At 56.0% G+C, this 922,746-nt stretch carries 838 protein-coding genes, 11 tRNA genes, 1 other RNA gene, 1 pseudogene and 1 riboswitch (2 of these 852 cut by a window edge); of the genes and pseudogenes, 309 read left to right on the forward strand and 542 right to left on the reverse strand.

The features are described from left to right. A protein-coding gene (locus tag EYC82_RS07400) for a recombinase family protein (RefSeq protein WP_279248902.1) crosses the window boundary here: on the forward strand, nucleotides 1-129 show its final stretch. Its footprint begins 1,587 nt before the window's first position; only the last 129 of its 1,716 coding nucleotides appear in the window; the start codon falls outside the window, past its left edge; it ends in the stop codon at nucleotides 127-129. Nucleotides 130-296: 167 nt separating this feature from the next. Here the strand turns inward: EYC82_RS07400 and EYC82_RS07405 are convergent. The 7 genes from EYC82_RS07405 to EYC82_RS07435 form a co-directional block, all read right to left on the reverse strand. Then, a tRNA-Ser gene (locus tag EYC82_RS07405) sits at nucleotides 297-387 on the reverse strand. A gap of 137 nt (nucleotides 388-524) precedes the next feature. After that, on the reverse strand, nucleotides 525-719 hold the full coding sequence (gene csrA, locus EYC82_RS07410) for a carbon storage regulator CsrA (protein ID WP_279248903.1): 195 nt from the start codon (nucleotides 717-719) through the stop codon (nucleotides 525-527). 175 nt (nucleotides 720-894) lie between these two features. Continuing rightward, nucleotides 895-2,136, reverse strand: a complete 1,242-nt coding sequence (locus EYC82_RS07415; RefSeq protein WP_279248904.1) for an aspartate kinase — start codon at nucleotides 2,134-2,136, stop codon at nucleotides 895-897. A 118-nt stretch (nucleotides 2,137-2,254) separates the two neighbouring features. Continuing rightward, a complete protein-coding gene (gene alaS / locus EYC82_RS07420; protein WP_279248905.1) occupies nucleotides 2,255-4,855 on the reverse strand; it encodes an alanine--tRNA ligase in 2,601 nt (866 codons plus the stop codon). A 19-nt stretch (nucleotides 4,856-4,874) separates the two neighbouring features. After that, entirely contained in the window at nucleotides 4,875-5,219 is a 345-nt protein-coding gene (locus tag EYC82_RS07425; protein ID WP_279248906.1) for a histidine triad nucleotide-binding protein, read from the reverse strand. Between the two features lie 3 nt (nucleotides 5,220-5,222). Next, nucleotides 5,223-5,408, reverse strand: coding sequence for a Trm112 family protein (locus EYC82_RS07430; protein WP_279248907.1), 186 nt, complete (start codon nucleotides 5,406-5,408; stop codon nucleotides 5,223-5,225). 181 nt (nucleotides 5,409-5,589) lie between these two features. Continuing rightward, entirely contained in the window at nucleotides 5,590-6,423 is an 834-nt protein-coding gene (locus EYC82_RS07435) for a M23 family metallopeptidase (RefSeq protein WP_279248908.1), read from the reverse strand. 85 nt (nucleotides 6,424-6,508) lie between these two features. Between EYC82_RS07435 and greB the strand changes: the two genes are divergently transcribed. Further along, on the forward strand, nucleotides 6,509-7,012 hold the full coding sequence (gene greB / locus EYC82_RS07440; protein ID WP_279248909.1) for a transcription elongation factor GreB: 504 nt from the start codon (nucleotides 6,509-6,511) through the stop codon (nucleotides 7,010-7,012). 2 nt (nucleotides 7,013-7,014) lie between these two features. Here greB and EYC82_RS07445 read toward each other — a convergent pair whose 3' ends face one another. The 4 genes from EYC82_RS07445 to EYC82_RS07460 form a co-directional block, all read right to left on the reverse strand. Beyond that, nucleotides 7,015-7,794 (reverse strand): PepSY domain-containing protein, encoded by a 780-nt coding sequence (locus EYC82_RS07445; protein WP_279248910.1) that lies wholly within the window; start codon nucleotides 7,792-7,794, stop codon nucleotides 7,015-7,017. Next, nucleotides 7,791-8,321, reverse strand: coding sequence for an FMN-binding protein (locus EYC82_RS07450; protein WP_279248911.1), 531 nt, complete (start codon nucleotides 8,319-8,321; stop codon nucleotides 7,791-7,793). Before EYC82_RS07450 ends, EYC82_RS07445 begins: the two co-directional genes overlap by 4 nt. Next, complete coding sequence (locus EYC82_RS07455; RefSeq protein WP_279248912.1) at nucleotides 8,321-9,556, reverse strand: porin; 1,236 nt, start codon at nucleotides 9,554-9,556, stop codon at nucleotides 8,321-8,323. Before EYC82_RS07455 ends, EYC82_RS07450 begins: the two co-directional genes overlap by 1 nt. Before the next feature lie 161 nt (nucleotides 9,557-9,717). Further along, nucleotides 9,718-10,938 (reverse strand): serine hydrolase domain-containing protein, encoded by a 1,221-nt coding sequence (locus tag EYC82_RS07460; RefSeq protein ID WP_279248913.1) that lies wholly within the window; start codon nucleotides 10,936-10,938, stop codon nucleotides 9,718-9,720. Nucleotides 10,939-11,632: 694 nt separating this feature from the next. Here EYC82_RS07460 and EYC82_RS07465 point away from each other — a divergent pair. The 5 genes from EYC82_RS07465 to EYC82_RS07485 all read left to right on the forward strand — a co-directional run bounded on the left by EYC82_RS07465 (nucleotide 11,633) and on the right by EYC82_RS07485 (nucleotide 21,337). Then, complete coding sequence (locus EYC82_RS07465) at nucleotides 11,633-13,054, forward strand: sigma-54-dependent transcriptional regulator (protein ID WP_279248914.1); 1,422 nt, start codon at nucleotides 11,633-11,635, stop codon at nucleotides 13,052-13,054. A 13-nt stretch (nucleotides 13,055-13,067) separates the two neighbouring features. Then, the gene (locus tag EYC82_RS07470; RefSeq protein WP_279248915.1) at nucleotides 13,068-13,622 is read left to right on the forward strand and encodes a heme NO-binding domain-containing protein; all 555 of its coding nucleotides are present in this window, start codon (nucleotides 13,068-13,070) and stop codon (nucleotides 13,620-13,622) included. Between the two features lie 113 nt (nucleotides 13,623-13,735). Continuing rightward, nucleotides 13,736-15,565 carry a response regulator gene (locus EYC82_RS07475; protein WP_279248916.1) on the forward strand — a complete coding sequence of 610 codons (1,830 nt, stop codon included), beginning with the start codon at nucleotides 13,736-13,738 and terminating at the stop codon, nucleotides 15,563-15,565. Nucleotides 15,566-16,137: 572 nt separating this feature from the next. After that, nucleotides 16,138-19,029 (forward strand): aminomethyl-transferring glycine dehydrogenase, encoded by a 2,892-nt coding sequence (gene gcvP, locus EYC82_RS07480; protein WP_279248917.1) that lies wholly within the window; start codon nucleotides 16,138-16,140, stop codon nucleotides 19,027-19,029. 187 nt (nucleotides 19,030-19,216) lie between these two features. Further along, nucleotides 19,217-21,337, forward strand: a complete 2,121-nt coding sequence (locus tag EYC82_RS07485) for a PQQ-dependent dehydrogenase, methanol/ethanol family (protein ID WP_279248918.1) — start codon at nucleotides 19,217-19,219, stop codon at nucleotides 21,335-21,337. Nucleotides 21,338-21,394: 57 nt separating this feature from the next. On the opposite strand, the gene EYC82_RS07490 is transcribed toward EYC82_RS07485, so the two are convergent. The 4 genes from EYC82_RS07490 to EYC82_RS07505 form a co-directional block, all read right to left on the reverse strand. Then, on the reverse strand, nucleotides 21,395-24,496 hold the full coding sequence (locus EYC82_RS07490) for an efflux RND transporter permease subunit (protein WP_279248919.1): 3,102 nt from the start codon (nucleotides 24,494-24,496) through the stop codon (nucleotides 21,395-21,397). Nucleotides 24,497-24,501: 5 nt separating this feature from the next. Further along, the gene (locus EYC82_RS07495) at nucleotides 24,502-25,608 is read right to left on the reverse strand and encodes an efflux RND transporter periplasmic adaptor subunit (protein WP_279248920.1); all 1,107 of its coding nucleotides are present in this window, start codon (nucleotides 25,606-25,608) and stop codon (nucleotides 24,502-24,504) included. Between the two features lie 2 nt (nucleotides 25,609-25,610). After that, complete coding sequence (locus tag EYC82_RS07500; RefSeq protein ID WP_279248921.1) at nucleotides 25,611-27,263, reverse strand: hypothetical protein; 1,653 nt, start codon at nucleotides 27,261-27,263, stop codon at nucleotides 25,611-25,613. Nucleotides 27,264-27,480: 217 nt separating this feature from the next. Continuing rightward, the gene (locus EYC82_RS07505) at nucleotides 27,481-27,621 is read right to left on the reverse strand and encodes a hypothetical protein (protein WP_279248922.1); all 141 of its coding nucleotides are present in this window, start codon (nucleotides 27,619-27,621) and stop codon (nucleotides 27,481-27,483) included. Between the two features lie 121 nt (nucleotides 27,622-27,742). On the opposite strand from EYC82_RS07505, the gene EYC82_RS07510 reads away from it, so the two are divergent. Next, the gene (locus EYC82_RS07510; protein ID WP_279248923.1) at nucleotides 27,743-28,495 is read left to right on the forward strand and encodes a sulfotransferase; all 753 of its coding nucleotides are present in this window, start codon (nucleotides 27,743-27,745) and stop codon (nucleotides 28,493-28,495) included. Between the two features lie 38 nt (nucleotides 28,496-28,533). Here the strand turns inward: EYC82_RS07510 and EYC82_RS07515 are convergent, their stop codons facing one another. Beyond that, nucleotides 28,534-29,313: an SDR family NAD(P)-dependent oxidoreductase gene (locus EYC82_RS07515; protein WP_279248924.1), complete on the reverse strand. Its 780-nt coding sequence runs from the start codon at nucleotides 29,311-29,313 to the stop codon at nucleotides 28,534-28,536. Nucleotides 29,314-29,354: 41 nt separating this feature from the next. On the opposite strand from EYC82_RS07515, the gene EYC82_RS07520 reads away from it, so the two are divergent. Next, entirely contained in the window at nucleotides 29,355-29,804 is a 450-nt protein-coding gene (locus EYC82_RS07520) for a 4a-hydroxytetrahydrobiopterin dehydratase (RefSeq protein ID WP_341475053.1), read from the forward strand. Nucleotides 29,805-29,831: 27 nt separating this feature from the next. Here the strand turns inward: EYC82_RS07520 and EYC82_RS07525 are convergent, their stop codons facing one another. The 3 genes from EYC82_RS07525 to EYC82_RS07535 all read right to left on the reverse strand — a co-directional run bounded on the left by EYC82_RS07525 (nucleotide 29,832) and on the right by EYC82_RS07535 (nucleotide 32,636). Beyond that, nucleotides 29,832-30,251, reverse strand: coding sequence for a Spy/CpxP family protein refolding chaperone (locus EYC82_RS07525; RefSeq protein WP_279248925.1), 420 nt, complete (start codon nucleotides 30,249-30,251; stop codon nucleotides 29,832-29,834). Between the two features lie 111 nt (nucleotides 30,252-30,362). Then, nucleotides 30,363-31,301 carry a zinc-dependent alcohol dehydrogenase gene (locus EYC82_RS07530; RefSeq protein WP_279248926.1) on the reverse strand — a complete coding sequence of 313 codons (939 nt, stop codon included), beginning with the start codon at nucleotides 31,299-31,301 and terminating at the stop codon, nucleotides 30,363-30,365. 144 nt (nucleotides 31,302-31,445) lie between these two features. Continuing rightward, nucleotides 31,446-32,636 carry a phosphotransferase gene (locus tag EYC82_RS07535; protein ID WP_279250664.1) on the reverse strand — a complete coding sequence of 397 codons (1,191 nt, stop codon included), beginning with the start codon at nucleotides 32,634-32,636 and terminating at the stop codon, nucleotides 31,446-31,448. A gap of 135 nt (nucleotides 32,637-32,771) precedes the next feature. Between EYC82_RS07535 and EYC82_RS07540 the strand changes: the two genes are divergently transcribed. Then, complete coding sequence (locus EYC82_RS07540; protein ID WP_279248927.1) at nucleotides 32,772-34,427, forward strand: phytoene desaturase family protein; 1,656 nt, start codon at nucleotides 32,772-32,774, stop codon at nucleotides 34,425-34,427. Here EYC82_RS07540 and EYC82_RS07545 read toward each other — a convergent pair. Then, nucleotides 34,387-35,007, reverse strand: a complete 621-nt coding sequence (locus tag EYC82_RS07545; RefSeq protein WP_279248928.1) for a TetR/AcrR family transcriptional regulator — start codon at nucleotides 35,005-35,007, stop codon at nucleotides 34,387-34,389. The genes EYC82_RS07540 and EYC82_RS07545 overlap by 41 nt on opposite strands. A 100-nt stretch (nucleotides 35,008-35,107) precedes the next feature. Between EYC82_RS07545 and EYC82_RS07550 the strand changes: the two genes are divergently transcribed. Genes EYC82_RS07550 through EYC82_RS07560 form a run of 3 tightly spaced genes read left to right on the forward strand, consistent with a single transcriptional unit; the run spans nucleotide 35,108 to nucleotide 38,794 of the window. Further along, nucleotides 35,108-36,412, forward strand: coding sequence for a sulfotransferase family protein (locus EYC82_RS07550; protein WP_279248929.1), 1,305 nt, complete (start codon nucleotides 35,108-35,110; stop codon nucleotides 36,410-36,412). Nucleotides 36,413-36,432: 20 nt separating this feature from the next. Next, nucleotides 36,433-37,548, forward strand: coding sequence for a DUF1214 domain-containing protein (locus EYC82_RS07555; protein ID WP_279248930.1), 1,116 nt, complete (start codon nucleotides 36,433-36,435; stop codon nucleotides 37,546-37,548). Nucleotide 37,549: 1 nt separating this feature from the next. Next, nucleotides 37,550-38,794: a sulfotransferase family protein gene (locus EYC82_RS07560; RefSeq protein WP_279248931.1), complete on the forward strand. Its 1,245-nt coding sequence runs from the start codon at nucleotides 37,550-37,552 to the stop codon at nucleotides 38,792-38,794. 61 nt (nucleotides 38,795-38,855) lie between these two features. On the opposite strand, the gene EYC82_RS07565 is transcribed toward EYC82_RS07560, so the two are convergent. Beyond that, a complete protein-coding gene (locus EYC82_RS07565; protein ID WP_279248932.1) occupies nucleotides 38,856-41,282 on the reverse strand; it encodes a TonB-dependent receptor in 2,427 nt (808 codons plus the stop codon). Between the two features lie 155 nt (nucleotides 41,283-41,437). Here EYC82_RS07565 and EYC82_RS07570 point away from each other — a divergent pair, with 155 nt between their 5' ends. From EYC82_RS07570 to EYC82_RS07580, 3 genes are all read left to right on the forward strand, one after another. Continuing rightward, complete coding sequence (locus EYC82_RS07570; protein WP_279248933.1) at nucleotides 41,438-42,307, forward strand: TIGR03619 family F420-dependent LLM class oxidoreductase; 870 nt, start codon at nucleotides 41,438-41,440, stop codon at nucleotides 42,305-42,307. A gap of 343 nt (nucleotides 42,308-42,650) precedes the next feature. Next, the gene (locus EYC82_RS07575; RefSeq protein ID WP_279248934.1) at nucleotides 42,651-43,853 is read left to right on the forward strand and encodes an NADH:flavin oxidoreductase; all 1,203 of its coding nucleotides are present in this window, start codon (nucleotides 42,651-42,653) and stop codon (nucleotides 43,851-43,853) included. 66 nt (nucleotides 43,854-43,919) lie between these two features. Continuing rightward, complete coding sequence (locus EYC82_RS07580) at nucleotides 43,920-45,140, forward strand: CaiB/BaiF CoA transferase family protein (protein ID WP_279248935.1); 1,221 nt, start codon at nucleotides 43,920-43,922, stop codon at nucleotides 45,138-45,140. Here the strand turns inward: EYC82_RS07580 and prsT are convergent. From prsT to EYC82_RS07610, 6 genes are all read right to left on the reverse strand, one after another. Continuing rightward, entirely contained in the window at nucleotides 45,134-47,899 is a 2,766-nt protein-coding gene (gene prsT, locus EYC82_RS07585; protein ID WP_279248936.1) for an XrtA/PEP-CTERM system TPR-repeat protein PrsT, read from the reverse strand. The two genes, EYC82_RS07580 and prsT, sit on opposite strands and share 7 nt — an antisense overlap. A 129-nt stretch (nucleotides 47,900-48,028) precedes the next feature. Beyond that, the gene (locus EYC82_RS07590) at nucleotides 48,029-49,204 is read right to left on the reverse strand and encodes a serine hydrolase domain-containing protein (RefSeq protein ID WP_279248937.1); all 1,176 of its coding nucleotides are present in this window, start codon (nucleotides 49,202-49,204) and stop codon (nucleotides 48,029-48,031) included. Nucleotides 49,205-49,327: 123 nt separating this feature from the next. Then, nucleotides 49,328-49,612, reverse strand: coding sequence for a class I SAM-dependent methyltransferase (locus tag EYC82_RS07595; protein ID WP_279248938.1), 285 nt, complete (start codon nucleotides 49,610-49,612; stop codon nucleotides 49,328-49,330). After that, nucleotides 49,600-49,824 carry a hypothetical protein gene (locus EYC82_RS07600; protein ID WP_279248939.1) on the reverse strand — a complete coding sequence of 75 codons (225 nt, stop codon included), beginning with the start codon at nucleotides 49,822-49,824 and terminating at the stop codon, nucleotides 49,600-49,602. The genes EYC82_RS07595 and EYC82_RS07600 overlap by 13 nt, the downstream gene beginning before the upstream one ends. 2 nt (nucleotides 49,825-49,826) lie before the next feature. Beyond that, a complete protein-coding gene (locus tag EYC82_RS07605; RefSeq protein ID WP_279248940.1) occupies nucleotides 49,827-50,213 on the reverse strand; it encodes a hypothetical protein in 387 nt (128 codons plus the stop codon). Between the two features lie 27 nt (nucleotides 50,214-50,240). Continuing rightward, the gene (locus EYC82_RS07610; protein ID WP_279248941.1) at nucleotides 50,241-50,603 is read right to left on the reverse strand and encodes a limonene-1,2-epoxide hydrolase family protein; all 363 of its coding nucleotides are present in this window, start codon (nucleotides 50,601-50,603) and stop codon (nucleotides 50,241-50,243) included. A 109-nt stretch (nucleotides 50,604-50,712) separates the two neighbouring features. Here EYC82_RS07610 and EYC82_RS07615 point away from each other — a divergent pair, with 109 nt between their 5' ends. The 5 genes from EYC82_RS07615 to EYC82_RS07635 all read left to right on the forward strand — a co-directional run bounded on the left by EYC82_RS07615 (nucleotide 50,713) and on the right by EYC82_RS07635 (nucleotide 54,807). Continuing rightward, complete coding sequence (locus tag EYC82_RS07615) at nucleotides 50,713-51,945, forward strand: CaiB/BaiF CoA transferase family protein (RefSeq protein WP_279248942.1); 1,233 nt, start codon at nucleotides 50,713-50,715, stop codon at nucleotides 51,943-51,945. Between the two features lie 23 nt (nucleotides 51,946-51,968). Continuing rightward, a complete protein-coding gene (locus tag EYC82_RS07620) occupies nucleotides 51,969-53,231 on the forward strand; it encodes an acetyl-CoA hydrolase/transferase family protein (protein ID WP_279248943.1) in 1,263 nt (420 codons plus the stop codon). Next, entirely contained in the window at nucleotides 53,232-53,837 is a 606-nt protein-coding gene (locus EYC82_RS07625; RefSeq protein ID WP_279248944.1) for an enoyl-CoA hydratase-related protein, read from the forward strand. It begins immediately after the preceding gene. 187 nt (nucleotides 53,838-54,024) lie between these two features. Continuing rightward, the gene (locus EYC82_RS07630; RefSeq protein WP_279248945.1) at nucleotides 54,025-54,411 is read left to right on the forward strand and encodes a hypothetical protein; all 387 of its coding nucleotides are present in this window, start codon (nucleotides 54,025-54,027) and stop codon (nucleotides 54,409-54,411) included. A gap of 9 nt (nucleotides 54,412-54,420) precedes the next feature. Next, a complete protein-coding gene (locus EYC82_RS07635) occupies nucleotides 54,421-54,807 on the forward strand; it encodes a hypothetical protein (RefSeq protein ID WP_279248946.1) in 387 nt (128 codons plus the stop codon). A gap of 13 nt (nucleotides 54,808-54,820) precedes the next feature. On the opposite strand, the gene EYC82_RS07640 is transcribed toward EYC82_RS07635, so the two are convergent. From EYC82_RS07640 to EYC82_RS07655, 4 genes are read right to left on the reverse strand one after another with little or no spacing between them, the layout of a single operon-like run. Next, nucleotides 54,821-56,374 carry a class I adenylate-forming enzyme family protein gene (locus tag EYC82_RS07640; RefSeq protein ID WP_279248947.1) on the reverse strand — a complete coding sequence of 518 codons (1,554 nt, stop codon included), beginning with the start codon at nucleotides 56,372-56,374 and terminating at the stop codon, nucleotides 54,821-54,823. 49 nt (nucleotides 56,375-56,423) lie between these two features. Continuing rightward, nucleotides 56,424-58,454 carry an acetoacetate--CoA ligase gene (locus EYC82_RS07645; protein ID WP_279248948.1) on the reverse strand — a complete coding sequence of 677 codons (2,031 nt, stop codon included), beginning with the start codon at nucleotides 58,452-58,454 and terminating at the stop codon, nucleotides 56,424-56,426. Nucleotides 58,455-58,478: 24 nt separating this feature from the next. Next, a complete protein-coding gene (locus EYC82_RS07650; protein WP_279248949.1) occupies nucleotides 58,479-59,600 on the reverse strand; it encodes an acyl-CoA dehydrogenase family protein in 1,122 nt (373 codons plus the stop codon). 4 nt (nucleotides 59,601-59,604) lie between these two features. Beyond that, nucleotides 59,605-60,798, reverse strand: coding sequence for an acyl-CoA dehydrogenase family protein (locus EYC82_RS07655; RefSeq protein WP_279248950.1), 1,194 nt, complete (start codon nucleotides 60,796-60,798; stop codon nucleotides 59,605-59,607). Nucleotides 60,799-60,944: 146 nt separating this feature from the next. Here EYC82_RS07655 and EYC82_RS07660 point away from each other — a divergent pair, with 146 nt between their 5' ends. Beyond that, on the forward strand, nucleotides 60,945-61,871 hold the full coding sequence (locus EYC82_RS07660) for an SDR family NAD(P)-dependent oxidoreductase (RefSeq protein WP_279248951.1): 927 nt from the start codon (nucleotides 60,945-60,947) through the stop codon (nucleotides 61,869-61,871). Between the two features lie 32 nt (nucleotides 61,872-61,903). Further along, the gene (locus EYC82_RS07665; RefSeq protein ID WP_279248952.1) at nucleotides 61,904-62,353 is read left to right on the forward strand and encodes a MarR family winged helix-turn-helix transcriptional regulator; all 450 of its coding nucleotides are present in this window, start codon (nucleotides 61,904-61,906) and stop codon (nucleotides 62,351-62,353) included. A 129-nt stretch (nucleotides 62,354-62,482) separates the two neighbouring features. Here the strand turns inward: EYC82_RS07665 and EYC82_RS07670 are convergent, their stop codons facing one another. From EYC82_RS07670 to EYC82_RS07725, 13 genes are all read right to left on the reverse strand, one after another. Further along, on the reverse strand, nucleotides 62,483-62,884 hold the full coding sequence (locus tag EYC82_RS07670) for an L-histidine N(alpha)-methyltransferase (protein ID WP_279248953.1): 402 nt from the start codon (nucleotides 62,882-62,884) through the stop codon (nucleotides 62,483-62,485). A gap of 14 nt (nucleotides 62,885-62,898) precedes the next feature. Next, a complete protein-coding gene (locus EYC82_RS18135; RefSeq protein WP_423243898.1) occupies nucleotides 62,899-63,069 on the reverse strand; it encodes an L-histidine N(alpha)-methyltransferase in 171 nt (56 codons plus the stop codon). A 119-nt stretch (nucleotides 63,070-63,188) separates the two neighbouring features. Further along, a complete protein-coding gene (gene egtB / locus EYC82_RS07675; protein WP_279248954.1) occupies nucleotides 63,189-64,451 on the reverse strand; it encodes an ergothioneine biosynthesis protein EgtB in 1,263 nt (420 codons plus the stop codon). Next, nucleotides 64,441-65,235 (reverse strand): PhzF family phenazine biosynthesis protein, encoded by a 795-nt coding sequence (locus tag EYC82_RS07680; protein WP_279248955.1) that lies wholly within the window; start codon nucleotides 65,233-65,235, stop codon nucleotides 64,441-64,443. Before EYC82_RS07680 ends, egtB begins: the two co-directional genes overlap by 11 nt. 380 nt (nucleotides 65,236-65,615) lie before the next feature. After that, nucleotides 65,616-66,908, reverse strand: a complete 1,293-nt coding sequence (locus EYC82_RS07685) for a serine hydrolase domain-containing protein (protein ID WP_279248956.1) — start codon at nucleotides 66,906-66,908, stop codon at nucleotides 65,616-65,618. A gap of 21 nt (nucleotides 66,909-66,929) precedes the next feature. Next, a complete protein-coding gene (locus tag EYC82_RS07690; protein ID WP_279248957.1) occupies nucleotides 66,930-67,805 on the reverse strand; it encodes an HpcH/HpaI aldolase/citrate lyase family protein in 876 nt (291 codons plus the stop codon). Between the two features lie 15 nt (nucleotides 67,806-67,820). Beyond that, a complete protein-coding gene (locus tag EYC82_RS07695; RefSeq protein WP_279248958.1) occupies nucleotides 67,821-68,618 on the reverse strand; it encodes an enoyl-CoA hydratase-related protein in 798 nt (265 codons plus the stop codon). Nucleotides 68,619-68,692: 74 nt separating this feature from the next. Further along, nucleotides 68,693-69,898 (reverse strand): acyl-CoA dehydrogenase family protein, encoded by a 1,206-nt coding sequence (locus EYC82_RS07700; RefSeq protein ID WP_279248959.1) that lies wholly within the window; start codon nucleotides 69,896-69,898, stop codon nucleotides 68,693-68,695. Beyond that, complete coding sequence (locus EYC82_RS07705) at nucleotides 69,895-70,359, reverse strand: MaoC family dehydratase (RefSeq protein ID WP_279248960.1); 465 nt, start codon at nucleotides 70,357-70,359, stop codon at nucleotides 69,895-69,897. The genes EYC82_RS07700 and EYC82_RS07705 overlap by 4 nt, the downstream gene beginning before the upstream one ends. 94 nt (nucleotides 70,360-70,453) lie before the next feature. Continuing rightward, nucleotides 70,454-71,656, reverse strand: coding sequence for an acetyl-CoA acetyltransferase (locus EYC82_RS07710; protein ID WP_279248961.1), 1,203 nt, complete (start codon nucleotides 71,654-71,656; stop codon nucleotides 70,454-70,456). A 3-nt stretch (nucleotides 71,657-71,659) separates the two neighbouring features. Continuing rightward, entirely contained in the window at nucleotides 71,660-73,120 is a 1,461-nt protein-coding gene (locus EYC82_RS07715; protein ID WP_279248962.1) for a 3-oxoacyl-[acyl-carrier-protein] synthase III C-terminal domain-containing protein, read from the reverse strand. A gap of 133 nt (nucleotides 73,121-73,253) precedes the next feature. Further along, a complete protein-coding gene (locus tag EYC82_RS07720; protein WP_279248963.1) occupies nucleotides 73,254-74,009 on the reverse strand; it encodes an enoyl-CoA hydratase/isomerase family protein in 756 nt (251 codons plus the stop codon). Between the two features lie 10 nt (nucleotides 74,010-74,019). Continuing rightward, nucleotides 74,020-74,373: a DsbA family protein gene (locus EYC82_RS07725; RefSeq protein WP_279248964.1), complete on the reverse strand. Its 354-nt coding sequence runs from the start codon at nucleotides 74,371-74,373 to the stop codon at nucleotides 74,020-74,022. A 197-nt stretch (nucleotides 74,374-74,570) separates the two neighbouring features. On the opposite strand from EYC82_RS07725, the gene EYC82_RS07730 reads away from it, so the two are divergent. Together EYC82_RS07730 and EYC82_RS07735 are read left to right on the forward strand one after the other, a co-directional pair. Continuing rightward, the gene (locus EYC82_RS07730) at nucleotides 74,571-76,820 is read left to right on the forward strand and encodes a fatty acid cis/trans isomerase (RefSeq protein WP_279248965.1); all 2,250 of its coding nucleotides are present in this window, start codon (nucleotides 74,571-74,573) and stop codon (nucleotides 76,818-76,820) included. Beyond that, nucleotides 76,821-77,423, forward strand: a complete 603-nt coding sequence (locus tag EYC82_RS07735) for a PepSY domain-containing protein (protein ID WP_279248966.1) — start codon at nucleotides 76,821-76,823, stop codon at nucleotides 77,421-77,423. A 199-nt stretch (nucleotides 77,424-77,622) separates the two neighbouring features. Here EYC82_RS07735 and EYC82_RS07740 read toward each other — a convergent pair whose 3' ends face one another. Beyond that, nucleotides 77,623-78,390 (reverse strand): substrate-binding periplasmic protein, encoded by a 768-nt coding sequence (locus tag EYC82_RS07740; protein WP_279248967.1) that lies wholly within the window; start codon nucleotides 78,388-78,390, stop codon nucleotides 77,623-77,625. A 29-nt stretch (nucleotides 78,391-78,419) separates the two neighbouring features. Between EYC82_RS07740 and EYC82_RS07745 the strand changes: the two genes are divergently transcribed. The 3 genes from EYC82_RS07745 to EYC82_RS07755 all read left to right on the forward strand — a co-directional run bounded on the left by EYC82_RS07745 (nucleotide 78,420) and on the right by EYC82_RS07755 (nucleotide 81,898). Next, nucleotides 78,420-79,430, forward strand: a complete 1,011-nt coding sequence (locus EYC82_RS07745) for a tyrosine-protein phosphatase (protein WP_279248968.1) — start codon at nucleotides 78,420-78,422, stop codon at nucleotides 79,428-79,430. Nucleotides 79,431-79,569: 139 nt separating this feature from the next. Beyond that, on the forward strand, nucleotides 79,570-80,664 hold the full coding sequence (locus EYC82_RS07750; RefSeq protein ID WP_279248969.1) for an acyl-CoA dehydrogenase family protein: 1,095 nt from the start codon (nucleotides 79,570-79,572) through the stop codon (nucleotides 80,662-80,664). 10 nt (nucleotides 80,665-80,674) lie between these two features. Beyond that, the gene (locus tag EYC82_RS07755) at nucleotides 80,675-81,898 is read left to right on the forward strand and encodes an acyl-CoA dehydrogenase family protein (protein WP_279248970.1); all 1,224 of its coding nucleotides are present in this window, start codon (nucleotides 80,675-80,677) and stop codon (nucleotides 81,896-81,898) included. An 85-nt stretch (nucleotides 81,899-81,983) separates the two neighbouring features. On the opposite strand, the gene EYC82_RS07760 is transcribed toward EYC82_RS07755, so the two are convergent. The 15 genes from EYC82_RS07760 to gspC all read right to left on the reverse strand — a co-directional run bounded on the left by EYC82_RS07760 (nucleotide 81,984) and on the right by gspC (nucleotide 97,095). Continuing rightward, complete coding sequence (locus EYC82_RS07760) at nucleotides 81,984-83,330, reverse strand: sodium-dependent transporter (RefSeq protein ID WP_279248971.1); 1,347 nt, start codon at nucleotides 83,328-83,330, stop codon at nucleotides 81,984-81,986. A 57-nt stretch (nucleotides 83,331-83,387) separates the two neighbouring features. Further along, a complete protein-coding gene (locus EYC82_RS07765) occupies nucleotides 83,388-85,175 on the reverse strand; it encodes an aminopeptidase P family protein (RefSeq protein ID WP_279248972.1) in 1,788 nt (595 codons plus the stop codon). 87 nt (nucleotides 85,176-85,262) lie between these two features. After that, complete coding sequence (locus EYC82_RS07770) at nucleotides 85,263-85,442, reverse strand: rubredoxin (protein WP_279248973.1); 180 nt, start codon at nucleotides 85,440-85,442, stop codon at nucleotides 85,263-85,265. A 98-nt stretch (nucleotides 85,443-85,540) separates the two neighbouring features. Next, nucleotides 85,541-86,290 carry a type II secretion system protein N gene (locus EYC82_RS07775; RefSeq protein WP_279248974.1) on the reverse strand — a complete coding sequence of 250 codons (750 nt, stop codon included), beginning with the start codon at nucleotides 86,288-86,290 and terminating at the stop codon, nucleotides 85,541-85,543. 1 nt (nucleotide 86,291) lies between these two features. Further along, nucleotides 86,292-86,765: a type II secretion system protein GspM gene (gspM, locus tag EYC82_RS07780; RefSeq protein ID WP_279248975.1), complete on the reverse strand. Its 474-nt coding sequence runs from the start codon at nucleotides 86,763-86,765 to the stop codon at nucleotides 86,292-86,294. After that, nucleotides 86,762-87,964, reverse strand: coding sequence for a type II secretion system protein GspL (gene gspL / locus EYC82_RS07785; protein ID WP_279248976.1), 1,203 nt, complete (start codon nucleotides 87,962-87,964; stop codon nucleotides 86,762-86,764). The genes gspM (EYC82_RS07780) and gspL overlap by 4 nt, the downstream gene beginning before the upstream one ends. A gap of 51 nt (nucleotides 87,965-88,015) precedes the next feature. After that, nucleotides 88,016-89,053 carry a type II secretion system minor pseudopilin GspK gene (gene gspK, locus EYC82_RS07790; RefSeq protein WP_279248977.1) on the reverse strand — a complete coding sequence of 346 codons (1,038 nt, stop codon included), beginning with the start codon at nucleotides 89,051-89,053 and terminating at the stop codon, nucleotides 88,016-88,018. Beyond that, a complete protein-coding gene (gene gspJ, locus EYC82_RS07795; RefSeq protein WP_279248978.1) occupies nucleotides 89,034-89,690 on the reverse strand; it encodes a type II secretion system minor pseudopilin GspJ in 657 nt (218 codons plus the stop codon). The genes gspK and gspJ overlap by 20 nt, the downstream gene beginning before the upstream one ends. Then, complete coding sequence (gene gspI, locus EYC82_RS07800; RefSeq protein ID WP_279248979.1) at nucleotides 89,687-90,124, reverse strand: type II secretion system minor pseudopilin GspI; 438 nt, start codon at nucleotides 90,122-90,124, stop codon at nucleotides 89,687-89,689. The genes gspJ and gspI overlap by 4 nt, the downstream gene beginning before the upstream one ends. Continuing rightward, on the reverse strand, nucleotides 90,124-90,747 hold the full coding sequence (locus tag EYC82_RS07805) for a prepilin-type N-terminal cleavage/methylation domain-containing protein (protein ID WP_279248980.1): 624 nt from the start codon (nucleotides 90,745-90,747) through the stop codon (nucleotides 90,124-90,126). The genes gspI and EYC82_RS07805 overlap by 1 nt, the downstream gene beginning before the upstream one ends. Before the next feature lie 72 nt (nucleotides 90,748-90,819). Next, a complete protein-coding gene (gene gspG / locus EYC82_RS07810; RefSeq protein ID WP_279248981.1) occupies nucleotides 90,820-91,254 on the reverse strand; it encodes a type II secretion system major pseudopilin GspG in 435 nt (144 codons plus the stop codon). A gap of 3 nt (nucleotides 91,255-91,257) precedes the next feature. Beyond that, the gene (gspF, locus tag EYC82_RS07815) at nucleotides 91,258-92,478 is read right to left on the reverse strand and encodes a type II secretion system inner membrane protein GspF (RefSeq protein WP_279248982.1); all 1,221 of its coding nucleotides are present in this window, start codon (nucleotides 92,476-92,478) and stop codon (nucleotides 91,258-91,260) included. A gap of 18 nt (nucleotides 92,479-92,496) precedes the next feature. Continuing rightward, the gene (gspE, locus tag EYC82_RS07820; RefSeq protein WP_279248983.1) at nucleotides 92,497-94,011 is read right to left on the reverse strand and encodes a type II secretion system ATPase GspE; all 1,515 of its coding nucleotides are present in this window, start codon (nucleotides 94,009-94,011) and stop codon (nucleotides 92,497-92,499) included. Further along, entirely contained in the window at nucleotides 94,008-96,008 is a 2,001-nt protein-coding gene (gene gspD, locus EYC82_RS07825; RefSeq protein WP_279250665.1) for a type II secretion system secretin GspD, read from the reverse strand. Before gspD (EYC82_RS07825) ends, gspE begins: the two co-directional genes overlap by 4 nt. Nucleotides 96,009-96,078: 70 nt before the next feature. Then, nucleotides 96,079-97,095, reverse strand: coding sequence for a type II secretion system protein GspC (gene gspC, locus EYC82_RS07830; RefSeq protein ID WP_279248984.1), 1,017 nt, complete (start codon nucleotides 97,093-97,095; stop codon nucleotides 96,079-96,081). Between the two features lie 210 nt (nucleotides 97,096-97,305). Here gspC and EYC82_RS07835 point away from each other — a divergent pair, with 210 nt between their 5' ends. Continuing rightward, nucleotides 97,306-98,646: an acyl-CoA dehydrogenase family protein gene (locus EYC82_RS07835; RefSeq protein WP_279248985.1), complete on the forward strand. Its 1,341-nt coding sequence runs from the start codon at nucleotides 97,306-97,308 to the stop codon at nucleotides 98,644-98,646. A gap of 20 nt (nucleotides 98,647-98,666) precedes the next feature. On the opposite strand, the gene EYC82_RS07840 is transcribed toward EYC82_RS07835, so the two are convergent. The 6 genes from EYC82_RS07840 to EYC82_RS07865 form a co-directional block, all read right to left on the reverse strand. Next, a tRNA-Thr gene (locus EYC82_RS07840) sits at nucleotides 98,667-98,742 on the reverse strand. Nucleotides 98,743-98,797: 55 nt separating this feature from the next. Continuing rightward, a complete protein-coding gene (locus tag EYC82_RS07845) occupies nucleotides 98,798-99,187 on the reverse strand; it encodes a DUF6285 domain-containing protein (protein ID WP_279248986.1) in 390 nt (129 codons plus the stop codon). Then, nucleotides 99,184-100,212, reverse strand: coding sequence for a phosphotransferase family protein (locus EYC82_RS07850; protein ID WP_279248987.1), 1,029 nt, complete (start codon nucleotides 100,210-100,212; stop codon nucleotides 99,184-99,186). The genes EYC82_RS07845 and EYC82_RS07850 overlap by 4 nt, the downstream gene beginning before the upstream one ends. A 92-nt stretch (nucleotides 100,213-100,304) precedes the next feature. Further along, nucleotides 100,305-100,481 (reverse strand): hypothetical protein, encoded by a 177-nt coding sequence (locus EYC82_RS07855; RefSeq protein ID WP_279248988.1) that lies wholly within the window; start codon nucleotides 100,479-100,481, stop codon nucleotides 100,305-100,307. Between the two features lie 110 nt (nucleotides 100,482-100,591). After that, nucleotides 100,592-101,218 (reverse strand): carbonic anhydrase, encoded by a 627-nt coding sequence (locus tag EYC82_RS07860; RefSeq protein WP_279248989.1) that lies wholly within the window; start codon nucleotides 101,216-101,218, stop codon nucleotides 100,592-100,594. A 9-nt stretch (nucleotides 101,219-101,227) separates the two neighbouring features. Next, complete coding sequence (locus tag EYC82_RS07865; RefSeq protein WP_279248990.1) at nucleotides 101,228-102,370, reverse strand: GGDEF domain-containing protein; 1,143 nt, start codon at nucleotides 102,368-102,370, stop codon at nucleotides 101,228-101,230. Nucleotides 102,371-102,482: 112 nt separating this feature from the next. On the opposite strand from EYC82_RS07865, the gene EYC82_RS07870 reads away from it, so the two are divergent. Next, the gene (locus EYC82_RS07870) at nucleotides 102,483-103,361 is read left to right on the forward strand and encodes a phosphotransferase (protein ID WP_279248991.1); all 879 of its coding nucleotides are present in this window, start codon (nucleotides 102,483-102,485) and stop codon (nucleotides 103,359-103,361) included. Here EYC82_RS07870 and EYC82_RS07875 read toward each other — a convergent pair. Then, nucleotides 103,358-103,840 (reverse strand): YajQ family cyclic di-GMP-binding protein, encoded by a 483-nt coding sequence (locus EYC82_RS07875; RefSeq protein WP_279248992.1) that lies wholly within the window; start codon nucleotides 103,838-103,840, stop codon nucleotides 103,358-103,360. The two genes, EYC82_RS07870 and EYC82_RS07875, sit on opposite strands and share 4 nt — an antisense overlap. Nucleotides 103,841-103,924: 84 nt before the next feature. On the opposite strand from EYC82_RS07875, the gene EYC82_RS07880 reads away from it, so the two are divergent. Beyond that, nucleotides 103,925-104,836, forward strand: a complete 912-nt coding sequence (locus EYC82_RS07880) for a ketopantoate reductase family protein (RefSeq protein WP_279248993.1) — start codon at nucleotides 103,925-103,927, stop codon at nucleotides 104,834-104,836. Further along, complete coding sequence (locus tag EYC82_RS07885; RefSeq protein WP_279248994.1) at nucleotides 104,826-105,491, forward strand: lysoplasmalogenase; 666 nt, start codon at nucleotides 104,826-104,828, stop codon at nucleotides 105,489-105,491. The genes EYC82_RS07880 and EYC82_RS07885 overlap by 11 nt, the downstream gene beginning before the upstream one ends. A 1-nt stretch (nucleotide 105,492) precedes the next feature. On the opposite strand, the gene EYC82_RS07890 is transcribed toward EYC82_RS07885, so the two are convergent. From EYC82_RS07890 to ampD, 3 genes are all read right to left on the reverse strand, one after another. After that, nucleotides 105,493-106,917, reverse strand: a complete 1,425-nt coding sequence (locus EYC82_RS07890) for a serine/threonine-protein kinase (protein ID WP_279248995.1) — start codon at nucleotides 106,915-106,917, stop codon at nucleotides 105,493-105,495. A 19-nt stretch (nucleotides 106,918-106,936) separates the two neighbouring features. After that, a complete protein-coding gene (locus tag EYC82_RS07895; protein WP_279248996.1) occupies nucleotides 106,937-108,496 on the reverse strand; it encodes a sigma 54-interacting transcriptional regulator in 1,560 nt (519 codons plus the stop codon). 109 nt (nucleotides 108,497-108,605) lie between these two features. After that, entirely contained in the window at nucleotides 108,606-109,151 is a 546-nt protein-coding gene (gene ampD / locus EYC82_RS07900; protein WP_279248997.1) for a 1,6-anhydro-N-acetylmuramyl-L-alanine amidase AmpD, read from the reverse strand. Nucleotides 109,152-109,295: 144 nt separating this feature from the next. On the opposite strand from ampD, the gene nadC reads away from it, so the two are divergent. Continuing rightward, on the forward strand, nucleotides 109,296-110,159 hold the full coding sequence (nadC, locus tag EYC82_RS07905) for a carboxylating nicotinate-nucleotide diphosphorylase (protein WP_279248998.1): 864 nt from the start codon (nucleotides 109,296-109,298) through the stop codon (nucleotides 110,157-110,159). Nucleotides 110,160-110,174: 15 nt separating this feature from the next. On the opposite strand, the gene rraA is transcribed toward nadC, so the two are convergent. Together rraA and EYC82_RS07915 are read right to left on the reverse strand one after the other, a co-directional pair. After that, nucleotides 110,175-110,654 carry a ribonuclease E activity regulator RraA gene (rraA, locus tag EYC82_RS07910; protein WP_279248999.1) on the reverse strand — a complete coding sequence of 160 codons (480 nt, stop codon included), beginning with the start codon at nucleotides 110,652-110,654 and terminating at the stop codon, nucleotides 110,175-110,177. Continuing rightward, a complete protein-coding gene (locus EYC82_RS07915) occupies nucleotides 110,651-111,430 on the reverse strand; it encodes a class I SAM-dependent methyltransferase (protein WP_279249000.1) in 780 nt (259 codons plus the stop codon). Before EYC82_RS07915 ends, rraA begins: the two co-directional genes overlap by 4 nt. A gap of 129 nt (nucleotides 111,431-111,559) precedes the next feature. Here EYC82_RS07915 and EYC82_RS07920 point away from each other — a divergent pair, with 129 nt between their 5' ends. Together EYC82_RS07920 and EYC82_RS07925 are read left to right on the forward strand one after the other, a co-directional pair. Beyond that, nucleotides 111,560-112,516, forward strand: coding sequence for a LysR family transcriptional regulator (locus tag EYC82_RS07920; protein ID WP_279249001.1), 957 nt, complete (start codon nucleotides 111,560-111,562; stop codon nucleotides 112,514-112,516). Between the two features lie 172 nt (nucleotides 112,517-112,688). Next, nucleotides 112,689-114,875 (forward strand): malate synthase G, encoded by a 2,187-nt coding sequence (locus tag EYC82_RS07925; RefSeq protein WP_279249002.1) that lies wholly within the window; start codon nucleotides 112,689-112,691, stop codon nucleotides 114,873-114,875. Nucleotides 114,876-114,927: 52 nt separating this feature from the next. Here EYC82_RS07925 and EYC82_RS07930 read toward each other — a convergent pair whose 3' ends face one another. The 5 genes from EYC82_RS07930 to EYC82_RS07950 form a co-directional block, all read right to left on the reverse strand. Beyond that, nucleotides 114,928-115,425, reverse strand: coding sequence for a type IV pilin protein (locus tag EYC82_RS07930; RefSeq protein ID WP_279249003.1), 498 nt, complete (start codon nucleotides 115,423-115,425; stop codon nucleotides 114,928-114,930). Between the two features lie 232 nt (nucleotides 115,426-115,657). Further along, nucleotides 115,658-116,542, reverse strand: coding sequence for a glycosyltransferase family 2 protein (locus EYC82_RS07935; RefSeq protein ID WP_279249004.1), 885 nt, complete (start codon nucleotides 116,540-116,542; stop codon nucleotides 115,658-115,660). Further along, nucleotides 116,539-118,452, reverse strand: a complete 1,914-nt coding sequence (locus tag EYC82_RS07940; RefSeq protein WP_279249005.1) for a hypothetical protein — start codon at nucleotides 118,450-118,452, stop codon at nucleotides 116,539-116,541. The genes EYC82_RS07935 and EYC82_RS07940 overlap by 4 nt, the downstream gene beginning before the upstream one ends. Next, complete coding sequence (locus EYC82_RS07945; protein ID WP_279249006.1) at nucleotides 118,449-120,404, reverse strand: hypothetical protein; 1,956 nt, start codon at nucleotides 120,402-120,404, stop codon at nucleotides 118,449-118,451. Before EYC82_RS07945 ends, EYC82_RS07940 begins: the two co-directional genes overlap by 4 nt. Before the next feature lie 85 nt (nucleotides 120,405-120,489). Then, on the reverse strand, nucleotides 120,490-120,975 hold the full coding sequence (locus EYC82_RS07950) for a pilin (RefSeq protein ID WP_279249007.1): 486 nt from the start codon (nucleotides 120,973-120,975) through the stop codon (nucleotides 120,490-120,492). A 633-nt stretch (nucleotides 120,976-121,608) separates the two neighbouring features. Here EYC82_RS07950 and pilB point away from each other — a divergent pair. Genes pilB through coaE form a run of 4 tightly spaced genes read left to right on the forward strand, consistent with a single transcriptional unit; the run spans nucleotide 121,609 to nucleotide 126,088 of the window. Then, a complete protein-coding gene (gene pilB, locus EYC82_RS07955) occupies nucleotides 121,609-123,330 on the forward strand; it encodes a type IV-A pilus assembly ATPase PilB (RefSeq protein WP_279250666.1) in 1,722 nt (573 codons plus the stop codon). Nucleotides 123,331-123,370: 40 nt separating this feature from the next. Beyond that, nucleotides 123,371-124,591 carry a type II secretion system F family protein gene (locus EYC82_RS07960; RefSeq protein WP_279249008.1) on the forward strand — a complete coding sequence of 407 codons (1,221 nt, stop codon included), beginning with the start codon at nucleotides 123,371-123,373 and terminating at the stop codon, nucleotides 124,589-124,591. 23 nt (nucleotides 124,592-124,614) lie between these two features. Continuing rightward, nucleotides 124,615-125,481 carry a prepilin peptidase gene (locus EYC82_RS07965; protein WP_279249009.1) on the forward strand — a complete coding sequence of 289 codons (867 nt, stop codon included), beginning with the start codon at nucleotides 124,615-124,617 and terminating at the stop codon, nucleotides 125,479-125,481. A gap of 1 nt (nucleotide 125,482) precedes the next feature. After that, the gene (gene coaE / locus EYC82_RS07970) at nucleotides 125,483-126,088 is read left to right on the forward strand and encodes a dephospho-CoA kinase (protein ID WP_279249010.1); all 606 of its coding nucleotides are present in this window, start codon (nucleotides 125,483-125,485) and stop codon (nucleotides 126,086-126,088) included. 53 nt (nucleotides 126,089-126,141) lie between these two features. Here coaE and mutT read toward each other — a convergent pair whose 3' ends face one another. The 21 genes from mutT to rsmI all read right to left on the reverse strand — a co-directional run bounded on the left by mutT (nucleotide 126,142) and on the right by rsmI (nucleotide 150,178). Beyond that, a complete protein-coding gene (mutT, locus tag EYC82_RS07975) occupies nucleotides 126,142-126,561 on the reverse strand; it encodes an 8-oxo-dGTP diphosphatase MutT (RefSeq protein ID WP_279249011.1) in 420 nt (139 codons plus the stop codon). Beyond that, nucleotides 126,542-127,768 (reverse strand): bifunctional glutamate N-acetyltransferase/amino-acid acetyltransferase ArgJ, encoded by a 1,227-nt coding sequence (argJ, locus tag EYC82_RS07980; protein WP_279249012.1) that lies wholly within the window; start codon nucleotides 127,766-127,768, stop codon nucleotides 126,542-126,544. The genes mutT and argJ overlap by 20 nt, the downstream gene beginning before the upstream one ends. Before the next feature lie 40 nt (nucleotides 127,769-127,808). Further along, complete coding sequence (gene secA / locus EYC82_RS07985) at nucleotides 127,809-130,520, reverse strand: preprotein translocase subunit SecA (RefSeq protein WP_279249013.1); 2,712 nt, start codon at nucleotides 130,518-130,520, stop codon at nucleotides 127,809-127,811. A 78-nt stretch (nucleotides 130,521-130,598) separates the two neighbouring features. After that, nucleotides 130,599-131,507, reverse strand: coding sequence for a M23 family metallopeptidase (locus EYC82_RS07990; protein ID WP_279249014.1), 909 nt, complete (start codon nucleotides 131,505-131,507; stop codon nucleotides 130,599-130,601). A 296-nt stretch (nucleotides 131,508-131,803) separates the two neighbouring features. Further along, a complete protein-coding gene (ftsZ, locus tag EYC82_RS07995) occupies nucleotides 131,804-132,973 on the reverse strand; it encodes a cell division protein FtsZ (protein WP_279249015.1) in 1,170 nt (389 codons plus the stop codon). Between the two features lie 75 nt (nucleotides 132,974-133,048). Further along, nucleotides 133,049-134,290: a cell division protein FtsA gene (ftsA, locus tag EYC82_RS08000; RefSeq protein WP_279249016.1), complete on the reverse strand. Its 1,242-nt coding sequence runs from the start codon at nucleotides 134,288-134,290 to the stop codon at nucleotides 133,049-133,051. Between the two features lie 29 nt (nucleotides 134,291-134,319). Then, nucleotides 134,320-135,192 (reverse strand): cell division protein FtsQ/DivIB, encoded by an 873-nt coding sequence (locus EYC82_RS08005; RefSeq protein ID WP_279249017.1) that lies wholly within the window; start codon nucleotides 135,190-135,192, stop codon nucleotides 134,320-134,322. Nucleotide 135,193: 1 nt separating this feature from the next. After that, nucleotides 135,194-136,117 (reverse strand): D-alanine--D-alanine ligase, encoded by a 924-nt coding sequence (locus tag EYC82_RS08010; protein WP_279249018.1) that lies wholly within the window; start codon nucleotides 136,115-136,117, stop codon nucleotides 135,194-135,196. Further along, complete coding sequence (gene murC / locus EYC82_RS08015) at nucleotides 136,114-137,553, reverse strand: UDP-N-acetylmuramate--L-alanine ligase (RefSeq protein ID WP_279249019.1); 1,440 nt, start codon at nucleotides 137,551-137,553, stop codon at nucleotides 136,114-136,116. Before murC ends, EYC82_RS08010 begins: the two co-directional genes overlap by 4 nt. Further along, nucleotides 137,546-138,640, reverse strand: a complete 1,095-nt coding sequence (gene murG, locus EYC82_RS08020) for an undecaprenyldiphospho-muramoylpentapeptide beta-N-acetylglucosaminyltransferase (RefSeq protein ID WP_279249020.1) — start codon at nucleotides 138,638-138,640, stop codon at nucleotides 137,546-137,548. Before murG ends, murC begins: the two co-directional genes overlap by 8 nt. Continuing rightward, entirely contained in the window at nucleotides 138,640-139,788 is a 1,149-nt protein-coding gene (gene ftsW, locus EYC82_RS08025) for a putative lipid II flippase FtsW (RefSeq protein ID WP_279250667.1), read from the reverse strand. The genes murG and ftsW overlap by 1 nt, the downstream gene beginning before the upstream one ends. After that, nucleotides 139,788-141,146, reverse strand: a complete 1,359-nt coding sequence (gene murD, locus EYC82_RS08030) for a UDP-N-acetylmuramoyl-L-alanine--D-glutamate ligase (RefSeq protein ID WP_279249021.1) — start codon at nucleotides 141,144-141,146, stop codon at nucleotides 139,788-139,790. Before murD ends, ftsW begins: the two co-directional genes overlap by 1 nt. 12 nt (nucleotides 141,147-141,158) lie before the next feature. Beyond that, on the reverse strand, nucleotides 141,159-142,241 hold the full coding sequence (gene mraY, locus EYC82_RS08035) for a phospho-N-acetylmuramoyl-pentapeptide-transferase (RefSeq protein ID WP_279249022.1): 1,083 nt from the start codon (nucleotides 142,239-142,241) through the stop codon (nucleotides 141,159-141,161). Nucleotides 142,242-142,244: 3 nt separating this feature from the next. Then, a complete protein-coding gene (locus EYC82_RS08040; protein ID WP_279249023.1) occupies nucleotides 142,245-143,600 on the reverse strand; it encodes a UDP-N-acetylmuramoyl-tripeptide--D-alanyl-D-alanine ligase in 1,356 nt (451 codons plus the stop codon). Then, entirely contained in the window at nucleotides 143,597-145,087 is a 1,491-nt protein-coding gene (locus EYC82_RS08045; protein WP_279249024.1) for a UDP-N-acetylmuramoyl-L-alanyl-D-glutamate--2,6-diaminopimelate ligase, read from the reverse strand. Before EYC82_RS08045 ends, EYC82_RS08040 begins: the two co-directional genes overlap by 4 nt. Further along, a complete protein-coding gene (locus tag EYC82_RS08050; RefSeq protein ID WP_279249025.1) occupies nucleotides 145,087-146,805 on the reverse strand; it encodes a peptidoglycan D,D-transpeptidase FtsI family protein in 1,719 nt (572 codons plus the stop codon). Before EYC82_RS08050 ends, EYC82_RS08045 begins: the two co-directional genes overlap by 1 nt. Next, nucleotides 146,802-147,101: a cell division protein FtsL gene (gene ftsL, locus EYC82_RS08055; protein WP_279249026.1), complete on the reverse strand. Its 300-nt coding sequence runs from the start codon at nucleotides 147,099-147,101 to the stop codon at nucleotides 146,802-146,804. Before ftsL ends, EYC82_RS08050 begins: the two co-directional genes overlap by 4 nt. 48 nt (nucleotides 147,102-147,149) lie before the next feature. After that, nucleotides 147,150-148,067, reverse strand: coding sequence for a 16S rRNA (cytosine(1402)-N(4))-methyltransferase RsmH (gene rsmH / locus EYC82_RS08060; protein ID WP_279249027.1), 918 nt, complete (start codon nucleotides 148,065-148,067; stop codon nucleotides 147,150-147,152). A gap of 9 nt (nucleotides 148,068-148,076) precedes the next feature. Then, the gene (mraZ, locus tag EYC82_RS08065; protein WP_279249028.1) at nucleotides 148,077-148,532 is read right to left on the reverse strand and encodes a division/cell wall cluster transcriptional repressor MraZ; all 456 of its coding nucleotides are present in this window, start codon (nucleotides 148,530-148,532) and stop codon (nucleotides 148,077-148,079) included. 378 nt (nucleotides 148,533-148,910) lie between these two features. Beyond that, an RNA gene (gene rnpB, locus EYC82_RS08070) (RNase P RNA component class A) lies at nucleotides 148,911-149,266 on the reverse strand. A gap of 81 nt (nucleotides 149,267-149,347) precedes the next feature. Then, nucleotides 149,348-150,178 (reverse strand): 16S rRNA (cytidine(1402)-2'-O)-methyltransferase, encoded by an 831-nt coding sequence (rsmI, locus tag EYC82_RS08075; RefSeq protein ID WP_279249029.1) that lies wholly within the window; start codon nucleotides 150,176-150,178, stop codon nucleotides 149,348-149,350. 64 nt (nucleotides 150,179-150,242) lie between these two features. Here rsmI and EYC82_RS08080 point away from each other — a divergent pair, with 64 nt between their 5' ends. Genes EYC82_RS08080 through EYC82_RS08095 form a run of 4 tightly spaced genes read left to right on the forward strand, consistent with a single transcriptional unit; the run spans nucleotide 150,243 to nucleotide 153,641 of the window. Continuing rightward, a complete protein-coding gene (locus EYC82_RS08080; RefSeq protein WP_279249030.1) occupies nucleotides 150,243-152,048 on the forward strand; it encodes a penicillin-binding protein activator in 1,806 nt (601 codons plus the stop codon). A 38-nt stretch (nucleotides 152,049-152,086) separates the two neighbouring features. Then, on the forward strand, nucleotides 152,087-152,467 hold the full coding sequence (locus tag EYC82_RS08085) for a YraN family protein (protein ID WP_279249031.1): 381 nt from the start codon (nucleotides 152,087-152,089) through the stop codon (nucleotides 152,465-152,467). Nucleotides 152,468-152,469: 2 nt separating this feature from the next. Next, a complete protein-coding gene (locus EYC82_RS08090) occupies nucleotides 152,470-153,075 on the forward strand; it encodes a D-sedoheptulose-7-phosphate isomerase (RefSeq protein WP_279249032.1) in 606 nt (201 codons plus the stop codon). Beyond that, nucleotides 153,072-153,641, forward strand: a complete 570-nt coding sequence (locus EYC82_RS08095; protein ID WP_279249033.1) for a BON domain-containing protein — start codon at nucleotides 153,072-153,074, stop codon at nucleotides 153,639-153,641. The genes EYC82_RS08090 and EYC82_RS08095 overlap by 4 nt, the downstream gene beginning before the upstream one ends. Nucleotides 153,642-153,648: 7 nt before the next feature. Here the strand turns inward: EYC82_RS08095 and EYC82_RS08100 are convergent, their stop codons facing one another. The 7 genes from EYC82_RS08100 to zapE form a co-directional block, all read right to left on the reverse strand. After that, a complete protein-coding gene (locus EYC82_RS08100; RefSeq protein WP_279249034.1) occupies nucleotides 153,649-154,032 on the reverse strand; it encodes a ClpXP protease specificity-enhancing factor in 384 nt (127 codons plus the stop codon). A 36-nt stretch (nucleotides 154,033-154,068) separates the two neighbouring features. Continuing rightward, nucleotides 154,069-154,701 (reverse strand): glutathione S-transferase N-terminal domain-containing protein, encoded by a 633-nt coding sequence (locus EYC82_RS08105; protein WP_279249035.1) that lies wholly within the window; start codon nucleotides 154,699-154,701, stop codon nucleotides 154,069-154,071. Nucleotides 154,702-154,772: 71 nt separating this feature from the next. Continuing rightward, entirely contained in the window at nucleotides 154,773-156,815 is a 2,043-nt protein-coding gene (locus tag EYC82_RS08110) for a ubiquinol-cytochrome c reductase (protein WP_279249036.1), read from the reverse strand. Further along, nucleotides 156,815-157,426 (reverse strand): ubiquinol-cytochrome c reductase iron-sulfur subunit, encoded by a 612-nt coding sequence (petA, locus tag EYC82_RS08115; protein WP_279249037.1) that lies wholly within the window; start codon nucleotides 157,424-157,426, stop codon nucleotides 156,815-156,817. Before petA ends, EYC82_RS08110 begins: the two co-directional genes overlap by 1 nt. 267 nt (nucleotides 157,427-157,693) lie before the next feature. Continuing rightward, complete coding sequence (gene rpsI / locus EYC82_RS08120; protein WP_279249038.1) at nucleotides 157,694-158,086, reverse strand: 30S ribosomal protein S9; 393 nt, start codon at nucleotides 158,084-158,086, stop codon at nucleotides 157,694-157,696. Between the two features lie 14 nt (nucleotides 158,087-158,100). Next, nucleotides 158,101-158,529 carry a 50S ribosomal protein L13 gene (rplM, locus tag EYC82_RS08125; protein WP_279249039.1) on the reverse strand — a complete coding sequence of 143 codons (429 nt, stop codon included), beginning with the start codon at nucleotides 158,527-158,529 and terminating at the stop codon, nucleotides 158,101-158,103. A 162-nt stretch (nucleotides 158,530-158,691) separates the two neighbouring features. Beyond that, the gene (zapE, locus tag EYC82_RS08130; RefSeq protein ID WP_279249040.1) at nucleotides 158,692-159,792 is read right to left on the reverse strand and encodes a cell division protein ZapE; all 1,101 of its coding nucleotides are present in this window, start codon (nucleotides 159,790-159,792) and stop codon (nucleotides 158,692-158,694) included. 206 nt (nucleotides 159,793-159,998) lie between these two features. On the opposite strand from zapE, the gene EYC82_RS08135 reads away from it, so the two are divergent. Next, nucleotides 159,999-160,475 (forward strand): Z-ring associated ZapG family protein, encoded by a 477-nt coding sequence (locus tag EYC82_RS08135; protein ID WP_279249041.1) that lies wholly within the window; start codon nucleotides 159,999-160,001, stop codon nucleotides 160,473-160,475. A gap of 5 nt (nucleotides 160,476-160,480) precedes the next feature. Here the strand turns inward: EYC82_RS08135 and EYC82_RS08140 are convergent, their stop codons facing one another. Beyond that, nucleotides 160,481-161,248 (reverse strand): Nif3-like dinuclear metal center hexameric protein, encoded by a 768-nt coding sequence (locus EYC82_RS08140; protein WP_279249042.1) that lies wholly within the window; start codon nucleotides 161,246-161,248, stop codon nucleotides 160,481-160,483. A gap of 93 nt (nucleotides 161,249-161,341) precedes the next feature. Here EYC82_RS08140 and EYC82_RS08145 point away from each other — a divergent pair, with 93 nt between their 5' ends. Continuing rightward, complete coding sequence (locus EYC82_RS08145) at nucleotides 161,342-162,427, forward strand: S1C family serine protease (RefSeq protein ID WP_279249043.1); 1,086 nt, start codon at nucleotides 161,342-161,344, stop codon at nucleotides 162,425-162,427. A 64-nt stretch (nucleotides 162,428-162,491) separates the two neighbouring features. On the opposite strand, the gene hisD is transcribed toward EYC82_RS08145, so the two are convergent. The 4 genes from hisD to EYC82_RS08165 form a co-directional block, all read right to left on the reverse strand. Continuing rightward, nucleotides 162,492-163,799, reverse strand: a complete 1,308-nt coding sequence (hisD, locus tag EYC82_RS08150; protein ID WP_279249044.1) for a histidinol dehydrogenase — start codon at nucleotides 163,797-163,799, stop codon at nucleotides 162,492-162,494. Between the two features lies 1 nt (nucleotide 163,800). Next, nucleotides 163,801-164,436, reverse strand: a complete 636-nt coding sequence (gene hisG, locus EYC82_RS08155; RefSeq protein ID WP_279249045.1) for an ATP phosphoribosyltransferase — start codon at nucleotides 164,434-164,436, stop codon at nucleotides 163,801-163,803. A 79-nt stretch (nucleotides 164,437-164,515) separates the two neighbouring features. Further along, nucleotides 164,516-164,755, reverse strand: a complete 240-nt coding sequence (locus tag EYC82_RS08160; RefSeq protein ID WP_279249046.1) for a BolA family protein — start codon at nucleotides 164,753-164,755, stop codon at nucleotides 164,516-164,518. A gap of 101 nt (nucleotides 164,756-164,856) precedes the next feature. Continuing rightward, a complete protein-coding gene (locus EYC82_RS08165; RefSeq protein ID WP_279249047.1) occupies nucleotides 164,857-165,546 on the reverse strand; it encodes an MlaC/ttg2D family ABC transporter substrate-binding protein in 690 nt (229 codons plus the stop codon). Between the two features lie 175 nt (nucleotides 165,547-165,721). Between EYC82_RS08165 and EYC82_RS08170 the strand changes: the two genes are divergently transcribed. The 12 genes from EYC82_RS08170 to yjgA all read left to right on the forward strand — a co-directional run bounded on the left by EYC82_RS08170 (nucleotide 165,722) and on the right by yjgA (nucleotide 175,050). After that, the gene (locus EYC82_RS08170) at nucleotides 165,722-166,696 is read left to right on the forward strand and encodes a calcium/sodium antiporter (protein ID WP_279250668.1); all 975 of its coding nucleotides are present in this window, start codon (nucleotides 165,722-165,724) and stop codon (nucleotides 166,694-166,696) included. A 14-nt stretch (nucleotides 166,697-166,710) separates the two neighbouring features. Beyond that, nucleotides 166,711-167,691, forward strand: coding sequence for a KpsF/GutQ family sugar-phosphate isomerase (locus tag EYC82_RS08175; protein ID WP_279249048.1), 981 nt, complete (start codon nucleotides 166,711-166,713; stop codon nucleotides 167,689-167,691). A gap of 16 nt (nucleotides 167,692-167,707) precedes the next feature. After that, complete coding sequence (locus EYC82_RS08180) at nucleotides 167,708-167,905, forward strand: hypothetical protein (RefSeq protein WP_279249049.1); 198 nt, start codon at nucleotides 167,708-167,710, stop codon at nucleotides 167,903-167,905. 13 nt (nucleotides 167,906-167,918) lie between these two features. Next, nucleotides 167,919-168,653, forward strand: a complete 735-nt coding sequence (gene lptA / locus EYC82_RS08185) for a lipopolysaccharide transport periplasmic protein LptA (RefSeq protein WP_279249050.1) — start codon at nucleotides 167,919-167,921, stop codon at nucleotides 168,651-168,653. Continuing rightward, on the forward strand, nucleotides 168,631-169,356 hold the full coding sequence (lptB, locus tag EYC82_RS08190) for an LPS export ABC transporter ATP-binding protein (protein WP_279249051.1): 726 nt from the start codon (nucleotides 168,631-168,633) through the stop codon (nucleotides 169,354-169,356). Before lptA ends, lptB begins: the two co-directional genes overlap by 23 nt. A 211-nt stretch (nucleotides 169,357-169,567) precedes the next feature. Beyond that, the gene (locus EYC82_RS08195) at nucleotides 169,568-171,103 is read left to right on the forward strand and encodes an RNA polymerase factor sigma-54 (protein ID WP_279249052.1); all 1,536 of its coding nucleotides are present in this window, start codon (nucleotides 169,568-169,570) and stop codon (nucleotides 171,101-171,103) included. Nucleotides 171,104-171,165: 62 nt separating this feature from the next. Next, nucleotides 171,166-171,453 carry a ribosome hibernation-promoting factor, HPF/YfiA family gene (hpf, locus tag EYC82_RS08200; RefSeq protein ID WP_279249053.1) on the forward strand — a complete coding sequence of 96 codons (288 nt, stop codon included), beginning with the start codon at nucleotides 171,166-171,168 and terminating at the stop codon, nucleotides 171,451-171,453. A gap of 10 nt (nucleotides 171,454-171,463) precedes the next feature. Further along, nucleotides 171,464-171,928 carry a PTS sugar transporter subunit IIA gene (locus tag EYC82_RS08205; protein WP_279249054.1) on the forward strand — a complete coding sequence of 155 codons (465 nt, stop codon included), beginning with the start codon at nucleotides 171,464-171,466 and terminating at the stop codon, nucleotides 171,926-171,928. Beyond that, nucleotides 171,925-172,779 carry an RNase adapter RapZ gene (gene rapZ, locus EYC82_RS08210; protein ID WP_279249055.1) on the forward strand — a complete coding sequence of 285 codons (855 nt, stop codon included), beginning with the start codon at nucleotides 171,925-171,927 and terminating at the stop codon, nucleotides 172,777-172,779. Before EYC82_RS08205 ends, rapZ begins: the two co-directional genes overlap by 4 nt. Before the next feature lie 11 nt (nucleotides 172,780-172,790). After that, nucleotides 172,791-173,060, forward strand: coding sequence for an HPr family phosphocarrier protein (locus EYC82_RS08215; RefSeq protein ID WP_279249056.1), 270 nt, complete (start codon nucleotides 172,791-172,793; stop codon nucleotides 173,058-173,060). Between the two features lie 138 nt (nucleotides 173,061-173,198). Continuing rightward, a complete protein-coding gene (mgtE, locus tag EYC82_RS08220) occupies nucleotides 173,199-174,551 on the forward strand; it encodes a magnesium transporter (protein ID WP_279249057.1) in 1,353 nt (450 codons plus the stop codon). Next, entirely contained in the window at nucleotides 174,544-175,050 is a 507-nt protein-coding gene (gene yjgA, locus EYC82_RS08225; RefSeq protein WP_279249058.1) for a ribosome biogenesis factor YjgA, read from the forward strand. The genes mgtE and yjgA overlap by 8 nt, the downstream gene beginning before the upstream one ends. On the opposite strand, the gene EYC82_RS08230 is transcribed toward yjgA, so the two are convergent. From EYC82_RS08230 to EYC82_RS08255, 6 genes are all read right to left on the reverse strand, one after another. Further along, nucleotides 175,022-179,047 carry a YhdP family phospholipid transporter gene (locus tag EYC82_RS08230; RefSeq protein WP_279249059.1) on the reverse strand — a complete coding sequence of 1,342 codons (4,026 nt, stop codon included), beginning with the start codon at nucleotides 179,045-179,047 and terminating at the stop codon, nucleotides 175,022-175,024. The genes yjgA and EYC82_RS08230 overlap by 29 nt on opposite strands. A gap of 57 nt (nucleotides 179,048-179,104) precedes the next feature. After that, nucleotides 179,105-180,583, reverse strand: a complete 1,479-nt coding sequence (gene rng, locus EYC82_RS08235) for a ribonuclease G (protein ID WP_279249060.1) — start codon at nucleotides 180,581-180,583, stop codon at nucleotides 179,105-179,107. Then, nucleotides 180,576-181,193, reverse strand: coding sequence for a Maf family protein (locus EYC82_RS08240; RefSeq protein ID WP_279249061.1), 618 nt, complete (start codon nucleotides 181,191-181,193; stop codon nucleotides 180,576-180,578). Before EYC82_RS08240 ends, rng begins: the two co-directional genes overlap by 8 nt. Nucleotide 181,194: 1 nt before the next feature. Continuing rightward, the gene (mreD, locus tag EYC82_RS08245; protein ID WP_279249062.1) at nucleotides 181,195-181,683 is read right to left on the reverse strand and encodes a rod shape-determining protein MreD; all 489 of its coding nucleotides are present in this window, start codon (nucleotides 181,681-181,683) and stop codon (nucleotides 181,195-181,197) included. A gap of 3 nt (nucleotides 181,684-181,686) precedes the next feature. Continuing rightward, the gene (gene mreC / locus EYC82_RS08250; protein ID WP_279250669.1) at nucleotides 181,687-182,550 is read right to left on the reverse strand and encodes a rod shape-determining protein MreC; all 864 of its coding nucleotides are present in this window, start codon (nucleotides 182,548-182,550) and stop codon (nucleotides 181,687-181,689) included. A gap of 108 nt (nucleotides 182,551-182,658) precedes the next feature. Continuing rightward, nucleotides 182,659-183,696, reverse strand: a complete 1,038-nt coding sequence (locus EYC82_RS08255) for a rod shape-determining protein (protein ID WP_279249063.1) — start codon at nucleotides 183,694-183,696, stop codon at nucleotides 182,659-182,661. A gap of 227 nt (nucleotides 183,697-183,923) precedes the next feature. Here EYC82_RS08255 and gatC point away from each other — a divergent pair, with 227 nt between their 5' ends. From gatC to EYC82_RS08275, 4 genes are read left to right on the forward strand one after another with little or no spacing between them, the layout of a single operon-like run. After that, nucleotides 183,924-184,211: an Asp-tRNA(Asn)/Glu-tRNA(Gln) amidotransferase subunit GatC gene (gene gatC, locus EYC82_RS08260; RefSeq protein ID WP_279249064.1), complete on the forward strand. Its 288-nt coding sequence runs from the start codon at nucleotides 183,924-183,926 to the stop codon at nucleotides 184,209-184,211. Between the two features lie 25 nt (nucleotides 184,212-184,236). After that, nucleotides 184,237-185,700 (forward strand): Asp-tRNA(Asn)/Glu-tRNA(Gln) amidotransferase subunit GatA, encoded by a 1,464-nt coding sequence (gatA, locus tag EYC82_RS08265; RefSeq protein ID WP_279249065.1) that lies wholly within the window; start codon nucleotides 184,237-184,239, stop codon nucleotides 185,698-185,700. Next, nucleotides 185,697-187,139 carry an Asp-tRNA(Asn)/Glu-tRNA(Gln) amidotransferase subunit GatB gene (gene gatB, locus EYC82_RS08270; RefSeq protein WP_279249066.1) on the forward strand — a complete coding sequence of 481 codons (1,443 nt, stop codon included), beginning with the start codon at nucleotides 185,697-185,699 and terminating at the stop codon, nucleotides 187,137-187,139. The genes gatA and gatB overlap by 4 nt, the downstream gene beginning before the upstream one ends. Nucleotides 187,140-187,152: 13 nt before the next feature. Continuing rightward, complete coding sequence (locus tag EYC82_RS08275) at nucleotides 187,153-187,443, forward strand: PA4642 family protein (protein WP_279249067.1); 291 nt, start codon at nucleotides 187,153-187,155, stop codon at nucleotides 187,441-187,443. A 30-nt stretch (nucleotides 187,444-187,473) separates the two neighbouring features. Here the strand turns inward: EYC82_RS08275 and smrA are convergent, their stop codons facing one another. Beyond that, nucleotides 187,474-188,085 (reverse strand): DNA endonuclease SmrA, encoded by a 612-nt coding sequence (smrA, locus tag EYC82_RS08280; protein ID WP_279249068.1) that lies wholly within the window; start codon nucleotides 188,083-188,085, stop codon nucleotides 187,474-187,476. Nucleotides 188,086-188,122: 37 nt separating this feature from the next. Here smrA and EYC82_RS08285 point away from each other — a divergent pair, with 37 nt between their 5' ends. Beyond that, nucleotides 188,123-188,362: a cysteine-rich CWC family protein gene (locus EYC82_RS08285; protein ID WP_279249069.1), complete on the forward strand. Its 240-nt coding sequence runs from the start codon at nucleotides 188,123-188,125 to the stop codon at nucleotides 188,360-188,362. Further along, on the forward strand, nucleotides 188,352-189,077 hold the full coding sequence (cysZ, locus tag EYC82_RS08290) for a sulfate transporter CysZ (RefSeq protein WP_279249070.1): 726 nt from the start codon (nucleotides 188,352-188,354) through the stop codon (nucleotides 189,075-189,077). The genes EYC82_RS08285 and cysZ overlap by 11 nt, the downstream gene beginning before the upstream one ends. Nucleotides 189,078-189,086: 9 nt before the next feature. Here the strand turns inward: cysZ and rhlB are convergent, their stop codons facing one another. The 6 genes from rhlB to hemA form a co-directional block, all read right to left on the reverse strand. After that, complete coding sequence (gene rhlB, locus EYC82_RS08295) at nucleotides 189,087-190,511, reverse strand: ATP-dependent RNA helicase RhlB (protein WP_423243899.1); 1,425 nt, start codon at nucleotides 190,509-190,511, stop codon at nucleotides 189,087-189,089. A gap of 123 nt (nucleotides 190,512-190,634) precedes the next feature. Next, entirely contained in the window at nucleotides 190,635-191,225 is a 591-nt protein-coding gene (locus EYC82_RS08300; protein ID WP_279249071.1) for an HvfX family Cu-binding RiPP maturation protein, read from the reverse strand. Between the two features lie 74 nt (nucleotides 191,226-191,299). Next, nucleotides 191,300-192,055 carry a HesA/MoeB/ThiF family protein gene (locus EYC82_RS08305; RefSeq protein ID WP_279249072.1) on the reverse strand — a complete coding sequence of 252 codons (756 nt, stop codon included), beginning with the start codon at nucleotides 192,053-192,055 and terminating at the stop codon, nucleotides 191,300-191,302. Then, nucleotides 192,042-192,878, reverse strand: coding sequence for a peptide chain release factor N(5)-glutamine methyltransferase (gene prmC, locus EYC82_RS08310; RefSeq protein WP_279249073.1), 837 nt, complete (start codon nucleotides 192,876-192,878; stop codon nucleotides 192,042-192,044). The genes EYC82_RS08305 and prmC overlap by 14 nt, the downstream gene beginning before the upstream one ends. Next, nucleotides 192,878-193,963 carry a peptide chain release factor 1 gene (prfA, locus tag EYC82_RS08315; protein ID WP_279249074.1) on the reverse strand — a complete coding sequence of 362 codons (1,086 nt, stop codon included), beginning with the start codon at nucleotides 193,961-193,963 and terminating at the stop codon, nucleotides 192,878-192,880. Before prfA ends, prmC begins: the two co-directional genes overlap by 1 nt. Further along, nucleotides 193,960-195,321 carry a glutamyl-tRNA reductase gene (gene hemA, locus EYC82_RS08320; protein WP_279249075.1) on the reverse strand — a complete coding sequence of 454 codons (1,362 nt, stop codon included), beginning with the start codon at nucleotides 195,319-195,321 and terminating at the stop codon, nucleotides 193,960-193,962. The genes prfA and hemA overlap by 4 nt, the downstream gene beginning before the upstream one ends. Before the next feature lie 227 nt (nucleotides 195,322-195,548). Between hemA and EYC82_RS08325 the strand changes: the two genes are divergently transcribed. The 8 genes from EYC82_RS08325 (at nucleotide 195,549) to ychF (ending at nucleotide 202,367) form a co-directional block, all read left to right on the forward strand. After that, nucleotides 195,549-197,306 (forward strand): tetratricopeptide repeat protein, encoded by a 1,758-nt coding sequence (locus EYC82_RS08325; RefSeq protein WP_279249076.1) that lies wholly within the window; start codon nucleotides 195,549-195,551, stop codon nucleotides 197,304-197,306. Continuing rightward, nucleotides 197,290-197,919, forward strand: coding sequence for a lipoprotein insertase outer membrane protein LolB (gene lolB / locus EYC82_RS08330; protein ID WP_279249077.1), 630 nt, complete (start codon nucleotides 197,290-197,292; stop codon nucleotides 197,917-197,919). Before EYC82_RS08325 ends, lolB begins: the two co-directional genes overlap by 17 nt. Next, the gene (gene ispE / locus EYC82_RS08335) at nucleotides 197,895-198,746 is read left to right on the forward strand and encodes a 4-(cytidine 5'-diphospho)-2-C-methyl-D-erythritol kinase (RefSeq protein WP_279249078.1); all 852 of its coding nucleotides are present in this window, start codon (nucleotides 197,895-197,897) and stop codon (nucleotides 198,744-198,746) included. Before lolB ends, ispE begins: the two co-directional genes overlap by 25 nt. Before the next feature lie 14 nt (nucleotides 198,747-198,760). Beyond that, nucleotides 198,761-198,835 (forward strand) — tRNA-Gln (locus EYC82_RS08340). Nucleotides 198,836-198,934: 99 nt separating this feature from the next. Continuing rightward, on the forward strand, nucleotides 198,935-199,867 hold the full coding sequence (locus EYC82_RS08345) for a ribose-phosphate pyrophosphokinase (RefSeq protein ID WP_279250671.1): 933 nt from the start codon (nucleotides 198,935-198,937) through the stop codon (nucleotides 199,865-199,867). Nucleotides 199,868-199,940: 73 nt separating this feature from the next. Beyond that, nucleotides 199,941-200,621, forward strand: a complete 681-nt coding sequence (locus tag EYC82_RS08350; RefSeq protein WP_279249079.1) for a 50S ribosomal protein L25/general stress protein Ctc — start codon at nucleotides 199,941-199,943, stop codon at nucleotides 200,619-200,621. A gap of 36 nt (nucleotides 200,622-200,657) precedes the next feature. After that, nucleotides 200,658-201,245, forward strand: a complete 588-nt coding sequence (pth, locus tag EYC82_RS08355; RefSeq protein WP_279249080.1) for an aminoacyl-tRNA hydrolase — start codon at nucleotides 200,658-200,660, stop codon at nucleotides 201,243-201,245. A 27-nt stretch (nucleotides 201,246-201,272) separates the two neighbouring features. Then, entirely contained in the window at nucleotides 201,273-202,367 is a 1,095-nt protein-coding gene (gene ychF, locus EYC82_RS08360; RefSeq protein ID WP_279249081.1) for a redox-regulated ATPase YchF, read from the forward strand. Between the two features lie 20 nt (nucleotides 202,368-202,387). Here ychF and mprF read toward each other — a convergent pair whose 3' ends face one another. Continuing rightward, nucleotides 202,388-204,949 (reverse strand): bifunctional lysylphosphatidylglycerol flippase/synthetase MprF, encoded by a 2,562-nt coding sequence (mprF, locus tag EYC82_RS08365; protein ID WP_279249082.1) that lies wholly within the window; start codon nucleotides 204,947-204,949, stop codon nucleotides 202,388-202,390. Beyond that, nucleotides 204,936-205,145, reverse strand: coding sequence for a sigma factor-like helix-turn-helix DNA-binding protein (locus EYC82_RS18140; RefSeq protein WP_423243916.1), 210 nt, complete (start codon nucleotides 205,143-205,145; stop codon nucleotides 204,936-204,938). Before EYC82_RS18140 ends, mprF begins: the two co-directional genes overlap by 14 nt. A 295-nt stretch (nucleotides 205,146-205,440) precedes the next feature. Between EYC82_RS18140 and EYC82_RS08370 the strand changes: the two genes are divergently transcribed. Beyond that, nucleotides 205,441-207,657, forward strand: coding sequence for a CHASE3 domain-containing protein (locus tag EYC82_RS08370; protein WP_279249083.1), 2,217 nt, complete (start codon nucleotides 205,441-205,443; stop codon nucleotides 207,655-207,657). 208 nt (nucleotides 207,658-207,865) lie between these two features. On the opposite strand, the gene EYC82_RS08375 is transcribed toward EYC82_RS08370, so the two are convergent. The 4 genes from EYC82_RS08375 to EYC82_RS08390 form a co-directional block, all read right to left on the reverse strand. Then, a complete protein-coding gene (locus tag EYC82_RS08375; RefSeq protein ID WP_279249084.1) occupies nucleotides 207,866-208,450 on the reverse strand; it encodes a ferric reductase-like transmembrane domain-containing protein in 585 nt (194 codons plus the stop codon). Nucleotides 208,451-208,903: 453 nt separating this feature from the next. Beyond that, the gene (locus EYC82_RS08380; protein WP_279249085.1) at nucleotides 208,904-210,985 is read right to left on the reverse strand and encodes a hypothetical protein; all 2,082 of its coding nucleotides are present in this window, start codon (nucleotides 210,983-210,985) and stop codon (nucleotides 208,904-208,906) included. A gap of 305 nt (nucleotides 210,986-211,290) precedes the next feature. Beyond that, nucleotides 211,291-212,082, reverse strand: a complete 792-nt coding sequence (locus EYC82_RS08385) for an SDR family NAD(P)-dependent oxidoreductase (protein ID WP_279249086.1) — start codon at nucleotides 212,080-212,082, stop codon at nucleotides 211,291-211,293. Nucleotides 212,083-212,217: 135 nt separating this feature from the next. Beyond that, the gene (locus EYC82_RS08390; RefSeq protein ID WP_279249087.1) at nucleotides 212,218-212,415 is read right to left on the reverse strand and encodes a hypothetical protein; all 198 of its coding nucleotides are present in this window, start codon (nucleotides 212,413-212,415) and stop codon (nucleotides 212,218-212,220) included. Between the two features lie 138 nt (nucleotides 212,416-212,553). Between EYC82_RS08390 and EYC82_RS08395 the strand changes: the two genes are divergently transcribed. Continuing rightward, a tRNA-Met gene (locus tag EYC82_RS08395) sits at nucleotides 212,554-212,630 on the forward strand. Between the two features lie 178 nt (nucleotides 212,631-212,808). Here the strand turns inward: EYC82_RS08395 and EYC82_RS08400 are convergent. The 4 genes from EYC82_RS08400 to EYC82_RS08415 form a co-directional block, all read right to left on the reverse strand. Continuing rightward, nucleotides 212,809-213,018, reverse strand: a complete 210-nt coding sequence (locus tag EYC82_RS08400; protein ID WP_279249088.1) for a hypothetical protein — start codon at nucleotides 213,016-213,018, stop codon at nucleotides 212,809-212,811. A gap of 146 nt (nucleotides 213,019-213,164) precedes the next feature. Beyond that, nucleotides 213,165-213,914 (reverse strand): hypothetical protein, encoded by a 750-nt coding sequence (locus EYC82_RS08405; protein ID WP_279249089.1) that lies wholly within the window; start codon nucleotides 213,912-213,914, stop codon nucleotides 213,165-213,167. Next, nucleotides 213,914-215,074: a leucine-rich repeat domain-containing protein gene (locus EYC82_RS08410; protein ID WP_279249090.1), complete on the reverse strand. Its 1,161-nt coding sequence runs from the start codon at nucleotides 215,072-215,074 to the stop codon at nucleotides 213,914-213,916. Before EYC82_RS08410 ends, EYC82_RS08405 begins: the two co-directional genes overlap by 1 nt. A 645-nt stretch (nucleotides 215,075-215,719) precedes the next feature. Next, a complete protein-coding gene (locus EYC82_RS08415; protein WP_279249091.1) occupies nucleotides 215,720-216,940 on the reverse strand; it encodes a leucine-rich repeat domain-containing protein in 1,221 nt (406 codons plus the stop codon). A gap of 663 nt (nucleotides 216,941-217,603) precedes the next feature. Between EYC82_RS08415 and EYC82_RS08420 the strand changes: the two genes are divergently transcribed. After that, on the forward strand, nucleotides 217,604-218,041 hold the full coding sequence (locus EYC82_RS08420; RefSeq protein ID WP_279249092.1) for a hypothetical protein: 438 nt from the start codon (nucleotides 217,604-217,606) through the stop codon (nucleotides 218,039-218,041). A 93-nt stretch (nucleotides 218,042-218,134) separates the two neighbouring features. Here EYC82_RS08420 and EYC82_RS08425 read toward each other — a convergent pair whose 3' ends face one another. The 4 genes from EYC82_RS08425 to EYC82_RS08440 all read right to left on the reverse strand — a co-directional run bounded on the left by EYC82_RS08425 (nucleotide 218,135) and on the right by EYC82_RS08440 (nucleotide 222,697). Next, a complete protein-coding gene (locus EYC82_RS08425) occupies nucleotides 218,135-220,552 on the reverse strand; it encodes a penicillin acylase family protein (protein WP_279249093.1) in 2,418 nt (805 codons plus the stop codon). A 354-nt stretch (nucleotides 220,553-220,906) separates the two neighbouring features. Continuing rightward, nucleotides 220,907-221,266: a Rap1a/Tai family immunity protein gene (locus EYC82_RS08430; protein ID WP_279249094.1), complete on the reverse strand. Its 360-nt coding sequence runs from the start codon at nucleotides 221,264-221,266 to the stop codon at nucleotides 220,907-220,909. A gap of 131 nt (nucleotides 221,267-221,397) precedes the next feature. Then, a complete protein-coding gene (locus EYC82_RS08435) occupies nucleotides 221,398-221,709 on the reverse strand; it encodes a hypothetical protein (RefSeq protein WP_279249095.1) in 312 nt (103 codons plus the stop codon). Further along, the gene (locus tag EYC82_RS08440; RefSeq protein WP_279249096.1) at nucleotides 221,681-222,697 is read right to left on the reverse strand and encodes an SEL1-like repeat protein; all 1,017 of its coding nucleotides are present in this window, start codon (nucleotides 222,695-222,697) and stop codon (nucleotides 221,681-221,683) included. Before EYC82_RS08440 ends, EYC82_RS08435 begins: the two co-directional genes overlap by 29 nt. A gap of 39 nt (nucleotides 222,698-222,736) precedes the next feature. Here EYC82_RS08440 and EYC82_RS08445 point away from each other — a divergent pair, with 39 nt between their 5' ends. Then, nucleotides 222,737-222,862, forward strand: coding sequence for a hypothetical protein (locus EYC82_RS08445; protein ID WP_279249097.1), 126 nt, complete (start codon nucleotides 222,737-222,739; stop codon nucleotides 222,860-222,862). Between the two features lie 15 nt (nucleotides 222,863-222,877). On the opposite strand, the gene EYC82_RS08450 is transcribed toward EYC82_RS08445, so the two are convergent. Continuing rightward, a complete protein-coding gene (locus tag EYC82_RS08450; protein ID WP_279249098.1) occupies nucleotides 222,878-223,477 on the reverse strand; it encodes a VOC family protein in 600 nt (199 codons plus the stop codon). 478 nt (nucleotides 223,478-223,955) lie between these two features. On the opposite strand from EYC82_RS08450, the gene EYC82_RS08455 reads away from it, so the two are divergent. The 6 genes from EYC82_RS08455 (at nucleotide 223,956) to EYC82_RS08480 (ending at nucleotide 234,240) form a co-directional block, all read left to right on the forward strand. Beyond that, a complete protein-coding gene (locus EYC82_RS08455) occupies nucleotides 223,956-226,352 on the forward strand; it encodes a TonB-dependent receptor (protein ID WP_279249099.1) in 2,397 nt (798 codons plus the stop codon). Between the two features lie 90 nt (nucleotides 226,353-226,442). Further along, nucleotides 226,443-228,485, forward strand: coding sequence for a DUF3604 domain-containing protein (locus EYC82_RS08460; RefSeq protein WP_279249100.1), 2,043 nt, complete (start codon nucleotides 226,443-226,445; stop codon nucleotides 228,483-228,485). Between the two features lie 65 nt (nucleotides 228,486-228,550). Continuing rightward, complete coding sequence (locus EYC82_RS08465; protein WP_279249101.1) at nucleotides 228,551-230,593, forward strand: DUF3604 domain-containing protein; 2,043 nt, start codon at nucleotides 228,551-228,553, stop codon at nucleotides 230,591-230,593. A 7-nt stretch (nucleotides 230,594-230,600) separates the two neighbouring features. Further along, nucleotides 230,601-232,055: a flavin-containing monooxygenase gene (locus EYC82_RS08470; protein WP_279249102.1), complete on the forward strand. Its 1,455-nt coding sequence runs from the start codon at nucleotides 230,601-230,603 to the stop codon at nucleotides 232,053-232,055. Between the two features lie 79 nt (nucleotides 232,056-232,134). Further along, nucleotides 232,135-233,175 carry an MBL fold metallo-hydrolase gene (locus EYC82_RS08475; protein WP_279249103.1) on the forward strand — a complete coding sequence of 347 codons (1,041 nt, stop codon included), beginning with the start codon at nucleotides 232,135-232,137 and terminating at the stop codon, nucleotides 233,173-233,175. A gap of 24 nt (nucleotides 233,176-233,199) precedes the next feature. After that, the gene (locus EYC82_RS08480; protein WP_279249104.1) at nucleotides 233,200-234,240 is read left to right on the forward strand and encodes a glutathione S-transferase C-terminal domain-containing protein; all 1,041 of its coding nucleotides are present in this window, start codon (nucleotides 233,200-233,202) and stop codon (nucleotides 234,238-234,240) included. A gap of 277 nt (nucleotides 234,241-234,517) precedes the next feature. Here the strand turns inward: EYC82_RS08480 and EYC82_RS08485 are convergent, their stop codons facing one another. The 3 genes from EYC82_RS08485 to EYC82_RS08495 all read right to left on the reverse strand — a co-directional run bounded on the left by EYC82_RS08485 (nucleotide 234,518) and on the right by EYC82_RS08495 (nucleotide 237,384). Then, nucleotides 234,518-235,297 carry an SDR family NAD(P)-dependent oxidoreductase gene (locus EYC82_RS08485; protein ID WP_279249105.1) on the reverse strand — a complete coding sequence of 260 codons (780 nt, stop codon included), beginning with the start codon at nucleotides 235,295-235,297 and terminating at the stop codon, nucleotides 234,518-234,520. A 170-nt stretch (nucleotides 235,298-235,467) separates the two neighbouring features. Continuing rightward, nucleotides 235,468-236,244 (reverse strand): enoyl-CoA hydratase/isomerase family protein, encoded by a 777-nt coding sequence (locus tag EYC82_RS08490; RefSeq protein WP_279249106.1) that lies wholly within the window; start codon nucleotides 236,242-236,244, stop codon nucleotides 235,468-235,470. 90 nt (nucleotides 236,245-236,334) lie between these two features. Next, complete coding sequence (locus EYC82_RS08495) at nucleotides 236,335-237,384, reverse strand: AraC family transcriptional regulator (RefSeq protein WP_279249107.1); 1,050 nt, start codon at nucleotides 237,382-237,384, stop codon at nucleotides 236,335-236,337. 246 nt (nucleotides 237,385-237,630) lie between these two features. Between EYC82_RS08495 and EYC82_RS08500 the strand changes: the two genes are divergently transcribed. Further along, on the forward strand, nucleotides 237,631-238,941 hold the full coding sequence (locus EYC82_RS08500) for a spinster family MFS transporter (protein ID WP_279249108.1): 1,311 nt from the start codon (nucleotides 237,631-237,633) through the stop codon (nucleotides 238,939-238,941). A 143-nt stretch (nucleotides 238,942-239,084) separates the two neighbouring features. Here EYC82_RS08500 and EYC82_RS18115 read toward each other — a convergent pair whose 3' ends face one another. Next, nucleotides 239,085-242,057: a thrombospondin type 3 repeat-containing protein gene (locus EYC82_RS18115; protein ID WP_423243900.1), complete on the reverse strand. Its 2,973-nt coding sequence runs from the start codon at nucleotides 242,055-242,057 to the stop codon at nucleotides 239,085-239,087. Between the two features lie 418 nt (nucleotides 242,058-242,475). On the opposite strand from EYC82_RS18115, the gene EYC82_RS08515 reads away from it, so the two are divergent. From EYC82_RS08515 to EYC82_RS08525, 3 genes are all read left to right on the forward strand, one after another. Next, nucleotides 242,476-243,027 (forward strand): hypothetical protein, encoded by a 552-nt coding sequence (locus EYC82_RS08515; protein ID WP_279249109.1) that lies wholly within the window; start codon nucleotides 242,476-242,478, stop codon nucleotides 243,025-243,027. Nucleotides 243,028-243,267: 240 nt separating this feature from the next. Then, complete coding sequence (locus tag EYC82_RS08520) at nucleotides 243,268-244,020, forward strand: acetyltransferase (RefSeq protein ID WP_279249110.1); 753 nt, start codon at nucleotides 243,268-243,270, stop codon at nucleotides 244,018-244,020. A gap of 29 nt (nucleotides 244,021-244,049) precedes the next feature. Next, entirely contained in the window at nucleotides 244,050-245,057 is a 1,008-nt protein-coding gene (locus tag EYC82_RS08525; RefSeq protein WP_279249111.1) for a 2-dehydropantoate 2-reductase, read from the forward strand. Between the two features lie 100 nt (nucleotides 245,058-245,157). Here EYC82_RS08525 and EYC82_RS08530 read toward each other — a convergent pair whose 3' ends face one another. From EYC82_RS08530 to EYC82_RS08655, 27 genes are all read right to left on the reverse strand, one after another. Beyond that, nucleotides 245,158-245,520 (reverse strand): VanZ family protein, encoded by a 363-nt coding sequence (locus EYC82_RS08530; protein ID WP_279249112.1) that lies wholly within the window; start codon nucleotides 245,518-245,520, stop codon nucleotides 245,158-245,160. A 251-nt stretch (nucleotides 245,521-245,771) separates the two neighbouring features. Next, entirely contained in the window at nucleotides 245,772-246,998 is a 1,227-nt protein-coding gene (locus EYC82_RS08535) for a glycosyltransferase family 4 protein (protein WP_279249113.1), read from the reverse strand. 3 nt (nucleotides 246,999-247,001) lie between these two features. Next, nucleotides 247,002-248,609, reverse strand: a complete 1,608-nt coding sequence (locus EYC82_RS08540) for a heparinase II/III family protein (RefSeq protein WP_279249114.1) — start codon at nucleotides 248,607-248,609, stop codon at nucleotides 247,002-247,004. After that, nucleotides 248,609-250,726 carry a bi-domain-containing oxidoreductase gene (locus EYC82_RS08545; protein ID WP_279249115.1) on the reverse strand — a complete coding sequence of 706 codons (2,118 nt, stop codon included), beginning with the start codon at nucleotides 250,724-250,726 and terminating at the stop codon, nucleotides 248,609-248,611. The genes EYC82_RS08540 and EYC82_RS08545 overlap by 1 nt, the downstream gene beginning before the upstream one ends. A 320-nt stretch (nucleotides 250,727-251,046) precedes the next feature. Further along, the gene (locus tag EYC82_RS08550; protein ID WP_279249116.1) at nucleotides 251,047-251,964 is read right to left on the reverse strand and encodes a sulfotransferase; all 918 of its coding nucleotides are present in this window, start codon (nucleotides 251,962-251,964) and stop codon (nucleotides 251,047-251,049) included. A gap of 153 nt (nucleotides 251,965-252,117) precedes the next feature. Next, nucleotides 252,118-252,924: a glycosyltransferase domain-containing protein gene (locus EYC82_RS08555; protein WP_279249117.1), complete on the reverse strand. Its 807-nt coding sequence runs from the start codon at nucleotides 252,922-252,924 to the stop codon at nucleotides 252,118-252,120. Beyond that, nucleotides 252,924-253,712, reverse strand: coding sequence for a glycosyltransferase (locus EYC82_RS18145; RefSeq protein WP_423243901.1), 789 nt, complete (start codon nucleotides 253,710-253,712; stop codon nucleotides 252,924-252,926). Before EYC82_RS18145 ends, EYC82_RS08555 begins: the two co-directional genes overlap by 1 nt. Before the next feature lie 97 nt (nucleotides 253,713-253,809). Then, nucleotides 253,810-255,057, reverse strand: a complete 1,248-nt coding sequence (locus EYC82_RS08560) for a hypothetical protein (RefSeq protein ID WP_279249118.1) — start codon at nucleotides 255,055-255,057, stop codon at nucleotides 253,810-253,812. A gap of 611 nt (nucleotides 255,058-255,668) precedes the next feature. Beyond that, nucleotides 255,669-256,694: a glycosyltransferase gene (locus EYC82_RS08565; protein WP_279250672.1), complete on the reverse strand. Its 1,026-nt coding sequence runs from the start codon at nucleotides 256,692-256,694 to the stop codon at nucleotides 255,669-255,671. 177 nt (nucleotides 256,695-256,871) lie between these two features. Then, nucleotides 256,872-258,308 carry a lipopolysaccharide biosynthesis protein gene (locus EYC82_RS08570; protein ID WP_279249119.1) on the reverse strand — a complete coding sequence of 479 codons (1,437 nt, stop codon included), beginning with the start codon at nucleotides 258,306-258,308 and terminating at the stop codon, nucleotides 256,872-256,874. A 92-nt stretch (nucleotides 258,309-258,400) separates the two neighbouring features. Beyond that, nucleotides 258,401-259,033: a sulfotransferase gene (locus EYC82_RS08575; RefSeq protein ID WP_279249120.1), complete on the reverse strand. Its 633-nt coding sequence runs from the start codon at nucleotides 259,031-259,033 to the stop codon at nucleotides 258,401-258,403. A gap of 111 nt (nucleotides 259,034-259,144) precedes the next feature. Next, nucleotides 259,145-260,152: a sulfotransferase gene (locus EYC82_RS08580; protein ID WP_279249121.1), complete on the reverse strand. Its 1,008-nt coding sequence runs from the start codon at nucleotides 260,150-260,152 to the stop codon at nucleotides 259,145-259,147. After that, a complete protein-coding gene (locus tag EYC82_RS08585) occupies nucleotides 260,152-261,129 on the reverse strand; it encodes a hypothetical protein (RefSeq protein WP_279249122.1) in 978 nt (325 codons plus the stop codon). The genes EYC82_RS08580 and EYC82_RS08585 overlap by 1 nt, the downstream gene beginning before the upstream one ends. Beyond that, nucleotides 261,122-261,796: a WbqC family protein gene (locus EYC82_RS08590; protein ID WP_279249123.1), complete on the reverse strand. Its 675-nt coding sequence runs from the start codon at nucleotides 261,794-261,796 to the stop codon at nucleotides 261,122-261,124. The genes EYC82_RS08585 and EYC82_RS08590 overlap by 8 nt, the downstream gene beginning before the upstream one ends. Nucleotides 261,797-261,810: 14 nt before the next feature. After that, nucleotides 261,811-262,920 (reverse strand): DegT/DnrJ/EryC1/StrS family aminotransferase, encoded by a 1,110-nt coding sequence (locus EYC82_RS08595; RefSeq protein WP_279249124.1) that lies wholly within the window; start codon nucleotides 262,918-262,920, stop codon nucleotides 261,811-261,813. A gap of 148 nt (nucleotides 262,921-263,068) precedes the next feature. Next, nucleotides 263,069-263,206: a hypothetical protein gene (locus EYC82_RS08600; RefSeq protein WP_279249125.1), complete on the reverse strand. Its 138-nt coding sequence runs from the start codon at nucleotides 263,204-263,206 to the stop codon at nucleotides 263,069-263,071. 12 nt (nucleotides 263,207-263,218) lie between these two features. Beyond that, nucleotides 263,219-263,554, reverse strand: a complete 336-nt coding sequence (locus tag EYC82_RS08605; RefSeq protein WP_279249126.1) for a MarR family EPS-associated transcriptional regulator — start codon at nucleotides 263,552-263,554, stop codon at nucleotides 263,219-263,221. A gap of 157 nt (nucleotides 263,555-263,711) precedes the next feature. Beyond that, nucleotides 263,712-264,215 carry a transcription/translation regulatory transformer protein RfaH gene (rfaH, locus tag EYC82_RS08610; protein WP_279249127.1) on the reverse strand — a complete coding sequence of 168 codons (504 nt, stop codon included), beginning with the start codon at nucleotides 264,213-264,215 and terminating at the stop codon, nucleotides 263,712-263,714. Nucleotides 264,216-264,282: 67 nt separating this feature from the next. Beyond that, the gene (locus tag EYC82_RS08615) at nucleotides 264,283-265,776 is read right to left on the reverse strand and encodes an O-antigen ligase family protein (RefSeq protein WP_279249128.1); all 1,494 of its coding nucleotides are present in this window, start codon (nucleotides 265,774-265,776) and stop codon (nucleotides 264,283-264,285) included. Then, nucleotides 265,773-267,059 (reverse strand): hypothetical protein, encoded by a 1,287-nt coding sequence (locus EYC82_RS08620; protein ID WP_279249129.1) that lies wholly within the window; start codon nucleotides 267,057-267,059, stop codon nucleotides 265,773-265,775. The genes EYC82_RS08615 and EYC82_RS08620 overlap by 4 nt, the downstream gene beginning before the upstream one ends. Beyond that, a complete protein-coding gene (locus tag EYC82_RS08625) occupies nucleotides 267,056-268,510 on the reverse strand; it encodes a J domain-containing protein (RefSeq protein ID WP_279249130.1) in 1,455 nt (484 codons plus the stop codon). Before EYC82_RS08625 ends, EYC82_RS08620 begins: the two co-directional genes overlap by 4 nt. A 14-nt stretch (nucleotides 268,511-268,524) precedes the next feature. Further along, on the reverse strand, nucleotides 268,525-270,807 hold the full coding sequence (locus tag EYC82_RS08630; protein WP_279249131.1) for a GumC family protein: 2,283 nt from the start codon (nucleotides 270,805-270,807) through the stop codon (nucleotides 268,525-268,527). A 17-nt stretch (nucleotides 270,808-270,824) separates the two neighbouring features. Beyond that, nucleotides 270,825-271,520, reverse strand: coding sequence for a polysaccharide biosynthesis/export family protein (locus EYC82_RS08635; RefSeq protein WP_279249132.1), 696 nt, complete (start codon nucleotides 271,518-271,520; stop codon nucleotides 270,825-270,827). A gap of 54 nt (nucleotides 271,521-271,574) precedes the next feature. Next, nucleotides 271,575-272,300, reverse strand: a complete 726-nt coding sequence (locus tag EYC82_RS08640) for a polysaccharide biosynthesis/export family protein (RefSeq protein ID WP_279249133.1) — start codon at nucleotides 272,298-272,300, stop codon at nucleotides 271,575-271,577. Nucleotides 272,301-272,521: 221 nt separating this feature from the next. Continuing rightward, nucleotides 272,522-273,685, reverse strand: a complete 1,164-nt coding sequence (locus EYC82_RS08645) for a hypothetical protein (RefSeq protein ID WP_279249134.1) — start codon at nucleotides 273,683-273,685, stop codon at nucleotides 272,522-272,524. Next, nucleotides 273,627-274,445: a tyrosine-protein phosphatase gene (locus tag EYC82_RS08650; protein ID WP_279249135.1), complete on the reverse strand. Its 819-nt coding sequence runs from the start codon at nucleotides 274,443-274,445 to the stop codon at nucleotides 273,627-273,629. The genes EYC82_RS08645 and EYC82_RS08650 overlap by 59 nt, the downstream gene beginning before the upstream one ends. Before the next feature lie 250 nt (nucleotides 274,446-274,695). Further along, nucleotides 274,696-275,184, reverse strand: coding sequence for a KH domain-containing protein (locus EYC82_RS08655; protein ID WP_279249136.1), 489 nt, complete (start codon nucleotides 275,182-275,184; stop codon nucleotides 274,696-274,698). Nucleotides 275,185-275,571: 387 nt separating this feature from the next. On the opposite strand from EYC82_RS08655, the gene EYC82_RS08660 reads away from it, so the two are divergent. From EYC82_RS08660 to EYC82_RS08680, 5 genes are all read left to right on the forward strand, one after another. Further along, a complete protein-coding gene (locus EYC82_RS08660) occupies nucleotides 275,572-276,399 on the forward strand; it encodes a TauD/TfdA dioxygenase family protein (RefSeq protein ID WP_279249137.1) in 828 nt (275 codons plus the stop codon). 166 nt (nucleotides 276,400-276,565) lie between these two features. Beyond that, a complete protein-coding gene (locus EYC82_RS08665; protein ID WP_279249138.1) occupies nucleotides 276,566-277,489 on the forward strand; it encodes an ADP-ribosylglycohydrolase family protein in 924 nt (307 codons plus the stop codon). A 36-nt stretch (nucleotides 277,490-277,525) separates the two neighbouring features. Next, complete coding sequence (locus EYC82_RS08670; protein WP_279249139.1) at nucleotides 277,526-278,608, forward strand: SMP-30/gluconolactonase/LRE family protein; 1,083 nt, start codon at nucleotides 277,526-277,528, stop codon at nucleotides 278,606-278,608. Nucleotides 278,609-278,868: 260 nt separating this feature from the next. Continuing rightward, the gene (locus EYC82_RS08675; RefSeq protein WP_279249140.1) at nucleotides 278,869-280,434 is read left to right on the forward strand and encodes a SulP family inorganic anion transporter; all 1,566 of its coding nucleotides are present in this window, start codon (nucleotides 278,869-278,871) and stop codon (nucleotides 280,432-280,434) included. A 217-nt stretch (nucleotides 280,435-280,651) separates the two neighbouring features. Then, the gene (locus tag EYC82_RS08680; protein ID WP_279249141.1) at nucleotides 280,652-281,245 is read left to right on the forward strand and encodes a DUF4136 domain-containing protein; all 594 of its coding nucleotides are present in this window, start codon (nucleotides 280,652-280,654) and stop codon (nucleotides 281,243-281,245) included. Nucleotides 281,246-281,259: 14 nt separating this feature from the next. On the opposite strand, the gene EYC82_RS08685 is transcribed toward EYC82_RS08680, so the two are convergent. Continuing rightward, complete coding sequence (locus tag EYC82_RS08685) at nucleotides 281,260-282,846, reverse strand: hypothetical protein (RefSeq protein WP_279249142.1); 1,587 nt, start codon at nucleotides 282,844-282,846, stop codon at nucleotides 281,260-281,262. Nucleotides 282,847-283,050: 204 nt separating this feature from the next. On the opposite strand from EYC82_RS08685, the gene EYC82_RS08690 reads away from it, so the two are divergent. The 3 genes from EYC82_RS08690 to EYC82_RS08700 all read left to right on the forward strand — a co-directional run bounded on the left by EYC82_RS08690 (nucleotide 283,051) and on the right by EYC82_RS08700 (nucleotide 285,825). Continuing rightward, nucleotides 283,051-283,749: a sulfotransferase gene (locus EYC82_RS08690; RefSeq protein WP_279249143.1), complete on the forward strand. Its 699-nt coding sequence runs from the start codon at nucleotides 283,051-283,053 to the stop codon at nucleotides 283,747-283,749. A 219-nt stretch (nucleotides 283,750-283,968) separates the two neighbouring features. Then, a complete protein-coding gene (locus tag EYC82_RS08695; protein WP_279249144.1) occupies nucleotides 283,969-284,991 on the forward strand; it encodes an NADP-dependent oxidoreductase in 1,023 nt (340 codons plus the stop codon). A gap of 6 nt (nucleotides 284,992-284,997) precedes the next feature. Next, complete coding sequence (locus tag EYC82_RS08700) at nucleotides 284,998-285,825, forward strand: ThuA domain-containing protein (protein ID WP_279249145.1); 828 nt, start codon at nucleotides 284,998-285,000, stop codon at nucleotides 285,823-285,825. On the opposite strand, the gene EYC82_RS08705 is transcribed toward EYC82_RS08700, so the two are convergent. Beyond that, nucleotides 285,822-286,232, reverse strand: a complete 411-nt coding sequence (locus EYC82_RS08705) for a putative quinol monooxygenase (RefSeq protein WP_279249146.1) — start codon at nucleotides 286,230-286,232, stop codon at nucleotides 285,822-285,824. The two genes, EYC82_RS08700 and EYC82_RS08705, sit on opposite strands and share 4 nt — an antisense overlap. A 210-nt stretch (nucleotides 286,233-286,442) precedes the next feature. Between EYC82_RS08705 and EYC82_RS08710 the strand changes: the two genes are divergently transcribed. Then, nucleotides 286,443-286,931 (forward strand): DUF3237 domain-containing protein, encoded by a 489-nt coding sequence (locus EYC82_RS08710; protein WP_279249147.1) that lies wholly within the window; start codon nucleotides 286,443-286,445, stop codon nucleotides 286,929-286,931. Here the strand turns inward: EYC82_RS08710 and EYC82_RS08715 are convergent. The 5 genes from EYC82_RS08715 to EYC82_RS08735 all read right to left on the reverse strand — a co-directional run bounded on the left by EYC82_RS08715 (nucleotide 286,928) and on the right by EYC82_RS08735 (nucleotide 293,374). Further along, nucleotides 286,928-288,280 carry a cytochrome P450 gene (locus EYC82_RS08715; protein ID WP_279249148.1) on the reverse strand — a complete coding sequence of 451 codons (1,353 nt, stop codon included), beginning with the start codon at nucleotides 288,278-288,280 and terminating at the stop codon, nucleotides 286,928-286,930. The genes EYC82_RS08710 and EYC82_RS08715 overlap by 4 nt on opposite strands. A 179-nt stretch (nucleotides 288,281-288,459) precedes the next feature. After that, nucleotides 288,460-289,719: an NAD-binding protein gene (locus EYC82_RS08720; protein ID WP_279249149.1), complete on the reverse strand. Its 1,260-nt coding sequence runs from the start codon at nucleotides 289,717-289,719 to the stop codon at nucleotides 288,460-288,462. A gap of 51 nt (nucleotides 289,720-289,770) precedes the next feature. After that, a complete protein-coding gene (locus EYC82_RS08725; protein WP_279249150.1) occupies nucleotides 289,771-292,101 on the reverse strand; it encodes a hypothetical protein in 2,331 nt (776 codons plus the stop codon). 80 nt (nucleotides 292,102-292,181) lie between these two features. Further along, nucleotides 292,182-292,961, reverse strand: coding sequence for a hypothetical protein (locus EYC82_RS08730; protein WP_279249151.1), 780 nt, complete (start codon nucleotides 292,959-292,961; stop codon nucleotides 292,182-292,184). 38 nt (nucleotides 292,962-292,999) lie between these two features. Continuing rightward, nucleotides 293,000-293,374 carry a hypothetical protein gene (locus EYC82_RS08735; protein WP_279249152.1) on the reverse strand — a complete coding sequence of 125 codons (375 nt, stop codon included), beginning with the start codon at nucleotides 293,372-293,374 and terminating at the stop codon, nucleotides 293,000-293,002. Nucleotides 293,375-293,763: 389 nt separating this feature from the next. Between EYC82_RS08735 and EYC82_RS08740 the strand changes: the two genes are divergently transcribed. Next, entirely contained in the window at nucleotides 293,764-294,990 is a 1,227-nt protein-coding gene (locus EYC82_RS08740; protein ID WP_279249153.1) for an MFS transporter, read from the forward strand. A 209-nt stretch (nucleotides 294,991-295,199) separates the two neighbouring features. Here EYC82_RS08740 and EYC82_RS08745 read toward each other — a convergent pair whose 3' ends face one another. The 7 genes from EYC82_RS08745 to glpE all read right to left on the reverse strand — a co-directional run bounded on the left by EYC82_RS08745 (nucleotide 295,200) and on the right by glpE (nucleotide 302,757). Beyond that, nucleotides 295,200-296,534: an ABC1 kinase family protein gene (locus EYC82_RS08745; protein ID WP_279249154.1), complete on the reverse strand. Its 1,335-nt coding sequence runs from the start codon at nucleotides 296,532-296,534 to the stop codon at nucleotides 295,200-295,202. Beyond that, complete coding sequence (locus EYC82_RS08750) at nucleotides 296,524-297,978, reverse strand: ABC1 kinase family protein (protein WP_279249155.1); 1,455 nt, start codon at nucleotides 297,976-297,978, stop codon at nucleotides 296,524-296,526. Before EYC82_RS08750 ends, EYC82_RS08745 begins: the two co-directional genes overlap by 11 nt. Nucleotides 297,979-298,008: 30 nt before the next feature. Beyond that, nucleotides 298,009-299,130, reverse strand: coding sequence for an acyl-CoA dehydrogenase family protein (locus tag EYC82_RS08755; protein ID WP_279249156.1), 1,122 nt, complete (start codon nucleotides 299,128-299,130; stop codon nucleotides 298,009-298,011). A gap of 14 nt (nucleotides 299,131-299,144) precedes the next feature. Further along, nucleotides 299,145-300,347, reverse strand: a complete 1,203-nt coding sequence (locus EYC82_RS08760) for an acyl-CoA dehydrogenase family protein (RefSeq protein ID WP_279249157.1) — start codon at nucleotides 300,345-300,347, stop codon at nucleotides 299,145-299,147. Between the two features lie 4 nt (nucleotides 300,348-300,351). Next, nucleotides 300,352-300,984: a glutathione S-transferase family protein gene (locus EYC82_RS08765; RefSeq protein ID WP_279249158.1), complete on the reverse strand. Its 633-nt coding sequence runs from the start codon at nucleotides 300,982-300,984 to the stop codon at nucleotides 300,352-300,354. A gap of 18 nt (nucleotides 300,985-301,002) precedes the next feature. Then, nucleotides 301,003-302,175: an acyl-CoA dehydrogenase family protein gene (locus tag EYC82_RS08770; RefSeq protein WP_279249159.1), complete on the reverse strand. Its 1,173-nt coding sequence runs from the start codon at nucleotides 302,173-302,175 to the stop codon at nucleotides 301,003-301,005. 282 nt (nucleotides 302,176-302,457) lie between these two features. Continuing rightward, nucleotides 302,458-302,757 (reverse strand): thiosulfate sulfurtransferase GlpE, encoded by a 300-nt coding sequence (gene glpE / locus EYC82_RS08775; RefSeq protein ID WP_279249160.1) that lies wholly within the window; start codon nucleotides 302,755-302,757, stop codon nucleotides 302,458-302,460. 259 nt (nucleotides 302,758-303,016) lie between these two features. Here glpE and hemH point away from each other — a divergent pair, with 259 nt between their 5' ends. Then, nucleotides 303,017-304,051, forward strand: coding sequence for a ferrochelatase (gene hemH, locus EYC82_RS08780; protein WP_279249161.1), 1,035 nt, complete (start codon nucleotides 303,017-303,019; stop codon nucleotides 304,049-304,051). A 16-nt stretch (nucleotides 304,052-304,067) separates the two neighbouring features. On the opposite strand, the gene EYC82_RS08785 is transcribed toward hemH, so the two are convergent. Together EYC82_RS08785 and EYC82_RS08790 are read right to left on the reverse strand one after the other, a co-directional pair. Next, nucleotides 304,068-304,517: a methyltransferase family protein gene (locus EYC82_RS08785; protein ID WP_279249162.1), complete on the reverse strand. Its 450-nt coding sequence runs from the start codon at nucleotides 304,515-304,517 to the stop codon at nucleotides 304,068-304,070. A gap of 14 nt (nucleotides 304,518-304,531) precedes the next feature. Further along, nucleotides 304,532-305,368, reverse strand: coding sequence for a ZIP family metal transporter (locus EYC82_RS08790; RefSeq protein WP_279249163.1), 837 nt, complete (start codon nucleotides 305,366-305,368; stop codon nucleotides 304,532-304,534). A 463-nt stretch (nucleotides 305,369-305,831) separates the two neighbouring features. Here EYC82_RS08790 and EYC82_RS08795 point away from each other — a divergent pair, with 463 nt between their 5' ends. After that, entirely contained in the window at nucleotides 305,832-307,373 is a 1,542-nt protein-coding gene (locus EYC82_RS08795; protein WP_279249164.1) for an aldehyde dehydrogenase family protein, read from the forward strand. Nucleotides 307,374-307,437: 64 nt separating this feature from the next. Here the strand turns inward: EYC82_RS08795 and proB are convergent, their stop codons facing one another. The 4 genes from proB to rplU all read right to left on the reverse strand — a co-directional run bounded on the left by proB (nucleotide 307,438) and on the right by rplU (nucleotide 310,513). Further along, nucleotides 307,438-308,559, reverse strand: coding sequence for a glutamate 5-kinase (proB, locus tag EYC82_RS08800; protein ID WP_279249165.1), 1,122 nt, complete (start codon nucleotides 308,557-308,559; stop codon nucleotides 307,438-307,440). A gap of 3 nt (nucleotides 308,560-308,562) precedes the next feature. Next, on the reverse strand, nucleotides 308,563-309,762 hold the full coding sequence (cgtA, locus tag EYC82_RS08805) for an Obg family GTPase CgtA (RefSeq protein WP_279249166.1): 1,200 nt from the start codon (nucleotides 309,760-309,762) through the stop codon (nucleotides 308,563-308,565). Nucleotides 309,763-309,932: 170 nt separating this feature from the next. Further along, entirely contained in the window at nucleotides 309,933-310,190 is a 258-nt protein-coding gene (gene rpmA / locus EYC82_RS08810; RefSeq protein ID WP_279249167.1) for a 50S ribosomal protein L27, read from the reverse strand. A gap of 14 nt (nucleotides 310,191-310,204) precedes the next feature. Next, nucleotides 310,205-310,513, reverse strand: a complete 309-nt coding sequence (gene rplU, locus EYC82_RS08815; RefSeq protein ID WP_279249168.1) for a 50S ribosomal protein L21 — start codon at nucleotides 310,511-310,513, stop codon at nucleotides 310,205-310,207. Nucleotides 310,514-310,796: 283 nt separating this feature from the next. Between rplU and EYC82_RS08820 the strand changes: the two genes are divergently transcribed. Together EYC82_RS08820 and pgi are read left to right on the forward strand one after the other, a co-directional pair. After that, nucleotides 310,797-311,759 (forward strand): polyprenyl synthetase family protein, encoded by a 963-nt coding sequence (locus EYC82_RS08820; RefSeq protein ID WP_279250673.1) that lies wholly within the window; start codon nucleotides 310,797-310,799, stop codon nucleotides 311,757-311,759. 99 nt (nucleotides 311,760-311,858) lie between these two features. Then, nucleotides 311,859-313,493: a glucose-6-phosphate isomerase gene (gene pgi, locus EYC82_RS08825; RefSeq protein ID WP_279249169.1), complete on the forward strand. Its 1,635-nt coding sequence runs from the start codon at nucleotides 311,859-311,861 to the stop codon at nucleotides 313,491-313,493. Between the two features lie 27 nt (nucleotides 313,494-313,520). Here pgi and EYC82_RS08830 read toward each other — a convergent pair whose 3' ends face one another. From EYC82_RS08830 to EYC82_RS08840, 3 genes are read right to left on the reverse strand one after another with little or no spacing between them, the layout of a single operon-like run. Further along, a complete protein-coding gene (locus EYC82_RS08830; protein WP_279249170.1) occupies nucleotides 313,521-314,870 on the reverse strand; it encodes a phosphohexomutase domain-containing protein in 1,350 nt (449 codons plus the stop codon). 11 nt (nucleotides 314,871-314,881) lie between these two features. Further along, nucleotides 314,882-315,709: a UTP--glucose-1-phosphate uridylyltransferase GalU gene (gene galU / locus EYC82_RS08835; RefSeq protein WP_279249171.1), complete on the reverse strand. Its 828-nt coding sequence runs from the start codon at nucleotides 315,707-315,709 to the stop codon at nucleotides 314,882-314,884. A gap of 24 nt (nucleotides 315,710-315,733) precedes the next feature. Next, nucleotides 315,734-317,146 carry a mannose-1-phosphate guanylyltransferase/mannose-6-phosphate isomerase gene (locus EYC82_RS08840; protein ID WP_279249172.1) on the reverse strand — a complete coding sequence of 471 codons (1,413 nt, stop codon included), beginning with the start codon at nucleotides 317,144-317,146 and terminating at the stop codon, nucleotides 315,734-315,736. 245 nt (nucleotides 317,147-317,391) lie between these two features. Between EYC82_RS08840 and fabA the strand changes: the two genes are divergently transcribed. Both fabA and fabB read left to right on the forward strand, forming a co-directional pair. After that, nucleotides 317,392-317,907 (forward strand): 3-hydroxyacyl-[acyl-carrier-protein] dehydratase FabA, encoded by a 516-nt coding sequence (gene fabA, locus EYC82_RS08845; RefSeq protein WP_279249173.1) that lies wholly within the window; start codon nucleotides 317,392-317,394, stop codon nucleotides 317,905-317,907. A 4-nt stretch (nucleotides 317,908-317,911) separates the two neighbouring features. Beyond that, nucleotides 317,912-319,135, forward strand: coding sequence for a beta-ketoacyl-ACP synthase I (fabB, locus tag EYC82_RS08850; protein ID WP_279249174.1), 1,224 nt, complete (start codon nucleotides 317,912-317,914; stop codon nucleotides 319,133-319,135). 70 nt (nucleotides 319,136-319,205) lie between these two features. Here fabB and EYC82_RS08855 read toward each other — a convergent pair whose 3' ends face one another. From EYC82_RS08855 to EYC82_RS08875, 5 genes are all read right to left on the reverse strand, one after another. Then, nucleotides 319,206-320,408: a molybdopterin molybdotransferase MoeA gene (locus EYC82_RS08855; RefSeq protein WP_279249175.1), complete on the reverse strand. Its 1,203-nt coding sequence runs from the start codon at nucleotides 320,406-320,408 to the stop codon at nucleotides 319,206-319,208. After that, nucleotides 320,405-320,935 (reverse strand): molybdenum cofactor biosynthesis protein B, encoded by a 531-nt coding sequence (gene moaB / locus EYC82_RS08860; protein WP_279249176.1) that lies wholly within the window; start codon nucleotides 320,933-320,935, stop codon nucleotides 320,405-320,407. The genes EYC82_RS08855 and moaB overlap by 4 nt, the downstream gene beginning before the upstream one ends. Nucleotides 320,936-320,946: 11 nt before the next feature. Next, entirely contained in the window at nucleotides 320,947-321,807 is an 861-nt protein-coding gene (locus tag EYC82_RS08865) for a sugar nucleotide-binding protein (RefSeq protein WP_279249177.1), read from the reverse strand. 53 nt (nucleotides 321,808-321,860) lie between these two features. After that, nucleotides 321,861-322,346, reverse strand: coding sequence for a single-stranded DNA-binding protein (gene ssb / locus EYC82_RS08870; protein ID WP_279249178.1), 486 nt, complete (start codon nucleotides 322,344-322,346; stop codon nucleotides 321,861-321,863). A gap of 137 nt (nucleotides 322,347-322,483) precedes the next feature. Further along, a complete protein-coding gene (locus EYC82_RS08875) occupies nucleotides 322,484-323,698 on the reverse strand; it encodes an MFS transporter (RefSeq protein ID WP_279249179.1) in 1,215 nt (404 codons plus the stop codon). Nucleotides 323,699-323,915: 217 nt separating this feature from the next. Between EYC82_RS08875 and uvrA the strand changes: the two genes are divergently transcribed. Beyond that, complete coding sequence (gene uvrA, locus EYC82_RS08880) at nucleotides 323,916-326,768, forward strand: excinuclease ABC subunit UvrA (protein WP_279249180.1); 2,853 nt, start codon at nucleotides 323,916-323,918, stop codon at nucleotides 326,766-326,768. Between the two features lie 220 nt (nucleotides 326,769-326,988). Here the strand turns inward: uvrA and rplQ are convergent, their stop codons facing one another. The 28 genes from rplQ to rpsJ all read right to left on the reverse strand — a co-directional run bounded on the left by rplQ (nucleotide 326,989) and on the right by rpsJ (nucleotide 340,831). Further along, complete coding sequence (rplQ, locus tag EYC82_RS08885; RefSeq protein ID WP_279249181.1) at nucleotides 326,989-327,381, reverse strand: 50S ribosomal protein L17; 393 nt, start codon at nucleotides 327,379-327,381, stop codon at nucleotides 326,989-326,991. Nucleotides 327,382-327,439: 58 nt separating this feature from the next. Next, nucleotides 327,440-328,444 carry a DNA-directed RNA polymerase subunit alpha gene (locus EYC82_RS08890; protein ID WP_279249182.1) on the reverse strand — a complete coding sequence of 335 codons (1,005 nt, stop codon included), beginning with the start codon at nucleotides 328,442-328,444 and terminating at the stop codon, nucleotides 327,440-327,442. A gap of 36 nt (nucleotides 328,445-328,480) precedes the next feature. Next, nucleotides 328,481-329,101, reverse strand: coding sequence for a 30S ribosomal protein S4 (rpsD, locus tag EYC82_RS08895; RefSeq protein WP_279249183.1), 621 nt, complete (start codon nucleotides 329,099-329,101; stop codon nucleotides 328,481-328,483). Nucleotides 329,102-329,120: 19 nt separating this feature from the next. Next, nucleotides 329,121-329,513: a 30S ribosomal protein S11 gene (gene rpsK / locus EYC82_RS08900; protein WP_279249184.1), complete on the reverse strand. Its 393-nt coding sequence runs from the start codon at nucleotides 329,511-329,513 to the stop codon at nucleotides 329,121-329,123. Between the two features lie 77 nt (nucleotides 329,514-329,590). Further along, a complete protein-coding gene (rpsM, locus tag EYC82_RS08905) occupies nucleotides 329,591-329,947 on the reverse strand; it encodes a 30S ribosomal protein S13 (RefSeq protein WP_279249185.1) in 357 nt (118 codons plus the stop codon). Between the two features lie 124 nt (nucleotides 329,948-330,071). Then, complete coding sequence (gene rpmJ, locus EYC82_RS08910) at nucleotides 330,072-330,188, reverse strand: 50S ribosomal protein L36 (RefSeq protein WP_279249186.1); 117 nt, start codon at nucleotides 330,186-330,188, stop codon at nucleotides 330,072-330,074. Nucleotides 330,189-330,224: 36 nt separating this feature from the next. After that, nucleotides 330,225-331,553 (reverse strand): preprotein translocase subunit SecY, encoded by a 1,329-nt coding sequence (gene secY / locus EYC82_RS08915; RefSeq protein ID WP_279249187.1) that lies wholly within the window; start codon nucleotides 331,551-331,553, stop codon nucleotides 330,225-330,227. Nucleotides 331,554-331,561: 8 nt separating this feature from the next. Beyond that, on the reverse strand, nucleotides 331,562-331,996 hold the full coding sequence (gene rplO, locus EYC82_RS08920; protein WP_279250674.1) for a 50S ribosomal protein L15: 435 nt from the start codon (nucleotides 331,994-331,996) through the stop codon (nucleotides 331,562-331,564). A 14-nt stretch (nucleotides 331,997-332,010) separates the two neighbouring features. Continuing rightward, nucleotides 332,011-332,190, reverse strand: coding sequence for a 50S ribosomal protein L30 (rpmD, locus tag EYC82_RS08925; protein ID WP_279249188.1), 180 nt, complete (start codon nucleotides 332,188-332,190; stop codon nucleotides 332,011-332,013). 18 nt (nucleotides 332,191-332,208) lie between these two features. Beyond that, nucleotides 332,209-332,721: a 30S ribosomal protein S5 gene (gene rpsE, locus EYC82_RS08930; RefSeq protein WP_279249189.1), complete on the reverse strand. Its 513-nt coding sequence runs from the start codon at nucleotides 332,719-332,721 to the stop codon at nucleotides 332,209-332,211. Between the two features lie 9 nt (nucleotides 332,722-332,730). Continuing rightward, a complete protein-coding gene (gene rplR, locus EYC82_RS08935) occupies nucleotides 332,731-333,081 on the reverse strand; it encodes a 50S ribosomal protein L18 (protein ID WP_279249190.1) in 351 nt (116 codons plus the stop codon). Nucleotides 333,082-333,090: 9 nt separating this feature from the next. Further along, nucleotides 333,091-333,618, reverse strand: coding sequence for a 50S ribosomal protein L6 (gene rplF, locus EYC82_RS08940; RefSeq protein ID WP_279249191.1), 528 nt, complete (start codon nucleotides 333,616-333,618; stop codon nucleotides 333,091-333,093). Nucleotides 333,619-333,647: 29 nt separating this feature from the next. Beyond that, nucleotides 333,648-334,043, reverse strand: coding sequence for a 30S ribosomal protein S8 (rpsH, locus tag EYC82_RS08945; RefSeq protein WP_279249192.1), 396 nt, complete (start codon nucleotides 334,041-334,043; stop codon nucleotides 333,648-333,650). A gap of 32 nt (nucleotides 334,044-334,075) precedes the next feature. Next, nucleotides 334,076-334,381, reverse strand: coding sequence for a 30S ribosomal protein S14 (gene rpsN / locus EYC82_RS08950; protein WP_279249193.1), 306 nt, complete (start codon nucleotides 334,379-334,381; stop codon nucleotides 334,076-334,078). A 12-nt stretch (nucleotides 334,382-334,393) separates the two neighbouring features. Then, nucleotides 334,394-334,933, reverse strand: coding sequence for a 50S ribosomal protein L5 (gene rplE, locus EYC82_RS08955; RefSeq protein ID WP_279249194.1), 540 nt, complete (start codon nucleotides 334,931-334,933; stop codon nucleotides 334,394-334,396). A 35-nt stretch (nucleotides 334,934-334,968) separates the two neighbouring features. Beyond that, a complete protein-coding gene (gene rplX, locus EYC82_RS08960) occupies nucleotides 334,969-335,283 on the reverse strand; it encodes a 50S ribosomal protein L24 (protein WP_279249195.1) in 315 nt (104 codons plus the stop codon). A 26-nt stretch (nucleotides 335,284-335,309) separates the two neighbouring features. After that, complete coding sequence (gene rplN, locus EYC82_RS08965; RefSeq protein ID WP_279249196.1) at nucleotides 335,310-335,678, reverse strand: 50S ribosomal protein L14; 369 nt, start codon at nucleotides 335,676-335,678, stop codon at nucleotides 335,310-335,312. Between the two features lie 53 nt (nucleotides 335,679-335,731). Continuing rightward, on the reverse strand, nucleotides 335,732-335,998 hold the full coding sequence (gene rpsQ / locus EYC82_RS08970; protein ID WP_279249197.1) for a 30S ribosomal protein S17: 267 nt from the start codon (nucleotides 335,996-335,998) through the stop codon (nucleotides 335,732-335,734). A gap of 2 nt (nucleotides 335,999-336,000) precedes the next feature. Beyond that, nucleotides 336,001-336,192: a 50S ribosomal protein L29 gene (gene rpmC / locus EYC82_RS08975; protein ID WP_279249198.1), complete on the reverse strand. Its 192-nt coding sequence runs from the start codon at nucleotides 336,190-336,192 to the stop codon at nucleotides 336,001-336,003. Continuing rightward, nucleotides 336,192-336,605 (reverse strand): 50S ribosomal protein L16, encoded by a 414-nt coding sequence (gene rplP / locus EYC82_RS08980; protein WP_279249199.1) that lies wholly within the window; start codon nucleotides 336,603-336,605, stop codon nucleotides 336,192-336,194. Before rplP ends, rpmC begins: the two co-directional genes overlap by 1 nt. 11 nt (nucleotides 336,606-336,616) lie before the next feature. Further along, nucleotides 336,617-337,288 carry a 30S ribosomal protein S3 gene (rpsC, locus tag EYC82_RS08985; protein ID WP_279249200.1) on the reverse strand — a complete coding sequence of 224 codons (672 nt, stop codon included), beginning with the start codon at nucleotides 337,286-337,288 and terminating at the stop codon, nucleotides 336,617-336,619. Nucleotides 337,289-337,299: 11 nt separating this feature from the next. Further along, nucleotides 337,300-337,644, reverse strand: coding sequence for a 50S ribosomal protein L22 (gene rplV / locus EYC82_RS08990; RefSeq protein WP_279249201.1), 345 nt, complete (start codon nucleotides 337,642-337,644; stop codon nucleotides 337,300-337,302). A gap of 27 nt (nucleotides 337,645-337,671) precedes the next feature. Next, a complete protein-coding gene (rpsS, locus tag EYC82_RS08995; protein WP_279249202.1) occupies nucleotides 337,672-337,947 on the reverse strand; it encodes a 30S ribosomal protein S19 in 276 nt (91 codons plus the stop codon). A 28-nt stretch (nucleotides 337,948-337,975) separates the two neighbouring features. Further along, a complete protein-coding gene (gene rplB, locus EYC82_RS09000) occupies nucleotides 337,976-338,803 on the reverse strand; it encodes a 50S ribosomal protein L2 (RefSeq protein ID WP_279249203.1) in 828 nt (275 codons plus the stop codon). Between the two features lie 14 nt (nucleotides 338,804-338,817). After that, a complete protein-coding gene (gene rplW, locus EYC82_RS09005; protein WP_279249204.1) occupies nucleotides 338,818-339,114 on the reverse strand; it encodes a 50S ribosomal protein L23 in 297 nt (98 codons plus the stop codon). Continuing rightward, nucleotides 339,111-339,728: a 50S ribosomal protein L4 gene (rplD, locus tag EYC82_RS09010; protein ID WP_279249205.1), complete on the reverse strand. Its 618-nt coding sequence runs from the start codon at nucleotides 339,726-339,728 to the stop codon at nucleotides 339,111-339,113. Before rplD ends, rplW begins: the two co-directional genes overlap by 4 nt. Before the next feature lie 18 nt (nucleotides 339,729-339,746). Next, nucleotides 339,747-340,382 carry a 50S ribosomal protein L3 gene (gene rplC, locus EYC82_RS09015; protein ID WP_279249206.1) on the reverse strand — a complete coding sequence of 212 codons (636 nt, stop codon included), beginning with the start codon at nucleotides 340,380-340,382 and terminating at the stop codon, nucleotides 339,747-339,749. A gap of 137 nt (nucleotides 340,383-340,519) precedes the next feature. Next, nucleotides 340,520-340,831, reverse strand: a complete 312-nt coding sequence (gene rpsJ, locus EYC82_RS09020) for a 30S ribosomal protein S10 (RefSeq protein WP_279249207.1) — start codon at nucleotides 340,829-340,831, stop codon at nucleotides 340,520-340,522. A gap of 153 nt (nucleotides 340,832-340,984) precedes the next feature. Here rpsJ and EYC82_RS09025 point away from each other — a divergent pair, with 153 nt between their 5' ends. Together EYC82_RS09025 and EYC82_RS09030 are read left to right on the forward strand one after the other, a co-directional pair. Next, nucleotides 340,985-341,233 (forward strand): hypothetical protein, encoded by a 249-nt coding sequence (locus EYC82_RS09025; protein ID WP_279249208.1) that lies wholly within the window; start codon nucleotides 340,985-340,987, stop codon nucleotides 341,231-341,233. A gap of 127 nt (nucleotides 341,234-341,360) precedes the next feature. Beyond that, nucleotides 341,361-341,756 carry a TM2 domain-containing protein gene (locus EYC82_RS09030; RefSeq protein WP_279250675.1) on the forward strand — a complete coding sequence of 132 codons (396 nt, stop codon included), beginning with the start codon at nucleotides 341,361-341,363 and terminating at the stop codon, nucleotides 341,754-341,756. Nucleotides 341,757-341,954: 198 nt separating this feature from the next. Here EYC82_RS09030 and tuf (EYC82_RS09035) read toward each other — a convergent pair whose 3' ends face one another. From tuf (EYC82_RS09035) to rpsL, 4 genes are all read right to left on the reverse strand, one after another. Continuing rightward, complete coding sequence (tuf, locus tag EYC82_RS09035; RefSeq protein WP_279249209.1) at nucleotides 341,955-343,178, reverse strand: elongation factor Tu; 1,224 nt, start codon at nucleotides 343,176-343,178, stop codon at nucleotides 341,955-341,957. 98 nt (nucleotides 343,179-343,276) lie between these two features. Continuing rightward, complete coding sequence (fusA, locus tag EYC82_RS09040; protein WP_279249210.1) at nucleotides 343,277-345,382, reverse strand: elongation factor G; 2,106 nt, start codon at nucleotides 345,380-345,382, stop codon at nucleotides 343,277-343,279. 33 nt (nucleotides 345,383-345,415) lie between these two features. After that, the gene (rpsG, locus tag EYC82_RS09045; protein WP_279249211.1) at nucleotides 345,416-345,886 is read right to left on the reverse strand and encodes a 30S ribosomal protein S7; all 471 of its coding nucleotides are present in this window, start codon (nucleotides 345,884-345,886) and stop codon (nucleotides 345,416-345,418) included. Nucleotides 345,887-345,995: 109 nt separating this feature from the next. Beyond that, complete coding sequence (gene rpsL / locus EYC82_RS09050) at nucleotides 345,996-346,367, reverse strand: 30S ribosomal protein S12 (RefSeq protein ID WP_279249212.1); 372 nt, start codon at nucleotides 346,365-346,367, stop codon at nucleotides 345,996-345,998. Between the two features lie 298 nt (nucleotides 346,368-346,665). On the opposite strand from rpsL, the gene fusA (EYC82_RS09055) reads away from it, so the two are divergent. After that, entirely contained in the window at nucleotides 346,666-348,750 is a 2,085-nt protein-coding gene (gene fusA, locus EYC82_RS09055) for an elongation factor G (protein WP_279249213.1), read from the forward strand. Nucleotides 348,751-349,058: 308 nt separating this feature from the next. Here the strand turns inward: fusA (EYC82_RS09055) and rpoC are convergent, their stop codons facing one another. The 16 genes from rpoC to EYC82_RS09135 all read right to left on the reverse strand — a co-directional run bounded on the left by rpoC (nucleotide 349,059) and on the right by EYC82_RS09135 (nucleotide 365,905). After that, nucleotides 349,059-353,276 carry a DNA-directed RNA polymerase subunit beta' gene (rpoC, locus tag EYC82_RS09060; protein WP_279249214.1) on the reverse strand — a complete coding sequence of 1,406 codons (4,218 nt, stop codon included), beginning with the start codon at nucleotides 353,274-353,276 and terminating at the stop codon, nucleotides 349,059-349,061. Nucleotides 353,277-353,357: 81 nt separating this feature from the next. Further along, entirely contained in the window at nucleotides 353,358-357,431 is a 4,074-nt protein-coding gene (rpoB, locus tag EYC82_RS09065) for a DNA-directed RNA polymerase subunit beta (protein ID WP_279249215.1), read from the reverse strand. 204 nt (nucleotides 357,432-357,635) lie between these two features. Beyond that, nucleotides 357,636-358,016: a 50S ribosomal protein L7/L12 gene (gene rplL / locus EYC82_RS09070; RefSeq protein ID WP_279249216.1), complete on the reverse strand. Its 381-nt coding sequence runs from the start codon at nucleotides 358,014-358,016 to the stop codon at nucleotides 357,636-357,638. A gap of 44 nt (nucleotides 358,017-358,060) precedes the next feature. Further along, entirely contained in the window at nucleotides 358,061-358,591 is a 531-nt protein-coding gene (gene rplJ / locus EYC82_RS09075) for a 50S ribosomal protein L10 (RefSeq protein WP_279249217.1), read from the reverse strand. A gap of 325 nt (nucleotides 358,592-358,916) precedes the next feature. After that, the gene (rplA, locus tag EYC82_RS09080; protein WP_279249218.1) at nucleotides 358,917-359,612 is read right to left on the reverse strand and encodes a 50S ribosomal protein L1; all 696 of its coding nucleotides are present in this window, start codon (nucleotides 359,610-359,612) and stop codon (nucleotides 358,917-358,919) included. Between the two features lies 1 nt (nucleotide 359,613). Continuing rightward, a complete protein-coding gene (gene rplK, locus EYC82_RS09085; RefSeq protein ID WP_279249219.1) occupies nucleotides 359,614-360,048 on the reverse strand; it encodes a 50S ribosomal protein L11 in 435 nt (144 codons plus the stop codon). Between the two features lie 167 nt (nucleotides 360,049-360,215). After that, nucleotides 360,216-360,749 carry a transcription termination/antitermination protein NusG gene (nusG, locus tag EYC82_RS09090; RefSeq protein WP_279249220.1) on the reverse strand — a complete coding sequence of 178 codons (534 nt, stop codon included), beginning with the start codon at nucleotides 360,747-360,749 and terminating at the stop codon, nucleotides 360,216-360,218. A 16-nt stretch (nucleotides 360,750-360,765) separates the two neighbouring features. Further along, complete coding sequence (gene secE / locus EYC82_RS09095; protein WP_279249221.1) at nucleotides 360,766-361,128, reverse strand: preprotein translocase subunit SecE; 363 nt, start codon at nucleotides 361,126-361,128, stop codon at nucleotides 360,766-360,768. Between the two features lie 56 nt (nucleotides 361,129-361,184). Then, nucleotides 361,185-361,260 (reverse strand) — tRNA-Trp (locus EYC82_RS09100). A 100-nt stretch (nucleotides 361,261-361,360) separates the two neighbouring features. Further along, the gene (gene tuf / locus EYC82_RS09105; protein WP_279249209.1) at nucleotides 361,361-362,584 is read right to left on the reverse strand and encodes an elongation factor Tu; all 1,224 of its coding nucleotides are present in this window, start codon (nucleotides 362,582-362,584) and stop codon (nucleotides 361,361-361,363) included. 107 nt (nucleotides 362,585-362,691) lie between these two features. Beyond that, nucleotides 362,692-362,767: transfer RNA gene (locus EYC82_RS09110), tRNA-Thr, on the reverse strand. A gap of 17 nt (nucleotides 362,768-362,784) precedes the next feature. Further along, nucleotides 362,785-362,858, reverse strand: a tRNA-Gly gene (locus EYC82_RS09115). Nucleotides 362,859-362,997: 139 nt separating this feature from the next. Then, nucleotides 362,998-363,081: transfer RNA gene (locus EYC82_RS09120), tRNA-Tyr, on the reverse strand. Between the two features lie 235 nt (nucleotides 363,082-363,316). Continuing rightward, a complete protein-coding gene (locus tag EYC82_RS09125; protein ID WP_279249222.1) occupies nucleotides 363,317-364,831 on the reverse strand; it encodes an AMP-binding protein in 1,515 nt (504 codons plus the stop codon). A gap of 17 nt (nucleotides 364,832-364,848) precedes the next feature. Next, a tRNA-Thr gene (locus tag EYC82_RS09130) sits at nucleotides 364,849-364,924 on the reverse strand. Between the two features lie 216 nt (nucleotides 364,925-365,140). Continuing rightward, nucleotides 365,141-365,905 carry a thrombospondin type 3 repeat-containing protein gene (locus tag EYC82_RS09135; protein WP_279249223.1) on the reverse strand — a complete coding sequence of 255 codons (765 nt, stop codon included), beginning with the start codon at nucleotides 365,903-365,905 and terminating at the stop codon, nucleotides 365,141-365,143. A gap of 666 nt (nucleotides 365,906-366,571) precedes the next feature. On the opposite strand from EYC82_RS09135, the gene EYC82_RS09140 reads away from it, so the two are divergent. Then, the gene (locus EYC82_RS09140) at nucleotides 366,572-368,158 is read left to right on the forward strand and encodes an arylsulfatase (RefSeq protein ID WP_279249224.1); all 1,587 of its coding nucleotides are present in this window, start codon (nucleotides 366,572-366,574) and stop codon (nucleotides 368,156-368,158) included. Between the two features lie 488 nt (nucleotides 368,159-368,646). Here EYC82_RS09140 and EYC82_RS09145 read toward each other — a convergent pair whose 3' ends face one another. From EYC82_RS09145 to EYC82_RS09195, 11 genes are all read right to left on the reverse strand, one after another. Next, complete coding sequence (locus EYC82_RS09145; protein ID WP_279249225.1) at nucleotides 368,647-369,606, reverse strand: hypothetical protein; 960 nt, start codon at nucleotides 369,604-369,606, stop codon at nucleotides 368,647-368,649. Nucleotides 369,607-369,917: 311 nt separating this feature from the next. Next, on the reverse strand, nucleotides 369,918-370,397 hold the full coding sequence (locus EYC82_RS09150) for a hypothetical protein (protein ID WP_279249226.1): 480 nt from the start codon (nucleotides 370,395-370,397) through the stop codon (nucleotides 369,918-369,920). A 121-nt stretch (nucleotides 370,398-370,518) separates the two neighbouring features. Then, nucleotides 370,519-373,317: an Ig-like domain-containing protein gene (locus tag EYC82_RS09155; RefSeq protein ID WP_279249227.1), complete on the reverse strand. Its 2,799-nt coding sequence runs from the start codon at nucleotides 373,315-373,317 to the stop codon at nucleotides 370,519-370,521. Between the two features lie 529 nt (nucleotides 373,318-373,846). After that, nucleotides 373,847-374,905, reverse strand: a complete 1,059-nt coding sequence (locus tag EYC82_RS09160) for a right-handed parallel beta-helix repeat-containing protein (protein WP_279249228.1) — start codon at nucleotides 374,903-374,905, stop codon at nucleotides 373,847-373,849. Nucleotides 374,906-375,196: 291 nt separating this feature from the next. Further along, nucleotides 375,197-377,035: a DUF3604 domain-containing protein gene (locus EYC82_RS09165; protein WP_279249229.1), complete on the reverse strand. Its 1,839-nt coding sequence runs from the start codon at nucleotides 377,033-377,035 to the stop codon at nucleotides 375,197-375,199. A 331-nt stretch (nucleotides 377,036-377,366) separates the two neighbouring features. Then, entirely contained in the window at nucleotides 377,367-379,271 is a 1,905-nt protein-coding gene (locus EYC82_RS09170; protein WP_279249230.1) for a B12-binding domain-containing radical SAM protein, read from the reverse strand. A 526-nt stretch (nucleotides 379,272-379,797) separates the two neighbouring features. Further along, nucleotides 379,798-380,442 (reverse strand): glutathione S-transferase family protein, encoded by a 645-nt coding sequence (locus EYC82_RS09175; RefSeq protein ID WP_279249231.1) that lies wholly within the window; start codon nucleotides 380,440-380,442, stop codon nucleotides 379,798-379,800. A 491-nt stretch (nucleotides 380,443-380,933) separates the two neighbouring features. Further along, nucleotides 380,934-381,368 (reverse strand): c-type cytochrome, encoded by a 435-nt coding sequence (locus EYC82_RS09180; RefSeq protein WP_279249232.1) that lies wholly within the window; start codon nucleotides 381,366-381,368, stop codon nucleotides 380,934-380,936. 363 nt (nucleotides 381,369-381,731) lie between these two features. Next, nucleotides 381,732-382,175: a nitroreductase/quinone reductase family protein gene (locus tag EYC82_RS09185; protein WP_279249233.1), complete on the reverse strand. Its 444-nt coding sequence runs from the start codon at nucleotides 382,173-382,175 to the stop codon at nucleotides 381,732-381,734. A 20-nt stretch (nucleotides 382,176-382,195) separates the two neighbouring features. After that, nucleotides 382,196-383,383, reverse strand: a complete 1,188-nt coding sequence (locus EYC82_RS09190) for an acyl-CoA dehydrogenase family protein (protein ID WP_279249234.1) — start codon at nucleotides 383,381-383,383, stop codon at nucleotides 382,196-382,198. A gap of 35 nt (nucleotides 383,384-383,418) precedes the next feature. Further along, nucleotides 383,419-384,051 carry a flavin reductase family protein gene (locus EYC82_RS09195; protein WP_279249235.1) on the reverse strand — a complete coding sequence of 211 codons (633 nt, stop codon included), beginning with the start codon at nucleotides 384,049-384,051 and terminating at the stop codon, nucleotides 383,419-383,421. 186 nt (nucleotides 384,052-384,237) lie between these two features. Between EYC82_RS09195 and EYC82_RS09200 the strand changes: the two genes are divergently transcribed. Further along, nucleotides 384,238-385,497: a sigma-70 family RNA polymerase sigma factor gene (locus tag EYC82_RS09200; RefSeq protein ID WP_279249236.1), complete on the forward strand. Its 1,260-nt coding sequence runs from the start codon at nucleotides 384,238-384,240 to the stop codon at nucleotides 385,495-385,497. Between the two features lie 46 nt (nucleotides 385,498-385,543). Here the strand turns inward: EYC82_RS09200 and EYC82_RS09205 are convergent, their stop codons facing one another. From EYC82_RS09205 to EYC82_RS09215, 3 genes are all read right to left on the reverse strand, one after another. Then, nucleotides 385,544-387,073, reverse strand: coding sequence for a cryptochrome/photolyase family protein (locus EYC82_RS09205; protein ID WP_279249237.1), 1,530 nt, complete (start codon nucleotides 387,071-387,073; stop codon nucleotides 385,544-385,546). Between the two features lie 82 nt (nucleotides 387,074-387,155). Beyond that, nucleotides 387,156-387,899 carry an SDR family NAD(P)-dependent oxidoreductase gene (locus EYC82_RS09210; protein WP_279249238.1) on the reverse strand — a complete coding sequence of 248 codons (744 nt, stop codon included), beginning with the start codon at nucleotides 387,897-387,899 and terminating at the stop codon, nucleotides 387,156-387,158. 5 nt (nucleotides 387,900-387,904) lie between these two features. After that, nucleotides 387,905-388,225: a hypothetical protein gene (locus EYC82_RS09215; RefSeq protein WP_279249239.1), complete on the reverse strand. Its 321-nt coding sequence runs from the start codon at nucleotides 388,223-388,225 to the stop codon at nucleotides 387,905-387,907. Nucleotides 388,226-388,399: 174 nt separating this feature from the next. Between EYC82_RS09215 and nei the strand changes: the two genes are divergently transcribed. Beyond that, on the forward strand, nucleotides 388,400-389,224 hold the full coding sequence (gene nei / locus EYC82_RS09220; protein ID WP_279249240.1) for an endonuclease VIII: 825 nt from the start codon (nucleotides 388,400-388,402) through the stop codon (nucleotides 389,222-389,224). 227 nt (nucleotides 389,225-389,451) lie between these two features. On the opposite strand, the gene EYC82_RS09225 is transcribed toward nei, so the two are convergent. After that, nucleotides 389,452-390,501 carry an alpha/beta fold hydrolase gene (locus EYC82_RS09225; RefSeq protein ID WP_279249241.1) on the reverse strand — a complete coding sequence of 350 codons (1,050 nt, stop codon included), beginning with the start codon at nucleotides 390,499-390,501 and terminating at the stop codon, nucleotides 389,452-389,454. A gap of 82 nt (nucleotides 390,502-390,583) precedes the next feature. Here EYC82_RS09225 and EYC82_RS09230 point away from each other — a divergent pair, with 82 nt between their 5' ends. Further along, on the forward strand, nucleotides 390,584-391,510 hold the full coding sequence (locus tag EYC82_RS09230; RefSeq protein ID WP_279249242.1) for a sterol desaturase family protein: 927 nt from the start codon (nucleotides 390,584-390,586) through the stop codon (nucleotides 391,508-391,510). Between the two features lie 59 nt (nucleotides 391,511-391,569). Beyond that, nucleotides 391,570-393,075, forward strand: a complete 1,506-nt coding sequence (locus EYC82_RS09235; protein WP_279249243.1) for an alpha-L-fucosidase — start codon at nucleotides 391,570-391,572, stop codon at nucleotides 393,073-393,075. A gap of 44 nt (nucleotides 393,076-393,119) precedes the next feature. Here EYC82_RS09235 and EYC82_RS09240 read toward each other — a convergent pair whose 3' ends face one another. Then, on the reverse strand, nucleotides 393,120-393,821 hold the full coding sequence (locus EYC82_RS09240; RefSeq protein ID WP_279249244.1) for a hypothetical protein: 702 nt from the start codon (nucleotides 393,819-393,821) through the stop codon (nucleotides 393,120-393,122). Nucleotides 393,822-394,038: 217 nt separating this feature from the next. On the opposite strand from EYC82_RS09240, the gene EYC82_RS09245 reads away from it, so the two are divergent. Then, nucleotides 394,039-395,910 carry a DUF3604 domain-containing protein gene (locus EYC82_RS09245; RefSeq protein ID WP_279249245.1) on the forward strand — a complete coding sequence of 624 codons (1,872 nt, stop codon included), beginning with the start codon at nucleotides 394,039-394,041 and terminating at the stop codon, nucleotides 395,908-395,910. A gap of 421 nt (nucleotides 395,911-396,331) precedes the next feature. Here EYC82_RS09245 and EYC82_RS09250 read toward each other — a convergent pair whose 3' ends face one another. From EYC82_RS09250 to EYC82_RS09260, 3 genes are all read right to left on the reverse strand, one after another. Next, on the reverse strand, nucleotides 396,332-397,012 hold the full coding sequence (locus EYC82_RS09250) for a hypothetical protein (protein ID WP_279249246.1): 681 nt from the start codon (nucleotides 397,010-397,012) through the stop codon (nucleotides 396,332-396,334). A gap of 329 nt (nucleotides 397,013-397,341) precedes the next feature. Then, complete coding sequence (locus EYC82_RS09255) at nucleotides 397,342-399,330, reverse strand: S8 family peptidase (RefSeq protein ID WP_279249247.1); 1,989 nt, start codon at nucleotides 399,328-399,330, stop codon at nucleotides 397,342-397,344. 19 nt (nucleotides 399,331-399,349) lie between these two features. Next, a complete protein-coding gene (locus EYC82_RS09260) occupies nucleotides 399,350-401,161 on the reverse strand; it encodes a two-component system response regulator (protein ID WP_279249248.1) in 1,812 nt (603 codons plus the stop codon). 150 nt (nucleotides 401,162-401,311) lie between these two features. On the opposite strand from EYC82_RS09260, the gene EYC82_RS09265 reads away from it, so the two are divergent. Further along, nucleotides 401,312-402,547 (forward strand): GGDEF domain-containing protein, encoded by a 1,236-nt coding sequence (locus tag EYC82_RS09265; protein WP_279249249.1) that lies wholly within the window; start codon nucleotides 401,312-401,314, stop codon nucleotides 402,545-402,547. A gap of 6 nt (nucleotides 402,548-402,553) precedes the next feature. On the opposite strand, the gene EYC82_RS09270 is transcribed toward EYC82_RS09265, so the two are convergent. Next, nucleotides 402,554-404,260, reverse strand: a complete 1,707-nt coding sequence (locus EYC82_RS09270; RefSeq protein ID WP_279249250.1) for a putative bifunctional diguanylate cyclase/phosphodiesterase — start codon at nucleotides 404,258-404,260, stop codon at nucleotides 402,554-402,556. A 176-nt stretch (nucleotides 404,261-404,436) separates the two neighbouring features. Further along, complete coding sequence (locus EYC82_RS09275; protein WP_279249251.1) at nucleotides 404,437-404,616, reverse strand: hypothetical protein; 180 nt, start codon at nucleotides 404,614-404,616, stop codon at nucleotides 404,437-404,439. Nucleotides 404,617-405,043: 427 nt separating this feature from the next. Here EYC82_RS09275 and nadA point away from each other — a divergent pair, with 427 nt between their 5' ends. Next, a complete protein-coding gene (gene nadA / locus EYC82_RS09280; protein WP_279249252.1) occupies nucleotides 405,044-406,117 on the forward strand; it encodes a quinolinate synthase NadA in 1,074 nt (357 codons plus the stop codon). 31 nt (nucleotides 406,118-406,148) lie between these two features. On the opposite strand, the gene EYC82_RS09285 is transcribed toward nadA, so the two are convergent. Next, a complete protein-coding gene (locus EYC82_RS09285) occupies nucleotides 406,149-407,570 on the reverse strand; it encodes a M48 family metallopeptidase (RefSeq protein WP_423243917.1) in 1,422 nt (473 codons plus the stop codon). Nucleotides 407,571-407,870: 300 nt separating this feature from the next. On the opposite strand from EYC82_RS09285, the gene EYC82_RS09290 reads away from it, so the two are divergent. Further along, nucleotides 407,871-408,839, forward strand: a complete 969-nt coding sequence (locus tag EYC82_RS09290) for a phytanoyl-CoA dioxygenase family protein (protein ID WP_279249254.1) — start codon at nucleotides 407,871-407,873, stop codon at nucleotides 408,837-408,839. A 39-nt stretch (nucleotides 408,840-408,878) separates the two neighbouring features. Here the strand turns inward: EYC82_RS09290 and EYC82_RS09295 are convergent, their stop codons facing one another. The 6 genes from EYC82_RS09295 to EYC82_RS09320 all read right to left on the reverse strand — a co-directional run bounded on the left by EYC82_RS09295 (nucleotide 408,879) and on the right by EYC82_RS09320 (nucleotide 415,550). Next, a complete protein-coding gene (locus EYC82_RS09295; protein WP_279249255.1) occupies nucleotides 408,879-410,066 on the reverse strand; it encodes a phytanoyl-CoA dioxygenase family protein in 1,188 nt (395 codons plus the stop codon). 112 nt (nucleotides 410,067-410,178) lie between these two features. Next, a complete protein-coding gene (locus tag EYC82_RS09300) occupies nucleotides 410,179-411,258 on the reverse strand; it encodes a phytanoyl-CoA dioxygenase family protein (RefSeq protein ID WP_279249256.1) in 1,080 nt (359 codons plus the stop codon). Nucleotides 411,259-411,546: 288 nt separating this feature from the next. Beyond that, a complete protein-coding gene (locus EYC82_RS09305; RefSeq protein WP_279249257.1) occupies nucleotides 411,547-412,338 on the reverse strand; it encodes a class I SAM-dependent methyltransferase in 792 nt (263 codons plus the stop codon). 17 nt (nucleotides 412,339-412,355) lie between these two features. After that, nucleotides 412,356-413,372 carry a glycosyltransferase family 2 protein gene (locus EYC82_RS09310; protein ID WP_279249258.1) on the reverse strand — a complete coding sequence of 339 codons (1,017 nt, stop codon included), beginning with the start codon at nucleotides 413,370-413,372 and terminating at the stop codon, nucleotides 412,356-412,358. Between the two features lie 14 nt (nucleotides 413,373-413,386). After that, complete coding sequence (locus EYC82_RS09315) at nucleotides 413,387-414,112, reverse strand: sulfotransferase (protein WP_279249259.1); 726 nt, start codon at nucleotides 414,110-414,112, stop codon at nucleotides 413,387-413,389. Between the two features lie 175 nt (nucleotides 414,113-414,287). Next, nucleotides 414,288-415,550 (reverse strand): AmpG family muropeptide MFS transporter, encoded by a 1,263-nt coding sequence (locus EYC82_RS09320; RefSeq protein ID WP_341475054.1) that lies wholly within the window; start codon nucleotides 415,548-415,550, stop codon nucleotides 414,288-414,290. Between the two features lie 319 nt (nucleotides 415,551-415,869). On the opposite strand from EYC82_RS09320, the gene EYC82_RS09325 reads away from it, so the two are divergent. The 4 genes from EYC82_RS09325 to EYC82_RS09340 all read left to right on the forward strand — a co-directional run bounded on the left by EYC82_RS09325 (nucleotide 415,870) and on the right by EYC82_RS09340 (nucleotide 423,323). Next, complete coding sequence (locus tag EYC82_RS09325; protein ID WP_279249260.1) at nucleotides 415,870-416,658, forward strand: ABC transporter permease; 789 nt, start codon at nucleotides 415,870-415,872, stop codon at nucleotides 416,656-416,658. Beyond that, nucleotides 416,648-418,009 carry an ABC transporter ATP-binding protein gene (locus EYC82_RS09330; protein WP_279249261.1) on the forward strand — a complete coding sequence of 454 codons (1,362 nt, stop codon included), beginning with the start codon at nucleotides 416,648-416,650 and terminating at the stop codon, nucleotides 418,007-418,009. The genes EYC82_RS09325 and EYC82_RS09330 overlap by 11 nt, the downstream gene beginning before the upstream one ends. A 74-nt stretch (nucleotides 418,010-418,083) precedes the next feature. Then, on the forward strand, nucleotides 418,084-420,087 hold the full coding sequence (locus tag EYC82_RS09335; protein WP_279249262.1) for a DUF6077 domain-containing protein: 2,004 nt from the start codon (nucleotides 418,084-418,086) through the stop codon (nucleotides 420,085-420,087). A 221-nt stretch (nucleotides 420,088-420,308) separates the two neighbouring features. Continuing rightward, entirely contained in the window at nucleotides 420,309-423,323 is a 3,015-nt protein-coding gene (locus tag EYC82_RS09340) for a glycosyltransferase (protein WP_279249263.1), read from the forward strand. 36 nt (nucleotides 423,324-423,359) lie between these two features. Here the strand turns inward: EYC82_RS09340 and EYC82_RS09345 are convergent, their stop codons facing one another. The 37 genes from EYC82_RS09345 to fabV form a co-directional block, all read right to left on the reverse strand. After that, nucleotides 423,360-424,229: a sulfotransferase gene (locus EYC82_RS09345; protein WP_279249264.1), complete on the reverse strand. Its 870-nt coding sequence runs from the start codon at nucleotides 424,227-424,229 to the stop codon at nucleotides 423,360-423,362. A gap of 15 nt (nucleotides 424,230-424,244) precedes the next feature. Then, a complete protein-coding gene (locus EYC82_RS09350) occupies nucleotides 424,245-424,955 on the reverse strand; it encodes a class I SAM-dependent methyltransferase (RefSeq protein ID WP_279249265.1) in 711 nt (236 codons plus the stop codon). A gap of 174 nt (nucleotides 424,956-425,129) precedes the next feature. Then, the gene (locus tag EYC82_RS09355; RefSeq protein ID WP_279249266.1) at nucleotides 425,130-428,528 is read right to left on the reverse strand and encodes a glycosyltransferase; all 3,399 of its coding nucleotides are present in this window, start codon (nucleotides 428,526-428,528) and stop codon (nucleotides 425,130-425,132) included. 97 nt (nucleotides 428,529-428,625) lie between these two features. After that, nucleotides 428,626-429,582: a glycosyltransferase family 2 protein gene (locus EYC82_RS09360; protein WP_279249267.1), complete on the reverse strand. Its 957-nt coding sequence runs from the start codon at nucleotides 429,580-429,582 to the stop codon at nucleotides 428,626-428,628. Between the two features lie 83 nt (nucleotides 429,583-429,665). Then, the gene (locus EYC82_RS09365) at nucleotides 429,666-430,577 is read right to left on the reverse strand and encodes a peptidylprolyl isomerase (RefSeq protein ID WP_279249268.1); all 912 of its coding nucleotides are present in this window, start codon (nucleotides 430,575-430,577) and stop codon (nucleotides 429,666-429,668) included. Nucleotides 430,578-430,677: 100 nt separating this feature from the next. Next, entirely contained in the window at nucleotides 430,678-432,312 is a 1,635-nt protein-coding gene (locus tag EYC82_RS09370) for a hypothetical protein (RefSeq protein ID WP_279249269.1), read from the reverse strand. Nucleotides 432,313-432,408: 96 nt separating this feature from the next. Continuing rightward, entirely contained in the window at nucleotides 432,409-432,771 is a 363-nt protein-coding gene (locus EYC82_RS09375) for a hypothetical protein (protein ID WP_279249270.1), read from the reverse strand. 381 nt (nucleotides 432,772-433,152) lie between these two features. Further along, nucleotides 433,153-435,288: a type II secretion system secretin GspD gene (gene gspD / locus EYC82_RS09380; protein ID WP_423243902.1), complete on the reverse strand. Its 2,136-nt coding sequence runs from the start codon at nucleotides 435,286-435,288 to the stop codon at nucleotides 433,153-433,155. A 41-nt stretch (nucleotides 435,289-435,329) separates the two neighbouring features. Then, the gene (locus tag EYC82_RS09385) at nucleotides 435,330-435,887 is read right to left on the reverse strand and encodes a type II secretion system protein N (RefSeq protein ID WP_279249271.1); all 558 of its coding nucleotides are present in this window, start codon (nucleotides 435,885-435,887) and stop codon (nucleotides 435,330-435,332) included. After that, complete coding sequence (gene gspM / locus EYC82_RS09390; RefSeq protein WP_279249272.1) at nucleotides 435,884-436,444, reverse strand: type II secretion system protein GspM; 561 nt, start codon at nucleotides 436,442-436,444, stop codon at nucleotides 435,884-435,886. Before gspM (EYC82_RS09390) ends, EYC82_RS09385 begins: the two co-directional genes overlap by 4 nt. Then, nucleotides 436,441-437,457, reverse strand: a complete 1,017-nt coding sequence (locus tag EYC82_RS09395; RefSeq protein WP_279249273.1) for a PilN domain-containing protein — start codon at nucleotides 437,455-437,457, stop codon at nucleotides 436,441-436,443. Before EYC82_RS09395 ends, gspM (EYC82_RS09390) begins: the two co-directional genes overlap by 4 nt. After that, on the reverse strand, nucleotides 437,457-438,374 hold the full coding sequence (locus EYC82_RS09400) for a type II secretion system protein GspK (RefSeq protein WP_279249274.1): 918 nt from the start codon (nucleotides 438,372-438,374) through the stop codon (nucleotides 437,457-437,459). The genes EYC82_RS09395 and EYC82_RS09400 overlap by 1 nt, the downstream gene beginning before the upstream one ends. Continuing rightward, nucleotides 438,371-438,997, reverse strand: a complete 627-nt coding sequence (locus EYC82_RS09405) for a PulJ/GspJ family protein (RefSeq protein WP_279249275.1) — start codon at nucleotides 438,995-438,997, stop codon at nucleotides 438,371-438,373. The genes EYC82_RS09400 and EYC82_RS09405 overlap by 4 nt, the downstream gene beginning before the upstream one ends. Continuing rightward, the gene (locus tag EYC82_RS09410) at nucleotides 438,994-439,398 is read right to left on the reverse strand and encodes a type II secretion system protein (RefSeq protein ID WP_279249276.1); all 405 of its coding nucleotides are present in this window, start codon (nucleotides 439,396-439,398) and stop codon (nucleotides 438,994-438,996) included. Before EYC82_RS09410 ends, EYC82_RS09405 begins: the two co-directional genes overlap by 4 nt. Continuing rightward, nucleotides 439,385-439,861 (reverse strand): prepilin-type N-terminal cleavage/methylation domain-containing protein, encoded by a 477-nt coding sequence (locus EYC82_RS09415; protein ID WP_279249277.1) that lies wholly within the window; start codon nucleotides 439,859-439,861, stop codon nucleotides 439,385-439,387. The genes EYC82_RS09410 and EYC82_RS09415 overlap by 14 nt, the downstream gene beginning before the upstream one ends. A gap of 35 nt (nucleotides 439,862-439,896) precedes the next feature. Next, the gene (gspG, locus tag EYC82_RS09420; protein ID WP_279249278.1) at nucleotides 439,897-440,337 is read right to left on the reverse strand and encodes a type II secretion system major pseudopilin GspG; all 441 of its coding nucleotides are present in this window, start codon (nucleotides 440,335-440,337) and stop codon (nucleotides 439,897-439,899) included. Between the two features lie 57 nt (nucleotides 440,338-440,394). Further along, nucleotides 440,395-441,603 carry a type II secretion system F family protein gene (locus tag EYC82_RS09425; RefSeq protein WP_279249279.1) on the reverse strand — a complete coding sequence of 403 codons (1,209 nt, stop codon included), beginning with the start codon at nucleotides 441,601-441,603 and terminating at the stop codon, nucleotides 440,395-440,397. A gap of 6 nt (nucleotides 441,604-441,609) precedes the next feature. Beyond that, complete coding sequence (locus tag EYC82_RS09430) at nucleotides 441,610-443,352, reverse strand: GspE/PulE family protein (protein ID WP_279249280.1); 1,743 nt, start codon at nucleotides 443,350-443,352, stop codon at nucleotides 441,610-441,612. 139 nt (nucleotides 443,353-443,491) lie between these two features. Next, on the reverse strand, nucleotides 443,492-444,694 hold the full coding sequence (locus EYC82_RS09435; protein WP_279249281.1) for an acetyl-CoA C-acyltransferase: 1,203 nt from the start codon (nucleotides 444,692-444,694) through the stop codon (nucleotides 443,492-443,494). A 119-nt stretch (nucleotides 444,695-444,813) separates the two neighbouring features. Then, nucleotides 444,814-445,605, reverse strand: coding sequence for an SDR family oxidoreductase (locus EYC82_RS09440; protein WP_279249282.1), 792 nt, complete (start codon nucleotides 445,603-445,605; stop codon nucleotides 444,814-444,816). Between the two features lie 57 nt (nucleotides 445,606-445,662). Next, complete coding sequence (locus tag EYC82_RS09445) at nucleotides 445,663-446,862, reverse strand: acyl-CoA dehydrogenase family protein (RefSeq protein WP_279249283.1); 1,200 nt, start codon at nucleotides 446,860-446,862, stop codon at nucleotides 445,663-445,665. A 10-nt stretch (nucleotides 446,863-446,872) separates the two neighbouring features. After that, complete coding sequence (locus EYC82_RS09450; RefSeq protein ID WP_279249284.1) at nucleotides 446,873-448,030, reverse strand: acyl-CoA dehydrogenase family protein; 1,158 nt, start codon at nucleotides 448,028-448,030, stop codon at nucleotides 446,873-446,875. 22 nt (nucleotides 448,031-448,052) lie between these two features. Beyond that, complete coding sequence (locus EYC82_RS09455; RefSeq protein WP_279249285.1) at nucleotides 448,053-448,940, reverse strand: SDR family oxidoreductase; 888 nt, start codon at nucleotides 448,938-448,940, stop codon at nucleotides 448,053-448,055. Between the two features lie 138 nt (nucleotides 448,941-449,078). Next, a complete protein-coding gene (locus EYC82_RS09460; protein ID WP_279249286.1) occupies nucleotides 449,079-450,227 on the reverse strand; it encodes an acetyl-CoA C-acetyltransferase in 1,149 nt (382 codons plus the stop codon). Nucleotides 450,228-450,282: 55 nt separating this feature from the next. Further along, nucleotides 450,283-451,329, reverse strand: a complete 1,047-nt coding sequence (locus EYC82_RS09465; RefSeq protein WP_279249287.1) for an acyl-CoA dehydrogenase family protein — start codon at nucleotides 451,327-451,329, stop codon at nucleotides 450,283-450,285. 32 nt (nucleotides 451,330-451,361) lie between these two features. Beyond that, a complete protein-coding gene (locus tag EYC82_RS09470) occupies nucleotides 451,362-452,525 on the reverse strand; it encodes an acyl-CoA dehydrogenase family protein (RefSeq protein ID WP_279249288.1) in 1,164 nt (387 codons plus the stop codon). A 36-nt stretch (nucleotides 452,526-452,561) separates the two neighbouring features. Continuing rightward, on the reverse strand, nucleotides 452,562-453,323 hold the full coding sequence (locus EYC82_RS09475; RefSeq protein WP_279249289.1) for an enoyl-CoA hydratase family protein: 762 nt from the start codon (nucleotides 453,321-453,323) through the stop codon (nucleotides 452,562-452,564). Nucleotides 453,324-453,458: 135 nt separating this feature from the next. Continuing rightward, a complete protein-coding gene (locus tag EYC82_RS09480) occupies nucleotides 453,459-454,526 on the reverse strand; it encodes an NAD(P)H-dependent flavin oxidoreductase (RefSeq protein ID WP_279249290.1) in 1,068 nt (355 codons plus the stop codon). A gap of 16 nt (nucleotides 454,527-454,542) precedes the next feature. Next, on the reverse strand, nucleotides 454,543-455,343 hold the full coding sequence (locus EYC82_RS09485; RefSeq protein ID WP_279249291.1) for a CoA-transferase subunit beta: 801 nt from the start codon (nucleotides 455,341-455,343) through the stop codon (nucleotides 454,543-454,545). A 21-nt stretch (nucleotides 455,344-455,364) separates the two neighbouring features. Continuing rightward, complete coding sequence (locus EYC82_RS09490) at nucleotides 455,365-456,240, reverse strand: CoA transferase subunit A (RefSeq protein ID WP_279249292.1); 876 nt, start codon at nucleotides 456,238-456,240, stop codon at nucleotides 455,365-455,367. Nucleotides 456,241-456,283: 43 nt separating this feature from the next. Continuing rightward, nucleotides 456,284-456,748, reverse strand: coding sequence for an Lrp/AsnC family transcriptional regulator (locus tag EYC82_RS09495; RefSeq protein WP_279249293.1), 465 nt, complete (start codon nucleotides 456,746-456,748; stop codon nucleotides 456,284-456,286). After that, complete coding sequence (locus EYC82_RS09500) at nucleotides 456,738-457,235, reverse strand: Lrp/AsnC family transcriptional regulator (RefSeq protein WP_279249294.1); 498 nt, start codon at nucleotides 457,233-457,235, stop codon at nucleotides 456,738-456,740. Before EYC82_RS09500 ends, EYC82_RS09495 begins: the two co-directional genes overlap by 11 nt. Beyond that, nucleotides 457,232-458,806 (reverse strand): FadD3 family acyl-CoA ligase, encoded by a 1,575-nt coding sequence (locus tag EYC82_RS09505; RefSeq protein WP_279249295.1) that lies wholly within the window; start codon nucleotides 458,804-458,806, stop codon nucleotides 457,232-457,234. The genes EYC82_RS09500 and EYC82_RS09505 overlap by 4 nt, the downstream gene beginning before the upstream one ends. Nucleotides 458,807-458,959: 153 nt before the next feature. Then, nucleotides 458,960-460,732, reverse strand: coding sequence for a sulfatase-like hydrolase/transferase (locus tag EYC82_RS09510; RefSeq protein ID WP_279249296.1), 1,773 nt, complete (start codon nucleotides 460,730-460,732; stop codon nucleotides 458,960-458,962). An 11-nt stretch (nucleotides 460,733-460,743) separates the two neighbouring features. Then, complete coding sequence (locus EYC82_RS09515) at nucleotides 460,744-462,375, reverse strand: long-chain-fatty-acid--CoA ligase (RefSeq protein ID WP_279249297.1); 1,632 nt, start codon at nucleotides 462,373-462,375, stop codon at nucleotides 460,744-460,746. A gap of 81 nt (nucleotides 462,376-462,456) precedes the next feature. Next, nucleotides 462,457-463,287, reverse strand: a complete 831-nt coding sequence (locus EYC82_RS09520) for an MBL fold metallo-hydrolase (RefSeq protein WP_279249298.1) — start codon at nucleotides 463,285-463,287, stop codon at nucleotides 462,457-462,459. A 4-nt stretch (nucleotides 463,288-463,291) separates the two neighbouring features. Beyond that, nucleotides 463,292-464,482: an enoyl-ACP reductase FabV gene (fabV, locus tag EYC82_RS09525; RefSeq protein WP_279249299.1), complete on the reverse strand. Its 1,191-nt coding sequence runs from the start codon at nucleotides 464,480-464,482 to the stop codon at nucleotides 463,292-463,294. Nucleotides 464,483-464,671: 189 nt separating this feature from the next. On the opposite strand from fabV, the gene EYC82_RS09530 reads away from it, so the two are divergent. Together EYC82_RS09530 and EYC82_RS09535 are read left to right on the forward strand one after the other, a co-directional pair. Further along, a complete protein-coding gene (locus EYC82_RS09530; protein ID WP_279250678.1) occupies nucleotides 464,672-465,250 on the forward strand; it encodes a MiaE family protein in 579 nt (192 codons plus the stop codon). Nucleotides 465,251-465,262: 12 nt separating this feature from the next. After that, nucleotides 465,263-466,531 (forward strand): hypothetical protein, encoded by a 1,269-nt coding sequence (locus EYC82_RS09535; protein ID WP_279249300.1) that lies wholly within the window; start codon nucleotides 465,263-465,265, stop codon nucleotides 466,529-466,531. Here the strand turns inward: EYC82_RS09535 and EYC82_RS09540 are convergent. The 6 genes from EYC82_RS09540 to EYC82_RS09565 all read right to left on the reverse strand — a co-directional run bounded on the left by EYC82_RS09540 (nucleotide 466,517) and on the right by EYC82_RS09565 (nucleotide 477,066). Continuing rightward, nucleotides 466,517-468,544 (reverse strand): O-linked N-acetylglucosamine transferase, SPINDLY family protein, encoded by a 2,028-nt coding sequence (locus tag EYC82_RS09540; protein ID WP_279249301.1) that lies wholly within the window; start codon nucleotides 468,542-468,544, stop codon nucleotides 466,517-466,519. The genes EYC82_RS09535 and EYC82_RS09540 overlap by 15 nt on opposite strands. A 12-nt stretch (nucleotides 468,545-468,556) precedes the next feature. Next, nucleotides 468,557-469,903, reverse strand: a complete 1,347-nt coding sequence (locus EYC82_RS09545) for a 2-oxo acid dehydrogenase subunit E2 (RefSeq protein ID WP_279249302.1) — start codon at nucleotides 469,901-469,903, stop codon at nucleotides 468,557-468,559. Between the two features lie 16 nt (nucleotides 469,904-469,919). Next, entirely contained in the window at nucleotides 469,920-472,571 is a 2,652-nt protein-coding gene (aceE, locus tag EYC82_RS09550; RefSeq protein WP_279249303.1) for a pyruvate dehydrogenase (acetyl-transferring), homodimeric type, read from the reverse strand. Nucleotides 472,572-472,805: 234 nt separating this feature from the next. Further along, complete coding sequence (locus EYC82_RS09555; protein WP_279249304.1) at nucleotides 472,806-475,658, reverse strand: insulinase family protein; 2,853 nt, start codon at nucleotides 475,656-475,658, stop codon at nucleotides 472,806-472,808. Nucleotides 475,659-475,681: 23 nt separating this feature from the next. Beyond that, nucleotides 475,682-476,755 (reverse strand): AI-2E family transporter, encoded by a 1,074-nt coding sequence (locus EYC82_RS09560; RefSeq protein WP_279249305.1) that lies wholly within the window; start codon nucleotides 476,753-476,755, stop codon nucleotides 475,682-475,684. 83 nt (nucleotides 476,756-476,838) lie between these two features. Further along, nucleotides 476,839-477,066: a sulfurtransferase TusA family protein gene (locus EYC82_RS09565; protein WP_279249306.1), complete on the reverse strand. Its 228-nt coding sequence runs from the start codon at nucleotides 477,064-477,066 to the stop codon at nucleotides 476,839-476,841. A gap of 149 nt (nucleotides 477,067-477,215) precedes the next feature. Here EYC82_RS09565 and EYC82_RS09570 point away from each other — a divergent pair, with 149 nt between their 5' ends. The 3 genes from EYC82_RS09570 (at nucleotide 477,216) to EYC82_RS09580 (ending at nucleotide 480,568) form a co-directional block, all read left to right on the forward strand. Further along, nucleotides 477,216-477,593, forward strand: a complete 378-nt coding sequence (locus EYC82_RS09570) for a hypothetical protein (RefSeq protein WP_279249307.1) — start codon at nucleotides 477,216-477,218, stop codon at nucleotides 477,591-477,593. Between the two features lie 56 nt (nucleotides 477,594-477,649). Then, nucleotides 477,650-478,834, forward strand: coding sequence for a formate-dependent phosphoribosylglycinamide formyltransferase (gene purT / locus EYC82_RS09575; protein WP_279249308.1), 1,185 nt, complete (start codon nucleotides 477,650-477,652; stop codon nucleotides 478,832-478,834). Nucleotides 478,835-479,008: 174 nt separating this feature from the next. After that, entirely contained in the window at nucleotides 479,009-480,568 is a 1,560-nt protein-coding gene (locus EYC82_RS09580) for an acyl-CoA synthetase (RefSeq protein ID WP_279249309.1), read from the forward strand. A gap of 15 nt (nucleotides 480,569-480,583) precedes the next feature. Here EYC82_RS09580 and EYC82_RS09585 read toward each other — a convergent pair whose 3' ends face one another. Further along, nucleotides 480,584-482,005 carry an MFS transporter gene (locus EYC82_RS09585; protein ID WP_279249310.1) on the reverse strand — a complete coding sequence of 474 codons (1,422 nt, stop codon included), beginning with the start codon at nucleotides 482,003-482,005 and terminating at the stop codon, nucleotides 480,584-480,586. Nucleotides 482,006-482,117: 112 nt separating this feature from the next. Here EYC82_RS09585 and EYC82_RS09590 point away from each other — a divergent pair, with 112 nt between their 5' ends. The 7 genes from EYC82_RS09590 to EYC82_RS09620 are packed head-to-tail and all read left to right on the forward strand — an operon-like array spanning nucleotide 482,118 to nucleotide 487,796. Next, entirely contained in the window at nucleotides 482,118-484,145 is a 2,028-nt protein-coding gene (locus EYC82_RS09590; RefSeq protein WP_279249311.1) for a pyrroloquinoline quinone-dependent dehydrogenase, read from the forward strand. A gap of 19 nt (nucleotides 484,146-484,164) precedes the next feature. Next, nucleotides 484,165-485,001 (forward strand): hypothetical protein, encoded by an 837-nt coding sequence (locus EYC82_RS09595; RefSeq protein WP_279249312.1) that lies wholly within the window; start codon nucleotides 484,165-484,167, stop codon nucleotides 484,999-485,001. A gap of 11 nt (nucleotides 485,002-485,012) precedes the next feature. Then, nucleotides 485,013-485,993: a hypothetical protein gene (locus tag EYC82_RS09600; protein ID WP_279249313.1), complete on the forward strand. Its 981-nt coding sequence runs from the start codon at nucleotides 485,013-485,015 to the stop codon at nucleotides 485,991-485,993. 3 nt (nucleotides 485,994-485,996) lie between these two features. Then, nucleotides 485,997-486,437, forward strand: coding sequence for a DUF6152 family protein (locus EYC82_RS09605; RefSeq protein WP_279249314.1), 441 nt, complete (start codon nucleotides 485,997-485,999; stop codon nucleotides 486,435-486,437). A gap of 17 nt (nucleotides 486,438-486,454) precedes the next feature. Further along, nucleotides 486,455-487,030 (forward strand): DUF6644 family protein, encoded by a 576-nt coding sequence (locus tag EYC82_RS09610; RefSeq protein ID WP_279249315.1) that lies wholly within the window; start codon nucleotides 486,455-486,457, stop codon nucleotides 487,028-487,030. A gap of 25 nt (nucleotides 487,031-487,055) precedes the next feature. After that, nucleotides 487,056-487,640, forward strand: coding sequence for a DUF6644 family protein (locus EYC82_RS09615; RefSeq protein WP_279249316.1), 585 nt, complete (start codon nucleotides 487,056-487,058; stop codon nucleotides 487,638-487,640). A 9-nt stretch (nucleotides 487,641-487,649) separates the two neighbouring features. Continuing rightward, nucleotides 487,650-487,796, forward strand: a complete 147-nt coding sequence (locus EYC82_RS09620; protein WP_279249317.1) for a hypothetical protein — start codon at nucleotides 487,650-487,652, stop codon at nucleotides 487,794-487,796. Here EYC82_RS09620 and EYC82_RS09625 read toward each other — a convergent pair. From EYC82_RS09625 to EYC82_RS09645, 5 genes are all read right to left on the reverse strand, one after another. Further along, nucleotides 487,787-488,356 carry a hypothetical protein gene (locus tag EYC82_RS09625; protein ID WP_279249318.1) on the reverse strand — a complete coding sequence of 190 codons (570 nt, stop codon included), beginning with the start codon at nucleotides 488,354-488,356 and terminating at the stop codon, nucleotides 487,787-487,789. The two genes, EYC82_RS09620 and EYC82_RS09625, sit on opposite strands and share 10 nt — an antisense overlap. Then, a complete protein-coding gene (locus EYC82_RS09630; RefSeq protein ID WP_279249319.1) occupies nucleotides 488,353-489,039 on the reverse strand; it encodes a HupE/UreJ family protein in 687 nt (228 codons plus the stop codon). The genes EYC82_RS09625 and EYC82_RS09630 overlap by 4 nt, the downstream gene beginning before the upstream one ends. Continuing rightward, nucleotides 489,036-489,542, reverse strand: coding sequence for a hypothetical protein (locus tag EYC82_RS09635; RefSeq protein ID WP_279249320.1), 507 nt, complete (start codon nucleotides 489,540-489,542; stop codon nucleotides 489,036-489,038). Before EYC82_RS09635 ends, EYC82_RS09630 begins: the two co-directional genes overlap by 4 nt. 49 nt (nucleotides 489,543-489,591) lie before the next feature. Further along, entirely contained in the window at nucleotides 489,592-491,202 is a 1,611-nt protein-coding gene (locus EYC82_RS09640; RefSeq protein WP_279249321.1) for a sulfatase family protein, read from the reverse strand. Between the two features lie 443 nt (nucleotides 491,203-491,645). Next, nucleotides 491,646-493,253: a class I adenylate-forming enzyme family protein gene (locus EYC82_RS09645; RefSeq protein ID WP_279249322.1), complete on the reverse strand. Its 1,608-nt coding sequence runs from the start codon at nucleotides 493,251-493,253 to the stop codon at nucleotides 491,646-491,648. A gap of 133 nt (nucleotides 493,254-493,386) precedes the next feature. Between EYC82_RS09645 and EYC82_RS09650 the strand changes: the two genes are divergently transcribed. The 3 genes from EYC82_RS09650 to EYC82_RS09660 all read left to right on the forward strand — a co-directional run bounded on the left by EYC82_RS09650 (nucleotide 493,387) and on the right by EYC82_RS09660 (nucleotide 496,997). Next, on the forward strand, nucleotides 493,387-494,367 hold the full coding sequence (locus EYC82_RS09650) for a ThuA domain-containing protein (RefSeq protein WP_279249323.1): 981 nt from the start codon (nucleotides 493,387-493,389) through the stop codon (nucleotides 494,365-494,367). Between the two features lie 285 nt (nucleotides 494,368-494,652). Beyond that, nucleotides 494,653-495,909 (forward strand): cytochrome P450, encoded by a 1,257-nt coding sequence (locus EYC82_RS09655; protein ID WP_279249324.1) that lies wholly within the window; start codon nucleotides 494,653-494,655, stop codon nucleotides 495,907-495,909. A 323-nt stretch (nucleotides 495,910-496,232) separates the two neighbouring features. Then, the gene (locus tag EYC82_RS09660; RefSeq protein WP_279249325.1) at nucleotides 496,233-496,997 is read left to right on the forward strand and encodes a YdcF family protein; all 765 of its coding nucleotides are present in this window, start codon (nucleotides 496,233-496,235) and stop codon (nucleotides 496,995-496,997) included. A gap of 91 nt (nucleotides 496,998-497,088) precedes the next feature. Here EYC82_RS09660 and EYC82_RS09665 read toward each other — a convergent pair whose 3' ends face one another. Next, nucleotides 497,089-498,984, reverse strand: coding sequence for a TonB-dependent receptor plug domain-containing protein (locus tag EYC82_RS09665; RefSeq protein ID WP_279249326.1), 1,896 nt, complete (start codon nucleotides 498,982-498,984; stop codon nucleotides 497,089-497,091). 98 nt (nucleotides 498,985-499,082) lie between these two features. On the opposite strand from EYC82_RS09665, the gene EYC82_RS09670 reads away from it, so the two are divergent. Beyond that, nucleotides 499,083-499,442: a transmembrane 220 family protein gene (locus EYC82_RS09670; protein WP_279249327.1), complete on the forward strand. Its 360-nt coding sequence runs from the start codon at nucleotides 499,083-499,085 to the stop codon at nucleotides 499,440-499,442. Between the two features lie 15 nt (nucleotides 499,443-499,457). On the opposite strand, the gene EYC82_RS09675 is transcribed toward EYC82_RS09670, so the two are convergent. The 4 genes from EYC82_RS09675 to EYC82_RS09690 form a co-directional block, all read right to left on the reverse strand. Then, nucleotides 499,458-503,372: a PVC-type heme-binding CxxCH protein gene (locus tag EYC82_RS09675; protein ID WP_279249328.1), complete on the reverse strand. Its 3,915-nt coding sequence runs from the start codon at nucleotides 503,370-503,372 to the stop codon at nucleotides 499,458-499,460. Between the two features lie 72 nt (nucleotides 503,373-503,444). Beyond that, on the reverse strand, nucleotides 503,445-504,218 hold the full coding sequence (locus EYC82_RS09680) for an SDR family NAD(P)-dependent oxidoreductase (protein ID WP_279249329.1): 774 nt from the start codon (nucleotides 504,216-504,218) through the stop codon (nucleotides 503,445-503,447). A 117-nt stretch (nucleotides 504,219-504,335) separates the two neighbouring features. After that, a complete protein-coding gene (locus EYC82_RS09685) occupies nucleotides 504,336-506,273 on the reverse strand; it encodes a DUF3604 domain-containing protein (RefSeq protein ID WP_279249330.1) in 1,938 nt (645 codons plus the stop codon). Continuing rightward, a complete protein-coding gene (locus EYC82_RS09690) occupies nucleotides 506,257-507,936 on the reverse strand; it encodes a sulfatase-like hydrolase/transferase (protein WP_279249331.1) in 1,680 nt (559 codons plus the stop codon). The genes EYC82_RS09685 and EYC82_RS09690 overlap by 17 nt, the downstream gene beginning before the upstream one ends. Before the next feature lie 152 nt (nucleotides 507,937-508,088). Between EYC82_RS09690 and EYC82_RS09695 the strand changes: the two genes are divergently transcribed. Further along, complete coding sequence (locus EYC82_RS09695) at nucleotides 508,089-508,928, forward strand: alpha/beta hydrolase (protein ID WP_279249332.1); 840 nt, start codon at nucleotides 508,089-508,091, stop codon at nucleotides 508,926-508,928. A gap of 26 nt (nucleotides 508,929-508,954) precedes the next feature. On the opposite strand, the gene EYC82_RS09700 is transcribed toward EYC82_RS09695, so the two are convergent. Beyond that, nucleotides 508,955-511,702, reverse strand: a complete 2,748-nt coding sequence (locus tag EYC82_RS09700) for an HzsA-related protein (protein WP_279249333.1) — start codon at nucleotides 511,700-511,702, stop codon at nucleotides 508,955-508,957. A 325-nt stretch (nucleotides 511,703-512,027) separates the two neighbouring features. Here EYC82_RS09700 and EYC82_RS09705 point away from each other — a divergent pair, with 325 nt between their 5' ends. From EYC82_RS09705 to EYC82_RS09725, 5 genes are all read left to right on the forward strand, one after another. Next, nucleotides 512,028-514,085 (forward strand): DUF3604 domain-containing protein, encoded by a 2,058-nt coding sequence (locus EYC82_RS09705; protein WP_279249334.1) that lies wholly within the window; start codon nucleotides 512,028-512,030, stop codon nucleotides 514,083-514,085. Nucleotides 514,086-514,292: 207 nt separating this feature from the next. Continuing rightward, nucleotides 514,293-514,904, forward strand: coding sequence for a paraquat-inducible protein A (locus tag EYC82_RS09710; RefSeq protein WP_279249335.1), 612 nt, complete (start codon nucleotides 514,293-514,295; stop codon nucleotides 514,902-514,904). Beyond that, nucleotides 514,901-515,524, forward strand: a complete 624-nt coding sequence (locus tag EYC82_RS09715; RefSeq protein WP_279249336.1) for a paraquat-inducible protein A — start codon at nucleotides 514,901-514,903, stop codon at nucleotides 515,522-515,524. The genes EYC82_RS09710 and EYC82_RS09715 overlap by 4 nt, the downstream gene beginning before the upstream one ends. Then, entirely contained in the window at nucleotides 515,514-517,154 is a 1,641-nt protein-coding gene (gene pqiB / locus EYC82_RS09720) for an intermembrane transport protein PqiB (protein WP_279249337.1), read from the forward strand. The genes EYC82_RS09715 and pqiB overlap by 11 nt, the downstream gene beginning before the upstream one ends. After that, entirely contained in the window at nucleotides 517,151-517,714 is a 564-nt protein-coding gene (locus tag EYC82_RS09725) for a PqiC family protein (protein WP_279249338.1), read from the forward strand. The genes pqiB and EYC82_RS09725 overlap by 4 nt, the downstream gene beginning before the upstream one ends. A 195-nt stretch (nucleotides 517,715-517,909) precedes the next feature. Here EYC82_RS09725 and EYC82_RS09730 read toward each other — a convergent pair whose 3' ends face one another. Further along, nucleotides 517,910-518,920, reverse strand: coding sequence for a DUF2860 family protein (locus EYC82_RS09730; protein ID WP_279249339.1), 1,011 nt, complete (start codon nucleotides 518,918-518,920; stop codon nucleotides 517,910-517,912). Between the two features lie 383 nt (nucleotides 518,921-519,303). Between EYC82_RS09730 and EYC82_RS09735 the strand changes: the two genes are divergently transcribed. Beyond that, nucleotides 519,304-520,524, forward strand: coding sequence for a hypothetical protein (locus EYC82_RS09735; RefSeq protein WP_279249340.1), 1,221 nt, complete (start codon nucleotides 519,304-519,306; stop codon nucleotides 520,522-520,524). Further along, nucleotides 520,525-521,928: a hypothetical protein gene (locus EYC82_RS09740; RefSeq protein ID WP_279249341.1), complete on the forward strand. Its 1,404-nt coding sequence runs from the start codon at nucleotides 520,525-520,527 to the stop codon at nucleotides 521,926-521,928. Nucleotides 521,929-521,946: 18 nt separating this feature from the next. Here EYC82_RS09740 and EYC82_RS09745 read toward each other — a convergent pair whose 3' ends face one another. Next, complete coding sequence (locus EYC82_RS09745) at nucleotides 521,947-522,771, reverse strand: HAD family hydrolase (protein WP_279249342.1); 825 nt, start codon at nucleotides 522,769-522,771, stop codon at nucleotides 521,947-521,949. Nucleotides 522,772-522,981: 210 nt separating this feature from the next. On the opposite strand from EYC82_RS09745, the gene EYC82_RS09750 reads away from it, so the two are divergent. The 4 genes from EYC82_RS09750 to EYC82_RS09765 all read left to right on the forward strand — a co-directional run bounded on the left by EYC82_RS09750 (nucleotide 522,982) and on the right by EYC82_RS09765 (nucleotide 525,978). Continuing rightward, entirely contained in the window at nucleotides 522,982-524,229 is a 1,248-nt protein-coding gene (locus tag EYC82_RS09750; RefSeq protein ID WP_279249343.1) for a cytochrome P450, read from the forward strand. A 57-nt stretch (nucleotides 524,230-524,286) separates the two neighbouring features. Beyond that, nucleotides 524,287-524,523 (forward strand): CDGSH iron-sulfur domain-containing protein, encoded by a 237-nt coding sequence (locus EYC82_RS09755; RefSeq protein ID WP_279249344.1) that lies wholly within the window; start codon nucleotides 524,287-524,289, stop codon nucleotides 524,521-524,523. A 211-nt stretch (nucleotides 524,524-524,734) separates the two neighbouring features. After that, a complete protein-coding gene (locus EYC82_RS09760) occupies nucleotides 524,735-525,337 on the forward strand; it encodes a DNA-3-methyladenine glycosylase I (protein WP_279249345.1) in 603 nt (200 codons plus the stop codon). Nucleotides 525,338-525,558: 221 nt separating this feature from the next. Continuing rightward, nucleotides 525,559-525,978 carry a Rap1a/Tai family immunity protein gene (locus EYC82_RS09765; protein ID WP_279249346.1) on the forward strand — a complete coding sequence of 140 codons (420 nt, stop codon included), beginning with the start codon at nucleotides 525,559-525,561 and terminating at the stop codon, nucleotides 525,976-525,978. A 128-nt stretch (nucleotides 525,979-526,106) separates the two neighbouring features. On the opposite strand, the gene EYC82_RS09770 is transcribed toward EYC82_RS09765, so the two are convergent. Further along, the gene (locus tag EYC82_RS09770; RefSeq protein ID WP_279249347.1) at nucleotides 526,107-527,147 is read right to left on the reverse strand and encodes a COX15/CtaA family protein; all 1,041 of its coding nucleotides are present in this window, start codon (nucleotides 527,145-527,147) and stop codon (nucleotides 526,107-526,109) included. A gap of 234 nt (nucleotides 527,148-527,381) precedes the next feature. Here EYC82_RS09770 and EYC82_RS09775 point away from each other — a divergent pair, with 234 nt between their 5' ends. Next, the gene (locus EYC82_RS09775; protein ID WP_279249348.1) at nucleotides 527,382-528,107 is read left to right on the forward strand and encodes a phosphoribosyltransferase; all 726 of its coding nucleotides are present in this window, start codon (nucleotides 527,382-527,384) and stop codon (nucleotides 528,105-528,107) included. Nucleotides 528,108-528,115: 8 nt separating this feature from the next. On the opposite strand, the gene EYC82_RS09780 is transcribed toward EYC82_RS09775, so the two are convergent. Further along, nucleotides 528,116-529,303: an amino acid aminotransferase gene (locus EYC82_RS09780; RefSeq protein ID WP_279249349.1), complete on the reverse strand. Its 1,188-nt coding sequence runs from the start codon at nucleotides 529,301-529,303 to the stop codon at nucleotides 528,116-528,118. A 456-nt stretch (nucleotides 529,304-529,759) separates the two neighbouring features. Here EYC82_RS09780 and EYC82_RS09785 point away from each other — a divergent pair, with 456 nt between their 5' ends. Beyond that, nucleotides 529,760-529,948, forward strand: a complete 189-nt coding sequence (locus EYC82_RS09785) for a hypothetical protein (RefSeq protein WP_279249350.1) — start codon at nucleotides 529,760-529,762, stop codon at nucleotides 529,946-529,948. Nucleotides 529,949-529,967: 19 nt separating this feature from the next. On the opposite strand, the gene EYC82_RS09790 is transcribed toward EYC82_RS09785, so the two are convergent. Further along, nucleotides 529,968-530,798, reverse strand: a complete 831-nt coding sequence (locus EYC82_RS09790) for a lipase family alpha/beta hydrolase (protein ID WP_279249351.1) — start codon at nucleotides 530,796-530,798, stop codon at nucleotides 529,968-529,970. Nucleotides 530,799-530,962: 164 nt separating this feature from the next. Here EYC82_RS09790 and cmoA point away from each other — a divergent pair, with 164 nt between their 5' ends. Together cmoA and cmoB are read left to right on the forward strand one after the other, a co-directional pair. Further along, nucleotides 530,963-531,694: a carboxy-S-adenosyl-L-methionine synthase CmoA gene (gene cmoA / locus EYC82_RS09795; RefSeq protein WP_279249352.1), complete on the forward strand. Its 732-nt coding sequence runs from the start codon at nucleotides 530,963-530,965 to the stop codon at nucleotides 531,692-531,694. Next, a complete protein-coding gene (gene cmoB, locus EYC82_RS09800; protein WP_279249353.1) occupies nucleotides 531,691-532,704 on the forward strand; it encodes a tRNA 5-methoxyuridine(34)/uridine 5-oxyacetic acid(34) synthase CmoB in 1,014 nt (337 codons plus the stop codon). The genes cmoA and cmoB overlap by 4 nt, the downstream gene beginning before the upstream one ends. A gap of 61 nt (nucleotides 532,705-532,765) precedes the next feature. On the opposite strand, the gene lon is transcribed toward cmoB, so the two are convergent. Further along, nucleotides 532,766-535,192, reverse strand: coding sequence for an endopeptidase La (gene lon / locus EYC82_RS09805; RefSeq protein ID WP_279249354.1), 2,427 nt, complete (start codon nucleotides 535,190-535,192; stop codon nucleotides 532,766-532,768). A gap of 184 nt (nucleotides 535,193-535,376) precedes the next feature. Between lon and EYC82_RS09810 the strand changes: the two genes are divergently transcribed. Beyond that, nucleotides 535,377-536,642, forward strand: coding sequence for an aspartate aminotransferase type Ic (locus EYC82_RS09810; RefSeq protein ID WP_279250679.1), 1,266 nt, complete (start codon nucleotides 535,377-535,379; stop codon nucleotides 536,640-536,642). 22 nt (nucleotides 536,643-536,664) lie between these two features. On the opposite strand, the gene EYC82_RS09815 is transcribed toward EYC82_RS09810, so the two are convergent. Then, nucleotides 536,665-537,006, reverse strand: a complete 342-nt coding sequence (locus EYC82_RS09815; RefSeq protein WP_279249355.1) for a DUF1820 family protein — start codon at nucleotides 537,004-537,006, stop codon at nucleotides 536,665-536,667. 270 nt (nucleotides 537,007-537,276) lie between these two features. On the opposite strand from EYC82_RS09815, the gene miaB reads away from it, so the two are divergent. The 10 genes from miaB to EYC82_RS09865 all read left to right on the forward strand — a co-directional run bounded on the left by miaB (nucleotide 537,277) and on the right by EYC82_RS09865 (nucleotide 549,276). Then, nucleotides 537,277-538,608: a tRNA (N6-isopentenyl adenosine(37)-C2)-methylthiotransferase MiaB gene (gene miaB, locus EYC82_RS09820; RefSeq protein WP_279249356.1), complete on the forward strand. Its 1,332-nt coding sequence runs from the start codon at nucleotides 537,277-537,279 to the stop codon at nucleotides 538,606-538,608. A 105-nt stretch (nucleotides 538,609-538,713) separates the two neighbouring features. Then, complete coding sequence (locus EYC82_RS09825) at nucleotides 538,714-539,703, forward strand: PhoH family protein (protein ID WP_279250680.1); 990 nt, start codon at nucleotides 538,714-538,716, stop codon at nucleotides 539,701-539,703. After that, on the forward strand, nucleotides 539,700-540,185 hold the full coding sequence (gene ybeY / locus EYC82_RS09830; RefSeq protein ID WP_423243903.1) for an rRNA maturation RNase YbeY: 486 nt from the start codon (nucleotides 539,700-539,702) through the stop codon (nucleotides 540,183-540,185). Before EYC82_RS09825 ends, ybeY begins: the two co-directional genes overlap by 4 nt. After that, nucleotides 540,182-541,024, forward strand: a complete 843-nt coding sequence (locus EYC82_RS09835; RefSeq protein ID WP_279249357.1) for an HlyC/CorC family transporter — start codon at nucleotides 540,182-540,184, stop codon at nucleotides 541,022-541,024. The genes ybeY and EYC82_RS09835 overlap by 4 nt, the downstream gene beginning before the upstream one ends. A gap of 10 nt (nucleotides 541,025-541,034) precedes the next feature. After that, nucleotides 541,035-542,546: an apolipoprotein N-acyltransferase gene (gene lnt, locus EYC82_RS09840; protein WP_279249358.1), complete on the forward strand. Its 1,512-nt coding sequence runs from the start codon at nucleotides 541,035-541,037 to the stop codon at nucleotides 542,544-542,546. Nucleotides 542,547-542,832: 286 nt separating this feature from the next. After that, nucleotides 542,833-545,298 carry a leucine--tRNA ligase gene (gene leuS / locus EYC82_RS09845; protein WP_279249359.1) on the forward strand — a complete coding sequence of 822 codons (2,466 nt, stop codon included), beginning with the start codon at nucleotides 542,833-542,835 and terminating at the stop codon, nucleotides 545,296-545,298. Next, on the forward strand, nucleotides 545,299-545,874 hold the full coding sequence (locus tag EYC82_RS09850; RefSeq protein WP_279249360.1) for an LPS-assembly lipoprotein LptE: 576 nt from the start codon (nucleotides 545,299-545,301) through the stop codon (nucleotides 545,872-545,874). Beyond that, a complete protein-coding gene (holA, locus tag EYC82_RS09855; protein WP_279249361.1) occupies nucleotides 545,874-546,890 on the forward strand; it encodes a DNA polymerase III subunit delta in 1,017 nt (338 codons plus the stop codon). The genes EYC82_RS09850 and holA overlap by 1 nt, the downstream gene beginning before the upstream one ends. Before the next feature lie 161 nt (nucleotides 546,891-547,051). Next, a complete protein-coding gene (gene imuA / locus EYC82_RS09860; protein ID WP_279250682.1) occupies nucleotides 547,052-547,777 on the forward strand; it encodes a translesion DNA synthesis-associated protein ImuA in 726 nt (241 codons plus the stop codon). 71 nt (nucleotides 547,778-547,848) lie between these two features. Continuing rightward, complete coding sequence (locus EYC82_RS09865; RefSeq protein ID WP_279249362.1) at nucleotides 547,849-549,276, forward strand: Y-family DNA polymerase; 1,428 nt, start codon at nucleotides 547,849-547,851, stop codon at nucleotides 549,274-549,276. A gap of 10 nt (nucleotides 549,277-549,286) precedes the next feature. Here the strand turns inward: EYC82_RS09865 and EYC82_RS09870 are convergent, their stop codons facing one another. The 4 genes from EYC82_RS09870 to EYC82_RS09885 all read right to left on the reverse strand — a co-directional run bounded on the left by EYC82_RS09870 (nucleotide 549,287) and on the right by EYC82_RS09885 (nucleotide 552,080). Then, the gene (locus EYC82_RS09870; RefSeq protein WP_279249363.1) at nucleotides 549,287-550,312 is read right to left on the reverse strand and encodes an MBL fold metallo-hydrolase; all 1,026 of its coding nucleotides are present in this window, start codon (nucleotides 550,310-550,312) and stop codon (nucleotides 549,287-549,289) included. Nucleotides 550,313-550,429: 117 nt separating this feature from the next. Then, on the reverse strand, nucleotides 550,430-550,996 hold the full coding sequence (locus EYC82_RS09875) for a pyridoxamine 5'-phosphate oxidase family protein (protein WP_279249364.1): 567 nt from the start codon (nucleotides 550,994-550,996) through the stop codon (nucleotides 550,430-550,432). 33 nt (nucleotides 550,997-551,029) lie between these two features. Beyond that, nucleotides 551,030-551,428: a cupin domain-containing protein gene (locus tag EYC82_RS09880; protein WP_279249365.1), complete on the reverse strand. Its 399-nt coding sequence runs from the start codon at nucleotides 551,426-551,428 to the stop codon at nucleotides 551,030-551,032. 10 nt (nucleotides 551,429-551,438) lie between these two features. Then, a complete protein-coding gene (locus EYC82_RS09885) occupies nucleotides 551,439-552,080 on the reverse strand; it encodes an NAD(P)-dependent oxidoreductase (RefSeq protein ID WP_279249366.1) in 642 nt (213 codons plus the stop codon). A 383-nt stretch (nucleotides 552,081-552,463) separates the two neighbouring features. Between EYC82_RS09885 and EYC82_RS09890 the strand changes: the two genes are divergently transcribed. Together EYC82_RS09890 and EYC82_RS09895 are read left to right on the forward strand one after the other, a co-directional pair. Then, nucleotides 552,464-554,443: an alkyl/aryl-sulfatase gene (locus EYC82_RS09890; RefSeq protein WP_279249367.1), complete on the forward strand. Its 1,980-nt coding sequence runs from the start codon at nucleotides 552,464-552,466 to the stop codon at nucleotides 554,441-554,443. 45 nt (nucleotides 554,444-554,488) lie between these two features. After that, nucleotides 554,489-556,048 carry an acetolactate synthase large subunit gene (locus tag EYC82_RS09895; protein WP_279249368.1) on the forward strand — a complete coding sequence of 520 codons (1,560 nt, stop codon included), beginning with the start codon at nucleotides 554,489-554,491 and terminating at the stop codon, nucleotides 556,046-556,048. Between the two features lie 178 nt (nucleotides 556,049-556,226). On the opposite strand, the gene EYC82_RS09900 is transcribed toward EYC82_RS09895, so the two are convergent. From EYC82_RS09900 to EYC82_RS09980, 17 genes are all read right to left on the reverse strand, one after another. Beyond that, nucleotides 556,227-556,928, reverse strand: a complete 702-nt coding sequence (locus EYC82_RS09900; protein ID WP_279249369.1) for a hypothetical protein — start codon at nucleotides 556,926-556,928, stop codon at nucleotides 556,227-556,229. Nucleotides 556,929-556,967: 39 nt separating this feature from the next. Continuing rightward, a complete protein-coding gene (locus EYC82_RS09905; protein WP_279249370.1) occupies nucleotides 556,968-557,534 on the reverse strand; it encodes a YbhB/YbcL family Raf kinase inhibitor-like protein in 567 nt (188 codons plus the stop codon). Nucleotides 557,535-557,745: 211 nt separating this feature from the next. Beyond that, nucleotides 557,746-558,204, reverse strand: a complete 459-nt coding sequence (locus EYC82_RS09910; protein ID WP_279249371.1) for a MaoC/PaaZ C-terminal domain-containing protein — start codon at nucleotides 558,202-558,204, stop codon at nucleotides 557,746-557,748. A gap of 22 nt (nucleotides 558,205-558,226) precedes the next feature. Further along, the gene (locus EYC82_RS09915) at nucleotides 558,227-558,769 is read right to left on the reverse strand and encodes a nuclear transport factor 2 family protein (RefSeq protein ID WP_279249372.1); all 543 of its coding nucleotides are present in this window, start codon (nucleotides 558,767-558,769) and stop codon (nucleotides 558,227-558,229) included. Further along, nucleotides 558,750-559,106, reverse strand: a complete 357-nt coding sequence (locus tag EYC82_RS09920; protein ID WP_279249373.1) for a VanZ family protein — start codon at nucleotides 559,104-559,106, stop codon at nucleotides 558,750-558,752. The genes EYC82_RS09915 and EYC82_RS09920 overlap by 20 nt, the downstream gene beginning before the upstream one ends. Then, nucleotides 559,103-559,972, reverse strand: coding sequence for an SDR family NAD(P)-dependent oxidoreductase (locus tag EYC82_RS09925; RefSeq protein ID WP_279249374.1), 870 nt, complete (start codon nucleotides 559,970-559,972; stop codon nucleotides 559,103-559,105). Before EYC82_RS09925 ends, EYC82_RS09920 begins: the two co-directional genes overlap by 4 nt. A 55-nt stretch (nucleotides 559,973-560,027) precedes the next feature. Next, nucleotides 560,028-560,273, reverse strand: a complete 246-nt coding sequence (locus EYC82_RS09930; RefSeq protein ID WP_279249375.1) for a DUF6868 family protein — start codon at nucleotides 560,271-560,273, stop codon at nucleotides 560,028-560,030. A gap of 42 nt (nucleotides 560,274-560,315) precedes the next feature. Continuing rightward, entirely contained in the window at nucleotides 560,316-560,831 is a 516-nt protein-coding gene (locus tag EYC82_RS09935; RefSeq protein WP_279249376.1) for a protein tyrosine phosphatase family protein, read from the reverse strand. 101 nt (nucleotides 560,832-560,932) lie between these two features. Then, nucleotides 560,933-561,373, reverse strand: coding sequence for a nuclear transport factor 2 family protein (locus EYC82_RS09940; RefSeq protein ID WP_279249377.1), 441 nt, complete (start codon nucleotides 561,371-561,373; stop codon nucleotides 560,933-560,935). 24 nt (nucleotides 561,374-561,397) lie between these two features. Then, nucleotides 561,398-561,841, reverse strand: a complete 444-nt coding sequence (locus EYC82_RS09945) for a hypothetical protein (RefSeq protein WP_279249378.1) — start codon at nucleotides 561,839-561,841, stop codon at nucleotides 561,398-561,400. 81 nt (nucleotides 561,842-561,922) lie between these two features. After that, entirely contained in the window at nucleotides 561,923-562,186 is a 264-nt protein-coding gene (locus EYC82_RS09950) for a hypothetical protein (protein ID WP_279249379.1), read from the reverse strand. 175 nt (nucleotides 562,187-562,361) lie between these two features. After that, nucleotides 562,362-562,634, reverse strand: a complete 273-nt coding sequence (locus tag EYC82_RS09955) for a TMEM165/GDT1 family protein (RefSeq protein ID WP_279249380.1) — start codon at nucleotides 562,632-562,634, stop codon at nucleotides 562,362-562,364. Between the two features lie 868 nt (nucleotides 562,635-563,502). Further along, on the reverse strand, nucleotides 563,503-563,871 hold the full coding sequence (locus EYC82_RS09960) for a SpoIIAA family protein (protein WP_279249381.1): 369 nt from the start codon (nucleotides 563,869-563,871) through the stop codon (nucleotides 563,503-563,505). Nucleotides 563,872-564,015: 144 nt separating this feature from the next. Continuing rightward, nucleotides 564,016-564,498 carry an EXPERA domain-containing protein gene (locus tag EYC82_RS09965; RefSeq protein ID WP_279249382.1) on the reverse strand — a complete coding sequence of 161 codons (483 nt, stop codon included), beginning with the start codon at nucleotides 564,496-564,498 and terminating at the stop codon, nucleotides 564,016-564,018. 81 nt (nucleotides 564,499-564,579) lie between these two features. Next, nucleotides 564,580-565,200, reverse strand: coding sequence for a hypothetical protein (locus tag EYC82_RS09970; protein ID WP_279249383.1), 621 nt, complete (start codon nucleotides 565,198-565,200; stop codon nucleotides 564,580-564,582). A gap of 182 nt (nucleotides 565,201-565,382) precedes the next feature. Beyond that, on the reverse strand, nucleotides 565,383-566,297 hold the full coding sequence (locus EYC82_RS09975) for a sulfotransferase domain-containing protein (RefSeq protein WP_279249384.1): 915 nt from the start codon (nucleotides 566,295-566,297) through the stop codon (nucleotides 565,383-565,385). Between the two features lie 403 nt (nucleotides 566,298-566,700). Beyond that, entirely contained in the window at nucleotides 566,701-567,066 is a 366-nt protein-coding gene (locus EYC82_RS09980) for a limonene-1,2-epoxide hydrolase family protein (protein WP_279249385.1), read from the reverse strand. Between the two features lie 334 nt (nucleotides 567,067-567,400). Between EYC82_RS09980 and EYC82_RS09985 the strand changes: the two genes are divergently transcribed. Then, nucleotides 567,401-568,816 (forward strand): 5'/3'-nucleotidase SurE, encoded by a 1,416-nt coding sequence (locus EYC82_RS09985; protein ID WP_279249386.1) that lies wholly within the window; start codon nucleotides 567,401-567,403, stop codon nucleotides 568,814-568,816. A 980-nt stretch (nucleotides 568,817-569,796) separates the two neighbouring features. Here EYC82_RS09985 and EYC82_RS09990 read toward each other — a convergent pair. The 24 genes from EYC82_RS09990 to EYC82_RS10095 all read right to left on the reverse strand — a co-directional run bounded on the left by EYC82_RS09990 (nucleotide 569,797) and on the right by EYC82_RS10095 (nucleotide 583,496). Then, complete coding sequence (locus EYC82_RS09990; protein ID WP_279249387.1) at nucleotides 569,797-570,042, reverse strand: DUF2164 domain-containing protein; 246 nt, start codon at nucleotides 570,040-570,042, stop codon at nucleotides 569,797-569,799. Between the two features lie 176 nt (nucleotides 570,043-570,218). Beyond that, the gene (locus EYC82_RS09995) at nucleotides 570,219-570,692 is read right to left on the reverse strand and encodes a hypothetical protein (protein WP_279249388.1); all 474 of its coding nucleotides are present in this window, start codon (nucleotides 570,690-570,692) and stop codon (nucleotides 570,219-570,221) included. A 99-nt stretch (nucleotides 570,693-570,791) separates the two neighbouring features. Beyond that, nucleotides 570,792-571,025, reverse strand: a complete 234-nt coding sequence (locus tag EYC82_RS10000) for a DUF2798 domain-containing protein (RefSeq protein WP_479722997.1) — start codon at nucleotides 571,023-571,025, stop codon at nucleotides 570,792-570,794. A 415-nt stretch (nucleotides 571,026-571,440) separates the two neighbouring features. Then, nucleotides 571,441-572,487 (reverse strand): hypothetical protein, encoded by a 1,047-nt coding sequence (locus EYC82_RS10005; protein ID WP_279249389.1) that lies wholly within the window; start codon nucleotides 572,485-572,487, stop codon nucleotides 571,441-571,443. A 42-nt stretch (nucleotides 572,488-572,529) separates the two neighbouring features. Continuing rightward, entirely contained in the window at nucleotides 572,530-572,691 is a 162-nt protein-coding gene (locus tag EYC82_RS10010) for a hypothetical protein (RefSeq protein WP_279249390.1), read from the reverse strand. After that, a complete protein-coding gene (locus tag EYC82_RS18150) occupies nucleotides 572,670-573,011 on the reverse strand; it encodes an SPASM domain-containing protein (protein WP_423243918.1) in 342 nt (113 codons plus the stop codon). The genes EYC82_RS10010 and EYC82_RS18150 overlap by 22 nt, the downstream gene beginning before the upstream one ends. Continuing rightward, nucleotides 572,948-573,877, reverse strand: coding sequence for a radical SAM protein (locus EYC82_RS10015; RefSeq protein WP_279249391.1), 930 nt, complete (start codon nucleotides 573,875-573,877; stop codon nucleotides 572,948-572,950). Before EYC82_RS10015 ends, EYC82_RS18150 begins: the two co-directional genes overlap by 64 nt. A 149-nt stretch (nucleotides 573,878-574,026) precedes the next feature. Then, complete coding sequence (locus EYC82_RS10020; protein ID WP_279249392.1) at nucleotides 574,027-574,407, reverse strand: DUF805 domain-containing protein; 381 nt, start codon at nucleotides 574,405-574,407, stop codon at nucleotides 574,027-574,029. A 174-nt stretch (nucleotides 574,408-574,581) separates the two neighbouring features. After that, nucleotides 574,582-574,863: a DUF427 domain-containing protein gene (locus EYC82_RS10025; RefSeq protein ID WP_279249393.1), complete on the reverse strand. Its 282-nt coding sequence runs from the start codon at nucleotides 574,861-574,863 to the stop codon at nucleotides 574,582-574,584. A 415-nt stretch (nucleotides 574,864-575,278) separates the two neighbouring features. Beyond that, a complete protein-coding gene (locus EYC82_RS10030; RefSeq protein WP_279249394.1) occupies nucleotides 575,279-575,728 on the reverse strand; it encodes a cupin domain-containing protein in 450 nt (149 codons plus the stop codon). A 121-nt stretch (nucleotides 575,729-575,849) separates the two neighbouring features. Next, the gene (locus EYC82_RS10035; protein ID WP_279249395.1) at nucleotides 575,850-576,065 is read right to left on the reverse strand and encodes a TIGR02450 family Trp-rich protein; all 216 of its coding nucleotides are present in this window, start codon (nucleotides 576,063-576,065) and stop codon (nucleotides 575,850-575,852) included. 225 nt (nucleotides 576,066-576,290) lie between these two features. After that, a complete protein-coding gene (locus tag EYC82_RS10040; protein WP_279249396.1) occupies nucleotides 576,291-576,527 on the reverse strand; it encodes a DUF202 domain-containing protein in 237 nt (78 codons plus the stop codon). Between the two features lie 93 nt (nucleotides 576,528-576,620). Continuing rightward, nucleotides 576,621-577,118 carry an anthrone oxygenase family protein gene (locus EYC82_RS10045; protein ID WP_279249397.1) on the reverse strand — a complete coding sequence of 166 codons (498 nt, stop codon included), beginning with the start codon at nucleotides 577,116-577,118 and terminating at the stop codon, nucleotides 576,621-576,623. 93 nt (nucleotides 577,119-577,211) lie between these two features. Then, nucleotides 577,212-577,595, reverse strand: coding sequence for a PaaI family thioesterase (locus EYC82_RS18155; protein ID WP_423243904.1), 384 nt, complete (start codon nucleotides 577,593-577,595; stop codon nucleotides 577,212-577,214). A gap of 132 nt (nucleotides 577,596-577,727) precedes the next feature. Then, the gene (locus tag EYC82_RS10050; protein WP_341475055.1) at nucleotides 577,728-577,913 is read right to left on the reverse strand and encodes an SEC-C metal-binding domain-containing protein; all 186 of its coding nucleotides are present in this window, start codon (nucleotides 577,911-577,913) and stop codon (nucleotides 577,728-577,730) included. Between the two features lie 123 nt (nucleotides 577,914-578,036). Next, a complete protein-coding gene (locus EYC82_RS10055) occupies nucleotides 578,037-578,468 on the reverse strand; it encodes a DUF1330 domain-containing protein (RefSeq protein ID WP_279249399.1) in 432 nt (143 codons plus the stop codon). A gap of 145 nt (nucleotides 578,469-578,613) precedes the next feature. Then, nucleotides 578,614-579,027, reverse strand: coding sequence for a hypothetical protein (locus tag EYC82_RS10060; protein ID WP_279249400.1), 414 nt, complete (start codon nucleotides 579,025-579,027; stop codon nucleotides 578,614-578,616). Between the two features lie 174 nt (nucleotides 579,028-579,201). Continuing rightward, nucleotides 579,202-579,489: a Clp protease/crotonase-like domain-containing protein gene (locus EYC82_RS10065; RefSeq protein WP_279249401.1), complete on the reverse strand. Its 288-nt coding sequence runs from the start codon at nucleotides 579,487-579,489 to the stop codon at nucleotides 579,202-579,204. Continuing rightward, nucleotides 579,486-579,815, reverse strand: a complete 330-nt coding sequence (locus tag EYC82_RS10070; RefSeq protein WP_279249402.1) for a DMT family transporter — start codon at nucleotides 579,813-579,815, stop codon at nucleotides 579,486-579,488. The genes EYC82_RS10065 and EYC82_RS10070 overlap by 4 nt, the downstream gene beginning before the upstream one ends. A 178-nt stretch (nucleotides 579,816-579,993) precedes the next feature. Beyond that, entirely contained in the window at nucleotides 579,994-581,022 is a 1,029-nt protein-coding gene (locus tag EYC82_RS10075; protein ID WP_279249403.1) for a DUF1254 domain-containing protein, read from the reverse strand. A gap of 144 nt (nucleotides 581,023-581,166) precedes the next feature. Beyond that, entirely contained in the window at nucleotides 581,167-581,553 is a 387-nt protein-coding gene (locus EYC82_RS10080; RefSeq protein ID WP_279249404.1) for a tautomerase family protein, read from the reverse strand. Between the two features lie 150 nt (nucleotides 581,554-581,703). Next, the gene (locus EYC82_RS10085) at nucleotides 581,704-582,075 is read right to left on the reverse strand and encodes a hypothetical protein (RefSeq protein ID WP_279249405.1); all 372 of its coding nucleotides are present in this window, start codon (nucleotides 582,073-582,075) and stop codon (nucleotides 581,704-581,706) included. A gap of 211 nt (nucleotides 582,076-582,286) precedes the next feature. Next, nucleotides 582,287-582,616: a hypothetical protein gene (locus tag EYC82_RS10090; RefSeq protein ID WP_279249406.1), complete on the reverse strand. Its 330-nt coding sequence runs from the start codon at nucleotides 582,614-582,616 to the stop codon at nucleotides 582,287-582,289. Nucleotides 582,617-583,073: 457 nt separating this feature from the next. Beyond that, nucleotides 583,074-583,496 carry a GNAT family N-acetyltransferase gene (locus EYC82_RS10095; protein ID WP_279249407.1) on the reverse strand — a complete coding sequence of 141 codons (423 nt, stop codon included), beginning with the start codon at nucleotides 583,494-583,496 and terminating at the stop codon, nucleotides 583,074-583,076. Between the two features lie 345 nt (nucleotides 583,497-583,841). On the opposite strand from EYC82_RS10095, the gene EYC82_RS10100 reads away from it, so the two are divergent. After that, nucleotides 583,842-584,825, forward strand: coding sequence for an integron integrase (locus tag EYC82_RS10100; RefSeq protein WP_279249408.1), 984 nt, complete (start codon nucleotides 583,842-583,844; stop codon nucleotides 584,823-584,825). A 2-nt stretch (nucleotides 584,826-584,827) separates the two neighbouring features. Next, nucleotides 584,828-587,935: an error-prone DNA polymerase gene (locus EYC82_RS10105; protein WP_279249409.1), complete on the forward strand. Its 3,108-nt coding sequence runs from the start codon at nucleotides 584,828-584,830 to the stop codon at nucleotides 587,933-587,935. A gap of 132 nt (nucleotides 587,936-588,067) precedes the next feature. On the opposite strand, the gene EYC82_RS10110 is transcribed toward EYC82_RS10105, so the two are convergent. Then, nucleotides 588,068-589,288 (reverse strand): argininosuccinate synthase, encoded by a 1,221-nt coding sequence (locus EYC82_RS10110; protein WP_279249410.1) that lies wholly within the window; start codon nucleotides 589,286-589,288, stop codon nucleotides 588,068-588,070. A 324-nt stretch (nucleotides 589,289-589,612) separates the two neighbouring features. Here EYC82_RS10110 and pyrC point away from each other — a divergent pair, with 324 nt between their 5' ends. Then, entirely contained in the window at nucleotides 589,613-590,656 is a 1,044-nt protein-coding gene (gene pyrC, locus EYC82_RS10115) for a dihydroorotase (RefSeq protein WP_279249411.1), read from the forward strand. After that, nucleotides 590,653-591,291, forward strand: coding sequence for a ribonuclease T (gene rnt / locus EYC82_RS10120; protein ID WP_279249412.1), 639 nt, complete (start codon nucleotides 590,653-590,655; stop codon nucleotides 591,289-591,291). Before pyrC ends, rnt begins: the two co-directional genes overlap by 4 nt. Before the next feature lie 20 nt (nucleotides 591,292-591,311). On the opposite strand, the gene EYC82_RS10125 is transcribed toward rnt, so the two are convergent. From EYC82_RS10125 to mpl, 4 genes are read right to left on the reverse strand one after another with little or no spacing between them, the layout of a single operon-like run. After that, on the reverse strand, nucleotides 591,312-591,908 hold the full coding sequence (locus tag EYC82_RS10125) for an LON peptidase substrate-binding domain-containing protein (RefSeq protein WP_279249413.1): 597 nt from the start codon (nucleotides 591,906-591,908) through the stop codon (nucleotides 591,312-591,314). Next, the gene (locus tag EYC82_RS10130; protein WP_279249414.1) at nucleotides 591,905-592,183 is read right to left on the reverse strand and encodes a YkgJ family cysteine cluster protein; all 279 of its coding nucleotides are present in this window, start codon (nucleotides 592,181-592,183) and stop codon (nucleotides 591,905-591,907) included. Before EYC82_RS10130 ends, EYC82_RS10125 begins: the two co-directional genes overlap by 4 nt. Nucleotides 592,184-592,214: 31 nt before the next feature. Continuing rightward, nucleotides 592,215-594,827: an efflux RND transporter permease subunit gene (locus EYC82_RS10135; protein WP_341475056.1), complete on the reverse strand. Its 2,613-nt coding sequence runs from the start codon at nucleotides 594,825-594,827 to the stop codon at nucleotides 592,215-592,217. Then, entirely contained in the window at nucleotides 594,820-596,205 is a 1,386-nt protein-coding gene (gene mpl, locus EYC82_RS10140; RefSeq protein ID WP_279249415.1) for a UDP-N-acetylmuramate:L-alanyl-gamma-D-glutamyl-meso-diaminopimelate ligase, read from the reverse strand. The genes EYC82_RS10135 and mpl overlap by 8 nt, the downstream gene beginning before the upstream one ends. Nucleotides 596,206-596,429: 224 nt before the next feature. On the opposite strand from mpl, the gene EYC82_RS10145 reads away from it, so the two are divergent. Both EYC82_RS10145 and EYC82_RS10150 read left to right on the forward strand, forming a co-directional pair. Beyond that, a complete protein-coding gene (locus tag EYC82_RS10145) occupies nucleotides 596,430-597,692 on the forward strand; it encodes a 6-phosphofructokinase (RefSeq protein WP_279249416.1) in 1,263 nt (420 codons plus the stop codon). 179 nt (nucleotides 597,693-597,871) lie between these two features. Further along, nucleotides 597,872-598,516 (forward strand): inorganic pyrophosphatase, encoded by a 645-nt coding sequence (locus tag EYC82_RS10150; protein WP_279249417.1) that lies wholly within the window; start codon nucleotides 597,872-597,874, stop codon nucleotides 598,514-598,516. A gap of 12 nt (nucleotides 598,517-598,528) precedes the next feature. On the opposite strand, the gene EYC82_RS10155 is transcribed toward EYC82_RS10150, so the two are convergent. The 3 genes from EYC82_RS10155 to EYC82_RS10165 all read right to left on the reverse strand — a co-directional run bounded on the left by EYC82_RS10155 (nucleotide 598,529) and on the right by EYC82_RS10165 (nucleotide 601,256). Next, the gene (locus EYC82_RS10155) at nucleotides 598,529-599,248 is read right to left on the reverse strand and encodes a M15 family metallopeptidase (protein WP_279249418.1); all 720 of its coding nucleotides are present in this window, start codon (nucleotides 599,246-599,248) and stop codon (nucleotides 598,529-598,531) included. Nucleotides 599,249-599,359: 111 nt separating this feature from the next. Beyond that, nucleotides 599,360-600,067, reverse strand: coding sequence for a DNA/RNA nuclease SfsA (gene sfsA, locus EYC82_RS10160; RefSeq protein ID WP_279249419.1), 708 nt, complete (start codon nucleotides 600,065-600,067; stop codon nucleotides 599,360-599,362). A 1-nt stretch (nucleotide 600,068) separates the two neighbouring features. Beyond that, on the reverse strand, nucleotides 600,069-601,256 hold the full coding sequence (locus tag EYC82_RS10165; RefSeq protein ID WP_279249420.1) for a pyridoxal phosphate-dependent aminotransferase: 1,188 nt from the start codon (nucleotides 601,254-601,256) through the stop codon (nucleotides 600,069-600,071). 603 nt (nucleotides 601,257-601,859) lie between these two features. Here EYC82_RS10165 and dksA point away from each other — a divergent pair. The 11 genes from dksA (at nucleotide 601,860) to acs (ending at nucleotide 615,225) form a co-directional block, all read left to right on the forward strand. Further along, nucleotides 601,860-602,294, forward strand: coding sequence for an RNA polymerase-binding protein DksA (gene dksA, locus EYC82_RS10170; RefSeq protein ID WP_279250685.1), 435 nt, complete (start codon nucleotides 601,860-601,862; stop codon nucleotides 602,292-602,294). Nucleotides 602,295-602,311: 17 nt separating this feature from the next. After that, nucleotides 602,312-603,211 (forward strand): tRNA glutamyl-Q(34) synthetase GluQRS, encoded by a 900-nt coding sequence (gene gluQRS / locus EYC82_RS10175; protein WP_279249421.1) that lies wholly within the window; start codon nucleotides 602,312-602,314, stop codon nucleotides 603,209-603,211. Nucleotides 603,212-603,321: 110 nt separating this feature from the next. Further along, a complete protein-coding gene (locus tag EYC82_RS10180; RefSeq protein ID WP_279249422.1) occupies nucleotides 603,322-603,498 on the forward strand; it encodes a hypothetical protein in 177 nt (58 codons plus the stop codon). Next, nucleotides 603,488-606,463, forward strand: coding sequence for an ATP-binding protein (locus tag EYC82_RS10185; RefSeq protein ID WP_279249423.1), 2,976 nt, complete (start codon nucleotides 603,488-603,490; stop codon nucleotides 606,461-606,463). The genes EYC82_RS10180 and EYC82_RS10185 overlap by 11 nt, the downstream gene beginning before the upstream one ends. Nucleotides 606,464-606,550: 87 nt before the next feature. Then, the gene (locus EYC82_RS10190) at nucleotides 606,551-607,984 is read left to right on the forward strand and encodes a sigma-54-dependent transcriptional regulator (RefSeq protein WP_279249424.1); all 1,434 of its coding nucleotides are present in this window, start codon (nucleotides 606,551-606,553) and stop codon (nucleotides 607,982-607,984) included. Nucleotides 607,985-608,548: 564 nt separating this feature from the next. Beyond that, nucleotides 608,549-609,850 (forward strand): polynucleotide adenylyltransferase PcnB, encoded by a 1,302-nt coding sequence (gene pcnB / locus EYC82_RS10195; RefSeq protein ID WP_279249425.1) that lies wholly within the window; start codon nucleotides 608,549-608,551, stop codon nucleotides 609,848-609,850. Further along, nucleotides 609,847-610,362 (forward strand): 2-amino-4-hydroxy-6-hydroxymethyldihydropteridine diphosphokinase, encoded by a 516-nt coding sequence (gene folK / locus EYC82_RS10200; protein WP_279249426.1) that lies wholly within the window; start codon nucleotides 609,847-609,849, stop codon nucleotides 610,360-610,362. Before pcnB ends, folK begins: the two co-directional genes overlap by 4 nt. Before the next feature lie 15 nt (nucleotides 610,363-610,377). Then, complete coding sequence (locus EYC82_RS10205) at nucleotides 610,378-611,061, forward strand: deoxynucleoside kinase (RefSeq protein ID WP_279249427.1); 684 nt, start codon at nucleotides 610,378-610,380, stop codon at nucleotides 611,059-611,061. A gap of 53 nt (nucleotides 611,062-611,114) precedes the next feature. Then, nucleotides 611,115-611,906, forward strand: coding sequence for a 3-methyl-2-oxobutanoate hydroxymethyltransferase (gene panB, locus EYC82_RS10210; RefSeq protein ID WP_279249428.1), 792 nt, complete (start codon nucleotides 611,115-611,117; stop codon nucleotides 611,904-611,906). A 334-nt stretch (nucleotides 611,907-612,240) separates the two neighbouring features. Next, entirely contained in the window at nucleotides 612,241-613,128 is an 888-nt protein-coding gene (gene panC / locus EYC82_RS10215) for a pantoate--beta-alanine ligase (protein ID WP_279250686.1), read from the forward strand. Nucleotides 613,129-613,293: 165 nt separating this feature from the next. Beyond that, nucleotides 613,294-615,225 carry an acetate--CoA ligase gene (acs, locus tag EYC82_RS10220; RefSeq protein ID WP_279249429.1) on the forward strand — a complete coding sequence of 644 codons (1,932 nt, stop codon included), beginning with the start codon at nucleotides 613,294-613,296 and terminating at the stop codon, nucleotides 615,223-615,225. Nucleotides 615,226-615,457: 232 nt separating this feature from the next. On the opposite strand, the gene pnp is transcribed toward acs, so the two are convergent. The 8 genes from pnp to EYC82_RS10260 all read right to left on the reverse strand — a co-directional run bounded on the left by pnp (nucleotide 615,458) and on the right by EYC82_RS10260 (nucleotide 624,257). Further along, on the reverse strand, nucleotides 615,458-617,578 hold the full coding sequence (gene pnp, locus EYC82_RS10225) for a polyribonucleotide nucleotidyltransferase (protein WP_279249430.1): 2,121 nt from the start codon (nucleotides 617,576-617,578) through the stop codon (nucleotides 615,458-615,460). Between the two features lie 104 nt (nucleotides 617,579-617,682). After that, nucleotides 617,683-617,952: a 30S ribosomal protein S15 gene (gene rpsO, locus EYC82_RS10230; RefSeq protein ID WP_279249431.1), complete on the reverse strand. Its 270-nt coding sequence runs from the start codon at nucleotides 617,950-617,952 to the stop codon at nucleotides 617,683-617,685. Between the two features lie 163 nt (nucleotides 617,953-618,115). After that, nucleotides 618,116-619,042 (reverse strand): tRNA pseudouridine(55) synthase TruB, encoded by a 927-nt coding sequence (gene truB / locus EYC82_RS10235; protein ID WP_279249432.1) that lies wholly within the window; start codon nucleotides 619,040-619,042, stop codon nucleotides 618,116-618,118. Nucleotides 619,043-619,044: 2 nt separating this feature from the next. Then, a complete protein-coding gene (rbfA, locus tag EYC82_RS10240; RefSeq protein WP_279249433.1) occupies nucleotides 619,045-619,425 on the reverse strand; it encodes a 30S ribosome-binding factor RbfA in 381 nt (126 codons plus the stop codon). 24 nt (nucleotides 619,426-619,449) lie between these two features. Further along, a complete protein-coding gene (infB, locus tag EYC82_RS10245) occupies nucleotides 619,450-622,053 on the reverse strand; it encodes a translation initiation factor IF-2 (RefSeq protein WP_279249434.1) in 2,604 nt (867 codons plus the stop codon). A gap of 49 nt (nucleotides 622,054-622,102) precedes the next feature. Beyond that, nucleotides 622,103-623,605 (reverse strand): transcription termination factor NusA, encoded by a 1,503-nt coding sequence (gene nusA / locus EYC82_RS10250; RefSeq protein WP_279249435.1) that lies wholly within the window; start codon nucleotides 623,603-623,605, stop codon nucleotides 622,103-622,105. A gap of 30 nt (nucleotides 623,606-623,635) precedes the next feature. Continuing rightward, the gene (gene rimP, locus EYC82_RS10255; RefSeq protein WP_279249436.1) at nucleotides 623,636-624,091 is read right to left on the reverse strand and encodes a ribosome maturation factor RimP; all 456 of its coding nucleotides are present in this window, start codon (nucleotides 624,089-624,091) and stop codon (nucleotides 623,636-623,638) included. A gap of 89 nt (nucleotides 624,092-624,180) precedes the next feature. Continuing rightward, nucleotides 624,181-624,257, reverse strand: a tRNA-Met gene (locus EYC82_RS10260). 268 nt (nucleotides 624,258-624,525) lie between these two features. Between EYC82_RS10260 and EYC82_RS10265 the strand changes: the two genes are divergently transcribed. Both EYC82_RS10265 and bfr read left to right on the forward strand, forming a co-directional pair. Next, nucleotides 624,526-624,729 (forward strand): bacterioferritin-associated ferredoxin, encoded by a 204-nt coding sequence (locus tag EYC82_RS10265; protein WP_279249437.1) that lies wholly within the window; start codon nucleotides 624,526-624,528, stop codon nucleotides 624,727-624,729. Between the two features lie 208 nt (nucleotides 624,730-624,937). Next, nucleotides 624,938-625,414, forward strand: a complete 477-nt coding sequence (bfr, locus tag EYC82_RS10270) for a bacterioferritin (RefSeq protein WP_279249438.1) — start codon at nucleotides 624,938-624,940, stop codon at nucleotides 625,412-625,414. 685 nt (nucleotides 625,415-626,099) lie between these two features. On the opposite strand, the gene EYC82_RS10275 is transcribed toward bfr, so the two are convergent. From EYC82_RS10275 to rlmE, 8 genes are all read right to left on the reverse strand, one after another. Next, nucleotides 626,100-626,185 (reverse strand) — tRNA-Leu (locus EYC82_RS10275). Nucleotides 626,186-626,203: 18 nt separating this feature from the next. After that, nucleotides 626,204-626,587 (reverse strand): preprotein translocase subunit SecG, encoded by a 384-nt coding sequence (secG, locus tag EYC82_RS10280; RefSeq protein WP_279249439.1) that lies wholly within the window; start codon nucleotides 626,585-626,587, stop codon nucleotides 626,204-626,206. A gap of 39 nt (nucleotides 626,588-626,626) precedes the next feature. Beyond that, nucleotides 626,627-627,373 carry a triose-phosphate isomerase gene (tpiA, locus tag EYC82_RS10285; RefSeq protein ID WP_279249440.1) on the reverse strand — a complete coding sequence of 249 codons (747 nt, stop codon included), beginning with the start codon at nucleotides 627,371-627,373 and terminating at the stop codon, nucleotides 626,627-626,629. A gap of 195 nt (nucleotides 627,374-627,568) precedes the next feature. After that, nucleotides 627,569-628,828, reverse strand: coding sequence for an SGNH/GDSL hydrolase family protein (locus EYC82_RS10290; protein ID WP_279249441.1), 1,260 nt, complete (start codon nucleotides 628,826-628,828; stop codon nucleotides 627,569-627,571). A 277-nt stretch (nucleotides 628,829-629,105) separates the two neighbouring features. Beyond that, nucleotides 629,106-630,455, reverse strand: a complete 1,350-nt coding sequence (glmM, locus tag EYC82_RS10295; protein WP_279249442.1) for a phosphoglucosamine mutase — start codon at nucleotides 630,453-630,455, stop codon at nucleotides 629,106-629,108. Then, the gene (folP, locus tag EYC82_RS10300) at nucleotides 630,448-631,257 is read right to left on the reverse strand and encodes a dihydropteroate synthase (protein ID WP_279249443.1); all 810 of its coding nucleotides are present in this window, start codon (nucleotides 631,255-631,257) and stop codon (nucleotides 630,448-630,450) included. The genes glmM and folP overlap by 8 nt, the downstream gene beginning before the upstream one ends. Before the next feature lie 92 nt (nucleotides 631,258-631,349). Next, nucleotides 631,350-633,278 carry an ATP-dependent zinc metalloprotease FtsH gene (gene ftsH / locus EYC82_RS10305; protein ID WP_279250687.1) on the reverse strand — a complete coding sequence of 643 codons (1,929 nt, stop codon included), beginning with the start codon at nucleotides 633,276-633,278 and terminating at the stop codon, nucleotides 631,350-631,352. A gap of 212 nt (nucleotides 633,279-633,490) precedes the next feature. After that, nucleotides 633,491-634,123 (reverse strand): 23S rRNA (uridine(2552)-2'-O)-methyltransferase RlmE, encoded by a 633-nt coding sequence (gene rlmE / locus EYC82_RS10310; protein WP_279249444.1) that lies wholly within the window; start codon nucleotides 634,121-634,123, stop codon nucleotides 633,491-633,493. An 84-nt stretch (nucleotides 634,124-634,207) separates the two neighbouring features. On the opposite strand from rlmE, the gene EYC82_RS10315 reads away from it, so the two are divergent. After that, a complete protein-coding gene (locus EYC82_RS10315; protein ID WP_279249445.1) occupies nucleotides 634,208-634,519 on the forward strand; it encodes a YhbY family RNA-binding protein in 312 nt (103 codons plus the stop codon). 64 nt (nucleotides 634,520-634,583) lie between these two features. Beyond that, a complete protein-coding gene (locus EYC82_RS10320) occupies nucleotides 634,584-634,928 on the forward strand; it encodes a hypothetical protein (protein ID WP_279249446.1) in 345 nt (114 codons plus the stop codon). A 22-nt stretch (nucleotides 634,929-634,950) separates the two neighbouring features. Here the strand turns inward: EYC82_RS10320 and feoB are convergent, their stop codons facing one another. After that, nucleotides 634,951-636,789: a ferrous iron transporter B gene (gene feoB / locus EYC82_RS10325; protein WP_279249447.1), complete on the reverse strand. Its 1,839-nt coding sequence runs from the start codon at nucleotides 636,787-636,789 to the stop codon at nucleotides 634,951-634,953. After that, entirely contained in the window at nucleotides 636,782-637,018 is a 237-nt protein-coding gene (locus EYC82_RS10330) for a FeoA family protein (RefSeq protein WP_279249448.1), read from the reverse strand. The genes feoB and EYC82_RS10330 overlap by 8 nt, the downstream gene beginning before the upstream one ends. Nucleotides 637,019-637,271: 253 nt before the next feature. Here EYC82_RS10330 and EYC82_RS10335 point away from each other — a divergent pair, with 253 nt between their 5' ends. Beyond that, nucleotides 637,272-637,739: a hypothetical protein gene (locus tag EYC82_RS10335; RefSeq protein ID WP_279249449.1), complete on the forward strand. Its 468-nt coding sequence runs from the start codon at nucleotides 637,272-637,274 to the stop codon at nucleotides 637,737-637,739. A gap of 56 nt (nucleotides 637,740-637,795) precedes the next feature. After that, the gene (locus EYC82_RS10340) at nucleotides 637,796-637,930 is read left to right on the forward strand and encodes a hypothetical protein (RefSeq protein WP_279249450.1); all 135 of its coding nucleotides are present in this window, start codon (nucleotides 637,796-637,798) and stop codon (nucleotides 637,928-637,930) included. Between the two features lie 18 nt (nucleotides 637,931-637,948). Here the strand turns inward: EYC82_RS10340 and greA are convergent, their stop codons facing one another. From greA to carA, 3 genes are read right to left on the reverse strand one after another with little or no spacing between them, the layout of a single operon-like run. Next, on the reverse strand, nucleotides 637,949-638,425 hold the full coding sequence (greA, locus tag EYC82_RS10345; protein ID WP_279249451.1) for a transcription elongation factor GreA: 477 nt from the start codon (nucleotides 638,423-638,425) through the stop codon (nucleotides 637,949-637,951). Beyond that, entirely contained in the window at nucleotides 638,422-641,643 is a 3,222-nt protein-coding gene (carB, locus tag EYC82_RS10350; RefSeq protein WP_279249452.1) for a carbamoyl-phosphate synthase large subunit, read from the reverse strand. Before carB ends, greA begins: the two co-directional genes overlap by 4 nt. A gap of 6 nt (nucleotides 641,644-641,649) precedes the next feature. Further along, nucleotides 641,650-642,792 (reverse strand): glutamine-hydrolyzing carbamoyl-phosphate synthase small subunit, encoded by a 1,143-nt coding sequence (carA, locus tag EYC82_RS10355; protein WP_279249453.1) that lies wholly within the window; start codon nucleotides 642,790-642,792, stop codon nucleotides 641,650-641,652. Nucleotides 642,793-643,153: 361 nt separating this feature from the next. On the opposite strand from carA, the gene EYC82_RS10360 reads away from it, so the two are divergent. Genes EYC82_RS10360 through EYC82_RS10375 form a run of 4 tightly spaced genes read left to right on the forward strand, consistent with a single transcriptional unit; the run spans nucleotide 643,154 to nucleotide 647,028 of the window. After that, nucleotides 643,154-643,981 (forward strand): SDR family NAD(P)-dependent oxidoreductase, encoded by an 828-nt coding sequence (locus EYC82_RS10360; RefSeq protein ID WP_279249454.1) that lies wholly within the window; start codon nucleotides 643,154-643,156, stop codon nucleotides 643,979-643,981. Beyond that, nucleotides 643,978-644,631, forward strand: a complete 654-nt coding sequence (locus tag EYC82_RS10365; protein WP_279249455.1) for a TetR/AcrR family transcriptional regulator — start codon at nucleotides 643,978-643,980, stop codon at nucleotides 644,629-644,631. Before EYC82_RS10360 ends, EYC82_RS10365 begins: the two co-directional genes overlap by 4 nt. Nucleotides 644,632-644,655: 24 nt before the next feature. Further along, on the forward strand, nucleotides 644,656-645,765 hold the full coding sequence (locus EYC82_RS10370) for an acyl-CoA dehydrogenase family protein (RefSeq protein ID WP_279249456.1): 1,110 nt from the start codon (nucleotides 644,656-644,658) through the stop codon (nucleotides 645,763-645,765). A gap of 60 nt (nucleotides 645,766-645,825) precedes the next feature. Continuing rightward, nucleotides 645,826-647,028 carry an acyl-CoA dehydrogenase family protein gene (locus EYC82_RS10375; RefSeq protein WP_279249457.1) on the forward strand — a complete coding sequence of 401 codons (1,203 nt, stop codon included), beginning with the start codon at nucleotides 645,826-645,828 and terminating at the stop codon, nucleotides 647,026-647,028. A 207-nt stretch (nucleotides 647,029-647,235) separates the two neighbouring features. Here EYC82_RS10375 and EYC82_RS10380 read toward each other — a convergent pair whose 3' ends face one another. The 26 genes from EYC82_RS10380 to EYC82_RS10505 form a co-directional block, all read right to left on the reverse strand. Then, complete coding sequence (locus tag EYC82_RS10380; protein WP_279249458.1) at nucleotides 647,236-647,667, reverse strand: acyl-CoA thioesterase; 432 nt, start codon at nucleotides 647,665-647,667, stop codon at nucleotides 647,236-647,238. Continuing rightward, on the reverse strand, nucleotides 647,664-648,830 hold the full coding sequence (locus tag EYC82_RS10385; RefSeq protein ID WP_279249459.1) for an iron-containing alcohol dehydrogenase: 1,167 nt from the start codon (nucleotides 648,828-648,830) through the stop codon (nucleotides 647,664-647,666). Before EYC82_RS10385 ends, EYC82_RS10380 begins: the two co-directional genes overlap by 4 nt. A 13-nt stretch (nucleotides 648,831-648,843) precedes the next feature. After that, nucleotides 648,844-649,821: an NADPH:quinone oxidoreductase family protein gene (locus EYC82_RS10390; protein WP_279249460.1), complete on the reverse strand. Its 978-nt coding sequence runs from the start codon at nucleotides 649,819-649,821 to the stop codon at nucleotides 648,844-648,846. A gap of 87 nt (nucleotides 649,822-649,908) precedes the next feature. Beyond that, complete coding sequence (locus EYC82_RS10395; protein ID WP_279249461.1) at nucleotides 649,909-651,087, reverse strand: acetyl-CoA C-acyltransferase; 1,179 nt, start codon at nucleotides 651,085-651,087, stop codon at nucleotides 649,909-649,911. Between the two features lie 51 nt (nucleotides 651,088-651,138). Then, nucleotides 651,139-652,059: an SDR family NAD(P)-dependent oxidoreductase gene (locus tag EYC82_RS10400; RefSeq protein ID WP_279249462.1), complete on the reverse strand. Its 921-nt coding sequence runs from the start codon at nucleotides 652,057-652,059 to the stop codon at nucleotides 651,139-651,141. 40 nt (nucleotides 652,060-652,099) lie between these two features. Beyond that, a complete protein-coding gene (locus tag EYC82_RS10405; RefSeq protein ID WP_423243905.1) occupies nucleotides 652,100-652,564 on the reverse strand; it encodes a MaoC family dehydratase in 465 nt (154 codons plus the stop codon). Nucleotides 652,565-652,937: 373 nt separating this feature from the next. Beyond that, a complete protein-coding gene (locus tag EYC82_RS10410) occupies nucleotides 652,938-655,391 on the reverse strand; it encodes a TonB-dependent receptor (RefSeq protein WP_279249463.1) in 2,454 nt (817 codons plus the stop codon). A gap of 106 nt (nucleotides 655,392-655,497) precedes the next feature. Continuing rightward, the gene (locus EYC82_RS10415) at nucleotides 655,498-656,748 is read right to left on the reverse strand and encodes an acyl-CoA dehydrogenase family protein (protein WP_279249464.1); all 1,251 of its coding nucleotides are present in this window, start codon (nucleotides 656,746-656,748) and stop codon (nucleotides 655,498-655,500) included. A 44-nt stretch (nucleotides 656,749-656,792) separates the two neighbouring features. Next, on the reverse strand, nucleotides 656,793-658,511 hold the full coding sequence (locus EYC82_RS10420) for a class I adenylate-forming enzyme family protein (RefSeq protein WP_279249465.1): 1,719 nt from the start codon (nucleotides 658,509-658,511) through the stop codon (nucleotides 656,793-656,795). Nucleotides 658,512-658,539: 28 nt separating this feature from the next. Further along, nucleotides 658,540-659,679 (reverse strand): acyl-CoA dehydrogenase family protein, encoded by a 1,140-nt coding sequence (locus EYC82_RS10425; RefSeq protein WP_279249466.1) that lies wholly within the window; start codon nucleotides 659,677-659,679, stop codon nucleotides 658,540-658,542. A 19-nt stretch (nucleotides 659,680-659,698) separates the two neighbouring features. Continuing rightward, the gene (locus EYC82_RS10430) at nucleotides 659,699-660,880 is read right to left on the reverse strand and encodes an acyl-CoA dehydrogenase family protein (RefSeq protein ID WP_279249467.1); all 1,182 of its coding nucleotides are present in this window, start codon (nucleotides 660,878-660,880) and stop codon (nucleotides 659,699-659,701) included. Between the two features lie 277 nt (nucleotides 660,881-661,157). Then, nucleotides 661,158-661,490 (reverse strand): hypothetical protein, encoded by a 333-nt coding sequence (locus EYC82_RS10435; protein WP_279249468.1) that lies wholly within the window; start codon nucleotides 661,488-661,490, stop codon nucleotides 661,158-661,160. Between the two features lie 355 nt (nucleotides 661,491-661,845). Then, entirely contained in the window at nucleotides 661,846-662,232 is a 387-nt protein-coding gene (locus tag EYC82_RS10440) for a hypothetical protein (protein ID WP_279249469.1), read from the reverse strand. A gap of 27 nt (nucleotides 662,233-662,259) precedes the next feature. Next, nucleotides 662,260-662,697, reverse strand: a complete 438-nt coding sequence (locus tag EYC82_RS10445; protein ID WP_279249470.1) for a hypothetical protein — start codon at nucleotides 662,695-662,697, stop codon at nucleotides 662,260-662,262. 10 nt (nucleotides 662,698-662,707) lie between these two features. Next, complete coding sequence (locus EYC82_RS10450) at nucleotides 662,708-667,126, reverse strand: hybrid sensor histidine kinase/response regulator (protein WP_279249471.1); 4,419 nt, start codon at nucleotides 667,124-667,126, stop codon at nucleotides 662,708-662,710. A gap of 34 nt (nucleotides 667,127-667,160) precedes the next feature. Further along, nucleotides 667,161-669,590, reverse strand: a complete 2,430-nt coding sequence (locus tag EYC82_RS10455) for a FimL-related protein (RefSeq protein ID WP_279249472.1) — start codon at nucleotides 669,588-669,590, stop codon at nucleotides 667,161-667,163. Between the two features lie 177 nt (nucleotides 669,591-669,767). After that, nucleotides 669,768-671,084, reverse strand: coding sequence for a methyl-accepting chemotaxis protein (locus tag EYC82_RS10460; protein ID WP_279249473.1), 1,317 nt, complete (start codon nucleotides 671,082-671,084; stop codon nucleotides 669,768-669,770). Beyond that, nucleotides 671,077-671,643, reverse strand: a complete 567-nt coding sequence (locus EYC82_RS10465) for a chemotaxis protein CheW (protein WP_279249474.1) — start codon at nucleotides 671,641-671,643, stop codon at nucleotides 671,077-671,079. Before EYC82_RS10465 ends, EYC82_RS10460 begins: the two co-directional genes overlap by 8 nt. 2 nt (nucleotides 671,644-671,645) lie before the next feature. Then, nucleotides 671,646-672,056, reverse strand: coding sequence for a response regulator (locus EYC82_RS10470; RefSeq protein ID WP_279249475.1), 411 nt, complete (start codon nucleotides 672,054-672,056; stop codon nucleotides 671,646-671,648). Between the two features lie 262 nt (nucleotides 672,057-672,318). Then, a complete protein-coding gene (locus EYC82_RS10475; RefSeq protein WP_279249476.1) occupies nucleotides 672,319-672,924 on the reverse strand; it encodes a hypothetical protein in 606 nt (201 codons plus the stop codon). A gap of 13 nt (nucleotides 672,925-672,937) precedes the next feature. Next, nucleotides 672,938-675,079: a sigma 54-interacting transcriptional regulator gene (locus EYC82_RS10480; RefSeq protein WP_279249477.1), complete on the reverse strand. Its 2,142-nt coding sequence runs from the start codon at nucleotides 675,077-675,079 to the stop codon at nucleotides 672,938-672,940. A gap of 32 nt (nucleotides 675,080-675,111) precedes the next feature. Next, nucleotides 675,112-676,104 carry an alpha-L-glutamate ligase-like protein gene (locus EYC82_RS10485; protein ID WP_279249478.1) on the reverse strand — a complete coding sequence of 331 codons (993 nt, stop codon included), beginning with the start codon at nucleotides 676,102-676,104 and terminating at the stop codon, nucleotides 675,112-675,114. Then, complete coding sequence (locus EYC82_RS10490; protein ID WP_279249479.1) at nucleotides 676,104-677,621, reverse strand: inactive transglutaminase family protein; 1,518 nt, start codon at nucleotides 677,619-677,621, stop codon at nucleotides 676,104-676,106. Before EYC82_RS10490 ends, EYC82_RS10485 begins: the two co-directional genes overlap by 1 nt. Further along, entirely contained in the window at nucleotides 677,618-678,373 is a 756-nt protein-coding gene (locus EYC82_RS10495) for an ATP-dependent zinc protease family protein (protein ID WP_279249480.1), read from the reverse strand. The genes EYC82_RS10490 and EYC82_RS10495 overlap by 4 nt, the downstream gene beginning before the upstream one ends. Nucleotides 678,374-678,459: 86 nt before the next feature. Then, the gene (locus EYC82_RS10500; RefSeq protein ID WP_279249481.1) at nucleotides 678,460-678,882 is read right to left on the reverse strand and encodes a nuclear transport factor 2 family protein; all 423 of its coding nucleotides are present in this window, start codon (nucleotides 678,880-678,882) and stop codon (nucleotides 678,460-678,462) included. Then, nucleotides 678,879-679,580: a DsbA family oxidoreductase gene (locus tag EYC82_RS10505; RefSeq protein WP_279249482.1), complete on the reverse strand. Its 702-nt coding sequence runs from the start codon at nucleotides 679,578-679,580 to the stop codon at nucleotides 678,879-678,881. Before EYC82_RS10505 ends, EYC82_RS10500 begins: the two co-directional genes overlap by 4 nt. A gap of 264 nt (nucleotides 679,581-679,844) precedes the next feature. On the opposite strand from EYC82_RS10505, the gene EYC82_RS10510 reads away from it, so the two are divergent. Together EYC82_RS10510 and EYC82_RS10515 are read left to right on the forward strand one after the other, a co-directional pair. After that, nucleotides 679,845-680,102, forward strand: a complete 258-nt coding sequence (locus EYC82_RS10510) for a hypothetical protein (RefSeq protein ID WP_279249483.1) — start codon at nucleotides 679,845-679,847, stop codon at nucleotides 680,100-680,102. A gap of 141 nt (nucleotides 680,103-680,243) precedes the next feature. Further along, nucleotides 680,244-681,155, forward strand: coding sequence for a DUF3014 domain-containing protein (locus EYC82_RS10515; RefSeq protein WP_279249484.1), 912 nt, complete (start codon nucleotides 680,244-680,246; stop codon nucleotides 681,153-681,155). Between the two features lie 247 nt (nucleotides 681,156-681,402). On the opposite strand, the gene EYC82_RS10520 is transcribed toward EYC82_RS10515, so the two are convergent. From EYC82_RS10520 to EYC82_RS10535, 4 genes are all read right to left on the reverse strand, one after another. Continuing rightward, entirely contained in the window at nucleotides 681,403-682,734 is a 1,332-nt protein-coding gene (locus EYC82_RS10520; RefSeq protein ID WP_279249485.1) for an NAD(P)/FAD-dependent oxidoreductase, read from the reverse strand. Nucleotides 682,735-682,805: 71 nt separating this feature from the next. After that, nucleotides 682,806-683,696, reverse strand: coding sequence for an aldo/keto reductase (locus EYC82_RS10525; protein WP_279249486.1), 891 nt, complete (start codon nucleotides 683,694-683,696; stop codon nucleotides 682,806-682,808). Between the two features lie 233 nt (nucleotides 683,697-683,929). Next, nucleotides 683,930-684,385, reverse strand: a complete 456-nt coding sequence (locus EYC82_RS10530) for a MaoC/PaaZ C-terminal domain-containing protein (RefSeq protein ID WP_279249487.1) — start codon at nucleotides 684,383-684,385, stop codon at nucleotides 683,930-683,932. A gap of 177 nt (nucleotides 684,386-684,562) precedes the next feature. Further along, on the reverse strand, nucleotides 684,563-685,966 hold the full coding sequence (locus EYC82_RS10535) for a carotenoid oxygenase family protein (protein ID WP_279249488.1): 1,404 nt from the start codon (nucleotides 685,964-685,966) through the stop codon (nucleotides 684,563-684,565). Nucleotides 685,967-686,264: 298 nt separating this feature from the next. Here EYC82_RS10535 and EYC82_RS10540 point away from each other — a divergent pair, with 298 nt between their 5' ends. Next, nucleotides 686,265-687,383: an amidohydrolase family protein gene (locus EYC82_RS10540; protein ID WP_279249489.1), complete on the forward strand. Its 1,119-nt coding sequence runs from the start codon at nucleotides 686,265-686,267 to the stop codon at nucleotides 687,381-687,383. A gap of 205 nt (nucleotides 687,384-687,588) precedes the next feature. On the opposite strand, the gene EYC82_RS10545 is transcribed toward EYC82_RS10540, so the two are convergent. Continuing rightward, complete coding sequence (locus tag EYC82_RS10545) at nucleotides 687,589-688,533, reverse strand: aromatic ring-hydroxylating dioxygenase subunit alpha (protein WP_279249490.1); 945 nt, start codon at nucleotides 688,531-688,533, stop codon at nucleotides 687,589-687,591. 180 nt (nucleotides 688,534-688,713) lie between these two features. Between EYC82_RS10545 and EYC82_RS10550 the strand changes: the two genes are divergently transcribed. Further along, a complete protein-coding gene (locus EYC82_RS10550) occupies nucleotides 688,714-692,550 on the forward strand; it encodes an NAD(P)-dependent oxidoreductase (protein WP_279249491.1) in 3,837 nt (1,278 codons plus the stop codon). A 219-nt stretch (nucleotides 692,551-692,769) separates the two neighbouring features. Beyond that, nucleotides 692,770-694,455 (forward strand): class I adenylate-forming enzyme family protein, encoded by a 1,686-nt coding sequence (locus EYC82_RS10555; protein ID WP_279249492.1) that lies wholly within the window; start codon nucleotides 692,770-692,772, stop codon nucleotides 694,453-694,455. Between the two features lie 511 nt (nucleotides 694,456-694,966). On the opposite strand, the gene EYC82_RS10560 is transcribed toward EYC82_RS10555, so the two are convergent. Further along, complete coding sequence (locus EYC82_RS10560) at nucleotides 694,967-696,022, reverse strand: SGNH/GDSL hydrolase family protein (protein ID WP_279249493.1); 1,056 nt, start codon at nucleotides 696,020-696,022, stop codon at nucleotides 694,967-694,969. Between the two features lie 212 nt (nucleotides 696,023-696,234). Between EYC82_RS10560 and EYC82_RS10565 the strand changes: the two genes are divergently transcribed. Together EYC82_RS10565 and EYC82_RS10570 are read left to right on the forward strand one after the other, a co-directional pair. Further along, complete coding sequence (locus EYC82_RS10565) at nucleotides 696,235-696,987, forward strand: DUF523 and DUF1722 domain-containing protein (RefSeq protein WP_279249494.1); 753 nt, start codon at nucleotides 696,235-696,237, stop codon at nucleotides 696,985-696,987. A 313-nt stretch (nucleotides 696,988-697,300) separates the two neighbouring features. Continuing rightward, nucleotides 697,301-697,444, forward strand: a riboswitch (FMN riboswitch). 88 nt (nucleotides 697,445-697,532) lie between these two features. After that, on the forward strand, nucleotides 697,533-698,006 hold the full coding sequence (locus tag EYC82_RS10570) for a 6,7-dimethyl-8-ribityllumazine synthase (protein ID WP_279249495.1): 474 nt from the start codon (nucleotides 697,533-697,535) through the stop codon (nucleotides 698,004-698,006). A gap of 18 nt (nucleotides 698,007-698,024) precedes the next feature. On the opposite strand, the gene EYC82_RS10575 is transcribed toward EYC82_RS10570, so the two are convergent. From EYC82_RS10575 to EYC82_RS10585, 3 genes are all read right to left on the reverse strand, one after another. Next, nucleotides 698,025-698,492 (reverse strand): nitroreductase/quinone reductase family protein, encoded by a 468-nt coding sequence (locus tag EYC82_RS10575; protein WP_279249496.1) that lies wholly within the window; start codon nucleotides 698,490-698,492, stop codon nucleotides 698,025-698,027. A gap of 101 nt (nucleotides 698,493-698,593) precedes the next feature. After that, the gene (locus EYC82_RS10580) at nucleotides 698,594-699,493 is read right to left on the reverse strand and encodes a sulfotransferase (protein ID WP_279249497.1); all 900 of its coding nucleotides are present in this window, start codon (nucleotides 699,491-699,493) and stop codon (nucleotides 698,594-698,596) included. A 378-nt stretch (nucleotides 699,494-699,871) separates the two neighbouring features. Further along, nucleotides 699,872-700,708 (reverse strand): amidohydrolase family protein, encoded by an 837-nt coding sequence (locus EYC82_RS10585; RefSeq protein ID WP_279249498.1) that lies wholly within the window; start codon nucleotides 700,706-700,708, stop codon nucleotides 699,872-699,874. Nucleotides 700,709-700,936: 228 nt separating this feature from the next. Here EYC82_RS10585 and EYC82_RS10590 point away from each other — a divergent pair, with 228 nt between their 5' ends. From EYC82_RS10590 to EYC82_RS10615, 6 genes are all read left to right on the forward strand, one after another. After that, nucleotides 700,937-704,122 carry a 3-keto-alpha-glucoside-1,2-lyase-like domain-containing protein gene (locus EYC82_RS10590; protein ID WP_279249499.1) on the forward strand — a complete coding sequence of 1,062 codons (3,186 nt, stop codon included), beginning with the start codon at nucleotides 700,937-700,939 and terminating at the stop codon, nucleotides 704,120-704,122. Nucleotides 704,123-704,575: 453 nt separating this feature from the next. After that, nucleotides 704,576-705,568, forward strand: coding sequence for a lysylphosphatidylglycerol synthase transmembrane domain-containing protein (locus EYC82_RS10595; protein WP_279249500.1), 993 nt, complete (start codon nucleotides 704,576-704,578; stop codon nucleotides 705,566-705,568). Next, complete coding sequence (locus EYC82_RS10600) at nucleotides 705,565-706,896, forward strand: FAD-binding oxidoreductase (RefSeq protein ID WP_279249501.1); 1,332 nt, start codon at nucleotides 705,565-705,567, stop codon at nucleotides 706,894-706,896. The genes EYC82_RS10595 and EYC82_RS10600 overlap by 4 nt, the downstream gene beginning before the upstream one ends. Next, entirely contained in the window at nucleotides 706,893-707,621 is a 729-nt protein-coding gene (locus tag EYC82_RS10605; RefSeq protein ID WP_279249502.1) for an SDR family NAD(P)-dependent oxidoreductase, read from the forward strand. Before EYC82_RS10600 ends, EYC82_RS10605 begins: the two co-directional genes overlap by 4 nt. Before the next feature lie 4 nt (nucleotides 707,622-707,625). Then, nucleotides 707,626-708,363, forward strand: coding sequence for a glycosyltransferase family 2 protein (locus EYC82_RS10610; protein WP_279249503.1), 738 nt, complete (start codon nucleotides 707,626-707,628; stop codon nucleotides 708,361-708,363). 9 nt (nucleotides 708,364-708,372) lie between these two features. Then, complete coding sequence (locus EYC82_RS10615; RefSeq protein WP_279249504.1) at nucleotides 708,373-709,038, forward strand: class I SAM-dependent methyltransferase; 666 nt, start codon at nucleotides 708,373-708,375, stop codon at nucleotides 709,036-709,038. Here the strand turns inward: EYC82_RS10615 and EYC82_RS10620 are convergent. The 12 genes from EYC82_RS10620 to EYC82_RS10675 form a co-directional block, all read right to left on the reverse strand. After that, nucleotides 709,028-710,419 (reverse strand): hypothetical protein, encoded by a 1,392-nt coding sequence (locus EYC82_RS10620; protein ID WP_279249505.1) that lies wholly within the window; start codon nucleotides 710,417-710,419, stop codon nucleotides 709,028-709,030. The two genes, EYC82_RS10615 and EYC82_RS10620, sit on opposite strands and share 11 nt — an antisense overlap. A 198-nt stretch (nucleotides 710,420-710,617) precedes the next feature. Then, nucleotides 710,618-711,256 (reverse strand): lipoyl(octanoyl) transferase LipB, encoded by a 639-nt coding sequence (lipB, locus tag EYC82_RS10625; RefSeq protein ID WP_279249506.1) that lies wholly within the window; start codon nucleotides 711,254-711,256, stop codon nucleotides 710,618-710,620. 3 nt (nucleotides 711,257-711,259) lie between these two features. Continuing rightward, nucleotides 711,260-711,529, reverse strand: a complete 270-nt coding sequence (locus tag EYC82_RS10630) for a YbeD family protein (RefSeq protein WP_279249507.1) — start codon at nucleotides 711,527-711,529, stop codon at nucleotides 711,260-711,262. A gap of 26 nt (nucleotides 711,530-711,555) precedes the next feature. Next, nucleotides 711,556-712,719 (reverse strand): D-alanyl-D-alanine carboxypeptidase family protein, encoded by a 1,164-nt coding sequence (locus EYC82_RS10635; protein ID WP_279249508.1) that lies wholly within the window; start codon nucleotides 712,717-712,719, stop codon nucleotides 711,556-711,558. Between the two features lie 106 nt (nucleotides 712,720-712,825). Further along, nucleotides 712,826-713,671: a septal ring lytic transglycosylase RlpA family protein gene (locus EYC82_RS10640; protein WP_279249509.1), complete on the reverse strand. Its 846-nt coding sequence runs from the start codon at nucleotides 713,669-713,671 to the stop codon at nucleotides 712,826-712,828. Continuing rightward, the gene (gene mltB, locus EYC82_RS10645; RefSeq protein ID WP_279249510.1) at nucleotides 713,671-714,666 is read right to left on the reverse strand and encodes a lytic murein transglycosylase B; all 996 of its coding nucleotides are present in this window, start codon (nucleotides 714,664-714,666) and stop codon (nucleotides 713,671-713,673) included. The genes EYC82_RS10640 and mltB overlap by 1 nt, the downstream gene beginning before the upstream one ends. Nucleotides 714,667-714,730: 64 nt before the next feature. Further along, complete coding sequence (gene rodA, locus EYC82_RS10650; protein ID WP_279249511.1) at nucleotides 714,731-715,873, reverse strand: rod shape-determining protein RodA; 1,143 nt, start codon at nucleotides 715,871-715,873, stop codon at nucleotides 714,731-714,733. Then, complete coding sequence (gene mrdA / locus EYC82_RS10655) at nucleotides 715,873-717,720, reverse strand: penicillin-binding protein 2 (protein WP_279249512.1); 1,848 nt, start codon at nucleotides 717,718-717,720, stop codon at nucleotides 715,873-715,875. The genes rodA and mrdA overlap by 1 nt, the downstream gene beginning before the upstream one ends. A 44-nt stretch (nucleotides 717,721-717,764) precedes the next feature. Next, nucleotides 717,765-718,235 carry a 23S rRNA (pseudouridine(1915)-N(3))-methyltransferase RlmH gene (gene rlmH, locus EYC82_RS10660; RefSeq protein WP_279249513.1) on the reverse strand — a complete coding sequence of 157 codons (471 nt, stop codon included), beginning with the start codon at nucleotides 718,233-718,235 and terminating at the stop codon, nucleotides 717,765-717,767. Further along, nucleotides 718,235-718,570 (reverse strand): ribosome silencing factor, encoded by a 336-nt coding sequence (rsfS, locus tag EYC82_RS10665; RefSeq protein ID WP_279249514.1) that lies wholly within the window; start codon nucleotides 718,568-718,570, stop codon nucleotides 718,235-718,237. Before rsfS ends, rlmH begins: the two co-directional genes overlap by 1 nt. A gap of 38 nt (nucleotides 718,571-718,608) precedes the next feature. Next, nucleotides 718,609-719,268 (reverse strand): nicotinate-nucleotide adenylyltransferase, encoded by a 660-nt coding sequence (gene nadD, locus EYC82_RS10670; RefSeq protein WP_279249515.1) that lies wholly within the window; start codon nucleotides 719,266-719,268, stop codon nucleotides 718,609-718,611. Next, nucleotides 719,265-720,521 carry a glutamate-5-semialdehyde dehydrogenase gene (locus tag EYC82_RS10675; RefSeq protein WP_279249516.1) on the reverse strand — a complete coding sequence of 419 codons (1,257 nt, stop codon included), beginning with the start codon at nucleotides 720,519-720,521 and terminating at the stop codon, nucleotides 719,265-719,267. Before EYC82_RS10675 ends, nadD begins: the two co-directional genes overlap by 4 nt. Nucleotides 720,522-720,619: 98 nt before the next feature. On the opposite strand from EYC82_RS10675, the gene EYC82_RS10680 reads away from it, so the two are divergent. Next, complete coding sequence (locus EYC82_RS10680) at nucleotides 720,620-721,249, forward strand: 2-hydroxychromene-2-carboxylate isomerase (protein WP_279249517.1); 630 nt, start codon at nucleotides 720,620-720,622, stop codon at nucleotides 721,247-721,249. 123 nt (nucleotides 721,250-721,372) lie between these two features. Here EYC82_RS10680 and EYC82_RS10685 read toward each other — a convergent pair whose 3' ends face one another. Then, nucleotides 721,373-721,975, reverse strand: coding sequence for a peroxiredoxin (locus EYC82_RS10685; protein ID WP_279249518.1), 603 nt, complete (start codon nucleotides 721,973-721,975; stop codon nucleotides 721,373-721,375). Between the two features lie 153 nt (nucleotides 721,976-722,128). After that, a complete protein-coding gene (grxD, locus tag EYC82_RS10690; protein WP_279249519.1) occupies nucleotides 722,129-722,446 on the reverse strand; it encodes a Grx4 family monothiol glutaredoxin in 318 nt (105 codons plus the stop codon). Between the two features lie 252 nt (nucleotides 722,447-722,698). Here grxD and EYC82_RS10695 point away from each other — a divergent pair, with 252 nt between their 5' ends. The 9 genes and pseudogenes from EYC82_RS10695 (at nucleotide 722,699) to EYC82_RS10730 (ending at nucleotide 731,596) form a co-directional block, all read left to right on the forward strand. Then, on the forward strand, nucleotides 722,699-723,865 hold the full coding sequence (locus EYC82_RS10695; protein ID WP_279249520.1) for an aspartate aminotransferase family protein: 1,167 nt from the start codon (nucleotides 722,699-722,701) through the stop codon (nucleotides 723,863-723,865). Nucleotides 723,866-723,895: 30 nt separating this feature from the next. Further along, nucleotides 723,896-724,813 carry an ornithine carbamoyltransferase gene (argF, locus tag EYC82_RS10700; protein WP_279249521.1) on the forward strand — a complete coding sequence of 306 codons (918 nt, stop codon included), beginning with the start codon at nucleotides 723,896-723,898 and terminating at the stop codon, nucleotides 724,811-724,813. Nucleotides 724,814-725,380: 567 nt separating this feature from the next. Next, complete coding sequence (locus EYC82_RS10705) at nucleotides 725,381-728,263, forward strand: ribonucleoside-diphosphate reductase subunit alpha (protein WP_279249522.1); 2,883 nt, start codon at nucleotides 725,381-725,383, stop codon at nucleotides 728,261-728,263. 58 nt (nucleotides 728,264-728,321) lie between these two features. Then, nucleotides 728,322-729,623, forward strand: a complete 1,302-nt coding sequence (locus tag EYC82_RS10710) for a ribonucleotide-diphosphate reductase subunit beta (RefSeq protein WP_279249523.1) — start codon at nucleotides 728,322-728,324, stop codon at nucleotides 729,621-729,623. An 88-nt stretch (nucleotides 729,624-729,711) separates the two neighbouring features. Further along, the gene (locus EYC82_RS10715) at nucleotides 729,712-729,906 is read left to right on the forward strand and encodes a hypothetical protein (protein WP_279249524.1); all 195 of its coding nucleotides are present in this window, start codon (nucleotides 729,712-729,714) and stop codon (nucleotides 729,904-729,906) included. 179 nt (nucleotides 729,907-730,085) lie between these two features. Then, nucleotides 730,086-730,472, forward strand: a complete 387-nt coding sequence (locus EYC82_RS10720; RefSeq protein WP_279249525.1) for a hypothetical protein — start codon at nucleotides 730,086-730,088, stop codon at nucleotides 730,470-730,472. A 49-nt stretch (nucleotides 730,473-730,521) separates the two neighbouring features. Then, nucleotides 730,522-730,707 carry a GNAT family N-acetyltransferase gene (locus tag EYC82_RS10725; protein ID WP_279249526.1) on the forward strand — a complete coding sequence of 62 codons (186 nt, stop codon included), beginning with the start codon at nucleotides 730,522-730,524 and terminating at the stop codon, nucleotides 730,705-730,707. A gap of 15 nt (nucleotides 730,708-730,722) precedes the next feature. Next, nucleotides 730,723-730,932 (forward strand): annotated as a pseudogene (locus EYC82_RS18160) (GNAT family N-acetyltransferase); the annotation flags it as partial. A 28-nt stretch (nucleotides 730,933-730,960) separates the two neighbouring features. Next, a complete protein-coding gene (locus EYC82_RS10730; RefSeq protein WP_279249527.1) occupies nucleotides 730,961-731,596 on the forward strand; it encodes an HAD family hydrolase in 636 nt (211 codons plus the stop codon). Here EYC82_RS10730 and EYC82_RS10735 read toward each other — a convergent pair. The 8 genes from EYC82_RS10735 to EYC82_RS10770 all read right to left on the reverse strand — a co-directional run bounded on the left by EYC82_RS10735 (nucleotide 731,593) and on the right by EYC82_RS10770 (nucleotide 737,966). Continuing rightward, nucleotides 731,593-732,504, reverse strand: coding sequence for an FAD:protein FMN transferase (locus EYC82_RS10735; RefSeq protein ID WP_279249528.1), 912 nt, complete (start codon nucleotides 732,502-732,504; stop codon nucleotides 731,593-731,595). The genes EYC82_RS10730 and EYC82_RS10735 overlap by 4 nt on opposite strands. 10 nt (nucleotides 732,505-732,514) lie before the next feature. Then, nucleotides 732,515-733,684 (reverse strand): DUF3570 domain-containing protein, encoded by a 1,170-nt coding sequence (locus tag EYC82_RS10740; RefSeq protein ID WP_279249529.1) that lies wholly within the window; start codon nucleotides 733,682-733,684, stop codon nucleotides 732,515-732,517. Next, nucleotides 733,684-733,896, reverse strand: a complete 213-nt coding sequence (locus tag EYC82_RS10745; protein WP_279249530.1) for a DUF4266 domain-containing protein — start codon at nucleotides 733,894-733,896, stop codon at nucleotides 733,684-733,686. The genes EYC82_RS10740 and EYC82_RS10745 overlap by 1 nt, the downstream gene beginning before the upstream one ends. Further along, the gene (locus tag EYC82_RS10750; protein WP_279249531.1) at nucleotides 733,893-734,390 is read right to left on the reverse strand and encodes a TlpA family protein disulfide reductase; all 498 of its coding nucleotides are present in this window, start codon (nucleotides 734,388-734,390) and stop codon (nucleotides 733,893-733,895) included. The genes EYC82_RS10745 and EYC82_RS10750 overlap by 4 nt, the downstream gene beginning before the upstream one ends. A gap of 420 nt (nucleotides 734,391-734,810) precedes the next feature. Then, nucleotides 734,811-735,515: a DUF1826 domain-containing protein gene (locus tag EYC82_RS10755; protein ID WP_279249532.1), complete on the reverse strand. Its 705-nt coding sequence runs from the start codon at nucleotides 735,513-735,515 to the stop codon at nucleotides 734,811-734,813. Continuing rightward, nucleotides 735,497-736,711: a zinc metallochaperone GTPase ZigA gene (zigA, locus tag EYC82_RS10760; RefSeq protein ID WP_279249533.1), complete on the reverse strand. Its 1,215-nt coding sequence runs from the start codon at nucleotides 736,709-736,711 to the stop codon at nucleotides 735,497-735,499. The genes EYC82_RS10755 and zigA overlap by 19 nt, the downstream gene beginning before the upstream one ends. Before the next feature lie 91 nt (nucleotides 736,712-736,802). Then, nucleotides 736,803-737,237 carry a TerB family tellurite resistance protein gene (locus tag EYC82_RS10765; protein ID WP_279249534.1) on the reverse strand — a complete coding sequence of 145 codons (435 nt, stop codon included), beginning with the start codon at nucleotides 737,235-737,237 and terminating at the stop codon, nucleotides 736,803-736,805. 78 nt (nucleotides 737,238-737,315) lie between these two features. Beyond that, nucleotides 737,316-737,966, reverse strand: a complete 651-nt coding sequence (locus EYC82_RS10770; RefSeq protein WP_279249535.1) for a DUF1826 domain-containing protein — start codon at nucleotides 737,964-737,966, stop codon at nucleotides 737,316-737,318. A gap of 716 nt (nucleotides 737,967-738,682) precedes the next feature. Between EYC82_RS10770 and EYC82_RS10775 the strand changes: the two genes are divergently transcribed. From EYC82_RS10775 to EYC82_RS10785, 3 genes are all read left to right on the forward strand, one after another. Continuing rightward, nucleotides 738,683-739,000, forward strand: coding sequence for a hypothetical protein (locus tag EYC82_RS10775; RefSeq protein WP_279249536.1), 318 nt, complete (start codon nucleotides 738,683-738,685; stop codon nucleotides 738,998-739,000). A gap of 23 nt (nucleotides 739,001-739,023) precedes the next feature. After that, complete coding sequence (locus tag EYC82_RS10780; protein WP_279249537.1) at nucleotides 739,024-740,076, forward strand: transporter; 1,053 nt, start codon at nucleotides 739,024-739,026, stop codon at nucleotides 740,074-740,076. A 104-nt stretch (nucleotides 740,077-740,180) separates the two neighbouring features. Next, nucleotides 740,181-741,299 carry an aromatic ring-hydroxylating oxygenase subunit alpha gene (locus tag EYC82_RS10785; RefSeq protein ID WP_279249538.1) on the forward strand — a complete coding sequence of 373 codons (1,119 nt, stop codon included), beginning with the start codon at nucleotides 740,181-740,183 and terminating at the stop codon, nucleotides 741,297-741,299. A 2-nt stretch (nucleotides 741,300-741,301) separates the two neighbouring features. Here the strand turns inward: EYC82_RS10785 and dinG are convergent, their stop codons facing one another. Next, on the reverse strand, nucleotides 741,302-743,428 hold the full coding sequence (dinG, locus tag EYC82_RS10790; protein ID WP_279249539.1) for an ATP-dependent DNA helicase DinG: 2,127 nt from the start codon (nucleotides 743,426-743,428) through the stop codon (nucleotides 741,302-741,304). A gap of 6 nt (nucleotides 743,429-743,434) precedes the next feature. Beyond that, complete coding sequence (locus tag EYC82_RS10795; protein ID WP_279249540.1) at nucleotides 743,435-744,583, reverse strand: 1-acyl-sn-glycerol-3-phosphate acyltransferase; 1,149 nt, start codon at nucleotides 744,581-744,583, stop codon at nucleotides 743,435-743,437. 372 nt (nucleotides 744,584-744,955) lie between these two features. On the opposite strand from EYC82_RS10795, the gene EYC82_RS10800 reads away from it, so the two are divergent. Then, nucleotides 744,956-745,228 carry a hypothetical protein gene (locus EYC82_RS10800; RefSeq protein ID WP_279249541.1) on the forward strand — a complete coding sequence of 91 codons (273 nt, stop codon included), beginning with the start codon at nucleotides 744,956-744,958 and terminating at the stop codon, nucleotides 745,226-745,228. 123 nt (nucleotides 745,229-745,351) lie between these two features. Here the strand turns inward: EYC82_RS10800 and EYC82_RS10805 are convergent, their stop codons facing one another. Together EYC82_RS10805 and EYC82_RS10810 are read right to left on the reverse strand one after the other, a co-directional pair. Continuing rightward, a complete protein-coding gene (locus EYC82_RS10805; RefSeq protein WP_279249542.1) occupies nucleotides 745,352-746,350 on the reverse strand; it encodes a tyrosine-protein phosphatase in 999 nt (332 codons plus the stop codon). 38 nt (nucleotides 746,351-746,388) lie between these two features. After that, nucleotides 746,389-747,045: a TetR/AcrR family transcriptional regulator gene (locus EYC82_RS10810; RefSeq protein ID WP_279249543.1), complete on the reverse strand. Its 657-nt coding sequence runs from the start codon at nucleotides 747,043-747,045 to the stop codon at nucleotides 746,389-746,391. 159 nt (nucleotides 747,046-747,204) lie between these two features. Here EYC82_RS10810 and rpsT point away from each other — a divergent pair, with 159 nt between their 5' ends. After that, nucleotides 747,205-747,471: a 30S ribosomal protein S20 gene (rpsT, locus tag EYC82_RS10815; RefSeq protein ID WP_279249544.1), complete on the forward strand. Its 267-nt coding sequence runs from the start codon at nucleotides 747,205-747,207 to the stop codon at nucleotides 747,469-747,471. 95 nt (nucleotides 747,472-747,566) lie between these two features. On the opposite strand, the gene EYC82_RS10820 is transcribed toward rpsT, so the two are convergent. Then, nucleotides 747,567-748,757 (reverse strand): ferritin-like domain-containing protein, encoded by a 1,191-nt coding sequence (locus tag EYC82_RS10820; RefSeq protein WP_279249545.1) that lies wholly within the window; start codon nucleotides 748,755-748,757, stop codon nucleotides 747,567-747,569. 106 nt (nucleotides 748,758-748,863) lie between these two features. Between EYC82_RS10820 and EYC82_RS10825 the strand changes: the two genes are divergently transcribed. Both EYC82_RS10825 and EYC82_RS10830 read left to right on the forward strand, forming a co-directional pair. Further along, a complete protein-coding gene (locus EYC82_RS10825) occupies nucleotides 748,864-749,865 on the forward strand; it encodes an AraC family transcriptional regulator (RefSeq protein ID WP_279249546.1) in 1,002 nt (333 codons plus the stop codon). Nucleotides 749,866-749,874: 9 nt separating this feature from the next. Continuing rightward, nucleotides 749,875-750,948, forward strand: coding sequence for a patatin-like phospholipase family protein (locus EYC82_RS10830; RefSeq protein ID WP_279249547.1), 1,074 nt, complete (start codon nucleotides 749,875-749,877; stop codon nucleotides 750,946-750,948). Here the strand turns inward: EYC82_RS10830 and EYC82_RS10835 are convergent, their stop codons facing one another. The 3 genes from EYC82_RS10835 to EYC82_RS10845 all read right to left on the reverse strand — a co-directional run bounded on the left by EYC82_RS10835 (nucleotide 750,949) and on the right by EYC82_RS10845 (nucleotide 753,623). Then, the gene (locus EYC82_RS10835) at nucleotides 750,949-752,424 is read right to left on the reverse strand and encodes a hypothetical protein (RefSeq protein ID WP_279249548.1); all 1,476 of its coding nucleotides are present in this window, start codon (nucleotides 752,422-752,424) and stop codon (nucleotides 750,949-750,951) included. Then, entirely contained in the window at nucleotides 752,417-753,283 is an 867-nt protein-coding gene (locus tag EYC82_RS10840) for an LLM class flavin-dependent oxidoreductase (RefSeq protein ID WP_279249549.1), read from the reverse strand. The genes EYC82_RS10835 and EYC82_RS10840 overlap by 8 nt, the downstream gene beginning before the upstream one ends. Before the next feature lie 130 nt (nucleotides 753,284-753,413). Then, nucleotides 753,414-753,623 (reverse strand): hypothetical protein, encoded by a 210-nt coding sequence (locus tag EYC82_RS10845; protein ID WP_279249550.1) that lies wholly within the window; start codon nucleotides 753,621-753,623, stop codon nucleotides 753,414-753,416. A gap of 508 nt (nucleotides 753,624-754,131) precedes the next feature. Between EYC82_RS10845 and hslO the strand changes: the two genes are divergently transcribed. Both hslO and EYC82_RS10855 read left to right on the forward strand, forming a co-directional pair. Further along, a complete protein-coding gene (hslO, locus tag EYC82_RS10850; RefSeq protein WP_279249551.1) occupies nucleotides 754,132-755,010 on the forward strand; it encodes an Hsp33 family molecular chaperone HslO in 879 nt (292 codons plus the stop codon). Nucleotides 755,011-755,160: 150 nt separating this feature from the next. Next, nucleotides 755,161-756,720 (forward strand): phosphoenolpyruvate carboxykinase, encoded by a 1,560-nt coding sequence (locus EYC82_RS10855; RefSeq protein WP_279249552.1) that lies wholly within the window; start codon nucleotides 755,161-755,163, stop codon nucleotides 756,718-756,720. A gap of 79 nt (nucleotides 756,721-756,799) precedes the next feature. Here the strand turns inward: EYC82_RS10855 and EYC82_RS10860 are convergent, their stop codons facing one another. Together EYC82_RS10860 and EYC82_RS10865 are read right to left on the reverse strand one after the other, a co-directional pair. After that, nucleotides 756,800-759,913: an efflux RND transporter permease subunit gene (locus tag EYC82_RS10860; protein WP_279249553.1), complete on the reverse strand. Its 3,114-nt coding sequence runs from the start codon at nucleotides 759,911-759,913 to the stop codon at nucleotides 756,800-756,802. Beyond that, entirely contained in the window at nucleotides 759,913-761,106 is a 1,194-nt protein-coding gene (locus EYC82_RS10865; RefSeq protein WP_279249554.1) for an efflux RND transporter periplasmic adaptor subunit, read from the reverse strand. The genes EYC82_RS10860 and EYC82_RS10865 overlap by 1 nt, the downstream gene beginning before the upstream one ends. Nucleotides 761,107-761,364: 258 nt before the next feature. On the opposite strand from EYC82_RS10865, the gene EYC82_RS10870 reads away from it, so the two are divergent. The 3 genes from EYC82_RS10870 (at nucleotide 761,365) to EYC82_RS10880 (ending at nucleotide 763,309) form a co-directional block, all read left to right on the forward strand. Beyond that, complete coding sequence (locus tag EYC82_RS10870; protein WP_279249555.1) at nucleotides 761,365-761,805, forward strand: hypothetical protein; 441 nt, start codon at nucleotides 761,365-761,367, stop codon at nucleotides 761,803-761,805. A gap of 292 nt (nucleotides 761,806-762,097) precedes the next feature. Next, complete coding sequence (locus EYC82_RS10875) at nucleotides 762,098-762,628, forward strand: phasin family protein (protein ID WP_279249556.1); 531 nt, start codon at nucleotides 762,098-762,100, stop codon at nucleotides 762,626-762,628. A 12-nt stretch (nucleotides 762,629-762,640) separates the two neighbouring features. After that, a complete protein-coding gene (locus EYC82_RS10880; protein ID WP_279249557.1) occupies nucleotides 762,641-763,309 on the forward strand; it encodes a TetR/AcrR family transcriptional regulator in 669 nt (222 codons plus the stop codon). A gap of 69 nt (nucleotides 763,310-763,378) precedes the next feature. On the opposite strand, the gene EYC82_RS10885 is transcribed toward EYC82_RS10880, so the two are convergent. Further along, entirely contained in the window at nucleotides 763,379-764,020 is a 642-nt protein-coding gene (locus EYC82_RS10885) for a class I SAM-dependent methyltransferase (protein ID WP_279249558.1), read from the reverse strand. 51 nt (nucleotides 764,021-764,071) lie between these two features. Between EYC82_RS10885 and EYC82_RS10890 the strand changes: the two genes are divergently transcribed. Next, nucleotides 764,072-764,554: a peroxiredoxin gene (locus EYC82_RS10890; RefSeq protein ID WP_279249559.1), complete on the forward strand. Its 483-nt coding sequence runs from the start codon at nucleotides 764,072-764,074 to the stop codon at nucleotides 764,552-764,554. A gap of 23 nt (nucleotides 764,555-764,577) precedes the next feature. On the opposite strand, the gene EYC82_RS10895 is transcribed toward EYC82_RS10890, so the two are convergent. Continuing rightward, nucleotides 764,578-765,990, reverse strand: a complete 1,413-nt coding sequence (locus EYC82_RS10895; protein WP_279249560.1) for an SLC13 family permease — start codon at nucleotides 765,988-765,990, stop codon at nucleotides 764,578-764,580. A gap of 69 nt (nucleotides 765,991-766,059) precedes the next feature. Between EYC82_RS10895 and moaA the strand changes: the two genes are divergently transcribed. The 5 genes from moaA (at nucleotide 766,060) to EYC82_RS10920 (ending at nucleotide 772,246) form a co-directional block, all read left to right on the forward strand. Continuing rightward, nucleotides 766,060-767,070: a GTP 3',8-cyclase MoaA gene (gene moaA, locus EYC82_RS10900; RefSeq protein WP_279249561.1), complete on the forward strand. Its 1,011-nt coding sequence runs from the start codon at nucleotides 766,060-766,062 to the stop codon at nucleotides 767,068-767,070. Nucleotides 767,071-767,122: 52 nt separating this feature from the next. Next, nucleotides 767,123-768,076, forward strand: coding sequence for an AAA family ATPase (locus EYC82_RS10905; protein WP_279249562.1), 954 nt, complete (start codon nucleotides 767,123-767,125; stop codon nucleotides 768,074-768,076). Between the two features lie 12 nt (nucleotides 768,077-768,088). Then, nucleotides 768,089-769,507 (forward strand): VWA domain-containing protein, encoded by a 1,419-nt coding sequence (locus tag EYC82_RS10910; RefSeq protein ID WP_279249563.1) that lies wholly within the window; start codon nucleotides 768,089-768,091, stop codon nucleotides 769,505-769,507. A 246-nt stretch (nucleotides 769,508-769,753) separates the two neighbouring features. Next, on the forward strand, nucleotides 769,754-771,874 hold the full coding sequence (locus EYC82_RS10915; protein ID WP_279249564.1) for a DUF1631 family protein: 2,121 nt from the start codon (nucleotides 769,754-769,756) through the stop codon (nucleotides 771,872-771,874). 18 nt (nucleotides 771,875-771,892) lie between these two features. Further along, a complete protein-coding gene (locus EYC82_RS10920; RefSeq protein WP_279249565.1) occupies nucleotides 771,893-772,246 on the forward strand; it encodes a PilZ domain-containing protein in 354 nt (117 codons plus the stop codon). A gap of 38 nt (nucleotides 772,247-772,284) precedes the next feature. Here EYC82_RS10920 and EYC82_RS10925 read toward each other — a convergent pair whose 3' ends face one another. Next, nucleotides 772,285-773,445, reverse strand: a complete 1,161-nt coding sequence (locus EYC82_RS10925; protein WP_279249566.1) for a PilT/PilU family type 4a pilus ATPase — start codon at nucleotides 773,443-773,445, stop codon at nucleotides 772,285-772,287. A gap of 288 nt (nucleotides 773,446-773,733) precedes the next feature. On the opposite strand from EYC82_RS10925, the gene EYC82_RS10930 reads away from it, so the two are divergent. The 5 genes from EYC82_RS10930 (at nucleotide 773,734) to EYC82_RS10950 (ending at nucleotide 778,373) form a co-directional block, all read left to right on the forward strand. Further along, nucleotides 773,734-774,798: a phosphotransferase family protein gene (locus EYC82_RS10930; RefSeq protein ID WP_279249567.1), complete on the forward strand. Its 1,065-nt coding sequence runs from the start codon at nucleotides 773,734-773,736 to the stop codon at nucleotides 774,796-774,798. Nucleotides 774,799-775,004: 206 nt separating this feature from the next. Continuing rightward, complete coding sequence (gshA, locus tag EYC82_RS10935; RefSeq protein WP_279249568.1) at nucleotides 775,005-776,603, forward strand: glutamate--cysteine ligase; 1,599 nt, start codon at nucleotides 775,005-775,007, stop codon at nucleotides 776,601-776,603. Beyond that, on the forward strand, nucleotides 776,600-777,181 hold the full coding sequence (locus EYC82_RS10940) for an acyl carrier protein phosphodiesterase (RefSeq protein WP_279249569.1): 582 nt from the start codon (nucleotides 776,600-776,602) through the stop codon (nucleotides 777,179-777,181). Before gshA ends, EYC82_RS10940 begins: the two co-directional genes overlap by 4 nt. 80 nt (nucleotides 777,182-777,261) lie before the next feature. After that, nucleotides 777,262-777,774: a disulfide bond formation protein B gene (locus tag EYC82_RS10945; protein ID WP_341475057.1), complete on the forward strand. Its 513-nt coding sequence runs from the start codon at nucleotides 777,262-777,264 to the stop codon at nucleotides 777,772-777,774. A gap of 110 nt (nucleotides 777,775-777,884) precedes the next feature. Next, a complete protein-coding gene (locus EYC82_RS10950; RefSeq protein WP_279249570.1) occupies nucleotides 777,885-778,373 on the forward strand; it encodes a sigma D regulator in 489 nt (162 codons plus the stop codon). Here EYC82_RS10950 and bamJ read toward each other — a convergent pair. Then, nucleotides 778,370-779,149, reverse strand: a complete 780-nt coding sequence (gene bamJ, locus EYC82_RS10955) for a BamJ family beta-barrel-assembly machinery protein (protein ID WP_279249571.1) — start codon at nucleotides 779,147-779,149, stop codon at nucleotides 778,370-778,372. The genes EYC82_RS10950 and bamJ overlap by 4 nt on opposite strands. Nucleotides 779,150-779,295: 146 nt before the next feature. After that, the gene (locus EYC82_RS10960; RefSeq protein WP_279249572.1) at nucleotides 779,296-779,784 is read right to left on the reverse strand and encodes a TIGR02444 family protein; all 489 of its coding nucleotides are present in this window, start codon (nucleotides 779,782-779,784) and stop codon (nucleotides 779,296-779,298) included. A gap of 74 nt (nucleotides 779,785-779,858) precedes the next feature. Here EYC82_RS10960 and EYC82_RS10965 point away from each other — a divergent pair, with 74 nt between their 5' ends. Then, nucleotides 779,859-781,742, forward strand: coding sequence for an ATP-binding cassette domain-containing protein (locus tag EYC82_RS10965; protein ID WP_279249573.1), 1,884 nt, complete (start codon nucleotides 779,859-779,861; stop codon nucleotides 781,740-781,742). A 35-nt stretch (nucleotides 781,743-781,777) separates the two neighbouring features. Here EYC82_RS10965 and EYC82_RS10970 read toward each other — a convergent pair whose 3' ends face one another. Together EYC82_RS10970 and EYC82_RS10975 are read right to left on the reverse strand one after the other, a co-directional pair. Beyond that, nucleotides 781,778-782,038: a GIY-YIG nuclease family protein gene (locus EYC82_RS10970; protein ID WP_279249574.1), complete on the reverse strand. Its 261-nt coding sequence runs from the start codon at nucleotides 782,036-782,038 to the stop codon at nucleotides 781,778-781,780. Between the two features lie 4 nt (nucleotides 782,039-782,042). Then, complete coding sequence (locus tag EYC82_RS10975; protein ID WP_279249575.1) at nucleotides 782,043-784,178, reverse strand: FAD-dependent oxidoreductase; 2,136 nt, start codon at nucleotides 784,176-784,178, stop codon at nucleotides 782,043-782,045. 237 nt (nucleotides 784,179-784,415) lie between these two features. On the opposite strand from EYC82_RS10975, the gene trxA reads away from it, so the two are divergent. The 3 genes from trxA to ubiD all read left to right on the forward strand — a co-directional run bounded on the left by trxA (nucleotide 784,416) and on the right by ubiD (nucleotide 787,962). After that, nucleotides 784,416-784,742, forward strand: coding sequence for a thioredoxin TrxA (gene trxA, locus EYC82_RS10980; protein ID WP_279249576.1), 327 nt, complete (start codon nucleotides 784,416-784,418; stop codon nucleotides 784,740-784,742). Between the two features lie 232 nt (nucleotides 784,743-784,974). After that, the gene (gene rho / locus EYC82_RS10985) at nucleotides 784,975-786,243 is read left to right on the forward strand and encodes a transcription termination factor Rho (RefSeq protein WP_279249577.1); all 1,269 of its coding nucleotides are present in this window, start codon (nucleotides 784,975-784,977) and stop codon (nucleotides 786,241-786,243) included. A gap of 234 nt (nucleotides 786,244-786,477) precedes the next feature. Then, entirely contained in the window at nucleotides 786,478-787,962 is a 1,485-nt protein-coding gene (gene ubiD / locus EYC82_RS10990; protein WP_279249578.1) for a 4-hydroxy-3-polyprenylbenzoate decarboxylase, read from the forward strand. On the opposite strand, the gene EYC82_RS10995 is transcribed toward ubiD, so the two are convergent. Genes EYC82_RS10995 through hemC form a run of 4 tightly spaced genes read right to left on the reverse strand, consistent with a single transcriptional unit; the run spans nucleotide 787,952 to nucleotide 791,993 of the window. Continuing rightward, nucleotides 787,952-789,181 (reverse strand): heme biosynthesis HemY N-terminal domain-containing protein, encoded by a 1,230-nt coding sequence (locus EYC82_RS10995; protein ID WP_279249579.1) that lies wholly within the window; start codon nucleotides 789,179-789,181, stop codon nucleotides 787,952-787,954. The two genes, ubiD and EYC82_RS10995, sit on opposite strands and share 11 nt — an antisense overlap. A gap of 3 nt (nucleotides 789,182-789,184) precedes the next feature. Then, nucleotides 789,185-790,297, reverse strand: coding sequence for a uroporphyrinogen-III C-methyltransferase (locus EYC82_RS11000; RefSeq protein ID WP_279249580.1), 1,113 nt, complete (start codon nucleotides 790,295-790,297; stop codon nucleotides 789,185-789,187). Nucleotides 790,298-790,300: 3 nt separating this feature from the next. After that, the gene (locus EYC82_RS11005) at nucleotides 790,301-791,071 is read right to left on the reverse strand and encodes a uroporphyrinogen-III synthase (protein ID WP_279249581.1); all 771 of its coding nucleotides are present in this window, start codon (nucleotides 791,069-791,071) and stop codon (nucleotides 790,301-790,303) included. Then, nucleotides 791,061-791,993 (reverse strand): hydroxymethylbilane synthase, encoded by a 933-nt coding sequence (gene hemC / locus EYC82_RS11010; protein ID WP_279249582.1) that lies wholly within the window; start codon nucleotides 791,991-791,993, stop codon nucleotides 791,061-791,063. Before hemC ends, EYC82_RS11005 begins: the two co-directional genes overlap by 11 nt. 264 nt (nucleotides 791,994-792,257) lie before the next feature. On the opposite strand from hemC, the gene argH reads away from it, so the two are divergent. Further along, nucleotides 792,258-793,655 carry an argininosuccinate lyase gene (argH, locus tag EYC82_RS11015; RefSeq protein ID WP_279249583.1) on the forward strand — a complete coding sequence of 466 codons (1,398 nt, stop codon included), beginning with the start codon at nucleotides 792,258-792,260 and terminating at the stop codon, nucleotides 793,653-793,655. A gap of 16 nt (nucleotides 793,656-793,671) precedes the next feature. On the opposite strand, the gene EYC82_RS11020 is transcribed toward argH, so the two are convergent. Continuing rightward, a complete protein-coding gene (locus tag EYC82_RS11020; RefSeq protein ID WP_279249584.1) occupies nucleotides 793,672-794,679 on the reverse strand; it encodes a DUF3187 family protein in 1,008 nt (335 codons plus the stop codon). Next, on the reverse strand, nucleotides 794,666-794,986 hold the full coding sequence (gene cyaY, locus EYC82_RS11025) for an iron donor protein CyaY (protein WP_279249585.1): 321 nt from the start codon (nucleotides 794,984-794,986) through the stop codon (nucleotides 794,666-794,668). Before cyaY ends, EYC82_RS11020 begins: the two co-directional genes overlap by 14 nt. A gap of 99 nt (nucleotides 794,987-795,085) precedes the next feature. On the opposite strand from cyaY, the gene lptM reads away from it, so the two are divergent. Genes lptM through EYC82_RS11055 form a run of 6 tightly spaced genes read left to right on the forward strand, consistent with a single transcriptional unit; the run spans nucleotide 795,086 to nucleotide 799,746 of the window. Continuing rightward, complete coding sequence (lptM, locus tag EYC82_RS11030; RefSeq protein ID WP_279249586.1) at nucleotides 795,086-795,244, forward strand: LPS translocon maturation chaperone LptM; 159 nt, start codon at nucleotides 795,086-795,088, stop codon at nucleotides 795,242-795,244. 15 nt (nucleotides 795,245-795,259) lie between these two features. Next, nucleotides 795,260-796,513: a diaminopimelate decarboxylase gene (gene lysA, locus EYC82_RS11035; protein WP_279249587.1), complete on the forward strand. Its 1,254-nt coding sequence runs from the start codon at nucleotides 795,260-795,262 to the stop codon at nucleotides 796,511-796,513. A gap of 13 nt (nucleotides 796,514-796,526) precedes the next feature. Beyond that, nucleotides 796,527-797,357: a diaminopimelate epimerase gene (gene dapF / locus EYC82_RS11040; protein WP_279249588.1), complete on the forward strand. Its 831-nt coding sequence runs from the start codon at nucleotides 796,527-796,529 to the stop codon at nucleotides 797,355-797,357. A 42-nt stretch (nucleotides 797,358-797,399) separates the two neighbouring features. Then, nucleotides 797,400-798,107 (forward strand): DUF484 family protein, encoded by a 708-nt coding sequence (locus EYC82_RS11045; protein WP_279249589.1) that lies wholly within the window; start codon nucleotides 797,400-797,402, stop codon nucleotides 798,105-798,107. Nucleotides 798,108-798,113: 6 nt separating this feature from the next. Further along, nucleotides 798,114-799,037, forward strand: coding sequence for a tyrosine recombinase XerC (xerC, locus tag EYC82_RS11050; protein WP_279249590.1), 924 nt, complete (start codon nucleotides 798,114-798,116; stop codon nucleotides 799,035-799,037). Next, nucleotides 798,994-799,746 (forward strand): HAD family hydrolase, encoded by a 753-nt coding sequence (locus EYC82_RS11055; protein WP_279249591.1) that lies wholly within the window; start codon nucleotides 798,994-798,996, stop codon nucleotides 799,744-799,746. Before xerC ends, EYC82_RS11055 begins: the two co-directional genes overlap by 44 nt. A 185-nt stretch (nucleotides 799,747-799,931) precedes the next feature. Here the strand turns inward: EYC82_RS11055 and EYC82_RS11060 are convergent, their stop codons facing one another. The 3 genes from EYC82_RS11060 to EYC82_RS11070 all read right to left on the reverse strand — a co-directional run bounded on the left by EYC82_RS11060 (nucleotide 799,932) and on the right by EYC82_RS11070 (nucleotide 802,424). Continuing rightward, complete coding sequence (locus EYC82_RS11060; protein ID WP_279249592.1) at nucleotides 799,932-801,194, reverse strand: ammonium transporter; 1,263 nt, start codon at nucleotides 801,192-801,194, stop codon at nucleotides 799,932-799,934. 96 nt (nucleotides 801,195-801,290) lie between these two features. Further along, complete coding sequence (gene glnK, locus EYC82_RS11065) at nucleotides 801,291-801,629, reverse strand: P-II family nitrogen regulator (protein ID WP_279249593.1); 339 nt, start codon at nucleotides 801,627-801,629, stop codon at nucleotides 801,291-801,293. Nucleotides 801,630-801,689: 60 nt separating this feature from the next. Continuing rightward, nucleotides 801,690-802,424, reverse strand: a complete 735-nt coding sequence (locus EYC82_RS11070) for a TorF family putative porin (protein ID WP_279249594.1) — start codon at nucleotides 802,422-802,424, stop codon at nucleotides 801,690-801,692. Between the two features lie 311 nt (nucleotides 802,425-802,735). Between EYC82_RS11070 and EYC82_RS11075 the strand changes: the two genes are divergently transcribed. The 4 genes from EYC82_RS11075 (at nucleotide 802,736) to EYC82_RS11090 (ending at nucleotide 807,525) form a co-directional block, all read left to right on the forward strand. Next, nucleotides 802,736-802,984: an accessory factor UbiK family protein gene (locus tag EYC82_RS11075; RefSeq protein ID WP_279249595.1), complete on the forward strand. Its 249-nt coding sequence runs from the start codon at nucleotides 802,736-802,738 to the stop codon at nucleotides 802,982-802,984. Between the two features lie 126 nt (nucleotides 802,985-803,110). After that, entirely contained in the window at nucleotides 803,111-804,607 is a 1,497-nt protein-coding gene (locus EYC82_RS11080; RefSeq protein ID WP_279250690.1) for a YifB family Mg chelatase-like AAA ATPase, read from the forward strand. A gap of 153 nt (nucleotides 804,608-804,760) precedes the next feature. Continuing rightward, nucleotides 804,761-806,011, forward strand: a complete 1,251-nt coding sequence (locus EYC82_RS11085) for a cytochrome P450 (RefSeq protein ID WP_279249596.1) — start codon at nucleotides 804,761-804,763, stop codon at nucleotides 806,009-806,011. Nucleotides 806,012-806,163: 152 nt separating this feature from the next. Further along, the gene (locus EYC82_RS11090; protein ID WP_279249597.1) at nucleotides 806,164-807,525 is read left to right on the forward strand and encodes a DUF1329 domain-containing protein; all 1,362 of its coding nucleotides are present in this window, start codon (nucleotides 806,164-806,166) and stop codon (nucleotides 807,523-807,525) included. Nucleotides 807,526-807,597: 72 nt separating this feature from the next. On the opposite strand, the gene EYC82_RS11095 is transcribed toward EYC82_RS11090, so the two are convergent. Then, a complete protein-coding gene (locus EYC82_RS11095) occupies nucleotides 807,598-809,754 on the reverse strand; it encodes a 3-hydroxyacyl-CoA dehydrogenase NAD-binding domain-containing protein (protein WP_279249598.1) in 2,157 nt (718 codons plus the stop codon). A 24-nt stretch (nucleotides 809,755-809,778) separates the two neighbouring features. Then, a complete protein-coding gene (locus EYC82_RS11100; RefSeq protein WP_279249599.1) occupies nucleotides 809,779-810,981 on the reverse strand; it encodes an acetyl-CoA C-acetyltransferase in 1,203 nt (400 codons plus the stop codon). Between the two features lie 281 nt (nucleotides 810,982-811,262). Between EYC82_RS11100 and EYC82_RS11105 the strand changes: the two genes are divergently transcribed. After that, nucleotides 811,263-811,679: a PaaI family thioesterase gene (locus tag EYC82_RS11105; RefSeq protein ID WP_279249600.1), complete on the forward strand. Its 417-nt coding sequence runs from the start codon at nucleotides 811,263-811,265 to the stop codon at nucleotides 811,677-811,679. Nucleotides 811,680-811,797: 118 nt separating this feature from the next. Here EYC82_RS11105 and EYC82_RS11110 read toward each other — a convergent pair whose 3' ends face one another. From EYC82_RS11110 to EYC82_RS11125, 4 genes are all read right to left on the reverse strand, one after another. Then, entirely contained in the window at nucleotides 811,798-812,469 is a 672-nt protein-coding gene (locus EYC82_RS11110) for a hypothetical protein (protein WP_279249601.1), read from the reverse strand. Nucleotides 812,470-812,880: 411 nt separating this feature from the next. Next, entirely contained in the window at nucleotides 812,881-813,621 is a 741-nt protein-coding gene (locus EYC82_RS11115; RefSeq protein ID WP_279249602.1) for a hypothetical protein, read from the reverse strand. Next, nucleotides 813,605-814,342 carry a hypothetical protein gene (locus EYC82_RS11120; RefSeq protein WP_279249603.1) on the reverse strand — a complete coding sequence of 246 codons (738 nt, stop codon included), beginning with the start codon at nucleotides 814,340-814,342 and terminating at the stop codon, nucleotides 813,605-813,607. The genes EYC82_RS11115 and EYC82_RS11120 overlap by 17 nt, the downstream gene beginning before the upstream one ends. Before the next feature lie 19 nt (nucleotides 814,343-814,361). Further along, nucleotides 814,362-815,045, reverse strand: coding sequence for a hypothetical protein (locus EYC82_RS11125; protein ID WP_279249604.1), 684 nt, complete (start codon nucleotides 815,043-815,045; stop codon nucleotides 814,362-814,364). A gap of 394 nt (nucleotides 815,046-815,439) precedes the next feature. Here EYC82_RS11125 and EYC82_RS11130 point away from each other — a divergent pair, with 394 nt between their 5' ends. Then, nucleotides 815,440-817,437, forward strand: coding sequence for a UvrD-helicase domain-containing protein (locus EYC82_RS11130; protein ID WP_279249605.1), 1,998 nt, complete (start codon nucleotides 815,440-815,442; stop codon nucleotides 817,435-817,437). A gap of 58 nt (nucleotides 817,438-817,495) precedes the next feature. After that, a complete protein-coding gene (locus tag EYC82_RS11135; RefSeq protein WP_279249606.1) occupies nucleotides 817,496-818,794 on the forward strand; it encodes an NCS2 family permease in 1,299 nt (432 codons plus the stop codon). Nucleotides 818,795-819,022: 228 nt separating this feature from the next. On the opposite strand, the gene EYC82_RS11140 is transcribed toward EYC82_RS11135, so the two are convergent. After that, a complete protein-coding gene (locus EYC82_RS11140; RefSeq protein ID WP_341475059.1) occupies nucleotides 819,023-819,448 on the reverse strand; it encodes a c-type cytochrome in 426 nt (141 codons plus the stop codon). Between the two features lie 174 nt (nucleotides 819,449-819,622). Here EYC82_RS11140 and EYC82_RS11145 point away from each other — a divergent pair, with 174 nt between their 5' ends. The 3 genes from EYC82_RS11145 to EYC82_RS11155 all read left to right on the forward strand — a co-directional run bounded on the left by EYC82_RS11145 (nucleotide 819,623) and on the right by EYC82_RS11155 (nucleotide 822,158). Continuing rightward, nucleotides 819,623-820,243 (forward strand): glutathione S-transferase family protein, encoded by a 621-nt coding sequence (locus EYC82_RS11145; RefSeq protein ID WP_279249607.1) that lies wholly within the window; start codon nucleotides 819,623-819,625, stop codon nucleotides 820,241-820,243. 98 nt (nucleotides 820,244-820,341) lie between these two features. Further along, complete coding sequence (locus EYC82_RS11150; RefSeq protein ID WP_279249608.1) at nucleotides 820,342-821,382, forward strand: DUF3080 family protein; 1,041 nt, start codon at nucleotides 820,342-820,344, stop codon at nucleotides 821,380-821,382. 215 nt (nucleotides 821,383-821,597) lie between these two features. Further along, the gene (locus EYC82_RS11155) at nucleotides 821,598-822,158 is read left to right on the forward strand and encodes an SOUL family heme-binding protein (RefSeq protein ID WP_279249609.1); all 561 of its coding nucleotides are present in this window, start codon (nucleotides 821,598-821,600) and stop codon (nucleotides 822,156-822,158) included. A gap of 99 nt (nucleotides 822,159-822,257) precedes the next feature. Here EYC82_RS11155 and EYC82_RS11160 read toward each other — a convergent pair whose 3' ends face one another. From EYC82_RS11160 to EYC82_RS18120, 4 genes are all read right to left on the reverse strand, one after another. Beyond that, nucleotides 822,258-823,016, reverse strand: coding sequence for a flavodoxin family protein (locus tag EYC82_RS11160; protein ID WP_279249610.1), 759 nt, complete (start codon nucleotides 823,014-823,016; stop codon nucleotides 822,258-822,260). Nucleotides 823,017-823,175: 159 nt separating this feature from the next. Then, nucleotides 823,176-824,696 (reverse strand): molybdopterin-dependent oxidoreductase, encoded by a 1,521-nt coding sequence (locus EYC82_RS11165; protein WP_279249611.1) that lies wholly within the window; start codon nucleotides 824,694-824,696, stop codon nucleotides 823,176-823,178. A gap of 203 nt (nucleotides 824,697-824,899) precedes the next feature. After that, on the reverse strand, nucleotides 824,900-825,970 hold the full coding sequence (locus EYC82_RS11170) for a hypothetical protein (RefSeq protein WP_279249612.1): 1,071 nt from the start codon (nucleotides 825,968-825,970) through the stop codon (nucleotides 824,900-824,902). Further along, nucleotides 825,963-826,499 (reverse strand): UGSC family (seleno)protein, encoded by a 537-nt coding sequence (locus EYC82_RS18120; RefSeq protein ID WP_341475060.1) that lies wholly within the window; start codon nucleotides 826,497-826,499, stop codon nucleotides 825,963-825,965. The genes EYC82_RS11170 and EYC82_RS18120 overlap by 8 nt, the downstream gene beginning before the upstream one ends. 248 nt (nucleotides 826,500-826,747) lie before the next feature. Between EYC82_RS18120 and EYC82_RS11185 the strand changes: the two genes are divergently transcribed. Together EYC82_RS11185 and katG are read left to right on the forward strand one after the other, a co-directional pair. Continuing rightward, a complete protein-coding gene (locus tag EYC82_RS11185; protein ID WP_279249615.1) occupies nucleotides 826,748-827,671 on the forward strand; it encodes a hypothetical protein in 924 nt (307 codons plus the stop codon). Nucleotides 827,672-828,023: 352 nt separating this feature from the next. Beyond that, the gene (katG, locus tag EYC82_RS11190) at nucleotides 828,024-830,291 is read left to right on the forward strand and encodes a catalase/peroxidase HPI (RefSeq protein WP_423243906.1); all 2,268 of its coding nucleotides are present in this window, start codon (nucleotides 828,024-828,026) and stop codon (nucleotides 830,289-830,291) included. A gap of 118 nt (nucleotides 830,292-830,409) precedes the next feature. Here the strand turns inward: katG and EYC82_RS11195 are convergent, their stop codons facing one another. Both EYC82_RS11195 and EYC82_RS11200 read right to left on the reverse strand, forming a co-directional pair. Further along, on the reverse strand, nucleotides 830,410-832,557 hold the full coding sequence (locus EYC82_RS11195) for a molybdopterin-containing oxidoreductase family protein (RefSeq protein ID WP_279249616.1): 2,148 nt from the start codon (nucleotides 832,555-832,557) through the stop codon (nucleotides 830,410-830,412). Between the two features lie 47 nt (nucleotides 832,558-832,604). Beyond that, the gene (locus EYC82_RS11200; protein WP_279249617.1) at nucleotides 832,605-833,861 is read right to left on the reverse strand and encodes an aromatic ring-hydroxylating oxygenase subunit alpha; all 1,257 of its coding nucleotides are present in this window, start codon (nucleotides 833,859-833,861) and stop codon (nucleotides 832,605-832,607) included. 218 nt (nucleotides 833,862-834,079) lie between these two features. On the opposite strand from EYC82_RS11200, the gene EYC82_RS11205 reads away from it, so the two are divergent. Further along, nucleotides 834,080-834,367 carry a hypothetical protein gene (locus EYC82_RS11205; protein WP_279249618.1) on the forward strand — a complete coding sequence of 96 codons (288 nt, stop codon included), beginning with the start codon at nucleotides 834,080-834,082 and terminating at the stop codon, nucleotides 834,365-834,367. A 37-nt stretch (nucleotides 834,368-834,404) separates the two neighbouring features. Here EYC82_RS11205 and EYC82_RS11210 read toward each other — a convergent pair whose 3' ends face one another. The 7 genes from EYC82_RS11210 to EYC82_RS11240 are packed head-to-tail and all read right to left on the reverse strand — an operon-like array spanning nucleotide 834,405 to nucleotide 840,273. Then, on the reverse strand, nucleotides 834,405-834,803 hold the full coding sequence (locus EYC82_RS11210; RefSeq protein ID WP_279249619.1) for a hypothetical protein: 399 nt from the start codon (nucleotides 834,801-834,803) through the stop codon (nucleotides 834,405-834,407). A gap of 30 nt (nucleotides 834,804-834,833) precedes the next feature. Further along, nucleotides 834,834-835,361: a nuclear transport factor 2 family protein gene (locus EYC82_RS11215; protein WP_279249620.1), complete on the reverse strand. Its 528-nt coding sequence runs from the start codon at nucleotides 835,359-835,361 to the stop codon at nucleotides 834,834-834,836. A gap of 29 nt (nucleotides 835,362-835,390) precedes the next feature. Then, a complete protein-coding gene (locus EYC82_RS11220; RefSeq protein WP_279249621.1) occupies nucleotides 835,391-836,281 on the reverse strand; it encodes an NAD-dependent epimerase/dehydratase family protein in 891 nt (296 codons plus the stop codon). A 1-nt stretch (nucleotide 836,282) separates the two neighbouring features. Next, a complete protein-coding gene (locus EYC82_RS11225; protein ID WP_279249622.1) occupies nucleotides 836,283-837,104 on the reverse strand; it encodes an SDR family oxidoreductase in 822 nt (273 codons plus the stop codon). Nucleotides 837,105-837,134: 30 nt separating this feature from the next. Beyond that, nucleotides 837,135-837,908 carry an SDR family oxidoreductase gene (locus EYC82_RS11230; RefSeq protein WP_279249623.1) on the reverse strand — a complete coding sequence of 258 codons (774 nt, stop codon included), beginning with the start codon at nucleotides 837,906-837,908 and terminating at the stop codon, nucleotides 837,135-837,137. Continuing rightward, nucleotides 837,905-839,368 (reverse strand): aldehyde dehydrogenase family protein, encoded by a 1,464-nt coding sequence (locus EYC82_RS11235; protein WP_279249624.1) that lies wholly within the window; start codon nucleotides 839,366-839,368, stop codon nucleotides 837,905-837,907. The genes EYC82_RS11230 and EYC82_RS11235 overlap by 4 nt, the downstream gene beginning before the upstream one ends. 17 nt (nucleotides 839,369-839,385) lie before the next feature. Beyond that, nucleotides 839,386-840,273, reverse strand: coding sequence for an NAD(P)-dependent oxidoreductase (locus tag EYC82_RS11240; RefSeq protein WP_279249625.1), 888 nt, complete (start codon nucleotides 840,271-840,273; stop codon nucleotides 839,386-839,388). 117 nt (nucleotides 840,274-840,390) lie between these two features. Here EYC82_RS11240 and EYC82_RS11245 point away from each other — a divergent pair, with 117 nt between their 5' ends. The 4 genes from EYC82_RS11245 to EYC82_RS11260 are packed head-to-tail and all read left to right on the forward strand — an operon-like array spanning nucleotide 840,391 to nucleotide 843,082. Beyond that, nucleotides 840,391-841,458, forward strand: coding sequence for a MarR family winged helix-turn-helix transcriptional regulator (locus EYC82_RS11245; protein WP_279249626.1), 1,068 nt, complete (start codon nucleotides 840,391-840,393; stop codon nucleotides 841,456-841,458). After that, nucleotides 841,455-842,183 (forward strand): sterol desaturase family protein, encoded by a 729-nt coding sequence (locus EYC82_RS11250; RefSeq protein WP_279249627.1) that lies wholly within the window; start codon nucleotides 841,455-841,457, stop codon nucleotides 842,181-842,183. The genes EYC82_RS11245 and EYC82_RS11250 overlap by 4 nt, the downstream gene beginning before the upstream one ends. A gap of 42 nt (nucleotides 842,184-842,225) precedes the next feature. After that, the gene (locus tag EYC82_RS11255; RefSeq protein ID WP_279249628.1) at nucleotides 842,226-842,612 is read left to right on the forward strand and encodes a carboxymuconolactone decarboxylase family protein; all 387 of its coding nucleotides are present in this window, start codon (nucleotides 842,226-842,228) and stop codon (nucleotides 842,610-842,612) included. Nucleotides 842,613-842,671: 59 nt separating this feature from the next. Beyond that, on the forward strand, nucleotides 842,672-843,082 hold the full coding sequence (locus tag EYC82_RS11260; RefSeq protein WP_279249629.1) for a hypothetical protein: 411 nt from the start codon (nucleotides 842,672-842,674) through the stop codon (nucleotides 843,080-843,082). On the opposite strand, the gene EYC82_RS11265 is transcribed toward EYC82_RS11260, so the two are convergent. Further along, nucleotides 843,079-843,816, reverse strand: coding sequence for an NUDIX hydrolase (locus tag EYC82_RS11265; protein ID WP_279249630.1), 738 nt, complete (start codon nucleotides 843,814-843,816; stop codon nucleotides 843,079-843,081). The genes EYC82_RS11260 and EYC82_RS11265 overlap by 4 nt on opposite strands. Nucleotides 843,817-843,873: 57 nt before the next feature. Further along, nucleotides 843,874-845,373 carry a lytic transglycosylase domain-containing protein gene (locus tag EYC82_RS11270; protein WP_279249631.1) on the reverse strand — a complete coding sequence of 500 codons (1,500 nt, stop codon included), beginning with the start codon at nucleotides 845,371-845,373 and terminating at the stop codon, nucleotides 843,874-843,876. Between the two features lie 319 nt (nucleotides 845,374-845,692). On the opposite strand from EYC82_RS11270, the gene EYC82_RS11275 reads away from it, so the two are divergent. The 4 genes from EYC82_RS11275 (at nucleotide 845,693) to EYC82_RS11290 (ending at nucleotide 850,464) form a co-directional block, all read left to right on the forward strand. Further along, complete coding sequence (locus EYC82_RS11275; protein ID WP_279249632.1) at nucleotides 845,693-846,925, forward strand: saccharopine dehydrogenase family protein; 1,233 nt, start codon at nucleotides 845,693-845,695, stop codon at nucleotides 846,923-846,925. Then, a complete protein-coding gene (gene nspC / locus EYC82_RS11280; RefSeq protein ID WP_279249633.1) occupies nucleotides 846,912-848,078 on the forward strand; it encodes a carboxynorspermidine decarboxylase in 1,167 nt (388 codons plus the stop codon). The genes EYC82_RS11275 and nspC overlap by 14 nt, the downstream gene beginning before the upstream one ends. A gap of 133 nt (nucleotides 848,079-848,211) precedes the next feature. Continuing rightward, nucleotides 848,212-850,134 carry a B12-binding domain-containing radical SAM protein gene (locus tag EYC82_RS11285; RefSeq protein ID WP_279249634.1) on the forward strand — a complete coding sequence of 641 codons (1,923 nt, stop codon included), beginning with the start codon at nucleotides 848,212-848,214 and terminating at the stop codon, nucleotides 850,132-850,134. A gap of 63 nt (nucleotides 850,135-850,197) precedes the next feature. Further along, nucleotides 850,198-850,464 (forward strand): CBU_0592 family membrane protein, encoded by a 267-nt coding sequence (locus EYC82_RS11290; protein WP_279249635.1) that lies wholly within the window; start codon nucleotides 850,198-850,200, stop codon nucleotides 850,462-850,464. 54 nt (nucleotides 850,465-850,518) lie between these two features. Here EYC82_RS11290 and EYC82_RS11295 read toward each other — a convergent pair whose 3' ends face one another. Continuing rightward, entirely contained in the window at nucleotides 850,519-851,373 is an 855-nt protein-coding gene (locus EYC82_RS11295; protein WP_279249636.1) for a TauD/TfdA dioxygenase family protein, read from the reverse strand. A 118-nt stretch (nucleotides 851,374-851,491) separates the two neighbouring features. Between EYC82_RS11295 and EYC82_RS11300 the strand changes: the two genes are divergently transcribed. Next, a complete protein-coding gene (locus EYC82_RS11300) occupies nucleotides 851,492-852,751 on the forward strand; it encodes an acyl-CoA dehydrogenase family protein (RefSeq protein ID WP_279249637.1) in 1,260 nt (419 codons plus the stop codon). Between the two features lie 78 nt (nucleotides 852,752-852,829). On the opposite strand, the gene EYC82_RS11305 is transcribed toward EYC82_RS11300, so the two are convergent. Continuing rightward, a complete protein-coding gene (locus EYC82_RS11305; RefSeq protein ID WP_279249638.1) occupies nucleotides 852,830-853,633 on the reverse strand; it encodes an SDR family NAD(P)-dependent oxidoreductase in 804 nt (267 codons plus the stop codon). Between the two features lie 238 nt (nucleotides 853,634-853,871). On the opposite strand from EYC82_RS11305, the gene EYC82_RS11310 reads away from it, so the two are divergent. Beyond that, nucleotides 853,872-855,611, forward strand: a complete 1,740-nt coding sequence (locus tag EYC82_RS11310) for a copper resistance system multicopper oxidase (RefSeq protein WP_279249639.1) — start codon at nucleotides 853,872-853,874, stop codon at nucleotides 855,609-855,611. Continuing rightward, on the forward strand, nucleotides 855,608-856,318 hold the full coding sequence (locus tag EYC82_RS11315; protein ID WP_279249640.1) for a copper resistance protein B: 711 nt from the start codon (nucleotides 855,608-855,610) through the stop codon (nucleotides 856,316-856,318). Before EYC82_RS11310 ends, EYC82_RS11315 begins: the two co-directional genes overlap by 4 nt. On the opposite strand, the gene EYC82_RS11320 is transcribed toward EYC82_RS11315, so the two are convergent. Together EYC82_RS11320 and EYC82_RS11325 are read right to left on the reverse strand one after the other, a co-directional pair. Next, nucleotides 856,315-856,782: an SRPBCC domain-containing protein gene (locus EYC82_RS11320; protein WP_279249641.1), complete on the reverse strand. Its 468-nt coding sequence runs from the start codon at nucleotides 856,780-856,782 to the stop codon at nucleotides 856,315-856,317. The genes EYC82_RS11315 and EYC82_RS11320 overlap by 4 nt on opposite strands. 48 nt (nucleotides 856,783-856,830) lie before the next feature. Then, nucleotides 856,831-857,595: an SDR family NAD(P)-dependent oxidoreductase gene (locus EYC82_RS11325; protein WP_279249642.1), complete on the reverse strand. Its 765-nt coding sequence runs from the start codon at nucleotides 857,593-857,595 to the stop codon at nucleotides 856,831-856,833. Between the two features lie 136 nt (nucleotides 857,596-857,731). On the opposite strand from EYC82_RS11325, the gene EYC82_RS11330 reads away from it, so the two are divergent. Both EYC82_RS11330 and EYC82_RS11335 read left to right on the forward strand, forming a co-directional pair. Then, the gene (locus tag EYC82_RS11330) at nucleotides 857,732-859,201 is read left to right on the forward strand and encodes a sulfatase family protein (protein WP_279249643.1); all 1,470 of its coding nucleotides are present in this window, start codon (nucleotides 857,732-857,734) and stop codon (nucleotides 859,199-859,201) included. A 73-nt stretch (nucleotides 859,202-859,274) separates the two neighbouring features. Then, nucleotides 859,275-860,048: an O-methyltransferase gene (locus EYC82_RS11335; RefSeq protein ID WP_279249644.1), complete on the forward strand. Its 774-nt coding sequence runs from the start codon at nucleotides 859,275-859,277 to the stop codon at nucleotides 860,046-860,048. Here EYC82_RS11335 and EYC82_RS11340 read toward each other — a convergent pair. The 6 genes from EYC82_RS11340 to EYC82_RS11365 all read right to left on the reverse strand — a co-directional run bounded on the left by EYC82_RS11340 (nucleotide 860,012) and on the right by EYC82_RS11365 (nucleotide 864,861). Then, complete coding sequence (locus EYC82_RS11340) at nucleotides 860,012-860,536, reverse strand: SRPBCC family protein (RefSeq protein WP_279249645.1); 525 nt, start codon at nucleotides 860,534-860,536, stop codon at nucleotides 860,012-860,014. The two genes, EYC82_RS11335 and EYC82_RS11340, sit on opposite strands and share 37 nt — an antisense overlap. Nucleotides 860,537-860,833: 297 nt before the next feature. Beyond that, on the reverse strand, nucleotides 860,834-861,538 hold the full coding sequence (locus EYC82_RS11345) for a DUF3581 family protein (RefSeq protein ID WP_279249646.1): 705 nt from the start codon (nucleotides 861,536-861,538) through the stop codon (nucleotides 860,834-860,836). A gap of 66 nt (nucleotides 861,539-861,604) precedes the next feature. Next, nucleotides 861,605-862,351, reverse strand: a complete 747-nt coding sequence (locus EYC82_RS11350) for a 4'-phosphopantetheinyl transferase family protein (protein WP_279249647.1) — start codon at nucleotides 862,349-862,351, stop codon at nucleotides 861,605-861,607. Then, complete coding sequence (locus EYC82_RS11355; RefSeq protein WP_279249648.1) at nucleotides 862,314-863,027, reverse strand: 2OG-Fe(II) oxygenase; 714 nt, start codon at nucleotides 863,025-863,027, stop codon at nucleotides 862,314-862,316. The genes EYC82_RS11350 and EYC82_RS11355 overlap by 38 nt, the downstream gene beginning before the upstream one ends. After that, nucleotides 863,024-863,938 carry a hypothetical protein gene (locus EYC82_RS11360; protein WP_279249649.1) on the reverse strand — a complete coding sequence of 305 codons (915 nt, stop codon included), beginning with the start codon at nucleotides 863,936-863,938 and terminating at the stop codon, nucleotides 863,024-863,026. Before EYC82_RS11360 ends, EYC82_RS11355 begins: the two co-directional genes overlap by 4 nt. Beyond that, complete coding sequence (locus EYC82_RS11365) at nucleotides 863,935-864,861, reverse strand: sulfotransferase domain-containing protein (protein ID WP_279249650.1); 927 nt, start codon at nucleotides 864,859-864,861, stop codon at nucleotides 863,935-863,937. Before EYC82_RS11365 ends, EYC82_RS11360 begins: the two co-directional genes overlap by 4 nt. 230 nt (nucleotides 864,862-865,091) lie before the next feature. Between EYC82_RS11365 and EYC82_RS11370 the strand changes: the two genes are divergently transcribed. From EYC82_RS11370 to EYC82_RS11385, 4 genes are all read left to right on the forward strand, one after another. Further along, nucleotides 865,092-865,934 (forward strand): hypothetical protein, encoded by an 843-nt coding sequence (locus tag EYC82_RS11370; RefSeq protein ID WP_279249651.1) that lies wholly within the window; start codon nucleotides 865,092-865,094, stop codon nucleotides 865,932-865,934. Further along, nucleotides 865,931-866,893, forward strand: a complete 963-nt coding sequence (locus EYC82_RS11375; RefSeq protein ID WP_279249652.1) for a diacylglycerol/lipid kinase family protein — start codon at nucleotides 865,931-865,933, stop codon at nucleotides 866,891-866,893. The genes EYC82_RS11370 and EYC82_RS11375 overlap by 4 nt, the downstream gene beginning before the upstream one ends. Continuing rightward, a complete protein-coding gene (locus tag EYC82_RS11380; RefSeq protein ID WP_279249653.1) occupies nucleotides 866,890-867,843 on the forward strand; it encodes a hypothetical protein in 954 nt (317 codons plus the stop codon). The genes EYC82_RS11375 and EYC82_RS11380 overlap by 4 nt, the downstream gene beginning before the upstream one ends. A gap of 220 nt (nucleotides 867,844-868,063) precedes the next feature. Then, entirely contained in the window at nucleotides 868,064-869,008 is a 945-nt protein-coding gene (locus EYC82_RS11385) for a hypothetical protein (RefSeq protein WP_279249654.1), read from the forward strand. Here the strand turns inward: EYC82_RS11385 and EYC82_RS11390 are convergent. Continuing rightward, nucleotides 868,983-870,086: a mitochondrial fission ELM1 family protein gene (locus EYC82_RS11390; RefSeq protein ID WP_279249655.1), complete on the reverse strand. Its 1,104-nt coding sequence runs from the start codon at nucleotides 870,084-870,086 to the stop codon at nucleotides 868,983-868,985. The two genes, EYC82_RS11385 and EYC82_RS11390, sit on opposite strands and share 26 nt — an antisense overlap. Before the next feature lie 112 nt (nucleotides 870,087-870,198). Here EYC82_RS11390 and EYC82_RS11395 point away from each other — a divergent pair, with 112 nt between their 5' ends. Continuing rightward, entirely contained in the window at nucleotides 870,199-871,086 is an 888-nt protein-coding gene (locus EYC82_RS11395; RefSeq protein WP_279249656.1) for a glycosyltransferase family protein, read from the forward strand. Between the two features lie 2 nt (nucleotides 871,087-871,088). On the opposite strand, the gene EYC82_RS11400 is transcribed toward EYC82_RS11395, so the two are convergent. After that, on the reverse strand, nucleotides 871,089-871,289 hold the full coding sequence (locus EYC82_RS11400) for a hypothetical protein (RefSeq protein ID WP_279249657.1): 201 nt from the start codon (nucleotides 871,287-871,289) through the stop codon (nucleotides 871,089-871,091). A gap of 186 nt (nucleotides 871,290-871,475) precedes the next feature. Here EYC82_RS11400 and EYC82_RS11405 point away from each other — a divergent pair, with 186 nt between their 5' ends. Further along, a complete protein-coding gene (locus EYC82_RS11405; protein WP_279249658.1) occupies nucleotides 871,476-871,934 on the forward strand; it encodes a winged helix-turn-helix transcriptional regulator in 459 nt (152 codons plus the stop codon). Nucleotides 871,935-871,967: 33 nt separating this feature from the next. Here the strand turns inward: EYC82_RS11405 and EYC82_RS11410 are convergent, their stop codons facing one another. Together EYC82_RS11410 and EYC82_RS11415 are read right to left on the reverse strand one after the other, a co-directional pair. Then, on the reverse strand, nucleotides 871,968-872,906 hold the full coding sequence (locus EYC82_RS11410; RefSeq protein WP_279249659.1) for a sulfotransferase domain-containing protein: 939 nt from the start codon (nucleotides 872,904-872,906) through the stop codon (nucleotides 871,968-871,970). Then, on the reverse strand, nucleotides 872,903-873,814 hold the full coding sequence (locus tag EYC82_RS11415; protein ID WP_279249660.1) for a sulfotransferase domain-containing protein: 912 nt from the start codon (nucleotides 873,812-873,814) through the stop codon (nucleotides 872,903-872,905). The genes EYC82_RS11410 and EYC82_RS11415 overlap by 4 nt, the downstream gene beginning before the upstream one ends. 153 nt (nucleotides 873,815-873,967) lie before the next feature. Between EYC82_RS11415 and EYC82_RS11420 the strand changes: the two genes are divergently transcribed. Further along, nucleotides 873,968-874,603, forward strand: coding sequence for a 2OG-Fe(II) oxygenase (locus EYC82_RS11420; protein ID WP_279249661.1), 636 nt, complete (start codon nucleotides 873,968-873,970; stop codon nucleotides 874,601-874,603). A 92-nt stretch (nucleotides 874,604-874,695) separates the two neighbouring features. On the opposite strand, the gene EYC82_RS11425 is transcribed toward EYC82_RS11420, so the two are convergent. Beyond that, the gene (locus EYC82_RS11425) at nucleotides 874,696-875,802 is read right to left on the reverse strand and encodes an ELM1/GtrOC1 family putative glycosyltransferase (protein ID WP_279249662.1); all 1,107 of its coding nucleotides are present in this window, start codon (nucleotides 875,800-875,802) and stop codon (nucleotides 874,696-874,698) included. A 2-nt stretch (nucleotides 875,803-875,804) separates the two neighbouring features. Continuing rightward, a complete protein-coding gene (locus EYC82_RS11430; RefSeq protein WP_279249663.1) occupies nucleotides 875,805-876,746 on the reverse strand; it encodes a sulfotransferase domain-containing protein in 942 nt (313 codons plus the stop codon). 132 nt (nucleotides 876,747-876,878) lie between these two features. Between EYC82_RS11430 and lptF the strand changes: the two genes are divergently transcribed. The 3 genes from lptF to EYC82_RS11445 all read left to right on the forward strand — a co-directional run bounded on the left by lptF (nucleotide 876,879) and on the right by EYC82_RS11445 (nucleotide 880,811). Next, the gene (lptF, locus tag EYC82_RS11435; protein ID WP_279249664.1) at nucleotides 876,879-877,940 is read left to right on the forward strand and encodes an LPS export ABC transporter permease LptF; all 1,062 of its coding nucleotides are present in this window, start codon (nucleotides 876,879-876,881) and stop codon (nucleotides 877,938-877,940) included. Continuing rightward, the gene (lptG, locus tag EYC82_RS11440) at nucleotides 877,937-879,004 is read left to right on the forward strand and encodes an LPS export ABC transporter permease LptG (protein WP_279249665.1); all 1,068 of its coding nucleotides are present in this window, start codon (nucleotides 877,937-877,939) and stop codon (nucleotides 879,002-879,004) included. The genes lptF and lptG overlap by 4 nt, the downstream gene beginning before the upstream one ends. 64 nt (nucleotides 879,005-879,068) lie before the next feature. Beyond that, nucleotides 879,069-880,811 (forward strand): ABC transporter ATP-binding protein, encoded by a 1,743-nt coding sequence (locus EYC82_RS11445; RefSeq protein ID WP_279249666.1) that lies wholly within the window; start codon nucleotides 879,069-879,071, stop codon nucleotides 880,809-880,811. On the opposite strand, the gene EYC82_RS11450 is transcribed toward EYC82_RS11445, so the two are convergent. Continuing rightward, nucleotides 880,794-881,840: a mitochondrial fission ELM1 family protein gene (locus EYC82_RS11450; RefSeq protein ID WP_279249667.1), complete on the reverse strand. Its 1,047-nt coding sequence runs from the start codon at nucleotides 881,838-881,840 to the stop codon at nucleotides 880,794-880,796. The genes EYC82_RS11445 and EYC82_RS11450 overlap by 18 nt on opposite strands. A 76-nt stretch (nucleotides 881,841-881,916) precedes the next feature. Here EYC82_RS11450 and EYC82_RS11455 point away from each other — a divergent pair, with 76 nt between their 5' ends. The 4 genes from EYC82_RS11455 (at nucleotide 881,917) to EYC82_RS11470 (ending at nucleotide 885,739) form a co-directional block, all read left to right on the forward strand. After that, complete coding sequence (locus tag EYC82_RS11455; RefSeq protein WP_279249668.1) at nucleotides 881,917-882,159, forward strand: acyl carrier protein; 243 nt, start codon at nucleotides 881,917-881,919, stop codon at nucleotides 882,157-882,159. Nucleotides 882,160-882,195: 36 nt separating this feature from the next. Further along, entirely contained in the window at nucleotides 882,196-883,398 is a 1,203-nt protein-coding gene (spt, locus tag EYC82_RS11460) for a serine palmitoyltransferase (RefSeq protein WP_279249669.1), read from the forward strand. After that, on the forward strand, nucleotides 883,398-884,648 hold the full coding sequence (gene murA / locus EYC82_RS11465; protein ID WP_279249670.1) for a UDP-N-acetylglucosamine 1-carboxyvinyltransferase: 1,251 nt from the start codon (nucleotides 883,398-883,400) through the stop codon (nucleotides 884,646-884,648). Before spt ends, murA begins: the two co-directional genes overlap by 1 nt. 158 nt (nucleotides 884,649-884,806) lie before the next feature. Beyond that, nucleotides 884,807-885,739, forward strand: a complete 933-nt coding sequence (locus EYC82_RS11470; protein WP_279249671.1) for a metallophosphoesterase family protein — start codon at nucleotides 884,807-884,809, stop codon at nucleotides 885,737-885,739. Between the two features lie 6 nt (nucleotides 885,740-885,745). Here EYC82_RS11470 and EYC82_RS11475 read toward each other — a convergent pair whose 3' ends face one another. Together EYC82_RS11475 and EYC82_RS11480 are read right to left on the reverse strand one after the other, a co-directional pair. Beyond that, nucleotides 885,746-886,564, reverse strand: a complete 819-nt coding sequence (locus tag EYC82_RS11475; RefSeq protein WP_279249672.1) for a nucleotidyltransferase family protein — start codon at nucleotides 886,562-886,564, stop codon at nucleotides 885,746-885,748. 2 nt (nucleotides 886,565-886,566) lie between these two features. After that, on the reverse strand, nucleotides 886,567-887,826 hold the full coding sequence (locus tag EYC82_RS11480; RefSeq protein ID WP_279249673.1) for a hypothetical protein: 1,260 nt from the start codon (nucleotides 887,824-887,826) through the stop codon (nucleotides 886,567-886,569). 84 nt (nucleotides 887,827-887,910) lie between these two features. Between EYC82_RS11480 and EYC82_RS11485 the strand changes: the two genes are divergently transcribed. From EYC82_RS11485 to EYC82_RS11525, 9 genes are all read left to right on the forward strand, one after another. Beyond that, nucleotides 887,911-889,107 (forward strand): O-antigen ligase family protein, encoded by a 1,197-nt coding sequence (locus EYC82_RS11485; RefSeq protein ID WP_279249674.1) that lies wholly within the window; start codon nucleotides 887,911-887,913, stop codon nucleotides 889,105-889,107. Beyond that, nucleotides 889,104-890,363 carry a glycosyltransferase gene (locus EYC82_RS11490; RefSeq protein ID WP_279249675.1) on the forward strand — a complete coding sequence of 420 codons (1,260 nt, stop codon included), beginning with the start codon at nucleotides 889,104-889,106 and terminating at the stop codon, nucleotides 890,361-890,363. Before EYC82_RS11485 ends, EYC82_RS11490 begins: the two co-directional genes overlap by 4 nt. A gap of 10 nt (nucleotides 890,364-890,373) precedes the next feature. Beyond that, nucleotides 890,374-892,350: an asparagine synthase (glutamine-hydrolyzing) gene (gene asnB, locus EYC82_RS11495; RefSeq protein WP_279249676.1), complete on the forward strand. Its 1,977-nt coding sequence runs from the start codon at nucleotides 890,374-890,376 to the stop codon at nucleotides 892,348-892,350. 452 nt (nucleotides 892,351-892,802) lie between these two features. Further along, on the forward strand, nucleotides 892,803-894,581 hold the full coding sequence (locus EYC82_RS11500; RefSeq protein ID WP_279249677.1) for a fatty acyl-AMP ligase: 1,779 nt from the start codon (nucleotides 892,803-892,805) through the stop codon (nucleotides 894,579-894,581). A gap of 17 nt (nucleotides 894,582-894,598) precedes the next feature. Continuing rightward, a complete protein-coding gene (locus EYC82_RS11505; RefSeq protein WP_279250693.1) occupies nucleotides 894,599-895,522 on the forward strand; it encodes an NAD-dependent epimerase/dehydratase family protein in 924 nt (307 codons plus the stop codon). Nucleotides 895,523-895,591: 69 nt separating this feature from the next. After that, entirely contained in the window at nucleotides 895,592-896,572 is a 981-nt protein-coding gene (locus EYC82_RS11510; protein ID WP_279249678.1) for a lysophospholipid acyltransferase family protein, read from the forward strand. Continuing rightward, the gene (locus EYC82_RS11515) at nucleotides 896,562-897,173 is read left to right on the forward strand and encodes a sterol desaturase family protein (protein WP_279249679.1); all 612 of its coding nucleotides are present in this window, start codon (nucleotides 896,562-896,564) and stop codon (nucleotides 897,171-897,173) included. The genes EYC82_RS11510 and EYC82_RS11515 overlap by 11 nt, the downstream gene beginning before the upstream one ends. A 10-nt stretch (nucleotides 897,174-897,183) precedes the next feature. After that, nucleotides 897,184-898,116, forward strand: coding sequence for a lysophospholipid acyltransferase family protein (locus EYC82_RS11520; RefSeq protein ID WP_279249680.1), 933 nt, complete (start codon nucleotides 897,184-897,186; stop codon nucleotides 898,114-898,116). A 209-nt stretch (nucleotides 898,117-898,325) separates the two neighbouring features. After that, nucleotides 898,326-899,582 (forward strand): glycosyltransferase family 4 protein, encoded by a 1,257-nt coding sequence (locus tag EYC82_RS11525; RefSeq protein WP_279250694.1) that lies wholly within the window; start codon nucleotides 898,326-898,328, stop codon nucleotides 899,580-899,582. 45 nt (nucleotides 899,583-899,627) lie between these two features. Here the strand turns inward: EYC82_RS11525 and EYC82_RS11530 are convergent, their stop codons facing one another. The 3 genes from EYC82_RS11530 to EYC82_RS11540 all read right to left on the reverse strand — a co-directional run bounded on the left by EYC82_RS11530 (nucleotide 899,628) and on the right by EYC82_RS11540 (nucleotide 902,584). Continuing rightward, nucleotides 899,628-900,374, reverse strand: coding sequence for a 2OG-Fe(II) oxygenase (locus tag EYC82_RS11530; RefSeq protein ID WP_279249681.1), 747 nt, complete (start codon nucleotides 900,372-900,374; stop codon nucleotides 899,628-899,630). Nucleotides 900,375-900,513: 139 nt separating this feature from the next. Then, nucleotides 900,514-901,788 (reverse strand): serine hydrolase domain-containing protein, encoded by a 1,275-nt coding sequence (locus EYC82_RS11535; RefSeq protein ID WP_279249682.1) that lies wholly within the window; start codon nucleotides 901,786-901,788, stop codon nucleotides 900,514-900,516. 436 nt (nucleotides 901,789-902,224) lie between these two features. After that, a complete protein-coding gene (locus EYC82_RS11540; protein WP_279249683.1) occupies nucleotides 902,225-902,584 on the reverse strand; it encodes a glycine zipper domain-containing protein in 360 nt (119 codons plus the stop codon). A gap of 556 nt (nucleotides 902,585-903,140) precedes the next feature. Here EYC82_RS11540 and EYC82_RS11545 point away from each other — a divergent pair. After that, nucleotides 903,141-903,944 carry an enoyl-CoA hydratase/isomerase family protein gene (locus tag EYC82_RS11545; RefSeq protein WP_279249684.1) on the forward strand — a complete coding sequence of 268 codons (804 nt, stop codon included), beginning with the start codon at nucleotides 903,141-903,143 and terminating at the stop codon, nucleotides 903,942-903,944. 33 nt (nucleotides 903,945-903,977) lie between these two features. Here the strand turns inward: EYC82_RS11545 and EYC82_RS11550 are convergent, their stop codons facing one another. Further along, nucleotides 903,978-905,102, reverse strand: coding sequence for an acyl-CoA dehydrogenase family protein (locus EYC82_RS11550; RefSeq protein WP_279249685.1), 1,125 nt, complete (start codon nucleotides 905,100-905,102; stop codon nucleotides 903,978-903,980). Beyond that, nucleotides 905,102-906,304 carry an acyl-CoA dehydrogenase family protein gene (locus tag EYC82_RS11555; RefSeq protein ID WP_279249686.1) on the reverse strand — a complete coding sequence of 401 codons (1,203 nt, stop codon included), beginning with the start codon at nucleotides 906,302-906,304 and terminating at the stop codon, nucleotides 905,102-905,104. Before EYC82_RS11555 ends, EYC82_RS11550 begins: the two co-directional genes overlap by 1 nt. Before the next feature lie 230 nt (nucleotides 906,305-906,534). Between EYC82_RS11555 and EYC82_RS11560 the strand changes: the two genes are divergently transcribed. Next, nucleotides 906,535-907,746, forward strand: coding sequence for a TCR/Tet family MFS transporter (locus tag EYC82_RS11560; protein ID WP_279249687.1), 1,212 nt, complete (start codon nucleotides 906,535-906,537; stop codon nucleotides 907,744-907,746). A gap of 76 nt (nucleotides 907,747-907,822) precedes the next feature. On the opposite strand, the gene EYC82_RS11565 is transcribed toward EYC82_RS11560, so the two are convergent. Both EYC82_RS11565 and EYC82_RS11570 read right to left on the reverse strand, forming a co-directional pair. Then, the gene (locus EYC82_RS11565; protein WP_279249688.1) at nucleotides 907,823-908,182 is read right to left on the reverse strand and encodes a hypothetical protein; all 360 of its coding nucleotides are present in this window, start codon (nucleotides 908,180-908,182) and stop codon (nucleotides 907,823-907,825) included. A 94-nt stretch (nucleotides 908,183-908,276) separates the two neighbouring features. Then, entirely contained in the window at nucleotides 908,277-908,906 is a 630-nt protein-coding gene (locus EYC82_RS11570) for an RHS repeat-associated core domain-containing protein (protein WP_279249689.1), read from the reverse strand. 309 nt (nucleotides 908,907-909,215) lie between these two features. Between EYC82_RS11570 and EYC82_RS11575 the strand changes: the two genes are divergently transcribed. From EYC82_RS11575 to EYC82_RS11590, 4 genes are read left to right on the forward strand one after another with little or no spacing between them, the layout of a single operon-like run. Beyond that, on the forward strand, nucleotides 909,216-911,021 hold the full coding sequence (locus EYC82_RS11575; RefSeq protein WP_279249690.1) for an acyclic terpene utilization AtuA family protein: 1,806 nt from the start codon (nucleotides 909,216-909,218) through the stop codon (nucleotides 911,019-911,021). Next, nucleotides 911,018-912,640, forward strand: coding sequence for an acyl-CoA carboxylase subunit beta (locus EYC82_RS11580; RefSeq protein ID WP_279249691.1), 1,623 nt, complete (start codon nucleotides 911,018-911,020; stop codon nucleotides 912,638-912,640). The genes EYC82_RS11575 and EYC82_RS11580 overlap by 4 nt, the downstream gene beginning before the upstream one ends. A gap of 33 nt (nucleotides 912,641-912,673) precedes the next feature. After that, nucleotides 912,674-913,483 (forward strand): enoyl-CoA hydratase/isomerase family protein, encoded by an 810-nt coding sequence (locus EYC82_RS11585; RefSeq protein ID WP_279249692.1) that lies wholly within the window; start codon nucleotides 912,674-912,676, stop codon nucleotides 913,481-913,483. Further along, a complete protein-coding gene (locus EYC82_RS11590) occupies nucleotides 913,476-915,482 on the forward strand; it encodes an acetyl/propionyl/methylcrotonyl-CoA carboxylase subunit alpha (protein ID WP_279249693.1) in 2,007 nt (668 codons plus the stop codon). Before EYC82_RS11585 ends, EYC82_RS11590 begins: the two co-directional genes overlap by 8 nt. Before the next feature lie 45 nt (nucleotides 915,483-915,527). Here the strand turns inward: EYC82_RS11590 and EYC82_RS11595 are convergent, their stop codons facing one another. Continuing rightward, entirely contained in the window at nucleotides 915,528-915,908 is a 381-nt protein-coding gene (locus EYC82_RS11595; protein ID WP_279249694.1) for a VOC family protein, read from the reverse strand. 263 nt (nucleotides 915,909-916,171) lie between these two features. Between EYC82_RS11595 and EYC82_RS11600 the strand changes: the two genes are divergently transcribed. The 6 genes from EYC82_RS11600 (at nucleotide 916,172) to EYC82_RS11625 (ending at nucleotide 921,788) form a co-directional block, all read left to right on the forward strand. Continuing rightward, nucleotides 916,172-917,854 carry a DUF1592 domain-containing protein gene (locus EYC82_RS11600; RefSeq protein WP_279249695.1) on the forward strand — a complete coding sequence of 561 codons (1,683 nt, stop codon included), beginning with the start codon at nucleotides 916,172-916,174 and terminating at the stop codon, nucleotides 917,852-917,854. After that, nucleotides 917,851-919,206, forward strand: a complete 1,356-nt coding sequence (locus EYC82_RS11605; RefSeq protein WP_279249696.1) for a DUF1552 domain-containing protein — start codon at nucleotides 917,851-917,853, stop codon at nucleotides 919,204-919,206. The genes EYC82_RS11600 and EYC82_RS11605 overlap by 4 nt, the downstream gene beginning before the upstream one ends. A 52-nt stretch (nucleotides 919,207-919,258) precedes the next feature. Next, complete coding sequence (locus EYC82_RS11610; protein WP_279249697.1) at nucleotides 919,259-920,392, forward strand: hypothetical protein; 1,134 nt, start codon at nucleotides 919,259-919,261, stop codon at nucleotides 920,390-920,392. A 143-nt stretch (nucleotides 920,393-920,535) separates the two neighbouring features. Beyond that, complete coding sequence (locus tag EYC82_RS11615) at nucleotides 920,536-920,700, forward strand: high-potential iron-sulfur protein (protein ID WP_279249698.1); 165 nt, start codon at nucleotides 920,536-920,538, stop codon at nucleotides 920,698-920,700. A gap of 19 nt (nucleotides 920,701-920,719) precedes the next feature. Beyond that, nucleotides 920,720-921,217, forward strand: coding sequence for a hypothetical protein (locus EYC82_RS11620; protein WP_279249699.1), 498 nt, complete (start codon nucleotides 920,720-920,722; stop codon nucleotides 921,215-921,217). Nucleotides 921,218-921,323: 106 nt separating this feature from the next. Further along, entirely contained in the window at nucleotides 921,324-921,788 is a 465-nt protein-coding gene (locus EYC82_RS11625; protein ID WP_279249700.1) for a nuclear transport factor 2 family protein, read from the forward strand. A gap of 37 nt (nucleotides 921,789-921,825) precedes the next feature. Here the strand turns inward: EYC82_RS11625 and EYC82_RS11630 are convergent, their stop codons facing one another. Then, on the reverse strand, nucleotides 921,826-922,746 hold the 3' portion of the coding sequence (locus tag EYC82_RS11630) for a carotenoid oxygenase family protein (RefSeq protein ID WP_279249701.1). The gene runs 540 nt beyond the window's last position; only the last 921 of its 1,461 coding nucleotides appear in the window; the start codon falls outside the window, past its right edge — the gene reads right to left on this strand; it ends in the stop codon at nucleotides 921,826-921,828.

The raw sequence follows: 922,746 nt of genomic DNA on the forward strand, positions 1-922,746 counted from the left end.
GACATCATGGACCGGATCATCACCGGCGACGTTCCGGAATCCCTTACCCTGGAGTGCCTGAAAAAGGATTTCCCTATCGACTGGGAAGCCCAGCGCTCACACTTCGGGCTGAATCAACTCCCCCACTAGTGACTGGCGAAATCGCCGTTAGAGAAAACCGGCTATTTCGAGCGAAGTAAGCCGTCTCCCAGTCACTGTTAGCCCACCTCCAGAAACGCGAAAGCCCGCTAAATTAGCGGGCTTTGCGGGGGTTCTGCGGTCAGTCTCTGTTTACAGTCTCTGATCCGCAGACTGCTTGGCGGAGAGCGAGGGATTCGAACCCTCGATAGGGTATAAGCCTATACGCCCTTAGCAGGGGCGCGCCTTCGACCACTCGGCCAGCTCTCCGTAATTTATTGGGTGACGCCTTGGCACGGTCAACCGCCAACCCTGAGGGCGACGAAAACGCGTTACTGGGTCACTTTTAACGGGCGCAGATCATACCATAAAATTGCAAAATCATGAGGGAAATCGATTACCGGGGACTATTCTTCGTCTTTTTCAGCGGCTTGCGGTTCACCTTGCTGGATACGGCTGTATATCTCCTCCCTGTGCACAGCGACCTCTCGCGGAGCGTTCACGCCGATCCGCACCTGATTTCCTTTCACGCCCAGCACCGTCACAGTGACCTCATCGCCTATCATAAGTGATTCACCAATCCTACGGGTCAATATCAACATTCCGCTTCTCCCGGGTCCAGCAACCATGGGGTTACCGGAACTATTCCTTGTCGTCCCCAATAGCGAGGCCCTGTTGTGCACCCCTTCAGTCTGCTGACGTCAGGCGTAATTTGGCGTCTGTCTGATTTACTATACAACAATGCCCGCTCTAGCGTGCAGGTTCGCTCGCTGGAGCTTAGTGTGTGCTTTCGTCCTTTGGTTCCCTTTCCAGGCCAAAAGATGAATGCAGGCATCTCACAGCCAATTCGAGGAACTTTTCTTCGATAATGACCGAAATCCGTATTTCAGACGTGGTGATCATCATGATATTGATCCCCTCTTCTGCCAATGCCGCGAACATCTGGCTGGCAACGCCCGCGTGGGAGCGCATGCCGACACCCACTACGGATACCTTGGCAATTTTGCTATCCGCGCATACCTCACCCGCACTCAGCTCACTCGCCACGCGACAGAGCACACTTTGCGCTGCCGCCAGGTCATTGCGTGAGACAGTAAAAGTGAAGTCCACGGTTTTATCGTGGCTGACGTTTTGCACGATTACGTCAACTTCAATGTTCGCTTCGCCGATAGGACCAAGAATCTTGTAGGCTACCCCCGGAGTATCCGGCACGCCCTCAATTGTGAGCTTGGCCTCGTCCCGATTAAACGCGATACCCGAAATGGTCGGCGTTTCCATAGCGCTATCTACCTCCAGTGTTATCAGAGTGCCGGGGCCGTCTTCAAAGCTGTGCAGCACACGCAACGGCACATTGTATTTACCCGCGAACTCTACCGCACGAATCTGCAGGACCTTGGACCCCATGCTGGCCATTTCCAGCATCTCTTCAAAAGTGACTCTGGGCAGGCGCCTCGCACCGTCAACCACGCGAGGATCCGTCGTATAGACCCCGTCTACGTCGGTATATATTTGACACTCGTCGGCATGAAGCGCGGCGGCCAGCGCTACCGCTGTTGTATCCGAGCCACCGCGACCGAGGGTGGTGATGTTGCCGCTTTCATCCACACCCTGGAATCCCGCAACCACCAACACGCTGCCATCCTCAAGGTCTCTGCGCATGCGAGCATCATCTATCTCTCGAATACGCGCCTTGGTGTGAGCACTGTCGGTCAGGATCCGAACCTGTCCGCCTGTATAGGAGCGCGCCTTTACGCCGCGCTTGTTCAAGGCCATGCTTAACAGCGCGACCGTCACCTGCTCACCCGTCGAAAGTAATACGTCCATCTCCCGCGCGACGGGCTGGTCCTGAATCTCGCTGGCAAGCGCAAGCAGACGATTGGTTTCGCCGCTCATTGCAGAGACCACCACGACGATATCGTCGCCATTAGCGTGAAAACCGGCAACTTTTTCAGCCACCTGCTCAATGCGCTCGATGCTGCCGACCGAGGTTCCACCAAATTTTTGGACAATCAGGCTCATATCACCAAGACAACTCGCAGGCCTTTCACCGGCCTGCCTGAAACGGGGCGCCATTAAACACTAAAGTACGCACATTTCAAACTACCGCATATATCAAAGTATTACATCTGCCAAGGGATCAGCCGAGTTGGCTAGATACCCAAATGGGCAGGGATTGGAGTACTTCTGGCAAGGCCTGTACGTCAACACCGCCACCCTGAGCCATATCGGGCTTACCACCGCCCTTGCCGCCGAGGCGATCGGCATATTCGCGCATCAAATCACCCGCTTTTATTCTGTCAGTCAGGTCTTTGGTGACGCCCGCTGCGAGGGCAATTTTATCGCCATTAACCGCTGCCAGCAGTATCACGCCACTTCCCAGTTTATTCTTGCACTGATCCAGAGTATCGCGCAGGGACTTGGCATCCGCCCCCTCCACGCTCGCAGCCAACACCTTGATACCCTGAACCTCAACTGCACCGGCGGTGAGATCTGTGCCAGTGCCTGCAGCCAGTTTTTGTTTGAGGCGGGCTATCTCCTTCTCCAGATCGCGGTTTTCACCACGCAGCGCTGTGACCTTGTCCAGTACATTGTCTGCGGTGCCCTTCACTGCGTCACAGACTGCCGTCAGATTGGCCTCCCGCGCCTCCACCAGGTCGAGTGCGCCACGACCGGTGACACCCTCTATGCGACGCACACCCGAAGCAATGCCGGCTTCCGATACGATGCGCAGCAACCCGATATCACCGGTACGGTCGGCATGGGTTCCACCACATAATTCGACGGAAAAATCCTCCTCACCCATGGACAGCACCCGCACCTCATCACCGTATTTTTCGCCAAACAAGGCCATAGCGCCCGCGGCCACGGCATCATCCATATTCATCAAACGGGTTCTCACGGCAGTGTTGCCGCGCACCTGCTCATTGACGATAGCTTCGATATCTCTCAGCTGCTGCGCCGACAGTGCCTCGGTGTGGGAAAAATCAAAGCGAAGTCGCCGAGAGTCCACCAGTGACCCTTTCTGCTGCACGTGCTCACCGAGCACCCTGCGCAGGGCCGCATGTAAAAGATGCGTCGCACTGTGATTCAAACGCGTTGCCTGTCGCACATTCGGGTCAACCCGCGCCTCTAGCCGATCACCGCACTTCACGCTACCGCTTAATACCTTCACGTGATGCAGATGGTGATTGGACGCTTTAGTGGTATCCGTTACTTCCAGCTTTACGTGGGCGCCCTCAAGATATCCTGAATCACCCACCTGGCCACCCGATTCGCCATAAAATGGTGTGCGATCAAGCACCAGTGCACCACTTTCGTCAGCAGACAGCTCTCCAACTTCTTCTCCATCGCGCAGCACAGCACGCACGACGCCATCGCCTTCCACACTTTCGTAACCGGTAAATTCCGTGCTGCCCTCCAGCTTCAGCGCCCCGTTGTAATCCACCTTAAAGCTACCGCTTTCCTGAGAACGCGAACGCTGCTGCGCCATCGCCGCACTATAGCCCTCCATATCAAGACTCAAACCACGTTCACGAGCAATATCATTCGTGAGGTCTGTAGGAAATCCGTAGGTGTCATACAGCTTGAATACCACGTCTCCGGGTATTTCTTTACCGTCGAGTTTATTCAGCGCCTCCTCCAGAATCTGCATGCCGTTGTCCAGCGTACGTTCGAACTGCTCCTCTTCTATTAGCAGCGCTCTCTCCACCTGAGGTTGCGCTTTCGTCAACTCCGGGTAGGCATCGCCCATCTCATGCACGAGCGTAGACACCAATTTATAGAAAAACGGGCCCTGTGCTCCCAATTTGTTGCCGTGCCGAACCGCCCTGCGAATAATCCTGCGCAACACGTATCCCCTGCCCTCGTTGCCAGGCAATACACCGTCAGTCACCAGAAAGGCACAGGAGCGAATATGATCGGCAATAACCCGCAGAGACGTCTCCTCGAGATCATCAACCCTCAGTATACGTGCAGTTTCGTTGATCAAAGCCTGGAATAAATCAATCTCGTAATTGCTGTGAACCTGCTGCATAACCGCTGCAATCCGCTCCAGCCCCATACCGGTATCCACCGAGGGTTTGGGCAGCGGATGAAACTCGCCGGCCGCGTCGCGGTTGTATTGCATGAACACCAGATTCCAGATTTCGATGTAACGATCCAGATCCTCTCCTTCGCTGCCGGGTGGGCCGCCGGGAACGTGATCGCCATGATCGAAGAAAATTTCGCTACAGGGACCGCAAGGACCGGTGTCGCCCATCTGCCAGAAGTTGTCTTCATCCAGCCGTGATATGCGCTCTTCCGGAAACCCGATTTCCTCGATCCATATGCGCTCCGCCTCATCATCGGACACGTGCACCGTGACCCAAAATTTTTCTGGTGGCAAACCCAGCGTGCCAGTCAGAAACTCCCAGGCAAAGCGAATGGCATCCCGCTTAAAATAGTCACCGAAGCTGAAATTTCCGAGCATCTCAAAAAACGTATGATGCCGCGCGGTATAGCCAACATTTTCCAGATCATTGTGCTTGCCCCCGGCCCTGACACAGCGCTGCGAGCTGGCAGCACGATAGTAGGAGCGAGATTCTGCCCCGAGGAATACGTCTTTGAACTGGTTCATACCGGCATTGGTAAACAGCAGGGTCGGGTCGTTCCCCGGCACCAGGGAGCTACTCGCTACGCGGGTATGTGCGTGCGCCTCGAAGTAGTCCAAAAAGGCCTCTCGTATTTCGCCTGTCTTCATTGATCGTCTCGGTGAGGGCTCAGCCCATGCTTTGTTCGGCGTAGGTACGCCCGCCCATGATATGCAGGTGCAGGTGGTAAATCGTCATGCCTACCGACTCACCATTATTAACAACAAGGCGAAAACCCTCGCCCACCCCCAGTTCCAGCGCCACTTTGTTTGCCACCAGCATCAGGTGTCCCAGCAGGGCCTGATCCTCGGGCTGGGCATCCACCAGCATACGAATTGGCTTACGCGGAATGACCAACGCATGCACGGGCGCTTGAGGGTTAATGTCGTGAATGGCTATGCAGTGCTCGTCTTCATAAATAAAGTCACTGGGGATCTCGCCGTCGATAATCCTGCTAAATATGCTGGCTGACATGACCTAGCCCAGTTTCTCATCAGCGGTGAGCGCTCGCGCTTCACTCTCCAACATCACAGGGATACCGTCGTGGACAGGATAGGCCAGGCCAGAGGCCTTGCACACCAGTTCATCCTTTTGCTCATCGTACTCCACGGGCGCCTTGCTTACGGGACACACCAGAATACTGAGTAGTCGCTTATCAATCATCGAAGGCTCTCAACGCCAAATTTCACTCGCATTATACGGATTTTTGCCAGGCTTTGGGACTATCGATACCGAGGTCTAAGCAGATATCACATCGCATGGGTCGGTGGCCTCTGCCCCCTGGGCTGGCCCAAGTTTCGCCCTGCGAGACGCCCGCCCTGCCGCCTGTCTGCCGAATGTCAGATCAGGGCACAGGTGCCAACGGCATCGACGGAGCCAGCAACTGCGGGTCGATACGACGGTTACGCCAATTCATGCGCCAATCCAGGTGCGGCCCCGTGGCACGACCGCTGGCACCGATCTCACCGATCAGGTCACCAGCCCGCAACTCCTGCCCTACCCTCACGAGCACCTTGCTCATGTGCAGGAACGCCGAGGAAAGGCGGTAGCCGTGGTCGAGAAATACCGTGCCGCCAGAGTAGAACAAATCCGGTTCGGCCAGGGTTACCACGCCCGCCGCCGGCGCGCGCACCGGCGAGCCGGTCGGCATCGCTACATCCACGCCGTAATGCGGCCTGCCAGGCGAGCCATTATAGTAGCGCTGGCTGCCGTATACGCCCGAGATAGGCCCAACAGACGGCCATTCAAACCCCGTTAATGCAGCCCCTAACAGATCTGGACGCTGCAACTGCTGGGCACGAGCAGCATTAATTAAAACCTGCTCGCGGCGAATACGCTCAAGGTGCTGCGCTGACGGTGTCACGGTTTTCTGTGGCACACCCTCTACACGCTGGATATTGTAATTACGGGGTGCAATCGCGAGCGTTTGCCGGCAGCTGGCTTCGCCGGTCACGACCAGTTCCGCAGTGGCGGCCGCATCGCGACCAAAACCAGCCAGCAGCGTACCATTTTCCATAACGTCAAGGTCCTCGCCGTCAAGGGTTGCACGGCTGCCGGGGGCGACCACACCCCACACCAGCCCTCCCTGCGTCAGGCTGCCCTCCAGCTCAGGGCATTGACCCCAAACGACAGATGACCCTGCCAGGCTTGCCATACAAAACAGCATTATTCTGACCATGCTTTGCAGCACCTCACTTTTTAGGCATCGTGTCGATCAAGCACCGACCATACCGCTGCGGGGGAACAGCCGTTAGAATAAGGGAATGGGACGCTACAGACCACCGCGACCACGCGGCTCCAACTACATTACCTCCGAGGGAGAGCAAACCCTGCGGGCAGAGCTGCATGCCCTGTGGAAAGTGGAGCGGCCACAGGTCACCGACGCGGTACACGAGGCAGCCAAGAATGGCGATCGCTCAGAAAACGGCGACTATATCTATGGCAAACGCAGACTCAGGGAAATCGACTCCAGAGTGCGCTTCCTCAATAAGCGACTGGACGAGCTCGAAATCGTCACACGCTCTCCCTCTGACAGGGAAAAGGTCTTCTTCGGCGCCTGGGTGACCCTCGAGGACGAGGCAGGCCTAGAACAGGAGTGGCGCATTGTCGGACCCGACGAATTTGATATCGATGCGGGCAAGCTCAGCATGGACTCACCCCTCGCAAACGCACTGCTGGGCAAACGGCTCGATGACCAGGTGCACGTGCAGAGCCCTTCCGGAGAAAAAATTTACTACTTGACGGGTATTCGCTACGAGGCCGGGTAAGCTCAGTCGTTCGCATCCGCCGCTGTCGTGCGGGTGGACACGTTGCGCAGTCGGCGCAAACCCCACATAGCGGTGCCACTGACTGCCAACACGCATAGAAACAGCGCCACGAGGTCGACCCACAGAACGCCGATACGGCCAAACAGGCGACCACTGTGCAGGTCCAGTAGTACCCGTTCCCAGGTCAGCCATTGGTCGGGTAGTGGAATCGCCTCCCTGATCAGGGCGGGCAGTGGCGCAGACACCTGCTGTGAAACACGCGTGCCGGCAGGCGCTGCCTCGCTGAATACCATGCGGTCGATGTCGGCACTGCGCCATTCTCCTTGCACCTGCAACACAATCGCGCCATCGATTTCTCCCAGCGCCTGCAACGGCGTCGGCAGGCCTGTACCAGCGCTGACAGACTCCACCAGTTCACCGGACGTGCTTATCAGCAAAAGTTCCTCTGCACAGGCCGCCAAAATGAGGCGTTCGGATTCCAACGCACCCACCAGCGCACCGCGACACGGTGAGACCTCGAGACTATCGACATAGACACGGCCATTTGCCGCGCGAGACACCCAGCGATCGCCCAACGGATAGGCGGGCAATTGCCCCGAATCGTCCCCGTAAAACTGCTTCAGCCAGTTGCCATCCACGAAAGCCTGGTCTAGGCCAAGCCTGACTGTGTGGTTCAAAAAAATACCCGTAACGCAGACTGCCAGTACGAACAAGGCCACCAACAAACCGAGGCGCCGATGCCATCGCCACAGCGTACCGACCAGGCGAGTGCGGCGTGTCATCCGCGCACCTGCGCGTTCAGCCACAACGCCAGCCGTGTCATACGATCCACCGCCCGCACCGACAGCGTTGCGCCGGTGATGCCGTCTACGCGCTCCGACAAATAGCCATCGTCCGCTAATGTCAGCCCCTGAAACTGTCCGGTGAAGAACGGGTAGCGTATTTCCCAACCACGGCTTTCCCTGAAGGCCAACACATCCACTCGCTCCAGGCGGTCCCCGGAAATGCTGATACCCAGAGTGATGGGTTTTTCCTTTCCAATATCCTCCAGGATCCAGGCGGTAGAATCACCGGACTGCCAGTAACGCAAGCGCAATGCCCGTGGCATCCAACCCACCGCCGTCTCCGCAGCGTTGCGCAAATCCTCGGTGACCCACAAGGTTTGCATCTCCGGCTGTGCTTGCCCAAAAGCAAGGTGCAGAAAAGCGTCCCGATCGAGATAATCCTCGCCATATGCGAAAAAAGCCGCCGCCAAAAGGGCGACGACCAACACTCCACGAGCTAACTGTCCGCGCGCAATAAACTGCACTAAAAACTCCAGCCGACTCCAAGATTGAAGCCTGTGTATTCTTTCATGTCTTCCGGTGCATCCTGAATCTGATAGTCCACCTTGAATACCACCGTCTCATCAAGCCAATAATTCAGACCCATATCCCACTCGCTGATATCGGAACTGCCATTGTCGCCGGCCAAGTTATCCCACTCGCTGTAACGAGCAAAGACACCAATGCTGCGGGTGAACTCCCACGAGGGTTCTATATACCAGCCTTCCTGGTCGTCAGCTCCCTGCTTGATCTGGTTGATACTGTCATCAATATCCCACCGGGCACCCAATACGCGCAGCCCGAAGGGGCCGTTCCTGTAGGCAACATGGGCCGTATAAAGTAACGCGTCTACGCTGTCGGTATAGTCGCCCTGATACAAATCAGACTGGTATTGCAACGTAGCGCCCACTTCCAGACCTGCGAGACCGGTGTATTTCAGATTGGCCGTATAGGAGAGATCATTGGCATCTGCTTCCGACACCTTCTGGCGCCCGTCGCGAATTTTATACTCGCCATCGGCTGCGTCCAACTTGAGACCGGAGGCGACCGCAGTCTCGTAGGCCCACCCGGGCGCAAACTCTCCCTTCAGCGCCACTCCGCCCTCCCACCAGGTGGTGGGAATAATGTTCTTTTCCACGTTATTGCGCTCAACACCATAAAACGTATTGGGCTCATGGGTCTGATTGAGAATTCCAACTGGCACAAGAAAAAGGCCCGCACGGAAGCTCATCGAGTCAGTAATATCGTGCTCGATATAAGCCTGCTCAAGTTCCACCTCGCCGTTCTTACCTTCGCCCGATAACGAGTGCTCAAGCTCGAGCTCGGAAAACATCCGAGTCCGCTCGCTAAATTCATGACCCAAGTACACGACAAAACGATGGAAATCGATTTCCTTCTTGTTGCTGCCAACGTCATTCTCTTCATCCAGATTGTTGTAGTGCATCTCGCCGTAGCTACCAATGGTAGTGCGCTCTGTCCAGTGCTCGGCCATCGATCCCGTGCGGTTAATCACCGTCTCTTCCACCATGACGGCGGTGGCTTCCGCCATGATCGCAGTTTCCCTGATCTCCTCATCGGTTGTAGCCAGTTGCGCCTTGAGGTTGGCAATTTCCGCCTGCTGTTGCTGTATAACCGCCCACATTTCCTCTGCGGTGGGCGCTGCGGCCAGCGTCGTCGGCGCAAATAAGCTCAGCGCGACGGCTGCGATCCTTTTTTTCATTATCCACTTCCCTCTTTCGGTGGGTACGACTCAACTCGAGAAAGGGAATTATATTAAGAATCATTCTCATTTGCAATGCAAAATGCGAATGATTCTCATTGTGTCGCGCAATCGGCTTTACCGCCGCCCCGCTTCGGTCAACAGGAGGCAGAGGAATAAACCTAGTTCAGCGCAGCGTAAATGATGTTTTCGAGCTGGCCGCGGAAGTTGAAGGTTCGCGAAGGAATTAGCTGGGTCATGAAGATCACCACCATTTCCTCTGCCGGGTCCACCCAAAAAAGCGTGCTGGCCAGTCCACCCCAAAAATAAATACCCGGAGACACCGGGTGCCCGTTGCATATCGGATCAATCGTACTCGCAAAGCCCAGGCCAAACCCTACCCCCTCATAGGCAGCCTCACTGAAACTGCCGGTCGCAAAGGCCCCCATATCCGCTCCGCCCGGTATGTGATTGCGGGTCATATAATCCAACGTGCGCGGACCGATAATCCTTACACCGTCCCGGGTGCCGCCTCCCAGTAGCATCTGGCAAAAGCGGTAATAGTCGCCCGCCGTAGACAACAAGCCACCTCCTCCGGAATAAAAGGTACGTTCGGCGAACTCGCTGCTACGGGCGTCATCAGTAAGGTCCATCCCCTTTTCCATGTTGCGCGTGTAACAGCTAGCAAAGCGATCCACTTTATCAGCAGGAATTTCGAAGCAGGTATCGTGCATGCCCAGCGGTTCGAAGATCGTAGTGCGCAAATAGTCCGGCAAACTTTGACCACTCAGAATTTCGACCAGATAGCCCAACACATCCGTAGATAACGAATAATTCCAACGATCACCGGGCGAAAACAGGAGGGGCATTTGTGCGAGCTCATCTACCATTTGCTGCAAGGTATAACCTAGCCTTGGTCTACCCACACCGGCCTTGCGGTAGGCGTAGTCAATGTTAGAGTCACGTAAGAAGTCATAGGTTATGCCTGAGGTGTGCATAAACAGGTCGCGTATTGTCATGGCACGCCGGGCAGGGACTGTTTCAAAGAGAGGGTAGGAGCCGGTTTTCCAGACGGGCAAGTCACGCCAGCCAGGAATGTAACGGTGCACCGGATCATCCAGTGAAAAAAGCCCCTTTTCGTGCAGCGTCATCATTGCCAGAGACGTGATCGGCTTCGTCATGGAATAAATACGCATAATACTGTCGGCGGTCATCGGCCGGGAGCGCTCCACATCGCGATACCCCTGAACGTCCAACAGACACACCTGCCCCCGTCGCGCGACGAGGGTCACACTGCCGGAAATCTTACCGGGCTCGATATAATGTTTACTCAAATGCTCACTCACGCGCTCCAGTTGGGCGCTGTCCATGGAAACAGAATCAGGGCTGACGACATCAAACACAGAGTGCTACCTTTGATTGCTTTTCGAAGATCTCAGTGATACCTGCGACGATGCAAAAAGGCAACCAATAAAGCGGCTAAGAACGCGTTGCTGGGAGCACCAAGACCGCGCAAAACCCTCCCATCCTTCTTGCGGTACGCAATTCATACCGATGGAAGAGTCCGTCTCATAGCGCACTTCAGAAACAGACAAGGTAGAAACCGATGGGATAATCGGTTCAAAGTCATCTGCGCGCTGCCGGCGCGTCCTGCCACAGGCCTTGTGCCGCGCCAAGCCGCTCTGAATCCCGATCTGCCAGCGCCTGCAGGAGCAAAGCAGCAACGTCACTTCACTGCTACTGAGCCCATACCAAGGCATCTGCTTGTCAGCATCGCAACGATGATCAAGCATTAACAAACGGGTCACATCACAACTAGAAAGTGTCGCACCAAGCACGACAATGTCGGGAGTATCGTTTATAGCTATTGAATATTTTCGTTATATTTTATATAACGTGACTTAGCATTTACCGTCATTTTGCAACGCAAATTGCACAATGGTGCTGAAATGTCATGTGCCTACCATCAAAATAGCAGCGCTGGCCGTATCTGCTCCCGTTTTCAGCCCGGCGTCATCACGCGACGAGCGTCTCTGAACGCGCGTTTGCGCAGCCTGAACTGCAGAGCGTCAGCAAACCCCTCAACGGAGAATCCACATGAGCGACAGTGCAATACGTCTATTGATGGTTGAGGACAGCCCTTCTCTCGCTGAGGTCTACCGCGCGTACCTGGAGGGCACAGGCCATGAAATACACATTGCTGCCAATCTCAAAGAAGCCTTCGACGCCTACAACGCTAATCGTCCTGATGTTGTCTTACTTGATATCCAGTTGCCCGATGGCAGCGGCATGGATTTTCTCGAACGTTATGGCGAGGCAAAGAATGACGCTGCAATTATCGTTATGACGGCGCATGGAACGAATGAAATTGCACTGGAAGCGATAAAAAAGGGGGCTTCTGACTTTTTAACCAAACCCTTTGATGCATCACGGCTTCAGGTCACACTCGAAAATGTAGTCGCAAAATTGCGACTTGGAAAAAAGGTTAGTGAGCTTTCGGACCTCGAGCGTGACGGCTTTTCAGGATTCATCGGACGCTCGACGGCGATGCAAGCTGTGTACAAAAAGATTGAATCACTTGCGACAAGTGACGCTACCGCCTTCATCGTAGGAGAAAGTGGCACCGGCAAAGAACTCGCAGCAGAAGCTATCCATAACAGTAGCCGGCGTCACTCGAGAGAATTGGTTGCAATAAACTGTGCCGCCATACCAACAGAACGCATGGAAAGCGAACTCTTCGGCCACGTCAAAGGCTCATTTACCGGTGCGGGCTCAGATCGAATAGGGGCCGTCGGTGCTGCAAAAGGGGGCACACTATTCCTTGATGAAATCTGTGAGCTGGATCTAAACCTGCAAAAAAAACTCCTACGCTTTATCCAGACAGGCACCTATCGCAAGGTTGGCTGCAACAAACTGCAAATAGCGAACGTGAGGTTTATCTGTGCGACAAACCGTGAGCCACTTGAGGAAATGAAAGAGGGTCGTTTTCGAGAAGACCTGTTTTATCGCCTCTACGTTGTTCCGGTAACCCTACCTCCCTTGCGAGAGCATCGTGAGGACATTATGCAAATTGCAGATAGTTTTCTCGCTCAGTTCTGTACAGAAGAAAATAAATCTTTTTCTGGCTTTGCTCTCGAAGCAAAGAAAGCAATGGAGCAATACCTTTGGCCTGGAAACGTTCGCCAGCTTCAGAACGCTGTACACCAAATGGTAATTCTCTACGATGACAACCTAATCGAACACTCCATGCTTCCAGACTACGTATTTCCCGGTGATCTCGAGGCCGGGTTCCTGCCAGCTGAAAACGGTGTAAACGACCAACCTGGTGCCCCCCGAAATCTGACTCATTCAGCTGTAGTGCCTCTTTGGAAAATAGAAAAAGATACAATCGAAAGCGCCATTTCTGCATGCGAAGGTAATGTCAATAAAGCGGCCGGCCTGCTCGAAGTCGCGCCATCCACCCTTTACCGAAAACTGCGATTCTGGAAAGAAAACCAGGATAGCACCGGTACAAAGTGAGGGGCCAAATGGTATGTACGGTCTCATAAACAGCGCATTGAAAAGTATGATCAATGAGCAATTCAGTGCCGACACCTGGGAGAAGATTCTGGCTGTGTCTAATGTTCCTAATGAATCGTTTATGACGATGCGTAGCTATGACGACCAGATCACTTATGATCTGGTAGGAGCGGCATCGGAGATATTAGCCATGCCAGCAGAAAAATGCCTGGAACTTTTTGGAGAATACTGGGTTCTCGAAAGCGCACCGCGTGAATATGGTTCGCTATTGGATGCATGCGGCGCTAATTTCATAGAATTTATGAGCAACCTCAATACACTACATGATCGGATAACGACTACTTTTCTGGATTACAGGCCTCCTGAATTCTGCTGTGAAGAACGTGAAGGTCACCATACGATCATCTATCGCAGTCCGAGGGAAGGGCTTGTTCCGTTTGTCGTGGGCCTACTCAAGGGTCTGGCCATTCGGTTCAACTGCGAACTGAACATACTCGGCATCGAAAAGATCACTACCGAGCGCGGAACCGAGGCAGAAATTAAAATTACTATATCGTCGCGCGACTGATGCCCCCTATAAATTCTGTCAATGAACACCACCTAAGCGAATTATTCTCACTAGTTTTTTCGATTGATGAAGATCTTCGAATTTGCGACCCCAGCGATACCGCACGTCGACATATGCCACAACTCGACGATCACCCAACGCTCAACGCGGTCTTCACGTCCCTAAGGCCAAGAGATATAAAGTCTTTTCAGGATGCAATGAAGTCGGCTGGCTCTTTGATTCTGATGGTTTCAAGAGATGGGCGTTTTGCGGTAAGGGGTCAGTGGTTCCTCAAAGAGCAAATGGGGCGACAGTACCTCGTTTTCTGCGGCGCGCCATGGGTGTCCTGGATGGTAGAGCATCGTCTTGAAAAAACACTGCAACTCACAGATTTTTCAGCTCAAGATGTTCAGCTGGATATACTTTTCTATATGACAACAGAAGCACGAATGATTGCAGATCTTGAAAATGTAAACTCCGCACTACTAGGCACCAAGGCTGAACTGGAAAATGCTCAAAAACAGAAAGATGCTTTTTTCGCACAAATGAGTCATGAAATTCGAACTCCATTGAATGCTGTCATCAGCGCGTTGAGGCTTCTGCAGAATAAATCGCTTAATGACGACGCGAGAATGCTAATCGATTTAGCGCAGGAATCTTCTGACAATCTTATGCACGTGGTTAATTACGTTCTTGATGTTTCAAAGATGGACGCCGAGGAAAAGATCGAGAAACATGAATCTGTTCTTCTCGCGAAATTCGCTGATTCTGTAGTAGATGTTGTAAGGCCGCGCGCACTAGAAAAGTCTATCGATTTAATTTTAGATGTTGATGAGAATGTTGACGCCCGAATCAGCACTGCACCCGATCTTTTGCGCCAAGTCCTCCTTAATTTACTGAACAACGCAATCAAATTTACGGACGATGGCGCGGTTAAACTGTTTATCAAAAAAACAGCCAAAGGGCTTTATTTCTCAGTAAAAGACACCGGAGCAGGTATTTCAGAAGAGCAGAAAGATTCCGTGTTTGAGCCATATGAATCACGACCCGTCCGGGGGGATTATGGCTCGGGGCTGGGGCTGGATATCTGCCGGCGAAATGTTGAGCGCCTCGGAGGCAAAATCGGCCTGGAATCGACACTCGGTAAGGGCTCCTGTTTCTGGTTCGTTATCCCGGACAATATTCCTATTATGGAAAGCTCGCCTGTTGTTCAGCATCCAGGCAAGTCGCTTCCCGAGACACTTTACGGCAACATTCTGCTGGTTGATGACAACGCCACTAACCTCCTACTCGAAACACAGATTCTCGAGAGCATCGGCTTAACAGTCACTGGTGCAGAAAGCGGAAAAAGCGCTATCTCGCTCGTATTCGCGCAGCGTTTTGATCTTGTACTGATGGACATAAATATGCCCGATATGGACGGACACCAGACCACGACAGCAATACGTAAGGTGATGGGCAAGGAAGAACTGCCTATTATCGCGCTAACGGCCTACGCGAGTTCAGAGGAAGCTGGCAAAAGTATGAAAAGCGGCATGAACGGATATTTAACCAAGCCAATCGATGTTGAGCTGCTGATAGAAGAGCTCGAGCATTGGCTCAAAAGTAAGCAAAAAAATGGCAGTGAAAGCTCTCTGCTCGATATCGAAATAATCGATACGCTGATTTCCCAGATCGGGGGAGATGGTCTAAAAAACGTATTGATAAAATTCACTGAAGAGTTCGACTTACACATTAGCACGCTCGAAAATAACGTCAGCATGCAAGCGGTTCTCCGATCTTTACATATTTTAAAGAGCACCAGTCGAAGCCTTGGCCTTGATCAGTCAGCAAATATTTTTGCAGCTATGGAATCAAAGGCAAAAAAGGGCGCAGCGCCTGACAGGGCCGCATTAACCGACACACGCTTACTACTGGAAAATTCACTGCGAGCACTTGAAAATTATTCCTCACTGACGCATTGACTGTATGGATCAGCGGCGCGGCGCTCCGGCCGGTTCGCGCTCCGCTCGCCACGCTTCCCTTAGATACGAGAAAACCTCTCTTCAGGCGTGATTTCGCTTCCAGCTTTGATACTCCCTGTAACGTATAGAAGGAGAAACCACCAGAGACCTGCTGCTTTACTGCTACTTCCTCTCCAGACCAAAACCGCATTTTTGATAGCATCTCTCTATCATCCAAAGCGGTTTAACGGAGGTCTCCGCCCGCTGCCGCGCCCAGCGGGGCCCAATAGGATTCGTACGTTACCCTCTTTGGGGGAAACCGCAAAGATCGCGCGAAAAACCTCCCAAGGATTCCTGTCCTATGTTATTTCACCTGAACCGTCTGTTTCTTCGACTTTTCGCAGCTGTCACCTGTTGCCAACGAATCAACCTGCCGCACCGCACAATTCACCCTATAAAAAGTGAGGATTAGCGGACTGCATTGATGTGGCGCGGCGCGCAGCGTTGCTCGACAAGCATCTACTTTGCTAAAATGGCCAGTTGGCTGAGTGTGCAACCGCAACCTTTTGATTTTGGCAACTTTCGGAGCAACGATGAGTCGTCCGTCCCTGATTGACCTCGAAAACCGCAGCGATTTTATCCGGCGTCATATCGGCCCGACGCAGCAGCAGCAAACCGAAATGGCCCGGGCTATAGGCTACGATAGCCTCGATGCCCTCATCGACGCCACGGTGCCGGCGGCTATAAGGCGAGCACCCATGAATCTTCCGGGTGCACAGAGCGAACAACAGGTGATACAGCGCCTGCGGGAGCTTGCCAGCCTAAACACGGTGAACCGCTCTTTTATCGGGACCGGTTATTACGACACGATAACGCCACCCGTCATTCAGCGTAATGTCCTGGAAAACCCCGGTTGGTATACCGCCTATACACCCTACCAGCCCGAGATTTCGCAGGGCAGGCTGGAAGCACTTCTCACGTTCCAGCAGATGATACTTGACCTCACCGGCATGGACCTGGCCAACGCCTCCATGCTGGACGAAGCCACAGCAGCGGCAGAAGCCATGACACTGCTGCAGCGGGTCAACAAAAAAAATCGCAGCGCCACTTTTCTGATTGCCGAGGACTGCCACCCCCAAACCATTGCGGTGGTGAAAACCCGGGCAGAGGCATTGGATATCGAAGTCGTTATCGGCGATTCCGGTGCACTTTTAGAGAAGCACGATGCGTTTGGCCTGTTGCTGCAATACCCCGGTACTCACGGTGACCTGGAGGATATCTCCCCTCTGATCGAAACGGCTCATGGCAAGCAGACGATGGTCGCCGTCGCTGCAGACATCATGGCGCTGTTGCTTGTCAAATCCCCGGGGGCGCTTGGCGCAGACGTGGTCGTGGGCAACAGTCAGCGCTTTGGCGTTCCGATGGGCTTCGGAGGGCCGCACGCCGCCTACTTCGCAACACGCGACGCGTACAAACGGTCCACTCCGGGGCGTATTATCGGCGTGTCCATTGATCGGCGCGGCAACCAGGCTCTGCGCATGGCCATGCAAACCCGCGAGCAACATATCCGCCGGGAAAAGGCCACCAGCAACATTTGCACCGCTCAGGCTTTGCTCGCCATCATGGCCGCTTTCTATGCTATGTATCATGGCCCAGACGGATTGCGCCGCATCGCCGACCGCATTCAGCGCCTTGCCTGCATACTGGACAAGGGTCTATCCGACGCCGGTTTCAGTAGGGATAACCCCCACTTTTTCGACACTCTGACCTACACCGTGGGAGACCAGCAACAAGGTATCATAGAGCGCGCCCTCGCCAGCGGGCTAAACCTGCGCATAATCGGGTCGGATCGCGTGGGCGTTTCGCTGGATGAGACTACCACGACCGAGGATGTAAGCGCCCTGTGGCGCGCCTTCAGCGGCGTGACTAGCGCACCCTCTGTGGCATCAGTGGATCAATCCGTCGAGGACAACGCAGGAATTCCAGAGGCCTTGCAGCGCCCGGTGGATTACCTGCAGCACCCCCTGTTTAACGATTATCACTCCGAGACGGAAATGCTGCGCTACATGCGCCGACTGGAATCCAAAGACATTGCGCTAAACCGCGCCATGATCGCACTGGGCAGCTGTACCATGAAGCTCAATGCGACCACCGAAATGATTCCGGTCACCTGGCCAGAATTCGCAGGCTTGCATCCCTTTGCCCCGCGTGATCAAACTGCAGGTTATCAGGCACTGCTTGCAGAGCTTGAAGCCATGCTGATCGAAAGCACCGGCTACGATGCGATCTCGCTGCAGCCCAATGCGGGCTCACAAGGTGAGTACGCTGGTCTGCTCGCCATTCGCCGCTACCACGAGAGCCGCGGCGAACCAGAACGCGATGTTTGCCTTATCCCCTCCTCTGCTCACGGCACCAATCCAGCCAGTGCCGCGTTGGCGGGCATGCGCGTGGTCATCGTAGCCTGTGACGAGCAAGGCAACGTGGATCTGACTGAACTGCGCGAGAAGGCGGAGCGTCACAAGGACGAATTATCCTGCATCATGGTGACTTACCCCTCAACCCACGGCGTTTTCGAGGAGAGCATCATTGAATTGTGTGACATCGTCCACCATCACGGCGGGCAGGTGTATGTCGACGGAGCCAACCTGAACGCACTGGTAGGCATCGCGGCGCCCGGAAAATTCGGCGCAGACGTATCCCACCTGAACTTGCACAAGACATTCTGTATACCGCACGGCGGCGGCGGTCCCGGCATGGGCCCAATCGGCGTGGGGGCACACCTGCAACCCTTCCTGCCCACCCATCCGTTGGTTCCACTGGCGGGTCTCGATAAAGACAATGACGTGGTCTCAGCAGCGCCCTATGGCAGTCCATCAATATTGACCATCTCCTGGGCTTACATTGCGCTCATGGGCGGCGAAGGACTGACACAAGCCACCAAGGTTGCCATACTGAGTGCCAACTATATCGCTCGTCGCCTGGGGGACCACTATCCCGTGCTTTACACCGGTGGTGCGGGTAACGTCGCCCACGAATGTATTCTCGATGTTCGGCCAATCACCGAAGAGAGCGGCATTACCGAAGAGGACATCGCCAAGCGGATGATCGATTTCGGATTCCATGCCCCCACCATGTCCTTTCCAGTCGCAGGCACACTGATGGTAGAACCTACCGAATCAGAATCACTGGCAGAAATCGATCGCTTCTGTGATGCGCTCATCGCCATTCGATCAGAAATTCATGCAGTGCAGGACGGCACACTGAAGTCAGACGACAACCCGCTGGTTAACGCACCGCACACGCTTGAGGATGTGGTATCGACCAAGTGGCAACACAGCTACGACCGTGAACAGGCGGCGTATCCTTTGGCCTCTCTGCGCCGAGACAAGTACTGGCCGCCGGTCAACCGGGTAGACAACGTATACGGTGATCGCAACTTGTTTTGTGCCTGCCCTGCCATAGAAAGCTACCAGGAAGAAAGCTGATTGCATTTTCTCCTTGGGGCCGGCGTGACCGATTGAATAGAGCCTGATCGCAGAGTTTGAAATGGCATTGCTGTTTCCGCGGTCAACCTGCATGGCATCTTGTCATTTGGTGATGAAAGGCTAAGCTATCGTGCGAAGTCACCATTATCGAACGGCGTGCACGTCGCTCGACAAAAGAGAATCGCCTATGTCCATCAGAGCCACTGCTGTTATAGCTACAACATTCATTCTGCTAGGTAGCTGCACTGGCTTGGAAAAAGATGGCAGTGATGACATCGCCGATGTCAATGCGGCACGACTAATCGCCGCCAATAGCGAGCCTGGCAGCTGGATGAGCCACGGCCGCACCTACGACGAACAGCGTTTCAGTCCACTCCACGAAATCGACAGCGACAATGTGGCCAAGCTGGGGTTGGCCTGGTCCTACGATCTGGAAACACAGCGTGGCGTCGAGGCGACATCGATTGTGGTGGATGGCGTGCTCTATGCGACCTCTGCATGGAGCATCGTGTACGCCCTTGATGCGCGCACAGGCGCGCCACTGTGGCGCTATGACCCGGGTATCGCCAGAGAGAAAGGCAAAGACGCATGTTGTGATGCGGTGAATCGTGGCGTCGCTGTATGGAAGGGGCAAGTCTTTCTCGGCGCACTGGATGGTCGCCTGATCGCACTGGATGCAAAAACCGGCGCGGTGAATTGGAGTATTGCCACCCTGGATCCTGCATTGCCCTACACCATAACCGGGGCACCACGGGTCGTAAAAGACAAGGTGCTCATCGGAAACGGTGGAGCAGAGTATGGTGTGAGAGGTTACATCAGTGCCTACAACGTGAGCGATGGCTCATTGGCCTGGCGCTTTTACACGGTCCCTACGGACCCATCACTACCCTTTGAAAACGATGCGATGGAGATGGCGGCAGAAACGTGGAACGGCCGCTGGTGGGAACTGGGCGGCGGGGGCGGTACCGTGTGGGATTCCATGGCCTACGATCCAGAACTCGATCTTCTCTACTTCGGCGTGGGTAACGGCACACCGTGGAATCAGGAGTTGCGCTCTCCCGGCGGCGGCGACAATTTGTTTCTCTCCTCTATCGTAGCGGTCAAACCCGATACAGGGGAATACGTCTGGCACTACCAGACGACGCCCGGCGAGACATGGGATTACACGGCAACGCAGCACATCATCCTCGCCGACATGGCCATTGATGGCAAAATCCGTAAAGTACTTATGCAGGCCCCAAAAAACGGCTTTTTTTATGTACTGGATCGAACCGACGGTGAGTTGATCTCGGCGCAGAACTACGTCGATATCACCTGGGCCACGCATGTCGATATGAACACCGGTCGCCCGGTCGAAGAACCCGCAGCGCGCTATCGCGAGGAGCCCTATCTCGTATTTCCCTCTTATCTGGGCGGACACAACTGGCACCCGATGTCGTTCAACCCCTCAACCGGTCTAGTATACATACCCGTTCTGGATTTCCCTGCCAGCTACGGACAGCCAGAAAATTTTCGTTACATTCCCGGTAGCGGCAACACAGGCACCAACGGTATTGTCGGCTCTTTACCCGATAGTCAGGCAGACAGAAATGCCATGCGTGCACTCATGCAAGGCCGACTGCTGGCCTGGGATCCGGTAGAACAAAAAGAGGCATGGCATGTTGAACATCGTGGCCCATGGAACGGGGGCACCTTGACGACCGCCGGCAACCTTGTCTTTCAGGGCACGGCGGACGGTAAGTTCGTGGCGTTCAGCGCTGACACTGGCGAAACCTTGTGGCGCTTCCCCACTCAAACCGGCGTCGTAGCAGCACCGGTCACCTATGAAATCGATGGTGAACAATACGTCTCCGTAAACGTCGGCTGGGGGGGCGCTTTCGCTTTGGTCTTCGGAGAGTTTGTTCAAGCGGACAGCCTGCCCAACGTAAGCCGGGTGCTGACCTTCAAGCTGGGCGCCCAGGGCGCACTGCCTCCCGTTGAGTGGCAGAGTAAGGTCGTTTTCAACCCCCCGCCGCTGAACGCCGATGAGGACACCTTGCGCAAAGGCTACGCAACTTATCAGGACCGGTGCATGGCCTGTCATGGCTTGAATGCAGTGTCCGGATTACTGATTCCAGACCTGCGCGGTTCGGCAAGACTCTGGAGCGACGACGACTGGCACAGCGTTGTTATGGCGGGCAGTCTGCGAACCAATGGCATGCCCGACATGAGCCCTTATATCAATAATGCCGAGAGCGAGGCCGTCAGGGCTTACGTTATCCAACAAGCGCATCGCGCGGCCGACCTGCGAGATGCCGGCGAGTATTAACTCTACCGTGTTTTCACTGCATCAAGGGCCCGATAATGGCCCTCGATAGTCACGATTTTATGTGGGCCCGATGGCGGGCTGCCTGTTCAGCTTGAGACGGATATCCTGTTCAACCATGTAGAGAATCGGCAGCAGCACCAGCGAAACCAACCCTCCGAATACAACGCCCCATGCCATACTCATAACCATAGGACTTATATAACTGTTCTCTCCCAAAATACCATAGGCCGTGGGTAATAAACCTACCGCGGTTGTTACTGAAGTAATAAAAATAGGCCGGAAGCGGCGAGTCGCCACCGAGACCACTTCGGATACCAACAGCGGTCCGGCCCGGTTCTTACGAGTGGCGTTCAGTGTGTGCAGCAACACCAGAGAATCATTTACCAACACGCCTACCAAACCAATTACCCCGGTAATCGCCATCATCCCCACGGACAAGCCCTGCACTAGATAGCAAATCACGACGCCGACCAAGCCAAAGGGAATGCAGAGCATGACGAGCAACGGCTGCGACGTTGAGTTGAACAGAATAACCAGCGCTGCAAAGATGGAGAGCACACAGATGATTGCTGCACCACCCAGTTCACGCAACGCCTCGCCCTGCTCTTCCAGTTCACCGCCCATGTGCACCCGCAGTTGGGGGTACGCCTGACTCCAGTTCTGCGTGGCTATCCATGCGGCAACGTCATCGTTCATGGCTTGCACACTGGTTTGGGTATTGTCGATTTCCCCGTAGACAGTCACCGTGCGTTTGCCAAAATAGTGTTTGATATCAGCTTCGCCTGGACGCACCGAAAAACGTGCAACACTGTTCAGGTACACCGCTTCCCCCGCCCTGTTGACCAAGGCTAGATTTTCCAGCGTATTGAGTTTGCCCGCCTCCGACAGGGGAAACTGCAGTCTGTAACGAACCCGCTCGTCGAGAGTCTGCACTTCATCCACCAGCAAACCGTCAACAGCAATGCGCATCGCCTGCAACAGCTGCTCCATAGTCAGGCCCCTGGCGGCGAGCAGCGTGTGATTCACATCCAGCTCCACAACGTCTTTGCCTGCATTGACGCTGCTCCAACTGCTGGTAATCCCTGCGTGGGTGCTCAGATATTGAAGCAACTTTTCCGCCGCCAGGTAGCGCTCGTCGCCAGAGCCTATTATTTCTACCTGCACCGGCTTACCGAGTACCGGCACATCCGACAGGGCCTGCACAACGAGAGAATCAAAGTCCTTTTTCGCTGCGGCCCATTCCCTTAAATCTTCTACTAGTTCGCGTGTGTTGGTGTCGCCGCTACGACGACCCAGCGGTTCCAGTTCTATAGAGATCAGAGCCCATGCGTGATTACGCCCCTCTGTAGCACCGTAGAAATCAGTATCGTGGTGCCCGATCTGACTGGTGACCGCCAGCAGATCGATTGCAGTCACCTTGTCACGCACTTCGCTCTCCAGTTTCGCCACCGCGGCCACGGTTTCTTCGAAACGACTGCCCACCGGCATCTCTACCTTGACCTGCACGGTGTCGATATCTACGTCTGGATACATACTAAAGCTTATGTTCTGGTAGCCGATGGTCATTACAACGACAAACACCAACACGAATGCACACAGAGACAGATAACGGCGTTGCAGCACCCTTTCAATTTTCGCTGAGTACCAGTCCCGTAATCGAAGGAATGTTCGCGCCCGTTCCTTGGTTACCCGATGAGGGATGTGATAAAGATGTCCTGGAAGCAGACACAAACTCTCTAACAGAGAAGCCAGCAACAGGACGATCACCGCAAGCGGAAACGGAATCATGAAATCACCGTTGGGACCATCGATAAACATCAATGGTGCAAAAGCCAGCATTGTCGTAAGAGCACTGAATATCACAGGCTGCGCGACCTGTGCGGAGCCCTCCACGCTGGCAGTGCGCACATCCACGCCCTCTTGACGCAAGCGCTGCACATTCTCACTCACCACGACAGCATCGTCTACAAGGATACCCATGAGGAGCACTATCGCCGTCAGGCTCATCGCGTTAATGGTCACGCCGATAGCCGCAAGACCGAGGAAAGACAAACACACAGCAAAAGGAATACCCACTGCAACCCAGACTGCAAAACGCAATTCCAGAAAATAACACAGGAGCAACAGCACCGAGATCAGCCCAAGTGTCGCATTGCCTCCCAACACGTCCAGCATATTGTGGGTGAGGCGTGAGATATCGGCCGTGGTGACCAGCTCAACACCGGGCGGCACCGCAACACGCTCTACAAAGGCGCGTACATTAGCCGCTGTGTGCACCTCGTCCGCCAGCGCTTTCTTGCGAGCCTGCAACGTAACGCCCATGCGCCCGTTGACCCGGGATTGCACCTCCCAATCCTCATAGTCTTCTACAATGGTGGCAATATCGCGCAAAAGAACAGCGTTACCCGGCGCACCGGAGCGGATAACCACGGCCTCTACTTCACGAGGGTTCTGAAACTGGCCCACCGCTATAATTTTTTTCTCAGCGACAAACGAGTCGATAGCGCCTCCACTCTCGCGGCGGTTACGGGATCGAATCGCTTCGATAATTTCACCATGACTAATACCCAGCCGAGCCATTTTCTCCGGCTGCAGCATAATGCGGACCTCTGCACGCCGGTAGCCGAGTTTTTCAACGCTGGCGATGCCCTCTACCTCGCGTAGGCCGTCGGAGACATTACGCGCGACATCCCGTAACAGGGCTTCTGGTACATCACCCGTGACATGCACTTCCATGATAGGAGTCATCAGTGTCGACAGCTCTTCTACTCGCGGTTTTTCCAGCAGGTCTGAGGGTAATCGAACTACAGCACGGTCTACAGCCTGCTGAATATCGCGCATGATGTCCTGTTTTGCGCCCGCATCGAGATCAAGATTAATCGTGATAACCGACAGGCTCTCCATACTGTTGGAGTAAAGTTTTTTTATGCCCTCTACCTCGAGCAGCTCCTCCTCCAATGGCAGGGTAATTGCCAATTCCACCTGTTCCGGCCCAGCCCCCGCCTTCACCGTTGTGATATTGATCACACCCATATCAACATGCGGATTATATTCATAACGCATATCGGCGATGGTCAGATAACCCAGAGTGAAAACCATCCCCATGATCATGTTGATCACAAGTGGGCGGTCGACAAACCAACCTATCAGATGATGCACAGGGCTTAGTCTCCCTGACGAACGTTAACCGGAGTGCCGTCAAGCAACCTAGACTGTCCCCCGATAATCACACTGTCACCGGGCTCGAGCCCCGAAATAATGCGCAGACGATTACTGAACCCAGCTGCCAACAAAGGCTCGCGCATTCGGGCCACACCATCTTCCACAACAAACACAACACTTCGTCGGTTCCTGTCGACAAGCGCCTCCTCTGGTAACAGCAACGCATCGGGAAAGCTAACACCTTGCAAGGTAGCGCTGGCAGTCATACCCGGCCGCAGCCTGAGTGCGTCGTCGGTGAGTATTAATTTAACTGGAAAGTTTCCCGTCTTGGGATCCGCATTCACGCCTACCCACTCCACACGGGCAGCGTAATCCCTGTCAACAAACGCAGTGGCATTTACACGGGCATCGCCACCGGGGTGTACATTGGAAATATCGGCTTCACTCACCCAGGCCTGCATCCGCAGACCATGCACCGCCTGCAATTTGACCAGGCTGGCGCCGGCCTGCACCGACTCCCCCTCCTCAACAGCTCGCACGTCCACCAGACCATCGGTGGGACTGTAAATTCGCGTATCCGCCAACTCCCGCTCAGCCAGCTGACCACTGGCTACTGCCTGCTGAAAAGCCGCAGCTGCGCCATCCACATTTAACTGTGCATTATCCAACACCTCGCGAGACACAGACTCACGCTCAGCCAGATCCTTGCGACGCTTTAAGCGCAGCCGTGCCTCTTCCAATGTCGCTTTGGCACGCTGCACTGCCTGGTTGGCCTGATCTAGCGCTAGCTGCCTTTTCTGGTCATCCAGCTCGAGGAGAAGCTGTCCAGACTGTACGCGGTCACCTTCCTTAATATGAACGGCCTTTACAGTGCCGGATAGCTCCGCGGCGACATCAACCTCCTCCAGCGCTTCGACCACGCCAAAACTGGCTATTTCACCCTGCCAGTCCCGAGCCTCTAACACCACGGTCTCCACCACCGCCTGGACAGAGGGGTCGCTCGACACATCATCGCCAGGATCGGGCGTATCCGAGCAGGCTGCAAGAAAAAATAATCCCAGCGCACAAACACACCGGCGAGAGACTAACGACAAAGACAAGGAGAACATGATCAATGGGTATCCTTTCGGCTTATTTTCCTCATATCACCGGTATCGTACCGTTTGATGGCAAAGAATCCACCCAGCAAAAAATCACCGTCGGGAAGAAATACCGTTATACCGCCCCAGGTATTCCACAATACACTGTCATCCGGGAACTCCCACGTCGCTTTTTTTTCACCGGTTTTCCAGTCGGCCGCGAAATATTCATAATTATCATCGCGTTTATTGGCGATATACACCAAGCCGTTAGCGGTCGACACGGCAGGGGGCATCCAATCAGTGTTATCTACATCATCAATACCCCAGGACTCGATAAAGCGGTTCTCCCCGGGCAGCCATTCGTACTTCTGTATGCCCCGCGGCGGCTCACGCGTGGTACCCGCCAAAAAGGCATTGCTAATGAGATCCATCGGGATCGGACCTGGCTCCGGATACGTGCTGTTCACGACAAGTACACCATTACCGTAAACCACAGGAGACGCCTCTACCGTGGTCTTGCTGAGACGGAAGGAAATCTGGTCAGCTATACGTCGGGACTGCGTCCCTGGCTTTTGCTTGAAATCCTGCGGAATTTTATTGCGCCAGAAAGCCACTATCTGTGCATTTTCAGCATTACCGTCGGAGATTACCACCAGCTTGTCTTCGTCATCACCGAAACCCAGCAGTGAAGGGGTGGTTCCAGAGCCATGCGAAGCTGCACCCATATCAGTCGCCATACCCCGGGGCATCACATCGTAAGGCGAACTCCATGCGCCGTCTTCAGCATTCTGCGATAGCGCCGATCCTGTCCACACCAATTTATGCATGTTCACTGACGTCACAACGTAGATGCCGTTATCGCGATCCACTGCAATAGAGTTCTCCACCAGCTCCCCGGGAAACAAGTGATAGTCCACTACGTTCAGTTCGCGGTCTGTGATAATGACTGCCCCCGCCGCCGCGGCGACTATAAAACCATCGTAAGTCATATTAATGCCCAGTATGCGATCAATGCCTTTCGCATCGTCGCGCGGTAGCTGCGAGACAATGTTGGCATACTGCAAAGGCACTAACGGCTCCTCCACCTCGTTCTGGTCGAAGGATTTCACCAGGTGCTGCCTATCGTAAAACGTATAGTGGTAGCCGTCCCTGTCGAAGAGCGCATAGGCGCCGGAGGGCATGGTGCGCATATTAATATTGAATTTGTAGTACATCAGCAGAGAATTGAACAGTAACCGCCAGTCCTGCTTGGCACGACGCTTTTCATCGATTGCATTCATAACCTCGGCAATACGCGCGTCGGTCACCTCTGCGTGCACCGACTCCCTATTGGGGTAAGGCACACTGGATACGACACTGAAATCATCACCTGTGGCGCGCACCTTGATCAGACCCATGGGCGTCGAGGCGACCACTACCGTCTCTTCACCAACCCGTTTATAGATCGGAGCAGAGCACCAGACCACCGGCACTGTCTGGGCCTGATCGTAACGAATACGACCACCTATGGTGGGGCCATCTACCGGCGTCACATCGGTTTGCGCAGGATCGTGATGCGAGATGGCATAGGGACTGTCGGCAATCCATGGATTAGCAGGGATGCCGTTATCAGCAGCTACTGCCAATATTGCGTACGATCCCTGTAACGCGAACAAAATCAACGCGACCAACGCGTTACGCATGACTATCTGCCTCGATTAACGGAATACCCCACAGTATTGGACAGGCGACCGGCGCAGTCCATGACCCAGACGGCGATAAATTGGTGATTTCAGTATACATACAACCCGACTCGCCACTGCACGCCGCGCTGCGCCATATCAACGATAATGAAAAGAATAGGCTTCGTATTGGGACCCATGATCCACGTCGGCTTTCTTGCGTGACAGCCGCCGAGGCTTACGCAGACTGATCACAACCGCAGAATCCGCCTCGCAATACGCTCGATGCGTCTCCAGATTCAACCCCCGGTTCGCCTCGGGCGACAAGCACCACCTTGCCGCTTGGATCAAAATACTGGGCAATTTTCGCAGTGTTCATGGTATCTTCCGTAACAGTTTGGATAACATCAGGCCGCCAATTTCACTGCAAGTCTAGCGCGTTTCTAACATAACGTGGCAGCTTGTAGCGTACGAACCGGCGCACGCTTTTCAGGGAGTACATGGGTACACAATTTGTCATCGTGGGCGCACCGCGTACCGGCAGCACCCTGTTGGTCAGGACTCTCGACAGCCTGCAGGATATCTGTTGCCACGGCGAGCTGTTAGCGGACGCGGTACGCGGCTATCAGGACGGCTTCGACCCCGAATCTGCGACCGCAGAGGAGCGAGGTGCACGGGCAGCTCGCTTGCTGCAGCAAAGAGACCACAACACGGTGGGATTTATCCGCACCGCGCTTGACACGCCCTCTGAGGCAACCGGATTCAAGGCGTTGTACGGCAACCTGCTCAACCCGCGCTGGCACGATGTCGTGAACATGCTAACCGTCGAAAAGGTCATACACTTTATACACCTTAAACGGCAGAACACGCTGCGAAGATATATTTCGGAAAAAATACTGCAGGCGGGCGGCCCAAATCACTCTGGCGCAGGGGGGCGCAGTGATAACAGAATGCGGGTTCACATCGACATTGATGCCTATCAACGCGATACAGAGGCTGCAGCGGCGGAAGAACAATCGGTAACCGCCCTACTCGGTGATAACGCCCTGCTCCAGCTTACCTACGAACAACTCGCCGCGGATACGGCCGCTACCGTCGCAGCTGTTTGCCAGTTTTTGCACGTTGAGACATTCTCAATGAATATCGCGCCCGCCCTTGAGAAAGTGGGCGCCACTGATTTGAACGAAACCGTCAGTAACTTCGATGAACTACTTACCCACCCTGCCACACGCGACCTCGCGGTGAGTGACTGACGAACCTATCAAGGACCGAGCCAACTGTCGTACCCGCACTAGGCGTTGCGGATCGTGACACCACCGTCCACCAGCAGGGTCGCCCCTGTGATATAACTTGCGGCGGGGAGCACGAGGGACAATGTCGCATGAGCCACCTCTTCCGGTTCGCCGTAACGCCGCAAAACAGTGCGGCGGCGCGCAAAAGTGGCCTTGTCATCTTCCTGAATGCCATCGGTTATGCCTGTGCGAATAGGGCCGGGACAGACGCAGTTCACGGTAATCCCCTCTTTGCCGAGGTCTACCGCCATCGCGCGTGTCAGGCCGATACTGGCATGCTTGGCCACACTATAGGCGCTGTTGTAGCGCGTCGCCCCATGCGCCTCGGTTGAGGCGATGTTGACAATCCGAGGGTGGTCCGACCGACGCAGGCTGGGCAGGGCTGCGCGAATTGCCCAGGCCTGAGCCTCCGTCATGACCGCAAGAGAGATATCCCAGGCTTCAGCAAAATTATCAGCATCGACCTCAGTAGGAATCACCAGGCCCGCATTGTTAACCAAAATATCGATAGCCCCAAAGTGAGCGGCGACCTCCGCTACAGCCTTTTCCACTGCCACTCGCGACGATAAATCCACCACCAATGGCAACACGTCGCCGCCCACACTGCGAATTTCATCAGCGACCGCGTGCAGGCCCTCCTCATTGATATCAACAATCGCCAATCTCGCACCTTCGTCGGCAAAAAGATGCGCGGTCGCTCGTCCCATGCCACTGGCCGCGCCGGTGACGACCGCCACGCTGCCCGCAATGGAACGACTGAGTACACTGAGCCTGGTCACATCTACCCCCATTTATACTGCGTATCGCGAAGTCAGCTGGCATGCTACCACAGCTACCCAATACTGCGGACATACCCAGCCTCGTGCGACAGCCCACGAATGAAATCGATACACGCTTGCAGTCGTCGGCACTGACAGTCAACATAGCACTGCACCTGCTATCGTGGAGAACATTGCAGATGGAAAAAATAGATAAACTTTCGCAAGAAGCGCTCACCGCACGGCTGGCGCAACTGCCCGGCTGGACATTGCAGGACGACAAACTGTCTCGACAATTCAGCTTTACTGATTTTATCGAAGCCTTTGGCTTTATGAGTCGCATTGCATTGCTGGCTGAGAAAATGAATCACCACCCGGAGTGGTCAAATGTGTATAACCGGGTGGCTATTAACCTGACCACCCACGATGCGGGCGGCATCTCGAACCGGGATTTCCAGCTTGCAGAGTCCATCAACCAGCTGCTGGCCATCTCCTCGACTGCCGAGACCTGAGCGTAACTGCACGGCGCAGGATGATTCCTATTCGGCCGTGTGACGTTTTTTGACAGCGTCAAATTTCGCTTGTTGCTCCTCGGTCAGAACTGCGCGCAGCTCCTCACGGGATCCCCCCGCTTCTCGAATCGACTTTATTTGTTCAGCCTGCTCATCGGACAGGCCAAGGTGCGCCTGCATACGTTGCGCGCGCTCGCCGGAGGAGCCTTTTTTCAATTTCCTTAATTGAGACTGCTGATCCTCCGTTAAAACAGCGCGAACCTCGTCCCGTCCGCCACCGGATGTGCGAATTTCACGGATTTTCTCACGCTGCTCCGAAGAGAGGTCCAGCTGTCTTAACATCGCCCGTTTATGATCAGACCCTGATTGCGGTGCCCCGCCCTCTGGCTGGCCCAGCGCCAAACTGGAAATCAGCGCCAATCCCAGTGCTATCGTTATATGCTTCATATGACTACCTCTGTGTGATATCCAGCGTTCATTACAACAGCACCGTAGGTAATTTAGTTGGTTGATTTTGTTAAGAAGCGTAAAGAAATAGCAGTCAATTTTTCGGGCTGGTCACGGCTCCAGTACGACCTTGATTGCACCCGCCTGGCGATCCGCAGCAATCGCGAACGCTTGCGGCGCTGCATCCAACGGCAGACGGTGCGTGATCAATATATCTGGTAATTCAGGGCGCGATGCAAGCAATTGCGCGGCGACATCCACATCCCGCACCAGGCCTGTGCGGTCGTACATAAAAGATGCCTGAATATTCAGGCTCTTCATACAGACTTCGAACGCGGGCAGCTCCACGCCACCCCAGTAGGTTGCCAGCAACAGTATTGTGCCGCCCGGCTTGCAGAGTCTTGCGGCCTGTGCCAACGCACCTGAATTGCCCGCACATTCAACCACCACGTCGTATTCGCCCTCGGGATCCAGCCCTGCACCAAGACGCTCCGCCGCCTTTTTTTGACCATCATGTCGAGCGGCGACATCCACCGCAGTGACATGGGATGTCAGCACAGCCGCCGCCGCCAACCCCACAGCGCCAGCGCCTACAATGGCAACCCGGCTCTTGGGGGATAGGGAGAGCATGCGGATACCGTGAGCCGCTACGGCGAGCGGTTCAACCAGACAGGCGTCGGATACGCTGACATTGTCCGGTAGCGGCACAATGCATCGCTCCGGGACCAGAATCTGCTGGGCCATACCACCATCGAGTCCTATACCGTGCACCATGGCCGCACTCAGTCGGCACAGGCTGTAATCACCCTGCGTACACATATCGCAATGCCCACACGGTGAGACTGGCTCCAGCGCCACCGCCCGGCCGTCGGCGAGGGTGCCAGCCACCTCGTGGCCCAGGGTTGATTGCAAGTCGAACCCAGACTCGACCATATGTAGATCAGAGCCGCAGATACCTGCCGAGCGCACGCTGACCAGCACACCATCGCCAGCGGGCTCGGGCACTTCCATGACGCGCACTTGCTTGTCACAACAGCGAACGGCTTTCATCAGTGAGCTTTCCTCATTGTTGGTGACGGTTTTTTCGACACACATCACTCGCGCGCATTAGGATCATGCTATGCAATACTGCGTGGTTCGAGCGCCTTGCTAGACATGCGACACGCCAGCATGACAGAACTGACTCTTCAATTCCTACCGATGCAAAAAATCGTGCAACCACCCTGCGTAGTCCAAACGCTCTGATGCGGCGACCGCCCGACGGAGAATCTCCAGCATCAGTGCGTCCTGCTCTTCGTTGAGAGCACCAAAGCCGATAGACACAACAATCGTCATCAACGCGTGGAAAGAGAAACTACGGTAGTCCTGCCAGGCCTGCCCGGAATCGATAGGTTCGCCATATCTGGCCCGGCTCTCCACGTAATACTGAACCAGCTCGGCCTCATGAGCTGCAAGGACCTCCGCCGGCAGCGCATCCACAAGGAAGTAGAGTACATCGCGCATACCCTTACCCCAGTGGGCCGCCTGCCAATCCAGCATGCCCATTTTTTCGCCCGTTGCAAAGAAATTACCCAAGTGACTGTCGCCATGCAGCAGCGACAAGGGCCCCGAGAACCAGTGCGTCAAAAGGGCATCCCAATTCGTCAGAGTGAGTCGATAAGCAGCCGCCAGCTCCGCCGGAATCTCCCCGGGCCGCTTTTTCATGCAGGGCTGCAGTGCAAGGCGGTTCAGGTTTCTGGACACCACACCCATAGTGGGTGACAAAAAAGGGTGATAATCCAGCGGAAGAATTCGAAGCTGCTGATCTGGCTTCATGCCGTAGTGAAACGCGTGCAGACGGGCAAACGCATCCAGACAGTGTCGGGCCTGCTCCAGAGTGGGGCCCCTGATCATATCGAGATTGGTGAAAAGCGTAACGTCTGGATCCGCCCGCAGATTTTCCTGCAGCAGAAAAAAGCGCGAACCCTGCCAGGCCGTGGCAAACGTTACGGGAGTGCGCAGGGGAAGACCCGACGCCACGTGGCGAAAAAAGTGTGACTCCAAGCGCCAGGAACTGATCACATTCATAAACCATCGAGTGAGCAGTGACTCCATGGGAAGCTTGACGAACACGCTATCAGGAAGCGGAGCCTGCCCCGACTGCTCAATAGTGAGCACCAGATTCTGGCAATTGCTGCTCACGGCTGGAATTGCCTGGCGATGAATACCTGTAATGGCAACCGGTTGCCCCAACACGGGCAGGGCACCTTCATTGACCATTCGTGTCAATACTGCGGGCTGCTCCACCTGCTCCGCTCGAAACGGCATGCTGTGACCGGTGATGTCACCCAGTGCGTCACCCAGTAGCCGCAGCCCCGTATTGCCCGCAATAGCACCCATCTTCATATTCTGCAATAAACTCACACCTGCCTCGAACTCGCTGATTTGCTATTTTGCACGGGCTTGTCGCTATCGGACATTTTTAATAATATGTCCGACATGCTTGACTGACAAGTGCGTCCACCACAAAGGGGTATGAGCATGCAAACCGACAGCATTAGCCAGGGACACGCGTCTAACAAAAACTTCGACTGTATTGTGGTGGGTGCCGGCCATAACGGCCTCGCCAATGCCTTGGTCCTTGCCCGCAATGGACAAAAGGTACTGGTTTTAGAAAAGAACGATTATGTCGGCGGTATGGGCGGGACACGGGAAATACTCAAGGGTTGTCGCAACGAGGTCGGTGCCAGCTGCCTGTTTCCTCTTTCCGCGGAAATCAAGGAATACTTCGATTTCGAACAGCATGGTGTAGAACTGATTCCGCTGCCCGTTATGGCGGTCAACCTGGTGGGCGCTGCTGGTCGCCCCCTGCTTTTCTTCAAAAACCCCTTAAAACTGTCGTTTAATATCCTCCGCAGTTTCGGCCCGGGCGCGATGCTCGGGTTCATACGTTTTATCAGATTCTGCGCGTATCCCGCCCGCATGCTGGATCGTTTTACCGCCAGAAAAGCGCCGCGCAGCCTCAGCGATCTGATCGCGGAAGCGGAGACCGATGCCCAGAGGGACCACCTTGAACTGGCATTTAAGGGTTCTGCCATGGACATTATCGACCGGTTCTTCCCAGACCCGGTGAGACACAAAGAATTGCGTGCCAGTATGGCGTTCGCCGCAGTGCAGGCTACCTACAAAGGGCCCTACTCTCCCGGATCCGGCTTGTGTCTGATTTACACCATGGCCCAGGAGGGCTCTGAAGGACTGATGCAAAGGGTCAAGGGTGGTATCGGGCGCCTTTCCGATTCATTGGCAGAGCAACTCAAAACGTTGGGTAGTGAAGTTCGTCTACGACAAAGTGTGGCGCGCATCCTGATAGAAGACAACAGAGCTGTTGGCGTGGAACTCAAAAACGGCGAGCAATTATTCGCCGATACTATCGTATCCAACCTCGATAAACAGGCCACTTTCAATCACTTGCTGCAGAGCCACGACCTTGCACCGGCCGACCGCGAGAAAGTCGATGCCTTCACCCATCAGGGCGCTTTTGTGCATATGTTGTTCAAGCTCAAGGGATTGCCCCAGTACTCAAAACACCTGGACAAGCTGAATCGTATTCCCGGTGCAAAATTCGGCGGTGCCATGGTTATCGATCCGCAAGACATGCAACGCAGCTTCGAAGCGTGCCAACGTGGCGAGATGCCCGACGAGTCGCCGCCATTGGCTTTCCAGATTCCCACCGTCATGGATGGCACGCTAGCGCCCGAGGGATACCATATCGCCTCTGCCTATGGCTTTTACTTCCCCTGCGAGGCAGAAAAAAGTCGAAGGGGAAAACTGCGCGATCAAATGGCAGAGAAAATTATCGATCACATTTCCATACACATGCCCGACTTCAGAGAACTGATCGTGGACAGAGCGATTTTCTCCTCGGATCATTTCGCCAGCATGCAGGGCGTTACCAACGGTGACTGGACACATGGATTGCTACACCCAGACCAAATGATCGGGGACCGCTGTTTGATTGAGGGGACAGGGCATACCACACCCATCGATAATCTTTATCTGTGCGGCGCATCCTGTCACCCCGGACCAGGCGTTACTTTTCTGCCGGGATATAACTGCGCCCATGAGATAATGGCAAGTGTCAGGCTACAGGCCCCCGCTACGTCAGAAGCACGGGTACCAGCAGCGCGCGCAGCGTAGTGCGCAGTTGCATGTCGCTTTTTATCCAGTTACTCGGCAAGGTCAGGAATGACAAAAGCAGACGGTAAACCCACTCTACCAGTATTTCTGGTCGCACCGCGTCCTGCAGCAGGCCCGCCTGCCGCGCGGGAATAACCACGTGATTCATCAGCTCCTCGCCAAAACGTACGATGACATCCGAACGCCAAATCACGTCACGCGCTCGACCGCCCTCAGCAGAGACAAAAACTGCTTCCAGCAATGGCCGTCGCGGTATTTCACGAATAGCAACGATCAAGCCTTCGACAAGCTGGTCCGCAGGATCGGGATACTTTTTGAGTTTTTCACGAATGTAGTGATTCAGCGCTTCCATCTCGACCTTGATTGTGGAAACCAGCAATTCATCGCGATTGGGAAAATAACGATAGACAGTAGAGCGAGCAAGGCCTGCGGCGTCTGCGACCTCTTTCATACCAGTCGCGGCGATACCTTGCTTGAGGTAGCAGTCCCTTGCGGCGCTGAGTATATTGTCAGTCGGTTCGATCATAGTCAGATAAAAAGGCTTGTCGACAATAACAGACAATGAGCTATTCACTGGCATATAACAAGGCCGGCAAAGACTGCCCATACACTGAAAAAATACTTCTCCGTGTTTACTGGGAAAATACAATAATGGCTAACTATCTGAGTAGGAAAGAGCTTTGCATTCAACAAATAGACTGAACGCGTCGGACTACCACCGCACCCCTATACGCCTGCTGAACGCCGCGTGGGGCACACTAAATAAGGTCGGTCTCGGCATGATCAGTCTCGATAGTGACTCGCTTATCGCGCGCGCGAAAAAAGACACCGGGCTCACCGATTTTGGGGGCAATGATTTCCTTGAGCCAATGCACCTTTTGATTCACTCACTGGAGACCGAAGCGGACCTCAACCCCGTGGGCCGCTTTATGAACTACACCAACATTCTGCGTCTGCTCAAAGGCAGGCTTCAGGCACAAGCGCTGTTTACGCAACACCCGGACATTAAAGAACGCGAACTACTCGACCCAGTGGTCATCGTGGGCTTGGCCCGTTCCGGCACTACCCGTCTCCACCGACTGCTGGCAGCAGATCAGCGTTTTTTGCACGTTGAATCGTGGGAGTCAGTTTATCCCGTGCCCGATCAGGAGTGCTTCGCCGCGCAAGCCAAGGGCAATCCCGACCCGCGGATCAACGCGTTGGACCAAGGCCTGAAGGCTGTGTTGTATATGAGCCCCCAGATCAACGCTGTTCACCCCCTTGGAACGCGCGAGGTGGAAGAGGAAATCGGGCTCATTCAGTATGGCTTTTCCACACAACTGTTTGAAGTACAAGCCAAGATACCCTCATTTGCAGAGTGGCTGATGAGCCATGACCAGACCGCCGCATACGCCTACATGTCTGACCTGTTAAAGCTGGTCTCCTGGTTCCGAAATGATCCGACAGACAAGCCCTGGCTCCTGAAATCACCTCAGCACATGCAAGATCTCGACGCGCTGCTCAATGTGTTTCCCAACGCAAAACTGCTTTGTCCTCACCGGGACCCGGTGAAGGTCGTAGGTTCTTCCTGCTCCATGGCCTGGAACGCACTGGTTAGAGACTCAAACAGCATTACTCCTCACTGGGTAGGCCAGGAATGGCTTGCCAAGACGGAACGCATGCTGCGCAAAAATCTCAGCGTGCGCGAGGCGGTAGCGCCAGAAAATCAGTACGATGTGATGTATGCGGACATCAGTGCAAACTGGCAAGAAGCCGTGCAAAAGATTTATGACTATTTGGGAATTCCACTGACCGAGACCGCTTGCTCTGCGATGCAGGATTGGCTGGATATTAATAGACAACACAAGCACGGCGCGCATAAGTACAGTCTCGCTGATTTTGGACTAACTGATGAAATCGTAGAGAATAAATTGAGGTTTTACCGAGACCGTTTCCACATACCAGTGGAGACGCGTAACCCAAACCTCACTGACATTAACCAGTAAAAATAAAACGGGGCGATAGAATGACAATCGAAACAGAAAGCCGGTCAGCCTTGGGGGAATTAATCTCTACCCTGCAAGAAATTGACACTCGCTGGTGCTCTGCGGAATGGAACCTGCATACAACAGACGATATTGCAGGTGCTCATCGCGCACTCATGCACATACTTGAAGCGAGCTTGGTGGGATTCTTCGAGCAAGACCCTGCTCACCCTGACTTCCGCCGCATTACCACTCCGAGCCGCAAGCTAACTGGTGATAATAGCGACGCCATTTATTTCGACGCGCCAGTCAGTGCCGAGCACGCCTATGTGATTCGGGGCAACCTGCACGGTGCGGCCTATTTTTCGCTAACCGTTGAGGAGGGTACAGCCGATGGTCACATGGCATCGGGCACAGCGGGCATTCTCAACGACGAAAACATGGAGACAGACAGCAATGGAAATTTCACTCTCTATCTAGGCGGCCCAAAAAAGCAGTGTAATTGGCTAGCGCTCACCCCAGACGCTTCACGCCTCACCACGCGTCATTATTTTGAACAAGCAGCTCCTGTCGCTTGCGATCCGGACCAAGAACCGCGAATGCACATCGAGTGTATTAACGCTGCGGGGGCACCAAAACCCCCAACCGACGCCTCCGTCGCAAGCGGCATTCGCCGTGTCTGTAATGTTATACGCAGCCGTACTTTAGAGATGCCTCCGCTGGCCAACAGCGAGCCGCCACCGTTTGTCTCCCTGACACCTAATGAGTTCCCAGCGCCGGTGAAACCCGGTAGTTTTGGATTCGCAGCGACAGACGCACACTATTCCATGGCACCGTATTTCCTGGGCCCGGACGACGCGCTTGTCATTACAGGCCGCTGGCCTGATTGTCGCTTTGCCAACGTTTGTCTCTGGAATCGCTTCCAACAGACATTCAACTATAGAGATCGCTCTGTTTCGCTTAATCGCGCGCAGACAGTCATTGATGACCAAGGACGCTTCCGCATGGTAATCGCCCACGAAGACCCAGGCTTGCCCAACTGGCTGGATACCGAGGGCAACCCGTTTGGACTCGTGTTTTGGCGTATGTTTCTGGTGGAGGGGGACGTTGCGACACCCACAGCCGAAGTCGTCAAAGTATCGGAGCTTAAAAATTGATATGAATACCCTTCCCCTCCCTGTCCGTATTCTCAACCTCGCGGGCCGCAGCGCTGAGGCCGTAGGCTGGCAACCGGTATCGCTGGACTTTGACAAACTCCTGAATAAAGCCCGCGACAACACAGGGCTCAACGATTTTGGAGAAGACGACTTTCGCGACCCTCTGAAATTGCTGTTAAGCGGCCTGGAAACCGAGGCGAAGCTTTCCACTCTGGGCCGTGTTGTCGCTCGATCGGACCTTTTGCGCACACTGGAAAACCGACTCGGACTGGTGGAGCTTTTGAGGAAGCATCCGGAAATAGAGGAGCAAACCGTGGAGCGGCCACTATTCGTAGTTGGACCGCCGCGCTCGGGCACCACAATTTTTCATGACCTGCTGGCCATGGACGCGGACAACCGCGTACCTCTCTCATGGGAAGCGGCCTATCCCCTACCACCCCCTGAAACATCAACCTACAACAGCGATCCCAGAATCTCACGGGTCCAGGCAGATCTCGACAATGTCGACAAGCTATTGCCCGATTTCAAGAAGATGCACCCCATGGGCGCACAGCGGGCTCAAGAATGCGTTGCTATCACCTCTCATGATTTCGCATCCATGATTTACTACGTGCAATTTGACGTTCCGACTTACGATCGCTGGGTCATGGATCATGATATGCGCTCGGCGCTGAAATGGCACCGGCGATTTCTGCAGGTATTACAGTGGAAATGCCCGGGCAAGCGTTGGGCTCTCAAATCGCCACAGCATATGTGGCACCTCGCGCATATACACCAGGAGTACCCTGACGCACTGTTTGTTCAAACCCACCGCGACCCTGTGAATACTGTAATATCAATGAGTAACCTCGCTGCAGAACTCCAGGGAATGAACAGCGATCATGCGGATCAGCGAAGGATAGCGATGCATTACGCCGCAGGCCTCGCCAAGGGTTATAACGCCACCGTAGACTACCGCAGCTCGGGTGCTCTGCTCGACAGCCAGGTAGTGGACTTGTACTTTCGTGATTTCATTCAAGACCAGGTGGGCACCGTGAGCAGGGCCTATGAACATTTCGGCCTGACATTAACACCCGTTGCAGCAGCATCAATGCAGTCTTTTCTAGACGACAACCCCGCCGACAAGCATGGCAAACACCTTTATACTTTTCAGGATACGGGGTTGGATGAGGAAGCGCTGCGAGCCATGTTCAGCAAATATGAATCATATTTCGACATTCCCCGAGAGACTCTGCGTGCAGGATGAGACAGGATAGAGCGAAGAATCGAGGCGACTATCTCTCTACTGCACAGCATCAATAAAAATTCTACCAGCGATAGAAAACGTCTATGCCATAGGTGCGCGGCCTACCGCGAATGACCGAGCTGCTGCCGAGACGCTGCGCTTCAATCGTGCCCGTCCCGAAGTAGGTTTCATCTGTCATATTCTGCGCAAACACTGCCACCTCGAGATTCTCCATCGCTCGTGGTACAAAAGCCAAACGGGCATTCCATAGCGTGTAAGCATCCAGCGTCGCCTGGTCTTCATAACTGAAAGCGGCCGGATCAAGCCCGGTGTAGATTTTGTCTTTATAAAAACCGCTGACCCGCGGGGTAATAACTGCATACTCTGTATCCCAGTCATACTGTACCGCCCACGAATAGGTCTGGTCAGGAATGTAAGAGAATTTCTCACGAGAACGATCCGTACTCTGCACGTTACCCTCGTTGTCGACGAATTCGTCATTGAATTCATTGTACTCGGCATTCAGTACGCTACCCGTCAAGTTGATCAGTAGACCAGGCAGGGGCATGATCACTACCTCTAATTCAACTCCCTGCACCTCCGAGTCGCCAGCGTTGGTAATACCGTAGATCGTTTGTAATTCACCGAATTCCCGGGTGACACCCAACTGCATGTCATCATAATCCATGGAATACACGGCACCATTCACGCGCATACGCTGGCTCCACATCTCCAGCTTGAAACCGAACTCCGTATTTTTCACCGTTTCTGGATTAAACGGTAATGCCCTGTCGGGACCGAAAGAGGTGAATCCGCCGGCTTTAAAACCCTCGCTGTAGGATAGATACAACATACCGGAGCTGAGAAATCCATCCGTCCAACTATCTGGCATAAACATTGTCACTGTTGCCATTGGGGTGAACTCATTCCAACTCTCATCCTCTTTCAGTCGCGGGGAATCGATAAGCGGCACCATAGGCTGCTGGAAATCAGACAAGGCATTCATTTCTTCCCGAGTAATCGGCGCCGTCGGTGCGACGGCGGTCGTCACGAAATTTTTCTGATCGATCTTTTTTTCTTCCCATGTCCAGCGACCACCCACCGTGAACTGCCATATATCGTTCAGGTTATAGATGAGCTGCCCAAAACCCGCCGCTGAGGTGCTGGTAAAATCGACAATACGAATGTTATTGGAGCCGACTACCGAGGGCGGTAACAGCTGTACGTTACCACTCTCCGTCACGGTAGTACCCAGCCAGCCTCCCAGAGCCAATGTCTGGCCGTCTACCTGATCCTTGATTCGCTCGTCAGAGGCGTATAAACCCAGCGTATAATCCACATCACCATCGAACAAACTGCCGAACAGGTTGAACTCCTGTGATACAAAAATGCGGTCTTCATCCCCGGCACTGATGCCACTGCCATTGAGATTACGTGTGGTCTCCTGAAAATTGGACAGGGACAGGAAGGGCGTGGCGTCCACATCATTATCGCGATTAAGGTCATCTTGATACAGGTAGCCGGTCACGCTTTTTAGCTGCACTTCACCGAGATCCCAGTCCAGTGTCAGGCCGGCCAGATTATTGGTGACTTCGTAGTCCATACCCCGCCGATCCAGAATCACTTTTTCGTCATCAATGAGAGCTTCGCTGAGACTGCAATAATCCGCAAATGTACCCGGAGTAGTCGACGCAAAACCCTGCAACACTGCACCGGGGTTAACGTTAATACAACTATTAGGAGCAGAGTGCTCCTTGCGTTTGCCCCACAGTGCGATCAGATCTACCGTAAGTTCTTCAGTGGGGTACCAGCGCAGCTGACCAACTATCGCAGTGCGATCAATGTCACCGTAATCCCTACCATTGTAATAATCTTTCATATAACCATCTTCGATTCGACGGTCGTAAGTCAGGGCACCGAAGAGATTGTTTGTAAACAAGGGGCCGTCAACACGGAGAGATAAGTTTTGTCGATCGTAATCGCCAGCACCGACCTCCACCTGAGCACCAAACTCTTCGCCAGGCTTACGGGTTTCCAGAAGTAGCGCTCCGCCCGCTGTATTCTTGCCAAACAGTGTCCCCTGGGGTCCGCGCAGCACCTGAATGGACGCCATATCCATTACATCGACCAGTTGGGTGTCGGAGCGTGGCATAAAGATTCCATCAACGTATACGCCGACGCCGGGGTCGAGCGCTGCGCCCACCGCGCGGGAGCCGACCCCGCGGATAGCAAGTCCAGAGACCTTATCTCCGTCTTTATTGGAAAGCCCCGGCACCTGACGAGCGAGATCCGCTACGTTAGTAATCTGCGCCTCGCGCATCTGCGCTGGATCGAAAGCCGAGACAGCCACGGGCGTATCCTGCAAACTCTCTTCTCGTTTTCGGGCCACCACCACGACCTCCTCCAACATACCCGGCTCGGCGGATACGGCAGTAGCGCCAATGGCCATCGGAACAAGCACTACGGCCAGTGCTAGGACAGCGCAGGGATACTTCGAAGGTCTCTTCATTTTTCTTCTCTCCGGATCGTATAATTATGCCGAATATATAGAGCTCGCATCCTATAACCGCTAGCATAGCCGTATTAGGCGATTCCTACAGTTGCCTGAGGGGTCATTTCTTCTTAGCAAAACTTAACTAATAGCTACTGGTAGCGGTGATAACTATGAAATTTTGGCAAGCGATTACCTGGGCCGAGACCGACCAGCTGCTGGATATCGCCCGCTTTGCCGAAGATCTGGGCTTCCACGGACTGATGAGTGGTGACCACGCTGTTTATCCAGAATCGATCGAAGCGCACTATCCGTATTCCGAGAACGGCCTGCCTCCCATGCGGCCTAACGATGAGTACCCCGACCAGACCGCTATTTTTGCTGCTATGGCAGCGGTAACAAAGACTTTGCGATTTACGTGTGGGGTTTATGTACTGCCTTTGCGCAATCCACACGAGGTTGCACGCGCCAGCGCCACCCTCACAATACTCAGCGATAATCGGTTCATTCTCGGTATCGGCGTAGGCTGGATGAAGGAAGAGTTTGACATCTACGGTGTCGATTTCCGCAAGCGAGGCAAGATTACCGATGAAATGATAGAGGTTCTGCACAAACTGTGGACGGGTGAGATGGTAGAGCACCACAGTGAGAATTTTAGCTTCCCGCGGGTTCAACTGAGCCCTGCAGCCGCCAGCCCACCCCGGATTTATGTCGGGGGCACCAGCGATATCGCTCTGCGCCGGGCCGCTCGCGCAGGCAACGGCTATATAGGCGCAGGGACCGCACCTGCAGACGTAAAGCCGCTGTTATCCCGCCTTGATACATTGAGAGGTGAATACAAGCGAGAGCAACTGCCGTTTGAAGCGATGCTCGGAATTGCCGATACCCCCAGCCGGGAACTCTACCAGCGACTCGCCGAGGACGGGCTTGACAGTACGGTAGCGCCGCCATTTCAATACGCGCTGGGAAAAAAGCGCTCTACGCTGGACGAAAAAAAACGCTTCATGGAAGATTACGCAGAAAATATACTGCGGCATTTCTAAACTAAATCGCGTCCGTTACCTGGTAGAGATTCTGGTAACGTCTGAACAATGATCGATCTGCCGCGTAATCCGCGTCGACAGGGTGATGAGGCTTTACCCCGATTTTACGTAAGGGTAGTTCTTCATTTTTTCCCTCGCTCGCGATGATAACGTCATCTCGAAATACGCATAGATACTGGCAATACAGGCCAGGGCACCCCCCAGTGAAGCCCGGTAGCGCGAATTTGAACCATTACCGATTAGTCTCCTGCCGCTGCGCGATTATCCCGCCCACTGTCATTGACATACTCGGGGCAATTACTACTATTTGAGGCCTCACCTCTGACCTTCAGGTAACACCGGGATGAGCAGTTATTTTGACAAAGCCTTTTCTCCGGCCACTCTGGGCTCAATGCCGCTGAAAAACCGCATAATTAAGGCCGCAACATACGAGGGCAAGACCCCCGACGGTATTCCCGGAGATGACCTGCTTAACTTTCACAAAGCCATTGTCACTGGTGGCACAGCAATGACGACCATCGGTTACTGCACCACAGAAGCCGACGGACGCATCAACGACCAGATGATGTGGATGCATGAGGGAATCCGGGACTGGCTGACCGGAATGACACGGGAGCTCAAGCGCATATCTCCCGGCGCAAAGGTGTCGGGACAAATGACCCACTGTGGCAACTTTTCGAAAAACGCCAAGCTTATGCGACTGAAGCGACCCCTCGGACCGAGTCGTCGCTTAAACCTGATTGGCGCAGTGGCAGGCATGCCGATAGCAGGCTCTATGACCACTGCCGATATCGACTACCTGGTCCAAACCTACTATGACGCCGCACGCCTGATGAAGGAAACCGGCTTTGACGCAATAGAGATTCACTTTTCACACGGTTATGGCCTGAGCCAATTTATCAGTCCAAAAACAAATCGCCGTAATGACACGTATGGCGGCAGCCTCCTTAATCGCATGCGCCTTCCTCTCAGAGCCCTGGATGCCGTGCGCAAGGCGGTGGGTGATGATTTCCCGATACTTGGCAAGATGGGCCTCACCGATGGCATCAAACATGGACTGCACATCGACGAGGCGATCGAGGTCAGCGCTTTGCTTGACAAAGGAGGCATAGACGCGCTGATCTGCTCTGGCGGCACCAGCAGTTTTAATCCCATGATGTATTTTCGCGGGGACACACTGGAAAAAGGTCTGATCGAAGTAGAGAAAAATCCGCTCATGAGACTGGGGCTGAAAATGATCGGGCCCCGACTATTTCGATACTATCCCTATCAGGAATTATACTTTCTCGAAGACGCAAAGCGTGTACGAGACAGGGTACAGTGCCAAATGGTGTACATCGGTGGGTGTACCGACGTTCAGAGTATTGAGACGGTTATGCAGGAAGGCTTTGACTTCGTTCAACTGGGCCGGCCACTTATCAAGGATCCTGATTTCGTTAAGCATGCGATGGCAGACTCGGATTACAAGAACGGCTGCACACACTGTAATCGCTGCGCTTCACTCATCGAGGCGCCCGGCGGCATTTACTGCCCGCTCAACACCTGAAGTGAACGCGCTGGTGCCTTGAGCAGAATAAACCACGCCCCAGCCAGAAGAGAACAGGACAACATTATGGATGTAAAACTTTCACAGAGCCCCACTGGCCCACTCAAGGGTATTCGCGTCATCGATATCACCTCCATGATCACCGGGCCGCTGTGTTCACAGCAACTGGGAGACCTGGGCGCTGACGTAGTCAAAATTGAGCCTCTGCACGGAGAAGTCGCGCGCTGGATGACACCGCCGCAGAAAGCCGGCCTTAGCGGCTTCTATTCGCAGATGAACCGCAACAAGCGCAGCCTGTCTATCGATATGAAAAATCCGACTGGCATCGAAATTATTCGCGAGCTTGTGCAGGACGCTGACATATTGGTTGAAAATTTCCGCAGCGGTGTGCTGGAGCGCCTCGGCATAGGCTACGAAGATCTGCGCAAGCTGAATGAGCGCCTCGTCTTCGTCTCAATCACGGGTTTCGGCCCCACTGGCCCCTATGCCCATAAGCCTGCTTACGACCCCATAGCGCAGGGACTGGTGGGCATGATGCATATTCAGGGCATGCCTTTTGGCGGCAAGCCCCAACTAATCCAGTCTGCCATCGTGGACAAGACCACCGCCACTACCGCCGCTGGTGTCGCCATGGCCGCTCTCTATGCACGTGACTGCCAGGGCGGGACAGGCAAGGGCCAACGCGTAGATGTGCCGATGATCGATGCCTGGGCAATCAACTCCCTTCCGGACATGATCCCCGTGGACAGTTTCGTGCCCAACGACATGCAGGATCCAGCTCCACTGGCTGTACTGCGCACATTTGAGACCGCCGACGGCTACGTGGTCGGTATGGCCCTGCAGGACAACCACTTTGAAGGTCTGTGCAATGCACTGGAATGTACCGAGCTGCTGGACCGTGAGGGTATGCGAAACGTTGGTGAGAGAGTCAATGACTTCGGCCCATGGCTAGATGCCATTGGCGCTGTCATGAAAAGCTTCACAACTGACGATCTGCTGTCACGTCTGGACGAGGCAGGCGTACCCTTTGGTCCTGTGAAAACCATCCGCGAATTCGTCGAGGACCCACAGGCAAAGCACAATCGCACCATTTTTGATGCAGATCATCCCGAAGCTGGCACCATGCGCTATGTACGCTACCCTGGGCATTTGTCAGACACTCCGGCTGGCCTCTACCGCCACCCTCCCCGTCTGGGTGAACACAGCGCCGAGGTACTCAGGGAAGTGGGTTACAGCGACGAGGAGATCGAGCGCCTGCTAGGTAACGGTGTCATAGGCGCCTACTGAGGTGTCTCGGACTGCAGGGACTGCAGCAGCTCGAGCGCCTCGGCTCGCTCCGGAAACGACGCAGCGTCCTCCTTAGTCAGGTCAGTAAGCGTATCAAGGGCGACTGCCTCGTCACCCAGCGCCGCATCTATCATTGCACTGTGGTAGCGCATTGACGGCTCATCCGGCGCATCCAACAGCGCTTGTCGAATGGTGTATCGCGCGGCCACATTGTCTCCCGCCAGATGTTGCAAGTAGGCTTGGGTGTCGAGTACCGCCGGGGTCGGAGACAGCGCTACAGCCCTTTCGATAAAAGACATTGCCCGAAGAATATTCACTTCCCGCATATTCCATGCCAGATTATTGAGGGCAACAACATTGTTCGGGTTGATGGCCAGCACTTTCTGATAATGAAAAATCGCGGAAGCCATATCACCCGTTGCCTGAAAATGATTGGCAAGGGCACCTTGTACATTCACATCCCTGGGGTGGTCCTTAATCCAACCCTGCATCAACGCCACGGCATCGTCGTTACGCCCCAAGGCCTTGTAGTATGTTGCCAGCTCTACTGCCGTCTGCGCTGTAGGCGCGAGTTCATAAGCCTGCTTGAACAATGCCAACGCTGCGGCAGAGTCTCCCGAGAAACGAGCTTTCAAGGCTTGCAACATAATGACATCTGGTGACTCCGGCGCCAGCCTGCCGAGTGTGTCAACGTATTCGGTAAATTCCTCGGTCTCTTCCTCGCGATAGGCCATACGAGCAAGCCCCGTCAATGCGGGCATGTATTCCGGGTCCATCTCGATGGCCTGCAACAGTTCCTTTTTGCTCAAGTCGCCATCACCAGCGCCGCTGGCAGCTATAGCAAGCAGGTAATGCAACCTTGCGGAGCCGGGGCTCAATTCCACCAGTTGCTCGAATTGCTCGACAGCACCCGTATATCGCCCCTGCTGCAGCCGCGCGAGACCACGCACCTCAAGTACGGCGAGATTACGCTGCCTGGCGCTGCTCAGGGGAGAGAGCAGCCCTTCAACTCGCGCCGTATTCCCGGTAGCTAAGTAATGTCGAGCCAGGTTAAGACGAGGTTCGACTGTATCTGGATGAGCCTTGATAGCACGCTTAAGGCCTGTGACCATCGCCATAACATTCCCTTCCGCTGCATCCAGCGCCGCCACCTGGAGCAAGGCGGAGAAATCATTCCTGTTGTGCTTCAGAATATCCTCGTAATACGCTCGAACCGAAGCGCGGTCTTCATCCTCCAGCGCTATGTGGGCGAGATTCTGGTTAGAGAAGGAGTCTCCGGGGCTGCGAGCCAAAGCATTGCCAAATATTTCACGGGCCTTTTCATTGTCCCCCCCTGCCATATAGACCCTGGCGAGTAGGTGCACAGGCGACAGCTGTTCAAGATCGCGAAACTGATACGACTTGGCTTGTTCAACCGCGGCGGTATAGTCTTCATCCGACAGCGACTGCCGTATTTTGAGAATGTCATCTTGTGGGAAATTTATCTCGCTGTCTAAATCGCTTGTCGGCCTCCCGGCCTCTTCGCCGCCAAAATCGCGAAACACTAACGAGACTTCATTACGCAAAGGCACAATCGCCCAATCCGGATTCACTTCAGCGATACGATCATACAGCACCATTCCGGCGTAGACGTTGTCGTCCATCAGGTATGCATTCCCCATGATATTTAGAGCGGCAAGATCATTCGGCGAACTCTCTACAACTGGTCGCACAATGTCTTGTGCATCCTTCATATTGCCAACCTGCATAAGCGTAATGGCGAACAGCTTCCGGCCAGCCCCACTCTCCGGCGCCAATTCATAAAACTTGCGTGCGTAGGTCTGTGACAATGCCTCGTTACCCTCAATCAAATAGGAGATCGCGAGATAATAGGGAATGATCGGAAACTGCTCAGACAGTGTTTCAGCATCACGCAGAGCACTGGACGCGCCAAGAAAGTCGCCGGCCTGAAACAAAAGTACACCGTTAATATAATTCGCTGCAGCACCCCGTGGCGCCATTTCCAGTAGAATGGTCGCATCCTCTTGCGCCGCTTCATAATTTTCCACACGGATATTGAGTAGCGCACGTGCGACCCGGTCTGCGTAGGCAAAGTTGGAGAGCTCGATAGATTGATCCAATGCTGCACGGGCTTCTTCGTAACGCTGAAGCCGCATGAGCGCTTGTCCTTTCAAACGCCAGGCTAATTCGTTCCTGTTTTCCTTTTCCAGTGCAGCCTCGATAAGCGCAAGTGCCTGCTCATATTCTCCCTGATTCATAGATATGGAGGCACCGGCCAGATTAAACGCCTCGGAGTCAGGGTCAATCGCGCGAGCCTGCTCTAACAGTTCATTCGCCTCACCCTCTTTCCCTTGCGCATTGGCTGCCAATGCCTGACTGGAAAGCAGCGTGGCTACCGCAGCGGCGCCAAGCCCCTCCTTTGTAAGAGCAAGAACCCCGTCGTAATCGCCCTGCGCTAGATATACGCGACCGATAGCGGGACGCACATCATCTAACGGCCAACCAAGAGCCTCCGCCCGCCGGAACTCATGTGCCGCTAAAGCGAGGTTCCCACTCCCCAGGAAGATTTCACCCAGCAGCCAACGCGCTTCCGCCAAAGAGGGGTCCTGCTGGAGTGCATTTTGTAACTCAATAGTGGCAGATGCGGCGTCTGATTGAGCCAGGTAGTCTTTTGCTCGCGCCATGTACTCATCGCTACCTAGTCGCGAGCCACAAGCCACCAGTAACATCAATAGACAGGTTACAACCGCATTGCGCATGATATATCCCCGCTCCATTTTCAACCGCGCGACCCTCTAGTGCCGTATGGTATTCCGTGTTACCAAAACCTCCTGCCCCAGCAGTCTAGCATGCTTCAGCAGCCGAAAACTCTGACTGCCCGCCGTTTATCACCTCACCTTTTGAGCAGTGGGAACAGGCATTGCACATGCGCCAGCTCGATTACTTACCGCCGCACACAAATGCGCAGAGCGCAACGGGTTTGCATCCATGCCGCTGGTTAACAGGCTGAATGAAATACCGCTCTGTGGGTCGCCCCACGCAACCTGCCCTCCAGCACCCGGGTGCCCGAACGTACGGGGCGATACGGTAGTGCCCATACCGCGATGCGACAGGTATTTTCCACTCCCGGCAATCACTACACCCAAGCCGCGATTTGCCGGAGCGCCGGTAATGGGGTCCGCGTAATCAACGCGCACCCGGCCCGTCGCGTCCGCCAGTACATCAGGGCGCCAAAGCCCACTTGGGTTATACATCAATGCCTGATAGAACAACGCTAGATCAGCGGCAGTACCAACCGCGCCGCCACCGGGCACGCCCAGTTGACGCACTTCGGGTTTGTTAAACATCAGCAGCGACTGTTCCGCGAAACCGGGCAGGCGAACGTTCCGACCAAAGAGTTCTCTGACCTCCTGTGGACTCGGCGGCTCGCCCACTAATTCCACGGTAGCAATATTTTTCTGCGTGTCTAGCGGCAAGCCCAGATGCAAACCTCCAAGCCCGAGGGGATCGAGCACGCACGTCTGCAGATGGATACGATAATCCTCTCCCGTAATCACCTCGATTAATTCCGCCAGTACCCAGTGGGCAGAGAGGGGGTGGTATTCCATTCGACTACCGGGGACCCAGTCAAGCGTCCACTCACGCATCCTGTCCAGCCTTCCCTGACGTGTCCACCAATCGGGAGCATCGAGATCCGCGTGGGGAAAACCACTCGTATGGCACAAGACCTGCTCTACCGTTATGTCTTGCTTGCCTTGCTCCGAAAACAATGGGATATATCTGCTTACCCGTTCTGAAATATCCAGCAGTCCCTGACCCATGAGGTGCCAGATTACCGAAGCCACCAACGGCTTGGTGCAGGAAAATATGTTGTAGCGCGTGGAGGCATCCGCTTTGCCGAACGTCTCGAAAAACGCCACCTTGCCGTGTCGCGCCAGAGCCACCTGTATAGAAGGCAGCGGACCTTTGTCGATAGCATGCTGCAGCCGGCCCCTTAAATCGGCGAGCCTTCCGCTATCCAGACCCAGTTCGGTGGCGACCGCAGTGCTGTAATCCGCTTCCAAGTTGACATCGCCTCAGGCGGGTTTAATCGCGCGAATGGTTTTCACTACATCCATAAAAAGGTTATTCACCTCCTGTATTTCAAACCCAGCCGCACGCACATTTGCCACAGTAGTTCGATTCATTTACAGCCCGACTCTGCGAGTCAAAAATGTCATTAAGTTCATCATGAACTTAAAGGGATAATAGCGGGAACCCGTGTGTTCAAACATATACAGTTCGCCTCCGGGCTTAAGGACCCGGCGCAAAGAGACCACGCCCTCCACAGGGCGCGGCACAGAACAGAAGGTGCATGAAGTAAATACCTGATCAAAACTGTCGTCCACGAAATCCAGTTCGTGGACATCGGCGACCTGCACGTCGATCTCTCCGTCGTAGGCAGCAACACGGGGGCGGGCTACCTCCAGCATCTTCGGACTGGTATCGATAGCGGTGATTTTTTTTGTGGCGGGGAAGTCTCAACATCCAACCCGGCGCCCAGAGCGAGAAACAGGATTTTCCCATCTATATCGTTAAACAACGCCTGCTTTAAAGGACGCCAGCGCTGCTCCGCTCCCCGACCCGCCATGATGTCGAAAGTGGGCGCAGCCTTGTCCCACTTTGCCCGGGTAATATTATCCACTGTCAACGCTCCTTGCGCAGATCGCGAATGCCTCGCAATCTGCTGTTCATGATCCATATAATCACTATCGCTAAAAGACCGCAGGCCATACCTACTAATGCTCCCGCTTTGACGGAAACAGGCGACATCGCTACCCACATACCGACCACCATGCCGCTCATCATGCCGCCAAACATTGTCGACAACATCACCTCCATGGCGCCAAACAATACACCCAATGGCAGCCACAAAACGGTGCCAACTACCATACCAAGCACCATTGCCAGGATCATGGCCAAAAACATATTCCAGTCTTCACCCACAACCAATGCGGCCAAAACACCAGCTACCAGACCAACAGCAATATTGCTGAACAAGTCGCCAAGGACGAAATAGAAACGCGAATCCACCGCGCCACCTCCGGTCAAAGCTAAAAACTAAGCGAAACCACCCATGTCAAAGTAGTCTCGCCATGCGCTGATCTTGCCGTCTACAAGCTCAAAAACACCCATAACCGGGAGTTCTATGCGCTTTTCGCCCATCTGCAGGATATCAGTGCGCTCATTCATCACCACCCCTCGTCCGTCGTCTACCTGGTGATGGACAATAAAGTTAATCTCTGTCGTGGTAGCCATAAAGCCATCGATGAATTCGCGAATCAACGTCTTGCCAACATGCGGCGGTCCCATTGGAACATTCGCATAAGACGCATCATCGGTGAAGTGCGCCATTACCGCGTCGATATCCAGACTGTTCCACGCAGCCATGAAGCCGTCAATAATTTCCGTGTTACTTGCCATCGGTCTCCTCCTTGTTTTCGCCGGCGTAGGTCGCGACGGACCTACATTCTTGCGAAATCTGAGGCCATTGTCGACACCAACAGCCAATCAATAAGATAAGAAAAAGAAAATGTCTGAACTTGGTCACCCTTGCGATAGAATCGAAGTGCAGCAGGGCAATTATGGAGAAAAAACCATGACCGCGACACCCGACAAGGCCTGGCAACCACTATCAGGGCTTACTGTCATCGATTTTTCAATGTTACTGCCGGGACCGCTCACCACGCTGATCTTCGCTGATCTTGGCGCAGACATTATCAAGGTTGAGCCGCCCGGAGGAGACTATGCTAGAGGCATGACAAGCCATCTGTTCGCCGGAGCCAATCGTAACAAGCGCAGCCTATTACTCGATCTGAAATCACCCAATGCCGGGGAGGTAGTCACGCGGCTTGCACACCATGGAGACGTCGCTATTGAGGGCTTTCGCCCTGGGGTTGCAAGAAAATTAGGAATCGATGCAGACGCAATGCAGGAAATCAATCCAGGCCTGGTTTACTGTTCCATTTCCGGCTTCGGCCAGACGGGTCCAATGGCTTCACACCCTGGCCATGATCTCGCCTATTTAGCCATGGCAGGCTCTCTATCGCAGAGCGGGCACTGGCGAGAGCCGTCGCGTCGCTCGTCAACGCCTGTGGCAGACATGGCCGGTGGCACATACGCTGCCATCGCAATCCTTGCCGCACTGAGAGAAAAAGACAAGGCCGATATCGCGCCAATTATCGATATAAGCCTGTACGAATCAATGCTCTACATGAACGCCCTGCGCTTCGGGTTCAAGGACGATCAACCGAGTAAAGAGCACCTTTATCCTACCAACGATCTATTCACCACGAAAGATGGAGAGCAACTGGCTCTCACTGTTGTGGAGCAGAAATTCTGGGATAATTTTGTCTTGGCCGTGGCAGAAAAGCACACTCATTTTGCCTCGCAAATGTATGCCACTGAATCTGGACGCAGGGCACGCGGCGACGACCTAATGCATCAATTAGATGAATTATTTGCAAGCGAAACGGCAGCGCACTGGCTTTCCCTGTTCGAACAGCACGACGTGCCGGCGACATTGTGCATTACGCCGCGTAAGGCGCTGCAAACACCTCACAGTGTGTCTCGAGCGGTGCACATAGAAACACCTGAAGGAAAAGTACTGCCGTTTCCCTCTATCGTGGCGGGGCATTCACCCAGCAAGAAACAATCCCCCGCACCGGCACCGGGAGAACATAACATGGCTATACTAGAGGAGCTTGGCTTTGACGCGGCGGACGTTCAGCGCCTTGTAAAGGCCGGCGTGGTTGTGTCGGGTTAGGCCCGAATTTAACAGGAAGATACATGCCAACAGCCATCACACTCGATAATTTGAACTTCGCTGACTACGTCAAGCCGGGGGACACCGTAACATGGGGGCAGGGATGCGCAGAACCACTCATGCTCACGAAAACTCTGGTCAGGCAGAGGTCAATGATAGGCCACTTCAGTATTTTCGTGGGCTTATCTTTCTCTGACACCCTCAATAACACCCATCTCGATGATTTTAACGTCATCAGCTACGGCGCAATGGGAACCAATTCGACACTAGGGTCAAAACTACAGATATTGCCGGGTAATTACTCGTCTATACCGCGCATTATCGCAGATCGCACCTTACCCATTGACGTCGTACTGGTCCAACTCAGCCCAAGGGGGCCTGATGGCCACTACAGCCTCGGCTTCGCCAACGACTACCTCATCCCAGCCATGCAATCGGCTCGCCTGGTCATAGCGGAAGTGAATGATCAGGTGCCCTGCACCACTCTGGCTCAGCCCCTGGATGAATCATTACTTGATGTCGTAATTCACTGCTCAAATGCTGCGATAAACGGCCCAAGCAGCGCAATAGGAAAAACAGAAAAACAGATAGCAAGCCATCTACAGGATATTATTCAGGATGGCGCCGTGATTCAGTACGGCATTGGTAGCGTGCCGTCGGCCATACTTTCGTCGCTCTCACAACATCGGCGCCTGGGCATCTATTCGGGCATGCTAACCGAAGATGTCATACCGCTCATTGAGAGCGGAGTCATCACTAATGAGACGAACACGGTCCGGCCGGGGATCACAGTCGGCGCGCTCGCGATTGGCGGCGAAGATATGCGCCACTTCTTACATCTGAACAAAGAAATAGAATTGCACCCAGCCGCAGCAACGCATGGCGCAAGATACCTCGCGCAACAGGATCGACTGGTAGCGATTAATTCAGCGATAGAGGTTGACCTATACGGCCAGGTCAACGCAGAAGTGATCAAGAATCGATATATCGGGGCTGTGGGCGGGCAGGTAGACTTCATGCACGCTGCGTCAACACAGCAGGATGGCCTCTCTATTATTGCGATGCCCAGCACCACTCGCGATGGTAATCGCAGCCGAATAGTTGCTAGGCTGAACACCTCGCTGATAACCACTGGCAAATCCGACGTGGATATTGTTGCTACTGAAATGGGTATCGCGGACCTCCGAGGCAAGACAATCACCCAACGCATGCAAGCGCTGCGTAATGTTGCCGCTCCCCAGTTTCGCGATGAAATTGACAAAATCATGCCCCGAACGATGCCCTGAATGTATCGCTTCGAAACTATACTGCTCACCGTCGACTGTGGTGTCGCTATACTCACATTAAATAGACAAGACACGCTAAACGCGCTGAACCTCCCTATGATGGCAGATATACAATCTGCAATGAACATTGTCGAATCGGATAGCAATATCAAAGCTCTCGTCATCACTGGCGCTGGTCGTGCGTTTTGTTCGGGACAGGATTTACGCAATCGCCCCCCGCAGAGCGTCGATGTAGTCACTGCTCTGATGGAGGGATACTTCCCTACCCTACACGCTGTCAAAAACTCCAGCGTTCCGGTTGTCACTGCTGTGAACGGCGTAGCCGCCGGTGCGGGATGCGCTTTTGCACTGCTAGGTGACCTTACAATTGCAGGCGAGTCGGCGAGCTTTATACAGGTGTATAGTCGTATTGGACTAGCGCCCGACCTTGGATCAACTTACTTACTTCCCAGGCTGGTCGGCCGCAGCCGCGCCCTTAGAATGATGCTCACAAATGAGCCAATATCCGCGAGCACAGCGTTACAATGGGGCCTCGTTGGCGCCTGCGTCAGCGACAGGGCACTGGTCAAAACCGCAGTTCAGCGCGCGCAATTGCTCACTGCCTGATTACCAAAAAAAGTAGGATGCTTAAAAACGCCCCTTGGAAATACTAAAATTATTTCTCATAAATGCGTCCGAGTTCATATTTTAATCGTTGAAAAACCTGGGGCTTCTATATTTATCACGGGCTATTTCCAGTACCCTTAGCGTCTGCAAAATTGAACCTTCCCAACCATTATGAGGAACACCGTTCGTGGATAACGATGGGTTGAGTACCAACTCTGCTGTATCGGGCGACTCAAGCCGGAGTCTGTTCATCGCATTGGTCAAATATATGCGCGTCCTCAGCGCACTCTGTGCCATCAGCGCTATTTGGGGGCTTGTGAATGTTTTTTTTAAGCTAGAGTTACACGATCCGGCCGTAAGCGTCAGCCTAATACTCGCAAGTGCGTTAGCCATATTGCAAGCCATTGTTTATTGGCGTCCGACAATAGATCTGAAAAAGATTACCGAAACAAAAGTGTTGGATTTTGATTCAATGATGCGCGGTCTAGCCGCACTGGCTAGCGGATTTCGAGTACTGGCAACCCTGACAACAACTATAGCGATCGTGTTAATCGTCTCAACTGTGGTGCAGTGACAGAAAGCTATGAATCCTGCGCCTGCATCTGAGCCGAACACTGATCACAAGAAAATCCTACGGCAACTGGGCAACGCTATGCTCTTCTACGGGATAGCCGCTACTTTTATCGGATGTTTGCAGATGCTTCGCACGCTTATTCTGCTTGCTTCCGATGCGACTGTACCGGCCACTCTATCTCGTGCGGTTGTCGCTCTGCTCATTATTGCGGCGGGTTTAGTCTGGATATTCTGCTCGGCCAGCTTTCGCAAACTGAGCCAAATGCAAAATTACACCACTGATGATCTTATAAACAGTACCAGAACGCTTGTCCTGAGCTTTTTATTTCTAATGATTCTTGCAATCCTACGGATAGTTACTCAGGGCGCTTCATTCACCCTGACAACCCTGGCTTGACCGACAATGCGGGTCACATCGTAGATTGCTCTGAGGCCGTTCGAGCACGTATTTCATTTTTTTGCAGCTTGCCTGCACTGGATAAGGGTAGCTCGTCCCAGATTGTGAGGTCTTTGGGACACTTATAGCGAGCGATATATCCGCGACAATGTTCAATCAACTCCTTCGCCGTCACCGTCCTTCCGGGTTCCAGAGAAATTACCGCATGTACGATTTCGCCCCAGGTATCATCGAGCAGTCCCACGACGGCACATTGACGGACTGCGGGGTGTAAGTCTATGACACGCTCGACCTCTACCGAGTAGATATTTTCACCACCACTAATAATCATGTCTTTCATTCGATCCACGAGAAACACATAGCCCTCATCGTCTCGATAGCCGGCATCCCCTGTGTGATACCAGTCATTGCGGAGCACCTTTGCGCTTTCCTCAGGCATTTTCCAATAACCTTTCATCACGTTAGGGCCGCGAATCACAATTTCACCCACTGTTCCCGACACTACTTCTGCACCGTGCTCATCCACGATACGCAACTCGATATATGGCGCGGGCTTACCCACAGAGTTGAGCCGCACTACCGCGCCTCCCTGCAAAAATTCGTCTTTTACAGGCAGAGTACTGATCACACCTGCAGCTTCCGTGGCTCCGTAGCCATGGAAAAAGCTGACTTCAGGAAAAGCCTCACGCAGGCGTTTAATGAGTGAGGGTGGCATAGGCGCTGCGCCATAGTTAATTTTGCGCAATGTGGACAGATCGAACTCACTGTAGCGGGGATGATCCAGTAATAAGGCCGCCATGGCGGAGATCAGGATAAGAGACGTTACGCCATACGTTTGTATGACCTCCATCAATTGTAGTGCATCGAATTGGGGCAGAATAATCATATGCACATCCATCAGTGTATGAATGTATACACGGCACAGTGCACTGATATGGAACATCGGACCGGACAACACAATACTCTGTCCCGCCCCAGGTGAATCAAACTCAAGGTGATTCATGGCGTTAACATAGAGATTACTGTGAGTCAGCATTACACCTTTGGAGCGCCCGGTAGTACCTCCTGTATAGACAATGGCCGCCAGATCTTCGCCACCATAGGGGCTATGACTGATACGCGCCGCGCCATCCACCAAGGACTCATAGGATACAAACCCTTCAGGGACTTCACCCTCGCTCGCATAAACAAGGATCTCTAGAGCCGAGCAACGTGCTTTTAGCTCAAGCGCCAGCTTTGCATGCGCTGAATCCACCACCAGTAATACGGGTTCGCAATCATCAAAGCAGGGCTTCAGTTCCTGCAGCGTCCAACGCCAGTTCATCGGGACCGGTACAACGCCACACCACAACGGTCCGTAAAAACATTCCGCCATCACACTGCTATTGTGTGTCAGAATCGCACATCGATCACCGGCCTTCAGCCCCAGTGAAGTGAGCGCTCCAGCGAGTTTTTCACACCTCTCAAGTACTTCAGACCAGGTGCGGGTGCGTCCCGCGAAGGTAATACCAGGACGCTCCGGATATTGATGAGCGGCCTTCTGTAATATGTGCGTCAGTTTCATCATGCGTCAATGCTTCCCTGTTATAACGCTTTTCCTTTGCAAGCCCTGCTACTCAACTCTGCAACCCGCCCTGCAGACTTCTGGCGAAATCTACAAAAAACTCCATCGCCTGCGGGTTTGCCATAGCACCCGCATTCATGGCCTTATCCGCCGGCGTGCCAAGAAACAGTTTTTTGACCGGTACCTCAAGCTTTTTCCCGGTGAGCGTATAAGGCACTTCTGCAATCGCGTAAACCTTGTCAGGCACGTGTCGCGGCGAGCATTCACTGGATAAGGTCGCAGCAATTTTTCTTACCAGCGGTTCGTCAAGCTCAACACCGTTCTCCATGACGACGAAAAGAGGCATGAAAAATTGCGCATCGGGCAATTCTATATTCACTATCAAACTATCCTCGATTCCCTCTATAGATTCCACAGCACGGTAGATTTCGGCCGTCCCAATACGCACACCAGAGCGATTTAGAGTCGCGTCACTGCGACCGGAAATCACGAATCCTCCACGACTACTCCTGCGCACAAGGTCACCGTGGCGCCAGATACCGGGGTATTCCTCGAAGTAACTGGCACGGTAACGTGATCCATCATCATCGTTCCAGAAAAAAATGGGCATGGACGGCATGGGCTGGCGTATCACCAACTCGCCATCCTCTCCCGAACGCAGCTCGCCTCCCGAATCATCGAAGACGGCGACATCGACACCGAGACAAGCACACTGAATTTCGCCAGCATACACGGGCAACTCGACGGCACCGGCGATAAAGGCACTGCTGATATCCGTGCCCCCACTCATGGATATAGTATGCAGGTCATCATGAACATGCTGGTAAAACCAACGGAAGGTGTCACGGGAAGATGGCGATCCAGTCAGCGCAATAGTCTTGATGGAGGCAAGATCGTGGTGGATCCGAGGGGAGTAGCCCGCCTGCACCAGTGCGTTAACATAACTGGGGCTGGCACCAAAGTAAGTCGCCTTGTACCGATCGGCCATGTCCCACAGTCGACTCTCATCAGGGCTAGCGGGGTGACCATCATAAAGGACGATTGCAGCACCCGCCATCATGCCACCAACCAGAATATTGAACATGGTCCAGCCCGTCGTCGTAACAAAAAATTTTACCTGTTCCGGCCCCATGTCATCATGCAGCCAAGCGTACTTCACATATTCCAGTAACGCGCCACCCTGACTATGCACGATACCCTTCGGCGCCCCAGTCGTGCCAGAACTGTACATAATCCACAAAGGATGTTCGAAAGGTAGAGTCTCGAAAGCAAAGCTGTCATAGCTAGCAGCATTTGCTTCGAGCGCATCTTGCCACGTCGTCAACCTGCAGGATGCCGGCATTACGGGAGGAAGAGGAGATTTCCGATCGCCCCATGGCAGATAAATTAATTCGCCGAGAGACGGGATAGCAGCGAGGATATCCGACATCTCCCGGGAGCGCTTGAAGTCCTTCTGATTGTAGCGATAGTGCGCAATGGCAATGATCAGTTTCGGCTGAATCTGCTCAAAGCGTTCTATCACGCTCTTCGCCCCAAAATCCGGTGAGCAACAGGACCACACCGCACCGACACTGATGCAGGCCAGCATTGCGACCACCGCCTCGCAAGACATGGGCAGATAGGCTACCACTCTGTCTCCCGGGCCAATACCGGCATCCCGAAGATAAGACGCCAAACGCACAACGTGCAGACGTAACTCTTCCCAACTGAGGGTACTGCAGGCGACACTCTCCGATTCGGCAAAGACCGCGACCCGCGCGGGATCACCCCTGTCACCCTGACGCAGCAGATACTCAGCAAAGTTTAACTGAGCACCGGGGAACCAGCGTGCCCCCGGCATCCCATTCGACCCCAATACCGCTGTGTATTCCTGCCCCGGAGCAATATCATAACAACGCCAGATAGACTCCCAAAATAAGGCAGGATTCTCTATGGACCATCGCCAGAGAGCGTCATAGTCATCGAAGCTGACACCGGCTTCTCGATTCAACCAGGCGCGGTAAGCCGTGAGACCGGAATTCCCAATACGAGTGGCCGACGGCTGCCAGAGTAATTCGCCCTCGTCAGACTGGGACACGTTCATCTTCTCTATCTTTATTTATCTCGCTCATTTCGCAGCCTCAAGTGCCTCATAGCGAGTCGCGTGATAGTCCTGATTGCCAAACAATAAATCAATTATTGATAAGCGCTTGTAATAGTGCCCAATTGCATATTCATTGGTCATACCAATTCCGCCGTGCAGTTGCACAGCGCCCTGCCCTACAATCTGCGCGGCCCTGCCTACCGTTACCTTGGTAGCGCAAACCATAGCAGGTGTGTCCTCGTCTCCATCGCGCAACCGCATTGCCAACGCATCGGACATAGACTTAGCCAGCTCCGCCTCAATGTGCATATCTACCCAACGATGCTGCAAAGCCTGGAAACTGCCTATCGCCACGCCAAACTGTTCGCGCACACGAATATAATCCCGGGTAATCTCATTGGCAGCAGCCATTGCGCCCACCGCCTCAGCACAAACAGCGCTCACTGCGCGGCCCAACACCTGTTCCAGCGCCGGCAGCGCGAGGTCCTCGGCCCCCAGCAGGGCCTCCGGGCCCACTGAGACACCCTCAAGACTGAGATCACTGGCCCACTGACCATCGAGGGTCTTGAAGTCCTTGCGACAGAGGCCAGGCAAACCCTGCTCGAGCACAAACAGCGCAACGCCCTTTTCGGTGCGAGCAGAAAGAATGAAACGATCCGCCGACGGCCCCTGGTAAACAACGCACTTTTGCCCATTTAGCAGAAATCCATCACCGTTGGAGTGTGCCGTTGTCGCAACATGCGCGGGATCAAAACCTGACTCCGGCTCCAGGTACGCAAGCGACAGGGTCAGGTCGCCAGCAATTATCTGCGGAATGATATCGGCCTGTTGCACTTCACTACCCGCTAACGCAACCAGCCCCCCCGCCAGAACCACCGTGCTGAGGTAAGGCTCCAATACCAGCCCACGACCCAGAGCTTCCATCAGAATTGCCGTATCGACTGGTGTTCCGCCAAACCCGCCGTGCTGTTCTGCAAAGGGCAAAGCCAGCCAGCCCATTTCGGCAAACAACCGCCAGTGTTCAGCACTGTAGCCGGGGTCACCGTAGACCAGAGCAGCGCGATCCGTGTTTTGGTAATGGTCTGCCACGAAGCGCTCCAAACTGTCACGCAACATGCTCTGCTCTTCAGTCAGGTTAAAATCCATGCCCTTAAGTCCCCAGCAACATGCGCGAAATAATATTCCGTTGAATCTCGTTGGACCCGCCAAAAATAGTCGCGCCGCGTCCGTACAAATGCTCTGCGAGGATACCGTGCCGGTGATCTGGCCCCACTTCCATATAACTGTCAGACAGCTTCATCGAATCATTTTCATAGGGCACACCGTACATACCCAGGCTTTCAACCAGTAACTGCTTTAACCCCTGCTGGATTTCGCTCCCGCGAATCTTGAGAATTGATGGCTCTGGGCCAACAGGCTCACCCTGCAATTCCTTCGAGAGATAGCGCAACTCCGTGTACTCAAGAGCCTGTAAATCTATTTCCAGCCTGGCCATACGGCGGCGAAATTCTGCACTGCCCAAAAGAGGCACTGCCCCCACTTTCTTCTCTGATACGCTACTTTTCAGGCGCTGTACCAAGTGACGCGACTGCGCCACTCTCGCAACAAAACTGCGCTCTTTCTGCAGCAGGTACTTGGCGTAGGTCCAGCCTTTGTTCTCCTCTCCAACACGGTTTTTAACCGGAACCCGAACATCACTGAGAAATACCTCATTCAGCGTGTGCCCCATATCGAGACCTATGATGGGCTTTATTTCTATTCCCGGTGTATCCATATCAATCAACAGAAAGGAAATCCCTTTCTGAGGTTTGGCCGCCGCGTCGGTGCGCACGAGGCAGAACATGCGGTTCGCCCAGTGTGCATAACTGGTCCAAATTTTTTGACCGTTGACAAGATAGTCGTCCGCCTCCCGCACCGCACGGGTTTTCAGGTTGGCAAGATCGGAACCAGCGCCCGGTTCAGAATAACCCTGACACCAGACATCCTCAGATTTCAGGATGCGGGGCAGATAGAACGCTTTTTGCTCCGCGTTCCCGAAAGCGATCAATACCGGGCCCAGCATGGTAATGCCAAAAGTCGGCAGAGGTGCACAGGCAGCAGCGAACTCCCGGGCCGCGATGTACTTCTGGGTAAGAGTCCAGCCGGTTCCCCCATATTCAACAGGCCAGTTGGGCGCCATCCAACCCCTATCGTAGAGAATACGTTGCCAACGAATCAGGTCTTCGTTACCGACGATCAGGCCGCGAGCGCACCTTTCCCGGATGTCATCCGGTAGGCTCTCGGCCAGGAAAGCCTGCAGTTCCTGCTGAAATAGCAGGTCCTTGCTGCTGAACGCCAAATTCATAAACTTGCCCTCCCCATCCCAAGCCTGCTGCCGGTATGGAAAATTGTTAGCTTACTATCTATAATCATGCACATCATATGTACGCGAATCATATCCCCCTCGCTGGCATTTGAACACCATTACACGCCCACGGAGGAAGTTTGCAAATGGCTGGATTACTGGAAGGAAAAGTCGTCCTCGTCACCGGCGCCGGCCAGGGCGTAGGTCGCGATATCGCGTTACAGGCGGGACAGGCCGGCGCGAAGGTGATGGTCAATGACCTCGGCACCAGTATTACCGGCGAAGGGGTAGACACCGCCCTGGCAGAGCAGGTCGCGCAGGAAATTCGTGCAGCCGGCGGAGAGGCATCGTCCTGCGCCGCTAGCGTAACTGACCGAGTCGCAGTGCGCACTATGATCGAGCAATGCCAGGACGAACTCGGAGGACTTAATCACCTCGTCAACAATGCCGGCATACTGCGTGATCGCATGTTCCATCGCATGTCAGACGAGGAATGGGACGCGGTCATCGATGTGCACCTCAACGGAGCGCGCAATATCGCCTCCGCCGCCTGCGATATTTTCAGGCAACAAAACGGCGGCAGCATGGTGCATATGACGTCTACGGCAGGCCTGTGCGGCAACCTGGGCCAGGCCAACTACTCGGCCGCTAAGCTCGGCATCGTCGGCCTGTCTCGCTCTATCTCGATTGACATGGCTCGCAGCAACGTGCGCTCCAACTGCCTTGCCCCCTTTGCTTTCAGTCGGATGACTGCCACTGTTCCCGCGAAAGGCGGTGCGCAGAATCCTGATGAAGAACCGTACCTGGAGAAGATCAAGAAAATGGCTTCGGAAAAAATCCCTCCGCTCATCACCGCACTGGGATCTGACGGCGCAGCCCATATCACAGGTCAGATTTTTGCCGTGCGCGGCAATGAAATTTTTCTGATGTCACAGCCACGACCATTGCGCAGCGTTCATCGCGCGGAAGGTTGGACGCCAGAAACCGTGCTTGACCACGCGCTCCCCGCCATGGAGCGCGATTTTTATGGACCTGAGACCTCTCGTGACGTATTCAACTGGGATCCAATTTAGCAACGCAGACCAGCCACAGGAGATAAACCCCGATGACAGAACGCAGAGAAACCCTCGGCACCCTTTTTCAGGACGTTGCCAGGCTTCGGGTGTTCTGTTTTAACAGCCTGCTCAAGGACCTGGATCTAACCGCCACACAGGCTTGGGTTCTATCCACGCTGATGGAAGAGGAAGGAATTATACAGGGTGACCTCGCACAAAAGCTCGGAATACGCGCGGTGACCCTCGGTGGATTAGTCGACCGCCTGGAGGGCAAGCAGTGGATCGAGCGCCGCCCCGATGATCGGGACCGCCGAGCCAAGCGGATATGGCTGACACAGGCAGGTCGAAAACTCGAGAAACGGATCAACACATCGCTACAGGATGTTCACGATATCTCTATCGGTGAGCTACCGTCAGAGGATGTAGAGCAACTGCGCACCATCGTCACACGCGTGCGCGAAAATCTACGAGACCATAAACGCCGGCTGGACGGCACCTGAGCCTCCCCAGGATCCGTCAAATTTCACGGTACGTCGCGCGCGAGCTAGCAAAAAAACAGCTTGATGAATAAAGGTTAAGTAGCGGCTAGCGCTAGCGGGCGAAGTTACAATCACACTGTCTGTAGCCCACTACTCTGGCACACCAAGAGAATGCACGCTGAACAGCTGTTCATCGTCGCACCAGCTGCGCTGCACTTGCAAGCCCGCCGTCGCTGCAAGTTCCGTAAAACTTTCGAGGCTGTATCTATAGGAGTTCTCTGTATGCAATGACTCCCCTTGTTCAAAAAGTACGGCACTAGCGCCGATAGTGACTGTCTGTTTTATCTTGCAGATCAAGTGCATTTCAATTCTTGAGTGCTCCACATTATAGAACGCTTGATGACTAAACCTCTCAAGCTGAAAGTCAGCATCAGCCAACGTATTCACTACATTCAAAACATTCAGATTGAACGCTGCGGTCACACCCTTCGCATCGTTATAGGCGGCGTTTAGCGCTCTTTCCGATTTCTGTAAATCGACACCAATCAGCACACCGCCTCTCGGCCCTATACGAGACCGTAGACCAGACAGGAAGACGCGATATCTTCGGCATTATTCTTAAGAATTGCCTTTTCTGTCCGGATCGGATAACACTCCGGCAGCTGCGTGATTTTCTCAAACAGCTCCGACCCTCGGGCGTCATAAAACAACGTGGATTGATCTGCTTTGACGAACAACCGAAGCCCTTTAGCAAATCCGCCAGCGAGTCGACTTGCGCCGGCTGCTGATCTTTAAAGCTAAGTTTTTCCAACTCGAGCTGCGACTGGATACATATTTTTACTGGCCTCCCCAGACCTTATACATCTCGCGCGAGTCGGAGACCACTAAACTGCCATCGATCGCTCGGATAGAAAAAATTCCGGTAGGTAGGTCTTACGTGCCCACTTTGGCTGACACATGAACCACCCTTTAGCACCCATTGGTTCGCCATGAACTTGCCGTTGTATTCACCAATAGCGCCCCCGCCAGCACTAAAGCCCGGATAGGGTCGATAAGCAGAGCCCGTCCACTGCCAGCAGGCATCGTATAACTGCAGAAGCGGAATATCACCCGAAGCGGGCTGCGGATTCAGGCGATCCGCGTCAAATACCAGCGGCGTGAAGGCTTGCTTGCGAGCCGCGCACTCCCATTCGAATTCAGTAGGCAACCGCGCGCCCAACCAACTGGCGTAGGCATCCGCCTCGTAGCCGCTGAGGTGGCAAACCGGGGCATGAGGATCTCTGCGACGCAGCCCAAACAAGGTAAACTCCCAACCACCGTCATCACGGTCAAGCCAGTAGAGCGGGCGTTGCCATCGCTCTTCCTGCGCTAGTGTCCATCCGTCTGCCAGCCAGTGCTGGTGATTCTTGTAACCACCGTCGTCGACAAAGGCCTGGTATTCTCCGTTTGTTACGAGGCGATTCGAAAGTGCAAACGGCTCCAGATAAACCCGAACAGCGGGAGATTCATTATCGAAAGAAAAATCAACCGCATCTACAGGCAATCCCGCCTCGAAAAGCCCACCCTCGTATTGCCGCCATTGCTGTTCTACTGCAGGAAAAATGGGCGGCCTCCAGCCCGCTGACAGTTCAGCGAAAGCAGGCAACAGCGGATTCGCGAACAGGGAATACTTCAAATCAGTGTAAAATAACTCCTGATGCTGTTGTTCGTGCTGTATTCCCAGACGGCAACGTTGCAAAACAGTGTCGCGCTGCGGGTGAGAATCATCGTCGAGTAATTCAATAATCGCACGATCAACCTGCTGCCGGTAACTCAACACCTCGGCGACTGTCGGCCGCGACAACAAACCGCGCTGAGAACGAGCGTACTGGCCTCCTACCCCGTTGTAGTAGGAATTAAATAATTCTTCATACAATGGGTTACACGCTTCGTACCCCTCCAGACAGGGCTTCAACAGAAAGGTTTCGAAAAACCAGCTGGTATGCGCTAAATGCCACTTTGGAGGACTCGTGAAAGCCTCTGCCTGCAAGCCGTAGTCTTCAATCTCCAGACGCTCACAAGCGGCAAGGGACTGCTGCCTGATGCGCAGGAAGCTGCGGGAAATATCATCACTCGCCATTTAACGTCACCGCTTCAGTCGCCACACAAACCCCTCCTACCTCCACATAGTTCGGCGCCCATCTTGAAAGTAACCGCCCGCCTGAAGAGGAGCACTGATGACCCAGCAGGCGATCGAATCGCGACGACCAGTAAGCAGCCAGCACTCGCATTGCCGACCCCGTCGCCGCATCCTCTCTTACACCGTACTGCGGTGCAAAGTAACGCAACTCTATCGCCCTATCCCCCACCTCGGGCCGTGCGGCAGTGCAAATCAGCGCCCTCTGAGTGTAATTAGCCAACGTCTCGTCTGGCGGCGTGAGCGAACGTAAATCGAAACCATCGGGCCATTGCAGTACCATATAATCCGAGGAGCCACCGCTGTATGCAGCAGACACTGGATTTGATGGAATGGAGAGCACATCTCTGACCCAGGCCGGCACCTCACATGATTGCATTTCCAGCGCGGAGAAGCGCAGCCATGTCTCCCCCCGCGATTGCCAACTTTCTACACGACTACCCTGCATGAAAAGGGTGAGCGCATCCTGTCCCAGCCTGGCCATCCAGGCATGAGAGGCAGCCATGAGTCCGTGGCCACAACATTGGATTAGCTGTCCACCGGGGCTGTAACAACGCAGCACGATTGCGGCAGGAAATTCAGACGTGTGCGGCCAGCTAACACAAGTAGTGACATCCGACCATGAAGGAAGGGCTTGCGTTGGCTTACTGTCCAACATTACCAGGCGACAGCGGTTACCCCCAAGACCGGAAGCATCCTTTACTGGATCAACAAAAGCCGTTATCAATTGGCAGTCGATAAACTCCTCCCAATGAGTCCGTTACGACGGTTAAAACTAGGCGGCCAATCCGGTGCACTAAAAAACGATACTGTAACAGAAAGGTTTTACTTTGCTACCTGAGTACGAACCGAGTTTCCTGCTTGTCCCGTTGAAGGTGTCAGGCGAGGCCTGCCTCAGCATTTTCTGCCAATGTATACATTGGCGCGGCTCGCGACATCGCTCATGAATTTTCCGCTGAAAAATATCCGAATGCACATTTGACGTTGTTATACAGACGCTACTGATCTATTTTAAGCATCACGAAAATTCGCAGCTTTCCATTTCGCAACGTATTGTAGAAAAACCCGAAGCAGCGCCAGGTGGCGTTATTCAAAACCGATAAATCCTTATGCAGCGTCGATACAACGCAGGACTTCGGCCTGGTAGAACTTTCCGCGCTCATTCAGGAGGTCCAGCAGGTGCAATGACGTCGGTACAAACGCTAAACCGATTTCATGCTCCGGATGCCATTGAAAAATTGAGCCGCCCAGCCCCATCCAGCCGTAGAAACCCTCCCGACCGCCGTTGAATGCTTTCTCCAGCATGGAGCTTTTTTCAGTGAGCGGCAAAAAACTATCTACCCCTCCCTGAGTGAAGCGGGTGGGCATAAAGTTGCCCATCTCTGCAGGGAGAGGATGGTCGTGCAGGGCAGACCAGCCCGCTCTATCGAGACAGCGATCCCCATCCAATTCTCCACCGGAGGCCATTATTGCTGCGACTTTGGCCAGGCTGCGCGCGTTGGCATGGGTATTCGCCGACGGCGTTTCACCCTGCATCATGCCTGCTTCATTAAAAATATCGATGTTCCTCATACCCTCGACGGGAGCCGGTTGGGCACCGGCACCCCTCGCCTTGCGCAACGCCCAGAGCGGCCGCCACACCCGCGCGATCAACTGGAACAGATTGTGTTGGACACGACGACCGAACAGACGCGGCTTGAGGCTTTGAAATAGGTGCGTTTTCGGATCAAGCAGTCGAACCGGCGCCACCTGCTCGAGCTGCGCCTCCTCCAGGCCGATGAAAATATCCACGCCCAGCGTATCTGACAGGTCCTCTCGCAGGTACTCCCCGATGGTGCGACCTGCAGGGTCGACGCGACGGTACAGCTCATTCGCTATCCAGCCGCGGGTCATGGCGTGATACTCGCGTCGAGATGATCCGCCAGTTGCAAACCGTTGCACTTCTTGCTCGATGATTTCGCCCACCCGATTTTGCTTTATATTCGGCGTCAGCAAATCGGTCGTATTGATCGAGCGGCTAAAATTGACCAGGCCAGCTTCGTGACGCATTAAATCCGCCACCCGCACAGACTCCTTGCCACCACCGACAAAGGCAGGCCAATACTTACTGACGGGGGCTTCATAATCAAGTAACCCCTTTCCGACAAGAGAGGCAATCGCAATCGACTCCAGGCTTTTTCCACTGCTGAAAATATTTACCAACGAGTCGCCAGAAAATTGCGGCGTGTCGGGATGAGTCGCCCACAGATCGACGACTTTCCTGCCCCGGTGATAGACACACAACTGCGCATTTTCCTCGGCGAGGGTTCGCATATTGTGCTCGAAGAGGCTCCTTACCCGATCAAAGGCCGGGGCCGTCTCGCCGTGCACCAAGGGTTGTTGATCGCTGCGTTTTGCCATGTTTAACCTATCCTGATGAGTTCAGAAGTCGCGCTCTACCGTTAACAACAAGCGTTTAGCCTGCTTCAGATGCGGAATGTCCAACATTTTTCCATCGAGCCCGATAGTGCCTGCTCCATCACTGTCCGCGAAAGCCTGCACTACGCGCCGTGCATGCGCTATCTCATCCTCGCTGGGAGTGAAACACTCATTTATCACGGCGACCTGGGCCGGATGTATAGCCATTTTGCCACTGAAGCCCTCTCTGCGCGCGCACACCGACTCCTGCCGCAGGCCGCTTTCATCCCGAAAGTCCAGATAGACCCCGTCCACTGGTTGAAAGTTGCCCGCAGCGCCCACTGCAAGGGCGCTTGTACGACTGAGCTGGTGCACTAAAAAATGCTTGCCGCTGCCATCCGTATTGGTGGTGGCCCCAAGGTCCGTTGCCATATCCTCAGCGCCCCAGGTTATTGCTGACAGACGCTCCGATACACCGAGAAAACTACCCAGATTAATCATACCCAGAGCAGACTCGGCGAGACTCATAATCCGCGTACTGCCTTTTGTCAGGCTATTTTGCTGTTCCAGCGCGCAAAGATAGTGATCCAGGCGGCGAACATCATTACCATGGGAAGGTTTGGGCAAGAAAATCCCCGCAGGGGCTCCCGGCATAACGGCCACCAGGTCTGCCAGCGTATGGGGCGTATCCAGCGCGTTTACCCGCACCCAGAGTTCACTGCCAGATGCACCACTTTGTGCGGCAAGATACTCACCCACCCGCGCACGGGCGTCAGCCTTGCTGCCTTCAGCAACGGAATCTTCAAGATCAAGAATCAGGGCATCGGCTCCGACACTCAAAGCCTTGCCTAGCTTCTTGTCACTGTCTCCGGGTATGAACATCCATGACCGGTTCACCATGTCTACTCCTGTCGTCTAGCAGCCACGGAACTGCGGCTTGCGCTTTTCGGTGAAGGCAGTCACGCCTTCTGCCCAGTCCTCGGTCGCAGCACACTCAGCAAAACCGCGCGCCTCCATGGCCAACTGCGTCGCCAGACTGTTATCGTCCGCAGCGTAAATCAACTGTTTGGTATTGCCGATACCCACTGTCGGACCACTTGCCAGGCGTCCGATAATCTCTTCCGATACCGCCTCGAGCTGACCCTCCTCAGCGACACGGTTTACCAGCCCCATGGATTGCGCGGTAGACGCATCGATAAAGTCTCCCAGCAAGGCGATCTCCATAGCACGTTTCACACCCACCAGTTTAGGAAGGTAATAGGAACCAGAGCCGTCGGGGCACGTTCCGATTCCAATATAAGAGCAGGCAAAACGCGCGTCGTGGGAAGCAATGACAAGGTCGCAGGCCATAGCGAGTGAAAAACCGAATCCTACCGCGGCACCCTGAACCACGCCGACCACTGGCTTTTTCATCTCACGCAGCGCTAGCAACAAGGGCTGAGTGACGTGTATGCGCTTGAGGAAATGGTTGTAGCGCTCCTCCTTGGATAACTTCGCCAGTTCAGCGAAATTTTTCACATCACCCCCCGCCATGAAGTTGTCACCCGCGCCCGCTATAACAATGCAGCGAATACTGTCGTCCTGGCCAAAATCGATCATGGTATCAACCAATGCGGTGCGCATTTCCTGCGACAACGCATTACGCGCCTTGGGCCGGTTGAAAGTCACTCTGGCCACGCCTTCAGAGACCTTTACCTGCAGCTGATCAGTCACTGTTCTTGCTCCTTCTGCATTGCGCCAGAATGTTGAGGCAACGAGATACCGCGATGGTGACGAGTATCGCCCCGTCAGTAAGACTTGGGCATACCCAGCACATGCTCCCCGATAAAGTTCAGAATCATCTGCTCTGAAATAGGGGCAATCCGCATAATCATGGATTCCCGGAACAGGCGCTCCACGTTGTACTCTTTTGCCACACCCATCCCACCATGAGTAAGAACTGCGCGCTCCGCGGCCTTGAAACCCGCTTCAGCGCCGAGAAACTTAGCCGCATTCGCCTCTGCACCACAAGATTCGCCCGCATCGTACATCCGTGCTGCCTTCTGACACATCAGCCACGCGGATTCCAGCTGCATCCAGTTTTGGGCCAGAGGATGCTGGATACCCTGGTTCATGCCGATAGCACGGCCGAATACTTCACGCTCCTGAGCGTAGTCCGCTGCACGACTCAAAGCATCCATTCCCAACCCTACCGCCACGGAGCCGATAATTACGCGCTCGGCATTCATCGCCGTGAGAATATAGCGAAACCCCTTGCCCACCTCGCCGATCAAATCGCTGTCGGGAATGAAAAGGTCGTCGATGAACACCATGTTGGAATCCACTGCCTTGCGTGCCATTTTTGGAATACGCTGTACTTCCATCTTGTCGCGATCGAAATCTGTATAGAAAAGGGTAATCCCATCGGAACGCTTTTCGCAGTCCTCCCGCTTGGTGGTCCTGCAGAGCAGCAGGTACTTGGTCGCCACTTGCCCCGTGGTTGTCCACATCTTACGGCCATTGACCTTCCAACCACCTTCCACTTTCTCGGCAAAGGTCGTAATTCGGCTTGTGTCCAGACCGGCATTGGGCTCAGTGACACCAAAGGCGACTTTATCTTTACCCTGCACCAGATCGGGCACCCAGAGCTTCTTTTGCTCATCGGTGCCGAACAACAAAATAGGATGCGGCCCAAACAAATTAATCTGTATAGTCGACGCGGCAGCCATCCCGCCACCACCATTGCCGACCGTGTGCATCATCATCGCTGCTTCGGACACGCCGAGGTTCTGACCGCCAAATTCTTCCGGCATGGTAATTCCCAACCAGCCACCCTCGGCCATGGCCCGATGAAACTCATGGGGAAAGTGACCGTCCTCGTCCCTGTCGCGCCAGTATTTATCAGGGAATTGCTGGCAGACCTTACTAACACCTTCGCGAATAGCCAGCAGGTTTTCATCCTGGTCAAAAAATGTATTTGCACCCATGCCCAGCTCTGTCAGTGACTGATTCATGCTTCACCTCCTTTCGGTTTGCAATGCATCAGGGCTGCGCGCTCACAAATGCATACCACCACGCCGTCCTGATTGAGACCCTCATGTTTGAAATTGACGATACCCTGACTTGGACGACTGCTACTGTCGCGCCTGCTGACCACGGTCGTGCGGGTACGCACAGTATCCCCAAAAAATACCGGCGCAGGAAATGTAGTGTTTGTCATGCCCAAGTTGGCAACCGTTGTTCCCAGCGTCGTGTCTGTCACCGTCATACCAATAACCAGGCCGAGGGTGAACAGGCTGTTCACCAACGGCTTGCCAAACTCGGTCTGTGCCGCATGATGATAATCAATATGCAGAGGCTGAGGGTTCAAAGTCGCATTACAAAACCACATATTGTCGGCTTCGGTGACCGTTCGTGAGAGCTCATGCTCGAACACCATGCCCTCTTTCAATTCTTCATACCACAAACCTGCCATCGCTAATCAAACCTCCACTTTTACTTCGCGCCCGGCAATCGGTATCTGTCGAGCTTGTGCACTATAAAACGGGCGGGGGCAAGACGCATGCTACTCAGGCGCCTTCCCTGCCGACGATTGTAACCGACGATACATTCTGGGAGGGAAACCCGCCCAGATTGTGCGTCAGCCCAAATACTGGATCACTGATCTGGCGCTTTCCGGCACGACCATTTAACTGCAGGTACATTTCGTAGAGCATGCGCAAACCGGTGGCTCCTATCGGGTGACCAAAGCATTTAAGCCCGCCGTCGATTTGACAGGGCAACGCGCCATCAGCATCGTAAAAGCCGTCCAAAATATCGTGCGACGCCCTTCCCTCCTCGGAGATAAAAAGATCCTCCATGGTGATCAATTCAGTCACAGAAAAACAGTCGTGTACCTCTATCATACTCACTTGCTTTCGCGGGTCGGTGATGCCGGCTTCCTGATAGGCTTTCCTGGCAGCAACCCGTGTAGTGTGAAAATAACTACCATCCCATTCGTTGTAGGATAATTCTCGACCATTCGATACTGACAACTGCAGCGCCTTCACTGTAATAAGATCCTTTTTACCAAGAGACCGCGCAATCTCCGGAGTCGTCACAATGGCACACGCAGAACCGTCACTGACACCACAACAATCGTACAAACCCAACGGCTCAGCAATCATAGAGGCATTGATCACTGTGTCTATATCAATTTTACGCCGTAGATGCGCTTTCGGGTTCAGCAGCCCGTTGTCATGACTTTTAACCGAAACATGACCCATTGCCCGTTTCAGGTCTCCCTTATCCATTTTGTGTTTGTTGGTATAGGCTGATGCAAGCTGCGCAAAGGACCCCGGCGCCGACACATTGGGCCAGTAGAGGTCATTGACTGTTCCGCGGGTTCGCTGAGGCAAACCGCCATAGCCGGTGTCCTTGAGCTTTTCTACGCCGATGGCAAGAGCGATATCACAGGCACCAGCGGCCACTGCGTACACTGCGCCACGAAAGGATTCGGTACCACTGGCACAATAATTTTCAACACGTGTGGCCGGTATATAAGGCAGCCGCAGCGCTGAAGCCACTGGTACCGCCGACTTACCTACGTGCTGCTCGTCCAGAGCCGTCGATAACCAGGCCGCTTCAATGTCATCTGTGCCAATGCCCGCATCAGACAGCGCTTCGGTATAGGCTTCTACCATCAGGTCCTCGGCGTTCGAATCCCAGCGCTCCCCGAAGCGAGAACAGCCCATGCCGAGGATGGCGACCTTGTCTCTGATTCCCTTGGCCATGACTTACTCTCCTGAATACACCGGCGCCGCCTTCCAGTAGTAGCGGCGGAAACCCCGTTTGTGATCGTAATCCCTTACCCGGAAAACCATGCGCATGGGCATTCCGACCTCGAGGCCTCGCTCAGCCTGTACGTCGGTAAAGTCAATCATGATTCGGCCGCCCTCCTCAAACTGCACCATCCCGTACCACGCTGGCGGGCTTGGGGAATAGGTCAGCCTATCCGAGGTATAAGACCGCAACACCGCGGATGCGTCTGCAAACGGGTGCTCATCCTGCGAATCCACTGCTGCACACGTTGGGTTTACACAGATCGGGGCGGCCGGAATTTGCGCCGTGCCGCAGTCTCTGCACTTACCCCCGATGAAACTCGTGGTCAGCGCCCGATTGCGATAGGCGGTTGTCAAACCCGTATTCTTGTCAGTTTCTGCCCGAATCCCATGTTCCATGGTCATCAAGCCATTGAAGGCCAGAAACTTGAAGTAGTTCTCCTCTTCCAACCGATTGTCGAGGCAGGCCTGAAGACCCTGTGCGCTGGCGCGCTGATGCACCAGCGCCGCAGTCGCCCGCAATAAAATCGTATCGCAGCCCTGACCGAAACCAACCAGCAGTATCAGCTCGCCCGGTTGTGCGCGCTCCAGCGCCCCGGCCAACATCAGAAGCGGGTGGGCTGCGCCGGTATTACCACAGTTGCTGTGGAGGTTGTCTACCAGTGCATCCGCGGTGATACCTAGCTTACTCGCCAGAGCCTGCTGTTCCCGACTATTGCCAATAGGGCAACAAAAATGAGCGATATCACCCACGTCTTTACCGCTGCCCCCCAGAATGGCAGATACCGCTTCGGGCACGATTTTCATCAGGCCCTCATCGCGCACCCAACGCGCCTCCCACTGGTAATCAAACTCTGACTCGGCGGTTCTGAAATGATCGATAAAATCGACACTGAGCGTGTGCGCACCAACCAGTTCGGCAATACATTCACCCTCGCCCACCAGCATCGCCGCCGCGCCATCACCGTAGTTCATTTCGGCCGTTGACGCCGCTTTGGTGCGCCGCTTATCGGCTGCAACCACCAGGCCCTGCTCACCCTGCTCTGCCGCTTTCAACGCTGCAAGCAGTGCCGACGTACCCGCTTTACGCGAACCCGCCAGATCAAACGTTTGTAGATCGCGTCTCAGGCCAATGGCCTCACCCGCCAGCGCAGCATTCTGACGGTCGAGAAAAGGAAAACTGGTAGAACCGATGTACAGAGCATTAACACCGGCCCTGTCGCGATTGCGCAGGCAGGCACGGGCGGCTTCTACCGCCAGAGTGATGGTATCTTCATCCCAAGACGCCATGGTGCGCTCGCCCTGTCCCAGCCCTGTTAGCGAGGGCTCAAACCAGCTGTGCGCAGCCGCAATCACCTTGCGCTGCAGGCGCCGCTGAGGCAAGTAAGCCCCTAACGCCATTAAACCGACAGGCATAACCAGTCACTCCCCGCTTACTGCATAAACCGACTATCAGGCGGCGCTCCATCACAGCAGCCTTAAATACATCGCAGGCTATAATTTAGCATGCTTAGTATATTCTTGCTATCACGCCAAGAGCAGAGCGCGCCTACTCGCCGCGAAAGCGCGCCGGGCGCTTCTCCAGAAAAGCCTGCACGCCCTCTGCGCTGTCACGGCTGGTGCGCAAGACCTGGTTGACCTCCAGTTCGCGCCTGCACTGAGCCTCAAAATCCGCGTTAGCAGACTCGTCCAGCAACTGCCTGGTGAGTGCCAGAGCGCGGGTTGGCCCCTGCGCCAGGCGCTTGACGATGGCTTCCGCACGCTCCCGCGCTGCCCCGCTCTCAACACACTCTGTCACAAGACCCCGTCGTGCCGCTTCATCCCCACTGAGCACCGCAGAGGCGGAAACCACAGCCGTGTCCAGTGCGGGCAAAAATACGAACCCGGGGTTCAGACCCGCTGCCTGCTGCAGCACCTGATCGAGAGCCATGAATTCAACCTCGTCATCCACCACAATCCAGTCGCCTGAGAAACCCAACAACGCACCCGCACCCGATACCCGACCTCGCAACGCCACCACCACAGGCACCCGACTCATCCGCAGCACAGACAACGCGTCCTGCACGCCGACCCCTTCTAATCGATCCGGCAAAGCAGAGGCTTCGGGAGACGGGTCAAAGGCAAAAGCTCCAACGGCACCACTGATCAGGGCCGCACGTACTGTGTCACTGGCTTCAATCGCCACAAAGGCGCTCCGCAACGCCGCCCAGACATTACCGGTGGACCCCGCAGGCCCTGCACTCTCGCGCAAGGTGACGCGAGCAATCGCACCGTGTGCCTCGTACACTAGATGTTCACTGGTCATAAGAGACGACTTATACCCCACCGCCAGATCCGCGGGGCAGATCGTTGTCTAACAAGGCGTCCAGATGAGTCTGGAAAATGGAAAACCCTACGGCCCCGCGCAGCAATTTTTTACTCTTGACCGAATCTCCATCGCTGTAACCGATCACGAAACTCGGCGTGCCGCTAATGCCTGACATCTGACCCGCATTGAGGCTCTGAGCTACGCGACCGGTATCGGAGACTCGACCGTCAACGCTCTTTGGCTCAATCCGTTGCCTGATTTGCGCAAGCTCGTCCAGGATCGCTTTTTGCCCGGCTAGCAGTTGGTCAATCTGTGCCTGCGTCACCTCGGCAAAAGCGGGGGTCACCGACATCCATAACAAAGCACACACCCAAACAGTCCATCTGCATTGCATCATCATTCCCCTGAACCCCCTCTCCTGGAAGTGCCTGCCGATCATTGACAGTCACTCGCCCTTCACTTTGGCAAGGCAGCTCCTATAGGTCAAGGCTGACAGATTTCGCGTAACTGCAGTTGTGCAGCCTTGCTTTCGGGCAGAGAAGACACCAGAATTCACCCATGAAAACATTCCTGCTCAGACTTTCACTCCTTCTCACCGCCCTGGCCTCCGGTCCGGCAGCGACAGACACTACCTATCCAGGCGCCGTGAAAACTATCGTCGAACAGCGGTGCATGGTCTGTCATGGTTGCTACGATGCCCCCTGTCAATTAAAACTGGATGCCTTCGCGGGCGCGGAACGCGGTGCCAGCAAGGAAATCGTCTATGACGGCACCCGCCTGACCGCCGCAACGCCGACCCGGCTCTTTGAAGATGCCCAGACCATAGAGGAGTGGCGACAACTCGGGTTTTACCCCGTGCTCGATGATACGTCGCCTGACAAGGGCACCTTGAATCGTATGCTGGAACTGAAGCAAGCGCACCCCCTGCCGCAGAGTGACCTGCTACCGGACGCCATCACGCTGGGATTGGACAGAAAACAGCAATGCGTCAAACCCGATGAATTCGATAAGTTTGCCCGTGACTACCCGCTCTGGGGAATGCCCTATGGTCTACCCGCACTGGATGAAGATTCCCATCGCACCATGACCCAATGGCTGGCCTCTGGCGCCCCGGGCGTCGCGGTTGAGCCACCGAGTCCGGCACTGCAAAGCGCCATCACGCAGTGGGAAACGTTCTTTAACGGCGACAGCCTGAAAGAACGCCTGATGGCACGCTACATGTATGAGCACCTTTTTATTGGCAACCTTTACTTCTCCGATCAACAAGAAAACGATCGCTACTTCAACCTCGTGCGGTCACGAACGCCGCCTGGCGAGCCCATCGACATCATCGCCACAAGACGCCCGTACGACGATCCAGGCACCACTGAATTTTTTTACAGACTGCAACCTTTGCGCACGGCGCTGCTCGCCAAGCGCCATATGCCCTATGCACTGAACGACGCACGCATGGCGCGCTGGCGTGAACTATTTCTGGCACCGGACTACACAGTCACGGCCTTGCCGGGCTACGAGCGCCAGAATGCAGAAAACCCCTTTATCACTTTCCGCGAATTACCGGAAAACGCGCGCTATCGATTCATGCTGGACGAAGCCCATTTCACCATCATGGGTTACATCAAGGGACCCGTGTGCCGAGGTCAGGTCGCCCTGAATGTCATTGACGACCACTTTTGGGTGGTCTTTCTCAATCCCGACAGGCCGACCGGCCTGGAAAGCGCAGAATTTCTGGCCAGGGTTAGCAACGATCTGCGACTACCCGCCGATCGCAAGCGCGGCGCTATGGTTACCATGATCGAGTGGCGAAAATACTCGCAGTCACAGCTCAAGTTCTTGAAAGACAAGTTCGCCCACATCAAGAAATCATTTGGCCCCGAGGGGATGAGACTTGACATGGGGTTCATCTGGGATGGAGACGGCACGAATGACAACGCAGCCCTCACAATTTTTCGCCACAACAATAGCGCATCGGTAGTAAAAGGGTTTGTTGGTCAACAACCCAACACCACCTGGGTAATCGATTACTCCCTGTTGGAACGCATCCACTATTTGCTGGTGGCAGGCTTCGATGTGTTCGGTAATATAGCGCACCAACTGGAGACCCGCCTCTACATGGACTTCCTGCGCATGGAAGGCGAGCAGAATTTCCTTTTCTTCCTGCCACCCGACCATCGACTGATACTGCGTGATTTTTGGTACCGCGAAGCGACAAAAGAAGCCAACCGTTTCGTCATGACAGATTCGGTGGCCGTAGACAGGACAACCGGCATCACTTTTGAGACCGATAACCCAAAGCGGGAACTTCTGAATATGCTACGCAATCGCACTAAAGTAGCCAACACGGGCCGATACGAGGTGACAGATAGACGCTTTGACCACCTGCAAAGTTTACAAAGCACCGCGTTCAGTTATATGCCAGAAGTGTCTTTTCTTGAAGTCATATCCGCCGAGCAAGCCCCAAAGGTCTACACCATCGTGCACAACAATAGTTTCGCCAATAACGCGGAGGTTTTCAGGGAAGCGGAGCGACGTATTCCGCAGGAGGACTACCTCACGGTGACTGAGGGATTTGTCGGCGCCTACCCCAATGCATTCTTCCAGGTCGGGGATAAGGAGCTCACGCAATTCCTGGACGCTATCGCGTCCTTGCAGAGCGAGGACGATTACGCCCAACTCGTTACAACGTATGGCGTACGTCGAACCCAGCCGGGCTTCTGGAAGGTATCTGATGAGCTGAATGCGCAATACCGCACACAGTCGCCGCGCGAAGCCGGCATCTTCGATCTGAATCGCTACGAGAATCGGTAAATGCCCGCGACAAAAGTGCATCGCATTGTTGCTGTCACCGTCGCAATACCCATACTGCTGTGGTCACTCACCGGCATCATTTTTCTGACCAAGCCAGGCTACGGCGAAGCCTACGAGACACTGCTGCTGAAAACCCAACCCATGCCTGACGCGCTCTCCGTCAAACCCAAGGCCCACTGGAACGAGGTTCGTCTGTTCAGAACGATTCTGGGAGACCATCTCATGGTTCGGCAAGCCCATACGTGGCAGCATCTTGACCCGACAACGGGCAAACAAAGGCCCTACCCCAGCGAGCAGGATATTATGCGACTTGTCGGCGATGCCATCTCTGCTAACCTTGACCGCTATGGCAAAATTAGTGCGTTTAACAATGGCTCAATAACGACCGATACCGGTATCGAGATCACCCTGGACTGGACTCGTATGCGACTCGCACAGCAAGGACGGGATACCCGGCTGATCGACCTGTTGTACAAAATCCATTATCTACAATGGCTGGGCAGCAAGAAACCCGACAAGATACTCGGCATAGTGGGCCTGTTCCTACTCATCGTCCTGTTCGGCACGGGCCTGGGCCTGTTATTGGGGAAAAAAGGCAAATAGAAAAGCGGGGCGGGCCGAGAGGGGTAGGAATAGCCACGCACAGTCATGTTGTGGCCCCGCCAGTGCCCCATCCCCGGAGGCACACTGTAACGCTAACATCCTCAAATAATGCAGGCACGGACGAATCACTGCTTGTGTGAATCTCTGCACATCACCGGCACACATTATCTTTTTGCGCTTTGGGTCCCTACCAAAAATCTCACTTAACGTCGGCGTAGCGCTCATTCCACTTGGTGATAATACTCTGGAGAGATCCGTCATTTTGAGTACTCACTAAAGCCCGATCAAAGGCCGCTATCATGGCTTCGTGGCCAGGCCAGGCACGTGCGGCCGCAATATGGCGCTTTACCGCTGGCAATGCTATCCCCATGACCTGCACCTGATTAATCTTGTCGTTCAACAGCTCGTGCAACTGCATAGTCGCTGTGCGTTGATCCGCGATGACAAAATCTACCTTGCCGGCAAGGAGATTGAGCAGGTTCGACACCAGAAGATCCTCTTCTACCTGCACCAGGTTGGGTATTCCATCAAAGTCGACACCGTACGCGTAGTCCCTGCGCACACCGAGGCGACCACCAGCCAACTCATCCAGACTGGTGTAAGCCCGGCGATTCGAGCGCAGCTTGAGGAGAATGAGATCGCTTTCCAGGTAAGGCTTGCTGAACAACAGATCCTGTTCCCGCTCGGGCGAATACCAGACCGAGGCCAGCGCATCGTAAACGCCGATACGCGCACCCTCTACGGCACGAGACCAATTTTCTATCGTTATCTCCGGCGTATAATCAGTTCGCGTAAATATATGCCGCACCAATTCCAGGGCCAGCCCCTGATCAGGAAGACCGGCGCCGGCATAAGGGGGCGAGGTATTCGCCAATAGACGAATGTCCTGTTCCGCCCGGACACTGCCGGCGAAGATCAGGATGAAAACAAAAACACTGACATATCTGGACACACTGTATTTAAACATTCCCGATCCTCTCTTGGGATAGACCTCTGTTGATCAAGAATAAACCCCCTACGGTAACCGCCGCAAGAAAACTTGCTCCTTTGGCTACCAATGCTATGCTCTTGTCACCTGTTCAAATCTTCGACGGTTGGCCCTTGCCCGTAAAGAAAATAGTTTTTTCTCTTATCGCTGCGGCGCTGCTGACCACGCTGTTGATGCAATTCCTTCCTGCTGAACAACTACGCATTCCTGCCGAGATACCTGCCGCAGAGCGCGCGCAAAACCGCTTACTCAATTTCGAGAGGATCGCCAATTTCCGCGATCTCGGTGGCTATCCAACAACGGATGGACGCCAGATTAAATGGGGGGTTTTATACCGATCTGGCACGCTCGCTCACGCCACCGATGCTGATATTGAAGGTATTTCACAACTCGGCCTCTCTACAATGGTCGATTTCCGGTCAGGCGCGGAAAAATCCGAAGAGCCGGACCGACTGCCAGAGCCCCCGGGTTTTACAATAGTCGAGATTCCCACCCTCGATGATGGCAATAAAATGGTCGCGGACATAATGGATCGCATTGAGAGTGGTGACTTCGGCGACATGCAGCCCAACCGGATGATGATAGAAGCCAATCGTCAGTTCGCGACAACCTTTACCCCCCAGTACCGTGAATTCATGCGAACGCTGCAACAGGCAGAGGGCGCACCCATACTCTGGCATTGTAGTGCGGGCAAGGACCGGGCCGGTTTCGCGGCCGCCATACTCCTGCGCATTCTGGGCGTCCCTCAGGAAATCGTGGTACAGGATTATATGGCCAGCAAGCAACACGCGTTGAACGCACGTAGGACACAACTTCTGCTGCTGCGCGTATTCAAGGGCGAAGAAGCCGCCGACAAACTTGGCGTTCTGATGGGGGTCGAGGAAGCCTGGATCAGGGCGGCTTTTGACGAAATTGATAGCGCATGGGGTAGCTTCGATAATTACGTGCGCGAGGGACTGGATCTATCGCGCGCCGATGTAGAAAAAATGCGACACCAGCTACTCACAGACCCCGCCTGAGCACATCAGTACGCCGTTAGTCCAATTTGTTGAGCCACACAAAGATCGGGTTTCCCTATAATATCCGGCCTCAGTCAGCATAGCTGTGTAAGTCGCTATCGACATCACGTCAATGGCATTCAGGCAAAGGGAGTCCGAGATGAATTTTGAATTTTCCGAGGATCAGTTGTTTATTCGGGATCAGGCGCGCAACTTCCTGAGCCGTGAATGCACGGCCGAAACCGTGCGTGCAGCGTTACTGTCTGAAAACCCCTGTGACCAGGCGCTATGGCAAAAAATTGTCGAACTCGGCTGGACCGGCATCGCGATACCGGAATCCCACGGGGGCCTGGGGCTGGGCTACCTCGAACTGTGCGTCATTGCAGAAGAAATGGGTCGCTCACTGGCACCAGTGCCCTTCGCGTCCAGCGTGTACCTGGCGACCGAGGCTATCAAGCGCTACGGTAGCGATGAGCAGCGCGCACATTACCTTCCCGGGCTCGCCTCCGGAGAACTCACAGGCACTCTCGCCATCAGCGAAGGCATTAATAGCGCGCAGCTCAACACAGAAGTAAAAAATCACAGGGCCAATGGCTGCAAGCTGCCCGTACCCGATGGCGACATTGCCGATTTTGTCGTCTTCACCGCGCGAGATTCAGGCGGTGCGACGGGGCTTTACATCACTGACCTCGCGGATGCGTCAGTGAACCGCGAGGTCGTAAGCAGCATGGACCCCAGTCGCTCCCAGGCACGCCTCACCTTTAACGACTGCGCCGCCCAACAACTGGGTGACGCGGGACAGGAGGCATTGACTGCCCTGCTGGACCAGGCGGCAGTACTACTCGCATTCGAACAGATTGGGGGCTGCCAGGCAGCACTGGACATGGGCATTGCCTATACCAGGGATCGCTATGCTTTTGGCAGAGCCATTGCCTCCTTCCAGGCCATAAAGCACAAGTTTGCAGATATGTATGTCGCACTCGAACTCGCCCGTGCCAATGCCTACTATGGCGCCTGCGCTCTGGCCAGTGATGCCCCCGACCTGCCGCTGGCCGCTGCCACCGCGCGGGTGAGTGCCACCGATGCGTACTACCTGATCAGTAAAGAAAATATTCAGGCACACGGGGGCATGGGATTCACCTGGGAGTTCAACTGCCACTTGTACTACCGGCGTGCGCAGCTGCTATCAACCCTGATTGGAGCGCTGCCAGCATGGAAGGAAAAACTGACCACCCGACTACTGCAAGCCGCCTGAGGAGACCAATATGGATTTCAACGATACCCCCGACTTGGCCAGTTTTCGGCAAGACGTCAAAACCTGGCTTGACGCGAATGCCGAACGTCGGACCGACAAACTGCATATGGGCATGGAAGGAGAGCAAGCCTTTCAGGAAGCCAAAGCCTGGTACAAGAAAAAAGCCGACGCCGGCTATGCTTGCCTCACGTGGCCCAAGGACTACGGCGGCGCCGGCCTGACACCGCTGCACGAGGTAGTCTGGACCCAGGAGGTAGAGCATTTTAAAACGCGCGATGCGCACTTCGTCATTGGCATAGGTAACTGTGGCCCTGCGATCCTGCATTTCGCGGAGGAAGAACAAAAACGCGAACTACTGCCCCGTATGGCCAGCGCCGAAGATGTCTGGTGCCAGCTGTTTAGCGAACCCAGCGCTGGTTCGGACGTGGCGGGATTGCGTACCCGTGCCGAAAAGAATGGTGATGATTGGACGCTAAATGGCCAGAAGATCTGGACCTCGGGCGCGCAATACTCCGACTACGGTGTAGTGCTCACCCGCACCGATCCAACGGTCTCCAAGTACCGCGGTCTCACGCTCTTTATGATCGATATGCGACAACCCGGCGTAGAGGTGCGCCCGATCAAACAAATGGATGGTGGGCAGCACTTCAACGAGGTATTTTTCCACGATGCCGTTGTGCCGGACAGCTATCGCCTGGGTGACGTGGGCGGCGGCTGGACAGGCGCACTCACCATTCTGATGAGTGAAAGACTCGCCATTAGTGGCGTACAGCCGACCGGTTTTCCCCAGTTTCTGGATCTCGTAAAATCACTGGAGCTGGACGGGGAGCCGATTGCGAATGATCCGATCGTGCGCGATCGCCTGGCCAGCTGGTACAGTCAATACGCCGGCCTGCAAGCGCTTTACAAGCGGATGCTAACGGCGGTGGCAAAGGGCGGTATCGCAGGCGCCGAAGCCTCTATGGGAAAACTGGTAGGTGCTGTAATGAATCAGGAGATCGCCAACTTCACCTGCCAGTTATTCGGGCCAGCGGGCATCATACTGGATCCGGAAATCAGTCCCGAGCGGGCGCACTTCGAGGAGCAGGTCTTGTTCTCGCCTGGCGTGCGTCTGGCCGGCGGCACTGACGAAGTCATGCGCAATATTTTGGCCGAGCAGGTGCTCGGCTTGCCGCAGGAACCGCGGGCTGACAAGGGTATCGCTTTCCAGGATATTCCAACCGGACCGAGCTAGGTAACAACACCGGGCGCACAGTCTTTTACGGTGGCCTTCAAGCTCTGTGACACTCGCAGCAAGTCGCAGCGCCATCGTTGAGCGGTTAGCCCATCAGCCCCATATACAACACAACCAGAATGGCTGGCGGTACCGCATAGCGCAGCAGGTTGTACCACACGGCCCACCCCGCAGAGCTCATGGGGGACAATTCATCTCGCGATTGCTCTTTTGACATGGCCCAGCCCACAAAAACTGCAATGAGCAAGCCGCCAATGGGCAGCAACAACTTCTCATACACATGTTCGAGAAGGCCATTAAAGTTCATCCCCAACACGGTGACATCACTCATCACGTTATACGACATCAGGCTGAGGAGACAGCAAATCGCGAGGGCTCCCGTGACGAGCAGAGCACTCTTGTGACGCGTCACACCGTAGCGCTCCTCTACCCAGGTGTTTACTGACTCCACCAGACCCACCATGGACGTAATACCCGCTACAGAAAGCATGAGAAAAAACAATACACCAAACAGGTGGCCTGCCGGCATCTGAGCAAAGGCAACAGGCAGGGTCTGAAAAATCAGCCCGGTGCCTGCAGCGGGATCAAGGCCATTATTGAAAACGGCGGGGAAAATCACCAGCCCGGCCAACAGGGCAATAGCCGTATCCGCTGCAACGATAATCAGGGCGGAGCGGCCAATGGAAATGGAGCGCGGCAGGTAGGAACCGTAGGTCATCATACCCCCCATCGCTACACCGATAGAGAAGAAGGCCTGCGTGATGGCTGCCAGCACTGTGCCCGCATTCACCTTGCTAAAATCCGGGGTGAGCAGCCAAACCAGCGCTTCTTCCATGCCGCCTGCAAACACGTTGTAGCAGGCGAGGCCAACAAGAAGGAGTATCATCGTGGGCATCATCACCACCACAGCGCGCTCGATACCCTTGCGTACACCCGCATAAATGATGACCCCGGTGATAGCCAGACCCACCAGTGTCCAGAACAGCATGCCTGCCGTACTCGCTAACACAGCGTCGAATTCGACAGCAGCGGATTCAGCTGTCACACCGGCAAAGCCAGTCATCAGTGCCTTGTACAAATACCACAGCACCCATCCCACAATGCCGGCATAAATAATTTCAATCACAAATGCGGCTATCAGACCCATGCTGCCGACACCGCGCCAGTGATTAGAGCGTCCACTTTCGCCGGCCACACGCGCCATAGACGTAGAGGGACAACCCTGCCCACGCCTTCCGATCAGTAATTCTGACATCAAAATAGGCATGCCGATGCCAAACGCACACAGCAGGTAGATCAGGATAAAAGCAGAACCCCCGTTCTCACCCGCGACGTAGGGAAAACGCCAAATATTGCCGAGGCCTACCGCGAATCCGACCGTGGCCATGAGAAAAGCGAAGCGAGAAGACCAGTGCGCGCCAGACGCTGCCATGTAACTCTCCCGTTATTGCTGTTGTAAGCGCCAGTCTACCGAAATTCACAAGCGGGTTCAGGTGTCCAAGGGCTGTGTCGTCTCCAACAACCAGTCACGCTCCGACCCGGCCAGCAGCGGACCTATCTCATCCATCACTCGCTGGTGATAGTCGTTGAGCCAGGCGATCTCGGTAGCGTCGAGAAGCTCAATCACCAGTAAGCGGGTATCGAAAGGAACCAGGCTCAGAGTCTCAAACTCCAGCATGCCCCCGTCACCCGTGGCGGAGTCTAACTCACGCACGATCTGTAGGTTTTCACAACGCATTCCAAAGGCGCCGTCACGGTAATAGCCAGGCTCATTGCTCACGATCATACCCGGCAGCAGGGGTACAGTACTTACTGCCTTGGATATTCGCTGAGGGCCTTCATGCACACTGAGGAATACACCGACCCCGTGCCCCGTGCCGTGGTCGTAATCAAGTCCTTCACGCCACAAGAACTGCCGCGCAAACCCATCCAGTTGTGTACCGGTTGTTCCACGCGGGAAGCGGACACGGGCCAGCGCGATATGCCCTTTCAACACCAGAGTAAACAGACGGCAGATTTCCGCATCGGGCTTACCGATCGCCACGGTGCGAGTAATATCGGTAGTACCGTCGAGATACTGCCCTCCGCTATCCACCAGGTAGACGCTGTCAATGGGAAGAGCAGCTGGTTTTCCATTGAGGTGGTTGTAATGGCACATGGCGGCATTCGCACCGGCCGCAGATATCGTGTCAAAAGAGCAGGCGTGAAATCTCTCGCCCTGCGCTCGTTCCCGGTAAAGTCGCTCGGCAAGCGTTGCCTCGTCGTGCAGGCGTCCGGCCGCGACCTCAGCATCCAGCCAGGCGAGAAAACGAATCTCTGCGACGGCATCGCGCCTATGCGCACTGCGACTACCCTCACTCTCTACCGCGTTTTTTCTCGCCTTGGGTAATTGCACCGGATCCGCCCCGTCAACCAGTATCGCACCGGCATTTGCCAGAGACAGTTGCACCCAGGCACTGGCAGCGCCAGCGTCTGCGAGCACACGTAGGCCAGAGTAAGCAGCAAACACCTCGACAACGTGTTCCTCCGGCACCACCCGCACACCCTCCCCTGCATGTTCAGGGAAACCTGGCGGCAAGCGTCGGGCGTCAACAAGCAGAGTGATTGACCCGTCCGCAGCCAGCATCGCCAGGCTCTGCACCACGGGGAGTTGAGGCATATCCATACCGCGGATGTTGAGTAACCAACTAATCGAATCCGGCGCGAACAAAAGTGCGGCATCGCAACCGCGCTTCACAAGCATGGCTGCGATGCGCTGCCGCTTGGACAGGCTGGACTCACCGGTCAGGCTATCCCCCAGCAAAAGAGCCGGTTTGGCGACTACAGCAGGACGGTCTGCCCAGCAGCGATCAACAGGGTTGTCTGTATCCGCCACCAGGTCTACCTTCGCCTCCGCCAGCGTTTTCTGCGCGGCCCTGAACCACTGCAGACTGTGCAGGCGCGGATCACAGGCGACACGGCTCTTGGCCGGAAGCACCGATGCCAGCCAATCAGCCAGAGGCTCATCCAATAGGTGATGATACTCAAACAGATCCGACGGAACCTCTGAACCTACCTGTACCGTGTAACGCCCATCGACAAAAATCGCTGCAGTGTCTCGCAGCACAACCGCGAGTCCCGCCGAACCGCTGAAGCCGCTGAGCCAGCGCAGGCGCTCGTTGCGCTCAGGTATATACTCGCCAAGGTATTCATCGGAACGGGGCACCAGACAGGCGTCGTAGCCGCACTGCGCCAGCCGTCCACGAACGGCACCGAGACGATCAGCGATGCGCATCATCGCGCGCCTGGGGATTGAGTGAAAGAGCGGTTAGTCGCAGGCACCAGACCGGGGCACGACAGCCGAGTGCCGCGCAGGCACGAAGGCCTATCCCTCGTAGAGATCAAAATCGTCTTTGGAAATACCACAATCCGGACATTCCCAATCCTCAGGTATATCCTGCCATTTTGTTCCCGCAGCAATACCATCATCAGGCAGTCCCTCGGCTTCATCATAAATAAAGCCGCAAATCACACATTCATATTTCTTGAAATCAGAATCACTCATTTAACGATCTCTCATCTGCTTGTTTTGTGCGCCGCATTATACGGCACAGCCCACAACGGGACGGTTCTGTTGGTCAGCAGAACTATACCAGAGCCGGCCTAAAAGTTGCCGTCAACGCTAATCCGGTATTTCTCACCTTCCGGGGTAGCGATCAATCCCAGCATTTCCTGCATCTGGGGTTCCAGTTCATCTTCACTGCGCATCAGAATGTTCAACGAGTAGCGCCTGTCATCCAACGCCACTCCCCCGCTGGCCTCAAGCGATCCTGCAAGGGTAACAATTTCACCGCGCAGGGGTTCACCATCGAGCTGCTGTAACTCAAGCGCATAACTACCCAGAGGCACAAGGCCACGCGGTGATTGCCAAGCGCCATCCTGCCAAACTAGTCTGCCCTGGGCACTGGCAGGCAGACCATTGATCAATGTGAGTTCTGAGAGCTGCAGTTTAAAGAGCCCATCGAGAGCAACGGGGGCGAAGTGGCGCAACACACCGGCGGCAATCTGCCCTTCGAAATCGTAAACCTCCAGATCGCTTTTCCCCCTGAGTAACAGATCACCGGAAAATGTCTGGTTGCCCCAGTCGCTACGCACATTAATACGCGGCGCAAACAGCAGAAGGGAGAGGGGCTCAAGGGTCCAACTAACGGAACCGAGATGCCAATAGCCCTGCGGTAGTCGCAAACGTACCGCCGATGCATGGCCATTCCAGAGGGTGCCACTCAATCCACTCATCATCAGCTGGTCGACAGGCACCACATAGTTCAAAAGGCGCGCGGGAACAGACACCAGCAGCAGTACAAATAAGACGAGGGCCAGACTGGCTGCCCAGAGCAAGCGGGGGATTTTCATACTATCCCGCCTCGGCTATTTTTACGGTGACATTGACTAAACCCGACGTTCCGGCCTGAGTCAGGGAGAGCTCGCGTACCAATAATCCCGTGCCGTTTTCCATCTCATGCAGCCACTGCATCATCGCACCGAAATCCGCATTCTCAAGGCGTACCTGAATTTCTCCCTGCCGATTCGGTTGCATGCGGATAACTGGCAGCTTGAACCGAGTGGTAGATTCGTTGATGACCGACGTGAGATTGCGCCGCGTACCCGGCTGGGCTCCGCTCTTGCGCAACTGCATAATTTGCGACACCATCGCGTCCACACGGACACGGGATTCCGCAACCGCCTCATTTTGAACGATCAGCACCTCCCGTCGATTGTCCAGCGGCGCCCACGCCAAACTATATAGTAGGTAGATCAGCACAACGCCCACCAGCACCAGCAGACTCAGCTGCTCTCTCTGCGCTAGCTGTGAGAACCACTCTTTCATGATCGGTCCTTGACTCGCAAGCGGGCACTGACCCGGTCGCCGCGTGTATTACTGCTCTCCATGACCGCCTCAAGACCCGCGTCGTTGATACGACTGCGCAGCTTTTCCACCGCATCAAAATCTCGCGCTCCGATATTGAGACGCATCTCATCGCTCTTGTCGTTGTAATTAACGGTCGTAATTGTTGTGCCGGGCAACGCATTAACCGCCGCGCCGACCGTATTCAGCAGCCGCACAAATCCACTACCCTCACCTGACCCGCCCATGGAATCAAGCTGACGGCGCAGCTGCTTTTCCACGTCGACCACCGCTCCGCGGGGAAAGGCGCTGCGATAGCTCGTCTCCATGGCACTACGCATGGCAAGATTTTGTTGCGACAGGCCTCGATATTCCGCATAGGTCGCCGAGACTTGCAGGATGAAAGCCGCAGCAAAAGCCATCGCGACAAGGCGCCACTGACGCCACCATAGCCCCAATGGCAGGCGGGGCGCATAGTGTCCCTGCAAAAGATTGAGATTGGGTTCCACAGACTCGCTGAGCATCAGGGCGGCACAAAGACCTCCCTGTCGCCACTGCACCCTGTCTCTGAATTCAACAGGCACCAGGGCAATATCCGCATCCTGGTCAGTCCCGTAAACCACAATGGCCTGGGGGTGATTCGAATCACGCAGTACACCCTGCAATACGGGATCAACCATGGCCGGCTCCAGTGTGAAACCGTCGCACTGTCCGGTACGCGCGATCACCTTGGCATCCTCTACCGCGAGACACCATTCGCCCGTCTGCCATGGCAGCAAGAGGGGCTCAGGTAACCACGCGGCCATGTCCGGCAGCGACTCGATAATCGTCTGCCACGCGGCCATTTGCTCGTGCGCAACAATCGCAACGCCGTACTCTGTATCACTCAGCGGGCAATAGGCAAAATGCAGGTCCTCCACATCAGTCGCGACCTGCTCTTCAAGCGAAAACGGCAGTGACCGGCTGAGGTGTTTTTTTTCCTCCGGGGCGACCGGCACCGTCAACAGGCGGGCGTCCTCTCCCGGCACCGCGAAACAGGCACGGATACGACGCTGTGAAAGGGCCGCTGCCAGTTGCTCAAGCACCCCCTCATTATCCAGCCAGCGTGGCTCTGTCCCGGCACCGGGGGGGTACCATGCCAGGCGGTCGCCGACCAGTCGTACTATAGTCGTGTCTCGCAAAACGTTGCTGTTCCCCGGATATGTCTCATTCGGCCGATGTAAGACAATGATTTAAAGGCTGCCGTTGGCTCTGGAAAGCGATCCGACCACGCGAGCTCGCCGCTGCAACACACTGTACAAGCGCATTTCCCTGTCGGCAACCTTCGCCGTTGCCGACAGCAGGAAATAGGAGCTGCTTTCGCCCAGTAGTGCGCTTGCTCCCTCCATCTTCGCTTTCTTGCCCGCAAATACCGGGCTTTCCAAAAATGCTTTCTTATCCTGGTACTCGCTGCTGCGCAACGCCTCTCCCTCTTCTTCCGTCAGCGGATTCAGATTGTCATCTTCATTAATACTGCGCAGCACCGTCGGAGGGGCTGTGTGAATGTTCAACTGGGTGTCTTCGGGCAGCGCGGCTACCCATGGGGCCAATGCAGCATAAATTTCCGGCGTCATATTGGCTACGGCACGCAGTTCACTGACACTCGTCAGGCTGCGATTAGGTGGGCGATACGCGGGCGTTAAACCCGAATAATAGTTATCCTCGGCCCCATTGAGGGCAGGCTCCTGATCTTCATCCAGCCAATCACTGATCGCGTCAACAATAACAATCGCTTCTTGCTGGCTCAGGGCCGGCTCACCGAGGGCCTGCAACAGGCGGATAAACTGCTGTTGCTGGGGCGTGAATTTACGCGGCTGTCCTGGCTGTATTGCAATTCTTTCCGCTAACAGGTTCAGGTTGAAAAGTCCCTGCAGATCTTGTAATTCTCCCCTGATCCAGCCAATACCCTCCAGAGGCATCGGCTGTTTGACCTCGTCGCTATTCCAGATCTCCGTGAGATCATCTCTGGGAATTTCGTCCTGCTTGTCCTGATCGTAGTCCGTTTTCAGGACCATGCCCGCCAGTTCCTCACCAGCACGCAGATAGGCCTGCACCTGCGCGTCGGACAGTATGTTGGCGCTCCTTTGGTAATAACGATTGAACTCGCTTTTCATGGCAACAGCCAGCGCCGCCGCTAATGCAAAAATCAGCATGGCGACTATCAACGCGGCGCCACCCTGGCGCTGCCGATCATTGCGCGCTTGTCGGTCTCTAAAGCGGAGGTAATGCATACAATCGCCTGATCTCTTCCCAGTCGTCCAACTGCAGTATGATTTCTACGGCGGTAGGTGGCGCAAGGCTGGCATTGGGCGCGCTCGTATCGGCCACCCAGTTCTCGATCCAATCGGAGGTATCTATGCTCAACCCGCGATTGCTCACCTGCAACTGATCCAACCCTGCCATAAAACGCAGTTGCATCTCGTCTACACCCTCCAGTAGCAGCACACTGGTCGGCTCGGTGCTTGCGGCGCGGTCCAGCACCGTGTAGCTATCCCGCCACAGCGCGTCGTCTTCGAGGCGGTAGTTCACCCGCTGCAAGTTGCTGCGTGGATAGCCATTCGGGTTGTGCCAGCCGGCGCGGGTAAAACTCAGGGGAAACCGGGCAAGCAGCCCGCCAGTCAAGCCCGGTTCACGTTCGCCGAATTCATCCCGAACAGGACGATCAACGAACTGGCGTAAGTCGCGAGAGAGGATCATGAAGGCACGGTTGATTTCATAAGAGCGGTCAGTGTTATCACGCAATCGTTCGGCGCCGCTCAAGACGGCGGAGAGACTGGTATAGGCGATCACCGAAACAAACGCCGTTATACCAAGCGCAATCAGCACCTCTACAAGCGTAAAACCGGCGGTCGCCCTGCGCGGTATCACGACGCCTCCAACGGGGGTTGGTCACCCTCCTGCGACGGTAATTCCTCCACGTCAGTTTCAAGGTCACTGGTCATAAATGCGGTCAGCGTGTAAACAGGATCATCGTCCTGTTCTCCCTCGGGGGCGACATTGATTTCGATACGATAGAACTTATCCATAGGCGTGGCCTTGGTCTCTTGCCACCAACGCCAATCGCGACCGGCCATAGGCGATACGCCGTTATCTTTCCCTGCGACCAGATTGCCGCTAGCCCCAATCACCAGCCGCATTTCATTGAGCTTATTGGCGGCTACCATCTGTGCAATGGTCTTGTCGCGCAGGTACGCGGTATCGTTCATCTGCTGCGACAGCGCCATCAACACAGCGGGCAATGCGATAGCCACAATGGCGAGCGCTACCATTACCTCCACCAGTGTGAATCCTCTGCTGTTCACTAGAGATCCTCGTCGTCCGGTCTGCCGCGGCGCATCACCTCAAACCGTCCCAACAGGTCCCACTCGATACGCCACAACAATTCACCGTCATCGGTCCGCACCACATCAATAGCCCCCACCGTTGTCTCGCCACTGGCATAAAAAACAACTTGCGGAGCCACTATATCGCTGCCCTCGTCCTCCAGTGACAACTCCACCAGCGGAGCGTCCTCCAGTTCAAGCTGCAGAGAAATACCCGGGGCCATAGCCTGAGTCTCGAACAGGTCTTTGCCGCTGGCAGGCGTTTGCCAGCCATCCAGAGCGCGCTCCAGCCACTGATAGCGGTAAATGACCTCCCTCCCCTCCAGACGTTCTTCGAGTAACAATCCGTAATCGACACCCGACATCTGTGCTTCATCCAGGGCATACGCACCAACACTTGCCAGGTTGCGCACTCGGGACTCCAGCTCGATCTCCTGTCCGCCGGAGGTAAAATTAAAGCTGACCATGGAGGTAATCAATACGATAACGAACAGGGCAACGAGCAGCTCCAGCAGACTGAAACCCCGGTGGCGGAAAACGACAGGGACAACACCACAACGTGACAAGGCGTCGCTGTGAGGCTGGCCTTGTGTTATCTTCATCGGCAATTGCAGATGCCAGCGGGTAGCCAACTGCCAAACAGCAATAGACACAGGGCACGAGCCCAAGGCATGTTATTCCTTACTTTTCCAGTTACCGATATCGGCATTCTGTCCCTCACCGCCCGACAGACCATCGGCACCCAGCGTATAAATATCTACCGCGCCATTTTCTCCGGGACTCAGATAGAGATAGGGGCGACCCCAGGGGTCAAAGGGAAGTTGCTCCAGGTAGCCACCCTGCTTGAAATTGCGCGGTTCGGGATCCAGTGTGCTGGCCTCCACGAGGGCCTCGAGGCCCTGCTCTGTCGTCGGATACACATAATTATCCAGACGATAAATTTTGAGGGCTGTTTCAATTGCGTTGAAATCAGCCCGCGCCTTTTGCACACGCGCCTCATCTGCACGGTTCAACACGGTGGGCGCGACCACGCTGATCAGCAACCCCATAATGACCAGCACCACCAGTATCTCAACCAGTGAAAAACCTGTATTTCGCTTCGCATTCATTGCTTAATTCACCATTGTATTTAAATCGAATATGGGCAGCAGGATGGCGAGCACAATCGTCAGTACCATACCACCCATAAACACCACCATCAGGGGCTCGAACAGACTCATCAAGGTGCCCAGTGTCATCTCCAGCTCGCGCTCCTGATTGGTCGCTGAGCGCTCCAGCATGGTCTCGAGTTCACCACTGGTCTCACCGCTGGCCACCATATGCACCATCATGGGTGGAAAACGGCCACTTTCTCGCAGAGCCCTGTTCAGGCTACTCCCCTCTTGCACGTGCTCTGCCACCTCCTCGCTGTCATCGCGTAACACCAGGTTGACCATCACCTGTCCAGAAATTCGCAATGACTCCAACAGAGGCACTCCGCTGGCCATCAGTATACTCAGTGTCGAGGCGAAACGCGCCGTGTCCATTACGATGAGCAATCGAGATAAACCCGGTATCCGCAGCAACAGTCGGTGCCAGCGCTTGCGACGCTGGGGCGGACGCAGAAAGCGTCGAAACAAAACGGTAAACGTCACTGCGCCCAACACCACCCATAGCCCGTACTGCTGCGAAAAATCACTGGCCACAATCAAACCCTTGGTCAGCACCGGTAAATCACGATCGCTATGCGCAAAAATACCGACCAGTTCCGGCACCACGAATACCATCAGCAAAAAAATCACTGCGACCGCCACGCCGACCAGTATAAAGGGGTAAATCATAGCCATTTTGAGTTTCTGGCCGGTGAACTGCCGCTGTTCGGTATAGTCCGCCAGATTCTCAAGCACCGGGCCAAGATAGCCGGCGTGTTCTCCGGCGGTCACCATCGCACAATACATTTCATCGAATACACGTGGGAACTCTCCCATGCCATAGGCCAGTGTGTGCCCCTCGGCGACCCGCGAACGTACCTGTAACAACATGCCCTTAATACGCGGACTGCGGCTTTGTTCCGCCGTCGCCTGCAGGGCCTCGTCCAGCGGCAAATTGGCCTCGACCAGCGTGGCAAGCTGGCGCGTGATCAGCGCCAGGTCACCAACGCTGATCCGGGAAAAATAGACCGAGAGGTTAAAGCGGTCCTTGTTGCCCTCGGCGCGATTGGCTTCGGCAACTTCGACGGGTCGTAATTCTTTGCCGCGCAATTGCCCGCGGATCTGACGCTCGGAGTCTCCCTCCAATACACCTTTTACCAATTTGCCGTCGGCGTTGAGCGCCCGGTAACGATAAGCGGTCATGGCTTAGTTCGCCGCCGGTCAGACAATGGAGGTCACGCGCATGACCTCTTCAATGCTGGTTTCACCTGCCACGATGCGGCGTCGGCCATCATTTTCGATACCCGGATAGTGTTGACGTGCGACCTTGAGCACATCCTGCTCATTCGCGCTCTCATAAATTAGCTGGCGCATTGCATCGTCAATTTCAATCAACTCATAGATGCCGGTACGGCCTCGATAACCGGTGTACTTGCATGCCTCACAGCCGGTAGCGTGAAAAATATTCACCTGCTCTTTCTCGTCCAGATGCAGCTGCTGTCGCTCCGCCACGGTGGGCTCGGCCTCTTCTTTGCAATCACTACAAAGTAGACGCACGAGACGCTGGGACATGACGGCGACCAGACTGGAAGACAGCAGGAACGGCTCAATTCCCATGTCTTTGAGACGGGTTATTGCGCCAATCGCGGTATTGGTATGCAGCGTCGACAGAACAAGGTGACCTGTGAGCGAGGCCTGCACGGCAATTTCAGCCGTCTCAATATCCCGGATTTCGCCAACCATGACGACATCAGGATCCTGCCGCAAGATAGCGCGCAGTCCTCGGGCAAACGTCATGTCCACTTTCGGGTTCACCTGGGTCTGGCCAATACCAGGCAACATGTACTCCACCGGATCCTCAATGGTCAATATATTGCGCGAGGATTCGTTGATTTCCCCCAGCCCCGCATAAAGCGTGGTGGTTTTACCGGAGCCGGTAGGGCCCGTCACCAGAATGATACCGTGGGGACTGTGAAGGTGCTTTTTGTAGGCACCCAGCACCTGCTCATTCATCGCCAATTGCTGCAGCTGAAGCTGGCCGGCGGCCGTATCGAGCAAGCGCAACACCACCCGCTCTCCGTGCGCGGAGGGAATGGTAGACATACGAATATCCACAGCGTGCCCGGCAATTTTCACCGAGATACGACCGTCCTGTGGCACCCGTTTTTCCGCAATATCCAGTCTCGCCATCACCTTCAGACGAGATACCAGCAAAGGCGCCAGCATGCGCTTGGGTGAAAGCACCTCCGAGAGAACACCGTCTACGCGGTAACGCACACTGAGCCGATCCTCGAACGTCTCGACGTGTATATCCGAGGCCTGCTCCCGCACGGCTTGCGACAGGATGGCGTTGATCAGGCGAATAATGGGCGCGTCGTCTTCCGCATCCATCAGGTCACCTGCATCGGGTATGGCATCTGCGATGCGACTCAGATCCGCGTCGGAGCCGATGTCCTCGGCCATTTGCACCGCCTCGTTGTCAGTGCGCTGGTAGGCCAGTGTCAGGCGCCGCTTGAAGTCGCTTTCAGGGACCTCGCAGAGATCGAAGGGAATGCCAACAAAACGCCGCAATTCAACCAGCACTTGCACGGAGGGCTGACCGGTATACACCACCAAGGTAGAGCCGTCCTCAGCGCTGTCGAGCAATACGTTGTGCTGTTGGGCAAAAGTGAACGGCAGACCGGTGCGAGCAGGATCGGGCCCGCTCACCGTATCTACCTGCGGTTCCGCGCTCACGGCGTCTCCGCTGGAGGCGTGGGAGCACCGGGACCGTCGGCGCCAGACTGCTGGGCACTCAGTGTTTTCAGCTCCTGTATCTGCGACTCCCACTCGGGCAGCTCAGGAATATCCTGATCATCGAGGTAGAGCAGGCCCTGAGCCTTGCGCAGTGCCTGCTGGTCGCGAATATAACTGTATTTCTGCGCGGTCGCACCGGCCAGTTGCTTGTTGTCCCGAATAATCGTGGGACGCAGGAAAATCATAAGATTCTGCTTGGTCACTTTCTCACGGTCGCTGCGAAACAAGCGACCGAGATAGGGAATGTCACCGAGGAAGGGCACCTTCTGCTGCGCATCCTGCACATCATCCTTGATCAGGCCACCCAGTACGACGATCTCGCCATCAATCGCCAGGACCTTTGTCTGAATCATGCGCTCGTTGGTGATCAGGTCTGAAGCGGCTACCGACAGACCGCTGAGGCTGGAGACCTCCTGCGAAATATCCAGCACCACCGCGTCACCTTCATTGATATGAGGCGTCACTGTAAGCGTAATACCCACATTCTGCCGCTCAATGGTCTGAAAAGGATTTACCGATGAGCCGGCGCCGCCCGTGTTGGTGAACGAGCCCGTCACAAAGGGTACGTTCTGCCCTACTGTAATAAACGCTTCCTGATTATCCAGGGTAAGAATACTCGGCGTAGAAAGAATGTTGGCATTCTGCCTCTCCTTCAGCGCATTGAGTATGACTACCATGGTCAAGCTGTCATCAATCTGCCCCCAACCGAAGGACAGGCCGGGCGTGCCCGCCAGGGCACCCGCAACATCGGTGAGATTAAAATCGTTATCCTGATTGGACGCGGCGTTGTCCTGTCCGGGAAAAATCGCATTAGCCAAATTTTGGGTGCGAGCGTCGTTGGCATTGACGTTACTGCCGAAGGAACCGTTAGAATCTGCGAACAACCACTGCAGGCCGAGGTCCTGGCCGTCGATAACCTCCATCTCGACGATAATCGCCTCCACCAGCACCTGTGCCCTGCGAATGTCCAGTCGATGAATAACCGCCTCCAGCGCCGCCATTTCATCAGTGTCTGCGGTGATGATCAGGGCATTGGTACCCTCGTCCGCCTCAATGGTGGCAGAGTCGGACTGTCCCCGAGCGGGGCTGCCCTCTGCTGGCTCCAGATCACTGATATTCTTCATGACGCGGGTGAGTACCTCCGCTATCTCTGTGGCCTCGGCATACTCCAGATAAATCACCTTGACGTTACCACTCTGCTCCAGCGGCGTATCAAGGTGGTTAATGAGCTTGCGCAAGCGGGCACGCTCAATCTCATCACCGCTGACCAGCACGCTGTTAGTGCGAGCATCAGCGACCAATAATACCTCGGGCTCCCCGCCAGACTGTTTGGCCTCGGACTTGTTCAATTTATCCAGCATTTTCACCACGTCGTCTGCTACGGCGTAGCGCAATTTGATGATGTCCGTCTGCTGCACAGCGGACTTGTCCATACGATCGATAATGCTGGAAATTTTATCAATGTTCGATGCAACATCGGAAATAATAATGGCGTTACTGGGCGCGTAAGCTGCCATGTGTGCCTGCTGCGGCACGAGGGGGCGCAGCACCGGAATTAACTTGGCCGCAGAAATATTTTCCAACCGGATCACCTGGGTCATGTACTCCTCAGTCCTGGTGGCAGTTGCCTCATCACGCACGGCCACGGGTGATGAGCGCGCGTCCTTGCTGGGAATCACTCGCACCACATCGCCCGACCGCACGGCTGTGTAGCCGTGCACCTCGAGGATAGAAAGAAACAATTCGTATAGCTCACTGGCCGACACCGGACGGGTGGACACTACCTTGACCTTGCCCTTAACTGCCGGGTCTACCACAATCGTTGCACCGGTCACCTCAGCCACGAACTTGATGAGCTCCTGAATATCGGTGTCCTTGAGATTAACCGTGTAATCTTGCGCCCACGCCGAACCCCCACCGAACAAAAGACCAAACATCACAGCCAATGCAGGCAAAAGGCGAACTCTTGAATTGGTGGTCACTGACACGTCATCCTTCTTGCTGTTGTCACTCTGTCGCCCCGCTGTCCAGATTCACACTGAGCGTTATTTGCTCACCACCGCGCTCAATCTCGAATACCGCCTCACTGGCGTCGCGCAGCCCAGTGTACAACACCATTGTGTTTGCCGGGTTATCCAGATTGACGCCGTTTACCGCTAACACAATGTCTCCTGCTTTGAACCCCAACTGGGCAAATTGTTCCCTGTCCTTGCCCGGGTTCACCCGGTAACCTCGCAGACTGCCATCATCCCGAACGGCAACAACGTTAACGACGCTAGACAGCGATTGGGGATTCTCATACAGACGCTCCCGATAACTGCGCGCGAGTTCCGTCGTGTCTGCATCCGCACGTTTTTCCGCCTGGTTGGCAGGTACAGGGCTAGGCTTGGGCTCGGCAGTTAAGGCCTTGCTGATCACCGACTTATCGAACAGTACCAGCAGCTCATAAGTACCCCCGTTATCGATGACCACCTGGGTAGGCATTACCTTGGCCAGCTCCACCCTGCCCGGCACAGGCAACTTGTCGCCTACCGCATAGACGGCCTGGCGCTTTTTCGACTCGATGACCGCACGGCCAAGCCCATCTTCTGTCGATGCCACAATACCACGCAGCACCACATTGAGCCGAGTCTCGCGTGCGCCCTTCTCAATTCCCTCTCGGGCGCTGTCCTGCAAGACTTTCACCGGCGCCGCTGACACCGGCACCGCAGCACCGGGCTTACCGAAAAGATGCCAGGCCACTACCTGGTCGATATCGATGGGCTCTGCGCCGACCCGCACACTGCCGCTGACCACCGGATTCATCACCTCGGGCATCGATTCAGGGACCGGCTCCGCTATGGGCACCAGGGCCCAGATCAGTCGGCTGAGTGCAAAAACCGCCCACAGGAGAAAAATCGCCATCAAACCGCGCCGCAGCCGCCGCTGCCCCGATGGCCGGGAGAACAGTTCCAGCAATGGAGACACCAGGTGACCCAGGCGCCCCGATGCTGCACTCGTGTTGCGTGTCCACTGGACGGGCAAAGCAGGCTCCCTCAAAAGGCCGCCAGCCCGAAGCAGGCCGCAGCGTAATAGTCCCCGATTATAGGTGGCGCGCGATAAAGTTGAAACCGCTCCTCGCACCCATCTCGCGGACACACTGGAACCGGTAATATTGTACTTTTCCGCTGTTATTGGATTCGACGCCTGCGGCCTGCGGATATTGCGCCCAACCAGCTCGTACGGGCTATACTCATGGCCCACGCCACCCGGCCCACCAATGGCGTCCGGGCGCCGCTACTGGAGAGCCGCACGATCATGAATTTTGATATCCCTGAAGACCTGCAGACCTATCTGGGGGAGCTCGATGCCTTCATCGAATCCGATATCCTGCCACTGCAGATGAAGGACGATAACAACCGCTTCTTCGACCATCGCCGGGAGCACGCTCGCACCGATTGGGATAACGGAGGCCTGCCCACCGAGGACTGGGAATCCCTGCTGCTGGAGGCCAAGCGCCTGGCAGATACAGCCGGTCATTTCCGTTTCGCTTCGCCGGTGAAATACGGTGGTCGCGACGGCAGCAATCTGGAAATGGCGGTGATCCGCGAGCACCTTGCTACCCGCGGCCTCGGCCTGCACAACGATTTGCAGAATGAGCACTCTATTGTGGGCAATAACATCGGCCTGTTGCTGATGATCCACTATGGCAGCGATAAGCAGAAAAGCGAATGGATAACCGACCTAAGTGAAAGCCGCCGCTACTTCACCGTAGGGATCACGGAAAGCGCCCACGGCTCCGACGCCACCCATATGGAAACTCACGCGACCCGGTCAGGAAACACGTGGACCATTAATGGCGAAAAATCGTGGAACACAGGCATACACAGAGCCAGCCACGTGCTCCTGATAGCCCGCACGGGAGGTAAGGCCGGTGACGCGGGCGGTCTCACCGCGTTCCTCGTACCAAGGGACAGTAAGGGACTGGTCGTAGAGGAAATGTTGTGGACATTCAACATGCCCACGGACCATGGACGCGTGTCCTTTACCGATGTGCAGGTACCACACGATTGCATTCTCGGTGGTGAGGGCAAAGCCCTTCAGGTGGTACAGCATTTTTTCAACGAAAACCGTATCCGCCAGGCCGCCTCGTCGCTTGGGGCAGCGCAGTTCTGCATCAATGAATCGGTACAATACGCGACAGAACGTGCGCCTTTCGGCAAACCGCTATCGACCAATCAGGGCATCCAGTTCCCCCTTGTCGAGTTACAAACAGAAGCGGAAATGCTGCGAGCACTGGTGCATAAGACGGCTTGGCAAATGGACACCTACGGCGCCTTTTCGGTGTCAGACAAAGTCTCCATGTGTAACTACGTCGCTAATCGCCTGTGTTGTAACGCGGCCGACCAGGCCATGCAGGTGCATGGTGGAATGGGTTATTCCCGACACACGCCTTTCGAACATATTTATCGCCATCATCGCCGCTATCGCATTACCGAGGGCACAGAGGAAATACAAAAGCGCAGAGTGGCGGGCTACCTGTTCGGCTACATGAACAAAGCGGCACCCAAGGGAGTCAACACTGACAATAGCTGATCATGCGGCCGGGTATTGGGTGGTGCCGACACGGCGAGTCGAACGCCGGACCTACGCATTACGAATGCGTTGCTCTACCAGCTGAGCTATGTCGGCGCAGCGGGCGCCAGTGTAACCGAGGGCAGGCCAATTTCAAGCACCCTGTGACGCACTAATCGGCCATATTCGTAAGGTCACCCCAGCGCTGCAGCGACTGCTGCAAGCCCGAATAGCGCGGATTGTCGATTGCCAGTACCAGCTGGGCCCGGCGCCGCAAGTAGGACAACACACGCTCGTCCAACGCGATAGAACACGCTTTTAGCCGCTGCGCGATAATGCGTGGCAATGGCTCTGCGCCGTTGTCTATCTGCAGAATCGCGGCCATCTCCCTGTCCAGAGCGACTACCGCCTCTCCCAGCGCCAGTTCGCGCTCTACGATTCCCAGCGCATTGGCTGCCACCCTGAGCTGGTAAGCTTTGAATCCATCCAACTCGCCAAGCACTTCGCTCTTCAGGAACGCACGCACCGCGGCCAGTAATTCCTCGGAGTCGGTGCCACTCATGGCAATTTTCCCTCCAGCAGCAAAAGCAGGTCGATCTCCGCTTCCGATAGGCGGCGACCCACGGCCGCACGCTCCAGGCTGGCATCTTCTCCGCTACGGTATTTCTCCAGCATGATAAGGCAGACTGTTCCCCAGAAAAGCGCGGCGTACGCCTGCCAATAGATTATCTCGTCCATGGCCGGCCGCTGCCCGGTTGCCGCCTCATAGCCCGCAAGAAGATCATCGTATTGGCCAAACCCACCCACAGGTGCATCGGCTCCGAAGCGCCAGACGTTGGCGCTGAGATATCCCAGGTCACGCACCGGATCGCCCAGGTGAGCGAGCTCCCAGTCCAGTACGGCGACCAGACCGCCCTCGTCGACAAGCAGGTTGCCGTTGCGAAAATCCCCATGGACCAGCGCTTTGGACTGACTGCCCGGCCGGTTGTCGCGCAACCAGTCAAGGCCCAGTTGCAGCACCGGCGAACCATTATCATGGGTATCCAATAAAGACTGGGCATGCTCGAACAAGATTGGACCACTGTGGTCGGGCAGGCCAGCAGGCAACGCATCTACTGGCACCCGGTGTATCTGGCCTAATGCGTGGCCGCACTGCCAGGCCAGCTTGTTCCGCGCTGCGGCAAAGCGTGCATCGGCGAGCAAACGCTGGGGTAAAGCCTCGCCTTGTTCGCGGCTCATCACATAACCCTGGCCCAGCTTGTCACCCGCTGTCAGCAGGTGCCGGACTGTAGGCACAGGCACACCCGTCGCGCCGGCAGCACTCAGCAAGGCCGCCTCATCGGCTATTGCAAGTTCGTTCCAGTCAGTAGCGTTCCTGCCGCTGCTGCCGGGCTGTCGACGCAGAATCAATGGCTCTGTATCGCTGCCATGCTCAAGATCGAATGACCATGTTTCCATATTGGCTCCACCGGAAAGGCGGCGCAGAGCCCGCACCGCGCCGCTGCTCCCCGGAATGAGTGCAGCCAACAAGCGATCGGCCATAACAGAGGGGTCCGATGCGGAGTGAGATTCGTTCGTTGCTGACATCAATCTTGCACCCCATGCCTGCGAAGCGCCCTGCACAACCGCGACAGGGCGTGATTTGCACAACAGCCAACTGTGAATATTGCGACTCGCACCTACAGGTAATACTTCAGCAGCGACAACACCAGGGACAGGCCTACCAGTGGAATCAGCCAGCGGCGCAACTGGGCCATGCGGTGCGAGTCAGCAGGCGCCGCAAAACGCTGTCCGAGGAACACCATCAGGGCAACTCCACCAAAAATTAACAACAGCAATAACAACAGGTTTGGCATTTGGCACTCCTGGCTGGACTCCGCGCCCACGTCGTTGATCGAGTAAGCGATTGAGCTGGCTTATTGCCCCCGGTTACCTACTGCAGCGAACCCCGCGGCACCGCCAAATATTATTCGCGCAAGTCCCGGGACACCAGCGTGGCACCCTCTGCTGTGCAGTTCAGATTCTTCAGCAGACCATCGGCGAGATTGTAAACGAGGCCGTGGACCGCCAGGGACTGCCCGCCCTGCCACGCCTGTTGCACAATTTTTGTACGGCACACGTTGCCCACCTGGGTGATCACATTGAGTTCACACAGGCGCTGTAGCCTTGCGCCCTTATCGGCAATTGCCTCAAGCTCATCGTGATGTCGCTTTTGCACCTCCCTGATGTGGCACAGCCAATGATCGAGCTCTCCATTCCCGGTATTCTCATACGCTGCTTGAACACCACCGCAACCGTAGTGTCCTACGACCAGGACGTCACGTACCTTCAGCACATCAATGGCGTAACGCATGACAGTAAGGCAATTCAGGTCCGTCTCTATCACCATGTTCGCCACATTACGGTGCACAAAAAGTTCACCGGGGCCCAGTCCGACCACCTGACTGGCCGGCACCCGACTGTCGGCACAGCCGATCCAGAGGTAACGGGGGCTTTGTCCGGTGGCAGATGATTCAAAGAAATCGGGATCATCGGCTTTGATGCCGTCAGCCCACTTCCGGTTGTTGTCGAACAAATGACTGAGCGCGCTCACTGCCTTACCTCAGATGACAAGGGTGCTGAGTCGCGACTGTGCCACACAATTACCGCCGCGCGCTACAGCATCTTGCAGCGCTTTATCGGCGACGGAGCCCATCTGTGTTGCCAGCTGCTCGAGGTCAACCGCGGGAAATTGCTGCGGCTCCCAGGTGACGAACCCGGTACTGATGGACACCTGCAATACTGCACCACGCCCGTCATCGATTGAAAACTGTTCAATATCCCCGCGCAGACGCTGCGCGATATCCCGGGACACCGCCTCTCCCGTGCCGGGCAGCAGTATCGTGAACCGCCCCTGTTCGAGACGCGCGAGGCAGTCTGTCAGCCGCATGTTGGACAACAGGCGCTCCGCGATCTTCTTGATGACAAACTGACCACGTCGCTCACCGTAACTCTGGTAAAGCTCGCTGAAGTCATCTATCTCCAGCAGCAAAATTGTCACGGGGGAATCACTGCGCCGCGCACGGGAGATCTCTCGGGACAACTCCCGTGAAAAGCCTCGGGCATTGCTAATATGAGTCAGGGAATCCAGCAGGGTGAGCTGCGAGCTCTGACGACGAGTTACGGCTCTGCGCAGGCAGAGGGACACAATTGTTGTCAGGTGAGCCAGGAGCTCGTCCTCCCCCTCACCAAATGACAGCGCACCGTCCTGGTAGCCAATATGCAGGCTCCCGATAATCTCGCCTTCCTGCATGAGGGGCATTAGCAGCGCGCCGTCAATACCATGCTCCGACTTGAGCACCTCGAACATGCGTGAGTTGGTCGCGTCAATCTGGACGATATCCGGCTCCAGCTCATACAACTCCTGTATGGGGAAGACATCGTTGAGGAGTTGCAAGCTCTGACCATAGCGCTCCGCTCCCTCCATCAGGGGAGAGAGCACATCGTCCGGATCAAACAACCATAATTCCGAGGCACGGAAAGCGAAGTGACGAGGTAGGCTGACCAACAGCACCTCAAATAACGCCAGCAGATCTTCGGCCTCCAGCAGCATGAGCTCCATCTGCCGTGTTTGGTTATACAGGTAGCGATTGACAACATCCGTTTCATCGCGGCGACTCACACTGAGCTCGGACCCGGATAACGCGGGCGGAGCCCCTTCAATTTCCTCGCCGATACCGCTGTCGTAATTACCATCCTTAGTCATACGCGCTTCCCCGCCACAATCAGACGCCTCAATACCGCCATACTAAGATCGTTAGTGGCTCTAGCAGTGTATGCGCCCTATACTTGGGTTGCAATCCTGACGGGCGCCGCCCATGACCTCAGCTCTGCCGCATCCTATCAAGCATCGGCTCCAACAAACTCTGGCCCAATGGCCGCGATGGCAATGTGCAAAGCCCCTGCAGCGCCCACCTGAATTCTTACAAATACTCTCGGGGGGAATCAGTAATTTCAGCGCACTAGTGGGCGCCGATCAGCGATTCGTCGTGCGCATTGATGGCGTGAATCCTGGACTCAACGGCCTCAACCGACAGGCTGAATGGCGCGCTCTGCATTCGGCGTATCGGGCGGGGATTGCTCCCTGTCCGCGTTACTTCAATCCGGATCTTGGCAGCTTGGTCTGCGACTATCTTGAGCCGGAACCGAGCGCAAATGAGACCGTGTCACAAGTGGCCGCGCTGCTCGCGGCCATACACAGTTTACCGGCACGGCATCATCGCATGAACCTGGGTGAGCGCATCACACGCTATGAAAAACAACGGGCACTTTGCGGTAAAACCAACTCTGCGCTCGACCACTGTCGCCAACCGATCAGAGCCTTACTCAATACCAGTGAACAGCGACAGACAACGCCGGTCCTATGCCACAACGACCTGCTGCGGGCCAACCGTATTGTGCACAGGGGCAGCCTCTGGGCCATTGACTGGGAGTACTGCGCCATGGGTGACCCTCTTTACGATCTGGCCGTGGTTATCGAGGGAGACTCTCTTCCCCGGCAGGACGCAAACCTACTCGTAAAACACTACCTCGGCCGACAACCTGACCAAGGCGAAAGAGAAATACTGCTCCACTACGGTTACCTGTACCGTTACCTTGAGATACTGTGGTACGCTGCCCAACCCGAACCGCTGATGGGCGCACATTTACTGCGCGAAAAAACGGCAGCGCTGCTGGAAGAACTGCCGCGGGGCTAGTCACGAAAGTTAGTGAATTGCAGGGGTGAGTCCAACTCCAGTTCACGCAGCACAGCCATGACCGCCTGCAGGTCATCGCGCTTTTTGCCGACAACCCGCACCTGCTCGCCCTGTATCTGGGCCTGTACTTTTATTTTCAGATCCTTGATTTTCTTAACGATAGTCTTGCACTGACCGCTGTCGAGTCCATGGCGTAACAACACAGTTTCGCGCACCGTTTTGCCTGAGGCCTGCAAATCGCTGCAATCCATGGCCTTGGGATCAATGTCACATTTCACCAGTGCGCTGCGCAGCATATCCTCCATCTGCTGCACTTGGAAATCCGCCTCCGCAGTAATGATGACTTTGCGTTCTTCGCGCTCAAAGGAGGCCTCCACGCCTTTGAAGTCAAAACGGTTCGCAACAATTCTGCCCGCCTGATCTACCGCATTCGTCAGCGCGTGCGATTCAACTTCCGAGACAACATCGAAGGATGGCATAGTGGCAGGTCTCCCGCTCAAAGTGGTGTACAGTACATACATGGTAACGGCCCACTCTCAGTTTTCAATCCCGGGATACAACGTTTGAATACAGGTCAGGCCCACTGGCACATACTGGGCGCGGGAGCGATAGGCAGCCTGTTTGCCGACGCCCTGTCGACCGATGGTCGCCAAGTGTCACTGATCCTGCGCGATGGCGTGCACGGAAAAATCCGGACACAGGCAGTCGAACGAGGCGACCTGGTCAGCGAAAAACACTTCAAGACAACAGGGCCGCGCGGGCACACCGGCATATCGCACCTGCTGGTCACTACCAAGGCCTACGATGTCTGTTCAGCGATAGACAGTGTTGTCCACCGTCTTAACCCGGATTGCAATATCGTCCTGCTGAGTAACGGTATGGGTTTCCAGGAACAGGTGCTGGCATCCTTACCCTCACTGAATATTTATTGCGGCACCACCACCGAGGGTGCTCACCTTCTCGCTGCGGGACATGTTCGCCACGCAGGCAGCGGCGAAACCCGCATCGGCCGCGCCGCTAAAATCGCGGACGACAGACGCCCGCTGTGGTTTCATCAATGGGAGCGCGCGATCGATAACAGCGTGTGGGATAGCGATATACAGCCTGCCCTGTGGACCAAGCTGGCGATCAATTGTGTGATAAACCCACTCACAGCGCTCAATCGATGTCACAATGGCGAACTGGGGGCGAGCAAATCGCTGGCTAATCAGGTCGCACCACTGCGCGACGAAATTGCCGCCGTGTGCCGTGCCCAGGGGCACGCAGAAATCGCCGAAGCGCTACCCCGTATCACCGCCGCCGTTATTCAAGCTACGTCGGATAACCGGTCATCGATGCTGCAGGATATAGACGCTGGACGGCTCACTGAAATCGATTACATCACGGGCTACCTGCTTGAAGTTGCTGATCAGCACAGCATCGATACACCTCTCAACCGCGCACTTTTCGAGGCGATAAAATCTCGTGCCCATTGAAACTCTAGCACTCTCCAGCGTCATGTCACCCATCGCACTGTCAGTGATCGCAACCCTAGCGCTGGTGCTGTCTGACCAGCGCGGCTTTCGCCCCGGGCGTTACCTGTGCAAACCCCTGGCTGCAATCGCTTTCGTGTGGCTCGCAGTCAACCTTGGCGCCGAGGACACCGCCTACGGGAACTGGCTGCTAGCGGGACTAATTTTCTGCATGGTGGGAGATCTATTTCTCATGCCAGACAATGAACGCAGCTTCCTCGCCGGACTCACTGCCTTCCTGTGCGGCCATTTGTTGTTTGCCGTGGCCTTCCTGCAATTGCCCCTGAACATCACCGGTTTCGTAGTCTCCGCTGTCCCCGTGGCCTGCCTGTTGCTGGTGGTGTGGCGATGGCTGTCGCCCCATGTTGAAAGCGCGATGAAAGTGCCTGTCATTGCCTATATTGTGGTCATTTCCACCATGCTCGTGTGCGCCGGCTTCACCGCAGGCCACGTGATTGCGCCCGTGGCAATCGTCGGAGCGTGGGGCTTCGCGCTGTCAGATCTGGCGGTGGCGCGAGGCCAGTTCGTAGCGCCGGAATCAAAAGCAAGCGGCCTGTGGGGCACCCCCCTCTACTTTGCTTCCCAAATGTTACTCGCAGCCTCGGTGGCACTGGCCTAGATCACTGCAACACCGACCGAGTCGCGTCTCGCACCGCATAACGCCATTGCGGCAATGGCATATCAGCCAGCAGCACCGCTTGCTGGCGAAACGCTTGCGACCCTTGCTGACGGTAAATCGCGAATACACAGACGACTCCCTCGCAGCGCAGAGTCACGTCTATGGTTTGGGGCAACGTCGCCCAGCGCCCTGACCACCAGGGCTTGGTATACGCGGTCGTATCGAGCTGCTCACCCACTTGCCCGATAATGCGTGTACGCCCCCATTGTTCATCCAGGACGGCTTTCACCTGGCCTAGCAACCAATGAGGGGACACCTCATTCGGCACTGCCGGATTTCCGCCAAATTCGGTTATCGGCTCGCTGAACCGCACTGCAGTCACGCGCTGGTAATCGCCGATCACAAACGCAATACTAATCAAGACCAGTGCGAGGGTCGCGGTCGTTACCCTGACTACCCGACCGGATACCTGCATCCACTGCAAGACGCGCCCCGTCAAACCAATGACCCCTGAATCCGAGCCCATCCGCGCGTCCCGGTCTCGAAAAAGATTTGGCGGGAGCTTTTCCCGGGACTCCCGACGAAAACAAGGTCGCGCCTCGACAATCAGGCTGTTACGCGTTGATACAGGCAAGCTGTACAACACGCCACGCATGACCGAGCGGACACTGCGCGAACTCTTGGGACGGTCACGGGGGTTTTTCTGCAATAAGCTATCGACCAGTCGCACCAACTCTTCAGGCAATTCGACTGCACCTGACACTCTGTCACTCACTGGGCAATATGTGCCCTCAATGAGCATTTTTGGGTCGGAGCGACCGTTGCGATAGAACGGGTGTTCGCCTGTCAACATCCTATACAACAAAGCACCGAGGGCAAACAGATCCGTCCTCTCATCCACCACGTCATCGAAAAACTGCTCCGGGGCAAGCGCCGAGAGACTGGCCTGCTGACTGCGAGCGCCGCTCTCCGCAGCGGCGATACCAAAGTCTGTCAGTACAACCCTGCCATTATGTGCGATGAGTACATTACTGGCCTTGATATCACCGTGCACAATGCGTCGTCGACGCGCCAACGCCAGTGCGCTCGCGATATCAAGTCCCACTCGTACCGTGCTCGCGACGGAGGGTCGTACGCGGGACAGGTACTCCTCCAAACTGCAACCGGGCACATACTCCATGACCAACGCCAGGTGCGACGCGGACTCAACAATATCGTGTACCTTCACCACCTTTGGGCTCTGAATATCCGCGATAATTCTGGCCTCCTGCAGCAGGGCTTTACGCATCTTGCGCCTGTTCGGCATACGGTAGATCTTGATCGCCACACGCCGCTGCAACCTGGAGTCGTAACCGAGGTAAACGCTGCCCTGCCCGCCCCGGTCAATCAGACGCAATATGCTATAACAGCCCACCGTGTTATTCATGAAAGGCGGCCTGCGACCATTACAGACTGAAGTTGCGCATGCGGCTGCGCAGAGTATTGAGCGGGACCCGCAGGTGACGAGAGACCGCGGCACTGTCACCGCTGAATTCATCCAGAGCGGATTGAATTTCTTGCGGCGAAAGGGTACTGGCAAGACGGTAGAGTGGCGAGCTCTTTATCCGGCGATAGACGGCCGCTCTGGACACACCTAACTGCTTAGCGACCGGCTTTACTTCGAAACCGTTTGCGGCCATTACCTTGTCAAAGGTCTCTTCGTCGACCTCCTGCAAACGACGGGGCTGTGGTGACAGCGCTGCGCTTCGCGTCACGGCAATGCGCGCAGCCTGCAACCTGTCAGGCACCTCTGGTCGACCCTCTCCGGTCAACGTCACCTGCCGCACACAGTTTTGCAATTCGCGTACATTCCCCGGCCAGTCATAGTCAAGGAATGCGAGAAACAGCAACGCCCATGCAGCAATTTCAGTGGCCGGGGCATCTCTGTTGGGCAGGGAAATCGTGCGCTCGCAGTGGTCCGCTGTGCGCTCGAAGAAATACCGCATGAGTTCTCCGATATCCTCCGGGCGTTTCCGCAACGGGGGAAGGTCGATCTGGCAGGCACCAAGACGGTGACGCAAAGCCGCCCTGAAGTCGCATTCACTCCCCTCAAGATCCGTCTCCGTCGCCGAGATAACACGCACATCCACGCGTTCTACTGGCCCACCCACCCGCTGTATTTCACCTTGCTGCAACGCCCGCAACAACTGGGTCTGGATGGAGAGAGACGCATCGCCGATCTCGTCGAGAAAAAGGCTGCCTTGTTCCGCCAGCTCGAAGAATCCCGGCACGGCGCGCTCCGCGCCAGTATAAGCACCGCGAGCACAGCCAAAGAGCACTGCAGGCGCAAGATCTCCCGGGATCGCCGCCATGTTCACACTGATCATGGGGCCGCCGCTACGCTGGCTGGCCCGGTGAATTGCATTGGCGACCAGCTCCTTACCTGTCCCCGTCTCACCCAGTATTAATACGTCCAGATCACATCGGGCGGCCCGATCTATCTGTTGCCTGACCACCACCATAGCGGCACTGGACCCTCGCAGGCACGACTCCTCCGGGGAGACACCCGCAGCCGGTCCTGCCGGGGGCGCTGAGCGGAGCAGCAGAACGATACTGTGGCCCAACAGCATGGCCACGCCGCGATGGAGGCGATCGGAACGGATTTCCAGACTGTCAAACAACTCCGCGCCATCTACCCGGCAGCGGCTCGCATTCTCAAACCGCTTCAGCGTGAGTCGCCCATCCCTCAATGTAAATTGCACCGCGCGGCGGCTCACGTGCCGGTCATCGAGCACAGAGGGCGGTCCCCCGTCGTTGGGGAAAAAGCGGGGGCTGCGTCGGCCCAGCACCCAGGGCGCGCCGCGCGCGCGTGCTGGCACCCTGGTGCGATAGCCAATGAGACTGGCCTCAGGGTGAAAAATCACCGTCAGCACTACATCAGTGGCAGCGCCGCTCCTGGCGAGGGACGCAACCACGGACGGAAGCGTCATCTCTGGATCAGGTCGCGTCGGCGTAGGGTTCGCCATAGGAATCACCGTCTTGCTATTGCGAAGATTCTCTCTAAAAGCTTAGCAGCTAGCGCAAAATTTGCCGCAATCGACGCCGAGGGAGCTGCCCTCACAGCAGGCGCTGGTGTTACAGAGACGCGTAAAATCGCTCCCAATCGAAAGCCGGGCCGGGATCGGTTTTGCGACCCGGGGCGATATCACTGTGCCCTGCAATGCGCTCGGCGGACAGCTCCGGATAGTGCGCAAGCAGTGCCGCCGTAACTGCAGAAAGAGTCGTGTACTGGGCATCGCTATAAGGTTCATCGTCGGTGCCCTCAAGCTCGATGCCAATACTGAAATCGTTACAGTTCTCGCGTCCTCTGTAACTGGACTGTCCCGCGTGCCAGGCGCGCTCCTCGAAACTCACGAACTGCAGCACCTCGCCCAATCGCTTGATAAGCAGGTGAGCAGATACCTGTACACCGCGGATTTCATCAAAATACGCGTGCTCTTCCCAGTCCAGGCAATTCGTAAAAAAACGCTCGATGCAATTACCGCCATAACGGCCCGGGGGCAGTGAAATATTGTGGATGACCAGCAGCTCCGGGGCACAGCCCGGCGGTCGCGGTCCGAAATTGGGTGACAGTCGCTTGTCCGCACCGCGCAACCAACCCCTATCCACCTCGTACAGCATGTGCTTTTTTCCTCCGCACTATTCACCGGTTCACACAGTTTAACCCGATCGAGGGTCTCATCGCAGGCTTGGTGATGGGCGGGATTAACAGCATGCGTAACGAACTGTTACAATCACCGCACTGTGACTCACGATCCCCTCTCTATGAAAGATGCATCTTCCGCCATCGCAGCGCCGGACAGGCGCGCCGTAGAACGCAATGTGCGCAGTGCACTGCAAGAGGACATTGGCAGCGGCGATGTAACCGCGGGCCTGATAGCGCCGGACACACGCGCGCACGCGCGCGTTATCACGCGAGAAAACGGCGTGCTGTGCGGTCAGCCCTGGGTCAACGCCGTATTCGCTGCGCTGGATTCGACGATAAGCATCACCTGGAGCAAGCAGGACGGTCAAAACATCAGCGCCGGTGATGTGCTGTTTACCGTGGAGGGTCCGGCGGCCCCCCTGCTGACCGGGGAGCGCAGCGCACTGAATTTTTTACAGTTACTCTCGGGAACGGCAACGCTTTGTCAGCACTATGCCATGCAGGTGCAAGGGACAGGCGTGAAACTGCTGGACACACGCAAAACGTTGCCCGGTCTGCGAGATGCGCAGAAGTACGCAGTGCGCTGCGGCGGCTGCCATAATCACCGGATCGGACTGTATGACGCGTTCCTGATCAAGGAAAACCATATCGCCGCCTGCGGCGGAATAGGTCCCGCGGTGCAATCGGCGAGGCGGTCTGGCGCCGGAAAAATGGTGCAAGTGGAAGTAGAATCGCTGACAGAACTTGAGGCCGCGCTTGCCGCCCGGGCCGACCGCGTTATGCTGGACAACTTCTCTGTGCAGCATATCAGCGATGCCGTCGAACTCGCCGATGGCCGGGTCGAACTCGAAGTCTCCGGAAACGTCACCGCAGACTCGCTGTTAGCGATTGCCAATACCGGTGTGGACTACATTTCGATCGGCGCACTGACCAAAGACGTCACCGCGATGGACCTGTCTATGAGACTGCAACACACCTCCTGAGCCGCAGAAAAACGCTCAGGTCAATGGGCGCTTGCTGACAATTACCCCATTATTGTCCGCGTAGACATAGTCGCCCGGGTCAATGGTGACACCGCCGAGTTCCAGCGGGATATCCCGCTGACCCGCACCACGCTTTTCGGTCTTTATCGGACAGGCGCCAAGCGCCTGAACGCCCAGAGTCATGAGGGCGATTTCGTCGACGTCACGAATCGAACCGTAAATCACCAGCCCCGCCCAACGGTTATTCACGGCTTTCTGCGCCAGCATGTCTCCCAGTAAAGAGCGGCGACGGGAGCCACCCCCGTCCACCACAATGACACGGCCTGCGCCGGGCTCTTCAACGCACTGTTTGATCAAGGAGTTGTCCTCGTGGCACTTGATAGTGACAACCTCGCCACTAAACCGGCTAACCTGCCCGAAGTTGCGCAGCGCCAGCGCCAGTGCGCGCGCATCGGGCGCCGCGTCCGAGAGATCAGGGGTGGAAAAATCAGTCACATTACCTCCGCGTTCCGCATCGTCGTCATAGGTTTTTCAAGCACCCAGATATAGCCAGGCACCAACCAGATGGCGTACCTGGAGATGAACCGGGCGAGTCCATGCTTTAGCGTACCGGTTTTCATCATATACCGCGCTTGGTATTTATCCGGATCGCGGATAATCAGGGGGGTATAGTCCGTCACGGAGAAACTGCACACCAAATGCTTGAGCCCCCAATAAGTGAAATGTTTCTCGTAATAATATTCCCCCTTGCCCACAAGCCTGAGGTAACGGTGTGCGAGTGGCCGAGGAATAACCGCAAGCAGGGGCAAATTGTAATGCGGTTCGCGGTACATCAAGCGGTTACCTGCGGCAAAATAGATTTTCCCGCCAGGTTTGAGCACACGGTACATCTCTGCCATTAATTTTCCCGCATCCGGCACATGCTCGTAAACCTGAGAGCAAACCACCACATCAAATGTATCGGCCTCATAGCGCAGCGCCATGGCGTCGCCTGTTTCAAAGTGGAGATTTTCGTTGTTAAACGTTTTCCGGGCAAACTGGATTGCCGTCTCGTCGATATCGATGCCCGTCACACTGGCAAAGTGTCTGGAAAGGTATTCATCAATTATGCCTGCGGAACCACCCACATTGAGTGCATGCAGTCCTGCCAGCGGCCGATCGCTGCATTCGGAGAGGACACTGACCATCGTTCTGGCCTTACGACGCCGCCCCTCGATATCGAACATCGAGGTCACGCTGCCCGAATACCCATGCTGGTAACCCCTTTCCAAACTCACCTACTCCTGTCATCAACGCGAGCCCTGCGGGCATGTCCCCTTGGCAATTGTAGCGATGAACGTATAATTCTTCCTGTAAATATTTGATAGCATCCCATTCATTAAAAAAATAGGGCGCTCCCGGTGAAAGTGAATCGTGTGGATCTTAACCTGCTGGTCTATCTGGATGCGCTGCTGCGTGAGCGCAATGTCACACAGGCGGCACACCAGCTCAATCTGTCCCAGCCCGCCATGAGTAACGGGCTGCGTCGCCTGCGTGAATTATTCGATGACCCCCTGCTGGTGCGCACCAGTGACGGCATGACACCCACGGAACGGGCGCTGGAACTGGAACCTGTCGTGCGCGAGGTGCTGAGCAAGATTGACCAGGCGGTGCAGCCGCGGGGTGATTTTGATCCCGCGCGGGCGAAACAGGTTTTCCGCATTATGGCCAGCGACTACGCGGAATCCACTCTGCTGCCAAGCGTTTTGGGCAAGCTGCGACAGTCGGGGCCGGGATTGACACTGGATATTATGACGCCGTCGGATGTGAGCTTTCTCGACGTTGAGCGAGGCAAGGTCGACATGGTGATCAACCGCTTCGACTCCATGCCCCAGTCCTTCCACCAGATTCACCTCTGGAATGACAGCTTCACGTGCGTGCTGGGCCCGGATAACGCGGTACTGGACGATTTCACCCTCGATAACTACCTGAAAGCCCACCACGTATGGGTCAGCAAGACCGGCATGGGCGTCGGCGTCGGTGTGGATCCCGGCGACGTGCAGCGATTGGGCTGGGTTGATCTGGCTCTTAACACGCTCGGCAAAAAACGCCAGATCACCGTGTTCACACGCCATTATCAGGCGGCGATGACGCTGGCCGAACAAAATGACCTGATCGTTACCCTGCCCACTCGAGCAGCACAGCTCAACCTCGACAACCCCCGCCTCGTGCTGCGGCCGCCACCGCTGGCGATTCCGCCCTTGGAACTGAAGATGGCCTGGAGCCCGCTGCTACAGCATAATCCTGCCAATCGCTGGTTGCGCCGCTTGATCGCCGATACCGCCCGTGAACTGGACGGGCAGCAAGCCACTCCCTGACCTGTATTGCGGTGGCCTGCGCCACGCCGAACACCGGTTTATTGGCAGGGCGGCGACGCCAGCGAGAGATTATTCACATAAATGATGGTGGCGATAAAATTGATTGATTCGCTAAATTCCGCTGCTGCCCCTAAACTCACCCGCATTGACCGCACTAACAAGAGGTTTGGGCATGACTGATCGCGTGCAAGAGGGCGGCCTGCAGGTCGCAACAACTCTCCACGAACTGCTGGAACAGGAGATTGCTCCGGGCACGGGCATTAATCCTGCGCAATTCTGGAGTGGACTGGAATCCCTTGTAACCGAGTTGGGGCCCCGCAACAGAGCCCTGCTCGCCGAGCGGGATGAGATGCAGAAACAGATAGATGCCTGGCATGAGGCCCATGGCGGAGCCGACTACGACCGGGCCGCCTACAAGGCATTTCTGACGGAAATCGGCTATCTCCTGCCCGATATTCCCGACTTCCAAATCAGTACCGCTGACGTTGACGACGAGGTCGCACACCTTGCCGGCCCCCAACTGGTGGTGCCGGTAATGAATGCCCGTTATGCACTCAACGCTGCCAACGCACGCTGGGGAAGCCTTTACGATGCGCTCTACGGCACGGATGTTATTCCTGCCCACAATGGCGCGGAGCGCACCGCTGACTACAACCCCGTGCGAGGCACACGGGTAATCGCTTACGCCAGGGAATTCCTTGATAATTACTGCCCACTGGACGGCCACAGCCACTCAGAGGCCAGCGCCTATCGTATCGTCGATGGTGCCTTGCAAATCACCATGATCAACGGCAACACTTGCGGCCTGTCGCACGCCGAACAACTTCGGGGTTATTGCGGCACGCCCGACGCACCCACGAATATCTTACTGCGCCATAACGGCCTGCATATCGATATACAAATAGACCCGTCGCACCCGATCGGCGCCAGCGATACAGCGGGTGTTAAGGATGTGGTACTGGAATCGGCACTCACCACTATTCAAGACTGCGAGGATTCTGTGGCGGCGGTAGACGCCGAGGACAAAGCAATTGGTTACCGCAACTGGCTCGGTCTGATGCGTGGCGACCTTGAAGACCGCTTCGACAAGGGCGGAAAAACCGTTAGTCGCAGGCTGCAGGACGATCGCACGTTTACCACTCCAGACGGCGGCAGCTTGATATTGCCAGGGCTGAGCCTGTTGTTCGTGCGCAACGTGGGACACCTCATGACAACGCCGGCCATTCTCGATGGGCAGGGAGACGAAATTCCGGAAGGCATTATGGATGGCCTGTTTACTGCCATGATCGCGTTGCACGACCTGAAGAAAAGCGGCGATGTGCAGCGCAACTCGCGTGCGGGCAGCATGTATATTGTTAAACCGAAGATGCATGGCCCCGATGAAGTCGCCTTTACCTGCGACCTGTTTGCTGGCATCGAATCGATCCTCTCACTGGCGCCCAACACGCTGAAAATGGGCATCATGGATGAGGAGCGTCGCACTACGGTTAACCTCAAAGCATGCATCCATAAGGCACGTGAACGCCTGGTGTTTATCAACACCGGCTTCCTCGACCGCACCGGTGATGAGATACACACCAGCATGCGTGCGGGCGCGATGACACCCAAGGGTGCCATGAAAGAAGAGGACTGGATCAAGGCCTACGAAGACTGGAACGTGGAGACTGGTCTGCGCTGCGGGCTACCCGGTAAAGCCCAGATTGGTAAGGGCATGTGGGCGATGCCCGATCTTATGTCAGACATGATGAAAAACAAGATCGCGCATCCGCAATCCGGGGCAACCACTGCCTGGGTCCCCTCACCTACCGCGGCGACACTGCACGCTATTCACTACCACCAGGTGAATGTGTCGGAGCAACAGGCAACGATCAGCCAGCGTCCCGCCGCGGCACTGGATGATATCCTGCGCATTCCCCTCAAGGGCGCCAAGCCCTTGGACAAACCTACAATCCAGCGAGAATTGGACAACAACGCACAGGGCATTCTTGGCTACGTGGTGCGATGGATCGACCAGGGCATTGGCTGCTCCAAAGTGCCTGACATCAATCACGTTGGCCTCATGGAGGACAGAGCCACCCTGCGCATTTCAAGTCAGCATATTGCCAACTGGCTGCGCCATGGCGTGTGTAGCAAGGAACAGGTCATGGAGACACTCAAGCGCATGGCGGCTGTCGTGGATCAGCAGAATGCCCATGACCCGTTGTACCGCCCCATGGCACCGGACTTCGATAAGAATGTGGCTTTTCAAGCAGCCTGCGACCTGGTATTCCTCGGCGAAAAACAACCCAGTGGCTATACCGAGCCGGTGCTGCACGCACGCCGCGCGCAGGCAAAGGCCGAGCAGAGCGCGGACAGTTGAAGGACACGTTGTGGCAGCGTGCGCGGCATCATTACCCTCTGACCAAGCGCTGCTAACCCTTGCAACTCGGCGGGAGATACTCCCGCGGCAGCGGGTCGTTTCGTCCGGGGCCTGACCCCGGCAAGCAGGTCCAGCGCATACCGCTGCCGCCATTGGTCGAGCCCGATAACTGAAAGGCGAGTAGATTGTCAGGATCGGGCGATCCACCGTCTACCACGCTGGCATAGACCTTTGCCACGATATACACACTCTCTCCGTCGACCAGCGGGTCAGGCGCCCAAGCCAGCGAATGCACTACCTCACTGTTTTTTACGCGCAAGTCCAGGGTGGACAACTCTGCCTGACGGGGGTAGCGGCGTTTGGCCGCGACGTAGCCGGCCAGCAGGGTCTTGGCTTTACCCAGCTGTGCCAGAGGTTCACTGATCTTGGAACGCACCACATAGGACTGGTAAACCGGCAGGGCAATGGCCACCAATATGCCCAGGATGGCGAGCACAACCATCAACTCCACCATGGTAAAACCCCGTTGCGCTCGTGTCGCCTGCAACATCGCATTATCTCCCTGGGCCTGAACGCGCATTCTTTCGATAACGGCGCGCCTCTCTCAACGACTGATCAGCATGCTGCATGCTCTGCAAAGACACGCGCAATCTATCGATGCGTGATGTATTTTTCTAGCGTTGGGGTGACCTGGCCACCAGCACTGCCAGCGTGCGGGAACACACCTGCCGCTAGACGCGCAAAAACTGTTATTTTTGTCCGTTCTGTTGTGAAACAGCCCGCTACCCGACACGTCGGTCTCCCGCCCGGCCCGCCGTATCCTTGAATTGCAGGTTGGTCAGCTGTTCCGACAACAAACCGATTAGGAACATAATCGCTCCGGTCAGTATCAACAGGGCGGTTCCGTTGGTAAACCTGAACCCGGTGTTGATTACCGTGAGACCATAGTTGAGCAAACCCAGCCCCGCGGTAAATACCGCCAAAGGGAAATACACTTTCAGCGGCGAGTACAGGGTACCCACCTTGAAGATGATCAGCAGGAAACGCACGCCGTCCCGCATTACATTGATATGACTCTTGCCGAGTCGCCTGGACGTTGTAATAGGTGTAAAACCGACGGAATAACCGGCCCGAAAAAATGCCATGGTCGACGTGGTGGGGTAGCTAAAACCATTGGGGAGCATGTAGAGGAAGGTCATGAACTTGCGCCGGTCCACGCAGCGAAAACCGGAGGTCAGATCATCGATGCGGTGACCCACCATCCAGCTGGCGAAACGGTTGTAGAATGCGTTCGCGCTCCAGCGGGCCACGCTGGCCTGCGCCTGCCGTCCGCTGCGGGCGCCCACCACAAGATCGAAACCCTCGCTGATCTTGGCCAACAAGTTACCCACCTGTGCCGCGGCATGCTGGCCATCCGCGTCCATAAAAACAATATAATCGCCGCAGGCCTCGCGCGCGCCCGATTTGATCGCCGCGCCGTTACCCTTGGGATACGGGTGGTTGATCACACACACGCCCGCGTCCTGGCATACCTGCCGGGTATTGTCTGTGGAGCCATCGTTCACCACGATGATTTCAGCGTCTGGATACAACGCGGTCAGTTCCGGCAACAGCAGCGTCAGCCCCTGCTCTTCGTCCCTGGCCGGAATCACAATGGAAATTTTCAAGGGGTTGTCTCCAGATAAAGTGCCATCGTCTGCTGATCCCGACGCGATAGCAGCCCCCTGCTCTGCAGGGTAGTCAGCGCCTCCAACGATTCCGCCGTCGCCTCACGGCTATTCTCAAGGGTGGCAAAATGCAATTTCATCAGCAGGCCTCGTGCGTCCCAGCGTGATTGAATCAGTAACCTGTCAGTGTAGGCGAGCGCTCTATCATACCGCCCAAGCGCGTTCTCCAGTACCGCCAGATCGAAGTATATTTGCGCCGAAGCCCTGCCCTCGGCCTCTGCGTCCAGGTATATCTGCGCCAACCTGTCCGCCAGGCGTATCCTGTCGAACTTGGGACAGCGGTTATCCTGCAGCAAGCGCACAAGGCTTAGCAACGTCGATGCAGAACTCAACGGCCGCCGTGCCTGCTCGACACCAAGATCGTCAATCTGCTGCAGCGTGGGCGGCTGTCTGGCGATGCAATTCAGTGCCAAGTCGCGCACCTGGTAATCGCCCACCAGCTCATTGGAGCCCGCGCCACCGGCACTGGCCTCGAATGCCGCAAGAGAGTAACGGTGGGCCGCCGACAATGCTCCATGCTGCGCCAGTTCTACCGCCATGTCGATATTGGCGCGAGCAGAGTGCGGATGCGCGTTGAGATGGTGGATACTCAGCAGGGAGCGCTGAGACCAGATTTGTGCCTGTGATGAGGTCTGCCCGGCGAGCAACAATGCGCAGAGGCCAAGACACACCAGCAGCGGTGCGGCGGGCTCAGGCAATCGCTTGACCAACAGCGCATAAAAAACACCGAGCACAATCAGCAACCCGATGGCCGGGTAGTAATTGCGGTGTTCGTAATACAGCTCAAGAGAAAGCACCGTGGACTCAACGCTGTGCCCCACCAAAAACCAGGCGAGACCAAAAGCCAGCCAACGCCCCGCCTGCCACCGCAGCAGCACACCGCAAATCAGCAGAAGGGCCGCCCACGCAGCGATAGACCAGGCGGTCGTGATGGGTTCCGTCAACGAGCGGGACAACAGGACATCGTCGTGATAAATCCCCATGCGCTGCACCTGAGGGTTGATCCACTGGCCCACGTAGTCCCACAGGATTCGGCTTTCGGTCAGCAGTCGCTCTTCAAGCGTAAAAGGGCGCCGGTGGAGCCTGTCCGCCAGCCAACCCCAGCGCAGCACAAGAAAACTGAGCAGGCCAGCACCTCCGCTGACGATCAGGCCGTAACTGGTGCGCTGCAGCCAGCGAATGGGTCTGCCTGCTGTGTCCCTGCATTCAAACCACCACACTTCCAGCAGCAGCAGGGTCGGCACCACCACAATCGCGTTCTCCTTGGCGAAAAGTCCAAGCACTAAAAACAGCGGCACCGGCAGAAAGCGCCAATACGCCGCGACACCCGTAACCCGACCGAGCGCGCGGCGCCAGCCGATGTAGCTGATCAAGGTCAGTAGCATAAAGAAAGTGGACAACATCGCCATGCGCTGCACCATGTAGAGAACGGTGCTCACCCACAGTGGATGCATCAACCAGATAGCGCCCAATGCCACGGCCAGGTAGCGATCGCCAGGCACCGCAAGATGCCGGAAAAGCAGCCACAACAGCCAGATAACCAGGCCGCCGTTAGCTAGATGCAGCAGTATGTTGATCGCCTTACTGGTGGCGACACTGCCATCGAGGTACACGCGCTCCGCTACGAAGGTGGCCATGGATACAGAGCGCCCCAGCAGCCCTGACGAATCACCGAAAATATAGTCCAGAGCGAGCTCCGGTTGCGCCTTGAGACCCTCGATCACCATCACGCTGGAGCGGTCGTCCAGCAGCGCCGGCCCGGTGACTCCCGGCCAGTAAATCCAGGCGACGACCGCGCTCAGCACCAGCATCAGCAGTAGGGCCCCTGACGTGCCCTTCCCTGTCATCATGGCTCAAACAGCCGGCGCACTACCGGCAGTTCCCGGCGCCGCGAGTCCTGTTGCATCCAGTCTCCGATCAGCGAGTACGTCAGATCCATGTCCTCCGCCCCATGATTTTGTAACAGGAAGGCGTACAGGCCACGATTACCCTGCCGGGCCGCCGCCATCTCCAGGTAATGGCGCAATGCCTCCCTGCTGATATCGGGCTCCCTCGCCATCATAAGGTACTTAAGCTTCACTAATTGCGGTCGACGGGGGTAGCGCAAGACTATCTCATCAATAATTCCGCCAATGCGCGAAAGATCGGGCCGTCCCGGCGGGCTTGCAGAAAACACCACCAGCGCCTCCAACGAACCCCGATCCGAGGCGTGTAAGCGCTTCACAGGCGCAAGGCGTTCGATCTTTGCCAACCAGTCATTGTCCAGTGCCAACTTGGGGAAATACAGGGTATCCAGCTGATAAAGCATAACCAGGGCGGTGAAGGCGTCCGGTGCCAGCTTGTGCATCCGTTCATAATGAATCCTTGCATTCACTGCCAGCGATAACTGTTCGTCTTCGCTAAAGCCCAGCGCCTCCGCCTGGCCAAAGCGTGCGTGCAGCACATTGCCATAGTAGAAATTCGCCCGGGGCGAGTCCGGGTGATTAATCACGTTGGTGCGGGCAAGCATGAATTCATCACTCCACACCTGAGTGCGCAAGAACAGTTGCAGCGTCAGCACACCCAGTACAGCACTGAGCAGAAGAGGTAACCGCAGCCATGAAAGGCGCCGCGAAATCTCAAAAAGCAACGCCGCCAGCCACAGGCAGACACCGACTGAAGGCAGGTAATTGCGGTGCTCAAACACCATTTCCAGCGGCAACACGGTCGATTCCATCGCATGAGCGACGAGATAAAACAAAAGCGCGAACAACAATAGTGGCTGGCTGCGCCGCAGCAGGAATGCGCCTATCGCGAGGGCTAGCCAAGCCACCAGTGACAAGGCGGTGGTCGCAGGACTGAGCAGGGAGCGCGACAGAGGTATGTCATCGTGAAAGAAACCCATGGACGTAATATTGGGCAACAGGATCCACTCGAGATACTGCCACAACAGCCTCAGCTGAGTGAGGACCCGCTCTTCGAGGGTAAAGCTTCTGCCGCCGTAGCGAGCCGTAATCCACTCGGGAGAGACGATAAACACCAAACAAAGTAACGCCAAGGGCAGCAACAGCACCGCCCATGCGAGACGCTGCACTGCAGCGCGCTCTCGGCCGTTCCATACGCCCCGAAACAGGCTGACTTCCACCACAGCAACCAGCCACAACAGCAAGGCGCCGTTTTCCTTCGACAGAGTGGCTGCCAGGGCCAGCAGCGCTAACCACAAACCCGCCGCCAGCATCTCCCCCACCGTGGCGCCCGCCACGATCCAGCGCAGGCGGTAACGGCAATACAGCAGCAGTCCCGCCACGCTGAACAGGGCCGACAATTGCGCCATGCGCTGCACCACGTATAACACGGTAGACACGTGCAGGGGATGCAACAACCACAGAGCCACTGCGCACACAGCGACGCCCTGAGGGTGAACCCCGCACCGACCCGCAAGGGCAGGCGCCCGCAACAGAGCGAGGAAAAGGTGATAAAGGAGAACACCCGTTAGCAGGTGAATGACAAGGTTCGTCGCCTTGAAGGCCCAGGGTATAAAACCCCCTGCCAGTAAATAGTTAAGCGCAAAGGAAGCCATCGCCACGGGTCGGTGGAACAGGCCGGCGTCATTACTGATCATCGCGCCGCGCCAGTCATCAAATGCCCAACCCTCTATTTGTAACAGGCGGTTATCAATCAGGTTGGGGATATCGTCAAAAAAAAACGGGCCCTGCAAGGCCAGCGCGTAGCAAGCGCCGCACACCAGACACGCCGCCACCGCCGCAAAGCGATAGTGGCTGATCGCGGCGAAGCGGGATATGTGATGTTTAAACTCTGGCATGAGGGCTAAGACTACAGAAAACAACACGTAAAAAAAAACCCGGCAAAAGCCGGGTTTCGTTATGACCGATCAACTCAGAGGTTGATTATCCACGGCAGTTTGCCGGCAGGTATTTCCGCTCAACTGCATCACCGCCCTGGCCATCACCGGGTACGCACGTCCAGAGGACGGAGGCTCCGTTGGTTCCACCTGAGAGCGAGAAAGCAGCCGTCGTGCCAGACGCCCCGCCCCAAATTTCCGCATTGATGTTAGCAACAATATAGATCTTTTCGGGAGTTCCACCGTCCTGATATATATCAAGATCATTCAAGATATCAGACGTTCTGGTCGTCGTATCAACACCGTAAGCGCTCGTGCCGGAAGCATCAGCCGGACCCGCATTTGCCGATATATACTCGGCGACTGTTGTCTTGGCTTCCGCCATGGCCGCCAGCGCCTCAGACATCTTGGAGCGGACGATATAGTCTTGATAGGCAGGCAGTGCAATCGCCGCCAGAATACCGACAATCGCGATCACGATCATCAGTTCGATCAGGGTAAAACCCCCTTGCGCTTTCTTTTGAATAGTCATAATGCTTCTCCGCAGCTTCAGTATTAAACAAGCAACAAGGTCCTGTACCTATGCCGTTGCAAGTCATTCGCTTGAACACACATGCATAGGCCATGCCAACCTGAACAAGAATCGTTGAATTTATTTTAATATTCATCTTATCAGTAGGTTACACCCTTATACAGGTTGAACTTCCCTAGCCAGTTTTCCCGCAGATTACGGTAACGAGTGACAAGGGTTGAAAAAAAGTGACAATTTTCGTCACCTGTGTGCCCGGGGCACGCTGCGAGGCAGTCGACGGGTACGATCATCCTGTCTCACTGATACGGCAACACCCTGCGACAGCGCCGCACAGACCGCAGCAACGGCGAGGCTACCCATCGGGTTCTCTCGACGATGGTAGCCGTCATCAACTGCGTCTCCACGCGTTCGGATCAGCCCGGTTTAAATCGCCGCCAAATCGCCACTTACGGCCGCAACTGGCGTCTGGCAACGCGGGCAGACGGGCACCCATGGCATGGTTTCACCCTTTTTCATTTGCAGGATTTATACCCTAATATACTGCTGTCTGCGGCGCAGACACTGGTTATACTCAGTTTTTCAGATTCATTCGAAACGGGGCGCTTGCTCTGTGGTCGCGAAGGGCCAGACCGTATGAACGACAAGGCAATCGGGCAACTCAGCGGCCTCGCTGGACGTCTCGTCGCGGAATCATTGATCACCGCGGAAGAGGCCGTGATGGCCAATACCAGCGCTGCGGCAGAGAAGATGCACTTTGTGCAGTACCTGGTTCACAAGAGCAGCGTGGATGGCTGGCGCCTGGCTGAATTAGCCTCCCAGGAGTTCGGCGTACCCGTTTTCGATATCGAAGCGCTGGACGAAGAAGCGGTACCGTCCGGGCTGGTTGAACCCTCGCTGGTCAAGAAACATCACGCACTACCGCTTTATCACCGGGGTAACCGCCTGTTTATCGCGGTATCGGACCCCACCAACCTCGCAGCGCTGGACGAGATCAAATTCCACACAGGGATTAATACTGATGCCGTGCTGGTTGAGGAGAGCGCCCTCAGCGCTGCGCTGGAAAAGTGGCTTGAGGCGCAGGACGCACTGTCAGATGGCCTGGATCAGCTGGACAACACCGATTTCGATGATATCGACATCGCCAATGCTGACGAACAAGGTGAAGGCGAAGACGGTAACGATGCTGTCGACGAGACCCCTATTGTTCGCTTTATTAACAAGGTCCTGATCGACGCCATCAAGCAGGGCGCCTCCGATATCCACTTCGAGCCCTATGAGAAAAGCTACCGTGTGCGATTCCGCACGGACGGCATTCTCCAGGAAGTCGTCAAGCCACCGCGCAATCTGTCGGCGCGACTCGCGGCAAGGCTGAAAGTGATGTCGCAAATGGATATTTCGGAACGACGCGTTCCGCAGGACGGCCGTATCCAGATGAAGTTGTCACGCAACCGGGCCATCGACTTTCGCGTCAATACACTGCCGACGCTGTACGGAGAAAAGATTGTACTGCGAATACTTGATGCCTCCAGTGCACAGATGGGCATCGATGCGCTGGGCTACGAGGAAGAGCAGAAAAAAATGTACAAGCAGGTCCTCGACCAACCGCAGGGCATGATTCTTGTTACAGGCCCAACCGGGTCAGGTAAAACGGTATCGCTATACACCGGGTTAAGCATTCTCAACACCGACGAACGCAACATCTCGACGGCGGAGGATCCGGTGGAAATCAACATCGAGGGTATTAACCAGGTTCACGTTAACGCAAAAGTGGGCCTCGATTTCGCAGAGGCTTTGCGCTCCTTCCTGCGCCAGGACCCCGACGTCATCATGGTAGGGGAGATTCGTGATCTCGAGACCGCTGAAATCGCGATCAAGGCAGCGCAAACTGGCCATTTGGTGCTGTCCACCCTGCACACCAACAGCGCCTCGGAGACGCTCGTCCGGCTGCGCAATATGGGTGTACCCTCTTTTAATATTGCCTCCACTGTTAATTTGATCATTGCCCAGCGCCTAGCCCGGCGCCTATGCAAAGTCTGCGCGGTACCGGCGGATCACATTCCCCACGCTACGCTGCTGGAAGAAGGTTTTACTGAGGAAATGCTCAAAGATGCGGAAATTTTACGGCCAGAGGGCTGTAATGAGTGCAATAATGGTTACAAGGGACGCGTTGGCATCTACGAGGTCGTCAAGATTACCCCGGCTTTGTCGCGACTGATCATGGAAGAAGGCAACTCACTGGACATTGGCGAGCAGGCGCGCAAAGAGGGCTTCCCCGATTTACGTCAGTCCGCACTGAAAAAAGTCGCCAACGGACTTACCAGCCTGGAAGAGGCCAATCGCATTACGGTCGACTAGACCCGAAAAAGGCTGAAGACATACAGGGGCGCAGCACAGCATGGCAACCACGGCTATTAAATCGGATATCTTTTTGTGGAGCGGCACGGACAAGACGGGCCGCCAGAGCAAGGGTGAAATCGAGGCCGCCAGCCAGCCGATGGCCAAGGCACAATTGCGCCGTCAAGGCATCACGCCCAAGATTGTGCGTCGCAAACCCAAGGCGCTGTTTGGTGGTAAAGGCAAGCCCATCAAGGCCGCGGACATCGCACTGTTCACCCGTCAGCTCGCCACCATGATGAAAGCGGGCGTGCCGCTGGTGCAGAGCTTCGAAATCTGTGAGGAGGGAATGGAAAAACCCCGCATGCAGGAAATGGTTCGAGACATTCGTCAGGATGTGGCCGCCGGCAATGGTCTTGCACCCTCGCTGGCAAAGTATCCACGGCACTTTGATGATCTTTTTTGTTCGTTGGTGGGCTCTGGCGAGGAATCCGGTACCCTTGAGACCATGCTTGACCGGGTCGCGACCTACAAGGAAAAGACCGAGCAACTCAAAGCTAAGATTCGCAAAGCGATGACCTATCCCTCGGCCGTTGTCATCGTGGCCATTGTTGTCACTGCGATCCTGCTGATTAAAGTCGTACCGGTATTCGCGCAGACCTTCCAAAACTTTGGTTCCGAATTACCCGCTTTTACCCAGTTCGTGATGAATATCTCTGAATTCACCCAAGAATGGTGGATCCTGATACTGGGCGGCATCATCGCGACGATTTTTGGTATCCGCGAGGGCAGGCTGCGCTCGGTTGCTTTTTCAGAAGCCGTCGACAAGTTAATGCTCAAGGCGCCGGTGGTTGGCGGAATCGTGCACGACTCGGTCATCGCTCGATTTTCCCGCACGCTGTCAACGACGTTTGCGGCGGGGGTGCCGCTGGTAGACGCCTTGAACTCAACCGCCGGTGCGGCGGGCAACTCGGTATACGCCAAGGCCATTCTGCAAATCCGCGACGATGTCACCACAGGTACCACGCTCTATAACTCGATTAAAGCGACCGGGCTGTTTCCGACCATGTTGATGCAAATGGTCTCCATCGGCGAGGAATCGGGCTCTCTCGACGATATGCTGGGCAAGGTCGCCACGCACTATGAGGAGGCGGTGGACAATGCGGTAGACAACCTGAGTTCACTACTGGAACCGATCATCATGTCCGTTCTCGGTGTGCTGGTGGGCGGGTTGCTGATCGCTATGTACCTGCCTATTTTCATGCTCGGTTCTGTTATCTGAGACACTGACAGGGACTATCTGCGATGCCGGAAACAGCCATACCGCTGGATTGGCTTGTGCCAACGGCACTCCTTGTCCTGGGACTCACAGTGGGAAGTTTCCTCAATGTAGTCATCTACCGACTGCCTCTGATGATGGAAACCCGCTGGCGCCGCGACTGCTGCGAGCTGCTAGAAATCGACCAGGAAAAACAGGTCGAACGCCTCAATCTCGCAACGCCCAACTCGCACTGCCCCCAGTGCAAAGCCCCGATAAAACCTTGGCACAACATACCCGTTCTCAGCTATCTGATCCTGCGGGGTAAATGCGGAACCTGCGCTCAACACATCCCCGCGCGCTATCCTATTTTGGAACTGACAACCGGTCTTCTGACGCTGACCCTGGCCTGGTATTTTCCACTGTCACTCGCTCTGCTTGGCGCCGTTCTGTTTACCTGGGCCCTCGTCGCACTCACCATGATTGATGTGGATCATCAGTTACTGCCAGACGACATCACCCTGCCGTTGTTATGGACGGGGTTGCTATTCAACCTGACGGGCGCCTATGCCGGGCTGGGTGATGCCGTCATCGGTGCCATGGCCGGTTACCTGACACTGTGGACGGTCTATCAGGTCTTCAAGCTGCTAACGGGCAAGGAGGGTATGGGCTACGGCGATTTCAAGTTGCTGGCGGCACTGGGCGCCTGGATGGGCTGGCAGATGTTGCCCGTCATCATCCTGCTGTCCTCCGCAGTGGGCGCGATAGTGGGCATCGCAATGATGGTTATCAAGCGTCGCGGCAGGGATATTCCCATTCCCTTCGGTCCTTATCTCGCAGCGGCGGGCTGGATAGCCCTGCTCTGGGGCGACACCCTAATGGCGAGGTACATGGGCGCCACGGGGCTAAACTGATATGGCGCTGGTAGTCGGAATCACCGGCGGAATTGGCAGCGGCAAGTCTGCCGTCACCGACCGCTTCGAGAACCGCGGGATTACCGTGGTAGATGCGGATCGTGTGGCCAGGGTCGTGGTGGAGCCAGGGAGCCCGGCCCTGCAGAAGATCGCTCAGCACTTTGGCGCAGACATACTGCAAACCGACGGCTATCTCGACAGGGCCGCGCTGCGCCAACGCGTATTTTCCAACGACGCCGACCGGCAATGGCTGGAACAACTCACACATCCACTGATCGGTATGGAAATCCTGGCACAGGTCGAGAGGTCAGAAAGTCCCTACACCCTGCTCAGCTCTCCACTCCTGCTGGACACCAGCCAGAAGGCACTGGTTGACTACGTGGTCGTGGTCGATGCCCCCGAAGCCCACCAGCTGGCGCGCACAATGCAGCGTGACGCCAACGACGAAGCCCAGGTAAAGCGCATTATGGCCGCCCAAATGCCACGCAAAGACCGCCTCGCGCTCGCCGATACCATCATCGACAACAGCGGCTCGCTGGAACAACTGGATGAGAAGGTCGAAGCACTGCACAGGGACTTTCTGCACCGGGTGAACTCTCAGGACTAGGCCGCAAAAGCCGGCGGTGGCGGACAGTCTGTAACGCTGGTCACTGAATACCTTCAGGCATCAGGAAGCAGTTTTTCGATAGCGGCAATAATCGGTCTATTCGCCTCGGGAAACGCATACCCCGCAAGTTCTGCAGGTGCTACCCACTTCATTGGCTGGCCCTCCACGGCACAGGGTGTGCCGCTGAATTGCCAGACAACGTGCACATCCAGTCGCACCACCTTGTCACCGTAATCGTGGCGTATTTCGAGCAGGGGTGTCGTCCGCCCTATGCTAATAGCCAGTTCCTCGTAAAGCTCCCTGGCTAGCGCAACCTCAAGGGATTCACCGAGCTCTACCTTGCCGCCGGGAAACTCCCAAAGCCCCCCCTGGTGAGAATCCTGGTGACGTCGTGTCAGGAGAATATTGCGATCGGCGTCCAGGATGACACCCACTGCCACGTGCACCGGGGCGTCAGGTACGGTATTCGGCATTGATACGCACGTAATCGTAAGACAGGTCCGTGGTCCAGACAGCGGCCGTCCGGGTGCCCCGATCCAATTCAACACGGACTACAATCTCATCCGGGGCCATCGCCTTAGCACCCTGTTCCTCGGTATAGGAAGCCGCCCTGCAGCCGTTTTCCGCGATCAGTATCTCGTTCAGGTAGAGCTGAACGCGGGCCACATCCAGTTCTGCCAGGCCGGCCCGACCAATCGCCGCCAGCAATCGACCCCAGTTAGGGTCGCTGGCGAACAAGGCTGTCTTGACCAAGGGTGAATGGGCAATGGTAAAAGCAACCTCCAGGCACTCGGATTCGCTGCGGCCACCGTTGACCTGCACCGTCACAAATTTTCCGGCGCCCTCGCCATCCCGCACAAGGCCTTGTGCAAGGGCAATACACACCTCCTCCACCGCATTTCTCAGCGGCTGATAAAGCGCAGCCTCTCGACTGGCCAGCATCGGATTATCCGCCCGGCCTGTTGCCAGCAACACACAGGCATCATTGGTAGAGGTATCCCCGTCGACCGTGATGCGGTTAAAGGAGATATCCACCAGTTCGCCTAACATCTCCTGCAGCAGTGCCTGCTCAACCGCGGCGTCGGTGGCAATGTAGGACAGCATGGTCGCCATGTTCGGTCGAATCATACCCGCGCCCTTGGCAATACCGGTCACCACGTAAGACTGCCCTTCACAGGTAAACCTCACGCTATGTCCTTTGGGCCGCGTATCCGTGGTTAAAATACCGTTGGCCGCCGCCGCCCAACCCTCCTCAGCCAGGCCGGCCAGGGCTGACGGCACGGCGTCCTGTATGGGCACTACGGGCAAGGGCTCACCAATAACCCCGGTAGAGAACGGCAAAACCGTGCTGACATCAATACCCGCGTGGCGTGCCACGGACGCAACACAGGCGCGGGCAGCAACAAGGCCAGGCTCTCCCGTCCCCGCATTGGCATTCCCGGTATTGATCAGCAGGTAGCGGGGCGCGTTTTCGCTGGCTTGCAGGTTCTCCCGGGCCAGGGTCACTGGTGCAGCGCAGAAAGCGTTACGGGTGAATACGGCAGCGCAGCGCGTACCCTGCGCCAACTCAAACAACACAAGGTCCTTGCGACCCGGCGTTTTGATACCTGCGGCCACCGCAGCCAAGCGCACACCGGGCACGGGATGCAGCGTCGGCAGATCGTCAGGGCCTACTGCCATGGTCTGTACGCCCCTGCCAACAGGTTATCCTGCGATCGGTCTAAAGTTTGCCGCAACACTGCTTGTACTTCTTGCCACTACCACAGGGGCAGGGCTCGTTGCGACCGACCTTGGGCTGCTCCCGGGTAAAGGTTTGCGGCTGCACCGGCTCCTCGGCCTCGCCCAACGCTGCTGCCTCCGGCTCCATCGCAGACGCCTCCGCATGCTGAAAAGCCAGCTGCTCGCGGGACGCCTCGAGGCGTCGCTGCTCTTCAATAGCGGCGGCTTCATCCGGGCTTTGTATCTGCACGTGGCTGAGGAACTTGATGACCTCATACTTGAGATTATCCAGCAACTGCTGGAACAATTCGAAAGATTCCCGCTTGTACTCCTGCTTGGGGTTTTTCTGCGCATAGGCGCGCAGATGAATGCCCTGCCGCAGATGATCCATGGTGGCGAGGTGTTCTTTCCACAGGGTGTCGAGAATTTGCAGCATGATTTGCTTCTCGATCTTATGCATATCATCACCGACCGCGGCCGCCTTGGTAGCGTAAGACGCCTCTATTGCTGTCATTATTTTCGTGCGTAATGTTTCTTCGTGCAGTTGATTATCTTCTTCCAGCCACTGCTGTAGAGGCAAGTTGATTGCAAACTCGGCCTCCAGTTGTCTTTCCAGTCCCGTCACATCCCACTGTTCCTCTATGCTGCCAGGGGGAATATAGCTGTCGACAGCACCAGCCACGACATCCTGCCGAATAGCGACAATAGTGTCGGCAATATCTGCCTCCGTAAGCAGGTCTTCACGCTGTTGATAAATAATCTGACGCTGATCATTAGCCACGTCATCGAACTCCAGCAACTGCTTGCGGATATCGAAGTTACGGCCCTCCACTTTGCGCTGGGCTTTTTCGATGGCGTTGGTCACCATACGGTGCTCAATAGCCTCGCCCTTGTCCATGCCCAATGCCTGCATGAAACCCTTGACCCGCTCCGACGCGAATATCCGCATCAGGTTATCTTCCATAGACAGATAAAATCGAGACACGCCCGGATCGCCCTGTCGGCCCGCACGGCCGCGCAACTGATTATCGATGCGACGGGACTCGTGCCGCTCCGTGCCGAGTATATGCAGGCCTCCAGCTGCGAGCACCTTGTCATGACGCTCCTTCCACACCGCCAGCACTGTCTCTCGCTTGGCATCGCCGGCGTCACCCAGGGCCTTGAGCTCAGCCTCCAGATTACCCCCCAGCACAATGTCGGTGCCGCGTCCGGCCATGTTAGTCGCGATGGTCACTACCCCGGGGCGGCCGGCCTGTGCGATGATTTCTGCTTCCTGCTCGTGGTACTTCGCGTTCAGTACTTTGTGCTCAATCTTCGCCTTGCGGAACCGTGTCGACATCGCTTCGGACGTCTCTACCGACGCGGTGCCAACCAGCACCGGCGCACCGCTCTGCATGCACTCCCGAACATCTTCCACAATGGCGTCAAACTTTTCCTCTACCGTGAGGTAGACAACGTCGTTCATGTCATCCCGCTGCTGCTGTACATTGGTGGGAATCACCAATACCTCCAGGCCATAGATCTGGCGGAACTCAAACGCCTCGGTATCGGCAGTACCGGTCATGCCGGATAGTTTGCCGTACAGCCTGAAGTAGTTCTGAAAGGTCGTAGACGCAAGGGTCTGGCTTTCACTCTGGATCGCAACACCCTCTTTCGCCTCAAGCGCCTGGTGCAGGCCCTCGGAGAGCCGGCGTCCCTGCATGGTCCGTCCGGTATGCTCGTCGATCAGTACCACCTGACCGTCCTTGACAATGTACTCGACATCCTTGTGAAACATTGCGTGAGCACGCAAGCCGGAATGTACATGATGCAGCAGACTCAAATTGGTGGCGCCATAGAGGTTGTCGCCCTCTTCGAGCAACCCCTCCTTGATCATCAGTTCCTCGATGAACTCGTGCCCGGCCTCGGTAAGCTCTACCTGACGCTGCTTTTCATCGATAGTGAAATGACCTGCCTCCCCCTCCGTGTCCTCTTTCAGAGAGGGAATAAGGCGATTGATGCGCTTGTAAAGTTCCGAGCTGTCCTCAGAGGCGCCAGAGATAATAAGGGGCGTGCGCGCCTCATCAATCAGGATCGAATCAACCTCGTCTACGATGGCAAAATGCAAGCCACGCTGCGCCCGCTCCTCGAGTGAAAACGCCATATTGTCGCGCAAGTAGTCAAAGCCAAACTCGTTGTTCGTACCGTACACGATATCCGCGGTGTAAGCCGTGTGTTTTTCCTGCGGCGACTGGCCTGAGCGCACAACGCCCACGGAAATTCCAAGAAACTCATAGAGTGGCCCCATCCACTGGGCGTCCCGGGTAGCCAGATAATCATTCACAGTGATCAGGTGAACGCTGTCGCCGGACAGTGCATTGAGATAGGCGGGCAGCGTGGCCACCAGAGTCTTGCCCTCTCCGGTGCGCATCTCTGCAATCTTGCCCGAATGCAACACCATACCGCCGATCAATTGCACATCGAAGTGTCGCAGCCCGAGCACTCTGTCGCCCGCTTCGCGCACCACCGCAAAAGCTTCGGGCAGCAGTGCGTTAACAGTCTCTCCATTTGCCAGTCGCTGCCTGAACTCGACCGTCCTCGCAGCCAACTGGGCATCATCCAATGCCTTCATGTCGTCGGCCATGGCATTGATCTTCTTGACCACCTTGCCCATACGCTTTAATTCACGCGTATTGCGTGTACCAAAAACGCTTTTAAGAGTTTTACCGATCATCGGGTTTCACCATCAGTGCAATAAAAATGCCTGGCCAGTCGCTGGCCGACAGGGAACGCAACAGAAAACAGCTTGAGTTCAGGGGTGGGTGCGAGATACGTAGCTTGAGGGATCAACCGAGCGGCCATTTTTGAACACTTCATAATGCACATGAGCGCCGGTAGAACGACCGCTGGAACCCATTAGGGCAATCACGTCGCCCTTGCGCACGAAATCGCCGGGGTTGACCAGATTTTCCTTGTTGTGGGCATAGCGGGTGACAAGGTCGCCATCGTGGGAAATCTCGATCACGTTACCGTAACCCGCGTCGGTACCGGTCCATGTCACTATGCCAGACGCGGAGGCCACCACATCCGACCCGTAACGACCCGCAATATCCACTCCGGTATGCAGGGCTCTGTTACCGGTAATGGGGTCTGTACGCCAACCGTAGCGAGACGATATATACCCTTTCTTGACCGGCAGCCCGGACAGCGACCCCTCTTCGTCGAGCTTACGATCTGCCAACATGCTGTCCAGCATTGCCAGCTGCTGTTCCCTGTCGGAAAGGTACGCCTCGAATCGGCCCAGTTCACCGCTCAGGGTTCTGCCGGAAAATTCCATGCCCACGTCGGACAGGGGTCCGCCGAGGGCCGGGGACTCACTAAAATCAAATTCGCCGTTATCCAGCTTCGCCAGAGAGGTCAGGTGCTGGCCCAGCGCGTCGAGACGCGTCATGCGGGCCTCGAGCGCCGCCAGGTTCATTGTGAGTGCCTGCAATTGACCGCGATTAGCCGGCGCAGCCGAGCTATCCCCGGGCTTGAGAACCTCGTCGGGGGTCTCTTCCCCCGCCACACGCGCATTGCTCTCCTGTCCCGCCAAATAGCCGGACGCGGCCAGGCCCAATGGTAAACCCAGGCAGCAGAGCGACAGAAGGGCTCTGGACCAGCGGCCAAGCTCAATTGAGCGTGACCCGCCGTGACGGCGACTGATGAGGATAACTTTCATGAGCTTTTGTGGACGCTGAGTTAAGGCGATAAGCACTAAAAACGTGGCGGAACTATGCCATAAATCACCCACAAATGCCAAATTAAGCCGCTTTGAACCCTCCCTAGCAGGGTTCAAAGCGGGAGGCCGGCAGCACTAGACGCCAGGCGTCAGCGCGTTTCGGAGCTACACTGCTGGCGACGAGGGGAAGTCAGCCGCTAGCACGCTACCGCTGCGCTATTGCGCGATAGCTTCTCTCGAGTGGGGCACCCAATGGTGCCCATCCAACCGGATGGGCACCACACCCGATGAGGGAACTAATCTGCCTGTCGGCGCAGAAACGCGGGAATATCGAAATAATCTTCGCTGGCGTTGTCTGGCTCGTCGGCGGACTGCCCACCCGCCGCCGCACGCTTTGCCCCGCGCATGCTGGGAGGGCGTTCGAAGTCCTTGTAGTCCGGCGTCTCACCAGGCTCAGCCACTGCCGCTTTCGGCGCACTGTCGACCACCTTGAGCGGCACATGGACCGCCTCGGCACCCAGCCCCGTCGCCACCACAGTCACCTTGATCTCCTCCTTCATGCTGGTATCAATCACAGTGCCTACCACAACGGTCGCCTCTTCCGATGCGAACTCCTCAACCGTTTCACCCACCTCGGAAAATTCACCCAGTGAGAGATCGTGTCCCGCAGTAATATTCACCAGGATGCCACGAGCACCCGCGAGGTTGATATCGTCCAACAGTGGACTCGCAATAGCGCTCTCAGCCGCTTTCTGGGCACGGTTTTCGCCTTTGGCATAACCGGTACCCATCATCGCCATTCCCATCTCGGACATTACAGTGCGCACGTCGGCAAAATCCACGTTGATCATGCCCGGGCGAATAATCAGGTCCGCGATACCCTGAACAGCGCCCAACAGCACATCGTTGGCCTCACGGAAGGCATCCATCAAGCTAGTGTTTTTACCGAGTACCTCCAGCAATTTTTCATTGGGAATGGTGATCAGGGAATCGACATGCTGCTCCAGTTCAGCGAGTCCCTCCATTGCGATAGTCAAACGCTTTTTACCTTCGAACGCGAAGGGACGAGTGACGACAGCAACCGTGAGAATCCCCAGTTCCCGGGCAACTTCCGCCACCACGGGAGCGCCGCCCGTACCCGTACCGCCGCCCATACCTGCGGTAATAAACACCATATCAGCGCCGGTCAGTGCATCGGCGATACGTTCCCGATCCTCCATCGCTGCGGCGCGACCAATTTCCGGATTAGCGCCTGCACCGAGGCCCTTGGTAATGTCACCACCGAGTTGCAGGATAGTCCTGGACTCGACGTCAGACAGCGCCTGGGCATCGGTATTGGCACAAATAAAGTCCACCCCCTCGACATCATTTTCAATCATGTGCCTGACGGCGTTACCCCCACCGCCGCCAACCCCGATGACCTTGATAACCGCATTGGATGGAACACTATCGATTAATTCAAACATGGTCTTACTCCCCTTTTATATAAAAGACGCACTTGCGCACGGCACTTCTCAACAACACTAAAAAAAACACACACCCTAAAAATTACTCTGCAACCAACCCCTGATACGACTCCAAAGCCCTTCTGCTTGCTCTGCGGACTTGCCCGGCGAGGACAGTCCGTCGTCGAAACGGTGGGACAGCCCGTACTGCAGCAGACCCACGCTTGTGGCATAAATTGGGTTGCGCACGATATCGTTCAATCCCCGCACTGTTTGTGGATAACCTACACGCACCGGCATGTGGAAAATCTCTTCCGCCAACTCCACCGCACCCTCCATTTTTGAGGTGCCTCCCGTCAGCACTACACCCGCAGGCACCATGTCCTCGAACCCACTGCGTCGCAATTCAGCCTGCACCAGCGTGAACAGCTCGTCGTATCGTGGTTCCACCACCTCTGCCAAAGACTGTCGAGAGAGATCGCGGGGGGGACGCTCTCCGACGCTGGGGACCTTGATTGTGTCCTCCGCACCGGCCAGCTGCGTCAACGCGCAGGCATATTTGATCTTGATTTCTTCCGCATGCTGCGTCGGGGTGCGCAGCGCCATCGCAATGTCGTTGGTCACCTGGTCGCCAGCAATGGGAATGACCCCCGTGTGACGTATGGAGCCCTCGACAAAAATGGCAATGTCTGTGGTGCCACCGCCAATATCAACCAGGCAGACACCCAGTTCACGCTCGTCATCGGTGAGCACCGAAAAATTGGAAGCGAGTTGCTCGAGAATAATTTCCTCCACATCCAGCCCGCAACGTCGGATGCATTTCTCAATGTTTTGCGCGGCATTTGCAGCGCAGGTCACCAGGTGCACCTTGGCCTCGAGCCGAACACCGGACATACCCAGCGGCTCCTTGATGCCCTCCTGACTGTCGATGATGTATTCCTGTGGCAGTATATGAAGTATTTTTTGGTCTGCCGGAATCGCCACGGCCTGGGCGGCATCAATCACTCTCTCGAGGTCGGCGCGATAGACCTCCTGCTCCTTGATCGCAACAATGCCGTGGGAGTTAAGACTGCGAATATGACTACCCGCGATACCCACGTACACTGAGTGAATCTGACAACCCGCCATCAGCTCTGCTTCCTCCACCGCGCGCTGTATTGACTGGACGGTAGATTCAATATTGACGACTACACCTTTCTTCATTCCTTTCGACGGGTGTGAACCAATACCCACTATTTCCAGACCGCCTTCCGGATCGATCTCGCCAACAATCGCGACCACCTTGGACGTGCCTATATCCAGCCCGACGATCAACTTTTTTTCCTGCGCGCTGCCCATGGCAGTGTCTCCCCAGTCCCTTTCAATTTTTATAATCCCGCTAGCGGCGGCGACGCCTTAAATGCCACCGCCACGCCGCTGGCATAACGCAAGTCGACTCTCTCTATTTCACCCTCGCGCCCGGCCAGTTCACGCTCGTACAATGTGACGAAGCGCCGCATGCGCGGTAGAAAATCCGCATCTCCGAGATTCAGTTGAACCCCGTTAGCCAACACAGCTTGGACCTGGCCGCGCCCGTCTACCGACAGCTGTACAACAGATAGATCCAATGGCGAGAGAAAACCCAATAGCCGCTGATATTTTGTCATCAGCGCGGGCGCAGAACCCCGGGGACCGGTCAGAAGAGGCAGTTCATCCCATCCGCCGCTTCTGCCGGAGTGGAATATCCCTCCCTGGTGATTGAGGAAGCCGCTCTCTCCCCAACGGGCAATGGGTGTCTCTTCCACTACGTGTATCTCGAGCGAGGCGGGCCAACGACGCCTCACACCTGCCTCGTAAATCCACGGCAGGCTTTCCAACTGGCGGCGTATCTGCTGTAGATCCGCATTCAGGAATCCGCCTGCCAGCTCCGGCTCTACCATGTCCTGCACCGCCTGTGCCTGTGTGTGTTCCAACTCGCCACTCACGCTAATGCGCTGCACAGGTAAACTTTGCACGACCAGGACACCTTTCACCCCCGCCGCCAACACAACGGCAGCGCCGCACAGGATTAATACACGGTTGAACCACACCGACACCTTAATGCCGCTGTCACGCTGTTGTTGCGCGTTGCGGGTCGCCCCCTGCACAGAGCGCCGACCACGCCCCCCGGGGGCAGCCCTACCGCGGCCGCGGACCGCGGCATTTGCACTGTCTTTGGACGGGCCGACAGCAGGTCGTATTTTTTTACGCAGCACCGACACCCTAGCGTTCCTCCTTCAGGCTCAAGCCGCCTATACCGTGCAACAAATCAGGTACATTCATACCGCCATGTGCCGCTGCCATAGGCACCAGGCTATGCGATGTCATACCAGGCACCGTGTTGACTTCGAGTACCTGGAACCTGCCGCTACTGTCACGCATCACATCCACTCTCCCCCAAACCGAACAGCCCAGAGAATGAAACGCCCTGAGAGATAAAGCGCTGATCTCTGTCTCGTCCTCATCCGATAAACCGCTGGGACAGTGATAACCGGTTTCGTCTGACAGGTACTTGGCCTCATAGTCGTAAAACTCGTTAGACGTCTCCAACCTGATCGAGGGCAATGCCCGCCCGCCCAACACGCCGACGGTATATTCCGGTCCATCGACAAACTGCTCCGCCAGCACGTCTCCCGGGTAAGCGCTGGCCAGCTCAAACGCCGCCCGCAGCGACTGCGCGCTGTCCGCCCTGCTCATACCGATGCTGGAGCCTTCCCGTGCCGGCTTGACGAATACCGTGCCGTAGTGTGCGACTACCCCCTGCCAGTCAGTCTTTGCATGCAGGCTGGCAAATCCGGGCGTGGCCACCCCTATGCCCTGCCACAACTGCTTGCTGCGCTGTTTATCCATTGCCAGAGCGGAGCCCAGGACACCTGAGCCTGTGTAGGGCAAACCCAGCGCCTGCAGCGCGCCTTGCATACTGCCGTCTTCACCGCCCGGACCGTGCAAGGCGATAAAAACCAGCCCCACGTCTTGCAGCTTGTCGACCCAACCCGGCTCAGCAGGATCTACCGGCGACGCATCGACGCCCCCGGCATGCAGTCCCTGCAGGACGGTCTGGCCGCTTTGCAAAGAGATTTCCCGCTCCGAGGAGCTCCCCCCGGACATCACCGCAACCCGCATTCCTTCAGGTATACACGGGGTCATAGCAAAGACCCCTGTTTCAGATGCAGAGATCCCAGCGCCTGTGCAAGGCGAGACACACTGCCCGCGCCCTGAGTAACCACGACGTCACCCTCCTCCACCAGACCACTTAACAGTTCAGGCACATCCTCGACGCTCTCTGCGAAAACGGGCTCCAGCTTCCCCCTCGAGCGAATACTGCGCGTGAGACTGCGACTGTCGGCGCCTGCTATAGGCTCTTCACCCGCCGCATAGACATCCATTAAAATCAACACATCGCACTCAGACAGGACCGCTACGAAATCCTCATAAAAGTCGCGTGTGCGAGAATACCGATGCGGCTGATAGACCATGACAACACGCCGCCCAGGCCAGGCCTGCCGGACAGATTCAAGCGTCGCCCTGACCTCGGTAGGATGGTGGCCATAATCGTCGATAAGCTCTGCGTTACCGCCCGGGAAAGCGATCTGCCCTATTCGCGTGAAGCGACGCTCGACCCCGGCAAATCCGGATAGGGCGCCTGTAATAGCCGCGTCCTGAATCCCCTGGTCACTGGCAACCACCAACGCGGCAGTGGCATTGAGTACGTTATGCGTGCCCGGCATATTCAGCGTCACGCGAATGAGCGCAACATCCCCGGGTCGATGCACGGTAAAGGCGGTCATCATCCCGTTGGGCTGCATGTCTGTGATGCGATAGTCTGCATCCTCGGCAAAGCCGTAGGTAATCACCTGACGGGCTATTTCGGGCAGCATCTCGCGCACCACGGGGTCATCAATGCACAGGACGGCGACCCCGTAAAAGGGCAGGTTGTGCAGAAAATCTAGAAATGTGCGGCGCAGAACAGCAAAGTCCCCGCCGTAGGTTTCCATGTGATCCGCCTCTATATTGGTCACGACCGTAACCATCGGCTGCAAATGCAGGAACGAGGCGTCACTTTCATCAGCTTCCGCAATAAGAATACTTCCAGCACCCAGCTGCGCATTACTACCCACACTGTTCACCAGACCCCCAATAATGAAAGTAGGATCCAGTCCCGCCTCGCCTAACACCGCAGCGATCAGGCTCGTCGTCGTCGTCTTGCCGTGAGTGCCCGCAACCGCGATGCCGTGACGGTGGCGCATCAACTCAGCCAGCATTTCCGCTCGACGCACCACGGGAATTCTGGCACTGCGCGCGGCTATGACCTCTGGATTCTGCTCATCGACAGCACTGGAACTGACCACCACATCGGCACGACCGATATTCTCCTGCGCGTGACCAAAGCGTATGTCCACACCCAGCCCGGCAAGACGCTCGGTGACTGCGGATTTCTGCAGGTCAGAACCCGCAACCTCGTAGCCCAGGTTGACCAGCACCTCCGCGATGCCACTCATACCCGAGCCACCGATGCCGATCATGTGGATGCGACGCACGCGACGCATCTCCGGAACACTGTAGGCGTTTTTCTGCTCAGGCATAGATCAACTCCTCGCAGATATCGCTCACGCGTCTTGCGGCATCGGGAGTGGCAGCGCCATACGCTGCTGTTGCCATGCGCTTCAGGCGGGCGGGTTCTGCAAGCAGCTCCCGCAGGACAGCCATCACGCTGTCTTCATCCATCGCCTGTTGCCGCAACAGTAATGCCGCACCGCAGTCCGTCAGCGAGCGTGCATTGGCTGTCTGGTGATCGTCGATCGCATGAGGTAATGGCACCAGGATGGAGGGCCGAGCCACGATAGATAACTCCGCCACAGTCAAGGCGCCGCTGCGACACAGTACAAGGTCTGCCCACGCATACGCCGCCGCCATATCCTCAATAAAGGGAACAACCTTCACCTCAGCGGCACATAAAGGTCCGTAAGCAGATCGCACGTCGGGCTCGCCGCTTTCACCCGTCTGGTGACAGACCGAGATACACACTCCCTCCGCGACCAGGCGACGCACCGCACCCGGGACGACCTGGTTGATAGGACGCGCCCCCAGACTGCCGCCGACAACCAAAAGATGCAGCGACCGCTGGCCCTCAAAGTCATAGCTTGCCTGGTCTCGCACGGCCAGCACTTCACGCCGCACAGGATTGCCCACCACCGTACTTTCTATCCTGTCATCGAAGGCCCCTGAAAAGCCGGACAGCACGCGTTTGGCCAGCGGCGCCAGCAGGCGGTTAGCGGTACCCGCGACTGCATTCTGTTCGTGAATAACAAGCGGCTTGCGCAGCAGCCAGGCCGCGACACCCGCAGGCCCCGCGACATACCCCCCCATACCCACAACACAGCGCGGCGCCCGTCGCAGCACCAGCCACAAAGCCTGCAGGGAGGCCAGAGCCAGACAGACCAGTGACAGCAATTTATGCAACAGACTCTTGCCGCGCACGCCACGCACAGCCAGGCAATGCAGCTGAATACCGGCGGCGGGAACGACACGGTGCTCGAGACCACGAGCGGTTCCAACCCATTCCACGCGATAACCCCTGGACAACAGCTCAGTCGCCACAGCGAGAGCCGGGTAAACATGGCCACCGGTACCACCTGCCATCATCATCACTAAAGGCTTCGACGCACCCATCAGGAAGCCCTCCTGTTGCGTGGCGCCATACGGGTGTCGCGTGCAATGCGCAAAACCATTCCCAACATGGCACAGCAAATAAGCAGGCTGCTGCCACCGTAACTGACAAAGGGCAGAGTCAATCCTTTGGTGGGCAAGAGGCCAGAGGTGACCCCCATATTGACAAACGCCTGTCCTGCAAAAACCAGTGCCACGCCAAAACAGATATAAGCGCCAAAAGCATTGCCCGCCAGCAAGGCCATGCGCCCAGACCACAAGATTTTTCCAATAAGGGCCACAAACAACCCAATCACGATCATCGCCCCAACAAATCCCGTTTCCTCGGCCCAGATGGAGAAGACGAAATCGGTGTGTGCCTCGGGCAGATAAAACAATTTCTGTACGCTGTTACCCAACCCCACGCCCAGCCATTCGCCGCGACCAAAAGCAATCAGCGACTGGATTAATTGAAATCCGGAGTTATAGGGATCGGCCCAGGGATCCAGGTAGGCGGTGAGACGCTTGACTCGATAAGGCTCCATCATCACCAACGGCACCAGGGCTCCCAGCGCAGCCAATCCGATAGCCAGAACGTGAATCAACCGCACACCCGCAAGAAACAACATACCAAAGGCTGTAACGACGACGATGACCGTCGCGCCAAAGTCCGGTTCCAGCAACAGCAGCAGAGTGGTCGCAAACAACACTGCCATGGGCTTAACAAACCCGCTGATTTGCTCTCTTACCTCATCCTCCCTGCGCACCATGTAACCCGCCAGGTAGACCACCACGGCCAGCTTGGCGAACTCGGAGGGCTGCAGCGTAAAAGGTCCCAGCGGCAACCAGCGCTGACTGCCGTTAACCTCGCGACCCACACCCGGTATCAACACCAGCATTAACAGCACCAGCGCTGCGATCAACCACCACCATCCGGTTCTTTGCCAGTACTCGGTTTTCACGCAGTAACAGGTCGCTGCCGCGGCCAGTCCCGCTATCAGATAGGTGAGGTGTCGCTGGGTGTGAAACCAGGGATTCTGGAAATGCCACTCGGCGTACTCGATAGAAGCGCTACTGATCGCCACCAGGCCAACCAGCATCAGGGCCAGGGCAGAGAGCGCAAGGGGTTTATCCATAGACGCTAGTAGTGCGAGGTTCCCGCTAGAGCGCATCACAAACTGCCCTCCTGTCGCCGCTGGACCAGGCCCCGGAAGACGTCGCCGCGCTCCACATAGCCACTGAACATATCAAAGCTGGCGCAGGCCGGTGACAAAAGTACCGTATCGCCGTGTTCCGCACGTCCCGACGCGACAGCAAAGGCCTCTTCCATAGACCCGGCACAAACAACCAGCGCACTACCAGACAAAGCCTGCTCTATCGCGGCGGCATCCTCTCCTATCGCCACTACTAATTTGCAGTGCTTTGCTACCGCCGCTTGCAGTTCGGTGAAGTCAGCACCTTTGCCCTGCCCGCCGGCGATCAACAGAACATCCCTGTCGCCGCCCAGGCCGCGCAGGGCCGCTTCAGTAGCGCCGGTATTTGTCCCTTTGGAATCATTGATATAGCGAACGCCCGCCAGCTCTGCGACCTGCTCACTGCGATGGGGCAGCCCACGGAAATGCCCCACGGTTGTGATCATGCTGGCCAGAGGCAGACCTGCGGCATGCCCCAATGCCAGCGCGGCCAGCACGTTGGCGACATTGTGAAAACCGACCAAACCAAGGTCCTGTAATGGCAGCAGTGGCTGCTCTGCGAACATCAGGTAGTCCTCTGACCCGCAGACACCCAAGCCAAACTCGCCCGCTCCTGGCACACCCATGCGCCAGGCAACTCGCGCCGTCGAAGGCCCCTTCAGCGGCACGGTGAACGCGTCATCCGGATTAGTCACCACTGTCTCACAGGCTTCGAATATGCGGTGCTTGGCCTGACGATAGTTCGCCATGGAGCCATGACGATCGAGGTGGTCGGCGCTTACATTCAACACCGTCGCAACCGTCAGGCCCAATTGACCCGCACGCTCCAGCTGAAAACTGGACAACTCCAGCACATACAACTCACGATTCACAGATAGCAAGTCCAGTGCCGGCGTACCGAGGTTGCCGCCCACCCCGGCGTCCAGGCCGGCATCGATCGCCATCTGGCCGACGAGCTCGGTGACGGTCGACTTGCCGTTCGATCCGGTAATACCAATCACAGGCGCCCGGGCCTCGCGCATAAACAAATCGATATCACCCACCAGGCTGACACCGCGGCGGCTGACCTCGAGTAAATCCGGATCATCCAGGCGAATCCCCGGACTGACAACAAGCTCCGCCGCTCCCGCCATCACCTCAATCGGGAATGTCCCACCGTAGAACTGCACCTCGGGCATCTCTGCCCTAAGCTCTCTCAGTCCCGGTGGTGCCGCCCGACTGTCTACGACAGCAAACGGCAGACCGATCCGGCTCAAATACCGCGCGCAGGACAGACCGGTTGCGCCAAGCCCTACGATGACACGGTACTCAGGATCCTCCACTCTCTGCTCGGCCACTTTCATTCTCGCCTATCGCAACTTAAGGGTCGCCAGTCCAAACAGGACCAACATGACCGTAATAATCCAGAACCGCACGATCACTCGGGGTTCGGGCCAGCCTTTCAGTTCGAAATGATGGTGTATGGGCGCCATGCGGAATAGGCGCTTGCCCGTTAGCTTGAAGGACGCGACCTGCATGATGACCGAAACGGTCTCCAGCACAAAAATGCCGCCCATAATAAAAAAGACAATTTCATGACGCGTAACAACCGCCACCGTACCCATGGCAGCTCCCAGCGCCAGAGCGCCGACGTCGCCCATAAAAACCTGCGCCGGGTAGGTGTTAAACCACAGAAACCCCAGGCCAGCGCCGGCAATCCCGCCACAGAATACCGTCAGCTCACCACTGCCGGCGACATAGGGAATGTGCAGATAGTCGGCAAAATCCACCCGGCCAGTCAGGTAGGCGATGATGCCCAAAGCCGTTCCGACCAGTACCGTGGGCAGTATGGCGAGGCCATCGAGACCATCTGTCAGGTTGACCGCGTTACTGGCCCCCACGATGACAAAATATGTCAACACGATAAACAAGGGACCCATGCTCCAGGCAAAATCCTTAAAGAAGGGTATCTGCAACTGTGTCGTCACCGGTGTGTCGAATGCAAGGTAGAGATACAGCGCCGCGGATAGGCCAATCAATGATTGCCAAAAATACTTCCAGCGCGCGGACAAACCCTGTGAATTGCCTGCGGTCACTTTGCGGTAATCATCCACCCAGCCAACCGCACCGAATCCGGCAGTCACCAACAGGGCAAGCCACAGGTAGGGGTTTCCAAGGTCTCCCCACAACAGTGTCGAAAAGGCGATCCCCACCAGCATCAGAGCGCCACCCATCGTCGGCGTGCCCGCCTTGCTAAGGTGGCTCTGCGGACCGTCGTCGCGCACCGACTGCCCCACCTGCAAATATTGCAGACGGCGAATCATGCTGGGGCCTACCAACAAGGAAATACTCAACGCAGTACCTGCAGCGAGAATGCCGCGCAGGGTCAGGTACTGGAACACACGGAAGCCGCTGTAAAATTGCGTCAGGTAATCAGCCAACCACAACAACATACATCAGCCCCCCTGCGCCTGTAATGCCTGCAAAACGATCTCCATTCCCGCGCTGCGGGAGCCCTTGACCAGTACCGTGTCATCGGCGTCGAATCGGCCCTGCAACTGCGCAATCATCGCCCCTCGATCGTCGAAGAAGTGACCACCCTGGCCAAAAGATGTCACCGTCGCCTGCAGCTCGGCGCCTACACCCCAAAGCTGCTCGATGCCTGCCCGCGCAGCATAGGCGCCGATTTCCTCATGCAGTTCGGCACTGCGATCCCCCAGCTCTTTCATGGCTCCCAGCAGCAGCGTGCGCCGGCCCGGGCAAGCCGCCAGCATGTCGATTGCCGCGCGCACAGAACCGGGGTTGGCGTTATAACAATCATCCACCAGTGCCGCCCCCGAGCCCGCAGTGGTAACGTGCAAACGGCCACTCACAGGACAAAGCGACTCCAGACCATCTCGAATACTCGCCAGTGGTGCATCACATGCCAGCCCAACGGCGATTGCCGCCAGCGCATTCGCCACGTTGTGCACACCCGGCAAGGCCAGGCGCATCGCCATATCGCCTGCGGGAGTGGTCGCGGTGAAGCTCACCCCCTTCAGGCCGCGACTACAGATATCCCGTGCACTGACAGCTGCCGGCTGCTCGACACCGAAATCAATCACACGGGCGTCACCGGCGCGCTTACGCCACTGCCTCGCCCAAGGCTGATCTGCATTAATCACCGCTGTTTCGCCCTGACCCAGCGCATCGAATATTTCGCCCTTGGCAGTGGCGACATCGTCAACACTGCCAAAGCCTTCCAGATGAGCCGGCATGGCATTAAGCAAAAGCGCGATCGTGGGCCGGGCAAGGCTGCACAGCCACTTGATATCACCCGCTTTGGCCGCACCCATCTCGACTACGGCGAAGTCCACGGCAGGCTGCAGGCGAAGCAAGGTTAGAGGCACACCAATTTCATTGTTGAAGTTGCCCTGCGTTGCGAGGGTGTCACCCGTCTGGGACAAAATCGCGTGGACCATATTTTTCACGGTAGTCTTGCCACTGCTGCCGGTGATTGCGACCAACGGTCCCCGATATAGATCACGGTTGTAGGCGCCCAGCTTTCCGAGCGCGCACTGGCTATCCTCAACCAGCAACTGGGACATCCCCACGTCCGCTCGACGGCTTACCAGCGCAGCACTAATGCCCTCCACTTCCAGCCCCTCAAGATAGTCATGTCCGTCATAGCGCTCTCCGCGCAGGGCCACAAACAGCTCTCCCGGTTTTGCGCTGCGCGTATCAGTCGAGACACTGCTGAACGCCTGGTCAGCACCGAGCAGACGACCCGCCAGCGGCAACTCAAGCTCTGCCAGAGTCAGTGCGCGCATCATTTGCTCGACCTCCCCGCCAGTGCCTTTGACGCCTCAGCCACATCGCTGAAGTAAATACGCTTCTCATTTAGTTGCTGGTATTCCTCATGACCTTTACCGGCAATCAATATGCAGTCGCCAGACACAGCACCAGCAATTGCCATGGAAATCGCCTGACCGCGATCTTCCATCAGGGCGTAATCGCCACTGCAGCCAGTTTCGATATGCGCCATAATCTGCCCCGGTAATTCGCTCCGTGGATTATCGCTGGTCACAACCACACGATCTGCAAGACGACAGGCTACCCGCCCCATCAACTGGCGTTTTTCCTCGTCTCTATCACCGCCGCATCCAAATACGCACACCAACTCACCGTCACTCTGCGAGCGAAGGGCCTGCAGCGCATCCTCCAGCGCCTGAGGCGTATGGGCATAATCCACCACCACCTGCAAACCCTCACGATTGGGCACGGTTTCCATGCGCCCGGGAACAGGGTTCAGTTCCACGACAGACTGCAGCACCGCGCCAAGATCTTCTCCAGACACGACCAGCGCAGTGACCGCCGCCGCCATGTTCGCCAGATTAAAATCACCGGCAAGAGGACTGCTAAACTCGGCTTGCCCCCAGGGCGTATGGAACTCACCGTGCACCCCGTCGACACCAAAGCGCGCGTTTTCTACCCGCACATCGGCGGCGGCGCCGCGAATCGAGTAGGTCAACACATCGGCCTCCTGCACCACCGCATCGCGGACACGCAGGCTGAAATCGTCATCTGCATTAATAATCGCGTGGCGCAGATGCTCGTTGGTAAACAGTTGTAACTTGGCGCGACCGTAGGCCTCCATGCTGCCGTGATAATCGAGGTGATCGTGAGAGAGGTTGGTATAGACAGCCGTTTCAAAGCACATACCGTTGACGCGCCCCTGCGCCAACGCGTGGGACGATACTTCCATAGTGACTGCGAGCACGCCCTGTTCCAGCCAGTCCGCCAGCTGCTGCTGCAGCGAAATTGCATCCGGCGTTGTATTGCGAGCTGCGGCCACGTCATCGCAAAGAGACGCACCCAGTGTGCCAATCACTCCACAAGGCTTTCCCAGCGCACGGGTTAATTGCCCGATAATGCGACTGGTCGTGGTTTTGCCATTGGTACCAGTTACCCCTGTCACGTGCTGCTGCGAACTGGGATTACGATAAAATCGGGCCGCCAGCGAACCCAATTCAAAACGCAAATCAGGCAACTCGACCAAAGGCACCGGGATTGCATCGAGAAAACCTGCAACCGGCGCTTCCGCCGCCACCGCAGCGGCGCCGTTGGCGACAGCCTGCTCGATAAACTGCCGGCCATCATGCACGTCGCCGGGCAACGCCAGGAACAAATCTCCCGGGCGCACCTTACGACTGTCCAGCTGCAAACCGCTGATCATGGTGTCAGCGCCCGTCGTATTGCGAATATCAAGTAATTCCGGCAGGGCCATTGTGGGAACACCCACCGCTGCCGACGCCATCATCAGAGTACGCCTCCAGCCAGAGCGACATTCGTTGTCTCAAACTCTGACGGAGGCACGTTCAAAAGGCGCAGGGTGGCCCGGGTTACCGCAGAAAAGACCGGCGCCGCGACCGCACCGCCACCGTACCGCTCACCCTTGGGATCATTAATCACAACGACGGTCACAATGCGCGGATCATCAACCGGCGCGACCCCGGCAAACAACGCCACGTACTTATTGTCTTCGTAACCGCGGGGGCCGACCTTGTGGACAGTGCCGGTCTTACCACCCACCCGGTAGCCAGAGACCCGGGCCTTGCGCGCAGTGCCGTCCTCGATGGTGACAGTATGCAGCATGCTCATGAGCTGCTCAGCCATGTCGGGAGATATCACACGGTCCCCGGCAGGCACCTGACCCTCCAGCGCCAGCAAGGAGACAGGCGGTCGCACTCCCCCGTTGGCAAACACCGTGTAGGCACTCGCGATCTGCAGCGGTGTTGCCGTAATGCCATAGCCAAAGGCCAGGGCAATTTTTTCCGTTGAATACCAGCGTGCTCGATTGGGGAGGCTGCCAGCACTTTCTCCTGGAAACCCGGTACCGGGGGCAACACCGATACCGAAGCGGCCAAACACCTCTCGGATAGGCTCATGGCCCAGCGCCACTGCGATCTTGGTTACACCGACCTGACTGGATTTTTGCAACACCCGTGCCACACTGATTTCGCCGTAATTGCGCGGGTCCGGGTAGACTTTGGGACCCACCCGAATACGCCCCGGCGATGTATCGATCATTGTCTGTGGCGTATACAGACCACTTTCGAGGGCCGCCACAAGTGTCATGGACTTCATGGTCGAACCCGGCTCGTACGTGTCGGTTAGCGCGCGATTGCGTCGACTTGCCGCGCTGCCGGACTTGGACCCGTTAGGGTTGTAGACCGGGTAATTGACCATTGCCAGGACCTCTCCGGTACGACTGTCCAACGTCACCACCGTGCCCGACTCAGCCCCCAACGCCGTGACCGCGCGCTGTAATTCACGATGCTGCACGTATTGCATGCGCAAATCGATACTCAGTGCCAGATCCTTACCCGGCACTGCGGGCTGCAGCACCCCGATATCTCGCACTATGTCACCGTGCAGGTCCTTGATATATCGCTTCTTACCCAGCGTTCCACGCAGCCAGTCGTCGTAAGCCAGCTCCAGTCCCGCAATTCCCTCTCCGTCTACATTAGTGAAGCCAACCAACTGCGCAGCCACCTCCCCCGCGGGATAGAAGCGTCGATACTCGCGCTCCCCGTGGACGCCCGGAATACCCATATCAATTATTTCGCGCGCACGGGCAGGCACCTGGTGACGCAACACGTAGAGAAATTTCTTCGATTTAAAACGCTCGATTTTTTCGCGTAAAACACCGGCTGGCTGACCTATCGCCTCCGCCAGCCGAGCCACGTCCTCTGCACCATTCAGGACACCTGGGTCAACCCATATGGACACCACGGGCGTGCTGACGGCCAGTGGTTCACCTCTGCGATCTGTTATGACCCCGCGGTAGGCGGGAATCTCCGCGGTGCGCACTGAACGGTTTGCGCCCTGATCCTGCAGGAACGCGTAACCGCGCTCCATGTCGAAAATTTGCAGAGACAACACACGCCACACCAGCAGAACCAGCAGGCAGCACAGCAACACAACCACCAGATAGAAACGCCACAGCGAAAGCGGCTGGCGTTCGGCGCGCCTCACTTGGACACCACCTTGAACTGAGACGGTTCGGGGGCCACCATATCGAGCTCACCCCGTGCGACTTTTTCAACGCGGTAGTGGGACGCCTGCGTACTCTGCTCGAGCAACAGCCGCCCATAATCTTCCTGCAAATACCACTGGGAGTGCTCCAGAACCTGCAGATTTGCGTACAGCCCCCGGCAGGCATGAGTCGAGTAGATGGTGCCAAACGCTGACACCAGGACGAATGCGACAACAATGACGTTGGCGATTGCCAGCCGCGCCGATACAGACCCCACGGCCCGCTCACTGCTCATCCCTGTCTTATGCTCCCTGGTCACCCTGGCGTCTCTACCTCTGGCTTATCAGCCTATTTTCTCTGCCACACGCATCACTGCGCTGCGCGCCCGCACATTCGCCTGCACCTCTGCCTCACTGGCCCTGACTGCCCGACCGACCAAGCGCATGCGCTTGTTTAACGCCCCCTCAGTCACCGGAACGCCTCGAGGCAAATCGTCGCCTCTGGCCTTGTCGCGCATATACCGCTTGATCCGCCTGTCCTCCAACGAGTGAAAACTGATCACCACGAGACGCCCGCCAACGCGCAACATATCCAGTGCCAGCGAGAGAAACTCCTGCAGATCATCCAGTTCACTGTTTACCTTGATCCGAATCGCCTGAAACGATCGAGTGGCCGGATGTTTGTGCTTCTCCCAGCGAGGGTGAGCCGCACTGACAACACTGGCGAGATGGCTGGTCGTTTCTATCGGCGCCTCTTCCCTCGCAGCCACGATAGCCGTGGCAATGCGACGGGCGAAACGCTCCTCGCCATACTCCTTTAACACCCCTGCGATATCCGCTAGTTCGGCATGGGATAGCCACTGCGCCGCCGTCTCACCGCGACTGGTATCCATACGCATATCGAGTGGACCATCCTGCATAAAGCTGAAACCCCTTTCGGCCTCATCCAACTGCGGACTGGATACGCCCAGATCCAGTAAAATGCCATCAACCGCGTCGATCCCCATGCGGCGCAGTTGATGGGGAAGCTGAGCGAAAGATCCCCGGAAAAACTCGAATCGAGGCTCGCTCCTTTGCAACGCCCTGGCCACGGTTTCGGCGGCCTCATCCTTGTCCACTGCCAGCACCCGCGCACCGCCGTCCAACCGGTCCAACAGACAACGCGTATGCCCCCCGCGACCAAACGTACCATCGACATAAAATCCACCGGGGTTTGTTACCAGAGCATCGACCGCCTCTTGCAACAACACCGTCTGATGCATATCAGCCACCTACAGCGTCAGGGACATCAGTTCGTCGGGTAATTCAGCTTCGGGGTCAGAATCCCGCAAAGCCTCATCCCGCTCGGCAAACCACAGCGCCTCTGACCACACCTCCAACTTATTGCCCTGCCCTACCAGAACCAACTTCTTATCCAGTTTTGCGTGCTCGCGCAGTGGCGGGGGCAATAACAAGCGGTCACTGCCATCCAACTCCAGGTCCGTGGCATATCCCAGCATCAGGCGCTGGAATCGTTTCACCGCGGGCTTGAGTGCCGGCAAAGCCTGGATTTCCTTTTCTATGCGCTCCCACTCGGGCAGCGGGTAGACCGTGAGGCAGGGCGCCATAGTATCGATGGTTACCACCACGCAGCCGGCACATTCAGAATGCAGAGGCTCGCGCTGGCGCGCAGGAATCGCCAGCCGCCCTTTGGCATCCATATTGATGTGCTGTACTCCACGAAACACGACGTTTTCCCACCCTGAATGGCTTTACAAACCCACAAAAAGCCAATAAATCCCACTTATTTCCACTTTTCAACACTATAGGGCCGCACGAGAGAAAGTGTCAAGGGAGAGAGAGGGAAAAAACGTTGTGATTTCAGCTAATTACAGTGATTCTAGCGTGATTTGCTGCGCCGGGCTCGCGTATGATTGTTAAAATAGAAAATGAAAACAGTCTCCTAAATTGTCTTCCTAATGATTCACATGAACTTAAAGTCTATATTTTTATAAAAAAAATTCTATTGATTCTTTTTTGTTATAAGAGAGGCCTGACACATCCCTTTTGCTCACTGACGCCGCCGGGCAATCAGCGCAATAGATGCAAGGGATAGAGGAAGAAATGAATCGAGTCGGTCGATAAGCCGGGTTCTGTCGTGGACGATCATTCATCTGCGACCGGTGTCACCACCTGCCTGTAGCGACCTACCCGAATCCACTGCGGGCCGCAGCTGACGGATTCCTATTTGGTCTTGCTCCGAGTGGGGTTTACCATCGCCACGCCTGTCACCAGCCGCGCGGTGCGCTCTTACCGCACCTTTTCACCCTTACCGCCGCAATTGCGGCGGCGGTTTCCTTTCTGCTGCACTTTCCGTAGGCTCGCGCCCCCCAGGTGTTACCTGGCACCCTGCCCTGTGGAGCCCGGACTTTCCTCCCTCCATTCACCGAAGTGACTGAAGAGCGATCGCCTGACCGACTCGGCGCCAAGAGTACGCGCTCGCATCGGCAAGAGCAAGCTGCCCCGACGCGAGATCCACGCGGCAAACCCAAGCGCACAAGCGTTACTTCAGTGATAACAGGTAGTCATAGAGTTGTTTCTTGCGCAGCCCGGTATGCTCCGCCACCACGGCTGCCGCCCGTCGGGCGGGCAGCTCCTGTGCAAGTCGAATCAGGAGGGAGGCCACATCGGCATCCAGCTCACTTTCGCGCGCGGAAGCGCCCGTGACCAACAGCACAATTTCACCCTTTTGCTGATTATTATCCTCTCGCACAAACTGCGCCAGTGTCGACAATGGCGATCGCCGGATGGTCTCGTAAAGCTTCGTCACTTCCCTCGCCAGGGCCGCTTCGCGCGTGGGCCCGAATACCTCCACCAACGCTTCGAGAGTGTCCACTATACGATGCGGTGCCTCGTAAAAAATCAACGTGGCCGACTCTGTCCGTAGTGCCTGCAAACGATTCTCGCGGGCACCCCGCTTGGCGGGTAAAAAACCCTCGAAAAGAAACCGGTCTGTTGGCAGGCCCGCCGCGCTGAGAGCAGCAACAGCCGCGCAGGCCCCCGGTATAGGAAAAACCTTGTGCCCTTCGTCCTGCACACAACGCACAAGCCGATACCCTGGATCAGAGACCAATGGTGTCCCCGCATCGGACACCAGCGCCACTGATTCATGCGCCTCGAAACACCCACGAATGCGCCGCAACGCCCGGTCATCGCTGTGATCATGGTACGCCATGAGCGGCGTATCGATACCAAAGTGTTGCAGCAGGCGCCTGCTGTGACGGGTATCCTCTGCCGCGATCAGGTCCACCTGTCGCAGCACGTCTACCGCGCGCTGTGACATATCACCGAAGTTACCGATAGGCGTGGCAACAACATAAAGCCCGGATTCCACGAATTCCCCTTATACTGTTCGCACCCCAAGCGCGGGGCCTATCAACTTGTCGGTGAAGCATAACATGAGAGAATCAAACTCCAGATCGAATAACCTGACCAGGGCCATGCTCATAATGTGGACCAGCCTGTTTCTCTGGGGCTGTGCTGGCGCGCCCGAAAAAGACACCCCGGTGGCGACGGCCCCGCTTGAACAGTTGCCCGAACCCGAACCGGACACCGCCTCCACCCTGCCCAAAAGCCAGCACACCGATATTTTCAACCAGGCGGAGGCGTCCCTGGCAACACATGACTGGCAACAGGCCGACGTCACGCTGCAAGCCCTGCCACAAAGCGCCATGACAACCAACGACAAAGCCTACCTGACCTACCTGGAGGCTCGCATCGCCTATACCCACGGGGACCAAGCGCAGGCAATTGCTCTACTCGATAACCTTTTGTTCATGGACATACATCCCGCACTGCAATACCGCGCACTCAGTTTCAAACATTACATACTGGAAATGCAGGGCGACAGCCTTGCCAGCGCGCAGCTGGCCGACCAGATCATGCGCTTCGCGCCGCAGGACACCGTCGCTGCCTGGCAGCGCAACGTCTGGCTGAACCTGGCTCGAGCTGACAAGGACACCCTGCTGAATGCGCGCGCAGTGGTGGTCGATCCGCGTTTCAAGGGCTGGCTGGAACTGGCTCTCGTGTCACGTGATAACACCTACGACCCCAGTGCCGCATTGACGCAGTGGCGCAACAGTCACCCTGGCCACCCCGCCGGTAACACTCTGCCCGGCGGCATGGGCTACTCGTTTCAACCATCCAGCCAACGCGACAAAGTGGCACTTCTATTGCCCATCAGCGGTCCACTGGCACCTGCCGGTAAAGCGGTACTCAATGGCTTCATGGCCGGCTACTACGCCCATGGCGCAACGGGCCGCGGCAGTGCCGATCTGGAGGTCTTTGATACCGCCGCTTACGCCTCGGCGAGTGCGGCCTACGATGCGGCCGTCAGCCAGGGCACCACCATGATAGTGGGGCCATTGAGCAAGGAATCGCTAGTCGACCTCGGCACGCGACTGGAGCGCCCGGTGCCCGTGTTGGCACTCAACCGGATTGACCAGGTACTGCCTGCGGCGGGCAGCGCCCTGGTGCAACTGTCTCTCTCGCCCGAGGACGAGGTCGTCAGCGCGGCAAACATTGCTTACGGCAAAGGCGCTCGTAACGCACTGCTCATCACGCCAGCGGGTGACTGGGGCGACAAGATGAGCATCGCATTGCGCGAGCACTGGACTGCACTGGGGGGCAACATCAGCAGCCACGCAACCTACAATGGTTATGACGACTACTCCAACAGCGTTAAAACAGCCCTGTCGCTGGATGCCAGCGAACAGCGCGCCGCGGGCATCCGCTCGATATTCGGCTCTGACACAGAGTTTACCCCGCGCCGACGGCAAGACGCCGACGTGGTTTTCCTGTTCAGCCAGAACGACTCAGAAGCTCGCTCCATAAAGCCATTACTGGCGTTCCACTATGCCGGAGACCTGCCGGTGTTTGCGTTATCCAATGTTTACAGCGGCACCCCTGACGAGCGTAACCGGGACCTGAACGGGCTCTATCTGGTAGAGATGCCCTGGTTACTGGGGTCCAACCCGGGCTTACGCGCCGCCATTACAGACGGCGGAGTCGGCGACCACTACACGCGACTGCACGCGCTTGGCGCTGACGCCTTCCTGGTGCAAAACGACTTCCAACGACTGCAAGCGGGCGCTGACGCTCTTTTTCGTGGTGATACAGGGCTCTTGCGCATGGGTCCAGACCTCATAATCAGACGCGAAATGTCATTGGCCATTTTTGATGGCAGCGAACTACAGCGCCCCTAGCTACACTGTCATGACATCGGACAACGCGCGGAGCATGGATGCATCTACGGGGCCAGCCATTCGAAGAGCAGGCTGAACGACTGCTGCAATGCCACGGTCTTTCCATCCTCGAACGCAACTACAGCGCGAGGACGGGTGAGATCGATATCATCGCAACTGAAGGGGATGTGCTGGTTTTTGTCGAGGTACGCGCCCGCAGCCATCGGCGTTTCGGCGGCGCCGCCAAGTCGGTCGACAAAAAGAAACAGAGACGCCTTATTTTGACAGCGCAGCACTACTTGCAGCGGCACAATAGAGGTAAAGACAGGCGCTGTCGATTTGACGTGATCGCCTTCGAACCGCGACAATCAGAGGCTGGACGTCCGGTTCACTGGTTTCGCGGCGCCTTTACAGCCGAGCAGGGAAACACTTACCAATAATAATGGACCACTATCACTTTATTGCCGAACGGTTTCAAAACACCATTGAAACGATCACTCTTTCTGTGGATGAGCTGGCGGCGCCACTTGCCGAAGCGGCCGATTGCATGGTCAAAAGCCTGCTCGATGACCGCAAGATCGTATGCTGCGGCAGCGGCGTGGACGCGGCGCTGGCACAGTTGTTTAGCGGTTATCTCCTGGATCGGTTACACGTTGACAGGCCGGCCCTGCCCGCCATGGCCCTCGGCGCCGAACTGGCCGGGCTGACCGCTATTGCAGGGTCTAACGGTTTCGACGATATTTTCTCGCGCCAGCTGCAGGCGCTGGGACAACCCGGGGATGTACTGCTGTGTATCAATACCGCACGGGGTGAGGCGGGCCTGCTGCGCGCGGTGGAGGCTGCCAGGGAAAGAAATATGACCGTGGTCGCACTGACGAACAACCGGGGTGAGGCATTAGCTTCAGTGCTTTCGCGGCAAGACATCATCCTCCGCGTCAACGCGCCCGACCGGGCCCGCTGCCTTGAGGTACAAACCATGGCAATCCATTGCCTATGTGAATTAATCGATAACCAATTGTTTGGCGCCTACGAAGAGAATGACGCATGAAGACACTACGCTTTACCCTTGCCATCCTGTGTGTTCTTGGCATGACCGCTTGCGGGAGTCTTCTCTCGAGCATCAATGTCGACACCATCGCGGACAACCCGGGGGAACGCACCCTGGCGCAGATCATCGAAGACGACAATATCGAGACCAAAGTGACCGTCAACATACACGCGGAGAACAAGGCCTACCACCACGACCACTTCGCCGTAGTGAGCTACAACGGATATGTCCTGCTGGTTGGACAGGTACAGACAGCCGCGCTGAAGTCCGGCGCGACGAATGTGGTGCGCGAAGTTGCCGAGGTGCGGCGCATTTATAATGAGCTGGAGATAGGCCCGCCCACCAGCGCAGCCACGCGCACGAAAGATGCCTGGATCACAACCAAGGTCAAATCCAAACTCATGGGCAGCGAAGAAATCGAAAGCGGACGCGTCAAGGTGGTAACAGAAAATGGCGTGGTATACCTGATGGGCATGCTGACCCGTAAAGAAGCAGATTTTGTCGCAGAAAAAGCCGCCGACTCAGGGGTCAAGCGAGTGGTAAAGATCTTCGAGATCGTCGACTGAAGCCCGCCTATTTCACGATCTTCAAAGTGGGCCGCTCGGGTTTATCCGGGGTCGGAGTGGTATCGTCGGGAGGCGTGAGATTGTCTTCTGGATCAAACACCATACCCTGGCCGTTTTCTCGCGCGTAGATGCCTACCACCGCGGCAACGGGCGCAAAAATGTCTGTTGCAACACCACCAAACCGTCCGTTAAATGACACTGATTCATTAGAAATACTTAATTCCACTACCGCGTCGGGAGAAATGTTCAGCACGATCTGGTTATCTTTTACAAACTGCTGGGGCACCACTACACCGTCTATAGCCGCGTCAACGAGCACGTAAGGTGTCATTTCATTATCTACGATCCACTCGTAAAGCGCTCGCATGATATAGGGGCGGCTGGAATTCATCTGGGCGCGCTCTTCGCTTAGGGGCGACAGGCGAGTTTAGAGGCGCATTTCTCTTTCCTGTTCGGTCAGACTCTCCTGAAAAGATTCCCTGTTGAACAGGTTATCCATATAGGCCAACAGGGGCTTGGTCTGTTTGCTGGCTCGCATCTCGACGCCGAGAGCGGGCAGGCGCCACAATATCGGCGCGATACAGCAATCCACGAGCGTGAATTCCTCACTCATGAAGAACGGCTTCTCGGCAAAAATAGGAGCTATACCCATAATGCTCTCGCGTAACTCCTTGACCGATTTCTTCACCACATTGTCGCTGCGCGTAGTCTGTATGGTATCAACCAGATGGCCCCAGTCTTTTTCAATACGGTGTATATACAGACGACTCTCCGCGCGGGCCACCGGATAAACAGGCAACAACGGCGGGTGCGGGAAACGCTCGTCGAGATACTCCATCATCACCTTGGACTCGTACAACACCAGATCACGGTCCACCAGGGTCGGCAGGCTATTGTAGGGGTTCAGGTCTGCCAGTTCGGCCGGGGGGTGCGCTGCATCGGAATCGACCAGATCAACGGTGACACCTTTTTCCGCCAGGACGATACGCACCCTGTGGCTGTAGTGACTGGTACTGTCTGAAAAAAAAGTCATCGAAGACCGCTTTGTCACTACACCCATCAGGGATTCCTCTAATTATTTATGATTAAAGATTGTACAGGCGGTGCCAGAGGCGCCAGCCTAAAAACGCGCTAGTGCACGTCCTTCCAGTACTCGCGATTCAGCAACCAGGCGAATACCGTGAAAAAAGCAATGAACAGCAGAGTGTAGATGCCGATGCGATGCCGATCTGCCACCATTGGCTCCGCCGAATACGCCAGAAAGTTTACCAGATCGTAGATCGCCCCATCGAACTCATCGGGCGTCATAGTACCCGGTTCAGCAATCTGGAAATTACCGCATGGATTCTCGAGAATATCCTCACCGGTTACCGGGTCTCGTTTTATGCCGCCATTGTCAGCGAGTACAGGACCAGGCGCGCATTCCTGCAGGCCCTGCAATTCCAGCAGGACATGGGGCATGCCGACATCCTTGAATACCCTATTGTTAACACCATAGGGACGGCTGTCATCACGGTAAAAAGTGCGCAAGTACGTGTACAACCACTGCGGCTGACGAGCGCGCGCCGCCAGCGTCAGATCGGGCGGAACAGCGCCAAACCATCTCTTCGCATCACTGGTCCGCATACTGTTTTCCATCAATGCACCGAACTTGGTATCGGGATCGAACACCAGGTTCTCCATAAAGAGATCCTGCGGAATGCCAAGATCGTCTGCGACCCGGTTATAGCGCTGGTATTTCAGCGAGTGGCACCCCATGCAGTAGTTCATGTACATCTGCGCGCCACTTTGCAGAGACGCCTTGTTGGATGCATCAGCGGTAAACTCATCACAGGGCATAGAACCGCACTTAAACGCAGATTCTGCCGCAACCACCTTCAGCGGAATGACGGTCAGAGCGAGAATCAACAGCAAAGCCCCCATGCTGCCCCAGAACCCGATCCCACCATCCATGGTCACACGCTCGGGCACCGGCTTGGTCTTGTCCCAAGCAGACCAGAATGGCATTAGCAGGAAGAACCCAAAATAGATGATGGAGCAAACGCGCGCCAACATGGTGCGTCCTTCAGTGGGCGCCCAGACCCCGAGCACACCAAGAATCAGGAACGAAGACACAAACGCCGTCAGCATAATCTTGGTGATCGGGCCACGATAGCGCCACGACTTCACCGGGCTGCGATCTATCCACGGCAGTATGAAGGGAATCGCAACGGATGCGGCAAAAGCAATAAACCCCCAAAACTTGTCCGGTACCGCGCGCAGCACCGAGTAGAATGGCGTGAAATACCAGACAGGCGCGATATGTTCCGGCGTTTTGAGGTTGTTCGCTTCTTCAAAATTAGCGTACTCCAGAAAATATCCGCCCATCTCCGGCATGAAGAAAATGATACCGCAAAAAATGAACAGGAATACCCCGACGGCTTGCAGGTCATGCACCGTATAGTAGGGATGGAAAGCTATGCCATCTAACGGCACGCCCTCGTCATCCTTGGTCTGCTTAATCTCAACACCATCAGGGTTGTTTGAGCCGACTTCGTGCAGTGCGAGTAGATGCAATACCACCAGTGCCAACAAGATGATTGGCAGGGCTACCACGTGCAGCGCAAAGAAGCGGTTGAGCGTGATACCGGATATCAGGTAGTCGCCGCGGATCCAGGTAACGATGTCCTCACCGACATAGGGAATTGCCCCGAACAGAGAGATAATCACCTGCGCGCCCCAGTACGACATCTGACCCCAGGGAAGCACGTATCCCACAAAGGCTTCTGCCATCAGCACGACAAAAATCAACATGCCGAAAATCCAGATTAACTCGCGCGGCTTCTTATATGACCCATACAATAGCGCCCGAAACATGTGCAGGTAGATGACCAGGAAAAACGCCGAGGCGCCGGTAGAGTGCATGTAACGCAGGATCCAACCGAAATCCACATCCCGCATAATGTACTCAACCGACGCAAACGCGCCTTCCTGAGACGGGTTGTAGCTCATCGTGAGCCAGATACCGGTTAACAGCTGGTTCACCAATACCAGCAACGCAAGGACACCAAAAAAGTAAAAGAAATTGAAGTTTTTAGGCGCGTAGTACTTGCCCATATGCGTGTTCCAGGCTCGCACAATCGGCAGTCGGGCATCCACCCAGTCGCGCAAGGCAACAAGCAATCTAACAATCATTACGCTACCTCCTCACCAACGCCAATCACCACCACGTTTTTATCTTCATAGGAATAAGGCGGCACAACCAGATTCTGCGAGGCCGGGCTGGTGCCTGCAAATACGCGGCCGGAAAGATCAAACATCGAACCGTGGCAGGGGCAAAAAAAGCCGCCACCCCAATCGCTATTAAATTCGGTCACACCTACTTCGGGTCGAAACTTCGGAGCGCACCCGAGATGGGTACACAATCCGATGACGACAAATATCTCGGGGCGGATCGAGCGGTCTACGCCCTTGATGTAGGGGGGCTGAGAGCCCTCAATGGTTGAATCCGGATCTTTGAGACTGCTGTTCAACAGAGGCAGTTCAGCCAGTTGCGCCTCGGTGCGGTGCAATATGTAGACCGGCTTGCCGCGCCACTCCTCAACGACCATCTGGCCCGGCTCAAGCTTGCCGATATCCACCTTGACCGGAGCGCCTGCGGCTTTTGCCTTGGCCGACGGGTTCCAGGAGCCAACAAACGGCGTCATGACGCCCACGGCACCGGCAACGCCCACCACACTGGTCGCAGCAGTAAGGAATGTTCGCCTCGTCCGGTTGACGCTGCCGTCAGCGCTATCGCTACTCATGCTCTACTCCCCTGATTAAACGACGACGCGAAACCCATCGCCCGACATTTCGATACAGAATTGAAAACGGTGCAAATGGTAATGAGTTTGCCGGCCGGATACAAGGAAACTGCCTTGATTTCACTGGATTTTCTAAGTTCTATACTGAATCTGGCCTGGGACCGCACGCGCCCTGTGAGGCGGCTAAAAAAACGCCCGGATGCACTGCAATCCAGGCGTTTTTGACTGTGTGAATACCCCACCGGCAGCGAGGGGAGCCTCCCGCGCCTAGCGCTTGGAGTACTGGGGACGCTTGCGAGCCTTGCGCAGACCGACTTTTTTACGCTCTACCTCGCGGGCATCCCGGGTGACATAACCGGAGCTGCGCAGGGTACCGCGCAGGGACTCATCATATTCCATCAATGCCCGGGTGATGCCGTGGCGAATAGCGCCCGCCTGCCCGAAGCTGCCACCGCCGGCGACAGTGACATTGATGTCAAATTTTCCAGCCAACTCAACCAGTTCGAGTGGCTGACGCACGATCATACGCGCCACCTCTCGGCCAAAATACTGATCCAGAGGTCGCTTATTCACCGTGATATCACCCGCCCCGTTGCGCATGAATACCCGCGCGGTGGAGGTTTTACGACGGCCGGTTCCATAATATTCGCTAGCTGACATAATCTGCGCGTCCGTTAGATATTCAATGCTTGTGGCTGCTGGGCGGCGTGCGGATGCTCGCTCCCGGCGTAAACCTTCAACTTCTTGAACATGGCGCGACCCAGCGGGTTACGCGGCAACATGCCCTTCACTGCCCCTTGGATAACGCGTTCAGGGGCCTTGTCGATCAATTTTTCGAAAGAAATAGACTTCAGGCCACCAGGATAGCCGGTGTGGTGGTGATACATCTTATCGGTGGTTTTAGCGCCGGTCACCTTCACTTTCTCAGCATTCACCACAACGATGTAATCGCCTGTGTCCACGTGGGGAGTGTACTCCGCCTTGTGCTTGCCGCGCAGCCGGTGAGCGATGGCACTCGCCAGCCGCCCCAAGGTCATGTCGGCGGCATCCACCACGTACCAGTCGCGGGCCACTTCTTCCGCTTTGGCGCTGTAAGTTTTCATGAGAATCCGCCTCTGGGAGGAGTCCAAAATAAAGAGCGCGAATACTACTGAAACGGCCCCACTATTTCAACCCAATGTTACAGATATTTTCGCCCGATCAACCCCGGAAAAGCCCCGCCGCCTGCGGGCTGGCCTGCTACTGCTAAAATCCCCGGCACAACGCTATGGCCGGTGCTCCCGGGCGAGATACTCAAATGACTGCATCTCCTGCAGCCGGGAAATGGTCCGCTGGAACTCAAATTCAAGCTTGCCCCCCGCATATAACTCCAGCAGGGGCATGGCGGCAGCCAGCACCAATTTGACATTGCGGTCATAGAATTCATCGACCAGATTGATAAAACGTCGCGCCTGGTCATCCTTGTCTGCATCGAATTCGGGCACACCGGAAATCAGGACAGTATGGAAAACTTTCGCCAGTTCGATGTAATCATTCTGCGATCGAGGGCCATCACAGAGCTCCGCAAACTCAAACCAGACCGCATCCTTCGCCAGACAGCGAGTAGTCAGGTAGCGCTTGTTGACCTCGAGCCGCTCCCAGTGCATTCCTCGATCCGGCGCCAACCGATCAAAACTCTCGCGCAAACTTTGCTCCGCCTTTTTATCCAGCGGGTAGTGATACAACTGCGCTTGCTGCAGCGCGCGCAGCCGGTAATCTACTCCCGCATCTACGTTCACTACCTGTGTGTAGCGGTTGATCATATCGATCGCAGGCAGAAAACGTTGTCGCTGAAGGCCGTTCTTGTACAGTTGCCCTGGCTCAATATTTGAGGTCGCCACCAGAGTTACGCCGCGGGCAAAAAGGGCTTTCATCAGTTCACCCAGTATCATAGCGTCAGCGATATCAGTGACGAAAAACTCGTCAAAGCAAAGCACCCTGGCTTCTGCTGAGAGACCCTCCGCTACCAGATCGAGCGGGTTTTTTTCGCCTTCTAGCTTGACCAGATCGGCGTGGACGCGCTGCATGAACCGGTGAAAATGCACTCGCAACTTGCGCTCGACGGGCAGGCAATCGAAAAACGTATCCATGAGGTAGGTCTTGCCCCTTCCCACCCCTCCCCACAGGTAGAGGCCCGTGACCGGCTCGACCGGTTCATTGCGTAACCTGCGCAGCCAGCCGCGCAGGCCGCCCCGGCGTTCGCCCGGCACAGCCAGCAGCCGCTGGTAAAGGCGCTCCAGCAAGCTCACCGCGTTTTCCTGCGCGGCGTCGTGCAAGAAATTGTCCTGTTTCAGGTCAGCTTGGTAGCGCTGCCAAGGAGTATCCATGTAGAGCAAATCCGGTTTCGGACGTATCGTCGGGCCGCACACTTTAACCATCCGCAGCCGTGGTTTGCAACGCCGTAACCCACACAACGCCTTGGCAGGCGCATCGACACGGCCGGTTTTACGAAAACCCATCGCCACGGCGCTACAGCCGGCACAACAATAGGGGTATACTGCCTGCGCTGATAATTAACTGCGAGGAACTGTTTGTGGAATCATCCGGATACAGCCTGGAAATACTGCTGGCTGTGAGCGCTGCAATGACGATCATTGGCGCACTGCTTGGTTGGGCGGTCAGTCGCAGCGCCACTGACGATGCGAAAAAAAATCGCGAGTTGGCCCTAAAACTTGACCAGGTGATGCAGGACAAAAAAGCCTATGAGGATGACGTGGTCGAACACTTTACCCAGACTGCGCAAATGCTAAACGGACTCACGGAAAGCTACCGGGAGGTGCACAACCATCTCGCCCAGGGCGCATCCAGTCTGTGTCAGGGCGCGGGCCCACTGCCACTCGAGCGAGTCGGAAGTAATGGCGAAGCCGCTGAGATACCAGGTAAGCTCGCGACAACACAGCCTCCCTTGGACTACGCTCCCAAAACCTCCCCTGATGAAAAAGGCATGCTCAACGAACAATTTGGCTTTGAGCGCGATGCCAGTGAGGACGAACCCCAAAAAATCGGCTGAGCCCGCTACACCGGGTTATCGATGTCGATAAACCGGTGTTGCAGACCGAAGTGCTCCTGCAAATGTTCACCCACGGCCTGTACACCGTAGCGCTCCGTGGCGTGATGGCCCGCCGCGACAAAATGAATACCCTCTTCGCGTGCAATGTGCACCGTGGCCTCGGACACCTCACCGGTTACGAAAAGGTCTGCTCCCGCCGCTACCGCAGCCTCAAGGTAACTCTGGGCAGCCCCCGTGCACCACGCGATGCGCCGGACCGGTGCCGCAGCGTCTCCAATGTGCAACGCCTGACGGCCTGTAAAACCCTCTACGCGTGAGACAAACGCCCCCGCACTTTCCGCGCGGGCAAGCGTCGCGATATTACCCACACTGTCAACCGCGCCCGGCTGCAATGGCTCCTGATCCTCATTGGCAATGCCCATAAGTCGACCAAGGCATGCGTTGTTACCCATCCTCGGGTGCGCATCCAGCGGCAGGTGATAGGCCAGCAGGCTCATATCGTGGTGCAACAGCGCCGTGAGGCGACGCTTCTTCATGCCCACCACCTCAGGCGCCTCGGAGCGCCAGAAGTACCCATGGTGCACCAGCAGGGCGTCAGCACCCCATGCCGCTGCCTCATCTATCAAATCTTGGCAGGCAGTCACTCCCGTGACGAGCCTGGTCACAACAGGCCGACCCTCAACCTGCAGACCATTGGGGCAGTAATCCTGAAACCGGTCAGGCCGCAGGCAATGATCCAGATACTGATGAAGCTCCCGGAGATCTACGCTCATAGTTTTTTCCGTTATAGCGCTGACGATGCGACTGCGTGGCATGCGCAGCTCGCTATACTATACAATGCCTGTGCGAACCTCACCCGGTCCTTCATGAAACAGATACTGACAGACTTTCTGTGGCCAGCCATTGCCGGCCTGCTTGCAGCACTCCTGATACTGGATCGCTGGGTCCTGCCCGTCGCACCCACCTGGACGGGGCCAGTCAGTTATTCTGCGGCCGTGGAGGCCGCTGCTCCCGCCGTGGTAAACATCTACACCGCCAAACTGATAAGGCAGCGTAGCAACCCCCTGCTGCATGATCGTCGCCTCAATCCGTCTGGTTTACGCCCCTCCCGACGCGGGCGCGTAGAACGCTCCCTTGGATCAGGCGTCATAATGACCGAGCAGGGGCATATTCTGACCAATAATCATGTCATAGACGGCGCGGATGCCATACAGGTGATGCTCAATGACGGGCGAACCGCAAACGCCTCCGTCGTCGGCACTGATATGGCCACTGATCTCGCCGTGCTGCAGGTAAAGCTGCCCGATTTGAAGGCCATCAACCTGGGCGATGCCGAAATGGCTCGCGTGGGCGATGTCGTGTTAGCGATCGGCAATCCACTGGGATTCAGGCACACCGTATCCCAGGGCATTATTTCCGCTTTGGGCCGGTTTGGCCTGCAGTCCGACATCTATGAAGACTATATCCAGACCGACGCGGCAATTCACTTGGGCAACTCGGGCGGCGCATTGATCGACTCTCAGGGCCGACTACTGGGGATTAACACGCTGATCTACACCGCCGAAGGCCGCACTCGCAATACGTCTACAGGCATCGGTATCAGCCTGGCCATACCGGTCAATCAGGCCCTCTACGTGATGGAGGACCTGATTCAGTATGGCTCAGTCATTCGCGGGTGGCTTGGAGTCAGCGCAGAACCGGTCGCGATGAATCAACAGGCGCAGGCCCTGTTGGTCGCCTCGGTCGCCCCGGACAGTCCCGCACAAAAAGCCGGCATGCAGGCGGGAGATTTGATCACGCATATCGACAACGAACCGGTGCGGGACGCCCGCTTGACCAGCCATCGCATAGCCATGCTCAAACCGGGCGACTCGGTGGATATCAGCGTGCAACGGGAGCGCCAGAGTCTGGAGCTGCAGGCCGTAGTGGGTGTGCTGAATCAGCCGAGGTAGTGATGGCAAAGCCGCACCCGACAGACCACCGCGGGTGTGTCTCCATAGGAGACGACAGGGCGCGCTATTTCGCCGGCTTCTTGTGCGTCAGGCGCATCTCGGCACTGCGGGCATGCGCCGTGAGCGATTCGCCACGGGCCAGCACCGACGCCATAGCACCCAACTCCTGTACACCCTGCTCACTGCACCTGATCAACGAACTGCGCTTCTGGAAATCGTACACACCCAGAGGCGAACTGAAGCGCGACCCGCCCGCCGTGGGCAACACGTGATTAGGGCCGGCGCAGTAATCGCCCAGCGCCTCGGACGTATAAGACCCCATAAAAATAGCCCCGGCATGCTCTATCTGCGGCAGCAGGGCTTCCGGGTCTTCGACTGACAGCTCGAGATGCTCCGGCGCAATCAAGTTACTGATCGCTGCCGCCTCCGCCAGATCACGGGTCACAATCATGGCTCCGCGCGCTCTCAGCGAGACGCCGATTATATCCGCCCGCTCCATGGTAGGGAGCAGACGCTCGATTCCCGCCCGCACCGCAGCGAGGTATTTGTGGTCGGGGCAGAGCAGGATGCACTGGGCGTTTTCATCATGTTCAGCCTGGGAAAACAAATCCATCACCACCCAGTCTGGATCGGTGTGACCGTCAGCGATAATGAGGATTTCTGAAGGGCCCGCCTCCATATCAATACCGACGCGACCAAACACCTGGCGCTTTGCCGTGGCCACATAAATATTGCCGGGGCCCACAATTTTGTCCACTGCGGGCAGCGTTTCGGTACCCAGCGCGAGTGCCGCGATGGCCTGTGCACCCCCTAGTGTGAACACTCTGTCGACGCCTGCTACCGCCGCCGCCGCCAACACCAGGTCGCTAACATCGCCCCCAGGGGCGGGTACGACCATGACAACTTCCGCAACCCCCGCCACTTTTGCCGGCAGGGCATTCATCAGCACGGAGGAGGGGTAACTGGCCTTACCGCCGGGCACATAAATGCCGACACGCGCCAATGCGGTAACACGCTGGCCCAGCACGTTCCCCAGTGCGTCCTCATACTGCCAGCTCTGTTGCAGCTGGCGCTCATGAAAATCGCGGATTCTCTGCGCAGCGTACTCCAGGGCTTCTCGCTGAGCGACATCGATATGGCACAGGGCCTCCGTCATTCGCTCCCGGCTCACCTCCAGCGTCGCAACGGACTCGACCTGCAAATTATCAAAGCGTGCTGTGTACTCCAGCACCGCAGCATCGCCCCGGCGGGCAACATCGGCAATAATGGCGGCAACCGTTTCATCAACGCTAGCGCCATCCACCTCGTCCCGGGAGGTGAGTCGCGTGAGCGCGGCATCAAAGTCCGCATCGGACGTATCGAGTTGTCGCATGTCAGTTCCCTTGCACAACCGCCGCGAGGGCATCCACCACGGCGGTGATCTGCTCATGCCGGGAGCGCAAAGAGGCTTTATTTACCACCAGGCGTGAGCTGATACGCGCGATTTCCTCGAGGGGCTCCATGCCATTGGCGCGCAGGGTATTACCGGTATCGACTATGTCTACGATCACATCCGCCAAATCCATAATCGGAGCGAGCTCCATCGCGCCGTAAAGCTTGATGAGGTCTACCTGCATGCCCTGCCGAGAAAAATAGTCGCGCGCGATGTTCACAAACTTGGTCGCCACGCGGACACGGGAGCCCTCATGGATCCAGCCTACTTTGGCCGCCGTCATCAATCGACACTCGGCGATACCCAGGTCGAGTGGTTCATAAAGGCCCTCGGCACCCTGCTCCATCAGGATATCTTTTCCGACAACACCCACCTGGGCTGCGCCATGACGCACATAGGTCGGCACATCGGTGCCACGCAGTATAACCAGCCGGACATCTTCCCGACTGGTCTGAAACAGCAGCTTGCGACTGGATGACAGATCCTCCAACGGCTCGATACCTGCCCGCGCGAGCATCGGCAGCGTCTCCTTGAGGATGCGCCCCTTCGTCAATGCGATTGTTAGTTGTTCGCTCATGCTAAAACCCGTGCAGTTCGGCTGTGGCCCGCATCATCACCCCTGCGACCGCGGAATGATCGACCGTCGTCGTTCCTTGTCAGGATTGCTCTCGCCACTGGGCAGGTGTATAGGTTCGGATATTCACGGCGTGGATAGACCCGTCGGCAATCCTGTCTTTTAACGCAGCATATACCACTTGCTGCTTCTGCACCGGCCGCAAGCCCTCAAATACATCACCGATAGCGGCGATATTGTAGTGGCTGCCCTCCCCCTGCACATGAAACTCACAATTCTGTAGTTGATCTTCAAGCAGAGCCTTGACTGCATCGACATCCATACATCACTCCCGGTGCCAGGCGCGCAAGCAACACGCCGCACGCCGACCCAAAAACGCCGCATTTTAGGTGAATTACGTAAGGATAGCGACCAGCCCGGCAGTTACTCCCCGGATTCAGTCTCCGCATCTACATCCACCACCACCACGACCCAGCTGTCTATGACCTTACTCAGGTCGCCCTCATGCTCGCGGGCAGACGCAAGGAACTGATCCCGATAGACCTCTCCTAAGTTGACGCTCTCGATAATGACATTGATCAGTTTCCAGTCACCAGACTTCATCTGGCCCATCTGGTACTGAATTTCATAGGGCGTATCCCGGTCGGCGTAAACCAGCTGACGCAGCGATACACGCTGACTGTCAGCGGTATCCTCATCGGGCTGCTCCAATTCGATGTCGGAGCCACCGAAAGCCAACAAACCCTTGCTGTAAGTACGCACAAGCGAGGTCCGCATAGCCTGGGTAAAGCTATCCAGCTGGTCTCTCAGCTGGCTGCGACCCGCTTCATCCAGCGACCGATAACGCTCCGAGCTGGCGTAGGGCCCCATCACCTTGCGGGCAAAACCGCGAAAATCCACCAGTGGATCCAGCAACACCTGAATCTGGGAGTAGTAACGCTCCGGATCCTCATCGACATACGGCTCCGCATCCACGACAACCGCCATAACGTCGATCGTCGTGGTATTCACAAGATCATACGCCGTAGAATCCTGTGCGTAAGTGTGCGGCGCAACGGCCGAAAACAACCAAATGATGGCCAGCAAATGAGCCCTGCCAAAGTGTCGTGACATTCCTGTTCTCCGTTTCTATAAATTTGCTACCATCATGGCACGTAATGGCCTGTATAATCGGGCCTCGAACATAACCAGACCCCGCAACCATGCTGCCCTATTACTCAGACACCCAACGCGGCCTCGCAGTTCCCTACTGCCCGGCGGCGCCTACTTTAACAGGAAATTGGCCCGCATGCTGATAGCCACGGCTATGATCCTGGTGGGCTTCATCGTGCTGATATGGAGCGCTGACCTGTTTGTCGCCGGCGCAGCCTCTATCGCCAAAAACATGGGCATGTCGCCCATTATCATCGGCCTGACCATCGTATCCATCGGCACCTCAGCACCTGAAATTCTGGTCGCTATCACCGCCTCTTTATCCGACGCAGGTGAACTTGCCATTGGCAATGCCATCGGCTCGAATATCGCCAATATCGCACTGGTGCTCGGCGTGACGCTGCTGGTCGCTCCTTTCATGGTGCACGAGCGGTGCATGAAAACCGAGTACCCCATTCTTTTGCTGGCGACCTTGTTCGTGGGCCTTTTAATCATTGACTACGGACTATCCCCCGGCAACGGCTGGCTGATGATCTTTCTGTTGGTCGTCATCATCGGCTTCCTCCTGCGCAAACAATACAAGGGTGGCAACCTGCGGGAAGAGGCCGAGGATGAAACGGAGACAGCCCTGACCCCGAAAAAAGCCTGGCTCAGTTTTCTGCTGGGGCTGGCACTGCTTGTTACCAGCTCCAAGATCCTCGTGGCAGGCGCCGTTCTCGCCGCAGAGGCACTGGGCGTGTCGGAACTCGTCATTGGCCTGACCATCGTCGCCATCGGCACCAGCCTGCCTGAACTCGCCGCCACTATCGCGAGCGCCATGCGCGGCCATACCGAAATCGCGCTGGGTAACATCATCGGATCCAACCTGTTCAACCTGCTGGCAGTCATGGCAATTCCGGGCATCGTGGCAACGCGCACTCTTGATCCGTCGGTCATCACCCGGGATTACTTCACCATGACCTTACTGACCCTGTTTTTGGGCATCGCAATCTTCATCAGCCGCAGGCGTCAGAAATCCTCCCCCGGTCATTCATATCTAGGGCGCATACTGGGCGCGCTGTTAGTCTCTTTCTATGCCCTGTATTATTACGCTCTACACGTCACCACCTAGCGTTGGAACACTTTATGTCGGAGCAGAGCTCCATGAACTACACCGATTCCGCCCGCCGCACGATTCGTCTGGAGGCGGCAGCCGTGTCGCAACTCGAAGAACGGATCGGGCAAGACTTTGATCGCGCCTGTGAGTTACTGCTAGAGACGCGTGGCCGGATTATCGTCACTGGCATGGGAAAATCGGGGCACATCGCGCGGAAAATTGCCGCGACACTGGCCAGCACAGGCTCGCCTGCGTTTTTTGTCCACCCCGGTGAGGCCAGCCATGGCGACATGGGCATGATCACGCCCGAGGATGCCGTCATCGCACTCTCCAACAGTGGTTCGGTTCCGGAGGTGATGACCCTGATGCCCCTCATGCAACGTATGGGCATTCCGCTGATCAGCATGACCGGCAACCCCGCATCACCACTGGCTCAGGCTTCTGAGGTTCACCTGAATACCGGCGTAGAAACCGAGGCCTGCCCGCTGGACCTAGCGCCCACTTCCAGTACCACCACTGCATTGGTTATGGGCGACGCGCTGGCCATTGCCCTGTTGGAAGCCCGCGGCTTTACCGCTGACGATTTTGCCTTTTCGCACCCCGGTGGAACACTCGGCCGCAAGCTGCTGCTGAAGGTACAGGATGTGATGAAGTCGGGAGATGATATCCCGGTTGTTTACGAAGACGTGCTCCTGTCAGAAGCCCTGCTGGAAATCAGCACCAAGGGCATGGGCATGACAACGGTCGCGGACGCTCGCGGGAAGCTCATAGGCGTATTCACCGACGGCGACCTGCGTCGCGCTATCGATGCGCGTACCGATATTAACGCGACCGCTATCGGGCAGCTGGTGAGCAGCGAAGCGAAGAGCGTGACTGGAGATATGTTGGCCGCTGCCGCCATGCGTATTATGGAGGAACACGAGATCAGCGCCCTCGTCGTTCTCGACGAAAATGAGGCAGCGACCGGCGTGGTGCACCTGAAGGACCTGCTGCATGCGGGCATTGCCTGACGCGGTAGCAGATCGAATGTCCTCTCCCCAAAGCCGCGCCGCAACCATTCAGCGGCTGGTAATGGATGTGGACGGCGTACTAGCCAATAGACAGATCTATTGCGGAGAAACGAGAGAAGAGCTCAAAGTCTTTGACATCAAAGATGGCCCGGGGTTACAACTCGTAAACAAGGCAGGGGTCAAACCCGCTATCATCACCGATCGTTTTGACTAGCAGAGTTCAGTTCATGAAGGCAGTGAAAAAAAAGACACCGTCGCGATTGCTGCACTACAGGCGACATCAGCGCATCGCACTCAGGTGTGCTGTGACGACACTGCTGGCACCGCTGTTTCTGATCACTCCGAGCGCGGCAGCACTGCCGGATGACAGGGAGCAGCCGATACACATCACAGCGGACAAGGCACTGCGCGATGAGGTAGAGGGCGTCACGGTCTACAGCGGCAGTGTCCACCTGGTCCAGGGCAGCATGGAGCTCGATGCTGACAAACTCACGATTTATCACACGACCGATACGGCCGATAAAATCATCGCCGAGGGCCAGCCTGCAAAAATGCGGCAACAGCCAGACATCAATAAGGCTATCGTCCACGCGCATGGGCACGTCATCACCTATTACAAAAGCGAGGATCGCGTGAACCTGCAAACGGAGGCACGCATCGAACAGGAAGGTGCCGTGGTTGAGGGTGATGCAATTGACTACTTCATTACCAAGCAGGTAATCACCGCAGAATCTGATAAGACCAACCAGAACGAGCGTGTCGTGGTGGTTATCCCCCCCAGTGTGCAACCGGGCACGGAAGATGACCGTGAGTCTGCGAACAACGGCATCACAGATTCAGTATCCACATTAGATGTCGAGGCCTCCGCCACGAATGAGCCCGGAATAGATGCGACGGCGCAGACAGAGCCCGGCAATACCCAGCGGGAAGATAAAGACAGTGGCCCAACTCAAGGCGAGTAATCTGGCAAAGAGCTACCGGGGGCGGGACGTTATCCACGATGTCTCGCTGGCGGTCGACAGTGGCCAGATCGTCGGCTTGCTGGGCCCCAATGGCGCGGGGAAAACGACTTGCTTCTACATGATCATCGGCATCATACCGGCCGACAAGGGCAGTATCAGTGTGAACGGCGCCGATATTACCGGCCTGAATATGCACCAGCGCGCTCGCCGCGGCATTGGTTACCTGCCTCAGGAAGCATCGATTTTTCGCAAGTTGACGGTGGGCGACAACATCCTCGCCATTTTGCAGACCCGACGCGACCTCAACAAAAAACAACGCCTCGAACGTCGGGATGAGCTGCTGGAAGAGTTCAATGTACAACATCTGCGCGACAGCCTCGGCCAGGCCCTGTCAGGCGGGGAAAGGCGGCGTATTGAAATCGCCCGAGCGCTGGCCACCGAGCCTGATTTCATGATGCTCGACGAGCCCTTTGCCGGCGTCGACCCAATTTCCGTCAGCGACATCAAACAAATCATTAATCACCTGCGCGCGCGGGGCATCGGCATCCTCATCACAGACCACAATGTCCGCGACACGCTGGATATCTGTGAAAAAGCCTATATCGCCGGCGAGGGTAGAATCATCGCGTCGGGCACCGCCCAGGACGTCCTGGACAATGAGCACGTGCGGCAGATTTATCTGGGTGACCAGTTCCAGATGTAACCGCATCAAAGGGCCGCAACACCCCTTGGTAAAGCTCGCAATTGCAGAGCGCCTCACAAATCCGGGCAGTATTTCCCTCGGCTCACCGCTACTCCTAGCAAAATTCACGCCACAATTGTTGCAAGCGCTGGCCAGCGAGGGCTACACTCCAACTGAATACTGACTGCACGACACTATTGCCAGCAGGAGACATGCGACAAGCGGGCTTTTCATGAAGCAATCACTACAGCTCAAAATGGGCCAGCAGCTGACGATGACGCCGCAGTTGCAGCAGGCTATCCGACTACTGCAGCTGTCCACGCTGGACCTACAACACGAGATACAGGAGGCACTGGACAGTAATCCGCTGCTGGATGTCTCAGAGGATGACGGCAGCGACACCTCCGACACACCAGCCGATAGCGCGGAACAGCCCGTCGACAACGAAGCGCCGGATGCGTCGCAGCACACTCTCGAGTCGGATGGCACTGACACCGCTGAAAAAGGCGACCTCGAAGAGACTACCGAATGGAGTGTCGCTGAACAAACCGACGCCGGCACTCTACCCGAGGACCTGCCGGTGGACGCACAGTGGGACGACCTGCTCCCTTCCGCCTCGGCCTCAGCACCTCCGCCAGATGACGGCTTTGACGGTGACATGGCAGGCCGCAATACACCGAGCGAATCACTGCGCGAAAAACTGCTGTGGCAACTCGGCCTGACTCGCCTCTCCGACACTGACAGGCTCATTGCCCTGGCGGTTATCGACGATACCGACGCCAACGGGCGTTTGCTAAGCAGCGTCGAGTCGATTCACGAGTCGCTATCGCAAGACCTTGAGATTGAGGAGGACGAAGTAGTCGCCGTACTGCATCGCCTGCAGCAATTCGAGCCCGCCGGCATGTGCGCCAGAGACTTACAGGAGTGCCTGCTGATCCAGCTGGATCAGCTCCCCGCCGATACCGAGTGGCTGAAGCAAGCAAAACTCGTCATCAGCCGCTACCTGCCCCAGCTGGGCACCAGTGATTTTGCCCAGATCCTGCGGCGCACCCGCCTCAAAGAACACGAACTGAAAGCGGTCATGGCCCTCATTCAGTCACTAAACCCGAACCCGGGTCTCACCGCCGTGCCGGAAGCGGTTGAGTATGTCGTACCCGATGTCTTTGTCAGCAAGAACGGTGGCCGCTGGGTAGTCGAATTGAACCCCGATATTGCACCAAAATTGCGTATCAACAGCAATTATGCGAGCCTGATCAGACGCGCAGACAACAGCCCTGACAATACCTACTTACGCGATAACCTGCAGGAAGCACGCTGGTTTCTCAAGAGCCTGAACAGCCGTAACGAGACCCTGATGAAAGTCTCCAGTAAAATTGTAGAGCACCAGCGCAACTTTCTCGAATACGGCGCCGAAGCGATGAAACCTCTCGTTCTGCACGACATTGCAGAGGCCGTCGATATGCATGAATCTACGGTGTCCCGGGCCACGACCAACAAATACATGCATACACCCCGCGGCATTTTCGAACTGAAATATTTTTTCTCCAGCCATGTAGCAACCACTGCTGGCGGCGAGTGCTCCTCTACGGCAATACGGGCACTGATCAAAAAGCTGGTGGCAGCGGAGAATCCCAAGCGTCCCCTGAGCGACAACAAGATCACCTTGCTACTGCAGGAACAGGGTATCGAGGTTGCGAGACGCACCATTGCCAAGTACAGGGACACACTGTTCATTCCTCCGTCCAACGAGCGAAAAAGGTTAGTCTAAACTAAATACAGGGCCCTCCCGGCGTCGGGTCTTGCCCATCCATCTGCAAAAGAGAGTTTTTTATGCAACTGAACATCACCGGTCACCATCTCGAAATATCCTCTTCACTGAAATCCTATGTAGAAAGCAAACTGGAACGACTGCAGCGGCACTTTGATCAGATCACGACGACTCATGTCATTCTCAGTGTCGAAAAAATGGTGCAGAAAGCCGAGGCGACTGTGCATATCGCCGGCGCCGACCTGTTCGCACACGCAGAATCCGAGGACATGTATGCCGCCATAGACGCTCTGGCGGATAAACTTGATCGCCAGCTCATCAAGCATAAACAAAAGCACCGGGGGCATTGATTCCGCGACTATGTCGACAATAAGCGAGATCCTGACACAAGAGCGCACCGTTTGCTGTGTACCGAGTGTCAGCAAGAAAAGACTGTTTGAAAATATCGCCAAAATCGTTTGCAACGACCAGCGATCAATGTCCTATGACGATGTTCTCGACAGGCTTATCGCCCGAGAGAAGCTCGGCAGCACCGCGGTGGGGGGCGGCATTGCCATTCCCCACAGCCGTGTGAGCCGCTGCACGACACCGGTCGGCGTTCTCATCAGTCTCGAGGAGCCGATTCCCTTCGATGCCCCCGACGACATGCCGGTCGACCTGCTGTTTACGTTGCTGGTCCCGGAAGAGGCACACCAACAGCACCTCGATATTCTGGCGGCCATAGCACAATTGTTCAGTGTGCCAAGCTTCTGCGAAAAACTGCGCAGCGCCGGAAGCAGTCGTGCACTGTACGAACTCATCTGCCATCAGGCAAAAACTGCGTGAGACTGATTATCATCAGTGGTCGTTCCGGTTCGGGCAAGAGTACAGCGCTCAACCAGCTGGAGGACGAGGGGTTTTACTGTATAGATAACCTGCCTGCTTCACTGCTGCCCGCGCTGGTAAAGAAAACCAGCGGCGAGGAGTTCGAGCTGTTCAGCGGCACCGCGGTATGCATTGACGCACGCAACGCCTGGAAAGACCTGCGCGATTTTGGCGCCATACTGGCATCACTGCCGTCATCGGTTCAGACCCAGGTTCTGTTTCTCAACGCACAGGAGGTCACCCTGTTGCAGCGCTTTGGCGAGACCCGTCGCAGACACCCGCTTAGCACCCAATCCATACCCCTGGCCGAAGCTATCGATAAAGAGCGCAAGCTGCTCGAACCCATCTCTACTACTGCGTCTCTGGTGCTTGATACCAGCCAGATGACAATCTACGAACTGCGCGATGCGATTAAACAACGCCTGCTCGGGACCACTTCGGGGAGCATGTCCCTATTGGTACAGTCATTTGGTTTTAAGCGGGGCATTCCAGCCGATGCCGACCTGGTCTTCGACGTAAGGATGCTGCCTAACCCCCACTGGGTTAAGGAGCTGCGACTAAAAACCGGACTCGACGCCGAAGTGCAGGAATTCATGGACACCCAGCCAATGACAGGCGAATTTTACAGCGATCTACGTCACTACCTTGATCAATGGCTGCCGCACTATGCCCAGGGCAATCGCAGCTATATGAATATCTCTCTGGGTTGTACCGGCGGCCAACATCGGTCAGTATATCTGGCGAACCGACTCTACACTCACTACCGGCAGCAATACCCAGACATCCATGTCAGGCACAGGGAACTACAATAATAGGTCAGCCCGTGATCCAGACCCAGGTAACAATCATTAATAAACTCGGACTGCATGCCAGAGCAGCAGCCAAGCTGGTGGCATGCACATCATCGTTCTCCAGCCATATAAAAATTGGCAAGGACGGCGAGATGATCGACGGTAAAAGCATCATGTCGGTCATGATGCTGGCCGCCGGCAAGGGAACCGTGCTGGATATCGAGATAGAAGGCGACGACGAGGAGGTCGCTCGCGGTGCCCTGCAGGCCCTGATCGATAATTTTTTTGATGAGTCCGAATAGAACTCACCCAAGCCCGCCGCTAGTTTTTACAAGCTGTCATTTGCGCACTGTCATAGCGTAACTAATCACATTGTTGCAGACGGTGCTTTTCCGGATAATTCGCCTGCAATCCGCCGAGTGATCGTTTTGGGGAGGAGTATGGCTCAAAATCAAACAACCTCCCGACAAAAACTGGACAAGCTGTCTGATGCACTCAACAGCGGCACCCTGGTCGATGCCCGTCGCATGCTCAATGGCCTTGCCCCTGGCGACGTGGCGCATCTGCTCGAATCCTCCTCACCCAAATTCCGTCACATACTCTGGCAAATGGTGGACATCGAGCGCGAGGGCGAGATCCTCGGCGAACTGGGCGACGATCTGCAAGCCCAGTTTCTTGAGGACATGGATGCCGCCGAGGTGAAAATGCTGACCGTCGGTCTGGAAGACGACGATATCGCTGATATTCTCCAGCAACTGCCGGGCCACGTAACTCGCGAAGTACTGTCAGCAATGGACCAGCAGGATAGGTCGAGGCTGGAACGTGTCATGCACTACCCGGACGACGTTGCTGGCGGCCTGATGAATACCGACACCATCACTATCCGGGCTCGGCTCACACTGGATGTTGTACTGCGCTATTTACGACGCCACGACACCATACCCGAAATGACCGACAACCTGATTGTAGTCAACCGTTCAGACCAGTTTATCGGTCTACTTTCTCTGCGCACACTGTTGGTTTCTGACCCGGCCACCTCGGTCAGGGAAATGATGAGTACCGATGTCGAACCGATTCCAGTCGACATGCCTGATACTGAGGTGGCTCGTCTGTTCGAGCGCAATGACTGGGTTTCTGCACCGGTTGTCGATGGGAACGGCAAACTCATGGGGCGTATCACGATTGATGACGTGGTAGATGTTATTCGGGAGGACGCCGACCGCTCACTCATGTCCATGGCGGGGCTGGATGAGGATGCCGACACTTTCGCTCCGCTGGCTCGGGCTGCACCGCGCAGGACGGTGTGGCTGGGTATTAACCTGCTGACCGCCTTTATCGCCTCCTCGTTCATCAACCTGTTCCAGGACACCATAGAAAAAGTCGTTGCACTGGCCGTGTTGATGCCAATTGTGGCGTCCATGGGAGGAGTCGCGGGCACCCAGACCCTGACACTGATGGTGCGCGGTATCGCCATGGGGCAGGTGCAGCGTAACAACGAATTTTGGTTGATCAATCGCGAGTTGAGCATTGGCCTGTTAAATGGGCTGTTATGGGCCTCCGTCGTCGCTGTCGCAGCCTCTTTGTGGTTCAACGATTGGCAACTGGGAGTGATAATCGCTGCCGCCATGATTATCAACCTTGTGACCGCGGCACTCACGGGTGCACTCATACCGCTGCTGATGAGCAGGGCTCATATCGACCCTGCTATCGCCGGGGGGGTTGTTCTTACTACCGTAACCGACGTGGTGGGTTTCGTGTCTTTCCTCGGCCTCGCCACCCTGTTTTATGCCTGACCTCGAGCCCAATGACGCACCGAGTAAAAGTGCGCTAAAGCGAGAGATGCACCGGCTACAAGCGTTGGGCGAATCCCTTACCATGCTGAGCGAGCCGGCATTGGATAAACTGTCTATTGACGATGACGCACTGTTGTCAGCAATAAGAGAGTGTCGCCAGATTCGCAGCAACAGCGCCCGCAAACGCCACCTCCAGTACATCGGCAAACTGATGCGCACCATCGATCCAGAGCCTATTGAAACGGCCCTGCGTGCGATGCATGGCAAGCACGAAGAACAGGTCAACCGGTTTCATATGCTGGAACAACTGCGCGACAACATTCTGGAACAAGGCATCACCGGGGTGGAACTCGCCCTGTCACACTTCCCCGAGGCAGATCGACAGCACCTGCGCCAAATCGTCCTGCAACACCAACGAGAGATCACCAGACAAAAACCGCCGGCGGCGAGCCGCAAGTTGTTTCGTTACCTCAAGGCATTGGCTGAGGAGCAGGATTAACACGGATCGAATCTGCCGGCGGCTCCAGAATTGCCGCAGGCAACACTCGCGTCGCAGGTTCAAGCCCTGTACGCAGTTGCGCATTATTCTCCGGCCCACCGACGGCCGTGTTGTCGAAAATACGATCGAAATTGACCTGCGGGTCATCCCAGGTGCCACCGATAGAATACACCGCGCTAGAGAGTCTACTCATCTGTTGATCAAACAACTTACTCACCACATACACACCTGCCGCCACCGGAATACTGGCGGCCAGAGCAGCTATCCAGGGCAGATTGCTGGCTACCGGCAAGGTGGCGACCAGCTCGCCTGAAAGACTGCGTGTCTCGATCTCGGACAGCCCGCTGAGCTGAAAACTGGAGCCGCCCGTTACCTCCACAAGTGGCACCTCCACAGTCCCACGATGCAGGTATATCTCGCCCTCCACACTGTCGAAAGGTATGCCTGACTCAAACATGTGCGAAAGGCTAAGGCGGCTGACAATATCGGCCAGATTCAGGATGCTGACAACACGCAACGCGCCCTGGGCGCCGGAGGGCACGTCGAGAAAACTGCCCGACTGAATATCAAGCAACACAGAGCCCTCACCGGTAGCAACAGAAAACTCCCAGGGTGCCCCGGGCCAGCGCAGGTCCAGTTCGATGGCACCCTCGTCAGTTTCCACGATCCGCTGGTAGCCGAGCTGTTCAAGGGTATCGCCGAGGTCATCGAAACCGAAATGACCCGAGAGCGATGTATAACCGCCGCCGCCCGCCTGCCATAACAACTGCCCCGGTGCCTCCGGGGGCAGACGCGTGCCAGCCACAGTCCCGGTAATGCCCTCTGCACGCATCAACCCGGCCTCACTGTGCAAGTCCAGAGCCAGGTCACCCAGGCGTACGTCGCCGTGGTACAGGTTCCCCAGGGTGATGTCCATTGGGGGCAACTGCAAGCCGATAGCCTCCCCGGCGCCGGAAGGAGCGACTTGCGGGAGACCCGCAAGATCGAGATAGTCAATATCGAGGATATAAGGCGCGGGAGACCGAGGCAGTGTCAACTCTGCGCGCAGCCAGCTGTTATCCATGGCAAAGTGCCACAGCGTATCCTCCAGCACCAGCTTCACTGTCACATCCTGCAGGGACGTACCGCCAAACACCGCACGATCCGCCTGCACATTGTCTATGACGAACTCGAAGGGCAACCCGCCGGAACTTTCCGCATGAGGCAGCGTGGGTGTGCGTTGCAACGGAATCTGCGATCCGGCGGTTTGCGCCGGTGCCGCTAACTCAATCCGCTCAGCAGACAATTGAGAGGGAGCCGTAATGTAGGTATCAACAAATTCCAGCCACGCATCCACATCGACCAACGGTGTATGGCCCACCACTCGCAGGACACCCGCCTCGATATCAGGCAGCGTTGTTTCCAACCCCAGCGCACCTCCATCGATACGTCCCTCCACAATCGACAGCAGAAGCGCCAGATCGTCGCCAAGTGAAAGGGACAGGGGCATTGTCCCCGCACCGAGAAGCAGCGACAGCTTTAGCGGGCGGCTTTGCTCAGGCAGCTTTTTCCAAGGCGGTGGCAAGTCCAACTGCACGCCTTGCAACTCACTCTGCAGCGTCAGCAGAGATCGCTCGCCAGGGGTTACCCGCAAGGAGGCAATCGCAGGCGTGTGACCATCGGCAAAAGCCAGTAGGTCCAGTTGCAACCAGTCTCGCACGTCCGCCATGTTCGCGACGGTTGCGAGATCAATATTCAGCACCGATAGCGCCGCATCGTAGCGGTCGGTTACGTCCGGGTGTTCTTGCCGAAACTGCGCGGCGATGCGCTGCCCCCACAGAAAACCCTGTAAATCACGGGAAGCAAATCCGCGGGCGGTGCTGTATTCAAACTGACCTGAAACTCCGTCAACGGCGAGGTTGCCCGGTATGATCATGATATCTACATCGCGCCACTGGGTGACCACCTCGACCACTGGCGGCACAGAGCCATCACTCAGGTTAAGCAGAATGTCGAGACGGGTATGAAGCTGCCCCTCGGTCTGCCAATTGACAAAAGCTGAACCGACAACGCCCGACAGCGGTGAGTTGTTCAACACCTGCAAACCGTCTTTCGCAGGGCCTGACACTTCACCCTGCAGTGCCAGCAATATCGCATTCTGTTCACCGAGCCAGGTTTCAACCGATAAATCCTCTACCACTGAATCATAGAGAACAGCACGATCGGCCCAGACGCTAACATCCGTATTATCGATCAGAATCACGCCCTCCTGCACCGTTACGGGAGGCCACAGAGAGTGATAGGTCAGGTCCATATCGGCAACATTGAAAGCGAGCTGCACGGTGCGCAACTGCGGAGCGTCTTTGTTCAGGCTACCCCGCCAGAGAAAGGCGCCCTGCTCGATAACACCGTCGCCGATACTGTCGCGCAACCACTGCAGTAAACCTGCGTTGAGCACATAGGGCGTATACTTGACTCGTTGGGTAGGATGAGCATCCTGCAGGCCGACCAACAGGTCCATCTCGATGCCGGCCTTTAGCGGCGAGGTTGGTATTTCGAGGCCCAGCAGTACACGCGCCGTACCCTCTTCGCCCTGCGTGGTCAGGACACCGCTATCAATGCGCACGCGCTGCGTATCCCAGTCGATCGCCAGCGATCCATGCAGTGCATCAAAGGTCAGTGGCTGCATGAAAACCGAGGGGAAATCCAGGGTAGGATTCTGACTATCGATGGTCACCAACCCCTCTCCCGGTGACAACGTGACGTAGCCGCTAATGGCATCGGACCCGGGAGCCCCGCGGTAGGAATCGACCTCCAGATCGTCGAAGTTAGCTCTGGCGCGCCACGTATCACGGGGTTTTTCGATGTCACTGAGGGTGATTTCAAGCGCGGGAAGGCGACCACGGGGATTCAGCGCAGCAGCAATATCGCGCAACTGGGCCGGCAACGCAGCCGATACAGACATCAATGCCGCGACGTCTTCCAAAACCACATCGCGGGTCAGCAGCTGCGCGGTTTTGCCTTCAATCCCCAGCTGCAGCGCAGGCAGCGCCAGGGATACCTCATCCTGCTCGAGCGCAAGGTCAGACACCGTCACGGACCAACGGGCATCGGAGCGCGCCAGGCTGGCCTGCAGGGCGAGGCGCTCCACGGGCAGCTCCCAGCTATCGTTGGCAGAGGAAATCAGCCAGTCGCGACCTTCCAGTTGCAATTCCATGCTCGGTAAACCCGCGTCCCAACCCAGCCATAACTGCAATTCCAAAGCACCCTCCGCCCACGCCGGCAGCGGCTGCGCTGAAATAAACTCCCGTGCCGCAGCAAGATCGGTGGCCTGTATCGCCACATACGACTCGCCAACGAAACTCTCCGGCCGGGTGGGGTCGCCCACTCCATCTGCCAGCAGCGATATCACGGTGCCCCGGGCAGAAGTCAACCGGGCCTCCATATGGCGTTCGCTGCCATCCCGGGAAAGACGTAAATCCAGCCCCAGCCGACGCGATCCGCCAGCGGGCGTCCTGAGGTGCAGTACATTATTGCGCAGGGTCATGTTTTCCACGTTGAGCAGGAATTCGCGCAGGAAATCCGTGCTAGCACCCTCTCCCTCTCCCAGCCCACGCAGGGAAAAACGGCCATCACTGTCTAACTCACCGTGAAGGTTTAAATCGACAAAGACCACATGGGTCAGTTGCACAGAGCCGCTGAGCACGCTGTTTAGCACATCAACTGTGACACGCCCCTCGGACAACTCGAGGGTGTTTTCGCCGCTGCTCACAAAACTCAGACGAAGATCCGAAAGTATGATCTCTGGCGCAAACCCGCGCCACTGACCACTGACCCGGCCCGCCTCAACAATAAAGGGGACATTGCTATTCACTACCTGCAGGATGTCTACCTGCCAACGCTCCAAGTTAGCCATGAGCAAGCGTCCTGCACTCACGTAAATCGCAAGCGCCACAAGCAGGAGCACAATAACACGCCAAAGTACGCTGCCAAGCTTATGGAAAAAGGCACTCTCCACAAAAAGGTCTCACCGATAAAAAGTAACACTGCCAACACGGCAGCAATAAATTACAGTCTAGAGCAGAATGATCTCGAAATTCTCCTGGCTGTAATCCGGCTCTGTCCGAACGCTGATCGTCATGCCGACCAATTCCTCGAGCTCTGCGAGATAGGCGAACTCCTCATCCAGCAGGCGCTCTGCCACCGACTGCGCGGCCAGCACCATTAAGGCACCACTTTCGTCAGCGCGTGCATCGCGTATGATCTCGCGAACGATTTCGTGACAGACCGTCTCCGCTGTTTTGCGTACACCTCGACCATGGCATGCAGGGCACGTTTCGCACAGCGTATGGGCCAGGCTCTCCCGGGTGCGCTTGCGAGTCATCTCGACCAGCCCGAGTGCGGACACTCCCGTCACCTGATTGCGCGCAGGATCTCGCGACAGCGCTTGTTCCAATGCATGCAACACCTGCCTTTGATGCTCGGCAGACTCCATATCGATGAAGTCGATGATAATGATGCCGCCCAGATTTCGCACCCGCAGTTGTCTCGCGAGTACACTGGCCGCTTCCAGATTTGTCTTCAGCACAGTCTCTGCCTGATTACGCTTACCGACAAACGAACCGGTATTCACATCGATCGTCGTCATCGCCTCAGTCTGGTCGATAATCAGGTACCCGCCGGATTTGAGATCTTCCCGGCGATCCAGTGCACGCTCGATCGTCTCTTCGACTCCATATAGATCAAACAGCGGGCGCTCGCCCTGATACAACTCCAGCACAGGCTTCATTTCGGGCAAATAATCGCTGCAGAACACGTCGAGCGCCGAGAAACACTGACGAGAATCGATCAGTATGCGCTGCACCGCGGGACGGGCAAGATCTCTTACCGTGCGGAGGTCCAGGGAGAGCTCTTCGTACAATAGTTCGCTGCCACTGGCGGCAGCGGCGCGGCGCGACACCGCAACCCACAAGCGGCACAAAAACCGCAACTCCGACACAACTTCTGCTTCACCCACTCCTTCCGCTGCGGTGCGCAGAATAAAACCGCCCCCCAGCACAGGCTTTTCCTGTGCGAGACAATCGGACAACAACGCCTGCAGGCGCTGCCGCTCCTGTGTATCAACTATTAGCTGCGATACCCCTACACGATCCGCATGCGGCATAAATACGAGGTAGCGGGCCGATAGCGACAACTGCATGGTGAGGCGAGCGCCCTTTGAACCGATGGGGTCTTTCATCACCTGGACAATAATTTTTTTGCCCTCGTGCAGATGATCCGTAATATCACCCTGGGGCTCAGCGCGCAGGACTCGCCCCTTCCCTGCACCCTGGTGAATATCAGAAATATGAATAAACCCTGTGCGCTCAGCGCCGATGTCCACAAAGGCTGCCTGCATGCCCGGCAGCACTCTTACGACTTTCCCCGCGTAAATATTGCCGACCAGACCGCGGATACCCTTGCGCTCGATATAGACATCCTGTGTAACCCCGTTGTCCAGCAACGCAACGCGGGTTTCCATCGGCGCAAAATTCACCAAGATGTCTTCACTCATCGAAGGCCTCCGGCGATGCCTTTGGAGACAGCGCAGTGGGGATACCCTGATCACGCAGCAGCTGCCATGTTTCAGACAGAGGCAATCCGACTACGTTGCTGTAGCTCCCGTCGATGCCAGCGACAAAGGCGCCGGCCAATCCCTGTATGCCATAGGCACCGGCCTTGTCCCATGCCTCACCTGACTCCAGATAGGCCTCGCACTGATGCCACGTCAATGGGATAAACTGCACCCGTGTCTTCACCAGCACCGTGGATTCTTCGCGGGCACCGCTGAGACACACCGCCGTCATAACGATATGCGCCCGGCCACTGAGCAGAGCCAGCATGCGCAGAGCGTCTTCCCTGTCCCGCGGCTTTCCCAGTACAGCGCCATCGACCACTACCGTGGTATCGGCTGCCAACACCCATTGCGGCTTGCCCCGGTGCCGGCGTCGGGCGGCACTCGCTTTTTCCAGTGCCATGCGCCGCACGTAGGCGTCCGGAGATTCGTCTGCATAGGGCGTTTCATCGATATCAGCCGGCTCACAGATGCACTCGACACCCAACTGCGCCAGTAATTCCCTACGTCGTGGCGAAGCAGAGGCCAAAATCAGCGGGCCAACTGGCATCTCAGCCCATCTCGAATCGACGCCGCACACCCCGCAGCATGTGCAGGACAAACGGCCAGACCAGAGCGCTGGTCAGTGCGGGCAGGAGAAACAGCGTCGGGAGGCCGCTGGCCCCATCGACATTTTGCACCCACTGGCACAACAGCTGGCTGATGCCCACCAGCACAAACACCACCGCCGCCTGCTGCAGAAGACTGTAGACCCGCAGCCGCTGATAGAGGATCAACGCGAGGAATGCCACCACCACCAGAGCGAGACCGTGTTGCCCAAACAACGAGCCCTCGAGCACATCCACGCCTAGTCCCGCCAGCAAGCCGACCATAATCCCGACGCGCTGCGGCAGTGCAATACACCAGTAAATGAGGGTCAGTGTGACCCATTCGGGCCGCGCCCACTGCAACCAGTCGGGTAGCGGCACCACCAGCAGCACGAACGCCACCAGGAACGTCAGCATAATGATCCCGTAGCCGCTTCGCTGCCTTCCAGACACCCCTCAGTCTTCCTCGGGAAGCGGGGCCGACAGAGCCGCCGCGGGGGCCGTAAAAACAAGCAGCACATGACGGGTCCGGTCCAGTGCCGCGCGGGGCCGCGCCACGACCCGGGCGAAGGCCTCGCCGGTATCGCGCTCAACGTCTGTTACCTCCGCCACCGGATAGCCTACCGGGAATCGCTCTCCGAGACCGGACGTCACCAGCAGATCGCCCGGTTCGATATCGGTGGTGGCAGAGACATGTCGTACCTCAAGGGCGCCGATTTCGCCAGCACCCTCGACAATGGCCCTGACGCCATTACGGTTGATTTGCACGGGGACCGAGTGAGTCACATCGGTGATTAACAGCGCTCTCGACGTACCGCCACTGACCTCGACAACCTGTCCCATCAGGCCATCGGCGTCGATCAGGGGCTGGCCCACGAACACACCGTCCCGCGTTCCCTTGTTCAGAACCAGCAGTTGTCGCTCCGGATCGGGAGAGACCCCAATCAGTTCCGCCACCAGCACATCGTCGCGCACCAGCGCACTGGAATTAAGCAGGGCACGCAGCCTTGCGTTCTCCGCCTGCACTGACGCCATTTGCTGGGAAAGCCCCTGCAACACCAGGTTCTCCTGTGCCAGCCGCTCATTATCCTCCAACAGGTTGGCGCGGGAGCGAATATGGGTGTCGGTCCACTCTCCAACTGTTGCGGGCAAGTTGGCAACCCAGAATATGGGGTAGGCCAGCGAATCGAGCACGGCACGACCGGATTTGAAATTATTGAAATGCATATCCGCAGTGATCAGGCCCACAGCAAGCAGGATAGCCAGCAGTGTGCGCAGGGCGAGGGAGGATTCTTTGACAAAAAGCGGTTTAATCTCGATTCCTCAAAAGCTGCAGGGGACGAGCGATGCCGCGGGTCGCAAGCGGAAGAGAATCGCCAGGAGAGAGCGCCGCGAGACATCACACAGCACACCATCCACCGTCACGCCCTACTCCGTTGACAACAGGTCTATGGTACGACGGTCCATCCGTTCCATGGCAAGACCGCCGCCACGGGCAACACAGGTCAGCGGGTCATCAGCCACAATGACCGGCAAGCCAGTCTCCTCAGAGATCAACCGGTCGAGATCACGCAACAAAGCGCCACCGCCGGTGAGCACGATGCCACTCTCAGCGATATCTGCTGCCAGTTCCGGTGGTGACTGCTCTAGCGCAGACTTGACCGCTGAAACGATCGATTGCAGTGGATCTTGCAATGAGTTCAATATCTCGTCGCTCTCCAGGGTAAAGCTGCGAGGTACCCCCTCCGCAAGATTGCGCCCACGCACATCGATTTCGCGTAGGTCACTACCTGCAAATGCACAACCGATCTCCAATTTGATGCGTTCCGCAGTGGCGTCACCGATAAGGCTGCCGTAGCGCCGGCGCACATGAGACACAATGGCTTCATCAAAACGGTCGCCGCCAACGCGGACGGAATCGCGGTACACTACGCCGTTAAGCGAAATGATGGCGACTTCTGTCGTGCCACCGCCTACATCCACCACCATACAACCCGTGGCTTCCTCAACACTGAGACCGGCGCCGATCGCGGCCGCCATTGGCTCCTCGATCAGCCGCACATCCCTGGCCCCGGCACTGAGCGCTGATTCCCGTATGGCGCGTCGCTCCACCTGGGTAGACATGCAGGGGACACACACCAGCACACGAGGGCTGGGGCGGATAAAACGGCTTTCGTGTACTTTGGCGATGAAGTGCTGCAACATTTTTTCAGTGACCACGAAATCCGCGATCACGCCGTCCTTCAGGGGGCGGATAGCAGTGATATTGCCCGGCGTACGGCCCAACATACGTTTGGCCTCCATGCCCACCGCTTCGATCGTTTTCTGCCCATCGTGAGTACGAATGGCAACCACCGAGGGCTCGTTCAGGATGATGCCCTTGTCACGGACATAAATCAGCGTGTTCGCAGTACCGAGATCGATGGACAGGTCGTTGGAAAATGCGCCGCGAAGCTTTTTGAACATGAGTTTCTGTTACCCTGTGGCTGCCACGGGGAACCCCGTGACTGACTTTATTAATCGCTCTCAAAGCACCCGCTTTTTCCGGCCGAGAATGTCACCGCGGAGCCGTATTTATAGGGGTTGGCGTATTTGTGCAACTGTACCAACCGCGGGGATTTTGGGCAAGGCGCAAATGTGATAAGTTTACGCCCCCTGCCACCAGAGTCTGGCCTCCAACAGAAAAGTTCACCATGACTATTGCGCAAGACGACATCGAGAAAATCGCCGAACTGGCCCGCATTCGTATTTCCGGCGAGGAAATCGGAGAGGTCACACAACGCATTACTGAGATTCTGCAGATGGTCGACACCCTGCAAGCGGCTGATACCAGCAATGTAGAACCCATGGCCAACCCACTGGACGCCACCCAGCAGCTGCGCGCAGACGAAGTCACCGAACTCAATCGCAGGGACGACTTTCTGGCCATTGCACCGGCCGTAGAGGATGGCCTCTTTCTGGTACCCCGGGTTATCGAGTAGCCGTTTATATCGCGTCAGGACACTTATGCACAATCACACAGTAAGCCAGTTAAGCCGGGGGCTGCGGGAAGGCAGGTACTCCAGCGTAGAGGTCACCCGCAATTACCTTGAGCGTATCGCTCGCCTGGATGAACGCTACAACGCCTTTATCAGCGTGGATGAGGCTGCTGCGCTCGCTGCCGCGGAAGCTGCCGACGCCCGCATTGCCGGCGGCGATGCAGCGCCCCTGACGGGAATCCCGCTGGCCCACAAAGACATTTTTTGCACGCAGGGCCTGAAGACCAGCTGCGGCTCTCGCATGCTGGATAATTTTGTGCCCCCTTATGATGCCACCGTCATTGAGCGTTTTCGGTCTGCAGGCTCCATTATTCTGGGCAAGACCAACATGGATGAATTTGCCATGGGCTCCTCCAATGAAAGCAGCTACTACGGCGCAGCGCACAACCCTTGGAACACCGGTTGCGTTCCCGGGGGCTCGTCTGGCGGGTCCGCCGCCGCGGTGGCCGCGCGGCTCGCTCCGGCAGCAACCGGCACGGATACCGGAGGCTCGATTCGTCAGCCGGCGGCCTTTTGCGGTATTACCGGACTCAAGCCCACCTATGGCCGCGTATCCCGCCTCGGCATGATTGCCTTTGCCTCCAGCCTCGACCAGGGTGGCCCGATGGCACGCACCGCAGAAGACTGCGCCCTGATGCTGAACACCATGGCCGGTCATGATCCACGGGATTCCACATCCTCCGATGTGCCCGTTGAGGACTATACCGCGGGTCTCGAAAAAAGCCTCGAGGGGCTGCGTATTGGTCTGCCCGACGCCTACTTTGGAGAAGGGCTCGACAGCGCTACCGGCGAGTGCATTCACCTGGCTTTAAAAGAACTGGAAACACTGGGCGCCACGCTCACTGCGGTATCGCTGCCGCACAGCAAGCTGACAATTCCCACTTACTACATCGTCGCGCCAGCGGAGGCCTCCACCAACCTGTCCCGCTACGACGGCGTGCGCTACGGTCATCGCTGTGCTGACCCTGCGGATCTGCATGATCTGTACACGCGCACCCGCGAAGAAGGGTTCGGCGACGAGGTCAAGCGCCGCATTCTGATCGGCACGTACGCCCTGTCCGCAGGCTACTACGACGCCTACTACAAAAAAGCCCAACAGGCCCGCCGACTGATCCGGCAAGATTTTCTGGATTGCTTCCAGACCGTCGATATCATAGCGGGCCCCACCACGCCCGGACCTGCCTTTGCGCTGGGTGCCAAGGATAACGATCCGGTCTCAATGTACCTCGAAGACGTCTATACCCTCGCAGTGAACCTAGCGGGGCTACCTGGCATGTCGTTGCCCGCCGGCTTTGTGCAGGACAAGCCAGTCGGCCTGCAATTGATCGGGCCCCATTTTGGGGAAGGCCGCCTGCTGAATGTCGCGCACCGCTTCCAGCAGGCTACCGACTGGCATACGCGCACCCCGGGAGACGGGGAGCATGCCGTATGAACTGGGAATCTGTCATCGGCCTAGAGGTGCACCTGCAACTGGCTACCCGTTCCAAAATTTTCTCCGGCTCCGCCACCACCTTCGGTGCCGAACCGAATACGCAGGCCAGCGCCGTAGATCTCGCCATGCCCGGCATGTTGCCGGTGCTGAATGCCGAGGCCGTGCACTATGCCGTGAAATTTGGTCTGGGCATCGGGGCAAAAATCGGCAAACGCTCGATTTTTGACCGTAAAAACTATTTCTATCCTGACTCACCCAAAGGCTATCAGATCAGTCAGTTTGAAGCGCCTATCGTGGGCGAGGGCAACTTTGAAATCAGCTTGCCAGACGGCAGCACCCGCAGTATCGGCATCACCCGGGCACACCTCGAAGAGGACGCAGGGAAATCCCTGCACGAGGACTACCATGGTCAGTCCGGGATTGACCTAAACCGCGCTGGCACCCCTCTGCTTGAAATCGTATCGGAGCCAGATATTCGCAATGCCACCGAAGCCGTCGCGTATCTGAAAGCATTGCACAGCCTGGTGACCTACCTGGAAATTTCCGACGGCAACATGGCCGAGGGCTCCATGCGCTGCGACATCAATATCTCTTTGCGCCCTCAGGGGAGCAGTACGCTGGGCACCCGTGCAGAAATCAAAAACGTCAACTCCTTCCGCTTTGTAGAAAAAGCCATCCAGCACGAGATCGAGCGCCAGTCTGATATTCTGGAGGACGGGGGCACGATTGTGCAGGAAACCCGGCTGTACGATGCCCAGCGCGATGAAACGCGACCTATGCGCAGCAAGGAAGTCGCGAACGACTACCGCTACTTCCCCGAGCCCGATCTACTGCCGGTGGTGATAGATGATCCCTATATACTGGCTATTCAGCACACTCTACCGGAGCTGCCCACCACCAAACGCCATCGTTTCGCAGAGGCCTACGGCCTGAGCAACTACGATGCCAGCGTGCTGACAGATACTCGCCCGCTGGCTGACTATTTTGAAGTCGTCGTAGCTGCCTGTAACGACGCAAAAATCGCCGCCAACTGGGTGCAGGTCGAGCTGCTGGGACAACTGAACAGGGATCAGACAAGCCTTGCCCAATGTCCCGTGCCCGCGGCCGATCTGGGTGGGCTGATTGCACGAATACTTGATGGCAGCATCTCCGGCAAAATTGCCAAACAGGTATTCGAGGCTATGTGGCAGGGTGAAGGCAGTGCCGATAGCGTGATAGAGGCCCGCGGCCTGAAGCAGGTCAGTGACAGCGGTGCCCTCGAGGGCATTATCGCCGAGGTCATCGCAAGTCACCCGGAACAGGTACAACAGTTCCTGGAAGCGGACGAGGACCGACGCAAAAAACTCACCGGCTTTTTTGTCGGACAAGTTATGAAGGTATCAAAGGGGCAGGCCAACCCGCAGATGGTCAACGAACTACTGGCTAAAAAGCTGGTATAGAGAGGCAGCAATCATGCGCAAAGACAAGGAAAAAGTAATCGACGAGGTCTGGACGGAGGATCACGTAAAAAGCTACCTCAACGTGCGCTCCCATGACGGCACATCGGAAGATTTTCACATGTTGCTCAAAGCCTACCAGAGCATGCGCGCCTCCGACTTTGCGCTATTTGTGAACTTTTTCCTTGGCGAAAAGCGCGATCTCAACGCCACTGGCAAGGATGGACGAACGGTTCTTGATATCGTGTCGACCCATCGCCATGGCACGCCCTATGGGGCTATCCTGACAGCGGCCGGCGCTCGCTGAGACGATCGCACCTCTCACGGCACGCCCCGCTTATGCCGGGTCTGTCGGCATACGCCCCTTGGCAAACTTCACGCGGTTTTCGCGTTTCTCTGCCTCGCTTTTACGCAACAGCACATAGACTGCACCGGTGCCACCGTGGCGCGGCTGCGCGCTGTGAAACGCAAGAACCACATCCAGCTCGCGTAACCAGTGGTCAACGCAGCCCTTGAGGATAGAACTGCGCTCCTGTTGGGCCCTGCTCTCGCCCTTGCCGTGAATCAGGAGCACACTGCGCAGACCATATTCGTGAGCTTCCTCAAAAAATTCGAATACGCGGCGGCGTGCAACTTCCACCGTCATACGGTGCAGGTCCAGTCGCGACTGCATTTCGTACCGACCCTGTTTCAGCTTGCGAAAAACTCCGTTTTGCACGCCGGGCCTCTTCCAGGTGAGCACATACCAGGGATCCAGCGGTTCAACGGTACTGTCCGAGAGCGTATTGCGGTCACCGGCTGGAAAATCCTCGGCCGCGCGGCGGCGGTGATCGAGCGATGTGTCGCGTTCCCGCGAGTTATCCTGTATCAGCGCCGCCCTGCGCGCGCGCTTCAGTGGTACCACATCGCTCATAGCCGCGGAAAAGAGATCGTCCTCGTCACTGCTCATTGTTACTCCCTCCTGCGTAGTCCGGTATTATAGCGTTATGCCACCAACAAAAGAGCGCAATATGAACCCACCGGACGCCTCCGCCAGCACCTGCCCCTTGTGCGGCAAAGACAATCAGTGCGCCATCGCAGCGGGCCGCGAACCCGCAACTTGCTGGTGCTGGAGCGCAAACCTCGATCCACTGGCGCGCGAGCGAGCCGCGGACACCGCGGATCAGCAATGCATTTGCGCTCACTGCGGCCGGCTCGAAAACGGGGAGCGTCCAGATGAAGGGTAACGTCGCGCGCGGCATCGAGTACCTCCCCAGAGGTGCACGACTGCTCAAGCACCCCGCCCTGCGACACTTCGTGATAGTGCCGCTGTTGGTCAACGTGGTGATCTTCTCAACCTTGATCGCGGTCGGTTTCAGCTATGTCAGCGATATGATGGCAGCACTGTTGTCGCGCATTCCCGAATGGCTGAGTTTTATCCAGTGGGTATTATGGCCGCTGATTGCTATCACCGTTGGGCTGGTCACCGGCTACCTGTTTACGACCGTTGCGCTGGTGGTCGCCTCACCTTTCAACGCACTGCTTGCCGAAAAAGCGGAAGAGCTGATTACCGGCGAGCAGGTCAACGGACTGGAGGGACTGGGGGCAGCGCTGCTCGCGGTGCCGCAAAGTATCGTGCGGGAACTCGCCAAGCTGTTGTATTACATCCCCATGGCGATATTCGCCCTGCTGCTGTCGTTTATACCCGGCGTTGGAGCCTTCGCCTGGCTGCTGCTGGGTGCATGGATGATGAGCATACAATTCGTCGACTACCCCATGGATAATCATCAGCTGGACTTTGGCGCAGTGAAGGATGCGGTGCGGTCCAGGCGTCTCAGCAGCCTCGGTTTCGGGGGAGCCGTGGCACTGTGCACCACCATTCCCATCGTCAACTTTTTCGTGGTCCCCGCAGCAGTGGTAGGAGCTACCCTGCTGTGGTGCGAGGAGTTAAGCGACGGCTGATACCGGCGGCTAGGTCAGCAACTCGCCAGGTGGGTGCGTGCATTCCAGTTTGGTTCCCAGCAGCGCTTCCAGATCAGGCAACAGAAACGCGTCGTCCTCGCTGGCAAAACTGACCGACACCCCGGTAGCGCCCGCACGCCCGGTGCGGCCAATTCTGTGCACGTAATCTTCCGGATCCTCCGGGAGATTGTAATTCACCACGTGACTTACTCCCTCGACGTGAATACCGCGTCCAGCCACATCGGTGGCAACAAGTACCTTGAGCTCGCCGCTTTTAAATAGCTCCAGCGTGCGGGTGCGCTTGGCCTGCGGAATATCGCCTGAAAGAATGCCAGCGGACACGCCGGCCTTGCGCAGCCTCTCGTGCAATCGCCGTACCTGGTCACGCCGGTTAGCGAATACGATGACACTGGTGCAATCCGCACTGCGCAACAGGTTATCCAAAACCTTGTAACGCTGGCTGCTACTCACCAGGTATATTTTCTGGTCCACCGAATCGGTCGCGACACTCTCGGGTTCTATTTCGATCGTAATGGGCTGGAAGGTCCATTGCTGCGCGAGATTGAGTATGTCCTGGGTAAACGTGGCCGAAAACAACAGGGTCTGACGATGATCCTTGTGCGGTGTGGCGCGCACAATGCGCTTGACCTGCGGGATAAAACCCATATCGAGCATGCGGTCTGCCTCGTCCAGTACCAGCGTCTCCACATGGTCCAGATAGATATCACGGCGGCTCATGAAATCGATCAGGCGCCCCGGAGTGGCCACAACCAGGTCGACCACCTCATTACCCAGCCGGTTGAGCTGCTTCTGATAATCCATCCCGCCAATCAGGGTCACCACCTTTAAATCGGTATGCTTACTCAAATCCTCAGCATCCGCGGCAATCTGCATCACCAGTTCGCGGGTGGGTGCAATCACCAGTGCCCGGGGTTCGCCGACGAAGCGCTCCCCTTCAGGGGGATGACACAGCAAATCATTAAAAATAGTCACCAGAAAAGCCGCCGTCTTGCCCGTGCCAGTCTGCGCCTTACCAATGGCGTCATGGCCCTGCAGGGTATGCGGCATAATGCCCCCCTGAATAGGGGAGCAGTACTTGAAACCAAGATCCGCAATGGCGTGCATCAACTCGTCTCGCAGTCCCAAATCATGAAAGCGTGTCTCGCCTTCCTTCGGCTCCACCACAAACTCATCCAGTGTCCATTGCGCGACTGCCGCCTTGGGCTTACGGGAACGACGACGCTTGCGGCCATTGTTGGCAGACGTCGAGGTACCCTCGCGGCGCGCATGCTCCACTGCTGCGCCCCTGACAGACGTTTCATCGCGGGGGGGCTGGCCGACACTCGCAGACGCGGCGCCAGAGCCGGATGGGGAGGTCGGCTTTGGCGCAGCCTCACCCTTGCCCGAGAGGCGGTTAACTAGGTTCTTGATCAACGCGATGGGTCCCTTGACTGCTCAAAAAGTGCGCTAGTCTACCACCTTGTGGAACAAAAGGGGCGGGATACTGCAGGCGTATGGCCACCGCAATGGCACCGGCGGTGACGGCAACGAGCCCGGTCAGCGACCGGACGGCCACAATCGTGCCAGAAAATAGTCCACGCTGGTGTAACGACCACCACCGGTAAAAAGCAGGGCGAACAGCATCAGAAGATACGTCACACCGAATTCAATCCCGTTGTTCAGGATGACAAATTTTCCCTTTTCGGTCAGCCATGAGTAATTGCCATGCTCGCGCAGTATCTCATTCGCCGCACCGAGCCGGACGGCAACCTCCTGGGAACTTGAATCTGCGATGGCGGGCCAGCCGTTGGGCCAATGCACTGCAAAAATTGCCACCAGCATGGTCACCATCAGGGGAATACTGATCCAACGCGTCGCCAAGCCCAACAGCAGCAGCAAAGCACCGATCGCCTCCGTGTAAGCGGCAAGGTGCGCCATCAGCCAGGGCATCGGAAGCCCCAGGCCCCAATCGGGATTGCCAAACCACTCAATCGTGTTATCCATACCGGCGATTTTCTGTGTCCCTGCCATCCAGAAGATCGGCACGAGGTACAGCCGCAGCGCCAATGGCGCAAGCCCGTCTGCGTAACGCAACCTGGAAAAAAGCGCGTTGTGAATTCCGTAATAAGCCCTTGCGATAGCGTCCATAGATTTCACCTCAGGTGTTTGTTACGGCTGTGACCACCATTATGACGCAAAGGTTTCGCCTCAGGTGGTTATTTTTACGGATTGAGGTGGGCGCAGTCGGGACAATCCTGCCGGGGTGCGAGCGCTAGTTGTCGGATATCCATTGTGCGCAAATCCATCACCAGCAGCTTACCCCGCAGCGTAACGCCAAAACCCGTCAACACCTTCACCGCCTCCATCGCGAGCAGCGATCCAATCACTCCCACCAAAGGTGCCAGCACACCGCTTTCGCTGCAACTCAGCGCGGTCTTCTCTCCGGACTCGGTGTAAAGACAGCGGTAACAGGGACCTCCGCGGGCCGGGTCGAACAATGCCAGCTGCCCCTCGGTACGCACTGCCGCTGCCGACAGCAGTGGCACGCCTGCAGCAATGCAGGCCCGGTTCAATGCAAACCGCGCCGGGTAGTTATCCGTCGCATCCAGCACCAGATCGACGCGAGATACCAGCGCACCCATCGCCGCTGACGTCAGCCGCGTTTCAATCGCCTCCGCCTTTATCTCCTGGTTGAGGGCCGACACCGCCTCGACGGCGGACCGTGCCTTGTTAGCGCCTATATCTCGCTCACCGTGCGCAACCTGCCGCTGCAGGTTACCCAGTTCCACATGATCACCATCGGCGAGCAATAGCTCACCGACGCCGGCGGCACCAAGATACAAAGCGGCGGGACAGCCGAGGCCACCGAGGCCAACGATCAACACGCGCGCTGCCAGCAAACGCTCCTGCCCGGCAATGTCGAACTCCGGCAACAGCAACTGTCGGTTGTAGCGCAATAACTGCTTATCCGACAGCATGCCACTGTCCTCCACTGATGCGCGGCAGACCAGCGAGGTCCATACGGGTCTCCACACTGGAAAAACCCTCGCCACGCAGCAGTGCACACACGTTATCGGCCTGCTCACAGCCGTGTTCCAGTAGCAGCCAACCCCCTTGCTTGAGGCGCGCGGGGGCCTCGTTCACCAACTGCTGAATATCATCCAGTCCACCCCCGGTGGCCACCAGTGCCTCGCGCGGCTCAAAGCGCAGGTCACCCTGTTCGAGGTGAGCGTCCTGCGAGTCAATGTAGGGCGGGTTGGACAACAGCACGTCAAAACGCTCGCCATCGAGCGCATCAAACCAATCCGACTCGCGAAAATCGACGCGGTCCAGTTGCAAGCTGGCGGCATTGGCTCGCGCCACACACAAGGCCGCCGCACTGCGATCGACAGCAAGTAGCTGCCAGTCAGGACGCTCACTGGCAACGGCCAGAGCAATCGCACCGGACCCTGTGCCCAGGTCGAGGACACGAGCGTCATGCGGCGCATCGAGCTCGAGGGCCCAGGCCACGAGGGTTTCCGTATCGGGACGGGGAATCAGTGTCGCGCTGTTGACGCTCAGGCGCAGTGACCAGAACTCGCGAGTGCCCGTCAGGTACGCCACGGGCTGCCCAGCCTGACGCTCTGTCAACAACGCCCTGTAGTGCGCGGTGTATTCGGGCGCTACGGTTTCTTCAGGCCATGTATAGAGCCAGGCCCTCGGCTTGCCGAGGCAGTGACACAACAGGATTTCTGCATCGCGAGACGGACTGGCGCCCGGTAATTCCGAGCCGGCGAGCAGTAATTCCCGCACCGTCGGCATCAGGACTCTGACAGGGCTGCCAGCTGGTCTGCCTGGTATTCCTGGCGAAGGGGCTCCACCACCTCATCAAGCTCACCCGATATCACCTCCTCGAGCTTGTACAAGGTCAGGTTAATACGATGATCGGTCAGGCGTCCCTGCGGAAAATTATAGGTGCGAATGCGGTCAGAGCGATCACCGGTACCCACCAGATTGCGGCGCACCTCAGCCTGCTCACTGGCTTGCTTGTCCTGCGCGCTACTCAACAGTTTCGCTTGTAGTAGTGACATAGCGCGGGCACGGTTCTTGTGCTGTGAGCGCTCGTCCTGACACTCCACCACGATGCCGCTGGGCAGGTGGGTCAGGCGCACCGCAGAGTCCGTTTTATTGACATGCTGCCCTCCGGCACCGGAGGCCCTGAAGGTATCGACGCGCAGATCGCCCTTGTTGATCTCCACCTCGTCTACGGTCTCCGCCTCAGGCATCACCGCTACCGTGCAGGCCGACGTATGTATGCGACCCTGGGATTCCGTCTCTGGCACGCGCTGCACACGGTGCGCACCCGATTCAAATTTCAAACGGGCGTAAACATCACGTCCCTCAACACGGGTTATGATTTCTTTATAACCACCATGATCGCCGGGACGCTCCGAGAGAACCTCCACCGTCCACCCCTTGTTCTCGCCATAACGGGAGTACATGCGGAACAAATCGCCAGAAAATATCGCTGCCTCATCACCGCCGGTACCCGCACGAATCTCCAAAAACACGTTGTGCGAATCATTCGGATCACGCGGCAAAAGCAGAGTCTGCAGCGCCAGCTCCAGCTCCCCTATGCGCTCGGTACCGCTGTCCAGCTCTTCCCTGGCCAGCTCGCGGACGCCCCCATCCTCGTCGTCCAGCATCTGGCGCGCTTCCTCGGTATCGGACTTCACTGAGCGGTACTGCGTATAGCAATCCACTACGGGCTGCAGCTCGGCATATTCACGCGACAAATCCCGAAAGCGGTTTTGATCCGAAATGATTTCACTGTCACCGAGCAACGCCGATACCTCTTCATGCCGGTCGGTGAGTGTTTCCAGCTTGCCAAGAAGAGAAGCTTTCATTGCAGGGTTCGCGGCGTGTTTTTGACGGCAGTCGGGGGAAGCTCTATGTCTGAGTTGTCCTGCCCGCTGACAGTACTTGCAGATGAGGACTCGTTCTCAAGGCCCAACAGCTGACGGGCATGATCGACGAGATCCTGTCGCCCCTTGGCGCCGGCCTGTTTGAGACCCGCTGTCGGCGCGTGAATCAATTTATTGGTGACCGCCCGCGACAACTGCTCCAGCACAACGCGAGAATCGTCGCCGCGTGCCAGTGCCCGCTGGGCGCGCTGCAGTTCCAGTGTGCGCACCTGCTCCGCCATCGCGCGGTACTCCTTGACTGTATCTACAGCGACCAGACCACGCTCCTCCTCCATGTATTGCTGCACACCCTCCTCGATGATGGTATCCGCCTTGCGTGCCTCGCTGCTGCGGCTGCGCAGATTTTCATCCACGATTTCCCGCAGGTCATCGACGCAGTAGAGATAAACGTCTGATAACTCTCCCACCTGCGACTCAATATCCCGCGGTACCGCGAGGTCGATCATTAGCCAGGGGCGGTGCTTGCGTCCCTTCAGGGCCTGCTCCACCGCCCCTTTACCGAGAATAGGTAACTGACTGGCCGTGGAGGTGATCACGATATCGACGCCAGACAGGTGCCTCGGAATATCCGACAACAGCACCGCCTCCGCGCCAAACTTTTGCGCTAGCTCCCTGGCGCGGTCGAGGGTGCGATTGGCGATAACAATCTCACTGAGGCCTGCGCCCACGAGGTGTCTGGCCACCAGCTCTATGGTTTCACCGGCACCCACCAACAGCGCACTGCAACCATTCAGCGCGGAGAAGATATGCCCGGCGAGGTCGACCGCTGCATACGCCACCGACACCGGATTTTCACCAATCGCCGTATCGGTTCGCACGCGCTTTGACAGGGCGAACACCCGCTGGAATATACGACCCAGTTCGCTACCCACTGTGCCGGCCTCTAGCGCCACGGCATACGCGGACTTCAGCTGCCCGAAAATCTGTGGCTCTCCCAACACCATGGAATCGAGTCCACTGGCAACCTGCACCAAATGACGCAGAGCATCGTTGCCCTGATGGTGATAGGCGCTGTGATGCAACTCGTCGAAGGACAGGTGGTGATAGCTCACCATCCACTGCACCACCTTCATCACCCGGTCTGTCGTGGGCGTATTGTCCGGCACGATGGCGTACAGTTCGGTGCGGTTACACGTTGACAGGATAACGGCCTCATCGAGGCCTGCCTGATCGCACACCTCTACGAGCGCCTCCGCCACCTGTTCCGGGGCAAAGGCAACACGCTCGCGTAAATCGACGGCGGCAGAATTGTGGTTAATTCCCAATGCGATCAGATTCATGTTGGAGCGATGGCCTCCCCTGCACCGGTAGGTCGACTCCGCTAACAGGTAACGCAGAGTCTTTCGAAAATCCCCTCGATTTTAGCAAGTTACGCGCGAAATAACATTGTCTTGAAAAAATGCGCCGACGCGAGTCCCCCAGTAGGGCCGGGTTCGTTAGGTTTAGCTGTCGGTCTGTGTCATCATACTTGTTCGCTCAACGCTCGGTTGTCCCTGTCTTGCTTACCATGTCTCGACTACAGACCCTCGCACTGGCCTACGCGCTGCTGACCGCCTGTGTGGGGCAACCCGATGCGCCGGTCGATAATGCAGCCGCGCCGCCCCACACTGAGCCACACAACACGCTTGTTCCAGAGCGGCCAATACCAGCGGACAGCCTCTACCCGCTGCTGGTTGCAGAATTCGCCCTGCGACAGGGTGAATACGATACGGCTATGGACAATTATATGGAGCAGTCTGCGCTCCTCAAGGATTCTGGCGTAAGTGCCCACACCACCCATCTGACCCAGTTCCTGCAACGGGGTGACGATGCACTGCGCTCGGCTACCTTGTGGGTGGAACTGGATCCGGACAATGCAGAGGCAAACAATACCCTTGCGGAATTACTGGTTATGCAACGCAGGACGGTCGAGGCATTGCCTTACCTTGCGACGGTGGAGCGCACCGACGGCACCGCTAATTTCCCGATGGTGATCAAAGGCTACAACCAGCTGGACAGCGAGCAACAAGACGCATTAGGCCTGCAGATCGATGCGTTGACCGAAGAATTCCCCGGCAATGTCCGCCTGTTGTTCACCCGGGCCGTGCTGTACGAAGAAGAACAACAGCAAGATAAGGCGCTCGCCGCGCTGGATAGCCTGTTCAAGGCTGACGCCAACAACATACCGGGGCTGGTTCTGGAGGCGCGCATTCTGATCGAGCAGGAGGAGAAAAACCCATTCACGCGTCTGGAAAAAGCACTGCGAGCCAACCCTGAAGACGTTCAACTACGACTGCAATACGCGGGGCTACTTACCGCAACCGATATGAATGCTGCTCGCGAGCAGTTTGAAACGCTGACCGCGCAGGTGCCAGGGGACGCGAATCTGCTGTTTTCGCTGGCGCTGATCTGCCAGGAGATCGGGGACGATAAGGCCGCCCGGGACTACCTCCTACAAGTCGTGAGACAGGGCGAACGCGCCAACGAAGCCTACTTCTATCTCGCCAGAATGGCGGAAGATTTGGGGCAAATGGACAATGCGGTGATCTATTACATGGCGATTACCAACAGCGAGCACTACCTGCCCGCCACCGGACGCATAGGCCAGATACTGACCGAGGGCGGTCGAACGGACACCCGCCGCCGCTGGTTCGCGCAGCAGCGCCAGACAAACCCTCAACTGAGCGCTCACCTTTACGGACTGGAGGCGGAGATTCTCGCTAAACACGGTCTTGTACAGAGCGCCATAGAGCTTCTGAACCAGGCACTTTCCGCACTGCCCGACAACCGCTCACTGCTCTATGCAAGAGCGATGCTGTATGCGCAAGACAACGCACTGGTTGCAATGGAGCGCGACCTGCGCGCGATTATCAAGATCGATCCGGAAAACGCCACTGCCCTCAACGCGCTGGGCTACACACTGGCCGACCAGACCACCCGCTATGAGGAAGCGCTGGACCTCATATCACAAGCCCTCGCCCTGGAGCCCGATGAGCCTGCCATTCTCGACAGTATGGGCTGGGTCCTGTTTCGCATCGGCCGTCTAGACGAATCACTGGAATACCTGCTTAGAGCCTATACCGAGTTCAACGATGCGGAAATCGCTGCTCACCTGGCCGAGGTTCTGTGGGCGCGGGGTGACACGGAAGCGGCAAGGAACATATGGCAGGACGCACTGCAGCGCGAACCCGGTCACCCGATACTTGTGAACACGCTTGAGCGCCTCGGTATCGATGCCACCTTCAACTCATCCACCGCGGAAGAGCCCGATGAGCAACTACCGTAGGCCGCCGACGTCAACGCTCCTGCCACTCTTCCTCGTCGCGCTGACATTGGCCGGGTGTGCCGGACTGGAACGCCCCGCACAGGAGTCGGCAGGAGACTGGAACACGCACCGGCAGCAGTTGGTCAGCCTCAACCAGTGGCGTGCAGACGGCAAGGTGGCACTGCGCAGCGCACAGGGCGCAGACTCCGCCAGCCTGGTGTGGCAGCAGCGCGGCAACAACACCGACCTCCTGTTGAGCGGACCGATTGGCTTGGGGGCTACGCGCATACAAAGTGATGGCAAACACCTCGATATCAACCGTGGCGGTGAGCTACAACGTATCGACATTTCCAGCCCCGATGCTGTCGCCCGAGCTACCGGCTGGGACCTGCCACTGGCGGCACTACGCCACTGGCTGAAGGGGGCACCGGCACCGGACCTGGCAATACAGGCACTTGATCTGGACCGACAACAGGGACTGCTGTTACACCTGCGTCAGGCCGGCTGGGATATCCACTATCAACACTACCGTGACTTCGACGGGCTCAGGCTGCCCACACGCCTGCACATCGAGCGCGGTCCCACAGAGGCGCGAATTCTTATCGCGCAATGGCAGTTGCCACCGGACCGATGAGCCGTTCTTTTTCCCTACTGTCCCCTGCCAAGCTCAACCTGTTCCTGCATATCACGGGGCGACGCCCAGACGGCTACCATGAACTGCAAACCCTGTTTCAGTTGCTGGATTGGGGAGACATTCTCACCTTTGCACCCAACGAAAGTGGCGAGGTCACCCTCGCCGGAGATGACATCGGTATACCCAACCATGACAACCTGATACTTCGGGCCGCGAGCACGCTGCGCAGGGACACGCTGGGCGCCACCATCTCTCTGCAAAAACGCATACCCGCCGGTGCGGGTCTGGGTGGAGGCAGTTCCAACGCGGCAACCACGCTGCTGGCACTGAATCATCTGTGGAGGCTGAATCTAACCAACGAGCACCTGCGGGAAATAGGTGCAGGCCTCGGCGCGGACGTGCCAGTGTTTGTCGGCGCACGCACCGCCTGGGCCGAGGGAATAGGCGAAATTCTCTCCCCCGTGACGCTTCCGCGGCATTGGTACCTGATACTCGTGCCCGAGTGCCACGTCTCAACCGGCCAAATATTTTCCCACCGGCAATTGACACGCAACAGCAAGCCCATCACACTGGCGGCCTTTTTTGAGGGGGACTCCCGGAACGACTGCCAGAATCTGGTCAGTGAGGTTTATCCGGAAGTTGGTAAAGCCCTGAAATTATTAGATAAATTTGGATTAGCCAGACTCACAGGGACCGGCGCCTGTGCATTCGTCAGTTTCGTCAGCGAACCGGAGGCCAGGGCGGCCCAAGCGAGTTTGCCGAAAAACTGCCGAAGTATTGTTGCTGGAGGCGTGAACGAATCACGCGCGATGGAGCATCTGGTCTGATCCAGCCGAATGATTGGGGTGTCGCCAAGTGGCAAGGCACCGGGTTTTGATCCCGGCATTCGCAGGTTCGAATCCTGCCACCCCAGCCACACTTGCCGCGCTATCGGCATTGCGTTGATAGCCCGGTTTTAGATACACGACATTTTGTCATTAGACCCCTGGGGTAACGCGCAGTGTCCTCAAAGATGATGGTATTCACGGGTAACGCCAACCCGGAACTGGCGCAAAAGGTTGCCAGTCGCCTGTACCTTGCGCTGGGTAAGGCTGATGTCGGCCGCTTCAGTGACGGCGAAACTGCCGTTGAGCTCAATGAAAACGTACGTGGCAAGGATGTTTTCATCCTGCAATCCACCTGCGCACCAACTAACGACAACCTGATGGAACTGGTTGTCATGATCGACGCGCTGCGTCGGGCCTCGGCTACCCGCATCACCGCGGTGGTGCCCTACTTCGGCTACGCCCGTCAGGATCGCCGGGTGCGGTCCGCGCGAGTACCGATTACCGCCAAGGTCGTCGCTGACATGATGGTGGCCGTAGGCGTCGACCGTGTACTGACCGTCGACCTGCATGCCGAGCAGATACAGGGCTTTTTCCAATGCCCGGTGGACAACATCTACGGCTCGCCGGTTCTGATCGAGGACATTCTGGAGAGCCAGTACAAGGACCTCATCGTTGTATCTCCGGATATTGGCGGCGTGGTGAGGGCAAGGGCAATAGCCAAGCAGTTGAACGAGGCAGACCTTGCCATCATCGACAAGAGGCGCCCCAAAGCAAATGAAGCCCAGGTCATGAATCTGATCGGTGAAGTAAAAGACCGCACCTGCATTTTGGTCGACGACATGGTCGATACAGCCGGCACCCTGTGCAAGGCGGCAGATGCACTGAAAGAACGGGGGGCATCTAAAGTCATCGCCTACTGCACACACCCGGTGTTATCCGGCAGTGCTATGGAGAATATCAGGAATTCCCAGCTCGATGAGCTGGTAGTAACAGACACGATTCCCCTGAGTGAGGAAGCGAAATCGATGAACAAGATTCGCCAACTGACTATTGCAGACCTGCTGGCAGAGTCCATGCGCAGGGTCTCCAATGAGGAATCCATTAGCGCGCTGTTCCAGTAAAGGCGGCGCATACACCAATCCGTTACCGCGTCGGTCGCAGAGGTTGTAACGGCACATCAAAGGAGTCCAGACCATGTCTGACCAATTTGAACTAAACGCAGAAGTGCGCAACGACCTGGGGAAAGGTGCGAGCCGCCGCCTGCGTCGTTCCGCTGACCTTGTACCGGCAATTGTCTACGGTGGTGATAAAAACCCTGTACCACTCACTCTGGTGCGCAAGGATCTGGAGAAAGCCCTCGAAAATGAGGCGTTTTACTCCCATGTACTGAGACTGAAAGTAGGGTCGGGCACAGAAAAAGCCATCCTGAAAGATCTGCAACGTCATCCAGCCCGAAATCATGTGATGCACGCCGACTTTCTGCGTGTAGATGATAACGTGGCCATTAAAGTGCACGTGCCCATCCACTTCCTCAACGAGGAAAACTGCGTGGGTGTTAAGATGCAGGGTGGTCTGGTACAGCACCAGGCAACGGACATCGAGGTTCAGTGTCTGCCCGCCAACATCCCCGAGTACATCGAAGTGGATATGATCGAACTGGAGACGGGGCAGATTGTTCACCTCTCTGACGTCACCTTACCTGAAGGCGTGACGTCCGTAGCCCTGGCACTGGGCGAGTCACACGACCTGGCCATTGCCTCTGTACTGGCACCGAAGGGTAATGACGAAGCCGGCGATGGCGCACCAGCGGCTGAAGCCGCAGAGGGCGAACCTGACGGCGAGGGGAATGCAGAGGGCGGCAACAGCGAGGATTAATCTCCCTCGCCCCGCCACTCAGCCGCTGCCCTCGCATTGACCACGATCAAGCTCATTGTCGGCCTGGGCAACCCCGGTAGCGAATACCGGGGCACCCGCCATAACGCCGGCGCCGATTTTATAGAGGCGCTGGCACGCGACTGTGGCGTGCCACTGCAGGAAGAATCCAAATTTCATGGAGTGACCGGTAGGGGCAACTTCGCCGGTCACGACCTGCGTTTGCTTGTTCCTACCACTTTCATGAACTGCTCTGGTCAATCGGTAGCGACCATGGCGGGTTTCTTCAAAATTGACCCGGAAGAAATGTTGATCGCCCATGATGAACTCGACTTCCCGGCGGGCAACGCGCGCTTTAAAAAAGGCGGCGGCCATGGCGGACACAATGGGCTGCGCGACATCGTGCCGGCACTGGGCAACAATGCGGCTTTTCATCGCCTGCGCATTGGTATCGGTCACCCCGGTCACGCGTCGAAGGTAAGCGGCTATGTGTTGAGTAAGCCCTCGGCAATCGATCGCGCCCTTATCGACGCCAGCATAGAAGAAGCAATCGCCGCCCTGCCCCTGCTGCTGGATGGCGATGCCACCAAGGCGATGACTCGCCTCCACAGTTTCAACGCGGCCTGAACGGCCCCTGATAGAGAAAGGAACGGCATGGGTTTTAATTGCGGCATTGTCGGACTGCCGAATGTAGGTAAGTCCACCCTGTTTAACGCCCTGACCAGCGCGGGCATTGGCGCGGAAAACTTCCCCTTCTGCACCATCGAACCCAACGCGGGGATCGTGCCGGTGCCCGATCCACGGCAGTCGACAATTTCGGCGATTGTGCAGCCACAGAACGAAATCGCAACCACCATGGAGTTTGTGGATATAGCAGGCCTCGTTGCCGGCGCCTCCAAAGGCGAAGGGCTGGGCAACCAGTTTCTCGCCAATATCCGTGAGACCGATGCCATCGCACACGTGGTGCGCTGTTTCGAAGACGAAAATGTCCTGCACGTCGCCAACCAGATAGACCCCGAGGCTGACATCGAAGTCATTAATACCGAACTGGCGCTGGCCGACCTGGAGAGCTGCGAAAAACAATTACAAAAGGTGACCCGCACCGCCAAAGGCGGTGACAAGGAAGCGGTCGCCATGAAGACACTGCTTGAAGAGACGCTATTGCCACACCTGAACGAGGCGAAACCAGTGCGCGCCCTCACTCTGGATGACAGCGAGCAGGCGCTGGCAGCGCAGTTGTTCCTGCTCACTAACAAACCCACCATGTATATTGCCAACGTGGACGAGGACGGGCTGGAGGGCAATGCTCACGTCGATGTGGTCAAGCGCATCGCGGCCGAGGAAAATGCCCACGTCGTGACGATTTGCAACAAGCTGGAATCCGAGATTGCCGAGCTGGAAGGTGAAGAACGTCAGGAGTTCCTGGAGGAACTTGGCCTCGATGAATCAGGTTTGGACCGTGTCATTCGCGCCGGCTACCAGCTGCTAAACCTGCACACTTATTTCACAGCGGGCGAAAAAGAAGTACGTGCCTGGACAGTAAGAGTGGGCGCTAGCGCCCCCGAGGCAGCCGGCGTTATCCACACCGATTTCCAGAAGGGCTTTATCCGGGCAGAGGTGATCGGGTATGAGGACTTCATCGCCAACAATGGCGAGCAGGGTGCCAAGGATGCGGGCCGTTGGCGCCTGGAGGGAAAGGATTACATTGTGCAAGACGGGGACGTTATCCACTTTCGCTTTAACGTGTGACCCGCGGCGGGTAAGGCGCGCTAGCTAATCAGGCGTCTAAGCCCGCCTGACACCAACGCAGACGCTTGCGCCAGTACCCGCGGCAGCGCCAGCCCACCGGGCGACGCCAGATAACGCGGCTCCCATTCCGGTGCGAATTTTTCTTTGTAGGCACGCAACCCGTCAAAATTATAAAAGTGCTCGCCGTGGCGATAAATGAAAGCTCCAGCGCGCACCCAGGTTGAGGCCAGATGGTGGTCGGGTAGCCCGGAGAGCGGCGCCATACCCAAACCGAAGCGGCGGTAACCCGCCTCCTGGCCCCACAGTATGGTGTGAATAAACAACAACTCCATGACCCCGCTGGGGGCGTCATCCGAGTACCGCATCAGGTCAACCGACAAGCCGTCGTGCTCACTGCCGCACCACAGGTTGGCAAAGGCCACCACCTTGTCTTCCACGCTGATCACCGCCACCGGCATGTCGCGCAGATAGTCTCGCTTGAAGGCGCCGAGAGAGAAGCCCTTCTCAGCCGTGTTTTTACCGGCCAACCACTGTTCTGAAATCGCTTGAACGGTATCCAGCATGGTGTCGGACTGGGGCGCGGGTATCACTTCAAAGCAACACCCATCGCGCTCGCCACGATTAATGGCCTGACGCATCTTGGCGCGTTTTTTACCCTCCAGGCTGAACTCGGCCAAGGGCATTTGGGCCGATTCGCCCAATTTGTGAAGTGACAATCCCAAATCCAGGTAAACCGGCAAATTATCGGCGGTGATTTCATAAAACACCGGCCAGGCACCGTGACGATCGCACAGTTCGCGAAACTGCCAGATCAGCCCCTCATGCTCCTCCAGAGGGCCCACGGGGTCGCCCATGGCAATCAAGCTGTTGCCCGCTACGCCGTACATGATAAAGGCGGTTCCCGCTTCGTTGAGTAAAAACTGCTTGTCACCCAGCAACGCCAGCCTGGCCTCGGGATCCGGACTGGCGGCCACAATGGCGGACACGCGCGCCATCGTGTCGGCATCCACTGCTTCCGTGGCGGGCAGTGCCGGTCGTGACAGGCGCCACAGGATATAAAAACTGAGGGCAATCGCCGCAGCATAGAGTGCGGTGCGCGCACGAGCACCGTATTCACCGGCGCTGAATTGACCAAACAGATCAGCCGTATGACGGCCCGAGTGCTCTATCCAGCCAATGCTCCAGGCGATACCCAGCAGTGTCACTAACAGCACCACGGCCCAGTAACGCGGCAGGGGCGGCAAACGAAGCGCGGAGAGACGACTGAATTCCGCGCGGCCCAGCCACAGCGCCAACATCAACAGGGCCAGTATCAAACCCACAAAAAGATGGGCACTGAGCAAGATTGCGCTGATAAAGCCACTGGCCAACAGCGCCAGCGACGCACGAAAGCTGCCGCGCGTGCGTGCAGCCAGCCCCCGCGAGACCAACACCAGTGCAAGGCCGCTCAGCATCGCGACCGTGGCAGAAATATCGACCAGCAGACGAATATCGGTCAGGTGCAGTTTGGTGGCCAGCGGGGGTAGCACACTGCTGATCATCAACAACAGGCCCGCGAGAAACGTACCCACGGAAAAAACCTGCGGCGCCAGCCGACTCAGGGCTTTGCGCAGGGTGCGACTGGTCTCGCCAATGGCCTGTCGTCGCTGCAGGGCCTCGAAACCACCAAACAGCGTCAGGGCAAAAAACACCGGTAACAGCGTGTAAATAAAGCGATAGGCGAGCAGCGCACCGAGAACCGCCGGCGCAGAGTAATAGGGCGCCAACAGCGCCGCACAAATACTTTCAAACACGCCCAATCCCGCAGGCACTGTGCTCAGCACGCCGAGCGTCTGGGCCGCGAGAAACACCGCCAGCACCTGCCAGTAACTCACCTCGGCAGACGCGGGCAATAGAAAATACAACACCGCCGCGGCAAGACTCCAATCCACCGCGGCAACCAGTGCTTGCGACACTAGGCCCCAGAACCGCAGCAGGGGCAATTCAAAACCACGCCAGTGCAACGGCTTGTGACGCGTCACGTTAAGCAACAGCAAAACGGCCATTCCGACCAACAGAAACCAGCCGACCGGGCGTGTTGTCGCAAAGGGAAGACTCAAGGTATCCGGCAGGGGAAGGGCCGCCTGCGTCAGCACCATTCCGCCCACGGACAATACGCCTACCCAAAACGCCAGCACAGTGAGCGCGATGACGCGCGCCACATCACCAGCCTCGACGCCAAAGCCGCTGTACAATCGATAGCGCACCGCGCTCGAACCAATCACCGACATACCCAAATCCATGCTGAACACGTAGGCGATGAATGAGGTCAGGGCAATGCGGCCGTAGTGTAATCGGTTGCCGAGGTGCCGCAAGGCGACCAGGTCATAGCCGGTCATTGCCAGGTAACTGCCGCCGGTACACAACAGGGCCAGCAGCAGGTGCACTGCCGGAATCGCGCGGGTCTGCGCCAGCACCTCCCCCAGCGAGTGTTGCTTTAGCTGCAGATCCAACGCAAACAGGGCCGCCATAAACAGGCACAAGCCCAACACGGGCCGCAGCCAGTGGTGCAGGTGATCTCGCCATGTCTTAGTAGTTGCCATCCTGACTCAAGTATACTGGTATTCGGGTCGGGCGCATCATGCCCCGTCGAAAGTGCCGGTGCCAATAACAGCCCGTGGGGCCGGGTGATTTTGCCTTCAGTGCCACGCTCAGCTTCTCCAGTGCCTTCTTCTCAATCTGTCTTACGCACTCTCTGCTCAAGCCCAATTCCTTGCCGACCTCATCGAGTTCCCTGATCTTTAATTGTTCTGCACCATTTAAAACGGGCTATAGACCGTGTACTGTCCCCACACAAACGCGCGGATTTAGAAAAAAAGACTCGCCACAAACGGAAACGCCATAGAAAGACCTGCTAATTTGCTCCCTCTCCAGGCTGGCAACGGGTTGTAAGATCGCGCTGACCGTTATATCTGGCGGTGATGTGCACCAGCCTGCATAGGCACTGAGCGTGCGAGATCCAGCACAAAATTTTTGCATATTGCAAAGGCAACGCATGGTACTTTCACGGCCGACGTCATCAGGAAAAAGCCACTTGCGCGGCGCAATGCCGCTGTCATCAATTCGCACAACGAGCATACGTGGTATTGCACTGCTTTTTGCTGTGCTGTTAGCCTTCCTGGCTATTCGGGTTTGGGTAAGCGAAGAATCCAATAACGCCGCTCAGTGGGTAACCCACACGCAGGAGGTTGAAAAAACATTACGAGGCCTTCTTTCGATAATTCAAGATGCTGAAACGGGCCAACGCGGCTATCTCCTTACGACTGACACAGCTTACCTTGAACCTTATTATGCTGCCCGTTCGGACATTTTCGACGAGATTAAGCAATTACAAACAATAACAAAAGAAAAACCATTAATTCAGGAAAACATCGCGACCCTCAGTGCGCTTGCCGCAGAAAAGCTGGATGAACTCGGTCGCACTGTTGAATTACATCGTCAGGGTCAGAAAAAACAGGCACTTGCCATTGTGAAATCGGACAAAGGCAAACTACTAATGGACCGCATTAGAGTCGTGATCGATTCAATGGAGCAGAGAGAAGGCACATTACTTAAAGAAAGAAAGCTATATCTTTCGCAGGTGACGAGAGTGGCACGGATCGCCGAAATAATTGTTTTCATCATTTTTTCTGGAGTGGCATTGACTGTCCTCATACAGATTGGGCGTGCCCTGCGCTCTCGGCAGCTTGCGGAATCTAAACTTATCGAAAATGAGGAGAGAACCCGACTCATCCTCGACGCAGCAGGGCAAGGCATCTGCGGCATAGATCCGCAAGGATGTATCGTCTTTGCGAACCGTCAGGCGTGTAACTTGCTGGGATACACTGCAGAGGAGTTATTGGGAACCCATATGCATAGCCTGCTTCGCCATAGTCGCCCTGATGACTCCACCTACCCGAAAAACGAATCTCCAATTTTAAATGCGCCTGAGCACAATCGTACTGCGGAGGTCAGCACCGAGATGCTGTGTCGAAGGGATGGCACCAGTTTTCCCGTGGAATATGTCTCGACCTCTATTCGCGATAACGATAAAACGATAGGCGCGGTTGTGCTGTTCAGCGACACCACAGAGCGAAAACGACTGGAAGAACAACTGAGAAGATCACAAAAACTAGAGGCGATCGGTCAGTTATCTGGCGGGATTGCGCACGATTTTAACAATTTACTGGGCGTCATGATGGGTAACGCCGAGATGCTGGAGATTGAGCTAAAGTCTGGCGGAGACCCCCTCAAGTTTACTGACGGCATTATGAAAGCGATAGAAAAAGCGGCGTCACTAACACAACGACTGCTCGCTTTTTCGAGGCAACAACCACTTTCTCCTAAACCAACTGATATTGCAGACGTTATCATAAGCATGGAAGACATGCTGAGACGAACACTAGGTGCAACAGTAGATCTGCGACTAGATTGCACAGAAGCTGTTCATGCGATGGTCGATCAGGGTCAGCTTGAGAACGCTATTTTAAATCTTGCATTAAACGCCAGGGACGCCATGCCTTCGGGGGGCGTCCTAACAATCCAAGCCCATTTGAAAACGCTTGATGAAGCCCACACAAAAGATCACGAAAATACAGAGCCAGGGGAGTATGTTGAGATAGTCGTAAGCGACACAGGTTTTGGCATGGCTCCAGATGTTGTCGGAAATATATTTGAGCCATTCTATACAACGAAAAAGTTTGGAGAAGGTAGCGGACTTGGATTAAGCATGGTTTATGGATTTGTGAAACAGTCGGGTGGTCATATCACAGTTGTCAGCGAGCCCGACATAGGTACATCCGTGAAGGTCTACTTACGACGCTCACTTGAGACTGCTGAATCGTCTCCAAAACTTGAGACTGAGAAGCAACTACCCCGAGGGACGGGACGAGTTCTTGTCGTCGAGGACGAGACGGCTCTCCGCGAAATCTCTGTTGAAACCCTTGTTAGCGCCGGCTATGACGTTGTTGAGGCAGAAGACGGAATAGCCGCTTTGCGCCACTTAGAAAGTGGTGCAGGATTCGACCTTCTGTTCACAGATTTAATATTGCCGGGCGCTATAATGGGACATGATATAGCTAAACGAGCGAAAGAAATTCAAAGCGATATTAAAGTGCTCTATACGACAGGCTTCGCGGAAAATACGCTGACTCGCGCTGGAACGCTGCAACCAAGCGCTGCAATATTACACAAGCCATATCGACGCAAAGAATTGCTGGAAAGCGTTGGGGTTGCCTTGTCTGATGACGGCTACAACAGGTCGACGCTGTAAGCTTATAACGTAGTCCGGGGCGTTAGAGCACGAGCGGCAGTCTGCCCGTTGCCCCGGTGAGTACCGTCTGTTCGACCAGCACCTGCGTCCCGGGTAAGCCTGCACACATCCAACGCCACCAGCGTTTTTCGTAAGCCCCAATGCTGGCTTGGCCCGCACCTTGCTCATAAAGCCGGGTGACTTTCTTACGAAATCGCGCGATGTTGAACTACTTGGCTTTAAAGTGTTTGATTAAACGCAATAGTAATACGGCGATGGTGAAGACGAGAAAAGGGGTATAAAAACTCGGGTCGACTTTGCTGTGCTTAACGTACGTCATAAAGAAAACAAACCAAAGGTAATAACCGCCGATGAGATGAAATTTTTTCCAATTTTTTATACCCAGCCGATGCTGAGCCTTATCTGATGAGGTCAGTGCCATCAGCGCAATAAAGACATAACCGATGCCGCCGAATATCCACTGGCTTCGTGCCTGATCTTCAAGGAACGGCTCAGGAAAAACGACAGAGACTAAAGTAATAAGGCCAAGGTGGATAAAGTGCGAGGCAGCGAAGCTGACGCCGATATAGCGTCTATTTTTCAAGACCCATTTTGAAAAAGGCGCTTTCCAGAAGTAGTACACACTGGATGCGGTAAAGGCGAGGGAGAATAAGAAGAGAGAACTTTTGCCGGTGGACCGTATCGCTACGAGTATGCTGTCTGCATTCCACGGAGTGGACGCCAAAAATAGCGTAACCGCAAGCAGGATTAAACCTCCAACACAGTAGGTAATATTCCAGCCATGTAGTTTCACGCATTGGGCCTTTCTGAGTGTCGTTATCGGAGTGAAAAAAATTATTCTGGATAGATAAAGTATAGGACTCTTACTGGTTGAAACATAGAACAATTAACAGGGTGCCTCATGTTCTCTATTCAGACTATGTCAGTGTCCAATGCGGCAGCAGCCAAAGAGCCTCACCTAGTCTAGCTGACTCACCTCTTTCAGAAGCTATGGATACAAGACCGTAGGTGCATCGAGCAAGACTATAAACACTTTCGTGTCAGATTTTATCCTGTGGGCATGAGCAGGTCGTCTTTTCAGGCAGGATTACAGCGTTATGATCATACGCAGCATTGTGCGCCGTCGAGCATGAAGGACCAATCGCCCTGATCCACTGAGAGACAGTTCTGCGACTTCGCAAAGTTAATTTATCGATACCCTTGGGACAGTTTTGGCGGGCCTCGAAAAGTTAACTTGTCAGTACCTCTACAGCAGGTCATCTTCACCACAAGGCCCGTCACAGGGGTTTGAGACAACACCCTCATCGTAAAAACGTCGCAGTACACTACCCAATCCCTCCAGTTCGGTAGCCCGTCCGTGTGGATCGAGGTCGGTGTCTGCCCAGTGGGGTATATTAGTGTTGGGCGGCAGCGGGTTGCCGAAATCGATTTCAATCATCCCGGAGCCAGTGTGTTCGCCTTCCACTACCTCTAACCCCCATACGTCGCGGATAAGTGGTGCGAGGTTCACTACGCCCCCGATTGTGCGTGCCATGATATGCGCACCGAGGTTGGTTACCTGGTGGTCGGCCTTGGAGACCTGCACCACCACTTCGTGCGCGGGGGTATTCGGCAACAGGTTTTCACGGATGTACTTGGAGTAGCCGGTGGGTTCTGCCCGGTCCCAAAGTCCCTGCACCAGCGCTAGTACCATCTGCATATCCAGCGCGTTCCAGTTGTACTGGCTGTAGAGCGGGGCGGCGAAGGGGTCGAAGTTCACACTGCGGTTCAGTAACAGGTTGTAGGATTGCCCGGGAACTGCCAGCAAGCCACGCTCTATATCTGTGTTAATAGCCATCAAGCTGGCCCCGAGTATTCCGCCTTGACTGCCGCCGAAGAAGTAGCGTTTGCTGCCATCCAGCACGGCGCCACCGCAGTAAGTGTTGAGCGCTTCGTTCAGAGGGGTGGATGGTCCACCGTCTGCCTCTACCGACAGGGTACGCATAGCGATCAGGAAATTCAGGAATCCCTGATGCATACGTTCCGGTACCACGCGAAAATCGGAGATATTGCCACCAGTGAGGGCATTAACAACGGTAGCGGTGTCGTCGCCCGAAAAGCCCTTCCAGTCCAGGCCAAAAAAGGCAAAATTCTCGGCGACAGCGAGGGGCTGTGTACCCAGAACCTGTTCCTTTGCCCCTAATTGCCCGTGGCCGAACGCTACCAGTGGTGCGGCTTCGGTCTGCGCGCTTATGGGTACAATCAACGCGGCGGAGTAGGGGTGGAAGCCGTTTTGCTCAGGCAAGCCGTTGTCGCCTAGGTTAAAGCCAGAACCGGTTTCGCCGCCGGTCATGTACAGCGGTACATCAAAGGTTACTTCCAGGCGGCAGGCCATGCCGCTGATCAGGTCACCGCTGCGATCTTCAATATTGTAGGACACTCCGTCGGGATAGCGCGCGAGGGCGTCATCGCGAATATGCAGCATGGCAGCGGTGTTGTTCTCGCGGCTGCTGGTGGTGAAGTCCCAGGCTATCTGCAAGTCATTGCGGGGGATACCGGCTGCTGCCAATGTGTCGAACAGATTTTCAAAGTGAGCGCGACGTGAACGAATGACATCGTCTGTGGAGGCTTTCTGGTCGCGTAGCTCGGCAAACCCTTGCGAGGCTGGCAGCGTAGTGCCATTTTCATCCTCCACATTGCGTATGGCAATGATGTAACGTGTGGCGTCGTCCAGACGAATTGCCGGCCTTAACATGAAAGCCTGTTCTTCGCGCAGTTCGTCGATGCCGCGATCAATGTTAAAGGATGGGTCGGATTCGCCTGCATCCACGCGCAACTTTGCCTGCACTACATATTCATCCCGATCCACCCAGTGGGGAAGACGCTCGCCCGTGTCAGCATTCAGAATAATGGTGGCTGAATTCGCTGCCAGTGATGCCTCTATAGTGTCCGGCGTGGCTAGCCCTGTTACCGTTGCTCCAGGCAAATGCACCATGGCAGCAATACCGGGAGAGAAACCATCCATCTCGTTCACGGCATCGGTTTCAGACCCCTGCCCTGTAACAGTTGTCGGAAATATATCTGCCGGCAAGGCTAGTCGCCGGCCGCTGGACGTGTCTGGATCTTCCACCGACCAGTAATCGTTAGGATAGGGAAAGCCGCAGTAACTGGGCGTGAGCGGGTCGCAGGCGGCGGGCGGCGGCGTTACTGCAGAATCCTTCTGCAATAAGTCAGTTACTGCAGAATCCTTCTGCAATAAGTCAATGGCATCCGTGTTGTCGGAGCAGGCGGCGAGCGTGGTCGCAACGCAGAGGGCACATGTGATGCGGTAGGGTTTTATCTTTAGCATGTATGAATCTTAGGGTGAGGTCGGTAGCTGGTCAAACGGTAGGGACAAGTCAACTGCGCCAAATTGCTAGAATCGGCAAATGAAAACCGTAATCGCCACCGATTCCGGCTAGCCGTGCCCCTCCCGCAATCATCCCCTTATAGCGTTAGGCCTCGCAGCTTTGGGCTTTAGTCGTAGCCGCAAGTCAAACGGCTAAGGCAGCACCGACTTAATATCAAATAGTCCCGATCCTTCAGGTAGCTCATCGAGTACGCTGGGGCCAAGTCCTTTAGCCTCCAGTGCCACCTTTAGCTTCTCCAGTGCCACTAGACATAGGCAACGGCGCCGCCGTCCACCCGAATATTCTGGCCATTAATAAAGCCCGCCTCATCACTGGCGAGAAACAGCACCAGATCTGCTACCTCCTCACGCGTGGCGAGTCGCCCACAGGGATTGGGGAAATCCTCGGCAAGGATATGCGGGAGAATGTCGTCCCAGTGCGAGCCCCAGCCCTTGCGCTCGGCCTTCAGGCGATAGCCCGCCTCCAGTTCCGGCGTATGGATCAAGCCCGGCGACACGGTGTTCACGGTCACGCCCGTGCCCGCCAACTCCTGCATCAGGCTCACCGCCATCGTCGCAAGTGCCCCTTTTGCGCTGTAATAGTGCGGCATTAGCGGGCCGGGGCGGTGTGAGCCAACCGTGCCCAGGTTAATGATTCGGCCGCGGCCACGCGCCACCATGCCGGGGGTAAAGCCCCGCACCAGCCGGGCCACCGACAGCACGTTCTTTTGGTACATCTCTAACCAGTCTGCATCGGACGCGCTGGACCATTTGCCGCGAGAGGCGGTACCGTAGTTGTTGACGAGGATATCCAGCGTCAGGCCGAGGGTGAGAACCTGCTCGCAAACGGCATCACATCCCGCGGCAGTGGCGATATCGCCAACGACGCAATGGGCGCCCGGTATCGCCTGCGCACACTCCGCTGCGCCGGTTTCGCTCGCGTTACTGTGAATCACCACAACAGCGCCCGCCCCGGCCAGCGTGCGCGCGATGACCTCGCCCGTATTGCGGTCGGAGCCGGTTATCAACGCGGTGTGGCCGGCAAGATCAAACTTCACGGTGTACCCTCCTAAATGAAACGCTACTCACGCGTAAGATACGCGCTCACGCCCTCAAGCCGCGCGTACTCGGCAACGCCGCTCAATCTTCCCTTCCCTGCGCTACCCCCCTATCCTACCTTACCCTCCCATTCCTCAACCCACGATACCAAAACGGCCCAACGCAGACTCCACCGGTGACGCTTCAGCGCACAGCTCGATCACTTGAACGCGCCCTGCCAGCGACTCACCGGTAGGCCCTGTGCAACCGCGCACATCAACTGCCGATGGATCTGCAGCCGCGTGGGCCGGCCGGGTAAGGGCGGCTCTGGCTCTGGCTATGATCATCAACATGACAACGGGTGCGGAATTTTAATCTCTCCGCGCCTGCCCAGAGGGGCGCCAGCAGGCGCTGGCGCGGAGTCTTGACTAAGGTAGGCCAATCACGGAAAATGCGCGCCTCTTCGGGGACAGCAAGTCCCGTGTTACTGTGGCTACGTAGCTCAGCTGGTTAGAGCACAGCATTCATAATGCTGGGGTCGGTAGTTCAAGTCTACCCGTAGCTACCATATTAAAGAATAAAATCAATTACTTATAAGAACTATTGGCCGCTCAAGCACATCAGCCCTGAACTCTTGCTACCCACTTGCTACCTCAGAAGATAATCTGTTGCGTAGCGATTTTTCAGTAATCAGCCACTAGCCAGAGCTATCCTCAGCCGATGAACACCTACAAGCACCATTATGTTTAATGCGTACCACCGGATTCAAACTCGGACTTAGCGGCCTCGTCCAGCCTAATCACGATTGACCTAAAACCATCCTCAAGTGCCTGACCCTCTGGTGAGTCGCACTGGTGCGATATACGGCCTTCCTGGATCAGGGCATTGGCTAGGTGAAGTTCATGGAGGGTCAGCGTAAGAGTGGCTTTATCGGCGGTGTGTTTGAGTAACTTCATCGGCACTCCTCGGCCGTGGCGCTAACAGAAGGATAGACGACATTCATTGAGTTCGCGTTCACCTCATGGAGGCCATAGATGCCGACAGGAAGCATTATTCCTTACTGTATCAGCCGGGTTAATGCGGCTTATCAAAGACATCAGTCTCAGCAGCCCGACGGCGGCGGCGACGGCGGAAGGGTTGAAGTTCCAAATGGATCATTACAAGTCACATCTAGATAGTTTTTATTCGTTGAACAGGTTGGAGGATCTCCCCAGCAAACTGTATTGTTTTGAATTTGTAAATGGTCGTCGCACCACATGGTGCCTCCGCACTCGTCCGGTAAGTGGTGCGTTTTGGAATTGTGCCCTCCAGCGGTTGGTTCAATCTTCCATCTATCCAGAAGACAGGTCAAACCATCTTCGGTTTTGAAAATAGTAAACCTGTGGTCGTTCTCCGATTTACAGTGATAGCTCTCGGCTGCACAACCTGAGTAGTGAATCTGGCAGTAATTAACATGCATGCCTTCCCCACAATTTCCGAACTGACAGCTGTTTTCTCCTGATCCTACTGGCGCTAAGATTTCTCCATATACCTTCTTACAGTATTCATCTACCGGACGTTTCTCCCAAATAAGGTAATTGCATCGATCTTTTCTACCAGCTCGCGCAATAAACCACTCCGCCGCCCGTTCATAATCATCAGGATCCATTTCATCTTTGTCGATCTTCATGCATATCTTTACTTTGTTCGCGTAATCGCAAGCAAATTGCGCGAGCTTCTTTAAGTTGCACTCGCTCTGCGTGTCCATTGGTACAAATATCTTTTCGTCAGCGATCGCCGGCTCAGCAGCCATTAGAAACGAAGTGACTATTAGTATTTGAAGTGAAAATTTATGAACGATTGATCGCAACATTAATAGCCTCCTTGAGTTTGTTCTTTATCTGTCGACGGTGGGCCCAACGGGTCGTCCTCAGGTATAGGGCCTGGATCAACGTCAGCTGCATTGGTTTCTCCCCTGCAGCACTCTCTCTGCACGTCTAACAAGGGGATTACACCTACGCTAGGGTCCCCCGTATCCAATTCAGATTCCACCAAGAAATTTAGGCACTCCCCGTCTGGTATTGTCATCCCGCTCGGGTTTGGAGTAACGCTTGTAATGCGAAAGTAGTCACTTGGTATATCAAGTTTAATTTCCACACTCCCGTCATCCGGGTCCACGACGCAAATAGGGCAACTGCAACCCAATGGTGAACAAATAGATTCTGCTTCTTGTGTTTCAACTGTACAAGAGCCACCCGAATCAGACTGCTCATTCAGGTTAAAGCCGAGAGAGTCGCCTGCAAAGACCGGGCTGGTGAGGGCGTTGTTGTAGAAAGCATCATCGCCAATGGTCGTAACGCTGTCTGGAATAATCACGCTGGCGATGAGGTTTTGCCGGAAAGCATCAGCCGCAATGGTCGTAACGCTGTCTGGAATAATTACGCTGGTGAGGGCGTTGTTGTAGAAAGCACTATCGCCAATAGTCGTAACGCTGTAAGTTGTCCCGCTATCCACAATAGTGGCAGGAATATTTATTACGGTGGCAGTGTTACCCGGTGCACGGCCCGTTACTTCGACGTTAGTCGTCGCACCGATAACGCTATAACTGAGACCATCGATATTGGTATTGGATAGGCAGTTTATCGGGGTCGTTACGACAATCGTTGAGCCATTGTTAAAGCCCTGCGGCCAACCCGCTGTCCCGTTACAATAGGTGATCGTCGCTAGGGTGGGATTGTCATCGAACATAGAGAGGTTAAAGGTGAGAAAGTCGCCTTTAAAGGCCGCGCTGGTGAGGGCGCTGTTGTAGAAAGCACTATCGCCAATAGTCGTAACGCTGTAGGTTGTCCCGCTATCCACAACAGTGTCAGGAATGACTATATCAGTGGCAGCGTTACCCGATGCACGGCCCATTACTCTGACATCAGTCGCATTGATAACGTTATAACTGAGGCCATCAACATCAAATGCCAACACCTGACCCGTCAGAAGCATTGAAGTAAAGAAAACTAGAACCGTCAGTTTCATCTTCATGTTATTCCCTTCTGTTGTTAAGCAGGCCAGATAAAAGACAGCACGACCAATCACTTCACCATTAATACAGACAGCGGTGTTTCCCGGAGACATCGGCCATTAGACATCCAAGAGGCTGGCCCACGGCGTGCTGACTCCCTGTGCTGCTCAGCAGGGTTATGCACAGTGCTACTCCTATGAAACCTAGCTTTCTATATAACACGCACTACTCCTTTCCGCGGGCTTTTACTCGTCTGGTGCTGCGAGGATGAGTGGCCTGATTTAGTGTAGGTCAGATAAAAGCGGTGTGCTGGAATTTTTCTCCCAAGTCCTGCCGGGGTATTTTTAATGATTGCCCTTGTGCTTGTAAGGGTCTCACCGAACCAAAACGTCCCTGGCGAACTACAGATGTCCATACGCGACACGCGAGGATAAGCCCGCGCCTTGAAAAAATGGTGGTACACGTTGCGCCCAGGTCATGCTCCCAGACATTAAAAAGCCCGCACGGTGGCGGGCATTGTGTAGTAACTAGAAGCGTCTGGCAGCCAACAGAGGTGAAGAGATCACCGGCATCATCACCATCGAGCTGGTCGGCGTTAGCGTCAGAAGGACACTTATCCTCAGCATCAGGCACTCCATCACCATCGCCGTCAATGTCATGAGCTTTCAGCAGCCCGGCGGCAAGCAAACTATCGGGGTCGTTACGACAATCGTTGAGCCATTGTTAAAGCCCTGCGGCCAACCCGTTTTCACATCACAGTAGGTGATCGTCGCTAGGTTGAAATTGAGGCCGAACATGGTCAGGCTAAAGCTGAGAAAGTCGCCTTCAAAGGCCGCGCTGGTGAGAGCGTTGTTGTAGAAAGCACCCGGCCCAATCGTCGTAACGCTGGCTGGAATAATCACGCTGGTGAGGGCGTTGGAGCCGAAAGCATAATCGTCAATGGTCGTAACGTTGTTTCCGATAGTCAGGCTGGCGAGGGCGTTGGATTCGAAAGCAACAGCCCCAATGGTCGCAACACTGTCTGGAATAATCACGCTGGTGAGGGCGTTTGAGTCGAAAGCACCGCCCCCAATGGTCTTAACGCTGTCTGGAATAACCACGCTGCTGAGGGCGTTGACGCTGAAAGCATTTTGCCCAATGGTCGTAACGCTGCCCGGAATAATCACGCTGGTGAGGGCGTTTTCGTGGAAAGCAACATCCCCAATGGTCGTAACGCTGTAGGTTGTCCCGCTAACCACGACAGTGTCAGGAATGACTATATCAGTGGCGGTGTTACCCGATGCACGGCCCGTTACTTCGACATCAGTCGCATTGATAACGCTATAACTGAGGCCATCGATATTGGATAGGCATTTTCTGGGGGTCGTTACGACAATCGTTGAGCCATTGTTAAAGACCTGCGGCCAACCCGCTGTCCCGTTACAGTAGGTGATCGTCGCTAGGGTGGGATTGTCATCGAAGATAGAGAGGTTAAAGCTGCCAAAGTCGCCTTCAAAGGCTGCGCTGGTCAGGGTGTTAAAGCCGAAAGCACCAGACTCGATGGTCGTAACGCTGTCTGGAATAATCACGCTGGTCAGGGCGTTAAAGCCGAAAGCACCAACCTCAATGGTCGTAACGCTGCTTGGAATAATCACGCTGGTGAGGGAATTGAGGAAGAAAGCCAAAGACCCAATATTCGTAACGTTGTAGGTTGTCCCGCTATCCACAACAGTGTCAGGAATGACTATATCAGTGGCGATGTTACCCGATGCACGGCCCGTTACTTCGACATCAGTCGCACCCATAGAATTATAACTGAGGCCACCAGTACTAAATGGCAACGCCAACACCTGGCCCGCCAGAAGCATTGAAGTAAAGAAAACTAGAACCGTCAGTTTCATCTTCATATTATTACCTTATGTTGTTAAGCAGGCCAGATAAGAGACAGCACGACCAATCACTTCACCATTAATACAGACAGCGGTGTTTCCCGGAGACATCGGCCATTAGACATCCAAGAGACTGGCCCACGGCGTGCTGACTCCCTATGCTGCTCAGCAGGGTTATGCACAGTGCTACTACTATGAAACCTGGCTTTTTATCTAACACGCACTACTCCTTTCCGCGGGCTTTTACTCGTCTGGTACTGCGAGGATGAATGGCCTGATTTAGTGTAGGTCAGATAAAAGCGGTGTGCTGAAAATCTTCTCCCAAGTCCTGCCGGGGCACTTGTATTGGGCAGTGACTAAAATTTCCTTCAGCTCTTCTTCTTGCATTTCTATATTCTCTCCCAGCTATAACTGGCGTTTATCAATTCGTCTCTCTGCTCAAACATACTGTCGAGCGTTTTTGTTAGTACCATTGTTCGTCATATAAACGTATTGCCCTAAACTAAGGGCTAGGGCTTCACCGACTTAATATCAAATAGTCCCGGCCCTTCAGGTAGCTCATCGAGTACGCTGGGGCCAAGTCCTTTAGCCTCGTCTATACACCGTTGCCGGGGTCACTATGGGCTAGGTATATACACCACCTTCCGCTAGGGTGGGAATCCCGTTAAATGGAGTTAACCAATGAAATACATCCTCGCCGTTTTAGTCATGACATTCAGCCTGCAGTCCAGTGCGGACAGCTGGCTTTGTACAGGGGATCAATCGGCTGGCTTTCAACTGACAGATGGGAACTGGCAACCATTTAGTTTCACGCCAGGAGATCAGTACCTCATCAAAGAGGCTGACGAGAAGCGCAGCGCCTACGGCGGCATATACCAGGTACATGTGTTCGGTAAAAAAGTACCCACCTGGACATGCGGTGACTTCAGGAGCGTTATCGGCACCGAAAAACTGCTGGTCTGCGACGGGTGGGCTGCACCCGGCGAGTCGTTCAAATATAATCCTGCCACTGGGCATTTCCTCGCAACCAGGACCACAGGGTATGTACAGGATGGTAAGGAGGGAGGCATCTCTCCCGCCACCCCTTCGATAGAAATAGGCACATGCTCGCCCCTCTAGGCGGCTGAGAAAACAGCGCTCTACAGTCGAGCGAGCGGGCGTATCCGCTCAGAGGAGCGGCGCGAGCGCCGCCGCCTCGTGCGCAAACAGGCCTTACTCGGAAATAGTCTCGCGTCTGATTTCCTGCGCATCGCGATCACTTTCACAAAATGGCATATCGATCCAACCGCTCTGCGAGTATAGCTTGGTTGCATCTGCGTAGTGCGGGGAAGCCGGATCAGTGGACTGTGAGTAAGTGAGTATCGCGTTTGCATCCGGACAGTCGCTCTCATCCCAGCTCACAGCCTGGATATAGCTGTTGCCAGCACGCACATCCGAGTAGCCCTCTCCCGCAACCAGGCTCGCACTAATCACGCTGAACAGCATGGCGCCAGATCCACCTGGCAAAGGAATTTTCTCGCCATTCCTCTCAATAAACTGCACATCGCCCCAAGGCGCATCCAGCGCAATGTCATTGTCTTGCAGCACTGTGACTGCCGTTGCGAGGGCACCGCGCACCGACTCAACCAGGGCAGGGTCACCTGTATTGAGCGTTCTCGGTGTATTCACCGGGTCGGTAGAATCAAAGGGAACCGCCCACAGATTATCCAATCCTCTGGCGACCCGCCAGAATTCAAAGAAAATATGGCCGCCTACACTGTCTATGGTGTGCCTTGTATCCCACTCGGCCAGGATATTACAGGCCTGCAGCATAGCGTCACCACTGACACCGTAGGACGTCCAGTCATCGACGGCGATGCATATCGCAACGACCTCGTCATTCACCAGCTCTGCAGCATGGTTGCGTGCGGAGGTAAAAATTTCTCGCACATTTTGATTACTGAACCCCTCCCCCTCCAATCCATCAGTACCGGCGAGCCTCTGTTCTGCCTGAACAAAGGTTAATCGCGTGCGGAGAGACTGCTCGTATTCCTCGGGACCGATAGCCCGGGTGAAGCCGGTCAGCAAGCTACGGGGATTGGGCAGCCAATAACTGTCGTTGGCGTTGGCGCCGTACTCCGTGGTGCGCAGTTTGGGCAAATTGTCGTAGCCAAGCAGATGGGGCGGTGCGTCCTCGTCATTACCCAATAGACAATCGCTGTCTGAGCCATCCAGGCTCACCACGCTGGCCACCGGCAAAATGAGTGGACCATAGGGCGGCCGTACACAGGTATCAATCAGTGCCTGAGAAGCATTGGGCACCACGGAAACATCACCGTAAAAACCTTCGCCAAAACGGTCTGCAGCGATGGTGTTAACCCAGGGAATACCGATCGTGCGTGTCGCCTCCAGTATGTCATCCATGCTTTCTGCCAAACCAAAATTGATCCAGTTCTCCAGGCCGCGCAGATTTTCCTTGTTGGCATCGTTGAAAGCAAAGACCGTACCATTGCCCGTAGGCCAGCCGCCGAGTGCCGCGTTGATACCGCCGAGATCGGCAATCGGACCAAACTGGCTGATATAGAATGTGTGCTGCACCGTGGCACCACTCCCGTCTATCGCCTCGACGGTGAATGGCTCCAGCTCTACCAACTCATCGTCGAAAAAATACTCGAGGGGGTTATCCGGGTTCAATGTCAACTCGTGCAGGGTGAAACGCCGCGCGGTCGACACCGTATGAGTCCATGCGGTGTCCTTGTTAAACCCAATATTCGCCAGCGGGATGCCGAACAAGCCGGCACCCATCACATCGTAAACGCCGGGAATGGTGTAATGCGCCATAAAAAACCGACTGATGCCACGCCACGGAAAGTGCGGATTGCCAAACAACACGCCGCTGTTGCTGCCGGCCGCATCGCGCCCAGCCCCGTAGGCATTGCTGCCCAGTTCTTCAACAGGCGAGAAGCCCATCCTGTCGCGCACTTGATCTGCCGTGAGCGCCTTGAACTGAGCAACCATGGCGCTCATCTCTTCCTCGCTCAAAGCCGCCTGACTCAGGGATTGCTCCGGGGGTGACGCAGCCACCAGCTCATTGTAAAACGGATCGGCAGATGCCCGCAGAATGGTTTTGTGCCCAGATTTCAACGTATCTTCAAATGTCACGGCGCGCACCCAGGCGGCACCCCGGCAGCCCTCCTCGCCCTCGGCAAGGTTATCAACGCCGGTATCTGCCAGGTAACGCGAAATACCCGCCGCGTAGCCTTTAAACAGGGCAAGGCCCCGCGGTGACATCTGGGCCTTTACCCGCTCCAGCGCCTCATCGGTATTGTAGAGTTTCATTACAAAATCGAATGCGAGATTGCCTTCCTCTCCCAGTAGCTCCGCCGACTGACCATTGGCACGCACCACATCACGCATGTAAGGGCAGAAATTTTGCTGCGCAAAGGCATTACCGATGCCATAGCCCAAACCTTCCCAATCGTCTGCCACTACATGCGGAATGCCATATTCCGTCCAGATAATCTCTGCCTGGTATTCAGGCTGCGAGCCGTTATTCGAGTTATTAGAGGAATCGCTACAGCCCCACAACAGGAGCATGCAAATCACGGTGAAAGGAAGCAATCTCGCTGCGCTGCGGTACCTGTTCGTCATGCTAATCTCCGTTGACTATCGATGGGGTGCCCTAAATCGGTGTACCCGAGTATAGGCCATACAAAGCGCCTACTGCGATAAAATCGACACGCGCTCTCCCAGCCTCATGCCAAAGGCGGCGCAGGCGACTGACCCGATGGTGGTTTACCTGTGGAAGGGAAGCACCCCACACCCGACCTGGGCCAACCACTCCTGCGCAGGCAACAGCAGACGCAGCCGGCCTGAAGGGGTGAGTGTCACTCTCTTCTCATCCATGCCTACGGGCATCGCCACCCCTTATGGGGACCCGTTGTTATAGATACCCAGCCATTGAGGCCGGGTCTCGTGGCTTCAGCTTCAGTGCGTACCTTTCACCTATCTACAGGGAAAAGCGTCCCTCAGCGCGACGTATATCAGAGACCCCTGTCGCTTTTGCAGTTCCTGGGGGTGATTCTTCAGGTACTCCATCACTATTTTGATGTTTTGTCCCGTTGTTACCCCTTCGGGGAAACAGATCATATTCGCGTCAGCTGCTTTTTTATAACTGGCCGCCATGTCCATCGCGCCCTTCACCGTTCCGGTACAGATGCCTGCGTCATACAAATTTGCCGCTTGCCCATTGGATAACGCAAGCGCGGCGCGACAGTTTTTTTGTAAATTATCGCCTGTCTGCCCGTAGCTCGCCGCAGCGGCCACAAGCAAAAAAAGCGACAGTACAACTTGTAGATATTTCATTTCTTTTTCCTCTGGATTGATTTGGGACTCTGGTAAATGCTGACAATCAGTCGGCAGACGCAGACTGCCATCTACGCGCCAGCTTCATTAGCTCCCCTCTAATGGACGCAATTTTTGTAGCAAGGGCGCGCCTATCGAGCTTCCGCGGCAGCAGGCTCGTCAGAAAAATCGCCTCGTTGCATGTCAGCGGAAAAACTATCGACGCTTTCCCGTACTACTTGCTCAAGCTTCGCCTGCATGCCATCGCTCGATGGACCTTTTAATACCGTGTTTCTCAATTGATAGTAGGTGTGATCATAGGTACCAAGCACCAGCCCGGTACGCTCTTTAGTAACATAGGGATTGCCGTCAGTATAAATTTGTAAAACAACTTCAAACCCAACAACGCCTGCAGAATCTGGCGATAAATACTCGCTATAGAAGAGAGGTCGCCTGCCACTCACGCGCCAGCTTTCTCGCCTCCACCAGCTGGAGAGGCGTCATGAGGGTCGCCGCTTGATCGCGATGAACACTGGCTTCCTCACTGCCGGCAACAGAAGCCAGGTCAAACCACATATGGGCGAGTATAAAATTCTGCGGCACCCCTTTTCCTGTCGCATAAAGCAGTCCCAGGCAGTACTGTCCCTCCGCATCACCCTGCTCCGCAGCCCTGCGACACCAACTGAGCGCTTGCCCATTGTTATAAGACACACCCTCGCCGAGAAAATACATAACGCCCAATTTACTCTGCGCTGCAGCAGTCCCTTGCTCAGCCGCTTTACGGTACCACTTGGCCGCCTGCTCATAATCCTGTGATGCGCCTTGTCCAAAATAATACGTTAGACCCAGGTTGTACTGCGCTATGGCATCGCCTTGCTCAGCAGCCTTTCGATACCACTTGAGCGCCTGCCCGTAATCCTGGGGCACGCCTTGCCCCTTACTGTACCAATACCCCAAATTGGCCTGAGCATTCGGATGACCCTGCTCAGCAGCCTTGAGATACCAATTCAGTGCCCGCGTGTAATCCTGGGAGACGCCTTGCCCGTTAGCGTACCTATACCCAAGGTTGGCCTGCGCATTGGCATCGCCCTGCTCGGCGGCCCGGAGATACCATTGCACACCCTGCGCGTCATCCCGGGCTACGCCTTGCCCCCTGGTATAAATAGACGCCACGTTATGCTGTGCTTTCACATGCCCCAGCTCTGCAGCCTTGCGATACCAATTCAGCGCCTGCACATAGTCCTGGGACACGCCTTGCCCCTTATCGTACATAACCCCCAGGTTGTACTGTGCGTTCGCATCGCCCTGCTCAGCGCCCTGTTCAAAAAACGTCAATGCCTCGGCGTAGTTGCCGGCATCGAAGGCAGCGGCTCCCTCATCAAGGGCGTCGGCTGAAACCCACCCAACAAAAGCCGTCAGGAGAATGAAAGTCACTGCAATTATTTTTTTCATAGTTCGCCCTCGATTCTATCGTGTGAAAAAGTGTCATGTATGAGCATCGAACAGGGTTCGTTCACCGACTTTGTTTACTCCAGAGACATGAGCGCATCACGCGCGATGCCCTACCTCAACTGGGCAGATTCGCTCAGGCGAGGTCAGCGCGATACACACCTCTGACCGGGTTCACATCAATCAGGTTCGCACCATATCGAAGGGGGTGACCCCCTCCGGCAACGGAGGCCGTCGAGTCAACTCGGACACGGGAATACCCGATTCAAATTTTTCTATCAATTCATCAGGGTCGAACACGATGCCGACCGGGTTCTTGTCAAATTCTCCGCTTGCAAACCACTGCGCAGTCTCTTCGACCGTTGCGAAATTGTCTATCTGAAGCTCCACCCCCCCGCCATCGGGATCCCTGTAGTAGAAGGACGTCGTAGTGCCGTGGTTAATACACCAGAATGGCTCAATTTTCTCAGCCGCAAGTCGTTTGTAGGTAAACAGTAAATCAGCGAGATCTTTGTAGGTAAACGCGACGTGGTCTGTGCCGGCCGTATTTTCGACCGGGTCGAGCAGCCCCGGCTGGGCCAGAATGGCCACCCGGTGATGCTCTTCATCATAGGTCAGGAATGCAAAGTTATCTGTTTGCAAAACGACTTCAGCCTGAAGAACAAACTGATACCACTCACGCATCGCCACAAAACGTGACGTCCTGCGCACAATATGTGCCAGCTTCACAGGGGCCACTTGTCCGCGCGCTAGCGCCGTGCGGGGAAGTTCTGCATTGGTCATAATACATTCTCTGAAGGCGTCCACTCCTGCGGCCAGTATAAAGCAAATAGATCAGTCGGCGTCAGCCGGGACTGCGCAGGTACCGGACACCGACAGGTTAACGGTTCTCGCTCCAATCGTAGCTGCGGCAGGCCCGATGATCCCCCGGTGAGCGGCTGATGCGAAGTAACAGAACCATGTTGCATCAGATCTATCGTCGCTTGCTGGGTGCCAGCCCATATCCATGATTCACGTTGTCAGTGCTTTGTGACAGCGGAGATAGCCGGGGCACCTGGGAGACACGCACGCACAGATTGGCCGAATATGATTCATTTGTGGCGGTCTGCCTCGGCTATTATCCCATTGTGCTAACTTGGACGCTGTATGAATGACTGCGCGAGACAGTGTTTATAGCGTTCCTTGAGTGCACGCACTACCGATACCGTTGAGAGAGCCCTCACCCTGAATGCGGCTAATCATTTTTAGATGGAGAGTCTCAATGATAAAAATTAAAACACTCGCCTCCGCCATCACCCTCACAGCAGTCTACAGCGCCCACGCTGTTGCTCAGGGCCTCATGCTCGAAGAGGTGATCGTCACCGCCCAGAAGCGGACTGAAAACCTGCAGGACGTGCCTATTTCCATCATTGCCATCAGTGGCGAGAAGATAAACGATTTCGCCATTATCGACCTGCAGGAGCTCACTACCTACGTTCCCAATGTCACCATTAACAATGGCGCGGGCACCCCGAACCTGTTTATCCGCGGCGTGGGCTCCGGCACCAATGCCGGCTTCGAGCAATCGGTGGGCATGTTCATCGATGGCGTATATGCCGGGCGCGGTGCGCTTGCGGCTGTGCCGACGACCATGGACCTGGAGCGAGTGGAAATACTCAAGGGGCCGCAGGGCATCCTGTTTGGCAAGAACACCGTCGCCGGTGCCATCAGCATCACCACGGCCAAACCCACTGATGAGTTCGAAGGCATGGTGGAAGCCCTGTACGAACACGACCAGGGCGAGCAGCAATACAGCGCCGTGGTGTCGGGCCCGCTCACCGATGACCTGTCTGGCCGGCTGGCGGTGCGTTATGGCGAAATGGACGGCTGGTGGGAGAACGTCGTCACCGGTTCAGAAGGGCGCAATGACGACCTCTGGTATACCCGTGGCAGTCTCCGCTGGCTCCCCACCGACACCGTGGAAATCAACGCCAAATACGAGTACGGCGACTTTGACCGCAAATCACGACCCACTGTGGTCTATCAGTCTGATTTTGAAGGCCAGGAAAACGATTTCGGTGGCGTGCCTTTTCCCGTGGTCTCCGACCGGGACAAGGGCGCCGGCGAGGTTGATGGTCGCAACCAGACCACAACGGACGTGTTCGCCGTCACCGTGGACTGGGAGCTGGACTTCGCCACCCTGACTTCAATCTCTGCCTATTCTGCCTATGACGAGAAAACGAGCCCCGGCAATACCGATATGGCCGCCACTCCGGGCCTGTCTCGCTCTGGCAAGGAAGACTTCAAACAGTACAGCCAGGAAATACGCTTTGTCTCGCCCGGTGGCGAGACCATTGACTGGATTGCGGGCGCCTATTACCAGTATAACGAGCTGGATATCAGCCAACAGGTATTTGCCATCGACTTCGCCCAGTCAGGACCGCTCAGTGTAGCCGGCGCACTTTACGCAGATCCCGCAGGACTGCCTGGCGCACCCAGCCAATTCGACCAGGACTCCGAAAGCTGGTCGGTCTTCAGCTCGGGCACCTGGCATTACACCGATACGCTGCGCTTTACCCTGGGCGCCCGGTACAGCGATGAGACCAAGGATCTGGACAAAGAGACCTTTTCCGACGGCCTGCAAATCAGGCTGGGTGACGACTTTTACTTCGCCAACCCGTTGACTCAGGAATTGATTGCCGATGTGCGGCAGCATTCCTTCACCGGTCTGAGTCGCGATGAAGACAAGTGGACGTTCTCCGGCATTGTGCAGTGGGATGCCAGCGAAAACGCCATGCTGTACGCCAGTATCGGCACCGGGTTCAAAGGTGGTGGTTACGACCAGGCCTACAGCAGTGCGGGCTACGAGATTCGTCTGGCGAACCCTGTCACTGGCGAGCTCACTGGCGAGTCGGTACCCGGCGCCGATGCCTCGATACTGGAGTATGAACCGGAGGAAGTGATCGCCTATGAAGTCGGCGCAAAAATGCGCCTGCTCGACGGCGCGGCGGAGCTGAATATTGCGGTGTTCCGCTCGGAATACGACGATTTGCAAACCAGTTCCCTGGTCGGTGATGTCTTCCGGGTGGGCAATGCCGGGGAATCGATCAGCCAGGGCGTGGAGGTCGATGGGCGCTGGCAAGCCACGGACCGGCTGTCCTTTGGCGGCGCGGTAGCCTATCTCGATGCTTATTACGATGATTTCGAGGGCGCCACCTGCACGATTCCGCAAGCTACTGATCCGGCCAACAACCCGGGGTGCCTGCAAGAGGATGGCAGCAATATTGAAGCATTCGGCCAGCCCGGCGGCCAAAACCTGAAAAACGAGACACTCCTGTTCGCCCCGGAATGGAGTGCCACGCTCACCGCGCGGTACGTTATGCCGGTGAGTGAAACGCTGGTGCTGGCCAACAGCCTGGACGTCAATTACGAGGATTCGTTTTATTCGGCGCTGGACCTGGACCCCAACACCAAACACGGTTCCACCACCATCTTCAACGCCCGTATCGCGCTGGCCAGCGTGGACCGCAGCTGGTCCGTTGCCTTGATCGGTAAAAACCTGACCGACAAGAAATCCAATATCTGGAATAACGATGTACCGATTTCTAACTCCAACAGCTACTTCGGGTTACCTAATCGACCCCGCTCGGTCGCGATACAAGCACGGTATAATTTCTGACGCAGCAGCCTTTGACGCAGCGATAGCCTGAGCGCGCAGCGCAACACCAGATACATACAGGCCCACAGAATTGAAACGGACACGCACCGTATGCTCAAGAAAATGGCTTTGGGGATTTTTGTACTGCTGCTCGCAGGCGCCGGTTATGTCACGATCAAGCTGCTGATTCCCTTGCAGGCCTCCGCTGACAGAAACGGACCGGATACCGCGCCCCGCGACTATGCCATGCAAGACGATAGCAAGATAAGCCTGCCGACCCCGCAAGCGGCCATTTACCCGGCAGCGCCCAATCCTGATATGAACCTGTACTGGGGCGAATTGCATTTGCATACCAGTGAAAGTTTTGATGCCACCCTGTTTGGCAACACGTTGACCATCGACGATGCTTACCGCTTCGCCAAAGGCGAGCCGTTAAACAGCCCCGGTGGCGAGACCATGCAGCTCACCCGACCTCTGGACTTTGTAGCGATCACCGATCACGCAGAGGGCTTCGGCACCCGCACGCACTGCGACAGCCCTGACCTCTCCCTGGCGGAGCGCGCCGCCTGCTGGCTGGCCAACGAGCCTAACCCGATGATTTTCCAAATCCTGACCAGCCGTATTCGTGGCAAAGCGGCACCGGGCGACCCCTCAAAGCCTGCCGGCGTCTATCAGCCAGAAGCACGCCAAGCCCCCAAGCCCGGCGCTTTTCCCACCTGCCGCTTTGGCGATAACGCGCTCGAGCGATGCTACCAGAACGCCAGAAATGATTGGGCCCGCTATGTCGAGCTTGCCGACAAGTACTATGCACCGGGTGAGTTGACCACGTTAATCGGCTATGAGTATTCACCCGGACTACCCGAACAAGGCAAGCACCATCGCAACATACTCTTTCGCTCTAACATCGTTCCCGAGCGCGCTATCTCAAGCCTGGATGTACCCAACGCCATCGAGCTGTGGCAGGGGCTTGAAGCCACCTGCGGCGAGGGTTGCGACTTTCTGACGATACCGCACAACCCCAACAAGGCATGGGGCCTCATGTACTCGCGCTATACCTGGGATGGCCGCGAATATAACGAATCCGACTGGCGCCTGCGTCAGAAGCGCGAACCGCTGGCCGAGATCTTCCAGATCAAGGGCGCACAGGAGTGCGCGCTTGGCGTGGGTGCCACCGATGAAGAATGTGCCTTCGAACAGGTATTCGACCCCTGCGAGCCGGGCGAAAAGACCGGCTGCGCCTTTGCAACCGGTTTCGTACGACAGGGTCTGAAAGTCGGTCTTGAACTTGAGCAGGAATTGGGCTTTAACCCGCTCCAGAGCGGTTTTATCGCCGCCACCGACAGCCATAACTCTAACCCCGGCGATGTCGAGGAATGGGACTTCCCCGGCGCGATCGGTGCGGCTACGTCCTCCGCGCAGAGGCGCCTGCGAGAGACCGACGCAACCGCGCCTGCCTATAAAACACCTCTGAAATTCAACACATCGGGCGGATTGGCCGCGGTGTGGGCCCCTGAAAACACGCGGGAGGCAATTTTTGATGCACTGGCCCGCCGCGAAACCTATGCCACCTCGGGTCCACGTCTGGCCGTGCGTTTCTATGCCGGCTGGGGGATTGATGATGCTATCGTGGCGGAACACAACCCGTTCCAGTCTTTGATCGCAGACGGTGTGCCCATGGGAGGCGTTTTGCAGGTGCCTCAAAACGCAGGCGAGGCGTGGCAACAGTCGCCTGGTTTTTTTGTCTGGGCAACACGCGATCCAATCGATGCACCCCTGCAGCGGGTACAAATGGTCAAAGGCTGGATTGATCCTGAGGGTGAGACCCGGGAAACCGTTGTGGATATTGCCTGTGCCGACGGTATGACAGTTAACCCTGTCACAGGCCGCTGCCCGGATAATAGCGCCAGCGTCGATCTGGAAACCTGCCGCTTCAGTCGCGATTCCGGCGCCGATGAACTCAAGGTCGTCTGGCATGACCCTGGCTTCGATCCCACCCAGAGTGCGTTCTATTATGTTCGCGTGCTGATGAATCCCACCTGTCGCTGGTCAAGCTACGATGCGATACGCCTTGGGCGCGAACCCGATCCTCGTGTCCCCGCGACTATTCGCGAACGGGCATGGACCAGCCCAATATGGCTGTATCCCAAAAAATGACTGTCGAGATGACGACCTATCAAACTCTCGCAGACTGCCGTTGCGTGTTAAGGAATCATTGAATTATGTTTTTTCGCATTGCAACAGTGCTGGCGATCACCCTCACCGCGGGATGCTCCGGCGACCCCTCAGAATCCGCCAAGCGTGAGGAAGCGCGAGACTACTATCGTACCAATAATATGATCCTCCCGGGGAGTGATGAAATCATCACCTTCGCATCACTACCCGAACCCAGCGCCAGTCGCCCTGCGCCCAACCCCGAGCGCAATGCGTACTTTGGTGACTTGCATGTGCATACAACACTGTCATTCGATGCCTCTGCTTTCGGCACAACCGCGTCCCCGGCAGACGCCTATCGCTATGCTCAGGGCGAGGCGATCAGGCACCCCGGTGGCTTTGATGTGCAACTGGCACAGCCACTGGATTTTTACGCAGTGACAGATCACGCGGTCATGCTGGGTCTGATCAACGAAGCAGAAGACACCAGCACGACGGTATCGCAGTATGCGTTCGCAAAGCCCTATCACAACATCAATGAGTCCGTGGATGGCGGCATACTGGATTTGGCAAAACGCAGTAAGGTATTTAGCAACTTTATCAGCGATGTCGTTGCCAGCCTGCTCGACGGTACAATCAATGACGCGGTGGTAAACAACGCGCTAAAATCTGGATGGATGCAGACTATTGATGCGGCCAATACCGCCTATAAACCCGGCACTTTCACCACGTTTGCAGGGTACGAGTTCACCTCATCGACCGACGAACGAGAGGCCTTGCATCGCAATGTGATTTTTCGCGGCACCGAGCGCTTGCCCGCGCGGCCGTTCTCACGATTCAATAGCATGAATCCCGAAGGCCTGTGGGACTGGATGGATAGATTGCGCGAGCAAGAGGTTGAAAGCCTTGCAATACCACATAACAGCAACGGCTCCAACGGTGCGATGTTTGCGTTTACCGACTGGGACGGTAATCCCATTGACCAGGAGTACGCCGAGCAACGGTTGCGCAATGAACCGCTGGTAGAAATCACACAGGTAAAAGGTACATCGGATACTCATCCCGCGCTGTCCAAAAACGATGAGTGGGCTAATTTCGAAATTTTCCCCATGCGCACGTCTACCCGAATTCCCAGCAATCCACGGGGCAGTTATGTGCGAAACGCCTGGCAACGCGGGCTAGCCATGAGGGAATCGGATGATGCCAATCCTTACCAGTTTGGTGTGGTCGGGGCCAGCGATACGCATACGGGCGCAGCCTCACTTGAAGAAGACGACTACTTTGGAAAAATCGGCGCGTTTGATAGCACGGCCGAAAAACGCGGCTCAGTACCAGCAAGTTTCCTTTATGGGACCCTGGTCAAACTGGCGGCACCCGAAATGGTCGAGGAGGTAGATGGGGAAGACTACCTGGATTTCTCAGGCTACAAGTACTGGAGCGCATCGGGTATTGCCGGGGTATGGGCAGAAGAAAATACCCGTGAAGCCATTTATGATGCGCTGCGCCGCAAGGAAACCTTCGCCACCAGCGGCACACGGATAAAGATTCGATTTTTCGCAGGTTACGGCCTCGCCGACGCACGACTGGATAGCCCTGACCTGGCAAGCGCCGCCTACCGGGACGGAATCACCATGGGTGGCACGCTGCAAGCAAGCGATGATCAGCAGCCCACTTTTTTGACCTGGGCCGTCGCGGACCCGAACACAGCCCGGTTGCAGCGGGTTCAAGTTATCAAAGGCTGGCTCGAAGACGGCGAACACCGCGAGCAGGTCTATGACGTGGCCTGCTCCGATGGCCTGAGTGTAAATCCGCAAACGCATCGCTGCCCGGATAACGGCGCACGTGTCAATCTGGATGATTGCTCTATCACAGCAGACGTTGGGTCGAGCGAACTCAAAGCGTTGTGGCAAGACCCCGACTTCACCCCGGGGCAAGACGCGTTCTACTACGCTCGTGTGCTGGAGAACCCTGTCTGTCGCTGGTCCACCTGGGATGCCATACGCGCCGGAGAAAAGCCGCGTTCAGACTTACAAGCCACCCTGCAAGAGCGCGCGTGGTCATCGCCGATCTGGTACAGCGCATCCAGTGAAAAAAACCACTTCGTAGATTGAGGGAACGATGACCAAACCGTATGAATCTGTCGATGTGCTGATCATCGGCGCTGGCCTCGCCGGGATTGGCGGTGCCTGCCAATTGCGGCGCAAAAGCCCTGAGCGCAGCTTTATGATCCTCGAATCCCGTGCGGCCAGCGGCGGCACCTGGGATTTATTCCGTTATCCAGGAATCCGCTCCGATAGCGATATGTATACGTACAGCTACGGTTTCAAACCGTGGCGCGACGAATCAACCATCGCGGACGGGCACAAGATTCTCGATTATATCCGTGAAGCGGCCGCGGAATATGACGTCGAGAAAAACATTCGCTACAAACATAAAGTCGTGACCGCCAACTGGTCCGACGCGGACAAACAGTGGTTGATAACCGCCCGGCATGGCGACACCGGCGAGATGATCACAGTCGGCTGCAAGTTTGTCTTTAATTGCACCGGCTACTATGACTACGAGCAGGGGTATACGCCAGCGTTTGCCGGCCTTGATGATTTTAACGGCCAGGTCCTTCATGCCCAGCATTGGCCCGAGGATCTGGATTATCAGGGCAAGCGTGTCATTGTCATCGGTAGCGGCGCCACGGCGGTAACGCTGGTACCCACCCTGTCCAAAGACACGGCTAGTCTGGTGATGTTGCAGCGTACGCCGACCTACATCGCTACCGTGCCCTCTGAGGACCCACTCGCAGACAAACTGCGCAAGTGGCTTCCTGAAAGTTGGACATTCCGCCTGACACGGTGGAAAAAAGTGCTCTTTCAAATCTATGTCTACAAGCTGTCGCGCAAGCGCCCGGACGATTTACGCCGGTTTATGCTGGGACAGGTGCGCCAGGCCCTCGGGCCGGATTACGATATCAAGACGCATTTCACGCCGCCTTACAACCCATGGGATCAACGGCTGTGCGCGGTGCCAGACGGCGATATGTTCAAGGCCATTAAACAAGGGCGCGCAGAGGTGGTCACCGATCATATCGAGCGATTCAATGGCGCCGGTATTGCGCTCAAGTCTGGAAAACAGCTGGACGCCGACATCGTTATTCTGGCAACGGGATTGAACCTGCAGTTTGCCGGAGGAATTGAGTACAGTGTCAATAATAAGGCAATCGATTTCAGCAAACATTTTATCTACCGCGGCATGATGTTCTCAGATGTGCCGAATATGGCCTTCACGGTGGGCTACACCAATTCATCGTGGACGTTGAAAACCGATCTGACCAGTCACTTTGTGTGTCGACTATTGAACAAAATGGCGCGTGGCAGCTATGCGAGTGTGACACCGCGCATGAAGGGAAGCATTGAAGAAACTCCCCTGCTCGATTTCGACGCAGGCTACGTGCTCCGTGCCAGAGAACAATTTCCCAAGCAGGGCAACAGACTGCCCTGGCAGAACTACCAGGATTACATCAGGGATTTCATTGGCCTGCGTCTGCGCAGCCTGCGGGACAAGGAATTGGAATTCAGGTAACACTGACGCCTTGCAATACGGGGCGACAAGACACCATCGAGCCCATGATTAGCTGGCACATAACACGGAGAACATAGCAGTGAAAATAACGCTGGCAATAGTCATCAGCCTTCTCATAATCGTCGGTGCGGGTCGAGCATTACTGACACTGCCTGCGGTACAGGACGCCGTCATTGAGCGCGGCACAGCCCTACTTGCCAAGCGCGGCGCTGAACCCTTTCCAGAATCAGAGAGCCTGAGAGTCTATGTCTGCGGCAGCGCATCACCGCTCGGTACCGGGCAGGCACAGGCCTGTATAGCGGTCATCACACCGGAGCATTTTTTCCTGATCGATTCTGGCGCTGGCTCCACCGATAACATCAACCGTTTGGGACTGCCCGCAGATCGACTGCAGGGCTTATTGCTCACGCATTTTCACTCTGACCACATTGCTGAAATTTATGAGATCAATCTCGCGTCCTGGGTACAGGGTCGACCGACACCGCTCACCGTCTACGGTCCGTATGGCGTTGCAGAAGTAACCAATGCAATCAATGGGGCCTACCGGCAGGATCGACGGTATCGCACGGGCCACCACGGAGAAGAACTGCTGCCGCCTGCGCTGGGCGTACTGGCCCACAAATCCATTCTTCCAGGCGTCATTCTGCAGGACGGTGATCTCACCATTACAGCCTATGTCGCCGAGCATCCGCCTATTCATCCTGCAGTGGGCTATCGGTTTGACTACCGCGGCCGCAGCGTTGTCATTTCAGGCGACAGCAATGTCACAGACAAGACGCTGGCGATAGTTGAGGGCGCTGATCTACTGCTCCACGACGCGCTGTCGCTACCGACGCTGACGGCGCTGACAGAGGCGTTGAATGCAGAGGGGCAGTCACGGCAATCAAAAATTGTATCCGATGTCATCGACTATCATGCCTCGACCGACGCACTGATTGAGCTGGGCCAACAGTCCAACGTCGATATGGTGGCTTTCTATCATCTGGTGCCGGTACCGCCCACATCCCTGTTTGAGGACGTCTTCTTGCGCGGTGCACCGGACAACTTTCTGGTCGCAGAGGACCTGATGTGGTTTGAGCTGCCCATCGAGAGTGACGACATCATCGTACATCGCCCGTAACGCACAATTTTCAGGAGAAAAGGCATGGCGCATAACCAACCTATCCGACTGACAGGCGGTACCGGGTCACCCTATACCCAAAAGATGGTCGCCCTGCTGCGCTACCGACGCATACCCTATGCAATCAACTGGGGCATGCCGGCGGAGGCCTGTGAGGCAATGGGCGTGGAGAAACCGCGGCCGACCTTTGAGCCCACCTTCTTCTTTGAAGAGGCAGGGCACACAACAGCGGTTTGCGACTCCACACCGATTATCCGACGTCTGGAAAAGACGTATGCGGACCGCTCCGTACTGCCTGCTGACCCGGCCCTGGCGTTTATCGACTATTTACTCGAGGATTTCGCTGACGAATGGTGCACCAAGTACATGTTCCATTATCGCTGGCATGCGACGCTGGACGCGGACAACGCCGGCACGCTGTTGCCGCTCAGTATGAACGTGAGTATGCCCAGCGATGCCCGTCAACAATTCAAGGATTGGGTAAAAGATCGACAGATTAGCCGACTGTACGTGGTGGGCTCCAACGACACTACAGCAGCGGTGATCGATGCAAGCTATCGGCGCTTTCTTGCTGCCATGGAGAAACACCTGGGCAAGCAACCGTACCTGCTGGGCAACCGGCCCGCCGCGGGCGACTTCGGCCTGTTCGGCCAGTTGAGTCAATTAGTGGGGTTCGACCCCACACCCCGGGCGATTGCCCATGACGTGTCTCCGCGCACTGTGGCCTGGGTGAGTCTTATGCACGACCAGAGCGGGCTCGAACCCACCGAACAGGACTGGGTGAGTATTGCGGATCAACCCTCTACCCTCCGTGGCCTGCTGCAAGAGGTCGGCCGCATGTATGCCCCCGCGCAGCTGGCCAATGCACAGGCGGTTGAGGCGGGAGAAAAAACCTGGGATGCGGTCATCGATGGCGCACCCTGGACCCAACAGACCTTCCCCTACCAGGCCAAGTGCCTGCGCTGGACCAACGAACACTACCGCGCCCTTGGTGAGTCCGACCGCGCCCGTGTCAACGCACTGCTTGAGGGCACTGGCGTTGAGACCATGCTTTCACTCGATTGAAGAACCGTGACGCTATCGGCATTTGCGCAAACGCGTGTGCCGCTGCTGTTAGTGACCGCGGCAAGGGGCAGTGTGTCATGCTAGCCGGCACCGTTTCGCGCCCGGTGTTGGGTGACCAGAGACATTGCCGCTAAACACTGTTTGATCGATGCCAGCCCTTGCTCCACTGAAGGGGTTTTTGCGGCGCAGCCACTAAAAATGGCTGTTATTGTTCATTGTATTACGCCACTGACGCGCGAGATGAGCGCAGCACGAACCCGAGTCTCATACCCTGCTTCTATGAGGATTTTTCCAAAGATAGACGGGAAAATTTGAGTAAGATGCGCCGAGGAATGAGCGGCGCGATCCACTTCAGCACGAAACCGAGCAGCTTACTGTTTACGACCACCCGCTTTCCTTTTTGCATTGCGTTGTATCCGCAGATCGCGACCGATTCAGCCGACGCGCCAAATTGAAATACCCTGACGCCCTCAAGGTCGCCGGCTTCCGCGAAACCGGTCATCACCGGTCCGGGGCAAAGCGCCGTCACCGTAACACCGGTACCGGAGAGCTCTTCCGCCAGTGCTTCAGAAAATGACAGCACAAACGCCTTTGTCGCGTAGTACACCGCCTGCAGAGGACCGGGAATGAAAGCCGCTGTCGATGCGACGTTTAGCACCTTTCCACTTCCTCGCTGTATCATTGCCTCCAGATAAAGGTGTGTCAGGGTTACCAGGGCGCCCATGTTCAGTTGCATCATGGCTTGATCATTGAGCAACTTTCTCTCGTAGAATTTACCGTGCCCTCCGACGCCTGCGTTATTGATAAGCAGTGATACCTTGATACCCGCTGCCTCGGTCTGCGCGAACACGCGGTCGGCCGCATCAGCATGTGACAAATCCATTGCGATGGTAAGCACAGAGATGCCATGGCTTGATTCAAGATCAGCTTTTATCTCTTCGAGCTTCTCGCGGTTTCTGGCGACCAATACCAGATCACCGCCCGCCGCTGCATGAATACGCGCGAACTCCGCACCGATGCCTCCCGAGGCACCTGTTATCAAAGCTGTTTCAGACATACATTATGTTACCCCAGGCTGCGCCAGTAGAGAGACCGTGCAAGCCTCTGCATCCGGTGGCGGATGATAAATAGACCTGCCGGCGACGTATTCGCTTGCGGTACCGGGCCGGTGCACAGGAGGCTACAACATCCGTAACCGGTTTTCTACGTTTGCGGGTTGTCTCTCGGTTATCGAAACTCAGCGAGACGCTCCGCGGTATCGAGAATATCGATGTATTCTGTATCCCGCTCTTTGATAAGCGCCTCCTCGATAGCGAGGCCCTCCTGGTGCATATTATAAAGGTCTTTCATGGCCGCGACTGCCGCGCGTGAGTTCCCGGCAATCTCAGCCGCGCGCCGTGTCACCAGATCATCCAGCTCTGCGTCTCCTGCGACGGAGCGATTGGCAATACCCAGTCGCTCTGCCTCATCTCCCCTGAACACTCGCGCCGAGTAAGACAACTCTTTGGCTTTGCGAACCCCTATTGCCTGGGGCAGGGTCTGAGACATCCCCCAGGTGGGACGCAGGCCAAACTTGGTGTGAGTATCCCCAAATTTTGTCGCATCAGTGGTGAAGATAAAGTCACAGTGCAGGGCCAACTCCAGCGCACCGGTAAAACAGGCACCCTGCACCCTGGCGATCACAGGCACCCACGCGCTGCGAATGGCGCTGTAGGCCTGTCTCGCGGGCGCGTCAAAAACATCGCCTATGCGGCCATAAGCCGGTTCAATATCCTGCAACACCTTCAGGTCGACACCGGCCGAGAAAGCGCGCCCCTCGCCCTGCAAAACAATCACCGAAACGGCTTCGTCGCCACTGGCGCGGTTAACCAAAGCAGCAACGCCCTCCAACATTTCCGGGTGTAACGCGTTCATGGCGTCCGGCCGGTTAAAGCTGATAGTCAGTATGCCACTGTCCAATCGGGTCAACAGCTTATCGGTGACTGATTGATAACACTCGCTCATTCGTCTTTACTCTCCGTTGCAGTTGGGGATACCGGACGATCACAGTTATCGCCGTCCTCGGCAATGGCGGGTCGTTCCGCGCTTGCGATTCTAAGCGTTTACCGGGAACACAATAGAATCATTTTCGGTCACATACTGCTGGCGGTAAGCGCCGGGCGTCACGCCGTTCCAACGCACAAACGCCCGGCGAAAGTTAACTGTTTCGCTGTAACCCAGCAGATGCGCAATATCGGCGACGGTCAACTCGGTTTCGATTAGATACTCGCGCGCGAGTAAATCGCGGACCTCTTCAGCGGTCGCTCGAAACGTTGTCGATTCCGCAGCCAGCCTCCTCCTCAGGGTGCGCTCACTGACATGCATGCTCTCAGCGACCTGCGCGATATCAAGGAAATCTCCAGCGGACTGAATCAGACACTGCCTGACATCGGCGGTGGTTTTTTCTACGCTACTCAGCCCGCGCAATATCTCTTCACACTGTTGATGAAACACCACATGCTCCGAGCGGTTCGCCGTTTTCACGGGCGTGTCGAGAACCGCCGACGGGAGCAATAACTGACTGTGTTCGCAGTCGAATGTCACAGGCACGTTAATTGCTTTCTTATAGCAAGCAGCGTGTGCAGGCCTGGAATAATTCAAGTGTACTTCTACGCCCTCTGCCCTTTCTACCTGCTTGCCGTAAAGCGATCTGCCCACTGCAGCAACGTTTGAGAAAGCCAGTTCAGTGACCAACTGTTGCTGTGCAACAGAGCGCAGGGTTAGGTTCGCACGCAACAGCAAACCGCCCTCATACTCCCGCGCTGTCCAGCTCGGCTGGAACAATACCTGTCCATAACGCAGTAAAAGCTGGAGACTCTCGCGCAGATTCGCGCAGCTCATCAACGCAAAACCAAAACTGCCGTAACTGGCTATACCGATCATTTGACCCAGGCGTAACGCCAGGCAGGGGTCGCCAACAAGGTGAGTGGCAACCTCCAGGACTCTGACCCTCTCAGCGCCCGCGTGCACTGCTGACGACGTATCCGGCACCGTAATACCCTTTGCACGGAGTTCAGCCAGCAGCGCTTCAGCACCAATACCGGCACCTTCCAACGCCAGCAGCAAATGGTGATGAAGGTCCTGCTGCACCCGGATGGCTCTCATCTAATCCCTTTTAATCCCTTTTAATCCCCAACCAAAACAGCACTACGCAAGATGAATGAACACACCCACCGCCTCGATAACGGCCGAATATGATTCCTTTTCTGACCTGCCTCGAACTATACTGCATCTCGTAAGATCGCTGGAATAAACCGTGTAATGCCTCGGGCATATATGGGAATGACTCTGGCACTGCGGGTAGTCAATCCCGTTGCAGGCTTGCACAATTTAAGGCGGTGGGACAAGACCATGAATCTCCAACCCGATAAAAAAGTAACGCCCACCGATCTCGCTGCGACTACAACCAGCCAGCCCCTTGCGGGACATCGCGCCACCCTGACGCTACTCATGCTGGCCTATACCCTGTCCATGTGCGACCGCATGATTCTCTCCATACTGTTTCCCGACATCAAGGCAGAGTTTGGTTTAACAGACACCCAACTCGGGTTGCTGGGTGGGATTTCATTTGCCCTGTTTTACGCCACCATGGGCCTGCCCATTGCGCGTCTGTCTGACCAGCACAGCCGCAAGTGGATTATTATTGTCAGCCTGGTGGTGTTCTCCCTGATGACAACGTTCAGCGGCTTCGCAGCGGGTTTTATCAGCCTGCTGATTCTCCGGATCGGCGTGGGAATTGGTGAGGCCGGCGTGAACCCCGCCAGTCAGTCGATTATCGCGGATTACTTCCCGCCCCAGGGTCGGGCGTTCGCTATGGCCATCTTAATGCTGGGCGGTAGTCTCGGCATAATGCTCGGTTTTGTGGGCGGTGGTTTTATTGCCGAAACCTACAGCTGGCGTGTGGCGATGATCTCTGTCGGCGTTCCCGGCCTGTTACTGGCGGTGTTTATGGCCAGGTCGCTGAAGGAGCCGACCAGGGGTACCTATGAAACAGAAACACCTCTGCCGCCGCCGCCCATACGCACCACCGCGCTCGCCATGTGGTCCAATCCCGCCATGCGACACCTCATCGCAGGTGCAGTCATTGCCGGTCTGGTGGGTTATGGCTTCACCCAGTGGTTGCCGACCTTCTTCATAAGAACATACGATCTGAGCCAATCCCAAACCGGCCTGCTGATGGCAGGGGTGTTCGGCATAACGGCGGCAATCGGCGCGTTGGCCGCCGGCAAGTGGTTTGATCACCTCTCAAAACGTGGCTACCAATACGGCATGCGGATGCTCGCCATTGTGCCATTCTTCACCGGCCCATTATTCATTATGGGGTTGTTAGCCGACGATCTCACGACCGCTATACTGCTTTTTATTATCCCCGGCCTGGCCGGTAATTACGTTATTGGCCCAACCATCGCCATGATACAAACCCTGTCGCCAGTTAATATGCGTGCTGTTTCCTCTGCAATAAAGATGCTGTGCCTCAATCTCATCGGCCTGGGGCTGGGTCCACTGCTGGTAGGATTGCTGAGCGATCTTCTCACCCCTTTTTATGGCGAGGATGCGCTGGCCGTGGGGCTTGCCTACTTCACGCTGATCGGCCTTTGGGGCTCCCTGCACTTTTTCCTTTGTGCGCGAGCACTCGCCAGGCAGGCCGAAACACGCACGTAATTATTATGATGCACGCCACTAACGATACCTGTGGCGCAAACATTGCTGTTCCCGATTTGCGCCGCTTGTGCGGCGCAGGGTTTGCCGAGATAGCTACTTCATACCCTGTGTTTGGCATCTTTTGCGGGGCAGCAATGACACCACTAGCAGCCAGCGATAATACACGCGTCTCCCGTGCCATCGTTATCGGTGTCTTCCTGTCCCGGGTTAGGCGTTAACGGACAATTATCCAGGGCATCGCCGATACCGTCGTTGTCGTAGTCAGGGCCCGCGACCCCGTCGCACGCGTCACCGACGCCATCGCTGTCACTGTCACCCTGACCGGCATTGGCCACGGTCGGACAGTTATCGAGACCATCGAGCACGGTATCCTCGTCGCGATCGATGCCCATGCGCGTGCCAGAACCCGGAGGAACGCAGGTATATGTAATCGGACCTTCGGTATTCGCCAGCGTGCGCAGACCAGTATTGCTGATGGTCGTGTTGACGTCTGAGCGGAACAATCCACCCACCTGCTCGCGCACCCAGCCGCGCTGCACGCCGCCCACTGTGCCCTTTGCGATCAGCTCACATTCCGTGGTGTTCCCGCCCAGCATCAACGATTCAAAGCTCGCGTTCGAGCGTTGCACGAAGAGATCGATACGCGGATTCACCGCCGCCGCCAGCGCGTTCTCCAGCGAGGCCTGCTGCCCAACGATAGGCGCAAGGTCGCTGGGAAACTCATGGGAGAAAGCCTCCATCGCTCTTTGCTCGGCGTTCGTCAACGTGAACACGGATGCGCTGAAGAAATTGAACAAGGTGTCGACCGAGCCATCATGCAGGAACCCGAAGCCACTTATCTGGTCGCCTGTTTGTCCGAGCGGGGGTATACCAAACATGCCCACCTTGTCATACATATTGCGCATATGCGGGATTTTCATCTGCTGAGTGCCACCCTCGTTACTCTGCTCGCCACCCGTGCCGAAAAAGCCAGTGACGGGATCGAGCCTGTGGCAGCTGTCGCAATTGCCAACGCCGTCTGATGCCGCACCGAAAAAGCGTGCCTCCCCTGCATTTGCCGCAGCACTGCCGACATTATTCAGGCCGCGGACCGGGTTCGGAGGCAGCATCACTCTTAGTATGAAATCGGTGAACAACTGCATATCCGGGGTGGAAATAGTCCCGTGTTTACCCACGAGACCTTCGAAGGCAACGATAAAATTATTAAAGGAATGGTCTTCGGAGCAGAATGCACCGCTGGGCTCTGCGCAGGAATCAAGGCCAAAAAAACCGTCCACTCGGTCGCCACGCCAGTGCATGGCGCCGTGTGTAGCCATACCCTTGAGCGTTTGCGTGGTCATTGGGCCCTTCATGGGATGAAAGTCCTGCGCGAACCCCGCGTTCGCGTGAGGCTGGGTATTGGTCGTGACGTGATCATCCGGGTTACCGAGATTCCAGGCCAACTTATCCATCGTGCCGAAAATATGACAGCTGGAGCATGACGCCTCACCGTTCGCCGAGGACACATTCGCGTCGTACAGGAAGGGCCGCCCGTCGATTACCACCTGGGGCTCGGGGTTGGGCAATGCGTGTGTTTCGACCGTATTATTGGTGGCCAGGTCTATCACCTCCAGCTGGTTGCCGAAGCGGGTCATCACGTAGAGGCGATTATTGCCCTCATCCAGCACCATGCCGCTCGGGCCACCGCCCACGTCGATATAGTTGCCACTTTCTGCGGCAGGATCAAAATTGGATTCAAAATTAGCATCTTCAATATCGGCGGTGTCGAAGACACCGATTTTGCTCGAGCCGAATGCGGCTACATATAACGTGTTGCCGTCACTGGACACCACCGGCTGCAACGGCGTGGCGAGGCTGTGCGCCGCTTGCGCGTCAATTGCCGCGTGATTCGCGCCAACGTCCGTGTGCAGCTGGCTGTAATCGATATGCTGATTGAGGTGCTGTGGATCCACGGCACCGGTGGCCGGGTTCAACACGGTAATCCGCGATTCCGAGAGATGGCCCTGTACGGTACTCCCCCCGTGAACACCAGGGCCTTCGAAATTGATGTGGTTGGGCAGTTCGGTGTTGGTCACGTAGACCCTGCCGCTCACCGGGTTGACCACCATATTGAACTGGATCGTACCGACATGGTCGTACTCGACCACTGAACCCGCCGCCAATGTGTTGGCATTGATGGAAAATACATCGTGGTCCGGGAGATTAAAGCGTACCCCGGCATTGGCGACCGCACCCTCGGACGTGAGCCAATCAGTGCCATCGAACTTCACGATCACGCCCACTTCCGGCGCGGCTACCTGCTCCTCGCAAGCGGGATCAGAGTTGGCCTGCCAGCAGTTGTCGGGGGGGCCGGGCACGCCGCCCGCTCCAAAGCCGTTGGGAACCAGGGCTTCCCTGATTGCGGTTGTTTGGTTGCCGGACTTTAACGCGGCGACATACACCGTGATGGCGTCGGCTGAAACGGCCAGCGCCCGCGGTGTATCGGCGAAAAAGCTCAGAATCTCCAGCGGTGTACCGCCCAGAGTGGTACCAACAGCCGTGGCATCAAACACCCAGACGTCGGCGCGCCCGATGCCCTCCGTGGTCAGTTGCGGATCACCCGCCCCGGGCACACCCGCAATGGAAGGGTCTTCCCGGTGCTGGCCACGGTGCGCAGTGGTTATAAATGCGCGATTGCCGCCGGTGCCGGCAAACACGATATCGCGGGGTTCGTCACCCACGAGCAGGGTACGAGTCACTTTGCCTTCATCAATATCGACAATACTCACGCTGTCAGACAGGTGGTTAACCACCCATACTTGCGAATCGGAGTGCGCGGCAACGGCGACGGGTTCCATACCCACGGGAATAGAACGCAAGTGCACCAGGTAGCCACCGTAAGCCACGGTGTACACCTCCACGCTATTATCCGGCGTGTTCACTGCAACCAGCCGTTTGCCATTTGGCGTCATCGCAACGGGGCGCACATGACCACTCTCGAAAGCGATGAACGAGGGCTGGGCACCAGCCGGCGCTGCCATAACAGCGAGCACAAGCGCCACGCACAAAGCAAGAGACATTGCCAGTCGGCAAACAGCACGGTTGGTTTGTGACACCGGGTGGTTTTTTACAGTCATCGTAAGCCCTTTCTAATTATGTGCCCCGCACAACCGCGATCAGTTAACGCGATCATCTTATCGGGGCCTGGCTGGCCAAAACCTGGCGGGGACAACGTGTGCCCATGCTGCAGGTCAAATGTAGCGTTGATCATTGTTTGTACAAAATATAGCATACAGACTGATGTCGGGAGAGAAGCAACGGTTCCAGCACAGGCCTGTGCAACGGTTTCAGCCCCTGTATTCCATTTAATTATCAAAAAACGCTATTCATAGCCATTATTGATGTATTGGGGTTCATTGACGGGGTTTGGCCGGTGCAACACTGCAACACACAGTAAAGCCGGAGTTGAGCCTTGGAGTTACTCGCGTATTCTGCCCTCATAATGCCTTCGGAGCCCCTCGCTGCGAGGCGGTCGCAAAGAATAGAGGAGAGACAATGCTGTATCGCTTTGCGCTCGTCGCACTCCTGATAATCCCCCTACAGGGGCTTGCGGAAGATGAGCCCTTTACACTGCAGGGCTTGCACACCAACCTGACGATGGGCGACGCGTTGGCACGCGCCGAGGCACTGGGGGGAAACTGCGCTCCTATTCAGGCACGCAACTTTATCGGCGGGCTCAAATCACGCTGTACCTTCCCTGCCTGCAACCCCGCTGAGGGCATCGAAGCATGCACTCCCGAGACTCTCGAAGCGTCTACCTTCACAATCGCAGGTCAACCGATACATGCATTGGATATTGAGGCGCCCGACGAAAGCAGCCGCTTGCGCAACATTTCGCTGTTCTACTGGGGTGATCCCGACGCCGTGATGCAACGCGTGCTTGAGTTGTACGGAGAGCCAAAGTTCGACACCGGTTCACAACTGGACATAAGCTGGACACCGTCACGACGCCTGATGTGGCAGCGCGGCATTCAGCGCATCACGTATATCACACAGCCGCCGGTCGTCTTGCTAGCAGCGGACAGACCCCAGTACGACAGAATGTAATCGCCCGGTGGGAAGGAACACATGCGCGGTCACGGCGATCCAGGCGTTGTATAGCGATGTCGCCGCTTGCGGGGGATCGGTTACGGTCATCGCCTGTTACGCAACGCGTTTATCGCTATAGCCAGCGCGACAATAGCAATGGCCTTTATGGCACTCGTTGCACTGATACTCCTTAAGGCTGTATCTTAGGCTGGAACGTTAATGGCCCGGGCATTGAAACGTGGGCACCGCTAGAACTGCATGATGCAACGAGCCTGGCTGTCGTTCAACGTGAGTCAGCACGAGTACAATGCACTCACACTCAACGAGCTCAACAATATGCTGGAAAAACAAAAAAAGGCACTTGTGCTCTTCGGCGGCGGCTCTCTTACGAGTCTCACCGCCCATTGTCTGGCTCATGATGGCCAGCGCAAGATCGCAGCGTTTACTGTTGATGCGCCCTATGTAGAGACTGACACTCTTGATGGACTGCCTCTAGTGGCCTTTCAGGCGCTTGCCGACACTTTCCCACCCGACACGCATGATATCCTGCTGCCGCTTGGGCATACAGGAATGAATGACTTTCGCCGGGAACGCTGCGAGCAGGCAAAAGCCATGGGCTACACACTTTCCCACTATGTTTCCAGCCGCGCCAGCGTCTGGCCAGATCTTACAGTGGGTGAAAATATTATTATTTATGAGCATGCTGTTTTGCAGTCATTCGTCACCCTCGGCAATAATGTCACAGTACGTACCGGGGCAAATATCGGACATCATAGCCGAGTTGGGAATCACAGCTTTATTGCATCCAGCGTGGTAACTGGCGGCAATGTGACTGTCGGTGAGCACTCCTTTATCGGTTTGGGCGCGATTCTGCGCGATAATATTTCCGTTGGTGAGCGCTGCTTCATCGGCGCAGGCGCGGTTGTGATTGCCGATACCACGCCAGATGGCGTATATGTCGGCAATCCGGCTCGGCGGCTACCAAACAAGACATCGGCGGATGTCACTTAAAAGCATTTTGTCTCTAACAGGGTATTAGAATGAAGGTCTGCATCGTTGGTGCGGGGGGCATCGGCGGCCTGCTCGCCGTTAAGTTTTCCCAGGCTGGAGAAGCGGTCACTGTTGTTGATCGCGGTTTGCATCTTGACGCCATGCGGTCGCACGGACTGTCTTTAAAAATGGCCGATGGAACAGAGTCTACCACCACTGATCTGCGGGTAACCGGTAAAATTTCTCAGGCTGGCAGTACCGATCTGATCATACTCGCCGTCAAGGCCCATCAGATTGCCGACGTCGCTGCGGACCTGTCGCCCCTTTATGGATCGGACACCTCAGTCCTAACTGTGCAGAACGGAATACCCTGGTGGTATTTTCAACGGCATGGCGGCGAACTGGATAGCAAAAGACTACAGAAGCTAGACCCCGAGGGGCTCATTGCGCAGCATATACCTGCAGAGCGTATCCTTGGCTGTGTCGCCTACCCTGCGTGCGAACTGGCTGCTCCCGGCATGATTCGCCACATGGAGGGAAACCGCTTTCCCGTCGGCGAACTCGATGGCTGTGTAACCGAGCGCGCCACTACCGCTGCAAACCTGTTCAATAATGCTGGCCTGAAGTCTTATGTCATTGATGATATTCGAGCCGAAATCTGGCTTAAGGCTTGGGGGGCTCTGTGCTTCAACCCAATCAGCGCGCTGACTAACGCAACAATGGTCGATATCTGCCAGCATGATGAGACGCGCAAACTGGTCATCAACATGATGACGGAAGCACAGACCATTGCGGAAAAACTTGGAATCGCCTTTCGGCGGACTATTGAAGAAAGGGTAGCAGGGGCTGAGGCGGTCGGCGCGCACAAAACATCCATGCTGCAAGATAGTCTGGCGGGGCGCCCTATGGAGGTAGACGCCGTAATCGGTGCAGTCACAGAACTTGGCCGCATCACGCAATCGTCCTGCCCAACCATCGACTCGATCTATGCCTGTGTCAGTTTGTTGAACAATAAAGTTCAGCAACTGGGAGTGGAGCAGCCTAATAAATCTGACTGATTACCGCAGCACGTACGGCATGTGCCAATATTATCCAAGACGCCTTGGGTACCGAACATCACATCCGCTCAACACCGTGACCCGAACCAATCAGAGTGACTTAGTCTGTGCTTCGTCGTTTACGAACGGCTCTTATGCCTGTTGCCAGTGCGACACCACACAGCACGCCCGCGGTATTAGCCAACATATCCAGCCATTCTCCATAGCGATTGACATACGGTTGTATCAGCTCGATTAAGCCGCTGTAGCCGATGAAAAAGACGGCCAGCCACTGCCATCGATTGGGTTTACGTAGCGCAACCGGAAAGACTAACGCGGCATAGACTATCAAGTGATGTGTTTTATCAGAGCCAGGGGCCGATGGAAGGCTGTCTAGCGGCCACAATGACAGCGCCGTAATGGTTAGTAGTAGACACAAGGTGACTATGCGCCAATGTTTTTCGATAAGCTGTAAGACGCGCATTATTTTTTAAATTCTACTCTAGCTCAATTGTTCAAGCGCTTGATCTTCAACGGTGTTCGCATAGAACGCCATACAGGCCAATATAACTCACGCTGACCGTACTTTTTGGCGGGGGCCAGCGTTGGTTCAGTCAGGCGTTACGATACCGCCTCACGATAAACCAGATGACGCGCTCAAAGCCGTTACGCTCAAGCATCGGGCACATAGAATCTCCGCCACGGACTTAACACGTGTTGCAGATAGGCTGGGAATCAGCAACTCGCAGCCTTGAGTAGCGAATCCAGCATCGATTCCGCCTGCCGTTTGCGATCATACTGCTCCGCAGAGGAACCACTTGCCTTTGCCAGAGCCTCCAGGCGCTCCCTGTCTGCATACAATTCACCGATACAGCCAGCCAGGGAAGCAGGATCCTCCGCTGGCACCGCCACACCCGACCCGGTGCTCTCGATGATCTCCGCAGCCTCTCCCCGAGGGCAGGCAATCACCATCGGCAAACCCATACCCATGGACTCAAAAATCTTGGACGGAATCACCTGAGTGAAGAGTGGCGTATCTCGTAATGAAATCAGCGAAATATCACACAGGCTCCATACCGACGGCATCATGGCCTTTGGCTGACGCGGCATCATCACCACATTGCCTAAGCCTCTCTCCTCCGCTTGACGTTCAAGGCTAGCTCGCTCGGCTCCACCCCCCGCGAACAAGACGCGTATATCTTTCTGGTCTTGTAATAACTCTGCAGTATCCAGCACCCTGTCCAATGCATGGGCCATACCATGAGTGCCTATGTAGCCCACCACAAACTTTCCAGCCAGGCCGTATTGCTCTGCCAACGCAGGGTCCTTCGTGGCAGCGGGCGAATACTTAGAAAGATCCACGCCGTTGATCACCACGTCAATCTTGTTGCCGTCGATCCCGCGCTCAATCAGTTCGGCCTTGAAACTATTGGTCACCGAGACGATGCGATCGGCCCGGCGATAGAGAAACATCTCAAGCTTCTCCAGCATACGGATGATAGTGCTCTTCTCCATCGCCCCCACAGCAGTAATCGACGCGGGCCAAATATCGCGCAACTCAAACACCCAAGGCTTCCCGCGGATAACCGACAAAACCCACGCACCACAGGCGCAAAAAAATTGCGGCGAGGTAGACACGACGACATCTGGGCGCGTCTGAAAAAATCCGGCAATACCGCCCGTTACACCGAAGGAAATGTAATCCAAAATCCGTTTAACAAAACCCTCGTTGGCGGTGATATAGGTTTTAACACGCACTACCTTGATACCTTCCATCTCCTCGCGCTGGTACCACTTGTTTTTATACCCGTCGAACAACACTCCTTCCGGGAAGTTGGGCGCGCAGGTAATCACCGTCACATCATGCCCAAGTTGCACCCACTCACGCGCATGCTCGTAGGTGCGGGTAGCCGGAGCGTTACCTTCTGGTGGGAAATTATCGGTAAGAAAGAGAATATGCATAGGTTAGTAACTAAATGTCGTCTCGATTGTCGGGGCTAAAAACGTTACGGCAATGCGCTTATTCGGCCGGCTAAGGCCAAATTCTGGATGCCAGGTACTGTCGTCCAAAACCGCACGGCCCCCGATAACAGTTACTTCGCAACGCTGGCCGCCTGGCAAATTGAGGACGAACAACTCTGCCTCACACTCCACAGAAACGGTGGGGTGGATGTGAAAAAAAGCTGCTGCTTTTTTATATTCACCGCGCAGCGAATCTTTTACCGTCAGGGCACCTGGCTCCACCCGCCACTCTCGAGAATGCGTCACCTTGGGCCGTAGCCGTTGATACCCGGTATGAGAACCCTTGACGATGGTGCTAGCTTCAGCCGTCCGCAATTCAACCTCAAACGGACTGGCCCGCCGCGCCACCCGGAAGCCACTCCATACCTCAGAGGAGTCTTTACCGTTCACCACAACCGTATTGTGAGCAGCGGTACCGCGCTGGCGCAAGCGTTCTGCACTTAGGCCATATTCCGAGATGCCGGAATTGACCAGCACGCGCTCGCCAAACAATGACCATTCAAAGCTCAGTGTATCCGCATGGGCATGGCCCGGAATGTAGTCCGGCCCGATGGCTGCCACATCTAATAGAGCCACCTGGTTATGCTGACGCACCGCCATATAGCCTGATGCATCGTAGTAATGGGTAGTGCCGTCAGCTACAGGCCGAACCACACCGAGCTTATGCGCATAATCAAGGATGGCCTGCGGCTCCGGCGTGATACCAAAAGAAGCATCATTAAAAAACGGAATGCCTCCATCCGGATGTAACATTCCCTCCAGCCAACTCGCCATCAACGCCGCCCGCGCCCGGAGTTTCGAATTCATTCGAGCAATCTCCTCCCCCCGATAGCACTGCCCCAACTGAACCACGTCCAAAATATCCATCAAAATAATAGAGTGATACATCGGCGACAGCTCAAAATGCGCCCCATCAGCAAGCAACTGCTCCCGATGCTGCTCATCCAGAAGAGCCAACCCTTTACGCAGCCATTCCTGCGCATCCTCACCTTCAAAACAACTCCCAGCAAATACCAGCGCCTTGGCATTAGCCAACAGATGATTACCCTGCAGGTGATACTCCAACTGCTGCCTCAACACATGGGCTTGTTGAGATAAACTGTCCAACATACCAGTCACAGGCTCATTACCGGCCAGTAACCACTTCACCCAACTCACAATACGCAGTGAGAGAGGGTATGGCTCCCAACCCACGCCATCCATAGGGGGGTTGCCCAGCAGCCAATGGCTAATCAACTCACGATGAGTAGTGGCACGCTGTGCGGAATGCTCTGCGTGCAGGTCATCAAAATAATGTAGGTTATACAGCCAGAGATGGCTCTTATCCGGATTTTGCCATTGCAGTAACGGCCCGGGTTCATTCAGGAAGCACGCAGTATTGGCATCAACCACTGAGGCCGGCAAAGGCGCCACAGTTTGCCAGCGGCGAGTGGAGGGTTTGAGCGCGGGAGCATCGCCTTGCCGTAAGCGAGGCTTAGTAAACCTGCGGGTGAGACGATTAGTAACCTGAACCGGCTTGAGGTAACGCGCCGTGCGAACGAGCTTCAGCATCAGCCGCGCAGCTGCTCCGCCACTTCGATGCTGACTCGCGCTACTTCCATAATTTCGTCATAGGGAATCGGTGTAGGCTGCCCGCTGCGAATGCTCTCAACAAAAGCAGCAGCACAAGCATTCTGCCCCTTGTCTTGACTCAGCAAGCGCTGACTCTTAAATCCCGACCAACCATACCCTTTGAGGCGCTTGAAGTTATCCAGCTGTAAAACACCATCACCCCCGAAGGCCTCTATCCGTTCCTTGGGGAAGGCTTTCCCACCATTGGCAAAGTAGTGAATAGTGCCCATAGAACCATCTTCAAAAGTAAGGGTAATACTAGCCTTGTCTTCGGTGATGCCCACTCCAGCTGCTGTGCCCAAGCTTGCGGCAGTGAACCCACTGATAGGCGCGCCCACAAGAAAGCGGAGTAAATCGATGTAGTGACAGGCCTCACCGATAACGCGGCCGCCCCCCATTTCTCTATCCTGCGTCCAGTGGCCTGCGGGAATATCGCCAGCATTCATGGTTAGGATAAACGTTTTGGGTCCAGCGCATTTATCCAACTGCACTTTCATAGTGACGGTTAAGGGTGAGAAGCGACGGTTGTAGCCGACCATCAAGCGGCTCTTACCCTGCCCGACTTGCCATGCCGAGTCGATAGACTCCAACTCGTCCAGCGTTAATGCCAAAGGCTTCTCAACGAACACCTGCTTACCCGCATTCAGGCCAGCAATAATCTGCTGTGCATGTAGCTTGTGTTGAGTGGAGATCACTACCGTGTTTATAGCCTCGTTGACTAGAGAAGCCTCCAAATCAGTAGACGCCTGGGCAAAGCCGTATTTTTTACCCTGATGCACCGCGCTTACCCCGCCACTGGTAACCAGCGTATGCAGCCCGGCGCCAGCCTCAGCAAAGGCCGGTATCAGCACCCGTGACGCGTAATTACCGCCACCGACAAAAGAACAAACCACCTCTTCAGGCTTATAGTCAATTAGAGCCGTCAGCGGCACGGTGTTTACAGCCAAAGCATCAGCAGAATTGGGATAGTCGATAACAATACCCAGCGTGCCGCGTGTATCTAACAGCTTGTAAGCCTCGGGGGCTTCATCAATAGCAAAGCGATGCGTGATAAGCGGCTTAACATCCAGCGCGCCACTGGCCATCATATCCAACACCGCTTCAAAATTGCGTTGCTGCGTCCAGCGCACAAAACCAACGGGGTAGTCGTAGCCTTTTTCTTCGTAGTCGGAATCATAGCGGCCGGGGCCATAGGAACAGGACACCTGAAAGGTAAGTTCTTTCTCATAAAAATCTGCACGAGAAAGCTCGAGGCCCACCACCCCCACCAACACAATGCGACCGCGTTGCCGGCACATGGTGGCCGCTTGATGCACCGGCTCATTACTTTTGGTGCTGGCAGTGATAATTACGCCGTCTACACCGCGCCCACGAGAAAAGACCTGAGCCACAGCAAGGGGGTCTCCCCCTTTGGAAAGGTCTACCACTGATGCGCCGAAAGACCGCGCCAACTCACACTTATGGGAATCAAAATCAATACCCAGAACCCGACAGCCCTGGGCACGTAACAGCTGAACTGTTAGCAGACCGACCAGCCCTAAACCAGTAACAACAATCACCTCTCCCAGCGTTGGCTGAGCCAGGCGTGTCCCTTGAAGGGCAATTGCGCCCAACACCGTAAAGGCGGCACTTTCATCATCAACGTTATCAGGAATGAGAGCACAGAGATTTTTTGGCACGCGCACAACCTCAGCATGGTGCCCATTGGAGACCACTCGATCGCCAATGCTAAACGAGGTGCCCCCGTTTTCAGACACAATACCCACATTGGAATAACCAAGCGGGAGAGGCTGATCCAACTTGGAACGTATGGCCTCTACCGTGGGCATGAGCCCGTCGGTACCGATTTTCTGAAGCGCCTGCTTAACCTTGTCTGGCTGCTGCAGCGCCTTATCAACCAGGTTGGCCTTGCCAAAGTCGACCAGCATGCGCTCTGTGCCAACCGACACCAACGACTTAAGGCTAGTGATTAGCAAGCAATTGCGGGCGCCCTGCGCACTGAGAACGTCCTCAACTCGCGTTTCGCCGGATTTTAAATCTTGGAATATTTTTTTCATGTTATTTCTCATCAACCCAGAGAAAATTAACTCGACCAACGCGACAATAACCTACCATCTCCTCTAGAATCTATCGCTAGTCGAGTACCGCGTAAAGTTAAAATTTGATGAAACCCATACAATGCAGATGTTAAGAAGATTTGCTATCCAATCTAAAGCTAGCCTCAAACCTCCAAAAATAACTGTGGCTCTAAATTTTTGGGAGCGAGAATGCCAACTCGACTCCAGCCCTGAGAAAAAACTCAATAGGAATGACTCCGCGATTCAACCCGCATCAATGCATCTATCGAAAACCAGCTAAACGCCACAGTTCCTCTCACTTATTTAGCGCTTCTATATCCGAACTGAGCCAGTTGCGGACCCAGTATAAGATTTAGCTGATCTATCTCATCACGATTTAGATGCTGGCGCCAACTATCCGGGCGATCAGAGATCTTTACCTGTTCTAAAGTCTTGACAGTTTTAGGTGAAGCAATTCCAAGAAATTCGTATAACTCATCAATACATTTTTCTGGTGTGGCTATCAGGTCTTCAAACCTAAGAAGATGGTAGTTAATAGGGAATTGTTTAAGGCAATCCGAATGAGCTTGTTTAACGCAGAACTCCCATTGCAGTGCACAAACTTCAAGTGCCGTCATTTCACGCATGAGTTCTCTAACCCCTGGGAATCGAGGCCCCCACAATCTCTGCCTTCCCGGCGATACTATTCTTGATATTGAACGATAAGCTTTAGGCAACTCTGCCCCCAATTCAATAAAGGAATAGAAATTACGCAACCTGTCCCTGAGTCGAAGTCGACGCACCCAGAGGTCTCGAAGTTGATTTAACTTAGAAGACTTTCTAAAATCTGCGCTATCAAGAGAATATTTTCCCACAGCCGTCCACTCTTCCCGTGCTGAGAATGCGACCGCCCTGCCATCCCGAACAATATGAATCACTTTGGCGTCCGGGAATGCTTTCCGCAGCAGAGGCACCCTAAGACAGTTTGATGGGGTCTTGTCGACCACTATCTTCCCACCGTTAGCCTCAGCGAATTCAGACATCCAAGACCTAATATAAGATAGATGCCTATCAGAGGCATCTCTCCGCAAATCTCCTGCTCGATAACCCGCTCCATATCGCCAAAGGAAATCAACTTCGCCTGTGTAACAAAACCTATTGTCCGAAGCAAAAATCTCTTTAGCCAACAGCGTTGTTCCAGACCTAGCCGCGCCTATTATAAAAATCATATTGTCCATGCTAAAAATCTGAACGCCGTACTTCCGATGCAATGATGTCTATCAAAAATTATCCCCTCTGCCTAATAAATTTAAGCTAATATGGAATTTTAAAACCTATATTCTAAGTGACGCAACAATAGATACCTATCGCCGCTTGTACATTTCTACGGACTAGCGAACTCGATATATCAGGCTTGCAATAAACGCTCGAAGTCTATCCCTTACCGAGAAGCCTGTATGATACATCGTGAACTTTTTATGCTTTATTTTTTCTACAGCCAAAACAAAATCTGTAGTTTCTAACTTATAAATCGTGAGCTCATTTCTGCTAATTATGACCGGAAGACTAATCTGATCGCGTATACTATGTTTCACAATTTGCCCCCACCAATCTTCCATTGCGAGCTTGCATACCTTGGCGTTTTGCTGTCGCATAATAAATCCGCCTTGGTAAAGCCCCGCGTTTTCAGGATAGCCTGCACGACGATAAGTGTTAACTTGGAGCTCAATTCTTTCACTCTTGTCCTTTCCCCAGCGCATGCATTCGAGAGCTTCATCGTATATACAACTTCGTCTGTTATGTTTCGCCAACCCTATCTCAGCCCCTGAATTTAAAAAGGAATCAATGTAGACAGGAGCACCTTCCAGTAAACCTAAATTGGCATCAACCCAGAGCGTGTATCTGTAATCAGGAAAAACAAAATGTGGCAGCACTTTGAGCGCTTTTGCAGTTAAACGAGGATTAGCTAGTGAAAAATTTAGATGAATAACGACCCAGCCTGATGGCGGCTCATAATCGTGGTCGTCCGTAAAACAAACAAAGTCAAAAAGCGCCCTTATACTAGGCGGGATCTGTGGCACTAAGCTATAGCCATTTGTCGCGCAGGTGTAGATCACAACCCGCTTATCAGGCAGAGCTTTTGTTCCGTTCTTCCTTAAAGAACTCAAACTCGCAATCAGCGACTCATCTACGCTCATTAGATATGCTCTCGATATACTTTGTAGGATTCTCTTAAAATCCGAAATTTATCTTTCGAAGGAATCTTTCCAGTCACACTGTGTGAGGCATGAGTAACCTCACAATCTGGTAAAAAAATTATTCGTCCTCCTTGCCTTTCACATTGCTCTTTGAGTAATGGCTCTTCACCCCACAAAAAGACTCTGTCATCTAAACTTTTCGCATCTGTAAAAAATTCTGGCCTGGTAACGAAACACGAGCCATGGCAAAGGTATATCTCTCGTTGATCTAAATTTGGATTCCTGCTCGCGGGGCCTCTGAGCCATTTAGCAACCAGAAAAGAAGCCCTGAAAATTAAATAGTTCGAGTATCGGAAGTCAAATATGGCCCTCTTTAATCGAGATCTCTTCCGTTCTGCGGACGGATTTTGCTCCTCTCCGTCCTCCGTGGTGATTCTCGGCGCGACTACATCGACATCTCCAATAACATCGCTACAAGAGTTTAGCGTAGTTATAAAATTTCGATTGAACTCAACATCTGGATTGGAGAAAACAATCCATTGATATTGCGAAGAATCTACGCATTGCAAGAAATGGTTAAACCCTCTAAAGTATCCGAGATTTTCGCCGGGTCTCAAACACAAAAAGTCTTCTCGGGACTGAAAATCCGCGATCGAACTCGAGTTGTCAACCACAAAAATATCTGAAGATTGGTTAGTATTCTGCGCCTCGATACTATCGACCCACTTGGCCACAAAATCTTCTTGAAGATAATTAACTGTGACCCAGCAAACTCTCCGTGCTTCCATAAAATATATCCCTAACTGATACCCGTTTTAACTATTCCTCATTTCCGCGCGCCCCTCGTCTCTGAAGATTTTTTGAAAATGAAACAGAGCCCTATAACTAATTAAACGGCGACACACGAAACACTGTAGGTGTCGACGATAGGCTCGACAGACGGCTACGTGGCTGTATCGCGATCAATGCTCCTAGAAAAACCCACACGACGTAATCACGCAAGACCTCGTTGAAGAATGCATACCAAAAAAAGTAAATACCCGTGTAAAAAAGAAACATTAAATGTGTAGCGCCACGATACTTCCTTAGAACTGACGACGCTCGCAAAAAAAGTTTAATATGGGTAAAAAGCAGTGCCGTAATAAAAACCACTGATACTATCAGACCATAATCTATGAAAAATTCAAGATAACCGCTATCCATCGAATGTTGCAGGTAATTCCGAGTCCAGTTCAGCCCCCTACCAAAATAAGTATAGTCCTTCAAAAGTGGCTCAACTTTTTCAAATAGGACAATTCTGGGGTCGTATTGCCTGTCAATTCGCCCGAGCACGACATTAAAACGCTCCATAAATACAGTACGCATGAATGGCACAAGCATTAAAATCAGAAACACAAATCCCAAGGCAAGCCCGCCAATTATAAGCTTACGTAGACGGTTACTTAGCTTGCCGGTTGCCAGGGCCCAGAGCATAAAAAAAAGAACAATCGAGAAGCTATATTGCCTAGAGCCTAAAAGCAGTCCATTGAGAAGCGGTAGCGCCATAGCCAGGGAATAAATAAGTTTTCTGCCGATATAACGGGTGTCTCGGTAAGCAGAAAAGGCTGCAACCTGAAGAAAAAATGTCGACAGGAGAAAGCCATTAATACCACCCGGGAGAGCTTCTTGTAACGTTAAGCGCACAGCGCTAGAGCTTCCAGCAGGACCCACAATTATGAGAATGAGCACCAGCGTACTTACAAGTAGGCTCGTTGTTGCCAACCCTCGCAATAATCTCTTGCTAAAAATATATTCATAGCACCTATATCCAACGAAAACGTAGAAGGTGATATAAATCCAGCTTGAAACAACTTTTAGTTGGATAAAAACACTGGTAGCACTTGATAGATCGAATAAGATTAGCGCATCGATAAATACCATGAGGATCGCAACTACGATAACCGCAAGTAAGGCTTGGTTCCTAGGAGGTATTTGTGCCCGTACGTTTAGCAGCAAAGGTGCAAAGAGAGTGCCCAGAAGCAACGCTACTATACTCAATGAAATTGGACCAAGAACAGTAAAGTTGAACAGGTGCATCAGCATTGTCACTAACAGGATGTAATGTATTGCCGTACTACGTCTTATTTTCGTCAACGAAAAAGCTCTCCTTACCTATTTGGCCATTCATGCAAGTCTTTTATTCAATGTAGACTAATCATAGCGACAATTCGTGATGGCCCCATTTTCCAGGCGAGTTCGAAATGTAGCCTAACCAGCAATTACCCCATTGATAACTGACGGGAGCTGATGAGAATAGAGCTGCTAGCGCGAATTTCTTTATCGCTGTTATAACGCTAAAGCCCATACTACGGTGCCTGTTATCGCAAGGTAGTAAAAACAAATTCTCGACTACTCATGCACTTACGCAATAATTCCGAAGAGTTATAACTGTGTCAATCGCAACAGACAGTGCGCTCAAGGGGTTACCTACAATAATTTTTCGTCAGTTACTAGACTGGACAAGCCATACCGCTATCAGTTTTCCTTCCGCTAACGAAGGCTGTAGTTTACTCATCTAATCGAGACTATTATCTCAAGGGAATTAACAAGGTTTTTGTCTCCGCTCAATGGCTACTGGTCGCATCAAGTCGACCAGCACTGAACTTGACCACAGCTAGTGACTCTCAGTCCTTCGTTTTTTTTCCGAACACCAACACCGTTTCGGCTAGAGGATATGACACCCATTATTCGGAAGCCAAACTTAACTATAGGCTACTTTTTAACTTAGCTCGTGACTGGATTAGAAACCGAAGGAGTCTTGGGAGTCGCCTAAGCCGATATATGTATCTCTGACGGGGAGAAAGATCAGCGTGTTGCTCAAAACTGGCGTCGATATGTCTTCTGAACTCAGAAAAATTCTGCTCACCTAAATATAAAAGACAGAGCTCTATGTGTTTTTCTGCACGGCGCGCCGAGAAAACGTCCACAGAGCAATTTAGGTACTCGGCAAAGTGAGGAATGGTTTTAAAAAACGCTGCAGTTAGTTCCTCTACTCGAGCAACATTCCCAATATTTCTTTCCGTCCATGACCCAATAGATTCGGCTCGATAAACTGACATTGCTTTATACGTGTATATTGCGCCGCCTCTCTGCGAGCCAAATATCTCGAGATAGTAATCACCAACCAGAGCCATAGTAAAAAACCAATCGGGTAGCCTAGTTAGACTTTCTCGGCGGAAAAAATAAGAGCAGGTTGGCGCAAAACTCCGACTACTCATGATTACTTCGTGCAGAGAAAATTTTCTGTCTCTGCCATAATCCCAACGATGAGTATCATGGATGACAGATTCCGCCCTAGTCAGAGCAGAGTGAAAAGCAAAATCGATTTCTGTATTTTTTTCAAGCAGGTCTACTTGAGTCTGTAATTTCTCAGGGGCGATCCAATAATCATCGCCCTCACAAAGAGCAACATATTTACCCTTTGCAAATCCAGCTGCATAAACGAGTGGTTTGAATCCTCCTTTGGAATACTGATTTACTGATTGAAAAATAGGACGAATTATTTCCGGATACTTAAACACGTATTCTTGAATTATTTCCCCTGTTTTATCTGTAGAGGCGTCGTCGTGAATAATAATTTCAAAGGGGAAATCGGTTTCCTGCATTAGAAAACCTTCTAGTGCCTCCCTCACATATAACTCATGATTGTATGTGGTACACACGACACTGACAGCGATCGTTTCCGTCTCGTTCCAACCATTTGTAATCTGATTTTGCGTCCTGCTAATCATATTTTCTTTATGTACCCACACTGAAATTGCAATGAATAAGAGAAGCTCGTAGACAAGCGTATGCGTGTCTTCCGGTTCTGACAGATGCAGGAAAGACAATCTCGCAGCAAAGAGGCATCACGCCTCTGGCCCCGAATGACTACGCTGGGAATTCATGATGTGCTGCCAACCCTATAATCACAACGATCTCCGCCCGGCCATAAATTCCACCGAGTCTTTTAGGGCGCTCAGACCTAAAAGTAAGGTAAATACACTATAGGATACTGCTCCGATGACAATCAGGAACAGGAGCTCAGTCGCTCCGCCAATTTCGATCCAGCGATCCGAAAGTATCACCACCGCACCCATCATCACACTCGTCGCTATAGCTGGTAAATAATCCTTGGCTTGTTCGAACGCGCCGTAGTCGAGAAACTTGCCTGTATAATACCCGTTGATAGCTAGCCCTAGCGTACTTGAAAGAACGCGACTCCAGGCTATGCCTGTCAAGCCAAAGAAAGTGCCAGCGACAAGCAATACAACGCCAAGGCTCTTTTTAATCATCGACAATCGAAAACTAAGCTTTGCATGGCCTTGCGCCCTTAAAACATTGACGTTGATCAAGTGCAGTGGCCACAATAGTCCAGCGAGGCACAAAATCTGTAATAGGGGCGCTGCGGGTAGCCATTGCTCGCCGAAGACCTCGCTGACAACTGGCGTGGCAAGCACGGCGAGCCCAAGCATCGCAGGCGTAGTAATAAGCATTACGGATCGTAAAGATAGGCGCACTGCCTGTCGTAACCGCACCGCATCATCAGCAATCGCTGAAAACAGAGGAAAGGTTACCCGAGATATAACGGTTGTTAACATTGAGCTCGGGGCTGCTTGGGTATTGTCCGCCTGATTGTAGATACCTAAATCGTAAGTGCCGTAGTACTTGCCTATCAGTAGGGTGTAACCTTTTTGATAGATCGTATCCAATAGGCTAGCGGCAAAGATCCAGCCACTGAACGCCATCAAGCTGTTGAACGAACTCCCACTAAAGGTCATTAATGGGCGCCAGGAACTAAAAACCCACAGCAGCAGAGTGGTGCAAATAGTCGCCGAAACTGGCTGCCAAGCCAGCGACCAAACACCGTAATCAGACCGGGCGAGATAAATTGCTAGCCCGCTTGAAATAACGGTCGCCACGGCACCAACAATAGTGAGTGCCTTGAAGTTCAGTTGCTTCGTTAGCAACGTAGTATGAATCGTGCCGAATGCACTGATAAAAATATTGCACGCCATCAACATGGTCAAAGGGCGCAAAACTGGCAGCTCAAAATATCTCGCGATCCAAGGCGAAAGCGCAATTAACGCAAGTGTCACTACCACAGCGGCACCGATATTGAACCAAAAAATCGTCGACTCATCGGTATGCGTTGCGTCCTGCTTCTGTATCAGCGCCGCTGAAAAGCCGCCATTTACAAACAGGGCACCAAGGCCGAGAAACAGGGCTAGCAGTGCCACAGTTCCGAAGTCTTCGGGCACCAGTAAGCGCGCAAGAATTACTGTAACGACGAACTTTAAACCTTGGCGCACTAATATATCGAGGCTGCTCCAATACACGGCAGACCTCGCTTTCAAATGAAGCACGGCATATATCCTAATTTTTAAGCGCTGTTACCAAAAACGGACTCATGAAAAATTAAATGCATAAGACGACCGCAACCTAACGAAACGAGCCACTATTTCGAGGCTCGCGCCTGGTTCTCCCACGGAAAACCAGAAGACGTGGACGCAATCCCAAGGTAGTCGGCGAACCTTTGGTACGCGATCTCGTCAGCAACATTGAGTATTAATAGGTCGTTTGGCCTGGTACTAAAATATTCAATCACGGACCGATTGTAACTGTCATAGTGCGCAATCATTTTCTCTTTATTGTAGGGGTCTTCGTCAGTGGTACCATGAAGTAGTACCGTGTTATACATAAAGCCAGGCCTGACGTAGGCAGCATTATGCAGGTCCTGCACGGTAGGGATTTGGCCGTTTCCAAATAGTCTGGAATGAAACGCGGTTAGCGATCGATACCACTGTTCAGCGTCATCCCGAACGGAAAGAATGAACTTACTTCCCGGATATGCGACGTCTAGATGCTTAAACGTATTGGGATAGCTGAATGGTACATCTTGGAAAACTTGAGCAGTTTTACAGTACTTTATGATTTCCTCAAAATCACCAGCAAAGTAATGACGATCCGCAAGCAACTCCGCCGCTCGCTGGTCACCAACAATAAACCCTAAATCTTCAAATGCCTTTTTTAGCGACGTTGTGCCAGTTTTATTACGCCCAATACAAAAATATTTTACTTTGTCTTTCACCAGAAGACTGTGATACCGCGATTTTACCTGCCACTTTAAATTAGACCTTAGGCTCATAATTTATACTCTTAAAGACCGCAGGCGAACGCTGTGCAATATAAGGTAGGCATCTCATGGCAAACCCCCTGCAAAAAGACGGATCGCACTTTCAATTTCAGTTTGATTGCGGATATCTCCAGCTCTTGTGATGTTAAAATGGCTAGGCCCGTCATACTTACAGTGAGAAAGTCCAAGTTTTTTGGTCATTTCAGTAAAAACCTGCGCGGGATCTGCACAAAACTTTTCATAGGAGATCGTGATTTTTCTTGCTGCGCTTACTTTGCCCATCCCCGTTGCAACAGCCTTGTTTATATAATGTACCTGGCCAGCGACTTGAGAGAGGGGTGGGAGATGCTTCAGTTCCTCATATTCCGGTATCTCGAACGAATACCATTGATCTTCACGTCCAAGTTGTTTTTTTCTGGCGTCAAGCACAGACGCTACGTTGCTGACTGGATCACGTTCAATTTGCACAAAAAGTACATTTTCAATAATGGAATCTAAAAACGGAATATTATTATTAAAGAGCAGGCCCTTTGCGGCAAAGGGCTTCTGAAATACGTCGATAATCCCCGCCAACTCTCTCAACATGGTCTGCGTATCCATGCTTTGGCGCAATTCATCATCCGTCCACACATCGCGATCAGGCTCAGCTAGAAATCGTCGCCAAAAATACCAAAACTCATTGGGCGCCAGTACACCTTTAGTTTTGCCATTCTGTGATTTGTACTCTGCCTGCTGCATAAATTCACCTAACTCATCGCGAAAGCTATAATCAGGATCCGTTAACAACAATTGTATTTTTGCACCGATTATAGGCGCTTGATAAAACCGCGATAGCAGGTTGGTCGGGTAACAAACAATGCCTGTATTAGCCAGCCACTGCATAAATAGAGTCGTTCCACTGCGCATTGGTCCAACAATAAGTATCACAGGAAGTTGTGGCATCCTATAGTCGCTGAGAGCTTTTTCCTCAGCCACTGATAACGATGAGTTTATATCCTTTAATAACGTTTCTAACTTAACATTTCGAGCGAATGATCCAGTCCTCTCGGAGATTGACACATCCTCTGAACTCATTAGTGCTCTCCCGTAATGATGGAAATGATCCTTTCCATATCAGCCGGCCCATATCGCTGATCAATAGGTAAGGGCAGGAGATTCATAATCATTGATTCAGCCCATTCCTCTGTTACTCTGTCAACGGCCTCATGCCAGTAAGTCGCTACAAATATTCGCGCAGTCAGCAATCGATTTCTAAGCGCGCTGTCTTGTGTCGCAAACGGGTAACAGAGCGGCCCAGAAGCCTGAAGCGGGTCAACAGCGATTGCGTTTAGCTTGCCCAATTTTTTATGGAGGTATCGAAAGTTTTGCAGGCGCTTTTTGCCGGCATAATCGAAATCAATTGATGATAGGATTATTTCTGTCAGCTGAGACATGCGCTGAGGCTCACATAGCCCTAAGCTCTCCTCGGCAGTCTGATAAAAGGGATAGCCCGCCTCAGGTGATTCACCGAGTCGCTTCAAAAGATGCGGCGTCCGATCAAAAGAACCTGTATCCCGAATTTCTGGGGCTGAGATGGAAATCTGGCTCATCAATAAGCCTCCATCCGGCACGCCAAAAAATTTTCTCGGCGAGTAGACTGTTGCCAGTGCATTTTCTGCAGGCGTTGAAAAAAAAGCCTGGGAATAATCAAGCACAAGCTGATCGGGCGGAAATCTTTTTAACAATGCGGCAACGTTGACGTCGCAGATACCGAAGTAGTTCACATAGAGCAGCCAATCACTGTTCTCAATTTCGCAATTTTCGTCAACTAACAGCTGATCATCCAGCTCATACCAAAGATAGGTGATTCCCTCTTGCTCCAAGGGCGCGAGCATTGAATCACAAATATATCGCGGCATCCAGACCCTTTTTGGCCTACCTGCCCGAAGCAAGGCCAGGAAAGCAGCCCTGGCAGACTGGAACCTGTTCGCTTCTGCAAAAGGGAATCCGACTCTATTAGGCAACTCTAATTCGAAGTATCCTCCGATGGGAGTAAGCGTCTCGTCAGACAAGCTCATACCCTTGAAGCAATTTCATGCACTGCGCTTTATCATTGAACATCATCACATCGATAATCGAAAGGTGTGAAGTAAAAGTATTGCTGAACTGAGGATAGGGTGTCGTTTTCGTTCGAAGAAAAGAGAGCTGCTTGTCGCGACTTGAAAAAACGCCTTTATCGTATAGCGTCTGCCCGCCTTCAGCGTTGATATAGTGTGTGGCCCCCATTTCGTCGCAGATTGCGAGAACGCGTTCTTGTCCGCTCAATGCTTTGTCGTACTTCAACTCTGAAGATATATACCATGTAGTATTGATGCCTAAATACTCGCAAATCTGACGAAGCTGGTAATCTACAAATCGAGCCAGGTTCTCTTCTTCCTGATGGAAAATATCTTCGATCAACGGAAAGACAGTAAGGAACTCTGGGGCTTTTGAGTATGTTTGGCGTATTGTTTGTAATAATTTGCGTGACCCATTTCCAACCAAAACTTGGTTAATCAGCTTGTTAGGGCTCGCTCCCTGCGTAGGGAGCGTAATTAGTTGCTTATGATCTTTAGCACAAATAAAATTGCGATTGATCCAGCCACCCTTGATGTAGTTAACGTCATCGTAAGCAACGAAGGCATCCACGGCATTGATGAGCTGAAAGTAGCCTAAATACGGAAACAAGTAGGGCTGCATGATTGCTAGTCTCATCAGAGGCTTACTATCAGCTCGGTAATCCGGTCGACCTGTTCATTATTTAAACTGGGGTATATGGGCAAACATATCACCGCGTTCGCCACGCGATGGGCGGCTAACAGCGCTTCCGGTTTAGCGCTCGGCAACCCGCGATACATCGGCATATCACTGAGCAACGGGTAAAAATAGCGTCGGCCATTAATGCCGGCGTCTATCAGCTTCTGATACAGTGCGTCGCGACTCAGGGGATAGTTTGCATCGACAAAAATCGGGAAATAGGATGCATTTCCTTTCGTGTCTGACGGCTGCTCCAGCATTGATAGGCCTTCGACATCAGCTAGCGCTGCACGGTACCGCAATTCGATTTCGTTTCGACGCGCTAACACTGAATCAATGTAGTCGAGCTGCAGCAGCCCCATGGCCGCACTGACCTCACTCATTTTGCCATTGATCCCCGGAGCGACGACGGTAACCTGATCCACGAAGCCAAAGTTCTTTAAATGATCAATGCGTTTCTTGCTCTTGGCGTCAGGGCTGATAATCGCACCGCCTTCGAAAGTGTTGAACACCTTGGTTGCATGGAAGCTCAATACCGATAGATCGCCATGTCGAAGCAGGCTTTCACCCTTGTATTTTACTCCGAAGGCGTGAGCCGCATCGTATATAACCTTCAGGCCGTAAGTATCGGCGATTGTCTGGATATGCTCAACGTCACAGGGATTACCGTAGCAATGCATAGGCATAATGGCGGTGGTCTGCGGGGTGATGGCTTGTTCGATGAGTCTCGCATCTAAGTTACAGGTGTCAGGATCAATATCTACGAATACCGGCTTGATGCTATTCCACAGGAGCGAATGCGACGTGGCTGCGAAGGAATAAGGCGTCGTGATAACTTCGCCGCCAATCCTTAGCGCCTGTAACGCTGTGACCAGCGCGACGGTGCCGTTGGTAAACAGGGACAGGTATTCGACGCCAAGATAATCACATAGCGCCCGCTCTAATCGTTGGTGGAAAGGCCCATTATTGGTGAGAACCTTGTTCTCCCATATCTGCTCCAGATAGGGAATAAACTCTTCCAGTGGCGGCAGATGGGGCTGAGTAACGTAAATGGGGGGTTCAGACATAGCAGGGTTCTTTCTTTAATAACTGGTAGCCGAGCTACCATTGATTTCGCAACATAAAGTATGTGGTACTTCTAGATTGTATACATAATTTAAATACTTCGAATCGTTACTCACAGAACGCGGTTGATGTGCTGCAGTCATTCATCAATCAGGTATCGATGAGGCCGTAAATGCCATTATTGTGCTTGGCAAAGTTAAATTCGGGCATAGCTGCATACAGCGATGCGTCACAACCAAGATGGCTAAACGCATGTGGGCCTAGATTGTTTACTATCTGATTTGTCATCTAGAGGCCCGCCTAACTCACATCGACGCCTTGCGCAATTAGTTCAGACTCCAGTGACTCAATTTCGGCCTTGATCGCCTCGTACTCTTGCACCTTGCGGCGCAGGTAGCGCAGCGAAATGGCGGCTTTTGCGGTAATGCCTTTAGGTGTCAGCAAGTACACATAGGCGGCCTTGCGCTGGGAGTTTTTAAAGTTCGTGGCTTTCACCAGGCCCTTGGCCACTAAAGCCTGCACGCAGTAGTTGACCTTGCCCAGGCTTACGCCCATTTCGCTGGCAATCTCGCGCTGAGTCGCTTGCGGGTTCGCCTCAAGCAGCTTGAGGAGGGTGTATTCGGAATCTTCTGTCATACCGGTTTATCTGCTTTTGGCACGCTACCGCCCCACCCTGGTTCTTTTCACGGGCGCAATGCGGCGTTGTGTTGACGTGTTCAACAGTTGAACACAGGTTGCTAATAAAGAAAAGTCTTAGCTTGCAAAAGGCGTTTAACGCGGAGCCAGTGGCTAGCTACAGCGCATTCAGCGCATTAATAGGCACCTCGACAGTGTTTTTTCGCCCCAGTAACTCGATCAGAATCAGGGCGCGCGCCTCGGGCTGGCCGCCTTCAAACACAGCCGTGAGTCCTGCAAAGGCGCCCTCTAACACCACCACTTTATCGCCAGCCCGAAAAGGCCAGCTTTCCTCGCCCGGCTCAGCGCCCTGCACCGCCTCTAACTCTTGTAAGTAGTGCACGACGGCATCGGGCACCGGCCTGAGTACATTGCCGAAACGCACCAACCCCGAAACGCCTAGCGTTGAACGCACCGGCGCCAGACTCTGTTGATTAACATCAGCGTGTATAAACAGATAACGGGGAAACAGTGGCTCGACAGATGTTGTCCAGGCCACCCGCCTGCGCTTGCGGACTGCTATCATCGGCAGATAGGCGGCATAACCCTGGCGCTGAAGCTGTTCCTTAGCGGTGCTTTCTTGCCGGGGCTTAGCCTGCACCACAAACCATTGCATACTCATTTGCGTTGGTATCCGAAATTAAGGGCCCGGAGAGTCGGGCCTAAGTGTGTGTTGCCTGTATTTCGCACTAATCCATAAACGGGTTGCGCTCGGGCTCGGCTGCTTGCGGCAACAGAGCGACTTTGCGCAGCCCCTCCTCTGCGGGGGCTACCGCCGATTCGCCTTTGCGTTTGGTGCGCTGCCTAGACGCAGTCGGCTCCCGGTAAGGGTGCAGATACACTCCTGCTAAAAAAGCGAAGTAGACCATATTGGCCGGCACAAACAGGTTGTAGTCTACCGTCTCGTGTAACAGCATCAGCAGCAGGCCCAGCCCCGCGCCCACCTGTATATACCGAAATTCGCCCCAGTCACCGCGCTTCCACAGGCTAAACCACCGTGCAAAATACAGCGCGAGGAAGCCCACTATCAGCGCAATGGCCACTATGCCACCATTGTAAATCCACTCCAGGTAGCTGTTATGGGCCCGATTAATAAAGTAATTGGCCTGACTGAGGTCTTGAAAGCGGGCAAAGGTTTGCTGAAACGTGCCAGTGCCGGCCCCGAGGGGAAAGAACTGGCCGATACCCTCAAACACGCCGTCAAATATAATCCAACGGCCATTCGATAGCGGGCCGCTTACCGTAAAACGCTCCAACACTGTGCCCAGGCCGATGGCGATCGCCAGGCCCACCGCAAGCGACACGATAACCCCGGTGCGGCCAAACGTGTTGCCCCCGCCGATGCGACGGGAAAATACTGCGCTCACCAGCAAAACACCCACTAGCGTGAGCACAATGCCGGTGCGGGAGCGGGTAAAAATAATCGCCAGTAACAGCAGCAGTGCGATCGCGCCATAAGAAAACGCACGATGCCCGTCGGCCGTTGCATAATACTGCATGCGCTCACGCAGGCTCCTGCCCTGCTGCGCCGGGGTCTGCCGACCGAGGGTGGCCATAAACAGCGCCAGGCTCAACATCAACGACAGATACAGAAATCCGGCAAAATTGTTGCGGCTGGTGTAAGTGCCCACCGCATTGCCATTGCCATATTCATAGCCCAGGTAAAATACCGGCGATGGCGACGAGCCAAACTGCATCAGGCCGAGCACCGCCTGGAACGTTGCGACCACCAGCATGAGTGTCACCAGCTTCTGCAGCGTGCGCACCGAGGTCGCTCTTGTCAGCAGATACACCGCTATCGGCACCAATAACATCAACCAGCCCGACAGGGTTTCGCGCGCAATGATCGACAACGTCACCACGCCCTGATCGACTGCTGCCGCCTGCTGCGCCAGAAAATACTCTGCCTGCCCCGGCAGATCTACCCGGCTCAGCCCAGGCAAGGGTAGCAATTGCAACAGCGGAAAAACCGCTAACGCGGCCAGCAGAACAACCTCTACACGCCGCAACAGAATGCGGCGCTCAGTGCCCCACCACAGGGCCAAAAACCCGGCCACCGCCAGCAATTCGAGCAGCAGCGCGGCCAGCGGGATCTTGCCGGAGCGGAACAGGGGCGCCAGCAGTATAAACGCGGCCAGCAATACCTGTGGCGCCCTGCTGGCAATTGACGACGAGGCATTCATCGTTTGCGTTCAATCCTTAAGGCATCCACCCACAGGGTGCCTTCTATCTCGTGGTCTACGTCGCGCGTGCCCACCGACCTTAGCGTCAACACCTGGCCGACACAGTCCGCGGGCACCGTAATATCAAAGACAAAATCGCGCCAGTCGCCGGTGCCGGCAAAGGTGTCACTGTTGCCGAGTAGTCCGCGAGCCCCTGCATTGCAGTCAACACGCCACTGCAACCCACGGCGGGCCTTCAAAGTGTCCGGCCGTACCCTGCCGCTGAACGCATAGGTGCCTTCGCTCAGGTACAGGTTTTGGCTGAGGTGCCTGAACCGAATACGCTTGCCGCTAAACGACACACGCAAGGCGGTGTCGCCTTCCGATCCGTAGGTATCACCCGAGGTAATGCGTATACCGCTGTTTTTGGGCGGGGAGGCGCGCCATTCAAAGCCGGTTTTGTTGACGATTTCGCGCTCAAATCCGCCGTCAAACACATACCCCAGGTATTGCATATCCTCTTTATCCAGACCATTCACCCAGTACAGATAGGCCTCGGCAATCAACTCGTCTTTGCGCAGGCGACCGATATACAGGTCACGTTCACGCGCACTCAATGGCACCTGCGTCGACGCCTCGCGCATCTCAACCAAGGCTGTCACAGTGGCCACGTTCTCTGCATTGGAAGCAGCGTACTTAAAAAAAGCCTCCCACCACGGGTAGATTGAAGGATTTTCGGTGATGGGCAGCAGCGCGCCCTGGGTTTGCGCTTGCGCCGCAATGCCCAGTAGCTGCGGAAAGTAGCTCTCCCGCAGTCCTCTCTGGTTGCCGACCAGCGCTGTGGCCAAATGCTGCACCGCCTGCTCGATGTTTTCGCGCGCAGACCAGTACACCGCCAGATCTAACTGCACGGCATATTGCACCGGCATCAGTGTGTTGGCCACCGTTGCCAGACGGTCGCCTTGTGCTACGTTATCGTCTGCTAAGTACAGGGCAGCCACGTCCATTTGCGGCCGCGCGTCTGCCGGGTTGGCTGCAATGGCGGCTTGCAGCAGCGGCAGCGCCGCGGCGGGCTGCTCTTGCCGTATCGCATTAGCACCTGATTGCGCCAGCGCCGCCGGGTGATGCTGATCCCACCACAGCGCCGTTTGCAACTGTTCGGGGTCGCCATCACGGGCCTGTGCGACAAAAAAATCGGATAAATTGATGCTCAATATCTGCCACGTCACCACAGCGGCAATCACGACCAGCGCCGTTCGCCTGCCGGTCACGCCTGCATGACTGTCATTTAACCGCGCACTCACTGGTAGTACATCCTGTTAATCAACACGGCATCGCCCTGGCGGATCGCTTCGAGGGTAATGTCCAGCTCGACTATCGACGCTTCGCCCTCTGCGCCCAGCGTCGTAATGCGAAACCGACCAAAGCCCAGGCGTCCGTTTTCGGTAACGTCGCGCCAGGTGAAATTGCGCAGCGACATCTGGCGCGACACCGTCTGCGTGAAAAAATTCGCATATTCGGCGTAAACGGCATCACGGCCGTTACCGTCAGTGGTTTGTGCAGCCTCCGTAAACAGCGCCGCAAAAGCCGCCGCATCACCAGCGGCATAAGCTGCCGTAAAACCATCAATGAGTGCTGCCAGTTGAGGCAGCGTGATATTGGACCCCAACGCCTGAGCCACCTGCGCAGGCGCCGGTTCTGGCTCTGGCTCTGGTTCTGGCTCTGGCTCTGGTTCTGGCTCTGGTTCTGGCTCTGGTTCCGGTTCCGGTTCCGGTTCCGGTTCTGGTTCTGGTTCTGGCTTTGGCTTTGGCTCCGGCTCGGGCTCCGGTTCTAGCTCCGGCTCTGGTTCCGGCTCTGGTTTTGGTTCTGGCTCGGGTGCTGGTTCGAGCTCTGGTTCGGGTTCGGGTTTTGTCTCTGGCTCAGGCTCAGGCGCTGGGTGTGGCTCTAATGCGAGCGCTGCTTGTGCGGTTCGCGCGCTCACCGCCACTGCAACCGGCGGCTTATCGTTAAAGCGCAGCGCGCCGCGTTGACCCAACAGGTCTTGCCGGGGCATCGTGATGCTCGCTTCGGCAATCGATTCACTGCCGGTATGCGCAGTCGCAACCCGCAAATTGGGCTTTTGATTTTGTCGGTACAGGAGTTGTGCCAGAAACACCAGCACCAACACCAGCGCCAGCACGGTGGCTTGCTTCGCCCGCGCAGAGAAGCCAATGGTCGATGCGGAATCTGCTGTGCGCCCTCGAGATTCTGCCGGGGCGGGCCCTTTAGTCGCGGGCTGGCGCACAGCATCCGAGCGCGGCCGGTTGGCGGTGGCTAACGCCGCATCATAGGTTTTGCGCTTCGCCCCATTGCGCAGGGTGTTATAGGCCTCGTTAATGCGCGGCGCGTACACATCATCCCAGCTATCACTGGCAACCCCCTTGTCGGGGTGAAAAATGCGAATGAGGTACTGGTAATGCCGCTTAATCAGCTGGGCCGGGGCATCCGGGGTAACGCCCAGAATGCGGTAGTAGTCGCCGGCCGCATCCAGCATCACCTGCTTGAGAAAAAAACTGACGCTGTCCCGGCATTCACCCTCTGTCGCATTTAAAGCGGCCGCGGTGGCAGTAATCTGCTCATCGGAAAGAAGAGATGTGGTGGCGGCCAGCAGGTCTGTAAGGCCGGCCGGCAACGGCGCGGCCACGTCACGCAACCGTGGGAAGCGCGCGGGCTCGCGATAAAAGGCCAGCGCCGCTGCCAGTAGATCAGGAATCACTGTCGTTGAGGTGCTCAGGCGCGTTGCCCATCATCGCTGTCGCCACCGTAAGAATAGCCATAGCCATAGCCATAGCCATAGCCATAGCCATCACCCGATTTTTTCAGGTCAAACTTGGTCAACACCGTGCCCAGTATGCTGGCACGCGAATGCTGCAGGCGCTTTACGCCGGCCTCGAATGCGCCCGTGCGGGTGCTATTAGCGGCCGCCACCATAATCGTCGCCTGCACGGCATCAGCAATAATCACCGCATCCGCCAGGCCCAGCAGTGGCGGGCTGTCGATAATCACATAGTCAAACCGCTGGGCGCCCAGCGCCACCAGCTCTACCAGCTTGCCGCCTTGCAGTAATTCTGCGGGGTTGGGCGGTACCGGCCCTGCCGTCATCGTAAACAGCCCGGGAATGCCTAACGACTGGGTCACCTCTGCCGGGTCTGCATTGCCCGTCAGGTAGTTGGTCAGCCCTTTTTCGTTGGGGCAGCGGAACAATTTGTGCAGTGATGGGTTGCGCAGGTCACCGTCAATCAGCAGTACCTTGCTGCCGGTCTGGGTAAAATTGATCGCGATATTCACCGCGGTGGTGGTTTTACCCTCGTTAGGCACGACGCTGGTGAACTGCATGACCTTGGGGGCGCCCTCGGCGGTAGAAAACGTGAGCGCCGTGCGCATGGAGCGATAAGCCTCGGCCAGCGCCGAGGTGGGCTCCTGATAGGCCATTAAAGCGACATCATAATCCGTTACTTCTTTAGCGTTCAGGTTGGGAATGATGCCCAGCACCGGTTTATTCAGCAGTTTCTCCAGGTCGGCACCCGATTTAATGCTGTCGTCCATCACTTCAAACAAAAACGCGATCGCCGCGCCCAGCATCAGGCCCAACACCAGTGCGAGCGCCGCATTGAGTGTCATATTCGGCTTAAACCGGTTGCGCGGCACTTCAGCGCGGTCGATCACGGAAATATTATTGTTGCTGGCACCGGCGGCCACGCCCACCTCTTTCAAGCGTTGCAACAGGCCGTCGTAGAGCTCGCGGTTGGTATCAACACCGCGGCTCAGCGTTTTAAAATCGACACTGTTGGCTTCCAGATCAAGGATTTCCGCACGGGTTGACGTAATACGCTCTGACAGCATCGCCTCTTCACGCATCTTGGCCTGGTACTTCACCTTAATGCCGTCGCGGATGTGCCCGATCTCCTTGCTCACCTCAAGATCAAGCTGTGCGATCTTTTCCTGCAGCTGCAGCATTTTCGGGTAATCCGGCTTGTAGATTTTCCGATTCTCCTGATACTCAGAGGTTAAATCGGCGCGCTGCTGCTTCAAGTTCTGGATTACCCCACTCTCCAGCATCTCGGCGAGGCTGGCCATACTGGCGCTCAGCATCTCCTGATACTGTGATTCTGCCGCAAAGCGTTGGGATTCCACCTGCACCTGGGCCCGGTTCATCTCCTTCAACTTCTCCGTCAGAATGCCCAGCTTGTCATCCCGATTGATAATGCCGCGCTCCTGCGTGTAAGCGACCATTGCGCGTTCGGAATCTTCCAAATCGGCCCGCACCTGTTTGAGGCGTTCTTCGAGAAAGCCCTTGGCATAGGCCGAGGCCTCAAAGCGACGCTCCAGGCTCATATCCACAAACGACGCCGCAATGGCGTTCGCCACCAGGGCGGCCTCGGCGGGGTCGGGGCTTTCGTAATACAGCCGCACCAGACGGGAGTTACTAATGGGCGCGACGGACAGGTTGCCCAGAAACACGGCTTCCAGGTCTCGCGGCAATGCGTCCTGTGGCGCCTCCGCAGGGCCACTGAACCACCCTTTCACACTGCCAATGAGGCCGGCGATAAAGCTGGGCTCCGCGTCATCTGGCACCATAGCGCCGGATTCGTGCAGCCCCAGCTGGTCGATCACGCGCCGCGCCAGTGTGCGGCTTTGCAACAGCTCGTACTGGGTTTGGTAGAAATCCCTGGAGCCTGATGACTCCTCGCTGGTCACCCCTTGATACTCCACTACCTTGCCCGCGTCCCGCTCAATTTGCAGCACCGTAGTGGCGCGAAAAATCGGCGTCATCATCGTCGTGGCGATAATCGTGGCGACCAGCAACACGCCCGCCGTGATAAAGATCGTCCAGCGCCGACGCCACAGCAGGTTCCATATCTCGCGCAGGTCTATGAAATCATCATCATCAACCGGGGCGGCCGCTGGCGCGGCAATCGCCTGCTCGTAACGCGCCAACTGATTTTTCAGCTCAGCAATCATCAGTTGCTGATCAGCGGGCACGGGATTAGTAGGCGGAGACTCTGAACTCATGAATTATTTAAACCTTGCTAAAATTGGGCGAAGCCGACAAAGCCGCGCAGGGTGTCCGTAATACCCTTGATAAACGATTTGCTGCCGGAGACCGGCACCACCACCTTATCGTTGCCAATGATTTCCGGGTCGACGGTAGTGCCCGCCAATACGTCTTCCAGATTCACCACGTAACCCACTACGGCGCCGGATTCATCGGAGCGAAACACCACGACCTCTTCTTCATCGGCCAGCGCGCCGGCGTCACCGGCCATGGCGAGTGCCTGCAGCAGCGTGGTTTTGCCCTTTAGCGGATAGACGCCGGGGTTCGTCACATGCCCCAGTACGGTAATCTGGTGGCTGACATATTCCATGACATCAATGTTCACCTGCGGGTCTTGCAAATAGTCCTCGGCATAAAGCTCAGCGATCAAATCCTCAGACTGCTCCCGACTCAAGCCCGCCACCTTCACCAGGCCTATCAGGGGCATTTTGATATAGCCAGCGGCGTTAATACGCTCGGTACCCGAGAGCTCATCCACCTGAAAAACATCAATTTGCAGCAGGTCTGAGGGGCCGAGGATGTAGTCGCTGGTCGACAGTTCGACGGCACCGCTGCCGTCTTCCGGCGTCAGGGGCATAGGGGTACTCATCATCTCAGGGCCCGCCGACCACGCCAGCGACATACCGCCCAGCAGTAGCCCAACGACACAGCAATACCTAGCAATTTTCATAGTACCACCCACCCCATAATACGCCGCGCATTATCGCATAGCGCGCTGTTACCCTTAATAGCGCTGGAACCCAACGAAGCCGCGCAACGTGTCGGTGATACCTTTAATGCCCGACGCCACACCGGCCACCGGCACCACAATTTTGTCACTGCCGATGACCTCGGGGTCACCCTGCTCGCCGTTTTCGATTTGCGCCAGATCCACCACATAACCGACGACTTTGCCCTCGGTATTCGCGCGGAAGATGATAACGCCCTCTTTGTCGGGTAAGCCGTCCAGGCCATTAGCCATCGCCAGGGCCTGCAGCAGCGTAGTTCGCCCCTTGAGCGCAAACACGCCGGGCTTCTTCACCGCACCCATCACCGTCACCTGCTGACTGGCATACTCGACAATGTCGATGTTGACCTGAGGGTCTTCCAGGTAGTCTTCAGCGTAAAGCTCGGTAATCAGGTTTTCTGCCTGGCCCTGCGTCAGCCCGGCCACCTTCACTGAGCCAATGAGCGGCATTTTAATATAGCCACGCGAATTCACCCGCTCCACACCCGACAGCTCCTCGATCTGAAATACGTCTATTTCCAACTGGTCGGAAGGGCCTATGCGATAATCATTGGTGGATAACGTCACCACGCCACTGCCCGGTGCAGGCGTGGCCGGCATGGCCTGTAATTCACCCGAATCTGCGGCAGACGCCTGCGCGCCAACGACCATCGCACCGCACACCACCGCCAATAGCAGCAGGTGTTGGCAAACCGCTCTCCTGTACCTTCTCACTCTCAACATAACGGAGTATCCTGATCATTCACGCCGCAGAGTGTGCCTGACGACGGCCATACCTGCGGCAATACTGGATTCAATCGATTCACACAAGCCACCCATACTGGTTAAATTATAGCGCAGCGCACGGCGGCGAGTGTCACCGCGCGCGTGCAGCGTGCGCCTGGCGATGTGCCCGAATGACCAAGACCGGGCGACGCAGCCCTGCAGCATCGCTGTGTTGCAATTTAATCCGCTAGCGGGTCACTCGCCACCGGCGGCACAGCGCCCGAGGATTGCAAAATCGCTCGGCGTCGGCGCAAGACAAAAGCGCAGTGAACAATAAAAAGAACAAAAAATATCAGCAAACTAAGGCTTTCAGGCACATGTTCCAGTGCCAGGCCCACACCCGCGCAGAGGCCGGCATAGGCCACTAACACCGCCAGAGCCTGGCGACTTCCCATACCCTGATCCACCAGCAAATGATGCAGATGCGAGCGGTCGGCCTCTGTCAGGCGCGCACCTCTGCGCCAGCGGCCCAGCATGGTGGCAAGCATATCCATCAGCGGTACCGTGACCAGCCAAAGGGCCGTTACCGGCAGAATCACCGCGTTCTCGCCCTGTGAAAAATAGACCAGCGAGGCGGTCACTAAAAAACCAAGCGTGACACTACCGGCATCACCCAGGAAAACCTTTGGCAATACGGTGTTGTTGGGGCCCAAATTGAACACCAGAAAAATGACGCAGGGAATCAACAGCAGCAACGCAAAATCGGCACCATCGTGGCCTGCAGTGCGCGCCAACACTAACAACACCGCAAGCGGCAGCGCCACGAGGCTGGCAGATAACCCGTTGATGCCATCGATCATGTTGTACGCGTTGCACAAGCCTGCCACAGATAAGCCCGTAAGCGGAACGCTCAACCACAGCAAAGGAATATCGCCCGCTGCAAGCAGATTACCCACATTGGAGATGCTGATACCGCCGATCATGGCCAACAAACCGCCGAAGCCGAAGTGCAGCACCAGTCGCACGGTCGCATTTAAATGCTGATAATCGTCATACACACTCAGCAAAACCAACCCGCTCGCAAGCGCTAGGCACATGGCCGTATAAGGCGGAATAGATAGCACCATCGTACCGAACAACAGTGTGGCGTATATCGCGAGGCCACCCGTTAGCGGAATATCGCCTGTATGGTTCTTACGCCCACTGGGACGATCCACCAGGTCAACGCGGTGTCCTAACCACGCCGTCGACCACAGCGCAATGGCCGCAAATGCGCCTATCAACGCTAGCGTTCCTATCGGCAGCATCGGCCACTCACTGACACGGAAGAAAACAGATTCGCCGTCATCTGCCGGCACCCAACAGGCGCCCCAGCAATCCGGGTGTGCGCGCCTTACCGTCATGTTTGTTGCTGCTGGGAGGCTGCACATGAGGCGGCGAGACCGCACCCGGCTCCCGATCGTCCAAAATGGCACGCGGACGGTCTTGTACCAGCCGCTGCGCCTCGTCTTCGCCCACCAGCAGCGCTGCCGCTGCGCGCGCCTCTGACAGCTCTGGTGTTCTGTTTTTGAGATTATGCCCGTCTGAGGCCAGCAGGTGCACCACGCCCTCTGCCAGAAAACGCTCAGAGATTGCCTTCACCCTGTGGCCGAAGCGACCCAACAGGGCGCCACCGGTTATTTGCAACCACGCACCCATAGAGACCGCTTCGAGGAATTGCTCGTAGTGATCCTCAACGTAACTGAGCCGTTCGGGGTGCGTGATAATCGGCACATAGCCCGACGCGATGACGTTGTGTAAAAGATCCAACATACCTGGCAGCGCAACGTGATGCGGTGGCTCAAACAGAAAATAGCGGCTGTTGTGGAGCGTGGGCAGTGCCCCGGCTCTCAAACCCTGCAGCAGGTCGGGAACCACCTGAATATCAGCGCCATAACTAATCGCCAGCGGTATCCCCGCGGCCTTCAGCGCCGCCCGAAAGTCGACGACGGCATCCTGAATACCGGGCACAGTGTTCTCAAACAAACCGGGATAAATATGCGGCGTACACACCGTGGTGGTAATACCGTCAGCCACTGCCAGACGCGCCATGTTCAACGCCGTGTCGAGATCACGGGCGCCGTCGTCAATAGCCGGTAGCATATGGCAATGTAAATCAATCATACGGGCGTTCTATCCTGGAGCGAAACAGCAATGGGCGCAGGTCGCTAAACATGACGATTACCAGGTAACGATATACTGATTAGCAACATTTACACACGTCCTACCTGAGCAACGCCAGAGGCATAAGAAAAGAGTGATCGTTTACACTAAAACCGACGGTCCGCGCTGCACGCGGGCCGGTATCATTTGATATTCACGAAACAAAAACGCCCGGCAATTGCTGGGCGTTTGAGAGCGTTCCGACCAGCGTTTAGCGCGAGATAGGCGTCAACGTAGCACCGTTACCGTCATAGTCTGCGCCTTTGGCAACCACGCCCACACCTGCGGCCGCGGTTACCGCGAGAGTCCCTGCTCCGAGATTTGTTCCCAGGACACCGGTTGCCGCACCAGCTCCTCCTCCGACCCCGGGAGCAGCGCCCATCTGATTATTGATGCTGGCTGTGTCTATCGCGCTGCAGGATTCCGGCGTTCCTACCTGCAGGATTTCATTGGCTTCAACCGTCTGCACGCACCCGTTGGCGTACTGAATCTGGGCAGAACCACCGCCCATCACCATCAGGCGATCACCGGGATATACCGCCATATTCTTTTGAGCCTCGACGTAGGCACCCGTCTGATTAATCATAACGGGCAATTGCAGGCCAGTAAGCTCGGTTCCAACATTATCAGCAACGACTGAAAGGCTGCTGCCCAGCAGAAGAGTCGATGCGGCGGTGATCGCTAGTGTCTTGATGTTCATGGTCATTCCTTGCTAACGGGCTGTAATTCGTGACAGAAACGGGACTATATCCGATGATTCGGCTATCTGCCATAGGGGGAAACCCTGATAGTGGAAAAAATACCTCTTATTTTGCATTTATCCAACATCCAGTTGCATTTTGCAATAATCCATCAACGGGTGGCGCCCGGGCTCGGTTGCTTGAGGCACTAGAGCGACGTTGCGCAGCGCCTCCTCTGAGGAGGCTGCGCAGAGTGCGCTGCCCTGGCGCGGCCGGCTCCCGATACGAATGTAGATATAGGTGTAGGTACAGCCCTGCCAAAAAGCAAAATAGACCATATTGGCCGCATCGCACCATCCATACTATGCTGGGCACGTTGAACATTGAGCGGTAATACGGTGTGCCCTATGAATATCCAGCCCTTTTCTCCCGGATGCGGTGCCACCGTGTCCGACATCGCGTTATCCCACGTTGATGCGGCCGCTGCCGCGGCCCTTCGCGCCGCCCTGTTTGAACACGGCGTGCTGTTTTTCCGCGATCAGGTGATCAGCGAAGCCCAGCATATTGCACTGGCAGAGGCACTGGGCGACATCGTATTAAACAAGTTTTTTACCCCTGTAGAGGGCCACCCCCGCATTGCGACAGTATTAAAGGAGGCAGACCAAACCATGAATATCGGTGGCGGGTGGCACACCGATCACTCCTATGAGGCGGCGCCGGCACTGGGCTCCATACTGGTGGCGCGGGAGTTGCCCTCTCACGGAGGAAACACGCAGTTTGCCCACCTCGGCAGAGTCTGCGCCGATTTATCACCGCGCTTTTGGGATATTCTCAACGGGCTCAAAGCCGTGCACTCCAATGAACACCTGTATGGCGAGGGCGGCTATTACCGTGATACCGATCAGTCGAAAAATCTCGGCGGTATGGATGTGGTGGGCTCAGCCGTTCACCCGATGATTATCAGCCACCCTGTCACTGGGCAGCCGGTGCTCTACGTGAACCCCGGGCATACTATCGGCATCGAAGCGCTTGATCACGGCGAAGCGTTCGCCATCCTCAACTACCTGTACGAATTCGCCAGCCAGCCTGCCTATACCTGCAGCTTCGACTGGCAGCCCGGCTCGGTTGCGATTTGGGATAACCGCCTGACCTGGCATCAAGCCGATAATGATTACGCCGGTCAGCGGCGCCTTATGCATCGCATCACACTCGCCGGTGAAGCCATTAGCGCCTGATTGACACCCTTGTGCCCTGCCACGGCGTGGCCTGTGCCCAGGCCTGGGGCCCATTTCGGCGGGTTCCCACGTATCGTACCGGCTCGGGTTATGTCCCTCACTTCGCGAAACCAGTAGACTGTGCGCAACTTATGCGGCTCTGCAAACGGGAGAATAACAACGCCTGATGCAATTGATCGAACGCTATAAAGGCGCACTGCTGGGCCTGGCCGCAGGGGATGCGCTGGGCACCACACTGGAGTTCCGTTCTCCCGGCAGCTTTGAGCCGATCGATGACATGGTCGGCGGCGGCCCATTGAAACTGCCCCCGGGGTACTGGACTGACGATACCTCCATGGCGCTGTGCCTCGCCGAGAGCCTCATAGAGCAACAGGGCTTTGATGCGGCAGACCAGATGACCCGCTATGTTCGGTGGTGGAAGGAAGGGCACCTAAGCTCCACAGGGAGCTGCTTTGATATCGGCAATACGGTAAAGCAAGCCCTGCACAGTTTCCGCGATAGCGGCAACCCCGTTGCAGGCTCTACTGATAAAAACAGCGCAGGCAACGGCTCACTCATGCGGCTTGCGCCACTGCCACTGGCCTTCCGACAGAATGATGCACAGCGCTGGCAGCAGGCGGCTAACAGTTCGGCAACCACCCACGGTGCCCGCGCCTGCCTCGATGCCTGTGGGCTGTATAGCGAGTTGATTGTGCGTGCGCTGGACGGCGCATCACGCGCTACTATTCTGGATACCGCCTCTATCCCCCCCGAGCTATTCACCGATGACAGCAACAGCGACATTCTCGCGATTGCGAAAGGGTCATACACCCAAAAAATGCCGCCAGAGATAAAAGGTACTGGCTATGTCGTAGATGCTATCGAAGCGGCGTTGTGGGCTTTTCACCACAGCGATAGTTTCGAGGAAGGCGCGCTTATGGCGGTCAACCTCGGCGATGACGCCGATACCACCGGTGCCATTTTCGGCCAACTTGCCGGCGCTTTTTACGGCGAGTCGGGTATTCCCGCTGCGTGGCGCGAACGGCTCACGCAACACAATCTGATTACCGAGTATGCGGAGCAACTGTGTGCACTGTCAGAGCGACTCTGACGTACTGCACTCAATTCGAACAGGAGAGCGACGATCATGAAAAGAATACAACGTACCACCGCGCTGTTATTTACAACGTTGGCTCTCGGCGCTCTGTCAGGCTGCGGCGCTCCTGCGCCTATTGAGGGCTGCGAAGCGGTCGGCGATATCCAGCCCCACTGTCAGATGCAGGCACCAGAGGATATCGCCGCACTGAATGACGGACGTTACCTGCTGCTCGCTCATTTTGGCGGCATGGATGAAGGCGCCGGCAGCATCTCCCTGTTCGATACCCAGACCGCGCAACGCAAACCATTATTCCCCAGTGCGACTGCAGCAGGGCCAGCGCAGGAACTCTGGGGCGACGCGTCCTGTACAACACCGCCCGGCGAGGCGTTCAGCCCCCACGGCACGCACCTGCACCAACTCGATGACGGTCAATGGCGCTACCTAGTGGTGAATCACGGCAGCCGTGAGGCCGTCGAATTGTTTGAATTGGATAACGCCGGTGGTGACAGCACCTTGCGCTGGCGCGGTTGTGTTTTCGCGGCACCCGACACGTTCATGAACGATGTGGTGGGCCTCGACAACGGCGATGTTATCTACACCCGCATGTTCAAAACCGGAGGCGGCTGGGAGTTGGTGAAGAGCCTCGCGGGGATCCCCTCTGGCGATGTATGGCGCTGGAACCAGGATACCGGGTTGCGAGTACTGCCGGGCACGGAAGCCGCTCAGCCCAATGGCATCGAAATAAGCGAGGACAACCGCCACGTGTTCGCCAATATGTATCTGGAGAAAGAGGTGTGGAAGCTGGATGCGGATACTGGCGAGGTGTTGGCAACCGCTTCCCTGTCGAATGCGGATAACAGTGCCTGGGGCACCGATGGGCGCCTGTGGATTGCTTCCCACACTTCTGTGCTGGAACTGATCGCCTGCTTCGAGGTGAAGGAACAGCCTTGTGGTGCGGCGTTTGAGATTATCGCGCTCGACCCGGAAGATATGAGCACAGAAGTTCTCTTCGCATGGGAGGGAGCTCCTATGGGCGCGGCAACCGTTGCCGTACCGCAGAATGGACGTGTGTACATGGGTTCATTTGCCGGGGATCGACTGGTTTCAGTACCCGACTTCACCGCTCAATAAAGGCAAAGGCAGTGCCTCGGAGATTACCGGTCCGGGGCACACCAGTGGGGCTTCACAACTGCCCTACACTGATCTCAGTGCGTACTGAAAACCTGCACTTTTACCCCTCTTTTATGCATTGTACTGCCCAGTGCTATCCACTAGACTGCGCATCCTTCCCGTCGTCGCATAACAACACTACCCCCGTCGATCGGTCCTGAATTTTACTTTGCGACGCGCCTCTCACGTTGGCGGGCGCCGCCTGTTGACGTGAGCGTAATATGTTCGAATTCCACCCCAGCAAGATAGCAACGATTAAAAATGACCTGCTATCGGGCCTGACCGTCGCACTGGCACTGGTGCCCGAGGCGGTTGCTTTTGCCTTCGTCGCGGGTGTTGAACCGCTGGTCGGGCTTTATGCAGCGTTCATGGTGGGCCTCATCACCGCTTGTATTGGTGGTCGTCCCGGCATGATATCAGGCGCCACTGGCGCACTGGCCGTGGTGATGGTCGCACTGGTTGCCGATCATGGCGTTGAATACCTGTTCGCTACCGTCGTACTCATGGGCTTACTGCAAATAAGCGCGGGCATTCTCAAGCTGGGCAAATTCATACGCATGGTGCCCCACCCCGTCATGCTGGGTTTCGTCAACGGACTGGCTATCGTGATTTTTCTGGCGCAGCTGGGTCAGTTCGGTACAGCGGGAGAACCGGGCTGGCTGCACGACACCTTTCTCGCAGGCTCTACGGTTGATGTCGCATGGTTGCAGAGCTCAGAGCTGTCCATGATGCTGGCACTGGTTGCACTGACTATGCTGATCATCCATTTTTTACCCAAACTCACCTCTGCGCTGCCCTCTTCTCTGGTCGCCATACTGGTGATCAGCGGACTGGTATTCGGTCTGGACCTGGACACCCGCGTTGTCGGGGACGTGGCGTCTATCAAGGGAGGACTGCCCAGTTTCCATATACCCACCGTGCCTCTAAATTGGGACACGCTGACGATCATTTTCCCCTATGCCATGATCCTGGCGACCATTGGCCTGATCGAATCCCTGTTAACACTGCGCCTGGTCGATGAGATCACCGAGACGCGCGGCCACGGCAACATAGAGTGCGTCGCCCAGGGCGTCGCCAATACCACCACCGGGCTGTTCGGCGGTATGGGCGGTTGTGCCATGATCGGCCAGAGTATGATCAACGTAAACTCTGGCGGTCGCGGCCGCCTGTCGGGTATTACCGCCGCACTGTCGCTGCTATTTTTCATTCTGGTCGCATCGCCACTGATCGAGCAAATTCCCATTGCAGCGCTTATTGGCGTGATGTTTATCGTGGTGATTGGCACCTTTGAATGGAGTAGCTTTCGTGTGCTGGGTAAGGTTCCCGCCAGTGACGCTCTGGTTCTGGTGCTGGTCTCTGCGGTTACCGTCGCGACTGATCTCGCCGTTGCAGTGGTGGTCGGGGTTATCGTATCCGCTCTTGTTTTTGCTTGGGAGCACGCCAAGCATATCTCCGTCGAGGTACGAGAGGACCACAAAGGATCTACCGTGTACGGTGTGCATGGCCCCCTGTTTTTTGGCTCAGTCACCTCGTTTCTTGAGCAGTTCGATCCGACCGAAGACAATGACGACGTGGTGATCGACTTCGCGCAGTCCCGAGTAGCGGATCACTCCGGTCTGGAGGCTATCGACACCCTCGCAGAGCGCTACCTCAATGTGGGCAAAACGCTGCACCTCGTGCACCTGAGCGAAGAATGTCGCAGGCTGCTGCGCAGGGCAGGCGCTTTGGTGGAGGTCAACGTGATCGAAGATCCGCGGTATTTCGTGGCGGACGATGTGCTTGGCTAGGGCGTCCTGTCGCTCAGCCCTCCCTCAACTGGAGCGCACCGCGCTCTGCTGCGACCAGCCATGGTGCCATTCCGCGCAAACTCTATTTATCACTGCGCTTGTTCTGTTCGACCTGCGGGGATGCGCGCTCTTTCAGTGATACTCAGTAAACTCGCATTTGGCCCGCGCAACGGTATACTCGTTGTTTGAAACGATGATTGATACACGGAGAAGCCTTGTGAACCTCGCGACTCAGCAAACGCAACATAGCCAGGCAGGGCTGCTTATACTGATGGCGTGCGCCCTGGTATTGGCAGGCTGCGCCACACCGCTCAACATCACCACCGACTACGACACGAACTACAATTTTTCCGGTGTGCGTAAGATCGCGATCCAACCCATTCTTCGCACACCTGAATCTGCTGCGATGCTGTCGGACATACAGATCGATCGAATCGACACTGCACTGGCCGATGAACTGACTCGCCGGGGTTATCAAATCGTAGACCAAAATTCAGAGGCGGATATGCTGCTTGCATGGCACCTTGTCACACAGGAAAAAACCGATATTCGCTCATACAATACGGCCGGTTATTACAATTGCTGGCGCTGCGCGCCTGTGGCCGACGTAACAGTTCGCCAATATACGCAGGGCACCTTTATCGTCGACCTGATCGACCCGGCACAAATGCGTTCCAAGTGGCGCGCAACCTATGTGTCGCGTATGGGTCGGGAAAAAGATGCCGCCAAGGCTGCGGAAGAACGACGCAAAACTGCGGCGGCGATTTTTGCTGACTTCCCACCCGGATATAACGCCACTGTCACCCACTGACTACCTGCAGCCGCCTAATCGCCAAACAGGTCAATAGTGACCCGCGTGGGCGGCACCTCACCCAGCAAATAAATATACGGGGCCGTTTTCGAGGAATCAGGGGCAGCCTCCGCAGCTGGCGCGAATTCGGGATACTCTGCGGATTCCTGCACGTAGTTCGGTATCTCATCAATGAACGTCTCCAACAGACGCGCGATTGGCAGAGGCGTGTCACGCAGCGCAAACCGGCTGCCGGGATACTTTACGGCAAACAGCGTTGAAAAACCGGCACGGTAATCGGCAACGCTCAAATCCTGCACGTGCTCAGAAAGATACTGATACCGACCGATCCGTGAACCATGGTCTCCGTGCAGCACAATAACAGCTCGGTCATAGACGCCGCGGGCTTTCATATCGGCAAACAACGATTGCAATGTATCCAGAGCGCAGTCGATCTGAGCGAAGTAGAGGCCATTGCGGACTTCATAGACATCGCCTTGCAGGGGCGGCTCCTCCAGCGTCCGGGCGGACGTGAGCAGAGGCGCGTGGTCATAACTGACCGTGCAGCCTGGCTGGTAGATGTAGGGGCCATGTGGAATCAGTGCGTGTGCGTAGAAATAGTTGCCCCGGGGGCGCTCCGCAATGTCTTTACTCAACACGTCAAAAAGGGCGGGATCGTAATTTGCCACTTCTATCACCGCGGTCCATTCCGTATTTTCTATCATTCTCTTTGCTACTCGCGACTGGCTCAGCAGAGTCTTCAACAGCGCATAAAAGCGCATACGGGCATCTCCAGCACCAAGCACAGATCGAATATTGGGTTGATCATGTTGCCAGCAGCGATCAAGACTGGTCGGGTTAGACCGACACATATCGATGTGCCCCGTCTGGTAAATGTTGAGCCGATATCCCATCAACTCCATGACAGAAAAAACGGCATTTTCCGGCAGTATATGCTGCTCACCCGATAACTTCTGCAATCCAAACGAAAGATCAAACGTATGGCCGAAGTTCATCGCCGAGTAAACGGATTCTCCCGTTCGGGCAAAACGACTGTAAGCGTGTGTGTAGAGCTCGAAATCGTTGGCCTCGAAGAACGTCAGCATTTTTTTGCGAATGATCTTGGAGGCCGGATAATCTGGCAGTCCGGCAAGTCCAATAAATCCATCCAGAAGAATATGCACGACTGGGGCAAGACTCTTGTTAGCCTTGGCAGCATTCTCGACAGGCCGGTCAAGGTGGGGCTCCAATCGACTATCGAGCCACGCACCCAGCAGAATTGCGGCAAGTATGTAAACGCCCACCCGCCGCAGCCGCTGCTTGAACACCAGCAACACTCCGCCAATGGCAATAAGACCTGCAACAAGGCCGCTGAGCGAGGGGTTAAGCTGCAGTACAAATACCAGAAATAAGGCGAGAGCGGTCACCAGATTCGATATCGCCGGGCTGATACGTGAGCACAGCAGGCCGACGCACAGCGCTGTAACGAAAAGAATACCCAGCAGCCACATCACTTCAAGCGAGAAGACCGGGTAGTCCCTGCGCCATAAAAAACTGAACAGTGGATAAGTAAACAAGAGCACAAAAAAAACGGTGTTTGTCGTCATTTCTCGAGAGGCCATCAACCTTCTCCTGGTTCTCATTCACCCATTTTCCTATACCGTTAGCTACCGCACATAGCATACAGTCTGGGTCATTGCCGACAAGTACGATAATGCTGTATCACGCAAATACGACCGTGTTCTGGCACGACAACGCGCCCTCTGCTAGTGTGGTTATCATTCGTAAACCTACCGATGGCCGATCGCGGGGCAATACATCACGTCATGTCCTCCTACCTTTTTATTTTATGTCCGCCCTACTCCGGCTCAACGCTACTGTGGAAACTGATATCCACATCCGCACAGGTGTCATCACTGCCCACAGAGGGACAAATGCTGCCCGAGTTGCAGGACGTTATGCGCGAAAAACCATGGGACAAGCAACACACGCTGCCCTGGACGCACATCAAACAGGTTTGGGACAAGCACTGGAACGCAGAAAAACCGCTGTGGTTGGAAAAAAGTCCACCCAACATAATTCGCACCAATGAGATTCAGCAGCACTTCACGCCCGCCCAATTCATTATCATGGTGCGCAATCCGTACGCGCAGGCAGAGGGTCTTATGCGACGTAATCACTGGCCGGCGAAACGCGCGGCGAATTTCGCCCTCATGTGCCTGCGCACCCAGTTGGAAAACTCCAAACTGCTAAAAAACGCACTGGTATTAACATACGAATCCTTGGTCAGCGATCCCGCAGGAACCTGCGCTCACCTGGCTCAATTCATTCCTGCTCTCAGCGACATTAATCATAAGGCCAGTTTCGAGGTACATTCTATCGACGGCACACTCACGCGCCCTATTACCGATCTGAATATGAAGAAGATCGAGTCCCTTCCTCCACATACTCGCGATACGTTTACTCAGGCTTTCAAGGAGGACGCGGCGCTGCTGAACGACTGGAACTATGACCTGATGGTCTGATGGTCTGATGGTCTGATGGTCTGATGGCCTGATGGCCTGATGGTCTCAAACGCAGTTTTTCTGCGTAGAAAAATGTCCGCAAGCGATTAAGGTCGCAACCTATTGGAACGACAGTAGCGCGCCCTGTACTGTGATACCCATCCAAGGCACTATGCACTGGGTCGCCTATCAGCGACTCACAAAAAGTCACCCAGCGACAACGCCGGAGAACCCATAGCAATGACAAAATCGAGTGCACCCTGTAACCAGCACTTTGTGCTGGCCTCGCGACCACAGGGCGAGGTAAAGCCCACAGACTTTAACCTCGTCGATAGGCCGATGCCGCAACCCGGCAAGGGCGAGGTGTTGGTAGAAACCACCTACCTCGCGGTAGAACCCGCAATGCGCGGGTGGATGGAAGACCGCGAAAGCTATGTGCCCCCGGTAAAAATCGGCGAACTCATGCGCGGTCAGGGTACCGGTGTGGTAATCGAATCGGACAACCCGGCGCTACCGGTTGGCACAGCGGTGTCGGGCATGATCGGTTGGCGTCGCTACCTGGTGAGCGACGGACGCAACACCCCCCTGCAAAAACTGCCCGAGGCCACTGTGCCCGCCACGGCGCTTAATGTACTCGGACTGACAGGCCTCACCGCCTGGTTTGGCATGCTGGATGTAGGCGTCCCCAAAAAAGACGATACGGTGCTGGTTTCGGGTGCGGCAGGCGCCACCGGTTCGGTCGCCGGGCAACTGGCGCGCATTGCCGGTGCGCGCGTGATCGGCATTGCCGGAGGCAAGGACAAGTGCGCATGGCTAACGCAAGAGCTGGGATTTGACGCTGCCATTGACTACAAATCTGAGGATACCGCAGGGCGCGTGGCAGCGCTGTGCCCCGGCGGCATCGATGTCTATTTCGACAATGTCGGGGGCGAGATTCTCGACATCGCCCTCGACAACCTCGCGATGCACGCGCGGATAGCACTGTGTGGTGGTATTTCTCGGTATAACGAAAGCGGGCCTCTGCCCGGCCCCGTCAACTACTTTAACCTCATTTACAAGCGCTCCCGAATGGAGGGTTTTCTGGTGATGGATTACGCCAAGCGTTTTCCAGAAGCCATCACCGGATTGGTGCAATATCTTGAGAGCGGGGAATTACGGCACAGAGAAACCGTATTCGACGGGTTTGAGCAGATGCCTGATGCTCTGATCAATTTATTCCGCGGCGGTAATATCGGTAAACAGTTAGTAGCGGTGAAACCGTGAGTACGCATGGACATTATTAACTACAGCGCATCGTATAAACTGTTGGCGCTGGCGCGCGGTCATCCCTATGAGCGTGACGCCTACGCTGCACTGTTGAGTGGTCTTGAAGAGTTTGACGTATGCCATGTGGAACAACCCGTTGCACAACGAGTGTTGGGGCCCGCGGCGGCTGAGGAATTCGACGCCATCGTGTGCTACGACATGCCCGGCGTGGACTTTACCAGCGCAGACGCACCGCAGCTGCTTAGCCCGTCGGCACGCTTTCGCGAAAACTATCTCGACATGCTGGATGCCGGCGTCGGGATGGTGTACCTCCACCACGCGATCGCGGCCTGGCCCGCCTGGCCCGCGTATGCGGAAATTGTAGGCGGTCGCTTTCATTATCGCCCTGCTACCCTGCGCGATCGGCAATGGCCCGATTCCGGATATTGTCACCAGGTGAACCATCGCATTTCAAAACTGCGCGATCACCCTGTTACGCAGGGCATTCCAGACAGCTTTGAAATGACTGACGAGCTATACCTTTGCCCGGTGTTCGAAGACGACGTTATTCCACTACTGGCCAGCGACTATTGTTTCGAAGACGACCATTTCTACTCTGCTGCCAGCGCCGTGGGCGGTACCATGTACAGCCGCGAGGGCTGGACTCACCCCAAGGGCAGCCATTTTGTAGGCTGGGTAAAACGCCAGGGTAACAGCCCAATCGTCTACCTGCAGGGAGGCGACGACGGCGCAGCAATGTCCAATAAATATTTCCGGCAACTGGTGCACAACGCAGTACGCTGGGTAAGTTCAGAGGCTGCACACGCATGGGCGCGCAGTAATTCTACCTAGGTTTTTCGATGCGCCGACCACCAGGCCTTAATGGCTATCGGGTAGGCGTCCGCAGCTGCCTTGACTGCATCGCTGTCAGCTTCAGAGACCACGCCTTCCTCTGTTGCCGGCAGGGGCGAGGCCTGCTGCACCGGGTCGATGACTTCCAGATCGAGATCCGCGATACAGCGTGCAAAACGGGCCATTTCTCCCTCATGGTGGTCGCTAGCCTGATGTCGCCAGAAAGTAAGCGCGTCCTTGAATGACAGCAAGCAATAATAAAACCCCGGCTCGCTGCCCCGCCAGTACTCGTAACGCAATACCCCGTCCTCGGTGGCATGTGTCTGCCGGTACATATAGGCCATCACTTCCTCGAACTCCTCTTCCTGGCCCGTGTGAATCTGAATTTTTGCCAGCAGTGTACTCATCGCACGGTTTCCCCTCTTCAAGACAATCCAAGACGCTAACAAGCAAATGGCTACAGGTCCAGATATCGATCGTTAGGGCACGTCTTCAACGGCACCACGCCTGGTATGAAAGCCGCAATGATTTACCGACCACGCGGACTTGCCTGCGCGGACTGCGCGGAATAAGGTGCTGACTACACCGAACGCGGATTGCACACAGGAGGGACACCCATGCCAAAAGCGGACTATGACATGCTGCACTTGACCGGTGATTGGCTGTGCGACGTCGAATTGCTTCCCGCGCCGGACAGTCCCGGCACAATAGATTCACCCTGGGGGGCGACCAATATAGGCTACATCGCCAGCGGTGACTTCAGTGGCCCCGGGCTCACCGGACACGTATTACCGGGCGGCGGTGACTGGCCGGCACTCTCTCTCGACGGACAAAATTCTTACCAGGTCAATGTCAGAGCCGTATGGCAGACTGAAGACAATGCACTAATCTATGTGCAGTACTACGGTTTCATCGACGTGCCGAAGCACTTGCTGGAATCCGGGATAGCGATGTCAGACCTCGACCCATCCAGTTATTACTTTCGCACGGCACCGACCTTTCGCACCGGTGATAAACGCTACAGTTGGCTGAATAAAATTCTTGCTGTCGGTATCGGGCGATTCACACCGGATGGATTGGGCTACCGCATATTCCAAATCAACTAAGCCGCACGCTTGAAGCGTAAATTCAGCGATAGCGTGCCAAGCATTATTCCCGGTTGATGCTCAAAGGCATTGTCCGGTGCATATTCAATGCTATCCAACCGGCTGCACAGCTGCTGCCAGGCCACAACCTGCTCTACCCGTGAAATGCCTGCCCCGGGGCAAGTGCGCGGACCCTGCGAAAATGTCAGGTGATTGCCGAGGGACTTACGATCGAGCTTTAACTCGTACGGACACTCATATTGTTTTGGATCGACGTTACCCGCTCCAAATCGAATATGTAAAATAGAACCCGCCGGGACTGTCACGCCCTGAAACACCTCTTCCCGAGTTGTTAACCGTGTCGACAGACCCTGTGTGGGTGCCCGCAAGCGCATCGACTCCTCAGTGAAAGCTCTTATCGCACTGTTGTTCGCCTTGATCGTATTAAACAACCCCGACTGCTCGCACAGTAATTGTGCCTCCTCTTCAAGGGCATACTGCGTGGTTTCCAGTCCGCCCAGCACCATGAAATAGATAATGCCGTAGACTTCCTCGTCGGTCAGCTTGCGATTGAGCGCCTTGTATTTAACTTGCGTCAGCTCACTAATCATATCGTTCTGCGGCTGTCGCCGTTTTTTTGCTACCTGATCGGCGAGGTAGTCGGCAAAGCCATCGAGCTGCTTTGCCTGCAGCAACATGCTCTCCTCGTCGAGCATATTCATATGCCCTTTGCCATAAACATACTGCATAACCTGCGCATTACCCCAGAGCGCAAGCTGGCCTACATCCTCTGGTGGAAACCCCAGCACATTGGCCATTACACGCTGGGGTAAGGCGCGCGCAAACTCGTCCACAAACTCAACCGTACCCCATCCATCGCCATCATTACGATCTATCCACCGATCAATCAGCTCATCTGCCACCGCACGTATCATTGCCTCATGCCGCTTGGCACCGGGACCTACCCATGGATCTGTAAGCTCCTGCCGATGAGCGCGCCATAGCGCTGCCGTTGGTCGCAATGTGCGCACGGAGTCCATGGCCAGGTCGAAACGGGACGCGTCATTCGGGAGCTGCTCGCCTTGATCCAGCATCGACTGCATCTCTTCGACTTTCATGGTCATCAGAGGCGTAAAGCGCTCGGGGTCCTTCACAACACGCTCTATATCCTCGTAGCTATTCAGGACAAAACCGTCACCCTTGCCATCGATTCCCTCCCCCGGAAGGCGCAGCACCGGCGCTTCCCGATGGAGTATGGGGTAAGCCTCGTACCAGTGCTCCTGAGCACCAGGCGCAAAGAGATCGATATCCTCAAGCGTGTGAGGGCAGGACAGCGGTGACTGGTCATGATTCGGAGTCTTATTATTCATAGTGTTAGCATTTTATCTCCGGGTCGTCATCATAACGTAAAGTTAATCTCAAAGTGTTGATCTGCCCCACCGCTTACCCTGCGGGTTTTATGGGCGACACGCAGTCGCGACAGGCAAGTAACCCTGTTAAGGAATTCGAGCGAACTTACGTGCGGCGCAGATAGCGAGAGGGAGAGACGTCAATTGGTGAACTCGATCCAGCTCGTAGGAATATTTTCCTCGACGAGTTGGTTAATGCTGATACTGATAAAGCCATTCTCTGCAGCGACATCGCTGGCAAATCGCGACTTGCGACTACTGCGGGCAATCACCATCGCCCGCGGGTACTTGCGCCGAATCCACAAAGCCGTGCGCAGGTTATCTTCTTCAAGACCTGTTCCCAGAACAAATGCCGCATTCTCGCCATCCGGCTTGATATCGATTTCGTCTTGCACCCTTTGCCACACTTCCGGGTGAGAGATATCTCCCTCGAACACTTCCCTTCGGTAACCCTCATCAAATGACATTTGCTCTTCTGCCACAAGAATGCGGCGGTGAGCGTCACGCTCCAATATGGCAACCGTCTCCAGTTCGTCTGCTGCGTCGCGCTGCAGTTCTTCGAGAATGGTCTGACCGAAACGTCCAAAACCCGCGATAATCACCACATCCTTATCGCGCGTTTCGCGGAACTGTTGCAACATGCGATCCCGCACTAACCCTTTTGCAGCCAAATGGTAGGTATTAAACGTCTCACAGCTCCTGGACACCAATGTGTTTTGCATGGCCCGCATAAACCGCAGTCGGACACAGTGAATGACGATGCGCTCGCCGATTCCCGGCACCATCGCTAACAGAGTGCTGGCCGCTTCATAGCTACGCAGGCTGTTATCCGCGAGCAGAAGAATTTTGTGCGCCCGCTCCACGTGCAACTGGCGCAGAAAAAACTCATGGGTAATATCACCCACGACGGTGACTGCTCCCAGTCCCTGCTCAAACTCATCCAGCACAGACTGCTCTGGCGTCTCCCGGGACACGACAACCACTGGTATGTTCGGGCTGTGCCGCCTCAGCACGCGGAGATAACTGAGGGAGAGCTCCCCCGCACCCACGATGACCACATGATTCTTGATACGTCGCAGCTTCCAACTCTGGGGCGCCAGCGCTCGCAACAAGGCGCCTATCAGAGTAGAGGCCGCAAGAATGGGTGCGCCAAAATAAGAAATCCAAACCAGCACCCGGCCAAACAAGGGTCCACCATAGGGCGTCCCGAGATCGACCCCACCGACCACGAAGAGACTGAGACTGTAGTAAGCCTGGGTCAGTAGACTGGCACCCGCCACCTCAGGGCGCTCGGTGACAGACACCCCCGAAGCAAAACCGATCAGGGCCGCGGCGAAAAAAAACAGGGCGCCGGCAGGACGCCAGGGAAATTTAGACTTTTGCAGGCTGGAACCGCTCATGCCCCCATGATACCCGACAGCGCGGGCACCTGGGTGGCTGAACAGGTGGTATTATTGGGATAGCGCCAGACCCCGGGATTGCGCTTTTTCCCACATCCGCAAATACCCCTCCGCCGACTTGAACAGCGGCTCAAGCTCCTCGTCGGTAGCTCCGTCACGGCGCACATCTTCGATGAGCTCCGCTACCAGCCCCAGATGCACCATACCCTCGGTATTAAAGTCCAGCGTCCGATTCCCCACTACCGGCTGCTCAAGAGTGATATCTCCGGCATAGGACTTAAAGGGATAGGTAATACCCTCATCTGTCTGCGGATCTGAACAATTGGCGCGCTCACCAAAGCGCGGGCTTGGCGCGCCAGCAAAACCGTTCAGGTCAAAACCGAAGCCCTCCGCCGGAAATGCGCCCTTCTCTTTCATCAACGCTATCCGCGACTGAAATCCGTCATCCATCGTCGCCGGTGTAGATGCTGAGCGGCAGCGCCCAAAGTTAAACTTTGACATGCCACCCAACGCGTAAATTTCACCGTTCTTGTTACGGCCGTGCGTTCCGATAGCCGGGTAGTCGTTTTCCTCAAGTATTTCAAAAGCCCGCTGATAGCTCTTGCGAGGCAGGTGATCAACCTCGAGAATCATGCCCCGCTTCATCATTTCCTCAATGAGGAATTCGCCCAGATCAGTGAGGCCATGCTTCTGGCAATACTCCCCGTCCAAAGAGTCTGCACCGAGCAATAGGTTCGAAAACTGGAACAAGGTACCCACTGGATCATCCGCATAACCGCTCATATCGAACAGCGGTTGCGAATCATAGATGTCCCTTGGCTGATTGAGGCCGGCAAAAACAACACCACCACTGTCAAATCCACCCGAAAATTCCAATAGCTCTTCGGGGCACTCCACATAGTTATTGTAATGCCCGGTATGACTGAAGTTGCCGATATCGATAATACCGCGGTCCCCGTCTCCCGCGGAGAACCCATTGTCATATTTGTGCACGGGAAACAATGCGCGTACGCCACGATCGTGGTATTCATCCAATTTCGCCAGCACATCGGCTTCGGTGCAGGCGCTGAAATCGCCAAACGGCACCAGGTAACAATCAAAGAGATCTGACGTCTCGATACCCAAGACCACCGCGAGGTTGCCCGCCTTTATCTCCTCGCGGGCTTCTGCCGGACTAAACACGATGCGGAACCAACCCTCGCCGGGGCCACCTTCCTGAGCATCGATATAACGCTCCATGGCGTAGGTTGCCTCAATAATTCTATCGACGTTCACCATGTCGTTACAGTCGAACCGACGCGGTTGCGCGCCGACCCCCGTAGTCAACTGGCACAGAATTTCATTCGTGGTGGCGTGTTGTATCAACAGTCGCAAGCCAGAGAGGTAGGCGCGCTCCAACCACTTGTAGTACTGCACCTGGTGAGTGGCGCTGGAGGGTGCCGCTGGCCACTCGGTAAAGACCGGGTAACCCTCTGTATCGTGATCTTTTTCGGGCAGCTCACCCGCAACCAGCGCCACCAACAATGCATCAAGATCACCTCCGGAAAAGCTCGAACCCATAATGTCCCGGCGTCCCTCTTCCCCGTGCACCAGGTCGCAGTCCGGCAGGGCATGCTCCACCCCCAGCGGGTGAAACGGTGCACCATGGAATGTGCCACCACCACCGAAGGCGAGATTGGTAAAGAGATGGGCATGACTTTCAACAAAACCAAAAACAGAGCCATCCTCAAACTCCGTAACCGTGACTTCACCGCTGGCATCAAGCGTCAACTCTGGAAACTCTGCACAGTCTGTTTGCAAGGCCAACAACAGGGAAGCGGCTTGATCTTCCGTGACCATTGCGCCCTCGCTCCCAATATAGGCACCAGACTTGATATGCTGCAGCTGGTAGCGCCCATTAGCCGTTGTATAAAGCTGCCATTCGCCCTCTGACTGCATGCGGTCTTCAATCACTACCTCGCCATCGACCACGCCGGTGTCTGAGGCCAGCTGCGTCGCAAGCAGCAGCACGTCCCCGTTTGAGACCAGGTAGTTTCCCACCCGGTCGTAGATCAGGTACTTGCCCAAATCAGACGGTCGCAACAGAAAACGACCCGCATCAGATAGATCTGCAACGCCTACACCGGTTAAATCTGACTCCCATCCTGCACCTGCGCCACCCGCGTCATCGTCGGGGATGACGGGCGTGCCGCTGATGTAATATTTGCCCTCATCCGGGGAGATCGCCACACAGGCATTCGCCGCCTCGTAAACTGACTCTCCAGGGAGAGCAGCGATAGAGACAGCACCCGTACCGCTACCATTATCACTGCTGTCGCTGCAGGCAGCGGTCATCAGGGTAATACACAACAGGCTGACAAATTTTGTGAAAGGAGAGTTCATGGCGCACTCGCTATCAAATCATGAGACCGACAGCATACCCTGCAAAGGCGGATTTGTTTAGACCCGCACAGGCACCTGTCCTAGATATTGACCCAGGGGTTGATCATAAAGTGCAGCGGCCCCTCGTATTTCAGCACATGTTTGGCCTCGGGCTCCAGAAAGGGCGCCCAATGGGTCAGATCACGGATAGTGACAGATTTCAGCGGAATACTGCGTACCGGCGCATCAATCATACTGGCATCGTAGTACGTCCGGTCGTAAATACCATTGCGCCAATAAATTGTGTCGTTCGCAATAATCCATTCCTTGTGAACCGCTACCGACGGATCGTCATCCGCCATTACGAAACCGGAGCGAAACAGGTCACCCTCGTTGGAGGCCACCAGAGTATCAACACGATTAGCCGTTATAACGTGCTCTACCCTGTCCGGCTGGGTAAATAAATTCACGGGGTCCATAGAACCGCTGCCGCAACGGGCCTCTAAGACCATATACCGTGGCTTGCCCTCTGAGTCCCGGATATAGGTCGACCACTCCGCGCGCAGGCCACTGACAAGGCCGCTGACCCGGTAGACGTTCAGCGTTAGCAACAGATCGGGCTCTTCGACTTCCAGGCACCGTATGGGCGCCAGTTCAAGACCACGGGCGAGATTAATATAGCGGGAAAATGCATCTTGTCGATCAGGACGAATACGGAAATTGAAGTATACCGAGCAAGGCTGCGCTTCTACGGTAAAGGCAATAGTGGGTTGCACCTTGCCCAGCAGTATCATGAAGGCATCGCGCAGCGCCAGCATCGAGTAAAGAAGACGTTTGAGAATACGCCTTCCGATGCGCGCGGGGTTGGTGACGGGCAACACGATGCTCGACCTCTTTTTCTGCCGGGCAGGCTATGCAATCAGCCCCGTGCTGACGCGGCCTCCGCTTTTTCACGAAAAGACTGACACTCCGCGGTTTCCGACGACGCCAAATCCTGTATCTGTGCGCAGGTAAGCGATTCCATACTGCGCATACAGCCAATGGCGGGGCCGTACAGAGGACTTCCCTCGGGCACCTTTCCGACGACACGGCTTTGTATATTGCTACACATATTGTTCAGTATGGGTTCCATCATTCCCCGCACTTCCGGAGTCATATCCTCCTCTGCCATTTGCGCCATAGCGCACACTTTTACTTTTTCACAGAACATTTCCGCCGCAGCGGTCATTTCATCACCCCAGGTTAGGGGCGTCACTAACAGGGTAATCCACAGCACAACGGCGCGTCGTAACATACGTTTCTCCTTCTTCCGGAACCTTGAAGATAGCGCAATTAAGCAGGCTTCACCACGCTGAACAGAGTGTGAATTTTTGTAACGCTGCCAATCTCACATTGACCCGCGCCTGAAACAGGCGCAGTATGCGCGCCTGCCTGACGGCACACCTTAAACTATCGAAGTGAAGACCATGCAAGCCACTTTTGCGACACAGACTAGCAAGACCAAGCGCCACGGCTCGATCGCCGTGATGCCGGTCTGCCTGTGGTCGCACAGGTTGGTTTCAGGAAGCACTTGATTTAATCATCATTTAAAAAAGGCCTCCGAGAACCAGATTCCGGAGGCCTTTTTTTTGTTTTCATAAAAACTGCCTCCTCTCTGGTTCCCGGATTAACAGGGACAGGACCGTGAGCAGATCACTTCACAAAAACATCAAGACCATCTACCTACTGGGCTTTTTCAACAGCTTTATGGTGGTAACACCCGTTTACGTGCCGCTGCTGCAGGGCCACGGCCTGTCTATGAGCCAGGTACTGCAAACGCAGGCCCTGTTTGCACTGACCATCGCCCTGTTTGAGGTCCCCTCGGGCTATATCGCAGACACCTGGGGCAGGCGTCGCGCAATCCTGTTGGGATCGGCGTTCTTCGCCGTGGGGTTCCTGTGCTTGTGGCAGGCGGAGTCATTCGTCGATTTCCTGCTGTACGAGGCCATTCTCGGCATAGGTTACAGCCTGATATCCGGCGCGGACCTTGCGCTTCTTTACGATACGGAAGTCTACCTGCGGGAGCAAAAGCTTCCCGGCGGTGCGACAGCGAGCAAGTCTTTGAGCCGCCTCATTTCGGTTGAGGCAGCCGCGTCAGGGATTGCGGGCATTGTTGCCAGTGTTTTGCTGCTGTGGTCTATTGAGACCGTTGTAGCCGCGCAGGCCATTATCTCAATACTGCCCCTGTGCCTGGCATTCCTGCTGGTTGAAGTGCCGCAGCCCAAGGTTGACGTCAGCCATAACAGCAACGCGCGCTCCATTCTCGAGTTGCTGTTGTTTGGCAAGCCCGTGGTGCTGTGGACGGCACTGGCGATCGCCGTATTTGGCCTGTTGGCGGTCTACGTTTTCTGGATTTACCAGAAATACTGGGAGCACCAGGGCATACCCACCGCATGGTACGGCTACATCTGGGCGGCGTTTGCGCTCACAGTGAGCGTCGCCGCACGGTTTGCCAGCACGCTGGAACAGCGCATGGGAACGCGCGGTGTACTTTGCCTGATCGGTGCCCTGCCTCTAATCGGTCTTGCCGGGATGGCGCTGGGCTCCGGCTGGATCGGCGTGGCCTTTGGCTTTGCCTTGCAGGTTTCACGTGGACTGAGCATGAGCCTGTTTTACGAGGCGCTCAACCGACGGGTGCCGGGTAACTTCCGGGCAACGGTTAACTCGCTGGTGAGCTTCGGCGTTAGAGTCGTCTTTATTGGTAGCGGGCCGTTGCTGGGTTACGCGCTGGACAGCATAGGGGTGGTATCCACCCTGTTGTTATTGCTCGCAATCTTTACACCTGCGATAGCGGTGGTGCTGGTGCCACTGCTCCTGCGCATTCGCAGAGAAAAAGTCAGCGAAGAACCGCACATTCTCCACGCGGGGTAAGCGTAGACTCTCTCACTCCGCCTGCTTCATTCTCCGAAGCGAGCGGAGCTTTTTCCAAAGAACTCAATGACCCTTTACCGTGCCAAACAATCAGGGTCGAGGCGATACCAGCCAGCGCCAGCGAACCGGATAAGTCTGCACAGATAATGCACACGCCTTTGAACCAACACACATCGCGGGGTGCACAGAGGAAACTCTGAAAAAACATCTCAAGCCAGATAGGGTTGCAACAGGCGATGCACATTAACACGGGCATGCAGGCGGCTTGCTAACATGAACATGCCTCCCACCTTGCGGTGAAAATAGATCGCATCCATCGGCGGAGCGCGCCATGCGTCGCGAAAGCGGGTAATGTCTTCCGTCATGACAGACATTTTCGCCGCCATATCCGAGCCGGCAAAATCATAGGCCACATCCTCTCGCATTGGCTCCATTACCAACGACAGGAATCGCATAACGAGCGCCCGATAGTCGCCACCGGCTTCACCCATGGCATAGCCCAGTCGCTCAGCGGCTGCCACAAGACGTTCCTCATCGCCGGCGATAGCAGCAATGGCCAGCTTCTTGTAATCATTAACAAACCCGGCACGGAAGCGACGCGTCGCCCCGAAATCCAGCAGCACGATTTTGCCCCCGTCCCGACGGTAGAGATAGTTAGCAAAATTGGGATCTGTCTGCATCATCCGCAGCTCGAACATTTCCTGCAGCATCAGCTCAAACAGGGCGGTCATCACTCTATCACGCTCTGCTTGCGGCACATCACGCAGCTTGTCGATAGGGCCGCCACTCACATACGTCATGGCCAGAACATTGCGGCGGGTCAACTGCGGCAAAACCTCCGGTAAGACATAGCGTTCGTCATCCCCAAGCTTCCGGCGGAAATCCTGCAGGTATTTGGCTTCTTTGAGGTAATCAGCCTCGTCCTTGAGCTGCTCTTTAGCGTCCTTCAGCAAAGGGCTGATATCCATACCATCGGGTAGCAACCCCGACAGACGCAGCAGGCTGGCGATATTATCGACGTCACTCTCGATACTGTCCGCCACACCGGGGTACTGCACCTTCAGCACGATATCTCTCCCATCAGGCGAAATCGTGCGGTGCACCTGGCCTATTGAGGCGGCCGCGATAGGAGTGGTATCAAACCCATAAAACAATGATTCCCACTCGGCGCCATAGGCCTCGGCCATGGCCTTGTGCAACTGCTCGTGCGGCATGTGCTTGGCATCGTCGCGCAGACGCGCGAGGATATCGGTCAATTCACGGGGCAAGAAATCCCCGGTATCCATGGAAAGTATTTGGCCGACCTTCATGGCCGCACCGCGCATAGTAGCGAGCTGATCCGCCACCCGACGCGCGTTGCCGGGCGTCAATAATAAATCTCGGGAAGTGGGCCGCTTACCAGCGCGCAGCTGCCGTGTGCCCTCCGCAAGCATCCCTCCTGCAACACCTCCCGCCAGACGAGCCATACTGGCAAAACGACTCGACCGGGATGCCGGAACCGCCCGCGACTGCCCTTTGTCTTTGCCCTGCGACTTACGCGCCATGATTTTCCCTTTCTCGCCAGAGCCGTATATGCGATTCGACCATTTCGTAGGCGTTGAACTGAGCGTCCAGCGCCGAGATGAAATTGTATACGCCCGTGAGCTTGCGAGCGATCAGCGCAAAATCTCTCGAGGGCGTGGCGAAATGACGGCTGGCACTGGACACCGCGGCCTGCTTGCCTGCCCTTCGCATCAATCGCGATCTGCCCCAGCAATACTCTCCTTTTGCATTAAGGTACTCGGCCGGCAATTGCCCGGGCGGGCGCAAAGGTTCAAGCAAGTGCAGGCAAAAATCGGCGAACAACCTGCGCGCCTCGTCACTGGCATCGCGCTTCAGGCAGCCCAGCCCGATAAGACCATCGACCAGCCCCTGTCTGTCCTGCTGCTGGCCTGCTGCGATTGTGTTGCGCATGTGTAAGAGAAAATCCTCGGGGCAATCCAGTACTGAGCCAAAGTCCAAAAGGACCAGGTCATCCCGAGCTTCACGCTTGCGGCGATCGTCCAGCCGCAAAAGGTAGTTACCAAAATTGGGATCAGTTTGTAATACGCCCCAGCGGTAGACCTCGCAGAAAAACAGCGCAAGCATGCCCTTCCCCAATGCATTGCGACGCGCTTGCGAGAGGCCTGATACACTGGGATCCGTCACCGGTACCCCCTCGATAAACTCCATCGCAAGCACAGTATCCGTGCAGTATTGCGGGTATAACTCTGCCACGTAGTAATCGACCAGAGGCGCCTCCATGTCGTGCAGCAACGCGGCAACCTCCTCCGTGTAGCGGGCTTCTCGCCGGTAATCAATTTCGTTGTGCAGGTGCACGCGCATCGAGGACAGCCAGTCATCCAAATCCCGGCCAGCTTTCACCCAGCGCGCCAGCAATAACATCCGCACCACCGCGTCGAAGTCAGCGTCGATCAGTTTAGCGAGCCCCGGATACTGAATCTTGAGACAAATCCACTCACCGCTGTCGCGGATTTTAGCCAAATGGACTTGCGACAAAGACGCCGCGGCCACCGCCTCCGGATCGATATCCAGTTCACGGTAGCGCTCACCCAGTGACGCCCGCACAGAGGGCGCCAGTGCTTCCCAATGCAAGGGCTCGGTTCTGTCTGACAGGTCGCGCAGAGCATCCACCAACACCGCGGGGAGAAAATGCTCGCCAAACAGCGCCAGCATCTGACCGATCTTGATATAGGTGCCCTTGAGCCTACCCAACTCCTGCACGAATTTTTCAGCTTCGCGGCGGGCAAAACGTGAATGGGAATCTCCCGAATCGCGCCCCATGACGCGCTGCATCAAGCTGTCTGCGGCCAGTGCGCCGCCCGCGCGGGCGCCAGCGAGTGATATCGACAGCGAGCGGGGCAGAATATTCCCTTTCAGTTTTGGTGTTTTCTTGGCCATCGGTAACAGGATCGAGAGTGAGTGAGCGGCCAGACCCGCATAAACCACCGGGTTTCCGACCCGGTGACTCAGGAGTAGCTAGCCCAGTAAGAGTTTCGCGAGGCGCTTGCGATGGTGTTGAGCGTCACCAAACTGCTGCTGGCTCCACTGGGCGCGACGCAGATACAACTGCGCATTGCACTCGTAGGTAAAACCCATCCCACCGTGAAATTGTATCGCTCGATCACCCGCTTGCAGCAGTGTATCGGTAGCCTGTGCCTTGGCCATACGGCAGGCGATCTCGCCGTCCCGCTCCAGAGTTTCATCCCCGACCACGGTCGCAGCGTGATAGATAAAAGAACGTGACGAATCCGTATCGATCAAAATGTCTACAGTGGGGTGCTTGAGGGCCTGGTAGGAGCCAATGAGCTTACCGAACTGCTTGCGCGTTTTCAGGTAGTCGACGATCGTATCCAGACACGCTCCCGCAGACCCTGTTGCCTCCGCAGCGACCAGCAGGGCACCAATAAGACGCGTATCGTTGATGGCATTCGCTACCTGCCCGCCCGAAATCACACTATTCTCATCCACGCTAACACCGGTGAAATCGACGTTGGCCGCTCGCTTGGTCTCGTCTATCAGAGTATTGGGGCGTATCGCTCCAGCGGGCAGTTGCGATGCGCCGACAAGGGCAATCACCAATTCCCCCTCACGTTGCACGGGCACTACGAACAGTTCTGCCACCGCCGCGTCCGGCACAAAACGTTTCATGCCCGTAAGGGTACCGTTCTTGTCCAGGCTCACCGCAAAATGTTCACGGCCCCAGTCGGCGTCTTCGGTCAGCGCCAGTGTAGCGATCTTACCGCTGGCAATATCTGCCAGCACGGATTCCTGCGCGGCTCCGGCTGCACGCATGACAAGTTGTGCCGCCAGCGATGTGGTGAGCAGCGGCGTGCCCAGCAGGGCCCGCCCCATCGCCTCAAACACTGGCACGAGGGCGCTCACCCCAAGACCAGAACCACCACAATCCTCAGGCAGGGCAATGCCGGTCCAGCCAAGGGCAATCATTTCCTTCCAGACACCCGCGTCGTATCCGAGCTCGGTGTCCAATTGTTCGCGCACGGCACTAATCGGCGACTTGTCGCGACAAAATTCCCGCGCGACATCCATAAGCATGCCCTGTTCTTCGGTCAGCGTCAGCGTGGTATTGCCAATAATCATTGTGGCTGCCCCCGTTACTTCGGCAATCCGAGCACGTGCTCGGCTACTATATTGGTTTGTACCTGGCTGGTGCCGCCACCGATAGTGGCGGAAAAGGAGTTGAGGTAGGCACGCTGCCAGAAACCGCGTTGCCTCGCTTCCTCATCACCGACATACAAGGCACCCTCAGCACCCTGCAGCTTGATGGCAAGCTGTCGCATCCGACGCGTTGACTCGGACATGCGCAACTTGCCTGACAGGAGCAGAGAACCCGGATAATCTGACGACAAGCCCGGAATAGCACCGCGCCTTACACCCAATATCTGTGATTTCTCTTCCATCACCGCCCTGACCAGCTCATCGCGCAGCAGGGGGTCATCCAGCACCGCCGCCTCATCGCGGCTGACGCCCTGCAACTCGTTAATCATATCTTCGACTGTCACGCGCACCATCATCTGACCGCCGGCCGCGCCCGCCTCAGCACCGCGCTCGTATTGCAGGGTCTGCATGGCAATTTTCCAACCCTGACCCTCTTCTCCCATCAGGCAGTCCGCAGGAATCCGTGCATCGGTAAAGAAGGTCTCGGTAAAACCGTATTCTCCGGTCAGCTTTCGAATGGGCCGGGTTTCTACCCCCGCGATATTCATCGGGGAAAGGAAAAAGGACAAGCCATCATATTTACGGCGAGTATCCGGATTGGTACGAGCCAGCAGGATCATGTACTGAGCGAAGTTACCCATGGTGGTCCATATCTTCTGGCCGTTAATGACGTACTCGTCGCCGTCGCGCACTGCGCGTGTCTGCGCGTTGCCCAAATCGGACCCATTTTCCGGCTCGGAAAAGCCCTGACACCAGACGTCCTCCGCCGTGAGAATTCGCTTGAGGTATTTTTGTTTCTCCTCAGCCGTACCGATATCATTTATCAGCGGACCTGCCCAACCCAAACCGATGATGTTGAAACTGATGGGCACCGCATGGCGTCTCATTTCCTGATCGGCAATAGTCTGGAACGACGGATCAACGCCACGCCCGCCATACTCCTCGGGCCAGGCCATGCCGAGATAACCTGCGGCCCAAACCTTATGTTGCCACTCCCGCAGAAATTCCAGCTGCCGCTCGTCCCCCACTTCCATAAAGGTCTGGGGCAGCAGAAAACCGGGATCTTTCGGGTTGTTCTCGTGCATCCAGGCAGACACCTCTGTCCTGAATTCAGTCAGTTCCAGTTCACTTACACTCATTGTCTTACTCCATCGCGGAGAGCATCGACGACTCCCCCTGTTCATCCGCTCGCTTGAAGGCTGGCCGCTCCATCAGACGGTGCAAATAGGCTGCCGTCTGAGGCTTATAGTCTTCGTCAAACTTCAATACCCGGCCCAGATACAGCGCATAGGACACCGCAATGTCGGCAATCGTAAAGCGATTATCGACGAGAAACTCATGACGCTCGAGATGGCTGTCAAGACGGCGAAGTCGCGAAAGGTACCACTTGCGGTAGTCATCTGCCACTGCCTGCTTCTCCGGCACCGGCTCCAGAATGTAGTAGCGCATGGCAATAGTCTGGGGGAAGGTCAAGGTAGCATCCGCATGGTGCAACCAGTTGAGGTAGGCGCCGTATTCTGGGTGCGCGTGCTCGAGGCCAAAGTCCTGGCGTTGATAGCGATCAACCAGGTACTGGCAGATTCCCACTGACTCGGTCATTTCCGTATCGCCGTCGACAAAAAACGGCACCGTACCCAATCGGTTGACGTCCAGGTACTCCCGCTGAAATATGCGCGGCGGGAAGGGCAGAATGTCCACCTCATAATCCAGCCCAAGCTCTTCCAGAGTCCAGAGAGGGCGCAGAGAACGAGCCCCCTTGCAATGCCATAACTTCATTGTTTCATCCTGTGCCGGCTATACGCCATACTGGCGCGACGCGAGGTCACGCATGATTTCCTCGGAGCCGCCACCTATTGCGTTCACCCGCACCTCACGATAAATACGCTCGACGCGGCTGCCGCGCATATAGCCCATGCCGCCAAGAATCTGCATAGCCTCACGCGCGCAGAACTCCATTGTCTCGCTCGCCTGTACCTTTAATAAAGCGATATCACCCGGATTGGGCTCCCCCATTTCAAAGGACTCGTAGCACACTCTTATGTATGCCTGGGTAGCGTTCAACTTCTGTTTCATCTGTGCGATTTTGTGCCGAATCACCTGATGATCAGCAAGGCGTTTGCCAAACGTCTTTCGTTCCTGAGCCCACTGCACAGCTTCCTCAAGACAGACTCGTCCGAGCGCCTCCATTGCGGCCGCCATGAACATCCGCTCACTGTTGAAATTGGTCATGATAACGAGGAAACCCTTGTTTTCCTCGCCGATGAGATTGGAGACAGGCACCCTGACATTGTCAAAATACAGCGTGGCTGTGTCGGATGCCCACCAGCCCTGCTTACGATCCAGCTGGGTGCGACTAAACCCGTCAGCATCAGTCGGAATTAACAGCATGGAAACGCCGCGCGCTCCCTCTCCGCCCGTGCGCACCGCCGTGGACACCCAGTTAGCGCGCATACCGCCCGTGATGTAGGTCTTGGAACCGTTGACGACATAATGATCACCATCACGCACGGCGGTTGTCGACAGCTGCGCGACGTCGGAGCCTGCGCCGGGTTCCGTGATGCCCAATGAAATATGTTTCTCGCCCGCCAGTACGGGTGGCGCAACCCTGTCTTTCATGGCCTGGGAGCCCCAGTTGATCACTGGCGGCAGCCCTATCCCATGCACCATCAGGCTTGCGGGAATTCCACCCACCCCGATTCGCGCCAGTTCCTCGTTGGCAATCCAGTGGTGCCAGGAGTCAATGCCTGCACTGGTACCGCCGAATTCTTCCGGATAACCCAGGCCCAGCAAGCCCACCTTTGCCGTCTTCGGCCACAGCTCGATAGGAATGTGGCCGGCCTCATCCCACTCCTCTGCATAAGGCATGATTTCGGCGTCGATAAAACGGCGCAACTGGGTGCGCCACTCGTGGTGTTCTTCCCGCAAATTGGGGTTGGGCAGGCGGGCGCTGTCAAAATCCAGTGACATAGCTATCTCTTAACGTCTGGTGGAAACACAATGGCCTTATAGTAGCTTAGCGCTGCAAAGCCTGCATATAATTTAACAATGAACGGCTTATTACGACTCTTGATCCGCTGATTCATTGGGCGACCTACCGCGCCTTTCGGCGTACGCTTATTGCTGTGCTCAGAGCATTAATTTCGCTGCGACGAATGCTCGCCGACCCTGTGCTACGCGCCCACACTGTGGAGAAAAGAGAAACAACAAAAGAACGCAACCGCACGATGGTGACAGCCAGCTCGGCCAGGCTCAGTATTTTTGTCGCCAGGCCTCGTAGCCGCCGTCCACGCTGTAAACGTCACCAAACCCCTGCTCGGAAAAATATTCTGCGGCATTCTGGCTGGAGTGACCGTGGTAACAGCACACGATCAGGGGCAGCGTTTTGTCCGTGTCTGCCAAAAATGTGTCCATCGTATCCTGCTGAATATTGACCGCGCCGGCAATACTGCCCGACTGATAAGCGCCGGCGTCCCGGATATCGGCCACAGTGACACCACCTGCGTCGATAAATTCTTTAGCATCGTCAATCGAAATCTGTTTGTAAGGCATGGCTTTCGCTCCGCTTCGGCACTAAACATGATGTCAACAGTGTATCCTAATCGCTGGCTCGAGTGAGCGGTCTGTGGGACCTGGGTACACACAGCCCAGGCGCATGCCTGCTAGAAACCGGGCCGACCGGCGACTGCCCATAATCTGTCATCCAATGGCGGCTGCGGGTCGTATTACCGATCGGGTTCGTTATACCCTGTGGCTCCGCGCTCGCTAGCGCCTTGGCTTTCACCACCAGCAAACGTATATTGGCGATAACATGACATTTATTGGCACCGACAATTTCGACCACGACCAGGCCCCACGGATCGGCGTACTACTCACTAACCTGGGGACTCCCGCATCAGCCGACAAACAGGGCTGCCGACGTTTCCTGAAGGAATTCCTGTGGGATCATCGTGTGGTAGAGATACCGCGTCCCGTTTGGTGGCTCATACTCAACGGTGTGATTCTCAATGTTCGCCCGGGACGATCAGCCGCCGCTTATCGCTCTGTCTGGACAGACCGCGGCTCCCCCCTGCTCTACCACACCGAAGATCAGACCTCAGCGCTGCGAGACAATTTACAGGCCGAGTTCGGCGAAAGGGTAACAGTGGAATTCGCTATGCGTTATGGCACACCCGCGATCGCTGATGTTTTACAGAACATGCTGCAGGGAGGAGTAAGAAAACTACTGGTTCTTCCCCTTTACCCGCAGTACAGTGCCACCACTACGGGCTCCACCTTCGATGCGGTTGCCGCCGACCTGCACGGCCGGCGCTGGATTCCAGACCTGCGGTTTATTACACACTACCACGACAATCCCGCATACATTGATGCCGTGGCAAACTCGGTTCGCCTGTACAGGGAGGAGCACGGTCAGGCAGAAAAACTGGTGTTCTCTTTTCACGGTCTACCCAAGCGCAATCTGGAAGAGGGAGACCCCTACCATTGTGAGTGCCTCAAAACCTCTCGGCTCATCGCTGAAAAGCTCGGCTTGGAGGAAGACGACTATCTCACCACGTTCCAGTCCCGCTTCGGCCGGCAAGAGTGGTTGCAGCCCTACACGGATAAAACCCTCGAAGCCCTGCCGGAACAGGGGGTAAAGTCCGTGCAAGTTGTCTGCCCGGGTTTCTCCGCGGATTGTCTGGAGACACTGGAAGAAATTGCTCTGGAAAACCGGGACACCTTCACCACAGCGGGCGGCGAGCGCTATGACTATATTCCCTGTCTGAATGCGCAGCCCGCACACATTGATGCACTGGCAGGAATTGTTCGCGCACAGATTGCCGACTGGCTGCACGCCCCTCACTGAGCACGCGGAGAGTGTCTCACAGCCAGCGCCGCACCCGCTCGCAATAAGCGGCAAAATCCTCCGGAAACAGCTCGCGCAGCATAGCCTCTTCCGGACGAATAAAACGCAGCTCAATAATGATACCGAACAAGACAGGTACAGCCAGTGCGCAGGTTGAACCCACGGTAACGGCACAACCAAGCAGCACGGACAGCATGCCCAGGTACATCGGGTTGCGTGTAAACCTGTAGACGCCCTCGGTGACAAGACTGGTGACATTGCGAAACGGCACCAGGTCTGTACCGGCGCGATGAAACAAGCCGCCCGCCGTCACCAACAACCAGAGCCCGATGACGATCAGTCCGCCTCCCAAGCCTTGTGATATCCCTGACGTGAACCGAAGACCGGGCAAAAACTCGTTCAAAGCAAAAATTGCGGTCAGCCCAAAAGCCAGCCAGATGGGTGGATAGATGATGCGCTTTACCATGTCCGCTCCTTCGGTCAGTGCGCCGCCAGATGAATGCCAGGGGGTTCCACGCTTCCTATGGCAAAGGCCAACGCAATACCCAGCAGAAATGCGACACTCAGTTTCAATTTATCGTGGGAGTGAAAATGCACCTCGGGCAAAAGATCGCCCAGAGCAATACAGATAAACGCACCGGCGGAGAAAGCCAGGGCTGCCGCCACCACTTGTTCGCTGCCGCCGATAATATCCACGCCATAATAAAACATCAGTGCGCCCAGCGGACACATCAGGGCAAAGATCAAATTGGTCGTCGTGCGGGCACTGCGACTCCAACCTCCCGCCTCCATAACGGTGACAATCGAAATCGCATCCAGAGGCTTGTGCAGCAAAATAGCGAGGAAGACCCCCAAACCGATCACACTACCGTGAGTCGCGCCACCGTGCATCATCGCGCCGAGAGCAACGCCGTCAATCAGTGTGTGCAACCCGAGGCCGAACGCAATGCCCATCCAGCTCAAACCATGGGCAGCGGCGACTCCTCGCTCTTCGTGGTGATGGTGCTGCTCTTCCTCGTGACTGAAATCATGCTGGTGGAAATGAAAGACGCGCAGCAGCAGCAACATAACGATCAATCCGATCATCAACCACCAGACTGCCGTATCAACACCATGCGCACCGCCCAACAGCGCCGTGCTGTGGGGCAGCAAATGATAAAAAGCCACACCTAACATGAGCCCTGAAACGAGGCTCATAATCACCTGGGTACGAGTATGGGTCATACGTATCCAGCGCGGCAATAAGCCGCCCAGCAGGGAGAAACCCGCAATGGCAACGCAGTAAAAAATCAGTAACAAACCGGGTGACAAGGTCATTCTGGATCTCGCCAGATAAAATGCAGCCGCGGATTATTTCACAATACGGTGCTCTTGTCGGGTACTTTAGGGCCACTATCGCAAACGGCATCGCGTATTTAGACAGCCAGACCGCCTCATCCGCGCCCATCCGGGTAATACCAGACAGCGCGCAAGGCCTGTCCACTCGATTCCCTCAACCCTACGGCAAAGCGATAAAGCGGCGAGCCAGAGTGGCAACGGTGGGTCAATTTGCGCTTTGTTGTTGTTAGGCGACGGGGCCAGTGACGCATGACGTCGATAGCACGGGTCATGAAAATACCTCTGCCATGCCAGTGAATTACCACAGCATTGCTCGCTGTGCCCGGTTCAGGATTTCGGCCTGTGGGGCTCTGCCGACCTATTTCAGGCCCCTGAGAGCCACAAGATATTGACAGTTAAACTATTGATTATTAGTTTAACGGTCCCCTTGCCGGAGACCGCCATGTCTATCTACGAACCACTCGAATCGAACGACTCTCGCCGCCATCTCAAGCTGCGCAGCCCTGTTACCCTCGAAGAGACCGGGGAACTGGTCTGCGCCAATGCGGAGGATGTCAAGCAGGCCATCGCCCGGGCGCGCGTCGCCCAACCAGCATGGGCCAGCACCAGCATGAAAGAGCGCAGGACTATCGTTGAGCGAGCATTAAAGATCGTACTGGAACGCCAGGACGAGATCATCGAAACAGTGGTCAAAGAGACCGGCAAATGCCGCACCGATGCCATGAGCATGGAGGTGTTCTCGGTAGCAGACCAGCTCTGCTACTACGCCAAGAATGCAGAGAAGTTCCTCAAGCCGCGTAAGCGCAAGGTGCACGGCCTGCTCAAATTAATGAAGCAGCTGCGTATTATGTACAAGCCACTGGGGGTCGTCGGGCTTATCACTCCCTGGAACGGTCCCTTTGTCCTGGTCATGAACCAGGCAACGCAGGCAGTTCTGGCGGGCAATACGGTGGTGGCAAAGGGTTCGGAGGTAACGCCCTATTCCGCCAAACTGGCGGAGGACATATACCGACAGGCCGGTCTGCCAGAGGGCGTACTGCAAGTATTGCTGGGCGACGGTGAGACCGGCGCAGCGATCGTCAACGGCGGCGTCGACAAGGTGTCTTTTACTGGCTCCGTCGCTACCGGCCGCAAGGTTGCCGAAGCCTGCGCCAGCCAGCTCATTCCCGTCACGCTGGAACTGGGTGGCAACGACGCCATGATCGTTTGCGCGGATGCGGACATCGACCGTGCGGCTGATGGCGCATGGGTAGGCTCCTGCATGAACACCGGGCACTACTGCTGTGGTACAGAGCGCATCTATGTCGTCAAGGACGTCTATGACGAATTCCTGCGCCTGATACTGGACAAGGGCAAGGCCTTGCGTCAGGGGCAAAAGCACGGCTGGGACGAGGATGTCGGCGCCGTATTCTGGGATCGCCAAATGACCATTATCGAGGCTCATGTGGAGGACGCCCGCGCCAAGGGCGCCACCATACACATGGGCGGACGCCGCAACCCGGAACTGCCCGGGCTTTACTACGAGCCCACAGTCATCACCGACGTCGACAACTCGATGGACATCATGATCCTGGAGACCTTCGGGCCGATTCTCTGCATACAAAAAGTGGACAGCGAGGCAGAGGCCCTGCGATTGGCTAATGATTCCGAATTCGGCCTGAACGGCAATGTGTGGACCAAGGACAAGGACAAGGGATACCGAATGGCCTCTGCCATTGATACCGGCTCCTGCAGCGTCAATGACATGGCCGTGAGCTACGGCATCCCCGCCGCACCTTTTGGTGGCAAGAAGAATTCGGGGCTAGGTCAGGTCAACGGTAAAAAGGGCCTGCGCGGCTACTGCCACGAGATGCCCATCGTCATTGATCGCTTCGGTGGGAAGATGCAAAACGGCTACCCGTATGACGCCAAGAGTGCCGAGGGTATGAAAAAATTAATGGAATTTCTCTGGGTGAAGACGCCTATCGGCCGATGGATGAGCTAGGAGGCAGCAGCAGATTGGTGAAGGTCGCGGTTGCCTGCGGCGGGCAACACGCCACGGAAATGCCTCATAGAAGTACCAGGTTATCCCGATGGATAAGTTCTGCCTCGCCCCGGTAACCGAGTATGGAATCGATCTCCTTCGACGCAGAGCCCATGATCCGGCGGGTCTCTTCCGCGCTATAGTTGATCAGTCCCCGGGCGATTTCGCTGCCACTGTCATCGCAGCAGCCCACCATATCGCCACGGGAGAAGGCGCCAGTTACGCCACAGACGCCCACAGGCAATAGACTACGGCCCGACTCGCGCAATACCTTGACCGCGCCGGCATCCAACGTGACACTGCCCGCGGTTTGCATCATACCGGCCAGCCACTGCTTGCGCGCGTTTTCGGGTTCGCGCCCGGCGCGCAACCACGTACCCGTTTGTTCTCCTCTTGCCACGCTGCGGATGGTGCCATTAACGCGACCCGAGGCAATAATCGTTTCAGTACCCGATCGCGCCGCCAGCCGAGCTGCACGCACCTTGGTGACCATACCGCCGCGCCCCAGGACACCGCCTTCACCCGCCATATCGTCGAGCGAGGTGTCGCTGACATTCGCAGTCTCGACGAGTTCTGCGTCTGGATTCTTTCGCGGATCCTCTCGGTACAAGCCCTGTTGGTCAGTCAAAAGCAGCAGTGCATCCGCGTCGATCAGGTTGGCCACCAGCGCGGCGAGAGTATCGTTGTCACCAAAGCGGATCTCTTCCGTTACCACTGTATCGTTCTCGTTAACGATGGGCACAACACCCAGTGACAATAACGCCTTTAATGTTCCCCGGGCATTCAGGTAACGATCCCGGGCAGTAATGTCATCGTGCACCAGCAGGATCTGCGCTATCGCAATAGAGTGGCGCTTGAATACAGATTCATAGCTTTGCACCAATGCTGTTTGCCCCACCGCTGCAGCGGCCTGTATGTCGTGCAGCTGACTGGGCCGAGCGGTCCATCCCAGGCGAGCCACCCCCGCCGCAACGGCTCCGCTGGAGACCAGCACGACCTCACATCCACAATGGCGCAGGTCTACCAGCTGCTCCACCAGGGATGCGATCATGTCTTCGTCCAGACCGCGGCCCTCATCGGTGAGCAGCGCACTGCCCACTTTTACCACCCAGCGGCGTGCCCCGGCTATTTCATCCCGTTTACTCATGCGTTACGGCCTGTACTCTGCGTCAACATCGAAGTCATCATCATCGAAGTCATCATCGGCCTCACTATCGTCCACCATAGATCGACTGCGGCGCGCCGCTCGTAACGCCTCGATACGCTGCCGCGCCTCTTCCTGCATACGTCCCTGCATTTCCATTTCCTGCTCAATCAAAGCGGGATCCACCGCTTCACGACTGCGGCACTCTTCCAGGTAACGCATGAGGTCACCGCACAGCTCACGGGTGCCATCGCCCCCAATGGCTGAAACCTCGTACACAGGCCCCTGCCAGGCCAGCGTCTGCAGCACGGCCTGACGTCGAGTGGCAAAAGTTGCCTCATCGAGCAAATCTTTCTTATTCAATACCAGCCAACGCTCCCGATGCGCCAGGGTTGGACTGAAACGTTGCAGTTCACGCACAATGGAAAGTGCACTCTCCTGCGGTTCTACGCCGTCATAGGGCGCCATATCCACCAGATGCAGCAGGATGCGATTCCGTGTCAGGTGTTTAAGAAAGCGAATGCCGAGGCCAGCACCATCGGAGGCACCCTCAATCAATCCTGGTATATCCGCCATTACAAAACTACGGTGAGCCTCTACGCTGACCACGCCGAGATTGGGAACAAGGGTGGTAAACGGATAATCCGCCACTTTAGGCTTGGCCGAGGAAACTTGCCGGATCAAGGTGGACTTACCCGCATTGGGCAGGCCTAACAGACCAACATCTGCGAGCACCTTCAGTTCCAGCTTGAGACGCCGCAATTCGCCCTCTGTGCCTGACGATGTCTGTCTCGGAGCGCGATTGGTGCTGGATTTGAAACGCGTGTTGCCAAGACCATGGAAGCCACCCTGGGCGACCACCAGTTGCTGCCCGGCCACTGAGAGGTCACCCAGCACATCGCCAAGGTCCTCATCCAGAATGGTGGTGCCCACTGGCACCTTCAGTATTAAATCTGCACCACTCCCACCGGTGCAGTTACGACCCCGCCCCGACTCTCCGTTCTCCGCGCGATAGTTGCGCTGAAAGCGATAGTCCACCATGGTGTTCAGGGCGTCGTCCGCTTCGATGATGACACTGCCGCCGTCGCCGCCGTCACCCCCGTCAGGACCTCCCTTTTCAATGTATTTCTCACGCCGGAAGCTCAGGCAGCCATTGCCGCCCTTACCCGCGTGTACATTGATGCTTGCCTCGTCGACGAATTTCATTCTGTATTCCGATGATTACGGTGTAACCGGTCATTGGTACCCCGGGCACGCCCTGTTCCAACCCAACCTGCTCCACAGTTTATTGTCTACCGTGCTTCACGTTAGGCCAGATAAAAAAAAGCCCCGTCAGATGACGAGGCCCCTTTTGAATCAGCGTCAGCTGCAAATCGCTAGGCACTCACCACCTGAACATACTTGCGGCTTTTAGGCCCGCGCTCGATGAACTCCACCCTGCCATCCATCGTGGCGAACAGCGTGTGGTCCTTGCCAATTCCGACGTTTTCACCCGCGTGGAAGCGTGTACCTCGCTGCCGCACGATGATGTTACCAGCCTTTACGGCCTCGCCACCAAAGCATTTTACACCGAGACGTTTGCTGACTGAATCGCGACCGTTCCGGGTACTACCACCTGCTTTCTTATGTGCCATTGTCGAGCTCCCCTTTAAGCCTTAATACCGGTTATCTTCACCTCGGTGAACCACTGGCGATGACCAGTCTCTCTCCGGTAATGCTTACGGCGATTGAATTTTACAATTTTTACTTTCTTGTGTCGGCCGTGAGAGACCACTTCCGCAGTGACCTTGCCGCCTTCCACCAAGGGGGTACCGATCTTTACCGCGTCACCGCCCACCATGAGAACCTTGTCGAACTCCACCACTTCACCGGTAGGAACTTCGATTTTTTCCAGCTTGAGAGTCTCACCCTCTACAACACGGTGTTGCTTACCACCGCTTTCAATAACCGCGTACATACCCTTCTCCGTTTAATTAGCCTGCTCGCATTCACATCAAGCCCTTGATACCAAGGGGGCAGAGACAGGCACAAACTTTGAGTTAACCCGGACGTACCCACACCACAGGATCGTCCAGAGGGCGGCGATTCTACGCAACTTGCGCACACAGGGCAAGCGCTATTTTTGCAGTAAAACAATGAGTTGCGCCACTTCCAGGAACAGCCGGGCCAACCCCAACCGCTTGACACTGCTGTGGCCCCGCCCTAGCATGCGCGGGCACTTTTCTTTACTTTCAGGCCTTATGCAGGATATCCGCGCCACAGTCGCTGCCGAGTTCGACCAGGTCAACCAGCTCATCGTAGATCAGCTGCACTCGGACGTCGATATGGTGGAAAATATCGGCCACTACATTGTAGATGCGGGGGGCAAACGCCTGCGACCCTTGCTAGTCCTTCTCGCGGCGGCCGCTCTGGGCAAGAACGATGAAACCCATATTTCATTCGCCGCGGTCATAGAATTCGTTCATACGGCGACGTTGTTGCATGACGACGTAGTAGACATCTCCACTCTGCGGCGCGGCCGCCCCACCGCCAACGCGGAGTTTGGCAACGCGCCGTCCGTGCTGGTGGGTGATTTTCTCTACACCCGGGCATTTCAGCTCATGGTCGGGCTTGGGAACATGGAAATCATGACCCACATGGCGGAAACCACCAACACCATCGCAGAGGGAGAAGTCCTGCAGCTGGTGCGCGCGGGCAGCCCGGACACAGATGAAACACAGTATCTGGACGTGATAACCCGCAAAACGGCCATTCTGTTCGCCGCCGCCTGCTACGGTGCGGCGACCCTGGCTGGAGCGAGCAATACCCAACGAGAGGCATTAGAGGAGTTCGGGCTAAATCTGGGCATCGCCTTCCAGATGGTTGATGACGCTCTGGATTACGACGGAGATCCTCATACCATGGGGAAAAATGTCGGAGACGACCTCACGGAAGGCAAAGTAACACTTCCCCTCATTCACGCATTGCGTACCGGCACTCCCGACGAAAAAAGCCTCCTGCGCCAGGCCATCACGGACAGAAGCGCGCAGAATATCGAAGCGGTTACCACAGCCGTGCAGCGCTGCGGCAGCCTCGAATACACCCGCGTGACCGCTCGCGAGTACAGAGACAGCGCCCTCAGGCAGCTCGCCAGTCTTCCTCCGGGCAAAGCCCGTGACACCCTCGAGCAGCTCGCGGCATTTTCAGTGAATCGCAACCGCTGACTCGCAAAGTTCGCTGCCACGACATCGCTGCTTGCCATTGCACCGGTAATGCCCTGTTCCTATACTCAACCCTGACATTCATCATTGCGGGACCGCTCGATGACAGCGCGCGAGTTACTGACCCAACTGCCAGCATTTAAAGCTCTGCAGCAACAGGCCTCCGAGCTAAAAAACCAGTCAGTTATTGAACTGTTCGAACAGGACCCGCAACGGGGTGAGACTTATACCGTTGAAGCCGCCGGCCTGCAGCTGGATTACTCGAAGCACCTGATCGACGATAACACCCTGGCAAGCCTTTCTGCATTGGCTGACCAGGCTGCAGTCTACAGTGGCATTACAGCGCTGTTTGAGGGCAGCCACGTAAACAATACGGAGGATCGCCCGGCTTTGCATACACTGTTGCGCGCCAGCCGGGGAGACACCTTGCGAGAGCGGTTTGCCGATGTTTGCGCCGCCCGGGAACAGATGAAAGCCGTCGCCGACAAACTTAACCGAGGCGACCAGTCCGGATTCTCCGGCAAGACCATCACAGATGTTGTCAGCATCGGGATCGGCGGGTCAGATCTCGGCCCCCGACTCGTTACTGAAGCCCTGCAGCCTTACCAGGGCATTGTTCGCTGTCATTACGTAGCAAACGTGGATCCGGCGGACCTGGAGCAGACACTGGCGGAACTGCATCCCGACAGCACACTGTTTATTGTCTGCTCAAAGTCATTTCTCACCGAGGAAACGCTTGCCAACGCGCTGTCTGCCCGCCAATGGCTGCTGCAGGCGGGCGCCTCAACGGCCGATCTGGACCTGCACTTCCTCGCGGTCACCAGCAACCTGCAGGCCGCGCAATCCTTTGGCATCAGCCCCTGTAACTGCCTGCCCCTGTGGGACTGGGTGGGAGGACGCTACTCGGTCTGGTCTGCGGTGGGACTCAGCTGTGCTATCGCCTTGGGATGGGAAAACTTCTGCGATTTTTTGGCGGGCGCCGAACGCATGGATGAACACTTCCGCCATAGCAGGGATTCAGACAACATGCCTCTGCTAATGAGCCTGCTCGAAATATGGTATTGCGATTTTCTCGGCGCAAAGAATCACGTCGTTCTGCCCTACGATCATGCTTTACGGCTCTTGCCGGACTTCCTCCAGCAACTGACCATGGAGAGCAATGGCAAGCGAGTCAGCGCTGCGGGACGGTCGCTGGACTACACTACTGCGCCGGCACTGTGGGGCTCCGCCGGTACTATTGGTCAGCACTCTTTTCACCAGTTGTTGCACCAGGGCCAGCTGCTCTGCCCCGCAGATTTCATCCTGCCGTTAAGCACACACACAGACAAGGCGGAGCAGCATAGCAAGCTGGTAGCGAACTGCCTCGCCCAGAGTCGCGCCATGCTGGTAGGACGCTCCCTGGAGGATGCCCGGTCTGCGCTGCTGGCGCGAGGCATGTCGGATGAAGAAGCGGAGGGGCTTGCGCCGCATCTGGTCATACCGGGTAACAGGCCAAACAGTATTATCACGCTAACTACTTTGACACCGGCAACGCTAGGGGCGTTGCTGGCCTTGTATGAGCACCGTACCTATTGCAGCGGCCTGCTCTGGGGCATCAACTCCTTCGATCAATGGGGGGTAGAATTGGGGAAGGAAATCAGTGCGGAGGTTCTCGAGCGCCTATCGGGAAAGGAAGGCAAAATCATGGACCCCGCCACAGAACGATTAATTAAAGCCTGGAAGGATACGCCGCAATAAACCACGGCGCAGGCGCGCATCACGCATTCAGCTGTCGATGAGCGCCAGTAATTCTGCTGTCTTTGCTTGCATGAGTGCCGTATCACCCCGGCTTTCGACGTTGAGCCTGACTACGGGCTCCGTGTTTGACATTCGTAGGTTAAAACGCCAGTCGCCCATCGACATACTGAGGCCGTCCACGTGGCCGACGCTTTCCGCGTCGCCCGCATAGACTTCCTCAACCTTTGCCAACACAGCGACCGGTTCCGCGATGGTCCTGTTGATCTCGCCGCTGCAGGGATATTTCGCCATGCGCGCTGCCACCAGCTGCGACAGCGGTGCGCCACTGGCACACACCAGCCCGGTCACCAACAGCCAGGGAATCATGCCACTATCGCAGTACGCGAAGTCGCGAAAGTAATGGTGTGCGCTCATTTCTCCACCGTAGACCGCATTTTCAAGCCGCATACGCTCCTTGATGAAGGCATGGCCCGTCTTGCTCTGCACTGCTTCACCACCAGCGGATTCAACGATATCCACTGTATTCCACGTCAGACGAGGGTCATGCACGATTTTTGCCGGGCCGCCCTGCTGCAAAAACGCATCGGCCAGCAGACCTACCACGTAGTAGCCCTCGATAAAGGTGCCCTGCTCATCGAAGAAAAAGCACCGGTCGAAGTCGCCGTCCCACCCCAGGCCCATATCGGCCCCATGCGCCTGCACCGCCGCGATAGCCGCCGCTCGATTCTCCGGTAGCAATGGGTTGGGCACCCCGTTGGGGAAATTGCCGTCCGCTTCATGGTGCAATTTAATAAATTCGAAGGGCAGGTGCTTTTCCAACAGATCAACCACCCGGCCGGCGCCTCCGTTACCCGCGTCGGTCACTATTTTTAAACCCTTCAGCTTATCGAAATCGACGTACGACAACAGGTGCTCTACGTAGGCCTCGGAAGTATCCAGTTGATACAGCGTGCCCCGCGTTACCGCCGGCGTAAACGCGTCTCTCTCCGCCAGGGCCTGAATGTCAAACAAGCCGGTGTCACCGGAAATTGGCCGAGATTCCTCCCGCACAAATTTCATGCCGTTGTAGTCTTTCGGGTTATGGCTCGCAGTAATCGCGATGCCACCATCCATTCCCGCATGCGACGTTGCAAAATAGATTTCTTCCGTGCCGCACAACCCAATGTCATACACATCGACACCTTGCTCCAGCAAACCTTCCGAAACAGCGGCCTTGATAGACTCACTGCTCAGCCGGATATCATGTCCGACCACAACCTGCTTCGGCTTGACCACCTCAGCATAGGCCCGGCCGATACGCCGGGCGATGTCTTCATTAAGTTGGTCTGGCACACGACCGCGAACATCATACGCCTTGAAACAGGTTATTTTTTGCACGGGGAACTCGCTTAATCCTGGAGATAATAATTCTCGTAGACAAAATTGGTGGCTTCGACAAAACCGGGGACACTGCCGCAATCGAAGCGCCTGCCCTTGAACTTGTAAGCCATTACACAACCCTGTGCAGCCTGTGTTTGCAGCGCATCCGTGATCTGAATCTCCCCGTTTGCGCCCGGGGAGGTATCCTGCAATATGTCGAAAATATCCGGAGTCAGTATGTAGCGTCCAATAATTGCCAGATTCGAGGGTGCGTCCGCGGGATCAGGTTTCTCTACCATCTCATCCACGCGGTAAATACCCGACTTCAGGCTCTCTCCCCGAATAACGCCATATTTGTGCGTCTCGTCTTCCGGCACTTCCTGAATCGCGACGATTGAGCAACGGAACTGACGGTACAGCTCGGCCATTTGAGCGAGCACGCCGGGACCGTTGTTAATACATAAATCGTCAGAAAGCAAAACGCCAAAAGGCTCATTCCCGATCAGGGGCCTACCGGTAAGCACGGCATGTCCAAGCCCTTTCATCTCACGTTGGCGCACGGTGGTGAACACGCCCTTGTCCAATACATCACGAATACTGGCGAGATACGCCTCCTTTCCACTACCGGATATCTGGTGTTCCAACTCATAACTGATATCAAAATGATCGGTAATCGTGCGCTTGCCGCGGCCCGTCACCATGGCGCAGGTCGTCATCCCCGCCTCGATCGCCTCCTCGACCCCGTACTGCACCAATGGCTTATTCACCACGGGCAACATTTCCTTGGGCATACTTTTGGTCGCCGGAAGAAAACGGGTTCCATATCCAGCAACCGGAAACAAACACTTGGTAATCACGTCAGAATTCCCCACTCAAACACACTACTTCGGGCTACGTCCGTAGACGTCCTCGAAACGAACAATGTCATCCTCACCCAGGTAGGAACCTGACTGAACTTCAATTAACTCCAAAGGACTCTGGCCCGGGTTGGCCAGTCGATGCTTATGGCCTAACGGTATATAGGTCGATTCGTCTTCCGCCAGCATAAACACTTTGTCCTCACAGGTCACCTCAGCGGTACCCTTCACTACAATCCAGTGCTCAGCGCGATGGTGATGCATTTGCAAAGACAATTGTTGCCCCGGATTAACAACAATGCGTTTTACCTGAAAGCCATCAGAGATTACCAGCGATTCGTAGGAACCCCACGGGCGGTATACACGTCGGTGCAGCGACGCTTCAGTCCGTCCCTGCGCTTTCAGCATCGTTACGATTCGTTTTACGTCCTGCACCTTGTCGCGATTCGCCACCAGCACCGCATCGGCTGTTTCTACAACAACCAGATTGTCGACACCGGTTGCGGCAACCAACCGCGAGTCACTGCGAAGGTAACTGCTGCTGCAGTTGTCCATGATCACATCGCCGCGAGATACGTTGCCGTCGGCATCCTTATCCGCGACGTCCCACAAGGCCGACCACGCGCCTACGTCACTCCAGCCACAATCGAGGGAAACCACTCCGCCCGAGCCCGTTTTTTCCATAACAGCATAATCAATACTGTCCCCGGGGCAGCGCATAAATATCTCGGCATCCGGACGCACAAAATGCATATCGGTCTCAGCTCTATCCATCGCATTTTGGCAGCAGGACAGCATATCCGGCGCAAGCCGGGCCAATTCGTCGAGGTAACTCTGGGCACGCAACAGAAACATTCCGCTGTTCCAGAGATATCCACCGTCCTGCAGGTACTCGCGCGCGGTCACCTCATCCGGCTTTTCGACAAAGCGTTCAAGCTCAAACAGATTATCCGACACAGCTGAGCCGCACTTGATATAACCGTATCCGGTCTCGGGCGCCGTAGGAATCACTCCAAAGGTCATCAGCCTGCCTTCAACCGCCAGAGGCAGGGCCGTGTTTACCGCGTTCACGAACGCGTCCACGTTTTGGATCAGATGATCTGCCGGTAACACCAACAAAACGGCTTCGGGATCACTGGTAATGGCCTGTATGGCCGCCAGGGCCACGGCGGGAGCGGTATTACGACCCTCGGGTTCAAGAATTAGCGCATCGGACTCAATCTCCAGCTGCCGCATCTGTTCTGCGACCATGAAACGGTGCTCTTCATTACACACCACCACAGGGGCAGCTGAGGTGAGCCCTGCAGTGCGTCGCAGCGTTTCCTGCAACATCGTTATTTCACCGGCCAGGGGCAGGAATTGCTTCGGATGTGATTCCCGGGATACCGGCCATAGCCGACTGCCGACACCACCGGAAAGAAGTACAGGCGTTAACATCCGAATCCTCTATCGCAGGGCTGAAAACTTGTGCGCGCCGCGGTCACACAGCGCTGCTCCAGCGTATTAATACACCGCCTCCAATGGTATCGGATGGGGCTATTTTTCGCCAGCAAAGCACTGGACTTGTGAGGCCCAGCTATTAAACTGAGCACCGGTTCGCAGGCATCATCTTGTCGATCGGCCACACTGCCCGTTGAAAACCGCTTTTACAGGACCTGAGTCTCACCTACTGTGGATAACTTATGATCGGAAATAGCACCTATTCCAAAGATGACCTGGTCGCGTGCGGCAAAGGGGACCTGTTTGGACCCGGTAACGCGCAGCTTCCCACCGACCAGATGCTGATGGTAGACCGTATCACCCATATCAGCTCAGAAAACGGCGGCTACGGCAAAGGTGAAATAGTCGCCGAACTGGATATTGCGCCCGACCTGTGGTTTTTTGATTGTCACTTCCCGGGAGACCCGGTCATGCCCGGCTGCCTTGGTCTGGATGCGATGTGGCAACTGGTGGGCTTTTTTCTTGGCTGGCGCGGCAACCCCGGCCGGGGCCGAGCGCTGGGATGTGGCGAGGTGAAATTCAGCGGGCAGATACTCCCTAGCGCCACGAAGATTGTCTACACTATCAATATCAAGCGGGTGATTGAACGGAAGTTGGTAATGGGTATCGCCGATGGCGCTCTCGCGGTGAATGATCGTGAAATCTACACCGCAAAAGACCTGCGGGTCGGGCTATTCACATCTACGGAGTCTTTTTAGGCGCATGAGTAAACGAGTCGTTATTACCGGACTAGGTATTGTCTCCTGCCTTGGCAACGATGCGGATGCCGTAGCACAGGCACTCTACGATGGTCGCTCCGGCATCAGTGCTAGCGAGGAACAAGTAGAGGCAGGCATGCGCTCGCATATCTCCGGCGCGCCCTCTATCGACCTCAGCGAACACATTGACCGCAAGCAATTGCGATTTATGGGCAACGCCGCTGCCTTTGCTTATATATCGATGCAACAGGCCATCGCCGATGCGCGACTGGAGCCGACACACGTCTCCAATCCTCGCACCGGCATCATTGCTGGCTCCGGCGGTGCTTCCTCTGCGAGCCAAGTCGAGGCGGCAGATATTTTGCGGGAAAGAGGCCTGCGCAGGGTCGGCCCATACCGAGTGACACAAACCATGGGCAGCACAGTCTCGGCCTGTCTCGCTACCCCCTTCAAAATCAAGGGCGTGAACTACTCTATTTCCTCGGCCTGCTCTACCAGCGCGCACTGCATTGGAAACGCAATGGAGCAAATTCAACTCGGCAAGCAAGACCTCGTTTTCGCAGGCGGCGGCGAAGAGCTGCACTGGACCTTGAGTTGTCTGTTCGACGCCATGGGCGCGCTGTCTACCCAATACAACGATACACCGGAAAAGGCCTCCCGGGCTTATGACGCCAACCGCGATGGTTTCGTTATCGCCGGTGGCGGCGGCATGCTTGTTGTAGAAGAACTCGAACACGCCAAGGCACGGGGAGCAAAAATCTATGCCGAACTGGTGGGCTATGGCGCCACCTCCGATGGGCACGACATGGTATCGCCATCTGGAGAAGGCGCCACGCGCTGCATGCAGCAGGCGCTCGCCACCGTCGAGGGCGCAGTGGACTACATAAACGCCCATGGCACCAGCACCCCGGCCGGCGACATTCAGGAATTGAAAGCCGTCAAGACAGCCTATGCAGGTGCGGACATTCCCGTGGTGGGCTCCACCAAGTCACTGTCGGGCCACTCTCTGGGCGCTGCCGGTGTACAGGAAGCCATCTACTCTCTGCTTATGCAACAACGCGGATTCATCGCCGCGTCTGCCAATATCGAGGAACTGGATCCGGAAGCCGAGGGCATGCCCATCGCGTTGCAGCGTCACGACGGTGTCGATCTGCAACGCGTAATGTCTAACAGCTTCGGCTTCGGCGGCACCAACGCATCGCTGGTGTTCCAGAAATATTCCGCCTAGTCAGCTGCCATTTCGCGCTTTAATGGCGACGATATGCGCAGATTCATAGCGACCAGTGTCGTAACAGGCACTACACCAGTAGATCCAGCAAGAGCACATCCACCCGCTCACCCTCTGCCACTGTTCGGCCCGCAGGGATAATGGCCAGCGCATTACTGGCAGAAACCGAACGCAATACGCCGGAACTCTGGTTAGCGTACCGAGTGGCGCGCAATCCATCCGAGGTCGCCTCAACAGTCACTCGCAGATACTCCTGCCTGCGCCCCGCTTTGCTGACAGTGAAGGACGCTCGCGCTTGCAAACTCGGCACAGCCGGTTCATCCACTCCCTGTCGCTTCATGAGAAAAGGCCGGGCGATCAAGCAGAAGGTAACGAACACCGAAGAGGGATTACCCGGTAAGCCAATGAACGGAGTATCCGCGATTCGACCGAAAGCGAGCGGCTTACCGGGCTTGATCGCAAGCTTCCAAAGGTCGAGACATCCCAATCGCTCTACCTGATTTTTGACATGATCTTCCTCACCCACGGACACGCCACCGGTTGTAATCACACAATCTGCGTTCTGTGCGGCCTCTGTCAAAGCCTCCGCAGTCGCTTCGGGACTATCGGGAATGATTCCGTAGTCTACCGGCTCCATGTGCAAACCACGCAACAGACCCGCCAGGGTATAGCGATTGGAATTGTAAATCGCGCCCTCGCGAAGGGAATGCTCGCCCGGCTCAACCAGCTCATCCCCCGTGGACAGCATCGCCACACGCAGCGGTCGATAGACGTCAACGTCACTGCAGCCCACAGAGGCTAACAGACCTAAATCCTGAGGGCGCAGCACGCGACCCGGCTGCAGTATAGTCTCGCCCGAGCGCACATCCTGCCCCCGGAGTCGAATATTTTGATGCCGATGAACAGCAGAGGAAAAACTCACCTTGCCGTTCACCTCGGAGCAATCCTCTTGCATAACGACGGTGTCGGCGCCCGGGGGAATCATCGCTCCGGTAAAAATCCGCGCCGCCGTTGCGCCCGCTAATGGCAGTGCGGGATGGCCTGCAGGTATGCGCTGCGACACGGTCAGCGGAGCCGAGGCATCCTCGGCACGAAGAGCATAGCCATCCATCGCACTGTTATCGGCGGGCGGCACGTCAATCGAGGAAACAACCGGTTGAGCCAGAACAAATCCCAGAGCCTCCAGTAAAGGAACGCGCTGAGGGTCGGGCAGCGTAACAGCCGCAGCCAGCACATGCGCCAGAACCGTATCGACCGGCAGCAGGTCACTCATGCATTGCTCTGACGCACACTGAGAACACCCACGAAATTACAGGGGCGATGACGGCTGTCCAGTTGCTCCCGGATGACACCCTGCCAGGCCGTCTTGCAGGCGCCGGTCGAGCCGGGCATGCAAAAGATGACCGTGTCATTAGCAAACCCCGCAAGAGCACGAGATTGCACCGTTGAGGAGCCAATCTCATCATAAGACAGGGCACGGAATACTTCTCCGAAACCATCAATGTCTTTATCAAACAGTGGCTGCACCGCTTCTGGCGTGGAGTCACGCCCGGAAAAGCCGGTGCCTCCCGTTACGAGCACAGCGTTGATTCCCGGCACCGCGATCCATGCGGACAGTATCGCGCGGATCTGATAGATATCATCGGGCACAATGTCACGCTCCACTGCACGATGACCCTCAGCCTCAAGCGCCTGCACCAGATACTCGCCGGAACTATCCGTTTCGGGTATCCGGGTGTCTGATACGGTCAACACCGCGATCGCAAGCGATTGTGTGGTTCCGTTAGTTGCCTTTGGCATGTGCCGTTCCTCTAATTTTTTTCGTAGTAGTGCTTTACAAGATCACCGACCGCACTGCGCCAGGGCACCTGTCGGATCGCGAATGTATTGCGAATCCGCGCGCAGTCCAGTGTCCTGTCCAGCGACGGCAGATCACCGGACTCGCTCTCCAGTTGCACCGCTGATGAACTGAACTCGGAAAACTGGGAAGCTGCAGCGAGAAGCGCCTCGGCGAACTCATAGTACGTGGCGTTATCGGCACTTCCATAGTGGTATATCCCCCACGCTTCCAGGCCGGTGCCCAGTTGATCAAGGATTGCCAGAATCACCCGCGCGCCGTCCGCGGCCGCTACCGGGCACCCGCGCAGATTGTTGTCCAGAACCAGGCTGTCGCCCTCCTGCAAAGGACCCAGGATCTGACTGATAAGATTCGCGCCCCCGTCAGAAAAAACCGGGCCGAAGCGTAATAGCAAATGACGTTGACAGCCGCTTTCAACGATCTGCTCTGCCTGGGCAAGCAACTGCCCAACGGTTTCCTCGTTGTCGGGACAATCCGCTTCATCGTAGGACCGGCCTAACTGGCCGGAAAAAACTCTGGAGCTGGAAACAAACAGGTAGGCAGTGCCGCTGCGCTGGCAAGCCTTGGCAACCCAGTGACAGCGCTTTAAGTCCTGCTGCTGGATTTGTGTGCCGCTGTCGCCCGCGGCCTCTATGCGCACATCAACAACAATGTCGCTCTTGGCCCGCACAACGCTTTTCTTCGCCTGTCGCTCACTTTTCCAGCGACAGGCAGACCGACTCATGGTGATAAATTCGTGGCGCCCCAGTGTCGTCTGCCGTTCGACGATTGCAGCGCCAAGGGGGGTATCGAAACCCAGTAAAAGTACACGCATCGAAATAACCCAGCGGGCTAAACCGGATGAGCGCTCATGGGCGCCCGGACAGTCTAGAACGGAATATCATCATCAAAATTTTCCACGTTCCCCGCCGGAGCAGGAGGGGGGGCCGCCGCAGGTGCTCGCGGCGGTGCTGACTGGCCCTGTTTCTGCTGGAAATCCTGGTTGTAACCACCGTCACCCATCTTGGTGTCGCCACGGGAATCAAGCATTTGCATTTCTGCAGCGACGACCTCCGTGGTGTATTTATCCTGGCCCTCTTTATCCTGCCACTTGCGGGTGCGCAGGCTCCCTTCCAGATACACCTTCGAGCCCTTGCGCAGGTACTCACCGGCAATTTCCGCGAGGCGATTGAAAAACACCACACGATGCCACTCCGTGCGCTCCTGTGGCTGACCGGTCTGCTTGTCTTTCCAGGACTCCGAGGTCGCCACGGAAATATTGGTAATCGCCGCACCAGCTTGGGAGTACCTGACTTCCGGATCATTGCCCAGATTGCCTACGAGGATTACCTTGTTAACACCCCGTGTAGCCATACGTTTTCCTCACTAAATTGAATAACACGATACGTCTGTAAACGTGAGGACTATATCAACCCCACCGCGTAATTGCGACAACCTGACGATGCAAAGTCCATCAATTCGGGCCGCCTCGCGGTGTGCCGAGTGCCGCGCTACTGCGCCGCTGCCGGTGTGCCGCCACTGTGAACGTCAGGACCGGTGCGAAACACGGCCAGCCACCAAATAAGCACTAGCCCCAGGCAGGCGCCCATCAGCGCATGCGCTCCCGCATGCTGCAGCAACCAACCGCCGCCAGCACCACCGGCGAAAGCGCCCATGAACTGGCATGTTGAATAGACGCCCATAGCCGCGCCCTTGCCATCGGCATCTACCGCTTTACTGACCTGAGAGGGCAGCGTGGCCTCCAGATAATTGAACCCCACGAAGAAGAGACACATGCCACCATAGAAAACGGGACTGCTCGGCACGATTCCTACAATGAGCGATGCCACAAAAACCAGTGCAATGGCGACAAGAAAAGCCCAGCGCAGTTGCCCCTTGCGCTCCGCCAGGATCATCAGAGGTACGATGCCCAGCAGCGAGAGCAGCAGGACAGGCAGGTACACCAGCCAGTGACTCGCCCGGTCAACCGTAAAGGAACCCTCCAGCAGGCCCGGGACTACCAGAAACATCGCGGTTAGCACAAAATGAAGCACAAATACGCCGATATTCAGGCGCATCAGCAAACCGTCTCGCAAGCTATGTGCGAGCAAACCCCATTGTGCGCCGTTACTGCGCGTCGACCGATCCGCACGTTGCGGTGTCGGCACTACCCAAATGACCAGAGCGATGCCGCTGACGGCAAGCAACGCGGTAAACCAGAATACTCCCGCAAGATCACTCACAGACGCGACCAGGGGCCCCAACACCAAAGCCAGTATAAAAGAGAAGCCAATGCTGGCGCCCACCAGCGCCATCGCCTTGGTGCGCTGCTCCTCCCGGGTCAAGTCTGCCACCATCGCCATCACGGTACTGGCAATCGCCCCGGCACCCTGCAGCAGGCGACCAAGTACTATGCCCTCTATGCTGTCTGCCATAGCGGCCACCGCACTGCCCAGAGCAAACAGCAACAGACCGCCGACGATCACCGGCTTGCGCCCCACCCTGTCGGACAACCATCCCAGGGGCACCTGCAGCAGGGCCTGCATGAGGCCGTACACGCCAATAGCGAGCCCGATCAGGGTTGGCGTAGCCCCCGGCAGGTCCGCCGCGTAGAGCGCCAGCAGGGGGAGCACCATGAACAGACCCAGCATGCGAAAACAGTAAAGCACTGCAAGCGCACCGACCGAGCGACGCTCATCCGGGGACATGGGATGTTCGGTTATCACTTGATTTTAATTCACACCGGCGGGTTCAAAGGCAGCGCCATATCCTAACAGTTTGATCCGCGATAGCCCATCTCTATGACGCCTTCCCGCAAGCGAACGCAGGCTAATGCCGACCTTCCTGCTGCCGCCCTGACCACGAAATCAAAAACCGCCTTTGTGACTGGCTTATAAGAGATTATACTGCCTGGTTTCCGTTTTCGACGTGCAAGAGGTTCTTATGGACACCATTATGGTCAGGGGCGCAAGAACGCATAACCTGAAGAACATTGACCTCGATATCCCGCGGGACAAGCTGGTTGTCATCACGGGCCTGTCCGGCTCGGGCAAATCCTCACTGGCGTTCGACACGCTGTATGCCGAGGGCCAGCGTCGCTACGTGGAATCCCTGTCTACCTATGCCCGACAGTTCCTGTCCCTGATGGAAAAGCCGGATATGGACCACATCGAGGGCCTCTCTCCCGCTATCTCCATCGAGCAAAAGTCGACCTCCCACAACCCTCGCTCTACCGTGGGCACGATCACTGAGATCTACGACTACCTGCGCCTGCTTTACGCGCGAATCGGGGAACCCCGCTGTCCCCGGCACAACCTCAACCTGCAGGCACAAACCGTCAGCCAGATGGTGGATGCCGTACTCGCACTGCCTGAAGAAACCAAGCTGATGTTACTCGCGCCCGTGGTGCGCGAGAGGAAAGGAGAGCACCTGCACGTTTTCGAGGAGTTACGCGCGTCAGGGTTTATCCGCGCACGCATCGACGGCATCGTGACTGAACTGGATGACGTGCCCTTGCTGGACAAAAAAAAGAAGCATCGTATCGAGGTGGTGGTCGACCGCTTCAAGGTGCGTCCCGATCTCGGCATTCGGTTGGCGGAATCCTTCGAAACAGCACTGAGCCTTACCGACGGCCTGGCCGCCATCAGTTTTATGGAGGCGGACGAGGACGAAATCAGCTTCTCCGCGCGCTTCGCGTGCCCCAAGTGTGGCCACAGCATCGATGAAATGGAGCCCCGCTTGTTCTCGTTCAACAATCCGGCAGGGGCCTGCGGCGGCTGCGATGGCCTCGGCGTCAAGCAATACTTCGATGAGGACCGTGTCGTGCTGCATCCGGAGGCCAGCCTGGCGGAAGGCGCGATACGCGGCTGGGACCGGCGTAACGTCTATTACTTCCATATGCTGACCTCTCTCGCAGAACATTACGGGTTCGATATCGATACACCCTATGACAAGCTTCCGAAGAAACACCGCCAGGTTATTTTGCACGGCAGCGGCAATCAGGAAATCGCTTTCTCCTATGTCAACGACCGGGGTGATGTGTTCAAGCGCAACCATTCCTTCGAGGGCATCCTGCCGAATATGGAACGGCGCTACCGCGATACGGATTCTCAGTCCGTTCGTGAGGATCTCGCCAAATTTCTCGCCACCCAGCCCTGTCCCGACTGCAAGGGCACCCGACTCCGGGAGGATGCGCGTCATGTATTCCTGGAAGGACTCAACCTGCCCAGCATCACCGCTCTGCCGGTGGGAGAAGCACAGGACTACTTCGACGCGATGAAGCTGGATGGGCGCCGCGGTGAAATCGCCGACAAGATTCTCAAAGAACTGCGCGCCCGATACCGTTTTCTGGTCAATGTCGGGCTCAACTACCTGACCCTTGATCGCAGCGCCGATACCCTTTCTGGCGGTGAGGCCCAGCGCATCCGACTTGCCTCCCAGATCGGCGCGGGACTGGTCGGCGTCATGTACATCCTCGACGAACCCTCTATCGGCCTGCACCAACGGGATAACGAGCGCCTCCTGTCCACGCTGACCCACCTGCGCGACATGGGCAATACGGTACTGGTGGTAGAGCACGATGAGGAGGCCATCCGCAGTGCCGACCATATTATCGATATCGGCCCCGGGGCCGGCATCCACGGCGGCGAGGTCGTTGTCTCGGGCAGCCTGAAAGAGGTGAAAAGCTGTAAGGAATCTCTCACGGGTGCCTACCTTGCCGGGCGCCGGGAAATCGCCATACCCCAGCAGCGCACTGCGCCCGACGCAAAACGCATGCTGACGCTGGACGGCGCCAGTGGTAACAATCTTCAAGACGTTACCCTGGATATTCCAATCGGTCTGCTCACCTGTGTTACCGGTGTGTCTGGGTCGGGAAAATCATCATTAATCAACAGCACCCTGTACCCGATTGCTGCCACAGAACTCAATGGTGCCTCTGTGCTCACCCCGGCTCCCTACCAGTCCGTCACTGGCATGGACCACGTCGATAAGTGTATCGATATAGACCAGAGCCCTATCGGGCGCACACCGCGCTCGAATCCCGCCACCTATACGGGCATTTTCACCCCGGTCAGGGAGCTTTTTGCGGGCACACAGGAGGCTCGATCCCGCGGATACAAACCGGGCAGGTTTAGCTTCAACGTCAAGGGCGGACGCTGCGAGGCCTGTCAGGGTGACGGCGTGACCAAGGTAGAGATGCATTTCCTGCCTGACATCTATGTGCCCTGCGACATCTGCAAGGGCAAGCGCTACAACCGGGAAACACTGGAGGTGCGGTACAAGGGCAAGAATATCCATGAGGTACTGGAAATGACCGTGGAGGATGCTCTGATTTTCTTTGAACCCGTCACCGCAATTGCGCGCAAGCTGCAGACGCTTATGGATGTGGGCCTGTCCTACGTGCGACTGGGTCAGGCTGCAACCACCCTCTCCGGCGGCGAAGCCCAAAGAGTAAAACTCTCACGGGAGTTATCAAAACGTGACACAGGCAAGACATTGTACATTCTCGACGAGCCCACGACCGGGCTACATTTTGAAGATATCAAACAGCTGCTGGAAGTCCTGCATCGGCTGCGCGACCACGGCAACACCGTTATTATTATCGAACACAACCTGGACGTGATCAAAACCGCAGACTGGATTGTGGATATGGGCCCCGAGGGAGGGAGCGGCGGAGGCCAGATTATCGCCGCGGGCACGCCGGAAGACGTAGCCACCATGAAGGGATCCCATACAGGTCAGTTTCTCAGCCCCATATTGAAACCAAAGCGCAAGCGCAACAAACGCGCAGCCTAGAACCGGTGCGCGAGTAATGGCTGCGTTCAAGAGGGATGGAACCGGACTGTTATTCGCGAACGCCTATACCTGACGGTCATTTGACTGCATTTCATTGCGGGTGTTGATGATTCTGCTCACAGGGGAAAGCAACGTAACCGCAAAAAATACAGGGCACAAAAAAGCCGGGGCTGTAGACCCGGCTCTGTGTGCCTCATCGCTATCGCGACTGAGCGCGACCCTAATCCTCGTCGTCCTCGTCATAGACCTCGACATCAGGGCGATCGACAAGCTCCACGTAGGCCATGGGCGCTTTATCCCCCGAGCGAAAACCGCACTTGAGAATGCGTATGTAGCCACCTGGGCGCTCCTGGTAGCGGGGACCCAGCTCGTCAAAAAGCTTGCCTACCGCGGCTTTATCGCGGGTTCGATCAAAAGCCAAACGTCGGTTTGCGACGCTATCACTTTTTGCCAGCGTAATCAGCGGCTCGGCAAAGCGACGTAACTCCTTAGCCTTGGGCAGGGTGGTCTTGATCAGCTCATGCTCGACAAGCGACACGGCCATATTGCGAAACATGGCTTTGCGATGCGAGCTGTTGCGATTTAGTTGACGTCCACTATGACGATGACGCATTTCTCTTTCCTATCTTGAGGTGCCCGCTGACGAGCACTGCTATCTGTTGACCGGCCTGCTAAACGCTCAGAACCCGATCGTCATTCTTAAGGCTGGCCGGTGGCCAGTTGTCCAGGCGCATACCCAGTGAGAGTCCACGGGACGCCAGTACATCCTTGATCTCGGTGAGCGACTTTTTGCCCAGGTTCGGTGTCTTAAGAAGCTCCACCTCTGTGCGCTGCACCAGGTCTCCGATGTAGTAAATATTTTCCGCTTTCAGACAGTTCGCTGATCTTACTGTCAATTCCAGATCATCGACCGGACGCAACAGGATCGGATCGACTTCGTCTTCTTCCTCGACAGATTCGGACTCGGACTCGCTCTCGAGGTCAACGAATACAGCTAACTGCTGCTGCAAGATGGTCGCGGCGCGACGAATAGCTTCTTCAGGGTCGATAGTGCCGTTGGTCTCCAGATCCAGAACCAACTTGTCGAGGTCGGTACGCTGCTCCACTCGCGCGGCTTCTACAACGTAGGACACCCGGCCCACCGGTGAAAAAGTCGCGTCCAGCTGCAGACGGCCAATAGCGCGCGTCTCCTCATCCGGGTTGACGCGGGAATCTGCGGGAGAATAACCACGACCGAGAGCGACCGTAAGGCGCATGTTAATCTCAGAACCCTCGTTCAAATGGCATATCACGTGTTCCGGGTTGCGTATCTCGATGTCGTGGTCGACCTGAATATCTCCGGCTGTGACCGGGCCTGGGCCCTTCTTGCTCAGCGTCAACTCGGCCTCTTCTTTACCGCTCATCACCAGGGCGACGCCCTTTAAATTGAGCAGAATTTCGATAACGTCTTCCTGTACGCCTTCAATAGCGCTGTACTCGTGCAACACGCCATCAATCTCAACCTCGGTAATTGCACTGCCGGGCATTGAGGAAAGAAGAATTCGACGCAAGGCATTTCCCAGAGTGTGGCCAAAACCACGCTCCAAAGGCTCAAGCGTCACTTGTGAACGCGTTGCGTTCTTCTCGTCTACATTAATTACACGAGGGGTCAAAAATTCGTTCACTGCACTCTGCATTGGGGCACCTGTCTTATCGATTGGTCCGTCAGTGGATTACTTCGAGTAAAGCTCTACGATGAGGCTTTCATTGATCTCAGAAGACAACTCCTGGCGATCAGGCGCGGCCTTAAACACCGCCTCCATTTTCTCGCTATCCAGGTCAATCCACTCCGACTCACCGCGGTTGGAGGCCAGCGCCATAGCTGACTGGACCCTGAGCTGCTTCTTGGCTTTCTCGCGCAAGGACACAACGTCCCCTGCTTTCACTTGATACGACGGTATATTCACTACCTGACCGTTTACCAAAATGGATTTATGGGATACCAACTGGCGCGATTCCGCGCGGGTAGACCCGAAACCAATTCGATAAACGACGTTATCGAGCCTGCCTTCCAGCAACTGCAGCAGGTTTTCGCCTGTTGCGCCCTTCAGTCGGGCCGCTTCTTTGTAATAATTCCTGAACTGCTTTTCCAGTACGCCATAAATACGGCGCACCTTCTGCTTCTCCCGCAACTGCACACCGTAATCTGACAAACGACCGCGGCGAGCGCCATGCTGGCCAGGAATCGCCTCTAACTTGCACTTGCTTTCAAGCGAACGCACTCCGCTCTTCAGGAACAGATCCGTTCCCTCGCGACGAGAGAGCTTGCACTTCGGTCCAATATATCGAGCCATATCACCTCTCCTGTATGCGTTATACGCGTCGTTTCTTGGGCGGACGACAGCCATTATGTGGAATGGGTGTGACGTCGGTAATGTTGCTAATCTTGTATCCACAGGAATTCAGGGCGCGAACCGCTGATTCTCGACCAGGCCCAGGGCCCTTCACTTGCACATCCAGATTTTGCAGACCGTATTCCTTGGCTGCTTCACCTGCCCGCTCGGCAGCAACCTGTGCAGCGAAGGGCGTACTTTTACGCGAACCACGGAAACCGGAACCACCAGAGGTCGCCCACGACAACGTGTTACCCTGACGATCAGTAATCGTAATAATCGTGTTATTAAACGACGCGTGAATGTGTGCAATACCATCTACGACGGTCTTGGTAATTTTTTTACGAGTGCCTTTGGCACCTGGCTTAGCCATATTTTGTATCCTGCTTTAATATCAACACTGCACTAATCTATTACAGGGTGCAGCTACACTAAAAAAGGATTCGCTGTCTATTTGCGAATCGGCTTACGCGGCCCTTTTCGGGTGCGGGCATTAGTCTTGGTACGCTGACCACGCAGGGGTAAACCCCGACGATGGCGCAAACCACGATTACAACCCAGATCCATCAACCGCTTGATGTTCATCTGCACTTCACGGCGGAGGTCACCCTCTACCATCATTTCGCTAACCTTGGTGCGAAGTGCATCCATTTCCTGCTCGGTCAACTCACCTATCTTGACGTTTTCGGCAACGCCAGTGTCGGCGCACAAGCGCTTCGCCTGGCTACGGCCAACACCGTAGATATAGGTCAGGGAGATAACAGTGTGCTTGTTATCTGGTATGTTGACGCCGGCTAATCGAGCCATTCAACTCTCTCCAATCATCTGTCGTCGCTGTGCTCTGACACCTTCCCAAAGGGACGAGATCCCGCACAGCGGGCGCAAAAGGCGCAGAATACTAGCGATATCGCTTACAAAAATCAACTCAGGGCTAACCCTGGCGCTGCTTGTGTCGAGGATCCGAGTTACAAATGACTCGAACCACTCCCTTACGGCGCACAATCTTGCAGTTTCTGCAGATTTTCTTCACTGACGCGCGTACTTTCATTTCAAATACTCCCTTTGGCCCGTTCCGATCTCGCTATCAGCGAACTCGCCCGGTCCCACCGTAACCTTTCAAATTGGCCTTTTTCATCACCGAGTCATACTGGTGAGACATCAGATGACTTTGCACCTGGGCCATGAAATCCATAACCACGACCACCACAATCAGCAGCGAGGTTCCGCCCAGATAGAACGGTACATTCCACATCACCACCAGAAACTGAGGCATCAAACACACCATAGCTATATACGCTGAACCAAACACCGTGAGGCGCGTGAGAACACCATCGATGTACTCCGCTGTCTTTTCACCTGGCCGTATACCGGGGACAAATGCACCTGAGCGCTTGAGGTTGTCTGCCACTTCTGACGGGTTAAACATCAACGCCGTGTAGAAGAAACAGAAAAACACAATGAACACGGTAAACAGCAATATGTTCAGCGGTTGACCGGGGCCAATCGCAACCGCCAAGTCCTGCAGCCAATCAGCGGAATCACCAGAGCCAAACCACTGCGCGATAGAGGCCGGAAACAGCAAAATACTGCTGGCAAAAATAGCCGGAATAACCCCCGCCATGTTCACCTTCAGAGGCAGGTGCGAACTCTGCGCCTGGTACATTTTGCGTCCCTGCTGTCGCTTGGCGTAATTCACAGTAATACGCCGCTGGCCACGCTCGATGAATACGATCATATAAATGACGGCAATCGCCAACGTTAAAATCAGAAGCAGGATAAGAACATTCAGCTCACCCTGCCGGGCTTGCTCTAATGACTGACCAATAGCCGCAGGCAAGCCAGCCACAATGCCGGCGAATATCAACATGGATATTCCATTGCCGACGCCCTTCTCCGTAATCTGCTCACCCAGCCACATCATAAAGACAGCGCCGGTCACCAATGAAGTGATTGCGATGACATAAAACGTAATGGACGGGTCGTAAGCCATACCCTGCTTAGCCATACCCACTGTCATACCGGTCGCCTGTATCAGGGCAAGCACCACCGTTAAATACCGGGTGTACTGGCTGATTTTACGACGACCCGCTTCGCCCTCTTTCTTCAACTGTTCCAGCTGGGGCGTCACCGCTGACATCAACTGCATGATAATGGATGCAGAAATGTAAGGCATGATGCCCAAAGCAAGGATACTCATGCGCTCCAGAGCACCCCCGGAAAACATGTTCGCCAAACCGAGTATCGTGCCTTGGTTCTGGCTAAAAAGCGCCGCCAGTTGCCGGGGATCTATGCCGGGAAGAGGGATATGCGTCCCAATGCGGTAAATAATAATCGCCAGCAATACAAAGCGAAGCCGGGCGAATAGTTCACCCAGTCCTGCTTTGTTTACCGATGGTAGCTGACCATTTGCCATTTAAATCGTTATTCCTCGACCTTGCCGCCAGCGCTTTCGATAGCCTCGCGGGCGCCCTTGGTCACAGCCAGACCCTTTACGGTTACGGCCTTGTCCAGCTCCCCGGAGAGAAATACACGCGCACGAGTCGCATCGTCCTTAACCAGGTCTGCCGCTTTCAGTGCCTCGAGGTCAATTACGTCAGCGTTGACCGCACCCAGTTCACCCAGGCGCACCTGTGCTGAGGTCTTACTCATGCGAGAAGAAAAACCGTACTTGGGCAGGCGCTTCTGCAAAGGCATCTGACCACCCTCGAATCCAGGCCTGACCTTGCCACCGGAACGTGATTTCTGGCCTTTATGGCCTCTCCCAGCAGTTTTACCAACACCACTACCAATTCCACGCCCAACACGCTTGGCGTTCTTCCTCGAACCCAACGCGGGGCTGAGGGTATTCAGTCGCATATTATCGGACATAACTACTCCTCGACCTTTAGCAGATAAATCGCTTTGTTGATCATGCCCCTGACCGAGGGAGTATCTTCAACCTCGACCGTGTGGCCTATACGCCTGAGGCCGAGACCCGCCACGCACGCCTGATGACTTTTCAGACGTCCATTGACGCTCTTGACCTGAGTAACCTTGATTGATTTAGCCATGACAAGCCAACCTGATAATTAATTCAAAATTTCTTCGACAGTCTTGCCGCGCTTCGCTGCAACATCTCCCGGGGATGACATATCTCGTAATCCCTTGAAGGTAGCCCTGACAACGTTGACCGGATTTGTAGACCCATAACACTTCGCCAGAACATTGTGTACACCGGCAAGTTCAAGTACAGCGCGCATAGCGCCACCAGCAATTACGCCAGTACCCTCGGAGGCAGGCTGCATATAAACCTTGGACGCGCCGTGATTCGCCTTGATTGGATACTGCAAAGTGCCATTGTCAAGATCGACACTTATCATGTTGCGGCGGGCTGCTTCCATAGCTTTCTGGATCGCAACAGGCACCTCGCGCGCTTTACCGCGCCCAAAACCAACCTTGCCCTTGCCATCACCCACCACAGTCAACGCAGTGAAGCTGAAGATACGACCACCCTTAACCACTTTAGCGACGCGATTAACCTGGACAAGCTTCTCCTGGAGATCGCCATCCTGTTGCTGCCTTTTCTGATCGTTAAAAGCCATATCGATACCCTAGAATTCCAAACCACTTTCACGTGCTGCATCGGCCAAAGCCTTGACGCGCCCGTGGTACTTGTAACCGCTGCGGTCAAAAGCCACCTGCTCAACACCGGCTTCTTTTGCGCGCTTTGCCACTAGCTTACCAACTTCAGCAGCCGCTGTTATGTTTCCCGTCGCTCCCTTACGCAACTCGGAGTCGAGGGTAGATGCGCTGGCGAGAACCTTGTCGCCTGCAGGAGCAATAACCTGAGCATAAATATGCCTTGGCGTCCGGTGCACACTCAGACGGTTTACTCCCAGTCCTCGCATTCTGGCGCGAGCACGTCGTGCGCGGCGTAACCTTGAATCGTTCTTTGCACTCATTTCGCTTACCTATTTCTTCTTGGCTTCCTTACGACGGACATACTCATCCTCGTAACGAATACCCTTGCCTTTGTAGGGCTCCGGCGGGCGGTAGCTACGAATCTCTGCTGCCGCCTGACCAACTGCCTGCTTGTCTATCCCTTTCAGTACGATTTCGGTAGGGCTGGGGCTCTCAGCGGATACACCTTCGGGCAGGCTATACTCTACCGGATGGGACAGACCCACTGTCAGGTTTACCGAGGTCTTGGACGACTTGGCCCTGTAACCAACACCGTTAAGCACCAGCTTCTTTTCCCACCCTTCGCTCACGCCCTTAACCATATTGTTTACCAAGGCTCGGGTAGTGCCGGCCATAGCAGCCTGACTGTCCTTCTCATAACTGAGGGTGATCACGTCGTCTTCCTGACCGAAACCAATACCTTCCGTCAGGGTTATTCCGAGAGAACCCATTCCACCCTTGACAGTAAGATCGCGGCCATCGAGCTTGATATCGACCCCTTTCGGAAGCGGTATCGGATTTTTTGCGACTCTGGACATTTCGAAATTCTCTTAAGTCAAATACGTTACTAGTAAACAGTGCAAAGCACTTCACCACCAACGCCGGCTGCCCGCGCGGCCCGGTCAGTCATGACACCTTTGGAAGTGGAAATAATCGCCACTCCAAGCCCCTTGCGAACAGAGGGAAGTTCATCCCTGGCACTGTACTTACGCAGCCCGGGGCGGCTAATACGACTGATTTCAGCGATTACCGGTTTCCCATCGTAATATTTCAGATCAATCGACAGGCGTGGCTTGCCACCCTCATCAATTGCACTGAAACCATTGATGTAACCTTCGTCTTTCAACACACTGGCCACAGCGGACTTTAGCTTCGAGCCAGGCATTTCTACATTCGTCTTGCCAACCATTTGTGCATTACGCACTCGGGTGAGCATATCTGATAGCGGATCTTGCATACTCATAATCGATTCATCTCCGTAGACTATTGCGCCGGTTACCAGCTGGATTTAACCAGGCCCGGCACATCACCACGCATGGCCGCTTCGCGCAACTTGTTGCGGCAGAGACCAAACTTGCGATAAACACCGTGAGGGCGCCCTGTTATCTGACAGCGGCGACGCTGACGAACGGGGCTGGCATCACGGGGCAGTTTTTGCAGCCTGATCTGCGCATCCCACTTTTCATCGTCGGTTGCATTCGCATCCGTTAAAACCGCCTTGATCGCGGCGCGCTTGGCAGCGAACCTGGCTACTGTCCGGGTACGCTTGGCCTCACGAGCAATCATTGATTTCTTTGCCATGAATAGAGCCTCTTAATCCTTCAATGGGAAGCTGAAAGCACGCAGCAGTGCGCGACCTTCATCATCCGTACGAGCGGAGGTTGTAATCGTAATGTCCATACCACGCAGCGCATCGACCTTGTCGTAATCAATTTCAGGAAAAATGATTTGCTCAGACACGCCCATTGCGAAATTACCACGACCATCAAATGACTTCGGGCTAATACCCCGAAAATCCCTGACCCGCGGGATCGCAATAGCAATCAGCCGCTCCAGGAACTCATACATGCGGTCAGAACGCAGGGTTACCTTACAACCAATAGGCCACCCGTCACGAACCTTGAACCCTGCAATCGATTTGCGAGCCTTGGTCACCACGGGCTTTTGACCCGAGATCTTCGCCATGTCCGCAACTGCATTCTCAAGAACTTTTTTATCGCCCAGCGCTTCACCAACACCCATATTGAGGGTGATTTTAGTAACGCGAGGGGTCTCCATCACATTTTTGAGCCCGAGCTCTTCCTGCAATTGAGAAACAATCTCGGTCTGATATCTTTCTTTCAACGTCGCCATGTTTATTACCTGTTGACCATTCAGCTAGCGGAAGCCTAGGAGTCAATCTCCTCGCCGCTGGACTTGAAAACACGAACCTTTCGATCTCCGACAAACTTGAAACCGACACGATCAGCTTTATTGGTAGCGGAATTGAAAATCGCCACGTTTGAACCCTGTATCGCGCTCTCTTTCTCTACGATACCGCCAGCAATGCCGGCCTGCGGATTCGGCTTTGTATGCTTCTTGATCATATTGATACCGGACACAATGAGCTTGCTGTTGGGGAGCACGGTTCTCACGGTCCCACGCTTCCCCTTGTCCTTACCGGCCAAGACGATCACCTCGTCATCTCTTTTGATTTTCAACATTGTTCTACCCATTCCTATCCGGTTGACTAGATGACTTCCGGAGCCAGCGAGATAATCTTCATGAACTTCTCACCACGCAGCTCTCTGGTCACGGGCCCAAAAATACGTGTCCCGATTGGCGCGTCCTGTGCATTGAGCAAGACTGCCGCATTGTCATCGAACTTGATGAGTGACCCGTCTGAACGACGCACACCCTTTTTCGTACGCACAACGACTGCAGTCATCACCTGACCTTTTTTCACCTTACCCCTGGGAATAGCTTCCTTCACAGTAACCTTAATCAGGTCACCAACACGGGCATAGCGACGCTTAGAGCCGCCCAATACCTTGATACACATAACGCGGCGCGCGCCACTGTTATCTGCAACTTCCAAATATGACTGTGTTTGAATCATGTTCTACTCCCACTTGCGGCACCGCCGCTTACCCCAGGACCCGAATAACGAATCTATACCTGAGCCGCACTCTCGATGATTTCCAGCAAGCGCCATGTCTTGGACTTGGAAATAGGACGCGATTCCGCAACAGTAATAGTGTCGCCGACATTGCACTGGTTACTCTCATCGTGCGCATGAATTTTTGAAGAGCGAGTCAGGTACTTCCCATACACAGGATGCTTCTCACGACGCTCAACCATCACGGTGACGGTCTTGTCCATCTTATTGCTAACAACCTTCCCGGTTACCACTCTGGTGCGATTCTCTGCTACGGCCATCGTTATTCACCCGCCTTTTCAGTGAGCACAGTCTTAATTCGAGCAACATCTTTCTGACTATTTTTTAGAAGATGTGTCTGCCCCAGCTGACCAGTAGACACCTGCATGCGGAGCCTGAACTGCTCCTCGCGCAGCGACAACAACTCGCTGTTCAACTCTTCTGCGGACTTTTCGCGCAATTCGCTTGCTTTCATTACATCACCGTCCGTTTAACAAATTTCGTGGCTACCGGAATCTTGGCCGCTGCAAGCTCAAATGCTTCCCGGGCCAGCTCCTCAGAAACACCCTGAACTTCATAAAGAATTTTTCCAGGCTGAACCTGGGCAACCCAATATTCAACGTTACCCTTACCTTTACCCTGACGAACCTCTAGCGGCTTACCCGTAATAGGCTTATCCGGGAACACACGAATCCAAATTTTTCCGCCACGCTTAATATGGCGCGTCATCGCACGTCGAGCCGCCTCTATCTGACGAGCGGTAATTCGGCCGCGGCCCACAGACTTCAGCCCGTATTCGCCGAAGCTAACCTTGCTACCGCGATGGGCAAGGCCCCGGTTGCGGCCCTTGTGCGTCTTTCGGAACTTTGTACGCTTTGGTTGAAGCATCTGCGTAACCCTTAACTAGTTGCTGTCTTCTTGGTCGTCTCGGCCGAGGCTTCACTGCCGATGACTTCACCTTTGAATATCCATACCTTGACGCCCAGAATTCCATAGGTCGTCTCGGCTTCGTAAGTCGCATAATCGATGTCAGCGCGTAATGTATGCAACGGCACCCTGCCCTCTCGATACCACTCAGTGCGAGCAATTTCTGCGCCGCCAAGGCGCCCACCAATTTGCACCTTGATACCCTCTGCGCCCTGACGCATGGCGTTTTGCACAACGCGTTTCATGGCGCGACGAAACATGACGCGCCGCTCCAGCTGCTGGGCAACGTTTTGCGCCACGAGGCGCGCATCCAGATCCGGTTTACGAATCTCTTCAATATTAATATGTACAGGCACTCCCATTTTCTGAGAGAGGTCTTTCCGAAGCTTATCTACATCTTCGCCTTTTTTACCAATCACAATACCCGGACGAGCGGTGTGAATGGTAATACGCGCTGTTTGCGCGGGACGCTCGATGACGACTCGGCTGACCGATGCGTGATCCAGTGCCTTCTCAATATATTCACGCGCCTGCAAATCGCTAATCAGTTGCTGGGCGTAGTTCTTGCTATCGGCGTACCAGATCGAAGTGTGATCTTTGACGATGCCGAGGCGGATGCCCGTGGGATGTACTTTCTGACCCATTTAGTCTTCTCCTAAACCTGGCTGTCGCCGTCTGAAACTTTTATCGTGATATGACAGCTACGCTTCAAAATGCGGTCTGCACGGCCTTTCGCTCTCGGGCTCAACCGCTTCATGGTTCTGCCCGCATCAACAAATACGGTGGACACTTTCAGCTCATCCACGTCTGCACCTTCGTTGTTTTCTGCATTAGCGATTGCAGAATCCAGCACTTTCTTAACGATATGAGCCGCTTTTTTTGTGCTGAACTCCAGCAATCCAAGCGCTTCCTCGACGTCTTTACCGCGAATCTGGTCCGCCACCAAGCGAACTTTCTGTGGCGATATTTGCGCACCTTTCAACGTTGCTGCTACTTCCATCTCATATCCCTCAATGCAGATAAGCGCTTAACGCTTGGCTGACCTGTCCGCGATGTGTCCGCGGAACGTCCGGGTCGACGCAAATTCGCCCAGCTTATGACCCACCATGTCCTCGTTAATCAAGACAGGCACATGTTGACGGCCGTTGTGTACAGCGATCGTCAGGCCAACCATGTCAGGTGACACCATGGATCTGCGCGACCAGGTCTTGATCGGACGGCGATCGTTACTCTCAACAGCGGCCTCGACCTTTTTCATCAGGTGAAGATCGATAAACGGACCTTTTTTTAGTGAACGCGGCACAATATTTTCCTCGAGTCAGTATCCGAATCTATTTCTTACCACGGCGACGCAGGATCAGATTATCCGTGCGCTTGTTCTTACGTGTCTTGTAACCCTTGGCAGGTGTTCCCCAAGGGCTGACGGGGTGACGACCACCAGAAGTACGGCCTTCACCACCACCATGTGGATGGTCTACCGGGTTCATGGCAACACCGCGAACGGTAGGCCGAATACCACGCCAACGAGAAGCACCGGCTTTACCCAATTTACGCAGGTTGTGCTCGGAGTTTGATACCTCTCCCAGGGTTGCTCGGCAATCGGCCAATACCTTTCTCATCTCGCCAGAACGCAATCGCAGTGTCGCGTATTGGCCTTCTCGAGCCACCAGCTGCACCGAAGCACCCGCAGAACGCGCCAACTGCGCACCCTTGCCCGGTTTCAGTTCAATACAATGAACAACAGAACCCACGGGGATGTTGCGCAAAGGCAGGCAGTTACCCGCCTTGATAGGGGCGGACGGACCGGATTGCAGGACCTCCCCAGCTGAAACACCCTTGGGAGCAACGATATAACGTCGCTCACCATCAGCAAACAAAAGTAACGCAATGTGTGCGGTGCGATTGGGGTCGTACTCCAAACGCTCAACCGTGGCTGGAATACCATCCTTGATGCGCTTGAAATCTACTATACGGTAATGATGCTTGTGACCACCGCCTTTGTGGCGGGTGGTAATACGTCCATTATTGTTGCGGCCGCCTGTCTTATTCTGCTTTTCCAGCAGAGGCGCGTACGGCGCTCCCTTGTGCAGCTCGTCATTGACGATCCGAACAACGTGGCGACGACCCGGAGAAGTGGGCTTACTCTTTAAAACTGCCATTTCGCTCCTACTCCTTAATCCGCCACGGCAAAGTCAATATCTTGACCCTGCGCCAATTTCACGTAAGCCTTCTTCCAGGTCGGTCGAATGCTCATGCCATAACGAGTGCGCTTGGATTTACCCTTTACACGAAGGGTATTGACATCCACCACGTCGACTTTAAACAGCTGCTCAACCGCCTTCCTGACCTCTGCCTTGGTCGCATCCACAGCAACCTTGAATACATACTGATTGCTGGTATCCGCGGCAATAGCTGCCTTCTCAGAGGTATGCGGCCCCACCAGCACCTGAAATACGCGCTCCTGGTTCATGCCAGCATCTCCTCAATCTTTTTCACTGCATCGACAGTGACCAATACCTTCTCATGCCCAATCAAGCTCACAGGATCCATACCCTCGACGTCGAGTACGTTCACTTTGTGTAGGTTGCGTGACGCCAGATACAGGTTCTTGCCGACTTCCGCTGAAACGATCAATACATTGTCCAGCCCAAATTCTTCGAGCTGCTTGGCCAACAACTTGGTCTTTGGTTCTTCCAAGTCCAGACTCTCTACTACCATCAGTCGATCCTGACGCGCGAGCTCGGACATAATGGTCTGCATTGCAGCGCGGTACATTTTACGGTTCACTTTCTTGGAGTGATCCTGCGGCCTGGCCGCAAACGTTACACCACCAGAGCGCCAGATCGGGGAGCTGGATGTTCCAGCCCGGGCCCGCCCAGTCCCTTTTTGGCGCCAGGGCTTTTTGCCCCCGCCCCTGACATCGGCACGATTTTTCTGTGCGCGTGTTCCCTGCCTGGCTCCGGCAAGGTGAGCCGTTACGACCTGGTGAACCAGGTCCTCGTTGTACTCCCGAGCAAAAGCATCATCCGAAACAGACACTTTGCCCGCTTCGCTGTTGCCCGGCTTTATTACACTTAATTCCACGTTAGAGACCCCCTAACCTTAAGCTTTAACCGCGGGACGAACGATAACGTCGCCACCGGGAGCGCCAGGCACTGCGCCCTTGATGAGTAACAAATTGCGATCAGTATCTACCCGGACCACTTCGAGTCCCTGGGTGGTTACATTTTCCGCCCCCATGTGGCCGGACATTTTCTTGCCCTTCCAGACGCGACCCGGCGTCTGGCATTGGCCAATGGATCCGGGCGCGCGGTGCGACAACGAGTTACCGTGGGTGGCATCCTGCATGGAGAAATTCCAACGCTTGATAACTCCCTGAAAGCCCTTACCCTTGGACTTGCCGGCTACATCGACTTTCTGACCCGCTTCAAATCGCTCGACTGTCAGTTCAGCACCCACTTCAGGCGCATCCTCGGAATCCGCCAAGCGGAATTCCCACAGACCTGAACCGGCTTCAACGCCCGCTTTTGCAAACTGGCCTGCTTCTGACTTGCTTACCTTAGAGGCTTTACGGCTTCCCGCCGTCACCTGAACTGCGCGATAGCCATCGCTATCAACTTCTTTGATCTGAGTAACGCGGTTTGGAGTGACCTCCACTACGGTTACTGGTATGGAAGCGCCGTCTTCTGTAAAAACGCGCGTCATGCCGGACTTTCGTCCGACTAATCCAATGCTCATTTTTCTAACCTCTCAGTGTACGGGGCTTAACCCTCTATGGCCGTCCTGCTACTTACATTTGCCGGACGTTACACCCCCACTGCCGATTTGGGTCGGGCCCGCTCTGCGGTGGGGACAGGTCAAACTACATATCGCAGTTAACCAAGACTGATCTGTACTTCTACGCCTGCTGCCAGGTCGAGTTTCATCAGCGCATCTACCGTCTTTTCCGTGGGCTCCACAATGTCTAAAAGACGCTTGTGTGTACGAATTTCGTACTGATCACGGGCATCCTTGTTCACGTGAGGCGAAACCAACACGGTAAACTTTTCCTTCCGTGTAGGAAGAGGAATCGGCCCTTTCACCAGTGCCCCTGTGCGGCGCGCTGTTTCGACGATCTCCTGTGTGGAGGAATCGATGAGGCGATGGTCAAAAGCCTTGAGGCGTATACGAATACGTTGATTCTGCACCTGACTAAACTCCAAACGATAAAAAAACCAGAGACCCGCTAGGGAGTCCCCCGAAAAAGGAACGCGAAGTCTAATGATGACCCCCTGCACTGTCAAGGCTGAACATGCATTAAATGTTGGGGAATTGCGCTGCAGATAATCAGGGGTTGTCTTTTGAGTGCTACCGGCTTACTGAACGCCTGTTTGGCCTGCCTCTCCTACCGGGGCGGAAGGCTGCCTATCGGACCCGATGGCGTCAGCCTGCACCTACCGCACCCACTCTGGGGCAGCGACTCCGGCCTGATTCGCTGTCACGCCCAACACGTGGTCGCGATAGCCTCAGCGACCACCCAGCGCAGTGCCAGCGAATCAGAGGGGTTAAATGTGGCCAGCGCACTTGTCGAGCACCCGGACTCACCATAATATTCGCGACAGAGCGAGGTATCGCGATGGCTTGACGTACCGCACTCAAGCACTGACCATAGACGCACAGAAACCACCACAAGAGGTCACGACCATGCGCGAGGAACACGCCACACACTCGATGTTAATGGGCTACGTCCTTTGGATTTTCGGGTTTATCGGTGCTCACCGCTTTTATTTCGGCAAGCAAATCACAGGCGTTATCTGGTTCCTGACCTTCGGACTGTTCTTCATCGGCTGGATCATCGATCTACTCCTGATACCCTCCATGGCGCGGCAAGCCGACACGCGCTTTGAGCCTGGCACGGTGAACTACAGTGTGGCATGGGTATTACTGACCTTTCTCGGGCCACTGGGTCTGCACCGTTTCTATATGGGTAAAATATGGACAGGGCTGCTCTATCTGGCGGCCAGCGGCGTGTTCATTGTCATCCCCTTTGCTGCAGCAATCATTGTTGTCGGGCTGTTGTATGACTTTCTTACCCTCAACGAGCAACTGTCCGATATAAACAGCCGCACGTAGACAGCCGGTGGCTGCGCTTGCCCCCCGACCGGGGGCAGGGTCTGTCCTTTTCACCACCCAATCACCACCTAATGACTACCCAATTGCCACCCAAAAAAAAGCCCAGCTCATTAGCCGGGCTATGCTCTCGAGCAAGACGATTGATTCACGGTGGCATAGTTACTGACTATCCCGCTGCCTCAAACGCCCGGCAATTGCTTACTCGATGATCTTGGCTACCACGCCAGCACCAACAGTGCGGCCACCCTCGCGAATCGCGAAACGCAGGCCCTCTTCCATTGCAATCGGTGCTATCAGCGTCGCTTCCATCTGCACGTTGTCACCAGGCATTACCATCTCAACACCCTCCGGCAACTCAACCGCACCGGTAACATCTGTCGTACGGAAGTAAAACTGTGGACGGTAACCCTTGAAAAACGGCGTGTGACGACCACCCTCGTCCTTCGACAAAATGTAAACCTCTGCCTCAAACTTGGTATGAGGGTTAACACTGCCCGGAACCGCAAGTACCTGGCCACGCTCTACTTCTTCGCGCTTGGTACCACGCAGCAGTACGCCCACGTTCTCACCGGCACGACCCTCGTCCAACAGCTTGCGGAACATCTCGACACCCGTACACGTCGTCGTCTGGGTCTCTTTGATACCGACAATCTCGATCTCTTCGCCTACCTTGATCACTCCACGCTCTACACGACCGGTGACAACCGTACCGCGACCAGAGATAGAGAACACATCTTCAACCGGCATCAGGAACGGCTGGTCTATCGCGCGCTCCGGCTCAGGAATGTAGGAATCCAGCGTCTCAACCAGTTCCTTCACCGCGGAAGTACCCAAACCATTATCGTCCTTGCCTTCCAGCGCCATCAGGGCAGAACCACAGATGATCGGCGTGTCGTCTCCAGGAAACTCATACTGGTCCAGCAGCTCACGCAGCTCCATTTCAACCAGCTCTTTCATCTCAGCGTACTCGTCAGAGTCTGCACCGCCGCAGTCTTCCGCCAGCAGGTCCGCCTTGTTCATAAACACAACAATGTAGGGCACGCCTACCTGGCGTGACAGCAGAATGTGCTCGCGTGTCTGCGGCATAGGACCGTCCGTCGCGCCACACACCAAAATAGCACCGTCCATCTGTGCAGCACCGGTGATCATGTTCTTCACATAGTCGGCGTGTCCCGGGCAGTCTACGTGTGCGTAGTGACGTCCAGGCGACTCATATTCTACGTGTGACGTCGCAATCGTAATGCCACGCTCTTTCTCTTCCGGGGCGTTGTCGATACCGTCAAACTCGACCGCTTCTCCTCCCCATACCTCAGAGCATACGCGCGTCAGCGCCGCCGTCAGCGTCGTTTTACCGTGGTCAACGTGGCCAATCGTACCTACGTTAACGTGGGGTTTTGTACGTTCAAATGTTTCCTTGGACACGTTGGTTTCCTCTTTTCAGTCAGGGATCAGAGCCCTTTTTCGCTTGATGTCATCGAGAACACGACCCCTCTAAAAAAAGGCACCTGGTCCCGCCTGTGTTACCGGTTTTTTGAAATAATTTCTTCAGCGACGTTAGCCGGCGCCTCTGCGTACTTGGAAAATTCCATGGTGTAAGTCGCACGCCCCTGTGTCGCGCTGCGCAGATCTGTTGCGTAGCCAAACATCTCGCCCAAAGGAACCTCGGCTGTTACCACCTTGCCTGAAGGGTTTTCATCCATACCACCAATCAAGCCACGACGACGGTTCAGATCCCCAACCACATCACCCATATTCACTTCAGGCGTGACCACTTCAACCGCCATGACCGGCTCAAGCAACACCGCGCCGCCTTCTTCCGAAAGCCGCCTGGTCGCCAGGCTACCAGCCACCTTGAAAGCCATTTCATTAGAGTCAACATCGTGAAATGAGCCGTCATAGAGAGTCGCTTTCAAGCCAAGCAGCGGGTAGCCGGCGACAACGCCGTTCTTCATCTGCTCCTCGATACCCTTCTGGACAGCGGGAATATACTCCTTGGGCACTGAACCGCCAACAATTTCGTTGACGAACTCAAGGCCCTCGGCAGTTTCATCGTCTGCTGGCTCAAAACGCACCCAGACGTGACCATACTGTCCGCGACCACCCGATTGACGCACGAACTTTCCTTCAATCTCTGCGGTGTTGCGGATTGCTTCCCTGTAAGCCACCTGCGGCTTGCCGATATTGGCTTCGACGCTAAATTCTCGTTTCATTCGATCGACAATGATATCCAGGTGCAATTCGCCCATACCGGAAATGATTGTCTGTCCCGTTTCCTCATCGGTCTTGACCCGAAAGGAGGGGTCTTCCTGCGCCAGTTTTCCAAGCGCAACGCCCATTTTTTCTTGATCCGCCTTGGACCTGGGCTCCACCGCCACAGAAATCACGGGCTCGGGGAACTCCATACGCTCTAGAACAATGGGCCTGTCAGAATCGCAAAGGGTATCGCCGGTCGTAACATCTTTCAAACCAACCGCTGCGGCGATATCACCTGCCAGTACTTCCTTGATTTCTTCGCGGCTATTGGAGTGCATCTGCACCATACGTCCCACGCGTTCTTTTTTCTCTGTTACCGAGTTGAAAATCCCAGTGCCGCTCGTCAGTTTGCCCGAATACACACGGAAGAACGTCAGGGTGCCTACGAAGGGATCAGTAGCAATTTTAAATGCGAGGGCAGCAAAAGGAGCCTCGTCATCCGCCTCACGCGTGTCTGCAGTCTCATCCTTGTCGAGCAGCGTACCCTCAATGGCCTTAACCTCGGTAGGGGACGGCATATACTCTATAACAGCATCCAGCATGGCCTGTACGCCCTTGTTCTTAAAGGCGCTTCCACCCAATACCGGAATAATCTCATTAGCCAGAGTGCGGGCACGAATACCTTGCTTGATCTCGTCTTCGCTCAGCTCACCGTCATCAAGATACTTCTCCATGAGTTCATCGGAGCCCTCGGCCGCCGCCTCCACCATGAATTCGCGCATCTCCTCAACCTGGGCAGCCATCTCTGCGGGCACATCCCGGTACTCAAAAGACATGCCCTGATCGTCTTCATCCCAGATAATAGCTTTGTTCTTGATCAGGTCGACCACACCCTTGAAGTCTTCTTCCGCGCCAATGGCCATTTGCAAAGGTACGGCATTGGCACCAAGACGCTCCTTCAATTGATCTACGACCATATGAAAGTCAGCGCCCGCTCTATCCATCTTGTTGACGAAAACCATGCGAGGAACTTCGTATTTATTAGCCTGCCGCCATACCGTTTCGGTCTGGGGCTGGACGCCGGAGGAGCCGCAAAGAACGACTACTGCCCCATCGAGCACCCGCAGGGAGCGCTCTACTTCAATAGTGAAGTCCACATGGCCTGGCGTATCGATAATATTAATGCGGTGATCTTCAAACTGGGCATTCATACCCTTCCAGAAACAGGTTGTAGCGGCCGAGGTAATGGTTATCCCGCGCTCCTGCTCCTGTTCCATCCAGTCCATAGTGGCAGCGCCATCATGCACTTCACCTATCTTGTGGGACAAACCCGTATAGAAGAGCACGCGTTCAGTCGTGGTAGTTTTGCCCGCATCAACGTGGGCACAGATACCAATATTGCGATACCGACTGATGGGTGTTTTACGCGCCACGTTCTAATCCCCACTAAGGTTATAGGGCGACAATTAGAAGCGGTAGTGAGAGAACGCCTTATTCGCTTCCGCCATACGGTGAACGTCTTCGCGCTTCTTAACCGCATTACCCTTGCCCTGAGACGCATCGATAATTTCGCCGGCGAGGCGCTGACGCATCGATTTTTCACCGCGGTTGCGTGCGTACTCCACTAACCAACGCATAGACAGTGCTATCCGACGGGCGGGGCGTACTTCAACGGGCACCTGATATGTAGCTCCACCGACGCGGCGGGCCTTCACCTCGACCATCGGGGCGATATTTTCCAGGGCTTCATCAAAGGCTTCCAGCGGGTCTTTGTTCAGCTTATCGTGAACAATATCGAGAGCACCGTAAACAATGGTCTCTGCTACCGACTTCTTGCCACTGACCATGACGTGGTTCATGAACTTTGCCAGTGTGACATTGCCATACTTGGGATCCGGCAGGACTTCTCTCTTGGCGACTACTCGTCTTCGAGGCATAGTATTGTTCCTTCTCTCTTCAGGTTATCCGAACACCGACCTGCCACAAAGGCGGGGGAAGCAGGGGTTCAGCCTTACTCACTGTTTAATGTAAGCGCGGTGAAGCGGCTTACTTGGGTCGTTTAGCTCCATACTTGGAACGTCCGTTGCGACGGTCAGAAACACCGGAGGTGTCCAGACTGCCCCGAACGGTATGATAACGCACACCAGGCAGATCCTTCACACGACCACCTCGGATCAAAACCACACTGTGCTCCTGCAGGTTGTGCCCCTCACCACCGATGTACGAGGAAACCTCGTAACCATTGGTCAGTCGAACACGGCAGACTTTTCGCAGCGCAGAGTTCGGCTTCTTGGGTGTCGTCGTGTAGACACGGGTGCACACGCCACGTCGCTGCGGACAGCTCTGAAGAGCAGGCACACCACTTTTCTCTACCTTCCGTTTCCTGGGCTTACGGACCAATTGATTGATCGTTGCCATCTAACAAAAACTCCAAATAAATGATTTATCGTGGCCACTCAAGAGTGCCCATGCCACCAGAACCACGCTTGGCGCACGTTTCCACGCCGAGCGGCCTCCAGAAAATGAAGAGGCGGCATTCTATAGACGCTCGAAATGGGAGTCAACCAGGAAATTCGCTCCGCTCAGGGCGTCCCCGTCGATTAATTGCCAACTTTTAGTACAGGAAATACGTAATTTAGGCTCCCTAAATACCTCACTTTGCTGTACTCTTGCGCCCAAAATTTCTCCCCTGAAACCCGAATGATAGAGATTTCCCATGTCTGACTTAAATCTGTACCGAAATATAGGCATTTTTGCCCACGTGGATGCGGGCAAAACCACTACTACCGAACGTATCCTGAAGCTCACCGGCAAAATCCACAAAACAGGTGAGGTACATGACGGGCAGGCCACCACTGACTTTATGGAACAGGAACAGGAGCGAGGAATCACCATTCAGTCTGCCGCAACCACTTGCTTCTGGAAAGATCACCGCCTGAACATTATCGACACACCCGGGCACGTTGACTTCACGGTCGAAGTGTACCGCTCCCTCAAAGTCCTTGATGGCGGCGTAGGCGTGTTCTGTGGCTCTGGCGGCGTCGAGCCCCAGTCAGAGACCAACTGGCGATATGCCAATGAATCAGAAGTAGCCCGCATTATTTTCGTTAACAAACTGGATCGGGTCGGCGCAGATTTCTATCGCGTCGTAGAACAGGTCAAGGACGTTCTCGCTGCTAATCCATTGGTTATGGTACTCCCCATTGGGCGTGAAGATGACTTCATTGGAGTCGTAGACCTGTTAACCCGAAAGGCCCACGTCTGGCCGGATCCCGGCAATCCAGAAAAATTCGATATCATCGATCCTCCTGAGGACATGCTCGAGGCCGTTGAAGAGTGGCGTGAAAAGCTTATCGAAACTGCCGTTGAGCAGGACGACGATCTCATGGAGCAGTATCTGGACGGCAATGAACCCAGCATCGAGGATATCAAGCGCTGCGTCCGGGAAGGCACCCGAAAGCTGGACTTTTTCCCTACCTACTGCGGCTCTGCATTCAAGGACAAGGGCGTACAAGTCGTTCTGGACGCGGTAGTGGACTACCTGCCCGACCCCACCGAGGTAGATCCCCAGCCCTTGACCGACGAAGCCGGCGAGCCCACTGGTGAGGTGGCTACCGTTTCGCCCGACGAACCACTGCGTATGCTCGCATTCAAGATCATGGATGACCGATTCGGAGCGCTGACCTTCGTGCGCGTATACTCCGGACTACTGAAAAAGGGAGATACAATTCTTAACTCCTTTACCGGGAAAACTGAGCGTATCGGCCGCATGGTAGAAATGCATGCCAATGATCGCAATGAACTGGACAGCGCGCAGGCGGGTGACATTATTGCTATCGTGGGCATGAAAAACGTCCAGACCGGTCATACTCTCTGCGACCCCAAGCACCCCTGCACACTGGAAGCCATGGTATTCCCTGAGCCGGTAATCTCAATCGCCGTAGCGCCAAAGGATAAGGCCGGCGCAGAGAAGATGGGCATCGCGATAGGCAAGATGGTCGCAGAAGACCCCTCGTTCCGGGTTGAGACTGACGAAGACTCCGGTGAGACTATTCTGAAGGGCATGGGTGAGCTCCACCTCGACGTGAAAGTGGATATTCTCAAGCGTACCTACGGCGTAGAACTCGATGTCGGTAAGCCACAGGTGGCTTATCGCGAGACTATCACCGAGGCGATCGAGGACAGCTATACCCATAAGAAGCAAACGGGTGGTTCTGGTCAATTCGGCAAGATCGACTATCGCATCAAGCCCGGTGAATCCGGCTCCGGCTATGTATTTGCATCATCAGTGGTCGGCGGGAACGTACCCAAGGAATTCTTCCCGGCAATCGAGAAGGGCTTTGGCTCCATGATGCAAGAAGGGCCTGTCGCCGGCTTCCCCGTACTGGACGTCGAAATCGAGCTGTACGACGGCGCCTTCCACGCGGTCGACTCCTCAGCAGTAGCCTTCGAACTCGCCGCCAGGGGAGCCTACCGTCAGTCTATGAGCAAGGCGGGGCCCCAGCTGATCGAACCCATAATGAAGGTAGACGTGTTCACTCCGGACGATCACGTGGGTGACGTCATCGGTGACCTGAACCGCCGCCGCGGCATGATTAAGGATCAGGATGCAGGCGCGACCGGCGTACGCATCAAGGCCGACGTGCCTCTGTCAGAGATGTTCGGCTATATAGGCCACCTGCGTACCATGACATCTGGCCGCGGCCAGTTCTCTATGGAGTTTTCGCACTATCTGCCTTGCCCGCAACAGGTTGCAGATGATGTCGTCGCCGAAGTCGAGGAACGCAAGAAGGCGGGATAAACTAAACCTTGTGCAAAAAAGCCGGCACTTCAGCCGGCTTTTTTTTGCCTCGCTTATCGACCGATACCTAATGTAGTCGGTTGGCGCATTGGTGTGGTCAACAAAACAACTCCTCCTGCTCAAAGACTATCGCGACTTCCAGGTGCTAGCCAAATTACCAACGAACAATCGCGCGACCGACGAAACGCCCGGGGCTCGCTCAAGCACGTCACATTGGAAACCAGTGAAAAATCTCTGACTATAAATCCCAAATAAAAAAAAGGCGGTGACCACTGTCACCGCCTTTATGTTCAGGAACGTCCTGCAGATTAATCGTCCGCCATCAGCGCCTCTGTAAGTGCCGCTTCGATCTCCTGTGCCGATACCGTCACTTCGTTTTTGGCATCGCGGTTGCGCTTGCGCTCCGCGTGATAAGCCAGACCGGTACCTGCCGGGATGAGACGTCCGACGACAACGTTTTCCTTCAGGCCGCGCAAGTAATCTCGCTTGCCTGTGACCGCCGCCTCGGTAAGCACCCGGGTGGTTTCCTGGAACGACGCAGCAGAAATGAAGCTCTCCGTTGCGAGTGAAGCCTTTGTAATGCCCAGCAACTCTCGATCGCCGGCAGCCGGAACAAGATTTTCTGCCAGCAGACGCTCGTTCTCTTCCAGCAAGGTCGTGTACTCCACTTGCTCACCCTTTATCAAGGTAGAATCGCCCGATGAGGTGATAACAACCTTGCGCAACATTTGGCGAACAATCACCTCAATGTGCTTATCGTTGATTTTCACGCCCTGCAGACGGTAAACCTCCTGGATTTCATTAACGATATACTTGGCAAGCTCCTCCACTCCTTTCAGGCGCAGAATATCGTGGGGGCTGGGTGCGCCTTCCGATACGACTTCACCCTTCTCCACGTTCTCGCCCTCAAACACCGACATCTGTCGCCACTTGGGAATCAGTGCCTCGTAGTGATCAGAGCCGTCTGGCAGCGGTTTGCCGTCGACAGGCGTAATGACCAGACGACGCTTGCCCTTGGTCTCCTTACCGAAGCTAACCGTGCCCGATATCTCTGCCAGAATTGCGGGCTCCTTCGGCTTTCGAGCCTCGAAAAGGTCAGCAACCCGCGGCAGACCACCTGTGATATCACGGGTCTTGGAACCTTCCTGCGGAATCCGCGCAATAATGTCACCGGCATTGATTTTGGCACCGTCATTCAAGCTCACCTGTGAATCGGCAGGCAGGAAGTAGTGCGCGGGCACGTTGGTGTTCGCCAGGCATAACTCCTTACCTTTGCCATCCACCAAGCTGATGGCGGGGCGTAGGTCCTTGCCCGCAGCAGGGCGTTCAGCTGCATCGATCACAGACGTACTGGTGAGACCCGTCAGGTCATCCGTCTGCCGCTTGATGGTGATGCCCTCTTCCATACCACTGAACTTGGCCGTACCAGCCACCTCGGTGATGATTGGGTGAGTATGAGGATCCCAGTTAGCAACCACTGAACCCTTGGTCACTTTCTGATTGTCCTTTACTTTCAGGATCGCGCCATAGGGCAGCTTGTAGCGCTCACGCTCGCGACCACGTACATCAAGAATAGATAACTCACCAGAGCGGCTAACAGCCACCAGATCGCCATCGGCGCGGTCAACTGTTTTCAGGTTGTGCAGACGAACCGTACCGTCATTCATAATCTCAATATTGTCCTGAGCAGTCGCCCTGGATGCCGCACCACCAATGTGGAAGGTCCGCATGGTTAGCTGTGTGCCGGGTTCGCCGATGGACTGTGCCGCAACAACACCGACAGCCTCACCCATATTGATCTGGTGACCACGCGCCAGGTCACGACCGTAGCAGGTGCTACAAATACCATGGCGAGTTTCACAGGTGATGGGGGAACGAACCTCGACCTCGTCAATACCCATTTCTTCAAGGCGCTTAATCCACAATTCGTCCAGCATTGTGCCCGCGGTGATAGCAATTTCGTCGTCTGTACCCGGGCGAATAACATCTCGCCCCACAATACGACCCAACACCCTGTCACCCAAAGACTCGATGATGTCTCCGCCATCGATAACTGGCGTCATCAACAATCCTCTGTCCGTGCCACAGTCGACCTCGGTGACCACCAGATCCTGAGCAACATCAACCAGGCGTCGCGTCAAATAACCAGAGTTCGCTGTTTTCAACGCTGTATCAGCCAGACCCTTACGAGCTCCGTGAGTAGAGATAAAGTACTGCAGTACGTTCAATCCCTCACGGAAGTTAGCAGTAATCGGCGTCTCAATGATGGAGCCGTCCGGCTTTGCCATCAAGCCACGCATACCCGCCAACTGGCGAATCTGGGCAGGAGAACCCCGTGCACCGGAGTCGGCGTAGACGTAAACAGCATTGAATGATTCCTGCTGCTCTTCCTTGCCATCCCGGTTGACCACTTTTTCGGTAGACAGGCCTTCCATCATAGATTTAGATACGAGATCGTTGGCCCGCGACCAGATATCGATCACCTTGTTGTACTTCTCGCCCTGGGTTACGAGGCCCGCAGCGTACTGATTTTCGATCTCTTTTACTTCGTTCTCGGCGTGATCGATCAGTTCTACCTTTTCCTCCGGAATGACAAAATCATTCACACCAATAGAGGCGCCTGAGCGAGTGGAGTACTCGTAACCGGTATACATCAGCTTATCTGCGAAGATGACAGTAGCTTTGAGGCCTACCATACGATAGCACTGGTTGATGATACGTGAGATGGACTTCTTGGCCATGCTCCGGTTTACCATATCGAAGGCGATTCCCTTGGGTACGATTTCCCAAAGCAAGGCTCGGCCAACGGTAGTATCGCCAATGAAGGTGCGTTCTAAAGTTTCTCCCTCATCCGTTTTCTCGACTTCTTCAATCCGTACTTTCACGCGTGCCTGTAGGTGCACATGCCCGCTGACATAGGCGCGATGAACCTCCGACACATTGGCAAAGACCATGCCCTCACCCTTGGCGTTTACGCGCTCACGGGTCATGTAGTAGAGGCCTAATACCACGTCCTGAGAGGGCACGATGATTGGCTCACCACTGGCAGGAGAGAGAATGTTGTTGGTAGACATCATCAAAGCGCGAGCTTCCAGTTGCGCCTCGATAGTCAAGGGTACATGCACAGCCATCTGGTCGCCGTCAAAATCGGCATTGTAGGCAGCACAAACCAGAGGGTGCAATTGGATCGCCTTACCTTCAATAAGCACTGGCTCAAAAGCCTGAATACCCAAACGGTGCAGGGTCGGGGCTCGGTTCAGGAGAACGGGGTGCTCTCGAATTACTTCCGCCAGGATATCCCAAACTTCGGGCGGCTCGCGCTCGACCATCTTCTTGGCGGCCTTGATAGTAGTCGCCAGACCACGTGCCTCGAGTTTTCCAAAGATGAAGGGCTTAAACAGCTCCAGCGCCATCTTCTTGGGCAAACCACACTGGTGCAATCTCAGGGTGGGACCCACCACGATGACTGAACGGCCGGAGTAGTCTACGCGCTTACCAAGCAAGTTCTGACGGAAACGTCCCTGCTTGCCCTTGATCATGTCGGCCAGAGACTTAAGTGGACGCTTGTTTGAGCCGGTGATCGCGCGACCGCGACGACCATTGTCCAAAAGCGCGTCTACAGATTCCTGCAACATCCGCTTTTCATTGCGCACGATAATGTCCGGCGCATTGAGGTCGAGTAGCCGCTTAAGACGATTGTTGCGGTTGATCACACGACGATAGAGGTCATTGAGGTCCGATGTTGCGAATCGACCGCCGTCCAGCGGCACCAGCGGCCGCAGGTCCGGCGGAAGTACTGGCAGAACATTCAGAACCATCCACTCGGGCTTATTGCCAGAGCCGGCGAAGGCTTCCATCAACTTAAGACGCTTAGACAGCTTCTTGATCTTTGTCTCGGAGTTCGTTTCCGGTATCTCTTCACGAAGACTGCTTATTTCGTCACTAAGTTCCAGCTGCATCATGAGGTCCTGAATCGCCTCGGCGCCCATCTTGGCGGAAAACTCATCGCCGAACTCTTCCATCGCTTCGTAATACTGTTCGTCAGTCAACAGCTGACCCTGCTCCAGAGTCGTCATCCCTGGATCAGTTATCACATAGGATTCGAAGTACAGCACACGCTCAATATCTCGCAGGTTCATATCCAGCAATAAACCAATGCGAGAGGGCAGTGACTTCAGGAACCAGATGTGCGCGACGGGGCTCGCCAGTTCGATATGCCCCATACGTTCACGACGCACTTTAGCCAGTGCAACTTCCACGCCACATTTTTCGCATATAACACCGCGATGCTTGAGGCGCTTGTACTTACCGCACAGACATTCATAGTCTTTTACCGGGCCAAAAATCTTGGCGCAAAACAAACCATCACGCTCTGGCTTGAACGTGCGATAGTTAATCGTCTCCGGCTTCTTTACTTCACCAAACGACCAAGAGCGAATCAATTCCGGCGATGCCAGACCAATCCGGATTGAATCGAATTCATCATTTTGTCCCTGGGACTTCAACAGATTAAGTAAGTCTTTCAAGGCGTACCCTCCACGAGGTTTTTTCTATCAGGCAGAGGCTGGAAAACCCAGCCATCTACCAACGAGTCCAGTATATGTTCTCTAATCGTTCTCGAGATCGATATCGATCGCCAACGAACGTATTTCTTTTACCAATACATTAAAGGACTCGGGCATACCCGGTTCCATTCGATGATCACCGTCGACGATGTTCTTGTACATTTTTGTACGTCCTGCCACATCGTCCGACTTCACCGTGAGCATTTCCTGCAAGGTATGAGCCGCGCCGTAGGCTTCCAGTGCCCAGACTTCCATCTCACCAAAACGCTGACCGCCAAACTGTGCTTTACCACCCAGCGGTTGCTGAGTAACGAGGCTGTATGAGCCAGTTGACCGTGCGTGCATCTTGTCGTCGACAAGGTGGTTCAACTTAAGCATATACATATAGCCCACTGTTACGGGCTGATCGAACGGCTGACCACTGCGACCATCGTGCAATGTAATCTGACCACTTGCTGGCATATCAGCCAGTTCAAGCAGACGCTTGATAGCATCTTCTTCAGCGCCGTCAAAAACCGGGGTCGCCATAGGCACACCAGCAGTCAGGTTTTTGGCAAGCTCCAGCACATCGTCATCCTTGAATGACTTGATGTCCTCAACACGGCCATCGCCATTGTTGTAGATACTCTCAATGAAGCTACGAATTTCAGCGATCTTCGCCTGCTCCTTGATCATAGCGTCGATCTTGTTACCCAAACCCTTGGCAGCCATTCCCAAATGGGTCTCAAGAACCTGACCCACGTTCATACGGGAGGGAACACCCAGCGGGTTCAGCACGATATCAACGGGTTCTCCATTGTCGTCATAAGGCATATCTTCAACAGGCATAATGACGGAGATAACGCCTTTGTTACCGTGACGCCCTGCCATCTTGTCGCCTGGCTGTATGCGACGCTTGATCGCCAGATACACTTTGACAATCTTCAGCACGCCAGGGGCGAGATCGTCGCCGCTCTGCAATTTGGACTTCTTGTCCTCGAAGCGCTCTTCGAGCAGCTTGTTCTGCTCCTCGAGCTGGGTTTGCGCAGAGCTTAAGGCTCCATTCAGTTTGGAGTCGGACAGTTTCAGCTTGAACCACTGTTCACGCTCCAGTTCCGCTAATACTGCAGGAGTCAGTGTGGTGCCTTTGCTCAAACCAGCACCACTCACCGTATCCTTGCCCTTCAGCAAACCGCCCAGATGAGCAAATGTCGCCTCCTCAAGAATGCGATACTCTTCTTTCAAGTCCTTTCGGTACTGATCGAGCTGATGCGTCTCAATCTGCATCGCCCGCGCGTCCTTCTCCAGTCCATCGCGGGTAAACACTTGTACATCGATGACCGTACCCTTGGTGCTGGAGGGCACACGCAGGGAAGTGTCTTTAACATCAGATGCCTTTTCGCCAAATATGGCACGGAGCAATTTTTCCTCTGGCGTCAGCTGCGTTTCACCCTTCGGCGTTACCTTGCCCACCAGAATGTCGCCCGCCTCCACCTCGGCACCAATATAAACAATACCCGATTCGTCCAGCTTACCCAGTGCGCCTTCTCCAACATTGGGAATATCGGAGGAAATTTCCTCCGAGCCCAGCTTGGTATCACGTGCAATACAGGTCAGTTCCTGAATGTGTATGGTGGTGAAACGATCTTCTTTTACAACCCTTTCAGACACCAGGATAGAGTCTTCAAAGTTATATCCATTCCAGGGCATGAACGCGATGCGCATGTTCTGGCCCAGAGCCAGTTCGCCCATATCAATGGAGGGCCCATCTGCCAGAATATCGCCACGTGAAATGGAATCTCCTGCCTTCACGATCGGACGCTGATTGATACAGGTGTTCTGGTTGGAACGGGTGTACTTGGTCAAGTTGTAAATATCTACCGGCGCCTGACCAACTCCCACATCCTTGTCGCTGACGCGCACAACGATGCGACTGGCATCTGCAGAGTCCACGACACCGGAGCGATCCGCCACAACACAAACGCCAGAGTCTGCCGCTACATAGCGCTCCATGCCCGTGCCTACCAGTGGCTTTTCAGCCGTCAGGGTCGGCACAGCCTGGCGCTGCATGTTAGATCCCATCAGCGCCCGGTTTGCATCATCGTGCTCCAAAAAGGGGATCAGGGCCGCAGCCACCGAAACCACCTGCTTGGGAGACACATCCATATAGTCCACATCCACCGGCGACTTCACCGTAAATTCGTTCATATAACGAACGGCGATGAGCTCCTCGGTAAATTTATTATTCTTGTCGATGGGCGCAGAGGCCTGCGCAATCACGTATTCTGCCTCGTTAATTGCCGAGAGAAACTCGATCTCATCGGTGACCTTACCCTTCACCACCTTTCGATAGGGGCTCTCCAAAAAGCCATAGTCATTGGTGCGAGCATAGGTAGCCAGGGAATTGATCAAACCGATGTTCGGACCTTCAGGGGTCTCAATAGGGCAAACGCGCCCGTAGTGTGTCGGATGCACATCGCGCACCTCAAAACCAGCACGCTCGCGAGTCAGACCACCTGGGCCAAGCGCGGAAACGCGACGCTTGTGTGTCACTTCTGACAGTGGGTTGTTTTGATCCATAAACTGCGAAAGCTGGCTGGAACCAAAAAATTCTTTGACCGCCGCAGAAACCGGTTTGGCGTTAATCAGATCCTGTGGCATCAAACCTTCGCTCTCAGCCATGGACAGGCGCTCCTTGACGGCCCGCTCCACTCGAACCAATCCAACACGGAACTGATTTTCGGCCATTTCGCCGACACTTCTGACACGACGGTTGCCCAGGTGATCGATATCGTCAACCATGCCCTGGCCATTGCGTATGCCAACTAGCGTTTGCAACACGTCGACGATGTCTTCCTTGTCGAGGATACCAATACCGGTGACTTCATCACGGCCAAGGCGGCGGTTAAATTTCATCCGTCCAACGGCCGAGAGGTCATAGCGATCGGCTGAGAAAAACAGATTCTGGAACAGATTCTCTGCAGACTCTTTGGTCGGCGGCTCGCCGGGGCGCATCATGCGATAAATTTCTACCAGCGCTTCCAACGCGTTGCTAGTCGAATCCTGTCGCAGGGTGTCAGAAATAAACGGCCCACAGTCAAGCTCGTTGGTATACAGGGTTTCGATCTTTTTCACGCCCAGTTCACCGAGCTTTTCCAACACCTCTTCGGAAAGCTCCGTATTACACTCGACAACGAGCTCACCCGTTTTCTCGTCGATAACGTCCTTAGCCAGAGATCGGCCATAAAGATACTCAACCGGGATTTCAAGCTGTTTGATTTTTGCCGCTTCCAGCTCGCGAATGTGTCGCGCAGTAATACGGCGACCTTGCTCCACGACAACTTTCTTGCCAACGCGAATATCGAAAGCAGCAACGTCTCCACGCAAACGCTCTGGAATCAACGTCATCGAGAAGTTGCCGTTCTTGGCAACGGAAAACTTGTTCGTGTCGTAGAACATCGAAAGAATTTCTTCAGCCTGATAACCCAGCGCACGAAGCAGAATCGTCGCTGGCAACTTGCGGCGGCGGTCAATTCGGACGAATACCAGATCCTTAGGATCGAATTCAAAGTCCAGCCAGGAGCCACGGTAGGGAATTACCCGTGCTGAGTACAAAAGCTTGCCCGACGAGTGAGTCTTGCCCTTATCGTGGTCGAAGAACACTCCAGGGGACCGGTGCAGCTGGGAAACGATCACACGCTCGGTACCGTTAATAACGAAGGTACCATTGTCTGTCATGAGAGGGATTTCTCCCATGTAGACTTCCTGTTCCTTAATGTCCTTAATGGTTTTGTTTGACGACTCCTTGTCGTAAATGATGAGGCGCACCTTTACCCGCAGGGAGCACGAATAAGTTACACCGCGCAACTGACACTCATTGACGTCAAATACTGGTTTACCCAGCTTATAATCTACGTATTCCAGCGCTGCGTTGCCGCTGTAGCTAACGATGGGAAACACGGACTTAAACGCCGCATGCAGCCCGTAGTCGCCGCGCTCTTCCGGCGACAAACCCTGCTGGGTGAACTTTCGGTAAGAATCCATTTGAATCGCAAGCAGGTAAGGAACATCCATTACCTTCGGCAAGACGCCGAAATCCTTGCGTATACGTTTCTTCTCAGTGTATGAGTAAGCCATCAGTACTCCCCAACGTCATGCCTAAAAGGTGTCAGAGCCCTTTTAAGCTATAAATTTATCCTGCACTTCGAGTCTGCGAGATTAAAGAGGCCCTGACCCCACCCATTAACCCGAAAACTCTAATTTTTAAAGCGGGAAAAGGCCGGCGAGCAAAACGCCCACCAGCCTTGTCCATCACCGGCCGAAACCGGATCAATGCGACGTCTACTTAAGTTCAGCGGAGCCGCCAGCTTCTTCAAGCTGCTTCTTGATGTCTTCTGCTTCATCCTTCGTCGCAGCTTCTTTGATCGCCGAAGGCGCGCCGTCGACCAGACCCTTGGCTTCTTTCAAGCCCAGGCCGGTTATAGCACGAACTACCTTGATGACGTTTACTTTCTTCTCGCCCGCTGAGGTGAGAATAACGTCGAACTCGGTCTGCTCTTCGGCGGCACCACCTGCATCACCACCGCCTGCAGCCGGAGCGGCAGCTACAGCAACCGCTGCAGTTACGCCAAATTTTTCTTCCATTGCTTCGATGAGGGATACGATATCCATAACGCTCATCTCGGCGATTGCATCTAAAATTTCGTCTTTGGACAGTGCCATGACTACTATCTCCTGTCTTGCTGATTAACTATTCACCGCAGGGCTTACGCCGCTGCCTCTTTCTGATCGCGTACTGCTGCGAGCGTGCGAACCAGTTTTCCAGGTACTTCGTTCATTGTTTGAACCAGCTTTGTCGCCGGCGCTTTCATAACACTCATCACCATTGAGAGTGCCTGATCGCGCGTTGGCAACTTGGCCAATACATCCAATTGCTCTGCACCCAGCATCTGGCCGCCAACCGCCAATGCCTTTACTTCAAATTCTTCGTTTTGTTTGGCGAAGTCTTTGAATAGTCGAGCTGCTGCGCCCGGATCTTCCATAGAAAATCCAAACAGAGAGGGACCGGCCAATGTGTCACTAACACATTCGTACTCAGTTCCCTCGAGAGCCCGCTTGGCCAAGGTATTCCTCACTACACGGAGGGTAACCTGTGCTTCGCGAGCATCCTTACGCAGAGCCGTCATACCGTCCACGGTTACGCCGCGCGAGTCGGCGATAACCAAGGACAGTGCACTGGTGGCTGTCTCGTTAACTTCAGCTACGATCGCTTTCTTGTCTTCGAGTCCTATTGCCACTGGCATACTCCTGGATTGCTACAATTTAAGGTGCCAAGAACACTATCGACACCCTTACCACTGGTGAACACATTCACCATCTGCGTAGGCTTTGGCTCTACCTTTCGGCTTTGCCGCAATTAAACTGCCCCGACCACCTGCATCGGAACAGCACCTACGGTCTTTGATGGCCTTCAGTAATCAGCGCGTGGGCGTCTCGGCCCAATGCCTCGTCCAAAGACCTCAAAGTGGACCGGGAGGAGCTACCAGTAGGCAACACCGCCGGCCACATGACCCTCCGTCCCTGGAAAGCCTTGAGGAGTCGCCCCTCGTGAGGGCGACCCAATCAAACTTCTACCGACCCCTGGTCGATAACAATGCCCGGCCCCATCGTGGTGCTCAGGCTAATTTTCTTCAGGTACACACCCTTGGCAGCTGCTGGCTTCGCTTTTTTGAGATCAGCGAGCAGTGCTTCGAGGTTGCCCTTAATTGCGCCCGGCTCGAAATCAATCTTGCCGATGCCGCCATGAACGATGCCATTCTTATCGGTCCGGTAACGCACCTGACCTGCTTTGGCGTTGTTGACGGCAGTTTCTACATCGGGGGTTACAGTGCCGGTTTTGGGGTTGGGCATCAGGCCGCGGGGGCCGAGTACCTGACCAAGCTGACCGACAACGCGCATTGCGTCCGGTGAGGCAATAACAACATCAAAGTCCATCATGCCTCCCTTGATCTGTTCCGCCAGATCTTCCATACCGATGAAATCCGCGCCGGCTGCTTTCGCTTTATCGGCCGCCTCACCTTGGGTAAATACAGCTACACGAACGTCCGAACCTGTGCCGTGGGGCAGCGTCGTCGCGCCTCGCACTGCCTGGTCCGACTTCTTTGCATCAATACCCAGATTGACCGCCACTTCGACAGTCTCGTTAAACTTTACCGTTGCCAGTTCCTTGAGCAGGCCAACCGCCTCTTCCAAAGGATAGGCTTTCTCGGCATCTACTTTTTCTTTGAACGCACGTGCGCGCTTGGAGAGCTTAGCCATTTTAGTTTACTCCCTCGACGTCAATACCGGCAGAGCGAGCGCTGCCTGCGATGGTGCGAACAGCTGCATCCATATCTGCCGCTGTCAGATCAGGCCACTTCTGTGTCGCAATGTCTTCCAATTGCGCACGGTTAACCTTGCCAACCTTATTCGTATTCGGCGTCCCCGACCCCTTGCCAATCTTCGCCGCTTTACGCAGCAACACCGACGCGGGCGGCGTCTTCTTGATGAAAGTGAAAGAACGATCACCATAAACTGTAATGACAACAGGAATCGGCAACCCGGGCTCAATGCCCTGCGTTTCAGCATTGAATGCCTTACAGAATTCCATGATATTCACACCGTGCTGACCCAGTGCCGGGCCTACGGGTGGGCTTGGATTTGCCTGACCAGCAGGCACTTGGAGCTTGATATAAGCTTCAACTTTCTTTGCCATGTTGCGGTTCTCCAGGGTTCAAACGCCGTTTCAGCCAAATGACTTACTAGGGCTCCCCATTTAGTGGCGACAGAACGCTGCTCTGCCGCCGATTTTATGGAAACAGATAAAGTCCGTTCCCGATTAAATCCGGGGGCAGAGCTAACACTCTACCCCCACATATATTGCTAGGCCTTCTCGACCTGGCCAAACTCCAGTTCCACCGGGGTGGAACGGCCAAAAATCAAAACTGCCACGTTCAGGCGACTCTTTTCATAGTTAACATCTTCAACAACACCATTGAAGTCGTTGAACGGGCCATCCACAACACGCACCATCTCTCCGGGTTCGAACAAGGTTTTGGGCTTCGGAGCCTCCACACCGTCCTCGACACGCTGCAGGATGGCATTGGCTTCTTTCTCAGTAATCGGCGCAGGCGCATCTGCCTTGCCACCGATGAAGCCCAGTACACGGGGCGTTTCTTTAACGAGGTGCCATGTTTCGTCGCTCAGTTCCATCTGCACCAGCACGTAGCCCGGAAAGAACTTGCGCTCACTGCGGCGCTTCTGGCCACCGCGCATTTCAATAACTTCCTCGGTCGGCACCAGCACCTCCCCAAAGCGATCCTGCATGCTATGCATCTCAATCCGCTCTTTCAGGGTAGCGGCAACTTTCTTCTCGTACCCAGAGTAGGCGTGAATGACGTACCAGCGCATTGCCATCAGCTAAATCCTTCCCCTATCCAATGGCCAGCGAAACGAGCCAGCCAAAAAATGAATCAAGACCCCACAGCAATAAGGCCACCAGGATCACAAAAGCGACCACGATCAATGTTGTCTGCACCGTTTCCTGGCGCGTAGGCCAAACCACCTTACGAATCTCTGTTCGGGAACCCTTAACCAACTCCCAAAAAGCAATACCCTTGGCCGTCTGCAATGCAATCATTCCCGCGATAGCGGAAAGAGCGATAATGCCCAGCACCCGATATAGCAAAGACTGGTCGGAGAAATAGCTATTGCCTACTACCGCTATGGCAACCAGCACAAATACGGCGGACCACTTCGCCGTATCAAACCTACTCTCTGTCGCTTCCGTACTCATTCAGTGAACCTTGCCTACCTCAACGGATTTACACCCGGGGCTTTTCCCGCCATAAATGGCAGGCCAGGAGGGAATCGAACCCCCAACCTGCGGTTTTGGAGACCGCTGCTCTGCCAATTGAGCTACTGGCCTAAAAATCCCACTTAGACAACGAAGCCGAGCTGCTCTCTCAAGCGGCTCGGCTTTGTCTAATACATGAGGCCAGAGTCGTGACTCTGACCCCGGTCAAACGTTACTCGATGATCTTGGCTACCACGCCAGCACCAACAGTGCGGCCACCCTCGCGAATCGCGAAACGCAGGCCCTCTTCCATTGCAATCGGTGCTATCAGCGTCGCTTCCATCTGCACGTTGTCACCAGGCATTACCATCTCAACACCCTCCGGCAACTCAACCGCACCGGTAACATCTGTCGTACGGAAGTAAAACTGTGGACGGTAACCCTTGAAAAACGGCGTGTGACGACCACCCTCGTCCTTCGACAAAATGTAAACCTCTGCCTCAAACTTGGTATGAGGGTTAACACTGCCCGGAACCGCAAGTACCTGGCCACGCTCTACTTCTTCGCGCTTGGTACCACGCAGCAGTACGCCCACGTTCTCACCGGCACGACCCTCGTCCAACAGCTTGCGGAACATCTCGACACCCGTACACGTCGTCGTCTGAGTCTCTTTGATACCGACAATCTCGATCTCTTCGCCTACCTTGATCACTCCACGCTCTACACGACCGGTGACAACCGTACCGCGACCAGAGATAGAGAACACATCTTCAACCGGCATCAGGAACGGCTGGTCTATCGCACGCTCCGGCTCAGGAATGTAGGAATCCAGCGTCTCAACCAGTTCCTTCACCGCGGAAGTACCCAAACCATTATCGTCCTTGCCTTCCAGCGCCATCAGGGCAGAACCACAGATGATCGGCGTGTCGTCTCCAGGAAACTCATACTGGTCCAGCAGCTCACGCAGCTCCATTTCAACCAGCTCTTTCATCTCAGCGTACTCGTCAGAGTCTGCACCGCCGCAGTCTTCCGCCAGCAGGTCCGCCTTGTTCATAAACACAACAATGTAGGGCACGCCTACCTGGCGTGACAGCAGAATGTGCTCGCGTGTCTGCGGCATAGGACCGTCCGTCGCGCCACACACCAAAATAGCACCGTCCATCTGTGCAGCACCGGTGATCATGTTCTTCACATAGTCGGCGTGTCCCGGGCAGTCTACGTGTGCGTAGTGACGTCCAGGCGACTCATATTCTACGTGTGACGTCGCAATCGTAATGCCACGCTCTTTCTCTTCCGGGGCGTTGTCGATACCGTCAAACTCGACCGCTTCTCCTCCCCATACCTCAGAGCATACGCGCGTCAGCGCCGCCGTCAGCGTCGTTTTACCGTGGTCAACGTGGCCAATCGTACCTACGTTAACGTGGGGTTTTGTACGTTCAAATGTTTCCTTGGACATAACCACGGTCTCCTATCAAACACCGTTACTGGCCCTGGGGCCTCGATTAATGAATTTCAGTACTTCTGTTACACAGCCTGAATGCTCAATCACAAACAGACTCAATTTGGAGCTCATAACCGGATTTGAACCGGTGACCTCTTCCTTACCAAGGAAGTGCTCTACCGCCTGAGCTATATGAGCGCATCCTTCCTCAATATTGGAGCGGGTAGCGGGGATCGAACCCGCATCATCAGCTTGGAAGGCTGAGGTTCTACCATTGAACTACACCCGCTACACTCTCGCCCAAAGACACCACTCCGGGCCTCGGTCGATTCAATGGCATCCACCAACCCACTCTGCCCTCGCTTCAGGCACGCGCAAGCCCTGTTCCGGCCCCGCTCCCGTCCTCGCACCATTTTGAGCCTCAATCATGGTGGAGGGGGGTGGATTCGAACCACCGAAGCTCGCGCGTCAGATTTACAGTCTGATCCCTTTGGCCACTCGGGAACCCCTCCGGAAGGCGCCACATTGTCCGGATGGGCCCCGATCTTGTCAACCGCTTATCCCAATAAAATTATTGACTTACAACCTGACCTCGCCGCCGATGCTGGGAGGGCAACCAACACGACAATATCGGTTATATTTTAACCAGATTCCGGGTGGTCGACTCCATTTACACGCCGCTTCGAAGTCGCCTTACTTTACATGCATACGCAGGCTACATGTTTATCCGGTCGTGCGGGCGCTCCGCTAGGAATAGAGGGCCCGGAGTTCCGCTTTTTGCACTTTGCCCATCGCGTTTCGGGGCAATTCCTCCACAATCTGCACCGTTTTGGGTACCTTAAATCCGGCGATACGCTCCCTCAAGGCCTCGATGACCTCCTCGGAGGACACCACCGCCTCGCCCTCCTCGCGCACTACAACCGCAACCAGTGCTTCGCCAAAATCGGCGTCGGGTATACCAATCACCGCCGACTCATCGATACCGGGAATACTATTGATCAATAACTCGATCTCCCGAGGGTAAATATTTAACCCCCCGCTGATTACCATGTCTTTTGAACGCCCTACGATCGAGATATAGCCCGTCCCGTCCACGCTGGCCTGATCACCTGTAATGAAAAAACCGTCTGGCGTGAAATCTTCCGCAGTTTTTCCTGGCAGATTCCAGTACCCGACAAACACATTATCGCCTCGCACCTGCAAGTCACCCACCGCACCTGAGGCACACGGGGCGCCGTCTTCAGCACAAATTCTCACATCAACGCCCGGCAGCGGAAACCCTACCGTTCCCGCTCGTCTTTCCCCCTTCAGTGGATTAGAGGTGTTCATACCCGTCTCGGTCATTCCGTAGCGCTCCAGGATGGTGTGGCCGGAGCGGGCCTCGAATGCAGAGAACGTATCCGGCAGTAACGGCGCAGAACCTGAAATGAACAAGCGCATGCCTGCACACATCTGTGCGCCAAACGCCGGCTCCGCCAATAATCGCGTGTAATAGGTCGGCACACCCATCATTACCGTCGACTGAGGTAAGCTCTCCAGCACTTCGCGCACCGCGTAACGCGATAGCCACCGCATCCTGCAACCACTCATAAGCGCACAGCCGATGGCCACGAATAAGCCGTGTACATGAAAAATCGGCAGCGCGTGAAGCAGGCAGTCGTCCTGCGTGAAACCCCAGTAATCCACCAGTGTTGATGCATTTGCAACGAGGTTACCATGCGAAAGCATAATGCCCTTGGGCGTTCCGGTAGTGCCAGAGGAATAAACCAGTGCGGCGATATCGCTGGCGACAGTATCTACGGCAGCAAAATCTGTTGAACGCGGTTTGAGTGCCTGCGACAAGGTCCCGGCGCCTTGCGCGCCCAATGTATATAGGTGCGGTGTGCCCACCACACCACACAGGGTTCGCAGCTGCACCTCATTAGCGGTGTCACACACCAGCAGTGACGAACACGCATCTGTCAGGAAAAATTGCAGCTCCTCCTGTGTGTAGGCAGTATTGAGAGGATGAAAAACCATACCGGCGCGCAGGGTGCCGAGGAACAGCCAGAGCCCCTGAGGCGACTTCTCAACCTGAACGGAGACCCTGTCTCCTTTGTGCAACCCGAGACCGTGAAGAAAATTGGCTACACGGGCAGATTCGCGCTCTGCATCACCATATGTAAAACGCTCTCCCGTATCTGTCTCCAGTAACACTGAATCGGGAGACGGGAAATGCTCACTGTAAGTGGAGTAAAGATTTAATGGACCTGAATCAGGCATGATCATAAGTCCAGAAATGGAGCTGGCGAGAGGAGTCGAACCCCCGACCGGCTGATTACAAATCAGCTGCTCTACCAACTGAGCTACGCCAGCAGTTCAGATAAGGGACTCAACCGTGCAGCCCCTCGGAAGCGGGAGCAATTCTAGGGGAAGTGGCTTGGGGGTGCAACCGGAATTGGCGAAGCTTTAACAACGGTTGAAGACGCCTTCTGGGAACCGGGAGAAGGGTTCAGTATAGGTTCGGTATAGGCAGGGGCCAGATACAAAAAAGCCCGCGAAGTGACGTGCTTTGAATCGGACGAAAACCGCTCAATGGTTAACGCAGGTTACCCCGGCGCAACTCGCTGTTTCACATACTGCTCCACAACTGGGATTCACAGAGGAAGGCTCCTGATCAGGATTGGCGATGGAAATACAATTGTCCCCGGCATCGGTGACACCATCTGAATCGGCATCCTCGGTCAACTCCCACAAGCTGTTTCCACCATTGTTGTATACGGTTGCAACACCACCCGCGTCGAGAACCAGCGGGTTTACCAACACCCTGCTGCTATAAGCCCAACCGGCAGGAACCGACATGCCAATAAACGCGTCAAGATTACCCATTACAATGTCGGTAGTTTCGAGATAGTCGATATCCGCGATGAACATCGTGTAGACTTTTCCATCAGGCGCACTTAACTCGTGCACTACTGAACCCGCATCAAAGGTGAACGGTATATCGCGTTCCACTCGAAACCCATTAACACCAGCACCCAGCGAGACATTACCCAACAAGGTAGCTAGGTAATCGAACGTAAATCCTGCGTGCACGAAACTGGAGGCGACCCCTTGCGGTGGCACTGAAGTGATTTCCCAGGAATTCATTGCTCCCTCAACACGCAGAACGGACTGATAGCCTTGGGGCGGAGTCAGGCTGTCGAACTCTGCCACCGTACAGTCACAACGATAGACGTAGGGTCCTGTTTTGTATTCGAGAGAATATATTTGACTGGCAGCGCTTACAGAATAGCCTGACAGGACCGCGACGAAGAGTAGCCGGAAAAATAATGCTGTTTTCGTTAAGTTGCGCATGGCCTTACTTCCACGTATGAGCACTATCATTTAACGTGATCTGCTCATCAATCTACAAAGAGTCGTGTGGACGTATCACCCTATTGCTCGGTAATGTATGTCTTTTGCGGCCAATTAGACTAGAGCTCACACCGTGCTCGGGTTCTTCCACATAAATTTCTTACACCGCGTCTGCAACCCTACTTTGAACGCAGGCTATTTGCACCAGAATCTTTTCGCGCTTTCTAGGAGGCAATCCAAGATGTCGGCGGTCAACTGCATCCACCATTGAGCCAGTTGGCTCGGTAGACGCTCAGTCGTAGCCCACCTGTCATAGTGTCAGGCAAAAAAGGTTTCTTGGAGTTACTGACGCCGTAAAACTGACTCCGAGGTCTTACAAATCACCTGCTCTACCAACTGAGCTACGCCAGCAGTTCAGATAAGAGACTTCACATAGCAGCCCCTCGGAACCGCGCGCAACTTCATGGCAATGGCCTCAGGGGTGCAACCAGGATGAGGCAGATGCTTACGAGGGTGGAACTGTCTTTTTGAATGGCGGGGAACAGTGCCGGTATAGGATCGGCATGGTTATGGCTTGTGTGAGCTTTCGCCGACAAGCGGCCATTCCATCAACCCCGTAACTCTTTATAATGGTACCGAAGCCTACTCCGAAAAGAAGTAATGTATATGATTTCTCTCAATCTACGATTCAAGGTTTTCGGTATTACATTAGGTATAATCGCCGGCCTAATTTCGATGGGTGCGAGCGCCAAGACAGATAAACCAAATATTCTTGTTATCTGGGGTGACGATATTGGAATCGACAATATCAGCTCCTATAACCTCGGAATGATGGGTTACAAGACGCCCAATATAGACCGCATTGCTCGTGAAGGTGCGCTCTTTACCGATGCTTACGCAGAACAAACCTGTACCGCCGGTCGCGCCGCATTCATAACAGGCCAACACCCTTTTCGAACAGGGCTACTTACTATAGGCATGCCTGGCTCCGATCATGGTATTCCACAGTGGACGCCGACAATCGCGCACGTCATGAAAAATCATGGTTACGCGACCGCTCAGTTCGGCAAGAATCATTTGGGTGATCAGGATCACCATCTGCCCACTGAGTTCGGCTTTGATGAGTTTTTTGGGAATTTATACCACCTTAATGCAGAGGAAGAACCGGAGGGGTACTACTACCCCAAAGATCCAGAATTCAGACGCAAATACGCTCCTCGCGGTGTGATCAAATCTTCGGCAGACGGAAAAATAGAAGATACCGGGCCGATGACTCGCAAACGCATGGAAACAGCCGATGAAGAGTTCTTGGGTGAGGCTCTGCGGTTTATCGACAAGTCTAATGCACAAGAGAAGCCGTTCTTTGTCTGGTTTTCCGCAACACGTATGCATGTATGGACAAGGCTCAAAGAGGAAGCGGTCGGCCGAACTGGCATTGGGCTATATCCTGACGGCATGGTCGAGCACGACGACCACGTTGGGATTCTGCTCGATAAGCTCGATGAGTTGGGCATTGCAGACAATACCATCGTCATGTATTCCACAGATAATGGCGCAGAAACCTTCACCTGGCCTGATGGGGGTACCACGCGATTCCACGGGGAAAAGGGTACAAACTGGGAAGGCGGACACCGTGTGCCTTTAATGGTTAGGTGGCCTGGCGTCTTTGAGAACGGCACCATCATCAACGATATGATCGCTCATAATGACTGGATGCCAACTTTCGCTGCGGCATTGGGAGAACCTGATCTCGTCGAAAAAATGAAGGAAGGCTATACGTCAGGTAACAAGAAATTCAAAGTTCATCTGGATGGTTACAATTTCTTGCCTTACTTTAAAGGGGAAGCATCTGAAGCACCCAGAGAAGAATACTTTTATTTCTTTGCCGATGGCGCATTAAATGCCGTTCGCTGGAAAGACTGGAAAATTCATTTCGCCATCTGGGATGGCAACATAGCCATGGGAGAGCGCAGAGTTATCGGCTGGCCGATGATAGTAAACCTTCGTGCAGATCCCTTTGAAAAAGGGCCGCTAGAGTCAGATATGTACTTACGCTGGTACGGCGATCAGATGTGGCTATTTGTGCCTGTTCAGGAGCAGATTCGCAGTTTCCTTGCCACTATTCCCGACTATCCGTTTCAGGAAGGCGGGATGCTCAACCCTTCAGATATCGGTTATCACACTTTGAAAACCGCCAAGGCGCTCAAACGCCTTGAGGATTTGGAGTCCATCAGCACACCAGTTGGCCGCTAGGAGACTCGAAAATTCCGTTTGCGCCAGAAATTCAGCTTTTGCTGCTGGCGCAACGTGGAGATTCGGATGCTCGGAGCTATACGTCCGCTATGAGGTGATAGCGGACATCCACCCACGCCATAGCGACACGCCGTTCAGCATACGCTGAGTCGTGGTTTTTGATTTGAAGTACCACAGAAATAATGGGGAAAGCTTTCTGAGACTTCCCGACGCTAAAACACTGACTCGGGGTCTTACAAATCACCTGCTCTACCAACTGAGCTACGCCAGCAGTTCAGATAAGGGACCTCACATCGCAGCCCCTCGGAAGCGGGGACAAATCTATGGCAATGGCTGCGGGGGTGCGACCGGAATTGGGCAGAGGCTGGCGAGGGTGGGGGCTGTCTTTTGGGGTGCAGGAGGAAAGCTCGGAATAAGTTCAGTATAGCCAGACCCCAGATACAAAAAGGCCCGCCGGGTAACGGGCTTCGACTTAAGCTAAACCTCGATTACTGATTAGTACAGGAGGCCGCGCCGCACACCATTGTGACACAGGCCGCACCGCAGTTGGTGTAACCAGGAGCTAGCTCTTGATCCGGGTTGGGTGTTGAGATGCAGTTATCAATAGCATCGCCCACACGATCTCCGTCAAGGTCATTGCGATAGGCGGCATCATAATCCGGGTCATGACCATCCATAATGGCTGTCGCAAGCGCATTGAGATCAGTGGCGTAACTCGGGCCGTAGGAATAGTTAGTCAAGTCGACATCGTAGAGTGCTCTCAGCCAGACGAGTCGTCCAAGATCGACGAGAATATCCCCCGCGTGTCCCAGGTTGTCTTTGAAAATAGAGTTCGAGGCATTGCCCTGCAGGTTGGGCGCATCGGGAAGGTTACCCGCAGCCTGCAGCAGACGGAGTTCACCAGCGCTCTGACCGTAGGGTACAGAAAAAATATCTACCCCCGGGTACAGCGCGCGAATTGAATCCATGAAGTCTTGCCAAAAGCCGGTGTTAAAAGCGACCCAGCTATTCGCGTAGTCCGCGGCGTTAAAACTCGTGGGATACGGCGTCCAGGGAACCGAGATAAAGAAGCGAGTTCCAGCATTTTTTTCCAGCGCATAACCGATCCAGTTCTCATAGCCCTCAGTTGATGAAAACGTTGGGTGATACGTCATACCAAACAACTCGATATCGCCGGCATTGAGAACCGCCTGAATCTCATCGCGCTTGCTTTGATTATTCCACAACGCCTCAGGTGCGCCATTAGCGCCTCCGGCAAAGACGACCGTCTGCGAGTGACCCGCTATACCTGCCGCTGCAACATAGTCAGGCATGCCCTCGGCGTAAGGTTTGAAAAAGCTGTGCCCGATATGTAATGATTTAAAGCCCGGATTCGGCGTATCGGCGACTGCCTTATGAACTGAGAACACCACGCAGAACACTACAATTAATGTCCGAATCAATATCATGGTCTACACCCGCGACTTAGCTGCATCAGATTTCTGGAGACGATACAAAGCAATCCCGCCGCAGTCAATACGGTAATATGCTTAGAGCATGACTGAATGCGCCAAATCAGGACCTCGCCCACAATTCGAGTATTAATGATGCCCATAAAGGGTATCTGGCACGTGGTCTCATTCCTACTCGAACCAGTCTAGTTTCCGGGCTGCTATATCAAGGAGCTAGCCTTCAACGCGAGACTGAGCGATTCGCTTCTTATCGGGTCGGTTCGTGAAACGTCAGCATATGACCTCAGGTTTACTTGCCAGCGCCCCTGTTACTGACCGAGCCAATATGAGTAGCTGGTTTTGAAAACGTCACCTGAAGACATCAGCTCAATTGTATAAGTGCCACGAATGCCTGCATACTTGCCTGTTCCGCCAATGATTGCGCCTTCATGCATATGGCCCGGTTTGACTGGCTCCCCATGCTCCGTCTGAACCACATCCCAAGTGTAAATGGTGCCACCTGGTAACATGACTTCGTGCTTATAGGTGCGCGCACTCTTTTTTGCAGCCGTATCCAGAAAAATTAAACTGGCTTGCGAGTAGTACTCTCCAATACTAGGTCCCTTGGGGTCGGACATTACATCACCATGGCGCGTATACTGATCTCCTACACTTAAACCAGCCGGCGCCATATCAACGTAGTGCGGATCAACGTGTGGAGAGTAGAATACCAAAGAATTATCCTGTGCCATTGCCGAAGGCGCCATGCAAGAAGCTAGGACAAAAAAACTGATTAAGACTTTTTTCATGATTATTCCTTGTGTACTGAGTAAAAATAGCCGACTTACAACAGGGTACTGAATTTGGTTTGCGCTAAAACTCGACTACTGGTTAGAGCAGGAGCCGCGCCGCGGCCTCAATCGGCTAGCGCTAATAACATCCAGCAGGTCTCGGTAGATTCACAGTGACTGATTCGGAGGTCGCTGAAGCATACGCATTATCAATCGCCACAGCGGTCAACAAAGCGTTCGCCCCGCCGGCTGGCGCATCTTTCGTGAGCGTATAGGGAGCCGTGCTATCCGCTCCGAGCCACTTGCTATCATAGAAAAAATTCACCTGTGTCACGCTACCATCCGGATCAATAGCGTCTGCACTCAGTGTGATGGTATCCCCAGCGAGGTAGCTTGTCCCCTCATTTGGCGCGGTGAGCGCAACAGAGGGAGGAAGGTTAGTGTTTTCAGTGAACTGCAGAATCAGCTTTGGCCGCAGTGTCGGCTTGGCATTGAATTCGCTCGAACGGAAAGATTTTTGGTTGGGGTTGCCAGTACCGGCGATCAACTGCCAGCCATTATTGCTCTGACTCCCCAGACTCATGGACTGCACCGCGTCAGTGACTTCCAGCACGAGCCAGCCCGGATTCCAATCCATATGCACTTCCACGCTGCCGCTGGCTGCATAGTCGGAGCCAATACCGCCAGCACCCGGCTCATTCCAGAACATACCCTCGGCGGACTCTAGCCAAGTGGCTTCACTCTGATCCCAATCGACCAGCAACGGATGTGCACTATAAGCCTGGTCGTAGGTAGATGATTTATAAAGAGCAAGACCGGCAAACGTTATTGTTGCACCCTCTGGAACCGGACCGCCTTCGTTGGAAAAGATTGCGAAGCGCACCAACGGGTTAAAACCACCCTCTTGGCTGCGAAGCCATTGTCGGTCACCATGGAACTGAGATCCAGCGAAGTTTTCAAGAGACGTATCGGTAGTACCCGAATAACCACCCAGCCCCTGTTGTAAAACCACGAGGTTCTCAGGGGTCGTTACGTTAAGCGCGATCGCGTTGGAAAATGCGGTGATGCCAGTGTCATCCGTTGCCGCGGCGGTGATCATGTGGTTACCTTGTTGCACTGTCCATGGCATGGAGTAAGGTGCGGCCGTTACAACACCCAACGAACCCCCGTCCAGAAAAAACTCAACTTGCGCAATCGTTCCATCCGAATCGCTGGCCTCCGCACTCAGGGAAATTATCCTGCCATCTACATAGGCCACCGCCCCCTCAAGAGGCGCACTCATGCTGACCGACGGTGGATTATTGACGTGGTCAGCAACTGTCGCGGATACCCTGGGAGAAATAAAAGCGTTCCCGTTACTGTCAGTGGCTATGGCCTCAAAGGTGTAAAAACCCTGCGTAACGGCATTCACTGTTGTCGTATAGGGCGGCTCTATTACCACATCCAGTGTTGAGCCATTCAGCAAAAACTCTACCTGTGTAATATTACTTGCGCTGTTAGAGGTAGCTGCTGTCACCACAATATCGTCGCCGGGAATAATAAAGCCCTTGCTCACAGGGTCCACGATCGTGACATGCGGATCATCACTGCCAGGCTCCGCCCAGTTTTCTGGTTTATACGCCCATATGTTCCCAGAAAATTGATCTTGTAGCGCAACGAAAGCGTCGATTTGAGCAATGTATTTCCATTTTCCCAACACGCCTGTAAACCACTCGGCGCCTAAATCGCTATCGGGCGTAGGTGCGACAACGCCGTCAAGTTTCTCGATTTCCCAACCGTCTGGCGACACAGTCGGGGGAGGATAAAGCGCATAAACATCTCCGCCACCGCCCCAAAGAAGAAACCTATTTCTAGAGGGATCATAATCCATACCATAGTCGCCGAGACCATAGTCTCCAGTAGAAATATCGTCGAGAGAAGGGCCGCTAGGAACAAACGCTACATTGAAATTTGCAGGGCCCGCGGTCGATAAATCCCAGTATGAAAATAGCCCCGGAGAGATCCTCACAAAAAGATCATGAGTTGGCAGATAGGCGCCGGCGCCCTGCCCCCATCCAGTATCATTACTGCCAATATGCTCCCAGGAATCTTGAGCTGGGTCATCTACGTTATTAATAGTGTACTTAGAAAGAACACCGTATGCGGCGTGAACGAAAACGACATCCTTGCCATCTTCTTGCGTGTACCCAGTAGAACCATCGATAAAGTGCCGCGGGAAATCTGCTTCTGGCATGTTTTGGGGGACATCTCGATTTTCCCACATCTCAGCCCCAATCACCCCCAAAAAGGGATTAGCCCATTGTGAGTGAGACCCTGTCATTCCTCCTACTTTATTGCCATCGGCTCGAGCTGGATCCAGGAGATATGGGCCCGTAACGCGGAAGGTACCATCGGGTTCCTCCTTCTCATAAGCGTGCCCGAGGCCAAAGTTTGGCCCACCGAATGTTAAAAACCGGTCAACCACCGGAAGGTAAATATTGTTGTCGTACGTGTGAGAGGCTTTAGGTGACGCATCGGGGCCATCTACTGTCAGCCAAGGGTAGCTCTCGAGTGATGTTATATCACTAGGCAAAGACATTCGCTCCCAGCTGAGCGTCGTCCCTCGCCAACGATACACCTCGTTTCCGCCGTAGTTTGCATGTCCTCCGCCATAAAGAATTAAGTCACCTCTGCGACTATCCCATGCAAAACCACTCCACGCCGGAATGATGTTACGAGGATCCCACGGAATGGAGCCGTCCTTATCAACGGAAACAAGCAGCCCCTCGGGTGTCCATACATCCTCAAAATCGTTAGCATTTACTCGAACCCACCCAGTTTCCGGTGTAGCTCTAAGGATAGAGATTAACTCCTCGAGATCAGGCTCTGAAGGTCTAGGATTGGCATCAAGAGGCAACTCAGAATCAGCGTGCAATAAGGCAGGAAGTAAACCCATCATAACGCCCGCAACGCCTGTAAGCATTTGTCCGCATAATCCCGCTGCCGATTTTGCTTTATTTCGCACCATAATGCCTTTGCGTGGTTCACCGTGGAAAAACCGATGAAAATATACCATAGTCAAGCCATGACGATTGAATGGCTTTTTAATTCAGTGACCCTGTCGGCATTTTAGCGGCCTTATGCCTAATCAAACATATCTTTATCATATTCTGAACAACTATGAGAAGCGCAGGGGCAATAGTCTTGCGCTCCCACTAATGGATGAACTCTCATGGGTTGAAGCAAACGTTGCCGACCCTCACATTAGCTAAAACGTAACGCGTCTGCGCTGAGACACAGGTCTCAAATGAAAACCATCCGGTCGAAGGGGCGCTGTTTCTCGCATCTTGCTGATCTGCCAACTAAATTATACTGACATTACTTAGAAGAGATCAGCGCGGTCCGCCTATGTAAGCGGCGCGAGAGTTCAACAAGTTACGCGTCCGATATGTCAATACGTGCCACCCACTATAGCTTCAATACGCTGCTTACTTTTTTTTCGCTTGTATACCGCTGGGTGGGCTTGCGTGGTTTTCGTAGCCCAACGCAAGGGGTATTTGGACATTATCCGACTCTTTACCACTACCCTTGAGAAAAACACCACGCCCGATGAGCCAATTGTTGGCAACGCGCACTCCCGCTGCAACATGGTTATTCACCAGAATGCCGCGTGACGCCTCGTTTACAAATTTGTTTTTCACGACATAAAGCTGCCGCTGTCGATCGCTTCGATCCCCACATCCTTCTGCACCATAGCCAATTGCACTGATATTTTCTGTCATTCTGGCTTTGAACATAGTGTTGCCGACCACGTAGCTCAATCCGCAGTTGGGAAGATCGATCAGGCGACTTGAATTGCCTTGCAGAGAATCTTCAATTTTGTTGAAAGCAATGTGATTCTCCAGTGCTCGAGACTTTATTTGGTGACCCTGATCGGTACCCATAATGTGACTATCTCGGATCGTAAAGCGCTCCAATGCCCCTACATAGATACCGTGGCTAAAGGTGTTGTCGCGCTTTTGATTCCAGATTCGGGACGATTCAATATACAGACTAGAGTCAGGCGCACTGCCGGTTAGAATAGAAAATTCATTATCATGGAAAAATGTATTGCGCAGGCGCAGGTGGCCGCGTTCATGCCGAATACCGGCGCCATTTTTGTCCTCGACCTTCGCTCCGGAAAACTCTACATTCTCTATTGCCGTGTTACCGCCCCGTATGATCCAAATAGCCTTACCGTTTGGAATCAGACCGTTTGACTTCATATGCACGATACCGCCCGTGCCGCGAATGGTTAAGCTGTCCTGGCTCCACGTTGAATAGTCGTTCTCATAAACACCCGCATCAATTTCTATGATATTGCCCGCTTTTGCACTGGCCGCCGCAGCGCTGGGTGTTTTCAGCGACCTTTGCGGACCTACCTGCAGAGTCTCCGCCGTCACCGTGTCGATGCGCAGAGTCGAGACAAAGATCAAGGAAATACCGAGACACCTTAGCTTACACCCTACTGCTGTGGGCAGATTCTTTGTACCTATTGGAAAAGTCATTGATATTCGATCCCGACACTTCGAGGTATATTCGAATTCTGCGATCGGAGCTTTGTAAAAGAAAAGGTAGCAGCCACGCTCTTTATATTTCCTTCCCTGCCACCTCGGCGAGGTCGGCATAAACCAGTGAGTCTCACTCACAACAGCTACTTTCAGACCGCTAGGGAATACAACGAGGCAGACCTCTCCTCACCTGGACCGCTTCAGGCTTGGCAATGTTTCCGAATGCGGCTGATCGCCCGCCCGGCGCACCATCTGGTATCTGTTGGCCCTCTAAAAACGACTTGCTGCCTATGCGCCCGCGCCATACCAGATAGGGGAGGAAAACGCCCGCTCTTGGTGCACCAGTGGCACGTCTGGATCCATATCTGTCAGGTCGAATCTCACCTTGTCGTAGAGGGTCCAGCGTGGAGTCGGTATCTCGAGAACACGCACATAGTAAACAGCGCTATCCGCTGCATCGAAATCGGGATCTATAAAAACACCGCTCAATTCTGACGCCCCAATAGTGTTTCCATACTCAGCGGTCTTCAGGTTCACAGTATTTCCTACGGCAGGCAGCTTACCTGCGCTATCGACCTTGCGATCACCCGACCAAGCAACGTTATAGATTTTTTCATGGGCCGCTCCACTTGCATCCACCCAGCCTTTCACAACTTGTATACGATCGAGATTGGCACCCTCCGGATCTTTCATCGCCGCCACAAGCAAACTAGGGGCCTTGCCTTCCGGGGCCGCCGCCAGCTGACTGCCCATGGGGACTCCCTTGCTATAACCCGCCATGGCAACATCTCCCTCAGCGTCTTTTGCGGAGAAATCGTAACCACCAAACAACCGCACCTTCATACGAGGGCCCGTCGTGGCAAACGTTTCCTTGCGCTTCATAGCGTCCCAGATAGCTTCACGTGTATTTTCGATCGCCCACACGCCCATTACACCCGACGAGGATTGCTCCCAACCAATATAGGAATCCGTCGGGCCGTCGATTACAGAAAAGCCCCAACGATTCTGGTTTGATGGCTCGAGTGTTTTGAATTTGCCAAAAAAATTATCCTCTTCGATTGCCGAGAGGCCTGTATGCTCGTCAGAGCCAGCGTTCGCACCGTACCGGAACGGGTTGACACCCAGCTGCTTCTGCAAGCGCAAGCCCGACTTCAGTGCCTCCCGCCAATACTCCTGGGGTATCGATCCCTCCGGCTTCGATTTTACTGCCAGATTACCTCGATCCCACAAATCCCAGGCCGCAAACTCATCCTCTGGTGAAAGAGAAGGATGCGACTCGCTTTGACCTTTAATCTGCGTAAGCTCATATAGCGGCTCATAATTAGCTCGCAGTTCAGCCCACTCTTTAGTTATAGCTGATCCATCGAACTGCTGTTCCTCAAACATACGCCCATTGGACATATTGCCGTTGTGGGGTATCGCCAGCACCTGTCCGCCTGTATTTTTCTCGTACGCTGCCATCCAACGCCACAAATCTAATGGGTCTTGAGTTTCAAATGTCGTTAACGGCAATGTACCCTTTGTGCGATCTGCGCCATCACGAAAAATGACATTCCGATGAAGGTTATTTCCCCCATCTGCGTTGACAGTCCACTCAAACGCAATGAAGGTAGTGAACTCGCCCGGCTTGTTATAGTTCTCAGCTGCTTCCACCGTTTTCTCCCATGCAATCTTCATCCACTTGGGATCCGTTACCACGGCAGGCAATCTTTCTTCCGATTGCATCAAAATCAATTCACTTTTGGCAGCGGCCGCAGCCTCATCATTGCCGGAGTTCAAGGCGTCACCCCAGCCCTTTACAACGCTGTCCGCCAGCATCTCGGGGTTGCCAGCCACCACTTCGTTGATAACACCCATTGCATCTGAATGATCGGTGATCATAAACCAATCATAGGGCCGGCCCAGCCGCACTTTCAAACCCGTGTTAGAAACCACCTCCTCACCAATTGCGAGCCGGTAGGCTTCATCTGGCGTCTTTACAGCACCATCCAAGCCGGCATCAACTGACCAACCTGTATGAACATGCGTGTCGCCGAAAAAAACATCCGCTGGATAGGTGTCTGCGTAAATGCTTCCCGATAATGTTAGTGCAAGTATCAAACCAAAAGATTTTTTTATAATTTTCATGTTGGGGCTCCTGAGCAGAATCGGCAAGGAAAAACAGATGATCATTAGTCAATCTAGAGAGGCTTTGCCCTGTCAAATAGGGGATCAATACGCTAATGAAACCGCTTCTCAATCTAGAGCAATCTCTACATTTGTCAACGCCAGGGATAAAAGAAGCAACGTAAAAACTGTTGGCGCTCAAAACATGCCGAATCGCGTTTTGGTATAAACGGGGTATTAGTAGACGAGCGCTCTTGCGGCGTTAAACCAAGACTCAGGCCGGTTCGGCGTAGAGTCTGCCAAGTTGGCGAAATGGTCGCAGCTCAACGGGGATGCGACTGCTGAGTCTAGTTCAGTAGAATCTTATTTCCGATGCCAATTCCCATGCATCGGCATGACTGGGGCCCTCATCAAATACCGTGTCTTCGATTTGAGCGGAATCTGCTACAACGGTGAGCTTCCCCTCGTCCCATTGCGCAAGGTGCGTAATGTGGCCATTCATTCCATCAATCGAGGCGACGTCCTTGATCTGTTTTATATAAGATACGATGTCATATTCGAGTGTAATCTCGTAAGGATACTTGCGACCTGTGCGTGGCATCGTGGCCTGCTGCGCCTGCGTTAGGGAACGAATTACCGGATCAGTAAGCTCTATGCCATACTCCCGCTCGGCAAATCGCATGATTTCCTCATAGTAAGCCTCTGGGTTTTCAAACAGAAAGTTCGCATTTTCCGACCAGGCAATGCTAGCCCAATCTCGATAATTACCGCTCTGAATCACCTCATTCAAGACACGGGATGATATCGTCAGGCTCGGATCATTGGCTAAAACTGAACCTAACCAACGTCGAAGAAACGCGATAGCGGGAATCTGATGATCTATCTGTAAAAAATAGAGGATATATTTCAACACCCCATAGCGGACATGAAAAAGGTACGAAACGTAAATCAATTTCATTGTTTGCATGTCTTCTGAGGAGAAACTGGAGGTTGATTGCACCATATCGTCGTCTGTCGCCAGTATTTGGTATTGCTCTCGATAGCTCACCTCGGCCATGGGTGCATTGGGCATCATGGAGGTGTAGTTAGCGTTGGCAGCGACCTTCCAATCAAAACAAAATTGTAGATCGTTGGCGAAACTGTCCACAGTCTGCCCCGGAAGCCCGACCATCAAATCAGACGCCATCGGGATATTTTCCGAGTTAAAGTACGTCATCATTTTTTCGTACGCTTCGGTCTTAATATTGTCACGCGCGATGGCTTTCAAAACGTCGCGATCGGTAGTTTGCAAGGCTATGATACCGGTGGGCAACAGCCCCCCTTCGTGCAGAATCTTGATTACGGCCATCAAACGACGACCACCATTCTTAGCGAAATTCGTGGCAACACGAAGCGGGTAACCGGTTCTTCGCCTGACATCAACCAGCGCCTTGGCTATTTCAATATCCTGCTCCAACATGCCGAAATTAGCATCCGCTATAAATATAGCTTGGGATCGTCTTTTAGCTATATATTCAATCTCTTCGAAGACACGTCCCGGCGCAAATTTAGTTACCTTAGATAAGGTTGCAGAGCCCCAATCACAATAAGTACAACCATAAGGACAACCGCGGTTCGTCTCGAGAATAGTGGATGGCAAATCCTCGAACCAAGGCTCAAACTCACCCGTCATATAGGGAGAGGGTAGTACATTGATATCAGTTAACCGCTGCCGATCCGGAGTCCTTTTGAACGCATCGCCGCATCGATACACAATACCCGTGACGCCCTCGAGCTTGTTGAAATCACGTTTCCGGCGCGGCGCCGAGGCAAAAATCTCGAGGATCTCGGCCAGCGCCAATTCACCCTCGCCAATGACGGCAACATCCACGAAAGGATTTTCGCGAAGAAAGCTTTCGGTTTCCCCTTGGTATTTCGGAACATGTGGCCCACCAAAAATGATCATACTACCTGGCGATATTGCCTTGATGTGCTTAGCCGCCTTTATATTCAGCTCGTGATTCCACACATAAGAAGAAAACAAACAGACGGGGTTTGGGGACTGAGTTACCTTGCCATAGATTGTTTTAAGCGGCGCTCCTTCGTGGCCGGCCACCAAGACACGATTGATGTTGTACGCGCCTTCAAGCATCCCATCCTTATAGCTTCTGGCATATGCGGTCAGCATGCCCAGCGCAAGGTAGGGAAGAGCCGATAACTCTCTCTCCAACACTAGCGGTAACACGACTACTTTAGGTTTGGATTTTATATTACTCACAACGAAATCATCCTGTTGTGCAAAGCCAATGTCCGACTATAAAGAACAAATAAACGAAAACGCTTCAGTAGCGAGGGAAAAATCAACAGGTAAATACAGGAAATGTCGTCTGCTGAACCTGCTTTTTGCGTCTATACACAGCCGCCTCGCATATATTCTTCGTGCGACTCACTGAACTTTCGGTCACTCCGAGACAATACTATGGGAGTTTTTCGAGCCAAGAACAAGACAGAACACGGCATCCGCGGCAAATTGTCGAAGTAGAAATCACGAAAAACCGTTGAAACTACTAAAAGAACCGAAAAACAGTGATGTCAGTCCTCGGAAGCGCTGGCTAAACACTGAACGCCGCTCACCAAGCTTTCTGTATTTTCTCTTGCCAGTTGCCGGCCGCCGAAAGCGGAATTGTCGGCACCGCCCTGTACATTAACTACTTAAATCGTGTGGTTATTAAGTTGAGGAACGACGTTTCTGAGCATCAGAGGGGAAACACACTGAATAAGAAACAAAAACTGATGGGGCAAATTTATGACGCAGGCGCAACCGCCTCCGGCCCGGCGATCGCCATCGCCTTTTGATAGGCAGCCCGCCCCTTTATGCGCTCCAGATAGGCGCAAGTATTCGGCAGCGAAGCGTCAATCGGACGAGCCCCCAACATTTCTAGCGAAGTTAAATTGAACGCCACCATAACATCCGCGCAGGTAAATCGCTTGGCGCCCAGATAGTCCGAGTCGCCCAGTCGCTGCTCCAAGTAGCTATACAAACCGTTTTCACGGCGTTGCATTACATCTACTATTTGACCACCCGACGACAAATCACCACCGCCAGCCTGATAGGCCATCTTCATAAATAAAACGGACTGAAAATTGTTATTGAACTGCATCCAGTAAAGGTAATGTGGATAGTCCTCATCTTCCTGCGTAACGGACAGACAACCGCCGCCGTAGCGATGCGACAGATACTCCACAATGGCAGTAGACTCTGCCATAACAACATCACCATCCTCTATCACGGGCGCCGTGCCCACCGGGTGTAACTCACGGTATTCAGCTGGCGCAAGGAAATCGTCTCCACGGTTGTACCACTTCAGATGGTAGGGCTGCTCGAGCTCTTCCATCATCCACACCACACGATCAGACTGCGATATACCCAGGTGATGAATGGTTACCATAGCGATTCCCTCAAATTGTTAAAAAACAGTCCCATTAGTCTTCAGGCTTCCGAATCCAGTTTCCATACGCACTGCGAAGAGCTTGAAAGACAAATCGTTACCGCTTTTATTTCAGCGCGCCTTTTCTCGCTTTCGCGGAACACCGCAACTGTGAATGCGATGCCTCCGAACACTAGCAGGTGTGCCAGCCAGACGAGCCCAAAATTATATATAGACAAAAACGAAAGTGAAAATACCATGCTCCACATCCAGCCGAGTACCTGCATAAAGTAGTGCTGCGAGGCCAAATCTAGGTGTCTCAGGGGGCTCCGCCGATTATCCATTACAGCGCCCCAACTCTCCGTCACGAATTCTTTCATACTATGTCCTCTCCTCTTGTTCTATTCACTGTCGAGTACAGGTGCCACATTGGCTCGTTCTGACTGAAACTTCGACGCGACTCCAAATACTCCCCGCCACCTGCAGCCTCTTTGCTGCTTGCCCAATAACCCTCATAAACTCTGCACGAACGCAGCGATATTGTTCATGTCGTCGGAGCTGAGCGCGCTAGCTTGGCTCCACATCAAAGCACTCTGCGTGCCCCGGGTTTCCCCGTTTTTGTACTGCACAAGTTTCGCCACCAACTCCTCCGGGGGCTGGCCGGCCAGAGCAGGACCTATTCCGCCCTCACCGTTTGCACCATGACACGCGATACAGCCAATGTAAGCTGCCTTGCCGAGTTCTTCGGGTGATGCCTCAGCTTTCGCCAGCGCCTTAGCCTGAGCGACAGCAACTATGCCCCCTGTCTCGTCCTTCCACGCTTCATAACATTCCCCGACACACGCGTGCACCCCTTCGCGAGAGTACTGGTTTGCGTTTATCGCCCACAAAGGCAGACCGATTGCAAAACCCAGAAAAAGAAACAGAAAAATATTCGACTTGGACATAACTACCTCATAACAATGTATATAATTTTTTACGCAGGTCTGCAGGGTATGGTTCAGGTGACTCTTTATCGGAAATCGACAAGAGCCTTTTTTTAAAAGGAAGGAACAACGTGACGAGTGCGGGAGTCACTCGGTCTATTCTGTGTCTATTAATGCGACGACTTGGCCGTTATCGTTTCGCCAACTAGGCTGAATCATTTTTTTGACTGCCCTTTTTCATCAACGTTCTCCAGGGGCGCCCATCACACACGTCATAATTACTGCACTTGTCCGTGCAACCCCTGCAAGGCAAGCGCGGGTGATGACCCGATCTCGAGGTTGCATCTTGTCCGTTCTCAACCCTCTCGTCTTGCTGGACCATGCCTACGTTGCTCCCTGGCCAAGCCGTGCCGGTGGCGCGAGCACCACAATCGCAACACCGTTTCGCGCCCAAGCTGAGAGACAAGCAACCAGAGGGGACAGCAACCCCGATAGTTTGCCTGTTCGTGACACCGGCTTTCCGTCCATGAGCACTAACGCGTGCGCCGAACGCAATTTTCCTCCCAGAAAATACTCAACTTTTGGTTGATTGAGCAGGTTCTTCACCCAGAAAGACCGGTTTCCGCGCACGGTGCTTATGACTCGAAAACGCCCAAATTTAAAGCTCAAAAGAGGTGTCCGCCGTTTTCTTCCTGTCTTAAAACCTATAGATTCCAGCACAATCAAAGCACCGGGCATCCGCGAAGGCGAAGCAATACCGCTGCGCACCGCGGGCTCGACGACTGCATTCATTTTCCGAAAAACACGCTGTTCCAAACTGTCATTCACGCCGCAGTCCTCGTGGTCATTTAAACAAAAAAATCGCCGTTATCGGCACCCAGCATGATTGAACCCAGATTCCGTGCGAAGGAGGTGGGGTTGTTCGCTACGTGCGCCCTCGCAGTGTGTATGTCTAAAAAACGCTGTTGAATTTCACTACCAAGAAACACCGACGAACCCCCGGCCGAAGAGAACAGTGAATCCACGACTTCAATCGACTTTTCGATGACCAGCGATGCCTGGTAGCGATAAAGAATGCGGTCATCAATGGCTATAGCTTCACCCTCTCGGAGAGCATCCATCATTCGGTCAAAGTTCGTATACATGACACCGCTCATCTCCTCGATGGTATTACGAGCTTTGGCTATCCGCATTTGTGTTCCGGTATCCTGAGCCAATTTAGTGACGTCACCACTGGCCTTCCCTTTCACCAGTTCGGTGTACTGTCCAAGTGCGCTGCGCGCAGCACCAATGGCGGGTGTGGAGACAACTCGCACGAATAACTGTGCCCATGGCATTGAGTATAAAGTTGCGCTGTCTTCGGTAACTCCCGGATTCGTGCCCTCAAATCCATCAGATTGCTTGTGTGTTCGGTAATCTGGGACAAAGACATCGTCAACAACGATGTCGTTGGAACCCGTACCCTGCAAGCCCATAGAGTTCCAAGTGTCCTCTATTTTGTAATCGCTGCGCGGCAGCAAGAATGTTCTATAACTGCCATCCGGCAAGATACCGCCCAAAAGCACCCACGTGCAATGGTCGCAACCGCTGCTCCATCCCCACCGACCGCTGAATTGGAACCCACCTTCTACGGGCGTTACTTTGCCCATCGGCGCATAGGAAGACGATACACGCGTGTGGATATCATCACCCCATACGTCTTGCTGGGCTCGGCGATCCATTAGCGCCAGTTGAAATGCGTGAACCGAAACAATGCCGCAGGCCCACGCCGTGGACATACAGGCTTCGGCGATCGCTGCCTGTGCTCGAAAGAAATACTGCGGATCCACCTCGGCCCCGCCCCACTCGGCCGGCTGCAGGGCAAGGAAAAATCCTGCCTCTTGCAGGGCCTGTACGTTTTCGACGGGAACGCGCCTCTCTTCTCGCGCACGCGCCGCGTTTGCTCTAAGCATTGGTTGCAGAGCTTCAACGTTTCCCAGCATAGCTGCACCTGCTTCATCGCCCATTTGCACAGACCGTTTGACTGCCACGTTCATGGAATCTCCTCGATTTATATCAATTCATCACTTTACTAATCAATCTGTCGCGGGGGCAAGTCAGGTTTCGCATATGCCATCCGCTTCTCGCTCCCGCCGTTATGGTACGTATCCAGGCCTGACAGCGCTACAGTGCCGGCTGCGCCCAAATCCAGCGAGCTGTCTGGCCGGCAGGCCAACTCGGGTACGCAAGCCAGAACCACTTCACCAATCACCAGATGCGTACCGTTAATCTCTAACCGCATGTGCTGCCTCAACTCCAGACCCAACCTCACATTCGCTTCCCGCACCATAGGGGCCCGAAAACCCCCCTGCCAAACTGGGTTGAGGCCCGCGGCATCGAATTCCGACTCATCGGAAGAGTAACGGGCGGCCGTTTGATGAGCCTGCTCAATAATATCCACGGTCACGTGATTCACGCTAAAAACACCCGTTTCCAGTATGTTCCTCAGCGTGTGGCGCTCGTCACCGCCAGGCCGTATCACCAAACTAAACAGCGGCGGATGTGATCCCAGGTGTGTCAATGAACTCATAATCGCGAGGTTTGTCGCCCCCTCGCCATTACTCGTGCCTATCAGGTTTGCCGATTTAAAGCCTGACAGGCTGTTCACGAACGCCGCGCGAGCTCTCTTTTCCATGCCGGCGATGCTAATCGTTTTTAACTTCATTCTTCCCTCCATTATAGCTTACGCAGAAACACGTCAAATGGACCAGTCCGATGACGCCCCCACTCGTGCTGACCTCTTACTATTTCGAAAAATAGCTCATCTCCGCGTTGCAAGTGGAGCGGCGCAACCATTGAGCCATTCGCATTTGTCCTGCGTACCTATTCAGGAATCACGAGGGTTATTACCATGCAAGCGCAAATAGGATCATCAAATCAAACCAGCGATTGGTTTTACGAGTCGGCCAGAGCACGTCCACTCCTGGACAAGACACAGGAGCAGGACACAGACTCGGATAAGTGGAGGGCGTTGTACGCGATTTTCAATCTCATTACCAAAGATCCTGCCGGCCAAAGTCTGCTGCAGTCCTGGGCTAGCAATCTCGTCAACAATCCGCCGGATCTCGTTGTGATGCCTGAGCGCAAGCACTATTTCGCTCTGCGCAGGGAGCACAAGCCGATTCTTGAAGGTGCAGAAAACACCGCGCTGCTAGAACAGATTGCGCAGGGCAAACTGGAAGCACTGCAGAGCGCTGCCAGCCAGAAACGGCTGCTGTCCGGTTCTCTCTTGCCCATCGGCTTCGCCAAAATTCTACTGCGAGACGCTGACTCCAATGAGGTGGGCGCCGCACTCGCAGACTGGCTAACCAGCTGGATCGACCCGCCTTCCGCACGAGACAGCCTTACGCCAGACAATGAGGATGCGGTCAGGACACTGCTGGAGGCCTACTTTGAGGCACGTTCACGCTTGGTTAATCATAACTTACGCCTTGTTTTCTCCGTGGCGCGAAAGCTGGAGGGGCGACAATCCTTCGAAGACCTGGCACAGGATGGTTTCATCGGTCTCATTCGCGCGGCTGAAAAATACAATTGTGAAACAGGGCACCGGTTCAGCACCTACGCCTATAATTGGATTATGCAATCGTGCAGAAGGGGCAACGATGATATGGGTGCAATCATCCGATTTCCGCCCAACATCAAGCAGCAGCTGACTGCCATCATTCGAGAGCGAGCAGAATTCACCCAAAAGCACGGTACTCAGCCGACACGAAAGCAGCTAGCCGAGCGCCTAGACCTCGAGACAGGCCCTTTGGATGCCATTATGGACCTGGGCAATTTGTCGGTGTCGATGGCCCAACCCATCGGTGGCGAAGACAGCAGCCTCACACTGGAAAACACGCTGGTTAGCAGCACATACGACGACCCGGACAGCGACTGCCACAACGCTGATCTGAGAGCTCTCCTCCTGTCGAGACTGGCAACCCTTAACGCGCTGGAACAAAAAGTCGTAACACGGCGCTGGGGACTCGACGACGCACCCGGCTCTACGCGAAAGGAAGTTGCTGCACAACTTGAGGTGTCGACCGAGTGGATTCGTCAGGTGGAAATTGGCGCGCTGGAGAAACTGCAATCAGACTCACTACTCAGGGAGGCTAATCGCGACTTGTGAATTACGCCACGAGCGCGCTCGTTTCTTCTTCACCTCAAAAACGGCGCTAGCTTTGCAGCTGCGCCGTTACCGTTTCCGCCCATTCAAGAATCGCAACCTGCTCTTCTTCCGGTTTGCGCTGCCAGTTTCGTAACGACAGCTTCATGCGGGGATTTAAGTCCCACTGGGCACTGTGCTTGTGGAGGAAACGCCAATAGAGGCTGTTGTAGGGGCACGCATCATCGCCTGTCACCTTCGCTGGCGAGTAGCGACACTGCTTACAGTGATCGCCCTGACGTTGAATATATTTGCCACTGGCAGCATACGGTTTACTGGCCATAATTCCACCGTCAGCATGCAGTGCCATACCGAGCGTGTTAGGCAACTCCACCCACTCAAAGGCATCCACGTAAACACCCAGATACCAATCACAGACCTGACCGATATCGATACCTGTTAACAGGCAAAAGTTGCCGATAACCATAAGACGCTGTATGTGATGCGCGTATCCCAGGTCCAGACTTTGACCAATAGCACGTGACAGACAGCGCATATCTGTTTCGCCGGTCCAGAAAAAATCCGGCAGTGGCGCAACTGCGTCCAGTCGATTCAAGTTGGCGTAATCGGGCATCTGCAGCCAATACATGCCTCTAACATACTCTCGCCACCCTGCCACCTGACGAATAAACCCTTCAGCCGCAGCCAAGTCACATTTTCCAGCGCGATACTCTTCCTCAACCGATCGACAAACAGCAAGTGGCTCGAGTAGGCCTATATTCAGATACATAGAAATACGAGCATGGAACAACCACGGTGACGCCTCTGCCAATGCGTCCTGAAAGCGGCCAAATGAGGGTAGGCAATACTCCAGAAACCATCGAAACTGCTTCTCCGCTCCCTGCCGAGTCGTAGCAAACTGAAAATGCTCCAACTGTCCCGGATTGTCGGGAAATTTTGACTGCACCAGGCTTATTACCTCTGCGGTTATCGCGTCTGGCTCCAGCAAAGGGGGCTCAGGCACCTCGGCTTTGCCGCGCCACCCCTCCCGGTTTTCCGCATCGAAGTTCCAACGGTCTCCCTCCGGAGACCCATCGCTCTGCAGGAGCAACTGGTACGTCCGGCGTACCTCGCGATAAAAATACTCCATGCGAAAGGTTTTACGACCATCTGCCCACTCATTGAAAGCCGAGTGATCAACCAGAAAACTGTCATCTTTTACCCATTCAAAATCACACGGGAGGTTCCACGATCCAATCGCCGCCTGGAGGCGGTATTCACCGGCTTCAGTACACAGCACCTTCCCGGCGTCGCATTGCTCCAGAGCAAGCATTACCGCCGCATATAAGGAGGGTAGGCCTGTCTCGTAGGGAACATAAATAACTTCGAAACCCGCCTCGCGTAATTCAGCGCAGAAATGTCGCATGGCCGAAAAGATGAGGGCAATCTTGTGCTGGTTATGGCGAACGTAATTTGCCTCTTCAGCCACCTCGGCCATCACGATCACGTCGCGGCCGGGCTCCGCCTCCGCCAGGGCACCGCGCCTGGGCGTCAGCTGGTCTCCCAGAACCAGTATCAGGCGTTTACTCTCTATACTCATGACCATACTCTCCTTTTTGAACGTACGGCGGGATGTTTCCTGAGCCGATTGCCTCCGGGGCGCCACTCAAGCCCACCGCCTGTTACCAGGGAATAGATTTACCCTGCCAGTCGAGAAAAGTGCCAGAGTCCGAGGCGTCCAGATCTCCAATCACCTTGAGAAGGGCTGCCGCACACTCCGCTGGCTGCAGCACTCTGTTGGGGTAGTTTGCAGAGACAAAGGGTGCCGAGAGACGTGAGTCGACGGTGCCTGGATGAAGCGCTACGACAATTGTTTCCCGGTGTGAAATCGACCACTCCCGCGCAATCGTCCGCAGGAGCATGTTTTGCGCCGCCTTTGATGCACGGTAGCTATACCAACCGCCCAACTGATTGTCACTGATACTGCCTACCCTCGCCGAAAGCGAAGCAAAGATGCCCGGTTGTCCTTTACGCAACAGCGGACTGAACGCATCAGCCAGCAGCGCAGGAAACAATGCATTGATCTGAAAAGCCTGGAGTGCAGGCGCGGTGTCGATATCTCTCAAGCGCTTCTCTGGCAGGTACTTATCCCAGTGCAACACACCCACGGTATTTATCAGCATCTGCACACACTGCACTCTCTCTTCCAGTGCCAGAGCCGCCGCCACAATGCTGTCAGGCTCTAATGCATCGACGAAGAGCGGGACAACCCGTTCGTCATCCCACGGTTCGACATGTCGTCCCAACAGGGCGACGCTCCGAGTGTTTTCGAGCGCCAACAATGCCTCACACAACGCGTTACCGACCGCTCCGTTACCCACGACCACCGCACAGAAATTATCACTTTGAAGAGGGCCTTTTGCCATCAGTTCTATCGCCGGTGTTTGAGCCAGCGCCCGATCCACCCGAACCGTTCGGGAGCCTGGGGCTCGCGGTGAGTGTCTGGCACGCCATGCTTGCTATACCACTCTTCCCATTCGTAGGGCGTCAGCGTCTTGGGTACCGTGTTGTTGAGCGCTCGATCCAATGATTTCGCTTGGAGGCTATTACCACCGCCAACGTCACCCTCGTCCTCTGTCACATTATTTTTCATGATGGCAATGGAGTGTGCATAACAAAGGTATACGCGCGTTTCAGGTGGCAGATCATTAAAACCGCACGTTAGACGGCAAAATCCAAATTGCGGGCTCACCGCGTATATCCCGGTACAGTTTCGAGCCTTAGCCACTCTAGGTCACGCGCCACATGTCGATACCACGACTCACGTGCAGCAGGCGCCACATCCGCTGCAGATCCTTCTGTTGGCGGTGGCAGCACTCTCACCATGCAGCTCATTTTTATGGTCTGAAAAAATAGGAAAACAGCGATGCCAGAAGGACCCGAAATCAGGCGCGCAGCAGACGCGCTGGCCCGCGCTCTGGAAGGCAGACGCATTGAGACGGTGCGTTTTGGCAAAGCCAAGCTGTCCCGTTATGCCCGGTCTCTAAGCGGATACCGTGTGCAACAGATCGAAACCCGCGGCAAGGCCATGCTCACCCATTTCGAGCATGGTCTGACTATTTATTCGCACAATCAGTTGTACGGTATCTGGAAAATTATCAAGGGTCACACACTGCCTGAAAGCGGCCGCTCCGTGAGATTACTCCTACAGACGGAAAGCCATAGCGCGATACTATACAGCGCTTCTGACATCAGTGTCTGGCCTACCGAGGCACTTACGGAGCACCCCTTTCTCGCAAAGGTTGGTCCCGACATCATGGCGCCCGAGCTGCATTGGCGCGATATTGCAGCCAGGCTGAACGAAAAGCGCTTCGTCAAACGCAGTGTTGCAACCCTCTATCTGGATCAGGCTTTTCTGGCTGGCAACGGTAACTACCTGCGCTCCGAGATCCTGCACGACGCTCGCATTAATCCCCGGGCACGCCCGGCCGACCTAAGCCGGGCGGACATTGGCCGACTGGCTCGCAGCACACTCACAATCAGCCGCAGAAGCTATGATACAGGCGGGATAACGCTGACGCCGCGCTTGGCGGGTGCCCTAAAAAAACAGGGGCTGAAACGTTCTTTCCGCAGATTTTACGTATTTGGGCGGGCTGACCGACCCTGCTTCCACTGCGGAGAAGTCATTAAACGCGAGGAAATCGCCGGCAGACGACTCTATCACTGCTTGCAGTGCCAGCAGGCCGCATAATTTTCAGGCGCCCCTTGTGCGTTTGCATCCAGCCGGCTCGACGTTTGGGCACACAACGCGCCAGTGATGCCTGGCAGCAACAACGCCCGCATCCAATCCACTGAGGTCTCGCGCGACGTTACACAGCCGCAACAAACCGGTGTGCGCGAGCGACGCGGCGAACAGGCAAACCGTGTTCTGTTCGATCCCACCCTGAAGAGCGTCCAGACCTCCGCCTGCAACAGGCGCTATTGGAAGTGCTTGTTCAGCCAGGCGAGCAGATGCTGGTTGAACACATCTGGCTGCTCCTGCTGGACCCAATGACCTGCCTTGTCGATATTGTGCATTTCCAGCTGGCCGCAGCGTTTGTGCATGTCCGCCGCCATTTCCGGACGCAGCGCCGGATCGCGGTCGGCGGTGAGCATCAGGCAGGGAACGTGCAATGGCTGCACACCCACCTCTGGCCAGGCCTGTTTGTTGTAGTCAATATTACGGTACCAATTGATTCCGCCCCGAAAACCCGTCCGGGTATACGCATCTACGTAAGCGGCGAAGTGCGCATCACTGAGCAAGGGCTCACCCAACTCCGGCATATTTTGCACATCTTTAAAGGGGTTCATGTTGATTTTCCCCTCTACAACAACCGCTTCAATGAGTTCCTCCAGAGGCGGCGCTGTGCGCATGATCTTGGCCACGATGTCGCTCACGTGCGCATCCATGTAGGCTTCGGCGACGCCCTCCTGCTGAAACCAGGCCACGTACTGTCGTTCCACGTCCCCCTCGACCACCGCCAGGTGGGTCGCTACGTCGGGAAATGGCATATACGGCGTGCATCCCGCAGCGACACCCCGCACCCGGTCGGGATGCAATACAGCCGTAGCCCATGTAACGAAGCCGCCCCAATCGTGACCCACCATAACGGCCTGCTCCAAACCCAGCGAATCCAGCAGCGCCACGATATCACCGGTCAAATCATCCAACCGATAAGCGTCCACCGCTTGAGGGCATGAACTGCTGCCGTAACCGCGCATGTCGGGAGCAATCACACGGAATCCCGAAGCTGCCACGACCTCCAACTGACGGTGCCACCCCAGGGCAAGATCAGGAAAACCGTGACAAAACACAACAGCAGGGCCTTCCCCGCCCTGGTAGGTATTCAGGTGAAACTCAGGGTCCCCTGCCCTGCCGGGCAGGTCCACGCGCACCTGTTTAATCAAAACGTCCACCGCGTGGTACCAGTTATACTCGACTCCATTGCGCCTACTCCCTGTCAGTTGATCGCTCTCATACTGTCGCATACTATGTTTATTGTCACGGCATATGCCACCCCCTGCGAGACAGGGTCATCCGGCGACACAGCCGACAAGTGGAGGGTTTAGATTGACAACAGAACAGCACCCCAGGCCCGCACCTCTGTTGTTTCGCTGGACCATTTTTCCCGTTGTTATGGGTACGGCCGTCTGGATTAGCTGGTGGCTCATGCAGAACGGCACAGAACCCGGACTTGCAATTTTAGGCCCCCAGTTCGGCGCCATTGTGATCGTTGCGGTTTTCGAGCATATCTACCCACATCATTTGCGCTGGAACATTTCCCGGGACGATGTGAGTGTCGACGCGAGACACGCGGTGTTTGTCGGCGTATTGCTGGCATTGCTTACACCGGTCGCCGTGTCCATCGGTGTTGTCATCGGCGGCGAGCTCTCCGATAGCATCGGAGCAGACTTGTGGCCCTCCGAGTGGCCACTGCTGGCACAGATATTCCTTGTCATGCTGGTGGGAGAGCTGCCAGGTTACTGGGTGCATCGCTTGCAGCACCAGTGGGATGGGCTGTGGCGATTTCACGCCGTCCATCACAGTGCTCCACGCCTTTACTGGCTGAACGCCGGACGTTTTCATCCAGCGGATTCCCTGATGACCTTTGTCCCCAGCTACCTGCTGCTGGTCAGTTTGGGCTGTGGCGAGATTATGCTGGCATACTTTGGTCTGATTTCGACCGTGCACGGGATTTTTCAGCACGCCAATATCCAACTGCGGCTGGGGCCACTGAACTGGCTGTTCAGCATGGCGGAACTGCACCGATGGCACCACTCCAAGACAGTGTTCGAGGCCAACCACAACTACGGTCAGACTATCAGCATCTGGGACTGGGTGTTCGGCACCCGTTATCTCCCAAATGACAAGGCGCCACCAGAGGATATTGGTATCGCTGATCTCGAGGCTTTCCCTATGACCTGGTGGTCTCAGCTACTGTCGCCCTTCCGCTGGGCCAGCATCAAGCAAGCCAGTATCCGCAAGCCCTCCTCCTGACACCCGACCGCATTTATGCTGGAAGACTATGACCGTGCAAAAGGCAACAAGGAATACTCATGAGAAAGACACGGTTCCATAGGCTATTTACCCACCTCACTGCCATGCTGCTCGCATTGCTGGTGGGTTGTAGCGACCCGACCAGCAATAACACACTGCAACGCTCGAGAAACATACCTGCCTGGTTCGACGAAGCCAAACTGGGCATATTCATTCACTGGGGCCCCGCCTCCGTGCCCGGCTACGCACACGGTGGCGCACTGCAGCCTGGCGAGCTGGAAGACATCATGTTTGGGGAATCCGAGCGCAAGGAGATGCCCTATGCAGAGTGGTACCTGAACGCCATGAATTACCCTGATACGGAGACAGCCCGCTACCACGCAGAGAAGTATGGCACGGCACCCTATGACAACTTCATTCCAACATTCGAACAGCGAGTGGCTGCAGACTGGAATCCTGCCGCCTGGGCAGAGCTGTTTGAACGTGCGGGAGCCCGTTACGTGGTGCTGGTAACCAAGCACCACGACGGCTACACGCTCTGGCCCAGCGAGACAGAGAACCCGCATCGGGGACACTGGAGCTCATCACGTGACATGGTTGGCGAGCTGGCCGATGCCGTGCGCGCCCGCGGCATGCGCTTTGGCACCTATTACTCCACAGGGCTGGACTGGACATTCCAACTGGTGACCGAGGGCGACCGAATACAGGATATTCTTATGAGCGCCCCCAACAGTCAGGAGTACGCCGATTACGTGCATGCGCATATGTCAGAGCTTATAGATCGCTATAGTCCAGACGTGCTCTGGGCTGACATTGGCTACCCCTCCAGCGGCCGCCGGGACGAACTGATGGAGTACTATTTCAATGAGGTACCCGAGGGCACTGTGAATGACCGCTGGGGGGCAGTCGACACGCTTGGACAATGGGCGCAGATCCCGGGAGCCATCTGGGTAATGAAAACCCTGGGGCGGATAATGATGTCAGACCAGGCCGACAACCTGCAGGATGATCCGGCCCGCTACGGTTTTAAAACCGCGGAATACGACAGCTTCAATGGGGTAGCACCCTTTAAGTGGGAAACCACACGCGGGCTGGGCGCATCTTTCGCATACAACCGCAACGAGACAGCGACTGACATGCTGTCCGGTGCCGCCTTGATCACGTTCCTCATAGACTCGGTGGCCAAGAACGGTAATGTGTTGATCAATGTTGGGCCGGACAGTTACGGCCATATTCCCCTCATCCAGCAAGCCCCGCTGCTGCAACTGGGCGACTGGCTGTCAGTCAACGGCGAAGCGATTTATAACACGAAGCCGTGGCAACGCGCTGCTAATCTCGAGGGCCGCGCACTGCATTACACGCATCGGGAAAACGTCCTCTATGCGATTGTAAGCGGCCCCGTCGGTACACGCTTCACAGTAGAGGACCCGAACATTCCCTGGGAGTCGCTATCCGTACTCGGAGCTGAGGTGGTATCCAGTGAAAAGAGGGACGGCTTGCTGACAATCACGCTAACGCAGACGACAAGCCCAACGGCCACCGTGGTGCGATACCAGCTGCCCTGAGCCGGGATTACGTTAACACCACTCATGCGTTGCTCAATACGCGGCTATCGGCGCCTGAAATCACTGAAGCGAATGTGCACTTTCGAATCAAAGCTCTTCAAAAAGCCTGCCTTGCCAACAGTATGAGACTGCAAAGACTGAATAAGATTTTCCCCCTGCACATCACCAAAATCCAGCGTTAAACGAAAGGTATCAACGGATACAGAAAATGCAGGAGACAACGTTTCCGTATTGTAAATTTGAAGCTGACGAATCCAACCACTCTGCGCGTCCATGAGTAGCTCGCCGCGCAGATGCTCACGGGCGTTCTCCAGTTTTTGCACCCGTGGTACGAACGCGTAAATTTCATCACCCGCTGGAGCCGCCAGCAATTCAAGTGTCGCAATATCAACCATAGGAACATAACCTCTGGGGCCATCGCGCTGATCGTCAATGCGCTTTTTCTCGGCATCAGCAAACTGTGCCAGCCTATCCGCATCCGGCGCCTCGCCATTAACCGACAACAGCGTGCGTCGCTCGTAGGGAGGGCGGGTGGGATCGCTCTCGATCTGTTGTAGCTCATCTCCATCCACCACCTCCATAGCGAAGTACCAGTCCTCGTCGAGGTCCGTCGCATCCAGGGTCTGCAAGGCTGCCTCCACACGAGGATGAGCACTGACTGTCTGCCCATACGTCGGCTGAGCCCAATGTGTCAGCAACAGCATCAGAGCCAGCGCGGCGCAATGATTTTTTTCGACAAGCATCATCGCTTCATAACGCCTGTAACACCAAAGACAGACCCACACACCCGCTCAAAAATAGTTTCTTTTTTCATAATGGCCTTCATCCTCTGCCGCTCACAGCACCTATCATCCTCCTGTTACGAGGGCGGAATCAAGCGAACAGATAATCTCTGCCGGCGCATTGCAAGCATTGCACTCATGCTCTATAACAGTGAACCCACCATAAGAAAGAGATCTGCCCATGCGCCATACTATCGCGCTTACCCTGGCATCCGCACTGGCAATTCCAACCCCGATCCTACACGCCGCCGAGAAACAACTGCTTTGGGGTGATACACATTTGCACACTATGTATTCGTCAGACGCCTACGCGAACAACAATACCAGCGCAGGCCCCGATACCGCTTTTCGTTGGGCCCGAGGCATGCCCGTGATACATCCGTACCATAAAGCGAGGGTACAGATTGGCACGCCGCTGGATTTTCTCGTGGTCTCCGATCACGCAGAGTTCCTCGGGCAAATTCGCAATATACATGTCAATGGGGTCGACACAGAGGGCCTTGGCCCTATCGAAAAAATAAAGGCCTGGGGCGCTGCATGGTACCTCAATCGTGCGATCGACAACGGCAATGGCCGCGAATTATTTATGCAGGTGCTCCCGGATCCGGACCTCACACCCAGGCAGGATGCCGAGCAGAGTAGCCTGGAGAATAGCAACCTCAGCATACTACCAATGCCGAAACAGGTTGAAATTGACACCTGGCGAACCATCACCGACACCGCCGAGCAGTACAATGAGCCCGGTGTGTTTACGACTCTGCTGGGGTGGGAGTGGAGTTCTATTCCCGGCGGCGCCAACCTGCACCGCGTGGTAATCACCGATTCAGATGCGGCTACCGCGCAACAGTACGACCCCTTCGGACTGGACGATAGCCCCTATCCTGAAGACCTGTGGCGGTGGTTGGACCGCACCAGCGAGAGCACCGGTGCGCGCTTTACTGCCATACCGCACAACTCCAACATCTCCAAGGGTTTTATGTTTTCGGACACCTCGCTGCGTGGAGAGCCCTTCAACACTGAATATATGTCTCTGCGCAACCGCTGGGAAAAAATCGCCGAGATCACGCAAATCAAGGGCGATTCTGAAACCTATCCCAGCCTGTCCCCCGATGACGAGTTTGCTGATTTCGAACGCTATACCTACTACATCCAACGCAAGTCGACGCCCTACACACCCCAGCGCGGCGACTTTGTCCGAGAGGCTCTGAAGCGGGGGCTCGAGCTGGAACAACGCCTGGGGCAAAACCCTTACAGACTGGGTGTTATCGGCTCCACGGATTCACACACCGCGCTGGCCTCCGCCGAAGAGGATAATTTTCAGGGAAAGCTTGCCACTGACTCTACGCCCGAGAACAAGCAAAGCGCATGGAACGGACGTTCAGGCCCTTCGGGCTGGTCCATGTCAGCCTCCGGACTTGCGGCCGTATGGACAGAAGGCAATACGCGTAAGGACATTATGGACGCGCTGCAACGTCGCGAGGTCTATGCGACCACCGGACCGCGCATAGGCGTAAAGTTTCAAGGTGCCACTGGTGTCGCGATGCCCGAAGATGCGGCAGTGGAACCGCACAATACCATTGGCAATGAGGGCGTGCCCATGGGTGGCGAACTCACCGGGCCGGATGCCCCCATCTTCAGCGTGCTCGCAGCGATGGACCCGAAAGGCGCGCATCTGGACAGAGTACAAATTATTAAGGGCTGGGTGGACGAAAACGGCGGTTCCAGGGAGAAAATATACAATGTGGCCTGGTCAGATGACCGACAACTGGATGCCAGTGGACACTTGCCGCCTGTCGGCAATACGGTAAATCTGAACACTGGCAAGGTGGAGAACAGCATTGGCTCGCCGATGCTCTCTGCAGTCTGGACAGACCCGGACTTCGACAGTGAACAAAACGCGTTTTATTATGCCCGGGTGTTACAGATTCCTACGGTGCGACACTCTATGCTGGACGCCATTGCCCTCGGGCTGGATAAAGCGGGTGACAAACCCGATACGATTCAGGAAAGAGCCTATACATCCCCTATCTGGTACCGCTCGGCAACACCCTGACCTCAGCGGCCAGGGTAGTTACGTTTGCGCTGCATCAGCTGGATACCTGTGCAGACCTGGCACGCCAAAGCGGGCGAGCAACGGTCTTACGTTCGCCCAGGAACCATGGGTTTTTGCGTCCAGTGCCGCACTGTAACGCACTGTCTCCTCATCGGCTTATGGTCTGCGCAAAATGTTTGTAGGGATTGCATCGGACGAAGCGCATGAGTGTTGTTTAAGTGGCATCGTAATCTAGCCAACTACAACACGCTGAACAACCTGCCAGCTCTAACCATTAGCGATAATGCGAGAACTACGGTGCGCTTGAAACGGCGCATCTGGAACTGCCAGGTGGATCACAATAAAAAACGCCCACTGAGTGAAGACTCCCAGCGGGCGTTGTTACAGAATCCAACCTAGTCTGCGGTGTGCATCCTGAAACCTAGCGACGGCCCCACTTGCTGCCAGACTGCTCGGCGACGTTGCGACGGCCCCACTTGCTGCCAGACTGCTCGGCGACGTTGCGACGGCCCCACTTGCTGCCAGACTGCTCGGCGACGTTGCGACGGCCCCACTTGCTGCCAGACTGCTCGGCGACATTGCGACGGCCCCACTTGCTGCCAGACTGCTCGGCGACGTTGCGACGGCCCCACTTGCTGCCAGACTGCTCTGCGACATTGCGACGGCCCCACTTGCTGCCAGACTGCTCTACCGCGTTGCGACGGCCCCACTTGCTGCCAGACTGCTCAGCGACATTGCGACGGCCCCACTTGCTGCCAGACTGCTCAGCGACGTTGCGACGGCCCCACTTGCTGCCAGACTGCTGGATACGATTGTCTTCGCTCCACTTGTAACCGCTGCGAGTGTCCACCGGGCTGGTATTTTCCACCCACATCGACGACGGGTTAGCGTCAGCGCCATCTTGTGCCCACTTGAATCCAGCGGGCGCACTCGCCGTGTAATGCTCAGCAACGGCGAGATTATGGTTTACGCGGTGCACAACATTGCTAGGCTCTGCTGTGCCATTGTCGGCCTGGGGCTCTGCAAAACTCGGTGCATTCGCTGTTAACGCAAGCGCCACACTGGCCACGCTCGCAAACCCAACTACTTTTAATGTCTTCATAATTTTATCCCTGCCTTCTTGCTTTAAACGTCTTCACGATCTGATCATCGATGCAGTGTGATCCATCTCTTAAAACTGACACCCCGCGGGGAACCAGTTCGCATTCTCGTTCCGTGATGCTTGACGTAGTTATACGAGCCGGGGGGTAAGAAATGAAGTGGAGGGGTTGCCCCTTTTGGGTCAGGCGTCTGGACGTTACAGCCAGAACCCCGTGCAGGGCGTGAGAATTCACCCGTAAGCCTATGATTTAGATACTATCGATCGAGGAACTCATGCGCTAGATGACGACCTGACCCTGACGGGTCATTAGAGTATTCTCACGTACTGGCTTAATTATCCGCAGAATCTGAGGCCAGGCGGCGAATAGCGGCCTTTTCCTCTGTGTATAGCGCCTCCCACTCGAGCGCATCGGCGGCTGGCGAGGACTGCTCCAGGTCCTCGGACCGCAGGCGTTCAATATGTTCTTTGACGCCCCATCGCCGGGTATCACTCAGGCCCTTTTCGCTGACCGTGGCCGAAATCAGCGTTTCGAACCCCGGCAGTAATGCCTCACCGTTCTCGCCGACAATCGCCGGCCCAACGTAACTGCTCTCATCCTGCGGGTTAACCCTCGATAGCGGGAAAGGCAAATCACAAGCGGGCTGACCCAGCGTCACGGCGCGAGCAGCAGTGACATAGCCATACCCCTGCTGGAACGGACTGTAGGCCAGCTGGCCATCGAGATTGATGGCGGGCTCCGCGCTCGTGATCAGTCTGCATTTGAGTTCCTCAGGTGTCGCCTCCGGGTGTAATTGCAGCAGAAGGGCCAGTATTCCTGATACCAGTGCGCTCGCCTGCGACGAGCCGGTGGAAACAAACTCTCCCGTTCTGAGCATATCTTCTGGCTGCTGCAGGGCTATCGCGGAATGCGGGTAAATAAGGCCGGTCATATGCCCCCCCAGCGCCACAACATCTGGCTTGACGTGCCCCATAGGCGTTGGGCCCCTTGAAGAAAAATCGGGAATATAATCATCATCGCGGGTATCGGGCGTCCAGGAGTCGGTCACGGCGCCCACCGTAATGATGTAGGGCAAATTGCCTGGTGACCCCACGGTGTCCGCATCGGGCCCTTCATTGCCGGCGGCCGCCACCACGGCGATGCCGCGCGACCAGGCCACCGTCACCGCCTGGTTTACCGGATCCCTCCAGAATGGCCAACGCGGCGTCTGCGCAAAGGACAGGTTCAACACCCGTATCGCGTAACGCTCCTGATTATCGACCACCCATTGGATGGCCCTGACAATTTCTAGCACGTGGGCCAGGCCCTCACGGTCGAGTACCTTTACCGCTACGAGACTTGCGTCCGGTGCAACACCCTTGTAGGTGCCGGTGGGGAGACCATTCTGCGTAGTGGGATCGCTATTAAAAATGATACTGGACATGTGCGTTCCATGGCCGCTTTCATCCAGTACGGCGACGTCTGACCTATCCACTATCGCGTCATAGCGAGCAATCAGGCGATTCTCACCACGCGTGTCTGTGCGCAATGCCTCGTGCTCCCAAAGGCCTGAATCCACCACCGCCACGGTAATACCCTTGCCGGTTATGCCCTGTCGATGCAAAGCTTCGATGCCCGCTACCCGGTTGTAATAGAAGTCCTCGTGATTACGCTCGTAGCCTGGCACCAGGTCGGTGAAGCACCCCCCGAAGCCCGCCTTAATGGAGAAGTCGCGCTGACGCGGCGGCAAGGACGCTTCGGACCCCGCTGCGCTAAAGCTCACATCCAGATCTGCAATTGTCTCTACCCGGGGCCGCCGTGCCTCTGGAAATTCTATCTGCAGTGCGCCAAACATCGAATCCCGGTAGAGTTCCGCAGGCAACTTTTCACCGCCGAGGGACATCGCCGTCACCGCACCGAGCCGCTCGGGCCAGGCCATCGCCAGAGTCTCGAGTTCAACCGGGGCTTCCCGCTTGTTGAAGAGCGGCCAACGAAAACCAGAGGGCGTAATATCAAGTTCGATGTGGCCCCTTACCTTGCAATCCTCTTCGTGTGGTTCCTGCCCGGGCTCGTCAGTGATAGCCAGATCGTCGATAACCCGTGTAACAAGGGGTGATTCAACAACAATCCGTAATTGATCCGGGCTGAGACGCGCACCCACTGCATCGATAATGTGGAGGTCATGGGTCACATCCCCCCCCGCGGCTATCACCAGCTTCGCGATCTGACTGGAGGAGGCACCCTGCACCAAAACCTGCAGCGTGTCCTGCTCCGCGGCAACAACGCGCAAGCTGGAGACCAGACAGAGGGCGAGAAAAGCCCTGCATTTAAACGGTTTCATATGGCCTCTAGCCGACAGCCTAAGTGCCCAAAACCCCTTGAATCTGCTCCGAAAAATTTTCCTTGAGCAGGGCGGGAACGTCTTCGGGGTAAATGGGACGAGAAAAATAAAAGCCCTGGAGAAGGTCGCAGCTCTTACTTGCCAGATAAGCTAATTGGCTTTCGGTTTCAATGCCTTCTGCGACCACTCTGAGATTAAGTGTTTGCGCCAGGGCCACGATCGCATCCACGATCGCAGCGCCATCGGGTGTATCCATATCGGAGACAAAGCTGTGATCAATTTTCAAGGTGTCGATTGGAAAGCGCTTGAGGTAACTGAGTGAGGAATACCCCGTGCCGAAATCATCTACCGCAAGGTCTAAACCGAGCGCCTTGAGGGTGCGCAGCTTTACAATATTGGTCTCCGCGTCGGTCATGATCGCGCTTTCAGTGAGTTCAAGTTCCAGACGATCGGGCGACAGTCCCGAGGTTTCGAGGAATTCATGCACCCATTCGGCGAGATTACTCTGATTAAACTGCAACGGCGATATATTGACGCAAACCCGGAATGCATCAAGACCAAGCCCACCCCAATACTGACAATGGCGGGACACCTCGTTCATGACCCACTCGCCAAGCTCAATAATCTGGCCCGTACTTTCCGCAACGGGTATAAATTCCTGCGGCGACACCATCCCTCGTGTGGGGTGCTTCCAGCGCACCAGCGCCTCCAGGCTAACAACCTCGCCCGACTGGGAATTCACCTGCGGCTGATAGCGTAATTCCAACTCATCGTTGCGCATGGCTTCACGCAACTCTTCCTCAAGCTTCAGTTGCTCGACGGCTCGGGAATTCATCTCCTCGTCATAAAAACGATAGCAGGCCCGTCCTTCTGCTTTGGCAACGTACATCGCAGTGTCCGCGTTGCGGATCAGAGTCTCCGCATCTTTCCCATCCTCTGGATACAGGGCAATACCGATACTGGGAGTTACCACAGGGTTGTGCGACTGCAAGGCAATTGGCTCAGATAGTCTGTTGAGTATCCGCCGTGCCACCTTTTCGATATCCGAGACATCAGACACATCGGAAAGCACTACCGTGAACTCGTCGCCACCCAGGCGAGCGATCTCGGTAGCACCCTCTTTCTCGGTGGCCTGCTCAGCATTAGCATCCGAAAAATAGTTGATCGCGTCTTCTTCACGCAGCTCCATAGTCAGCCGCTTGGCAATCTCGACCAGCAGGCTGTCGCCCCTGGCATGGCCGATAGAATCATTGATGCGCTTGAAGTGGTCGAGATCTATAAACAGCAACGCCGCCGTCGTGCTGTGGCGACGACTGCGCTTCAGCAAACGACCTAATTGCTCATTGAAACTGCGCCGGTTGGGCAGGCTGGTTAGCGGGTCATAGTAGGCGAGATAGCGCAGTCGGTCTTCCTGCCGCTTAAGCGAGTTGAACGCACTGCTCGCGCGCAACATGTACTGAACGTCTCGACCCAGCAACGACCAGTTCACGGGTTTGGTTTTGTACTGGGTGGCGCCGGCCTCAAACCCCTTGTCAATCGATGAACGGTCGTCAGAACCTGTCACGATCATAATAGGTATCGACTCACCCTGCGGAATCTCCCGGATTCGCTCGCAAGCCTCCAGTCCCGTCATGCCCGGCATCTCTACATCCATGAACACGAGGTCCGGCCGCTCTCGGACGAAGGCATCTATCGCCTCAAAGCCGTTCGATGCCTCCACCACCACCATATCCTCAGCCTCAAGGCATTGCCGGGCAAGCATGCGGACATTCTGGTCATCGTCTACGACAAGAATCTTCGCTTTATGGCGGATAGTCTCAGTGCCTGACATTTATTTGCTGGAAGAGGAGGTAATGCGCATGGCGTACAGTGTAAGCTATCATTGCCTAAAGCCCGTGGCTAGTCCGAGTAAATAATACCAAGCGGTTATCGACACGGGGCGAAACCAGCTTGTTCTGACCCTGGAGACACAACGGGCACGATGGCCTTGCACCCCACAGCGCTAGTAAAGCTCCTGCCGCTGGCGGTACTGATTCCCGGTGCTTACTTCGGACGGGGCCAGATCAGCTTGCTGGATGATGATCTTCGCATAATTCTGGACAGCCTGCCTTACCTGCTCTGCCTCGGCGTAGTGCTGATGTCCCTCCAGTTTCAGCGAGGACGCCTGTTGTTGGCCGCTATCAGCGTTGCCGTTTTCTATTGGGTCGTACAAAGCTACCTGCAAACCAGCCTTAATCGCAACACCGACGCGCTCCGGGCTTACCTTGCATTGAGCTTTGCACTGCCCGTGATGGCGTTATACCTGCTGCTACTGCCAGAGCGAGGCATCTGGAATCTGCAAGGTCTGATCGCTGCCCTGGGATTCATCCTCCTCGGCTTGGCCTGCATAGAGCTGGGGCCCTGGATACTGGGCATCAACGATGCAGCGATTAGTTACACACCGAATTTAAATGACGTCTATATGCTGTCAAAGAGCGCCTCCATACTGGCAGGCTTGACGGCGCTTGTCGGTGTTGTGCTGCTGTGCATACGCAATGAGGAAATCGAAGCAGCTCTGTTAGGCGCCATTCTGCCGGTTTATATCGCCCTTGCTTTTTTGCATGTCGAATACATCTCAGTGTCCATGTGTATCGCAGCGTCACTTAGCCTGGCCTGGGGACTTTTGCGCAGTTCATACTCCATGGCATACCGTGACGAACTCACAGGGTTGCCGGGCCGCCGCGCGCTAAATGAGCGTCTGAAAATGCTGGGAAAAAGTTACAGTATCGCCATGATTGATGTCGATCGCTTCAAACGGTTCAACGATACCTACGGGCACGAGGTCGGTGATGAAGTGCTCAAGCTTGTGGCCTCGAGAGTTCGCAGTATCAAGGGAGGAGGCACGGCGTACCGCTACGGAGGGGAAGAATTTTGCGTGGTATTCCCTCGCAAGACTGTCGAGGCCACTCTGGAACCGATAGAAAAAATACGCGATGGAATAGCCAGTTACAACATGTCGATTCGCAACCGCAGTAAGCGTCCTGCCCGCATGAAAGAGGGCAGTCGCCTGCGAGGTGCAACACGGCTGGGTAGCGATCAGGTCAGCATTACGATCAGCGCCGGTGTGGCCGCCCGCAGCCCCGAACACCCGGATCCGGATTCCGTGCTCAGTGAAGCGGATAAAATGCTGTACAAGGCCAAACGCAGGGGACGCAACCGGGTTGCCTACGCCTCTTGAGCGGGACTAGGAAATACGGTTTTCGCGGCGCTTTAGGCCCTGCTCCTTTACGAAGCGAGGCAGCTTTTGCAAGGGAATGGCGGGGCTGTAGTAAAAGCCCTGTACCTGGTGACACTGATGCTCGCGCAGAAACTCAACCTGCTCGTGAGTTTCTGCACCTTCAGCGACTACCAGCATATCCAGGCGCCTACCGACTTCGATGATCATGCTACACACCGCCTGCTGATGTTCATTGTGCGGCAGATCCCGCACGAAACAAGCATCGATCTTCAAAGCCGAAATCGGCAATTCTGTCAGGTGGGTCAACTGGGAGAAGCCCGTGCCGAAGTCATCCAGCGAAAACGAGAGGTCCAGCTTACGCAATTCATCCATCCGCGCCTTGATACCATCCGGGCTATTGAGCAGTGTAGATTCTGTGAGCTCGAATTCAATGCGGGACGCATCAGCGCCGCTGCGTTTCAGGATGTCTTTCACGATATCCACAAACCGATCATCCTGGATTTGTGAAAACGAGATATTTACCGCAACGTCAACTTCCGGCATTCCCTGTTCTCTAAGCCAGACCTGCGCATTGCAAGCGTGCTGAATCACCTGGTAGCCAATCGTTTTCATCAGGCCCATGTCTTCACAGGCGGAAATAAACTCACCCGGCAGTACAAGCCCCCGCTCCGGGTGGTTCCAGCGCAGCAGCGCCTCGAGACCCACAAGATGGCCTGTAGCGAGGTCTATCCGCGGCTGGTAATGCAACTCGAACTGGTTCTTGCGCACAGCCGTGCGCAACTCCGCCGCAAGGGAATTACTGCCTGCAGTATCGAAGGTCAACTTTTCCGTGTAGCGAATCACATGGCCACCGCCAATACTTTTCGCCTGTTGCATAGCACTGCGCGCGTGATCGACCAGGTCTGAAAACTCAGTGCCGTCTTCCGGGAAGATAGCGGCGCCGATACTCGCTTCGACGGCGACCTGTTGTTCGCTGAGAATCATCGGTGCAGAAATTGACTTGAGCATTTTGTCCGCTATCAACTCCACATCTGCCGCCGAGCTGACATCCTCTAGCACCACCGCAAACTCATCGCCGCCAAGGCGCGCGATGCTGTCTGAGCTGCGCATCTTGTTAATGAGTCGACGGGAGATCGATTTGATCATGATGTCACCGTCCGATTCACCGTAGTGATCGTTAACGTTGGCAAACTGATCAATATTGATATAAATCAAAGCTGTGTTGAAGCCATAACGCTGGGAGCGCCCCATGGCACGCTCCAGATGTGCCCGGAAACCGACGCGATTCAACGCGCCCGTTAACGGATCGCGATTCGACAATCGGCGTATTTGCTCACGCGCCTGTTTAAGCTGAATGCTGTAGTCGAGCACCCGATGCAGCAGCGCATCCTGCAGCTGGCTGCGGTAAAGATAATCCTGAGCGCCCAGCTCACGCAGCTGGGCCACTGCAGCCTCGTTGTCGTCGTCTAACAGGAGAATCAGGGGCGCACTGGCCTCATGCTTACTCGCCAGACGAAGGAGATACTCTGTCTCAGGCCCTTGGGCCATAATGACAGCGTCGATATTCGGGTCGAGAAGCGCCTCCAACGGGCGCTCTATGGACTCAGAAGTAGACAGATGAAACCGGGCGGGGCGAGCACGTTCAAGGCTTGCAGAGATGACAAGATGGTCAGTCTTGTCCTCAGAGATGATCAATACTGTGTGCTGTTCCACTCTTGGTTCCCGGTTCCCTACCCCACCCTGGTTATTGGGTCATCATGACCCTGCCCGATCGCCACACCGCGTCGACCGGATTGGTGCTCTTAGTCTTATTCTTTATTTAACATAGAGTTATACGAAATAACTGAATGAAGTTCTAGTAAATGTTTCCTTAAAATTACCAAAGCGGCTCAATCGAGCAATTCACGCGTCAGCAACTCGCAGAAAAACGCGGGAATATCGACTCCCGTGCGTCTCTGACAGTCGTCAAAATCCATACACAGAAAAGACAGATGGGGTTCAAGGGACGTTTTCTCTTCTTCGCTTCGCTGACCTGCCCTGCCCTGCCCTCTGCCCAGCACGCTCTTCACTGGTCGTGCACCATGGTTTCTGTAAGCCGCTGGACCGCCCTGTTGTGGTGCCTCTGTGGATTGCAGTTCATGCCCCCGCGGAGGATTGTCGCTAGAAGAGACGGATCAGGGCAATAACGGCGCCGTCTATGCGGCCGCAGCGCGACGCTAGCCGCGCTGAACACCGGACACCCCCGATGACCCACCTCCTCCGGTGTCGGTTGCTCAACCGGAAAATCGCTCCATTCAACCGGGTGCCCCAGCGCATGACAAGGTGGGCGGTTGACGACGGTGCGTCCCGGGTTGGCCGAACATCCTCGCAACGGATTTTGACGTAACCGCATTCGATCGTTGAGTGCTGCAAGTCGTGTCGTAAGTTGCAGGGCAGCGCCCCGGCTATTTTATGATAAGCTCACGTTCCTTCTCGGCCCAGCTATATCCCGCAATTATGAGTCTAGCGTCTGACAAACTAGAAACCATTCGCGAACAAGTACAGCACCATCTTGACCACGCGGAGCAGAACGCCCTCAGTCCAGAACAGGAAGCGTTGCTGAAAGACAATATCAGAGCCATGCTGCACCGCGAGAACGCCGCACTTATCGCACATTATTATACGTCGCCTGCGATTCAGGCACTGGCGGAAGAAACCGGTGGCTGTGTCTCAGACTCGCTCGAAATGGCGCGCTTCGGACACGATCATCCAGCGACGACCCTGATCGTAGCCGGCGTAAAGTTCATGGGAGAAACTGCTAAAATCCTGACGCCTGAAAAACGCGTCCTCATGCCGACGCTGGAAGCCACTTGCTCTCTGGATCTCGGGTGTCCCATTGAGGAGTTCAGCGCATTTTGTGATCAACACCCAGACCGCACCGTGGTGGTTTACGCAAACACCTCCGCTGCCGTCAAAGCGAGGGCTGACTGGGTGGTCACCTCCAGCATTGCGCTGGAAGTCGCGGAACACTTGTGTGATCGCGGTGAAAAAATCATATGGGCGCCGGACCAACACCTGGGCAACTACGTGCAAAGCCAAACAGGGGCCGATATTCTGATGTGGGACGGCGCCTGCATAGTGCACGAAGAATTTAAGGCCCGAGGACTCGCCGACCTGAAACAGGTTTACCCTGACGCGGCCGTACTCGTTCACCCAGAGTCTCCCGCCTCCGTGATCGAGCTGGCGGATCGTGTCGGCTCCACCAGTCAAATTATCAAGGCCGCCTGCGAGATGGACAACACGCAATTCATCGTAGGCACCGACCAGGGTATTTTTTACAAACTACAGCAGCAGGCGCCACAGAAGGAGTTCATTATCGCGCCTACCGCAGGCAACGGCGCTACCTGCCGCAGCTGCGCGCACTGCCCGTGGATGGCCATGAACGACCTGGAGAGCCTGGCCGCGGTATTTTCCCGAGAGGACAACGAAATTTTTGTGGACCCCGGTATCGGGGAACAAGCGATGGTTCCCCTGCGCCGCATGCTCGATTTCTCGCGTGAGGCCCAACTGACCGTTAAAGGCAACGCCTGAACACTCAACGTCGCCGCCTCGCGGGCGGGCATCAAAGCTCCTCCAGCTTTTCCTGCATCTCGGCCACATCTCGCAGTCGCTGGGAAAGGATCGCGGAGGTCACGAAATCTCCGCGCGTGAGCTTGAGTGCATACTCCAACTGTTTCCTCGCCTGATCCAGCGCACCATTCAAAATAAAGTATTCTGCGCGGGATTGGTGAAGACCGGCAATATTACCCGAAAGCCCCTGCACTTCCGCCAGCAGATACCAGAGCGAAGGATCATTAGGTGTGCGCTTACTTTGTCGACGCAGCACCTCCTCGGCAATATGAGACTGACTATCTTTCATTAGCGCCGTTGCATATGCCATGGTCAAGGGATGATTTCCCGGCTTCGACTCCAACTCTCGCGAGAGCTTGCTGACAGCTTGCGCGTGCTTGTTGCGGGCCATGTCTATTTCCGCGTCCGCGAGAATGTATTCGAGACGATCCGGGCTCACCGACCAGATCGAATCCAGCTCCAGGCTTGCCTCATCTGCGCGGCCTGCCGCAATCAGTGACAACACCAGCCCGTAATGTGCCGCCTCCTTTGACCGGGGCGTACCCTCCAACTCGCCGCGAAATCGCGCCACGGACTCCTCCGGCGTATCGGCCAGTGCAACCATGACGCGCGCGCGCATCAACTGATAGTCAAGATCATCGCGCGGTGCCACGGCGGAGTAATTCCTCGCGCGGTTACGGGTATCGGCGATTCGGCTTTCAGACAGTGGGTGAGTACGCAGGAACTCTGGGAGCTGACTGGTGCTGTAGTACCGCGTCGACTGCAGCATACGCTCGAACATTGCCGGCGCGGCATTGGGGTCCATTCCCGCTCCCACCAGAGTTTGCATACCGATGCGATCCGCCTCCTGTTCATTACCGCGGCTGTAACGCAAGGCAGAATCCTGCGCTGCCGCCTGGGTCGCTGACATAGCAGCTATCCCCGCTTCACCGCCCGCGGTAGCCATAACGACCAGACTTGCCAGCATGGCAGCCAAAGCCAATGGCTGCATTTTTTGCTGGTATTCTACGCCACGCGAAAAGTGACGCTGACTGAGGTGGGCGATTTCGTGAGCCAGCACAGTCGCAAGCTCATCTTCCGTCTCAGCAGAGAGAAGCAGACCATTGTGCACACCAATCACTCCGCCTGGAACTGCAAACGCGTTAATCGTGGGACTGTCGACAACGACCAAATCGATACGACGATCCTCCAACTGGCTATGACTGGCCAACTCGAAAATCAGGTTTTCGAGATACTCGAACAACACGGGGTCTTCAACAGTAGGGACCTGGCGGCGAAACATACGCAACCAGGCTTGACCCAACTGCCGCTCGTATTCAGAAGAAAACAGACTGGTACTCGATTCACCCAGATTCGGTAACTTAAGCCCCTCTGTATTGGCCACAACGAGCCCGTTGTGGCAGAAAGTCAACATCGCAATAAAAATCCAACGCTTCACGAATGGCACCAGCCTGATAAGCCTAGATAATCGAGAGCCCTCCCGGGGGACCCCGCTGCGCAATAGTGTACGCGATAGAACGTGATCACGTGAGCATGCAAACACGAAACGTGTCGGTCTTGCAGTGGTAAAAACCCGGGCTGGTACTGCTGCATGTCCCTGTAAGCGACTGGCCGTTTCCCTTGTTCGCTGCCCTGCAAGGCTCACACCGTATCATCGACTCCCCGGTCAGAATGGCATACAATTTCTGCGGTTTCTAAGAAAAATGAAGGTTTTATGGGTACACCAGACGCCCCCCTCGCCGCACTAGAGGCCCGGGATGTACTTGCCGACTGCGCCACCGTAGGCAGCCGCATTGAGTCGTTTCGTCTGCGTGAGCCTGCGGCCAAACCGAAACTGCTCATCGACAGAAGCGGCGCAACACCGCCGGCGAGCTCGGCGGAGATTCCCGAGATAGGCGCCAGTGACCTGACGGCGAGCGTATTGCGCGAGGCGATTGCGGGACACGGGGCACTGATTGTACGAAATCTGTTCTCCAGGCAGTCGACAGAGATTATGCGCTTGGCCACCGACAAGGTGATCGATGCCTGCGCGGATATCGGCAGCGCGCCAGCGCCAGGCACCTATTTCAGCCCCCCTGAGAACCTGCGCTCCATCATGCCCAACAAGGATCGGGAACTGGGTAATACGCGCAACTTCCATCGAGAATCCGGTTCCGCCATGTGCGTGGAGGCGCCCAGCGTGGCGGAATCGCTGCTGCAACTCTACGAGCACTATGGCCTGAAGGAACTAGTGAAAGAGTACCTTGGAGAATCGCCCTGCCTCACCGTCAAGAAGTGGGTTTTGCGGCGATCCATGCTGCCCGTCGCCGAGGCGGGCTGGCATCAGGACGGGGCTTTCATGGGAACCGATATCAACAGTATCAATATGTGGATACCGCTAAGTGGCTGCGGCGGCGACACCGGCGCACCCGGCATGGATGTTATTCCATTACGGCTCTACGATATTGTCTCCTCAGACGGCGCCCAGTTTAACTGGTCTGTCAGCGACGAGCTGACCGGGAAGCTCCAGCGAGACGGCCCACTCAAACCCGTTTTCAATGAAGGGGATGCTTTTTTCTTTGATCATTTCTACCTTCACCGCACGCAGTACCGTGCCGACTTCAGTCGCTTACGGTACGCGGTTGAAACCTGGTTTTTTGGAGAGACTGCATTCCCCAAAAACCAGATCCCCCTCGCCTGGTAGCAGTGTCGGTGATGTACGCCAAGGCAATGGCCGGGGCAGCTAATCACCCCCATCGGCGGCACGCGCTTCCTTGCGCCGGGTAAGGGCGATGTTATAGGCCAGTGTCTGCTCATACGCTTCATCGACATGATCCGCCGGCAGCGCATGTAACACTTCATCCCAGGGCACCATGTCAAAAGACTTATCACGCCAGTAGTACTTCAGCGCGTCTGACTGCCAGTCGCGGTATATCTCCTCCCAGCTGACGCGGTCAAAATGCGGTTTCAGGCAACCCTCAGTGAGCGCTTCGCCCTCCGTTTGGTAGCGGAAATCCACCGACAGTCGCATCGTCTCCAGAGTGTGGTTTTCCATCGCCTTGTGAATCGTCAGCGAAGGAAACAAAAGCACGTCCCCGGCCTTGAAGTCTGCACCGACCCAGCGACAGGCCCTGACCTCTTCACTGAGAACCGCCGCGCGGTTTCCGGCACCGAGGTGAAATTTCAGTGGCAACAGGCCAAACTTATGAGACCCTTCCAGAACAGCCAGTGAGCCGCCCTCAATGTCACAATCGGCCAGCGGCATCCAGGCGGCTGTCAGTTTGGGCGTGCCCTGATTATTCGGAAAATCCTGATGAGGTGGGGTCGCAAGCTCGGGACTATCCGGAAATACAAGCCTGACAATGCTGAGCGGATGGGGGAAAGCGGTATCACCCAGCGCCTGTCGCATGACATCCAGCAAGCGGGGTTCGTGGGCCATACTGTGCAACGCTTCCAGTTTCACAATACGATCATGGGCCCTGAAAAACTTGGGTTGCCCTTCCCGCCGAGGGCGACAAATCGCCCGGGCCTGCGGCCGTCGCTCACCCCCCTCTATCCAGCCCTCGTCCGCCAGAATGTTAGTGATATCGTCCCGTAATGAACGCAGCCGCTCTGTGGGAATAATATCTCTGAAGAACAGGTAGCCGTCCTTGTCGAGTCGTTCTCGCACTGCGCCCGGTTCACCCAGGAGCTGATTGGCCTCGTACATGGGCTGAGGGTCTACGTTGTCAGCCAACAGCGGCATGGCGACGACACGCAGTTCGATCAAGCGCTGCATCAATGCCTCATCGCCGCTACTACGCGCCACGTTTTGCAGCAACGCAATGGCCGCCTCATAGTCTCCTGCGCCGGTCAGTTCATCGACTCGGGCGAGCTCGCCACGGTAGCGCTCGATCACCGCCGGGTCAGCCGCAGGCGTTTCACTGGTCATAGCCACTCCTTGTCGCAACGCATGCGTGGCGCCGTGGCCATGACTTCGCAAGGTGTCCGTAACAGTACGTTGTGCGCATTCCGATATAGCCAATCATCACAGGAGACCCTGACTAAAACACTACCGGTTGCTGTTTATGTGGAGCCGTAGAGCCAGCAAAAAACCAGGTTTCTACCGCGTAACGATTTTTCGTATGATTCAGCCCGAAACCCGTACGATGGAGGTTGTAATGATCGAAGAAGAGAGCGTCTCCCGCTTTGAAGCGAGGACACACCACCGGGCTGGTCAAGGCGATCTCATCGACCAGGTCCTGACCCACAGTCCAGTCAAATGGTGAGCCGCGGGTGCCGGTCTCGTGAATCTTTCGCTCTCCCCCAGCCACAATTTCAAGCCCGGGCGCATCCGCATCACCCCCGCAATCGGTCAGCGCAATCCACAGATTAGCGGTGCGAATAGCGGAGGCATCGCCCAGAAAATAGCCATCCTGATGCCACCCCGAAGAGGCGCCATTATTCGGCGCAGCGCAGCGTACTACCCATTTGCGCACAGACAAAACGGGGTCCTCGTCAAAATACCCACGCAAAAGGCCGTGCAGACCGATTTCCCGATAGAACTCGATTAGCTGAAACGTGGTCGGCGGACTATCAACACTCCAGGCGGAGCCGATGGTGGTGAAGCGCTGGCCGCCGCGGAACTGGGTGGGCCCACCGCGCACATTTTCCGATCGGTGATACCAAGGATTGTTTTCGGCGCCCGGCACCTCGTCGGACGCTTCCATCCGCGCCAACAGCACACGGTCGATATTTTCACGCATGGATTCGATGCGCTGCTCGTCCATCAGCCCGCGCACGATAAGTCCGCCGCGCCCGAGGATACCGGCTTTCAAGGCACCCTCATCAAGCTCAACCGCCTGTATGTCGGGGAAGCCGGCTTCGCCCTCAAATCGGCCATCGTGATGGGGCGGCCAATGATCATGTGGCTCTGGCCATTCCATCTCGGCATAGGCCTGGATGCGAAGGCTTACAAGACGCCGCGCCAGCGTGGGATCGTCAAAACGCCCGGCCTCCTCCAGAAGACTGATTGCGCCCCGGAAGTCCCCGCTATCAACGAGTTGATCCGCCTTCTGCAACAGTTCGTTTTCTCTGCCCATGCCTGCATCCTGCCCGCTACGCAATGTGCTGTCAATTGACATAAGGGCATTCTCCAACGACCGGTTAATATCACTTTTATTGATATTAATTAATGACTTATAAATTCAAAGCGGCTACAGCCGGGACTGCTCAAGCTGCCACGAAGAACAATAGGGCTCACGTCAGGAGAACCTATGATCGTTACCGATTGGAGACGATCATGCTCAATCTGCGACACGGGTACACCTGTTTTTGGAGAGACAAGCTAACGGGGTATCAAACGCAGGACACCCCGGCAGGGAGCGCAAAGCGGTGCGCAGGGCAGCCGGCGATTCGAGGCCCGGCCCTGACTACTCCCCTTTGCCCTGGTCAGCCTTACCCTGGCCGCCTTTTTTGCCGCCTTTGCGGCTCTGACGCCAGAAAGTGGCCTGGCGACGCGCCTCCAGAAAGTGTCCGGCATGCACGTAAAACTGCCGCAACCGCTTGATGTCCTCCTCGTCCTTTGAAAAGAGCAACCGGAGCAACGGCTCATCACTGGGCGCTCCGCCCTCTTTGCGCATCACGCCCAGCCCGAACCCATGATTGAAGCGAAACACGTCATCATACTGCTGTTCCAGCTCCTCAAAGTATTTCCAGGCACCAAAATCCTTGATTTTCGCCATGACGTCGTGAAACAGAATAATGCCACCCGGCTTCACCTTGGGATACCAGTTGGTGAAATCTTCCTGGATAGCTTCATAGGTATGCAAACCATCGATGTGCAGCAAATCCAGAGAGTTATCGTTAAAGTGCTGCAGCGCTTCGTTGAAAAACATGCGCAGCAAATAGGTGTTGCCACGGTAGTGCTCACGAGCATGTTCAACTACTTCGTTGTAGATGGAATCGTCGTAGGCATCAGTATGCTCGTCACCCTCCCAGCAATCGATTCCGTAGGCGACACCATCGATATCGTGGTCCACCATGGACTGACAAAAGGTGAAAAAAGAGAGTCCGTTGTACACGCCCAACTCCGCTATCAACTCGGGGCGAATAGCCGCTACCAGATCGTAGGCAAAAGGCAGGTGATCAACCCAGGTGCTAAATACCATACGCTTGGGTTCGAAGCCCTGCAGGGACGGTGGGAAATAAATATTATTGCTCATATAAACCTCGTGCTCTCTCAGTTATCTATTATCGAAGCCAAGTCATCTTGCGGCTTAGCCGAGTTTTGTACTCGTTCCAGAATCTTATCCGAGGAAAAGTGTATAAATTTCTGCGCTTCGCGCGGGAACTCGCCGAGGTAAACCGGATCGGTCTCCGGCGCCTTGTACTTCTCACCGCGAATAGAGAAGTACTCCTCTTTTATCGAATCGATCAACGCTTCTCTGTCTTTCTCCGCTTCACCGCCGGTGGTCGCGCCACCATGAAACTGATGGAAGCTACCCTCACCCGGCAATACAATATGCCGCGTGCCAGGATACTCCAGCGCGCGCTTGTAGGTGTCGAGATTTACCAGACCACCACCGCGGGCCTCGAAACGCGCATCGAAGCCTCCCAGCTTACGCCAAAGCTTTGCCGACATACTGATACAGTTGCTTTCACTCTGTGACAGGAAAAAGCCCCACTTGCAGGACCCGGAGAAGCAGGCAATCTCGAACAGGCGGTAGCCATTATCGGGCCACGCTATGCTTTGCATAAGCCTGCGCTCATGCGCCATGTCATACCCGCTACTGACCGCATTCTGCTGCAACTCTTTGCCGAGGTGATAGCCCGGCACTGTCACAATCGCGTTGTCCGCCAGGCGGTGCCCGAGAATGGTGTTCCTGACCACTCCCGGGGTGAGCAAACGCGCGCCATCTATCATCACACAAATGTGCTGTCCCCGCGCTCGCTCCAGTCCATAGTTGATGGCGTGGATGGGCGTGGGCCTGGTTTCTTTTCGCAGGTGGTAAGACACGTTCGCAGGCAGTGTCTGGAGAAAGGTATCGCAGAGGGTATTGGACGATGCGTTCTCGACAATGAGGATCTCGTAGTCACTGGCACTCACGCCACGCTGATAACCTGGCAACAGAGAACGAATGGTTATCTCCGCCTGCTGCGGCATGTCATAAGCAATCACCACATAGCTGACAAGCGGAACGCTGGTTCCTGCGTTGGGTATGATGCGGCGGAAGCCCTGTGAAATTCTGTCCAGCATTCAGCGTCCGGCGGTCAAAGCCCGGCTTTCTCTAACTTACGCAACAGCCGTTTTACTCTCCACGGCAGCGGAGAGTCGCCAGAGCTGTCATTGTGTTTGAGTGCTGCGGTGTAAAATTTCTCCTTATTTTCGCCGTGCGAAAAACCCATCTCATCGGCCACCCGGTGAATTTTTGAATCCAACACCGACTCCTCGTCATCAAAACACAAGATAGGAAAGGGTTTGCGCTTGTACTCGCGATAGAGGCTTCGGTTATACGCGTACCAAAGCTTTAGTGACTCTTCGCGGGTCTTACTACTGCGCTTGGCCAGCGACTTGGCCACCGCGTTCGGGTGACGGTAGATGCCGACAAACTCTAGCGAGGGAAAAATAGCTTTCCAGCCATCGAGCACCAGTAGCGCGCGAGGATCCTTGAAGCCAAAGCTGGCGTCCTCCGCATGGCTGGCCAACAGTGTTTTCGCCGCCGCAACATGCGTCTCACGCCAGTTCACTTTCTCGGGAGGGTCATCCCAGGCACCTCCGTTTGCCTCCAGTATCTGATCGTGCAGATCGACAAACTGCTGGTTTTCCCTATTTCCTTTCTCGTTGTGCTTGTTCCAGGTATGGATATCACCCATAGACAACCCGGCATCCTGCAGGGTGCCGGTCAGGCAACTGGTACCACTGCGATGCATGCCCAAAACAGCAATCACTCGCGCCGGTGCGCTGGCCCCGGAACTACTGACGGTCCGAGCCTCCATTTAATCCCTTCCAGCTGACGCCGTAAGACAATCGCACTTCATAAATACCGACTCATATAACATCTTCTTATAGGCCACAAGTGTATCTAGACTTCCCTGAAATAACCACGGAAAGCCCTGAATAAGTGTCCAACCGTGACCGGTTGCCCAAATAGTGCCAGACAGGCGCCACAATCTAACCCGCTGCCGCTTCCGCCGCAGGCTCACTGCGCCACGGTGCGACCCAGTAGAGGAGAATCATGCCGGGCAGGGCCGCCATGGCGCACAAAAGAAAGAAATGCACCCAGCCTAATTCCTCAACAATAATGCCGGTACTGGCGTTGGCGACCGAGCGCGGCACGGCCGCCAATGCGGTAAATAGGGCGAACTGGGTAGCAGCGTACGTTTTACTGGTCTCACGAGCAATGAATGCAGTGAACGCCGCGGTGCCGAGGCCCACTCCCAGGTATTCAAAACCAATAACACAGGCCAGCAACCAGAGGTGCGCTTCGCTGCCGGCCAGCACGGCAAACCCCAAAATACTGATCAGCTGGACCACGCCAAAAATCCATAGCGCCCGGTTGATGCCTATACGCAACATCACCAGTCCACCGAGTAACCCACCGAAGATCGCCGGCCAAAGGGCGGCATGTTTTGCCACTACACCAATCTGCGTTTTACTGAATCCCATTTCGAGATAAAACGGCGTAGCAAGTGCCGTTGCCATATTGTCGCCAATTTTGTACAAAAACATAAAGCACAACACCAGCACGAGACCTGACCAGCCCTTTCGACCCAGATACTCCTCGAACGGCTCCAGATTGGCGCGCATAAAACTGGACGGAGGCGGCAGGTCAACTTCTGATTCGGAAACCAGCAGGGTCATCATAATGCCCAAAGACATAAAACTCGCGGTAATCCAGAACACGCTGCCCCATGGCAGCACATCGGCAAGAATCAGTGACAAGGAGCCCGGCACAAGCCCCGCTATCCGATAGGCCTGCACGTGAATGGCACTGCCCATACCCAACTCCGAGTCCGCCAGGATCTCCCTGCGATAGGCATCCAGCACGATATCCTGACTGGCACTGAAGAAGACCACTACCACGGCGAGCGCCGCCACTGCTGCGGTGCTGCGCGCGGGATCAAACATACCGAGAGCACCAATGGACACGATCAACGCAACCTGCGTAACAAACATCCAGCCACGGCGCCGACCCAGGAAGGGAGGCACATAGCGATCCATCATTGGGGCCCACAAGAATTTCAGGGCATAAGGTAGTGTTACCGCGGAGAAAAGACCTATCTCCGACAGGGGTACCCCGCCATCACTCAGCCAGGCAGGCACTAACTGGATCAGGACGAAGAGCGGCATGCCAGAAGCAAACCCGGTGAACACGCAGATCAGCATACGTCGATTCAGGATATCGGCGCGCCACTCGTTCAAGGTTCTGCTCAAGTACACTGTGCTCCGGCTTGCATTATTGTTGCCAGATTGTATACCACCTCTGGATCGCTAAGTAGCGACTGACGCCAGTGAACAATGATAATTCGAATAGAACGCGGCTTGCTCACCCCGAGCGGTCTGCGCGGGGGATGGACATTGAAGATGGGCCCCCTTATTCTGCAACGGTACTGGCAAACGACCTTTGCCCGAACGGGGCCGGGCAGCCCGCACCGATACCGGGCGCCGCCATCGCAGCATACTGATAACAAGAGACAACTTACCGGCCACCGCGGACACGACCCGGTGAGACGTCGCAAAAAAGGCACTCTGCATGCTTGGGCTTGCCCTCTCAAATCGCTACCTGATAGCGCAACTGGTCAAGCGCGAACTGGCACTGAAGTACACCGGCTCTGTGCTCGGCGGACTCTGGGTCGTGGTCACGCCGCTGATCATGCTGGCCATTTACTCGCTTTTCTTTACCGTGGTCATCAAGGCCAAGTGGGGTGGAGCGGGCTTCGAGTCCGACGCGTTTGCACTGTTGCTGTTTGCGGGGCTGTTACTGCACAGCTTTTTTGCCGAGATTCTCACAAGCGCACCACAATTGGTGGTCAGCAACCCCAATTACGTCAAGAAAGCCGTATTCCCCGTGGAGGTCTTCGCCATTGTGCAAACCCTCACCGCCGCCCTCGGACTGACGGTGAACCTCACGCTGCTGCTGCTATTTGTCACGATTTTTCAGGGTCTGCCCGGACCAGAAGCGCTGTTTTCAATTGTCATCCTAGTGCCATTGCTATTGATGGCACTCGGCACAGCGTGGCTGCTGTCGGCAATGGGCGTATTCTTCAGGGATATATCGCAAATGACAGGTCTGCTCGCTGCAGCGCTGCTGTTTGCGTCTCCCATTTTTTATCCAGTGAGCGCCCTGTCTGAAAGAGCACAGGGCTTTCTTTACCTCAACCCATTGACCTTCCTGATCGAGCAGTTACGCCTGGTTGTTTTCGCCGGTGTGCTACCTAATTTTACGGGCCTCGGTTTATTTTTCATGGGTGCCGCGCTGTTCAGTTATCTCAGCTACAGACTGTTCATCCGCGTGAAAGTGGGCTTTGCCGATGTCCTCTAATACACCCGCTATTGCGGTAGAGAGCCTATGCAAGGCCTACGACATTTACCAGAGTCCTGCTCATCGCTTTTTGGGCCTGCTCAGGGGAAATCGAAACACTGTAAAGGAATGCTTTACCGCAATATCCGACGTGTCGTTCACCGTGGACAAGGGCGAAGTGGTGGGCATTGTCGGCAGGAACGGCTGCGGTAAAAGTACATTACTGCAATTGATAACCGGCATTCTTAAACCCACCAGCGGCCTCGTTACACTGCACGGGCGCGTCTCGGCCATTCTGGAGCTGGGGGCGGGATTTAACCCCGATGCAACAGGGCGAGAAAACATTTTCATAAATGGCGCCATCCTCGGCCTTTCCGCTGATGCTATCGAAGATCGGATCGCTGGTATCATAGACTTCGCAGACATCGGCGCGTTTCTCGATCGTCCGGTCAAGCTTTATTCCAGCGGCATGTACGTCCGACTTGCATTTGCAATTGCTATCAGCATAGAACCGGACATCCTTATCATCGATGAAGCACTCTCTGTAGGCGACGCGGCCTTTCAGCGTAAATGCTTTACCCGTATCGAAAACCTCAAAAAAAACGGCACGACAATCCTCTTCGTGTCACATTCGGAAACCACGGTCGTAGAGCTCTGTGACCGAGCCATCCTCTTAAATGAAGGCGAAAAAATTTGCGAGGGTAGACCCAAGTTTGTAATGGGCCTTTACAATCGCATCCTCAATGCGAATGAGGCGTCACTCCCGGAGACCCTGTTGGCCATTCGCGCAGAGGCGGTCTCGATCTATGAACAGCGTCACGACCATGACAACGGCGCCGCAAACACAAGTCAGGATAGCAGCACAGATTTCCATGATCCCAACCTCGTGCCCCAGAGCACCATCACGTACGAGTCCCACGGTGCCACAATCGGCAACGCCCAGCTGCACAACACAAAGGGGAGCGAGGTCAATATTCTGCAACGGGGGGAATCCTATGTTTTCAGCTACGAGGTGCGCTTCACTAAACCCCTGCACAATGTTCGCTTCAGCTTCCTGGTGAAGACCATCAGGGGCATCGAGGTGGGCGGCATCGCTTCAAACACCGAGACTTTAATGAACAGTGACTTCGCCGCTGGCACCGTTGTGACGGTGTCATTCCCGTTCAAATGCCTGCTAACATCCGACCAATATTTTCTCAACGCCGGGGTTCTGGCCATGGTAAACGGAGAAGAAATCTTCGCGCACAGAGTATTGGATCTCTATACCTTCAACGTACAACCGGTTGAACGCGATACGATTACCGGCGTGGTCGACTTCGGAGTGCAAGAGGCTGTCTCCATCACCTACCATGACCAAAAACATCTGAAGTAATGACGAGGTTTACATGGGTATGGGCCTGAACACTGGCAGGGCGCCAATGACAGCCATTGCGGATTGAACAAGTCGTGAACGACCGCCTTGGACATTCCGTGCTGATACTGGGAACCAGCCTGTTCGCGAGCTGGACCGCCCTTTGCTACCTCATGGTATTCACCGGTGGCAGCTTCGTACAGTTACTGCAATGGTCGCCACTGGCCATTGTTGCTGGACTGGCCGGGGCGTGGCTATGCCCTTATGAGGGGAGCGCGCACGCCACTTCATCGCCGCAACCACCGACCGCAGGTGGGCGTGAGAAAACCATACGGAACTGGCCCTTGCTGGCCTACCTCGCAGGCTTCATGCTGCTGGACCGCCTGGCCGCGCCCTGGGAGGCGCTGTGGGCCATGCAACTGGTCGGCTCCATCCTTGTTCTTTGCCATATCTACCGCAGCGGGGCCGACCTCAGTTGCAGTAACCGCTCTCCTGCGGGCAACGGCAACAGTGCGACCGTTATCGTACTGATACTTTGCGGGGCCGCACTGACGCTGATCAGTCATCGTCCTGACATTGATGACGCGCAGTATCTCAACTTTGTCGTCACCGCGATGGACTTCCCGCAGGACGCGCTTTACTCGCGATCCGGTCTCTGGCCAGACCCTTCGATGCCTCTCGAGTACCCCATTTATCGCCTCCACAGTTATGAGTTACTCGTCGCGGCCCTGAGTCAGGTCACAGGGCTCGATCACCAGGCGCTTTACTATCTCGTACTACCCGCCCTGTTTGGCGCGGCCGCCGTGCTGGTGCACTGGCAACTGGCGCGTTATCTGCTGCCGCGCGTAGCAATCAGCATTTTGATCATCTGGTTAACGCTCATCATCGCTCTCGGCGAGACACACCGCGCTTTTGGCAATTTCGCGTTTGTGCGATTTTTTCAGGGCAAGGCCGTTCTGGTCACAATCGCACTCCCTTTTTGTCTTCTACTCGGGCTTCGCTTTGCTGAATCACCCGGTTGGCGACGCGGTTTGGCGCTGGGCATGATCATCGTTTGCAGCCTGGGACTGAGCTCGTCGGCACTGGTTACAGTGCCTCTCATTGTTGGTGCCACAGGCGCCGCGGCACTGCTGAATATGGAGCGCCGCAATATTAAATTCATCATGCTCGGAGCCGCTCTGTTTGCGGCGGGTTTTGCAGCGATCGGCGCGGCCATTCTATCGGATGCCAGTCTCGGGAATGGACTGTATGGCGGGGTGCAGCCTAGCGTCACTAATGGGCTCCACATGGTTTTGGGCGACGGGCTACTTGGCTCGCTGGTACTTGGGTTGCTGCCACTCGCTGCATTATTTGTCGCGGACAAACGGCGCGGCAAAATTTTTTCCGCAACGATACTGATATTTGTACTGACACTGCTCAATCCATGGACTGCGCCTTTCCTTGCGGAGATGTTCGATCTCGCCCTGCAATGGCGTATATTCTGGGCACTACCCCTGGTGTTATCAGCCGCGCTGGCTCTGGCTGGCTTGAGCAATCGCCTACTTGCCGACTGGCCTCGAGTACCCTCCGCCGTGCTGCCAGGCCTCACAATGATGACACTGCTTTTGCTTTCGAACCGCTGGAGCCTGTCGGAAGCAAACGGGGTGGCTATTGGCATGCCTGAAGCAAAGGTTGCGCCTTTCGATCACGCGCTGGCGCGGGACATCGTCGACGATGCACCAGGCCGACCCGCAATCTATGCGCCTGTTTCCATCTCGGCCTGGGTTACCACCTTTCGCAATCATCCTTACCCTGCGTTTGTTCGCATTGACTACTTTAGTTTTGCAGATATTCAACAACATGCGGGTGTAGAGGAAATCAATCGACGCAAACGCCTTTTTGACATTCTGGAGGGACATGACGAATACGCCTCCCTTCCCAATTTCCTGCAAGAGCAACTGGCCAGCGATGAACCACGCTATGTGGTGTACCCCCGAGAAATTGCCATGGCAAAAACAATCGGAGCTGTACTTGCACAGGCCGACTATCACCGCGAGAGACGAGGCCCCTATGAGGTGTGGCGATCAGTAGAGAAAGAAGAAGAGAAAGAGACACCGTAGTCAATACCAAAAGGAATGCTGCCCTCGATAATGATGGCCCGCGCTGAGATCTCGAAAAATCGCCAACTATTTCACTTTTTCATTGCCCGTTCGGGCAAGAAATATCGACCTCCGCCGTGTTATTGTTAGCGACTCCCTGCGTGGTCCGCGCCATAGGTCCGGAGCGCTGGTATCACTCGTCAGGATGGCTGTATGCAAGCACCCGGTAAATGCAGCGCACTATGAGCGCTGATCCCCAAAAAATTGTGGTCGTGCTGGGCATGCATCGCTCAGGCACCAGCGCTATTGCCGGGCTTCTGGAGCAACTGGGCGCCAGCCTGGGCAACTGTCTCATTCCTGCCGCAGGAGACAACACGCTGGGGTTTTTTGAAGATGCAGACTGCGTCGCGCTGAATGAGGACATTCTGAATCAACTTGGGCTCGGCTGGCAATCCTGCAGCGCAATAGTCTGGGACGAGGCCACACTTCAGTTATTGCAGGCACGTTTCGCCGAGCGGGCAATCGGCATAGTGCGCCGCCTTACCCGTCACGACGCCCCTGTTGCCGCCGTGAAAGATCCGCGAATGTCCCGGCTTCTGCCTTTTTGGCAACAGGTATTTATCCGTGCGAATGTTGCAGTGCACTACCTATGGGTAACACGCAACCCAAACGCGGTCAGCCAGTCACTACACGCAAGAAATGCCTACAGTGAAGAGGTCTCGCTGGCCCTCTGGGCGCGGTATAACCTCGATATAGCGAGGGATACCAAAGGCACGGAATGTGAGCGCATCGACTTCGATCGGGCACTGTCCAACGAGGAAACACTTGCCAGACAGCTGGCCTCAAGCTGTGGCCTGGACAAACCAGAACGAGGCGGCAACCCATTCTTTTCCCCCTCTGCGCAACACTCGCAGAGAGACAACCCGGACAACGCAACCACTCACTCCGAACAATCACTGCACGGCCTCTGTGATGCTCTGTACGACCACATCATTGCAGGGCGAGGCACCCCCGCCAGCGCCGGCCTGGAATCGGTTTTGACAGGCTGTGCGCCCCTGCTTAACCAGATTACAGCGCTGGTCGATCGGGCCAAGTCGCAAAAAGACGCCCGCAATAATGATCAGAATCTGCTTCAGGAACAACTCAATACCACGCGTCGCAGTGCCGATCTGCGCCAAGAGGAGCTGCAAACAGAAATACGGCGCGTAGCTGCAGAGAACGAACGAATGAATGTTGAGCGCGAGGAGCTGCATGTTGAACGCGAGGAGCTGTATGCGGAGCTTCATCGTTTAAATGCCCAGGTCGAGGATATTTTATCAAGCCGCTCCTGGAAGCTAACGAGCGTATTTCGCTTCGTTGGCCGAAAGTTACGTAGCCTACTCAGCCCACGCATCTACACCAAGGTCTATATACAGTTTATCTTCAGCAAGCTTTCCCATCGCATTGCCAGCTTCGCCACATCCAGTCGCAGCAATCAGGCCGCCACCCGTGAACTGGCACGGGGCAGAGGCCGCGCTCTAGCCGGTGCTCTGGAGCGCTTTGATCAGAATCCGCAGGAATTACCCGACATCGATATTACCGTGGTTACTCACAACAGCAGTCGCTGGATCGAGGGTTTTTTAAATAGCCTCGTCGAGCAGAGCTACCCGCTGTCTAATATCGGCTTGTTTGTCACAGACAATCACTCCACCGATGACTCCTTCGAGAAAATGCGCACCCTCACGTCTCCCTATGCAGATCGATTGCGGGAAATTTCTATAGAGAACGGCCCTAACAACGGTTTCGGTCACGGCCAGGATGCAGCAATAGGGAGGGGTGATTCACGATTCATTCTGATTACCAATATCGATGTGGAGTTCACGCCACAATCAATCCTTGAGGTTGTCTCTCATGCGCTGCGAGACCCGAAAGACATCGCTTCCTGGGAATTACGACAGCAGCCTTTTGAGCACCCCAAGTACTACGACCCGGTTACCCTCAACACCTCCTGGTCTTCGCATGCCTGCATCCTCATGCTGCGGGATGCGTATGAGAGTGTAGGCGGATACGAAAAACGTATTTTTATGTACGGCGAAGACGTGGAGTTGTCCTACCGCCTGCGACGAAGTGGCTACCACCTGAAATATATCCCTTCCGCGCGGGTTAACCACTACACCTACGAGGATGAAAACAGCTTCAAGCCATTACAGTTTTACGGCAGCACCCTGGCTAACGCTTATATCCGCCTGCGCTACGGTAACTTCAGGGACATTCTGGGTATCGCAAAACTCCATACTTTGCTACTCGCTGACGGCGGGCCGCAGGCAGTCTCTCGCTACCAGATACTGAAGAATATCGCGCGAATCCTCGTCAATACGCCCTACTTTCTGCTCTCCCGCAAAAAACCCCTGGGAGGCGCAAACTTCCCCTTCCGAAAATGGGATTATGAAATGGTGCGGGAAGGCAGCTTCTATACCCTGCCGGAGCAACGCAAAATTAAGCCGATGGTCAGTATTATTACGCGTACGTATTCTGGGCGAGAGCGCTGGCTGTACGAGTCGATTACCAGTGTACTCAACCAGACGTATGAGCACATCGAGCTCATTATTGTCGAAGACGGCGGTGAGACCCAGAAAGATCTCGTTGAGCGCTGCAAGGCATTGTTTGCAGGTAATCATGTGATTCGTTATTCCGCCCAACCCAAGCACGGCCGATCTTTCAACGGTAACGCTGGACTTAAAATCGCCACCGGCGATTACATCATGTTTCTGGACGACGACGACTTGCTATTCCCTGACCATGTAGAAATTCTTGCCGGGGAGCTAATGGCAGAAGAGGACATTTCTGCTGCCTATGGCCTGTCCTGGGAGGTCGCCACGACTTACTACCCCGATGAGCAAACACTTTATTCGGAGCATATGCATGCGACGCCTGATCTGTTGCGGCAGGAGTTCGACCGCGAGATACTGCAGCGCCATAATTACCTGCCAATACAATCGGTTTTATTTCGAAGAGCCCTGTTCGAACACTACGGCGGGTTCGATGTAGAGATGTTCCAACTGGAAGACTGGGATCTGTGGTTTCGTTACAGCTCAGAATCAAACTTTAAATACATTCCAAAAGTTACTTCCCTGTACCGGACCCCCTACAATGCGTCCGACCGCGCCAGTCGCCACCAGCTACTGCACGAGAACTACGCTTTTGCCAAAGGCAAGCAGGCTCATTTCCTGCGTTCTCTGCCCATTATGGAATCGATAACCGACGACGTCACGTCCTAGCGCCGCGGGAGACAGTCCGCGATCGCGAAGACGTGGTCAGCCCTGTCGCTCGGTATCGAACCCCAGAGAGCGCACGAAGTCGATATCCTCAGAATAGAGCTGACTGCAGTCATGGTGCTTGTAACGCCCTGTACTGCCCGGCGTAACCACGGCGCTCTCCGCAGACGCCAGCGCCTCTTCAAGCGGATTCAGCCCAAGGAAATCATTCAGTTTCAGCAGCTCCTGGCGCGGGTTCGCGCACAGTAGGTCGAAGTTCAGTAGATAAAGCCTGTCGCCCAGCAACGCACGGTAAGCACAGTTACGTTTATAACTGGCAACCCAGTAGCGCAATGCGTTGGCCGGTGTTACCTCGGCATCGTCGCCCAGCAGAAGATCGCCCCAGAAATATTTCAACTGGTTCTGATTGTAGCCAAATGCCATATCCAAGCCATTCCTGACCACGTAAATATATTTCATCCCGGCAAGATACGGCGCGATCAGCGGCACCATCACCTGCACGTTCGGTTGTTTCCAACCCCATGCTGCAGCAGTTTCCACCGCGTAGGCGGGATCGTCGATTGTCTTGCGTGCCGCCTGCAGTACCTTCTGCCGCAGGGCTGGCCCGCGATCAAAGCGAGCCGCCGCATTCAGCAATGACGTTAGTTTCTCAGGCAGGGACTCCCTATCGCGCATGGCATTGACGAACAGCCACACCCTTTGCTCAATCTCTTGCACTGGCCTTGAAAAGATATCGCGGTCAACAAACAGCAGACTGAACCAGAGGTTATCCAGTTCCTCATTTTTGTCGCCACCAAATACCACACCCTGTTGCTGCAGCAGCTGTGTCACAAGGCGTGTACCACTGCCGCCAACGCCGCCGATCACGATCGGTGCAGAATCCCTGGCCGCTATCGAATACCTAGACACAGTCCGTCGCCCCCGTTAGCCAGCGCTCTCTTCCCGCAGCCTGCCAAAGCGATTCCAGGAAGGAGCGCCTCCATCCAGCAAGCCCACGTTGTAGCTCGGCTTGTAGAAAGCGCACCAGGTCTGGCGCGGATGAAACCAATCCAGCGTTTTGAAGGACAGACCGTAGCGTTGGGCCAGCTCTTCCACCACCGCCAGCGGGTATTCCACACACTCCGGGTAGACCCAGCCAGAACCTCCGCAGGGTGAGGCGCCCTCGATAACCGTGGCAAAAAGCACCCCGGTATCCAACAGGCGATGCGATACGTCACTGATCCAGCGCTCCAGCAAATCCGGCGCCGTGTGACTAAAAATAGACTGGGCGATGGCATAGTCGAAGCGCACGCCCGACTCCAGATCATCAAGCCCTGTATCGAACAGGAATAGCGGCTTGCGCAATGCAACCAGCGAATCACCAAGTTCGTAGCGCAAGCCATCTTGCACCAGCCACTCGTTGGGCTCCAGTCCAATGTAGTTTTCAGCGTTGAGATAGGGAATGAGCAGACGCCCCAGCCGCAGTGAGCCGCACCCTATGTCAAGCAGGCGGTGATGCTGGCGCAACCCGCTGGCAGTCAACAGGTTAAACGACATGGCACTCACGAGGTCATATTCATCCGGCGGACCAATATAGGCTCTGTGATGTTTGTCGCCGATGTGACGGGACAGGCCCAGAATATCTTTTTCGTACATTATGTTTCCCTTCCACGCCCGGCGCGAACAGACATCCCGCATAACCCGAAGGTTAAGGCGGTACTCTATCGCGAAAGAATAGGTAAAACTATAACTCAGCCCGCTCGGCGACACTTGGAATAACGCTACCCTGGCAATGAAATCCATGAGCCAGGCACCGCACGTAAGACCAGATCACAGTACCGAGCGATAAACCTCGTCATGCTTGTGCGCCATAACCGATGCATCGAACTTGGCCGCCGCCGCGGGCACTCGATCAACCAACGCCCTATAAGCCTGTTTATCTGCCGCCAGCGTTGCGACCTGCTCCGCCCAGGCCGGGGTATTGATTAGCGTATCGTGGAGATCGATCAGCACGCCTGCCGGTCCGTCCGGGCTACCCAACATGTAAGGAATATCCCCCAGCGTGCTGGACATAAAAGGCCTGCCGGACTGCAGACACTCGATAACTACCATGGGAAAGCTTTCCCCGCGGAATTTGGAGGGCAAAAAGCCCATGTCTGACAGAGCAAAATAACCCCGTACATTGGTCTGAAACCCTTCGAGGTGTACAAACGGGGGAAGTTCCAGTTCGCTAAGGCGGTTGTATTCGAGGCCGTCACCCACCAGCAGCAGATGTATATCCTTGTCCGATTGCAGCCGGGCCTGCGTGACAATTTCAATCCCTTCCTGCCAGCCTTTTTCCGCCATGGCCCTGCTGATAAGCGTGACGACGAAAGCCTCTTCCGGAATATCAAGAGTGGCTCGCTCAATCGGCTCGAAACCGTTATCCGATAGGGCATTTTCAATACGTACCAGCCTGACCTTATCCACGAGCTTATGTTGAGTGAGCGCCATCAGGTTTTTATCCGCCACGTAAATAAGGGAGGCGCTCCGCCGGGCCAGCCGGGGCAGAATAAATTTAAGATCGACGCTGTTAATCGTCTCGTACATGCCGTGCAGGGTAACAACGGTACGACAGGGAGTGTCCTCCGGAAGAATATCGAGGATGGAGCTGTCTACCCAGGCGTGGTGCGAATGAATGATATCAATACCCATCTCCCTGACGATTTTTTCCAGCTCAGCAAGATCTGACACCACCGGAATATCCGCGCGCAACTTGCCACGTACACCCTCGTTGCGTGGCTCCTGCGCGCAGTCAAGATAGGTCACGTTGTAGTCAGACGCCTTCATCAGATTGGCAAGCTCGACCGGGAACGTCTCGCCTCCCCCGGTACAAAAACCGTAGGACGCCATCAGCAGGTTGGGGGTGCGCTCAGTCGCCACCTGCTCGATCCTGTCAAGGCTGTAGCAGGCGTCAAAGGCCTGCGCCGTATAGTCTTCCCGCGTTTCCCGCCAATGGGCAATCAGGATATCCCTCTGCCGCCTGAACACCTCGGCATCCACCCGAAAATACCTTTGAACCGTTTTGGCCACCTCTTCATGCTCGCGATAAAACACATCCTGCGAATAAGAAGCCACCGACGTATTATCTCCGTGAATCCTGTAGTAATTGGATGCATCCGGCGAGTAGGCCAGCGCACCACCCCGGATCAGGTGAAGATAGAAAATCCAGTCGCCGCAGGTGCGCATATTTTTCCAATCAGTATCAGCGAGAAGTTCGAGTGATTGCGGGTTTCGGAACAGGGCGGAGCTCACATTGGGTACGATGTTCTTGATCGCAAATGCATCGGCCACCATGGTGTGAGCGGAGGCGACTATCGGCGCCGACCAACGGTCAGGGTCGATGTCGTGCAGATACTCCCTGATTGACCAGTGCTGTTCGTCCGCAGCATTCATAAACACGGTCTTGCTGTACGCCAGTTGTATCGCCTCGTTCTCGAAATAGGGCACCAGCACCTCGAGGAAATTTTCGCTGCACCAATCGTCGCTTTCGGCAATCCAGACGATATCGCCACAGGCCGCCTTCAAGCCTTTTTCCCATTGATGAAATACACCGCCCGAATTCTCATCGTTAATAAGCAGCGTAGTACTGGCGGGGTACCGCTGCTGGTATTTCGTCAACACGTCGGTGCTGTTGTCCGTGGACGCATCATCCAGAAGAATGACTTCAAAATTTTGATAGGTCTGGGAATAGATTGAATCGAGACGCAGGGAAAGAAATTCCGCATGGTTGTAATTGGGTACCACAATGCTAACCAGTGGACGATAGTCCTCCGTGTTTTCGTACGCCTGATAGCGCATGGACTCGCTCTGGTTTTCAAATCGACGATCCGAGACCAAGCTGCCATTGCGTGACAAAAACGCGCTGATCACTCGAAATAACGGGCGCAGGGTGACTCGACCGGCCCACGCGAACCTCGGGTGACGCACACTCATGCGCTGGTAAATATAAATTGAGCGCAGCCTGAACGTTGCGGCCCTGTTCACCAGCACCTCGCGTAGTTGGTTACGGTATTCACCCAGCCAGCGTATGGGCCGGGATATTCGCCAAGAGGTCGACGCCTCCATCGCACCGATAGTGTATTCAAACGTTCGTTGCTGATTTTCCATCTCCGCCAACTGATTGCGCGTCTGCTCCTGTAAGCTAGCATTACCCTTTTCCAGTCGGGATATCTGATCACGCAGTGGTGGCAGCAGTGATTCGTGCTCACTGACCTGGTTCTCGAGATCGGCTATCGTATCCTGACGGCGCTCCGCCTCCAGGCTATCGCGGCGGCTGCGCTCGCTCAGGCGGGACAGCGCCGGTGCCATGACTCTGGCGATCGCCAGACCGGTGTCGGTGGCATGATACTGGTCCAGCAGGACTTGAAGTTCACCGGGCGTTACCTCACCCCGGGTGAATAAAGGCTTCAGGCCACGGTAGAATGCAGGTGCCTGAGGAAAACGCTCCTGCAGCGCAGCATTCAGTGTGCCATTCGCGACACTGCGGTGCAGTGCGGGCGTGACGAAATCGGCACAAAACGTCTCTACCCGCCGCACGTCCGGTTGCAAACCGATAAAGTCCGCCATTGTGTCCAGAGTGATTGCAGGTTCGGACAACATCGCCGCGTAGGACACATAAAAATTGTTGCCGTCCAGGGACTGCTCCAACGCCTGAGCGGTTAAAGACAACCACAGAGCAGCCCCCTCTTCCAACTCGCGACCCACCTCGTAGAACAGCGGGTCATCGACGGCGCGATTACGCTGAGACAGGGCCGCCTCGACCGGATCGCGCAACACATGGACAAAAAATATCTCGTCTCCGGCATAACCGCAGTCAGCGAAAACACTCAGCCAAAACCCCAACAGCTGGCAAAGCCGTGGATCCTTAACGGCCACCACCGGACACTCGGCGAATAGGCCGGAGAATAAACCGACCGCCTCCGCGCGCCAAGCGGTGAGGTCCCGCACGCTCATCGCCTGCGCACCTTGAAACAGTGCGTTGTCCCAGGCGCCACCTAAATAGGCGAGAAGACGATCGTTGAAATCGACAATATCCGGATGCTCGAAAAATCCGCGCGGGTTTTCCTCGTTGGTGTAATACTCGGGGAGGCGGAGCTGGGCACCGAGGCTTTCCAGCGCGGCCGTGCACAGAGAGGTGCCAGACCGGTGAGGGCCAAGAACAACAATCAATTTTCGTTGGTCAGGCATAGCGTTGTGGGGCCTGTGGAGTGACGGCCAGCACGATTTTTTCAGCAAGCAATACACCACTTACTGTTTCGAGCGACCTCATTATACGCACCGATCGCTACAAAATATTTAAAATTGTCGCGACAAACAATCCGATATTACCCGGCACGCTCTGGGCATACACACCGGCGCGCCGCATACCGATTATTCGGCCCCACAGTCCTGCGTGTCTCGCATGACAAAACTCGGACAATACCCGGCGACTATCATCCGTTAGTAGCGTGCTCATCTGGTTCAGCGCCGCAATGTTACGAGCATTCCAATCGCGCTTGCGTCCGCGCAGGCCAAGTAATAAGCGATTCCAGCGGTCCGACAGGTGCTGACTGGACCCTATCTGATTGCCACGGTGCTGGCGATAATCCAGCGAAGGCTCCGAATCGTAAAAAATTTCACCTCCACACGCCGAGATAACAAGATACACCCACCAGTCATGGCTGACCACATCGACATCACCGAAAGCGATGAGTAGTTCCCTGGCGGCCCGGTTAAACACCATGGTGTTTCCGCCGGCGATATTCTGGATTAATGCGTTGGCGAAGCCGGGCGGACGGGTAAATAAGGGCGATAAGCCGACTGGCCCGCCCTGTTCGTCGATGAGACGGGTGCGGGAGCAATACAACGCGGGACGATCCGGCGGCAGGCTGGACAAAAAACAGACGGCCCGCTGGAGTTTGTCCGCATCCCAGACATCGTCCTGGTCGGCAAAGGCGAAATAGTCCGCGCCAGTGGGTGCGTGCAACAAGGACAAAAAATTTGCGACGTAGCCGCGCCCGGGGCCGCTGGTGATACTGACACGGCCCTCGCCTGCCCTGCGACGGAAGGCAGACAAACACTCCTGCGTACCATCCTGTGAACCGTCATCAGAGACAACCAGTTGCCAGCAGGTGGCAGACTGCCGCTCAATCGACTCCAATTGCTCGCCAAGAAATTCAGCACCATTCAAGGTACCCAATAAAACCGCCACGCGTGAGCCCAAAACCTCGAATTTTGAACTCGCGTTATCGTCGATCGGCAAGTAGAGCACCCGTGCAGCGGTTATCCATCATGAGTCACCCAGCCTGAGCATAACCCCAGGCACTACTGACCTGCTCGGCCGCTTCAGGGTGATGCGGTTTTGTAAGGGGAGAGCGCGCCCTCAACGGCAGGCCTATCTATATAGACGTCTTCCGTTATGTCGAACGTATTCAAATAATCCCGCGTGGAAAGCCGCACATATTCACTTCGCAGTGCTTTTACGATATTCGGCTCGACCGCCTCATACGGTAAATAGTGCTCTTCCCTGATATCGTCCAGCCGCAAAATATGAATGCCAAACCGGGTATTGACCGGCTCGGAGTAGTCGCCCACGTTATCGATGGTGTAAAGCCCTTCCGTGTAGTGGCCTGATACTCCTGATTGACCGCGGCTAATCCAGACATCAAACAAGCCGTCTTTCACTTTCGTGCCTGTATCATCAGAGTGCTGCTGCACCATCGCAGCAAAATCCGCACCGGCACGCAATTGGTCAAGCACCTCTTGTGCCTCAACCGTGGTGTCCACGCGAGAGCATTCGCCCGGGGGGCAGGCAAATAGTATGTGTGAAGAGAGGCGCTGTTCAGGCACACGCGCATACTCGTCTTTTTGGGTGGCGTAGCGCTCCTTTGCCAGAGCAGTCATCTCGGGAATATCGAGTGTTTTATTGAAATTATCCATCCAGTATTTTTGTTTCAAATTCATGATCTGGTATTGAAGCGGCCAATACAATTCGCTGTCGGCTGGAATGTTATCTGCTTCCCGCGCCAACTTTTTGGCCACCAACATACGATTGAGCAATTCTAACCGATCGCCTTCGTCGTTAGCCGCGGCCTGCTGCATTTGTGCTGGCCATAAGCTTACCACGTAGTCGAGTTCTGCCCGATCCACGCTGATGCTGTCGTGCTCCAAAACCACCTCCGCCTGCACGGGAAAATGAGCCAACGACAGGAAAAAAAACGCTACCAGGCTGCGCTTAATACGCCTCACAGTGATCATACTAGTCCTCATAATAGTTATCATATCCTCAAATTGCAGAAATAAAAAAACCGACACCTTGCGGTGTCGGTTTAAGATCAATCTTTGTAAAGACTAACCGTTACGGTTGCAGTTGACCGCGATCTGGGAACGCGTGCTCAACAATGCGACCGAAGTTTGATGCCGGTGCGTTGTCGAAGTTACGCTCCCAAGCAACGAAACCGATCAGCGGCACGCCACCCGAGGCTGGTGTACAACTTACCACGATCGAAGGTACAGCTGCGTCAAACTCACAAATCGCTCGTGCCTTGGCCGCGTCAGGAGTAATCACTACATTCGCCCAACCGGCGAGTGCACCCTCAGGTCGTGGGAATGAGATGACTTCATCTTCGCCGTTGATGATGGTCTCTGGCTCACCGTCTTCGCCAACACCCCAGCTCACCACGTTCACTTCGCGGTCGAATGTAACCACCGTTGGTGGGACGATCGGAGCGGGAGAAACAACCACCTCGTCCGGAGTCACACCAATCTCGTCTTCCTCACGAGAGTATACGGTTGCATTCACAGTCAGGGGCAGGTCACGGAAATCGCAGTTAGCACCAGTAGCGGTCACTACGTTGGGGTTTCCAGGTGTGCCGCCCAGGCAGTTCGATGTCGTTGCCAATGACGTGAGGTAAGCAGGCAGGTCCAGCATCAAGTACTGTCCCGGCGCCGTTACTACCCAGTCAGTGTTGACAGCGAAGTTGCCGGTATCGTTGGCAGACCAGTCGTTGATGATCTGAGTGGCGCCCATAATACTGCGGAATTGGCCGAATACAGCGGCGCCGTAGTCTCCGCCAATACCAAGTTGGTTTGCACTAAATGGTGCCGCACCGTTGAGGTCCGGGCTGTCAAAGCCCTGCAAGTCGCCGGCGGCAACGCCTTGCACCTGGTTGGTCATTGACGCACCGTTGAAGAAGTCAGCGATGTGAACTGCCGCGTTACCAAACTCGGTACCACTCGCGCCATCGCGGATGAAGTACGATACCCGGATTACGTTATCGCTCTCAATGTATGCAGACGTCTCGTAGCCAGGAGCAGCCACTGTTGAGTTCATTGTCAGTTCAGAGTTGATCACCCCATCCACACGCGCACCGGCTGAGGGCAGGCTGGCATAATCTGCCGCGTAATCAACGGGGGTTGTGCCTCTGAGGAAGTTGCGAACCACCTTCGGGCAATCGGCGGGTAACCCACCAAATGCTTCAGCGTGAAGCGCGGCGCGGGCGATTGGCTGAAGTTCATCAACTGTCTCACCCATAGTCAGAATTTCGATATAACCTGTCTCTGCGCCGGCGCGGTAAATTGTGGGCATTTGCAGGTACGGCGTGTCTGCTGATGCAGTTAACGCCGGGACGGTACAGCTGTTGTCGTTCGAGAACCAGCGAATCGCTCTTTCGCCGCTGGCGTCGAGCTCTTCAGCGCGGGCCGCATAACCGGTCCACACATCGTTGGGTGACAGAACAACGTTAAAATCCAGTGCGTCCATCGAATCGACGGCGCGACGCATACGGATCTTGATGACCTGGGTTGCTTCGGACGTATTAATTACAGATACGCCGGTAGTCCAGTCATCACGTACGGTATAAAACGGAACAAGTGCGAGGTCGCCCAGACCGGTCTCTGCTGCGAGATCCATTGGCTGTGCGTTCGATGTTCCTGCTACGCCAGCAGCCGCTACAGCGACCGCGAGGCTTAAGGGCTTGAATGTTGCTTTCATATTGGAGACTCCTAAGGTTTCACTATTTACAACACATATTATGGCTGCTAGCGCTATTATCTGCATCCGCAGCTAGCTGTCAACCTGCAACCTTACCTAATAGTTGGCAGAAAACCACCACTGACCATCCGTGAATATCCACCGTTCACGAACACTAGTCGGGGTCGCGCCAATCAACTCAGATGCCGTTGAGGTTCGTTTGGTGGGTTCGGACATGACCCTTACCACCACACTTGCCACAGCTGCAGAGGCATCATAGTTAACTACTTTGACCCCTGTCAACTCCCACGTCACCGCATAGGAAAACTTTTTCCTATACAACTGCTTAGGGAAAATAGCTCTAAAAGCCGGGGAGGTGTATTCCCAGGCCTGTTCGAACTCCCTTGCCTCCAGTGCCTGCCATCGCTCAGTCACTCGATCCTCCAGTGCAGTGCGCTGCTGTTCACTGAGCGTTTGCACCCCCGAACACCCTGCCAAGACGATACAAATCGTGGCAAAAATTACTCCAACCAGGCACTGATACCGCATTCTAAAACCTCTTAACCTACTGTTTTTAAATACTATTCCTAAAACGAGCCGGAATTATACGGCACCGTCTGCACAATTCAAGGCGGCGCCTCCCATCTTGCGCACCTTCACGCTTCACCGCCCCACTTTTCGTAGCCGCCGGGGCGGCCCATAGCCGCTTGCCGACCCACCCAGCGCCTTGCGATAACCAAGCCCTCAAACGCTGACCGGATCACTCGCCGGGAAGCATGTGAAAATCACCCAAAAGCAGCGTGAAAAATACCATGAAAAAGGGGGCCGAACAGGTCGGAATCAGTGCGTCTGCCAGCCGCTTCAGGGCGCGGTCTCGATCAGCTCCATATGGCGCACCTGGGAGCGCATTTCGCGGCCCACTTCACGGAGTTCGCTCTCGGTATACAACGCGCGGGGGGTGATAATCACCAGCAGCTCCGTCCGATTGGATTTCTGCACCGTAGAGCCAAATAAAGCCCCTACCAGCGGCAAGCTCGATAAGAAGGGGATACCGGTAGTGGTGTCATTGGCATTTTCGCGGATCAAGCCACCGAGAACAACGGATTCCGTGGAGCGCACCGCCACACGACTCATAATACTTCGCTCGAGAAATTCCCGCTGACGCGTCGCGATGTCTATCTCACCGACATCGGTGACCGATTGCTCGATATCCATCGTTATCAGGCCACCGGCATTGACAGACGGCCTGACCTTCAGCTGCACACCCGTATCCTTATAGCTGATTGAACTGATCTCATTGCCACCGTCGGTGAATGTGGTGGAGTCGCGAATCGGTACCTGGTCGCCGACATGGATATAGGCGGCGTTGTTATCCAGCACCATCACTGAGGGGGTCGATATAATGTTGACCAACCCTTCGCTGGCCAACGCATTGAGCTCCGCCTTGATGTCCCCGGCGTTGTTTCTCACCGTGTAGGAGAACCCACCGGTCGCCGCCGCCACCGCGGCATCCAGAATACCCGTCCCTTCACGCTGGTTGCCAATACTGTTACTGAAGGTCCATTCCAGCCCGTACTCAAGCTCATCGGTGAGTGATACCTCAAGAATGCTCGCCTCGATCAGCACCTGCGTCGCCACCACGTCCAGCTGCATTAATGCGGCCTCGATAATCGCGTATTGCTTGCCCGTGGAATAAATCATCAAGGCATTATTTTCTTCGTCCGCCACGACGCGCACATCCTGCAGGGCGGTGTTTTTGAACGCCGTATCAGCGACTGCAGCGCTTGAATTTGAGCCCGATGACTCGAAGTCGCGCGCCGCGCCGCTGGCGCCTTCGCCGATCATATTGGAAGACAGCCCCGGCGCAACGCCGCCAGCAACCCCTATCCCGGAGAGACTATCGCTGTTGACCTCCGCTGAGGTGGTCTGCACCGACAGCTCATTGGCATAAATACTGTTAAGCAATTCAGACAAACGCTTAGCACTGGTGTTCTGCACCGGGTAGACAAACAGGCGCTTTTCGAACAGGGAGTCCGCCGCGCTATCGAGGCGCTCAATCCACACACCCAGCGTATCGAGGTAGTGACTGCGCGGCGTAATCAACAGCAGGCTGTTGAGGCGCTTGACCGGCACCACCCGCACGATATCGCCTTGTTCACCGGTTTCCAGCATGGCGGACAGGGCCTCGGCCACATCCTCCACATTACTGTTTTCCAGCGGGAACAAGCCGACCGACATGCCGCTGAGCTGATCCACATCGAATGTGCTCACAATGTCCAACCAGCCATCCAGCTGCTCACGGGTACCCGCCAGCATCATAATATTGCGACTGTTGTCCACCAGCACAAAGGAGCTTTCATCTGCCACCGGCTGCAGGATCTCGGCCATATTTGACGCACTGATATATCTCAGGGGTACCACGATGGTGCTGTAGCCCGGGTCGCTGCTGCGCGGGTTAGATACCGCAGGCGCGAGGCGGCTGCCTCGTGCAGCGCCGGTCACCAGATAGCGCCCGTCACTGCCCCTGACCAACAGGGCATTGTTGGCCTTGAGCAGAGATTCCAGCACCTGCAGTAACTCATTCCGGGGAATCGGTGTGCGCGTGCGCAGGGTAACCTGTCCTTTCACCGGCTGGTCGACGATGTAATCCAGCTGCAGAATATCGCCCATAACAGCATGCATCACTTCGGCAAGCGGCGCCTGCTCAAAGTTAAGGCTGACATCATCGCCGACAAAGCGAACCGGCTCCTCTGCCGGGGGCATACGTACCTGGGTGTCATTGCCCCTGAAGATGGTCGGCGGCACACGGCGCGATTCCGCCACGGTCTGATCGGCCAATGAAGATGCCGATGTCGAGAGCGGCACAGGGGCATCCACTGTCGTTGCCGCGGCAACTGCCGGCCCGGTCCCGGCCTGCTTGCTGTCCATGGCAGTACAGCTGCCCAATATAAACACCAGCAGCACGCTGGGAAGGTACCGCAATCTGAATGAGTCCACTGACATGGCTTCCGTTGTTATGTACACCGCGTACGTCCGTTTCACTTTCTGGAGTTTACATTAGCCGTTGGCGCCATTGCCGGCTGGAGCACCAGAGTCTCCCGCCGATTGCCATTTTTCAGCACGACTTCTTTTGCTGCTACCGACTCCAGCGTCCACCCGACCAGTTCATCCCCGAGGCGAAGGCGCCGCGGCTTACCCTTAACCCGCACTATGATACCAGCAGAGTCACCCGCACCGAACACACCCACTAAACTCATTTCACTCAAATTACTGGCTTTTTCGGTGGTAATTTCGGGCAACTCGACCACGGACTCATCGGGGCGGCGACTGGGCCACAGCAGGGGCCGGCTGCGGATCTCGTTACTTTGCGCCGCGCTCACCGCGACCCTACCGGGAAACACCACCAGCTGCAAAGTATCAGGAGCCGGCGCGATAGCCTCCGGCGTGGACTGCAGGCCAAGGGAGGCAACGCCCACAATCAGTTGCAACAGCAGCGCCAGCAAGAGCAGGATCACCACGACCTCGATACGGCGCTCCGCGCGCAGAGGCTGGGTCGCCACTCGGTATCGTTCGGACAGCCATCTGTACGCGCTCATTGCGCCACCTTCAGGGCAAATACTTGTATCCTGGCTCTCATCAGCTGACTTGCGGCTTTCTTTCGTGCCGCACGCAATGGCGCAATGTCCAACGACTCAACCAACAGGAGCGGCTTGAATTGCGCGAGCCCCGACAGGGCGTCATCCAGTCCTGACAGGTCGCCCTCAAGCGTGAGGCGCATACGGATGTAATCGAAGCGACCCTCTGTTACCACCGGCAGCAGCTGGCTATTGCTCACCGACAAGCCCGCCTCACTGACCCGCTGCCGAATATCGGTCTGCAGGGCCGCAGAGACTGCCGCCACATCAGCGACCGCCGGATAGGCCAACGCGTCAATCGCCTTGCGAGCGCCGATGGAGGCATCGCGCAACGGCTCCTCATTTTCACCCAGTCCGCGCAGTCGGGCAATACGCGGGGTCAGGCTATCAATATCAGCCTGATAACCCCTGCCCGGACTCCAGGCACCTGCCAATGCATAGACATACAACGATAGAGGGATCAGCAGCGTGCCACCACAAATCCACGCGCTGCGCCGATGGCTCACTGCCCAATTCACGGCGTATCTCCGCGGCGCAATTGTATATCGAGATAAAACTGCTCTACGCCAGCACCCTTGACCCGCGCGAAGGCCCGCGGCGCCGTCACCTCCGCATACTCATCCTGCTGGGTCAGCCGCTGCATGACCGACGCCGCATCCGGTGCACGGCCGCGCAAACCGACAGCGAGTCCGTCCATCGAAAAGTTGTCGACAGACTCACCGTCATTGAGCAACTGCGTCAGGCGGGCAATTTCCTGGTGAGGGTTAGGGTAATCGCGGGCAATAGCAGCAACAGCCCCGACCAATTCGTTATTGCGCACCAACCGCGCGCGTATACTAGCCGCGTCTGCAGAATCGCGCTCCGCGGCGGCGGCCATTGCACGCACCTCTTGCAGCGCGAGACTGTTGAAGCCGCTATTGACCGCGGTGATCACGAGCGCCAGCAGCGCGACGCCCAACAACATCAGCCCAACGCGCCACAGGCGCCTGCGATAGCTATTCTCACGAGCGGCCTCGCCGAAGCCGTTTAGCGTGATCTTTTCATCACCCGCTCTGGCCCAAATCTCCTGGTGCACTGTATCCTCGGCATTGAATTGCCGACCGAGGCAAGCAGCCGCCGCGCTGCGAGAAACGATGGCTAGCACGACCTCAATGACTGCGGCATCGCGGCGCACTATACGCCAACCATAGCGGGTATCCTCAGCCGCGAAGGGGCTGTAAGCGTCAACCTCCAGTGCCAGCGCCGCGGCCAGGTCGACCTCGACCGCTGCGGGCAGTTCAAGCGTCTTGGACAAAACGACCTCATCCGGCAACAGATAGGCCGTATACTCCGCCGCCGTTGCAGTGCACGGCTCACCAGACTGATAAAAGCGTTCGCCGTCCAGGCTGCGCAGACACACAATATCGTCCAACAATCGACGCACCGGAGAATCCCAGGCGAAGAGAAGGTCCCGCCAGGCATCGACCCAGAGCTTGCCGAGGTTACGCACATCGAAACCCAGCACTCGCCAGTTCTGGTCGGACACCTGCATCAATCCACGCCCCCGCGACGGCCATAGACGCGCGGGGGTTCCGTGCGTTTGGAACGCCAGGGAAGCGTGCCGCCGGGAGCGGCGCCACCCAACGATACCCAGTGCCGTCGCAACCAGTATTGATCACCGTAGTGCACCAGCGCATCGGCACGGAGAAATCCTGACAAGGTACGTTGGGCGCTCCCGGGTGATTCAACCTCTGTCTCAGGCCGCGTCTCCCGCTGCTGCAGGACACGCTGTAACTCGTCCGGCTGCGTCTCCTTGAGGACTGCCAGTAACGCTTCCGGTGCTTGCGCCCAGTCGGTGGTGGAACCCCTGCTATTTCCCACTACAATGTAATCCCTAATGGCATCGAAGACTGTGCGGCTCAACCCGTTCACCCGAAGCACATCCTCGGCACTCTTGAAATCGCGTCTAACGCTTTTCTTGTTATCTGCGCCAGGTGCGTCTCCGCGCCACTTTAACACATTGTCCGCCAGAAGATTGGCCTCGTCCGGCAGCAGACCCGCGAGCAACTCGAACAATGCGACCAAGGTCTGGTAAGACGCCTGGTTCATATTGATCAGTGCGGCCTCCGGGTAGAGCGTCACAGAGACCGATGTATCGCCAATCTGGTAGTCACCCCGCAGGAGGTCAGCCGCGGCGGGTCGGGGTACCAACAAGCGCTCCGCCAGCATCAACCTTATCGCGCCATCACCGGCGGCCACCGCCTTGGCCCGGGCCACGTGAAGCTGCGCCATGCGCGTATCCAATCGGGCCTGCGACACCATTCCTACCACCAGCAACGACATACCGGCAATAAACCAGACCACAATCGCTAACGCCACACCACGCTCGGACTCTCTGGCACTGGGTCGCCAGCCGCTGGGTCGCCAGCCGCTGGGTCGCTGGGGAGTACCAGCCTGCATGAGCTTCATTGTCGCGCCCGCATGATCAGGTCCGGCCAGTATTGACCTGCCGCCGTCATATTCAGGCGCACCAGCACCGGCACACTGCGATCAGACGCTGCGCGCGACGTGATCCAGTCGTCTGCAAACTCATTGCGCGTGGCAATGGTCAGCGATTCCAGCTGCGGCACGAGCACTCGGGAGGGCTGGGTTGACCACTCCACGTCACTCAGGCCCGGCGTCGGCAACTGCAACCAGCGAAAGACCAGCGCAGCCCCCTCCCGCCCAATCCTCACCCGATGTTTGCCACCATAATTTTCGCCAAACATCACCGACGTATCAAATTCGATAAAATCCTCGCCGGCGAGAAAGTGGCTACTGTCAAGAGGGCCGCCACCCGTATTCACTTCATTAACGTTGCCTGCGCTGCCGATCGCTGACTCCACCAGGTCTCGCAGGAACGTGGAAACGCTGCGAACCTGCTCGATACGCCGAGTCTTCAATTCCAGTGTGCTCTGTGTGTTTGCAAGGGTACGCATAGCGCTCATCGTGCCAAGCAGGATAAGCGACAGCACGGTCATTGCCACCATGACCTCTACCAGCGTAAAGCCGCGCTCACGCGCCGGGATAAATCCTGCACGTTTCGCTTTCACGGCGCCTCGGCCTCTACTACCGAGTGCAGCACGATCGCTCTGCGCCGCAACCCGTCCATCCAGTTTACCCCGACCTCGATCTCGTGCAGGGGCGCCGCAGCATTCTGGCCGACCAGGAATACGGGTGAAGACCGTGCATACCAACGATACTCGCCATCTGTTTCACCACCCACATTTATACCTGCCTCGGGCACGCGGCCGTGATCGGCCAGCACAGAGCGCGCCAGCTCGACACCGTAAGCATATTTTTCATCGGCCCCCACATTTCGAGTCGCCCCGGCCGCTCCGCGGTAAAGTGCCCCCAACGCTAAACCCAGAATCACCAGAGCGACCAGCATCTCCAGCAGGGAAAAACCCCTTCCCGAGGCTTCGCTTGTCTGCCCGCGTCTAGTTGAAAGCATACGGTTGCTGTGTCACGCGACCAACCAACCAGTCGACTGAGATTCTCACACCGGATTTATCGGGGCGGGCCAGTTCGACATCACCGCCACTGGAGCCACCCTCCGGATAAAAACGAATGACAGCCTGCGACTGGCCACCCAGCTCCGAGGCTGCACTGACGAGCACGGTGAACGACTCAGGCAACTGACGGACATCCTGATTCAAGGTAACGCGCTTGTACTCGGTATCAAACATCACGTCTTGTGCCTTGCCCGTGCTGATCGCCCGATGCCTGGCGCCTGCCAACAGGGATACCACGTCCTGGATCGCCTGACGATACTGCATGGATTCGTAAAAACGGGAGGATGCGGGCACCGACACCGCGAGCAACATACCGACAATACTGATGACCACGAGCAACTCCAGCACTGTGAAGCCGCCGTCAGAGGTAAAAAACCGATCTCTGCACAGCGCCGCGGGCATGCTAGCCGCGCACGCCTGCAGTCTGCGATATCACGCTAATTCCAGCTGGATACATCCGCGTTCTCTCCGTCACCACCCGGCGCGCCGTCCTGACCCAAGGTCAGTATGTCAAAATCACCGTGCTCACCCGGGTAGGTATATACATACGTGCCATTCCAGGGGTCCAGCGGCACATCCGATTTCAGGTAGGGCCCGTTCCATCCCACGACCCCGGCGGGTTTATTGACCAACGCATCGAGGCCCTGCTCGGTAGTGGGAAATCGGCCAATATCCAGCTTGTACATTTCCAGCGTCTGCTCAAGATCAGCGATTTGCAGAGCCGCCGTTTTGGTTTTAGCACCCCCCAATTGATTCAGTACCTGCGGACCCACCAGGCCCATGAGCAGACCCAGAATGGCCAACACGACCAGCAGTTCCATGAGGGTAAAACCTTTCTGGCTCACGCCCCGGTTCTGTGTTCTTGCAAGCGTGTTCATGTAGACCTCTCTGAAAACAGTTGTAAAGTGCATTTCGACCGACTCGCGCCAGCGGCGCTATATCGCCAGGTTGTTGACGGACATAATCCCCATCAGGATAGCGATGATAATGATGCCGATAATAAAGCCCATGCCCAAAATCATTACCGGCTCCAGCAACGCCAGGCCACGCTTAACGCCCGACTGCACATGACTATCGAAGACGTCGGCCAGGTCCTGGGACATTTGATCAAGCCTCCCCGATTCTTCACCCACGCGCAGCATTTGGATTACCATGGGCGTAAACAGGCCGGTCTCCTCCAGCGCAAACGACATGCGCTTGCCCTCTTTCACCGCTGGGGGAAGAACCTCCAGAGCCTCGCGCAGCACCCTGTTGCCCACAGTATCGATGGCAATTGAAATAGCCACCAGTAACGGCACTCCATTACCCACCAATGTACCCACTGTCCTGGCAAACTTGGACATTTCAAATTCAAAAACGATCCCGCCGGCAACCGGGAGATCGAGCAGCATTTGGTGCACGCGACGCTGACCCGCGTCGGTCGACGCCCAGCGTCTGGCATACAAAGCGAACCCTACCAGCGCCAGCACGATAAACAGTCCGTAACTCTTGATGACATTAGCCCCGCTGATCACCATTTGCGTGATAACCGGTAAACCCTCCCCCATATCATCGAAAAGCGCCTCGAATTGGGGCACCACAAAACCGAGCATCAAAATCACAGACAAAATCGATACAAAACCCAGAATGGCGGGGTAGATCAGCGCCGACACGACGGTGTCGCGGTTTGCCTTGGCACGCTCCAGGTAGTCGACAAGGCGGTCCAGCACTTCCGACAACTGCCCACCCGCTTCACCCGAGCGCACGATATTGATATAGAACTTGCCAAAAATATCTTCATGAGGTTGCAGCGCCTGACTCAGGGCCTTACCGCCCTTTACCGCCGCCAATAGCTCGTCCAGCAAACTGATCATGGCAGGCTGCACCGCCATATCAATAAGCACTTTGAGGGCCTTATCCAGCGGCAGGCCGGCGCGCAGCAGCACGGCCAACTCACTGGTCATGGACAGTACCTCCTGCCTCCCCGGTGGCTTGCCAACCGCTGCGGAGCTCGCCGCCGAGGCAGTGATTCCGGACTCTAGCTTTAGCAGCGTCAAACCCTGGGCGCGAAGCTGACGGGACGCCATTTCTATTCCCCCCGCCTCGATAGTGCCCGCATGGGCGGTGCCGTCTCGACCCACTGCCTTGTATGAAAAATGTGGCATGGCGTCTTATACCGACATGAATTCCGCGGCGGCAACACTCACGGGCGCCTCGGCACCCGCCGTCTCGTCTTCGCGTTGGTCCCGGGTCACTCGCAGCACCTCATCCATAGACGTTACGCCTTGTAGCACTTTCCTCAGGCCATCTTCATAGAGTGTGGTCATGCCCAAATCCCGGGCGGTGGCGTGCAACTGGGTCGCATCGGCGCCTGTCATGATCACCCGATGAATTTCGTCGTCCAGCACAAACAGCTCGTGTATCCCTGTGCGACCTGAGTAACCCGTATTCATGCAGTGCTCGCAGCCGACCGCGCGGTAGACGGTACAGGAATCGGCATCCACGTAGCGTCGCAGCCCGGTTTGCTCAATGGATAGAGCGTCCATCGTTGCCGGCTCCTTGCAGTGCTCACACAGGGTGCGCAACAGGCGCTGGGCGAGCACACCATTCACCGACGAGGTAATCAGGTAACGCTCCACACCCATGTCCTCCAGACGGGTGATCGCACCCGCGGCAGTATTGGTGTGCAGCGTCGACAATACGAGGTGACCCGTGAGGGCTGACTGCACGCCAATCTTCGCCGTCTCGGCGTCACGGATTTCGCCGATCATGATGATATCCGGGTCCTGGCGCAGGATAGCCCGCAAAGACCGCGAAAAATCCAGCTCGATCTGCGATTGCACCTGTATCTGATTAACGCCCTGCAACTGGTATTCCACCGGGTCTTCTACCGTAATAATCTTCAGCGCATCGGAATCAAGTGACGCCAGTGATGCGTACAGGGTGGTGGTCTTGCCGGAACCCGTGGGCCCAGTCAACAGCAATACTCCATGTGGTCGCGACAGCAACTCCTGGTAACGCTCCAGGGTGTGCTCACTAAATCCCATCAGAGACAGACTCAACTTGATGCTGTCGCGATCCAGCACCCGCATAACAATACTTTCACCGTGAACAGTGGGAATGGTCGAAACCCGCAGGTCAAGTTCATGGCCTTTGACACGGGTCATGATGCGACCATCCTGCGGCAGGCGTCGTTCGGCAATATTCATCTGCGATAACAACTTTATGCGTGAAGCGATGGCCGGCGCCAGTTGCGCCGCCGGCGGGTCAGGAAATGGTTGCAGGACACCATCTACACGGTAGCGCAAATGGATGCCGTCCTCGAAAGGCTCGATATGGATATCCGACGCACCCATGTCCAGCGCCCGGTGGATAATCTGGTTCACCAGTCGGATCACGGGAGCCTCACTGGCAATGTCCTTCAGGTGCTCGATGAAGTCATCATCGCTCTGACCGCTGAACGTGTCGTCGAGAGCCGAGTTAGCCCCGGCCGCTTCTTCGAGGTAAAACTGCAACACCTTCATGATGTCACTCTCGAGACCCAGGGAGAGTGACACCGGCCTGTCCAGCGCCATGCCCAGCGCCTTGGCCAGAAACGGGTCCTGAGGCACAGTGGCAGCGAAAGCGACGCCAGCATCGGTGATGGCCACAGGCACCACGTGGTTGCTGATAATGAAATCCTGAGACAAACCGTCCACCTGAATCGCCGCCTCGGGATAATCACCCGCTGCCAACAGGGGGATATCGAGCTGGTGACTGAGCGCTTGTGCAACGTCAAGCTCGGACACCAGCCCGAGCTTAACGAATACCTGACCCAGCAGACCGCCCATTTCAACCTGGGCGAGCAGCGACCTTTCCACATCGCGCTCAGAGAGCTTGCCTTGCTCTACCAGTGTTTGCCCGAGTTTTTTCATAAACTATTGGTCGCCAGTTTTGTTGATGCGGGAAATCACGCGCACTTCACCCGCCCCTTGAATGGCGAGTGTAACATAGCCTCTGGCGAGACAAGGCGCGCGCCCGCCGTGGGCGGAGCGCTGCGCGAGTACTCCGGCTTCAGGCCACTTCGAACAGGCCTGCGGCGCCCATGCCGCCACCGATGCACATTGTCACCACCACTCGTTTTGCGCCGCGCCGCTTACCCTCCAGCAAGGCGTGACCGACCATACGGGCGCCACTCATGCCGAAGGGGTGACCAATGGAGATGGAGCCACCGTTGACGTTCAATCTGGCGTTGTCTATGCCAAGCTCATCACGGCAGTAAACCACCTGACAGGCAAAGGCCTCATTCAACTCCCACAGGTCGATATCGCTCACCGACAAGTTGTGCCGCTCAAGTAGCTTCGGTATCGCAAAAACAGGACCGATGCCCATTTCGTCCGATTTACAGCCGGCCACGGCGAGCCCGCGATAGACCCCAAGGGGTGACAGACCTTTTTGTTCTGCCAGTCGCGACTCCATGACGACACAAGCGGATGCGCCATCTGACAACTGGGAGGAATTTCCGGCGGTGATGTACCCCCCTTCCTTAACAACCATGCCATCCTTGAACACCGGTTCCAGTGATGCGAGGCTCTCCAGAGTAGTCGAAGGGCGATTGCAGTCGTCCCGATCCACCACCACGTTCTCGTAGGTCGTTTCTTTGGTTTCCCTGTCAAACACCGCCTGTACTGCGTCCATCGGTACGATTTCATCGTTGAACAAGCCCGCCTCCTGGGCAGCCGCCGTGCGCTGCTGACTTTGCAGAGAATACTCGTCCTGGGCCTCGCGGCTAATGCCGTAGCGAGCGGACACTACCTCCGCGGTTTCGAGCATGGCCATGTACGCCGTCGGATCAATCGCGGATACCGCCTTCGAGACGTTGCGATAGGCGTTCTTGTGCTTGGTTTGCACCAGTGAGATCGACTCCACTCCGCCGGCAACCGCAATATCGTACTCGTTACACATAATACTTTTGGCCGCGGTCGCGATTGACATTAAACCCGAAGAGCACTGCCGCTCGATCGACATACCCGCGACCGTATCGGGCAGACCACCGGCAATCGCGCTGAGCCGGCCCATATTGTAGGACTGCGTGCCCTGCTGGGCCGCCGCACCAAAAATACAATCGTCCACCTCAGCCGGGTCAATACCCGCACGCTCCACCGCGGCTCGCACAACATGGCCACCCATGGCCGGGGCCTCGGTATCGTTAAAACCACCGCGGAACGATTTGGCCAGCCCGGTGCGGGCCGTAGATACAATGACTGCGTCTCTCATTTCTTATCTCCTGTATAAAAACTGTCCGACTATTTAGCAATAAAATCTACCTAGACGTTGTGCAGCCACCGCGTCGCCAGACTTCGCAACACGCAACACCCCAACGCAACGACACTGCGTCATGCGTGCTGGCTCGATACCGGCAAAATCTCGCCGGTCATGTAGGAGGAGTAATCCGAGGCAAGGAACATCATCACGTTGGCCACTTCCCAGGCTTCGGCCGCGCGCCCGTAGGCTTCCTTCGACTCCAGTTCTGCCAACAATTCTTCCGAGGCCGACTTACGCAACATAGGGTGCAGTACGATTGAGGGTGCAACCGCGTTTATACGTACGTTGAATTCCGTCGCCTCGAGCGCAGCGCAGCGCGTCAGCGCCATAACACCGGCTTTGGCGGCCGCGTAATGGGCCTGTTCTTTCTGTGCACGCCAGCCGAGTACAGACGCGTTATTGACAATGACGCCACCCTGGCCGCGGGCTTTCATCACGGTCATCATATAGCGGGTCATTCGCATGGTGCCGTTGAGCGTCACATCCAGCACTTTGTGCCACTCGTCATCTTCCATCTCAATTAGAAGCTTGGAGGTGCCAAGGCCCGCATTGTTAATCAGCACATCGACGCCAGCCATTTTTCCTTCGGCAAAATCAATGAGTGCGCGCACATCGTCTTCCGCAGTCACATTGCCTACCTGCCCATACACCGCGGTGAGGCCAGTCTCCCCTTTCAATTTCTCAACAGCGGCATCCAGACGCTTTTCGTGGATATCACTGAGCACGATTGCCCGGGCACCCTCTTCCGCTGCCCGCGTCGCCGCCGAAAACCCGATACCGGCTCCGGCTGCCGCCGTAATCAAGACCGACTTACCCTTAATCAGGCCATGGCCCTCTACGTATTCGGGTGTCTTCAAATCCATTGCTGTTCCCTCCGCCTCAAAAACGAGTTTGTCTATCCGTCGGAATGACGCGTTCCTTTACAGTGTGCCGCGCGGTTCCTTGGGCATACCCAAGCCTCGCTCGGCAATGATATTGCGCTGTATCTGATTGGTTCCGCCGTAGATCGTGTCGGAACGCACAAAAAGGTACATCGATTGCAGCGGGCTCAGTGCATAGGGGCCCTCCGGCAGAATCTCACATTCCGGGCCCATCACATCCATGGCAAGCTCACCCAGACTGCGATGCCAACTCGCCCAATACAGCTTGTAAATCAGCGCCTCTTTTTGCAGACCACCATCACTGCCGCTCTGGCCCGACAACATTCGCATCGCGTTGTAGCGCATGATCTTGAGTTCAGTGTGTGCATGAGCAATGCGCTGGCGAATCACAGGATCGCTCGCAGCACCGTTGTCGCGAGCGAGGGAGACAACTGCATCGAATTCGTTCTGGAACTGCATCTGCTGGCCCAGCGTCGAGACTCCTCGCTCGAAACCGAGTAAACCCATGGCGACTTTCCAGCCGTCCCCGGGCTCGCCAACGATATCGTCTGCGTCGCACTCAGCCTCGTCGAAAAACACCTCGTTGAATTCCGATGTGCCGGTCATCTGCTCGATAGGCCGCACCTCAACGCCGGGCTGGTCCATTTTTAAAAGAAAAAATCCGAGGCCCTTGTGTGCCACCGAATCTGGATCAGTACGGGCGATCACGAAACAAAAATCCGATTCATGCGCCAGCGAGGTCCAGACCTTCTGGCCACTGATGAGCCATTTACCGCGGGCTTCATCGAACCGCGCCTTGGTCTTTACGTTAGCGAGGTCAGATCCGGCACCCGGTTCAGAATATCCCTGGCACCACAGCTCGGTACCGGCCACAATCCCCGGCAGGTATTTCTGTTTCTGTGCCTCGGTACCAAAGGCGATCAGCGTCAGCCCTGTCAGGCCCTCGCCGATGTGCCCAACGCGTCCCGGCGCTCCGGCACGGGCGTACTCCTCAAAGAAGATAACCTGTTGCTCGATAGAGCAACCGCGTCCACCGTATTCCTTGGGCCAACCGACGCAGGTCCACCCCCCCGCCGCGAGATTTTTTTCCCAGATCTTGCGTTCTTCGGGATAGGTGTGTTCGTCTCCGGGACCACCCCGGTATTTCAGCTTTTCGAATTCACCGGTCAGGTTTGCCTGCAACCACTCCGCTACTTCTTCCCGAAACTGTTCGTCCTGCGCACTGAAACTTAATTTCATAGCCTTGTCCTCAATCCAGCAAACATTGTGCAATGCGCTCGCGGTGAAAAGCGCCATTGCCGAGCAGGTGTTCCGATGACTTGGCGCGCTTGAAGTACAGGTGGATATCGTATTCCCACGTAAAACCGACACCACCAAATAGCTGCAGTGCATCGCCGGCTATGGCGAAATAGGCATCGGAACAGTAAGACTTTGTCACACTGGCAGCGTCGCCAAGTTCGGCGGCCATCGGTCCGCCATCCAGCGCTTCCTGCGCGATACAGGCGCCATAATAAATGGCGGAGCGCGCCACCTCTGTCTGCAACATCATGTCGGCAGCCTTGTGTTTGACTGCCTGAAAACTAGCAATGGTGCGATTGAACTGGACCCGCTCACCCGTGTACTCGACCACCTGATCAAGCAACTGCTGGCACCCTCCCACCTGCTCAGCGGCGAGGGCTATCGCGGCGAGATCAAGCACAGCGGACAGATGCGTCCAGGCACCTCCCGCCTCACCCATCAGCGCAGGTTGCGCCAGCGTCACGCCGGACAGTTGCAGGCTCGCCTGCTTACGGGCCTGATCCATAGTGGGCAACCACTGGCGAGTCACGCCCGGCGTCTCTGCGGGCAACAAGAACAGGCTGATGCCCTGCTCGCCGCCGCTCCCCTCTTCTCGCGCCGCCACGATCAACAGTTCTGCGGTATGGCCATCCACGACATAGCGGTATTCGCCATTGAGCACATAACTGTCACCCTCACGACGCCAGGTCGCTGTTATCGCGTCTGCGCCCCAATCGCTTATGCCTCCGTTGAAGGCCACCGTCGCGGTGTGACCACTTTCACACATGCGACCCAGCCACTCCGCTTTCTGCGCATCACTACCCGCCAGCAGCAGCGCGTTGGCTGCCAGACATACCGTGGAGAAATAGGGTGAGCACAAGAGGTAGCGGCCCATCTGCTCCATGGTGGCCACCACCTCGACGTAACCGAGGCCCATACCGCCAAACTCTTCAGGAACATGTATCGCCTGCCAGTACATCTCCGAGCAGATGCGATGCCACAGTGCACCATCGTAACCCTGCTCCGTCGCCATCGCGGCACGCACCGCGGCACTGGTAGAGACCTCGGCAAGAAACGACGATGCGGTATCGCGAATCATTTCCTGCTCTTCTGTAAACGCAAATTCCATAACAACTCCGCGCGCTTGCGCTCTAGGTTCCCCAGACTTTCTGGGCCGGCACTTCCGCCTTCAGCAATTCTTTCATGGCCTCACCGATCTCAGCGGGCGCCCACGCTGCCCCACGATCAACGCCCTCGGTGGTGCGCCAACCGTCGCAGATACAAATGCGACCACCCTCTGCTTCAAAGACACGCCCGGTCACGCCGGACGCCTCGGAGCTTGCAAGCCAGGCCAGCAGATTGGATACGTTCTCGGGTGCGAAATGATCGAAGCTGTCATCCTCTGGCTTTTTCATACGCTCAGCCATCGCAGGGACTGCCGTAGTCATACCGGTGCGCGCGGAAGGTGCTACCGAATTCGCGGTAATGTTATAACGACCCAACTCCGCCGCCTGGTTTAGCGTTAAGGCAGCAATACCGGCCTTGGCCGCCGCGTAATTGGACTGGCCGACAGAACCTTGCAGGCCCGCGCCGGAGGTTGTATTAATGATGCGCGCGTCCACGGCCCTGCCCTCTTTGGACAATCCACGCCAATAGTGCACTGCGTGAGAGCTGATGCAAAAGTGTCCTTTCAGGTGAACCGCCATGATGGCGTCCCACTCTGCCTCGGTCATTGAGGCGAACATACGATCGCGGTTAATGCCCGCGTTGTTCAACACGATATCAAGACCACCAAAGCTGTCGATAGCCTGCTTTACGGCATTCAGACTGTCGTCATAGTGGGTAATATCGGAGCTGTTCACAATCGCCCTGCCGCCGGCAGCCGTGATGCTATCGACCACCGCCTGTGCCGCCTCGGTATTGATGTCATTGACGACTACCGCACATCCCTCCGACGCAAACACCCTCGCGTGGGCTGCACCCAGGCCGCCACCGGCGCCGGTGACAATCGCTGTACGACCTTGCAGAATTCCACTCATCTATTCACTCCTCCACGTGTCACTAAAAAACTACCCAATCTCTTTTTGCGTCTCATTAGACTGAAAAGCACGTCAACGGCCCTTACCCCGATCGGCAGCATGAAACTTCACAGCGCCACAGCCCGACATAAACCCAGACTACAGTCTCTCCAGGATAGTAACGTTCGCCTGACCACCCCCTTCACACATAGTTTGCAGCCCGTACTTACCGCCTGAGCGCTCGAGCTCATGCAACAGGGTCGTCATCAATTTGGTGCCACTGGCTCCCAGCGGATGACCCAGAGCAATCGCACCGCCGTTGACATTGATTTTCTCCAGCGGATAGCCCGTCTCCAGTAGCCACGCCATGGGCACCGAGGCAAACGCTTCGTTAATTTCCACGAGATCGATATCGTCCAGCTTCATACCAGATTTTTTCATCGCATATTCAGTCGCCGGGATCGGCGCGGTAAGCATCCAGATCGGGTCGGCTGCCCGCACACTCATGTGAGCGATACGGGCTCGAGGGGTCAGGTTGTAACGCTTCAGTGCGTCTTCCGATACGATCAGCACGGCGGATGAACCATCACAGGTCTGGCTGGACACCGCAGCGGTGATAGTACCGCCCTCTACCAACGGTTCCAGTTCAGCCATTTTTTCCAACGAGGTATTGCGCACAGTCTCATCCGTGTCCACGCCATTCAGCGGTGCGATTTCTCGATCAAAGCGCCCTTCGTCGATCGCCTGCTGTCCCAGCGTATGAGAGCGTAAGGCAAACGCTTCCATCTGCTCACGCGAGATGTCCCACTTGTCGGCAATCATCTGGGCGGACGTAAACTGCGACGGCGGTACATCGCCGTAACGCGCGACCCATCCCTGGCTACCGGAGAAAGGGTCGGGGAAACCCATAGGCTGGGCAGCCAACATGGCCGATGAAATGGGAATCTGCGTCATCGTTTGCACACCGCCCGCAACGACAACGTCATTCACCCCCGCCATAATGGCCTGTGCTGCAAAGTGCACGGCCTGCTGGGACGAACCGCACTGACGGTCAATGGTCGTGCCCGGCACAACCTCCGCAAGGCCCGCCGCGAGCCAGCAGGTCCGCGCAATGTCACCCGCAAGGGGGCCAATGGTATCGACACAGCCGAAGATCACGTCGTCGTATTCGTCATCGGGTATTTCATTACGATCCGACAATGTCTTGAGCACGTGCGCACCCAGGTCAGCGCCATGGACATCCGCTAAACCGCCCTTGCGGCGACCGGTGGGCGAACGAACTGCGTCTACTATGTATGCATCTGCCATAACGGGTTTCCTCTACTCATCTTGAACAACGTGAACTTGAAAAATCGGCTTGCGACTAACCAAATGTCGCGCCCGCACCCAGCGCGGCGCCATCAGCAAAAATCGTGCGCCCAATACGCGCCTTGTGAAATCCTGCGTCGCCCCAGCAATTGGCCAGCGCCCACGCTTTTTTCATAAAAATATGCAGGTCCATCTCCCACGTGTAGCCCATCGCTCCGTGTGCCTGGTGGCAGTTCCTAGCGGCCAGGTTAGCCGCATCGCACGCCACCAGTTTGGCGTGGGAGACAGCGTGTGACGCAATCGCCTGGCCACTTGCCAACGCATAGGCCGCGCGGTGCGTGGGCGCCTTCGCATACTCCAGCTGCACTGCCACGTTGGCCATCTGGTGCTTCACTGCCTGAAAACTGCCCACCGGCTTGCCAAATTGCTGCCGTTCGCTGGTGTACTGCACTGTTGCATCAATCATGCGCTGGGCCAGCCCAAGCGCCTGGGCTGCGCCGCCCAATGCACCGCGGTTCAGCGCTTCTGCGATCAGCGCCTCGGCACGGGCACCCGCCGCGACTTCCAGCGGTTGACCCGTGACATCGACGGCATACAGTTTTCTTGAGGGATCGACCGACTCGTTATGCCTTAAGCTCACTTGCTCCGGTGTCGCCGCGAGCAGCACACCACCCTGCTGCAACAACAGTAAGTCGGCTACATGGGCATCTTCTACAAGCCTATTTTGCGCCAGACCGACAACGACTTTCGCTTCACCGGTGGCGATCTTCGGCAGCCAGTGCGCCGCCACCTCCCCGCCAATGTCACGCAACAACGGTACGGAAACCAGCGCCGTATTCACCAGCGGCTCCGGCAGTGCGACGTAACCGCATTCCTGCGCCAATAAAACGAAGTCCAGCTCATTCATGCCCAACCCGCCGTACACCTCAGGCACCGTGATACCGGTCAACCCAAGTTCAGCCAACTGACTCCACCATGCGTCGCTGCGTCCCGAGTCTGATTCCCAACTTGCGCGAATGCGCTCGGTGGTCACTTCATTGGTCAGGAATTCCCTGACCGACGCCTGAAACAGCAACTGATCTTCTGTAAACGTAAAGTCCATACTCAGTTATTTCTCCGCATCCAACCCACCGCTCAGCGCGGCATCCCGAGCATGCGCTCGGCAATAATGTTTCGCTGCACCTCATTAGTGCCTGCATAAATCGGCCCCGACATGGAGAACATCCAGCCATCGAGCCACTTGCCAACACCGCTGGCATCCGGCGCATGGGACAAGAGTTCGGCGCGAGCGCCAAGAATACTCATGGCCGCCGCGTGCATGTTCTGGTCAAGCTCAGACCAGAATATCTTGTTGGTCGATGACTCTGCTCCGATCTTGCCGCCTTTATTGAGACGGCAGGCAGTCTGATACGTCGCAAGGCAGTAGCTTTCCGCGTCCAGATAAGCGCGCAACACCGCCTCCTTCACCGCCGGATCCCGGTCTGCGGACTCACGATTGGCGGTGTACAACTCGACCAGTCGTCGCGCGGTTTCCTGAAATCGCGCCGGAGAACGCAGCATGAGCCCTCGCTCAAACCCTGCAGTCGCCATAGCCACGCTCCAGCCGGCCCCTTCATCGCCGAGCCGGTTTTCAATCGCCACTTCAACATCATCAAAAAAAATCTCCGCGAAGCCGGGCAACCCGTCTAATTGCGGAATCGGTCGCACCGTAATACCCGGACTGTCCAGAGGCACCAGAATAAAAGTCAAACCCCGGTGACGCTCAGACTCGGGATCAGTGCGGAACATACCGAAACACCAGTCGGCCCAGACGGCACGGGTGGACCAGATTTTCTGCCCATTCACCACGTACTTGTCGCCCTCGAGGCGCGCGGTCGCGCGTATCGCTGCCATGTCCGAGCCGGCATTGGGCTCCGACCAACCCTGCGCCCACACCTCTTCGCCAGTGGCCATCGGGGGCAGGATACGGGCTTTCTGCTCTTCCGTGCCGTACTCCATCAAGGTGGGGCCCAACAGGAAAATTCCATTCTGGTTTACCCGCAGAGGCGCTTGCGCACGGTAATACTCCTCCTCGAAAATAAGCCACTCGATCAGGTCGCAACCCCGGCCCCCCAGCGCTTCAGGCCAGGTCACCATACCCCAGCGCCCACGATTGAGTGTGGCCTCCCACTGGCGGTGTGCCTTGAACCCCTCTTCGGTATCGAAAGACTGCAGTGGCTCTGCCGGCACATTCACCGCCAGCCAACTGCGTACTTCCGCACGGAAGGCCTGTTGCTTGTCTGTATAGGCTAGTTCCATAGATCTATCATCTCTCCCCCGGTCTTGGCCCCGGATTCACTCTTGATCAAACTTGGCGTCGCGCTTTTGCACAAAGGCGTTACGCGATTCCTGCGAATCGCCCACGGTATAAGCCTCCAGGGTAAACCCCTGCTCCCAGCGGTACTTGTCCTCTAAATTGCCATCTTCAATCCCGGTGAGCGCTTCTTTCGCCAGCCTCACCATGGCAGGAGATTTCTCTGCGATCTTGGCAGCGATATCACGGGCAGCAGGCAGCAGCTCCTCGAGGGGCACTACTTTTTCCACTGCTCCGAGGCGGTAAGCCTCCTGGGCATCGATAAACTCACCGGTGAAATACATGTAACGCACCTTTTGTACCGGGAACATACGTTGTAGATGCGCGCCACCGCCCATCGCGCCCCGGTCGATCTCAGGCACACCGAAACGCGCACAATCGGAACACAGGATGATATCCGCAGCACCCGCCATGCCGATGCCACCTCCCAGCACAAAGCTATGCAACGCCACGATCACCGGTTTTGGATTGCGATGAATTGCCCGAAATGTCTCGTAATTACCCTTGTTCACGTCGACGATCTTTGTGCTGTCAGCCGCCAACTCCTTGATGTCCACCCCGGCACAAAACCCTTTGCCGGCAGCGGCGATGACAATCACCCGCACAGTGTCATTTTCGCCCAGGGCATCTATTTCCGCCGCGATAGCGAACCAGCCGGCACTGTCAAAGGCGTTCACTGGAGGGTGGTCGAGAATCACTTCAGCGATACCGCTGTCGATCGTTGTCTTGAATGGCTTGGCCATAGTTCCGATTCCTGTCGCGTTCAATTCTGTTAATCGTAGGTCGACCCCTGCGTCGCGGTTTCGACTTCCGGATGAAGCTGTAACTGCCTCACTGCCACTCCGCGTGTTCAGTCCCCTGCGGGGATTTATTGTGCGCTACGCCTCTGCTTTCAATGCCAATAACTTCAAGCGCTGCTCCGCTTCCTCAACAATTGAGGCAATCAATTTTTCGCAGGTCAACAGCTCGCTGATAACACCGGCGACCTGGCCCGAGGGCAACACACCCCGGGACGGCTCTCCATCCACCATCGCTCTCTGAATAATCATGGGCGCATTGGCAGACATAATGGCCTGGGCGGCGGTCATATCGTCATCGCGGCCCATCGCCAGAGCGGACTTGAGCAAACTGATGATGCTCGCACCCGTGTGTTTGCGGAAAGCCAGGCCATTGCGCATGGCGATCAGCAACTTCTTCAGGGCGCTGGCTTTTTCCAGTTCAACCAACAGTTCGTTCATGATCATGCGCTGCGGTAAACCATCCATAGCCTTCGACACGATAATCTCACCGGGATTCTTGCAGTCGATATAACGCTGCAGTGTTTCCCGGGGCACGGGACTCTCTTCTGTCATCAGAAATCGCGTGCCCATGGCAATACCGTCAGCGCCAAATGACAGTGCGGCCAGCAAGCCGCGACCATCCTTGAAACCGCCCGCTGCGACCACGGGCACCTTGTCACTGACCGCATCAACCACCTGCGGTATCAGCAAGGAGGTGGGCACAGCGCCCGTATGTCCCCCGCCCTCTCCACCCTGCACGGTAACGGCATCTGCCCCCAGCTCCACCGCCTTGATGGCATGCTTGGGCAAGCCAACGGTCGGCATGCAGACAACGCCTGCGTCCTTCAATTTTCTGATCATGTCCGGCCCGGGAGATCGTGAGTAACTCACCGCTTTCACGCCATGGCGTATCACCAGGTCCACAATAGCCATCGCGTTGGGCTGATACATATGGAAATTCACACCGAAGGGCTGGTCGGTTAATTCCTTCACCCTCTGAATATCCCGCTCCATCTCCTGCGCCGGGATAGTGGCGCCGGCCAGGAATCCAAACCCCCCCGCGTTGCAGCTGCCCGCGACCAGGTTAGGGTCCGCTACCCAGCCCATTGCGGTCTGCACGATGGGGTAACGGCAACCCAGCAATTCCGTCAAGCGTGTCTCAAGCATGTCTCAGTTTCTCCAATCAGCCACGATTGCCGGGCGGGTTGTCCTTGATCTGGTGTGCGCGCTGATTATGCGGGTCCATAGTGGCAATGATGTCCAACTGCGCCTGCGAGGGAGCTACCGTCACGGGGACATCCTCGGGGACATGCACCGGGTAGCCGGTGTTTTCCTGCACCTGCTCCAGCGTAATGCCGGGGTGCAGCGACACCAGCCGAACCTGGTGGTCCGGCCCCCCGAAGTCCATCACACACAACTCAGTTACAACGAGGCGTATATCGATGTCGTCCAGACTATGACCCTTGGGCAGCCGCGCCGGGTTGTATCCGATAGACGATACAAAGTCGCACTCACCTTCCATGAACACACGCGTGTTATGCGAGGGCACAAAAAAACTGTTTGGGTGAGAAATTGAATTGCCCGGAAACCCGCGAGCGCCCAACATCATCACCTTGGGCCTGTCGTAGGTGCCTCCCAGCGCAGAGGTATTGGACTGGCCAAAGCGGTCTATCTGGGTCGGACCCAGCATGGCGTGACGCTTGCCGCTCCAAACGTTGTCGAAGATGCGCGAAAAACCCATCCAGGATTCTCTGGCGGGCACAAAGCCATCCGGGCGCTTGCCCAGCGGGTTGGGCTCGCTCAGCATCCACGCCTCGGAGTCTGTCATCATCAGCTCGGGATTGGTCGTTTTCATGGCGAGGCTTGCCGCCAGTCGCGGGATGACCCCGATACCGGTGGCCAGTACCTCACCCTCATTGGCAAACGCCTGGCTCGCGGCGACGATGCACAGCTCGGCCAGGGTGTAATCAATTGCTGCAGTCATGGTCTCTATCTCCCCGGTCGGTTAATACGTTGGCAATTCAATCGCGCGAATGGCGTCAAGGCCACCCACATTTTGCTGGTACTCGTCCTCCGAGCGCCCCAGGAACGCATCGAGATAACCCCGGATACCGCCCTCCTCCTTCGCCGACGCTACGTACGCCTTGAAATGCGGGACATCGAATCCGTAAAGCGGGGCACAAGAGCTCGGATGCGCACCGCCCGGTATGGCAATGACTCCAGTGGTGGCAGCGCGTTCCCAATGCACCAGCCGGGCCTGTGCGGGATCATGAAAATAGTCGCTGTCGACGAGCTCGTCACAGGAGACAAAGGTTTTCTGCGCTGCCCGGGCAAACCAGTCATCCATATAGTGATCGGGGCCCGCTATCTGACAGACGCCGCGCGAGTCGGCGCGGTCCGCATGAATGAGGGAGACATCCAATGACAATGCCGGCATGGCTACCCACTCTTTGTCATCGTAAGGACTGTCGATTACCTTGAGGTCAGCGCTTTTCGTAATAATATCGGTGCCCAACCCCACCTCCGTCGGGATGAATGGCACGCCCCAGCTCGCGGCCCGCAGGCCCAGCAGCATCATACCCTCGTCCACCTCCATCACCTCGATGGCACCGGATTGGCGGGCCTGACGAAAATAGGGCTCCAGCGGAATAAAATCGAGCGAGACAAATGCAAATACCACCTTCTTTACCTTGCCGGCTGCACACAGCATGCCCACATCTGCACCACCGTACGCCACCACGGTAAGGTCCTTAAGATCGGACCGCAGGATTTCGCGCACCAGGGCCATGGGCTTGCGCCGCGGGCCCCAGCCACCGATACCGATGGTCATGCCATCTTCTATCTGCCCAATGGCCTCTGCCGCCGTCATCTGTTTGTTCATCGTTCGCTTCCTTTTTTGCTGGCGCGCTATTGTCAGCCCGCGTCTAACTGACTATGCGCGCCACGCGATAGTCATGTTTGATAAAATTGACGCCCAGTGTACTGCGAGTACCCCGCACACCCTTGATCACACTGATACGCTTGTGTACAAATTCCGCCAGGTGTTCCGCATTGCGCACCATGGTGATCGCCAGAATGTCGGCCCGGCCCAGCATCACGCCGACAAAACCCAACTCCGTAACATCCGCCAGCGCACTAGCGATAGCTTTAGTCTGGTCGCTGCGCTCCACCTCTATCCAGATATACGCCAGCGCCGCATCCTTGAAGCGGTCGATATTGGTCACTGCTGTAATGCGAATCTGCCGCTCTTCTTCCATACGTTTAACGCGCGATCGAACAGTGCCCTCAGTGACACCGAGCTGCTCGGCAATCTCCCGGTTGCTGACCCGCGCATCGCGGGACAGTCGTTCCACGATTGCTCGGTCGGAGCCATCGAGATTACGCCGCATGAAAAGGCACCCAGTCCGGCTGGTTCTTCAATACATCGAGCGCCAGTGCCGGCGTCAGTCTCCGCACACCGGGAACAACACCCAGCTGTTCAGCGATCAGGGCATTCAAGTGCGATTGGTCTCGGGCAACTACCAGTATCTCGATGTCCTGGGCACCCACGACCACGCTGACGGAAAAAACTTCAGGGACAACCGCCATGTCCCGCGCCACCTCCTCTGGTGAACGGCCCTCCACCTGCACACCAATCGCCAGCAACATACCAAAGCCCGCGGCTTCGATATCGGTGACGGCCACCACACGCATGGTGTCGGACTCCTCCATGCGTCGCACCCGTGCGCGCACCGTGTTTTCCGAGACATTCAGTTCGCGCGCGACAGCCCGATAGGGCATGCGGCCGTTACCGCGCAACAGCGCGATAATGGCGTGATCTGTGTCATCCAGATCAATGGGCTCGGCCTGCCCTGTCGGCGTGGCGCTGTCCCTCATCCCGCGCTACCGCCCGCCAGCGCCGCCTTGTCAACCTTGCCGCCCGCGTTCATCGGCAACTCATCCAGCCATACCACGGAACGAGGCACCTTATAATTGGCCATGTTGTCACGGGCCCAGGCAATGACTGTCGCCTCGTCCAGCTGCACACCGCCATCGCGCACCACAAAAGCACGCGCCACTTCACCCATGCGATCATCCGGCACGCCGATAACGGCGGCGCGAGCAACACCGGGCATATCACACAACGTATTCTCGATTTCCGCCGGGTAGCAGTTAAACCCCCCGACGATGAACATCTCCTTGATACGCCCGGTAATTCGGACGTATCCGTTCTCGTCCATTTCGCCCACATCACCGGTGCGCAACCAGCCATCATCTGTCAGCGCATCAGCCGTGGCCTGCGCATCATTGAAATAGCCCTGCATCACGTTGAAACCACGGACCAAAATCTCACCCACTGCGCCGTCAGCGACGCTATTGCCGTCGCGATCTGCCAGCATGACCTCAACACCGTCCATGGCACGACCCGAGGTGTGCGATATACGCTCGGCGCTGTCGTCAGGCCGACAAATCGACACGACGCCACAGGTTTCGGTCAAGCCATAGGCAGTCACTACTACTTCGAATCCCAGCTCCTCTCGCATCTGCCGCACCAGCTCAACCGGCACCGGCGCCGCGCCCGTCACCGCCAGACGCAGGCTCGATAAATCGTATTCGCCGCGCTGCGGGTGAGCCAGCAAAGACTGATAAATCGTCGGCGGACCGGGGATCATGGAGATTTTGTCCCTTGCGATCTGCGCCATCACCGCATCGAGGTCGAAGCTAAGCACCGGCAAGATATGTGCCCCGCGAATAATCGCCGCCAGCCAACCCGCTTTATAACCAAAGGAGTGAAAGAACGGGTTGATAATGAGGTAATTATCCTCGCTGCGTAAACCCACCGTCGCGCTCCAGTTTTCAAACGTACGGATATTCTGCCCATGAGCAGTCACCACACCTTTGGGGTTACCCGTGGTACCCGAGGTAAACAGGATATCCAGCGTATCTTCAGGCGTCAGCAACGCCGCGCGACGTGTCACCTCCTCCGTCGGAACAGACTCGCCCGCCGCAAGAAAGGATGACCAGGTCTGGCCGCCCACGGCAGCATCGTCGAGCAATACCGTGCGCTCGAGCTCAGGCAATGCTTGATCTGCAAGCATCTCCGGGTAAGAGACGCCCAGGAAGTCCCCCACCGTGAACAGCATCCGTGCACCGCTGGAGCGGATGATATAAGCCGCCTCGGAGCCCTTGTAACGCGTATTCAGCGGCACCAACACGGCACCCACGCTCTGCGCACCAATGGCAGCGACGATCCATTGAAAAATATTAGGAGCCCAGATGGCGAAGCGGTCGCCCTGCTCAATACCCGCCGCAATAAACGCCTGAGCCGCGGCGATGCGGGCCCTGTCCAGCTCCTCGTAGGTCAGCTGCACCGTGCCGTCGGTGATGGCGAGGCGAGACCCGTAGCGTGACGCCGCGTCGACAACGACCTGGGGCAGAGTTCTGGCTGACGCTGAATTATCGGACATCGGTGAGATACTAAGTAGAGGGCCACAACGACCGGGGATGCTTATATTAGTCAGTCAAAGCGCAAATAAAAAGACTTTTTCGTAGATATTTAGAAGAATATCTACGAATTTAATACATTCGCCCTGGTCGGGGTAAGCCTCGGCGCCGCTCTGCTAGGGACAGGATGCCGCTCGCTGCTCGGAAAAAGTCAGATTACAGCGCTCTGCCCAGGACGATAGCGCCTCCACGGGGCCGCTGACATCATACTGGCGCAGGAACGGCAGGCGATCCACGTCCCAGAACTCCTTGCCGCTCCAGTCGAAGTAATAATACTGGCGCACCCTGCCCAAGGGCACCGCGTCATCGAGTAGCGCATAGCCCGCAAAGGGTGCCGACAAACCCAACGCCCCCATCACCGTGGCCGGGACGTCCAGCAGACTGGCAGGCGCCGCCGAGACCTGCAGCTCTCCCGAGGCACCAAAGGGCTTGATCAACAAGATCGGATGGGCGCGGCGCTTATAGACAGGCAGGGTGTCCATGGTAATGTCGGTGCCATGATCCGCAGCCACCACCACCATGGTCTGATCGTATACACCCTGTTGTTGCAGAACGTCGAGGATGCCCAGAATTTGCTTCAGCGCAAAGGCGCTCTGCGCAATCGCCCTCTCCGTTACCGGCATCGTCTCGTATTCTGATTCCAGCAGCATATTGCCGTCTGCGTCGATCTGAAACGGAGGGTGGGAGGTGAAAAGATGGATAAATTTGAAGGTAGGCTGCGGACTATCGCGGGACACGAACTGCGCCAGTCGATCGAGAAAAATAGCCGTCGCCCGTTGCACCGGCGTAGCGTCCATCAGCGGGTCCCCGGGTGGCGATCGTCGCGGCGACGACGACGCATTCCCCAGATAATGGCTCTGTAACCACCACTTGTGCTTATCGTAAATGCGTTTTTTCAGCACGTGTGGCACGTAGCGAAACAGGGTGACATCCCAGATTTGCACGCTATCGCGGAGGCGGACTTCTCCGGGTTTATCGTAAAGAACGGACGTCAAGTCATCACCCGGCAGCCAGCGCAGAGACGGTTTGTAGGTACCCATGGTCGCAATATCGATCTTGTAACCTTGTTCCGACAGGAAAAAGGGTAGGGATTGCTCACCGAAAGCCGCGCTCATAAACCTCTGGATCGTGCCCGAATTGCGGTAGACCAGAGACGACATAATGGTGGGGATAGACAGCAACGTATAGGGTGAAACACCCAACGTATTGCGGAAGCTGGTGAATCCTGCGAGCTGCTTCTCCAGCTCAGGATAAATAGTCAGTGTCTCTTCGAAGACGGGCAACGCAAAAGTGTCGGGCACAATAACCACCACATTGCGCTCCTCCGAGAAGGCGAAGAAGTCTCTTTCAATTTCCTGTGCCGTCGCCGGCCCATCGCGCGGAAATGTTTTGCCCGAACCCAGGTGAGCGATCAGGGACGCCCCCTGCACCGCAACCAGAAGTAGTGAAAGACCGACTAGATGACGCCAAAGCACCGCCCGGTAATACAGGACAAGCAGCGGCGCCAACAGCCAGATCAGCACCTCCAGCCAGCCGACCAACCGGTGCGCCTGCCAGTCAATATCGGTGCCGTCCAGTGGACCGTAGTCCCACACCAAAAAATTACCCTGCAGATAGAAAAGCGCGGCGGCGCCCAACGCAAGACAGGCGATACTGCGCCGCGCTGCCGAGGGCAGCAACAGGCAGCCGATGAATACACCCGATAAACACAGCACCAGCCAGCGGGGCAGCTCCAGCACGCTGCGGGGGGATACAGCAACCTCCGCCGCGTTCAGCAGTAAAACGCCGAGCGGCGCAAAACAAAACACCGTCAACAACAACACCAGGGCTGCCACAAGCAGCTTGAGGCGCTCCCGCATTACCGACTCGTCAGGCCCGCGAGACAACACAGCTCGTCCTGTCACGCCTTGAAAGCATAGCCACTGAACTGGTCTCGCAACTTGAGCTTCTGCACCTTGCCCGTGGCGGTATGAGGCAGCTCGTCAACGAACTCCACCGCGTCGGGCATCCACCACTTGGCGATCTTGCCCTCAAGCGAGGCCAGGATCTCCGCTGCGGTAACGTCCTGCCCGTCGCTGGACCGCACCACAATCAGCAGCGGGCGCTCACTCCACTTGGGGTGATAGCATCCGATCACCGCCGCCTCCGCTACCTGGGGATGATCCGTCGCCGCGTTCTCTACCTCGATGGAGGATATCCATTCGCCGCCGGATTTGATGACATCTTTGGTGCGATCGGTGATCGCCAGGTAGCCGTCCGCGTCAATAGTGGCCACATCACCGGTCTCGAACCAGCCCGCTTCGCGCTCGTGAGCATCAGAGTCCTCCAGCTTGAAATAACTGGAGCAGACCCAGGGCCCTCTCACCAGCAGAGAACCGAATGCCTCTCCGTCCCAGGGCAACGCTTTACCTTCATCATCGACGATTTTCATTTCAACACCAAATATCGGTCGCCCCGCCTTGAGGCGGAGCCTCGCGTAGTCTTCAGTACTGTACTTGTCCCGCTCGCTGTCGCCGGCATTGGCCGAGCCGAGGGGGCTCATCTCCGTCATGCCCCAACCGACCCGGGTACTCACACCGTAACTGTCGAGGTCTTCCATGATTGACAGCGGGCAGGCCGCGCCGCCGACAATGATGCGTTCCAGTGAATCGACACGCTGCCCCGATTTTTTAAGGTGGGCCAATAATCCCAGCCAGACCGTGGGCACACCGGCGGACAGAGTCACCTTCTCTTCATTGATCAGCGCTGCCAGCGTCTCCCCATCACCCATTTTGCTGCCTGGAAACACTAACTTGGCACCCGCGATGGGGCAGGCATACGGGTTGCCCCAGGCGTTGACGTGAAACAGGGGCACAATCGGCAGCACTACATCCCTGCGCGCGATGCCCAGAGCATCCGGCATCATGGTGGCATAGGAATGCAACAGTGTAGAGCGGTGGGAGTACAAAACGCCCTTGGGGTTGCCGGTGGTTCCCGACGTATAACACAACGCACAGGCGTCTCGCTCTTCCAGCGCCGGCCACTGGAAATCAGGGCTGCCTTTTTCCAACAATGTTTCGTAGCAGATCGCGTTGGGCAGTGAGGTTTGCGGCATGCGGTCTGCACTGCATTGGATAATCCAGCCCTGCACCATGGGGCATTGCTCCGCGAGACCTTCAACCAGCGGCACAAAATCCGGATCAACAAATACATAGCGATCCTCAGCGTGATTAATAATGTAGACCAGCTGCTCCGGAAACAACCTCGGGTTGATGGTGTGACAAACGTGGCCGGTGCAGGCGACGCCGTAATAGACTTCAAAATGCCGATAGTCATTCCACGCTAGGGTGGCAATGCGGTCACCGCGGGCAAGGCCCCACTGGGTCAGGCTGTCGCCAAGCTGACGCGCCCTGGCAAACGCCTCACGGTAGGTATAGCGATGTCGGGGGTTGTCCGCGGTCACTGACACAATCTCGCCGTCGCCGTTGATTCGCTCCGCATGCTCCACGATCGAGGCAATCGTCAGCGGCATATCCATCATTAACCCGTTCATATCTCACGCTCTCCAATAGTCTTATCCAACGACGGCACAACGGGGAAGCCAACCCTCAACATGCACCATCGCCCTTCAAAATTACAGTAACTCCCAGACGCCATCTTCCGGGTATTCCCTGACGCGCGCTTCCTCACGCAACTTGATCAGGTGCGCACTGAGCGATAACTTCGCCATCTTGTGCAGACTCGTATCCACATCGTCGTAAACCACTTTCACCAGCGTATCCAGCGAACAGCGACCGCTGCTACGCAGGCCGTCGACCACCTTGCCCTCGCGGCCCAGACGATGCTGCACCAGCCACTCCACCGCGGCCGCAGGGTCCTCAATGACATCACCGTGGCCCGGCGCAATCTGCCTGAGCGGATAGTCCAACAGCAGCTGCAGGGATTCAATATAGGCTTTCATGTCGCCACTAGGGGGAATAATCACCACCGTAGAGCCGTTCATGATGTGATCGCCAGCGAACAACATGCCCTCTTCCTCGAGGAAAAAACAGTAGTGGTTACCTACATGGCCGGGCGTGTGGACTGCCCGCAGGGTAAACTCGTCAGTAGCCAGAACATGATCGTGATGCAAATCTATGGTCGGCTTGAAGGTCTTGTCCTGATGGTCATCCTCCGGTGGTACTGCCCCGATCACCTCGGCACCGGTGGCACGCGCCACTGCCTGCGCAGCTGGGGAATGATCGGGGTGCGTGTGGGTGCAGACAACCCAGTGTATGCGGTCGCCGGCGGCATCCAGAATGGCGTCAACGTGCGCGGGAATAGCGGGGCCGGGGTCCAAAACGGCAACCTTTTCGCCCCCTAGCAGGTAGGTATTGGTGCCGGGGCCAGTCATCACTCCCGGGTTGGGGGCGACCAGTCGATGCACCCGGCTATTGAGACGAAATGGCACGCCGTGCTCAAGCATCGCGTTAGACCAGATTATCGATCAATACATAAGGATCGACGTCCTGCTCATAATCCACGCCATCCACTTCGAAGCCGAACAATTGCAGGAACTCTCGTCGGTAGCCCGCATAGTCCGATAACTCCCGCAGGGTTTCAGTGCTGATCTGGCTCCACAGAGCATCGACAGCGGCCTGCACCTCGGGGTCCAGCTCCTTGCCGTCGGCACGCAATCGCCCCTCCTCATCCAGGTGAGGATGGCTGCCATACAGCGACTCCCGAAACAAGCCGTCGATTTGCTCGATACAGCCTTCGTGCACACCACGCTCCTTCATCACCTTAAACAGCAGCGCGAGATAAATCGGCATGGCTGGGATCGCAGCACTGGCCTGAGTAACCACGGCTTTCAGTACCGACACCCTGGCGTCACCGCCCCTGGCCGCCAGTCGCTCTCGAATGGCGAGCACGCGGCGGTCCAGATCCTGCTTGGCAACACCTATGGTGCCATGCCAATAAATATCCCAGGTCAGCTTCTCCCCGATGTAGGTGTAGGCGGTTGTCTTCGCCCCGTCAGCCAAAACCCCTGCCTCGTCGAGGGCCTCAATCCACATCTGCCAGTCTTCACCGCCCATGACAGCGACAGTATTTTCTATCTCTTCCTGCGTCGCGGCCGGGAGAGAAAATTCCTGAATCTCTTCCTTATCCGTGTTTACCCCCATTTGCACGGCATCCTTACCGACAGGCTTGAGTGTGGAATCGTGCACTACGCCAGTCACCGGGTGCTGACGCCGCGGCGCCGCCAGGCTGTATATCACCAAATCTACCTGACCCATGTCCGTTTTTATCACGTCGATTGCCTGCTGTTTCACCGCATCACTGAAAGCATCGCCATTGATACTCTTGGCATACAACCCCTCTTGCTCGGCATAACGGTGAAACGCGGCAGAGTTGTACCAGCCCGCTGTGCCGGTTTTTTTCTCCTTTCCCGGCTTTTCAAAGAAGATACCCAGCGTGGCAGCTCCACAACCAAACGCCGCCGTTATCCGCGAGGCAAGCCCATAGCCAGTCGATGCGCCGATCACCAGCACGCGCTTTGGGCCCTTACTGACCGGCCCTTGATTGCGCACGTGCATAATCTGTCGTTTGACGTTGGCGTCGCAGCCAACCGGGTGGGTGGTGGTGCAAAGAAATCCGCGAACGCGAGGTTTGATAATCATTGCTGAGGCAGTCCTGGTCTGTGGTTCGAAGCTGGGAGCCGGGTGTTCGTAGACCCGAAATCGAAACGCGAGTTTAGCATAGGGTCGCGGCGTAGCCGCAAGTCGAGGGGCAGGTAAAAGCCGGACAGACTTGTGTTTCGCGTTGCCGTGCAGTTCAATGGCGGGCTTGGGGATGATACGAAGCCCGGTATGCCAGACTCACCGCTACAATACGCCACTCCGCCCGCCTGGACCGAAGCCGTGATGGCCGACTTCGACGCTTTTCTGCTGGACCATGCCGCGGCAGAGAAAAAGGCCTCTGGCATGGCCATTTCCATGTTGTCCCACTACCCTGACCGTATCGACCTGGTGGCAGCGATGGCGGACCTCGCCGTTGAGGAATTGACCCACTACAGGGAAGTGGTGAAGTGGATTCACCAACGCGGCCTGGTCACAGCGCCAGACACCCGGGACGCGTATGTCGTGTCGTTCAGAGAGGCCATCCGCCAGGGCAAGGAGGTCTATCTGCTGGATCGCCTGCTGACCGCCAGCATCATTGAAGCGAGAGGCGCCGAGCGCTTCGCCCTGGTCGCAGCTGCACTGAGCGAGGGGGCACTGAAAAAATTTTACCAATCTATTGCCCGGTCGGAGGAACGTCATTTCGAGTTATTCCTAACGCTGGCCAAGCGTTACGTTGACGCCGACACGGTAAATACGCGCTGGCGGGAGTTGCTCGACATCGAGGCGGCAATGGTCGCCACGCTGCCCATCCGGGCCGCGCTGCATTAGGCCATTAATACAATGCGTGACAGTGTCGCCCTCGCCCGCTACCTGCAACGGCATATCCAGCCAGACCTGCCCACGGAACACTTTGACAGGGGCCGCTGGCAGCACGTGTTGGTCATACCCGCTTACCGCGAATCCTCTGATCTACTCGATACGCTGTACTGCCTGCCCGAGGGCACCGGCAGAACACTGGTCATTCTCGTTATAAATCGCCCGGACTCCGATCCTGACGCTCGAGCCAACCGGACCCTCCAGGAAGCACTGCAAGTGCAACTGTCACCGACAACGACCACACCTCTGACCGGGCTAAACACTCACTCGGACCTGTACGTCTATGACATGGAAGAATTATACGGTCCAAATCCCGCCCAGCTGGGGGTTGGCCTCGCACGCAAGGCGGGCTGCGATCTGGCACTGCAGTGGATGACCGAGGGGTTCATTAACGCCGAGTGGATTTGCAGCACGGACGCCGATGCCACACTGCCCGACGATTACTTCAGCGCGTTGGCCGACACTCCATCGGGTGCGGTCGCAGCAGTCTTTCCCTTTAAGCACGTCCCAGGCGACGATCTGGCTTGCAACAGCGCAACGGCACTGTATGAACTACGATTGCGCTACTACGTGGCAGGACTCAGTTGGGCGGGCTCGCACTACGCCCATCACAGCCTCGGCAGCTGCCTGGCAGTCAGACCGGGTGCCTATGCGATGGTGCGCGGCTTCCCCAAACGGGCCGCGGGCGAGGATTTCTACCTGCTGAACAAACTCGCCAAGCTGGGCCCGGTGTCGCAACTGCAGGGGAATCCTGTGCGCTTGCAATCGAGACGCTCCTCCCGAGTGCCATTTGGTACCGGTCCGATGGTGGCCACCATCGCTACCGCGCCAACGCCTGCAGACAGCGCGATTTTCGATCATCCTGCGAGTTTCGAGGCACTGCGCGGCTTATTGGGCGCTCTGCCACAATTGGCGCAGACACCCAAACAAAGCATTGCCGACTTACTCATCGAACAGGGGCTGGATACCGTATTGGCGGTGCGGGCGGAAACCGCACTGGACACACTGGGCGTTGAGGCAAGTCTGGACCACTGCATACGGCAAGGGCGCAGTGAAGCTCAGTTTATTCGTCAGTTCAATCAGTGGTTTGACGCCCTGCGCACCCTGCAATTTCTGCACGCCATCCGCGATGCAGGATGGGCGCTGCAAACGCTGGCGCAACTGGAAGCGCTACAACCGGTTTTCTGGACCGGGCAGAATACAGATCCGGCACCGGACTTAACCTCCCACTAAAGCCGGCGGCTGACCCTCAAGATGGCACTGATAAGCCGAATCGTAAGCGGCCTCCAGGTCCCGAGTAAAACGCGCCGAATCAAACAGGGGCGAGCTGGCACGGTTATCTTGCAGTCGATTTTTCAGGGCCGCGAGATGATCTGGATTACGCGCCAACGATAGTGCCAGCTGCTCATAGGCCTCGTCTGACTCCGTTATCAATGAGGAAAGGTCAATGGCCGATAGAAGACTCGCTGCCACACGAGCGGCAAACCCTGCGCCTGCCTTTGTCACTATAGGCACTCCGCAAAAAAGTGCATCGCTAGCTGTAGTGTGGGCATTAATGCAAAAAGTATCGAGGAATAAGTCGGCGAGACGCAAACGGGCAAGGTGCGCCGGCCGAGGAATTTTTGGCGCAAACAGCAGGCGGTCAGGATCGATACCGGCGTTCTCCGCCTCGCGACGCAAATTTATCTCGGACAGATCATTGGCCTGAATCAACCAGAGAACGCTCCCCTCCACCTCGCCTAAAAGGCGCATCCAGATACTGAATTCTTCCTTGCGAATTTTATAGCTATTATTAAAACAACAAAACACGAAGCCGTCGCCGGGCAAGCCAACATCCCCCCGCGAGACCGCTGGGCCCACTGCCTGCGCGTCGTCATTAGCCTGATAGGAATTGGGCAGGTAAAGCAGCTGCTCACTGTAATGCTTTCTCTGCTTGGGCGGGATAACGACATGGTCGGCCACCAGGTAATCTATAAAAGATGCTCCAGTGGTACCGGGGAAGCCAAGATAGCTGACCTGCAGCGGCGCCACGCGATAAGAAAATATGCCCAGGCGCGAACCCTGCGTATAGCCCTTTAGATCCACGGCAATATCGAGGCGGTGGCCGCGCGCCAGCTCGGCGACCTCACGGTCGCCCAGTTGGCCGACCTCGTGAAAAGCACTCACTGCGCTGCGGGCCCTTTTGCGCATCGCGTCATCCGTGGTTGGACCATACGAGTAAGCGATAATTTCAAAACGCTCCGTATCATGCAATTCCAGCATTCTGGCAATCAGATACATGGTAGCGTGATTGTGAAAGTCGGCGGAAAAATAACCGATGCGCAGGCGCGATGGCCGCACGTCGGGAGGGGCAGAGCACGGCAATTCGGCGCCTTGGAACTTCCTGCAGGCGAAGCTTTGTGCACGATGCCGCTGCGCCATCGGATTGTCTTCGAGTAGTAACGCTTCGAAAGGCGTAATACGCCCCGTCTGCGGCGACGCCGCCAATAGACGCTCGCGACACGGACCCAATCTGTTCCAGTCGCTGACGAAGCTCAATTGGTGTGCCAATTTCGATAAAGATTCCTGCGAATCGGGGGCACAGTCCAGCGCCCGGGTAAACGCAGCAATCGCCTCTTCATGACGACCCAGCTCACCAAGCACACCGCCCAAATTTGAATGGGCAGGTGCGAAAGCCGGTTGAATGCGAATTGCCTGATGGTAGCAGGCAATTGCCGCGTCGGTATGACCGGCGTCTTTCTCGATATTGCCTAAATTGTTAAAGGCCTCAAAAAAGTCGGGCTGCAGGCGAATTGCCTCGTTATAACTGGCTAACGCCTCTTTACTTCGCCCCACTTCATCAAGCACTGTGCCGAGGTTGTTATACGCCTCGGCATAATCGGATTGCAGACGAATCGCGCGGCTAAAGTAAACGATCGCGCTGTCGTAATCGAGCAGCGTCTTACTCGCCGCGCCCAACACGTTATAGATTAGGGGTTGATCGGGGTATCGCTGCGCTAATTTTTGCCCCAGCTCAAGGGCCTGCCGCACCTGGCCGTCATTGAACAAACCCACGAGTTGCTGCAGGTCGTGCTGCACGGTGGCCGCATCAGGGGAGGCTCGCTGACGCAATTTCGCGAGCCGTCGTGCGGCGGATTCATTACCCGGAAAGCGCGCGAGCACCGCCTGATATAGTTCGGCCGCCGCCTGCAGTTCATGCCGCTTTTCATGAGTCTTGGCGCGCGACAGCAATTGCTTGACGTTCAAATGACTTGCTCCTCAAAGGCTAAGCTGGCGAATATCACTCAGCAGCGCGACCACGCGAGTGAAGAAACGCCCGCCGTCGCCGCCGTTGACCACCCGGTGATCGTAGGACAACGACAGAGGCAGCATCTTGCGAGGCTCGAATTCCACGCCATTCCAAACCGGCTTGGTCGCCGCTTTGGATACGCCCAATATGGCCACCTCCGGCGTATTGATAATCGGCGTAAAGCCCGTACCGCCGATGGCACCGAGACTGGACACAGTAAAACATCCACCCTGCATATCCTGCGGCACCAGCTTACGCTCCCGCGCTTTCGCCGCCAGCTCCATCACCTCCGCAGCGAGCTGCCAGATACTCTTGCGGTCTGCATCGCGGATGACAGGCACCATCAGGCCCGACGGTGTATCCACCGCCATACCGATATGAATGTATTTCTTCCAGACCAGTTCCTCGCCGCCACCCGCCAATGACGTATTGAGCTTCGGGTTGTCACGTAAGGCGATTGCGCTGGCCTTGATGAGAAACGGCAAGGGCGTGAGGCGCGTCTCCCGAGACTCTGCCTCGCCTTTCAGCTGCGCGCGGAACGCTTCGAGATCGGTGATGTCCGCCTCGTCAAACTGGGTCACATGAGGCACGTTGAGCCAACTGCGCCGCATATTGGTCGCAGTCAGCCTGTCCAGTTTAGTCCGCGATGTCGTCTCAACTTCACCGAAGCGGGCAAAGTCAATTTCGGGCACCTGCGGCAGCCCTGCGCCGCCCGAACCGCCGCCCTCCTGCACCGAACGCCGACTATAACGGTGCAAATCATCTTTTAGAATCCGCCCCTGCGGACCGCTACCGTGCACCTGCTCCAACGGAATGCCAAACTCTCTGGCCAGTTTGCGAACGGCGGGGCCCGCATAGAATTTTGTCCCCGTCACATGCGCCTGTGCCGTGGTCACGGCACCACCTGCGGGCGATGCAGCCTCCGTGTCCCTGACGGATTCGACCGCAGTCGATTCACTGTCTGGCAACACCTGCACCGCTGCCGGTGCTGCTTCCAATGGATCCTCTTGTGCAGCTTGTCGCGGCACATCTGCGGCCGGTTCTGGCTCGGTCGATGCTGCAGCAGTATCCGGCTCCGAGACCCTCTCGATCATGGCGACCGGGGCACCTTCTGCCAGTTCATCACCCACTGCCGCCAGCAACTCGATCACCTTCCCTGCAACGGTCGCCGGAATTTCCATGGAGGCCTTGTCAGATTCCAGAACGATCAGGCCCTGATCCACGCTAACCTCGTCGCCGGGAGTCACCAGCACCTCAATGACCTCGGCGCCCTCGGCACCACCGATATCGGGCACGATTATCTTTTCTATCGCCATATCGCTCTCCCTTTAATCAAACCGTCAGGGGGTCTGGCTTGTCCGATGGCAGACCCAGCGCCGTCATGGCGCGAGACACGACAGCGAGTTCGAGCGTTCCCTCGTCCGCCAGCGCCTTGAGCGCCGCCAGCACCACGTATTCCCGGCTCACTTCGAAAAACTCACGCAGCTTGGTCCGCGTGTCCGAACGCCCAAAACCGTCGGTGCCCAGAACGGTGTAACGACCCGGCACAAACTCCCGGATCTGGTCAGCGTAAAGTTTCAAATAGTCGGTGGCCGCAACTACGGGGCCGCCGGCATCCTTTAGCATCCGGGTGACATAAGCCTCGCGGGGCGGTTTATCCGGGTTGAGCAGGTTCCAGCGCTGCACAGCCCTGCCCTCGCGCTGCAGCTCGTTGGCGCTGGTAAGGCTCCAGATATCCGCCGCCACTCCGTAGTCAGATTCGAGTATGATCGCGGCTGCCTCCACCTCGCGCAGAATTGCACCGCCGCCCAGTAACTGCACACGCGGTGTGTGCGACGCCTCTGACGCGCGCAGACAATAGAGTCCCTTGATAATGCCCTCCGCCACGCCTTCGGGCATGTCAGGCTGCAGGTAATTCTCGTTCATGGTGGTAATGTAATAGAAGCGGTTCTCACCCTCTGCATACATACGGCGCAGGCCATCATGGATGATCACAGCCAGCTCGTAGGCGTAGGCCGGGTCATAGGATACGCAGTTGGGGATGGTGCCGGCCATTAAGTGGCTGTGTCCATCCTGATGTTGCAAGCCCTCGCCGTTGAGCGTAGTGCGCCCCGCGGTCGCACCAATCAGGAAACCCCGCGCCTGGCTGTCACCCGCCGCCCAGGCCAGGTCGCCAATACGCTGGAAACCAAACATCGAATAAAAAATATAAAACGGCACCATGGACAACGCGCTGGTGCTATAGGACGTCGCCGCCGCCAGCCAGGCAGAGAATGCACCTGCCTCGTTGATACCCTCCTCTAAAATTTGCCCCTTAATGTCCTCTTTGTAGTACATGACCTGGCCCGCATCCTGGGGCGTGTAACGCTGACCTACCGAGGAATATATACCCAGCTGCCGAAACATCCCCTCCATGCCAAAGGTGCGGGCCTCGTCGGGCACAATCGGCACGACCCGCTCGCCGAGGTGCTTGTCCTTTACCAGACTGGAGAGTATTCGAACAAAGGCCATCGTGGTGGATATCTCGCGCTTGCCACTGTTTTTAAGCTGGTTGTCAAAAAGTTCGAGCGCGGGCGTCTGCAGCCGCTCCATCTCCGCCCGGCGCACAGGGATAAACCCTCCCAGCGCTTCACGACGCTCACGCATGTAGCGCATCTCTGGGCTATCCGCTGCTGGACGGTAGTAGGGCACGTCCTCGAGCGCTTCGTCGCTGACCGGAATATCAAATCGATCACGAAAGGCTTTAAGGCTCTCCATGTCCAGTTTTTTGAGCGCATGGGTCTCGTTACTCGCCTCCCCCGCCTCACCGGTACCGTAGCCTTTCACTGTCATGGCGAGAATCACCGTGGGGCGATGATGCTCTTCAACTGCCGCGGCGTAAGACGCATAGACCTTGTAAGGGTCGTGGCCGCCGCGGTTAAGGTACATGATGTCGTCGTCGGACAAGTCAGACACCAGCTCAAGAAGCTCCGGATACTTGCCGAAAAAATGCTCGCGTGTATAGGCTCCACCGTTGAATTTATAGTTTTGCAGATCGCCATCGCATACTTCGTCCATGCGCTTCTGCAGCAGGCCGGTCTTGTCCTTCTCCAGCAGGTGATCCCATTTTCTTCCCCAGATTACCTTGATGACGTTCCAGCCCGCACCCCGGAAGATGCCCTCGAGTTCCTGAATAATTTTGCCGTTGCCGCGCACAGGCCCGTCGAGGCGCTGCAGGTTGCAATTAATGACGAAATTCAGGTTGCCCATCGCCTCGCGGCCTGCCAGAGATATGGCTCCCAGAGATTCGGGCTCGTCACACTCACCGTCTCCCATGTAACACCACACCTGCCGATCCCGATGGTCGACCAACCCACGGTCCTGCTGGTACTTCATCACTCTCGCCTGATAAATCGCCTGTATGGGCCCGAGCCCCATCGATACAGTCGGAAACTGCCAGTACTCAGGCATCAGCCAGGGATGAGGGTAGGAGGACAGACCCTCACCACCGACCTCCCGCCGAAAACGGTCAAGTTGCGCTTCGCCCAGCCGGCCTTCGAGATAGGAGCGGGCGTACATCCCCGGGGCACTGTGCCCCTGATAAAACACGAGATCGCCGGGGTGCCCGCCCTCTGTGCCACGGAAAAAATAATTGAAGCCGATGTCGTATAACGTTGCGCTGGAGGAAAAACTGGAGATATGCCCACCCAGACCGTCGTCGTTGTCGTTGCCCCGCATCACCATGGCCATGGCATTCCAGCGCACCAGCGAGCGAACGCGGCGCTCCATGAACAGATCGCCGGGCATCATTTTTTCCTCCGCGGGAGCGATCGTATTCGAAAAGGGAGTGATTGCAGCGGTGGGCAGTGGTAAACGGCGATTCATACCATGCTTGGCCAACTCCTGCAGAAGAAATGCGGCACGCTCCTCACCTTCCTGCCTGACCACATCGTCGAGTGCTTCAAGCCACTCGAGAGTTTCCGGTGGGTTGCTATCTTCCTTCATCGCGATAAACCTCCTGCGGCGTTGAGGAACTGTCGCCAGCCATGATATTAATTCTATTATAGAACTATGGTGGCGCCGTGCCCGCGGGTGCTGACCCCCTGAAATCGGTCCGCTGCATCGAAAGGGACTGCGTGTCGACTACCCCCGACCCGCTGATAGTAGCTGACAGCAACAGACAAATCTATTTAGTTCCAATTTAGAACTATCAAATAAATGCCCACCGCACGGCGGGCGTCAATCAGCCAGATAGGTGGCGTGATCACGCTTGATCGCGGCGGCGGACTCAACTACCTCGAACCGCCCCTCAGGCAGCTTTCCCCGCCGCCCGGGCGCCACGACCTGCAGAGCATGCCGCTGAGCGATGAATACGTCGGCATAGTACGAGGTCCAGTCTTGCAGCGTGATCGCCTCTACCGCGGCAGCCATTGTCTCCCGTCCGGCAAAGTCGTACTCCTTACGCGCAATCGAACGCCAGTAATGCTCAGCCCGTTCCGCCAGGTTCTTATCCGGACGCAGGATATCGCTGATCAGCGCGGCCTTGTGACGCTTAAACTGCTCCAACTCAAGAAGCGGCGTGACACCGGTCATAAACGCCTGCATCGCCAAGGCCACCGCAGCGGCATCCGCCGAGGGTGACTGCACCAGCAGTAACAGACCAGGGACCTGTTCCCGGGGATAATTATAAGCGCCCACCACATAGCCCAGCTGCTGCTCTGTGCGCAACTGGTCGAAAAAGCCCGATGAGATGATCTGCGCTGTGAGTGCAGTCATGGCACGGTCATTCCAGGTGTCGCCATTGCCCTGCAGGTACCAGGCAACGACCGCATCGTCGTGGGGAATCGACACCGGGAACTGGATCGACTCGCTCGGTGCGAGCTTGAGAATCCTGCGTGGCGGCAACGCCGGTGCTGGACCTGCGTCGAGCACACCGTCGAGTAGTGCCGACACCTCTGCCACACGGGCCTCGGGGTAATTGCCAAATATCAGCGCCTCCGCGCTGGCCTCCTTCCAAAAACCCGCTATGTAAGCGTCGAGGTCGGCAAGCTGTGTCGCCTGCAGTGCCTCGATCAAAACCTGCTCCCCCCAACTATTGTATTTGAGGGCCTCGTTAAGATCGTCCACCACCTGGCTGCTGGGCCGCTTGGCAACACTGTTTTCCAACGCGCGGATCATATCCTTACGTATATTGTCAAAGCGCTGCGCACTGTAGTCCGTCGCCTGCGCCTGCTCCAGCAAGCGCTGCAGTAGCAACTGCTGTTTGTCGGTGTAGCCGCCCAATCGCAAGCTGATACCTTCCGCATTTTTACTGAAACTGAAACTCATTCCCGCCAGTTGGGCCGGGTAGGCGAACTCATTCAGCCGGTCTGTCAAAAGAGCGGTGTACAACGCCACCCGTGCAGCCTGAGCGGCGCTCACACCCACTGCAGGCGAGCGGAAATTGATGTAGGTGACACCCCGGGGCACACGGAACTCCGCATCAGGCATGTACCAGATGCGCTGGCGCTCTGCTTCAAACGCTACCACCGGTATCGCGGGTAGCGCCTCAGGCAGCGCGACCAGCGCCACATTCTCGGCGATGAACTCGTTGGGGGCAGGCAGACGCATTGTACCCAGCACATCCGCATCGCTCGGGGCCGGCATCGGTGCTAACGGCTTCTGCGAGTAGGCCACCTGATAATACTGCGACACCTCGTCCCCCTCCACGGCCTGATCACTGAACATGACCAGTGCGTTCTCCGGGCGGATATACTCCAGTAATTCTGCCAGCATCGCCGCCTCGTAGTCCTCCATCAGGTAGGGGCCGCGCAGGATATCCGACGCCTGATAGTGCTGCATACCGCTGGCCAGTGCACTGACATAGCCCATGGGGCTGGATTGCTCCCGGAAGCGGAAACTCAATTCCGCCAGCCTCGACTGCTCCCGGTACATCCACTCCTGGGGGCCCTCCTTACGCAACATGTCAGCGTAGGCAAACACCAGCTGCAAAATACGCTCTGGCTGCGCCGCGCCCTGCTCGGTCAGCGTTAAACCGAGACTGAACAAAGCACCACCATCCCAGGCAAAGCCCTCTCCGGCGCCAAGCGATTCCGCCAGCCCCTCCTCCTTCAGGCGCGAGAAAAGGCTGCCCTCCCCTTCATGGCCTATCAGATTGCCCACATAAATTCCCGGTTTCACGCGATACTCGTCTCTGTAATCGGGAATCGGAAACGACACCGTCATCGTTCGCTGCGTGGCTAACGGCTGCAACTCCACCATAAGGGGCAGACGCGCGGGTTCAATCAGGGGTGCCTCAATCACCTCACGCGGCAAATCGCGATTGACAACCTGGCTGTAAAGCGGCCGCACCAGCGCCTCCAGTTCGTCAAGAGACTGTGACCCCAATACTGCCAGGCGCATAATATTGGAAGAGTAGTGTGTGTTGTAGAACGCCACCATGTCATCGCGAATGGTCGCGTCGGGGCGATCCGCCAGGGTCTCCAGCGTTCCGACGGAGAACTGGCTGTAGGGATGCTCAGGATTCATTACCTCCTGCAAAACATCCAATTCGCGGCGCTCATCGCTTTTCAGGCCCATCTGGTATTCCGCCTCGACCGCGTTTTTTTCCCGGTCCACATACGCGACATCAAACCGGGGCGCGATAAAGAACTGCGCAAAGCGGTCGAGTGCCTCTGGCAGATAATCCGCATTGATATCGAAGAAATAGTTGGTGTTACCGAAACTGGTATAGGCGTTGTGGGAACCGCCGTGCTCCGCGATGAAACGCTGGTATTCGCCGGAGTCCGGGTACTTGTCAGTGCCGAGGAACAGCATGTGCTCGAGGAAATGCGCCATGCCCGCGCGGCCCTTCGGATTATCGCCGCTGCCGATACGCACATCCAGTGCTGCGGCCGCCTTGGGCGCGCCGGGATCGGAGATCAACAACACCTGCAGCTGGTTGTTCAGGGTCAGCAGTCGATATTGGTAATCGTCGTTGGGGCTTTTTACGGGTTGAGGCCCCTGCGGTAATGACGAGCACGCTGTGAGCGCAGCAAGGCTGATGCTGCATAAAAAGGCGCGTAAATTCAGCCGGGGATTGATCCGGGACATGTGTGACTCCATCAAATGTATACCTACTGATCGACCGCTGAAACCGCGCTTCCGGCGCGGGGCCAGGCATTGATAATGGCCTTGATCATGGTGGCCAGAGGGATCGCGAAAAATACACCCCACATACCCCAGATACCGCCGAAAAAAAGCACTGCCAGAATAATCGCCACCGGATGCAGATTAACAGCCTCTGAGAACAACAAAGGTACCAGCACATTACCGTCTAACGCCTGAATGACCATATAGACCACAAGCATGTAATAAAATTCCGCGGTCAGACCCCATTGGAAAAACCCTACCAGAGCCACCGGCAAGGTCACCAGAGTCGCTCCAATGTAGGGGATAATCACTGATACACCCACCAGCACGCCCAACAGGACTGCGTACTGCAAGCCCAGCCATGCAAAGGCGAAGTAGGTGACAGAACCAATGACCAGAATTTCCAGCACCTTCCCCCTGGCGTAGTTGGCAAACTGCTGGTCCATCTCGCGCCAGATGCTGCGCAGCAGCGGCCTCTCTGTCGGCAGGAAACCACCAAACCAGGCAAAAATTTGATGCCCGTCCTTGAGGAAAAAGAACACCAACAGGGGAATCAGTATAAGGTAAACCATGACGGTAAGGATCGAGGGTATCCATGCGAGAGAACTGGTCACCAGAGCGGGGCCCAGCCCGGCCAACTCACTCTGCGCCAGGGATATCAGCTCCCTTACCTGCGCTTCCGATAAAAACTGCGGGTAGCGCTCGGGAAGAATACTGAGAATTTCCTGCCCCCGGGACAACATGCCCGGCAGCTCCCCTACAAGGCCCAGCGTCTGGCGCCACACAAGCGGCAGGATAGCCAGACAAAAGCCGAAAAACGCACCGACAAAGACGAGGTAGGACACCGCCACACCCAGCCACGTTGGCAGACCGAGGCGTTCCAGTCGACCGGACAGGCCCTGGGCCAGGTAAGCCAGCACAATGGCGGCCAACACGGGAGCCAGGATATCGCCAATGGTCATTAGCAAAACCACTGACAGAGTCAGCAGCACCAGGAGCAAGACTGACTCTTCCTCGGACAGGTACCGTTTGTACCACTTCCTGAAAATTTCCAGCATGTAAGATCCGTAATCCCGCGCGCGGTTTCACCCATTCTGACGGCTTTGCCAACCAAACAAAAGCGATTAAGGCCCGCGGCGGCTCAGGCTTTCTCGATGAGGTAAGTGAACACGCCATCCTGTTCTGCGCTTTCCAGCAATCGATGGCCGGTCTGCTCAGCAAATACCCGAAAATCCCGCACCGAGCCGCTATCGGTAGCCAACACCCGCACACGCTGGCCCGACTGCAGGCCATTCAGGGCCCGCTTTGCCATCAGCAGCGGCATAGGGCAGGCGTGGCCGGTTGCATCCACTTGTGTTATCTCTGTCACGGCGCATCGTCTCGGGCATTTGGGCGCAGTATACGCGACCGCGGCAAATATCTCTGCACAGCGCCGCTGGCCCCTGCCGTTAAGCCGCTCGCCACGGGGTTCAACAAACAGCAGCGGGTTGGTTATACTCTGTGTATCGAGGAGGAACTATGAATAAATGGATTCGCATACTGATCGTGTTACCGGCCCTGCTCTTTGTAGTCATGGGTCTGCGCTGGGCCACTGATCCCGGCGGGGCTGCGGACCAGCTGGGCATGACCCTGATGACAGGCGCCGGCCTGAGCGCCCAGATTGGCGATGTCGGGGGCATGTTCCTGTCGATGGGCATCATGATGCTAATCGGCAGTGCGACTGCCAACCGGGTCTGGCTGTGCGCTCCCGCGCTGTTGCTGGGTCTGATCGCGACATTCCGCGTGATTGCATGGGTTGCGCACGGCGCAGCGCTCACACCGGACACTATTGCGGTCGAGGTAATCGTCGCCAGCCTGCTGCTGTTCGCCGCCACACGAATTACACCGGGCAACTAGCCGCCAGCACAGCAGCGCAGGCTAAACCACCCACACTCGCCAGGAGTAACATTATTATGTCCGTCACACTGGGCTCCCCCCTCTGCCCCAACGCGCGCAAAGTCATGCTGTGCGGCGCCGGCGAACTCGGCAAGGAAGTCGTTATCGAATTACAGCGCCTCGGTGTTGAAGTCATCGCCGTAGATCGCTACGAAAACGCGCCGGCAATGCAGGTAGCGCATCGCTGCCACGTGATCAACATGCTGGACGGAGACGCGCTGCGTGCCGTGATCGAGCGGGAAAAGCCAGATCTTGTCGTGCCAGAAATCGAGGCGATTGCCACGGACACGCTGGCAGCTCTGGAAGAAGAGGGCTTTACCATCATACCCACCGCTCGCGCCACCCAGTTAACCATGAACCGGGAGGGTATACGCCGACTCGCCGCGGAAGAACTAGGGCTTCAAACCAGCCCCTATGTCTTTGCTGCAACGAAAGAGGATTATCTGAAAGGCATTGAGGATGTGGGGTTGCCCTGCATCATCAAACCCATTATGAGCTCCTCCGGTAAAGGCCAGACACTGGTGAAAGAAACAGGCGATGTTGACGCCGCCTGGGACTATGCCCAAAAAGGTGGCCGCGCCGGCAAGGGCAAAGTCATTGTGGAGGGTTTTGTGGATTTCGATTTTGAAATCACGCTGCTGACGGTGCGGCACCGCGATGGTACATCCTTCTGCGCACCCATTGGCCACCGTCAGGAGGGGGGTGATTATCAGGAAAGCTGGCAGCCCCAAGCCATGTCGGATGCCGCGCTGAGCGCAGCACAGGATATGGCCGAAAAAGTAACCTCCGCTCTCGGTGGCAAAGGCTTGTTCGGTGTAGAGCTGTTCATCAAAAACGATACGGTCATCTTCAGTGAAGTCTCTCCAAGGCCTCACGATACGGGTTTGGTGACCCTGGTGTCACAGGATCTGTCTGAGTTTGCCCTGCACGCCCGCGCCATTCTCGATCTGCCTATCCCGACCATCCGCCAGAACGGACCCGCCGCATCCAGTGTCATTCTGGTGAAAGGCGACAGCAGCGACGTGCAATTCTCGGGTCTCGAAAACGCATTGGCTGTAGCCGACACGCAGCTGCGCCTGTTCGGCAAGCCGGAAGTATCAGGCGCACGACGTATGGGCGTCGCGCTCGCGGTGGCAGATTCCGTCGAGGCCGCCCGGGACAATGCTAACGCGGCAGCGGCGGCGGTAAACGTCACGCTCTAGCGTGAGGCGGGCTATTCGCTCACACGACTCAGCGACGCCCGACGCCCGACGCCAGCGCGTATTGCCTGAGATGGGATAACCCGTTTCTATTCCTTCGGTTCAAATAGTCGGCAGAGGCCGATTGCCACATCTGGTAACATGGCCGCCCGACGAAAACCTCTGAAAGCGCTCGCCATGAAAACCAATATCGGATTGTTCCTGAAAAAACGTGCAGAAATCTGCCCCAATCGCGAGGCCGTAGTGGAATACGAGCGTGATCGCCGGTTTACTTTTGCCGAACTCAATGCTCGCTCAAACCGGGTCGCGAATGCACTGCTTGAAGCGGGCATAAAGCCCGGAGACCGGGTTGCGACCCTGTTAAAAAATGGCGTTGAATTTATCGAGACCTATTTTGCGGTCGCTAAAATTGGTGCTGTCTTCGTGCCGCTGAACTGGCGACTGGTCGCAGCTGAGCTCAGCTATATTCTCGGCGATAGCGGCGCGAGGGCACTGGTCTACGATTCAGATTTTGACGACACGGTGAATAAGCTGGCCGAAGGCGAGGCTGACGCGCTCGATGTCATCCTTTGGTTGCGTCGGGAAAACGCCGACGGAGGCGCACCGGCATGGGCTACCGACTACGAACAATTAACCGGTGGCATGTGCGCGGACGAACCACCAGTGGGCGCCTGGGATGATGACAATCTGTTCATCATGTACACCTCCGGCACAACGGGCCGGCCCAAAGGGGTAGTGCATTCTCACGAGGGTATGCTCTGGTCACAACTCACCAGTATGAGCACCTCCGATATGCGCGACGGGGATCGCTGGTTGCTGGCTATGCCCATGTTCCACGTCGGCACTATGAGCCCCGCATCATTGCTGGTGCACCGTGGTGGCGGCGGGGTCATTATGCGTGAGCTGGATATCGGCGAAATGTTTCGTTGTATCGAACAGGAAAAGGTCACTATTTTTATGGCAGTCCCCGCCATGCTGCAGTTTATGCTGGTGGTGCCAGAGCGTAAGGAATGTGATATCTCCTCCGTGCGCTGGATCGCGACCGGCGCAGCGCCGGTGCCAGTTTCGCTGCTGCGAGAATACGAGACGCTGGGTATCCGCATCTGCCAGGCTTACGGTCTCACCGAGTCCTGCGGCCCAGGCACGCTGCTGCTGCCGGAAGATGCTGAAGCAAAAGTAGGCTCCTGTGGTAAACCGCAAATGCACACGGAGATAAAGATCGTCGACGGAGAAGGCAACACCATACCCATGGGCTCGGAGGAAGCCGGAGAGCTGCTTATTACGGGACGCCACATGATGAAAGAGTACTGGAACAAGCCCGAGGCGACGGCCGAAACGCTGAGAGACGGGTGGCTTTACACCGGCGATATCTGCACTTGGGATGCGGACGGTTTTGTTACCGTTTGCGATCGGAAAAAAGACATGATTATTTCCGGCGGCGAGAACATTTACCCAGCGGAGCTTGAAAACGTCTTGGCTGCCTGCCCCGATGTGCAGGAAGCTGCCGTCATCGGTGTCGCCTCACAAAAATGGGGAGAAACCCCACTGGCGTTAGTCGTCCCGGCGCCCGACGCCAAACCCACGGCAGAATCCCTCAAGGCTTATTGCAAAGAGAATCTTGCAAGCTACAAGGTGCCGCAGCTCTTTGAACTGGTGGATGCGCTACCGCGGAATCCGTCCGGTAAACTGTTGAAGCCGGAACTGCGCGAACGTTTTCCAGGCCCGGCGCCGTTCTAGAAACCGCGCCAAAATCTATTCGTTCGATACTCTCTCCTGGAGCCTCCGACGAATTTGCGCCAAATCTTCCCGCGTCATGCGCACTTTGAGATAAAACGCGCCACCCACCAGAGCCATGCCGCCCGTGAGGACAATGGTGAACCAACCCAGCTGCTGCAATACCTCTGCCGCCACTGAGCCCGGTTCTAGACCCGGGCTCAGCCCGACAAGGTCAATCACCACCCCTGCCAGCATCGCACCAAGACCTGTTGTCGCTTTTAACAGGAAGGCCCCCGCGGCGAAAAATACGCCCTCCTGGCGCCTACCCGTCGCAAGTTCCTGCTCATCGAGCAGATCTGCCGTGAGTGACGCCGTGACCACATGCAGGGTGACTAACGCGAATACGCCAACACCGGTGGTGCACAGAACCCAAAGATAGATCAGCGTGACCCCGTTTGGCGGCAGAAAACCCAGCAGACGCGCGCCCAGAGAAATAAAGACATTCAGCGCGAGTAATACACAGGCGGCCAATAGCATACGCGGCTTGTCTACACGTTGTCCTATCCGCGCCAACACACCGAAGCCCAGCAGGGTTGCAATGAACGTGGGTATCACCATACCTGCCAGCTGATCAGTGGAGAGCTCCCAAAAATAAGTTCCAATATAGAGCGACAGCGTAGCGTAGACACCCGCGGCGATACCGAAGGCGAGTCCGGCGCAGGTCACGAGCAAGAATTTGCGGTTGCTGAACGCCACGCGCATATCCGTTATGGGCCGCAGGAGGCTGAAGGGCCCATCATCCGCGTCCGCCTGCGGCAGGTGGGGAATAGTCGAGCGTGTACCCAACACGCAAATAACAACAGTCACGCCGGCTAAAACGGCCGACAACACACCGTACTCAACGTAGTTAGCCTGCACCAGACGACCGTCCACATCACTATTGGACTGGAAGATCACGGCAAAACCGATGGCCGGCATCAACATGCCAGCAAGCCACGCCATCGTCACCCGCGCCTTGGCAATGATTGTGCGCTCATCGTAGTCGGCAGATAACTCTGCCCCCATAGCGCTGTAAGGAATAAAGTAAATCGTTAGAAATGTGCGCAACAGGATTGAGACACCGAGCAACCAGATGAAGATTCCCATTTGCTCCAGATCGTCCGGGGGATTGAACAACGCAAGAAATAACAGGGCTGTGGGCAGACCGCCTGCGACAAGCAGCGGATGCCGCCGCCCCCAGCGCGTGCGCAGGGTATCGGACCAGCTGCCCACCACCGGGTCCGAGATGGCATCCCAGGTAAGCGCAACAAACATCGCTAACCCCGTCAGCGTGCCACTCAAACCCAGCACCTGCGTGTAATAAAAAACAACGAAGTTGACGAAGGCCGCATCTTTTACCGAAAAAGGCATATTGCCAATGGCATAAGACCATTTTTCGAGACCGGTTAACTTTCGCATGCAGTGCCCTCGCCGACCGCACTCGTCATGGTCATCGGCTTTATAAAACAGTAATAGAACAGGCCAGCCAGTCGACCACATTCGGGAGATGCAGTCAAAGCGCGCACGACACATGCGAGCCGGTTCTGACCCGGGCAGCGCATTTGTGGGCAGCCTCGACACAGGTTACATTAGCCGTATGCACACCTTCCTAAGCAGCAAACTCTTCGCGCCCCTGTTGTCAGGCATAGTTGCGACCTTCCTTTCTGCCTGCCAGCCAGAAACCATTAATGAACCTCCCCCTGGAGTGACCGCCGACTGGCCCGCCTATGGCGGCACGCCAGGAGGCACGCACTTTTCGCGCGCCAACCAGATCACCCCGGATAATGTCGCCAACCTAGAGGTTGCCTGGCATCATCGTTCCGGTGACTATCGTGAGGCGCGCAAATCCGGTGCCAGCCGCCTCGCACAAAGCTCCATGCAGGTCACTCCGATTCTGGTCGAGGACAGACTGTATTACTGCTCGCCCTTTAATCGCGTTATCTCGCTGGACGCAGAAACCGGTGCGGAACTCTGGGCCTTCGACCCAAAAGTGAACATGGACAATCACCCTGTCCTGACCCACTGCCGCGGCGTCAGCAGCTGGCGCTCTAATCGCGAGGGTTTTTGTGAGCACCGCATCTTCGTCGGCACCATGGATGCGCGCCTCATTGCCCTCGATGCGAATACCGGTAAACCCTGCCCCGATTTTGGCAACGCCGGTGAGATCGATACCAGTGAAGGTATGTCTGAACACCAACCGGCGGAATACGGCATTACCTCTCCCCCGGCAATTTTAGGTGACAAAGTCATCACCGGCTCCATGGTACTGGACAACCAACGCACCGATTCACCGGGGGGAATTGTGCGAGCCTACAATGCACGCAGCGGCGAACTGGAGTGGGTGTTCAATCCGGTCCCGCCTGGCGGGACAGCGCGCAATGAGGACGGCACCTGGCGCAGCGGCACCACCAATGTCTGGTCCATCATCTCGGTAGACGAGACCCGCGGGCTGGTGTTCCTGCCCACGGGAAATACCACTCCTGATTATTTCGGCGGCCACCGCAAAGGCCTCGACTATTATTCCAGCTCCGTCATTGCGCTCAAGGGTGATAGTGGCGAAATCGCCTGGCATTACCAATTGGTGCACCACGACCTGTGGGATTACGATACGCCCGCGCAGCCCACGCTGGTGGATCTCGTGGTCGACGAGGCAACAGTACCCGTCGTTGTACAAGTCACGAAAATGGGCATGACGTTTGTTCTCCACCGGGAAACGGGCCAGCCAGTGTGGCCGGTAGAAGAGCGGCCTGTGCCTCAGGAAGGTGCAGTCGAGGAGGAATATCTTGCACCGACGCAGCCTTTTCCCAGCCATATTCCTCCGCTTATTAAGGGTGCCTACAGCGCCGACGCGGCATGGGGATTGACCTTTTGGGATCGCAACGCGTGCAGGGACAAGATCGCCGGCATGCGCAATGACGGCATCTACACACCTCCCTCACTGCAGGGCAGCGTGAACTATCCCAGCAATGCCGGTGGGAATAACTGGGGCTCGCCTGCCATCAACCCTGATACCGGTGTAATGGTGGTCTTCACCAATCGCCTCGCCAGCACGGGCAAGCTGATTCCGCGTGCCGCGTGTGAAGACAACCTGCAGGCACAGACCGGCACACCCTATTGCGTGGAGACCGATTGGATCACCTCTCCGCTGGGGCTGCCGTGCAGCGCCCCACCCTGGGGCACGCTGGATGCGATCAATCTGTCCACCGGGGAGACCTTGTGGAGTGTGCCACTGGGCACCACGCGCGACATGGCGCCCTTCCCCTTCTGGTGGATCGAGGGTTTGCCCGGGATGGCGGCCCCCATGATGACCCACTCAGGACTGATCTTTTCCGGCATTTCCAATGAACATGCCCTGCGCGCCTTTAGTGCAGAGACGGGCAAGGAGCTGTGGCAGGGCGAGCTTCCGACAGCCGCCAATGCGCTGCCCATGACCTATCAGATCAGGCCGGGAGGTAAACAGTATGTAGTGATTGCGGCGGGTGGTCACTGGAGTGGCGGTGCACCCCCGGGAGACCATATTATTGCCTTTGCCCTGCCGGATCAGGTACCACAACGTTAGCTCACACGAAGGAGAGATCATGGCACCATCCCGCATACTTGCGCCTTTATGCATGGCCTTGTGCAGTCTGATTGCCAGCCACGCACTGGCCTATGAACCACCGCGCACCGCAGGCGGCAAGGTTAACTTCAGTGGCGTGTGGCAGGTACTCAATACCGCTAATGATTCGCTGGAAGCACAGCCGGGACGCGCCGCCCAGGTGTTGCGCGACGGGCCTGCCGTGCCCGTTCCGGTGCGGGACCTCGTTGCGCTGGGTGCCACTGGCGCCATTCCCCCAAGTATCGGCGTTGTAGAGGGCGATGTGATTCCCTACCGCACGAGCGCCCTCGCGCAGCGTGAGCAAAACCGCGCGAACTGGATTACCGCCGACCCGGAGGTGCGCTGTTATCTTCCCGGCATTCCGCGTGCAAATTATATGCCCCACCCGTTCAAGATTGTCCACAATGACGACAGCCTGTTTTTCAACTACGCCTACGCGGGTGCTGTACGCAATGTTGCACTTACCGATCCCGGCCCTGCGCCACTGGACTCCTGGATGGGCCAGTCCTGGACACGCTGGGAGGGGGACACACTGGTTATTGAAACAACCGGCTTTAACGATCGCACCTGGTTCGATCGTTCGGGCAATTACCATTCCGATAAGCTAAAGGTTATCGAGCGTTTCACCCGCACCAGTGATCACACTATCGACTACTCCGCCACTATAGAGGATGCCGATCTATTTACCCGCCCCTGGACGATTCGTATGCCCCTTTATCGCCGCGTGGGGAGAGATGAGATCATGCTGCAATTCAACTGCGTGGAGTACGTGGAAGAAATGATGTATGGCCACTTACGCAAAGAACCTCTGGACTGAGGAGCGATAGCATGAGTAGAGCACGCTTTACCTGCCTGTTTATATTGGTGCACGCCGTAACGGCAAGCGCCGCCGAGGACACATTACCGCGCATGCCCTGGGGCGATCCGGACCTACAGGGTATCTGGAGCAATGCCACCGTCACGACACTGACGCGACCGGATGAGGTCGACAAGCTGACACTGACGGAGGCCGAGGCCACGGCAGTGGAGAAATATGGCCTGTTTGGCGAAGAGGCGCGGCGCGAAATCGACAACCTCCCCGAGGGTGACCTGCAAGCCGGAGAGAACGTCGGCGGCTACAATGCAGCCTGGATAGACGCAGGCACTCGCGTCCTGCGAGTCAGAGGAGAACCCCGAAGTTCGATTATTACAGAGCCGCTGGATGGCCAGATACCCTACACGCTAATGGGGCGAGGTCGCTTTTACTGGCAGGGCTATAAATGGATGACCCGTCACGACAACCCGGAAGAACGCCCCGACGGGGAGCGCTGCATTGTTGGCTTTGGCTCTACCGGGGGCCCGCCCATGCTGCCTGTGTTATACAACAATCACTACCAGTTTGTGCAAACACCCAGCGAGGTACTCATTCTGGTGGAAATGAGTCATAACGTGCGCACCATTCGACTGGATAGCGAACACTTGCCAGAGGTCGTGAGACCGTGGCTCGGAGATTCCATCGGCCACTGGGAGGGCGATACACTGGTCGTACGCACCACCCAGTTCCACCCGCAACAAAACCTGCGCGCCGCCATCAAGCATCAGGTCTATATGACTAGCGACAGTGTTGTAGAAGAGCGCTTTACCCGCACAAACGAGCGGGAAATCCTATACCAATTCACCGTGACCGACGACAGTATCTATACACAACCCTGGCGCGGCGAGATGACCCTGAGAACTGCGCAGGGGCCTATCTATGAATACGCCTGCCATGAGGGCAACTACGGCTTACCCAATATTCTGGCCGGCGCGCGCCAGGCAGAGAAGGAGTAACTTATGCGTTATATCCAGTACGCCCTTTACCTCACACTGCCACTGGCGGCAATGCAATCGTGGCAGGTGATTGCCCATCACGCCTTCTCGGCCGAGTTCGACAAGGACGCGCCCGTCACACTGGAGGGCAAGGTCACCAAGATCGAATGGATCAATCCCCATGCCTGGATACATCTGGACGTGATCGGTGAAGACGGCGAGGCTGTTGCCTGGATGGTCGAGGGCGGCACACCCAATACACTGCTGCGCAGCGGTATTCATAAGAACTCATTGCCCATCGACAGCGAAATCATCGTCCGCGGCTACCGGGCCAATGATAAAACCTGTGAACCGGCCTGCAAGGCCAACGGCCGCGATCTTACTTTTGCCGATGGCCGCAAGGTGTTCATGGGCTCATCGGGTACCGGTGCGCCCAGTGATGGCGCGGACCCACGAGACCGCTGAGCACACTCGTCAAAAGTATGTCAGTCAATCAGATGATCTATGATTTTGCTGTGTGGCTGGATACGCACAGCCAAAGTACAGCCCTGCACGAATCCTTCTACATGTACAACTGGATAGAAAGCACGCACGTACTGGCACTGATGATCAGCCTTGGCATGCTGTTCCTGATCGACTTGAGAATGCTGGGGCTGGCACTGCCCGACATTGCCGCGTCGACACTTGCCCAACGGCTGAGTCTGCCCATGTTGGTGGGTTTTGGTGTCATGATCGTTACAGGCCTGATGCTGTTTTATGCCATTCCCGTGCGCACCTCCCAGAGCCTGTGGTTCCGCATCAAGATCGTACTGCTAATCGCCGCAGCCATTAACGCGTGGCTGTTTCATCGCCGTATGAGGGCGGCGGGCACAGATTGGGATACGATGCGAAAAGCACCACGCCCACTGCGATGGGGGGCAGGATTGTCCCTGTTATTTTGGGCGCTGATCGTGATCTGCGGACGCCTCATCGCCTACGACTGGTTCGATTGCAGAACCTCACCCATCGAGCCCATTGCCAGCGTGGCGGGCTGCCTCATTGATCAGGCGCAATTTTAAGACACGCAAAAGGGAGACCGACACGATGAGCGCCGTGGCGAAGTACTACTACCCACGAACGGTCGCAGTCATTGCGCTGCTGGGTGTGGGCCTGTGGCTTGCACTGGGCGAGACCCGGTTGGCCTGGTGGTCCGCCCTGCTGCCCGTATTTGAGTGGATGGAGGGCACCGTCTTCGGTGTCATCGGACAGACCTGGGGTGCAGCCTTTGCCACCGTGCAGGCAATTCACTTGCTTGGCATGGCCCTGCTGGGCGGCAGTGTGCTGGTTGCTGACGGCCGCCTACTCGGCCTGCTGCTTACCGATTCATCTGCGTCGGCGGTGCAGGACCAATGCCACCGGCTGTTTGTCTGGGCGCTGGTTTTGACGGTCGCCACCGGCATCTTCATGGCCTGCGGCGTGGCTATCAAGGTCTATTATCTCAATGTATTCTGGTACAAGATGCTGGCACTGTCCGCAGGCGTCGCCTTCGTCTATGGGATCCGCCGCCCACTGCTGCGCCAGGGCCTGGACACTATTCATCCCCGAATTATAAAACTGGTAGCAGTGGCGTCACTGATGCTGTGGTTCACCGTGGCAGCCACCGGTCGCTGGATCGGTTTTTCAGGCTAGGGATGACCGATGAAAGAACCTCCATCCATGCGAAGCAACAAAGACACACAATGGGCCGCCCTGCTGGCGAGTGCCGCCGTCATCGGTGGCTTTGCACTGTACTGGATCATTCAGATACAAGCCGTGCGGGAAATGCTGGCGCTGGCCTACGGCTGAGCCGATGTCTTCGGTCTCACCGTAGTCTCGTAGTGAAATTCGCGATCATCACGGTACTCAATAGCACCGGTGTAAAAGCCCGCCGTCTCCAGCGTCACTTCGACCGCACCAGCGCCACGGTTCTGCCAGTACCAGCCGTGCACACCGTCAAACGGTGCAGAGTAACGTCCACCTGAGACACGCAGCCGGCCGCTGGCAAAACTTTCTGAATAGCCGGGCACCGAGCCATCAGGCTCCGCGTGCATGTCGTAGACCACGTCATCGCCTGCCTGCCAGTGAAACAACAGAGTCGCGCCAGCCGTCAGACGGTATTTATACTCCACCGCTTCAAACGGCTGTAATTCAAATACAATGCGATCAGTGCGCCAGGGCCGGGACTGCAATCGCAGCGAATCACTGCCGTTATCCGCCATGCCCACGAGTCCCAGAGCGGCTCCACTGCCCAGCGGATCCCAGCCGTACTCTGCGGGCAGCACGAGGGCAATCAACAACACAACTGCTACGAGCAGTGCGCTAATACTGGCATTCAGTATGCGACGCCTGTCGCGTGATACGCTCACGTCAGCAGGTACCCCGCGAGTTGATTTCCGGCGAGCAGGAAGCCCGCACACATGACCACTGTGTTCAGAACAAAGGCCTGCTGATGGAATAGCCGCGTGCCGCGCCAGCGCAGCAGTAACAGCAGTATCAGCACGAGAGCCGCCACCTGTCCCAGTTCCACTCCTGCATTAAAGCTGAGCAGATTAACCAACATGCCGTTACCCGTATGAATGGTGTTCTGTAGTTTCGTGGCCAGGCCCAGACCGTGGCAGAGACCAAATACGAATACAGCGATTCGGGGGTCCGGCTCGATACCGAGAACATCACGGAACCCACCCATATTTTCAAACGCCTTGTACACTACCGACAGGCCGATAATGGCATCGACCAGATGCTCGTTCACCTGCCAGTCCGCCCATACGCCCAGCATCAGTGTCAGGCTATGGCCAACGGTAAACAACGTAATGTAAAGAACGATGTCCCGTGGGCGATAGAGGAAAAAGATGATACCCAGCAAGAACAATAAATGATCGACCCCGGTGAACATATGCTTTGCACCAAGGTAAAGAAACGGCACCGCAGCAGGACCCTCAAGGCCCCGCACAAAGGCGTTGTTAGCCGCGGACAGGTCGTGGGCCGCAACACCGGCGGTCCACAGTAGCAGCAGGCAACAGACCACCGTCACCTGTCGCCCCGTCGTCACCGCCCGTCACCCTCCCTGATCCAATACTGCGCGTGACAGGCCTTACAGACCTGGAATATCTGGCCGCCCGCATCAAACAGGCCGTCCGCGTCCCGCGACTCACTGGCCTTGAAGGCCTGCTCGCCAGCGCTCACTAACGCCTGCGCATACTCCTGCCAGTCATTCCCCATGGATCGCCCGGGTAACATCAGCAGGTTGCCTGCTTCACTCAACGTTATAGCCGCGGCAGACACTGATTCCCAGCCCGCACTCGTCGTCGGGGCCAGTTCCTGGCGGCCCTCAGCAGTGATAATCGTGCCGGCGGAGTCCCAAATCACATCGGCCGCTGGATCCAGTATCCATTGCATCAGCTGCTGGGGATTCGCCACGGGGCGGTAAGGTGGGTCGGTCGCCTGCAAGCCCCGTGGATTATCACAGGCTCCCAGCAACAGGATCAGGCACAACAGACTCCAGCGTCGCTGCCTGTGTCTGTTTGCTCTATCCTTTAGTCTCGTCAAAGCCATCGCCTGTATCCTGTTATACGATTGTCGATCGATACTCCACCCCTGCCTGTCAAGGCAGCCCCGACTCGGAGGAGGATTGCCCTGCCTCCGGCGGTGCCTGACCTGAGGCCGCCTGCTTCTTCAAAAGCGCCCGACCTATCGCCTCTGCCAACACCCGCTGCCGGTCTGCCTTGCGCTCCTCAATCATCTCGGAACGCGCTTCATCCACCCCCGACATAAAGCGCGCGAGAAACTGTGGGTCATCACGGTGCAGGAGCGCGGTCAGGACTGGATCATCGGTATCTCGCATCCATGCCGCCAGTGCACCGCGCAAGCGCTTTACCTCAATCGCATAATCCGGGTCTGCGATCAGGTTCACCAGACAATCAGGGTCCACCTGCACATCGTAGAGTTCTTCCGTTACCCGGTACTGCAGTAGATGGATTCTGTCCGCCAACTCTTCGACCCCGGTCGACAGCTGCAGCATGCGTTTGTAGGTCTGTGTATTTCTGGTTGCTGAGGACATCTTTCGCTTGCCATCCGACCACGGATTAAAAATATAGAGATAACGCGCATCCTGAATTGCTCGCATCGGCGCACGCTGCCCGACAGAGTTTTCGTTGTATTCCTTGATGACATAGTTCCAGCCCGTCTGCTCACCCCCTTCCAGCAAGGGCAGGAATGAGCGGCCCTGCAATCCGGCAGGCAGGTCTATATCGGCGGCATCAAGGAGTGAGGGCAGAATATCCACGGCTGAAACCATGTGCTTCGTATCTACCTGACCCGGCGCGATCTTGCCCGGCCAACGAAATACCAGCGGCGTGCGGGTGCTCTGGTGATACAACTGTGTCTTGGCAAAAGGAAACGGCATACCATGATCGGAGATAAACATCACAAGGGTCGACTCCGCCTCCCCGCTTTCCTCGAGTGCGTTGAGCACATACCCCACCGCGTCGTCGGCCCGACGCACCGACGAGTAGTAATGTGCCAGCTCCTCTCGCACAGCCGGATCGTCGATGAGGAAGCCCGGCACCGCTACCTCCTCAGGGCGATAGACTCGCGAGGGCACAAACCCATCCATAATGGGACTGCCGTGTTTGTCCAATCCATAAAAAGGCACGTGGGGGTCGGAGATGTTGATCAGCAATACAAAGGGTTTCTTCGCAGCACGGGCTGCGCGGATACCCTCCAGAGTAGACACACCATAAGAGGCAGGATTTTTACGGTGATGCGTCGCATCCAACACTTTGTCCCAGCGATAGGGGACGTAGGGTGTGGAGTTCCTCACCTTGCCACGAATCGCCGTGAAATATCCGGCCTTATGAAACAGGCTAGACAAGGTCGGATAGTCAGCGTCCCATATGTGATAGAAGCCCTCCACGCGGCTAGTATGCGGATAGCGCCCCGACCACATCACATTGCGCGAGGGCATACAGTTGGCCACCTGAACGTGCGCTTGCGTGAAGCGCAACCCCTCGGCGGCGAGCTGATCAATATGCGGCGTTGTGTCCGCTACGGAAGACCCGAAAGCACCGACCGAGTCCGCACTCATATCATCGACGGTAATCAGCAGAATATTAGGCAGCGCTGCGGCGCAGAGATTATTAGCGAGTAGGATCAGGCATGCGGCCATAAGGCCAGCAGAGACCCTGCGCGTCGGATTTTTGAAGGTGTGGGCCATTATCTCAATCGTGGCGTTCAATCGTGGGGCAAACTGCGCTCACACCGGCTTGCAGCTCATACAGTATCAACTCACCTCGACAGACATATTGTGAAACTTCCATTTTCAGATTGTTTCCCCTCACCGCTGCAGCACCTGTTCAGGCAACTGAATGGAACGTGACCGCAGTATCAGGTGCTCGGTTGAGGCACCTCTGCACCACATGCATTGCACTACTTACCTACTGTGACGCCGCGATCAAACCTCCGTGAACACTTGCGACGTTCTATCGGATACTTTACTTTTTTAGGGCGCAAAATTTCTGCGCCGCCGCCTGCAGCTTAAGCGAAAGACAAAGCCCTTACCAGCACTCCCCAAACAGACGGGACAAACTCAAATCCAGACCCTGTCAGACGCCCGTCTAGTGGAAGGGGGCCATGAAAACGACGAAAGCAGGTTTTGCCTCAGCGCGACGCGATGTGATCAGACAGGTGAGCATACTGTTCTCTCAGCTCACGCTTCAGGACTTTTCCAATAGAGCTTTTCGGCAGATCATCGACAATCACCACGCGCGCAATACGCTGGGCTTTTCCCAGCCTTTCGTTCGCCCACTCCTTGAGCGAACACTCTGAGACATGCGCCCCCTGCTCGACCACCACGATCGCCAATGGCGTCTCTCCCCAAGCCCTACTCGGCAGGGCAACAACCGCCACTTCATGCACAGCAGGAGACTCGAGCAACACCAGCTCGAGGTCAGTCGCATAAATATTGAAGCCGCCGGAAATAATCATGTCCTTGCGCCTGTCTGACAGAAACAACCAGCCCTCTTCGTCAAAATGCCCTACATCTCCGCTCTTGTAGTAGAGCAGGCCTTCGCTATCTCGCCAAAGCATATCCTCGTTAGCCTCTGCGCGGTTGTGATAACCCTCACTCATACTGGCCGAGCGCCCGACGATCTCCCCGATCTCTCCCACCGGCAGTTCATCGCCCTGCTCGCTAATTACCTTGAGAATAGAACCCGGTATAGCGGGGCCAACAGAATCCAGCTTGTCCTGTTCGCGAGCGACGCTCCCAACCAAAAGCGTTCCGACACCGCCCTCGGTCAGACCGTAAAACTCGATCAGCTCACTGGGGAGTCGGTCAATGACTTCGCGCTTCAGAGCTGCACGCAACGGAGCGCTGGTGCTGAAGGTGAGCTGCAGACTGGAGAGATCGTAGTCATCAAAGTTCTGTACTCGCACGATGCGGTCGTACTGTACCGGCACCAGCATGGCATGGGTGACACGGTGGCGCTGAATCAAATCCAACGCGCCCTCCGCGTTGAACTTCGGCATAATGACAAGCGTCCCCCCGCCACACAGCGTCGGCCACCAGGTAGTAATCGTGGTGTTGGAATACAACGGTGTCGAAACCAGGGTAATCGCTTCAGGCCCCAACCCCAATGCCATCAATCCGGCTCCGAGCGACTGCCGAGTGCGGTGACTATGGACGATCCCCTTGGGCACGCCCGTGGTCCCCGAACTGTAAATAATGTTGAATTCGTCGTCGCCGGATAGCATCACGCCCGGCGCTATCGAAGCGTGGGAGGACTGCCAGCTGTCCAGCAACTGGAACTGCGCGTCGCAAAAATCGAACCCTATCAAACCGCCCGGCAATATTTGTGTCTGTTGTGCAAGAAATTCACCGGACAACGCCAGCATCTCCTGCGATAAAACGAGCACCTTTGCACTGCAGTCACGCAACATCATGAGCAGGCTCCGAGCAGTGATCATGGATTGCAAAGGCACCGCACAGGCGCCGACCACAAGCGTGGCGGCGAACATTTCGGAGTAAGCAATGCTGTTGCGCGACAACATGGCAACCCGGTCGCCGCGGCTAACACCCAACGCTCTCAGCCCGTTGGCCATACGGTAGATGCGGTCTATCGACTCACCCCAGGTCACTATCCGCTCACCCTCCATCAGGGCGACGCAATCGGGCTGCGAGACGCGCAGCTCAAGTAGCAGCGCCGGCAGAGAAGCAGCCTCGTCGAATGGCACCTCTACTCTGCCGCTCATAACAGATTTGCTCATTATCATCCCCACAGAAATCGACACGACCACTGTATCGTGGTGTCTGGAGGCAGTCACAATAGTGCCCAACCTCCCTGGCATGCTACCCTGTTCAGCAGAAGCCGTCCGACATAATCGACAACCTGGAGATTCGATGCAGCGATTTTCCCTCCCTGGTCTTTTTTTGTGCCTGGCCCTGCTGACCCACCCCCCGTTCGCTATCGCGGTCGATCCGCTGAACGCATTGATTCTCACTACGCCAGGCGTGTACCACGACTATCAAAAACAGACATGGATTTTGGCTCATCGTATCTCCGAGCAGGCCAATATACGCTTTGATGTTTCCCTCGCCGAACTGGATCGCTGGAAAAATACCGACTACTCCGCCGGCTACGATGTACTGATTTACAACCTGTGCCTCGCTGACAATCAGGATGCCAAACTGATTGCCAACATGCGCAGGCAAACCGAACAGCTCGGTGTACCCGCACTGCTGATCCACTGCACCATGCACTCGTTCCGTAATACGGACCTGTGGTGGACCATGTCGGGGCTGCAGACGGTCGCCCACGAACCATTGGGAACCCTTACACTGACAAAAGCCCGAGAGCACCCAGTGCTCACAGACATTCCGGACAACTGGGTGTTGTCTCACGATGAACTCTATTCCAACCTGGCATTTGAGGGCGAGGCCCTGCTGACGGCAACGGGACTGGATGGACAGCCGCAGGTTACCGCCTGGCTTGCCCGCCCTGGGGGCACCCCTGTATTTAGCACCACGCTGGGCCACAGCGAAGAGACCATAAAGAATCCTCATTTCCAGCGGTTGCTGGCCAGCGCGCTGCTACACGTCACCGGCAATTTATCACCCGATGGGAAACCCACACCGGGCATGGAAGGCGACCCTGCCGGCATGGATATTTTTGAAACTTTCTCCGCACCCAGGGGTGTCAAGTTTCTCGGTGAAGAGGGGCTGGCCTGCGCCTATCGGGAACTCGTCATCGCAGCTGGACCCTGCTACCTCAGCTGCATCCTCAATCCCCTTGAGTGGGGGGCAGAAACAGCGGCCTGCAAAACCGCCTGCGAATCGAAGCTTCCCTCCACGAGCACGCTCATCCAACGCTGCACACCGTAATCACGGTTATTGTCAGCTGATAGATCGGTGTAAGCGATGTTCGGGCCGATGCCAGCCTCGTGCTCGCTGACCTGACACTGCGCTAATGACGCAATATCCGCACATTCGCCGCGGCCGCGCCGTCAGCCTGAGGCTGAGTACTAACGGGGAGTAGGCTTCATTTGCCGCGGCCCAGGGAGAGACACCGGCTTTAGCCTGCCAGAAATAAATAAAATCAGGCTTGACTGTTTTATTTATTACCACCATACTTTCAATCCACTCTCATTCGACCGCGAGGGATAACCCGTGACCGCACCCACAGCTAACGACAAACGTCCACTCGCGGACATGGCCCTATTCGACACCAACACCCTCAAGTGCCCCTACCATTACGACAAGACGCTGCGTGACGAGGTTCCGGTCTATCAGGACCCCGAGTCCGGAGTTTTCATCATTTCTACCTACGACCTGGTTCGCCAGGCACACAAAAACGATGAAGTCTTTTCCAACGAGTTCACCCTCGCTCTGGGTGCCGCAGGAAAGCTGGATGACGATGTTGTAGCCGCAATGAAGAACACCTACGACCTCGGCAAGGGCACTTTATTGACCGTCGACGACCCGGACCACGAGATGTATCGCAACACGGTGCGGGATTTCTTTCTGGCGAAAAATCTGCAGCACTACAAGGACTGGACCAATGACCTGGCAGAACGCATGGTCGCAGACCTGCCCTCGGGCGAGGAGTTTTGTTTTATCGAGCGCTTCTCCCGACCACTGCCTCTATCGGTAATCATGCACGTTCTCGGTATCCCGCTGGACATGATAGACCTCACGTTTAAGTGGACCGTAGCCAATGTGAACGTGCTGTCACTGGTGGCCGACAAACAAGCGCTACTCGCAGCCCACGCGGCGGTGAAGGAAGAATACGACTGGTTTGTCACCGCGCTGGACGACAGGCGCGCCAACCCGCGTGATGACCTCCTCAGCCTCATTGCCCACGCCGAGGTTGAAGGCCGTCCGATGACTATCGAAGAGCAACTGGGCCACTGCACTCAGTTCCTCGTAGCGGGCAACGAAACGACCACCGCAACTCTGGCTGAAGGTATTCGCCAGCTGTGCCTCAACCCGGAACAAGAGGCCGCGGTACGCAGTGATCCTTCCCTTATCCCCAACCTGGTGGAGGAGACCCTGCGCCTCGCGTCACCCACATCCAATATGTGGCGCATGACCAAGAAGGACCACACCATGGGCGGTGTAGAAATACCCGCCGGCAGCATGGTGCTGTTAAAATACTTTTCCTCCAACCACGACGAAAACATGTTCGAACAACCTATGGAATTCGACGTTACCCGAGGCAACGCCAAACGGCATATCGCCTTCGGTTTTGGCACGCATGTGTGCATCGGGCAGCACCTGTCGCGTCTCGAAATGATCGCGTCCTGGGAGAAGATCTTCGCAGGCACCAAGGGCATGCGGCTGGCAGGCGACCCTTCGGAATTGGAGTACATGCCCAACATTCTACTGCGCGGTCTTGAGCGCCTACCGGTTGTTTTCGAAAAGTAACATCACTCTGCGGCAGCCATCTCCTGCCGGCGTATGATTGCGCGGGGCTTACAGTGTTCTGTGCGCCACTGCCGCGTTTTGTGGAATGGATGCTCCCCCGTCCATTCGAAAAAATCGACCGAGGACAGTTGATCCAGGACATTTTCAACGTAACCACTCTGCCGATAAAGCCATTGATCATGGTTGGTTCGAGTGGAGAGCCGCTGTAAATAGCTGCAATCGATTTTCCCAAGTACGTTACACTTCTGGTTCACCAGGAAAAAGCTGCTCGGCCCGTGTGATAAACCGCGACGAAAACGATAGCTGCCAGCCAGGGAGACCACATGCTTTCGACTCTACTCTCATTATCCAGCCTGCTGGTCTACCCCCTTTCTCTTTGTCTCATGCTGGGCTTTCTGGGAATGCTGGTGTGGCGGCTCGGTTTGAGACGAACGGGGGCAACCACTGTATTTGGAGCGCTGCTTTGGCTCTACGTGTGCTCGACCGCCAGCTTTTCCTACCTGCTGATAGGCAAGCTGGAGGAAAATTACCCCTCGCAGCCCCTGTCAGAGATTCCGCGGGCAGACGCTATTGTCCTTCTGGGTGGCGCGCTGCGTGGCGATTCCGCGATGGGCATACTACCCGACCTCAACCAGTACGCCGATCGCCTGGTACATGCAGTTGCCCTCTACAAGGCGGGCAAGGCAGACTACATACTGCTCACTGGGGGGTCCGCACCCGGAGCACGATCTGAGGCACGCCTGATGCAGGACGTATTGGCGGTCATGGGTGTTCCCCCAAGTGCGCTCATACTGGAAGAAGAGAGTAAAAATACACACGACAACGCACTAAACAGTGCCGCCATCCTGAAGCAGCGGGACATGCAACGCATACTGCTGGTCAGTTCGGCATTTCATATGCGTAGGGCGGATGCGCTGTTTAAGCGCCAGGGTCTGGACGTGATACCCGCGCCCACCGACTACCAGCAGGTTATTATCGCCTCCACACTGCCCGCGGGCATTCCAGGCGTAAAGAATCTGTCTCGCACAACCGAGGCGCTGCATGAATTCGTGGGGTACGAGGTTTATCGCATGCGCGGCTGGCTATAGCCGGACAATGCGTAAGTGCTGGAGCGTTAGATCAAGTTTATAGCAAGCCCGTCTGCAGCTGAACGAATTGCACCAAGCCGCCGCTGCACAATCAGAGTATGAAACGCACCCCGAAACGGAATTTACGACCCGGTGCAGGAAAACCTACCGCCGTTTCATAATCCTCATCCAACACGTTGTCAGCAGAGAGCTGCAGCTCCCAGTCGGGCGACGGCTGCCAGCGTAAGACACAGTCGAGACGATAGTAGTCGTCCAGTTCTTGCGTGACTTCTGCCCCGGTATAGCGCGAAGCGGCCCACTGCTCTCCCGAGTAGCGGTATTCAAACACCGCGCCCCAGGCGCCGTTAATTTGCCAGTTGCCCACCACACTCGCCGTCCAGCGGGGACGGCCCGTGAGCTTTGTGTTCTCGTTTTTGACGTCGATGTCGGTATACGTTCCCTGGGCTCGCAAACTAACGTCAACCATCGGCTGCCACGTAGCCTGCAACTCCGCGCCACTGGTGTGCACCTTACTGCGATTTACATTGCGAAAAAGCTCATCGTCGAAGTCCACCAGGTCCTTGAACTCATTGTTAAACCAGCCCGCCTCCAGCGACAGGGTATTACCAGCCTGCCAGGCCACGCTGGCATCCCAGCTCTCACCCTTCTCTGGCTCGAGTGTTGGATTGCCTACCAGCCCATGCCCCAGTGCGTAAAAACTGGGCAGCTTGAACGCTTGCCCCCAGTTGGCTGAAAAAGTCAGTGCATCCGTCGGTGAATAGGCAGCGCCGGCCTGCCAGGAGGTCTCGCCGCCGAAGTCATCCGGCTCGTCATAACGCACGCTCGCCTGCAACAACAGCGAGTCGCGTGGCGTGGCGGACACGCCGCTGAACACGCCCCAGGTATCGCGGTTGAGTTCAAAATCTGTCGCAATACGATTACCGAAAAAATCCAGATAGCCATCGCTTTCACCGTCCTCATGCCGAAAGTCAGCGCCGGCACTAATAGAAACATCTTCGAGAAGCGCCAGCGTGTTCACCCATTGGAGCTTGTCACGGATAAAGTCAGTATCAGCGGCGTTGGGCGGTACTTCGCTGTAGGGTGCAATACCGGGCGAGGAATACTTTTCTTGTGCATCAAAACGGCTTGCTTGCAGAGCGCTGCGCCACTTCGGCATGACCTGGTAGATCCATGCCAGTGAAAATACCTGCTGGGTATAGTCGCTTTTATCCTGTGCATCCACAGTGGCAAACCGTGGGCCGCCGCTCTGCTCAGGCCAGGTTTCCCGGTCACCATCCAGGTAACGATAAGCGATCCTCAACTGATGAGCGTCACTGGGGCGCCACCCGACACGCAGGTTTGCACTATCGTGATCGCGCTTGCTGTTGCGCACCGGCTGGCCATCATCACGATCAGTCAGCTCCACCGCGTAACTGACATCACCCACCGAGCCCAGCGCACTGGCGGCCAGGGTATAGTAATCGTCCTCACCTATCTCCGCATGAAATCGCTGACTATGCCCCTGCCCCGGGCGACGGGTAATGATATTGATGACACCCGCCAGTGCATCAGACCCGTAAATGGACGACTGAGCCCCGCGCACAACCTCGATACGCTCGACCATATCAGGGTTGAGGTTGGCGAAGTCATAACTACCCCCACGCGAGTTTGTGGGGTCATTCACCTCTACACCGTCAACCAACACCAGGGTAAAGTTGGATTCACCTCCGCGGATAGATACGGCCGTGAGACCACCCGGACTACCTTGCTCCTCTACCAACAATCCCGGCAATGTCTTGAGCAAATCGGCTACGCTCGTCTTGTTAAGTGCGGCGATCTGCGCGTCGTCCAATATCGACACGTCGCTGGTGATGGCAGAACGCGGGGCATAGGTTCCGGTCACCACGACAGTCTCTAACGCCACCGGTGTGCTCTCGCGCCCATCAACCAGACTTGCGGCACCCACTAATAGAAATGCGGCGAAACCACGTACCCCTGAACTTTTCACACCTGCCCCCTTGTGATTAAAATAACCCCTCTGCTTTGACATACAACCATGACGTATAATGGTCGTTTCATGCTTGCTACGCGCAAGGTTGATACTGCATGCTGTCCGTTACGATGCCTAACATTTTTTTCCTCGTGATCTACCTACTGTGCGCTGCGGTGCAGTATAACGACCCGGACGCGTTACCTTGGGTCGCGCTCTACCTCAGCGCCGCTGCCATGTGTGCCGCCCGGCTGCGCAAGAGACTTCCCGAGTGGCTGCCCAGACTGCTCTTCATCATCAGTCTGTTATGGATAGGAACACTGTTGCCCAATATTATTGGCCAGGTTAGCCCACGAGACGTTGCTGCTTCGATCAGCATGCAAACGACGGCCGTTGAGGAAGCGAGGGAAATAGGCGGACTATTTCTTGTCGCACTGTGGTCCGGCATAATCGCGCTGCGACGCATCACCGCTTAATGTACCCCGGGAGTTTCAGGATTCACGAAACGCTGTGATGGTATCGCCCTTTCGATGAATTATGAGGCTATTAACCTCTCCTCCGGGCTCCGCAACGAATTCGATCTCCAGCAGTTCGCCGCCCTCTCCTGCACTAAAACGCGTCTCAGACAGCGGATTAAGTAGTGAACTACCGTACAATGGAACCGAAATAACAAGCCCGTCTTTGTCTTCAGTGATAGTGAGCGTTGCGAAGCTAATCGCATACTCACCGACGAAAAGCCCGTAGCCACGATCAAAGGGTATCGCGCGCAGTTCACTGGCTGTCCATGCCTCATCGCGTCCTGCACTGGCAGCACGGATACTGCTCGCCACAACCATACTTACCGGGTCAGCTTGGTTGCCCCAGCTGCGCCGCAGGTACGTCATCAGCCCCGCCAGTGTACTATCATCCATTTCCTGCCGTTGCCCGTGCGCGGGCATGACCCCGTCGAACCACTGTCCACCAACATTAACGGGGCCGCTCATACCCTGCAGGATGATGCGTCCCAACCACTCCGGTGGGCCGGTAACCCAGGATGCACCCGCGAGTGGCGGCGCAAGACCTGCAACGCCCTCACCGGACAGCCCGTGGCAAGCACCACAGCGCGGATAAAATGCCTTCCCCGCTGCCATAGTCTCCAGTTGCTCCGGGCTCAGCGGCGTAATACCCAGCGCCAACTCATCGGTTGGCCAGGTGAAGGCGGCTCGAGCGGCCATGCGCGCTGCCCATAACGGGCTCTCGCCGCTTATCTCACCGTCGGTAAATATGGCGGGCGCGGCAGCCAGATGGGCGGGCACAAAACCACTGCGGCGGGCCACCCATTGCATGCCCCTCAGCAGGGCCACTTGCTGCCACGCGTTCTCATTCTCTCGTGACGCAGCCAATGTCAGCAGGTCGAGCAGGGCCGGATTGGCTGCAGCGCTTGATGCCGTGTCACCGCGCAAGCTGAGATAGGCGTTAGCCGCCAGAAACTTCAAAACAACCCGCTCTTCCCGCGTGGCGTCCGCCATCGGCTCCCGAGCCAGGTACTCCGTTAAAAAGTGTAATTCACGACCCGACACCGCACGCTCCACAGCCTGGGTGACATAAGGGCTGGTCAGGTGACTCGCAACAAGCCCGGTTAGGGCTTGCCGTATATCGACCCGGTCCGCGAACTGCCCCATGGCCAGTGCCAGTTGCAGCGTTACCGCTTCGCTCCCCAAAGTCTGCTGCGCGTGCAAGATCAGCAGATCTTCCGGGGACAGCAGTGCTGCGCCGGCACGCAGCGCCTGTACCTGCCGATGAGCATCGTCCTGGACTGCCAACTCCAGTACAAGATCGCGCTGCAATTCATTCCTGCCCTGCAAGGTCCAGATAGCATGCAGGGCGGGCAGAGTCTCCTCTCCCCGGGCCACGGCTTCCAACGCCGTGCGGTAATCGCCTTCCCGGATCAGCAACAATCGCTGAGCGGTATCGCGGACCCAGCCATTGTCGTGGGACAACGCGCCAATGAGTTCATCGGTGGACGCCAACGCCAACTTTGGGAACGTCCGCTCAGGTTTACCCTCGCTATGGCGTATGCGCCAAATGCGTCCCATACCAATAGGGGTGTCCAGTTGCCGCTCGAAAATTTGCTCGCGCAACTCGTCTGTCAGAAAGTGATCGTCCTGCACGATGCCCCGGTACATATCGATAACATAAAGAGCACCATCGGGGCCGTTGTAGGCATCTACCGGCCTGAAACGCTCATCAGTAGATCCTAAAAAATCTCGCTGCCCCCAGAGCGGGTCAGCGTATAGCTGTTGCTCCGCTGTAAGCGCAACACCCTCCTCGCGCATTGCGAACTGTGCCACGACATTGCCCGCGACCTCGGGGACAAAGACATCTCCGTGGTAGCGCCGGGGAAACTGATCTCCTAGGTAGGCCACCAGCCCACTGACTCCTGTCGCCTGATTAAGCCTGCCATCTGCTCGCAAGGTATCGGGCAGGTAGGCGCGATTTACCCCCGGGTTCACCCTCACTGAGTGCACGGGAGCCGGATTAGTCAGGTTCACCCCAAGTCCCTCCAGCGGGCGCAGTCGACCCACCTGGACCAGATCCTCCCCGGAAAATAAATCCGCCTGTAGCCATGTAGAATTATGGTTATACAGAAGGCGTCCCACGGCATCCCGGGTAATACCCCACTGCCCCCGATTGGGACCCCGACGCTCTAATAACTCACCGCTTTCCAGGCGCAGGGCGCGATTGGATTTGGCGTTATACAGCCAGTTGTCCAACCCCTGCAGGAGGCCATTCTCCATGTGTTCAACATTGCTCTCAACATCAACTGCGTAGTCACCTACGCGTCGTTTCCTATCACACAATGATGCTCGGTCGGGGAGTTCACATAACCACAGGTGGGGTGGCTCAGCCACCAGCACCCCCTCGTTGACAACTGCCACCGCACGGGCATTGACCAATCCGCCCAGGAACACCTCGCTGCTGTCCATGCGGCCATCCCCGTCTGTATCTTCAAGCCTGACAACCCGGCCCAGCGGCGCATTGCTGTCATTGCCGTAAGCATCGCGCATGTAGCCACGCAGCTCCACCACATAGAGACGACCATACTCGTCCCACGCCATGGCGACCGGCTCCTCGACGAGCGGCTCTGCTGCCACCAGCTCGATCTCAAAGCCCGGTGCAGTGCGGAAAGCCGCCAAAGCCTCTGCTGGATTCAGTACAGGCGCAGGGCGCTTGTCCAGTGACTCGTAAGGCAGGGGCTCTGCGCTTTTGTCCCCTAGCGCGAACCACGCGAAATCGCCTATTTCAAACCTTGCACCACAACGGGCAGGCTGAATACGCAAACGCCCGCGTTCAGACAAACCGGTATCGGCCACACGCATCACATCGACCTCGCCGATCGTAACAGTGACCGCGTCCGCTGCCGTTACACCGGTGACTCGATGCTGATCGGCCGGTTGCAGCATCACCGGCTCCAGTACACGCTCACCGGCGGCAGTCACCAGACGGGCTTCGGCGCGGTCGCGGTAGACTTTGACTTCGACATAGCTGTCGTTTTTGCCACCCCTGTCCCGGTGATCGCGCAGACGGATAATCGTCGGGTTGTTACAGGCGGGCACCGTCATCTGGATGAGCACATCGCTAAACTCACGGCGAGAGTCGATGAAGCTGTCGCGTTCACCGGAGCTTCCGCCAAAACTGCTGTCGCTGAACTCCAACCCTGCGGACGGTAACCCGTGCCATTCCTGCCGGGACAATAAACTGGTTCCGGCAACACGCTGCGGCGGCAGCTCGCGAATACGGATTCGGCGCCAACGAATGACGCCCTGTTTTCCCGCGTGTACCTGCAGAGCGATAAACCCTTCCGGACTGAGACCGTCGACAATATCGGACACGGGTATGCCGTTGATCCAGGTCCTGAGGTGCGCGCCACGAGCCTCGATCTCGACATCATTCCAGCCATCATCACGCAATACGCCGCGAACCTCGGCTATTCCGTCGGGCTTGGCCAACCAGCCGCGGCGAGCCTCGTCGTAAATACCGCCCGTCCAGGAACGCGGTGAGGGATCGAGTTCATACTGGTAGCCGTAGACGCGTCCGTTGTCGTTGCGCTGCGCCGAACGAAACTGAATGCCGGAATTACCCTTCTCCTCCCATCGCACCTGCAGGCGCAAGGAAAAGTCACGGTAGGTTTTTTGTGTGCGCAGGAACGTATTTTTGCCGGGGCCATTGCGACCAACGATAGCATCGCCATCGACTGAGAAACTAGCACCGCCGCCGACGCTCCGCCAGCCATCAAGCGATTCCCCATCAAACAGGGAACGGTAGCCCTCCTCCAACTGAAACGGCTCAGAAGACGGCTGCAACTGAGTCAGATAGTAACCACCACCGACCAATGCCACTAATATAAGAGCAACAATCTTGTTCATAGAAACGCCGGCGACCGCACCCCGTAATTACTTGGAGGGCGCAACACGTTTATCATGTCATACATGAGGCGCTTAAAAACCCTCAACCTGATGTACCTGCTTCCAAATCAGCCCCGGCGCCAAGCGGCGCATGATTGCTCCTATTTTCGCATTTCGCGTGGGATAAACAAAAAACGTGCCTTTATCCAGACAGGACTGGATAGCATCAATAACAACAGACGGCGCAATGGGCTCGCTCTGGTCTTCCAGCATTTTGGGCCAAGCCGTTTCACGACCCTGCTTTAACAGCGGGGTCGCGACCGCAGGCGGGCAAACACAGGCGAAGCGAAGGCCCGAGTCGCGATGCTCGTGATACAAGGTCTCGGTAAAGGCGCGCACAGCAAACTTGGTCGCCGTGTAGGCGCCGGTCAACAGCATCGGAATAATACCGGCCATGGACGCGAAGCTGACAAAATCACCCCTGCCCCTCTCCAGCATACCGGGCAGAACCGCCTGAGTGATATTGACCAGACCACCGTAGTTGATCGCCATCTGCTTGTGGATAATAGCGTTATCCTGCTCAACCAGCTTGCCGAAGGGCATGATCGCTGCGCAGTTGTACAGTCGGTAGATCGGACCACATTGGCTTTCCACCTCTCGCACCGCGGCGCATACAGCATCAAAGTCAGTGATATCGACCGTCCAGCTATGTATGTTGCTAAATGAGTCCGCGGTTTCAGCCATACCCTCGCTGTTCACATCAAGTAACGCCACCGTCAACCCTTGCGCCGCAAAACGCCGGGCAGCCTCGCGACCCATACCACTGCCGCCACCCGTAATCAGCACGGTCTCTGCTCCATTAGACATGTTGTCTTTCTCCCGATCGAATGATAATCAGGCGGCAGTATAGCGGCTCATGCACCTCTCCCAAGGCGACCAGACGCTTTTCCCGGCACTAGTTCAACAGAGCGTCCAGTGCAGCAGCTAACTACTCGGACGGTACCAGATAGGGGACGACCACGCGCGCTCTTGCACAATGGCACGATGGTTAGCCTCGCAGCAGGGCTCGTAACCCTCAGAGACTGTCTCCGGGCGGGCGCAATCTACACCCGCAGTGTTGCACAGGCGCTGACTCCAGCGGCAGCTCGGATTTTCCACCACGCGTGAGTAATAATACGCCGGCCGGGACGGATCGAAATCGCTGTCAGTCCACACGCTGCAGAGCTCGTTATATCCCGGCCCACTGGTTTCACAGGTCGCGGTATTAACACGGGCACCGTTCTGCGCATTGCCGGCCACCTCGTAGACCGCTTCATGACGACCACCCGCTTCATCTGTCCAGCCCTTGACGATCTGTATGCGCTGCAGCGGAGTGCCCGGGACACCTCGCTCTCGTCTCTCCTGGCTCGCGGCAATCAGGAAAGAGGGGCGTTCACCCTCAGCAACCGGCGGCAAATCCGACCCCATGGGCACACCCTCATCGTAGGCAAGCTGCAGCCGGTTAGGGGAGTCGCACATCTGCGCCGGGAAGTTCCAGCCCGCGAAGAAACGACTGACAATCCGCGGTCCACTGGTGGCATAGGTTTCCCTGCGCTGCATGGCATCGAACAGCGCATCACGGCTGTTCTCCCTCGCCCACACGACAGCGAGACCCCCCGGATTGAATTCCACATTATCGGGCAGGCCCGGTGGGACGGAATCACCCGCCGGCGTTCCCGCACCACCGTGGCCTAGAAACGCCTCCTCCCGACTGGCTCCCGGCGTTCCCAAATGCGTGTCGGTGCTGGCGATAACGCCAAAGTGATAGGGATTCACACCGAGACGCTGCTCCAGCGCGAGGCCAGCGGTGAGCGCCGGGCGAACAAACCCCGTGTCAGGCTGCGGTGGATTATCAAACCCCGCTATATTGTCCTGCGACAAGCTTTCAAAGGCACAGAGTTCATCGCGCGTCACGCCCGATTTGAAGTAGCATTCAGAGGCGCCTTTGTGCTGCATGATTTCCACCAGTGGTTCATAGCGCGCTCTTAGCTTCGCATACTCCAGACCCATAGGCGCGCCATCGTCTTCCAACTCGTTGAACATATAGCCCGCACTCATGTTGGAATTATGCGGAATAACCAGCGCCTCACACTCGTCGTCTGCTCCATTGCAGGCGCTTTCAAGGCCATCCCACAACTGTCGAGCGGACGGCGCGTCGATGTAGCTCACAGGCAGCTCAGGCACGGTGGCGTTGCGAAACACCACGTTACGATGCAGATTGCCGCCGCTGCTGGGCTGCAGGCCTGTCCATTCATATCCAACAAAGGTGGTGAATGAACAATCCGCACTGCGATCGTAATACCGCTCCGCGGCGCGCAAAGTGTCTTTCCAGGGCACGAGTGAGGCTTTTTTACAGAGCTCATCATCCGCTCCACACAAACCGAGGTGCGCTGCACCGAGACTTGCCGTGGCGTTAAACAGGTAATATGCCCCGCGCGGCCAATGGCGATAGAGCAGGCATTCCCAGCTGTTATGGCCTTCAACACCAGGGGTATTACACATATGCACCTCGCCGATCAGTTCCGCGTGATCGGAAATCATCGCAAAATCCAGAGGACGGGCCAGCTGCAATGATCGCAGCGGTTCGCCCTCTTTGCTCCAGGGCTGTATGCCAACGCTCTCGCCCTGCGCAAAACCATAGGCCTGCGACGGTGTCGTGCGCGTGCCCTGCGTGCTGGCATCAAGGGAATAGCGTGTATGAACGTGCAGGTCGCCGAAAAATGGCCGCTTGAGGGGGGCGAACTCGGCACAGGGCTCTCTCGATTCGGAATACTGACGCTCGATGACTGCGTCGGTGGCTGACAAACTCACAGAAGAGAGCAACAAACCGCACACCGCGACAAGACGTGTCTTCCAACCCGGAGTTTCAGGGGTAACGGGCATAATCACTTTCCTCCCAGCCATAGCGCACGGCGCGGGCCTCCAGAGCGGCTTTCGCCGGGGCATCAAAGGGCGCAAGGTACACCTGCCAGCGCCCATCGTCCAACCGATACTCAAGAGAGTGACCGGGACCCGCAGGGCGCAATGTCACCAACCCGTCGGATAACTGAATCAAGGGCGATGGGGTGCGACCACGCTCACCACCGGGCTGGAACCGGGCCACCATGACCTCTTCGGGCTCATCACTTGAGTCACCCGTGCGCGATAGCCAGTCATCCATCTCGTCCCGCATGCGTTGCAATACCGCCCGATAGGCCGGGTCGCCACTCAGGTCGTGAGTCTCATGAGGGTCCTGCAGAACATCAAAAAGGCGCTCCTCGCCCGGGGGCTCATACCACTGCCGCTGCACCGCATTCAAATTGGCCTCGCGGTACATAGTGCGCATCTCCCGAACCATGTCCACATTCTCACGAAATCCCAATGCATGTCCGCCGGGCTGGTTGGGGTACCAGCTGCGAATATACTTATACCGATCATCGCGCACCGCCCGTTGCCGATCCGCCACCTCGTCGATACGATCGCGAGAGGCGAAAATATATTGTCGCGGCGAGACCGCACCGGGCAAGAAACTGCGCCCCTGCACATATTCTGGTACCGCCGCGCCGGCCAGCGTCAGGATGGTGGGGGCGAGGTCGATAAAACTGATCATGCGAGACTCGATTTGACCAGGCAGCACACCCGCTGGTCGATAGGTTTTCGGCCAGCGAATAATCATGGGGACGTGAATGCCCGAATCAAACAACTCTCGCTTGGCACGGGGCAATCCGTCACCGTGATCGGTGGTCCAGATAACAATCGTAGAATCCGCAAGTCCGTCAGCTTCCAGACGGGCGAGAATATCCCCCACCTGACGATCCATGGCGGCGATATTGTTGTAATGCCGGGCAAGGTCGTCGCGGACTGTGTTCGTGTCGGGATAATACGGCGGCAATTGCACATCGGCAGCCTGCACCATTTCGGGCACAGGGTCTTCAAGCTGCCACCAGCGCGCCAGTTGCATAGCGAAATGAATCGCGCTCTGGGGCCTATCGCCCAGCGGGCGAAATATGCCGCTCTCGTGCGTTACCATAAAATTGATCAGGCCGAAAAACGGTTGTCCTTTCGCCCGTCTGGACCAATCATCGGCCTGCGCCCCCTCCCTGTTCCAGATTGTAGTCGGACCGCTGCCGGACAACGCGCCGCTGAACTGGTAATCCAGTTTGGCGTCGGTATAAGTGTAATACCCCGCGCGGCGCAGCAACTCGGGGTAAGCTTTGACCTCCGCTGGTGGCACCGAAAAATACCCACCGGCCGGACGGCTGCTGCTGCGCATATGCTGCGTGCCGGTGGCTATCTGGTGCATGCCCAGAATGTGCGCAGCCCGACTCGGCGCACAGACACCGGCCGTGGTAAAGGTGCGGGTATAACGCACTCCCTCAGACGCCAGAGTGTCCAGATGAGGAGTATGGGCAACCGGATCGCCGAATGCACCAACCCGGGCACTCATGTCCTCTGCCATCAGCAACAGGATATTGGGATGATCCCGAGCCTGCACCGGCACGATCGACGCCAGCAACAGCACGATCAGCGCAAGGCACCGGTAAAACCTGAAATATCTGCCGTCCATATCTGTGCAATGTAGAGATTTTCGATATCGCCTGCAATCGGAAACACAGCCACCGACAAACCGCACAAACCAGTCAACCGCAGAAATTCTTCAAAACTACGGATAACCGCTTCCTGATATAGTGCATACCGCACTCGACGATAGGCGATCCAATGGCCAAGGAATACTGGTATTTTGTTGCGGGAGCACTGCTCGTATTGCTCCCAGCCCTGCTATTCGTAGCGGTGAAAAAACTCCACCTGCTCGATGTAAAGCCTGATCAAATCATCACCTACGCAGGCGACAGCGGGCAGGCAATGGACCTGCACGCGTTCAAGGCCAGGAACACCGTGGGCGACACCGCACCCGCCCTTCTGCTTTTTCACGGCGGCGCCTGGATGCTGGGTGCCCCCCGAGACCTGCACCGTCACTGCGACTTTTTCGCTGAGCGGGGCATCCATTGCTTTTCTGCGGCGTATCGACTGGGGCCTGACAGCGGCCCCGATGTGGAGGGCGCCCTGGAGGATGCGCGAGCAGCCTTTGACTACCTGGTGGATAACGCGGCGGCCCTGACAATCGACCCTGCGCACATCGCTGTCGGTGGTGGCTCCTCGGGTGGACACCTGGCCGCCGCGCTGGGCACTGGACTGCCGCTGAATCGCACAGGCGTCATGGCTGAAAGGCCAGCCGCGCTGGTGTTGTACAACCCTATGGTCGACCTCTCGCCCTGTACACCCGATCATCACCTGGTGGCGGACTTCTGGGAGAGCGTGTCACCGCTGCATCATGTCGACGCCTCGCTACCCCCCACCCTGCTGATGGTGGGCTCCGAGGATCCGGAAGTACCCATTGCGACGGCGGAGACATTCTGCGCAACCGCTGAGGCAGCGGGCGGATTCTGCGAGCTGGTCATTTACAAGGGCCAAACTCATGGCTTTTTTAACAAGCCGAAATATCTGCGCCTGACCGGGGAGCGCGTTGTTGGCTTTCTCAGTGGCAGAGGTCTGTTTTAACTCACCGGAGCGCAAGTGTCCGCCACTCAGTTTTGCACACCATGGTCGATCCACCGGCCGATAACCTGACATTCCTGAGCGGAGGCGTGAGCCTCATGCGCAGGGCCGAAATCAATATCGTCCGGATACTGGCCATCGCTGCGCCCATCCTGCCGCGATCCAACGCACTTCCAGTACAGTAGCGAATCACGCGCAAACTTCGCTGTCCACTTGCTGGTGTAGGGCCTCGACAGGTACATTTTGTCGGTCATCGCCTGCAGAACCGCGCCACGGCCTTTTTCAGTATTGACCTTGATTGATGAAATTCGCGGATAGCCGTCCCCGGGCGCGGTCATGCGAATCGCATTGATCTGCCCTTTCGGACCCACCCGGGCGATTTTGCCAGCTGCGCCGCCGGGGCCGAATTTCAGGGTCTCGCCCACGGCATATCCTTTACCCCGATGCCTGATTTTTACATTGACCACACGACCGTGCTCACCATGGCCTGATTTTGGTTTATTCCTGGGCCAATCGAACTGCTGGTAGTCCTGGGCAACACTGTAATACAACCTGTCGGTGTCACTTCTGCCCATCTCCCGGTGACAACTGGCACAGCGCTCCTTCAAGATGGGCGCTACATCGGCAAAAGTCACAGGGGGCGAAGCTTCCGGCATCGGCGGATTGGTATTGTAAGCGAGCGTATCCTCAAAGCGCTCCACGGCGCTGTGCTTCAACTTCGCAGCGCGTTCTTCGGAATGGCCATCATGACAACCATGACAGGTGCGAGTCTCTCCGGGGCGCAGCGAATGCAACATCGCATCGTGGGCGATCGCCATCCCGTTCGCGTCAGTGCCCGCCATGATGAGAGGCGTATCGCAGGGCACCCGCATTTTCACCGACCCGTCGGCCTCCAGTGGCTGCGCACCGAGGGAGGCAATCGACTTATGGCCGAGACTGTTGATCGTATCCTCGTACTCCTTTTTATCTTTCCCCTGCCAGCGAATATCCCACATCTCCGGCAACAGGACAGCCAGATTGGCAACATTCTTTGCATAAAAACCCGGATTTTCTGTATTCACTGCGCAGCCCTGGAACGCGCATTGTTGATACAGATTATTCTTCCAGCTGTAGCGTTTAGCGCTGGGATACAACTCTGCTTTGCGTGCATCCACTACCTGCAAGTAGCACCCGACATTCGGGTCAAGCGGCGCCGGTCGGTCAGGCGCGGGCTGACCATGCAACTGCTGGAAGGTGGCGATAGCGCGCGCATCAAACGCCTGCCAATCAGGCCCGCCGGCCATGAATTCCATCTGCCGCTTGTCAAAAGGATCGATAACCATCGGCGCTTTCACCCGATAAATTGCCTTCTGGCAGGTGGGTTCGCCACCCATCGCCTTTCGGGTCGCTTGCTCCAGAGGGGTGATCTCATAACACGAGCCACGGGCGTGGGTAATCATGTACTCTTTATCCGTATCGGGCAGAGGCGCCGGATAACCCGCCTTGCCCAGTGCCTGACCCTTGCCATTGAATCGCACGTCCATATCCTGGTCGTTGCCATACGGGGTGAGCGGAACAAACGAACTGGGGATGTAGCGCCCGCTCCCGGGCCAGTTATTGGCGGAATAGGGGTCGGTCTGGCAGCTTTCACGCGAGCAGCCCTCCACGTGAGGGTCACCGTAGTCCATCCCGTAGATGATACCCATGCTGCCCACATGGTTGGCTCGATAGTAGTTGGTGACCGCCAGGCGATCTTTAAAGATTTCCGCCGCAGAGCGCAATGCACGCAACTGCGACCGCCCCTCTCCCCCGTGGGTGCCCTGTGGCAAAAAATCTCGAGTCTTGATCGTGGGGGACTTGTGGCCATTGAGCAATACCGTGGTATCTGCGCCATTGCCGTCTGTGCGACACAGCCACCACTTGTTCTTGACTGTGCCCGCGCGCGGGGTATACGCATCGTAGGTTTTGTTTTCGTGGGCATTCCAGCAGGAATAGACGATGTCCCCATTACTCATAACCGTGGGCGCCAGTGCCATGTTCTCATGAGGACTGATGTTCTTCGCATCAGTGCCATCGATATTCATTGTCCACAACTGCAACGAGCGGGACGAAAGGTCGTAGCCATAATCCTGGGAATGACACGCCGGCGGGTTGAAGCAACGATTGCGGCCATACTGGTCAGTACCGCGATGTGTAGGCCAGGGAAACTTGAACGGGTAGGTATTGCTCCGGTTGCTGACAAACACGATCTTATCGTTGGTCAGCCACTCGGGTTGTCGATCGATAGCCTTGGCCGGGTGGTGAGGTATCGGGGTGTTCTCCCCCGTAACAAGATCATAAATCCACAAGCGGGCAGATCGCAGCCGCGGGATATCATAAATACCCATCTTGACCCCGAGGTACTGCACCTCGACGAGTCGCGCTCCCTCACCCACCGAATACACGATCTTGGTACCGTCAGGACTGACACGTGCCTCGTGGGCTACGCAGATTTCTTCCGAGGTCGTGCAGTTATACACAACCTTGACGTTACCCTTGAGGTCATCGATAACGATATCCGCCTCCGCGATACCGCCATTGATACGCCCTACATCTGTCGCATGCTGCCAGTTGGCCGCATCGTCTATGCGTGCGCCGGGTACTGGCTTGGTAGCAAGCGGCTGCCGTGTGTATACCAGCTTCCAGTCCGACTGAACCGCGGCAGTGGGCGCACTACTCTGCGCCGTGTCGCCAGCAGGGGCGGCCACAGCGCCCAGTGGAGCAAAAAAAAGTAGTAGCAGTGAAAAAAGTCTTGTCACCTGAAATCCTGTCACCTGTCTTAATCGAAGCTGGGAACGCGCCGCCTGAAAGAGACCGCCAACATTACCGCCACATCGCAGTGTATCTCGAAGCGAGCCGTTTGAGTATCCACTCCGGCGGGCGTAAAAAGGCTGTATACTTCGAGAACAGTCCTATCAGCACATTGATTCACTTAAGGGGTGCTCAGCACGGCCTGATGAAGCCATTCAACCGGGCAGAGCTCCGCGTAACGCCGCGCGTGTGCAAGCGCGAGACCCAGTCACCGACCCGGCCTGGTAAAATTACCCTCTAGCCAATTATAGTCACTTTCAAGAGGTCATATTGATGGACAAGCGCATTATTACCGCTGTTTTGGCCACACTGCTCTCGACACTGCTGGCGGTCTGCGCGGCAGCCAGCGAGCCGACACCAAAAAGCGCGTTCAGCGCGGATAAAACGGCGCCACCTGCGGCAAAAAGGCCGGGTTCAATGCCGTTCTCCCGCACAGAGGAGCGCGAGCCCTGCGCCGACTACGACCCCTTGCGACGGCCCCACTTCGGAGACCTGCACGTCCACACGGCCTGGTCTTTCGATGCCAGTACACAGGACACGCGCAATCGCCCCATCGATGCCTACCGCTTCGCCATGGGAAAGCCCATGGGGATTCAGCCTTACGATGAAAACGACCAGCCCATCCGCACCATTCGCATCGACCGCCCGCTGGATTTTACTGCGGTCACCGATCACGCTGCCTTTTTGGGCGAAGTCAGGATTTGCACCTCGCCGGATGAAGACGGTTACTGGCACCCGGTATGCCTCGTACACCGGTATCTTCCACAGTGGTCTTTTCTCACCTTTGGGGCCGCAGGACTGAGCTATAAACAAAGGCTGGGGCCCTGCGGCGAAAACAACGAAACCTGCCTCGGTAAGGCAGCTGACACCTGGCGGGACATTCGTGCAGACACCGAGCAAGCCTACGACCGCTCCAGTGACTGCACCTTCACCAGTTTCCATGGCTACGAGTGGACCGCTGGCCTGCAGACAGGCCAAAACCTTCACCACAATGTGATTTTTCGCAACAACACGGTGCCGGACCATGCCAAGAGCTGGATAGAAACACCGTCACAAGTTGACCTGTGGGATTATCTCGATCAGGAGTGCGTGGAAGGCCTGCCAGGCTGCGACGCCGTTGTCATTCCCCACAACTCGAATCTAAGCGCGGGCCTGATGTTTGAGACCGCCTATACAGGAGACGATACAGCCACCGGCACGATTACTGCGGAGGAGGCGCAACGTCGCGCTCGCTGGAACACTCTATTCGAGCTTATGCAGCACAAGGGGTCATCCGAATGCGACAACCGCCTGCCGATTTGGGCGGACGAAGATGCCTGCGGCTTCGAGAAAATGGGCTACGACCGCTTTGGTGGCAAGAACACCGGCGACGTCCCTTTCGCTAAATTGGGGTGGGCAGCCAATCTGATTGGCATGGAGGCGCCCGAAACCGTCCCCCCCGGGGAGGCCAATTTCCTGCGCCACGGCCTGAAAAAGGGCCTGCAGCAGCAGCAGGAGCTGGGCGCCAACGGCTTCAAATTCGGGCTTATCTCCAGTACTGACACCCATATCGCCGCGCCCGGACTTACCATGGAGACAAACCACCCGGGGCACGGTGGCGCGGGCATGGGTGCCCGGGATGGCCTACCGGTAGGCCTGCCAGACGAACTGGAGTACAACCCCGGTGGTCATGCCGTGCTCTATGCGGAGGAGAACAGCCGCGATGCGCTGTTTGCTGCCATGCAGCGCAGGGAGGCTTATGCGACCTCGGGCACGCGACCGGTAGTGCGCTTCTTTGGCGGTTGGGATTATTCGGATGACCTGTGTGAATCCGCGAACATGGTGTCCATGGGGTATACCGGCGGCGTCCCTATGGGCGGCGACCTTTTGCCGCGCGGCGAGTCCGCTAGTGCACCGCGCTTTGTTGTCTCAGCCACTATGGATAGCGGCACCGAGGAATACCCCGGGAATCCGCTTCAGCGTGTGCAAATTATCAAAGGCTGGTACGAGCAGGATGAACTGCACGAGCGGGTTATTGATGTGGCAGGCGGGGCGAACGATGCACGCGTCGATATAAACAACTGTGAAACGTCAGGCAGCGGTCATACCGAGCTGTGCTCGGTGTGGGAAGATCCAGACTTCAATCCACAGGCGCAAGCGTTCTACTATACGCGTGTACTGGAAAACCCGAGCTGCCGGTGGAGCCAGCGTATCTGTGCGAATGCGGGTGTGCGCTGCGACAACCCCGCGACTATACCCCCGGGGATGGAGAACTGCTGCGTCCCTGAGCATCGTAAAGTAATACAGGAACGGGCCTGGAGTTCGCCGATCTGGTATACGCCCGCGGGATAGCCCGTATTAAAGTGGGTTCGCAGTTCCCTCGCATAGCCGGGAAAGCTCTCAATGGTTATCTGGTGACATAGCGGCATTCAACTTATACTGCTGAAAAGCCCATACAGGCAGCAACTATGAAGCAGTGCGCAGTAATGATGCAGTCTCCGCCTGAACCTCAGCAAATAATGGCCTTTTCATTGCACCACGGGAGGATGCCCTGTCGATATGAATGATGATATCGCCTGTCCCGGCTGTGATCTGATAGTCAACGTATCCGCGCTGCAGCACGGGCACAATGCCTCTTGTCCTCGCTGCGGGCATTTCTTGACACGCATGCGAAATAACAGCTTCGATCGCATCATCGCCTTCGCCTTGGCGGGCCTTATATTCCTTGCGCTATCGCTTTTCTACCCGTTCCTGTCTTTCTCCAGCAGCGGCCTGGAGAGCATAATGACACTGCCGCAAACACCGGGAACACTGTGGCACTATGGCATGCCAGAGATCGCCCTGGTGGTGTCCGCTTTTATTATTGTTATTCCCGCGATCGTGCTGGTGATGATACTTTCATTGTGTGTACCGCTGCGCCAGCGACGACACACCTCGCTACTGGCGCCCTTGGCACGGGGTATTTTTACTCTGCAGGCGTGGGCCATGGTAGAGGTCTTCATTATCGGTGTGATTGTAGCGTTGACCAAAATTGCGGCTATGGCCACCGTTGTCATAGGATTCTCTTTTTGGGCCTACGCGATCTTCGCCGTCTGCTTTATTGTCTCGGTCGCCAATCTGGATCGCTACCAGTGCTGGCAGCTCATTGAAGCGCTTGGTGTAAAGTCATGAGCAAAGCGGAAACAGGCGCAGGCCGCGGACTCGCCACCTGTCACTTATGCTACAAACTGGCGCCGGTTGACCTGCATCGCTGCCCGCGCTGCGGGACCACCCTGCACTTGCGTAAAAACGACAGCATCCAGCGGACGCTGGCGCTGCTGTTTACCGCCTGTTTGCTGTATATCCCCGCCAATATGTACCCCGTTATGTATACCGATCAACTGGGCACTGAAACCGCCAGTACCATTCTGGGCGGCGTGGTATTATTGATTAACCTCGACTCAATTCCTGTTGCCGCCGTCATATTCATGTTCAGCGTTATGGTGCCCTCAGGGAAACTGATGGCGATTTTTTACCTGGTATGGACGGCCGAACGGCATTCACGTCTAAATCCGCGACAGCGTTCGATTATGTACCGCATCACAGAATTCGTTGGTAAATGGTCGATGGTCGATGTATTCGTAGTCTCTATACTCGTTACACTGGTGCACTTAAACGGTTTACTGGTGATCCGACCGGGAATTGCGGCCCTGTGTTTCGCTGGCGTAGTTATTGTGACTATGCTCGCCGCCGAAAGCTTTGACCCCAGACTGATTTGGGACAACATGGAAGATACAAATAATGACGGCTGAAAAAGCGCAAATCGAGGACTCAAGATCAATCTCGGCAATCTGGATTATTCCACTGCTCGCGCTTGTTTTGGGTGCGTACATGGTGGTGCACAACTGGATGACCGAGGGACCGGATATTGAGATTGCCTTTAAGACTGCCAGTGGTCTCGAGGAGGGAAAGACAAAAATAAAATACCGCAACGTCACCATGGGCGTGGTGGAGGAAGTGCGCCTGAATAAAAACTTTGACGGCGTAATTGCCACCGCCAAACTGGACCGCCAGACCCTGCCGTTACTGCGGGGCGATACGAAGTTCTGGGTGGTCACCGCCCGCGTGGGACTGGGCAACATCTCCGGATTAGATACACTATTATCAGGGGCATACATTCAGCTGGCACCGGGAAAAGGCGATAAGGAGAAGCGTAAATTTGTCGCACTGGAGCAGCCCCCGCTGACGCCGGCGGATGCCCCCGGTGTCCGCGTTCACCTCACCAGCAAAAAATCTTCCTCCATCAGCGCCGGTGATGCAGTCCTTTACGCGGGCTACAACGTGGGGCGGGTGGAAACCATGGAGTTCAACGTTAGCAGCAGGGAGTTGCAATACACCCTGTTCATTGAAGCGCCCTACCATGACCTTGTTGATTCGCACTCGCGCTTCTGGGATGCCAGCGGTATATCACTCAGCGCCGGGGCCGCAGGCTTCAAAGTAGAGACTGGATCGCTGGAGACCGTTCTTCTTGGTGGCGTCGCCTTTGGATTGCCTCCCGGTATAGCCAAGGGCAAGCCGGTTGGCAGTGATGTAAATTTCAAACTGTATGATTCCTATGATGATATTAAGGAAAACCCCTTCCGCTACGGCACTTACTACGTCACCTCATTCGCCCAGTCGATCAAGGGTTTAGTGCCCGGAGCCCCAGTAGAGTACCGTGGCATTACGCTGGGCAAGGTAGAGAGAATTATGCTCAAAGAAAGCTTTCAGGCCAATATCGCACTCGGCACCCAGGGTGAGGGTGCAAAAATACCCGTGCTTATTTATGTTGAACCCGGGCGCCTTGAAATGCCCGACGACGCGCAATCGATCGGTGAGCTGCATAAGTCGATCACGCGTGGTGTGAGCAATGGAATGCGCGCTTCGCTGGAAACCGGCAACCTGCTCACCGGCGCAAAATTCATCAATATCGATTATTACGACGATACCGAGGCCGCAACAGTGGGCAAGTTTGATAACTACCCCACCATCCCCTCCCTGGAAACCGGACTGGGTCAGCTTGAACAGAAGGTGACCTCAATACTCGACAAGCTCAATGCGCTGCCTCTTGATACCACCATTACTGAAGCAAACAACACTATCGCCACGCTAAACAGCACGCTGGAAAACCTGAACAATCTGGTGATGGCCGATGGCACACAGGGGTTAACGGCACAGCTGGATCAAACCCTGAAAGAACTCAGTAATGTACTGGAAGGTTTTTCTTCCGGCTCTGGAGCCTACCAAAGTATCAACTCCAGTTTATTGCGTCTCAACCGCACGCTGGGCAATATAGAATCGCTGTCACGTACACTCACCGAAAAACCCAACGCGGTTGTCTTTCCATCGAAACCCGCCCCCGACCCTGTTCCCGACCCTGTTCCCGAGGTGAGCAACCAATGAAATATACCTACCTGTTATTGCTGGCACTACTTGCAGGGTGCGCCGGCCAACCGACGGAGCCCAACAGCTACTTGCTGCGCTCTAGCCATCAGCTTACAACGCGCGCGCTTGAGCCCTCAAAAGAATTTTCCATGGGCACCGTGGAAGTTGCATCGTACATTGATCAGCCAGGTCTCGTGCTAGAGACGAAAAACGGTGACATGCACGCTGCGCGAAATAACTTGTGGGCCGAACCGATTTACGAGGGGGTTCGTAACCTGCTCGTTACCAATATCTCTCAGCTCAGCAATATGGATTTGCTGCCGCATAAGCTGACGAAAACTCCCATCGTGCTGGATATTTATATCGACCAGTTACACGGCACTCGCGAGGGTTCAGCCAAGTTGGTCGCCCTGTGGTGGCTGCGTTCGGGAGACCAACTAGTCTCGGCACACCAGTTTTCCGAGGAAAAACCCCTGACATCGGCCGGCTATCCTGCGCTGGTTCAGGCCGAGGAAGCGCTGCTGGAAGACCTGGCGCGGGCGATAGCGAACACACTGGTAATGAGCAAAGAATCCTGATTCGCCGGCACCAGCGCGGCGCACTGAGGATGAGGTAGCAGCGCGAGCAGGACAAGCTGCCCTGTCCGGACTTTGGTCGCGATGAAGTGGCCGTTGTCAGGAATACACTGGATTATCCGCCCACGGCGTCTCCGCGGGCATAAAAAAAGCCTCGGCGATTGCCCGCCGAGGCTTCCTGTTATTCAGCCCAACCGTCTAGAATCTGCGCCCCAGATTAGCAGACAGCATCGCGACCTTACTCTTATTGAAATTGATGCTGGCGTCATTCTGTGCATAGACCACACCCACTCTGGCGACCCACTTTTCCCAGCCCATCGGCTCAGGAATGCTGACCTCACTGGAAAACATGTACACATCGGCATCGTTTTTATCGAGGAAGATGGGGTTGTCCTTGTCGCCATCAAGACGCTGATAAACCGCTTTGTTTGCCCATGAATAACTCGAGTTACTGTAGACCATCGCTACGCCCAGTTCGAATCCATCCTGAGCCATCGCATCACCATCGAGGTCGCGATCCAGGTATGCCACACTGGGGCGAACCACGTACTCGCCGCTATTGATAACGAATTGGTAGCCCAGCTCCGCTCGATTGAGGTTCCCTTCACGGTCCAGCAGATCACGCTGCGCTGAGGAAAGACCCAGGCTCTGGCCGCTCTGCTCATCATCGAGATCGACTTTCAGTGTTTTGACGATCAATTCGAGATCACTGCCGAACATTTTGTCCCATGTAATCATGGCACCGCTGGTTTTATAGTCTGTCGACTTACGGGCCGCTCCCTGCAGATAAGGATCTTCCCAGACTTTTAATCCCACCGCGTCGTTCCCCAACAGGCCTGCCACCTGAATATTACCGACGTTGTCGAAATCGTGGCGCAAGCCCAGCTTCATGTTGCTGGTAAAATCAAGTGAACTCTCTACTGCGTTGTTCAGCGTGACTTCAGTTTTTTTATTGGAAAACAGGTAGGACAACTCCAATTTGAAATTGGGAATAATGATTGTCGTGTTATTGGGCGAATCATAGTTGTAAATTTTGTCGTTGCTCAGGTCAATACCGACGATTTCAGCCAGGAAATTAGACTCGACAATACCACCCGCGGCGCCCGCTCCCACAAACGCGGAAAAACCCGCCTCATCTGGCAGTGGCTGCATAGCCATAGTCGATACTGTAAATGCTGAGATGCCTAGACCTAAGAGGGTTTTTTTCATCTTATCTAATCTCCAGTTTAATCGGTGTCACGAAATGTAACGTGCGAACCGAGTATATCGCTGCACTTTCATCAAGAACAGCGAGAAAAAGACAAAATTTTCACCTCTGCGCACCTGCTTTACCCCAGAGCCGGCAGTAATAAACACCGCAAGGCCACTGCGAAATGCGAGGAATGTGGCAAAACTCGCGAAAAATTGCCCCTTTTCCCTTCGGCAGCGCACAAAACATGCCTCGGCGACAGAACCAATGTTATTCTGTCAGTCCGCCGTCCGTAACCGCGCCTGCTCTCTGTTGTTGCTTGCATGAACACAGTAAAAAAAAGAGAAATAAAGGACTGTTTCAGGGCTCAGGCACAAACCAGATTATCGCGTAAATCGATAGCATGCGATGTCGGACGCTTCCGGGGACCAACCGTGAAACCATCGGTAAAGCCTGTCACGTGCACGTTACTCATCACATGCTAAGAGCAACGCTGGCATCCATGCTGCTGGGCCTCGCTATGCTACTGGCAGTCCTCATGCTTTTTTTTCATCCGCCCAGCAGTGGTGAATCGCCACTGCAGGCTATCAATATGACTGAGGAAACGCTCGAAGTCGTTGCGCCTTCCTGGCAACTCATCGATGGGCGTCTGGATCTCGAATTAGCGGGGTTTGGCGTCGGGGTGGTCACCCTACTGACCCCCGGCATCGACGCGCAGGATTACCCCTACCTGCACTTATCACTAGAACACCCGCCGCCGGACCTTGGCGCGACAATGAGCTTGCGCAAGGGTGGTAAAACGGTCCACCAATACATCCTGGAGGACCAGCCGCTCACTGACCTGTGGATTGCCACGAGGGAATTCAAAGGCTGGGACGGCTCTATAGAGGCCATCACTATAATCCTTACGAGCAAGGAACCCAGCGCCCTGACGGTAACTGATATTTCGCTGCACCCCGCCTCTGCCACGCTACAACTGCGCGCGATACTCTCGGACCTGGGCAGCTTCGCTCCCTGGAAGAGAGCGCAAATGAATACTCACACCGGTGCCGCCAAAGTGGCTTCTTTTTACCCCGTGCCACTGGTTGTGACACTCATGCTACTCAGCTTTGTTGCCTACGGCGTAGTGGTTCTTCTGTCCCGCGGGCGCATCACGTTTAGCTGGACGGTTCCAGCGATGATATTCCTCGCCTGCTGGCTGGTACTGGATCTGGTCTGGCAGAACCGGTTGCTGCGGCAGGTAGCGCACTCTCACCTTACCTTCGCGGGATTAAGCCCCGAGGAGAAACTCGCCGCAGGACCGGACGCCAAGCTGTATCGTTCAATTGCTACCGTGAAAGCACATATAAACGAACCTGATGCCCGGGTAATGGTTGCCACCAGTGACCTCTACGCCGGCATGCGCGCGGCGTATTTCCTCTACCCGCTCAATGCCTACTGGCGACTGGAGCGCCCCGAGCTACCGGATGCGCAGTACCTGCGCAAGGGGGACTACATTTTAGTGCTGAGTCCCTCGCGCGCCTACGCGCACAAGGATAAAGGGGTCAGGCTCCCCGAAACGCGTATGTACCCCGCCGAGATGGTGTATTCCTCGCTCACCATGCGGCTTTTGAGGCTGAAATAAATGGAGAGCGTACTTATCCTGCTCGCCCTTGCACTCCCGATTGCTCTTGGCGGCCTGTGGTTAAGTGTGCTCGTGCCTGCAGACACGCTCGCAAGAACCCCACTGATCTGGAGCCATGGTGCACTACTGGGCCTTGTGTTGGTGCCGCAATTCCTGTGGCTGCAGAACGCCCTGGGGCTCACCTTATCCTTCACCCTCCCCGCGTTAGTCTCGACGATACTGATCCTCACCGCCTCCGTTATCCTGCTTCGCAGAACGCCTATTTCGAACCGGACGCAGCCGGCACTGCGCGCACTGAGCAAAATGACCGCCGCTCAGAAGTGGCTCTTCATGCTGCTGCTGATCCTGCTGATTGTCCGACTGGCTTTGCTCGGAACGGAGGTTTTCCTGCGACCGCTATTCCCCTGGGATGCGACCATGCACTGGGCCACCAAGGCCAAGGTATGGTTTGAGTATCGCAGCATAGTGCCCTTTACAGACAACCTGTCCTGGCTGCAGGCGTTTGGCGAGGGCGTTTTTACCGACCGGCATCCCAACTACCCCTCAACCATTCCCCTGCTGCAGGTGTGGATGAACCTCGCCGCGGGTGAGTGGAATGAAAGCCTGATGAATCTGCCATGGCTGGTCTGCCTGGCCGCACTGGGGGGTGCCTTCTACAGCCAACTGCGCATCGCAGGCGTTGAGCCCACCCTCAGCATGGTATTCACCTATTTCCTGCTGTCTATGCCCTTGATCAACACCCATGTTGCGCTGGCAGGCTACGCAGACCTTTTTGTAGGTGCGGCGTATTGCGCAGCACTCATGGCACTGCATAACTGGGTTTGCGGGAAACAGGCCTGGCAAAGAGTCCTGCTGATACTTTTCGCTCTTTGCCTGATACGACTGAAAATAGAGGGGTATCTGTGGGCGCTGTTACTCGCGCCCGGCCTGATCGTCGCGCTAGCACCGAAGCACGCAGTGATTCGCCTGGCGGGCATCGGCATACTCTGCGTCATTGGGCTTGTCGTGTTCAGGCAGGTCGCGCCTGAGTCATTGCATCCCTTCCTGCAGCAGTTCACACCTCTCAGCATGAAGGGGCTGATGGGCATCATCAAAAGTGTCTTTCTGCACGCTAACTGGCACCTGTTTGCCTACCTGCTGCCCATGGTGGCTGCCCTTTCCCTGCTCTTGCCATTATCAGTTCTGAAGACTTATCGCGGTATCGCCACCGCTTTGTTTGCCTCGGTCGGTGCCTTCCTGTTCCTGTTTCTGTTCACCGTATTTTCGCTGGGGTCGGCCAACTTTACCGGCGTAGGGCGACTGAGCATTCAGCTGGCCCCGGGCCTGATGTTTCTCTGCGCGCTGCTGAGCAATGCAATACTGGTCCGCCAGGTGTGGCCGGCCAAGGGCACGGGGCATCGCTAACCGGGCTATCAGGCAGCGCTATTCGAGCTCGAAGCGCTCTCGCAGAAAGTGTGAAATTCCGTCTTCGTCGTGGTGACCAATCACCGCGGTTGCCGCACCACGCAGCGCCGGTTTGGCATTGACAGGCGCATAGCTTTCATCTGCCATGGCGAACATGCTGAGATCATTATCGCTGTCGCCAAAACAGATGACCCTGCTAAAGCCGAGGTCGCGCTTTAACTGCTCCACCGCACCGCCCTTGCTCGCGGCGCTGTGATGAATATCCACCCATTGCAGGCCCTGCCCCTCCAAAGCGCTGCCCGCATAGGCAACCAGGTGTTCCTCCCTGTGAATGTCATCCAACACGGCGGAAATGGCCTCAGGCGAACCCAGCGCACTGATGTTGGTTATTTCTGCCAAAGGAGGGAGCTTTTCCAGCGATACCATCTCTATGTCACGGTCATCGCTGAACATCGCGGCGAGACGTCGCTCAACCTCGTTTTGCAGGGGAGCGTGGTAGATCGCGTGGCGATTGCCAGGCTCAAGAGTGAAAATAAACGGCGTTACCTTCACGCGACGGAACGCTTCCATCACATGGCGAATTTCTGGCAGCGTCAACAGGGTTTCCGAGCTGTACGTGTCGCGCTCCGGCTGCCATATCATCACGCCGTTCTTGTAGATGTGCGGCAGGCTGAAACCGTGCCCTTCCAGCAGATCAATGGCGCCATGCAAGGTGCGACCGGTCGCAACGGTATAGGCGATCCCCCGCTGCCGCAGTTGGCTCAGAGTTTCAGCCGTATGCGCAGACACCACCGCATCTGCATTGAGCAGGGTTCCATCGAGATCAAAAACTATCAATTCCATCGGGTAAAGCCGGTAACCAAGGACAGCACACTCTAACCCGAGACCCGGGCGTCTCAGGGCACACGCGAGGCAAAAGCAGACAAAAAATTGTAATTCACCTTGAAGGTATACAGATGTATACTTTTACTATTATTTGCAACGTCCCAAATTACACTATCATCAGGCTCAGAGGCGCGTTTGAACCCTCCGCGCCACACCGAGGAGACCTTCATGGCCGAAGTCGCACAGGAGCTGCCGCCTATCGAGCAGTTGTTCAACCCTAATTCCAACGACTACATGGAAAACCCTGTTCCACAGTGTCTGGCGCTGGCAAGGCGCGGACCCATCGTCTGGTATGAACCCTGGCAGGCCTGGATCGTAACGCGCATGCCAGACATCCTTGAGTGCTGGCACAAGGAACCGCTCTCCTCTGACTTTTACGATTGGGAATTTGCTCCTGCCCGTCCCCCGGAAGATGAGTGGAGTCATTTCGAACGCGCCATGATCGGCCACAGCCTGCTGGCCGACCCAGACCATCATCGGCTGATTCGCAAGGTAGTTTCACCCGCCTTCTCACGCAATGTGGTCGACGCGATACAGGCCAAGATCGAGCCGGAGGTGCAAAAGCTGTTTGACGAATTGGGTGAGCCGGAACAATTCGACTATAAGGAAGCCGTCGCAAACCATATCCCTTTCATTTCAATCACCCGCATGGTCGGCATACCCAAGAAGTATTGGCCGGAAATCAAGCAGGTCATCCTGACCTTCACCGAAACCTGGAACCCCACCATTTCAGACGAGCGTCGCGAAATCGCCCGGCAGAACTGCAACAAGGCCATCGTTATTATTCAGGAAGTGATCGCTGAGCGACGCAACGCCCCGGTACAGGATGATTTTCTGTCGACGCTGCTAAAAATTGAGCAGGAGCAAGAAAACTTTGTCGAGGGTGACATCATTACAATGATCCTGGCGCTGATCGGCGCAGGTGCTGACACAACGCTTGTGGCTCAGCAGTGGGCCGTGTATGCCCTGCTCAAGAATGACCGCAGCCAGATCGACAAGGCCCTCGCCTCCGCGGATGCCTTTTCTAACGCATTCAGCGAAATAAACCGCTGGGGCGTGTCGTCGAAAATGGGTTTTGCACGATATGCCCCCAGGGACATGGAGTTTATGGGGGAAACATTGCGCAAGGGTGTCATGGTATTGATGATGCCCCACCTCAAAGACTACGATCCGGAATACTTTGAGAACCCAGAGATTTTCGATGTCCAACGCACGTTCGATCCGGACGTCATGTTCGGTTACGGTCCTCGCTACTGCATCGGGGCCGCACTGGCGAAGCGCCAGTTATTCCTGACTATGACTGAGCTTTTCAAGCGATTCCCTAACCTGGAACTGGCAGAAGAGCCCGAAAGAGACCTCGAGGACCATAACGCAATCGTATTCAAGCGCCTGCTGCTGAGAACCCACTGCGCCTGACACTCGAACGGATCACGCCGTCCAGAAGCAACTGACACAGGATTAAGGAGAGCCCGCATGGACAAACCTAAACGCGCATCAGACACACCGTTCGCCGTAGACGTCACAGCGGGTAACGCCTACTTCTGGTGCGCCTGCGGTCTGAGCGAGAGCCAACCATTCTGCGACGGCTCACACAAGGACACTGGCTTCACACCGCTGCGCTTCAATGCGACCGAAGACGACAAGGTTTTCTTTTGCGGCTGCAAAGCGACCGCGAATCAACCGCTGTGCGATGGCAGCCACAGCAAATGACCCCCCGCACACTGCACGCCGAAACAGTCCACAAGCCGGCACTACCGGCTTGTGGCAGAGGCCTTGCACGCTGAGGTAGGCAGTCCCGCCCTAATGACACACAAGCCCATCGCACTGGCAGAAAACGGCTTACTCTGAAATGGAACGATTTTCTACCGTCTTGTCTCGAGCAGCGCAACGTCACGGAGGCGAAACTGCCTTGAGGACGCTAATGCCGGCTGTAAAGCGTGATCGAGCCTTGGCCCGCACCCGCAACGATCGCTGGCTGGCACAAATGACCCGCTGCATTTTTCAGGCCGGTTTTGTGTGGCGCGTTGTAGACCGCAAATGGGATGATTTTGAGACCGTGTTCTTCGGATTTCCACCCGACAGGATTCTTCTCCTCAGCCCGGAGCAAATCGACCGCTTCGCGCAGGATACGCGCATTATCCGCAATCGCCAGAAGGTACTTACTGTACAGGCCAACGCACAGTTTATTGTCGATATCTCAAACGAACACGGCAGCTTCGGCAAGTTCGTCAACCGCTGGCCCACGGATGATCTCATCGGCCTGTTCCGCGTGTTAAAAAAACGCGGTCAACGGCTGGGCGGAATGTCTGGGCAGCGGGTGTTGCGCAATATGGGCAAGGACACCTTTATCCTGACCGGGGACGTGGTGCGCTGTTTGCAGCGGGGGGGACTGGAGATCAGCGACAACCCCTCCAGTCAGCGCGAGCTGCGCCAGGTGCAGGACACATTTAATCACTGGCACGCCGACTCAAAGCTGCCTTACAGCCACCTCAGCAGAATTGCCGCACTGTCGGTAGAGCATTGAAAAGACGAATCGCTAGGCAAATTTATGCCCTCGAACAGCGACGAGCGATAGCATCAAAACGACTCAATCAAGGCGTTGCCGGTCAAGCATGCGTCTTATGCATTGACATCAACGCAGGGCATCGTTGACACTCGTGCAAATGCTGGGTTGACACCCTGCGCGCGCAAATAGAATCCATCCACAGCAGCATCGAAACGGCGCTGCATAATGAGAGGCAACCAGTGATTACTTCGACACCGGCAAACCAATGGGTTCGAAATATATTCGTATTACTCCTTCTGTGCGGAATGTGGCTAGCCACCAATCCGGCGGCCGCCGCAGCCAACGACGGTAACGCACTGCTGCGCAAATGCACCGAGGCGATCAAAATCATGGAGGGCATTGCCGACCCTGACAGCATCGATTTCGGGCAAGCGGGACATTGTATGGGCGAGGTCGACGGGTTTGCGGGGGCTTCTGAATTTTATGAGAAACGGCCCGGGGCGCCCCGCGCCATCTGTTTCCCGGATGACGGCATAACCATCGGCCAATCCGTCAGAGTCGTCGAAAAGTACCTCAGGGAACATCCGAAGGAGCTGCATGAATCATCAACTGTATTGATTTTTGGCGCGTTTCTGTCGTCCTATCCCTGCCCTCGCTAGCGAGGCTCAATGATGCACCGCGCTGCCGGGGATTAAACACCTGACGCCGCTTCGTGGAGCACAACTTTTCGCCCGCATTCTGGTGGCGACTCGATACCCGCACAACAGCGTGATAGCAGTTCTCTCGGCTAGGGCTTTGCCCGCATCACGCAATGACTCACATAAAGCATGGCGGTCAGTAAAAGCACCGCGCCACCCTGATGAGCCGCGCCCAACCAGACCGGCACCTGCTGCAACAAGGCGCTGATTCCCAGCACAACCTGCATCCAGAGCACCACAGCCAGTATGACGGCTGCCGTGCGCACACGTCGGTCCGGTGCGTGACGGTAGACTTGGAAGGCAAACAGGTTCAACACCAGGAAGAGCAGATAAGCGAACATACGGTGATTGAACTGTATGGTCACGACATCCTCGAATGCGGCGAGCCATGCGGGGTTCATCGCGTAAAGACCCGGCGGTACGAAGCTGTCACCCATCAAGGGCCAGGTCGGGTAGACCAAACCGGCCCGCGTCCCCGCCACCAGAGCACCAGACAGTATCATCAGATATACCAACCCAACCAGCAGGGGCGACCAGCGCGCATACCGGGTCAGTCCGGACAGTGCCGTATGCGCAGCCGGCCGCAATTCGAGCACCAGCCAGACCATGTAGGTATAGATCACGACCGCTACACCAAGATGAGCGGCGAGGCGGTACTGACTGACACGCGGATTGTCGACCAGACCACTTTTGACCATGTACCAGCCCAGTAAGCCCTGCAGTCCCCCCATCGTTAACAGCACAAACAGGTGCGGCGTAAGACCGGGGCGCAGGCGTTTGCGCAAGGCGAAATAGAAAAACGGAATCGCGAATAAAACACCGATAAACCGACCGAGAACCCGGTGCAGGTACTCGTACATAAATATGACTTTGAACCCATCGAGGCTCATACCTTTGTTGATCTTCTGGTATTCCGGAAACTGTTTGTACTTGTCAAAAGTAGCCAGCCACTCCTGCTCACCGATGGGCGGTATCACACCCACCAGAGGCCTCCAGTCGACCATGGACAGACCGGAGTGGGTCAGGCGGGTAACGCCACCCAGCAAAATCATCCCAAACACCACGGTGGCACACAGTGTCAACCATCGGACTACCTGCCGGTTGTATTGATTCTGTTCGAATGTTGTCATCGCGTCAGTATCGTCGAGTGCAGTAAGAAACCCAACACGGGGTGGATTCTCCTGCGGGTTTCACGCCTTATCGTCTCAGGGTACTATTTTAGCGTTCTTGCTCGAAGCAGACCAGTACGACGCTAATCGCGACTCCTCAGCAGTGTAAGAACTGCAAGCCAGCCGGAACGAGGCTGCTGCAGAGAGGGGCAAATTCGGTACAATAATCAGTACAGCAAGCCCATGGACCACACTATGACCACTTACGAGCAGCAGGTACACTGCCGCGCGGCCGACATCGATATCGACTTCTGGCGGACCCCGGAGGGCGTTGCTATACCCGATGATGAATTGCGCTTCCTACTGGTACCGGACACCGTGGAGGCCATGATGGTCGGCGAAGTCGCCGAGCAGATAAAGGCGTTTCAGCAGAGTGCCAACGAGCCGATCACCCGCGCCCTCATGGTCACTATGGGGGGACTGTTGCCGGGTATCCTGCTTCACGACCACCTCGTCCACATGCCCTCAGCACCCCACATCGCGTTTGGCAGCATCGGTGTGTCGCTCTATACAGGCCCCGACCAACGCCGCCCGAAGCCCCAGGTTGTGCAGGAAAGCTCGCTGGAGGTAAGGGATGAGGTAGTGATACTGGTCGATGACCTGGGTGATCGCGGGGACACACTGCGCTTTTTGTCCGAGCACATCACTGAGCGGGGTGCCAGACGTGTTATGAGTCTGGCGCTCTTCATGAAGCCCAGGGCCAAAACAGTGTGCCCGGCAAACTTTTATTTTGGCGAACTGACTCAGGATACGTGGATCATCACGCCGCGGGAATACGTAGAGACTATGGCCAAGCGTATACCCGTGTGGAAACAGCGCGGCGCCACACAGGCGGAGTGCCAACGCAGGCTGGTCGACCTCATCGGCTACCCGCCCCATCTGGTAGATACGTATTTGGAAACGCTATTCGAGCAGGGCTGACCTGGAAGCTACAACACCCCGGACACTGCTTCAGCAATATAATCGAGATTACCCGCATTGACTCCCGCAACATTTATACGGGACGAATCCAGCATATAAACACTGTAATCATTGCGCAATCGCTGAGCCTGCTCCGCACTGAGCCCAAGAAAGGAAAACATACCCTTTTCCGTTTCGATAAAAGCGAAGTTACCGCCGCAACGAGACTCGAGGGCATGACGCAAACTGCTACGCAAACCATTGATGCGCTCGCACACTGCGGACAATTCCTCCCGCCACAGCGCACCCAGTACGTCATCGTTAAACACCCGCCCGGCCAGCAAGGCCCCGTGTGCGGGCGGCATGGAATATACCCGCCGCGCAGCGGACTGGGCCTGACTCAGGACAGCACGCGCATTCGCTGCATCTGCGCAGACAAAAACGGCGGCCCCGGTGCGCTCACGATACAGCCCCAGGTTCTTGGAGCAGGAGGAGGCTACAATCACCTCAGGCAGGCGCGATACCAACAAGCGCAACCCCGCGGCATCCTCATCGAGGCCAACGCCCATGCCCTGGTAGGCAAAATCGACGAAGGGAGTGAACCCCTGCCGCTCCGCCAATTCCGCGATAACGCGCCACTGCTCCAGGGATAGATCCGCGCCGCACGGGTTGTGGCAACAACCGTGCAGCAGCACGATATCGCCAGCTTGGGCACCGGCGAGATCACTCACCATTGCGTCGAAGTTGACGCCATGCGTGGCATAGTCGTAGTAACGGTAACTGCGGAATTCCAGCCCCACGCTGCCCAGCAAGGGCCCATGTACCGGCCAGGTCGGATCAGACACCCATACTTTTGCATTCGGGGCAGCCGCGTGCACTATCTCCGCTCCGATGCGCAGCGCGCCACAACCACCAGGGGTCTGGATACTGGTCACCCGCCCATCGGCAAGCGCCCCGCTGCCATCGCCAAGCACCAGTTTCTGTATACCCTGATTAAAAGCACCGTCCCCCGCCGCCGCCAGATAAGCCTTGCTCGTTTCCTCATTCACAAGAGACTGCTGCGCCTCCTGCACCGCGGCAAAAACCGGACACTCGCCCTTCTCGTTCTTGTAGATTCCCACAGTCAGATCGACCTTGTCCGGATTGGGGTCTGCGTGACAGGCCGCAGAAAGACCCAGAATCGGATCGGCAGGCAATGGTTCCAGCATTTGTAGCATCGAGTACTCCAGATCGTCACAACGCTGCCAGCAGTTTCCGCAAAAACAGCCAGAAGGGTTCGACAGTATCAATTGGCAGGCGCTCTCTAGGCGAGCGCGCGCCCCTTATCGTGGGGCCGAATGACAGGATATCGAGGTCCTTTTTCTTGCCGTTCAATATACCGCATTCCAGTCCCGCATGTATTTGTATTGCCTTCACAGCCGCCGCACTAACAAAAAGGCGCGCGCAGAATGCAGTGGCTTGGGCCAACAAGTGCCGCCACAGGTGAGCGGGACCGTGGGAGAGTGATCTGGCTTCATGAACAGCCTCCAGCAACAACAGTGATGATAGCCAGGAGGATCAGTGGTGGGCATTGTTCACACGATTGGCGAGCACTTTTTACGCCCACTTCGCCCCGTCATGGTCTAGACTCAGATCTTAGTGCGGTGGTCACGATCAGTTAATGGACACGTCAAATGAAGCGACTGGATGAAGGTAAGGTAAGCCTGGTGGAGTTTCTCGCCAGTATTCGCTACCGGCAACGCGGCCACCACGGCCGGAAGAATCCAGCGGAGCCCTCTCAATTTGCGCAGTTCTCTCCCCTGACACGCAACAACGAGACGACATCGACCGAAGAGCGCTTGTTGGTTCGCAGTGTAAACTGACGCCTCTCGAGAGCATCCCTCAGCAGGCTGGCACCACCCGGACAAAGGGTTCTATCCGAGCATCGCGGCAAAGCGCCCAACGCTCATGCGGCTCGACGAGGTGGTTAGCGATCACAGCGAACACCAGCGGGTTGAAGGGAAAGCCCACATGGCTGGCCAACACCGCCATGTTGGTGACGTAGTTTTCATCTCCCTCACAACGAGCGATACCAGTGCCCACTATGCCATCCGACTCGCTATAAAGCGCAAGAACCGGCACGCGCAGCTTGCCAGATCTGTAGGTGTGATCCACCCAGCGGGACAGCGCTTCTTCATCCACGTCGTTACCATTGAAACTCCCCATCACACTGTAAAGAGCCGTACCACGGGGATCGCCAAAGGGTGTACCGAGGGTGATGACCTGACGTATCCAGCGCGGATACCGATGGGCCAGCGCTACCGCGTACAGGCCGCCGAGGCTCCAGCCGACCAGAGTCACTTTCTGGCCGCTGGCAAGATACTCCTGCTCAACGCGCGCGGCAATCGCGTCTTCCATCGCGGTGCGATGATCGAGGAAATCTTCCAGATTTTGCGAGCGTACGTCCGCGCCATTGCGCCCCAAACCCCAGGGCACCGCGTTGTAACCACGATTCCGCAGGAAACGCCGCAGCTGTGACGTTGACCCATCCGCTCCCATGAATCCCGGAATGGTTATGATAGTGTGGCCATCGCCTCTGGGCAGCGTCTTGAACACCGGACCCAGCATAGCGGTGCTGCCAATTTCGAGCATCGCTCGTCCCAGTTCCATCATACTGTGCCGCAAACGGGGCGGCCTGATATCGGGTGAGGATATGGGTGTTGAACTCGGCATAGACGCTCCACAGTACAAAAAAAACGCGACTTCATTGTGGCCAGTTGCATCAAAGGAATACAGTAAAACCTTGGGCACCCGGTTTAATAATTCATGCTAGAATTGAGCCTCACACGATTGTTCGTATATTTTTTAACCAGCCCATTCCAGCCCTGACGCCGACATTGACCGACTCCCGCGACACACTCTTTGCCGACCCCGCTTCAGACCGGGGCCTGTTTACTTTCGACGAGGACGTGGCGCGGGTTTTTCCGGACATGATCAAGCGCTCCGTGCCGGGGTATCCCACCATCATTTCCATGACCGGTCTGCTGGCGGGAAAGTACGCCATCGCCGACAGCAACCTTTACGATCTCGGATGTTCGCTGGGAGCCTCTACTCTCGCCATGCGCCACGCTATCCGCCAGCCAGGCTGTCGCATCATAGCGGTCGACAATTCACCTGACATGCTGCAACGCTGCCGCAGCATTATCGAAACAGATACCCACGAAACCCCCGTGGACCTGCATTGCGCTAATCTGCAGGATGTAGCCGTTGCAAACGCCTCCGTCGTTATTCTCAACTTCACCTTGCAGTTCGTCCCCCCGGGCCAGCGCGATCAGGTCATCAGCGGCATTTACGCGGGCATGCAGCCCGGCGGCATCCTGGTCCTATCCGAGAAATTGAGCTTCAACGACAAACGACTGGACGATCTCAATATCGAGCTTCATCACCAGTTCAAACGGGCCAACGGCTACAGCGATCTCGAAGTGGCTGCAAAACGCACCGCGCTGGAAACCGTGCTGGTACCCGAGACATTGCAGCAACACAGGCATCGTCTGGTAAGCGCAGGATTCAGCAGCTGCGACGTCTGGTTCCAGTGTTTTAACTTTGCCTCACTCGTCGCGCTCAAATGATTGACTACACGCCGCTTGCCAATCACTGGCGCAACAGTGAACTGGACCGCTGGGCGCAAGTGTTGGCAACACAGATTGAACAGGGCCTGAGCCAGGAGCGTTATGGTGACCTGGCAAGCTGGTTAAAGGCGCTGGAAGACCTCCCCGCCATCACCGCAGACAGTGTACAACTCAACAGCAGCAGTGTCGGCGCCGGGTGCACGACGCCTCTGGACGCGCAGACGGCAAGCCTGTTGCGCCTCGCGTTGCAGCGCTTGCATCCCTGGCGCAAGGGGCCATTCGAATTGTTCGGCGCAAGGATTGATACAGAATGGCGCTCGGACTGGAAATGGGACCGGCTGCTGCCGGGGATAGACACACTGGCGGGGCGCCGTGTGCTGGATGTCGGTTGCGGCAGCGGTTACCACTGCTGGCGCATGCTGGGGGAAGGTGCCGCCGAGGTCATCGGCATCGATCCCTCGCCCTTGTTCGTCGTGCAGTTCTGGGCTCTGCAAAAATATTTATGCCAAAATAACGTGTGGGTCCTGCCCCTCGCAATGGAGCAGGTACCGACCAAGCTACAGGCTTTTGACACCGTATTTTCCATGGGCGTGCTGTATCACCGCCGCTCGCCATTTGATCACCTGCAGGAACTGAGAGACTGCCTGCGTCCCGGCGGGCAGTTGGTTTTGGAAACACTGGTAATCGAGGGCGGACACGGGGAAATCCTGGTGCCCGAGGACCGGTACGCACGCATGGGCAACGTTTGGTTCCTGCCCAGTTGCGACACACTGTTGGGCTGGCTTGCCAAACTCGGACTGGCAGAGCCCACCCTCATTGATGTTACGGTCACCACCACGCAAGAACAACGCTCCACCGAATGGATGACTTTTCACTCACTGGCCGACTTTCTCGATCCCGAGGATGCCAGCCGAACGATCGAGGGTTACCCCGCTCCGCGCCGCGCCATCGTCACGGCCAGAGCACCGGGGACATGGACACCACTAGCGAAAGTACCCCCTGCTTGCTGATAAACGCCCCGCGCCGGGGCAGGTATCGCCGCCGCGTGGCAAGGCTGACCTGCCGTATTTATTAATGCAGCGACTTGTCTACGCGGTGCTCGTCGAATACAAACTCGAACACCTCGCGGTAATTACGCGCGCAGTGCACATTAATGCCCTCACGCAGGTAGTCGGGCAGTTCTTCAAAGTCTCGTCGGTTGCCAAAGGGAATAATGAGCTCCATGATCTTGCTGCGACGGGCCGCTATCACTTTCTCGCGAATCCCGCCCACAGGCAGCACCTGCCCGGTGAGGGTCAGCTCCCCGGTCATCGCCAGTGGTCGACGGATACGATTCTTGCGCGCCAGCGAAACCAGCGCCGTGGCCATGGTAATACCCGCACTCGGGCCATCCTTGGGTGTAGCGCCTTCGGGCACATGCAGGTGCACCAGACTCACATCGAAAAAATCCGGGTCGCAACCGTAATCTTTAAGATGTGCCACTACGTAGCTATAGGCTATCTCGGCGGACTCTTTCATCACCTCACCCAGTCGCCCGGTCAGTTTAAAGCCGCGGTTGAGCGTGTGCACCTGTGAAGCCTCGATCGGCAGAGTCGCACCGCCCATCGCCGTCCAGGCAAGTCCCGTTACTACACCGAGTCCGCGCAACGGACGATCCGGCTGGAAGGGCGGCCTGCCCAGCAGAGAATCGATGTCCTTGCGGCCTACGCGTAATTTCTTCTCGTCATCTTCTAGCAAGCGCACAATGGATTTACGCATAATGCGGGCCAGTTGTTTCTCCAGCATGCGCACCCCCGCCTCCCGGCAGTAGGAATCGATCACATACTTCAGCCCCGCATCGTTAATCTTCAGTTGTGCGTCGGTCAGACCATGGCGCTCCAACTGCCGCGGCCAGAGGTGCCGCTTGGCGATCGACAGTTTTTCCTCTGCGACATAACCGGATAACCGCAGGGTCTCCATGCGGTCCAACAAAGGACCGGGGATGGTATCGAGTTGGTTAGCGGTGCAAATAAACAGCACCTTCGACAGGTCGACCCGCAAGTCGAGATAGTGATCGAGGAATTCGCTATTCTGCTCGGGATCCAGCACCTCCAGCAGGGCTGATGCCGGATCGCCCTGATAGGAAGCGCCGATCTTGTCGATCTCGTCAAGCATAATAACCGGGTTGGATACCTGCACCTCCTTCAGCGCCTGCACAAACTTGCCGGGCATGGCACCAACATACGTGCGCCGGTGGCCCTTAATTTCAGCCTCGTCGCGCATACCGCCGAGACTGAAGCGATAAAACTCTCGTCCCAGTGCATCGGCGACCGAGCGGCCGATACTGGTTTTACCCACGCCGGGAGGTCCCACCAACAGCAGGATAGAACCCGCAATCTCACCGCGGAACGCCCCCACTGCGAGGAACTCAAGGATGCGTTTCTTAACATCCTCCAGACCTTCATGATGCGCATCCAACTCCAGTCGAGCGCGCTTGAGATCCAGGTTATCATCGGACAACACACCCCAGGGCACGTTCGTTGCCCAGTCGAGATAATTGCGTGTCACTCCGTACTCCGGAGAACCGGTTTCCAATACGGAAAGCTTGTGTAGCTCCTCCTGAATACGTTTCGACGCCGCCTCTGGCAGGTCGCGATCCTTGATTCGCTCCTCGAACATCTCCGCATCCGAAGTGCGGTCATCCTTGGAGATGCCGAGCTCTTTCTGGATGATTTTTAATTGTTCCCGAAGAAAGAACTCGCGCTGGTTTTCAGAGACCTTCTCATTCACCTGACTGGTGATCTGGCCCTGCAGGGCAGCGACCTCTCTCTCCTTGCGCAGCAATACCAGTACCTTTTCCATACGTGCACGCAGCGGCAAGGTCTCCAGAATCTCCTGCAGCTGCTCACCGGACGCGGTAGTCAGTGCGGCGGAAAAGTCTGCCATCAAACTAGGCTGGGCCGGGCTGAAGTTCGCCATGTACTGCTTGAGCTCCTCGCTATACAGCGGACTCAGGGGCAGCAACTCCTTGATTTCCTTGATCAGCGCCATGGCATAGGCCTTGATCTCATCCGAGTCCCGATCACCCTGGCTGCGAGGATACTCCACCTGCGCGAGGTAGGGCGGACTGTCACTCAGCCAGCGTACAATGCGAAAGCGCTTGACCCCCTGTGCCAGGAACTGGCCGCCCTGATCCGGCGACGCCATCGGAGGGCGGTGCAGACGCACCACACAGCCAATATCCGGAAACTGACGCTGGTCTAATACACCCGCATCCTCGTGCTCAACGTAAGCCAACCCGATAAGGCCATGTCCGGCCTCATCCACCGCCTGCAGGGTCGCCCCCCACTCGAGGGGGTTAATGCCCACCGGCTGCACCTGACCCGGAAAGAAGGGCCGCTTGGGAATCGGAATCAGGTGCAGGGTCTCTGGCAGGACGTCGTCCGCCACCGCTGGCGCTCCGTGCGCCCCCTCTGCAGGCACCACTTCCCCGTCTACCGCCTCGTCGTACTCAGTCATACCCACATAGCTCCACGTCATCGGGCGTAATATGCTTCCCCGACCACTATACATAAGGACGCCACAGTATTTTTCAAGCTTGCACGTACAGTTAGCGTCTCACAGTCGGTATACTCCTCCGCCGTAAATAACCGGGGCGCATCAGGCGCCATCTTGCAAGGAGCGTACCGTGGCTACCGATCACATGTCAGAACCTGAGCTGTCCGGGCAACTGGAAGACCTCAGGCAGCAGTATGAAGCCCTGCGTGGTCTCGACCTGTCACTGGATCTGACTCGAGGCAAGCCTAACAAGGAACAGCTGGCGCTGTCTGATGCGTTGGACGGCATACTCGCCGGGGACTACCGCGCCAGCAACGGCACGGACACCCGGAATTATGGAGGACTGGAAGGGTTGGAGGAGGCCCGGGAACTCTTCGCGCAAGTGCTGGACACACCGCCAGATTCCACCTACGTAGGCGGCAACGCCAGCCTGTCGCTGATGTATGCCGCCATAGAGTGTGCATTGAGTCAGGGGCTGCGAGGGCCCTCCACCGCGTGGGGCAATGACGACCCGGTTAAATTTCTGTGTCCGGCACCAGGCTATGACCGGCACTTTGCTATCTGCGAACATCTCGGTATCGAGATGATCACTGTTCCAATGCTCGACACCGGACCGGATATGGACCGCGTCGAGGCCCTTGCAGAGGCGGACCATTCAATCAAGGGCATATGGTGCGTACCCCGCTTCGCCAACCCCAGCGGCTGTGTCTACAGCGAGGACACCGTGGCGCGTATCGCGCGTCTTGGCAACATCGCAGCGCCGCAGTTTCTCGTGATGTGGGATAACGCCTACGCGGTGCATGCGCTCTATGAAGATGCGCCGCCACTGGCACCGCTGCACGCCTACTGCAAACAATACGGCACGCTCGACAGCGTGTTCCAGTTCGGCTCTACGTCCAAAGTAACCTTCGCCGGTGCCGGTATATCGTTCCTGTCCAGCAGTGAAGACAACCTGGCCGCCCTGAAACAACACCTGGGCTTTCAGACCATTGGCCCGGACAAAGTTAATCAACTGCGCCATGTCCGCTTTCTCAAGAACCCGGCAAATCTTGCCAGCCATATGGCGCAGCACGCCGCGCTGATCAGGCCACGCTTCGAATGCGTTCTGGACACACTGGAACGCGAGCTCGCCGGCCTTGGTATGGGTAGCTGGTCGAAGCCCCGCGGCGGCTATTTCGTCTCTTTTGAAACCCTGCCGGGACTGGCAAAGCGCGTAGTGGCCCTGGCGGGCGACATAGGCGTAAAGCTTACTCCGGCGGGCGCCACTTTTCCCTACGGGGAAGACCCCAACGACAGCAACATTCGCCTGTCACCGACCTTTCCCTCTCTGGAGGACCTGACGGCTGCGATGAATGCGTTTGTCGTGTGTGTCAAACTTGCGTCGCTGCAGGAGAGATTGAACCGGGGTTAGAACCGGGTCGCGGGATTGCTGACTAATCGCTCTCTTTCTGCTCGGGAGGCATACCGGCGAACGGAAAACTGGCGACGTTGTCCTCACCGGAGGCTAAAGCGGACACCTTACTGCTGCCCTCTTTTTCAACCTCGTCGATACGAATCACCGCCTGTATAGGAATATAGCTGCGCTTGACCCCACTGAACTCGTTCTTGAGCTTCTCTTCACTGGGATCCACGAGTATCTGAGATCGCTCTCCGAAGACGAATTCCTCGACCTCAATAAAGCCCCACATATCGCTTTGGTAAATCTGGCGTGCGAATACCTCGAACACCTGACTGCCGTTCTGGAAAATCACCTTGTAGACGGGTTCGTTTGCCATCGCACTCTCAAGCATCGGCGGCCTCCCGGTCAGACAGCCACCGGACATCGTTTTTCGGAGGGCGGCAATCTTACCACCCTTCTCGCAGAATACCAGCACCCTCAGCGGGATGCAGCACGGCGGGGTGAACGGCGCGCGATGGGGCCCGGAGACCGCAAAAGCAGGCCCCGCATGAGTCGCGGAATGACTGTGTTTACCCGAATTCTGCGGGTATACTCCGCAACCCGTTGAGCAAGAGAGTAGCGGCGCTATGCCCTCCGCGACAGCCAGTTGAATAAAAAAGTCTACATCAAGACCCACGGTTGCCAGATGAACGAGTACGACTCGGCGCGTATGGCAGACCTGCTGCACGAGCGCTGCGACATGGTGCCAACTGAAAACCCCGAAGAAGCCGATGTACTTCTTTTAAATACCTGTTCTATAAGGGAAAAAGCACAAGAAAAGGTCTTCCACCAGCTGGGCCGCTGGAAGCAGCTTAAGCAGAAAAACCCGGACCTGGTGATCGGCGTGGGCGGCTGTGTCGCCAGCCAGGAGGGAGCGGATATTGGGCGCCGGGCGCCCTACGTGGATCTGGTGTTTGGACCACAAACACTGCATCGCCTGCCGGATATGCTGGAGCAAAGCCACAGCGACGGCACCCTTGTGGTCGACGTCAGCTTCCCGGAAATCGAGAAATTTGACCGATTACCCCTGCCCGAATCGGACGGGCCCAGCGCCCATGTCTCCGTTATGGAGGGGTGCAGCAAGTATTGCACTTTTTGCGTCGTGCCCTATACCCGTGGTGAAGAGGTCTCCCGCCCATTGGACGACGTGATAGCAGAGATAGCGCACCTGGCTGGCGACGGTGTCCGGGAGGTCAATCTGCTGGGGCAAAACGTCAATGCCTACCGTGGCGCAAACCACGAGGGCGACATCGTCGATTTCGCCGAGTTGCTGCATTTCGTGGCGCGCATCCCGGGTATCGAGCGTATTCGCTATACGACCTCTCACCCGATGGAGTTTTCAGACGCCCTGATAGAGGCTTACCGACACATTCCCCAACTCGTAGACCATTTGCACCTGCCAGTGCAAAGCGGCTCAGACCGGGTGCTGGCGGCCATGAAACGGGGCCACACCGCGCTGGAGTACAAGTCCAGAATCCGTCGCCTGCGGACCATCCGGCCCGGTATCAGCATTTCTTCGGACTTTATCGTGGGTTTCCCGGGCGAGAGCGAAGCGGATTTCGCCGCCACTATGAAGCTGATAGAGGATATCGGCTTCGACACGTCCTTCAGCTTTGTCTACAGCGCGAGGCCCGGCACCCCCGCGGCGGATTTGCCCGATGACACGCCAGAGGAAGTGAAAAAGCAACGGCTACAGATCCTGCAGGGCCGTATTTTGCAACAGGCCGCCGCTATCAGCCGAAAAATGGTCGGCACGACCCAGCGCATTTTGGTCAGCGGTACCTCCCGCAAAGACCCGGGGCAACTGCAAGGTCGCACCGAGAACAATCGGGTAGTCAACTTTCCCGCAGCCGACCGGGGCCTGATCGGCCAGTTTGTCGACGTGGAAATACAGGATGCTCTGCCAAACTCCCTCAGGGGAATACTGGTCAATGGTTGACGACCGCAAAATCCCGTATATCCTTATCATTAATTGCACTGCCCGCCGCGGCGACAGGATACCTTGAACAGCGAACCTCCCCCGCAACCGTCGTCTCGACAGTTGATGCAACAAAGCCTTACTCTGGAACCTGATGACGCACGCCATCTGGCGACACTTTGCGGCCACCTGGACTGCCATCTGAGACAGATCGAACAGCGCCTTGGCGTGACCATCAGCGCCCGCGGCAGCCATCTGCAACTCAGTGGACCATCGGTTAATGTCGCGACAGCAGAGAGCCTGCTCATTCACCTGTATACCGAGGTCTGCCAGGGCGTGGAACTCAGTCCTGAATCCCTGCATCTACAGCTACAACAGGCGGGGCTCGAGCACCTGCTGGAAAGCGCCGGTCAGCCGAATGTGGCGCCAATACAGATCATCCGCACTAAGCGCAGCTCCATCAAGCCTCGGGGCAAAAACCAGCAGGACTATGTCCGCACCATCAAACAGCACGATATCAACTTCGGCATTGGACCGGCCGGCACCGGCAAGACTTATCTCGCCGTGGCCTGCGCGGTCGAGGCCCTGCTGGAAGAGCAGGTACGCCGCATCTTGCTGGTGCGCCCCGCGGTCGAGGCCGGAGAAAAACTCGGCTTTCTCCCGGGTGACCTGACCCAGAAAATAGACCCTTACCTGCGGCCACTTTACGACGCGCTTTACGAAATGCTGGGCTTCGAAACCGTCAATAAATACATCGAACGCAATATCATTGAAGTGGCCCCGCTGGCTTTCATGCGCGGCCGCACGCTGAACAACGCATTCATCATTCTTGATGAGGCACAGAACACCACACGGGAACAAATGAAAATGTTTCTCACCCGCATCGGTTTTGGCTCCACCGCCGTGATCACAGGCGACGCCACCCAGATCGATCTGCCGCGCGGCGCGCATTCCGGCCTGATCCATGCCAGTAAGCTGCTCACGGGCGTGGACGGACTCGGAATGATCTACTTTGACAACAAGGACGTGGTGCGTCACCCGCTGGTGCAGCGCATCGTTGCGGCCTATGACAGCATCGAAAGCAGCAGCAACGAACTGGACCAGGGCCGGAGGTGAAACTGCACGTGGATGTACAGTCCGCCAGTGCCGAACCCGTGCCCGGCAACGATGATATTCATCGCTGGGTGGCGGCGGCTCTCGCGGGCAGCGCGCACACTGACGAGGCAGGATTGTGTGTGCGTCTGGTCGACCGAGCAGAGATGTGTTCACTCAATGAAACGTATCGCAATAAGCAAGGCACTACCAATGTATTGTCTTTCCCTGCCGACCTACCCTCCGATGTCGATTTGCCTCTGCTCGGTGATATTGTGATCTGTGCTCCCGTAGTGCGCGAGGAAGCCGCAATGCAGGGCAAGAGTAACGAGGCCCACTGGGCTCATATGGCAGTGCACGGCACCCTGCACCTGCTCGGTTATGATCACCTCGAGGAGAGAGAGGCCGCGTTAATGGAATCACTCGAAACTGAAATACTCGCCAAGCTCGATTACGCCAATCCTCACGACAACCAATCTCTCGCCGACGGACAACAGCAACAATGAATGACTCCCGCTCCAACAGCACGTCTCGGGATAAATCCTGGCTGGATAAGATTGCGTTGCTATTCAACTCCGAGCCCCGAACGCGCAAGGATGTGGAAGACGTTCTCGCGATTGCCGCAGAAAATGAAGTCATTGATCAGGACGCCTGCAGCATCATTGAGCGCGCCATGCAGGTCAGCGACATGCAGACCAGGGATATCATGATTCCTCGCTCACAGATGGTCCTGATCAAGGCGGAGTGCACTCTGGAAGAGATACTGCCCCTGATTATCAGTTCCGCACACTCGCGATACCCTGTGATCGGCGACAGTCCAGACGATGTTCTGGGCATTTTGCTCGCCAAAGACTTGCTCCCTATTATACTGGAAACGGGTAAAAGCGATTTCAAAATAGAAAAATTACTACGACCCTCTATGGTGGTCCCCGAGAGCAAGCGTCTCAATGTATTGTTGCGGGAGTTCCGCGAAAACCGCAATCACATGGCCATCGTCATCGATGAATACGGCGGCGTGGCAGGACTCGTCACTATCGAAGACGTGCTGGAAGAGATCGTGGGCGAGATCGAGGATGAAACCGACGAGCGCGTTGACCGCTCCATCCAGATGATCAACGAGAAGGAATACATGGTAAAAGCACTTACACCGATTGACGAATTCAATCATTACTTTGCCTGCGACTTCAGCGACGAGGAGTTCGATACCGTCGGCGGGCTGGTCATACAGGCGTTTGGCCACATGCCGGTGCGCCATGAAACAACCACCGTCAATGATTTCGCCTTCGAAGTAGTCAAGGCAGACCAGCGCAAGATCTACACCCTGCGTGCGCGACCGCCGGCCTAAGCGGTCTTTCATGCGCTCTGAAACAGGATTGAACCCCCTGCTCGTACTGATTCTCGCGCCACTTACGGGCGCACTTGTCACGCTGTCACTGGCGCCCTTTGATGTGTGGCCGGCGGGCATCATCAGTTGCGCCCTGTACGCGTGGCTGCTCAGCACCTGCAGTCCGCGCCAGGCGTTATGGCGAGGGTTCCTCTACGGGTGCGGAATGTTCGGCACCGGCGTCTCGTGGATCTTTGTGAGCATCCACGTGCACGGCAATGCCAACGTGCCGCTGGCTGCGGCGCTCACGGCGCTTTTCTGCGCCGGTATAGCCCTGTTCCAGGCGCTGTTCGCCTGGTGCTACGCACGCCATATCCGGCCACTACCGGGCGGTATGCTGGTGGGCTTCCCCGCATTATGGGTACTGCTTGAGTGGACAAGGAGCTGGTTCCTCACCGGGTTTCCCTGGCTGTATTTGGGCTATGCTCACGTCGAAACCTCGATCTCAGGCTGGGCCCCCGTCACCGGCGTGTTTGGCCTCTCCTTTATCTGCGCAATCTCCGGCACATGCCTGTTCCTTGCGTGGCGCAGCCGCAAACCGATGGCCTGCACCCTCTATGCCGTCATACTGACAACACTGTGGGGCGGAGGAGAGATTCTCAAGCCCACGCAGTGGGTTGCCCGAGCCAGCGAGGAGCCTCTTCGGGTCGCGTTGATACAGCCCAATGTGCCCCAGCAAAACAAGTGGGATCCACGCTGGTACCGGCCGATCCTGAGTCAACTGTATGAGGCTACCGGGCCTGTAATGGGTGCCGACATTGTGGTCTGGCCGGAGGCCGCGGTTCCCAATTATTTTCAGCGGGCCGGGGATTTCCTCGAACCGATGGTCGAACGTGCCAGCGCGGCTAACACGACCCTTATCACAGGCATACCCTGGCGACCCGAGGACGGAGGGAAGTACTACAACAGCATGACCGCCCTCGGCCAGGGCACGGGAGTTTATCTCAAGCGACGACTGGTTCCCTTTGGCGAATACGTGCCACTGGAGGGCCTGTTGCGAGGCATGATCGACTTTTTCGATCTGCCCATGTCCGCTTTCAGCGCCGGCCCTGAGGACCAGGCGCCCCTGCGCGCCGGCACCTACCGACTGGCACCCTACATCTGCTATGAAATCGTCTACGCCGGCATGGTTGCCAAAGGCGCCCGCGAGGCCGACCTGCTAATCACCATCAGCAACGATACTTGGTTCGGTGATTCAATCGGACCCTGGCAGCACCTGCAAATCGCCCAGATGCGCGGCAGAGAAACCGGTCGCTATGTGCTGCGAGGCACCAATAACGGTATCACCGCCATCATCGACCACCAGGGACGCATCGTCGATCGCACCGAGCAGTTTGAGGCAACGACCCTCGTCGGCGAGGCCGAGGTCATGCTGGGCAGCACACCCTTCACCAGCTTCGGCAACCTGCCTATCCTTCTTGCCTGCTTTGTCAGCCTGCTCCTGATGTGGCTGATGCACATCGCTTTCTGGCGCGACGACTAGTCACCGTCAAGCCGCCAACCAGGCTTTCAATTCGTCTTCGCATAATCAAGCTCGGGGCATTGTTTTGTGCATCCTTACGTCATACCGGGATCGCCCCTCCAGCTTGGGATAGATGCCGCCCGGCGTGTCTTGGTTGACAGGATCAGTACCGTACGGCTCGTGCAAGATCGCCGGGTGCTTCGCAGCCGAAGGCAATTGCTGCTAGAATCCGTCCTTCATTACTGCGCCCCGAACACACCGCACGGGACTGCATTTTTACTGCAATCAAAAATATGGCACGCGACTCGTGACAGAGCATAACTACAATCCACAGGCACTTGAAGAAAACGCACAGCAACATTGGCTTGAACAAAACAGCTTTGCTGTGGAACAGGATGATACACGCGAGAAGTTTTATTGCCTCGCCATGTTTCCCTATCCCAGCGGACAGCTACACATGGGGCACGTGCGCAACTACACCATCGCCGACGTGATCGCGCGCTACCAGCGCATGCAGGGCAAGAATGTACTGCAACCCATGGGCTGGGATGCCTTCGGCCTGCCGGCAGAAAACGCCGCCATCAAACACAATGTCCCGCCTGCGCAGTGGACCGCGCAAAACATCGATGATATGCGTGCGCAACTAAAGCGGCTGGGCTTTGCCTACGACTGGGACAGGGAACTGACCACCTGCGACCCGGATTACTATCGCTGGGAACAGTGGTTCTTCACGCGCCTGTTTGAAAAGGGCCTCGCCTACAAGAAAAAAGCAGAAGTAAACTGGTGCGAAACCGATCAGACCGTACTGGCCAACGAACAGGTCGTCAACGGTTGCTGCTGGCGCTGCGACAACCCGGTGGAGCGACGCGAAATCGATCAGTGGTTTATCCGTATAACCGATTATGCGGAACAATTGCTGACAGATCTGGACCAGCTTGATCAATGGCCGGAACAGGTGCGCACTATGCAACGCAACTGGATAGGCCGCTCCGAAGGCGTTGAGCTCGATTTCAACCACAACGGTGAGTCGCTCACGGTGTACACCACCCGTCCGGACACGCTTATGGGCGCCACCTACATGGCGGTAGCCCCGCAACACCCGATCGCCCGACAGGCCGCTGCTACCAGCACCGTACTCGCTTCATTCATCGAGTCCATCGCCAACGTCAAAGTGGCCGAAGCCCAAATGGCCACCATGGAAAAACTGGGCATGGATACGGGACTGACAGCCACTCACCCTCTCACCGGCGAGCCAATACCGATCTGGGTCGCCAATTTCGTATTGATGAGTTACGGCTCAGGCGCGGTCATGTCTGTACCCGCACACGATGAGCGCGACCACGCCTTCGCATGCAAATATCAGTTGCCCATCGTGCAGGTGATCGACAAGCCCAAGTACAAATATGATGCCGACGTGTGGCAAGACTGGTACGCGGAAAAAAGCACAGAGACACGCACCATCAATTCCGGCGAATTCAACGGCAAGGACTTCGAAGAGGCCTTCGATAGCGTTGCCGACAAACTGCAGGAACTGGGCAAAGGCAAACGCACCGTTAATTATCGCCTGCGTGACTGGGGCGTATCACGCCAGCGTTACTGGGGAGCACCCATTCCCATCATTAACTGTGATGCCTGTGGCACGGTGCCGGTACCCGAGTCGGATCTACCGGTTGTTCTACCCACGAATGTGGCGTTCGAGGGAGTCGGCTCACCCATCAAGAGCATGCCCGAATTTTACGAAACTGAATGCCCGGCCTGTGGCGGCGCGGCAACTCGCGAGACCGACACTTTTGATACCTTTATGGAATCCTCTTGGTATTACGCCCGGTACGGCTGTGCGCAAAACGATAAAGCGATGCTGGATGCCGAGGCTGATTACTGGACTCCGGTGGATCAATATGTGGGTGGTATAGAACATGCCATTCTGCATCTTCTCTACTCCCGCTTTTATCATAAGTTATTGCGCGACGAGGGCCTGGTCAGCTCCGATGAGCCATTCACCCGGTTGCTGACACAGGGGATGGTGTTAAAGGATGGCGCCAAGATGTCAAAGTCCAAGGGCAACACAGTCGATCCACAATCCCTGATCGATCGTTATGGTGCCGACACTGTGCGCTTGTTCAGCATGTTTGCGGCGCCTCCAGAGCAATCTCTCGAGTGGTCTGACTCAGGAGTGGAAGGCGCCAACCGTTTTCTCAAGCGCCTGTGGAAACTTGGGGCGGCACACATCGGTGCCGGGGCGGCACCGGCACTGGACGTCGCTAAACTGGGTGATCAGCAGAAAGCCGTACGCCGAAAGCTGCATGAAACTATCGCCAAGGTGAGTGATGACTATGGGCGACGACAGACATTTAACACCGCCATCGCAGCGGTCATGGAATTGTGCAACGAGCTGGGCCGACTGGGCAGCGAAGACAATGACCGCGCCATCATGGATGAAGCCCTGCGCGGCATTGTTCTGATGCTGAGTCCGATTGTTCCACACATCTGCCACGCACTGTGGCGGGCACTGGGCGAGAGCGGCGATATCCTCGATCAACAGTGGCCGGTCGTAGACGAAAACGCACTGAGCCGTGACAGCGTCGAAATGGTCGTACAGGTAAAAGGGAAGGTTCGCGGCAAAGTGTCAGTTCCCGCTGATGCAGACCATGCCGCTATAGAAGAGGCCGCTCTGGCAGAGGGCAACGTAAGCCGCTTTGTCGAGGAACTCGGCGACTATGCTGTAAAGGTTGTACCGGGAAAGTTGATCAGTATTTTTCCGAGGAAAAAATAAATGCGACAGCGCCTCTCGAGTCACTCGGGGTATAACCTGTTTCGATCGGCCCTACTGCTGTGCGTTCTGACACTGTTAACCGCTTGCGGTTTCCAGCTGCGTGGCATTGGCGGACCCACTGTTCCCGACGAGTGGAAGAGCATGCAACTGGTCAGCAGTAATCCCAACAGCGAATTTAGTCGTGCGGTGTTCACGCGGTTTGCAATCAATGGGGTGCAGTGGCAAGAAGCAGGCTTCGCCAACTATCGACTCGACCTGGGGAATGAACAATTCAGGCAGAGCAACCTTTCCATCGGCGCCGACGCGCGGGTATCCGAGTTTGAACTTACGATGAGCGTCGCGTTCAGGGTCGTAGACGCCGAGGGTGAAATCGCCATGACATCCACCACCGTCACCGTAGTTCGGCAGATGGAAAACGACCCCCGCAACGTGGTCGGCAAGGAAGGCGAACTCCGCTTGCTGCAATCTGAAATGCGCAACGAACTGGCGGATAAAATTTTACGCCGCATCGGATTTTACGCCAGCAACCTTGGGAACACCGCTGCCGACTCCACGGCAGACGTTGCCCCACGATAATGCGTCTCTATCCAGAGAAAATCGCCAACCACCTACAACAACAACTGTCACCCGTATACCTGATCAGTGGCGACGAGCCGCTGCTGGTGCAGGAATGCTGCGATATGGTCAGGCAGAAAGCACGTGAGGCGGGCTGTACTGAGCGTGAAGTGATAGACAGCAGTGCCGCGGGCTTTAAGTGGCCGGACATACTGAACAGCGCTGCCAGCATGTCGCTCTTTGCCGAACGTAAACTCACCGAAATACGTATTCCCAACGGCAAACCCGGTAAGGAAGGAAGCGCGGCGCTCTGCGACTATCTTGAACTTGCCAGCGGCGATGACGTATTACTGGTAATTGCCGGTAAGATCGACAAGCAATCGGTTAACAGCAAATGGTATAAGGCGCTGGACAAGGCGGGGACAACTGTTCAGATCTGGCCAGTCAAATCTGCAGAGATGCCCCGCTGGCTGCAACAACGCGTGCGCGCGGCGAATATGGAGATCGACAGAGAGGCGCTGCAGCTACTTTGCGAACAGGTGGAGGGCAACCTGCTGGCCGCCGTACAGGAGATAGAAAAACTGAAACTATTGACGGACGATACACGCATCACCGTCAACACGGTGACCAATTCCGTCTCCAACAACGCCCGCTACAACCTGTTCGATATGACCGACAATGCGCTCAAAGGGGATGCAGCGGGCAGCTTGCGGATGCTGCACGGTCTGCGCGGTGAAGGTACGGAGCCACTGGTCGCCCTCTGGGCACTGACCCGTGAAATTCGCACGCTGTATGAGGCAAGAAGGGATTGCGACAAGGGACAAAAACCGCAACAGGCGCTCACTACCCGCCGCGTCTGGAAAAGCCGCATGCCGCTAATGCAGTCCGCCCTTTCGCGCCATAACAGCGACTCACTGTCGCTATTGCTGGAACAGGCCGCCCTCGTTGACGGCAACGTCAAGGGCTACGCCAGCGGCAACGCCTGGGACAATCTCGAGCAGCTTGTCACGTCGCTGAGCCATAACGCCGCCGCCTGATTCAACCGGCCTGCGCCCAGGGGAGCGGCACTGCCTCCCGTGGCAACACCCCCCGCATATACCACCACACCGCGCTTGCATTTCTGGATATACAGTACTACTGTATATATATACAGTATATTGGCCAAACTATCCCCCGGAGGTAAATCACCGTGAATGAGATGCTGGAACAGGTTATCAAGCGCAACGACACCTGGCGCGGCCGGCAGGATTATTTCCGGGCCGGAGGCGCTTCCGCCAACAGTAATCTGCACGGAGCGCAGGGTCTGCCCACCGGCTATTCAACGCTGGACGCCGAATTACGGCAGCAGGGCTGGCCTACAGACGGCATGGTAGAGCTACTGAGCGATGGCTGCGGAATGGGCGCCATGGGCGTATTCCTTCCGGCAATGGAGCAACTGAGCGAACAAGCCCGCTGGCAGACATTCATTGCACCGCCCTATATACCCTACGCCCCGCTGCTGGCGGCACGAGGCATTGATACAGGACAAATCTTAATGGTGCACCCTCGCAGCCGTGAGGATTTACTCTGGGCCACAGAACAGGCCCTGCGCAGTACCACCTGCAGCGCGGTGTTCAGCTGGCTGGGCGCGCAGGAATATCGCTACAGCGAATTGCGGCGATTACAACTGGCTGCCGCCGACAGCGACAGTCTGGCCGTATTGTTTCGCCCTAACCAGATACAAGGCCACCACACTCCTGCCAGCCTGCGTCTACAGATGCGCGAGTACCGCAAGGTGCGCATCCTCAAGCAGCGCGGTGGTCAACGGGTCATCGATGTCACACTGCCCCCGGAAGAAGACTCACCACAACAACCGCAGTTGTGGGAGCTGCCTCAAAACCCGGGAGCAGGCCAGCCCGCCGGAGCTGCCGAGTACCGAGCCTAGACCGTGCTGGACGGCCGTTGTGACACCACTGCATCAGAGCCTTCTCCTGATAGGCATCTGCGACTGCGTTTGTGAGCCTGTGGCTATGCCTGCGCTTTGACCAACTGCCTCTGCAATGCCTGGACCGCAATGAACGACAGCCAGTCGTAGTGCTGGCCGCACAGCGGGTCATCTGCGCCAACGACTGCGCCTCGGCACTGGGTATTCAACCGGGCATGGGCAGCGCCACCGTAAGGGCGCTGGCCGCGGATGAACCAGTGCGGCTGCTGGAAAGGGATGAACAGACTGAACAGAGCTGCATGCACCAGTTATGCAGTTGGGCCTACGGTATTACACCTACCCTGTGCACCTGGCAGGAGCACTGTCTGCAACTGGAAATCGGCGGATGCCTGACCCTATTCCGGGGCTTGCAACCCCTGCTCGCCGAAATCATCCGGGGGGTCAGCAGCAAGGGCTTCAGTATGCTCCAGGGACTGGCTCCCACGCCAAAAGCTGCCTGGCTGCTGTCCTTCGCCGATAAGGATTCAGCCATGGCGATAGATCAAGCGCTGGAGGAAAGACTCGCCCCCCTGCCACTGGATCACCTGGCAACCGTCACGCAAGGAATCGACTCCCTGCGCCGAGCCGGACTGCACACACTGGGCGATGTGCTGGCTCTACCACCCGCCTCTCTGGGTCGACGCTGCGGCAAAGCTTTTACCGACTTCCTGCAACAGCTGCTGGGGCAGCGGGACGACTTGCAGGTGAGCTTCACGCCCCCGGCAAGTTTCACGGACGCCGTCTGGTTTGGCTATGAGGTCAAGACCTGCGACGAACTATTGCCCGCAGTACAACAGCTGTTGCAGTCCCTGTGCCACTTCTTGCGCAATACCCAGCTGCGTACCAGCGAAGTTACATGGCAACTGGTCGGTGTCGACCACACACTGCTCGATCTGCGCGTGCGCAGCGCCAGCAGTCACAGCGACTGGGAAAACTGGTACCAACTCAGCTGTATCCACTTCGCTCGACTGCAACTGACAAACGGTGTGGAAGGTCTGAACCTAGACTGCCAGGACTTGCAACTTGGCCAGCAAGAAAGTATTGACCTGTTCAGCCCCCGCAACCAGCGTGAGCCCCTGGCGGCCCTGCTGGATCGCCTGCGCAACCGTCTCGGCCTGCAAGCGATCGAAACCGTCGACTGCCGTGACGAACACCTACCGGAATTCTCTGTACAGGTGGGCAACGAACTCACAGGGAGCAGACCTGGGCCGCGTAATCGATCAGCCCAGAGACCTTTCTGGTTAATGCCTCAACCAGTGCCCCTGCGCCAGCAAGGCGAAAGCCTTTACTGGAACGGGGTTCTCACATTGCACTACGGTCCGGAACGTATCGAGGATAACTGGTGGCGGCAGGCGGTAAGCCGCGACTACTACATCGCCGCTGACGCGGCGGGACAGCAGTACTGGCTGTTTCGCGATCGCCTGGAGCGGCGCTGGTATATCCACGGTGTCTTCGCCTAGCCCTAGCCTGTCACGGAAACAGCAACACAGGCTCAAAACGAGGCAACGTCATGAACTGTATTTCGGGGTTTGCTGCCGCCTTGTCGTACAGGAACGCTCGTGTCTCCTCTTCGTCACCAGACACCCATGCCACTGCTGTTACCGGCCCAAGAAAAGGGCCCCGCAGTGGGCCGGTCAGACTGTCGTAATGAATGGGCACAACCCGCGAGGCCGCGACCGTCTCTATTATTTCCCGCCAGTAACCCTCCCGGTAGGCCGGGCTTTGCGAACCCAGTCCGCCCACACCGAGAAACACCGTCTCCGCCTCCAGACCGCGCAGAGCATCTGGCACATAACCCGCGCTACCGACAATCAGCCAGCTGCCCGCCGGATGACTCACGTGCAATAGATATACTTTCCCAACGGGGTAATCAAACGCGGCAACAGGCGGCACCAGTGGCGCGTCAAGGCCCAGACTGCCCAGCCCCCGCTCCCGCACCATGGGGTCCGGGAATGCAAAGTGCCGGGACTCGATAGGCGTGATCTCAAAACGCCCCAGGTGAAACGGCTCGCGATCGACCAGTACCTGAATCTGCGACTCGGGCAAGCCCCAGCCACGACCGATATAAGCGGTCGTGTCAGACCCCATTAATACCGCGCCTGTGCGACGCGCCACTTCCGGTGCATCCATGGCGTGATCGTAATGAGAGTGAAGTGGGACTACCGCCGCCAGTGTGTCGACATCGTTTGCCGCCAGACCCCACTCAATAGCCGACAGGTCGGGCTCTATCTTGCCGAGCACTAATTGCAGGGGAGCGGGCCGAGAAAACCAGCCATCGGTCATCCATGCGGTTTCGCCGTCACTGAACAAGAGGGTCGCCGTGCCGCTGTACCTCACAGTCACCGCACCGGCGGACACATCCGGCTCACCGGGCACGGCCCAGTCAGGATTAACGGGTAAGGCCGTGTGATGGTTCAGGGCATAGGTAAATAAAAGCAGCACTGCAGCAACGCATACCAGCACTAGTATACCCACCAGCCTTACGCGTTTATTCAACAAATGTGTCCCATAGTTTCTGCAACAGGGGCTATATTTTCACGCCCGTCGGCCACGGCGCGAGCGCTCCTCATCACAGGCACCCCGCCGGGGAGGCGGCCCAGGGAGGCCTCACCTTCAGGGCTCCGCAGGATCTGTAACATCGGTGAAAATACCGGTATCGGCGCCGTTCAGGCTGTGCGTATTATTCTGCTCCCAATAGTCCTTAATACCTGATTCACCGTGATTAATCGCCCACTTTTTTAACGTGGGCCGCTCTCCACCATGCTCAAAAAACGGCACCGCATAGCCGCACGAAGTCTGCACCATCGACAGATTGACCACAAAAATCTGGCGCGCCCCCGGCGAATCGGGAAAGCGCGACAACAACGCCGACCACTGTTCATGGCGAGGGTGCACCACTATCGCCTGGCCATAGAGACGCAGTATCAGGGGCTGCTTGTCGAAGGAGCAGAACATCACTGTCATACGACCATTTTCGAGCACATGGGCAGCGGACTCGTTGCCGCTACCCGTGAGATTGAGCCAGGCAACCCGGGTGTCATCGAGAATGCGTAAACTGTCCATTCCCTTGGGAGAGACATTCACGTGACCGCTGGCACCGGCGGTGCCGACAAAGTAAATATGCTGCGCCTCAATAAACGCGCGATGCTTTCCATTCAGTGCGTCGAATTTTTCTGCCACAGGACTTTCCTCCTCTACTCCAGCCATGAATCATCAGCCGGAGTCCTTTTCACCTTCGATATCAATATACACGTCCGGCGTAAAAGGTGGCGAGCAAATCGCGAGGAATATCAAATCCGTTTGACCAACACTGGCGATGCGTTGACGAGTCAGCGGTGGAATGAGCACAACATCTCCGGGCACCACCTCCTGGGGCGGCATATCACCCACCTCCACGAGGCCACATCCTTGCAACAAAACATAGCGCTCTCCCGTATCGCGCAGCATGTGCCAACGTGTCGCCTCGCCGGGAGCAAGCCTGGCGCGTGCAATAGATACTGCGGCATCATCATCAGAGTTGGATAACTCCGTGATATAGCACCCTTCCTCGAAGAAGTATTCTTCAGCTACCGCTGATAACTTTACAGACACTGTCATATCGTTTGCTGTCACGAGTCCCTCACTAATACTGGATGATCGGCGCCTTGCGCAGCCACTTATCGTTATCGAGCATCTGCAGCATCGCGTGAGCACAGTCGGCAAACGAGATACTGGACAACCCACTGAACCGCAGGAAGCCAATACGGTAAGTGCCGCGTCGCGTCCCCTTTTTCATCTGCAGGGGACGTATGCCGACCCAGTCAATATCCAGGCTGTTATCCAGCAAGTGCAGCTGGTGCTCCTTGTCCGTATGGCGATGGCTCAGAAATCTGTTGGCATACCACCGCACGAAGCGGGCGCCCAACGTTATCTCATCCTCTGGCCTGAAATTACTGCCGCCGCCACACCACACCAGGCGACTGATGCCTCGCTCTCGCATCACCGATAAAATATTTTGCGTCACGTCAGTACACAGGTTTTTAGGCGATGTTTTTTCATCAATGCCGACAGCAAAAAGCACCGCCTCCGTTTCGGCCGGCAGCGCTATGCTGACATCCTCACGGACCAGGCCATCACCTTGCACCACGGTAACTCGCTCGGCAATGTCCGGGGATATCTTGTCCGGATTCCTCACCAGTACTGTTATATCGTGGCCTGCGATTAAGCCCTGCGACAAACACTCGTTTCCCAAGTCGCCGGTTGCGCCAAACAGGGTAAGTTTCATCAACCGCTTCCTCGTGCCAATGCGGCATGTGCGTATGCGAAGATTTGCAAAACAATCCAACCCTCGGAAGCACGCCGCTTTACCGTGTCAGGCTCCGCAAGCTCTCCTCCGGCGACAAGCCAAGCCTGTCATCCTGTCATCCTGTCATCCTGTCATCCTGTCATCCTGTCATCCTGTCATCCTGTCATCCTGTCATCCTGTCAATGAGAGTATCGAGCCCGACTGTAGAAATAAAGGTAGGAGGAACAGGTTCTCACGCAGAGCAACACCCTTGAGCAGCTTATCCCTTGAGCAAGGGCCGATGAACTGCTAGTGTCATGCACGTTTCGCTGGGCAGTGCCCGCCAGTTCAAGGGGTGCAATACAATCCGCAGGGAGATCATTATGTCGAATCTAATCAACTGGCGAATGGCACGGCTGTCACTAGTCCCCCTGCTACTACTGACCGCCTGCGGCGAAGAGCCTGACGACAACATACTCACCCGCCAGGGCAATATGCCCGCCACTGCGACCACCATCGAGGCCAACGCAAAAGTTCCACAGACGCTGGATCTCGCGGACCCGCGCGACTTTGAGGATGCACGTCGCGGGCTGATAGCCGCACCCGAAGCATTGCAGATAACGGGTCCCGAGGGCGACTTGATCTGGGATATGCCATCCTATGATTTTATCGAGGGTGAGGCACCGGATACGGTCAACCCCAGTCTGTGGCGGCAAGCGACACTGAACAACGTCCACGGACTGTTCGAGGTGGCGCCGCGACTTTACCAACTGCGCGGCTTTGATCTCTCCAATATGAGTATTATCGAGGGGGACACTGGCTGGATTCTGGTCGACCCGTTGACGACAGAGGAAACGGCTGCGGCCGCGATTGCCTTCGCACGGGAACACCTGGGAACGAAACCGATTTCCGCGGTTATCTTCACCCACTCCCACATCGACCACTTCGGTGGCGTGTTGGCTGTCCTTGGCGCCAACAGTGATACAGAAATCATCGCGCCCAAGGGGTTTATGGAAGAAGCCACTAGCGAGAACGTACTCGCGGGCAGCACCATGAGCCGCCGCTCCATGTTCATGTACGGCAGCCAACTCGAACACTCACCTCGGGGTCACGTGGACTCAGGTCTGGGCAAAAGTCCTGCTTTTGGCAGCCCGGGCATCATCGAGCCCACACAGATCATCGATACCACGGGCCAGGCGCTGACCATCGACGGCGTCGAGTTCATTTTCCAAAATGCAGCGGGCTCCGAGGCTCCCGCAGAACTCACCTTTTACCTCCCGCAGTTCAAAGCCTTCTGCGGCGCAGAGGTCGTGTCTCGCAATATGCACAACGTTTATACGTTGCGAGGCGCTCAAGTGCGTGACGCACTCAAATGGAGTGGCTATATCGACGAGGCCATTCACCTTTTCCCCGACGTGGAAGTCTACTTTGCCAGCCACCATTGGCCCCTGTGGGGCAACGACGCTATCGTCGATTTCCTGAAAAAGCAGCGTGATAGCTACGCCTACATCCATGATCAGACTCTGCGATTAGCCGCTATGGGCTACACCCCGCGTGAAATTGCCGATATGGTCGAGATGCCGGAGTCACTGCGCAAGAGTTTCCCCAACCGTGGCTATTACGGCACTGTTAAGCATAATGCCAAGGCCGTATACCAACGGTACTTCGGCTGGTACGACGGTAACCCGGCAAACCTGGATCCACTGCCACCGGAGCAATCGGCAAAACACTACGTCAAAATTATGGGCGGCGCCAATGCTATTCTGGAAAGCGCGCAAGACAGCTTTAACGACGGCGAGTACCGCTGGGTGGCTGAACTGCTGAATCAACTGGTTTTCGCAGAACCCGATAATGCCCGCGCCCGAGCGTTGTTGGCCCAGACCTACGACCAACTGGCTTACCAGGCGGAATCCGGTCCCTGGCGTGATGTCTATCTCACCGGCGCGCTTGAATTACGACAGGGCACCCCCACAGAGGGCATTGATCTTGCCCATGCGAAAAACCTGATCGAAAAGACACCGCTGGACCAGTTTTTTACGCTCATGGCTGCCACGCTGAACGGCCCCAAAGCGGACGGCAAGCACTATACGTTGAATATTGAATTTACTGACATGGGGGAAACCTACGTACTGGAACTGGAGAACTCTGTTCTCCATCACCGTGAGGGCGAAGCCGACCCAGGCGCCGACGCGACCGTACGTATTACTCACCCCCTGTTTATAAAAATGCTGATAGGCGATGTCGGCGTGAAAGATATACTTTTCTCCGATGACGTGTCCGTGGAAGGGGGCAAGCTCTCTCTGATACAGTTCTTTGCCCTGCTGGACACACCCGATCCAATGTTCAATATCGTTACGCCCTAGTATCAAGTAGGGCAGTTCTGCAAAAACGTTACCGGAGCAATCACCATGAATGGCGCCGAGAGCCTCATCAAAACGCTAATCAACAATGGGGTGGACGTGTGCTTTACCAACCCGGGTACGTCTGAGATGCATTTCGTCGCTGCGCTGGACGAGGTAGACGGCATGCGCTGTGTCCTCTGTCTCTTCGAAGGGGTGCTCAGTGGAGCCGCTGATGGCTATGCCCGAATGGCACGTAAACCCGCATCGACCCTGTTACATCTCGGACCCGGCCTCGGCAATGCACTGGCTAACCTGCACAATGCGCGTAAGGGCCATTCTCCCATTATTAACATTGTCGGCGACCACGCCACTTATCACCTACAGTACGATGCGCCCCTGACCTCGGATATTCAGTCTATTGCGGGCGCTGTTTCACACTGGGTGCATACGTCCCGCTCGGCTGCGGATATTGCCAAGGATGCGCAGGAGGCGGTGCAAAAGGCCGGCAGAAACCAAGTGGCAACTCTCATCCTGCCAGCCGATGTTTCCTGGAGCGACAATCCGGGCGGGGCGGAATCCGCGTGCGTCCTGCAGTCGCAAGCCCCCGTTCCCGAGGACCGCCTGGACACCGTCGCATCACTGCTCAACTCGGATAAGCGCTGTGTCATTTTAATGGGCGGTACCGAAATTGATAATCAACGCGGATACCTGTTCGGTCAGATCGCAAAGGCCACCGGCGCGCGACTCTGTAGCGATGTCTTCCCTACCCGAATGGCGCGCGGTGCCGGCACCGTGGTAATCGACCGACTGCCTTACCTGGCAGAGGCGGCGATCGAGTACCTCAAGGATACGGAGGCACTGATACTGGTCGGCATGGAGACGCCGGTGTCTTTTTTCGCTTACCCGGGCGTACCGAGCGAAATGGCGCCACCCACTTGCCATACGTTTCAACTGGCAGGCCACAATGAAGATCTCGATACCTTACTGATAGAACTGGTAGAGCGCCTCGGGGCAGACGCCGTACAACCGGACACACAGACTCTGGACATACCGGTGCTGCCCGAGGGCGCGCTAGATGCAATGAGTGCCGCCCAGGCGCTGGCCCATCTGCTGCCGGAAAACGCGATTATCGTTGATGAAGCCGCGACCTCCGGCATGCCCCTTTATACGGCGCTCGCCAATGCCAGGCCTCACGACTTGCTCACTCTCACCGGCGGAAGCATCGGTTTTGGGCTACCCGCCGCCACCGGCGCCGCCATTGCCTGCCCCGAGCGCAAGGTCATTTGCCTCGAAGCGGACGGTAGCGCCATGTACACCATCCAATCACTGTGGACCATGGCACGGGAGCAGCTGGACATTGTGGTGGTGATTTACAATAACCGTAAGTACAGCATCCTCGAAATGGAGTTCGGCCGCACCGGCGCCCGCGGCGGCAGCCCCGGGCCCAAGGCAGCCAGCCTGTTAAGTATTGGCGATCCGGATATAGACTTTGTCGCCATCGCCAATGGTATGGGCGTCAGCGCAACACGTGCCACTACGGCGGCCGCATTCAATGCGCAGCTGGAAACCGCGATCAACACCCCTGGGCCACATTTGATCGACGCTGTTGTACCCACTCTGTTTTAGACTCACGCCACACACCCACCGATTAGAGCGCTGGCACGCTGTGAGAGTCACTGTCCTTCATCGGTGAGTCATACACAGACAAGTAAACTGCGGCCGCTTTGACAAAATCGAGGGAACCGTTTTTCGGTATCACCGGCACCAGGCTACACCATTCAACCAATAAAAAGTGCTACTGGCGTTAGAGGCTATAGGCCCGGGTATCTTGCACAACGTCCATAGTAAAGCTTTGACTCGCTACTCGATCAACAAAACGCTCCTCATCCACGGAGGCTGCGGGGCCAATCTCCGCAACAACGTCGCTTGACAGATAATCCTTCAGCCGCAGGAAGCGAAGTTCGGATATAGAATGGGCGATCACCGGTTTGAGGCCCAACGCCTCGGCCAGTCGAACACCGGCTGGCGCGTCGATATAGTTCTGATAGTAGTCCGCCAGAGGAGTTGCCACACCAAACCGCGAGTGGCTGTGGACATAATAATCGAGATAATCCGCCTGGCTAAAATCCTGGCGCCGTACCATAAGGTAGTGATACCGCACCGGCTTCTGCCCGGACTCCTGGAAGCAGCGGTGATACCCGCACGCAACACGGGAGCGCTCACGATCCACCAGTGTCATCAGCGGAGACAACAGGGGCGACAGTTCACGCTGACAAGCCCGCAGGGAGACGCCCGCAGGCGCAACGATTTCCAGCACCACGTCCAGCCCTGTGAGAAACGAAGAGTCGGCTGGCGCTGCCAGCGGGTCTTTATCACGGGGAATCATCACCGCGGCATGCAGCGAATAATTCTCGAAAATAGCGGATGACGTCAGGCTCACTGCGGCATCCAGCAACTGCGGCGCGTGCCCTTTGAGGGCGTGAAGATAAAAGAGTTGTTTGGCCACGAATTAAGCGCTAACCCAGTGAACAGCAGGCGGCATTCACTAGCGACCAAAAGTCGCTGTGAGTTCTGCTTTCGCCAATACATTGGCGTTCAGCATAAAACCAATCATCGCAGCGCTCGCCTCCCGCGGCACTTCGATCGCCACAGTACTCAGTGCAAACACAGTAAACACATAGCGGTGATCACCATGGCCTTCGGGCGGACATGCGCCGCCAAAAGCAAAGAGACCGAAGTCAGACCGCCCCTGTACCGCACCCTCGGGCAACAACTCTCCGCTTTGCGAGCCCGCATCCAGTACCAGCTCGGTGGCGTCAGCGGGAATGTTGTAGACCAACCAGTGCCACCAACCAGAGCCTGTGGGCGCGTCCGGGTCGTAAACCGTAACTGCGAAACTTTTCGTGCCCTGGGGGGCACCGGACCAACGCAGGTCCGGGGAGATATTGCCCCCGGTACATCCGAAGCCATCATAAACGTGCACCTCTGTCAGGGGCGCACCCTCTTCCAATGCCGTGCTGTGCACAACAAACTCCTGTGCCTGTGCCTGTAGCGGTGTTTGGCTGCAAGCCAGTATAAAAATCATCAGCAGTATATTTCTGGAAAAATTCACCGTGTTCTCCGTTATAGATTTATCATCCCGTTAATACAGCGGGCATCATGATCCTCGCGCTTGACGCAAATATCAGTCATTGCCATCGCTCGAGCCTCACACTATACGCCGTCAAAAACCCAGCGCCAGACAATCCGCCCGCCACGCAGTTACGACTTGCATTGGTAATACTCTTTTATTTGACGCCGTGCCCGATCGAATACTGGCTGCGTCAAGATGCCTCTCTTAGGCGATACAGTGCAGCGTGTTCATAGATAAATACCAATTCTTCCCGCTGATTAGTCACCTCGTTACGCATCACCAGTATACCCGCACCGGGACGGCTGTTTGATTGTCGTTTTTCGATAACAACACTGACGCACTTCAGTTCATCCCCCGGCCTCACGGGTGCTTTCAGTTTAATATTGTTGAAACCCAATGCGCTGATTGCCGCGCTGCGGCCAGCACTGTCTAAATCTTTGTGGCAAAAAAGGCTGACTGACACGGCAAACAAGTGAGTTGATGATGCGACGAGCCCGCCAAATACAGATGCTTTCGCCGCCTCCGGGTCGACATGGAAGGGCTGATAATCCCAGCGGTTTCCAAACTCCATGATCTCTTCTTCGGTAATCAGATGACGCCTGGGCGACTCACGCTTCTCGCCGACGGCAAAATCTTCAAAATATTTCATGTGATACCCTTGTCGCCGAAGGCTATTTCTCTGGCCTTGACAGGGAACGCAGAATATCCTGCGCTGCGCGCTCACCCACGAGGCGTGAGGTACGTGTGGCAATCAACCATTGCCCTTTCACCCGATTAAACGTCCAGTCATTAATGGAGAGCCGCATCAACCGCGGCTGCTCACCCTCGCGCAGGTACAGTCGCGAATAGCCTATCGCCCGTGCGCTGTCGTCTTTCACTTCGATATTACTGGGACCTACGGTATGCGCGGTATTGGGCAACATGCTTTGATGCAGGTCTGAACGTAGCATCTCGCCAATCGCTTCACGCCCCTGCAGCACCAGGTCTCCCTGGTCCCCGTCACGACCCGCACGTGGCGAGGAAACCCGATATTCAGCATCTTCCGTGTGGCACGCCATGGCGAGAGCATCATTGCCACAATCCGCTGCCAACCCGTAGCGCGTCATCAGGTTCTTGATGGCCAATTGATCCTCAGCGAGCTGCAGCCGTCTTTCCTGGCGATCCAGCCGACTGCGCAATTCCATCAGCGCTCGTTCAGTTTCTGTGCTCTGCACGAATTACTCCCGCTCGACGAATAGCGACCCGACGCCACAGCCACGACCCTGCGATAACTACGCCAAGCGTGTTTGCCAGAAAATCATATCCTGACATCACCCTACCGGGCAGGAAGGACTGGGTTATTTCAATAATACCGCCGTACAACACAATACACAGACATGCGACAATAAAACGTCGACCATAGCCCGTGATTCCCCATACCAATACTGTAAAAATCCCGTAGGTCCCAAAGTGCGCCAACTTGTCCCAAGGATCGATAGAGGAGCCCGTTCCGGGGCTCAATGAGACCACTGCGACAAAAAGTGTGTATAAAAAAACAACGACCGTATTCACGAGCAATCACCGAATGGCTCGCCATCATCAGAGGAATGGTCGTGCATATAAGACTCAAAAGTGCTCTCGTGCTCCGGGTGCCATCGTGACAATGCCGGGCGGTTGTTTATCAGGTCGCCCATGGCCCATGCCATACGCCTGTTATCCGTTGATCGCGACGTATCATTATCGGGGCAGATAATGTAAAAATCGCCGCTGGATACATGGTCGACCATAAAATCGGCAACCTGCTCTGTCGTCCATGCCCCCGGTGGCTTATCCGGCAAAAATGGGCGGATCATACCCGAGTAAGTGAATCCCGGTACAAGCAGGTGGGCACTTAACCTGCATTTCTCTGTATTGCGGAATTCGTACTGCAGCATTTCAGTAACCGCTTTTACTCCCGCCTTGCTCACGTTATATGCGGGGTTGCCCGGCGGCAGAGTGATACCCTGTTTCGAGCCAGTATTGATAACGACCCCGTCATCATCCTGCTCAAGCATGGCAGGTACAAAGGCATGTATGCCATTGATGACACCCACCAAATTGACGTTTAGTGTTTGCAGCCACCCTTCGTGCCCTGTCCAGGCACCGTTCCCCCTGACCCCCGTTCCCGCATTGTTCATCAATACATTGACCCTGCCAAACCTCGCATAGACCGTATCGCGAAGACGCTCAATGTCGGTCATTTGCGATACGTCCGCCGACACTGTCATTACATCAGGCAACTGCTCCGACACCTGCTGGAGCTTCTCCTCGTTGTTGTCTGAGATACACACTTGCAACCCCAAACCGAGCAGCTTTTGCGCACAGGCAAGTCCGATACCGTCTGCACCACCTGTAATCACGGCCACTTTTCCGGAAGAAAATACACTCGACAGACTCATAAATCAGCCTTTATCCTCTATCTCATGCCCAATCCCGGTTCGACGGGGAAAACGGCTAGACTACCAATTTAAGTGCAATATACGGCACGAGATTAAACACCAGAACCAACAATTTATAGTTCCCGAGGTACTGAAAATAGTATGCGTTAAGTTCGCTTTCATCCACCTGCATCAAGGTGCTGTGCACGCGCTTTGTGAACCCTCTGAATACCGTTACCCACAATGAGGAAAATAGTAGTAGCCCTATATTGATTAGAGCGCACCATCCAAAAATGGCTGTAAGAATCTCCAGATCGATCATAGCCCTGCCCTCCGCCGGACGCTCTCTGAACGCCTGTTCTGATTATGCACCGGATACGAATTTTTTCCATACTCCGAAAGGCTCCCAAATATGCCGCAGGTCACTGCGAGCCTCCTGTCTATCCATACCCTCTACGTCACACCGATAGCGATACACAAACGCAGAGACACGCATATTCGCTGCGCAGTGAACCCACAACCGGACTCCAGAGCAAGCCGACATGGCAGAAACGAACTGCTGAAAGTCCTTTTCAGTGGGACGGCTGAAATCCACTGGTATGTGAATGTAGTCAAGTCCGAGCGCTGTCACGAGCGATGCTTCATCGCCCAGTGCGTTTTCTGCGTCATGCGGCGCCAGATTAATTACTGCCTTATAGCCTGCATCGCGTATTGCGTGGAACTGTACCTCGGTAGGCTGACCCGAAGTACAGATCCTTTCGCTAATGCGGTGGGCATTGTAAATACCGGCCAACGTATCCCCACTCACCTTCAGCCGTGTATATTTTTCCAGCAGGGTGATCAGATAACCGTATACTGTTTTTAGTGTGTTAAATGACAAAAGATGACCTCACTCCAAACGTTAACTCGCCTGCATCAGATCGCATAAATACTCGCTGGAAGGCAGGCGTTGTCGACATGTCCAATCAGGCCAAGATGGCACTAGAGAAAACTTTGCGCCTCTCCGTTCTGCAGGAGACGCAATCGCGTCAAGCGTATTTTCGCGATACGCCATGCGTTATTTTCCTTGCGGTATAACTCGTGGTAATGACCCCATCCCTGCAATTGCAATCCCGGTAGAATGACGATGTCGTCCATCGCCCAGATACCCCTCGCGCTCTTTTCATCCAGTATTATAATTTCAGGCATGTGCCCGTGGTGTATCGTCGTTGCGTCAGCGAGTATGACAGATATTTGTTCCATATAATTATCACGCCCATAGGCCAGCATACCCGGGCCCTCACGAAAATCTGCCTCCAAATCTTCTGTAAAACATGCGGCCAGTCCATCCCAGTCCTTCATATCCATGCTGCGAAAGTAGCGCGCTTTCAGCTGACGAATCGCCTCGACATCAAAGAGTGTATTGTTCGTTACCGGACTCATCTAACTCTCCTACCCTGGCCCGGTTTAAAAAAGAGCCGCTAGCACGCCGTAAAACAATATGAGAAACCCCCCAACCTCCGCAGCGATCAACATCCACATATGCACTGACACATGGTGCGCGGACAGATTGGTCTGCCCCAGCCGGAAAGGTGCTTTGAGCTGATTCTCTGTGTCCTGCAACAGCCCATGCACCATATAACTCAGTATGGCGACAGCAAAATAAAATACGACGGCGGCTGTCGCTAAAATTTCCCAGACGGCAGGAAGCTGACTGATCTCTACGAACTTTGCCAGAAGCATCGCCGCAAACGCATAAAGCAGAGAGGCACGATGACAAATATCCACGTAGGGGTGCGCCTCTCCATTCGCCGCAGCCATGATCTGCCGATACTTCCAGATACCGGTCAACAACGCTGTCAGAAAAAAAACACCGGCTGAAACTATAGCCAGCTTTTCTGCTGTTTCCATGGTGTAAACTCCGAAAAACGATTGTCCTGATTATTCTTCAGGCGTGTAAATAGCCATCCCGCCAGTTAATGCCGAACACCGTTACGCTGAAGCCAACGTCACTGATTCCTCAATATACTGGTGAGTAAACCACTTCTTTGTCGTGACACGGCAGATAATCAGTATCTCCTCGTGCTCTGCACCTTTCCATTGGTATGACAACTCGATCTCGTAGGTGGCACCCGTAGCGGAGGTGACTGTCTTGAGCATCGCAGTGTCAAGATGTTCCGATGCGAGGGCATACCCCCCGCTTTTGATGGACTTCAATTCACCGTCGGCTAATTGGTGCGCTTCGGATCGATCCATAATCCAGACCTCATTTCAAATGCCCCAGCGAGAATGGGTTGATCCGAATAATATCGCACTTTTTGTCAACGTAAATCGATTCTGTGTGTTAAACAGGTTTGCGGAGCAAGTCACCACTAGCCCTCAATCCGGTTGTGAAGCGGCCTTAAAAAAGGCCATCAATCGATTGCTATATTTATGCATGGTAGAGGGTGAATATACCGATCCCGATGAATCCGACGCCCGCCACATAGTGCAAGTATCTTTCGCTAATGTATTCTGAAACCAGGGATCCCGCCAGCACCCCGAAAGCGGCCGCCACCACCAAGGCGGCTGATGCAGCCAAAAATACAGTGTACTTACTGACTTCCTTGTCCGAAGCAAACAGCATGGTGGCAAGTTGCGTTTTATCACCCAGTTCCGCGATAAACACCGACCCAAAAATCGTAAGAAATACTCTCCAGTCCATTCCCTCTTGCCTCTCATTTATCAAACGTTAGGCGACCACCGATGATATCCATGAGGCATTCGACGCGTCACCCTGAATGAAGTCATGTTTCCAAAATACGCTAAAGCTGTCGCTTCCCGATGGGTACGACATTATCAGACCCAACTTTGGCCTTAATGACCACCGGGTGGCACCAGTTTTGACGCCATTCATTTTCGTTCTGCATCGCTGTCTGGGCATCACAGTTTGCGTTCACGGGCGTACCAAAACCAGATCGATTACTCAGGCAGTTGGCATTCAATGAACCATAAATTTCACCGTCTATTACTGATGTTACAAAAACGAGTTCGCCGCAATTCTCACATTTGTGAAAAATCGCGCCCCCCATTACCTTTCGATGAATGCTGTGCAGGGCTTCGCGGTGAATGCTGACATCAAAGCGGGTACGGGCTTTAGATACATATGAAAATCGATTAAGTAAACAGTAACTGCACTGGCATTTACGCGGAATCAGACTGCGATCGACGGTATGCCACACCACTTGTATGTTGTTGCACGTACAGCTACCTCTAATACTCATGACAGGCCCTCATCATTCCTAACGCGCGCCGTACGCTTACAAAAGACTCGTATTAGCTTGACAGATTCGGCAACGCCATACCAACTCACCATCAACTGTACGTAGATCCGCCATGGTACATCAGTTTAAAAATGACGGCATACCGACAGCATCAGCATCCCGCGCGTTGAGCAGGCACCCGACCATTGCTGCCGCATTATCTGTGCTCCATTGACATCCGTAACAATAGGAGCCGCAGGATATTGTAGCCAGAGGGCCGCAGTGATCACCACAGAACGTGGGGTAGCGCGAGTCACGATTGCAGCTGATTTATCGATCTCTGATCCAATCCCATGCGGTCGGCAAATCATCAATATCGAAGTGCTTCTCTTCGATCCCCACCATCGATGCGAAAAAACCATCTATGGCGACGAGCCATTTCCATACGCGGCTAGACGATATGATCGCAAATTTGCTGATTCTTTCCATATGCGCCATGACCCACTTGATATCTTCGATTCCCGCCTCAACTCCCCAAGATACTCCATCGTCGAGCACCACAAGCACATTCAGTGTCTTTTGGGTTTGTAGGGCCACCTCAATTCTTTGAATCCATTTTTGTCCCTCTTCTAGGCTTACTTTGCCGGAAATTTCAAACCCGAGAGACTCATTCGTACTTTCTGGCAGTTCTTTTATCATTTCAAGATTTACCTCAGGAGTAGGCCGACCTGTAAGTTACATCACACAATCGGCTTGATTGAACGAAATGCCACACCGCGCGAGATGCAGAATTTTCAACTTTTCATGTTGCCCATCTCGGTCGAGCCACCCCGGTTTTCGCGGTCAGCGCCCAGACGCCGGCATGTCTTTAGCCAACAGCAACCGCAGTGCGAGTACAACGGGCGCCAGAAGCCAGGGCAAATTAAATGCCAGATAGTAAGCCAGGTTAGGCGGCGGGTGAGGCCCCAAAAATGTCTGCGTAAAATAGAAAAACATATTCGTTACCGCGGCGCCAGAATAAACGAGGCCGAGCGGCCTTACCCAAGGACGCAGCTGTATTAGGCCATAGATAATAAAAAGCAATGCAGGAGCCTGAAAAAACCCATCAAAAAGTAGCGCAGCAACGAGATTGGGAGGCGGATCAAGATGTGCAGGCTCCTCGGCAACCGCCCATCCGTGCAGCGCTCTCAATGGAGGCCAGGGGCTGTCTTGTGCGACCGGCACGCCCAGACCCTCTGGCAGACTAAACAACAGGCCATACAGTACTGTTATCGAAAAGAACGCGACTAATGCGCAATCAAGTGGCCTGTACAGAAATGGCTTCATACTTTCGAACCTCGTATTGCAGAAAAACCACAGGGATACTTATTTCCTCAAACCTTGCTGCTCACACTCGCCAGATACGCGCTACCTAAAGCGTGACAGCCATTTCGAATCCTTTTCATCCGCGCCGTTTTCTTCAGAGTCAAAAATAACATGTCGATCAATACCATTTAACTCTATATCGATACGCGATAATTTTTCGCTGACAATATTACGTAACTCGCTCTCTTGGCCCGTTGAGCGCAACTTTAATAAATGAGAGTTTGTCGCGAAAACGCAAACGACCGTTAAAGACTGCGGAAAATCACAATAGTCTACAAGGTGCGTTAACCATTTAAAGCCCTCAAACCGCTCTATCGCGATCTCGCATGTATCGGTTAAGGCAACTCTTAGCGCATTATCTCGCTTCTTGTCGGTCTTTCTCATTTCTACAGCCGCCTGTATTTTCCTGCCGCAACGAATACGCCGTATCGCCGCCTGCCAATTACCGGCAGAGAGAGGGGCACCACAGCCATACCCATTTGAGTCAGTTTGCTCCGGATTTGAACCCGTTGCACAGTTGTCGGGGTTATCGTCTGGCACACTGTCATTATCATAATGGCAGGCGTCATCGCCATCATCGGAGTTAACCAAACCTGCGCTAGGTACTGACGGACAGTTGTCTGCACAGTCGGTGACGCCATCCGCGTCGCCATCAGAGGCCACCTGCCATAAACTGGTACCCTTGTTTGAATATACACGCACAAGCCCGCCGGGGTTAAGAACCACGGCTCATTAAGGATAGAGCTGCTATGAGTACAGCCAGAAGAGAGGCGGTAGATAAACGGTGTCAAGTCAAGTTGCCCTGCATAAACTATTCCTTATACCGTTATCGAATCAACGCACGCTTACCGGTCACTGTTCTGCCCTTCCCCGGTCGCAAGCCAATGCGCACACTCCCTGTCCAATTCGACTAACGCTCGACGCTCGTATTTTGAACTCTCTTCTGAGGTCAGGACGTCACGCCAGCGACCATTCGTGCCTTTGTTAATGAAGCTTTTTGCCCCTCCATTCCAGAAAGCGCCGCCGAGAGGAACACTTTTTTCTCCGTGCTCTTTCATGTAATCAAAACTACAGTGGCGCAGCACGGAATCCCATTGCGACTCGTCGATAGGGGTTTCGATAAACGCTGCTAACCGACGAATTTCTGCTGGCATATCGCGCTTGAGGTTTTCATAATGTAGGAGATAAACATTGGGTAAATCCCTTATTGCCCACCAGGATTGTATATTTTCCCAGAAGGGCCACCAGGGATACCCATCGTTATCGAGCCAGTCATGATAGTACTGGGCTATCGACGATGAGGGACGCTCAATCGGCGGTCCGACCCGGCCTGGCGTGTCATTTAGCGCCTCGTACCACGCGTCATTCGCTTTTGAATGATGGTTATACATGCTCCACAACACATCCCGCCCGTCACGGCCTATATACACATATTTTGCCTTTTCAGAAAAAACGAGCGCATCTACAGGTAGATGCGTTTTCAAAAATCGGCGATGCGTCTGCGACTCGATCATCGGAATCTTCACTGCCTTGGGGGGTACGCGGAGATCGACCCACGGTGACATGTCCGCAACCTCGACGCCCTCTGCGCCATTGAACAAGAGCTGGGCGACAATTTGTTGCACCCAGGTAGTGCCTGCTTTTGCATAGGTTGAGATGACGATATCGTCGTCTCTGAATTCAATATCATTCCAAATGGTGGAATCAAAATGATGATTTTGGAACTCTCTAAGCTTGACTGGAACGGGAACGGTATCCATGGGTTCTCCCTTTAAGACGCTATTAATCGGTGGTACCGTGCTTCGAGTACTGAGGCTACCTTTACTACTGTCTAAGTTCTTTCACCGGAATCTAAAACCGAGCCCGAAACCGTTCTCTCGACCGATCCAGGAACTCCGCCGAGATGTAAGACGCAAAAAAAGAATGCGAGTTTATGTGTCAAACCATCTGGGTATTTCTCACTTCCTCGGAAGCTATTCATTCTGTTCTTTATTTTTGGTGCAATGCGCCATAGAGATGTCGTGGTTTCTGACTCACCGCGCTTGTATTCTCTATCCATTCTATATTTCAAATACGTCTGTTCTGTCGATACATTTTTATCACTTCCTTTTCGTGTTATGGCATTCAGACAGCGTCGGAAAAAACCGTCGTTACCTGGCAAACTCAACTCATCGCTGTTGTATACGTCCCGAGATCAAAGTAATCCCGCCATACATTGATTTTTTCATTTTCCATCTCGAAAACGCCAAAGCAGGGAAGATCTATATCACCTGCAGTCGACTTGGTCTTGTCGACACCCTCGCAAAATTCGGTATTTCCCTCTTCGACAGTGTTAAGGATTTGCCAATCCGTTTCTGTCCAACTGTCGGAGAATACCGTGATGAAGTCTTTTATGTTGTCTTTGCCGACGATCGGCCGCATTGGCATATTGTGATACGCGCCATCATCGGTGAAAAACTCAGACAATTCGACGGGATCCAGCCGACTCCATGCCACGATAAAACGCCTGATCGTTGCAATATTTTTCATTACGGTTTTAGTTTCCCTTTTGTATTGTCTATATCAGTATCTGTGATTGACCGATGAATTCCACAGGTTCATGAGGCCAGAATCAGATGAGTGGGCACTGCTTAGTCAATCCAATCAGTCAAAGCCGCGCAGAGAACCGATTCTTCGGCCTCGCGCCACAGCGTGAGCCGCCTGGTCCTGTCAGTTTTTTTTACAGACAAACATCAGCTTAGCCCAAATCCGGCATAAAATGGGCGCTGGCACGATTCTTGTTATAGTCTATGCTAGTGTGACACACAGCATTCTTGCCACCCTATTCTAAGCATAACGCAATCAATAATTCAGGACAGACGACATGCAAAAAACAAATAAATTTGCTAATGCGACAGCGCTGAGCCGCTCCGGCCTACTTCTGGTAGCACTCAGTCTTACCGCGATGTTGAGCGGCTGTTTTTTCCAGAAAGCAGCGCGTGATAGCGCTCGCGTAGGCTACCTTACCAACGAGCCCTGGTGGTGCAAGGGTGCCTCCGACGCCGGTACATCTGTGTTGACCGAGTCTGAGTGTATAAACTTGTCGCTTCAGTTCGATGGCGCCAACTATAATGCCAACCTTTACAGCACGGTCGGCGACCTCCCCCCGGGAAACGTTTGGGTGCCAAGCGATCCTGGTGCCGCTTTCCAGTTGTCGGGCACACTGCCCACTGCCTTTGAGTCCGCGAACCCCAACGTTCGCCTGTATTCGGGGACCGGAGGTGACTCGACGCTTGTTGGCGTAGCCTGGCGCATTGATGCCGAAGCCGCGCCCGAAGGCTACCCCGGTGATCGCGATGTCTGGGTGGAGGACGCTGACAATCATTGGTGGCTGCGCGCGTGGATCGCTCAGGGCTACGAAAACCATCCGAACGTCTTTGCGCTTACCCATCCGTGCCTGGTCGCAGGGGGTGCAATTGCCCATACCGCATCCAGCGCTTGCTACACAAGCTCACACACCACACCGCTTGAAATTCTTGTCACGAACGACGACGGGGTCGATGCAGCGGGTATCGACACATTGGTGGAAGCGTTGCGTCTGGAGCCTAACGTCAGCGTTACGGTTGTCGCGCCAAAGCTTAACCAGTCCGGATCCAGTAACCAGACCTCGCCTGTCAGCGAGCTGTCAGAGGAAGTGGCCTCCACGCTAAGCGGCTACCCTGCCACTGCGATTGCGAGCACCAATCTGAGCCCGCCCAGAAACGGCTCGGGGTCACCGGCCGATGCTGTCTTGTGGGCGCTCCAGCAACAGAAGCTTTCACCCGACATTGTGATCAGCGGCACGAATAAGGGCCAGAATGTTGGGACATTTGCGGCTCTCTCTGGCACTGTAGGTGCTGCAAGAACGGCAAGAATAAGTGGCGTTCCGGCCATAGCCACCAGCACCGGCGGCGAGATAAATATTGTTGTCGGACCTTTTGATTTTACGACAGGAGTCAGTGAGACAGTAACGCTGTTCAGAGAATGGCGCCTCGGACTCAGGAATAACTCAATTACGACGGTCGAGAGCATCAATATTCCCTCTTGCGAAGCGACTTTCTCTCTGCGCGGCACCATCGAGTCCGTGCTGACGGTCGGTGGCTGTATACCTGTCAACGGCGATGCTGCGCTGCAATCATGTGACCCGAGCGCAGGCGTTCCGGCCGTCGATGGTGACACAGATGTAGAAGCATTCCATAACGGATACGTGAGCATAGCCAACGTGGGTTGGGACTACAGCGCACAGAACTGCCCCCCCTAAAGCAGGCAGGCTAGGCGAACCCCACCTGTGCGATATCCCGAACGAAGCGCCCCCCTGGGGCGCCTATCTCTCATCACCAGTGATATTTTTCGGCGGATAACCACTTACCCGAACCAGGTATAGTCAGCTGCTCCTCTTTTAGCATCGCTAAAACGTAACTCTGATGCCCCGTTGCTGCCCCAATAACACGAGCGAAATAATCCTGCTGGCCGTCAGGCTCAGCGTTTTCGCCGACTTTGGCAAAGTCCCACTCTCGAGGAGAGACGCGCTGCACCTGGCAAACGTGATGTCGCAATAACCTGAGCGCTGCATACTAGAAATGACCTCAACACATGGATCGAGGGATGCCATGATTTGGGTGGATTATCAAGCGCCACCCGTTTGTTTGAGGAGGTCGCGGCCATTCGCAGGCTAACGCCTCATCCAAGTATGATCAGATAAGGTACGTCAACACTACCGTGCAGAAGGCCTCCGCCTTCGCTTGTTATATTGCCATTTTTCATGCGCCACAAATCCACAACCGCCACGCTAAATCAGAGAAGACGCTATTGGCTTATTTGTGCCACTGACGGCCCCTCACTCTCGTCATGAATAGCAGGATATGAATTGCTTTATTCACGCGGTAAACACACTGTCAGGCAGAACCCAGCCATTTCCCGAGCTTCTCTCGATCATTTTTCTGAATCAGTAGGAATTTCTGGTCTACAATTAGAGTAGACCGTTATTACTTGTCGTTATTGTGACAAAAAGATGTCGCAAACCGGTCGCTAAACGCGGTTGAATATTTGGCAACGATTCAACCAGTAGGTTCTAAAAAAGCCTTGCAAATTCTCAATCAAATTCCCTGTGATATGAGGATGTAGGTTAGATAGTCACGATACGCTTTTCTCGGTAATACGTGTTCGTGAAAGCATTCAGTCAGACAACATGCACGCCCCTGAACGAATCTCGAGAACAGGTACCTAAACATTCGTTTCTATTCAAACACTTGTCTTTTCCAATTCCTGAATTAAATAACCAATCTCCTCGAATTTTTCTGTAAGTAGCGTATGGGCGTCGGCTAGCCCACGATTATAGAAATGAGGTCCAACTTCTCCTGCAAAAAACTCCAGCAGAAAATTCGCTTCAAAGCTGCCTAGCTCTTGATCAAGTTCATCGCTAAAATACGATTTGATGCTACCTATGATTCGGTCGGTCTCATCGGTCGAAAATTTGATGTCACTCATCCATTTCTCCTCTGCCTATACATCGCTGAGCGCCGCGGGCAATTACGTAATATTGGTATCGCTACAACAGCGCCCGGCGAATAAATCGAAACAATCACAATCCGTTTCAGTGAGGTGTGCGACGCTCCGTAGACCGTTGTACTGGTGTCAGGCTTTTTACGAATATCGGGAACAGCCTATGCCCGGTGATAATTCGGTGCTTTACCGCTATCTTTTGCTCCTTTTTCGCCCGATTGTTGATCGCTTTGTGGCATAGCGTGCCCTTTCGCCCACGAAAGATGTAACAAAGACCTCACTAAAACACCCACGAGTAACAACACGATACCCCAAAATGTGAACGGCCTTTCTATAAGGTAGGACGGTGGCTCTATGATAAACCCCGCGAGGATCAACAATGGTGCCAGCAACACAGCGATCGACGACAGCATTTGCGCGCTGGCCAACCAATTCTCATAGACTTTTAGACCACCAGCCATCAGCAGATTAACCGATGCCGCAAAAAGAATATAAATATGCGTAGCACGATACATCATTCGTATTTCTTCCCGACCTTGATATAAGTCCGGAAAACCGAAAAACAGATAGGCTCCCGTTGCCAAAAAGATTAGCAAAAAAAAGAAACCAACAGCTAAATGTAATTTTTCAAGCATTGAGAACCTACTACTCCCGCTCCCTTGTCGTCACGCGCCGGTCATAAAGCGCCGCGGCGAAGGCAGTTTTCTGAGCCCCTCACTACCTTGCTCACCGAACTATGAGTCGTCAGTCTCAACCAGCGCTTCCACTAATTTTTTTACGATAGGCGAGACCACCAGCACGGTGGGAAACGCCACTATAAAACCCAGTATCCATGCTTTGATCCAAATGACCAGAATCCCCTCGACAGTCCCAACATTAAATACACTTATGAAGAACGACATGATACAGGACATTAATAACGCCATAAAAAATGAGAACACATAACTGGTGTATTTTTTTGGTATCAAATATACGCACCTGTTAATACTAGAGCTTTGTTTTTCTCGTAAGCGAATCGTTTAGCACAGTCGGTGTTCTGAATCGGTCTTTTTTCTCCGCACAATAAAATTGTGAGGGGAAACCTGGTAAATGACTTCCGTCATTACCAGCTAAACAATATTATATGCGATCTCACGAAACCGCTGCGAGCGAGGCTCTTTACGTTAAATCACGATGCGCCCCGAGCCTATCCCCTCGGAAAAAATAAAATACCGCGACGTTTCATACTCCTGCCTCTTAGAATACTTCATTCAGCAAGGCTGTAATACTAGCAAAGTGTCTCAGCACGCGCGAAACATCATCGACATTTGCTGAAGAGCCAAAAAAATGAAGAACTCCAGAATCATGGCTTACTGTGCCAGCATCACAAGCGCGACTTCTCACTCATTTTTTACCTAGTGCACGACACCAACAGAACGCTGAGTAGCACGCCGAAATCGCGAGCGCGATCTTCGTCATCCACGGTTCGCCGAGAAAAAACTTCTGCGAATAGAAATTTATCTCCCTGCGAGTGAGACTGAGTCCGTATTCTCGCTCGAGCCAGAGTAAGTCCCTTTCAACCACCTGCTCAAGTCGCTCATACGCTCGCGGAACCGCTTGAAACTTTCTACCCGGAATCCTGAGAAATGGCGCGACATCCTTAGGAATACTGCCTTTGCTCGTAAATGCGGTATCTCCGCAAGAACGAGCATCATTGAGGGCACTCAACAGCATTGCCCCGTACTGGCTCATACTCGGGTTCATTGGTCGAGGCAAGCCGCCCCGAAGCGATTCCTCAATCCCAATTTTTTGTAAGAACGTGCCGACAATACCCGATGAACAACGGGAAGCGGTGTCAAAATCGTAAAGCACCACATGACTGCCGGGAAACGCTGCTTCCAGTCTCGGCAGCAAGCCTCTAAACGAATAATAGGGAGGGTTTTCATAAAGGTCTTTCAGCACAGCGCCAAATCTTAGCCGTTGTTGAATCTCGCTCGACAGCGCCGCCGCGGGGTGACGAATACAAGCTATGACTTCAACCCTGTCGGAATATTTGCCGAGCCACGATGCCAACAACATCATTTTTGTACTGTCAAAATGACCCACTGCCTCTGCCGATATCAATAATTGTGATGCTTGAGAATCAGAAAAACCACGCTCGAATTGCACGCGAACCTGCTCTACACTGAGCCCTTCCCTATTTACCGCAACCGATGTGGACAAAGTATGAGTGTTTAAAGGCTCCACCTCAGGCGTAGCGATCGTTTGTAAGAGTTCGGAGTGATTGCCGGCGAAGGGGGCCGCCAGATCGAAGACATGCGGAAAATGCAGATCATGCTCACTTTCGAAACGCGCTGCATGAAGGGCAAGATAATTTTGGATAGTGCTTGTGCCGGTTTTCCCCAGCCCAACATGGAGGTACACGCGCCTAAACCGTTTATTCTCTCGCATTGCGGCCTTCCACCGGAGTGAGGAAAAATTGATGACGAAATTTCAGGCGGTGCGCCGCACAATTTTCTCGCGAATCAGAATATCAATTCCACAATCATGAAGTGCTTCACCATCTTGCATAATAATCAGCGCCGATTGCTTTTGTCCTCCAGTCAGCTTTTCGATCGCGGACTGCAATTTCGTTATCGGCGCAGTTTTTTGCACGATCCGACTATTTTATCAATTACTTTACGCATTATCTGCGTTATCAAGAATGTGCATTTTTCAACAACGCCAGGCCGAGTGGTCCGGTCATATTCTCGCAAATATTTCCTTACGCTATTTTCCATTTCTGGTATGGAAACCCACGCCTTACAATGACAATCTCTGCAAGCAGGCACCAAGTCGCCTGTCAGGATACCGGAACGATAACGTTTTATCTCTGGGCCGTTGAGAATTTCATCCAAAGGTCTTTGCCGGCTCAACGAGCCAACGCTTTCTTCTGTGACAAAACAAGGGTGGATGGTGCCTCCGGGTCTAAACAGAACTCGGTTCCAAGGATCAAGACAGTCTCGCGTAAGATTTTTTGCTGTAGGATTTTTCTCGCGATATATAATGTTATTTGACATCGCTTTTTTTCTTCTTTTGAAAGAAAAACTTGGCCGATCTTGATTTTCTCTATGCTTTCCCTGATTCCTGCAGTTATTTCGTAATCAATTTTCGCTCTTATCAGTATTTTTTCTATCTCTTCGAAGACATCAGGGATAAGAGCCTGCTCTTCTTTAGGCATTTCTGTAATGTGCATATAACTATCTGAGCTGGTGCTTTCAGCGTAGGCCACAACATTTGAAAAAGAAAAGAAACCGATGCCCAGGCTGAGGCCGAAATTAACAAGATCTACAAGCTCTAAGACATTTTTATCGCAAACAACCGATGTCCAGCCGATTATAGGAGGACGGCGCTCTTTAGATCTCGCTCGACCCAAAATACAAGAGATATTGAACAGCACCGTTCGAAAATCAGAACCTTTTCTTAACGCCTTAAAAGTCTTCAAATTGACGGAATCGCAGCTTACTAAGCTAAAATTGAAAAGCGAGAATGTATCGATCTCTTCTACTGACAATGTTTTTGACAGGTTTGTAATGATATCCAGTTTGCAACCCTGTTCTAAAAGCGAGTTACACTGAACGTGCCAGTTTTCGATCACGGTTGTTTCACCGTGGCCACTGACTGTCACCTCAAGGACATTACGCTTTTTCAGCTGCTCTACATATAATTCGATAGAACCAGGTTCCAGGTCCCTTCCGATATAGTCCTGATTTTGTACTGCACAGTACACACACTTCAGATTACAGTTGGTAGTGAACTCAATGTGTGCGCCCAATGTCCGATTTGTCTCGAGCAAATTCATCTTATCGTCTCGTCACGGGACGCAAATGCTGCACTAAAGATTGCTGTCAATGCGAGTACGCCGAACACCACTGTATGCGCTTAACGCGTTGTAGAATAAAGTGCAGTATTCTCGATCTGACCACTATAAAACCCAACAATACCGGATTCTTAAACGGAACTGCTTAAAGGATATTTTGGATTAGGGCCATGCTCGTTGTCGCTTTCATCACCATCGAAGCACATAAAGACCAGAAAAATGATGGCACCTATCACAGGGATAAGAAGTATGAAAAACCACCATCCAGTTCGACCAGTATCGTGTAGCCGCCGCACAGATACCGCAATGCCGGGAATCGCTACAGCCAACGTATAGAGTCCACTAAGCAGTCCGTAGCCGGACTCAGCATTGAATGTGCCAGTTAGACCATCAACCATCGAGAGTACAACAGAAAAAATGATATTGAATAGAACAAAGAACCAATATTCTTTGCGCTGTGCTCTTCCTCCAAATACTGCATATTTTTTTAATACGTCTAGATACCATTGCATAAAAGTCTCCGGAATACTTGTAGTCTAATATCGTCAGGGAGTAAGCACGGACTTTTCATCTAGCTGTCACCGTTAGTTGCCGAAACCGCTCAGCACCTCGGTTGTCCCAGCTTCGCAGACGGCCTGTTCGGTTGTCCCAGCTTCGCAGACGGCCTGTCTATCACGTGCCGCTACTCAATCTACTATCTCTACGCCACGCCAAAAAGCGACCATGCCCTCGATATGTTTCGCCTTTTCCTTGGCATCAGGATAATACCAAGCAGCACCTTCGTTCGTGTCGCCATCAACAACAACGTCATAGTAACTAGCCGCACCCTTCCAAGGGCAAAAAGATGATTTTTCGCATGGCGAAAAATGACCTCTATTCATAGATTCAGCGGGGAAATAGTGATTTCCCTCTACAATCACAGTTTCGCTGCTCTCTGCCAGCACCTGATCTTTCCAGACAGCTCTCATCTCAGTAAACCTCTTTGCATGAAAAATTATGAAAAGCCCTTATGACTCTGACCTGCTATTGTGCCTTACTCTAGCCCTTTAAGCGCCTTTGTACCATTGCCGTGGGTTTAAGCAGGCCACTGGACGCTCGGTGAAATTGCATGTTCACTCTATGCTACGGAACCCTGCAAAGAACATTCTCTATTTGCGCTGATTACCGGCGTCTACGTGCACAAAACGATGTCCGGTTTCTCTAGGCTTATCCCCTTCTTCATTCAGCAGAGACTTGGAGTAGCAGCTTTCCCCTTTCTCTATTGTCGCCGCTTATAATACAAAAGTAGATAGCGCCCGCTTCACCGCAGCAGTTACAGCAACAGTGCGAAGCGCATCCTATTCCATGACTTTTTCTGATCGAATAGTGAGGTTTTACGCACAGTCAGTCATGGCTATCTACTACTACCTGGCCGTGCTTCGCTGCTAACTGGACAAGATGATCGCGATTCGGATTTTCCCATGAACCTTCTCGATCGAAATCCTCGTACATGTGTGACGCGCCCTCACAAGAAGTCATGGACAGGATTTCACCGCCGCTTTCACCAAACCGGTACCAGTGGGTGGTATTTCCAGAGATATGAACCAAAGCGCCAGGCTTGACCAAGGTCTCAAGATCGTCGACACCACAGACGACTTCGCCTCTGAGCACGAAAAATGATTCATCCCATGGGTGGAAATGTGGGCCGGGGCCAGTACCCTCCGGGCCCACTTGGTGAAAAATCTCATAGCCCCCTGTCTGTTCGCCTGCGGCCAGTACAGTGATTGAGAATCCGGCAATATTGAGAGGGCGAGCACGCTCTTCAGGTGAAACGATCAGGGATTTTTTCGTCATATCAGAACCTCTCATTACAAATCATATATTGCTGACCCGTTTAGCGCTATTGCGATCTGCTCTGCCCAAAACTTACGAATTTTTCCGCATAAATGCTCGTTGTCGCGCTGATGTCCTTTACCTATATCCACCCATGCAACCACTGACTATCATCTTCGAGATCACGCCAGTCTATTTGAATGAATCGCTTTGACATAACCGCTTCAATCAAACATAGAACAACAACATCCTCTTCGTCAAACTCGACGTCAGAGACGATAAAGTGCTTCTCTTTGTTCGCTGGCTTTATTGCCGTCCACTTACTACCCAGTAGCTTGTTCGGTTTGATTCTATTCATCACGGACCCATGAGATACCTAACACCTTGAGGAAAACAGCCTAAGCATAACGTAACTAAAAAAAAGCCACGTCATCAAAAATGGTGCTTAGGTCACCCCGGTAGCCTGCACTTGCTTGATAGCTCGGCTCCAACCAAATCCTGCGTGCAGTGGCACCTGAGTGCGTCCTGACGAAAATAGATCTCCCTGCCTCAACTGTGTAGCGGGCCGGAAAGCATGTCCAACTTATTGACCCCATCTAGACCGCACTGTTAAGAAGCGAATGAAGCCGATAGTCAGAGCCACTGCACCTAGCATCAGCAATCCCCAACCAGCAATTATGTGCTCCGGACCCTCGGCCAGGTATTCCAACACAACGACCCCTCCGGCGATCAAAGACAAGGCGGTGCGCACGTAAGCCAGCAAGGTCCTTTCATTGGCAAGGCGAGTGCGCGCCAATGCGAGTTCTTCTTGAATATTCATAGTGCGATGGCCTCAAGCGGTTTTAATCTATGACTCCGCCCGCACTTCCACCACCCTGTGGCGCTCCTTGTTAGGCTATGCCTCTGTATCATTTTATTGCCTTAATGCCACAAACATTAACAGGAACGACACGCCGACCGCCATTGCAGCTCTAATCTTGTTTGACCTGTTCCACGGCTTCTCAAATTCAAGACGGGCAACCTTGACATTATCGTCAGAAACATTATCTACATCAATTTTCTGCAATTTATTGTTCAATGGTAAATGAAAAAATATGGTGGGAAGTTGAACACCCATAATGTATCCAACTGCAGCTAACAGCAGAATGACGAAATCCAAACCGTGTAGTTTATCAAAGCCGTCGACCGCGCAAGCGATCAGGGCAACGACTGATCCGAGCCAAACAAATAAAAATAATGGATGATTATCCTGAATAATGCGATCTGTAACCTGAAACGCCTTAATAAAATTCCTGTCATCCAAATTTCTGATGCCAGGCATCACCACAATCGCATAAGAAAATAGAAAACCCGCGACAAGCGAACACAACAGCGTCGAAAAAATCAGTGACACATCGAAAAAATCTATCATTTAGTCTCCTCACTCGCTGCGGCCTAACGCCGTGTTGGCCTGTTGGCTTATTGGCCTGTTGGTAACAGCGCAGCCTGGGCGCGCCCCTCATCGCTACCTTTTTTTAACGCTAGGGGTAAATATCGAGTAATTTCCGTTCGCCTTTGCGATGAGCGTGTCATTACAGAAAATGTTGGACTCCATGTTTGCAACGGATTTCCCTCTATTAACGACTGTCGTTTCACAAGTGAGTAAGCCAGTCGTCACGGGACGATAATAATTTATTTTAATCTCTATCGTCGCACAAATCTGTCCCTCGAGAAGACTGGGATAAAGCGCTGCACCCATACCCGTATCAGCTAGCGAGAAAATTACCGCGCCATGTACCACCCTGTGTGGATTAAGCAATTTTTCGGACACCTCTACCGAGCACGTACTAGTGCCATCATTGTGTGTGTCGATTTTCAGGCCGACCAAATCGGCAAAAGGATGAATCACTCTTTACTCTCCGCCTCCATACGCCTTCAGACTGGAACCGCCGTGAGACCATCCTGGCGCGAGGCGCACTTGCTGCGTCGAGCCGTTATGTATACGAGCCTGTGTCATCAGTTAACAATAGCCAATGGTCATTTAGCTCGCTGCACCACAGCATTTTTTATACTTACGCCCACTATCACACGGACACGGGTCATTTCGCCCTACCTTCGGCGTCGAGCGCACTATCGTTTCCTGCGGAGGGCAACATCCTGGATCACTACAGGCGTCATCTTCAAAACCGCTATTCTCTTTATTCATATTTCTTCTATCCTCAATCATCTCGATTTCCTGAACGACTCAGGTACACGTAGCGCCCATGGCGGCCAGCGATCGGAGCGCGCAGCGCTGTGATCGTCCGGCGCGCAGAAGGAGCACACCGCATGCACTTGTATAACCTTAGCCTCATCTTTCACTAAAGGGCTCACCGGCTAGATGCAGCATCGTGTGATTTGCTAGTGCAGCCTTCCGATGTCTTGAGGCGGAGTGAAACTCAGGATCAGCCAGCATCTTCATAAATGCTGTCCTGGTTGGAAAGTACATGATCGCAGCCATATCCCATGAAGGCTCGGAGGGCCCGATCATAATCTGATCTACAGCCGTATCGAACACTACACGCCCACCACATTCTGTTAGAAATTGACCTGCGATTTCCCCATAGCGTAGGAAAGCCCCCTTGCCGGTAATGTCAGCTTCCGGCGTACCATATTCAGGGTCTTCGGGTTGGTACTGAGCTCGTTCATTGAAACTTAACAGGTTTAACGCGCCCACTGGCTCATCACCCGACAATGATCGCAGTTTCGCTATTTGGTCTTCGGTAGGCATGAGCACCGACATAGGGGCCTCCACGTTTCTATTTGAATGATTCCACCTAGCGCCTGCACTCGCGACCGGAGCGCGACACATGGCGGTCTCAGCGGAGCGAAAAAATGCGCGAGTGATATCTTATCGTCATATAATTCTTCTGCACGTTCTCCTTAGTTTAAACGCCATAAATACCTATCGCAAAGGCCAGATAGACAAGAGGAATAAAGGGCCCGATTTGGAGAACCTTTCGTTGCCATATCTGAAAGCTCTTTTCATCCTTTGCATTGACTCGAGCTAGAACGAAGTAAATACAAATGATATTAACGACAACGGCTAAAAGCCCTGCTATAACTTTGACTGCCAGCAATAAGGAAATATTAGGCCAAATCTGGAACAGAAGGATAGAACCGGTGACTAGCACAATTGCGACGATGGGCGCTTCGAAATAAGTGTCAACAATTTTGTGTGACTTAGCAACAAAGCGAAGGTCTTGCGCTGAGCCCTTAGCTGCCTGCAACTCGACTAAGGTTTCTACCACGATCATGCCGGCCCAGAAACTCGCTGCCACTATATGTATGTGCAGTAACATGTGGTCAGGTATTTCCAGATATTAATAGTATCCACATAGCTCTTTGAAACCCCCATAGCAGATTTTTCAGACTCATATACAAAGAATCCAACGCTCCAATAAGCGGCGCATCTTTCGCGCCCGGCAACCGATGGCAGCAAAATTGATTAGCTTTTTAGTTTTAGAAAAACGTATTCAGCTATCCTTAAACGCCGTTTTACGCGTCTGAAGGAACGCCGTCATTCCTTCCCAACCTTCCTCATTACCCAAAGTGTGTAACACCGCTTGTCTTTCTATTTGCAGTGCGTCTCGTTGAGACATATCAGACCTTCTAATAATAGCGAGAATTATCTCACTCATGGCAATAGCGGAGAGGGCTGCCAACTGCCAACCTAACTCAATGGCTGATAACACACCAAGCCGCTGGTCGACCAGCACTGCCGGTGCGAAGCGCCCTTGCTGCACTGACGTGCTATGTTTCAATGCCCGACCGTCTTCGAGAATACATTCATGACAATAACTCCAGCTACAATTAGCGATATGCCTATAATCGCCGCGAAGTCGAGCTTCTGATCGAAAACAACGAGACCGACTACTGTGACTAGAGCAATTCCCGCGCCAGACCAGATAGCATAGGCCACACCAATAGGAATCGTTTTTAGAACAAGGGAAAGATAGTAAAAAGCTACCCCGTAGCCAATGACTACGATAATGCTTGGCAGTGTTTTCGAAAACTGGTCCGATGCTTTTAGAGCACTTGTGCCAATGACTTCAGCAACTATTGCGATGACAAGATAGAGATAGCTCATACACGACTCCTAGACACATAACGCCCACAACCGCAGTCAGCCGAGGGCTGGTCTGATTGCTTGTGCTGATTATGAGGCGTCATACTCAGAGTGTATACCAAACAAAAAAACCCGTCATGAGGACGGGTTTTATAAAGTGAGGCTCTTGAATAGTTTATTGCCTGCTTGTGTCTCGTTGCTATTGTTTGATGGGCTTAGGATCAGGTAGCACATAGCTACCATCCAATACCGCTTCCCCTGGTTTGTATATTCTCATGATAAAATTCCATCCCTTACTAACGTCCACTCTATTTTTTTGATTTCCGCAAACTTCTTCTGACCCGAAAAACATCGTGAATGTGCCGTCAGTATCTAGCTGCACGGTTGATGAGTTAACGATATTATTGTTGCTTTTCATGAAACCATCGTCGCCATACACTGTGATCGACCAGAAAGCATTGTTCTCAGGCACATTATAAATCGCAGAGTAGCAAGATTTTTCTGACTGACCACCACTATAGTTGAGATACATCGCATCCCACTCCGGGAACAAACCCCAGCCAGAAGCGGCTGCAATATGCCTAGTTTTTTCATTAACCTCACCCCGTGGCCCCATCATTCCAGTGAAGTCCTTATACTTCGCCGAATCTAACTCATACTTTTTAGTGAGCTCGCCTAGCGATTCCTCATCCCAATTAGGCGAAGGATAGGGGTCAGCGCTCTTAGCAGTAATAATGAATTTATCTTGTAGCTCATTCACTAGTGATATTTCTTCAGGATTCTCCGGGTCAATAACCTGAATACGAATGCCTAATCCTAAATACTTGGTATCACCTGGTAGTTCGTGAGTGCCCGATGTATAGATAACAAATGGAGTGTAGTGATCATTGTCTACAAGATAGACAGAAACGTAGCGGTCTTCCGGTAGCTCAGGAACGGTAATGGTCGCCCCTTGGGATGTGTCCACAACAGCCATGGAGTACAAGGTATCTCTATTCATTCTGACAATATTTTGCTTATCTAAAGGTGTTGGATCCCGGAAATGGAAAAAGCGATTGACCCCTCCAGCCATTTTCGCAATTTGAGAAAACTGCCGATCACTCTCCGCACGTATGTACGTATCACTGGTCACTGTTACTTTTTCATCAACAACCTCTGACTGAACTCCAGTAGAAATCAAAAATGTAACCATGAAAATAGTGATTACTTTAACTGTGCTTAAATTCATAATGTCTCCTATAAAATATCGTATTTTAATTTCTTACATGACTTTTTTAATTGCAGCTAACGACCGCATTTGCGGCGGTTTTGTAGCGAGGAGCGAGCGGAAAAACCGTCCAAACCACGCAGTGGTTGATGCAACATCCACTTGTTACACATTAACCTTATATTTAAGATCTTTAGCTTCATCGCCCGTCATACCTCTGAAGCCCCATTGATAAGGTTCTTGCTCTTTAATGGTAATCTCTATGTCGATAGGGGCTATATTTAGCTCAGACTCGATGCTTTGAAAGATCGCTTTTATAAGAGCCTTTTGAGTCTCCTGCTTTCTGCCTGTCATCAGGTTAATTTCTATCACAGTGTATGCGTCAGTTCGGCCCACTGGGTAATAGAAATCTTCATTGTTTAAAGGCACAAAACGGTGCGCGCGTTTGTCTTCTGGAATTCCCAGAACGGATTGCATACAGCCATGAATGACATCCGATAGTTTTGCCTTTATAGGATTCAAATTATCCTTAATTCCATAAACTACAATCATTGTGTTTTCTCTGACGTGTAACGCCTCAAACACAGGCTTGGTGAAGTTGGCGGATTTTTTGGAACAAAAAAGGTGACAGCTTTACGAAGTCCGCGTGCTTTGACTTGTTAATCTCTGCATTTATTCCCAGCCTATCAGGTTGATAGACGCTCACATTTCTCGCCCTGTAGTGCAGAATACAATGGACTGGGACACGATAAGCTGGGCCAAAATTATACGTTTGTCCGACTTATCCAAAGGCACCCAATTTTCTTCAGGCAACGGCAGCGTTTTCGGATCGATAGTCTGCGGATCACCAACAATCTCTGCGCGACGCACAGCCTCTGTCTTGATACAGCTGTCCACCTTTTGACTGATGTCAGCAGCGTCTTTCATTCCCGCCAAAAAATGGTCCAGCTCAGCGGAGGTAAGCTTGCCGTCTGTGTTAAAGGGCGAATCAGTGAACAGTTGATCACATGCGCTGATGAATAGTACGACTGACGTAAGCAAGCAAACGCGCCCAAGTTTCAAACCTTTTATCATTCATTTGGATCCTGTGTAGGAGGGCGAATTGATAAATTTGCTGCTAATCCAGTCGACTCTTTGATATATAAATCAGCCATCGCTAGCGGACATTTTCCAGGCAGATTAACGCCGGCAGCAACTGCAGGCAAAAATGGCGCTTGTTTTGATGGGTTTATGGCAAAACGAGTGACAGTTTTGACTGTCGGATTGCCTGCCCTTGTTAAGTGTACTAACCATAATAATTAGAAACTCCAACACCATAAAAAATGACTGGAACCAGAATAACACACAGTAAAATGTAAAAAATATTGATAGCCATGTTTGATTTTTTGCGAACTAGCTTAAGGCCAATAGCGCAAGCAATACATAATGGAATAGAGCTATAAAAATAAACAAAAGGCATAAGTGCAAATAGCTGAGATACTTCAGATGGAATGGTCGAGTCGTAAAAAGAAACTGCAATTGGCGTACCTATATAAATGCCTATTACCAATGTTGAAATGAATAACACTGGTGCTAACCACAAGGGCGTTGTTTTAATTTTGCTTGCTATATCCATGTACACTTAACGCTTCAAGCTGGGGCGGCCGTAAGGCCGTCCCGGCGCGAAGCGCCCTTGCAGCCTTGACTTGTTAATTAGCCCGCGCACTCGCTATTGCCTTTAACCAAGATGACCTGCCAAACACAGTAAAACAATACTCTTCCCCGGGCGTAGTGACCACTATGAAAGCGTTGGGCACGAGAGGGATGAAACCTAGAAACTTGGTCCAAGCTGGTTGGATGGAAGCGATAGCAGATACGGGAATCTCGGTTTCGCCTCGTTGTATGTTTAGGGCATGGGATGAGAAAACCATCTTGTTGGGGAAAAGGGTCAACTGGCCCCCAGCTGTTTCTATCCCTCGCTGGAGGCTCGCTTTTCCTTCTCTGAGCGCGGTCGTATTCAAGGGCTAATTAACGCTTCAGGCTAGGGCGGCTGTTAAGCCGTCCCAAGCCCTGACTTGTTATTGGGCCGGGCTTCACAACAGCTTCCTAAAATATGCCGCCGATTCTTCGTATTCAATTGCCTGATAGAAGGTTGCAGCACGACGAGTAGCAAGGGCGGATAGCACAGCACCCTTTGATTTGGCCCATTCTTCAAAGGAGGTCATCAGAGACTCGCCTACACGCTGCCTGCGATGTGAACTGGACACCATGATCTCCTCAAGCCAGGCTACATTTCCGTTAGCGTAGAATGTATCGTGACAGAACCCCAAGCAATAGCCAATGAGAGCGCCTTCATCGACAGCTACGAGGGCTACTGCATCAGAGCTTTCCAGAATGTTTGCGTATGATTGTCGGAAGTTAGGTTCTACAATTTCAAAACTCGTCACGAAGTCCCGTACGAGTGGAAGTACATTATCTATGTCTTGCGGGTTCGCCCTACGAATTTGGATAGACATGCAATGCTAGGCCCTATAACAGCTAAGTACATAGACCGGTCTAGAAAACCGAGCGGCCTCGTATGCAGGATATATGTGCGTGGTCATTTATTATTATTTCCTTATCGACAATGAGTTAGCTTAACGCAGCGACCGAGCGCTGGAAACACGAGCCTCTGGCAGTATCAAAATTCATCAATTTCGAGCAAGTCGGAAGACCCATTCGCTGTTGATTAGTTCAATATTATCAATGTTTATATGGATGCTTAGCCCATGGTTTGTGTCAGGTCCCCTGAAAAACGGGCTTGATAATCTCTCCTTTTATACTACTGTATATATATACAGTAGTATAAAAGGAGAGAGGCTGTGGACGATATCAGTCGCGCCATACCTGCCGGCCCCCTGCGTTTTCTTGATCAACTGCGTCAGGATATTCGGGCGCGCGGTTACGCGTACCAGACAGAGAAAACCTATTTGCACTGGGTGCGTCGCTTTATTCTGTTTCACAACAAGCGTCACCCCCGGGAGATGGGTGCAGAGCATATCAACAGTTTTCTGTCTCACCTGGGCTGTCAGCGGCATTGCTCACCGGCAACCCAGCGTATTGCGCTGAATGCGCTGGTCTATCTGTATAGAAAATTCCTCAAGGTCGAACTTGACGCACTGAATTTCGAGAAGGCGCGCATCAAACGTCGCTTACCGGTTGTGCTTACACACCGGGAAGTACAGTGCATTCTCGCACAGCTTCCCGACAAACACCGACTGATGGTGTCGCTGTTGTACGGCTCCGGGCTCAGGCAAAACGAGTTGTTGAATCTTCGCGTCAAGGATATTGATTTTGGATTAAGCACACTCACCGTACGCTCGGGCAAGGGTGACAAAGATCGAACCACCCTGTTACCGCAGAGTGTGCAGGAGAGCTTGACCGGACAAATTGCCTTTGTCGATAAACAGCACACGCGTGACATTGAAGACGGCGTTGGCGATGTTCACCTGCCCAATGCACTGGCCGGGAAGTATCCGGGCGCGGCACGGGAGCTTGGCTGGCAATTTGTGTTCCCCTCCACCACGATTGGCGCCTGCCCTCGCACCGGGATCCTTCGCCGTCATCACTTGCATCACACGGCGCTGCGCAAGCAGGTCACACAGGCCCGCGTTCGCGCGGGTATCACCAAGCACGTCAAGTGCCATACCTTTCGACACAGCTTTGCCACCCGCTTACTGCAGCAAGGGTACGACATTCGCACCATTCAGAAGCTACTTGGGCATAGCGACCTGAGTACCACCGAAATTTACACGCATGTGCTGGGGCGCGGTGCCATGGGCGTGGTCAGTCCGATCGATTCCTGAGCATGCCCTACGCCGAACTCCACTGCCTCAGTTGCTACAGTTTCCTGCGCGGCGCGTCTCACCCTCACGAGCTGGTGGGGCGGGCAGCAGCGCTGGGATACCACGCGATAGCCATCACCGACGAGTGCTCACTGGCCGGTGTAGTGAAAGCCCATGTCGCGCTCAGGGAGCTGCAAGGTGATGCCAAACCCAAGCTGATCATCGGCAGCGAATTGCAACTGGAGGAAGGCATTCGGCTGGTCGCGCTGGTGCCCTCCCGCGCCGCTTATGCGGAGCTGTCAGGGCTTATCAGTATGGCCCGCAGGCGCAGCCCCAAGGGAGAATACCGGGTCGCCTTGCGCGATATTGTGTTTCATCTCAAACGCTGCCTCATCATCTGGTTACCCGACGATAACAGCGATACCACGCAGGCCTTTGGCCTGCAGCTGGCGCGTTTGTGCAAAGGCCGCCTATGGCTGGGCGTCAGCAACCTGTTGGGTAACGACGAGAGCCGTCGCTACCTTGGGCTGGCACACATGGCGAATACCCTGAGCATTCCGATGGTGGCCTGCGGCGATGTGCGCATGCATATTGCCAGCCGCAAGCCACTGCTCGACGTGCTCACCGCACTACACCACAACACCAGTATCAGCCAGCTGGGTACCCGCCGCCTGGCCAACAGCCAACAACATTTACGCACACAAAAATCACTGCGTCGCCTCTATAACCACGATCTATTGGCAGAATCCGTGCACATCGCCGAGCGCTGTGATTTTACGCTGGAGGAATTGCGTTACGAGTATCCGCAGGAAGTGGTTCCCGAGAATCACAACGCCACCAGCTACCTGCATCAGTTGGTGGCCGAGGGTGCACGGCAGCGCTGGCCGCAGGGTGTACCGCCAGACATACAGGCCCGCATCAAGCGTGAATTAGCGCTGATTAAAGAGTTGCAATACGAATACTACTTTCTCACGGTGTACGATATCGTGCGCTTTGCCCGCAGCCGGCATATCCTGTGCCAGGGCCGCGGATCAGCGGCCAACTCGGTAGTCTGTTACTGCCTGTTTATTACCGAGGTCTCGCCCGAACAGATCTCACTACTGTTTGAACGCTTCATCTCCAGGGAGCGCGACGAGCCACCTGATATCGATGTCGATTTCGAGCACGAGCGGCGAGAGGAGGTCATCCAGTATATTTACAACAAGTATTCCCGCAGACGCGCTGCCCTGGCCGCCACCATTATCACCTACCGCGCGCGCAGCGCCGTACGTGACGTGGGCAAGGCGCTCGGGCTGGATTCGGTATTCGTCGACGACCTGGCTAAATCCATGGCCTGGTGGGATCGCACCCGCGACCTGGCAAAACGTTTTGAAGAACAGGGCGTAGCGGGCCACAGTCAGCAGGCAGAGTTGTTTTACTCACTGGTACAACAAATTCTCGGGTTCCCCCGGCACCTGTCACAACATGTGGGTGGATTTGTGATTACGCGCAGCCCTATCTCGCAATTGGTGCCCGTTGAAAATGCCAGTATGGCGGACCGTACGGTCATTCAGTGGGACAAGGAGGACATCGAATCGCTGGGCCTGCTCAAGGTCGACATACTCGCGCTGGGGATGCTGTCTGCCATACGCAAGAGCCTGCAAATGGTGCACCGCTACTGCCCCGCACTCAAAACCATAAGCGATGTGCCAAGAGACGACGCCGCCACCTGGCGCATGCTGCAGCAGGCGGATACTGTCGGCGTATTCCAGATCGAATCGCGCGCGCAGATGTCGATGCTGCCGCGATTAAAACCCGCCACCTTTTACGATCTGGTGATCGAAATCGCCATCGTGCGGCCGGGCCCCATTCAGGGCAACATGGTGCACCCCTACCTCAGGCGCAAACAGGGTAAGGAGGCGATCACCTACCCCAGCGATGCCATCAGGGAAGTATTGGCGCGTACTCTGGGAGTGCCGATTTTCCAGGAGCAGGTGATCCGCCTGGCGATGGTCGCCGCAGGCTTTACCGGTGGCGAAGCAGACGCCCTGCGACGCGCCATTGCCTCCTGGGGCAGAAACAGCAAACTGCTTACCTTCGAGAAGAAACTCACCCAGGGTATGATCGAGCGCGGCTACGATGCCCGGTTCGCAGGGCAGTTATTCGACCAGATCAAGGGCTTTGCCGGTTACGGTTTTCCCGAGTCTCACTCTGCCAGCTTTGCCCTCCTCGCCTGGGTCTCCGCCTGGCTTAAATGTCATCACCCTGCCGCTTTCTTTGCAGGGCTGCTCAACAGCCAGCCTATGGGCTTTTACAGCGCCTCACAGCTTATACAGGATGCGCGCCGCCACCGGGTCGTGGTGTTACCGGTAGACGTTAACCAGTCGCTCTGGGATCACCAGTTACTGGAGTACCCAGAGGCACAGGGGCAGCCGGCACTACGCCTGGGCCTGCGTCTGGTGCGTGGCCTGAGTCGCCAGGGGGCACAGCGGCTGGTAGAGGCCAGGCAGCGCAAACCCTTCCGGCAGATCAGCAACCTGCGTCGCCGGGCACAACTCGACAAACGCGACATGGAAGCCCTCGCCGATGCCGACGCCTTGCAATCGCTGAGCGGCCACCGTCACCAGGCCCAGTGGCAGATCATGGCATTGGAACAACCCCGACCGTTGTTGCAAGACGAACAGAGTCAACACGGCAGCTATTTTGACGACGGGGTGCAGCTGCCCCGACCGAATGTAGCGGAAGACGTGTTGTCCGATTACCGCGCCACCGGGCTGACACTGCGGGCTCACCCGATGAGCCTGCTGCGCACACGTTATCCCTTCAACCGCTGCAAACGCCAGGCCGATCTCGCCGCTCTGGGTAATCGGCGTTTTGTTCGCATTGCCGGGATTGTCACCTGCCGCCAGCGCCCCGGCAGTGCCTCCGGCGTACTGTTTCTCACACTGGAAGACGAAACCGGCAACAGCAATATCGTGGTATGGCAACGCACCCAGCAGCAGTTCCGTCAGGCACTGATGGGGGGCAAGTTATTACTGGTAAAAGGTGTGGTGGAGCAGAAGGACAATGTTATCCATGTTATTGCCGGTGCCCTGTACGATTACACCAGCGAGCTGGCTGAACTGCCGGTACAGTCACACGATTTTCATTGAGAGGCGAAGCTGCCACGCGCTCAAGCCGGCAACAGGGCTACTCCGGTCGAACCCGGCAGGGCATTTTTCCTGGGTGAATCCTCCGGAGGTGCAACAGCCCTAGCGAAAAAGAACAGCAAGCCGTGCGCGCAGCTAAAACTGCGAGCGGCCCTTGTTGGCTGCAATCCTGAGACGCAGCGCGTTCAGCTTGATAAAGCCTTCCGCATCTTTCTGGTCATAGGCACCGGCGTCGTCTTCGAAGGTCGCAATCGACTCATCGAACAGACTGTCTACCGACTGCCGACCCGCCACAATGACATTACCTTTATACAGTTTGAGACGTACCTTGCCATTCACCACAGCCTGCGATTCATCAATCGCCGCCTGCAGCATCTTGCGCTCGGGTGACCACCAGTAGCCGTTGTAGATCACATTGGCGTAGCGCGGCATCAGTTCGTCCTTCAGATGTGCCACCTCCCGATCCAGTGTCAGGGACTCGATGGCCCGATGCGCTTTCAACAGGATGGTGCCGCCGGGGGTTTCATAACACCCTCGGGATTTCATGCCCACATAGCGATTCTCGACAATGTCATCGCGGCCAATGCCGTGGGCACCGCCCACCTTGTTCAGGGTTTCCAGCACCGTCGCCGGAGTCATCGCCTCTCCGTCTATCGCGACCACATCACCCTGCTCGAAATCCAGCTCGATATACACCGGTGTATCCGGCGCCGCTTCCGGGCTGACACTCCAGCGCCACATATCCTCTTCCGGCTCGGACCAGGGATTCTCCAGCAGGTCGCCCTCGTAGGAGATGTGCAGCAGGTTGGCGTCCATCGAATAGGGCGATTTTTTCTTCGCGCTGGCAAAATCCACGGGGATGTCACGATCCTTGCAGTAGGCCATCAGCGATTCGCGCGAGTGCAGGTCCCACTCCCGCCAAGGTGCGATCACCTTGATGCCGGGCTTAAGTGCATAGGCACCCAGCTCAAAGCGCACCTGGTCATTGCCTTTACCCGTCGCACCGTGAGAGATGGCATCCGCCCCGGTTTCGTTGGCGATCTCAATCAGTCGCTTGGCAATCAGGGGGCGCGCGATAGAGGTGCCCAGCAGGTACTCACCCTCGTAAATGGTGTTGGCGCGGAACATGGGGAACACGAAATCTCGCACGAATTCCTCACGCAGGTCGTCGATATAGATTTCCTTCACGCCCATGGCCTCCGCCTTGGCGCGCGCCGGTTCCACTTCCTCGCCCTGGCCGATATCCGCGGTAAATGTCACCACCTCGCAGCCATAATTGTCCTGCAGCCACCGCACGATGACCGAGGTGTCCAGACCACCGCTGTAGGCCAGTACGACTTTCTTTACGTCAGACATCTCAAGCTCCCTGGAGCCTTGGTCAGAAAAGGGCGCACATTCTAACGCCGGGGAGCGGTAATTCCCAGCGAGTTATTGTTACCAGGGTGCGCCAGCCCAATCCCCGAGCAGCAGGGCCTGTCGTTCTCCAGTGCACCTCGGTGTCTGCTGGCAGGGCATGCCACGAGAGGAGCCTGAAAAGGCTACCTGGACGACAGCGGCCGGAGCTCGGGTCCACCTCGCCGGGAAGGCGTGAATCGACACCCGCAGGCCATAGTCGATTCAGGGAATCACCCGCATTTATGGTAGGATTCCGCCCACGCTTTCTTTGTCCCAAGGCTACACGTGACCGAATTAACCATAACCCGCCCCGATGACTGGCATGTACACCTGCGGGACGGCACTGCCCTGCCCGCTACCTGCGGCGATATGGCACGTTACTTTGGACGGGCCATTGTGATGCCCAACCTGACACCCCCTGTGACCACTGTAGCGCTGGCGCTGGCCTATCGCGAGCGCCTGCTTGCGGCCATGGCCGATCAGCCGCGTCAATTCGACCCGCTGATGGTGCTCTACCTCACGGACCAGACTGAGCCACAGGAAATCGCACGGGCAGCCGCCTCCGAACACGTTCACGGGGTGAAACTTTATCCTGCCGGCGCCACCACCAACTCCGATGCCGGCGTCGCGCAACTCGATGGCCTCTACCCGGTGCTGGAGGCCATGGAGAAGGCGGACTTACCCCTGTTGGTGCACGGCGAAGTCACCGACCGCGAGGTCGATATTTTCGATCGCGAAAAAGTGTTTATCGAACAACACCTCGAGCCGATCACCCGCCGTTTCCCACGTCTGCGCACGGTGCTGGAGCACATCACAACGGCCGATGCGGTAGATTTTGTAAACTCAGCCGGCGACAGGGTAGCCGCGACCATCACAGCGCATCACTTGTTGCTTAACCGCAATGACATGTTAGTGGGGGGTATTCGCCCACACTACTATTGTCTGCCGGTACTGAAGCGACGCACACACCAGGAAGCACTGCGCACCGCGGCCACCTCGGGAAATGCCAAATTTTTCCTGGGCACAGATTCCGCACCCCACACCACTGCCAGCAAGGAAAGCGACTGCGGCTGTGCCGGGGTGTACAGCGCGCACGCGGCACTTGAACTCTACGCGGAGGTGTTCGAGCAAATGGACGCTATCAACATGCTGGAGGGTTTTGCCTCCCATTTCGGACCCGACTTTTACGGCTTGCCGCGCAATGAGGACACCGTGACACTGCGTAAGCGCAGCTGGACCGTCCCTGCACAATTGGCTCTTGGGTCCGAAACGCTGACCCCCTTAGGCGCCAACCGAGCCATCGCCTGGCAGGTTGAAGCCTCCTCATGAGTAGCGAATCCGCATGCCAGATGAGTGACCGTTTTCGCGGTTTTTTGCCCGTGGTCATCGACGTAGAGACTGGCGGATTCGATGCGTCGACCGACGCGATGCTGGAATTGGGCGCGACTACTGTGCGCATGGATGACGACGGGCTGCTGGCAGTTCATCGTACTTTCCAGTACCACGTGCAGCCGTTCGAGGGCGCTAATATCGAGCAGTCCGCTCTCGACTTCACCGGCATCGATCCCTGGCACCCCTTTCGCGAAGCTGTGCCTGAGGCGGAGGCCCTCAAGGCCATGTTCAACATCGTGCGTAAGGAGATGCGTGAGCAGTCTTGTACCCGGGCTGTGCTGGTGGGTCACAATGCCCACTTCGATGCGGGCTTTGTCAATGCGGCTGTGGAGCGATGCGATATCAAGCGCAATCCCTTCCACCCCTTTTCCCATTTCGATACGGCCACGCTGGCTGGCCTGGCCTACGGGCAAACGGTACTGGCACGCGCCTGTGAGGAAGCCGGTATCGCTTTTGACAACAACGAGGCCCACTCGGCCGCCTACGACGCCGAGCGCACCGCCGAGCTGTTTTGCGATATTGTCAACCGCTGGAAAGAATGCGGTGGCTGGCAGCCTCGCTTCAGTGAGTGAATGCGGAGCAGCAGCGAAGCTTAGTTTTCGCCACTGATCTGTTTCAGCAATACCTGTAACTCAGCCGCCAGATCATTGATGTCGGCCATGCCCAATAACTCATATTTCAGCGCCTCATCCATGGGCAATAATTGCACCAGGGCATAGGCCACCTGCCATGAATCGTTATAGTCCAGCCTCAGGTTCAGGCGCTGCACATGCGGGTGTTGTTCCAGGCTGCGGAGAATATCAAGCAGTGATTGGCTCTCTTCAGACAGACGCACCGCTGGAGGCGTCGGCTGAATTTCTACCTGGCCGATCACCAACCCATCGGACCGTGTGCTCGTTTCAAACAGGTCAAAACACTCGCCACCCTCTATCGTGATACCCAGCAAACCATTGTCGAGCTGATCCCAGTCGACGATGTGGGCACAGGTGCCGTAGTCACCAAGCTCTGCAGAGGCGCGCCCCCGCTCTGCTACTTCTGCGCCCCGCCGAATCCAGACTACCCCAAAGGGACTTTCGGACTTCATGCTGTCCTTTACCAGATCAAGATAGCGCGGCTCAAAAATCTGCAGGGGCAAGCGCCCGTAGGGCAGCAACACACCTGACAGGGGAAACAGAGGCAACTCCATCATGTCTCTGTCCACCGCACTGTTGAGGGCTGCGTCTCGACCTCCAGTGCAGCCAGAAGCGCCAGTGCCTCGTCCCGATTATTGCCGCAGCAGGCTGGCTGTGGCATGAACGCCGCGCACAGGCCAGGGCGTCGCGCATCCCCAAACAAACGGCAGCCTTCAGCGTCATCCAGATGAATGCAAGACTCACCCGCCGGCTTACCGTTGGGCATGCCATAAAAAGGCTGGTGGATAGAGGGCGCAACACAACAGGCACCGCAGTGGCTTCGACAGTCCATCAGTCTCTGCCTCTCACCCCGAACGATAGCCTCATGCGTTATCTGCCGGGCCCAGCGCCCGGAACAGTATGATGAGGCGCGGCAGTAACAGCAGGGCACCGATGACCGCCGTCAACATGGCCAGCACCGTCAACAGGCCAAAGTAAATACTCGGGTTGAAGTTTGACAGTGTCAGCATGGAGAAACCCACCACCACCGTCACGGTAGTGTAATACAGTGCGCGGCCGATGCTCTCGTGGCAGCGGTACATAGTCGCCACGTAGTCACGATCGCGAGGAAACTCACGCCGAAAGCGATGCACGTAATGAATACAATTATCGACGCCAATGCCCAACACAATAGCAGCAATGGTAATGGTCATAATATCCAGTGGTGTTCCCGTTAGCCCCATTACTCCCAGCACCATGCCCGCCGCCAGCAGGTTCGGCACCAGCGCGATGAGTGACAGTTTCAGAGAGCGGAACAGCACCAGGAACATGACCAGGATCACGGCAAATACCGTGCCCAGGGTAAGAATCTGGGAGCGGAACAGGCTTTGCAGTACGTTGTTATACAACACCAGCATGCCCGTCAGTTGTACCTGCGATTCTTCCAGCCCTAATTCCTCCACCAGGTCGCGTTTGAGTGCTACCAGAAAATCATTGCGTCGCAATGTCTCGCTGGTTTCTTTTACACGCACATTGATGCGCACCTGCTCTTTGTCGAGCGAGAAATAGGGGTCGACCATCATTTCCTTGATGTCGTCTGTGAGGCTTTTCTGAACCAGGGCCAGCTCTACGCTGCTGATATCCTGGCCCATCAGATCCTTGACTACCGCGTAAACGGTGGACAGAGACAGGACTTTGCCAGTCTCTTCCAGCGCATCGATGTGGTTGTGCACAAGGTCAAGCTGACGCATGCCCGGCACACTGAACCAGTAGCTGGGCTTGAAGCTCTCCTGCCCTGGCACACCGAAATCATCATCGCCAAAGTCATCGCCCCACTCGTCGGCGAACTCATCGTCGCCGAAGTCCTCATCGGCAAATTCATCCTCGATAACACCGTCGCCGCCTGGCGGGTCGCCAACAACCGGCGATGCGTCGCTGGCAGGCGAGAGATTCTCCAATCCGGGCAACGGCGCAGTCATGTCCGGCGCCGTGATCACGATATCCAGCGGGATGGTGCCACCCAGTCGAGCGTCAAGCAGCTCCATGCCACGATAAATTTCAGTGGTCTCATGAAAGTAATCGATAAAGCGGTTTTCAACTTCCAGACGCGAAACACCGTATACCGTCAACGCGAACAGCAGCAGACTCACAAACAGGATGGTGCCGCCGAAGCGATCTGCCAGTACCGCGAAGTAGCGCGTTAAGGGCGGGGTGTCGTCGGCGTGAGCAGTCTCCTGCGTATCGCGCCAGACCACCATCAGGCAGGGCACCACCAGGAACGTTATCAGCAGGGCAATGACAATACCGGTAGTCATCATCCAGCCGAAGTCGATAACCGGCTGGATACCCGATACCACCAGAGATACAAACGCCACTGCAGTGGTCAGGCAGCTGTAAAAACACGGTACAACCATAAGCCGTACGGTATTGAGCACGCGCTCATGCAGACTCCCGTCCGGATCCAGCGCGTGCAGTTCGCGGTAGCGAACGATAAGGTGAATGCTCAGTGCAAGGCAGATAATGAGCAACACGGCGACAAAGTTGGACGAAATGACCGTCATGCGCCAGTCCAGCAAACCGAGCAGTCCCAGCATCACCACCAGGGTATAACCACAGGCCACCAGGGGAATAACAACCCAGCGCAGACGACGGAAGACCACCGCCAGAATCAGCAGCATTATCCCAAGAATCGCGCCGCCGAAATTAGTCAGGTCGCTTTCGACAAACGTCACCATATCCGCCGCGATCATGGGCACCCCACCGACGAACAACTGGGCGTAATCACCGTAGCGAGACACTATTTCGCGCACGTTGACTACCAACTGACTTTGCCGTTCGAGGACTACGCTGGTGTGCGCTTTGTATAATTGCTCCGTAGTCTGGAGCTCGACCGCCTGCGCCGCAGACAGCGTGCCCGCTTTGTCCAGGTTACGCAGCGCATCCCGTTTTTGCAGCAGCTCGTCGTAGTAATCGTCGCGCTCAAGGTTGATCTGGACCGCGGTCAACTCACCGTCTTCACTGACCAGCAGGTTGGCGTAAATAGGACTGGTGGTGAATTCAGTAAGGGCCTGACTACGGTCAATACCCTCGTCCTCCAGACTGGGCAGGGGGTCGCCAGAGGTAATATCGCGCAAGCTGACCGGCGGGCTCTCCAGCAAAGGCACATCCCACACCGTAACCACCGAGGACACGCCCTCTAGCTCACGCAACTCGTCCGCCATGGTGCGCAGCGGGTCCAGAGACGCGGACGACAGCAGCTCGACATCAGGGCTCCAGGTCACCAGCACAAACTCCTCCGTGCGGTATTCCCGGCCTACCTCGCGGAATAGCTCCAGTGAGGGATCGCCCTGCAGCAGCAGCGCGTCGGCAGAGGCGTCCAACGTAATCTTATGAAGCTGGGTCGCCATGCCTGCCACCAGCAGAGTCACCAGCGCAAGGGTCATCCAGGGGCGACGGAGCACCAGCCGGTCGTAGATAGAAGTCATCCATTCAAACACGGGGCAGTTTTCCCTCCAGACTATCGAGCAGTTTTCGGTGTATACCGCCGAAACCCCCGTTACTCATGATAACCACTTGATCTCCCTCCCGCGCCTCTTCAGACACGGCGCCGACCAGCGCGTCGATGTCGGTATACAAGTGTGCAGCAGTGTCGCCGCTCGCAATAACGTCCTCGAGGGACCAATCGAGACCCGCGGGCTGAAACCAGTGAACCAGATCGGCATCCCGAGTGGAAGCGGCCAATTGTGCCCTGTGTTCACCCATACGCATGGTATTGGAGCGGGGTTCAATCAGGGCAATTAGCCGGCCGGCCCCGGTCCGAGCCCGCAACCCCTTCAACGTTGTAGCGATCGCCGTAGGGTGATGGGCAAAATCGTCGTACACCGCGACGTTGCCGGGCCTGCCCAACAGCTCAAGCCGCCGCTTCACCCCCTTAAAGGCGCCCAGTGCATCCGCCGAAATTCCGGGTAACACGCCAACGTGTTTGGCAGCCGCCATCGCAGTCAGGCCGTTTTCGACATTGTGGTCACCGCAGTACTGCCACCTCACCTCAGCGCTGTCGTCCGGGCCGGGGTGCACACGGAAAGCCGAACCATCCGCCTCCAGCAATTCTGCTCGCCAGTCTGCCCCGCTCGCATCTCCAAGACCGAAGGATACCGTGGGTGTCCAACATCCCGCAGCAAGGGTTTCATCGATCGCGTTCACGCCGTGGCGATAAACGACCAGCCCGCCGCCCGGCACACAGCGCAATAAATGGTGAAACTGACGCTGAATGGCCGCGAGGTCATCGAAGATATCGGCGTGATCGAATTCAAGGTTATTGATGCAGAGCGTTCGTGGCCGGTAGTGAACAAACTTGGAACGCTTGTCGAAAAAGGCCGTATCGTACTCATCCGCCTCCACCACGAAAAAATCCGATCCACCCAGACGCGCAGACAAACCGAAATTACCGGGCACACCGCCAATCAAAAAGCCCGGTGACATGCCCGCGTACTCCAGGATCCAGGCCAGCAGGCTACTGGTGGACGTCTTGCCATGGGTGCCGGATACCGCCAGCACCCACCTGCCCTGCAGAACATGCTCCGATAACCACTGGGGGCCAGAGGTATAGCGTAAACCGACATTCAACAGATGCTCCACCAACGGATTGCCACGGCTCATAGCGTTCCCTACCACCACGCAATCCGGCGCCGGCTCAAGGTGCTCAGGATGATAACCCTCCATCAGCTCGATACCCGCCGCTTGCAGCTGGGTGCTCATGGGTGGATAGACATTCGCATCGGACCCGGTAACCCGGTACCCGAGCTCCCTGGCCAGCAGGGCGATACCACCCATAAAGGTGCCGCAGATGCCGAGAATATGGATGTGCTCTTTCAACAAGCGCTCCTTGAATTCAAGCCGGCATGGTAGCACGGGGCGGAGACTGCTGACATCAGCGTGCATCCCTCGCAGCGACTCCAATTAGGCGCATCAGAGGCGCCCGGCTTAACTCACCGCAACAGTCCACAAGCCTGCGCAATTGCCGTATGATCACCCTCCAATTAACGGCCATGCCAACAACAGCAAAAAACGCGCTGCACCCATCACAGGAAACTGCCTCCATGCCTCGCAAGAACGCCTTCTATGCCCAGTCCGGCGGTGTCACAGCCGTTATTAACGCCTCCGCCTGCGGGGTTATTGAAACGGCACGAGCGCATCGCGCTGACATCGGTAAGGTCTATGCCGGGCGCAATGGCATCATAGGAGCCCTGCGGGAAGACCTGATCGACACCAGCAAAGAGAGTGCGGCCGCTATCCACGGCCTGTTGAGCACGCCTTCGGGCGCTTTCGGCTCCTGCCGCTACAAGCTGAAAAGCCTCGAGGAGAACCGCGCGGAATACGAGCGATTGATCGAGGTGTTCAAGGCGCACAATATCGGTTACTTTTTTTATAACGGCGGCGGCGACTCGGCTGATACCTGCCTCAAGATTTCACAACTGAGCGAAACACTGGGCTACCCGCTACAAGCGATCCACGTACCCAAGACCATCGACAACGACCTGCCCCTGACAGATAACTGCCCAGGCTTTGGCTCTGTAGCCAAGTACGTCGCCATTTCCACCAAGGAGGCCGCATTGGACGTGGCCTCCATGTGCGAGACCTCTACCAAGGTGTTCATCCTCGAGGTAATGGGCCGCCATGCGGGGTGGATTGCCGGCGCCGCAGGACTGGCGGCAGAAGAAGAAGGGGACGCACCCCATATCATTCTGTTCCCCGAGATTGCCTTTAATCACAAGAAGTTCATGGCGCGGGTGCAGCGCACCGTGAAGCGCTTCGGCTATTGCGTCATCGTGGCCTCTGAGGGCGCACAATACAAAGACGGTACATTTCTATCGGAATCCGGCGTCAAAGATGCCTTCGGCCACAGCCAGCTAGGCGGCCTCGCGCCTCTGCTGGCCGGCATGATCAAGGACGAGCTGGGCTACAAATACCACTGGGCCGTAGCGGATTATCTGCAGCGCTCAGCGCGACACATCGCCTCGCAAACCGATGTAGACCAGGCCTATGCTCTGGGCAAGGCGGCGGTTGAATACGCTCTCGCTGGTGAAAATGCGGTCATGCCCTGCATAGAACGGGGTAAGGGTAAACGCTATCGCTGGTCAATCGGCAAAGCGCCTTTGGACAAAGTGGCCAACGTGGAAAAAATGATGCCTCGCAACTACATCACCCGCGACGGCTTCGGTATCACCGAGCCAGCACGGGCGTATTTCGCGCCACTCATTATGGGTGAAGCCTACCCCGACTACCGGGGGGGCCTGCCTGTCTATGTGAAATTGAAAAATCACTCTGTGGAACGCAAGCTCAAAAGACGCTTCAAGGTCTAGCGTTCTGAAAGCTGCGGCCGGTCTCGAAATCGAAACCGCAGCGAGGCACCCGGCAACACTGCTTCAAATACTGTAATCCCCACTTTTTATCCCGATACAGCGAGATTTTAACTGACCTTGTCTGTACAATGCGCGCCTTCCGATTTAGGCAACCTACTGTTTCACCTCGAGGAAAACCCATGTACAGCAACAGCGACTTTAACCGGTGGCGCCGGCATCCGTGGCACGGTCTCCGCGCGCAAAAAGACGATATGCCCGAAGATATCGTTCAGGTTTATGTGGAAATGACGCCGGCCGACGTGGTCAAGTACGAACTGGACAAATCATCCGGTTTCCTCGTGGTAGATCGGCCACAGCGAACCACCTCCAGCCCCCCCGCCCTTTACGGCTTCATTCCGCGCACCTATTGCGCAGAAGAAGTCGCCGCCCGCTGCCCGGGTGTCGACATAGCCGACGGCGATCCATTGGACATCTGTGTTTACTCCGAGCGGCACATCACCCGCGCCGACATCGTACTGCGCGCGCGCGTTGTGGGCGGCATTCAGATGATTGACGGCGGTGAGGCAGACGACAAAATCGTTGCCGTGCTTGAGGGAGATAACATCTGGGGGCATGTACAGGACATCACGGACCTGCCGTCCATCAAGACCGAGCGCCTGCAGCACTATTTTTCTACCTACAAGATGATTCCGGGCAAGGAAACTGACATCAAGGTGGACTTCGTTTATGGCCGCGAGGAAGCACTGAAAGTAATCGCCGCATCACAACGGGACTACTCAAATCACTTCGGGCACCTGCATACAGAGGCCAAGGCCAAGGAATAACGCGAGACAGGACTAGGCTTTCGCGCGAGGCCCACACCAGCTTCCCGGCACTTCAACGTAGCGCTGCAGTATGCCGGGGAGTGTTTTTTCTATTTCATCACGCAACTGCAGCTCATCGCTATTTGCATTCCAGCAGGCCACCAGCACCTCTGCGCTCATCCTGCGCTCCCACTCTCGAGACAGGGGGGCATAACTGAGGTGCCAACGCTCTGGCGCCACCCCTCCACGGTCTTCGCTGTAAGGCCGGTAAAATCCATGCGATGTCTGAGCGGCCATACGCTGATCCAGCCAGCAGTGCAAAGCATCGAACGGGCCGCCCGCGCTGACTTCCGCTGCGGATAACTGCAGCCGGTAACCCTCCGGAACAGCGCTCGCGTCGTAAACATCGAGGTCGGTTCCCCAGTGGTGTCGGGAGGTGCCTGGTATCGCCGAGTAGCGCAGGATTGCATGAAGCCTGTCTCCGGGAGACATATCAGCCAGCATCACAGGCTCATCGTTGTCGTCGTAAACCGGTCGCTCACCGCGGGCCTTGCCGTTCCAGATGGCCAGCTGGCGCTCGAAGGAGCGAAAACTACTGGCGATCACCAGATCGAAGCCCGCCGCCGCCGCGTCTTCCCGCAGTGCCGAAAACGCGTCGGCCGCAGGCAGTTGCAGGCGATGCCCGCCGGGCAAGTTCACCAGGTGCGAATCATCCAGTCCGGTTAGCTGGGCGCGCTCAGGCTGCACCGACATATACAGTCACTCCATCATGCAACATGGCATCGAACCGTGCGCGGGTTGCACGTTTCGAAACCCATCCTAGCGCGAACCACCGCAAATCGACAGTCAACGACTGGACAACGACTAAGGGGGGTCGGGGGAGAAGGTTAAGGGGGCTTCCAGTGTCAGGCCGGCGGGATCAACCCGGCTGCGCCACGCGAGGATTTCAACGCCGGCCGCCTGTGCTTCAACCATTGCCTCGCGGTAACGGCGATCGATATCTCCCGCAACGCTGACATGATCGATTCCAGCATGGAGGACACAAAAAAACAGGACGGCGCGAGTGTCTTTTTGCGCCGCAATACGCGCCAGCTCACCCAGGTGTTTACGACCGCGCTCACTGACCGCGTCGGGGAACACCCCAAGGCCCCCCTCGCGACAGAGCGTCACGGATTTCACCTCGATAAACGCTCGACCAACATCCCCCTCAAGCAGCAGATCGATACGGCTGCCTTCGCCATATTTCACCTCGCGACGAATGTCTGGATATGCCTCGAAGCCGCTGATAATGCCCGCTTCAAACGCCTCTCTCACAACGGCATTGGCCTTTGCCGAGTGAATACAGGCCATGCCCTGTGAGGTCTCAACCAGCTCCCAGGTATGGGGATACTTACGCGTCCGCGAATCGCTGACAGACAGCCATACCCTGCTGCCAGGTTCTGCACAGCCCGTCATGGCGCCCGTATTAGGGCAATGGGCTGTCAGAGTCACGCCGTCAGACAATTCCACATCGGCAAGGAACCGTTTGTAGCGACGCAGCAGGGTTCCCTCTACGAGGTCTGAAAACATCATATTAGCCCAGCACCCTGGCCAATCGCTCCACTGCCAGTTCCAGCCGGTCCATCCCGGTGGTATAGGAAAAGCGTACGTGCTCAGCCGATCGATGATGCCCGAAATCCATGCCCGGGGTGAGCGCTACGCCGTGCTCCTCCAGCAAGCGCAGACAGAATGCCTGACTGTCATGGGTAAAACGGCTGGCGTCGGCATAGATATAGAACGCGCCCGTTGGGGTGCACGGCACGGAAAAACCCAGGTTCTGTAAAGCGGGCAACAGAAAGTCGCGACGCAGACGGAAAATATCCCGGCGCTCCTCAAGAATGGCAAGGGTACTCGGTTCAAAACCGGCCAGTGCCGCATGCTGGGCCATGGTCGACATGGAAATAAACAGGTTCTGTGCGAGCTTTTCCATCTCCTTCACCGCGGCTTCTGGCGCTACCAGCCAACCCAGGCGCCAGCCAGTCATGCCAAAATACTTGGAAAAGCTGTTCACGACAAAGGCGTCAGGATCAACCTCCAAAACGGACGGTGCGTCGCCCTCGTACACCAACCCGTGGTATATCTCGTCTACCAGCAGATGCCCGTTGCGCGCACGGACTTCTGCCGAAAGCGCCGCCAGTTGCGGTCGAGACAGGGCTGTTCCGGTCGGGTTAGCAGGGGATGCCACCATGGCACCCACCGTATTGTCCGCCCAGTTGTCGGCAACGAGTTCAGCATTGAGCTGGTAATTACTTGACGCGTCGACCGGCACCAGCTGCCCTCGTCCCTCAACCAGACGCATGAAGTGCCGATTACAGGGATAACCGGGGTCGCTCATCAACATGCCATCCCCCGGATTCATCAACAGGGCGGCGATCAGCAGGAGGGCCCCGGACGCGCCGGGCGTGACCATGATCCTCGAAGGCGGAATATCCAGTCCGTAGTGATCCTGATAGTGGCGAGAAAGTGCCTCCCTGAGTGGCGGGATGCCCGCGGCTTGTGAATAGTGAGTGGCGCCGCGTTTAAGCGCAGCCCTGCCAGCCTCGATAATGGGCTTGGCCGTGGCGAAATCAGGTTCGCCCGCGGCCATATGCACGATATCCGCACCGGCCGCCTCTAACGCGGTAGCACGCGCCAGTACCTCCACCACGCGGAATGGCTCAATCTCGTCGACGCGATCGGCGAAACCCCGTGAACGGCCTGACTCGGGTTTGGATTCCGACATATAACAGTCCCATTTGCAGCAACGCGCTATTCTACCAACGACCACAGGGGGGTGACAGCAAGATGGAAATTCAATGTAGAAATAGTGGCGCGCATAGCGGTAATCTGGTAGTTTCAGCGCCCTTATAAATCTGGCCTCGAGCCATCGTGCCAGATAGCCCCAATAACAGTGCGTTACCAGGAGTATGGGACAATAGCCATGCCACGAAATACCAAGACAGGGAAAGCACCCGCTAAGAAGGCGACGGCCAAGAAAAAGGCACCCGCCAAGAAAGCCGCCGCTAAGAAAGCACCTGCCAAGAAAAAGGCACCCGCTAAGAAAGCACCCGCCAAAAAAGCGCCTGCCAAGAAAAAGGTACCCGCTAAGAAAGCACCCGCCAAAAAAGCGCCTGCCAAGAAAAAGGCACCCGCTAAGAAAGCACCCGCTAAGAAAGCACCCGCTAAGAAAGCACCCGCCAAAAAAGCGCCTGCCAAGAAAAAGGCACCCGCTAAGAAAGCGCCCGTTAAAAAAGCGCCCGCTAAAAAGGCCGCCGCCAAAAAATCACCCCCCAGAAAGGTGCCCGCCCGGAAGACGGCGCCTGTTAGGCGAAAGGCACCGGCTCGCATCAAGTACAAACCCGGCAATCCTGAATTCCAGAACTTTGAACCCTACCAGCCTAGCCGCGGCGAAGCCTACATGAACGAACCACAGCGTGAACACTTTCTCGGCCTGCTGCTTAACTGGAAGTCCGAGCTGATGCAGGAAGTCGATCGCACCGTGATGCACATGAAGGATGAAGCAGCCAACTTTCCCGATCCGGCAGACCGCGCCACCCAGGAAGAGGAGTTCAGTCTGGAGCTGCGCACGCGTGATCGGGAGCGCAAGCTGATCAAGAAGATCGACGCGACCATGGAGCTGATCGATCAGGACGATTACGGCTACTGCGAAGCCTGCGGCGTGGAAATCGGCATTCAACGACTGGAAGCCCGACCCACCGCCACCCAGTGCATCGACTGCAAGACTCTGGCTGAAATCAAAGAAAAACAGGAACTGGGTTAATCCCCCGGGCGCTTATCGTGCCCGACTCCAGCACGCCCTACCGCGGCCGCTTTGCTCCCTCGCCAACTGGCCCGTTACACCTCGGGTCGCTGATAGCAGCGCTGGCCAGCTGTCTGGACGCGCGCGCTCAGCAGGGCTCATGGCTGGTCCGCATCGATGATCTGGATCCGCCGCGCGAGGAATCAGGCGCAACAGCTAGCATTCTGCAGAGCCTGCGCTGTCACGCGCTGCACTGGGACGAGGACATCCTGTACCAGAGTCATCGCTCCCTCGCCTACCAAAAAGTACTCGACACTCTGCAGGCAACGGGGTTGTTGTTTGCCTGTGATTGCCCGCGCGTCAAGCTCGACGCCAACGGCAACTGCGGCGGCGGCTGTCGCCGCCGCCAGACAGGCATCACCGGTCCGGCAGCGCTGCGGGCGCACCTATCGGAAGGCAGTGTTATTCGCTTCACAGACCAGCTTCAGGGCCAGCAGACTCTCGCCAGCGGGCAGCCCATTAACGACTTCGTAGTTCGACGCAGGGACGGCCTGAATGCCTACCAGCTCGCCGTGGTAGTGGACGACGCCGCGCAGGGAATTAACCACGTCGTTCGAGGGTCTGACTTGCTGGACACCACCGCGAAACAGGTCTTCCTGCAACAGCAGCTGGGCTACCCAACACCGGTCTACTGCCATCTGCCGGTTATCACCAACTCGCTGGGACAGAAATTCAGCAAACAGACTCACGCCCCTCCGCTGAACGATGATGCCGCTGCAGGCAATCTGCGCCTCGCGTTGTCTTTCCTGAATCAGCCGGAGCCGCCGCCTGGCCTGTTGCAGCCCGCCGATATCCTGACCTTTGCGACTACCCACTGGCAGCGTAATGAAATCCCCGCGCGCGCAGCTATCGACGCAGCCGCCATCGGAGTCACCTGAGGCCCCGCAGCTTTACCCGCCCTGAGCGCTTCAGTATTATCGCCAGACCGCTGCAGCACCGGCACAGATAAAAGCCCTGTCGCTTCGCTAACCAAAGGGGGATCACGAGCGTGTACATCAATCGCCTGTTGTTACTGGCCGCCGGAGCCTTCCTGATTTTTTTTCCTGCCTTTGAAAACTGGATTATTAATTCAGAGGTGGCCTGGTACCGTCCCTGGCAGTTCTGGCTTGTGATTGTGGTGGCGGCTTACTGGAATCAGCGATCGAGGTATCCGGATGAGCTTTAGCCTCGCACAGATACTCCTGTTTATTATTGCGTATCTGACGGGTCTGTTTGCCATCGCACACCTCGCCGACCGGGGGATAATTCCCGACCGAATCACCCGCCACCCCGCCGTTTATACACTGTCCCTCGGTGTCTTCGCAGGCGCTATGGCCAGTAACGGCGTGATGAGTCTGGCCTATGACTACGGCTATAACTTTCTCCTCTACTATGTCGGGGTGGTGTTGATGTTCGTCCTCGCGGCGGTTCTCCTGGTGCCGCTGTTGCGTCTGTGTCGTCTCTACCAGCTCGCCTCTCTAGCCGATGTGCTCACCTTTCGCTATGGCAGCCCCGTGGTCGGCGCCAGCATCACGCTGGCCATGTGCATAACCGTGCTGCCACTGCTTGCGCTGCAAATTCAAGCCGTGGCGACCAGCATACAGATTCTCGCCGGAGGCAGCTCTACGCTTTCGCCAGAGGGCGAGCACAATGGATTGGCGTTTCTGTTCTGCGTGATTATCAGCGTGTTTTCAATGCTGTTTGGCACTCGACACGCCTCAGCACAAGATCGCAACACGGGCCTGGTGACCGCCATCGCCTTTGAGTCACTGATTAAACTGACCGCCATGCTGGCACTGATGCTGGTGGCGGTGTTTTTCGTATTCGGCAGCTTCGGAGAAATGGAGCAATGGCTTCTGTCGCAGCCCGAGGTCAGCGCGCAGCTAGCCCAGCCAATGCGCGGCAACAGCGGGCTCATACTGTTACTCATTTTCTTCGCGGGCGCCGTGTGCATGCCCCACCTGTTTCATATGGCCTTTGCAGAGAACACCGACAGCCGCGATATGCGCGCTGCCACCTGGGGTCTGCCGCTCTACCTCATGCTACTCAGCCTGCCTGTATTACCCATCGCCTGGGCAGGCATCCGCATGGGCCACACGCTGCCCCTGGATTACAGCGCTCTGGCAATAGGCATGGTGCTGCAATCCAAATCGATCAGTGCCGTCGCGTTTGTCGCCGGCATGTCCGCGGCCAGTGCCACCATTATTATCACTACGCTGGCCCTCGCAAACATGTGCCTGAACCATCTGGTGCTGCCGCTGCGACCCCTGCAGATTGAGCGGAATCAAAGCATTTACAGTCAGCTGAAGTGGCTGCGGCGCGCGCTCATCTGTGTGCTCATTCTGGCGGGGTATGTCCTGTTCGCTTTCCTGAATCTAGGCCAGAGCCTGACTCAACTTGCGCTGGTCGCCTTCACCGGCACCCTGCAGTTTCTCCCCGGCATTATTGCCACTCCCTACTGGCCCCGAGGCAACCACTATGGCCTGATAGCGGGCCTGATGGGCGGCTTTTTGATCTGGTTCCTCGCCATGTTACTTCCACTGGCCGGCGCCGACATCCCGATGCCTCTGCAAATTCTCCTGGGCGAGGTCGCCACCGGCAATAATCGACAGTGGGCGACCACCGCAATCGTGTCATTGGGAGTCAACAGCCTGTTATTTATGCTCGTTTCAATGTTTACACGGACCGGTGAAGAGGAAAAAGTGGCGGCTGACATCTGCTCTATGGATGATCTGCCGCGCCCAACCCGAAAAATCCTGTCGGTAAACAATGCCGCAGAATTCGCCGCCCGGATGGCTGGCGCACTGGGTAAGCACACCGCGCAAGACGAAGTGGAGCGCGCCCTGGAAGAGCTGCAGTTTTCCATCGAGGAAAAGCGTCCCTATGCCCTGCGACGTTTGCGACGACGCATTGAAACAAACCTCTCTGGCATGCTGGGTCCAAGCGAGGCCCACCGAATTGTGGAGAGCGCCATCCCGTTTGTCGCAAGTGACGGTGATAGGGACCGGGAGGATTTTTATCTGCTGGAGCGCAATCTGGAGCAATCCAAACCCCGTCTGACAGGACTTGCCGCCGACCTGAATGACCTGCGCAGCCACTACCGAAAGACACTGGACAACCTCCCGATTGGTGCGTGCTCCGTAGGCGACACCGGTGAAATATTAATGTGGAACCAAAGCATGGTGCGCATTACAGGCGTCGCAGAGAGCGATATCATCGGCTCCCTGCTCAGCTCACTTCCGTCTCCCTGGAGCCGCATACTGGAGGAGTTTTTCCACAGCGATGCGAGCATGCGCGTCAAGACAGAAGTGACGCTGCCGCAGGGCAATAAGCGCTGGCTCGGACTGCACCGGACAGCGACCGACACGCTGTCAAACAACAACACCCTGATTGTAGTTGAGGATATGACTGATGTGCAGCTTCTGGAGGAGGAACTTCTGCACAGTGAGCGACTGGCTTCGATTGGACGGCTGGCCGCTGGTGTCGCTCACGAGATCGGCAACCCGGTCACGGGCATCGCCTGCCTTGCCCAGAACCTGGAGTATGAAAAAGCGCCCGGTGAGATTCAACATATGGCCCAGGACATTCTAAAGCAGACCGAGCGAGTAAACCGTATCGTCGAGTCACTGATGCACTTCTCTCATTCAGGAGCAAGAACCAGCGAGGCAACCCTGCGGTCTATCAACCTCGCGGACTGTATTGACGAGGCCATTCACTTACTGTCACTGGATCGTGAAACAAAGCCCGCCCACTTCGACAACCGCTGTGACCGGGAGCTGCTGATAGTCGCAGACAGCCAACGCCTGCTGCAAGTGGCTATCAACCTGTTGTCTAACGCAAGGGATGCGCGCACGGATGGCGCGGACGTCAGGATTATTGCCCGCGCCGATGAGGAGCGTGTGCAGATTGACATTGAGGACAATGGGTGCGGGATACCCGCCGAACAGCAGAATCAGATTTTTGAACCGTTTTTCACCACCAAGGACCCCGGCGAGGGCACGGGCCTCGGGCTGGCATTGGTGTTCAGTATTATGGAAGACATGAACGGCCGTGTAAGCCTGACCAGCCCCCTCGTTGACGGCCCCTATCCGGGCACGCGATTTACCCTGCAACTTCCCCGGGGCCGTTACGATATCGACTACGATTTGTAACCCTGCGTTACACAATACGCCCTCTTGACTGGCAAAACTTCCGGCCTGGTAGTATGTTGGGGAGATGCTTTCCAGAGGTAACACTGCATGAGCACGATTCTCGTCGTTGAGGACGAATCCGTAATCCGCGTCGCACTGCGCCGACTGTTGGAGCGCCATGACTACGAGGTGAGTGAGGCTGGCTCGGTCCAAGAGGCCGAACAAAACCATGATCTGGCCTCATTTGATCTGGTTATCAGTGACTTGCGCTTGCCGGGCGCGCCCGGCACAGACCTCATCCAAAAGGCCGGTGAAGTGCCCGTCCTGATTATGACCAGCTATGCAAGCCTGCGCTCGGCGGTAGATTCCATGCGCATGGGCGCGGTCGACTACATCGCCAAGCCCTTTGACCACGGCGATATGGTCAGCGCGGTACAACGAATTATCGCGGACCACCCCACCGACCATGCTGTCAAGACGGACGCGGTGCAAGAGTCGGCAAAACCGGCCGTCAATGAAACCGGCATGGTGGGCAATTGTCCTGCCATACTGACTTTGCTGGCGCATATCGAGCGGGTGGCGCCCACCGACTCTACCGTACTGATTCAGGGTGAAACGGGCACCGGCAAAGAACTTGTGGCTCGCAGTGTGCACCAGGGCAGTCGCCGGGCCGACAAGATGATGATTTCGGTCAACTGTGCGGCCATCCCCGATACCCTGATTGAATCTGAGTTATTTGGCTACGAAAAGGGCGCTTTCACTGGCGCCAATGCCAGCCGCATGGGGTTGATCGAAGCGGCCGACGGCAGCACCCTGTTTCTCGACGAAATCGGCGAGTTGCCCATGGAAGCCCAGGCACGGTTATTGCGCTTTATCCAGGAGGGTGAGATCCGCCGGATCGGGTCCGTGCACTCGCGCAAAGTCAACGTTCGCCTTGTTTGTGCGACTCACCGTCATCTGCAGAGCCTGTCCGCTGAAGGCCGGTTCCGACAGGACCTGTTTTACCGGATCAATGTCCTGCAACTGACACTGCCGCCGCTGCGGGACCGGGGCAAGGACATTCTGCAGCTGGCAGAGCGCATGGTGCGTGAGCAGTCCGAGCGCCTCGGACGCCCTCGCATGCACCTGTCGCCAAAAGCCATTCAGGCCATCACCACCTACCAATGGCCAGGCAATGTCCGAGAACTGGAACATGCCATTGAACGGGCCGTCATTCTGTCGGACAGCGACGAAATCGACAACACAGCGCTGGCCATAGATTTGGAGCTGGTCAATATCAACCGTATCAGGGGTGAGCAGGTCAGTATCGCAGGCGAAACCGCCAAACCGGCCTCCCGTGAGCCTCAGGAGGACCTCTCGCTCGAGGATTATTTCCAACGTTTTGTGTTGGAACACCAGGATTCCATGAGCGAGACGGAACTGGCACAAAAGCTGGGCGTAAGCCGCAAATGCCTGTGGGAACGCCGCCAGCGTTTCGGCATTCCGCGCAACAAGAGCAATACCAATACACGGGGTAAAATCGCCTCCGCACAGGGCAAATAGGCGTTACCCTGCAGCGCGACGACTCACTAATAGGGGTAATTCGGTAACGTTACCCCGGAAAAACCGTATCCAGCAGACACTATTAAAAACCTATCTCTCTGTTTTTAATGGGAATTATAAAGTTGGCACAATAAATGCTTTATCTCCCCCGGTACGAAAAATAATAATAATCGCTACCCGAATAAAAATAACAGCGCTGCACTATGGACCTGGATGGGGGAAGATTTCTTCCCCACATTTTCCATTTAGCTCATTTTCACGCCTCCGACTGGCGCATTACTGCCGATACCGTTGGGGGCGATCTGCGAGCAACAATGCTTAACCCTCGCAGACACTGGGCATTACTGTACACCCGTGGTTGTACTTGCCTAACAATAAAATACATGGAAATAAGAATAATCGATGGCGTGAGACCTGGATGGGGAGAACTCTGTTTTCCCCATCATTCATCCCCTCCCTGCCATGCATTATCCAAGCGGGCGCGCCATTGGCTTTGCAGCAAGTCCCTGCCCTTCTATGATAAGCTGCGTATCGGTTGAACACCCTCAACAGGTTTAAATCCGCTTGAATATCATCCCCCGGGATCAGCACTGCATCTCCCGTAAACACATCAGCGACAGCGCCCTGAAAGTAATGTCGCGCCTGCGCAAGGGAGGCTTCCAGGCCTACCTCGTCGGCGGCGCGGTGCGCGATCTGCTGCGGGGAGCACACCCAAAGGATTTCGACGTCGCCACGGATGCCACTCCAGAAGCAGTCAACGAGCTGTTTCGCAATTCACGCATCATCGGTCGCCGCTTTCGTATAGTGCACGTGCGGTTTGGGCGAGAGATCATTGAAGTGACCACTTTCCGCGGGCATCACGACAGCACACCGGATACCGCGCAGAGCAAAGGTGCCAGCAAGCACCATTCACAGCAATCCGCCAGCGGATTGCTGTTGCGCGATAACGTCTACGGCACTCTGGCCGAGGATGCAGCGCGGCGCGACCTGACCATTAACGCGCTCTATTACGATTCGGAAAAGTTCGAGGTATTCGACCAGGTCGACGGCCTTGAGGACATGGCACAACAGCAGATTCGTATCATCGGCGACCCCGACCAACGCTATACCGAAGATCCCGTGCGCATGCTGCGTGTGCTGCGATTTGCCGCCAAACTGTCCTTCGGCATTGCGCCGGACACCGCAGCGGCAATCCCGCGATGTGCGCATCTGTTGGAGCAAATTCCCTCGGCCCGCCTGTTCGACGAATTCCTGAAGCTGTTTCTTGGCGGGTACGCGGCCGCAACACTGGACCAACTGATCCAGCACGATTTGCTGCGTTACCTGTTCCCCGAGACCTGCATCGCCCTTGAGGAACACCCTACCGGTCAGGCTCTGGTAGAGGCCGCAATGGTTAGCACAGACGTCCGTATCGCGGCAGACAAACCGGTCACGCCCGCGTTTATTCTGGCGGCGTTGCTGTGGCCTGTGGTCGATAACGCGTTCCAGCGGCGCAAGGCGGGTGATGAGCCCCCCATGGTCGCCATTCATGGGGCGGGCCAGGATGCCATTTCGGCCGCTGCGCAGCATCTGTCTATTCCGAGAAGATTCAGCCAACCCATGCGGGAAATCTGGGAGTTCCAATTGCGCCTGCAGCGCAAAACCGGCCGCAAGGCGTTAGAACTGCTGGAGCACAGGCGGTTTCGCGCGGCCTATGATTTTCTCCTGCTGCGGGAGCAGGCCGGCGAGGAAACCGATGGACTCGGCCCGTGGTGGACAGAGGTTCAGACGCTGTCTAAACCAGAGCGAGAGGAGAAAATGGCATCAAAGGGCCGCCGAAACCGCCCCGGTCGCAACCGGACGCAACGTCCAAAGCACACGGAATGATCCCGGCTTACATCGCCCTGGGCAGCAATCTGGGCCATCCGTTATCTCAGCTACGCACCGCACTTGCCAGCCTGGCAGCACTGCCCCTTACAGAACTGAAAAGCGTTTCAAGCGGCTGGCGCAGCGCTGCCGTGGGACCCGGCGAGCAACCAGACTACCTCAATGCGGTTGCCATGATTATGACGGAGCTCGCACCTCACGCCTTGTTGCAAGAGCTACAGCACATCGAGGCAGCACAGGGTCGCGAGCGCACCGAACACTGGGGACCGCGGACGCTGGATCTGGATATTCTGCTGTATGGCGATCGGGTGATCAGCACCGCGCAGCTCACTGTTCCGCATCCCCGCATGGCAGAGCGCAATTTTGTTCTGTACCCTCTGCGCGAAATCAGCAACACTAACCTGCTGCCAAACGGCATGGAGATTGATGCCCTGCTGCGGGAATGCCCCGCTAACGGGCTGGAAAAAACCGCACTACCGCTGCGGGACGCGCATTTTCCAGAGAACAGGTAACCCACAGGGACACGTGTGATTGCAAGCAACCAGGCTATCAGCGTCGAGCTAAAAGGACGCACACCGCCCTCTTTCATCGCGGTTGAGGGCTCGATTGGCGTGGGCAAAACCACGCTGGCCCACAAACTGGCTGCAAGCTTCGACTGTGCCACCTTGCTGGAGGACGCAGAGGAGAATCCGTTTCTGGAACGTTTCTATAACAACCGGGAGCAGGCGGCCCTCGCCACTCAGCTATTTTTCCTGTTCCAGCGTGCGCAAAAAATTCAGGATTTACGCCAGGCCGATATTTTCGCTCCAGACAGGGTCGCAGATTTCCTGATCGACAAGGACCCCTTGTTCGCTCGCATCAACCTGGACGCAGATGAGTACCAGCTGTACGAAAAGGTCTACCAACAACTGACCATTGATGCGCCCCGTCCAGATCTGGTGCTGTACCTGCAGGCACCCACCGATGTGCTGCTTTCGCGCATCGAAAACCGCGGGCTGGCCATGGAAAAGGGTATCAACCGGGACTATCTGGAGCGCCTCAACGAAGTGTACAGCGAGTTCTTTCTGTACTACGATGATGCCCCGTTGTTAATCGTTAACGCCAGTGAGATCGACCTCGCCAACAGTGTCGCCGATTACCGGGACCTGGTGGATTACATGCTCGACATTCGCAGCGGTCGCCACTATTTCAATCCCACGTTTTTCAGATAGTATTGCGCCCCTGAGGTCTTCAATACCGGTAACCAGCGCACAGGACTGCAACCATGGGCAAGATCACCATAAGCACCCTGGATAAGATGAAGGCAGCGGACGAAAAGTTCGTCTGTATCACTGCCTACGATGCTACCTTTTCCAGGCTTATCAGCGATACCGGCGCCGAAATCATACTGGTGGGAGACTCACTGGGTATGGTTCTGCAAGGCCACGACAGTACGATCCCTGTGACAATCGCAGACATGGCCTACCACACAGAGAGTGTCTGCCGCGCTAATCCCCGCTCGCTGGTCATCGCCGACATGCCCTTCATGAGCTACACCACTACAGAGCAGGCAATGGAGAATGCCACTCACCTTATGCAGGCCGGGGCACACATGGTCAAGATGGAGGGTGGCGCGTGGCTATCGGATACCATTAGCAGCCTGGTCGAGCGCGGTATACCGGTGTGCGCCCATTTGGGCCTCACACCGCAGTCGGTTAACGCCTTTGGCGGCTTCAAGGTACAGGGCCGCACACCCAAGGAGGCCAAATCAATCCGGGCGGAGGCGGTGGAAATCCAGGACGCCGGTGCCAGCCTGCTGGTACTGGAATGCATTCCCTCCAACCTGGCGGCGGATATCAGCAAGAATCTCGACATTCCCGTGATCGGTATTGGCGCCGGACGGGACACGGACGGGCAAGTCCTGGTCATGCACGATCTGCTGGGCCTGTCGACACATACCCCGCGCTTTGTGCAGAATTTTATGGCCGGTCAATCCAGTGTCGCCGGCGGTCTGCAGGCTTTTGTCGACGCGGTTAAATCGGGCGCATACCCCGCCGAAGAACATACCTACTCCTGACCAAGGGCGCCCAGAGGGTGGGCATCGTTACACACCTGGACGCCGCCACATTATCCCCAACCTCTTTAACATGCCTCAACAGGGCGTGCTTCTCTAGAGTTAGGAGCCCCAAGAGTAAGTCAGTGCTCACTATTAATAATTTTTCCCGGCAATATATACAACCCCGCTTTGCTTCTTTTGGTAACAAACAGTGTGAATTTTCCGCATAAAGCCGTTGCTGGCCGCAAAGTGTTGGGGCATACTCGCAGCAAGTCTGGAATTGAGCCTACGGTTCATTCCGGTAAACCTTGATGTGTTTAGCGTCACCAGTGCGCCCGAAGGGGATCAGGTAGACATGCGAACCTACAACAGCACCGCAGCACTAAAACCGGCGCTTGCAGCCTTCCGCGGACAGGCGCAGACCATCGCCTTTGTGCCGACCATGGGCAACCTGCACGAGGGCCATCTGGACCTGGTGCGAAAGGCCCGAACACTCTGCGATATCGTCGTGGTCAGTGTCTTTGTAAACCCCCTGCAATTCGGCCCCAACGAAGATCTCGACGCCTATCCCCGCACGCTTCTTGCTGACAAGGAGAAACTCTTCGCTGAGGGTGTACAGGTGCTTTTCGCACCCGGTGTGAATGATGTGTACCCGCAGGGCATGGACGCACAAACTCTGGTGCATGTGCCTGAGTTGGGGGACACGCTCTGCGGCAGCCGCCGCCCGGGACATTTTGACGGTGTGACTACGGTCGTAAGCAAGCTATTCAACATGGTGCAGCCTGACGTGGCGTTGTTTGGCGAGAAGGATTTCCAGCAGTTGTCCATTGTGCGGAAAATGGTCACCGATCTCTGTATGCCCATTGAAATCATTGGTGTGGTCACGACGCGGGACGAGGACGGCCTCGCGAAAAGTTCACGTAATGGCTACCTTTCGCTGCAACACCGCCGTATTGCGCCAACACTGAATCAGACACTCAATGAGTGCCGCGAGGCCATCGCCTGCGGGTTCGATAATTTCTTGCAACTGGAATCTCACGCGCGACTGCGCTTGCTGCAGGCGGGGTTTGAGACCGACTACTTCACCGTGCGCGACGCACGCACTCTGAAGGCGGTTACAGATAGCACCGAGGAGGTGGCTATTCTCGCCGCCGCCCGGTTGGGTGAGACCCGTTTGATTGACAACGTCCGGCTCGTTCTCAACCCAATTTCCGATTGGGGCATGCTCGCAGACGGGCGCTAGACGGCCCGATTCTTACCTGCTCCCTGCCCGCGCCACTCTCGCAGATTTGGTATCGCAGCGCTTATTGCGCATCAACACCACCTGGCTTTTTCGCCACCAAGGTTGCAACACATCCCGCGCAACGTATTATCTTTGTTCCAAATAACGAGATAAGGAAAGGGCATCATGTCTGAATCCACCACCCGCCCCGTGCCCGACAATTTCCGCGATGCACACATTAATGCCGACAGTTATCAGGCGTTGTACCAACGCTCTTTAGCCGATCCGGACAGCTTTTGGGCAGAGATGGCGACCGAGTTCCTTACCTGGGACAAGCCATGGGACAGCGTGCGCAATTACGATTTTGTTGCGGGCGTCGCTGAATGGTTCAGCGGAGGCAAACTGAACGTCAGCTATAACTGTATCGACAGGCACCTGCCGCAGCGCGCCAGCCAGACAGCCTTAATCTGGGAGGGAGACGACCCTGGCGATGACCAACGTATTACTTACGCCGAATTGAAAGACCATGTTTGCCGACTCGCCAATGTTTTGAAATCACGAGGGGTGCGCAAGGGCGATCGAGTCTGTCTCTATATGCCCATGATTCCCGAGGCTGCCTATGCCATGCTGGCCTGCGCCCGCATCGGCGCGGTTCACTCTGTGGTATTCGGAGGCTTTTCGCCCGAGGCATTGAAAGACCGCATCCTTGACTCCGATTGCCAGACCCTGATCACCGCCGACGAGGGCGTGCGCGGCGGAAAAAATATTCCTCTGAAAGCGAATGCGGACAAAGCACTTTCGGCGTGCCCCAATGTACACACATGCCTGGTGGTAAAACGCACGGGCGGCAACACCGCCTGGCACGACGGGCGCGACGTCTGGTATCACGATCTTGTACCCGGCGCAGACGCGGAATGCGCAGCCGAGTCCATGGGGTCGGAAGACCCACTATTCATTCTCTATACCTCCGGCTCCACCGGCAAGCCCAAGGGTGTCCTTCACACCACGGGTGGTTACCTGCTACAGGCCGCCATGACCTTTAAGTACACCTTTGACTACCGCGATGGCGATATCTACTGGTGCACCGCGGACGTAGGATGGGTTACAGGCCACACCTATATTCTTTATGGCCCGCTGGCCAACGGCGCCATTTCCGTGATGTTTGAAGGCGTCCCCACGTATCCGGATGCGGCGCGCTGCTGGGAGGTGATAGACAAGCACAAGGTGAATATCTTTTATACCGCGCCCACTGCGATACGTGCCCTGCAGGCCCTCGGTGACGAGCCTGTCACGCGCTGCTCCAGAGCCTCGCTGAAATTGCTGGGCACGGTGGGTGAACCAATCAATCCAGAGGCCTGGGAGTGGTACTACAACGTGGTGGGCGAGCAGCGCTGTCCGATTGTGGACACCTGGTGGCAAACCGAGACGGGAGGCCATATGATCACCCCCCTACCCGGCGCGACCGACTTGAAACCCGGCTCTGCCTCGCGCCCGTTTTTCGGCGTGGAGCTCGCCCTGCTCAATGAACAGGGCGAGCAGATTGAGGGCGCTGGCGCTGGCTACCTGGTCATAAAATCATCCTGGCCCGGACAGATTCGCTCCGTCTACGGTGATCATCAGCGCATGATAGACACTTATTTCAGCCAATATCCTGGCTACTATTTTACCGGAGACGGCGCGAGGCGCGACGAGGACGGCTATTACTGGATCACGGGGCGGGTAGACGACGTACTCAACGTGTCCGGACACCGCATGGGCACGGCGGAGGTCGAGAGCGCGCTGGTGCTGCACGACGAAATCGCGGAGGCCGCCGTTGTCGGCTTCCCCCACGACATCAAGGGACAGGGCATCTACGCCTATGTGACACCGATGCAGGGTACAGAGCCCAGCGATACCCTGCGAGACGAGCTTATCGCCCTGTGTGTGCAGGCAATCGGCCCCATTGCCAAACCCGATATTATTCAGTGGGCGCCCGGGCTGCCGAAAACGCGCTCCGGTAAAATCATGCGCAGAATACTGCGCAAGATCGCCGAGAACGAGCTGGACAGCCTGGGCGATACCAGCACATTGGCAGACCCTTCAGTGGTGGAAAGCCTGGTGGCCAATAGACCATCCTGAGTCTGTGGATCGACCCGATAAACGTGCCGGAATGAAACGGAGAGGGCGCAAAAAAAGCGCCCATTACGCAAACTTGACGGCACACCCGCAACCTCCGGCACCCGACCCGAGGCAGCAGATAAAACCGCCTCAGGAAGACCCCTGCCTTAAACCCGTAGCCTTCTTTTCAGACGAAAAAAAAGGAGGGTCCTGACGGACCCTCCCTTGATCTTTACGGGATTGAAGCCGTGCCTTACTCGGCTGCTTCCGCCGCATTACCGGAAGGCGCCTCGTCCTCAAGCAGCTCTTTGATAGACAGCTTGATACGACCACGCTGGTCTACGTCCAGCACTTTCACACGCACCTCCTCGCCTTCACTCAGATGGTCTGTCACATTTTCTACCCGCTCATTGGCGATCTGGGAGATGTGCACCAGTCCGTCCTTACCAGGCAAAATATTGACAAAAGCACCGAAGTCGACGATGCGTGCCACCGTACCGGTATACACCGCACCCACTTCAGCCTCCGCAGTGATTTCCTCGACCATGGCGACAGCGGCATCACGCGATGCCTGATCCGGGCCAAAAATACGCACCGTGCCGTCATCTTCGACGTCAACTGTCGCACCGGACTGTTCGGTAATAGAGCGAATAGTGGCACCGCCCTTGCCGATGATGTCACGGATTTTGTCGGAATCGACCTTCAGGGTCATCATGCTTGGCGCATTCTCAGAGGTGACTTGGCGCGCTTGCGGCAGCACCTCATTCATCTGCCCGAGAATATGCAGACGCGCAACCTTGGCCTGCTCCAGTGCCACTTCCATGATCTGCTCGTTGATCCCTTCAATCTTGATGTCCATCTGCAGCGCGGTAACACCCTCGGCCGTACCGGCCACTTTGAAATCCATGTCACCGAGGTGATCCTCATCGCCCAGGATGTCAGTCAGGACTGCAAACTGGTTGCCTTCCTTGACCAGACCCATTGCAATCCCTGCAACCGGCGCTTTCAGAGGCACGCCTGCTGCCATGAGGCCAAGAGAGCCGACACATACGGAGGCCATAGAACTCGATCCATTGGATTCGGTAATCTCAGAAACCACGCGAATGGTGTAAGGGAACTCTTCCTGATTAGGCAAAACAGCTGCAAGACCACGACGGGCGAGGCGACCGTGTCCAACCTCACGGCGACCGGTGAAGCCTACGCGGCCAGCCTCACCCACTGAATAAGGAGGGAAATTATAGTGCAACATAAACGGGTCGCGACGCGATCCTTCCAGTGCATCGATGATCTGGGCGTCTCGGGTTGAACCGAGCGTTACCGCACCGATAGCCTGAGTTTCACCCCGTGTAAAGAGTGCGCTGCCATGTACTTTAGCCAGCACATCCACTTCACAGGCAATCTGCCGCACGGTGCGGTTATCGCGCCCATCGATACGCGCTTCACCAGACAGAATACGCTTGCGCACGAGCCCTTTCTCGATTTTCTTGAAGATATCCTTAACGTCGTCTGCGGTAGGGCCGCCTTCACTGACCAGGGCCTTCATCGCCGCATCGCGGATCTCTCCCACTCGCTCATAGCGGGCTGCCTTCTCAGTAATGCGGTACGCCTCACCGAGATCGGCCTTCACCTGCTCTTCGACCGAGGCCAGCAGCGCTTCGTTGACTGGCTCAGCTTCCCATTCCCAGCGCGGCTTACCCGCTTCTTCTACCAGTTCTTGAATCGCCTGAATAACGGCCTGCATCTCCTGATGGGCAAACAGTACCGCACCGAGCATCTGATCTTCGGAAAGCTCCTCGGCCTGAGACTCCACCATCAACACAGCGTCCTTGGTACCCGCAACGATCATGTCCAGCTTGCTATCGGCAAGCTCATCGTAAGTCGGGTTGAGAATATACCCCTTGGCGTCGTTAAAACCGACGCGGGCACCGCCAATCGGCCCCTTGAAAGGGCAACCAGAGACAGCCAGCGCTGCAGAGGTTCCTATCATGGCGGGAATATCGGGATCGATGTGCTTATCCGCGGACATCACAGTACAGATCACCTGCACTTCGTTCATGAAACCATTCGGAAACAGCGGGCGAATGGGTCTATCGATCAGACGAGAGGTCAGGGTTTCTTTCTCACTGGGACGACCTTCCCGCTTGAAGAAACCGCCGGGTATCTTGCCCACGGAATAGGTTTTTTCAGTGTAGTGGACGGCCAGAGGGAAGAAGTCCCGACCCGGACGCTGCGTTTTTTCTGCGACTACGGTACACAGCACAGACGTGTTCTCGACTGTTACAAGAACGGCACCGCTCGCCTGACGGGCAATACGCCCGGTCTCCAGACTGACGGTCTGTCCGCCGTACTGGAATGTTTTGGTTACTGGATTCACGTTATTTCTCCAAATTCTTTATATGACACCGGGGCGTTCCCCTGAACCCCCGGCATGAATACCGCCTCAATTAACACCCCAACAAGGGCTTAACGGCATGGACCTTATCTACGCAGGCCAAGGCGCTTGATGAGTTCGCTGTAGCGTGTTGTATCTTTGCGGCGCAGATAATCCAGCAATTTTCGGCGCTGGTTTACCATACGGATCAAGCCGCGGCGCGAATGATGGTCTTTCAGGTGGGTTTGAAAATGCGCTTGCAGCTGTTCGATATTCGCTGTCAGCAGTGCGACCTGAACTTCCGGAGACCCGGTGTCTCCCTCACCTACCTGATACTCTTTTACTATCTCTGCTTTCTTTTCTACATTTAATGCCATTACTGCTTTCCTCTTTGAAAATCTGCCCCGGGCAAAATGATGCCCTTCGTTAAACAGCGAGCCTGACCGTGCAGATTTACAGACAGGTTCGTATCACCACCCTGTGGCGACAGGTTTTACCGCAACGCGACGGCATGCTGCCGAGCGCGCCGGGGGCCACTGACTAGTGGCCCACTACCAGACGACGCGGCGCCACGCGCCCATCATCCAATATTTCTCCTACACCGAGGAACTCCCCGGTCTCCAACGCGACGCGCACAATACCATCTCGCGGCGCATTTGGCACCATTACCGGTTGTCCCTGACGCATATAAAATCCCCCGGATTCGCTCAACTGCACAAGCGGTAGCTCACCCAGAGCCGCATCTGGCGGGGACAATAGCCCATCCATCTCACCGAGCTGCTCCCGCGCTTTCAAGGCCTCCAGGGTACCCAGCGAGTGGCTGTGTTCGAGACCAAAAGGACCCGCTTTGGTGCGGCGCAGCGCGCTCACATGCGCGCCACATCCCAGAGCTTTGCCCAGATCCTCTGCCAGCGAGCGCACGTAAGTGCCCTTACTGCATTCCAGATAAATATCCACTTCGGGCCTTTCGCCGCCTCGGAAGGCGTCGATACGCAGCGCGCTAATCACTACGCGACGGGCCTCACGCTCGACCTCTATGCCCTGCCGAGCCAGCTTGTACAGCGGCTGGCCATTTTGCTTGATGGCAGAATACATGGAGGGCACCTGCTCTATCTCACCTTCGAAGGCCCTCAGGGCCTGTGCCACGCCGGCCTCTGTAATGCCCTCAACACTGCGCTCTTGCAGAACCTCGCTGTCTGCATCTCCGCTAGCGGTGGCAACACCCAACACGAAGGTGCTTTGGTAGGCTTTGTCTGCGTCCAGCAAATACTGGGAAAACTTGGTCGCCTCGCCAAAACAGAGGGGCAACACGCCGGTCGCCAGGGGATCAAGGCTACCCGTATGACCTGCCTTGGCAGCAAAGTACAAATGCTTGGCCTTTTGCAGGGCCTGGTTAGAACTCAGACCCTGAGGCTTGTCCAGCACCAGGATGCCATCCACCGGCCGGCCACGCCGTCGCCTTGCCACCGTCAGTCCTCCGCCTCATGACGACCATCCGCACTAGCCGCGCGCTGGATCAAATCTTCCAAGTCCCTGCCACGACCAACACTGGAGTCAAAGTAAAACCGCAGCTGCGGCACACTGCGCATACTGCTGTCCCGGGACAGCTGGCTGCGAAGGAATCCCGCGGCCCGATTCAGAGCCTCGGTCGCCTCTGCAGCGTCATCGCTGGTATCACTGCCCAGAACCGTATAGTAGACCCGCGCGTGGCGGAGGTCGCGACTCACATCTACCCCCGTAACACTGACCATGCCGACCCTCGGATCGCGCATCTCACGCTGAATAAGGGAGGCAAGTTCGCGTTGCAGGTGGTCCGCCACCCGTTCGGTTCGGGCGTATTCCTTAGCCATTGGAAGTGCTCATAAGAATGCCGCTCACAGGGAGCGGGCAATCTCCTTGACCTCGAAGACCTCTATCAGGTCTCCCACTTTTACATCGGTGTAGTTCTTCACCCCGATGCCACATTCCATTCCGTTACGCACGTCGCTGGCGTCGTCCTTGAAGCGCCTCAAAGACTCCAGTTCGCCCTCGTAAATCACCACGCTATCACGCAGCACGCGAATGGGCTTGGAGCGGTATACTGTGCCCTCCGTCACCATACAGCCCGCGACCTGGCCAAACTTTGGCGAACGGAATACATCGCGCACCTCGGCGATGCCAACAATCTCTTCGCGCAGCTCAGGCGCAAGCATACCGGTAAGAGCCGCCTTCACATCGTCAATCAAGTCGTAAATGACGTTGTAATAACGCAAATCTACGGCCTCGCTCTCCACCAGCGCGCGAGCCGCGTTGTCGGCACGCACATTAAAGCCGAACACGACTGCACTGGACGTCACCGCAAGATTAATATCAGTCTCGGTAATACCACCAACCCCGCCGCTAACGATGTTCACTAACACCTCGTCATTGCCCAGATCCAGCAAGGCCGACTGAATCGCCTCCAGCGAACCACGCACATCGGCCTTGATCACCACGTTGAGGGATTTTTTATCCATCGCCGTCATGTTTTCAAACATGTTGTCGAGCTTGGCCGCCTGCTGACGCTGTAACTTGGTATTACGGCTCTTCTCCTGACGAAAGCCAGCTACTTCCCGAGCACGCTTCTCGCTTTCAACGACGGCAAAAATATCACCGGCTGCCGGTGTCGAATCCAACCCCAGAATCTCGACCGGAATACTCGGTCCGGCAGTGTCGATCGGCACAGCGTTCTCATCTAACATGGCACGCACCCGGCCAAACTGCAGGCCCGCCAGCACGATATCTCCCTTATTCAGAGTGCCGCTCTGCACGAGCAGCGAGGCGACAGGACCACGGCCCTTGTCCAGGCGCGATTCGATCACAATACCCTGTGCAGGCACATCCCGCGCAGCAGTCAATTCCAGCAATTCCGCCTGTAACAAAATGGCGTCTAGAAGTTCGGGAATACCCTCACCTGTTTGCGCTGAGACGTTGATAAACTGCACATCGCCACCCCAGTCCTCGGGAACGACTTCCTTGGCCGCCAGTTCACCCTTGATTTTTTCTACGTCGGCACCTTCCTTATCGATTTTATTCACCGCCACGATGATCGGCACACCCGCCGCCTGGGCGTGATTAACCGCCTCCTCGGTCTGGGGCATAACGCCGTCGTCGGCGGCCACCACAAGGATGACAATATCCGTACTTTTAGCACCCCGCGCCCGCATGGCGGTGAATGCCGCGTGACCCGGTGTATCCAGGAAAGACACCATGCCGTGATCGGTATCCACATGGTAGGCGCCAATGTGTTGAGTGATACCACCCGCCTCACCGTCGGCCACCTGGCTTTTTCGAATGTAATCCAGCAGCGAGGTCTTACCGTGGTCGACGTGACCCATCACTGTGACAACCGGAGCGCGAGACTCCTCGACACCTTCGTGCTGAGACAGGGTCTCTTCCAGGCTTTCCTCAAGCGCATCGGCGCTGACCAGCCTGACCGCATGACCAAGCTCTTCTACAATCAGCGTTGCGGTATCCTGATCGATCATCTGATTGATTGTCGCCATCACACCGAGCTTCATCAGCTCCTTGATGACAGCACCTGATTTCACTGACATCTGCTGCGCGAGATCAGCTACCGAGATGGTATCGAGCAACTCAACCTCAAGAATTTTCTGCTCTGTCGGCATCTCAAAACCATGTTTGGAGTGTTCCGCATGCGCTGACTTGAGCTTCTTGCGCCCGCCACGGCGACGCGTAATACCTGTTTCCGATTCGATATCTGCCAGCGAAAGGTTATGGCTACGCTGCTTTCCGCGACCGGAGGGCGCATTACGGGCCAGCTTGCTGCGGGGCTTGCGTCGGTCTTCACTTTTGGGCTCAGTGTTCGGCGCCTCATGCAGACGCTTGGGCCTCTTGGCACCGCTCTCTTTGGTGGTTTTGTTTTCTTCTACTGCCGCTTTGGCGTCGGCATCTGCCTTGCGTGCCTCAGCGGCGACCTGACGCTCCGCGGCCTCACGCTCTTCCTGCGCCTTACGACGAGAGGCGGCACGTTGACGAAGTACCTCTGGATCAAGATTTGATTCGTCCTCCTCCGGCTCTTCCACCACTGGCTCGGGCACTTCTGGCTCCGGCGGCGCAACCTCAGCGGACTCAGGCACTTCAATTTCTTCCGCTTCCAGCGCCTCAATATCCTCTTCAGGCAGCTCGTCGGGATTGTCCGGATCTCGTTTCACGTAAGTGCGCTTTTTACGCACTTCCACATTGACTGTTTTCCTGCCCTGAGACCCGGAGGTCCGCAATGTACTCAGCGTTTTGCGCTTAAGCGTGATGCGCTTGGGCGCGTCAGCGGGCTCACCGTGACTGCGCTTGAGGTGTTTCAGTAATGTCTGCTTATCTTCGTCAGACACAGCCTCTTCGGCCGCACTATGGGGCAGCCCCGCCTCTTTCATTTGCGTCAACAGCCGTTCTGCGGAAGCGCCTACCACTTCAGCGAGCTGTTGTACCGTCACTTGAGCCATTCAATACTCTCCTTGCAACCCTGTTTTCGTCATCCCGAAAAAGGGCCTGTTATTCTTCGGCCTCTGCCGCTTCGGCAAACCAAGGCGCTCTGGCGGTCATAATCAATTCACCGGCACGCTCTTCAGTCATATCCGGGATATCCATAAGATCATCAACGCCCTGTTCGGCGAGATCTTCCATCGTAACAATTGCGCGACCAGCGAGAATATAAGCGAGGTGGCGATCCATACCCTCCATCGTCAGCAGGTCTTCAGCCGGTTCATGCGAACCCAACTCTTCTTCTGAAGCAATTGCTGCCGTCAACAGGGCATCCTTCGCACGCGCCCGCAACTCTTCTGCAATTTCCTCATCGAAACCCTCAATCGTTGTCATCTCTTCCAACGGCACATAGGCCACTTCTTCCAGAGTGGTGAAGCCCTCCTCGACCAGAATTTCAGCCACGTCCTCGTCGATATCAAGGCTATCCATGAACACCTGTATCACCTGACCCGCCTCGGCCTCGTGCTTCTCGGCTGCATCCTCCAGACTCATGACATTGATCGTCCATCCCGTCAGCTGCGCCGCCAGGCGCACGTTCTGACCGGAACGACCAATGGCCTGCGCCAGGTTATCCTGGGATACCGCCACATCCATGGTGCCACTATCTTCGTCAACAACGATGGATTCGACTTCGGCGGGCGCCATGCCGTTGATCACCAACTGGGCGGGATTGTCGTCCCAAAGCACGATATCGACACGCTCATTGTCCAGCTCATTGGATACGGCCTGCACTCGAGAACCCCGCATGCCGACGCAGGCTCCAACCGGATCAATCCGCTGGTCGTTCGTCTTGACCGCGATCTTGGCGCGAGAACCAGGGTCGCGAGCCGCGGCGCGAATCTGGATGACTTCTTCAGCGATTTCCGGCACTTCGATTTTGAACAGCTCGATGAGCATTTCTGTGCAGGCACGGCTCAGAATCAGCTGGGGACCGCGGGATTCGGTGCTGATTTCCTTGAGGATGGCACGCACTCGATCGTTGACGCGAAATGTCTCACGACCGACAAGTTGTTCGCGCGGCAGCAGGCCTTCTGCATTGTTACCCAGATCGACGATGACATTATCACGGGTAACTTTCTTGACTGTCCCCGCCACCAGATCATTAACGCGATCTATGTATTGTTCCACCACCTGTGCACGCTCTGCATCGCGCACTCGCTGCACGATCACCTGCTTCGCCGTCTGCGCTGCAATACGCCCGAACTCCACGTTCTCGACATCGATCTCGTGAATATCACCCGGCTTGAGGTTGACATCCTCCTCGATCGCTTCCTCGGTAGTAAACTGGGTGCCCAGCAGTGCGACTTCGTCATCGGGCACCACCAGCCAGCGACGCTTGGAAACATAATCGCCCGTTGTGCGGTCAATAGTGACCTGGATATCTGCTTCTTCGTCATAACGCTTCTTGGTCGCTGTCGCCAGCGCCAATTCAATCGCCTCGAAAATAATGTCCTCGGACACTCCTTTCTCGTTGGACACCGCCTCAGCAACCAACAGAATTTCTTTATTCATCACTTGCATCACCCATTCCTTTACCGCGCTTTACACACGGACTTGCACTCGCGCCCGTTCAATTGTGCCGTGAGGTAGCAGGAACTCGTGGTCATCGACCTGCACCACGACGTCCTCGCCCTCAATCCCTTTCAATGTGCCCTTGTACTTCCGCCGGCCCTCATAAGGGCTGCGCAACCGCAAATCCAATGTCTCCCCAACATAGTTTTCATACTGAGCCAGGGTAAACAGGACACGGTCCATGCCCGGGGATGACACCTCCAGGGTGTACTCTCCCGTGACCGGATCTTCAACGTCCATCACGCCACCGACCTGCTCACTGACAGCGGCGCAATCATCAACGGTTATGCCTGCCGGGTTATCGATGTATACCCGCACCACACTGTGGCGGCCCTGAGACAGATACTCTGCACCCCAGAGCTCGTAGCCCATTGCGGTGACCGTGGGCTCCAGCAATTCCATAATCTGCTGACTCTTGCTTGCCACCGACGACCGTTCCTCCATGTACGAAAAAGCCCCTGAAAAGGGGCTTTCTCAACTTAGCATTGCCAGGCCATAACGCTGACAATACCGATTGGTAGCGGGGGCCGGATTTGAACCGACGACCTTCGGGTTATGAGCCCGACGAGCTACCAGGCTGCTCCACCCCGCATCAAACTTCCTCGACCGCAACGAGCCCCTTGGCAAGTCACTTGTGAGCCCGTCTGGTTGTCGGGCCCCGTTTTCGAGGCTGTGCATTATAGGGAGGGGGTACCTACCGGTCAACCGCAAGACGAGGAAAAGCTGGCCTATCCACCCACAATCGCGTCATTTAACGGGTGCTCCCGCGAACCTGATGCGTTGTTGTCATAATCTTATTGACAATCATTCTCATTACGATTAATGTTGCGACTCTCTAACGGTATTACGGATTTCGACAAATGTACGTTTGTCTCTGCAAAGGTATCACCGACACCCAGATTCGCGAGGCAGTCCAGCAGGGTGCACACTCCCTCAAGGATGTGCGCAACACATTGGGGGTGGCCAGCCAGTGCGGCAAATGTGGCGTGCTCACGCGGGAGATACTGCGCGAAACCGTGCTGGATAACAGCAACGAGCAGGAGCTGTTCTACGCCCTCACCTAGCCTGTTCGCTTGCCACTGCAAGCATCTCGCAACGACCTGATACAGCGAGGCTGACCCTCCCCCCCACACACGGCATTCGCAGGGCGACACAAGTGCGAATCGCTCTGATTTTCATTCTCATTAGTTCATATAAATCAATAGCTTATGATTGACGAAGCGCTGCGCTCGTCGCATACTTCGCATCTTTTCAGGCCGATGGAGTAGCATCATGAAGGGCGACGCAACAGTCATTGAACATCTCAACAAGATCCTGGGCAACGAGCTTGTTGCGATCAACCAGTATTTCCTGCACTCGCGCATGTACAAAGACTGGGGCCTGAAGGAGCTGGCCGAACACGAGTACGAAGAATCTATCGACGAAATGAAGCACGCGGACAAGCTCACCGAGCGCATTTTATTTCTCGAAGGTTTGCCCAATCTGCAGGATTTAGGGAAGCTGCTTATCGGGGAAAATACCGCAGAAATGCTCAAGTGCGACCTGCAACTGGAAATGATAGCAATCCCCGACCTCAGGGAGGCCATCGCCTACTGTGAGTCCGTAAAGGATTACGTGTCACGGGAATTGCTGGAAGACATCCTGGAGTCTGAGGAAGAGCATGTAGACTGGATTGAAACCCAGCTGGGCCTCATCGAAAAAGTCGGCCTGCAAAATTACCTGCAGAGCGCGATGGACGACGCAACCTGAAGAACTCCGCTGCGCAGCCATGCCTGTCAAACAGCTATTCGGCGCAATGTGGCGGAAAATGCCCAGTGTCTCCAGCACACCTCATGCTCAGCAATCGCTAAGGATGAGGTGTTTGCAAACGTGCGACCTCAATTACAGCTCCACCAAAACACCTGCAAATGAGGTCTGTTTTACGGGATCGCGCAGCATAACCCACAGGCACTCCGCAGTGAATGCAGGTGTTTTTTTGCAGATATCTCTCTCTTGCACAGCTGGGACACTGCCTAGTTGATAACACTTTTTCTTTCGGCGGTCGTTCCATCAGCATTAGGGCCGCAGCCCCTGCCGATCAGAGTGCAGCGGCAAAAAGACCGGGAAAAGAAAGCCACCACTTGGGGAAGTGGTGCAGAGATACGATCGGCTGCAACGACAGCGACCTGCTCGAGCAGCACCAATGACGAAAACAAATTGACCGACTGTCTACCCGTTCCCGGGGAGCAACCGGGTCAGTCCTTTGCGGATTCTGGGAAGAGGGGGTAACAGACCTGTCGAGCGGTCAGCGCCTTGTGATCGATCATCGTGTGATTTCCACACCGCCCGCAGACTTTCCGGATCGCAAGCAGCAAAGCGTTAAGCAGGGCCCGAGCGTCAACACTAGATAAATCAAGCGCTCGGGTTGAGCGCCAGCGTTTGTCAAACAGTTAAATGGTGCCGAAGGCGGGACTTGAACCCGCACGAGCAAAGCTCACTACCCCCTCAAGATAGCGTGTCTACCAATTCCACCACTTCGGCAATAAACCACTTTTCCAGTTAATCGAGTTTCGGCAGGTCATCTCCGCCGGCATCACTGGCGGCCGGGACGACCGTATCCACTTGCGGCAACTCATCGTCAACCGCTGGCGCGACATCCTGTAAAACGGCCGCTTCCGGGATAGCGAGATCGAGGTCATCGACCACCGATGACTTCTGGTTAACAATCAGCGCCAACCCAAAGCTGGTAGCAAAAAACAGGGCAACCAGCCACGCCGTCGCGCGAGTGAGCACATTACCGCCACCGTCTGCGCCGAACAGGGTTTGCGATGCGCCCGCACCAAACGAGGCGCCGACGTCGGCCCCCTTGCCCTGCTGCAGCATGATCAGGCCGATAATGCCCAAAGACAAGACCAGGTGCGTTATCAATACAATCTGTTCCATAATTCCAGTGCCCTCCGCGGGACGGACCATACTTTGTTGTCAGATGCTAGCGGCACCGACAATTGACAAAAATTCACTCGCGACCAGCGACGCTCCCCCTACCAGCGCCCCGTCGATATCCTCTTCGGCGAAGAGCTCCCGGGCATTATCCGCCTTGACGCTGCCGCCGTAGAGCACGCGTGCTGTCGCCGCGTCTACACCTGCGATTCCTTCCAGCACCAACTTTATATGAGCGTGCATAGCCTGTGCCTGCTGTGGCGATGCCGTCAATCCAGTGCCAATAGCCCATACCGGTTCATAGGCGACAACCAGGCTGTCAATACCGGCCTGAGCCTTCAAAGCGCCTAGCAGTTGCGCGGCGACCACACTTTCCGCATCGCCCGATTCACGCTGTTCCCGGGTCTCGCCGACACAAACAATAGGCGACAATCCCGCCTCTATAGCAGCTGCCAGCTTCGCCGCCACCAGCGCATCGGACTCACCGTGATACTGACGGCGCTCGGAATGTCCCAGAATAACCCAACGACACCCCATATCGAACAACATAACCGGCGATACTTCACCCGTATAAGCACCCGTCGCCCTGTGACTACAGTCCTGAGCACCGACAGCAATGGGAGAGGACGCAACCACTTTCACTGCCTGCCCGAGGTGCACATAGGCAGGACAAACGGCAACGTCCACCCCGGATGTCTGCACGGCCAGAGCCAGTTCTCCCAGCAACGCGGCCACAGTAGCCTCGGAGCCGTTCATCTTCCAGTTACCGACAACCAGAAGCTGGCTCATAAGAACTCCTCTAGAAATGGTGATGCGCACCAAAAAAAGCGGCGGCAATGGTAACCAAGTTAACCTCTGCTGACAAGATGGGCGTTTGCCCGATGAGGCATCTCAGCCCAGAACCCGCTCTGCCTCTGCAGCCAGCTCCGCACAAAGCCTATCTACTGCCGCAGCCCACAACGCGCTAGCGCTTGCTGCAACGGCTCAGTCACCCGGCGCAGGGGCCGCGTCCAGCTCGGCGTATCGGTCGGCAATTCTTTTCAGTTCGCCATCGTTTCGGTTTACAGGCTCCGCTTGTGCAGCCGGCATCCACCCGAGGTCAAAGGCGGAGTAATACGTGTACAGCAACTGATCAACGCGGCTGGCGGGCAGCGCGTCAAGTTCGGCCTGTTCGGCGATGTCCCGGTAAAGGGTCGCCGCTGCGAGCCGATTGGCCGCCTCTGCCCAGTGCCGATCGTTCTCGAAATGCCAGTCTTTGTAGTCGTAACCCGGAGTCGTGGCGGCGAAGCGTGCGTAGAGGTCGATGACGGGAATATTGTCCGGGATGAACTCTTTCACCAGGCTGCCATTACCCGTGGGCAGTAATACAACATAAAAGCGGGCGCCGTTTACCGCCGCAAGTGTCTGCCACTTTTCGAGCAGTGCCTGAAAGACGGCCAGGCTCCGGGTGACGTCCGGGTTGTCTGTGCCCTCGCGAATACTACTGCCGACCGATTTTGCGCGATCTGACCGCATGCGTTTTCGCACGTGCTTGTCGGCATGTTTTTCCTGCAGAATACGTGCATCCAACCCTTCCCAATCATTCTTGCGCGGGCGCACCCTGTTATAACCGTCCTGCAGCAGGTAGGTCAGGTGCAGGCGAGAAATCAACTTGATCCACCAGGGCGTCGCCAGCGCGGGATTACGTTGCAGTTCCCCGCCCTGGTTCAGGTAGAACAGATCATTTTCGTAGATGTTCCGGATATCGTTGATACAGAAAACGTAAAAGACCTGGTCGAGCGTCGCACTGAGGTCGGCATGTTTATACGCGAGGAACGACTGGTCCGTCCCGTATCCGCTCTGACCAAAGTTCAGCACGTTGAAATCCCGGCCTGACCGGTTCAACAGGTAGTCCAATGGCTCAGTAAAGGAGTAAGGGCCCGGCAAACCCATGTTCTCCATATAGGAGTCACCGAAGAAGCCCACGTTGGTGGCGTCTTTCAGATCGTGCAGCCCGAAGTCCCGGTGTTGACGCATACCATGATTGTTATAGATCACCAGATGCGGGGCCCGGGTGTCGGGATGGTGCACGGTGCGCCGGGCATTGGGCGGACGCGTCGTGATCCGCAAGCTATCTGCCTGGAAGCGGGCGTCGGCCGCGTATTCGTACTTTGGGTAAAGGGTCCGCAGCAGAACCTCGGCAATAGCAAACGTCACCAGGATGGATACCAGAACCGTAAGCGTGTTCAGTATCCAACTTTTCACTGCAGCGAACCCCATCGTCTGAGTATAAGACAAGTAAACTGTCCATCGATAGTAGATTGCCGCACTGATAAAGTTGACTGAGCTGGCGACATTCGCGAGTTGCGCATTTATTGGCCTGCAAACTTGTTCGCGGCGGTGCTCGTAACGAGCATGTTAGTCCATACCTGAGCGAGCACACGCAACGGTATTAAAAAATTGACTGTCACCTTCAGCGGACTTTTCCCTTAACGCCACTGAGGATCGCCCGACCGAAGGGGCCTTTGGCCCGCGAGGTAAATCAGCCCAGGATTCGCTCTACCTCTGCCGCAAGCTCGGCACACAGCTCATCCACGGCACCGGCATCCCTGCCCTCCACCATGACCCGAACCTTTGGCTCCGTGCCGGAGGGGCGCAACAAGACGCGACCCTCCCCCTTCAAGCGCTGCTCGACCGATGACGCCGCCTCACTGATACCGGGGTAATCTGCCAATTGCACCTTTCCTTTGACACCCACGTTAATCATGGTCTGGGGGCACATCGAAATACCAGTCCGCAGCACTGCCATGTCCCCCCCCGCCGCCTGCAGGGCCATAAGAACCTGCAGGGAGGCGATGATACCATCCCCCGTAGTGGTGACGTTGGAGCAGATAATATGGCCTGAAGACTCACCGCCGAGGTGCCAGCCATTGGCCTCCATCAATGCTTTCACATAGCGGTCGCCCACCTGGGCCCGCACAAAATCCAGCCCCGCGTCGCGCAGTGCCAGCTCCAGCCCTAGGTTGGACATCTGCGTACCGACGATACCTGCATCGCTGGTGCCGTGGCTCAACTGGTGCATAGCGATGATGTAAACCAGCTCATCCCCGTCGACAATGTCGCCATCGCGGTCTGTCATCAGGACTCGATCACCATCGCCGTCGTAGGCAATGCCAATATCGGCCCCGCTATCCTTGACCATCGAGGAGAGGGCAGACATATCCGTTGAACCGACACCTTCATTGATATTAAAGCCATCCGGCTGTACACCCATGGTAATGACATCGGCACCCAGTTCGCCGAGGACCGCGGGGGCAATGTGATAAGTCGCCCCGTGCGCGCAATCCACCACGACCTTCAAGCCTCGCAGACTGAAATCCTCGGGGACAGTCGATTTACAGAACTCGATATAGCGTCCCGCAGCGTCGTCGATACGCAACACCTTGCCGATTTCGCGCGACGACACAGTGGACAACTCCAGCTCCAGCTCCGCCTCTATTGCGTGCTCCATTTCATCGGACAACTTGGCCCCGTCGGGCCCAAAAAATTTGATTCCGTTGTCATAAAACGGATTATGCGAAGCACTGATGACGATGCCCGCCTCGGCATTCTGCTTTGGGGTCATGTGAGCAATGGCGGGGGTGGGCATGGGGCCCATCAGCTTGACGTCTACACCGGCCGACACCAGCCCCGCCTCGAGAGCAGACTCAAGCATATAACCTGAAATCCGCGTGTCCTTGCCAATCATGACCAGGGCGCGACCGCCCTGCCCCAAACTGCGCGAAAATACGCGGCCACTGGCCCACCCCAACTTGAGCATAAACTCGGGCGTAATCGGAAATTCACCTACCTTCCCGCGGATGCCGTCTGTCCCAAAGTACCGTTTAGTCACTGTTTTTATTCTCCACTTTTCGCAAGGCCGTCACCATGGCCAACGCGTCCACTGTGGCCGCGACGTCATGCGCACGCACCACGCCAGCGCCACGCTCCACCGCCAACAAGGCAAGCGCCAGACTTGCGGGCAAACGCTGCCCGACTTCACGCCCCAATAGTTTGCCAATCATCGATTTGCGCGACAATCCTACCAGCAGGGGAAATCCCAGCGCGCCAAGACGCGGCAACTCGCGCAGCAGAATAAGATTGTGTGCAACGGTTTTGCCGAAGCCAAATCCAGGGTCCAGCAAGAGGCGCTGAGGCGCTATACCGGCGGCAGTGCAGGCATCGACGCGGGCGCCCAGATAGTCACTGACTTCGCTAACGACATCCTCATAGTGCGGCGCCGCCTGCATGGAACCCGGTTCGCCCTGCATATGCATCAGGCAGACCGGCAATCCTGAATCGGCGGCGGCGGCCAACGCACCCTCTCGGGTCAGGGCGCGCACATCATTGATTAAACCGGCACCGAGTCGGGCTGCCTCAGACATCAAGGCGGGCGTACTGGTATCCACCGATACGACCACATCCAACTCCGCATTGATTCTCTCGATCAGAGGTAACACGCGGTCCATTTCCTCGGCAACCGAGACAGGGGCTGCGCCCGGTCGAGTGGATTCACCACCAATATCAAGCACGCGAGCACCCTCAGAGACCATGTCTCGGGCGCGGGCCAGCGCCTGATGTATATCCAGACGGGCATCGCGGAAAAGCGCTCCTCCATCGGAGAAGGAGTCGGGGGTCGTGTTGATCACACCCATGACGACGGGTCGATCGAGGGATAAGGTGCGCCCGGCGCATTCAAGCGCCGGGCCTATTAAGGCATCAGGGAAAGGCACTCGGCCCTGAAATATCAGTGTTCGCCCGCGGGACCGCCAATCGGACTGCCGGAAGAATCCTGCTGGCCCGAGTCATCACCGGCCTCTTGTGGATCCGGCATGGCATCGCCACCAGAGCCACCCCAATCCTTAGGCTCGCGCGGTTCACGGCCAGCCATGATGTCGTCGATCTGCTCGGAATCAATCGTTTCGTACGTCATCAGGGCATCGGCCATCTTGTGCAGTTTCTCGACGTTTTCTTCCAGCAAACGCACCGCAATGGCATAACACTCATCTATTATACTGCGCACTTCCTCGTCGATCTGCTTGGCGGTCTCGCCGGACACCGACAGATGCTGCTGCCCCGCGCTGCGCCCAAGGAACACCTCTTCGGTCGCCTCGTCATACATCAATGGGCCCATCTTCTCGGACAGGCCCCACTTCGTGACCATATTGCGGGCAATTTCTGTCGCGCGCTGGATGTCGTTAGACGCACCTGTGGTTACGCCCTCCTTGCCCAGCGTCATCTCCTCGGCGATACGTCCGCCGAACAGGCTGCAAATTTGGCTTACGATATGCCGGCGACTGTGGCTGTAACGATCCTCTTCCGGCAAAAACATGGTCACACCCAGCGCCCTGCCACGGGGAATAATGCTCACCTTGTAAACAGGATCGTGCTCCGGCACCAATCGACCGACAATCGCATGCCCTGCCTCGTGATAAGCCGTGTTTCTCTTCTCGTGTTCTGACATAACCATGGAGCGACGTTCGGCGCCCATCATTATTTTGTCTTTGGCCAGTTCAAACTGGTTCATGCCTACCGTACGCACATTGGCACGGGCCGCAAATAAAGCCGCCTCGTTAACCAGATTGGCAAGGTCCGCGCCAGAGAACCCGGGGGTGCCGCGCGCGATGCGCGACGGTGCCACATCTTCCGCCAATGGAACCTTGCGCATGTGCACTTTCAGGATTTGCTCGCGACCACGGATATCGGGCAGAGGCACCACCACCTGGCGGTCAAAGCGACCGGGACGCAGCAGCGCGGGATCCAGCACATCCGGGCGGTTGGTAGCGGCGATGACAATGACGCCGTCGTTTACTTCAAAGCCATCCATTTCGACCAACAGCTGGTTGAGTGTTTGCTCACGTTCATCGTGTCCGCCCCCAAGACCTGCACCGCGGTGGCGCCCTACGGCGTCGATCTCGTCGATAAATATAATACAGGGAGCCTGTTTTTTAGCCTGGTCGAACATGTCGCGCACTCTGGACGCGCCGACACCGACAAACATCTCGACAAAATCGGAGCCTGATATAGAAAAGAAAGGTACCTTGGCTTCCCCGGCAATAGCTTTCGCCAACAACGTCTTACCCGTACCGGGCTGCCCTACCATCAACACGCCCCGGGGAATGCGTCCGCCCAGTTTCTGAAACCTGCTGGGATCACGCAAGAATTCAACCAGCTCTTGCACGTCCTCCTTGGCTTCATCGACACCCGCCACATCCGCAAACGTAGTGACAATCTGATCCTCACCCAGCAACTTGGCCTTGCTCTTGCCAAAACTCATGGGGCCGCCACGGCCGCCACCACCGCCCTGCATCTGCCGCATAAAGAACATAAAGACAGCAATAATAATCAGGATAGGAAAGCTCGCGACCAGCAGCTGTGTCCAAACGCTTTGTTGCTCAGGCTTACGACCCTCAACCTCGACGTTATGCTCGAGCAGGTCATCAATCAACTTCGGATCTTCCACCATGGGACGAATCGTTTCGAACCGCGTACCGTCATAGCGTTCGCCGGTGATGGTCAGCCCATCTACCACCACCTTCTTCACCTGATCGGTCTGGATCTCGGAGATCAATTCGGAGTATCCAACCTGCTCAGTGGTTCCCTGCATGTTGAAGTTGTTAAAAACGGACAACAAAACGGCGGCAATCACCAACCAGAGCAACAAATTCTTAACCATAGTGTTCAATGTCTTCACCTCTTGGCGGTCTGCCGCCGAACTCTTTTCCCGAAGATAGACAAGACTATACGCACGGAAAACTGTTTTGGGATCTGCCGAGGGCGCTCATCAGATCCAAAGGATATGAAATAGCTGAAGTATTCGCTCGCCCGGGCGGGTAAATCGCGTCAATAGCCGTTAATTTACTACACTTGGGGCAATGTCTCCACGTTTCAACCACCTCCCCCACGAAAATCGCGGGCAACGAGGTAGACCTCGCGAGAACGGGATCGGGACGCGGCGGGTTTGCGCGTCAACACTTTGCCAAAGGCCTGCCTCGTATCACGAACAAAGGCGTCAAAGCCCTCCCCGTGAAAGATTTTGGCCACGAATGACCCCCCTGGCACCAAGACCCGTTGCGCAAGGTCCAGCGCCAGCTCAACCAGATACATGGCCCTGGGCAAGTCCACCGCTGACAGGCCGCTCATATTAGGTGCCATATCGGACAACACGACATCCGCGCGGCCCCCGTTAAGAGCGGCAAGTATCTGGTCAAATACCGCTTGTTCAGAAAAATCCCCCTGCAAGAATGTAACACCCGCAAGGCTATCCATTGGCAAAATGTCAGAGGCGATCACGTCGCCTCGCTCGCCTAGCACCTCGGTCGCCACCTGAGACCAGCCGCCGGGCGCGCTGCCCAGATCCAGTACCGTCATACCGGGCGCCATTAACCGGTCTTTCTCCTGCAGCTCCAGCAGCTTGTAACAGGCCCTGGAGCGATAGCCCTCCCGCTGCGCTCGCTGCACGTAGGGGTCGTCACGGTGCTCTTTTAGCCAGGATTTACTGGACGATCGTTTCTTGGCCATGGAGTGCGGTTTCGCCTGCGGGATCACTTGTGTATGATGCACGCCCTTTTGGGCGTCTGGCCCTTATTGTACCTTGGAAGCGCCATGAGTAAGAATGCAAAGCATACCATCAGGCAACTCCGCGCTATCGGCCACAAACTGAAGCCCGTCGTCATGATTTCAGGCAATGGCCTCAGCGAGGGGGTTGCCGCGGAGCTCGAACGGGCCCTTGACCAGCATGAACTCATTAAAGTGAAACTGGCAATGGGCGACCGCGCGGCGAAAGCCGAGATGACCTCCGAAGTCTGCAGTACCACCGGTGCACAGTTGGTGCAAAGTATTGGCAACGTGATCCTACTGCTACGTCCCGCAAAAAAACCTGACCCGAAACTGTCTAACCTGATTCGCGCCGTGTAGCACCGCTTCCGCACCGCGCCCGCCTCGACTATAATACAAAAGAACAAAACAGGGGCTGCACGGCATGGGGGATCTGCTCGAATTTCCCACACCCAGCGCGCAGGGCATGGCGTTTCTCGAGGCCCGACTGCGCGAGATCCTGTCCGCCAAGGGCGCCGATGAAGAACTGATCGCCTTCGCCACCCACCAGCTTACTTCTATCTACCATCGAATCAGTGAAACGGAGCAATACCGGTTTGCGGTGCGCCTGCCTGAGAGGCTTGCTGCCGATGACCGCGAGGCACTGCGCCAGGAAATCAGTACCGGTCTGGAAGCCGTCAGGAAAGACAATCATGCATTGATGCTCGAACTCGTCGCAGAACTAGTCCTCGCCCAGGTTCACCTTTTCCAGTGCCAGCGCTCCGACTAAACCGCGTCTACCCGCCGCGACGTCAGGTAAACAAACCTGCCACCTGGTAGACCAGAATGGACGCGACGTAAGCCAGCACGAAATAACCCACCAGCATTTTTACGGTAAGCGAGCGAGACTCACTTTCCTTGGCCAGAATGGCCGCGGTGGAAACACATTGCAGCGCAATAGCGAAAAAGACCAGCAGCGCGAGGCCTGAGCCAATAGCTAAATCACTGGCCTGAATGTGCTGCACCAGCGGCACCATATTTTCATCCGCGCCTTCAATGCCGAAAATAGTGCCCAACGTGCCAACAAAAACTTCCCGGGCCAGGAATGAAGTAAAGATGGCAACACCGTAACGCCAATCAAGGCCAATGGGCTCGAACACAGGCTCTATCCAGTGGCCCAGTGTTCCCAGCCAGGACTCACCGAGATTGGCACCGTAGTTAGGAAAGTAACCCAACACCCAGATCACCAGCGTGACCGCGAAAATAATTTTCCCCGCCTTGGTGATAAAATGCTTAGCCCGGTTCCAGGAATTTCGCACAATGGGCACAATTCCTGGAACCCGATAGGGCGGCAGCTCCAATACAAAGGGCAGGTCCGTATAGTGATCCTCACTCATGCGCGAAACGATACCCGTAACCAACAGCCCGACCAGCATGCCGAAGAAATAAATACAGAACATCGCGAGCCCCTGCCAGCCCACCAGCCCGCCAAGCGCGGTGCCCGCAGGAATAAAAGCGGCGATAAGCAGCGTATACACGGGAAGTCGCGCCGAACAGGGCATCAAGGGAATCGCCATATAGGTCAACAGGCGCTTGCGCGGCGAATCAATGGCGCGGGCCGCGTAAATCGCAGGGATAGCGCATGCCACGCCGGACAGCATAGGAATAAAGCTTTTACCCGTAAGACCGAACACCCGCAGTGGCTTGTGACAGATAAGGGCTGCGCGGGCCATGTAACCCGAATCCTCCAGCAGACCAATGATAAAGGTCAGTACAAAAATCTGTGGCACAAAGACGAGGAATGCGCCAATACCTCCGAACAAGGCATCGGAGGTAAAGTCGGCGAGCATCTGGTTACCGATCATGGGCACAACGAATGCCGCCAAAGCGCTGAGCAGCGATTCCACCGCATCCATGGCCGGTGCGGACCAGGTAAAAATACTCTGGAACAATACGTACATAATAAAAAAGAAGGACACTCCCCCGGTCAGGGAATGCAGGAAAAAACTGTCCAGGCGCGTCTGTGACTTGAGCAGGATGTCGCCCTTTGGGCTGAACCGGCGCGCTAACTGGTGAGCCTCACCGCGCAGTAGCTCATCGGGCGTGCCGGCGAATTTGGCACTGGCCGGAATGACACCCGGCATCTGCAGTTGCTCGACCAGAGCCACAACACCTTTGCCGGAGCGTGCGGATACGGCCAACACCGGCACCCCCAGCGCGCCGGATAGGCCAGCCGTATCGAACGGCAGGTCGTGACGATCCAGTACATCGATCATATTCGCCAATACCATGACCCGCTTGCCGCTCCGCTGGCAATCGCGGATCACTTGCAACGTGAAGTAGAGGCTTTTTTCCAACCGGGTGGCATCGATAACGCACAGTACCTGCTCCACATCCGGATCATCCAGCGCCCGCTCAAATTGCTCGACCGCCACCTGCTCTTCCGCAGAAATGGCCTGCAGCGAATAGGTGCCAGGGAAATCCACCAGTTGCCGATCCGGCAGGGCCTGCATCGCACCCATGCCCACGTCGACCGTGATGCCGGGAAAGTTTGCCACTTTGTGCGACATCCCGGTAAGCCGATTGAATAGCAAGCTTTTACCGGAGTTGGGGCTGCCGATCAGCAGAATTTTACGCCTGCCGTCAGGCACCCGACTTCACCCGCACATGGCTGGCCACCTCGTCGTCTAAAGAAAAGACGGTATTACTCACCCGATAGACTTTGGGTGCCCCGAAAGAAGGGGCCTGCAGGCAAATGACCGTTTCCCCGGGATGGAAACCGAACTCCATCAGGCGCACTTTGTAAGGCTCCGCCAATACGCCATCGTATTCCAGAATTTCGCAGGCCTCACCGGCCTTCATCGTCCAAAGGGAATCCATCGCTTCTTTACCATCTGCCTGCTGCTGTCTGCGCCGAGCGTGCACCACTGCCCGGGCGGGCAGGACGTGCAGCGAGATGGGGCAGTATGTTAGTAATAATAATTCTCATTTACAACGGATTCATGCTCTAAATGTGCCATATAGCGAAGTAAACCGAATATTCGGGCAGCCAAACATTAACTTCGTTAAAACCTTTGCAAATGCGAATGATTATCATTATTATTAAATAACTCCCACCCAACAGGACCATCGCATGAAAAAACTTCAATTCCTGTGCAGCACCCACCGGCAATGGCTGGCCAGCAACCCGAGGGCCGCTGTCAACGCATGGCGTGACGCGTACTACAGGGGCATTGATCTCGCCGAGGACGAAGACTACGTCGAGGCGACAAGACATGCCGGCGCGGCCTTCGAGACTGCCGAGCTTGTCCTTTCACACCCGTGGCGAGGCCCGGTGCGCATCACACACTTTACCGATACCGTCACCCTGCTGGTGCGGTTACTTCACCAGCTGAAAGAACCGTGCCTCGCGGCCGATGTGCTGGGCTCTGCGATTAGCCGGCTGGAACGACTGCTGACCAGCAGCGAAACAGACCGTCAAGCCGCACTGGCGGGTTGCTCCCGCATGCAACTGGCAGCCGATGAGATGACAACACTGGGGCGCCCGCTCCCCGCGACAGGCTATCTGCTCGCTGAGGGCGCATTGCAAATCCTGCATTGACCGTGCGCAGAACAGAAAAAAAAGCTCGTACCGAAAGCATCCAGCTGGAACTGCCAATGGATGTTCTCTGTCGACTGCTGCGAGAGCGTAATATCGTGGCCAGTGATTTTCGCTGCCTCAATGAACGCTCGAGTCAGGCGGGGTGGGCGGCCGTCAAAGCCAGCCTGCTGAGGGAGTCGTCCGGCTCATAGCACAAACATTACATATGACTAAATATGGCGTACCTGGTCAATCTCATAATCGATCTCACCACCCGGCGCCCGCACGGTCACCTCATCACCCTCCTCCTTGCCGATCAATGCGCGGGCGATAGGGGATACCACCGAGATCAGGTTGTGCTTCACGTCCGCTTCATCTTCGCCGACGATGCGATAGGTCACCTTGTCATCCGTTTTGAGGTTGATGAGATCTATCGTTGTGCCAAAAATGACCCTGCCGGTGCTGGGAATTGTCGTCACGTCGATGACCTGGGCATTCCCCAACTTGCCTTCGATTTCCATGACGCGGCCTTCATTAAAGCTCTGTTGCTCGCGGGCCGCGTGATACTCGGCATTTTCCTTCAGGTCTCCGTGCTCCCGGGCCTCTGCAATGGCCTGCACTATCTGCGGCCGCTCTACTTTCTTGAGACGCTCCAGCTCTTTCCGCAGCGCTGCTTCGCCGGCCTTTGTCATGGGGTAAGTGCTCATGAATCGATTCTCCCGTGAAGCTCCTGCAGGCGACTCACCGTTTTACCGCCCTTGAATTTCATCGCCATGCACAGTGCCTGAGCGGCCGTGAGAGTTGTGGTGTAAAACACCCTGTGCGTCTCTGCGCTGGCGCGAATAGAGGCAGAGTCCTCAATCGCACGCCGCCCTTCTGTCGTATTTATAATAAAGTCTGCCTCGTCGTTCTTGATCATGTCGACGATATGCGGGCGGCCTTCGGTCACCTTGTTGACTCGACGAACCGCCACACCCGCACTCTCTATCACCTGCGCCGTACCACCGGTGGCAACGATTGAGAATCCAAGTTCAGACAGGTCACGGGCGACCTCAATAATTCCCGGCTTGTCCACATCGCGCACACTGATGAGTGCCGTGCCCCCTGCAGGCGTGGCGCTACCTGCGGCCAACTGGGCTTTCGCAAAGGCCTCGGGGAAGGTCTCCCCTGTGCCCATGACCTCGCCGGTGGACTTCATCTCCGGCCCCAATATCGGATCCACGCCGGGGAACTTGTTAAAGGGTAAAACCGCTTCCTTGACGCTAAAGTAGGGCGGCACAATCTCACTGGTGAACCCCTGGTCGACCAGCGACTGCCCCGCCATGCAGCGGGCGGCCACCTTGGCAAGCGAAGTGCCGATACACTTGGACACAAAAGGTACCGTCCGCGAAGCCCGGGGATTGACCTCGATCACGTAGATTTCTCCGTCCTGATAGGCGAGCTGCACGTTCATCAGGCCCTTGACCTCGAGCTCTAGCGCCATGCGCCGGATCTGCTCACGCATCGCATCCTGCACAACGTCATCAAGACTGTAGGGGGGCAGTGAACAGGCAGAGTCGCCCGAGTGCACACCCGCCTGTTCAATGTGTTGCATAAGAGCGCCGATGACCACGTTCTCGCCATCGCTGACGGCATCAATATCCACCTCAATCGCAGCACTGAGGAAGCTATCGAGCAACACTGGGGCATCGTCAGACGCCTGCACCGCATCGCGCATATAACGCAGCAGGTCTTCCTCACGATAGACAATTTCCATTGCGCGGCCACCCAGCACATAGGAGGGACGAACAACCAGCGGAAAGCCAATAGTCTGGGCTGCTTGCAGCGCCTCCTCGGTACTGCGTACCGTGGTATTCACGGGCTGTTTGAGACCCAGTTTCTGAATCATTTTCTGAAAGCGTTCCCGGTCTTCCGCGCGGTCAATCGCATCCGGAGTGGTACCGATAATCGGCACACCTTGCGCCTCCAGTTCACGAGCCAGCTTGAGGGGCGTCTGACCACCGAACTGCACAATCACGCCCTTGGGCTTTTCCAGCTCAACAATTTCCAACACGTCTTCCAACGTCACCGGTTCGAAATACAGACGATCAGAGGTGTCATAGTCGGTAGATACCGTCTCGGGATTACAGTTGACCATGATGGTCTCGTAACCGTCATCACGCATCGCCAGCACAGCATGCACACAGCAGTAATCGAATTCGATGCCCTGCCCGATCCGATTCGGCCCGCCACCGAGCACCAGTATCTTGTCTCGCTCCGACGGCGCCGCTTCGCACTCCTCCTCATAGGTGGAATACATATAAGCCGTCGCAGTGGCGAACTCCGCCGCGCACGTATCAACGCGCTTGTAGACCGGGCGAACCCCCAGGCCACAGCGACGACTCCGCACATCGTGCTCACTGACAGCGAGCAGCACGGCGAGCCTTGCATCAGAAAAGCCCTTGCGCTTCAGTCGCAACATATGATCGCGGTCAATCTCATCCAGGGCGACTTTTTTCAGGCTGTCCTCGGTGACAATCAGATCCTCGATCTGCACAAGGAACCAGGGGTCTACACCGGACAGCTGGTAGACCTCATGCACACTCATGCCGGCGCGAAAAGCATCACCGATATACCAGATGCGCTCAGGCTTGGGATTAGTCAATTCGGCTACCAGTTCGTCGCGTAGCTCCGGATCATCCACATCAATCTGGTGCTCGAAGCCGGCCGAGCCCACCTCTAAACCGCGCAGGGCTTTTTGCACTGACTCCTGAAAAGTTCGACCAATCGCCATGACCTCGCCCACGGATTTCATTTGCGTGGTGAGGTGTGCATCCGCTCCAGCAAATTTTTCAAAGGCAAACCGGGGAATTTTCGTGACCACATAATCTATGGAGGGCTCAAAGGACGCTGGCGTGGCGCCGCCGGTAATATCGTTTTGCAGTTCATCAAGGGTGTAACCGATCGCCAATTTCGCCGCTACCTTGGCGATAGGAAACCCGGTGGCCTTGGACGCAAGCGCAGAGGAACGCGACACCCGCGGGTTCATCTCGATGATCACCATACGTCCGGTTTCGGGATCCTGCCCGAACTGCACATTGGAACCGCCGGTCTCTACCCCTATCTCACGCAGCACCGCCAAGGATGCATTGCGCATGATTTGATATTCCTTGTCTGTGAGCGTCTGTGCCGGCGCCACCGTGATGGAATCACCAGTGTGCACACCCATCGCATCAAAGTTCTCGATAGTACATACGATAATACAGTTGTCATTTTTGTCCCTGACAACCTCCATTTCAAACTCTTTCCAGCCGATCAGAGACTCATCGATCAGCAACTCGTTGGTGGGTGACAAGTCGAGCCCACGCCGACAGATTTCTTCAAATTCGCTGCGATTGTATGCAATACCACCACCGGAGCCACCCATGGTAAAGGACGGCCGGATAATGCATGGGAACCCGATAGAATCGAGCACCTGGAAGGCTTCTTCGAGGCTGTGGGCGGTGGAGGCGCGGGGCGTTTCCAGGCCGATACGCTTCATGGCCTGGTCAAACAGCTGACGGTCTTCCGCTTTGTCGATAGCCTCTTTGGTGGCACCGATCATCTCGACACCAAATGTCTCAAGAACGCCCTCCCGGGCAAGGTCCAGTGCGCAGTTAAGGGCAGTCTGCCCACCCATGGTGGGCAGCAGGGCATCGGGTTTTTCTTCCTCAATTATGCGCGCTACGGTTTGCCACTCTATCGGTTCTATGTAGGTGGCGTCGGCCATAGACGGGTCAGTCATGATGGTAGCCGGATTGGAGTTCACCAGGATAACCCGGTAGCCCTCCTCGCGCAGAGCCTTGCAGGCCTGGGCGCCGGAGTAGTCGAACTCGCAGGCCTGCCCAATAACAATGGGGCCTGCGCCCAGAATAAGAATACTTTTAAGATCGGTACGTTTAGGCATGGCGGCTTACTTTTTCCCGGCCCGCGCGGCCATCAGTTCAATGAAATGCTCAAACAACGGTGCGGCGTCGTGTGGGCCAGGGCTGGCCTCCGGATGACCCTGAAAGCTAAAAGCGTCCCGGTCGGTGCGATGAATCCCCTGCAGGCTGCCGTCGAAAAGCGACGTGTGTGTCGTGCGCAGCGTGTCCGGCAGACTGTCCTCGTCGACAGCGAAGCCATGATTCTGGCTGGTAATAAGTACTGTCCCGTCATCCTGATTCTGTACCGGGTGATTGGCGCCGTGGTGCCCGAATTTCATTTTCAACGTGGACGCACCGCTGGCCAGTGCGAGGAGCTGGTGGCCAAGGCAGATGCCGAATACTGGCACGTCTGTTTCCAGGATCGCCTTTATTGCCTCAATGGCGTAAGTGCAGGGCTCGGGGTCGCCGGGGCCATTAGACAGAAAAATTCCATCGGGCTTTAGCGCCAGCACCTCCTCCGCCGGCGTCTGGGCTGTCACCACAGTCAGGCGGCAACCCCGATCTACCAGCATACGCAGGATATTGCGCTTGACCCCGTAATCGTAGGCCACCACATGATAGGGTAAGTCGGCCTCGGCCCGCACGGGGTGGCCCTCACCCCGTATCCAGCTGCCTTCGCGCCAGGCGTAGGTGTCAGCGGTAGTCACCTCACTGGCGAGATCCATTCCTTTGAGGCCGCTAAACGCTCTGGCCTGAGCCAGTGCGTGTGTTTCATCCGCGGTTTCACCTGCCATCAGGCAACCGTTCTGAGCGCCTTTTTCACGTAGAATCCGGGTCAGGCGACGCGTGTCGATATCGGCAATTGCAACGATATTTCGTTCACACAGGTAGTCGGACAGATTCTGCTCATTGCGGAAATTGCTGGCCAGCAGGGGCAAATCCCGGATAACCAGGCCAGCGGCCCAGACCCCAGTGGACTCCTCATCCTCGGCGTTAGTGCCGGTGTTACCGATATGAGGATAGGTCAGAGTCACGATCTGACGCGCATAGGAGGGATCCGTGAGGATTTCCTGATACCCGCTCATGGCAGTGTTGAAAACAACTTCCCCCACCGAGGCGCCATTTGCGCCGATCGCCACGCCTTTGAAAACACTACCATCTTCAAGGGCAAGTATGGCCGGTATGGACAAGCGAACCTCCATCGTTCAGTGACATGGCGCCAGCCGGGCGTAAGCCTTAGCCGAGCGCTCGCAAAAAGGCGAGATGGGAAGCCTCATCTCGCCTTTTCACTCGAGTCATCTGTGGTTAAACACAGGGGTACACTGGCGCAGGCTGTGTCCACCCGCGCAAGTGCAATCTGGCGGTGCATTGTAGGGGAAGGGCTATTGTCTGTCCAGACTGAAAGGCTGGCGCGACCCCTGTTACAGGGTGATCAGCCTCGGACAAAGCTCGAGCGCAAGACGCGGCGGAACCGGCCCGAATAAAGCAGTTGCTTTAGCGGCAGATAAGCCTATTATTGGCGCTCTTCAGTCAAGGGACAGGAGACCCATCATGCATTACCTGAATGGCAAGATCGCCGTTGTCACCGGGGCAGGTTCCGGTATCGGGCGGGAACTCGCCCTGCAATTGAACCGGGCGGGATGCAGACTGCACATCAGTGACATCAGTGCCGACGGTCTGGCTGAGACCGTGGACTTACTGCCCCGGCACGATGTCCCCGCCGAGAGCCGTATTCTGGATGTAGCCGACAAAGCCGCGGTGCACGCCTGGGCCGAGCGCATTGGCGCAATCGATGGTCACGTCGATGTTGTCATCAATAACGCCGGCGTTGCCCTCATGTCCAAGGTGGAAGACATGCGATACGACGATATCGAGTGGCTTATGGGTATCAATTTTTGGGGAGTAGTTTACGGCACGCAGGCCTTCCTGCCGCTGTTGCGGCTGGCCTCACAGGGGCACCTGGTCAACATATCCTCAGTATTCGGTCTGATCGGCGTGCCCACACAGTCTGCCTACAATGCGGCCAAGTTCGCCGTCAGAGGCTACACCGAGGCCCTGCGCCAGGAGATGGCAGGGAGCAATGTACACGTCTGCTGCGTACATCCCGGCGGAATCAAGACCAACATCGCTCGAGCTGCCCGCAGCAGTGATACGAAAACCAGCGCTGACGAACGCGCCGAGGCCTTTGAGAAAGCAGCGGGCACGCCGGCCGGTGATGCGGCCAAACAGATTATCAACGCCATAGAACAACGACGGCCGCGCCTGCTCATCGGCAAAGACGCCCTGCTAATCTCTTTCGTAACACGCCTCTTTCCGGTCAGGTACCCCCGTCTGATAGAGCTCCTCGTCAAAGCAAGCTCAGCACTCAATCGATCATGATGGCCGCCAGCCACATTCTGGATAAGAGCAGCGATACGCGCCAGCGCCTCTTGCTGACAGCACTGCACCTATACGCAAAAGAGGGACTGCACGCCGTCTCTTTGCGACGCATCAGTACGGAGGCTGGCTCGAGGAACTCCGCTGCCATGCACTACCATTTCGACAACAAACTGGGCGTCATACAGGCGCTGCTCGACATGGTATCCCGGGAACTGGCGCGCACCGCTGCTGCGCTGCGGGCTGAGCGGGGCGTCCCGCGCACGCTGCGCAGCAGCAGTCGCCACATACTGCGCCCACTTGCAGAACTACCCGGCCGCCAGCCCTGGGGGGCAGACGGTGCACGTTTTTTGTCCAGGCTGGTCAGCGATGGCGATGAGGAGATCGCCGATATGGTCAACGACATTACTACGCCCTTCCTGGAACGGCTGGACAAAGCGCTGTCCGAGCAGCTCCCGGAACTGCCCGCAAAAGTGAGACGACTGCGCCTGATGTTCGTAATAACCAATGTGGTGCATGGCGTCGCCGATGTGGCGTGGTTACCGCGCACGCCGCTCGGTGACCTCAGCGATTTTGACGAAGACACCCTGCTGGATCACCTGGTGGACTACCTGATCGGTGGCCTACAGGCGCCCAGCCCAATTCACGACTAAACATTATCAAGCAGAGAGGACACCATGACAGAAGCTGCACAAGACCAGATGTTTGACCTGACCCTGACGGATGAACAGCGTATGAATCGCGAAACCATGCAGCGCTTCGCCGCAGCAGAAATTCGCGATCTCAGCCGACTCGTCGATAACCGCGAAAGCGACGCCGAGCCCTTCTACCCCAAGACAGCAGAGCTGGGACTGACTCTCCTTCAAATTCCGGAGGCACTGGGCGGTGCGGGCATGAGCCGCTCACCGGTCTCAAATGCCCTCATCCTTGAAGACTTGGCTCATGGAGACCTCTCTCTGGCTCTGGGCGCGATCAGTCCGCTGGGCTTCGTCAATACCGTGCTGGACCAGGGCAGCGATGCCCAGCGAGAAAAATACCTACCCCTGTTTTGCAAGGGCGATTTTAAAGCCGCCACCACCGCCTTGCTGGAGCCGCGCGCAACCTTCGAGCCCACTGAGCCCGCCACAACGGCGGTGCAAAGTGGTGCGAGCTACGCCCTCAGCGGCACCAAGTCTATGGTGCCATTGGGTATGAGCGCAGAACTCATTCTGGTGATCGCCAAACGCGAAGATCAGACCCCAGCCGCGTTCATCATCGAGGGCAATCCAGAGGGACTGACTCGCACGGCAGAGGAAAACATGGGGCTACTCGGAGCACAGCTGGCGACGCTGACGCTGGACTCAGTGCAAGTCCCTGCCGAAGCCATGCTCACTGATTTCGACCTGCAACGCTTTATCGACCTGTCTCGCCTGGGCATCTGCGCCCTGGCGGTCGGCGCCTGCCAGGGCGTTCTGGACTATGCGATCCCCTACTGTAATGAGCGCGTGGCCTTTGGCGAGCCCATTACCAACCGTCAGTCCGTTGCCTTTATGATTGCTGACATGGCTATCGAAATTGAAGGTATGCGCTTGATGGCATGGCGCGCAGCGTCGCGTGCGGAGCGAGGCGAGGCCTTCCATGAAGACGCGTATCTGGCAAAGATTTTTTGCGCCAAACACGCGATGAAAATCGGCACAGACGGGGTGCAATTGCTGGGAGGCCACGGTTTTACCAAGGAGCACCCCGTGGAAATGTGGTACCGCAACCTGCGCGCTATCGACACTCTGGAAGGCGTAGCCAGCCTATAGGATAAATGAGACCGGGTTGAGAACTTCTCACTCAGACACGATCACACAGGAACCAAAACAATGATTAATCTGGAACTTTCAAACAAGCACGAAGAAACCTTTGCTCAGGTCATGATGCTGGCGGAACACATGATGCGCCCCTACTCGCGTAAGTACGACAAAGAGGAGCACACCTACCCCGTAGAAATGGAAGAGGTAAACAAACTCATTGCCGGAAACCGGGCCTCCGCCACAGGCAAAAGCAAGAAACCCGCAGCGGACGGCACGGTGGTGAACGGCGGCAATATGGGCTCGGTTGTCGGACTGTTTGGCTTGTGTTGGGGTGACGTGGGTTTGTTCCTTGGCATGCCCGGGAGCGGTCTGGGCAACGCGGCCATCACAGCAGTGGGCACGCCAGCGCAGGTAGAAAAGTACGGAGGCAGCTATGCTGCCATGTGCATTACCGAGCCGAGCACCGGCTCCGACTCAGCCAATATCAGCACCACAGCGGTGCTCGATGGCGAGGAGTGGGTTTTAAATGGCGAAAAGATTTATGTCACCGATGGTGATCGAGCCGATACGCTCGTCGTGTGGGCTACCCTGGACAAATCACTGGGCAAAGCCGCCATCAAATCCTTTATCGTTGAGAAAGGTACGCCAGGCTGCGAGGTAACCCGACTGGAGCACAAAATGGGTATTCGTGCCTCAGATACTGCTGCCATAAGCTTCAGTGACTGCCGTATCCCAAAGGATAATATCCTCGGCAGTGCAGAAGTCGCCACCGACGCGGAGGGCCGTAAAAAAGCCTTCGGCGGCGTGATGCAAACCTTCGACAACACCCGCCCGCCGGTCGCCGCTATGGCAGTAGGTGTGGCCCGTGCCGCACTGGACATGGCGCAGGCTCTGTTGAAGGAAGAGGGAGTTGAACTGCTTTACGACAAGAAGCCTATCAGCCTGAATGCGATTCAAGCCGAGTTAAGCGAGCTGGAAGCAGAGTGGCAGGCAGGTCGCCTGTTGGTGCTCAAAGCCGCCTGGATGGCAGACAACAAGATGCCCAATTCCAAAGAAGCCTCAATGTGTAAAGCCAAGGCCGCACGTGTGGGCAACCACATTACTCTGCGCTGTGTGGCACTCTGTCAGAGCCTGGGGTATAGCGAGCAGCACTTGCTGGAGAAATTTGCCCGGGACTCCAAAATTATCGATATTTTTGAGGGGACCCAGCAAATTCAGCAGCTTATTGTTGCGCGGCGCGTACTGGAGAAATCATCGTCAGAACTCAAGTAATACGGCACGAGCCCGATGCCTACAAGCGCTTGTCGGAGGATGAACATCAACCGACACGCGTTTGTCTGGCAGCGCAACACAGAAGAATGAATAAAGCACCGTTTCGACCTGTGACAAAAAATGTGCGCGGCACTGGTTGACCCCCCTTCCTGCTGACAAGGCAGCCACCGTCGGTACGCAAACATCCAAAAGTCCAGAGCAGGCTTGTTAGCTGATTTTTTCCAGCGCGGCACGCAGCGATGCAGGTATGGGCACCGAGCGGTTCACGGCGCGCTCAACAAAAACATGCACGAAATGGCCGTGCGCGGCAGGATTGTCTTCTCCTTCCCGAAAGATACCAATCCCGTATTGCACGGAACTATTCCCCAGCTTATCGACCCGCAGGCCAGCTTCAATACGCTCCGGGTAGGTGATAGGCGAGTGGTAATCACAGCCAGAATTCACCACATAACCGACCACCCTGCCGTCGCTGATATCCATGCCGCCCTCGTCGATCAGGTATTGATTCGCCACGGTGTCAAAGTAGGAGTAATAGGCCACATTGTTAACGTGACCATAAATGTCATTGTCGGACCAGCGCGTGGTTATCGGATAAAACACCTTGTAATTTTCGCGAGATGGCAATAAAGACTTACTCATGCTGTCTCTCCGTAGGCCGCACGGTAAATAGCCAGAGCATCATCGTAACTGACCTCCCGCGGGTTATTCACCAGCAGGCGCTGCTGCAACATGGCATCCTCAGCAAGCATCTCAAGGTCACTTTCCTTCACGCCGGCCTGAGCCAGAGTCGCCGGCAGGGTGACATCGTTAATCAGCTTGCGCAGCGCCGCGACCAACGACGCTGCCCTGGATTCATCGCTGCCCGTCACCGGTTTGCCAACCACCAGTTCCGCCAATTCTCCGTAGAGCGCGCTCGCCTGCGGAGCGTTAAATTCCAGCACCGAAGGCAGCACCAGGGAATTACTAAGACCGTGGGGTATATGGTAGCGGCCACCCAGTGGGTAGGCCAGAGCGTGCACCGCCGCCACCGGCGCGTTGGCAAATGCCTGTCCGGCAAGACAGGCACCCAGTAGCATATTTTCGCGGGCCTTCTCATCGTTACCCTTATGGACAGCGGTGCGAATATTCTCTGAAAGCAGCGTTAATGCATTGATCGCCAGATTATCCGATAGCGGATTTTTCTTGTGTTTTGATGTGTAGGCCTCAATCGCGTGAACCATCGCATCGACACCCGTCATTGCGGTCACACCCGACGGCAGGCCCAATGTAAGGGACGCATCCAATACCGCCACATCGGGCAGAAGAACCGGCGAAGAAACCCCCGCCTTGGTAGTTTCGCCGGTGGTAATAATCGCTACCGGCGTCGCCTCCGAACCGGTGCCCGCGGTTGTGGGCACCAACACGAGCGGCAGTCGTCCACCGCTGACCTGCCCGACCCCGTAGATATCCTGCAGCGGCTGATCACCGCCAAGCAGGACCGCAACCACCTTTGCTACATCCATAGAACTGCCGCCGCCCACCGCCAGCACACCGTCGACAGTGGACTCGCGCGCCAGTTGGACGGCTGCCATCACGGTGTGCTCTGGAGGGTCTTCGCGCACCTGATCAAACAGCACCGCGGTGACATCAGCCTCCGCCAGCGTGTCCGCCACGGGCTGGATCAGCCCGATAGACACAAGGCCAGGATCAGTCACCAGCAGTGGCCTGGAAACCCCCAGAGCTGACAGTTCCGCCGCAAGCTGCTGACTCGCTCCGGGCGCCACCACGATTCGCGGGACGGTGTTGAATTCAAAACCGGACATAACGCCAATTCTCCTACATGGTGATAATGACCTTGCCGCGAGCACGACGCTCGATCATGCAGTTGAAGGCGTCTTCATACTGCTCAATGGGAAAGCAGTCAGTGACCAGAGGGCTGAGTTTGCCGCTCTCGAATAGCTCGGTAAGCTCGCTGATGTTCTGCATATTGACCTCCGGCTCCTCACCGGTGAAGCGACCCCAGAATACGCCGACAAAAGACGCGCCTTTGAGCAAAGCGAGATTGAGGGGAATACTCGGAATAGGCCCGCTGGCAAACCCGATGACCAGAAAGCGTCCTTTCCATGCCAAATTCCTGATTGCGGGCTCGGCATAATCGCCCCCGACGGGATCGTAGATCACGTCATAGCCCTGTCCACCCGACGCCTCCTTTAACACCGCTTTGAGGTCTATGTCGGAATAATTGATGAGCTCGTCTGCACCCAGCTGTTTACAGATTTCAAGTTTTTCGTCCGTGCTGGCACAGGCGGTCACCTTCGCACCCATCAGTTTACCTAACTCGATCGCACTGGTGCCGACGCCGCCGGCGGCACCCAAAACCAGCAGGGACTCACCTGGCTGCAGATTGGCACGCTGCTTGAGGGCATAATACGTGGTGAAATAGGTGATGCTGATACCTGCCGCCTGCTCAAAGCTGAGTGCCTTGGGCTTGGGAAATACAGAAAACTCGTTGGCGGCGATTTTTTCGCAGAAAGCACCAGAGGCGCCCATGGATATTACTTCATCGCCAGGCTTGAAGCGGCTGACCTTGTCACCTACAGCCGTCACGACCCCAGCGCACTCCCCGCCGGGAATAAAGGGCATCTCCGGCTGATATTGGTACTTACCCTGAATGGTAAGTACATCGGGGAAATTGAGCCCCGCCGCTTTCACATCGATAGCAACATCGTGCTCGCCGACCTCGGGGGCGGGCCAGTCACCCGCCAGTTCCAGCTTTTCGGCCAGGCCAAGCTCACTGCAAATTAGTGCTTTCATATGTATTTCCCTTCGTAAGAGTGCAGCGGTTTTGCTGCCCCTGAAACAACAACGGCGCCCAAGGGCGCCGTGTTAGCCAGTCGCCGGTCAGGCGACTTCGAACAGTCCCGCGGCACCCATACCGCCACCGACGCACATGGTGATCACCACGTATTTGACCCCGCGGCGCTTGCCTTCGATCAAGGCATGACCCACCATGCGCGAGCCACTCATGCCGTAGGGGTGACCTATTGAGATGGCACCGCCGTTGACGTTCAGCTTGTCATTATCGATACCCAACTGATCGCGGCAATAGATAACCTGCACAGCAAAGGCCTCGTTCAGTTCCCAGAGTCCAATGTCATCCACATTGAGGCCATGCTGCTTGAGCAGCTTGGGTACAGCAAAAACAGGACCGATACCCATCTCGTCCGGCGCACAACCGGCAACCGCGATACCGCGATAAATACCGAGCGGCTCGAGGCCTTCTTTCTCGGCAAGTTTGGCGTCCATGAGCACCTGAGCAGAAGACCCATCGGAAAGCTGTGACGCGTTACCCGCGGTAATCGTGCCACCTTCCTGAACCGTTTTGAGACCCGCCAGACCCTCAGCAGTCGTCGCACGAAGACCCTCATCTGCCTCTACAGTAGATTCCACTTCAGAGGCATTGCCAGTTTCCTTATCCCAGACGGTGCGCTTGCAGGTGACCGGGGTCAACTCGTCGGCGAACTTGCCTGCGGCATAAGCAGCGGCAGTGCGCTCCTGCGACTGCAGACCATACTCGTCCATCGTTTCGCGCGGAATGTTGTAGCGCTCTGCAACCACTTCAGCAGTTTGCAACATGGGCATAAAGATATTGGGCTCGATCGCGAGCAGCTCTTCATCGACCATACGATGAAGGTTCATGTGTTCATTCTGTACCAGCGAGATGGACTCGAGTCCGCCGCCGATCACTACACTCATACCGTCCTCAGTGATCTGCTTGGCCGCGGTTGCCACCGCCATCAGGCCCGAGGAACACTGACGATCCAGGCTCATGCCGGACACCGTGTCGGGCAGGCCCGCACGCAGGGCAACCTGCCTTGCGATGTTAGAACCTGTGGCGCCCTGCTGCAGCGCTGAACCCATGATCACGTCGTCGACGCGAGACGGATCAATACCCGCACGCTCAACCGCAGCTGACACAGAGGCCGCCCCTAATGTCGCCCCTGCGAGATTATTAAAACCGCCTCGATAGGCTTTGCCTATTGGAGTACGCGCCGTCGATACAATTACTGCTTCTGTCATTTTTCTGTCTCCGCAATCGGGCACCCGCAGGGCACCATCATCATCAATGAATCAATCTTGCTTAATACCCAGGCCTTCCATTGCAAGGCCGACCATTTTCACGGTCTGCTCTGCTCCCATCTGTGGCTGGGTTTCACCCGCCGTATCGGCAATCTCGTCCCAATGGGCAGCAATACCTTCCGGAGTCTGCTCATCCTCTGGCAGCCACTTACCCGCGGACTCTACAATACGCGCCACAGCGAAACTGCCCGCACCCGCAGCGATTACCGTGCGTGTCGGCGCATCTTCACTGGCCATGAACAAAACCGCTGGTGTCACTGTTTCCGGAGTGAGAAGCTTGAGTGCTTCTTCAGGCATCAAGCCCTCTGTCATGCGGGTCGCCGCAGTCGGCGCAAGGGCATTGATCTTGATATTGTACTTGGCACCTTCCTGAGCGAGCGTATTCATCATACCAATGACACCCATTTTAGCCGTGCCGTAATTGGTCTGGCCAAAATTGCCGTAAAGGCCTGACGATGACGTAGTGACCACTACCCGGCCGTAGGCCTGCTCGCGCATAATTTCCCAACAGGCCTTGGTGCAATTGACACTGCCCATAAGGTGTACGTCCAGCACCAGACCAAAATCGTCCAGCGTACCCTTGGCGAAGCTCTTGTCGCGCAGAATACCGGCGTTGTTTACCAGAATATCTACCCGGCCCCACTTGTCGACTGCCTGCTTGACCATGGCCTCGACCTCATCGTACTTCGCCACATTGGCGCCATTGGCCATCGCCTCGCCACCGGCCGCTTCAATTTCCGCAACCACTGCCTGCGCGGCGTCCGAACCGGCACCAGAGCCGTCGACGCTGCCGCCGAGGTCGTTGACCACCACTTTTGCACCACGTTTTGCCAGCTCAATAGCATGACAACGACCGAGCCCACCACCGGACCCTGTAACAATGGCCACTTGGCCGTCATAACGAATAGACATTGTTTCAATCCTCTTAGCTTAAGTAAGACGCTGCGACCGTTTAACCGGCCACGACCATGGTCAGCCACTCTGCGACCAGTGCGGGGGTATCCTCGCCTTCGATCTCTACTGACACCGCTTGTGTGATTAAGAAGCGGTCTCCTTCCTTGCGCGTGATGTTGGCTACCTCACAGTTAGCCCGCACACGCTTACCGGACTTTACCGGCGCCAGAAAGCGCACCTTGTCAAATCCGTAGTTGAGCCCCATGAGCACAGTCTCGGGCACGATGCCATTGCCTTCACACATCTTCGGCAAGAGCGACAAAGTCAGGAAGCCGTGTGCGATGGTCTGGCCAAAGGGCGTCGCCTTTGCGGCCTCTTCATCCACATGAATAAACTGGTGATCCTCGGTGCAGTCCGCAAAGGTGTTGATGCGTGACTGATCTACCTCAATCCACTCGCCTGGCTCGAACTTGGTACCAATCGCATCGAGCATTTCTTCCTTGGGTACGACTTTTATTGCCATGAGTATGTCCTCGTAAGTTTGGGCCTCTGCAGAAGCGCCAAAGTGTAGATGCGAGCGCCGCAAATATGCCGGAGTGTGTCACTTCTCTCTGCCGGAGAGCCCGGTAGCGGCGTCACGGCATGCGGTCCTGAATCACCCGCTAAAAAGGGTTTTGAACATACAGTATGTCATTAGTTCGTACAAGTATTTTATGGCGTGGAACACGGCCTTGCACATGACCTTCTCCAGCCGGGCCAGACGCGGGGAATCCCGGGCGAAACCAGCTCAGGCACTGGCTGGCGGCAGGCGTGCGGGCCACCGGCAAAGTCGCAGGACAGCGTGGAGTCCGACCCGCCTGATGCGCTTGTTCGCTGCGCCTTGTAGCGTTTAGACGTTAGAAGTTATAAGTGAACCGGACACCGAAGATGCGAGGGTCTGTCAGCGATACCCCGTTGTTGCGCGTAACGGTGCTAGGTCGACCCGAAACAATGATCTCTCTGTCGTCGGTGATGTTTTTAACGAACGCCGTGGCAACCCACTTCTGATCGAGCGCACCCGCATTGAGGCGGGCATCCCAGCGATCCCAGTTCTCGACCTTGTCATACTGTTCGTTATTGAACGGAGACATCCACTGATCGCCCTGATAGTAATAGCTACCGGTGACCGACCAACCCAGGTCAAACATTTCCCAGAAGTACGTCGCGTTGAACGTTACCTTGTGCTCTGGCATCAAGGCAAATTCGTTGCCACTGAGATCCTGCTCATCGACGCACAACGGAGCCTGAGTTCTACCCTCGAAATAGGGCCCCAGCGTACAAGCGTTCGCATCCTTTGATTTGAAATCTTTGAACTCAGAGTCGTTCCAGGAATAGTTCAAGCCGAGCAAAATATTAGCCGTAGGCAGAGCCATTGCCTCTAGCTCGATTCCCTGCGCGCGCGCGTCACTGGCGTTCTCAAAGGTATTGAGCGCAATGCCATTTTCTACATCCTGCTTGATCACCTGTAAATCTGTGTAGTCATAGTAATAATAGTTCGTGCTCACGTTAAGTCGGTTGTCCAGTAAAGACCCTTTGTAGCCCACCTCATAGGAGATAATTCCCTCTGGCTTTACCTCGTCTACGTCCGTACTGGCTGACGGTTTCTGAAAGTTGAAACCGCCTGATCGATAGCCCGTGGCAATAAACGCATAAAGGAACTGGTCCTCGTCGATAAAGTGATCGGCGCCCAGCCGCCACGTCCATTTATCCCAGTCGTCATCTGCTGCGCGATACACCGTGGGGTCGTCGGGATCGCCTACGTATTGCACAAACGTGTTGTCATTGCCCTTTTTTTCATCGTAAGAGTAACGCAGGCCCGCCGATAACACCGTGTCTGGCCGCCAATTCCAAGACAAATGCCCGTAGGTCGCATAGGATCGCGTATCCACATTCGCCTCGCCTCGGTAGAGGTAATTGTCGTCACTGACAACGTTGCTGACATCGGCGCCCGCGGCCTGACCGAGTACAACGATATACTCGTACATCTCCATGAGATCATCGTTCCATTCACGGAAGGTCACCAGTTGATCTTCATCACTGTGATAGTAATAAAGGCCTCCCAAGAGCGAGAAATCACCATCCCATTCCGATGAGTACTGCAATTCGTGTGACGAAAACCGGGCTTTTTGATCGACCTCAAAGGTCATGTCGGCCGGGGTGACCTCTACACCTGGAAACCCAGGCAGGGTTGCGACCGGCAAGCCAAGCGCCGTAATCTGATTCCAGTCCAAACCGGAATCTTCTGTTGCACTCGCGTCAGCATCGGTGACACTGTCGAACCAGTACCGGTTGTAGCCTCCCGTATACTTCAACGTAAAGGTGTCTGCGCTGTATTCGCTATTAAGAAATGTGGCCCATCTTTTATTTTCCAGGCGAGGATCGCGATCCTGTTTGACCTTGTCCTCATCCCGTACTGCGGGGTTTTCGATCTCCAGACCCTGCCGCATGCTGACAAAGTTTTGCGCAGGGAACATGCCGGGCAGGTTGAGCGACCTTCCCGAATCGACGTCACTAACCGTCTCAGTAAGATCACGGTAAAAGGGGTCTAAAATGTAGCCATTGTCCTGCCTATAATCACGATCAAGGCCAATGACCTTAAGGGTCGTGTTCCAACGATCAGTCGCCTGGTACTCGAAGCTCACTGTCCCGTAGGGCGTGTCCTGTTCGCCGTACTTTTTGCCATTGAATGTGTTTTTTTGCAGACCGTCCCGTGCGATATACGATGCACCCACCAGGACACTCAGCTTGTCGGTCACGGGACCACTGACCATGCCCTGTATGAGTCTGCCGTCATAACTGGTTAGCTGTGCCGTAGCGGTTCCTCCCCACTCCGCGTTGGGGCGTTTACTAATGAAGCTGATTGCGCCACCAATCGAATTGCGTCCGTATAGGATTCCCTGGGGACCGCGCAAAACCTCAATGCGTTCAATGTCCATGAATTCGGAATAATTGAAAATGCCATTCTCGGTGTTGTAGACCCCGTCCCAGTATATGCCAACGCCGGGCTCCGAGCCGACCGCCAGGTTGGGACGACCCACGCCTCGGATACTCACCCGAAATGTTGTAATCGAAAGAGATGGCGTGTTTGCTACAAGGTCTTCGCTGCCGGTGATGCCCAATTGCGTCAGCGTATCTTTATCGAAAGCACTGATAGAAGCTGGAGTATCCATCAATGTTGTCTCCCGCTTGGTCGCGGTAACAATTAATTCCTCCAGGACTCCAGCTCTTTCAGCCGCCCAAGAGAGCGGCGTCACGAAAAGCAGGCCGAACAAGACGGCTTTTTGGGTAGGGCTGCACTTGTAAATCAACATGCGACAAATCCTTTGCTTATTGTTTTAGGATATGACTTTTCCGGCACTACGTTCCTTTTTATCATGACACAAAACAAACAACACTTCTTATAACGTTTTTGCGCTCTCAACCGTCACGGGAAGTGGCACTGACAGCGGGCTGATCAATATACTTTTTAAGCTCATTGCGACCCACAACCATGCGATGAACCGCATCCGGGCCATCAGCCAAACGCAGGGTGCGCTGACCCATATACATGGTAGCCAAAGGCGTGTCCTGCGAGACACCCAGCGCACCAAACACCTGAATGGCCTCATCCACGATACGGATAGAAATGTTCGGCACGGCAGTCTTGATCATGGAAATCCACACGCGCGCTTCTTTCGGATCAACATTATCCATCATCCAGGCGGTCTTCAGAGTAAGCAACCTCGCCTGCTCGATGTCCATACGGGCATTAGCGATGATGTCAATATTGCCGCCCAGACGCGCCAGAGGTTTGCCAAAGGCGGTCCGTGACAGTGATCGCTCGCACAATAATTCAAGAGCTTTTTCCGCAGACCCAATGGCACGCATGCAGTGATGAATACGGCCTGGCCCCAGGCGACCCTGGGAAATTTCAAACCCACGACCGGGACCAAGAATCATATTGTCTTTCGGTACGCGCACGTTATCGAACTTCTGATGCATGTGGCCATGAGGCGCGTCGTCCATGGAGAAAACATTCATTGGACGAATGTTTTCGAATCCAGGCGCGTCTGTGGGCACCAGAATCTGTGACTGTTGCACATGCTTTGCCGCATCTGGATCCGTTTTCACCATAACAATCATGATTTTGCAGCGCGGATCACCCGCACCCGAAACATAATGCTTCTCGCCATTAATGACCCACTCATCCCCATCGAGCACGGCGGATGTCGAAATATTGGTAGCATCAGATGACGCGACACCGGGCTCTGTCATGGAAAACGCCGAGCGGATCTCACCGTTAAGCAACGGCTCAAGCCACTGCTTCTTCTGCGCCTCGGTACCGTACTTGTGCAGCACTTCCATATTACCCGTATCTGGCGCGGCACAATTAAAAACCTCAGCCGCCATATGGGACTTACCCATCTCCTCGGCGAGATAAGCGTACTCCACCGTGTTGAGGCCAGAGCCGGAATCACCATCAGTGAGAAAAAAATTCCACAGCCCTTTTGCCTTTGCCTTGCCCTTCAAGCCCTCCATAATCTCTGTCTGGCGGCTGGTAAATTCCCAGCGATCGCCAACGTCGATATCGCCGAAGTACTCGGCCTCGACTGGGCGGATTTCTTCATCTATAAACTGCTTTACTTCCGCCAATAACGGCGCCACGTTCGCGCTCACTCCAAGGTCCATTGCCACTCTCCTGTTTAGTTTTTACCCAAACTGCCTGCCGCGAATCACGCTTGGCGTTTACGCGCAGCATCCATTTCTTTAGTGTAGTGTTTTTTTAGCTGACGTTTAAAAATCTTTCCAGAGGCAATGCGCGGCAGGGCGTCAGACCGGAACCAGACGTGCAGGGGTATCTTGAAGGCTGCCAGATGATCTTCAAGATAATGACGCAACGCGCCCTGATCGAGCTCCGCACCCTCCCGCAAAACCACCGCGGCGCCTACAATTTCTCCCAACCGTTCATCGGGCAATCCGAAAACGGCGGCCTCTTGAATATCCGGATGGGCGTAGATAGCTGCCTCTACTTCAATGCAGCTGATGTTTTCACCGCCGCGAATGATAATTTCCTTGATGCGGTCGACAATGTATACGAAGCCATCTTCATCAAGGTATCCAACATCACCGGTGTGAAACCAACCATCCACAAAAGCCTCAGCCGTAGCTTCTGGCTTGTTCCAATATCCCAGTACATTGCATGGGGACTTGATGCAGATCTCCCCGTGCTCACCCACCGACAGTGGTTTACCGGCCACGTCCACCACGCGAAAATCGGTCACTGCAGGCACCGGACGCCCGGCACTGCCGGGGCGCGCGATGTAATGAGAGCCCGCGTTCAGCGTACCCAATGCATTGGTTTCAGTCAGCCCATACCCTATACCGGGCGCCGATTTCTTGAAGGTACCCGTGATTTTCTTCACTTGCTCGGGCGGTCGCGCCGCGCCGCCTGCCATGATTTCGGTCAGCGAGGAAACATCCCGCTCCGTCGTCTCCGCCGCGGCCTGCAGTTCGGCAGACATAGTGGGAACGCCATTAAACCAGGTTACTTTCTCTTCTTCGATCAGACGCAAGGCTTCCTCGGCATCCCACTTATGCATGATCACCATCTTGCGACCGACAACCAGCGACAATAAAAAGGCCGAGTGACTGCCGGTACAATGAAACAATGGCACGGTCACCAGCGCAGACGGCGCAAGGCCCTCAGCGCGCTGCTCCTGAGAGCCCGCCATCTTGGTTGCTATGCCCCAGCACATCCAACTATAAATCGCAGAGAGAATACCCCGGTGAGAGGACAGGGCGCCCTTGGGATTACCCGTGGAACCCGAGGTGTACATTATCGTGGCATGATCATCGGGGGCGATATCGGCGACAGGTAGCGACGCACCTTCAAAGGCTCTCAGCAACTCGGCAAACGGCGTATGCTCGACGGCCAGGCCAGTGCAATCGTCGATAGAAATTACCTGGAGCCCATGTTTTTTAACCAATGGCATCAAGCGTTCTATGCGGTTGCGGTCTGCCACCACAACCTTGGCACCACTATCGGCGAAACCATAATCCAGCTCCTCGGTCGTCCACCAACCATTCATCGGAACCGCCACTGCGCCGACCGAGGTGGCACCCATAAAAGCCATCATCCACTGGGGATTATTGCGGCTGAGTATCGCCACCCTGTCACCCTTGGCAACGTCATAGCGCTGCACCAGTGCAGCGCCAAATTCCACCCCGTGCTGGTGAGCTTCGGCAAAGGTAAAGCGCTCGTCCTGATACACCGCAAAATCCTTATGCGCATGATTCAACATCACGGCATAGTAGTCGCGAAGACTGCCGGGCATAACCGCATAATTACGGTACTCCACTCCGTCGAGCATCACTGAGTTGAGCTCAAACCCTCCCCCAGACGCGGTCAGGCTGGCAATAGCCTCCTCGTAGGCTGCAATATCTGATTTCATGAATCGTGGAACCCCCGGAGCACGCTCCTCAGAAACCGCTCTGGCGGGCAAAGCGATCCAAATGATAGTTGTAATCACCAAACAAATGCTGCACCACGCGTGCGCGCTTAATAAAAAAACCGATCTCGTACTCGTCCGTCATTCCGATACCGCCATGCATCTGGATCGCTTCGTTCGTCGCACGTTGCGCCACCTCGCACAACTTGGCCTTGGCCGCGCTGGCATAAAGCGCAAGATCTGGCTCACCCTCATCTATTTTTTGCAGCGCCTGCAGGACAATAGAACGCGCCAGCTCAAGCTCAGCGAACAATTCTGCGGCGCGATGGGCCAACCCTTGGAATGAGCCAATGACACGACCGAACTGCTTGCGCTCCTTCAGATACTCCGCGGTTCGCTCAAATGCCTCGGCAGACAGCCCCAATAACTCCGAGGCCAGACCGATATTAATAATATCAAGGGCGTGACCGAGGCCTTTGCTGGCCTGACCGATATCACCCAGTAGCTGATCCTCTGCTACCTTCACATCGGTCAGGGTCAGGGTGCCATAGGCACGGGAATCTACCATTTTACCGGGCTCAACTGTTAAGCCCTCTGTTTCTGCCGGCAGTAGGAAAGCGCTGAGACCATCATCATCACCCGGCGCACCAGCGGTGCGAGCAAGGACGATAAATGCGTCGGCCGCGGGAGCGTCCATGACCAGCAACTTCGTTCCACTGAGAATGAAGTGATCCCCCGCCTTTGACGCAGACATTGCACAGTGCAGCGGTGCATGGTGCGGTGCCTCCTGCAAAGCCAGCGATACCAGCGTTTCCCCCGCAGCAATGGCAGGCAGCAAAGCCTCCTTCTGACTGGCGCTACCCAATTCACCGATCACCGTAGCAGCCACCAGCACACTGGACTGCAGTGGGCTGGCGCTGAGGTTTCGGCCGGCCTGTTCCAGTACCAGGCCCAGCCCGGTGTACCCATATCCCAAGCCTCCAAAAGCCTCCGGGATAGCGATACCCGCCCAGCCCATCTCGGTCATTTCCCGCCATACCTCAGCATCAAAGCCATGCTCGTCGCCGGAATCGCGCAGATCCCGCAAGTGTGCAATGGTCGCCTTCTCGGCCAGGAAACCCGCTGCCGCGTCGCGCAGCATTACTTGCTCTTCGTTCAGTACCAATGCCATCGAATTATTCCTATCTCAATTATGCGTCAGGCAAACCAAGCACGCGCTTGGCTATAATGTTCAACTGGACCTCGGACGTACCGCCCTCGATAGAGTTGCCTTTGGAGCGCAACCAGTCGCGGCTGACTCGACCTTCAGAGTAGGCTTCCCCTTCCCAACCCAGCGCGGATTCGCCCAGAACGGCAAGATTGAGCTCGTTGCGTCGTTTATTGAGCTCAGTACCGTAATACTTGAAAATAGAAGAAGCTGGGCCCAGCCCACCACCCGCTTTGGCCTCATCACCGACTCGCGCCATGGTGGCACCGAAGACCATCGTATCGAGCTGATACTGTGCGATGTTCTGACGCAACACCGAATTCGCCAGACAGCCTGAGGCGTCCGCGCCGATCGCCTCCAAAGCCATATCAGCTACCGATATTTTTGGCGCAGAGCCGAAGCCTGAAATCATTTCACGTTCGTGAGTCAGCAGGTACTTGGCAATGGTCCAGCCCTTGCCCGCTTCACCCACAAGATTTCTTTTGTCGGCAATGGCATTGTCGAAAAATGTCTCACAGAACGGAGAGCTGCCACTGATCAATTTTATTGGACGAGCGGTTACCCCGGGCTGATCCATATCAAACAACATGAAACTGATACCCTCATGCTTGCTGCCGCTGTTGTCAGTGCGCACCAGACAGAAGATCCAGTCGCATTTGTCGGCGTAGGATGTCCATATTTTCTGACCATTAATCAGGTAGTGGTCGCCCTTGTCTTCTGCCGCGGTAGCCAGACTGGCAAGATCAGAACCCGCATTGGGCTCCGAATAGCCCTGACACCAGCGCACGTCACCGCGCACGATCCTGGGTAGGTGCTCACGCTTCTGCTCTTCATTGCCAAACTCCAGCAGGGCTGGCCCGAGCATGGAAATACCGAAACTGGTAAGTGCCGGTCGTGCACCGATGCGCGACATCTCCTCTCGCAGAATGCTTATTTCAGCCTTTTGCAGGCCACCACCGCCGTATTCTTTTGGCCAGTGAGGCACGGTCCAGCCTCTCTCCGCCATACGGTCGCACCAGACTTTTTGGTCAGGATCCGACATTTCGGGGTTGCGTCCACCGGGGAAAATATCCTCGAAACTGGACATTGGCATACGCATTGATTCGGGACAATTCTGCTCCAACCAGGCGCTTACCTCCTGGCGAAACTGTTCGAGATCACTCACGGGATTACCTCACATACTAGTTTGAAAGCGGCCTTGTCGGCTCGTTCTGTTGCTATCGACTGACCGGACGATGCTGTCCTTGACGGACTCGCACCGCCAGCGGCCGACGAGTCGGATTTGAACATACAGTATGTTTTAGGGGCGTTCAAGTATCGCAGGGTAAGGCGAGCGGGAAAGCGAGCGGAAAGACGACAGTGGTCGTCCACTCAAGGGAGCGGGAAAGTGCAAGCCGCTGCGGGCGCAGCAGTGTTCAGCGCCACGGGGCGTGGCAGAGAGTCTAGTCCTCAGCGGCTCGGCGCGCGCCGTCCTCACGGACCATGCGCACGGTGCGCTGACAGGTCTCAAGCCATTCCCGATCGGATTCGGTCTGCAGGGCGCGGACATAGCCACGCTCATTCGCGCAGGCGATACTGGTCTTGTTTGGCGTCCAGTCGCCCTCTTTCTGGCGCGGTTTGCGGGTACTGTAAAACCAGAGTCCCCGGCGGTCCTGCATGACGTATTTCGCCTCCACCGGCAGGTAAACCTTTTTACCCGCGATAACTGCGAACACTTCTGTGCCCTGCGATGACTGGCTGTTTGTCTCGGCGGTCGGCGTTATTGTTAGTATCACTGCCTCTCCCTCCAATCTGGTTACCCTGTTCTGCATCACCGAATGCCAGGCGATTTAAGCGCTTAGTGAGCATTTACCCAGCCAGCACATTCACCGAGATCGTGCTGACACAACAGTTATAGGCGCGGAATAGGCTGCGAACAATACGAGTATTGCCCATTTTTTCATTTTTAGAAAAATACGCAGTTTATTTGCCAAAATTTATATTTTTGTGCCGCGAATTGTTGATTTACGGCATTTACATGCCATTTTTTTTAATTAAACCGTTGCAGGAGTCTGCTTTTATCGCTTCACCACCTTGCCACGTCCGTAGCAACCAGATCAGCCAGGCCTGTCGAGTTTAGCAACGGGTATCCTAGTTCGTCACCAGCTTGATGTAGGGTGGGGACTCCGATTCGAGATTCAGCGGTTTCAGCTGAGCCATATCCCCGGTGATAGCCGGCAGCTCCCGAGCATCCTCTACTGAGCTCATCAACATATAAAGCGCCATCGTCGCACGCCCCTCCTCGCTCTCCAATGGGGGCGCCATGACCTGAAGATCCTCGTCGGAAATTACACCCAGGACCACCGCGTTGAGCAAGTAATCCCTTATGATCTGGCGATTGACCTGATCCTGCAGGTAACTCTGGTAACCATTGCCACCAAGAATTTTCTGCAGGCTGTCCATCTCGGACGCGCTCACCCGGGGGGTGGAATCACCGAACGTGCCGTCAATCCAATCTACAATGTCGTCTAGTTGCAAGGCCCTACTCTCCCTCGGTTAACCTGATTAGCGGCTTGCCACCACCTGTTTCTGGAAACACTCCAGATCAGGTACCTGGTACGTCTCGCCTTCGAACTTGAAGGCCGCTCGCGCATTGACGCCCTCAGGAACCGGCGTGTCTTCCACATCGTCTTCCGCGAGGCTTACCATGCGCAGCCCCTTGCCTCGCACCGGAATACCCCAGTACTCGCAGGCCTCGCCCTTGAGTCCGACAAATATGGCAACCAGCCCGGAGCCTCGACGAGGCTCCCGCCATGCTGGCCCACTCACAGCACCCAGATCGAATACCGGCACGGATTGTCCGCGCCAATCCAGTTCTGCGGGTGGCGCATCCGATTCCGACTGCACTGTCACAATCTCACCGAGGCACTGCTGTGGCACCGCCCAGGTCTCTTCAGTGCAGCAGGGAATAAGCACGCACCATGTGGTCGTATCTTGAGTCATGGCACATTCCTCAGGAAAGTTGTAATTCCAGCCCCGTCAATGCATTGATCTGCTTGATCATCGCCGGGAAATTAAAGGGCTTACCCATATAGGCACTGCAACCGGCCGCGCTGGCCAGCGCCCTGTGTTTCGCGCCTGTGCGCGACGTCACCATAATAACTGGCAAGTCTCCGAAGCGGGTCGATTTGCGAATTTCGCGCAGAGTTTCGATACCGTCTTTCACCGGCATTTCCACATCCAGCAGAATGACATCCGGCAAACGGTGCGCAGCATTCAACAAATCAATCGCTACCAATCCGTTCTCGGCCGTAATCGTCTCAACACCTACGGTCTCCAGTTGATTCGTCGCTACCATGCGTTGGGTCCGTGAGTCATCAACCACTAACGCCAGAGGCGCGGTCGCTTCAATCTGGTTCACAACGACCGGGGCAATACTGTCGTCACCAGCACTTTTAACCAGCTGGTTGAGATCAAGCGCAACAACCGCCTCACCTTCGGCGGTCGTTGCCGCACCTGCCAGCCCAGGCACGGAAGAAAACTGCGCACCCAGGGAGCGCACAACAAGCTCCAGCGCCTCCTCCAGGTTATCGATGGCGATAGCCATATGGCGCTCTTCATAACCGGCAATAATCACAGGCACAAAGGTATTCCACGCACTGCGATCCGGCAGCGGCACACCCTGGCATAGTGTTGCCAGATAGGAGGGTTCACAGTCGACACCTGACAGAGACAAGGTCTCGCGGCCTTCCACCGCAGCAAAGAACTCTTCCACTGGCACCTGTTCAACCGCAATCATCCCGTTGAGCGGAATGGCATACGACTTACCGGCAGCGGCAACCAGCAACGCGCCGTTTACAGAGACATTGCTCGGGATACGCACCTCGAAGGCAGTACCCTGGTCGAGCGCAGACTGGATTTGAATGTCGCCGCCGATCTGCAGCAGCTCACTCATGACGATGTCCATGCCGACACCGCGTCCAGATATTTCACTCAACTGACTCGCCGTAGAGAAACCCTTGTGGAATATCAGACGTATCGCCTCCTCATCAGTGAGAGAATCGATGTCGATCTCTGTATCAAGGCCTTTCTCAAAGGCGGACTGACGGATCGCATCCGGATCGATACCTCGTCCATCATCGGACAGTCGAATGACATAGTCACCGCCGGACTTGCGCACATCAACGGTGATTAGGCCGCCGGTAGGCTTGCCTGCGGCGACCCGCTCATCTGGCGACTCAATGCCATGATCGAGCGCGTTCCTCACCATATGCTCCAGAATGACCTGCAGACGTGCGTAGTGATCGCGATCCAGCGCGCCTGTCTCGTTCAGCGCCTGAAAAGAAACCACCTTGCCAAGATCCGTGCTCACGGTGCGAACAATGCGCCGCAGTCCCGGCATCAAGCGCGATACAGGCACGACCCTCGCGCCCTGTATTGCCGAAGAAATACTCGAAATCACCATCGATTGCTGCTTCAGGAGCGCCTCTACATGCGCATTCTGTCGTGCCAACACATCGACCAGATCAGAGAGATCTTCGACACCCTCGCGCAGAATATTGGCGGCCTCCTGCAGCTCGGAGTACTGGTCCATTTCAAGTGCATCCATGTCCGGCGCTGACTTACCCGGCTGGGCATTCACATTGAGCAAGGCTCGGTCGGAAATCTTGCGGATGTGCGTATGCACTGAGGAGAGTCGCGCCTGCAACTCTGCAGAAGAGCGCCTACCTCTGGATGTATTTTGAGAAGCACGCACCCCCAACTGCTGCACTTGGCTTGTAAGATTCAGCAGGTGATCCAGTTTCTCCGATGTGATGCGCACGGACTGCTGGGCTGCCAACACCTTCGCCCCCTCGTCTGCCAGCTGCTTATCGCGCTTCTTGTCCAGCGCTGAAGTGCGGGATTTCTTGGCAACCGGCGTCTGGTCTGGCACAGGCTCTGAGGCTATAGCGGACTGGGCATCTGCAGCGCCATAGGTTTCCGCCGCGATGGCTACTAGCTCAGCCGCCGCACCAAAACTCTCAACCGGCTTGGCCTCTGAGTTCTCCGAGAGCGGCAACGCGGCCTCGGCATCAGCCTTGCCCGACTGCTGCGGTAATTCGCTGGCGATGTCCGCTCGCTCATTGGACACCTGCTCCACACCCCTGACCAGCGCATCCAGCCAGGCATTTACTACGCGGAAGTACTCGTGCTTCTGGCCTGCCTCCGGGCTAGGCATTTTTTCTAAAAGGGTCTCAAAATTGTGGACGAGGGTACCCAATCGCTGCAGGCCAACACCCTTTGCAATACCCTTGATCGTGTGAAGGGTGCGCGATACGGCAGTGAAGAGCGCATCGTTCGCCATGTCCTTTTCCCAGTCGTGCACCTCATTCTCAAGCTTTTCAACCTCAAGCGTACCTTCTTCAATAAAGGCGTCGAGAAAGTCGGAGAATATTTCAGCATTACTTTGACTGCTGTAACTGAAAGCGATGTAGTCCGGTATGAAGCTCTCAGGATAGACATTTTCGACTGCGGCAAGAGGCACTTCGACCCGCACACGTGCCTCTTCAGCGATGCGAGCCTGGTCCTGCTCTTGCTCGGTCCGCACACGCGCCTCTTCAGCGATGCGAGCCTGCTCTTGCTCCTGCTCCTGCTCTTGCTCGGACCGTACACGCGCCTCTTCAGCCATGCGAGCCTGCTCCTGCTCCTGCTCCTGCTCCGCCAACAGCCGTGCCGAATCAGCCAAAGCTTGCGTATTCGCTTCGTCATGAAGGAAAGAAACATCATCTAACTCAGCAGACCCAGCATTTGAATCGGCCAGGTCGGAGAAAGCAGCCTCTATATCTTCTGCATTGGTAGTTCCCGACAATGCCAGATCGGCAACAATATCCTCATCAAAATCATCGCCAAAAATATCATTGCTGAGCCCTTCAGGTGATGCGCTCTCCTGCTGAGCCGCTTCATCAATATTGTCCAGACCCCGCAAACTCACTGCCGGCGCGGCACCGCTTGGTGCAAAGTCGCTGGTGAACAGGTCATTCCAGACATCGCCGCTGTCAGTATGCAAAAGCCGAATATGAAGCGATGCCAGCATAGCTTCACCCAGGGCTATCAACGACTCAGGCAGCACAGTAAAGATGGCATAAACCGGCTCAAAGCCCTCGGCACAACACTGATTGATCGCAGTTTCATCAATTCCTAGCCGGGCCTCCGCGGCAACGCTATCCGACGCGAGCCCCAGTTCTTCCAAGCGTGCAACGACAGCCAAGGATACGGCCGCCATCGCGCTCCTGAGCGACGGAGTAGTTGCCGGGACTTTATCGGCAGCGAATCCCTCGAGAGTGAGAAGTTCCTCATGATAATCAATGGCAACGTTTTCACTGACACCCGCATCGTCATCCACACGCTCTTCCAGCGCCAGTGCTTCCAAATCTTTCCAATCTGCATCTCCCACGCTGCAGTGCTCGTCCGCCAACAGATAGCGATCAAAATTGTTACCGGCTTCTGAATCCGACGTATTCGCGAGGTACTCAAGCACATCATCCTCGTCTTTCTGCTCTGACTCGCTCTCCGCTGCGGCATCACTTATAGCAACGCCTGTCACCAATATCGACGCGGGAATCTCGCTATCGCAAAGCCCCGTCAATTCGTGTGCAAATACCTCTGACGTATCGTGTGCGACTGTCTCCGGCTGATCGTCCGCAGACAAATACCGGTAGAGGTCATCTTCTGCAGCCTCGGCAACACCTACAACAATATTGTCCTCAGACTGAACTGCTGCATCCTGTCCGCCATCGTTGGCTACCACGTCGTTCGACGGATCCGCCACCTGTGTTTGCACCGGCGCCTCTATCAGTCCACTGACCTCTGGAATCTCCTCAACGTGTTTACCGACCGCATCGCTGGACTCCCGGTCATCCCCGCTGGACAAACTTGACGTAATCTCTGTTGCAGGCGAACTGTCGACAGGCTTGATGCGGGTGAGCGTTACATACTTTTCGGCGATATCGTCCTCATGATCCAGACCAAGAATATCGGTTCCCTCACTTACCTCCCGTTCGTTCAGGGTGCGCTGAGCCTCCCGTTCACGTGAATAATCCAGAGCCATCAGCTGATCCTGATCAGAATCTGTAATGTCTTCGGACGTAGATTCACTTTCGACGTAGATGTCACCTACCTGCGTTTCCGAAGAAATCACGATTTCTTCATCCACATAATTAGCGATGTCGTCTCCAGACACATTGCCACGAACCAACGGCCGTGCAGCAACCTCAGACTCATAAGCCGACAGGCCAGCATCCTCGAGCTCGCTGTCCTCTACTGTAAACAGTGTTTCCTTGGGCTCCGACAAGTCCATTTCCAGCAACCAATTCAGGCTTTTTTGCTGGTTATCCTCTTCGGCTTCTCCGGTCACACTCAACCCCAGCTTGCTCAAATCTTCTTCCGTGTACACGACGTTTCTCCTCCTTAGATCCGTTGCCAGCCCACTACCGCGCGAGGGTTTTCGCGACGGGCTGTGGAGCGTTCGATTCTTCCAGATTGCTCAACAAGCCAGTGACGCCCGGTTCCTGCGAGGCCGACTCCCCATCCGCGCCTGCTGTCATGTCAAAACAGGCATTGGTCAGTTCGCGGATACGATCAACATCGGGGCCCGTATCATCCCCGTAGGATTTGACCAACTCCGGCAAGGCTGCGACCAACTGATTAACCAAAGATTGGACGGATTCGTCCGCGTCCAGTTCACCGTCGAGCGATCGGTCCAGCAGGTCTTGTGCTGCCCAGCCCAGCTCACCCAACATGTTTGCGCCCACCGCGCGACCATTGCCCTTAAACGTATGAAAGTGTCGGCGAATGTCGCGCAGGACACTGTCGTTGTCCGGATTCTGCAGCCAGTCTGTGGTCAACTCACTGAGCTCTGAAACCATTTCCTCGGATTCTTCGATAAAAACATCGCGGAACTCCGCCGGAATTTCAGTATCCTGCACCTGTGTTACGGGGGGTGCCGACTCGTCAATGGTGACAACATCGACAACAGACCGGCCCGGCGAACCGCTGCTATTCCACTTGTCTAACTCGGCTGCTCGGTCTTCTGCAAGCGCAATGATGGGGGCTGTATCATCCAAAGGGTCAATCAGTGAACGCTGCAAGTGCAGCTCAATCTGGGCAAAGGCATCCGCGAAGCAACGACACGCCTCGTCCTCGTGAATGCTATCCATCTCGCTGGCCGAACGGAGCCAATTGCGGCACTTGTCGATCACAGCGCCCTCCCGCTGCATCCCGACGAAGTGAAGTGCGCCAGCAATATCGTCCAGCAGATTCAGAGAGATATCCAGCGCTTCACGGTCGGTCATACCTTCCAACTGATCCATGAACTGCAGGGCCAACTCGTACAAAAGACCGGTATCCGGCACACCAGAATCCGCGTCTTTGATCGCTTGGCGTAATTCAGCATGGCCCTCGTCAAACTTATTCAGGTGTCGCTTGAGAGCGGTACTAAGGTGCAGTATTTCTTCGGCAGTATCAGGCTTCGTATTCAGCGCGGCCTTGAGCGCTGTGCGACGCAAGATCTGATGCAGATGGCTTTCAACCGCAGCCATTTGCTTGAAGGTAGCGGTAACCACCGTTTCCCTCAGCTCGAAATCCTTGCCCGCATAGCTGCTGTGTAACCCGTGATTCAGTTTGTGCTCCAGGTCGAGCTTGACGTCCACGATACCCCTGGACACGGAGCTGACCACCTCCGGAATATTAAGCGACTCACCGTTTTGATCGGATTGCAGCAACAGTGCAAGCTGCGTACGTACATTCTCCAGCGCCTCCGCATGTTGCATCTGACCTGCGGCGATTAAACGCTGCTCTGCCAGTTCGATATCCTCTTGAAGATTATTGGGCCGCGTTTCAGGCGGCAGCCGCAGAATATCCGCGACATCATTTGTCATAAGAAATTCGACAACTTTATCGAGTCTTTTCAGCGCACCTTCCAGTGAAATAATAATAGCGTCACTGTGCACCAACCCACGGCTCGCTTCGCTGATGGTATTTTTATCAATGCCGAAGGTTTCCCGAATTTGGGTTATATGTACCGGCATCGATTTACACGATGCAATGTAGTACAACATTTGCATCAGGTAGCTGCTGTAATCGATTGACTGATCGAGCTTGTCTCCATTTTCGCGAGCATATTTTATGGAAAAAGCGCCGGACTTGAATATTTGTGCAATACAATCATCGGGCTTGATCAACCCCGCGGCAATCCCCTCGCACAAACCAATCATTGCAAACCAGTAGCGCTCCGCTTCGGTGCCTGCAAACAGTTCCTGCATCTTTCTGGCAACACGCGCCACAGTCTTCATACTCTCGACAATCTTCACACCGCGCAAAGCCTGCTTTGCCATTTCCAGGTATAAAGCAAGCATGACATTGGCGCAGCTTTGTATCTCTTCGACCCCGGCCGTGCTCACATCCTGAGTAATTCCCACGCGCAAAGGAATCTCGATGTAGAAAAAGAACGCGCCAGAGCGAGGCTTTTCCGCAGACCAGCGACGCAAGTCATTGACAAAGTGCTCTAGCCCGCGGCCAGTATCCACGCGCACCGCTTCAGTGTGCTCAAGATAAGCGGGTATAATTTTAAGCGCTTGCATCAAGCCGCCCATGGCTAACTTACGGCGCTCGCCGACAATTTTTTCCTTGTAGAGAAAGTTGAGACTACGCTCCATTTCGAGTGTCAGCATTTCGGCCTTGCTCAAGCCCAACGTTTTGAATGTCGATGTGATCTGGTGCACTGACCACATGCAGCGCAGTAGAGCCTGCTTTTGCTTCGGATCGTCCCCAAATTCTACAAGGGCAGACTCGGCCGTATCGGCCTGGCCTTTTATCAGACCGATAACCCACTTCAACGCTACGATATCCGGTTTATTCATCACTGGCTCAGCCTCCAGTTTTCTGATGTGCGCAGACGCTCAACCACTGCAAGCGCTGCACGCTTGAATCCAGCAAGGTGACATATTCCCCGGCTCCGAGAATTATGTGCAGCTTCCGCTTAAGGATCAGCAGCTGCGCGCTGCTGATGCCACGGTCGCTCATGACACTCGCAGTGTTCATGAAATAGCCTGTACCGGCTTCGACGTCTCGAGAGCCTTCATTTCATCTTCGTCCAGCACTTTTCTGGCACTCTGGATTTTTTTCAAATCCTCGATGGCGGCCAGCGTGCGATCAGTTTCGCTGGTCTCTTCAATCCTGAACTGGCTCAAGCTACGCTCGACCTGAATCATCGACCTATTGAGGTTGCTGACACCCTGACGCGTAGTTTCATTGTAAGTACCGATTTCCGCATTGCGTTCACGGATAGCATCCATAGAGCTATTCATGTGGCGAGAGGTCGTTGCGGAATGGCCCGCGGCGTCGTCGACAGACGTAATCAGTTTGGTAATAGCTGATGACCCCGCGTTGATCTCCTCCAGCGAAGCATCCAGGCGGTCGATGTACTCCAGAATCGTCACCACGGTTCCGACCGTATTTTCCATACTGGCCAGGTTGTCCGCTGAAAGGTTCTGCAACATACGAACCTGAGAGATAATTTTACGCCCCTCCTCCTCTGCCTCACGCATCAGGTCACCGATAGATTCTGCGATGCCCAGAAACGGGCGCCCATGTTCGCCCGCTTTTTCCGCTTCGATACGGGTATTAATGGCAACAACCGAAATTTTGGTATTGAGTGCCTGTATATACTCCGCTGCTGCGGTCACCGACTGGATCAGCTCCCCCTGGCGTTTCGCGGACTTCGAAGTTTCCTGCACGGATTCGCGCACATCCACGGACGCTTTCGACATATCCTTGGTCAATTCATAACCCTGGGTTACTCGTTGACGGTTCCGCTCACAGGTACGAGCAGCCTCCGTCGTGGATTTTTTAATCTCTTCGCTGGTGCGTACCATTTCAGTGGCGGCCGCGATCGATTCGTTAACAGAGTGGGTCAGCTCACGGCCCTTCTCCACTTGGCCCGCTGACAGCGCACCAATCTCCGAAATCGACTCGTTAGACACCTTGAAAGGCATCTTTATATTGCGAATAAGCTCACGCTGTCGCTGGGTCGATGCGTTGATCTCCCTGGCGATATGCCGAGTGGCAGCATTTCCTTCGGGCACTTTTATCGTCAAGTCACCCTCCGCGATCTTGATGAGCGCGCTGGTGATCTCCGCCACGCCCTGCTCCGTCAGAACCACCCTGCGCCGCATGCCCTGATACGCAAGCAGTGCCGCTGCCAGGATTACCGGCGCGGCAAACAGCATGACCAGCACACCGGCTTGTGGCTCCATCACCAGTGCGTAAACCACCGCACTGGCAACGCCCAACGCACCCAGTCCTGCGGCAATGACTCCGTAGCTCGAAAACTCTGTATTCATACCTTTAATCATTTTCTTTCCTCCTTTGAGAAGAAGCTTTACCAGCACTGGCGTTGGACAGCTCTTCATCTGCCACCACCTTGTCAATATCAAGAATCGCCAAGAAATCTCCCTTATAGAGAAATCCACCCTGCGAGTACTCAGTGAAATCAGGGTCAACCTGATGGTCTGTAATGCGTTCCTCCACAGCGAAGCGCAAATCGCGCTGCACGTGGCTCAATGTGAGTCCGAAGTACATCCCCGGACGTCGAATGACAATGCAATATTCGCGAGCGCGGCCGGTATAGGGCCGGCCGCGGAACAAAACGTCACCGCTGAATACCGGCAGCAGGCCTCCCTTGTAGGCCGCCACACCGATAACCCAGTCCTTGGTGCCGGGGATCGCGGTCATTTCGGGCGTCTCGATGATTTCCTCAAGCCCGCCCGCCCCGATCAACAGGGGAACACCTGCTATGCCCAAAGACGTACCCACCCAGGTCTCTGCCACCTCTGGCAGCGCGGGCGAGGGCACGCTGTCGTAGGCATAGAGCCGTTCCAATAGTTCGAGTGACTGTAAAGCGGGCGCATTCATGATCAGGCCGCCGCCTTGCGCGCTGTATGGTTATAGATCAGCTCGCGGAGGACATTCTCGGGAGGTATTTTGGTCACATGTGCGGTGGCACCGCGTGCCTGACCCTTGGCTATATCAAAAATGCCGTCCGAGGACGACAGCATTACGACCGGGGTGTTGCGCGTGTCCTCCGCGTTTCGAATCAGGGTACAAGTCTGATAGCCATCTAGTTCCGGCATGGTAATGTCCAGAAAAATGAGATCCGGTTTGAAGCGACGCAGCATGCCGAGCGCCTTGTAGCCGTCCTCCGCACATTCCACTTCACACCCCATATTGCGCAGGGTATGAGACATCATCATGCGTATGGTTTTGGCATCATCGATGACGGCGATCTTGATACCGTTGAGCTCGTATTGTTCCGTAGCGTCGTTCATTGTCTCCCTCGCAATTCGTGCAGTTATTCCAATGGGTTATGTTGTTACAGTATTTGTATTCCACAGGCATGCGGCAAGGAAAAACTGGAGATTTCTAAAGAAAGTCCGGATTTTTGTCTGGGCATAGCCGTAGCGGACCCGCAAAAATTACGTATCTTGCTGTTTTATATAACTTTTTAACGGCGCTACGAAAAGAGTGAACCAGGTCTCAAAAATACCCCCTACCCTCTTGCGCTGGCGAAAACACAGGGCAGACGCTCCACTATTCGGGGAACATAAAGCTCTTGAACGGCTCCAGGTGACCCGCCTGGAAATCGCGTAATTCGTAAATATTGAACTTTTGCATCAGTGTCAGGCAGCGCTGAAACACCTGATCAGCATCATAGGCGGTGGGCGGGATACCGTACTCATCGGTGATTTGCGCAAATATGGTGGAGGCGATTTCGCGCCGAGTCTGATCCTCCCGGTACAGGGCCTGATTGACAGGAGAGGAAACAATGGGCGAACCATAGACCAGAAATGCCTCCCAGCGTTTTAAATCCTGTCCCTCACCCAGCTGTGCCACCAGAAATTTAACCATGTTGTGCAAGTCCAGGCGGGACGGCAGCACGTCTTTCTGCAACCATTGGCGCACATCCGTCTCGCGCCAATCGCTGTTAATCCCTAGCAGGCTTATCACCCGGCCTTCCGCCTGGGGCGGCGCGACGTTGGCCAGATCCCACAACATATTCAGCCGGGCCGAAAAACCCAGGCTCAATGGCAGGCTTGAATCTGCACGCTCGACATACTCACGGGCATACTCTTCCGGAGCTTTGGTCTTCCCGGCCGGCGTCGATTTTCGAGCGCCGGCGATCAATTTTCCTGACATGTTCTATACCCTTTCAAGAGGCCAGCACCTCCCGCAAACGCTTGTGGTAGGTGGGTGCAGACACACCCAGAATACGAGCCTTGCTGGCAGTGCTCAACGATCCGGCTTGTTCGAACAGTTGTGCCAGCACCGTATCCCCCACCAACGACAACGGTGAGACCTCGGGTGGCGCAGTTACCCTGACCCACTCCCATAACAATCGGCGGGGTGTCTGCCACACGGAACTGTTATTACGTTCCTCTTCCCGGTCCTTTATTTTAGGTAACCAGCGGCTAATATTTCGCGCCCGTGTATGCAGAAATTCGGCGGCACGGGGCAGATCTCCGCGGTAGCGGTCCAGTGCAGCCAATACAATGTCATCCTGAGCCCACGCTCCCAGCGGCTTGACCATCTCCAGTGACAGCAGGCTGTGCACCGCCTCGCCCAAAGCAACATGCACCGCCTCCAGAGCGGTCGGGGTGTAAGTGGTCTCATCGCTTTCCGGCGCTAATGCCGCTGTCAAAAAAGGCTGCGTCTCCGGCACCAGAGGCGCGCCCTGAACGCTGATCCCCTTGAACAGGCCAAGATCTACAGGGGTCAGCCAGTCTTTAGGGGTCTTGTCTAGCGCGTCCTGAATACATTGGCGCATTTCACTGATATTACCTGGCCAGTCGTATTGCAACATGGCCTGCTCCGCGTCAGGCGTAAAGCCCTTCATATCACGATCGCGCAGTGCACCTTCCTGGCCAAGTATCTTGTGTGCCCAGCGCAAAACCGCCTGCTTACGGTCACGAATCGGGGGCACCCGGATGGGATAACCAGCGAAAGCACTGGCCAGAGACTGCGTCAATTCGCCGCGTCGCAATAGCGCCTCAAGGGATTCAGGAAACAACGCAATCAACTTCACGCGAGGCATTGCCGTGGGCGGCGTAACGTCGGCCAGGGTTCGGGAGGCAATTTGCCGCGCCAGCTTTTGCTGCGCATCCTCATGCAGCAGGTGGGGTGATTTAAACACCAACGTTCTTCCCTCGGCGTCTGCGAGTTCCCGGGCTATGCGAGCCTGGGCCGCCTTGCGACTGCGGAAGTCCCGGCAATTGATTGATACAAGCATCTCGCCGGCGGTTCCGGATTCATCGTGTATCACTTGAGCAACATACATCTTGCCGGTACCTGCCTCTCCGATGATAGCGACAGGAAGGTCGAGTCCAGCGAGAAAAATAGCCTGGTCCACCGCGCCTTCCATATTATCCACCACGTAGCCGTCGATACCCTTCTCGATTGGCGCAACAGGAGGCGCGGTCGAAACAGAGGCTGTCGGGTTCTCAAGCGGCGCTTCCCGAACCTCGGGCGGATCGTCGGAGCGCGCACTGGCATAAATCCCGCCAGAACTGGCCAGGCGACCGCCAACCAGTGCACTGTCACGCGCGCCCGCAAACCGAATAATCTCGCCCTCACCACTGTATTGTGCAAGCGTCAGGGAGGTACTGGCTGCCCAAAGCGTGGCCACCCCGCTGCACCCGGCCGAGCGATTTGCCAGCCCGATAGACAGACGGCCGCCTGCAGCAATGAAGCCAGCGTCTGCGTGCTCGCGGCGCAGGTGAGACAAGAGGGCCAGGCAGATATCCTGCGCTGCTTCACCGAGGGTCTGATCGAGACGAATCGCTATGGCGGACGCCAGCGGTAAAGCCACTTCGTCCCGCTTGCGCAGGATACCCCGCAGACTGGCATACATGGCCGACATCAAGCGGACGAATTCATCTGTAGCAGCCGCCCCGTCCAAAGAAACGCGATCGAGACCAAGGACAGCCGCCGTATCCCCGGGCGACAGTGCAGCAGCGAGGCTGAACTGTGTGTCACCGGTTAGCTCCCACAGAAACAAATCCCGCGCTGTTGTCGCTCCCACACTGCAGGGCGACAGCAAGCCCGCAAGTATGGTGTCCCGACCTCCGGGCAGGTTGATGACAAACGAAGGGATTTTCACATGGCCATCAAGTTGCAGGGCCTGCGCAAGAATCAACTCGCACTCTTTCCGACAGTGAATGACACGGGGCCACGCTTGTCCCTGCAACTGAGAGAGCTCGACTCCCAAGAGACGGGCCGCCGGGCTGTTGGCATCGATGATATCGCCATTCACCGCATCGATCGAAAGCCAGGCCTCATCGAGTCGTTCACGCATCACCATTATTTACCCACCTTGCCAGAACATGGCTAAGCAACTTCCGCGCCCGCCCCGGCCGGATTTTTCTCCAATTCTGCAAACTGTCGCATGGCATAGTCGACCCTGTGCTCGCTGCGAAAACGCCGGTTCAATGTCAGTCCTTCTATATGCCGCAGACGCGGCAACAAGCCGCGCCCGTTGGCGATCTGTATGGCGAGCCCTGGTCGGGCGTTGAGTTCCAGCAGTTGAGGGCCCTGCAGTCTGTCCAACACGATATCAGTACCGATATAGCCCAAGCCAGTCATGTCGTAACACTGGGACGCCAGCAGAAGGATATCGCGCCAACCCTCTATATGAATGTCGCCAAGGGCCTGCCCGGTATCCGGGTGCGTACTGACGGGACGGCCGAACTGCGCGGCGTAAAGACAGCGACCCGTATCCAGCGCCAGGCCAACACCCACCGCGCCCTGATGCAGATTCGCCTTGCCATCGGAGGCATGCGTAGATAGCCGTAACATCGCCATCACGGGGTAACCTTTGAAAACGATTATGCGTATATCGGGCACGCCCTCGTGTGAGTACCCCGAAAAACACTCGTCGAAGGCTATCAGGTCCTCAACAATTGCCACGTCTGGAGACCCTCCAAGAGAATACAAACCCGCCAGGATATTACTCATATGCCTGCGAATATCACTGATTGAAACCTCGGCGCCGGAGCTGCGAACGAACTGATCGCCATGCCGGCCGGTTACGACCATGATGCCCTTGCCACCAGATCCCTTGGCCGGCTTCAAGGCGAAGTGCTCAAGTCCCGCAAATTCCTGCTCAATGTGGTTGATTTCATGTTGCTCACGCACGACGAACCGCAACAGGGGGGTCGGAACACCGTATTCCTGTGCCAGCAGTTTGGTCTGTAACTTGTTATCGACCAGCGGAAATAATGTGCGGTCATTGTAACGGTTGATGAAATCGACATTGCGACAATTCATGCCGAGCATGCCATAGTTTTTTAGTCGTTTTCGAGACACCCACGGCCTGCCCATCAGAGGTCGTCCATTGCTCTAAAGCGCCACAGTTCAGATAGTTTGTATCCTGTATATTGACCCATCGCCAAAATGGACGCCAGCAGCACCAGGTTAAGCTCCGGAAAATTAAAGGACAGATGAACCAGCAGCGGGTTCTGCATTAGCAAGTAGGCGAGTACCGCCACCAACAAGCTGCCCCCACCCTGCTTCATCACCTCCGATGAGCCGTCTTCCTCCCACAGGATCGACATACGCTCTATCGTCCAGGCAATAATGATCATGGGGAAGAACGTAATAGTCATGCCCGTACTGAAACCCATCTGGTAGCCGATAATACTAAGAGCAGAGATGAGAAAAACCACCAGCACGATCAGTGTAGCGATCCGTGCCACCAGCAGAAGGTTCAAACGCGAGAGGTAGCTACGCAGTGCAAGACCCGCGGCGACAATCAGCACGAAGCTGACCAAGCCTGCCACCAGCGAGGTCTGCAGGAAAGCTAACGCAATCAGAACTGGCATAAATGTGCCCGACGTCTGCAAGCCGATGATAACCCGCATGAACACCACCACTGCCGCGCCAAGTGGCAACAGCAGTAGTAGTTTGAACATACTTTGCTCCTCGATCGGCAGACGCTGCACCCCCAGCCGTGAAAACAGCCCCTCACCATTGCTGGCGCGGGCCAGCTGGGTCGCGGGAACCGATTGTCGAATCATCGAAAACTGCACACGGGATTTTGCACCGCCAATAACATCCAGCACCGACGCGCGGCCTCGGGTCCATACCAGAAAATCTGCGGGCAAACCCACCGCACCGGTGCGCGGATCCACCAGCAACCACTCGCTGCCCGTGTAAAATTCCACCAAACGCGACAGGGTCTGTCGGCGGCGGGCGTCCTCGAGATAGAGTCCCTTAACGGAGCGCGTCGCAATGTCAGCACGCTCTAGCAGATGCATCAGAAGATCTGAGCGCTGATCAGCCCCGGAGCGCAACAAGGCGGCGTTCTGTGAGGTCGCACTGTCAAGCAGCTTGATCAATTCCCGGGTCAGGCTCTGGGGAGAACTGGAACGCTCGCGGGCCACCTTCAGCAGATCCCGGGCTGCCAGTTCACGCGCCTCGTCCCAGTATACGATTCTCGCATAGTCGACCGGGGGATCATTGGCGTGGTTATCATCCCGGTTTTCGGACTCCACCAGCTGCGCGCTGTAATAGAGAGACTGCTCACCCGATGCCTCGCGCCGGGTCCACTCCGCGCGTCGACTGCGGCGCTCTGTCAGGATCGCAAAGCCGTACCCCGGGGACGCAGCCTGTTCGGCGAAAAGCTCATAGCCAGGCAACTGATCCTCGGGTAAAGCGAGACTGGCAGTGACGGCGCCACCATCCGCGTCAAAATCGATACGCGCCTCTACCAACCAGACAGACTTCTCCTGCCCCGGCAAAAACGGGGTCCCGGTAACCACGTGCCGCGCAATCGCCAGTATCACGCCGCCCAATGCCAGCAGCACCAGAATAGCGAAGAAACCACGTTTCTGGTTCACGGTAAAGTCTCTGCACGGGTCCGGGGGAGAGCATAAGGGGCAATGTGTTTGCGGCTAACATCCACCACTATTACGTCGTTGAGAACACTGCGTCCGATCTGGGCTTGGTAACCATTGTGTGTCCGTTCAGAGAGGATAAACTCCACCGTCTGAGCGAAGGGGCCAATAACCACCCTCATCCGGATTAGGGGACGACGTCGAGTTTTGCCGGAAACCGTTTGCACCATACCCACCATCCGCCGCACCCGACGTTCCGCGCGAACAGACTCCCCCGAGACCGGATTCACTACATTAAAGCGCACCCAACGCTTGCCATCCCGTTCAAATAATTCAATATCTCGCACACTCAGTACCGAGGTATCCGCGCCGGTGTCTATCCTCGCAACCAGAGCAAACTCCAGATCACTTATCCAGATGGATTCCAGACCGCCCACCACGGTTTTACCCGCGATTCTCTCTATTTCCGGACAGGCCTGAACCGGGGAACACTCGGCCGCAACCGGAGCCAGAGCCTGATCAATACCGTCCCCTAAACGCTGGATATCACGCTGCTGCGTCTGCAGCTGAAGCCCGTATTCGCGCAAGAGTGCATCGGCTTCAGCCTGATTGACCAGTGATTGATCCACCTTTGACATTAATTGGCCAAGCCGCGGGTCACTTTCTGCCTGCTCGCCAACTAGCGGAGCACAGGCAGCTGACAGGGACAGCAACACAATCCACAGGGGCAGGCTATAGATATAACGGTTTGGCATAGTGGTTGGGACTAAAACAGGCTGGCAGTTTGCGAGTCGCCACTCTAACGACCACGCTCACGAAAGTAAATTCCCCCTGTAACGGCTCAGGAGACATCCACCGGCCCGCTTCTGGACCAGAGCAGATTGAAAACTCGCCGCGCAATGCGCCAACCCGTCGATGTGCGCCTCAACTGATCCTGATAGCGTATGCCCATATCAATCTTGCAGGTTTCACCCCCATTCTTTCGCAAGTGCGAAGCGAGGCAATAGGTTTCGCCCTCGGCCACATCGCCATCGACCTCGTAGAGCGTGTTAAACACCTGATGCGAGGTCGTCGTGTAGGTTTCCAGGGCGAGCATCATCTCCTGAATATGCGCAAGGGAGCGGACCTCGCGCCCGGAATAATCGAAAACAGCATCCTCGCAGAACACATCAGCAAACCCCGGGTAGTTCTTGCTATCGGCGCATCTGGCGTATTGGTACATAAGCCGCTGTATCGCCACGTGGTCTTCAACGGTAATCGTCATCTGGTTTCCTTTGCGTAAATCTTGCCCAGAATTCGTGCAAAGGTGTCGGACTCCTGTGCGCCCTGCACCATATACTGTTGTTGAAAAAAAAACGCGGGTACAGCGTGTATGTCGCGCTCACGCCACTGCGCTTGCTGCTCCCGCACCGTTCCAGCGAAGCGTGCGTCATTGAGTACAGATTTCGCTTCGTCCGAATCGAGCCCGACAGAACCCGCGACATCGCCCAGCAGGTGCACATTGTCGACATCACCACGATGGCTAAAGAATGCCTCGAACAGGGCCATTGCCAGTTCGGTCTGCAATCCCTGCACACCTGCCCAATACAACAACTGGTGTGCGCGAAACGTATTCACCATACGCATGTCGTCGTAGTAATCGAAACGAAAACCCAGTGCGTCGCCCAGTTCAACAAACCTGCGTCGGGTACTTTGACTCTGGGCTGCACCCGCGCCGTACTTGTGCGCGATATGCTCGCGCAGATTCTGCCCTTCCGCGGGCATCTGTGGATTTAGCTCAAATGGGTGCCAGCGGATCGAAGCCTCAAATTGATCCACCGTGCTCCGTAATGCTTTCATCAATTGCTTGTAGCCAACGATACACCAGGGACAAACCACATCCGAGACAATATCCACCTGCAGTGGCAGCGGGGCTTGATTCGATGACATTTTGTCTCCGTCGCTATCGCTTGTATCGCTCATGTTAAAGCCTAGCGCCGGAGCATGCGAGGCCCAGCCGCCGAAGTGAACGCTGCACATCAGTATGGCAGGCCCGTGTCCCTGCCAAACGACAGCACGGCTATTGTAAATGGAGAACTAGAGCACATCTCTGGGAAAATCTGCAGTTTTCGCTGGAATTGGGTTTTTTTTACACAGCGGCGCTGCTACAACAAAGATTCAACTCAACATGACTGTGCATATCAATTCTCACAACAGAGCCGGTAGCACATTCGTAGAGGCACCACGATGAAATTACTCGAACACTCGGCGCAGGGCGCCTCGATCCAGTTAGATCAGAGAGAGCTATTGCTGGTCATGGCCCTGGTGCAGGAGGGCAGAGAATCCTTTGGCTGCAATACGAACAGTGGTCGCGCGCTGGACGAGCTGATCAGTCAGGCCAACGTACTGGTCGAGACAGCCCGAAGGGACAGGCTTGAGCGCCCCCGAATCAGTAGCGTAGTAAACTCGCAACACGGACTGCCCCGGGACGCCTCCAACGGATAGCTCCTCCCTCCCTCCCTCTCGCCGGCCCACTCCGCTGGCCGAAAAGTGCTATCGAGCGTATCCTGTTTTTCTTGACCAACTCAGCACGGCGATCACCGTATAACCGACGCCTGACGAGTAATCCATGATGGAGCACACCGCATGAAAGCAGATCCCGATCAGCACCTCGTTGAGCGACCGCGACGGAAACGACCGCCCCTGGTCGAAGCGTTGCTGCTCCTCGGCGTTATTGGCGCACTCACCTACTGGTATCTGAGTGTGAATAGGCAGGGGCCCGATGCCGTTATCGAAGCGCCTGCGCCAACACGGGAAGCATTCCGTGAAACCCTGTCAGCCGCACCCGATATACCGAGGCGCGAGGACACAGCTGCATCCGGATCGCTCACAACGTCGCAAAATCAGGCGGCCGCCGGCAGTGCGAGCCGACAACCGTCCACCCAACCAGAATCACAGGTAGCAACAGTCTCACTGGAACAAGGCGATGCCAGAGTGCGCGACTTCGTCAATGGACCGGGGTCGACTCTCGGCTTGGATAAGCTAGCTACCAGCCCGCACCCCATTGCTACAACGGCGGCGCTGATAGACGGAGCAAGTCGTGGCTTGCTTCTGCGCAAAATGCTGCCGCTATCACCACCCTCGGCAGCCTTCAGCGTCAGTGGGGACGGTGATCTTCTGTACATGGCGCCGGACAGCTACGAACGCTATAACAGCTTTGCCAAAACAGTGGCCTCACTGGACAGCAACGACATCGCGAACGGCTTCCATCAATTGCGTCAACTCTATGAAGCTGCCTACGACGAACTGGGACTTGACCCCGCCGAGTTCGACAATGCCGTTATTCGGACGCTCGATACGGTGCTGGCAACACCCCAGCTAAAAGAACCCATCGCCGTGAAACGAAAGTCCGTCGTTTACGTTTACGTAGATCCTGCATTGGAAAGCCTCCCTCCGCTGCAAAAGCAGCTGTTGCGTATGGGACCGGATAATATTCTGCTTATCAAGCAATTTGCTCGAGCCATGCGGAACAGGCTACTAGAGCCCCGCGGGTATTAGATTGGCAGAGCACCCCCGATAGATAAGGCCACCGCTTTCACCAAGTTGGCGCAATCACCCCGCTCAAAGCAGCGGTCACCGCGCGGGCTTCCTCGCGCGCCATCCCCTCAAGAATTCGCAACCAACCCATGGACCGACGTCATCCAGAGGGAGCGAATAGACACGCCCTACCGATGACGCGAAGATTACGACTCAAAATGGGTTTAAGAACTGCGATGGAACACGGTTCGGCCTTGACTGCAGGATCTTAAAACCGGTCGCGTAAACGATGGTAAAGCATCTCCGCCGCCATCGCATAACCCCCTAGCTTGCGACCCAGAGGTATGCGCCCCGGTGACACACGCTCGAACATTTCAAGGCGAGCGGTGTTGCCCTGCACGGCATCGCACAGTATATCACCGCAAGCATGACTGAGACTCAGCCCATGGCCGCCATAACCCTGACTATAAAAAACGTTCGGCGCGAGGCGACCGAGCAGAGGTACCCGTTTGATCACGACGGCCATTTGCCCGCTCCAGGCATAATCCAACCGTTTATCAGCAAGCGAAGGATACACCGCGCGGATCCTGCGGCGCATAGCTTGCCTGGGATCAGCGGGCTCCCGTCCGGTGTAGTGGCAGCCGCCACCAAACAATAATCTCCGATCTGACGAAAGGCGGAAGTAATCCATCACCAGACTTTGATCGCAGACCGCAATGTTCTGCGGATTGATAGCACGCATCTCCGCCTGAGTCAGCGGCTCAGTGGCCACGATAAACGTGCTGGCAGGAAATAACAGGCTGGAAAACGTGGCCTGCTCTAACAGGTGATATGCGTTGCCGGCAAGCAAGACATGATCAGCCAGCACTTTGCCGCACGAGGTGCGCACTACCGGGCGAGCGCCTTGCTCAATCGCTAACACCGCGCTTCCCTCGTGAATCATAACGCCCAGGCCAGCGGCGGCACGCGCCTCCCCCAGGCACAGATTCAGTGGATGCAGGTGTCCACTGCGCCAGTTGAGCATACCGCCAATATAGCGATCGGTGCCAATCAGTTGAGGTAACTCCCCCCGCGGGACCAGACGCACCTCATTTTCCGAGCCACGGGCGCAAAGTCGGTCATACCAGAATTTCTGCTTATCAAGATGCCGGGGCTTGGTAGCTACATCAATGTAACCGTAGTTCAGATCACAGTCGATCCGGTACTGTTGCACCCACCGCGCGATGATGTCATGGCCGAGGTAGCCCAAATCGAACAGCGAATCCGCCAGCACAGGCCCGGCGACCGTCTCTAAGCGATCCTCCCCCGGTACGCCGCCCACCATTTGCCCACCACACCGTCCCGAGGCACCCCAGCCCACCCTGTTCTGTTCCAGCACCGTCACCGAAAATCCGCGCTCGGCGAGCAAGAGAGCAGCGGATAAACCGGTAAACCCCGCCCCGATGACACAGACATCGGTACGAGCATCTCCATCCAGAGGAGGGTACTCGGCAGCGTCGTTTCGCGTTGCCGCGAAGTAAGAGTCACAGTGTGGATCGGGTGAGTGCACAGGGTCGCTGCCGATGTAATGATTGCTTTCAAACTTCGGTGTGCGCCACATAATGCCAGTTCAATCGCAGCGATCCAAGGATAACAACGGGCAGTCAGTCGCAGAACCGCCGATCAGGCGAATCAGGCGGAGGCATCTATGCCGGCAAGCGCGTTAAGCTCCAGTTGCGCGAGGGACTTGATACCGGGAATCACCGTACCCACCTGCGGATTCTGCAAGCACCACGCGATGGCCCAGGTCGCCGCATTCACACCTGGGGGCTTGGCCTTCAGGGCCTCGTGTGCAGCATCGAGCCGCTGGCTCAGGTTATTTCTGGGCAGGAACAACGCACGTACATCATCAAACACATGCTCACGTTGATACTTGCCACTGAGCAACCCCATCGCCAGAGGTGCCCGAGCAATAACACCAAGATCCATCTCACTGGCGACCGGGAACACAAATTTTGCTGCCCGCCGGGTAATAGCATTGTAAACGGTTTGCAGAACACTGATGCCATACTCTCGCGACTTCGACACCTGCTGCTGCATTTTGGGCCGTCCCAACGAATTACCGAGGAAGCGAATTTTCCCAGCATCTACCTGTTTGTTCAGCATCGTCCAAAGATCGTCGTTATCGAAATGCTCGTCAGGCGCAGAGTGCAACTGGTACAGATCGATGTAATCTGTGCGCAGCGCGCGCAGGGAGTCTTCGAGTTGAATCAGAACCTGGGCAGGCCCGTAGTTTTCGTCGCCGAGATCGTTACCCGGGTTATGCCCAAATTTTGTCGCAACAATCCAGCGTTCGCGCTGATGCGCAATAGCGCTACCAATTAAACGCTCGGACAGGTGATCAGGGCCATAACACTCCGCCGTATCAATAAAATTGATCCCCAGTTCACCTGCGCGGGACAGGATACTGTCGACCTCAGACTGCTCGAAAGTTTTGCCCCAAACTCCGGCCAGCTGCCACGCTCCCACACCCACCACGGAGACAGAAAGTTCAGTGCGTCCAAGCCTGCGATATTGCATCATTTATCACGCCCTCTACTCAATTGGAGCAGCCTCCAGGTCTGTCACCAGAAGTCCATTCTCTGGCCTCACGGGTGCTATTACTTGACAGTCATAGTCACATCTTCTTGCGCAGTATCACCAGCACATTGAACGAAAATGCAGCGAGAGCAGGCCTGCATGAATGCGAGCGTCTCGTGTGATTCTTTCTGCAAGGTAAAGCGCTTTTGCTGGCAAATATGGCCTCTTACTGTGGCTCATCCAGTCTCACGTCTCTCAATCAAATACGCACACTCCAGGGTGAACACCGTCTGACCCTCTTGGTTGAACATGCGACAAGCCGTTCTCACCACACCGAGCCCGGGGCGGGAGGCGGAGGGTCGTGCTGACAGCACGGTGTAGGCGCTTCTCAGTATGTCCCTCGGTCGAACAGGCGCGTGCCATTGCAACTTGTCGAAACCCAAAGCGCTGACCGCGGCTGATTGCCTGCTTCTGTCAATATCAGCATTGCCAATGCGCACATAGATTGAAAAAATATGTGCAGAAGAAGCCACCAGACCGCCGAACAGTGAATTCCTCGCGGCCTCCGGATCCGTATGAAACGGACGCGGGTCCCAGCGCTCGCCCACCTCAATAATTTCCTCTTCGGTAACGCTGTATCGATCTTCGAACACTACTTCGCGGCCCGTAGTCAGGTCTTCAAAATACAACATTGGCCTCCTCTCCGGCGCTGCATGGTCTGTGTGGTATTTCCATCGTTTACTACACGAATGAACGGCCAACGGTAAAATCGCACGGCCTGCAAATCACTGCTGCAACGCAACGGCATTGCAGGCTTTCAATAGATCGCGGCGAAGGCGCTGGCTCGAGTTAAACAAAAATCCGGGCGTTCAGGCGCCAACCCAGCTACCGTGGAAGCCGGTCGGGATACGCAATGGCAGTTTCGCTGTCGCAACTGGTCCCACCTCGATGTCTGAAGCATCGAAGATCAACAAATCGGTGAGGGAGGTTTCTTTATTAAACGCAAGATTCAGGAGATATCCATCGCCCTCATCGGGTGACCCACTGCGCGGCGCCAGTATTGGCTCGCCTAACAGATATCGGTCCTCCCCCCAGAGTTTACGTTTACCGGTTGTTCGGTCGTAGTGAATCAGCTTATTGAAAACCAGCTGATTTTCGAGTGCACCCACGAGATAGGCATGACGATGTGAACGCGTCATAAAGCGATCATCTGTGCGCGGGAATTCACAGGCCATATCGTCCAGCATTTCTTCCCCAACTGTTTTTTTGCCTCCTGCCAGATCGATAGACCAGCGCCGCAGGGTAGGCGTCAGGCCGCTGGACTCGCTCGCCATAGTGCCATCAAGCATCGGAGCAAAGCGGGTGGCATTAGACGAGCAAACATCCACTTTGATCGCATCACCCTCTTCCCAGGCGTTTACCATGTGAAAGCTCCAACGAGCGTCCATATCGTGCCACACAATATCGTCTGCCGTACCATTGCGTGGCATTACACCAAAGTGTGCTCCCCGGTCCGGCTCCCAGGCCATGGGAACACCACTTTCAATCGCACGCTCCAGGTTGAATACCAGTGGGTAGACCGGAAAGACAACATAATTTTCCGTCACAAAAAAATCATGAGCAAAGGAGGGAAACGGCGCCTCAATCATTTCGCTGGTGATGAGATTGCCTTCCTTGTCCGCCACGTTCAGCCGTAAAAATTCCGAAAACGGTCCCTTTGCCTGATTGCCGAAGAAGATCATTTCTCCGCTCGCATGATCAAACTTCGGATGCGCTGTGATCGGCCCATCAATCATACCGTTGTAATCGAAGTTACCCAGCGTGGCCAGGCTATCCGGATTCAGCTCTACCGCAATCGTTCCCTCCATCAGCGCCAGCAGCTTGTTCCCGTGCCAGACAATATGAGTATTGGCGGTGTTGTAGTGTTTGTCAGCCACAGAAGGAGCCGCATTCATCGGGTTGCCCAATACACCAAACAAGGATTCGCCTGCCTCGCGCTCCAGTTCATATTTCTCGGTGCGCACCCAGCGGTTTTTCCAGGAAACCCGGCCATCGCAAAATTCGAAGCGCTGTATCATTCCGTCGCCATGAAACCAGTGGTACTCAGCCCCGCCTCTCGGCGGGTATATCGGATCGGGGCCATTGCGGAAATAGACTCCCTGTAGATCGGTAGGCAACTCTCCGTCTATCACCAAATCCGGGGCATCACATTCAATCCCCGAGGGCGCCATCGATCCACTGAGAAAAATATTGTCTGGAAACGGCTGTGTCATTGTCGATCTCCCACTGATTGCATCTGCGCTTGCTGGCATGTGTCTAAAGGGCGACTACGATTAATACTATTGCTTGTTCGCAATTCCCCTCTGCACTGTGGCAAGCCGGGGAGCGAAGGTCAAGGCTGGCGGCAACAGCCACAGAAACGGCACTGTTCCAACGCCAAGCAGGGTCAGGCGCTATTTTTGTCCTGAATAGCAACACGGTTTAGACTACACTCATTCGAAACAGACGGCACATCACAGTTGCTACACGGGCAATGGCATTCGCTCAGGCTCGCAGATGAAGGAGACAATAATGACACTCGATTCAGCGACTTACTCTCTCGGTGCTATTTCTGCCGACTCGCATATCTCTGAAACAGAGGACTGCTTTCGTGATATCGACCCTGCTTTTGAGGACAAGCGCCCACGAGCGATATTTGACGAGGAACGCGGTGCCATTCTGGAAATATCAGATCTGGATATCAAGGTACCCATGGGACTGATCTGTACTGCAGGGCGCGCACCGGAGCGTTTCTCTGACCCGGTCGACTGGGCAGAATTGCATCCGGCGGGTCATGATCCAAAGGCGCGCCTTGCCATACAAGACGAAGAAGGCATATCTGCAGAAGTACTCTACCCCAGCCTCGGTATGGTGTTGTGCAACCACCCGGATATCAACTACAAGAAAGCCTGCTTTGACGCCTATAATCGATGGCTGGGTGCGTTCTGCGATACCGACAGCAATCGCCTCATCGGCATACCCATTCTGTCCATGCGTTCACCCGCCGAGGCGATAACAGAACTTGCATCGGCGCATGCAATGGGCTTTCGCGGCGTTATGCTGCCGGGTCACCCCGAACTGGAAGATTACGATCACCCATGTTATGACGAGTTCTGGCGTCTGTGTGTCGATCTGGGTATGCCCGTCAGCTTTCATATCTTGACGACAAAAGATGGCATCATGGAACGCGTGCGCGGCTCGAGACTCGTACAACAGATTGTTACAGTGCGGGGCCTGCAAAACATTATCATGATGATGATTCTCGGCGGGGTTTTTGATAGGCACCCCGCGCTGCAAGTGGTGTGCGTGGAATCCGATGCAGGCTGGGTGCCACACTTCAAGTTTCGTATGGATCATGCGTATGAACGGCACCGCTTTCACATGCAATCACAAGCGTTACAGGAAATGCCGAGCACTTATTTTGACAGCAATATCTACGTCACTTTTCAAGACGATTACAGCGTCAAGCAAGTCAAGGGTGGGCTCAATCTGGACCGCGTCATGTGGGCAACAGATTTCCCTCACAGTGATGGCACTTATCCAGAATCACGACAGGTCATGGCTAGCGTAACTGAAGGTATGACAACGAAAGAACAAGCCGCGCTGTTGTGCAACAATGCGGCACAACTTTATGGAATTGAGATGCTATAAGAGGCCCCGAAGTATTGCTTTAACCTACTGCCCTTTGATGTCCGCGTGTGAAACGTGCGTGTGTTTCGAATCAACAACGCCACCAACCCGACTGCACGTAAAGCGATTTATCCGTGTGTGTATGCCGGACCGGCACCGCATCTCTCCTTAACGTCTGCCAGGTACTAGCAGCGCAAGACTCGTTACTTCTTGAGCTGCTTGTCGGTCACACGGGCTCAACGTAAAACTGCTGGTAGTACTTTCTTATCTGGTGGATGGGGCCGTCACCGTCACACAGGACCGGGTTCTCGTGAAACTTTTTGTTTTCCCAGATAGGTACGTCCTGAGCATGTTGACGAGTAACCTCGCCAATAAACGCTTTGGCCAGTCCCTGCGTCGCCTCCAGTCCTTCTTCAAGAATCTTGAAACTGAAGCGCATAGTCGTCTCGTGATACTCGTGATCAACTGGCGTACCGGTGACGATAATGAGTGTTTCACCTATACCCTTGAACCTCGTAATACCAATACTTCCCCCATGGGACTCGATATTGACACTACCCTTGAGATCGCCCTCCCTCGTAGTAAACGTCAGACCCTGAAAGGCCCGCATAATGTGACCGTCAAAGGTAAACGTTTTTTCAGGTATATCAGGCGTGCCATGCACGAAGTGGAAGTGCGGTGAATCCACCACGTTCTCCGCCATTTCCTGCGGATGACTGCGCACTCGCGCAGTATGGTAAATCGGTTCCATCCAGCCTTCTGCGCACCAATCTTCGACTTTGGGCACATCCCACCTCGGCGCGTCACCGTGAGGGTGATGCCAGAGGAACACTATCCCATTTGCTTCACAGGTCGGATAGGCTTCAACCTGGGCCTTGGCAGGAATTCGCTTCGCATAGGGAACATCAACACACTGGCCACTACCGTCAAACTTCCAGTGATGAAAGGGGCAGCGCAGGACATTGCCCTCCACCACGCCTCCAAAGCCAAAATGAGCGCCCAGGTGCGGACAATAAGGATCGACACCGTGGGCTTGACCATCTTCTGTACGAAACAGTACAAACTCTTTGCCAAGATACTGGACTGTCTTTACGTCGCCGACAGCAAGTTCCTTGGATTCGAGCATACGAAACCAACCGAACGGCAGGGGAAGAGGGATTCTCTCACTCATAAAAAGGATGACCTTCAGAACACGCGGTATACTGCGCCGATGCGTGTGTGCACACAGGATCAATCTGATCGAAGTATAGCCCAGTTTTTTTAGGCTGGCCATGGTTTATAAGACAGGTGCCTGATGATAATATTTTACCGTGCTCAGCTGTATTTTCGCTACTTTTTAAGGATGTAACCAATGGACAAGCCATGGTTGATGGGCATTGATCTCGGCGGTAGCGGAGCGCGGTGCGTGCTGCTAAACAGTGCATCCGGGGCGCTGCACAGCGCCTTCGGGGCATGGCAATTTCCACCGCAGGAAGGCACTTTTGGCACCGGTTACACCGTCGATCTGGAAGACGTATGGCATATCGTTGGTAATGCCTGCCGGGGTGCACTGAAGAAAGCGGCGATCAATCCTGCTGCTGTCGCCTCGGTTGCGGTAGCGGCGATGCGCTTTAGCACCGTCGTTCTGGACAGAGATGGACAAGCCATACTCTCTATGGACAACCGCGACGCAAGGGCTGCTGGGGAATACTTCGACGTCGCGGATAAACTGGGGCAGGAGTTACTTGAGGGGACCGGCTGCTGGCCACTGCCTCTGCACGCGTCTGCAAGGCTTCTGTGGCTGCGCAACCAGTCCGCTGAGAAGTTCAACCGTGTGGCGGATCTCTCAGGGCTCGGTGAATGGCTCAATTACCGCCTCTGCGGCGCCCGGGCGCTGGATGCCACCAGCGCCAGCGCTACGGGCCTTTTTTCTCTGGCAAAACGGGAATGGTACTGGCAGGCAATTGACGCACTGCAACTTCCCCACGGTATGTTCCCTCCGGTATTACCCGCCGGCTCACCGCTCGGCATACTCTCGGATAACGCGGCGACGCATCTGGGCCTGCCACCCGGCGTTGTGTTGGGTTTAGGGGGCGGTGATACGCAATGCAGCCTGCTGGGCGCTGGCGTAATAAACGCGGGTCAAAGTGCCGTCGTTGCGGGCACCACCGCACCCGTGCAGTCGGTACTCGCGTCTCCGGCTTTTGATTCAGCCGGCAAATCTATGGGGACATATCACATTCTCCCCGGACGCTGGATTCTCGAAAGCAATGGCGGCGGCATGGGACTTTCGGTTAGTCTCCTCGCAAAAATATTGTTTGCCGATGCGCCGCAGCCCGAATTGCGGCTACTGGCCGAGGCGGCTCTATCCGAGCCCGGCGCGGCCGGCATGTTGTCAACTCTGGGCGCCGAGGTGATAGACATGCAGTCCCCGGGCATGCCTATCGGGCAACTGACCCTAAGCCACATGTCTTGCATGAACGACGCCTACCCACGACGTCACCTCGCTCGCGCTTTGATCGAGGGCTGCGCCTGTAGCGTCCGAGCTAACCTCGATCAACTTCAGTCTGTGTTGGGTCGGCCCGTCAGTACCGATAACTTGACATTGTGCGGTGGCTTATCACGCAGCGATGTGTTTGCACAGATTCTCGCCAACATTACAGATCGTCAGGTCGATGTGCCCCGCACCCACCAGACCGCTGCCCTCGGTGCTGCTCTTTGTGCCGGCGTGGCGAGCAATCATTTCAGCGATCTTGAGCACGCCCCCTCAGATCTATGCAGCATCCGCAAACAGTTTCAACCAGACAGATCCCTGGGGGAAGTAAACGGTCAGCTGTACAGTAGCTGGTCGCGCTACCAAAAGGCATCCAATGCCCACACCACTGACTTGGCCATTGAACACCTCGTACCTCGCGTACTGAAAGAGACGGGGAGTACCACTGATCTCTCAAGCATTCCTGAGGGTATCTCGGCGCTGGTATCCGCGACTTTCGACGAGGACTCGCTAAAAAAACTACGGCAATACGTTGATGTGCAGTATGCGAGTTTCCGAGAGGTCAAACGCATGCTTACCGGTGCCGACCTCATCAAGGCCCTCGCCGGCAAACAGATCTTTGTAACTGAAATAGACATTCTCAATGCCGCCGCGCTGAACAAACTACCTGATCTGAGAGTAGTAGCAGCCTGTCGCGGTGATGCGGTAAATGTCGACGTAGAAGCATGCACTGCATTTGGTATTCCAGTAATTTTTGCACCGGGCCGCAACGCGGCGGCGGTGGCTGATCTGGCAGTTGCCTTTATGATAAACCTAGCACGCAAGCTCCCCGCCGCGTCTCAGTTTCTGCAGCAGGAAGACTGTACGGCCGGTAACATGGGCAAGATGGGGCAGGCCTTCAGTCAGTTTCAGGGTCACGAAATGTGGCACAAAAGCATCGGGCTTGTGGGACTAGGCGCCGTGGGTCGCGCGGTCGCGCAACGCCTCGCAGGGTTCGAGGTTGAAATACTCGTCGCCGACCCATTCATTACGCCGGAACAAGCCGCACTGGCTGGCTGCCGCCTGACAGACCTGAACACGTTACTGCAACGCAGCGATTTTGTGAGCCTGCACGCCGCGGTCACGTCAGAGAACAAAGCCATGATCGGTGAAGCCCAATTTTCGCAGATGAAGCCAGGGGCATTTTTTATCAACACAGCCCGTGCAGCATTGATTGATGAACAGGCTCTCGTAGATGCGCTGGAGAACGGCAGCATCGCTGGAGCCGGGCTGGATACCTTCGCCGAGGAGCCTCCTGGTTTCGATCACCCCCTGGTGCAGCATCCCAGCGTAATGTGTACCCCCCACTCTGCGGGGAATACAGAAGAGGTTGCGCATCACCAGGGCGAAAGCGTCTCTGCTGCGCTTCTGCAACTACTTAAGGGAGAAAAGCCACACAACGTCCTTAACCCGGAAGTACTCGACCGATTTGACTGGCATGGGGAAAAACCTGAACCCGACGACACCGAGATAGCACGGCTCAGTCGCAACAGCGGACCAGCGGTGTCCGACCTGCAACGTGACGCCAACACCGCGAGGACAGAAACCCGGCAGCAACAACCCGCCGCAACAGCGGCCGGCATTGCAGCCCCTATCGAAATCGTGAACAAGATGCGAGCCATTCTCGACAGCTTCTGCGCCGGCATGACAGCTGATACGTCTCTAAATGACTTCAGCACCGACCTGGACGTTACCCTGCATTTCAAGGCTTATGACCTCAACCTGGAGTTTTATCTTACTCTCAAACAAGGCGCAGTATTGAGCGCGATGGGGGCGCCGGAAAAGCCTGCTGAGGTGCAGTTGCAGATGCGGGGCGAAATCATAGACGGCATGTTCAACGGTACCATTGACGCTATGGAGTGCGCCATGAACGGAGAACTATCTTTTCTAGGCGATGCGGCCAAGGCAATGACGCTGCAGGAAATACAGCATGATATGGAGCGCCTGTACAAGATTGCCCGGAATGAGGTGGGAGATCCCGGAGACCTCGCCGCAATACCCCGATCGGGGCCTGCAGACCAGGTCGATTTAAAATCAGGGCCCAGCGACCTCCGTGAAGACCTCGTGGCTACGATGCGAGAGCTTTTCGAGTCACAGGTCATTACAGCGACTGGCGGCAACGTGAGCGTTAGGATTCCCGATACAGAGGGCGAGATATGGATTTCTCCCAGCCGCGTATTCAAAGGCGACCTGAACGCCGACATGATGGTGCGCATCAATCTCGATGGCGAAACAATGGTCCCGGGTGCGCGCTCACCTTCTAGCGAGTGGTGCATGCATGCCCGTATTCTGGCCAGCAAGCCCGAGGCGACCGCCGTTATTCACGCCCATGCACCCAACGCGACAATTCTTGCCAATTCAGGGCTACCCTTTCTTCCCATTTCTACCGAGGCAGCATTTTTTGGCAATATTCCCCGAGTGCCTTTCCTGATGCCCGGGACAGAAGAGCTTGCCGAGGCCGTGGCCGCAGCTATGCAGGATGAATGGGCCGCCCTGTTGATCAATCACGGCATCATCGTGGCGGGACGTAGCCTGCGTCGCGCGGCTGACCTGGTTGAGATCATCGAACGCTCCGCGCAAGTCATGTTGGGCTGCTATGCTGTTGGCAAAGAGCCTCCGGTGCTGCCCCCGGATGCCGCAGAGTACTTCAGGAAAATGGGTGACATTGTCGCCTGACTCACATCTCTCCGCGCGCAATCGCTACGCAAAAGGAGATCAAGTCGGAGTAACAGCGCAGCGGCGCCTGCCTGACAAAAACCGAGGTCGGCACAATCCACCGGCACAGCCGGCTGATATGTGTCAATGAACTCGACGAACACCGGATCAAACGCTAACGATACCAAGCGATTCCATCTTTCTGGTAGTCGCTAAGACATGAATCGAGGAGACAATCGCATGCGCTCGGCAGACGAAATTGAAGAGGAGTTGGTGAGCCCGGAGGGGGCATTTGAAATCGTAAGAGAAGACGTTCTCGGTGAATCTATGGAAGTGTTTAAAAACCGTGACCGCTCTTTGAGACAGATTGTAGAAAACTCCGTTCATCACGGGGACAACGAATATATTGTCTGCGAGCAACAGCGTATCAGCTTTCGCGAACATCTGGCGCGAGTCAGCGCGATCGCACACAACCTGCGCCGCGACTACGGTGTAAAACCCGGCGACAGGGTCGCAATCCTTGCGGATAACCATCCCCAGTGGATTATGATGTTTTGGGCAACCGTTAGCATCGGTGGAATTTGCACAGGTTTAAATGGCTGGTGGAACCGGGAAGCAATACTCATCGCGCTGGAGGACGCGGAACCAAAACTGCTGGTAGCTGACCGCAAGCGCCTCTCGCGTATTGCGAGTGATACGCTGACATGCCCCATTATCTGTATCGAGGAAAATTTTTCGCAGTTGGAACAGGGCTGGGATGCAGATGAGGAGTCTCCGGCGCTGCCCGATTGCGATATCGCCGAAGATGACGCGGCACTGATCCTTTACACCAGCGGCACCACCGGGCGCGCCAAAGGCGTATTGTTAAGTCACCGTAATCTGGTGACATTCCTCGCTTCTGCCGTATTCAGCGGCTTCCGCATGATGATAATGGAAGGAGAAGCGGGTCATACGGAAAACGACGACTCCCGGCCAAACTGTGGCCTGTTTTCAGCGCCTCTGTTTCACCTTTCCGGCCTGTTCACAGGAGTGATTACCAGCCTCGCAGTGGGTATGAAAAGCGTTTGGACACTGGGCCAGTTCGAGGCCGAAAAAGTGCTCCAGCTGATCGAAACGGAAAAAGTCACCACCTGGCCTTCACTGGGCAGCATGGCTGCGCGGGTAATGAATCATCCTGACTTTGATAGTTACAACCTCAGCAGTGTCAGCCGTCTTGGATCAGGTGGAGCGCCCACCAGCCGAGCGACGCAGGAGCGGATGACGCGCGCCTTCCGCGGCACCGGAGGTCGCATGGCACTGGGCTACGGACTAACCGAGTCGTCCGGCGTGGGCACGCATAACTGGGGCGACCTGCTTCAAGCACACCCCAACTCCGTTGGCCGCGTATTCCCCAGCACAGAAATCAGCATTCGCGATGAGGAAAACCGCGAACTCCCGCCCGGGCAACAAGGCGAAATATGTATTCGAGGCAGCTGCGTGATGCTGGGTTACTGGCGTAACCCCGAGGCAACGGACGCGGCAATTGCGCCTGGACGCTGGCTTCGTACGGGTGATATGGGGTATTTTGATGACGAGCTCCTCTACATCAATACTCGCGCCAGGGATCTCATCTTATGCAACGCAGAAAATATCTACCCAGTAGAGGTAGAACACTGTATCGAGCTTCACCCGGACATCTTGGAAGCAGCTGTTATCGGTATTCCGCATCCTGACAGGGGACAAGATGTGAAGGCCATCGTGGTAGTAGCCGATGGCGGTAAACCCAGTACCGAGCAGCTAGCCGCTTTCTGTCGCGAGAGGCTTGCAGCGTTCAAAGTGCCAAGCCAATGGGTAATTTACCCACAACCTCTGCCGCGCAACGCTGCGGGGAAAATTATGAAGAATGTTTTGGCAGGAGAAGCCGAACCCGGACTAGCGGAGGAATAGGCGTCGGTGCAATCGGAATTTTGGAGGGTAGGAGGCTCCCCCATCCAGCGGATGAGTGACGTCGATACTGTTAACGATCCGATCGGAGGTAGAGTCTAACCTGCGATACTCTTCTGCAACACCAGCTGCTTATTGTGCAAGTGTCTATGAAGTGACCGAATGAAAATCAAAGCCCCGGGTACAAAAAAGAAAAGGACTAAGAAGAACAGCGCGAATTCCAGAACCATAGCAATCATATGCTTGTCTCTTACGCGTTACCGGGATATCACGCACAATCATCCTTATCAGGCGTTCACTACTGAGTGTTGAAATCCTGACCTGGCTGTCGGCGCCCCCGTTTTTAGTTTATCGTGCCCCATGTCTGCCCTCTCCGCCCTTTGAGTTGCGGAGAACAACAGACGCATACAGCCTCCCTGGCCGCTGTGCGTATCGTCCATGTGCTGATTCTAAGTAAAAAATCATATTGTCTCACCGAAGAATACCCAGTCAAATTACCAATCTACTCAAGCGGCTATCTGCCGGATGACGGCGTCTTGAGAGCGCCATAGACCACGGGAGCAAGCACTTCTGCCGCCGACTCAAATGCCTTGCCATTAGGATGGCCATCTCCTGATACTCGATAGACTTCCCGGTCAATATCCTGCAGGTAATCGAGCAGGTCCACCGACGTGACGCCAGCTTCGGCGGCCCACGCATTGACCTCATTATGGATAGGACGAAAGGGATAACGTCGATCGAGATGCATGTTAAAGGATGGAAAAACTACGAGTATGAATGGAATACCGCGACTGCGGGCGAGACCAGCCATATCCGTCAAGGCCTGTCGGGTAGCCACCCACTTCGGCTGATTTTCGACCACCGAAGCGACGAAATCTTTATCAGGCAGATTCAAGCCAGTAGCCAGTACAGCCTCACCCTTGTGCATATAATAGTTGTATTGCTCCTTGATAAACGCGAGCAACCACGAGCGCACATACCGATAACGCACCGATGGTCGCTCATGCACATTAGCCTGGGGTTGAGCATCGTTCATAACATACCCAAGCATAACCAACTCCGGCGAGTAGCGGTCAATCACCTGATTTAGCAAGTGAAATTCCTGCAGCGTGTTGTAGCCTGGAACACCCAGATTGTAAATTTCGGCATCGATTGCATAGGGTGTGCCTGCAAGCAACTGCTGCAGCTGATACGGCAGCACCTCCTGCTGATCAACACCCCAACCAAAGGTATAGGAATCACCGACAAACAGAACCCGCTTTTTATTGGACTGAACATCAAATTCGTCGCCGCGAAAGCCGTCAGCATTCAACTGATAAGACCACTTGATACCGCTCTCAACTACCTCATTTTCGCGATTTACGCCGGGCCTGAGTGCATACTCGAGGGGGCTGTCCGGCAGCATGAGGTACAGCACATGCTGGTGATATTTGACAGCTCTCTGCCATCCGATCTGCTTATAGGCACGGAAAATAAATTCGGCTACAACCAAAGCCAGCAGCGATGAAACAAGTAACAGCACCACGCTGCCTGCGAGGCTGCCAATCCCGCTTTTACTGCTTGCGCTCATCTCTGCCCGTTCCTCAACCCCTCCTGAGCTAGAAGAGTACACCATTAAACCGTGCGGCAACATTGCGTGCGCGCCACCGCGGGCACGTGACACCCTGCGATGTTCCACCGTCCTTATACCGATCGCCCACAGGATAAAAACGCGTCATTCAATCCGTGCTACTGTTCGCCTGAACAAGCCCACTGCCGCGCCATTCTGGCAAGACTGTGCCAATGCAAGAAAGCCAACCCGACTCCAACGCGACGGCGCGCCCACAACTCGGCCTGGGCGCTTGTTTGGCTGGACAGTCTGTGCGCTATGACGGCGAATCCAATTCCGCGAATACCCATGTGCTCAAAATTCTGGCGCAATTTGAACACCGGACATTCTGCCCCGAGGTAGGAATCGGAATGGGCGTACCGCGGCCGCCAATACACCTCGTGGGAGAGACAGGTGCCGTGCAGGCCCTTGATGTGGCGGGCCATCAACACGACTACACGATGGCACTGACTCGCTTTGCGCAAGATGTACTGGATTCCGCGCCTATGCTTTGTGCTTATATCCTTGTCACTGGCAGCCCCAGTTGTGGCAATCAAGGGGTGAAACGTTTTTCAGCAGCAGGAGAGCACATCGCCTCTGACCAACAGGGCATGTTTGCTCGAGCACTGGGCGAATACGACCCCCTGCTGCCCTGCGCCGACGATGAGCAATTAACTCAGAGAACGATACGCGAGGCATTCGTTATTCGGGCCATGGCGTACCATCACTGGAAGCTTTTACTGCAGCGAGGTCTGACACAGGAGAGGCTCAGAGACTTTTACTGCCAGCACCGCTACTCGGTTAAAACTGAAGACCAGGACAGCCATAGAGTGCTACAGCAAATAATCGATAGTTCAGAAGCGCCAATCAGCAGGGAAACAACAGGCCGGCATTTTATCTCCACCCTCATGGGCGCGCTGCCAAGAATCCACGACTTGCCGAAGTGAATACAGCCCTTTTCCATATTACCCCGTGGCCGCATCCTTGAGGGACTTGCTCTCAGTGGATCGTGCCCTCGCATTTCAGATAAACTCAGCAGTCATTCTGACGAAGAGCGGGCCACCCAACGAATCGATCTGTCCAAAATTGAGCGCCTGCACAGGAAATAGCACATTGTCCGCCCGCGACAAGAACATGGCCGATCAAGGCTGCTAGGCATTCGTCGTGACATATCCCTGCGTACAAACCGCGCCTGTGGTCAGGCGGACCGTTTGAGGGTGAGGGCCTTATAGGGTATTCTTTCCGCCCTCCCGGTCAACGGGAAGTTCTCAGGGCGGGGTGGAAGTCCCCACCGGCGGTAATCGCACAAGCGTAGCCCGCGGGCGCTCTCGGCTTTGCCGGGAGGACACGCAGACCCGGTGTGATTCCGGGGCCGACAGTCACAGTCTGGTTATGAGAACGAGGTGTGATTTGTTTGGTCGGGAGATATCTCGGCCACGCTCTGCGTCTTGTTTGCCCTGTTGTTTAACTTGAAGCCAGAGGCAAACAACAGATGTCGTTTAACTCCGATTATTTCGTTACAGCGGCACGCGGTCGCGTCGCTTTTATACAGTCATGCTGGCACCGCGATATCGTGGATCGCCTGCGCGACTCCTTCCTTCACGAGTTTTCTCAGCGCGACGGACGAAACGTGTCCATGTTCGAGGTTCCGGGGGCTTTCGAGATTCCGCTGAGAGCAAAGTTACTGGCGGCCTCTGGAGATTACGCAGCGATCGTGGCAGCCGGGCTGGTCGTGGATGGCGGCATCTACCGTCACGAATTCGTTGCCGGCGCCGTTATAGATGGATTGATGTCTGTACAACTTGATACCGGCGTGCCGGTATTCTCCGCCGTGCTTACACCGCATGACTTCGAAAGTGATGGACAACCTGCTTTTTTCGCAGAGCACTTTGTGACCAAGGGAACTGAGACCGCCAGGGCCTGCGCATCCACGCTGGCAAGTTACACAAAGGAACACGTTGCCTGAGACCCGCCCAGGCCCGGCTCAAGCCGGGGAAAAAATCAATATCGGAATACTCCTAACACCCTCTGTGCGCGCGCGATAGTCTTTATAATCCGGATACATGGCCTCCAGCTGGGGCCATAGGCCAACCTCCTCTTCTGGGGTCGCCTCTCGCATACGGTAAGTTTTCTTGTCTGCTCCGACCTGGATATCGACCGTATCCGCTGCCACCACATTGTGATACCAAACCGGCAGCTTGCTCATGCCGCCCTTGGAGGCAGTCATGACAACATCATCACCTTGCTTCAGGTATAACAGCGGTATCTTACGCACTCGGCCTGTTTTCCTGCCTGTCACCGTGAGTATCGCCACAGGGCCGCCGAGAAAAGTATTCCACAGGCGACCACCAGTCAGCTCGTAAACCGTGGTTTGCCAACGGCCTACCTTACCTATAATCCAACCACCAAACTTTTCTTGTCCCGGTGTAAAGGGTTTGATCTCGCCCGCCATTCACTTTTCTCCTAATCTGTAGCACTAAAATTGTCGCACAGTCGGTGTCGCGCCGCACCGCCTTTCGGAAAACGGTTGCCGCCTGGTTTAACTCAACAGGCTCAAGGAAGCTGGTACCCATATGCCGCCAGATCCAAACCTGTCAGTTGCTGGGTCTGCGTATTGCTCTGCGCATAGAAACCGCTCGTTTTATTTTGAACCTGCTGATGGAAACGCCGCTCCAAACAGCGTTCCAGCAGTTGAGGAATATACGGATCGAAGTTCCCCTTTCCACTTATTTCACCCGGGTTCACAAAACCACCCATGCTAAAACGCGTTCGGGCTATATAGCGATTGTATAGTCGCTTGAGCTCAATGCTCACCAGCGACCGGTTGATATTCTCGCGCTTTTCCAGATTGACCTTAAGCGGTTTTGCCTTAGCATCCACTTCGCAGAAAAGCCTCACTTGCTCGAGGAAAGCGCTCGGCTCTGCCTGAAACGCCTCATAGGGCAGCACCAGAACCGAGTCAGCGCCAAACATTTTCTGGTAGGCCGCTATGATGTGGTGATAACACAGGTACTCCAAGTTAAAAGTTGGCACGTTCCCTGCCAACTGATTCTCCAGCACCAATCCGACCCGATAGGGGTAGCCAAAATTTATCAGCAGTTTATACAGCGAGCGCATCATATTTTCCTGTTCACGGATTATGATGAGTATCCGAGCCTCGGGCAGCGCGGAGTGAATACGAGAAAGATTGATCTCCCCGTCATGGCCTCCAGTGAGAGGATTGCCAGCCAGTGCCTCTGCCGACACCACGGGGACCAGATCATCCGGTGTGGCCAGATCGATCTGGTCGCGATGCGAAGTCCACTGGAAGCTGCCCTCATGTATGAATCCGAAGTAAGCATAGCCTGCGGAAACCGCCTCGCGAAAGCCATTCCTCGGCCGGAAAAAATGCTTTTGCAGCCAGGTGGATGCGCACTTGGGCATACCGATATGCACCAGCGGCCTCTTATCCACGCGCCTTACCCATCACCCGCTGGTCATCCTTCCACATGGCAGTGCCCGCCGAAAACAAACCGCCAGTATAACCGCAGCCTGCGTCTTGTAAATTGCATCAATCGGAAACGGTGGCCCTGATTCATCATTGCTCGTCCCATGACGAAACGCTTGAGGTAGCGCTGTCTCATATAAATTTTTTCTTAGAACTGATTTTGTGTGTTCATATCGATGCAACAGACAACCACCAGAACGCGATGGATTTCGGCGCAAGCTAGATTATTCCAAAAATCTCGCAGAAAACTACTTACTGCCCTTTTTAACAACATAGCTATCGAGTTTCCCTTTCGCTCTTTATGCCACCCGCAAGACAGCAGTGCAGATACGCCGTGGTGGCGCCTACTTGAACTCACCATAGCGCGGTTTGCGCTCCTCAAAAAATACCACGTCGGAGTTGTTGTATAGATAGTTTTCCAGAACTTCCGGGCGCAGGTCGAGTGCTTGTGCCTCTTGTAGGCAGCGATCCATAGTAAGCACCGGGTGGTCCGATGCGAACATAATTTTCTGCTTGCCCCGAGTGTTCATATAATGCAGCAGCGACTGCGGCAAATATTTCGGCGAGTAGGCCGAGGTCATCAAATACAGGTTGCGGTATTTTATCATCAGACGAATGGCAATATCCCACCAGGGGTCCGCACCGTGCTGCATGATGATTTTTAGTTGCGGAAAATGCAGGCAGATACGATCCAGTGCCATCGGGTTCTGACACTCGCCGGGCACCGGCGGGCCAGGCAGCCCCGTATTGATACCTACAGGAATATCCATCTCCAGACACTTGGAGTAGAGGGGATAGTAGATTGGGTCACTTGGGGGAAGATCTAACTCAAAGGGCATTACCCGAGCCATGATGACAGGATAATCGCGCGCCAGATCTTCCATCGCCCATAATGCGTTCATGCCCTCTTTTAAGCGTGGCGCCGCTGCCAGGTAAAATCTTCCCGCATACTTCGTAGTGAAGTCTAGTACGCGTTGTTCCGGACGGGCCGGATCAACCGTAAGAAAAGACTTTTCAATACCAACCGCGTCCATCCGCTCGATCAGTTCGTCCGCTTCAATGTCGCGAAAAAAATCGTCGCCGGCCTTAAAATACTCTTCCTTCACTTTTTTCATGAAAGGAGTGTTTGCCATGGAACCCATACTGACGTTCACCCAAGGGTCAATTGCTTTTAGGGTCACTAATGATACTCCTCGACCGGCAGTTGTAACGCGGTCCTCATCAACACGCAGCGCGAGCAAAAAAGACTAGCACACTGAAGGCATCCTTTCATTTTATTGACCGCCGGCCCTGTCCAAACGGACGTATACGCGTGACCACACACGCTTGCACTCACAGCGTTCCCCGCTATCATGACAGTCGAGCCATCGCCGCTAGCGACATCCTCTGTGGATTAAAACTGTAAGACCATGAAAAAACTCATTGCCTATTTATTGCTCATGCCTTTGTTGCTGGCGCTGCTGTTGTCGCTTGGCCTGTTCAGCATCGTGCAGCTTGGCATGGTTTCTCCTTCCGAGCTTGCCTTCATGAGCAACCTCGCTAAACGAGATGGGCCCGGCGCAGTCATCGAGATACTGCAAGGCCACTTGCTGGGAACCGAGTCCCCCTTCGTTACCGACCCGTCCTACGGAAGGCAGCAGGTTGAGGGCCGCGGCAATGCACCCTGGGTACTGCGCAGCAACCTTGACGAGCGTCCTCGCATACTGATGTTCGCACTAGCGCCCCACATATGGGCGGCATACGACATACAGCACCAGTCTCTTTACCAGGTATGGCGTGGCAAGGTGCAGTTCGACGGGCCAGCCTACAATCAACAGCACGGACCGCAACCTCATAGTGAAGGTGCCTGGTACTACCGCAATGAAAATTATTCAGACTGGTTCATCGAGGTGGATGGTAAAAGAATACCCGCAACTATTCAGTATCTGGGCCATGAGTATGGCAAGGATCGTAAAACGGCCTACATGCGTTTTGCACTTAGCGCCGAAGGGTACAGGCTGGAACTGACCGAACAGCCAGAATTCGCCCTGCGCGACGATGGTACCCCGGTGTTTACCCGCCATTTTGAGCGTCTCGACAATCACCAGAAAATAACCGCCGGCTTTTCCAATACTGGCAATCAGTATCACATTGCCGATGGTACGCTGGAAATACCACTGTCAGACGCAATTGCGATCGGGCCGCCCGAGTCAGCAACCAGCCTGCTGCAATCGGCTGACCGCGATATAGCGAAGCGTGGTGAAGCAATTATCGCCGGCAGCGATTGCCTTGGCTGCCATGCCGAAGGACATCGAGTATCTGGGCCAGCCTGGGCGCGAATAGCGGGAAAGTTCCGTGGGAAGGCGCAGGAGGAAGTCGTCTCAGCCCTTGCAACCAGCGTACTCGAGGGCGGCAAAGGGACCTGGGGACAGGTGCCCATGCCGCCACACCCCGAGTTATCACGGGAGGACGCAGAAGCCGCGGTCACCTATATTCTGGGTGTTGATACGACAATGGCACCTCTAGACAGCCCCTTGGATGACCAGGGGCAGGCCTACATGGCGACGCCCGAGTACGATTACGACATACTGCCCAAGCTGACTGCCCTGCATCCGTCCTTTCGCGTTGAAAAGGTCGCCCCGCAGGGCTTCGAACCACGGGTCGGAGGCATGGGTCTGCGCAGTGATGGCAGCCTGGTAGTCGCCAGCTGGGACCTCGACGGCGCAGTCTTCCTTGTTGACCCGGAGGCACCCCGGGAACAACGGGTGCGGCGAATTGCTGAGGGGCTGCATGAACCACTGGGTTTGACCGTTGTAAATGATCGAATTTTTGTCCTGCAAAAGCAGGAACTCACCGAGTTGATCGATACGGATGGCGACGACGTCATCGATCTTTACCGCGCCGCCTCCTATGACTGGCCGACCAGTAGCAACTTCCATTCCTTTGCCTTTGGGCTGACTCACCACGAGGATGACTTTTACTTCCTGCTCTCAATCTGCGTGCTCCCGGGCGGGGCCAGCTGCCCGGATCAATACCCCACGCAGGGCAAATTATTACGCGTGGACAAGAACGGCGACGCTGTTGTTCACGCCGCCGGCTTCCGCACGCCAAACGGCATCGCACTCGGTACTGATAACAGTCTGTACGTTACTGATAATCAGGGTGACTGGCTCCCTTCCAGCAAGTTTATTGAAATCGAACCGGGCGGCTTTTACGGCTCTCGCGCAGTGCCTGACCCCGGCGTCATCAGCACACAGGAGCTGCCTCCCAGCGTTTGGCTGCCCCAGGACGAGGTCGGCAACTCCCCTACCCAACCCCTGCAACTGGCAGAGGGGCCGTATGCAGGACAATGGATTTTCGGTGATATCTATAACGGCGGCATCAAGCGCGTCTTCCTTGAAGAAGTGGATGACCGGCAGCAGGGGGCCGCCTTCCATTTCAGCGCCGGGTTTGAAGCGGGGGTCAATCGTCTGCTGCGCGCCCCGGACGGCTCGATTTTAGTCGGTGAGGCTGGCAGCAGGCCCAACTGGGGTGAGTACGGCAAGGCGTGGCAGGGGCTGGAACGACTGATTTGGGTGGCAGACAGGGCGTTTGAAATGCGCGCCGTGCGCGCACGTAGCGATGGCTTTGACATCGAACTTACACAGCCACTGGCCGAAGATATACAGCTGAAGCTCGATGATCTCTTGGTAAAGCAATGGTTTTACCATCCCACTGAACAATACGGCGGACCGAAATACGATGAACAACCGCTGGCCGTAGACACAATTCAGCTATCGCGCGACCGGCGGCATATTGAGCTGCGCATACCCGGCCTGCAGGCGGGCTATGTGGTCTACCTGCGGCTGGCAGACCGGCTGCGCTCGGCATCCGGCGCGAAGCTCTGGACAGCGGAGGCCTGGTATACCCTGAACAATATACCTACAGATGATACCGAAGCCGCCGCGCCCACACGGCTGGTGCCGGCATGGCGTGATTTGTTCGATGGCGAGACGCTGGCAGGCTGGCGTAACTACGGCGGCAACGAGAGCGACGTGAGCAAGTGGCGAGTAGTTGACGGCACACTGGTGCTTGAGCAGGACGGCATATTTCCCATGTGGGACCTAATAAAAAGCGCAGCATTCGGCGGACCCGCCGGTGACCTGATTTATTATCGCGAGTCGTTCCGAAATTTTGAGCTCAGCCTGGAATGGAAAATATCCCCCGGAGGGAACAGCGGCATCTTTTACCTTGTTAAAGATGAATTGGAAAACGTGCCCTGGCACACGGGAATCGAAATGCAGATACTGGACAACGAGCTGCACTCGGACGGCGAAATTATCACTCATCGGGCAGGCGATCTTTACGATCTTATCGCCGCCAAGCCGGAGACCGCAAAACCGGCGGGAGAATGGAACAAAGTTCGTATCCGCATCAAGGACAACCATATCGAACATTGGTTAAATGGGGTAAAGGTTGTCAGCATAGAGCGCACCAGCAAGAAATGGAACGCGCTGGTTGCAGCCAGTAAATTTGCCGACATGCCCGACTTCGGAAAGTTCGCAGAAGGCTATATCGTTTTGCAGGATCACGGCGATCTGGTGTCGTATCGCAATATCCGCATACGCGAACTGTAGGCCGGCACAACAGTAACTCGCACCGTGGCCTGGCCGCTGCGGCGGCAGGATCAGCGGTAATGCTTGATTACCGAAACGTTTGAAGGCCGGAACACGCATGCCATCATCGTGACAACAACAGGGCGCCACCCACTATGGGGCGACTACACACCGCGGCAGGACAATCCAAGCAGCTCTCTTCAGCGAATCAACCCACGCGCCAAACACCACGGCCTTATCGCGTCGGTCGCGCACCAAAAAATCGTGTTAACATCAAAGGCAACGGCAAGCCCTCGCTGAACAGGCCGGTCCAAACCCGTCAGCTCTTCGCGAGAATGCTCTGGTAGACGAGCAGCATAGTCGTTAAGGCTGGCGTGAGTGTCCGCAAGACATGCCATAGGCGGCGGGATAATCCCTGCCATACAACAACCATCAAGATATTTAATTCAGCTATAGGGCCAGGCCGGTAATTACGTGACAAGGGCGTCAAAACCGATTTTCCAATCCAGACCAGTCCAGCTCACGCTAGGATTGTTGATCGGTGGCGTATTTCTTTATCTCAGCATTCGCAATGTCAGCTGGGACACGTTCACTGCAGAGTTAGCTAGCATTAAGCCCGCCTGGATTATACTGGCACTGACCCTTTACTGGGTTGAACTGGGTGCAAGAGTTATACGCTGGAGAGTACTGCTGTCTCATTTGCAGACCCCGGTTTCAGACCGACAAATTTCTATCGCCTTCATCTCAGGATGCGCCGCCAACAACATCCTACCCGCAAAGCTGGGTGAGGCACTGAGGGCCGACTTGCTGGGCAGACTGGCTAATGTTTCGCGGGTGGCTGCATTCGGCTCGATTATTGTCGAACGCCTTTTTGACATGATGGCGATCCTGGGGATGACCGCCTGGGGCATTTGGTTTGCCACCACTGCTCATCCTGATACCCTCGCCGAAGTCAAACACGGTCTCACGCTGATAGCAGCGCCGGTTGCAGCCCTTACAGTCGTAGTCTGTTTTTTGGCAACACGACAAAACAACCCCATCAATCTGAGAATCAAAGCACTGACAGAAACGGCGCAAAATCTGGTGAAGGGTCTGAATGCCCTGCGCCACCCCTCCAGCTACGTGAAGCTGGTGATCAGTAGCGGGGTTATCTGGTCGCTCAACAGCATTACTATGTGGTGCATTCTCATGGCACTCGGCGTTCAGTTGAATGCGAGCCAAACTATTCTGCTGATCGGACTGACCGGAATAGCTGCGGCTATCCCCGCTGCACCGGCAGGCATAGGCACCTTGCAATACGCCTTTCATCTCGCCTCCGTGCTGTTTGATTTTGCCCCCTCAGTGGCGCTGGTTGCCGCTACATTGGTGCAACTGGTACTGCTTGGCAGCGCAACGGCAGTCGGCGCACTGGCTTACAGCTTTGCTGTCTCCCACCACTTGTTAGCCGACAAGAGCGCGCAGCAATGACAAACGGACTTTTAAGACAGAGTCGCTTTACAACCTTCGACGGCACATTAAGCCTCGTCACTGATCACCAGCGTCCCGATCGTTACAGTCACCTGGAATCGCTGGAGTACGACCGACCCCGTATTGCGCGGGGCGGCGGCTACGCCTACTCCGCCTCGAGCTTCGGAGCCGATTCGCTAGTGCAGGAAATGACATGCTTTAACCGATTCCTGAAATTCGATCCGGAAACGCTTGTCCTCACGGTAGAGGCCGGTGTCAGACTTATCGATATCATGACATGGGCAATCCCCCGCCACATGCATCTGCCTGTGCTGCCCGGTTATCCTCTGGTTACCGTGGGCGGGTGCGTTGCCGCAGACGTACACGGTAAAAACCCATTCAAAGACGGCACCTTCGCGGACTGGGTCAAGGGACTTACACTCTATCATCCGCAAAAGGGTTATCAGGTTTGTTCCGCGATGAAGTCACCTGAATTGTTCGGAATGACCTGTGGCGGTTTTGGTATGACGGGCATCATCACTGAAGTGACACTGCAACTAGCTAAACTACCGGCTCCGGCGCTCGCCGTAACCGGGGCCAGCTTGCACAGCCTGCAAGAGGCATCTCGCACGCTGCTGTCCTGCGAGGCCGACATAGCTTACAGCTGGCATGACGCTTGCCCAGGACCCGGATTTGGCAAGGGGATAATGTATACGGGGCACTGGGCGCAGCAGGAAAAGGGTGCCGCCGACTCTCTGTCATTCACCCCCATGACGGCAAAATCAAGGGCAACGCTGCCCTTTTCCGTCTGGAATGGCATCACAGCGCGCATGGCCAACAAGGCACTGTTACTGCAAAACGATATCGCAGGGGCCAGCCGAGCGACCGATATTTTGAAAGCATCGTTTCCATTTGCAACCAATCCGTATTTCCATAAACTCTTTGGAAAGCGGGGTCTACGGGAAACCCAGTTCCTCGTCAGTGAGGCGAATATTGAACGTTGCCTGGACGGATTGAAACAGTTGATTAACGCCACAGGCGCACCCACAATGATGATCTCGCTGAAACGTTTCAGGGGAGCGCAGCAGTCATTGAGCATGACCGGGACCGGCATCCTCGTAGCACTCGATTGTTTTCGCAACGCCAGGACAGAGTCTTTCATGGAAGCACTCGACGCACAGATCCTTGAATTCGACGCCCAGCCCAACCTTTCCAAAGACTCCCGGCTTCCCGGAAGCATCGCCAAACAGACCCTGCCAGGCTTGGTGAAGTTCGAACAGACATTGCACCGCTACGATAAGGACCGGCTGATGCGCTCCGAACTCTCTGACCGTCTTGGACTACAATGACTTATCTTGTGGTGGGCGCTTCTTCCGGGCTTGGTCGCGCCCTTGCAGAACGCTTCGCGTCCGCCGGCAACGAACTCATCCTGGTCTCACGAGACAAGCGTGATACCGAGGCTTTGTCGGCACACCTGGCAATCCTGCACGGCGTTAAGGTAAGCCCTGTGACGATCGACTTGGCCAATAGCCCGCTTTCCTATGCCGAGATCGATGCAGCCTTACAGGTACATCAACCTCTGAAAGGCGTTCTGCTTCCAGCAGGCGCCAACGATAATGATGATGTGGTAGGGCTTAACGATGACAAGCTGACTTACCTAACTCGGGTGAACTACCTCGCACCCTGCGAACTTCTCAACCGCTATCTTCCTCTGCTAAAAGATAATGACGGTGTTGTCATTGGCTTTGGCAGCGTTGCAACCGCTCGCGGCAGAACCCAAAACGCCGCCTACGCAGCTGCCAAGAGCGCACTTCAAGCTTACTTTGAAAGCCTGGCTCACAGCAGTGCTCAGAGCGGGTTGTGCTGCCAGTTTTACATACTTGGCTACCTGAACACCAACCTGGCCTTCGCGCAGGATCTACCATTCCCCATGGCTGCTCCAGACCGGATTGCGAACGTGGTATACAAACAGCGATTCACCAACGGCAGGCGATTTTTGCCTCGCCCCTGGTATATGGTTTATCGTATCGTTCAGTTGCTACCGTGGTTCATTTATAAACGGCTTTCTTTTTAACGCTATGATTGAAGAAAAACCAGACATCAGCCTATTTTTCCCTGTGTATAACGACGCGAGCACGGTGGAGATCGTCGCACAACGCGCCTTGAGCCTGCTGAACGAGGTGGCGCGCAACTACGAGATCATTATCGTCGACGACGGATCTCCAGATGCCTCTGGAGAGATCGCGGACAGGCTCGCCGCAGAGAACGAGAAAATCAGTGTCCTTCATCACCCCGTCAATCAGGGCTATGGGGCGGCGATGAAAACCGGCATCGCCGCAAGCAATTTCGACCTCATTTGTATGATAGATGGTGATAACGAGTATGATGTTTACGATCTGAAAAAGATGCTGGCCGTGCGGGAATACTACATGCTTGTGATTGCATTCAGGTATCGCAAGCTGTATTCCACAAAGCGTATTTTTATTTCCTTCGTCTACAACGCGGTATTGCGCCTTTTGTTTACAAGTCCTTTCCGGGATATTTCGACAGGCATACGTCTGATCAATCGAAAAGTTGTCGATGAAATTGAGCTGTCTTCTAACAGCCCATTTATCGGCGCAGAGCTGACTTTGAAATCCATGTTGCGTGGCTTTCCTGTTGGAGAGGTTGGCATACAGACCTTTCCACGAGATTTCGGCACGGGTTCAGCGACCACACTGCCCAATATCATTGGGACGATCAAGGACATCTTACGCATTCGTAGGGAGGTTTTCTCCGACTCATACGACCTGCCTGAAGGGCGCACCAGGAACTAGGGGCGAGCCATGGAAGATCTTGCAAAGCTTTATCAAATCCGCTTTTCAGACGAAGCGCGCGATAAGAAAGATGCTGTTTGGAAGGTACTATGTGAGTCCTATTTTCAGCAATTCATAACCCCCTCCTCAACGGTGCTGGAAATTGCCTGTGGCTATGGCGAGTTCATCCGGCACATTGCAGCATCTGACAAAATAGCCATCGACCTGAACCCGGACTCCGAGGAGTACCTGCCTGAGGACATACAATTTCACCTGGGGAGCGCAACCGATCTGAGCATGTTGGATGACAACTCGGTCGATGCCTGTTTCAGCAGTAACTTTTTTGAGCACTTGCCCAGCAAGGAAGTTATGGACGAAGTGCTGGCTGAGGCGCTCAGGGTCCTGCGACCCGGTGGCGTATATGTTGCCATGCAACCCAACCTGCGCTGTGAGCCGGGAAAGTACTGGGATTACTACGATCACGTTCTGCCATTAACAGACCGGTCTTGCCAGGAAGCGTTCTTCAAGGCGGGATTCGACGTAACGAAGGTTGTCGCCCGCTTCATCCCCTTCAGTACCGATTCGAAGCTCCCCCAACACCCGTTGCTGGTGAAGCTCTATGTTAATTTGCCACTGGTTTGGCCGCTACTTGGTGGCCAATTCGTTATCGTTGGGCGAAAACCGGCTAAGGTCTGAGTGAGTCTGTAGTCAACGTTTGCTCCTCACAGGACGGATAGGGCCTGCAAGGCGGAATATAACGACCAGCCTTTACCGCCTTCGCAACAATTGAGGCAGTCGCACTCATCGGATAACCAATAACATAATATGGGGACTCGTTATAAGACTCATACCTGGCCGACAAGAACTGTTCAAGCGGACCGACAAACCGCTGATATGACCACACTGAATAACTGACCGCCAGCGCAAGCAACAAATAGGCCATAGAAGTCTTGAAAACGCTGAGTCTTAGCTGCATCTCCATCACCAGAGTGCACATCACCATGACGGAAAAAAAACCGTAACGGTTGTTAGATAATAACGCTGACTCCGGAGGGAGCATGGCCGAACGTCCCACGGCCACAGCCGCTAATGTTGCAACTGCAAACCAACAACACAAGATCAAGCGTACATCTTCTTCACGATAGTAGCGGAATGTTACGAAGCACAATAAGCCCAGCATAATTGACCCAAAACATACCGCTAGATGCGCATCTGTTGCAGTAATAGCGCCGCCCAGTATCACCATGAAGAAGGACGCGTATCGAATCAGGAGCTCGCTGACAGTTGGGTCAAGCAGGACCCTTGGATGACTTTTCGCTAGTTGGGCAAGCGCCTCCGCAGACAACTCCGGGGTCTCCGCGATAAAACCGATGCGCCAAACTAGCAGCATTACAATCGATAACAATAGCCACAGGGCCGGGTAGATAACGGAACATCGTCTGTTCCAGAGAGACTGATGCAGCAGACTCGCCAGCCCAAATAACCACACAATTTGGCCCGAAGCCAACGTCATCGACGACAAAGAACACAATAAAGCAGCAAGCAGAAAACGGGCGGGAGTCACACGATGCAGTGCAAAAATACAGGCAAATGCGTAGAAGTATACGTAGAAATAAGCCAGAGCTGGCTGGCCCCACAGGACTATCCTGTACGCCCGTAAATTCAGCAGTAGGAGCGCCGCCACCAGCACATACAACCAACATCGACGATCGTTACGCGCCGCAATGTAAAACAGGAAAAGAATCAAAAGCAGCGCGATATTTCCCAGTACTGCCAACGTTCGGAAGTTGACATCCCCTTCGATGAGATACGCGATATACACCTGCAAACGAGATGCGCTGGTTCGGTGCTCGTTATACTGTCTGAACCCTTCCTGAAGCGCTGTCCAGAAACTGTCGGCGTCTGCAACCCGGTTCACGAATCGCAGGAAATCGATAATATCATCGTGGTAGGGAATATTAGGGGCGCTACTATACACAAACCATAGGTAGTGCAGGGCTAATACAGACAACAGGACAAAAGGGAGCCTACGTTCAAGCAGACTAGCGACGAATTGCGTTCGGGCTGAATTAGGCATTCAGACACTCAATCAAACGGGTTCTTGGGACCAGCGGCTGTGCAAATTTTTATTGTTTGCCGAGGCGCTGGTTTCGTTTGCCTTGCCGCAGGCTCCGGCGAAATCCAGATCGCCTTGAGTATACCTCGCACGCAACATGCCGAATACCGCCATGCGTATCCGGTGCAATATTCACTAACGAAGCGACGATGACGCGACTCAGAGTTTGACGAGTTTGCGCAGCTTGTCCCGCACGATGACCAGTAGTCGTGTTCCAACCTGATCGCAATCCAGGGGGGTATCTGAAGCCATTAGTTGTCTTATGGAGGTAACCTCCAATCCCTTGTAGCCACACGGGTTGATGCGCTCAAAGGGCTCGAGGTCCATGTCTGCATTCAGGGCGAGGCCATGGTAAGAGCAACCACGCCGCACGCGCAAACCCAGAGAAGCGATCTTCCGCTCGCCTACATAGACGCCAGGTGCGCCCCGTCGAGTGACCGCCTCTATGTTATACGTTGCCAACACCGCAACAAGACTCTGCTCGATCAGTGTTACAAGGTCCCTGACACCTATGTTGCGGCGGCGCAGGTTCACCATGAGGTAAAGTACCCATTGCCCCGGACCGTGATAAGTGACTTGCCCACCCCGGTCCACTTGAATCACAGGAATGTCGCCCGGCGCGAGCACATGTTCCGCTTTGCCCGCCTGTCCTTGGGTAAAAACGGCAGGATGCTGCAACAGCCACAATTCATCCGGCGTATTGTCGTCCCGGGAGTCTGTAAACGCCCGCATGGCCTCAAGCGTCGGCTGATACTCAACAAGTCCGAGCTCGCGCATCAGTAATGTTGAATCCGTCACTGACTACATCACCATTTTAACATGCTCGATAGCCATGAGATCTACATGCAGGGCTTCCAGCTGCTCTTGACCCGTCGCGATGATAAAGACCGTGAGGGAAGTGAATGTGCCATTGCGACTGGGTCTGATTTCGATAGTCGCGTCATTGTACCCCGGTGCATGGCGCCCAAAAACGTCCATCACCATAGGCTGAAATTCCTCGTGACTGCGGCCGAGAACCTTGACCGGGTATTCACACGGAAACTCGATTTTTGGCGCGTCGGTTTCACTCATACGACAACATTACGCCTCCGGCTTAACTAGACCGCACTAAACAGTTCGGTAATGAACATCAGCACCCTGTCCCACAGGCGCGCGAAAAAGCCCGCTTCTTCTACCGGCGACAGCACAACAACAGGCACCTCTTTTAACGTCTCTCCATCAAGCGTGAGATGAGCGGTACCTACCCGATCACCCAGGGCCAACGGCGCCATCAACTCAGGTATCAGCTCAAGCTCGGTCTCCAGCTTCTCGTGGCTGCCTCGGGGAAGGGTGAGAACAACCTTCTCGCGGACGCCGACAGAGACGTGATCCTGCAAACCCATCCAGACGCGGGGCGCACCGAGCTCTGCCCCGGCGCCGTAAGCTGTGCGGGTCTCATAAAAATGAAAACCGTAGTTAAATAGCGCAGCCGTCTCTTTCTTGCGTGTCTTGGTACTCGCAGAACCCAGCACGACAGATATCAAACGCATATCACTGCGCTGCGCCGAGGCCACCAGACAAAATCCGGCCTCCTCGGTATGACCCGTCTTGATGCCGTCAACCGAAGAATCCGACAGCATCAGCGTATTACGGTTGTACTGGCGGATGTTGTTGTAAGTGAATTCCAACTCCTTATATATTTTGTATTGCTCCGGGTGGTCGTTAATCATCGCCTTCGCCAGCTTTGCAAGATCACGGGCACTGGTCTTGTGCGCCGGGTCGGGCAGACCGTGGGAATTTACGTAGTGACTGCTATCCATTCCCAGCTTTTTGGCGCTGTTATTCATCATTTCGGCGAACACGGCTTCGGTCCCGGCGATATGCTCCGCCACCGCCAGCGTCGCGTCATTACCCGATGAAATAACGATACCCCTCTGCAGGTCGGCAATGGAGACATCTTTGCCCGGCTCGATCCACATCAGGGAGGAGCCCCGGAAAATCGGGTTTTGCGACCACGCGTTCTCACTAACTCTGACCATGTCTTCTTCGCTGACCCTCCCCGCATTGATTTCCTCCGCCAGCACGTACGCGGTCATCATCTTGGTCAGGCTGGCGGGCGGTAGTTGCTGGTCGGCATTGTGCTCGACAATCACCTGGCCACTGTTGGCATCAATCAACAGGTACGCCTTTGCAGGCAGCTCTGGTGGTGCGGGCACCGCGTTTTGTCCCTGTGCACCATATGCGGTGATCGTCAGTAAGAGGAGTATCGCCAGTCGAGTCATATCGTAGGAAACCGTGGGGTGGCAGAGTAGTCGCGATGGTAACGCATGCCCAGCGGCAGCGGAAGAATGGCATCGGACTAATCGGTCTTAGTCCGACAAAGAAACACTAGGGCAAAGGCTGTCCGGGCTGATAACCGCGTTCATCCAGAATCTGCTGCACCGCTACAAGGTGGCGTGCATCGTCTACCGGACCAACCCGCACCCGGTAAAGCATTCGCCCCCCTATATCGACAGGGCTGACGAAGACCGGAGCCGACAGCAGTGGCTCAAGCTCCGCCCGCAGGGCGGCGGCCAGTGCTTCATCGCCGAAAGCGCCCATCTGCAGGAACCGATAGTCTCCATAAATCGGGTCCCGACGATCTTGCACCCCCGGTACGGGGATCACCTCTACTTCCACCCGTGCGGTGCCTTTCTCCATGTAGCCAAGCTTAACCGCAGCCGCGTAGGACAGATCGATTAGCCGATCCTCATGGAATGGACCACGATCATTCACGCGCACCACAATACTCTTGCCGTTCTCCAGGTTGGTGACGCGGGCAAAGCTGGGGATCGGCAAGGACTTGTGAGCGGCACTAGGCTTGTACAGGTCATACAGCTCGCCATTGGAAGTACGGTGTCCAGAAAACTTGGCGCCATACCAGGAGGCAATACCTTGCGCGCTGTAATTCTCATATTCCTTGAGTACCGTATAGCTCAGCCCATCAATAACATAGGGGCTGCCATTACCAAGAGGCAGAATGGGATCCGGCCTAACTTCAGCATCCGGCACATTTTGCGCAACAATACCCTTAATTGGCGCATGATCCTGCTCTACTGTGTAGCGCGAAAGCGACGGCGTCTTTTCCCCCATAGCGCTTGCTTCGGAGGTATCCGGAGAGCGGGTCTGCTCAACGGTACAAGCAGCAACCAACCCGGCGATCGCCACCAGCGCCGCCAGGGACGACCGCTGCATCAGCGGCCAATCCGCTGCGCGATCGCCTGACTCAGCTGATAAACGCTCATAGCGTACATGGCACTGTGGTTATAGCGGGTAATTACGTAAAAATTGTGCAGCCCCAGCCAGTACTCAAAGCCGGTTTCCTGCTCAAACTTGAGCGCTATGGCGAGGGCGTCGGGATTCAAAGCCGCTCTTGCCACCACACCCTCGGCGGCAAATTCAGCGACCGTGTGAACCGGCTTGAGATCCTTACGGCTTCTTACAAACACGTCATCGGCCACTTTCGCCCCGGCGTCAGCACGCGCCACCACGCTCTCACCCGCGCGCCAGCCATGCTGTTTGAAGTAATTCGCGACGCTGCCGATGGCATCGATAGGATTTTGCCAAATATCGATAATATCGTCGTTGTCAAAATCGATCGCATAGGCGCGGTAGCTGCTGGGCATGAACTGCCCGTAACCCATGGCCCCCGCGTAAGAGCCCATCATCTCTGTGGGCTCCAGGCCCTGATCCCGCGTGAGTATTAGGTAATGCTTCAGTTCACTGGTAAAAAAAGGCGAACGCGAGGGATAATCAAAGGCCAGTGTGGACAGTGCATCGATCACTCGGTAGCTGCCCACATTGCGCCCGTAAGAGGTTTCCACCCCGATGACGGCAACGATTAACTGTGCCGGAACGCCAAATTCCCGCTCCGCACGCTCCAGCGCCACCCGGTGCTGCTTGAAAAATTCCGCGCCCTGATCCTCGCGCCGGTTGTTGAGGAAAATTGCGCGATACTGGAACCACGGCTTGGTCTTTTCAGCTGGTCTGGAAATCGCCTCAAGGATACTGTCTTTACGTTCCGCATTGGCGAAGACCGCCTCGAGGCTCTGACGATCAAAGCCCTCTTCCTCCACTAGTTCATTAATCACGTCCGTCGCGGACGGATGCAACTCGTAGTTATCCGCGGCACAGGACAGCGCGGTCCACAGACAGGAACAGATTAGTGCAATTTTCAGACGTACCGACATAGATCATAGCTCGCGTTGTAGTCATCCAGGGCAACCCGCCAGGCGCGGCAGTAATGCGTGACACTCACGTGGTCACCCGCTGTTGTTCTGTACTGATTGCCATGAGAATCCCAAACCCCGCCAGCAGCGTCACCACCGAGGTACCCCCGGCACTCACCAGTGGCAGTGGCACACCCACTACCGGTAGTAGGCCTGCCACCATGCCCATATTAACAAAGATGTAAACGAAAAACGTTAGCGTCAGACTACCCGCCATCATTCGTCCAAAACTGGTCTGAGCGCGCAGGCCTATGAGAAAACCCCGCAACAGGATAAGCAGGTAAAGACCCAGCAGCAGAATGATGCCCTTCAGCCCCTGTTCTTCGGCCAACACGGCAATAATAAAGTCGGTGTGGCTCTCGGGCAGAAAGTCCAGACGGGACTGCGTACTCTGCAGCCAGCCCTTACCCTCCCAACCCCCGGAGCCAATGGCCGTTTTCGACTGAATAATGTTCCAGCCCGCGCCAAGTTTATCGCTCTCGGGACTGAACATGGTAAGAATACGCTGCTTTTGATAGTCCTTGAGGCCATACATCCAGGCCGGCCAGGCCGAGGCGGCCGCCGCGAACACAGCTCCGACAATATAGCGCCAGCCAATGCCCGCCAGGAAAAGCACAAATAATCCACTGGCAGCAATGAGCAAGGATGTACCCAAATCGGGCTGAATCACGATCAGCCCTGCCGGCAGAGCGAGCAGCACCAGCGCGCCTAACACGGCGGTAAAACGAGGGGGCAGCGGGCGTGCCGCCAGAAACCATGCGACGACCAGCGGTACCACGATTTTCATAATTTCTGAAGGCTGGAAGCGCAGCCCGCCAATTTGCAGCCAGCGCTGGGCGCCCTTGGCGCCAACGCCCGCAAATACCACGGCAACCAGAGTTGCCACGCCCAATCCATACAGCCAGGGAGCCCAGCGGGCATATTGCTGCAGGCTGATCTGCGCCGCAAAGATCATTGCCACATAGGCCACGGCGAAATAACGACCCTGGCGAATCACCGCGTCCATATTCTGTCCGGAGGCGCTGTAGAGGACCATCAGGCCATAGCCGGTGAGCAAGATCAGCAATAAGAGCAAAGGCAGATCGATATGCAAACGGCGCAGAGTGCCGGGACGTCTGGCCATGTCCCGCGAACCCTGATCAGGCATTTGACGAAGATAGTCGACCATCAACCCGCCTTTGGCCGCGATTCGAGCCAGGTGTCGATAACCGCCCGGGCGATGGGAGAGGCCGCAGAGCTGCCGCCACCGTTTTCAACAATAATACCCACCGCAATGCTGGGAGCATCAAGTGGGGCAAAAGCGACGAAGAGACCATGATGGCGATGTCGCTCCGACACTTCATCCTCGTTATACACTGCGTTCTGTGCGATGCCGATTACCTGGGCAGTGCCGGTCTTGCCACCCATCTCGTACTCGATACCCCGGGCGAGTGCCTTGGCCGTGCCTCGTTTGCCGTGCACGACCTCACGCATCCCGTCGAAGACCGCCTCCCAGTATGGAGCAGGCACATCCACCGGTGCTATCTCCTCCAGCGCCACGGGTTCACTGTCGACCGACATCACCAGATGCGGCACTCTGCGCCCACCCTTGTTCGCCATCACGCTGGTTGCCACCGCAAGTTGCAATGGCGAAGCCAGCATATACCCCTGCCCGATACCCGCGCTGATTGTCTCTCCCGGATACCAGGGCTGAGCCATGGCCTGCCGTTTCCAGTGGGTGGAAGGCAACACACCGCTTGTTTCGTTAGTCGTATCAACTCCGGTGCGTTTGCCGAACCCGAAGGGCGCCAGGTGCTCTGCCATACGATCGATCGTCAAGCGCCGCGCCAGCTCGTAAAAATACACATCACAGGATTCCGCTATCGCCATCTTCATATCCACGTAGGGGGCATGACCGGTCCCCCGGATACGCAGTATCCAGTCACGGTAGCGATGACTGCTTCCCGGCAGGCTGTACCAGCCCGGATCCGCCACAGTCGATTCCGGGGTCACAAGGCCCGCCTGCATGCCGGCGATGGCCATGAACGGCTTGACCGTAGAGCCGGGGGGATAGGAGCCTTGTATTGCCCGATTGAACAGCGGCACGTCCAGCGAATCACGCAAGGCCGCATAATCGGCCGTGCTGATGCCGTTGACGAACAGGTTGGTGTCGTAGCCGGGCGTGGAGACTAACGCCAGTAACCCGCCCGTTCTGGTGTCAATGGCCACGACCGCGCCGCGTCGTTCACCGAGTGCATCCCTGGCGGCACGTTGCAAGCGATAGTCCAGCGACAGTATCAGGTCACTGCCCGGCGCCGGATCAAAACGCTCCAGAACACGCAACACTCTCCCATGAGCATTACTCTCCACATTTTGGTATCCCACATCGCCATGCAGAATATTCTCATAAAATTTCTCTACCCCAACCTTGCCCACGTGAAAGGTACCGCGGTAGTCGGTTTCATCCAGCTCCCGCGCTTCGCGCTCGTTGATGCGGCCGACATAACCCAGGGCATGGGAAAACAACTCTCCGTGCGGGTAATGCCTCAGCAATTGAGCCTCCACGACCACGCCCGGCAACCTGAAGCGATTGACCGCAAGGCGCGCGCGCTCTTCCTCCGAGAGGCGAAAGCGCAGGGGCACCGCCTCTGATGCGCGGGTGCGTTTAAGTTTCTCGCGGAAATTCTCGAGGTCACTCTGAGTCACGGGGACGAGGGCCTGCAACTCCGCGAGAGTCTCCTCCAGATTCATCACACTCTCCCGCACGACGGACAATGTAAAGCTGGGCCGGTTGTCCGCAAGCAGAATCCCATTGCGATCGTAGATCAGTCCGCGTCGGGGAGGCAGGGGCTGCAACTGGACCCGGTTGGCCTCGGACTGGGTGCTATAGGTGTCGTAGCCTTTGATCTGCAGACTGTGATAGCGGGTCAGGATGACCGCCAGACAAGCGCCCACCAGACAAATCGCGAGCACCGTCCGCACGCCGTAGATGCGGGTCTCGAGTCGGGGGTCTTTCAAGTCGAACTGCGGTTGCATTGAGTAGGGCGACGTCCAACCTTTATAGCGTGAAAGTCCTGAGTCTAGGCGCGATGATACGGGTGGTTGACAGTGATTGTCCAAGCCCGATACAACTGCTCTGCCAGAATAACTCGAACCAGGGGGTGTGGCAGCGTCAGGTCACTCAGGGACCAGCACCATTCGGCACGCGCACGGCAGGCCTCTGACAAACCGTCCGGGCCACCGATTAAGAGGCTGTAATTATTTGCGGAGAGCTGCCAGTCCTGCAGCTTCTGCGCCAAGCTTTCCGTGTTCATCCGCCTGCCACCGACTTCCAACGCGATGACCCTGTCGCCCGAGGGAATCGCCTTGAGCACCTGCTCGCCCTCCGTCAGACTGGCCCGCTGTTGCGCGTATTCCCTGCCACGCTTTGCCGGGGGGATTTCGCACCAGCGGGGCGCTATTTCCCGAGGCAGTCGCTTACAGTATTCCTCCACGGCCTCGCGGACCCAGGCAGGCATGCGTGTGCCAACCGCAATAACAGATAGGCGCATCAGCCTGGCGCTTTGGGGTGCGTCCAGAGACGCTCGAGATCGTAAAAATCTCTGGTCGCAGGCAGCATCACGTGCACGACTACTTCACCGAAGTCGACCAGCACCCACTCTCCCTCGGACTCACCCTCTGAGCCGAGCGGCCGGACGCTTTGTTTCTTGGCCTCAACCGCCACATGACTGGCAAGCGATTTCACGTGTCGATTGGATGTCCCACTGGCAATGACCAGAAAGTCCATGACATCAGTCAGGTCGCGCACATCAACCGTAACGGTGTTCACGGCCTTGAGATCCTCGAGGGACTCAACCACAAAATTGACGAAGTTTTCAGTCTCCATAGGAGGCTACAGGCTGTGTCATAAGTGATCCTTTGGTCTCACTGGTAAAGGGAATTACGCTGAATATAGTCCAGCACCGGCTCCGGCAAAAGGTAGCGCGCGGAACGTCGCCGCTGCAACAACTCGCGAATCTCCGTGGAGGAGATAGCGAGTGGGCGCAGCTCTGTGATCAGAATACCGCCGGCGGGGCGTCGGCGCAGTGCTGCGCTGTCTTCCAATCGATGCGCTGCCAGCCACTGCGCGACTTTACCGGATTGCGGCAGCACCCACCCCGGACGCGCCAGCACAATAATATGCGCACAATCCAGCAACGCTTGCCAGCGGTGCCACTCCGCAATGTCCAGCAGGGCGTCACAGCCCAAGACCATGCACAGGCCTGCCTCCTCTCCCAGCTCGTGGCGCAACTCCAACAGGCTGTCAATCGTGTAGGACTTGCCAGAGCGCTGCAATTCTCTCGGATCACAGGATAAACGGGGCTCGCCCGCCACCGCGAGCTGCAGCATAGCGGCACGGTGCTCGGCGCTACAATCAGGCGCCTCTCGGTGCGGGGGCCGCGCACTGGGCATCAGGCGCAGGTGCTCCATTTGCAAGCTCTCTACCAGCTCCAGCGCCGAGCGCAGGTGGCCGAAATGCACCGGATTAAACGTACCGCCGAATACACCCTGGAGGCCTGCAACGGATGCGTCACCGGCACTCAAGTGCGCAACTGCCCTTCCCCGAGCACCACGAATTTCTCGCTGGTAAGGCCCTCCAGTCCCACTGGCCCGCGCGCATGCAGCTTATCGGTGGAAATCCCGATCTCGGCACCCAATCCGTACTCGAAACCATCGGCAAAGCGCGTCGACGCGTTCACTATCACCGAGCTGGAATCCACTTCCCGGAGAAAGCGCATAGCGCGCGCGTGATCCCGGGTCACTATCGCATCGGTATGCTGGGAACCGTAGGTCTCGATGTGGGTCATTGCCTCGTCGATGCCGCTCACTACCTTGACCGCGAGAACGGGGGCCAGGTATTCCTCTCCCCAGTCCTCTTGGCTGGCTGACTTGATGTCGGGCAGCGTTTGTCGCGCACGCGCACAACCGCGCAGTTCCACTCCCGCCTCGGCATAGGCCTTCGCCAGTGGCGGCAGTATCGTATCGGCGATAGAGGATGCCACCAGCAACGTTTCCATCGTGTTACAGGTGCCGTAGCGCTGGGTTTTGGCGTTAACCGCGATACCGATAGCCATATCGACGTCCGCTTCGTCATCAATATACACGTGGCAGACTCCATCCAGGTGCTTGATCACCGGCACGCGGGCATCTTTGCTGATGCGCTCGATCAAGCCCTTACCTCCCCGGGGGATGATGACATCCACAAACTCCGGCATGGTTATCAAACGGCCCACAGCGGCGCGATCCGCTGTGGCAACGACCTGCACCGACGCGGGGGGCAGGCCTACTGACCTGAGCCCTGCCTGCAGGCAGGCTGCGATCGCCGTATTGGACTGCAAAGATTCAGAGCCACCTCGCAATATCGCTGAGTTTCCCGATTTCAGACACAGACTCGCTGCCTCAACGGTAACGTTGGGGCGCGATTCATAAATAATACCGATCACACCTAGCGGCACTCGCATGCGCCCAACCTGAATACCACTCGGCATGCGCCGCAGGTCCGCAATACTGCCCACCGGGTCAGGCAGAGCGGCCACCTGAATCAGACCCTCCAGCATGGCGTCGATGCGCGCTGGAGTCAGCTCAAGCCGATCCAACAGCGGCGCGTCCAATCCCTTTTCACGGCCCCGATCAAGGTCTGCCGCATTCGCCTCGGTCACCTCATCACGAGCGCTGTCCAGCGCGTCACGCACGGCCAGCAGCGCTCGATTGCGCACATCGGTCGAAGAGGCCGCCACCGCGCGGGAGGCCGACCGGGCCGCAGCGCCCAGCTCGTTCATGTACTTGTCAATATCCATTGCCGGTCTATCCGGTTACACACCACATCATGCGATTATACCTGATCGCCGTCGCTGATGTGCTAAGCTCGTGCGCCACTGAGCCACGCAGAGACCCTATGGCAACGCACCCCAGTCTGGAATGCTTCTACGATTGTTCGAGCCCCTGGACTTATTTTGCCTTCACCCGGCTGATACCCCTTGCGGAACGACTGGATGTGGCCATTCGCTGGCGCCCGATTTTGGTGGGCGGCGTATTCAATGCAGTTAACCCAGAGGTTTACGCCGACCGCGAGAAAATGTTCAACGCTGAAAACAGCCGCCGCCTGAATTACTACCTCAAGGATCTGCAAGACTGGGCGGAACTTTGCGAACTCAGTGTCGCTATGCCGCCCGGTCACCCGATCAACGCCGTCAAGGCCATGCGCGGCGCTTTCTATGCACAAGAGCAAGACCGACTGGTGCCTTACTCCCGCGACGTGTTCGAAACCTACTGGAATAGCGATACACCCGATATCGCCAACGACGAGGTCCTCAGAGCCGTCTGCGACCGCGTCGGCCTCGACAGCGAGGCTTTCCTGCGCGCCATCAACGAGCAGGAGTACAAGGATCGACTGCGGACAAATACAGATGAACTTATTCAGCGCGGCGGCTATGGTTCGCCCACCCTGTTCATCAACGGTGACGACATGTACTTTGGCAATGATCGACTGCCGCTGGTTGAGTACAGGCTGAGCCAGTTGCTGTAGCCGCCGCGCCCGCAGTCACCCTACGCACTGCCGCCCTGTAAATGGCCGGGAGACACCGACTGTACCAACACAGACAAAAAAGCGGGCATAAAGCCCGCTTCCAGTCAGTGCATCAGGGTTGGGTTACAGGCCGTCTGCATTCTCCGAGAGGTAGGATGCAACACCATCAGGAGACGCGTCCATACCCTTGTCACCCTTCTGCCAGCCGGCGGGACACACTTCGCCATGCTCCTCGTGAAACTGCAAGGCTTCAACAAGACGGATGAGCTCATCAATGTTACGGCCCAGAGGCAGATCATTAACAAGCTGCGAGCGAACATTACCCTCAGTGTCGATCAGGAAGGCTCCGCGGAATGCAACGCCGCCTCCGCTTTCGACGTCGTAGGCACGGCAGATATCGTGATTGACGTCCGCTGCCATGGTGTATGTCACCGAGCCAATACCACCGTCGTTAACGGAAGTATTACGCCAAGCGTTGTGAGTGAACTGAGAGTCGATGGACACAGCGACTACTTCCACACCCAGTTCGCGGAACTTATCCATCCGGTGATCCAGAGCGATCAGCTCTGAGGGGCAGACAAAAGTGAAGTCCAGCGGATAGAAAAAAACCAGGCCGTACTTACCGGACATCGCCTCCGACCGCTTGTAAGAATCAACGATTTCTCCGGTGCCAAGTACTGCTGCGACATCAAAATCCGGTGCTGGCTTGCCAACTAAAACGCCCATGTAGTTTCCTCCTGTTGAAATTGATCGAAATGTACCCTCTCTTAACAAGAGAGCTTCAGCGCCCCATGATCATAGCGGCCGTTATCACGGTAGGCTATTTAAATGTCTGTATAGCTTCGATAGGCAGATACTATTACCTGCCACACCGGGGCATCAGGCAGGACCCTTGTCCTTGATCAGGGTTTGCAACTCGCCGCTGTCAAACATCTCGGACACGATATCGCAGCCACCAATGAGCTCACCGTCTATCCACAGTTGTGGAAAGGTAGGCCAGTTGGCGTATTCTGGAAGCGTGGCGCGAATATCCGGGTTGGACAGTATGTCCACGTAGGCGAAGCGCTCGCCGCAGGCCATCAGCACTTCCACGGTCCGCGCAGAGAAACCACACTGCGGTTGATTGGGAGAGCCTTTCATATACAGCAAAATCGTGTTGTTGCTGATCTGGTCTTTGATTGTCTCGATTGTGTCCATCTTGTTTCCTGTCCTGGTGCGGCCTCAGGTGGCCTTTACAGCCAATTTTTCGGTCGCACAGTCTACCCTATTATGCCCGTAATTTATCCACAATAGGTGTAGGGTGTTGATTCCGCTGCACGCGGGGTCGCGCCCTCACACACCGGGCTTAGTGCAGCGACCAACACATTGCCAATTTCGCCTCGCAACGCTATCATTCCTCGTTTGCCGGCAGCTACAGCTGCCGTTTTGCGTTTCTAGGGAGGCCGAATCATGTCGGCGCTTATGCAAACCTATGCCAGGTTGCCCGTGACATTCAGTCATGGCGAGGGCGTGTACCTTTTCGATACTGAAGGGCGGCGCTACCTCGACGGCATCTCGGGCATCGGCGTCAACGCCCTGGGTCACGCTCACCCGGCGGTGACCGCCGCGATAACACAGCAGGCCGACAAGCTGGTGCACAGCTCCAACCTGTACCGCATCAGCACGCAGGAAACACTCGCCAACTCTCTCACCAAACTGGCCGGGATGGACAACGTCTTTTTCGGCAATTCCGGTGCCGAGGCGAACGAGGCCGCCATCAAGCTGGCTCGACTGCATGGCCACGACCAGGGCATCAAACAGCCCGCCATCGTCGTGCTGGAGGGCGCCTTTCACGGACGCACACTCGCCACCCTGAGTGCTACCGGTAATCGCAAGATTCAGGCCGGCTTTGAACCGCTTGTGGGAGGCTTCATCCGCGCGCCTGCTAACGACATAGAAGCGCTGCGCCAGATCGCCAACAATAACCCCGACGTGGTCGCTTTTCTGGCGGAACCCATACAGGGTGAGAGCGGCGTTAATGTGCTCGATACGGACTATCTGCTCGCGGCCCGGGAAATTTGCTCCGCGCACAACTGGCTGCTTATGCTGGACGAGGTGCAAACGGGTAACGGCCGCACTGGCAGCCCTTTTGCCTGCCAGGGGGTCGGACTGCAAGCCGATGTCATTACCACTGCCAAGGGTCTTGGCAACGGCGTGCCTATTGGGGCCTGCATGGCCCGAGGCCACGCCGCAAGCATACTGGGCGCCGGACAACACGGCTCCACCTTTGGCGGCAACCCTCTGGCTTGCGCGGCCGGACTCGCAGTGCTCGACACTATTGCCAAGGACTCACTTTGCGCTAACGCGGCGAACATGGGCGAGTTGATCAAGGATGTGCTGCAGGCAGAACTCAGGGATAACCACCGAGTGAGAGACATACGCGGCCGCGGTCTGATGATCGGCATACAGTTACACCGAGACTGTGGCGAACTGGTAGCGCAAGGCCTCGATGCCGGCCTGCTGATAAACGTCGCCGGTGGCAGCACGGTGCGCTTGTTGCCACCATTGGTCATTAATGAGCAAGAAAGCCGCGAGTTGGCCGCCGGCGTGGCCGCGCTGATTCGCAACTTCAACTGATTCGCTGACAAAGACGTCCGGGAACTACGCATGTCGGATACTCGACACTTTTTAACACTGCTAGATTTCAGCTCTCAGGAGCTGAGGCAGTTACTCGCCCGGGCCGCGGAGATGAAACGGGCCCATTGCGCGGGCGACGACCAGCGGGATTTTCCCGGGGTCACTCTGGGAATGATATTTGCGAAGTCTTCCACTCGCACCCGGGTCTCCTTCGAGGCGGGTATGACACAGTTGGGCGGCCACGCTCTCTTTCTTTCGCCGGACGACACTCAGCTGGGACGGGGCGAACCGGTTGAAGACAGCGCCCGGGTGATTTCCGCCATGGTGGATATTGTCATGATTCGCACTTACGGGCACGATATCGTCGAACGCTTCGCGGCTCATTCCAACGTGCCCGTCATCAATGGTCTGACCGATGATTTTCACCCCTGCCAACTGCTGGCGGATATGCAAACCTGGTTCGAACACCGGGGCGATATCGCAGGCCGCAGCGTGTGCTGGGTAGGCGACGGTAATAATATGTGCCAGTCCTATATCAATGCGGCCCGCCAGTTCGATTTCGAACTGCGCATCGCGTGCCCACCCACCTTTGAGCCTGACAAACGACTACTCGACGCAAACAGCGACCGGGTGCACATCGAACACGACCCGACAGTCGCCGTCCGGGGTGCCGACCTGGTCGTCACCGATGTGTGGGCGTCTATGGGCCAGGAAAACGAGCAAACCAGACGCGCTGCGCTGTTCGCACCTTACCAGGTCAATGCGGAGCTGATGAGCCACGCCGCCGGCGACGCGCTCTACATGCACTGCCTGCCCGCCCATCGAGGCGAGGAAATCAGTGCAGAACTGATGGATGCGCCCGATACTGTGATCTGGGACGAGGCAGAGAACCGGCTGCACGCGCAGAAAGCGCTGATGGAAACGTTACTTCTCGCCAATCGTCACTGACTGCCGCGTCAACGCCGCCGGCCAAACGGACCCGGCGGCCCTGCGCGCTACTCGGAGCACATTACTCATGCGCGCGACGCTGCTATAGCGGCCGCACAGGTCAGATTCAGGCAGGTTATCCTCAGCGAATCGCCTGCGCTGGGGATGAGTTGAAATTCTTTTTAGCTATATGCAGAGTATTTGTTATAAAAATTAATTTTTTCGCCGGCCGCAGCGCATCATTCTCAAGTCCTTTTGGCCGCAGCCACGCAGATAAAGGGCTCTCGGGTTAGCAGGCGCAGACTCACCGTCCTTTCAACAAGTTATCCACAAAATAAACCCAGCCTCATACCCTTGCATTGAGCGCGAACGCGCATTATCTTGTACTTGAGTGAAGCATATACCCCTATATGTTGGGTATAGCGGCTAAAAAACGAACAAAAAAAGACACTACAATTAGCCGTCGAAGCAGGGATACCCTCCCGACAACCACCTCGCGGGTCTTGCACTCCGCGGTTATTGTGTCGCGGAATCAGGACCTTTGCCAAGCGGATAACTAACAACAAACGCCGGCACTTCGGAGACTATATGCAGACAGATACCACCCCCGGCGGCACTGCCGCCGAAGCGACCACCCCAGCTCATCAGGCCGGCGTCAGCAGCGCGATCGCCGCAACCGCCCCCGGACAACTGCGCGTCATCAAGCGCAATGGCACAGTGGTGCCCTTCGAGGCCAGCAAAATCTCTGTGGCCATTACCAAGGCATTTCTCGCCGTAGAAGGCGGCACGGCGGCGGCCTCCAGCCGTATTCACGAGACGGTCGCCCAGCTAACCGACATGGTGGAGGCGATTTTCATGCGTCGTATGCCATCCGGCGGCACCATTCACATGGAGGATATTCAGGACCAGGTTGAACTGGCCCTGATGCGCTCCGGCGAGCACAAGGTCGCACGGGATTATGTCATCTACCGAGAGCAGCAGGCGCAAAAGCGCGCCGCCAAGCTGGCCTTACCTCCCGCCATCCAGCAAGTGGCCAACAGCATTTCTGTGGTTCAGGCAGATGGCAGCAAGGCTCCGCTGGACATCGACAGACTGCATACGATCGTGAGCGAGGCCTGCTTTGAGCTGTCAGACGTCAGCGAAGCAGAAATCCTCGATGAGGCCCTGAAGAACCTCTATGACGGGGTAAGCCAGGCAGAACTCAGCACCTCTCTGGTTATTACCGCGCGCACCCTCATCGAGCAGGAACCCAATTACACGTTTGTCGCCGCTCGCCTGTTGTGCGACAACCTGCGCAGCGAGGCCCTGAATTTCCTCGGCATTGCCAACAGCGCAACCCAGCACGACATGGCCGCACTTTACGCCAGAGCACTGCCCGCCTACATCGATAGAGGTATAGAACTTGAATTGGTGGCGCCGACCCTGCGGGATTTCGACCTACAACGCCTGGGCGATGCCTTGTTGCCCGAACGCGACCTGCAGTTCACCTACCTCGGCTTGCAGACCCTGTACGACCGCTATTTTATTCATAGCGACGACACCCGTATCGAACTGCCGCAGATTTTCTTCATGCGCGTTGCCATGGGCCTTGCCGTGGAAGAAACGGACAAGAACGCACGGGCCATTGAGTTCTACGAGTTGCTGTCGTCCTTCGACTACATGAGCTCTACCCCAACCCTGTTTAATGCCGGCACCCTGCGTCCGCAACTGTCATCCTGCTACCTGACTACTGTACCGGACGACCTGCACGGCATCTACGGCGCCATTCAGGACAATGCCATGCTCTCCAAGTTCGCCGGAGGCCTCGGTAATGACTGGACACCGGTACGAGCATTGGGGGCTTATATTAAAGGCACCAACGGCAAATCGCAGGGCGTCGTGCCCTTCCTCAAGGTGGTCAACGATACCGCCGTAGCGGTAAACCAGGGCGGCAAACGCAAAGGCGCCGTGTGCGCCTATCTGGAAACCTGGCATCTGGACATCGAGGAGTTCGTGGAATTGCGCAAGAACACCGGTGACGACCGCCGCCGCACCCATGATATGAACACTGCTAACTGGATTCCCGACCTGTTTATGAAACGGGTTTTTGAGGACGGCGACTGGACCCTGTTTTCGCCCAATGATGCTCCTGATCTGCATGACCTTTACGGCACGGCTTTCGAGAAGCGCTACAACGAATACGAGGCCATGACACACGACGGCAGCATGAAGCTATACAAGACAGTGAAGGCACAGAATCTGTGGCGCAAAATGTTGGGCATGTTGTTTGAAACCGGCCATCCCTGGATGACCTTTAAAGATCCCTGCAACCTGCGATCACCGCAGCAGCACGTGGGCGTAGTTCACTCCTCAAACCTGTGTACCGAGATCACTCTGAATACCAACAAGGACGAAATCGCGGTCTGCAACCTGGGCTCCGTCAATCTGCCCCAGCACATCGACGAAAACGGCCTTAATCTCGAGAAATTACAGAAGACCGTGCGCACGGCAGTGCGCATGCTCGACAACGTGGTCGACATCAATTACTACTCCGTGCCTCAGGCAAAGAACTCCAACCTGCTGCATCGCCCAGTGGGCCTCGGTCTGATGGGATTCCAGGATGCCCTGTACAAGCAGCACATAGCCTACGGCTCAGGGGGAGCAGTCGAATTCGCCGATCGCTCAATGGAAGCCATCAGCTACTACGCCATCCAGTCTTCCAGCGAGCTCGCTGAGGAACGGGGTGCCTACTCCAGCTACGAGGGCTCACTTTGGAGCCAGGGCATCTTCCCGCTGGACTCACTGGACAAGTTGATCGCCGAACGCGGCGAGCAATACATTCAGGTAGACAAGTCTCATACGCTGGACTGGGATGGCTTGCGTGACATGGTGAAAGCCCGCGGCATGCGCAATTCCAATGTGATGGCCATTGCGCCAACAGCCACTATCGCCAACATCACCGGCGTATCGCAGTCTATCGAGCCCACCTACCAGAACCTGTACGTAAAATCGAACCTGTCGGGAGAATTCACCGTAGTTAACCCTTACCTGGTCAGTGATTTGAAGGCCAAGGGGCTGTGGGACTCTGTTATGGTTAACGACCTCAAATACTACGACGGCAGCGTACAGTCGATCGACCGGATACCGGAAGAGCTGAAAGCTATTTACGCTAACGCTTTTGAGGTAGAACCTCGCTGGCTGGTGGAATCCGCCAGCCGTCGACAGAAGTGGATCGACCAGGCGCAATCGCTGAATCTTTACATTAACAATGCCAGCGGTAAGAAACTGGATATCACTTATCGCATGGCCTGGCTGTGTGGACTGAAAACCACCTACTACCTGCGCTCACTGGCGGCAACCGGCACGGAGAAGTCCACCATCGACACCGGCACGTTGAACGCGGTATCCAGTGAAAGTGGAGCCGAAAGCGGCCCGGCAGCGGTACCCGCAGCCTGCTCGCTGGACGACCCAGACTGCGAGGCCTGCCAATAAGCAAGTTTTCGGACATTACATAAACAACATCAATAACGGCAACCAGGAAGTAAGACACATGTTGAGTTGGGATGATTACCATACAGACGAAGCAATACCGACAAACACCTCAGCCTCGATGCAAAACACGGCTGAAGTAATTGCAGCGCCGGAGGCGGCAACATCTGCGGCAATCAGGACGGAACCAGCCGCGGCCAAAGCCGCGCTGGTAGTCGACATACCCGAACCGGTTGAGACGATTGTCGAAACTGCGAAAAGCGAGCCGGGTGTGGCGAGCAGGTCGTCAGAAGCGCTGGATGATCTCGATGTCGCAGCCGGCCTCGAAGAGCTGGAAATGGGTGCTGCACGCTTATCGGTGGACGAAAAGGCAATGATCAACTGTCGTGCCGATCTGAACCAGCTCGTGCCTTTCAAGTATGACTGGGCATGGCAGAAATACATTGACGGTTGCGCCAATCACTGGATGCCACAGGAGGTCAACATGACCGCGGACGTGGCCACCTGGAAAAATCCCGAGGGCCTCACAGATGACGAGCGCCGCATCGTCATGCGCAACCTGGGCTACTTCTCTACCGCTGACTCCCTGGTAGCAAACAACCTGGTGCTGGCTATTTATCGCCTGATCACCAATCCCGAATGCCGGCAGTATCTGTTACGTCAGGCCTTCGAGGAAGCCATTCATACCCACGCTTACCAGTACTGCATTGAGTCGCTGGGTATGGACGAGGGTGAGGTATTCAATATGTACCGGGAAGTCCCGTCTGTCGCCCGTAAAGCGGCCTGGAGCCTGAGCCATACCCACTCTCTGTCGGACCCAAACTTTAAAACCGGCACGCAGGAGACAGACCAGGAACTGCTGCGCAACCTGATAGGCTTTTACGGCGTTACCGAGGGTATCTTCTTTTATTGCGGCTTCACCCAAATTCTCTCCATGGGGCGTCGTAACAAGATGACCGGCGTAGCAGAACAGTTCCAGTACATCCTGCGGGATGAATCCATGCACCTCAACTTCGGGATTGACGTAATCAATCAAATAAAACTGGAGAACCCCCATCTGTGGACATCGGAATTCCAGGAAGAGGCGGTGCAGATGATCCTGGAAGGCACACAACTGGAAATCGAATACGCCCGTGACACTATGCCGACCGGTGTACTGGGGATGAACGCTGCGATGATGGAGGAGTACCTGCACTTCATCGCGAACCGGCGTCTTTCTCAACTAGGGCTGCCGGAGCAATACGCAGGCGCGCAAAATCCTTTCCCATGGATGTCGGAAATTATGGATCTGCGTAAAGAAAAGAACTTTTTTGAAACACGGGTGATCGAGTACCAGACAGGCGGCGCCCTGACCTGGGATTAGACGCAACGGGGCCGCGCGACCAGGCGGCCCTAAAATTACTGATTATGCTGAGAACTAAAGCCCCAAAAAGACCCAAGAGGACTCTCACATGGCTACTAGCGATAAGAACCCGTCAGAAACAGAAACCATCCTCATGGCACTGGATCAGATCAGCCAAACCATCGATGTGATGAACAGTGTAGTCGGCCGACTGCGTAACTACATGAACGAGCAACAGGCCGCCGCAGCAGAAAAACAACCTGAACTGCACGCAGAATTGCAGGCTGACCGCACACTCCACTAGGATCGAGCAAAACACACTGGCCAGCCTGGGGAACGCGCCAGAGTTGTTGTTCACAGTCGCCACGCGGCGGCATTCGCGTCTCTCCAAAGATGGCGAGTCAGATTGGCGAGCAATTCCACAGCTACCCCTGTCTGGTCTTACGCCTTCACCTAGCTTGCCACTGGAGCCGCGGATAATTCATGAATCCCAAGCTCAAACATAACCTGACACTCCTGATCTGTCTGGGCCTGCTGTTTTCTATACCCATCGTCGGCAAAACCTGGTCCGCCCACGGCATGGCCCCTGCCCTGGGAACTGCGATACTGGTAGTAATTTCCACTCTTTTGGGACCGCTAGCTTTCCTCGTGGGAAGCCTCGTCGATACCGGGTTCGTCAATACCTCCTATCTCACTACTAGCAAGGAGCTCGCGCTTCTGCTTGGCACCGGCACCCTGCTGTTTCTGGGCTGGATTTACTTGCTTTTCCGGCGCTCTGCACGCTCTACTATGGTATTTTTACTCGTCACGAGCTGGGCACTCCTCGGTGTATCCTTTTGCATCGTCATTGTGTTCACACACACTACCTGAGCACCCCCTGTCTCCACACCGGTGATACGACTGAAACAAGGATGCCTTCATGCTGATTAGACGCTACCAACACGTCGATCGCCGGCCCCTGATTGACCTGTGGGCCCAGGTGTTTAACGACCAACAACCCCACAACTCGTCCGCACGGATGATTGATGCCAAACTGGCCGTTGACGATCTCATCTTTTTGGCACTACTAGACAAGCAGGTCGTCGGTGGATGCATGGCAGGCTAAGATGGACACAGGGGCTGGCTTTATGCTGTCGCCGCACTGCCACAACACCGGCGCAATGGCGCCGGGGCCGCACTGGTAAAAGACACTATCGCGGCTCTCAAATCGCTAGGTTGTATCAAGATCAATTTACAGATACGTTCGCATAACAGGCAGGTAGCCGACTTCTATCAGGCTCTGGGTTTTAACATTGAGGATCGTCTGAGCATGGGCACCCTTATCACATGACTAGGCTCGCAGCCTCTCCCGAACGAGCATGAAGCACTTCATCCTGTGGGACAACGACGGCGTTCTGGTCGATACTGAACACTGGTATTTCACCGCTACACAGCGCGCACTAGCTGAAATCAACGTCACCCTCGAGAAAAAAACGTATCTGGAGCGCATGGTTCACGGCGCCTCCAGCTGGGACTTGGCCATTGAGCAGGGAATCGACGAGGGACTGACCCGAGCACAACGCAGACGACGCGATACCTACTACCAAGAATATCTCGCACGGGAGAATATCCAAATCCCGGGCGTAGAAGCAGTGCTCGCAACGCTGGTAAAAACACACCAGATGGCGATCGTCACCACCTCAAGGCGGACGGATTTCAACCTTATACACCAGCGCCGCAACATAACGCACTACATGGATTTTGTGTTGGCCAGAGAAGACTACAAAAAGTCCAAGCCAGACCCTGAGCCCTATCTTGCCGGGCTTAAACGATTCGATGCGCGCCCGGAAGAGTGTCTGGTTGTTGAAGATTCCCAGCGAGGTTTACAGGCGGCCATCGCCGCCGGTATTGATTGCGCGATCGTGCACAACGCATTTACCGCCAGCCAAGATTTCAGTGGCGCAAGGTACCAAATTACATCGCTTGCTGAGCTACCCGGGATTCTATCGACCTAATCAGAACCGCCTTCCAGCAGGTTGCCATGGCACTGCAGATCCCTATCAATTGCGAGCCAGGGCAAGCCAAGTCCCTCTAGCCATTCGAGACCCTGTGACGCGGGTTTTAACATGGCAACGGTGGCTGCACTACCCGCCACCAGACATTGCTCAGCCAAAACACTCACCGCGACCAGGCCACCCACCGGCCACCCCGTGATGGGATTGAGGATATGACCATAGCGCACACCGTCAATCTCCATGCAGCGCTCGTAGTCGCCACTACTGGCTAATCCGCCCTGCGGCAAAATAACAGTGGCGGCGGCGCTGTCTCGTGCCCTTGGGTGCCGGATGCCTATCGGCCAGCCGGGTCCGTGCCGAGGTGGTCCTGCCGCCGCCATATCACCGGCGAGATCCACCAGCGCGCACTGGACACCGTGGCGCTGCAGCTGCGCTGCAGCGCTATCTGCAGCGTACTCTTTGACACAACCTCCGAAATCCAACTCCATGTCTTTTAACGGCAAACTGACGCCCTGTTCGTCCCACGTCACCTTGTCCCAGCCAACCAGCGGCAAGATGGCGTCAATCTCTGACTGTTCGGGCAGTCGCCCGGAGCGAAAGTCCCATGCACGACGAAGTACGCCGGAGGTAAGATCAAAGAGTCCGCCACTCTCGCGCCACACCGTGGTGGCGTAATGGAGTAAGCCCGCCGTCTCTGCGTCAACAGGAACCACCTCACCCGTGCCGGCGGCGAGGTTGATGCGGTTTGTCAGAGAGTCATCGAGGTACCGACTATACTTGCGCTCAAGACGTTCTACTTCAGCGACCGCCGCCGTGACCGCAGCGTCTGCAAGCCCGACGTCGTCAACCTCCATGCGAAAACGGACAGGGCCGCCCATCGCCTTAAAGCTGTGATCGACTCGCTGCACGACAGCGCGCTTACTTGAAGATGTAGTTCAGGCCTATGCCATAGCGCCAAAAATCCACCAGCCCAGGAGACTCTTCGCCACTGAACACGCCCCAACTCTCGTCTGTCTGGTAGCGCTCCGCGTCCACGGACACCTCCCAGTTCTGGATTTTGCGGCTTGCGCGCAGGCCATAAGAAAATGCACCAAAGGCAGAGAGGCGGTAATCATCGGCAAAATAACGCTGATCTCGTTGTGCCAGATTATTGAAAAATTCTGCTTCATGCTGCGTGTAATACCGAATAAACGGGGTGTACGTCACCGCGGACGAATAATCCCAGACCCAGGCCACGTCCAGCGTGTGGGATTGCACATCCCAGTCATCGTTAAAGTAGCGATAATCGACATGCAAGGCAGAGTTTTGCTCTTCAAAATAGCGTCTGTAGCCCCCACTCGCGACCCACTCCTTGCGCTCGTCCGGGCGGGAATCACGAAATTTATAAGGGTCGGTAAGAAAACCGTCGCGATAGGTATAACTCAGACCAAAGCGCACGATCGCGCGCTTACTGACAATGCGCGTAACGCCCGCCCATGCTGAGTAAATATCTTTGCTTGCGCTGGTGGTATTCGTAGGCACGGTGCCCTGTGTAGGATCTATATGGTCATCCGAATAACTGATTGCACCACTGTATGTGGTCATGCCATCAGCACTGTTGAAGGCCCCGTCAAAAGCGGCGGCCTTGGATTCGTAGTCATCCTCATCGGAATAGGTGAGGCTGAGGCCGCTATTGCCACGATCAAAATAGTAACGCGTAGTGACGCTCACCTCCGTACGGTTGTCCTCGATGCTGGCGCCACTCATGATGACCTTGGGATCACCGCTGGCACTCTCGCCAACAAACCAGGGCGACGCGCCGCTCATATCTTCCCAGGCGACATCCACAGCCACTGACCAGTCATCCAGCACAGGGGCCAACAAGTGAAACTGTGCAACATCAATATCGAAGCGTTGCCTGCTTGAGTCAGTAAAGCCGAAGGCCTTGTTCGCAGTAATGTCATCCTCTTTGTACTTGGAATACTGCATACCCGCTTCGGCGAATTCGGGTGGAGCATCTGCCTGCGCGCCTTGATACGCAGGCAGCAGCAGCGCGCTGGACGTCAGCGCCATTAGCGCCGGGTTGCGGTCGTTCTTATTAGTAGCCATCAGTTACACCCGCAACCGCCACCAGCGGCTCCTGCGCCGCCAGAGGAGGCCTCTTTGCTGGCGTAGATCTGGCTGCGCAGCCGCGCGTCCATGATGTTGGGTGTCCATTGCATTCCCTCTTTGGCGAGCAGACCCCGCTCCCACGGTTGTACGGTTTCACAACCGCACAGCAGCACAAGCACAAGACCAGCTACCGCAGTTTTGACAGTCATTTTTCTTCCCCCAACAGCGTCACTATCTTTGCGCGCAGTTTCTCTCCATCGCTTTTACGGTAACCCTGATGTACATCGCGCACCACGCCGTCCCTGTCAATGAGGTACCCCGTGGGCATACCAAGCACGCCATAAGCTGCAGGGGTTACGCCCTTCCCATCATGGACCACCGGGTAAGTGACGGGCACCTCCTCAAGAAAGGCTCTGGCGTCAGCTACCTGCTCATCGACACTGATCGCCAGGACCTCGAAGCCTCTTTCGCCCAGATCATCGCGCAATTGCTGAAGCTGGGGAAACGACACTCGGCAGGGGCCACACCAGGCTGCCCAGAAATCGACGTAAACCACCTTTCCCCGCAGGGAAGACAGGCTGATAGTCTCCTCGCCAACAACCGCAGGCAGGCTCAATTCTGGCGCCATCTCCCCGACAACAGCGGCAGCCTGCAACTGCAACGGCAGAAAAAGGCAAACCGCTATTAGCACGTGTTTCATCATCGCAATCATTCCTCAATCAAAAAAGACAGGCACTTCCTGGCGGTGCCGCCGTGATGCTGTAGAAGCCCTGATCCACAATTTTTTCCAGGCCGGCTGATATCGGCATCCGCCAACACGGTACCCGACCAGAACAAACAGTTGGGGCTGCACACACGTCAGAATTCGGGGACAGGGCACCATAAAGAGGCATCTATCAGACATTTCTCAATTTTTGTCTTATTGCTGAGCAAACTATCACATTCTTACGTTAGCGTCAGCCTGCCGCTGAACGTCAAAAATCACTCCTACGTACCTATCGATTCATTGCGGGCAGGCACCGCGCGACGAAAATACGTCTCGGCCATCAGAGCCACGTCACAGGTTCCCGGGAGTTTCGGGACCTTTTCCTGCATTTCGCCTATGGCCGGTAAGCATACGGCGTTAATCGACCATATCAAGAGTGAGGAGCAAACGACCCTCCCCGGTCAGAACCGCAGGCGACCGGTGAACGAGGCCGGCATTTTCATTACCCTCCCAGTGCTCTCCCTTGAGCAGCGCGACATGGCCGACGCCCAACTGCTGTATATCACTGGAATTTTCATAAAGGCCTGACTCAGCATCAGGCTTGCCCTGATTGCCCGCGCCAAGAACGGACCGATTTACGCACGTATGAGGTAACCATTGCGTTGCTGGACCCTGGTAAGTCGTCACCAATCGACAGGGGACATTATCAACATGAAATCTTGGACACATCGCACGATCGAGGACAGTCAAACGTAAGCCGGCTGTCTTTCGACCGAACAAGCAACAAAACATATCGACCAGTTCAGCCACATCGAGGCAGAATTCCTCTGTATCTGAAATATGCAAAGACTTTGCTATACAGGTCGCCGCGCGCTTTGGTGCTAGCGTTCTGGCGATTTGCAGCGCACGCCCGGAGCGTAATATCGATTCCACTTTAGACTCCAAGGTCTCGCTGAGTCTGCGCTGCCAAATGGCAATATTTATCTGTTCTCGATAAATGCCAGCAAGAGCAGACGCATTGTGGCTGCGGAACGCCGCGTCATACTCGTCTTTGCCAGGTGAACAGCGATGGGTGCTTCGGGGCTGAACCGCTGATGCGGGCCTCACTGGCTCAACTCCCATACGGGGAATGGGTCCTCCAACGCATACCAGTAGTCCTTGCCACGGAGCAGTTCATCCTCAGTCAACAAACAGCCGTCGAGCGCCGCGGTGATCTCGTCCTCATCGAGACCCTGGCCAATGAACACCAATTCCTGGCGCATATCACCGAAGGGTTCCACCCACTTTTCCTTAATCGACGATAAATAGTCGTCATCGCTCGGCCATTGGCTCTCTGGAACCGCCTTCCAAAACATCCCACCAAAACCATAGTGCGCGATACCACCGGCCTGACTCCACTGACCGGCGTATTCCGGACGCGACGCCAACCAAAAGTATCCCTTGGAGCGAAGTAGCTTACCGTAGTCCTCTAGACTGTGAAGAAATGCATAAAACTTGGAAGGATAAAAGGGACGGCGAGCGACATAACTGAAACTACTAATACCGTATTCTTCCGTTTCCGGTACGTGCTCACCACGCATTTCCTTGAGCCAACCTGCCGCCTGTTGTGCCCGCTCGAACTCAAATAGGCCGGTATTGAGGATGTCGTCAATATCGACTTGGCCATCAATGATCGGAATAATGCGGGCCTCTGTGTTCAGCGTCGCCAGAATTGCAGTCAACTTGTTGATATCATCGTTTTTCACTAGATCAGTCTTACTAATGAGAATGACGTCAGAAAATTCCACCTGATCAACAAGCAAGTCGGCAACATTGCGTTGATCATCATCGTCAAGGAATTCGCCAGATTCCTGCAAGGACTGAGCTTCCCGATAATTTTGAAGAAAGTTGACTGCGTCCACGACCGTGACCATCGTATCTAGCGTGGCGACGTCAGAGAGTGAGACGCCATCTTCATCGGCAAAGGTAAACGTTTCAGCGATCGGCAGAGGTTCAGAGATGCCCGTTGATTCAATAAGCAAATAATCAAAACGGCCGTCCTGCGCTAATTCTGTAACTTCCTGCAATAGATCTTCACGTAGCGTGCAGCATATGCAGCCATTGCTCATCTCCACAAGTTTCTCTTCGCTACGATTCAGAGAAACCTCGCTTTGGATAATCTCTGAGTCGATATTGATATCACTCATATCATTGACAATCACTGCGACTCGCTTGCCCTCGCGGTTATTAAGAACATGACTCAATACGGTCGTTTTCCCGGCGCCTAGAAAGCCTGATAGAACCGTTACAGGCAGCGTTCGTTGCGATGAGTTCTGCATAATTAGATCACTCCAAATTGTCTGGCAAATATTGCAATACGAATGATTTTCTATCGCGCGCCGCCGGCCGTCATTGTCACTCTGAACATGGCTAGTTGCGGGTTAAACCCGCGGCCTCAGCAAAGTCGAGTTCCAACGCCGATACCACCATATTGAAATACTCCACCTCGGCTGTCGCCACATGGCCGTCGGCTTTCAACACCTCGATCAACGCGCTGACAAGGCGACAACGCTCGTACTTGGAGAATCTCAGGCCTACGCGAGAAATGTATCTCCCCAATGGGGCCGTCTCATATAACTTCGAATGGGCGGCGATACGGACGTCGCTGCTTTTGACTCGCTCCCCCAAATGCTCCTCCAGCACTCTCTGTACCACCTCGACCTCGGCGGGATGCGTATAAGCGTCGACATCGGTCGCACGCGCAAGCACCATAAGCATAAACTCCCGATAGACCTCAGCGTCAGCCTTCACTTCTGTGCCTACTCCGAAAATCTTCTTGACCTGAATCAAATCACCCAAAGCCATGGCTCATTCCTTTATTGAGTGGGTACAGAATGCAAACGGGATACATTAATCAGGGTTCACGCTTGCGAAATTGACAAATCAGCAATCGATGCTGAACAGCACACGTATTCTTCCCGAGTCTGCAATCGGCGGCGAGCGATGCACCTGGCCAGAGCTAATATTTTTTGGATCGCCTCTTAGGATACCAACCCAGAAGGTCTCGAATCGAGATGCCTCCCCGAAACGCATGACCTCGCTGTTAGGGCGACATCTCACCAGTGCCTCTCGATCAACCTGCGCATCGGTCAACCACTCTGTCCCCGGCCCCTGATAGGTGCATAGCAAGCGCAAATACACGCGATCAAGATGAAAACGGCGGCAATCGTCACTGTCTGTTGTCAGGAGACGAAATTGTAACTCTCGACCTTCACTGACTGTCGAGAATATAGAGATCAGACGGAGCATATCGGCACGCAGACTTTGGAACGCCATAGGATCAAGACCTTGCTCCCGCAATAGCCCGCTCACGTCGGTATCAAATGAAAAGCGCGATGTCGCTTGGCGTATATTTTGAAGGTCTGAGGCAGACAAATTTTGAATTTCTTGAACAATCGATGCCTCTACTGGGCGACGCCAGAGACTCAGGTCCGTACCAGGCTCCGTAACCTTTTGCAGCACCCCAGCATCATCGCCGATTTGCTGACATGAAGGCGGGTCAATAAGTCCCTGCTGGCTAGCAGTTTGTTGCATAAGGTAATAGCTCCTGAGTTGACGTATTTTGTGCTCATAAGGCCATATTGCTCCAGCAGCGCGGTGAACCCAGCCGGAGGCTATTTGCTCCCAGCCGACTCGCCACTAAAATCTTGTCGATCTCGCCTCGAGGCAGCGGGAGCAACCACGGCAGCAATGCCTGCTTTGGATAAGACCTGATGTTTGCGAAACAGCGAGACGAGTCAGCCTTATATAACCAAACAGGTGGTGCTCGTTGCATACAACTCCGGCGTGGGATGTGATGCGCTGACCCGGCGAAACATCATCACTCTGCAGGGCCTCTTTTCGCAGATTAGCATAATGATATGTTACATCATATCTATTATATAGAATAACCCGAAAACGTCATACTGACAGGTCGCGAATCACCCGGTTACTGCCCGAATAGGCGCCGGTATATCAAGAGTTTTAAAGTCATTTGACCCAGGGCGACCAGCGCACCTCCCTCTCAGAAAGTGCTGTGTTCAAATTCGGGCGCGGCCGCGCGCGCTTGGCTTGCAGTAACTCCTGATCCATAACCGCGGCCCCGGATCGATACGCCCGACAGGGTGGGCGGCTCAGCGATAGCGCTAGGCGCATTGATTATCAGCCCTTATAATGCCGTCATGTCCCCAGCCCGGCCACATAGATACCGCGTATTAACCGCGTTTGCCTCCCTGGCTTTGCTACTGCGGATAGTGATTCCGGTTGGCTTTATGCCGTCCGGCATCAGCGGGGGCTGGTATCTGGAGCTCTGTCCGGACGGCATGCCAGAACACGTTATGGTCGCGCTCTATGGCGAGCACCATGCCCACCATGGGGCAGCCAGTGACAACCTGTTCTTCGAGTGTGACTACGGTAATGGCGCCACTGGCGCATTCGCGCTCGATTGTCAGCATAACGATCCGGGCATTGTGCCGCTGCCCAGTCCACTTTTATCGTTCGATTCGATACAACACCCCACTGCGCGTTTGTCCGGATTCCAGTCACGCGCCCCGCCCGCCGTTGTTCGTTATCCAGCCAACCTGACATAACGTCCACACAACGGAGTTACTGTATGAAACATCGCTTCACCGCTTGCGCGGTAATGCTTGTCGCCTGCGCGACGGCAAATGCCGACCTAAGGCCGGACACCCATGCACCCATTACCGTCATGGGTGACCACATACACCAGAAAGGGGAATTAATGTTCTCCTATCGCTACATGCACATGTCGATGAAAGACAACCGCGACAGCACATCCCGGATGTCACCAGAAGAAATCGTAACAACGGTGCCGAATCGTTTCGCCAACCCACCGATGATGCCGCCGACACTGCGGGTCGTGCCCACCAAGATGACGATGGACATGCACATGCTGGGAGTCATGTACGCCCCCACCGACCGCCTCACCCTCATGGGTATGGCCAACTACCAAACGAAGGACATGACACACATTACGTTCGCAGGGCCCATGGGCACTGAGCGTTTGGGAAAATTTAAAACCAGCACAGAGGGTTTTGGAGACACCTCGGTCTCCGCACTGTATGGCCTGTCTCCTGCCGGCGCCGGACATCAGTGGCACGCCACTTTCGGTGTATCGCTTCCAACCGGCAGCCAAGATGAGGAGGGGCGTGTACTCACCCCTAAAAATACTCAGCCAAAGATTCGATTGCCCTATCCGATGCAACTTGGCAGCGGCACCTACGACCTGATTACGGGCCTCACCTATGCATCGACAGCCGCGGCCTGGGGCTGGGGATCACAACTGGGCGCCATAACAAGGCTAGGCGATAATGACGAGGGATACACCCTGGGTAACGAATACCACCTCAAAAGCTGGCTCAGTTATCTGGCATCCAACTCCATCAGTATCTCTGGTCGCATCGGCATGTACGACCGAGGCAATATCGATGGCATTGACGCGCGCATCATGGCGCCCGTGCAAACTGCAGATCCAAGTCTGCAGGGTGGCCAGCGTATCGATCTGGGACTGGGAATGAATATGCTGCTACCCGCCAAAGGGCACCGGCTCGCATTTGAGGCCAGCCTCCCCGTCTATCAAAATCTGAACGGCCCACAGCTTGAGGTCGACTGGACCCTAACTATCGGCTGGCAATATTCGCCCTAGCGGGTTCCGCATTAACACCGGTGGCGCGCACAAGAGGAGCCACCGGTGTTCTTTCTAGCTGCCTAACCCTACACTTTCGCCGTCTCGTACTGGATAATCGAGGCATGGATAAGCGCACCGCAGCAGAACTCAACCGGCGCATGCTGGAGAACGTGAGGGCGAACCGCACGGACCTCGCATCGCAGGAGATTACAATTCCTGCTGAGTCATTCCAATCTCCGGAACGTCTCGCGCAGGAGCGCGCATCGCTATTTATTCACACCCCACAACCGGTAGCCTTCGCTGGTGAACTACCGGCACCCAACAGTTACCTCACACTGGATGTCCTGGACACACCCGTGCTGCTGACGCGCGATGAGGGCGGCGTGCTTCACGCCTTTATTAATGCCTGCGCTCACCGAGGGGCACCCGTTGCCAGTGGCAGCGGCGATGCGCGTGCACTGGTATGCCCTTTCCACGGCTGGTCCTTTACCACAGCAGGCAAGCTACGCGGCAGACCGGCGGACGCCTGCTTCAACGCCCCTACATCCGACACTGCCCTGCAGCCCCTGACGGTATGCGAACGTTCCGGTATCGTAATGGTCGGGGTGGATCCGGCTGTAACACAGGCACAGGTGGACAACAGTTTGTTCGAGATCGCCGACGAACTCGATGCACTGGGGCTGGCACACTTCAGGGCTCTCGACCGCCGCGAATACCGCGTGGCGGCAAACTGGAAGCTGGTCAACGATCTCAGCCTCGAGAGCTATCACTTCGCTACCCTGCATCGGGACAGCGTGGCGCAAATGTTGTCTCCTAGCGCGGTGTTCGATACGTTCGAGCGCCACAGCCGATGGGCCTTTCCGCTGAAATCGATAGAAGACCTGGCGGAGATGCCTGAAGAAAAGTGGCCCGAGTCTCTGCAGGGCTCCTGCACCTACACGTTGTATCCTGGCGTAATGTTACTGATCAACGCACTCGGCGCCCAGATGATCCGCGCCGAGCCGGGGGCTCACCCTGGTGAATCAGTCGTGAGTTACATCGGCATGCATGATCCGCACAGCGATCCGCAAGCGGCGCGACAGGCCTACGAATTTGGCGGCGACGTATTTGCACGGGAGGATTTGCCCATGGCCGAGGCCTGCCAGCGCGGTATTAATGCGAGTCATCGAGACCTTCCGCTGGGCAAGAACGAACCCCTCCTGCAGTTCTGGCATCAACTGTGGGACAAGGCGAACAACTAGACTCAGCCCAGTTGGCGTCGAAAGGGTGGCAGGGAATCGAGAATAGCGCGGCCATAGCGTCGGGTCAGGATACGTCGATCCATCAACGTAATTCTGCCGCTGTCTTCCTCGGTGCGGAGCAGGCGTCCGCTGGCCTGCACCAGCCGCAGAGCGGCATCCGGCACACTGATTTCCATAAAGGGGTTGCGCCCCTGATCTTCTACCCATTCCGCAAGAGCCGCCTCCAGGGGACTGTCCGGGACCGCAAAGGGAATTTTGGCAATAACGACGTGCCGACAGTAGTCGCCGGGCAAGTCGACGCCTTCGGCAAAACTGGCCAGACCAAAAATGACACTGCCCCTGCCCGCATCGACGGCTGCGCGATGCCGGCGCAGCAGTTCCTGTTTGCTGTAATCCCCCTGCATTAACACGCGGCCATCCAACTCACTACCCAGCCCCTCATAGACCTCGTGCATCTGACGACGCGAGGAGAAAAGCACAAGACTGCCCTCTTCTTCCTCCAGAATCTCCGGCAGCTGCTCGATGAGCGCCCTGGTATGAGCCGCAGCATCTCCCGGATCACAGTCCATAGCTGGCACCGCAAAAACTGCCTGATCGTAATTGAATGGGCTGCTCACAACCTTATAGATCGCATCCGGCGGCGCACCCGAGTGAAGCATGAAGCGGTCAAAGGAATTCAGCGCCGTCATAGTCGCGGAAGTCACCACCACGCCACCGGCCCTGGACCACAAGTACTCCTGCAAAATATCAGATGCCAACACCGGACTGCAGCGCATCTCAAAGCCCCCTTGCCCAGTGCCGGTCAGCAGAGTAATCCAGCGTGCCCTCGGTGGATTCTCATCTTCACCGCTCACGGCATAATCCTGCCATAACGCCAACGCGCCCTCCGCACGGCTTAGCATGCCTCCGATGTTGATATGCCATGTCTCAATATCCGCCTTGTCGAGACCGGCATGATCATCATCAATCGCTTCTTCCAGCACAGATTCCAGACGCGAAAGACCACTTTCCAGTTTCCGCAAGTGTCCCGCCACCGCTAATGCCACGATGACAAGGTCTTCCGGCACACGGCCTCGCTCGAGACGCACTTGCTGCTCCTCTGAGCCACTCTCCGGGGCCGCCTCGTCGAACAGGACGGTCAGTGTCTGCTCAGCCACCTCCAACGCCGCACTGGTATCTGACATTTCAGCGGGGAGGGTCTTTAATAGGGCTTTCACGCCAATCAGGCCTGACAGGGCTGGAGCCGCATTGAGCAGTGACTTGCTGCTGTCTTCCAACCAGGCAATTGTCGAGTGCAGTCGGCAGAAGCTGGCGAAGTGCGAAAGCGCTTTGTCAGGCAGGTGGTGTCCCTCATCAAAAATATAGATGCTCTCCTCAGGCGGCGGCAGAATCGCGCCGCCGCCCAGAGCCAGATCTGACAGCACCAGATCATGATTCGTAACAATAATGTCAGCGTTCTGCAATGCGTCCCGCGCCCGAAAAAAACTGCACTGGTTAATATGAGAGCAGCGTCTGCCGCTGCACTGGCTATGATCCGTGGTCACGCCGTACCAGACCGGCTCTGCAATACTCTCCGGCCAGTTATCACGATCTCCATCCCACTGACCGCGACCCAGCGCATCAAGCATGCCTTCATAGACGGGCAGGGCTTCGGCAGTAGCCGGGGCACCGACTTCATCCGGGTACAACGGAATGACCGAAGAAGCACCCTGGCCCTCGGCGATATGCCGGTCGAGTTTGGAGAGGCAGACGTAGCGTCTGCGACCTTTTGCCAACGCATAAGTGAAATTCATGCCACTGCTGCTCAGGATGTCAGGGAGGTCTTTGTTAACAAACTGTTCCTGCAGTGCCACCGTGGCAGTAGCCACGACCAGTCGCTTGTCCCGCGCCTGCGCGACAGGAATGGCGGAGACAGAATAGGCTATGGTTTTTCCGGTGCCAGTGCCGGCCTCAATCACGCAAACAGGCGGCAGGTCACTGCCCACCGCGCCGGGCCCAGGAATACGGCCCAGCGCGTTGGCAATTTCTGCGATCATCTGACGCTGCCCCCAGCGCGGCGTCAACGACCTGCTTTCCACAATGGCACTGTAGGCCTCGCGAATGCTGTCCTTGATCGCGTCGCTCAACAAGGGAAATTAATTACCGGTCAGGGCCAGTTTACTGGCCACCGCGTTGGCATAAATCCCAAGAGCATAGGATTGATGAGCGCGCGGAAGAGCGTCAATTCGCGCCTGAAACTGGTCTTCGCTGCAATCACCACCCTCGAGGTTCAGGTTATCGGGCACCGGCGCATCAGTGCCGTGCAACCGCCGGTGGGCGAAGAGGTTTGTTGGGTGCAGACAGTACTCACTGATGATTTGCCGATCCAGTTCTGTGGCCACCGCCTCCGGCGAATCGAGGCCCGCTCCGAGGGGCTTACCAAAGGACACGTGCACGCGCCCCTTATCACCGGCGATGCCGCGAGCGATGGAGGCGACATCCTCCTGCTCACCTTTATGGTAGATACCGTGCGTCGCTACCTCATAGAGCTCGCTAGCTTTCGAGGCATCACAGGGATCCAGTTCATAAGAGATCGCAACGGGCACAATACGCAGACTTTGGATGTGTTGGGCGAAACTCTGTGTCCGTTTGTTGCGGCTCATGGACAGCATTTTAATAATTACGGGCTCCGTGCGATCTACTCCGTCTTTGGCGCGACCCTCTCGCTGCGCAATCCACACCGGCGCTTGCTCCTCGGTGATCGAGTGCTGTATGTAACGCGACAGGTTCTTAGAGGCCGCCAGTAATTCCCGGGGCCCGCTCACCGAGCGTTTGACAATAAAACTCTTATTGAGGCGCATGAGATCCGACACCCACGGCGTAGTGAGCAAATTGTCACCGATCGCAATACGGACGGTCTCGCGCCCCCGGCTGTGCAGCACGTAATTAGTAAACGCCGGATCCATGGCGATATCCCGGTGGTTGCTGATAAAGAGATGGGCCTCGCCCGACTCAAGCGACTCCAGCCCGGACACCGTAAAGCCCCCGGTAGTGCTCTCGATCATGCGGGCCATATAGCCCCCAATGACGGTCTGCATGCCGCGCACATCTGACACAAAACGGAGTTCGCGCCCCAATGCGAAACGAACCAAGGGGCGCACCAGGGCGGGACAGGCCTTCGCCCAACCCCCCAGTCGATAAGCGCCCAGAGTATCGAGGAATTCCGGGTCACCGAGCAGGCGCGTGAGCACTGTCGCCACTTCGTCATCCTTATAGGGGCGAATATCTGCAAACGAGTCGGTCAAACCGGCAATCTCATTGGTAGGGGGCGCCCACCTTAGCGAAAATAACGCCACTAGTCATCCAGCAGATAAGACCGGCCGGGCGGACAGTCAACGCCATTAGTCGCCCTCGGTCGATGTGCCACTCTTGTTACCTATCAGCACATTAAATATCGTTAACACTCGTGTTAATAAACGCACCGATACCATAATTTTATTATTAAAAACAGCAGCTTAAAATACACTCCGGTGCACTCTCGTCCTGCAATGTTACTTTATTACCCAAAAATTACGAATTAGTAACCCCAATATCCCGCACAGCCCCTTATACTGTGGCCAACAGCACCCCGGATCGCCCGAGGGCGCACACAATCCGAGACCTACCGAGGTAACACCATGAAATTCTTGAAACTTGCCGCTGCCCTAGCACTCATCGCCGCATCCGCCACTGCGCTGGCGGCACGCCCTACCAGCATCGTTTTTAACGCCAATGCCGCTGACAGCGAAGGCAACGCCTACGCCAAGTACACCGTGAAGTGCTCCAACGGCAAAAAGGCCGAGTTGACTGCATGGAATAACCGCAAGAAGTGGTGCGTCGGCGACGCGTCGAGCGACATCTGCGAAAAGAAACAGATCAAAGCTGCCAAAGGCGCATGCAAGGCGCGCTAGCACCGCACCATTCCGAGGCGCGGCGGCGCCTCGGCCACTCCACCCCGCTACCCCATATCGCCTTTGCCGGTCCTTCACCCGGACCGATAGACCGTTTGATCCGGCGCGCTTCGCCCTCTCCCCTCAATCCAGATAGCGCGCTCTCAACCGCTCGATATCCTCCCAACCCACGCCCAGGGCATCTTCCAGGTATGCCTCAACATTGGGATAGTTGCGCTCGATAACCTCTAGTGCGCGGGAGAGATAGTCCTCGTGGACCTCTAGCATAGGCAGCACCGATGCGGCATCCATCTGTTCCATCTGATACTTCTGACGCAGTCGATCCACCTCTTTCTGAGGGTGAAAATAACGCCGGGTGAGCATGTAGTCCTGCATCACTTGCTCCTGTGACACCCCCAATGCCAGCAAAATAATGGCCGCCGCAAACCCGGTGCGGTCTTTCCCTGCAGCGCAATGCACGAGAATGCGCGCATCCTCGATGTCGAGAAGCTCGCGAAACATGCGCCCATAGGTCTCAGTCTGCTGTTCGGCAAAATCGCGGTTGATCTCCACCATAAAATCAAACATGGCCCGAGGATCACCCGTGCCAGTGTAATCTGCCTCCTCGAAAAACCGCGCGTTGCTGCCCGGGATAATGGGCAGGCTGGCGATTCTTGGCGGATTCTGCGGCGGGAGGCGACTGGGATCACCCGCCTGCTCCTCCACCCTGCGGAAATCGCAGACAAGGTCTATTTCGAGATTGGCCAGCAAGGCGAGGTCCTGGTCACTGAGACTGGACAACTGCCCGGAGCGGAACAAGTAGCCCCATTTTACCCGCCGTCCGTCGGCAGCGGCATAGCCACCGAAATCGCGAAAGTTTGGCGTGCCCTGCATGCCCAGTTTGCGCTCGGAGGCCAGTACCTGATTACCGTACTCATCCGACACTCGGAAATAGTGCCTGGAAGAGGGGTCCAGACCAGAAAATGATACCCGACATGCACTATAATGGTAGTTGGCACTTACTTCGGTAGAGGGCTCCAGCAATTCGACCACAACCCGGGTATCCGGATCACTGGCCTGCCACTCGACGTGGTGCTGACCATCGGCTTCACGCCATATATGCACGGCATTGGTATTCAACATGGGCTCAGGTTACCGCAGAGTTTAAAGTAGCGACAGGTTTACCCGCCAGACGGGGGGGCGCTGAGGGCAATGTCCCCCTTGTATTCGAACACTGCTCGCAGCAGCGTTTTGATCAGGTTCAACTGGTTATCCAGCGCCTCATCACTAAAGGGATCCTGTCCTAGCAAATCCCGGTACATGGGCGCCATAGTCACATAAGACATCACCAGATTGTTGAACGCCATTACCGCCCAAGGCTGCAGTCCCGAGCTTTCGATGAGCGTATTCTCCGCCCCCTCTATTTGAGTCGCCGGGCGGAACATCGGGCTGAACAACTGGTCAATCAATGCGTTGGTGTGGGGGCCACCCGACAGCGCTGCATGCTGCAACAGGCGCGCCAGATTTGGGTTGGCGTGGTGCTGCCTCACAATCGTCTCCAGCCAGTGGAATACCCGTTCACGAGTCACCGGGCCACTGTCCAGCTCGGACAACGGTACGGAAAATTCTGTCAGCAAACGCTCCAGGACCGCCTCGTACAGGGCTTCCTTGTTTTTGAAGTGGTTATAAAGGCTTGGGGACCGGATACCTACCCGATCGGCCACATCGCCCAGCGAGGTAGCGCTGTAACCCTTCTCCGCAAAGAGATCTTCCGCCGCATCGAGTATGCGCTGCGCTGTGCTCGGCGCCGGAGTGGCCGCTGCCGCCTGATTATCCATAAAAATACGTTACCTTCAAAAAACGGCCGTAATTGACTAACAATCGTTAGTATAACGCAGCACGCGGCAGAGGAGCCAGCAACGGGGCAGTTGACAAGTATCAGGTCAATGTGAATAATCGCGCCTCCTGACTTTTCGACCCTGTAGAGGTAGTGTTCCGTGGCAAATTCACCCCAAGCGAGAAAACGCGCCAGACAATCAGAAAAACGCCGCGCGCACAACGCCAGCCTGCGCTCCGTCGTTCGCACTGTGATCAAAAAAGTACAGACCGCCGTGCAGAGCGGTGACACGGAAGCCGCCAAGGGGGCTTACTCCGAGGCTGTTCCCGTCATCGACCGCATGGCAGACAAGGGCATCATTCACAAAAACAAGGCCGCAAGGCACAAGAGTCGCCTTAACGCGCAAGTGAAAGCACTGTCCGCCTGACACCAACTGCCAGACACAAAAAAGCCGGCAAATGCCGGCTTTTTTTTGTGCTTCAGGGCCGTATTCAACGGCAACCTGATTGGCGAGCGCGCAGTCTAAGCCGCACTACTCGTCTTGGCCGCCTCGGCCTCCTCGTGCTTGCGGGCAAACTCTTCCAACATGCTCTGCTCATGAGACTGTGCCTCAGCCGTATCCAGGGGCCGCTCAAGGGAAGACCAGTCGATGTCACCGTCGGTCGAGAGGTTTTCGTATTCCAGTATGCCCAGCTCTTCAAACTTTGGACGTATGCCGTCGGTTAATAATCCGATACGGTTCAGGTTAGGTATCACACGCTGGAATAACAAATTGCGGAAAGTGGACATGACAAAGCCGTCCAGCACTTTCTTGCGTGCCTCTTCCACATCCCAGCCGAAATGCCGGAATACGTCGGTGGCGATCAGCCGCTCGCGACTGATGGCGCACGCCTCATAGGCGAACTGAGCACGCTCCTCGCGCTCTTCATCCGTCAGGGTGGTCAAAAACTCTTCGAGATAATTAACGCCAAACGTGACGTGGCGTGCCTCATCCCGTGTCACGAGGTAGACGATATCCTTGAGAATCGGGTCGGTTGTGGTTTCACGGGCGGTCGCAAAGGCCGACAGCGCCAACCCTTCGATCACGATTTGCATGCCGATAAACTTCATGTCCCAGCGCTCATCGGTCAATATTTTGTCGATAATGCTTTTTAGGTGCGTGTTGATCGGGTACATCAGCCCTATGCGCTTTTGCAGATACTTATTGAACACTTCGACGTGGCGAGCCTCGTCAAAAGTCTGCGAGGCCGCGTAAAGCTTGGCGTTGAAAGTGGGTGCGCAGGAGCATAGCTGTGACGCTACCAACAGGGCGCCCTGCTCACCGTGCAGGAATTGGGACAGGCTCCAGGCGTTCATGTGCAACCAGAATTCCTTTCGCGTGGCCTCGTCCATTGCGAGATACGGTTCGTAGTCGCTGAGGTTCATCAGCTCCGCGCCATCTTCCTCATTTGGCCAGGGGCGGTTCCAATCGATGTCCATCTCCGGGTCCCAGTTGAGCTGCTTGCCCAGATCGTAGAGTTTCTTGATGCGATCATCCTGAAGGGTGTAATCCCAATTATAGGAGCCGGTCAGGGGGGTCTTAAAAATCTCCGCTACGTGGTCCACATCGGCCGCTGTCAGCACTTCTTCCAGATCCGGGTTATCACGCGGGTAATCCGCGCCGGCAAACGTTTGGATCATACGTGGGGTCTTGTCGGTCCAGTCAATCTGCATGGTGTCACTCCGTTAAGTGGTCTATTGACCCACTATGCGCGATGCAGACTCAAACGGGCAGGGTAAAGTCTTGTCAACTTACAGTCATTTGTGGCCAAATAGGGCCATGTCCAATACCAGCACACCGGCCCAGTACGCGCTCATCCTGATCGACATGCTTGAGGGAGAAGGCTGCTCCCGTGACAACCTCCTGGCTGGCACATCCCTCGCACTGGCCGGCATCGACAGCATGGGCGCCAGAGTTGATGACCAGGACTTCTGGACCTTGGTCACCAACGCACGCACGCTCACCGGCGACCCGACCCTGGGGCTCAAACTGGGCCTGCGATTGCACCTGAGCGCGCACGCAGTGCTGGGGCAGGCCTTCATGACTTGCCGCGACCTCGGACAAGTCATGGGGCTATTGCTCAAGTACTATCACCTACTGGCCTCCAATCTCGAAATGGAATTTAGTGAGGAGGGAGACACATGCATACTCAGCATTCTCACCACCCCGGGCGAGACCGAGTCAGACTTCACATTTGGTTTTGAACTACTCTACGGCGCCTTTATCAATACACTGCGGGGCATGCTCAATGATCCAGAACTGGCAGTTCGGATGGAACTGCCCTACCCGGCACCTGCGCACTCTGCGCGTTATCACGAAGTCCTCGGCGATGACATACACTTCGACGCGCTGCAGGGGCGGATCCTGTTCCATCGAGACTGGCTGGATACTCCGCTACCCTTGTCAAATCCTCCGCTACGCCAACTCTATGAGGCGGAGTGCGCGCGCCTGCTGGCAGATCTGGAGGGGGAAGATTCCGTCGCGGAGCAGACTCTTCGGCTATTGCGCAAGCTGGAGGGTCAGTATCCGCAAATGCCGCAAATAGCGGGTATGCTGAATGTCAGTCCACGCACTTACCGTCGCCGGTTGGATGAGGAGGAGCAATCATTCCAGAAACTGCTGGATCAGGTTCGCGCAGAGCATGCGACGCACTACCTGCAAAATACGCGACTCCCATTGGCCAATGTCGCTTACCTGGTAGGGTTTAGTGATTCCTCCAACTTCCGCAGGGCGTACCGCAAGTGGACCGGCAAGGCGCCCCGTGAAGTGCGCCAGGGCTGAGCGGCACTAATGGCTTCAGTCGACAAGGCCCTGCGGATTTATCTGGGTCGCAAAGCGGCAGCGCTAATCGATGAGCGGGGCTGGTCGCCTGACCTGTTCAACCTGCTATTGGGCGCGTCTGGCGGCGCCAAGTGGCTGATTCTGAGCCAGCTGGACCGGGTCCTGTTCGGCGATTTCCTGCAGGGCGGCACCGGCTCCCTCAGCACCCTCGGCTCTTCTATTGGCGCATGGCGACACACTTGCCTGGCCATGCCCGACCCGGTCGCCGCCATTGAACGAATGGAAGAAGCGTACCTCGATCAACGCTACAGTGCGAAACCGGATACGCGAGAAGTCAGCAAGGTCAGCCTGGGTATTCTGGAACATACCTTGGGCAGGGATGGAGCAGAGCACCTGCTGCAGCACCCCCGTGTTCAAACCCACATTGTCACCGCACGGGGACGCGGAGCTGCCGGGTCATCGTCCCATACACTGCTGGCCACAGCCATGGGCAGCGCGGCACTGAGTAATGCCGTCAGCCGTCGCTTGCTCAAACTGCATTTCCAGCGCGTGATGTTTCACACAGGCGCGGCGCCCGCTGCACAAATGCGATTACAGGATTTCGATACGCGATGTGTACGCCTAGAGGAGCAGAACCTGCGCCGAGCGATTCATGCCAGCGGGTCTATTCCATTCGTACTGAATGGTGAACGCGATATTCCCGGGGGGCCGGCCGGGCAGTACTGGGATGGAGGCATCATCGACTACCATTTCAATCCGGAGCAACTTGATACAGATGGGCTGGTGCTTTACCCGCACTTTAGCGAGCAACTCTTTCCGGGCTGGTTTGACAAGTTTCTGCCTTGGCGCCAGGCGGCGAATCACCGCTACGAGCAACTGGTATTGCTGTGTCCAAGCGCCGCATTTATCGACGCCCTTCCGCACGGCAAAATTCCCGACCGCTCGGACTTCAAAAACTTCGGCTTTCCGGAACGCCTGGCCTACTGGAAGGAATGCATTGCACGCGGTGAACAACTGGCCCAGGAATTCGCGGAGCTGATTTCTGGAAACGATCCTCTTGCGGGGGCCGTGGTATTCAAATAATCAGGCAAAGAGCTGTCCCTTGGACAAGCGATAACTGCTACCACAGCACTCCCGAGACATCATGTCCGTGATGATTGATGCGTCCTCACTGAAGCACACCGTGCGCCGGCCGTCGGGAAGATCAAACACCGCAACAGCGCGCCACGGCTCCATCCCCTGATAAAGCACAGTGTAGCCCGCGACAGTTGCGCTCCCCTCGAAGTCCGACACCAGTTCCCGCAGGGGTGTCACCGCATGCACCTCGTCAGTGACATCCGCGAAGGCCCAACCGGCTATCGGGGGCTGCATCGACCACAGCGCACAGGCTTGCTTCGTAAGCAACCCGCTGACGGTCGTCACGAGGCCTGTCTCGCCCGGGTTATCGCGCAGCAACTGCGCGATTTTTGCGGTGGCCTGGAAGACGAAATTATTGAGCGGGCCACCACCGAAGGTCATACCGCCGGTCACACTGTCGTCGCCCCTGTCATGCAGGCTCATCTCCTCACGCTGCACACGCACGGCAAACGGGAAACAGGAATAAAGTTCTCGCAGACGCACATCATTAAAATCCACACCCGCCAGCTGCATGGCTTTTCTGCCCGCGATCCGAAAACCCTCACTGCCTCCCAGGTCGCCACGCGTGGCAATGACCGACATGAAGTTGGACTCTGTCGACACCACAGGGAACACCCACTGACTCCGCGCTATACCCAGTTCGTCGGCCACCGCTGCGGAGCACAGGATTAAACCCGCCGCCTGGTCCACTGTCCACTGACTGTTGTGCAGCTTCGTGTAAGGAAACGCAAGCATTCGATTTTTCGGGGAGTGCGCCCGAATAAACTCTGCAGAAAACGGCTCACCTACCCAACCCTCGGGATTGGCTGCAGCGATTTCACTGAAGCGCGCGTACTGGGCTGCCATACGGTCACGGTGTTCATCCACACTCAAACCCTGCTTGAAGCGCAGGGCACTGTCCATAATTGCGTAATATCCAACCGGCATGCCAAGGCCAGCGTTGGACTCCACTTCGGACATCAACTCCGCACCCGGACGCAGGGTAATATCGGGCTCGACATCATCGTCCTCCTGCACCATGCCCACTTCATCACCCGCACGCGCGGCACACTGCTCGCGATAACGCGCCTCGCCGCCGGCAACCAGCATGACCTGAGCTTCTCCTGCCAAAATGCGCTGGCAGGCACGGTTGATCAGGCCCTGCTGCAAGATACCGAAATCTGCTAACAACGTTGTCGCCGATTGCGCACCGAGCCGATCCGCGAGAATTCGGGCTGGATCCCGGTACCCCCACAAACTGTTGGGCACAAGAATTTCATCGGCTCTCGCCAACAACGCATCCGCACCCGCGTCCGCAGCAGCATCACGTAAGGCCTGCTCCATGAGTGCCACCGGCTCCCGGGCCTCACGATAATCTTCCAGCTTTTGTTGCACAGCACCGACACCCACCAGCACCGGCGTGTTAGGGGCGCAATCAGCCACGGATAAACTCGCCTGCATACCAATTCAGCATGGCAATTTTTTCATCCAGTGGTTTGTCTTCCTCGAACTCATAGACATTGCGAAAGCCAATAATGACATCTGTTACGCCGATGCTTTCGAGTTGCGCAATACCCTCTTTCGAAAACGCATTCGCGCCCGTAGTGAATACGCGGAAAGGTCGATCGAGCGTACCGTATTCCTCCCGCAACTGGCTGATGCGGGCAATATACGCGTGCAGTTGATCAAGATCAGCCCCTGCGCACATCCAGCCATCGCCCACCCGAGCCGCACGCTTCAATGCCGGCTCCGCGTGCCCACCGATCAATAACGGTGTAGGCTTTGTCGGCACCGGATTCATCTTGTTAGCGGGCATCTCATGTATTTCGCCGGAGTAGCCAAAGTACTCCCCAGTTTCCAGCCCGCGCAGGATATCTATCTGCTCATCCAGGCGCTTGCCCCGTTTCTCCCAGGCCACGTCGCAGACTGCAAAATCCTCCTCCCAGGGACTGATACCGATACCGAAGTCAAAGCGATTACCGAACAATGACTGGATACCCTGCACCTGTTTTGCCACCACGGGTGCCTGGCGGACCGCCAGTTTGTAGACAAAGGTCGCGAAACGGATCTCCCTGGTCACTGCCGCCATCGCTGTGACCGCGATCAGGCTTTCGACAAAGGGAACACTTTCCAGAAACTCGCGACTACCGTCTTTGTTGTAGGGATATTTGGAGCTGGCTTCCTCGGGATAACAAATACTATCGGGTATGGTGATTCCATCGAACCCTGCCTCCTCGGCCGCAATCGCCAGGGGCAGGTAGTGGTTGGGCTCGCACATCCCGACTTGGTAACTGAATTTCATGTTGACGGTTCTCCGATAGGAAGATCGCTGAGGATCGAACCGCACTGTAACGACAATCTAGCGCGATATCGCTGAAAATCGAAATTTTCCCGCCACTGGCTTCAAATAATGAACTGCGGGAATCGCGCCGTCAGGGCAACCACAGGTCGAGATGGGGTGGCTGCCGGATTTTTCGTACGCGACCCTCGCTCTTCAAGCCGTCTCTGCGAGACCGCCGGGTGACGCCCCCGGATCGGTGGATAGCGTCGGGTTGCCAATTTTCACCCGCGCCAGCCGGTACCCGCGCAGCCAACTCCTCACGATGAAAAATCCAGTCTGTTAAGCGCCGCGTTTCCAGCATTTTTCACTGCCTCGTTGATCCAGCTAGACCTGTGTGCGATTCACCCTGCAACAGACGAATCCACAAATGATGATACGCCACCCCACCGAATTCGGTTCATGGACCCCTCCCGCAGCGCCCGCCCCAACCCCGCCCGGCTGACACGATCACGGTAAAACAAAGCGCTGTAACTGCCGCGCCGTTAGTCTAAACTGGCCCGTGAGCTCGCCACGGGCACGGCCAGGCGCTGCCGGTGAACTCGATCCTGACAGGGGAAACGACTACCTTGCAGCGGCTGTAGGCCCCGCAAGCACATAATTAGGCAGACTTCCTCAAACACACGTTCCGATGGTTTGTTCAGCCTGTTAACAAACGGGGGGGCCAGCATCAGGGCGCTCGTGTCGCCCTTGCACGGGCAGGCATAATTTGCGATGCAGCCTCTGTGTGCCGCAAGCGGCGACTGGCGCGGCTTGCCGCTTGAGGCACCTCCCGCCCACCCTAATCACCTGTATTTTTGACGGTAACAGCCATGACAGACATCCTTCGCGACTATTCCCAGCGATTCCTCTTCGAGGAAGCCGATATCCGCGGCGAAAAAGTGCTGCTGGATAAAGCCTACTGGGACACACTCGCCATCCACCAGTACGCGCCGGGCGTTGCCCGGCTAATGGGGGAGTTTCTCGCCGCAGCTGTGCTGTTGAGCAACAACCTTAAATTCGAGGGGCGCCTGACCTTGCAGGCTCGCTCTGACGGACAACTGCCCCTGCTGATGGCCGAGAGCAACCACCAGCTGCATGTCCGCGGCATCGCCCGCGGCTCGGAGCAGGCCACCGCCAACAGCAACGAGGAACTGCTCAGTAACGGGCAACTGGCCATTACCGTCGAACCGCTGAAAGGACAGCGTTATCAGGGAATTGTGGCGCTACAAGAAGGCTCAGTGGCGCACAATCTCGACGCCTATTTTCGCCAGTCAGAACAACTGGGAAGTCGCATCTGGCTCGCTGCGGACGGGGAACGGGCCGGCGGCATGCTCCTGCAGCAATTACCGGCTCAGCTCGTCCCCGAACCCGGCCAACGACTGGATCAATGGGAGCATGTCTTGACACTTACCGACACCCTGCGGGATGAGGAGATACTGACATTGGACTCAGCCACACTGCTCGGGCTCCTCTATCCGGAGGAGCCGGTGCGTCTATTCGATGCAGACGAGGTGCGATTCCAGTGCTCCTGCAGCCGCAAACGCACCCACGGTGCCCTCTCGACCCTGCATCCAGCGGAACTCAATGAGATGTTGCAGGAGATGGGCCGCATCACGATGGATTGCGAATTCTGCAATACCCAATATCACTTCGAGCGCACGGATCTGGCTGAGGTTTTGGGGGTAGATGAGGCCAAAACATTGCATTGAGGGGGTAGGGCGCGGGGTATTCGCCGGTTTTATGCCCGATATATTTTTCTTGGCGGGGCGATTCTGACATAATTACGCCCCCTTGAGACTCAGGCACGTCGTCGCGCAAAAGGCCCCGCGGGCTGGCGCACTATTATCACAGGAAAATCCATGACCGCAGATATTCAGTCCACCCAGGAATACGTCGATCAGGCGCCCTCGAAACTGATCGAAGAATCTCTAAACCGTGGCGAAGGCGTGTTATCCGATACCGGCGCGCTGCTGGTGACCACCGGCCAACGCACCGGGCGCTCTCCCGCCGACCGCTTTGTGGTCAAGGAGCCCAGCACCGAAGACAGCATCGACTGGGGCGGCGTGAACAGACCCTTCGACGCCGACACGTTCGACGCCATCTGGGACAGGGTGGAATCTTATCTTGGCGCACGAGACCGTTTCGTATCTCATCTTCACGTCGGGGAACACATCGACCATTACTTGCCGGTCAAGGTAACCACCGAGACCGCCTGGCAGGGGTTGTTCGGTCGCAACATGTTTATCCGCCCTGAAACCTACAATAGCGCCCGCAAGCCGGAGTGGAATATTCTCAATGTTGCCAGCTTCGAGTGCGACCCGGACAGGGACGCCACTAATTCAGATGGCGTAGTTATTATCAATTTCGCACAGCGCAAGGTTCTGCTTGCAGGGATGCGCTACGCGGGCGAAATGAAGAAAGCCATGTTCTCCGTGCAGAACTTCCTGCTGCCGGAGAAGGATGTTATGCCCATGCACTGCAGTGCCAACGTGGGTGAAGCCGGCGACACCACTCTTTTCTTCGGCCTCTCCGGCACGGGTAAAACGACCCTCTCTGCCGACCAGTCTCGCTACCTGATCGGTGACGACGAGCACGGTTGGGCCAAGGGCTCCGTATTCAATCTCGAGGGCGGCTGCTATGCCAAAACGATTGATCTGAGCCAGAAAAATGAGCCGGTTATCTGGGACGCCATCCGCTTCGGCGCGATCATCGAGAATGTGGTCGTCGACGAGGCCCGCCACGCTGACTACTGTGACACCAGCCTTACCGAGAACGGCCGTTGCTGCTATCCACTGGAGCACGTGGAAAAGCGCACCGAAAGTAACTCCGGTGGCGAGCCTAAATGCGTCATATTCCTGACTTGTGATGTCTCAGGTGTTCTGCCTCCGGTGTCCATACTGTCCAAGGAAGCCGCCGCATTCCACTTCCTCAGCGGCTACACTGCGCGCGTTGGCTCTACAGAACTGGGCGCGGAGGCCGGCATACATCCGACTTTCTCCACCTGCTTCGGAGCGCCGTTTATGCCGCGCCCGGCGGGTGACTATGCAGAACTATTGATGAAGCGCATCGAGGATTTTGACAGTCAGGTCTACCTCGTGAACACCGGTTGGACAGGTGGCTCCGGCGCTCCAGGGGGGGGCGGCTCACGCTTCCCCATCCCCGTGACCCGTGCCGTGGTCAATGCCTGCCAGAGTGGCGAGCTATTGAACGCCGATACCGAGCATCTGGAGGTGCTCAACCTGAACTTCCCGCAAGCGATTCCCGGGGTGGACGCCCAGTACGTAGATCCACGATCAGGGTGGGGCTCAGCCGAAGCCTACGACGAGCAGGCTCGCAAACTCGCTGCCCTTTTTGAGCAGAACATCACCAAGTTTGAGGTTTCTGACGACATCGTCGCGGCCGGCCCAAAATCCGTCTGATCGTAATGACGCGACACGAGCCCGCGTCAGGCGGGCTTTTTTTTGCCCACGCAATACAGCCGGGGCCCAGCGGCCATCTCTAGGCGCTGTCGGGCTCCTCCGATAAAGACGCCTTGCCATGCACGATGCGCCGCGACACCTGCTCACCCAACAGGTAGAGGCACGGCACGAGTAGCAAGGTAACCCCGGTCGCAAACAGCACACCGAAGGCGAGGGAGATCACCATGGGAATCAGGAACTGGGCCTGCACGCTGGTTTCAGACATGATGGGCATAAGACCGACGAAGGTTGTCAAAGACGTGAGAACAATGGGGCGGAAGCGGTCCTGCCCCCCCTGCAACAGCGCTTCAGCCAACTCGAACCCCTTGTCGCGCAGCTGGTTAATCCGGTCGATCAGCACCAGGTTGTCGTTTACCACTACACCCGCAGCGGCGATAACCCCCAGCAGGGAAAACATACTGACCTGCCAGTTAAAAATAGCGTGTCCAAATATTGCCCCCATGATGCCGAACGGCACGGCCGTCAGCACCAGAAAAGGCTGGAAATACGAGCGGAAAGGGATGGCCATCAAGGCATACACAATGAGCATGGACAACCCCATGTAGGTGAGTAGGGCAGACAGGAACTCCGACTCTTCCTGCAGTTCGCCATCCAGATCCATACTCAAGCCCGGGAAGCGCTCCTGCAGGACAGGCAAATGGTTGGCCACAATATCGTTCACGACAACACGAGGATCTGACGTACCGGGGGTGATATCTGCCGTCAACCGGAGCGTACGCTTGCGGTTCCTGCGATCAATGGTCAGATAGCCCGGCTGGTAACTGACCTCCGCCACGGTATCAAAGGGCACCTCCTCGCCCGACGGCGTTCGCACCCGCATCTCGCTGAGATTATCCACGGAGACGCGCTCTTTCTCCGGATAGCGCACCATGACCTTTACATCCTCCTTGGTACGGGGAATCCGTTGGGCTTCAGCGCCATAGAATGCCTGTCGTACCTGCCTCGCCAAGTCTGACAGCGTGATCGAAAGATTCTCCGCGGCGGGCTTCATGCCCAACTCTATCTCGTCGCGGGGTGACTGTGTTGAGTCATTGATATTGTAAACGCCGGTATGCGACTCCAACACCTCGTGCAAGTAATCAGAGACCTCGCGCAAGTCTTCCAGAGAGGGTGAAGCCATCACCAGTGTGATCGGCTTGCCGCGCTGGTTAATGGTGTAGTCCATGTGGAAGTCTTCCACAGCACCCGGGTCGCCAATTAACTCGCGCCACCGATCGGTGACTTCTTTCACGTCTACGGCATCCGAGGGGACATAAATCGCCACCTCCACCTCATTCGCGCTGCCGCGCGCAGCAATATGACCGATCACTTCCTCGCCAGGCCAGCGAGGATCACCGTTAAACTCTGACTTGACCTGCTCGGCCGCTGCTTCAACGACCTCCAGAACGCGCAACGTCTCCCGGAACGCCCCGCCCTCCTGGAGCGTGAGTTCGGCAAAGGTGAAATCCGAGGTGATCGCCGGGAAGAAACCCTTTTTCATCCAGCCACCGCCCCATAGGGCGATGCTTATCATCAAAGCCACGAGAAAAACGGCAACCACCAGCAGGTTCGCCTCGAGGCAACGCTGCAGAAAAGGGCGATACCGGGTGCGCGCGAACCGCACCATCCCGTCTGCGAATTTCAGCCGTATGGCCTCCAGTCGCCGCAGCAGGGCGAAACGGCTGGGGCGCAGGGGCCGCATGTGGGCCAGGTGTGCGGGCAATATCCACATGCACTCGACCAGTGAAAATGTCAGCGCCAATATCATCACTACCGGTATAGGCACACCCGCGCTCGCCATGTTGCCCGGTAATATCATCATGGGCGCCACAAAAATCATCGTCGATATCACTGCATACATCACCGGTTTCAATACAGACCGGGTCCCGAGGATCGCGCCCTCCTGACCGGGCTCACCCGCACTTTGATGAGCATAAACCGACTCGCCGACAATGATCGCATCGTCCACTACAATCCCGAGAATCAGCAGGAAGGCCAGCAGCGAAATCATATTCAGGCTGACACCGGTGTAGGGCAGTGCAAAGAAGGTGCCCATGAATGCGACCGCAATACCAACGCAGACCCACATTGCCAACAGCGGCCGCAGGAAAAGCATGAGCAAAAGAAACACAAGTGCCAGACCGCCAATCCCATTTTTGACCAAGGTATCGGCGCGCCCTTTGAACAATTCAGCTGTATCCTGCCAAAGCACCAGCTCAACACCCGGGGGAAGCTGCGGGGTCGTCTCCTCGATCCAACTGCGGGTCATTTCACTGGTAGCGAGGGTATTGGGATCTGATGTCACATAAATATACAGGTCGTAGGAGGGCTTGTCGTTGAAGCGCTTGCGCACATCCACATCTTCAAAACCATCTCTTATCTCTGCTACATCACCCAGCACTAATTGCGTGCCTTCCCGAGTACTCAACAACGGAATATTCTCGAAATCCTGGCGATTGTAGGCCTGGCCACGTGTCTGCAACTGTATGTCGCCGTCATTGGCCTTAATGACGCCCGCCGGCAGGTTCAGGGACGAATTCCTGATCGCGTCCACCACCTGCGCAAAGGTGAGTCCGTAACGACGCAGGGTGAATTCCGATACCTCAACCGATAACTCGTAGGGGCGAGGCTGCTTTAATTCCACTACAGAAATATGTGGACGGGACGACAGGTCATCGCGCAGCTGCTCACCGAGCTCTTTCAGTTCACGCTCGCTGAGATCCCCTGCCAACGTTACGACCGCCATCTGGTGACGATGCGCCAATTCGGTCACTACCGGGCGCTCCGCCTCCGCCGGAAACGTGGTGATCGCATCCACCCGACTCCGCACCTCAGCGCTGAGTCGCTGTATGTCATACCCACCCTCCGCCTCGACCAGCACGGTTCCCACACCCTGCCTTGCAGTGGAACGAATCTCCTCGACGCCATTGAGGTCATGAATCGCCTCTTCAATGCGCATACAAATCTGCTGCTCCACTTCGCTGGGCCCAGCACCGGGGTAAGGCAGGCTCACACTGACGGTATTCAACTCAAACCCGGGGAAGAACTGTTTGTCCAATGAGGGAATCGCCAGCGCCCCGCCGATGAGCAAAAACACCATTAGCAGGTTGGCGGCAATCGGATTGTTGACAAACCAGCGAATCGGACCAGGCATCACAGCGCACCACTGGCCAGCTCGGCGATTTTCACCGTGACCTTGGTGCCCGCCAGAATATTCCGCGGCTCACTGACCATGACCCTGTCACCACTGGACAGCCCCTGTACCCAAGCGTGCTCGGTATCACTTTGCAGAGCCACCACCTCTCTCGTCCGAGCAACCTGTTGATCATCGACCACCATCACCCAAGCCCCGGAGCGCAGAGCGTTGCGCGGCAGTTGGGTGACATTCGCCAGCGGTCGCCCACTGATTGTTGCGTGCACAAACATGCCCGGTGACAGCGGCGGTCGCTGACTGCCCTGCGTTCGCGCGAACGGCTTGTCTACCTCCGCCACTGCGTACACCACCCGGCTGTCGACATCGATACTGGCATCGGTGCGCACAACACGCCCCTGCCACTCCCAGTCCTGACCCGCAAAGCGGCTGCGCAACACCACGGCCGCCTGGCTCATCTCACCAACAGTCTGGTTATCGTAACTCAGGGGTAGGTCGAGTAGCGCAACCTGACGGTCGGTCAAGGGAAGGCGAACCTGCACAACATCGGTGTCATACACCATAGCAATCGCGGTACCGGGAGAGACAAATTGACCGATATCGACATATTTTTCCGAGATGCGCCCGTTAAATGGCGCCGATATGGCGGTGCGGGACAGGTCGAGTCGCGCTGCCTCGAGGTCCGCCTCCGAGGCTTTCAACAGTGCTTCCGCGGCGGCCACCTGAGGTTTGCGCAGGAATAATGAATTGCCCTGCTCACTGCCGAGGTCACGCCACTCCCTCCCGGCCTGCAAGGCGCGCCCTTTCTCCTCGGCAACACGCTGTTGCGCCTCTGCTACCTGAGACTCCGCTCGGGCGATGACAAACTGGTAGTCGATGTCCTCCACCTTGACCAGGGCTTCACCTGCGGCAAAAAAACCGCCTTCGGCGAACCGGGGCGAGACCTGCTCAACCCTGCCCCCTACCTGGCTCACCAGGTTAATCTCCCGCAGGGGCCGCACTGTGCCCTGTGTCTCCACGGACAACGCATGCACTTTCGGGTTAACCACCATCACACTCACCATGGGGGACGCTGTATCTTTTGGCACGCTGGGCTCGGGCTGCGATTTACCCACCAGCAATCCGTAAGACACACCAGCGCCCACCACCATAACCAGTGCCGCTGCAGCCCCCCTACCCGACGTTTTTAAAGCCATTTGCCCACCATTTAACCCTATCCCTTGACCATCATCGCCAGTCTACACCAGCGAGTAGAAACCGATTTCTAATGTACGCAGCGCCACCCCGGGCAGACCGCTCACGTTTTCAATGCGCCTTCAGGCCGCGGCGAGGCACCATTTTGCGCGGATCAGCCAAGTTCGTCCATCTAGTATGTTTATTCTAATTTTTTACCGTACTGTACGCCTCAATCAGCGAAAACACCTGCCAACACAGGCACGACAAGGAGATTCATCATGGCTCAGACAAGAACCACTGGCACCGCCAGCAAGACCACCAAGAAGCGCAAGCCCGCGGCCAAGCGCAAGCCAGCTGCTCGTCGCGCTGCGCCCACCAAGGCCAGCAAGACCTTCGCCGACAACGCTCAGGAGACCGGCCGCGATGTCTTCCTGGCAGGCCTCGGTTTTTATGGGAAAGCGTACGATCGCGTACAAGAACGCCTGGACGGCCTTCAAAAGCGTGTCGAAACCCGCCGAAAAAATGCTGACAAGGCCTACAAGGAACTGGTCAAGCGTGGCAAGAAGGTAGAGAAAGAAGCCAAGGTTGCGCTGGACGATCTAGATATCCCAAAGCTCGACAACCTGACCGACCGCAAGAAGCTTGAGCAGCAACTGAACAAGGCACGCGCCCGATTCGGCGAACTCAAAGAATCTGTCGGCCTGAAATCGGCTGCCTGATCTGTATCCATCCAGGAGAACGCATCCCTGCCCTGCAGGGGTTTTTGTGGGTCACCTCGTGTGGCCCTTTTTTTGTCCAGGATTTAACGCCTGCCGATGCGGCATTAAGTCTACGCCGAGGCAGCACTACTCATGGCGTGGCATCAGGACTGCTTACCCCTGCCTGTCACTTAACTCTCGCATGTTCATACAACGGATAATGATCCCCGCTTTTTTTACCAAACTTTTCTGTTTTAATGGGTGAAAGAGAATAACCTGAACAACTGACATATTGGGCGGGACGGCCAAGCATATGAGTGATGACAAAAATAAGGCAGGCGATATCGCCAAACATATCTGGCTGGCCGGGGTGGGCGCCTATGGTAAAGCGGTGGAAGAGGCACAGGGACGAATAGAAAAAGCAATGGAACCCCCCAAAATGTTCCGCGACCTGGTGAAGGCGGGTGCTGCGCTTGAAGAGGAAGCGAGGGAAAGCACCGTAGCTGCCAGGCAATCAGTGGAAGAGCGTATCGGCCGGGTACGGGATAATTTCCACAACCAGCGACCAGTGCGCATGGAAGAAATCGAGCAACTACAAAAAAAAGTCGACCAACTCACGCGTAAAGTAAACCAACTTACCCGGGCATTAACAGACGAGGGTGTTCTTGCGACCAAAGCCACCAAGACAGTTCGCAAAAAGGCAATAAAGAAAAAAGCGGCATCAACACGCATGACACCCGCCCCGAAAAAAACGCCCGCAAAGAAAAAAACGCCTGCGAAGAAAGCGCCCGCTAGCCGCAGCAGAGTGCGGGCCAAGAAGTCAGCGAAATCCAGTAAATCCTGATACGCCAACTCTGTGAAAACACGGGACAGAATCCTTCATACCAGCCTTGCTCTGTTCAATGAGGAGGGCGAGGCCAACACCACCACAATCGATATAGCCAACGAAATGGATATCAGTCCAGGCAACCTCTACTATCACTTCAAAGGCAAAGACCAACTCATCTCCGAGCTGTTCCAGCAATATGAAAGGGCATTGAGCGATACCTTGAGCGCACCCATCCAATCCCCTCTTAGCACCAAAGCAGGCAGCGTAGAAGACAACTGGTATTATCTTTATGTTGTTTTGGAGGAGATGTATCAGTACCGCTTCCTCTATCACAACCTGGATAACATACTGGAACGCTACCCGGATATCCGCCGGCGATTCAAGCGCCTTATACAACTGAAGCGTGCTGCACTGTACGCTATTTGCCACACACTCCTCGATCAGGAAGTCATCAATGCCAAAGACCAGCAGCTACTCGGACTGGCTGATAACATGACACTCAATCTGACCTTCTGGCTGAACTACGATGCACTGCTCAACGACACTCGCGCGCCACAAGTCACCATCCATCAGGGAGTCCTGCAGCTACTGACGATGATCGCACCCTATCTCGGTGATGATGAGCTGCGCTTCTATCACGACTGCGAGAACATCTTCCTCAATATGCTGGCAGATGGAGAAAGCGTCGACTCATAAGAAGAAGGGAGCAACGCAACAAGAATTGGTGTCAGTCCCATTGAGTATGAGTTCCGCACAGACCGACTGTCAGCGCTGCAACATAATTACATCGGCACCCAGTCTTTCCAGGCGCACACCGAACTCCTGCGCCCACCAAACCCAAGTGTCCTCACTAAAAAAACACACGTGTGTCGGGTCTCTCTTGTAGTGCCAGCTGACAAACGCATCGTGACTTTTCACAAGCTTCGTCATCACTCCCATCCAACCCTCTGGCTCCAGCATCGACCACAAGCGCTGCAGCTCTCGACCGGGCTGATGCAAGTGCTCCACCACCTCTGTTGCGCAAATGAAATCATAGCGAGCGTCGAGCACACTTTCCTCCGGTGCATAAAACGTGTCATAGAGCGCCACGTGGCAGCCCGCTTGGCGCAGCATATCGGCGAGTGCAGGCGCATTGCCACAGCCAAAATCCAATCCTCTTGCCGCATCTGGCAAGCGCTGTAGCAGCGGGGTAGCCAGCCGTGAGAGAAACTGCCGGTATCCCGCATCATTTATGGAATTTTGGTGCAGATCGTACTCTGCTTGCTCAGCCCTCCTGTCCAGGTAAAACGCAGGGGGAACAAAAACGAGCGCACAATTGCAACAACGTAAATAATCGCGTCGCGCATCCTCATGGTAGCGAGCGACATCGTGGCATTCACAGAGTGGGCAGTGTTTTTCACCTGACATCTGCTATTATCCCTTCTCACTTTACGTTAAGCCAAAGTTAAGGAGCGCAGCATGGCCATAAAAGCTGGCGACAAGATACCCGATTGCACACTCAAGACCATGGGCGACAAAGGTCCCTTGGATATTGCGACCCAGGATATTTTTTCGGGCAAGAAAGTGCTGCTGTTTGCAGTGCCTGGTGCCTTTACTCCTGGCTGTAGTCTGACACACCTGCCCGGCTACGTGGTAAACGCTGACAAAATCAAGGCTCAGGGCGTCGACACTATCGCCTGCATGTCGGTGAATGATGCCTTCGTCATGGGTGCATGGGGCAACGATCAGAACGCCAGCGAAATCCTGATGCTGGCCGATGGCAACGCTGACTTCACTGCTGCGCTGGGCTTGGAACTGGACGGTAGCGGTTTCGGCATGGGAACCCGCAGCCAACGCTTCGCCATGATTGTCGAGGACGGTACTGTGAGCCACCTGAACGTAGAGGATGGTCCGGGTGTCGACGCGAGTTCCGCCGAAACCATGATGACCTTACTGTCGTAAACGGCGGAAGCGGGGGCGAGTTGTCAGGTCAGCAAGATGTAACACACACTGCTTATCACCACCGCCCCCATCAAGTTGATCAATGCGCCCTCCCGCGCCATTTGCGCAGTCGATACAGCGCCACTACTGAACACCACAGTATTAGGCCCAGTCGCCACCGGCAGCATAAACGCACAACTGGCACTCATGGCGGCCGGCACCATAATGAGTTCCGGCGGCACGTTAGCGGCCAGAGCAGCGGCCGCAAGAATCGGCATGAGAAGCGCAGTGCTGGCTGTGTTCGAAGTAGTTTCAGTCATCAGCGTCACCGCAATACAAATCGTCACCATCAGCAGATAAACGGGCATACTGATCATAGCCGCCAGCCCCTGACCCATCACATCACTGATCCCGGAACTGACAAACCCCTTGGCCAGGCAGATACCTCCGGAAAATAACAGCAATACGCCCCAGGGTATGGTGGTCGCCCGCTCCCAGGTCAGCAGGCGGTTCCCTCGGCCATCGGGCACTAAAAACAGCAGGATCACAGCTAACAGGGCGACAGAGGCATCGTTGGCCGAGGGTAAGTTCAACCACGCTTGCCAGCCGCCAAACGGCTCTCCACGGGTGACCCAGGCCAGTGCTGTAAGCCCAAAAATTATCATGACCCGTCGCTCCTGCGGCTGCCACGGCCCCACTTTGGGCAGCTTCAAGGCCAGCGACCCCTGTAGGTTACGCGTGAGCACCAGGGCCATGGCGGGCACCAGCACCACCACCACAGGCAAGGCCCAACGCATCCACTGGGTGAAGCTGATCGATTGGCCGGTTGTTTCCTTGTAAACTTGCATAAAAATCAAATTGGGGGGCGTACCGATAGGCGTTCCCAGGCCACCGATACTGGCTGCATAGGCTATCCCCAGCAACAGTGGCGGCGCGAGTTTCGCGCGATTTTCGGCGCCGTCGAGCAGAGCCAGCGCTACCGGAAGAAGCATCAATGAGGTGGCAGTATTGGATATCCACATACTCAGCACAGCTGCAGCAGCCATGAAACCCATAACGAGACGCCGTCCGCTGGACGCACCAAACAGGTTGACCATTCCCAGCGCAATCCGCCGATGAGCCCCGGAGTGCTCCATCGCTTTGGACAGCAGAAACCCCCCCAACAACAACAGAATCAGCGGGGAGCCATAGGCCTGCGCCACCTCAGCGGGGGTCAGCACGCCAAACAGGGGGAATATGGACAGAGGTAACAGCGAGGTGACCGGGATCGGCACCGGCTCAAACACCCACCAGATGACGCAGACCACAGCGACGAACGCTACCGTTGCCGCGTCACCGCCATAGCCTGCTCCAAGGCAGGCCGTCGCTGCACCCGCCCCCACCAGCGGCCCCATCCAGAGGGCCATGTCATTCATCCTCGACACGTCGACTACTCCAGCGATCAGTGTGAGTCGCATCCTGTCCCACCAGCCGATCGCTGTAAAGCCCGCTGGAGGTGTCAAACGCGAAAGGCTACACTTCCGACCATGAAGGATGAATTACCTCAAACATTGACAGATCGATTCGGGCGCCAGGTAGACTACCTCCGCCTCTCTGTTACTGACCGGTGCGATTTTCGCTGTGTCTACTGTATGGCGGAAGATATGACCTTCGCGCCCAAGCAGCAGGTATTGACCCTGGAGGAACTGCAGGAGGTAGCCGGGGCCTTCGTCGAACTCGGTGTACGCAAGATACGCCTGACCGGCGGCGAACCTCTGGTTCGTAATAATATTTTGTCGCTGGTCGAACCTTTGGGCAAGCTCAAGGGTCTCGAGCAACTCGCACTTACCACTAACGGATCACAACTGCACCGCCTGGCAGAGCCCCTTTTTTCAATGGGCGTAAGCAGAATCAATGTCAGCCTGGACAGCCTCGAACCACGAAAGTTTCGGCAACTGACGCGGCACGGCAATCTCGACCAGGTTATTGCGGGCATCGATTCGGCTATCGATGCGGGTTTTAGCCGTATCAGGCTGAATGCGGTGATTCTGAAGGGACGCAACGAGGACGAAGTACTGGACCTTGTAAACTTCGCGCTGCAACGAGATATTGATATCGCCTTCATCGAGGAAATGCCCCTGGGCAAAATCGACGAGCACGACAGAGCGCTGAGCTTCCTGAGCAGCGAGGCCTTGCGCCAGATCATCACCCGCCAACTCACTCTGGAGGCCGCACCCGAGCAGCGGGATGCTGGCGGCCCGGCGCGCTACTACAAAACGGGGGGTAGCCCGAGCCGCATCGGCTTTATATCACCCCACAGTCACAACTTCTGCCACCTTTGTAACCGGGTCAGGGTGACCGCAGAGGGTCGGCTGCTGCTTTGCCTGGGCAATGAACACTCCGTCGACTTGCGAGCGGTACTGCGTTCAGGTGACTACTCGAGACAGCTGCTCAAGAGAACTATCGTTGAGTCGCTCCATATCAAGCCGGAAAAGCATCACTTCAGCCTCAGCGAACCGCCACAGATCATTCGCTTTATGAACGCCACGGGCGGTTAGACGACGTCCACGCCGCAGTTACTTTTCATCTAATCGTCATTGAGGTATCGCTTTGCACAATCAGGATTTTCCCCAGCTTGAATCAGTCGAACGCATAGAGCAGGGATTCGAAGCCCACGGTTACGTCTGCAGCAGAAAAATCGCAACGGCCGTGTTCCTTGCATTCCAGCTGCGTAAACCAGTGCTGGTAGAAGGCCCGCCCGGAGTGGGCAAGACTGAACTCGCAAAAACTATCGCCGTTTTGCTGGATACGCCGCTCATACGCCTGCAGTGCTACGAAGGGCTGGACGAGGCCAAGGCACTGTACGAGTGGAAGTATGGCAAACAGCTCTTGTATACCCAAGTGCTTAAGGAAAAGCTCGGCGACCTCCTCAAGGGCGCCGATGGCCTCGCAGAATCTGTGGAGAGACTGCATCTGTTCGGCGATATTTTTTACTCGGAGGAGTTTCTGGAACCACGCCCCCTGCTAAAGGCAATGCAGCAGGAGAAAGGCGCCATCCTGCTGATCGACGAAGTAGATAAATCCGACTACGAGTTCGAGTCATTGCTGCTGGAAATTCTTTCTGAATACCAGGTTTCGATACCGGAGATTGGCACGGTGAAAGCGACCACCTCTCCTATGGTATTCCTCACGAGCAACAACACGCGGGATATTTCTGATGCGCTCAAAAGACGCTGCCTGCATCTCTACATCCCTTTCCCTTCGGTCGAATTGGAAGAGCGCATTATCCAGACCCGCGTGCCCAATGTGCAGGAACAACTGCGCCACCAGCTGGTGGCATTCGTGCACTCCCTGCGCCAACTCGACCTGAAGAAGGCGCCGGCTATTTCAGAAACTATCGACTGGGCTCGCAGTCTCCTGCTGCTCCATGCTGACGAACTGGATGAAGAAATAGTCCGCAGCACACTCAATGTACTGCTCAAGTATGAGGACGACATCGAAGCAACTGATTCCGCACTGCGCAGCCTGCTCGTTGGCGAGGACACGAGCCAGCCTGGTCACTAACGGATAGGTACGATGCACTCGAATCTCGTCAGTTTTATCCAGATGCTACGCAGCCATGAGGTGAGGGTCTCACCAGCAGAGACGCTGGATGCAGTCGAGGTGGCCGCTGCACTTGGTTATGCAGATCGCGAACTCCTGCGCGACGGGCTGGCTATGACACTGGCCAAAACCGCGGAGGAAGAACTCATTTTTTTGCAGTGTTTCGAGCGATTTTTTAAGCAGAACCTGGCTGACTTCACAGCTCCCGAGCAGGCCGATAGCGAGCAGGCCGATGCAACGCTTTCCGACGAGAACACCGAAACGTCCGACGATAATTTCGACGGCTCACCAGAAAATGCCCTCGAACAAGCCGCGGAAGACTCACCCGCTTTGCGTTCACTCATGCAGGGCCCGTTAATGCAGAACCTGCTCAACAACGAGCGCAACGAACTCACTTTGGCAATGAACCAGGCTGCACAGCAAGTGGATTTGCAGCAGATACAGATGTTCACACAAAAGGGGCAGTTCACGCGGCGCATACTGGATGCCATGGGAGAGGAGCAGATCCGCAGGGCCATTATCGAACTGGAACAGGCAGGCAATCCCATCCTGCCGTTACTCCAGCGCTACCGCGACATGCTGCGAGAACAAGTGCGCGACTACGTTGAGCGCGAATATTTGCTCCACGCTGAGGGCAAGACACAGCAATTCATGGATGAGATTCTCAGTAAAACGCGCCTCAACAATATTGAACATGTTTACGTAGGTAAGGTACAAAATCTAATTCGAAAAATGGCCAAAAAATTAGCGAGTCAATACTCCCGAAAGCGCAAGCAAGTGAAACGCGGGCAATTGGATATGCCAAAGACCCTGCGCAAGGGTATTCCCAACGACGGGGTCATGTTCAATACCTATTGGCGTCAAGTTAAAAAAGATAAACCCCAGGTACTCGCGGTCTGCGATGTAAGCGGGTCGGTGGCTGCTTATGCGAAGTTCCTGCTGCTGTTTTTATACAGCTTGCAGGATGTGTTGCCGAGGGTGCGCAGTTTTGCTTTTTCCAGTCACCTTGGAGAAGTTAGCCAATATTTCGATGACTATCCCGTTGAGAAAGCGGTCGAGCTGGTTAACTGGAAGTACGGTGGCGCTACTGACTACGGCAACAGCCTGTTGGATTTCGCTAATCTTGCACTGGCGGATATAAGCAGCAATACCACGGTCATTATTTTGGGGGATGCACGCAATAATCACGGTGACCCGCGTCTGGATATTCTTCAGAGTATCTATCAGCGATCCCAGCGTGTGATCTGGCTGAATCCGGAATCAAGAAGATCCTGGGGGACCGGAGACTCTGAGATGCTGCGCTACCAAAGCGCCTGTCATTTTAGCGCTGAATGCAATAACCTTGTCCACTTGGAGCGAATTGTAGAACAACTGCTCAAGAGCACTCGCTGATCCCGTAAGGCTTACTCTGCAAGGAATGCAGCTACCGCAGCGTCGTTTGTGGTCGACACTGCGAATGCCTGGCGTATAGGTCTCCCACTATTGCCACGCGCTGCCTGGCAACCGCCGAGAGACCACCGCGCCAAGTGGCGCTCCTGTTGATCTACGTATTTCTGAATATTTATTTGCGAGGAAGCTGTTCTTCTGAAACTCGGGGCTGAACAAATACCTTTTCCCTGCTCACTGCGCGAATTGGTGATGGACCGCTATGCCGAACCTCCGGGCGCGGGCGCTGATGCGCATCCGATGGATACTGCCGAGCTGGTCGACTATTTGAAGAGCGTAGAAGACTTTAATATTCCTCCCTGGATAGCCGTCATGGAAAAAGTCGACGCCATGGGTGACCCGGCCACCCCCTCGCGTGAACAGACCGCTATTTTGCGCTGGCTCGGCAAGGGCCTGGAGTTATGGGAAAAACAGTATCCTCTGGAGGGGCGTCTCGGGTCCCGGGTGCGACACCTGAAACCACTGGCCGCAGCACTCGCCGTGACTGACCCTGGCTTCCTGCAACCGGGCGCTCACCCACTGCACCAAATGCTTGACAGTATTCACGAACGCGCCGTGGGATGGCAGTCTCGCCTCGACCGGGTTGGCGCAGCATTAGAGCAGCAGGTTACACAAACCATAGAAAATGCCCGCGGGTGGTTTGACGATCACTCGACTGACTTGGCACTCGTCGCGCAAACATTTTCTTCCGCAGCAGAAAAGGATCAGGCCCGAGCCCGACGCATGGTCCAACGCGTTGTCGAGACAGAAGCAGGCAAGTTGAGAACCGCAGAGGCCAAGAGTGAAGCCGCACACATGATCAACGCAGAACTGGCGCATTATGATACTCCGGAAGAAATCGGCGAATTCCTCACAGGACCCTGGTTCACCAGTGCCCAGCTGCTGTTCTTGAAGTTCGGCGCGGAGTCCGAGGAATGGCAACTGATGACCACCACGACTCACGATCTGCTTGACTCATTGCAAGCACTGGGCGACGCCGACGATGAGCGACGCCAGTATATTTTTGAAGCGGTCACCGAGCTGCCTAAAAGAATGCGCCGCTGGCTACTCAGCCTGCATCACGATACAGAAGCGGTCAACGAATCGATGGGACTCGTGGAGCGCGCCCATCTGCGTATCTTGCGAGAACAGCCTATAGAACTGACTCGCATTGCACCCATTGTCGTCATAGAAGCCAACGGGGGCCAGGCAGCGGTCCCACAATCCAACGCGGTTCTGAATACACTAAAACAGTGTTCCGAGGGACAGTGGTTTATCATCAAAAACGACGACAGCGTTCTTCGAGCGCAACTGGTGCTGAAAATCGAACAGTCGCAGCAAATGGTGTTCGCTAACATGGCAGGGGTAAAAGCCCTGCAGCTTAGTTACGAAAACTTCGATCAGCTGCTGACCGACCACAAGATTACCCCTATTCACAGCGGTGCCAGCTTCAGCTTGTGTCTCGCACAGGCTGCGGGCGTGGATACCATCGAAATACTCAATGCGCTAGCGGGCGCCATGCAAGGCATGGAGCCCGCCGCTGCACCCGCCGCCACCCTCAACACTGGCGCCCTCGCAGACAGCGATCTCGTTGAAATCCTACCCGATGAACTCGACTCCGTGCTCGGCGCACCGGAGGATGATATCGAAGCAGAGCTGGAACCTCCGTCGCTGGAGGAGTTAGAGCGCCATGCGACAGCGGAACCCTCCTTTGCGGGCTATCTCAGCAAGGCCAAGCCCGAACGACCTCCACCAACGCCCCAAACCCAGCAGACCAGCAGCGGCGATAAATCTGCGGGCTCCCTCGCGGAACAGGCACAGGCTATTAAGCCAAGAGCAGCGGTATCGCCACCTCCGCCCACGAATAACGACGAAAAGCCGGCGTTTCCCAGCGGAGCGGGGCTGGATATCGAGGAGACCAGTCGCTTTCTCTCAACCGATGACAGAGCAAATGCCGGGTTACTAAACGCGAATCAAGAGACATCCAGCTACCTCGGCACCATCGAAGAGGACGCTCAAGCCGGGCAACTGCAGGTCGACAGCTCCGGACTGCTCGAGGGTGAAGCGCCTCCTGATGCAAACCGACAGGTTGACCTGCCTATGGGTGTCTGGATTGGCTTTCATGATGGCGAAGCCCCCACTATGGCCAGGCTCGCCGTGTTCGATCCCAACGAGGACTGCTTTATTTTTGTCAATCGTCAAGGCGTCAAGATTCGCATCGTCTCCCGGCAAGAAATGCTGTCTCTGATCGATCATGACATGGTAGATATTCTGCAAATCACCTCCAATTTTCGAGAAGTGGTTACCGCAGCCAGAAAGAATCTGGAATCCTAGTGGCGCTCACTCATACCCATGAATGAAAAAAGACAATACCTCCGTATGCCGGTAGAAAGCGCGACGTTCGTCGAGCTGGAAGCACCGGGTATCGATAAAGATGAGGCAGGGCGAGTGGCAGCCTGTCACTCCCTTGACGTATCAAGAGGCGGTTTACAGGTGGTTCTTGAAGAAGAGCCTATTCTTGGCGCCATTCTCCAGATTGGTGTTGCCATACCCGGGTCGCAGGACACGATCTACCTCGTGGGAGACGTGCGCTGGTGCCTTCCAGATCGAGACGCACCGGGCGCATGGTTATGCGGATTCCGGCTAATGAACGCCAACGACTCAGACATAAAAAGCTGGATTGAACTTATCACTAATCTGGAATAACAGGCGCAACTCGCTGCCGGCCATGATGGATTCAGTTATCAAGAGAATCGTTGTTCGCCCTCTCCTGAATCCTTTTCTTCTTCTATCTCCTCGAGACTGAACCCTGCCGTGTGTCCTTTCTCCGGTGCAGCCTCGCCGCCTTCATTGGCTAGTTTTATCTTGAGCCTGACATTGTTTTGCGAGTCGGCATTGCGCAGCGCCTCTTCTTCATCGATGAGACCTTCCTGCTGAAGCTCGAATACCGCCGAGTCGAAGGTTTTCATGCCACTGCTTTCCGACTTTCTCATCACTTCTTTGATACCGTCAAACTCGCCGCGCTGGATCAACTCACCCACCCTGGGGGTACCCAACAATACCTCAACCGCCGCACACCGTTTCTTATCCACCGTAGGGACGAGGCGCTGTGAAACGACACACTGCAGGTTCATCGATAAATCCATCAGCAACTGGGGGCGCCGTTCTTCAGGGAAAAAATTCACAATGCGATCCAGTGCCTGATTTGCGTTGTTGGCATGCAGGGTAGATATACACAGGTGCCCGGTTTCGGCAAACGATATCGCATGCTCCATAGTTTCCCTGTCACGGATTTCGCCAATCAATATGACATCGGGCGCCTGACGTAGCGTATTCTTAAGCGCGTTATGCCAACTGCGCGTATCTACGCCGACTTCACGCTGGTTGACGATAGACTTTTTATGATTATGGACGTACTCCACTGGGTCTTCGATAGTAACGATGTGCCCACTGCTGTTTGCATTGCGGTAATCGATCAGAGCCGCAAGCGAGGTAGATTTACCCGACCCCGTTGCTCCGACAAAAAGCATTAGACCACGCTTACGCATGATCACTTCGGTAAGCACCTGTGGTAAGCGCAAATCCTGCCAACGGGGAATATCGGCGACAATGTTTCGTGCGACGATACCCACCTCATTGCGCTGCACAAAAATATTAATGCGAAATCGGCCATATCCAGAAACGGATATTGCGAGGTTCATCTCGAGATCTGCCTCAAACGTTTCGCGCTGAACCGTATCCATGATCTCGTTAGCGATATCCTTGATTTCACCGGGCTGCAAAATATCACCCGAAATGGGCTTGAGCGCGCCTTGAAACTTTGCGCACGGCGGAGCGCCGGTACTGAGGTACAGGTCGGACCCACCTTCAGCGGACAGAATTTTAAGCCACTCCACAATTCTCACGTCACCATCCTCCTGTTGCATGCGTCCGGATCAAGCGAGGCGACCGACCTCGGCGAAGGCATGGGCGCACTTTGGCAAGGTGCATCGGGAAGGTCAAGGCTGAGCGGGCCTACAACCCGCAAAGCGACAGTAAATGACTCGAAAGGGTTATAGCAGACACCCGGCGGGCTATTTTCTGTTAACTGGTCTGACAGATTGGCATCACGCTGCGTGCCCTGCGCTAGCCAGCACCGATACGTCCCAGTATCCTCCATCACTGCGACCCGCACTCTACAGAGGAGTCCAACAGTGGACAGTACGCGCCCCACCCCCCTCATCGATGATCTTCAAGGTACGCGTGTGAAGCTGGAATCCTGGATTTCAGATCATCGCGGCCACACCGTCAGAATTCCAGAGCTGAACATCCCGGAATCGACCGGGATGTCCAATGTCACGCTGCTATTTGACATCGAGTGGAGCGAAGCAGGCAAAACCCACTCGGAAGCGGTTGTCGCGAGACTACAACCTGAGATTGAGCGGCCAGTATTTCCCGATTACGACCTCAGCTTGCAGTACGAAGTGATGGATGCTGTAGGCAAACACAGTGACATACCGGTCCCCGTCCTGCGCGGCCTGGAAACAGACCCTGCCCTGCTGGGTGTCCAGTTTTATCTGATGAAACGCACGGATGGTCGTATCCCGACCGATATGCCGCCTTACAATATGGATGGCTGGATGATGCATGAGACCGATATCGCGCAGCGGGCCAACCTGTGGAGTTCAGCCGTCGACACAATGGCGCGCTTTCATCGCCTGGATTACCGGGAGCTCGGCCTGCAGCGGCTTGAGACCTCGGGGAAAACGCCGCTGCAACAGCAGCTGGACTATTGGCAGCGCTACCACGACTGGGCACTGGAGGGCGTCACACATTCGATTTGCCAACCCGCTCTAGACTGGTTGCAGGCCAATCAACCTGAGGATGAGCCTACCGCGCTTTGCTGGGGTGACGCACGAATGGCGAACATTATCTTCAAGCCATCCTTCGACGGAGTCGCGGCCATTCTCGACTGGGAAATGGCCGCGCTGGGCAACCCGCTGCAGGATCTTGCCTGGTTCAATCACATGGACGCCACCTTCTCCGAGGGGCTGGGCGCGCCGCGACTGGAAGGCCTGCCCAACTACGAGCAGACCAAGTCCCAGTGGGAGAGTGTTTCAGGGTTTGCCACGCGGGACTACGACTATTACCTCATATTTGCTGGAATGCGCTTTGGCCTGCTGTTGTCTCGCATCATGCTGGCAACAGACCAGAACAGTGAAGTACAAGATAACTTCGCCTGTCAGTTGCTGCAGAAATATATGGATCGACTGGGCTGAGAGACCGACCCACCCGGCGACCGCGAAATTAGCATTCGAGAGCGGGTAGTCCTTCACATTGCGCCACAAAGGCTGCATGCGGCGCCGCCTGTACTCTGCTAAGATTCGCCACTACACTTGGCGTCGCGTCAATTTCAGATCGGCATATTGGCACCCGGCTTCAGTCCTGGTGCAGCCCCACGCCCCGTTTGACCGAGGAGTCTCCATTGTCTTCCCAATTGCAAAAGGAACTGCAGGCGCTGGCACAACCCGGCGCCCTCGCTACGCTAACCGGCATCAATCGCGGCATTGAAAAAGAAAGCTTGCGCATCACTCCTGCGGGCAAACTGGCTCAAACCCCTCACCCTGAGGCGCTAGGCTCTGCGCTGACACACTCTTCGATCACAACCGACTACTCCGAGGCGCTTCTGGAATTCATCACCCCGGTCAATGACAGTATCGACAGCAGCCTGACGAAACTCGAAGACATCCACAGCTTTACCTATCGCCACCTCGACGAAGAGATACTGTGGGCTGCCAGCATGCCCTGCATTGTCGCCGGTGACGAAGGTATCCCCGTCGCGCAGTATGGCCGCTCTAATGTGGCCCGCATGAAAACGGTCTACCGGTATGGCCTCGGGCACCGCTACGGAAGACTGATGCAAGCGATCGCGGGCATTCACTACAATTTCTCCATGCCAGACGAATTCTGGGAGCAAGCCTGGCATGCGAGCGGCAAGACAACGTCGAAAGCAGACTACATTACAGGCCGCTATCTCGGCCTAATCCGCAACTTTCGTCGCTACTCGTGGTTACTGATTTACCTCTTCGGTGCGTCGCCCGCGGTGTGCGCGAGCTTTTTGCGTGGCAGCGAAAATCATGGGCTGGAACCCTTCGATGGCAATGGCAAGAGTTTTCATCTGCCCTACGGCACGGCACTGCGCATGGGTGGCCTGGGGTACAACAGCACCGCTCAGCAACATCTCAACGTCTGCTACAACAGTCTGGAGCAATACGTGGCGACACTGTCATCGGCGATAGGTCAGTCCCACTCTGCCTACAGCGCTATACCGACCGGCGAGAACGACGACTACCAGCAGCTTAATGACAGCCTGCTACAGATCGAGAACGAGTTCTACAGTCCGATCAGACCCAAGCGTGTAGCACAGTCCGGTGAAGCCCCACTAAAGGCACTAATGCGCGGCGGAATCGAATATATCGAGGTGCGTTGTGTTGATATCAGCCCGTTCTGCCCTGTAGGTATCGATGCACAGCAGGTTCGGTTTCTCGACACGTTCCTACTTTACTGCCTGCTGGAAGACAGCCCTCCCTGTAATGACGAAGAGCAGGCGACGCAGGCGTCAAACCTTGAGGCTGTGGTAAACCGCGGTCGTAAGCCCGGCTTGCAGCTCGATGAGGGTAACGGGGCGGTCACACTGTGCGATTGGGCCGATACGTTGCTCGAATCCATGCGCCCAGTGGCCAAATTACTTGACACTGCGCACGGCTCGACAAGCTATGAGGCCAGCCTTGCAGAGCAGAGCGCGAAGGTCGTCGATCCGGCGCTCACACCCAGTGCAAAAATCCTGCAGGAGATGCAGGAAAAAGGACTGCCCTTTTTCAGGGTCGCCATGGCCTACAGCGAGCAATGGGCCGACTATTTTCACAAGCGCCCGCTGTCCGACGAAACGCTGGCGGACTTTGAAAAAGAAACCCAGCGCTCCCTGCAGGCTCACGCCGACTTAGAGCAAACCGGTTCGCTCTCATTCAGCGAGTATCTTGAACACTTTTTCGCTCAATACGAGAACCTGCGGGACCTGCATTGAACTTTCTGGCCCATTTTCACCTGGCGTGGCCTGATCAAGCATTGATCGCCGGAGGTCTCGAAGGCGACTATTTCAAGGGGCCACTGCCGGGCACTCTGCCCCCCCAACTCGCGCAGGGCGTTCGACTGCACCGACAAATCGATGCCTATACGGACAGCCACCCCATTGTAAAAAGCCTACGCGAAGCGCTTCCCGAGTCCCTGAGACGCTATGCGGGCATACTGATCGATTTGTGCTTTGATCACTTCCTGACCCTGCACTGGGCGCGCTTCTCCTCGGTACCATTGCGGCAGTTCAGCGACCGGATCTATGAGGCACTCAAGGCCCACGACCATCAGCTCAGCGAGGGGGCGCGCGCCATGGCAGCGCGACTGGCAAGGCACGATGTATTGGTGCTGTTCGAACACTGGGACACTGTGATTACGTCCGCCGAGCGCACCGGGGAGCGGTTTAAGCGGGAGAATCCTTTTCGCAACATAGATCAGCATCTTTCACCTGCGAAGGAGAAATTGGAGCATGCATTTTTGAACTTTTACCCTGATTTACAATCCTTTAGTCTGGGGCGAGGCCACAGCTGAATTTGCGCGCCCTACTAAAAGCCCCTAATGTTGGCATGGCTGTGCTAACGAGATAACCGCAGCGAGAGGATAGCAACCCCATGATGCTGAATACACTTTCCCCCCGCCTGGTGTTCTGCGGACTCGTCCTGCTGGCCATCGCTGCAATGCTATTTGCCCGCGTTTACCTGCAGGGCTATCTGGGCCTGGAGGCTTGCCCGTTGTGCATGACGCAACGTGTTTTTGTTGTCCTGTGGGGCATGATTGCGCTGGTTGCCGCACTGCATAATCCGCGCAGTCTGGGCCGGCGTGTATACGGGGCCCTGTGCGCTCTGGCGGCGACAATGGGCGCCGCGGTAGCGGGTCGCCACGTTTGGCTGCAACACCTGCCGGAAGACCAGGTACCCGCATGCGGCCCAAGCCTCGAGTATATGCTGGAGAATTTTCCTTTTGCGGAGGCACTGCGTCTGGTGATGATGGGTGATGGCAACTGTGCCGATACGGTATGGACGCTCTTCGGACTCAGTATCCCGGAGCAAACACTGTTGGTCTTCTGCGTGGTAATCGCCATTTCTTTGTGGCAAGCCTTGCGCGAGGACCCACGCGAACATTAGGCCGTTCCGGCACATATCCACCCGCGGGCGCTTGCCTGACCCGCTGGGCAGTCATATAGTGGCCCGACGCTCAATCCGACCCGACATAACACGATCGCAGGACATGCAGTATGCCCACACAGACTACTAATCCAAAGCTACAGTTCGAGGCAGTGGAAAGTCTGCTGACCCGCTGGCTACAAGAGCGACGGGCCCTGCTCGGTAAATACACAGAAATCGTCGTCACCCTGGACGGATCCGCGACCGATGAAGCTTTCATGTCGCGACAGTCCAAGCTGTGCGAACTATTAGTCGATTATATCTCCGCGGGGCACTTCGAGGTGTTCCACGAACTGATCAATGAAGCAGAGCAGTTTGGCGATGGCAGCTGCGCCATCGCCGAAAAGATCATGCCGGCCATCGGTGACACCACAGAGGTCATACTCGCTTATGAGGAGAAGTATGCGAATGACGGGGAACAGCGGGAGAAGCTCAGACGTGACCTCGCCGCACTGGGAGAAATGCTTGAATCACGGTTTCAACTGGAAGACCAGCTTATAGCCGGCCTTCACAATCGTCATCGACGCCTGGTACAGGACCAGGCGTCACTGTCTGGCTAGTCTTCCGCAGCAGCCTCGCTGGGGATCGAAACCAGTTCAACCTCGAAAACCAGCGCCGCGTTTGGCCCGATGACCTGACCAGCACCACCGGCGCCGTAAGCCAGTTCGGATGGGATAGCCACTTTCCACTTGGAGCCCACCGGCATGAGTTGCAGCGCTTCAGTCCAGCCTGGAATAACCTGGCCGACACCAAAGGACACTGTCTCGCCCCGGCTGTAAGACGAATCAAACTCTGTACCGTCCACAAGCGTACCTTTATAGTGGACCTCGACGGTGTCTTCCGCGGTGGGCTTGGGACCTTCACCGGCAGTCAGGATTTCATATTGCAGGCCGGACTCTGTCGTCACGACACCTTCCCGTGCACCGTTCTCTACCAGAAAGGCCGCACCAAGTGCTGCATTCGTCTCGGCCATCTCTGCCTGGGCAGCCTGTTGCTCTGCCATAGCGACTTCCTGGTACGCCTGCATTTCGGCGGAAATCTCTTCCTCGGTCATCTGTGGGTCAGCGCCGGTCAGGCCATCTGTCAGGCCGGCGGTAAACGCGTCGGTATCGAGATCGGGAAGGTTGTCATTCGTCTTGAAGTTCATACCCATGCTGTACGCCAGACCATAGCTCAATCGCTGCTGCGAGGAATCCAGTGAAGGCCCAGCGGTTGCCGCAGGCGCCGCGGCTGTTGTTGTTGGTGCTGCATCTTGCGCAGCCGGTGCAGATTGCTGGTTACAGGCTTGCAGGCCCAGTGCGCTGAGCAGACCCAGCGCGAGAAGAGACTTTTTCATAGTGAGTTCCATTTTCATCCAGGGGTTTGAATAATCAGAGCTAGCTGTCACACAGAATATTAGAGGCTTACAACGTCTTCTCAGCGAACAGCCTTGCGCTGGCGAAACATCTTACTACCCGGAATCCACGGGCGCTACCCCTGCAATCAGCAGGCCAGCGCCAGCGCGAGACCCCCCAGAGAATCTGGCAGCGCGGCCGCTCGAGGATTGCTGTAGCGGAAAACCATACGGAGGTTTTCGCGCAGGCAATCCTGCCCCGCGGGCAATGCAACGAGCGCCCGGTAGCACGCGTACATGGTATCCTGTTGCTGCTGCTCGGCACTCAGCTCCTGTGCCTTGAGCGCCTCCCAGAGCAGCTCGGCCCCCGCTATTGTGTGTAGATGTCGGCGCAGGTCCCGCAGTGGTTTGACAACCTGTTCCCGCCAGTCGGCCACCGCCGCTGCCACCTGCTCGAGATGATAAGAATCGAGCCGCTGCCCCTTACCCGCCAGCCAGCCAGCATAGAGCAGCAGGTTGACATCCACGCCCGCGTCATCTTGCAAGGCAAGACAACACTGCGCCACCTCTTTCCGACGATAAACTGAGAGCGAATAGGTCCAGAAGACATTTTCACCCACGCTATCCTGTTCATGCATTTGCCAAAGACCTCGCCGGGTATACTATCACGCGCTGGTCCACGCACCGCCTTACAGGTAGAATTCTCGGCCTCATGATCATACTGCGTGATATCGAACTACGCCGCGGCAAAAAGTTACTGCTGCACCACGCCAATGTCACTATTCAGCCCGGGCAAAAGCTCGCACTGATCGGTGCCAATGGCTGCGGCAAGTCGAGCCTGCTATTCCTGCTTTTGGGTGAGCTAGGCGCGGATGCCGGGGACATCGAGGGGCTGCAAACGCAGCGCCTCGCACATATGGCTCAGGAAATACATGCCACCTCGCTTCCCGCCGCCGAATACGTGTGGCGTGGCGATGAGCAACTGGCAGCATTGCACGACCGCATCGCCGACCTCGAGGCCAGCGGCGAGTTTGAACAGGCTGCAAAAGTGCACAGCCAGCTGGAAGATATCGATGGATACAGTGCAGAGCGCCGCGCTCTCCGTCTGTTGCAAGGACTCGGGTTCGCTGAGGATGCCGGACAACGATTGGTCAGCGAGTTCTCCGGTGGATGGCGTATTCGCCTCAATCTCGCGCGGGCGCTGATGACGCCATCCGATATCCTGTTGCTGGACGAGCCCACCAACCACCTCGACCTTGACGCAACTCTCTGGTTACAGCAGTGGCTGCAGCAATACCCCGGTACCCTGCTGATGATCTCTCATGACAGGGATTTTATTGACGCCAGCTGCGAACGCATACTGCATATCGAGCAACAGCAGCTTCACCCCTATAAAGGCAATTACTCTGATTTCGAACGCATGCGAGCAGAGCGCATGGCAAATCAGCAAGCCAGCTTCGAAAAACAGCAACGGCGCATTGCGCATATCGACGAATTTGTAAGCCGCTTTCGCTACAAGGCAACCAAGGCCAAACAAGCTCAAAGCAGGCTGAAAGAGTTGCAGCGCATGCAGAAACTCGAGCCTGCGCACGTGGACTCACCCTTCGATTTCACGTTCCCCCCACCGGAGAAAAGCAGTGACCCCTTGTTAAAGCTGGACAAGGCGTCACTGGGCTATGGCGACAAGGCCATCCTCTCAGGCGTTGACCTGTGTCTGCGGCCGGGCAGTCGCTATGGCCTGCTCGGGCGTAACGGCGCTGGAAAATCCACTCTGCTGAAAACCCTTATCGGCGAACTGCCGCTGCTACAAGGGGAACTGACTTGCGGACAGTACCTGACCATCGGCTACTTCGACCAGCAGCAACTGGAAGCGTTGGACCTTGATGCGAGCGCATTTCTTCACCTACAGCGGCTGAGTCCTGACGCACGGGATCAGGATATTCTCGACTTTCTTGGCAGTTTTAACTTTCGCGGCGACACCGCCACCGCCGCGATTAGCCCTTTTTCCGGCGGCGAAAAGGCGCGGCTGGCATTAGCACTGGTGGTGTGGCAAAAGCCCAACCTGTTGGTGCTGGACGAACCCACTAACCACCTGGATCTCGACATGCGCCACGCCATGGAGATCGCTTTGCATGCCTACGAGGGCGCGCTCATTCTGGTTACGCATGACCGCCACCTGCTGCGCAATACCGCAGAAGAACTGCTGCTTGTTCACGACGGAGGCGTCGAGGAATACGCAGAAGACCTCGAGGGTTACGAGCGCTGGATACTGACCAGCTACCGATCCCCCGACAGGCAACAGGCCGCTTCCAGCGACTCTTCGCGCCGCGAGAAGCGTCAGCAGTCCGCCAGTCTGAGAGATAAGCTGCGTCCTCTTCGTCGACAACTCGCCAGCACTGAGAGGGAAATGGAAAAAGTGGATGCCAACCTGCGCGAGCTGCAGGAGCAACTGGGCGACGAGGCGCTTTATTCCAGCGCAGAAAAAGATGCACTGGCAGATCTGCTGAGGCGGGAGGGCAGACTGAAAGCACGTTGCACAGAACTGGAAGATGTATGGCTGCAACAACAGCAGCAGCTGGATGAATTATCTGACTAACTGACTCCGTGATGTCAGGCCGGGCCGCAACGGGGTCAATCTTGCCCACCTGCGAGGCGGAGTTTCTCGCCTCGACTCAATTTTTTGATCGCCGCCTCTCGGCGCAGCGCAGTACCCTGGTCAGGGGCCAGATCAGACCACAGCAATCTGACAGGCCTGCGGCCACTGGTGTAACGGGCCCCGCCTGCCACTTCGCCATTATGTTGCTTCAAACGCCGCTGCACATCTCTGGCAATTCCGGTATAGAGCGTGCTGTCCGCACACTGCAGAAGATAAACATACCAGATGTCACTCACGGATTTATCCGCGCACCCAACGGTGATAACGCTCCACCCAGCGCAACACGCCTTCGGGCTTGCGGGCCTTGCGCCACTCCCCAGCGACAAATTTATTGCCCTCCGACAGGGTCGGATAGATATGGATAGTACCCAATATTTTACCCAACCCCAGCCCGTGCTTCATGGCCAGAACGAATTCGTTGATCAGCTCGGCGGCATGATAGCCGACAATCGTAACCCCCAGAATGCGGTCCCGACCGGGTTCAGTGAGGACTTTAATAAATCCCTCTGCCTCACCCTCTGCAATGGCACGATCAAGGTCAGCCAGATCATACCGAGTGACCTCATAGGCGATCTCCCGCTCGCCTGCCTCCCGTTCGTTCAGCCCCACACGCGCGACCTCCGGATCGGTAAAGGTGGCCCAAGGCACAATGGAATAATCCACTTTGAAGCGGCGGAAGCGACCAAACAAAGCATTTACCGCGCTATACCAGGCCTGATGGCTGGCCATATGCGTGAACAAATAGGGCCCGGCGACATCGCCACAGGCAGATATAGTCGGTACCGCCGTACACAGGTAATCGTCGACGTCTACGGTGCCCTGCGGCGCCAGCGAAATGCCCAGTGGCTCCAGCCCCAACCCTTCCACGTTGGGGCTGCGACCCACGGCCAGTAATACCCGGTCGAAGCCTACCCGTTTCTGTCCCCGCGGTGTCTTGAAAACGCCCTGCTGTCCATCCTCGGTCAGATTAAAAGTCAGAGGTTCATAACTGGTGCAAACACGGATTTTCTGCCGCCGGAAAGTCGCGCGCAGCAACTCGCTCACCTCCTCGTCCTCCCGTGGCAAAATACGCTCGGCGTGCGTCGCCAGAGTGACCTCACTGCCCAACCGGGAAAAGGCCTGGGCCAGTTCACACCCAATGGGTCCCGCACCCAGCACCAGCAATCGAGGCGGCAACTCAGCAAGCTCCCAAACGGTATCAGACGTCAGGTAGTCCAGCTCCAAGAGGCCGGGAATGTCTGGCACCCGAGGCCTGGCTCCGCTGGCGATAATGATGTTACGGGCAGACAGCCTCTTGCCGTTTACCTCGACTTCCCAAGGGGAAACAATCCGGGCATCACCCTGCACACAGTCCACCCCAAGAGAGGTGTAGCGCTCTACGGAATCATGCGGTTCGATCGTCTTAACCACCGCCTGCACGCGCTCCATGACATTGGGGAAGTTCGCTTTCACGACCATGGGCGCCAGACCGAATTCCTCGGCGCGCCTCGCCATTTGTGCGACCTGCGCCGAGCGCAGCAGGGCTTTTGAGGGTACACAGCCTGTATTGAGACAATCACCTCCCATGCGGTGGCGCTCAATGAGGGTCACCTTCGCCTTTACCGTCGCCGCAATAAGTGACGCAACCAGTCCGGCTGAGCCCGCACCGATGACGATCAGGTTATTGTCGAAGTGGGCGGGGCGAGTGAAGCGCGACAGCACTCTCTTGCGCTGCACGTAAGCGAGCAACTGCCGGGCGATGAGTGGGAAGATCGCCAGCAACAGGAAAGAACCCAACAACGGGGCGGAAAGAATACCCGAGGCTGAGTCCAACTGGCCGAGCTGGGTACCCGCGTTTACGAAGACCGCTGTGCCGGGCAGCATACCCAATTGCGACACCCAGTAGAACGTGCGAGGGCGGATGGGTAGCAAGCCCATGACCAAGTTAATAAGGAAGAACGGGAACAGAGGGACCAGCCTGAGAGAGAACAGATAAAATGCACCATCTTTGCAAAAACCCCCGTTGACGGTGTGCAAGTGGCGCCCAAACCGTTGCTGTACCCAGTCACGCAAGAGAATTCGCGACACCAGAAACGCGAGCGTGGCACCAATGCTGCTGGCAAAAGAAACCAGCAAAAGGGCGGTCCAAAAACCGAATAAAGCGCCACCCGCCAGTGTCAGGACAGCCGCGCCGGGCAAGGATACTGCCGTCATCACGATGTATGCGGAAAAATAGATCAAGCCCGCCAAGCGAGGGTTTTCCGCATACCATTGGCGTAAATCGCCAATGTGCGTCTTCAGGGCCTCAAATTCGAGATAGGCGCCCAGATCAAAAATAAACCACGCTGTCACCGCGAGTGTGACGGCTACTAATACCAGAATTTGTCTAACGCGCACTGTGATCTTCCGAGTTCTCAAGGGTTGATTTATCGCCTGGGGAAAGACTATACCGTATGTGAGCTTCATGCCATGCCGCACTCAGCGCCCTGGGCCACAGTAATAGCTAAGCGAAATATCAGCATGCGAAAAAACTCTATGCGCCCCGTTGTGCGGCCCCCCTCCAATGGTATTATTGGCACCCTTATTAGCTATCTGCAGCCTTCAATCATGCTGCGCATCAGGAGTACAGACCGTATGAGCGACCAGATCGTACACGTCACCGAGGCCACATTCGACGCAGAGGTTTTGAATTCAGACCTCCCCGTATTGGTAGATTTTTGGGCTGAGTGGTGCGGCCCATGCAAAATGATTGCTCCGATACTCAATGAAATCGCCGCAGACTACGGGGACAAGCTGAAGATCTGCAAAGTGGACATTGACGCCAACCCTGATATCCCCGGAAAGTTTGGCATTCGCGGCATTCCAACGCTGATTGTTTTCAAGGGCGGCAACGCAGAAGCCACCAAGGTGGGAGCCCTGTCCAAGACCCAGCTGACAGATTTTATTCAGGAAGTGATCTGACGCCCTTGATCCAGTCAGCCTGTGGGGCGTTCCGCCCCGCAGGCCTCTCCGAATATTTAACCGTAAAAAGCGGTAGACGCCCCCCTCGGGCCGTGCTACCTTTCAAACCGTTGCACATTCCTGTGCCATAAGAACAAGCCTGAAACTCATTAACATTAGCGACTTGTCGGCCACGCCGACCGGCATCCGATTACACCTCTCCCCTACTTACGCATAGTCTTTTATTCCTGATATGAATCTAACTGACCTCAAAGCAAAACCGACACACGACCTTATCGATATCGCCAAGGAAATGGGCCTGGACAACATGGCCCGCTCCCGGAAACAGGACATCATCTTCGCAGTGCTCAAACGACACGCGAAGAGTGGCGAGGACATTTACGGCGATGGCGTGCTGGAAATCCTGCAGGACGGCTTCGGATTTTTGCGCTCTGCCGACAGTTCCTACCTGGCCGGCCCAGATGATATTTACGTTTCTCCGAGTCAGATACGTCGTTTCAACCTGCGCACAGGGGATACCATTTCTGGCAAGATCCGCCCCCCCAAGGACAGCGAACGCTACTTCGCGCTACTCAAGGTTGACGAGGTCAACCTGGACAAACCCGAAAACTCCAAGCACAAGATTCTGTTCGAGAACCTCACGCCTCTCTTCCCGGATCAGCGCCTGACCCTGGAACAGGGCAATGGCAGCACTGAGGATCTCACCGGACGCATCATCGACCTGGTTTCACCGATCGGCAAAGGCCAGCGCGGTCTGCTCGTAGCCCCGCCAAAAGCTGGCAAGACCATCATGATGCAAAATATTGCCCAGGCAATCATCACCAATAACCCCGAGTGTTACATCATCGTTCTGCTGATCGATGAACGGCCAGAAGAAGTGACGGAAATGCAGCGCTCCGTCGGTATCCGAGGGGCTGAGGTTGTCGCCTCCACCTTCGATGAACCGCCCTCGCGTCACGTTCAAGTTGCAGATATGGTGATCGAGAAAGCGAAGCGCCTGGTCGAACACAAAAAAGATGTGGTTATTTTGTTGGACTCTATCACCCGTTTGGCACGTGCCTACAATACTGTCATTCCCAGCTCCGGCAAGGTGCTGACCGGCGGTGTCGACGCCCACGCCCTGGAACGCCCGAAGCGTTTCTTTGGTGCAGCAAGAAATATCGAGGAAGGGGGTAGCCTCTCCATCATAGCCACAGCCCTCATTGATACCGGGTCCAAAATGGACGAGGTAATCTACGAGGAGTTCAAGGGTACCGGCAACCTGGAACTGCACCTGGATCGCAAGATCGCAGAGAAGCGCGTCTACCCGGCAATAAACATCCGTCGTTCCGGCACCCGCCGCGAGGAACTGCTCACCGCTGACGACGAACTGCAGCGCATGTGGATTTTGCGCAAACTGCTGCACGGCATGGAAGACCTTCCCGCTATCGAATTCCTCTCTGACAAGCTCAAAGAAACTAAAACCAACGAGGAATTTTTCAAGTCGATGAAGCGGAAGTAAACCGTCCAACAAGGATTCTTTGCCGGCGCGACTTATCGCGACACACCGCGCGACTGCGAATGCCGAACTCGATAACTCTCATCGCCTGATCGAACGCAAAACCGTTCTTGCGGTCACTGCCTGTCGCGGATACCTGCGGGACACAGTCGGTGTCGCCAGACCGGTTAAGCGCGTTTACGACACGACCACACAAGGTATACTGTCTCGAGCAACCGCAGACAGGACTGGCACCCAGTGAAGTACACCGATCTGAGAGATTTTATCAATGCGCTGGAACAGCGTGGCGAACTGGTGCGGATCAGTACCGAGGTCGACCCCCACCTGGAAATGACCGAGATCGCCGACCGCACCTTACGTGGCGGCGGGCCTGCGTTGCTATTTGAAAACCCCAAAGGATATTCGGTGCCGGTACTGGCGAACCTGTTCGGGACTGAAAAACGGGTAGTGCTGGGCATGGGCGGTGAAGACCTCGACGCCCTGCGCGAGATCGGTGAGCTGCTTGCCTATCTGCGCCAACCAGAGCCACCCAAGGGAATGCGCGACCTGTTGGACAAGGCGCCCGTACTGAAAAAAGTATTGCACATGGCGCCCAAAGTCGTGCGCAATCCACCGTGCCAGTACCACGCGTTGGAGGGCGATGAGGTAGACCTGCATAAACTACCGATACAAACCTGTTGGCCGGAGGATGCAGCACCGCTGATCACATGGCCATTGGTGATTACTCGGGGTCCCGACAAGGAACGACAAAATCTGGGTATTTACCGCATGCAGTTGCTGGGCCGCAACAAATTGATTATGCGCTGGCTGTCTCACCGAGGCGGCGCCCTGGACTTCAAGGAATGGCAACAAGCGCACCCGGGTAAACCTTATCCGGTAGCGGTAGCACTGGGTGCCGATCCCGCCACCACCCTCGGTGCCGTTACACCGGTGCCCGACAGCCTATCGGAATATGGCTTCGCTGGACTGCTACGGGGCAGTAAGACCGAGGTCGGTGAGTGCTTTACCCCCCTGTGTCGGGACCACGGGCTGCAGATACCGGCCTCGGCGGAGTACATCCTGGAAGGCTATATAGCTCCCGGGGAAGAGGCGGACGAGGGCCCCTTCGGCGATCACACAGGCTATTACAACGAGGTAGAGCGCTTCCCGGTTTTTACAGTAACAGCGGTAACACATCGGGAAAACCCTATTTACCACAGCACCTATACCGGCCGACCGCCGGACGAACCCGCCATCCTTGGCCTGGCGCTGAACGAGGTATTCGTACCCATCCTGCAAAAGCAATTCCCGGAGATTGTGGATTTTTATTTGCCCCCTGAGGGCTGCTCCTATCGCATGGCGGTCGTTACGATTCGCAAGGAATACCCGGGGCATGCCAAACGCGTCATGTTGGGTGTCTGGTCATTCCTGCGACAATTTATGTACACCAAGTTCGTCATTGTCACTGATGAGGACGTAAATGCCCGCGACTGGAAGGACGTCATCTGGGCTCTGACCACGCGCATGGATCCGAAGCGGGACTGCGTATTCGTGGAGAATACGCCGATCGACTATCTGGATTTCGCCTCGCCGGTCTCCGGACTGGGGTCGAAGATTGGTCTCGACGCAACCAACAAGTGGCCCGGCGAGACAACGCGTGAGTGGGGACGCCCCATTCGTATGGAAAGCGAGGTCAAGGAACGTATTGATGCGATCTGGGACGAACTGGGTATCAAGCTGTAGAAACGGATGCCTGTTTGTCGGGCAAAGGTAACGCGGGCAACGTCGGTTCCCGCGCGAGCAAGCCCTCACGGAAATAAGCAGCCGCAATTTTGGGCTCGTCCATCGCGGTCAGTAACCGCCCCAACTCCGCACAGACCTCAGCGCTCCGATCCAGTCGATAACTGCTCTCGAAATACTCGCGCGCCTTTCCCCACAACTTATCCCGGGCAGATAACCGTCCCAGAGACAGCAGCAAAAGCGCATCCTGCGGATGGGTGGTAAGCCAGCTCTCTGCCCTTGAAAGCTGCCGTGAAGAATCTTTGCTTTCGATGAAACCATAGAGCCGCACCAGGTCTGAGTTCCACGCGTGCTTGATTGAGCGCTGCACCAACTTATCTGCCAAATCGTGTTCACCCGCCCCGATCAAGCGCGTGACATACAGCTCTATCATGGCTGCATCCCGCTGCAGGTGACGGGGCGTGCGCTGCCACATGGCTTTCAACTGCGCGCCGTCCATCGAAGTCTTTTTCAGGCGACTGTGGAACACCTCCCTCTCCAACTTCTGAAACTCCGCGGTACTGGGCAGCTTGTGCTTTTGCAATTGCGGCAGTAATTCCTCGAGGCGATCCCAGTCCTCAAGGCCCTGATAGGCCTCGCTTAACAGTGTCAAAACGTGGGGGTGCTTGCTGACATTGCGAGTAGCCTGGTCCAGTGCGGCGACCGCCTCCTGGTGCTCTCCCGCCTGCAGTTTCATCTCTGCAAGCGCCACCTCAAGAGCGACTGTCGCTGCCGGCTCTGCATCACCCGCCGCGCGCAGATACTCCCGGACCTTGTCGTCATCTTCCAACTGCGCGCTGGAGCGCGCAGCCAGCAGGTAATTCGCCAGCGGTGCGTCGCTGTGCTCGGCGCCCCGCAATAGTTCGCGTCGGGCGGCCGCCCAGTTGCCCTCGGTATAATTGATCAGGCCAAGGGTACTGTGACGCACGGATTTCTTCGCCTTGCGTGAACCCAGCCAGCTCGACAGGGAACGCTGCCCCCCGACCAGGCGATAAAATAGACGCAGCAGCACAGAGAGGGCGAAGACCACAAAAATCAGCAGTAACAGGCCCACCCATAGACTCGTCTCAAACGTGTAATTGCCGTAGGCCAGCAGGACATAGCCAGGATCGGTTTCTATTACAGCCACCAGGCCAACGCCCAACAGCAGAGCGAGCAGTATAAAAACGAATAATCGACGCATGGGCTATTGCCCGCCCTGAGACTGCGCGCGCTGATTCATTGCCGCTTCCATGGCCCGCAGGGAACGGGAGACCTCGGGCAGTGTCTGCACCACAGTTTGGCCCGCCATTCGCGTCAACTCCGCTGACAAGGCGGTCGCTGCGGCCTCATCTGACTGCAGAAACTGGCCGACCCAGTGCTGAGCCCGCTCAAGGCTCGCCGCATAAAGCGCCTGATTACCCGACAACAATGCGACCTGCGCCTGCTCCAGTAACATGCGCAGGTTCTGTCTTACCAGACCCTCCCACTGCGGATCCATCAGCGCTTGCACCGGCACGTCACGACGGCGAATCACCAGGTATTCTGACAAGCGAGCCAGCGCCGCCTCGTAGCCCTGGCGCAAACGCCCGCGCCACTCCTCCGCGGGTGCCGGCTTTGCCCGGTCGGGCTGACGTGGCATGTCGAAGATCACCAGTTGCCCGGCCTGCTCAATAAGAGCAGACAGGCGCAGGTAGAGTCCCTCCACGTCAATTTTTGCTACCGCTCGCAAGGCAGCCATGTCGGCAGCTATCGCCGCCCGCACGGCATGCAGAGTCGGATCGTCAATTTCCTGCAACACATGATCGGCCCCTTGCAACAGTGCCAGCGAAGCAGCCGGGTCGCGCGCCATCACCAGGCGCTGGTTGGCGAGGCGCAGCAAGTGGTCGGTCTCAGACAGCAACCAACTGTTGCGGTCACTGGCGCTGAAGCGGCCCAGTTCATCCTGTAATTGGCTGACGGCCGCCTCGCGCGCTTCGATACGGCGAGTCAGGGCATCGGTTTCAGCGCGTGTTGTAGATGCTAATTTCTCGAGGGCCGAGCGCCATTCGTCACGGGCGCGTGCCTCCATCTGCTGCAGGTCGGACTGTTCGCGTCCTACGGTCGAGTCCAGAGTTGAGAGCCGCTTGGTGAGGACCTGTTGGCGATCATAGCCCTCACGCGCCAACCAGGCGCCAGACAGTCCGAGCACAATCACCAATAGCAGCGCCAGCCATGCGAGACCCCTGCCAGAAGCTTTGGCCGGGCGCTCTGCCACGTTGGGTTCACCTGGTCGGGTGTCCGCTGCGGGCGGTTGTTCTTTGGCATCCTGATCCGTCACTCGCTACTCTCCAGTACTGTGCAGCCAGTCCTCCAGAGCCCGCAGCATTGCCGCATCCGATGCGTTGTCTGCAACGAGCACCTCGCGACAACCTGCTTCAAGGGCCATGCGCGCAACGCGCTGTGAAGGCACTATCACGGTTAACTTAGTGGTTTCCGCCCGGGTAAGCAATAGCCGCAGGTTGGACAACCCCTCTCCGCTACTGACCAGAATAATATCTATGTCCCAGTCACTCAGCTGACGCAGCAATACCTCCCCGGACACTTCCGGTGGGCCACGCCGATAACAGGCCAACTCATCGACTCTCGAGCCACGTGAGGTGAGTTCACTGCGCAGAGTATCGCGACCGCCCTCCCCTTTTATTATCAGTACACGCTGACCATCAACTGCCTGCAGTGCAGGCATGGCCAGCAGTCCTTCGCTGCTCATCTCCCGGTCGGGCGTAAGCGCCTCGATACCAAAGCCTGCAAGACAACGGGCAGTGGCCTCGCCCACTGCGTAGCACCGCATGCCTGTGGGCAGCTGGGGCCAATACATCTCAACCTGCTCCATACCAAACCTGACGGCATTGGTGCTGACAAAGATGACATGCTGGTACTCGTCGAGCCGTTGCAAAAAACCACGCTGCTTCGGCGGGATGTCCGTCAGCGCGCGCAAGGTCAGCAGAGGCTGACTGTAAGCCTGATAGCCCTCCGACTTGAGCGCTTCACACAATGTATCCGCAGCAGCGCCTGCGGGTCGCGTCACCAGTACACAGGGCACGTCATCCGCCATAAACGTCGGCCAGAATAGCAGCCGCACCCTGTGCGAGAAGATCATCAGCGACACTGATTCCCAGGCCCTCGGCATCCTGCGGCGAGGCATTGCCCTGCGCACGCAGCACCAGCGATCCGTCCGGTCGCCCCACCAATCCCTGCAGCAGGAGGTGCTCTTCGCCGCTGGGGAAGTCCGCATAGGCCGCAATCGGCACCTGACAACCACCTTCCAGCCGGCGATTCATGGCACGCTCGGCCGTCACACGCCAGGCCGTAGGCTGATGATGCAAAGGGGCGAGCAATTCAGTAATCGTTTCGTCTGCCTCCCGGCATTCAATACCCACCGCACCCTGCCCGCCCGCCGGAAGTGATTCATCCAGGGCAATACGTTCGGCAATGCGATGCTCAAAACCAAGGCGAATTAGACCGGCGCTGGCCAGAATAATGGCGTCGTACTCGTTTTCGTCCAACTTGCGCAACCGCGTATTCACATTGCCGCGGAGAAAGCGGATATCGAGATCGGGGCGGCGCTGTCGCAGCTGGCACTCGCGGCGCAGACTGGAAGTACCCACCACACTGCCCTGCGGCAACTCGGTCAACGCGGCATAGCGATGACTCACAAACGCATCGGACGGATCCTCACGCTCGCAAATTACACCGAGGCGAAGGCCGGCCGGGAAGGCCATAGGCACGTCTTTCATGGAGTGCACCGCTATATCCGCACGTCCGTCGAGCAGCGCTTCCTCCAGCTCCTTGACAAACAACCCCTTGCCGCCGATCTTCGCCAGCGGCGATTCCAGCAGCTGGTCGCCCCGAGACGTCATGCCCAGCAATTGCACATGGAGCCCAGCGTGCGCCTCTTGCAGCGCAACGCGGACAAATTCTGCCTGCCACAATGCCAGAGGGCTCTCCCGGGTAGCGATTGTGAGCGTGCGCGGCATGCGGCGTTTCCTTCAGTGCGGGTTGCCAATGATAGCAGTGACCCACACCGACAGCGACCGGCGCGAGAAACGGGTTCTCGCTGTCATGCGAGAAGTCGCGCCATGGGACACCCGCGCCCACCGTCGCGGGAGCAGCGCGGCGTGCAGCCCCCACCCCACACCGTGAAATTGGGGGAGGGAGTACCCCGTGAACCTGATATAATAAGCTCACTTCAATTGGGCAGGTCAGCGCCAGACACAGGTGGAAATACCGGAAACCGGGCCATGAGCAACGATAAAGATACCAGCAAACTGTGGGGTGGACGCTTCAGCGAAGCCACCGACGCCTTCGTTCAGCGCTTTACGGCCTCCGTGGGGTACGACCAGCGTATGGCCGCTGAGGATATCGTGGGCTCCCTCGCTCACGCCCGCATGCTGACCAGTATCGGCGTACTCAGCGAGCAGGAGCTGGTGAGTATAGAAGGGGGCCTCGAACAGGTAAGCAAAGAAATCGAGAACGGCACATTCCAGTGGTCTATCGAACTGGAAGATGTGCATATGAATATCGAGGCACGACTCACCGAACTGATCGGCGCCGCCGGCAAGAAACTGCACACGGGGCGTTCACGTAACGACCAGGTGGCCACGGACATACGTCTTTACCTGCGCTCTGCGATAGACGCTATCGCCGGCGAGTTAACACGCCTGCAGCGGGGCACGATTACGCTAGCGGCGGCCAACACCGAGACGATCATGCCCGGGTTTACCCATTTGCAAACGGCACAGCCTGTTGTCTTCGGGCACCATCTGCTGGCCTGGAACGAGATGCTGGAGCGGGACTACGGACGTCTCATGGATTGCCGTGCGCGCCTCAACCAATCACCGCTGGGTGCCGCGGCACTGGCCGGCACCAGCTACCCCATCAAGCGGGAGCAAACAGCGGCCGCACTGGGCTTTGACAAGCCGACGGAGAATTCTCTCGATTCCGTATCGGATAGAGATTTTGCCATCGAATTCTGTGCTTTTGCAGCCCTCTTGATGACCCATCTGTCGCGCATGTCCGAGGAAATGATCCTGTGGGCCTCGGTCCAGTTTGGCTTTATCGACCTGCCCGACCGATTCTGTACCGGATCGTCAATCATGCCACAGAAGAAAAATCCCGATGTGCCAGAAGTCGTGCGGGGCAAAACAGGCCGCGTCAACGGGCACCTGGTATCCCTGCTGACGCTGATGAAGAGCCAGCCGCTGGCGTACAACAAGGACAACCAGGAAGACAAGGAGCCCCTCTTCGATACAGTGGACACGGTGTTGGACGCCCTGCGCGCCTTCGCCGACCTGGTGCCTGCCATGCGTCCTAATGAAGAGACCATGCGAGAGGCGGCGCGCGCAGGGTTTTCTACCGCAACAGACCTCGCAGACTATCTGGTGCGGCGGGGGCTGCCCTTCCGGGACGCCCACGAGGTGGTCGGTGCGGCCGTGGCGCACTGCATTGAAACAGGCCTGGACCTCCCCGAGCTTGATATCGCAACGCTGAAAGGCTTCTGTCCAAACGTAGCGGAAGACGTATTCGACGTCCTGACGCTGGAGGGCTCGGTCGCCGCGCGCAACCACCTCGGCGGCACCGCACCCGAGCAGGTCAAGGCGGCGGCAAAACGGGCGACGAAGCGGTTGGACTCGCGCTGAGACGCGCGATCAGTGCCTAGTCCCGGCTGGGGCGATAGCGCAGACCGGCCTGAAAGGTGACATCCGGAGCAGTTTCCACCCGGATATCCTCGATAACGCTGATCTCTGCAGACCAGTGCGGAGTGAACTGCCAACGCGTACCCACGGTCAACATGACCGCGTCATCGCCCACACCGGTAATCTCGCTATCCAGCGGGGCACGGTTCGCGTCCAGCTGGACCAGCACTGACCAACGCGTGGCAACTCGCCAGTCCATGGTAAGACCGGCAAACCAGAGGTCACGGTGCTGCAAATCCTCTACGACGTCACTCTCTCCCGCTCTCAGGTAACCAACCTGAGCGTGCCAGGCGAGGGGAAGCTGCGACAGGTGGTCGCCGGAAAAGCGCAGTGCAACGAACGCATCATCCGCGCCGCTGCCAGTAAATTCGTCGTCATCACCTGTACCGAACTTATACCCCAACACCAGACTGGCCGCGGCTTTTTCATCGCTGTGAAACGCCCAATTGGCAGACAGGCTGACATCGCCAATCCCGGATGCACTGTCCTGCAGACTGAAGCCACCCTGTGGTGAAAGATAGCGGTAATCCAGCTGATCGCGCGGTACATCAGAGCGGCCGCCGTCTGACATACCCCACAAGTCGTGCCAGTCATCAATCAGTCGATCCAGATCACCGCCGCTCTGATCCACCCAGGGAACCTCTAACTGCACATCCCAACTGTCTGCCAGGCCGTAGCGTATCTCCAGTGCAAACCGCTGGGTCTCGCCGTCCAGATTGAGAAACTCATCGCCCTTGCCGTCGTTGACATAATGACTGGCTACACTGGCGTGCAACGCGCCGGCAAAAGCACCTCGCGGTGTGGCGCGGGCATCACGCTGGGAGGGCAGACCAAACAACCCTGTTACCGGGCTCAGGTTCTTAGCGTAAAGTGGTTCGCTGGCCACTGCCGGCCAGGACACTCCCAGCGCTAGCAGGCCGCAGCTCAGGGCACGCGATAATGAGGAATAATCGTTACTGCCACGCAAAATATACCCCTCCCTGTGCACGCATCTGCTCCACCACAAAAGGTCGAAACAACTGGCCATCGCGGGTATTACGCCAGTCGTCGACCGCCTCGTCAAAACAGAAATGAAAGCCCCCGGAGCGGGCCGCAAGCCAGAGCTGGCGCGTCGGGGGCTGTCGGCTGAATACCAGTTGCGTCCCGTTCTCGAAGGTGACCGTGAGCACCCCTCCCCCAGCCACATAGTCGAGATCCTCTTCAACCTCGTCGAGCGCCAGTTCCAACGCCTCAAATACACTGTCCACTGCCTCATTAAATTCAGATTCTTCCACGTCATTCCGCCAAAGTGTGCACTATTCAATGATAAGCGGTGTTAGCGCCCCTTACTAGCGGGCGGTATAATTTGCAGCATATGACACCGGACTAATGCCATGCGCCTTACAATCACAGCCCCCCTTATCGCTGTCGTAATCTACTTCCTCACCGGATGTGGGCAGACCGGGCCGCTTTATATGCCAAAAGAGGAAACACCCAAGCCTCCCGGGGCTGCGGCGGTCGAAAGCCCCAACCCGTTGACCAAGACGTCTTGAACGGGGAGCGACACAATGAGCTACTTCACCTTTCGCGGGGAAACCCTGCACGCTGAAGACGTGGCAGTCAGCGATATCGCTGCCGAGCATGGCACACCCTGCTACATCTACTCTCGAGCCGCGCTGGAAGCGTCTTTCCTTGCCTATGGCGATGCGCTTGCGGGCACCGATCACCTGGTCTGTTATGCGGTCAAGGCGAATTCAAGCCTGGCAGTGCTCGATGTGCTGGCCCGCCTGGGGGCCGGCTTCGATATCGTATCTGGCGGGGAACTGGAGCGCGTACTCGCCGCCGGCGGGGATCCGGCCAAGGTCGTTTTTTCCGGTGTCAGCAAAACCGCTGATGAAATGGCGCGTGCACTGGACCTCGGTATTCACTGTTTCAATCTGGAGTCAGAGGGGGAGCTGGAGGCACTTAACTGCGTCGCAGCCGAAAAAGCATGTGTGGCGCCCGTCTCTATCAGGGTGAACCCCGACGTGGATGCCAAAACCCACCCCTACATTTCAACCGGGCTAAAAGAGAACAAGTTCGGCCTGGCCATCGACGAAGCGCTGGCCGTTTATCAGCGTGCCGCGCAAATGAATCATGTGGAGGTTGTCGGGCTTGATTGCCATATTGGCTCTCAGCTAACCGACATAACACCATTTATCGACACCCTGCATCGCCTGCTCGAACTGGTAGACAGGCTGGCCGATATAGGCATCACGATAAAGCATCTGGACCTGGGCGGCGGGTTAGGTGTCACATACCGGGATGAACAACCTCCCTCCGTCGCTGATTACATGGACGAAGTTCGCCGGGTGCTGGGAGATCGCCCGTTGAAGCTGCTGTTTGAACCGGGCCGCTCCATCGCCGCCAATGCAGGCATCCTGGTAATGCGCACAGAGTACCTCAAGTCCACCGCTGACCATCATTTCGCCATTGTCGACGCGGCGATGAACGACATGCTGCGCCCGGCTCTCTACCAAGCCTGGATGGACATCCAACCGGTGCAGCGACGCTCTGGCGGGCACCTCACCACATGGGACATCGTGGGCCCTGTCTGCGAAACGGGCGACTTTCTGGGCAAGGGGCGGGAGCTGAGTCTCAGCCAGGGAGACTTGCTGGCCATGTTCGGTGCGGGAGCCTACGGCTTCGTAATGAGTTCCAATTACAACAGCAGGCCCCGTGCAGCAGAGGTCATGGTGGACGGCACAGCAGTTCACCTGGTGCGGCGGCGCGAAACTCTGGAGGATCTTCTCCGGGGGGAAACTACCCTGACGGAGAGCTGAACGAGACATCGCCATGCGCCTATATTTCACTAAAATGCACGGCATCGGTAATGACTTTGTTGTTATCGACCTTGTCACCCAGAGTTGTTCACTGCGCGCCCGTGATATCCGCAAGCTGGCGGACCGACATTGTGGCGTTGGCTGTGACCAGGTTTTGGTCGTGGAGCCACCTCAAAACGCTAATGCGGACTTTCGTTACCGCATCTATAACGCCGATGGCGAAGAGGTCGAGCAATGCGGCAACGGCGCGCGCTGCTTCGCACGCTTTGTGCGTGAAAAGAAGCTGACTGGCAAGCGGGTCATTAGTGTTGAGACGGCCAGCGGTATCATCGAGCTACGCGTACTTGCCAACCACGAGGTGGAAGTCCAGATGGCTGTACCGGAGTTCGAACCCGGCAAGATTCCCTTTAACGCACCCGCCCGCGCCGACAGCTATTGGTTGCAACTAGCCGGCCACGCGCGCGAGATTGGAGCGGTATCAATGGGTAATCCGCACGCGCTGCTGCGGGTAGACAGCACCGCCGATGCCGATGTGGCAGGGCTGGGGCCTACCATTGAGTCCCATCCGGATTTCCCCCGGCGTGTCAACGCTGGTTTTATGGAAGTGGTGTCTAGAGAGTTCATTCGACTGCGTGTCTACGAGCGCGGCGCAGGAGAGACACTCGCCTGTGGCAGCGGTGCCTGTGCGGCCGTAGCCTATGGGATATCAAGGGACTGGCTCAGCGAATCCGTGACAGTTGAGCTGCCGGGGGGTAAGCTTTCCCTATCGTGGGGAGGAGAGGGCCAGCCCGTGATCATGACGGGGCCCACCGCGGTGGTGTTCGAGGGAAGCATAAACATCTGAAGCTTCCATGGGGAGCGACACAATAATAGGGGAACCACTCACATGTCCGCCAAAAAAAAGGCCGTTGTCGAGCAACAGGGTGAACTCGAACTCAACGATGAAGCCGTAAGAGAGTACCTCAAGAATCACGACGACTTCCTGCAGCGTCACCCGGATATGCTGGACTATCTGCATATATCCCACGGGTCTGGCGGCGCTGTGTCACTGGTAGAGAAACAGGCCAGCGTCTTGCGCGAACGCAATACGGCATTGCGGCAGCAACTGAAAACTCTGACCGGCAACGCGCGTCACAACGATGTCCTGTTCGACCGGACCCGGATCCTGTTGCTGCAGCTACTCGACGCAGACTCGCGGGAAAACCTTTACAGCACATTTATGCAGGCAATACCGCGGGATTTCGAAATCGAACACGCGAGTATGATTCTCTACAGCGATGATGCTGCCGCAAAAGGCTGGCGCAGTGAAACCCGGGAGACCGTCAACGAACAGATCGGCGGACTGTTCCCCGGCCACAAACCCGTTTGCGGCACGGTGCGGGAAAAAGAGCTGATGTTCCTGTTTCCCGATGGCGACAGCGTGGGCTCGGCTGCTCTGGCACCTCTGGTGCAAGACGAGGAACAGCTGGGCCTGATTGCAGTAGGCAGCGCAGATGCGAATCGCTATAACAGCAAGGTCGATACCCTTTTCCTGACGCACATCGCCGATGTTATGGTGAAGTTGATGTCGCGCCTGCCCGGGGCGGAAGCCTGAGGTCGCGTGGCCAACGCCCTATCACCTGTTCGGCCTGAGGACGGAGCGACCGCTCGTTTTATCCGTTACCTGCGAGATGTGCGCCGCTTATCCCCTCACACACTCAGTAATTATCGGCGCGACCTCGACTCGCTTGCGCATTTCGCCGCGCAACGGGACACGCCAATAGAGAACTTGATAGAGGCGGACATTCGGGCATGGACCAGCCAATTACACCGGCGCGGCCTGGCACCCGCCAGCATCCAGCGCCAGCTCTCTGCAGCACGCTCTTTCTACAACTACCTGGCGCGGGAAAACGGCCATCAACGCAATCCAGCTGGCAGCGTCCAGGCACCGCGAAAACCACGCAAACTGCCCCGAACAATGGACGCAGACCAAGTCAATCAGTTTCTCTCGCAACCGGCCCGCACCGTCATAGAACGACGTGACAAGGCCATGGCGGAGCTGTTCTATTCGTCTGGCTTGCGACTCGCCGAGCTGGCCGCCATCAACATTGACGATATCGACGCCACGCTGCTGACCGTTATCGGCAAAGGCAACAAAGCCCGCACGATACCGATAGGGTCTGTCGCTCGCGAGGCCATCAAGGTGTGGTTGCAGGTTCGTCCGACCATCGGGGCAGACCACCCCGATCGAGACGCCCTGTTTACCAGTAAGCGTGGCCGCCGCATCAGCCCGCGCAGTATTCAGGCGCGCCTGAAGCTGCTGGCCCGAAAAGCAGGGGTACACCAGGATGTGCATCCCCACATGTTGCGACATTCCTTTGCCAGCCACTTACTGGAATCCAGCGGCGACCTGCGAGCGGTGCAAGAGCTGCTGGGACACGAGAATATCTCCACCACCCAGATCTACACCCATCTGGACTTCCAGCATCTGGCAAAAGTCTATGACGACGCGCATCCTAGGGCGAAACGTCGCAAGGAGGACTGAGCTGACTATCTCGGTGATCACGTTCGACCTCGACAACACCCTGTGGGATGTCGAACCGGCGCTATTACGGGCGGAGGAGGCGCAACGGCAGTGGCTTATCACCCACCGACCCGGCGCCATCGAGGTATTCGACCATGATGCCCTGTTTGAATTCAAAAAAGCGGTGTGGAAACGCCATCCTCAGTTGGTGCATAACGTCACCCAAATGCGCCTACAAACACTGTACGAACTCCTGCTGATAGCCGACTATTCCGAGACGGAGGCGAGCAGTGGCGCCAGTGAGGCCTTCGCCGTATTCCTGGCGGAGCGACACAAGGTGGTGCTTTACGAGGAAGCTCTGTCCATTCTGGAAACACTGGCCCGGAGCTATACGCTGGGCGCTCTGACCAATGGCAACGCAGATATCTACAAGACCGACGCCGCCGAATACTTCGACTTTGCTTTTTTGGCAGAGGACATCGGCCGCGCCAAACCCCACCCGGACATGTTCCAGGCCGCGCTTGACAAGACCGGTGTCAAAGCCGACCAAATCATTCATGTCGGCGACGATCCAGATCACGATGTGCAAGGCGCCAATGCTATCGGGATGCGCAGCGTCTGGGTGAACCTACGCGGCAAGCTCTGGCCAGGCGGTACTCGCGCCGATGAAGAGATCGAAAAACTGCAGGCGTTACCCGCCGCGATTGCGCGCATTGCTGCCATGCCCTGAACACCCGTGCTGCCGAGCCGGGTCGTCGCTGCGCCCTCGCAAGGCGCGGCCAACCTTATCTGTCGCTATTCTCCGCAGGGCTATGACCCGGTGAGTACCCGGATGTGGCTTTATTCGACAGCATAAAAAAAGGGGGCCATAAGGCCCCCCAAAACACGCATCGTTAAATGCGCCCGCAAAGTGTGTTACGAACGGCCACTGCCGCTGGCGCCGACGAACTCGGGGTAGGCCTCCATACCGCATTCCGCCATATCGACGCCCTCATATTCCTCCTGCTCGCTGACGCGAATACCCATGACCGCTTTGAGAATGCCCCACACGATGAGGCTGGAGAAAAACACCCAGCCAAAGATCGTAGCAGCACCGATCAGCTGACCGCTGAACGATGAGTTCTCACCGTTGGTGACCGGCACCAGCAGCAAACCCAGCAGCCCGACCACACCGTGGACCGAGATGGCACCGACGGGATCGTCAATCTTCAACTTGTCCAGCATCACGATAGAAAACACGACCAGTACACCGCCCGCCGCGCCAAACAGAGTCGCCTGCACAGCAGTGGGCGTAGACGGCTCGGCGGTGATCGCCACCAGACCGGCCAAGGCGCCGTTCAGCGCCATGGTGAGGTCAGCCTTGCCGAACATGAGTCGCGCCAAAATCAACGCGGCGATCAGACCACCCGCAGCAGCAGCGTTGGTGTTCATAAACACGACCGCCACCGCATTCGCGCTCTCGACGCTGGCCGTTGCCAGCACAGAGCCACCGTTGAAACCGAACCACCCCATCCAAAGGATGAAGGTGCCCAGCGTTGCGAGAGGAAGGTTGGCGCCTGGAATAGGACGTACCGACCCGTCCGCACCGTATTTCCCTTTGCGCGCGCCAAGCAGCAGCACACCGGCCAGTGCCGCGGCCGCGCCGGCCATGTGCACAATGCCAGAGCCAGCAAAGTCAGAAAAACCTAGATCACCCAGCGTGTAGAGGCCGAATACCGGCATCCCGCCCCAAGTCCAGGAACCTTCCATCGGATAAATGAAACCGGTCATGACCACTGCGAAGGCAAGAAACGCCCAAAGCTTCATGCGCTCTGCCACCGCGCCCGAAACGATAGACATTGCCGTGGCGACAAATACCACCTGGAAGAAGAAATCGGCTGACGGTGCATAGGTCGCCGGTTCTTCTGCCCCGGCGACACCATCGCCGACGATACCGCTCAAGAACGTGGTGATTTCACCCCCGCCGTACATAATCGAATAGCCGCAGACCATGTACATGGTGCAGGCCACCGCATACAGGCTGATGTTTTTCAGCAGGATTTCAGTCGTGTTTTTAGAGCGGACCAGGCCGGCTTCGAGCATTGCGAAACCTGCCGCCATCCACATCACCAGCGCGCCACAGACCAAGAAATAAAAGGTATCCAGGGCGTACTGTAGTTCAAAAATTGAGTTTTCCATGGGCATAGCTCTCTCGTTACGGCTGATTTTTAAGCGTCAGCCGTGGTTTAGTGGATCGTTTTCAGGGTGTTGCTATTGGGTGTTACATTTCAGTCTTTAGATAGCGTCTTCGCCGGTCTCACCGGTACGAATCCGGATCACTTGCTCCAAAGCGGAGACAAACACTTTGCCGTCACCGATCTTGCCGGTATTGGCTGCCGTCGTAATGGCTTCGATAGTCTGGTCGACTACGCCGTCAGCGACAGCCACTTCAATTTTGACCTTGGGCAGAAAGTCGACGACATATTCAGCCCCACGGTACAACTCGGTATGGCCTTTCTGTCGGCCAAAGCCCTTGACTTCGGTTACGGTGATGCCCTGGACGCCTATCTCAGAGAGCGCTTCGCGCACATCGTCCAGTTTGAAAGGTTTAACAATGGCCGTAATCAGTTTCATAAAAATCTCCAGTCTGAGAGTCGGCCAGAGATCTGGCCGACTCGGTGCAGAATGCTGCTATTAAAAGCTCTTGGCGATGCTGAATACTGCGGTGTCGTCGCAGGCATCTGCATCGTTAAAGCAGTCATCGGTATCGAGGTCGGTACCAACCCACGCCACCGAAAGATCCACACCCTTGAAGGTGTAAGTCAGCGTCACTGAGTAATCAGTGTAGGAATCTTCTCCCGTTGGAAAGAAATCCTTCTCATCGAAGTCGTTATAGCCGGCATGCAAACCCAGTGAAAAGTCTTCCGCGAAGGTAAGGCTATAGTCTCCGGAGTAGTACCAGAACTTTCCAGTCTCGGCGTAATAGTCATTCGAGTAGGTAACACCGATGGTCAGATCACGCCAGGACGGCTTGATGTAGAACTCCTGATAATCGCCCTTGGGGTCAACCGTGTCACCCGGGTACTGATAATAGGTGTACCCTACGTCAATACCGAAGTCAGTATCACCAATCGGGCCAGACCAGCCCGCGTAGTAGTCAATCTCCATCGTGCCGAAGCTACCGGTGTCGTTGTCGCTGCCGAAGTCGACGGAAGACGCCCAGGTGCCCAGATAAAAGCCCGGTTCCCAGCTGGCATCGAATCCACCCTGGACGGCCGCATCTGTGCCTGTTTGCGAGATGCCGCGGAAGCGGTAATCGCTCACCAATGCGACATTCGCACTCACGTCAAACGCTTGTGCGGCAGTCGCCCCTATCCCAGACAACAACGCCGTGGATACGGCTGCGGTAATCAGTTTCTTGTTTAACATGTTTCTTCTCCCTTAGGATTAAAGTCATAAAACAGACTCTCTAACGTGTCAGGTAATCGCTGCGGGCACTGTGTGTGCGCGTTGCCGGTCTGTCACAGAGAACAAAGCAGAGTCTGTGCCAATTAGTATATTCTTTAGGAATATCAATAAGATATTAACTAGTGCCGAAATAGTGTACGCCGCGAAGCGCCCGCAAAACGCACTCATACGGTGCGTTGCACAATAAGCGTGCGGATTTTCGCACTGTGCCGACTCGCTGATTTGCTCTACACTTCGGGCTCTCATGCGGTCTCGCGCAAAGGCTCACTTACATGGCACCAAAACCCCCTCCTCCCCCCTGGGATCTACTGCAACAGGCGAGCGCCCGGATGGGCGGCGAACTGGACAAGGGCGCGCGCGCCCTTGCGCAGTCAGCGCTATCTAAGCTGGACGTGGTCAGCCGGGAGGAATTTGATGCACAAAGCGCGCTGCTCAAGCGCACGCAAGAGCGTGTCATTGAGCTGGAAAACACTCTGGAGGCGCTGGCGAAAGCACTCGAAGAGGGCAACAGCGAGGCGTAGTGGCCGCGGTTCTTTGCTACACCTCCGCACGGCGGCTGTATTCACTCATTTCAGACCAATCAATTCATCCACCCGCGCGCCTCGCATACACTGCCAGGAACGTCATGGACAGGGCGCAGGATGGCGATGGAATTATCGGTGTTGTACAGTCGCGCCCTTTGCGGCCTGGACGCCCCTCTGGTGCAGGTCGAGACACACCTGGCCAACGGCCTCCCCGCGTTTCACATTGTAGGCCTGCCCGAAACGGCTGTGCGCGAGAGCAAGGACCGCGTGCGCAGCGCGATAATAAACTCCCATTTCGAGTTCCCTGACCGACGGATCACCGTAAATCTTGCCCCCGCAGACCTGCCCAAGGAAGGCGGCCGCTTCGACCTCGCCATCGCGCTGGGCATACTCACCGCATCCGGCCAACTGCCTGTCAACGATCTGGCACTCTACGAATTTCTGGCGGAGCTGGCACTCGACGGGAGCCTTCGCGCTGTCCGCGGCAGCGTCGCCTCAGCTATCGCCGCCACGACCAGCGGGCGCCGGCTGGTGCTGGCTCAGGAAAGCGCCGGCTCTGCGGCACAGGTTCCGGGCAGCAAGATTATTGCCGCAGCAGATATCCTTACTCTGTGCGCCCACCTCAATGGCCGCGCAACCCTGCAGAGCGCCAGCCCGGACAATACGCTGGCCGCCGCAGCATACCCCGATATGGCTGACGTGGTCGGCCAGACTGCAGCGAGGCGCGCCATGGAAATCGCGGCCGCCGGGGGCCACAACCTGCTGTTCTGCGGTCCGCCCGGAACCGGCAAAACCCTGCTGGCTAGCAGGCTACCCGGTATATTGCCTCCTCCCCGCAGCAGAGAAGTCCTCTACGGTCTGGCCCTGCGGGATATTGAGGGTCTTCCCACGGGCACACCGAACCGCCTGCAGCGCCCCTTTCGCAGCCCCCACCACAGCGCCACCGCCACCTCTCTGACCGGCGGTGGCGGCAGTCCTCGCCCGGGGGAGATTTCGCTGGCGCACGGGGGCGTTCTCTTTCTGGACGAGTTACCTGAATTTAACCGCCGCTGCCTGGAGTCACTGCGCGAGCCCATGGAATCCGGTGAAATCACCCTGACTCGCACCAGGCGCCGAGTGACCTATCCAGCCCGCTTTCAATTAGTAGCCGCCATGAATCCATGCCCTTGCGGGTTTCTCGGTGACCCTGAGCGCTCCTGTCGTTGCAGGCCCGAGCAAGTCCAGCGCTATCGAGCGAGGCTGTCGGGACCGCTTTTGGACCGCATTGATCTGCACGTGACGGTGCCGCGCCTGCCACCCAGTCAACTGCTGTCTCGCACAGCATCGGCAGAAGCCTCGGCGCCAGTCCAGGCTCGCGTGACACGCTGCAGAGAGATTCAGCAGGCCCGCCAGGGTTGCTCCAATGCCGGGCTCACCTCGGCAAGCCTGCACAGCGTCTGCCAGCTCGGAAAAAAAGAAACCCGCCACCTGTCCACTGCAGCGCAGCGTATGCATCTGTCCGCAAGGGGGCTGCACCGCAGTCTCCGTGTCGCCCGCACCATCGCCGATCTGGAGCAACAGGACACGGTTAGCGCGCCGCATCTCGCTGAGGCGCTCGCCTACCGACAACAGACTGAATAAATCGGCGTAATAACAAGATTTTCAAACCGGTCCCGCCAGACTGCTGATCACGGGTTTACCACAGGCCGAAGGCCATGCCACACTGGCTCGCGTAACCCTGTAAATAATGACGTGCTCGCCCGCAACGCGCGGTCGATGTGCCGGAGCGCCTTCATGGACCAATGCCCATTCGCCAATCTACTGGACCCCGATACTTACGCCGAGGGCATGCCCTATACAAGGCTTAAAGAAATTCGCGAAGCCGGGCCTGTTGTCAAAATTGAAGACCCTATTAGCGGCACACCCTACTGGGCGGTAACTCGCATTGCTGAGATGGACGAGGTCTCGAAAAACCCGGCGCTGTTTTCCTCCGCGGAGCGCTCCGCTTTCCCGATGGAATACGATGACGCTATCGTCGAAATGCAGCGCTTTACGATCATCAACATGGACCCGCCACAGCATCAAAAAGCGAGACGCATCGTACGCAATGCATTCACGCCCAAGCGTGTCGAATCCTACGCCGCCAGATTTCGGGAACACGCTCGCCTCATCGTCGATGCCGTTGCCCGACGTGGCGAATGCGAATTCGTGGAAGAGGTTGCCGCTGAACTGCCTTTGATCGCTATTCTTGAATTACTCGGCGTACCACTGCAAGACCGTAAGCAGTTTTTCGACTGGACCAACACGATGATCTTTGCCGACGATCCGGACATGGCGACCTCGATGGAGGAGGGTCAGCTGGCCGCGATGGAGGTCATTACCTACGCGCTGGATATCGCGGCCACGCACCGTCGATCACCAATGGACAATATCACGGGCGCGCTGCTGGACGCACGATTGGGCGGCGAGCCCATTCCCGAGGAGATGTTTGGCTGGATGTTTATCCTCATACTCGTTGGAGGCAACGAGTCCACCCGCACCGTCATCGCACAGGGTATGCGCTTACTGATGGAGCATCCTGCACAATTGCAGTATCTGGTAGACAACCCGGAGAAAATTGGCAATGCCTGCGAAGAAATACTGCGCTATAACACCGCGTTTATCTCCATGCGACGCACAGCCATGGCAGATACCGAACTGGGTGGACAGCCCATCAAAAAGGGTGACAAGGTCATCCTCCACTATCATGCCGCCAATCACGACGAACACGTCTTCGGCGACGACGCCATGATGTTTGACATCACGCGCGCGGAACGTATGCCAGATCTTTACAGTCATCTGCGCTCCTTTGGTATCGGCCAGCATTTTTGCATTGGCTCTCACCTGGCGCGGCTCGAGCTCAACATCATGTTCGAGGAAATTATCCCGCGATTGCGCAACCCCCGGCTACAGACTGATCCAAAGTTTGTGCGCTCTTTTTTCGTAAATGCCATGAAGGAAATGCACATCGCCTTCGACCCTGAGGCGGAAGTGCCAGCGGCCTGATGTTACAGACCAAGAAAAAGAGGCATTGAGCGACACACAACTGAAACCAGAATGCTTCAATAAACCATACACTGGGCAAACCGCTAGATATTTCGTGCTGTGTGCACTAATCTTCGGTCTGCATTCTTGTTAAGCACAGCGGAGCATCCGTAATGACGATACGAAACACCCTGGCAGCCATCTGCTTTTCTATTTTCACCGCCACCCCTGTTCTCGCGGCAGTCGCACCGGATCAGGCGGCGAAGCTTGGCAAAGAGCTGACACCCGCCGGAGCAGAGATGGCCGGCAATGCCGACGGCAGCATCCCAGCCTGGAACCCGGACGGCACTCCCGTCCCCGAGGGCTTTGTAGCGGGTTCAGATAATTACATCGACCCCTATCCTGATGAGAAGCCGCTCTATACTATCGACGGCAGTAACTGGCAGGACTACGCCGACAACCTCACGGCGGGCTCCATAGCCCTGTTTGAAAAATTTGGTGCCGACGGATTCAAAATGCATGTCTACCCCACTCACCGAGGAACCATCAGGCCCGAGTGGTTTTATGCCAATTCGATCAAAAATGCCACACAAGCCACGCTGATAGAGGGCGGCCAGAAAATTGAGGGCAATCTTCCGGGCGTACCCTTCCCGATTCCCGAATCCGGACTGGAGGCCATCTGGAACCACATGATACGTTACGCCGAGGACGCGTCTGTCGTCTCTGACGTTTATTACGTCGGCGCCAACGGCAAGCCTATTCTGGCCACGACCGGCTCCTCTGTCTCGGTATTTCCCATGTTCAAGAACCCGGATGAAGTGGTCGGCGAAGCGGTGTGGGGCAAGCTGCGTATAAATTACGACGCACCGCCACGCCGCGCCGGGGAAATCCTTTTGGTACACGAGCCGGGCGCAGACTACACCAAGGGCAAGGGCCGCAAGGCCTGGCAGTACCTGGTGGGCCAACGCCGTGTGCGTCTGGCCCCGGCCGTGTCTTTCGACACGCCCAATCCAGCGGTGGCAGGCACCTCGACGTACGACGACGCCTTCATTTACAACGGATCGCCGGAGCGCTATGACTGGGAGCTGGTTGGCAAAAAAGAGCTGATCGTCCCTGCGGGCAACTACGAGATGATTTTCCAGGCGAATATAGAGGATCTGCTGGGCGACAAGTTTCTCAACCCCGACATGATTCGCTGGGAGAAGCGCAGGGTTTGGGTAGTCGATTCCCGGCTCAAGGAAGGCAGCCGTCACCTCTATTCCCGGCGCACTTTCTACCTCGACGAGGACAGCTGGGCGGCCTGGTCCAGTGACATGTATGATGGCCGCGACCAACTATGGCGCGTGCAGTTCGCCTACCCCGTCAACCTGTATGATCGCGCGTCCGGATTCGGCTCGGCCTACGGTGCGTATGACCTGCTGCAAAACATCTACAACTTGAGCGGGAAGCCCGTTCCCGGAAAGTACAAGAACGGTGTCACCGTGAAAGAAAAATACTTTACGCCCGAGGGCATGGCGAGACGCGGCATCCGCTAACCTTGTAAGAAATGAAACAGCCGGCCCTCTTGCCGGCTTTTTTATCTCAGTCATTGTTACCGCTCGATACCCTCAGGCAAACGTTTCCCCTCGCCTTGCCATGTCGAGCAGCAACATCGGCGGCTCGAATACCTCGCCATACTTCGTGGCCAATACTTTCGCCCGCTCGGCAAAGGCGCTCGCGCCATAAGCATTAACACACTGGAATACGCCACCAGTGTGGGGCGGGAAGCCAATACCCATAATCGACCCAATATTGCCGTCACCCACACTGGTGATGACACCCTCCTCCAGGATCCTGATGGCTTCCAGCACCTGAGGGAATAAGAGACGATCCCTGACATCTTCGAAAGGCATGTCGACATAACCCTCTGCGGCAAACAGGCCCTTCAGGCCGGGCCAGGTGACCGTCTTCTTTCCAGTATCGTCGTAATCGTAAAACCCGGCACCCCTCGCCTGACCGACGCGCTTCGCCTCTTCCACCATGATGCGGATAACTTCCGACTCCGGTGCCGACTGCCAGCTCTCACCCGCGGACTCTGCATCAGTTCGCTGCTGGTTTGCAGCATGGTAAGCCGTCTCCAGCGAAATACTGTCCAGGGTTTCGAGCGGCCCCATGGGCGACCCGTTCATGCGGGCACCATTCTCAATAAGGGCAGGGTTGACGCCCTCTGCCAGCATGCGCTGTCCCTGCGTAATGGTCTGCCCAATGACGCGGGTGGTAAAAAAGCCCGGAGCATCCTTTACCACGATAGGTTTCTTACCCAACTGCTGAGCAAGATCAAAGGCGCGAGCCAGGGCCTCCTTCGACGTTTCATTGCCCGTTATAATTTCAACGAGGGGCATGCGCTCCGCCGGAGAAAAGAAATGCATGCCAATGTAGTTCGCTGGGCGGGCAGAGGCTTGCGCCAGCTCAGTGATCGGCAGCCCCGAAGTGTTGGAGGCAAACACCGCCTTCTCGGAGAGTACCGCCTCTGTCTCTGAGGTCACCGTAGCCTTGATCTCCCGGTCTTCGAACACCGCCTCAATCACAAAGTCACAATCAGCGAGATCCGTTACATCCGCCGTGGGGTGAATACGCGCAAGAATCGCCTGCGTTTTCTGTGCGTCGATACTGCGGCTTTTCTCACACGCGCTGCTGGCGTACTCCTTACCTCTTTCCGCATTACCGAGGGAGACGTCCTTTAACACCACATCAATGCCGAATTTTGCGGCGTTGAATGCAATGCCCGCGCCCATTACGCCCGCACCGAGGATGCCGAGCTTTTTCACCTCAGTCTTACCGAAGCCGTCCGGCCGGGAAGCCCCGCCATCCATCGCATTCATTTGCACAAAAAAGGTGGTCATCATGTTGCGTGCCACCTGGTCCAGCAACAGGCGCTGGAAGTAGCGGGCCTCAACCACGTGGGCCGTGTCGTAATCCACTCGCGCAGTATCGATGACAGCAGCCATAATGACTTGCTGCGCGGGCATGTTGCCCCACGTCTGTACCATCACGTTCACGGGGCCAAAATACGTCAGCCCCTGCGTCGCAGGATCAGAGGGGGCGCCACCAGGAATGCGATAACCAGGTTGCTCCCAAGGTTGTTTCGCGTCGGGGTTAGCAAGTATCCAGGCCCTCGCTTTCTCTGCCATCTGCTCTTCTGACGCCGCCAGCTCGTGGATCAAACCTTTTTCCAAGGCCTTGTCCGCTGTGAGCTGTTTGCCCTGGGAAATCAAGCCCACGGCCTGCTCCATACCCAGCATGCGCACCATGCGCACCACGCCGCCAGCGCCGGGCATCAGGCCCAGCATAGCCTCGGGCAACCCAACCTTTACGCTGGGGCGATCCAGCGCAATCCGGCGGTGACAGGCCAGCGCGATTTCGTAACCACCACCCAGGGCGGGGCCGTTAATGCCGACCACCACTGGCACGCCGAGCGCCTCCAGGCGCCGCAGGGGCGCTTTCGCCTCGACAATACCATCGAGCATCGCCTTACGCTCTTGATCCGAGGGGTTGAGGTCCATTTCCAACATCATGGTGATATCACCGCCGGCAAAAAACTGCCCCGGCTTACCCGAACGAATATAGATGCCCTTGATATCGTCCTTCATCGCCTCCAGCTCACCCAGTGCCTTCGGCATGGCCTTGGCATATTCGTCACCCATCACATTGACGTCTTTTCCGGGCTGGTCGAAGACCAGATCCACGATGCCATCCGCATCCTTTTCCAGTCGTATGTAACTCATGTCTTTACTCCAATACGGCCCATATCAAACTCGCTCGATGATCGTTGCAATGCCAATGCCGCCACCGGCACACAGGGTTACCAGTGCGGTATTCAAGTCGCGGCGCTCCAGTTCATCGAGTACGGTACCGAGGATCATTGCGCCGGTGGCACCGATAGGGTGGCCCATGGCAATTGCACCGCCGTTCACGTTGATCTTGTCATCGGGTATATCCATCAACTGCTGGAAGCGCAACACCACGGCAGCGAATGCCTCATTCAGCTCGAACAAATCGATGTCCGAAGTGGCCATACCTGCCTGCTGCAGTGCCTTCTCGGACGCGGGCGCTGGACCTGCCAACATAATTGTCGGCTCGGTTCCGGTCAGTGCGCAAGTACGAATACGAGCGCGTGGCTTGAGACCCTGATCATCCCCTGCCTGCTTATTGCCGAGCAAAACAAGCGAAGCGCCGTCCACTACACCAGAGGAGTTTCCTGGGGTATGAATACATTCCACTCTCTCTACCTGAGGGTACTTGAACTTGAGAAAGTCCCCGTGACCGAAATCGTTGAACATGGTGAAAGAGGGGTTAAGCCCGGCAAGACCCTCAGGGGTGGTTGGGCGAATCAACTCATCATGCTGCAGCACGTTAACGCCGTTCAAGTCTTTCACTGGAACAATCGACCCGTCGAAATATCCGTTATCCCGCGCGTGGGCCGCCCGGGCCTGAGACTGAGCCGCGTAACGATCCACATCCTCACGCGTGACACCATCCAGTTGTGCCATCAGGTCAGCGCCCAGGCCCTGTGAAATACCGTAGCTCTTCATTGCGACCCAGGCATCCCCTGCAGCGGCCCCCGAGGCACCAATGCCGAGGCGCGACATGCTCTCTACTCCGCCGGCCAGGCCCATGGACTCGATACCGGACATGATTTTCATCGCCACTGTATTTACCGCATCCAGACCACCCGCACAGTAGCGATGCAACTGGGCACCCACGGTCACATCGTCCCAACTGGAGTAAACCAGCGCTGTCTTCGCAATGTTCTGGCCCTGTTCGTTGACCGGCTCGCCCGTAGCGCAAACAAAGTCTGTGACCTGGGTGGTGTCCAGCTGGTGACGGGATTTCATCTCCTCCAGCAGGTTAGTCACCAAATCGATCGGCTTTATTTCGTGTAAGCCCCCACCGGGTTTACCCTTGCCCCGCGGCGTGCGAATCGCATCGTAAATATAAGCTTCTTCACTCATTGGACACCTCTAACCCTCATGCCGGGCAGCCGCCGAAATAGCGGGACTGCAGATTCAGAATTGCAAACATACCTTTTAGAAAAGACGCCACAAGGTGAGAAACTGATTTTCCGGACCCCGTATGCGGATTTGAACCATGAAGACGCCGACAGTGTGCTGTCGGGCCAAAAGACACTGGTCGATGCCGTCACAACACGCTCTTCTCACGCGAGATACCGCTTTACCTTTCGCCACAATACACGAGAGAATCACCATCAACATGGGCAGCGGACGACAGTAGGATGGAAGGCACTAACACAGTCGACTCAATGAATGCGAGCCGGCCTGGGTTCATCGAGATGCTCGGTGGGGAGATCACCGCCATCGATACCGACGAGAAAACCTGCACGTTTGAATTCACGGTCAGTACCCAATTCTGTCACTCGATCGATGTGGTGCAGGGAGGATTTATCACGGCTATGTTGGACGCAGCAATGTCGCATGCCGTGTTCGCGACGGTGCAGGGCATCAGCGGCGTATCCTCGCTGGAAATCAAAACCAGCTATCTGGAGCCAACACGGGCGGGCACCCTTCGGGTTGTGGGCCAGGTTGTCAAAGACAGCTACAAGACCGTATTCCTTGAAGGCAAAATGTATAACGCGGAGGGGCTGCTCTCAGCCACCGCCAGCTCAGTGGCTAAGCTTGTGCGAGCGAGCTGACTAACAGCCCGCCGGGGGGGGGGGCGACACCGTCGTCGCCGAATCGGACCGGATCATCAGGTGATGAACGCTCACTGTGTCAGCCGTCACAGTCGGACCCACCTGACACCATCAATCGTTAGCGAACTCTGCGGGCCCTCGCAAGCAAGACAAGGCCAAGGCCTAAGAGAAAGGAGGTAGCGGGCACCGGAACCTCATCAAAATCGGGCACGACAGCGCCCGTTGCGTAAGCTTTATCGCCATTAAAATCGCAGTCGTCTTCGTCATCCGGATGAGTCGAACCCGACGGGCACACGTGGCGCCCACGCACTGCAATCAGCCCCCAGTCAGAATCGCTGATCCCCGCCAGCGCACTGTCATTCACGCTAAAGTTGAAGCTTTGTATACCATCGTATTTGCGCCTGCCCAGCCTGAAGACAAACTCCCACTCATCATCCGGGTCCGCCAAGGGCGGGTTGAGCCCATTGATGTTACAGCCCGAGCCGCACGCGTTCGATGAAGAGTCTGTTTTTTGTATATTCACCCTGCCGGCGGTCACATAGGGCTCCCATGAGACACCCGACAGCACAGGCGTATCCGTCAGATCAAAATCCCCCAGATCGATAAAGAGACCCAGACCCTCCGCATCCCAGGGGTCGACAGTAAAGACAAAATCCCAGGTCGAGGTGTCCTCGTTGTGCTGCACCGTGACCACGTAGCTACCGGTCGGGGAGCTGTTACTGGTCCAGCTGTCATAGAGAACCGCGCCATGGGAAGCAACCGGCAGGCACAGCAGCGCAATCAGAGCCATGACTGTGCCCCATCTTTCTCCGCTGCAGCTGTTTGACATCATATTCTCGTGCCTCGTTTTACGCGGGAAACCGCGCAACTACATCACCGGCCATACTCACTGGCGGGATAGGGAGGATTTATAGGCTGGGAACGCACTGCGAGCAATATGAGAAATCCCCATTTTTCAATTATTTAAAAAAATGGGGGCTTATTTGCCATATTTTTATTATTAAGGTGCCTTTAGGCAAAAATAAAGGCCTTTATTGTCATTATTTTTTATATTAAGTACAAAATCACGGATATAACGCGGGAGTGGACAGACTCAGCTTTGGCTGCTGCTACCGGCACACAGTAGCGTCTCGCCGCCACGGGGATCAGGGGCGGCCCACCGTTCCTGCTGGCCGCACAACCGCTCTCTGCCGGGATAACATCAGCGCCTGCTCGTCGGTTGCCTCGCCGATCCGTTTCTCACTTTTTTCGCAAGCAGAAGAAGGCCCAATCCTACCAATAGCGCGGTACCGGGCACCGGGACCTCAGGAGCCAAGTAACCAGAAGCATAGGCTTTGTCCTTGCTATCACAGTCATCGTCGTCATCGGGCAAGAGGTCCCCCGAATCGCAGAGATGGCGCGACGCCACCGCCATCAACCCCCAGTCCGACTCCGTAATCCCGGCCAGTGCGCTATCATTGACGCTGAATCTGAAAAACTGCACGCCATCGTAACCTTTATCAGCCAGCTCAAAGACCAACTCCCACTCGTCATCCGGGTCAGGCAGAGGGGGGTCGAGATCCTTGATGGTGCAACCCTTGCCGCACTTGTAGGTATCCTTATCCGTGTATTTTACATCCACGTCGTCGCCGTCTCCCTCTGTGGGATACCAGGACACATTGCTCACTACTGGCGTATCGGTCAGATCATAGTCTCCCAGGTCGACGAACAAACCCCGCCCCTCTGCATCCCAGGGGAGAACAGTGAACACGAAATCCCAGGTCGACGCAGACGTATTGTGCTCTACCGTGACGACATAGCTGCCAACGTTTGAGTTATCACTCGTCCAGGTGTCGTAAATAAGCTTTCCGTGGGCGTTAACAGGCATCCACAGCAGCGCCACCAGCAGCGCGAGGAATCCGGGTGCCGTCAGCAGGCTTCTACAATTATTTATTTGTCCCATGAGCGCGCTCCGTGCGTGTCCTTGCAAGCAAGACAAGACCGAGGCCTAACAGGAAGCAGGTGCCAGGCACCGGAACCTCATCAAAATCGGGCACGACAGCGCCCGTCGCGTAAGCTTTATCGCCATTAAAATCGCAGTCGTCTTCGTCATCCGGATGAGTCGAACCCGACGGGCACACGTGGCGCCCACGCACTGCAATCAGCCCCCAGTCAGAATCGCTGATCCCCGCCAGCGCACTGTCATTCACGCTGAAGTTGAAGGTCTGTATACCATCGTATTTGCGCTTGCCGAGTCTGAAGATAAACTCCCATTCATCATCCGGGTCCGCCAGGGGCGGGTTGAGCCCATTGATGTTACAGCCCGAGCCACAGGCCTTTGTGTCTGCGTCTGTGTCGTAAAGAGTAATCCGCCCGTCTGTCAGGTAGGGCTCCCAGGACGTGCCGGTCATCACGGGCGTATCGGTAAGATCAAAATCCCCCAAATCGACAAAAAGACCCAGACCCTCCGCATCCCAGGGGTCGACAGTAAAGACAAAATCCCAGGTTGAGGTGTCCTCGTTATGCTGCACCGTGACCACGTAGCTACCGGTCGGGGAACTGCTAGTGGTCCAGCTGTCATAGAGAACCGCGCCATGAGAGGTAATCGGCAGGCACAGCAGCGCCAAGAGCGCCGCGATCAGCCTCGGTGCATCCAGCCTGCTTCTGTGTCCTCTTCGTGTCATTACTTCTCCCACAACTACATCACGCTCTTTTGCGCTTTTTACTCTGCGTCGACGCAAGCACAACGAGCCCGAGTCCGATCAATACCGGCGTGCCGGGCACCGGAACCGCCGGCGGCGGTGGATCCGGGTCAATAACACCCGTCCCGTAAGATTTGTCACTGCCATCGCAATTATCGTCACCGTCGACCAGGGTCGTGCCCGGAGGGCACAACTGCTGCGAACGCACCGCCATCAAGCCCCAATCGGCCTCGGTAACCCCGCTAAGGGCAGCGTCGTTCACACTGAAGTTATACGTCTGGATGCCATCAAAGCCCTGCTCTCCCAGCCGGAAGACAAACTCCCACTCACCGTCCGGATCCGGCAACGGGGCTTTGAGGCCATTGATGTTGCAGCCCTTGCCACAATTGCTTGAACTGGTATCTGTGTCCCATATCACGACACCACCGTCTGTCACAGCGGGGTCCCAGGAAACATTGCTTAGCAGGGGCATAGCGCTGAGATCGTAATCACCCAGGTCAACAAACAGGCCAAGGCCCTCTGCATCCCATGGATCGACGGTAAATACGAATTCCCACGTTGAGTCGACAACGTTGTGATCGATCGTGACGGTATAGCTGCCAGACTGGGCATCATTGCTGGTCCAGTCGTCATAGGTGACCATGCCATGAGTGCTGCCCGCTACCCAGAACAGCAAAGTCAGCACCGCGAGGAATTCCGCGGATTTCGGCCATTGCCTATTACGCCCTGTCACCATCAACCAAGCCCTCATCGGTTTCTGTCGCATAATTCAGCTGTTGCGCTGCTTAACTTCACTTTGGAAGAGCGCATCATGCGGAGAAAACACCACTGCCTGATGATTACCATGCGGGTTTCATGCCAAAACTATATATATGTTATATTTCAAATATTTATAGTATTTTTCGTATAGTCATTATTAGGCTGGTGTAAAAGAAGCTGACACCGGGATACCCGCTCAGGCATGCCCCGCAGCGCACTGCGGCCGCGTCAAATTAGCCAAATTCATCCGCCGGTACGCGTGTTGCCTGCATTGTTTGATAAACTAGCGAGCCTCTCCTACGGTGAAACCAAGCGAATACGTGACACAACTCAACACTAGCCAGAGGGAAGCCGTTCACTACATTGACGGCCCACTGCTGGTGCTAGCAGGCGCCGGCAGCGGCAAAACCAGCGTTATCACTCAAAAGATTGCCTATCTGGTATCGACCTGTGGGATCAAACCCTCCCGCATTGCAGCGGTGACCTTTACCAACAAGGCTGCTCGAGAGATGCGCGACAGGGTGGGTCGACTCATGCCCGCTCAGGCTGCCGAGGGGATCACCGTTAGCACCTTTCACCAACTTGGTCTGCGGATCATCCGAGCCGAGCTGAAGGCGCTAAAACTTAAAAACGGATTCTCCATCTTCGATGGGGACGATACCCGAACCCTGCTAAAAGACCTGTTGGTGCAAGCTCATGGCTCCGATGGCGACCAGGCCGCCACCATTGCCCAGCGCATCTCCAGCTGGAAGAACGATCGCGTGTTGCCCGCAGAGGCCCTTGCCCGATCCAACGGACCCGCCGACGTACTCTGCGCACAGGCCTACCAGCGCTATCAGCGCGCACTCAAGGCCTATAACGCGCTGGATTTTGACGATCTCATACTGCTGCCTACTCTGCTCTTCGAGCAACACGCCGATGTTCTGGAGCGATGGCAACAGCGCCTTCACTACCTGCTGGTGGATGAATACCAGGACACCAACTCAAGCCAATACCTGCTGGTTAAACAGTTGGTCGGTATGCGTGGCGGACTCACCGTTGTCGGCGACGACGACCAGTCCATCTACGCCTGGCGAGGTGCGCGACCGGAGAATCTGGCCCTGCTACAGACGGATTACCCCCACCTGAAGCTGGTGAAGCTCGAGCAGAACTATCGCTCCACAGCGCGCATTCTGAGGGCGGCCAACACCCTGATCGCCAACAATCCCCATGTCTTTGAAAAACGGTTATGGTCAGAGTTGGGCTACGGCGAGCACTTGCGCATTATCCGCTATGCCGATGAACAGGAAGAGGCGGAACAGGTTGTCGTCGAAATACTGGATCACCAATTGCGCAAACGCACCCGTTTCGGCGACTACGCCATTCTCTACCGGGGCAACCATCAGTCGCGCCTGGTTGAGCTCGCACTGCAGCAGCAGCAGGTGCCTTACCACCTCAGCGGGGGCACCTCATTTTTTGCGCGCAACGAAGTCAAGGACGTCATGGCTTACCTGCGTCTGCTCATGAATAAAAACGATGACAATGCCTTCCTGCGTATTGCCAACGTCCCACGCCGCAAGCTGGGCACCTCGACCCTGGAGGCGCTGGGACACTATGCCAATACCCATCGCTGCAGCCTGAGCCTGGCCTGCAGCCGGATCGACAGCGGTGCAGTCTCCGAGGCCGGACTGGTGCGCTTGCGGGCTTTCCACACGTGGATGGATACCGTCCGCCGACGTTGCGAGGGCGGCGATGGAATTGCGGCAGTGCGGCAGTTAGTGCGCGATATGGATTACGAAGACTGGCTGCTCCAGAACAGCTCCAGCGAGGACGTGGCCGAGCGACGCATGAGCAATGTCCATTTTCTGATCGACTCACTGCAAAGGGTCATGGCCAACGAACAGGTCGCCCTGGATGAGGCGGTTTCGCGGCTGATACTGCGCGACTTGCTGGAGCAGCAGGACGAGGAGACAAAAGGCCCCGATAGCGTGCAACTCATGACACTGCATGCCGCCAAGGGACTGGAGTTTCCCCACGTTTACATTATCGGCATGGAAGAAAAACTACTACCGCACCGGGTAAGCCTGGATGAGGACTCCATTGACGAGGAGCGTCGGCTGGCCTATGTGGGAATTACGCGGGCCCGCGAGACCCTGAGCATGACCCTCGCCAGTACCCGTCGCCAGTTCGGCGAAACCATCAAGTGCAAGCCCAGCCGTTTTATCGACGAACTGCCGCAGGATGACCTGCGCTGGCAGGGCGAGGGCGAGGGCAGCGAGGAAGCGAACGAGACTCGCGCCCAGGAGACGCTGGCAGGACTAAAGGGCCTGTTCGGCTGATGCTGCAGCTTTCGCCGGCAAGCCCCCGCAGCAACGTCCGTATTGATAGGAACCCCTCGTGACAAACTGGCTCGACAAGCACTTCGCCATTGCCGCCAGCGGCTCCAGCATTGGCACTGAAGTCATTGCAGGCACCACGACATTTCTGACAATGGCCTATATTATTGTGGTGAACCCCGCCATCCTGTCCGATGCGGGCATGGACTTCGACGCAGTGTTTGTTGCTACCTGTCTTGCCGCCGCATTGGGGTCACTGGCCATGGGCTTGCTGGCCAACTATCCGGTGGCAGTGGCACCGGGCATGGGCCAGAACGCGTTCTTCACTTACGCCATCGTAATAGGCGCGGGCTACGACTGGCAAACCGCGCTGGGCGCTGTTTTTCTCTCTGGCGTGTTGTTTGTCCTAATCAGTGTCCTGCCTGTTCGGGAGTGGGTCATCAATGCTATCCCACGCAATCAGAAGCTGGGCATCGCCGCGGGCATCGGTATTTTCCTCGCCTTCATCGCACTGCAAAACGCCGGGATCATCGTCAACAACGATGCCACGCTGGTGGGCCTTGGGGACCTCACTCACTTTGGCCCGGTCACAGCACTGGCGGGCTTTGTGTTGATCGCCGCACTTGCTGCCCGGGGCTTTCGCGCAGCGGTGCTGGTAGGCATGTTGGCCGCCGCCGCCGCGGGATGGCTAACTGGCGAGGCACCTTTCCTCGGCGTGACCGCGCTGCCGCCCTCCCCGGCCCCGGTGCTACTGCAGTTGGATATCGCTGGCGCCTTTAGCCTGTCCATGTTGACTATTGTCCTGTCACTGCTGTTGGTGGACGTCTTCGATACTGCCGGCACTTTGGTGGGCGTTGCCACGCAGGGCAATATGCTCGATGAACAGGGGCGTCTACCGCGACTGCGTAACGCGCTGCTCGCAGACTCCTCCGCCACGCTATTGGGTTCGCTGCTGGGCACCTCCTCCACCACCAGTTACCTGGAGAGCATATCCGGCGTCTCCGCGGGCGGCCGCACAGGTCTTACCGCAGTGGTCGTGGCGTTGTTATTTCTTGCCTGTCTTGTCCTCGCTCCATTGGCACAAAGCATACCGGACTACGCGACGGCTGCTGCGCTGTTATTCGTTGCTGTGATGATGACACGCAGTCTCGCGCACGTTGACTGGGACGACATGACTGAGGCCTGCCCGGCAGCGATCACCGCACTGACCATCCCACTGAGCTATTCAATAGCCGACGGTATCGGGCTGGGTTTTATCTGCTATCTGCTCATTAAGCTGGCCGCCGGCAGGCACCAGGATATTTCACCGGCGATGGCTGTCATCGCCGCGCTGTTCGCGGTCAAGTTCACGATCTTGTAGGCAGCGCCCTGCTCCCGGCGGGCAATAGCCGCGCTGCGGCAAGGCAGCTGTCATGTCGCTGCAAAATCTGCCGCAAACGCCATGCCAGCTCCGCGCGAAGTCGGAGCATCGAGAATATGCACAAGAAGGAGTAGCGCATCTGACTGGTCAGAGGCGGGTGGTGTGGGAGAAACCAGAGCGTCCTATCACCTCGGACCCGGATGGGCGCCAAGGCAACAGGGCGTCTTTCTACTGACTGCCTTCTACCATGTAGTCGACAGCGGCGATCACTTCCTCGTCGCTGCAGTTCATGCAGCCGCCCTTGGCGATCATGCCCGTACCGGCTACACCGTTCACACCGGCGTCGTGGAGCACCGCCATGCCCTTGGCGATGCGATCGCTCCAGCCCGCAACATCACCATAAACCGGCGCGCCAGCCGCGCCAGTAGTATGGCAGGCCATGCACGCGGCGTTGTATACCTCCTCACCCGAGCGGGCGACCCCGATCGTCGCCGCGGGTATAGCAGCACAACTGCTATCGCCCTCGAGGCAAATCACCCCGACCGGTTTGATGCGCTCCTCAATCGCGGCACGCTGCCCCTCTGTGAGACTCACGGCGAGCGCTGACCCGGCGAGCAACAAGCCGAAGACACTGAATACGATTCGATTGATCACTTTCTGCTCCTTAACTGTCTGGCCGCGCATTATAGCCACTATTGCGGCTGCGGCAAAACCGAGGCCAGCACCCTTGCCTCAATGCCAAAAGCTAGACACACTGTCGTTCTCGCGCTGCGCGCCGCATACTGCCTGCACCGAACTGGCCACAGACCCCATTGGAGCCCTGCCCACATGAAAGTTTACGCGTATGACCCCGCCCCCAACCCGCAGCGGCTTGCCCTGTTTATGAAGATGAAAGGGCTTGAAGTCGAGACCGTGCCGGTCGATATGACCACAGGGGAGCATCTGGGTGATGCTTACAAGCAGGTTAACCCGGCGGGTACCGTGCCGGCCCTGGTACTGGACGATGGAACCGTGCTCACTGAGGTGGTGGGCATGTATACCTATCTCGAGGGTTTGCACCCGCAGCCGCCGCTCCTGGGCCAGACACCGCTGGAGCGCGCGCAGGTTATGAGCTGGTGTCATAAACTCTTCACCGGCCTGACCCAAGCTGTTGCCAGTGTGTTCCGCAACCGCAGCAAGGGGTTTGTAAACCGGGCACTGCCCGGCCCCCAGGACCTGCCGCAAATTCCTGATCTGGCAGAACGCGGCCGCCTGCAGATCAACTTCGCCCTGCCAATGCTGGATGAACATCTGGCTACCTCCCGCTGGCTTACCGGCGACAACTTCACCGCGGCGGATATCGATCTCTACGTCACCATCGGCTTTATGGGGTGGATAAAGGAGTCCATCCCGGAGAACTGTACCCACCTCAACGACTGGTTCCTGCGCGCGCAGGAAAAGCTCGCCTGACCCGAGCACAACCCGAAACGCATACTCGAACGAATATGATGTCCCGCCCTTGCTAGTTCTGGTTTATAAGGAACTGCCAAACTCAGGGGTAATGGCACATGGTCCTTTTTCACGATGGCAAGCGCGCACTGCGGCTCCGGCCGCTTTTCCTGTTTTGCAGCGCCTGCCTGTTGCTGGGCAGCTGCCAGCGGAGTCCGACCGAGACAGCGCTCGAGATATACATCAACCGATTGGCGATCGCCCTGTCGACGTCGATAGAGCGCAGCTCACTGACTCAAGCCCCCGCCCCGCCTCCCGACATCACCTTGACAACGCGCCCAAATCTCGCAGGCGCGGTCACTCTCGACCTTACGTCACTGCGCCACTGCGCGCTGAAAACCACCCTCATCAAACGTGGCAGTTCTCTCGGAAAAAAGGCGAAGGCCTCTCAACGCCTTCTGCTGCAACTGGAATTTCTGCACTTCGCGCCGGACTGTATCGCGCTACAGCGGCAGCAGGGCAACATCGCCACAGCAAACCAGCTGCACGACAAGTGGCTTTATGAAAAGAGCACTTTACCCGGACAAATCTTTCAAGCCACTTTATCCGGCCCGGCATTTCGCGCATTCTGGAATACTCACCCGAGACCCGGCGAGTACCCCGCCGTGGACGTGGCTCGCGCCCGGGCTGCCCTCCATCGTCTGACTGACATGGTGGTCCGCTGGCTGCAGGGTGATTACCGTCACGACAATCTTGCTCTGGAACTTGCGCTGGGGGAGATCGCCGGCGCCCGGGCAGGACACACGCTACAGCGGCTTGCTGCGCGCCACGACTGGCTGCACGCAGCGGAATCGTCGCTACACAACCCGGTCAATGACCGTTTGCCGTGTCGGCCGCCGATCCATACCACACGTACGATTCTGCTGGCAGATGCCACTGCCTATTTCAGGCAAGAGGTACTGCCACGCTCGGGCCGCACCGCTCAACAGCTAGCGACTCTCGTCGACGCGGTGGCTGTGCTCGAAGCGCTGCTCGAATCCGCACAAACGCCCGATTACCAGCGCTGGCGGCACCAGCGTCGCGAGCTGCTCGAGACAGTCGATCAGGCAGCGGTAAAGCACCTGGAGATTCTCACACGGGCACGACAGGCCTGCACGTGATCGGGGACAAAACCCGCGCCAAACTGTCGAGGCACCGCTGCGAATGCGCAAAACGGCGCGGCACATCAACTCGTGATACCACCGGGAGCACGGCGGGCGCGGGAGGGCACGTTTCCCCGGCGCCCGGGCGCGCCACTGGCAAGTGTGCAAAAAAGCGATGAACTGACCCCGCCCGCTTGGCGTATTCCTTAAGGCGCGCTACAGGGAGCAACACCATGACCTTCAAGCACTTTTTCATTGTTCTGGGATTAGCCGGCTTTGCGGCTATGGGATACGCCATCGAGGAACCCGCCTACGACACCACGCAGCAAATCGACAACGTCGAACTTAGAGACTATGCCGCCAGCATACAGGCCAGAACGACCATGGCCTCTGACGACTCGTCTTCCAGCAGTTTCCGCCGCCTCGCTAATTATATCTTCGGCGGCAACACGCAAGAACAGTCCATTGCCATGACGGCGCCGGTGGAAACCCACACGACCGCCGACGGCTACATGGCCTTCACTCTGCCTTCACAGTACGCGATGGCTCAGTTGCCCTCCCCGAATGACCAGAGCGTGAGCCTGCACGCGGTGCCCGCGCGACGCCTAGCGGTCATCGAGTTCGGCGGCTGGGCCACCAAAGGGAGGGTGGAAGAAAAATCACGCGAGCTGCTGGCGGTGCTTGAAGCGAACAATATTCAGCCCGTGGGAGAACCCTTCCTCAATCAGTACAACCCGCCCTGGACGCTACCCTGGAACAGACGCAATGAAGTCGCCGTTCCCGTCGGTCTGTGAACACGCCTGTCTGCCGCGGCTGCCGTCTCGGCATTGCGCTGCAACCGGATAAGAATCTATCGACCGCTATGATCAAACTGCGTCCGCATCGGAGGCCTGTCAGCGCTTGTGCTCCGGGCTATGAAAGTCGGTTTTGCAGCCCGCTGACCATTTTTCAGGCTGGTTACCGTGCGCGGGAATCCCTCCGGCGTCTTTCAACATTCGCGCAAGATGCAGACAGTTCCAGACCAGGAAGGTCGTGTTGCGATTTGTAAAATCGTTCTGCGGCCCGCCTGAGCCGGGATCCATGTAGGAAGGTCCCGGGCCCGCCTCTCCCATCCAGCCCGCGTCCGCCTGCGGCGGCACGGTGTAGCCGATGTGGGACAAAGAAAACAGGATGCTCATCGCACAATGCTTGACACCATCTTCGTTGCCCGTGATCAGGGTTGCGCCTACTTTGCCGTAGTCTCTGTACTGACCTTTATCATTGAACGAATGGGTGTAACCGTACATCCGCTCAAGGACGCGGTTGCACACAGAGCTTTTCTCTCCGAGCCATACGGACGTGCCGATGATCAAGATATCGCAGGCATCAATTTTGGCCTGGATGTTCGGCCAGTCGTCTCGTTCGTAGCCGTCTTCTCCTGCGTAGTCCTGCTCCAGGCCTGCCGGTATCTCGTAATCTACCGGCCTCAATATTTCACTGGCGACGCCGTTGGCCTTGAAAACCTCGTCGGCCCTATGCAGCAGTCCTTCGGTGTGGGACATCTTGGGAGAGCGTGTAAGTGTGCAGTTAAGCATCAGCACTGTTAGATCGTCATAACGCGCCGGTGGGTTGGTGCACTGTGTCTCAGTGATACTCTTGAACTGTTCGGTCATGCTTTGCCTCCACATCACTCAGTTGACTCGCTCACACGATGACTCGTGGCGTCTGCTGTCGCATCCGCTGTATGCCCGACTCACAGCGTGCCCGGCAATCACCACCAGACTTGCTCTCGTGAAAACCACAAGCACGGGGCTTTCTGGCTGCGACCCGCTCTACTGGCTGGCCTCAAATACATACGCTGCCAATGCATCGATTTCAACGGGGCTAAGTTGCCCTCCATAGGCGGGCATCGCGCCCACTCCCTGGGTGATAGCATTGCGCAGCTGCGCGAGTCCTGGCTTGAGGGTATCAAGATTGGGACCGACCGCGCCGCGAGCATCGGAGGCTGCAAGGCTGTGACAGACACCACATCCGGGTTGCGCTTGATTGTCAAAGATCGCCTTTCCCGCCAGGGCCTGATCTGACAGCACCAGCACAGGGGGCGTCTGGACCGGGGTGGCGGGTACCACGGACGCGCGCTCCGCGGTTGCAATCAACTCACGCTCCGGTAGCGTCTTCACTGCGGTAATCGTTAAACCATGATCGCCCCAGCCGTTATGCCCATAACCCCGCTGGTTGTCTTGAGTTTGCTCTGGCTGCTGCGCACCCTCGGTATCGGTTGCCCTGCTCACAAACCGGTGTATACCGGTATCGAGTGTTGTTTGCAGGCTGAAAGTACGCCAGGCATTGGGTCCCAGATCGGGGCCTACCAATTTCGCAACCTGCCAGCTGTCGCCCGCATCACTAGACACTTCCACCGCACTGATACCGCGCTCTCCCGAAAAGGCAACACCATAGAGCGTCGCGCTACCGGCCAGAACAGGTTGGTCATCGGCCCCGGGGCCATTCAGCCAGGACTTAACCGGCATCCGCCACATCGAGGGATGTTGTGGGCCGCCTGTCACGCCCTGTGCCCTGAGGCGGTAACCCGACTGCTGAATTTTTGCAGTCGATTGCTGCCCAGTTGCACCGAGTTGTCTGACCCATTTGACATTGTTAACGCCGAAGTAACCCGGAACAATAAGACGCAGCGGCCCTCCATGGACAGCGGGCAAGGGCGCCCCGTTCATTTCCCAAACCAACAGGCAGTCCCGCAGCCCCTTTTCGATAGGCACCGATCGCTCGACTACCACAGCATCTCTGGCAATACCCTCCGGCAATTGTTCGCCGCCCGTTGCAGTCAGGAACGCTGGAGCATCCACAACGCCACCAAAACGTTCGAAAATATCCGCAACCCTGACACCCGTCCACAGCGCGCATCCCGCCCCACCCACACCCCACTGGGAGCCAGAGGGGTGATGGGGGAAAAACGCCCGCCCGTTACCGGAGCACTGCACCACGTTGGCAATGGTTTGCACGTTCATTCCCTTGAGGTCCGCCAAGGTCAGGCTACCCGCTTCCGCACAACCCGAGACCTGAAAGGACCAATGGTCTCCCTCATCGGTGACCGAGGGCGGAGGCATCGGCAGGTTGTTGCGCACAAAAAAGTGGGAGACCGGGGTGATCGGTCCGAAGCCAAACTGACCGCGGCGCGTCTCGAGTGCCCAGGGGAGGTCGTTGTGTTCGATAAACGTGGCCGTCTGCTTGCCAACCGGCATCGCACGCCGGCTAAGGCCTATCGCTGCCGGATGGCCGGCGAGCAAAACCGCCGCACCGAGGCTCTTCATAACAAACCGACGTGACCAGTGCTGCACAGATCTAACTCCTTACAGGGAAAGCCTGAATGCTAGTATACGGCGTTGGCTAGCACATGAAAGGCGACGGGCATCAAGGCACTTGATAGTCGGCGCGCTGCGCAGCAAACCGGCTGACGTCCCAGAACCCTCGCAGCGACTATCCGGATTTTTTGTGTGCCTCGAATGACGCAGCCACGCAAGCGCTGCGACAAAGTGCCGCCTCAACTATCTGCCAGACCGGGAATCTCGCAGAAAATATCCGCCTCCACTCTGATGCTGACCGCGCTGTTGGCATGGGCTCCGGCACACCAGGACGGCATGACCATCGAGTAGAGCCCGCTGCCGCCGGCTTGCAGGATCAGGATTTGATCAGGGCTTCTGAAGGCCATGCGGCGTTGCGGATTGTCACCGGCAAATGCCCCCATCAGGCGCTTGACCATCTCACCCTCAAGAAAGCAACGCTCATAGAGTTCACTGGCAATATCCTGCCGGCTCAGCCCGGCCTTGCCGAGCACCGCGCTGTGCTCAGGGTTTAAAACGACGACCGCAGCGCCGCCGGTGAGAATCGCATTATTGCTGGGCGCATTCGCCAACCCCATGGCCAACAGGTCCAACAGCACCTTGTAAGCATGCGGATCATCACCGTCGCCGGCAAAAATCACCGAATGCGGCGCCTCCGCGCCAACCACGGTCACAACGCTGTCCTGCGTATCGAAACCGAGGTCCGAGTGCAGTGGTGGGAAGGGGCTGTTCTCCTCGTCCTCGGCCAAACAGTAGGTGAATTTACCCGGGTGCCCCAGCAGCGCCATATCAGAGCTGCCCGGGCGAGCCTTGCCGATATTGATCATGGTCAGACGCAGGGCGCGACCGATAGAGGCGTTGGCGCGATGACCGGGGCCCAGTGCCCCGGTGCCGGAGGCGATCGGCCCGCAGCTATTGCGGGCGGGTCCGTTCACAATCATAAGGGGAGCCGTGCAGTGTGTGGTCGCCTGCATTTCGGTCAAGTCAAAGCGCGGGTCGATAACCGCTTTTACCGCCGCCACCACCACCGGCATATAGTCGGGCAAACAGCCGGCCATCACCGCAGCGACGCCGACTTGCTCGATCGTAGCAATACCATGCCCGGGACCCATCGTACCCAGCACCATGTCGCCATCCAGTCCCGACGCCAGCACCATGCGATCAACACGTTCGCGGACAGGTATGACCACCGGCAGCCCGTCTGTACAACCGCGCTTGTGAAGATCTTCAAGCGCCTGCGCCTCATCCACAGCCGAGAGCAGTTCAGTCATCAGCACCCTCCAATGCATTAATTACCAAGGGTGCAATCGATTCGGCGACCTCGCGGATATTCACCGCGCCAGTGCCGGCAACAGGATGGGGAAGCTTGATTCGGGGAACATTCGGCATGCCCAGTGAGCTGGCGACAAAGTCTCCCTGAGACCAGAATTCTTCCGTCACTAGAGCCACCGCCGGGATGCCTCGGTTTGCAAAATTGATGCCGTCACGCACGGTGCCGGTGGTGCAGGATCCTCAGTGACCGTAGGCGGCAACCACTCCCACGCACTCGCCCCCGATTTCTCCCAGTAATTGTTCGTTGGCAGGCACCGTTGCATTGCCCTTGTTGAACGCATGCACCTCAATGCCGGGTCGAAGCTTGCACAGTGCAGCACCGAGTTCATCGAGGAACTCTACCGAATCGGGGAATCCATTGGCGAGCAACCCAATAGGGGTCGTCTCTCCCTCGTCCATTACCAAAGACAGCTCGTAGGGCGTTTCCTCCACGCCTACGCTTGCGTCCGGATTGAGGTACTCGATCATCGCAACTCCTCTATGTCACCGGGATGCGCCCTGCAATGGCACACCCTGCACGGCGACCCACGCATCCGCATCATGGCCACCAGACTCTGCGCAGAGCGGGACAGGTATTGTCCTTTCACACGAGTATATTACACCCGCACTGAATGGGGTATACGCATAACGCCCTTTCACCATGCCATTTGGCACAGGCCTAAAACAAGGTCAAACTGGCAGTAGGTCACCACCGTGCACAGACAACGGGAAACGAGATGATTAATACGAACCAAAGATTACACACCACCTATTATCCTTCGTTGTGGTGGCTATCGATTGCAGCTGTGCTCGCGGTGCACCTGACCTCCTGGCCTGCCAGCGCAGACAGCGATGCAGCACATTGCGGCTTTTCAGCGAGTCGCGACCACCTGCCTGAACGCACCTCGCCCTGCAGCTTTTCTCAGCGGCAGGGCTATATTGGCATCTACTTTGCGGGTGGTCAGAAATTCAACTTCACGCCCGTTGGCGATGCTCCAGGCAACTACCTCGATGAGGAGGGTCGCCCGGTTTATCGTCAAAAAGGCTTGGGCCAGGACGGGCAATTATTCAAACTACCGTCTATGACAAACCGTCTGCCATTCCTCTACGTGATGTGGGCATCAACAGCATTTGCCTGCGACGCAGCGGCCCTGACAACGCCGGGTCGATGCACGCTCGCTTTGCAGGCGCCCATTTCTTTCACAATGTCCGCCACCCACGGAGGATCGCTCAACGAACTCACAATTACTCCGAGGGGACTGCCTTTTACGGCAGACACCATAAATACATCGCTGGATGGTGCAGTTACCGCGGCCGAGATTGCTGATCTGGACGCAAACGGTTGGCCGGAGATCTATGTGTTTGTCAGTAGCGCTGGAAGCGGCAGCTACGGCTCGCTGGTCGCCTACGCAGTGAACGGGGGGAAGTCACTGACACCGGTTTACCTGCCGGCGCTGGACGAAACGCCCGGTGCCGCTGACGGTTATGGCGGACATGACGAATTTGCCATTGTCGAGAACCGTTTGGCGCGGCGCTTTCCTGTTTACACCGAGCAAGACACGAACTCCGCGCCCTCGGGCGGCACGCGGCAGATCGGCTATCGACTGGAAGCGGGCGAGGCGGGCTGGATACTCGTCCCGGACACCGTGGCGGATTACTGAAACGCACGATCTAGCCCGCCTCGTCTAAAGCCCCGAGGTCCTCTCTCGAGACACGCACGCCTGAAACGCCATCCCTAATAAGCAGCGCGCCCCGACAAAACACCGATTCTGCTATCTATTTTTAGCCTTCAGGAGGTATCTGCGGATGCCGGTGCAAGGGTGCAATCACGCAGAGACCTGGCCAATGCTGGTTTTTATACAATCGCAATAATAGTGCCTCCCTATTGACGCCATACAGACATTTAAATGGCGTAAACTGACGCTGGCCGCTATCCTCTCCACTCTATGAGTTTATAGTATTACAGGGCCCCTCGCCCTTGCCTTGTTACAAGACCAACGAAGGAGTAATGGAATGAAACACACGCGACTAAGTTTGTCTGCGGCCATAGCGGGGACGATGACGCTGTTCGCATTATCCGCCACTGCAAACACCGCCAAACCGGCCGGGGCCGCTGACGTCGGCACCATCGATCTGGAGCAGCCGCGCAGCAACCAGTTCTGGTGGCCTGACCAGCTCGACCTCGCACCGCTGCGCGATCACGACAGTCGCTCCAACCCGCTGGGCGACAACTTCAGCTATGCCGCGGCCTTTAACACACTGGATCTCGACGCCGTAAAGGCCGATATCGATGCGGTGCTGACCGACTCGCAGGACTGGTGGCCAGCGGACTGGGGCAACTACGGCCCGTTCTTCATACGCATGTCATGGCACAGTGCAGGCACCTATCGCACCCTGGATGGTCGTGGTGGCGGCGATGGCGGCCAAATGCGATTTGATCCTCTCAACAGCTGGCCAGACAACGGTAATCTGGACAAAGCAAGGCGACTGCTGTGGCCGGTTAAGCAAAAGTACGGTGAAAGCTTGTCGTGGGGGGACCTCATGATTCTTGCGGGAAACGTCGCGCTGGAAAATATGGGCTTTGAAACCTATGGCTTTGCCGGTGGCCGCACCGACGAATGGGAGCCGGATATTGTCTACTGGGGGCCCGAGGTGAAAATGCTGGCGAGCGACCGTCGTGACAACGATGGCAAACTGCAACGTCCGCTTGGAGCGACGCACATGGGCCTGATCTATGTCAATCCGGAGGGCCCCATGGGTAAACCGGATCCTGCAGGTTCTGCAGCCAATATTCGCCTGACCTTCGGGCGCATGGCGATGAATGACGAGGAAACTTTGGCACTGATCGCAGGCGGACACACGTTCGGAAAGATGCACGGCGCGCGGAAGCCCGCGGACTGTGTCGGCCCGGAGCCCGCCGCCGCCCCCACTGAGCAGCAAGGGCTTGGTTGGAAGAATCGCTGCGGCAAAGGCAACGCAGAAGATACCACCACCAGTGGTCTCGAGGGCGCCTGGACCCAGGCTCCCACCCAGTGGACCAGCCTGTACCTGCAAAACCTGCTAAACCTTGAGTGGCAACAATCACGCAGCCCGGCGGGAGCCATCATCTGGATTCCCAAGGATGAAGCCCTGCACACCGCGGTGCCGGATGCACACGTGAAAGGAAAATCGAATCCGCCCGTAATGACAACGGCGGATATCGCATTAAAAGTAGACCCCCAGTACAGGGCGATCGCCGAGCGCTTTCTCGCCGACCCGGCGGAATACCAACGCGCATTCGCCAAAGCCTGGTACAAGCTTACCCATAGAGACATGGGCCCTCGTGCCCGTTATCTTGGTGATCAATTCCCAGAAGAAGAATTGATCTGGCAAGACCCGATTCCCGCGGTTGAAGGCGACCCGATCACTGATCGGGATATAAAGAAATTGAAGAAGGCAATTGCCAAAACCGACCTCAGCGCACAAGAGCTTGTGCGAACGGCCTGGGCGTCGGCCGCCAGCTTTCGAGCTGGCGATATGCGCGGCGGTGCCAATGGTGCACGCATCGCGCTGGCGCCTCAAAAGGACTGGGCGGTGAATAACCCCGCGGAGCTGGCAGAGGTCCTCGAGACCCTGCGAGGAGTGCAGGAGACATTCAATGACGGCAGTCGCAGAAAGGTATCCCTCGCCGATTTGATTGTGCTGGGTGGCGCTGTCGGGCTTGAGCAGGCCGCCGATGCAGCGGACATTGAGATCGACGTGCCGTTCGTACCCGGCCGTGCTGATGCCACACAGGAACAGACGGATCTGCAGTCCTTCGCGCTGCTGGAGCCGACCGCAGATGCCTTCCGCAACTACTACGATGTGTCGCGCAGCTACCGTCCGCCGACTGAAATGCTCATCGATAAGGCCGATCAACTGTCCCTGACCGTTCCGGAAATGACAGTACTGGTCGGCGGCATGCGCGCGATGGACGTCAATTCGGTCGATTCAAGCACAGGCATACTGACGGATAACCCAGGCGCATTGACGAATGATTTTTTCGTTAATTTACTGGATATGTCCACAACGTGGCAGAAGTCGGCCACCGATGGGCTGTACGAAGGGGTAGATCGCGAAAGCGGTGAGGTAACGTACACCGCAACTCCGGTAGACCTTATCTTTGGATCCAACGCAGAATTGAGGGCAGTGGCAGAGGCCTATGCCTTTGATGACGCGCAACAGCGTATGGCCGATGATTTTGTCGCTGCGTGGGTCAAGGTAATGCAACTGGATCGCTTCGACCTGCATCGCGACCTGTAGGCTTCACGTATTGCGCCAGCAAAGGCGCGCCTCACGCATTGGCCTCGATGAAGATCGAGGCCAATGTCGTTATAGGGCGGGAAATCGCCTTCGCAGTGACATCTTCGCTCAGTTCATATCACACGGGATACACATTCACTGCAAATGCGCTTTGCTGTGCAAGGCCTGTGACTTTATCAAAGTCGACATCTCGCGGGATGAGTTGCTGTACGTTACTGCCCTTCTCCCTGGTCGGGCGCGGATCGGCAGGGTCGCCCCAGCCGTGAGCCAAACCGATGGTACCCCGCGCAACTTTATCACTGCACTCCACCACCGCTTCAATTTTTCCGTGACCGCTCTCGATAGTCACCAGATCCTCGTCACTGAGAGATAATCGGGCCATGTCTTCCCGGCTCATAAGCGCCGGATTATACTGGCGCTTGCGGCGCAGGCTGGGCAGGTTGTTTCCGGTGGTGCAATACACCTCGGGCATGCGGTAGGTAATCAGGCGAAAATCAAAATTCTGTCCCTCCCGGTAGGCGCCGCCGATGAGCACGGGTTCGGCGTAGACCTCGGAAAGTTCCGCAATGACCTCCGGGTGACCGGCGGCCAGCCGCCTGTCTGCATGGCCGATCATATCGGGAATCACACCACCCACCTCCGGAATACCGGCGTCGTATACCCTGCCGCTCGCGGGCGCGTCTTTGAGTTCCTGCAGTGAAATACGGGCGGACGGCGTCAGGGCGCGGATAACCTCGTCCGCTGTTGGCGCATCGTCGGCGTCTATACCCGGCAAGCTGAAACCGCTGCCCATACGCTGGGCCACACGCCAAAAAAATTCCCACTCTTCGATCACATCGTCCTGTGGCTCCACCATCTTTTCAGAGTACTGGTTGAAAGAGAACGGATAGTAATTGTCAGATAGCATCGGGATATCCACTCTTTCGAAGGGGTGCGTCACTGCCATCACGTAGTCCGAATGCCTGGCCGTAGCCGACATAAAGAGATCATTCACCACCAGCAAATCCAGTTCCTCCAGCGCTTTAAGGGTGTGGTCTGTGTCGCTGAACACCAGCGCGGGATTACCACCATTAACAATAAGCGCCTTCACTTGCCCTTTGCCGGGTGTCAGAATCTCATCGGCCAGTGTGTTAGTAGGCATTTCCTGATAACCAAACAGGCCCGTAATCCCCTGGATATCGCGCACGCGCGAACGCTGCTCTGTACGCATCGATACGGGCAATGGCGAGTTGCCCTCCGAAGGCAGTTTGGGGCCGAGCGTGCCCGCGATACGTGCCATGCCACCGCGACGATCGAAGCGGCCGCACAGGGCGTTGAGTGTCTGAACCAGTTGCGTAGTCAGATTCTGGTGGCGCGCCATGTGCAGACCAGTACCCGAGGCAGCGGCGCCACTCTTGGCGGTCGCAAAGATGCGCGCAGCCTCCACGATATCCGACGCAGCGCAGGTCGTGCGGTGCTCCGTGTACTGCAAAGTAAAAGGTTTCACCGCCTCGTACAACTCATCGAAACCACTGACATAGTGATTCACGTACTCAGCGTCATACCACTTGTTATCAATAATCTCACGAATGAGACAGGCCAGCAGGCTAGCATCCTCACCGGGCTTCACCTGTAAGTGCACATGGGCCCGCTCGGCAACATCGCACTTGCGTGGGTCGATAACCACCAGTTTCATACCCCGGTTCAGCGCTTTCTTTAACCGCGTAAAGGGGTTGGATTGGGGCATAGTCCAATGGTGCGACACCACCGGGTTGGTCGCTACAAACAGGGCACAGTCCGCATGCTCGATATCAAATACACCCAGTGGCAGAGGCCCTCCGAACAGGCGATCGTAGGCAATGATCAAGGACGGAGAATCAATGGTCAGGGAGGTGTAGAGGCGCGGGGAGCCGAAGGCTTCGAGCCATTTCGCGATATACCACGGGCCCCCGGCCGAGGTGCGATGACCGCCGCAACCCACATACACGGCTACCGATTCTGGGCCATGCTCGTCGATAATAGCGCGTAACTTATCGCCTATTTCCTCGATAGCTCTAGAAGAATCGATATCGACGAACTGCCCATCAACTTTTTTTTGCGACACACGCAATCGATCCGGGTGATTGATACGCTCGTGCTCGGCGCGGCCTTTGGGGCAGGTATAGCCTTCAGAAACAGGGTTATCGTGATCGCCGCGGACACCCACCACGCGGTTTTTTTCGACATCGACTTCCAGGCCACAAAACACGTGACAGAAGCGACAGAAGGTCTTTTTGGTTTCGATCATCTCGGCTTTCCCTTTTCTTTTCATCCCGCTACATATTTTTTCGAGTGCTAAAGATATTGTCGCCTAGGGTCGCTAGGGTAGATCCACTCATCGCCGATCACCTGCTCGACACGGAGTTCTGGCGGAATATTCTCTATGCCGATCATGCGATCCGCTGCCTGATTCCAGTGATAGATACGCGCCTCCTGATAGCTCAAGGGCACCCCCTCAAAGCCTCGTGATTCCATAGACGTCTGGATTTTTTCGCCGAACTGGGTGTCTTCCTTCAGAACGGCGGAGAGCTCAGTGCCATTATTCTCTGTCCAGAAATCCGGCTGCAAACCCTCTTTCCACTGGGGGGCCATAGTCCAGGTTTCCATCCGACATTTGTTGATACCGTTCGGCCAAAATAGTATCGGCGGAATCGCATACTGACTAAGGGGTGATACCCAGTTGGGAAACAGGCCGTAGGACTGGGTGCAGGTTCGCCCCAGCTCACCCACCGTGTCGATTTGGGCGATGTCCGGTGATACCGGCATCACGTCAAGCGCCACCTTCCCTTTGGGGGTTGGCGCTATCATGCGACCGTGGCCATGGCGGTACAGCGTATTTACATTGCGTCGATCATCGAGAATTGGCGACACCGTGTGCGGGTGAATGCTGCGTACATGATAAACCTCCGTGTTGGCTTCCATGGCAATCTTCCAGTTACAGTTGAGATCGAACACATGGCGAGCCGCAAGGCGGCAGTTTTCAAACTGAAATTCCTTCCATTCATCCGCAATCGGGCCAAGCCAGTCAAGCAGGCTGAGCGCCTGTGAATCAAAATTTACAAAGATAAGATTTCCAAAGCGTTCGCAGCGAATAGACTTGAGTCCCCGGGTCGAGACATCCAGATTGCCGAAATCCTCGGAATCACGCACGGCCAGCAGCTCTCCTTCACGGCTGTAGCACCAACCATGATAAGGACAAACAAATCGCCGCTTGCTGCCACTGCGCTCTGTCACCACGGGCGCGCCTCGATGTCGACAGGTGTTGTAGAAGGCGTTGATCGTTCCTTCGTCTCCGTGAATGAGAACCACCGGCTGTCCGGTGATGTCCCACAACCGAAAAGAACCCGGTTCCGGCAACTCGTCGATGTGCGCCGCGAGCAGCCAGCTCTTGCGCCAGACGTGTTCCTGCTCCAGCGCAAAAAATCGCAGGTCTACATATCGCCCGGCAGGTATATCGGGCAGGTCGGGAAAACCCTCCGGGGGCGCTTTACGCTCGGCCTCATACTCCATGAGGTCTTTCAGGGTCTGAACCTCTTTCGAGCTCATAGCCATTGATAACCCCTCCAAAGCTGTATTATCGAATTATTCTTACTGGCCGCGCCACAGTATAGTATAGCGAGTGCCGGGGGCTTGCCAGAGCAGACAAAAGGCGCGCGAAAGACCTAGACCTATACCATAAGCTCCAGTGTACTCAATGCCGAAGTTGCTCAAAGCACCGCGTACCCCCAGCCGGGCTTGCGAACAGTGGCACGGCGGGGGAAACAACCATAATGAAAAAAACTACGGTGCTACTGCTTACAGGCCTCGCCGTTGTATTGTGGTATTGGATTACGGCCGCTCAGGAGGATGAACGTGACGAACTGGAAGCCCACCTTGCAAAAAACACGGAAATCATGGAACGCTGCATTAATCTTGAGAAATCCATGAATGCCGCTGCGGGCATCAGCGCTGTTGGCGGCCTGGAGCAAGACAGTAAGGCGGCGTGTGCAGAAAAGCACGGCATGTATTATTCCGAGGGCCAGTGGCGCAAGATACATGTCGAATCGAACGAGCCCTAAAAAAACGCAGAAGCCCAACTGCGCACTTCATCGCGTATCACCTAGGGTAAGCAAGCCTCGTCGAGTAAAGCTCTTTCACCAATTCGTGTAACGCTTCATCCGTGCTCTTGCCCGGGTAAGCCTCACAATAGCGCTCCAACCAAAGTAACAGATTCTTCGGGTTTTTACCTGCCGCAAGATCATAGGTGTCAAAAGCCAGTCGATTAACTGCCGTGATATAACCCATGGTGTACAACGAAAAACCATGCAAAGGAGCCCAGCTATCCTCTACCTGAGCCAGAGTGACCGCGGCATTCAACGCTGCGCAACTTTTGACAAGGTCGGTGGTCATAATCCGGTAGTTGCCATTTGCATCGGCGCCATGAGAGACCTGCACCAGTAACAGGCACACTATCAATAGCGAGACAGCGACACTTTTTATGCGGACGCTCTCCATAGATAACTCCCCTGGGCCACCCGGGCTCTGTTAGCGGTTTTGTGCGAGTTGCGCTTCCAGTTTTCCCTTCATCGGCAGCACCCACTGCGCCTTGAGCTGAGACGAAAGCAAACCGGCGGATTCAAGCTCATCACAGAGCTTCATCTGATGAGCGAGATCAAACATATCGAACTGCCGGCAAATTCTCGCCTCATCATCCAATGTAATAAACGAAATCCCGGGCGTTTCAAAATGACTACCATCAGCGCGCTGACCCGGCCCTCGATTCAGCCAGTGCGTCACCAGGCGGTTTCCCGTACCCGTATAGACACCGAGGTAGGGAAAGGTCCAACCTTCCCACCCAACCTGCATATCGCGGCCGTAGTGCGTCGCCTTAATCTCGTCGATCCCGTTAGCAGTGACCATCATGACACCCGCGTACTCGCAGGTGTACACACAGTCAGCCGCGTATATCTCATCGACGAAGAACAGCCAATCGTCGCTCCGGGATGCCTCTTCATGGGCTGCAATCAATTTATCGGCCGTCGCGCGCAGTTTCTCGTTAGTCAAGCTGGCCATATCGGCTCCTTACGGGGCAACGTCTGTGGTCATGAGCACGCTGCAACAATTTCATTGATCGCCGCGCGCACATGACCGCGACTGTATTCGAGCTCGCCATTATCCGGTTCGTAACTAATGGTTATATTACGACCTGCGTAGAGAATGGCATCCGGGAACATCGGGTGCTCCTCTTCAGAAACCGGCAAATCCTGCGGATTACCCACAGCCTCACAAAAATACTCGAGATAGGTTTTCCAGCTCAGGTTCTCGTCGCCGACAAGGTAAGCCCTGCCACCTTCCCCGCGAGCCAGTGCACCCGCTATCGCCTCTGACATGGAGCGACTGGTTATATGATTGACTCCCCCTGCGGGAGCCACCAGCGGCAAACCCTCAATTTGACCCGACACGTAATGCACCAGCGCCTCGAGGTGAGGCTGCGCCAGACCGGGCACATGACCGATAATGAACGGCGCATTCAGACTGCAGACTCTGAAGCTATCGCTGTTCAATGCCCGCAGGCCCTCGTCTGCAAGATGACGCGAGCGCACGTAGGCACTGCTCTCGATTTGTTGAGGCACAACCTGCGGATAATAAGTACCGATATAAACTGCCCGTGGTATCCCAGCCGCCCTGGCATTGGCAAAGAACCGCGGGATCGCCTCGCTGTTCACGCGCTGAAAAAAACTATCCTCATTTTCATCAGGAGGAAGCTGACGTATGTCTGCGCCGGCTGCAAATACCAGCGCATCAAAACCAAAGAGCACATTCGGCGCTATTTCATCGTCTGTATAGTTCGCGGCGATATGCGCAAAGTCCTGCAAACAAGCAAGCGTAGGCTCTGCCCGCGACACCAGAGTCACATCGTGACCGTTCTCACGTAAGTACAGTGCGCCATGAGCGCCTGTCAGACCTGTGCCGCCAACCATCAGTACCTTCATTTCAGGCAATACCCAGCAGATCGTCTCGCTGCGCCATGGTCACCTCTGCGCAGTAACCAAAATCCACCGGCAGATTATTCCCGCTAACAAAACTCGCCAACGCGCTATTGAGCATTACCAATGGCGCGCCCATTTCCGCACCGGTTGCGTACTGTCCGTTTGACGGCAGGAACAGTTCCACTGCCTCGTCGGGAATCTGTCCTTCCCCCTTTAAGATTTTCATAAAACCGCTGTCTGTCGGCGATGGTGCGATACAGTTAATACGAATACCCTTTTTGGCCAGCTCTCTGGCCATGTGCATGGTATAAACAATAATACATTGCTTGGAAAAGCCGTAGCCATCGGGCACCTTGTCAGCGTTAGCCTGCAGCCATTGAACAGCGGCACTATGGCTGTTGTCCAGCGCGAGAAATTCCTTTACTAACGCCAGATTGGGCCGCCAGCCCATACCCGCCGTTGAGGCTATAGAGGCAATACCACTGCCATTGCCCATCCGGTCTACCAAAGCTTCTGTAAGGTAGCGCAGGCCTGCGAAATTGATCAGCACGGTTTCCTCCGCTGAAAATGGCGGACTGGGCACTCCCGCACAGTTGAACAGCGCGTGAATATCACTCGGCAGTTGTGCTACCGCTTTGTCAATGCTATCGCCATCTTTCATATCGACCCTGATGGCGGCTGCCACCGGTGCGGAAATTTCCGCAATGTCCAAGGCATAGACTTCAGCGCCAAGATCCACCAGCAGTTGTGCCGCCGCTTGACCCATGCCGGATGCCGCTCCGGTAATCACCACGTTTTTCCCTTTGTAACCCAGTACATCACTCATGCGTATTTCCTTTTATTTTGGGGTCTGTTGCTAAAATATTGACTTGGAGATCAGTCTATTGGGTCTCACCTCCAGCAGGTCTACGGCAACACCCGCGCGCTGCGCCAGGGCGAAGCAAACCGCATCCGCAACGTCCTCCGGTTCCATGCCCATATCAAGATAGGCTCCCGCATCGCGCCATGCTTCGAGAGCGCCCGCAAGGGCGTCAGAATCCCAGCCATCGGAGAAATTCGTCATCGCTCCCCCAGGGCGAACACAGGTGACACCGATCTGGTCGTGTTGCAGCTCCAGCCTCAGGTCGCGACTGAAACGTTCGACCGCTGCTTTAGTGGAAGCGTAGATCGAAAGATGGCTCATCTCATCGTCATGCCAGGCACTGGCCGAAGAGATATTTACTATGCGCGGGTTATCACCGTCACGTAACAGGCTAATCGCCGCCTGGCAGCAAAACACCGTTCCCAGAAAGTTGGTCTGCACCTGCGCGACCACCTCAGATTCCACCAAATTTTCCACGCTGTTGGGAGTGGCCAGTCCGGCGTTATTGACCAAACCATCAAGCCGTCCGAAGTGACTTTTTAATTTCGCAAATACCTCGCGAACCTGTTCACTGGATCCCACGTCGCAGGCTGCTCCGTGGGTGTACTCAATACCAATCTGTGCAACCGCCTCATCAACGGCTTCCTGATTACGGCTAATGATACCTACGCGAGCGCCCTGCTCAACGAGGCGCCGGGCAATGGCGAGACCGAAGCCCTTCGAGGCGCCGGTAACAATGTAAACCCGATCTCGCAAGCCATGGCTCATACGCCAATTGCCAAAGTCTTGGTTTCAAGATACTCCTCAAAGCCCTCACGACCCATTTCGCGACCGACACCGCTCTGCTTGTAACCGCCAAATGGCGCATCCGCGCCATAAAAAATACCACCGTTTACATTGATCGTGCCGGTGCGGATACGTCGCGCCACTGCCAGAGAGCGCTCTTCGCTGGCAGACCAGACGGCGCCAGAGAGACCGAAATCCGAGTCGTTGGCAATGCGGATGGCGTCCTCCTCATCATCGTAGGGGATGATGACCAGCACCGGACCGAAGATTTCCTCCCGCGCGATAGTCATATCATTCGTTACGTCAGTAAACACGGTAGGTTCAACGTAAAACCCCTTGTCGAGGTGCTCAGGCACGCCACCGCCCATCAGCAGACGGGCGCCCTCGGCCTTGCCCTTTTCTATGTAACCCAGCACACGCTCACGCTGTCGCGCATTGACCAGTGCTCCCATTATCTGGCTATCGGAGGATGGGTCTCCGTATTCGATAAAGCTGAAAAACGTGGGCAACAGCTCCTCTACTTCGGCCTGGCGGGAGCGCGGTACCAACAATCTGGAAAGAATGGCACAGCCCTGGCCGGCGTGGAAACAAACCCCCAGTGAACTTAACAAACAGGTATTAAGATCTGCGTCGTCGAGGATGATGTTGGCGGACTTGCCGCCCAGCTCGAGAAAAACCTTTTTAACTGTGGCAGCGGCACGTGCGGCAATGTGTTTGCCAACGCCGGTAGATCCGGTAAAGGAGATCATATCGACCCGCGGATCATCAACCAGTTGTTCACCCACGTCCTTCGGGTCTGCGGCGGTAATTACGTTAAACACTCCGGCGGGGATATCGGTTTGCTCCTTGATCACGCGTCCCAACATCGTGGCGGACCATGGCGTATCGGGGGCCGCTTTGAGCACCACCGTGCAGCCCGCCGCCAGTGCCGGAATGCACTTCGCCAAATTGATCTGCAGAGGGACATTCCAAGGCGTAATGCAGGCCACCACGCCCACGGCCTCTTTTTCTACCAATCGACGGCTGCGCATGCCCATCATCTCTGCCACGCCGAGGTCCCGGCTCCACTCGTACTCAGGCAGGCTCTTTAAGGTATATTCAATGAAGCCAATCGGGGTTTTACACTGAGGCCCCATATCACCGCAAATACCGAGGGGTCCACCGGTCTCGGCCGCGATCTGCACCCGAAACGCCTCATCGATAGCCAGCAGGCCCTTGTGCAACTGTTCAAGACAGCGCAAGCGAAAAGCATGATTGGTGGACCAATCGGTCTCATCGAAGGCTCGGCGCGCTGCGGCGATAGCCCTGTCCATGTCCTCGCGCCCTGCGTCTGCCACCTCCCCCATGACCTCCTCGGTCGCGGGGTTGATATTGGGGTACCGCTTGCCGCTCGCTGCGTTGCACAGTTCGCCGTCGATAAACAGCCTCGTTTCCGGTTCCATCTCATGCTCTCCTGATGTTATTCGGGTAGTCGCGATTCGTCCTTCGCCAGAAAGACATTCTCAATTCTGTCACAGATAAATTGTGCGGTAGGCATATCTACCCCCTTGTCTTCAGCGGTAGTAAGCGCACACTCCAGATCCTTTCGCCCGAGGCGGCCCATAGTGCCGAATATTTGCTCCATGTCCTCTTCACTGCAGTTGCCCGCCAGTCCGTTGCGTCCGCTGACAAACATGTGCATCTGTTCGTTAACTACACCGTTGGAAAGTCCCACGTCCCGCAGGACATCGCCGGACAAACCGCAAGCGTGGGCCAGACGCGTCGCCTCCGCCATCGCTACGAATTCGGTGTACTGGATGAAATTATTGCAGAGCTTCAGGGCAATACCCGAGCCGACAGGGCCTGCATGAACCACTTTTTCAGCCGAGGTCTCGAATACGGGTGTGCCACGGGCGACCTGATCCTCACTGCCGCCGACCATATAGCACAGAGTGCCATCGGCGGCCCGGTGTGCGCCCCCGGTGATCGGCGCATCGATAAGATCAATGCCGCGCTCTGCGGCCTGTACCGACCAAGCCAGCAAATTAGCCTGCGTTACCGTACTGTGCACGGCCACCAGGGTGCCCGGTCGGGCGTTGGCAAAAATGCCGCCATCGCCCTGCAATAGCGCCTCCACCTGGGCATCATCCCGGACACAGATACCGATATGCTCACAAACACTGGCCAACACCGCGACCGATTCACAAGCAGTGGCACCAGCGGCAATTAGCTCTTCCATGGCGGGCGCATATACATCATAGACATGCGCGTGGAAGGCACCGCCGATCAGACGCTGAGCCGAGGGCTTACCGATGTTGCCGAGGCCGATATAGCCCACGTTGTTATTGGTGCCGGTGTTTGCGCTCATTTCCTCTCCAATAGCGCCTGCCCGCGCCACTCAAATCGAGTCCGCAGTGTAGCCAGTGCATTTGCATTATGTCAATACGAATTGACTAGCCGTCAATCGAGGTTTACTATCTGGCCCATGACTGCATTATCAAGGGAAAGCACCGCGCCGGATTCAGCTCGCGAGCGCTACCGCCACAACTTCTCCCGGCACCTGCTGGGCGTCGCGCGCTACCTGCAGGCCAGTATGATGAATACGCTGCAGGAGGAGTGCGGACATGCCAATCTGCGACTGGGTTTCGCGCCCTATATCACCCTGATTGGCGAGGGTGAGAAGCGCCTCACCGATCTGGCTGAAATATTGGGTGTTTCTCGCCAGGCATGCAACCAGACCGCGAAACAGGTTGAGGCGGCAGGCTATATCGAGCGACGCGCCCACCCAACCGATGGCCGGGCACGCCGCCTTGCACTGTCCAGCGAGGGCATCCGACTGCGACGGGACGGTATTCGTATCGTCGCCGGACTCGATCGACAGCTTGCCGAGATAGCCGGCGAGGCACGCATCAGCGACGCAAGCCAGTCACTGAGCCAACTCTACCGACAACTGCGCCTTGGACTGACACCGAAAAGCAATGAGTCGTCCGGGCGCGACGTGATGGGTGGCCTGCTACCACGACTCTCTGACTACTCATTACAGCGCCTGATGGAACTTACGCGCGACAAGGGCCACCCGGGATTGAAACTCTCCTTTGGCCAGGTGCTGACCATGATTGGCCCCTCCGGTGGCCGCATTCAGCAGATGGCGGCTATACATGATGTGAGTAAGCAAGCGATTAGCGCCATTGCCACCGAGCTTGAATTACTGGGCTATCTACGACGTGAGACAGACCCGCAGGATGCGAGACAGCGGGTGCTTCGTTTCACCAGCCAGGGAGACCAGCTGATTGCCGACTCCGTTCTGAGCGTGACGGAGCTGGAAGCAGAATTAGGCGCACTGATTGGCGAAGACAGGCTGCAGCGTGTCAGCGACACGTTGCGAGCGCTTTATCTCGGCCTCGGTCTGGAGCAGGAGGTTTTCGAAACAGATAGCACAGTGGACATCGGTCTGCTGGCGCACCGACTACAACAACAATTGGGAGAACAGACCAGCCAGGCTCTGGGCAGGCTGCTCCTTTCCCCCCTTAATCCGCGAGGTAAGCAAGTATGAACAACGAGTGGCTTTCCATACTCTGGGAGCATTACAACATACTGGGCTCAGTGGCAGCGCTGGGATTGATCGTAGCAATTTCTATCATTGGTAAACGGTTGCTGTTCAAGCATCCGGATCTGGCCGAAATGCGACGCATCAATAAAGTAGAAGATAAAATCCGCTGGAAAAAAGAGAAATACCCACCAATGGTGGCATCCAGCAGAAATGTGGGAAAGTATCTCAACCTTACTTTTTTCCTGCTGCTATTACCTTTTTGCATTACCTTCGAAGCACAACCGTGGTGGCAAATCCTGCTAGACGGATTCGTACTCCTGATGGTGTATGATTTTTTTTACTACTGTGCGCACCGTTTCTGGTTCCATGGCAATGGCGCAATGCGTCAGGTTCACGCGGTACACCATCAGGCGCGAAACCCCTGTTATCTCGATGCACATTACGTCCATCCGTTGGAAACCTTCATCGGCCTCGGCGGCTACATGGCGACAGTAATTGGGCTATCACTGATCATGGGGCCGTTCCAACTATGGACCATCGTTCTCACCTTCGTGATTTATTTTCAGCTGAACCAGATCAATCATGTCTACTTCGATGTGCCACGCTTCCCCTTCAAAACACTGAACTGGGTTGTTGCCAAGCACCATGTGCACCATGAAAATATGCACAAGGGGAACTACGCGACAATCACCCTTTTTTACGACAAGATCTTCGGAACTCTCGACTAGGGCCCGACGACCTGCGCTTACACTGTAACCTGGAGATTCACTATGAATGACAAGGAACGCCGCGCACTGGGCGAAGAGAAAATTATGGACGTGTACGCCGGTGATGTAGTCGTACCGCCCGAGGGCTACGCCTTCACCGACGTAATGCTTAAACAATTGTTTGCCGAACTGTGGACCCGCGAGACGCTATCCATGCGTGACAAGCGCATACTGCTGCTAGGCATTATTGCGGAAAAAGGGGAGCCCACCACCTTTAAAATTCAGATTAAGGCATCCCTTAAACGCGGTGAGATCAACCCCGAGGAAGCGCGAGAGTTTCTGCTCTTCATCGCACAATATGCCGGCTACCCCCGCGCCGCCTCGATGCTTGGACCTGTAGAAGAAGCTATTGGCGAGTTTGAAAAGGAAAGCGCCGAAAGTAAAAAGTAAACAGCTATAAGTCAAAATCTGGTCTATCCTAGTTTCATAACAGCAAGGATATCCAAGCTATGAGCGAACCGGAGATACAGCTGTATGGCATACTGAGCGCGTGGGGAAGCAATGTTATCCTGCTTCTCGCCTTGCAGTTAGTCGTGCTTGGCAGCTACCTGATCACCGCGCAACGTGTGGGAAGCCTATTGTCGAATCAGCAGGTTTTTATCATCACATGCTGCTTGTTGTTTTTCAGTTTTGTATTGACCTCCTATATTTACGGCTCACTTCAGGTCATGATCGATATACGAGAGCTTGCATTATTCGGCTACACAACCTTGAGAAATGCCGCCTTGTTTAAATGGATGGTCTCTCTTGGCTGCCTAATCGCACCCGTTGCCTGCATCAGGTTCATGCTGCATGCACGACGTCCACAACGGCAAGATGATAAGCGGATGCCGCAAGGCAACCGGCGGGAACGGGGCTAAATATCGCCCACCACAGATTTACCGTAACGCTGGTATACGAATGGCCCCGGCGTAGCGAAGCCCGCGCCCGCCTGCAGGCGCTGCTCCAACGCGTTGAGCACCGTCCGGGTTATATGGGGTAACTGCTCAATGAACTTGGCTTCAGCAAGCTCGATCCAGTGAAGATCAAGCAGCTCTCCTGATCCTTCTGGGCGGTCGTGGATATCACCCTGAATATGCTCCGCATCCACCATAAAAAACCGTGCGTCAAAGCGTCGATTGCGGTAAGGCGGAGTGATCGCTCTGGCAATCAGGTGCAGTCCATCCAGGCGCGGGTTGATGCCGTGTTTCAAGAAATCTGCCCACTGGGGCGAGCGCGAGCGAATGGTTGCCGAGCCGCGCTCACCGATGATCAGGCCGGCCTCCTCGTATGTCTCACGTATTGCAGCCAACGCAAGCGCACGCGCGCGGCTTTCCGAACAACCTGCGCTAAGCCGCCGCAGCACCTCCGGATGCAGATCCAGCGGGGGACGAATACGAGCATCCGCTCGATCGACCTTGCCACCGGGAAAAACGAACTTATTCGGCATAAACTTATGGGTAGCTGCGCGCTTACCCATCAGCACACGTGGTTGCGCACCGTCCCTGCGCACGATGATGAGGGTGGCTGCATCCCGGGGGCGCACGGCCCGTGAAGATGTGCGAAGCTCACTTTTCGAAATGTAGGCGTTGTCGCCCTGCTGATCAGGGTTCATCGATGGCACCTTCGTGAAGTGCGTACCTGACAATAAGAAACCCACCCCGGCCTTGCACTAGCCAGACGTCGCAATTTTCAGTTTCTGGCCAGGTTGTAGATAGGCCCTACTGGAGAGGCCATTCCAGACAACCAGTTCCTGTGTTGAAACATTGAATCGGCGGGCGATACTCCACAATGAATCGCCCTGCTGGATAACATACTCCAGCGGTGCGTTTTGCAGATGGGCACGGGTCATCGCTATGTGGTCCGCGGAGAGGCTCTTTGATTGCACGCTACCCGGCAGTATCAGGGTCTGCCCCGCTCGAATGCGGTGACTACGCAGACCGTTGAGCGTCATCAATCTGGACACTGTAGTCTTATGCTGTTGGGCAATGCCGGACAAGCTATCTCCTTGCACGATACGGTGAATACGATCGGGCTTCTGCTGATTGTAGCGCGACACAATTGACAGTGAAGCCAGTGCTTCATCCATGGAGCGATCAATCTGGCCCTCTGGCACACGCACCTCAAAGCCCGCCGGAATGTATTTATCACCCGACCAGACTGCGTCCATCAATGCGGGGTTGTGCTGTCGGAGTTCCTCCAGGCTAATCCCCAGTGCGTCCGCAAAATGAGACGCGGAGATAAAATCGGAAGGTTCCGTGGCGTCATAGAGCACGGGCTCAACCATCACAACACCGGGAAAATAATCCTCTGCGCGACTATCGACCTGCAATGCCGCAAGAAACGACGCGTAGAAATTGCGCGAAGCAAACCCAAATGCCCTGCCTTTATAATGTTTAACAATAACGTCGATATCGGTTGTTCCTACCGTGCGCGCCGCCCGCACCATACCGGTAGCACCATGGTTGTAGCCGGTGAGTGCCAGTGGCCAAGTGCCGGTCAGCTCGCGGTTTACCTTGAGCAGCCTGGCCGCGCCATCAGTGGCGAAAAATGGATCCATACGCGCATCGACAACGTGGTCTACACGCATGAAGCGCCGCGCCGTAGATGGCATGAATTGCCACATACCCGCTGCAGCCGCCTTGGACCAGGCGGTCGCATTGAACGAGGATTCGACGTGGGGAAGCACCGCCAGTTCCGGCGGCAACTCGTGGCGCTCAAGCACGCCAAGGATATGAGGCTTCCACTGCCCGGAGCGGACCAGGCCCGACCGGAAGCGATCAGACTGCCCTAGCTGGAAGCGCACCCGGTGCGCGGCACGAGTAAATTCATCAGACGGCGTGTCCGCAGGCCAAGCTGCCAACACCAAAGTCTCCATGGGTGTCAGGTCACGGCGCTTACCCTGACCGAGAGCCCTAAGGGAAGCCGCCACCTCATCGCGCACACCTCGGACTCGCCTCTCCCGCACCCTGCGGTCTGCCGGCACGTCCAGCGTCTGGTAAATGATGGAGAGATTTTCATCGTCATGCATATACCCCTGACTTGTGGACGCCTCCGTGTAGACCTTCACCCAGAAGTCCACCGCAGGCTCCAGAGCCACAGGCCGCGGGAAGTCTGTCGCGCTGACGCAGAACGGCAGCAATAACGAAACAATCAAAAATGCCCTGATCATGACCATAACCCAACGTTTCTCGGATGGTATCAATGTATATCAGAGCTTTCAGGGCCTGTCACGCGAACCGTACGCAGGGCCAGGGAGAACTCGCTTTATAAACAATCTGAGTCCAAAAAATTTAATTTTGCCTCGTCAGCTGCAAATCTTTATTCTTGATCGACTCCGGTGTCTGGAACAGACGAGAGAGCATCACGAGAGGCTCGCATATTCATGGCACAAGCCAGCATCCACTGCACGGCAGGTATTCACAAATCGCCTTCAGGGCCACACCTTTCTCGAGTTCCCACAGGCGTGATAACCCGACAGAAAGGGTGTTATGCATAGCGTTGTCATCATCGGTGCCGGGGGCGTTGGTAGCGTGGTGGCACACAAGTGTTGCCAGCTGCCGGAATTGTTCGACGATATAGTGCTGGCCAGCCGCACGGAGTCGAAGTGCAAGCGTATCGCGGAACAGCTCGATAAGCCCGTGCGCACAGCGCAAGTAGACGCAGACAGCGCCTCACAACTGGTTAGTCTGTTGCAGCGAGAGCAACCGGAGCTGGTCATTAACGCAGCTCTGCCTTACCACGACCTTAATATTATGGATGCGTGTCTCAAGGCCGGAGTGCACTATCTGGACACCGCCAATTACGAACCGCGGGAAACAGCCTGCTTCGAGTATCACTGGCAGTGGGATTATCACCAGCGTTTCGTCGACGCGGGGTTGACCGCATTGCTGGGCAGCGGCTTTGATCCTGGCGCTACCAATGTCTTCACTGCCTATATCGCCAAACACTATTTCGACGAGATTCAGCAACTGGATATTATCGACGTAAACGGCGGCAACCACGGCTACCCTTTCGCTACCAACTTCAATCCTGAAATCAATATTCGCGAAGTCAGCGCAAAATGTCGGCATTGGGAGAACGGAGAGTTCGTGACCACACCACCTCTGTCTATGCGCGCCCACTACACCTGCCCTGAAGACGTGGGCACCTATCCAATTTATCGTATGTATCACGAGGAGCTCGAGTCACTGAGTAAACACTTCCCCAGCCTGCAGCGCGCGCAGTTCTGGATGAGTTTTTCAGACGCTTATCTGCAACACCTGGAAGTCCTGAGTAACGTAGGCATGACCGGCATCGAACCGATAGACTATCAAGGCCAATCCATCGTGCCGATCCAGTTTCTTGCGCAGTTGCTGCCAGACCCCGCCGCGCTGGGTCCGCACACTCAGGGAAAAACCTGTATTGGCTGCCTGGTGCGCGGCGTAAAAGATGGCAAGAAGAGGTTGATTCATATCTACAATATTTGCGATCACCAGGCCTGTTTTCGCGAAGTACAGTCACAGGCAATCTCCTACGCCACCGGGGTGCCAGCCATGATTGGCGCCAAGCTGGTTTTGGAGGGCCAGTGGCGCCAGCCAGGCGTCTGGAATGTAGAACAGCACGACCCGGATCCGTTTATGGCGGATATGAACCGCTACGGCTTGCCCTGGAAAGTGACAGAGCTGGATCCAGAATTTCAACTGGATACCGAGGAGCACCAGGCTACGAATGCAGTTCACTGACTTCGACACACTGGATCTTGCAAGGCTTCCCTCGCCCTGTTTCGTCGTGGACGAAATCGCCGTAGAGCGCAACCTGAAAATCCTCTCGGATCTGTCAGACGCCAGTGGTGCAACGGTTTTAGCGGCCCTGAAGGCTTTCGCGCTTTGGAAACTAGCCCCGCTATTTTCCCGTTACCTCGGTGGCACCTGCGCCAGTGGCTTGTTCGAGGCTCGCCTGGGCAGAGAACATTACGGCGGCGAAGTACATGTTTTTAGCGCAGCCTTTAGTAAAAGCGATCTTATCGATATTCTAGGGATTGCCGACCACGTGGTGTTTAACAGCTGCGAGCAATGGCTGCGGTTTCGTCCGCTATGCCTGCAGGCGCGCGAGCAACGCCCGGAGCTGCGGTTCGGCCTGCGCATCAATCCAGAGCACTCAGAGGTCTCTTTTCCACTTTACGACCCGTGCACACCAGGCTCGCGACTGGGCATCCCGATTACGCAGCTGGATGAGAGCGCGCTGACGGATATCAGCGGCTTACACTTTCATACGCTGTGCGAACAGGGTTTTCCTCCTCTGCAACGAACATTAGAGGCCGTTGAAGACAGGTTTGGCCACCTGCTTGATCGTATGGACTGGATTAACTTCGGTGGTGGACATCACATTACACGAAGCGACTACCAGGTCGACGCACTTGCCGACTGCATCCGTCAGTTTTCCGAAAAATACGGCGTGCGGGTTTACCTTGAACCCGGCGAAGCTGTGGCTATCGGCACCGGGGTATTGGTCAGCGAGGTGCTTGACCTGAGCTATAACGAGATTGATCAGGCCATTCTCGACTGCTCAGCCACCTGCCACATGCCCGACATATTGGAAATGCCGTATCGCCCGAATGTGCGCGGCGCGGGGGACAGCGGCGCCCTCCGTCACAGCTACCGACTCGGAGGCCTGACGTGTCTGGCAGGGGATGTAATCGGCGACTACAGTTTTAAGCAGCCTCTGCAGGTGGGTCAACGACTGTTGTTTGAAGATATGGCTCACTACACCATGGTAAAGACCACCACTTTCAACGGCACTCGGCTCCCTGCCATAGCGCTGTGGAACTCGCGGACCGACGCATTAGAGATACTGCGAGAATTCGACTACGCGGACTTCAGGGATCGCCTTTCATAGTCCTGTTGGCAGCCTGAGGCCCCGGCCGACTGGCCGTCACGGTGTAAAAGTGCGTCGGGTAGAGAAATACAGACTGACAATCGTCTCGGTGTTTAGGATAATGCGCCACTCACGCCTTTGCGGAACTAACATTATGCAACAGCCCATCTGGCTGCTGTCCCTGGATTCAGACACCTTTCCTGCCGCGCCCATGACTACCGGCGGCCTCAAGGCGTACTATCAGGTTCATGGCAAGCAGCCTAACCAAACAGATATACAGCTGGTGCACTTCGTGAACGAGCCGGAGCGTATTGAAGCCTGGCTAACCGATTGGAAAGAACAACAACTGGCTATCGCCAACAAGGCTCTTGAAGAGGGCCTGCAGCCGATAATGGGTTTTTCTGTCTACACCTGGAACGCGGCGGAATTTCTCGACGTGATGCGGGCTATAAAGGCGCTTTGTCCGCGTATCCTAATCGTGGCGGGGGGACCGCACGTGCAGAAAGCCGCGGATTACCTGTTTTCCGAGGCCTTAGACCTGGTCGTTATGGGCGAGGGTGAGGAGACACTGACCGAATTGATCGATACCCCTTGCCGCTCCCAGTGGCCGGACATTGCCGGGCTCGCCTATGTAAACGATGGCGAGTTAAAACTGACGGCGGCAAGACCGCGCCAAACCGATCTGGATAGTCTACCCTCCGCACTCGATGCTATTAGCCTGTACGACGGTAACGGTGAGCCCTATGAGTGTATCTCTTATGAGACCAGCCGTGGCTGCCCCTATAAATGCGCTTTTTGCGAGTGGGGCACCGGGGCCATCGGCACCAAGATGCTATCTGTATCTCCAGCACGCGTGAAACGCGACTGGAACCGGATTGTCGACGCGGGCATCAAAAATATCTGGCTCGCTGATTCTAACTTTGGCGCATTGCGCGAGGACGTGGAGAAGGCGGATATTCTTTGTGAGATCAAAAAACGCACCGGCCTGCCGACCTCTTTCGCGACCTCCTGGTCGAAGAAACACGGATCCCGTTCCCGGCAGATTGTTCTGCAACTGCACGCGAACGATCTGCTGCCACACTATCACCTTGCACTGCAGACCCTCACCCCGCTCGCACTTGAACTGTCTCACCGCAAGAATATGGATGCTAATAAATACGAGCCCATAGCCCGGGATATGGCGAGGGCTGGAATACCCATAGCATGCGAACTTATTTGGGGTCTGGTTGGAGACAATTTAGAGGATTTTGAAAAACACCTGGACGCACTATTCGCAATTTTTCCGACCATTCATATTTTCGGTTATACACTGCTGCCCGGCACGGAGTTTTACGACCGCCGCGAGGAGTACGAGATCGAAACACTGCCTGTGGCCGGCTACGGCAAGGCCAAAGGCGAGTACGTGGTTGGCTGCATGAGCTTTCCCGTAGAAGAGGGGCTGGAGGGCTACTTTCTGCTGACCGCGCACCAGATTATGAGCCGTGGCTATGTCATGCCAATGACGTTGCGTTACCTTGCATTGAGTAAAGCGACGCCGGTCGCGGGGCTGATGCGCGCTGTGTTGCGCGCGCTCTGCGAAAAGTTCAATTGTGACGTTTCCGGGCTTGTGGCGACCGATATCATGGATGTCTACGAACGGCGTAGCGAACTGTTCGTCGCCGTGATTAAACACCCGGATCGGACTTATGAATGTTTAGAACAGGTCGCTCAGGACTGGGCTGATACGCACATCAGCAATGCAACTGATGCAGCATCGCTGAAGCACAGGTTGCAACGGCTGCTGGCGCTGGACAAGGCGTTCGCGCCCCGTTGCGGTCCCACGCGGCAGGACACGGTGCAGTTTGATTTCGACGCCGACGCGGTGCTGGATACTCTGGAGAACATGGAATTACCCACTCCGGAAATGTTTGCGGCCAAGACCACTATGCTCCATCTCACTATTCCGGGCGGGGTGGGCGAGCTCATCAACGATCCGGATGGGGGTGTATGGATTCATGCGGAGCGTGCCGACCCACCTGATGACACCCCTGATACAGCACAACCGGTTGAGATTGCATCACTGGCGGCAGGCGCCTGACGCACGCTCTTGCACAGAGCCCCATTGTGTTCCACCTCTAATGCCTAACCGGGAAACTGGCGCATGAACAACTGGATAATAGATAGCATCGGAATATTGGGAATGATCATGGTGGTTGTCGCTTACTTACTGTTACAACTCGAACAACTGCACCCCAGGGGGCTTACTTACAACAGCTTGAACCTGGCAGGCGCGATACTCCTTTTAATCAGTCTGTGCTTTCACTTCAATCTGGCCAGTTTTATCATAGAATTATTCTGGATTTGCGCGTCACTGATAGGGCTATGGAAATATCGGCGCCGGCATGTGGCTAGCCGCACGGCAAGCTGAGAAAACCGTGTTAAGTATGCGCGTCGCCGTGCACTGCATCACGAGTCAAACAAACTACTGATACTTGCCCGGGTCAGCAGCGACCGTTACACGATGTAAGATTCTGTCATAACCGTCGTAACCCCCATAGGCTCGATGCAATACAGATCGGTTATCCCAAATAATGAACATATTCTCCTCCCACCGATGGGTATACTGGAATTCTTCCCTTGTCTGCCATTCATAAAGCTCCAGCAGCAAAGACAGCGCCTCTTCATCCGGCATTCCCTTTATGCCGATAATATAGCCGATGCAACCCAGCAGCGTGTCGCGACCACTTTCCGGGTGTTTATCAATAAAAGGGTGACCACAGACTTCTCGGGCGTCTTCTGAAAATCGGATGGCCATGCTGCGCCCTGCTGCCCTGTCGTTTTTTCCATACATACCATCCGGGGCATAGGCTGTGCGGGCTGAATGCAAGGCTATCTGCCCTTCCAGTTGCGTGCGCAGCTGCGGCGGCATCTCCTGCAGAGCTTTTTGCTGGTTGATGAATCCAGTATCTCCGCCCACTGGAGGAATGACCATACTGTACAGGCAGGTGCCAATCGGGGGCTGAGGCAGAAAGCTCCAGTCGGAGTGCCAGTTCTCCGCAAACAGAGGCGCCTTCTCGTCGGCCTTTCGTGTCAACGCCACAACGTGGTCGCTGCCCTCGATGGTGCCAAAGAAAGGCTCGGAACCAAATACACCGAAGTAATCCACCACGCGTTCCAGTCTCTGGTCGGACAGCGCCTGTCCGGGAAAGGCAAGCACGTGATGCTGCAACCACGCCTCACGCAGCATCGCAACAGTAGTCGCATCCAGTTCCGAGGACAGGTCGACTCCGGTTACGGTTGCACCGCAGGCTTCTCCGGAGGGAGTGACTTCTATCATGGCGTTCTCCGCTGGCGCCGGATAACCCAGCGCTACAATTAAACAGTTCGATAATTAGTTTAACTCATGACGCAAAAGGTTTTATATTGCGTCTCTCGAGAAAAATCAGGAGCACTCAATGATAGCGTGGACAGAGCAACAGGGAATGATCAGGGACATGATCCGCGACTTCGTGGAAAAAGAGATCGTCCCTCATATCGATGATCTCGAGTACAACGGGCTGCCGCCCTACGACATCCTCCGCAAGCTGTTCTCAACTTTTGGCATGGACGAGCTAGCAAACACACGTTTTGATAAGCAAATCGCCAGAGAGGAGGCACAAGCTGCAGGAAAAACTGTCGACGCACCAGACAACCTAAATCAGGAGAACAGCGACGTAGTCTCTACCGAAGCGCTGGACGCCGTGGCGATGGGCATACTGCCGATTGTCGAGATAAGCCGCCAGTGCCAGGGCCTGATCACCGCGATGGGGGTATCCGTCGGCCTGACAGGAGGCGCCATCATGTCCAAGGGCAGTCTGGCGCAAAAGAAAAAATACGGACGGGACCTGCTTACCCTGAAAAAGGTCGGCGCCTGGGCCATTACGGAACCCAACTCCGGCTCCGACGCGTTTGGCGGCATGAAATCCACCGCACGCAGGGACGGCAATGGCGGCTACATACTCAACGGCAGTAAAACATATATCACCAATGGGCCACACGCCGACACTCTTGTGTTTATTTGTCGCCTCGAAGAAGAGGGGGTGGACAGCAAGGACAGGAAGATCGTGTCCTTTATTCTCGACTCCGGGATGCACGGCTTGGAGCAGAGCCGGCCCTTTAAGAAAATGGGCATTGGCTCATCACCCACGGGCGAGCTATTCCTTACCGATGTCAAAGTCGGACCCGAGCGGCTAATGGGCGAATCGGAGGACGGTTACGGTCGTTCAGGCGCAAAGTCCACCTTCAGCACTGAACGCGCCGGGGTTGCTGCGATGGCACTGGGTTTGGTGGAACGATCCCTGGAGCTCAGTATCGAGTACGCGAAAACCCGGGTGCAGTTTGGTCAGAACATTGGTAGCTATCAACTGATACAGTTAAAGCTTGCGAAAATGGAAGTCGCCCGCCTGAATCTGGAAAACCTAGTGTTTCGCTATATCGAGACCCGCGCGGCGGGGAAAGACCTGACTCTGGCAGAGGCGTCCGCCATGAAGTTGTATGCGGCCCAAGCAGCCATGGAAGTCACCACCGAGGCGGTACAGGTATTTGGCGGCGCCGGCTACATGCGTGAAACCCGGGTAGAGCAATTGATGCGCGACGCCAAAATTCTCCAGATCTATGCAGGCACTGACGAGATGCAGGTACTGGCGATAGCGAAAGATTTGCTGGGGCGGGGCTGATCGGAGTCGCCGGGAAAGGCTAATCGACGCTGCTCCAAACAGCAGCAGCACCGCCACTGGCGCCGGGGGGAAGGAAGGTCAGGCCGAGTCGACCACGCCCGGATCCCAGGGCACACCGTTAATATGCCCTCCGCCATCGACAAACAGCGTGTTGCCCGTCATGTAACCCGCCATCTGTGAGGCCAGGAATACCGCCACGGGCGCGATGTCCTTTTCCGGATCCCCCATCCTGCCCATGGGCACGGTCTTTTTCAGGTCCTCTGCCATTCCGGGGTTGAAGTCCGCCAACGCCTGATAGGGTGTCGTTGCCGCTCCGGGGCAAATCACGTTGGCAGTAATACCGCAGCGGGCCCACTCCGCAGCAGCGGTCCGGGTATAGGCCCGCAGCGCCTCCTTGGCGCTGTTGTAGTCTGCAGTGTACTTGTGCGCATTCACGCCGTTGAGGGAACAGAGATTAATCACCCGCCCATAACCACCGCGCCGCATGGCCGGGAATACAAGTTGCATAGCCGCTACAGCCGCAAAAAATCCCGCGTTCATGCTGGTGCGCAGACGATCTTCGGCCAGTTCGTGAATGTGTGAGGGGGCGTAGGCCATTGTAGGGTAGGCGTTGTTTACCAGAATATCGATACACCCCTCTCGCTCGAGCACACCCTGCAGTGCAGCACGCACCGAATCTACATCAGTCACGTCCAACGGAACAAACTGTCCCGGCGGTCCCAGGTTGGCCAGTTCTGTCGCGACGCGCTGACCGGATTCCGTATTTTTTTCCGCTACGATGACAGCCGCACCCTGCGTCGCGAAAGCCCGCGCAATGGCCCGACCAATGCCCGCACCTGCTCCGGTGACAACGGCGGTTTTACCCTCGAGTAGAACGCTCACGGTCTTCTTATCACTCTCTTGGTCCTCGAACGACGCCCTTGCATCGGCACTGTTTCCGCGGTTTCGCCGTCACGCACCAGGCCGCCGCCCCCTGCATACATTTCTGCCTCGCCATACGTTTTACCAGTATCATCGCTGATGTTGCGAACTTATGCCTGAACTGACGTTCATATGCAATATACATGTCATACTGTTCATCGAGGCGGACACTTCGCAGATCTCTTCGGAGCACTGTTAAATGCTAGATAGAAGAACTTTCGTCACCGGCATACTGTCAGGATATGGCCTGCTCGCAGCAGGTTCTGCGTCTGCGGGCACACTCTCCGGTACCTCACTTTCGCCAAGCAGCGATTTCAGCCTCACTCTGGCACCAATCCCTGTCAACTTCACCGGGAGGCCAGCCTTCGCCACGGCTATCAACGGCACAGTCCCGGGGCCAACACTCAGCTGGCAAGAGGGTGAAGACGTAACGCTGCGGGTAACCAACCATCTCATAGAGACCAGTTCCATTCACTGGCACGGCATTATCCTGCCGACCACGATGGATGGTGTACCCGGCCTGAGTTTTCCGGGCATTCCACCGGGCGAAACCTTCGAGTACCGATTTACCGTGAACCAGAGTGGCACCTACTGGTATCACAGCCACTCAGGCTACCAGGAACAGACCGGACTCTACGGTGCCATCGTGGTGAATCCCAGAGAGGGTGATCCCGACGGTGCGGATCGGGATCACGTTATCCTGCTGTCCGACTGGACCGACGAGAATCCGGCGGCTATTTACACCCGGCTCAAGAAAATGAGCCACTATTACAACTTCAATGAGCGCACTGCCCCCGACCTCTACCGACAGATTCGCAGCGAGGGGCCGTTAGCAACCTGGCAAGACCGGGCCATGTGGAACGATATGCGCATGAGCGATTCGGATCTTGCCGATGTCACGGGCTACACTTACACCTACCTAATGAACGGGGTATCGCCAGCCTCAGGCTGGACGGGGCTGTGCAAGGCGGGTGAGCGCGTCAAGCTGCGATTCATTAACGGCTCAGCCATGAGCATATTCGATGTGCGCATTCCCGGCCTTAGAATGACTGTTGTCGCTGCGGACGGTCAGGATGTGGAGCCCGTTACGGTTGATGAGTTTAGAATCGGCACGGCCGAAACCTACGATGTCATCGTTACACCTGAATCCGACAGCGCCTATACGCTTTTTGCCCAGAGCCTCGACCGTTCCGGCTTCGCAAGAGGCACCCTGACGACCTCCCCCGAACTGGTGGCGGCATTACCCGCCATGGATCCGGTTCCCATACTTGGTCACGAGGACATGGGGATGGCACATAGCGCGGGTGGACACGCTCATGAACCTGTAATCTCCGCACAGCAGAGGCACCCGCACGCGCATCACCATAGTGCCCTGGCCCCGGCGGGAACAGCAGGCCTGGGCAGCGCAGCGGGCATTGTGCACGCCGCAACAGAGTACGGGCCCCACGTAGACATGCGTACCGAGAATCCGGTCAGTGGCATTGACGACCCGGGTGTGGGCCTGCGGGAGCATGGGCAACGATTGGGACGCGAGGTTCTTCGCTATAGCCAGTTGATCAACCGACATCCTACTGCTGACCCTCGACAACCTGGACGGGAAATCCAACTGCACCTGACCGGCAATATGAATCGCTACATGTGGTCTTTTAACGGAGTGAAGTTCGCCGATGCAGAACCCCTTGAGCTGCAGTACGGCGAGCGTGTGCGCATCCACCTGGTGAATGACACCATGATGGCACACCCTATCCATCTCCACGGCCTGTGGAGTGAACTGGAGACGGGAGAGCCTAGCCGTATTCCACGCAAACACACGGTCTTGGTGCAGCCAGGAAAGACCGTCAGCTATCTGGTCAGTGCCGATGCTCTGGGTCGCTGGGCTTACCATTGTCATCTGCAATACCACATGCTCGGTATGATGCGCGAAGCGCGTGTTTCGTGAAGCCTGCGGCAATCGCAAACGGATACATGGCGATACTGGCTACGATCAGCCCAAACCTCATGGCCATGGGAAATGATGACCCCCTAATGGCCAAAGTAATTATTGAACGGCTGGAGGCAGGCATAGACAATCGTGATATTCCCCAGTGGCTTGAGGTGACAGGCTGGGCTGGATACGACCTCAACAAGCTATGGCTAAAGTCCAGTATCGAACGCACAGACAGCGAAACCGAGTCGGGCGATATCGAATTGCTCTACGGCCGCGCCATAGCACCCTATTGGGATTTTCAGCTAGGCTGGAAGCGCGATTTTCAACCAACGCCAACACGCGATTGGCTCGCTATTGGTTTTCAGGGGCTTGCGCCTTACTTCTTTGAAGTCGATAGCACCCTATACCTGGGCAGCTCCAATCGCAGCGCTCTGGAGATCGAGGTGGAATACGAGCTCATGCTTACCCAGCGATGGGTGCTAAGCCCACGCACTGAAATTCTGCTCAACGGACAAAACGATAACAGAACCGCGACGGGAAGCGGTCTCTCTTCACTGGAGGCAGGGCTGCGACTACGCTATGAAATTCGCCGCGAGTTTGCACCCTACCTTGGCATACATTGGGAGCGCGCTTACGGCAATACCGCAGACCTGAGACAAGAGGAAGGCGAGAAAACTTCCGAGGTGCATATCGTTGTGGGAATCAGGGCCTGGTTCTAAGACGAACCGAGCGTCTCACTGAAAAGGTGCTCCGCTCGCTGCTTCAGACCCTTCGCGCAATTGTTAAACCCCCGCTCTATTTGCTCACCCATGGCTTCCATCATCGCAGGCACAAACTCCCCACTGAATTCGTCGATGCTCCAGTAGCGACAGCTTGAGGCACTAACGGGTGTTATTCGCTGCATGCGGTCAGCGTGAACCGGGTCACCCGGCTTGTTTTCCATGGACCAGACGATGGTATGAAAGGGCTCCAATCGCGTCACATACTCGACCTGCTCCTGCAGACCATTGCCGAGATCCACCTGCATTTCAAGCGCTGAGCCTACAACCGGCTCGCCCTTCATCTTGGGACAAAAGGAGTTCCATAGCTCGTAGTTAGCAAAATCCATCAACACATCCCACACTATTTCCGCCGGTGCGTTGATCACAATTTCTTCACTGGCGACGCTGTTTTCACTAATCATATGTGCCCCCTGAAAAATGCTGTGTATTTGTTGCCCGCAGTAACGCAATCAGTTTGCGAAGCTTACCCCACCATTGACTCGCCATGTCTGACCATTCACCCATTCGCCATCGTCAGATAGCAGGAACGCCACGGCAGCGGCAATATCGCCGGGTGCACCGTGCCGAGGACTGCGAGCGCCCTTGAGCATCCAGTCTTTCATTTGCTGATCCATTGCGGCGTCCAATTGCTCTGTCAGTATAAAGCCGGGGGAGACGGTATTGCACCGTATGCCCTCTTGACCCCACTTACTGGCTACGTGGCGGCAAAGAGAGTTCACGCCCGCCTTGGATGCGGCATAAGCCGGACGTTCCGGTTCTCCCACCACACCCGCATCTGAGGACGTCAACACAATGGCACCGCCCCCCCGTTCCCGCAAATGCGGCAGGGTCGCCCGCAGCAACATGGCCGTACCCACCACGTTAATCTTCAGGGTTCTTTCCCACAGGGCACTGTCGTTGCTGAGAATGTCGCCGTCCACCATCACCGCCTGAATGTCTGCCACGTTAGCAAACACACCGTCGAGCCCGCCGAAATGTGCCATTACCGACTCGACCAATGCAGCAATCGTTGTTTCATCAGACTGATCATACTGCCAGGCAACCACCTCTCCACCCTTAGCGGACAGCTCATCGGCCAATACACGTGCGGTTTCGATATTGAGATCTCCGAGGGCCACTCGCGCCCCCTCCTCGCACAAACGCCGCACCGTGGCAGCACCAATACCCGTTGCCCCACCACAGACCAGAATAATTTTGCCCTGTAAGTTTTTCATGTAAGACTCCCGAGACGCACGACCCAGTGACAGTTTTCAATTGAGCACACCGGCAGAGTATGCAAGTATCCATTGCTGAGTCGTGGATATCCAGCACCCACCAGACACACTTCGGGGAACGCCAGCTTACTGAACCATGTTGACCTTTATCCGCCACCTACTGGGCTCCGCACTCAAAGCATTTTTCGTGCTGGGACTGTTGTTGATACTGTTCGTCGGCTACCGTGTATTCAGTGCGGACCAGGAGGACGACGCTCTTCGCATGGCGAGCAAACAGGATTATCTCGACCGCCTGGCGAGCAAAGCGCGACCAGCCAACACGCCCAATATCGTTTTTTTCCTGTATGACGATCTCGGCTATGGAGACATCGGGGCGGGCGCGGCGGATAATGCACTGCTCGTGACGCCACACATCGACCGTCTGGCCAGCAACGGTGTGTCCCTCACTGATTTCCATTCTCCCTCACCCATTTGCACCCCGTCCCGCGCCGCCTATCTCACCGGACGTCTTGCTCCCAGAGCAGGTTTACCCAACGTGGTCTTCCCCTCTGGCAGTCTGAAGGGCTTATTGTTCAATACGCTGGCCGCCCCAGAACTCAATATTCGCCTACCCGCAGAAGAAATCACTCTGGCCGATATTCTTGCAGCGTCTGGTTTCACCACCGCCATGGTGGGAAAATGGCACCTGGGCGACCACAGCCCTTCTTTGCCAAATGACATGGGGTTCGAATTCTTTTACGGCGCCCTGTACAGTAACGACATGCAACCTTTCGCGCTCTACCGCGATCGCGAGGTTGTTGTGCCCGCGCCAGTAGATCAACGTTTACTTACCGAACTCTACACAAGGGAGGCCAAACGTTTCATTGAAAAAGAGGCCGGCAATAAGCCCTTTTTTCTTTACTTCGCGCACAACTTCCCGCATGACCCGCTGCATGTAAGAGACACACGCAGGGGCCAGTCTGATGGCGGGCTTTACGGAGATGTATTGTCAGAAATTGACGACAGTGTGGGGGTTATCATTGATACCCTGAAGCAACAGAATGCACTGGATAATACCCTCATCATTATCACGTCCGACAACGGCCCCTGGTTTTTGGGGGATGCGGGCAACCAGCGTGGACGCAAGGGCAACACGTTCGAAGGGGGCATGCGGGTTCCTTTTATCGCCCATTGGCCCAAGGCGATAGCGGGCGGGCGATCGGAGACCGCCATGGCAATGGGTACAGACCTCGTTCCCACGGTGCTGGAGTTGCTGCGGTTGCCCTTCCCCAACGACCGCCAGCTCGACGGCCGCAGCATCCTTGGCACATTGTTGAACGGCGAACCCACTCCCCACGATTACCTTTACTACTACGACGGCGAGACACTGTTCGCCGTGCGCGACCAGCGCTTCAAGTATCGCGGGGCTGCCGGTGTGTTTTACAGCACCGATCAGATGCCTGTTGGAGGTCCAATACCACAAAAAGAATGGCTGTTCGACCTGAGGGGAGACCCCAGGGAGTCCTATGACACTTCAGACCGCCACCCACGCGATCTCGAGCGACTGCGCGGCGCCTTTCTGGCCAAGCAGCACGACATGCGCGATAACCCCCGCGGTTGGCAGTAACTTAGACACCGCGCTTAGCGTGCGATGACAGCACGAAGTGACGGCTGATATGCCGCAAGGAGTGAACCGATTTATGCAATGGTGGCGATTCCTGCATCCCTCAGCACTGGTTTTCACGCTCAAAACATCCTCACAGGCTCTTATAGATAAAGCGAGACAGGCACCACCGCGCACCGTACAGGCAACGCGTTTTGTCGCAGAGCATGCCCGCAGTGGAGACCCACTGAGTGTTCTTCAAACCCTGGACCGCTTTGCGCGAGAAGAGCGCTGGCTAATGAGCGTGGGGCCCGACAAGGGGCCACTCATCGCAGAACTGGCAGAGCGCGTGCCGCCGGATGCCAGAGTGCTGGAGTTGGGCAGCTACTGCGGTTATTCCGCTGTGATGATGGCCAGCACGCTGGGCCCACAGGCAAATATCATCTCGGTAGATATCGACGCCACCGCGATAGAGTGTGCGCGCCAAAATGTTGAAATGGCCGGGCTTTCCAGCCAGGTTACGTTTATACAGGGGCCATCATCACGGATTGTTTCGACGTTGACAGGGCATTTCGATCTGGTCTTTCTGGATCACTGGAAAGACCTTTACAAAGACGACCTGCAGACTATTGAGGAACGGGGACTGATCGGTTCTGGAAGTATCGTCGTTGCGGACAATGTCGGCGAAATTTTCGCTCCGCAAAAATTTCTCGAATATGTTCGCAATTGCGGCCTTTACGACTGCGAGCATCGCCGCGCAACCATTGAATATACTCAGGTTCCCGACGCGGTAGAGATTGCTGTTTACCGATCGGCGCCGGTCGAGAGCAAATCTCAGGCCGCGCCCAACGATACCTCTCCAGCAGCGTAAGCCTCGGTGTATTTGCGGAATTTTCGGAACATTATTTTATTGGCTAGCCGGATAGCCGGACGAGTGAACGGCATCAGGCGGCGAGAGAGTCCGTTCACCTCCATCGCCATGTACCACTCCACCCGACAACTGCCATTACCCAGATCAGTCACGCGGTAGTCTTCGAGGAAACTCCGCGTCGCATCTTTGCTGCAGCCCAGGAAGGTAAACGCCATACGCTTGCCCCGCTCCCACTTGACGAATTCCTCATAGCCAATCATATCACCCATCATGTGGACGCTGCGCGTGGTGCCCACGCCATAGGGCTGCGGAGACGTCCACTCAACTTTTTCAATGGGTAAAGCCCACTCTGTCCACGCGTTGGCGTCCTCGAACACATCAAAAATCTGTTCCGGGCTTGCCGCAACGATCTCTATGGCCACAAATACGTTCCTCGTCTGCTCGAGAAACTCCACACCCACTTTTTGGCACTTGTAATAGTCGCCCAAAATTGTCCCCGTAAAATTATGAACTCGCTATAAGGGACCGCACTGTACACTACCCAGACACCGGTTAACCAGCGCAGGGTAAGACGCCTCACGCCGACGTAACTCCCACGGCCATGGGCACCGCCACCTGCACGACTAGCGTGAACCAATGCATTTAACGCTGCAGGCGGCCCTAGCAATGCGGCACACTGCTTTTTGGTTCTGCAAAATACCCTAGCTGATGGATTCGCCGGCAGCGACGACCCTATAATCAAAGCTGCCGCGGTAAATGAAGAGGACTGATAAGTCGTAAGTTTGCTATACGCTTAGCGTACGAACTCGCTCCTCGTAACGATTGATCGCCTCTGCGTTAACCTGCTCATCGTAGGGCTTCAAGCCACTGAGCAGCATGCACTTTTTACCGCGTCCGACAACCTCTCCGTTTGATACCAGGTGAAAAGCCAGGTCTACGCTACCCCGTTTGCCATTGATCTCCACGCGGTGCCTGTCGCTCTCCAGTAACGCCCCGCTTATATCGAGGGTGTCGAGGTCGATCACCATACTCTGGTACATCACGATAGGACGGTCCGGATTAATCATAACCCCCTGATCCGCCAGCAGCGGCACCAGTAGGCGAGGAAACGTCTGGCCAGAAAACTCTACGTAACTCTGCGTGATGCTTTTAACAAGCGCCTCGTCCTCGCGAGATTCCCCCGAAATGTTTACCTGCAAGTATTCTCGCCCGCCCTCGTCTAACAACCGCATGCCGGGTGCCGGCTCTGGTAGGATTAGCTCAACGCCCTCAACTACCATGCCAGAGAATATAAACTCCATGTGCTGGCTCACGCCATAGCGGGCCAATATCACGGCAAAAAGTAAGTCTCCGGGGATACAGAAGCGTTTCGCATCCACGTCGTGGATCGGGTTGAAGTCATTGGCCATATTCTTGGCGAATTCACTGCCCTGCTCGCGAGTGAAGCTGATTCGCCCGTTTGTCTTGTTACAGTAATCATCGATAATCATGGCTATTCAGCTTTACCTCGACGTGCATTAGCAGACCGTATTTTAACAGCATTTCATCACACGAGGTCAGCACCCTGCAGGTGTGAGACTAGTGGCGCGAAGGGACACGGTGCGCTCGGTGGCTGCACCCTGTGAATCCAGTTCCATAAGGTTTACGGCAGGCGCGCTTCCGTCACCCATCCAGCACAGCGCCATGCGATAGTTCTCCAGCGGATCGAGTAAAAAATAGGTGGCCGTATCCGCGCTATCATCGGTGAAGCGGGCTATATGCCCGGGCCCATTCTCGCACACACTGAAGTCGAATCCGTAGGCTTTCAACCCAGGTGCAAGCGCCTCACCACGGGCTTTCACGGCGCATTCTTTGAGGGTCCAGTAGTCGAAAAAACGTTGTTCTCGCAATTGATCGGAACACGTCTCCAGCAGCGCCAGCTCTTCCGAACGAAAGTATCGGCGCGCCACCTTTAGCGACGCACGACGAGGATCACAATACTCAAGATCGACCCCCACCGGCACCGCGCGACTGACTGCGCAAACCAACCAGTCACCACTGTGGCTGAGATTAAACTCGATAGACCGTGCGCCTCCCGCCAGCGCGGGCTTGCCATGCTCACCCTCATCAAAACGCAACTCGGCTGCCGGCGCTCCGACGTAGCTGGAAAGAACCGCTCGCTTGAAGGCATCGGAGCTTGCAACGCTGTCGTTACGGGCGAGCCACAGGTGAATGCAATTCGCCTCCAGAGCAACACTTTCGAGACTGTCTATCACCCTCAAGTGATCAGAAACGCTGGATAGTTTTGCCAATGATCCGGTCACGTACCTTCCAGAACAGGCTGTCAGGATTGATCACCACAATAAAGACCTTGCGCAGCTTATCATCGGGGCAGGCTATCGGCCGCACGGCATGCCAGGAGTGATCAGTGCGCAGCATAAGGGCACTTGCATTGCCGATAGACTCGAACTCGATGATTTCGTCAAAGTCTTCGAGAGCGGGTGCGGTGTTGTAATCCAGTTGGCCGCCATCATCAAGGGCCAGGGTCGCGCCGCCCCAAGCCGGATTCCAACTCTCCTTCGAATTGAAGTAGAACAGATGCGAGCCGTGTTCCCGGCGGGCGTCACAATGCGGCGAAACATCGGCGCCGCTGGGGGTGTAATGCCAATGAAAACGAAACTCTACCTTGCGCGCGCCAAGCAATCGCTGAATCTCACCCCGATACGCGTCTGAGCACAGCTCACCGATGAAGTCCTGCCACGGCTTTGGCACCGGCATACCTGGCGTGTACTCCAGTGAGTGACGATCGTGTGGCGCCTGTCCCGCTCGACGGCTTTTGCCTATAATCGCATCGAACATTTCCAGTGGCGGCATGTTATCCAGTAACGCCTGGAATCCATCATGGTACAACAGCGGTTGGTTCAAATAGGGAAAGGGCGTTACTGACATAAACTCATCGGTAGGCAGCGCCCGCAGCTGTTCAATGTCGAGATATTTCATGCTGCTCGGGTTTCCAGTTTAGGTGTTCGCGCCAGTACCTCAAAAGCATCGTGGCGCACGTGATTCCTGTCGATTTCATCGCGCACCAGTGCCTCGGTTACATGACCTACCTCGAGGCACTCTTTCAAAAGTCCGAAGAAAAACGACTCCTGCTGTTGGTCCGGGTGCTGTTTGTAGCGACCCAACAGCCCATACTCGCCGAAGACCCGGGCCCGCAATCGGTTGGCTGACGCCAACACAGGCTTGTTCTTGAACTTGTCAGCCGGTGTGTAATCAACAGGCAGACCTGTTTTCCAGGGTTGGGTTTTTCGCTTGGTATTATGCAACAGGCGAGTATTGGCATCGAGGTGGTCAAAGTCGTTCCAGTAATCTTCGAGGAAGCCAATATTCTCAGGATTTTCATGAGCCAGGACCATCCACTCCTTGTAGTCTTGCTCTCTGCGAAACAGCGCATCGAATTCTGCCTCCGCGTCCCAGTGTCTAAGCTTGGCACACTCCATGAGCATGACGCTGGTCGCCACCTGATCGGCTTTGTCAGCCTTCGCAGAGCGACGGCGACCCATAACAGCAGCACTGCCCATGTCTCGCTCAAAAAGTTCGAAAATATCCCCGACCGCAAAGATATCCGGATCGGTAAGCACCGCCCTGCCCTGCCAGCTCATCAATTTCGGTGGTAAAAAACGCAGCGGAGTGAATGACTGAAGATCATCCATCTGCCAGACGCGCGTGGTGCCACCGCGCAGGAAGGTCTGACCCTCCTTGGCTGCAAGATAAGGGTGGTTTTTTGTATGTATAAATTGCACATCGAACTCGTCGGCGTGAGCAGAGTTGCGACGGAACGAATACTCTGCCACCAGTGCGCCCAGCCACTGCCGCTCGTTGGTATGGATAAATACGCAGCGGTCTTTCACCCCGCCTCCGAGGCTTCTGAGGTGGTGTAACCGAATGCTGGCAACATGCGCGAATCTACCAGAGCAACCAGCTCAGCCACTTGATTGTCATCAAAATAATCGCGATATCCCCCGACCTTGGCCTTCCGCACTTTATAGGTGTTGGGGTCATTAACATCCTTCGCCTGAACGCGGCTGCCGCTGCGCCAGAAGTAGTTCTCCCGCTCTTTTTTGCGCAGGTTCTCCACCGAGGCAAACTCTGCTGTATCTGCCAGATACTCGGGGATCGCCTCGAGATTAAGGAATTCTACGATACGCTCCATTTCCTGTTCCGGGTTGGCGCGCAAATCTTCGTAGCGCACCACGAGCAGTTCCTTGATATGGGGCAATTCCCGGGCCCAGTTATTCATGAAGTCTATAATGTGGTTAAGACCCTGACCCTCATGTTTCACGAAATCATAAACTGACACCTCCGCATCGTGGGGCGGGTAATTGTTCATGGCTTTCTTTTCGGGTCGCATACGAAACTTCCACTGGTGAAACTGGGAAACCGCCACGTCAATCGGGTTGCGTACCAGCAATACCGTCTTTTTATCGTAGAAATCCTTCTTGGAATCGACATTCCCGGTGTATCTGCGCAGGTAATTGTCGTGAGTGAAAAAGATCTTCGGGATGCTACTGTTGAGGCGCGTGTAGTTGTCAAATCCCATGAGAATATTATCGGGCAGCTTGTACACCAACTGGTAATAGCGGGAAATCATCACCCGCACCCAGGTACGGCCGCTCTTACCATAGGACGCAAAGACGTACTGGCAGCGGTTATACTTCCAGAATTCCTCCTTACCACGACGCCATCGCTGCAGATCGTGTGCCTTTTCCTCCGGTAAAAATACCGAAATCGCGCGTACCAACCACTTGATCAGTCGCTTGATAATCATATGCATGAGTATTTTCCCTTGATCAGGGCAGATCAAGCGGCGAAGGTTATCGGATGATTGGGTTATTCTCAAGATTCCGTGGTATTTTTAACGCCTTTCCACCTTTCCTCAACTGTATGATTTTCTTGGGATTTGGAGATGCGCGCCAGCAGGGTAATCGGCTGGGAGCGCGAGGCAGCAACACAGCGGTGCGGGTTTTAACTACAATGAGCCCCCTGTCTAGACGGTGCAGGTAGATGAACACATTGAAGCAACTGATCGTTATTATCACCGCTCTCGCCTCACTGCAGGCCGTGTCGGGCATGGCTGCCAGCGGGGACACCGCAACGCTGCCCTCGTGGCAGGTGCTGGAATTTGAGGAAAAAGCGTTCTGGGCCACGGCTCATTCCCGCATAGAATTGCTGCCCGATGAGGAAGACACTGAATTCTGGCTGCTGGATATCACCAGCTCCGTCGTGGGAAACTCGGAGACTGTAGCGGTAGTTTTTGAACCCGAAACAGGCCAGGTGCTCTCTCGGTCCCGGCTGAGCAAGGGCAAGGGGCACCGCTTGAAACGCTACGAGTATGAAGAAAACGCCGTGGTGCGCGAGCGTCGCAATGGCAGCGATTACCCGGAGATGGCGCCAGCGGACTGGCCCGTCTCCTCGCGGAAAAACGTGGCGTTACCCGCCACTTCGAAGGATAACGTGATCACCAGCCCCTACCCATTGCTGGTTCTCGCCCAACGATTACTGACCAGCGACGAAAACAAGGCCATAGAAGTACTGGTGCATACAGATCTCAATATCTACCGCGTACGTCTCAGCAGCGGCAACGGTATACCCCTGGATGTCGACTATCTGCAGGGTGAGGAACGCGTGCAGGGCAGGCGCGAGACACGAGCCGTCGCCCTCCAGGCCAGCCCGGAAGGCGTGCTCAACGACGATGGAGATTTCAATCTGTTGGGCCTGGAGAGCAACATACTGCTGTTTTTTGACAAGGCCTCGCTCCTACCCCTTCAGGTGACGGGTAAAGCCCCCAGAATCGGCGACACCAGCATCAAGCTCAAATCAGTCATCCTGCGGCAACCACCCGCGTGAGGTCAGCGCCCGGCACGGTGGGCCTGATCAGCAATCCATCCAGCGGCCACAACCGCGGTCAGTTCGAACATATTTGTAAGCAAATCGCACAACACCCGTTGATCCATCACCGCATCACCCGAAGCTCCGCTGACATCCTGAATGTGCTCGAGGAATTTGCCGCACTCGATTTAAAGATACTGGCCATCAACGGTGGGGACGGCACTGTATCGGCGATATTGGGCGAGCTGCTTGAAAAACGACCATTGCCAGCACTGCCCCAAATCGCCCTGCTACCCGGGGGTACCGCCAATATGAACGCGGGGGATATCGGCGTGAGAGGTTCTCTCCGCAAGGCCGTCGATCGTTTTTGCCAATGGTCTACTACACAGGGCGCCGGCGGCGATATTGCAAAGCGCGCCCTGATGAGAGTCGTGATAGAGGATTCTGCTGCACCCCGCTACGGCATGTTTCTTGGCGGGGGTGCGGTCATTCACGGCACAGAATACGCTCACCGGGAAATCCACTCCCGCGGCTTGCGCGACGATTTCAGCCTCGCACTGGGTACATTGCGAACGGTATGGGGGGTATTGCGAGACGATCCGGCTTTTAACCGACATATCACCACCACGCTAACGCTGGACGACGGTGTCCCGGCAACACACGACTCGCTCATACTGACCTTGAGCACCTTGCACCGCCTCGCATTCGGTATGCAACCCTTCTGGAGTGACGAACCGGGCTCCATCAGGCTGACCCTCATGGAACAGGGCTGTACGCGCTTTGCGCGCACGTTCCTTTCGATTGTTCGCGGACGACCCAATAGCAATGCAGTGCCCGCATCCGGATACCACAGCCATAATGCCGACCGGATTACACTGCAGATGTCTGGCAACCTCAACCTCGACGGTGAGCTGCTGGACGTGGATGGCCAGATTGCTATTACAGCCAGCCCCGAGCTGGAGTTCCTTCGCCTGTGAATGCCTATCCGGAGGTTTCCGGACCGGACCCTGACCGCGATCCCAATCTATCCGCCCTGCTGTCGCAACTGCAGACGCGGCTGAACGGTGCGGTATGCTGCACCTTGGTCTACGGCTCCTGCCTGCGCAGTGGCGATATCTATGACGGGCTGCTGGACCTGTACCTTGTCTGCGACGACTACCGTTCGGCCTACAGCAGCGCTCGACTCGCTGCCGCTAACTGGCTGCTGCCACCCAACGTTTTTTACGCCGAACAAAAATCCAACACGGGCGCTGGCAGCGATCTGACACTGCGCAGCAAAGTCACGGTCATTTCCCTGCGGGACTTCGAGCGCGGCTGTTCTCCCGCTTGGTTCGAATCGTATATCTGGGGCCGATTCGCACAACCCACTCACATACTGTACGCCCGCGACGAGTACACGCGAGCAAGAATGGAGGCGGCTCTCACCCAGGCCGCACTCACGCTATTAGGTAATGCGCTGCCCGCACTGCCGCCGCAAGGACGCCTCGAAGATTTGTGGGTGCAAGCTCTGGGAATGAGTTACAACACCGAATTGCGCACCGAGCGCAGCGGCCGGGCGCGTGAACTGGTCCTCGACGCGGCCGATTTCTATGCCGCTTTGACTCGCCATCACGCTCCGCAATTGAGCCCGTCTTTTGCACTGCAGGGGCAGGGCTCACAGCTCACCTATCGCAGCAGTATCAGTCCCACCACGCGACGCTGGGTGGCATTGGCGTGGGCAGTGCGCCGTGCTCAGGGCAAATTCCTGTCTGTCATGCGATTGGTGAAGGGGCTGTTCACCTTCGATGGGGGCCTGGATTATATCGCCTGGAAACTTGAGCGGCATTCCGGGGAAAAAATTATCATTCCGGATAGGGTAAGGCGCGCACCGCTACTGCACCTGTGGGGGTTTTTCTGGGGGCTGTACCGCCGCGGCATATTTAAATAAAAGGCGCGTCAAGAGAGGCCTAAAAGTCCCAACAGAGTACATTTATATAGCTGTTTTTAATAGGCTTTATGGGACATCTGCGGACACTCCAGAGGCCTCGTAAAGTCGCCGCAGCAGGTACTATTCACGCCCTGAACACCCCTCGGAAAATAGAAAAAAAGGCCGTATTCCTTTATAGTTCCCGCTTCAGAAACTGATCCTCCGGCAGCCCCGCGATTTCATGAAAGCCTGCGTTTTTATCCAGACCAATCACAAGCAAATCACCGGCGCCATCGTGGCCGAGCATGCGTTGCGTCGCTACTCGCAGAATAACGACAAGTTTGACGTCCAACTCATGGACACAAGGGACTACCCTTTTTTCGCCGCCCGCGAGGGCCAGGACTATCTGCGAGACGGCGTAAAGCGCGAGTGGCTCAACGATGACCTGCAGTCCTTCACTCCGACCCGGTTTATGCCGCCAAAGCTCATGAGTTATGAGGGCAGAGCGGTGGTGATGGACCCGGATATTTTCGCGACCACTGACATCTGGCAGCTTCTGAACCGCGATATGCAGGGCAAATCTATTATGTGCCGCATGCGCTCCGGGCCAAAAGGTTTGATCGACAAGTGCAAGGCCAGCAGTGTGATGCTGCTCGAGTGCGAGAATCTCACGCACTGGGATGCGGAAAGGCAGTTCGAGGCCATGTTTGAATTCACACAGGATTACCAGCCCTGGATCTGCCTACGGGAAGAGGACGAACAAAGCATCGGCTATTTCGAGAACGAGTGGAACGACTTTGACAAGTTCACCCTCGATACCAAGATGCTGCACACCACTCGACGCAAAACACAGCCCTGGAAAACCGGCTTACCGACCGACTGGCGCCCCGCGGAACGCTTCCGCCTGTTTCCCCCGGCCGCCTGGGTCATGCGCGCGCGCCGCAAATTGTTCGGCGAGTACGCCTTCCTGGGTAACTACAAGCAACACCCGGACGCGAATCAGGAGCACTTTTTTTTCGGCCTGTTAAAGGAGTGTCTTGAACAGGGCCAGATCACTGAGGAATTTCTGCGCGACGAGATGGCACGAAATCATGTGCGTCATGATGCCCTGACAATTCTGGAGAACACGCCTGATCTGCCACCGGCGCCTCTGCACCCGCTCAATGCGCTGTCACAAGCTGCCTGACCGCCTCAGCTGTACGCTGCAGCTCCTCTTCCGCAATCGATGCAGACCTATTGGGTATCGCGGCCCCAGCTGATGCGCGCAATGCTGTTGCAGCCTCTTCAAGCCCTGCCTCGACCAGCCACTGGGCACGGCCTGTCGTAACCAGTGCATGCTGAATATTACCGATATCGCGACGCATACGCCGCGCGCCAAACCGCATGGCAAACCGGTGAGACAAGGGCTTGTATCGATAGCTGTGCGCCAGCACCCACCAGGGGGCGGTATCGTCCATATCGAAAATGAACAGGGGGTTGTCGGTGGCGGCGGCCTCGCCCAACATGGACATCGATTCACCGCTTACCACGAAGGCATCCGCTAATGCGAGCATGCCCCTGTAGGGGTTTTCTCCACCGTCTTTCACGCGATAGCAGTAGTTGGATGACAGTATCTGCTCACACAGGGCATCCCCCGCCGCCGCGGAAGTGCGGGCGCTGTCGGTGACCAGCAGGGAGCCACCACTCGCAGTGGCCAAAGCCTGCGCCAGATGACCGAATCGCGCCGCTTTTTTGTCAGTCATAACAAAGCGTCCACTGTCGCCGCCCGCAAGGACAGCTATCCAGGGGCGCGGTAAACCCTCAAGCGAACGCTGCAAGCGCTCTCCGGCGGATCTCATCTCGTCCCTGTTGACCCGGTAAAGAGGGAGGCTGTTGTGCAGGATATTTTCCTGCCGTGGCAGAAAATACTGAGGGGTGGTCACCAGCAGATCCCAGCATTCCAGAGGCGCCCAAGGCCGCCCCATATGCACCAGGCGGCTTTCACCACCGGACTGCTGCTTGATCCAGCGCGCCACCGGCTCGTTGCGGCGGCCGGCACTGATAACAACATCTGGCCAGGGAGCCACAAGATTGCTGGAGGCGGACGAGTCGATGCCGGCAAGCGTGACACCGCGGCCAAGGTGGCAAAACAGTTCCCAGGGCTGCGCCACTATACGCTTTTCCGCATAGCCCACGGATAAGGCATCCGCCAGCGCTCGGACCTGTGTATTATCCCCTGCCTTCTCGCCTAGCAGACACCAGACTGTGAATTGACGCTCTGCCACGCCCTGTCCTTGTTTTTCTCGCTCGCCCGCAGCGGTGTACTCGAAAATTCCCAGAGCGAGCCGCCCATGGATACGGTAAACTATCCCACAGAAAGCCCGTAGGAAGAAACCGTTGAAGCCCACCGTTTTTATACACACCAATAACAAGCAGATGCTGGGCGCACTGGTGAGCCGCTACTCCTTGCGCAAACGCTCTGCCCACGCCGACAAGTTCGATGTGAAGTTCATTGAAGTAAAGGATTACCCCTGCATGCTTGCGCGCGAAGGCCAGCCATACCTGCGCGATGGGGAAATGCGCCCCTGGCTGAACGACGACCTGCAATCGTTCACCCCACTGCGTTTCGCACCACCGCAACTGATGAACTACGAGGGTCGTGCAGTCATTATGGATCCGGATATTTTTGCTATCGGCGATATCTGGGAGTTGCTGCAACGGGATATGCAGAATGCGGCCATCGTGAGCCGCCCCAAGTCAGGACGCAAGGGCCGCAAGGGCGCCTACGCCAGCAGCGTCATGTTGCTGGACTGCGCCAAGCTGCGGCACTGGCAATTTGAGAAAAACTTCAGCGAGATGTTTGAACCCGTATCACGCGATTACATGGACTGGGTCTCTCTAAAACTGGAGCCGACCGGCAGCATTGCCGCGCTGGAAGACTACTGGAATGACTTTGACAATCTCACGCAAGAAACCCGGCTACTGCACAACACCAAGCGTAAAACGCAACCGTGGAAGACAGGGCTGAGAATTGACTACCGTCCCGCAGACACTTTCCAACTGTTCCCCCCGCGTCACTGGTTCCGGCGTGCCCGCAGGGCGCTATTCGGTGACTACAGGTTTGCCGGGACCTATGCACCGCACCCCGACCCGGCACAGGAAACTTTTTTCTTCGAACTAGTGCGCGAAGCACTGGACCACGGGGACATCACCGAACGCCTGCTGCTTGACGAGATAGCACAGGGTCACCTGCGCAGCGACGCAATGAAGCTGGTAAATGCCTGAGTTCAACCCCGCGTAGTGCGCACCGGAACACGCCTGTGCAACAGCGCAGGCCCGCGAAACGTGCCCAGATACTGCGTAGCGCGGCGTTTATTGAAAAACACGCTCGCAACAGCGCGTTGCCCTCCTCGTCGATAAACGTCTTGCCCCGAGCGGCTGCCCGGTGACACCGTGTGCAGGCGCTCGTCGTAGGCGAGATCAGTCACGGTTGTGCCTTTTGCGGTTTCAAGCAGAGACAGCGACGAGTCCGCTCAATCTCTATCGACCCCATTAAACCTACTATTCTCCTATAGGTTTATTTTATGTACTTATGAGTTTACTTTATAGACTATAGAGTGAATGAGCGCTATCCTGCCCCTTCCAGGCAAATAAACATGCACAGGGCTTATCGCATGAAGTGGCAGGAACTCGCCGGTCAGGAATGCTCTATCGCCAGAACACTGGCAGTCATCGGGGACCGCTGGACGTTAATGATCCTGCGCGATCTGTTCCTGGGTGCCAGCCGATTCGAAGAGATTCAGCGCAGCCTGACTATTTCCCGCACGATCCTGGCGGCGCGCCTCACTCTGCTGGAAACCGAGGGCGTGGTCAGGCGCCTCGCCTATCAGCAGAAACCAACCCGGTGTAAATACAAGCTGACCCCAAAAGGCATTGATCTCTATCCAGTGCTGATGGCGCTGGTGCGCTGGGGCGACCAGCACTACGCCACCGAAGTCGGCCCTCCGGTGATACATCACCATCAGCGCTGCGGTCACGACTTCAGTGCCGTGCTGACCTGCTCAGAATGTGGCGAGCCGGTAAGTCCTTATGAAACAACAGTACGTTTTGCGCCGGAAGCGATCACTGCCTGACACCGACCGGGGCGGAATGAATTAGGCAGGGGATTATTCGTAACGAAACAGAGAATCGAGGGTCTCGGCAAGCCGCGCATCGATCGCCGCCACCTCTTCATCGGAAAAGTAATCCCGATAACCACCCACTTTGGCACGACGAACCTTATAGCTGTCCGGGTTATCCTTGTCCCGGGGCATCATGCGGCCCCCGGCTAGGCGAAACTGCTGCTTGGTCTCCATGCTCTTCATATTTTCGTAGGAAGAGTAATCCACCGCAGCATTGACCTGTGCCTCGTTGGCTTCGACAGCTATGAAATCCAGCAGCTTGCGCAACTGGTCACGGGGCTGCGCTCGCAAGTCCTCGTAGCGCAGCAGATGAAAACGCTCCACCTGGTCCGCCTCTTTGGCCCAGAGGTTCAGGTAATCGGTGACCGCGCGCATGCTGCCCCCGTTATCGCCCATGACAAAATCGAAAAGACTGATATCGCTGCCGCGCGGCGGGTAGTTGTTTATAGCGACTTTGGTGGGCTTAATGCGAAACTTCCACTGGAAAAATTGTGATACTGCGACGTCCCTCGGATCGCGGGCCAGCAATACGACCGGCTTGTCGTAAAACGGTGACTTTGTCTCAAAATCGCCCGTGTAATCCTTGATATAGTTGTCGTGGGTGAAAAACGTTTTCGGGACAGATCGATTGAGATTGTGAAAGTTGTCAAACCCCAGAATTGCGTTATCGGGCAGGCCGTACTTGACCCGGAAGAGGTGCGACACCATCATTCGCAGCCAGGTACGACCGCTCTTGCCAAATGACACGAAAACAATATCCGCTTTGCGCAGCTTGTCGTGCTGCTCAATGCCGCGCAATTTACGCTCCTCCCGGAGAATGTCGGCCTCTGGCTGGCCACGCATGCGAAAATGCAGAATGCGCCGCGATAATTTCTTGCGGCCGGTCTGTGTAGCCTGACGCAAATTCTGGATGACCAGCTTCACCGCGTCTGCTCCCCATAGCCGAAAACAGGATCCAGTTCTGCCACCATACCCTCGAGCATGGCGCATTGCTCGTCGTCAAAGTGGTCACGGTAACCGCCGACTTTGGCCTTGCGCACTTTGAACGATTCGGGGTTAGCCTTATCACCGGGCTTGACCCTCGCGCCGGAGCCCTTAAAAAAACTGTCCTGCTCCATCTTCTTCATATTCTCGTAGGCCGCAAAATCCACCGCTTCCTGCACCTGCTGGGGCGTCACATCTGTATGCGTAAAGGCGAGTATTTTAGCCAGTACTTCTGCGGGCTGGCGGCGCATATCCTCATAGCGCACTACCAGCACATTCTTCAATTCGGGCATGGCGCTGGCCCAGCCGTTGAAGTAGTCGACAATGCGCGGAACACCTGCCTCCTTGTCCAGCACAAAGTCCCACGCATCTATACTCGCACCGTGCGGCGGATAGTCATTGATAAATTTTTTATTCGGCCGCATGCGGTACTGCCACTGAAAAAATTGTGACACCGCCACATCGCGTGGGTCGCGCACCAGCAATACAATTCGCTTCCCTTGAAAATGGCGCTTGGAGCGCTGGTTCCCGGTGTAATCCCGAAGATAGTTGTTGTGCGTAAAAAATACCGCCGGAAGAGACGAATCCCGTTTCTTCAGATTATCGAAATCGAGCAACTCGCTGGCTTCGAAGCCCCCCTTGAGCGTATAAGCGCGGGACAACATGACCCGCAGCCAGGTCCGCCCGGATTTACCCCAACTCATGAGCACCCAGTCACAGCGCTGCAACCTGGCAAACTCCTCACGGCCGCGCAGCCACCGCTCGATCTTCTTACGGCGCGCCGCAGGTAGCCAGAAGCAGAGCAGCATGACGATGTGGCGAATCACGACTCGCACCTTGTCGGCCATCGGCAGGGACATCCTCGATAAGAGCCTGAAAAGGCGACAAATTTTACCTTAAATCCCCTGTCATCGCATTACCTGCAGCCCCCCTGATTTACCGCACTATTAACACCCGGTATCGGCTTCGCGCCTTGCCCGATTCTCAACGGGCGTAATAAAATGCGCCGCATGTCTCAAATTAACCTGGACGCGCTGCGCCAAGCCCCGCTGCAGCCCGATCCCTTCGATTTTCTCGTCGCACCCGGCTTTATAGGCCCGGAGGCACTGGCGGGCATTAACGCCGACTACCCGCCCATTGCAAGTGCAGCCAATCACAACTTCGACAATCTGGCCTGCGGCCCCGCGTTCAATCGCCTCATGGAGACTCTGCAGGGCCAGGAAGTCGCTGCTTTACTGGGCGAAAAGTTCTCTCTCGATCTGCCCTCCCTGCCCACTACGGTCACTGTACGCAAGTTCTGTGAGCGCACCGATGGCAATATTCATACCGACCACCGGAGCAAAATCATCACGGTCCTGGTCTACTTCAACGAGACCTGGGAGCATGAAGAGGGTCAGTTACGGCTGCTGCGCGACAAGGACAACATAGAAAACTACGCTGCCCAGATAGCACCGTTGGGAGGCACCCTGCTCGCCTTTCGTCGCACAGATCACTCTTGGCATGGCCACACCCGCTTCATCGGCGAGCGCCGCATGGTGCAGGTCAACTACCTGGACCAGAGCCCACTGGCAGTGGCCGCACAGCGGGTCAGCCGATTCGGCACCCACTTCATGAAAAACATCCTGGGTATGCGTTAAACCTGCGTTACCACAGCCAGCACAGCTGCGTTGATACGGCATGTGTACTTTCATTTACGGAGACGCGGAGCAGGACGCACCGCCGCACCCGGTCACTCGGGGTTATGAAAAAGCGCCTCTATGCGCTGCACAACGACCCCGATGTCATCAGGCAATTCAGCCTCGGGTTGTTTGAACGCCTCACCCGCCCAAACGGCCAGCCCCGCGTCTACTAACAAGCGATGAAACGCGCGGAAGTCACGGGTGGCACTCAAGATCTTGAAGACATCCAGGTGAAACACGCCGCGGGCGAGGTGGTGACGCCAGCGATCGCGAGCGCTCTTCTGCCTTGGATTGAACAACCAGTGGGCCAGGGAGCGGCGCAATTGGTCCAGCTCACCCAACACGCCACCGGGCAGTGGAAAGATGGCCAGGGGTTTGTGCAGATAGATAACCTCTACCATCATGGATACGCTGTCAGCAGTGACGATAAATCCGTCGGCTTTGCCCAGCAATGCACGGTAGGGGTTTTCCTCGCCCTCCGTGGACCACTCGTAAAAAATAGCCTGCCTCGGTAAATCCCGCCGCAGCACCTCTACCACTTCCGATGTAGTGCGGCGACTGGTTGTTATGTAGGGCGTACCCCCGAGCTCATCGACAATCCAGTGGGCGGTGGCTACCAGGTCATCGGCAACCTTGCGATTCATTATGAAGGGGTTGGTTGCACCGCCCACCAGCATGGCGATCAACGGCTTTGGCAGAGGGTCAAGACGCGCGCGCCACTGCTGCGCCTCACGGTTTACCGCATCCGGGTCGAGGCGCATTAGCGGGAGTGTCGTCGGGAGAAAATTGTGCAGTGGTGGCATCTGGTTCTCCGCGCTGGCAACCACCAGCGAGAAATCCAGCATGTGCCCAGAGGGCTTTCCCACCAAGACGATGCGCGTTCGATTACCTGATTGCTTGCGCACCCACAGCGCCGCCATGGAGGGACGGCGACCTACGGTGATGATCATATCCGGCCAGGGAGCCTGCAGCGCATCACTGCGCTCCATATCCAGATGATCCACTGAGGGACGGTAGCGCGGCTTGCCCAGCACCCACTGGGGCAGCATGTACACATTGCGATATTCAACAGGCCAAGGCAGTGCCGAGACGATAGTTTCGACCTGACCGTTATCGCCTTGCTTGTCACTGAGGATGACCCAGGTGCGGGGAGTCACTGTCAGCTTTCCGCGCTGTCCTGACAATAACCCAGTTCAGGCAGAATATTTTCACGAACCAGAGCCTCCAGTTCTGCCACCTGGTAATCGTCGAAATCCTCACGGTAGCCGCCGACTTTGCCGCGGCGCACCTTGAATGTACTGGGATCGTTGGCGTTTACCAATCTCATGCCGCCCTGCGAAAACGTGCCGCTGGTTTCCAGCTTTTGCAGATTTTCGAATGAACCCCACTCTACTGCGGCGCGCACTTCTTCATCACTGAAACTCTCTCCCATCAGCTTCGTAATGGCGAGCAGCGTGGGTACCGGTTCGGCGCGCAGATCCTCATAGCGCACCAGCATACCCTGCTCCAGTTCCTGCACATTGCGCGCCCAGGCATTCTGGTATTCGATCAGGCTGGGCAATCCGATATCGGAATGGCGCACGAACTCCCACATTTGAATAGTGCGCCGATCAATAGGGTTATCTATAAAATGGTTAATCAATTCCTGCTTGGCGCGGGACTGCCGCTTGGTGAACTGGTGGTACCAGGACACGGCAATATCAATCGGGTTGCGCGCCAGAAACAATACGGGCTTATGTCGCAAGGGGTTGTCAGGTGCACCCGTAGACAGGAGCTTACCCACTTCTCCCTCATAGCTGTAATAGGCATTGGTAGCCGCCAGACGGGGAATTTCGGGAATCTTGCGAGCAAACTCGTCCGTATTGATGAGTTTTGATTCAGGCAGGTCGAAGCGCATCTGGTAGAGGCGGGAAATCATCACCTTGAGCCAGGTATTGCCACTCTTGGGATGCCCGATAATGAGGAAATTCGCCCTGTGCGCTTTAGCCAGCTCCAATTGCGCGAGGTGCTCGCGCCGAGACGCCACCCGCGCATTAGCCGGGAGCAATTGAGTAGGGATGAGAATCAGCGCTTTCTTCACGCCATCACTCAGATTCAACATGTACTTGGTGCCTGCCCGGAAGAACGCAGTCGCCTGCAATTGGCATGCAAGTATGCTGCAAGCGGGCAAGAATAACCAGACGGCGAGGCTTCATGTACAATATCCACCGGCCCAAACAGGAACAACGCCCCCTTGATCATCGACCGCCATATCAGCCGGGAAATTCTCCGACCCTTTGGCCTCGGTCTGGGTATGCTGGTATTGATATTCGTCGGGTATTCAGCGGCCAGGCAGTTGTCGCTGGCGGCTGAGGGGCAGCTGGACATGCTAACCGCCTTCAAACTGATCGGTCTGAATACGCTTATCACGCTGGAAATTCTCCTGCCCTCCGCGTTTTTTTTCTCTGTTCTGGCGGCCATTGGGCGACTCTACCGGGATTCAGAAATGAGCGCTTTTTACGCTGCCGGCATCAGCCGGGCCCGGATTCTGGGGGCCGTGTTCAAGCTGGCGCTGGTCATAGCGCTGGTCACAGGCCTCCTGTCCGTGCTGGGGCGGCCCTGGGCTTTCCGCACCAGCTACGACCTGGAGTCCAGAGCGGCCGCACAGTTTGACCTGAAAAAAATGTCTGCCAATGAATTCGTCAACATGGACGGCAGTGACTATACCTTCATCGCCGGCGACATTGATCTGGAGCGGGGCCTGCACAAAAACGTCTTCCTGCAAAAAAACTACAGCGAACGCTCCGAAATTATTGTCGCCGAGGCGGCCGCTATGCCGACTCTAAATCCGGGTCAAGCCACCCGCGCCACCTTCTACAACGGGCACAACTATCTGCTGGACAACCAGGCCTCACAGGACATGACCGTGCAGTTCAAGGAAATGGTGGTGCACCTGCCGAATGAAGAGGCCCAGGAAAAATACCGACGCAAGGCAGAAACCACCGCAAACCTGTCTCAATCCAAGCAACCCAAGGATATCGCAGAATACCAATGGCGGATTACTACACCGCTGGCCACCCTGCTGCTGGCACTGATTGCCGTGCCGCTGGCGCGCTCCCGACCCAGAGAATCGCGCTTTCGTAATGTCACCATTGCGGTACTGTCCTACATCGCATTGTTCGCCATGATCAGTGTACTGCGTACTTTTATCGAGCAGGGTCGGCTGGCTGCGATACCCGGCTTGTGGACCGCGTATGTAATTCAGGCCGCGGTCCTTTTGATACTGGTCACCCAGCCCAGGATGAAAAGCCGATGATCCTGCAGCGTTATATCGGCATCAATATGATTCAGGGCTGGTTGCTGGTGATGGCCGTGCTCGGAGCCGTGTTTTTCCTCATCGGCTTTACGCAGGAGTTGGAACGCACCAATAGCGAGTACACGACGCTGGCGGCGGCGCGCTATAGCCTGCTTATCCTGCCCAACCAATTGGTCAGTCTCGCGCCAGTCATCGCACTGCTTGGAAGTATCGTAGCTCTGGCCGGGCTCGACCGGCACAACGAGCTCACGGTCATCAGTTGCACTGGCTTCCCCCCGGGCAAACTGCTGCAGGCCATCACTCTGCCGACGCTGCTGCTGATGGGCTCACTATGGATCTGCCTGGAGTACGTCACGCCACAATTACAACAACGGGCGGAGCAAGACAGGCAGTTACTGCGTGAGGGCGACGGCGGCTGGATACCCGGCGGGGTTTGGTCCACCGATGGCAAGCGCTATATTCATCTGCTGCGCATGACCGAAGACAACACCCCTGGCTTTATCAGCCTGTTTTCTTTCGATGACACCGGTCAACTGCAGCAAGCATTGCGGGCGGATACCGCGGAGGTGAGCGAAGACCGCAGCTGGCTGTTCCAGGACGTGCGGGAAAAAGTCCTCGAGGACGGCCGACTGGTCACCCGTAACCACCGGGAACTGGACATACCCAATCTCTGGTCAAGCAGCGAACTGCCAACGCTGGCACTGAATCACGACAGCATGAACCTGTCCATCCTCCACCAATATAGCCAATACCTTGCCAGCAACGGGCAGCCTTATGACAGATTCCTGAACCGCTTCTGGCAGAATCTGTTGATGCCGCTAACCGTGTGGGCCATGGTGCTACTGGCCACCCCCCTGAGCGCCAGCGTAACGGCAGGGCGCGATCGCAGTTACGGCGTAAATATCGGAATCGGGGCCATTGTCGGTATACTTTTCTACCTCGGCAGCCAGATCATTTTTTCGCTGGGGCAGTTGCTCAACTGGAGCATTCCCCTGGTAGCCCTGCTGCCGACACTGGTCATTCTGACATGCGCGCTGATGCTGCTGCGTCGCATGCGTTGGTGAGGAACAAAACAACCGTGCTGCCTGAAATATTGCCCCATGCCACCACCGCGAGAGGAGTCACCCCATGAAGCTGATGCTGGGATTCTTCCGGGGCTATCCGTGGCAATCAACCCTTATGATTGTCGCGCTACTGCTGTCCGGTGCCGCGGAAGGCATCGGCTTATCCGCCCTGCTGCCACTGCTGAATATCGCGCTGGGGCCAGAAGCAACCGGCATGCTGCCGGGGGCGGAAGCTGCCTCGCAGAGCGACTTTGAGCGCATAGTGCTGGATACACTGGCTGGCATTGGCATCGCGCCTACGCTGGGCAATATGCTGCTGATTATCCTGGGTGGCGTCGCGTTCAAGTCTATCTTTCTCTTGATCGGCCAGCGACAGGTCGGCTATACGGCGGCACAGGTCAGCACAGACCTGCGCCTGCAACTGCTGCGCGTAATACTGCGCAGCAAGTGGGAGTATTTTTTACACCAGCCCGTTGGTAAATTGACCAACGCCCTCGCCTCCGAAGCGCAGCGGGCGTCTACCGCTTTTGTTAATGGCGCGACTGCCATTACCTACTTAATTCAAGCCATCGTCTATGCCTCTGTGGCATTCGCGCTGTCCTGGCAGGCATCCTTGGTGGGCATCGCCGCCGGCGCCATTGTGATTGGGCTGTCGCACTTCCTGGTGCAGATTTCCCGCAAGGCGGGCTTGAAGCAAACGCGATTGATGACCTCTCTCATGTCCAATCTCACCGACACGTTGCAATCGGTAAAACCGCTAAAAGCCATGGCGCGGGAACACCTGGCCGACCAGGTGCTGGCAAATGATACCAACCGACTCAACAAGGCACTGCGCAAGCAGGTAATCAGCAGTGCATTGCTTAGCTCCGGCCAGGAACTGATGTTTACCGGTTTCATTTGTCTGGGCGTGTTTCTGGCCATCGACACGTTTGCCATCGGCTTGCCCGTAGTCATGGTGCTGGTGGTCGGCCTGGGGCGGGCTTTCAACTTTTTCGGTAAGGTTCAGAAGCAATACCAGAAGTTAGCTCAGGGTGAGAGCGCCTATTGGGCTCTGCTCGATTCGATCAATGCCGCCAACAGTGCAGAGGAGCATGTGGGAGGCAGCGCAGAGGCAAAGCTGGAACACAGCATCCAGTTCGAAAATGTTGGCTTCAGCTACGACAGTCACGCCGTATTCGAGGAGCTCTCGATGGATATCGATGCGGGCTCCCTTACCACGCTGGTAGGCCCCTCGGGCACCGGCAAGACCACCATCGTGGATCTCACCATCGGTCTATTGTCCCCCACCTCCGGCCGTATCCTGCTCGACGGACGGCCATTACAGGAAGTCGACCTGAAGCAGTGGCGCAATCTCATTGGGTACGTTCCCCAAGACACCCTTCTGCTGCACGACAGTGTGCTGCACAATGTCACCCTTGGTGACCCGGCGCTTCGAGTGGAGGACGCCGAGAGAGCCCTGCAGGCGGCGAACGCCTGGGGCTTTATCAGTGCCATGCCCGATGGCATTAACACCGTCGTCGGCGAACGGGGTGGCAAACTGTCCGGCGGTCAACGCCAGCGTATTGCCATCGCCCGCGCGCTGGTGAACCGGCCCCGCCTGCTGGTGCTGGACGAGGCGACCAGTGCGCTGGACCGGGAAAGTGAGGAAGCGGTTTGCCAGACTATGGAAGCTCTCAAGGGGCAGCTCACTATTCTTGCGATTTCCCACAATCGCGCACTCGTTCAGGCCGCGGACCGCGTCTATAAGATGCAGGACGGAGGAGCGCGATTACAGGCTACTGAGGCACTTTCAGACCTGATCAAGTAAGTGTCGCACGGCGTCTACCGCGTGCTGCATATCCGTTTGTGCAGGCCGGCGCGCGGTACCCAGTAACTCGTCAGACCAGGTTGCGCCCCCGGACCCGCGCAGCCTCGCATGCACCCGCGTAATGTCGCGACTCAGGGGTTTCCATAACCAGCGCATCATAAAACCGTAAAGCACCCCCCCCAGCCGAAAGTCCCGACGATTTCCGTCAGGCTCTGCGCGCATACCGCCCAAGTCGAACATGCGCACCGGCTTGCCTGTGGCGCAGGCTTCGGACAGCATGGCAATGCTGTCTGCTGTGACGATAAGCCGATCCGCCCAGCCGAGGATACCCATATACGGATTCGCGAGGTCGCCGCTTGTCCAGGGATAGAAATAGTGTGGGCCACGAATATGGTCTTTTAGCGCCGCTACTGCGGCGGGCCGCGTGCGGGAGCTGGTGCTCACCATCAGGGAGCCCTCCTGCACCATCGCCAACTGCGAGGCCTCCCGCCCAAGACGAGCTGCCGCGCCAGCACCGAAGGTAAAGGGGCCACTGTCCCCGCCCGCGATGACAGCAATGCGCGGTCGCGGCAGCGCTTCAAATATCGGCGCCCATTCGCGCCGAGCCTGCGCCAGACGCTCAGGCGTAACACTGTGCAGAGTCAGTGTATTATTTACCACGTTGGACTCCTCGGGGACGCGGTATTGGGGCGTGGTAATGACCAGATCGAAAGACTCCAACGACGCCCACGGCCGACCCACGTGTACATAACGCGCACGGCCACCAGACTGCTCGCGAATCCAACGACACACAGGCTCATTGCGCACCCCGCTGGAAATGACCAGATCCGGCCAGGGCGCCTGCAACGATGCAGCAGACCCGGCATCAATCCCACGCAATGTTGTCCTGCCCAACACGTGCGGCAAAACCACGTGTTTGCGGTAACGCAAAGTCTTCGTTTCGCAAGGCCAGCCCAGGGCATCCGCCAGAGCGCGCACCTGCCCCCGCTCACCTGCGCGGTAGGCGTCGATCAACCAAATGACTGGCATTACCATTCTTCCGTGGGTATAGTTCAAGCCTTTGAAATCTAGCGATTTACCCTGCCAGACGCAAGGGCGATAAGTTATGGCCGAATATCAGGAATACCTCGACTTTCTCTACAGTGCACTCGCAGCGCACAACAAGAAGAGCCTGGTACTGACCGAGGAGATCTCCCTGGTAGCGGACATCGGCCTCAGTTCACTGGAAGTAATGGAGTTCATCGAGAAAATCGAGGACCATTTCGATATTTCCATCCCGCTCAATATCCTGCCCGACGTAAATACTATTGGCGACCTGGCAAAGAAAGTCAGGGAGCTCAACCTCTAACGGCCATTTTGCCGCGCGCAAGGGGTAGCAAAGCACATGCTCTTCGACAAATTCCAGTCCATGGCAAGTTTTCAAGCAGATCTGGCTGAGCGCGACATCGCGCCCTTTGGCGCCGTGACAGAGCAGATTCTCTCCGCTACCGAGGGCACTGTGCAGGGCAAGAAGGTCATTCTGGCAGGTACCAACAACTACCTGGGTATGTCATGCGACCCGCGTTGCATCAGGGCCGCTCAACAGGCCGCCGAGCAGTGGGGCACAGGCACCACCGGCTCGCGCCTTGCCAATGGTTCGTTCACCGAGCATCAGGCGCTCGAAACGGAGATCGCCGATTTCTACGGTGTAGACCACGCCATCGTTTTTTCTACTGGCTACTCCGCGACCATGGGCATGTGCGCCACGCTCGCAGGCCCCGGGGAGACCATCCTGCTGGACGGCGACAGTCATGCCAGCATCTATTCCGGTGTCAAGCAAAGTGGCGCGGAGATTATCCGCTTCAAGCATAATAACCCGGAGGACCTCGCCAAGCGCATGCGCCGACTGGGAGATCGCGCCGGAAACGCACTGATCATCGCGGAAGGCATTTACTCGATGCTGGGTGACGTAGCGCCGCTCAAGGAAATCGCCGCGGTCAAACGCGAGTACGGCGGCTACCTGCTAGTCGATGAGGCGCACTCTATGGGCGTGCTCGGTCAGACCGGCCGCGGAGCAGCGCAGGCAGCAGGCGTCGAGGACGATGTCGACTTCTCTGTGGGCACCTTCAGCAAAAGCCTGGGCTCCATCGGGGGTTTTTGTGTCAGCCGTCATCCGGAGCTGGAAGCCATACGCTACTGTATCAGCGCCTATATTTTCACGGCCTCTTCATCGCCCTCGGTCGTCGCCTCTACCCGCGAGGCCCTGCGTATCATTACGGCACAGCCCGAACTGCGTGAAAAGCTGTGGGACAACGCTCGTCATCTGTATGCAGGATTAAAGGCGCTTGGCCTGGGCGTGGGTCCCTCAGCCAGTCCGGTTGTCGCCGTGGAAATGGAGGATCGACCCGCCACTATTCAAGGCTGGCAGGCACTGCTGGATGCGGGCGTTTACGTCAACCTCGTAGTCCCGCCGGCTTCACCCTCGACGAATTTTTTACTCCGCAACAGCGTCAGTGCCGCTCACTCCAGCGCACAGATCGACACCATCATTGCCGCCTACGCCGGACTCATCGAGAACGGCGTAATTACCTCCGACAAGACCGCGTAATGGACAAAATCATCATTACCGGCAATGGCCCGCTGTGCGGCGAAGTTCGGGTAGCCGGCGCCAAGAACGCGGCACTGCCGATTATCGCCGCCACCCTGCTGAGCGCCGAACCAATGCATATCAGCAACGTGCCGGGTGTGCGGGACATCGCTACCGTACTGCAGCTGATCGAACTGCTCGGCGCCAAGGTAGAGCGCGAAGATACCGATCTAAGCCTCGATTGCAGCACCGTGCACTCAGTGCATGCCCCCTATGAAATGGTAAAGACCATACGCGCTTCCATTCTGCTGCTTGGCCCCCTTCTGGCGCGCTTCGGCGAGGCCGATGTGTCGCTTCCGGGGGGTTGTGCAATCGGTACAAGACCCGTCAACGAGCACATCATGGGTCTACAGGCACTGGGTGCAGATATTCGCATCGAAGCCGGCTACATCAAGGCGAGAGCGACGCGTTTAAAGGGCGCGCAATATACCTTCGACGCCCCCTCCGTAACCGCTACGGAAAATCTCCTGATGGCAGCAGCACTTGCCGAAGGCGTTACAACATTAGACAACTGCGCACTGGAACCAGAGATTCCCGATCTCGCACAACTTCTTTGTGCAATGGGTGCAAAAATAGAAGGAGCCGGGACCAGCACAATCTCTATAGAGGGCGTCTCCACCCTGCACGGTACGAGCCATCGAGTACCCCCCGACCGCATTGAGACCGGGACATTCCTGACCGCCGCTGCCGCTACCCGCGGCGACATCACCGTGCTCGATACAGCACCCGATTTCCTGCATCACGTGCTGGGCAAGCTGGAGCAGGCCGGTTGCAAGATGGAGCTAGGCAAGGACTGGATCCGACTGCGTACCGACGGTAAGCGCTGCAAGGCCACCAACATCACCACGGCCCCTTACCCCGCCTTCCCGACCGACATGCAAGCCCAGTTCATGGCGCTGAATACTCTGGCGGAGGGTTCCGCCACGGTCGTGGAGAACATCTTCGAGAACCGTTTCATGCACGTTGCAGAATTGCAACGCATGGGAGCAGACATCGAGCTACAGGGTCACACCGCGATCGTGCGCGGCAAAGAGCGTCTACAGGGCGCCCCTGTCATGGCCACGGACCTTCGCGCCTCTGCCTCGCTCATCATCGCGGGATTAGCTGCCGACGGCGAAACGACCATCGACAGGGTGTATCACCTGGACCGCGGCTACGCCAACATCGATACCAAACTGCAGGAACTTGGCGCACATATCCGACGCGTTTAACGGTCTTTTTGACACGCTGTTTGGCCACCGGTGGTCAGCTCTGCGCAGTGCTGACAAGAACCGCCGCTATGTGTCGGCCACGGCACTTAGTAAGGCTATTCAGGTGTCAACAGTCACTCCGGTGGTACACTGGATAACAGAGGAGGACCCCGCCCGCTATGCCGCAGCACTTCGCACAATTATCCGATCCGCACCTGAGCTCACTGGACGGGGTGCGCCTGCGCGAACTGCTGAATAAACGGGCACTGGGCTACCTGTCCTGGCGACGCAAACGCCGTTTCGAGCATCGACGGGAAGTGCTGGACGCGCTGCAGCGAGACTTGAACCTGGAGCAGGTGGACCAGCTGCTGGTCACCGGGGACCTGACACATATCGGCCTACCCTCGGAGTTCGAGCAAGCACGCGACTGGCTGCGGCAGCTGGGGGACCCCTCGAAGGTGGCACTGGTGCCCGGCAACCACGATAGCTGCGTTGCGGCACCGGAGGCACAGACCTACGCCCTGTGGCGCGACTACATGGCCTCGGACTCACCGCATGATAACGGCATTCACTTTCCCAGCCGGCGTATCCGCGGCAACATCGCCTTTATCGGCCTATCCACCGGGTGTCCCAAGCCGCCCTTGATGGCCACCGGCACACTGGCAGCTGAACAGCTTGAACGACTGCCTGGTCTGCTGAAGGAAACCGCCGCGCGCGGGCTGTTCCGGGTAGTGTATCTGCACCACAGCCCCGTTGTCGGGCAGGAGAAGTGGCGCAAACGCCTGACTAATGCGGGCCAGGTGCAAACCATACTAGAAGACTGCGGCGCAGAACTGGTCCTGCATGGCCATGGGCATCGGGCACATTTTAGCGAACTGGACACCCGTGCCGGCAACCTCCCCGTTATCGCCCTGCCCTCGGCCTCAGCTCTCGGGCTGCACGGCGCAGATACCGCACAGTACAACCGCTACGAGATACAGCCCAATGCGGCGGGGTGGCAAGTCGACATCGATGTGCGCCAGTACAGCAGAGACAGCAACAGTTACGGTGAGGGGTCACGGCGCCGGGTTCAAGTGCGCCGGGGCACCAATGCAACTGCAGTGCCGGGGTGAGACCAATCAGGCGTCTTCCGCAGCGGCTTTTTCCATAGCGCCCTTTACCAACATCAAGTCGGCAATGGAATCTACATCAATGGCTGCATTCGCATAAGGCAAAATGACTGCGCGAATGCGCAACCCCAGGCGTTTGCTGAGTTTCGCTAATGCCTCTTCCAGCGACAACCAGCCGAGGCGGTAGCGAATCACCGCCCACCAGCCCAACAGGCCAATGACCACCAGTGGCTTCTTGCGCTGCTGCTCGATCTTGCGCCAGAAGCGCGCCGCACGACGCCCCTCCGGCGTGATGAACGCAAACAGGTTACAGCCACAAAAATCACCATCGCTGAAATGCAACACGGTTTTCTTGATGCCGGGATAGGCCTCGGCGACCAATGCGTAGGGCGCCAGCCCCACGGCCACATCCACATCATCCGCGAGGCTCTGTCGACCAAAGGCGTCCACAATTTCCGAGGTCAGCAGCGGGTGATCGGCCGTAGTGAGCAATATTGCTTCTTCCGGGACGAGTTTGCGCATGGTGTCATACGCGCTGGTGCTGGGGCTGGCCCCGGGTTCGCACCAGTCAATCTCCCCCTTGTCTACCCAACCCTGTAACGCTGCATCGGTAGCGACCTCGCTGGCCTCCGGACCGCTCATGTGAATCGCTTTTACCACCCGTGCACTGCGCAGCGAATTGAGCACCCGGCGCACCATGGGTATGCCGTCCAGATCAATCATCGCCTTGCTGCCAGCGTTAGTGTGGTTGATCAGGGAATCCGCCTTGGTGCGATCACCTGCCAACACGATTGCCGTCATCTGGTGCGTTTCCGGGTCAAGCTGCATAATTAAAGTTCTTTTTCATACATGCGGTAGCGTTTATACGCCTGCCCGCCTATGGTTTCAATGATATTGCGCATGCCGTCATTGTCCTCGAGTATCCAGCCCATTTCCACGTCCCTGACACCGCGGGCATGCAGCGCCCTGCGCACTGCATCGATCACCATAAAAGCGAAGGTCGGTCCCAACCGCGAATGCTGGAATTCCAGCTTCACTCCCATGAGTGGAACCCGGGCTGTTGTGGGGTGACGCACCTTCATGCGCCACAGTAACTTGGCCCAGCCAAAGGGCAGGAGGCGGCCATTTAGATCTCGAATGGCCTCGTTGAGGTTGGGCAGCGCCACGATAAAGGCCACCGGTTCTCCGTCGTACTCGGCAATCTGAATGTATTCATCGGGCATTAATTTACTCAAAGTGCTGACCGTCTCTACCCACTCCGACTCCACCAGCGGCACGAAACCCCAGTTTTTCTGCCAGGCATCGTTGAATATATCCATCATCACGAGCGCATCTTCGCGCAATGCGTCGCGTCTTGCGGGACGCACCGTCACCCGCTCCGAGACCCGCGCGGCGAGGCGCTCCATGACACGCGGTGCCTCGAAGTCCGGACGCACATGATAAGCCAACAAGTCCTTAACACCCGCGTACCCCTGCGCCTCCACCGCCGGTCCATACCAGCTGCGACCGTGCCCCATAAGGACGAAAGGGGGCGTGGAAAAGCCGTCCACGAGTATGCCGACCTCCTCATTGACATGCAGGTTGAAGGGTCCGATGACCCGCTGCATACCCTCATCCCTCAACCACGATTCAACCGCCCCGAACAGGGCGGCAAAAACCGCAGGGTCCTGCTGCGCCTCCAGCATGCCAAAATAACCCGCCTGATCGTTGTGCTCACGCAGGTGCAGCTCGTCAATTTGAGCGGTGATACGCCCCACCGGGACATCGTCACGGTAGGCGACCCAGGCACGCCATCGTGCATGCTCGAAAAAATGATTCTTGGGGGAAAGCTGATCGCGCTTCATCAGGCGAAGTGGCGCAACCCAGGCTGGATCGTCCGCATAAATACGGTGGGGCAGATTCAGGAATTGTCGCAGAGCGCGGGGAGTCGTAACCTCTTCTACCGACAGGGGCACACCACTATTTTGCGTATGGGTCATGATTGGCAAGTGTCGATAGGCCATGCCGGGAAGGGAGCCGCAGTATAGCGGGAAATAGGCGCCATGAAAAAGACTGTGGATGTTTCTTGGCAGTGCTTGTGTATAATTCATCCCTTCTTTGAAGCAACCCGTGGCGCCCCTCGCTGGCTACCCGGCACTTAAAAACCGACGGCGCGGCACAGTGAAAACGCAGTTTTGACCTTTAAGGCCCAGGCACAAAGTATCTACGCCACCGCGTTGCTTGCAGCTTACGGTGTCTTTCTTTGCAGTTTCTTTTTTCTGCAGGAATACGGCGACGTTTACCGATTTTATGCCCGTGTAATAGCCATCCCCAGCCTGATCGCTTTTTTCTACAGCATCAGGCGGGTTTCCGGGCATCCGCTGTTCCGGCTAATCACCCTGTACATGGCCTACCTGCTGCTCAGCAGCCTTTGGAGCGAGCCGCTGGACCGCTACCGGCTGGGGCAAATGGCGGCAATATGCGTGTACCTGATCAGCTTTTTCACCACCACGCACTACCTTGTGAATCGCAACCCGGCGCATTTTGACCTGATGCTGAGAGCCTGCACCCTGGCTGCCGGAGCAGCCGCGATAGCCAGCATTTTCATCTTTTACATGAGCAACCCCTTCCCCGAGACGCGAATGGAAGGCACCGGCGCGCTGACCAATATCAACGAATACGCCAATGTTTACGGAGTGTTCGCTCTGCTGGCACTGGGCTTCGCTGCGGACAGCCAGAAAGCGATAACACGAGGCCTGTTTCTGCTGGCCATGGTTGCCTTCCTGGGTGTCGCTTGGTTTGGTCAGAGCCGAACCGCGTTTGCCTCGATCCTGATCGCCCTCGGGGTGCTGTCCGGATTGTCTCTCGGGCGGGGGAAATCATACTTACCCGCGGGGTTGGCCCTCGTGGTAGTCACTTTGCTCCTGGCGTTCCCGGAGGTGGTACAACAGGCGTTTGAACGCGGCCAGAGCTTCAGGTTCATTATTTGGTCGGAGGTCTGGCAGGGCATCCAGGCCCGGCCGATTTTCGGCCACGGTTTGCTCTCCCAACTGGCGATCGATACCGGTGCTCGCAACAGGCCGATGAGTGTCGCCCACAATGCCTATCTGCAGGTATTTTGGACCGGCGGTATCATTGGTTTGCTACTTTTCCTGCTACTCCTGGGCAGCGCTTTCAGGTTTGCCCTGCTCAGAGGTCAGCAACAGGGAGACTATCGCATGTTGTGTATCCTGATATTCGCCGCCTGTGCAATGATGACCGGAGTCGACATCCTTATTGCCAGACCCCGGGACCAGTGGATATTATTCTGGTTGCCTCTGGCAATGCTGATGGCATTTGGCAACGCTGCCAACGTCTCACCCGGGCGGCCACGAGGACGTAACGCAGCATGAATAACCGGCCAGACCAGACCGTCATCACACAGGCGAATCGCATTGCCTTGCTGCTGCCCTCTCTGGAGGGCGGTGGCGCAGAGCGCTCCATGCTCAACCTCGCGGCGGGTTTGGTGTCGAGAGGTCGACAGGTTGAACTCATACTGTGCAAGGGTAAGGGCAGCCTGATGGATCAGGTGCCTGAGGGCGTCTCCGTTGTCATACTCGATACCACCCCGGGAATTGCCGCCCGGGCACTGCTTGCGTTGCGCCATCCGCTGGATGCGCTGGCGATGTTGCGCCCCATTCTGCTGGCCAAGAAGAACCCTCCTGAGGTGTCGCGTATACCCGCCATTCGGCGCTACCTGCAACAGCAAAAGCCCGACGCCCTGCTGTCCGCGCTTACGTATGCCAATCTAGCCGCCCTGTGGGCCGCCGGGAGCAGTAGTTGCGCGACACCGGTCATTGTCAGTGAGCGCATCGCACTATGGACATCCTGTCATGCACCCAACAATGTGCGTAAATGGCGCTGGCGCTATGCGCCTCAACTGGTGCGTCGGATATACCCCCGCGCCAGTGCCGTGGTCACCGTTTCGCAACACGCCGCAGACGAGCTCACTGACAAAATCGGCCTGCAGCATGCGCGTATTCTCCCCCTTAACAATCCAGTGGTGGATGACCGTCTGCGTCGCCTTGCGGCGGAGCCCCTCGACCACGCCTGGTTTGCAGACGGCAGCAGCCCGGTCATCCTCTCGGCGGGCCGCCTCACAGAGCAAAAAGATTTCAGGACGCTGTTGTCCGCGTTTGCTCTGGTCAGGGCGAAACGCGCCGCTCGGCTGGTGATTCTGGGGGAAGGCCGGCTGAGAGATGATCTAAATCAACAAGCGAACACACTGGGTATAGAAGGTGATATCGATTTCCCCGGTTTTGTGGACAACCCCTTCAAATACATGAACCGCGCTTCAGCCTTCGTACTGCCTTCCCTGTACGAAGGGCTGCCCGGGGTCCTGATACAGGCAATGGCCTGTGGTTGCCCGCTGGTCAGTACCAATAGCCCCGGCGGCTCCGCCGACATTCTGCAGCAAGGGACATATGGGGAGCTTGTTAAGGTCGGCGATGCAGAGGATATGGCACGGGGTATTCTCGCACAGCTGGAGAATCCGACGCCGAGAGAGCAACTGCTGTCGCGGGCAGAAGACTTTTCGGTGGAGGGCGCAGTGGATAAATACCTCGCATTACTGGACCTGGTTGCCAGTGAGACAGCGGGTCACCAGTAGGGAACGGACTATGTGTGGCATAACAGGTTTTATTGAATACCGGGGCGGAAGCGCAGATGATCTCGCTCGCCTGTGCCAGCGCATGACAGACACTATCACTCACCGGGGGCCAGACGGCGAGGGTGTGTGGGTCGACCCCAATTTTCCCGTCGCGATCGGTCACCGTCGCCTATCGATTATCGACCTCTCCGAGGCGGGCGCGCAGCCCATGGTCTCGGCTTCCGGCCGCTATGTGCTGGCATTCAACGGCGAGATCTATAACTTCCGCCGACTGCGTGAGGAACCCGGTATCCGCGACTACCCGTTTCGGGGCCACTCAGACTCGGAAGTTATTCTTGCCGCAATAGAGTATCTCGGCGCAGAGAAAGCAATCAGCCGGCTGGAGGGTATGTTCGCCGTGTCGCTCTGGGATAGGGAAGAGTGCAGCCTCTGGCTGGCGCGGGACCGGGTCGGCAAGAAACCCCTTTACTACGGTTGGTGCAACAACAGCTTCCTTTACGGCTCTGAACTTAAAGCCCTGCGCCGCCACCCTGCTTTCGATGACGAACTGGATCGCAACGCGCTGGGCCAGTACTTGCAGTATGGCTGGGTGTCGCAGCCAAATTCCATCTATCGCCAAATACGCAAACTTCCACCGGGCTGTCTGCTCAACGTGCCACTCAGCGGCGAACCCTGGCAGGCACAGCCGCAACAATACTGGTCCGCTGCGGAAGTAGCAGAGCAGGGTGAGCGCCAACCCTTCGCCGGCAGTTACAAAGACGCCATCGACGCCCTGGACCAGATCCTGCGCGAGGCGGTGTCTGATCGCATGGTGGCGGACGTGGAGCTGGGCGCCCTGCTCTCCGGCGGCATCGATTCCTCCATGATTGTTGCCTTGATGCAGAGCCTGTCCGACCGACCCGTTAAAACATTCAGCATCGGCTTTTCCGAGAAAGCCTATAACGAAGCGGAGTACGCCAAAGCGGTGGCCAACAACCTCAAAACAGATCATTACGAGATGTACGTGACCCCGCAACAGGCGTTAGGGGTGGTTGAACAACTGCCGCATATGTATGACGAGCCCTTCGCAGACTCTTCACAAATCCCCACCTACCTGGTGAGCAAACTCGCCAGGGAACAACTAAAAGTTGTACTCACCGGTGATGGCGGTGACGAGCAGATGGCAGGCTATCGCCGCTACCGCAATTGCCTCAAACTCTGGCGGAGTGTGCAGAGTATACCGGGCCCCATACGCGAGGCAATGCGGCCTGTGACGCGCAGCATGGGCGCGGGCAGCTTGCGCTGGGCCAACCGCTATATCCAACAGGGCAGGACCGCACCAGGCTGGACGCGCAAGCTGGCCAAAATCGCTCAGCGCTCTGACAACTGGGACGCGACGTCAGTACAGCAGATATTGGCTAACAAATTCAACGGCGGCCTCACAGTTGACCAGTTCGTGGCCGGTGCGCAGACGCCGCTTACGCCGCTGACTGACCCCGCCTACTGGCCAGACGTCGAAGACCCACTGCTGGCAATGCTGCACTACGATTACACGGGCTACTTGTCCGATGACATCCTGGTGAAGGTCGACCGGGCCAGCATGGCGGTGGGCCTCGAGGCACGCGCGCCCCTGCTCGACCAACGCGTGCTTGAACTGGTCTGGTCGCTGCCGCGAGGCTACCTGTTTGATGGTGAGGTGGGTAAGCGCGTGCTCAGAGACCTCCTGATGCGCTATGTGCCCCGTAATTTGATCGACCGACCAAAGCGTGGGTTCAGCGTGCCCGTCAAGGAGTGGCTATTGGGGCCACTGCGGGACTGGGCAGAGGATCTGCTCTCCGAGCAGAGACTCAGGGAACAGGGGATCTTCGAGGTCGGCCGTGTCCGCGAGGCCTGGCAGCAGAACCTCCATGGCTGGGCCAATCACTCCGAGTTATTGTGGTCTTTGCTGATGTTTCAGGCCTGGTGGCAAGCACAATCGAGCGCACCCGATTTGCTGGTCAAAAATTGACCTGCGTGGGGTAGGCGGCAGCCCACACCGCAGGCTTAAGACCCCTGCCGATCAGCTTGCTATTGGCGCTTGACACCCCTCGTCGAGAATTAACATTTATGTAATAAAAACATAGTCTTGGAAAGAAAAAGGCCGTACTAAAGCCGCGTCCGACCAACCCCTGAAACGGACTCCCGCTAGCGCTTGCAACGGGATTGTTCCCGTTAGCCAGTGGTATTATTTCCTATAGGTGCCAAACACCAAAATGCTACGATTGATCTGCATCAGGTAACCCTTTTCGAAGGGCCTGAACATAGGGTGCCCGCATGTACACATCCATGTACACAGAACAAGCAAGTGGCCCGTAGACATATTTAAATTTAGCTTCATCCCGTGCTTTTTTGGGATGTAGAGCAGCTTTTTTTGCGTAACTTTGCGCCGGCGGATAGACCGTCGAAAACGAGGTATCTACTTTGACACAGGTTACTGTAAATCCCACGCCTACCCAACACGAGCTGACCTTTCGCCCGGCTGATTTCGCCACTCTGACCGAAGCACTGGATTATGCGGCTAAAGGCGACACCGGATCTAACTTCTATACCGGACGCGGCGCCATCTATGCCAGCGTGACCTACCGCGAACTGCGCCTTGAAGCCATCGAGCTGGCTCACAAGCTGCTGGGGTTGGGAATGAAAAAAGGCGACCGTGTCGCCCTGGTAGCGGAAACCAATCCGGATTTTATCCGCTTTTTCTATGCTAGTCAGTATGCGGGGTTAATCCCAGTAGCCCTGCCCGCCTCTGTGAAAGTGGGCGCTCACTGCGCATACGTTGCCCAGCTGAAGCAATTGCTTGAGGCCAGTGATGCTGTTATCGGTGTCGCCTCTGAGGGGTACCTCCCGTTCCTGCAAGAAGCCAGTGAAGACCTCGACATGCGCATGGTTGCCATGCCAGAAACATTCCATGCCCTGCCACACACCGAGCAAACGCTGCCGGAAGTCACTCCCGACGATATTTCCTACATTCAGTACACCTCCGGAAGCACGCGCTTCCCACGCGGCGTCGTCATCAAGCACCACACGGCATTGGCCAACCTCAAAGCTATCATCGCTGACGGACTCAAAATGAATGGCGACGACCGCATGATGTCGTGGCTGCCTTTCTACCACGATATGGGTCTGGTCGGTTTTGTGCTGGTGCCCCTGTGCGCTCAAGTCTCCATCGATTATCTCGATACGCGCGAATTCGCCATGCGCCCGCGTCAATGGCTGAGCCTGATGACAAAGACCAGGGCGACCATCTCCTTTGCACCCTCTTTCGGCTACGATCTGTGCGCGCGGCGGGTACGCTCCAAGGACGTCGACACTTACGATCTGAGCAACTGGCGCGTCGCGGGTATCGGCGCCGAGATGATTCGCCCGCAGACTCTCGAGCACTTCGCCGAAATCATGGAGCCCGCCGGCTTTGATCGCCGCGCCTTCCTCGCCTGCTACGGCATGGCCGAATGCACGCTAGCGATCAGCTTCTCTCCTTTGTGGACCGGCTTTACGACTCATCACATCGATGCAGATCACCTCTCGGAACACCACGAAGCTGTACTGCTCGATCAGAACGATACCCAGGGACGCGGCCGTCACTTCGTCAACTGTGGTATCCCGCTACCCAATTTCGAAGTGCAGATACGCGATGACGATAAAGTGCTGGGCGACTGGCAGAGCGGTGTTATCTACCTGCGCGGCCCCAGCGTCATGTCCGGCTACTTCAACCTTGCGGAAGAAACCAGTCACGCTCTGTGCCAAGACGGCTGGCTGAACACCGGTGATATCGGTTATCTGGTCGACGGCGTACTGACCATTACAGGCCGTAAGAAAGACCTCATTATTGTCCATGGCCGCAATATCTGGCCGCAGGATCTGGAACATATCGCCGAGACGCAGACCGAAGTTCGCGCCGGTGATGCCGTGGCCTTTTCCGCTCCGGACAGCGAGAGCGAAGAGCTGTGTGTGCTCATGGTTCAGTGCCGACTGTCTGACCCGGTGAAGCGCAACAACCTCATACGCCGACTCACTGCACTGGTTCGCATGGAAATGAGCCTCGACTGTTATGTGGAACTGGTCCCCATTCATTCCTTGCCCCGAACGTCTTCGGGCAAGCTTTCGCGCGCCAAAGCACGCCTCGACTTCATCAACAGCAACGACTTGGATAAGCTCGATGCGGCTGCTGAGGAAGTTCGCTTGAGGGTGGCCTCAGCCTGATCGCCCACGGACATCTGATCGCCGTTACCGGCGCAACAGGATTTATCGGTCTCTCTCTGTGCCAGCAATTGCTCTCACAGGGTTTTGCCGTGCGTATTCTGGCACGCAGCCCGATGCGAGCAATCGAACTGGAAAACATGGGCGCCAGCGTCGTGCAGGGCGACCTGGACAACCCCGAGGCGCTGGCGTCTCTCATATCAGGCTGTAATGCCATCATCCACGGAGCCGGCGTCGTTCGCGGCAACTCCCAGGCCGACTTCGACAGGGTCAACGTCCAGGGCACGGAAAATCTACTCGCCGCCATCAGTGTCTCGGGGCTGTCGCCAAGATTCCTGCTACTGTCTTCCCTCGTTGCCCGGGAACCCAACCTGTCCTGGTATTCCCGCAGCAAGCACGGTGGTGAGCAAGCCCTGCTGCGAGCCCCATCCCTTGACTGGGTGATTCTGCGCCCCCCTGCCGTTTACGGGCCCGGCGATCGGGAAATGCTGCCCATCTTCCAATTGATGCGGCGGGGCATTGCACTGGTTCCGGGGTCCCCTGACGCACGTATCTCGCTGATCCATGTTACGGACCTGGTGTGCGCGATCATCGCTTGCCTGCAGAGCGAAGAAGCCCGCGGCCAGACACTCTCTCTGCACGATGGCAAGTCGGGTGGCTACAGTTGGCGTGAAATGACCGACATTGCCGCTGACCTCTGGTCACGCAGGGTCCGGCTATGGCGCGTCCCGCAGGGACTGCTGAACAGTGTCGCCGCAATCAACACCCGTATGGCGAAGATAACGGGGCATGCACCCATGCTCACTCCCCCCAAATTGCGCGAGCTGCGTCACGAAAATTGGGTTGTAGAGAATACGCGAATAAAGCAGGCAACCGGCTGGGAACCCAGCATCCAGCTCAGACATGGATTGAGTGGGCTTGAGATTCAGCGCCCTGTGGAATAATCCGGTCACAATTTTAAAGTATAATGAAACACTGTTCACTCAGTGCCGCTCTAAAAAGGTTTTTCGTTCTTGGCAGATTTCATCATTGGCAGTCCCCTGCGCAAATGGGCTCGCGACCACCGTGTCCTGCGAGATGCCTTGTGGCGTATCGATTTCGTGTTTTTCTGGACGCTCACGACACTCGCCAAATCACTGCCAGCGGACGCCGCCTCTGGCCTGGGCTATCTGCTCGGCCGCTGTGTGCATCCGTTCCTCGGTAAAAAATCAGCCATTATTCGCACCAATCTGCACACGGCGTTTCCCGAGAAAAGCAGCGACGAGATCAACCGCCTGGTGCCCGAGGCCTGGGGCCGTATTGGCCGGACGTTGATGGAATACCCCCACCTGGGGGCTATTCTGGAGGACGACGCCAGGCTGACTATCGATGTCCGGGAACCCATCGAAACCTATAAGAATCCGAGCCAACCCTGCGTTATCGTGACTGCACACCAGAGCAACTGGGAGGTGGTCTGTTCCGCCATGGCCCGCATGAAAATACCCAATGCCAGCCTTTACTCGCCCCCGACCAATCCGCTACTGGACCGACTGCTGCTGGAGCAGCGCCAAGCCCTTAACAGCGAGCTTCTGCCCCGCGATCATGCCGCCCGCAAGCTGCTACAGGCTTTCAAAAAAGGCCGAAGCGTCGCTATGGTAATGGACCGGCGACTAGACGCGGGGGGGGCGCCCATTGAATTTTTCGGACACCAGAAAGGCGCTACCTTACTGCCGGCGCGGCTGGCACTAAAATTTGGCTGTGATTTAGTGCCCGTGCAGATAGTACGACGCAAAAATGCCCACTTCGAAGCTATTTTTCACCCCCCCATAAAGTCCCTTAACACTGGGGAAGATGAGACCATGCAGGCAATCAACATGACTCAGCAGGTGCACCAGCAATTTGAGGCCTGGATACGTCAGGTGCCCGAAGACTGGTTCTGCTCGAAACGAATCTGGCCAAAGGGTAAAATAGTAGCCGAATCTGGCCAAAACGGTGGCAAACACTATGGAATCTGAAAAGCCCTACCAATCGATCCGGTTATTCGATAACGAACTGCTCGAACGGCTGTCACATGTCCATCCGATTGTGCCACTGCTGCTCTGGGCACCACTGGCGTGCTGGCTTATCTGGCGTGGGTTTTATGTTTATGAACTGTCGCTCGTCCCATTAATGGCCGTTGGTCTTGCAGGACTGCTTGCCTGGACACTGAGCGAATACATGCTGCACCGTTTCGTTTTTCACTTCAAAGCCAGCGGCAAGGCCGGTAAATGGTTTGTCTACCTTTTTCACGGTAACCACCACGACGACCCCAAAGACAAATCACGTCTTGTCATGCCGCCGGCGGGAGCGATTCCCATTATGGCACTGCTCTATCTTCTGTTCGGTCTGGTCGTGCCTCAACCCTGGCTGCAACCTTTCTGTGGTACCTTTATTATCGGCTACCTGATTTACGACTACATACACTATTCCACGCATCACTTTCCCATGAAGAATCCGGTGGCGCGATTCCTCAAACATTATCACCTGAAACACCACCATTCCGGTGAGGGTGGACGCTACGGCGTAAGCTCTCCACTGTGGGACCGGGTATTCAGGACCGATCCAAGCCGCGGCTGAGTACGCGACGGTGCCGGAATTTTACCTCATACCCAAACGACTGGCGCGCAAATCACCGCGTCTTACCTCCATGGTGAAGTCAGTGGAGGCCGTTTCCTTCCGAGCGATTTTCTGGTTGATGCGTCGTCTGAGTGTAGAGAACGCCTTGCGCCTGTCCGGCTTCACCTTTGGGCTCATCGGCCCACTAACCGACAAGGCGAACAAGGCGAGGGAAAACCTTGCGATTGCCTTCCCAACTGAATCGGATGAGTGGCGGCGAAAAAACACACGCAAAATCTTCAATCACCTCGGCCGCTCAGCGGCGGAATTGATCAAACTGGACCAGATCTGGGCGGAGCGGGATGAACGCGTCGAACTGGTGTTTGAGCCGGGTGCACGAGAACACATGGCCAGCAAGCGGCCCACAGTTTACCTAACAGCCCACGTGGGCGCTTGGCAGGTAGCCACGCTGGTCACTCGTGAATTTGCCATCGATATCAGCGCCATCTACGCCCCCGAATCGAACCCGATAATGAGTGACGTGATGATGGGTTTGCGCCAGTCTCTCGGCGATCACCTGATACCCACCGATGCGGGCCCGCGACCGTTGATCCAAACCTTGAAAGACGGCGGCAGCATTGTCATGGCTATGGACACTCGACCGGAAACAGGTAAGTTGATTCCTTTTTTCGGCCGGGACGCTCTGACCAGCACAAGCCCCGCCGGACTCGCACTGCGCACTAACTCCACCCTGGTAGTGGCGAGAGCAGAACGGCTCCCCGGCGCAAAATACCGCATTACCGTCTACACACCACTGACCAGCCCGATTCCAGATGCGCCGGTGAAAGAGCAGTCAGTCGCGCTTACCGCGATGGTCCACGAGTATTTTGAAGCCTGGATCAGGGAATACCCAGAGCAATGGGTTTGTCTGAAACGACGCTGGCCGAAAGCACACAAACTATAGCACCCCGCTAATGCACCGCAGTAACGCTCGGCACGACGCCACCGCCGTCGATCGTAACACTCCCTATATTCCTGACCCAATGGCTTTTCCCTGCCGGACCAATCGGATAACATACTATTTTCCGTTGGCAGTGCGGCCCTGCCAGACGGCCACGACGCTGCGGAGCACTACTCATTTCCTCCAGTGACAACAATCGAACGCGCCTCTGGCTGACCTCACCCCATTTCTATCCAACCTATGGCGGCGCGCAAAACCGTTATCGCAGCTATATTCCAGGCCTGCTGCAGCGCAATCTCGACGTGCAGATAATGACGGGGACCCCACAAATACAGGAACGAAGCGAATCGGACACAAATGCCAAGTGGTACACCGCAGCGCCTGGAGAGTGGGTGGAAAGCACCCTGCTGGACGGTGCGCCTCTCGAGCGTATCCGCCTTCCCGATAAAAAAAACGCCGCCCGAACCGGCATTTACTACTCCGGACTGCTCGAGGTGTGTCAGCGCGCGACAGAAGGCCCTGTAGTCGCCCAACTGCTAACCAACATGAGGCCTCAGGCCCTGCCCTGGATCGAGCAATTGAAAGCCGCCGGAGTCGCCTCGCTTTACTCTGTGTCACAGTTTCCTACGTGGCAACAGAAACCACTGAAGCGTATTTTCCGAACCAGGGGCTATCGCGAGGTTTATAACGCCTTTGACGCACTGGTCACCAACAGTGAAGCCATTGAGCGTTTTTTACGCGACATAGGGGTCACCAGTCGCATCGAGTATATTCCCAACGGAGTTAACTTGAGCCGATTCCACCCGCCCCGGTCCACGCAAGACATTGAAGCACGGACAGAGCTGCGCGCAAAACTCGGGATACGCGAAGGTCACAAGGTCATCGTGGCGGTGGGCGCGGTGATGCCACGTAAGGGGCAAGACAAGATACTCGCCGCCTGGCGACGTATCCTGCCGCAACTGCCCAATACCGACCTGCTCTTCGTCGGACCCCGCTCGGATACACACGACCCCAAGCTAAAGGAATTCGGTCAGCAAATTGACCGCCTGATCGCCACTTCTGGAGCGCCAGAACAGGTGCACTTTACAGGCATCGTCGATGACGTAGACAACTATCTGCGCGCGGCAGATCTATTAATCCTCGCCTCCGGACGGGAGGGCACGCCAAACTCCGTACTCGAAGGCATGGCGACGGGCCTACCCTGCCTGGTAACACCGTTTCTCGGGCTATCCGAAGGGATTGGACGCCCTGAAGAGCACTACCGACTAGTCGACAGGGAAGAGGAAGCCATTGCTGCCGCGTTAACGGAAATCCTGCAGGACGCATCGCGCGGTCAATCACTGGCAGAGAATGGCCTTCGCTATGCGATCGAACAGGTGGACCAGGAAAATACCCTCGACCGCTACGCGGCGCTGTACGATGAGTTAGCCGCGCAAAGATCTAGCGCCAGCCAACGAAAGAGGCGTTGAGGAGATTCCCGTTGCGGGACACCAGCAGGCGCGCATTCGACCGAATCAGTACATCAAACGTTCTTTCTCCGTCACAAGCGGCGCGCCGGTCAGCAGTCGCTTGATTCGTTTCTTCGCCCGGTGCACAGGACGGTGTTCCTCGAACACCACAATGAAAACTTTGCGGAAGTGATTTTCCGGACAGTTAATGCGGCGCACGCCGTGCCAGGAGTTGCCGCGCCGTCCAAAAATCAAGCTGCGGTTCTCGCGGGTCTGCGCTGGATAAGCCGCATCAAAATCCTCAAAGCCCGGCGCGTTATCCGGGCTGATGCGGCCCCCGTCATCCAGAATGACAGTCTCACCACCCCAATCCCAATGCCAGTCTCGCTCGGTGTTCAGGTAGAAAATCTGGGAGCCGATCTTGCCTTTAGAATCGCAGTGGGGGGTTACCTCTCCCCCGTCGGGGGTGAAGTGCCAGTGAAAGCGGAAACGCACTTCCTTTACCTTTAACAGGCGGCAGACCAACGAGCGGTATGTATCGTCGCAGAGCTCCTCGATAAAATCTCGCCACTGGGGCGCGATCTCCATACCCCTTTCGTAGTCGAGCACGTAGCGGTCATGACTGCCCTGCCCATGCTTGCGCTGCTTACCAAAGAAGCCACGGAACTGAGTCGTATTGGGCATATTGTGCAGCAAGTCGTCGAATCGTTCCGGACGGATGAAGGCCTGGGGATTGATCCAGGGATAGGGTTCCTGCGCCCGGAACTGGGCTGTATCAATCGCATCCAGCACATCGGCATTAAGGTAGGACATGGATGTTCACATTACTGACATTACTGTGGTGCGCAGTATACGTCGGCGGGGGGCAAGGTGACAGTCACGCGGGCTTTCCAGGTCGCTTTAATCAGGGGCTTGAGGCCAAACCGGTTCGCACCCACCAGGCGGCGGGGCGTCAGGCGAGGGCCAGCGACCCTTTCAACAAGCCCGCCGTCCGGCTGCGAGCATTAGCGCAAGACAAGGCAGCCCCGCTGATGCGCGCAGTGCGCAAATCTCCGAAGGGGGAGCCCAGTCCGCTATTGACGATGAGGGCCACGGACAAGTCTCGCTCCGGATCTGCCCAGGCACCCGAGCCGCCGAAGCCGAAGTGCCCGAAGGCCTGCTGCGGAAAACCCCGGGTGGTTGCCACTCCGTGGTATCCGAGTCTCCAGCGCATATCGAAGGGTATGACAGACAAGCGGCCCGTGGGGCGCTGCAGTGTCGTGGCTTGCTCAAGCGCGCCTGCAGACAGCAGGCGCACACCTTCGAACTCGCCGCCATTGGCCAGCGTCGCATACATTTTTGCGAGGGAGCGCGCAGTGAAAAGGCCGTTCGCCGCGGGAATCGCCGCACGCAGCGATTCCGGTGAACCGAAATCAAAATCACTCACACCCCGCGGTGCCAGCGCGTCAAAAATACTGGAGAGATCCGAGTCCAGTCCAATATATCCCAGCGCCTTACTGAGGCCCGACGCGCCTTTTTCCAGCTTGTCGCCCAGCGACGTTTGCGCCAGTCGTCGGGTAACATCGGGGAACATGAGTTGCGCTGCACGCGGCAGCTCACGCTGTGGGGTGCCAATATAAAGGCCATCCAGCTTCAGGGGCCGGGCAATCTCCTGCTGTACCAGTGTAGAAAATTTCTTACCGGTTACCCGCTGAATTATCTCACCCACTAAAAAGCCGAACGTCAGACCGTGATAGCCCGTGCGTTTGCCCGGGGGATGTGCGGGCTTGGTCGCCTCAATGGCGCCGATCATATACTTCCAGTCGAGCATCCGGTCCACGTGATCGATCATCTGGCGGATGTGATAAAGGCCTGACTGGTGGGACAAAACCTGCCGAACAGTAATACGGGATTTACCCGCCTGGCCGAACTCTGGCCAGTAGGTGGCTACTCGCTCGTCATAATCAATCAAGCCCCGGTCGGCAAAAATATGCAGCAGCGTGGCGGCTACACCCTTTGTGGTGGAGAAACTGGGGGCCATCGTATCGCGAGTCCACAAGGTGTCCTCGTCATCCCGATAGCCACCCCATAAATCCACCACGGGCTCGCCTCTATGATACACACAGACCGCTGCGCCGCCGGAATAGTTCTGCAGCATATGGCGCAGGGTTTCCCCGACGGAGACGAAATCCGGATGTACCATTCCATCAAGGTTGAGTGCCTGCTTCTTTTTCAAACCCAACAGCATAGTGCCCCCAAGCGGATTGTGTCTAAGTTGCAATGTAACTGCATTGCTCACTACAGAACATAACACAGTTAAACGAGTGGAAAACATCCCTGATTTACCACGAGCATGGCTGGTCAGGACAGCCGCCAGAACGGATTCAAGCCGCCCGGCTCAAGTCGCCAAAAGACGGAAACCGCTATGCACAGACCGATGATTACTGCTTAAAAACAAGATCGCGCTCGTCTGCATGACGACACCCTGCGTGGCCGGGTCAAATGTTTCCCCTTGTTCAGTGGACGAACGACTAAAGAAAAACAGCGGAAGGCCCTAAATCGTAGTGCTCGGTAGACACCGGAGAGGCTTTGGCGGGACTGGCCCGAAACGAGGGCGCAAAAAATACGCCAAAAAGTAAAAAGCCTTCGATACTCTGCTGGGACGCAATGACAAACACTTGACGCTAGTTGAGAACCCGGTAGCCGCGACCGCCCAGGCATCGCTTGACGACCTCTACCTCGCTGCGCTCACCCTCGCTCGCGCCCCGCGCACCGCCACCGACCGCGCCAACACCGGCGCCCCGAGCAGCCCCCTCAACGCCACCGGTAATCGCTCCGATAAGGCCGCCCACCACCGCGCCTGATCCAGCACCCTTGGCCGTCTTTTCATTCGTCTTCACTTCACTGGCATAGGTCCGGCATTCAGCCAGATCCTGATTATAGGCATTCATATTTACGCCTTTCTGGTCAATAATAATTTCGTCCGTCGTCGTGCAGGCCGACAGTAGACACATTATCGCAATAACACTGCCTGAAGTTTTCATACTTACATCCCGCGCACTAAGCGCTTTTTTGTCCAATACGCTGAATAGGCTAGCACGGCCTGCAGGCAATTGCTCTCGAGGGCTCGATAAATTTTGCCCACTGGATTCATCACACCGCAATGCAACAGACGTGCCCTGCTACGCGCGAAATTGTCGCATCTATGCCGTGCCGCAAGACAATTGAGAAACACGGGCGGCACAGCCATCCGACAGGCCATCAGCCCGCATAGTGCCGCTGGCCGTCAACAAAATCGTTGGCATAGCGATCGCAATACAGGCCGAGCGTGAGCGACGGTGTCGCTGAGGCCCATTCCCGCCTTGATAGGCAGTTGCAGAATCCCAAAAGTCTGTCGGTCGAGCCAATGAAAGGCTAAACCAATGTGAGTCTGGACAGGCGATAACCAGCGAGACGCAAACTTATGGCAGAATGTTCTCCAACCGGCGCAGCAAGTGTGCACACAGATCACACCATTGAACGTTACCGTCGCAGTGACAATACCAATTGTCCCGGTTAATGCGAATGACCAGGGCGCAAGAAGACAATGGGAGCAGTATCATGAAGAACTCGCAGTGGGAAAATCTGACACTTTCACGTCAAGGCCGCGTACTGGAAGTGGCCTTCCAGGGCTCCAACAAGTTGAACAGCCTGAACAATGCGCTCATGCGGGAACTGACCGAGCTGGCCCAGCAGCTACAGTTCGACAGCGAACTGAGTGCCATCATACTCACCGGCACGCCTGAAACGTTTAGCGCAGGCATGGACCTTCGCGATCCGGAGTCGGCAAATGCCCGCAGCATGACAATTGCAGAGCAACGCCAACTCGTCAAGGTAGGGCCAGCCATGTGTGCGGCCTGGGAAGCACTGGAGCCAGTGACCATCGCGGCTATTGAGGGCTGGTGTATCGGCGGCGGCACGGCTCTAGCAGTGGCCTGTGACTGGCGAGTGGCCGCGGAAAACGCTTCCTTTTACGTGCCCGAATTAAAATTGGGAATGAATATGAGTTGGCAGAGCATACCGCGCTTTTCACATCTCATCGGCCCCTCGAAAACCAAGCAGCTACTGATACTGGCTGAACCTCTGAATGCGATCGCGGCAGAGCAGTGGGGCCTATGCGACTATGTCACTCCATCAGGGAACGCTCTAGCTAAAGCGCAGGCACTCGCGGAGCAGGTCGCGTCGATGCCGCCCGTGCCCGTGCGCATGGCGAAAAAGGCTATCAACAGCAGTGTCGGCGCGCTGGACAACGCAGTAAGCTTTATGGATGCAGACCAGTTCCTGCTGGCTCAAAACAGTGAGGATGCACAGGAGGGCATGCGCGCCTTTTTCGAGAAACGCGCGCCGCATTTCAAGGGTAATTGACGCGAGCCGTGTCGCAACCACAGACCAGATAAATCAGCGATACCCTCCGCCCTGCAGGGCAATACGCGAAGGCGGCAACCCCCAGCCCTGGGCATGAGCCGCCTCTTCCCGGAGCCGCTCAGGACCACCCAACAATTGCCGGTTGCAACCGATACGCTTGAACCAGTAGTGCAGGCCCAGCAATTCCGTAAAACCCATACCGCCATGCACCTCGGTAGCAGTGCGTGCAATAAAGCTGCCCGTTTCCGACAGGTGCGCTTTGGTGTGGCACGCAATCATCACATGCTCAGCGGGCGCCGTATCATAGGCATGGGCGGCATACCACAGCAGCGCACGACAGGGCTCCAGCTCTGCCGCCATTTCCGCACACAAATGTTTCACTGCCTGAAAGGAGCCGATCAGTCGTCCAAATTGCTGCCGCTCACCGGCATAAGCCACGGCCTTGTCGAGCATGGACTGGGCAGCACCCAGTGTATCCGCTGCATGCAAGATTCGTCCCGCTGAGAGCAGACGTGAGGCCACATCGCCCACCGCGGCCGAGAGTAACTCCGGGTTTACCTCTTGCAGATTTACCTCCCAGTGACACCGGGTGTCATCGATAGTGCGCAGCGCCACCCATTCAAGACCGGCTGCCTCCCGAGGAATAGCGTAGATATCACCTTCATCACAACTGCAAATCAATAACTGTGCATCTGGCGCGCCCTCTACCAACAACAAGCGACCGCTCAGCTTGCCTTGACGTGATGTGAGTGCCGCTCCCTCACGCACCCCGCCTGCATCGGATAATCCGACCGCAACCTGCAAATTACCCCGAACAATTGCGGGCAACCATTGCTCTTTCTGTGTCTCACTGCCGGCGAGCACAAGCGCCACTGTCGCCAGCACTGCGGCAGGCGCATAGGCGACCGGAGCAACGCGTGAACCCAGTAACTCCTGCACCAAAACCGCATCCAGCAGGGACAGGCCAAGACCGCCGTAGGCCTCTGGCACCAGCAGACCGGTTAAACCCATATCGACAATGCCCTGCCAAATTTCGAGATCATGCACCGGCCCCTCGGCCAGTGACGCGCGCAGTTTTTCAACACTGGTCACATTATCGAGATAGGCTGCGAAGCTTTCCTGCATCGCGCGTTGCTGTTCATTCAAGCCAAAATCCATCAGGCAACACCTCCCTCAACACGCTTCGGCTCTCGGGGCATACCCAGCCCCCGCTCCGCAATAATATTTTTCTGAATCTGTGCCGTTCCACCACCGATGATTAACCCAAGATCAAACATGAATTTACGCTGCCATTCACCACGGCGCCGCACACGCGGACTGTCGTTATACAGAATGCCCAATTCACCCATTGCATCGATAGCCAGCGCCGCGAGCTGATGATTGAGCTCGCAGCCCTGCAGCTTCACGATGAGGCGCGCCATCACGATCATCTCGCCACGCAGCCCGGCGCTCAACAGCCGCATACCGTTGTACTGCATGGCCAATACTCTGCCCTGCAAACGCAGCAAGCGATCGCGCAGCTGGGGGTTTTCCATCAGGCTAACCCCGTCCACAGTTTCCTCCTGCATCAGGGTAGCAAGATCATTCACCCGCCGACCCGCCTCGTTGGGGTCTCCCAACATACCGCGCTCAAACGTCAGCGTTGTGTTCGCCACCTTCCAACCCTCGCCCCGGGCACCCACCATACTGCTCTGCGGAACACGCACATCACTGAAAAATACTTCATTAAACTCCGCATGGCCCGTCATCGTTTTCAGCGGTCGTACCTCTATGCCCGGGGTATCCATTGGAAACAAAAGATAACTGATGCCCCGGTGCTTGGGCGCATCGGGTTCGGTGCGCACAAGGCAGAACATCATATCCGCCTGCTGGGCTGTACTGGTCCAGATTTTCTGGCCGTTTATCAGAAAATCATCGCCATCCTCCACCGCGTGAGTGCGAAGACTGGCAAGGTCTGAACCCGCTCCAGGCTCCGAGTAACCCTGACACCACAGCATTTCACCTCGCAGGGTGGCCGCAACGTATTGTTGTTTCTGCTCCTGTGTACCCAATTGCAACAACGTCGGCACCAGCATGGACACGCCCTGCCCCGCCAGCGCGCGAGGTGCGCGCGCACGCGCAAACTCCACGGCGACAATATGTGACTTCAGCGGATCCATATCACCGCCGTGACCACCGTATTGTTTGGGTATGCTACGCGCTGTATAGCCGCGCTCAATCAACAGCGCCTGCCATGCTTTGTACTCCTGGGGGATACGGTCAAGTGCCTGATAAGAGGGCCAATCGGGGCGAGAGGCTTCGAGAAAGTCCCGTACCTCCTGTCGGAATGCTTCGTACTCGGGCGTATAAGCGAGGTCCATAAGTGTACTCTTGTGATCTAAAAAACAGTTCGCATAATCACTGCAGACTGGACTGCGACGCAATCGCTCTGCCTTTGCTTTCTGCAGGAATAGAATAGCCACCTGCCCGACGGACATCAACGTCCGTTATCACACCGCAGTCGTTTAAAGCCGGCTACTCCCTTCTTCTGAGCAGATGTATACCAGGGTAAAACCCCGTGATAGTCTGGCCGCCATTCCCCGGAGGTACCATGCGGCCAACGCTGGCGTTCGCTTTTATTTTTGTCACAGTGCTGCTGGATTCTATTGGCTTCGGCATCATCATGCCCGTTGTACCCCATCTCATCATGGACATTACCGGCGATGGATTGGCCGATGCAGCGCGCATCGCAGGCCTGCTCATGTTCACCTTTGCGGCCATGCAGTTCATCGCGTCACCAATTCTGGGGAACCTGTCTGATCGCTACGGCCGGCGACCCATTTTGCTATTTTCACTGCTGGCGATGGGATGCAATTTCCTGCTAATGGGCTGGGCCCCAACACTGGTATGGCTGTTTTTCGGGCGGATAATTTCCGGGGTGTCAGCGTCAACCTATGGTACTGCCAACGCCTATATAGCGGATACGTTTCCCCCGGAAAAGCGCGCTCAGTATTTCGCGTTGTTGGGCGCAGGATTCGGTATGGGCTTTATTATTGGCCCCGCCATCGGTGGCGTTCTCGGTGAATATGGGCCTCGCACCCCCTTTTTTGCGGCAGCCGGTCTCACTTTTGTTAACGTGATTTACGGATTTTTTGTGCTGCCGGAATCACTCAAACCTGAAAACCGTCGCGCTTTTAATCTTGCACGCGCCAATCCACTTGCTGCGATCCGGCAGCTTTGGCGATACCCCGTCGTTGTCATGCTTCTGCTTGTCTCTTTTTTCTACAGCCTTGGCCACTTCGCGCTACCCAGTGTTTGGGCTTTCTTCACTATAGAAAAATTCCAATGGACACCTCGCGACATCGGTATTTCACTGAGCGCGGTGGGTGTTGCCATGATCTTTGTGCAGGCATACCTTATCCGCCTTGTGCTCCCTTTATGGGGCCCGATGAAGACCGCCGTCGTCGGACTGATCGCCACCGCCATCAGTTTTTTTGGTTATGCTTTTATCCCCTTTGCCTGGATGATGTACGTGGTGATCGCTATCGGGGCCTTACAGGGATTCGTAATGCCTTCAATACAAAGCATGATGTCCGAGCGCGTTCCTGCCAACGCCCAAGGTGAGCTTCAGGGTGCGATTGGCAGCTTGAACGGGCTGGTGACGATAATTAGCCCGCTGTTTATGGCTGAGTTGTTCGCCTACTTTAGCGGGCCTGAAGCGCCACTGTATTTTCCAGGCGCGCCATTTTTTGCGGCGGCAATTTTGACGCTACTTGCGCTGGTATTATTATTGAGAGTCAGGAGGAACATGGGGCGCGCATGAGCGGTGCGCACCGCTGATTATGATGAACTACAGCCAATAACTGAAAAAATTCACATCTTCGGTCCTAGCACATGCGCTACAAGTTGGACTCAACTTCACTGTATACGGCGAAGTCCAGACCAAGCGTGCCGTTTCTGTAATTTCCGGAAGTTGGTATTACCACGGTGTCACTATCGAAGCGCCCATCGAGCACGGAAACCTCATAGCGCAGGAGGGTTCGGGAAAAGACTTCTGCAGCCAAGACTCGATCAATTCTAATCAGCGTGCCAATGCTCAACGATTTAGAAAATACGATTTCTGGCCCCGCAATGATCTCAGACCTAAGCTCAATATAGTCTACTGGCCCCTCTGGGTTTAAGCTTTCGTTGATGCCATAGGCTATCACTGGCACGCTGACTTCCAGTCGCTTTCCTACAATACTGTTGTACGGAGCCATCTCGCTTTTATCCTCATAACGCACTTGGCATCCAGCTAAAGCCCCTATGATGATCGTTAAAAAAATAAGTCGACTATGCACGACAGAGACCGCGCTAATTACATTCATCATTTTTGCCGTGTAACGAAGCAGGATCTGGCAAAAACTCAGGCAGGCCGAGTGCGTTGTAAGCCTCTCTCCAAAGTGCTGCCGTATAGGCAGCTGGCATAGTGGGAATATTCGCCCAATGGTCGGTCCAATCTTTTTCATTTTTTAAGTAGTCAACCAATGCGTCATGGTAGGCTGCAAACGTATGTCCGGCTGGAACATAATCGTCTATATACCCTCCGTGAAAAGCGGGATTTCCCGAGTATCCTGGCGCCACAAGAGCGCTCCCTAGTCTACCGGCGTTATAGGGATGGTCCGGCGGACGATACCAATCGAGGCCATATGGATCTGCGTTACCTACTGGATTGCTGGCCGCGTAGGCATAGGTATTCAACCCGCCCCGCAGCCCAACGGGATCAGACTGAATATATCGTCCAAGACCGGGGTCATAATTCCTGAAGTAGTTGTAGTTTAAATCAGACTCCATGTCATAGTGCTGACCCGCGAACCGCCGGTAGTTGGTGACAGCTTCTACCTCCACGGCCATCCTGCCAAAGGGCGTCATCTGACCCTTCCACACGACAGCTCGATTACCGTCGGTAATCATCTGTGGGGTGCCCAGATGATCGTTATGCATATAGTACAGTTCCAACGCCGCCTTTGCAGGAACCGATAATAGTCCTGAAAAAATGAGCGCAAGGATACAACGCATGTTCACCATCCCTGTGAACCTCTGTTCAATATTCGTGTTGCCATGAGCGGCCGCAATGGCCGCCCAATGGATACAGTTTAGGCCTTTGCGCACAGTCGACAATGAGTAAACTCTGCCAAATGCGGTCGGTCGACGCCAGCGGCGCAGGATGGCTATAGAGATGCCAATTGGTCCTATGCCCTTTCGATGATTCGGTAATATACTGTCCGCCTCCCGCAGCACAGGAAGAACGAGATGACCGATAAAGCATTGTGTATTGGCGGTGCCAGCGGATTCTGGGGGGATGCAGCCCGGGCGACTTCCCAGTTGCTTAACGTTGAGAATCTGGACTACCTTGTTTATGACTACCTCGCTGAAATCACCATGTCCATTATGGCGAGGGGGCGCGCGAAGGACGATAGTCGCGGTTACGCGATAGATTTTGTCACAGCAGCAATGAAACCCAACCTTGCCGCGATTGCCCAACGAGGCATCAAAGTGGTCTCCAATGCAGGTGGCGTGAACCCCCAGGCGTGCGCCGCGGCGCTGTGCACCGAGATCGAAGAACAGGGGCTAAACCTCACGGTGGCCTGTATTACCGGTGACGACCTCCTCACGATGAAAGAACCGCTTGCGGCAAGCGGCGTTGCTGAAATGTTCAGCGGAGCTGCGTTCCCCGCCACTGACTCCGTACTGAGCATAAACGCCTACCTCGGCGCCTTTCCCATAGCCCGCGCGCTGCAAATGGGCGCTGATATTGTTATCACCGGTCGCTGTGTCGACAGTGCGGTCACGCTGGGCGCCTGCATCCACGCCTTCGACTGGGACCGCAGTGACTACGATCTCCTCGCCATGGGATCACTTGCCGGTCACATACTGGAATGCGGCACGCAGGCCACCGGCGGTAATTTCACTGACTGGGAACAGGTCTCCGACATGGCCACCATGGGTTATCCGATAGCAGAGGTGTCAGCAGATGGCAGCTTTGTAGTCACCAAACCTCCCCATACGGGTGGCCTCGTCAATGCAGGTACGGTTAGCGAGCAGATGTTGTACGAGATTGGCGATCCACAAGCCTACGTCCTGCCCGACGTGACGTGCGATTTTTCTACTGCCACAATTGAAGAAATAGGCAAGCACCGCGTCAGGGTAAGCGGAGCCATGGGCCGCACTGCACCAGACACATACAAGGTAAGTTGCACCTATGCAGATGCATTCCGCGGAGGTACCTATCTTTCCTATTACGGTCTGGAGGCCGACAAAAAAGCGCGAGTGCTGGGTGAAGCAATATTTCAAGCTGCCCGCAACCAGTTCGAGGCGGCGGGACTGCCCGATTTCATCGAAACCAGCGTCGAGGTGATGGGTGCGGAAAGCCAGTTCGGTGACTTCAGCACCATCGACAGTAGCCGCGAAGTCGTAATGAAGCTCGCAGCCAAACATTCCTTGCAGGCCGGGATAGGTATTATGTTAAAGGAAACCGTGGGACTGGCACTGGCAGCGCCGCCCGGTCTATCCGGTTTTGCCGGCAGCCGCCCAGCACCTTCCCCGGTCGTACGTTTGTTCTCCTTTGCCATCGCTAAAGCAGAGCTCAGGGTACAGATTGCGCTGGACGGCCACACTGAACATTCCGACGAAGCCCACGGTAAAGTACTGAACATCTCCGCCATATCGCGGCCTGAGTATCCCACTACCGGCGCGATTAAAGGCGCGGTAGAGGTGCCTCTTATCAAACTGGCCTGGGGGCGCAGTGGTGATAAAGGCGACAAGGCAAACATAGGAATCATTGCGCGCAGGCCAGAGTACCTTCCTTATATCTGCGCTTCTATCACTGAGTCGGTAGTGCAGAAGCGCTTCGCCCACTTCCTCGAAGATTCTGGCAATAAAAATGTCGAGCGCTTCCTGCTGCCGGGCTCAAGTGCGCTCAATTTTCTCCTGCACGATGTGCTGGGTGGCGGCGGCGTCGCCAGCATTCGCAACGATCCACAGGGCAAAGGTTATGCACAGTTACTGCTATCGTGTCCCGTCACAATTACGAGCTCTATCGCGGAGTCTCTTGCATGACAGTGTTCACAACAAAAATTAACGTTAGTTCCGAGAGTTTCACCAGAAACAGAGCCGATATGCTCGCGCTTATCGCGCGCCTCGAAACACTCAACGCCCGCGGTGCGATAATCTCCGAAAAGCGCCGCCCTCGATTCGAGGCAAGAGGCCAACTTACACCGCGTGAACGTCTCGCGCGCCTGCTAGACCCAGGCATGCCCTTTCTTTCGGTGGGCAACCTGGCAGGCTATCTGCTGGACACGGAGGATCCAGATAAGTCTATTGCTGGATCTACCATTATCGCCGGAATCGGCTTCGTTGGCGGCATGCGCTGCGTTGTCGTGGTAGATGACAGCGGCATCATGGCGGGCTCGCTGACCGAAGCCGGCGCGTATCGCATACGGCGCAGCGAAGAAATCGCAATACAACAAAAGCTCCCATTCATCCATCTGGTTGAAAGTGCCGGTGGCGACCTGCTCAACTATACGGTAGAAAATTTCTTGCTAGGGGGCGCCTTGTTTGGAAATCTCGCCAAGTTGAGCAGGGCGGGCATTCCCGTCATCTCAATCCTGCACGGTTCCTCTACCGCCGGTGGTGCCTACATGCCCGGGTTAAGTGACTACGTAATCGCCGTAAAGGATAACGGCCGCGCATTTCTTGCTGGCCCACCACTACTCAAGGCCGCAACGGGAGAGATCGCGACAGAAGAAGAACTGGGCGGAGCATCGATGCACGCCAGTGTCTCTGGCCTGGCAGAATACTTGACAGAGAACGACGGCGAGGCGGTTCAGATGTGCCGCGAACTGGTGAAGCGTCTAGACTGGAATCGCAATACTTCGAAACCGCCGCCACGTCACTATAGCGATCCGCTTTATGACAGCGACGAGATCGCCGGAGTGATCCCCTGTGATTACCGACAGCCCTACGATATGCGCGAACTACTGGCGCGCGTGGTAGACGGATCTGACATGATGGAGTTCAAATCACGGTATGGTGCGGCCACAATCTGCACGCATGCCAGCATCTTCGGCATGCCTTGTGGCATCCTGGGGAACAATGGCCCAATAGACCCTGCCGGAGCCACCAAGGCAACACAGTTCCTGCAGCTGTGCGATCAATCAGACTTGCCAGTGATTTTTTTGCAAAACACTACCGGCTATATCGTGGGCACTCAATCCGAACGGGCCGGCATGATCAAGCACGGCTCAAAAATGATTCAGGCCGTACAGAATATCGACGTGCCGCGTATCACACTGATGACAGGGGCGAGCTTCGGAGCTGGAAACTACGGCATGTGTGGCCGCAATTTCGATCCGGATTTTCTCTACACCTTTCCCAATGCTCAAACAGGCGTAATGGGTGGTGAACAGGCGGCGAAAACCATGTCAGAGGTTGCTCGCGCCAAGGCCGCGGCACAGGACCAGGCCACCGATGAAGAAACACTGAAGAAGCAGGAGGCATTTCTTGCCGATGTATTTGACAGTCAAGCGAGCGCCTTCTATACCTCCGGACACCTGCAGGATGACGGTATGATAGACCCCCGAGATACGCGCAACACTTTAGGCTTCCTGATGGAAACTGTCTGGGAATCACGTCACCGCACACCGAGGCCAAATAGCTTCGGCATCGCGCGGATGTAACAGTCACGGCCAGTAGGAAACGGAGAACACGCGATGCTGAAATTACCCAATACCCGAAACCTGCTGCTGGAACATGAGGGCAGCGTGCTCACGATTTGGCTCAACCGTCCCGAGGTAAAAAATGCGCTGGTAGACGACATGGTGGAAGAACTCCACGCGGTACTGGACGCAGCCCGGACGGACAGCGATATGCGCACGCTGGTTATTCGGGGAAAGGGCGGCGTATTTTGCGCCGGTGGCGATATAAAGGCGTTCAAATCAGGCCTGCAGGATGTGCCGCCCAGCGCCGATGATGTGGCAACAGCAAACCGGATGTTCGGCGACCTGATGATAAAACTGAATGAGCAGCCGCAGACGGTGATTATGCTGGTAGAAGGCGCCGCCATCGGCGGCGGCCTTGGCCTTTGCTGCGCCGGCGATGTCACCATAGTAACCCGGAATGCAAAATTTCGTCTCTCTGAAACCAGTCTCGGCATACCACCCGCACAGATCGCACCCTTTGTCACTGAACGTGTAGGGCTCACGACAGCGCGACGACTCATGCTCACCGGCGCTCGTTTCGAGGGTACAGATGCCGTCCAGTTCGGTATCGGACACGTGGTCGCAGAGGACACCGCAGACATGGAAAGAATCTGCGACGAAGTGCTCGCGCAGATAGCATTGTGTGCACCCGGCGCAAATGCTGTAACCAAAAAAATCATATTTGAATCTACCCGGCAGCCGAGGTCTCACGTGCTGGATTTCGCGGCTCGGGGTTTCGCCGACTGCATGCTCAGCGAGGAGGGCCGGGAAGGTGTCTCGGCCTTTATCGAAAAACGTAAACCGAGGTGGGCCGATGAGTAAATCTGTTAATCGCTTTACTAGCGTTCTGGTCGCCAACCGCGGAGAAATCGCATGCCGCGTAATTCGTTCGGCGCGGGATCAGGGGTATCGCACCATCGCCGTATACTCCGATGTAGATGCGAGCTCGCCCCATGTATCGATGGCGGACGACGCGATCCTGATCGGGGCCGGGCCGGCAAACGAATCCTACCTCTTGGTCGATAACATACTGATGGCAGCCAAAACCAGTGGGGCTGGGGCTATTCATCCGGGGTACGGATTTTTAAGCGAAAACGCAATGTTCGCTGCGGCCTGTGAATCGGCTGGACTGGTCTTTATCGGGCCGGATCCAGAAGCGATTCGCCTCATGGGTAATAAGGCAGAGGCCAAGCGCCGTATGATTGCAGCCGGGGTACCTTGTGTACCCGGTTACGAGGGAGAACAACAAGACAATGACCGATTGCTGGCAGAGGGATCGAAAATTGATCTGCCCTTAATGGTGAAAGCCTCAGCTGGGGGGGGCGGACGCGGCATGCGATTGGTCGAGCACAGGGACGAAATGGCTCGCGCCATCGAGCTGGCTCGCGCGGAAGCACTCTCCGCCTTTGGGGACGATGAACTCATTCTGGAAAAAGCAATTGTGCGTCCACGCCACGTGGAGGTGCAAGTATTTGGTGATAGCCAAGGTAATATCGTTCACCTCGGAGAGCGGGACTGCTCCGTGCAGCGCCGTCATCAGAAGGTAGTGGAAGAAGCTCCCTGTCCTGTCATGACTGACTCTCTGCGCGAAGCCATGGGCGACGCCGCCGTTGCTGCCGCCCGCAGTATCGCCTATCAGGGGGCAGGCACCGTGGAGTTTTTGCTCGATGAAAACGGCGCCTTTTATTTTCTAGAGATGAATACACGACTACAAGTTGAACACCCGGTCACCGAATTGATCACAGGACGCGATCTCGTCGCCCTGCAATTACAAGTTGCACAGGGCGAACCGCTGGGTTTTTCGCAATCGGACGTCGCACTCTCCGGACACGCCATCGAAGTACGACTTTATACTGAAGACCCGGCTCAGGAGTTCTTACCCACCGCAGGTCTGGTCGCACTGTGGTCGCCTCCCTCCGGCACAGGAATACGAGTTGACGATGGCATACGCAGCGGACAGGATATCTCTCCTTTTTACGATCCCATGGTGGCAAAAATTATAGCCACAGGACCCAATCGCGAGACTGCACGCCTTCGCCTTGTGGAGGCTCTTCGGAATACCGTATTGTTCGGGCCAACGCACAACCGGGACTTTCTGCTGACCTGCCTGGAAAAACCGCGCTTCGCCGCAGGACAGGCCACAACCGCTTTCATTGACGAGGAATTTACACAGGATGAGCTGATCGCTCGCCCACCCTCGCTGGCGGAGAGTGCGGCCGCTGCGGTACTGGAGGTCGAATTACAGTTCCGCGATTTGCATGACCGCAGCGTACTGGTAGCGCCGCAATTGCGCGACTGGTCCAGCGCCAGTCCGCTGGTTTACCGCAAACACTATCAGCACGGCGAACAACATCATGACTTGTCCATCTCTCCACTGGATCAACAATGCTACCGGGTGACCGGTGATGAGCAGGAAGTGTTCGTTACTCTGTTGTCTGTCGGAGAGACACACTCGGATGTACTCATCGATAATCGGCGCCATGCCCTACGTTATTATCGGGCAGACCAAACCTGCTTGTATGTCTCTATCGATGGACGCACGGCGGCTTACCGGGATTTAATCCAAGTGGAAGTGAGCGAGGATAGCGCCGGTGGCAGCGGCAACGTGGTCGCTCCCATGCATGGCATGCTGCAGGAACTGCGAGTCGATGTCGGTGACGCGGTTAGCGTTGGCCAGCCGCTCGCCATTCTGGAGGCCATGAAAATGCACTACGAGATTGTCGCAGACGTCGCAGGTAGGGTCAGAAAGGTTGCGATTGCCGCCGGTACGCAGGTGTCGATCGATGAACTACTGATAGAGATCGACGTCGAACCGTCGTAATAGCGCATCAGTGATTAGGCGCGCAGACAGGAAAACGGTAAGTTTTTAAAGTTGGAAATTTAACTCGACGGAGGTTCCAGCGGGGTCAGTCACGAAAATTTGCAGCTGGCTCACCTCCTCCGATGCCAACTCGGCGTAGGGAATAGCGTACTTCGTTAACCGCGCACGCACGCCCTGCAGGTCGGTACAACGCAGCGCCACATGATCGAAGTAACCGGCTTTTTCGCTGCAGCGACCTGGATCCTCGACGAGGTGCAGGATTGGCTCGTCTCCCGCATACAGCCAGTATCCTCCGATGCCGCCAAACTCGGGACGAAAGCCTTTTTCCAGTCCTAGCACCTTGCGATAAAACTCGACAACAACATCCAGCACCTCCCGGGGACCCGCGAGGCTGTAGTGATGAATGCGAACAGTATCTGTGGTCATTGTATTTTCTCAGGGGCAGGTTTTACCAAGAAAGTCAGCAACGAAGTAGAGGACGCCCTTAGCGTGAAGTCACTCATAGTCCTAAAAACCCTATGAAATGTCCGGAAGCTCCCTAAGTTACTGATTTTGCGCCTCACATTCGGAGTCGTTGTTTACACGGTCAAAATACTGCTTGAAGACAATGCGTTCGCTAGGATAACTTCTTATACGCGACAGGGCACGTTTCGCGATAATATCATCTCGTCCAGTCGTGGAGCTTTGTTATGCGTAAAGCCTTTCAAACAGTTATCGGCGCTTGTCTTCTGTCGCTGCTTGGCTGCGACAATACAGCCACCGATGCTATAGGCGGCCCCGTCGCGATGCGCCGCCTCACAGCGGAGCAATATACCAATGTCATCAAGGATACCTTTGGTCCGACTATCGACGTGGCAGGACGCTTTGAGCCAGACAGCCGCCGCAACGGCCTCAATGCACTGGGTGCCTCGCTTGTCTCAGTGACACCCAGTGGCTTTGAGCAATATGAGGCCATGGCGCGCAATATTGCCGGGCAGGTCACATCACCTGACAATCGCGGCAACATCCTGCCCTGCCAGCCGCAGTCCCTCGAAGCTGCCGACGACGCCTGCACCCGTCAGGTCATGGAGGTTTTAGGACGCGGCTTGTTGCGGCGCCCCTTGACCGACGCAGACCTCGACGGCCGCCTGCAGGCGGCGAACCGAGTAGCGAACACTCAACAGGATTTTTATGCGGGTCTGCGGCTGGCGCTAGCGAGCCTGATGGTCGCGCCAGAGTTCTTGTTTCGCGTAGAAATCGCCCAGCCCGCTCCGTTGACGGAACAACCCGCTCGACTGGCTCTGACCGAGCTGAGTCTGGCTTCACGGCTCAGCTACTTTCTCTGGAACCGGGGACCGGACGAAGAATTACTTTCGGCCGCAGAACGCGGCGAGTTGAGCGATCCCGCTGTACTGTCGGCGCAAGTTGATCGCATGCTCTCCTCGCCATACCTCTCTGGCGGCATGCGTGCTTATTTTGAGGACGTATTTACTTTTGACCTGTTCGACGACCTCGATAAGGACGTTACCCGCTACCCAATGTTCAGCAGAACAGTGGCGGCCGATGCCCGCGAGCAGACTCTGCGTTTCGTGACGGAACAACTAATAGATCAACGGGCGGACTACCGTACTCTTTTTACATCACGGTCGCTGCCCATGACTCGCTCGCTAGGCCCTATTTACGGCGTACCGGTTCGCAGCGTGGAGGGCTGGGAAGACGCTATCCTTCCTCTGAGCAGCTCCCGCGCCGGCTTGTTGTCACACGCCAGCTTTGCCATGTTGTACTCACATCCGGGGCGCAGTTCACCTACGCTGCGCGGAGTATTCATGCGCGAAGCCCTGTTGTGTCAAACTATTCCAGAAGCGCCCGCAGACGTCGATTTCACCCAGTTTGTGCAGGACGTGGCCACAGTACACAAGACAGCGCGGGATCGGCTGGGCGTTCATTCGACGCAGTCCAGTTGCAAAAAGTGTCATATATTGACCGATCCTATCGGCCTGGGCCTGGAAAATTTTGATGCCATTGGCAAATTCCGCGCACAGGAAAACAACGCGGCTATCGACAGCAGCGGTGATTTCGATGGCGTATCATTCACCGACGCCGCAGGGCTGGGTCAGGCCTTTGCCGACAGCGATCTAGTGGGTGCCTGTCTGGTACAAAACCTGTACCGGTATGCGGTGGGCCGCAAGCAAACTAATGCAGAACGCCCGCTACTGCGCTATCTCGAAAATCATTTCGTCGAGAACGGTCACCAGTTGCCGGCGCTTATGCGCAGTATTGCCACCAGCGAAGCATTTCGCACTGCTACCGGGCCAGCGTCATCCACTGCCCGCCTCCACAACAACTCATCGATACACAAAACCGCCGATCGCGACCGGGGTAGAGCCTCATGAAACGTAATGGAATTAGCAAAGGCATTGGCCGACGGACATTTCTACGCGGCACTCTGGGCGGCGCAGCGGTTTCCATCGGCCTGCCCTTTCTCGATGTCTTCCTCAATACCAATGGCGATGCAATGGCCGCAACAGGCGCCCCGCTTCCCAGGCGTTTTGGCACCTGGTTCTTCGGCTGCGGAATGAACCCATCGCGCTGGGACCCGTCGACGGAGGGCACGGATTGGACGCTTACGCCTGAATTGATGCCAATCGAACCCATGCGGGAGCACATGAATATCCTGAGCGGTTACAGTGTATTACTCAACGGTGAGGCCAACCAGGTGCATCGCACCGGTGTTTTCGGCTCATTGTGTGGCGGTGCGCCCAAGTCCACTGACAGTGTAGAGGGGCCTACACTGGACGTGCTGATCTCCGACGCAGTAGGCACCCGCACCCGCTTTCGCTCCCTGGAGATGGCGGCAACCGGAAACCCGCGGCACAGTAACAGTCTTCGCGACGCCAGTAATATTAACCCTGCAGAGACCAGTGCGCTTGGACTTTACACCCGTATCTTCGGCCCAGGTTTTGCAGACCCAAACGCGGCGGAGTTTACTCCCGATCCGAACGTTCTGCTGCGCAAAAGTGCGCTGTCTATCGTTACCGAAGACCGCAAAAGACTGGAGCGACAACTGGGTCATAACGATCGTGCTCGTCTCGATCAGTACTTCACTGCTCTGCGACAATTGGAACAGCAGCTTGTTTTACAACTGAAGAAGCCGCCGCCCCTCGAAGCGTGCAGCATACCCGGGGCCCCGGTAGACCTGCCGGCGGATACGGAGATAGACAATGTGATAGGCAATCATGCGCTGATGGCCCAGGTCCTCGCACTCGCGTTGGCCTGTGACCAGACTCGAGTATTTAATATGCAATTTTCCGATCGCGCATCAAGCTTGCGTATGCCAGGCACAACGGATACGCACCACACGCTGACTCATGAAGAGCCCCGTGACCCCCTCTTGGGTTATCAGCCCAAGGCAACCGTCTTCGTGCAGAAAAGTATGGAAGCCTGGACCCAGTTTGCCCAGATACTGCATGCCGTGCCCGAGGGCGACGGCACGTTGCTGGACAACTGCCTGGTAATGGCTCACTCAGAAACCTCTGAGGCCAATACGCACAGCGTGGTTGGTATGCCCTTCATGACAGCGGGGCGGGCGGGCGGGCGCATTCGCACAGGTGTACACGTCAGCGGCGCTGGAGAAACCTGCAGCAGGGTCGGACTGACTCTGCAACAGGCCATGGGCCTTAACGTAGGACAATGGGGAACGGACCAAAACCAGACTGACCGGGCCATCTCAGAAATTCTAGTTTGAAATCGAAATGGTTCGTTAACAGCAACGCCGTCAATGCAACAGGAGCCACGCCATGAAATCTATTCTGTTTTTTTGCGTCTTTCTCGTGATTACCGGATGCGGAGACAAGTCCGCCAGCGAGGTTGCGAGTGACGAGATAAAGGCTGCGGCCTTTGAACAGCAGGTCAGAGGGTTTGTGTTCAGCGACTGGGCCTATGATGTTCCCAAAGAAGATCCGGGCGAGTGTCCAGAAGGTATGAATATTACGGATGAGGATTTTTTCTCAGATGAGTATGCAGCGGTCCGCGATGAGGTTCAAAAGCGCTGGGACGCTGGCGACCGCGATGGCGCGCTGGAGCTATTGCCCGCCGATGCCTGCAAGGACCCCACCGTGTGGCCTGACCCCGGGCACATCCTGCTTAAGGGCAATGCCTCTGTCGCGGGACTGGATCTTGACGGCAAAACCTCTTCGGCCGACAGCGGCGGGCAGTGCGCCCATGATGACTTTATCGGAGCAGACGGCACAACGGGCGTCGATAACCAGCACTATCGCCTAATGGGTTGCGTCAAGGGCTACCGCCCTGACGGCCTCTTCGACCGCCTCTTCGATACCAAGAATTCTATACTGGAAAACGGGTACGCCACGCTACTGGAACTGAAGCTGGTAGAGGGTACGCCGGATAATGGGCGCGTTGAGGCGCGCCTGTTCACCAGCGCGGGGCCGGTCACTAAAGATGCGAATAGCAACGTTGTTCCGGATATGAGCCAGCTTGTCCATGAGGATGCGATGTATCACAGCGAGGTTTTCCAGGGCGAGATCCGCGATGGCATCTTCACGGCGGGGCCAGTCGACGCCAAGCTGCGCTTTAAGGTGCAGGCCATCGACAATCATTACTATTTTCGAGACCTGCAAATCAGAGCCAAAATGAACTCCGATGGCAGCATGAAAGGCGTGCTTGCCGGCTATTGGGACATCGAGAACACCTTTGACTTCCTGACTGAGGTCTATATCGGGCCCATACACCTCGGTCGCGCTGCGGCCAATAATATCGGCTACATGTGCTCCGGTGTCTACCATGCCCTGCCGCAGGTCGCCGATGGGCACCCGGACCCTGTAACAGGCAAGTGCACCTCTATGTCCACCGTCATCAATTTTGAGGCGGTTCCCGCGTTTGTCATCATGCCACCCCAGGTCGCACAGCATTGATCACGCAAAAGCCTACTCGTAGACAAGTCCTGCGGGGGCTTTCATTACTACCGCTTGTGACAACACCGATCTTTTTTGGCTGCGCGAGATCCGGGCCCGAGCACTGCTCTGATCCGGCGATGCTGAGCCGCGGAGAGGAGAAGATGCGCGAAACCCGAGGCTACATAGAACAATCTCGCAATCTCAATGAGCAATGCGGCAATTGTGCGTTTTTCCGCAGTGGAGAACATTCCAATTGCGGCGAGTGTGACATTCTTGGCGGCACCGTGAACCCTCAAGGTTACTGCGACTCCTGGGCCGGTAAATGAGTAGAGTCGTATCCGCACTATGGAAATGATTGAACTTCTGGAACTCCCGGCGTACCGGCACATGCTGCTCAATCATATTCCGGTCATCGGTCTTTTCATGGCGCTTGTGGTATTGCTCGCGGGTCTTGTCGTTAGACAAAATGCACTCCTGTTTACCGGGCTGACGCTGGTTGCACTGACCTCCGGCTGCAGTTATCTGGTCATTCTCTATGGCGATGCAGCCTACCCGGCCATTTACGACCAACTGGATGGACATGGTCGCGATTGGCTTGATTATCACGGCGAGCTGGCGGAAGCCTGGGCGCCGCTGCTATACGCCAACGCGGTCCTGGCGGTTCTTGCCATTATTCTCTGTGCAGTTAGACCGAGGACTTTGCGCTTAGCATCACTACTGGTGGTGCTGGTGACCGTGGCCTCTCTCGTAGGCACCAGCCTCATCGCCCGCTCAGGCGGCAAAATACAACACCCGGAATTTCGTCTGACCGATCCACCGAACCCAATCAAAACGACACGCTGAGCTTCGGTAAAGGACGACTTACAGGACCTCGATTTCTCGTTGACCCTTTTATTTTCAGTCAGGATAGATCGGATGATCCACGCAATGCTCATTGAGGTATTCGACTATGACTGATATCGAAACGCTGCTGGCCATTGAGGCCATCAAGCAGCTCAAGGCGCGTTATTTTCGCGCACTCGACACCAACGACTGGGGCTTGTTTTCCTCCACTCTGACAAAAAACTGTATCGGTGCCTACAGCGACGGTGACCTGGCATTCAAGAACCGCGAAGAAATCGTTTCGTTTATGCGCAACAATTTATCCGGCAAAAACATGCTGACCCTGCATCAGGGCCACACCCCCGAAATCACGCTGTTAGACGAGAACAACGCCAGCGGCATCTGGTATCTCGAGGATACCGTGCTGGCTTTGGAGGCCAATATGCGTATTTACGGGGCAGCGATATACACCGACGACTACTGCAAAGAGGACAATGAGTGGCGGATTAACACCACCCGCTACAAGCGGACCTTTGAATGCGCAGAGCCGCTACCGCAGGGGCATACCGTTAGAAAGCATGGCTTTGCCTGATAATCAGTCGCAATTTCGCTGCGCGGTAGGTAACGGTCTACAGCGGCGTGAATCCACAATGAAAGCCATGAGGCACATGGTTGCGCAGAGGTACAGAGGCGATCTCGTCCGCCATGTTACTGGCGTCGAGGATCATCAGTTCGGACAGTTCTGAGCCCGCATCATAGACCACAAATAACAGATAACCGTCTCCCTCAACTGCTTCGGCATTGCGTGGTACAAAAATCGGCTCCGAGGTATAGCGGCCGGGGCCACAGTCGTAAACACTTGCCTCCCCTGCCTGACAATCCACTCGCTGCACCGCATTGTAGAACCCGGGGGTTTCGTTTTCGCAAATACCTGCGGTATAAGTATAGCGAGTCGGACTACCCGTAAGGCGCCAGTCCCACTGGGGGAACTCACTGGGGATGCCGCTGGGCAGCACCTCGCGGTTGATCTGCCCGGTCTTTATATTCATACGAAAGCGTGTCAACTGCCCCGTCGCAGGGCGCGGCTGGCTGAATAGGTTGCGTGAGAAACGCGTACCGATCTCTCCATCCTGCGCCGACATCGCCACAACATCAATTACGAGCTCATCGCCTTCCTCCCAACAATTAGAGCTGTGGGCAAACATGAACGGATCGACCTCAAGGGTCCGCACAAGGCTGAAGTCGCTCAGCGACACCACGTAGACCTTCATACCGTGCTCCGGCTGAAACTCCATATTGTTGTCGATAGTGTCTCTTGCGAACAATACCTTCAGCGGATTAGTGAAATTGACCGGCATCACCATAAAAACAAGGTAGTTCTCGGTCATGGCGTTGTCATGACAAAACGCCATCTGATCAATAGGCAAAGCCGACCGCGCCACCATCGAGCCCTGGGGCGAGATTTTATAAAGATTAATCTTGGGGCGTGCACCCATACCCATACCAAAGTTAAAATAATCACCCGTACGCGGGTGGAGCTTGCCATGAGC

Origin of the sequence: Candidatus Marimicrobium litorale, from assembly GCF_026262645.1 — a bacterium.
GTDB classification, from domain to species: domain Bacteria; phylum Pseudomonadota; class Gammaproteobacteria; order Pseudomonadales; family Halieaceae; genus Marimicrobium; species Marimicrobium litorale.

Excerpts from the sequence above, each read along its gene's own strand:
- EYC82_RS18115 (WP_423243900.1), bottom strand. The coding sequence starts at position 242,057 with ATGACTGTAAAAAACCACCCGGTGTCACAAACCAACCGTGCTGTTTGC.
- EYC82_RS10460 (WP_279249473.1), bottom strand. The coding sequence starts at position 671,084 with ATGATTAAAGGTATGAATACAGAGTTTTCGAGCTACGGAGTCATTGCC.
- EYC82_RS07850 (WP_279248987.1), bottom strand. The coding sequence starts at position 100,212 with ATGTCAGCAACGAACGAATCTCACTCCGCATCGGACCCCTCTGTTATG.
- rfaH (WP_279249127.1), bottom strand. The coding sequence starts at position 264,215 with ATGAGTATGCAATGGTTTGTGGTGCAGGCTAAGCCCCGGCAAGAAAGC.
- EYC82_RS09960 (WP_279249381.1), bottom strand. The coding sequence starts at position 563,871 with ATGATAAAAGAACTGCCAGAAAGTACGAATGAGTCTCTCGGGTTTGAA.
- EYC82_RS11605 (WP_279249696.1), top strand. The coding sequence starts at position 917,851 with ATGAAACGTAATGGAATTAGCAAAGGCATTGGCCGACGGACATTTCTA.
- uvrA (WP_279249180.1), top strand. The coding sequence starts at position 323,916 with ATGGACACCATTATGGTCAGGGGCGCAAGAACGCATAACCTGAAGAAC.
- EYC82_RS09685 (WP_279249330.1), bottom strand. The coding sequence starts at position 506,273 with ATGCCCGTTACCCCTGAAACTCCGGGTTGGAAGACACGTCTTGTCGCG.
- EYC82_RS11265 (WP_279249630.1), bottom strand. The coding sequence starts at position 843,816 with ATGAACCCTGATCAGCAGGGCGACAACGCCTACATTTCGAAAAGTGAG.
- EYC82_RS10800 (WP_279249541.1), top strand. The coding sequence starts at position 744,956 with ATGAAATTCTTGAAACTTGCCGCTGCCCTAGCACTCATCGCCGCATCC.
- murC (WP_279249019.1), bottom strand. The coding sequence starts at position 137,553 with ATGCCTGAGCAGAAAAACGCCTACAGTGTTCCGGAGATGCGTCGCGTG.
- EYC82_RS08195 (WP_279249052.1), top strand. The coding sequence starts at position 169,568 with ATGAAGCAATCACTACAGCTCAAAATGGGCCAGCAGCTGACGATGACG.
- EYC82_RS11185 (WP_279249615.1), top strand. The coding sequence starts at position 826,748 with ATGATTAATACGAACCAAAGATTACACACCACCTATTATCCTTCGTTG.
- EYC82_RS10730 (WP_279249527.1), top strand. The coding sequence starts at position 730,961 with ATGAAGCACTTCATCCTGTGGGACAACGACGGCGTTCTGGTCGATACT.
- EYC82_RS07690 (WP_279248957.1), bottom strand. The coding sequence starts at position 67,805 with ATGGTGAACCGGTCATGGATGTTCATACCCGGAGACAGTGACAAGAAG.
- EYC82_RS09645 (WP_279249322.1), bottom strand. The coding sequence starts at position 493,253 with ATGAGCAAATCTGTTATGAGCGGCAGAGTAGAGGTGCCATTCGACGAG.
- EYC82_RS08495 (WP_279249107.1), bottom strand. The coding sequence starts at position 237,384 with ATGAGAGCCATCCGGGTGCAGCAGGACCTTCATCACCATTTGCTGCTG.
- EYC82_RS09580 (WP_279249309.1), top strand. The coding sequence starts at position 479,009 with ATGAAAACCAATATCGGATTGTTCCTGAAAAAACGTGCAGAAATCTGC.
- EYC82_RS09410 (WP_279249276.1), bottom strand. The coding sequence starts at position 439,398 with ATGCTTTCAACTAGACGCGGGCAGACAAGCGAAGCCTCGGGAAGGGGT.
- grxD (WP_279249519.1), bottom strand. The coding sequence starts at position 722,446 with ATGGACACAATCGAGACAATCAAAGACCAGATCAGCAACAACACGATT.
- EYC82_RS09725 (WP_279249338.1), top strand. The coding sequence starts at position 517,151 with ATGAAATATACCTACCTGTTATTGCTGGCACTACTTGCAGGGTGCGCC.
- EYC82_RS09480 (WP_279249290.1), bottom strand. The coding sequence starts at position 454,526 with ATGCTTGAGACACGCTTGACGGAATTGCTGGGTTGCCGTTACCCCATC.
- lnt (WP_279249358.1), top strand. The coding sequence starts at position 541,035 with ATGCGCTCTGAAACAGGATTGAACCCCCTGCTCGTACTGATTCTCGCG.
- EYC82_RS10560 (WP_279249493.1), bottom strand. The coding sequence starts at position 696,022 with ATGAGCGCAAGCAGTAAAAGCGGGATTGGCAGCCTCGCAGGCAGCGTG.
- lon (WP_279249354.1), bottom strand. The coding sequence starts at position 535,192 with ATGACTGAGTACGACGAGGCGGTAGACGGGGAAGTGGTGCCTGCAGAG.
- EYC82_RS09385 (WP_279249271.1), bottom strand. The coding sequence starts at position 435,887 with ATGAGCGCGTACAGATGGCTGTCCGAACGATACCGAGTGGCGACCCAG.
- EYC82_RS10820 (WP_279249545.1), bottom strand. The coding sequence starts at position 748,757 with ATGCAGATTGACTGGACCGACAAGACCCCACGTATGATCCAAACGTTT.
- EYC82_RS10765 (WP_279249534.1), bottom strand. The coding sequence starts at position 737,237 with ATGGCTTTGGGTGATTTGATTCAGGTCAAGAAGATTTTCGGAGTAGGC.
- EYC82_RS11445 (WP_279249666.1), top strand. The coding sequence starts at position 879,069 with ATGAAGCTGATGCTGGGATTCTTCCGGGGCTATCCGTGGCAATCAACC.
- EYC82_RS09755 (WP_279249344.1), top strand. The coding sequence starts at position 524,287 with ATGGACAAACCTAAACGCGCATCAGACACACCGTTCGCCGTAGACGTC.
- EYC82_RS09730 (WP_279249339.1), bottom strand. The coding sequence starts at position 518,920 with ATGAAAAAAACCCTCTTAGGTCTAGGCATCTCAGCATTTACAGTATCG.
- EYC82_RS18145 (WP_423243901.1), bottom strand. The coding sequence starts at position 253,712 with ATGGAAGCACGGAGAGTTTGCTGGGTCACAGTTAATTATCTTCAAGAA.
- EYC82_RS11330 (WP_279249643.1), top strand. The coding sequence starts at position 857,732 with ATGTTGACCTTTATCCGCCACCTACTGGGCTCCGCACTCAAAGCATTT.
- EYC82_RS09495 (WP_279249293.1), bottom strand. The coding sequence starts at position 456,748 with ATGCGGCGTAATCTCGATGGCTCCGACCGAGCAATCGTGGAACGACTG.
- EYC82_RS08420 (WP_279249092.1), top strand. The coding sequence starts at position 217,604 with ATGAAATACATCCTCGCCGTTTTAGTCATGACATTCAGCCTGCAGTCC.
- EYC82_RS09615 (WP_279249316.1), top strand. The coding sequence starts at position 487,056 with ATGAGCGCCGTGGCGAAGTACTACTACCCACGAACGGTCGCAGTCATT.
- rpoB (WP_279249215.1), bottom strand. The coding sequence starts at position 357,431 with ATGGCTTACTCATACACTGAGAAGAAACGTATACGCAAGGATTTCGGC.
- EYC82_RS11145 (WP_279249607.1), top strand. The coding sequence starts at position 819,623 with ATGAAAGTTTACGCGTATGACCCCGCCCCCAACCCGCAGCGGCTTGCC.
- EYC82_RS07735 (WP_279248966.1), top strand. The coding sequence starts at position 76,821 with ATGCCCGCGACAAAAGTGCATCGCATTGTTGCTGTCACCGTCGCAATA.
- rplP (WP_279249199.1), bottom strand. The coding sequence starts at position 336,605 with ATGCTTCAACCAAAGCGTACAAAGTTCCGAAAGACGCACAAGGGCCGC.
- EYC82_RS09210 (WP_279249238.1), bottom strand. The coding sequence starts at position 387,899 with ATGGCAAAAGGCCCTCTTCAAAGTGATAATTTCTGTGCGGTGGTCGTG.
- EYC82_RS08515 (WP_279249109.1), top strand. The coding sequence starts at position 242,476 with ATGCTGTATCGCTTTGCGCTCGTCGCACTCCTGATAATCCCCCTACAG.
- EYC82_RS08100 (WP_279249034.1), bottom strand. The coding sequence starts at position 154,032 with ATGAATTCCAGCCGCCCCTATATCATGCGAGCGCTTTACGAGTGGATC.
- EYC82_RS08205 (WP_279249054.1), top strand. The coding sequence starts at position 171,464 with ATGTCGACAATAAGCGAGATCCTGACACAAGAGCGCACCGTTTGCTGT.
- EYC82_RS11415 (WP_279249660.1), bottom strand. The coding sequence starts at position 873,814 with ATGGCCGACAAGGTGCGAGTCGTGATTCGCCACATCGTCATGCTGCTC.
- EYC82_RS11200 (WP_279249617.1), bottom strand. The coding sequence starts at position 833,861 with ATGGCTATGAGCTCGAAAGAGGTTCAGACCCTGAAAGACCTCATGGAG.
- EYC82_RS09135 (WP_279249223.1), bottom strand. The coding sequence starts at position 365,905 with ATGCGCAACTTAACGAAAACAGCATTATTTTTCCGGCTACTCTTCGTC.
- EYC82_RS10040 (WP_279249396.1), bottom strand. The coding sequence starts at position 576,527 with ATGAATATTCAAGAAGAACTCGCATTGGCGCGCACTCGCCTTGCCAAT.
- EYC82_RS09305 (WP_279249257.1), bottom strand. The coding sequence starts at position 412,338 with ATGAGCAATAATATTTATTTCCCACCGTCCCTGCAGGGCTTCGAACCC.
- EYC82_RS10920 (WP_279249565.1), top strand. The coding sequence starts at position 771,893 with ATGAATGAAAAAAGACAATACCTCCGTATGCCGGTAGAAAGCGCGACG.
- EYC82_RS08555 (WP_279249117.1), bottom strand. The coding sequence starts at position 252,924 with ATGAGCGTAGATGAGTCGCTGATTGCGAGTTTGAGTTCTTTAAGGAAG.
- EYC82_RS07625 (WP_279248944.1), top strand. The coding sequence starts at position 53,232 with ATGTATCGCTTCGAAACTATACTGCTCACCGTCGACTGTGGTGTCGCT.
- EYC82_RS09365 (WP_279249268.1), bottom strand. The coding sequence starts at position 430,577 with ATGATCACTGTGAGGCGTATTAAGCGCAGCCTGGTAGCGTTTTTTTTC.
- EYC82_RS08580 (WP_279249121.1), bottom strand. The coding sequence starts at position 260,152 with ATGAGTTCAGAGGATGTGTCAATCTCCGAGAGGACTGGATCATTCGCT.
- EYC82_RS11575 (WP_279249690.1), top strand. The coding sequence starts at position 909,216 with ATGACCGATAAAGCATTGTGTATTGGCGGTGCCAGCGGATTCTGGGGG.
- pgi (WP_279249169.1), top strand. The coding sequence starts at position 311,859 with ATGACAGCGCGCGAGTTACTGACCCAACTGCCAGCATTTAAAGCTCTG.
- EYC82_RS09790 (WP_279249351.1), bottom strand. The coding sequence starts at position 530,798 with ATGCCGAGTTCAACACCCATATCCTCACCCGATATCAGGCCGCCCCGT.
- EYC82_RS09515 (WP_279249297.1), bottom strand. The coding sequence starts at position 462,375 with ATGAACGGGTTAATGATGGATATGCCGCTGACGATTGCCTCGATCGTG.
- EYC82_RS10860 (WP_279249553.1), bottom strand. The coding sequence starts at position 759,913 with ATGCCTGGTCCGATTCGCTGGTTTGTCAACAATCCGATTGCCGCCAAC.
- EYC82_RS08595 (WP_279249124.1), bottom strand. The coding sequence starts at position 262,920 with ATGTCTGAACCCCCCATTTACGTTACTCAGCCCCATCTGCCGCCACTG.
- EYC82_RS11550 (WP_279249685.1), bottom strand. The coding sequence starts at position 905,102 with ATGGATTTTGGCTTGAATGAACAGCAACGCGCGATGCAGGAAAGCTTC.
- EYC82_RS10505 (WP_279249482.1), bottom strand. The coding sequence starts at position 679,580 with ATGAGCGATACAAGCGATAGCGACGGAGACAAAATGTCATCGAATCAA.
- rplA (WP_279249218.1), bottom strand. The coding sequence starts at position 359,612 with ATGGCTAAGCTCTCCAAGCGCGCACGTGCGTTCAAAGAAAAAGTAGAT.
- carB (WP_279249452.1), bottom strand. The coding sequence starts at position 641,643 with ATGCCTAAACGTACCGATCTTAAAAGTATTCTTATTCTGGGCGCAGGC.
- EYC82_RS07530 (WP_279248926.1), bottom strand. The coding sequence starts at position 31,301 with ATGAAAGCCGTTCGCTGTTGTGACAAGCAAGTGCGCGTCATGGAAGTG.
- rplN (WP_279249196.1), bottom strand. The coding sequence starts at position 335,678 with ATGATTCAAACACAGTCATATTTGGAAGTTGCAGATAACAGTGGCGCG.
- gspF (WP_279248982.1), bottom strand. The coding sequence starts at position 92,478 with ATGACCGCTTATCGTTACCGGGCGCTCAACGCCGACGGCAAATTGGTA.
- EYC82_RS08725 (WP_279249150.1), bottom strand. The coding sequence starts at position 292,101 with ATGAACTCTCCTTTCACAAAATTTGTCAGCCTGTTGTGTATTACCCTG.
- EYC82_RS09910 (WP_279249371.1), bottom strand. The coding sequence starts at position 558,204 with ATGAAATATTTTGAAGATTTTGCCGTCGGCGAGAAGCGTGAGTCGCCC.
- EYC82_RS10695 (WP_279249520.1), top strand. The coding sequence starts at position 722,699 with ATGTCGGCGCTTATGCAAACCTATGCCAGGTTGCCCGTGACATTCAGT.
- EYC82_RS07730 (WP_279248965.1), top strand. The coding sequence starts at position 74,571 with ATGAAAACATTCCTGCTCAGACTTTCACTCCTTCTCACCGCCCTGGCC.
- EYC82_RS08145 (WP_279249043.1), top strand. The coding sequence starts at position 161,342 with ATGAAACAGATACTGACAGACTTTCTGTGGCCAGCCATTGCCGGCCTG.
- EYC82_RS11555 (WP_279249686.1), bottom strand. The coding sequence starts at position 906,304 with ATGGACCTCGCTTATACGCCCGAGTACGAAGCATTCCGACAGGAGGTA.
- fabV (WP_279249299.1), bottom strand. The coding sequence starts at position 464,482 with ATGATTATCAAACCTCGCGTTCGCGGATTTCTTTGCACCACCACCCAC.
- EYC82_RS09260 (WP_279249248.1), bottom strand. The coding sequence starts at position 401,161 with ATGTCAGGCACTGAGACTATCCGCCATAAAGCGAAGATTCTTGTCGTA.
- gspK (WP_279248977.1), bottom strand. The coding sequence starts at position 89,053 with ATGCATTACCTCCGCTTTAGAGACCGACAAGCGCGCAATGATCGGCAG.
- EYC82_RS10740 (WP_279249529.1), bottom strand. The coding sequence starts at position 733,684 with ATGGCTACTAATAAGAACGACCGCAACCCGGCGCTAATGGCGCTGACG.
- pilB (WP_279250666.1), top strand. The coding sequence starts at position 121,609 with ATGAACGACAAGGCAATCGGGCAACTCAGCGGCCTCGCTGGACGTCTC.
- EYC82_RS09825 (WP_279250680.1), top strand. The coding sequence starts at position 538,714 with ATGCAACAAAGCCTTACTCTGGAACCTGATGACGCACGCCATCTGGCG.
- EYC82_RS09415 (WP_279249277.1), bottom strand. The coding sequence starts at position 439,861 with ATGCCCGCGGCGCTGTGCAGAGATCGGTTTTTTACCTCTGACGGCGGC.
- EYC82_RS09600 (WP_279249313.1), top strand. The coding sequence starts at position 485,013 with ATGAGTAGAGCACGCTTTACCTGCCTGTTTATATTGGTGCACGCCGTA.
- EYC82_RS10530 (WP_279249487.1), bottom strand. The coding sequence starts at position 684,385 with ATGTTGTATTTTGAAGACCTGACTACGGGCCGCGAAGTAGTGTTCGAA.
- EYC82_RS11455 (WP_279249668.1), top strand. The coding sequence starts at position 881,917 with ATGGCCGAATATCAGGAATACCTCGACTTTCTCTACAGTGCACTCGCA.
- EYC82_RS10055 (WP_279249399.1), bottom strand. The coding sequence starts at position 578,468 with ATGTCGGTGCTCATGCCTACCGAAGACCAAATAGCGAAACTGCGATCA.
- EYC82_RS07560 (WP_279248931.1), top strand. The coding sequence starts at position 37,550 with ATGAATACCCTTCCCCTCCCTGTCCGTATTCTCAACCTCGCGGGCCGC.
- EYC82_RS11560 (WP_279249687.1), top strand. The coding sequence starts at position 906,535 with ATGCGGCCAACGCTGGCGTTCGCTTTTATTTTTGTCACAGTGCTGCTG.
- EYC82_RS07615 (WP_279248942.1), top strand. The coding sequence starts at position 50,713 with ATGTCTGAACTTGGTCACCCTTGCGATAGAATCGAAGTGCAGCAGGGC.
- EYC82_RS08490 (WP_279249106.1), bottom strand. The coding sequence starts at position 236,244 with ATGAGCGAGTGTTATCAATCAGTCACCGATAAGCTGTTGACCCGATTG.
- EYC82_RS08865 (WP_279249177.1), bottom strand. The coding sequence starts at position 321,807 with ATGCGTGTACTTTTACTGGGTTTCGATACCCCCCTTGGCGCTGCAATC.
- EYC82_RS11160 (WP_279249610.1), bottom strand. The coding sequence starts at position 823,016 with ATGACCGAACAGTTCAAGAGTATCACTGAGACACAGTGCACCAACCCA.
- EYC82_RS08670 (WP_279249139.1), top strand. The coding sequence starts at position 277,526 with ATGAAAAGAATACAACGTACCACCGCGCTGTTATTTACAACGTTGGCT.
- cgtA (WP_279249166.1), bottom strand. The coding sequence starts at position 309,762 with ATGAAATTCGTCGACGAGGCAAGCATCAATGTACACGCGGGTAAGGGC.
- EYC82_RS09370 (WP_279249269.1), bottom strand. The coding sequence starts at position 432,312 with ATGAAAGCAACATTCAAGCCCTTAAGCCTCGCGGTCGCTGTAGCGGCT.
- EYC82_RS09850 (WP_279249360.1), top strand. The coding sequence starts at position 545,299 with ATGCGACAGCGCCTCTCGAGTCACTCGGGGTATAACCTGTTTCGATCG.
- EYC82_RS07705 (WP_279248960.1), bottom strand. The coding sequence starts at position 70,359 with ATGGCAGGTTTGTGGTATGAAGAATTGAAAGAGGGCATGGTGTTCGAG.
- EYC82_RS11060 (WP_279249592.1), bottom strand. The coding sequence starts at position 801,194 with ATGGAAAACTCAATTTTTGAACTACAGTACGCCCTGGATACCTTTTAT.
- EYC82_RS10360 (WP_279249454.1), top strand. The coding sequence starts at position 643,154 with ATGCATTACCTGAATGGCAAGATCGCCGTTGTCACCGGGGCAGGTTCC.
- EYC82_RS09925 (WP_279249374.1), bottom strand. The coding sequence starts at position 559,972 with ATGAGTCTGTCGAGTGTATTTTCTTCCGGAAAAGTGGCCGTGATTACA.
- EYC82_RS08105 (WP_279249035.1), bottom strand. The coding sequence starts at position 154,701 with ATGGGTGTAGTGACAAAGCGGTCTTCGATGACTTTTTTTTCAGACAGT.
- EYC82_RS09965 (WP_279249382.1), bottom strand. The coding sequence starts at position 564,498 with ATGAAGCCATTTCTGTACAGGCCACTTGATTGCGCATTAGTCGCGTTC.
- EYC82_RS10370 (WP_279249456.1), top strand. The coding sequence starts at position 644,656 with ATGACAGAAGCTGCACAAGACCAGATGTTTGACCTGACCCTGACGGAT.
- EYC82_RS08525 (WP_279249111.1), top strand. The coding sequence starts at position 244,050 with ATGAAGGTCTGCATCGTTGGTGCGGGGGGCATCGGCGGCCTGCTCGCC.
- EYC82_RS09240 (WP_279249244.1), bottom strand. The coding sequence starts at position 393,821 with ATGATGCTTGTCGAAAAAAATCATTGCGCCGCGCTGGCTCTGATGCTG.
- EYC82_RS09610 (WP_279249315.1), top strand. The coding sequence starts at position 486,455 with ATGTCAGTCAATCAGATGATCTATGATTTTGCTGTGTGGCTGGATACG.
- rplQ (WP_279249181.1), bottom strand. The coding sequence starts at position 327,381 with ATGCGTCATCGTCATAGTGGACGTCAACTAAATCGCAACAGCTCGCAT.
- EYC82_RS08445 (WP_279249097.1), top strand. The coding sequence starts at position 222,737 with ATGAGCATCGAACAGGGTTCGTTCACCGACTTTGTTTACTCCAGAGAC.
- EYC82_RS10890 (WP_279249559.1), top strand. The coding sequence starts at position 764,072 with ATGGCCATAAAAGCTGGCGACAAGATACCCGATTGCACACTCAAGACC.
- EYC82_RS09145 (WP_279249225.1), bottom strand. The coding sequence starts at position 369,606 with ATGATATTGATTCGGACATTAATTGTAGTGTTCTGCGTGGTGTTCTCA.
- EYC82_RS10845 (WP_279249550.1), bottom strand. The coding sequence starts at position 753,623 with ATGCTGGAAACGCGGCGCTTAACAGACTGGATTTTTCATCGTGAGGAG.
- EYC82_RS08765 (WP_279249158.1), bottom strand. The coding sequence starts at position 300,984 with ATGAAGTTATGGCATTGCAAGGGGGCTCGTTCTCTGCGCCCTCTCTGG.
- EYC82_RS11250 (WP_279249627.1), top strand. The coding sequence starts at position 841,455 with ATGAACAACGAGTGGCTTTCCATACTCTGGGAGCATTACAACATACTG.
- EYC82_RS08790 (WP_279249163.1), bottom strand. The coding sequence starts at position 305,368 with ATGACCTTGTCACCCGGTTTGTTACTGATTTTTTACTGCGTTGCCATT.
- dapF (WP_279249588.1), top strand. The coding sequence starts at position 796,527 with ATGCGCCTATATTTCACTAAAATGCACGGCATCGGTAATGACTTTGTT.
- hemA (WP_279249075.1), bottom strand. The coding sequence starts at position 195,321 with ATGAATCTGATCGCATTGGGAATTAACCACAATTCTGCCGCCGTCGAT.
- EYC82_RS10780 (WP_279249537.1), top strand. The coding sequence starts at position 739,024 with ATGAAACATCGCTTCACCGCTTGCGCGGTAATGCTTGTCGCCTGCGCG.
- EYC82_RS11170 (WP_279249612.1), bottom strand. The coding sequence starts at position 825,970 with ATGACTGAACTGCTCTCGGCTGTGGATGAGGCGCAGGCGCTTGAAGAT.
- rpsK (WP_279249184.1), bottom strand. The coding sequence starts at position 329,513 with ATGGCTAAGCCAGGTGCCAAAGGCACTCGTAAAAAAATTACCAAGACC.
- EYC82_RS10810 (WP_279249543.1), bottom strand. The coding sequence starts at position 747,045 with ATGGATAATCAGGCGGCAGCGGCCACTCCGGCGCCGAGCACAGCGCAG.
- ampD (WP_279248997.1), bottom strand. The coding sequence starts at position 109,151 with ATGCTGTACGAGGTGGATAGGGGTTGGTTGCGCGGTGCGGACAAGCGA.
- EYC82_RS10150 (WP_279249417.1), top strand. The coding sequence starts at position 597,872 with ATGTACAGCAACAGCGACTTTAACCGGTGGCGCCGGCATCCGTGGCAC.
- EYC82_RS09150 (WP_279249226.1), bottom strand. The coding sequence starts at position 370,397 with ATGAAAAAAGTCTTAATCAGTTTTTTTGTCCTAGCTTCTTGCATGGCG.
- EYC82_RS10825 (WP_279249546.1), top strand. The coding sequence starts at position 748,864 with ATGTCCAATACCAGCACACCGGCCCAGTACGCGCTCATCCTGATCGAC.
- EYC82_RS11385 (WP_279249654.1), top strand. The coding sequence starts at position 868,064 with ATGAAAGCCTGCGTTTTTATCCAGACCAATCACAAGCAAATCACCGGC.
- EYC82_RS11590 (WP_279249693.1), top strand. The coding sequence starts at position 913,476 with ATGAGTAAATCTGTTAATCGCTTTACTAGCGTTCTGGTCGCCAACCGC.
- prfA (WP_279249074.1), bottom strand. The coding sequence starts at position 193,963 with ATGAAAGCTTCTCTTCTTGGCAAGCTGGAAACACTCACCGACCGGCAT.
- EYC82_RS08840 (WP_279249172.1), bottom strand. The coding sequence starts at position 317,146 with ATGTTAACGCCTGTACTTCTTTCCGGTGGTGTCGGCAGTCGGCTATGG.
- argF (WP_279249521.1), top strand. The coding sequence starts at position 723,896 with ATGTCGGATACTCGACACTTTTTAACACTGCTAGATTTCAGCTCTCAG.
- EYC82_RS08630 (WP_279249131.1), bottom strand. The coding sequence starts at position 270,807 with ATGAGTTCAGAGTCTCCGCCTACTAATCCCGTGCCCGCTGATCAGCAA.
- EYC82_RS08390 (WP_279249087.1), bottom strand. The coding sequence starts at position 212,415 with ATGTTGATGATCATAGCCAGAGCCAGAGCCGCCCTTACCCGGCCGGCC.
- EYC82_RS07655 (WP_279248950.1), bottom strand. The coding sequence starts at position 60,798 with ATGAATTTGGCGTTCAGCAGCAAGGACCTGCTATTTCAGCAGGAACTG.
- rlmE (WP_279249444.1), bottom strand. The coding sequence starts at position 634,123 with ATGGCCAAGAAACGATCGTCCAGTAAATCCTGGCTAAAAGAGCACCGT.
- argJ (WP_279249012.1), bottom strand. The coding sequence starts at position 127,768 with ATGGCAGTAGGCCCTGACGATCTGCCGACGCTGCATCCCGTGCCCGGT.
- rpsI (WP_279249038.1), bottom strand. The coding sequence starts at position 158,086 with ATGTCAGCTAGCGAATATTATGGAACCGGCCGTCGTAAAACCTCCACC.
- EYC82_RS07990 (WP_279249014.1), bottom strand. The coding sequence starts at position 131,507 with ATGAAAGTTATCCTCATCAGTCGCCGTCACGGCGGGTCACGCTCAATT.
- hisG (WP_279249045.1), bottom strand. The coding sequence starts at position 164,436 with ATGAGCGAACAACTAACAATCGCATTGACGAAGGGGCGCATCCTCAAG.
- EYC82_RS11090 (WP_279249597.1), top strand. The coding sequence starts at position 806,164 with ATGACGATACGAAACACCCTGGCAGCCATCTGCTTTTCTATTTTCACC.
- hemC (WP_279249582.1), bottom strand. The coding sequence starts at position 791,993 with ATGCCGCGCACGCTCACAATCGCTACCCGGGAGAGCCCTCTGGCATTG.
- EYC82_RS07555 (WP_279248930.1), top strand. The coding sequence starts at position 36,433 with ATGACAATCGAAACAGAAAGCCGGTCAGCCTTGGGGGAATTAATCTCT.
- EYC82_RS08760 (WP_279249157.1), bottom strand. The coding sequence starts at position 300,347 with ATGAGTGTAAGTGAACTGGAACTGACTGAATTCAGGACAGAGGTGTCT.
- mgtE (WP_279249057.1), top strand. The coding sequence starts at position 173,199 with ATGGCTCAAAATCAAACAACCTCCCGACAAAAACTGGACAAGCTGTCT.
- EYC82_RS10515 (WP_279249484.1), top strand. The coding sequence starts at position 680,244 with ATGAAAGCAGATCCCGATCAGCACCTCGTTGAGCGACCGCGACGGAAA.
- EYC82_RS11095 (WP_279249598.1), bottom strand. The coding sequence starts at position 809,754 with ATGAGTTACATACGACTGGAAAAGGATGCGGATGGCATCGTGGATCTG.
- EYC82_RS09180 (WP_279249232.1), bottom strand. The coding sequence starts at position 381,368 with ATGTCCAAGTCGAATATTTTTCTGTTTCTTTTTCTGGGTTTTGCAATC.
- mutT (WP_279249011.1), bottom strand. The coding sequence starts at position 126,561 with ATGCCGAATACCGTACCTGACGCCCCGGTGCACGTGGCAGTGGGTGTC.
- EYC82_RS11530 (WP_279249681.1), bottom strand. The coding sequence starts at position 900,374 with ATGTCCTACCTTAATGCCGATGTGCTGGATGCGATTGATACAGCCCAG.
- EYC82_RS09470 (WP_279249288.1), bottom strand. The coding sequence starts at position 452,525 with ATGGAACTAGCCTATACAGACAAGCAACAGGCCTTCCGTGCGGAAGTA.
- cysZ (WP_279249070.1), top strand. The coding sequence starts at position 188,352 with ATGAAGGGTAACGTCGCGCGCGGCATCGAGTACCTCCCCAGAGGTGCA.
- EYC82_RS09810 (WP_279250679.1), top strand. The coding sequence starts at position 535,377 with ATGTCAGAACCTGAGCTGTCCGGGCAACTGGAAGACCTCAGGCAGCAG.
- EYC82_RS09030 (WP_279250675.1), top strand. The coding sequence starts at position 341,361 with ATGGGCTACGTCCTTTGGATTTTCGGGTTTATCGGTGCTCACCGCTTT.
- fusA (WP_279249213.1), top strand. The coding sequence starts at position 346,666 with ATGTCTGACTTAAATCTGTACCGAAATATAGGCATTTTTGCCCACGTG.
- EYC82_RS10770 (WP_279249535.1), bottom strand. The coding sequence starts at position 737,966 with ATGCAACAAACTGCTAGCCAGCAGGGACTTATTGACCCGCCTTCATGT.
- EYC82_RS11285 (WP_279249634.1), top strand. The coding sequence starts at position 848,212 with ATGCAACAGCCCATCTGGCTGCTGTCCCTGGATTCAGACACCTTTCCT.
- EYC82_RS07940 (WP_279249005.1), bottom strand. The coding sequence starts at position 118,452 with ATGATGACAGGGAAGGGCACGTCAGGGGCCCTACTGCTGATGCTGGTG.
- EYC82_RS08650 (WP_279249135.1), bottom strand. The coding sequence starts at position 274,445 with ATGATTGATTTACATTGCCATATGCTACCGGCTATTGACGACGGCGCC.
- EYC82_RS11230 (WP_279249623.1), bottom strand. The coding sequence starts at position 837,908 with ATGAGCCATGGCTTGCGAGATCGGGTTTACATTGTTACCGGCGCCTCG.
- EYC82_RS09595 (WP_279249312.1), top strand. The coding sequence starts at position 484,165 with ATGGCACCATCCCGCATACTTGCGCCTTTATGCATGGCCTTGTGCAGT.
- EYC82_RS10915 (WP_279249564.1), top strand. The coding sequence starts at position 769,754 with ATGGACCGCTATGCCGAACCTCCGGGCGCGGGCGCTGATGCGCATCCG.
- EYC82_RS11480 (WP_279249673.1), bottom strand. The coding sequence starts at position 887,826 with ATGAATTATACACAAGCACTGCCAAGAAACATCCACAGTCTTTTTCAT.
- gatA (WP_279249065.1), top strand. The coding sequence starts at position 184,237 with ATGCACAATCACACAGTAAGCCAGTTAAGCCGGGGGCTGCGGGAAGGC.
- EYC82_RS11310 (WP_279249639.1), top strand. The coding sequence starts at position 853,872 with ATGCTAGATAGAAGAACTTTCGTCACCGGCATACTGTCAGGATATGGC.
- EYC82_RS09760 (WP_279249345.1), top strand. The coding sequence starts at position 524,735 with ATGCCGGCTGTAAAGCGTGATCGAGCCTTGGCCCGCACCCGCAACGAT.
- EYC82_RS07520 (WP_341475053.1), top strand. The coding sequence starts at position 29,355 with ATGCTACCACAGCTACCCAATACTGCGGACATACCCAGCCTCGTGCGA.
- EYC82_RS08440 (WP_279249096.1), bottom strand. The coding sequence starts at position 222,697 with ATGAAAAAAATAATTGCAGTGACTTTCATTCTCCTGACGGCTTTTGTT.
- folK (WP_279249426.1), top strand. The coding sequence starts at position 609,847 with ATGATCCCGGCTTACATCGCCCTGGGCAGCAATCTGGGCCATCCGTTA.
- murG (WP_279249020.1), bottom strand. The coding sequence starts at position 138,640 with ATGGGTGCGTCGAAGCCTTTAGTGATGATGATGGCAGGTGGTACCGGT.
- EYC82_RS09400 (WP_279249274.1), bottom strand. The coding sequence starts at position 438,374 with ATGAAGCTCATGCAGGCTGGTACTCCCCAGCGACCCAGCGGCTGGCGA.
- EYC82_RS08600 (WP_279249125.1), bottom strand. The coding sequence starts at position 263,206 with ATGACAAATCAGATAGTAAACAATCTAGGCCCACATGCGTTTAGCCAT.
- EYC82_RS07700 (WP_279248959.1), bottom strand. The coding sequence starts at position 69,898 with ATGAATCAGTCACTGACAGAGCTGGGCATGGGTGCAAATACATTTTTT.
- EYC82_RS08170 (WP_279250668.1), top strand. The coding sequence starts at position 165,722 with ATGCTGATAGCCACGGCTATGATCCTGGTGGGCTTCATCGTGCTGATA.
- ftsW (WP_279250667.1), bottom strand. The coding sequence starts at position 139,788 with ATGCGCTCTAGCGGGAACCTCGCACTACTAGCGTCTATGGATAAACCC.
- gspM (WP_279248975.1), bottom strand. The coding sequence starts at position 86,765 with ATGAAAGAGTGGTTCTCACAGCTAGCGCAGAGAGAGCAGCTGAGTCTG.
- EYC82_RS07845 (WP_279248986.1), bottom strand. The coding sequence starts at position 99,187 with ATGAGTGGCACCGACTCCGAGGAATTACTGGCCGCGGTGCGTGCGTTC.
- EYC82_RS07580 (WP_279248935.1), top strand. The coding sequence starts at position 43,920 with ATGGATGTAAAACTTTCACAGAGCCCCACTGGCCCACTCAAGGGTATT.
- EYC82_RS09750 (WP_279249343.1), top strand. The coding sequence starts at position 522,982 with ATGGCCGAAGTCGCACAGGAGCTGCCGCCTATCGAGCAGTTGTTCAAC.
- argH (WP_279249583.1), top strand. The coding sequence starts at position 792,258 with ATGAGCAACGATAAAGATACCAGCAAACTGTGGGGTGGACGCTTCAGC.
- secY (WP_279249187.1), bottom strand. The coding sequence starts at position 331,553 with ATGGCAAATGGTCAGCTACCATCGGTAAACAAAGCAGGACTGGGTGAA.
- EYC82_RS09740 (WP_279249341.1), top strand. The coding sequence starts at position 520,525 with ATGGAGAGCGTACTTATCCTGCTCGCCCTTGCACTCCCGATTGCTCTT.
- EYC82_RS10885 (WP_279249558.1), bottom strand. The coding sequence starts at position 764,020 with ATGTCAGGTGAAAAACACTGCCCACTCTGTGAATGCCACGATGTCGCT.
- ftsA (WP_279249016.1), bottom strand. The coding sequence starts at position 134,290 with ATGGGCAGCGCGCAGGAAAAAAAGTTGATCGTCGGGCTGGATATAGGC.
- EYC82_RS09715 (WP_279249336.1), top strand. The coding sequence starts at position 514,901 with ATGAGCAAAGCGGAAACAGGCGCAGGCCGCGGACTCGCCACCTGTCAC.
- EYC82_RS07425 (WP_279248906.1), bottom strand. The coding sequence starts at position 5,219 with ATGTCAGCCAGCATATTTAGCAGGATTATCGACGGCGAGATCCCCAGT.
- katG (WP_423243906.1), top strand. The coding sequence starts at position 828,024 with ATGAAACACACGCGACTAAGTTTGTCTGCGGCCATAGCGGGGACGATG.
- EYC82_RS09590 (WP_279249311.1), top strand. The coding sequence starts at position 482,118 with ATGCGAGCCGGTTCTGACCCGGGCAGCGCATTTGTGGGCAGCCTCGAC.
- EYC82_RS10415 (WP_279249464.1), bottom strand. The coding sequence starts at position 656,748 with ATGGACCTTGGAGTGAGCGCGAACGTGGCGCCGTTATTGGCGGAAGTA.
- EYC82_RS11515 (WP_279249679.1), top strand. The coding sequence starts at position 896,562 with ATGGAATCTGAAAAGCCCTACCAATCGATCCGGTTATTCGATAACGAA.
- EYC82_RS07765 (WP_279248972.1), bottom strand. The coding sequence starts at position 85,175 with ATGATGCGCATCGCTGATCGTCTCGGTGCCGTTCGTGGACGGCTGGCG.
- EYC82_RS07445 (WP_279248910.1), bottom strand. The coding sequence starts at position 7,794 with ATGACACGCCGCACTCGCCTGGTCGGTACGCTGTGGCGATGGCATCGG.
- EYC82_RS11365 (WP_279249650.1), bottom strand. The coding sequence starts at position 864,861 with ATGCATATGATTATCAAGCGACTGATCAAGTGGTTGGTACGCGCGATT.
- EYC82_RS10070 (WP_279249402.1), bottom strand. The coding sequence starts at position 579,815 with ATGAGCTATCTCTATCTTGTCATCGCAATAGTTGCTGAAGTCATTGGC.
- EYC82_RS08550 (WP_279249116.1), bottom strand. The coding sequence starts at position 251,964 with ATGGACAATATGATTTTTATAATAGGCGCGGCTAGGTCTGGAACAACG.
- EYC82_RS11405 (WP_279249658.1), top strand. The coding sequence starts at position 871,476 with ATGAAGTGGCAGGAACTCGCCGGTCAGGAATGCTCTATCGCCAGAACA.
- EYC82_RS07435 (WP_279248908.1), bottom strand. The coding sequence starts at position 6,423 with ATGGTCAGAATAATGCTGTTTTGTATGGCAAGCCTGGCAGGGTCATCT.
- gspD (WP_279250665.1), bottom strand. The coding sequence starts at position 96,008 with ATGTTTGGTCTTTTGTTCGGTGGGGGTTCGGCGTGGGCGCAAGATTAC.
- EYC82_RS10605 (WP_279249502.1), top strand. The coding sequence starts at position 706,893 with ATGACTTATCTTGTGGTGGGCGCTTCTTCCGGGCTTGGTCGCGCCCTT.
- rnt (WP_279249412.1), top strand. The coding sequence starts at position 590,653 with ATGAGTAGCGAATCCGCATGCCAGATGAGTGACCGTTTTCGCGGTTTT.
- greA (WP_279249451.1), bottom strand. The coding sequence starts at position 638,425 with ATGAGCACTTACCCCATGACAAAGGCCGGCGAAGCAGCGCTGCGGAAA.
- EYC82_RS09325 (WP_279249260.1), top strand. The coding sequence starts at position 415,870 with ATGCTTGGGCTTGCCCTCTCAAATCGCTACCTGATAGCGCAACTGGTC.
- EYC82_RS08500 (WP_279249108.1), top strand. The coding sequence starts at position 237,631 with ATGAATCTCCAACCCGATAAAAAAGTAACGCCCACCGATCTCGCTGCG.
- EYC82_RS11600 (WP_279249695.1), top strand. The coding sequence starts at position 916,172 with ATGCGTAAAGCCTTTCAAACAGTTATCGGCGCTTGTCTTCTGTCGCTG.
- EYC82_RS11070 (WP_279249594.1), bottom strand. The coding sequence starts at position 802,424 with ATGTTAAACAAGAAACTGATTACCGCAGCCGTATCCACGGCGTTGTTG.
- EYC82_RS10545 (WP_279249490.1), bottom strand. The coding sequence starts at position 688,533 with ATGAGTGAGAGAATCCCTCTTCCCCTGCCGTTCGGTTGGTTTCGTATG.
- EYC82_RS10475 (WP_279249476.1), bottom strand. The coding sequence starts at position 672,924 with ATGTCAGGAAAATTGATCGCCGGCGCTCGAAAATCGACGCCGGCCGGG.
- EYC82_RS07470 (WP_279248915.1), top strand. The coding sequence starts at position 13,068 with ATGTACGGTCTCATAAACAGCGCATTGAAAAGTATGATCAATGAGCAA.
- EYC82_RS11120 (WP_279249603.1), bottom strand. The coding sequence starts at position 814,342 with ATGACACGAAGAGGACACAGAAGCAGGCTGGATGCACCGAGGCTGATC.
- EYC82_RS07890 (WP_279248995.1), bottom strand. The coding sequence starts at position 106,917 with ATGAATAACACGGTGGGCTGTTATAGCATATTGCGTCTGATTGACCGG.
- nusG (WP_279249220.1), bottom strand. The coding sequence starts at position 360,749 with ATGGCAATGCGCTGGTACGTCATTCACGCCTACTCTGGGTACGAGAAG.
- rpsD (WP_279249183.1), bottom strand. The coding sequence starts at position 329,101 with ATGGCTCGATATATTGGACCGAAGTGCAAGCTCTCTCGTCGCGAGGGA.
- EYC82_RS08700 (WP_279249145.1), top strand. The coding sequence starts at position 284,998 with ATGGACATTATTAACTACAGCGCATCGTATAAACTGTTGGCGCTGGCG.
- nspC (WP_279249633.1), top strand. The coding sequence starts at position 846,912 with ATGCAGTTCACTGACTTCGACACACTGGATCTTGCAAGGCTTCCCTCG.
- EYC82_RS07620 (WP_279248943.1), top strand. The coding sequence starts at position 51,969 with ATGCCAACAGCCATCACACTCGATAATTTGAACTTCGCTGACTACGTC.
- EYC82_RS11430 (WP_279249663.1), bottom strand. The coding sequence starts at position 876,746 with ATGTTGAATCTGAGTGATGGCGTGAAGAAAGCGCTGATTCTCATCCCT.
- mrdA (WP_279249512.1), bottom strand. The coding sequence starts at position 717,720 with ATGCAACCGCAGTTCGACTTGAAAGACCCCCGACTCGAGACCCGCATC.
- hslO (WP_279249551.1), top strand. The coding sequence starts at position 754,132 with ATGACAGACATCCTTCGCGACTATTCCCAGCGATTCCTCTTCGAGGAA.
- EYC82_RS07610 (WP_279248941.1), bottom strand. The coding sequence starts at position 50,603 with ATGGCAAGTAACACGGAAATTATTGACGGCTTCATGGCTGCGTGGAAC.
- EYC82_RS08160 (WP_279249046.1), bottom strand. The coding sequence starts at position 164,755 with ATGGATGTCGATGCAGTCAAGGCTCTGCTTGAAGATCAACTACAGAAT.
- EYC82_RS09205 (WP_279249237.1), bottom strand. The coding sequence starts at position 387,073 with ATGAGTATAGAGAGTAAACGCCTGATACTGGTTCTGGGAGACCAGCTG.
- ftsL (WP_279249026.1), bottom strand. The coding sequence starts at position 147,101 with ATGAGCAGTGAGCGGGCCGTGGGGTCTGTATCGGCGCGGCTGGCAATC.
- EYC82_RS08720 (WP_279249149.1), bottom strand. The coding sequence starts at position 289,719 with ATGAGCGGTTCCAGCCTGCAAAAGTCTAAATTTCCCTGGCGTCCTGCC.
- EYC82_RS09425 (WP_279249279.1), bottom strand. The coding sequence starts at position 441,603 with ATGCCACATTTTTCATACAAGGCAGTGGGTCGAGACGGCACCGCCCAT.
- gatB (WP_279249066.1), top strand. The coding sequence starts at position 185,697 with ATGAACTGGGAATCTGTCATCGGCCTAGAGGTGCACCTGCAACTGGCT.
- EYC82_RS11215 (WP_279249620.1), bottom strand. The coding sequence starts at position 835,361 with ATGGCCAGCTTGACTAACGAGAAACTGCGCGCGACGGCCGATAAATTG.
- EYC82_RS09530 (WP_279250678.1), top strand. The coding sequence starts at position 464,672 with ATGCCAGACTCACCGCTACAATACGCCACTCCGCCCGCCTGGACCGAA.
- EYC82_RS08400 (WP_279249088.1), bottom strand. The coding sequence starts at position 213,018 with ATGAAGTTACTCAAACACACCGCCGATAAAGCCACTCTTACGCTGACC.
- EYC82_RS11155 (WP_279249609.1), top strand. The coding sequence starts at position 821,598 with ATGACCTTCAAGCACTTTTTCATTGTTCTGGGATTAGCCGGCTTTGCG.
- rpsC (WP_279249200.1), bottom strand. The coding sequence starts at position 337,288 with ATGGGTCAGAAAGTACATCCCACGGGCATCCGCCTCGGCATCGTCAAA.
- EYC82_RS10725 (WP_279249526.1), top strand. The coding sequence starts at position 730,522 with ATGCTGATTAGACGCTACCAACACGTCGATCGCCGGCCCCTGATTGAC.
- secA (WP_279249013.1), bottom strand. The coding sequence starts at position 130,520 with ATGATCGGTAAAACTCTTAAAAGCGTTTTTGGTACACGCAATACGCGT.
- EYC82_RS09455 (WP_279249285.1), bottom strand. The coding sequence starts at position 448,940 with ATGAGTGGAATTCTGCAAGGTCGTACAGCGATTGTCACCGGCGCCGGT.
- EYC82_RS11615 (WP_279249698.1), top strand. The coding sequence starts at position 920,536 with ATGCGCGAAACCCGAGGCTACATAGAACAATCTCGCAATCTCAATGAG.
- folP (WP_279249443.1), bottom strand. The coding sequence starts at position 631,257 with ATGGGTGTGATCAACACGACCCCCGACTCCTTCTCCGATGGAGGAGCG.
- EYC82_RS08675 (WP_279249140.1), top strand. The coding sequence starts at position 278,869 with ATGTTCGAATTCCACCCCAGCAAGATAGCAACGATTAAAAATGACCTG.
- EYC82_RS08715 (WP_279249148.1), bottom strand. The coding sequence starts at position 288,280 with ATGAATAATAAGACTCCGAATCATGACCAGTCACCGCTGTCCTGCCCT.
- EYC82_RS08615 (WP_279249128.1), bottom strand. The coding sequence starts at position 265,776 with ATGAATGCCTCGTCGTCAATTGCCAGCAGGGCGCCACAGGTATTGCTG.
- EYC82_RS10015 (WP_279249391.1), bottom strand. The coding sequence starts at position 573,877 with ATGAATTTGCTCGAGACAAATCGGACATTGGGCGCACACATTGAGTTC.
- EYC82_RS11540 (WP_279249683.1), bottom strand. The coding sequence starts at position 902,584 with ATGAAAACTTCAGGCAGTGTTATTGCGATAATGTGTCTACTGTCGGCC.
- rplB (WP_279249203.1), bottom strand. The coding sequence starts at position 338,803 with ATGGCAGTTTTAAAGAGTAAGCCCACTTCTCCGGGTCGTCGCCACGTT.
- EYC82_RS10080 (WP_279249404.1), bottom strand. The coding sequence starts at position 581,553 with ATGATTGTAGTTTATGGAATTAAGGATAATTTGAATCCTATAAAGGCA.
- EYC82_RS08325 (WP_279249076.1), top strand. The coding sequence starts at position 195,549 with ATGTCTCGACTACAGACCCTCGCACTGGCCTACGCGCTGCTGACCGCC.
- EYC82_RS10535 (WP_279249488.1), bottom strand. The coding sequence starts at position 685,966 with ATGACACAGCCGTTTCCAGACAATATTTTTCTCAGTGGATCGATGGCG.
- EYC82_RS07945 (WP_279249006.1), bottom strand. The coding sequence starts at position 120,404 with ATGCCAGAGTTTAAACATCACATATCCCGCTTCGCCGCGATCAGCCAC.
- EYC82_RS10575 (WP_279249496.1), bottom strand. The coding sequence starts at position 698,492 with ATGGCGGGCGAGATCAAACCCTTTACACCGGGACAAGAAAAGTTTGGT.
- EYC82_RS10710 (WP_279249523.1), top strand. The coding sequence starts at position 728,322 with ATGTTGAGTTGGGATGATTACCATACAGACGAAGCAATACCGACAAAC.
- acs (WP_279249429.1), top strand. The coding sequence starts at position 613,294 with ATGTCTGAATCCACCACCCGCCCCGTGCCCGACAATTTCCGCGATGCA.
- EYC82_RS10410 (WP_279249463.1), bottom strand. The coding sequence starts at position 655,391 with ATGTTGATTTACAAGTGCAGCCCTACCCAAAAAGCCGTCTTGTTCGGC.
- EYC82_RS10965 (WP_279249573.1), top strand. The coding sequence starts at position 779,859 with ATGATCATACTGCGTGATATCGAACTACGCCGCGGCAAAAAGTTACTG.
- EYC82_RS10520 (WP_279249485.1), bottom strand. The coding sequence starts at position 682,734 with ATGTGGCGCACACCGAAGTTTGAAAGCAATCATTACATCGGCAGCGAC.
- EYC82_RS10875 (WP_279249556.1), top strand. The coding sequence starts at position 762,098 with ATGAGTGATGACAAAAATAAGGCAGGCGATATCGCCAAACATATCTGG.
- EYC82_RS09315 (WP_279249259.1), bottom strand. The coding sequence starts at position 414,112 with ATGGAGGCTCGGACCGTCAGTAGTTCCGGGGCCAGCGCACCGGCGCGA.
- rplL (WP_279249216.1), bottom strand. The coding sequence starts at position 358,016 with ATGGCACTGTCCAAAGACGAAATTTTAGATGCAATCGCCGAGATGAGC.
- EYC82_RS09895 (WP_279249368.1), top strand. The coding sequence starts at position 554,489 with ATGAATGGCGCCGAGAGCCTCATCAAAACGCTAATCAACAATGGGGTG.
- EYC82_RS08520 (WP_279249110.1), top strand. The coding sequence starts at position 243,268 with ATGATGCAACGAGCCTGGCTGTCGTTCAACGTGAGTCAGCACGAGTAC.
- murA (WP_279249670.1), top strand. The coding sequence starts at position 883,398 with ATGGACAAAATCATCATTACCGGCAATGGCCCGCTGTGCGGCGAAGTT.
- trxA (WP_279249576.1), top strand. The coding sequence starts at position 784,416 with ATGAGCGACCAGATCGTACACGTCACCGAGGCCACATTCGACGCAGAG.
- EYC82_RS10785 (WP_279249538.1), top strand. The coding sequence starts at position 740,181 with ATGGATAAGCGCACCGCAGCAGAACTCAACCGGCGCATGCTGGAGAAC.
- EYC82_RS11585 (WP_279249692.1), top strand. The coding sequence starts at position 912,674 with ATGCTGAAATTACCCAATACCCGAAACCTGCTGCTGGAACATGAGGGC.
- EYC82_RS08275 (WP_279249067.1), top strand. The coding sequence starts at position 187,153 with ATGCGCAAAGACAAGGAAAAAGTAATCGACGAGGTCTGGACGGAGGAT.
- EYC82_RS11005 (WP_279249581.1), bottom strand. The coding sequence starts at position 791,071 with ATGGCGGATGACGTGCCCTGTGTACTGGTGACGCGACCCGCAGGCGCT.
- EYC82_RS08705 (WP_279249146.1), bottom strand. The coding sequence starts at position 286,232 with ATGAGTACACTGCTGGCAAAAATTCAGATTCACACGGGCCAGGAAGAG.
- rplM (WP_279249039.1), bottom strand. The coding sequence starts at position 158,529 with ATGAAAACTTACAGCGCCAAAGCGGAAGAAGTGGCCCGCGACTGGTAC.
- EYC82_RS10365 (WP_279249455.1), top strand. The coding sequence starts at position 643,978 with ATGATGGCCGCCAGCCACATTCTGGATAAGAGCAGCGATACGCGCCAG.
- infB (WP_279249434.1), bottom strand. The coding sequence starts at position 622,053 with ATGGCTCAAGTGACGGTACAACAGCTCGCTGAAGTGGTAGGCGCTTCC.
- EYC82_RS07665 (WP_279248952.1), top strand. The coding sequence starts at position 61,904 with ATGACAGAACGCAGAGAAACCCTCGGCACCCTTTTTCAGGACGTTGCC.
- EYC82_RS10910 (WP_279249563.1), top strand. The coding sequence starts at position 768,089 with ATGCACTCGAATCTCGTCAGTTTTATCCAGATGCTACGCAGCCATGAG.
- gatC (WP_279249064.1), top strand. The coding sequence starts at position 183,924 with ATGACTATTGCGCAAGACGACATCGAGAAAATCGCCGAACTGGCCCGC.
- moaA (WP_279249561.1), top strand. The coding sequence starts at position 766,060 with ATGAAGGATGAATTACCTCAAACATTGACAGATCGATTCGGGCGCCAG.
- EYC82_RS08085 (WP_279249031.1), top strand. The coding sequence starts at position 152,087 with ATGCATCTACGGGGCCAGCCATTCGAAGAGCAGGCTGAACGACTGCTG.
- mprF (WP_279249082.1), bottom strand. The coding sequence starts at position 204,949 with ATGGCAACTACTAAGACATGGCGAGATCACCTGCACCACTGGCTGCGG.
- EYC82_RS07965 (WP_279249009.1), top strand. The coding sequence starts at position 124,615 with ATGCCGGAAACAGCCATACCGCTGGATTGGCTTGTGCCAACGGCACTC.
- lptG (WP_279249665.1), top strand. The coding sequence starts at position 877,937 with ATGATCCTGCAGCGTTATATCGGCATCAATATGATTCAGGGCTGGTTG.
- rpsG (WP_279249211.1), bottom strand. The coding sequence starts at position 345,886 with ATGCCTCGAAGACGAGTAGTCGCCAAGAGAGAAGTCCTGCCGGATCCC.
- EYC82_RS09995 (WP_279249388.1), bottom strand. The coding sequence starts at position 570,692 with ATGCTTGAAAAATTACATTTAGCTGTTGGTTTCTTTTTTTTGCTAATC.
- EYC82_RS08565 (WP_279250672.1), bottom strand. The coding sequence starts at position 256,694 with ATGATTAGCAGGACGCAAAATCAGATTACAAATGGTTGGAACGAGACG.
- EYC82_RS10060 (WP_279249400.1), bottom strand. The coding sequence starts at position 579,027 with ATGTTACTGCACATACATATAGTGGCAGCGAGTTTCTGGGCCGGCATG.
- EYC82_RS10895 (WP_279249560.1), bottom strand. The coding sequence starts at position 765,990 with ATGCGACTCACACTGATCGCTGGAGTAGTCGACGTGTCGAGGATGAAT.
- EYC82_RS11290 (WP_279249635.1), top strand. The coding sequence starts at position 850,198 with ATGAACAACTGGATAATAGATAGCATCGGAATATTGGGAATGATCATG.
- EYC82_RS11420 (WP_279249661.1), top strand. The coding sequence starts at position 873,968 with ATGCGCCGCATGTCTCAAATTAACCTGGACGCGCTGCGCCAAGCCCCG.
- EYC82_RS10570 (WP_279249495.1), top strand. The coding sequence starts at position 697,533 with ATGTCGTTTAACTCCGATTATTTCGTTACAGCGGCACGCGGTCGCGTC.
- zigA (WP_279249533.1), bottom strand. The coding sequence starts at position 736,711 with ATGCAGAACTCATCGCAACGAACGCTGCCTGTAACGGTTCTATCAGGC.
- EYC82_RS07575 (WP_279248934.1), top strand. The coding sequence starts at position 42,651 with ATGAGCAGTTATTTTGACAAAGCCTTTTCTCCGGCCACTCTGGGCTCA.
- EYC82_RS09780 (WP_279249349.1), bottom strand. The coding sequence starts at position 529,303 with ATGCTACAAATGCTGGAACCATTGCCTGCCGATCCGATTCTGGGTCTT.
- EYC82_RS09490 (WP_279249292.1), bottom strand. The coding sequence starts at position 456,240 with ATGAACAAACAGATGACGGCGGCAGAGGCCATTGGGCAGATAGAAGAT.
- ychF (WP_279249081.1), top strand. The coding sequence starts at position 201,273 with ATGGGTTTTAATTGCGGCATTGTCGGACTGCCGAATGTAGGTAAGTCC.
- EYC82_RS08110 (WP_279249036.1), bottom strand. The coding sequence starts at position 156,815 with ATGATTGTTAGATTGCTTGTTGCCTTGCGCGACTGGGTGGATGCCCGA.
- EYC82_RS09340 (WP_279249263.1), top strand. The coding sequence starts at position 420,309 with ATGAGCGCTGATCCCCAAAAAATTGTGGTCGTGCTGGGCATGCATCGC.
- EYC82_RS07930 (WP_279249003.1), bottom strand. The coding sequence starts at position 115,425 with ATGTTGCAGGCGACACGAGCGCAACGGGGTTTTACCATGGTGGAGTTG.
- EYC82_RS09975 (WP_279249384.1), bottom strand. The coding sequence starts at position 566,297 with ATGGATACCGTTCCCGTTCCAGTCAAGCTTAGAGAGTTCCAAAATCAT.
- prsT (WP_279248936.1), bottom strand. The coding sequence starts at position 47,899 with ATGCGCAATGCGGTTGTAACCTGTCTATTGATGTTACTGGTGGCTTGT.
- EYC82_RS07870 (WP_279248991.1), top strand. The coding sequence starts at position 102,483 with ATGACCTCAGCTCTGCCGCATCCTATCAAGCATCGGCTCCAACAAACT.
- lptM (WP_279249586.1), top strand. The coding sequence starts at position 795,086 with ATGCGCCTTACAATCACAGCCCCCCTTATCGCTGTCGTAATCTACTTC.
- rpmJ (WP_279249186.1), bottom strand. The coding sequence starts at position 330,188 with ATGAAAGTACGCGCGTCAGTGAAGAAAATCTGCAGAAACTGCAAGATT.
- EYC82_RS10375 (WP_279249457.1), top strand. The coding sequence starts at position 645,826 with ATGATTAATCTGGAACTTTCAAACAAGCACGAAGAAACCTTTGCTCAG.
- lptA (WP_279249050.1), top strand. The coding sequence starts at position 167,919 with ATGAAGGCAGTGAAAAAAAAGACACCGTCGCGATTGCTGCACTACAGG.
- EYC82_RS07760 (WP_279248971.1), bottom strand. The coding sequence starts at position 83,330 with ATGGCAGCGTCTGGCGCGCACTGGTCTTCTCGCTTCGCTTTTCTCATG.
- rpsM (WP_279249185.1), bottom strand. The coding sequence starts at position 329,947 with ATGGCTCGATTAGCCGGCGTCAACATACCAGATAACAAGCACACTGTT.
- EYC82_RS07430 (WP_279248907.1), bottom strand. The coding sequence starts at position 5,408 with ATGATTGATAAGCGACTACTCAGTATTCTGGTGTGTCCCGTAAGCAAG.
- EYC82_RS10995 (WP_279249579.1), bottom strand. The coding sequence starts at position 789,181 with ATGCGTCGATTATTCGTTTTTATACTGCTCGCTCTGCTGTTGGGCGTT.
- EYC82_RS10320 (WP_279249446.1), top strand. The coding sequence starts at position 634,584 with ATGGGGGATCTGCTCGAATTTCCCACACCCAGCGCGCAGGGCATGGCG.
- EYC82_RS10525 (WP_279249486.1), bottom strand. The coding sequence starts at position 683,696 with ATGATGCAATATCGCAGGCTTGGACGCACTGAACTTTCTGTCTCCGTG.
- EYC82_RS09930 (WP_279249375.1), bottom strand. The coding sequence starts at position 560,273 with ATGATCGATCTGGAGATTCTTACAGCCATTTTTGGATGGTGCGCTCTA.
- EYC82_RS08770 (WP_279249159.1), bottom strand. The coding sequence starts at position 302,175 with ATGTCACTGGATTTTGACAGCGCCCGCCTGCCCAACCCCAATTTGCGG.
- EYC82_RS11235 (WP_279249624.1), bottom strand. The coding sequence starts at position 839,368 with ATGGAACCGGAAACGAGGCTGTTTATCGACGGCGAACTGTGCAACGCA.
- EYC82_RS09955 (WP_279249380.1), bottom strand. The coding sequence starts at position 562,634 with ATGGACTGGAGAGTATTTCTTACGATTTTTGGGTCGGTGTTTATCGCG.
- EYC82_RS08350 (WP_279249079.1), top strand. The coding sequence starts at position 199,941 with ATGTCTGACCAATTTGAACTAAACGCAGAAGTGCGCAACGACCTGGGG.
- EYC82_RS08345 (WP_279250671.1), top strand. The coding sequence starts at position 198,935 with ATGGTATTCACGGGTAACGCCAACCCGGAACTGGCGCAAAAGGTTGCC.
- EYC82_RS10630 (WP_279249507.1), bottom strand. The coding sequence starts at position 711,529 with ATGAGTGAAACCGACGCGCCAAAAATCGAGTTTCCGTGTGAATACCCG.
- EYC82_RS09985 (WP_279249386.1), top strand. The coding sequence starts at position 567,401 with ATGCAAAAAACAAATAAATTTGCTAATGCGACAGCGCTGAGCCGCTCC.
- EYC82_RS11625 (WP_279249700.1), top strand. The coding sequence starts at position 921,324 with ATGACTGATATCGAAACGCTGCTGGCCATTGAGGCCATCAAGCAGCTC.
- EYC82_RS10020 (WP_279249392.1), bottom strand. The coding sequence starts at position 574,407 with ATGCAATGGTATCTAGACGTATTAAAAAAATATGCAGTATTTGGAGGA.
- EYC82_RS11270 (WP_279249631.1), bottom strand. The coding sequence starts at position 845,373 with ATGATCAGGGCATTTTTGATTGTTTCGTTATTGCTGCCGTTCTGCGTC.
- EYC82_RS07960 (WP_279249008.1), top strand. The coding sequence starts at position 123,371 with ATGGCAACCACGGCTATTAAATCGGATATCTTTTTGTGGAGCGGCACG.
- EYC82_RS07510 (WP_279248923.1), top strand. The coding sequence starts at position 27,743 with ATGGGTACACAATTTGTCATCGTGGGCGCACCGCGTACCGGCAGCACC.
- EYC82_RS10945 (WP_341475057.1), top strand. The coding sequence starts at position 777,262 with ATGATGCTGAATACACTTTCCCCCCGCCTGGTGTTCTGCGGACTCGTC.
- EYC82_RS10045 (WP_279249397.1), bottom strand. The coding sequence starts at position 577,118 with ATGATAGATTTTTTCGATGTGTCACTGATTTTTTCGACGCTGTTGTGT.
- purT (WP_279249308.1), top strand. The coding sequence starts at position 477,650 with ATGTCCGTCACACTGGGCTCCCCCCTCTGCCCCAACGCGCGCAAAGTC.
- EYC82_RS08745 (WP_279249154.1), bottom strand. The coding sequence starts at position 296,534 with ATGGCGCGTAAGTCGCAGGGCAAAGACAAAGGGCAGTCGCGGGCGGTT.
- EYC82_RS08605 (WP_279249126.1), bottom strand. The coding sequence starts at position 263,554 with ATGACAGAAGATTCCGAATACACCCTCCTCAAGCTGCTTGAGGCGAAC.
- EYC82_RS07925 (WP_279249002.1), top strand. The coding sequence starts at position 112,689 with ATGACTGATCGCGTGCAAGAGGGCGGCCTGCAGGTCGCAACAACTCTC.
- EYC82_RS10680 (WP_279249517.1), top strand. The coding sequence starts at position 720,620 with ATGGCAACGCACCCCAGTCTGGAATGCTTCTACGATTGTTCGAGCCCC.
- EYC82_RS10960 (WP_279249572.1), bottom strand. The coding sequence starts at position 779,784 with ATGCATGAACAGGATAGCGTGGGTGAAAATGTCTTCTGGACCTATTCG.
- rpsH (WP_279249192.1), bottom strand. The coding sequence starts at position 334,043 with ATGAGTATGCAAGATCCGCTATCAGATATGCTCACCCGAGTGCGTAAT.
- EYC82_RS10550 (WP_279249491.1), top strand. The coding sequence starts at position 688,714 with ATGGACAAGCCATGGTTGATGGGCATTGATCTCGGCGGTAGCGGAGCG.
- glpE (WP_279249160.1), bottom strand. The coding sequence starts at position 302,757 with ATGCCTTACAAACAGATTTCGATTGACGATGCTAAAGAATTTATCGAC.
- EYC82_RS07570 (WP_279248933.1), top strand. The coding sequence starts at position 41,438 with ATGAAATTTTGGCAAGCGATTACCTGGGCCGAGACCGACCAGCTGCTG.
- EYC82_RS10125 (WP_279249413.1), bottom strand. The coding sequence starts at position 591,908 with ATGATGGAGTTGCCTCTGTTTCCCCTGTCAGGTGTGTTGCTGCCCTAC.
- EYC82_RS10030 (WP_279249394.1), bottom strand. The coding sequence starts at position 575,728 with ATGACGAAAAAATCCCTGATCGTTTCACCTGAAGAGCGTGCTCGCCCT.
- yjgA (WP_279249058.1), top strand. The coding sequence starts at position 174,544 with ATGCCTGACCTCGAGCCCAATGACGCACCGAGTAAAAGTGCGCTAAAG.
- EYC82_RS09945 (WP_279249378.1), bottom strand. The coding sequence starts at position 561,841 with ATGGAAACAGCAGAAAAGCTGGCTATAGTTTCAGCCGGTGTTTTTTTT.
- EYC82_RS09350 (WP_279249265.1), bottom strand. The coding sequence starts at position 424,955 with ATGTACGAAAAAGATATTCTGGGCCTGTCCCGTCACATCGGCGACAAA.
- rbfA (WP_279249433.1), bottom strand. The coding sequence starts at position 619,425 with ATGGCTAAGGAATACGCCCGAACCGAACGGGTGGCGGACCACCTGCAA.
- EYC82_RS11475 (WP_279249672.1), bottom strand. The coding sequence starts at position 886,564 with ATGCAGCTTGACCCGGAAACGCACCAGATGACGGCAATCGTGTTGGCA.
- EYC82_RS08090 (WP_279249032.1), top strand. The coding sequence starts at position 152,470 with ATGGACCACTATCACTTTATTGCCGAACGGTTTCAAAACACCATTGAA.
- EYC82_RS08175 (WP_279249048.1), top strand. The coding sequence starts at position 166,711 with ATGTCGGAGCAGAGCTCCATGAACTACACCGATTCCGCCCGCCGCACG.
- EYC82_RS09815 (WP_279249355.1), bottom strand. The coding sequence starts at position 537,006 with ATGGCAAACGAACCCGTCTACAAGGTGATTTTCCAGAACGGCAGTCAG.
- EYC82_RS07595 (WP_279248938.1), bottom strand. The coding sequence starts at position 49,612 with ATGCTGGAGGTAGCCCGCCCCCGTGTTGCTGCCTACGACGGAGAGATC.
- EYC82_RS08305 (WP_279249072.1), bottom strand. The coding sequence starts at position 192,055 with ATGCTGTCGGATAAGCAGTTATTGCGCTACAACCGACAGTTGCTGTTG.
- EYC82_RS07770 (WP_279248973.1), bottom strand. The coding sequence starts at position 85,442 with ATGAGTGATTCTGATTTCAAGAAATATGAATGTGTGATTTGCGGCTTT.
- EYC82_RS08590 (WP_279249123.1), bottom strand. The coding sequence starts at position 261,796 with ATGCAGCCCTACTTGTTTCCGTATTTAGGCTACTTTCAGCTCATCAAT.
- EYC82_RS08690 (WP_279249143.1), top strand. The coding sequence starts at position 283,051 with ATGTCCTCCTACCTTTTTATTTTATGTCCGCCCTACTCCGGCTCAACG.
- EYC82_RS10870 (WP_279249555.1), top strand. The coding sequence starts at position 761,365 with ATGGCTCAGACAAGAACCACTGGCACCGCCAGCAAGACCACCAAGAAG.
- EYC82_RS10620 (WP_279249505.1), bottom strand. The coding sequence starts at position 710,419 with ATGCCTAATTCAGCCCGAACGCAATTCGTCGCTAGTCTGCTTGAACGT.
- EYC82_RS10090 (WP_279249406.1), bottom strand. The coding sequence starts at position 582,616 with ATGGATATAGCAAGCAAAATTAAAACAACGCCCTTGTGGTTAGCACCA.
- EYC82_RS10330 (WP_279249448.1), bottom strand. The coding sequence starts at position 637,018 with ATGGATTCCCTTTGGACGATGAAGGCCGGTGAGGCCTGCGAAATTCTG.
- rplR (WP_279249190.1), bottom strand. The coding sequence starts at position 333,081 with ATGAGTGCAAAGAACGATTCAAGGTTACGCCGCGCACGACGTGCTCGC.
- EYC82_RS08540 (WP_279249114.1), bottom strand. The coding sequence starts at position 248,609 with ATGCTGAAGCTCGTTCGCACGGCGCGTTACCTCAAGCCGGTTCAGGTT.
- rplO (WP_279250674.1), bottom strand. The coding sequence starts at position 331,996 with ATGCGACTGAATACCCTCAGCCCCGCGTTGGGTTCGAGGAAGAACGCC.
- EYC82_RS07565 (WP_279248932.1), bottom strand. The coding sequence starts at position 41,282 with ATGAAGAGACCTTCGAAGTATCCCTGCGCTGTCCTAGCACTGGCCGTA.
- bamJ (WP_279249571.1), bottom strand. The coding sequence starts at position 779,149 with ATGAAAAAGTCTCTTCTCGCGCTGGGTCTGCTCAGCGCACTGGGCCTG.
- EYC82_RS11565 (WP_279249688.1), bottom strand. The coding sequence starts at position 908,182 with ATGGCTCCGTACAACAGTATTGTAGGAAAGCGACTGGAAGTCAGCGTG.
- EYC82_RS09745 (WP_279249342.1), bottom strand. The coding sequence starts at position 522,771 with ATGGAATTGATAGTTTTTGATCTCGATGGAACCCTGCTCAATGCAGAT.
- EYC82_RS07685 (WP_279248956.1), bottom strand. The coding sequence starts at position 66,908 with ATGGCAAAACGCAGCGATCAACAACCCTTGGTGCACGGCGAGACGGCC.
- ftsH (WP_279250687.1), bottom strand. The coding sequence starts at position 633,278 with ATGGTTAAGAATTTGTTGCTCTGGTTGGTGATTGCCGCCGTTTTGTTG.
- EYC82_RS08140 (WP_279249042.1), bottom strand. The coding sequence starts at position 161,248 with ATGAGCGTAGATCTCCGGGAGCTTCATCAGTATCTGGATCATTGCCTG.
- EYC82_RS09735 (WP_279249340.1), top strand. The coding sequence starts at position 519,304 with ATGCGATGTCGGACGCTTCCGGGGACCAACCGTGAAACCATCGGTAAA.
- EYC82_RS09330 (WP_279249261.1), top strand. The coding sequence starts at position 416,648 with ATGTCCTCTAATACACCCGCTATTGCGGTAGAGAGCCTATGCAAGGCC.
- csrA (WP_279248903.1), bottom strand. The coding sequence starts at position 719 with ATGTTGATATTGACCCGTAGGATTGGTGAATCACTTATGATAGGCGAT.
- EYC82_RS10705 (WP_279249522.1), top strand. The coding sequence starts at position 725,381 with ATGCAGACAGATACCACCCCCGGCGGCACTGCCGCCGAAGCGACCACC.
- EYC82_RS11595 (WP_279249694.1), bottom strand. The coding sequence starts at position 915,908 with ATGACCACAGATACTGTTCGCATTCATCACTACAGCCTCGCGGGTCCC.
- proB (WP_279249165.1), bottom strand. The coding sequence starts at position 308,559 with ATGAGTAAACGGGATGAAATAGCCGGGGCACGCCGCTGGGTGGTAAAA.
- EYC82_RS07645 (WP_279248948.1), bottom strand. The coding sequence starts at position 58,454 with ATGAACGTGTCCCAGTCTGACGAGGGCGAATTACTCTGGCAGCCGTCG.
- EYC82_RS11320 (WP_279249641.1), bottom strand. The coding sequence starts at position 856,782 with ATGATTAGTGAAAACAGCGTCGCCAGTGAAGAAATTGTGATCAACGCA.
- EYC82_RS11300 (WP_279249637.1), top strand. The coding sequence starts at position 851,492 with ATGATAGCGTGGACAGAGCAACAGGGAATGATCAGGGACATGATCCGC.
- EYC82_RS11195 (WP_279249616.1), bottom strand. The coding sequence starts at position 832,557 with ATGATCGAAACCAAAAAGACCTTCTGTCGCTTCTGTCACGTGTTTTGT.
- EYC82_RS07740 (WP_279248967.1), bottom strand. The coding sequence starts at position 78,390 with ATGTTTAAATACAGTGTGTCCAGATATGTCAGTGTTTTTGTTTTCATC.
- fabA (WP_279249173.1), top strand. The coding sequence starts at position 317,392 with ATGATCGGAAATAGCACCTATTCCAAAGATGACCTGGTCGCGTGCGGC.
- tpiA (WP_279249440.1), bottom strand. The coding sequence starts at position 627,373 with ATGAGCCAGCTTCTGGTTGTCGGTAACTGGAAGATGAACGGCTCCGAG.
- EYC82_RS08470 (WP_279249102.1), top strand. The coding sequence starts at position 230,601 with ATGACCAAACCGTATGAATCTGTCGATGTGCTGATCATCGGCGCTGGC.
- EYC82_RS09570 (WP_279249307.1), top strand. The coding sequence starts at position 477,216 with ATGAATAAATGGATTCGCATACTGATCGTGTTACCGGCCCTGCTCTTT.
- EYC82_RS11085 (WP_279249596.1), top strand. The coding sequence starts at position 804,761 with ATGGACCAATGCCCATTCGCCAATCTACTGGACCCCGATACTTACGCC.
- EYC82_RS09535 (WP_279249300.1), top strand. The coding sequence starts at position 465,263 with ATGCGTGACAGTGTCGCCCTCGCCCGCTACCTGCAACGGCATATCCAG.
- EYC82_RS10685 (WP_279249518.1), bottom strand. The coding sequence starts at position 721,975 with ATGGGCGTTTTAGTTGGCAAGCCAGCACCGGATTTTGATGTCGCAGCA.
- EYC82_RS10755 (WP_279249532.1), bottom strand. The coding sequence starts at position 735,515 with ATGGGAGTTGAGCCAGTGAGGCCCGCATCAGCGGTTCAGCCCCGAAGC.
- EYC82_RS09835 (WP_279249357.1), top strand. The coding sequence starts at position 540,182 with ATGAATGACTCCCGCTCCAACAGCACGTCTCGGGATAAATCCTGGCTG.
- EYC82_RS10950 (WP_279249570.1), top strand. The coding sequence starts at position 777,885 with ATGCCCACACAGACTACTAATCCAAAGCTACAGTTCGAGGCAGTGGAA.
- nei (WP_279249240.1), top strand. The coding sequence starts at position 388,400 with ATGCCAGAAGGACCCGAAATCAGGCGCGCAGCAGACGCGCTGGCCCGC.
- ssb (WP_279249178.1), bottom strand. The coding sequence starts at position 322,346 with ATGGCTACACGGGGTGTTAACAAGGTAATCCTCGTAGGCAATCTGGGC.
- EYC82_RS11150 (WP_279249608.1), top strand. The coding sequence starts at position 820,342 with ATGGTCCTTTTTCACGATGGCAAGCGCGCACTGCGGCTCCGGCCGCTT.
- imuA (WP_279250682.1), top strand. The coding sequence starts at position 547,052 with ATGCTGGAACAGGTTATCAAGCGCAACGACACCTGGCGCGGCCGGCAG.
- EYC82_RS07775 (WP_279248974.1), bottom strand. The coding sequence starts at position 86,290 with ATGAAAATCCCCCGCTTGCTCTGGGCAGCCAGTCTGGCCCTCGTCTTA.
- panC (WP_279250686.1), top strand. The coding sequence starts at position 612,241 with ATGCGAACCTACAACAGCACCGCAGCACTAAAACCGGCGCTTGCAGCC.
- EYC82_RS10590 (WP_279249499.1), top strand. The coding sequence starts at position 700,937 with ATGAAAAAACTCATTGCCTATTTATTGCTCATGCCTTTGTTGCTGGCG.
- EYC82_RS08415 (WP_279249091.1), bottom strand. The coding sequence starts at position 216,940 with ATGAAGATGAAACTGACGGTTCTAGTTTTCTTTACTTCAATGCTTCTG.
- EYC82_RS08010 (WP_279249018.1), bottom strand. The coding sequence starts at position 136,117 with ATGACCCCGTGTATACCTGAAGGAATGCGGGTTGCGGTGATGTCCGGG.
- EYC82_RS08530 (WP_279249112.1), bottom strand. The coding sequence starts at position 245,520 with ATGCGCGTCTTACAGCTTATCGAAAAACATTGGCGCATAGTCACCTTG.
- EYC82_RS11535 (WP_279249682.1), bottom strand. The coding sequence starts at position 901,788 with ATGCTGTTGGGTTTGAAAAAGAAGCAGGCACTCAACCTTGATGGAATG.
- EYC82_RS10565 (WP_279249494.1), top strand. The coding sequence starts at position 696,235 with ATGCAAGAAAGCCAACCCGACTCCAACGCGACGGCGCGCCCACAACTC.
- EYC82_RS09250 (WP_279249246.1), bottom strand. The coding sequence starts at position 397,012 with ATGAAGACATTAAAAGTAGTTGGGTTTGCGAGCGTGGCCAGTGTGGCG.
- EYC82_RS10075 (WP_279249403.1), bottom strand. The coding sequence starts at position 581,022 with ATGAATTTAAGCACAGTTAAAGTAATCACTATTTTCATGGTTACATTT.
- EYC82_RS08460 (WP_279249100.1), top strand. The coding sequence starts at position 226,443 with ATGCTCAAGAAAATGGCTTTGGGGATTTTTGTACTGCTGCTCGCAGGC.
- gspG (WP_279248981.1), bottom strand. The coding sequence starts at position 91,254 with ATGAATGCGAAGCGAAATACAGGTTTTTCACTGGTTGAGATACTGGTG.
- EYC82_RS09485 (WP_279249291.1), bottom strand. The coding sequence starts at position 455,343 with ATGACTGCAGCAATTGATTACACCCTGGCCGAGCTGTGCATCGTCGCC.
- EYC82_RS10720 (WP_279249525.1), top strand. The coding sequence starts at position 730,086 with ATGAATCCCAAGCTCAAACATAACCTGACACTCCTGATCTGTCTGGGC.
- EYC82_RS09475 (WP_279249289.1), bottom strand. The coding sequence starts at position 453,323 with ATGGCCAAGCCATTCAAGACAACGATCGACAGCGGTATCGCTGAAGTG.
- EYC82_RS11220 (WP_279249621.1), bottom strand. The coding sequence starts at position 836,281 with ATGAAGGTACTGATGGTTGGCGGCACAGGTCTGACAGGCGCTCATGGC.
- EYC82_RS08430 (WP_279249094.1), bottom strand. The coding sequence starts at position 221,266 with ATGAAATATCTACAAGTTGTACTGTCGCTTTTTTTGCTTGTGGCCGCT.
- EYC82_RS11355 (WP_279249648.1), bottom strand. The coding sequence starts at position 863,027 with ATGAAATATCTCGACATTGAACAGCTGCGGGCGCTGCCTACCGATGAG.
- EYC82_RS11240 (WP_279249625.1), bottom strand. The coding sequence starts at position 840,273 with ATGAGCGCAAACACCGGCACCAATAACAACGTGGGCTATATCGGCCTC.
- EYC82_RS08820 (WP_279250673.1), top strand. The coding sequence starts at position 310,797 with ATGCAGGATATCCGCGCCACAGTCGCTGCCGAGTTCGACCAGGTCAAC.
- EYC82_RS07640 (WP_279248947.1), bottom strand. The coding sequence starts at position 56,374 with ATGATGAAACTGACGCACATATTACAGAAGGCCGCTCATCAATATCCG.
- EYC82_RS09560 (WP_279249305.1), bottom strand. The coding sequence starts at position 476,755 with ATGCTGGAAATTTTCAGGAAGTGGTACAAACGGTACCTGTCCGAGGAA.
- EYC82_RS09190 (WP_279249234.1), bottom strand. The coding sequence starts at position 383,383 with ATGAACGTGGCAGTCAAACGGTCTGTGCAAATGGGCGATGAAGCAGGT.
- EYC82_RS11045 (WP_279249589.1), top strand. The coding sequence starts at position 797,400 with ATGTCCGCCAAAAAAAAGGCCGTTGTCGAGCAACAGGGTGAACTCGAA.
- rpmC (WP_279249198.1), bottom strand. The coding sequence starts at position 336,192 with ATGAAAGCAAGCGAATTGCGCGAAAAGTCCGCAGAAGAGTTGAACAGC.
- rplU (WP_279249168.1), bottom strand. The coding sequence starts at position 310,513 with ATGTACGCGGTTATTGAAAGCGGTGGTAAGCAACACCGTGTTGTAGAG.
- EYC82_RS10085 (WP_279249405.1), bottom strand. The coding sequence starts at position 582,075 with ATGATAAAAGGTTTGAAACTTGGGCGCGTTTGCTTGCTTACGTCAGTC.
- rpsE (WP_279249189.1), bottom strand. The coding sequence starts at position 332,721 with ATGGCTTTTAACGATCAGAAAAGGCAGCAACAGGATGGCGATCTCCAG.
- gspG (WP_279249278.1), bottom strand. The coding sequence starts at position 440,337 with ATGAACACGCTTGCAAGAACACAGAACCGGGGCGTGAGCCAGAAAGGT.
- EYC82_RS10425 (WP_279249466.1), bottom strand. The coding sequence starts at position 659,679 with ATGGCATTGGTACTGAACGAAGAGCAAGTAATGCTGCGCGACGCGGCA.
- aceE (WP_279249303.1), bottom strand. The coding sequence starts at position 472,571 with ATGAAGGAAGATAGCAACCCACCGGAAACTCTCGAGTGGCTTGAAGCA.
- EYC82_RS07485 (WP_279248918.1), top strand. The coding sequence starts at position 19,217 with ATGTCCATCAGAGCCACTGCTGTTATAGCTACAACATTCATTCTGCTA.
- rplW (WP_279249204.1), bottom strand. The coding sequence starts at position 339,114 with ATGAACCAGGAGCGCGTATTTCAGGTGCTGGTGGGGCCGCATACCTCT.
- EYC82_RS10805 (WP_279249542.1), bottom strand. The coding sequence starts at position 746,350 with ATGTTGAATACCAATGCCGTGCATATATGGCGTGAAGCCGATGGTCAG.
- EYC82_RS08545 (WP_279249115.1), bottom strand. The coding sequence starts at position 250,726 with ATGAAAAAAATATTCCAAGATTTAAAATCCGGCGAAACGCGAGTTGAG.
- EYC82_RS10025 (WP_279249393.1), bottom strand. The coding sequence starts at position 574,863 with ATGAGAGCTGTCTGGAAAGATCAGGTGCTGGCAGAGAGCAGCGAAACT.
- EYC82_RS09620 (WP_279249317.1), top strand. The coding sequence starts at position 487,650 with ATGAAAGAACCTCCATCCATGCGAAGCAACAAAGACACACAATGGGCC.
- EYC82_RS11295 (WP_279249636.1), bottom strand. The coding sequence starts at position 851,373 with ATGATAGAAGTCACTCCCTCCGGAGAAGCCTGCGGTGCAACCGTAACC.
- ispE (WP_279249078.1), top strand. The coding sequence starts at position 197,895 with ATGGCAGTTGCCACCGGACCGATGAGCCGTTCTTTTTCCCTACTGTCC.
- rpsQ (WP_279249197.1), bottom strand. The coding sequence starts at position 335,998 with ATGGCCGTAGCAGAGAATCGCACCAGAGTGGTAACCGGGAAGGTTGTT.
- EYC82_RS09980 (WP_279249385.1), bottom strand. The coding sequence starts at position 567,066 with ATGAAAAATATTGCAACGATCAGGCGTTTTATCGTGGCATGGAGTCGG.
- EYC82_RS07895 (WP_279248996.1), bottom strand. The coding sequence starts at position 108,496 with ATGGCGAACCCTACGCCGACGCGACCTGATCCAGAGATGACGCTTCCG.
- EYC82_RS09545 (WP_279249302.1), bottom strand. The coding sequence starts at position 469,903 with ATGGCGATAGAAAAGATAATCGTGCCCGATATCGGTGGTGCCGAGGGC.
- EYC82_RS11110 (WP_279249601.1), bottom strand. The coding sequence starts at position 812,469 with ATGGCTCTGATTGCGCTGCTGTGCCTGCCGGTTGCTTCCCATGGCGCG.
- EYC82_RS10130 (WP_279249414.1), bottom strand. The coding sequence starts at position 592,183 with ATGGACTGTCGAAGCCACTGCGGTGCCTGTTGTGTTGCGCCCTCTATC.
- mraY (WP_279249022.1), bottom strand. The coding sequence starts at position 142,241 with ATGTTGTTGTGGTTGGCTGATTACCTGACGCAATTTTACAGCGGCTTC.
- EYC82_RS10455 (WP_279249472.1), bottom strand. The coding sequence starts at position 669,590 with ATGAATAAACCGGATATCGTAGCGTTGAAGTGGGTTATCGGTCTGATA.
- EYC82_RS08685 (WP_279249142.1), bottom strand. The coding sequence starts at position 282,846 with ATGGCCTCTCGAGAAATGACGACAAACACCGTTTTTTTTGTGCTCTTG.
- EYC82_RS07465 (WP_279248914.1), top strand. The coding sequence starts at position 11,633 with ATGAGCGACAGTGCAATACGTCTATTGATGGTTGAGGACAGCCCTTCT.
- EYC82_RS09890 (WP_279249367.1), top strand. The coding sequence starts at position 552,464 with ATGTCGAATCTAATCAACTGGCGAATGGCACGGCTGTCACTAGTCCCC.
- EYC82_RS07835 (WP_279248985.1), top strand. The coding sequence starts at position 97,306 with ATGGCCCACGCCACCCGGCCCACCAATGGCGTCCGGGCGCCGCTACTG.
- EYC82_RS10445 (WP_279249470.1), bottom strand. The coding sequence starts at position 662,697 with ATGACTCAAGATACGACCACATGGTGCGTGCTTATTCCCTGCTGCACT.
- EYC82_RS11210 (WP_279249619.1), bottom strand. The coding sequence starts at position 834,803 with ATGGAGAGCGTCCGCATAAAAAGTGTCGCTGTCTCGCTATTGATAGTG.
- EYC82_RS10715 (WP_279249524.1), top strand. The coding sequence starts at position 729,712 with ATGGCTACTAGCGATAAGAACCCGTCAGAAACAGAAACCATCCTCATG.
- EYC82_RS07495 (WP_279248920.1), bottom strand. The coding sequence starts at position 25,608 with ATGTTCTCCTTGTCTTTGTCGTTAGTCTCTCGCCGGTGTGTTTGTGCG.
- EYC82_RS11620 (WP_279249699.1), top strand. The coding sequence starts at position 920,720 with ATGGAAATGATTGAACTTCTGGAACTCCCGGCGTACCGGCACATGCTG.
- EYC82_RS11335 (WP_279249644.1), top strand. The coding sequence starts at position 859,275 with ATGCAATGGTGGCGATTCCTGCATCCCTCAGCACTGGTTTTCACGCTC.
- EYC82_RS07950 (WP_279249007.1), bottom strand. The coding sequence starts at position 120,975 with ATGACTATTCAAAAGAAAGCGCAAGGGGGTTTTACCCTGATCGAACTG.
- EYC82_RS08655 (WP_279249136.1), bottom strand. The coding sequence starts at position 275,184 with ATGAACATCAAGACACTAGCGATCACCGCCGCATCGACTCTTCTGCTG.
- EYC82_RS11255 (WP_279249628.1), top strand. The coding sequence starts at position 842,226 with ATGAATGACAAGGAACGCCGCGCACTGGGCGAAGAGAAAATTATGGAC.
- EYC82_RS09295 (WP_279249255.1), bottom strand. The coding sequence starts at position 410,066 with ATGACCAGTGAAACGCCTGCGGCTGACCCGGCGGTGATCGAGCGCTAC.
- EYC82_RS07650 (WP_279248949.1), bottom strand. The coding sequence starts at position 59,600 with ATGGATTTTAACCTGACTGAAGAGCAGAGCATGTTGCGTGACAGTTTG.
- EYC82_RS08255 (WP_279249063.1), bottom strand. The coding sequence starts at position 183,696 with ATGTTCAAAAAGCTTCGCGGCGCATTTTCCAACGACCTGTCCATCGAT.
- hisD (WP_279249044.1), bottom strand. The coding sequence starts at position 163,799 with ATGCGACAACTCGATACGTCCGATGCGGACTTTGATGCCGCGCTCACG.
- EYC82_RS11225 (WP_279249622.1), bottom strand. The coding sequence starts at position 837,104 with ATGAGTGATGTACTGGGTTACAAAGGGAAAAACGTGGTGATTACCGGA.
- EYC82_RS09225 (WP_279249241.1), bottom strand. The coding sequence starts at position 390,501 with ATGCGACAGTATGAGAGCGATCAACTGACAGGGAGTAGGCGCAATGGA.
- EYC82_RS10495 (WP_279249480.1), bottom strand. The coding sequence starts at position 678,373 with ATGCCAAACCGTTATATCTATAGCCTGCCCCTGTGGATTGTGTTGCTG.
- EYC82_RS11100 (WP_279249599.1), bottom strand. The coding sequence starts at position 810,981 with ATGAGTGAAGAAGCTTATATTTACGATGCGATTCGCACGCCGCGGGGC.
- smrA (WP_279249068.1), bottom strand. The coding sequence starts at position 188,085 with ATGAGCAGTGACGAGGACGATCTCTTTTCCGCGGCTATGAGCGATGTG.
- EYC82_RS07855 (WP_279248988.1), bottom strand. The coding sequence starts at position 100,481 with ATGCCAAACCTGTTGTTATTGCTGTTGTTAATTTTTGGTGGAGTTGCC.
- gcvP (WP_279248917.1), top strand. The coding sequence starts at position 16,138 with ATGAGTCGTCCGTCCCTGATTGACCTCGAAAACCGCAGCGATTTTATC.
- EYC82_RS09940 (WP_279249377.1), bottom strand. The coding sequence starts at position 561,373 with ATGAGTCCGGTAACGAACAATACACTCTTTGATGTCGAGGCGATTCGT.
- EYC82_RS08425 (WP_279249093.1), bottom strand. The coding sequence starts at position 220,552 with ATGACGAACAGGTACCGCAGCGCAGCGAGATTGCTTCCTTTCACCGTG.
- nadC (WP_279248998.1), top strand. The coding sequence starts at position 109,296 with ATGAAAGATGCATCTTCCGCCATCGCAGCGCCGGACAGGCGCGCCGTA.
- rplF (WP_279249191.1), bottom strand. The coding sequence starts at position 333,618 with ATGTCCAGAGTCGCAAAAAATCCGATACCGCTTCCGAAAGGGGTCGAT.
- EYC82_RS09680 (WP_279249329.1), bottom strand. The coding sequence starts at position 504,218 with ATGTCTAATGGAGCAGAGACCGTGCTGATTACGGGTGGCGGCAGTGGT.
- EYC82_RS08710 (WP_279249147.1), top strand. The coding sequence starts at position 286,443 with ATGCCAAAAGCGGACTATGACATGCTGCACTTGACCGGTGATTGGCTG.
- EYC82_RS11325 (WP_279249642.1), bottom strand. The coding sequence starts at position 857,595 with ATGAAAAACTTACAGGGCAAAATTATTCTGGTCTGTGGTGGGGCAACG.
- EYC82_RS10775 (WP_279249536.1), top strand. The coding sequence starts at position 738,683 with ATGCCGTCCGGCATCAGCGGGGGCTGGTATCTGGAGCTCTGTCCGGAC.
- EYC82_RS10110 (WP_279249410.1), bottom strand. The coding sequence starts at position 589,288 with ATGTCTGACGTAAAGAAAGTCGTACTGGCCTACAGCGGTGGTCTGGAC.
- rplE (WP_279249194.1), bottom strand. The coding sequence starts at position 334,933 with ATGGCGACGTTGAAAGAAAGATATCAGACCGAGATTGTTTCTCAATTG.
- EYC82_RS09445 (WP_279249283.1), bottom strand. The coding sequence starts at position 446,862 with ATGAAATTAAGTTTCAGTGCGCAGGACGAACAGTTTCGGGAAGAAGTA.
- EYC82_RS08380 (WP_279249085.1), bottom strand. The coding sequence starts at position 210,985 with ATGCTAAAGATAAAACCCTACCGCATCACATGTGCCCTCTGCGTTGCG.
- EYC82_RS10555 (WP_279249492.1), top strand. The coding sequence starts at position 692,770 with ATGCGCTCGGCAGACGAAATTGAAGAGGAGTTGGTGAGCCCGGAGGGG.
- EYC82_RS10105 (WP_279249409.1), top strand. The coding sequence starts at position 584,828 with ATGCCCTACGCCGAACTCCACTGCCTCAGTTGCTACAGTTTCCTGCGC.
- EYC82_RS11345 (WP_279249646.1), bottom strand. The coding sequence starts at position 861,538 with ATGATTATCGATGATTACTGTAACAAGACAAACGGGCGAATCAGCTTC.
- EYC82_RS09450 (WP_279249284.1), bottom strand. The coding sequence starts at position 448,030 with ATGGAATTTGCGTTTACAGAAGAGCAGGAAATGATTCGCGATACCGCA.
- EYC82_RS10610 (WP_279249503.1), top strand. The coding sequence starts at position 707,626 with ATGATTGAAGAAAAACCAGACATCAGCCTATTTTTCCCTGTGTATAAC.
- EYC82_RS09265 (WP_279249249.1), top strand. The coding sequence starts at position 401,312 with ATGGCCTTGCACCCCACAGCGCTAGTAAAGCTCCTGCCGCTGGCGGTA.
- rpmD (WP_279249188.1), bottom strand. The coding sequence starts at position 332,190 with ATGGCTAAATCAATCAAGGTTACTCAGGTCAAGAGCGTCAATGGACGT.
- bfr (WP_279249438.1), top strand. The coding sequence starts at position 624,938 with ATGAAGGGCGACGCAACAGTCATTGAACATCTCAACAAGATCCTGGGC.
- EYC82_RS07500 (WP_279248921.1), bottom strand. The coding sequence starts at position 27,263 with ATGCGTAACGCGTTGGTCGCGTTGATTTTGTTCGCGTTACAGGGATCG.
- EYC82_RS09465 (WP_279249287.1), bottom strand. The coding sequence starts at position 451,329 with ATGGACTTTACGTTTACAGAAGATCAGTTGCTGTTTCAGGCGTCGGTC.
- EYC82_RS09200 (WP_279249236.1), top strand. The coding sequence starts at position 384,238 with ATGCAAGCGCAAATAGGATCATCAAATCAAACCAGCGATTGGTTTTAC.
- EYC82_RS10005 (WP_279249389.1), bottom strand. The coding sequence starts at position 572,487 with ATGCGAGAGAATAAACGGTTTAGGCGCGTGTACCTCCATGTTGGGCTG.
- greB (WP_279248909.1), top strand. The coding sequence starts at position 6,509 with ATGGGACGCTACAGACCACCGCGACCACGCGGCTCCAACTACATTACC.
- EYC82_RS08640 (WP_279249133.1), bottom strand. The coding sequence starts at position 272,300 with ATGTTGAGAGTGAGAAGGTACAGGAGAGCGGTTTGCCAACACCTGCTG.
- EYC82_RS11580 (WP_279249691.1), top strand. The coding sequence starts at position 911,018 with ATGACAGTGTTCACAACAAAAATTAACGTTAGTTCCGAGAGTTTCACC.
- EYC82_RS08410 (WP_279249090.1), bottom strand. The coding sequence starts at position 215,074 with ATGAAGATGAAACTGACGGTTCTAGTTTTCTTTACTTCAATGCTTCTG.
- EYC82_RS08045 (WP_279249024.1), bottom strand. The coding sequence starts at position 145,087 with ATGATGGCGTCGGCAGCGGTGGGTGTTCCCACAATGGCCCTGCCGGAA.
- EYC82_RS11450 (WP_279249667.1), bottom strand. The coding sequence starts at position 881,840 with ATGCCAGTCATTTGGTTGATCGACGCCTACCGCGCAGGTGAGCGGGGG.
- EYC82_RS09520 (WP_279249298.1), bottom strand. The coding sequence starts at position 463,287 with ATGCTTGAGCACGGCGTGCCATTTCGTCTCAATAGCCGGGTGCATCGA.
- EYC82_RS10830 (WP_279249547.1), top strand. The coding sequence starts at position 749,875 with ATGGCTTCAGTCGACAAGGCCCTGCGGATTTATCTGGGTCGCAAAGCG.
- EYC82_RS10485 (WP_279249478.1), bottom strand. The coding sequence starts at position 676,104 with ATGGGCAGGCCGTGGGTGTCTCGAAAACGACTAAAAAACTATGGCATG.
- EYC82_RS08080 (WP_279249030.1), top strand. The coding sequence starts at position 150,243 with ATGAGAGAATCAAACTCCAGATCGAATAACCTGACCAGGGCCATGCTC.
- EYC82_RS09175 (WP_279249231.1), bottom strand. The coding sequence starts at position 380,442 with ATGGTAACCATTCATCACCTGGGTATATCGCAGTCTGATCGTGTGGTG.
- EYC82_RS08635 (WP_279249132.1), bottom strand. The coding sequence starts at position 271,520 with ATGAAAATTGCTAGGTATTGCTGTGTCGTTGGGCTACTGCTGGGCGGT.
- rodA (WP_279249511.1), bottom strand. The coding sequence starts at position 715,873 with ATGGTCGACTATCTTCGTCAAATGCCTGATCAGGGTTCGCGGGACATG.
- rplX (WP_279249195.1), bottom strand. The coding sequence starts at position 335,283 with ATGTTGAAAATCAAAAGAGATGACGAGGTGATCGTCTTGGCCGGTAAG.
- EYC82_RS07505 (WP_279248922.1), bottom strand. The coding sequence starts at position 27,621 with ATGAACACTGCGAAAATTGCCCAGTATTTTGATCCAAGCGGCAAGGTG.
- EYC82_RS08535 (WP_279249113.1), bottom strand. The coding sequence starts at position 246,998 with ATGCATATTCTCTTTCTTACCGATAATTTCCCACCAGAAGGTAACGCT.
- EYC82_RS10035 (WP_279249395.1), bottom strand. The coding sequence starts at position 576,065 with ATGAATAGAATCAAACCGAACAAGCTACTGGGTAGTAAGTGGACGGCA.
- EYC82_RS09125 (WP_279249222.1), bottom strand. The coding sequence starts at position 364,831 with ATGCCTGATTCAGGTCCATTAAATCTTTACTCCACTTACAGTGAGCAT.
- glnK (WP_279249593.1), bottom strand. The coding sequence starts at position 801,629 with ATGAAACTGATTACGGCCATTGTTAAACCTTTCAAACTGGACGATGTG.
- EYC82_RS10340 (WP_279249450.1), top strand. The coding sequence starts at position 637,796 with ATGGATGTTCTCTGTCGACTGCTGCGAGAGCGTAATATCGTGGCCAGT.
- EYC82_RS09950 (WP_279249379.1), bottom strand. The coding sequence starts at position 562,186 with ATGGATCGATCCGAAGCGCACCAATTAGCCGACGGTGAATTGAAGTCC.
- rplC (WP_279249206.1), bottom strand. The coding sequence starts at position 340,382 with ATGAGCATTGGATTAGTCGGACGAAAGTCCGGCATGACGCGCGTTTTT.
- rplV (WP_279249201.1), bottom strand. The coding sequence starts at position 337,644 with ATGGAAGTAGCAGCAACGTTGAAAGGTGCGCAAATATCGCCACAGAAA.
- EYC82_RS09300 (WP_279249256.1), bottom strand. The coding sequence starts at position 411,258 with ATGTCAATTGACAGCACATTGCGTAGCGGGCAGGATGCAGGCATGGGC.
- EYC82_RS08455 (WP_279249099.1), top strand. The coding sequence starts at position 223,956 with ATGATAAAAATTAAAACACTCGCCTCCGCCATCACCCTCACAGCAGTC.
- EYC82_RS08855 (WP_279249175.1), bottom strand. The coding sequence starts at position 320,408 with ATGAGTGACCTGCTGCCGGTCGATACGGTTCTGGCGCATGTGCTGGCT.
- rpsO (WP_279249431.1), bottom strand. The coding sequence starts at position 617,952 with ATGGCATTAAATGTAGAAAAGAAAGCAGAGATAGTAAAAGAGTATCAG.
- rho (WP_279249577.1), top strand. The coding sequence starts at position 784,975 with ATGAATCTAACTGACCTCAAAGCAAAACCGACACACGACCTTATCGAT.
- EYC82_RS07535 (WP_279250664.1), bottom strand. The coding sequence starts at position 32,636 with ATGAAGATGGGTGCTATTGCGGGCAATACGGGGCTGCGGCTACTGGGT.
- asnB (WP_279249676.1), top strand. The coding sequence starts at position 890,374 with ATGTGTGGCATAACAGGTTTTATTGAATACCGGGGCGGAAGCGCAGAT.
- EYC82_RS07875 (WP_279248992.1), bottom strand. The coding sequence starts at position 103,840 with ATGCCATCCTTCGATGTTGTCTCGGAAGTTGAATCGCACGCGCTGACG.
- EYC82_RS09290 (WP_279249254.1), top strand. The coding sequence starts at position 407,871 with ATGGGTACACCAGACGCCCCCCTCGCCGCACTAGAGGCCCGGGATGTA.
- EYC82_RS07710 (WP_279248961.1), bottom strand. The coding sequence starts at position 71,656 with ATGGCCAAGGGAATCAGAGACAAGGTCGCCATCCTCGGCATGGGCTGT.
- EYC82_RS10335 (WP_279249449.1), top strand. The coding sequence starts at position 637,272 with ATGAAAAAACTTCAATTCCTGTGCAGCACCCACCGGCAATGGCTGGCC.
- rpmA (WP_279249167.1), bottom strand. The coding sequence starts at position 310,190 with ATGGCACATAAGAAAGCAGGTGGTAGTACCCGGAACGGTCGCGATTCA.
- EYC82_RS07455 (WP_279248912.1), bottom strand. The coding sequence starts at position 9,556 with ATGAAAAAAAGGATCGCAGCCGTCGCGCTGAGCTTATTTGCGCCGACG.
- EYC82_RS10540 (WP_279249489.1), top strand. The coding sequence starts at position 686,265 with ATGACACTCGATTCAGCGACTTACTCTCTCGGTGCTATTTCTGCCGAC.
- panB (WP_279249428.1), top strand. The coding sequence starts at position 611,115 with ATGGGCAAGATCACCATAAGCACCCTGGATAAGATGAAGGCAGCGGAC.
- EYC82_RS09505 (WP_279249295.1), bottom strand. The coding sequence starts at position 458,806 with ATGTCCGATAATTCAGCGTCAGCCAGAACTCTGCCCCAGGTCGTTGTC.
- EYC82_RS09395 (WP_279249273.1), bottom strand. The coding sequence starts at position 437,457 with ATGCAGGTGTCCGACCAGAACTGGCGAGTGCTGGGTTTCGATGTGCGT.
- EYC82_RS10500 (WP_279249481.1), bottom strand. The coding sequence starts at position 678,882 with ATGACGATTACCGTTGAAGACCACGTGGCGATACAGCGGCTTATGTAC.
- EYC82_RS10640 (WP_279249509.1), bottom strand. The coding sequence starts at position 713,671 with ATGCAGCGGTCGTCCCTGGCGGCGCTGGTGGCGATCGCCGGGTTGGTT.
- EYC82_RS09245 (WP_279249245.1), top strand. The coding sequence starts at position 394,039 with ATGCGCCATACTATCGCGCTTACCCTGGCATCCGCACTGGCAATTCCA.
- EYC82_RS09435 (WP_279249281.1), bottom strand. The coding sequence starts at position 444,694 with ATGAGAGACGCAGTCATTGTATCTACGGCCCGCACCGGGCTGGCCAAA.
- zapE (WP_279249040.1), bottom strand. The coding sequence starts at position 159,792 with ATGGATACTCCTTGGCAGCGCTACCAAGCTGACCTGAAACAGGACAAT.
- EYC82_RS09650 (WP_279249323.1), top strand. The coding sequence starts at position 493,387 with ATGCAGCGATTTTCCCTCCCTGGTCTTTTTTTGTGCCTGGCCCTGCTG.
- EYC82_RS09140 (WP_279249224.1), top strand. The coding sequence starts at position 366,572 with ATGATTTCTCTCAATCTACGATTCAAGGTTTTCGGTATTACATTAGGT.
- EYC82_RS08405 (WP_279249089.1), bottom strand. The coding sequence starts at position 213,914 with ATGTTGCGATCAATCGTTCATAAATTTTCACTTCAAATACTAATAGTC.
- EYC82_RS08735 (WP_279249152.1), bottom strand. The coding sequence starts at position 293,374 with ATGTTACGACGCGCCGTTGTGCTGTGGATTACCCTGTTAGTGACGCCC.
- EYC82_RS07755 (WP_279248970.1), top strand. The coding sequence starts at position 80,675 with ATGGATTTCAACGATACCCCCGACTTGGCCAGTTTTCGGCAAGACGTC.
- EYC82_RS09160 (WP_279249228.1), bottom strand. The coding sequence starts at position 374,905 with ATGACTTTTCCAATAGGTACAAAGAATCTGCCCACAGCAGTAGGGTGT.
- EYC82_RS07750 (WP_279248969.1), top strand. The coding sequence starts at position 79,570 with ATGAATTTTGAATTTTCCGAGGATCAGTTGTTTATTCGGGATCAGGCG.
- rplK (WP_279249219.1), bottom strand. The coding sequence starts at position 360,048 with ATGGCAAAGAAAGTTGAAGCTTATATCAAGCTCCAAGTGCCTGCTGGT.
- egtB (WP_279248954.1), bottom strand. The coding sequence starts at position 64,451 with ATGGCGAGTGATGATATTTCCCGCAGCTTCCTGCGCATCAGGCAGCAG.
- EYC82_RS09165 (WP_279249229.1), bottom strand. The coding sequence starts at position 377,035 with ATGAAAATTATAAAAAAATCTTTTGGTTTGATACTTGCACTAACATTA.
- EYC82_RS08165 (WP_279249047.1), bottom strand. The coding sequence starts at position 165,546 with ATGTCACGACACTTTGGCAGGGCTCATTTGCTGGCCATCATTTGGTTG.
- spt (WP_279249669.1), top strand. The coding sequence starts at position 882,196 with ATGCTCTTCGACAAATTCCAGTCCATGGCAAGTTTTCAAGCAGATCTG.
- EYC82_RS08465 (WP_279249101.1), top strand. The coding sequence starts at position 228,551 with ATGTTTTTTCGCATTGCAACAGTGCTGGCGATCACCCTCACCGCGGGA.
- fabB (WP_279249174.1), top strand. The coding sequence starts at position 317,912 with ATGAGTAAACGAGTCGTTATTACCGGACTAGGTATTGTCTCCTGCCTT.
- hemH (WP_279249161.1), top strand. The coding sequence starts at position 303,017 with ATGACATTTATTGGCACCGACAATTTCGACCACGACCAGGCCCCACGG.
- EYC82_RS09770 (WP_279249347.1), bottom strand. The coding sequence starts at position 527,147 with ATGACAACATTCGAACAGAATCAATACAACCGGCAGGTAGTCCGATGG.
- EYC82_RS10480 (WP_279249477.1), bottom strand. The coding sequence starts at position 675,079 with ATGCGTGAACGACTCGATGAGGCCTGGCTTTCGATCGATGCGGTGAAT.
- EYC82_RS10840 (WP_279249549.1), bottom strand. The coding sequence starts at position 753,283 with ATGAAATTCAGTTACCAAGTCGGGATGTGCGAGCCCAACCACTACCTG.
- EYC82_RS10185 (WP_279249423.1), top strand. The coding sequence starts at position 603,488 with ATGAGCTTTAGCCTCGCACAGATACTCCTGTTTATTATTGCGTATCTG.
- EYC82_RS11545 (WP_279249684.1), top strand. The coding sequence starts at position 903,141 with ATGAAGAACTCGCAGTGGGAAAATCTGACACTTTCACGTCAAGGCCGC.
- EYC82_RS09310 (WP_279249258.1), bottom strand. The coding sequence starts at position 413,372 with ATGCTGGACAGAATTTCACAGGGCTTCCGCCGCATCATACCCAACGCA.
- EYC82_RS10470 (WP_279249475.1), bottom strand. The coding sequence starts at position 672,056 with ATGAACGACGCTACGGAACAATACGAGCTCAACGGTATCAAGATCGCC.
- secE (WP_279249221.1), bottom strand. The coding sequence starts at position 361,128 with ATGAGTACGGAAGCGACAGAGAGTAGGTTTGATACGGCGAAGTGGTCC.
- EYC82_RS08095 (WP_279249033.1), top strand. The coding sequence starts at position 153,072 with ATGAAGACACTACGCTTTACCCTTGCCATCCTGTGTGTTCTTGGCATG.
- EYC82_RS11105 (WP_279249600.1), top strand. The coding sequence starts at position 811,263 with ATGGAAGGCACTAACACAGTCGACTCAATGAATGCGAGCCGGCCTGGG.
- EYC82_RS10265 (WP_279249437.1), top strand. The coding sequence starts at position 624,526 with ATGTACGTTTGTCTCTGCAAAGGTATCACCGACACCCAGATTCGCGAG.
- EYC82_RS11055 (WP_279249591.1), top strand. The coding sequence starts at position 798,994 with ATGACGACGCGCATCCTAGGGCGAAACGTCGCAAGGAGGACTGAGCTG.
- EYC82_RS09585 (WP_279249310.1), bottom strand. The coding sequence starts at position 482,005 with ATGCGAAAGTTAACCGGTCTCGAAAAATGGTCTTATGCCATTGGCAAT.
- EYC82_RS07715 (WP_279248962.1), bottom strand. The coding sequence starts at position 73,120 with ATGCCTGTCGGTTTAATGGCGTTAGGGGCTTACTTGCCTCAGCGGCGC.
- EYC82_RS11205 (WP_279249618.1), top strand. The coding sequence starts at position 834,080 with ATGAAAAAAACTACGGTGCTACTGCTTACAGGCCTCGCCGTTGTATTG.
- EYC82_RS10095 (WP_279249407.1), bottom strand. The coding sequence starts at position 583,496 with ATGTCTATCCAAATTCGTAGGGCGAACCCGCAAGACATAGATAATGTA.
- EYC82_RS09555 (WP_279249304.1), bottom strand. The coding sequence starts at position 475,658 with ATGTCCCGGATCAATCCCCGGCTGAATTTACGCGCCTTTTTATGCAGC.
- EYC82_RS09440 (WP_279249282.1), bottom strand. The coding sequence starts at position 445,605 with ATGGATTTGAAGACACCCGAATACGTAGAGGGCCATGGCCTGATTAAG.
- pqiB (WP_279249337.1), top strand. The coding sequence starts at position 515,514 with ATGACGGCTGAAAAAGCGCAAATCGAGGACTCAAGATCAATCTCGGCA.
- EYC82_RS10510 (WP_279249483.1), top strand. The coding sequence starts at position 679,845 with ATGAAATTACTCGAACACTCGGCGCAGGGCGCCTCGATCCAGTTAGAT.
- EYC82_RS11115 (WP_279249602.1), bottom strand. The coding sequence starts at position 813,621 with ATGGGACAAATAAATAATTGTAGAAGCCTGCTGACGGCACCCGGATTC.
- EYC82_RS07545 (WP_279248928.1), bottom strand. The coding sequence starts at position 35,007 with ATGCCAGTGAATAGCTCATTGTCTGTTATTGTCGACAAGCCTTTTTAT.
- EYC82_RS09285 (WP_423243917.1), bottom strand. The coding sequence starts at position 407,570 with ATGTTGACTTTCTGCCACAACGGGCTCGTTGTGGCCAATACAGAGGGG.
- EYC82_RS08665 (WP_279249138.1), top strand. The coding sequence starts at position 276,566 with ATGCAATTGATCGAACGCTATAAAGGCGCACTGCTGGGCCTGGCCGCA.
- EYC82_RS08180 (WP_279249049.1), top strand. The coding sequence starts at position 167,708 with ATGTCCTCTCCCCAAAGCCGCGCCGCAACCATTCAGCGGCTGGTAATG.
- EYC82_RS07475 (WP_279248916.1), top strand. The coding sequence starts at position 13,736 with ATGCCACAACTCGACGATCACCCAACGCTCAACGCGGTCTTCACGTCC.
- EYC82_RS11490 (WP_279249675.1), top strand. The coding sequence starts at position 889,104 with ATGAATAACCGGCCAGACCAGACCGTCATCACACAGGCGAATCGCATT.
- EYC82_RS09660 (WP_279249325.1), top strand. The coding sequence starts at position 496,233 with ATGCTTTCGACTCTACTCTCATTATCCAGCCTGCTGGTCTACCCCCTT.
- EYC82_RS10750 (WP_279249531.1), bottom strand. The coding sequence starts at position 734,390 with ATGATGAAACACGTGCTAATAGCGGTTTGCCTTTTTCTGCCGTTGCAG.
- EYC82_RS10395 (WP_279249461.1), bottom strand. The coding sequence starts at position 651,087 with ATGACAGAAGCAGTAATTGTATCGACGGCGCGTACTCCAATAGGCAAA.
- EYC82_RS09430 (WP_279249280.1), bottom strand. The coding sequence starts at position 443,352 with ATGAAAAAACTCGGGCAAACACTGGTAGAGCAAGGCAAGCTCTCTGAG.
- EYC82_RS10420 (WP_279249465.1), bottom strand. The coding sequence starts at position 658,511 with ATGAAATCAGATATTGCAGCCTACGAGGAGGCTATTGCCAGCCTGACC.
- EYC82_RS08285 (WP_279249069.1), top strand. The coding sequence starts at position 188,123 with ATGCCACCAACAAAAGAGCGCAATATGAACCCACCGGACGCCTCCGCC.
- rpsN (WP_279249193.1), bottom strand. The coding sequence starts at position 334,381 with ATGGCAAAGAAATCAATGATTGCTCGTGAGGCCAAGCGTACCCGGACA.
- EYC82_RS10465 (WP_279249474.1), bottom strand. The coding sequence starts at position 671,643 with ATGAATGCGCCCGCTTTACAGTCACTCGAACTATTGGAACGGCTCTAT.
- moaB (WP_279249176.1), bottom strand. The coding sequence starts at position 320,935 with ATGCCAAAGGCAACTAACGGAACCACACAATCGCTTGCGATCGCGGTG.
- EYC82_RS07415 (WP_279248904.1), bottom strand. The coding sequence starts at position 2,136 with ATGAGCCTGATTGTCCAAAAATTTGGTGGAACCTCGGTCGGCAGCATC.
- EYC82_RS07540 (WP_279248927.1), top strand. The coding sequence starts at position 32,772 with ATGCAAACCGACAGCATTAGCCAGGGACACGCGTCTAACAAAAACTTC.
- holA (WP_279249361.1), top strand. The coding sequence starts at position 545,874 with ATGCGTCTCTATCCAGAGAAAATCGCCAACCACCTACAACAACAACTG.
- alaS (WP_279248905.1), bottom strand. The coding sequence starts at position 4,855 with ATGAAGACAGGCGAAATACGAGAGGCCTTTTTGGACTACTTCGAGGCG.
- EYC82_RS10675 (WP_279249516.1), bottom strand. The coding sequence starts at position 720,521 with ATGGATATTGACAAGTACATGAACGAGCTGGGCGCTGCGGCCCGGTCG.
- rlmH (WP_279249513.1), bottom strand. The coding sequence starts at position 718,235 with ATGCGCCTATCTGTTATTGCGGTTGGCACACGCATGCCTGCCTGGGTC.
- EYC82_RS08480 (WP_279249104.1), top strand. The coding sequence starts at position 233,200 with ATGGCGCATAACCAACCTATCCGACTGACAGGCGGTACCGGGTCACCC.
- EYC82_RS09785 (WP_279249350.1), top strand. The coding sequence starts at position 529,760 with ATGAAGCGACTGGATGAAGGTAAGGTAAGCCTGGTGGAGTTTCTCGCC.
- coaE (WP_279249010.1), top strand. The coding sequence starts at position 125,483 with ATGGCGCTGGTAGTCGGAATCACCGGCGGAATTGGCAGCGGCAAGTCT.
- EYC82_RS09460 (WP_279249286.1), bottom strand. The coding sequence starts at position 450,227 with ATGGCAGATGCATACATAGTAGACGCAGTTCGTTCGCCCACCGGTCGC.
- EYC82_RS08755 (WP_279249156.1), bottom strand. The coding sequence starts at position 299,130 with ATGATTATTGGCAATACCACGCTGACGCTGACCGAAGAACAGGGCATG.
- EYC82_RS11470 (WP_279249671.1), top strand. The coding sequence starts at position 884,807 with ATGCCGCAGCACTTCGCACAATTATCCGATCCGCACCTGAGCTCACTG.
- lysA (WP_279249587.1), top strand. The coding sequence starts at position 795,260 with ATGAGCTACTTCACCTTTCGCGGGGAAACCCTGCACGCTGAAGACGTG.
- EYC82_RS09155 (WP_279249227.1), bottom strand. The coding sequence starts at position 373,317 with ATGATGGGTTTACTTCCTGCCTTATTGCACGCTGATTCTGAGTTGCCT.
- EYC82_RS09990 (WP_279249387.1), bottom strand. The coding sequence starts at position 570,042 with ATGAGTGACATCAAATTTTCGACCGATGAGACCGACCGAATCATAGGT.
- EYC82_RS10615 (WP_279249504.1), top strand. The coding sequence starts at position 708,373 with ATGGAAGATCTTGCAAAGCTTTATCAAATCCGCTTTTCAGACGAAGCG.
- EYC82_RS08695 (WP_279249144.1), top strand. The coding sequence starts at position 283,969 with ATGACAAAATCGAGTGCACCCTGTAACCAGCACTTTGTGCTGGCCTCG.
- EYC82_RS11275 (WP_279249632.1), top strand. The coding sequence starts at position 845,693 with ATGCATAGCGTTGTCATCATCGGTGCCGGGGGCGTTGGTAGCGTGGTG.
- EYC82_RS11075 (WP_279249595.1), top strand. The coding sequence starts at position 802,736 with ATGGCACCAAAACCCCCTCCTCCCCCCTGGGATCTACTGCAACAGGCG.
- rpsL (WP_279249212.1), bottom strand. The coding sequence starts at position 346,367 with ATGGCAACGATCAATCAATTGGTCCGTAAGCCCAGGAAACGGAAGGTA.
- hpf (WP_279249053.1), top strand. The coding sequence starts at position 171,166 with ATGCAACTGAACATCACCGGTCACCATCTCGAAATATCCTCTTCACTG.
- lolB (WP_279249077.1), top strand. The coding sequence starts at position 197,290 with ATGAGCAACTACCGTAGGCCGCCGACGTCAACGCTCCTGCCACTCTTC.
- EYC82_RS10165 (WP_279249420.1), bottom strand. The coding sequence starts at position 601,256 with ATGTCGGAATCCAAACCCGAGTCAGGCCGTTCACGGGGTTTCGCCGAT.
- EYC82_RS09885 (WP_279249366.1), bottom strand. The coding sequence starts at position 552,080 with ATGAAACTTACCCTGTTTGGCGCAACCGGCGACTTGGGAAACGAGTGT.
- EYC82_RS09675 (WP_279249328.1), bottom strand. The coding sequence starts at position 503,372 with ATGAACAAGATTGTTGCTCTTATATTAGTGGCATTGGTCGGTGGTGGT.
- EYC82_RS08450 (WP_279249098.1), bottom strand. The coding sequence starts at position 223,477 with ATGACCAATGCAGAACTTCCCCGCACGGCGCTAGCGCGCGGACAAGTG.
- EYC82_RS10385 (WP_279249459.1), bottom strand. The coding sequence starts at position 648,830 with ATGTCCGGTTTTGAATTCAACACCGTCCCGCGAATCGTGGTGGCGCCC.
- EYC82_RS08485 (WP_279249105.1), bottom strand. The coding sequence starts at position 235,297 with ATGTCTGAAACAGCTTTGATAACAGGTGCCTCGGGAGGCATCGGTGCG.
- tuf (WP_279249209.1), bottom strand. The coding sequence starts at position 362,584 with ATGTCCAAGGAAACATTTGAACGTACAAAACCCCACGTTAACGTAGGT.
- EYC82_RS09635 (WP_279249320.1), bottom strand. The coding sequence starts at position 489,542 with ATGGCTTTGACGAGACTAAAGGATAGAGCAAACAGACACAGGCAGCGA.
- EYC82_RS09775 (WP_279249348.1), top strand. The coding sequence starts at position 527,382 with ATGACCACTTACGAGCAGCAGGTACACTGCCGCGCGGCCGACATCGAT.
- EYC82_RS10400 (WP_279249462.1), bottom strand. The coding sequence starts at position 652,059 with ATGTCTATTCGTTATGACGGCCAAGTGGCCATTGTTACAGGGTCCGGT.
- EYC82_RS08890 (WP_279249182.1), bottom strand. The coding sequence starts at position 328,444 with ATGCAGAGTGCAGTGAACGAATTTTTGACCCCTCGTGTAATTAATGTA.
- EYC82_RS10865 (WP_279249554.1), bottom strand. The coding sequence starts at position 761,106 with ATGGCTTTAAAAACGTCGGGTAGGGGGGCTGCAGCGGCACTGGTTATG.
- nadA (WP_279249252.1), top strand. The coding sequence starts at position 405,044 with ATGAGTCTAGCGTCTGACAAACTAGAAACCATTCGCGAACAAGTACAG.
- EYC82_RS10405 (WP_423243905.1), bottom strand. The coding sequence starts at position 652,564 with ATGGCAATAAAAGTCGTACCCAAGGAAGAAATGCTCGATGCGATTGGT.
- petA (WP_279249037.1), bottom strand. The coding sequence starts at position 157,426 with ATGAGTAGCGATAGCGCTGACGGCAGCGTCAACCGGACGAGGCGAACA.
- EYC82_RS09500 (WP_279249294.1), bottom strand. The coding sequence starts at position 457,235 with ATGAGGGACAGCGCCACGCCGACAGGGCAGGCCGAGCCCATTGATCTG.
- EYC82_RS09195 (WP_279249235.1), bottom strand. The coding sequence starts at position 384,051 with ATGAAGTTAAAAACGATTAGCATCGCCGGCATGGAAAAGAGAGCTCGC.
- EYC82_RS08300 (WP_279249071.1), bottom strand. The coding sequence starts at position 191,225 with ATGGACGCTATCGCAAGGGCTTATTACGGAATTCACAACGCGCTTTTT.
- EYC82_RS08795 (WP_279249164.1), top strand. The coding sequence starts at position 305,832 with ATGTCTATCTACGAACCACTCGAATCGAACGACTCTCGCCGCCATCTC.
- rsmH (WP_279249027.1), bottom strand. The coding sequence starts at position 148,067 with ATGCATCAGACGGTGTTGTTGCAAGAGGCGGTCGATGCTCTGGTAACA.
- EYC82_RS10855 (WP_279249552.1), top strand. The coding sequence starts at position 755,161 with ATGACCGCAGATATTCAGTCCACCCAGGAATACGTCGATCAGGCGCCC.
- nusA (WP_279249435.1), bottom strand. The coding sequence starts at position 623,605 with ATGAATAAAGAAATTCTGTTGGTTGCTGAGGCGGTGTCCAACGAGAAA.
- EYC82_RS09355 (WP_279249266.1), bottom strand. The coding sequence starts at position 428,528 with ATGCCTGACCAACGAAAATTGATTGTTGTTCTTGGCCCTCACCGGTCT.
- EYC82_RS10050 (WP_341475055.1), bottom strand. The coding sequence starts at position 577,913 with ATGATTGAGGATAGAAGAAATATGAATAAAGAGAATAGCGGTTTTGAA.
- EYC82_RS10190 (WP_279249424.1), top strand. The coding sequence starts at position 606,551 with ATGAGCACGATTCTCGTCGTTGAGGACGAATCCGTAATCCGCGTCGCA.
- EYC82_RS07635 (WP_279248946.1), top strand. The coding sequence starts at position 54,421 with ATGAATCCTGCGCCTGCATCTGAGCCGAACACTGATCACAAGAAAATC.
- EYC82_RS08785 (WP_279249162.1), bottom strand. The coding sequence starts at position 304,517 with ATGGTAAAGCGCATCATCTATCCACCCATCTGGCTGGCTTTTGGGCTG.
- EYC82_RS09695 (WP_279249332.1), top strand. The coding sequence starts at position 508,089 with ATGGCCAAGGAATACTGGTATTTTGTTGCGGGAGCACTGCTCGTATTG.
- EYC82_RS10145 (WP_279249416.1), top strand. The coding sequence starts at position 596,430 with ATGCCTCGCAAGAACGCCTTCTATGCCCAGTCCGGCGGTGTCACAGCC.
- rng (WP_279249060.1), bottom strand. The coding sequence starts at position 180,583 with ATGAGTGAAGACATCTTGGTGAATTTTGCGCCGATGGAAACCCGCGTT.
- EYC82_RS09235 (WP_279249243.1), top strand. The coding sequence starts at position 391,570 with ATGAGAAAGACACGGTTCCATAGGCTATTTACCCACCTCACTGCCATG.
- EYC82_RS07865 (WP_279248990.1), bottom strand. The coding sequence starts at position 102,370 with ATGACTAAGGATGGTAATTACGACAGCGGTATCGGCGAGGAAATTGAA.
- EYC82_RS09640 (WP_279249321.1), bottom strand. The coding sequence starts at position 491,202 with ATGGCCCACACCTTCAAAAATCCGACGCGCAGGGTCTCTGCTGGCCTT.
- EYC82_RS11610 (WP_279249697.1), top strand. The coding sequence starts at position 919,259 with ATGAAATCTATTCTGTTTTTTTGCGTCTTTCTCGTGATTACCGGATGC.
- EYC82_RS11080 (WP_279250690.1), top strand. The coding sequence starts at position 803,111 with ATGGAATTATCGGTGTTGTACAGTCGCGCCCTTTGCGGCCTGGACGCC.
- EYC82_RS10745 (WP_279249530.1), bottom strand. The coding sequence starts at position 733,896 with ATGACTGTCAAAACTGCGGTAGCTGGTCTTGTGCTTGTGCTGCTGTGC.
- EYC82_RS07525 (WP_279248925.1), bottom strand. The coding sequence starts at position 30,251 with ATGAAGCATATAACGATAGCACTGGGATTGGCGCTGATTTCCAGTTTG.
- EYC82_RS11370 (WP_279249651.1), top strand. The coding sequence starts at position 865,092 with ATGAACACATTGAAGCAACTGATCGTTATTATCACCGCTCTCGCCTCA.
- EYC82_RS11260 (WP_279249629.1), top strand. The coding sequence starts at position 842,672 with ATGAGCGAACCGGAGATACAGCTGTATGGCATACTGAGCGCGTGGGGA.
- secG (WP_279249439.1), bottom strand. The coding sequence starts at position 626,587 with ATGGAACAGATTGTATTGATAACGCACCTGGTCTTGTCTTTGGGCATT.
- EYC82_RS09710 (WP_279249335.1), top strand. The coding sequence starts at position 514,293 with ATGAATGATGATATCGCCTGTCCCGGCTGTGATCTGATAGTCAACGTA.
- EYC82_RS09255 (WP_279249247.1), bottom strand. The coding sequence starts at position 399,330 with ATGAAACCGTTTAAATGCAGGGCTTTTCTCGCCCTCTGTCTGGTCTCC.
- EYC82_RS10155 (WP_279249418.1), bottom strand. The coding sequence starts at position 599,248 with ATGTCGGTGCAGCCTGAGCGCGCCCAGCTAACCGGACTGGATGATTCG.
- cmoB (WP_279249353.1), top strand. The coding sequence starts at position 531,691 with ATGATTGACTACACGCCGCTTGCCAATCACTGGCGCAACAGTGAACTG.
- EYC82_RS09705 (WP_279249334.1), top strand. The coding sequence starts at position 512,028 with ATGGACAAGCGCATTATTACCGCTGTTTTGGCCACACTGCTCTCGACA.
- EYC82_RS10390 (WP_279249460.1), bottom strand. The coding sequence starts at position 649,821 with ATGAAAGCACTAATTTGCAGTGAGCTTGGCCTGGCCGAAAAGCTGGAA.
- rsfS (WP_279249514.1), bottom strand. The coding sequence starts at position 718,570 with ATGGAGACTGAAAACTTCGTCAATTTTGTGGTTGAGTCCCTCGAGGAT.
- EYC82_RS10600 (WP_279249501.1), top strand. The coding sequence starts at position 705,565 with ATGACAAACGGACTTTTAAGACAGAGTCGCTTTACAACCTTCGACGGC.
- EYC82_RS10635 (WP_279249508.1), bottom strand. The coding sequence starts at position 712,719 with ATGACTCGACTGGCGATACTCCTCTTACTGACGATCACCGCATATGGT.
- EYC82_RS08040 (WP_279249023.1), bottom strand. The coding sequence starts at position 143,600 with ATGATGCGCGCACTGACTCTGGCAGAGCTTGAGTTGCCGCTGGCGGGT.
- EYC82_RS09670 (WP_279249327.1), top strand. The coding sequence starts at position 499,083 with ATGCTGTCCGTTACGATGCCTAACATTTTTTTCCTCGTGATCTACCTA.
- EYC82_RS09605 (WP_279249314.1), top strand. The coding sequence starts at position 485,997 with ATGCGTTATATCCAGTACGCCCTTTACCTCACACTGCCACTGGCGGCA.
- EYC82_RS07805 (WP_279248980.1), bottom strand. The coding sequence starts at position 90,747 with ATGAAGATAACACAAGGCCAGCCTCACAGCGACGCCTTGTCACGTTGT.
- mltB (WP_279249510.1), bottom strand. The coding sequence starts at position 714,666 with ATGTCGGTACGTCTGAAAATTGCACTAATCTGTTCCTGTCTGTGGACC.
- EYC82_RS08240 (WP_279249061.1), bottom strand. The coding sequence starts at position 181,193 with ATGCCAGTTGGCCCGCTGATTTTGGCCTCTGCTTCGCCACGACGTAGG.
- prmC (WP_279249073.1), bottom strand. The coding sequence starts at position 192,878 with ATGCCGACGGTGCGGGAATTACTGCTCGCCGGCTCGGAATTACCGGGC.
- EYC82_RS10380 (WP_279249458.1), bottom strand. The coding sequence starts at position 647,667 with ATGAGTAAGTCTTTATTGCCATCTCGCGAAAATTACAAGGTGTTTTAT.
- EYC82_RS09690 (WP_279249331.1), bottom strand. The coding sequence starts at position 507,936 with ATGGACGGCAGATATTTCAGGTTTTACCGGTGCCTTGCGCTGATCGTG.
- EYC82_RS07660 (WP_279248951.1), top strand. The coding sequence starts at position 60,945 with ATGGCTGGATTACTGGAAGGAAAAGTCGTCCTCGTCACCGGCGCCGGC.
- EYC82_RS08645 (WP_279249134.1), bottom strand. The coding sequence starts at position 273,685 with ATGACGGTAAGGCGCGCACACCCGGATTGCTGGGGCGCCTGTTGGGTG.
- EYC82_RS08660 (WP_279249137.1), top strand. The coding sequence starts at position 275,572 with ATGAATATCCAGCCCTTTTCTCCCGGATGCGGTGCCACCGTGTCCGAC.
- EYC82_RS11570 (WP_279249689.1), bottom strand. The coding sequence starts at position 908,906 with ATGCATAACGATCATCTGGGCACCCCACAGATGATTACCGACGGTAAT.
- EYC82_RS07720 (WP_279248963.1), bottom strand. The coding sequence starts at position 74,009 with ATGACCAGTGAACATCTAGTGTACGAGGCACACGGTGCGATTGCTCGC.
- sfsA (WP_279249419.1), bottom strand. The coding sequence starts at position 600,067 with ATGATGTTTTCAGACCTCGTAGAGGGAACCCTGCTGCGTCGCTACAAA.
- ftsZ (WP_279249015.1), bottom strand. The coding sequence starts at position 132,973 with ATGTTTGAATTAATCGATAGTGTTCCATCCAATGCGGTTATCAAGGTC.
- EYC82_RS10315 (WP_279249445.1), top strand. The coding sequence starts at position 634,208 with ATGAGTAAGAATGCAAAGCATACCATCAGGCAACTCCGCGCTATCGGC.
- EYC82_RS11245 (WP_279249626.1), top strand. The coding sequence starts at position 840,391 with ATGACTGCATTATCAAGGGAAAGCACCGCGCCGGATTCAGCTCGCGAG.